Here is a 922,746-nt window from a genome sequence, read left to right on the forward strand (position 1 = left end):
GTCTGGGGGGCGCGATCGGCGCTTTTCTGATTTACGTCATGTTCGCTGTGGTCGGGCTGACGATGACCTTGAGTTCTCAAGGGTTCTGACCCGTATCACTACATTATATTTTTTTAACGCTAGTTATTTATCAAGAGGTTATTGAATGGAAACGTCTCTGACTACATCCCGCCGCAAGGCTGGTATTGCGAAGTGGCTTATCACCCCTGCACGGGGAGGTAATTTGAAAGATGCAATTATCGCCGTGGTGGTCATTGCTGCGGTCATTATTCTGGTTTTTCAGTTGGGTACTTTTCTGTGGGGATTGTATCAGAACAGTGCTACACAAACTGAAGTCACAACCATGCTGGAGCAGTCCCGCAAGCTGAAGAGCCGGGCCGGGTATACCGGTGCATCGATGGCAACCCTGCGGGCGGTCAATGGTGTTCCAAATTCAGTCGATCGCACCGGCGATGTTTATTACAACCGTTATGGCGGAACGTATGCCCTGGCTCCTGCCAGAACAAATGGTTCCCCCTTCAACAACTCAGTTGCATTGACGTTAACGGGGGTATCGGAAGGGGGGTGTGGTGATCTGGCGCAAATGTTCCTGAACGCTGGGGAATCAATCTATTCCGTCACCATTGGCAGTACCGCGATGCTGACAGCAAATGTCACCACCGGCACATCAACGGCGGCGACGCTGATTGGTACCCAGTGTGATGGTGGTGACAAGACATTGATTCTTACCACGTCACGTTAATGATAATCATGGCCAATGTGTTGCTGTTTATCACTGTTATCTTGCTGGCGTATTTCCCGGGCAACAGCGTTGCTCAGGGAAAAATGCCGGTGAAATATACGGTGCAGCCCTGGTTGGCCTGTATTCACACCGCGAGTGTGAAGTACGTCATCGATTCACTGCTGATTGAAGCGGTGATGGAGCAGGAAAGCAGCTTTAATCCGCAAGCAGTCAACCGTAGCAACTCGGATGGTAGTGCGGATTACGGTCTGATGATGGTTAACTCGGGGAATGTACCGAAACTGATCCGGGAGGGCATTATCGCGACAGTGCAGGATTTGCTGGATAAGCCGTGCCTGAATATTCAGATTGGTACCCGATTGTTGGCATCCCATTTCCAGGTGTGTGGTGTGAGCTGGAACTGCCTGGGCAGTTACAATGCGGGGTTCGGTGATAAGCGCCACCGGCTGCGTGAGAAATACGCCAACCTCATCTGGGAACGCTATAAACGGTTGTTACGCGAACGACGGGGTATCGTACTGAAATGAGTCTATTCATTTTAGCCCCGTTACTTTTCGTTGTATTGACGATGGTCGCCTGGCTGGCTTGCCAGCACGTTCGCTGGATAGAGCGTTTTTTGGCGCTGCAACCTGCACGAGTGCTGAACGGAATGACCTTGTTGTTGCTCGTTATTCCGTTCTGGCTTGCTAGTCTGGTATCACTTTATGTTCATGAGTCCGGCTCTCTGTTGCTACTGGTGATGCAGGCGGGTCTGCTTGCCTGTGCTGTGGCTGATGTGGAAAGGGAATGGCTACCTGAGTGTTATACCGTCCCGCTGTTTTTTCTTGCGCTGAATTACTCACCGTTGCCAACCTACATCATTCAGCCGGTGATGGTGATGTCTGCCGTGGTTGTGGTGGCTGCGCTTATTGCTGTTATTGTCCGACCGTCGCTGTCCGCTCTTCTACCCGGGCGGGGAGACATCATGCTGTGGCTGGTATTGAGCGCCTGGGGCGGAGTTGCAGGCAGCGTTATTCTGTTTGTGTCTCTGGTTACTGGTGCGCTGACGATGCAACTGACCAGACGCGATCATACGCCGATTGGCCCCTGGATGGCAGGATTTGGGGGGCTGCTTATTCCTTTTACGACGGACATCCAACGGTTAACGGACCGTTGGATGTTTACGCTCTGGCACTGATAGAGGTTGCCTTATGTTTTCGATAATCCAGTCATCACAGGGCTTTTTGAGCCGCTTTATCCGACGCCAGCCCGCCCGCGGTAGCTTAATCAAAGATTCGATCATCGGTGTGCTTGTTTTTATTGCGTTGATTGGTCTTGTAACGCAGGTGATCAGTAACTACGTGACTGAGCTGCACTATCAGACTGTGGCTCGTCACGCGAGTAAAGTCTCCCAGGCTGCAGGTAAGTATGTATCTGATAAACATGATGCTTATTTATGTCAGTTGGCGCCTGCCTCCTGTACTACGGGAACGTCTACACCCTTGCCACAGCCTTTCACTGCTCAGACGTTGATTGATGCCGGATATCTGGATGACGGGATGGGTACAACGACGGTGGACAGGCAAGTCTATCGTTTCGGGGTCAGGGCTAGAACACTCAGTGGGTCAGTTAAACCATCACTTGAAGCCCTGATGGTGACAACAGGCGGTGATGCGTTGGATGAGGGCGCCGTTCGTCGTATTGCACAGTTGATTGATGGGATGGGGGGATTTATCAGCGATCCATCGTTAACTGAACTCGGTGGGCAGGCAGATACCGCTTATGGTGCTGAGCTTTCCTGGTCACTTCCTGTAACGCCGTTTGGGTTAACTGCGGAACTAGGGCATATCGCTGTAGCCATTAGCGGCGGTGTGATTGGAGGCCTTAACAAAGAAAGCGATCGTCTGTACCGATTTAGTAGTGATGCGCATCCGGAATATAACCAGATGAATACTGCTATCGATATGAACTCGAACAATCTGAACAATGCTGAACAGGTCAACGCAAATGAAGTGAATGCCGCGAGATTTGTGGCATTGGAGAGCAATGGCTTTTTTGGTTGGCGCAATGGGAATGATATTGAGGCCTGGCTCAAATGGAATAATGACAAAAAGCGCGCGGAGCTCAATGCAGGGATTAATGCTGAAGGCGACATTAGTTCAGAAAAAAGCGTTAGTGCTGCTGCTGATGTCAGTGCTGGTAAGTTGGTTATTGCTGACCAATTTTTGTATCAAAAGACAGTTGTTGTTTCGGGAGATTCTTGTGATGCGGTGACGCTGGGACTGACATCAATCAGTGATACAACTGGCCTGATAGGCCATGATAGCACTGGATCCATACTTACTTGCCAATCCGGTGCGTGGAAATCATCTTCCTCTATCCAGCCCGGCACCATCACTATGTGGGGGACACCCGTCCCTCCAGAGGGCTGGCTGGAACTCAATGGCCAGCCATTTAATCCCAGCGGCAATCCCATTCTGGCCAGCCTGTATCCCTCCAGTCAGATACCGGACTTCAGGGGATACTTTCCTCGGGGCTGGGATAATGGTGCTGGCCTTGATACCGATCACGCGCGTTTGCTTTTATCTGAACAAAACGATGCAATTAGGAACATTACCGGTTCGTTTCAAACATTCGACTACAACGGCTATTCGCCAACTGGCGTGTTCTCTCACCAATCTAGAAGCGGATCCTCCGTGTCTGGCACTCCTCAGGCGTGGAGCCATTCAGTAGTACAAATTGACGCCTCTAGTACTGTTCCTACAGCAGACGAAAATCGACCTAAAAATATCGCTGTGATGTTCATCATTAAAGCTGGTTGAACCGCTTGTGAGCACCTTGCCAATCCGGTGCGTGGAAAAAATCAGAAGCACTACAACGGAATCGATGTACATGGTATTACATTTACGGTGGCGGGCAGCAATTCATGTCATGCCCTGTCGGTCAATATATGTCTGGTTTCAGTAGGTATTTAGAGAACGACTGGCCTAGAACAGGGCATTTTCAAATTGAATGTTGTGAATGACGTGATTGATGTATAAGCTTTTGATTATAAATTAAATAATCCTAAAAATATCGCCATAATGTTCATCGTTAAGACTGGCAAGCATCCATTGTACTGCTTGCCAGTCGGTCGTGTTCAGATGATGAAAGTCGCAGGGTGCACAGTGTGGTTTTGCAGCTGCTGACCACTTGATCGGGAGGTTTTATTGTTGCGAATAATCAACCGGCCTTGATGACGAACATCACAGCTACATTTTTGGGCCTTGTTTCTGCACCACCAGTTTCGGTTGTTCCCGAGCTAATTTTCCCGGAACCGCTATGGAGCGCTCCTTCATTGACGCCTTGCCATGTCCCACTGCCTCCCATACCCATAGTATTTAATTGATGGTGGTGTGATTTTAGTTCGTCCATCTGATAGCTATTTATAGTGCGGGAACTATCAGGATCGATGTTTGCGCCATTATCCCACCCCCTAGGGAAATACCCACGAAAATCAGGTACCTGACTGGAGGGATACAGGCTGGCCAGAATGGGATTGCCGCTGGGATTAAATGGCTGGCCATTGAGTTCCAGCCAGCCCTCTGGAGGGACGGGTGTCCCCCACATAGTGATGGTGCCGGGCTGGATAGAGGAAGATGATTTCCACGCACCGGATTGGCAAGCTAATCACCAGATAAAATCTTGGTTATTACGCATGAGAATAAGGCATTACTATCAGCCTTAAAAATATTGAACCGGTCATAACCATAGGGGCATGAAAAAAGCGGATTATGCCCCTGACAAGGTATGATATTCACATTACCAGCCAGATGATCCTCTGATGAGAAACCACATAGTGGTTCTGGTTTTTCTACGTTTTCCCAGGCACCGGATTGGCAAAGTGATTAATTTACTTAATTACATCGTTGCGTATGCAGGCAAATGACTGGCACGGTAAGCACCCGCTGATGTAAATATGGAACTGTTGATAGGCTGTGTAGTCAGTTGGACATGAGCACGATCCCGTCATTGGATTCGCGACGCATGAATAGCCATCCCAGCCATTATTAGTCCAATAACTCCCTCCGAAATTGGATTTTTCAGCACTTTTCCAGGCACCGGATTGGCAATTAGGCAAACTGCGGTATTGTCTTCCCTTTTAAATTTTAGGGACGGACATTTCTGATGAAAAAACGTATAAAAAAGATGCTATTAAGCCAGGCGCTGGACAAATATTTCGCTACTGTCTCACGCTATAAACGGGGGCAGTTGCAAGAATTTTATCGAATAAACGTTATCAAAAGATCACCGCTTGCTAACCGACATATGGATGAAATTTCATCAGTTGATATTGCTGGATATCGAGATGACAGACTGGCCCAGATTAATCCACGCACAAAAAAATCTATCAGTGGCAACACTGTTCGTCTTGAGCTTGCGTTGCTCTCCGCATTGTATAATTTGGCCAAAGTCGAATGGGGAACATGCACGATTAATCCAGTTGAACATGTAAGAAAACCCACGGTTTCATCTGGCAGAGTGCGTCGATTAACGTCACAAGAAGAACGAGGTCTGACACGTTACTTCAGAGGTAAAAAACCTGAGTTATTAGCTATTTTCCGGTTGGCCATTGAGACCGCAATGCGGCAGGGCGAAATACTGTCATTACGATGGGAGAATATCGATCTGCGACTCGGGATTGCTCACCTGCCGTTAACAAAAAATGGCTCTGCTCGTGATGTGCCATTGTCTTCAAAGGCGCGTCTGGTTTTGAAGGAAATTGGCGAACTGGGGCGTGATGATATGGGGAATGTTTTTACATATACGTCGAGTGGCTTTAAAAGTGCCTGGCGTATCGCATTACAATCCTTATCGATTAATGATCTGCATTTTCATGATTTGAGGCATGAAGCGATTAGCCGGTTGTTTGAATTGGGGACATTAAACGTCATGGAGGTTGCTGCGATATCGGGGCATAAATCCATGAATATGCTTAAACGGTATACACACCTCAGAGCCACCCACCTTGTTAGTAAATTGGATGCCCGCAAAAAGCAGGCGCAAAAACTGACCTCAATATTTATACCTTACCCCGCAGATATCGAAGTTCATGATTGTGGCAGTCAGGTGACAATCACATTTTCTGACCTTGATGATTTGACAGTGACAGCATCAACTTATGATGACGCAGTAAAAGTAGCATCTGTCGAATTACTCAAATTCCAGGCTATTGCCGCGAAGAACGGTGAACGGCTGCCTCCCCCAGGCCATGTTTCTGTCAATATGCCTGAGCGCATACTGATCAACCCGCTTTAAACTTGCATAGGCGATATTGAGTTAAATATCGCCATTTCCTTAAGCAGTTCGCATGCTTAGATATCTAGAAGATATTCATGTGTCCAGCTATGACTTTTTTATTGGTATTTATCACCTTTCTTGCTCTGTACTGCCCACTCTACTCTGTCATATGTTTATTAGTGCCGTTTAAAGGGTTTGCTATTTCATCACTGAAGCATAGAAAAACACGGTATATGGTAATACATTTAGCGGTGTTTTCTCGTATAGGGAACATGAACAAGGCACAGTTACAGAAATTTAACTTTGCGTTTGTTACGGTCTTGCAACAGGCTCTTCAGAAGGATAGGCCAATCGTTTTTCGTTCTCATTTGATGCGGGCCTCTCAGGTGAAGCTAGCAGAGACGGTTTTGGCTAAATACGGTCATAGCTACCGGGTATCTAAAGTTATTCTCTCCAGAACTGAACGAATAGGGATCACGTGCCAGATGTTGTTTCAAGAATGGCGATTGGTGAGGGTCAGCCGTGGTGGTGTAATGATCGTAGTTATGGTTCGATAAATTTTTAATGATATGTGATTAATTTATCGTGGATTGAAAAAGTACATTACTTTAATGTGATCGATACATTAGATCGAACCGATCGATTTATTTTGTTGTACACGATTAATAATGTTGTTTAACCTCGCTAGTACATTAAAGCGAATTACTGAATTACATTGAAATGATTTTTATGTGGAGTCGTAGTGAATGAATCCTACATATACTGCGTTAATTGCATTATTGCGTTCAGGGGACATAGTCTTCCCTGAACGTGATGAAAAGTATGATGGTGGTAATAGCCAATTTTCAGTAAGAATCAAACCAGAAAGCAGGGCGTTCCTTGATATGCATGCCGAGCGTATCGGTGTTTCCAAGTCTACGCTCTACGGCATTATCTTGGAAGGGGTGCTTTCTGAAGCCAGGGCATCAACAGCTGACAAAATGATGGGGGTTTATGAACGTTTTTGTTTGTTAATGGATGCTCATAGCGTAAATGTATTGCAACAAGCGCAATTACTTGCCCCGTTTGGTATTAGTCAGGGGGCATTATCCAGCGCAGAACGAACACTGGATTTGTTAAACCATCAAGTGCTGTATCAGTTGGCATCATGGTTTGAAATCGACGTGCAGTGGTTGTTTTGCGAGAAAATTTATCCAGTGGATAATTATCATTTTTTTGACCAGAAACCTCTGGATTATGACGCTTTGAGTGATAGCGCTGAATTGGTTTTCTTTCGCGCAATGAGTGATTGTGATGTGATTTTTGCTTTTACTCGGGAATGGAAAAATGTTCAGGGTGTAATTAATATCCCAATCATTAAAATTTATCGTGTGTTGAAAGAGTGGGGTTTTCCGAAAACGAAGAATGCTAGGTATTTAGCTTATTCAAAGAAACAAGCTGAGTCATTAACTAATGGCTCAGTGTTTCCCATTATGGTTATTGATAATTATCAGTGTGAATATAAAAACCATCAAGATTGGTTAGCAGGTTAAATTGTAATTTTTTTATTATTAATGGTGCGCCAGCATCAGGGGATCTTTTATCAAAAATTCAGAAATGAATGTTGTGCCAGTACCAGGGAATACCAAGAAAGCATAATCATAAATATTTATATTCAATCTCTATATAGGAAATAAAGAATGAAACACTCATTAATTACACGCAGTTTTATTATTGCGGGCATCGTGGTTGCTACTTCAGCTAATGCAGCTGGCACATGGACTGAAGCTCGCGGTGATGCTATGGGCGGAACAGGTGTCGCTTCCTCGCACTACAGCGCAGCAGCGCTGGTAAACCCCGCGCTGCTGACGAAATTCGATAAGTCAGATGACTTTAGCCTGATTTTGCCAGCAGTCGGCGCTCAGGTTTCCGATCCGGATAATCTGCAGGATGGGGTTGACCGTATCGACAATGATTGGAAATCGTTTGAGCGTATCGTTAGTGCCGGCGGAGATGCCAGTTTAGCTGCGTCAAAGCTGCGTGGATCATTACAAGACTTTTCTGGAAGTCATGCTAAAGCGCATGCCGGTGTGTCAACGGTTGCTGCAGTTCCCAATGGCGTTCTGCCATTTGCAGTCGTTGCCAAGGCGTGGGGGACTGCAACGGTCAAATCGAACGTAACCGATACCGACCTGCAGTGGCTCGATGGTGTGTCAAACGGTACCGCCAACGGCTCTGACCTGAGTTCGTTAACGTCATCCGCTAATGGTCGTGCTGCTGTCGTGGCAGATGTCGGTGTTGCGATGGCGCACGAATTCAACGTTGGCGGATTCGAGTTCTCTGCCGGTATTACACCGAAGGTACAACGCGTCTATACATTCAATTACAACGTTGCGATCAACAACTATGACAGCTCAGATTTTCGTAGCAGCGACTACCGTAACGATAAAACGGGCGCCAACGTAGATGTCGGTTTTTCAACCAATCTGAGTGATAACTGGATTGTTGGTCTTGTCGGCCAGAACCTGGTTGCACGCAGTATCGAGACGAAAGAAGTCAACGGCGTCAAAGACACGTTCAAAATCAAGCCTCAAGCCACACTGGGAACCGCATACAGTAACGGCATCTTTACTACTGCGCTTGATATCGATCTGACTCCAGCAAGCCGTTTTAACTCTGATAAAGACAGCCAGTTTGTCAGCGTGGGCGGTGAGCTGAATGCCTGGAAATGGGCGCAACTGCGTGCAGGGTATCGTACTGATATTCATGACAGCGATAACTCCTACTTCACTGCTGGCATTGGCTTGTCTCCGTTCGATGTCGTACATCTTGATATCACCGGCATGGCAGGAACAGACAGAACGTATGGTGCCGTTGCTCAATTGACGTTCACATTCTGATTGCTGAATAAGGGGCTATCTATGAATAGCCCCTTATTTAAATTATCTAATCATTACCTTAATACTTATTAATAGGTGTAGCTTTAAGGGAGATATATGAATTTCTTTATTAAACCATTACTGATTTTATCTGCAATAAGTTTCAACTCATTGGCTATCGCTTCCACACTGAATGTTGATAACAAACATCAGGTGATAACACTGAAAGTGGTTGGTTGTGAGTTGAATAAAAACAAATCTTACAATCAACACCCTGGGAAGATTTCTTATCACAAGGTTATTGACAAAAAACACGCTGCAAAAATATGTGATGGTACTTTCTCTTCACTTACGTCTATTGAACTTTCAGTAAATAACAATGCCAGAGAACCTTCAGTTGTCGGTGTATGGCAAGCTCGTGATTATGTCGGAGCAGTTTCTTTACGCTGGGTTAATGGTGAATGGGTTGAATTCGATAAAAAGCATGATGAATATCAAGTGGGATTTTCATTGGGGCTTTATGTCGATGAAGAGAATGATGGCATATCCATTGGTTATGAACTAGCCGAAATCTATGGCACCAATGAGAGGGATGCGAACTCGCACGAAAAAAATAAATTATCGAGTGTGGAGTTTCCTGTTATTTACTCGATCGTGAATAAAAACAGAGCTGAATTTAATAGAGGTAAATGTTTGTTAGTCTGGGGCGGAGTTAATCCGGCATCAGAATCTAGACGTTTTGTCTCAATATGTGAATCATCAAATTGAGTGCAAAAGCTGAAGTTGAGAGGCCAATGAAATGAGCGTATTTAATTACGTCAATCATCACTACGGCGTTAATGCCTGCGTTGGGCGTCGCGTAATCGCATATGGCGAACCTGGCACTATTGTGCGCGATTTTGGTAACTATATCGGCATTGTTCTGGACTCTGCTCCTCATGCTGCCCCTGAACGCTATCACCCGACGGATGGCATCGAGTATGGCGACGTTATTGATTACACCCCGCCGAAAATTAACACCAGGCAAGCCAAATCAAAGAGAAATTGGCAGGAGTATCTTGATGCCGATTATGGGCATCGAGATTTTGCCGACTGGTTGGGTATCAACACTCCACGTGTTGACTACGATAGCAGTCGCGGGGAATGGCGTATGTATCGGTTCGGGAATTATCAGGATTCAAGCATCTACGGCGAGTGGTGCAAAACAAAGAAAGCAGCAAAGGCCAGTTATAAAGATGCGTTGAAAAAATACAGGACTGCATAATGGATTTAAAACATCGTTTGGATTTGGCTACAAATACTTTTAATCAACGACTCGCTGACTTTGAATTGCTAAAAAAAGACTTAAACAAATCGCTTGATTCTATGGGGCATCTTATGTTTACCGCGCATGCTGAGTTACAAAAGATTCGTTTAGAGTACGAAATTGCATGTATTGAGTCGTGGGGCGGAATAGTTGATAAACGTGATGCTTCATTAGAAGCTATATCAGTATGGTGGCATAAAAATCCTGACGCGATGCCAGATTTGAACATGATTATTAATAATCCACCGTATAAGTATTTCTCCCGGTCGGCATTGCTCGCTTTCATGGCAGATTGTGGGTTAATTTTTCATCCGAAATGGGACGATAAAAGGTGTCATCTGGGGAACGTCCACTTAAGGGCTACTCCATCGCGTTATCAAATGCCATTCGTATTGCGTGGAATATCTGCATTTTCACAAGTAATGGAAAGAGATGAGAATGGCAGAGTTAGATTCTCTATTGATTATGCTTGTGTGAGGATTTACTTTGAGAATGAACTCGGTTTTGGTGTAAGACGTATAGCAGACTATGAGGGTATATTAGTAAATCCTGAAGACAAACAATGTTACCTGACACTGCGTATCAGCATGATTGACGAATCATATGACGACGAATTAATTATACTGAACTTCCCCGATATCCGTTCTGCTTATTTGCATCTAATAGCCAGTCGATATCGGACTAAACGTTATTATCGTCAGCTAATTAAACAAAATAGTAGCTCGTCTATTCTTTCACTAATTTTATAACGAGGTAGAAAATGAAAAATGAAGAAGAAAAAGAAAAATACCTGGAGAAAATCCAAAAACTCCTTCATTTAGCAAAACGCAGTACTAATGAGCATGAAGCGGCTAATGCTATTAGCCAGGCTCAGAATTTAATGCATAAGTTTGGCCTAAGTGAATTAGATATCGATCTGAAGTCGATTAAAGAATTTCAGAGCGAGCATTGCCCGTCTGATGCGAACAAACTCCCAGAATACGTGGTCAGTTTAGCCAACATGCTGTGTTATGCATTCGGTGTGAATTGTTATTACACCTGGACGCGGAACCATCGACGTTCTGTTTCATTCTACGGTCCGACAGAACGACCGCAGATTGCGGCATACGGGTTCGATGTATTGAGTATTCAGTTGATTAAAGCCAGAAGCGAGTTTATTGCTTCACAAAATAAGCGTATCAAACGTACTACTAAAACCAATCGTGCAGATCAATTTTGTGCAGGCTGGGTGAGTGGTGCTCGGAATGCCATTAGCCGGTTTACTGTTGAACCTGAAGAGCAACAACTAATGTCACTGTATTACAAACAGATCTCCGAGGGTTTTAGCGAACTTAAAAGCCGGGAAGCGAAAAGCTGTCGCGGCGATGATGATGCATATCATGCTGGCTATCACTCGGGTAAAGATGCTCGGCTGCACCAGGCAGTAAAGGGGACATCACTGGGGAGAATAGGAAGGTAACAGCCATAGTTTTAATTTCCCAATCTCAATATTCAGTTGTTTGTCGTCTCTGGTTCTCGGTTTTTGCAAAGTAATGGTGAAAACCGTTAACCAAAGGCAAGGATTTGAGGCATGACAACTGAGTCCTCCGTTACAGACACCGTAATACCATCGTTCACTAAAACTCAAGAAGATGATCCGTTTGCTGAAGAGGTCAACGCACATTACGCCAAGACTTCTTCGGCAGACGTCGCTGCGCGGCGCATGGGGCTCTTCAATAGAGAAGAATCTACTGATAAGGAAAATCAATCTTCGCGGCCCTCCTGGCTCTTTAAAAGTCTGCTTGCCGTTTTATTTTTCGTTCCGCTAGGTCTTTCTGTCGTGCTTTTCCTGATCGTTCAACAGCAGAGCGTTCAATTGGACTCGCTGGATGCCGCATTTCGGCGTGGTCAGCTTCAGCAACTGCCGGCAGAGATACAAGATGTTAAAAGTAAAATTGGCTTGCTTCGGAGCGAGTTTGTCTCTGTGCAGGAGCTAGACACATTGCGTCAGTCTCAGAATGATTGGGCTAACACCCTGGATACGAAACTGAATCAATACATAAAAAGTGTAGAAGGGCAATCAGCCATTCCTGAACGGCTTGCACACCTTGAACAGCGTATTAATGATCTTCAGGGAACTGCAGATGCACAGGATAAACGCATTTCCTCTTTAGCCTCTGAATGGCAAAACAGATTTGAAAAGTTAGCGCCGCAGAAGCAGAAGGCTACCCCTGCAAAAAAGCCTCAACGGGTAATTAAACCCGTTCCCGCCCCTTTTGCATTAACCAGTATTGAGCATCGGGGAGGGCAGCAATATGCCGTCATCATCCCTCATTCAGCAAGCAATCGCTGGTCAGATATACGAATGCTAACGCCTGGCGAATCGGTTAATGGCTGGACGTTAGCCAGCATTGACGGAAATCAGGCGCGTTTTTTGGTTAATGGGAAGTCTCAAATTCTCACATTGCAGTAAGGAACCGTTATGAAAGTGAAAGCAATGGTGCTGATGCTTGCGTTGGCTGGAATGGCACACGCGTCCGTCAATACCAGCATTCATGTTACACCTGAGTCGAATTCACAAACTCGAGTTGTTGATCAGGGATTATCTCACCTTCAGTCGACACAGTGGGGGCTGACCGATGAAGAATGGGCTCGATATCAGGACATGATCCGGGGGAAAACTGGCATCCAATCCCCGGGATTGGATCCGTTAACCACGCTGGGTATTGAAGCTCGCAGTGATGCAGAACGGCGGCAGTTAGCAGAGAAGTGGGTTAAGGAAGAATTTCAGCGAACTGAAAAGATTCTGAAATTTCAGCGAGAGGTGGATGCGGCCTGGGGGCGCATTTATCCGAATGCATTGCCAGTCAACATGGGCAATGCAGGCGGTATCGCACACGATAACGGCGGTCGATTGGCGTTATTTGTGAAATCCAAGGATTGCGGCAACTGTAATTCACGCCTTGCGGCCGTTCTGGCGGATGATCGCCCGGTTGACATCTATCTGGTCGATAGCGGCGGGGATGATAACAAACTGCGTGAATGGGCCAGAGAGCGCAATATTCCAGTGGAACGCGTGCGTAATCGCCAAATCACATTGAACCATGATGGTGGCCGGTGGATTCGATTTGGTAATGGACTGATGCCAGTGTTGCTGCAGCAGGGAGAAAGTGGATGGCGTGTCGCTGCCTTCTGATGCTAGTTATTTTCAGCATTTTTTCTTTCAGTGCTAACGCATCACGACAACCAGTGCCTGACGGATATCAGCGTGTTGCGTATTTACATCAGGTTCCGCCTGAACTGTTCTATGCACAATCACTACAGGAGTCCAGCCGTAAGCTGCCTCATGGTGTTCGCCCCTGGCCCTGGAGCCTTAATGTCCAGGGGAGAAGCTATCAATATGATAGCCGGCTGGAAGCCTGGCAGGCACTACAGCGTTTTCTGAAGACGGTTCCACATAAAAACATTGATGTTGGATTAGGGCAGGTTAACTGGGGTTGGAACGGTCGTCGTTTTGCAAACTCCTGGGAGGCGTTTGAACCCTATACCAATCTGAATGTTTCAGCACAAATTCTACGTGAATGCTACGAGAGAAAACCGGGCAGCTGGTTACGTGCTGTTGGTTGTTACCACCGTCCTGCCGGCGGAGCTCCATCTGCAAGATACATTTCTGCGGTACAGCGTAAGCTGGCCATGATTGAACCGATTGAAGCTTCCCACCTTCCTGAGATTGCTCCTACCACTCAACTTGTCTGGATCGAACCCCGGAGTGTCAAATAAATGAAAGTTATTCCTGTATCCGCGCTGTGTCTTCTGGCGAGCTCGTTCTTTGTTCATGCCGAACTGAATGTTGTCGCCGATTTGGGAGGGAAAGATACCGCATCGTTCTTTGATGGTATTAATCGCCAGGACAACAACGAATCCAATAACACTGAAAACCGTACCTGGCAAGGTCAGCCAGGCGAAGGGGCGATGCTGCCGGTGCTGACGCCAGAGCTAACTGTTGGCATTGAAGCGTCAAGGGCGCTAAGTTTGCCTGGAATTGGTGCGTTATTTCTCGTCGGAGACGATCCTGCGTCACGTTCCTGGTTACAGATGAATGCTGCAAAATTGAGCCAAATGCAGGCGGTTGGCTTAATCGTCAACGTAATGGATATGGCTGCTGTTCAGGCATTGCGCTCACTGGTTCCTGGTGTACAGATGGCACCTGCATCAGGTAGTGAGTTAGCGCGTAGACTACGGTTGCAACATTATCCCACGTTGATTACAGAGACGTCTGTCTCCTCCGAGGTACGGTAATGCTCCCTTCGTTGCCGATGTCTCTGACGGCTCTTCTATTAGTCAATCCTGTTTTGACCATCGGATTTATTCTGCTGTTTATCGGTAGCGTAGTCAGTGTGTCATTCAACTGGCGTGAGAAAGCCAGCGTACGCCGCCACCGTCGCTACCGCCATACGGCTGAACGCCTGTTAAGGAGGCTTCCCACTTTAGCTGGGGATGCTCAGCGTTTTTCTTATCTTCGGCGCGTTAATCCGTATGTATTCGAAGAACTGCTTTTGCTGGCAATGGAGCGTCAGGGATTAAAGGTGATTCGCAATGCATCATACAGCGGTGACGGTGGATTGGATGGGCAAGTATTTATTGAAGGACGGCGTTGGTTAATCCAGGCAAAACGCTACAGCAGAGCGATAGATCCCGCGCACGTCGCTGAATTCTCAGCATTACTGATACAGCATCGGTGTGGCGGTTTATTTATTCATACCGGACGGACTGGCGCTAAAAGCAAGCAGTACGTAAGTTCAACTTCTCCCCTTCATATCATCAGCGGACAACGACTGATGGCGTTGTTGTCTGGGAATCCTGACTGGATAAGGAATAACCAATGAGCGATCGCTACGTCATTGAAGCACTGTTACGGCCAGCCGTTGAGTTGAATACAGCCGCAGTCTCTGCCACAGCAGCATTTGTCTGTATACAAGCGCCATGGGCGATTGCGCTGGCTCCTTCGGTCAGTTACGTGACGGCCGGTGGGTTTGCTGTTCTGGCCATGGTACGCACCCAGCAGGGAATGAAAGTACTGCGTTACCGTCGTAATTTACGACGACTACCGCGCTATGTGATGAGTAGTAAACAAATCCCTGTCAGTAAACGGCGGCTGTTTATCGGTAAGGGGTTCATGTGGACGCAGAAACATACTCAACGGCTGCGTGACACGTTACGTCCGGAAGTTGAACGCTATATTCAGCCATCCACGTTATATCAGGCAGCTCGTAAATTGGAGAATGTGTCAGAACACAGTTTGCCTTGGCTTACCAGGTTGTTAAGCGTCGATTCTCCTCTGAACCCAGTACGACCTTTGCCACCTGTCGGCGGGAAGCCGGTTTTGCATGGTATTGAACCGGATGAAGTGGATGTCACAATGCCTCTTGCCGATCGCCCCGGCCATACCATCGTATTGGGTACGACCCGTGTTGGAAAAACACGCCTAGCCGAACTGTTTATTACCCAGGATATCCGCCGTGGTGACGTAACGATTGTCTTCGATCCAAAGGGTGATCCTGATTTATTACGTCGAGTTTGGGCTGAAGCGCACCGCGCTGGGCGAGGTGATTCGCTCTACATCTTCCATCTAGGTTGGCCCGAAATATCAGCCCGTTATAACGCCGTTGGGCGGTTTGGGCGTGTCTCCGAAGTTGCATCGCGTATCTCTGGTCAACTGGCGGGGGAAGGGAACAGTGCTGCATTTAAAGAATTTGCGTGGCGTTTCGTAAATATTGTAGCCAGAGCTCTGGTTGCATTGGGTGAGCGGCCTGACTACACGCTGATAATGCGTTACGTCAACAATATTGCGGACTTGTATCTGCGCTATGCTGAGAAAATCATTGAAGAGGAACTGCCCGAGCTACAATTGCAGATACGTAATAACCTAGGGGTACTCACTGATGAAGATGTACCCCGAAATATGCAGGGTCAGCCTAATAGCGTTGGCATCTGGGCGATAGAAGTTGCATTAAGCTCTGAAGCTGGCAAGGCACTCTATGATCCGATTCTCGATGGTCTGCGTAGCGCGGTTCGCTATGACCGAACCTATTTCGACAAAATTGTTGCCTCCCTTCTGCCACTACTGGAAAAATTGACGACGGGTAAAACGGCGTCCCTTTTGTCGCCGGACTATCTGGATATGCATGACTCACGCCCTATTTTTGATTGGGAACAAATTGTTCGCAAGCGTGGCGTTGTGTATATCGGCCTTGATGCGCTGACAGATAGTGAGGTTGCTACGGCGGTTGGGAACAGTATGTTTGCCGACCTTGTCAGTGTTGCAGGCCATATTTATAAACATGGAATTAATGCCGGGCTCCCACAGCAGAAAGAGGAAAAGGCCGTTCTCAACCTGCACTGCGATGAATTCAATGAACTTATGGGCGATGAATTCATTCCGTTGATAAACAAGGGCGGTGGTGCCGGCGTTCAAGTAACCGCCTATACGCAAACGTCATCGGATATCGAAGCGCGTATCGGCAATGCTGCGAAAACGGCTCAGGTCATTGGTAACTTCAATACACTGGTCATGCTGCGTGTCCGGGACAACAAAACCGCAGAATTGCTTACGACGCAGCTGCCGCAGGTTGAGATCTACAGTAAAACGTTGGTTTCCGGTCACTCGGATACGGCTAATGTTGAGACTGGACAGGATTTTACTTCAAGCACACAGGACCGTGTCGGCACGATAAAAACTCCACTGATTGAACCGTCTGATGTCGTCAGCCTGCCTAAAGGCCAAGCGTTCGCCCTGCTTGAAGGTGGCCAGTTGTGGAAAATCAGGATGCCACTGCCAGCGAATGATTTGAATGATGCAATGATGCCAGCCAATTTGCAGGCTGTCGCCACAGAGATGCGCCGTAACTACCGTTCCAGTGAGGGATGGTGGAACGGTAGTTCAGTCGGGGGGGAGTAATATGGCTGAACCTGCGCGTAATCCCTCCCCACAAAAGCCAGAGCGGCAACATGGATTACTTTATAACGTATTGTGGGGCTGGCCATGGAAGTTGATTGGTATCATTCTGGGCTCATTATTGTTGAGTTTGCTGATTGAGTACGTGGGTATTGCATTCTTCTGGCCAACAGAAGGTGCTGCCCACAGCCAGCAGGTTATGAACACTGAGTTGGGGTACCTGTCGTCAGAGTTCAAACGGAGCCTGTTGTTTTCCGAGCCTTCTGTCACTGTCATCCACTGGATAAACTCAGCGTATCACTGGGCGTTTATCAACAGTGGTTTTATGGATTGGGTCAGTAACCAGTATCAGATGCAGGCAAACAGTCATAGTGAGCTCAGTCGTAGTTTAAACGCCTGGAGTGGCTGGCTGGCACAATCGCTGCGGGAATATTTGCTGGCCACCGTTTATGTCACGGTAGTTACCTTGGTTAGGGTAACGATCCTGGTTCTATCGATACCTCTGTTTGCTATGGTGGTAATTGTGGCCATTGTTGAGGGATTGGGACGGCGTGACCTGCGGCGTTTTGGCGCGGGCTATGAATCCAGTTTTCTCTATCACCATGCTAAGCGCCTGGTTAAACCTGCGTTTTATGTACCAGCCATGCTGTACCTGTCGTGGCCTATGGCGGTCTACCCTAATTTACTACTGTTACCGGCAGCGCTGCTATTTGGTACTGCGATTACAGTAACAACGGCCACATTTAAAAAATATCTTTGATTTTATAGGAGGAGAGACGGTAATGAGTGGTGAATCCTGTGAGGCGGCTGTCGCTGCTATTCAGTTTGCGTTGGGGCTGGATGCGGATGAATGCAAGATGTTCCTGCGATACTGGAATGAAGGTGAATTCGGTATTCTGAGGGAGGAATGGGAAGATGTCCCAGATGAGGTATTTATTGGTGCGGATCCTCTCTTTCATAAGATACATGGCTCTTAGTTGAGCTGGACAAAAGCGTACAAAACTTGCTTTTGTGCGCTTTTGTCAGCAGGCAAGCCGCTTGCGGCGCGTCAGTCCAATTGTTCAATTAAGTGACAATAAACCTTTTCTCCGAAACGATATCCTTCTGCACTAATGTATTCTGAATTATTAAATATATTGTTTATATCCGTTCTTTTTTTTAATAAAAGAACAAGTTCCGGTATCACAAATTTTTCAGCCATAAGTGTAGATAATTTTTTGTTTCGATAGTCATCTCTGACATAAACATAATCTATTTGAAAATTTAAGATTATCTCTGTGGGAGTTGATGAACTTATCCAATATAAAAAGGAGCAATAGGCGATAGGTTTATTTTCTTCATCAGCTACAACAACTAGACTTACAGTCATTTCCTTAGATTTTTTGCAAAAATCTAAGGCTAATGCATATCGTGAATCGCATGTACTATCAATATCCTCAAAGTCGTCTGCGGTTGGTGTGAATGAGTGATGAGTATTACCTTTTGTATCTATACAGTATAAAGACATATTTTCCCTCTACTTTCCCCTATTAAGCAGGGGAAGCTTGGTTAAATTTTCAATTCAGTATAAAGGGTTTATCGCTGACTAACCTTCCTTGACTCCGCATCCTATGCACACCGTCAACTTACTGTGAGGTGTGCATGTTTTCTCCCTCAGTCCGGCTTGCTTGTTTGCTCTGTGCTTCACTGCTGTTTACCCATGCAGCAAATGCATCAGAAAAAGACGAGCTAGCCAGCACGCAGCGCTTACTCGATCAGGTTCAAGCCTCGCTGGAACGAGCTCGCGTTGTCGCTGCGCAATCTGACCCTGCCGATCGTGCCCGATACCACTTTGACTATCAACGCATTACTGCTGATTTGAATGCCATCAGAGCGGGCATCGATACCTATTTGGCTCCATCCCGGGCGCAGCCTCGGGAAGCCAGTTCTATTGCGGGGAACTACCGTCGGGAGAGCCCCTGATATGTCTATGACCGCCGCACAGTCTTCTGCCTTTAAATCGGCATCTGGTTTCGATCCCCAAATACTCAGCCTCATCTGTATCGGCTTTCTGCTAGCCGCGTTGTTTCTGTGGGCTGCCTGGGCGTTGGGCGATATCTGGAACGGCTGGGCTAATGAGAAAGTCAGAGATGCTGCGATGGGTAGATTTGCAGTAAGAACCGCGATCTTGTTGGTTATCAGTATTTGGATGTTTGCCAGTTAATTTTTTCTATACAGAGGAGTTTCTCCATGTCTATGTCCCGTCGTTTTATCTCATTTCTGTTTTATATTGGATTGGTATGCCAGTCTGCTTTTGCTGCGTTGCCTACTGTTGAAGCGCCCCAATCCAGTGGCGGATCTGGAATTATGGGGCAAGCGAAGGGCTATTTACAAGATGGTCTTGTCCTAGGGGGATTAATACTTGCTGCCGTTATGTTCCTCAATGTTGGGACTGCCGCTGGTAAAACCTTCTCTGAAGTTCGCGATGGACGTGCCGGTTGGGAAAAATTCGTTGCTATTGTCGTTGTGGGAATCGTGTTGCTCGTCGTTATCATCTGGCTTGCAGGTAAATCTGCCAATATCCTTTTGTAAGGTGGCAGTATGCAAACTATCCCTTTTTTGCCTGATCGTTTGAATACTGAAGCCATTGTATTTCGTGGCTTTACCACTCCAGAGTTGGGGCTTACGGCTTTACTTGGTTCTTTTGCTGGTCTTTTGTGGTCCATCATCCTTGTTCCTTTTGTGGGGTGGGTCATCATCCCAACGGGAATTTTACTGACTCCTTTACTAGTCATTGGTTTTGGAGGGAAGTGGGTTTCGAGTATTAAACGCGGTAAACCTGAGAACTATATCTGGCAGAAGTTGGAGGAAAAAAAACGACATATTGGTGTAGGGGATGAGACGTTGATTATCCACTCTCAGGGATGGTCATTACGCCGTAGCCGCGCTAAGGGACGATCATGAGCATCTACCGTAACGCGGTGAGAAATCGCGACCAGCATATTCTGACATTACGCATTGCCTGTGGTGTTCTGGTTGCCATGTTACTGGTCACGATACTCGGCTGGATGCGGGCGCCTAGCAATTTGACGGTTCACAATCCTCCCGATCTCCGGGCTGGTAGTACCAAGCCCTGGTGGGAAGTGCCAGCACCGACAGTCTATAGCTTTGCGTTTTACATTTTCCAGCAACTAAACGCATGGCCCAAAAATGGTGAACAGGACTATCCCAGCAAGATATTCAGCCTATCCCCGTACCTGACACCATCTTGTCTGGATTTTCTGAATGCAGACGCGAAAAAACGCTCATTGGGTAACGAGTTGCTTGACCGTGTTCGTGTGGTTTACGAGATCCCCGGGCGGGGATACAGCGCGGAGAGCGTGGATGTTATCAGCCGTGATAACTGGGTTGTCCGTTTAGATTTGGTGACCGATGAGTATTACCACACCGAACCCGTTAAGCGGGTACTCGTGCGTTACCCACTGAAAGTCGTTCGTTGGGATGGGGATGCAGAACGTAACCCATTTGGTTTGGCTCTGGATTGTTATGACGCGATGCCACAGCGTCTGGAAATATCACATCAGCCACAGCCAGAGAAAAAGGGGATTATGCAGTGAGAATGAAACCTTTCACAGCACGGAGATTTTGTCAGAGCGGTTTACTGGGATTGTTCATTACAGCGTCATTGCATGTTGCCGCTGATGAATTAATTAAATGGGAACGCATCCCCCTGCAGATCCCATTAAAGGTAGGGCAAGAACGCGTTATTTTTGCGGATAAAAACGTTCGTGTCGGTTTCCCTCCGGCACTGAATGACAAGTTACGCGTGCAATCGACAGGTGGGGCGGTTTATCTCAAAGCGGACAGTGCATTTCCTCAAACGCGGTTGCAGTTACAGGATCTGGAAAGCGGCGAGATTATTCTGCTCGACGTGACTGCGTCACCGAATGGCCCGACAGAGCCCGTTCGTCTGGTGTACAGCGGTGACGTGACGACGGTTGATAATAGCGATCGCCCGGACAAATCATCCGGACGTAGTAGCTCATCTTCGACTTCGGAAACGAAATCAGACGCAAAAGAGTCTAAGGCACCTCGCTATAACGCTCCGTTGCCTGTTGTTTTAACTCGTTTTGCCGCGCAAACACTTTATGGACCATTACGTGCAGTAGAGCCTGTGGGCGGTATTCATCCTGTTAATCCTCGGTTGTCAGGAAAGATCACAACGCTATATCCCTCTGAACCGCTTGATATCACCACTCTGTCAGCCTGGGGCGTCGGGGGGCGATCTGTTGTGGCGCTACGCGTTCGCAACACCTCAAGCCGAAAGATCGTTCTCGATCCTCGGGTTCTTCAGGGGCAGTTTGTTTCTGCCACATTCCAGCATCGTTGGGTTGGGCCAGTAGGTACACCAGAAGACACGACAACATTGTATCTGGTCACCGATAACCGCCCTGAACTCGCATTCGTCGCAGAGTCGGTCGTTAAAGTGAACCCGACATCAGCCAAAGCCAGCAAGAAGGAGCGCGGGCATGCAAATTAAGTCCAATACGCTGGTAAAAGTAATAGTGCCATCGGTGCTGGCCATCGGCGCATTGATTGGCGTAAAAAGTTGCCAGGGACCCGCTCAAATACAGAATACTCCTGATACCTCAACGACAACATTGGGACTGTCTCAGGATGAAATGAAGGCGTTAGGTGTCGCCGGTGATACCCCTGAGGATACGCTACGCACGCTGGTCGGTTCGTTGAATCAGGTGCGCAGTGATTTAGGTAAACTCAGTCAGCAAAATGAGGATCTAAAAAAACAAAATGAGGCACTTACCCGCCGCAGTACTGACGTATCCGGGCAAGTGAACGAAGCCGTTTCTGGCGTGCAGCAGTCTTACGATACGAAGCAAAAACGCTTACAAGATGAACAATTACGTCTACAGAATAAAATCCAGGAACTTACCGATACACTGGCTAATTCGATGAGTAATCCCGGAGGCCATATTAGTGGAGGAAGTAGCTACCAGGAACCCTCCGGGCACGGCGATATCCCTCTCGGATTAGGGCTGGACGGTATGGGAAATGGTACCAGTGGCACGATGTCGCAAGGTGCAGATGGTCTGATATGGGTACAGCCAAAAGACCAGAAGCCAGCCGACCCGAATAAGACGTCCAGTTCGGGTATGCCTGCGCTCCCCCAATTTCCGACCTCTTTCCTGAACGATAATGAACTGACGCGCCAGAAGGCGGCGTATGAGCAGCAGGTGAAGGGGTACTCGAACGAAAAAAGTGAGGTTACAGCTGAGCCTGTTTACACCTTACCTGAGAATTCTACCCTGATCGGTAGTCGGGCAATGACGGCGCTACTGGGTCGTGTTCCTATTAACGGTACCGTAACTGACCCTTATCCCTTCAAGGTCTTAATTGGTAAAGACAACTTGACAGCAAATGGTATCGATTTACCGGATGTTGAAGGTGCGATCGTATCAGGCACAGCCAGTGGTGACTGGACGTTGTCGTGTGTCCGTGGTCAGGTCAACAATATTACGTTTGTGTTTGCCGATGGCACGGTTCGCACGTTGCCGCGAGCTGACGCTAATGGCAACAGTAATAGTAATAATGGCAGCAGCAATCAGGGCGCGAGTGGTTCCAGCGGTGGTATTGGCTGGATTTCTGATGAAGCTGGGATCCCGTGCATCAGTGGTGAGCGAAAGTCTAACGCATCCACCTATCTACCCACTATTTTTGCCCTCTCAGCTGGCTCAGGGGCTGCCAGCGCGCTGAGCCAGAATCAGCAAACGACGCAAACAAATGGTTACGGTGGAATGACGTCCTCACTGACGGGTGATGCTGGGCAGGCGGTTCTCGGTAAGGCGCTGGCCGGTGGCCTGAATGAGACGACTGACTGGGTGAAACAACGCTATGGCCAGACATTCGATGCGATTTATGTCCCGCCAGGCATGCGACTAGCTGTGCATATTACCAGGCAGTTGGCGATTGATTACGAAGAAAAAGGGCGCAAGGTTCGGTACGACTTCTCGTTGCCGGCTGATGGTCGCAGTCAACGTGGTTTGGATTGAGGAGGCGAGATGGAAGCTGTTCACGCCTGCTGGGAAAATATCTGGATCTTTAGCACAACATCCGCAATTGATCGGCTCCGTATAGATATTCACTATTGTCAGTCCGATTCTGAGCTGTTGGCCAAAAGTCTTGCTGAATCAGCACAAGCCTCCCTGTACTGGGCTAACGACGATCTGTTTCTTGACGTCGGCAGCCATTGTATTCCGGTGCAGGAGGGTTGTTTTTTTGTTAGACAACTACTGCCCACCTCACTCAAACGCTTTGAACTGGCCTGTTTTCTGGAGAAACAGGCCGATCCATTCCTGATGGCCATCGAACAGGGCCATCTTAATGACTGGCACTCCGTACGGATGACGGTTGCTGAATTATCCCGCCACTCGATGTGTCGGTCATTTTCACTCATTGCCGGTCATTTTCATTTATTCCGACGTTCTGGAGAAAAACATGCCTAAATTCCAAGTTATGACAACACTGTTCGTAATGGTGTTATTGAGCGGGTGTTCGACCTCAAAAGAAGAAATGCTGCCAGCTGGGGAGCACTCCATGCTGGAATTATGGAATGGCGCAGATGGCGAGGGAACGACTCGACGTTCTGCCCAGGCCAGAGATGCATTACGCCGCCCGCTGAGTACCGGGGAGCTTCAAGCGTCTTTACATGACGATCGTAGCTACAGTCGAACTCAGGAGAGTGAAATCAGCCAACAGTTTCCCCGTCTGCCGAATCCAGACATGGTGATATACATTTTCCCTCATCTGGCAGAGGGCAACACGCCGGTTCCTGGTTACAGCACAGTCTTTCCCTTCTATAGCCAGACCCAGTACGCGATGCCGGGTGAACGAGTGGAGGCGCTGTAATGTTCTCACTGTTTGATAAAAAACGGATATCCCGCTCTCGTGAAACCAGGGGACCTGATGACACGATTGGCAGTTTGGCTGAAGGTATTCCACTCCAGGTCGCTGGGCGCCCGTCGCTGCCGCGGCCCGGGAAGATGACGGTGCAGGATGAGGTCAGGCTGAATCATGCTAATCCCTCAATCATCGATTACCTGCCGTGGGTTGAATTCTTAGATAACGATAAGTGTCTGCTGTTGGATGACGGCATTTCTGTCGGAGCGGTATATGAAGTCTCTCCCGTTGCGACAGAAGGACGTACGGAAGAGCGACTGGAACAAATCCGCGATACGGTCGAGGATGCGATACAGGACAGCTTTGAAGAACTTGATGAAAACCCCTGGGTTGTGCAGTTCTTTTGTCAGGATGAGAACAATGTCGATACTTATGTCGATCACCTGAGGGGCTATGTTAAACCCCATGCACAGGGCACGCCTTTTTCGGAGGCCTGGCTGAAGGAAACGGAGCGTCATTTACGGGGGATTGCTCGTTCGGAAGGGTTGTTTACGGATACTAAAATTACTGGCCAACCCTGGCGTGGACAGCAGCGCCGTACGCGTATGGTGATCTATCGCTGGATTGGTAAAAACAACCGAGACCCAATGCCGCCAATCGCGATGCTCAATCAGGTCTGTGAACGTGTGACCAGCGCATTGTCCGGTGCCGGTGTAATGTGTGTGCGGCAGAATGGCTATCAGGTGCATGGCTGGTTGCTGCGTCATTTTAATCCCTCACCGGAATGGGTGGATAAAGACACGTTATATCGCCAGGCTGCCTATTTTGACCGACGCGATACGCCTGATGGCACCATGCCAGTACTCAATGATTTTACGGAAACGCTGTGGTTCAATCCGCCACGTTCGGATCTCGAGAACGGCGTGTGGTGGTTTGATAATCAGGCGCATTGTGCGTTGCCGGTCGAGAAACTACGGCGCCCGCCAAAGCCCGGAGCGATTACAGGGGAAATGCTCCGGGGAGAGAAGATCAATGCGTTGATGGATCTCTTTCCGGAAGGTACCACACTGTGTATGACTATAGTGGTACAGCCGCAAGATAAACTGGAAGCCGATTTTACCCGGTTATCGAAGAACGCAGTAGGCGAGAACACCGAGTCAGGTCGCGTTCGCCAGGATGTTAAAACCGTCAAAGAGTATCTGGGAAATCGGCACAAGTTGTACCGTGCTGGACTGACCTTCTTGTTACGCGCCGATGATGTGGAAACGCTCAATCATAAACGAGTTGAACTGACGACCGTATTGCTGGGAGCCGGCTTGCAGCCGGTGCGGCCGGAGTATGATGTTGCGCCATTGAACACCTATTTACGTGCATTACCCATGTGTTTTAACCCGGAGACGGATAAGAAACACTGGTATACCCGGCTAACGTGGGTACAGCATCTGGCAGGATTGTTACCCGTGACAGGTCGTGAAATGGGGACGGGTAATCCTGGGATCAGCTTTTTCAATCGAGGTGGTGACGTATTGTCATTCGACCCGCTAAATAAAGGCGATCGCAGCCAAAATGCCCATAAGCTGATATTCGGACCGACCGGTGCCGGGAAGTCGGCAACGATGTGCGCGATGTTATCGCAGGTGATGGCCATACACCGCCCCCGGTTGTTCATTGCTGAAGCCGGCAACTCATTTGGGCTGCTGGCCGATTATTTTGAAAGCCTTGGTCTGACGGTGAATAAGGTCAGTATCAAACCGGGTAATGGATTGAGTCTTCCGTTGTTTGGTGATGCGTATCAGTTGTTGAATAGTGATGTGCCTTTGGCGATTGACGCTGATGCCTTGCCTGAGCTGGACGCAGATAGCGAAGAGCAAGATGACAGTCAACAGGACAAGAAAGAAAAACGAGACATCCTGGGGGAAATGGAGATTTCAGCCCGCATGATGATCACCGGTGGTGATGCGAAGGAAGAAGCCGAGCTTAAACGAGCCGATCGCGCAATGATCCGTGAAGCGCTGGTGATGGCCGCGAAAGCCTCTTATACCGCTTCTAAACAGATGCTGCCGTCCGATCTGCAACGCGCACTACTTGATATTTCCATGGATAGTGAGCGCAATGAGCAGCGTCGTACTAAAGCCGCTGAGATGGCTGAATCGCTAAGTATCTTCACACAGGAAGGGAGTTTTGAAGCAGAACTGTTTAACCGTGAAGGGCAGCTCTGGCCAGAAGCTGACGTCACGCTGATTGATCTGGGGTATTTTGCGCGTGAAGGGTATGAAGCGCAGATGGCACTGACCATGGTGTCACTGACGAACACTATCAACAATATTGCCGAGCGTGATCAGTACAAGAAACGGGATATCGTTTTCGCTGTTGATGAGGCGCACATTGCAACGGTTAACCCGCTGTTGGCGCCATATATGACCAAGATCGTCAAAATGTGGAGGAAGTTGGGGGCCTGGCTCTGGCTGGCGACGCAAAACCTGGAGGATTTCCCTGACGCGGCCGGAAAAATGTTGAATATGGCGGAGTGGTGGCTATGCCTGGTGATGCCGAAAAAAGAAGTCGATGATATCAGCCGTTTCAAATCCCTGACGGATGAACAGAAATCGGTGCTGATGTCGGCCAGCAAACTGGATAAATGCTACACCGAGGGGGTCGTATTATCGAAGAACGTCCAGGCGTTGTTCCGTGCCGTTCCCCCCAGTTTGTACCTGGCACTCGGTATGACAGAAAAAGAAGAAAAAGTGGAACGACGTCGTTTGATGAATGAATTCCATTGTTCGGAGCTGGAAGCGGCAATGCGGGTCGCCACAGCATTAGATAAAGCCCGTGGCTTGGTTGAGCAGGAGAAAGTTGTAGCATGATGACATTGAAATACCCTACGCCGACGATCCAAACGGAGAGTGGCCATTTTCCCATGCTTTTTAGTCTGAAACCGCAAGGTGAGGCGGGGATTTCCCTGAAAAATGACAGCGAACTGCAACAGCTACGTGATGCTATTCGTCAGCGTTTGCCTATGCAGTGCAATGTAACGTGCCATCCTCACCGAGTCGGTACTCGAGGTGCGGTAGCGCTGCATTTTGATGGTGGACACGGTATCGGCCCTTGTGTGGATATCCTGATTTCTGTTGCCGGCACAACGAGCTGGCCAGATCCAGATGATTACGATCATCCACGGTGGTACATTTCTGTTCCAGATGCAGTGGATGCAGTTTACCTGGTGTTGTACCTCAAAGAGGTTGCAACTAGCAGTATCAATAAAGTTGGTAATAAATGAATACAACCCCAGGTAAAACTGGGGTTGTGGAACTACGAAATTTCAACTTCAACAATATACGCAGGAACCATTTTTGTTTGCGTATGAAATGAACCTGGTAGACATTTTCCCACTGTTATGTCTTCGATGTACTGTTCTCGTATATATTTCAATGTTGCCCCTGACGCAAATAAAATCTCCATTTCGTGACCAAGGTTCGTGCCTTTGTGTTTGAACGCAAAGATTTTTGTGCAAGGGTTTTTAACCTTTAATACCAATATATCAATTCTTCCTGCGTCGTAAGCTTTCCCCCCATGTAGGGTTTCAGCAAATGCGACGTTAGGTGAAAGAGTTGTTGATAAGGGGCGTGTAGTAACGAACTGTGCATTTTTTCCATGTGCTGTAGGCCAAAAACCACCATGGAAAAGGTATTGTCCCTCACTAAGAACAGAACCTACTTCTTTTATGGTATTTGATACGCTTGCCAGATCGCAATTAGGGTAGTGTGATTGATAACGAGCAATGTCCTTAGGGGTAACTGGCGGCATTGAACGTGCCCATGAGCCATGTTTTTTAACCATGTTTTCTATATGTATTGTTAGCCCGTTATCTGTTCCCGCTTCATTAATTGCATATATTGCTGCACTAACGGGGTCTGTTATGTTGCATTTTAATCCCTCTCTGACGTTAGGGCCTGGACCATCTGGTATAATGACCCCTATCTCATCTGGTCTCATAAGTCTCATATTCCATCGAACGTAAGGCTCTTTGAGTATATTAATTATTGGTAAACTCATGACTCTGTATCCTGATTTTTTCGTATGTGATTGGACTTTCTTATTTAATATAATTTTTTGAATAAAAATATAAAAGGCATGTCTGATATAGTAACGGTTTGGTATTAAATGCAATATGCCTTACGTTGCCTTTAGCCGATTAATAAAAGAAAAAATGCTCCAGCTTAGGCTAAAAATTTTTATCTATCTAAAAAGAGTTTATCGCTGCTTATCTTCTCCGCTTGCTGCAACCTGATGGGTATTTATTAACCTAAAGGAGTGTGGTGATGAATGGCAAAATCAGTGCTTTTCTTCTCCTGTTTTTACCTGTGCCATTATTGGCTAACCCCGTTGTCTATACCGACCAGCAACATCCTCCTACCAATCTTACACCCGAGACTCAGATAGTCTGGCTGGATGCGCCGGAACGGTTGCAACGTTCCGTGTTTGGCGAGTTTTCAGCATCGATGGAACAAGCGACAGCGCAAGCTCAGGTTGTCATGCGTTCTCCGCAGTGGCAACAGCATGAGAATGATCTGCAAACGGCCTATCGTGGCGTTGTGCATGCATGGGAAATCGGTGTGCGCAAATATCCTGCTGTTGTTTTTGACGATCGCGACGTGGTGTACGGCACGGCTGATGTTGCCAAAGCGCTTGCGTATAAAATGCAGGAAAGGGGACGACCATGAGTCGATGGCGAACCCGGTTACGACCGATTGCAGTTGGCATTATGCTCACGACAGCATGTGAGCCTGCTGCTATTGCTGCCGTTAACACAGCGCAAATTGTTGCCAGTGCTATTTCTCCTGGGTGTATCAGCTGGCGTGTCAGTGGTATTTGTTACTGGCTATTTTGCACTAAATTCGGCTGTACTATTCGCACGTCCGTCAAAGTCACTCACTTTATTCCTGATGCTGTGGTTTCTACCTATATGGTTCCAGGGGGGAATCCCTGGACTGAAATGTCCCCGGTCAGCCAGGGGGCGGGAGGGTTGGAGAGTACCATTACCAGTGGATTAAGCGGGGTCGCAGCAGGCGGTGGGAACGCAGCAGACATTAAAGATCCTGGCCGAAGAAAATCCAACATCAAATTTAAGTATGCGGATGCGATCGGCCATCCCGCTTCAACCCTCATCGGCGGACAAATTCCCGGCTATTCCTGCGACAGCGTCGCGACGCCGTTCATGCCGTATTTTCTGAGCACGCTGGATTCTCTCGCCTGGCGAACGGGAATTCCTGAATCGCTGTATCCGGAGGCGCTAATTCCTGGCCAGCGTGAAGTCGGTAGCATGACATCAGGGATTATGTGGGGGAATGTTTATCCCCGCTCTGGATTTATCCAGCATACCGATGACGATAAAGCGTCAGCTGTGGTCGCCCAGCGCGTGGCGGACATTATTACGCGTTCTGGCCAACTGCACGTCTATCAGCCCCTGACAGGCTCCCGGCGTGATGGGTACTGGCCTCCCGAACCTGTCGTGGAAAACACCAACAATCACAAGTGGCAGCGCTTGTCGCCACAGCTCACGTCTTCATGTGCCGTATTTCCTGATGGTGACCACATGTCAGCTGAAAATGGCAGTGCCGCCTATACCCTCTGGCAACCCTACAGTTGCTGCCAACGCCGCGGTCAGCGGTTGTTATCTGTTACGAATTTTTAAGGAATAACGATGAGAATGAAGTTTTGCGTTCTGGCTATAGGCCTGCAATTGATTGCGCCGTGCGTTCTCGCCGATCAGTTCAACGTCAATTTGCCTCAGGCAAACAGCGGTTCACCGGGGTATGGGGCTGATGTCAGTGGTGCAGTATCAGACAAACTCTTTTATACGCTTGGAGGAGGCTCTGTGATTTCACAGCCGGCGACGCGTATCAGTATGGAGAAGCTGGGTGTCGATCTCGGTTGGAGCTCTGATCTGCAGTGCGGCAATTTTGACCTGAAAACCACGGTTGGCAATCAGTTGAATGGGGTGACATCAGGATTCAAAAACCTGATGGGGGAAGTCATTCAGGGGGCGACCGGTGCAGTGTCCAGTTTACCTGGCGCCATTATTCAACGAGCGAGCCCGGGGCTCTATGACATGCTGACTAATGGCGTTCTCCAGGCAAATGTCGCGTTTGATAAGGCCATGTTTAACTGCCAAAACATGACCAAACGGATGATGGATTTTTCGGATTCCAGTAAATGGACCCAATCAGCACAGGCCGATGAATACAAGCAATTGGTCAACAGCGGAAAAGCGGATGCCATCCAAACGGATAACGATTCCCAGAAACTCACCGGCAATAATGGCCAAAACTGGATTGGTGGCCAACGACGTGGGGGGAAAGGGCAACCTGCTATTCGTCCAACGCATGATTTGGCGGCCGCGGGTTATAACATGATGAACAGCCAGCCGGTGTTGAGTACATCTTCCGTCAGTACCAGCAATTGCACGGGCTCCGTTTGTCAAAAATTCCCCAATGCGGAGGAAGCCGCAAAGGCTGTTGTCCAGGTACTTGGCGATCGCTCAATGCGGACGTGTAAGGTAGCCTCTGAATGCACCAGTGGGGATGAGGCTCAGCAACCCGGCACGACCCAGGCGGGAACGGGATTTGCCCCCATGTTGGAGGATGCGACGAAAGCCAATCTTGAACAATTGGTGAAAATGGTTAATGGGGTAGAGAAACCAACGGCTGCGAATCTGGCCAAATTGAAAGCCGGTAGCCTGACTATCACCAGTGGCGTTATCCGAGCATTACAACGCGACCCGGATAACGCTGCGTTAACGGGTCGGCTGGCCAGCGAACTGGCGATGGCGGATACGGTCGAGACAGCATTACTGATGCGCCGTATGCTGATGACCGGAATGTCTGAGCCCAATGCCGCGGCTCAGGAAGCCGCAGTTGATGAGGGGACCCGGCGTATTGAATCACTCGATCGGGAAATTAATGCCCTGAAGAACGAGATGGAGCTTAAGCGCGAGCTGGCACGTAACTCGGTGCTGACGATCATCGAACGGGAAAATAGTCGTGTAGAAACCAACCCGCAGAAGCAAATCCAGGACAATACGGATGCACGCTTCAATCAGATGACTACTCCTGCTCAGAGTAACTAACTATGTCTGAATCTAAAGAGACACGACCTCATCCCCCCCTGAAACGACTACGCCAGGGAACCAAAGTGTTGCTGCTCGTGCTGGCATTCGGCTCTGGCGTTATGTTTATTGCATTTCTGATTGCGAGTATTGGCGTGTCCTATCCGGATGAATTCTTAGCGCTACGCCACTGGATGCAGCGAACGAGCATTGGCTGGTTGGTCTGGCGGTTGACGCTGTATAGCGTGCTGGGATGGGGATTCTGGAAAATCTGGCATGCCCCAGGATGCAAGCCGGAGTATAGAGCATCGCTAAAGCGAATGGGCATCGTGAGCGTGATGTTTTTGTTCGCGTGTGAGTATGCCATGTATCTCGATACAGGAACGATGCGATGACCACGAACAGCTATCTCGAGTACTTTCTGACGCTGTTAGGTTGGGTCATTAATAATGGCCTGTGGAACATCCTGATTGGTACCGGGCTTTTTGCTGCGCCGCTGGCATTCAAGGTCGTTGGCATCTGGATGAAAGTTCGGGAAGAAGGTGAGGATGAAGGCAATAAAGGGATGCTGTCACTGCCACGTATCGAGAACGCGTTGTACGGTGCGTTCTTTGTGATGCTGGCCTGCTGCGTTCCGTTGATTAATCTGAGCCTGAGTACCATGCAGTACGATACATCCCGGGCAAAAATGTGTGGGACTTGGACAACACAGTCTCCGGATGACAGTGGATATTCCAGCGTGGTGTCTAGCCTCGGCGATCAGACAGCCGCGGTACCCTTTTGGTGGGCTGTCGTACACCGCCTGTCAAAAGGCGTAACGCAGGCTGCGGTCGCAACCATTCCGTGTCGGCCGGATTTGCGCCAGGTTCGTTTTGAGGTGCAGAGGACCAACATCAGCAATCCGGCTCTGGCTGAAGAGTTGCAGGACTTTACCAACGACTGCTATGCGCTCGCGCTATACACGTGGAAACAACAGGATCAGGGGGCCACAACGGATAAGGATGTGCTGAAGGACATCGAATGGCTAGGCAGCTCAACATTTCGTTCCCGCTATTATGGTGAACTGAACTCAAAAATGCCGCGGTCAAATTTTCCCTGGAGCGATGCCAGGGACAGTGGTCGGCCGAATACGGGGCGCGGTGGTTATCCTACCTGTAATGAATGGTGGTCCACAGCGGATACCGGCTTGCAGGATAGAGTAGTCAATCAAGCTGATCCGGGCATGTGGCTGCGTCTTTCTGCCGCACTGAAAATGATGGGGAAAAGCACTGCTGACTATAAAGAAGCGGTGATCAGGCGTTTGGTGAGTCCTCAGAGCCTAAATATCTCTCAGGGAGGGCAGGTTTACGCTGGTTACGGGGGTAATGCGGACTTCACTACGATGAATACCGTCAATCGGTTTGGTGCCATTGCCGGCGGCGCGTTGGGAAGCCTGGGGGCATTTCCGGCATTTGATGCCATGCGTCAGGCTCTACCAATGGTTCAAGCTATTCTGCTGATGGCCACGTATGTCATGTTACCGTTGATTCTCGCTTTTGGTGTTTATGACTTCAAGGTCGTAGTTACTTTGACATTCGTTATATTCGCACTGAATTTCCTGACGTTCTGGTGGGAATTAGCGCGCTGGCTCGACAGTTGGTTACTTGAAGCACTGTACAGTTCTGATACCCATAGTCGGTTTAATTTGGCAGGTTTTCAGAACACTTCTGACGATATGGTCATGAGCTTTGTGATGGGAACAATGTTTATTGTTCTTCCCACCGTATGGGTTGGCGCGTTGTCGTGGGCTGGCGTACGTATCGGTGATTTAGCGAGTGCGATGCGCAGTGGTACCCAGGATGCACAAAAAGCAGGGGGAAGTGCAGGGGATGCGGCAAGTAATGCCGTGAAACAGAAGGCTGCTGGTAGGGTATAAATAGGGATATAGCCGAGGAGAGAACAGCTCTCGGCTATTTACTTTTCCACCACCACCAGTAGTTGCTATCGTCGAGCGCTTTTTCACCGATTATTCCTTTTTGGGGACTCAAAAGGATGAAAGCCCAGAGAAAGAGCGCAACCCCTGCAATAATAAATCCACCAAAAAGGATCGCGGTAGCGGACAAAACACAAAGCCCAGCGACAGGGATATGCCCGGCCCAGGTAGGTAAATGAAAACGTGTTGCCAATGCAATACACGCAGCATCCCAGTGTTTTAACGTGTTTTTGAAGTGTAGCCAGATCCCAGCAGCTTTCAGTCCACGCTGATAGGCTCGATTTTTTGCTGTGCTAGGCATACGGATGTCCTTCTCTATGGAATACTTCATGGTTACATTTTAGTCTAATGAAGAGCGCAAATCCATCAAATTAAAAGGAATTGAGTTGCCTTTTGTTAATGTCAGCGTTGGTGTTTTTCAGTAACGTGACAGCATCACTGCCCGACATCTGAAACTGCACCCGATGACGCGCCGCTACATCAAGCGCAAACACCTTCGTATACACCTCCGTCGAGCTAATGCTCTTATGCCCCATCAGACTCTGCAGTACTTTCAGCGGTATGCCGGCGTACAACATGTGCATCGCGTAGGAGTGGCGGAACGTATGGGGCGTCACCGGTACGGAGAACGTTACCCCGTCGGCCGCCGCGGCCTCCACCGCTTCGGTCAGCCAGGTGCGGACGGTACGGTCGGTGATCTCCCAGATACGCGCCTTCTCCGTTCTGCCGCTTCGTTTATTGCGCCGCTCCAGCGGAATTTTCAGTGTCGCAATCATCATCTCCAACTGCGACACGTACTGCGGATCGGACAGCGGCACCACGCGGTTCGTGGTAATTCCGGCAGGCAGACGTCCGGCACCTCTGGACGCCTTTTCGCTGCGTTGCTTGAGTGTGGCCAACTGCACGAACGGGTATGGCGGCGCCAGCACAAAATCCCCCCGCGTCAGCGCCAGTATTTCATTGATGCGGGCACCGGTGTTCCACAGCGTGGCGAACAGGGTTTTGCGGTACAGATCGGGAATATAGTGAAGCAGGGCGCTGATTTCCGGCGCCAGCAGGTATTTTGGGGCGCTGTCGTGGATAGCCGCAACCTGGCGCAGTGCCAGGGCGGACGGGTAATCGATAGCAACCGGCAGTTGGGGCGTAGCCCCCATCGGGTAGGGGGCGGGCAGCAAAGAACCGGTCATGATGTTTGAGCAGCCGCGGTAGCACACTGCTGCGTAAACCACGCGATGGCCGTATCGGCGTAGCTATCCCCTGCCGACACAGTGAGTTTCCCTGCCTGCTCCAACTGGCGACCGAGATCGGCAAGCTGGCGCTGCATAACCAGCAGGTTATCCAGCTGTGACAGTGAAACACAGACGTTTTGGATCTGGCGCGCAAAATCATCCAGCACCTCATCAGCCTGAACGCCAACCTTATGGGGCAAGGGGCGTTTGATACCATCTTTCTCAGACTGTAGTTGCTGGCAGAGTATCAGTAGGCTGATCCCCTGCTGTGATAAAGACTGTTGTTCTGACATGCTGTTCAGCACCTCGTTTGTTTGTTGACTCATCAGCCGAATTTAGAATGTATTTTTAGGGTGAACAACGGGCAAGACGCTATCAGCTCCGGTTTCCTGACGCAGCGTAAGCGCCACCGCATCAATAAATAAACGAACCGCTTCAATCGCTTGTGCCAGATGCCAACTGTTGATAGATACCGGCTCATCATCGTTACTGACACCATTTCGATGCACTAGATGCTGTCTGGTAGCAACAATGTTCACCAGAGGATCAATGGGCCACTCAGGGGGAGTTTTAAGTACCAATCGGAAGTACGTGTTCATCTGCGCCAGATTATGGAACGTCTGACGACTGACAAATAACTGAGCGGTTCGGCATTCCAGATTTGTTCCATCCGAAGGCGTTCCGTCCGCTTGCTTCTGCGTATTACGCAACACCTCGGTCTTATACTGCGCAAGTGACTTCCTGAAGCGAGGAGCCACACGGGAATCAAAGCGCTCCAAATGAGCAGGATCACTCAGCAGTGCCCGCGCAGAGTACATCAGAAAGGCCTCCATCACTGTTACGGTATGAGCATAAGCCAGGCGCAACGCGATGTTACTTTGTGCTGAAATCATCAGCGCATTCAGCTCATTCAGTTCACCGACGGCATGGCGATAGCGGTCGTCAAGATCGTTAAGGGAATCCTGGAACCACTGCCTCTCTGCATCTTCGACCAGGGCATCGAGCATCCAATCATGCGCCAGACCGGCAGCATCAAATGCCTCAGTGCCTTCCTCTGCCTCTGGATAGTGTTCCGCAATCCATTCGTCACGCTGCGCTTCCTGTGCTTCAAAGAGAAGTTCTTTAACACTACCCATCCACGTTTTCCTTCTGATTATAAAGAAAGGTAAACCGAAATCTATCTCGCCCAAGAAGTGCAGGGCAAGCCCCGCAGCCGCCGTATTGGGGGGCAATCATCGAATGCCTCGCGTGGAATGCTGCCTGTTGTCGGTTGAGCGAGATAAATCCTGCCCTGGTGTTAACTAAAGAGAAAAAGTTGCGTTTTTGCTTTGTCTCTTGCCAAGAGATCCAACGCCCAGACTTCATGAAAAGCCGTAAGGTGTGATGTGGCAGGCGGCCAGAGCACTAACGACCAGCGGTAGCAGCCAGGCATACACAGCTTTTTGGCAACCACATCACCGCGCTCGTCAAGAAGGAAAAACTGCCGAACGGGGCGGTCGTCATCGGTAGCCAGCCAACCGGTGTACAGCGTAACGGTTTGGTGGCCATCAGCAATGAGCGCGTCGATAACGTCCTCACTCCCCATACCTAACCCCTTAGGGTAATAATCACCCCGCGTTATTATGTTGTGTCGCCCTTGACGGCGCACCACCCTGCGTCCGTTACCGGCCTGAATATTCCCCGGCTTATTATTGCTGCCGTGAATGTCCCTTATCTGATAGTCACCTATGACGCAATCACCCAGCTTAATTACCGGACCGCCCGTTTCAACGGATCCGACTTATTTCAGTATACGCGGTTTTCGGAAGCAGGACACGCCCGCAGCGGCAGAGGGGGACGCCCGTCCGCCCTGCCGCGCTGAGTAGCGCGGGTGCCCGACTGACGCCTAATATCTGCCGTATTTCAAGTGGTTGGACGGGATGACGGCGCTAGGCGGACGCCTCCGACGGCGGTCGGATTGCGCAGATCCGGGTCTAGCAGAAACCGGATCCGTAGCGGAAACATGAACAAAAAATCGCCACGGCATCACCAAGCAGGGGAACGCCTCATCGTTATGACGATGACATGATGTCTGACCGGAAATGGAAAATAACAGGGAGGAAGGGCAGTAACAGGTTGCATAAATGACAATATACCAATAGAATCATCAATACATCATAGCGTCATCAATCATTAAGACTTGTGACGCTAAGGTGAAATTGCTGGCTGGCCATAAGCCTGGAAAGTTGATGGTCCAGCCAGCGCCCGTCAATTCTGACAAAATTAGGAGTACCACATGGTACACGAGAAAGAAACTATCGATTACACCGTGCGTGGCTTTAGCCGAGAATTTGATATCACGCTCACCCATTTGTCTATTCTGTGGAGCAAACCCAAGTCGGTTATTCTGCGCGAACTCGCCGAGCAGTACCTCACCGATCGCATCAAGATGTTCGGGATGATGAGCAAGCATGTGGCCGCGCTGGATGAGATGATGGCCAGAAACCTCGGCGCCGAACTCATCGAACTGCCGTACGAATCGCACATCACGACCGGTCACAGCCTGGAGATGGCCAAGCTGCTTACTATCAGCTCCGACGAGCAGCTGGAAGATATTCTGGTACGCAATACGCCCTATATCATGGTTCGCGCCAATCAGGTGATCAAAGGCACTCCGCGTACGGTAAAGGGCATGACGCTGTGGTTTGCGCTGTTTGCCGAAGTGGCGTCGTCTTCCCCCGATGTCGTGAAGGCCGCCTGGGAGCAGATCTTCAACTCCTTCAACGCCTTCGACGACGAATCCTACTACCGGTATTATAAAAATATAAATGAAATCAGGGCATTAATGAATAAAGTCACGATTACTGCGGATCTGCACGACGTCCGGCATGAAGGGAAATTTTGTACCGTCGCCATCACCAAACCGGCTGATTACGCGTACGGGGCCTGGCTTGCCGTCATCACGCTGACGCCGGCTGGCGCACAGATTGCCGCAAAGGCTGCTGCCCAGGAGGCGCTGAGCGGCCTGTGTTACCCCACGCTGGAGAAACGGCAAATTGTGGCCAAAAAAGACACGGGGTATCACGCGATGGCCTTTCCTGAAGACGGCGGGGAGATGCAACGGGGCTTTACGTTCATTGACGACCGCTGCGAGCTGAATGTCTACTCCAAGGGCTACGCAGGAAGCTCCGAATTCAATCACCCGACCCCGCTGAAACACGTGGCTGAGGTACTGGCGTCGCTGACGGATGCACACCTGAAACCGTTCCTCGCCTAACCCTTCCACTCCACTCACAGGTCGCTTCGGCGGCCTTTTTTTGGGCCGCCGCCCAGCTCCCCCGTGATTATGCCCGGATATCCCGGCGCACCAGATCCATCACCAACTGGTAATGCGTGTGCTGATGGCGGGACAAACGCAGTCCCTGTGCCCAGGCGTCGTCAGCCAGACGGATGGCCTCCTCGCCGGTTCGCTGCTGCGCTTCTCTGGTCTGCCAGAGTTTGCGGATTTCATGTTGCGTATTCATATGTATGGCCTTGTGTGGTGATAAGAGCCTCTACCATGCCGTCACGACGCCCGCCGTACACTACCTATCTGCAGATATTCACGCCTGATCGCGCAGCAATAACTGGGCCGGGAAAGCGAGGAATTTCAGAGTTAGAACGGAAAATCGTCCTGACCAGAGGCGAAGTCCCATGGCGGAACGACGGAACCGGCTGGTTCAGAACGCGGGGTATAGCTGTATGTGCTCCGCCTGACGGAGTCTGTGGAATATTCAAACCGGGCAGCCCGTATACCGTGAACGCTGACAGAGTGGAGATCTATCTCCAGAGCAGGCTCCCGGCGATCGTCCTGAAGTGAAAGGTCGGAAATTTCACGCCCGTCGGCATCCGGCGCACCGGTATCCTGAGAAGATATAATCTCTGTAACACAGATATCTGGCTCCCATTCATCTTCGTCATACTGATGGCCATATCTGATCATGCAGTCCTCCTTTGCCGGCAGTGTCATCAGGCGGACACGGGAGGCCTTATGGAACAATACAACGTTGTATCGCTCCTCCAGCCCAGCCCCCGGCAGCTGTACGGAGGGATAGAGGATGCCGTCAAGGTCAAATCGGGAAGAGTCCGCCAGGTATTCTGCTATAACCTGAGTCGGGATATAACGGAAGTCTTCTTCACCAGGCAGTACAGGATCGACAATCCTTCTGGTCAGCGTAGAGAGGAACGCAGCCTGTTCACGTCTTTTTATATACTCCGGATCGAGCAGGCTTCCGTTATCCAGAACACTTTCAAGCGCTGGCAGGTTCAGCAGCCTGAGCGAGCGGATAAGACTGAACTTGGCGCAAACCGCATTGCAGCCCACCGGAGGGCGAATTTCAGAAATGGCCGTATCGACTGAACTGGCACCATAAAAGACCGAAATACCTCTGGCGCTCATACGGTTTTCACCACTGAGATGAGGCGGCGGCGGGCCTAACTCCCTGTCCGGAGACACAAGCATTTGCTCTAGCTCAGTATGATTACGACTCCAGCGGGCGCGGTACAGTGACGGGATCGCAGTACCTGGACCGGCCTCAATGGTCACCGGTACTTCACCGTGGGCACGCATTGTCTCCACACCACGAAATATGCTGTCGAGGGTGGTGTTGACGGCATGGTTGATGAAACGTGACTCTGAATTTAACGAGGTAACAAATTGTCTCCACATGGAATCGAGACGGCCGGTACTTATCTTGCGATGTTCAGCATAACAGGCACCCCGTGCAAACTCGGTCTCCAGTCCGATGATGTCGGAATCAAAATCAGAATGTCTATATTCGAGGAGTTGTTGAATATCGTCTGCAATCTTACGGCGTGTCTGGAGCAAATCTCCAATAAGCTGCACGATATCTTCCCCGTCGCGGAACCAGTCATAATCATCAGTATGACGAAGTCGGGCATACTCCATCTCGTTCGGTTCAGTGGGCGTCCGGTAAAAATGTGCTTTAATCGCCTTTTCTGTCAGGTTGCTTACTGCCTCCAAAGAGAAACAGGCGTAGATCTGCGCGCAGTAATGACAAGTCTGCTGGATTCCCTCCTTCTCAATACTGTTTCGTAAAAATTCTTCTGTAATACAAACAGCACAAACCCAGCACTCATCTGGCTCTTCGGCACTCATAAATAAAGGTATCTCCGTGTGAATACTCTGCTCAGGAAGTTTATCAGACGTAGCCTGCCTGAGATTTCCTGCTTTATCAGTTTTCGGATTCCGATGAAAAATGAGGTCCAAAGCAGTGAAATTTAAAGTGACATGCTTCATGCAGGACATCTGGCATTAACAGGCCTGGCGTTCGCCCGAAGTCCTGGCTTAAGGCTTCCAGACTAATGACGGGATCAGCGCCTCCAGGCTCGCCGAATCCACAGGCGATGCAAGAAAAGTTATCTTTATTTCACCGGTGAGGTGCGCCACATTAAATCGGTGATTACCGTCTGCAATATCGATTTTTTTAACACCATTTATTTCAACGATCCGTAACACGGGCGGAGTCAGCGCGTCTCCGTCTTTCCAGTGATTGATGACGTCTTCAATCTTATCATCAATGGCCCCCTCCCTGAGTTCCTCGACACAGTCGATTTTTCTGGCATAGATCAGATGCGCATGTATTTCAGCGGTTAATGCGCTCCCCAGGCGTAGCTTCCCGACCGGAGCTGCCCACTCAGGGGGATCACCGTCAAATGCCCAGTCCCTTCCATCCGGGTCTTTACTCCACGTAACCCGGAGTGGAGGCCATTTACTGACCGGTTCGTCAAGATACATCCCGCACGTTCCTGTTCACTGTTGTTTTATTGCCAGCGAGCATAGCCGCAAGCACTGTCATTCTTCAATGACTTCCGGGACTGCCAGAATCCGGATCTGTTACCTGAAAATGATGATGCGATGGTATTCTTCGTATTACACATTTTATATGCATGTATCATACGATATGTATTCATTGTGAGCGGCGCGAATACGTTTCCGGCCTACGAGAAGGGAAGTTAGAACAAAGCATGATGAGAAGTGAAGTATCAATACGAAAAGTTATTTAGTAATGAATAGGCTGAGATGGTTTTTATTAAACGGCGGAGGTGATGGTGAGTGATGTTTTTTATCGTTCAACACTGAAAGTTAGTTGTGTATTTCTGGGGTATTATCGATATAAAGATGTTTTTCAAATATTGGAGAGTGATAAATCAGGCCCTACCCCTGATCATAAATATGTTGATATTGAATTCAATGATAAATATATGATGAATAAAGAATGGGAGTTTAAAAACGTATTCGGACAGGCTTATGGTCACCTTGATTTACTTCAGGAGTTAATTGCACTTCTACATATTTGCACTAATCAATCTTGTGAATTGGATACTGACGGTATGGGGGCGAAGCCTTTGCCACAGAAAATAATCCAGGGTTTTACACCGGTTGAAAAAGAACCACACTCTTCCCCTATGGAAAAAAGTGATACTCGAATCCTTGAAAGAATGAATCCAGGCTTAGCGTTTATCGAAATTCAGAGTCAATCAGAACTGTTGCTTGATAATTACTTTAGATTAGATGATTTATCGCGGTCAAGAATAAACTCTTCGTTATTTCTTCAAAATAAAATGAGACAGATTATCTTAATTTCGGCTAGCATGGGGGTTGTTGGTTACATATCTTCAATTGAGAATTTGGTAGACTTTGAAGGTGAAAGAAATGGGTTTGAATCTAAGAAGTGTGAGTCATGCAAACAACCTGTTTATTCAATAACTCGTCGTTTTAATGATTTTATGAATAAATACTCTGAAGAAAATTTTAAGGTTCAGAATGATGTAAAGGGTGTTTATCGTACCCAACAGGAATTTGATGGGCTTTCATTCAAAAAACTCATCGGAGAATTCTATAAAAAACGGAGTAGCATTACTCATGCTGGAGATATTCTTCGGATAGACAAAATGCTGTCCTCATTTTCAATGAAGGATGTCAGGTTTTTTAATGAAGTCGAAACTCATGCTCGCATTGCATTATTTAGTTATATTCTAAATTTTGATTTCAAGATAGATGGTTAGAATAATCCCATAGTTTTCTTTACTCTGAAGTTTCTATTTGATTGTTTTGTTTGTTATCCATATATCCACGGACAAATAAGCCAGTGAGTCTGCGCCCACCAAAGGCGCGGACGAACGGAAGCGGTCGGCGAGTGTCGAGCCGACTTTGTCGGTGGGTATGTGGGTAACTATTTGACGATCCCGAATCGCATTGTTAATATCCTTTTCGCTGTACCATCGTCCACTCGGACGATCACCAATGATCCGTCAGCCTGTGAGGATCGCCTTAGGGTGGCTGTGAACACTTCTGTAGCCTGCAAGGAAGAACACGCTCAGTTGCGTGTGGTAAATCTGCCAGCCTTTGGAAGCAGATATCACCAGGTAGTTTAAACGCCGTTGCGAGCGTGGTGATGAAGGTCCGTTTATCCACTCAAATACTGACTCGTCTTAGCGAGCTCAGCCCGATAGCTTCAGCAACAATTTGATGTTGTTCGAAGTTTTCTGTTTTACGCACGATTCAAGATACGAATACGTCTAGAGCACCGTCCGACCTTTGCACGCACGTATAAGGCCATTTGGTACATTTGGCCGCTTACGGGAGTCGCAATGGAAGGTCAAAGCTGCGCGGCGTCACTTGTGCATGAGCAACGCGAATACCAAGTGACGCGCGAGCGCGTAATACGGTCAGAGCTTACGCACTGCCCGATAGACGATTCTTCTACCATCTGACCAACACGTAGTAACGGTTTTTAGTACGTATAAAGACGTTTTACTAACCGTTTAATGGTCGTTCATTTAACAAACAGTCCGAATGTATGAAAAACATCATCATGAAGACATTTCTATTAGATAGAGGAGGTAATCAGCACGACATCGATGGCGACGCCAGCAACAACTGGCGTGTGGAGGTAGACTGACGAAAGTCAGCCCGGCGTAAGCCGCGAATGGGTAACACCCAGGGTGCCTTGCAACAATTCAACATTTCGCCCCCGATGCACAGATGTCTGCTGAGACGCAGGATGCGCAAAATCAAACCGTGTCGTCGGGGATGAAGTACCTATTTTTGCTCTCTTTTAGAAGGGTGCCGGTGAGTTACGTATTCCGTTCACACTGACGGAATACGTAACTCACTTCATTAGAACTGGAGGGCTATATGGCTAAGTTAAACAAGAATCTTGTGACGTTAGCGCGGGACGGTGGCGGTAGTTTTAAAACACTTAATGACCGTATGAAAATAGCCGATCGTTTTGCGGAAAGGTTAAAGCGCTTGAATGTGCAGATTAGGGATGCAAAGAATATTAAGCCTCGTCATATTGAAATGTATATCAGAAGTCGTCAGGAAGAGAAAATTTCAATCAGGACGTTGCAAAATGAAATGTCAGCAATACGATCCATTCTGCGTGCAGCCGGTAAGACCATTATGGCTAACCCAGAAAACGAAAAACTGAGTAATCAGGCATTGGGTATTTCTGGCGCGAGTCGTGACGGTTCAAAAGTCGCTATTCCAGATAATGTATATCAAGGGATTTTAGAAAAGGTGAGTGCTGCAGATAAAGGTGCAGCAGCTGCAATGGAATTATCCCGCCTTCTTGGTTTACGGACTGAAGAAACTATTCAATCAGTTAAGTCTCTTAAAACATGGCAAAAGGCATTACAAAATGGTAATGAGAAAGTCCGGATCGTTTACGGCACGAAAGGGGGGAGGCCAAGAGATACGACAATTATTGAAAGGGACACGTTAATCAATGCAGTGAATAATGCAATACATATTACGAGCGAAAATAACGGGCGGTTGATTAATCGTCCTGCGTTGCATTTGGCAATTGAACAGTATCGTAATATCGTTAGGGAAGCGGGGCTTGTCGGAAAATATGCACCTCATAGCCTTAGATATGCTTATACCCAAGATGCAACAAAGCTACATCTTAAAAATGGATTTAGTAAAGAAGAGGCTGATGCATTAGTTTCCATGGATTTGGGGCACGGGGATGGTCGTGGTCGTTATGTTGCCCGCGTTTATAATAAAGTTGATCCCTCTCAGTGAGAGAATTTCAAGAAGGATTTTTGGCAGTTTCATTGTAAATCGTCAAGGCTGCCAATCTTCCTTGTTCTGTTAACGCATAGGACAATTTTAATTGTTCGTCTCTATACTGTTCAACAAAACCATTTTTATGTAGAGTATGACAGGACGTTCTTAAATGATTTTGATATAATGTCACGCTACGGTTTCTACTTATCATAGAGAATAAGGCTGTAGCTGTTACAAAGTGTTGATGGCCTTTTTTCTGCTCAATTGCATACAGCAGAAACAAGACATCACGTTGATTTCTTGAAATACGCATACTCCCTCCTCTTATTCGTATCAGATACGATTAAATATTCTTCCTGCAAACAGTTCAATGCTTTATTCGTATCAGATACGAATAATTTAATGACTCAGGAATAGTTGAGAATATATTGAATTCAATTCCATCTTTGAGTATGTTGAACGGGCTAACCTGTCGTCTCTGACGACCACTAATGATCCGGTGACTCGTGAGGATCGCCTTCGGGTAGTCACAAAAGAACACTTCTGTAGCCTGCAAGGAAGAACACGCTCAGTTGCGTGTGGTAAATCTGCCAGCCTTTGGAAGCAGATATCACCAGGTAGTTTAAACGCCGTTGCGAGCGTGGTGATGAAGGTCCGATTTTACTAACCATCAATCAATCCCTCCGGGAAGCTACTTCCCGATAGCAGGGGGTGGTTTTCCAAATATTTTATTTTGGAGCAACCACAATGAACTCTTCTACTGCATATCGTGATGGATACTGGGCAGGTCAGTTGTTGCTTTCACTGAAGAAAAAAGTGAAAACGCGACAACATATTTATAAGACCTACAGTTTCCTTCAGCTGTTACTCATTTGTGGAAGTGCTGTCATCGTCTTCTGTTTTTTTTATTTGAGCAGACTCGGCGGTTTTCAGCATAAGCCTCAACAAGATGAACCGATGGATACTTCTGTTGAACCTGTTACGGTTTCGACAGAACAGGCATATCCGGAAGACTCTTTCTAACACCGACTTTAAGCCAGCAATCCAACGGGAAAAACATCTTCCCGTCTGGGTCGATGTTCTCCCGTTTCATCAGGAGAACATCATGCAAATGGTCTTACGTCGTACGAGTAATTTTACTGAGCGTCTCTCTGCGTTGCTGAAGAAAAACACACAGCGCAACGATGCATTTATTGGTGAGTGGATACCGAATCGCTCCAGGCATATGCACTTCCGGGCACGGGTTTCTCAAAGTGATTCCGGATGGAGTTATCAGGTGGAAAGCCGCACCGGCTGGTTGGGCTCAAAGTCTTACCAATTCGACTCCCATACTTGTTCCGATAACACATTTCCACAGCGTCACGAGGCAATCAAGGCTGCGCAATTGCTGGCAAAACAGTTAGCAACGCTGCGTTACCGCTTCCAGTGACTTAGAACGTACCCACATGGGGATTTATCCCCAGTGGAGATAAATCCCTTTTCGTTTTGAACCGAAAAAAGGACTTATCGATGTACGATTTCAACACGAAACCTTTCGTCTCACGCCTGGCGATTCTGCGACGCGATGATGAATTTTTACAATGTTCCACAATAGACCTCATCAGGGTTGTCTCTGATATTGAGTCTGTATTGATGGAAGCGACTGCGCTGATACGTCTTGAGTCCGAACTGATGACAGCTGCTTCGTTCATGCGTATCAGAATTGATGACATGATTGAGTGGGACGATTTAGCGTGTATGACTCCTGACGAAAAAAGTATCGCGTGGGTTGCACGGCAGGCCGGTGAAATTATCAACCTGGAACTGCTACCGCGCACTTTTTTTAACAAATACTTCGCAGATATTCTTGAGCTCGGCCTTTCTGTTAATGCTGCCCTGTGGCAGCACTATTTTAATAAAGGCCTGAAGGATGCTGCCCGTGTTCATGAGAGCCCTAATGCGAGCATTTGGCTCATTGATTACTATCTTTACGCGCTCAGTGTAGATGTCGAACGCAACTGGTATGAAGGCCGGACGTTCTACTGACCGACAGCCATATCGTGACTTAACCCATACGGGGATTTATCTCCTGTGGGGGATAAATCTCTTTTGAATTGAAAAGGAATTTATCCATTATGAACACTTTACTTAATCGTCTTGCTCGTAATCGTCATTCTGTCGTTGACCTACTGTGTGTGATTTCTGACATAGAAGGAAAATTGATGGAGATTGGTGCATTCGAGGCACTTCGGATCAACTGTTCTCCTGATGAGGATGGTTTTACAGACAATGACCATCAGATTTTCGGAATCGCAGAATGTCTTGGCGAAACCGTTGGGCTGAATTTTATCCCTGATAATTACAGTCATTATTTGAATGATGTGATTTCACTGGGAAACAAAGTCGGCCAGGAGTTTTGGGACAAAGCCTTTCAGAATGGTGTCCAGGAGGGTAAGCATACTTGCTGGGAATTCTCTTCTTGCTTGGATGGCGACGGTGATTTCGATGGCTACATTAAGTGGCTCGGTCGGATCCATTGAATACGGAGTTTGATGCATTTTTTTGTTACCTAACCCATATGGGGATTTTTCCCCGGTGGGGGATAAATCCCTTTTCAAATTGAAAAAAGGATTTATCCATTATGAATATTTTACTTAATCATCTTTATCGTAATCGCCATTCTGTCGTTGAGTTGCTTTGTGTGATTTCTGCAATAGAAGGCAAATTGATGGAGATGGGTACATTCAAGCAGTCTGATATCAACAGTGTTCCTGATCATAGTGGCACCATAGGCCATGATTATCTGATTTTCGAAATCGCAGAGTGTCTGGGCCAGGCCTTTGAGTTGGGCTTTATTCCCGAAAATTACAGGCATTATTTTGATGATGTGATTTTGCAGGGAAAGAAAGCTGGCAGGGGATTCTGGGACACCTATTTTCACTATGGTGTCACCGACGTTAAGTATACTCGTTCGGCTTTTTCTGATGAGGCTGCGCACATTAAGTACCTTAGTGAGTCAAAAGTTATAAGACTCATTCTGAGTGACCAGTGTGTACGGCTCGCTCCCAACACTGCATGCAAGCCTTTGCTTGAAGGTTGTTTGATGCACTGACAGTCTGTTTTACGTTAATTATCGACTTACGATAATTTTAACTTTCCCCCAGTGGCAATGCTTTCCGCCACCAGGGGGAAAGCATTCGCCCGTAAAAGGTCTTTTATGCGCGAATTAATCCCCCCCGGTACTACTGCTTATACCGAGCGTGAGGCACGTGTCATCAATATGGCATTGGCGCTTCTTGAACGAAGAGTTCGAAAACGGGAGGCAATGACGTCTCCTGAAGACGTCAAAGCATACCTGCGTCTCAAGCTGGAACATCTGGAACGAGAGGCTTTTGTCGCTATGTTCCTGAATAACCAAAATCGATTAATTGCCTGTGAATTCCTTTTCGCCAGAACAATTAACAGTGTGGAGGTTCATCCAGGTGAGGTTGCCCGGCAAGCGATTCGATTGAATGCGGCTGCGGTCATCTTTGCCCATAACCACCCGTCGGGGAATGCTGAACCCAGCAATGCCGATCGGAAAATCACTGAAAAACTGGTTAACGCACTGTCTCTGATTGAAATTCGTGTACTGGATCATGTCGTAGTTGGCCACGGCGAAATAGTGTCGTTTGCCGAGCGCGGCTGGTTATAACCACATAATACCCCACGGGGAGAGCCTTCTCCCGCTACGGGATGACTCTCCCTTTTTTTTATCACCAAAAAGGAGAGTTCATGTCTCACATTGATATCACTCAAGAAGTTCCAAATCAGAATGCTTCGTTTACACCAGAGCAGGAAGACGCAGTGTGTCAGTTGATTCGCCGGGAATGTTTTCGGCGCGATCGCAATGCACTGCTGAAGCTGCTTGGTTATCTCACGTTGCTGAAAGTCGCCGGTTCTCTGGTGCTTTTAGCTGTTGTCCTCGCACTTCGCGGATTAACGCATTGAAAGGAGGGATTATGCCAATGGCCTTACACATTCTGATTGTTCTGTTTACAGGACTGTGGTTTATCGTGCGCTGGACGAGCAAATTGTCCGCTCGCGCGCTTGTCTGGCTTTATCAGACATGGCGTCAGCGTTCTGAGCCTATGGAATCGTCGACTCATCGAACTGATCATCGAATAATTTATACCGGAAAATGGTTGCTCGCCGATGATCATCAATGTAGTGGGCGTGCAGTCGTACTGAAGCACCGCCACAATTATAAACCTGGTGTGGAGTTGCAATATTTCGGTGAAGAGACTCCGCAGGCGTTTTATGGCGAACGTTATATGGATAGCGAAGACGAGGCGGTTGATACCGCATTGGCCATGCACCAGAGGTTATTACGTAATGTGCGCCAACGACCTAAACCTGAAAGGATGCCCGCTGTCGTGACGATTTCGTCAGCTGCTCAGAATGATGAAGCAGCATGATTGGGTGGCCGCAATCATCTCCGGCCGTTGCCATTGATGACAGCGCCTGGGAAAGACTCGTCGCGTTTACGCCCGAGCCGGCATGCGAGACTGAACGGCTATATCGTCTGATTCGTCATGCATTAAAAGCACTGGCTGCGAGCACTCGCTCAGAAATAACAACCGGCTATTTTTGTTTATCCGGTGACGGAAATGAATCGGCATCGCTGTGGCAGCAGTTTTATCTGCGTTATGAGAATGATGTTATTCATATCAGCCTGACCGACTAACACAGCATCTTACTAACCCTGACGGGGACACCCGCAGGGGTGGACCCGTCTTTTTTTTTTCGGAGTCCACCATGAGTTTACTGACCACTAATGAACACCAGGAATCGGCCCTGGCCACGCAAGGCGCAATGAAGTCGCTGACTCGCGAGCCTGGCACCATCGAACGTACCCGTAACCGTTTCTATGACTGGTTACAGGCTGAGTTCGATCGGCACTATCACACGTTGAGAGACGGCGGTTACCGGCGTTTTCTTGAGCAGCGCCACCCGGAAGAACTGGAGCGTTATGACGCGGCCTGTGATGCGTTAAGGCGCGAAGAGTTCAGCCGTTTTGCCGAGCTTCAGACGCTGGGGCTGTTTTTACATACGCAGGTCGCTGAGAAAGAAGCCCAGTTCCGCCGGCGGCGTAACCAGTTTCTGATGGCCATGTCGGCGACAGGGATAATCACATCTGCTGTTGTCTGGGCCTATCTGCATCATGAGCAGTTTGTGCAGTTGTGCCAGCAAACCGTTATTGCGGGTCATGCGATTCTGCAACTGTTCACCACTGTACTCTGATTTTTGATTTTTCCTGAGGGAACCATCCCTCAGGGGATGGTCCCGATTTTTGATGGAGACCAGAATGAAAACTTTCACATTACAGGATGCCGGTGATATTTGCCGGCTGTTAACAGAACGTCTGATGCAGAGTGTCAACGCGGGTAAAACGCCGTGGAGACAGAGTGTTATTCGCCAGGGGATACCGGAACACGCATTAAGCGGACAACGGTTCACCGGCATTAACGCTTTATTGCTCTGGCAATCGGCGTTGCAAAACGGCCTGGTATCAAATCGTTGGCTGACGGGTGATGATTTACGCTCTCTGGGCGGAAGAATCACTCCGGGGCAGCGACCGACCACCGTCGTCCGCTACAAACCGTCACTTTCACTGTTTCGGGTTATCAACGTTGAACAGTGCGAGGGATTATCCGACATGTTGCAACCCGGCTGGCCGTGGCCACCGTCTCCCGTACCTGGAATGGAGCGGGTAGGGCAGTGGCAGTTTGCATCCGGGGTTCCTGTTCTGTTCAATGCACAACGTCCGGCGGTTTACCTGCCCGAAAGCGATCGCATTGAATTACCTGATAGTGAGCAGGGTAATCTAGATAGTCTTATAGCGTTGCTCGTCAGTGCTACTGGACATCCCACTCGACTGGGGCGCCGTTGTTTCACGGGGAATGATGTTCCGGAACTGGATGAATACCTGCAAGAGAGTCTTGTTGCTGATGTGGGACGTGCATTTCTTGCCGCACTGGCAGGGATACATCTTGCTGGTCCGTCGATGTGGAATGGTGAGTTGGGTTCAGACCCGTGGATACTGTTTAAATCTGCTTCTGAAGCAGGCAAGGCGGTTGATTGGCTGGAAAAACAGCGGTTGGCCACATTGCCGTTTGATGATGTTCAGCATTGGCAGAGACAGGCAGAACATCTGTTAACTACTCACTATGGCCAGCAGTTGGATGATACGACGTTAGTGTGTGACAGCGTAGTGCATCAGCACTTGCGTTACAACATTTCACCGGGTAATGCGGTAAATGCGCTGGCCCGTATCTACGAATGGCCTCGGTGTGATATGCCGACGGCATTGTTCACACTAGAGTTGAATAGCGTTGCTGATGCATTGGCGCGTTTCTCACTGAATCCCGGAAGCCTGGCTGTTCATCGTGTCGCCAGCGACATCGATGATAGCGACGTTGTTCTGGAGGCTCCGGAGCTTGGCACGTTGTTGCTACCGCCACCGTCTGCCGAATCAATCGATGAGGTTGCAGCTAACGATGAGGAAGAAGGAGGTGACCCGGATGATCCGGGAAATCTCGCCGCGCTCCCCTGGGTCAGAAACCAGGGACGTCCCAATCCGCATCGGGCAACGTTTATCCGCCAGTTTCACGAAATTGCACCGTATGAGAACCGTTGGACGGTCTTCAGCGATTTTATTCACATGTCGGCAGCGGCGTTACATAACAGGTGCCATTTTGTGCAGGAAATCGAAGATGACTACATGCGGCGAATAAAACGTTACAAGGCAGTTGATCAGCGTCGTTTCCCTGCACTTTTCAACACGCTGGTCGAAGGCATGGAATTCAGTCCTTCGGATTTTCTTGGATCTGTATTCATGGAGCTCGAGCTTGGCGATCGACGCCGGGGGCAGTATTTCACCCCTTACTCTATTGGTTACATGATGGCGAAAATGCAACTGGCTGATGGTTTGCCTGCACTTACCAGCGGGGAACGGGATTTCATTACTGTCTCAGACCCTGCATGCGGAGCCGGTGGGCTGATTGTCGCGATGGCGCAAGCCATGCTTGAAGCGGGCTTCAATCCACAGAAACAGATGGCTGCTGTCTGCGTCGATATCGATCCTGTCGCGGCGATGATGGCGTATGTACAACTGGCTTTATGTGGCATACCTGCGATTGTGATTGTCGGGAACAGCCTGAGTATGGAGCTCCGTCAGACCTGGCGTACGCCTTTCTGGATGATGTTTGGCTGGGAACGTAAGTGGGCTCATGAGCAGGAGCGGCAAACGCAACAGAACGTCGCTTGATATAACAATTTAACCCCAACCGGGCGTTTCCCCTGGAAGGGGAAGCGCCCTTACTTTATTTGTAAGGAGCATCATGCTGACAGAGCAGTTTATTCAACAGACATACCTGAAACACATGAACCTCTTCCTGCATCAGGATGAGTGGCAGGCGGATATCAGTAACGATCTGCAGGACTACATGAATACGGATATCGTGTTTCATAGCCAGCGATTGTTACCTGTTATGCAGTTTATGCTCGATAACATTCCAGGCAATCGTCAGTTACGTGCGCGTTGCCAACTGAGTGAGCGCATTCTGACCCTGTGGATTTTGGGGCTGGATGCGCTGGCCACAGCCAGTGGTAATACACGGCTATTACCGAGGACGTCTCCGGAGAGCAGTGGTCGGGTTGATTGTCTGTTACCTGGTGAGCCGTCTGCCTTGCTGGATTTGTCTGACGACGATTTTATCCGACTGACGGCTCAAGGCGATCGACATACTGATGATGTCATCCTCCGTTCGCAGCTGGCGCAAACGATGCAGCACTGGTCACGATTTGAATCCTGGCTGAGTCGCACGTTGGCGCAGACGGGAGAGCATTGCGTGGCGCAGTTGGCTGCATTGCAACGGCGTTGTGATATTGATGAACGGGTTGTCCGACGTTTTGATACGGACTTTGGGTTTATCACGGTGAATCTGGGAACGGTTAATCCAGAGAGCATGAGTACGGCAGATCCTGTTGAGTTCGTCAAACGGGTTTGCCGCCGCGAGATACACCTCGTTGCGTTGGAGAGCCGGATTCACTATCACAATGGTGCCATCATTGGTTGTTTTTCCGTTCAGAAAGAAGTTGTGAATGTGGACCGGCTGACAGTAGCAGACTACGGTGATGTTGTGCAGCAGGCGATAGCCTGGTTGCGTGACGAACGTCGACGTCTGCAACGTGATGACTACTCACCGGCGCCAGCGTTACGTCTGGTTGCTTGACTGATTACTTAACTTTACCCGGCAGGGGGAACGCCCTGCCGGGCCTCCTGCCATCACTATTTTGACAGGAGTACACGATGTGCATTATTCATGAATATATTCAGCAGGCGTATCAGCGGACATTAGGCTATGCGCCGGATTATGACGACATATGCTGGCAGTTGGATGAGAACGCTGGCCATACTTACGTTAATACGCAAACGTTGTTTGAAAACGAGCAACTGACGGCCGTGATGGAAACCATGCTGGAACGCCTTGATACAGACGATGCTAAGCGTGAGCGCAGCAGGAAAGTTCTGACGTTGTGGATAAACGCTACGAACTGGCAGGCTAATGGTAACGGGGTAGATCATGGATATTTGTATCTTCCCCGGGTTCACCCGCAAATCAGTGGTCGAACCGACCAGTTGCTGCGCGCTGACATCATGCCTCTCTACGAACTGGATGAAGCGACGTTTCGTGAAGCCTCTGGACAAAGCGACAGTTTGCCGGATGAGTACGTGACTCTGGCGCAATTTCGGCAGAGTGAACGCTATTGGTTCCGCTTCATGGATCACCTGGAGCGATCGTTGCGTGATGTTTCTCATCAGTGTGCAGAAACGCTGACGCAGTTTGTCAGCAACTGTAATTTCGAGGAAAAACAGATACGGCGTTGGCGTGGCAGCGCTGGTGAAATACGTTTGTACATGTCTCAGCAGTCTATTGATGACATCGATATCATGGAGTTTGAGGATGATTTTCTGACCCAGCATGTCGATGCTATAGCCGCGGGAATTTATGTACCAGTGACTTTCCGCGCAGATGTTCATTATCGCAATGGTGCTGTAATGAAGAGTTTTACGGGGGATACGGAGGTCAATGATCCTACACGCCCGAATGCATCGGATTATTATGATGTTATGGTCGATGCAATTGAGTGGATTAGGGAAGAGTCAGAACATGTGGTATCGCGGTTAAATACCTCCAGTCAACCAGTGGCTGTGGTTCACCAGTTGGCGGCTTAAAAAATAGAAAGCCCTACAGGAATAATGCCAGTCAGTTAAGCTACTGACTGGCTATTTTTCTGGGTATATGTAGGGATAACAATCTGGAAACGAAGAACATTCACGGATTATTACACAGTTACTGGAGCGTGCAACTGAGCAGCTCCGTCCCCAAATGAGCGGTTATATCTGTTTTTCTATCCTTACGGCAATTTTCGGCCTCGATGCAGATGGACAGTCGATATAAATTCTAACCAGAAAGCTGCCGCCCTATTGCGAATCGCTGGTACTCAGCGTGAGCTCAATCGTCGCGGGGCTGCCTATGTTCGGGTGTATGTACCCAGCGAGAGCCTCTGATCAAGTCTGCGAAGGAAGAGCCTAGCAGTCACAAGATTTATTTGCATACGGAAAGTTGCATCCTCCTCCTCCGATAGACCTGGATGGCCGCCATGCGGATGCATCCTATTCATCAGGCCTTGTACATATTGCTGCTTCTGATTGTTAGGGTTCCACTCGTTGTAATCGGTGAAAAAGAAGGGCGGTTGTACACCAGAACCGAGAAAATCTCTCTTGTCCTTACTTCCGAGCTTTAGGTCACAACCGAGCAGGTCAGCGATTTCGTTGAGGTAGTTTTCAAAGAAATTTCTAAGTGCTCCATTTGCCGCGGACCATTCACCTCGCTGAAAGGTCGACATCGCCTGCGAAAGATGACCTTTGGCAACCTGAAATCCGTGCTTGTCTAATAACATAACAACTTCACTTTCAGCCTCCCTAATATTTAACTCAGGAATATCAGCCGGTAGCATTCGGATGAGTTGAGCAGATATACCAGCATTCTGGTTGTTCCAGGAAAAACCCAGCTTGGCTTCACCTGGCTCGACTACATCAAAACCGTCTAGTCGAAGTCCCGCTTTAAGTTTTGCCCAAGATGCGAAGTCCTTTGCACGGGATGAAAACTTTAACGCAGTTTCTACGAGTGCTCGACGCAGGGTGACGACACCGTTCTCGGTATAGACCTCAATTTCGTCGTTGATAGCGGCTTTTGATAAATTCACTACTCTAGCTGATTTGCTCGCCCCACCTCCACGGTCCGATATCCCCCACTGCATTTCAAGAACGTCGATGTCACTATGCGAGTTGGTGTCGGAGATTACCTCCGCGGCAGCAACGATTGTCATCCGGTTGAATTCGCTCATAGCTCCTCACGCTCAGCTTTATACTGCCACCTAATCTTGGGTACCCTAGAATTTCGGGAACCTACCTCATAACAGCCTTCACATCACCAATATCAATCATCGAAAGCTGCCGATGAACCGAAAATTAGTCACAGCGCGACTGCTTTGTCCCACGCTCGTAACATTACCTCTGCGAAGTTGTTGTCTCGCACAGCTCTTCGCAAGTCATCGCCCGCGAGCGGTACGATCAACAGTTCTTCGCGGCTCCCTCGAAGCATTTCCTTCGTCACCGTTTCTGTGAAGCCATTCCATGAAATTAGAAAACCAAGAGTTGTTCTTTGACTACGGTTTTCCAATTTGGCGCGGAATACGACGAACTCGTTTTTGCCACACTTTCCTGACCAATTTTTACATTCGGCTAGAATAATAGCGCCTTCACGCCTAAGTCGTGGCTCGTCACTGCCATTCACGATCGAGATGTCGATCTCTTCTGTCTCTGTCAAAATTCGCTGGGTAACTGTCATACCAGGCACTGTCTCGAACAACTGGCTGCATAACTCCTCAAGTGATCGACCTTTATCTTGAGCGGTCGAAGCATTTTCGACAGCCTTTACAAGGGCGTCCAAACTATCACTCCCCCATCCTGAGAGACGTGCTGCGATTTCAGCGATGCGCTTACCTACCTCATCAGCGGCACCTTCTGCGGCCTCTTCTATTTGATCCGCAATTGTGCGCACGGCGGTATAAGCTGCTCCGAGGTTGGTGTCCAATATCGATACTTCAAAACGTAAAGCGACATAAGCGCCATCATCATCTTGGTAAGTGACTTCGACATCACCACTCGATTTTTGGCGAGCCTCAACAGCCCTGCGAACAAGATCTAGATATTGCTCAAGTCCAAGAGGAGAATACCAATATTTCCGCGACCAAGTATGATCGACTTCTCCGACCAGCTTTCCTGCTCGCCGATAGATAGTTCCGTTCCAGGCGAGCTTATGCATATTTCCCTCAACAGTCCCGACTTGGAAACCACAACCATCGGGAATATCGGTTAAATCGAGTTTTGAAAGCACCGAGGCAGGCAACATAACCGGCTCTTCTTCGTCTGTAAAACGCAGTATGTTTTGTGCTTCTAATACATTCATTGTTCGCAGTTCTCTGGATTTTCGGTAATGTATCTCCTTATTGTCACACTCCAAATTACCATCGGCAAACAGTAAATCTACAAGTAGTTATGATTGGCATCGGGGGTTTCGGCTGAAAGATAAAGAGGGAGTTAGCATCACTGAGTTCAACGAAGCTAAATGTTCGGCTCGTGCTTTATTCCATCATGCCAGCGTTCCACTATGGAGTCTGGAAAGAATCATTTTCAAAAGTATCCCGAGTAAGAATTAACATAAATTCTTTGTATTGTTCGTTACAAGTTTGTGGTAACTACATCAATTAGAGCTTACTCAGAGGTTGTCGAAGGCGATTTCATTTAAAATGAATGTTGGCAGCACAGGATGGGTCTGGTAAAGGGATACTAAATATGAGCGTGAAATTTAACTTTAATCAATTGCATGCGATCTATTCATCGGCATGGGTAAGGCATGAACCTACAATCGCTTTTGAGCTTGCGATTGGTCGTGGACATTTTGTTTTTATGGTGTTCTTCTCTCAGGAAGATAAAAAATCATCTGGAGAGCATCTTTTCGTCTTTTTGAGAAACATGAATACGTTGTTAACGCTAAAACTCTACGGTAGTCGGCGACAGGGTGACTTCACCGTGTATTTTAATGCTGAACAAGAGCGAGTTATGACGGATGAGCTTCAATTAACTCCCGGAAAGGGAGATTTCAGTTTTTCGCATCTTTTAGATGAATTAAATAAAAGTATTCCGCAGCAATTGGCTGAGCAAAAGAAAATTGAAACACTAAGGACTGTTTGGCCACAAGTACATAACAAGATCAGTGATATTGTTGATGATGCTAAAAAAACGATTTTGGTAGGTGTGAAAAAACTGCCAGAGGATCAACGTCCGCGGGAAAAAACTTTGCGAAAGCTATATTTACATACAAATGGGAGTGCTAAGGATATACAGACGTTTATTAATCAACTTAAAGAAAATAACTATACGCTGATGTGGACGGATGACCCGAGAAAAGTCTCAAAATCGTTTATTGACTTGATGCTGAAGATTAAGTGAATTTTATGAATGGCCGTGATTTCACGGCTTTTTTTTACTTTAAGAGGATAAATGCAGTGATGTGGTCAGCCTGATTCTTTACCGCGTTTTCTATTGTTTTTTTCAAAATGCTAATTTCTTTCCGGGTTAAGTCGTTATCTTTTGTTGATGTGAGTTCGATTATTTTGGATGATTCGTTCATGCTAATGCTAAGTAATGCCGTTCCATTCAACGTTGCATCGTTACTATAACCATCAAGGTGTAGTGCATTAGGAATAGTACTTATTAACTGAAAGAGTTTTATCGCCTGTGTAGATATAATAGTGGTTTTTTCCGCATCAGTGATGATATCTAACGTCGTTTTATCATCATCACTATAGCGATATGGAATGAATGTGGTTGATGAAGGGATTTTTGCATTAGCCAATATGTTGGCTATTTCTTCTGTCATCTTTTTTTACCTTATTTTTTATAAATAGAGTAATTTTTATATCGCGCATGGTGATAAAAAACATGCGAAAACCCTTTTCCCGAATCTAAAAATTTCCAACGTGAAGAATTGGTTTTTAATGGCGGGACTATATACTTTCACGCACTGTACCAGCATGATTTTTCACCATAGGGTACAGGCATGGCTTACTCGGATACGCCAGAGCAATTCGCTGTTATCAACTGGAAAGGGCGACATCTGGTCGTTAACGCGTTTGCTGGAACGGGTAAAACGACAACGCTGGTTCGCTACGCTCAAGCCAATCCTGACCGTAGAATGCTTTATCTCGCCTATAACAGAGCCGTCCGTGATGAAGCTGAACGTAAATTTCCCTTCAACGTCGAATGTAAGACCTCTCATCAACTGGCCTGGATGAAATTTGGTAAGCATCTAAAGCCGAGATTAACACCCAATTTGCGCATTACCGACATTGGCCGGAAGCTAAATACCCGCCACTGGCCGCTGGTCAGAATGGCGTTGACTGCGCTGAACCATTTCCTGTGTAGCGCTTCCCCAGTACTCAGTTATGAGCATCTTCCGGATGAGAACGATCGCGAAGGATTGGATGCTAGCAAGATATTGGGGGCGGCTCAGTTTCTGTGGAATGAGATGAGTCGCATCGATTCGACGTTTCCTGTCACGCATGATACCTATCTGAAATTGTTCCAGTTGTCAGCGCCCGATTTGTCAAAACGTTGGGACACGATCCTGTTTGATGAAGCTCAGGATGCCAATCCTGTCATCAGTTCGCTGGTACTCACTCAGAGCTGTAATGTCGTCCTGGTTGGCGATCGCCATCAGCAAATTTACCGTTTCCGTGGAGCCGATAACGCGCTGAATGCGCCAGCACTTGAAGGTGCCGACCGTTTGTGGCTGACGCAGAGTTTTCGATTTGGCCCGGCGGTTGCCGAAATGGCGAATGTATTGCTGGCGCGTCAGGAGGAAACACACCCAGTGATTGGTAATGGCGGTAATGACGATGTGGTTGATCGGCTGCCTGCGGACGTTTCGCGTTATACGGTGCTCAGCCGTACGGTTGCCGGTGTTATCGGTGCGGCGCTTTACGAGAGCATGAAAGAGAAGCTCGTGTATTGGGTAGGGGGTATTGAAGGCTATAAAACGGAAGAACTGGAAGATTTGTACTGGTTTTCAGTCGATATGCCAGAACGGATGCGTACACCACGTCTTAGCCGTGAATACCGGGATTTTGAAGAGTATAAATCGATCGCCAAGGCAACCAGCGACGTCGAAATGAATCAGGCGATCGGTTTACTTGATAAATATTTCCCGCTCCCGCAAAAATTACAGGTCTTACGCCGTCAGGCGACGACGAATGAAAAAGATGCTGATGTTGTGGTATCGACTGCGCACCGTAGTAAAGGGCTCGAATGGGATACGGTGATTCTAAACGACGACTTCTCAGATATTACCGACCCGTTGTTATCTGAAGCCGCCAGGACGGATGAAACTAATTTGCTGTATGTGGCGACAACCCGGGCCCGGAAACTTTTGGTGCGAAATGAACTGCTGAAGCTGCTCTGTGAGAAGGAAGAGCCTGACAATATGCCATTTATCGACAACACTTTTTTTCCTAAAGAACAATGAAATGCTGAATAATTTTTACTGACTCGAACTTAATTTGGCACGCATGTTACTTGTGGGTCAACTAGGTCTGGCAGTCAGCTCAGTGCCAAAAGCGGAAGTTGCCAACATTGTGCTCTGTGTCAATCGAAGTTGAACTAGTTAGAACGTTTCGGTATTTCCGACATGCAGTGTCGCCGCGCTGATCTAGCACTACCGCTACCGCACAGACTGTCCGCTTGGCATGGCTGATTGGTGGCGCGGCAAGTTCAATAACTATCATCTGCCCGAAGTGCCTTACCGCACACTCCATTCATATTATCCGTGGCGATTCACATCCAGCGAGAGGGTGTTCCTCTTTACCGAACCCAGCAGCCTTTTATTTAGTGAGTAAAGTGACTGGGTTCGGTGAGGGGGTTATTTATTCGAGGTGCGTCTTGTTTTAAGCTTTTCACGCCAGTCTTTCAACTTGCTTATATCGTCCTTAAGTTCATTATACTCCGGTATAAAAGCAGGCATCTCTGTCGACTGGCTGTGCTCATAACAACTGTATTTAGTCATGAGGCCCTCAATCAATTTACAGTCTTCTGTCGATATATCCTGAACAAATGGAAGCCTTCCTTCAGTCTGAATTCCTCTTCGATGACGTATAACGACCCCGTTAAACAAGTCCTCTTCGACAGAACGTTCAATGAGTTTACGAAAATCACTGCAAACACCCTGAGACAACCCGCGGTACGCCATAGCGCCATGCTCTTTTCCAGCCTCGTAGGCTGTGTCCAGCCTGGTCAGCAGTATGTTATTAGCTGTTTTAGTGTTTGCATTCCAGACTTCCTGATCGGCAGGATGGCCAGCAGCACCATCAAATGATTCAATGCATATCGATTTATGGTGCAGTTTTTTCCACGGTTCCCCCTCCTTTTTTGCCAAATCTTCAATTACGCCGTACAGGGAAAGCCTGTGAGTTAATATAATCACCTGACGCGATTTAGCGAGTTCAACGAGGCGTTTAGCAACGTGCCACTCAAATTCGTGATCCAGCGATGAAATAGGGTCATCAAAAATGAATGGGGCAGAGCCAGGCCTGTCGCTGACATCTGCTAAAAATGCGGCTAGTGAGATCACCCGGCGTTCTCCCTCACTCAGGACATTGTGCAGTTTATCCCGTTGCGCCCCTTTTAGCTGGAGCTGATGCAGAACCTTCGCATTTTCCGTTCTTATTTTCACAAGCTCGACCTGCAAGCTAGGGGCACCAAGAACATTCAGCTCGCTGTTGAATCTAGCGGCATAGGCCTCGGTGACGACTTTCTGGGTAATTTCAGCAGATTTAGTCGACAAGGCTCGGGAACCGGCAAGTGATATCCATGCATCAAATTCACTAATTTTTCTTAACCGCTCAATTTCAGCCTTGATAGCCGCGGCCTGACTGGATAACCACCTGCGAGCTTCAGCTTCGTTTTTATCCTGCAAAGCTTTGGCACGATCAAATCCTGCCGCGTCTTTCTGAAACTGCTCTGCTTCTCCCTGAAGCCTGTCGCGGTACACACATAATTTCGTGATAGCATCGGTCAAATCAGCCAAGGGAACTGCATTCTGAGAGGCTTCATGCTCAGTGAGTGCCCGGTAGCTGATGGAGGCGGCATTCCAGATTCCGGTGAGGTATTGATTCCATTCTTCCTGAATTGCAGCTCCGGCACAGAGAGTTGCAATTTCAACTGCAGTGGGGGGAATGTTGAGCCCGCTGAGAGCCTGAGCATAAAGACGCTCAGCTGAGGCTGCATCGACCTCAAGACGGGATTGCACGAAAGCTTCGAGTTCGTTCAGACGCTGCCGAGCTTCTGCTGACAATTCTTGATGGCATAAGATACAGCGTGCTTCGTCTGTTACCGGAAATGCCTTATCCGGATATGGTTGCTGGGAGTACTCGCGTGCGGCTTCCCACATAGCTCGCCATACAGGCGAGCCTATGCCCTCCAATAAGCCATTTTTAACCCGTTCGCTGTCAAGCGCAACAGCGCGCTTGCTGATGGCATCAACGCGTAATGCCCGGATTCCGTCAATAGCTGCTTGGCTGAATGCCTGTGCAGTCTGCTCAAGTTTAGAGATGATCTGAATTACGGATGTTTTAACTGCAAGCTTGTTTCGCGCACTCTCGGCAGGATCCTGAACGCTCAGACGCTCATTCAAGGCACTTAGTACCTGTTCATCCGCCTCAGACCAGCTCGTCATCGCCGCGATATTTTCCACAGTTGCTGTACTCAGTGCACGATAAATGGCGGCACTACGACAATGCTGATAAACAGCGGGCAGTCCGGGAAGTTTGCTGACAAGCTGGGACTGCTCACTACTGAGTTTATCGCGCACCTGCTTCAGGTACTGAGCAAGCTGTTCAAAAAGCCCCACCACTCCGGGTATATACGTTGCGGCGCTCTCCTGGGTGAGGTAGTGCTGAGCTTCATCCGTATCAAAGATGTCGATTCCCTTGAGGACATCGATTGCAGCGCTGTCAGGTGACCAGTCCGCTTCATCGGCAATTCCATTTGCCACCCATTTAATGTGGCAGCTTCGCTCGGGTGGTAATGGATGAAAGACATTAGACTTAAGCTGAGCAGCTCTGGGCTTCCCAGATATGCGTTTGAGTACGCGAGTGTAGCTGGATTTACCGGAGCCGTTATGGCCGTATATGACTGTCAGGTTCCCTGTACCGAAGTCGAGCGGTAAACGGGGAGCGAGGTTCTCAATCCCCTTTACTGCTTCGATCCGGCTTATCCTGAGTGTTCCAGCCCCCTGATCTGCAGACGCCAGACCTGGGAATGTCCGGTGTACCGTTTTTTTCTGTCCCTGGGGCGTTTTGAGTAAGGCGACAACCTGCTGAAGATCATCGGCTGTCAGGCCGCCCTGCTGAATGAGTCGTTCCGCGAGCTCCTGAAACCAGTCCTGTTGCTTTAACAGCCACGCTATGATATCTGGCTTAACGTCCATTGCTACTACCCTCCTCCATTCCGGATAATCAGGGAAGCGTAACGGCATGCGTCTCCCTGCACATTGACGCTGCGTTAAGCAGCGTTAAGATTAATCTGATAGTGCATCAACCTCTTAAAATGAGCAATGTTTACTCAACTCAAAAAATTGTCAGTATCGGAACCGTCGTCCCAGCAAAGCGTTCAGGCTTCAATAGATCATAAAAATGAGTCTTGATGGATCTCTGAGAATAAACACGGGAGAGCGTGCGTGTAGAGTATTTTAAAACATGTATCACAACACGCGGACAGGATAAAAGGTGCTGAAAGGTGTAAATCATTTCCCTTCAGTGGAAGCCTAGGAACGATTATGGCCCTGGTCGAGGAATACATTAAAGCCCGATTTAATCGATAAGATTCTTTCGTCATAGGTAATTAACTTGCCCTCACTTTTTACCTCAGTTACGAGTGGGCTTATGAAGATGGGTTCTAAAATTTTTTAAGGCATTAAATATTCGAAAGATACTCCCAGGGTTTTTATATTTTGCTCCTGTTGGTTCATGCCCGTTTTTCGCTGACTATCTTGCAACAAGACACTGTTATATCGATCAACGATTAATCCAAATAATTTTTAAAATGCAAAAAGAGTTTTTTCTTGCCTCTGGTCTGTGAGCCGCTCAAGACTGTGCCGCTTACTGGTCGGAGGCAATCATGTTCAACCGAATAAAACGTTTTATTGTTGGGACGGATAATGTTCCCCGAAGTGAAGCTATTTCGCCTGAATCAGCCTGCCCACCTGGATATCATATCCCTCTTCCCGTTGATGTGTTAATTGCGTTTCCAAAGCGGCAAAATTTTCTCCAGCAGCTCAATGACAATCATGCGTTGCCGGCGGCATTCTATCGCCAATGTTATCTGACCCCCTTATTTTCATTACTCAGTCGTGTTCAGAACCTGCCGGCGTCGAAAGAGGGAGGCTGGGCATACGCTGGCGCGTTTGGTGATTTGACCGTGCAGTTCGCTGCGTATGCTGTCAGGTTGGCCAAGGGGAGAACATTGCCACCGGGTATCCCGCCGGAGGAACAAGCCGCGCAGGGGTTACTCTGGAATGCGGTGGTCTTCTGGTCGGCTTTATTTTATCACTTGCCCTTGCTTTGTGAATGGGAAGGGGAGCTGGATGGTGGGGAATGCTGGATGCCGGGATTTACGATTCCGGGGAGTCCATTTCGCTTTCGACATTGTATCGATAAATTGCCCCCATCCTATGCGCAGGGGAGAGTATCGCTGCTGGCCGGTCAGTTACTGCCATTATCTGTACTTCCCTGGTTATCGGGCATTCCTGATGCGTTCGATTGCCTGGCTCAACGTATGCAGGGGAGACCCGCAACGATCGCGCTGATTGATGAACTGTTACAGTCGGCCGCAGAAAAATGTGGTGCGCCGCTACTAACCGGTATGCTGCCACCGGCACCGCTGGCGAGCGCTGAGACAGCGATTTTGCCACCGGAGCCTTTAGTCGCTTCAGCTCTGACATCAGCACTGCCTGGTAGTAGTTCAGCCGTTGCTGTGAACGGTCATGTGTCACCTTCGCTTCCAGCCCCTGAAGCCACACTGCAAAAAGATGAGCCATTACTCCAGCCTGAGCTGGTTTCGGTGCTGGATTCAGCGGTACCGGAGGGGTCAGCCTCAGCTGCTGAAAAACAACCCATGACAGATCAGACTCCGGAGCCGACTCAGAATGATACTCAGGCGCTGCTGAGTCTTTTTTCTGGCATAGTGGAGTCGCCAGTGCCGGGAGTTGAAGAGGCTCCCGCTATAGATATCCCTGTCCCGGGTGAAATAAACAGCCAAAAGGAGAATGAAATTGCTCCGCTGACTGGGACTGAAACATCCGCTATTTCTCCGTCAGAAAATAACAAAAACACTCGAGAAGATAATAATAAAGGCGTGATATTCCTGGAGTGGTTATCAGCAGGTCTAATTGACGGGAAAATAAGAATAAATGAAGAAGGCGCACGTGCTCACATTGTTGCCGGGTTCGTCTTCTTGTGTGTGCCTGAGATATTTTATCAGTTTCAGAAGGAGAGCGGAAATAAGGGGAAGCGTAATGCATTACAGTCATCGTTTGAGCGCCTGGGTGTCCACCGTGTTGCTGATGGCAAGCGCTTCCTGCAGGCAAGAATATACAGTACCCCGTCCGGGACCGGGTCGTATCAAAACATTAACGGTTATCTGGTTAAAGCGTCATCACTTTACCGGGGGAATCGTATTCCTGACGAGAGCACATTATTGATTCTGCCGTGACGTATGGGCAATCTCATTAGCGGGCTAATGTTTAGTCTGCACACAGCAAAGGTGCATTTTGTGCTCTTTATTAGAAAGGAATTTATATGTCAGATAAGTCAATGACCTGGGACGAAATCGTTGATGAGTATTTTTTCTCACATAATTTACGTGAGGCAACAGAGATTAGTTATCGGAAGGTAGTGAATGCTTTTAGTCGATTTATTGGTGAGTCAGTTTTTCCTACCCAAATAACACACCGGGATGTGTTGAAATGGCGCAGAAATCTATTAAAAGAGCGCAACTTATCGACGCACACGTGGAATAACAAAGTGGCACATATGCGGGCAATATTTAATTTTTCGATAGAGCGAAATTTAATAGAGCAGGACAAGAACCCCTTTAACGATACGGTTGTTCAAAAAGAAAAAAAGAAGAAGAAGACGTTAACACGTGAACAACTCACCGCTATTTATCTACTCATGCAGCGGATTGAAACGGAAGAGCCCCATGCTACCTGGGGACAGCGATGTGCGCTTTATCCAGCCTGGTACTGGCTCACCGTGCTCGATACGCTCCGCTACACAGGGATGAGGCAGAATCAATTGCTGCATATTCGACTGCAGGATATCAATCTTGATGAGGGATACATTGAACTACGTCTGGAGGGCAGCAAAACGCATCGAGAATGGCGTGTTCCTGCTGTTCGCCAGCTGCGAGCGAGGTTGGCATCACTACTGGCGCGAGCAAAACTGGCTGGGGCTGAACCCTCCGATATTTTGTTTGATGTCACCCGCTTTATGAAATCTCGCCGGCATAAAGATGAATATCAGTACGATGAAAAGAGAGCACAGCAAACCATCCGATCTTTTTTCAACAGATTATCCCGGGATTGTGGATTTCTGGTGTCAGCACATCGTTTCCGACACACGTTAGCGACGGAGTTGATGAAAGCACCTGAGCGTAATCTGCTGCTGGTCAAGGATCTACTGGGACATCGAAATGTGAGCACAACAATGGAATATGTCGAACTGAACATGGAAATCGTGGGACGGACGCTGGAAAAAGAGCTGGCGTTACATACGGATATTTATGCGCAACCCGTTTTACATGACTTGACAGTAGTGTAATTCGCTGTAACCATACGCTGACGAGAAAAGGGAATCTGCGCTAACAGATTCCCTATCTTGAGGATTTCAGTTCTTATTCACAGTGCAGCCTTTCGATTATCTCTGCACAGGAACGATTTTATGACCGAACCCTGTATTAACCGCCCGTTAAGCTTCTCATTCTTAACCAGCGTGCTTTGATGCAAGTGGTGCCCGGACTCGGAATCGAACCAAGGACACGAGGATTTTCAATCCTCTGCTCTACCGACTGAGCTATCCGGGCAACGGGGCGCATTAAACCTTAATCCCGTATTATCGTCAACCCTATTTAGGGAAAAGCTGTTCAACTGATTAACTTTACGGCAATCTGATCGGGTAGGCGTCGATTTTGCACAAATCTTCCAGATAGATGCGTATGAATGAGTAATGCTGATAGCGAAAAGAGGGGGCGAGATGGCGAACGACTGGCTTGAGCTACGTCAGCATGCAGATACGGGGATTGAAACGATCAAGGCGCATTTTGAAGGGCACGCCTACGATCCACACTGGCACGACAGCTACCTCGTGGGAGTGACCCTTTCCGGTACGCAGCAGTTTCATTGCCGCCGTGAACGACATCGTAGTCGTCCCGGTGATGCCTTCTTGCTGGAACCGGGTGAAATCCACGACGGTGACGCGCCAGTAGATGGCGGGTTTACCTATCTGACGTTTTATCTCGATGAGCAGTGGCTGACTAATGCGCTGCACGGCTTATATGCCTCCACGCCAGGAAGTTACTCGCTTCATTTTGCGCAAACACTCACGCGTGATCCACAACTGGTCCGTTCGATTGGCGACACGTTCGCCACGCTTCACAACGATGAAATGAAAATCGTGCAGCAGAGCGCCATGGATAACCTGCTTTCGCAGATCACCGCCCATTGTCACTGGCGAAAAAGGTTGCCCTCGCAGCTGCAAAGCACAGCGGTAGCCCATCGCGCACGCGATTATCTTTATGCGCATCTGGGCGAAAATATCGGCCTGTCTGACCTCGCGCGGGAGACGGGCACCGATCGCTTCACGCTGACACGTTGCTTTAAACGTGAATTTCATCTTGCTCCGCACGCCTGGCTTATCCAGCTTCGTTTGGCGAAAGCACGGCAGCGACTGGCGTGCGGCGATCAGCCTGCCGATGTAGCTGCGGCCTTGGGTTTCTCCGATCAAAGCCATCTTGGTCGGTGGTTTCAGCGGGCCTATCGGATCTCACCAGCCCATTACCGTCGGTTGTGCACAAACCTTCCAGACGTTTCCAGAAAATAGCGGCACAGTCAGGGCTCTTAAAAAAGGAGTGACCTGTGAGTTTGATGCCGTTTCTATTGTTTGCGTTTGTCGCCTCGATAACGCCGGGGCCAACGAATATCCTGATTTTAACCAACAGCCAGCGCTATGGCGTGAGAAACACGCTACCCGCAGTGGTCGGTGCCTGTGTGGCGGCAAGCGCTATCGTCCTGATTTCCGGTGCCGGTGCGGGAGAGATGCTGCGTCAGTATCCGGTAGTCCGTCAGGTGATGAGCTGGGCGGGTGTACTGTGGCTAAGCTGGATGAGCTGGCAGTTATTCAGAGCACCCGCGGCTACTCTCTCTGGTGAATCGCACAACCGTTTTACGGCTCGTGCCGCGGCGCTGTTACAGGTGATCAACCCGAAAACGTGGATGATGGCATTGGCCGTCGTGAGCTTGTTCGCCCCTGCGGGGGAGCATGCATTGCGGGAGGTATCGATCATGGCGCTGTGGTTTTTGATTACCTCGATGGCCTGTCTGGTGTGCTGGGCAGTGCTGGGGAAGGCCGTGAACAGGGTGTTTCGCACCACCGTTGCAATGGTGCGTTTTCAGCGCCTGATGGCGCTGTGTCTGTTCGTTTCTGCCTGGGCAGGCATGCTCGCTTAGGTCAACGCACCGTTTTTGCGGCACAGCGCAAAGCGCAAGACATCTTCTGCCAGACGCTGGGCGGTGGCGATGCTGGCGGCCTGATGCTTGACCAGCAGGTTGCTCAGGCAGCCTTCCAGAATTAATTCCATCTGCTGTGCCACCATTTCGGGATCGTCCGTTTCCAGCTCTTCCAGCAAATCGCGGGTGTATTGGTAAGACGCTAACTTCTGCTGTTCCGCAATCTGGTGAATAGGGTGGTTGATATCAGGAAAGAAGCTGCATGCCGCAATAAACAAGCAGCCCGGATAACGCTGTTTATTCACCGACTCATGCAGCACCTGATAGCGCGCCAGCAGCTTGTGCTCGATGCTTTTCTCGTCGTCTAAGAGAAGCTGACGTCGCCAGGTATCGACCTGCTGGCTATGGTGACGCAGGCCGTCGTACAGCAGCGCCTCCCGATCCGGCCAAAATGGCGTCAGTTCCTCTACCGGAACCCCCAGTTTTTCCGCCAGCATATCCAGCGTCGTCATGGCAAATCCGTGCTGCTCCAGCAGAGTAAGCGCATGTTCAAGAACGTCTTCCCGTTGCATTAGGTCTCCTCCAGAAGCACATATATCGTGTTGTTTATGGGCTGAACTTCTGCAAATGTGCCTGAAATTGTTCAGCGTTCATAAAACCGGTGACGCGCGAGCCGGGGATTTCTTTCCCCTGCGTGTCAAAAAAGACGATGGTCGGCAGCCCTAAAACCTGTAGCTTTTTCAGCAGCGCGTTTTGTTCTTCGCGGTTAGCGGTGACGTCCGCCTGTAGCAGCGTGATGCGCGACAGATGGTTTTGCACCGCCGGGTCGCTGAACGTGTATTTCTCGAACTCTTTGCAGGCCACGCACCAGTCAGCGTAAAGATCGAGCATAACAGGCTGAGCGCTCTTTGCCAGCGCGCTGTTGAGATCGGCAATGTTGGCGACAGGGGCGAAGTTCAGTGCCGAGGTGTGGGTTTGCGCCACGCCAGTTGGGGGGAATACCCAGTCTTGCAGCGGTTTAGCGCTGATCACTACGCCTGCCAGCAGCAGCAACTGTACGCCACGCATCCAGCCTTTGCTGCTATGCAACGTCAGCATGAGCGCCCAGCCGAAGAAGGCGATGCCGAGCGCGCTCCACAGCCGTATTCCCCACGTTTCACCCAGAATACGTTCCAGTAGGAAGACGGGCAGTGCCAGAATAATGAAGCCAAACGCTTCCTTAACGTACTGCATCCACGGGCCGCTGCGCGGCAGCAGTTTGTTGCCAAACAGCGTGACCAGAATGAGCGGTAACCCCATGCCGAGCGCGTAGAGATAAAGCGTGCCGCCGCCTGCCAGCATGTTGCCGCTCTGAGCGATGTAAAGCAGGATGGCGCTGAGCGGGGCGGTGGTGCAGGGGGAACAAATGAGTCCCGCCAGCGCGCCCATGCAGAATACGCCGGTGACGGAGCCGCCTTGCTGACGGTTGCTCCACTCTGTCAGTCGGGTTTGTACCGAGGACGGAAGCTGGAGTGTATACAGGCCAAACATGGACAGCGCCAGCGCAGCAAACATCACCGACAGGCCAATCAGAATGTACGGATGCTGGAGCGCCGCCTGAAAGCGTAATCCAGCGGCGGCGACAACCAGCCCGAGCAGCGTGTAGGTCAGCGCCATGCCCTGCACATAGGTCATCGACAGCAGCAGCGTGCGGCGCGGCGTCAGCTGTTCTTTTCTGCCCAGCACCAGACTGGCAATCAGCGGGTACATCGGCAGGACGCAGGGGGTGAAGGCGACGCCAATACCAATCAACAGCGCCCACCACGGCGAGAACGGCATCGGCGTGCTCTGCGGTGGTGCCGTCTGGCTCAAGACTGCATTGGGCGGTGCATCAGTTGCGCTAGCTATCACCTGACTGAGAGGAACGACGCGCGTTTCCGGCGGATAGCAGAAGCCGGCATCGGCGCAGCCTTGATAGGTGACTTTAACCGTCGCGCCGCTTTCAGCCCGTTCAATGGGAACCGCTAGCGCCAGCCGATCCCGCAGGATAAAGACCTGACCGAAGAACTCGTCATTATGGCTTTCGCCCTGTGGCAGCTCCACCTTGCCAAGTGTGGCACCGTTCCCTTCGATCTTGATTTGCGCGCGGTACAGGTAGTAATCGGGATGGATATCCCAGCGCAGGTTGAGCTGGTTCCCCTGCTGCTGAAACTCAAAGGCGAAAGCGCCATCGACTGGCAGAAAGCGTGACGTCGTGCTGTTGCCAAACAGTTTCTGGCCGAAAGAAGAGGCGGCCACACTGGGTGTGCCGAAAGCTGTCCATAACAGGAAAATCAGCGTAAAGATGCGTTGAGCCATGTCAGATAATCGCTATCGCCCCCGGATACCGGCAGGACTAACAGCTCCGGCGTATCGTAAGGGTGTTGTTGTTTCAGGTGAGTCAGCAGCGCTTGCTGATGTGAGGTATCGCTTTTTATCAGCATTTGTACTTCTGATTGCTGTTCGAGCTTGCCTTCCCAGTAATAGAGCGAACGTGCGCCGGGAAGCAGGGTGACGCAGGCGGCAAGCCGCGTTTCCAGCAGCGAGTCGGCAAGCCGTTGCGCGCAGGCGTCGTCAGGTGCGGTACATAATATGACGACAGCATCGCAAAGCGGGCGGTCAGACATCACATCCTCCGTGTCAGATGAACAAATTCCAGACAACCAGAGCCACACTATACCTTGCTTTATTGTTTGAAGGGAATGAGGCGGATCGACGAGTTAAGCCGATCCGCGAGGGACTGTCTGAAAGGCAATTTTTAGATCAGGATGCTGCCGAGGATAAAGCCAAATATCACCGACAGCGTAATCGCCATCACGCCCGGAATCAGGAAGGAGTGGTTAAACACAAACTTGCCGATGCGCGTTGAGCCAGTGTCGTCCATCTCCACGGCGGCCAACAGAGTCGGATAGGTCGGCAGAACGAACAGAGCAGAAACGGCAGCGAAGGACGCTACGGCCGTGACCGGAGATACGCCCAACAGCAGCGCAGCAGGCATCAGCGCTTTTGCCGTTGCCGCCTGTGAGTAAAGCAAGGTAGCGGCGAAGAACAGCACGACAGCCAGCATCCACGGATAGCTTTGCAGCAGCGCGCCAGCGGTATCCTGAATATCGGAAATGTGCGCTTTAACAAAGGTATCGCCCAGCCAGGCCACGCCCATCACGCAGATACAGGCGCTCATGCCGGACTTAAACGTGCTGGCAGAGAGGATACGCGAGGTGTCGATTTTGCAGGTGATGCAAATCAGCGTGGCGATGGTCAGCATAAAGACCACAATCGCTTCGTTACGTGGCAGAACCGGATTCTGAATCAGCCCAACGGTGCCGCTGATTGCCGTGGCATACAGAACGACAGCGACGATGCCGATCAGAAACAGCATCACGGAAAGCTTGGCACCCGGTTTGACCTCATGCTGGCTATTACCGCGTAGCGTGGTTTCGCCTTTTTTCAGACGTTCCTGATAAATCGGATCGTCTTTCAGCTCTTTACCCAGGAAGTTGGTTACAATCGCCGTCAGCATGATCGCGGCGAGCGTGGTAGGAATACAAATCCCTAACAGCAGCAGGTAGCTGACCCCGTGCGGCTCAAGAATACCCGCGACAAACACCACCGCCGCCGAGATCGGCGAGGCGGTAATGGCGATTTGCGAGGCGACAACGGCGATAGAGAGCGGGCGAGAAGGGCGAATACCCTGCTCTTTGGCAACTTCGGCGATAACCGGCAGGGTGGAGAACGCGGTGTGTCCGGTTCCGGCCAGAATCGTCATGAAATAGGTGACCAGCGGTGCAAGAAAGGTGACGTATTTCGGGTGCTTACGCAGCAGTTTCTCCGCCAGACTGACTAGATAATCCATTCCGCCCGCCACCTGCATGGCGGCAATGGCGGCGATAACGGCCATGATAATTTCAATGACATCAAAAGGGATGACGCCGGGTTTTATCTGAAACCCCAGCGTAAGAACAAGCACTCCCAGGCCACCGGCGAAACCAATGCCGATGCCTCCCAGTCGTGCCCCCAAATAGATGGCGAGCAGAACGATCAGTAACTCAAGACCAAGCATGACTATGCTCCTTAATTAATAATAAAAATTTCATAACTTATTCTTATGGCTGTAGGCGGCAAAAAATAAAGGCACGCTGTTCTTCGTGAACGGACGTGCCTGTTGGAATTAGATGTCGGTATTAGGGAAGCTCGTTTTCATCGGTGTAGCGTTTGGCTTTGTACGCCGGATGCATCAGGTTCTGGATGGAGAAAATGTCATCCAGCTCGGCTTCCGTCAGCAGGCCGCGCTCCAGTACCACTTCACGCACGCTTTTCCCCGTTTCGGCGCAGATTCTGCCGACTATATCGCCATTATGGTGGCCGATGAACGGGTTCAGGTACGTCACAATCCCGATGGAGTTGAAGACATAGGCTTCGCACACGCTCTTATTGGCGGTGATGCCGCTGACGCATTTTTCCAGCAGGTTGTAGCAGGCATTGGTCAGAATGTGGGTCGATTCAAACATCGCCTGACCGATTACCGGCTCCATCACGTTTAACTGTAATTGCCCAGCCTCTGACGCCATCGTAACGCAGGTGTCGTTACCAATGACCTTGAAACACACCTGATTGACGACTTCCGGCACCACTGGGTTAACCTTGGCGGGCATGATTGAGGAACCCGCTTGTAGCTCCGGCAGGTTGATTTCATTCAGGCCAGCGCGCGGGCCGGAAGAGAGCAGACGCAGGTCATTACAGATTTTCGACAGCTTCACGGCCAGCCGCTTCAGCGAACTGTGTACCATCACATAGGCACCGCAGTCTGACGTGGCTTCAATCAAATCCTCTGCGGGCACGCACGGCAGGCCGCTGACTTCCGCCAGACGCTGCACCGCCAGTTGCTGGTAGCCGTCCGGCGTATTCAGACGCGTACCGATTGCGGTCGCGCCCAGATTGACTTCAAGCAGCAGTTCCGACGTGCGCAGCAGGTTTTTGATTTCTTCCTGCAACAGCACGTTAAATGCATGAAATTCCTGACCGAGCGTCATCGGCACCGCGTCCTGCAACTGGGTCCGGCCCATCTTCAGAACGTCTTCAAACTCTTTGGCTTTACGCTCGAAACCCTCGCTCAACTTCGCTATCGCCTCCGTCAGCTTCAGTATGGCCGCGTAGACCGCGATACGAAATCCGGTAGGGTAGGCATCATTGGTGGACTGGCATTTATTCAGGTGATCGTTGGGGTTTAGATACTGATACTCGCCTTTCTGATGGCCCATCAACTCCAGACCAATATTGGCTAATACTTCGTTGGTATTCATGTTGACCGAGGTGCCTGCGCCGCCCTGATAGACATCTACCGGAAACTGATCCATGCATTTGCCGTTGTTCAGCACTTCATCGCAGGCACGGATGATGACGTCTGCGATTTTTTTCGGGATAGTTTGCAGCTCTTTGTTCGCCAGCGCCGCGGCTTTCTTCACCATCACCATGCCGCGCACGAATTCGGGTATATCGCTGATTTTATTGGTGCTGATATAGAAATTTTCGACGGCGCGCAGCGTGTGAACGCCATAATATGCGTCTGCGGGAACTTCTCGGGTGCCTAACAGGTCTTCTTCAATACGGATGTTTTCTGACATGAGAGTGCTTATCCTGTTGTGCGACTAGTGATGTAACTAGACGTTGTGGGCTGGTGTGTCGGGCGGCGTTATCTGTTATCTCGGATAAACCGTCTAATCTCGGCAATAGCCTCGGGATGTTTGACCAACCAAGTATCCATTGCCGTGAGGATATGTCGTTACGACAGCGAAAAATAGGTGTTTAGATCACTATACTGGCGTTCTCTACCACTATGGTAAATGAACTGTGACTGTAGTCACGAGTCACTATTTTAGAACAATAATCGTAGGGCGGCGGCTTGAAAATGCGGAAAGTCGTACCCATTTCAGTAAATCATGATGTGCCGGATCGCAGAGCAGGCGCGCGTTTTACCTAATCCATTAGTAGTAAAGTCGATGGGTAGTAAGGCGTACTGGATTTTCAATAGCGATGGCTTAACACGTTTTTATTAACAGATGTTTTTATTAAAAACAGTACGCGTAAAAAACACAGGAGTACCGGGTGCGCTGGTTACCGTTATTACTTATTTTTCTTTTGGCTTACATCGAGATATCGCTGTTTATTCAGGTGGCTGAGGTGCTTGGCGTCGCCATGACCCTGCTGCTGGTCGTCTTCACGTCCTGCGTGGGCGTCTCGCTGGTGCGTAATCAGGGGATGAAAACGCTGGTGCAGATGCAGCAGAAAATGGCTGCAGGTGAAAGCCCAGCGGCCGAGATGGTAAAAAGTGTTTCACTGGTGCTGGCGGGTTTCCTGCTCCTGATTCCGGGCTTCCTGACTGACTTTCTGGGGCTGCTGTTGCTGCTACCGCCAGTGCAGAAAAGGCTGACACTCAAACTGATGCCTCACCTGCATGTCTGGCGTTCTGGTTCTGGCCCAGGCGCGTCGTCTTCCGGCGGTAACACCTTTGAAGGTGAATACCAGCGCAAGGATGGCGGGCGCGGAAATATTGAACACCATGACGATCGTGACGACCGTTAACGTCAAGACAAATTGAAAAGCAGATAAGGATTATCATATTGATAATCCTTATTTTTTATCAGATTTCAGCGATAGGCAGACGCCTAACGCAAAAAAAATGAATTTTTTCCCTTGAAGGGCGGTGAAACGCCCCCACTTAGAACACCACAAGGCCGATTATGAAAAGCATAATCGTTATGAAAACATCGTCGGCGTTTATCCTAAACCGATATGGACTTTCTCAAAGGAGAGCTATCAATGAATATTCGTCCATTGCATGACCGCGTGATCGTCAAGCGCAAAGAAGTTGAGTCAAAATCTGCTGGCGGTATCGTACTGACTGGTTCCGCTGCTGGTAAATCTACCCGCGGTGAAGTTCTGGCCGTAGGTCACGGACGTATCCTGGAAAATGGCGAAGTGAAGCCGCTGGATGTGAAAGTTGGCGACATCGTTATTTTCAATGATGGCTATGGCGTGAAAGCAGAGAAGATTGATAACGAAGAAGTGTTGATCATGTCTGAAAGCGACATTCTGGCAATTGTTGAAGCGTAATTGCGCGTAATCATCTGAACTGAAAGAATTTGAGGGAAATAGACCATGGCAGCTAAAGACGTAAAATTCGGTAATGACGCGCGCGTAAAAATGCTGCGCGGCGTAAATGTACTGGCTGATGCAGTGAAGGTTACCCTGGGCCCGAAAGGCCGTAACGTCGTGTTGGATAAATCCTTCGGTGCACCGACCATTACTAAAGACGGCGTATCTGTTGCGCGTGAAATCGAGCTGGAAGACAAGTTCGAGAACATGGGCGCACAGATGGTGAAAGAAGTTGCCTCTAAAGCGAATGACGCAGCAGGCGACGGCACCACGACCGCAACCGTATTGGCGCAGGCTATCATCACTGAAGGCCTGAAAGCTGTTGCAGCGGGCATGAACCCGATGGATCTGAAGCGCGGTATCGATAAAGCCGTTATCGCCGCTGTTGAAGAGCTGAAAGCACTGTCTGTTCCGTGCTCTGACTCTAAAGCTATCGCTCAGGTTGGTACCATCTCTGCTAACTCCGACGAAACCGTAGGCAAAATGATTGCCGAAGCAATGGATAAAGTCGGTAAAGAAGGTGTTATCACCGTTGAAGAAGGTACCGGTCTGCAAGATGAGCTGGACGTGGTTGAAGGTATGCAGTTCGACCGTGGCTACCTGTCTCCGTACTTCATCAACAAGCCGGAAACCGGTGCTGTAGAACTGGAAAGCCCGTTCATCCTGCTGGCTGACAAAAAAATCTCCAACATCCGCGAAATGCTGCCAGTACTGGAAGCCGTAGCGAAAGCGGGCAAACCGCTGGTTATCGTTGCTGAAGATGTTGAAGGCGAAGCGCTGGCAACGCTGGTGGTTAACACCATGCGTGGCATCGTGAAAGTAGCTGCGGTGAAAGCACCAGGCTTCGGCGACCGTCGTAAAGCTATGCTGCAAGACATCGCGACGCTGACTGGCGGTACCGTTATCTCTGAAGAGATCGGTCTGGAGCTGGAAAAAGCGACGCTGGAAGATCTGGGTCAGGCAAAACGCGTTGTGATCAACAAAGACACCACCACCATCATCGATGGTACGGGTGAAGAAGCTGCGATTCAGGGCCGTGTTGCTCAGATCCGTCAGCAGGTTGAAGAAGCAACGTCTGATTACGACAAAGAAAAACTGCAAGAGCGTGTGGCTAAACTGGCTGGCGGCGTAGCCGTTATCAAAGTTGGCGCAGCAACTGAAGTTGAAATGAAAGAGAAGAAAGCACGCGTTGAAGATGCCCTGGCTGCGACTCGCGCTGCGGTAGAAGAAGGCGTGGTTGCTGGTGGTGGTGTTGCGCTGGTTCGCGTTGCAGCCAAACTGGCTTCTCTGACTGCTCAAAACGAAGACCAGAACGTGGGTATCAAAGTTGCGCTGCGCGCAATGGAAGCTCCACTGCGTCAGATCGTTTCCAACGCTGGCGAAGAGCCATCTGTGGTTGCGAACAACGTTAAAGCAGGTGACGGTAACTACGGTTACAACGCTGCAACTGAAGAATACGGCAACATGATCGACTTCGGTATTCTGGACCCAACCAAAGTCACCCGTTCTGCTCTGCAGTTCGCGGCTTCTGTTGCTGGTCTGATGATCACTACCGAATGTATGGTAACCGACCTGCCTAAAGGCGATGCACCTGATTTAGGTGGCGCTGGTGGTATGGGCGGCATGGGTGGTATGGGCGGCATGATGTAATAGGACGCCATTGTCGCCGGAAGCCATTTTCTGGTGACAGGGAGTCAGGTTACAGAAGCACGTCTTTCTGTCCTTTAAAGAGCACTATCTGGTCGCGAGACTGGGTGGTGCTTTTTTTATGCGCGGCATTGCTGAAATGTTGCCGTATCGTTGATGAATGCGTTTATAGCCTGTTATCGGGGGAAGCATTCTGCGCTACAATGGCGGAGTTACTTTATTTACGAATACCTTTTTATTCAAAACAACCCTGTTCGGAGTAGGGACAATGTCTGACGATGCGTCTACGCTTCTGCGCTCTATTTCCTGGTTTACTGAGCCCCCTTCGGTATTACCTGAGCACATTGGTGACTGGCTGATGGAAACCGGCTCCATGACGCGGCGACTTGAAAAATATTGTGCCCAACTGAAGACCATCCTGTGCAGTGAGAAATTCATTACGCCACAGGCGCTGGGCGAAGAGCGCGAACAGCTGCCTTACAGTGAGCGTTACTGGCTGCGTGAAGTGGTGCTGTATGGTGACGATCGTCCCTGGCTTTTTGGCCGTACCATTGTTCCGCAACAAACGCTCGACGGCACGGATTCAGCCCTGACGAAAATAGGCAATCAGCCGCTAGGCCGCTACCTGTTTGGGCAAAAGGCGCTGACGCGTGACTATATCCATACCGGATGCAGTGAAGGCTTATGGGCGCGACGTTCCCGCCTGTGTGTCTCGGGTTATCCGTTACTGTTGACTGAGCTTTTCTTACCGGAATCACCGATTTATTTCAGCCGGTGATGAAGGTTGGCAGGTAATTTGAGGAGATAAATCCTTGGAAAGAAGTATTACAGCAGGGAAATGGCTGGCTTATTGTCGCTTGATGCGAATTGATAAACCAATAGGTTCTCTGTTGCTGCTGTGGCCAACGCTATGGGCGCTGTGGCTGGCGGGTGGGGGAGCGCCTGCACCGTGGACGCTGCTTGTTTTTGTCGCTGGCGTTTTCTTAATGCGTGCGGCGGGCTGCGTCATCAATGATTATGCCGATCGCCATTTTGACGGCCATGTAAAACGAACCGCTTCTCGCCCGTTGCCTAGCGGTGAGGTGAGTGAGCGAGCGGCCAAAGTGCTGTTTGTCGTGCTGGTCTTGCTGGCGTTTGGTCTGGTGCTGACGCTGAATAAGATGACGATCTGGCTGTCCGTTGCGGGGCTGGTTCTGGCATGGGTCTATCCGTTTATGAAACGGGTCAGCCATCTTCCTCAGTTTGTGCTGGGCGCGGCGTTTGGCTGGTCAATCCCGATGGCTTACGCGGCGGTAAGTGAAAGCCTACCGGTAACCTGTTGGATGATGTTTTTGGCATATATTTGCTGGACGGTTGCCTACGATACCCAATATGCAATGGTGGATCGTGATGACGATCTGAAGATCGGCGTGAAATCCACCGCGATCCTATTTGGCCGTTTTGACAATATCATCATTGGGTTACTGCAGTTTAGTATGCTGGCATTGCTGTTGGCTTTGGGAATCATCACCGGATTAGGAATGCCATACTATATTTCGCTGCTGGTGGCTGCGGGGATGTTTGTTTATCAGCAAATCCTGACTGCTGGGCGCGAACGCGATGCCTGTTTCAAAGCCTTTCACAATAATAAATACGCAGGTATGGCAATATTTATTGGCGTGCTGTTTGGCCTGTAGGTCGAACCGACAGAGACAAAAAAGCAGCGATTTCTCGCTGCTTTTTTTATGGTGGAATGCTCAGAGATGTTTGTCATGCCAAACGCCTCCACGGATTGATGGCGGTGTGTTATCCGCCATTCTCCCGTAACTCCTGTCCGGCTACGCCTGCTTTGTCTCTTCCACTTTTTCTGCTGTCGGATCATTGGTTTCTATCTGACCGTCGGTTTCCAACTGATTGTCGGCTTCCATTTCAGCAGATGAGCTGGCGCTTTCGATAGTTAACCGAACTTCCGGGGTGATCAGATCGCCGAGGATATTGTAGATTGCCACGATATCGCCTTGCGCCGTTTCCGCACTGTCGGTGATATATCCTTCTGTACGTAAGGTGGCGACCAGCGTTGAGAACACCGCTTTATCAAAGAATTCCGGCGCATTAATGCCGTGTAGAACGGACAGGCGCTGCGCCATGTTCCGGCTTTCTTTCTCCAGCGTTCCACGGTTGATTGCTGGGTTCGCGCACAGCAAGGACAGCGTGATCGCATAGCGTTGCAGCGTTTCACGCACGCCTGCTGACAGCAGTTGCAGCGTACGGATGCGTGGCGGATTGATAGCTAACTGACCGTCGCGGCTACATAGCAGCTCTTGTCGAATCAGTTCGTTAGCCAACGTTTCCAGCACGCTTGGCAACTGCTCTTTGGAATAGTGCAGGAACAGCTCGGCTTGCAGCAGCGGATAGACCAGCGTGATCTGGCGCACGACTTCGTCAAGCGTAATCCGGCGATGATGGATGACGATGCTGGCGATCAGTGATGGCAAGACCAACAGATGCTGGATGTTATTGCGATAGTACGTCATCAGTACCGCCTGCTCGCGCGGCAGAATGATGATATCGCCAATGCTATCCTTTTCTACTTCAAACTTGTTCATACCCAGCGCGTGTTCCAGCAGTTCATCCGCTGTCTTCTTCGGTGCCGTAATATCTTTATGATAAGGCACCTGGCGCAGCAACTGCAGATAGCAATCCAGCTGCTCGTGCATTTGTTCGCGCGTCAGTGAACGCTGGCGCGAGGCTAATAAGGCCGTAGAGCACAGGTTCATCGCGTTTGCTGCCGCAGAATTGTTGATGCGCACCATGATATCCATAGAGATATCCTGCACCGTCGGCGTTAGCCAGCTTGGACGCTGTGCCTCGATGGGATCAATCGCGTCACGCCATTGCGGTACATGTTGGTTCAGATAGGTTGTCAGCGGGAGCGGTTCGCCGAAGTTCACATAACCCTGACCCAAATTACGCAGTTTGCGCAAACCGCGCACCATCTGCATAAAGCCTTCTTTTTCCTTCACCGCACCGCGCAGCTCTTTCGCATAGGTGCCGACTTCCATCACATGTTCGTAGCCGACATAAATCGGTACCAGCGTGATAGGGCGCGTACCGCCTCTGAGCATGGCTTGGATGGTCATCGCCAGCGTGCCGGTTTTCGGCTCTAACAGACGGCCCGTGCGTGAACGTCCGCCTTCCATGAAGTATTCAACCGAATAACCGCGGGCAAACAGCTCACCCAGATATTCACGGAAAATCGTGGAATAGAGCTTGTTGCCTTTGAAGGTACGGCGAATAAAGAACGCACCAAGACGGCGGAAGATCGGTCCTGCTGGCCAGAAATTAAGGTTGATGCCTGCGGCGATGTGCGGCGGCACTAAACCTTGATGGTACAGGACGTAGGACAGTAGCAGATAATCCATGTGGCTGCGATGGCAGGGCACATAGACAATGCCGTGACCATCCTGCGCCAGTTGGCGAACGCGTTCGGCGTTGTGGACGTTAATCCCCTGATAAAGGCGGTTCCATGTCCAGCTTAATACGCGATCCGACAGACGCACGGCCTCGTAGGAGAAATCGGCGGCGATTTCTTCCATCAGCGCAATCGCATTCTGCTGCGCTTTCTCATGAGAAATCTTCTTACTGCGCGCCTCATCGTCGACGGCTTTCTTGATCGCTTTGGAATCCAGCAGCTTGTTAAATAGCTCCTGACGCACCGGCAAGCGCGGTCCAACCGCCGCCAAACGCTGGCGGGAGAAATGCATACGTGCGACACGCGCCAGTTTGTGGGCTATGGTTTTGTCAGTGCCGTGCTCGGTCGCCATATAGCGTAGCGACACCGGGCTGGAGAAGCGGACAAAACTGTCGCGGCCTAGCCACAGGACGGCGAAGAATTTCTCGATACCGTTGAGCAACCGCAGGTGTGGTGCGGCCTGAGAGTGGCCTTCCCGACCCGGAGAGCGCCCAAACATCACGGAAACCGGCACCATCTGTACGTCTAAATCTGGATTGGCACGATGCAGGTCCAGATAGTCGTGGAACAGCTTGACGGATTTCTGCTTGGGAACGTAATAGCGGAAGACGCGCGGCCCGTCATTAATAAAGACGTGGCTAGGAAGTTCGACGCCATTGAATTCGAACGATAGCGAAGGATCGGGTAGCCCCAATGCCAGGCATTTCGCACGTAGCGTCAAGAGATCCGCCTGAGAGTTATAAGGCAGAACATAGAGTATAGGACGTGAGGGATCTAACCCCAACTCGACCACTGGATCTGCGGGAATAACTTTGCTTTTTACCAGCAATTTCAGTGGGAGATTCAATAATTTATAGTAAATTTTACGCCAACCTGACATAACAACGTGGAGCCTCTTGTTAGCAATGCGCCGCAAGGATACCAGAAACTGCGCTGGAGATCTGTGGTGATGAGACAACGTAGGTGCGTTAAAATGCGAATTATTTAGCGTATAAATATGGAGGATAAATGAATAAAGCAACGGGGATGACCCGGATTATTAAGGCGACCGGTTATTCCTTTAAGGGGCTGAAGCAGGCGTGGCAGCATGAGGCTGCGTTTCGTCAGGAAACGATACTGACCCTTGTCGGCGTGATTATCGCGTGTTTACTGCCGGTTACGCTGGTTGAAAAACTGCTGCTGATTGGGTCTGTGGTACTGATTATGCTGTTTGAGTTGGCTAATAGCGCCATTGAAGCGGTCGTCGATCGCATTGGTCTTGAGCACCACGAATTATCCGGTCGAGCGAAAGATATTGGGTCGGCCGCTGTCTTTGTTGCCATCTTGTTAGCTGCTGTCGTCTGGGGCAGCATCCTCTGGCAACATTTTGCCTGACGGCGCGCATAAATGAGTAAAAGTCAGGGGCTTTGCCGATATCGTCATTCCCAATTGTGCCTTACCTGTATATACTCACAGCAAGACTGTATAAACAACCAGGGGGCGGAATGAAAGTATTAACAGCAAGGCAGCAGCAGGTTTATGACCTGATCCGCGATCATATTGCGCAAACCGGAATGCCGCCAACGCGTGCGGAAATTGCTCAACAACTGGGGTTTCGCTCTCCTAATGCGGCTGAAGAACATCTGAAAGCGCTGGCCCGTAAAGGCGTGATTGAAATTGTATCGGGCGCTTCTCGTGGTATTCGTCTACTGATGGAAGAAGAGACGGGTATTCCTCTGGTTGGTCGCGTGGCCGCAGGTGAACCTCTGCTGGCACAGGAACACATCGAGTGTCGCTATCAGGTTGACCCTGCGATGTTCAAACCTAGCGCTGATTTTTTGCTGCGGGTGAGCGGCATGTCAATGAAAAATATCGGTATTATGGATGGTGATTTGCTGGCCGTGCATAAAACAGAAGATGTGCGCAATGGTCAGATTGTCGTCGCGCGTATTGACGATGAAGTGACGGTGAAACGCTTGAAGAAGCAGGGTAATACGGTACACCTCCTCGCTGAAAATGAAGAGTTTGCCCCTATTGTTGTCGATCTGCGTCAGCAAAGTTTTTCGATAGAAGGCTTAGCGGTTGGCGTGATTCGTAACAGCGACTGGAGCTAACCATTCGCAGAGATGCACTGCTCGTCTATCTGGGTCAGTGCATCATGTTCTGTATTCATCGTTTAGCGTTCTAATCTGCTGGTCATATATATTTAGTTACATTTCGCGCGCATTTTCTACGATCCCCATTACCCTTCTGTTTTTTCACTGCTTTTTGCGGTGATTTTCCCTTTCTCAACGTTCATGTTAGTCACAGATTCCTAATTTTTTATATTAGGTGAAATATTCGACTATAATTTTTATCAAGGTAAGCATTTTTATCTTGATTGATCGTTTGCCGATTGATCATTAGCCATCACATGTAGATAGCCCGGTAATCAAGGGAGACAGTGGCGAAGAGCACCGTCATGGTTCACAGAGTTATGATGCTGCTTACTGAATAAATCTATTTATCTGAAACTGACGCATAAGTCGGTAGTCACGATTTTTTATGCGCAATTCACCTAAGGTACGGAGATTCTTATGAATAAAGACCAAGCCAGCGGTAACTGGAAACAGTTTAAAGGTAAAGCGAAAGAGCAATGGGGCAAATTAACGGATGACGATCTGACGGTCATCGAAGGTAAACGTGACCAACTTGTGGGGAGAATCCAGGAGCGTTACGGGTACGCAAAAGAAGCGGCAGAGAAAGAAGTGAAACACTGGGAAGAGCACCACAAATATCACTGGTAGCTATCACTGGTAACAAAGGTGATGTCTCTCCACAGAGAAAACGATAGCCCTTGGGCTATCGTTTTTTAATGGGAACAGTATGGTCGTGATCGCAATGATCCGGCTGTTTGCATGATGCAACTTCCTGACAGCCTCCGCACAACCCGTGTGCTTCCACTACGCTGTGACGCAGCGTAAACCCTGACTGCTGGGCCAGACTACGCAGCGTTTCTTCCACACCTTCTGTTTGACGTTCTGTGACTTGCCCGCAGCGGTCGCAGATGAAAAGGGCAGACGTGTGGCTGTGGTCTTCGATATGGTGACACAGCACGTAGCTGTTGTTTGATTCGACGCGATGAATAAAGCCTTGTTCCAGCAAAAAATCCAGCGCGCGATAGACAGTCGGCGGTTTCGCCTGAGGTTCTGAAACGCGTAGCAGGTCCAGCAGGTCATAAGCGCTGATAGCACCAGACTGCTGTGCCATAAGGCGTAAAACCTCTAACCGCTGTGGTGTGAGACGCACAGCGCGCTGCTGACAAATCTGTTCAGCCTGGGCAAGAAGTTTGTCCTGTTTGGTTGAATCCATTGTCATATCACCCTGACGCATTGAGGAACAAGACGGATATCTTACCACGACTGAATAAAAACGCCGAACTGGCGGCGTTTTCCTGCGAAAACAGCTCCCTGAAAAAACAACTCTCTGTAAAAACAATGGACAGAAGCGCTACACAACCAGATCGATGAGCAGCGCCCGCAAAGGCGACTCTGCTTGTAGCGTCAACGCCGTTTCTTCCTTAATGAAGGCTCCGTCGCCGCAGTGCAGTGTTTCACTGTTCTGGCCGCCTTTTACCGCCATCGAGCCGTGAATCAGTTGGAGATATGCCTGATTCCCCTGTAGCGCGATCGTGCTTTGCTCATTCTGCTGGAGGTCGACATGATGAACCCAAACCTGCTGGCGCAGTTGCAGGCTATGGTGTTCACCTTCCGGTGAGGCAAGCAGAGTATGGTTGGCTGAATTCAACCCCATGCGCTGCAACGGGCTGTTCTCTCGGGTCTGGCAGGCATTCAGCCATAATTGCAGACGCGTCAGCGGCTTAGTGGCGCTGGTATTATGTTCGCTATAGCTGACGTTTGGCTGAGTAGCGAGCAGCAACACATCTCCGGCTTTAGCCTGAATGTGGCAACCGTTGCTGTCGCGGTATTCCGCTTCGCCCTGAAGAATGATGTTCAGAATATCAACCCGTGGGTAGGTTCGCGGCTGGAATGATGCCCCCGGAGCCAAGACTTCCTGATTGAGCACGCGCAGAGACGCGTAGCCCAGCAACTGTGGGTCAAAATAGTGACCAAAAGAAAAGGTATAGCGCGCCTGCAACCAGCCATAGTCAGCCTGGCCGCATTGTCCCGCTGCTCTTCGTGTGATCATAATTGTTATCCCCCCAGAGAATTATTTATTAAACCGATAGTAATTGTGTGGACGTTGGATTGTTAGCTAGTTAATCTGGTCGGTATATTCAAAATTCCTGAATGAGTACGAAGATGGCGAGAGAACGAGCACTGACGCTGGAAGCCTTGAGGGTGATGGATGCGATCGATCGTCGTGGCAGCTTTGCCGCTGCGGCAGACGAGCTGGGTAGGGTGCCTTCGGCGCTGAGCTATACCATGCAGAAATTGGAAGAAGAGTTAGATGTGGTGCTGTTCGATCGTTCCGGGCATCGTACTAAATTCACAAATGTTGGGCGGATGCTGCTGGAACGCGGACGCATTCTGTTGGAGGCTGCGGATAAGCTCACGACGGACGCAGAAGCACTGGCACGCGGTTGGGAAACGCACCTGACGATTGTGACGGAAGCGCTCATTCCGACTCAGCGAATTTTCCCATTAATCGATAAACTGGCGCTTAAAGCAAATACGCAGGTATCGATTCTGACTGAAGTGCTGGCTGGGGCGTGGGAGCGCCTTGAGCAAGGGCGCGCCGATATTGTGATTGCGCCGGACATGCATTTTCGCGCGTCTTCTGAAATGAATACCCGCAAGCTGTACACGATGAATAACGTTTATGTCGCCAGCCCGGAACATCCTATTCATCAGGAGCCTGAACCGCTGTCGGATGCAACCCGGGTGAAATACCGTGGGATTGCGATGGCGGATACCGCGCGTGAACGACCAGTACTGACCGTACAACTGTTGGATAAACAGCAGCGTCTGACGGTGAGTTCGCTGGATGATAAACGGCGTGCGCTGTTGGCTGGGTTAGGCGTCGCGACCATGCCGTATCAGATGGTTGCGCAAGATATTGCCGAAGGGCGTTTACTGGTGGTTGGCCCAGAGCATCAGATGGAAAGCCAGATTATTATGGCGTGGCGGCGAGACAGCATGGGCGAGGCGAAATCCTGGTTTCTGCGTGAGATTCCAAAACTATTGAACCAGCCTTAAATCCCGCGCTTTTTGCGGCAAGGTGTGGCTCCACACCTTGCCGCACTATTTCACTAGTTTACTACTTCACTACTGCTTAGCGAAAATCGGCAAAACCCTAGTATAAATCGACAAATGTCTTATCGCGCTGATGAGGCTGGTTCAGATCTTGCTCTGGGCCCAGCGAAATCACGCCATGCGGATTAATCGTGCCGTGGCTACAATAGTAGTGGTGACGAATATGTGCCATATCGACGGTATCGGCGATGCCGGGCATCTGATAAATATCACGCAGAAAACCGAACAGATTGGGATAATCGCTCAGGCGATATTTATCGCATTTAAAATGCGTGTGATAGACCGGATCGAAACGGATCAACGTCGTCCACAGCCGCAGGTCGGCTTCGGTTAATTGCTCACCTGTCAGATAGCGTTGTTTTGCCAGAATGCTTTCCAGATCGGAGAGCGCGGCAAAAACGGTTGTGGCGGATTCATCATAGGCTGACTGGCTTGTCGCAAAACCGGCTTTATACACACCGTTGTTGACCTTGTCATAAATCCAGCCGTTCAATTCGTCAATCTGAGCGCGTAGCGCTTCCGGGTAATAATCTCCCGCGGTTGCCCCCACGCCATCAAAAGCGCTGTTCAGCATGCGGATGATATCGGCGGATTCGTTACTGACAATGGTGTGCTGCTCGGTATCCCACAGGACAGGCACGGTCACCCGACCGCTGTAGTCTGGCATTGCGTGCAGGTAGAGCTGGTAGAGGAATTCGTGCTGATAGAGTGAGTCACCCGTCGCCGCTTCAAAATCGGTACCGAACGTCCAGCCGTGATCGAGCATGAGCGGATGAACGACCGAAACGGTGATGTGATCCGTTAACCCTTTCAACTGCCGCATGAGCAGCGTGCGGTGTGCCCACGGGCAGGCGAGCGAAACATAGAGATGATAACGGCCGGACTGGGCAGGAAAGCCACCTTTACCGGTGAGGCCGGGTGAGCCATCAGGCGTTACCCAGTTGCGGAATGCAGATTCTGAACGCTTAAAATGGCCGCCGGTAGATTTGGTTTCATACCAGGTATCGTGCCATACGCCGTCAACCAGTTGTCCCATAAATCCTCCCGTTAGTGAGTGATGATAAAACAACGGCAAGCCTTGTATGCTTGCCGTCTCATTCGTTATTCGACTATTAAGTGTAGTACAGGCCGGAAAAGGCTCGTCTTACCACTTTTTGCCCAGCAGGCGGTCGATACTGAATGCGCCTGGGCCAGTGACAGCCAGCAGGAGGTAGCCGCCAGCGATGGTCAGGTTTTTCATGAACATCAGTTGGTTCATGCCTTCCGCAAAGTTAGAGTGGAAAATCAATGCAGTCAGCAGAGTAAAGCCGGCAGTGAACAGCGCGACGGTACGTGTCAGCAGGCCGAACAGAACCGCCAGGCCACCACCCAGTTCCAGCAGAATGGTCAGCGGCAGCAGGAAGGTCGGTACGCCCATCGCCTGCATGTATTGTTGTGTGCCCGCATAGGCATCACCCAGCTTACCGTAACCTGCAACGATAAACAGAATCGGCATTAAGATACGCGCAACCAGCAGTGCAGTGCTTTCTAAATTTTTCATCATCTCTCCAATTGATTTTGTTGTGGGCTATACGGCCCTATTGTGTTTGTTGTAGCAGGTGTGGTCTGAAAACCTGGCCCGCCATCAGGTTATGGGCAGATAGTATAGAGAGATGATTTGCGCTGCCAGCGAGTATAATTGTTGCTTTATTTCAGAAAAATTGATGTTTAGTTAATTAGGCAAGAACGCGCTGTCATGGCGCGAGCGCGTTAGGTAAAAGTCAGATGAAAAGTGGTGTTGTATAGGTAAGGCAGGTAGCCGAGGCGATAGGAAGGATTACGGACGTGGCTCAAACGTTTTACGGACGAGCCTGAATGTCCCCCACAGCCCGACGAGGCGGCGTCCCCAGCGGATCATGCGGCTAGGATGGCGCACGCCATAGAGCGCCACGAGGCTGGAGCCCACGATCCAGTATTTACGCCACTGCATCAGGCTTTGCCAGCCGCGATCGTAACGGGCGGTGGTATCCAGCCAGTGTTTTTTACCTGCCGATAAATCCAGCCGCTGCTGCTGTATCTGACGCAGTAGCTGGGCTTTTTCTCGGTCTCGCTGTTGACGCTGGTTCACTTGGGATCTTCCTCCAGCAGCGATCTGTCGGTCGCCAGCTCCTTACGCGTCGCTTTGAGCAAGGTGGAACGACGTACCTTCACGAGTGTCCATATGCCGCCTATCAGCGCCAGTCCGAGCAATGTGGCGGTAATACACCCCAGCGCAAAAAGACGATACTGCGGTTCGATACCCCAGATGATCAGCGCAATCAGGCTCATAATGCCAAAAGCGGCAAAAAGCAGTGTCAGGCCGACCATGATCAGCAACTGAATCAGATTAGCTTTCTCTTCCTCTAATTCAATGACGGCCAGTCGAACACGGCTTTCCACCATGCTGACAATAATAGAGATGATGCGCTGAGCAGAAGCTATGACCCCGCTTGCGGGGCCTTGTTGTGATTTATCCGTCATAGCAATCCGCTAATTAGCGACGAGACAGCAGGACGCCAAGCACGACACCGACTGCTGCGCCAATGCCGACACCGGTCCACGGATTCTGGCGTACATAATCGTCCGCCGATTCAACCGCTTCTTTGGTTTGGGAAGCGATGCGCTCACCCGTATCGCTCAGGCGACTGCGGGTTTCTTTCAGCGCGCTTTCTGCCTTATTGCGCAGCTTGTCGAGTTCCGCTTTAGATTTATCGCTGGAGGTGCTTAATACTTCTTCCAGCGTGTCCGCCAGTGATTTCAATTCGGCGCGTAGGTACTCAGAATTTTGATCTTTAGCCATATTAATAACCCTTCATGTTATAAACCTGAACGTTAACTATAGCTGAAGCTGAAATTTATGCCGCCCCAAATGGGTACGGACAATTCTGATAACTCGCTGTAAATTTTAGTGATTTGGTTTTTGAATACAAAATGAACAGTTGCCGTGTGTTTTATCAGGGCAATCTATTGATGGGTTATTGCGATGCAGCATGTTCCGCGGCGCGTAATTCCTGCTCGGCTTCAGTCAGCTTTCTTTCGCGCTTGAGGATCTTGTCGGCGTCATCCCCTTTCTGGCGGCTTTCATTCAGTTCTTGCTGCCGTTCGGCGACGTCTTTGCGTTTTTCCGCAATGGTTTCCTGGCGTTTTTCTGCTAACCCAGCATCCGTACAGTGGGTTTTCACGCCGTCCAGCGCCTTCTCTAAGCCACTGATGCGGTTCTGATTGCCGTGCTTACGCGCTTCATCGATTTGGCGCTGAATATCCTGCGCTTTCTGCTGACAGGTCTCTACCTGATTGGCAGTATTCGCCAGTGCATGACCGGAAAGCAGGACAGATAAAGCAATAATGGATGGAGATAGTTTCGATGGAAATAATGTCATAGTCGTCACCCCAGTTTGGATTGTTTCTGTGTCAGTTTCTGCTGCCAGAAGGGTGTCGGGGTTGTCACTTGCTGCGCGGTAATTGTGACTTTAGGTAGAGACAAACGCAGGACATCTCTGGCAGCGATACTTTGTTCTGGCGAGGCCAGACGGACGATCAGGCTATCTTGCTCTGGCGTAATGCTTTTGATCGCAATTCCTTTTTCATTGAGACGCTGATACACGTAAAAGCCATCTGGCAACGCGGCACCGTCATAAGGCTTGATGTGTAGCATAGCATCGTCTTGGGAATGGCGTAGTGACTGGGACTGTGTCAATGCAATCATCGGCAGCGCAAGCAATAGCAGTATGCGACCTGCTTTTCTGGAGAAGAGCTTAGAGAATAACCCGCTAATTGACACGGTTAGCTCCCTTTTTCTGCATTATCTGCATCTGCTTTAGCGTCACGTTTTTTACGCCACAGGACAAAAAGCGATCCAAACAGGCCGATAAACAGCAGGGCCAGCGGCAGTATCATCAGGCAGAGCATCAGCTCGTCTTCATATTTCAGGAAGACCGTTGTTTTCCCTAAGGCGTAGCCCAGCGTAACCAGAATAAACACCCACAGGAACCCGCTCATCCAGTTAAAGAACTGAAAGCGCGCGTTATTCAGACCAGACAAGCCTGCGATGGTTGGGAGTAACGTTCTGACAAAAGCCAGAAAACGGCCAACTAACAGCGCGGACAGACCATGACGATGGAAGAGCTGGTGGGCGCGTTGGTGATAGTGCGCGGGCAAATGTGATAGCCAACCCTGAACCACTCCCGTATTGCCAAGCCATTTTCCCTGAATATAGCTTGCCCAACAGCCGAGACTGGCGGCCGTCGTCAGGAGAAATATCGTAAAAGGGTAATTCATTGTGCCCTTGGCGACGAGGACGCCGACCAAAATGAGCAGGCTATCGCCGGGCAGGAAAGCGGCGGGGAGCAGGCCATTTTCCAGAAAGATAATCAGAAACAGTAATATGTAGATGGTCCATACCAGTTTCGGGTCGGCTAAAATATCGAAATCCTGATGCCAGAGTGCGTTTAACAGTTCTTTGATTAATTCCATCCGGTATTCCTAATACTGCTGTTGCATTTTAGCCTTGGCGACAATCACGCACGCTTCTGGACATGATAAGAGTGAATACAGTGTTAATCCCGTCATACTTCAAGTTGCCTGAAACTCGAATTATTTAGGGTATATCAGGGCACAGGATTATGATTTTTTGATGATCTCTGTTTTTTCTGCCTGATAGTGGAGCTGGTGTCTGACTTGATGCTCGCTTTTCGCTGCGAACCCGATAAACAGGCTGCTTGGGGATTGTTTGGTCTTGGCAGACTTTGCATCCAAAGCGGCGGATTAAGCGTAAGAAAGACGCGTTAACTGTAACAAAATAGGTGTTACTGAGACAGAAAAATATTACGACAACTGGGGCGGTTTAGGGGGATTTTTCGAAGAAGAGTGGGGATTTCTGCGATATTTTACACTCGCTGACAGAAATCAACGTTTTCTGACTTTTTCCCTCTGGTTCAAAATTTTCCCCCTTCGCGTAAAACGAGGGGGAGGATGCACATTTAGGACTTGCCCGTGTGTATCTGGTCGAGGTGGACGACTGGATTTTCGGCGAACATATAGCGGTCGACGTTAAACTCGAAATCATCCGTCGTGGCGCGAAACAGCATCTGTTTGGTATTTTCCAGATGTTGCCACATCGCCAGTTTGGCCGCGTAAGGATCTTTGCGAATCAGTGCCTTAAGGATGCGATCGTGTTCCTCGCACCAGCTTTCAATCGACTTGTCGTCAATGTGCTCATGCAGTTTGCGCCAGTAGGGATTGTGAATCCGTTGGCTCCACATTTTCTCGACGATGGTCGCCATCGCGGAGTTCTGTGTTGCCAGCGCGACCTGAACGTGGAATTTGAGATCCCACTGAGAATCACGGAAGCGATCTTCCTGACGCGCATATTCCTGAATTTCCATCAGTTGGATGATGTCCTGACGGGTTACCTGTGTGGCCGCAAATTCAGCAATGTTGCTTTCAATGAGTTGGCGAGCCTGAAGCAGCTCAAAGGGGCCTGCCGCGACGAATTCAATATCGCCGCTATTAATGAATGAATTCTTCTGCTGGTTGGAAATAACGTGAATGCCTGAACCCTTGCGTACTTCAACGTACCCTTCGACTTCCAGCATAATGATGGCTTCGCGCACCACGGTGCGGCTGACGTTCATTTCTTCAGAAATATAGCGCTCTGCCGGTAATTTTTCGCCGACCTGATACATACCACTTTCGATGCGCTGTTTTAATTCTGCGGCTAACTGCTGGTATAGCCGTCGGGGTTCAGTGAGTGCCATGATGATGTCTACTCTCGATAGATGACGGTCCATGTGCCACGTCAGGGCCTGAGTGTCTATCTCGTTAATCTTTCAGGGATGATTTGTTATACCACTTAATCATAGCAGCAACCAATGTTGTGGTCACAGTTATCGCGGTGTGTTATCGGAGGGAGGTGGCTCACCCAGTCGCAGATCATACCGGATGAGCCAGGATAATGCAGGGATTATCAGTGTTGGTTGGCTTCTTTCAATGTTTCAGCCGCGGCGGCGACTTCTGATGCCGGTTGGTTTTTCAACACGGTCCAGATGACGATAGCACCCAACAGGTCAAAGACGGCCAGTGCCGCGAACAGCGGGCTGAAGCCCATCGTGTCGGCCAGTGCGCCCACAACCAGAGCAAACATGGTGCTTGCCATCCAGGCTGCCATGCCGGTCAAACCATTTGCCGTTGCGACTTCATTACGGCCAAATACGTCAGATGACAGGGTAATCAGCGCGCCGGACAGCGACTGATGCGCAAAACCACCGACGCACAGCAGGGCGATGGCGACATAAGGGCTGGAGAACAGCCCGATCATGCCCGGTGCAATCATCAGTACCGCACCCATCGTGACGACCATTTTGCGGGAAACGATCAGATTCACTTTGAAATGCTTTTGGAACAGCATTGGCAAGTAACCGCCCAGAATGCAGCCGATATCGGCGAACAGCATCGGCATCCAGGCGAACATGGCGATTTCTTTCAGGTTAAAGCCGTAGGCTTTAAACATGAACAGCGGGATCCATGCATTGAAAGTCCCCCAGGCGGGTTCAGCCAGAAAACGCGGCAGTGCGATACCCCAGAATTGGCGGTTACGCAGGATCTGCAAGGCGGACATTTTTTTCGCGTTATTGGTTTGGTGCTGTGCTTCCTGCCCGCTAAGAATGTAGTCGCGCTCTTCGTCGCTGAGTTTTTTCTGATCTTTCGGGTGCTTATAGAAAACGAGCCAGCAGAGGGCCCAGATCAGGCTCAGCACACCGGTGATGATGAAGGCCATTTCCCAGCTGTGTGCCACAATCGCCCACACGACCAGCGGTGGCGCGATCATGGCGCCGATGGATGACCCCACGTTGAAGTAACCCACCGCAACAGAGCGCTCTTTTGCTGGAAACCATTCGCTACTGGCTTTCAGGCCAGCAGGGATCATGGCCGCTTCTGCCATACCGACAGCGCCGCGGGCGATCGCTAACCCCCCCCAGCTGTTTGCCAGCGCGGTGCCCATACAGCAGATGGCCCACAGAATGGCGAACATGGCATAGCCGATTTTTGTGCCAAGCAAATCCAGTACATAGCCAGCGATGGGCTGCATAATGGTATAACAAGCTGAGTAGGCAGCAACGATGTAAGAATACTGCTGTGTCGTGATGTGCAACTGATCTTGTAGCGTCGGTGCGGCAACAGACATTGCATTACGCGTCAGATATCCCAGCACGGTGCCAATGGTCACCAGGCCGATCATATACCAGCGTAATCCTTTGATTTTACGCATTTACTTTCTCTCCGAGTCAATAAAAAACACCGTAATGGCTCTTGAGTGGCATCAGGGTGTGATGTGTCTTGTGATGTCGTGCGACACGTTTTGTTGTTGTACTGAACAGGAAAACCCTTCTCTTTGTGAGATAGCGATTGAATCCCTGCTTAAGGCAGCGCTACAATAATTTGTCATACAACTTTAAAAGTTGAGTGATATCACAAAGCCATTATTTTTATATGGAATAGCGGATTCCTCGTTTAAACCGAGAGAAACAAGCCGTTTGCGGCGATAAACGCTGAGTTATTGTACTGTTTGTTACATTTTTGCGATCATGACCTCACAAATACTGTGAGATATCGCGCATAATTGGTGTGATATCTTTTAACGGTCAACTAATTTGGTGCACAAGAAGCACGGTAAGGAAGAGAACATGCCCCAGTTTCTGAGTGAAGATTTTCTGTTAGACAGTGAATTTGCCCGTCGTCTTTATCATGAGTATGCCGTCGACCAACCGATATTTGACTATCACTGCCATTTGCCGCCTGAGCAGATCGCGGAAAACTATCGCTTCAAAAATTTGTATGACATCTGGCTGAAAGGCGATCACTACAAGTGGCGCGCGATGCGCACCAACGGCGTGCCTGAGCGTTTGTGTACGGGTAATGCCAGCGATTGGGAAAAATTTGAAGCCTGGGCCGCTACCGTGCCGCACACCATCGGCAACCCGCTCTACCACTGGACACACCTGGAACTGCGTCGTCCGTTCGGTGTAACCGGCACGCTGCTGTCGCCGAGCACGGCAAAAGACATTTGGGATCGTTGTAATGCCATGCTGGAGCGCGATGACTTTACCGCGCGCGGCATCATGCAGCAGATGAACGTGAAAATGGTCGGTACGACAGACGATCCGATTGACGATCTGCGCCACCATAAAACCGTTGCTCAGGATTCAAGCTTCTCTATCAAAGTGTTGCCGAGCTGGCGCCCAGATAAAGCGTTCAACATTGAACTGGCAACCTTTAACGACTATATGGCGAAACTGGGTGAAGTCTCTGACACCGACATTCGTCGTTTCAGCGATCTGCAAACGGCGCTGACCAAGCGTCTGGATCACTTCGCCGCACACGGCTGTAAAGTGTCTGACCACGCGCTGGATGTGGTGATGTTTGCCGAAGCGGATGACGCCGCTCTGGATAAAATTCTGGCGCGTCGTCTTGCGGGCGAAACGCTAAGTGAACATGAAGTGGCACAGTTCAAGACCGGCGTTCTGGTCTGGCTGGGGGCGGAATATGCCCGTCGCGGCTGGGTTCAGCAGTATCACATTGGTGCTCTGCGTAACAACAACCTGCGCCAGTTCAAGCTGCTGGGGCCGGATGTGGGCTTCGACTCCATCAATGACCGTCCGCTGGCTCAGGAACTGTCTCGCCTGCTCAGCAAACAGAATGAAGAAAACCTGCTGCCGAAAACCATCCTTTACTGCCTGAACCCGCGCGATAACGAAGTGCTCGGTACCATGATCGGCAACTTCCAGGGCGAAGGGATGCCGGGCAAGATGCAGTTCGGTTCCGGCTGGTGGTTCAACGATCAGAAGGACGGCATGCAACGTCAGATGACCCAGTTAGCACAGCTTGGTCTGCTGAGCCGTTTCGTCGGCATGCTGACCGATAGCCGCAGCTTCCTGTCTTATACCCGTCATGAATATTTCCGCCGCATCCTGTGCCAGATGATTGGCCGCTGGGTGGAAGATGGCGAAGCGCCAGCCGATCTGCCTTTGCTGGGTGAAATGGTGAAAAACATCAGTTTCGATAACGCTAAAAACTATTTTGCCATCGAGCTGTAATTCCACGGCGTCGTAAGGTGTGAATTGCGTGAGGGCGCGGTAGTAAGACTCCCAAAGGGGCTTACGCCGCGGCTCTCTATGTCTCGGTCTTTTGTCTTAAGGTAGCCTGTTAATGCAAACGTTAAATCGTCGTAACTTCCCCGGTCGTCAACACCCAGATCGTGTTATCCAGTTTGGTGAAGGCAACTTCCTGCGTGCTTTCGTCGACTGGCAGTTGGATTTGCTGAATGAGCACACCGATCTGGATGCGGGCATTGTCGTTGTTCGCCCGATCGATTCCGATTTTCCACCCGCGCTGGACACTCAGGATGGGCTGTACACCACCATTATCCGTGGTCTGAACGAGCAGGGTGAAGCAGTGCGTGAACCCCGTCTGATCCGTTCGGTAAACCGTGAAATTAACGTGTACCGTCAGTTCGATGAGTATCTGGCGCTGGCGCACGATCCGAATATCCGCTTCGTGTTCTCCAATACCACCGAAGCGGGTATCAGCTATCACGCCGATGACCGCCTGAACGACGCGCCGCCTGTCAGCTTCCCGGCGAAATTAACTCGTCTGCTGTATGAGCGCTTCTGTCATTTTGATGGTGCGGCGGATAAAGGCTGGGTGCTGCTGCCGTGCGAGCTGATTGATTACAACGGCGTGGCGCTGAAAGAGCTGGTGCTGCGCTATGCCGCACAGTGGAAACTGACGCCAACGTTTACTGCCTGGCTGAACGATCACAATACCTTCTGCTCAACGCTGGTGGACCGTATTGTCACGGGTTATCCGCGTGCCGAAGTGGAAGCTCTAGAGCAGGAGATGGGCTACAAGGATACCTTCTGGGATACGGCGGAACACTTCTACCTGTTCGTGATTCAGGGGCCACAGTGGCTGGCGGAAGAATTACGTCTGAACAAGCTGGATCTGAACGTTCGTATCGTTGATGACATCAAGCCGTACAAAGAACGTAAAGTGGCGATTCTCAACGGTGCTCATACTGCGCTGGTGCCGGTGGCATTCCTCGCAGGTCTGGATACCGTTGGCGAATCGATGAATGATGCCCTGATTGGCAAATTCGTAGAAAAGACCATTGCCGAAGAGATTGTGCCGGTACTGGATCTGCCTCATGACGAACTGACGTCGTTTGCTCAGGCTGTACTAAGCCGCTTCCGTAACCCGTTCATTCAGCATCAGCTGTTATCTATCTCGCTGAATGGCATGACCAAATTCCGCACCCGCATTCTGCCGCAGTTGCTGACCTACCGTGAGCGTCACGGTGAACTGCCTGCTCGCTTGACGTTTGCGCTGGCGGCCTTGATTGCATTCTATCGCGGCGAGCGCGGTGGTGAAGGCGATGCGTTACAAACCTATCCATTGCAGGACGATGCACACTGGCTGGAGCGTTATTCCACGCTGTGGGCGGGCGTAAAAGAAAACACCGTCAGCCTGGCTGAGTTGGTGAATGTCGTACTGCGTGATGCCGATCACTGGGAACAGGATTTAACACAGGTTCCTGGCTTGGCTGCGCAGGTGACTGAACAGTTGCAAACCATCGTTGAGCGCGGCATGCGCGCAGCCGTGGAAGGTTATTGCTAATCAGTAAGAAGGGTTATCCATGCAAAGTATTATAAAAATTCATTCTCTGGACAATGTGGCTGTCGCCCTGCGTGATGTCGAGCAAGGCGAAACGGTGTCGGTGGATAGCCATACGGTGACACTTCAGCAACCTGTCGTGCGCGGACATAAGTTCGCGCTGGAAACCATCGCACCGGGAGAAATGATTACCAAGTATGGCCTGCCGATCGGCCATGCGTTGGTGTCTATTGCTCCTGGAGAACACATCCATTCCCAGAATGCGAAAACCAATCTGAGCGATCTGGATGAATACCAGTATGAACCTGAATTTCTCGAACTGCCGCCGCAGATGGGCGATCGGGATGTGCAGCTCTATCGCCGCCAAAATGGCGATGTCGGTATCCGTAATGAACTGTGGATCCTGCCTACCGTCGGCTGCGTGAACGGGATTGCCCGCCAGATTCAGCAGCGTTTCCTGAAAGAAACCAACGATGCGGAAGGGATCGACGGCGTTTACCTGTTCAGCCATACCTTCGGCTGCTCACAGCTCGGTCAGGATCACGAAAACACCCGTACGATGCTGCAAAACATGGTGCGTCACCCGAATGCGGGTGCCGTACTGGTGATCGGTCTGGGCTGTGAGAACAATCAGGTTGACGCCTTCCGTACGACGCTGGGCGATTTTGATTCCGATCGCGTGACGTTCATGGTGTGCCAGCAGCAGGACGACGAAGTCGAAGCCGGTCTGGAGCGTCTGCATACGCTGTATGAGGCGATGCGCCATGACAAACGCGAGCCGGGTAAGCTGAGCGAGCTGAAGTTTGGTCTGGAATGCGGTGGCTCTGATGGGTTATCCGGTATTACTGCTAACCCGCTATTAGGCCGTTTCTCCGACTATCTGATTGAAAACGGTGGCACCACCGTGCTGACCGAAGTGCCGGAAATGTTCGGTGCGGAACGTATTCTGATGAGCCGTTGCCGTGACGAAGCCACGTTTGAGAAAACCGTGCACATGGTGAACGACTTCAAACAGTACTTCATCGCGCATAACCAGCCGATCTACGAGAATCCATCGCCGGGTAACAAAGCGGGGGGGATCACCACGCTGGAAGAGAAATCACTGGGCTGTACGCAAAAAGCCGGACAGAGCAAGGTGGTGGACGTGCTGAAATATGGTGAGCGCTTACATACCCCAGGGCTCAACTTGCTCAGTGCACCGGGGAATGATGCCGTCGCAACCAGCGCGCTGGCGGGTGCCGGTTGCCACATGGTGTTGTTCAGTACCGGGCGCGGTACGCCTTACGGTGGATTCGTGCCTACCGTAAAACTGGCGACCAACAGCGAACTGGCGAAGAAGAAACCACATTGGATTGATTTCGATGCGGGACGTCTGATCCACGACATGCCGATGGATGAACTGTTGAGCCAGTTCGTGGAGCTGATTGTCGAGATTGCTGACGGCAAGCGTACTAAGAATGAAGTGAACGACTTCCGTGAATTAGCGATATTTAAGAGCGGCGTGACGTTGTAAATTACATTCATTCCAATTAAAATAAAACGGCGTTTCATTTTTATAATGGCGCCGTTTTTTTTCGCCACAACTTTTTAGAGGCAGGGATCATGACACATTATTGGATTGCCCAGTCTGTTGGTGTACTGGCATTTCTGGTCGGTATCACCATGTTTTTCAACCGTAACGATCAAAAATTCAAAATACAGCTCTCGGCATACAGCGCCGTCATTGGTCTACATTTCTTCCTGATGGGGGCAAATGCGGCAGGTGCCAGCGCATTGTTGAACTCGGCACGTACGCTTATTTCACTGAAAACACACAACATCCTTGTGATGTTTGTCTTTATCTCACTGACGCTGCTCTTTGGTTTGTCGGGCATGAACCATGCGATGGAATTGCTGCCGATCGCGGGTACCGTCGCCAGTACCTGGGCGCTGTTCCGTACTTCTGGGCTGACGACGCGCTGCGTGATGTGGTGCTCAACCGCCTGCTGGGTCGCGCATAATATCTGGCTGGGCTCGATTGGTGGGTCGCTGATCGAAGGCAGTTTCCTGCTGATGAACGGCTTTAACATCATCCGCTTCTGGCGCATGCAGCAGCGCGGTATCGATCCTTTTAGCGTAGAGAACAAAGCGTAATTTCGGGTGTTTCTCGTCACTTTAACGCCGCTCGTTTTTAAGCGAGCGGCCTGATAATCAACCCTAATCAGTTACAGCAAATTCAAGCGCTCTTTTTCCGCCAGCTTAGCGTCTTCCGCGTGGCACACGGCGGCGATGAACATCACGTCCGTTGAGGAGTTCACTGCGGTTTCTGCCGAGTCCTGCAAGACGCCGATGATGAAGCCAACCGCAACCACCTGCATGGCGATATCATTGGAGATACCGAACATGCTGCACGCAAGCGGGATCAACAGCAGTGAGCCACCCGCCACACCCGATGCGCCACAGGCACAGATAGATGCCACCACGCTCAGTAATAATGCGGTAGCGATATCCACTTCAATCCCTAGCGTATGAACGGCCGCCAGTGTTAAAACAGTGACCGTAATAGCTGCACCCGCCATATTAATGGTCGCACCCAGCGGAATGGCGACTGAGTAGCTATCTTCATTCAGGTTTAATTTGCGGCACAGTTCCATATTCACCGGAATGTTGGCGGCAGAGCTACGGGTAAAGAAGGCGGTCACGCCGCTTTCACGCAGACAGCGCAGCACCAGCGGATAAGGGTTACTGCGAATCTTCCAGTAGACGATCAGCGGGTTGATCACCAGCGCAACCAGCAACATACCACCGATCAACACCATCAGCAGGTGGGCGTAGCCCCACAGTGCACCGAAGCCAGTTTCCGCCAGCGTTGAGGCGACCAGACCAAAGATCCCCAGCGGTGCGAAGCGGATCACGACACGCACGATAGCTGTTACGGCATGAGATGCATCGCTGATCAGGTTCTTTGTGGAAGCTGACCCATGACGGAAAGCTAACCCCAGACCTACAGCCCACACCAGAATACCGATGTAGTTGGCATTGAGCAGAGCGTGAATCGGGTTAGCGACAACACTCATCAACAGGCCTTTTAATACTTCGACAATCCCTGACGGTGGTGTGATGTCAGTAGCTTGCGCACTCAGTGCTAGCGTAGAGGGAAACGTGATACTCAACACGACGGCAATGAAGGCCGCAGAGAAGGTGCCGATGAGGTAGAGATACAGGATCGGGCGGATATTGGTTTTCTGCCCTTGTTGGTGGTTGGCGATAGATGCCATGACCAGCATCAAAACCAGAATGGGGGCGACGGCTTTCAATGCGCCGACGAACAGCGTTCCCAATAAGCCAGCCGCCAGTGCAGCCTGTGTGGACAGTGAAGCCAGAATAATACCAGCCGCAAGCCCCAGAAGAATTTGTTTAACCAGGCTGCCGTGGGTAATGTACTGCAAAAAACGAGAGTGTTGAGTTGCCATAATTTTGACGGGATAACCGTTCCGCTAAGTGGTTGTTTGTACGGAGTTGGCACCTCTGGCTTGTGCCGGGTGACTTTGTCTTTCCGTAACGATATGTGTTTGCGCGTATCAGTATATGAAAATTTGTTGTTGAGAAAAGCGATGATGTGGTTTTTTATGACGAACATCCTTGTCCGTCACCCTGCGGGCCGTTGCGCAGCGCTGATTTTTCCGTAGGGCGAGTGTCGAAATGTGTGAGTGTAGAAACGTGTGAATGAGGAAAATGCTCTCCGCACCGTTGGAACCGTGCGGAGAGGAGAGGGAAAGGATTAACGCTCAGCGCGTTTGTTCACCCAGACATTGATCAGCATAGTGATGACCAGAATGCTGGCAACGACGCCCAGAGAAATCGCCACCGGAATATGGAAAATGTCGATGAGCATCATCTTGGTACCAATGAAGATCAGGATGACGGCCAGGCCATATTTCAACAGTGAGAAGCGTTCAGCCACGCCAGCCAGCAGGAAGTACATCGCACGCAGGCCCAGAATAGCGAACAGGTTTGACGTCAGTACGATAAAGGGATCGGTCGTGACGGCGAAAATAGCCGGGATACTGTCGACGGCGAAAATCACGTCACTGATTTCAACCATAATCAGCACCAAAAACAGCGGCGTGGCATACAGAATACCGTTACGACGGACGAAGAATTTTTCATTCTCAATGCTATCCGTCATACGCAGACGGCTACGCAGCCAGCGCACCAGCGGCTTGTCGCCTATCGCGCCGCCATCTTCTTTCGCCAGCGCCATTTTAAGACCGGTGAACAACAGGAACGCGCCGAACACGTAGAGTAGCCACTGGAACTGCGTGACGAGCCAACTGCCGCCAAACACCATCAGCGTTCTGAGAACGATGGCACCCAGCACGCCGTAAATCAGCACGCGACGTTGGTATTGCGGGGGAACGGCGAAGTAGCCGAATAGCATCAGCCAGACGAAGACGTTATCGACGGCAAGCGCTTTCTCGATCAAATAGCCGGTCAGGAAGGCCAGCGACTGGGCGTTGGCAACCTCGCGACCCATCGTGCCATCCAGATACCACCAGAAACCGGCATTGAACAGCAGAGAGAGCGTGACCCAGATGATAGACCAGACTGCAGCCTGTTTGAACGTCATTACCGTCGACCCTTTGCGCCCTTGATAGAGCAGGTCGATGGCCAGCATCACTATAACAATGGCAGCGAAGCTGCCCCATAACCATGGCGTTCCGATGGTGTGCATAGCAAGATCCTTAAATAGAAACAAAAACGGCCAACATCGGAAGGACGCTGGCCGCTTGTTATTAAAGCTGCAGATGCACCTCGCCTTCCGGCAAGGTCTCACTTACAACATTAATGAAGCTGTCTCATCAAGGTTGCCCGGTAACCGGATGCGTAAAGCATCGTAATGACGGCTGACCGGCGGAAAAGTTACTCCCCTTTGCCTGACAGAAGATAGGTGAAAAGATGATCCTGGTCAAATAATTATCGCTGTCTTACTCCGCATTTCCCGGCGTCGCGGCATCGGCAGGAAACACGACACCCGTTTGGCGGCGAATTTCCGTCAGCAGCCCTGCGACGGTGCGTGAGCGCGCCAGTTCCGCATGGTTAATGTTGTTATTGTTCACCAGCGTGGCAAAGGCTTCAGCTTCGTACAGCATGCTGTTGATATGCTGTGGCTGGCTGAGATCCAACTGCTTGCCTTCACGCGGAATGAATTTCACATTATGGCATTCGGACACTTTTTCAATCACCAGCGAACCGTCTTCCCCTTGAATTTCGCTGGGAATAGCGGAGTGGCTGACTTTGGAGTGGACGATGGTCACATCGAAATCGCCGTAATTCAGGATGATGCTGCCATGTGCGTCGACGCCGCTTTCCAGCAGTGTCGCGCTGGCCTGCGTGGTGCATGGTTCGCCCCACAGCGCTACGGCGAAGGCCAGACAGTAATAGCCGATATCCATGATGGAACCGTTGGAGAACGCCGGATTGAACGTGTTGGGGTTCTCACCTGCCAGATAGAGAGGGTAACGTGAGGAATACTGGCAGTAACTCAGCACCACTTTACGCAACCTACCGACTTTCGGCAGTGCCTGCTGTACCACGCTAAAGTTGGGCAGGCTGGCGGTTTTGAACGCCTCAAACAGCACAACTTGATTTTCTCTGGCGCAGGCTATCATTTGCTCGACTTCATAGCGGTTGGAAGCCAGCGGTTTTTCACAGATGACGTGCTTGCCGTGGCTCAGGAAAAGCAGAGCCTGTTCGCAATGCAGGGAATTCGGGCTGGCCAGATACACCGCGTCGATAAGGTCGGATTTCGCCATGGTTTCCAGTGAGTCAAAAAGCGTATCCACCATGTAATCGGCTTGAAACGGCTGCGCTTTTTCTGCCGTTCGGGAATAGATGGCGGTGAGCTTCAGTTTGCCGGTTTCATGGGCGGCATCAACAAACTGACGGGTGATCCAACTGGTTCCGACAATGGCGAAGCGAATCATAAGCGTTTGGTATCCTGAAGGTATGGGGGATGACTATGCAGATTATCACGGTGAAATGACAAGGCAACGTCAATCATTTCCCGTTCTGGCAGAGAAAAGCATTTACTGATGGGCTATTTTAAGGGATAAACAGCGCAAATTTTATGATGCAGGAGAGGCTAATGAGCCAACTCGAATTGGAAACGTGCAACCTGACGTTGGTGCGTTACCCTCAGGTCGCTGAAAACTCGGCGCTACAGGCGTGGGATGCCGCAGATGAATATCTGCTGCGTGAACTGGCTAGCATGGAAATCGCGCCGGGCCCGCGCCTGATTTTCAATGATACGTTTGGTGCGCTGGCCTGCGGTTTACAGGCGCAATCGCCCGTCAGTATCAGTGACTCTTATCTCAGCCAACTGGCGACACGACATAATCTGGAACTGAACGGTTATGATGCCGATGCAGTAACGCTGTTGGATAGCATGGCGGAACTACCCGCTGCGCCCGCGCTGGTGGTGATAAAGATACCGAAAACGATCGCGCTGCTGGAACACCAGTTGAGAATGTTGCGTAAGGTCGTTACGCCGCAAACGCGCATCATCGCCGGGGCGAAGGCTCGGGATATTCATACCTCTACACTGCAACTGTTTGAACGCGTGATGGGGCCGACGAAAACCTCGCTAGCCTGGAAAAAGGCGCGTCTGGTTCACTGTGAGTGGGCGGAACTAAAAGTCAGTGAGCAGTCACTTACTACTGAGTGGGAGCTGGATGGGTACGGCTATCGCATTCAAAACCATGCCAACGTGTATTCGCGTAATGGGTTGGATATCGGCGCACGTTTCTTTATGCAGCATTTGCCGGAACAGATAGACGGTAAGATCATCGATCTCGGCTGCGGTAATGGCGTTATTGGGCTGGCGGCGCTGGAAGCCAACCCAGAAGCCACTGTCGGCTTCTTTGATGAATCCTACATGGCGGTGGCATCAAGCCAGGTCAACGTTGAAGTCAACCGCCCGCAGGATATTGAGCGCTGTAGCTTTGTGGTGAACCACGGATTAGCTCGCGTTAGGCGCGATACGTTGCAGGTGGTGCTGTGTAATCCGCCTTTCCATCAACAGCAGGCAGTGACCGATGAAATTGCCTGGCAGATGTTTATGGATGCCCGCCGCTGCCTTCAGGTTGGTGGAGAACTGCGCATCGTGGGGAATCGCCATCTGGATTATTTCCACAAGTTGAAGCGTCTATTCGGTAACTGTGAAACCCTCGCCAGCAACACGAAGTTCGCGGTACTGCGTGCGGTTAAAACGGGATCGTCCCGCTAAGCTGAATTTGTCTATACCCTAAATAATTCGAGTTTCAGGCAGGCGGCAAGCGAAGGAATCCCGATGAGCTTACTCAGGTAAGTGATTCGGGTGAGTGAACGCAGCCAACGCACATGCAACTTGAAGTATGACGGGTATAAACTACAGCGTTAACGCCAGCCGGGTGGCCTGATCGATCGCCCGGCGAGCGTCCAGCTCCTGCGCCACATCGGCACCGCCAATCAGATGAACGTGACATCCAGCAGCCAGTAAAGGGTCATACAGCTTACGGTTGGGTTCCTGACCGGCACAGATAATGATGTTATCCACTGGCAAACAGCGTTGTTGTTGGTCGTGGATGATGTGCAGTCCCTCATCATCAATATGGTGATATTCCACGCCGCCCAGCATTGTCACGCCGTGGCGCAGCAGCGTAGTGCGGTGTATCCAGCCTGTCGTTTTCCCCAGATTTTCACCGGGCTTGCCGGATTTTCGCTGTAATAACGTAATGTCTCGCTGATGGGGAAGCTCGCTAGGTTGATGAGGCAGCAGGCCACCCCGGTGCTGCAATTGTTTATCGATTCCCCATTCCGCATAAAAACTGCCGTGATGCTCGTTTTTCAGAAGATCGTTGTTGTGAAGAAGATAGTGCGCGGTATCAAAACCGATACCGCCTGCGCCGATAATGGCTACCCGCTTGCCGACAGGCTTTTTGTCGCGCAGCACGTCCAGATAGCTCAGCACACTAGGGTGATCGATGCCTGTAATCGCGGGGATACGCGGCACGATGCCACAGGCCAGAATCACGTCATCAAAACCGAGTAAATCGGCGGCGGTTGCCTGCGTGCTCAGGCGAAGTGTGACGCCGAGCAATTCTAGCTGCCGACGGTAGTAGCGCAGCGTTTCATAAAATTCCGCTTTGCCGGGTATCTGTTTGGCAATATTAAACTGTCCGCCGATATAGGAAGACGATTCAAACAGCGTGACCTGATGGCCGCGTGCGGCGGCGTTGACGGCAAAAGCCATGCCAGCAGGCCCCGCGCCGACTACCGCAAAGCGTTTACCGACTCTGGCGGGTTGGATAGGCAGTTCGGTTTCGTGGCAGGCGCGCGGGTTGACCAGACAGGACGTGATCTTGCCAGCGAAAATCTGATCGAGGCAGGCCTGATTGCAGCCGATGCAGGTATTGATTTCATCGGCACGTCCCGATTGCGCTTTTGCCACCAGTTCCGCATCGGCGAGAAAAGGGCGAGCCATCGACACCATGTCAGCACAGCCTTCGGCCAGCAGTTGTTCGGCCACGCCGGGATCGTTGATGCGGTTGGTGGTAATCAGCGGGATGCGGACTTTCCCCATCAGCTTCTTCGTCACCCAGCCGAAGGCACCGCGCGGCACCAGCGTGGCGATAGTCGGAATGCGCGCTTCATGCCAACCGATACCTGTATTGATGAGCGTCGCACCTGCCTGTTCAATCGCCTGCGCCAGTTGCACAATTTCTTGCCAGCTTGAGCCTTCTTCTATCAGGTCGAGCATGGATAAACGATAAATCAGAATGAAGTTCGGCCCTGTTCGCTCCCGCACGGCGCGAACAATCTCAAGTGCGAAGCGGCTGCGGCGCTGAAAATCGCCGCCCCATTCGTCATCGCGATGGTTGGTGTGCGTCACCAGAAACTGATTAATCAGGTAGCCTTCCGACCCCATGATTTCCACGCCATCGTAACCGGCCTGCTGCGCCAGCGCGGCGCAACGGGCAAAGTCGTTGATGGTTTGCACAATATCCTGCGTACTCATTTCTCGTGGCGAAAAGCGGTTAATCGGTGCCTGAATAGCCGATGGCGCGACTGGATCAGGCTGATAGCTGTAGCGTCCGGCGTGGAGAATTTGCAGCGCGATTTTCCCGCCTGCGTCGTGTACCGCCTGCGTCAGTACCTGATGATGCGCCAACTGCTCCTTGTCATGCAGGGTTGCGCCGCCCTTGGCGACAGCCCCTTTGGCGTTTGGCGCAATGCCGCCAGTAACAATCAGGCCAACGCCGCCCTGCGCCCGTTCGCGGTAAAATGCCGCCAGCCTTTCGGTGCCGTCCGGGTGTTCTTCCAGACCGGTATGCATAGATCCCATCACTACGCGGTTCTTTAACGTCGTGAAGCCAAGATCGAGTGGGGAAAGCAGCGTGGGGTAGGCAGTCATTGCACTCTCCGGTGAAGTTAACTGGTCTGATGAGTTATGGTGTTCAATCTAGCGGTAATTGAGGGAGTTGTGAAATTTATGTTTATTTATTGTGATTGATGTCATTGCTAACCATAGGGAGAAGCGTGTGCAGACAAGGGATCGTGCGCTGGAGTGTTTGTTGTCGGGGGCGTGTGACATTATAATCCGCGAGTTTATTAGGCAAAGGTATCGTTATGCGGGTGGAAGAGTTGGAATATCGGCTGGATAGCGCGCTTCAGGCGTTAGAGCAAAGCGTTCAGCGTCAGCAGCAGATGTGGCGGCAGGAACATCAGTCCCTCCAGCAGCAGTTACTTCAGGTGAAAGAGCGTGATGCTTACCTTTGTGCGCAGATTGAACGGCTCTCTGCGCAGTTGAGCGCGATGGATAGTTCGCCGGAACGCAATCCACTGATTCAGAAAATGAAGATCGTTCATGCCCATCTTGATGGGTTGGCACAAGACGCTAGCGCCTTTAGACGTTCACTGCGGTAATCGCGCCGCAGTATTAATACGATGTGTCGTTAACGCCCTATTTCGTTAACGTAATGCTTCCACTTCCTTACACAATTCCTCCTCATTCTCCATAATTGCCGCAAATGTGGAGCCGACACTTGCAGAGATTTACCCTTGCTCTAATTAACTGAAGGTGTCGGGCCTATACTTTCTCTCGTAGCACGGCACTCGCCGTCGACAAGTCAATTCAGAGAGAGGAATAGAATATGCGTAAACTTACTGCAATGCTGGTTGCTTCTTCTTTAGCATTGGGCGCGGCAGGTATCGCGCATGCTAATGATGCCCCGAAAGGTCCTGGCCCGGAACACAAGATGATGATGAAAGAGAGTCGGGAGCATCGTGGCATGATGGGGCCGGATGCGATGTTTAAGGAGCTGAATTTGACGGAAGCGCAGAAACAGCAAATTAAAGACATCATGAAAGATTCCCGCGAGAAAATGCACAAAGCGATGCAGGATGACCGCCGCGATATGCATAGCCTGGTCGCCTCCGATACGTTTGATGCCGCAAAAGCACAGGCACAGTTGGATAAAGCCGACGCAGCGCACAAGGCCAGAATGCTTAACGGACTAGAAACCAAAAACAAAATTTACAACGTTCTGACGCCAGAACAGAAGAAGCAGTACAACGACAACTTTGAAAAGCGACTGACTCAACCGCAAAAACCTGACGGCAAGCCCGTTCCTGCGGAATAACTCGTTATTTCATGAATCGGCGCGATAGCTAAAATACCCAAGTCAGTAGACCACCGGATTGACGTATTACCTCACGGGTAATGCTTCGGTCCGGTGGTTTTTTTATTTATTTTCCCTCTCCCATCACACTGTGAGTAGGGAAATGATTAATGCTATTCTCACGCGGAGAGAGCAGATGAAATGATTGGACAGTGGGCGGTAAAGGACAGATGAATCACGATTTGACGTTGAAAACTATAAAATTCATGCCGTTTCTGTTTCTGACCACCCTGATAGTGAGTTGTCTGGGATTTCGGTTTCGGGTGTTGGATGAGCTATCGCTGTTTTGGCCCGCCAACATTCTGGTTTTTTGCCTCATGATTAGTTTCAGAGCCAGAAAAGGGACGATAAAAGGTAAAACGCTCTCTATCTGTATCGGTTTTTTAGTGGGTTATGCCGCGATGCTGTCGGCTGCGTTACTGATGGACAATAACTCACCGTTAAAAACCAAAGTGCTATTATGTTTGTGCAATATAGTCTTTGTGGTGACGGCCTGGTGCGCCTTTTGCCTGCTGTGTCGGTTTACCGGAAAGTGGTCGACCTTTGAGAAATTCAGCAAATATTACGTCTATATTATTTTCGCTTCGACGTTTGTCGGCGCGTTCTTATCCGGCGTGGCGTATGGGTTCTATGCGTATGTCTACGATACGGGGAACCGCTATGCCGAGTTTATGGACTGGTTCAGCGAGCAACTGGGAACCGGCATTATCCTCGCGTTCTTTTTCCTGCGCGGTAAAGACATCCTGCGGGCGTTACGGAATATTCCGCTGTGCCCTAAGAACATCAGAGAAAATATCTTTCCCTTTCTGGTCTTCATCATTTTCTTATTAGTGAGCCTGCTTTTTCTGGATGCCAGCCTGATTACGCTGTCCGTTATTCCGCTTACGCTGTGTGCGTTCAATTATTCTTTCCCGATCATGTCGTTGCTCTGTGCGATTACCGGCGTAATACTGAATTATCTCTATATTAATCAGGTCGGTATACTCATCGATTCGAATTCCGAAGCGTACATTAATTCGTTTCTGACCACGGCGCGGCTGAATATCGCGATGCTAATTATGGCGATGTTAAGCGTCTCTCATTTTGTCTCGATGAACCGGCGACTGATTAAAATCATTGAAAGCGGCAGCCGGAAGGATGCGCTCACTAATACCTTCAATCGTCGGGCGTTTCTCAGCATGTTGAATGGGAAGCAGAGTGCGCCGGGGTATAAGAAAAAGCGCCAATTAACGCTGCTCTTTCTGGATATCGATTATTTTAAGCAGGTCAACGATACCTACGGCCATGCCTGCGGTGATGAACTGATCGCCAGCTTTGCCCGTATGCTGAGCACCACTATTCGGCCGAGCGACATTCTTTGCCGCTGGGGTGGTGAAGAATTTGTCATTGCGGCTTATGACCTGACGGCTGAGCAGTCTGAGGCGATGGCCGAAGCGCTGCGGCATCTTACGGAATCCACGGCGCTTACGCTGTCCGATGGGCGGGAAATCCATTTTACGACCAGTATTGGTGTTGCCGTGTTTGCCCAGTATGAGGGTGGTAATATTTACGATCTGATCGGGCTGGCGGACGAGCAGCTGTATAAAGCGAAGGCGCAGGGGCGTAACCGTGTCTGCATGCGTCTGGTCGAGGAGGCTTGAATCTTCCCTTGACCTTCCCCTTACTGGAACGTCTACCCTCAAAACGTACTGTGACTGATTGAGAGGTTGTGATGAAGAAAGTCCATTTGTTATTAACGGCAGCGTTGCTGGTTCCGTTTCTCTCGTTTGCGGCCGACAGCGCGCATAGCGGCCATGGTTCTGCAAACGACGCGTCGTCCTCCCAGCAGGCGTATAAAAAAGGGATGGATGCGATGCATAGCGAGATGATGGAAGGGATGCAGTCCAGCGACCCTGATATTGCTTTCGCCAAAGGGATGATTGCCCACCACCGTGGCGCGATTGATATGGCGAAGACGGAGTTGCAATACGGCAAAGATCCGGAATTGCGCAAGCTGGCGGAAGAGATTATTAAAGCGCAACAGCCAGAGATCGACCAAATGGAAGCTTGGCTGAAGAAGCAGGGCAAATAGTCCATTTTCCGATGGCGCTTCTTTTGAGAGGCGTCATTTTGCTTTTATCACGCCGTGGATTGGGCAGCTTTGCCTGATTGGTAAAAATTTAGTGACTGTTTTCACAGAATAAAACGTGGAGATAGCTTTCTCCGCGTTAACTTGTTAGAAAACAGGAAAGGACGTCACCAGAATCTTCTGGGCGAGACCTGGATAAAGCAGCGTATAGCACGCTGCTTTATCCAGGTTTTTTTTTGCTTATTTTCCAGCTGGCCAGCGGACAACAAGCGGGATGACGTGTATCAGGCAGTTGCAGCCATTGACGAAACGGGAAGTCATTATGAATAGCAAAGTGCTCGCTGAAAGTATTCTGGAGTTAGTCGGAGGGGAAACCAACGTTTCTACTCTGGTGCATTGTGCAACACGCTTGCGCTTTAAGATTGTTGATCACGGTAAAGTGGATGTGGCTGCGCTTGAGGCGCTGGATGGCGTCATTACGGTCATCAATGCTTCAGGGCAATTGCAGGTGGTGATCGGGAATCGAGTGCCGGAGGTGTACCGCGCTTTTGGTTCGATCTCCAGACTGCTGGAGGACGGCGACGGGAAACGCCAGACGGCGGAAAGTGAGGCATCAACGTCTGCGATGGGACGGCTGATCGATCTGGTTGCTGGGATCTTTACCCCATTGCTGGGGGCGATGGCGGCAGCAGGGGTGCTGAAAGGCGCGTTGTCTATTGTGATTGCGCTCGGGTGGCTGAATACCAAAGAAAGTACCTATGTCATCCTGCACGCGGCGTCTGACAGCCTGTTCTACTTCCTGCCGATGTTGTTGGCGATTACCGCTGCGCGTAAATTCGAAACCAACATTTTTGTGGCCGTGTCGGTTGCTGGCGCACTGGTTTATCCCACGATTCAGGGGTTGTTCGACGCCGGTCAACCCGTGACGTTTTTCGGTCTGCCCGTTGTAATGATGAAATACACCTCCTCGGTGATCCCGATTATCTTCAGCGTGTGGCTGATGTCATATATCGAGCGTTTCCTGAATCGCCATATTCACGAAAGCGTGCGCAATATCCTGACGCCGTTCTTCCTGCTGGTGCTGATGGTGCCACTCACGCTGATGACCATCGGGCCGATTGGCATTTCAGCCAGTAAGCTCATTGCGTCGGTGTTCGTCAGTATCTATGAGTTCAATCCTATTCTTGCCGGGGCGTTGATGGCGGCGTCATGGCAGATCTTGGTGATCTTTGGCGTTCACTGGGGATTTGTGACCGTGTTCATCAACGATCTCTCCGTCATGGGGCACAGCTACCTTAAAGCCGCCTCCAGCCCGTCGGTCTTTGCCCAGTCCGGTGCACTGCTAGGCGTCATGGTGCGTACCAAAGATAAAAAGCTCAAAGCGCTGGCGGGTAGTACGTTTATCGCATCGCTGTTTGGCATCACGGAACCCGGTGTTTATGGCGTGACGCTGAAGCTGAAAAAACCGTTTATCTGCGCGGTGATCGCCGCTGCAATCGGGGGCGCTATCGTCGGCTATGCGAAAAGCTCTGCGGTCTCTATGGGGATGCCCGGCTTGTTGACGCTGCCGATTTTCTACGGCGAAGGTTTTGTTGGGTTCCTCATCGGTTGCGCTATCGCCTTCGCGGTGAGTTTTGTACTGACCATCATTGTTGGTTTTGACGATCCCGTACCGCCTGCTGAAAAAGCGCCAGTGCCAACGCACTCTCCAGCAGCGACACCTGCTGCGCCGGCATCACGTCAGCACGCGAATGCTGTGCCTCTGCCGTTGAAAGACGCACCTGAAACGGCTGAACAGCTGGGATCGCCAGCAAAAGGTGAACTGATCTCGCTGGAAGAGGTAAATGACAAGGTGTTCTCTTCCGGCGTCGTCGGGCAGGGTGTCGCCATTCTGCCGCAGGAAGGGCGCATCTATTCGCCGGTGGATGGCGTGATTGCCAGCACGTTCGCGAGTGGCCATGCCGTCGGCATTCTTTCGCAGGGCGGTGCGGAGATTCTGATCCATGTCGGCATCAACACGGTACAACTGGAAGGCCAGCATTATCAGATGCACGTTGAAGAAGGTGACAAGGTGCAAAAAGGCCAACTGCTACTGGAGTTTGATTTGGAAGCAATCCAGAAGGCGGGCTACGATACCGTGACGCCAATGGTTATTACGAATGCGGAAGAATATCGCGTATTCAGCCTTGGCGCGGCACGTCAGCAGCAGGCCGGAGAGACGATCATCGCGCTGGCGTAATCGGTAAATTAAGTCGAGGTGCCAATGAGTCAATCTATTGCCAATTTTCAGTTGATGGCCAAGCCTTCAGGATCCGTGTGCAATATCGATTGCTCATACTGTTTTTATCTGGAGAAGGCGCATCTGTATCCCGAGCGGAAGAGCCGCTGGAAGATGAATGGCGACACGCTGGAAAACTATGTGCGCAAGAACATCAGCAGCCAGCAGGCACCCGTTGTTGATTTTCCGTGGCAAGGGGGGGAACCGACGCTGTTGGGCATCGATTTCTTCCGCGAAGCGGTGCGGTTGCAGAACCAATACTGTGGCACCAAGCAGATCAATAATTTCTTTCAGACCAATGGCACCAACATTGATGACGACTGGGCGCGTTTCCTGAAAGAGAACCAGTTCCTGGTGGGATTGTCGATTGACGGTGACCGCATCAGCAATGATGCGCATCGCCTCACGCGGGCAGGGAAAAGCACCTTTGATGACGTGATGAAGGGGCTGGAGGCACTGAAGCGTCATCGGGTCGAGTTTAATACCCTGACGGTGGTGAATGCGGAAAATGTGAAACGCCCGCTGGATGTCTACCAGTTTCTTAAACGCATCGGCAGCCGCTACATGCAGTTCATTCCGCTGGTGGAGCGCCGCGCGGCTCAGCCGGATGACAACGGACTGGTGCTGATTCAACCGGACTTTTCGGGCCAGTGTAGTGTGACGGAGTGGTCAGTGCCCGCCAAAGCGTATGGCCGTTTCCTGAATACGATCTTTGACCATTGGGTTCAGCACGATCTGGGCAATGTGTTTGTCATGAACTTCGAACAAACGCTGACCAAAATGACCGGACAGCTTAGCGCCTGCATCATCAATGAAACCTGTGGCGGTAATCTGATTGTTGAAGCGAATGGCGACGTGTATTCCTGCGACCATTTTGTTTATCCCGAAAATAAGCTCGGCAATATTAATCAGGACGATCTGGCGTCGCTGGTGAATTCGCCGCAAAACCTCGCCTTTGGCGAAAATAAGCGAAAAAACATCAGCAAAGATTGCCTGAACTGTGAAGTGAAAGCGGTTTGTCATGGCGGCTGCCCGAAGCATCGATTTGAAATTTCCAGCGATGGGCGACCGAATAAAAACTATTTCTGTGATGGTTTTAAAACGCACCTATTTCATGTTTTACCACGCATGAATGCCTTGCTCTCTCAATTGGGACGCCAGGAATCGATGAAGAAAATAAGAAGGAATATAAAAGCAGAGTTTTATTAACCGATGCCGAATACTCTTCGAGTGCTCTGGGAAGGGATGGCATAAAAGGAAGAACGATGAAAAAAAACAGACTTCTGGCCGCGATTACGCTGGCCTGTATGCAAGCGGCGGCTTCCCCTTCTGCGACGGTGCCGTCGGCTGATGGCAAGCAACCCAACGTGGTTTATATCATTCTTGACGATCAGCGTTACGACGCATTCGGCTTCCTGAATTCAGCTATTCACACGCCGAATATGGATAGCATCGCCAGGGAAGGGACGTATTTTAAGAACGCGTTCGTGACGACTTCGCTGTGCTCCCCTAGTCGTGCCAGCATCCTGACGGGGATGTACGTGCATAATCATGGGGTATCGGATAACAATCCGTCCGATCTCTCTCACCTGAATTACTTCCCGGAACTGCTGCGCGACAACGGCTATCAGACCGGTTTCTTTGGCAAATGGCATTTCGGCGGCGCGGATAAAACGGCCACGAAAGGTTTCGCTGGCTTCGATCGTTGGGTAGGGCTGCTGGGGCAAGGCAGTTATTATCCAATTGATAACTATGGCAAGCCGACCATGCTCAATATCGATGGCAAGATGGTGCCGCAAAAAGGCTACATCACCGATGAGCTAACGGATTACGCCGTGGACTGGCTGAACACGCTCGATAAGAAAAAGCCGTTCATGATGTATCTGTCGCATAAAGGCGTGCACTCCGATTTCCTGCCTGCCAAGCGCCACCGTGGCAGCATGAAAGAGGTGACCTTCCCAGTGCCGGATACTTATGCCGATACGCCGGAAAACTATGCCGGCAAGCCGATGTGGGTGAAGAACCAGCGCAACAGCTGGCACGGCGTGGATTACCCCTATAACACGGATATGGATCTTCAGCAGTACCAGCGCGACTACTATGAAACGCTGCGCTCGGTGGATGACAGCGTAGGGCGCGTGCGTGACTGGCTACAAAAACAGGGGCTGGATAAGAACACCATTATTATGGTGATGGGGGATAACGGCTTCATGTTCGGCGAACATGGGCTGATCGATAAGCGTAATGCCTATGAAGAGTCGATCCGCGTGCCGCTGATTGCCTCGGGGCCGGGATTCGCCAAAGACAAAGTGGTAGAAGACATCGTCAGAAACATCGACGTGGCGCCAACCATTCTGGAAGCCGCAGGTGTTGCCGCACCGCAGCATTATGACGGGCAGAGCTTCTGGCGTCTGGGGCTGGATGGTTATACCGTGCCGAAGCGTAAAGACTACTTCGTCTATGAATACTTCTGGGAATACAGCTTCCCGCAGACGCCAACCACGTTTGCGATCCGGACGCCGGAATACAAATACATCCAATATTACGGCGTGTGGGATAAAGAAGAACTCTACGACATGCAGAACGATCGGGAAGAGAAGCACAACCTGATCGATGCTACCGATGAGAAGATCGTGAATGTCAAAATCGCGCTGCGCAAAAAGCTGTATGAAGAGCTGAAGGATCGACAGGGGAAAAACGTGATCCCGTATAACCAGCGTACAGGGCAAGGGCAGGTTTATCGTCATGAAGGCGCTGGCGAGCAGTTAGCGCCGTTCCCGCGCGAATGGCTGAAAGGGTACAACCACGAGGAGATTCTCGCCGGGTTTATCCCCGATCAGGTCGGTAAAGAAGCGAAGGTGAAAGCCTCGAACGACGCGGTGAAAAAGAGCGAGCCGCTACTGAAAGAATTAATGGATAAATAATCCACTGCAATAAATCAGACGGCGATGTATGAGCACGCCGTCTGATTTTTTCTATCGTTTAATTTTCTAGCTGATTACAACGACTTCCCGTTGCTGTTAATCACATCCTGATACCAGTAGAAGCTGTCTTTGCGCCGACGTTCCAGCGTGCCTTTGCCTTCATCATCGCGATCGACATGAATAAAGCCGTAGCGTTTTGACATCTGTGCCGTACCCGCACTGACCAGATCGATCGGCCCCCAACTGGTGTAGCCCAGCAGCTCAACGCCATCGTCAATGGCTTCACGTACCTGAACCAGATGGCGACGCAGGTAATCAATGCGGTAGCTGTCGTGAATGCTGCCATCGTCTTCCACCACGTCGCGTGCACCCAGCCCGTTTTCCACGATGAACAGTGGCTTCTGATAGCGGTCATACAGCTCATTCAGCAGGAAGCGCAGGCCTTCGGGGTCGATCTGCCAGCCCCATTCGGACGCTTCAAGATGCGGGTTAGGAATCAGGCGGATGATATTGCCGCGTGAAGATTGATATTTTTCCGGCTCGAAAGTTGCGCAGCCGCTCATGTAATAGCTGAACGAGACAAAGTCCACGGTGTGGCTTAGATCGTCTTTGTCCTGTGCGGTAATGGTGAGTTCGACGCCATTTTCGCGGAAATAGCGCTGAATCCAGGCTGGATAGGTGCCGCGCACCTGAACATCACCGAAGAACAGCCATTCACGGTTCTTGCTCTGTGCTTCCAGCACATCTTTCGGGTGGCAGGTCATGGGGTAGCGCACCGCGCCCAGCAGCATGTTGCCAATTTTGGCATCGGGGATGATCTCGTGGCAGGCTTTTACCGCGCGTGCGCTGGCAACCAACTGGTGGTGGATAGCCTGATAAATCTCTTGCTTCGTAGGCTCGCCGCTCAGCCCGATACCCGTAAAAGGTGAGTGCAGCGCCATGTTGATTTCATTGAAGGTCAGCCAGTGCTTCACTTTGTCTTTGTAGCGGCTGAAAACGGTACGCGAATACTTCTCAAAATGGTCGATGACGGCACGGTTGCCCCAGCCTCCCAGCTTTTTCACCAGGCCGTACGGCATTTCATAGTGCGACAGCGTAATCAGCGGCTGAATCTGATGCTTCGCCATTTCATCAAACAGGCGATCGTAGAAGGCCAAACCGGCTTCGCAAGGCTCTGCTTCGTCGCCTTCGGGATAAATGCGCGTCCAGGCGATGGAGGTGCGCAACACCTTGAACCCCATTTCGGCGAACAGCTGAATATCCTGCGGGTATTGATGATAAAAATCGATTGCCCGATCTTTGATGCAGCTCGTGCTCTCATCGCGCTCTGTTACCGGACCATGCACGCCCTTTAGCTGAAGATCGGAGGTGGATACGCCTTTACCGTCTTCATTCCATGCGCCTTCGACCTGGTTTGCTGCAACTGAACCGCCCCATAAAAATCCGTCGGGGAATGCTTTCATGGTATTTCTCCTTATCGTTTTCTACATCATTACGCTGCGCCGGACGCTGTTTCCGCACAGGGAACTACCGGATGACAGGCAAAAAAAAACTTGGGCAGAAGAGAGTAGTGCTACTCACCTCTGCCCAAGTCTCGCCCGCCATTGGCGGTAACGTCTTGTTAGTACACTATACAATCCTGAATCTCTGCGGCAATGCCCCCGTTTGGTTATGTGACTTCGGTCACGACATCTCTATTAAGCCGGTAGAACGCTCAGTAATGATCTACCGGCCACAATAAATAACATGAAGTAGCAGATGAACCAGAAGTGAACGGCTGCCCTCTGATTCTGCACCACCGTGATGCAGCTACGCGGCAAAAAATGCCCTAGCTTCCCCTCTCCCACGTTATATCTGGCTGTGCATAACGGTGGCACGCAACTTGCTTCTCAACCTTATAGCGATTCCGTCGCTTTGCCTCAACGGTGAGCAAAGCCTCGGTCAGGACAATGGCGTCCACACAATCATGCTTTTCGCATCAAGGCGAGAGCAGGGTTCTGTGGACGTTTTTTTATGGCGTGCCATCCCTGGCCGCCACCCTTATGGGCCGTTGCTAACGCAACGTTAAAAATTTCTCCCGGAAATTTTTTATGCCTGAATTCGCTCGGTGCAGCCCTTGTTTTGCGCGGCTGTTGCAACTCAGTCCTTACGGGAGTCAGTCATGGATGCCAAATCCTCAGCGTGTGTAAAGAGTGTTTGCCCTTACTGTGGGGTCGGTTGCGGTGTGGTGATGGAAGTAAAAGATAATCGTGTGATCAAGGTATCAGGTGACAAGACGCATCCCACCAACTTTGGTCGACTGTGTACCAAGGGCAACACCAGTGGTCAGGCTCTTGCTGAATCAGGACGGCTGGAGAACGCCTACCTGCGGGCAGATCGTCAGCACGAGTCGGTCAGGGTTGATATGGGGAAAGCCATCAAGGAAACCGCGCGACGGTTACGGGCTATTATTGATACCCACGGCCCCGATGCGGTGTCGCTTTACGTCTCCGGTCAGATGTCGCTGGAATCTCAATATCTGGCGAATAAGCTCGTTAAGGGTTTTATCGGTACGAATAACATAGAGTCAAACTCCCGTCTGTGTATGGCCAGTGCGGGTAGCGGCTACAAGCTCTCTTTGGGATCGGACGGGCCGCCGGGCTCCTATCAAGACTTTGACCACGCTGATGTCTTTTTCGTCATTGGCGCGAACATGGCCGACTGTCACCCGATCCTTTTCCTGCGCATGATGGACCGCGTCAAGGCAGGGGCTAAGCTCATCGTGGTTGACCCACGGCGTAATGCTACGGCGGACAAAGCGAACCTGTTCCTGCAAATCAAGCCCAGCACGGATTTGGCTCTGCTCAACGGCCTGCTGTATCTGCTTGTCCAGAATGGGCACACCGATCCCGCTTTTATCGCCGAGTTCACCGAAGGGTGGGAGGCGATGCCTGAATTCCTTGACGACTATCCCCCAGAGAAAGTCGCGGAGATCACCGGGCTGCCAGAGGCGGATATCCGCAAGGCGGCGGAGTGGATTGGTACGGCGGCGGAGTGGATGAGTTGCTGGACGATGGGGCTTAACCAAAGCACGCATGGCACCTGGAATACTAATGCGATCTGCAACCTGCATTTAGCCACTGGCTCGATTTGTCGCACGGGAAGCGGCCCGTTTTCCCTGACGGGGCAGCCCAATGCGATGGGCGGGCGTGAAATGGGCTATATGGGGATGGGATTACCGGGGCAACGTTCTGTGCTGGTGGAGAAGGATCGGGCAGCCATTGAGGCACTCTGGGGTGTTCCTGCTGGAACACTGCGCACGGATCTCGGCGGCGGCACCGTCGCCATGTTTGAAGACATGATGGCGGGCAAGATCAAAGCGTGCTGGATCATCTGTACGAATCCGGTGGCTACGGTTCCCAACCGCAAGAATGTGATCGCGGGGCTGCAAGCCGCCGAACTTGTTATCACACAAGATGCGTTTCTCGATACCGAGACCAACCGCTATGCCGATATCCTGCTGCCCGGCGCACTGTGGGCTGAGGCTGAAGGCGTGATGATTAACTCCGAGCGAAATTTGACGCTGATGCAAAAGGCCGTTGAACCGCCCGGTGAGGCGATGGCCGATTGGCAAATCATCGCCAGCGTCGCCTGCGAGATGGGCTATGAGCAAGGGTTTAGCTACGGCTCGGCATCCGAGGTGTTTGAAGAAATTAAACAGTTCTGGAACCCGAAGACGGGATACGATATTCGTGGCGCCAGCTATGAACGCTTACGGCAGGCTCCCTTACAGTGGCCCTGTCCCCCTGAGGATAAGCAAGATCGTCACCCCATTCGCTACCTCAATGACGGCGTGAGCCAGACGCGTAAAGACCTGCCGGACGGCACCCAGCCACGCCTCGTTTTTGCGACCGAAAGTGGTAAAGGGATATTCCTCCCCCGACCGCATATGTCGCCCGCCGAAATGCCGGATGATGACTTTCAGTTTGTACTGAATACCGGCCGCTTGCAGCACCAGTGGCACACGATGACGAAAACCGGAAAAATTCCGACGCTCAACAAGCTAAATCCTGGGCCTTTTATCGAAGTGCATCCCGAAGATGCCATTGCGCTCGGTATTCAGGATAAGGATCGTGTGGAGATCCGGTCGCGCCGTGGGCGTGCGGTACTCCCCGCCGTGGTGACCAATCGGGTTCGCCCCGGTAACTGCTTTGCTCCCTTTCACTGGAATGACGTCTTTGGTGACGATCTGGCGATTAACGCCGTCACCAGCGATGCCATTGACCCGATTTCCCAGCAGCCTGAATTCAAGATCTCTGCGGTGGCGCTGACGCGGATCGCTGAACCCTCAGCGCGGATTTCTCCGGAGCGGGAGAGCCACCCAGTGGCTGTTCCCGTATCGGAACAGGCCAAGGCGAGTACGCCGAACAACGACATCAAGGAACTCGACATGAAACACATTGATGCGCTGGCCACGCTACTTGGCCTTGATGCCGCGCCGGCGATGACACTCAGCGCGCCCGAACAACACTATCTGCAAGGTTATATTGCAGCTTTGCGTACTGATGCATCAAGACTGGCTGGTGGCGTGCCTGTCCTGCCCGCCACGGCACCACTGGAACCTTCCAGACGCCTGATGCTCGACGGCATGCTGGCGGGGCTTTTTGCCCGCACTTGGCTACCCAGTGACGGTATAACGTTGCTACCCGCTTCTTCTCCCAATGTGGTGGCCGCAACTGTGCCATCACAACCCCCTATTTTGATTTTATGGGCGTCGTCGACCGGCAATGCGGAAGGTTTCGCGGCACAGTGCGCCGAACGTCTGAAGGCTGAAGGGCATACCGTTACCTTGTCCGATATGGACAGCTTCAACAGTACCAATCTGCCTGCGATGCCGCGTGTGCTCTTCATCGCCAGCACGTTTGGCGACGGCGACCCTCCCGACAATGGCACCCATTTCTGGACGGCATTAGAGGCGGAGACTGCACCTAGACTGGCTGACGTGTCGTTTTCCGTGCTGGCATTCGGTGATTCAAACTACGATCAGTTTTGCGGTTTTGGCCGCCGGCTTGATGCACGGCTGGAGGCGCTGGGCGCGCAGCGTCTGTCAGCACGAATCGACTGTGAGCCTGACTATCAGGATGCGGCGAAAGCCTGGCTAGACAGCATGGTCAACGCTCTCGCGGGAGCGCATACGCCAATGGCAAGCAAGGTTGCTACGCCCGCGACGGCGGTACTGGCTGACGGAAATGAAACATGCACGACGGCACCTGCGGCTTCGCTGCCTACCTTTAGTCGAAATGCGCCTCTGCCCGCACGCCTTGTCGTCAACCAGTTGCTTAATGCGCTGGGAGCGGAAAAAGAGACCCGGCAATTCGCCTTTGATATTTCAGGCAGCGATGTGAGCTACGAAGCGGGGGACGCGCTTGGCATCTGGCCGACTAACTGCCCTGAGTTAGTGAGCGATATGCTTTCTGCCCTCAAACTCTCGGCTTCTACCGTCGTGACCGTCAAAGATAAGGGTGATATGGCGCTTGCCGAGGCGTTGTCCCAGTATTTCGAGATTGCCCGTATCACGCCGGAGATCTTGCAGTTTGTCAGCGCACGCTCGGGTCATGCTGCGCTGGCTGACCTGCTGAAAGAGGAACGTAAAGAAGAACTCAAACAGTGGCTGTGGGGACGGCAGACTGTCGATTTGCTACAGGATTTTCCGATACAGGTTCAGGCTGACGAATGGTTGCGCGTGCTTAAACGTATGCAGCCACGTTTGTACTCGATTTCGTCCAGCCCGAAAGTCACGCCGCACCAGATTCATCTGACCGTGTCGACGGTGCGCTATGGTGCTGAGGGTAAACCGCGGGGCGGCGTGTGTTCAACCTTTCTGGCTGACCGCGCAGCAGGGTCGGTTGCCGTGCCTATCTTCATCCAAAAATCAGCTCATTTTCGTACGCCAAAACGCCCAGATACGCCAATCATCATGGTTGGGGCGGGCACGGGGATCGCACCTTTCCGGGCTTTTCTGCAAGAGCGGCGGGCGACAGGGGCGCAAGGTAAAAATTGGCTGTTCTTTGGCGAGCAGCGTGCCGCGACAGATTTTTACTATCGTGAGGAGTTGGAGAAACTGCAACGCGAGGGTTACCTGCATCGGTTTGATACGGCTTTTTCGCGTGACCAACGTGAGAAAATTTATGTCCAGCACCGCATGTGTGAGCAGGGGGCCGAGCTATGGCGCTGGTTAGAGAAGGGCGCGCATTTCTACGTGTGTGGTGACGCCAGCCGTATGGCGAAGGATGTGGACTCGGCGCTTTGGCAGGTTGTGCAGGTTCACGGGAACATGAGTAGTGAAGATGCGGCGGCCTATATTGCAAAAATGGCACAGGACAAACGCTATGTCCGCGATGTGTACTGAGTTTGCTAGTGATTTTTTGCTGTTATCAAGCGCATCGCCTGATGTGTGACGTCCTTCCTGATATCGATGCGTTAGGTGTTTGACCACCTAACGCAACTGATGATGCGGTGATTATGCCTTCGTTTTCAGCGCATTGACGACGGCTTCGCCAAGCGCTTGAGCGGATGCTGGGTTTTGACCGGTGATCAGTCGCCCGTCAACGACGACTTTATTTTCGAAGATAGGGGCTTCTTCGAATATTGCGCCATCCTTTTTCAGTGCACCTTCAAGTTCAAACGGCACAATCTTGTCGTATTGCCGGGAAGCTTCTTCTTCCGCAGTAAAGCCGGTAAGACGACGGCCTTTAATCAACAGTTCGCCATTGCTGAGTTTCACATTCAGCAGACCCGCAGGACCGTGGCAGACCGCGCTGACAATGCCGTTTTTCTCATACAGAGTACGCACAATGTTGGCTAACTGAGGATTGTTGGCAAAATCCCACATTGGCCCATGTCCGCCGACGAGCAGGATCGCGGTGTATTTAGCAGGATCAATTTTTGCCAGCGGGATGGAATTGGCCAGTTTGTTGCGGTGCTCTGGGTTAGTCCAAAAATCCAGACTCGCCCGATCTTTGAGATCGAACCCGTCGAACGGAGGCAATCCTCCTTTCGGGCTGGCAATGTCGTAATCCAGTCCGGCTTTGTCGAAGACTTCAACCGGGTGAGTGAGCTCTGGAAACCAGAACCCGCCAACCAGCTCCGGCGTCTTTTTATCCAGACTGGAGACGACGATCAGTATCTTCTCTTCTTTCAGATTGGCTTGGGCGAAAACGGGGGAGGCTGCGGCAAACACAGCCATCGCGGCGATAAGACCAGCACAGCGCTTGATGATTGACATAAAAAACTCCTTTCAGCAGGTGGTGATGGTCGCCACTATATCCGTGATAATGGGTTGAAAACAGGCGGTAAAAGTGGAATACATTGTTTAAAAAATCGATACAATCACTTTATATTGGCGTGATAAATTATCGTAAAATACGTTTGATGATCCCTGTGTTGCATGACGATGAGGAACCCTGATGGGGCAATCCGATAGCTTTGATGGACTGGCAGAATTTCTGGCTATAGCGAAACGCTTGAGCATTCGCAAAGCCGCGCTCGATCTGGGTAAGACGCCGGGATCGGTGAGCTTGTCGCTCCAGAAACTGGAGCATCGCCTCGGCGTGCTACTTTTCCACCGCACGACGCGCAAAATGGCATTGACGGAAGCAGGGGAAGGCCTGCTGCTGAGAATTGGGCCTGCGGCACACGTTATCGCAACGGGTTTTGAAGATGTGGCTCAATCGGCAAAAAAGCCCTCTGGGACGTTGAAGCTGATCGTAGAACGTTTGGCATTGCCTCATGTCATCGAGCCTCTCATCCCTGCGTTTCGTCAGGCGTGGCCGAATTTGAATATCGATATCACGGTGAGTAATCGTCACGATAATTTCGTCTCCGAAGGCTACGATGCTGGCATTATGATCGGTTCATACATCGAACAGGATATGATTGCAGTACGACTCTCCCCGCCATTTAAGTGGGCGGTATTTGGGTCGCCAGACTATTTCAAAGCGAACGGTAAGCCTAAAGCGACGCGCGATCTGGTGCATCACGAATGTATTCGCTTTCGTCGCCCTGAAAAGGGAGATATTTATCGGTGGGAGTTTGTCGAAAATAAAGAAAGTGTAAGAGTTGAGCCGACCGGCACAATTACCGTGAACGATGGTGAGCTAATGCGTAGCCTCGCGGTCAGGGGCGTTGGACTTATTTACTCATCCACCTTCCATACCTCACGCGAACTGGCAAATGGCACGCTGGAAGCGGCGTTACTCGATCTCTCGCCGGGCAACGACGGCCTCTTTCTTTATTTCTCCAGAGCTGCGAGGAATCAACCCAAATTACGCGCGTTTATCGACGTGTGTTCGCAAGTTATTAAGACGTGAATGACGTCTGTCAGTCTTCCGAAGCGTATTCAACCAATCCGGTTTTACATTCGTACATCGCAAAAATCACCCCGTTTGCGGGGCGAAGATTATTCCAAAATCAATTGTTCAGGTTTGCAGTTATACAGTTCTGCTAGCCGCTCAATGTTTTCTTTACGTGGCCGTTCTGATTTCTCGAATTCGGACACGGTAGATTGCTTTATGCCTAGCTTTTCAGCGACCTGTTTTTGTGTCATCCCACGGTAGATCCGCCAGGCGGCTTGCATTGTGCAATTTTTGGAGGACAGGATATTGATCACCTCATTGGGATACTGCACATTATCGCTGGGGCCAGTATCGTTTTGTACCAATTCATACAGCCCGTCGAGTTCACTGTTATGGATAAGTTTTTCAAACAGTTCTATCGGAATAACGGCGGAAATCTTCTGTCCGCGCTCGTCAGTAATGTATTGAATGTTTGACATGATAGATTTTCCTAATCTTTAACGTTTCATATCGTCTCATGTTGGCACGGATTTGGTGCGAATTTAGTATGTGGTACTGGTGAGGCGTAGCACACGTTGAATTTCAATAATGATCGGTTCCCCTTTCTGTATCTCAAACAGCACGCGATAATTTCCTACCCTTAAGCGATACTCGCTCCCGCGATCTGTCAGCTTGGTAATATCGAGCGGTTTACTCTTTGTCGTGGGGTACCCCTCTAGTGAATTCACATTCGCCTGAATCGCTTTCTGATCGTTGACTGGGAGTTTGCGAAGGTCTTTAACCGCCTTACCCGTCCAGACTATATGGGTCATCCTGTTCCCCTGAATGTTTAAAGCCTGTCTATTGCTCAATACATTATTAATATAGGGTTTTATGCCTATACATTCAAGTTACAATCCCTTTATTTCATGTTAAACCCCTATTTTAAAAGGGCTGTTATTTCTGTATCACTGCTCAGATTTGCGCTAATGAGATAGATGTCACAACACCTGATAAAATAGCAGCATAGAAACATGCCATTCTTGTGCGGGCTTGGTGAGGGAAACATCGGGCGTTGAGAGGTCTCGCTTGTTTATATGCTGTTTTCGATGTTGCCTGAATTCAGTGAGACAAATTTGCGACACTGTACATGATGCACAAAAAAACCACCGTAAAAGGTGGCTTAATCATATGATTTTAAAGCTAAAATTTGGTGGCCCCTGCTGGACTTGAACCAGCGACCAAGCGATTATGAGTCGCCTGCTCTAACCACTGAGCTAAGGGGCCGAATGGGCGATGATTATACGGTAATGTGCGGGGGGAGGTCTATAGTCTATCTGCCGGGTGGTGGTTTTATACTCAAGATAGCTTGTTGTTATTCTTATCAGAATTTACGATGGCTGTAGTCAACGGAAGTAGGGAAAGACATGATTACCGATATTCTGGCCATGAATCTTCAGGTGGTTTTCTGCGGCATTAACCCCGGGCTGTCGACGGCCCATCACGGTTACCACTTCGCTAACCCTAGTAATCGCTTCTGGAAGGTGATTTATCAGGCAGGCTTTACTGAACGTTTGCTGACACCTGCGGAAGAGCAGCATCTGCTGGATACCGGATGTGGCATCACCATGCTGGTGGAGCGCCCAACGGTTGAAGCCACCGAGTTGGGGCGAGACGAGCTGCTGCAAGGCGGCAATGTGATTGTTGAGAAGATGGAACGCTATCAGCCGCGTGCGCTGGCGGTGTTAGGGAAGCAGGCGTTCAGTCAGGCGTTTGGTATCAAGAAGGTTTCCTGGGGGCGTCAGGCGCTGTGTATTGGCAAAACGCAGGTTTGGGTACTGCCGAACCCTAGCGGGCTGAATCGTGCGACGCTGGAGTCGCTGGTGGCGTCATATCAGGAATTGCATCAGGCGTTGCAGGATAACGTATAAATTCAATCTGAGCGTTCTGACAGGCAAAAAATAACCCCAGCGAACTGGGGTTATTTATCGTGAGGCTATCTACCGTGCGGATTAGCTGAGGGATGAATTAATCATCCAGGAAGCTACGCAGCACTTCGGAACGGCTTGGGTGGCGCAGTTTACGCAGCGCTTTCGCTTCGATCTGACGAATACGTTCACGCGTAACGTCAAACTGTTTGCCCACTTCTTCCAGCGTATGGTCGGTGTTCATATCGATACCGAAACGCATGCGCAGGACTTTCGCTTCACGTGCGGTCAAGCCAGCCAGAACGTCGTGTGTCGCAGAACGCAGGCTTTCCGACGTGGCGGAATCCAGCGGCAGCTCCAGCGTCGTATCTTCGATGAAATCGCCCAAATGTGAATCTTCATCATCACCAATCGGGGTTTCCATTGAAATCGGCTCTTTCGCGATTTTCAGCACTTTACGGATCTTGTCTTCTGGCATCAGCATACGCTCAGCCAGCTCTTCCGGCGTTGGCTCGCGTCCCATTTCCTGCAACATCTGACGAGAGATACGGTTCAGTTTGTTGATCGTCTCAATCATGTGTACCGGAATACGGATGGTACGCGCCTGATCGGCGATAGAACGGGTGATCGCCTGACGGATCCACCAAGTGGCATAGGTCGAGAATTTGTAACCACGGCGGTATTCAAACTTATCTACCGCTTTCATCAGACCGATGTTGCCTTCCTGAATCAGGTCGAGGAACTGCAAACCACGGTTGGTGTATTTCTTCGCGATAGAAATAACCAGACGCAGGTTGGCTTCCACCATTTCTTTCTTGGCGCGACGCGCTTTCGCTTCACCAATCGACATACGACGGTTGATGTCTTTAACTTGCTCGATCGTCAGGCCGGTTTCTTCTTCGATCTGCTGCAGTTTTTGCAGGCTGCGGGTGACGTCTTCTTCAACATCATTCAGCTTTTCAGACCATGGCTTGCCCATTGCGACTGCTGCGGCAAACCAAGTGTTGTTGGTTTCATTGCCAGTGAACATCGTGACGAAGTTTTTCTTCGGCATTTTGCACTGTTCAACACACAACTTAATGATCAAACGTTCCTGAGTACGAACGCGATCCATCATGGAACGCATGCTGTTAACCAGGAAATCAAACTGTTTCGGCACCAGACGGAACTGTTTGAAGACTTCGGACAGATTCAGGATTTCCTGTGCTGCCAATGCATGGCTACGACCGTGAGCTTTGATAACCTGACGTGTCGTTTCATATTGCACACGCAGCTCGGTGAACTTCTCACGCGCCAGCTCAGGATCGATGCTGTTGTCGTCTTCTTCTTCCTCTTCGTCTTCTTTTTCCTCATCGTCATCGTCCATTTCTTCGCTCGAAAGCTCGGAACCAACGTGAGTCGCGGTAGGCGCAATGTCCTCTTCCGCATTAGGATCGACGAAGCCAGTGATCAGGTCGGACAGGCGGCTTTCGCCCGCTTCGACGCGGTCATACTGTTCCAGCAGGTAAGTAATGGCTTCAGGATACTCTGCAACAGAGCACTGAACCTGGTTGATGCCGTCTTCAATACGCTTGGCGATATCGATCTCGCCCTCACGCGTCAACAGCTCAACGGTACCCATTTCACGCATGTACATGCGAACCGGATCGGTGATGCGACCAATTTCCGATTCAACACTGGATAGAACCTGCGCAGCAGCCTCTGCTGCATCTTCATCGGCATCATTGGTGTTTTCGGCCAGCAACAGATCGTCTGCATCCGGTGCTTCTTCCATCACCTGGATGCCCATGTCGTTAATCATCTGGATGATATCTTCGATCTGATCCGAGTCGATGATATCTTCCGGCAGATGGTCATTGACCTCAGCATAGGTCAGGTAGCCTTGCTCCTTACCACGGGTGACAAGCAGCTTCAGCTGTGACTGCGGGTTTTGCTCCATAAGACGGTATCCACACTTCAGAGTATTTGGGTTGGTGTCGGTCAGCGTAGTTCGCTAACAATAGCATTAGGGGTATTTTTCTTATCGCCGCGCCCCTGTAGCGGCTCTTTGCAGGGCTCAACCCTGCTATTTATCGGCAATTAAGCCTCTGTATCAGTGTTTTCTGGTCAACGCCAGTTGCAACGACCAAAGCTCTTTTTTTTCTTTGGCGTTGAGCCCATGCGTTCTGTCACGGGCAATCAATGTTTCTTGTCGCTGTTTCAACAGCTGATCGTAGAGCTCTGCCAGACTGATTCTGAACTTCTCGTCGAGCTCTTCCTCTACGATCATATGGTTCCATGAAGCCATGGTTTCAAGCTGTTTGCGGTACTTGCTGTCGCGATATTTTTCCAACAGCAGGCCCATGTTCATCCCAGGGCTGGCGTTGCAGGTTTTCACCAAGTCTTGAAACAGGGATAAACCCGCCACTTTGTCTTCTTCAATGCCTTCCAGCGCGAGGTCAGGCACCTCTGCAGCCAATCTTGGGTTTTGTACTAAAAGTCCTATAAGTATACGCATAGTTGTGACTTTTAGTTGCGGCGGCTGGTAGGATTGAGCTTGCTCTGCCACTTTTGGGAGCAGTCTGTCCAACTGGCTGTCGTCCAAAATTCCTAGCTTGTTACCGAGCTGCTGGCGCAAATACATCCGCAGCGTTTCTCCCGGTACCTGGCCTATCAGCGGTAGCACCAGCGTGCTGAGCTTAGTACGACCGTCGGGTGAACTCATGTCCACCTGCTGTTGCAGCGTTTCAAACAGAAACTGCGACAGCGGCAGGGCCTGTTCCATTCGCTGCTCAAAGGCGATTTTGCCTTCTTTACGCACCAGCGTATCGGGATCTTCACCGTCTGGCAGGAACATAAAGCGTAGCTGACGACCATCGTTCAAATAGGGTAGCGCAGTTTCCAGCGCGCGCCATGCCGCTTCACGTCCAGCACGGTCTCCGTCGTAACAACACACCACCAGGTCTGTGGCGCGAAATAGTAACTGAATGTGATCGGCGGTTGTGGAGGTACCCAGCGATGCCACCGCATAGTCAATATCAAACTGCGCCAGCGCCACCACATCCATATAGCCTTCAACAACCAAGAGTCGTTTGAGTTCTGGGTGACTTTGCTGCGCCTCATACAGGCCGTACAACTGGCGACCTTTATGAAAAATTTCTGTTTCCGGCGAGTTAAGGTACTTTGGGGTACCATCGCCTAATACGCGTCCGCCGAAGGCAATCACTCGTCCCCGTTTGTCGCGGATGGGGAACATCACACGCTCGCGGAAGCGGTCATACATTCGGCCCTGATCGTTAGTCACCAGCATGCCTGCATCGTTCAATGTGCTGCGGTCATCATTATTGCGGCCAAAGCGCTTTAAAACGTTGTCCCAGCCGGGCGGGGCGAAGCCAATTGCAAAATGACTGATCACTTCTGCGCTTAAACCGCGCTGTTGCAGGTACTGCAACGCTGGTGTACCGACTGATTGGCTTAGTGCTTGTTGATAGAACCCGCTGAGCTGTCCCATCAATTCGTACAGACTTTGCCGTTGGTGACGCTCTAACTGGGTCGGGCCCGTGCCGGTTTCATAAGGCACTTCGAGGCCATATTGGGTGGCCAGCTCTTCAATGGTTTCAACGAATTCGAGACGATCGTAATTCATCAAAAAGTCTATGGCGTTGCCGTGTGCGCCACAGCCAAAACAGTGATAGAACTGTTTGTCACCGTTTACGGTGAATGAGGGGGTTTTTTCGTGATGGAACGGACAGCACGCATGGTAGTTTTTGCCCTGCTTCTTCAGTTTGACGCGCGCGTCAATGAGATCGACGATGTCGGTGCGAGCCAGCAGGTCATTAATAAATACGCGTGGGATTCGTCCAGCCATAAGCCCCTGGTGTATACCCTTCTGTAAGGTGATTACATTGGATATAGCTTATAAACGACAACAAGCCGCGCTTCCTTTCGGAAAGCACGGCCTTACGTATGCAACTGCTAAGTCTGCGGATTAATCACGCGTTGGAGGGAAACCCTCCTGAAAATTAATACAGACGAGTGCGGCGTGCGTTTTCTCGAGCCAATTTCTTCGCGTGACGTTTCACTGCAGAAGCTTTAGCGCGCTTGCGTTCGGTCGTTGGTTTTTCATAAAACTCACGACGACGAACTTCAGCCAGAACGCCTGCTTTTTCACAGGAACGTTTGAAGCGACGCAGAGCTACGTCGAACGGCTCGTTTTCACGTACTTTAATTACCGGCATGTGCCTCTCACCTCAATAAATTCGGTTTGCCGCTGGCCTTGTGCCAGCCTTTTCAAAATGGTGCGGAATTCTACTGCAAACGTGACGTCTTTGTAAAGCATTGCGGTGATCATAAAACGCCCAACCACGGCCAGCGCAGAAATCAGGCCGCTTATGGTAGACTATCTGCAGTTTGAAGCAAGCGGCATTTAACGCGTGCTCGTATCATCATCAACGTTAGGAACAGCAATGCGCGTATTGGGTATCGAAACATCCTGTGATGAAACTGGTGTGGCCATTTATGACACGGAAACCGGTTTGCTCGCCAATCAGTTATACAGCCAGGTTAAATTGCATGCTGATTACGGCGGCGTAGTGCCTGAGCTCGCCTCACGCGATCACGTGCGTAAAACGGTTCCGTTGATTCAGGCGGCGCTGCGCGAAGCTGGGTTACAGGCTGACGATATCGATGGTGTGGCTTACACCGCCGGCCCTGGTTTGGTTGGCGCGCTATTAGTGGGCGCGACGATAGGTAGATCGTTGGCATTCGCCTGGGGTGTACCGGCGATTCCTGTGCACCATATGGAAGGGCATTTGCTGGCGCCGATGCTGGAAGATAACCCGCCGGCGTTTCCTTTCGTGGCGCTGCTGGTCTCTGGTGGTCATACGCAGCTCATCAGCGTGACGGGCATTGGAGAGTACCGTTTGCTGGGCGAGTCGATTGATGATGCGGCGGGTGAAGCGTTTGATAAAACGGCGAAATTACTGGGATTAGATTATCCTGGTGGTCCAATGCTGTCGAAAATGGCGCAGGCGGGGAATTCCCAACGCTTTACGTTTCCGCGCCCGATGACCGATCGGCCGGGGCTGGATTTCAGTTTTTCTGGGCTAAAAACGTTTGCTGCCAATACGATTCGTAGCAATGGTGATGACGATCAAACGCGTGCCGATATTGCTCGTGCGTTTGAAGACGCCGTCGTAGATACGCTGGCGATAAAATGTCGTCGCGCGCTGGATGAGACGGGCTTTAAACGACTGGTCATGGCGGGGGGCGTGAGTGCAAACCGGACGCTGCGCCAGCGCTTAGGTGAAGTGATGGCGAAACGCGGCGGTGAAGTGTTTTATGCGCGGCCTGAATTCTGTACGGATAATGGCGCGATGATTGCCTATGCAGGCAGTGTACGTCTGATGCATGGCGCGAGCCAGACGCTGGGCGTATCTGTTCGGCCACGTTGGCCGTTGGCTGAATTGCCTGCGGTGTGAGCGTTCGAGCGGTAATCGCTACGTGTAGATAGCTGCTCTACACGTAGTGAAGAAAGCGTAGCAAAAACATTAGCGTATAAGCGGATTACAGCTCTTGTTCGAATAGCACCAGAATCGCTTCGTAAAGCTGTTTGACGCTGAAGCCTCTTGCTGGGGTGGTAAAAATAGTGTCATCCCCTGCAATGGTGCCGAGAATGCCTTCTGACTTCCCAAGTGAGTCCAGCAGGCGAGCAATGAGCTGCGCGGCGCCAGGGCTGGTATGGATCACGACGACGGCATCATTGTAATCCACGTCCAGTACAAGGTTCTTCAGCGGGCTGGACGTCGTCGGGACGCCAAGCTCGGCAGGGAGACAATACACCATCTCCATTTTGGCATTGCGTGTGCGCACGGCGCCAAATTTCGTTAGCATGCGTGACACCTTGGATTGGTTAATGTTTTCAAATCCTTCGTCTTGCAATGCCTGAACAATTTCACTTTGAGAACTGAATTTCTCTTCCTTTAACAGCGCTTTGAACGCTTTAACGAGGTCTTCTTGTTTTGTCGAATTTCGCATTCTGCACCGGATTAATTGTTATGGTTAATCTTCCTATTATGCAGTTGTGTGAATTTTTATGCAATTAAATCGCGTATAATTCCAATCCATTTCACCAGATATGCGTTAGTCGCTGTTTTCAAAAAAAATCGACTCTTGGGTAGTCCGAAAAATGCGTCCTGCGTCACATAAAAGTAAATCAAATGTTATCAGAATGATGTTGTTCGGACGCCATTGATCGGTGTAATGTAGCGCACTGGTTAAACGCACGTGAATGAACACCGCGTTATAGCTCAATAGCTTACTAACTTTACTTACCTTTCAAACGAATGGTTGTTTTTGATTTATTATTAGAGACATAGCGTATTTTTTGTCTCTCGTGTCATTTGTGGAAAGATAAGTAGGTTGCACGTATCCCCATTTTTATATTCTGTTTATAACCAAATGAATTCACGGCACTTTTTTATTTTATGATAATAAGGAGTTTAGGATGAAAGTTGCAGTTCTCGGAGCAGCAGGTGGTATCGGTCAGGCACTCGCACTCCTCCTCAAAACCCAGCTTCCTTCAGGTTCAGAACTATCCCTTTACGATATCGCCCCAGTAACGCCGGGTGTTGCCGTCGATCTGAGCCATATTCCTACAGCAGTGAAGATCAAAGGCTATAGCGGTGAAGATGCTAAACCAGCGCTTGTTGGTGCAGATATCGTGCTGATCTCCGCGGGTGTGGCACGTAAACCTGGTATGGATCGTTCCGATCTGTTCAACGTCAATGCTGGCATTGTGCGTAATCTGGTTGAGCAAATTGCGGTTACTTGCCCGAAAGCCTGTATCGGTATCATCACCAACCCGGTGAATACGACCGTTGCCATCGCAGCAGAAGTGCTGAAAAAAGCTGGCGTATATGACAAAAACAAACTGTTCGGCGTCACAACGCTGGATATCATCCGTTCCAACACGTTCGTTGCTGAGCTGAAAGGCAAACAGCCGCAGGACATTAATGTGCCGGTTATCGGTGGACACTCTGGTGTGACGATTCTGCCACTGCTGTCTCAGGTTCCTGGTATCAGCTTCAGCGAGCAGGAAGTGGCCGATCTGACCAAGCGTATCCAGAATGCGGGTACTGAGGTTGTTGAAGCCAAAGCGGGTGGCGGATCGGCAACGTTGTCTATGGGTCAGGCCGCAGCACGTTTTGGTCTGTCTCTGGTTCGTGCGCTGCAAGGCGAAAACGGTGTGGTGGAATGTGCATACGTTGAAAGCGATGGCAAATATGCCCGCTTCTTCGCTCAGCCGATTCTGTTAGGCAAAGACGGCGTCGCCGAGCGTAAAGACATCGGCACATTAAGTGCTTTTGAGCAAAACGCGCTTAACAGCATGCTGGATACACTGAAGCAGGACATTGAGTTAGGCGAGACGTTCATCAAGAATTAATCATTGAGATTCTTGTAATACGTGACGTTGAATAAAAAGCCGGAGATGTCGATCTCCGGCTTTTCTTTTTTAATCGGGACGGATGAGTTTTTTTCTGTCGATAAGCTCATTGGTTTCTGGATTGTAGTACCGGCTGGGCCAAATCTCTGATGGGTGAATACCCATCGCATCGGCAATAAGCCACTCCCCTTTGGGCCAAGGGCGTGAGAGTGCATTAGCTAGCGTAGATGAGCTTAATCCGGCCGCTCGCGATACCGCCGCCAGCGTCGTGTTTTTCTTGCGCAGTGCAGCAATGATATCAGCGGGATGCCAGTCTTGTTTCCTTAAAATCATAATCCTTCCCTTATTTGCTATAAGACGACTGTAGATTAGTGGTATAAATAACGGATGTTAGTTATATGCCGAACTAACATGACATTATTATTTGGAAATAATATAGCATTAATTTTCCTTAAAATTCTCAATTAATTTCCAAATAAGGGCGTTTTTGTTAGGGATGGCACTATCAGGATGAAAGGCAATGAAAAAAGAGTGGTTTGCTACCAGCGAATTGGTTGGAGTCGGCGGCCTTCCGAAATCAAGACAAGGATTAAATAAGCGCGCCCGCGAGGATGGATGGGAGAAGCGTCGCCGTAAAGGCGTCCAGGGAAGAGGAGTGGAGTACTCAATTCACAGCTTGCCGGATACGGTAAAAAAATCCCTATTACTCGAAATCGAGCCTTCCGCCTACTCGGCGAAACAGCCTGCGGCACTGGCCGTATGGATGCAAATTTATCAGCAACTATCTGAAAAAGAAAGAGATGAGCTAATCGCTTATATTCTGCGAGTCGGGGTGTCAACCACGCTGAGCCAGTTAGGTATTACACCGTCGGATGGGGAACCTGTCTCATCAATGGTGATTGACTGATTCGTTACTGGCGATCTTTCTGAACTTAGCCTCAGTGATGAAAAGGAATCTGTATTTTCTGTCGCTTTGTAGCACTTTCTCTGGCTGCGGTGGTTGGGCATCACGCTGGATTTAATCATTTCTTCTATTACTTAGGTGTGTCGGTAACGTGTAAAAGTTAGCGGTTTAGGTAATTATAGTCTACTATATGGAAACTTTTGGGCGAGTTGACGTAATGCCTGTTCAAAACAAACAAGGGAGTGACGAGTATGGACAAAGAGTGGTTTGCAACAAGTGAGCTGGTTGGTGTAGGTGGATTGCCTAAGTCGCCGCAGGGGCTGAACAAGCGGGCACGAGACGACGGTTGGGAAAAGCGCAGGCGGAAAGGGGTTCAAGGGCGCGGTGTCGAATATTCTATTCGCAGTTTGCCGAACGAGGTCAGGAACTCTCTGCTAGTAAAAGAAAATCCGCCAACCGAGTATTATCGTATAGATAATGAGCCGACCCTGCTGTCATCGTGGGTGCATATTTTCCATCAACTTTCCGTTGATGAACGAAGCCGGCTGATTAATTTCATCTTGCGTGAAGGGACAATAGCGATGCTGTCTCGGCTGGATGATGTCACACTCGACCAGACTGCCTAAGTCTGGCGAACGAGTAGCGCTGCAAGGCAGCGCTACTTATGAATCAACGATCTTATCTGATAGAACCTTACACCACGTTAGAAATCGCGCTGTACGGCTAAGTGGGCAAGGCCTTCGAGCGCAGCGCGGTGTGGTGTTTCCGGCAGCAGCTGTAGTGCGCTAATCGCCTTATCTGCCTCTTCTTCGGCACGCTGACGCGTATAATCAAGTGAACCGCATTGCTGCATGGCGGCAAGAACGGGTCCCAGCAGATGACGCCCGTTTCCTTCTTCAATCGCCTTGCGAATCATCGAACGTTGTTCTGCATTACCATGACGCATTGCGTGCAGGAGCGGCAGCGTTGGCTTGCCTTCATTGAGGTCATCGCCCGTGTTTTTACCCAGCGTTTTACCGTCCGCGCTGTAGTCGAGCAGATCGTCAATTAACTGGAACGCAGTGCCCAGGTAGCGGCCATAGTCCTGAAGCGCTTTTTCTTGCTCTGGCGTCGCGCCGGCAAGGATCGATGATGATTGCGCTGCGGCTTCAAATAAACGTGCTGTTTTACTGTAAATGACGCGCATATAGCTTTCTTCAGTGATATCCGGGTCGTTGCAGTTCATTAGCTGCAAGACTTCGCCTTCAGCAATCACGTTCACCGCTTCTGACATCAGCGCCAGAACGCGTAATGATTCGAGGCTGGTCATCATCTGGAAAGCGCGGGTATAGATGAAATCCCCAACCAGCACACTTGCTGCGTTGCCAAAGGCGGCATTTGCCGTTGCTTTACCCCGGCGCATGTCGGATTCGTCTACCACGTCATCATGCAGCAGTGTTGCTGTGTGGATAAATTCGATCAGCGCGGCGACAGTGACATGTTTATCACCGTTATAGTTGAGGGCTCTGGCCGCAAGGACAGCAATCATCGGGCGTATACGTTTTCCACCACCGCTGATGATGTAATGTCCAAGCTGGTTTATCAAAACGACGTCAGAATTCAGTTGTTCAAGAATGACGTTATTAACAGCTGCCATATCCTGCGTAGTTAATGTTGTAATTTGTTCTAGATTCATGGTTTATGCCAACGTATGTCTTCAACACTGCCGTAAGATTGCTGTTGCATATCGGCAAGACGGAACTTATTGGGCTGATTGTACTTGAAAAATGAGAGAGATAAACGGCAGTTGATACGTTGTATTCTTTTTCTTCACATCCGTTGATTATGCACTTGTCATCCTCAGTATTTTTGCGTAGAATTCGCGCCCTATTATGAATATTTATAGCGCGCTCTGAAACCTATTAACGGGTGCGCGGAAAGCGGAGTTTTATATGTACGCAGTTTTCCAAAGTGGTGGTAAACAACACCGAGTAAGCGAAGGGCAAACCGTTCGCTTGGAAAAGCTGGACATCGCAACTGGTGAAGCCGTTGAGTTTGACCAAGTTCTGATGGTTGCTAACGGTGAAGAAATCAAAATCGGCGTTCCTTTCGTCGATGGCGGTAAAATCAAAGCTGAAGTTGTTGCTCATGGTCGTGGCGAAAAAGTGAAGATCGTTAAGTTCCGTCGCCGTAAACACTACCGTAAGCAAGCAGGCCACCGTCAGTGGTTCACTGACGTGAAAATTACCGGCATCAGCGCTTAAGATTAGGAGAGCGGATTAAATGGCACACAAGAAAGCTGGCGGTTCAACCCGTAACGGTCGTGACTCTAACGCACAACGTCTGGGCGTAAAACGTTTTGGCGGCGAAAGTGTACTGGCTGGCAACATTATCGTTCGTCAACGTGGTACCAAATTCCACGCAGGAACTAACGTTGGCTGCGGGAAAGACCATACTCTGTTTGCTTTGACTGATGGTAAAGTTCAGTTTGAAGTTAAAGGCCCAAAAAACCGTAAATTTATTAGCATCGTTGCTGAATAATTTTTCGCGTTAGGTCTGACGGATTTAAGCCCCGCAATTCTTTGCGGGGCTTTTTACATTCTGATTCTGAGTAAACCATCTGGATAAGTATGAATACTAAACAACAGACGGGCATCGGTCTTTGTCTGGCGCTGACTACGGCTGTTTGCTGGGGGGCGTTACCGATAGCCATGAAACAGGTTCTGGTGGTGATGGAACCTTATACGATTGTTTGGTATCGCTTTTTCATTGCTTCCATTGGACTCGGCATTATTCTGTCATCCCGTAAAAAGTTGCCGCCAATGCGGGTTTTCCGGCATCGGCGCTGGTGGGTTCTGCTACTGATTGCGACGGCTGGGCTACTGGGCAACTTTGTTTTCTTTAGCTCGTCTCTCCAATATCTGAGCCCGACAGCGTCTCAGGTTATCGGGCAGCTTTCTCCTGTAGGTATGATGTTCGCCAGCGTACTTATCCTAAAGGAAAAGATGCGCGGCACGCAGATCATTGGCGCGATCATGCTGTTCTGTGGTCTGCTCCTGTTCTTTAATACCAGCCTGATTGAGATTTTTACCCGACTGACAGACTACACGCTGGGCGTGCTGCTGGGTGTTTGCGCCTCGGCGGTGTGGGTATCTTATGGTGTAGCGCAGAAAGTTCTATTGCGACGTCTGACATCACAGCAGATTCTGTTTTTGTTATATGTTCTGTGTGTCGTCTTTATCACGCCTTTTGCCAAGCTTGACGTTATTTTTCAACTGAGCAACTGGCAGCTTATTTGCCTGTTATTCTGCGGTGCGAATACGTTGATTGGATATGGTGCGTTGGCGGAAGCAATGGCTCGCTGGCAGGCGTCGCAGGTTAGTGCGGTCATTACGCTGACGCCGTTGTTTACGCTGCTGTTTTCCGATCTGCTGGCATTAGGGTGGCCGACTTTCTTTGCTGCTCCAGTATTGAATTGGATTGGTTACGTCGGTGCGTTTGTGGTTGTTGCTGGCGCCATGTTTTCCGCTATTGGACATCGTTTCCTTCCTGGAAAGAAAGAGCCTGTGCTGCCACCATTGGTAGCGAAAAAATAGCTTAAGAGAAAACGTATTGCAGCGGTCACAGCCATCTTTTGACAGTCTGCATGTGTTGTTTATTTTTAATACAGATGAAATTATTGGAGCGGGCAGGTACAATCCGCTCCTTTGCTGGAATGCGTTCTGGTGCGTCAGTTTTTTAATGGTGAGTAGAAATACGCTACATGCCTTAAAATCAAAAAGTTACGCCAAGAAGAACCAATAACAAGCCTAAAACACGTAGATATTCTCTATTGGTTTTTTGCGGAGAGAATCAATGAAGTTTGTAGATGAAGCCACAATTCTTGTTGTGGCAGGCGATGGCGGTAACGGTTGTGTCAGCTTTCGCCGTGAAAAATATATTCCCAACGGTGGCCCAGACGGCGGGGACGGCGGGGATGGTGGGGACGTTTATCTGCTGGCAGACGAAAACCTGAACACGTTGATCGACTATCGTTTTGAAAAATCTTTCCGCGCTGAGCGTGGACAAAACGGGCAAAGTCGCGACTGTACGGGTAAACGTGGTAAAGATATTACGATTAAAGTTCCTGTTGGTACCCGTGTTCTTGATCAGGGAACGGGCGAAGTACTGGGCGATATGACTCGCCATCAACAGAACCTGATGGTCGCGAAAGGCGGCTGGCATGGCTTGGGTAACTCGCGTTTTAAATCGTCAGTCAACCGTGCTCCGCGTCAAAAAACCAATGGTACAAAAGGCGAAGAGCGTGAGCTGACGCTGGAACTGCTGTTGCTGGCTGACGTGGGAATGCTTGGCCTGCCTAACGCAGGTAAATCGACCTTTATCCGCGCAGTATCAGCAGCGAAGCCGAAAGTGGCCGATTATCCGTTCACCACCTTGGTGCCGAGCCTTGGAGTGGTCCGTATGGATAGCGAGCAGAGCTTTGTTGTAGCGGATATCCCAGGTTTGATTGAAGGCGCGTCTGACGGTGCGGGGCTGGGGATTCGTTTCCTGAAACACCTTGAACGCTGCCGTGTTCTGCTGCATTTGGTTGATCTGGCACCGATTGATGAGTCAGATCCGATTGAAAATGCCAAGATCATTATCAACGAGTTAGAGCAGTATGGCGCTGGCTTGGCAGAAAAACCGCGTTGGCTGGTTTTCAACAAGGTTGACTTGATCGATAAGGCTGAAGCGGAAAAACGTGCCAAAGAGATTGCGGCCGCGCTTGGTTGGGATGATAAATACTATCTGATTTCTGCGGCGAACCGTGAAGGTGTCAACCCACTTTGCTGGGACGTGATGAACTTCCTGAAAGCGAATCCGAAAGTGACGGCGATTGCCGAAAGCGCACCGGAAAAAGTGGAGTTCATGTGGGATGATTATCACCGCGAACAACTGGCTGAAATAGAAAAAGAAGCCGAAGAAGAGTGGGATGATGATTGGGACGATGAAGATGATGAAGGTGTTGAGATCATCTATCAAAAATAATTCGTTCTCCTGCTAGTCAGATCTCGCCAACGCGGCCTTACCCTCAAAGTAAGGCCGCGTTGTTGTTTTAATTGCTCTGATAAATATCTTTGTAGAGACGGCTTTCAAATCTCACCAGAGGAACGCGACGTGCGCGTTGGTCTTCTGGCGGCACAGCATAGCCGGATAGGAACTGGACGAATGCCATGCGCTGGCCGCTTGCGGTAGTAATGAAGCCTGCAAGATTATATACGCCCTGCAATGCCCCGGTTTTAGCCGAAACCTTGCCATCGACGCCAGCTTCATGCAGGCCGCCACGATAACGCAGCGTGCCGTCATAGCCGGAAAGCGGAAGCATAGTGATGTAATTCAGTTCATTATCGTGCTGTGCGATATACTGCAAGACCTGCATCATCGTTTCTGGTGAAATCAGGTTGTGTCGTGACAGGCCTGAACCATCTACAACAATGCTGTTTCCTAAATCTACACCCGCCTTCTGACGCAGAATTTGTCGCACGGCATCAGCGCCAGCGCGCCATGTTCCTGGTACGCTAAAACGCTCGTGCCCAATAGTTCGAAAGACCGTATCGGCAATCATGTTGTCTGATTTTTTCAGCATGATAGTGAGCAGGTCGTGCAGCGGAGGCGATTGTGTCTGGGCCAGTACGCTTCCTGCTGGGCCTGGCTGCGTCTGACGGCGAAGGCTGCCTTTAATACGAATATCTGCCTGCTGTAGCTCATCTTTAACGATAGCTCCGGCATAGCTGGCGCCATCCTGAATCGCGAATGCCAGCGGAAGCGGCTCTGTGCGCTGAACCAGACAACCTGTAAGCGTAAAGCGATTTAATTCCCCGGGTACCACATCCAATTCGCAATATTGGGCATCGGATGAGCCTTTAGCCAGCGTGCGGACTTCGCTGAACATCTGTACCGGATAATAGGATGCAACGCGGATAAACGCATTATCACCTGCTTTAGGCGCACTGTAGAGTGAGACGGAGAAGCAGTTGCGATCAACAATCGCAGCCCCCGGAGGGGCGCTGAAACACTGTGTCATGTCGTTCCAGGGCCAGCCTGGCGCTTTATCGTGACTGGCGAACACTGAGGTGTCGATCAGCACATCACCTGAGATTTCCTGTATCCCACGCTTTCTTAATTCCTGCACCATATTCCGTATTTGCTGGCGTTTAAGCGTAGGATCGCCGCTAAACCGTACGATGAGATTACCGTTCAGAATACCGCTGGTGACAGGCCCGTGGCTTTCCATCGTGGTGATGAATCGATAATCTGGACCCAACTGTAGTAATGCTGCTAATGCGGTTATCACCTTTTGCGTACTGGCCGGAAGCGCCATTTGCTGGCTATTGAAGGCCATACTGGGTGTTGTTGCGCCAACTTTTTGTACCAATAGCGCCAAATTGGCACCATCTGGTAAATATTGGCGATGATCCTCAACAGAAGCTGCATTGGCATGCAGAACAAAAGCGCAGGCAAGTCCGGTAACAATCGATGAAAAACGCATAATCTCAGCTAATAACGGGGTAACGTGTGGTCATACTACGGCGCAACAAGGTCTAAAGTAAACGATGACCCTCATTGAACTCTGGGGTAAAATACGTATCAAAATGCAAAACCGCTGCTAGCCTGGAAATTTTGTTCCGGGGCTGGTTGCTTTTGTTTTATGTCCAGTGAGGACAGACACGTTGCAGAGACTCCGTCGCCTTTGATTTTTAGCGCGTCAGGATGACGATTATTTGAGTCTTACGGACTTTTTTAGAGGTATAGACAATATGAAACAATTTCCGATGACGTTGCGTGGCGCTGAAAAATTGCGCGAAGAGCTTGACCACCTGAAATCTGTGCGTCGACCTGAAATTATTGCCGCGATTGCCGAAGCGCGTGAGCACGGCGATCTGAAAGAAAATGCAGAATATCATGCCGCACGTGAGCAGCAGGGCTTTTGTGAAGGACGTATTCAAGACATTGAAGCAAAACTGTCTAACGCACAGGTTATCGATGTCACGAAAATGTCAGCGAACAACGGGCGTGTTATTTTTGGCGCGACCGTGACGGTGATGAATCTGGATAACGAAGAAGAGCAAACCTATCGGATTGTTGGCGATGACGAAGCGGATTTTAAACAGAATCTGATCTCTGTGAATTCCCCTATCGCGCGTGGCCTGATCGGCAAAGAGCAGGATGACGTTGTGGTTATCCGTACGCCGGGCGGCGACGTGGAATATGAGATCCTGAAGGTCGAATATCTATAAATTTTGCCGGATTGTTGATTAAAACAGCAAAAATTGTAAAGAAAAGAAAAAGGCCGCTTGCGGCCTTTTCTCTAACCGAGAGGCATGGCACCTTTCCGTTAAAACCGAGTATCCTGAAATAAAAAGTGTTATCGTGGTAACACAATTTTACGTTCTTTTGCAGGCCGGTAGAGTACCAACGTATGGCCGATAACCTGAACGTTAGCGGCACCCGTTTCACGAACAATTGCCTCCACGATCAAGGCCTTGGTTTCGCGATCTTCTGTCGCTACTTTTATCTTGATCAGCTCGTGATGTGCCAATGCTTGTTCGATCTCAGCCAGAACACCTTCGGTGAGACCGTTATTGCCCAGCATGACAACCGGTTTTAGCGGATGTGCCAAGCCTTTCAGGTGTTGTTTTTGTTTATTACTTAGGTTCATTGTCTTTTTTACTTAGGTTGGGATTGAAAACGGGTCATTCTACCGCCATCTCATGATTATAACCAATTTGACTGCTCTGATTGGTAATATGTGAGAAGTTTCTCCCCACCACGAGCGTGTTACTGAGAATAGTTGGAAAATCGATGGCGAATAAAAAGCGTTCTGCAAGTTCCAGTCGCTGGTTGCAGGAACACTTTAGCGATAAATATGTGCTGCAGGCCCAGAAAAAAGGGCTGCGCTCACGTGCTTGGTTTAAACTTGACGAAATACAGCAAGGCGACAAACTGTTTAAACCCGGTATGACAGTTGTGGATTTAGGCGCGGCACCTGGCGGCTGGTCACAGTATGTGGTCACGCAAATAGGTGGAAATGGTCGAATTATCGCGTGTGATATTTTACCGATGGATCCGATTGTCGGCGTCGATTTCCTGCAAGGGGACTTTCGTGATGAAGTGGTCCTCAAAGCCTTGCTCGAAAGGGTTGGCGATAGCAAAGTTCAGGTGGTGATGTCTGACATGGCCCCTAACATGAGTGGTACACCAGCCGTTGATATTCCGAAGTCGATGTATCTGGTTGAATTAGCACTTGGTATGTGTCGGGATGTATTAGCACCAGGCGGAAGTTTCCTGGTGAAAGTGTTTCAGGGAGAAGGTTTTGATGAATACCTGCGGGAAATTCGCTCCCTGTTTACGAAAGTGAAAATTCGTAAACCAGACGCCTCACGTGCCCGGTCTCGTGAAGTGTATATTGTAGCGACAGGGCGCAAACTGTAGTACCCTAACGCTGTTTTTTAACACAGTTGTAATATGAGGTTAATCCCTTGAGTGACATGGCGAAAAACCTAATTCTCTGGTTAGTCATCGCAGTTGTGCTGATGTCTGTTTTCCAGAGCTTTGGGCCCAGCGAGTCGAATGGCCGTAGGGTGGATTATTCAACCTTCTTGACTGAAGTGAATCAGGATCAGGTCCGTGAAGCACGTATTAACGGGCGTGAGATCAGTGTTATCAAAAAAGACAGCAACAGATACACGACTTACATTCCTGTCAATGACCCCAAGCTACTGGATAACCTGCTAACGAAGAACGTGAAAGTCGTTGGTGAGCCGCCGGAAGAACCGAGCTTGCTGGCTTCTATCTTTATTTCTTGGTTCCCGATGCTGTTACTGATTGGCGTCTGGATCTTCTTCATGCGTCAAATGCAAGGCGGCGGCGGTAAAGGCGCTATGTCCTTCGGCAAGAGCAAAGCGCGTATGCTGACTGAAGATCAGATCAAGACGACGTTTGCTGATGTAGCTGGTTGTGACGAAGCGAAGGAAGAGGTTAGCGAACTGGTCGAGTACCTGCGCGAACCTAGCCGTTTCCAGAAACTGGGCGGTAAAATTCCGAAAGGCATTCTGATGGTCGGCCCGCCGGGAACAGGTAAAACGCTGCTGGCAAAAGCGATTGCTGGTGAAGCGAAAGTGCCTTTCTTTACGATTTCTGGTTCTGACTTCGTTGAAATGTTTGTAGGTGTCGGTGCTTCTCGTGTTCGTGACATGTTCGAACAAGCGAAGAAAGCCGCGCCTTGTATCATCTTTATCGATGAAATCGACGCCGTTGGCCGTCAGCGTGGTGCAGGTTTGGGCGGTGGTCACGATGAACGTGAACAAACGCTGAACCAAATGCTGGTTGAGATGGACGGCTTCGAAGGTAACGAGGGCATTATTGTCATCGCGGCAACTAACCGCCCTGATGTGCTTGACCCCGCGTTACTGCGTCCAGGTCGTTTTGACCGTCAGGTTGTGGTTGGCCTGCCGGATGTTCGCGGTCGTGAACAGATTCTGAAAGTTCACATGCGTCGCGTACCGCTGTCTCCAGATATCGATGCGTCAGTGATTGCACGTGGTACGCCAGGTTTCTCTGGTGCGGATTTAGCTAACCTGGTTAACGAAGCCGCATTGTTCTCTGCTCGTGGTAACAAACGCGTTGTGTCGATGGTCGAGTTCGAGAAAGCTAAAGACAAAATCATGATGGGCGCAGAGCGCCGTTCCATGGTAATGACTGAGAAGCAGAAGGAATCGACGGCGTATCATGAAGCAGGACACGCCATCATCGGTCGTCTGGTGCCAGAGCACGATCCGGTCCATAAAGTGACGATCATTCCGCGTGGGCGTGCACTGGGCGTGACGTTCTTCCTGCCTGAAGGGGATGCGATCAGCGCCAGCCGTCAGAAGCTGGAAAGCCAAATCTCTACGCTGTACGGTGGTCGACTGGCCGAAGAAATCATTTACGGCGTGGAACATGTATCAACAGGCGCGTCCAATGACATCAAAGTGGCAACGTCGATTGCTCGTAACATGGTAACGCAGTGGGGCTTCTCTGAAAAATTGGGTCCTTTGCTTTATGCGGAAGAAGAAGGCGAGGTATTCCTCGGTCGCTCCGTGGCAAAAGCCAAGCACATGTCAGATGAAACCGCGCGTATTATCGATCAGGAAGTAAAATCTCTGGTTGAACGTAACTATGTGCGTGCTCGCGAACTGTTGATGGCAAACATGGATATCCTTCATTCAATGAAAGATGCGTTGATGAAGTATGAAACCATTGATGCGCCGCAGATCGACGACCTGATGGGACGTAAGAAAGACGTTCGCCCGCCTGCGGGTTGGGAAGAGTCCCGCTCTGACAACGATTCTGGTAACGGTGGCGGTACACCTAAAGCCCCTACGCCAGTAGATGAGCCACAGACGCCTAATCCCGGTAATACAATGTCTGAGCAAGTGGACGATAAGTAATTCGCCTGCGATTGACATCTGTAACTTACGAAACCCCAGCTCAGGCTGGGGTTTTTTACTGGGAATGTTCTTCGAATCACATTTCACGTTAACTACATACACCAGAATGCGGAGGTAAATCATGCAACTGGTTGCCAGAGACTCAACGCTGGATCTTTCCTGCCCACACATCATGGGCATTCTTAACGTCACGCCGGACTCTTTTTCCGATGGCGGCAAACACAACAAACTCGATACTGCATTACTGCACGTTCAGGAGATGATTACCGCTGGTGCGACCCTGATCGATATTGGTGGCGAATCAACGCGCCCTGGTGCAGCTGATGTGAGCACGGAAGAAGAGCTGAACCGTGTGGTGCCTGTGGTGGAAGCCATTGCTAAACGCTTTGACGTATGGATCTCAGTCGATACCTCAAAGCCGGAAGTGATGACGGCGTCGGCGCAGGCGGGTGCGCACCTGATTAATGATATTCGCGCTTTGCAAGAGCCGGGGGCTCTGGAAGCGGCGGCGGCTACAGGTTTGCCAGTATGCCTGATGCATATGCAGGGTATGCCGAGAACTATGCAGCACAAACCGCACTATGATGATCTGATGCAGGATATTGGCGATTTTTTGCAGCAGCAGATTGATCGCTGTGTGAACGCCAATATTCCGAAAAGTAAGCTATTGCTGGATCCTGGGTTCGGATTCGGTAAGAATCTTGCCCATAATTATGCGCTTCTGGCTCGCCTGAGTGAGTTACATCGTTTTGAACTGCCTCTTCTGGTTGGCATGTCGAGAAAATCCATGATTGGGCAGCTCCTTAATGTACCGCCTGCACAGCGTGTTCATGGTAGCGTCGCCTGCGCAGTGATTGCGGCGATGCAGGGAGCACAGATTATTCGCGTTCACGATGTTAAAGAAACGGCTGATGCCATGCGTATTGTTGAAGCTACCCTTTCTGCGAAGGAATAAAAACGAAATGAGTAACCGCAAATATTTTGGTACCGATGGCGTACGCGGCAAGGTTGGCGATACGCCGATTACCCCTGATTTTGTGCTTAAACTGGGCTGGGCCGCTGGGAAGGTTCTCGCGCGACATGGTTCTCGTAAGATTATTATCGGCAAAGATACCCGTATTTCTGGCTATATGCTGGAGTCTGCGCTGGAAGCAGGGCTAGCTGCTGCGGGGTTATCCGCTTCTTTTACCGGCCCGATGCCTACGCCTGCGGTTGCTTATCTTACCCGTACGTTCCGTGCTGAAGCGGGTATCGTTATTTCTGCTTCTCACAATCCGTATTACGACAACGGTATTAAATTCTTCTCAATTGACGGCACCAAGTTGCCGGATGACGTAGAAGAAGCGATCGAAGCTGAACTGGAAAAACCGCTGACGTGTGTTGAGTCTGCTGAATTAGGTAAAGCTAGCCGCATTGTTGACGCTGCTGGACGCTACATCGAATTTTGTAAGGGGACGTTCCCGAGCGAACTGAGCCTTAATGGCTTAAAGATTGTCGTCGATTGTGCCAATGGTGCTACCTATCATATCGCCCCCAGCGTATTGCGCGAGCTTGGCGCTAAAGTCATCGCGATTGGCTGTGAGCCGGATGGGATGAACATCAATGAAGAGTGCGGGGCGACGGACGTCAGACAGCTACAGGCGCGTGTACTGGCTGAAAAAGCGGACGTTGGGCTGGCGTTTGACGGCGACGGCGATCGGCTCATCATGGTCGACCATTTAGGCAACAAGGTCGATGGCGATCAGATTCTGTATATCATTGCTCGCGAAGGTTTACGCCAAGGGCAACTACGTGGCGGCGCGGTGGGCACGCTGATGAGTAACATGGGGCTTGAGGTTGCGTTAAAGCAGCTCGGTATCCCGTTTGCTCGTGCCAAGGTGGGTGACCGCTATGTATTAGAAATGATGCAGGCAAAAGGGTGGCGCATCGGGGCAGAAAACTCCGGTCATGTGATCCTGCTGGACAAAACCACGACGGGCGACGGTGTGATTGCCGGTTTGCAAGTCCTTACCGCAATAGTGAAAAACCATATGAGCCTGCATGATTTATGCAGTGGTATGAAGCTGTTTCCACAGATTCTGGTCAATGTGCGGTTTACGGGTGAACACGATCCGCTGGAAGACAAAAACGTGCAGCAGATTACACAGGATGTGGAAAAAGAATTGGCTGGACGCGGGCGGGTATTGCTGCGTAAATCCGGCACTGAGCCACTCATCCGTGTCATGGTTGAGGGTGAACACGAAGAGACGGTAATCGCGTTGGCGAACCGTATTGCCGATGCGGTGAAAGCCGTCGGTTGAGGTTTTTTTGATTAGCCAATCAGGTAGATAAGGCTTTCGATAGGTATCTTGCGTCGAAAGCCGCTGTTTTTTTCTGCAATCAACCTGTGATGACCAAATTACCCTTGCGTACGCTACATCCTTTGGTTAGTATTCAGACCCGCTTGATAAGGGATGTTCTACATCCTGCTTAGCGGAATGACACGCGGTTTACCGCCAGAATATAGCATCTCCATGAATCATGGGGAAAACGGTTAACGGGTACGACTATGTACGAAGCTCTATTAGTAATTTTCCTGTTAGTATCGATCGGGCTGGTTGCCTTGATCATGCTTCAGCAGGGTAAAGGTGCTGATATGGGGGCCTCGTTCGGAGCAGGTGCTTCTGCCACTTTGTTCGGTTCGAGCGGCTCTGGTAATTTCATGACCCGCATGACAGCGATACTGGCGACCCTGTTCTTCATTATCAGTCTCATTCTGGGCAACTTAAGTTCGCTGCAGAAAAGAGGCGGTACATGGGACAACCTGAACCAGCCTGAAAAAGCAGAGCAGACGACAACGCCTGCTGCGCCTTCAACGCCGGCAAGTGACATTCCGAAGTAAGCGTTTTAAAGCAGTAATTGTGATGCCGTGGTGGTGGAATTGGTAGACACGCTACCTTGAGGTGGTAGTGCCCGATTGGGCTTACGGGTTCAAGTCCCGTCCTCGGTACCAACAAAAAAAATAGACGTCGATAGACGTCTATTTTTTTGTCTCAATCCTACGAATTTACTGCTTTCCCTTCTATTTCTTCTTTCTTAGCGTCAACCTGACTCAACTCATATCAACAGATTTGTGAGTATATACTTTGGCGTTATGGGTGATTATATACTCAGCCCTCATCGCAGGATATTGATGATGGTCCTAACTGAGAGTGTGCGTATCAGCCAGGCTTAAGATGACTATATTATCTGCAAGACTAGCTGAGTTAGGAAGCTGATGTGGTTATCATGTAAAGGTCTCGTCTACTACGGCGTTACAACGGGTGAATGCATTGATGAGCTATACGACGGCACCAGCTATAGTTACTGGTACGATTAAGGTCGTTATTTCACCCGTTACCATCCCTCTGTCATTTCTGACAATAAACAACCCCCCGAAGGTTTCGATAGTGTTGTTATACCCGTCATACTTCAAGCTACATGTGCGTTGGCTGAGTTCATTCACCCGAATCACTTACCTGAGTAAGCTCGTCGGGGCTTCTTCCCTTGCCGCCAGATGAAACTCTAATTATTTAGGGTGTAGCAAAAAATGATGAACTTAATGATATGACGTATGAAATATTACTTTCTCTGTGGGAGGTATTGAAACGTATAGGTATGATGAAATCTTCACATTTCTCTACATTTTTTAGAACATGGAGACTATGAGATTTATAAGTAACTATGTTTTTCAGAAAATGATTTTTGAGAGTAGGTAAGTTTTTATAAACAAAAGGGGGAGCATAATTCCACGCCAAATATTATCTATTCTGTAAGTGAGTCGGTATGCGAATTTTTCTTCTGATGATTTTAATGAGTCTGCACCAAAACTCCCTCCTAAGTACCTTTTTTATTACGGAAAAAGAGATCGTGTGAGCATGTCTCTATTAAAATATGTCTTTATAAGATCTTTTTAAATATTCACTGTAAGACTGAGGTCGGATTAGGCCAATCGGCCAATGGCATAAGTCTCGTAAAAATAGGTCAACAAGATTATCTGTTTTTAAAAAAATTGAACTATGCTTTTTCTAGGCTAACAAGGCCTATTTCTCTCACTGTTATTACCTGATTTTTCCCTTCATGTAATATCGTGGGTTTATTGACGATATATATCTATTGCATGCTTCTAATGGAGAGATTCTATATGGTTTCTATTAAAGATTATCCGGATTTTAATAATCCAATTACCTCCTTACTCGAAGGTAATGGTGCTTCTATCTTAACTGAGGATGCACGCCAGTTACTAGAAGGTGATTTGATTGCATTGTCATGGAAGAATCACACTGTGCGTACGGAGAAACTGACTGTTCGCGATATTAATTCAATCGAAGAAGCATTTAGTAAGCATAGCCTTTATGGCTCATCGGATGCCCCTGTTGTTGGTGGAAGCTGTTGTTGCTGTACCGCTCCATGCTGTTGTACAGCCGTAGCGGTTGTGCAAGCAGCTTAATCTGAATGACTGCACTCCCCTCGCTGAGGTAGTGAGGGGAGTGCAGCTCTCGTTATTCCGTCATTAACCGAGTCTAGAAGGGAAATCCATGAGTGAAAAATTAATTCTGTTACCAATACAGATCATTGAGATGGAAGACTCTGTCATCCTTAAAAGAGGTCTGGCACAGTTATTAATTCCAGACCCGAATGTGCTACTAATTATCCGAGTTGTTCAAAAAGCATTGTTACTACAGCCCTATTCAGTTACTGAATTGAAATCTCTGTTTGCTGCTCCAGTGCAACCGTTGGTCGAAGAGCTACTGAAAAAACTTTTAGAAAAACGTTTTTTGCAATTACAAATAGATAAACATCCTGCTAGTCAACAGTTATCTGTTGAGCCAGTTCAGGAAGTATTTTACTGGCATTTTAATCAACACCAGCAACAGGTAGCTAGTACACTCAATCAGAAACATTGGTTATTTGTTGGTATTAATAAAATTAATATGCTTTTAATTCAGTCTATGCAGCGAGAGGGATTGAAAAATTACCTGATTATTGATGACCCGATGCTGAGAAATATTGACTTCTTTGATGATAATCACCAATTGTCATCTTCCTTCTGGAAGCAACAAGTGGATCATGTCTTCAGTGAAGAACAGCTATTTTCTGAGGAGCACAAGGATAAAATAGGTTTTGTGGTTGCCGCTTCAGAGTTCGGTAGTTTCTTTTTGCTTGAGCGTTGGAATGAATATGCGGTGAGACGAGAACTGCCTTTCTATCCTGTATTGCTGCAAAACATGGTTGGTTATGCGGGACCTTTAGTTATTCCACATGAAAGCGCTTGTTTGACTTGTCTAAAGTCGCGACAAAATTCGCATAGTAACGGATTTGCGGAACGCCGCATCACAGAACAGTACGCTTTTGCTGGGCAGAAGGTTGCCGCTTACCACGAGTCGATGTTGCAAACTCTCGCGGCCGTTGCACAGTTCGATCTGGTGAAGTTTATTAGCAATATTCAGTGGGAGGTCGGTACGCTATGTGAAATTGATCTGCTTGCTGGCAGTATGGCCAAGCGCAAATTGTTGAAAGTCCCACGCTGTCCTATTTGTAGCGGTTTGCATGGTATCCCTCCGACTAACCTCCATAAACAACTTACTTCTGATGAAGAATGGCAAGAGATTAGGCAAACGGTAGGTGACTATGAAAATTGAGTTACAAAGCCCATTGTCCCGTATGGTGGATGCGCTACCCTACCTTTTAGACAGCCGTATTGGCATTATTGGGCAGGTACAGGAGCATCCTGTAGAAGCCGATTCACCGAGGTTTTTCCGTTATATCTGTATTGCAGCAGATACTACGGCTTTCGGTGAATATCGTAATTTCGCAGTCGGTAGCGGTGCAGCTATTAGTCGTGAGATGGCATTGGCCAAAACTATTGGTGAAGCCATTGAGCGTTATTGTGCGGCAATTTATGATAAATCCGAAATGCCACTGAGCAGTTATGAGCAGGCGGCGTTTTCCTGCGTACATCCTGAGCAGTTTGTACTGTATTCATCCGTACAACACAGCCACAGCGACTTCATATTTGATCCGTTTCTGCCCTCATCGCCTGTCCGCTGGGTACCGGTAGTTGATTTAAAACGTAACAGGCCCGTTCATGTGCCGGCGTCAATGGTTTACGTGCCTTACTTTTTCTACAAGAATGGTGAGGAAACGCCAATCGCTCAGCCCATTTCTACCGGACTGTCCTGCCATTGTAGTTATGAAGAAGCGGCTATTGGCGGCTTGTGCGAGGTCATTGAACGGGATTGCTTCATGATCACATGGCAAGCAAGATTGAGTCGCGAACAAATCAGGCAAGATAATCTGTCTGATACCAACCGCGATTTAATACAACGCTTTACTGCTGTCGGATATCAGGTGTATCTGATGGATATTAGCAATGAAAGCAAGATTCCGGCAGTTATGGCTATTGCTCGTCACAATACCGACTACGTGCCGTTGGTCGTAGCTGCATCTGTTGCATTGAGTGCTGAGGAAGCTATCCGTAAGGCACTGGAAGAATTAGCACATACGGAACGATATGCTTTTCAGATTAAAGGCGAGCTTCCACGCTTAGAAAGCGATTCTGAATACGACAACATTAAAGGGCAGGTTGATCATGTCAATTTCTGGCTAGATCCGGCCAATGCCCGACATGCCGACTTTCTGCATGCATCAACCCATTTCCGTGATTATCAAGACATGCCTGATTTTACTGGTCGGACTCACGCTATCAGCTTACAAAATCTGGTTGATAAGTTGGACCAGACTGGTTATCAGGCGTTGATCTGCGACATTACAACATCAGATGTCCGTGAACTTGGTTTCTGGGTCGTTAGAGCGATGGTCCCCGGCTATCAGCCACTGTTTATGGGACATCACAACAGGCCTCTAGGCGGTAAACGTTTGTGGAAAGTACCACAGTTGCTTGGTTTTCCTGGCTTAGCACCAGACTCTAACGGAAACCCATTTCCCCACCCATTCCCATGATCGCTGCTGCAAAGGGACATCTATGCTGAATTCTTTATGGAAAAAAACTGAACTGGAATCTGACTCCGCTGATATGGCTTGGGAGCAATTCCATGAAAGTTCCAAAACCAGTCGTTATGGTGCAGCACTGCCAAATGAGCAGATTGTTGCCGAAATGAATAACCTATATACCAGCCTGCCGTATAAAAATTTTGAACCCATTCTATTACCTGAAACGCTGTCACCCATCAATACTGATTTCGCCACAATTATCCAGACAAGGCAAACGCCAGCTAAAGTTAATGCTGTGCCACTCACATTGACGCAGCTACGTACTATTCTGCATTTCGCTTATGGTGAGACCAGAGACAACAAAAGTAATCCTGACATCCATCGTCCCTTTCGGACTGTACCTTCTGGCGGTGCCCTATACCCTTTGGAACTCTATTTTTACCATTCTGGGCAGATTGAAGGTTTGGCTGCTGGGATTTACCACTACTCACCAACGTTTAATGCGCTGCATTTTATCAAACCCGGCAATTTTAATTCAGAGCTGGCACAAGCTTTAGTTGAGTTCCAGAGCCATCTGGCAGAACAGCTATCTGTGGTCATCTTTATCACTGGGCTGTTTCAACGTTCCATTTTTAAATACCGTAATAAAGGGTATCGCTTCTGCCTGCTGGAGGCCGGGCATGTTGCGCAGAATATTAATCTTGCTGCCACCGCATTACAGCTTGGCGTGATCAATATTGGTGGTTTTTATGACCGTAAAATAGATGACTTACTGGAGATAGACGGTCTAAACCATTCCATCCTTTATATGAATGGCTTATGTGCTGGAGGGAACGATGAACCTGATGCCCACTGAATTGCCGGTAATAACCCGTCAAATAACGCCATCCATACTCGATGTATGGTACTGGCACCACCTTTGTGATTTACAAGCCCAAATTGGCTGGCAGGATGCCAGCAAGGAGTGCCTGTTTGCCGATCTGAGCTTAGGGAGCTGGCGTGGACATTGGCTGGCGCATCAGTTGGCGGCTCAGATGGATATACCTTCACCGACCAAAGTACAGCCTGAGTTGTACAGCCGTGCCTCTTTGCAAGGAGAGGATGCTGAAACTATTCGACTGCTTATTGATAACGAAAGTGAAGGCGATCAAAATTTTATAACAGCGTATCAATTCGCCCGCAGCCTGATTGCCGCATTCAAGCAACAGCAACGACGGTTCATCCTTGTTGTGGCTCCTGTCGAGCACCAGCTATGGGGGCGTGAAAATCTGCAATTACTCCGGCTGTTGGCAACGGCTGCACCATCCCATGGTTTCCGGCTGGGCCTGTTATTACGCTCGGATGCAAGCCTGCCGGAATTAGAAGACTTTCGATTCGAAATTAATAATAAACCGGCATCACCGCTTAATCAGGAGGATAGCGCTTCGTTAAAATACGCGGAGTTTTCCATTCCTGGCATATTGTCGGCAAACTGGCTACGATCCGATCTCGAACTGCCCTCAGAGATTTTACGACTTGCTGACGGCAGTATGCTTTTATCGCCTAATTTACGCCCACCAAAACCGTTGGTACCTGGCGACGTATCATCATTGCCTGATGAACTCAACGTTGTGTTTGCGTTGCAGCAACAGCCACAGGATGTTGAGTTTTTACAACAGCAGGCAGGGATTCGATTTGCAGAGGGCGGATACGAGCTGGCTTATTTCATTCTCGAACAGATTGAACAATCATCGTTATCTGTTTTACAGAAGGCTTTAATAGAAACACAAAAACAGAAGATTGCTATCGCTTTAATGGATTTTCCACGAGCTGCGGCTGGGGCTTTACCTGATACAAGCCTGCCTGACGAAGTGCAGGCTTCACTTTATCAGAGCAAAGCCTGGGGGCTGGTCATGACCGGCCAGCCTGCTCAAGCCGAGCCGTATTTTGCCAAAGCCCGTCAGTTGTTAGATCCTCAGTACGACCCTCGTTTGTATCTTTATTTACTGAATATTTCGGCGCTGAATCAGTTGCGGCTTGGGGATTCGGAGGCGGCGTTGGCGATCGAAAAATCCATTGAGCAGCAATTGGCCCTATTACCAACGCCGGATTGGCATCTGACGTATATTAATTGTCTTAATCTTGCTCGCATTTATAAAAAACAGCGACACTTCTCAAAAGCTGAACACTATTATCGCCAAGGCTTTTCAGTGAACGAGCAACTGCGTAATGAAAGTGATTTGCTCTATATGAATTTTTGTTTGGCCCAGCTAGAGGCCTTACAAGAACGACATCAGCAAGCCTTATTTTACTGGCTCCGAACAACCCTGCATTGGCTGTCAAATCCTCTGCCAGAAGCATTGGCTCCCCGGGTGGTTCAGGCAATTTTGAACCGACCACTGTCGAACAAAGAGTCCTCGCCAGAACAGATTTCTGCCAGTCTTTTGCAAAGCCTACGACAATGCTGCCAGCAATTAGGTTTAGAGGTACATAGTGCTGATCACTGTATTGCCTTTGGCCGTATCAGTGACACGGGGCAGGCACAGCAATGCATTGGACTACCGGGACTCAGCCTATTAATCAGTAGAGGGTATTCGGCGCCACTTCCGTTTGATGGGGATGCCTGCCGACAACTGAATCAATGGGTATTGGGGCTATTACAGCTGCTGCTGCCGCAGTTTGAGCTTGATGGCATCCGCAGTGTGTTAACCGATCAGCAATATGGTGTTGAATTGCCTGCTACAGCCAGAGAAACGTTATGGTCATGTCTGAAATGGCAGGTGCCGGAACTGATTTTTGCTGGCCAGCGTTATGATGTTCCTCTGGAAGACAAAAGCGCTACAGCAATAACATCAAGCCAACATCAGCTTAGCCACAGTGCACTGTTCAATAGTTTTCGTGTGGTGCACAGTAAAGCCATCAGCTATGTACAAAATGGACCACAGGGGTGGCAAGTTGTGTTTAAACGCTATCGTCCAACCTTAAAACTGTCTTCACGACAGCAAGTTTTATTGCGCTATGTGCAGGAAGAGCGAAGTCTGGATCAACTGTGCCAATTTCTGCAAATAGCTCCAGAAGAATGCTTGCGTCAGTTGTATCAATTGACTGAACAACGCCTGATACAGGTACACTAATGAATACGGTGTTACCTTTCACGCTTGAAGCCCAGCAGGGACACTTGCAATGCTGGGCTGCGATAGCTATCTCATTGGGTCGCTTTTATCAACGACAGTTTGTCCCAACGCAACAGGAGTTTGCTCGTCTGGTCTTGGGGGCTAATTGTGATCAGGTATGTCCACCGCTGGAGGCGATGCGACACATGCACCTAGAATACCAAGAGTGGGAAGGCGTACTGCCCTTAATACAGCTCAAGTCGCATTTACAGTCAGGCCATCCGTTATTAGCTGCGATGAGATATTTCATCGGTTGGCATCTGGTCGTTATTTATGGTGTTGATGACCAGGATCAAGTCTGGCTTGCTGACCCATTATATGGCGTGACTTGTTTACCCTATGAACAATTGCAGCAAAGCTATCTCCAACATTACCAGTGGAGCCACAGCTATCTATTTGTACGGCATATTGAATTGCTGACGGGGGAATAATAGGTCGACCAGAAAAGCATTTTATTAATGATGCATAAATTATATGAGGTTTGAGCGCATCGGATATATCAGCTAAAAGGCGTGAAGGATGCCAATTTTAAAATTTATATCAAATGATTATATGGAGTATGAGCGGTGACCATGATGTCGCATCCGAAGAACCCTTGCCGTTGTCATTGCTGAATAATTCAGCCTATCTTGGTTCTATGCTAACGTTGTCCAAATTAGCTATGGATCAGTCTTGGCGATGCTATGAGCTGACCCTCTGGGATGCCTAGGGACAATCCAGGCATCCTTCTATGCGCTGTGAAGGTGTGGTGTACGTGAATAATGTTCTTTGATTATGATGACTCTTCTTGTTGTTCCATTGGCGCTGAGTTTTCCGTTATCCGTGATGTATTCTCCTTACTAGGAATACTTGGCTTGGTTGCGGCATCGGTTAGAAAATCGATGACGCGCATAAGTGCTTCTGGTGCGGGCTGACGTTTTACCTGTGTGTGAATACTGTATTTGGCTCGTGTGTCTGTAGTTCGGGTCTGCGTCGACTTGTGTGATACCCGACCGGCCATTTTGACCTTGAAAGCCCCCCAGCCTAGTGAAGCTGCCAGATTGCCGTCTTCTCCAACGTCATTGGATAAAGACTCACTCTGTGTTACCTCAAGTTCGAAATCGATTGTCCCTTCTTCAATAGAAATAATCGGATGGGTAATCGCGGCAATTAGCGGTATGCGCATCGTTTTTGTCACTACGCCCTTTGCTACTCCGCTTTCATCAATGAGCGTTTCATCATAATCAAATTGGATAGCGACGGCTTTATTGTTCTGAATACATACGGATAATAGAAAATCCGTATAGGCCTTGCTGGCTTGAACTTGTGCGTTAATCATTGCTTGTAATGGCCCACTAATCATATTTTCTAGCGGTAATGCATTAATAACAGAACCGATAAATTGTGAATCCATTTGAGCCTCCAATTATCTGTGAGTAGGGTGTGGTACACTGTTAATAAAAATAGCAAAAGGAAGGGGGATGAGTATCAGTCAATAGACTTAAGGGGTTTCGTATTCTGACATAGTCCTTTTGGTATGCGGTAAGTAATTTATCTTATTAGTTAAGCTAGGGGTGAGGGCTAATGGATAGTTTCTCAGTCATGTGTACAATTTACAGTTGCTAATAGAGAATCAACGATCTAGTGAATCATTGTCATAATGCTTTTTTTCTTGATTGCCACTAATTGAATGAGTGCCTTTTCTTGCCTGCTTTATTTCCGATGCGACATCCAAAATATCGTTATTCTCTCGATAGCTGAAGAAATTTGCCAGCAGCGTAACCAAACCTACGGCAATAGCGCCAATTAAATAGCCTAACCCTATAGCATTCTCTATTTCACTGGTATTAATGTGTAGAATACCTGCGATAATACCTACTAGTGAGAATGCAGATGAAGCACTGATGATGATAATGATTAATGCAGAAGTGTATTGGCTATAATCATTTAGTTTTCGTGGTCGCCAAAAGAAAGAAATATTCAGGCCACCAAATAATCCTGAAATAGATGCAATAGCATCACTTATCAGAATGTCATAAATGATAGGGAGTACTGAGGTATCCATAATATATTCATCCTGATATTTTCTACGAAATAGAGTTTTTTAACTTTTTTTGAGTGTTAATTTGGTGTAGTGGGTTTTAGGAAAAGTGCTTTCTCTGCTTCTCTACGGCGAAGGAGTCCCTTCACGACTTGCTCACCATCTTTGTCCCAGCGTGGAAATTGATTGGCTGCGCCAGTATAGTCACCTTGGTTAAGCAGGCGTAATAATGTCGACGTCTTCAGGCTATTTACTCCCAGGTTGTAGGTAAATGACGTTAATGCACCAAATTGATTTCCGTTGAGATCAACGCTCACATAATGCTGAACACCGGTTTCCGCCGTTTTTAAGTCCTGCCGTAACAATAAGTCCGCTTCCTGGAGGGTGATTCCGTTATCAAAATTTTCATTCGACAGTATTAAATGTCCATATCCAATCGTCCATTTACCTGCTGTGTCACGATATTTTGTTAATTTCAGGCCTTCAAAATTCTTAATCAGCGCGAGGCTCTCTTCATTGATTATGTCTGGAATATTAGCCATTGTTTTTTTCCTCTTTCGTTATTTTTGGGAGAATGAGATTGGTGTATTCATCAATTAAACGCATGATGCTTTCTGGGGGATCAAGTGCAGTGAACTGCATTTCTATATCAACGTGCTGACTATTTCTGCCTTTCTTTTTTTTGCCTGAAGGCGACATAGTGACGTGAAAATTACTGATGTTATAATCGTCTAAAGGTGGGGCTATTTCGTCCTTGCCTGCCGCATCGGCCCTCACCGTCATTTGCACTTTCATTTTTTCCAGCATCAATCCCCTTGGGGTCGATAGGGCAACCAGCGGAAGTTCGACGTGGTGCTTGGAATCGAGTTGAATCGTAACTGTCTTTGGAATTAACGTGCCATTAGCGTTACGTTCAAAAAAAGGATCGAGCGTTTTTTGATATTGATGAGCAATAAATTGATTGGCAGCGGTGGCTGCGTGCTGCATGCCTCGGGCAATGTCTGCTAATGTCATTGCATTTGATGGTGTAACGTGATCGTTTAACGTAGTGTGAGGACTTTCCTTTTGGGTGTCATCAATATTATCTGGTTTTTTATTTCCCCATGTAATCCAATTTTTTAATGACATGTTTTTTCCTTACCTTATTCTAAGGTCGACAAAAATAAAAAACAGAAGGTAATTGATAAATCAATGAAATATTAAAGGTTAATAAAGTAATGCTGCGTTAGTCATTATGGTGGTTTTTTAATATGTTATAGGCCATTTTTTTCTAATTTTAAACGTTATTGTGTTGGTTTTTATATTTGCTTGTTAAATTATTTCCACATGATGATTTTTCTGAGATAATTATTTATTACTACTCATATGCCTCTTTTTTAATCTTATCTTAAAGCATCATGTCAGTATGTGTGAATCAATCACACTATGTCTATAAGGTAAACGGCATATGCCAAATGGCGTGACATGAATCTTTCAATATAGGCTAAAAATTCTTAGAGGATACTTTCGAATATGACATTTTGAAATAAAGGTAAATGGAGATTGCACTGTGAATGTTGTTGTTATTGATAAATCCCCTGTATTCATTCAGGGGTTATCCATTGGGTTGAATGATTTTATGCACGATGTCAATGTTATTGGCGTGAATGACATAGATGAAGTGTGGTCTTGCCTTGACGAAATGAGTCAGGTTTTTATTTTGCTAAATTGTAATCAAGAAAGTGGAGAATACAGTATTTTCCTTGAGACTCTGCATGAGAAATACATTGGCGTCAGTGTGATTATTATGGTTGATACTATTGAGAGACACATTTTGAATAACTATCTTAAACACCATGTTATGGGAGTCGTTCTGAAAACATCGCCCGTTGATTCTATTGCTCAGGCATTAAAAACGGTGTCGATGGGTATGGTCTGTTTACCGGATGATGGGGTGATCTATGAGGGGTGGAGTGTCGATAATAGTGTAAAAGGCAAACTCAGCGAAAGGCAGCATGAGGTTCTGCAACTAATTGCGTCAGGCGCTTCTAATAAACAAATCAGTCGGACATTAAACATCAGCGCAGGAACGGTGAAGTCACATTTGGAGTCGATTTTCAGGCGACTTAATGTGCGTAACCGCACGCAAGCCGCGATCGTGCTATTAGAAGAAGAACGAAGATAAGTTTTATCTCATTATATTAGTCGTTATTGTTTGATTTAAGCATCAGGGAATCTCACTCGTCATCTCTTTCAGCCTTCTTGGCATCAGGGTCTTTGCTTCGACCGCCTAAGGCTGGTCTACTGTGCGGCTAGCGTGATGGCATCAGGCAAGGTCTGCTTACAAAAAGTAGAATATCCATTGTTGCGATGACCACCTTCGGGCGAACGCTTATTCTTGACAAAGAAGCCTACCCAGCGTATAAAATCGCCTTCGAACCAATCCTATGGATGACTTGCATTTGTGCAGTTGTCAGCGTAGTATTTGCCACGATTTCGGACGCGGGGTGGAGCAGCTTGGTAGCTCGTCGGGCTCATAACCCGAAGGTCGTCGGTTCAAATCCGGCCCCCGCAACCACTTAACTTCCAGTAAAGTGTTTTTTCAAATACGTTCTTCACTCAATTTCTATCTCTTTTTGCAGTGATTTTTGAAAAAATCCTTCACCGAAAGTTATGCCGCGCTGGTTCGCGATATTAGGGTCCAGTTGCATAAAGCCCCGATTTTTCGGGGTTTTTTGTTATTTGGCAACAAACAACTGGGCTATTAGGCCCTTTTTTTATGTCTTGGGGGTGGACTTGTCCACATTAGAGCAAAAATTAACAGAGATGATTTCAGCACCCGTTGCCGCACTAGGCTACGAATTGGTTGGGATTGAGTTCATCCGTAGTCGTCAATCGACGCTGCGTATCTATATTGATAGTGAAGATGGGATCACTGTTGATGATTGTGCTGATGTCAGCCACCAGGTCAGTGCGGTATTGGACGTAGAAGATCCAATCACTGTCGCCTATAACCTGGAGGTTTCGTCTCCAGGGCTTGAGCGTCCCTTATTCACGGCAGCACATTACCTGCATTTCGTCGGTGAAGAGGTCACAGTGGTGCTGCGTATGGCAGTCCAGAATCGCCGTAAATGGTTGGGTGTGATCAAAGCTGTTGACGGCGAAATGATCACCATAACAGTGGAAGGCAAAGATGAAGTATTCGCGCTGAGCAACATTCAGAAAGCGAATCTTGTACCCCACTTTTAAAGTTTGGATGAGGCAACTAGGATGAACAAAGAGATTCTGGCTGTTGTTGAAGCAGTTTCCAATGAGAAATCCCTTCCGCGCGAGAAGATTTTTGAAGCGCTGGAAACCGCACTGGCGACAGCGACCAAGAAAAAATATGAGCAGGAAATTGATGTCCGCGTCAGTATCGATCGCAAAACGGGCGATTTTGATACCTTCCGTCGTTGGTTAGTGGTGAATGAAGTCACTCAGCCAACTCGCGAAATTACGCTTGAAGCGGCGCAGTTTGACGATCCAGCTCTTGATGTTGGTGGTTACGTTGAAGATCAAATCGAATCCGTAACTTTTGACCGCATCACAACGCAAACGGCAAAACAGGTTATCGTACAGAAAGTTCGTGAAGCAGAACGTGCGATGGTTGTTGATCAGTTCCGTGAGCAAGAAGGCGAGATTATCACCGGTGTCGTGAAGAAGGTGAACCGTGATAATATTTCGCTTGAAGTCCGACCGATAGATGGCTCTAACACCAGTGCAGAAGCGGTAATTGGCCGCGAAGACATGCTGCCTCGTGAGAATTTCCGCCCTGGTGACCGTATTCGTGGTGTGCTGTACTCTGTTCGCCCTGAAGCTCGCGGTGCTCAACTGTTCGTCAGCCGTTCCCGTCCGGAAATGCTGGTTGAACTCTTCCGCATTGAAGTGCCAGAAATCGGTGAAGAAGTTATCGAGATCAAGGCCGCAGCCCGCGATCCAGGTTCACGTGCGAAAATTGCAGTGAAGACGAATGACAAGCGTATAGATCCCGTCGGTGCTTGTGTCGGTATGCGCGGTGCACGTGTTCAGGCTGTTTCTAGCGAGCTGGGCGGTGAGCGTATTGATATCATTCTGTGGGATGATAATCCTGCACAGTTTGTCATCAATGCCATGGCACCTGCCGATGTGGTATCGATCGTGGTTGATGAAGATACCTGCACGATGGATATCGCTGTTGAGTCGAGCAATCTGGCTCAGGCGATTGGTCGAAACGGGCAGAACGTACGTTTGGCTTCCCAACTGTTGAAACAGCATCGTTCAGACGATCGTTGGGAACTGAACGTGATGACAGTGGAAGATCTTCAAGCCAAGCATCAGGCTGAAGCACATGCTGCAATCGACGTCTTTACCAAGCACCTTGATATTGATGAAGAGTTTGCCACCGTGCTGGTTGAAGAAGGTTTCTCCTCACTTGAAGAACTGGCTTACGTGCCAATCAAGGAACTGTTGGCTATCGAAGGCTTTGATGAAGAAACCGTTGAAGCATTGCGTGAGCGTGCGAAAGCCGCATTAACAACGCTGGCACTGGCGCATGAAGAAAGCCTTGGTGACGGTCAACCTGCTGAAGACTTGCTTGGCTTGCCTGGGCTGTCGCGTGAGTTGGCGTTCAAGCTTGCTGCGATCGGTGTTTGTACGCTGGAAGATCTTGCTGAACAGGGCGTTGACGACCTGACAGATATTGAAGAGCTCAATGATGAGCAAGCGGGCGAATTGATTATGGCCGCACGTAATATCTGTTGGTTTGGCGACGACAACGAATAACGAACTGTAGCAGGAAAGGAACAGCATGACAGATGTAACCGTAAAATCGCTGGCCGCAGAGATTCAGACGCCGGTTGACCGCCTGATACAGCAGTTTGCTGATGCGGGAATGACCAAGTCTGCATCAGACTCTGTGACCCAGCATGAAAAAGAAACGTTATTGGCGCATCTGAACCGCGATCGGGGTAATGCGCCGAGTAAATTGACGTTGCAACGCAAAACGCGTAGCACGTTAAATGTCCCTAGCACCGGCGGAAAAAGTAAGTCGGTGCAGATCGAAGTCCGCAAGACACGCACTTATGTAAAACGCGATCCGATTGATGCCCAACAGGCAGAAGAGGAAGAGCAGGCACGGCGTGAAGCGGAAGAACAGGCACAACGTGCCGCTGAAGAGCAGGCTAAACGCGAGGCCGATCTGCGCGAAGCTGCTGAGAAAGCGAAGCGTGCTGCCGACGAGCAAGCCAAACGTGAAGCCGCTGAAAAAGCTAAGCGTGATGTAGCGGAAAAAGAAAAAGTGACGAACCAACAAAACGAAAATATGACCAAGCCGGCTCAGTCTGAGAAAGCGAAACGCGAAGCGGAAGCTGCCGAACTTAAGCGTAAAGCAGAAGAAACTGCACGTCTTAAGGTTGAAGAAGAAGCTCGCCGTATTGCTGAAGAAGCTCGCCGTATGGCTGAAGAAAATGCAGGGCGCTGGGAAGCGGAAAGCGCGACTAAACCTGAAGAATCTGCTGATTATCATGTGACGACGTCTCATCATGCCCGCGAAGCGGAAGATGAAAATGACCGTCAGGTTGAAGGTGAGCGCCGTACCCGTACTCGCGCTGCCAAAGTCACCAAGCAGAAGAAAGGTAATCGCCAGTCTGAGTCCAAGGCTGACCGTGAAGAAGCGCGTGCTGTTACCCGTGGTGGTAAAGGTAAACGTAAGCCAAGTACACTGCAGCAGAGCTTCAATAAACCCGCTCAGGCAGTTAACCGTGATGTGGTAATCGGTGAAACGGTTACCGTTGCTGAACTGGCTAACAAAATGGCAGTTAAAGGCTCTCAGGTCATCAAAACGATGATGAAACTGGGCGCAATGGCAACAATCAACCAGGTCATCGACCAGGAAACCGCGCAACTCGTGGCGGAAGAAATGGGCCATAAAGTCATCCTGCGTCGTGAGAACGAGCTGGAAGAAGCGGTAATGAGCGACCGTGATATGGGTGTTGCGGCAGAATCGCGCGCGCCAGTCGTGACCATCATGGGCCACGTTGACCACGGTAAAACCTCTCTGCTCGACTATATCCGTTCAACCAAGGTTGCAGCAGGTGAAGCGGGTGGTATTACCCAGCACATCGGTGCTTACCACGTTGAAACTGACAACGGTATGATTACGTTCCTGGATACACCAGGACACGCCGCGTTTACCGCAATGCGTGCTCGTGGTGCTCAGGCTACGGATATCGTGGTACTGGTTGTGGCGGCGGATGATGGCGTGATGCCTCAGACCATCGAAGCGATCCAGCATGCGAAAGCAGCTCAGGTTCCTGTTGTTGTCGCAGTAAACAAAATCGATAAGCCTGATGCCGATCCAGATCGTGTGAAAACCGAGCTGTCTCAGTACGGCATCATGCCGGAAGAGTGGGGTGGTGAATCTCAGTTTGTTCACGTATCCGCTAAAGCAGGTACGGGGATCGACGAACTGCTGGATGCGATTCTGTTGCAGGCCGAAGTTCTGGAACTGAAAGCGGTCCGTAGCGGCATGGCGAACGGTGTTGTAATCGAATCCTTCCTGGATAAAGGCCGTGGCCCGGTTGCAACCGTACTGGTGCGTGAAGGTACGCTGAATAAAGGCGACATCGTTCTGTGCGGCTTTGAATATGGTCGTGTCCGTGCGATGCGTGATGAATTGGGTCGTGAAATCACGTCCGCAGGTCCTTCTATTCCTGTAGAAATTCTCGGTATGTCCGGTGTACCTGCCGCAGGTGACGAAGCAACGGTTGTTCGTGACGAGAAGAAAGCACGCGAAGTGGCCTTGTATCGTCAGGGTAAATTCCGTGAAGTTAAACTGGCTCGTCAGCAGAAATCTAAACTGGAAAACATGTTTGCCAACATGACGGAAGGTGAAGTTTCTGAACTGAACATCGTTCTGAAATCTGACGTTCAGGGTTCTTGTGAAGCGATTTCCGATTCACTGCAGAAACTGTCTACTGATGAAGTGAAAGTGAAGATCGTCGGCTCCGGTGTGGGCGGTATCACAGAAACGGACGCTACGCTGGCAGCAGCATCGAATGCGATTATCCTTGGCTTTAACGTTCGTGCAGATGCATCAGCTCGTCGCGTAGTTGAAGCGGAAAGTTTAGATCTGCGTTATTACTCCGTCATCTATGATTTGATCGACGAAGTGAAACAGGCGATGAGCGGTATGCTGGCGCCGGAATATAAGCAAGAGATCATCGGTCTGGCTGAAGTACGTGACGTCTTTAAATCACCGAAATTTGGTGCTGTCGCGGGTTGTATGGTGACTGAAGGTATCGTTAAGCGTCACAACAAGATCCGTGTACTGCGTGACAACGTGGTTATCTATGAAGGCGAGCTGGAATCTCTGCGCCGCTTCAAAGACGACGTTGGCGAAGTCCGTAACGGCATGGAATGTGGTATCGCTGTGAAGAACTACAACGACGTTCGTCCTGGCGATATGATCGAAGTCTTTGAAACGATTGAGATCAAACGTACGATCGCATAATCCGTTTTCAGCGACGATGTAAGTTATTAGTAAGGGGGGCCTAGTGCCCCCCGATTTTTACTTGAGGATTTATCATGGCAAAAGAATTCAGCCGCACCCAGCGCGTCGCGCAGGAAATGCAAAAAGAAATCGCCATTATTATTCAGCGTGAAGTGAAAGATCCGCGCATCGGCATGGCGACCGTCTCCGGTGTGGAAGTGTCTCGCGATCTGGCGTATGCCAAGGTTTTTGTGACCTTCCTGAATGATAACGAACCAGAGCAAATTCAAACTGCAGTAAAAGCACTGCAAGATGCGTCTGGCTTTATCCGTAAGCTGATTGGCAAGGCAATGCGCCTGCGTGTTGTTCCAGAATTGACCTTCTCCTACGACAACTCATTGGTTGAAGGGATGAGAATGTCCAATCTGGTGACCAATGTGGTCAGAAACGATACGGAACGTCGTCCTGTTACGGGCGAAGATCAGGAGGATTAATGAGTCGTCCTCGCCGCCGTGGCCGTGATGTACACGGTGTATTGTTATTAGATAAGCCGCAGGGCGTGTCGTCTAATGATGTTTTGCAGAAGGTAAAACGGATTTTTAACGCTAACAGAGCGGGCCATACGGGGGCGTTGGATCCATTAGCAACCGGTATGCTGCCGATTTGTCTTGGGGAAGCGACGAAGTTTTCCCAGTATTTGCTGGATTCTGATAAGCGCTACCGTGTCATTGCTCGACTTGGGCAACGGACTGACACCTCTGATGCCGATGGCAACGTGATTGAAGAGCGTGCGATTGGTTTTTCTGCTACAGATTTGGAGCAGGCGCTGGAAGGCTTTCGTGGCACCACGCAGCAAGTGCCGTCCATGTACTCGGCGCTGAAATACCAAGGGCGCAAGCTGTATGAGTATGCCCGTCAGGGGCTGACGGTTCCACGTGAAGCACGTGAAATCACCGTTTACGAACTGCAGTTCATTCGCTGGGAAGGTGATGAACTGGAGCTAGAGATTCACTGCTCGAAAGGGACGTACATCCGTACCATCATTGACGATCTGGGCGAAAAGCTGGGCTGTGGTGCGCATGTGATTTATCTGCGTCGTTTGCAGGTTGCTACGTATCCTACCGAAAGAATGGTGACGCTGGAGCAGCTAGCGGCTTTGGCTGAGCAGGCTCAAACACAAGAACACCCACTTTCGCTGAGTCTCGATCCGCTGCTCATGCCGATGGAAAGCCCGGTTATTGATTTTCCCGAAGTGAATTTGATGCCAGTTGTTGCTGGTTATTTGAAGCTGGGGCAAGCGGTTCAGGCCGCGAATACGCCATTGGACGGCATGGTGAGAATCACCGAAGGTGACGAGCACAAATTTATTGGGATGGGTGAAATCGACAACGATGGCCGCGTTGCGCCGCGTCGTTTGGTTGTTGAGTTTCCAGTGTAAACCCGCCCGTTGCTGCCTTGCTATCACAGAACGCTGAGGGTAGAATAGCGCGGCTTGACTATTGGGTGGCTGAATTAGAGATCGGCGCCTGTTTTTTTATCTATAATGTTTGGAGTATTACAATGTCTCTAAGTGTTGAAGCTAAAGCTAAAATCGTAGCAGACTTCGGTCGTGGCACTAACGATAGTGGTTCTACTGAAGTTCAGGTTGCTTTGCTGACTGCGCAGATCAACCATCTGCAAGGCCACTTTTCTGAGCACAAAAAAGATCACCACAGCCGTCGTGGTCTGCTGCGTATGGTTTCTCAGCGTCGTAAGCTGCTGGACTACCTGAAGCGTAAAGATGTAGCACGTTACACCAGTCTGATCGAGCGTCTGGGTCTGCGTCGCTAAGTCTTCTGTGTTTCAGTGGGAAGGGGCCTCTTTTGGCCCCTTTCTTCTAGGAAGCGTTAGCAAAACAGAGTAGTGTATTGTTGTTAATATGATCTTTCATTACAGAGGTTCGCGCGGCTAATGAGAGGCTTTATCTGCATAAGCAAGATAAGGGTTGTCATTAGTCGTGAGAATGTAGTGCAAAGGTCGGGAGTTCACCGGCGCGTTTATCTTGAATACGTGTAGCGCGCCCCAGCTAAGGATATTATTTTGCTGAATCCGATCGTTCGTAAGTTCCAATATGGTCAGCATACCGTCACGTTAGAGACCGGTATGATGGCACGCCAGGCTACCGCCGCTGTGATGGTAAGCATGGATGACACCGCGGTATTCGTTACCGTTGTAGGCGCTAAAAGTGCTAAACCTGGTCAAAGTTTCTTCCCGTTGACGGTTAACTATCAGGAGCGTACCTACGCTGCTGGACGTTTCCCTGGTGGTTTCTTCCGTCGTGAAGGCCGTCCAAGCGAAGGCGAAACGCTGACTTCTCGTCTGATTGACCGCCCAATTCGCCCTCTGTTCCCAGAAGGTTTCCTGAATGAAGTTCAGGTGATTGCGACCGTTGTTTCTGTTAACCCACAGGTTAGCCCTGACATCGTTGCCATGATTGGTGCCTCTGCAGCGCTGAGCCTGTCTGGTATTCCGTTCAACGGCCCTATCGGTGTTGCACGCGTCGGTTATCTGAACGACCAGTATGTCCTGAACCCAACGATGGACGAGCTGAAAGAAAGCCGTCTGGATCTGGTGGTTGCAGGTACAGAAGGCGCGGTTCTGATGGTGGAATCTGAAGCCGAGCTGCTGAGCGAAGATCAGATGCTGGGTGCGGTGGTGTTTGGTCACGAGCAACAGCAGATCGTTATCCAGAACATCAACTCACTGGTTGCTGAAGCGGGCAAACCGAAGTGGGAATGGCATGCGCCAGAAGTTAACGTTTCTTTAGAGCAGCGTGTACAGGCTTTGTCCGAAGCACGTCTGGGTGACGCTTACCGCATCACTGAAAAACAAGAGCGTTATGCACAAGTCAATGTCATCAAAGCGGATGTTGTTGCTGCTCTGCAGGCTGAAGACGAGACCCTGAGTGCGGGTGATATCCAGGAAATTCTGGGTGACGTTGAGAAAAATGTCGTACGTAGCCGCGTGCTGGCTGGCGAGCCGCGTATCGATGGCCGTGAAAAAGACATGATTCGTGGTCTGGATGTTCGTACTGGCGTACTGCCGCGTACTCACGGTTCTGCACTGTTCACTCGTGGTGAAACGCAGGCGTTGGTAACCGCAACGTTGGGAACTGAGCGTGATGCGCAGAACATCGACGAGCTGACTGGCGAACGTACCGATCGCTTCCTGCTGCACTACAACTTCCCTCCGTACTGTGTTGGTGAAACTGGTATGGTCGGTTCGCCTAAGCGTCGTGAAATCGGTCACGGTCGTCTGGCTAAGCGTGGCGTGTTGGCCGTTATGCCTAAGGCGAACGAATTCCCGTACACCGTGCGTGTCGTGTCTGAAATCACTGAATCCAACGGTTCTTCTTCCATGGCTTCTGTCTGCGGTGCTTCTCTGGCACTGATGGATGCAGGTGTGCCAATTAAATCAGCCGTTGCGGGTATCGCGATGGGTCTGGTGAAAGAAGGCGATAACTTTGTTGTTCTGTCCGACATTCTGGGTGATGAAGACCACCTGGGCGATATGGACTTCAAAGTTGCCGGTAGCCGTGAAGGTATCACTGCGCTGCAGATGGATATCAAGATCGAAGGGATTACCCGTGAGATCATGCAGGTTGCTTTGAATCAAGCCAAAGGTGCACGTTTGCACATTCTGGGCGTGATGGAGCAGGCGATCAGCTCACCGCGTGGTGATATCTCTGAATTCGCACCGCGTATTCACACCATCAAGATCAGTACCGATAAGATTAAAGACGTGATCGGTAAAGGTGGTTCTGTGATTCGTGCACTGACGGAAGAAACGGGCACGACAATTGAAATCGAAGACGATGGTACTGTGAAAATCGCTTCAACCGACGGCGAAAAAGCGAAACACGCAATTCGTCGTATTGAAGAGATCACTGCCGAAATCGAAGTCGGCCGTGTGTATCAGGGTAAAGTTACCCGCATCGTTGATTTTGGTGCTTTCGTCGCTATTGGCGGCGGCAAAGAAGGCCTGGTGCACATTTCTCAGATCGCCGACAAGCGCGTAGAGAAAGTGACTGATTACCTGCAAATGGGTCAGGAAGTGCCGGTCAAGGTTCTGGAAGTTGATCGCCAGGGCCGTGTGCGCTTAAGCATCAAAGAAGCAAATGCGCAAACTCAGGAAGCGGCAGCCCCGTCTTCTGAGGAATAACGACTGTTAGAAAACGGTCTTATGGCACCTTGTCTGATTATCATGGCAAGGTGCTGCGTGTATCGTAAGGGAATGGATGCTCTTACGTTGAGCGGTCCGGGACAGGATGTTCATCCAATGTTTGTCTTCGGGAGTGGGAAATGAAGCCTTTCTTGCGCTGGTGTTATGTTGCAACAGCACTCATGCTGGCAGGATGCAGCAACACTGATTGGCGTAAAGACGCAGTATTGGCGATTCCATTACAGCCTACTTTGCAGCAGGAAGTGATTCTGGCACGCATGGAACAAATCCTTGCAAGCCGGGCATTAACCGATGATGAGCGAGCACAGCTATTATATGAGCGCGGAGTGCTGTATGATAGTCTCGGGTTACGGGCATTGGCGCGGAATGATTTTTCACAAGCGTTGACGATCCGCCCTGATATTCCAGAAGTTTTTAACTATTTGGGTATCTATTTAACGCAGGCAGGTAATTTTGATGCTGCCTATGAAGCGTTTGATTCTGTACTAGAGCTTGATCCAACTTACAATTATGCGCGTTTAAACCGGGGCATCGCTTTGTATTATGGCGGTCGCTACCTGTTAGCGCAGGATGATCTGCTGGCGTTTTATCGAGACGATCCGAATGATCCTTTCCGTTCGTTGTGGCTGTATCTTGTGGAGCGAGAAATCAATCCAGAGACGGCCAAAATTGCGTTGAAGAAACGCTATGACGACGCCAAGAAAGGGCCTTGGGGATGGAATATTGTCGAATTCTATCTGGGCAGTATCAGTGAAAAAACACTGATGCAGCGTTTGCAGGTAGAAGCTACGGATAACACTTCGCTCGCTGAGCATCTCAGTGAAACTGACTTCTATTTAGGTAAGCACTACCTAAGTCTGGGGGACAAGAACACCGCTTTGGCGCTGTTCAAGCTGACGGTTGCCAACAACGTCCATAACTTTGTTGAGCACCGCTATGCATTGTTGGAATTGGCGCTATTAGGCCAAGAGCAAGACGACCTATCAGGATCGGACCAGCAATAGCTGACGAACACTTAATCAGCCTGAAAAAACTTCGGTTATCACCTTCACGGGTGAGGGCTTTTTTGTTCGCTTTTTAATCCAATTTGAGCCGGTTCACACTTTTCAATGAAAATGACTGAAAATTTTCACGACGAGTTATGTAGACTGGCCGCCATGTTTAATGAGGCACGTGTACATGACTGATTTATTTACTTCTTTTTCCGATTTGGGGCTGTCTGCTCCTATTATTAACGCCCTGACCGATCTGGGCTATGAAAAACCGTCGCCAATTCAGGCTGAATGTATTCCCCACCTGCTGAACGGTCGTGATGTGCTGGGTATGGCACAGACCGGCAGTGGTAAAACTGCGGCTTTTGCTCTGCCATTACTCAATAATTTAAAGCCTGAGTTAAAAGCGCCTCAGATGTTGGTGTTGGCTCCAACCCGCGAACTGGCTGTCCAGGTTGCTGAAGCCTGTAATGATTTTGCCAAGCATATGCATGGCGTTAACGTCGTTGCCCTGTACGGTGGCCAGCGTTATGACGTCCAACTGCGCGCATTGCGTGGTGGAGCACAGATCGTTGTGGGTACGCCGGGCCGTCTGTTGGATCACCTGAAGCGTGGTACGCTGGATCTGTCCAACCTGAGTGGTTTGGTGCTGGATGAAGCTGATGAAATGCTGCGTATGGGCTTCATCGAAGATGTTGAAAACATCATGGCTCAGATCCCTGCTGAACATCAGACTGCGCTGTTCTCTGCGACCATGCCTGAAGCGATTCGCCGCATTACGCGCCGTTTCATGAAAGATCCACAAGAAGTTCGCATTCAATCAAGCGTGACTACGCGTCCAGATATCAGCCAGAGCTACTGGACGGTGCAGGGTATGCGTAAAAATGAAGCGCTGGTACGTTTCCTGGAAGCAGAAGATTTTGATGCGGCGATTATTTTCGTTCGTACCAAAAACGCGACGCTGGAAGTGGCCGAAGCCCTGGAGCGTAGCGGTTACAACAGCGCCGCGCTGAACGGTGACATGAATCAGGCGCTGCGTGAACAAACGCTGGAGCGTCTGAAAGATGGTCGTCTGGATATCCTGATCGCAACCGACGTTGCGGCGCGTGGTCTTGACGTTGAGCGTATCAGCTTGGTTGTCAACTACGATATCCCAATGGATTCCGAGTCTTACGTCCACCGTATTGGTCGTACGGGCCGTGCAGGTCGTGCGGGTCGTGCACTGCTGTTTGTTGAAAACCGTGAACGCCGCCTACTGCGCAACGTTGAACGCACAATGAAGCTGACGATTCCTGAAGTGGAATTGCCAAATGCAGAATTGCTGGGCCAACGCCGTCTGGCTAAGTTTGCCGCTAAAGTACAGCAACAACTGGAAAGCAGCGATCTGGATATGTACCGTGCGCTGTTGACGAAATTGCAACCGCAGGAAGAGTTGGATGTTGAAACGCTGGCTGCTGCGCTGCTGAAAATGGCGCAAGGCGAACGTCCTCTGATTCTGCCGCCAGATCCGGCATTCCGTCCGCGCCGCGAATACCGCGATCGTGATGAGTCTCGTAGTGATTCACGTGGCGATCGTCGCCGTGAACCCCGCGATGCTCGCGATTCCCGTGAACCCCGTGATGGTGACCGTCCACAGCGTCGTGAGCGTCGTGATGCGGGTGAAATGCAACTGTATCGTATCGAAGTGGGTCGTGATGACGGCGTTGAAGTTCGCCACATTGTTGGTGCTATCGCCAACGAAGGGGATATCAGCAGCCGCTACATCGGTAACATCAAGCTGTTCGCGTCTCACTCGACGATTGAACTGCCGAAAGGTATGCCGGGCGACCTGTTATCACACTTTACCCGCACGCGTATTCTGAACAAACCAATGAATATGCAATTGCTGGGTGATGCAGTCGCACAGCCAGAACGTCGTGGTGGTGGTCGTCCTGCGGGTGCGGGCGGCGAACGTCGTGATGGCGCAGCGCCACGCCGCTCTTTCGGCGGTGGTGAACGCCGTGAAGGTAACGCTAACGGCGGTGAGCGTCGCGAACGTTCTTTCAATCGTGATGCCGCTGCACCGCGTGCTCCACGTCGTCGTCCTGCTGACGCATAAGCTACGATTGATTTAAAAAATCTGCTGCAATATAAAACGACCCTGAACGGGTCGTTTTTTTTGGCCAGAATAAACTCACTCGTTCGATATTACAGCGTCTGCCGTACATCCATCGCGATTTCAAACGATCGCAGTCGTGCCTGATGGTCAAAGATTTGGCCATTAATCATCACTTCATCCGCCTGCGTTTCACGCAAAAGGCTCTGCAATCCATGACGGACTTTCGCGCTATCGCCAACAATCGACAGCCGTAATGCTTGATCAGTACCAAACTGCTCGGCAGGTGATCCGACTGTGTCGATGTTTTCTACCGGCGCGGGCAGCGGGCCCGGCGTGCCACGGCGCAGGTTGATGAACTGCTGCTGCATCGAGGTGAAGAGGAAGCGCGCATCCCGATCGCTATCGGCTGCAACCACATTGACGCAAACCATCGCGTAGGGCTTGGCATGGGTAGCGGAAGGGACAAAGTTTTCACGGTAGAGGCGGAAGGCTTCCAGCAACATATCGGGTGCGAAATGGGCGGCAAAGGCGAAGGGTAAACCCAGTCTCGCAGCCAGTTGTGCGCTGTACAGGCTTGATCCCAATAACCAGATCGGAACGTGTAGACCTTGTCCAGGAACGGCCTGCACTGCCTGACTCGGCTGTGCATCGGCGAAATAACGTTGCAATTCCTGCACATCGCGTGGGAAATCTTCGATATCGGCATTGAGATGACGGCGCAGCGCCATCATGGTGCGCTGGTCGGTGCCGGGGGCGCGGCCTAATCCCAAATCGATACGGCCAGGATACAGCGATTCCAGCGTACCGAACTGCTCGGCGATGACGAGCGGTGAGTGGTTCGGTAGCATCACGCCGCCGGAGCCGAGACGGATGCGTTGTGTGCCCGAGGCAAGATAGCCAAGCAGCACCGACGTCGCCGCGCTGGCGATACCCGTCATGCTGTGGTGTTCCGCCAGCCAATAGCGGTGATAGCCCCATTTTTCTGTATGTTGCGCCAAATCCAGCGAGCGATGAAAAGCGTCACGAGCTGTTGCACCTTGCGGAATCGGCGCAAGGTCGAGGACGGAAAACACAGTGGATTGAGAAGGTGTAGACATAATATGGCTCACTTTGTTGTTCACTGACTCCACCCATTCGGTGGATGCTAACGCCGTCAGTCAATGATGAAAGTCAGAGCAGTATGAGGGAATGTTGCAGTGCTATGTAATTCAAAAGGTGCGTTTATATTCGTCATACTTCAAGTTGCATGTGCGTTGGCTACGCTTAGTCACCCGAATCACTTACTTGAGTAAGCTCATCGGGATGCCTTCGCTTGCCGCGTTATTCGGCCTTTATGGCCTCACCCCTTCGGGGTCAGCGCAAGCGCTGTTCAAAACGCTAGCGTTTTGTCTTGAAACTCGAATTATTTAGAATAGGGGAAAGGGCGGCTGGCCGCCCTGATAGGACGTGAGTTACTGAACGAGTTCAAGGCCGGCGACGCGGCGCCAGTAGCCGTTGCAATCTGTCTGATTTTCCAGCGTTAATGGCGCATTGCCTTGTTCGTTAGCGCGGAATTTATCCAGCATCGTCGGGGTGCTGATATCGTTCGGGGACAGCCGGACGATATCGACCAGATCCTGCATTGATGCCAGTTCGTTGCCGAGGTTGTAGCAATAGCCGCTTTGCGTCTGAATGCCGTTGAGGACAAACACCTGCTGGTTCTCCTGCGACAGCATTTTTCTGCCTTGCGGATAGCTGAGGCAGCAGGTTTCGCATTCATCCTTCGGCCGATCTTCTGAACGGGCGGTAAAGCAGCGGGCGGAATAGGCTAAGGGTAAATGGCCGTAGCTGAGCACTTCCACTTCAAACTGATGACGAAAGCCAAGCTCGTCACACTGATTCAGCAAGTTTTGCAGCCAGTCTCGGGATAGCTCAACTGGCATGCACCAGCGCACCATGCCTTGTTTATGCAGGACTCGCAGGGTGTACGCATTGTAGCAGTTGAGCGCGTGTCCGGCGACAAACGGCAGGTTACGTTCGGCGGCGATGTTAACTGCGCCCAGATCGTTTGCTTCCAGTAAGAACTCGCCATTCTCCACATAGCGTTTTAGCTCCGTGAGTTCAGACGGCGCTTGTAAGAGCGCGAGCGTAGAAATCACCACCTGCTTACCGCTGTTGGCGACCTCTCGGGCAACGTTGAACCAGTCTGCCACCTTCATCAGGCGGCGCTTGCTGCACACCGTTTCGCCGAGATAAATGATATCGGCGCTGCTGTTCACCGCGGCCTGATAAAACGCCTCAACATCCTCTTTCGGCCAATAGTAGAGGATATTCCCTAATGCGTATTTCATGTGTTCTCCTGCTACTGCCATTTACGGTGATAAGCGCCAAGCGTGGTCTGCGTGCCTTCTGCCACCGCACCTAATGCATCCATCCAGGCCTGAGTGGGAACGAATGTCTCAGGATTGGCGCGGCAGCGATCGATAGCCTGTCGCCATACCTGCGTAATCTGGCTGACGTAGGCCGGGCTGCGCTGGCGGCCTTCTATCTTCACGGAGGCAATATTGGCAGCCATCAATTCAGGCAGCAGCTCCAGCGTGTTCAGGCTGGTTGGCTCTTCCAGCGCATGGTAGCGCTGTCCATCGACTAAATAACGGCCTTTACACAACGTGGGGTAACCAGCGTTTTCATCGTCCTGATAGCGATCGATCAGGATATTGTTCAGGCGTGATTCCATACCGTTTTCGGTCTGTTGCCAGCGTACAAATCGTGCTGGCGAGCAGGCACCCACGGTATTCGGTGATTCACCGGTCAGATAAGAAGAGAGATAGCAGCGGCCTTCCGCCATGATGCACAGGCTGCCGAAGGCGAACACTTCGAGCGGCACGGGGCTGGTACGAGCGATTTGCTTCACTTGATGAATGGACAGCACGCGCGGCAGTACGATGCGTGCGACATCGAAATGGCGATGATAGAAATGGATCGCTTCGGTGTTCGTCGCGGAAGCCTGCACCGACACGTGACGCTCGATGTTGGGATAGCGCTCGGCGGCATATTCCAGCATGGCGAGATCGGCGAGGATCAGCACGTCGGCACCGATCTGTGCGGCCATGTCCACGGCGCGCTGCCAGCGCTGATAGCCGTCCGGGTGAGCAAACGTATTGATGGCGATGTGCAACTTACGCCGGTGGCGGTGCACGTACTCGCGCGCTTCCTGTAGCTTCTTATCGGTAAAATTCAGCCCGGCAAAATGACGTGCGTTGGTGTCATCTTTCAGGCCGATATAGACCGCATCTGCGCCATTATCGATGGCAGCTTTCAGTGCCGGCAGGTTGCCAGCGGGGCAAAGCAGTTCCATACACAATCCTTCATTAATCCCTTCGGGGCCGTAGCTGCTCGGTACGATCAATGATGTTCAGACTGACTCGCGTTTATGACGGGCGTTCTGCCTACCACCCTTGCGGGTCGCCGTAAGCGATTTTTTATCAGTCGATGAATGTTGTTAACGATTGGGAATCTTAATTAACCAAATCGGTAAGGACTTTGATTTAAGGCAGTTTATGGTGCTAATCGTCGCGCAAGGACAAAATCTGTTGGGCATAATCGGATAACCGACTAAATTATTGACATAGACCTCTGCCGCTTGCGGTGGATGTGGCAAAATGTTTGCAGATTATCTGAACAGTCAGATTGCTTTAAGAGGAGTACGCCAGTGTTGGAAAAACTACGAGCGCAGATTGTGCGTCAGGGGCCGAGCTTATTCGGTAAGCCACTCAAGTTCACCCCCTTTGCGCTACAGCGTCAGGTTTTGGAACAAATGTTGGGCTGGCAGTTCCGTCAGGCGCTGGAAGAGGGCGATCTGGCATTTCTCGAAAGCCGCTGGCTGAAAATTGAGGTGCGTGACGTTGGCTTGCAGTGGTTTATGACGCTGCGCGATGGGCGTCTGGTCGTGAGCCACGCTGAGACAGCGGATGTCAGCTTCAGTGCAGACGCGAACGATCTGATTTTGATCGCCGCGCGTAAAGAAGATCCTGATGCGCTCTTTTTCCAGCGCCGCCTGCGCATTGAGGGCGACACCGAATTAGGGTTGTATGTGAAGAACCTGATGGACGCTATTGAGCTGGAATCTATGCCTGCGCCGCTGCGCATTGGTCTGCTGCAACTGGCGAATTTTGTTGAAGCCGGCTTACAGGAGGGCGTGGTGCAACCAGCGGATCACACGCCAGTATCATGCTAGTTCGGGTGGAAATTCCCGTTGATGCCGCAGGGATCGACAACTTATTGCGCCGTGCTTTTCCAACGGGCGCGGAAGCGGATCTGGTTCATCAACTGCGTGAAGATGGCTTATTGACGCTCGGCGTTGTGGCGACTGACGATGAAGGTGGTGTGGTGGGCTACGCGGCATTCAGCCCGGTTCTGATCGATGGTGAGGATCGCCAGTGGGTGGCGCTTGCGCCGTTGGCGGTAGACGAAAGCCTGCGCCGACAGGGCGTGGGGGAGAAGCTGGTCTACGAAGGACTGGATGCGCTGAATGAATTTAGCTATACCGCCGTCGTCGTGCTGGGTGAGCCTACATACTATTCTCGTTTTGGCTTCGTTCCGGCTACAGAACATCAGTTGCACTGCCGCTGGCCGGACAGTGCATCGGCTTTTCAGGTCTATCCGCTGGCGGATAACCATGTCGTCGGTGAAGGTCGTCCTGAGGGTGAAAGCGGGTTTGAAAGCGCGAGCGGGCTGGTGGAATACGCCGAACCGTTTAACCGCTTTCTCTAGCGTGATTCGTTAGCCGATAGCGTATCAATACAAATTGGTTGAAATACAAAGCGTCTTGGGCTGGTCTTGTACCAGCCTTTCTTTTTGGTTTTTGCTCAACTGCTTAATGCGATATTCCAGTTTGAGTGCGTCTGAGCGATCGCCCACCAGACAGTGAAACACCAGCGTTAATTCTCCCTTTCCCCGCAGCGCTTTTGCCCCTTTTCCCGTTTGATGCTGATTCAGGCGGCGGCTGACATCCGTCGTGATACCCGTGTACAGCGCCCCAGCGACCGTGCGCAGTATGTACAAGTACCAGTGAGAATCTTCGGCGTGTTCAGTCATTGCGTTGTCTGCGGCTTCTCGGAAACAGTTGTGTTGGTGGTTAGTTTAGGGCGCTTGTCCTGCTGCGTGAAGTAGCACGTTGCTGTTGTTATTGCTGCTGTGCGGATTATTTTTTGAAAAAGTAGTCCGGCACAGCTAAACATAAATAGCGTTCAAACAAATAGCATTCCACGCCATTAGCATTCCACACAATTAGCACTGCATCACACCAATAGCCGTTATTCATCGGCGTGTATTTCTTTTACGGATAGGGAAAAACGTATGACACTGAAACGATGTATACCGCCCGCGCTGGTCGTGGCGTTCTCTTCTTGCTTCCTCTCACTGGGCTATGCCGCTGAACTGGCTGAGAAAGATCGGGAGACGATCGTGAACGCCGTCGCGAACTACTCGGGCCAGATGACGACCGTTGCTCAGCAGATATGGTCAAAGCCCGAGCTGGGCTATTTGGAAACCAACACGTCCCAACTGTTACAGAATGAGCTGAAAGCCGCAGGGTTCAGCGTTGAAGCGGGCGTTGCGGGGATTCCAACCGCGTTTGTGGCGACGGCAGGGAAATCCGGTGGGCCGGTTATTGGTATTCTGGCTGAGATGGACGCGCTGCCGGGCTTCTCTCAGGCCGCGACGCCGGAACGTTCGCCTGTTGCGGGTATTGAGGCTGGGCACGCCTGTGGGCATCACCTGTTTGGCGCGGGGTCGGTGGGGGCGGCGATTGCGCTGAAACAGTGGCTGGAAGCGACGGGCAAACCCGGCCAAATCCGGGTTTATGGCACGCCAGCGGAAGAAGGCGGTTCCGGTAAAGTCTATATGACGCGGGAGGGGTTGTTTAAGGATGTGGATGTGATGCTGCACTGGCATCCCGGCGATGAGAACTCTGCCTCGCAAGATTATTCACTGGCGAACGTGAACGGGAAGTTTCGTTTCTATGGTCGCTCCGCGCATGCCGCGATGGCACCAGAGAAAGGGCGTTCGGCGCTGGACGGCGTAGAGGCGTTGAATTTTATGGTGAACGCGATGCGAGAGCATGTGCCGCAGGAAACGCGCATCCACTATGTGATTACCGATGGAGGTAAAGCGCCGAACGTGGTGCCGGACTTCGCCGAAGTATATTACTACGTGCGTCACCCCGATCCGGCCGTGGTCGCCAGCGTGACCGATCGTATCCGTAAAGCGGCGGAAGGCGCGGCGTTGGGAACCGAAACGCGTTATGAATTTGAAATTCTTGGTGGCGTGTACAGCCTGTTGCCGAACAACGTGTTGGGAAAAGTGATGGATGACAGCCTCAGAAGCGTCGGTGCGCCGCAGTGGGATAAGGCGGATACGGATTTTGCCACCGCGCTACAGAAAACGTTGGATCAATCCAAACTGCCGCCGCTTTCCAGTGCGGGTCATATCGCGCCGTACCATTTTGGCGAAACGGGATATGCGTCGACCGATGTCGGCGATGTCAGTTGGGTCGTGCCGACGGTTGGGCTGGGAACGGCGACCTGGGTGCCTGGCGTACCAGCACACAGCTGGCAGGCGGTGGCGTCCGGCGGTATGGCGATTGGCTATAAAGGCATGGACGTTGCTGCCAAAACGCTGGCCGTCACAGGGGCGAAGCTACTGAGCGATCCTACATTAATTCAACAGGCGAAAGCGGAGTTCGACAAGAGCCGTGGCGAGAACTTCCACTATAAGCCGTTGCTGGGCGATCGAAAACCCGCGCTAGATTACCGTAAACCTTCCGCAGGGAAATAATTTCCTGCCCTGCCAGCGGTTTCTCCCTGTTCCTAGAGAGAAGCCGCTATGCTTACTCTATACCCGTTATACTTCAAGTTGCATGTGCGTTGGCTGCGTTCAGTCACCCGAATCACTTACTCAAGTAAGCTCATCGGGACTCCTTCGCTTGCCGCGTTACAAGGCCCATAAATGAGCCTCGCCCTAAAGGGCCAACGCTTTGCGTTGTTCAAAACGTTAACGTTTTGTCCTGAAACTTGAATTATTTAGGGTATATATATGACTTCAACCAGAAGCGTCTGGCGATCTTCGACCGTGTGCTGCCGCCTCTTTTTCCCGATATAGAGGGATCAACTGGCCGACAAGGTTGTCACTGTTAATTCATCGAACGCACCTTATCTGGAGAAGTATGTGTGATAAAAATCACATATAATCACTATCTATTGCATTTCTCTTACATCAAGTGTGAGTAAATGCACAAAATAGTCCGGCATGGCGTGTTCAAATATCTGATGAATCGTTTGTTGTCTGATGAATAATTTTTTGTCTGATGAGTAAATAGTTTCTTTCGATGTCGTTCTTTCGGTGTTGAAATAATCACAGAATGAAGGGTAGAGGAAGGCTGATTGCGGTGAGAAGGATCTCGGTGCCGCTACAGGTTGTTTCTCCTGAGCGCTATCTTCAAGGAACCAAGTCCGCTCGCCAAACGTGCTGGTTTACACCAGTTAATGTTCAGGGCCGGTTAGACCGGCTGACGAGTTGGAGTGTTGTATGACCAAGCTGACCACGGCCGCGCAACGCGCGCTGGCGCTGATGGATTTAACCACGCTGAATGAGGATGATACGGATGAAAAAGTGACGGCACTCTGCCGTCAGGCAAACAGCCCGGCAGGGAAAACTGCTGCTATCTGTATCTATCCACGTTTTATCCCTCTGGCGAAAAAGATCCTGCGTGAGCAGGGTACGCCGGATATCCGCATCGCGACGGTGACCAACTTCCCGCACGGCAATGATGATGTGGCAATTGCTGTTGCAGAAACCAAGGCAGCGATAGCCTACGGCGCTGATGAAGTTGATGTCGTATTCCCTTACCGCGCACTGATAGCTGGCAACGCTCAAATCGGTTTTGAACTGGTGCAGGCATGTAAAGCCGTGTGTCAGGATGCCCATGTGCTGCTGAAGGTGATCATCGAAACGGGTGAGCTAAAGCAAGAAGCGCTGATCCGTCAGGCGAGCGAGATTGCCATTGATGCGGGGGCCGATTTCATTAAAACCTCGACCGGTAAAGTGTCGGTGAACGCGACGCCAGAAAGCGCGGCGATCATGCTGAAGGCGATACGCGATAAAGGCGTGGGTGAGCGCGTTGGCTTTAAAGCGGCTGGCGGCGTGCGTAACGCGGAAGATGCCGCCATCTACCTGCAACTGGCGGACGATATCATGGGCGCGGAATGGGCGACGGCGCAGCATTTTCGCTTTGGTGCATCCAGTCTGCTGGCGAGCCTGCTGACCACGCTTGGCCACGCGACAGCGGCTCCGAAAGGTAGCTACTAATCACGCGCACAGGCGCACTATTTTATCTGTGACAGTTTATTTTTGATAACGCCATTCGTTACAACGCATTGTTTATAAATGAATTTGTATTCATGGCGGCGTTGGCTCATCACAGCAAATGTGCTCGCAGCGACAGGCTGCTGAGCCACATCAGAATTCATCAGGAGTACAGACCTTGTTTCTGATTCAAGAAATTATTCGTAAGAAGCGTGACGGAAAAGCTCTGAGCGAAGAAGAGATCCGCTTCTTTATCAACGGTATTCGTGACAATACCGTCTCTGAAGGCCAGATTGCGGCGCTGGCGATGACCATTTATTTTCACGACATGTCGATGGATGAACGCGTGGCGCTGACGCTGGCGATGCGTGACTCCGGCACGGTACTGAACTGGAAGAGTCTGAACCTGAACGGTCCGCTGGTGGACAAACACTCTACCGGCGGTGTCGGGGATGTCACCTCGCTGATGCTGGGGCCGATGGTTGCCGCCTGTGGGGGCTACGTCCCAATGATCTCCGGGCGAGGCTTAGGGCATACCGGCGGCACGTTAGATAAACTTGAAGCGATTCCGGGACTGGATATTTTCCCGAACGATGAAGATTTTCGTCGCATCATCCAGCAGGTTGGTGTCGCGATCATTGGGCAGACCTCATCGCTGGCTCCAGCGGATAAACGCTTTTACGCCACGCGTGATATTACCGCTACGGTCGATTCGATCCCGCTGATCACTGCGTCGATTCTGGCGAAGAAGCTGGCGGAAGGGCTGGATGCGCTGGTAATGGACGTCAAAGTAGGGTCGGGGGCGTTTATGCCGACCTATGAACTGTCCGAACAGCTGGCGCAGGCGATTGTCGGCGTAGCGAATAACGCGGGATGTCGCACCAGCGCATTGCTGACTGACATGAATCAGGTGCTGGCCTCTAGCGCAGGTAACGCGCTGGAGGTGCGGGAAGCCGTGCGTTTCCTGACAGGGGAGAGCCGCAATCCGCGCCTGTATGATGTTACTATGGCGCTATGTGGCGAGATGCTGCTGGCGGGCGGACTGGCAAGCTCGGCGGACGACGCGCATTCACGTCTGCAAGCCGTGTTGGATAACGGTAAAGCTGCCGAAGTCTTTGGTCGCATGGTCGCTGCACAGCGTGGCCCGGGCGATTTTGTCGAACACTACGATCGCTACCTGCCAGTGGCGACATTAAGCAAGCCGGTTTTTGCGACGCGTGAAGGCATCGTGACTGGGATGGATACCCGCGCGCTGGGCATGGCCGTCGTCTCGCTGGGCGGTGGACGCCGTCAGGCCACGGATACGATCGATTACAGCGTCGGTCTGGATAGCATGATCAGTCTGGGTGAGCGCGTTGATGCGCAGCGCCCGCTGGCGGTGATCCACGCCAATACGGAAGCGCAGTGGCAGCAGGCGGCGAATGAAGTCCGTGCCGCGATCCAACTGGGCGACACCGCGCCAGAAAAGACCCCGATGGTCTATCGTCGAGTGAGCGCAGAAGCGTGATCGCACAGGGCCGGTTAGTGGTCGTCTTGAATTGATTTTCCCCTGCCTCTCGGCAGGGCGTTAGCGCATAGCTGCGCAGGAGAAAAAGAATGAAACGTGCATATATTATGGTTCTCGACTCGTTTGGGATCGGCAGCAGTGCTGATGCAGAACGTTTTGGCGATGTCGGTTCAGATACGCTGGGTCATATCGCTCAGGCGTGTGCAGCAGGGACGGCGGATAAAGGGCGCAGCGGCAAGCTGCATTTGCCGAACCTGAGCCGTCTGGGGCTGGGTAAAGCTGCTGAGGCCTCAACGGGGACGTTCCCGCCAGGGCTGGATGAAAACGCAGACATCATCGGTGCTTACGCGCACGCCAGCGAAATCTCCTCGGGTAAAGATACCCCGTCTGGTCACTGGGAAATTGCTGGTGTGCCTGTCCTGTTTGACTGGGGCTATTTTAAAGATGAAGAAAACAGTTTCCCGCAGGAACTGCTGGATAAACTGGTGAAGCGCGCCAATCTGCCGGGCTATCTGGGCAACTGCCACTCTTCCGGTACGGTGATTCTGGATCAATTGGCTGAAGAACACATGAAAACCGGCAAGCCGATTTTCTACACCTCTGCGGATTCCGTGTTCCAGATTGCCTGCCATGAAGAAACGTTCGGTCTGGATAAGCTGTATGAGCTGTGTGAAATTGCCCGCGAAGAGCTGACCGAAGGGGATTACAACATCGGGCGCGTGATCGCACGTCCGTTTATCGGCGACAAACCCGGCAACTTCGAGCGTACTGGCAACCGTCACGATCTGGCCGTTGAACCGCCAGCGCCAACCATCCTGAAAAAAATGGTGGATGAAAAAGGCGGCGAAGTGGTTTCCGTCGGCAAGATTGCGGATATCTACGCGCAGGTCGGTATCACGAAGAAAGTGAAAGCCACCGGCATCGATGCGCTGTTTGACGCCACGCTGAAAGAAATGGATAGCGCAGGCGACAACACCATCGTGTTTACCAACTTTGTTGATTTCGATTCTGCCTACGGCCACCGCCGCGATATTCCGGGCTATGCTGCTGCGTTGGAGTTGTTTGACCGCCGCCTGCCAGAAATGCTGTCCCGCGTGAAGGGTGACGACATCCTGATTCTGACGGCTGACCACGGCTGTGACCCGAGCTGGCACGGCACCGATCACACTCGTGAGAACGTACCGGTGCTGATCTATGGGCCGAACGTGAAGCCGGGGTCATACGGCCACCGTGAAACTTTCGCCGATATCGGGCAGACAGTTGCGACCTACTTTGGCCTGTCGCCTATGGACTACGGCAAATCGATACTGTAAAACACACCGTTTTTTACGTGAAACTTGATTAATTAAGGAATAAACGCATGGCTACGCCACATATTAATGCAGAAATGGGTGATTTCGCGGACGTTGTACTGATGCCGGGCGACCCGCTGCGCGCTAAGTACATTGCAGAAACCTTTCTGGATGATGCCCGCGAAGTGAACAACGTGCGTGGCATGTTAGGGTTCACGGGGACTTACAAAGGCCGTAAAATTTCGGTCATGGGCCACGGCATGGGTATCCCATCCTGCTCAATTTATGCGAAAGAACTGATCACCGAATTCGGCGTGAAGAAGATCATCCGTGTGGGTTCCTGCGGTGCGGTACGTGAAGATGTTAAGCTGCGCGACGTGGTAATCGGCATGGGTGCCTGTACGGATTCTAAAGTGAACCGTATGCGTTTTAAAGATCACGACTACGCGGCGATTGCCGATTTCGATATGGTGCGTAATGCCGTTGATGCTGCCAAAGCACGCGATGTTTCTGTCCGCGTTGGTAACATCTTCTCCGCCGATCTGTTCTACACGCCAGATCCGCAGATGTTCGACGTGATGGAAAAATACGGCATTCTGGGTGTGGAAATGGAAGCGGCCGGTATCTATGGCGTCGCGGCAGAGTTCGGTGCGAAAGCGCTGGCCATCTGTACCGTTTCTGACCACATTCGTACCGGTGCGCAGACTACGTCAGAAGAGCGTCAAAACACCTTCAACGAAATGATCGAAATCGCGCTGGAATCCGTTCTGCTGGGCGATAACGAGTAAGTTCACATCAGCCCGGACGTTCGCTCCGGGCTGTATTTTCCTGTTTTTCCCTTCACATCTTTCTGTAAGCAACCTGCTGTATTTCTACCTGGTGACTCAACACGTTACTTGATAGCCTGAGCCGGAACCTGTGCGGCACTGTTAAAGCTGATCTCGTTGATGGCACTCCATTTGTTCACATCGGTGCCGAACGTATCCAGCTTGAAGAATTTCGCTTTCACGGCAGGGAAGGTGAATTTTTCACCGTCTTTGGCATTGTTGGAGGTGACCAGATTGTCAGCCAGTTTTTGCCAGGTTTTACCGTCGGAGGAGTAGGAAACGGAGAATTTCAGTTTGCGCTCGTCCGCTTTGAAAGGAACCAGAACAAAGTTTTCAACCGACTGTTCTTTATCCAGTTCTACCTGAACCCAACTCTCACCATTTGCCGCCCAGCGCGTTTTTACGTCGCCATCGACAATGTTGGCAGGTTTGTGGCCCTTGTCTGAATCATAAGCGGAAGCTGTCACCGCCGTTACTTGTACCGCGTAAGCGGAAAGAGAGAATAAACCGCACAGGAGCGTCGTAGCCAGAGTGTATTTTTTCATATTATTCCTCGTAGATAACGGATAAACCATACATGCCTGCAAACCAGAAACATGAAATGGAATCTCATTGTGATAAAAAAGAAACGAGGTTTTATTTATAACGATCACGTTGCGGGGATTTTTCTATCAGGAAAAAAGGCAGAGCGGGATGGGGCGCACATTACGGCACCCAATGGCACCCGCCGAGTAGCGAGTGCCGTAGATAAAGAGGTTAGCCGAGCGGCAGTGCCATGAGAATGGCGTCTTCCCGACCCTGGGCCGTGGGGTAATAATCCCGGCGCACGGAGACTTCGTTAAATCCCAGACTCTCATAAAGCGCGATGGCTCGCGCGTTTGACTCGCGGACTTCCAGCCACAGCGTCAGAATTCCGCGCCGCTCCATTTCGTCGATCAGATGTTCCAATAGCTGGCGACCCAACCCCTGACGCTGGTGGTCGGGGTGTACCGCGATATTGAACAACGTCGCTTCATCCAGCACGACCTGTGTGATGGCGTAAGCGGCAAGCTGCCCGCCATGCTCCAGTTTGATGTTGAAATAACGCTCACCTTGATTGCTGACAAACGTCTTTTCCGACCAGGGAAAGGCGTGGCTGACTTGTTCAATTTTAAAGGCTTGTGCCAGATCGGCTGGCGTCAGAGAAGATATCGTGTTCATGTTCACAGATCTGTTGCCACAACGCCCGTTTGGCGTCGGCATTTTGATAAAGTTCGGAAAGCAGAGGGCTGGAAAGCTGAACACCCTGTAGCGCAATGGGTTCCGCGATGCCCAACCGCCAGCTATGGCAGTGCGAATCGGCGGGCAACATCTCGATCTGCTGCGGCGTCAGGCGATAGGCTTGCGCGGGAGTGAGCGCCAGACTGTGCAAAACGTCGGTCAGCAGCGGTTCATCATCGGCCAGCGGCTCGGCGGAGACAATCACCAGACGCACCTGTTCGGGCAGACTGACGGCGATTTCGCCTTGCAGCACAGTCGGGCGACGCAGCGTCCACTGCGTAATCCCCAGTTGCTGTAGCAGCCTGTCACGTCTTGATTCCATGCGTTATCCTGTCTGGCGTGCGAGAAAATGATCCGTGCCTATGCTAACAAACCCCGTCAGACTGCGCCAACGTCGGTGCGGTTATTTCCTCTCCGCTCTGCAACTTCGGGGACGAAGCGTATATAATCCCCCGCTCAATGATTAAGGAGCCGTACCCTGATGTCCGCATTAACCCCCGCCAGTGAAGTCATACTGCGCCATAGTGACGAATTTCTTTCACGCCGAGTTCTGTTTGCCGGTGATTTGCAGGATACCCTGCCCGCGCAATTTGAGGCGGCGTCAGTGCGTGTCCATTGCAACCAATACCACCACTGGCAACAGATGGCAAAGCCACTTGGGGATAACGCTCAATATGGTCTGGTAGCGGATGCGGCGCTGGTGGCGGATAGCGACACGCTGATTTATTACTGGCCGAAGAGCAAACAGGAAGCGGAATTCCAACTGCGTAACCTGCTGTCTCTGATGCCAGTCGGTACGGAAATCTTCGTTGTTGGAGAAAACCGCAGCGGTGTGCGTAGTGCTGAAATTGTGCTGTCTGACTTCGTTGAGCTGGCAAAAATCGATAGCGCACGTCGCTGCGGGCTTTACCACGGTCGGATTGACAAGCAGGCCAGCTTCACGCTGGATGAGTGGTGGGACGAGTATGTGACGGGCGGCGTGACCGTCAAAACGCTTCCGGGTGTCTTTAGTCGTGATGATCTGGATCCGGGCAGCCGACTGCTGCTGTCTACGTTTGAGCCGCACATGAAAGGCAAAGTGCTGGATATCGCCTGCGGTGCGGGCGTGCTGGCATCAGTACTGGCGAAACAGTCGCCGAAAATCCGCCTGACGTTGAGCGATGTCAGTGCAGCCGCTGTCGAATCCAGCAAGGCAACGCTGACGGCGAATGCGTTAGAAGGCAGCGTGATTGCGAGCAATGTTTACTCAGACATCGACGGCCGCTTCGATATGATCGTGTCTAATCCGCCGTTCCATGACGGCTTACAGACCAGCCTGCAAGCCGCGGAAATGCTGATTCGTGGTGCGGTGACCCATCTACCGATTGGCGGGCAGTTACGCATCGTCGCTAACGCCTTCCTGCCTTATCCGGCGCTGTTAGATGCCGCTTTTGGTAGCCATGAAGTGCTGGCGCAGACTGGACGTTTCAAGGTGTATCAGGCCACCGTTGGTCGTCCGCCGCGCACAGGAAGCAAAGGTCGTCGTCGGTAATTCTATTGATTCAGTGCCGCCATACTCTCCTTGCCGTAGCGTTCACCTGCTGCGGCATCGGGTGGGAAAATAGCATCAATGGCGGCCAGTTCCTTTTTCGTCAGCGTGACATCCAGCGCTGCGACGTTCTCTTCCAGATAGCGGCGGCGTTTGGTGCCCGGAATCGGCACGATATGTTCACCCTGTGCCAATACCCATGCCAGCGCAAGCTGTGATGGCGTAACCTGTTTTTCCTGCGCCAGTTGGTTAATTTTCTCTACCAGTTGCAGATTTTTGCCGAAATTTTCCCCCGAGAAGCGTGGATTGGTACGACGGAAATCGTCGGCAGCCAGATCGTCCGGGCTGCGAATCGCGCCGGTTAGGAAACCACGGCCGAGCGGGCTGTAAGGCACAAAGCCGATACCAAGACGCTCACAGGTGGGCAGAATCTCGGCTTCCATATCGCGCGTCCACAGTGAGTATTCGCTCTGTAACGCTGTAATGGGGTGCACGCGGTGCGCACGTTCTAGCGTGGTGGCGGAGGCTTCACTCAGGCCGATGTAGCGAATCTTACCTTCCTGAACCAGCTCTGCCAGCGTGCCGACCGTCTCTTCAATGGGAACCGTCGGGTCGATGCGGTGCTGATAGTAAAGATCGATAACGTCCGTCCCGAGCCGCGTCAGGCTGCCTTCCACCGAACGTCGGATGTAGTCAGGTTTACCACAGACGCCGCGTGCGTTGGGGTTTGCCGGATCGCGGATGATGCCGAATTTGGTTGCCAGAAAGACCTGTTCGCGTTTGCCTTTTATGGCTTTGCCGAGCAGCAGCTCATTGGTGTGGGGGCCATACATATCGGCGGTATCCAGCAGCGTGACGCCCAGCTCCAATGCGCGATGCAACGTGGCAATGGATTCTTTTTCATCCTGCGCGGTGGAGTAGAAATCACTCATTCCCATGCAGCCTAGCCCAATAGCCGAAACCTGCGGGCCGTTCGCACCTAATTTGCGCTGTTGCATTGTCATCTTCCTCATGTCGTTGGCAGTGAAAGCAGTTTGGTTGTTTATCCAACAAAGATAAATACCGATTTTTATGCAACACTATTCAAAAATAACCAACAATGGTGGCGGCAATGGATCACATTCAGGCGATGCGGGTTTTTGTGCGTATTGTCGAACTGGGCAGCTTCAGCCGCGCGGCTGAGCGACTGACGCTGCCGCGCGCGACGGTGAGCAACACTATCAAACAGCTTGAAGCACGGCTGGGGGTTCGTTTGTTGCAACGTACGACTCGTCAGGTGCAGATCACCGACGAAGGGCGTGTTTATTATGAGCGCTGCCTGCAATTGCTCGCAGAAATAGAAGAGATCGACACGCTGTTCACGCAGCAAAAGCAGCAACCCGTTGGTAAAGTGCGGGTGGATATGCCGCACTCGCTGGCGCGGGAAATTGTCGTTCCGGCGCTGGGCGAGTTCTACGCGCGTTATCCGCAGGTAACGCTAATGCTGAGCGCCAATGATGCGGCGATTAATGTGCTGCGTGAAGGCGTCGACTGTGTGCTGCGCGCCTGGCAGACGGACGACGAAACGCTGGCAACCCGCCATTTGCCGTCAATGCCGCAGGTAACCTGTGCGTCGGCCGACTATCTGGCGCGCTACGGTGTGCCGCGTTCGCTTGATGAGCTGTCGGGGCATCAGATGGTCGGCTATTTCTCTCTGAGTACCGAATTCCGTTATCCGCTGGAATTTATGTCGGGTGATGAGTGCATTACGCGCATGCTGCCCGGTGTGTTGCAGGTTAACGGCACCGATGCCTACATCGCCAGCGCGCGTGCCGGATTGGGGATTATTCAGGCACCGCGTCGCGGCCTGCGCCCATTTCTGGAAAGTGGGGAACTGGTGGAGATCCTGCCGGAAATGCCGCCGCCCGCGATGCCGCTTTATGTGATGTATGCGCCCGGTCGTTTTCTCGCGCCACGGATTCGTGTGTTCATTGAATGGCTCGATGAGCTCTTTACGCGCAACGCCGCAGCGAGATGATGATTTTTGCAGCAAACCCCGCATTCCAGAGGAAATAATCATTGACGTGAACGTGAAAACCTCTAGAATTCGGCCCCGTAGTGATATTGCGTAAAGCAGTGTTGCGAAGGTGGCGGAATTGGTAGACGCGCTAGCTTCAGGTGTTAGTGTTCTTACGGACGTGAGGGTTCAAGTCCCTCTCTTCGCACCAACATCACTACACGGTTCTGGTTTGTCGAACCGAAGCAGTAAATCAGTGTCGCATGACATAGTTATTACATGACAGAATTGCGAAGGTGGCGGAATTGGTAGACGCGCTAGCTTCAGGTGTTAGTGTTCTTACGGACGTGAGGGTTCAAGTCCCTCTCTTCGCACCATGTCGTGATAGATTTATTGTATAAGACAAACAACATTCTCAGTGCGAAGGTGGCGGAATTGGTAGACGCGCTAGCTTCAGGTGTTAGTGTCCTTACGGACGTGAGGGTTCAAGTCCCTCTCTTCGCACCACAGATTCCCTCTGTATCTTCCTGATTTTCTTCCCCGTTTATTCTCTTTTCCCCCGTTTCTGGCTATGCCGCTTTTTCGCGATCATTTATCATTCTGGGTTGTGTACTCTTTCTCGTTTACTGATCTACATCCACATACATTTACAGCGTCGTTAGATTAAACGTGACGGACAGCGCCGCCAAACCGCCAGCTAGCGCAATGCAGGATGGCAGCAGTAAATAGTGGCGCAAACGTTGATGAAACAGCATGACAAGCGTCGCCAGCAGGGCGATGGCGATAATCACTTTTAGGTGCGTCAGGTTCAGGTTGAGCAGCGCCAATAGCGGCATGATGGCACAAGGCAGCAACACGCCCCAGGCGCTGGACAGATGCTTCCCCATACACCAGCTCACACCCCATAGCCCGCAGGCTGTGATCATTGCTGTCAGCATTTTTCCACCCGTCAAAAATGATAATGATAACTAATATCATATGTGAATTTATATCAATTACTAGTTTTTGACGAGCAGATTGTTGGAATTTTATGCCTAATTTTGTTAATCGGGATACTGACTTTTCAAATGCTGGCGTATCAGGTGAATCATATTCACGATAACCGCCGATCGTTCATGTTTGCGCCAGATAGCCGCAATTTGTGTATGGATTTCGGGCATGCCGATATCATGATAGGTCACATTATCCGCCTTAATACAGGCGAGAGATTCCGGCACAAGCGTGATGCCGAAGCCTGCGGCGACCATCCCGATGGTGGCCGTTAACTGCGGAGCAAATGGGCTGGGTCTGGGGCCATAGCCTGACAGATAGCAAGTGCGGATTATCATGTCGTGTAGCCCTGGACACACCTCGCGTGGGAAAATAATCAGCGGTTCCTGACGCAGCTCGCTAAGTGAGATCTGCGCTTTATGGCTCAGCGCATGCCCTGCGGGTAACACCAATTTCATCGGCTCTTCAGCCAAAATCTCCCCGTTAATATCATCACTAAGATCGCAGGGTAGGCGCAGAAAGGCGATGTCGATATTGCGTTCTTGCAGCGCAGTGATGAGCGCGGCCGGATTTTCCTCCTTTGGCAGCGGCTGAACGTGTGGATGCCGCTGATAATAACGATGCAGTAGCGCAAGCACGGTCGGGTGGAACATGGCCGACGGCGAAAACCCTACGTTCAAGCTACCTTTCTCACCTCGCGCAATGCTCCTTGTCCGCGCGATGGCCGAATCGGTAAGCTGCAAAATCTGACGTGCATCTTCATACAGCGCTTGTCCCGCCTCCGTCATTTCTACGCCGCGCGTCAGTCGCTTGAACAGCGGCGTACCGATCTCCTGCTCGAATTTCTTGATCTGCTGGCTGAGAGGCGGCTGTGACATCCCCAGATTTTCCGCCGCACGCGTGAAATGCTTAGTTTGTGCAACGGCGACAAAATAGCGCAGATAACGTAGCTCCATTTACGTGACTCCATATGTTTCCGATCTTGAAATGACCTTAATTGCATATTGGAATTTTGTTCTCTCACACGTCAATCTTTATCTAAATATTAGCGGTATTTAAGTAATTGGTGCGATGAGAAGGACGGTATGAAAACGAATGTCAGTGAAAAATCCTGTGAAGAAGCCTTTGCTAGCTACGCCCATGATTTTCGGCGACAGCATGCAGACAGCGTTATTTATCAAACCTCATTAATGAGTGGACTAATAAATGGCGTATACGAAGGCAGCCGAACGATGGCTGAATTACTGGAGCATGGTGACTTTGGATTAGGAACATTTAATAGTTTGGACGGGGAACTGGTTGCCTTGAATAGCCAGATTTTCCAGCTGTTATCCGACGGCAGTGCACGGGCGGCGAAGCCGGAGCAGAAAACGCCGTTTGCGGTCATGACGTTCTTTCGCCCGACGGAAACGATCCATTTTGATCGCTGGACTTCGCGTGAAGACGTACATCACCAGATCGATGAGATCGTGGGAACGGACAATCTGTTCTGTGCCTTGCGGATTGATGGGCGTTTTCGCTGCATTGAAACGCGTACCGTCCCCCGACAGTGCCGACCCTATAAACCGATGCAGGAAGCGGTTGAAGGGCAACCAACATTTCATTTTGAACACCGTAGCGGCAGCGTTATTGGTTTTCGTAGTCCAGCTTACACTCAGGGAATTAATGTCGCGGGTTACCACGAACATTTCATTACTGACGATCGCCAGGGCGGCGGCCATATTCTGAATTATGACGTCGAGCACGGCACGCTGACGTTTGGTGTTATTGCCAAACTGATCATCGATCTGCCTCAGGATCGGGAGTTTCTCAATGCCGATCTGTCCTCAGAAAACCTCAACAGCGTAATCCAGTCAGTAGAGAGCTAGTCATTTCATCGGAGTCATGTCATGGAAAAGTCCACCGAACAGCAAAGCTGGAGTAGCGGAGCCGAGCTGATTGTAAAACACCTGGAAGCGCAGGGCGTGAAGCATATTTTTGGTATTCCCGGCGCAAAAATTGATCGTGTGTTTGATGAGCTGGAAGACTCGACGATCCAAACGATCCCAGTTCGGCATGAGGCGAACGGCGCGTTTATGGCGGCGGCGATAGGGCGCCTCACGGGGAAAGCGGGGGTGACGCTGGTGACATCCGGCCCTGGCTGTTCCAACCTCGTCACCGGACTGGCAACAGCGACCGCAGAGGGTGATGCGGTCGTGGCGCTAGGCGGGGCGGTTAAGCGGGCAGATAAACTTAAGCTGACGCACCAGAGTCTGGACACCGTCAGCCTGTTTCAGCCAGTCAGTAAATTCAGCGCGGAAATCACGGCTTCTTCCGCCATATCGGAAGTGTTGGCGAATGCTTTTCGGGCGGCAGAGAGTGGGCGTCCGGGGGCGGCGTTTGTCAGCCTGCCGCAGGATATCGTCAATGAACCGGTGATTAGCCCGGTGCTGGCGTGTCCGAACTTGCCGTTGCTAAACGGCGCGCCGCATAGCGATATTGCTGAAGCGGCCAAACGGCTGCGGCAGGCTAAAAATCCGGTGCTGCTGCTCGGGTTAATGGCCAGCCAGCAGGAAAATGCGCAGGCACTGCGTCGTTTCCTTCACCATAGCAAACTGCCCGTGACCAGCACGTATCAGGCGGCTGGTGTGATCGATCAGCAGCAGTTCGATCACTTTGCCGGACGTGTCGGATTATTCAACAATCAGGCTGGCGATAAGCTGCTGCAACAGGCGGATGTGATCGTTACCGTAGGTTACAGCCCGATTGAGTACGATCCGGTGTTATGGAATAGCGGCAAGGCGACGCTGATCCACATCGATGTGCTGCGAGCGGAGATCGACAGCGCTTATCGTCCTGATATCGAGCTGCTTGGGAATATCGCAATGACGGTGGACACGCTGAATGCGTGCATCAGCGAACCGTTTATCTTGTCTGCTGATACACAGTCCGTGTTGCGGGATCGTCAGCGCCAGCGCCACGATCTCAGTACGCGCGCCATCAACATGGCAGGATTTGCGATCCACCCTTTGCGTCTGGTGCGGGCGATGCAGGATATCGTGAATGAGGATGTCACGCTGTGTGTGGATATGGGGAGTTTCCATATCTGGCTGGCGCGTTACCTGTATAGCTTCCGGGCGCGACAGATCCTGATGACCAACGGACAGCAGACGATGGGCGTGGCGCTACCGTGGGCAATCGCCGCATCGCTGGTGCAGCCCGGAAAAAAAGTGGTGTCTGTTTCCGGCGACGGCGGGTTTATGCAGTCCAGTATGGAGCTGGAAACGGCGGTGCGCCTGAAAAGCAATCTTCTGCATATCATCTGGGTAGATAACGGCTACAACATGGTAGAAATCCAGCAGCGGCACAAATACCATCGTCCGGCGGGCGTGTCGTTTGGGCCGATTGACTTCAAAGCGTATGCGGAAGCATTCGGCGCGAAAGGGTTTGCCGTTGAATCTGCTGATGAACTGGTCAGCAAACTCCGTCAGGCAATGGACGTCGACGGCCCTGCGGTGATTGCCATCCCCGTTGATTATTCCGATAACCATTGGCTGATGGAGAATCTGAATATTAGCGTGCTGATCTGATATGCCAGGATCGCGTCTGTACTCTGGTATCTATTAATATTGTAATAAGACAAGGTAAGCTGGCGGTTTGAAACCATTATTTTATCTTTTTTCCAAAAATAGAGGGTACAACATGGTGCGAGCTTACCAACATCCTTAAAAAGGAAAAGACGATAAATTTTTCGAACGGTAGGGAATGAATTTGGTTTTTTATTAATGCAGACTTACACTGTCTGCCCAGAAGAATCTGGACAGACAGTACAAGTGTAACATCCAGGAAAGTATTCATGTTAGGACTAATATTTTTCTGTATTTTATGAAAACGAGCTCATTCAATCGTTATTAAATAGCGTACTATCTTTCTCCGTAAGTGTACTCAATCTTGTTAATTATTGATTTGAATCCATATCGTGGAAAAATTTTCTGTTGCGATGCTAAATAACTATCAGCTAACGCTTCAGCCGCAGTTCGGTAAAACTTTTCTTGGTTTTTATTATACCAGGGGTCATCATGCGGGTTGGGGGTGAATTTGTAGGTTTGATCACGTGTAACCGCCATGATACGAATTCCACGGTTAGTACCATATTTTTGCTCTGCGTAAGTAAACTCCACGCCACCTTTGTTGAATTTTCCTTTGACATCCGCCGCGAACGCATTGTCGGCAGTAAACGTCAAAAATAGAAATGCCGATGCAGCGATAGAACGTTGCAATAATGTATTAATGTTTTTTTGCATAGCTTTTATCCTATATGATTTTTAACAGGGTGAATCACATTTAAAATCTAGATGAGCATCTGGATTTATGCAATTAGCAGTCAGATACTATTAACTGCATTTTCTCTTTTTATTAGTTTAATAATAAATAGCAGTTTTAATTTTATAATCCAATCTATTATCACGATCGTCATTTTAATTAATATTAATTTGTCATTTAATTATTCATGTAATGCGGTGTGACGATCCTTCTTTACACTTTAATCCTCGTCATACTTCAAGTTGCATGTGCGTTAGTGGATCAACTTCGTTTCGGACGAATGTGATCTTTTGGCGTGCGCTGGTACTGAGGTAAAGACGCCCGAGAAGCGGTTCACAAAATCGTGATGGCGGCAGCATAAGAGAGGGCGTAAGGCTGGAAGTCGCTGTTGGTTTTTGATTGAAAAAATCTAATTTAAGCTTGTTTTTAGCATTATATTATCTAATCCGAATGGTATTTTTAGTTGGGTGTCATTGCCTATGTTATCCAGTTTTAATGTCATTAATTTGTGGTTTACGCTGATTTAAATAATTTACGTGCTTAATTTATTCAATTAATAAGCATATTACGCTGCTTTGTTTTTTGTGGGCGGCTCGACTTTCTTTGTCTTCTATATAATTTATCTTATGTCTGAGAGAGTGGTTTAACCTGAGCTTCGGTGGTAAGTTCAGTCATAAGATATCGTTTGCGTAGTGTGTTTTATCGCCTGAACGCCATGCGCTGAAGAGGGATGAGGAATGGCAAAGCAGACCCCGTTGTACCAACAACATCTGGCCGATGGCGCCAAAATGGTGGATTTTCATGGTTGGATGATGCCACTGCACTACGGCTCCCAACTGGACGAACACCATATTGTGCGTCGGGAAGCCGGCATTTTTGATGTCTCCCACATGACTATCGTCGATTTGCACGGTGCGAGAACGCGTGAATTCCTGCGTTATCTGCTGGCGAATGATGTCGCCAAGCTCACACAGCCGGGCAAAGCCCTGTATACCGGCATGCTGAATGCCTCCGGCGGCGTCATCGACGATCTGATCGTTTACTTTCTCACGGAAGACAATTTCCGACTGGTTGTGAACTCCGCGACGCGTGAAAAAGATCTCGCCTGGATCGGGCAGCACGCTGCGCCGTTCGGGGTTGAAATCCGCGAGCGCGACGATCTGGCGCTGGTTGCGGTGCAAGGTCCGCAGGCGCAGGAAAAAGTTCAAGAAATCCTGAAGGCAAAAGGCCTGAGTGATGCCGACGTGGCAGCCGTTGCCAGCATGAAGCCGTTTTTTGGCAAGCAGGCGGGCGACTTCTTCGTCGCCACGACGGGTTATACAGGTGAAGCCGGTTATGAAATCGCGCTGCCAAATGAGCAGGTGGTCGATTTCTGGCAACAACTGCTGGCGGTTGGTGTGAAGCCATGTGGGCTGGGTGCACGCGATACGCTGCGGCTGGAAGCGGGGATGAATCTGTACGGTCAGGATATGGATGAAGGCATTTCGCCACTGGCGGCCAATATGGGCTGGACAATCGCCTGGCAGCCGGAGGATCGCGAGTTTATCGGGCGTGAAGCATTAACACATCAGCGTGAAAAAGGGACCGATCAACTGGTTGGTTTAGTGCTGACGGAAAAAGGCGTATTGCGCAATGATTTACCTGTGCGCTTTACTGATAGTGATGGCGTGGTGCGCGAAGGGGTGATCACTAGTGGATCGTTCTCGCCGACGCTTGGCGTGAGCATCGCGCTGGCGCGTGTTCCGGTGGGGATTGGTGAACAAGCGATAGTGCAGATTCGTAACCGCGAACTGCCTGTCCACGTGACCAAACCCGGCTTTGTCCGCGCTGGAAAAGCCATCGCTCAGTATTGAATAACTTCTTATGTAATACCCTAAATAATTCGGGTTGCAGGAAGGCGGCGACGCAGTGAATCCCCAGGAGCTTACATGAGTAAGTGACTGGGGTGAGCGAGGACAAATTGGCTTAGCCAATTTGAACGCCGCTTGCGGCGGCCCGTCAGGGCGAGGCTCAGCGATGAGCCGAGTATTGCCAACGCACATGCAGCTTGAATTATGACGGGTAGCGCACAGGATTAACGACTTTAGGAAAGGGGATGCAATGAGCAACGTACCAACAGAATTAAAATACACCACGTCGCACGAATGGGTGCTGCATGAGGGCGACGGTATCTACAGCGTGGGTATTACCGAACACGCGCAGGAACTTCTGGGTGACATGGTCTTTATCGATTTGCCGGAAGTGGGCACGGTCGTCGCCGCAGGCGATGACTGCGCGGTGGCGGAGTCGGTAAAAGCGGCGTCAGATATTTATGCGCCCATCAGCGGTGAGATCGTAGAAGTTAACGACGATCTGGAAAGCGCCCCTGAGCTGGTCAACAGCGCACCTTATACCGACGGCTGGCTGTTCCGTATCAGAATTTCTGATGAATCTGATTTGGACGAACTGCTTGATGCCGAAGGCTATCAGGCGTTGATAGAAGACGACGAATAGTTATCGCGCCCCCGATTTTGTCAAATCTGGGGCGTTTTATTTTATTCGCCCGCGTCGTATTTCAGCGCGGCAGCCAGCACGATTAATGCAGGCACGATTGATCAAGGAAAGTACTGTAATGACCCAGACACTCAGTCAACTCGAACATGACGGCGCATTTATCGAGCGCCATATCGGTCCTTCCGTCAGCCAACAGCAGCATATGCTGTCGGTGGTGGGGGCTACGTCGCTGGATGCGTTGATCCGCCAGATTGTCCCGGTGGACATTCAATTGCCCAGCCCGCCAGCGGTAGGAGAGGCGGTGACGGAACATGAAGCGTTAGCTGAGCTGAAGGCCATTGCAGGACGCAATCAACGTTATAAAAGCTACATCGGCATGGGCTATAGCGCGGTGCTGATGCCGCCAGTGATTTTACGCAACCTGCTGGAAAACCCAGGCTGGTACACCGCCTATACGCCGTATCAGCCGGAAGTCTCTCAGGGGCGTCTTGAAGCGCTGCTGAATTTCCAGCAGGTCACACAGGATTTAACCGGTCTGGATTTGGCCTCCGCATCGCTGCTGGATGAAGCAACCGCTGCGGCGGAAGCAATGGCAATGGCGAAGCGCATCAGCAAACTCAAACAGGCTGAACGTTTCTTCGTTGCTGACGACGTGCACCCGCAAACGCTGGACGTGGTGCGTACCCGTGCGGAAACTTTCGGTTTTGACATTGTTGTCGGTAAGGCGGAAGAAGCGCTGAAAGACGATGCGGTGTTTGGCGTGTTGCTGCAACAGGCAGGGACAACGGGTGAACTGCACGATTACAGCGACCTGATGGCGGCGCTGAAAGCACGTAAGGTCGTCACCTGCGTGGCGTCGGATATCATGGCGCTGGTACTGCTGACCGCACCGGGCAAGCAGGGCGCGGATATCGTCTTCGGCTCTGCACAGCGCTTTGGCGTGCCGATGGGCTACGGCGGGCCACACGCGGCGTTCTTCGCCTGTCGTGATGAACATAAACGTGCCATGCCGGGCCGTATCATCGGCGTGTCGCGCGATGCGGCAGGCAATACTGCGCTGCGTATGGCGATGCAGACGCGCGAACAGCACATTCGCCGCGAGAAGGCGAACTCCAATATTTGTACCTCGCAGGTGTTGCTGGCCAACATTGCGGGGATGTATGCGGTATTCCACGGGCCGGAAGGGCTCAAACGTATCGCAGGGCGCATCCATCGTCTGACCGATATTCTGGCGGCAGGATTAACGCAGGGCGGATTGTTGCTGCGTCATCGCAGCTGGTTCGATACGTTGACCATTGAAGTCGCGGACAAAGACGCGGTACTGAGCCGGGCATTAAGTTTTGGCATCAACCTGCGCAGCGATTTGGCGAGTGCGGTAGGCATTACGCTGGATGAAGCAACAACGCGTGAAGACGTGCTGGCGCTGTTCGCGGTTCTGCTAGGTGACGATCACGGGTTGGATATCGACGCGCTTGATGCGGCCATCGGCCAGAAAGCGGCAACGATCCCGGCTGGACTGGTGCGCCACGACGCGATCCTGTCGCATCCGGTGTTCAACCGCTATCACAGCGAAACCGAGATGATGCGCTACCTGCACCGTCTGGCACGTAAAGATCTGGCGTTGAATCAGGCGATGATCCCGCTCGGTTCCTGCACCATGAAGCTCAATGCGGCGGCGGAAATGCTGCCGATTACCTGGCCGGAATTTGCCGAATTGCATCCATTCTGCCCGCCGGAACAGGCTCTGGGCTATCGTCAGATGATCGAACAGCTCTCAGGCTGGCTGGTGCAACTGACGGGCTATGACGCGATTTGCATGCAGCCCAACTCGGGTGCGCAGGGTGAATACGCGGGGCTGCTGGCGATCCGTCGCTATCATGAAAGCCGCAATGAGGCTGGTCGTAATCTCTGCCTGATTCCTAGCTCTGCCCACGGTACTAACCCAGCATCAGCGCAGATGGCGGGGATGGACGTGGTGGTGGTCGCCTGTGACAAACAGGGCAATATCGATCTGCACGATCTGCGTGAGAAAGCGCAGGCGGCGGGCGAACAGCTTTCCTGCATTATGGTGACCTATCCATCCACCCACGGCGTCTATGAAGAGACGATCCGCGAAGTGTGCCAGATCGTGCATCAATACGGCGGTCAGGTGTATCTGGATGGCGCGAATATGAACGCGCAGGTTGGCATCACCACGCCGGGCTATATCGGCGCAGACGTGTCGCACCTGAACCTGCATAAAACCTTCTGTATTCCGCACGGCGGCGGCGGGCCGGGCATGGGGCCGATTGGCGTGAAAGCGCATCTGGCACCGTTTGTGCCGGGTCATCAGGTAGTAAAAATTGAGGGTGTACTGACGGAGCAGGGCGCAGTCTCTGCGGCACCGTTCGGCAGCGCTTCTATTCTGCCGATTAGCTGGATGTACATTCGCATGATGGGAGCGGAAGGGCTGAAACAGGCTAGCCAGATGGCGATCCTGAACGCCAACTACATCGCGACGCGCTTGCAGCAGGCCTATCCGGTGCTTTACACCGGCCGTGACGGTCGCGTGGCGCACGAGTGCATTCTGGATATTCGTCCGCTTAAAGAGAGTACTGGAATTAGCGAGATGGATATCGCCAAGCGCCTGATCGACTACGGTTTCCATGCGCCGACCATGTCGTTCCCGGTCGCGGGCACGCTGATGGTGGAGCCAACGGAATCGGAGAGTCAGGTCGAGATCGATCGCTTTATTGATGCGATGCTGGCGATCCGTGCCGAAATCAACCGCGTCGCGCAGGGCGAATGGCCGCTGGATGACAACCCGCTAGTGAACGCGCCGCACACGCAGGCAGAGCTGGTGGCTGATTGGGCGCATCCGTACAGCCGTGAGCTGGCAGTCTTCCCAGCAGGCAGCGAACATAAATACTGGCCGAGCGTGAAGCGTCTGGACGATGTGTACGGCGACCGTAACCTGTTCTGCTCGTGTGTGCCGATGAGCGACTATGCGTAGTTAATCGCGCTGGCCGTTGAATCAGCGGCTTGGTTGTTCATTATCTTTTCCAGCCTCCTCTACTCAGGGGAGGCTTAATTGACTGATTTTATTCCTCCTTTTCATTACTAGCCTCTAATAACCTGCTGCGCTGAGACCCATCGAATTTAGTCATCATCAGCCAATGTTTTACCGTGTGTTCTCATCCAGTCTGCCAGTGAATCCAGCGTTGGCTGGAGCGATTTACCCAGTGGGGTGATTTGGTACTCCACGCGCGGTGGCACTTCGGCATACACCTTACGCTTCACCAGTTTTCGCTGTTCGAACAGGCGCAGCTGTCGTGTCAGTTCCTTCTGAGTGATGGGGGCGATAGCGCGTTGTAATGCGCTGAAACGTACGGGGTCGCCGATCACGATCAGGCGGTACAGTATGGGAATCGCCCATTTGCCCGCGATGAGGTTGACGAAATTCACCATTGGACACGGTTCTGCAATGTCAGATGGTGGGGAAGGGGACGTATTTGCTACTGGGCCGTGAACAGACATAAGGTTCCAATACCCTCTTTAGTATCCAATTGGTGCCTACTTACAAAAGTATACTATTGATGAAATACTGCCGTTTTTCAAGCAACACGACAGGACATATCATGATGAAACGGCTACAAGATAAGTTTGCTTTGATCACCGGGGGCACCAGCGGTATTGGGATAGAAACCGCACGTCAGTTTCTGGCGGAAGGGGCGACGGTCGCCATCACTGGACGCGATGAGAAAGCGCTGGCACGTGCGCAGGCTGAGTTAGGCCATTCCACGCTGGCGATCCGTTGCGATGCTGGAGATATCCGTGCCCAGCACGATCTGGCCCAGACGCTGACACAGCAATGGCCACGTTTGGACGTGTTGTATGCCAATGCAGGCGATGTCACCCATCGTCCGTTAGAAGGCTGGGACGAGTCGGCCTGGGATCGGCTTATGGCGACTAACCTTAAAGGGCCATTCTTTCTGGTTCAGGCACTACTGCCGCTGCTGAACAACCCGGCATCGGTGATTCTGTGTGGATCGACCAGCGCCCATATCGGCCTACCGCAAAGCAGTGCCTACGCCGCGAGTAAAGCGGGATTACTCTCGCTGGCTCGCACGCTGTCGGCTGAGTTGGTGACGCGCGGCATTCGGGTTAACGGCTTGAGCCCGGGCCCGACTGAAACTCCTGCGCTTGATAAGCTAGGCCTCTCTCCCGAACAGCAGTCCGCCATGCAGGAACAAATTCGACAGCTGGTGCCGATTGGCCGTATGGGAACGCCTTGGGAACTGGCGAAAGCGGCGGTTTTTCTTGCTTCTGACGAGTCCCGCTTTGTGGTTGGAACGGAATTGTTGGTCGACGGTGGTGTTGCCAATCTGTAGGTAAACTCATTGTTTTTCAAATTATTAGTATAAAACCTCTGCCGCTCATGATGATGAACGATCGGCACCGCCATACTGCTCTTAACGGTGCTGGCGGCATTCACTCTGGGCCTGCGAAATCATTCGCAGGCATATTTTCCCAATTCGAAAACAAACTGTCATTAAACTGACGCCCCACTGACACGCTAGCGTTCTAGGGTAAGGCCTCTGTGTTTCACACTGAGCGACCTTTGAGTTATGCGTGCAAAATGCTTTCCCTATCTTGTGCTGTTGCCGACGCTGGTTTTTTTGCTTGCCTTCACTTATTTCCCCCTGCTGCGTTCGGTCATCGATAGCCTGTATGACACTCGGCTGAATGCTGATACGCCGCTGTTCGTCGGGATGGATAATTTTGTGCGTCTGGTACAGGACGCCGTGTTTTGGCAAGCCTTGCTGAACAACGTGCTGTACATCCTGATGACGGTGGTGCCCGGTGTCCTGCTGGCGCTGTTGTTGGCGGTGCTGCTGTGGGAAAACACGCGCGTTAACCGCTGGCTGCGTACTGCTTTCTTCTTTCCGATGATTATTCCGCTGGTGAGCGCCGCGACGCTGTGGTTGTTCATCTTTATGCCGGGACTGGGGCTGCTGGATTACTATCTGGCTAAAGTGTTCGGCCCGATGAACAACAACTATCTCGGCATGAGTGACAGCGCGCTGGTGGCGGTGAGCGTCATCGGTATCTGGAAATTCGCTGGCTACTACATGCTGTTTTTTCTTGCCGGCCTGCAATCCGTTTCTGCCTCCGCACGCGAGGCGGCGCTGATGGAAGGAGCTTCCCGGCGTCAGGTATTTTTCTACGTCACGCTGCCGCTGCTACGACCGACTATCGCCTTCGTGGTCACCATCGCTTTTATCTACGCCATTACCCAGATCGACCACGTTGCCGTCATGACACGCGGCGGGCCGAATAACGCGACAACCGTGCTGCTCTATTACATCCAGGATCTGGCGAATGATACGCACGATCTGGGCAAAGCCTCTGCGGCCACCTTCCTGACGCTGGCGATGCTGTTCGCCTTTTCCATTATGAATCTGAAAGTGCTGGAGAAAGGGGCGCACTATGAACGTTGAAAATCCGAGCGTTGATCACCCGAATGTTGAGAACTTAAGCGTTAACGTTCGGCATGTTGCAAACCGCAGCGTTGCCAACCGCCATCCGCTGCGCGTCACGACGCGGTTTACGCTGCCGTTGCTGCTGATTTGCGCCGCGCTACTGTGGGTCAGCCCGTTTATCTGGATGCTGTCTGCTTCCGTCAGCACCAGCAGTTTTGGCGTAGATATGGCCTCGTTGTTGCCGCGTCTCCCGCTGACATTCGATAACTTCCGCGATGCGTGGGACAGCGCTGACTGGTTACGGCTTTACACCAATACGCTGATCTTTGCGGTCGGCACGTTTCTGGTACAGCTGGTGACGATCACCACGGCGGGCTACATCTTTGCCTATCACGAGTTCCGCGGCAAAACGCTGCTGTTCTACCTGCTGCTGATTCAAATGATGATCATGCCCGTCGTCATGATGGTGCCGAACATGATGACGCTCAAACAGCTCGGCCTGCTCAATACCCTGACCGGCGTGATGATGCCGTATTTCGCCTCGGCGTTTGGCGTGTTCCTGATGCGTCAGGCGTTTCTCAATATCGCCAAAGAGATTGAAGAAGCCGCGTTGATGGAAGGCTGTCGCTGGTGGCAGGTGGTGTTTCACGTCCTGATTCCGATGACCTGGCCGTCGATTCTGGCTTTCGCCACGGTCAGCATTACCTACCACTGGAACGAATATCTCTGGCCGCTGATGGTGCTCAACGATCCCGACAAACAGGTACTGACCATCGGGCTGGTGTCGTTTGCGATGGGCGCAGAGTCCGGCGGGCAGTGGGGATTAATCTGCGCGGGTACGCTGCTGGTGTGCCTGCCGCTGATGGTGGCCTTTGTGGTGTTCCAGAAGCAGTTCCTGAGCAGCTTCGGCTTCTCGGGCATTAAGTGAATCGCCAACGGGCGAAATAACGATAGAGGTGGTTATTATGTTGCTGGCACAGATTTCCGATCTGCATTTTCGCAGTGAGGGTCGCAAGCTCTATGAATTTATTGATATTAACGGAGAAAACGCCAAGGTCATTAACCAGCTAAACGCGCTGAGTGAGCGGCCGGACGCGGTGGTGGTTAGTGGCGACATCGTCAACTGCGGAAGCCCACAGGAGTATCAGGTGGCACAGCGCGTGTTGCAGATGCTGGATTACCCGATGTACGTGATTCCGGGCAATCATGATGACAAGCAGCATTTCCTCAACGCGATGCGCCCGCTTTGCCCGCAATTGGGCGATGATCCAGAAAACATCCGCTATGCGGTGGATGACTTCCCGATGCGTCTGCTGTTTATCGACACCAGTCTGGCTGGACAGGCGAAAGGTTGGCTGACGCCATCCACGCTGGGTTGGCTGGAACAGCAATTGCAGGATCACTCAACGCGCGAAACGGCGATCTTCATGCACCATCCACCGCTACCACTAGGATCGGCGCACATGGATCGGATCGCCTGTGAAAACGGGCACGAACTGCTGACGTTGATCGAACGTTTCCCGCAGCTTACGCGGATCTTCTGCGGCCATACGCACCGCCTGATTATGACGCAGCATCGGCAGGCGATTATTGCCACCGTGCCGGGTACCGTCCATCAGGTGCCGTATTTCTACTATGACGATACGTCGTACTACAACCTAGAACCTGCCAGCGTGGTCATGCACCGCTATGTGCCAGTCACCGGGCTGGTGAGCTACAGCCAGTCGATCACCTCGTACCCTGGGCCTTACCTCTACGATCCGCGTATCAGCTGTCCGGTGGATGCGTAATGGCCGTGATTCAGTTACGTAATATCAGTAAACGCTTTGAGCACATGCAGGCGCTGGCGTCGCTGTCGCTGGATATCGCTGACGGTGAGTTTCTGGTGCTGGTCGGGCCGTCTGGCTGCGGCAAAAGTACGCTGCTGCGTATGCTGGCCGGTCTGGAAGACGTGAGCGATGGGCAAATCCTGCTGGGTGACGACGACATTACGACGTGGAGTCCGAAGCAGCGCAATTTCTCGATGATCTTCCAGAACTACGCGTTGTTTCCGCACCTGACCGTCGAGCAGAACATCACTTTCGGGATGCGGATGCGCGGTGAACCGAAAGCGGAATACCCACAGCGCGTGCAGCGCGTTGCCAGCCTGCTCCAGCTTGAGCCACTCCTGAAACGCAAGCCGGGAAAACTGTCCGGTGGTCAGCGCCAGCGTGTAGCAATGGCGCGGGCGATTGTGCGCGATCCGCGCTTGTTTTTGATGGATGAACCGCTGTCGAATCTGGATGCCCGCCTGCGCAGCGACGTGCGGGACGGCATTATGGATCTGCACCGGCAGTTGAAAACAACCACCGTTTACGTCACGCACGATCAGATCGAGGCGATGACGATGGCGGACAGAATCGCTGTGCTGGATCGCGGCGTACTGCAACAGGTCGGCACGCCGGAGCAGTTGTATTCGCACCCAGCTAACGTCTTTGTCGCCGGATTTATCGGCACGCCCGCGATGAATCTCGTGACGCTGTCCTGCACCGATGGTCACGCGTTGTTACAGGCATTGCCTGTGGCGCTGCCCGTCAGTGAAGAAACGCGTTCATTAACGAGTGTGCTGCTCGGGATCCGCCCTGAGCACATTACCGAACACGCCGCGTCAGACGGCGATTTGTCATTGTCGGGAATAGTGAAACAACGGGAGCTGTTTGGCGCGGAGTATCTGATTCATGTGGATACGCCGTTGGGAAATATTCGCTACCGTCGGCCAAATCGCGATGGCGTGCCGGATATCGGCGCATCCATTGTGCTTCATTTTTCACCGCAGGATTGTCATTGGTTTTCCGGGCAAACCGCCCGTAATTTATCCCAGGAGAAAAGAAATGCGTAAGCCCCGTATGATGGCGTTGGCGATAGCCTTACTGATGTCTGGCCCCGCGTTGGCAAAGCAGAGTATCGATTTTATGTTTCCCGCGCCGGTTGATGGCAAGCTGACGATGGAAATGACACGCATCATCAAAGAGTACAACCAATCGCAGGATCAGGTTGAAGTGCGTGGGATCTTCACCGGCAATTACGATACGACTAAAGTGAAAGCAGAAGCGGCCGCCAAAGCGGGCGATCCTCCGGCGCTGGTGATTATGTCGGCAAACTTCACCGCCGATCTGGTCATCAAAGATGAAATTTTGCCGATGGACGAGCTGTTCAAATACGGTAATGAAAAAGCCACGCCTTTCCTGACCAAAAACTTCTGGCCTGCGCTGCATCAGAACGCGCAGGTGATGGGCATGACTTACGCGATCCCGTTCCACAACTCGACACCGATCCTCTATTACAACGAAGACATGCTGAAGAAGGCGGGCTTTAACGAGCCGCCGAAAAACTGGGATGAAGTGATTGCGGTCGCGAAGAAACTGACTGACCCAGCGAAAGGACAGTGGGGCATCATGATTCCGTCCACGAATGACGACTACGGCGGCTGGATGCTGTCTGCGCTGACACGTGCCAACGGTGGGGCGTATTACAATGCTGACTATCCGGGCGAAGTGTATTACAACACCGCATCGACCAAAGGCGCGCTCCAGTTCTGGCGCGACTTAGTGTATCGCGACAAAGTGATGCCCGCTGGCGTGCTGAATTCCAAACAGATCAGCGCCGCGTTTTTCTCCGGCAAGCTGGGTATGACCATGCTGAGCACCGGTGCGCTGGGCTTTATGCGTGAAAACACCAAAGATTTCCAGCTTGGCGTGGCGATGATGCCGGAAAAAGAGCGTCGTGGCGTGACCATCGGCGGGGCGAGTCTGGTGAGCTTCAAAGGGATTTCTGAAGATCAGAAGAAAGCAGCCTGGCAATTTATGAACTATCTGGTCAGCCCGGAAGTCAGCGGCAACTGGAGCCGTTTTACCGGCTATTTCGCTCCGCGCATGGCGGCCTACGATCTGCCGGAAATGAAAGACTATCTGGCGAAAGATCCGCGTGCGGCCATTGCGCTTTCACAGCTGCAATATGCCCATCCGTGGTACGCCACCTATGAAACGGTCGCGGTACGCAAAGCGATGGAAAATCAGCTGGCGGCGCTGTTAAACGATCCGGCGAAAAAAGTTGAGGATGCTGCCGCTGCCGCACAAAAAGAAGCGGATGGCATCATGAAGCCTTACGTGGATAAAACGGCATTGCGAGACGTGAAATAAGGAAGTCCCGCCCCGTTGATACTGACTCAACGGGGCGGGATCACGTTAATGCGCAGCCTGAGAACGCATCCCCGCCGAGCTACGTGATGATGACAGCGTAAAGGCGGAAATTGCAGTGAAGGTAAGCGCGATGCCGCCCAGAATAAGGTAAGTCTGGTTGAAGCCGATACGGTCATACAGATTGCCCGCAGCGGAGGAGAGGAATATCGCCATAAACTGCTTGGCGAACTGGAAGCCCACCAGATAAATCGTGGCCGACAGGCGCGAGTCAAACGTATTGGCGATGTATTTGAAAATCCCGATAAGCAGCAGCGGTACTTCGAAAGCATGCAGCATTTTCAGTATGATCACCTCCGTGATGGAGGTGGCACAGGCCGATCCCAAGATCCGGATCGACATAATCGTGCCTGCCACTAAAAGCGCATTTTTAGCGCCGATCCGGTTAATGATCCACGGCGTGCAGAACATCACCAGCGCATTCGCTGCTTCCCCGGCGGTGGTGACAAAACCAAAGATCTGGTTGCCCTGTTCCTGCGAGCTAAAGAACGATTTAAAGAAATTAGCGAATTGCTGATCGTAGACGTCATAAATACAGGCGACGCCGACCACGTACAGCACCAGCAGCCAGAACTGACGGTTAGCCAGCAGGCCTAATGCCAGCTTCACACTAAAAGGTGAGGCATTGGCCCCGAGCGAGTCCATGACGGCGGCGGTCGGGTTGCTTTCCGTCTTCGCCAGACACAGCAACACGATCAAGATAATCGCCGAACCGGATCCCATCCAGAACACGATATCGGGGTTGATGTTAAACAGCATACCCGCCGTTGAGGCGCAAATTCCCCAGCCAAAGCAGCCAAACATACGCGCCTTGCCGTACTCAAAATGGTGCTGTCGGCTGATGCGTTCGATGTAGGCTTCAATGGCCCCAGCCCCTGCGCTGAAGGAGAACCCGATATACAGGCCGCCGACTAAAGCACCCAGTATCACGTTGATTTTTAAAAGCGGAGCGAAGACATACAGGAAGAAAGGGGCAAAAAAGAGCAAGAGAATCGAGATCACCCATAGCAGGTGCTTCTTCATGCCCAACTTATCGGACAGGATGCCGAGGAAAGGCTGAAACAGGATCGCGAACAAGGACAGGAAGGAAAAAACGATGCCGGTATCGGTCTTGTTGAGCCCGATAACGTCCGCCAGCCAAATTGGCAAAAATGGGAAGCACGTTGCCATGATAAAAAAATAAAGAAAGAAGAACGCGCCGAAAATCCAGAAGTTACGGTTATTTTTGTAGTAGCACGAGGTAGTAGGCATCTTTATTTCCCTCTAGAGGGTAGACATTATCATGACGCGGGACAGTGCTGTCCCGCGCGGTCATGTTTCGAATGTGTAGGGCAAAGCGAAAAATCTAGCTGGCAGCGGTATCCGGCACCGCGGAAAGCGCGACCAGAATGGCGGTTTCCGGCGTCAGGACGGGCAGGGCAAGGCCGGCCTGCATCAGCCAATCACCGGAAACCACTATCGGTTGACGTAACCAAGGCGGGAGCTCACGCATGGTGCCGCCGCCTTCTCGCACCGTTTTGATTTCTGGGCCGTCTAGCAGTGTGACTTCATAGCGTGTGTCGGGCAGCAGACCGGGGAAGCGGAGCGTCCCCGCCAGCGAATAAGCCGGCATACGTAGCTGAGCTACTTGGAAAACGGCGTGCTGCCGATCGTGGCTTACCACGCCAGTGACCTGCACCGTATCGTCCGGCATCTCGACCCGCCAGGTGGTGCCGCTGTGCAGCAGCGGGCGCAGTGTTTTGTGCAACTGGATGTAGTGGCGATAGCCTTCCAGCTCGTCGTCATCGGCCTTCACGGGATCCAACTCGATGCCCATGTGGCCGAACAGGGCGGTCAGCCCGCGAAAGGCGATGGTGTGACGCCGATAGGTGGCGTGACAGCGGGCGTGCCCGATGTGTTGCCCCATCACCTCTGGTGGGAAGAAGTAGCTCATGCCGCGCTGGATAGTCTGGCGTTCCAATGCGTCGTTGTTATCCGACACCCAGAAACGCTGGGTACGCTCCAGCACGCCGTAGTCGATGCGGCCGCCACCGGAGGCGCAGGATTCAAATTCGACATCGGGAAAACGCTGGCGCAGGGTATCGAGCAGACGATAGAACTGTCGGGTTTGCGCATCGGCGGCCAGACGCCCCTCATGACCGGGCTGTACCAGCTCGCGATTCATATCCCACTTCACATAATCGATAGGGTGCTCACCCAACAGCCAGCTCAGCCGCTCCAGTAGATAAGCGAAGGCCTCGGGTTGGTTTAAATTCAGCACGTACTGGTAGCGGCCCGTTGGCTGCGCGTAGCCGGGCAGTTGCAGCACCCAGTCTGGATGGGCGCGGAACAGGTCGGAATCGGGATTGATCATCTCTGGTTCGACCCAAATGCCGAACTCCATCCCCAAGGCTTTGACATGCTCAATCACTGGCATCAGCCCGTTAGGGTATTTTTCCTCGTCCAGATACCAGTCGCCGAGTGCGGCTTGGTCGTGGTGACGCCCACGGAACCAGCCGTCATCGATAATGAAGCGCTCTACACCGACGTCGGCGGCTTTGCTCGCCATCTGCATGATGTACTCAGGGGAATGATCGAAATAGATCCCTTCCCACGTATTGAGATGTACCGGACGTGGCTTATCGCCGGAGAATTGGATTAGGGACTGGCGCAAGAAGGTGTGATAGCGCTGGCTCATGCCGTTTAAACCGGCATCGGAGAAGGCGGCGTAGACCCACGGCGTCGTGAGCGATTCCGACTGCGCCAGCGTGATTTCACCCGGCAGATACAGGGCTTCCGCCTGTACGACGCGACGGCCATCCGTTTTGATATCGGCACGCAGGCGGTGGTTGCCGCTCCAGCCTAAATGCACGCCCCAGACAGCGCCACGCTGTTCGCTGAATGCGGACTCGCCGAGTATAAAGGCGGGGAAATACTCGTGGGAACTTCTTCCCCGACGGCTTTCCTGAATAAAACCGCCGTGCTGCAATGTGAGGCGGTGAGTCTGAAACTCGCGCAGCCAGCGGCCATGAAACGCCATGACGTCGCTCGCCCGTTCTGGGACGGGCAGCGTGACGGCGAGGCGCTGTACTTGCCAGGCATCCGCACGCAGATTCTCTAGCGTGTGGCGCAGTTGTAGGACATCGGTCTGCGGCTCTAGGCGCAGTTCGCTGATCAGACGAAGCCCTGCCTGTGCATCTTCCGCCGTGATGGTGAGCGTATTGTTCTGAACGTCAGTCTGCGTCGTCGTGAAGATCGGCGCGGCGTCATAGCCTGAACGGTGCCCTTCAATACCCGGTGAACCAAACTGGCCACGCCCGTATTCCATCGCCAGGGTCAGAGGAAGATCCACGTCCAGACGACCGTTAGCGACGGGGCGTTGCAGAGAAACGATATCTTCTGGCGAAAAACCGCGCAGCCGTGGCCCCCAGTAGAGAATTTCTGCTGCCGGGGCGCAGCGTACGATGACATCGCACTGCGCGCTGGTTAATTGAACAATATCACGCTTCATGAGGAAGGCTCCAAATTACGACGACCAAATGATGAATAGTGGATCTTAGTAAGAACTTAAACGTTTAAGTCATCAACTTAAACGTTTAAGAAGTGTGATATTGTTAAAATAATCGTTAGGAAATGGAAAAAGGTTGCGATGAAGATGTGAAGGGCATCTCGCTGATGGCTAGCGTAGCAAACCAACCGATGGCCTTATGAAATGTGGCAGAGAGCGGAATAGATTAGGCGGGAAAGCTCGTTTTACCGAGGCGTAATGTTGGTTGCCACAACACCTGCAAGTTCTCTACGGCTTCGCCCGTGATGAGCGCCTGCATCATGCTGGCAATCTGTTCGCCAACCTGCTCGCGCGTCGCCTGTTCGATGGCGGTCACGGTGATATCGGTTAGGCTGTCCTGTGGCAAGCCGTCATACATCACTAATGCGATAGGGTGTGAACCGGAAAGCCGACCCGCCTGCTGCAACGCGGCGACTGCGCCATCGCCGTGGACGTTGCCATCCATCACGATAGCGGTTGGCGGTTCAGGCAGCGCCAGAAGGTCGAGCATGGCCTGATAGCCCGCGCGGCGCGTGGGGTTAACACAGCGCAGATAGGCGTCGTGAAACGGCAGGCCGTGGCGTTGCAGGGTATCGCGATAGCCCTGACGACGCTGCATGATAAACGCCTGCGGGTGGTCTTCACTTAACATGGCGATACGGCGATGGCCGAGTTCAAGCAGGTGTTCGGTCGCCAGCGCCATGCCTGCGCGATTGTCAAAATCGAACCAGGCGTAAGGCTGGGGGAGCTGACTGCGCCCCAGCGCCAGAAAAGGAACATTGTGGCGCTGTAATAACGTCAGCCGCGCATCCTGTTCACACGTATGCGCGACGATCAGCGCGTCGATACGGCGGCTGGCGATCAACCGCGCAGCGCCCTGACAGGCGTCTTGCTCGTCAGCTAGCAGGAGAAAATCGACCTCATGCTGTGCCAGCTTGCGGCTGATCGCACCAATCATCTCAAAAAAGATATCGTTACTCAGTGAAGAGGCGTAGGGATAGACCAGCCCGACGGCGTTACTTTTGCCCATTTTCAGGCGGCGTGCGTGCGTATTGGGACGATAGCCAATGCGCTCCGCTTCTTCCTGAATGCGCTGGCGCGTGGCGTCGGAGATATCGTGATGACCGTTCAGAGCACGACTCACTGCCGCCACGGACAAACCCAGGTTATTTGCGATTGTTTTTAAAGACATCACCCTCTCCTGACGTGAATGCCCGGCGACGGGGCGTCTAGCGGGAAAACCGAATTATAGCAACCAGCCCTTGGCTTTGGCGTCTTCCAGATGCTGTTGGAGGTATTGCCACAGTTCCGGGTTGATCGTGGCGATGAACTCGGCGCGGTCGAGAACCTGTTCCAGACGGATGCCGTTTTCTACCCAGCTTTGGCCGCCGTTGTACAGGTTCATCAGCATCGGCATGACGCGATCGAGCACCAGAGCGAACTGGGCGCTCGGAGTTTCATTCGCTTCGTATTCTTCCCACAGATCGTGGAATTGCTGGCGCTGTGGTTCTGGCAGCAGGCCGAAAATACGGGCAGCGGCAGCCACTTCCTGATCGTGAATCGCCAGACGAGCGGAAAGATCGTAAACGATCACATCGCCCGCATCGATTTCGACGATATCGTGAATCAGTGCCATTTGGATCACGCGCTGGATATCCACGCCTTCACCGGCATAAGGCGCCAATGCCATCGCGGCGACGGCAAAATGCCAACTGTGTTCGGCAGAATCTTCGTGACGTTCGCTGCCGATAATCTTGGTGCGGCGCTGTACGCTTTTTAATTTATCGATTTCTATCAGAAAGCCGAAGACATCGGTCATGGAACCGAAATTCAGAGTAGATGGGGCAGATGACATGAAAAACTTACCTCTAAACAGGGAGATATCGACGTCGATCATTGTAGGGGATGTCGCCCGAGATTGACATGCATGATTACAGGCTAAGTGAGAGAGCAAGCCGGAAGCAAGGCAAGAGTAAATATTTTAGCTTACACGTGTACACTGAAACTATTCTCAGTTAATCTGCTCAAAGGTTAAACACCTACGCCTGTTTCATCCTGTACGAAAGCAGGAAAGGCGGGCGAATAACGTCAGCACACGACGTGTTCTGTTGCCGAATACTGCGGAATCGATTGATGTCAAAAAATGAACAAATGTCGGATTACTCTCTGGCAGAGGAAATTGCGAACAGCATAAGCCACGGAATCGGTGTGATTTTCGGGATTGTGGGACTGGTTTTATTGCTGGTGCAGGCAGTCAACAATGACGCCGGCAGCGTGGCGATTACCAGCTACAGTCTCTATGGCAGCAGCATTATCCTGCTGTTTTTGGCGTCGACGTTGTATCACGCGATTCCGTCTCAGCGTATTAAGCCGTGGCTGAAGAAATTCGACCACTGCGCCATCTATCTGTTGATTGCCGGAACCTATACACCATTTTTGCTGGTGGGGCTGGATTCGCCGCTGGCGCATGGACTGATGGTCGTCATCTGGAGCATGGCGCTGCTGGGCGTGATTTTCAAACTGGCGTTTGCTCACCGTTTTGAAGTGCTGTCGTTGATTACCTATCTGGTGATGGGCTGGCTGTCGCTGGTGGTGATTTACCAGATGGTAATGAAGCTGGCGGCGGGGAGTGTGACGCTGCTGGCGGTGGGCGGCGTGGTGTACACGCTGGGGGTGATTTTCTACGCCTGCAAGCGGATTCCCTATAATCACGCGATTTGGCACGGCTTTGTGTTGGGCGGCAGCGTCTGCCACTTTCTGGCGATTTATCTTTATATCTAAGCCTGCATAAAACGCATGAGCCAAGCTGGCTCATGCGCGGTATCACTCGTCGAATTAATCCGTTATTTCATACGGCAGAGGCTGGACCGTGAGCTGGCTTTCGGCATCTTCACGTACGCGCAGAAGGTTCTCTGCGTTCAGATCGTTATTCAATACCGCCTGAACCCACACATCACCGTTCTGCAATTGGCTAGCGGCCAACACGGTACCGGTACGACGCCAGTTTTCACCGAGCTGCAATTCGAGATCGTCCCCCGCCTGCGGTATCCGATTTGCCTTACCCGCCAGCCAGTAAAGCGCGCGCTTGTTCGCACCGCGATATTTTGCCCTAGCGACCATTTCCTGACCGGTATAGCACCCTTTGCTGAAGCTAATCCCATTTAATGCCTGTAAATTAGTCGCTTGCGGGATGAACTGCGCACTGTTTGCGCTGTCAATGATGGGCTGACCTGCTTCAATATCCAGCGTCAGCCATTGGCGGCTGTCATTCAGGCTGACTTTATCGCCGAGTTGTTCAAGCAGCGACGCACTGTGCTCAGGAGACAGTACCAGTAAGAAACGTTCTGCAGGATGGGCAAAATGCAGTAAGGTAGCCCCTTCGTGCTGTACGACAGGGTGTTCAGCGTCTGGAAGTTGGCTAAATACAGATGCCAGAAGCTCGCGGATGCCCGCACCCGCTGCGCCCAGCAGGATGGTGTTATCGTCTGGTGCGATGGTCGTTTTTGAGAAAACGGCGTATTTTTTCAGTTCGCTAAGCTGGGCGTCGCGTAGATTACGGCGCTCAATAAACGCAAAGCCTTCGCCGTGATGGAACAGACGCAGGTTGCTCCACATTTTCCCTTTTGCATCGCAGTGGGCGCAAAGGGTGTGCCCATCGTCAGGCAGTGCTCCGACATCTGCGGTGACCTGTCCCTGAAGATATTTGACGGTATCCGGCCCGACCAGCGTGGCGAGTGCCCAGTCATCCAGCGAGATGAGCGTGGCGACCAGTTGGGCGGAAGCAAATGGGGGCTGTGAGGCAAAAGGAAGTTGATGAGCCGTATGTTGATTAACCATATAGTACAATCCTGCGCTAAGGGCGATACCCGAATGGCCTAATGGTAAAAGAGCGCTCAGGGTTTGCAAGTGGTTATTCACGCAGCGTTATGGCATAGCACATCCTGATACTGCTGAGCGCACTCGGCGCGGCGCACGTCGGTAAACTATGTCAAAATGTTACTATTAGTTGATACCCGCTACCGGAATCGGAGTACACTAGCGGCAAGCAGCGATAACAAGGTGGACATGAAATATGGAAATCGATAATAAATCACGCATTCATTGGGCATGCCGCCGTGGTATGCGCGAATTGGATATCGCGATCATGCCGTTTTTTGAGCATGACTATGACACACTTAATGACACTGATAAGCGTACGTTTGTACGTTTGTTACAAAGCGACGATCCCGATTTATTCAACTGGCTGATGAACCACGGTGAACCGAAGGACGGAGAGCTGAAACGCATGATTTCCCTTATTCAGACGCGAAATAAAGACCGTGGCCCAGTGGCGATGTGACCTTCGCGTTTCCTGGCGCATGCAGCTGCTGTCATTGGTGGTGCATGGCCTCTTAGTATTATTCATTCTGCTGGCACCGTGGCCGGACGGCTATGCGTGGCTATGGCTATGCCTGGTCACGATGGTGATGTTCGGTTTTATCCGTAGCCAAAGGAATATTAAATCCCGACAGGGGGAAATCGTTCTGCTCAGCGAAACGACCCTGAACTGGCGGCAGCAGGAATGGCAAATCGTTAAGCGGCCGTGGCTGCTGAAGAATGGCGTGTTGCTGTCATTACAAGCGGTTAACGCTAAAGACAAGCAACAGCTGTGGCTGGCATCGGACAGCATGGGCGATGATGAATGGCGTCACTTGCGTCAGCTTCTTTTGCAGCAGAAACACTGGGCAAGATAGCCGCGCGTTGGAAATATTTTTATTCGGTCACCGTTTGGCCGTGCTTTGAAATTGATTGGATATAACTGATGACTAAGCCCGCAGTGCAAAAAAATGGTCTGCATCCTCGTAATCGCCATCGCGACCGTTATGATTTTCCCGCGCTCAAACAGAGCTATCCTGCTCTGATTCCGTTTGTAAAGGTGAATGCCTACGGTGATGAATCCGTGGACTTTGCCAATCCCGAGGCGGTGAAAACGCTGAATCAGGCGTTGTTGCAGCATTTTTATCAGATTGAGCACTGGACGATTCCAGACGGCTTTCTGTGTCCGCCAATTCCTGGCCGCGCCGACTATATCCACCATCTGGCTGACTTGCTGGCGGAAGATAACCGTTCAGTTGTGCCGCGCGATGCGTCCGTGTTGGATGTCGGCTGCGGTGCCAACTGTGTCTACCCGCTGATTGGGCATCGCGAATACGGCTGGCGTTTTACCGGCAGCGAGATCAATCCGCTGGCGATGAAAGCGGCCAATGAAACCATTGAAGCCAATCCCGGTTTGAATCGGTCGATTCGCCTGCGCCGTCAGAAAAACAGCAAAGCAATACTGGCGGGGATTATTCACAAGAACGACACGTTTGATGCCGTCATGTGCAATCCGCCGTTCCATGCTTCCGCTGAGGATGCTCGTCAGGGATCGCAGCGCAAACTGCATAATCTGGGGCTGGATAAGCGTTCACCGCTGAATTTTGGCGGCCAGCAGGATGAGCTGTGGTGTGAAGGTGGCGAGTCCGCTTTTATTGGTCAAATGATCAAAGAGAGCGCCGGTTTTGCCCGTCAGTGCCTGTGGTTTACGTCGCTGGTGTCACGTAAAGAGAACCTGCCGGAGATTTATCGTGCGCTGGAAGCGGTTGATGCGGAGAAGGTTAGAACGATAGATATGGCGCAAGGCCAGAAGCAAAGCCGCTTTGTGGCGTGGAGCTTCTTTGATACCGCTGCGCGTACCCGCTGGTTACAAAAGCGCTAAACGACTTCAACCTTTACGGATATCAATATTCGCGGATGCCAGTCACAACGGTATCCGCGAACGTTTTACTCGACGGTAACCGTATCCGGTTCCTGTTTGACCACCTTCAACGACGTACCCTGAATCGCCATAAACACCGCTTCCCGTCTGGTTAGATAACCTTTAACGGGATGCGGTTTAATCGCGCCCGTCAGCGTGGTATCGGTGATGATGCCGCAGCCCGTCGCATGCGCGATTTGCTGCGCGGTCTCATCAAACCTTGAGAAATCGATAGCGTAATATTGCGGTACATCGCATTTCCCGCCCAGATTTCTGGCGTATTCCTGCGTACCTGTTTGAGCGCACCCGGCAAGCAACAATCCTGTGACTGCTATGAGTAACATTTTCATCGTGCTTACTCCTGTCGGTTCATACCATTTACAGTAGTGACGACATCTCTTGCAGGATTTGTTCGCACCACTGTTCCAGCCGTTCATCGCTGAGATCGTATTGGTTCACTTCGTCCAGCGCCAGCCCGACAAAGTATTTGCCGTCGGCAGTCAGCGGTTTCGGACTGGTGAAGTCGTAGCCCTCTATTGGCCAATATCCAATAAATGTGACACCCAGCGGCAGCAGTTGGTCATGCAGCATGCCCAGCGCATCAAGGAACCATTCGCTATAGCCAAGCTGGTCGCCCATGCCGTAGAGCGCGACGACTTTGCCGTTGAGGTTTAGCGTCGCTAATTGACCCCAGATATTCTCCCAGTCTTCCTGAATCTCACCGAAATCCCAGGTTGGGATGCCGAGAATCAGCGTACTGTAATCTTCCATACGTTGAGGGTCGACATCCTTAACGTTGTGCAGATCCACCAGTTCTTCGCCCAGAATGTCGCGAATTTTTTCCGCCGCCATTTCGGTGTAGCAGGTGCTTGAGCCGTAAAACAGACCGATTTTCATACTGTCTATAAGTCCATGATTTAATTATTTTCTACAATCAATGCGTTGATTCAGTTTCTGCGCTGTGATGTCACTGCTTAAAGGCGACAAGTCCATCGTTCATTTGCAGCAGAAAACAGGCAATGGCTGCCATATTCGATGATATTGAGGTCTTTTACAATCGCTGGTGAAACACGCGGTGCGGAACTATTGGCTTAAATGGAGGGGGAAATAATCGTATTGGGGGGATGATTTCAGAGGGAAGAACATCTCTCATTACAAGATTCAGGATCTCTGCATTAGCACACCCGCGTAGATGTCGAGTGTGCTAACGAGGAGAACTCATGGCAACACGAACGCTTAAAGTGCTAACGCATTCACTACCGCTTCCGGCATTGATGGTCGACCATTGGTCAGGCACGTGGCGACAAACGTGGCTTCTGCGTAAGTGACGCCGCCAACCTTGATTTGCTGAACGAAATTCACACGATTACGTTTTTCGTTCTTTTCCAACTGGCAGGTCACTTCTACTTGATCGCCTTTTTGCAGGCTTTTACGAAAGCGCAGCGTGTACTCAAGTACCATGTAAATCTTTCCCTGCTTGAACTCTTCTTCAATATCAATGCCCAGTGCTTCTTTCATAAAGGCATGGCGCGTCCACTCCATGTAAAACGGGTAGTAGAGGCCGTCGACGACACCCTGAAAATCGATATGACTGTCCTCAACTTCATAATGTTTTGAAAACATTTTCGCATCCCAATCTGGTTGTTGTACTGAATTGATTGTTGTACTGAACTGATTTGTTACACCGATAGGCCTGTTGGTATACATCACTTAATTAGCATGGTAAATGCGAAAATGTATCAAAGTGATAATAACGAGAGGTTATGATCTGAGTGGGGATGAACGGTTTAGTGTCATCGTGAAAAAGGGAAGGAGTAGTGAGGGCCGTGGCCCCCACTGAAGGGAAATTATCCCAGAGACTGGTGACGCGTTTCTTTGGTGAGAAGCAGTGCAATCAACGTCAGCGATGCCATAGCAGCCAGATAAACGCCGACATAGAACAGGCCGTAGTTGGCCGTCAGCCACGCAGCGATATATGGTGCGACTGATGCGCCCAGAATCGACGAGACGTTATAGGAGAATGACGCGCCGGTGTAACGCACTTCCGTCGGGAACAGCTCCGGCAGCAGGGCACCCATCGGGCCGAACGTTAGCCCCATGATGCTCAGACCCAGCACCAGGAAGCCCATCACCAGCGCCTGATTACCTGAACCGAGCATATAAGGGAACAGCATAGCGAAGACGATCATGAGGCAGGTGATGGTAATCATGGTCTTACGGCGGCCAAAAGCATCCGCCAGATAGCCCGCTACCGGCACCATCAGACCAAAGCCGATCACCGCGATCATCAGCATCAACAGGAAACTGTTACGTGAGAAGCCAAGCCCCTTAGGTTCTGGCGTCGTACCGTACGTCATGGAGTACACGGTCATGATGTAGAACAGCGTGTAGGTCGCCAGCATGATGAAGGTGCCGAGGATCGTGACTTTCATATGCTTGCTGAGCAGCGTGCCCAGCGGCATACGCACCTGCTTACCGGCTTTGACCGCTTTGGTAAAGACTGGGGCTTCATGCAGAGAGATACGGACATACAGGCCAACCAGCACCAGCGCGGCGGATGCGACGAACGGCACACGCCAGCCCCAGGTCATGAACTGCTCTTCCGTCAGCAGCCAGGACAACAGCAGGAAGGTGCCGTTAGCGAAGAAGAAGCCAATCGGCGCGCCAAGCTGGGGGAACGACCCATACAGCGCACGTTTATGGGACGGGGCATTTTCGGTCGCCAGCAGCGCCGCGCCGCCCCATTCACCGCCCAGACCCAGCCCCTGGCCGAAGCGCGCCAGCGCCAGCAGAATCGGTGCAAAAATACCAATGGTTTCGTAGGTCGGTAACAGCCCAATCAGAACGGTTGAAATCCCCATGGTCAGCAGAGAAGCGACCAGCGTGACTTTACGTCCGACGCGGTCACCAAAGTGACCGAAGACTGCCGAGCCAATAGGGCGAGCCACAAAGGCAATCGCAAAGGTGGCGAGCGACTGTAGCGTCGCGGCAGTTGGATCGCCTTGTGGGAAGAAAATGTGCGGGAAAATCAGCACCGCAGCGGTGGCGTAGATATAAAAATCGAAAAATTCGATAGCGGTGCCAATTAATGACGCAACAATCACTTTATTGCGTGAGTTTACGGGTGGTGCTTCCGCTTCGGCATCGAGAGTGGGAGTGATGGTGGTGGCTTGCATAATGTTTCTTTATTTTAACAACACGAACAGCCATTCTACGCACAGAAAAATCGGCTTTTCAACGTTGATTCAGTAAGGTCAATGCCAGTAGACACGCGGCTTCAAGGAGCCTGTTCCGATATATTGACGATACATAAAATATAATGTGCCGTGGCCTTATTTTTGCCGGAGAATGTTATGGTGATGTTGATGTTCGCGGAATATGTGAGATCACGCACAATTCTGTTTACGAGAGAATGCGGACCTGATGAAGGTGTAAAGTCGCCGCTTCATCGGCATAATATTGCCAATCAGTGAAGAAGGACACGGCGATGCAAGAACACGATCAGGCGCTTATCGAACAGTTTCTCGATGCGCTGTGGCTGGAAAGAAATCTGGCAGAGAATACGCTGGCCTCTTATCGGCTGGATCTGCGAACGCTCTCGGAGTGGCTTGCACATCATGAGAACGGTTTGCTACAGGCGCAGTCGCTCGATCTTCAGGCGTTTCTCGCTGACAGAGTCGAGGGGGGCTACAAGGCAACCAGCTCGGCTCGCTTGCTGAGCGCGATGCGCCGCTTCTTTCAGTACCTTTATCGGGAAAAACTTCGTAGCGACGATCCGAGTGCAGTGCTGTCATCGCCAAAACTGCCACAGCGTCTACCCAAAGATCTGAGCGAGGCGCAGGTTGATGCGTTGCTCAACGCCCCAAGCATTGAACAACCGCTTGAATTACGCGATAAGGCCATGCTTGAGGTATTGTATGCGACGGGGCTGCGTGTTTCCGAGCTGGTTAGTTTGACGATGAGCGATGTCAGCCTGCGGCAGGGCGTGGTGCGCGTGCTGGGGAAAGGCAATAAAGAACGGCTGGTGCCGCTGGGTGAAGAAGCGGTGTACTGGATCGAGTATTATCTGGAACATGGTCGCCCGTGGTTGCTAAATGGGCAGACGCTGGATGTGCTGTTTCCCAGCAGTCGCGCACGGCAAATGACGCGCCAGACGTTCTGGCACCGCATCAAGCATTATGCTGTACTGGCGTCCATCGACAGCGAAAAGCTCTCGCCGCACGTCTTGCGGCACGCGTTTGCGACCCATTTATTGAACCACGGCGCGGATTTACGGGTCGTACAGATGCTCTTGGGGCACAGCGATCTTTCCACGACGCAGATTTACACCCATGTCGCGACGGAGCGGCTGAAACAGCTGCATCAGCAGCACCATCCGCGCGCATAGGGATAGCGTAACCAATCGAGTCATTATACAGAGTAACAGGATGTTATCTGGCTGGCGGGATTTCCCGCTTACTATCACAGCGCATTGGTACAATGCTATTTTGCTACGAACCATGTTGCGAAAACACAGGATTGATGAAATGAAAAAAGGGTTATTACTGCTTTCTTTGCTGGTGGCCACGGCGACCAATTTTGCACACGCCGATGATGCTGCGATCAAGCAGACGTTGACGCGTCTGGATATGCAAGGGGCGGAAATCCTGCCTTCGCCGATGGCGGGTATGAAAACCGTCATTACCGATAGCGGCGTGCTGTACATCAGCGAAGACGGCAAGCATTTGCTGCAAGGCCCGCTTTACGACGTGAGCGGCACCATGCCGGTCAACACCACCAATAAAATCCTGATCGGCAAGCTGGATGCGCTACAGGAACAGATGATTGTTTATAAAGCCGCGCAGGAAAAACACGTTATCACCGTTTTTACCGACATCACCTGCGGCTATTGCCACAAACTGCATGAACAGATGAAGGATTACAACGCGCTGGGCATTACCGTGCGCTATCTGGCCTTCCCGCGTCAGGGCATGAAATCGCCAGCAGCGAAAGATATGCAGTCCATCTGGTGCGTGGCCGATCGCAATAAAGCGTTTGATAGCGCGATGAAGGGCGACGCGATCTCGGCAGCAACGTGCAAAACTGATATTGCCGCGCATTACCAACTGGGCATACAGTTTGGCGTGCAGGGTACACCTGCCATCGTGCTGCAAGACGGTATGGTCGTACCGGGATATCAAGGGCCGAAAGAGATGCTGGCGATGCTGGAAGCACACAAAGCCTCGAAGAAAACCGGCGGTTGATACTACGTGGATATGATTACCCAACTCCGTCGGCGTCCGCTGGCGGAGGACATTGATTTACCTGACACCGTTCCGCCCTTGCTGCGTCGCCTTTATGCGCAGCGCGGCGTTAAAGGTGCGCAGGAACTGGAACGTAGTCTGGGTGGTTTACTCAATTACCGTTTGCTCAGTGGCATTGATAAAGCGATTGATCTGCTGCAACACACGCTGGCAGAGAAGCGCTGCATCGTTATCGTTGGCGATTTTGATGCCGATGGCGCCACCAGCACCGCGCTTACCGTATTAGCGCTGCGCAGTATGGGTGGCGTGAACGTGAAATATCTGGTGCCGAACCGTTTTGAAAACGGCTACGGGCTAAGCCCTGAAGTGGTGGCACAGGCTGCCGCGCTGGGTGCGGAAGTGATTGTGACCGTGGATAACGGGATCTCTTCTCACGCGGGGGTTGACGATGCGCATCGGCGCGGTATCGCGGTGCTGGTGACCGATCACCATCTGCCGGGTGAAATCTTGCCTGCTGCCGACGCTATGATTAATCCCAATCTGCCTGACTGCCAGTTTCCCTCCAAATCATTGGCTGGTGTGGGCGTCGCGTTTTACCTGATGATGGCGCTGTTCGTGCGCCTGCGCGATAGCGACTGGTTTACGCAGCCCTTTTTTACGCAACAGGGTCTGGCGAAGCCGAATCTCACCGAATTACTGGATCTGGTCGCGCTGGGCACGGTGGCTGACGTCGTGCCGCTGGATGCCAATAACCGAATTCTGGTCGCGCAGGGGCTGAACCGCATTCGTGCGGGCGAGTGTCGCCCGGGCATTCGGGCGCTGCTGGAAGTGGCTAACCGCGATGCCAGCCAACTGGTCTCCAGCGATTTAGGCTTTGCCATCGGGCCACGTCTCAATGCAGCTGGTCGGTTGGATGACATGACGGTCGGCGTTGAGCTGTTATTGAGTAACGATATTACTCAGGCGCGCATGCTGGCTAATGATTTAGATGCGTTGAATCAGGACAGGCGGGAGATCGAACAGGGGATGCAGGTCGAAGCGCTGCGCCTGTGTGAATCGCTGGAACGCACTCGTACTGAATTGCCTTACGGGCTGGCAATGTATCACCCAGAGTGGCATCAGGGCGTTGTCGGTATTCTGGCTTCGCGTATTAAAGAGCGTTTTCATCGTCCGGTAATTGCCTTTGCACCCGCGGGCGACGGCATGTTGAAAGGGTCGGGGCGTTCTATTTCTGGTCTGCATCTGCGAGATGCGCTGGAGCGGCTGGATACGCTGTACCCCGGTATGATGGATAAATTCGGCGGACACGCGATGGCGGCAGGGTTATCGCTGCATGAAGATCGGTTCGACGATTTCCGCCAGCGCTTTGGTGAACTGGTTGGTGAATGGCTGGACCCATCTCAGCTTGAAGGCGTTGTTTGGTCTGATGGTGAACTCGCTCTGCCGGAGCTGGATTTGTTATCGACGGCAGAAATGCTGCGCTACGCCGGGCCGTGGGGTCAGGCATTCCCTGAACCCACATTCGATGGACGTTTCCGTATTATCAAGCCTCGCTTACTCAAAAAACGCCATTTGAAAGCGATGTTTGAACCGATCGGTGCAACAGGCGCTGTGCCGCTGTTAGATGGCATCGCGTTCAATGTCGATACCACCATCTGGCCGGATCCGAGTATCAAAGAAGTGGAAATGGTTTACCGGCTGGATATTAACGAGTACGAAGGTAAACGCTCGGTGCAATTGATGATTCAACATCTGTGGCCGCGCTGATATACCCGTCATACTTCAAGCTGCTTGTGCGTTGGCTGTCCTTACTCGCCCCAGTCACTTACCTGAGTAAGTTCCTGGGGACTCGCGCGGTTGCCGCCTTCACGCAACTCGAATTATCTAGGGTATAGTACGAACCACATACGGTGGGCAGAAAGTCTATAAAATGCGCCTTTTATCCGCTAGAATGGCGGGTTACACCATTCCGTTGTCAACGACTTAACGTAAGAATATAAAAAATCATGTTTGAAATTAATCCGGTAAAAAACCGCATTCAGGATCTGTCTGAACGTAGTGCCGTTCTTAGGGGGTATCTTTGACTATGATGCCAAGAAAGAGCGCCTCGAAGAAGTAAACGCCGAGCTGGAACAGCCTGATGTCTGGAATGAGCCTGAACGCGCTCAGGCATTGGGAAAAGAACGTTCCTCGCTGGAAGCTATCGTCGACACCATCGATCAACTGGCCCAGGGCCTGGAAGATGTGAATGGTCTGCTTGAGCTCGCGGTGGAAGAAGACGACGAAGAGACGTTTAATGAAACGTCGGTAGAACTGGACGCGTTGGAAAATAAATTAGGCCAGCTCGAGTTCCGTCGCATGTTCTCCGGCCAGTACGACAGTGCGGATTGCTACCTGGATATTCAGGCGGGTTCTGGCGGTACGGAAGCGCAGGACTGGGCTAGCATGCTGGTGCGTATGTACCTGCGTTGGGCGGAAGCCAAAGGGTTTAAAACCGAAATTATTGAAGAGTCAGACGGTGACGTGGCCGGTACGAAATCCGCCACCATCAAGATCATCGGTGACTATGCGTTTGGCTGGCTGCGTACCGAAACTGGCGTACACCGTCTGGTGCGTAAGAGCCCGTTCGATTCCGGCGGCCGCCGTCACACCTCATTCAGCTCCGCGTTTGTCTACCCGGAAGTGGATGACGATATTGATATCGAAATCAATCCAGCCGACCTGCGTATTGACGTGTACCGCGCATCCGGTGCGGGTGGTCAGCACGTTAACCGGACAGAATCCGCGGTGCGTATTACCCACATTCCGACCAACATTGTCACGCAGTGTCAGAATGACCGTTCCCAGCATAAAAACAAAGATCAGGCGATGAAACAGCTGAAAGCCAAGCTGTACGAGTTTGAGATGCAAAAGAAAAATGCTGAGAAACAGGTGATGGAAGACAACAAATCTGATATCGGCTGGGGTAGTCAAATTCGTTCCTATGTTCTGGATGATTCGCGCATCAAAGATTTACGTACCGGAGTGGAAACACGTAACACTCAGGCGGTACTGGATGGCGATCTGGACAAATTTATTGAAGCAAGTTTAAAAGCGGGGTTATAAGAATTCACATGGCTGAATCACAATCACAGGGTGCCGATCAGGCGCAAGATCTGAATAATGAATTAAAAGCGCGTCGTGAAAAGCTGGTGGCGCTGCGTGAAACTGGGATCGCATTCCCGAATGATTTCCGCCGTGACAGCACGTCCGATCGTCTGCACGCTGAGTTCGATGCCAAAGAGAACGAAGAGCTGGAAGAACTGGGTATCGAAGTGACCGTTGCGGGCCGAATGATGACCCGCCGCATCATGGGTAAAGCCTCTTTCGTGACCTTGCAGGACGTCGGTGGCCGTATTCAGCTGTATGTTTCTCGCGACGATCTGGCGGAAGGCATCTATAACGAGCAGTTCAAGAAGTGGGATCTGGGCGATATCCTGGGTGCGCGCGGCAAGCTGTTCAAAACCAAAACTGGCGAGCTGTCTATCCACTGTACTGAACTGCGTCTGCTGACCAAAGCGCTGCGTCCGCTGCCGGATAAGTTCCACGGTCTGGCCGATCAGGAAACCCGCTATCGTCAACGCTATCTGGATCTGATTGCCAACGACGAATCACGCAATACCTTCCGCATCCGTTCTAACGTGATGGCTGCTATTCGCCGCTTCATGGTGGATAACGGCTTTATGGAAGTCGAAACGCCAATGATGCAGGTGATCCCTGGCGGCGCGTCTGCCCGTCCGTTCATCACGCACCATAACGCGCTGGACATCGACATGTACCTGCGCATCGCGCCGGAACTGTACCTGAAGCGTCTGGTTGTGGGTGGTTTTGAGCGTGTGTTCGAGATCAACCGTAACTTCCGTAACGAAGGTGTTTCCCCGCGTCACAACCCTGAATTCACCATGATGGAACTTTATATGGCGTATGCCGATTATAAAGACCTGATTGTGTTGACGGAAAACCTGTTCCGTACGCTGACGCAGGACGTGCTGGGCTCGACGACGGTGGAATACGGCGACCAGACATTCGACTTCGGTAAGCCGTTCGAGAAGCTGACGATGCGCGAAGCGATCTGCAAATACCGTCCTGAAACCAACGTTGCCGATCTGGACGATCTGGAGAAAGCGACCGCAATCGCACAGTCTCTGGGCATCAAGATCGAGAAAAGCTGGGGCCTGGGCCGTATCGTTACCGAGATCTTCGAAGAAACAGCAGAAAGCAGCCTGATTCAACCGACCTTCATCACCGAATATCCGGCTGAAGTGTCACCGCTGGCGCGTCGTAACGATGATAACCCAGAAATCACCGATCGCTTTGAGTTCTTCATCGGCGGCCGTGAAATCGGTAACGGCTTCTCCGAGCTGAATGATGCCGAAGATCAGGCAGAGCGTTTTGCTCAGCAGGTGAATGCTAAAGATGCAGGCGATGACGAAGCGATGTTCTACGACGAAGACTACGTGACCGCGCTGGAACACGGCCTGCCGCCAACCGCGGGTCTGGGTATCGGTATCGACCGTATGGTGATGTTGTTCACGAACAGCCACACCATCCGCGACGTTATTCTGTTCCCAGCGATGCGTCCGCAGAAATAAGTCTGCTGTAGCTGAACCTGAACCTTTTAAACCGGTGCCACTGCACCGGTTTTTTTATGTTTACTGTGTCTCAAGCCTCTCATTGCGCAGCCAGAACTCCCCGACACCTGACTCGACCTTCCTGTGTAAGGAATTCATCGCCTTTTGTATCCAGGATTTGCTTCAGTATTCGAGACAAATCTTGCCAAAATGCCCGCCAGCTTGCTGTAAACGGAAGGCCTCGGCGAGATCGACAAGCGGGAAGCGTTTGTCGATGACGGGCCGGATGGGCAGGACGTTGAGCGCACGAACAAGATCCTGCTGATGTTGACGGCTGCCGACGATCAGCCCCTGTAAGCGCTGCTGTCGCACCGTCAAACCTGCGGTAGGCACAGGCCCTGCCGGGCCAGTAAGGACACCGATGAGCGCAATGTGGCCAGCCTCCGGTGCGCCGGGATCCGGTAAATCGACAATCTCAAGCCGCTCAAGCCCACCGGGTGCTCGTAGTTGAATGATCTCCAATCAACCTTGTTTAACTTCAAAAATTGAATGGTAGCGGCTACACTTTATTTTTGATAGTACGCACTAAAAGGTTAGTGCTGTGATGATTGCATGGATATCGGGAGTAATAAATGCCGCCAGAAGCGCGCAGTAAGGCGCTGACCGAGAAGGTCAGAATGGGAGAATTGTTCACGGTGGATTGTCCGTCGAGGGGCGTGCTCAAGCATGTCAGCAGCCTCTGGGGAGTGTTGTGCTTAATCAGCCTGCGCGAGGGAACATTGCGCTTCGGTGAACTGCGCCGCAAGGCATCTGGCGTGAGTGAGAAGATGCTGGCTCAAACGTTGAAGCGGCTGGAGGAAGACGGATTTGTCCTGCGTTTTTCCCATCCGGTAGTTCCGCCTTATGTGGAATACAGCCTGACTCCGCTGGGGCGTGAGGTTTCCGAGCAGGTTGCGACACTCGCCGACTGGATCGAACTCAATATTTCGAGCGTTATGGATTCCAGACGAGAGAAGGGCATCGCCTAGATGCCCCTAAACCGAGTGATTTGGTGCGCTTGAACATTGGTCTGGCCTAGAGCTTCGATTATACGCCCCGTATTTTTATCGCGATTTATCTCTCGCATTCTGTGATTGTCGCCTGATGACGGAAGATGCTATTTTCAGGCATTCATTCACTGCCGGAACACTCATCATGATGACGTACCGCGATGCCTGGTTCGAACTGGCGTTGTTAACCAACGGCCGCAGTTTTCCACGGCATACGCACGACGAGTTTGTCATCAGCGCCAATCTCAGCGGATTGGAAACGGTCTGGCTGGATGGAGAGACTTTTGTTGCTACCAACGATATGGTAACGACCTACAACCCCGATCAGCTACAAGGCAGCGATAACGCATTTGACCGCTGGCAGTGCGCATCCTTGTACGTCCACCCACGGGCATTCGAGCATTATTTCCACCAAACCTTTCGGTTCTCACGAGGCTGGAATCCGTCGGCGCAATTAGCGTCCGAGTTAAAACAGCTGGTCACCTCTGATTTGGACGACAGCACGCGTCAGGAGCGCATTATCCTGCTGCTCGCGGGGTTGATGGAGAATCAGCATCATGTGCCGTCTCAAGGCCAGGTCAAAGAAGCTGAGCGGATCACGCGGATCAAAGATGGGTTGCTAAACGATCTCAGCGATGTCCCGACGCTCGACCAGCTCGCGCAGCAGGAGAACCTGTCGGTCGCACATCTGGTGCGCTCGTTTAATCAGGCGGTTGGGCTGCCGCCGCTGGCATGGCTGATGCAGCGACGTATGTGTAAAGCGCGGGAACTGCTGCGGCAGGGTACTGCGATTAGTCAGGTTGCGGGCGATGTTGGGTTTGCCGATCAGGCGCATTTCACTAAAGCTTTCAACCGCTATAACGCGATGACACCGGGGCAGTTCCGCCGTATCAATTTTTGACAATACAGTGTTTCCCTTGGGCTCTACACTCGCCTTATTGCTTAACGCTCGAAGGGAATACCATGCTGTTAGTTGTCTTCACGGGGATGCTGCTGTCCCTGTCACTCTGTCTCGATCTGGGAATGGTCAATACTGCGATTATTAACCGTGGGCTGCGGCATGGGGCGCGTTCGGCGTTTTATATCGGGCTGGGTTCCTGCTTCGGCGATCTGTTTTATGCCACGCTGTCGGTGCTGGGTCTGGCGGTGGTCTTTAACCTGACGCCTGTGCGCTGGGTGCTATGGATTGGCGGAGGGCTGATTCTGATCTGGATGACGTTCAGCATGGCGCGTGCGGCATGGCGTGACTATCAGGTTAAACGCTTCGCCGACCTGTCTGTGACAGCGAATGCGGCGGATTTTACTGTGCCACCAGCGCGGTATACCGAGTTTCTCAGCGGTGTTGGCATGGCGTTGGCGTCACCGACGGCGTTACTGTGGTTTGCGGCGATCGGCGGCACGATTATCGCGCAGTCTACCGATGGCTCTGCTTTCATGATTACTCTTTTTCTGCTGGGCTTTTTCGTCGGCGGCGTACTGTGGACGTTCTTCCTTGCTGCGCTGGTGAAGTATGGTCAACGTCTGCTGAAAGAACGGATCTCATTCTATTGCAGCCTGATTTCCGCACTGCTATTTGCCTACTTTGCCTGGCACGTCATTTCCAATGGCTATGAAACGTTGTTCCTACCGCTATCCGAAGCTGCATGACTGGCTAAAACAGCAGCGCTTTGCCGGGTTTTTTTACTTGCTCGGCAACAGCATAGCGCTATAATGCACGCGCTTCTCTGTGCGAGTGTAGTTCAATGGTAGAACGGCAGCTTCCCAAGCTGCATACGAGGGTTCGATTCCCTTCACTCGCTCCAAAAATACCTCCTCTGAAGTTCTTCAAAGTCCACAAAACCCAGTAAATACAAGGTTTAACAAGAATTCTCAGCCGCTTAGGGAAAATCTCATCTATCGAAATGTATAAGCGTATTCGCATAGGGTAATCCCCCGAAAAAGCAGAGCATTCATAAGCAGAATTTTCTCGCAATCTGAGTGCAAGAGATTATTATAAATAACATCTCTATTATCATGTGGTTGCGCGTTATTTCTATTGATTTTTTTACGCCATTTTACTGAGGTCAATGCTTATGAAACCACATCCGATACGCGAAATTATTGAGGCCTGTGATAAAGCAATATCTGAGCGAAATTTTGATGCTCTGATGAGTTATTACGCCGAGGATGCTGCACTTGTTATCAAGCCAGGCATGGTTGCGAGAGGCAAAGATGATATAAGAAAAGCATTTGTCGCTATTGCTGATTATTTTAAAAACCAACTTATTGTTGAACAAGGAAATATGCAGGTCATTGAGGGCGGGGGAGACGCTTTAGTGATCATGGAAACCGTTCTTCATTACCCCGATGACACAGGGAATATTGTCACCACAACTCGACGAGCGACCTACGTGTTCAGGAAAGATGTTGATGGGAACTGGCTTTGCACAATTGATAACTCCTATGGAACAACACTTCTTGACTGATTCTGTTGAGTGAATGCAGGCGCGTTCAGAGCGGTTACTCTAACGCGCGTTTTCTTATGCCGAAATTCGAGGCCAGCGAGTGGCCCCAATTCCTTTCACTTTTCCGCTTTAATCACCGTCGTCGTCCAGTAGGGCAAGTCCCAGGTGCCGCCGAGGCGGATCATACGGCACGATCCTGTGATGGACATGCGGCTCAACTGGAACGCTTTGCCATCCCATGTCCAGGCATCATCACTCATGCAATCTGCGAGCCCGCGCCCTTTTTGTACTGAGGTAATTTCGCCGTTTTCGTAGCCTGTTCCGCTTGGCGTCACGAGCTGCGGCTGAGTCTGCATGGCGTTATCAATAACCCAATAAGCGTAGCCTTCGTTGTAGGCGGCGCGCCAGCAGAGCGTGGTGAGCAGCGACATGCTGTCATTCAGTGGAATGCGTTCAATCGGTTCTGCGTTTTGATAATCCTGTGGTGGGAAACTGTCGCAGTCATCTGCCTTTAACGTCTTAAGCAGCGTTTTCTGGATGGACGCCTGTTCTGCATCCGTCAGATTCCGTGAGGGCTCCTGCTTGGTTACGGCTGCATAGATGATGGGGGCTGCTGCGGCAGGTAGCGCGCTACTTTCACTCCCTTTTTTGGTGATAGCATCCGTTTTGCCAACGCGGCCTTGTTTCTCATCCATCTTTAACAGGACGGCGTAGGCACCCGCGCCAGACAGTTCGGAAACGACGCCATTGTGATGAAACGCCACTTTTCCGTTTCCTTTTAGGGCCTGTAATACGACAGGAATTTGCTTCTCATTTAGCTGCCAGAGGCTATCTCCGGTTGAGGTGAGCTGTCCTTTATCTACGCCGTCAATCGTTAGCGTGAGTGTGGTGCCTTGAGGAATCGCGTTGTCTACCTCAGCGAGCGTAACGTCGGCCGTGATTGGCGTATTCTGCCCGGCATGACGGGTGAGGAGAATCGAGACGTCCTGTGCTTCCTTATCTTCTCCCGCGTACTGCTCTTCTGGCGAATAACCCGCAGCCCGACACGTTAGCGTGTTATCACAGACCACTTCCCAGTCTTTATGAAAGAAAGTGCTATCGGCGAATGTTGTGGCAAACGCCAGAATAGGAATACCCGTGATCAGTGCGGTTAGTACATGGAGGCGGGAGGGGAGAGAAAAAGTCATTTTCCATCAAGTCCTTGATTATGTTGTGGCGTGCCGCCGGCCTATTTTTTCTGCCAGAAAGCCAGTCGCTTTTTTTTTGACATATGCCAGGATGTTAGCGTTAGACGGCGTGCTATTGCGAATATTTCTTGTCCGACCACTCCTTTATTAAGCGTGAATCGGGTATGATGCCGCTGCCGTTAGCCGTTCATCGGCTGCTCAAAATCCCCTCAGTGTTATCAGCATGTTTATCCTGCTTTTTAACCTCACGCGTGATAACGGTCAGAAACAGTTTTCCACACAGTTGAAACGATCCCTATAAATAAGTGTCATGATAGATGTAGCGCGATGAGAACGACTCTTTATGCGGTACGCTGTTAATCACTTAAAGATGAGTATCATGAAAATTAAGCAAACATTTACCAGGGCATTACTCCACCCGCGCTATTGGACGACTTGGTTCGGCCTTGGCGTGTTGTTTTTATTAGTACAACTCCCTTATCCGCTGCTGATGAAACTCGGGAGCAGCGCCGGCCGTCTATCCCGTGTCTTTCTGAAACGCCGGGTGTCGATCGCCAGACGTAATCTTGAGCTGTGTTTCCCTGCCATCTCCGACGACGAAAAAGAAGCGATGATCGACAATAACTTTGCTTCGCTTGGAATGGCCTTGGTTGAAACTGGCATGGCCTGGTTCTGGTCCGATCGCCGCGTGCGCCAGTGGTTTGATGTTTCAGGGCTGGAGCATCTACAGCACGCGACCGAAAAAGGTCAGGGCGTAATGGTGATTGGTATTCACTTTATGTCGCTGGAGCTGGGTGGCAGGGCGATGGGGCTGTGTCAACCGATGATGGCGATGTACCGTCCGCACAATAATAAAGCGATGGAATGGGTACAAACGTGGGGACGTTCTCGTTCCAACAAAGCGATGATCGACCGTAAAGATCTGCGTGGGATGGTGCAAGCGCTAAAACGTGGCGAAGCGGTATGGTTCGCGCCCGATCAGGATTACGGCCCTAAAGGCAGTGTTTTTGCCCCGTTCTTTGCGGTGAAAAATGCGGCGACCACTAACGGCACGTACACCATCAGCCGTCTCGCAAAACCGGCGATGATGACGACAGTCCTGATTCGTAAACCCAATGCTTTGGGCTATCAACTGGTGATCCAGCCTGAATTACAGGATTATCCTTATCACGATGAACAGGCTGCGGCGTGTTACATGAATAAGGTGATTGAGAAAGAAATCATGCGTGCGCCTGAGCAGTATCTCTGGCTGCATCGTCGCTTTAAAACCCGTCCGGCAGGTGAAGTGTCACTCTATGCTTGATGCGAACTACGCCTGATACGAAGTGCCGCACCGGTTTTCATGCGGTGCGGCGCTGCTGATGGTGCTTTAGTCTTTTTCTAACAGTAGCCCGCGTGGAGCGAAGGGTTTTTTCATTGCGCCAACGCATTCGTGGCGAGCCAGATAGCGGTAGCAGCCTGCGGCAAGGAATGCGCCGATAAACCAACTGAAGTTGGCCGCATCGCGCCACTGTGGCGTGAAGGTGATAATCAGTCCAATAGTCACCGCGGGAATTAACGCCATTATCGCATTCGGATTGAAGCCGTTTCGATACCAGTATTTCCCTTTTGGCGTCGCGTCGAACAGATCGTCCACATAGATTTTCCCTCCTTTGATGACATAGAAATCCATCAGCAGAATGCCGAACAGCGGGCCGATAAAGGCACCGAGTACGTCGAGCGTGTAGTGAATCAACTCTGGCGAGTTGAAGAGGTTCCACGGCGTGAGCAGTACGGAGCCGACAGCAGCGATCATACCGCCCGTTCGGAAGCTGATACGCTGCGGTGAACAGTTGGAAAAATCAAACGCTGATGAAACGAAGTTAGCAACAATATTGATCCCGATAGTCGCGATAATCATGGTCAGCACGCCAAGCGCGACGGCAAAACCGCTGTCAATGTGCGAGACGGTTTCAATCGGGTCGGTAATCATGCGGCCGAATAATGACTGTGTTCCCGAAACGATAACCACGGTGATAATAGAGAACAGCAGAAAATTGAACGGCAGACCCCAGCGGTTGCCTCGACGGATTTCCTGCATGCTTTTACCATAACGAGAAAAGTCACCGAAATTCAGCAGCGGGCCGGAAAAGTAGGAAACCACCAGCGCCGTGGCGGTGAGCATTTGCCAAAGCTGCTCGCTGGTCGTGAGTGTTTTGCTGGTCAGCGTAAAAGAAATATTCTCCCATCCGGTCTGGTAAACAATCCAGATCGCGAGCGCCGTCATAACCACATAAACCGCTGGGCCAGCAAAATCGATAAAGCGTTTAATCGCGTTCATGCCATGCCAGAACACGAGGGCCTGCAGGAACCACATGATGCCAAAGCAGATCCATCCCAGTGCAGACAGGCCGAGCCAGTGACTCTGTGTCAGTGGGGCGAGTGAAGGATAAAACTTCAACAGAACCAGCATAAGCGCATGTGCCGCCAGGTATGTCTGAATCCCGTACCAGGCAAAAGCGATGAGGCCACGAATGACAGCGGGAATATTCGCGCCAAAGACACCGAATGCCTGACGGCAAATCACCGCATAAGGAACGCCGCTCATCTGGCTGGGCTTAGCCACCAAATTTGCACAGACCTGCACAATACAGATGCCCACAAGCAGGCACAGCAACACCTGCCAGCTTGCCAGCCCCAGCGCAAAAAAGCTGGCTGCAACCACGTATCCACCCATGCTGTGCACATCTGACATCCAGAATGAAAAGATGTTGTACCAAGACCAGGTTTGAGCACGTGTCGGTGCCAGATCCTCATTGCAGAGTTTGGGGCTGTACGCGTTGCTACCATTATCTGTAATCATTTTTTCTGGCATGGAATCTGCTCCTTTTACCCTAGTCGTGAAATGAATGACGTTATGTATGTAGAAAAGGAGTTGCATTAATCAGGCCAAAATTAATTTCTTGTATACGTGTTTTATGTTTTTTGTGTACGATATGGTAATGATGTGACAGCGAGAAGAGCGAATGAACTACACTTACGGACTGGGAAATGAGCAGTTTTTGCAGCAAAAAGATGATGTTATCTATCAGGCTCTGCTTAACGCTATCGTCGAACACCAATTACTGCCGGGTACAAAATTGCCTGAGGAAGCGCTGGCAGACGTGTTTGATGTGAGCAGAACGGGAATTAGAAAAGTCTTACAACGTCTTGCGATGGTGCAGATGGTGACGTTAACGCCCAAACGTGGTGCGCAGGTATCGACGCCATCCGTTGAGGAAGCGCAGGAAATTTTCCAGACTCGCCGCTTTATTGAGTGTGCCAATCTGTCTGAGGTGGTGTTGCACTGCGAGTCTCCTCATCTGGCGGCGTTAGATCGGCTGATTGTGGCAGAGCAGCAGGCACATGCAGACCAAAACGGTGCAGAAGCGATCCGCCTGTCTGCCGCATTCCATATTCAACTCCAGGCGATCTCTGGCAATTCCGTGCTAACGGGAATCGTGTCGCAACTGACGCTGCGTTCATCATTGGTTATCGCCGCCTATGGCACGCCGTGGCAACAAGGGTGCCGATGCCACGACCACCACGATCTGCTGGCGTTACTACGGGATAAAAATGTCTCAGGGTTAGCGGAAGCGATGACGCGGCATTTTGATGACATTGTTGCCAGCCTGCGTTTTGACAGAGATGAAGACGTGGAGCCGGATTTCCACCGACTGTTCGGCCATCTTAAGGAGAAGCTCGCGTGAAACCTTGCGTGATTCAGGTGATTAACCCCAATACCAGCCTCGCCATGACCGAAACGATCGGTGCGGCTGCTCGCGCTGTGGCATCGCCAGGAACGGAGATTATTGCGGTCTGTCCTTCTCAGGGGGCACCGTCTATTGAGGGGCATTTTGATGAGGCGATAGCCGCGATTGGCGTGTTGGAACAGGTGAAGCAGGGTAAGGCGCAGGGCGTTGATGGGCACATTATTGCCTGCTTTGGCGACCCAGGGCTGCTTGCTGCTCGTGAGGTCGCTAGTAAGCCAGTCATCGGTATTGCCGAAGCCGCTATGCATATGGCGACACTGGTGGCAACGCGCTTCTCGATTGTTACCACACTACCGCGCACCGTCATTATCGCCCGTCATTTATTACAGCGCTATGGTTTTGAACATCACTGTGCTGCACTGCATGCGATCGATTTGCCAGTGCTCGCGCTGGAACAAGATAGTGGGATCGCACAGAACAAAGTTCGTGAATATTGTATACAGTCTCTGCGCCAGGATGGTGTTGGTGCGATTGTGCTTGGGTGCGGTGGAATGGCCGATCTGGCGCAGGAACTGACGCAAGAACTGTCGATTCCCGTGATCGACGGCGTCAGCGCTGCCGTCAAGCTGATTGAGTCATTGTCGGCACTGGGGTTGACGACCAGTAAACAGGGCGATCTGGATTACCCAATTGCCAAGCCGCTGAGCGGCATGTTTAGTTCGCTGCGTTAAAAAAGGGAAAGGACATGATCACAGCACCTGCTGCAACGATGTATGGCATTGAGAGCGATTATCCGCGCGACCTTATCGGATATGCGGGACAGCCCCCGCATGCTAACTGGCCTGAAAATGCACGCATTGCCGTGCAGTTTGTCTTGAACTACGAGGAAGGTGCGGAAAATAACGTCTTACATGGTGACGCAGGATCCGAGCAATTTCTGTCCGATATTATTGGTGCGGCGAGTTATGCCGACCGTCATATGTCGATGGATTCGCTGTATGAATACGGCTCGCGTGCCGGTTTTTGGCGTATCCATAACGAGTTTCAGCGCCGTGGGTTGCCGTTGACGGTATTCGGTGTGGCAATGGCATTAGCGCGTAATCCCGACGTGGTGGAGGCGATAAAATCGGCTCATTATGATGTGGTCAGCCACGGCTGGCGCTGGATTCATTACCAGCACATGGATATCGACACCGAACGCGAGCACATGCATAAAGCCATTGAGGTGCTGACGACGTTATTTGGTCAGGCTCCGCTTGGCTGGTATACCGGCCGCGACAGCCCCAATACCCGCCAGTTGGTTGTCGAACAGGGCAACTTTTGGTACGACAGTGACTACTACGGTGACGATCTACCGTTCTGGATGCCAGTCAAAAAAAGCAATGGTGACGTTCATCCGCATCTGATCGTGCCGTATACATTGGATGCCAATGATATGCGTTTTGCCTCACCTCAGGGTTTTAACAGCGGAGATCAGTTCTTCACCTATCTGAAAGACAGTTTTGATGTGCTCTACGAGGAAGGGGAAACCGCACCTAAAATGCTATCTATTGGGATGCACTGTCGTTTGCTAGGGCGGCCAGGCCGTTTTCGGGCGTTACAGCGTTTTCTGGATTATATTCAACAGCATGAGCGCGTGTGGATTTGCCGTCGCCAGGATATTGCCGAGCATTGGCGTCAGCACCATCCGTATGTCGCACGGTGAAGTTGCAGAATACCGAAAACAAAAATGGCCGCCGGATGGCAGCCATTTTATGGTGGTTAACGTACTTAAGTACGATTAACGGAAGATAGCGTGGGGGTTAACACCGCGATAGGTTTTGCCCAACGCTTTTAATATTTGATTGATTTTGCGGACAACGCGCATCTTTTTTATCCCCACGATTCTTAAATAATTATTGGTTGAAAGTACCAAAGTTGATGTTGATGTTTTCAAACATAGCGATGATTTTGTTCAGCAGTTTCATGGTCATTTCCTCGTTGTTAGTTGATTTGTTTTCTGTGATGCTGTTCACGTTTTTAAGAATACTCGCACTGATACGGGTGGTCAACTTTTTTGTGATGCGAATCACAAAAAAATGAACGATCAGTTTGTGAGGAGTAAACCGCTGTTTTGATTTTCGTCTAAGAACCCTTTCTGCTTTTTCTTCATACTGACCCACTTTCAGCGAGTTGCCTGATTGAGCATTACCTGTACGGGCTGGGCGCTTCTTTACCGGACAGATGAAGTGAGATAGGTAAATTGTCTCGATTAGCAGTTGAAATAAGCGCGGGTGAAGCGGGATAATCACGCGCTTCTATTGTCTGGCGCCGTTTTGTCCAGCTTGTTTTAGTGCCGCTTGTTTAATACAGCAGTGTTTTATACGTCAATATCTTGATACGACAACGTTTTCCAGCTTTGCATCCAGCGAGTTAATCGTTTGCGTGCGGGGCTATATCCTAAATAATTCGAGTTGCAGGACAAAACGTTAGCGTTTTGAACAACGCAAAGCGTTGGCCCGCTAGGGCGAGACCCATTTATGGGCCTCGTAACGCGGCAAGAGAGGGAATCCCGATGAGCTTACTTGAGTAAGTGATTCGGGTGACTGACAAATCTGCCAGAGGCAGGTTTGAACGCTGCTTGCAGCGGCCCCAACGGGGCGAGGTCCACGAAAGTGGGCCGAGTAGTGCAGCCAACGCGCGTGCAGCTTGAAGAATGACGGGTATATACGGTTCATGATGCGCCAGTGATGTGGTGCATTCGCGGGGCAAGGCCGCGGGAACCGTCAGAATCGATCTTAAATAATAATGGCATTTCAGGGGATACCACCATGTCAAACACCACCCGTCAGGCAGGCTCGCAGGGCTCGCTTGATGCTTTTTTCAAAATCACACAGCGCGGCAGTAACGTGCGTCAGGAAGTGTTAGCTGGTCTGACGACGTTTCTGGCGATGGTTTACTCTGTCATTGTGGTTCCGAGTATGCTGGGCAAAGCTGGTTTCCCGCCTACCGCCGTGTTCGTTGCAACCTGTCTGGTTGCCGGGCTGGGGTCGCTGCTGATGGGATTGTGGGCCAATCTGCCAATGGCGATTGGTTGCGCGATTTCGCTGACGGCGTTCACCGCGTTCAGTCTGGTGCTGGGACAACAAATCAGTATTCCTGTGGCGTTGGGGGCGATCTTCCTGATGGGGGTGCTGTTCACCATCATTTCCGTCACGGGCATCCGCTCCTGGATTTTGCGCAATTTGCCGATGGGCGTGGCGCATGGTACGGGAATTGGTATCGGTCTGTTCCTGCTGATCATTGCTGCCAACGGTGTGGGTTTGGTGGTAAAAAACCCCATTGACGGTCTGCCAGTCGCGCTGGGTGATTTCACTTCTTTCCCCGTCATTATGTCCCTGCTGGGGCTGGCGGCGACTATCGGTTTAGAGAAGCGCCGCGTGCCGGGCGGTATTCTGCTGGTTATCATCGCGATCTCTATTCTGGGGCTGATTTTTGACCCGAATGTAAAATACGCGGGCTTCTTTGCGTTGCCGAGCCTGACGGCCGCTGACGGTTCGTCGCTGATCTTCAGTCTGGATATCATGGGCGCATTGCAGCCGATGGTTCTGCCGAGCGTACTGGCGCTGGTGATGACTGCCGTGTTCGATGCCACCGGTACGATCCGTGCTGTAGCCGGACAGGCGAACCTGCTGGATAAAGACGGGCAAATCATCAACGGTGGTAAAGCCCTGACCGCAGACTCCGTGAGCAGCATTTTCTCCAGTCTGGTCGGGACGTCTCCGGCGGCGGTTTACATCGAATCCGCTGCGGGTACGGCAGCCGGTGGTAAAACGGGCTTAACGGCAACCGTAGTCGGTGTGCTGTTCCTGCTGCTGCTGTTTGTGTCTCCGTTAGCATATCTGGTGCCTGGCTATGCCACTGCACCTGCGCTGATGTACGTCGGCCTGCTGATGCTGGGCAACGTCTCCAAACTGAACTTTGATGACTTCGTGGATGCCATGTCCGGTCTGGTGTGCGCCGTATTCATCGTGCTGACCTGTAACATCGTGACCGGTATCATGCTGGGCTTTGGTGCGTTGGTATTAGGCCGTATCTTCTCCGGCGAATGGCGTAAACTGAACATTGGCACCGTGGTGATTGCTGTCGCGCTGGTCGTGTTCTACGCTGGCGGCTGGGCGCTGTAATTCTTCCTAACAGACCTTCTGGCACCGTCCAGAAGGTCTGCCATTACTCGGTCTTTCCTTTCTCTTTCCCTCCCTTATTATTTCCCACGCCAAACGCGATTTTATGTGCCCTTTTATTGGCTTTGGGTTGATGTTACTTGTGTGATAATCAATAAAGTAATTATCCGTCATACTTCAAGCTGCACGTGCGTTGGCTTTCCTCGCTCACCCCAGTCACTTACTGGTGTAAGCTCCTGGGGATTCGCTGTGTCGCCGCCTTCTTGCAACTTGAATTATTTAGGATAAAACCTCTCTTCTCCACCCAGAAATCCATTTTCATACCGAGCTAAATGCGTTAAATATGGAAGAGCCGTTTGCTCGCTAACAGGTAGAGTTTTTTTGATTTAGGAGTGCGTCTAAGGAAAGCATGGAAATATTTTTTACGATTCTTATTTTGACCCTGGTTGTATCCCTGTCTGGGGTGGTTACCCGCATTTTACCTTTTCAAATCCCTCTGCCTTTAATGCAAATCGCGCTGGGTGCCATCCTTGCCTGGCCCCAGTTCGGTTTGCACGTTGATTTCAATCCCGAGCTGTTTATGGTGCTCTTCATTCCGCCGTTGCTGTTTGCCGACGGTTGGAAAACGCCGACGCGTGAGTTCCTGAGACACGGCCGGGAAATTATTGGGTTGGCGCTGGTGCTGGTCCTGATTACCGTCGTGGGCATCGGCTATTTCATCTACTGGATGGTGCCGGGTATGCCGCTGATTGCCGCTTTCGCGCTGGCTGCGGTACTGTCGCCGACGGATGCCGTCGCGCTGTCTGGTATCGTGGGTGAAGATCGTATTCCGAAAAAGCTGATGGGCATTTTGCAGGGCGAAGCGTTGATGAACGATGCGTCTGGTCTGGTGTCGCTGAAGTTTGCTGTCGCGATTGCGATGGGGACGATGGTGTTTACAGTTTCTGGCGCGACGCTGGAATTCATGCAGGTGGCGCTGGGCGGGCTGCTGGCGGGCGTCGGTGTGACCTGGGTATTCGGTAAATCGCTGCGCGCTATCAGTCGTTGGAGCGGTGATGATGCCGCTACGCAAATTGTACTGCTGTTACTGTTGCCCTTTGCATCGTACCTGATTGCAGAACACATCGGCGTGTCGGGCATTCTGGCTGCGGTAGCGGCGGGGATGACTATCGGCCAGTCGGGCGTGATTCGTAGCGCACCGCTCGCGATGCGGCTGCGTGCGAACGGCGTGTGGTCGATGTTGGAATTCGTGTTTAACGGCATGGTGTTCATCATGTTGGGTCTGCAATTACCTGATATTTTGGAAACCTCGGTGACGCAGGCAGAGCTGGATCCAACGGTTGAAACCTGGATGCTGTTTACCGATATCGCGATCATCTATGGTGCTCTACTGCTGCTGCGCTTCAGCTGGCTGTGGGTGATGAAAAGATACAGCATGCACATCCAGAAAAAGCGCCCGATGATCTTTGCCGAATTTTCCACGCGCGAGCTGTGGATCGCATCCTTTGCCGGCGTGCGAGGGGCGATTACGCTAGCGGGCGTGCTCTCTATTCCATTGTTGCTGACGGACGGCACCGCGTTCCCATCACGCTATCAACTGGTGTTTATCGCCACGGGCGTTATTTTGTTCTCTCTGCTGTGTGGCGTGCTGGCGTTGCCGTTTCTGCTGCGTGGTGTGGTGGTCGCAGACAAGGCCGCACATGCCAAAGAAATCCGCATGGCGCGTATGGCCGTGGCAGAGGTAGCGATCAAAAGTATGCACAAAATGGAGGAGCGTCTGGCGGCCGATCGAGAGGAAAACATTGATGAGCAGGTGCTGAAAGAAGTCAGCGCACGCGTCATCGGTAATCTGCGCCGACGGCTCATTGATAAAGACGATCCTGAAAATGGCCTGCTGATTGAGAATCTGGAGCGACGTTTTCGTCTGACCGCGCTGAATTCTGAACGTGCGGAGCTGTATCACCTGCGTGCCACGCAGCAAATCAGCAATGAGACGTTGCAAAAAATGCTTCGCGATCTCGATCTGATGGAAGCGCTTCTGATCGAAAATGAGTAAGACGCGGTGAAGCGATCCCCGTTACCGCGTTGATTTCTTTCTCTTCTCTTTCTTTCCTCATCATCCCCATGGCGTAAGCGATGGGGATGTTTTTTATGCGTCCAGTCTAAGAACGACGTCAGGCGATTGTAAACTGCTTGTCACTAAATGATAATGATTGTTATTATCCGTAGGACTTTTCTCATAAGTGAAAAGCAGAGAAGTAAAAAACCAGAAAAGTAAAAAAACGAGAAGCAAAAAACGGCCCGCACGGTATCAACATCGTGTGGGGTGAATGGCTGTTTGAAGGACCAGATAAAAATAAACGGACATTAACCCTGAATTAATTAGGTAATAAGCCACGTTTATAGGGGAAAATTATGCGTGTATTAGTGGTTGATGATGATTCTGTGCTGTGCCATTGGCTGGGGTCTAAATTACATTCCCACGGCCATTCTTGCCGAATGGTGCACGATGGCGCACACGCATTAAAAGCAATCAAGGATGAAGTTTATGATGTCGTTCTGCTGGACAGAATGTTACCCATCATGGATGGATTTACGGTATTACGTGAATTACAAGGCTCACGTCATCCGCCTATTATGCTGCTCTCGGCGCTGGATCGTGATGTTGATCGGGTGATGGGGTTGGAGCTTGGTGCGGAAGATTATCTCGGCAAGCCTTTTAATTTTAATGAGCTTAGATTACGTCTGGATATTATGGCGCGGCGCGGTAAACGCCATGTTGATAATCCTTCCATACTGAGCTTTGAAGATCTGCAACTTGACCGTATGCAGCGCGTTGCATGGCGCGGCGGCAAGCGTATCGATTTGACCGATAAAGAAATCAAGTTACTGATTATATTAATGGAAAATCCGGGTCAGGCGATTACGCGTACGATGCTGTTAGAGCGCGTGTGGGGCTACAATTTTGATCCGCAGACCAATCTGATCGACGTTCATATGTCAAAACTGCGGGCAAAAATTGATAAAGGATTCCCGCGTCCATTAATTAAAACGCTGAGAGCGATGGGCTACGCATTAGGCGCGGTAGATAAGGACAAAACCGATGTTGGTAGCCACGCTGAATAAAATAAAAATAAAGAAGCTCGGGCAGCGCTGGCAGGTAAAAATAAAACACTGGCAATTACTGGGGGCAAGCCAATACCCTGGCTTTTTATGCACCTCTAATTTTCGCCAGGCAATAACCATTGTTTTTCTGTTCTTATTGATGATGCTGATGTGTATTGTCGGCTTCAGTTCATTAAGTGAAACGCTGATTAGAACGCATGTCCGCGAAGTTATTCTGGGTAATATTTACGATTACTCGATGCAGTCGCGTTTAACGAATGCCGATAGCCTGATTACGCAATTACGGCAGGATAATCGAGCGAAAGGGGATGAATTACCGCTGTTTTTGGTAATGGATAAACACGGTGATATTTTGTATCACAATCATCTTCTAAAAACGCATCCTTTACCCCCCCATTCTGCCAATACGCACCCTCTGGAAATGCGACAGCATACCGATTGCCAGATGGATGTTAGCTGTCTTAAAGCCGAAATTTCCAGCCCAGACGATCCCAATCTGATCGGTTTGTCCGTGATGTTGGATGACGGGGGCGTGCTGTTTACCGCTTACAACATTCGGCCCATGTTAGAACGGGTGAGGACGATCCCACTCGTGGCAGGGGCGGGATTGTTTGTCGTGCTGCTTTTCTGCCTGTTTGTCAGCCGTCATTTCAGCTTACGCAGCTTGCGTAGCGTGGAGAAAATCCGTGCGGCGCTGCATCGCTACAGCAGCGGTGAGCAACAGGTGCGTATGCCGCTGTCGCCTTACGACGATGATTTTGACAGTCTGAGTGCCGATATTAACCAGAATCTGGAACGCATCGAGCGTCTGATGGAGCAGGTACGAAACACCTCCAGCCATGTCGCGCATGAACTGCGTACGCCGTTGACGCATCTGCAAAATCGCTTGTTCAACCTGACGGAGTGGGCAGGGCTGGATAACGATATTCGCGATGAGTTGAATCTGGCGGTGGACGAGGTACATAAAATCCTTGGGCTATTCCGTACCGTGATGCGCATCGGTGAAATCGAAAGCGGGCGCTGTGTGCACCAGTTTGAGAATATTGAGGCGCGCCAACTGCTGGAAGAAATTGCCGAATATTATCAGCCGCTGGCGGAAGAGCGCGGCTGTCGCTTGAGGATTGAAATCAAAGCCGGCATTCAGCTCTTTGGCGACCGGGCGCTGCTGTTTCAGGCGCTAGCCAATCTGGTGGAGAACGCACTGAAATACGCGGCACAGGGAAAATACATCACGTTGAGCGTGACGCTGTATCGCGGCTGGATCGCCCTGAGCGTTGCTGATCGCGGTCCGGGCATCCCGCCCGCGCTTCATGCCAAAGCGTTACAGCGCTTTCAGCGGCTGGATACCTGGTTTCAGTCCGGCTATGGGCTGGGATTATCTTTGGTGCAGGCGATCACCGATCTGCACGGCGGCAAGCTCTACCTGGACTCCTCCGAACCGGGCTTGAGCGTCTACCTGTGCCTTAATCGCTGCTAATCCCCTTTTTCACGATGAATTCGACGCGCGGTAAGTGGGTTTTCCCTGCTTACCACAACCATTTTCTCTCGATCGTTTATGAATATCCCTGCAAAAAATATGAATATTTATTAATTTCCCCCGCAATGTAAAGTGTGTTACCTATTGATTTATATTGATAATTTATTGCATGGAAAGATTAACGAATATTAATGTTCTACTGCTTGCGGCTCTTGATAATAAGTCTCATTATTAATCTTATTATCATCATGGCACCCCCGAATTTCCGAGTAGGCCATGATTTCTTTGCCTGCGGATTAGAGAGTCTTCCCATGAAAAATATGAAAGCAAAACTGCGTTCTTTCCTGCGTGACGAGAGCGGTGTAACGGCTATCGAGTACGGCATTCTTGCAGCGGCAATGGCAGCAGCCATCGGCGCTATTTTCGGCGGCGACGGTATCTTCGTGAAAGCGCTGAATGAGAAATTCACCCAAATCGCCGATCAAATTACCGGTACGGGCACCAGCGGCGGTACATCCGGCGCAGCGAAATAAGCGCGAGATGGCGGATTACGCGCACTGGCCGCAGACGGCACTGCTGATGGGGTGCCTGCTGTGGTGTATCAGTACCGACCTGTTAGTACGCAAAATTACGAATCAGGCGGTACTGATTTTATTGCTGGGCTGGCTGTTTTTCAGCGCTTCACATGTCCTGCAAGCCGGTGCGTTAGATATGTTGGCACTACGGAAAATGCTCTGGGCGCTGCCTGGCGCGGCGGCAGTACTGGTTGTGGGATTTTTGCTTTTCCTCACCGGCAGATTAGGCGCTGGGGATGTCAAGCTGATGAGTGTGCTGTGCCTGTGGGTTGGGCAAGGACACCAGATCGTTTTCGTCATGGTGACGGCGCTGGCTGGCGGTGTTTTGGCGCTTAGCCTGCCGCTGCTGAATACCGTACCCACAGCGGTGGCGATGGGCATTCAAACCACCAACCGGATATTCAAGAGTCGGTTGCCTATGCCACCCGCGTTGCCCGCCGATCTTTCTCAAGGCATACCTTACGGCGTCGCCATTGCGTTCGGCGCGATGTATGTCCTGATTTTTCCCTTGTTTTAATTCTGTCGCAGCTTTAAGACACACACGCTAGGGTAGGCAAGTTGAAATGAAAGTGAACTCTACATACGTACTGTCAGGTGCGCTCGTTCTGGCAGGCATTGTTGCGCTGATGGTGCGTAGCCATCTCTCTTCTGAACCCCCTGCGCCGCCTCCGGTCGTGGTGAAAGCGCCGGAAAAAATTGCCGTTTTGGTGGCCGCGAAAGATCTGCATCCCGGTGATTTCATTGATTCTACCTCGCTGCGTTGGCAGACCACGGATGAATCGGTTTCCCGTGCGTTTAACTTTGTTCGCGGTCAGGACAAGCAGTCCCTGCTATTGGGCGCGACCCTGCGTGAAACGGTGAAGGAAGGCGCGTGGCTCAGCAGTAATGTTGTGGTGAACCCCAATGAGCCGGGCTTTGTTGCTGCTGTGCTGCGTAAAGGGATGCGTGCTATTTCCGTTCCTACCAGCGCTATTGCGAGCAATGCCGGGCTAGTGTCCGCTGGCGATCGTGTTGATGTGATCCTCAGCATGAGACGAGACGATCAGTCAGAGCTACCTGCAAGCCGTAACCAGCCTGTTGTGATGCCACTGCTGGCATCACAAACGATCGTGCGCGATTTACGCGTATTGGCGCTGAACGATAAAACCGGTACGCCGATATACCCACGCTTTGATACCGCGGAAGACGGTACGGTGCTTGATGCCACCGCCAAAAGCCGTGAGTCTGCTGCCGTGCGTTCTCGTCCTGCGACCTATCAAACCGTGACGCTGGAAGTGACGCCTCAGCAGGCTGAAGCGCTGGCGGTTGCCAAAGAACTGGGCATTCTGCATTTGGCGCTGCGCAGTGCCGATCTGGATGACTCGGTCGATCCGGCCACAGGGCGACCTCATGTGACAACAGTGCCGCAGGCGACGGACATTTACGGTGCGTTATCGGCTGGAAGTCATAAGGTCAAAACGTACCGTGGTGAACAAAAAGACGTTGTGGCCTTCCCAGCCCGATAGGACGAACACGCAATCTGACAGCCTGCGGGGTGCCGCAAGTTGCTCATGGAAAAATGAAGCCCATTACGGAATTAAGTAAATGACGATGTTTTCGCTGTTTTTGAAATCGGACTTTCGGGGTACGTGCAAACGATTGCTGGCCGCTGGCCTGTTTAATGCAGTATTGCCTGTCACGCTGACGACGATGATGTTGCCTGAGACCACGCTGGCTGCCGGGGTATCGGTAGCACCAGTCACCGATGAGGTGCGACTGACCGTGAATCAGGGACGGTTACTGCACCTTGATGCGCTGCCGGACAGCGTGCTGGTGGCCGATCCGAATATTGCCAGTTTTGAATTGCCTTCACCGGGTAATCTGTTTGTCTACGCTAAAAGCGTCGGCACCACTACGCTCTACGCGATGGATGAAAATGGCAATGTGATCAACGCCATTCGTCTGGTGTCTGAGCATGATTTGAAAGCGCTGGGTGAGCGCATGAAGCGTGAATTCCCCGGTACGGATATCCAACTGGAAGCCTCGATTCCCAGCGGTGTGATTGTGCGCGGTAGCGTCGATACCCCGCAGGACGCCAAGCGCGTGATCGACAGCATACAGGCTTATATCAGCGCGTCCTCCGGCGGCGGGCAGGGTGGTGGAGGCGGTGGCGAAAGACTGCCAGGCTCCAGCGAATCCTCCGGCAAAGTGATCAACCAGCTCAAAATCAAAACGCCTTCGCAAATCAATATTCAGGTGCGCGTGGTGGAAGTGTCCCGCAAGTTAACCAGTGAACTGGGCTTCAACTGGGCGGCATCATTGAGCACCGGTAGCGGCAACATGACCGCAGGCAGCGGATCGCGTCTTAATTTGTTCAACGCCACGACGGGGAGATTTGCTAACCCAACGGATGCGGGCTTCCTGAACTTTGGTCGTTCCAGACTGAGCGGATTGTTAACCGCGATGAACCAGCAGGGCATGGCGACCGTATTGGCTGAACCTAACCTGACGGCGATGTCAGGCGAAACGGCGGCGTTTGCTGCGGGTGGTGAAGTGCCAATCGTCCTGATCACCAATAACAGCGTCAGCATCGATTACAAATCCTACGGTGTGATTCTGCGCATGACGCCAACGCTGCTCTCTGCTAATCGCATCAGCCTGCACATTGCGCCGGAAGTCAGTGAACTGACCGACGTCGGTTCCGTACAACTGGAAGGCGGATCGCGTATTCCGGCATTAACGGTACGTCGTGCGGATACCACGGTAGAGCTGGCCAGCGGACAGAGCTTTGCACTGGCGGGCATGCTGCGTAGTGCCGGTAGCCAGACGATCAACGGCGTGCCGGGATTAAGTAGCGTCCCGATGTTTGGCCGCCTGTTTGAAAGTGAATCCACCAGTCAGGAAGAAACGGAATTGGTGATTATCGCGACCGCCTATGTCGTTGAGCCGGTTAACGCGGGCGATCTTCAGACGCCGGGACAAGGCGTAAAAATGCTGGATTCGTCTATGCCGCGTTCTGCATCTATCGGCTATCTCTACTGAGTCCGCGAGGGGCAATAAAACATGAAAACGATCAACAACAGTTACCCTCTGCTCCGCCCACTGCACATGCGTGCGGCTGTGCTTACCGCCGTTGTTCTGCTGGCAGGATGCGGATGGAATAAGCCGATTAACGACGTACGTATGCAGCGCTTTGATCAGCCTGGGCTTCAACCCATTGCTGTCCAGCCTTCATCGGTGTCCGTGCCGTTACTGGTTGCACCGAACGGGCGGGGTTTCCTTCCTGAATCCCTGAGACAACTCAATATCATGTTGAAAGATCAGGGACGGCTCTCCGCACAGACGCTGACGCTTATCCCACACAGCGCGAGCGGCGAGCAGATGGCAGGGCGACTGGTTACCGTGCTGAAAAATGCCGGTGCTAATGCACAGAATGTGAAACAGATGCGCCGTTCTACGGCGAGTGGACAGAATGGCGATTTGGAAGTGATCTCCGAAGCGCTGGTGGTCAAAACCACCCGCTGCACGATCAATGACCCCAATCAGTTGATGGTGAAGCCCTATGAGGCGATTGGTTCTCTCGGCTGTGCTACGCAAAACAATCTGGCGATGATGGTCGCCGAACCACGCGATCTGATTCAGGCGAAAGCGCTGGATAGTGCGGATGGCGTGGCGGCGGTCAATAGCATCGAACGCTATCACAAAGGTGAAGTGAAAGAGCTCATCGACATTAACTTTGAAGAAGATTAAGGGCGTGACATTCCATGAGTGAAATTACCCCTAACGATGGTGAAGAGCTGGCGCTACCGCTGGTGGCATTCGCCAATGACGTACGCGATGTGGCTGACCTCAGCGATCTCTTCGCCCGTCTGAAACAGCCGGATGTTCCGGTGATGTCTGGCGGTATCGCCGCGGCTCGCCAATGGTGCGAGCTGAATGTCCCGCCGCGTATTTTACTGGTGGATCTGGAAGGGGCGCACTGGCCACTTCCGGCACTGGAAGAACTGCTGAGCGTTTGCGGCCCCACCAGCCAGGTGATTGCGATAGGCAAAGAGCAGGATGTCGGTTTGTATCGCGCACTGCTTCAGGCGGGCGTGGTGGACTATCTGGTGAAGCCGCTCACGCTGGATCTGCTGGCGGCAACGCTGGCGAAGTGTGAAGGCCAACAGGCTGGGCCAGAATATGCCCGCATGGGCAGAACGATTGCTATCGTCAGCGCCAGCGGCGGAAGCGGCGCAAGTACCGTGGCGATGGGGCTGAGTCGCCTGCTGTCCGGCGAGCGTCACTTGCCTGTGGCACTGGTGGATTTTGACCGTCGTAACGGCGATCAACTGCTGTTGCAGGGGCAAACCGATGACGCGGGTCTGGCGGCGGTGTTGGGGACGCAGGAACTGGATACCCGACTATTACAGCGTGCCATGCTGCGCGTGGATACCCGTCTGCACCTGCTGGCACAGAAACCGGAACTGGGGGAATTGGCTCCGGTTGACGTGGATAACGTGCTGAATCTCGGCGGCGCGCTGTGCCGCATGTTCAATCAGGTGATTTGGGATCTGCCTAGCAGCTACCCAACCGGTGCGCTGGACGTACTGACTTACGCGGATCTGCGCATCATCGTGACGGAGTTGACGCTTCAGGATGCGCGTAATGTGCGGCGCGTGCTGAATGAGATCGGCGACGAAAGCGAAGGACAACGCCTGCTGCTGGTGCATAACCAGAGCCGTTTTGCTACGACCGCGCCGTTAAGCCGCGATCAGTTCGAGCAATTTACCGGTCGGAAGATTGATGTCGTGCTGCCGAATGCGGGCCACGCACTGTCGCAGAGCCTGACGCTCGGCGCACTGAATCTGGCTGCGGCACCTGCCTTCCAGCAGGGATTACGCCAACTGGTCGATCTGGCCTGCGGCGTACGTGCCAGACCGGCGGAAAAACGCTGGTTCTCACGTTGGTTAAAACGCGCGTGATGATGTTCAGCGTGCACCGTTTTTCAAAGGGTTACGGACTGTTTTTTGGGGTTAAGGATTATGTTGATTCGCAAGAATAACCTGCAAAAAAGTGAAGCAGGAAAAAGTACGCCTCAGCCTGCGCCTGCTGCCAACGTGGCAGAACTGAAAACGCGTCCGGCTGCGGAGAACCGCACACAGCCTGCGGCGAACACGTCTTCTGGATCTGCACCGGCTGCCCGCCAGACGGACAACCGAAACAGCCAGCGTCGGATTATCCGCGCACAGCTCTACGATCAGATCGACGCGGGTAAAGCGGCGATGATGGGGCGTGACAAGCTGTTAGTGCAGATCGAAACGGTGATCCGCCGGATCTGTGATGAGCAGCGCTTGCAGCTTTCGCGGCAGGAAGAAGAAGCTATCGCCGCCGAAATGCTGGATGAGATGACCGGGATCGGGCCGATCCAGCCGCTGCTGTCGGATGACACGGTCAACGATATTTTGGTCAACGGTGCTGGTCAGGTGTTTGTCGAGCGTTTTGGCAAGCTGGAACTGTCGCCGATTACCTTCATTGATGAAGAGCATGTGTTTAACACCGCGCAGCGTATTGCCGCCGCGGTGGGGCGTCGTATCGACGAAGCCAGCCCGATGGTGGATGCGCGTCTGCCGGACGGTAGCCGCGTCAACGTCATCACCTATCCGCTGGCGATCGACGGCACCACGATCTCAATCCGTAAATTTATGCGCCGCAACCTGTCGTTGGAAATGCTGGCAGAGCGCCGCTGCATGTCCTACGCGATGGCAGATGTCTTGAATAAAGCGATGCAGGCGCGCGTTAACGTGATCGTCTCCGGCGGAACGGGGGCGGGTAAAACCACCTTACTGAATGCGCTGTCGCAGAAAATCGGCATCACCGATCGCATCATCACCATTGAAGATGCCGCCGAACTGCAATTGCAGCAAGAACACGTGGTGAGGCTGGAAACCCGTCCTGTCAGCGCCGAAGGCACTGGCCGCGTCGACCAGCGCGATCTGATGCGTAACGCCCTGCGTATGCGCCCCGACCGTATCATTCTGGGTGAGGTGCGCGGCGGTGAGAGCTTCGACATGTTGCAGGCAATGAACACGGGTCATGACGGTTCGCTGTGTACGGTGCACGCCAATACCTCGCGTGATGCGATACAGCGTCTGGAAAACATGGTGATGATGGCCAACATGCAGCTGCCGCTGATGGCGATCCGCCGTCAGATCGCCAGCGCGGTGCACCTGATCGTGCAGATCGAACGTATGCGTGACGGCATGCGCCGCGTGGTGTCCATTACCGAAGTGTGTGGCATGGAGAACGAAGTGATCCAGCTTCAGGATCTGTTCAGCTTCAACATTCAGGGGATGGATGGACAAGGTCTGTTGACGGGTGAATATGTTCAGCACATTCAGCGCCCGCAGTTCTACAGCGATAAAGCGCATCTGTTCGATGCGCAGTGACGGGCTGAGGAGACGCGATGAGTGATTTACGCCTGAATCTGATCACGTTGCTGGTGTTTGGCAGCGTGCTGATGCTGCTGTTGGCGGTCAACGCCTGGAGAAAATCACGGCAGCAGCGCATGCAGCGTGAACAACGCTGGCAGCAGATTTTGAACGAGGTCAGCCCATCGGCTGCCGCCGTGGCGTCTGATTCCATTCTGCGTGACGAGATCGCCACGCCGCTGATGGGTGTCCCGGTGATTGGGCGCTGGCTGGCGATCCTCTGGGCGCAGATGACGTTCATCGGCTGGAAAAAGAACCTGCTTCAGCGTTCCCTTTCGTTGGCGGCGGTGAGCCTGATTCTCGGCATGATCCTGGGGCAACGTACCCTGCTGCCGCTCACGATGGGGCTGATATTTACGCTGGTGCTGTTTATCAGTATCGGCATGCTGTTATTCCGCTCGACGCTGCAAAAACACCTGAAAGCGCTGCGCGAGAGCCTGCCGGAAGCCATTGATGCCATTACCCGCAGTTGCCGTGCCGGTGTGCCCGTGGCGAATACTTTCTCGATTGTCGCTGAGCACCTGACCGGGCCGCTGGCGAATGAATTCAAGACGATCGATCACTGGCTGCGGTTGGGGATTCCGCTGCGTCAGGTGATCCAGGCCTCGGCGACACGGGTGCCGATGTCTGAATACCGCTTTTTCGTGGTGATTCTGATCATCAATCAGGAAGCGGGTGGGCGACTGGGGGAAACGCTGGAGCGTCTGTCCGCTACGCTGCGTGAACGTCGGGAACTGCAACTGAAAGTGCAATCCAAAACGTCGGAAGCGCGCGCGTCTGCCAAGATTGTCGCCGCGCTGTTCCCCGGCTGTCTGGCTTATCTGTATATGAAATCACCGGAGGATTTCAGTTTCTTGTTCTCCGATCCGGTGGGGACGACGGTACTGATTTACGCCTTGTGCAGCGTCTCGGTCGGTATGTTGATCACGCACGTTATGGTTAAACGGATAGGGTAAAGGGAGAGCCATTCATGACTGTTTTTGACGATCCCTTACTGCTGCTGGCGCTCATGCTGATGGTGGCCGGGATTTACCTTGCACGTACACAGCATAAAGCGCAGCAATACAAGCAGTTGGAAATTCGCATGCGTGGGCATCTGCCCGTCGCCTCTATAGAGGCGGCCTCTCAGGAAAATATCCTGAGAGGCCAGGGAGCAACACTCTCTCCCCTGCTGGAAAAGCTGTTGCAGCCGATTGCCACGCAGGGCGAGCGTTTGTCGGGATCGGATCGCGATCGCCGCAATCTGCGCCGCCTGCTGGATCTGGCCGGGATCCGCCGCAGCGAAGCGGTAGGCTGGCTGGTCATGGGAAAATTTGCCGCCGGGGCGCTGTTCGCTATCGCGCTGGTGTGGGGATGGTTGCCACCTGCTGACCGTGCGGGCCTGACGGGCGTAGCTGCGGGGCTGATTGGCTTCTTTGTCGGTTCGATGGTGCCCGAGTGGTGGCTGAAATGGCGCGCGGCAAGCCGGGGTGAAAAGCTGGCGCGTGCGGTGCCGGATGCGCTGGATCTGATGGTGGTCTGCGCCGAAGCCGGCCTGCCTATCGGACGCGTGTTGCAGGTGGTATCGAAAGAGCTGGGGCTGTCTTCACCGGAAATGGCGGATGAACTGCACTACACCGCCGCCGAATTACAGATCCTGTCGGATCGTACGCTGGCGATGAAGCATTTGGCGGAGCGTACCCGCGTCAGCGAGATCGAAAGTATGGTGGCGACGCTGATTCAGGCGGAGCGCTACGGCACGCCGCTGTCTCAGGCGCTGCGCACGATTGCAGATGAAAGCCGCAAGACGCTGATTCTGGGGCTGGAAGAGAAAGCGGGTAAATTGCCTGCGCAACTGAGCGTGCCGCTGATGGCGCTGATCCTGCCACCGATTATCGCCATTATGGCATCGCCTGCACTGGTGAGAGTGATTCGCCTGCTGGCGCAGTAGCGTTTTATTTTTTAACGAATTGATTTTAATGTATTTATTTTAAAAAACATCGATTCCCGGTATCAGCCGGAAATCACAACGGTTACAACCGATGGAGTTATCGAAGATGGTCGATCTGGTAGCAAAACTTAAGCGCGGCGCGCCCATGCTGGCACTGCTGATTGTCAGTACCGTGCTGGCGGGATGCAGCAGCTCGATGGCGATTAAAGGCAGTAAAGATGAAGGCCTGCGTTTGGCACGCTTGCTGCGCGATCAAGGGCGTGTTGAAGCCGCGACGGAAGTGTACGCGCGCCTCGACAGCCGCGATGCGCTAAAAGGCGCAGAGATGCTGGAGTATGCCAGCGTTGCGGCTCTGGCGCGTTCACCGCAGCAAACGCTGGAGCTGTACGGACGAGCACGTCAGGCGCTGGGCGGCGATACCAATAAAATGACGCCGGAAGAAGCGCTGGCGGTGTGTCTGGGAATGGGCCGTTCGCAGCTGGCATTGGGACGTAATGCGATGGCGCAAACCGACTTTGCCTGTGCACTGAAAGCACAGCCGAATGACGCGGGCGCACTCAATGGCATGGGCGTGGTGATGGATGCCTCAGGCAAACACGCCGAAGCGCGTCAGCTGTTTGAAAAAGCGTTGCAAATAAACCCGGCAGATGTCGCGGCACTCAACAATCTGGCGCTCTCATGGCTGGCAAGTGGCAACGCAGACAAGGCGATTTCTCTGCTGCGTTCGGTGGATGAGAGTAATGCAACTGGCAGACTGAATCTGGCGCTGGCCTATCTCTCTAGCGGCAGAGACGACGACGCGCGTGCCGCGCTGGCAACTATTGCCCAGCCACAGCGTATCGATGGCCTGATCGACGAGCTGAATCAGCGTTTACAGCAGATGCAGCAGGATAAATCCCGCGGTGAAGCGCTGTTGTTATCCAGCCGTCAACGCCTGCAATTGAGTATGCCTGAGTAATGGCGTGGCTTCGTAATCTCGGCCCGTGGCGTGACAAGGGCATAGTGCAAGGCAGAGTACAAAGCATCGTGCCGCGTCATGAACGCCACTGGCGCAGCACGCGCGGCGTGATTGCGACGGAAGTGGCGTTTCTGGTGCCGGTGGTGCTGGTCGGGGTGATGATGCTGTTTGAACTGGCGCGTATCGGGCTGGTGATCGCTGCCGGCAGCGCCGCGCTGGATAAAGCCGTGCAGGCTTTCCGCCTTGATAACCTCGCCTCGGACAGCGCGGAGCAGATGGGAACCCGTCTAAAGGCGCGCATGGTTGAAGCGGGATACGGCTACCTCAAAGAAGATGATTTAACCGTCAGCGTGTTGCACTTCGACAATCTGAGCCAGCTTGGCGGGCTGACGAACGGAAATGGCAGTCAGGACAACCCCAATGGCGAGGAAACGACGACGCTGCCGGTGTGGTCCGTGACGGTGCAGATTAAAAAGGCGTTTATTACGCCGTTGCCGGAAGTGTTAACGCTGGGTGACACCTTCCGCTATCAGTACAAACATGTGTTTGGGACGGAACTGCGCAATGACTGATCGGTTACTGAAAACCAGTCGTGTATCGAAAACCAGCCGTTTCCTGAGCGTGATGCGCCGCTTCTGGTTTTCTCACCGTGCCTCCACGGCGGTAGAAACGGCGTTAGCGTTCCCGATTGTGTTGGCGATTGGGTCGCTGTGCGCGGATATCTACACCGTCGGGCTTGAACGTACGCGCATGGAACAGCGTGCGGGCGCTATTTCGTCAATATTAGCGATGCAGCAGAAGCTGGATGAGAAGGGGCTACAAGGGCTACTCGATACGATGTTGCCAACGGAAGGTGCAGGAAATTACCAGCTGTTAATCAGCAACGTGCGTCAGACCGGTGAGCTGCACTGGCAGTTGAGCAGAGGCACGGCAGAAGCGCTGTGTACGGAAAGTGAAACGCTGCCGGGTGAAGAATATCTTCCTGAACTGCCAGAAAGAGACCGCGAAGAGGGCAGCAAGAATATCTCCATGATCGTGGTTGAGATCTGCCGTCAGGGAAAGGATGTGGGTCTGCTGGGCGGCCTGTCACTGGGTGGCCTGCTGCATGCATCGTCAGTCAACCGGGTCGCTATCGACGTGGTTGAGCTGGATGAGGTACTCAGAAAAGAGGCCGGTCTGGAAGAAGAAGAGCAATAACGACGGGCTTTATATAAGACACAGAAGCGGCAAATAGACCGCAAACGGCAGCGAGCTTCTCGTTACCGGAATAACGAAACGATTAAAAAATCTATAGGCATATGAGCAATGTCGTTTTTATTTTCCCGCTTTATGGGCGGGCTGAGTACGCGCTGAATCCAGGAATACAGGATAGGAAGGAATGAAAAAAACCTTACAGAACAGAAGAGTAAAAAAAGACGCTACCGGAATCACTCTGTTCTGGCGTGAACGCCTGTCTGCCTTTATTCAGCAGGAAAAAGGCGCGGGCACGGCATTCTATACGCTGGGTGCAATGGCGTTATTGGTGACGGCGGCTTTTATTGTCGATACCTCCACGGCAACCGGCGACGCAACGCAAATCAAACGTGCGACGGATGCCGCTGCGTTGGCCGTCGGGCATCAGGCGACCATTAATGGCGAAGAATACAGTCAGGAAGAGACCAATAAGCTGGCGTATGACTACGTTAAAAACAATCTGGGGATGAATAGTGCTCTGAGTGAAAAACTGGCAGCAGGTGACGTGTCCGTCACGGAAGGGCGCAACAGCGAGACGCGTAAAACCTATACCGTCACCGTCGCCTTCGAAACCAAACCCAGTTTGCTGAGCCTCGGTGCGAGAAAACAAGAAGTGTACTCGACCTCCGAAGTCATCAACCGCCCGACCGAAATTGCCTTTGTCATGCCGGTGACGGGGGATATGAGTGAGGGGGATATCCGTTCGCTGAAAAGCGTTAGCCGCAGTTTCGTTGAGCGCATGCTGAGCAGCGCAGACGGCAAACGTGACAACCTGTGGCTATCGCTGGTGCCGTACAGCCAGTCGGTTAGCGTATACGATGCGGAAGACGCCAACCGCATTCGGCGCTGGGCTGCACCGGGTGCGTTGAACCCGCCAGAACTGCGCTCGCTGTTTGCCAGTGGTGTGGTGAGTAGCATGGCCGACCGCCGTTTTCCTGATCGTCGCGCTAACCTGCTGTGCATGTATCGTGGGCTGGGTCGGGAAGAAAACTTCTTCTGGGATGAACCGCCCGTCGGCCAATTCAAGGTCTATTACCGCCACGATTTGCCGCAAAACGGCAGTCCCGGCGCACCACCTATCTCCTGGCGCGGCCCGAATCCCGATTTTGACGATACCAATGCGGTAGATACCCGCTGGATCGTGGCAGACAAAGGGTGCCCGAACGCCGCGCTGATGCCGCTGACCAATGAAGAAAGCAGGCTGAATCAGCGTATCGAACAGTTTTCTGCCCGTTTCAACACGAATTACGCCATCGGCATGTCATGGGCGGGCGCGGCGCTGTCACCCAACATGCGCGGTTCAGACGGCTGGGGCGATGCCACGCTGCCGCTAGATTTCAATCTGGACGGCAACGGTGACGGGCAAAAGGTGATCGTGATGATGGCTAACACGATTGGTAACTGGTTCGACACCGACAGCTACAACTTCAACCGCAATGCATTTAGTGGTCAAACCGGCACGGATCCCGCCCGCACCTTTGCTGCGCAGCGCTTCCGCGATCTGTGTTCCAGCTTCCGCGCCCGCAACATCAAATTTTATTTTGTCGGCATTCGCCCCGGCGACCCAGAGGATTTTGGCCGCAACCTGTTTGACGCCGAAGCGACGCCGGGCCTGCTGATTTGCACCGAGGGTGAAAAACGCATGAGCTTTATCGATGGTGCAGGCTTCGGCGCAGAGGGCGTTGAAGATCAATTGATTCAACGGTTGAATCGTATTGCCGGCCAGATCGAAACCGAGGGCGGCTATGTTCGGTTGGTTGAATGACCGCTGAAGGTAGCCAGGAATGACGCGATTTGCCCCTTTCATTACAGGACATGACACGATGACTTTTTCCCGCTCAAAATCTGGTTCAGGCTTAACGCGCGCACCGCGTCAGGCGTGGGTATTGGAACCGCGCATGATGTTTGACGCCGCTGCCGTGGTCACCGCGGTAGATGTGGCTGCGCACGTCGCGGCAACGGATACCGCGCCCGGCGTTGATGCCACGCCGGTTAAGGCGACGGTCACCATCACCGACAGCAGCGACAGCTTCCAACCGGTCGATCTGTTCAGCGACGTTCGCGTATCAGCGGATAAAGACGGGCAGGAACTGAAAGATTTAGTGATCACCGTTAACCGTACGGGCGCGAATCAGGCATTAGTCATTGACGGTAAAAGTATTACGCTGGAATCAGGGAGTGGGACGACGCGCGCGGAAGGGGATGGTTTTTCATACCGCGTGGCAGTGAGCGGAGAAACCACGACGGTGACCGTTAATATCGACGGTTTCACCAATAACCTCGCGGATACAAGGGCGATGATTGACAGTATCGCCTACCAGCCGCTGGATAAAACCGTGGCCGGCGGTGACGTCGTGGTGACGCTGAAAAGCCTGAGCGATGAGGGAGGTGATGATACCGATACTGCCGATCTGAATATTCACGCTACCGTCACTATCGACAGCAAGATCAATGTGGCTCCGGTGGTATCCGCATCGGATGCGCCGGAACTGGCTGAATTAATCATCGTGCCTGGTATGGAATCCCCACAGGACGTGCGCTATTCCAGTAATGGTAATTATGCCTATGCCATAGGAAGCGATGGCACGCTGGGGGTCTTTACCGTCGGCGACCATGGCAAGCTGACGTCGAGCCAGACGCTGAGCGGCATAAGCGCACTCAAGGATGTGAAAGAAGTCGCACTGAGTGCTGACAACCGTTCTCTGTACGCTATCACTGGTAATAGCAATATTGTTGCGCTGAGCCTCGACGACAATGGGCAGGTGGTTCGGCTCAGCGGCAGCGACGAGCAGCCGGTATATACCCAGACGATTGCTTCGCAAAACGGTAATATTACCGGGCTGGCTGTCTCCAGTGACGGTACCCAAGTTTATGTTGCCACACAGTGGAATGGCATGGTCATCTTTACTCGCGATACGACGACAGGGGGGCTGACGTTCCTTCAGCGCGTGAGTGACAGCGGGATTGATCGTAGCGGTATTGTGGCAAGTAGCGGTGACTATGTTGTCACGGTTGGGATGGGGGCGAAGCATACGCTATCGGTTTTCCAGCGGAGTGAGAACGGGACATTAACGTCTGTCGCTAAACTGGAAACGTCTGGGGAAGGTTATGGCGCGGTAGACTACCAATTAGCGATCTCGAAGGATCAGCAGTTCATCTATGTTGCCGATCCTGACAGCGGTGAAATCAGCGTCTATCAACTGCGTGACGGTTCTGAAGGAAAAACGCTGGTCCACACGGACACGAAAACGCTGGAAGGCGTTAACGCGCTCTATCTTAACGCCGACGGTAGCCAGCTTTATGCGCTGAGCAGCGAAGGCGAGTTGCAGATTTATAGTGTAAGCACGTCGACAGGGGCGCTGAAGGAAAGCGGCCAGATTCAGAATATTGGCGATACGCGTGGCATGGTGTTGTCACCCGATGGACAATCACTCTTGATCGCTGGTGAGGCCATTCAGCGCTTTAGCGCATTACGCACTTATCTCTATGGCAGCGAATTACCCTTTGCCGACCATATCGCGCTTTCCGATAGCAATCTGGATGTACTCAACGGTGGCGCAGGCAACTATAACGGCGCCACGCTGACCATTGGGCGTGAAACGCCTTCCGTAGACGATAGATTTGGCCTAAGTGCAGGCAACAATCTGACGCTGCAGGATGGAAAAGTTCTGCAATTAGGCACGGAGATTGGGACATTCACGCAGAATCAGGGCGTACTCAGCGTGACGTTTACTACCGAGGTGACGAAAGAAACTGCCAATGCCGTCCTGAAACAAATTACCTACCGCAACGTCAGCAACCAGAGCGCAACCGAAACCGTCGCGCTGACGGTGACCGCGAACGATGGCGAGCTGAACAGCACGGTAACCACGGTCGCGCTGCTGCTGACTGCTAACAGTGCGCCAACGCTGGTCAGTCAGGGCGGAAGCAATCTGACGCTGGATACGCGCGGCTCCTCCGTCACGCTGTTCAAAGACACCGCGATTAACACTGGGGAAGCTGGACAGGCGCTGACAAAATTGTCGATTGGCATTGATGGCCTAAACAACCCGAATCAGGAATACCTGACGGTGGATGGCACAGTCATCGATCTGAGTAAGGATAGCGCGGGCACCACGGCTAGCGGTTACCAGTATACCTACACCTATAACGCCCTGAGCGGTGAGTCTTCACTGGTGCTGAGCAGCGTTCAGGGCATCAGCAGCATGGCGATGATGACGCTGGTCGACGGTCTGAGCTATTCAACTGGCAAAGAGAGTACCAGCGCCAGCGGCTTGCGTACCATTACGCTAACCGAGTTGCAGGATAACGGCGGCACTGCCAATGGTGGGAGCGACACCGCGACGCTGACGGTGTCTGGCAGCATCAATCTGGCCTTAAACGACATGCCGACGATCGAGGCGATCTATTCACCTGACGCCACGCTGTTTTACAACGCGGGTACGCTAAGTGGCTACAACGAGCGCGTTTCGGCGATCAGTGTCTCTCAGGATGGTAAAACCCTGTTGGTCACCGGTAGCGAAGGGAACAATAACAGCGGCAAGACTTATCTACGCGTTTACGCCCGCGATGCAGAAACCGGCGAATTGACGTTGCTACAAAGTTTCACGCAGGGCGAACAGGACGATCCGTCCACCCCTGCGATTGAGGTTAACGGTCTGAACACCATCACTACGCTGGCGCAGTCGAAAGATGGCACCAGCGTGTATGTCGCGGGAGGAAGCGGAAGCGCCTACTCGCTGGTGCAATTTAGCCGCGATACCACGACAGGCCAACTGAGCTATGTCGGGATTGTCGCTACGCAGGGTGTGGATGGCGTAAGTGGTCTGGATGCGGCAGTGTCTGAGATTGTGCTGTCCGATGATGGCACGTCGTTGTATGCCATTAACGGCGTGACGCCAGTCGATGGCGTGACCACTAAAAACGCCGTTGTTTTCTTCTCGCGCGATACCACCTCCGGTGCGCTGACGTTTGTCGGTTCACTGGTTGGTAGCGATACCATTCCGCTGAAAAGCCCAAGCGGTATTGTGCTGTCCAGCGATGGCACATCGGCCTATCTCTCTAACCTAGGGAATCACAGTATTACCGTGCTGTCGCGCGATGCGGAGTCGGGTTCTCTGGATTACGTCACCACGATCAATAAAAGCACCATAGCGGCTGATGTGAACAGCGCGGAGATTCCGCAAAACGACCGCTACCTTGAGGGGTTGCAGGATATCGTTATCTCACCGGATAACCGTTTTGTGTATGTGTCATCAAACTCGCAGGGCACTGTGTCGATTTTCAGCCGTGATGCAGATACAGGGGCGTTGACCTACGCCGGGACGTTGAATCTGTATAGTGCAGGCCATATTCCTGCGAACGCGCTGGCGTTACGTGAACTGGTGATTTCCGAAGATGGTTCGGCGCTGTATGTCGCAGCGTTCGGCAGTAAGTCGCTACTGGTACTGAGCCGCGATAGCGATTCCGGCGCGTTAACCTACCGCAATAGCGTTGAGCTCTCCGTTAACACTGTCAACCATCTCGCCGTCAGTGCGGATGGTAAGAATATCTATGCTGGGGTGAGCACTTTCTTTGCCGGGCTGAATGTGCTCACTGCGGCAGCAAATGCACCTTATAGCCAGACAGCGGACATGCCGTTTACCACGAGCGTCACGCTGTCAGACCGAGAACTGGATGCTGCCGATGACTACAATGGCGCGACGATTGCGATTAGTCGTAATGGCGACGCATCGGCAAATGACCATTTTGCTTTCCAGAGCGGAGGCGACCTGACGCTGTCCGGTAGCGACATTCAGTATCAGGGCGCGACAATCGCCACTTTTAGCGTGAGCGAAGGCACGGCGAAGATTGTCTTTACCGACAGCGTGACTAAAACGGTCGCCAATCAGGTTCTGCATCAGGTGACTTACCGTAATGATGGTGATGCGGCGGGTGCATCGATTCCACTGAATATCACCCTTAGCGACGGCGGTAAGGAGACGAGTCTGCTATTGACGCTGGTGCAGAATAAACCACCAGTGGTGGATAACGATGCGTATACTCCGCCGTCTGGCGTGGCTGGACAGCATTACGAACAAACGCTTCCTGACGATCTGTTCCGCGATCCTGAAAATGGTGCGCTGACGCTACAGGTCAATGGCCTTCCGGCTGGTTTAACCTTCGATTCAGACACACGCACGATTTCCGGTACGCCAGCACTCAATGGTGCGGGAAGCTTCTCTATTACCGTCGTGGCGACCGATGCATCGGGTGAACAGGCGGAGCAGACGATTACGCTGACTATTGCCTCCGATCCTGCACAAATGCCAGCGCTCGGCGGTGAGTCCAGCTCTCTTCAGAATGACTATGCCCTTGATGGCTATGACTCCAATAATTATGTGGATGTGCTGACAGGCGTAAAAGACAGCCAACTGTCCGCGGATGGCAAAACGCTCTATGTCGTGAGCTCACCTGATAGTGGGTCAGCGGTACTGAGCGTCTTTGTGCGCAATGCGGAAGGGAAATTCACCCTGTCGCAAACCTTCTTCAACTACCGCTCCGTCTATAACAATGAGACAGAGCAAACCGATAACGTGGTAGACAATGCCGGATTGGCCGGTGCATCAGATGTGATTCTGTCTTCTGATGGACAGTACCTGTATGTGGTGGGTAGCGAAGGCAATGCAGTCACGATTTTCAGCGTTGGCAGCGACGGTGAACTGACGCAAGCCGGTATCCTTGACCAAGCGGCGTTGGGCGGGCGTTCGTTGGACGTGCGTTCCCACATTGTTTCGCAAGGCGATTACCTCTATGTAACGGCCGCCCAGTCCAACAGCGATACTGACGGCCGCAGCGTGCTGGTGTTTAAACGCGGTGCAGACGGCATGCTGTCTGCCGTTTCCCAAACCGATAATCTGATTGGTGCGAGCCGTCTTGTGCTGGATCCAACCGGGCGTTATTTGTTTGTTGCCGGCGCTGGGGATGCGGTCGGCGTCACCGCGTTCAGCATCGATGTGGAAGGCAAACTGAGCCAGCTTTCCCAGATTCGTGCTGAAGGTGACAACCTGTACTACATCCGTTCTCTGGCTCTTTCTCCTGACGGTAAAACCCTCTATGCGATTAATTCCGATGGGGAAAGTCACACGCTGAATACCATCACGGTGGGAGCTGATGGGGCGCTGACGCTGGCAGAAACAACGGCAATCACCGATGACGGCGGCGATTCCGGCGAGGCGTTAGCGACCGATCTGGTCGTTTCTGCCGATGGCACGGCCCTGTTCGTGATCGGTAAGAACATTTCTGTATTCTCCCGCGCGGACGATGGCAGCCTGACGCTAAAAGACACCCTTAGCGGTGGTTGGGATAGCCCGATTGGTATTTCTTTCTCCGATCTGCAAAAGGTGGAATTGAGTGCCGATGGCAAGCAGCTCTACCTGATTGGTGGCGATAAGGTGCATGTTCTGAATGTCGGCATCGCTGGTGCAAGCTATACCGAAGGTAATGATGCCACCGTGCTGCTGCCGTCTGGTCGTCTGTCCGATCCGCAGCTCGATGCGTTAAATAACGGTGTGGGTGATTATCACGGTGCCAGTATCACCGTTGGTCGGGAAAATGGTGGTCTATCGGAAGACACTTTTGGCTTTAAGGCCGAAAACGGTTTAACGCTTGATGGCAACAACATCATAAAAGATGGCTCTGTAATCGCGACCTTTACTCAAGTGGATGGGGCGCTGACGATTAAATTTATCGCAGCGGTAACCAAAGCCGAGGCGCAGAATGTGCTGCGCCAGATTACTTACCAGAACACCAGTCAGGATCCTGAACAAGCAGGATCGTCGCCGACCTTCACCTTCAGTATTAATGACGGTGACAATAACACCGCTAACATGGATATCACCGTCAATCTCGTTGGCGTGAACGATCCGGCGATATTGAATACAACGGTGCTCAACCCACAGGTTCCGGGCAACGGTGAATTCGTTAAGCTGTTTAAAGATACCCAAATTGACACCATTGAAAGCGGACAAACCCTCTGGCAGGTCGTGTTAACGTTTGATGTCTCAGGGCCTAACGAAACGATTAGCGTGGATGGCAGCACGATTGTGCTCGAAAAATCCAACGGTGTTCCACGCACCGCCAGCGGCTTGCAATATTCTGTTGATGTGAAGGACGGTAAAGCGACGGTCCTCCTGTATGTCGGGAGAGACGCGAGTGGAACCGCCGAGATTATTGACAGCATCGGCTACAACTATCTGGGCAACGCTCCCAGCGGTGAACGCCATGTCACCTTGATGATCAAGGAAAATAGTTATAACGGCACCGCACCGGAAACCACGCTGAAACAGGCGATTACGCTGACGCTAGTGCCTGCGGCAGAAACCAATACCGCGCCGACTATTACGGTTCCGGGGACGACGCCGACGTATACCGAACGCGCTGACCCTATCGTGCTGGCACCGGACGCGACGGTGTCTGATGCGCAGATGGACAAACTCAACGGTGGCAAGGGCAACTACGACGGCGCGACGCTGAAGATTACGCTGGGCGACGGTAAAACGGCGCTGGATAAGCTGGGCTTCAGTGCTGAAAAAAGTGCTGACAACGGCCTGACGTTATCCGGCAATACGCTTCAGAAAGACGGCGTCACTATTGGTCAGGTCAGTAATCAGGATGGCGTACTGACGATTCGCTTCAACGCGAATGCAGGCACAATCCCGACCACGGAAGACGTGCAGAATACGCTGCGCCAGATTACCTACGCCAGCGACAGCCGTACGCCAGCCGCGCAGGTTGCGGTGACGGTGACGCTGTCTGACCGCTATCTGGAGTCTCAGGTCACGGCCCTGTCGGTAGCGATTACCGCGATCAACGACACGCCTGTCGTGGCGAACGATCCGGTGCTTTCTGCCGATGAACTGCGTTTGGTGAATACCTACACCGCGATTAGCGGGCTGGGCACGTTGACGGCGGCTGCTCGTACGACCGATGGGCTGTCTTTGTATGTCAGCGATGATAAAGGCGCGATTGCCTTATTCCAGCGTGATGCGAACAGTGGCGAATTGACCTATGTGCGCACCTTCGCGGCTGCAGAGGGCGTGACAGGAATAAGCCAGCTACAGGTTTCTGCCGATGGCAACAGCGTGTATGCGCTGCGTGCCGACGGCAATGCGATTGTCTGGTTTAGCCGGAATGGTGAAGGCAATCTGGAACATAAAGAAACCATCGTTGATGTCTACGAGATACACAACAGCAACCTTTACGACATCAAAGGGATCACCCTGTCTGATGATGGCAAGACGTTGTATGTCATCAACAACTACAACCTTCTCTGGTTTACCCGCGACACAGCAACAGGCAAGCTTGATTATGTTGGGCTGGTCGAGGGCGGGATGTGGAGTGAGCCTTATCTGTGGCAATCGAGTGAGATAGTCAGCCGCGGTAATCTGCTATTTGTGACGACGAACACCAGCAGTGGCTCATCACTGATTGTGTATACGCGTGGTGACGACGGCAAGCCGACGCTATTGGGGAACATCCGCAGCTTTACCGATGCCGCAGACAATACCGTAGAACTTTCAGGGCTGGAGCAACTCACGGTCAGCGACGATGGCCGCAGCATCTTTGTTGCCAGTGCAGGGCAGATCGATGCCTTCTCGCTGGATACCGCTACGGGAACCTTTACGCACCTTGCTCGCGTAGCGGCAGAAGGCACGGTGAGTCATATCGCCCTTGCTGCGGATACGCGGGTGCTGTACGTCACGCAAAGCGACGGGGCGCTCACTCGCTATGTATTGAACGGCGAGACGCTGACAAAACTCGATACGCTGAAAAACGCTGGTACAGGCTTCACTCATCTGCTACCGGTTGACGGTGGTCTGATTACGCTCGGCAACGGCGTGTCGGTGCTGGATGAGGCTTCTCGCCTGCCGGTTTATCGCGTTGATGGCCCGGCGGTGATTGTCGCGCCTTCTATCGTTCTCAGTGATGCAGAACTGGATGCACTGAACGGCGGGGCGGGAAATTATCAGGGTGCCTCAATCACGCTACAGCGCGGTGAAACGGCCTCAACAAGCGATCGCTTCGATTTTACTGCGGGTAACGGTTTCACCTTAGCGAATGGCGTCATTAGCAAAGACGGGCAAGCGGTAGCCACCTTCGCGCAGGCGGACGGCAAGCTCACCGTGACCTTCACTGCTGCCCTTTCCCGTGCGGATGCAACGGTGCTGGCACGCCAGATTAGCTGGGCGACGAGCGCACCGCTGACGGGGATCGCGACATCGCTGACGCTGGTGCTTAATGATGGCGCAGCCGATTCTGCGGCGCAGGCGCTCGACGTTACGCTGTCGAGAGAAGTGAACCTACCGCCAGTTGGTCATGCTGAGCAGTTCACGCCACCAACGGCACAGGCTGGCACCAACTGGTCTTATACCTTACCGAGTACGCTATTTACCGATCCTGAAAATAATGCGCTGACGTTTATCGTTGATGATGCGCAACTGCCAGAAGGCCTGCGTTTTGATAGTGCAACACGGACGCTCAGCGGCACGCCGTCAACGGCGGGAACGTTCAACCTGACGATTACCGCCAGAGACAGCGCGGGTAACGCGACGGCGCTGAATGTGGTGCTGACGATCAATGCTGCCTCGACGCCGGTCGATCCTGGCACACCAGTCGATCCCGGTACACCAACAGAGCCAGTGAACCCCGATAACACCGCGACAGCGGCACCGGTGATTCTGGTGCAGCAAGGCGTGAGCCTGCCTGCTGATTCGGGCGAAAGAGAGCGCGAACAGCCGCTGGGCGCGATTGTCGCCGATCTGTCTCGCCCGGAAGCACAACCGCTACCAACCAACATCGTCACCGAACCTGTACGCCAGCGTGATGCCGATACGTCACGCCAGTCGGATGCCCCTTGGGTGCTCGATCCCGTCATGTCATCGCTGATGCCGACGCTGGAGCAGGTCAATTTCTCTTCACGCGCTGAGGCGTCTATTCGCGATAACGCCGCGCTGCGCCCGACGGATTCCAATCTGTTCCTGAGCGTGCGCGGTCAGACAACGTCGCTGGAATCGGCTTTCAGCAGTGTGCGGGGCGCGTTACAGCCGGATGCCTCCGGCGCGCTCGCCTTTAGCCTGCCGCAGCGCATGTTCAGCGTGCGTGAAGGTAATGCCACGCTGACGCTGCAACTGGCGAACGGACGTCCTCTACCTGCGTGGGTGCAGTTCGATGCCCGCAGCGGTGTGGTACGCATTACCGATGCCAGTGCAGTGCAGGTTAATCAGATCCAACTGGCGCTGAAAGCGCAGGCTGCAGACGGCACCAGCCGGATCGTACCGATTACGCTGCAAACCGGACAGGGTGATGGCGCAGAGAGGGTGACTGACCGTGGTGCGATGCAATTACCTGCACACTCTGTTGTTCCCACTGCCGCAGACTCGGCTGAAAACCGGGATGCAGAACGGTTAGCGCCAGCGGGGAAAACCGCCTTTACCGAACAACTGCGCCAGCATCAACCAGAACAGGATGCGCTGCTGGCGGCGCTCAGTGAGCTGAGCAGTCTGCGCGCGTAACGCTGTGCAGATCGAATACCGAGACGAGATTTTATTACTTAACCACTAACCCAGGCGCTTGCAGGCGGTCATCACACCACCGCTTGCAAGATGAAGGGAACAGACAAATAGAAGATGGGGAGAACCCGGGTGAATCAGCACATAGCGCATTTCTGGGATAGCCAGCAACACGACAGTCAGCAGCAGAACGTTCAACACGAGGCTACACCACGCACCGCGGGTTCCCGGGCGTTACGGATCGCGGTGGCTCTTGCCTGTCTGGGGCTGGCTGGCTGTGCCGTCAAACCTGAGCCGGTTACGATCGAACAGCAGGTCGCACAGGCGCTGAGCGACAGAACGCAGATGTTCGCTAATCAGGAACCGGTGCGCGGTACGATCACGCTGGATGAGGCAATTGCCCGTGCGCTGAAATATAACCTGCAACAGCGGGTCGCGCTGATGGAACAGGCGATGGAAGATGACCTGTTGGGCGTACAGAATCTGGATATGCTGTTACCGAAACTGACCGCACGCGCTGGGTTACAAACCCGCGATAACGTGGCCGGTTCCAGCAGCCAGTCGGTCACCACTGGACGGCAGTCGCTGGAAGCGTCCACCAGTCAGGATCAGACCATGCGCACCGCCGATCTAACGATGAGCTGGAACGTGCTGGACTTCGGTATCAGCTACTTCAACGCTAAAGTGCAGGCGAACAAATCGCTGGCGGCGGAAGAGCGTCGTCGTCGCGTGGTGGCCGATATTACCCGTCAGGTGCGTACCGCTTATTGGGAAGCGGCCACGGCACAGCGTTTGCAGCCGGAAGTGACCACCGCCCTGACGCAGGCGCGTCAGGCGCTGGAATATGCGCGTCAGACGGAACAGCAACGCCTGTTGGCACCGGTTGAAGCGCTGCGTTTCCAGAAGAACATGCTGGAGATGGTGCGCCAGTTGGAAATCGTCGACAGCGATCTGGTGGTGGCAAAATCTCGTCTGGCGGCGCTGATGAACCTGCCACCGTCGAGCAAATACGATGTTGTCGTGCCGAGCGAAAGCAGCCTGGTCGCGCCGAAGATGGCCTACTCGCTCGACGATCTGGAAAACTTCTCGATGGTTAAGCGCCCGGAAGTGCGCGAAGAGAGCTATCTGGCACGCAATAGCGTACTGGAAACCCGTAAATCGCTGCTGCGCCTGCTACCGGGCGTATCGCTGTTTGCAGGTATCAACGGTGACAGCAACAGCTATCTGGTCAATCACCAGTGGGCGAACGCAGGTGTTCAGGTCAGTGGCAACCTGCTGAACGTGCTGTCGTGGTCATCGGTGAAACGTGCCGGACAGGCGAATGAAGATCTGGCAGAAGTTCGTCGTCAGGCGCTGCGCATGGCGGTGCTGACGCAGGTGAACGTCGCCTGGCAGGAATATCAGCAGAGTACGCAGATGTTTGGCCGCTATCAGGAACTGGCGCGGATTCAGCGCGGCATCCTTAATCAGACCACGCTCAGCGTACAGCATCGTGCCGAAACGCAGATGGAACAGGTGCGCGTCAGCACGGAAACCATTCTGACGACCCGCGCGCGTGACCGCAGCTTTGCCGATGTGCAGAACGCGCTGGGCGCGGTGTATCAGGCTGCTGGGCTGGATGTGCTGCCGGATAACGTGAACGATGTCAGTCTGGCGGCGCTGAGCAGCTCAATTGCCCGCACCACGGGTAACCTTGAGAAAGGCGGCGTTGCGGTGCCACGTCTGTCCCTGTCAACACCAGCTACGCCTGCCACCACGACGGCTTCGGCTAAAACAGCATCCACTCCATCCGCAGCACCTGTAGCGAAGCCGGTTGCCTCGTCGACGACGGTATCGTCTGCTGCGACATCGTCGGCTGGCGCGGGTAAGCCTTATCGCGTGGTGAACACGGATATGTGGGATAACCTGCAATCCCTACAGGCGGGAGGTTCGCGTTAATGGCTTTCGGCATAATGCGTCCGCTATTGCTGGTCAGTGTGTTAGGTCTGCCCCTGTTGGGGCAGGCTGCGGCAACGGGAGACATTCGCGTACAGCTTAGCGCACAGCGCTATACCGTGTTATCCAGCGAAATTGCGGGGAAAGTGACGGATATTGCGGTGAAAGAGGGTGAACATTTCAAACAGGGCGATACGCTGGTGACGTTTGACTGCACCGTGCTGCGCGAAAAGCTGAACTACTCAAACGCCGCAGAGAATGCCGCGCGTAAGAAGCTGGCGATTGCCGATCGGCTGGATAAGCTCAATTCGATCAGCCTGTCTGATGTCGATCAGGCGCGATCGTCGGTGTCGATGGCGCAGGCCGAAAGCGGCGTCAATCGCGCCATGCTGCAACGCTGTGCCATTAAAGCCCCATTCTCTGGTCGTGTAACGGAAACCAAGGTGAAACGTTGGGAATCCGTGCCGGAAGGCAAAGAGCTGTTGGCGATTTATGACGACAGCGCATTTGAGCTGGAAATGATCGTGCCATCGCGCTGGCTGGTGTGGTTAAAGCAGGGCAGCGCTTTTCAGGTCACGCTGGATGAAACTGGTCTGAGCTATCCGGCGGAAATCAGCCGCCTTTCTTCGGCGATCGATCCGGTCAGCCAGTCGGTAAAAGTCTTTGGTCGGATTACCCAATCCACCGCTGGATTGCTGCCGGGGATGAGTGGCGTAGCGCAAATTAGTGACGTAGCACAGACAGTGCCGCCTGATGCAGGCAGCGTGTCGCCATGACCGATCGAAACACCACGACAGCAGCGCAAACCGACCAGGATACCCGGTTGGCGCTGCTGGCCGAGCTGTTGCAGCTGCAAAGCCGCGCCAGAGCGCGTGAAACGCTGGATGAGCTGGCGTTTTTCATCGTCAACGAGACGCATAATTTAGTGAAGTATCGGCAGGCGCTGCTGTGGGACTGCGATAAACAGCGCTTGCAGGCGGCTTCCGGGTTGGCCTCGCTCGATCACAACGCGCCGTTTTGTACCGAATTTAGCCGCCTGTGCCGCCAGTGGCAGGAAGAGGGGCGTCAAACGCAAGCGTTGCAATGCCGCGAGCTGCCTGCCGATGATCAGATTTTGTGGCAGGAACATCTACCGGAATTTTTACTCTGGCTACCGCTGCGTTTAGCGCAGGGCGATACGCCGCTGGTACTGGTGTTAGCACGGGACAGCGCGTGGCTGCCTGCCGAGATTGTGCTACTGGAAAAACTGGCGGACGCGTATGCCCATGCGTGGGCGAGTTTGCAGAAACAACGTCGGCGGCAGACGAATACCAGCCCGAAGAAGCGTCGTTTGATTCTGGTCGGGATCGTGGCGCTGGCGCTGATCTTATTGATCCCCGTTCGCCAGTCGGTGCTGGCTCCGGCTGAGATCGTCGCGCATCGTCCGGTGATGGTGCGCGCCCCCGTGGCGGGCGTGGTGGATGACATACTGGTTCGCCCTAATCAGGCCGTTAGCGCCAATCAGTCGCTGGTGCGACTGGACGTGCGCGAACTGGAAAACCGACTGGAATCGGCCCGACAGGCTTTTGCTACCGCGGATGCTCAGTATCGTCAGGCACAGCAGCAGGCGCTGTTCGATGCCAATAGCAAGGCCAGTCTGGCCGTGCTGCAAAGCCGCCGCGAACAGGCGCAGAGCGAGATGGACTTTCTGCAACGTCAGCAGGAACGCATGCAGCTTGTTTCTCCGCGTGACGGTGTGGCGATTTTTGACGATAGCAGTGACTGGATTGGGCGCTCGGTGGCGGTGGGAGAACGTATCATGATGATCGCCGATCCGCACGATGTTGAGCTGGAGATCCAGTTGCCGGCGGCGGATGCGATTGCGCTGGAAAACGGCGCGGACGTGCGCCTGTTTCTCAATGTGGCGCCGAATTCGGCACAGGACGCACGGCTGGAGCAGATTGGCTATCGCGCCGCGCCGACGCCGGACAATGTGATGGCCTATCGGTTGCGAGCACGCTTTACGCAGGATGATCCGCAGCTGCGCGTGGGCCTGAAAGGGACCGCCAAGCTGTACGGTAAACGCACGGTGCTGTTCGTTTACCTGCTGCGCAAACCGCTGGCGTCACTGCGCGTCTGGTTGGGCGTCTAACGATGGCTGGAGGTGCGACGTCGGCCGCTGGGCTCAGCCCGCTGCGCGATGAACTGATCCTGCATGCTGGCCCCGCTAACCGTGACGGATCGCCTAGCTGGACGCTGGAAGATCCGCTGCGTGGCCTCTATTTTCGTATCGGTTGGGCGGAAATGGCAATGCTATCGCGCTGGTCGATGGGGAACGCGGCGCAGATTGTTGCCGAGGTTAACCAGACTTCTGCACTGACGCTTGATGACAGCGATGTGCAGTACTTCAACCGTTTCTTGCAGGCCAACAGCCTGACGCGCGTTTCTGGCGATGAGGCAATGGCGCAGTTTGCTCGTCAGGTGGAACAGTCGCGCGTTTCGATCTGGCGCAAGCTGTTGAAGAACTATCTATTTTTTCGCATTCCCTTGTGGCACCCCGATCGCTTTCTGGGCGCGACACTGCCGTGGATCGAGCCGTTTTTCAGCCGGACTTTTCTCAAGCTGACGCTGCTGGTGGCCGTGCTGGGGCTATTCCTCGCCGGACGCCAGTGGGAAACGTTCAAACATACGTTTCTGCATTTCTTCACGCTGGAAGGCGCAGCGCTGGCGGGGCTGACGCTGTGTTTTACCAAGATTCTGCATGAGTTCGGCCACGCCTACACCTGCAAGCGCTTTGGTGCGCGGGTCGCTACGATGGGCGTCGCGTTTCTGGTGATGATGCCGGTGCTGTACACCGATACGTCCGGCTCGTGGAAGCTTACCCGCCGTCGGCAGCGGATGGCGATTGGCGCAGCGGGCATGATAACCGAACTGGTGCTGGCGGCGTGGGCGACGCTGGCATGGAGCTTCTTGCCGGACGGCATGCTGCGCAGCGCCGCGTTTATGCTGGCGACGACGACCTGGATTATGACGCTGGCGATTAACCTCAGCCCGCTGATGCGCTTCGACGGCTATTTCCTGTTGTCCGATGGGTTACAGATGCCGAACCTGCAAAACCGAGGCTTCGCTATCGGCCGCTGGCAGATGCGGGAATGGCTGTTCGGCTTAGGGGATGCGCCGCCGGAGCACTTTCCGCGCTGGCTGCAACGCACGCTAGTGGGCTATGCCTTCGCGGTGTGGATATACCGTTTCTTCCTGTTTACGGGTATCGCGATTCTGGTTTACCACATGACGTTCAAACTGCTGGGGATGCTGCTTTTCGCGATTGAAATCGGCTACTTCGTGGTGATGCCAGTGGTGAATGAAGTGCGCGAGTGGAGTCAACGCCGTAAGGATTATCGTATGAACCGTAATATGACGACAACGCTGACCGTGAGCGCTGTGGTTCTGCTCTTGCTGATGATTCCCTGGCAACGCGGCGTGTATGCACCGGCGCTGCTGCGGGCGGAACAGCAAAGCAGCCTGTATATGCCTGTACCTGCGATGATTCAGCGCATTGACGTACAGGTTGGTCAGCCCGTGCACGCCGGGCAGACGCTGTTTACGCTGTCGTCTGATGCGTTGGCGCATGAACGGCAACAGCTGGAACGCCAGATTGCTACATTGAGCTGGCAAAGCACCTTTCAGGTATTCAACAAGGAAGCGGCTGGCGATCATCAGCGGGTGAAGCAGGAACACGAAGCGGCGCTGCAAAAATTACAGGTATTGCAGCGTCAGTCGGAACAACTGACGGTGCGTGCGCCGATAGACGGCGTGGTGGCAGACATGGCGACGCCGCTGGAAACCGGTGAGTGGCTGGGGCAAGGCGAATGGCTAGCGGTCGTCACCAAGCCAACCGGCGGGCTGGTGGAAGCATTCGTGTCGGAAAAAGACTGGCAGCGGCTCCGCACGGGTGCAAAGGGGACGTTTTATTTACAGGACGTGAGCCGCTCGTCGCTGCCGCTCACTGTTGTGGAGATTGCCCGCACGGCAACCCGCGATCTGAACGCCGCGCCGGAGTTGGCATCCATTTATGGCGGCGATATTGCCACGTTGAGCGACGCACAGCGCAAGCTGCATCCTGAACAGGCCGTTTATCGCGTGTTACTCAGTCTGCCTGACGATTATCGTGCTCAACCGCAGGTGCTGCGTGGCACGGTGGTGATGGACGGTGAGGCGCAAAGCCTGCTGATTCGTGGCTGGAAAGTGGTGTCCGCCGTATTGATTCGCGAGCTGTCATTCTGATCAGTTTTAATTTCTGCGATGTCGATCCTGACTTTCTTCCCGCTATTGCCAGATTCTTGTTGTTGCTGGCAGTGGCGTGAAGGAGGGCGCTTATCCCCCTCGATTATGTTGTTCCTGTTATCTCCATTCTATCTGTTTAAAATAGCTGATTTTTTTACATTAGTGGCAAGGCAGCGACGTGACATCGAGATACACGGGGCTACCACGGTGCGAGGTGTCCCTGCGGGAACCTCATCACCGTGTTTCCCCTAATATCTGGCATTGACCGTTACCTTGAACCGCCGCGATGAAAATTATGATTTAACTGACTGAACACAAGAGGGCTGACTGTGAAGCGATCTGTCTTGTTGTTGGTGGGAGCCATGCTGGCACCCTATGGCTATAGCGCGCAGGATAATGCGGTGTCGTTATCCGTTTCTGGTTTGAATACCGTTCTGGATAACGGCTTACTAAAAGTCGCGTTCGGGGAGGATGGCAGCGCGGTGAGCATGGTGACGGGAGGCAAGAATATCGTCACCAACCTGTCCGGTGCAGCGCGCGATCCGAGTAAAACGCGTAGCGCTTACCTCGATTACTATGTTAACGATGCTCATGCTAAAGGCGTCAAAGATTTTGTCCCCGAGCGGGTAGAGGTGCTGCGCAACGATCGAGATATAGCGCATGTGGCCTATATCGACGATCGGGACGGGCTGTTACGGCTTGAATATCACCTGATTATGCGTCGCGGCATTAGCGGGCTTTATAGCTATGTGGTGGCCGAGAATAGCGGAAATCAGGACGTTAAAGTCAGTGAATTGCGCAACGTCTATCGCTTCGATCCCGCCCGGTTAGATCATCTCTACAACGGCGATCGTCAAGGTAAACCGCTACTCTACAGCCAGCTTGAAGCGTCGCCGAAGGTGCAGGATGAAACCTGGCGATTGCCGGATGGTAGCATTTATTCCAAATATGATTTTGCTGGCTATATGCGTACCGCGCCTTTCTGGGGCGTTTTCGGCAATGGCGTGGGGGCGTGGCTGATTCACGGCAATCGGGAATATTTCTCCGGCGATGCGCTCAAGCAGGATCTGCTGGTACATCAGGATGCGATCATTCTGAACTACATGACGGGCTCGCACTTTGGCACGCCGGATCTGGTCGCCCCGCCGGGCTGGAAAAAATTCTACGGTCCGTGGCTGCTGTATATCAATCAGGGCGATACCGAAAAAATGCTGGCGGACTCTCAGCGTCAGGCACTGACGGAAACCGTCAACTGGCCGTACAATTGGGTCAACGATTCCCGCTATGCGCGCGAGCGCACGCAGATGAGCGGACGCGTTGCCAGCCAGCAGCCGGTGACCGTCGTGCTTTCGTCATCGCTGGATGAACCGTTCGATGTGCAAACCCGTGGCTATTCGTATCAGGCAACCACGGATACTCAGGGGAATTTTGCGATTTCCCATGTCCGTCCAGGCAATTACCATCTGGCGGTATACGCCAACAGCGGTACGCAGCCGGGAATATTGGCAGAGCAAACGCTGTCCGTTTCCGGTGATAAGCAAGCGCTGCCTGTGATAACCCTGCCCAAAGCCGAATCGGTTGTTTGGGCGATTGGGCAGGCCAATCGGCAGGCGAGTGAATTCCGCTTTGGCAATGAAGCCCGCAACACCCGCTGGCAGCATGAGGTTCCGGCAAACCTGACGTTCGATGTTGGCCGTAGCGACTATCAGCACGACTGGTATTACGCGCAGACCAAACCAGGAAAATGGGATATCCGTTTTGCCCTGCAACCTGAGAAAAAAACCTATTTCCTGAATATCGCACTGGCGGCAGCGAGCAATAGCGGCATGAGTGAGCCAACCATGCCACAGCTGGCGGTAGCGGCAAACGGCACCACGCTGGAAACGCTGACTTACGAAAACGACAAAACCATTTATCGCGGCGCGCTACAGAGTGGGCGTTATCACATCGCCCGCATCCCTGTGTCATCCCACTTTCTGAAAAATGGCAACAACACGATCACGCTGCAATTAAAAGGCGGCAGCGTGATGTATGACGTGGTGACATTAAGCGAGGAATAAATCCAGTTTTCACAAGGTGAAGTGTTGGGTTTCGCAGAATCGCGGGCAGGGATAACCCACGATAAAAAAGCGCAGGAGCGATTTTCAACAACGCGGAGCGTTGGCCCAGAGGGGCGTGGGCAGGGATAGCCCACGATAAAAAAGCGCAGGAGCGATTTTCAACAACGCGGAGCGTTGGCCCAGAGGGGCGTGGGCAGGGATAGCCCACGATAAAAAATTACTTCTGTTCGCTGTGGAGCAGTTGCGCCATTTCTTCATCGGATAACTGTGTAACGCGCTGAACTAATTCCTGCTCCATCTCGCTTTGCAGCAACTGGCGGGCGATGTTTAGTGCGCTGGCCTTCATCCCTTCTTGCATTCCTTCCTGCATCCCCTGTTCAAATCCTCTTTGGTGTAACTGTTGTGCAATGGTCATTGTGTCTTCCTTATGCGTTGACAGGGGCTCAGCCACTGAATCAATGAACCTGTCTATGTCAGATGTATTGCCCACTTTCGCAACGTACAGTAATAACGCGTGCCGCAGCGGCAGAGACAGGTTCCAGTGTTCAAATAATAGCCCGATGTCGTGCGCCAATTCCAGCATATCCCGTGTTCTGATGTGTTTCTGCACGAGTTCCAGCAGTGCGGCACGGCGGTGCGTTTTGATCTCTTCATCTGGAATGACGGTCAGGTCTATCAGCGGAAAGGCATGGTGGTAAACCTGTGCTGCTAGCGGTGGATCGGTGAAATGATCTAGCCACTGCATACTATACGGATAAGGACTACGTTTGCCGTGATAGAACAGGAGTGGAATAACCACGGGTAACGACTGATGACCCTGGGATAAATGCTGCTGCATCGCATCAAGGCAATAGCGTAATAACCGGAAAGCCATGAGCTTGTCGGGGCGGCTTTGATGCTCTATGACGCAATAGATATATCCAGAACCAGAGCGAGTTTGCAGTGAGTACAGCATGTCTGACAGACGAGAACGTAATGTGTTTTCGATAAATGATGCAGACTCCAACTGCAATGTACTGAAATCGCACTGTTGCTGAATCGCGAGTGGCAAATGGGCGGCAAGAAAATCTCTGGCGATATCAATATCGCTTAAGAACTGTTTGAAGATTGCATCGTGAGGCTGCATCGCATCCTTCCCTGTGATGTGTATGCCGACACCATAGCGAATCGCGCAGCGCTGGAAAGCGTACTGGTTACTATTGGGAATCCGCCCCGCAAAAAATCGCAGGAGCGATTTTCAACAACGCAAAGCGCTGGGTTTCGCAGAAGAACTGGCCCGCATTTGGCGGGCCAGTGAGAGGAAAATTAGTGGGAACTGCCTTTTGATGCGCCGACGCCGGTTTGCGAGCGGACAAACTGCGCATGGAAGCGTGCGCGTTCCTGCTGTCCAGCTTCGGAGCGATCGGTGATGGAGAAGAACCAGATACCGATAAACGCGACCAGCATGGAGAACAGTGCTGGATAATCATAGGGATAAATAGGGGCGGCATGACCGAGGATTTTCACCCAGATCGTCGGCCCCAATATCATCAAAATGACAGCGGTCAACAGACCCGCCCAACCGCCAATCATCGCTCCGCGCGTGGTTAGCTTCGACCAATACATGGAGATGATAATAATCGGGAAGTTACAGCTGGCGGCGATGGAGAACGCTAACCCAACCATGAAGGCGATGTTTTGGTTCTCAAACAGGATACCGAGCGAAATAGCCACGACACCCAGCACCAGTACAGTGATTTTCGAGACTTTCAGCTCATCACGCTCGGTCGCTTTTCCTTTCTTGATCACGTTAGAGTAGAGATCGTGGGATACGGCAGAGGCACCCGCTAGCGTCAGACCGGCGACGACGGCCAGAATGGTGGCAAAGGCCACGGCGGAGATAAAACCGAGGAAGAAGTTGCCGCCGACGGCATCGGCCAAATGCACCGCCGCCATGTTATTCCCACCGATGAGCGCGCCTGTCGCATCCTTAAATGCAGGATTGGCGCTGACCAACAGGATGGCACCAAAGCCGATGATGAAGGTCAGGAAATAGAAGTAGCCCATGAACCCCGTGGCGTAGAACACGCTTTTTCGTGCTTCTTTCGCGTCGCTGACGGTGAAGAAACGCATCAGGATGTGTGGAAGACCGGCCGTACCGAACATCAGGCCCAACCCGAGAGACAACGCGGATATCGGATCAGAAACCAGTCCGCCAGGGCTCATGATTGCCGCCCCTTTTGGGTGAACCGCCATCGCCTGTTTGAACAGCGCATCAAAGCTGAACCCTACTGATTTCATTACCATGACGGCCATGAAGGTGGCACCGAACAGCAGCAGAACCGCTTTGATAATCTGTACCCATGTGGTGGCGAGCATGCCGCCAAACATTACGTACATCACCATCAGAATCCCGACCAGCACCACCGCTACATGGTAGTTGAGGCCGAACAGTAGCTCGATGAGTTTCCCCGCGCCCACCATCTGCGCAATGAGGTACAGAGCCACAACCACCAGCGAACCACAGGCGGAGAGGCTGCGGATCGGGCGCTGTTGCAAACGGTAAGATGCGACGTCAGCAAAGGTATAACGTCCGAGGTTACGCAGCCGCTCTGCGATCAGAAACAGAATAATCGGCCAGCCGACTAAAAAGCCGAGTGAATAAATCAGGCCGTCGTAACCGGAGGTGTAGACCAACGCAGAAATACCGAGGAAGGATGCAGCGGACATGTAGTCACCTGCAATCGCCAGTCCGTTCTGGAAACCGGTGATGTTGCCGCCTGCCGTGTAGTAGTCACTGCGTGAACGCGTTTTCTTCGACGCCCAGTAGGTGATATACAGCGTGCCGCCAACGAACAGCAGAAACATCACGATGGCCTGAATATTCAACGGCTGGCGCTGGACATCCCCCGTGAGTGCATCTGCTGCCCATGCAAGCACTGGCAGCGTCAAAAGTCCGAACAGCATCATAAAGCGTATTTTCATTGCTTTACCTCATCCAGTAACTGCTTGGTCAGACGATCAAATTCACCGTTAGCGCGATACACATAGACGCCGGTCAGAATGAAGGAAATCGCAATCAATCCCACACCAATCGGAATGCCACGGGTAATGCTGGAGCCGGGAGCAATCGGCGTTCCCAGCCAGCCAGGTGCAAAGGCGATGAGCAGAATGAAGCTGACATAAAGCACCAGCATGATCAGTGAAAGAAAAGCGGCAAAACGCTGTCGCTTGTTGACCAGTTCTCTGAATAAGGGGTTACTTTCAATCCGTTGATAAATGGCATCATTCATCGTAAGTCTCCAGTAATCTGTAGGGTTGAGTGCTACCGCGACGTCACCTTCTGATTTATCGCCACCCACATTCCCGCAAGCCACATCATGGCTTACGGGAATGAAGAGAGTGGTGGGTCAGGGGTTATTGAGAGGCGGTACTCATGGCCTGCTTTTCTTCGAGCAGTTTTTCGACGACGCCAGGATCGGCCAGCGTTGAGGTATCCCCCAGATTGCTGGTGTCACCGGCGGCGATCTTACGCAAAATACGACGCATGATTTTGCCGGATCGCGTTTTTGGTAAAGAGTCAGTCCAGTGGAGGATGTCCGGTGTAGCAATCGGACCGATTTCCTTACGCACCCAGTTGCGGACTTCCGTATACAGCTCGCTGGACGGCTCTTCGCCGTGATTCAGCGTGATGTAGGCGTAGATGGCCTGCCCTTTCATATGGTGAGGAATGCCGACCACGGCTGCTTCGGCAATCTTGGGGTGTGCAACGAGCGCTGATTCGATTTCCGCCGTCCCCAGACGATGCCCAGAAACGTTCAGCACGTCGTCAACGCGGCCCGTGATCCAGTAATAACCATCTTCGTCACGGCGGGCACCGTCCCCGCTGAAGTACATGCCTTTAAAGGTAGAAAAGTAGGTTTGCTCAAAGCGGTCGTGATCGCCAAACAGGGTTCTTGCCTGACCCGGCCAGGAGTCCACGATGACCAGATTGCCTTCCGCTATGCCTTCCTGCGGGTTGCCGAGGTTGTCGACGAGCGCTGGCTGTACACCGAAGAACGGGCGCGTCGCGGAGCCGGCTTTCGGCTCAATCGCGCCGGGCAGAGGGGTGATCATGAAGCCGCCCGTCTCTGTCTGCCACCAGGTATCGACGATAGGGCATTTGCCATTGCCGATTTTGTTGAAATACCACTCCCAGGCTTCTGGGTTGATCGGCTCACCGACGGAACCCATGATCCTGAGGGATTCACGCGATGTGCCCTCAATCGCTTTATCACCTTCAGCCATCAGCGCGCGGATCGCGGTGGGGGCGGTATAGAGAATATTGACCTGATGCTTATCAACCACTTGCGCCATGCGGCTGGCGTCCGGCCACGTTGGTACACCTTCGAACATCAGCGTAATTGCCCCGCATGCCAGCGGGCCATAAAGCAGGTAACTATGCCCCGTGACCCAACCAACATCTGCCGTACACCAGTAAATGTCACCGGGATGATAGTCGAAGACATATTTGAAGGTCAGCGCGGCATAAACCAGATAGCCGCCAGTGGTGTGCAGTACACCTTTGGGTTTCCCCGTCGAACCTGACGTATAAAGGATAAAGAGCGGATCTTCCGCGTTCATCTCTTCTGGCGGGCAATGATCGTCTGCTTTTTCAACCAGATCGTGCCACCACAGATCGCGTCCGTCCTGCCATTCATTGATCTTACCCGTGCGGCGGAAAACGATAACGCTGGAAATGGTGGTGACGTTCGGGTTCTTTAACGCCTCATCAATATTCTTCTTCAGCGGGATCACACGTCCGGCACGTACGCCTTCATCGGCGGTAATGACCAGTTTGGCGCTGGAATCGATGATACGCCCGGAAATCGCTTCGGGAGAGAAGCCCCCGAAGATCACCGAATGAATCGCTCCAATTCTGGCACAGGCCAGCATTGCCACAGCTGCTTCTGGCACCATCGGCATATAAATAGCAACGACATCGCCTTTTTTGACGCCCTGTGACTTCAGCACATTGGCGAAGCGGCACACGGACTGATGCAGTTCACGGTAGGTGACTTTTTTACTTTGTGTCGCGTCATCGCCTTCCCAGATGATGGCAGTTTGATCGCCACGCTCGGCCAGATGGCGATCCAGGCAGTTTGCTGCCACATTTAGTGTACCGTCTTCAAACCAGCGGATACTGATGTGGCCGGGGTCGAATGAGGTGTTCTTGATCGTTTTATAGGGTTTGATCCAATCGACGATCTTTCCCTGCTCGCCCCAAAAGGCGGCAGGATCGTCAACGGACAACTGATACATATTTTTGTATTGCTGAGCATTTATCAGTGCATTTTCCGCAATGGCGGCGGGAATGGCGTGTTTATTATGTTGTGTCATAGCGCTTCTCCTTAAACATGTTAATGCTATGTCAAATAATGGTTAATTCTAGTTAACCACTTATCTTTGTTTCTTTTTTGCGCGATTGATCACGCAATGCAGGAAAAGCAATGAGGCGTTACTTAAAAGATAGTCTTTTGGTTCAGAAAGCAGGCAGTTTTTTCGTGGTAGCCAAAACGCGATAAGTGATGTATGTCACAATATGAAAGTCAGCAGAGTTATCTATGCTGTTATAATGTCATTAACGATCAATTCATTGTTTTCAATAGATTATATCTATTGTTATCAGGTTTTTGATCGCCCTTTACGATCAAAAGGCATAAAGATCCCGCTTATTCAGCCGATAGTAAAAATCCTGTTCAGAGTATATTCCTACGTAGGCCAGCTATTTAGCGCATTCAACTGTGGTCGATGTGTTGAAATTTTGTTCCAGTTGTTAATTATATGTAGGCTATTAATGAAATAGATTTATCTGATTATCACCGGGCAGATAAGTGTGAATAATCTACTCTTAAAGAGGGTTCCACCGCACAGATGTGAGCCTTCTTAAAAAGCGTAAAGATGCCGTGTGCTAGCCGCTAAAAAAAGAAAAATGAAGTGTTATTTTTTGTGTCTGATTCAGAAATATCCGGTTTCCAAAAATAAATAACATAGATATACCCAACATCACTGACGCTAAGTAAGGCGGCAGATGTTTGAGCCCCGGTAGCCTGAGAACGTGTAAACAGTTCCGGTTAGCGAAATTCACTATTTTCATTCGGTGATTTTCTGGGGTGGGGAAGAACACTATTAGTCCGGAAACCTTTTAAATTCCGGTAGGTTGATTGCTTATCAATGGTGTGCCGTGGTGTCACGGTGCGCTGTGAGATATCTTTTTACATAGCATGATGCAGAGGAAACACTGAGTCTGATATTTGGCCGGAATGAGATTTTAGGCATGCTTTCTCAACCAGTTCAGAATGATAGACGTGCTGTGGCGGTGATTGACGAGAAATGTAAGGTCGTCTGTGCGAATTCTGCCTTCAACGCCCATTTTGGATTGCGTGCTGAAATGAATACGCCCGTCTCAATTGATGATGTACTCCCTATCAACGTGAAGTTTGCCTATCACGATTTTATGACGAATTCCAACATGTTGAGTACGCGTGTGGTTTCGGATTTGTTGTCTGATGGCTTTACCAAAAAGCAGTTAAGTACGCTGTCTTTTTCGAAGCTGAACGTTGAAAACCGAGTGCTCTCTCTGCTGATCCTAAACCAGGATGCGGTTGAGCCTTCGACGAATTTAGCGTCATAAGCTTGAATGATCGGAGATTATCTGGCCGGAAGAATAGAAATGTGGTTTTTCCAGTGAAAAATAACGACAAAAGAAAAATTGTTGTTATTAATAACATTGCTATGGCTGATTTAGCCTCGTTTTACCAACAGCAATCGATTGCGTGGATTATTCTCTGATATCTGCTGACGGCCAGTAGAACGATAAAGCAGCACTGATTTTTCATAAATGAAGAATTAAAAGCGTTCTTTATTAATCACGATGCTATGAAAACTTAAGAAAAAATAGAGAGTTAACTATTTTATTGCATATAATATGCTTGTTTGAAATAAACAGCGAAACGTTTCGATTCCCTCTGCCTTTCTTCTTGCCTACCCGCTCTTTCTCCTACCCGTTCGTGAATTATTCCTATAGACATCATGGTTTATTAAATACGGATAATAAGCTCTGGAAATTTTCCTTATTTTTAGCGCGTTGAATCCTAAATGATGACAAATGAATAAGTAGACCCTCGTCTAATTATTGATGCAGTTGAGCCGATGCCGTGCTTATCGCGATATAGCACGTTTTGATAAATCCGACGTCAATTTTTATTAGTCATCGTATCGGTTTACCAATAGCGGCAACGTATTTTCCCTAATATTTCTGATTGATAACGGATTACTTTAATTATTTTTCGATTTCTGGTTCCCCTTTTTACTCTCTCAATTGGCATAGCTTCTGAAAACAAGCGTTTCTTATGCGATAGGGGATAAATAATGGTTAAATTCCGTACCCACCTGTTGGCACGTACTTTACGTGCCGGGGTACTTGGGGCAGCGTTTGCCTCAGTGCTGCCAATGACGGCGGTCTATGCTGCATCTGCGGCATCTGTCCAGCAATACACGGTATCGTCTGGCCCGCTCAATCAGGTGCTCAATCAATTTGCCCAACAGGCTGGCGTATTACTTTCTTACGATCCGGCAGTCGTGGCGGGTAAGCGCGGTGCGGGGTTGCAGGGGAACTACAGCGTTGAGCAGGGTTTTCAGCAGATCCTCAGCAACAGCGGCCTAAGCGCACAGTACAGTGCCGATGGCAGCGTACGGCGAGTGAGCCAGTTCCTGTTTCTGCGCCTGTTGTCGCTAAAAACGATCGGATCGTCGTCACCGCTCCACCGAATACCGCGATGAAGCTGGATGTGCCGATTTCAGAGACGCCACGTGCGGTTTCGGTTGTGACAGAGCAGCAGATCGAAGAGCGCGGTGCGCAAAAGATCGATCAGGCACTGCGCTATAGCAGCGGTATTCTGGCAACGCCATACGGGCCGGACAATAAAGCCGAATGGGTGACTATTCGTGGATTTAGCGATCAGTCTCGGTTCCAGAATGGCCTGGCTACGCTGAATGAAGATGGATTCTACGGCCAGCAGATTGAGCCGTTTGGCGTCGAGCGTATCGAAGTTCTGAAAGGCCCAGCCTCCGTTCTGTATGGGCAAAATCCACCGGGCGGCCTGGTTAACGTCATCACCAAACGACCAACGCGTTTGCCGCAGGGGAAAGTGGAGCTGGAATACGGCTCTAACGACTATCGCCATCTGGCTGTCGACAGTGCGGGTCCATTAAACGATGACGGATCGGTGCTGTATCGGGTTGTTGCGCTGGCGCGTGATACCTCGGGTGAGATGGATTTCTCGAAGAGCAAGCGCCTTTATCTGGCACCGAGCGTCACGTTCCTCGGAGAAGACACGGAACTGACCGTGTTAGCCAGCTACATGGATACGAAATCCGACACGACCAACGGCTTTAAGCTGCCGTACGGCACATTACATGGCACGCCGTTTGGCAAAGTCGGCTATAAAACATCGCTAGGCGAACCGGGTATGAACCGCCACGATACCCGACAATTCAGTCTGGGCTATGAGTTCACGCATCATCTGAATGATACCTGGACGTTCCACCAGAATGTGAATTACACCTACCTGAATTTGGATCTGCGCAATGCTTATGCGCTAAGTATGGCTAATGATCGTGAGGCTAATCGCGGGCTAACCTACCGTGACGGTTTTGCGCAAAACTGGGCCACAGACAACCGGTTAGTGGGTGAATGGCAGTGGGAAGATATTGAAAACACGCTGTTGCTCGGGTTCGATTACCGCCGTGCCAATACACAAAGCCGCGATGGAAACCTGTACGCCTTTGGCAGTCCTATCGACATCTTTAATCCGGTTTATGGCAATTACACATTATTAGATAGCGACCTGTTCGCTCACCGTTCTGGCCGCCATCAGACTGGTTATTATGTCCAGAACCAGATTAAGTATGACGAGCGTCTGATCTTCTTGTTGGGGGGACGCTACGACGTGGCGAAGTCTCGCGACCGTAATTTCTCATCAGGCGCGGATACTCGCACCGACGATACCAAATTTACCAAGACTGCTGGGGTAATGTACCTGTTTGATAACGGTATTTCCCCTTACGTCAGCTATTCGGAATCATTCCTTCCGGTGTCGGGTCGCGATGGTTATGAACGTCCTTATGTGCCGGAAGAAGGCCAGCAGACGGAAGTTGGCGTGAAATATACGCCGGAAGGCTTTAACGGTTATGCCTCTGCTGCCCTGTTTAATCTGGAACAGAAGAATGTGAAAACGACGGATCCTAAAAACCCGAGTCTAACTATTCAGGCGGGTGAGGCCCGTTCACGCGGCCTCGAGCTGGAATTGAGCGGTGAGGTTTATACCGGTCTGACGCTGACGGCAAACTACACATACAACGAAGTGGAGACGACCAAATCAGGTACCGTCGGTGAAGTGGGTAAACGCCTGCCGGGCCTGCCTGAACATATCGTGTCTGGCTGGGCGACTTATGCCTTTAACGGCAAGCTGGAAGGATTAAGTATCGGCAGCGGTGTGCGCTATGTGGGCAGCTCTTACGGTGACATTGCCAATTCAGCGGACATGAAGGTTCCTGCTTATACACTGTGGGATGCGATGATCGCCTATGATTTCAGCAAAGATTGGCGTTTGCAGGTTAATGCAACCAACCTGACCAACCGTGAGTATGTCAGCGCCTGTAACTACTGGTGCTACTACGGTGAAGGCCGTAACGTTAGCGCGAACGTCAGCTATCGCTGGTAATCTTCCTTCTCGACTCTCTCTGAAAGAAGCCCTCGGGCTTCTTTCTTTTTGCATGCACGCCATGCTGCGCCCTCCTTTTTAGCGTAATCGACATGATAAATGTGAATAGTCGTTGACTTTGCTTTTAATGATAATGAAAATCATTTCATTGCTGTCACATTGAGCGAATACCGTGAAGAGTCCCGCCGCTGTCTGCCTCCATCAGCCTGAAACCTTAAATGTTCAGCAGATTTATCATGACCATCATGCCTGGTTACAGGCGTGGCTGCGTCGACGTTTGGGGTGTTCACAGCAGGCTGCGGATCTGGCTCAGGATACGTTTCTACGTTTGATCTGCCTGCATCAGGCCGATCGCATCCGTGAACCACGCGCTTGGCTGACGACTGTCGCCCACGGGCTGGTGGTGAATCACTGGCGACGTAAAGACATCGAGAATGCCTATCTTCAGGTGTTGGCAGAGCAGGAGTTTACTTTTGCTCCCTCGCTGGAACAGCAGGTTATGGTGGTTGATGCGCTGATGGCCATCGACCAGATGCTGGCGACGCTGCCGGGCAAAGTGCGTCAGGCATTTTTGCTCGTGCATCTCGATGGCTTGACCTATCGGCAGGTTGCTGAAAAATTAGCCGTTTCCGAGCGGATGGTGAAAAAATATATGGCACAGGCAATGCTGAATTGTCTATTGTGTCAGGACTTATGATTTCCTCTATTACTTCTTCTATTCCGAAAGATGTTCTTTATGCCGCCTCCGAGTGGTATGCCACGCTGTATGACGAAGACTGCTCCGAACTCGAGCGTCAGGCATGGCAACGATGGTTACATCAGGATGACACTCACCGGCTTGCTTGGCAGCAGGTTGAACAGATTCACGCCCGTTTCCATGCGGTAGACAGTCAATTAGCTTCTTCGGTGCTGAGCAAGCGGGGTGGGGAACGTCGGCGCATGCTCAAACTGTTGGCGATTGCCAGCCTTACCGGAGGCGTGGGCTTTAGTCTGCCGTGGGAAAGCTATGCGGCCGATTACCACACGGGAACGGGGGAAACGCGCGAGCTCAACATCGAAACGGGAATGACCGTCTGGCTCAATACGGATTCGGCACTGAATCAGCAGGGCAACCCTGCATTGTCTCAACCGCTGACCTTCCAATTGATCAAAGGCGAATTGATGCTGGACAACCAAACGGCCCACGCAGCCCGGTTGACCACGCCCCATGGCGATCTCGCGGCTTCCGCACATTCCTGTCAATTAGCGCTGCGCTATACGTCTGCCCACAGCGTCCTTTCCGTTTTTAGTGGTGAGGTCTTGCTGCAAACGGCGGTACCTGCTGCGCAGCGTGTGACAGCAGGGCAACAGGTTATCTTTACCCGCGACAGGAGCAGTGAACCCGCACCCGTTGAGAATTTCCGACAGAGCTGGCGCAAAGGACAACTGGTCGCGGATAACATGCCGCTAGGACAGTTTGTTAATGAAATTGCCCGCTATCACAATGGTTATTTTCATGTTGATTCTGCGGTGACGACGCTACGGATTTCGGGCGTTTTTCCGCTACATGAAACCGATCGCCTGCTTGAGGCTGTTGCCCGGACGCTGCCAGTGAAGGTGACCCGGCGTTTCTCCTGGTGGGTGGATATCCGACCGAGCTAAAACACTGCTGGTATTTCGCTGATAAAACACCAAAAATATCCCCCGTTTGTATCACTCGCAGAATAGACGTAAATCTGGCGCATATATATCAATCTGTTGGTACCGAAAAAGGCGTAGCATACTCCACAAAGAGTATCCTCGGCGTTGCCTCTTCATACGGGATGTCATCATGCAGTTACTGAATCTGAAACAAGCTCGCCTGTTGAGCTTTTTCTTTATTATGGGTGGCCTGCTTATATTGCTGCCTTTACGCCTGCTGACCTGCTTTATTGCCGGTTTTTTGGTGTATGAAATTGTGAATTTACTGACCCCCTATTTTCAACGGGTCATCAGTGGTAAGCGCGCCCGCTGGATTGTTGTCGCGGTGATCAGCACACTGGTCGTTAGCCTGCTGAGTCTATTGTTTGGCAGCCTGGTCGGGCTGTTGATGCAGGAAATGAAGGATACCGCCGCGTTTAATGTGCGCATTGGCTACATCCTCAATGACATCCAGCAGCAGATCGTCCACTACTTACCGGGGTATCTGCCGGTCAGTATTGAAGAGCTCCAGCACGAACTGCTGCAATGGGTTCAGGCGCATATTGTGATGTTGCAGAATATGGGGAAAAGTTTTCTACATGGTTTTGTGACGATGCTGATTGGTATGGTGCTGGGCGCGATTGTCTCGCTTTATAACGTCGATAAAGACACCGAAAAACCGTTACTCAAAGCGGAGCTACTGCGTCGAGTGTCGCTGTTGTCGGCATCGTTCCGCAATATTGTTTTCGCTCAGGTGAAAATCTCTGCGGTTAACACGATACTGTCTGCCATTTTCATTCTTGGCGCTCTGCCGCTGTGTGGTATCCATCTGCCGTTTGCCAAAACGCTAGTGGTGCTTACCTTCGTTTTCGGTCTGCTGCCAGTGATTGGTAACCTGATCTCCAATTCGATCGTTTTCCTGTCTGGCTTATCGCTTTCGTTGCCGATTGCGCTGGTCGCGCTGGTGTATTTGATGCTGATTCACAAGTTTGAGTACTTCCTGAATGCACAAATCGTTGGGACGAGGATCAAAGCGCACGCGTGGGAAATCCTGCTGGCGATGTTGGTGTTTGAGGCGGCATTTGGCTTGTCCGGTGTGATTGCGGCCCCGATATACTACGCTTACCTGAAAAGCGAATTGAAAGAAGCTTCGTTGATTTAATCCTGCATTTTGGCAGGTGATTGATGCGATCGCCTGCCTATCCTACCCTACCCGTTCTGTTAATCAGTAAACGCAGGCCTAAATGAATCAGCCCAATACGAGATTGGGCTGATTATTTTTAGTTGATAATAACTTTTAGTTGATGACAGCTTTTAATTGATGCCTGTTTTCAATAAACGAATGTCTTCAATTAATGCTGTGCAGTAGCAACCTGCGGTTTAGACTCTTCTGACTGAACGCCTAACGGGTTGTTGCCCCAGCACTTCTCATATTCCCAGCCCGTCAGCTCTTCTGCGACAGCACGAGCATGAGCTGGTACATCGGCAATCGCGCCGCCCGCTTTGATACGTGCAATCTCTTCCAGCAGAATGGCGTGGTTTTTACGATCCAGCTTCATCTGCGTGGTGTAGTAAATCGCAACCAGCGCAAGACCGATAACACCCAGCGAGAACACGCCAACAATCGCCTGTACGGCAGATTCCGGCTGCACTGACTGCCCGGAAACAAAGCCGAATTGGCTCAGTGTCCAGCCCATCGCGAAGACAATCACAGAGCGAACCATTTTACCGGCGAACGTCATGGCACCAGCGTAAATACCTTCACGACGACGCCCGGTCAGCACTTCATCCACATCGGCCAGGAAGGTATAAACCGTCCAGGGAATGTAGTAGATACCGCCCGTGCTCAGGCCAAATACAGCAGTAATGGCGAACAGAACAAAGATGGTCATGTCTTCTGACCAGTTAGCGAAATAGAGTGCGGCATAGGCTATTACGCTGACAATCACTACCATCAAGGCCAGACGGAACGGCCGCGCAAAGCCCATTTTGACGCAGATACCGATAAAGGCTGCGGTAGAAATGAGCTGCATAATCGAACTGAAGCTATTGAGGTGTGATACCAGTGCCGTGTTCTGCTTCAGACCAAAGACGATGAAGTAGGTAAACGCGGAAGCGAAAAGCCACTCAGCGCCAAAGCCAAACAGGTACATCCCCAGGTGCTTGCGGAAAATACGCAAACGGAAGGTGGAAACCATATCCACGCTCAGCTTTTTCATCGCTTGCCACAGGCTGGATGTGCTTTCACGGACGATTTCGTTGACCGGGCGTTCCCAGGATGTCATGTACAGCGCGATCATCGCCCCACACATAATGGCGCCGTAGACCAGGCCAGTGTAGAAGAATGGCGTTGCGGAATCTTTACCGTAGATAGCAATAAACTGCCCAGGAATGAACGCCGCCAGGAAGTTGGCGATTTTACCGAAAATGGCTTTAGAACCTGTCAGCTTAGAGCGCAGTTTAAAGTCAGAGGTCATTTCGGTAGCCAGCGTCTCATACGGCACCATGATCGAGGTGTAAATCAGCTCGAACAGTACGTACGTCGCCAGATAGTACCAGAAGCCAAAGCCTTCAACCCATAGCATGGGGTAGACCAGAACCAGCGGGACACCCAGCAAAATAAAGAAGCGGCGGCGGCCAAATCGGCGACCAACACGGGTGTTGTAGAAGTTATCGCTGATGTATCCCATGATGGGGTTACTGATCGCATCGATGATGCTGGCAACGGAGAAGATAGCAGCAGCCTGAACCAATGTTAACCCACAGAATGTGGTGTAAAAGTACATCAGCCATGCGCCGCTGATAGCAAGCGCGCCACTGCCAAGCAGGTTCGCGCTGCCGTAGCAGAACGTGTGTTTAAAAGAGATTGGTTTATTCATGATCAGCCTAATTACAAAGATGAAACAATATTTCAGTTCTATTGAACTATCATTTCTTTATCATTTGCTCTATTGAAAAGAAAGTAAACTGGCGATCACGCTTTAGGGGGCTTTTAATGATGATCTGTCAGACAGATCATGAAATAAGATATTTTAATTTGCTTTTTATAATTATTTGATCGTGCATTTATGTTCTTAATTTACAAAGTATGTAAATTTATTACGAGAAAGCATTATACGTGCAGATTGGCGGCGAGGCGATAGTGAGCGCTGTCCCACAAATCGATAGCATGATGTGAAATAACGCATTGACCGCAGAGAGGAAATGTCGTCATCATCCCGCCCAGTTTACTTTATCGTATTCCCTCATCAGGAGCCGTAACGTGAGTCATTTGCTGGTCTATGCCATTATTTATGTGATTTTTATTGCCGTAGTTGGGTTGTTTGCTTTTCAGGCCTGGTTACCGTCTTCCGCACCGCGTGGGCTGAGAGATCGTGCGGGTATTTTGGTCGGGGTATTGCGTTGCGTTACGCTGTTTCTCGTCGTTTCTGCAATGCAAATTTTGTTTCCCAATTCGCTGCTGGATAAGCTTGTCTGGCTGGTTGCCGCAGCGATGCTGTTGATCGCGGTCATTGGTGCGGGAATGAGTTGGTCATCGCTGCCGTGGCTGGATGAAACAAAAGGTAAAGGCCGCACTCTGTCGCTGGGTGTTCAAAGTGCGGTATATCTTGCGCTGCTTGGATTTATCGTTATTTAAAGTCTTGTACCAGTGCGGCCACGGTGTTCTTCGCGCCGTGATCGCGCAGCTTCAGATAAGCCTGTGCGATAGCGTTAAATACATCGTGGTTGGCTGACAGATCCTCGCCAAAAATAGAACGAATATTAAGAAACGCACTGACCCGTTCGGCATTATCTGACGTCTCTGCAACGACCAGTCTGAGCTGGTCAGCCAGCGGGTCGCGGATTTCGATAGGGTTGCCCGCATCGTCTTTTCCGCTGACATAACGCATCCAGCCAGCGACCCCTAATGCCAGACAGCGATAGTCTCCGCCATTACGCAGATGCCAGCGTAGCGATTCCAGCATGCGCTGGGGCAGCTTTTGTGAACCATCCATCGCGATTTGCCAAGTTCGATGCTTGAGCGCTGGGTTGGAAAAACGGGTAAGCAGCTGAACGGCATAGTCTTTCAGGTCGATATCCACGACGCTGAGTGTCGGTGCCTGCTCCAGCAGCATGAGATGAGACACTGCACGGCGATAGTTCTCGTCATTTATACAGTCGCTGACGTGATCATAACCGGCGAGATAGCCCAGATAGGCTAAAAACGAGTGGCTGCCGTTCAGCATACGCAGCTTCATTTCTTCAAACGGCAGTACGTCATGCACCAGCTGCACGCCCGCTTTTTCCCACTCAGGGCGTCCGGCAGTGAAATGATCTTCGATCACCCATTGAATAAAGGGCTCACAGGCTATCGCACAGGGATCGGCGACGCCGAGGTGCTCGGCAATTTCCTGCAACGCTTCCGGCGTCGCGGCAGGGACAATGCGATCCACCATCGTATTCGGGAAAGAAACCTTGGCCTCGACCCAATCGATCAGACTCTGATCGTTGAGCCCCGCAGATCCCAGCACGGCGGCTTTGGCTGTTTTGCCATTTTCCGGCACGTTATCGCATGAGAGGACGGTGAACGGTGCGATCCCGCGTTCGTGACGCAAGCGCAGCGCTTCCGCCAGCAACCCCGGTACCGAAGCGGGATGACGAGGATCGCTGAGATCCTGCTGAATCAGCTTATTGGTCCGATCCAGCTTGCCGCTCGTCCCGTCCATGCAATAGCCTTTTTCGGTAATCGTCAGGGAAACGATGGCGGTTTCTGGTGCGGCGAGTTTCTCAATAATCGCGCCGATACCTTCTATTCTGGCATGTAACGATTCACACACGGCACCGACCACAATCGGCTGATTTTCCGTCGCTGCTTTTTCCAACACAGTAAACAGATGATCCTGCTGGCGCAGCGCATTGATCATGGTGTCGTCGCTGAACAGCACGACTTCACAAATACCCCAGTCTCCTCCCACCATATTCAGCACGCGATCGGTGAGCAGTGCCTGATGAGCGCGATGAAAAGCACCAAAACCGATATGGACGATGCGCGGCTTCAGCGCCTTACGATCGTAGTGGGGGAATTGGACGCTGGTGGGCAGTTCGCAAGTAGCGATATTTTTTATTGTATCAGTCATTTATTGCGCTTCGGATGGGGGGATTTATAACGTTAAAAGTAGCTGTGATTTGCAGGCGGTGCAATACGTGACGCGCAGATAGGTTACGGTGCGCACGTTTTTTTCTCTGCGCAAATTTTATCGTTTTTTCAGATTCGTTTCAGCAGCAGAGCTCGGTTTTGTGAGGGCGCTTCAGTGTAATAATGTAACGCTGAAATTTAGTCTTGTTTTTACTAACTTATCTCCATTTCTTCTACATCATCAAGTGCCTTTCCCAATCGCCGTCTGCTATTTTGTCTGGATATTTTCCTCACTCCAACGATCAACAAAAAGGTCCGTAAGATGAAACTTGAATCCCTCGCGCTACATCATGGTTATGAATCTGAAGCGACAACGAAGTCCGCCGCTGTGCCGATTTACCAGACGACTTCTTACACATTTGACGACACGCAGCACGGTGCCGATCTGTTTGATCTGAAGGTGGCGGGCAATATTTATAGCCGTATCATGAACCCGACGAATGCGGTGCTGGAACAGCGGCTGGCGGCCATTGAGGGCGGCATTGGTGCGCTGGTGCTTTCATCCGGTATGGCGGCAATTACTTATTCGCTTCAGGCACTCACGCAGGTTGGGGATAATATCGTCAGCACCAGCCAGTTATATGGTGGCACCTATAACCTGTTTGCCCATACTCTGCCACGTCAGGGTGTCGAAGTGCGGATGGCCTCTTTCGATGATTTTACGACGCTGGAATCGCTGATTGATGAACGCACTCGTGCCGTTTTTTGTGAATCTATCGGGAATCCGGCGGGAAATATCGTCGATATCGCCAAAATCGCGGAAATTGCGCATCGCCACGGCGTTCCAGTGATCGTTGATAACACAGTGGCGACGCCCGTACTGTGCCGGCCTTTTGAGCACGGCGCAGATATCGTCGTCCATTCACTGACCAAATACATCGGCGGTCATGGCACCACGATCGGCGGCGCGATTATCGATTCCGGCAAGTTTGACTGGGTCGCGAATAAAGCGCGTTTCCCGTTACTGAATGAGCCCGATCCTTCTTATCATGGCGTGGTGTATACCGACGCTTTCGGTCCGGCGGCCTATATTGGGCGCTGCCGCGTGGTACCGTTGCGTAATACCGGTGCGGCGCTTTCTCCGCACAGCACGTTCTTGCTATTGCAGGGGCTGGAAACGCTCAGCTTGCGCATTGAACGCCATTGCAGCAATGCCGAAGCGCTGGCTGGCTACCTGAATCAGCATCCGCTGGTTACCTGGGTGAACTATGGCGCGTTGCCGGATAGCCCCTATAAAGCAAACTGCGACAAAATTACCTCGGGTAAGGCATCTGGGATTATCAGTTTTGGCATTAAAGGCGGGAAAGCATCAGGGGGGCATTTTATTGATGCGCTGAAGATGATTTTACGACTAGTGAATATTGGCGATGCCAAATCGCTTGCGTGCCATCCGGCAAGTACCACGCATCGGCAGTTGAATGCGGAAGAGCTGGCGAAAGCGGGAGTGAGTGAGGATCTGGTCAGAATTTCGGTCGGCATTGAGCACATTGACGACATCATTGCTGATGTGGCGCAGGCGCTGGAAGCTTCACAGAAAAAGTAAACGGTAGGGACGTTAGAGAAACGCGTTGGAAACCGATTCGGGTTTCCAACGCGTCATAGGCGATTACGAACGGTTAGCGTCGGCTGCGGTCGTCGTCTGTGCTTCAACCGGTGCGGCATTTTGCACGGCATTCAGGCTATCTTGCGGCTGTGCTTCTGGTGCGACAGGTGCAGCAACAGATTCAACCGGAATGGCTGGCGTGGCTTGTTCGATCAGACCATTGATTTTGGTCGGCATACCAGAACGTCTCTGGATTGCCTGATCAACTTCGCTGGTGTTCACGCTGGCGTCGGCCAGAACCTTGCTCACTTTTGGCGTCATGCTGATCGGTGCCGGAGAATCAGAATGGAATTCTTCTACCGTGCGAGACAGCGGATTGTGAACTTCAACATAGCGTGAACCATCTGGCTCAACGGTGGCTTTCACTGGCTCATTGATGAACTGAACGCGAGTACCGACCGGAACGTTGTTGAACAGATACTTGATATCATCGGCGCGCAGACGGACGCAGCCGTGGCTTACACGCAGGCCAATACCGAAGTTGGCATTGGTGCCGTGGATCGCGTACAGGTTACCGATGTACAGCGCATACAGCCCCATTGGGTTATCTGGGCCAGCCGGGAAAACTTTTTGCAGGGTTTCACCGCGTGCCGCATATTCTGCGTGCATCTTCGCGGTTGGTGTCCAGGTTGGGCCCGCTTTCTTGCGCTGAACGGAGGTTGTCCAGTTAATCGGCGTATCTTTACCTAACTCGCCAATCCCGATTGGCAGCACGACCACGGTCTTGGAGCCTTTCGGGTAGTAGTACAGACGCATTTCTGCACTGTTGATGACAATGCCTTCACGCGGTGCATCTGGCAGAATCAACTGATGAGGAATGACCATTTTGCTGCCGGGAATAGGCAGGTAAACATCCGCATCTGGGTTGGCTTCCATCAGGTTGCTCAGACCCATTTGGAACTGTGATGCAAAATGTTCCAACGGCTGTGTGCTGTCTTCCGGTACGGTGATGTCGATATTCTCGCCTATCAGTCGGCTGTTAGCCGCAGGCAGAGGATAAACAACGGCAAAAGCAGCCTGGCTGAATGCGGCTGCTGCAAAAACTAAAGTAAAGATCGCGCGAATACTCATTTTCATTTCTTTATTTGAGTGGTGAATGCACCCCCCGAATCAGGAGGCTGGTCTGCTAGGGTCGCCATGACGACCGGATGCGCATTATATGTGCAGAACGGCCTCAGAGGGAAACAACATGTGTAACTAATCACACTTTTTGGCGCGTGAATGAGAAAGAAAGCAGCGTAGAGTGAACCGCGATTCAATTTCCCTCTTCCAATGTGGGTTTGTTAAAGCGGCGATTAGCCAGTACTGGAAGAATCTGACGGGCGTAGGCCAGTCGTTCTGGATCAATGTCGGCATAGACGAGGGCCGGTGTTTCCGGTGCCTGAACCACGACAACGCCTAAAGGATCGACCACCATGCTGTTGCCGATATTTTTGACGCCGCATTCGCCAACGGCAACGAGATAAGTGGTGTTTTCCAGCGCTCTTGCGCGTACCAGTAGCTCCCAATGCGCTTCTTTCAGCGGCCCTTTGATCCAGGCGGACGGAAGAACAAGTACGTCAGCACCGTCCAGTACCAGACGGCGAGCAAGCTCAGGGAAGCGGATGTCATAGCAGGTCATCAGCCCGACGTTAATCCCGGCGATGGTCAACAGCGGTGGGACTTCTTCGCCTGCCAGCACATTCTCCGATTCCTGTACGGAAAACGCATCATACAGATGCAGCTTCCGGTATTGTGCGACGATCTCACCGTTGCGCAGCGCCAGCAGTGTATTCCAAACTTTCCCTTCGCCATTCGGGATATGCACACACAGCATGGTCGTCAGGTTGTTGCCTTTGCTGGCTTCCAGCAGTTGCGACACAAATGGGCCATCAAGCGGCTGAGCAGCAGTGAGCACCATGTTGGGGTTGGTGATATCGCGAGCCAGTACACCTTCAGGCAGCACCAGCAGGTCGGCACCGTTTTGCTGTGCTGCCGACATAAACTCAGTAATGGTTGTGGCATTTTGTTGCCACTCGCGGTCTACGGCGAATTGTCCCAGTGCGACTTTCATGCTTGCTCCTTCGTTGCCCGATTAATCGCGTTTGGCTGGCATCATGCGCAGCAGCGTGTTGTCTTTCATAACATAGTGGTGGAACAGGGCAGCAGCGGTATGCAGCGCGATGAGCCAGTATCCTAGCGGTGCCAGCGTTTCATGCCAGCCTATCAGCGTTTCAGCTAAGTCAAAATTTGGTGTCGCGGCTGTTGGCATACCTATACCAAAAAGCATCCAGTCCCGACCGCTGTAATAGCGCGAGGCAACGCCTAGTATCGGTAGCGTGATAAACAGCAGGTAAATGACGGCGTGAGTGAGTGAGCCCAGCGCACTTTGCCAACGTGACGGCGGTGGCGTAATGGCTGGTGAGGTATGGCGATGGCGTAAGAACAAGCGCGCCAGCATAAGAACCAGTATGGCTACGCCACAGCTAAAATGCGTCACCATCATCACGGTGCGCAGCAGCGAACCGCGTTCAGCAAATCCGCGTAGTTCTATCGTGGCATAGGTCACAACGAGCAACAGAAAAACCAGCCAGTGCAATGCAATCTGCGATGGTGCGAACTTTCCTTTCATGTTTTGTCCTCTGCGACGTTGAGAGCGGCTTGACACCGTAACGGGCGAATAATCCCATAAAGTATAAGGTAACTTGCTCCTTGTCAGCCCTTCTTTACCGTGCCTGACAAACTGGGTTATCGACGTTGGATTCTTCGGTATTCAACCTCGTTCGGATAGAGAAAACGCAACAGCCCGTAAGGGGGGCGGCCAGGGATAGCACGCCATAAAAAAACCGGCCGAAGCCGGTTTGAGGGAGAAAGTTATTCCTGCGGGTTTTTCTCTGCCTTGCCTGCCATCATAGTCAGGAAGTCAAAGCGGCGGCGCAGATCCAGTTCCGCTTCTTCATAGAGCTGCGCGGTTTCTTCCGGCATCATGCTATTCAGGCGGCGGAAGCGTTGCTCTTTCAGCAGCGTTTCGCTCAGGCTGCTGGATGGTGGACGAGAATCCGTCACCAGTGCAGGTTTACCTTCCTCGGCGCGACGTGGATCGAAGCGGTAGAGCGGCCAGAAGCCCGTTGCCGTCAATTGACGCATCTGATCGTGGCTGAATGCCAGATCGTAGCCGTGCTCTTCACACGGACTGTACGCGATAATCAGCGACGGGCCCGGCCAGGCTTCGGCTTCCTGAATCGCTTTCACCGTCTGGTTCAGCTGTGCGCCCAGTGAGATCTGCGCGACATACACGTGACCGTACATCATGACGTTGATACCGAGATCTTTACGTGCTTTGCGTTTGCCTTTCTCGCCAAATTTGGTGACGGCGCCCAGCGGTGTCGCTTTGGACTGCTGTCCACCGGTGTTGGAGTAGCACTGCGTATCCAGTACCAGCACGTTGACGTTTTCGCTCAGGCTCATGACGTGATCCAGCCCGCCGTAGCCGATATCGTACGCCCAGCCGTCCCCGCCGATAAGCCAGATGGATTTATCGACAAAGTGGTCGGCTTCGCTCGCTAGCACGGTGGCGTCGGTGTCATTGATGGCTGACAGCAATCCACGCAGCTGTTCAATCTGCTGACGGCGCAGATCGGGGACGATGGACTCTTCCTGCAACGCGTTAACCAGATCCGGCGGTAGTTGCGGTGCCAGCTTGTTGAGCAGGCGTACGGCACGCTGACGGTGCTGATCGACGCTCAGGCGGAAGCCCAGACCGAATTCGGCGTTATCCTCGAACAGCGAGTTAGCCCAGGCCGGACCGCGGCCGTTGGCATCAGTCGTCCACGGCGTGGTGGGCAGGTTACCGCCATAAATAGACGAACAACCTGTCGCATTCGCGACCAGCAGACGATCGCCATAGAGTTGCGTCAGCAGCTTGATGTACGGTGTTTCGCCACAGCCGGAGCAGGCACCGGAGTATTCAAACAGCGGCGAAATCAGCTGAGAAGTACGGATATCGATACGTTCCAGCGTGGATTTGTCGATTTCCGGCAGTTGCAGGAAGAAATCGAAGTTCTCTTTTTCCGCCGTCAGATTATCCAGACGGGATTCCATATTGATGGCTTTGATTTCTGGGTTCTGACGGTCTTTAGCCGGACAGACTTCTACGCACAAATTACAACCGGTGCAGTCTTCTGGGGCGACCTGCAACACGTATTTCTGACCGCGCATATCGCGCGCTTTCACATCCAGCGATTGCAGTGACGCTGGTGCATTTTCCATCGCATCAGGCTGGACGACTTTGGCGCGGATAGCCGAGTGCGGGCAGGCGGCAACACAGTGGTTACATTGCGTACAGAGCTGCGGCTGCCATAGCGGAATCTCTTCCGCGATATTGCGCTTTTCCCACTTGGTGGTGCCAGTCGGCCAGGTGCCATCGGGCGGCAGGGCGGAGACGGGCAGCGTATCACCCAGACCCGCCAGCATCGCGGCCGTGACGGTCTTGACGAAATCGGGTGCGGCGTCGGAAACCACTGGCGGCCATTGTGGGCTGTCTGGATTGACGGCTTCCAGCGGCACTTCTGCCAGCGCTTCCAGCGTGGCGCTCAGCGCCTGCCAGTTACGCTCAACCAGCTCCTGACCTTTACTACCGTAGCTCTTGGCAATGGCGGTACGCAGTTTTTCTACCGCCACATCGGCCGGCAGAATCTGTGACAGGTGGAAGAACGCCATCTGCATGACGGTATTAATACGCGCGCCCAGATGACACTCGCGGGCAATTTTGGCGGCATTGATGCAGTAAACGCGGGCGTTGCGCTGATTGAGTCCCGCCTGCACTTCCTGCGGCAAACGGTGCCACAGATCCTCGCTGGTATACGGCGAGTTGATCAGGAAAACGCCGCCGGGCTTCAGCCGTTCGACCATGCTGTACTTGTCGATAAACTGCCACTGATGGCAGGCGACGAAATCGGCTTGATCGATCAGGTAGGCTGAGTTGATCGGGTGCGGGCCAACACGCATGTGGGAAACAGTCAGGCTACCAGCTTTTTTCGAGTCATAGACAAAGTAACCCTGCACAAACATCGGGGTGGTTTCACCGACGATTTTGATCGCGTTCTTGGTCGCAGAAACGGTGCCGTCACTGCCCAGACCGTAGAACAGAGCTTCGAGCGACGCGCTGCTGGGAAAATGCTGTTCCGGCAGTGGCAGCGACAGGTTGGTGACATCGTCATAAATCCCGACAGTGAAGCGCGGTCGTGGGTTAGCAAGTGCTAACTCATTAAAGATCGCCTGTATACACTGCGGGGTAAATTCTTTGGAAGACAGCCCGTAACGACCGCCAATCACCCGTGGCATAAGTGAACGCTCACCTGCGGAGAACGCCTCGGCCAGCGCGGTCATCACATCGAGATACAGTGGTTCTGCCAGCGCACCCGGCTCTTTCGTGCGGTCCAGCACCGCGATGCTCTTCGCCGTTTGCGGAATGACGGCCAGCAGATGCTTGGCAGAGAACGGACGATACAGGCGGATTTTCACCACGCCGACTTTCTCGCCGCGCGTCAGCAGCGTATCGATCACTTCTTCGCAGGTGCCGACGCCGGAACCCATCAGGACGACGATTTTGGTCGCCTCCGGGTGGCCGTAGTATTCAAACGGCTGGTACTGGCGTCCTGTCGCGGCGGCGAAATCGTTCATCGCCTGCTCAACGTGCTCATAAGCCGCGTCATACCAGCGGTTGGTTGCTTCGCGCGCCTGGAAGAAGGTATCCGGGTTAGAGGCGGTACCTCGAATCACCGGGCGTTCCGGTGTGAGCGCTCGCTCACGGTGTGCATCAATGGATTTCTGTGGCAGAAGCTGGCGGATCACATCATCGCCCAGCGGCTCAATCTTATTGATTTCGTGTGAAGTACGGAAACCGTCGAAGAAATGGATAAACGGCAGACGGCTGTTCAGACTGGCGATTTGCGAGATCAGCGCAAAGTCCTGCGCTTCCTGCACATTGCTGGCGCACAGCATGGCACAACCCGTCTGGCGCACGGCCATGACGTCCGAATGATCGCAGAAGATGGAAAGCGCATGCGTCGCAACCGTACGGGCAGCGACATGCAGGACGAACGGGGTTAGCTCACCGGCCAGCTTATACAGCGTGGGGATCATCAGCAGCAGACCCTGCGATGAGGTAAACGTGGTGGCGAGTGTGCCCGTCTGCAATGCGCCGTGGACGGTAGCGATCGCGCCGCCTTCCGATTGCATTTCAACAACGCGGGGCGTATCTCCCCATATATTCAGCCCGCCATCGCTCGACCAGGCGGCTGCGTGTTCAGCCATGCTGGAACTGGGCGTAATCGGGTAGATGGCGATGACTTCATTGGCTCGCCAGGCCACAGAGGCGACTGCGTTATTACCGTCGGTGGTGATCATGACTTATAGCCTTCTTGCTCACTAAGCCTTTCATTTTACATGGTCTTTTGAGGCGATGAAAATGATTGGGCATAAACGAAAATACGATTTTTATCGGAGGATTATCGCATTTCAGGAAAAAAGAGGGTGGAACGATGTGTGCGGAGTTGTATCAAACTGTGTTTTATCCCCGTCATACTTCAAGCCGCATGTGCGTTGGCTTTTCTCGCTCACCTCAGTCACTTACTGATGTAAGCTCCTGAGGATTCACTGCGTCGCCGCCTGCCTGCAACTCGAATTATTTAGGGGTACCCCGTCATACTTCAAGCGATCTTTCTACGTGTGGCTTTCGTATGAGGGAGAGTCCGCGTTTCCTAAAATTGGGCATATTATACACCGCTGAGCGGGTTGATGTCTTTTTGTACCTATTGAAGGGTACCGCCGTATGATTTTATTTGCTCATTACTGCCATGACAGGTAGCGTGCTTATACTAAAATAGTATCTGTAATCAATGAATGTATGAAGGAACCGAACGATGGCAAATGATGAAATAAAAAATAAACTGGTTTCCGTACTGGCTTCACAACAGGCGCAGGGAAAAACGCCAGAACAGGCCGTCGAACACATCCTTCAGGCATTGGGTGGAAGAGCGGGTGATGTGTCCCGTATTTCGGTTTTGACGTCGACATTAATTGCTGATGTGCTTTATACCGTGTATCAGGAGGCGATCACCCATCAGCAGATTGCGGTAATTTTACGCAAGTTATGTTACGCCGCTCGCGATATTGCTGTTGCATCACACGCCATCTATCCCCAGCTAACCGTTCAGGAAATCGCCCTGCTTTTGCAGAGCCCAGAGATTTATCCGACGATCGATCGCGCCGCATTGCTTGATGCGCTGACCTACGCGAACTTTTCCAAAGTGGAAAGCGAGCAGGCTGCTGACGCTCTCGGCGTTTAAAAGAAAAAAACAGCCAGATTGATAACCTTCCTATCGCCGCTCTCGTGCTATTGATTGAGCTAGAGCGGCTAGCCTGACATTCTCAACCTAACGCATTCCTTCCTTCTCTCTATGACAGAACTCGTCATGTCGTTGTGTAACTGATTTTAAATCCGGTAGCATGGCAAGCTTTGGTTATTGTTGGCATTGGAAAAATTAGCACCGGAGAAGAGAGCCTTTATGAACATTACCTCTATAAATACTGCCTCTATAAACATTGTCATCCGCCCCGCGCAGAAATCAGATGCGAGCGTGATTCTGGATTTAATCATCGAACTTGCCGTGTATGAGAAAGCGCGCCACGAAGTGCTGGCCTCGCTTGAGGATATTGAGCGCTCGCTATTTGGCGAAGGAGCGACGGCTGAAACGCTGATTTGTGAGATTGATGGTAAGCCCGTCGGCTATGCGATTTTCTTCATGAGCTACTCAACCTGGCTGGGGAAATACGGCATCTATCTGGAAGATCTCTACATCGCACAGGCGTATCGTCAGGCGGGAGCGGGCAAAGCGCTGCTGAAACAGGTGGCGCGTCTTGCACAGGAAAGACAGTGCGGACGGCTGGAATGGAGCGTGCTGGACTGGAATCAACCCGCGATCGATTTCTATAAAAGCATTGGCGCGAAGCCGCAGGATGAGTGGGTGCGCTATCGGATGGACGAGAAGGGTATTGCTGATTTTGTCACGGCATCGTAACGGTGTGGCTCCTGCCTGTTTGAAGGCAGCAGGAGCCTATTTAATTAACGTGTTGACGCCGCCAACGTGGTGCCTGCCAGAATAAAGATCCCGCCCGTTGAGCGGTTAAACAGCTTGATGCGGCGTGGGCTGGAGAAAAGGCCCGATAAACGACGGCCAGTGCAGGCATAGATAAACATGATGCTGAAATCGAAGACTGCCCAGGTTACCGCCAGAATGATCAGCTGCAAGGCGTGTGGGGCGCTGGTATCGATAAAATTTGGGAAGAGTGCGGCGAAAAACAGCAGATCTTTCGGATTACTGATCCCGACCAGAAAGCCTTTGCGGAATAGCGGAAACCAGCCAAGTGTCGAGGCTTCCTGCACGTTCTGCTCCGTAGTGGTCATATCCTTAGAGCGCCATGACGCGATACCCAACCAGATGAGATAAACCGCCCCAATAATTTTTAATACGGTAAATGCGGTGGTTGACGCAGCGAGGATGGCACCTAACCCTAATGCTGAACAGGACATTAATATCATTGCCGCGCTGACGCCGCCGAGGACGGTTGCTGTTGCGCGTGAAGCGCCGTAGCGTAAACCGTGCGACATGCTGATTAAGGCGGATGGGCCCGGAATGGCAATCAGAGCGATGATGATGCCTGTATAAGCCAGCCAGAGGTGAAGGCTCATGGTTTCTCCTGCGTGTAGTTCACTGTGAAAGCGACATTAAAATGGTGGTGTGAAGCGAGGTATATTCACATATATATCGCTATTTTCCAACGCGTGATAGTAACAGAAAAGGGGCTGATGGCGCTCGCCCTCTTTATCAACATTCTGTTGCTGGGTATGGCTGTAAACTCCCGTTTCGTTGAAATCTCCCCGGCCTTCTGATAGGTCAGGGAGAACAGTTGGGCATGAAAATAATCCGTGAGCCGCGCCTGATATTATTCCTTCACGCTTAAATCGATATCGCCAAAATAGCGTTTCTGTATTTTTGCATATAGGCCTTTTTGGACGATATCTTTCAGCCCTTGATTGATGAGTTGTTTTGTTTCCGTATCGTCTTTACGTATACCGTATGCAGAACCGAGACTGAATAAATCCGCATCGGTCACTTCCGGGCCTTTTAGCTCAAAATCTTTACCCTGCGGTGTGTTTAAAAATCCAAACGCGACGGCAACCGACGGGCACAGCGCGCCTTCCACTCTTCCTGATTGTAAATCCTCATAAATGGCTTCCTGATCGGGATAGTTTTTAACAATCACTCCGGCGGGTAGCCAATATTTATTGGCGTAGGCTTCCTGAATGGTACCTTGCTGTACCGCGATATTTTTCCCGCGCAGCAGTTCAACTTGAGGAAGAAGATTGGATTCTTTCCTTGCGACAAGTTTGGTGGGAACGTGGAAAACATAGTCACTGAAATCTATCGATTCCTTTCGCTTACGTGTCACGCCAAGCGGCGCAATGACGTCTATTTTTTTTGCGAGAAGGGCGGGGATCTGGGAATCGAACGTGTTGACGATATAATCACACTTTGCATTTATCGATTTACAGATAGCATCCGTTACCTCGATTTCAAACCCCGATGGATTACCATTTTTATCCATGCTCTGAAAGGGGGGATACGTTAAATCGACGCCGATACGCAGTATGTCCGATTTGGCAAATGCAAAGGGAGAAATAGCAAAAATGACAACGATCTTCAGGAGAGATAATTTTCTGAACATAGCAGTAACACCTCTTTTTAGTCGTATAGAAATGAATGTCAACATTCTGGTATTCGTATTATCACCAGTGATAGGACGTAAATTGGATCGCGTATCGTCATCCAGTCTACGTTTGAAAAACTGACGTTAATTTACACTTGAAATTATAACAAATTGTTATTATTTGCTTTCGTGATGTAAAATTGCGATATCGGTGATGTCCAAACGTGTAAACAGGAAATATATTCCAGTGGATGATTTCATTTTGGCGGGGTACTGGTGTGCATTGCATGCCGAAAACCGACCTAAGCGAGTTTCCGGTATTTTAATCTATTCACCTTATCAAACGTGTCAGTAAAACGGTGGGATTGGCGAGCTTGAAGGCGAAATTACTTGTAGGTAAATCGATAATCGACAATATACGTGCCGAGTTTATTGACCCGCGCAGTGACCCACAACTCATCCATTCCTTGCCTTCTTTTTTTAAATAACGTCTCTCTACTGGTACATAGCTGCTTCAACTGACCAGTATGAACATCTCTAATCCATAAACCCGCTTCACAACGACTCGTTTTCCCTTTTGGTGGCCCAAGAAAAATAATCTCATAATCGGATGTGTAATTAATCACGTCATCGGGAAACAGATAAACGTACACGTCAAAAATATTCACGATGGAAAGAAATCCCAGCACAAAGCCACCTAGGAACATTTCGAGCGTGTGCTTTAGTTTCTTTTTTACCGAACGAGAATAGAGCGTCCTGCCAGCAAAGATAAGCCCCAGAACGATCCCAAAGGTAAGGTAGATAGTGAAGTCAGGGAGTGTATCGATCAGTATCGTGCGACGTGACAACTGCGAGGCCCAAAGCATGTACCAGAAAATAGCTAGCATGATGGATAAGACGAAGAGAGTAACGAGAAAATCCTTCGACAATAAATAAGTTATCGCTTTTTTATAGAGACGACGCATCTATCCATGACCTGTATCAACAGCGTGTTTTGTTGGTATTTTACATGACTTCACGGCTTAAAGGATCAATAGAGGTACTTGTTATGGTTCGGGAATTGGCTGGGGGAATTTGAATATCCAACATAACATGATGATATTAATGTTTTAAGTTTGAGTTCAGACTTTATTTGTAGGCCTAAACGTGAGCCTACGAAAAATGGCGATGAGTGACAGGGGGCAAACGCTTATGTTCCATGATAATCCGTTCTTTTTCCATTTTTTAATAAGTACACGCGAATATCACTTTTTATTGGTGTTGGTGTGTACTTAATCCTGCTAGATGCTATTCAGGCCAGTTCAAATGAGGCTAATTCTTTTAACAGGGTATTCGTGATAGGAAGATAGAGCGAATTAGGCTTACGTTGAAAGGCAACAAATCCATACTTCAGATAAAAATTCTTCGCAGCCTCATCTTTAGCATCGACATGTAAAGCCCATATTCCTGTCGTCGAGCGCGACACATTGAGGAGCGCATCAACGAGTAATGAACCACCTATGCCTTTTCCTGCAAATTGAGAATCGACGGCAAGGCGGCCAAGTAACGCAGCAGGTACAGAAGGATAACGTGGAAGTTTCTTGGTAATCGTATCGGGAAGGCCGCTGATATCGATTGCACTGGAAGAGAGCGTATAAAAGCCCGCTACGTTATTGTTTTCATCAACGGCAGCATAGCATTTAGTAAAGCGTTCCCGGCTGTCCTGCCCAGCATACTTTTGCAGGTAGGTATTTAACTCAGGAACGCCGCAATTAAAGTTTCTCTTGTTATGGCTTTTGGCAAGTAGCGTGTAGGTCAATAAGCTCATTTTATCTTCCCAGCGCTTTACGCCTTTTCATTGCGCCTAATAATGCAGGGGAAACCGGCGATTCGGACAGCAGTGAGTCAGCAAATTGTTTTTGGTCTTCAATTGCCAGTCTCAGGATCGCGGTTTCTTCTACGGCTCTTTTAGCGGCTTCCTGCGTTGCTGTGATAATAAAATCCGTCATTGTACGACCCTGTAACTCGGCGGCATGTTTGATCAATGCGTGGAGTTCCGAAGGGATGCGCGCTTCCAGTCTTGCGGTTGTAGACATAGGCACCTCACATGAATAATTCCGGCAAATTGCCGTACGTTCAGTATATAAAACATGCAAATTAAAAGATAGGCTGAATATTCGCATCGAGGATGAGGGTACTTCCCTCAAAATAAAAAGATTTTGCACAAAACTGTTCACTCTCTTCACTATGGTTTTTTATTTTTATTAATCAATAGATTAAAGGGTGGTGAGTTGGTGAACAGGTGACGAGTTACTCATCACCTTGATAGATAGGTTGCACAACAAAATAGCCGCGAGTTGAAAACTGTCCGCGCTTATAGTCGGTCTTTGACTGCTTTATAAACTTCTTGTAGCAGTCAGCCATTCCGTGAAGACGATTGGCGGGAACGTGGGGATTTTGTAAAACCTCTTTCAGTTTTTTGGTGAACTGCTCCCGCATCGGAGCGCTCAGCTTCTTAAATTCTTTCAGCGCGTGCTCTTCAAACTCCAGCTTATAGCTCATCCAGATCGACCTTCACACGTTTCCCCTTCATCCGTGAGCGGGCGATTTTGGCAAGTTCGATATCTTCCTGATAGTCGGCCAGCGCCTCCCATGTTTCCGGGGAAGCATAGTAGCCAGAGATACGGCCATTGGTGAGCACCGCTACAGGCTCACCGTTAGCTTCTTTAAGCGCGGCATTGGGCGATTTTTTAAAGTCGCTGATACTCACAGCTGCATTTGCAAGGATAGGTTGTACGGACATAATCAGCCCCTTTTAAGTATGATATTTGATACTGAATTTAGCACTTAACCAAAAAGGCAGTAACATCACGGTATAAATGTGACACCAAATAAAATAATATTGAAAATATATTAAAAAAAGGGAGGTTTAATGGATGCTACTGAAGAAATCAATAACACATATTATTATCACGGGCATGGTAATTTAACTGCCGGTGAGTTATTTAACCTGATCTTTCTTGAAAATTTTTCTTCTCGTACCGATTTAGAAATTACAGCGGCGGCGCTGATCCTCTCAGGGCAACCTTATCTAAAGGTGTCAGGAAAACTATCTGCCGCCACAGCAACACCCGGAACGAGTGTTGCTTCCAAAGTATCACGAGCATTGCTCAGAGATTTACGTTTCCCTTATGGGCTAAGGCCACTTACTCCTATGGGAAAAAATTTTGCGACATTGAAGATGGTTCCAACGAATAAAATTGCCTCTTTTGTTGGTCGTTATATTCCATGGATAGGCTACGTCCAATTGATTGCTATAATGCAATCGGTAGCAAGGGACACCCGTCGACAGTATAATCTGATCGCTAGGCCAGAAGACCGCATTGAATGGACATATTTCTGATGAGTAAAAGAGATATCGAAAATGAGGTTATTCAATATCTCATGGAACGTTACCCGATTAGGAAAAATTGGTTTAAATCCGAAATTAGACAAGTCACTAAAGACTGGACGTTACAGGATGATTATCAGTTTCTACCAGAGGATGCTCACGATTTCCTTCTTGATGTATTCGGACATTTTAATATTGAGTATTCAAACTTTGATGGAAGAAATTATTTTGAATATGAGTATCCAATCTGGCAAAAGAAACCACTATCGAAAGCGTTAAAACCGCTCACTGTCGGGATGATTATTGAGTCAGCTAAAGCAGGGAAATGGTTATACAATTAGAGGCATCTAATATTGATGTCGTATTGATATGTCGTTTCTGGTGTCTACATCGCCGACTCACATTTGGGCTGCCAGTCGGCGTCTGATTCGTCTTTCAGCCAAAGATTAGCCTGTATGCTCAGTTTGCGTATACCTAAACGTAGCCAATAGCCACCGGATATCGTCGGACTATTACGGACACAAAAAAGCCCGCGGGGCTTGCGCCATGCGGGCTTTTCGTACTTCATCGGACTTATCTGGTAATACCCGATGTCTAAATTGGTGGGCTGGGGGAATCTGAATTTGTGATGTAACCTGTTGTTTAATATCTTGTAATATTCATATAAATTTTCATTTTGGTCCTATTTTTGGTCCTAAAAGAAATTTTCACAGATTGTTAATCAGCTATAGCAGGCCCTACCGCGAGCAATGTACTTGATAGCAAAGCCATTCTCTCTACACAAACATAACGTTTTAGTCGCCCTCAGCCTCAATAAATTTTTTGGCTAAACTAAGAGGCAGGTTTTGCAAGTATTGCCTTGCGTCTCTGATTAGTTCATCCAGTGTCTCATCACGCTCACGTAAATTTTGCGCCCAGCCTCTACCCGGATGCATGAAGTCCCAGCGAGGGCGCAAACCTGTGTAGCGATGCTTGCCTGGGTCGTGATTGCCGAAACCATCAATTGACGAGTTCCAAATCGGCTTAAAGCGAGAAATAACGAGGGATTCGCCCAGAGGTATCCAGATATCATCAACAACAAGAAAGCGGCAATAAAAGTCTTTAACAGCGAGGTTTTGAGCCGCTTTGACACTTTCAGCATGTTCTTTCAAACGCCTAAATAGAACATTACCGACCTTTTCTGGGTTGGTTAATCCCATTCTAGCTCCTGCAGGAACAGCTTTACCTACATAAATCGGCAATTTAAATTTGTCATCACGGTTCATTTCAGCCAACTGCTCATATGCTGGATGATCTCCAGTATAATAAATTGCATAAATCCCAGCCCCAGGGAATGGGGTTAATTCGTCAAGAGGATGTGCTTCCTTGCTTAAAAGGGCCTCAGCAACGCTGGCTCCCAGATTATGCTTATCAAGTGGATTGAATGGAATGACTTTGCCTGTCATGCAGAAACCCTTTTATTATAGCCACCCTGTCTCAGGATGTTACCAATCTCGGAAGCTAGTAATTTCTCCGCAACACTATTTGCAACGCAGTAAGCTAAATGAACTGGCACTGCATTACCTAACTGCCTCATAGTCTCTGTCCAACTACCATGAAAGCGGTAACTGTCAGGGAAGGTTTGAATACGAGCACTTTCTCGTACAGTAAAATAGCGAACTGAACCGTCGTCACGTACTAGCATGTTCTCGCCGCCAGGCACTCCGTGATCTCCGGCCTTAAGAGTTTTGGCTGGAAGATCCAGAGGACTGCCCGTATGACCTGGATAAATACGAGCTCCTGCTTGGAAAGTATGATTTCGGATTTTTGTTGCATCCTTGGTTTCAGGATCAGGTAAATCGGCAATAGCATCTCTTACCGTTTTCCAAGGTAGAGTATCCGGCGGATTCTTACGTAATTTAGCAACACGGTTAACCAATTTATTTGGTATCTCTGGCATTTTTAAACCGTGTTTTCTCCAGTAATCACCTGTGACCCACTGCTCATAAATAAGTGCCTCATAACTGTGAGTTGGCTTAGGGAATGACCACTCGATCTCAAGATCATCTCGGAAACCAACAATGAAGACACGCTCGCGCTTTTGTGGAATTCCATAGTCTGCAGCGTTTACTAGAGTAGCAAGTACGTTATATGTCAACCCCTTACCTTTGTTCTTCCCACTGGTTTTCTCCTCCTGTAACCGTTTCAAATGTTCACTCCAGTCCTCTCCATTTTGCGGAGCAACTTGAGGAAATTCAAGTTGTAACTGGATGTATTGGAAATAACTAGCAAAAGTTGCACGGGTCAAACCCTTAACATTCTCAACGATAAAAGATTTAGGGCGAATTTGCCTGATAGCTTCCGCTGTTGCTGGAAACATGTCCCGTGAGTCAGAGTTAGCTTTATGCTTACCACCGATAGAAAATGGCTGACACGGCGGACCTCCAGCCAGAAGGTCTATACCTTTTGGAATTTGAGTCCAGTCAAATTCTCTTACATCGCCTTCAAACAGGTCCCAATTTTGCAATAAAGGGTAACCGTTTTTTTGGTTCTCACGGACAGTATCACAAGCCCATTTGTCCCACTCAACTACTGCAAGATGCTCAAAGCCAGCTATCTCACATCCCATAGCCAAGCCGCCTGCACCAGCGAATAACTCTACAGATTTCATTCTAATCTCCGCCTCTTGGCTTATGGTCTGCATCTTAACAATTTAATGCACTTCTCGAAACCTGCAGACCCGTACGCTATACCGCTTGAAAATCATTCCACGGGTATAAAGCCATATTAGTTAGGGGCCTACTTAGGCCCTTCATTGTTATTGGTGCCGTAAAAGTAACATCTGAGCGGCATCACTTAGTTTGAAATAATTCTATTTATTATCTCCAATCAGGTGTCAGAAGGCCTGTTACTCGTAGTGCCCGGTAAATGTCTATCCCCTGACGAAATGGCGATTGCTCCTGCCAGTTAAAGCCGTTGCGATCGATACGCACCAGTTCGTATTTTTCCACCAGAAAATTGACGGCATTGACTAACGTGACGCCAGCATCGATATGCGCCTGAATCACGTTTTCCTCACAGAATGGTGTATCGTTCAGCGTCAGGCCGTAGTGCTTTTCCAGCAGGTAGGTCAGTAGTTGTTGCCAGACGGTTATAGGTGACGGACAGGGGTTATCCTCCCGTGGCAGGATTGCAGGTGTTGTTTGCATGAGAATACTCTCTTCAGGTTAGGTCGATAGAACCAGGAAAATGCACAGAATGAGTAGAAAAACAGCGAGTTAGCGTGTTGCAGCCGAAGTTGGATAAATAACAATATATACGTAGCCAACACTGCCTAGCGTATCAGCTTCACAAGTCCATTCGTTGCGATGCAACGTGACACAACCCTGCTGGCGGGGATTCAGTTCTCCTGTTCGCATTTTCTGTTCCAACTGCTTAATCAGCTCAGGGAAGACGTGTTCCAGATTACGGGCTTCTGCCTTGCTGAACGTACCGATAAAGCTGGCCCGGTCTGCCAGATAATGCAGACGGTTACCTTCCTGCACCAGTCTGGCTCCGAGTCGCGGAGTGATGGCACATTTTAGTCCCCATTCCGGGGTATCCGATGATGGCATGATTGTTTCCTTATAAAAGCGCGGTAGTAAATACAGTCATTAAAGCCAGCCGCGTTCAGCGAACGACACCACTTCAGCGCCGCCGACAACCAGATGATCGAGGACTCTGACGTCGAGTTGTGACAGTGATTCCTTCAGCTTGTCGGTGATATGACGGTCAGCCTGACTGGGCTCGGCACAGCCGGAAGGATGATTGTGTGCCAATATCACGGCAGCGGCGTTATGACGCAGTGAGGCTTTGAGGATTTCACGCAGATGCACTTCGGTACTGCTGATACCGCCCAGCGCGATAACTTCCTTTTCTATCAGACGATGCTGGTTATTCAGATACAGCACCATAAAGACTTCACGCTCCAGGCCGCTGAGCTCTAGCAGTAACCAACTTTTGGTGTCCTCCGAGGTTTTGAACTGCCGCACATTTTTACGCACCCGTTTTTCCAGCAGGCACAGCGCCATTTTGATGATGCGCTGCTCTCTGGACGCAACGCTGCCTGCCAATGAATTACATGACATAGTGATTCCTTATCTAAACGATGGATGATGAAAAAGCAGGGTGAAATGGATGATAAGAGCACATAAATCCAATGCCTCGCGCAGACGCACGAGGTATTGGTTATGGAATAGCGAATAAGGTCAGCGATTACTCCATCCTGAATTCCCATCTGCCCTGATCGGTATCAACAATGATTTCAAGGACATTACATTCGGCTCCCCAGTTTTTTGACTTGAATGTCGTTTCAAAAGTGCTGCCGAAACGGAGTCGAACGGGCTTCCAGGACGCTTCGGAAAGATGCTTACAATTTCCCCGATTAACCGTAATGTCTTTGACGACGACAGCATCTGTTAACGCCGTCACGGATATCCTTGGATAATAGGGACCGGCGTACCAGTTTCCTGATGCAATATAGCTTTTCACTCTGACTGGCGCGTTTTCTGCAAAAACGCTTAACGAGCACAATCCCAGACACAGCGCGATGAGTGCTTTCTTCATGATATTTTCCTTTATTCGACAGGCCGATGCCGGTCAATGATCAGAGGGGATAACACTCAACGATGGTTGAATGTCAGCGAGTCCTTTTTTCCGTTGTAGTGGGTAAGGTTAAGCGTGGTTTTGTCGGCATCATGGGCGCTGTCAATCTTCACGATTTCACTGCAATCCTTGATGCTAATCGTCTTGATTTCAGGAGCGGGGTTGGTTTTATTGACGGCATACCAGCTTCCTGCCGGGCAGGCCATCCCGGCACTTTGTTCCAGAAAGGCGTAATACGGCGTGTCGGTCAAACGGGTATAAAGGCTGGCGGTCTCCGCGCCCTGAACCAGCACATCCTTACCAGTGTCCCCACAATTCCGACAGAAAAGCTGGTCCTGCGTGTTTTTCAGGATTTGGGCCTGATACGCCAGAGCCTGGTTATTCATCTGGAAACGGTTCTTCTCTCCATTCTTCCAGGTGACAGTGAGCAGTGTGTTATTTTTATTTTCCGTAACCGACACGGTGGCGACAGCCGATAAATCAGAGCGGTCATCGTCAAACTCAATAAAGTGAACGGTGGGAGAGGCTGCATATTTATCGATGTAATAAAAATCAGGTGTCCTGTTAGCCGTATAAGCAGGAATGGCATCATTCAGCAGAATGGTATAGCGCGTCATGTCCCATAACTTGCTGTACTGATCCGTTTTACTTTTATAGCCCTGTGGATAGTCAGAAATAAAGAAGCTGTCTTTCCTGTCGGGTCCACAGAGATGGCAAACCATATGCCCTTCGCTGTCGGTGATAATTTGCGGTTCATTGTCAGCAGGCTTTGCCTGTACAGACAGAATGGGAAGAACAATCAGCGAGGCAAGCAGCATCCCGCTGCATGGCAGTGCAGGTTGTGTTTTCATTGTGGTTTTCCTTCGGAAGGGCTCTCAGTTAAAACCCGGCCCATCCGCCAACGGTATTGATGATAAAAAGCAGACAGGCCATAAAAATCACCAGCGTGATATACCAGCGCATAAAGCGGCCAAACAGCTTCAACAGCGTTCGCATATTATTTTTCTCTGCAAATCAGGTAATACAGCAATCCGGCCAGTAACGGGTCGATGACCATACCCAAAATAAACCAGCCCCAGAATGAGCGACCGTTACTGGATGCCACGCATCCCAGTACGATTGCCAGTCCAACCCAAAGCAGTAACAACGGCATCATTGCCCTCCAAACGCATACGCGTTACATGAACATGTTATTGATTCATAAAAGTAAAAAATTCTCAGAGTGGAATGTCGATTTTATAGCGGGGAGAAATGGCGGTATAACAAATCAATTCGATCGGTTCGATCGACAAAATCGATCGGTGACGATAAAGAAACCTGATGGGAAGAAGCAAAAACATTAGTCGAAGAAGAAAGACCACACGGCATTTGCCGCTCTGGCAACCGAATGGGTGACGCCATGCAGCACCTGTTTTGCCACCTGAGGCAACGGCGCGTGGTCAATGACCCAATCCACCGCACTGACTACCGTGTCGGAAAACCCAGCCCGGGCCTGCTGTACTGCGCTTTCGGTTTGGTGTTCGGCACGTAAATGCGGAATGACCGGACTGCGGGCCTGCTTTGGGAGAAGGGTTATCATCTCCTCCACTATCTTTCCCAGTTGGTAACGGCCTTTGACGGAAAGCGGCAAAATGTTCTCTGCCACGATACCGAGTTGTTGCCCGATAACCGCCTGCTTTTGCGCCATATGCTCCCGTTGCCTGGATGACGGCTGCGCAGAGGCCCAATGCCATTCCTCGCTCGGTTCAATCTTGTCGACCTGATTGAGCAGCCAGAGTATTGGCGTGTGCTCACCGTTCACGGAGCCGAACACATCACGGTAAAACTGCTCCTCGGCAGAATAGGCGCGATCATCTGCCTTCAATACCCACAGCACCATATCCAGCTCTGGCAACAGGGAGTGGTACAGCACGCGATATTCCTCATCCCGTTGCTGACTTTCACCCACACCGGGTAAATCAACCAGCGTGAGATAATGACGACCAAAACGCAGACGAATACGCTGTGGTTCACGGGTACAGGCTGCGACAGCATTCACCGCACAGACCTCGCTGCGAAACAGCGCATTGCATAGGCTGGATTTCCCTACACCGGTTTTGCCCATAATGCCAATCACCGGTTCATAGGTGACCAACCGGGTCAACTCCTGCATAAGGGCATGACGTAACGAACGGGGATAACTCCGCAGATGGCGGCGTATCAGCGCATAGCCTGATGATTTTTTCATATCGTCCTCAGAATGAAAAAGGCCATCCGGGATGGATGGCCTGATGAATTGAAATGGGGGTAACTCAATGAGGTGATATATAACTGAGATTTTTTTATTATTAACTCCTCTTGGTTTTTGAGTTTATTTTCCATGAGGAATATAAAATAAAAGATAATTTCTATTCCGGTGAAATCCAAGTACGTATGAAATACGCCAATAACATATGAACTTAACTAATTTAATTCGATGCTATCTTATTTACTTGGGGAGGTTTTTTTAATATTGACTTGCGGTCAAGATTGCGATTTATTGACGACACTTGAAACAACGTGCTCAACAGGTATTGTCATGAAAAAATTCCCATTTAATGCTTTTCCAACGCTATTACGTGAAACTATTTTTGATATTGAGGATTGTACACAGGCACCGATTCCGTTAATTGCATCATCAGTAATTAGCGCACTGTCATTATCTTGCCAGAGTCATCTTGATATCCGGGTTAATGACACTGTGATATCTCCGGTGTCACTGTTTTCATTAGTGATCGCGAATTCCGGGGAACGAAAGACAACGGTGGATAAAATGGTACTCAAACCTTTCTATCAACATGACGCCAGTTTATTACGTCAGTCCGAAGCGCAGGAAAAAGACTATGAGCATGACTTTAAAGTCTGGCGTGAAGCAGAGAAAGCAATTTTAAGTCTTATCCGTAAGAAAATGACAAAAGGACTATGCACAAATGAGGTCTCACTGCGTTTACGGGAGTTACAGGTTGAAAAGCCCATACGACCTAAGATCAGCAAATATATTTATAATAATGTCACTCCTGAAGCCCTGCAACTTGCAATGTACAGCCATTCTCCACACACAGGACTTATGGCTGATGAAGGCGCGAATATTCTTGACCGACAAATCATGAATGATTTGAGTTTTATCAATTCAATGTGGGATGGTGCAGACTTTCGTGTAGAACGTAAAACAGCGCAAAGCTTTACGATAGAGAATGGGCGTATCACGTTGTCAGTCATGGTACAAAAGAAACCATTCGACCTGTATTTAAGGCGTCAGGGTGAAAAAGCACGCGGAAGTGGTTTTTTTGCGCGTTGTTTAGTCTTGTTTATTGATGAGAATTTGACGACTCAAGGCGAGCGTTTTATTCGCCCTCATTCAGGCAACCTTGAGTATCTCAATCGCTTTTATAAACGCATAAATGAACTGTTAGCGAAAAGGGATTTACATTACGAGGGTGGGCATCAGACATGTTTATCATTCGAGCCTTCAGCTCAATATGCATGGGAAGAAATTCACGATGAAATAGAGAGTCATATTGGCCCTGATGAAGAGTATGCAAACATGAATGATTTTGCATCCAAACTGGCGAATAATGTTGCACGTCTGGCTGCCTTGTTTAGTTACTTTACAGAAGATGCCTGTGCAATAAAAAAAGAATATGTTGAAAGTGCCTGGCTGTTGTGTGAATGGTACATGCAACAGGCGATAAATCTCTTTGGAAATGAAGATGGTTATTATGAAGCGTTGTTATTGTCGTGGTTGAAGCGTGAATATTCACGCTCAGGGCGGAACTATGTCAAGTATAATGACATACGTCGTTTTGGTCCTAATGTGTTACGCAAGGGAAAGTTACTGAACAGAGTGGTTGATAGCCTTGAAAAGGAAGAGGCAATAGAAATTGACTATTCTCGTAACGGTGCAAGAGTTGTGTGTAAGTACCATCGTTTTCATAATAATTCTTTTACAAAACACCCGGTTTTTGCGTACTGATTCGTTGCTACCGTTGCGATTATCGCAGGATTGAACCGATGGTCATAAAAAAACGCAAAACTAATATCAGAGTGAAAATATTTTAATTGTTCTTATTAATATAAGATTTAGTCAGGTGGCGACATTAAAACCTATATATTTATTGGGGGAGGGACTGTCGGTATAGTTATATATGTTCATTATTAATACTTCCGTGAATTATATAAATGTAATCATTTAATTGTACTCCAATGTTTTTTTATGTTAGTGAGATAATGACATTATACGGTTAAGTATTATCATCTGGTAATGTTCATGGTGAGTAAGTTTATGTGATATTACCATGAGATTTTTATTTTAATCGTATGGTTAACCATCCTTTCTTATCTCAATGGATTTTGTTGAGTGGGTTGTTTCTTAGGTGTTGGAATGAAAACGTATTCCTGTAATGCTTATTACCAGAAGGTATTTTACGATGTTATTTTTAATGCAACAGAAGAGTTTCCACGCACTGTAGCTCTACGTGTTGATTTACGCTTTCCTAGAAATTATAGATATGGATTGTCGAATAAAGAGATTACCCGTTTTATCGAATCGTTGAAGGCCAAACTGAAAGTCGATTGCCAGAATAAAAGCCGCCGCTGGAGACGTAACTGGGGTAATCGGTTACGGTACGTATGGGTACGTGAAATCGGTGAGCGTAATCGTCGTAAGCATTACCATGTTCTGCTGCTACTGAATAAGGACTTCTACCACAGTGCTGGGAATTTTAATGCAGATGACAGCTTGTCGGCATTAATCCAGCAAGCATGGTGTAGTGCATTAAGCCTGAATCCGGAGCGGTATACCGCACTGGTGAATATGACAGCAAAAGGATGTTATTATTTGAACGGAAATTCGCCTGATTACAGAGAGCAGGTTACGGGATTGATGAGGCGTATGGATTATTTGGCGAAAGACAATACCAAATGTTATGACGACGGGTATCGGTCAATCGGGTCGAGTCGCGGATAGGGGATAGGGGATAGGGGATAGGATAGTCGCACTTTCGCTTTAGCTAGCGATCTTGCGCTGTCTCTCCTGGCGGCTTTTGTATCTTAATTTAATCCACATCTTACGTGCTGGGTATCGGCCACATTCATTACTGAATTATCTTGCTCTATATGAATTTGCAACAGGATGGTGAAACAGGACGCTGAACAAACCGACATTACTAACTAAATGTTGCGTCTAATCTGAGGGCAAGTCATTGAAGGCAACATCAAGCTTTGAACGTGAGCTAAGTCATTTACGTTTTTCTTTAGCGAAAATACACTATATTCGTATTTATCTGATTTTGATTTGTTGTAGGTGATGACTTATTTGGTGTGCACCACGTTATCCGTAGCCATTAAACTGTAAAATACTTGTATAACAGCCTGATAACAGGCTCACATCGGCTCGACTAAACGATAGGTGGGTAACGATGCCGCTAACACTAACTAAAATAGTACATGGCCCTCTTTGCCATGGCTCAAGATGGACCATTGCTGATGAAAATGATCTTGCCTGTAAGATTGCCTACCTCGCTCTGGGTCAATCACGTCATATATCCATAATCCTTGCTGGAATTGATAAAAAACCACCATCTACCCGTCCTGATACTGCTAAGGGAGCAATCAATCTTCTCACCGTACCGACCGGAAAAGATCCTTATCATCGAGACGGCTGGGTTTTTCAGGCGATATCTTGGATTGCAGCACACAGAGCAAATAAAGGAAATATTGTTCGTGCGCCACATGCCATCCTAGCTCATAAGGGATTTGATGGTATTCAGCTTCAATTAGATGCAGCCAATGAGAATGTCATCGCTGTTGTCATATTCGAGGACAAGGCCACAATAAATCCCCGCTCAACAATTACTAGTGACGTTTGGAAGGGGATACGTTCATTAGAGTGTGGTGAACGAATGCCGGAATTGATTCAAGAGACTGGAGCACTTTTGGAAGCTCATCAGATGAGTTTTTCGAAGATGGATATTGATGCAGCGGTCGAAAAAATTATTTGGGAAGAGGCTAGGCATTATCGTGTCGCAGTAACGATTGATACTAAAGATGACGATGATAATAGCCGTAAAGCGCTGTTTAAGGGTTTTGATGACGTAGCTCCTGGAAAGCATGAACGTCGCCAAGGCGAGACTATGTGTATACAAGATCTACGTAATTGGATGGAGCAATTTGCGGCAAAAGCAATAAAACATATTGAGGCCTGGAGAGACAATGTTTGACCCTGTAACGATAGATCTAATTAGCTCCGCCCCTCAGCTTGAATCTCTCGGATTAGAGGAGCTACCTCAGCGTTTCACTAATGCTTACGCAGAGATCGTTGCTGCACGTGTCAGGTATCATGGTGCCATCGATACAGAAGAGAAAAACGAAAAGTTGGAAGAATTGCTGGAAGAGATGCGACGTTTGGCGGCTACGCAGGAGCTATTAGTTACATCTATGCCAGAGAGAGCTGATCGAGCTGCTGCTGCATTTGTTGCAGGAACTGCGCATCAACTTTGCATGATGGCTGAGGTAATTAAAGGAGGAGAGCGCGAACCATATATCGATACAATTCGTGTCGCGCCGGAAATTTGTAGCACTCTGCTCTTTTTGATTGCTGACTTTCAAAGTGATGCAGCGGAAATGGCTAAGCGTTTAAATCTACAAAATGATTACAACTCATCCGAAGCAATTCTGATAAAAGATATTGGAGCCCTTGCCACTGGCCGACTTGGTGACATTCTTGATAAAAAGCCTCAGGAAAGTTATTTGGGTACTGAAGTTACTGGACCTGAAGTTGCTGTTGACGCATTACTAAGGCATCTTCATACAGGTTTAGTACAGCTTGCTCAAGAATTACTATCAGAGCCAAATGAAGCCGCTAACATTTCTCGCTCCCATATGATATTTAAAGAAGTCATAACGTTATGTATTTCTCGTATTGATGGGATTTTTGATGATGAAGGGCCTGTTGCTGTTAATGTCTTTCCTGGTCCACTTCATTTAGCAAAATTACTACTAGCGGTTTCTATAAATTTGGCCGATACATCATTATGCCGAATTCAGGCACCTCCCAGTATTAATGTAAAGCAATGGTGGCGTATCGTGCGTCAGGCTGCCAACAAGCGCCCCTACCTTTGGCGTAATCACCGTGCTGCGCTTGATAAGGGCTATCTTAATAAAGGCGTTTCTGCTGCGATCAGCTTTCCGACAGGCGGTGGAAAATCAACACTTGCAGAGCTGAAAATAGCTGTTTCATTACTGAGCGGCAGTAAGGCTATTGTGCTTGCACCTACTTTGGCTCTAGTAGATCAGACTGCTTTTACGCTTAAAAATGCGTTCAAAGACTTTAGTGTTTATGGCGATCTTGACGAAGATATTGTGTTTTCAGCAGTTGTTGAACTGCCTGAAATAATCGTGACTACTCCCGAAAGATGCCTAATGCTGCAATCTCTACAGCCGGAAGCATTCAATGATGTCGGTTTGATCATGTTCGACGAATGCCATCTTTTGCACCCAAGGGATGCAGACCGGAGCCGTCGCAGCATCGATGCAATGTTATGTATTTTAAACCTCACTCAACTGGCACCTGAAGCCGATTTATTGATGATTTCAGCGATGATGCAAAACGCTGAAGAAATTGCTGGTTGGGTTTCCGAACTTACTGGCCGTCCTTGTCTGGCGTTGGACTTAGCATGGAAACCTACCCGACAAGCCCGTGGTTGCGTAGTTTACAGCTCAGATCGGATCTCCAAGTTAGAAGAAATTCTTCTCAACGAGCAGGCTAAAGCAACAACTAAAAGCGTCCCAGTAAAGGTTAAATCACAACTTAATGCTCAGCCATTTGCTTTCTTCTGCCTCAGACAGACTTGGGCGACTAATGAGAGTAAAGATTATGCGCTGATGGCATTACTGAACAAGTCGGTCGGTTTTTCCACAGGAAAAAATCAGTGGACAGGTGAATGGTATCTAACTCCAAACGGGAATAAAGTCGCCGGAGAGATTGCAGCTGCAGCTGCACAAGATGGCCTTAAAACCCTTATATTTGTACAAAGCACTGTAGTTGCGGAATCTACGGTCAGATACTTCCGTGATCTGTTGCCGAAGCATCGAGTTACTCTGACAAAAGAAGAGCAAGTATTGCGAAAAATAGTTGAAGAAGAACTTGGTGGCCCTCAGCATTGTTATCTAAAAATTGACGCTGAACGTAGAGTTGAGGGGGGGGCTGCCAGTCATCATGCCCAATTGCTCAAACATGAACGTCTGCTGCATGAGTCGCTGTTTAAACGGCATGATGGACTAAGCGCAATGTTTGCGACATCAACTCTTGCTCAAGGAATGAATCTTCCAAGTGATATTGTCTTGATTGCTGGGGATAGCCGTTGGGATGTTGAAGGTGACAGAATGAAGCAGTTGGATGCTCATGAGCTACTTAATGCTGCTGGTAGGGCTGGGCGAGCTGGTGAAGGTGGTCAAGGATTTGTTTTAGTCATACCTAGTAAAATAATCAATATTGACGAATACAAAAGTAGCATAACTAGCCATTGGATGACTTTACAAGGAATATTTTCTCAATCAGACCAGTGCCTTAGGATAGACGATCCACTCACAGGCCTGCTTGACCGCATCCATTCAGGAGAGCTTGAGGATAATGAGGCATATTTCCTCGCTCGATTACCAAAGGGGGATGACGATATTTCTGATGATTTAGCTAAGTCGATGATCAATAGATCGTTCGCTGCTTACCGCATGCGTCAAGAGAACAATAATGATTGGATCGAGACCCGGATATCTTCAGCTATGCTTGAGCGTTCTAGACTTTCTCCGAAGCAAGAGCTGACTTGGTTAGAGAGGGTTGCGGCATCTTGCGGACTGCCTTATGAAATTATTGAGAGTATGGCTCAGTTGGTAAACAGTGGGGCATTTCTTGGGAACACTGGCGATTGTCTCCAAAATCTATTTCAATGGCTTGAAAAACATCCTGGTTGGTTGTTCCAGTTAATTAGACCAAATGATATTGCAGGCCTATTTGGAACAAAATATCGCTCTTTAAGCGATGAAAAAAAAACGAACTTAGCTATCCCATTGTTGAAAAAACTTTTAGTCGCGTGGATGGATGGTAAACCTCTCAGCGATCTTGAACGCGCGATTGGAACAGCTGAGAAGAATATCAAAACATGTGAAACAGCGCGACATTTTGCGGTTCGTTTAACTGCAGATCTTGCGTTTGTCGCCGGTCTCCCAGTCCGTATATATGCCGCCCAAGCTATCGCCAGTGATAATGGACCCATTGTTCCCGTTAGTATACTGACTTTAAGTGGGGCGGTAAGGAAAGGGTGTTCTAGCCCAGAACTTCTTGCAAATGCAATCTATCTCAATGGTTCTTCACGTCCTGCCGCTCGTGCAGAATTTACAAATATTGTGCCATATCTGCAGCCAGGATTAGCTTCTGAAAGTTTTGATGATGTTCGTGAGAGGGTACGTCAAGCACATATATCAGCATTACTAGATGAGTTCTAATTTTCGCTCGGATGTTTGCTTTTGCCTACACAAAAAAGTTCTGTGTCAAAATTCGTGGGTAGATATATCGTGATTTGACCGGAGGTTAAACCTCCGGTTGCTTTAAGTAAAGCTATTTCACAGAGATGAAATTGCACGCTGCAAAATCCACTGGTCTATCTCAGATTCTAACCATCCGACAGATTGGTTGCCAAGGCGGCACTGCTTAGGAAAGGTCTCGTCGTAGCGTGGCGACTTAGGGTTGATCCAATCGTAGATCGTTGAGCGGGCAATGCCTAGTTTCTTGACAAGTGCAGGCATACGTAGAATTTTCACAGTAGATGATGACATAGTTTAGCTTCCTCTAATCTGGTTTGCTTTGGATGAGAGGAAGGTTACCGGGTGGCGCAAACACAAAACATACGGCTGCGTTACCTCATTTTTTACACGGGTTAATGTATTGATTTATGAAAAATTCTGATTCCGATTTTCTTATCAGCGAACTACATAATTTATTCAAATCAAGAAAGCAGGTTTTACGTTTCCATCTAGGTTGTACTCATTGGAAGTGTGATATTTCAGTACTGAACGAAAAGTGGGAGGATAAAGTTGAGTTTATGAGGGAGATTTCACGGAGGTATACAGGTAAAAGTGTCCCATCTATTGTCACTTTTGATTATTTGAAATCGTATGAGCTTGAAGAACCACCAAGCATGAAGGTAGGGATTCAGGCACATTTTCTCCATTATATTTCTTTGTCTTCACTCAATTGGGTGTGGGGGCTAAATTATCTGTCAATTAATCATTCTGACGGGATAAGGGCATTGCTGAATGCTATACATTTGTTGGATAGATGCATGGGTATTCTTGAGTATGATATGTGGCAATGTACAGAAGTTGAGAAAAAGGCAAATGCGTCTAATGGTGGTAAGGCAAAAGCTTCTCGTTATGCTCAACTAAAAGCAGAGGTCATTCGGTTGCTGTATATGAAAGTGCCGGAAGGTGGTTGGAGAAAAAAATCTATTGCTTTTGAAGCGATATATAATGATCTTATTTTTTTCGTTGAAAAAAATAATTTACCATTTTTTTCAGATAAACAAAATAAGGGCAAGGATGCAGCAGAATTGTATGCTCAGATTCCTCGCCTGATTGAAGACTGGTCCAGAGATGATGCGATAATTAAGGCCACCATTGATACCGTTGTGGCAAAGCCAAAAAAAAGCGCCTCGTAAGGCGCTTAGTAACTTATATAATGACGTGATTAGCCAGTAAGCCGTAATCCCTTTAGTCCACCTCCGATGATACTTCCCGAATTCGCTTCCGTAACAAAATTTGCCCACCATTGCATCATTGGGCGACGTTGTTCAAGATAATCACTTCGGTTATAGGCACGGCGAACCTCATTCTTATCTACATGGGCCAGTGCTGCCTCTATGACATCAGGCGGAAAGCCTTGCTCATTAAGGGCCGTACTGGCAATAGATCGCAGTCCGTGTGAAACGAGCACTCCACCAAAACCTGCGCGTTTTAGCGATGCGTTAACGGTCTGACTGTTCATTGGCTGGTTTGGCTTGATACGACTAGGAAAGATAAACTCTCGATTACCACTTAGGGATTTCATTATCTCCAAAGTTGCGATTGCTTCATCTGACAATGGGACAGTATGGTCACGGTTCATTTTCATCCGTGATGCGGGAATTTTCCATTCTCGGGCTTCCAGATCTACTTCATCCCAGCGAGCCTCAGCCGCTTCGGCAGGGCGGGAAATGGTAAGAAGTTGCCACATGAACAGACAGCGCGTAGAGAGGCTAATGCTGGCTGTTCGCATTGTTTGCATCAACTGGGGTAACTGATCTGGGCGAATGCTGGGCATGTTCTTTTTCTGAGGCTTCTCGAAGGCTTTGCCAATATTAACGCTGGGGACCGCATCAATCAGGCCTGTATTCTGTGCATAAATCATTACCTCGTTAATACGCTGGCAAAGGCGGCGGACAGTCTCTAATGCGCCTCTGGCCTGAACCGGTTGAATTGCCTGAACCAGAGTGTGAGCTTTAATATCAGTAACACTGATATCGCCGATTGTTGGAAAAACATCTCTCTCAAGAGAGCGCCAGATATCCCCAGCATAGTCCTCTGTAACGCTGGCTTTCTTCACATTCCACCAACGCTCGGCAACTAACAAAAAAGTATTGGTTTTGGACTCATGGGAGTTTCTCACCTGTTCTTTCTGATGTTCCTGAGGATCGATTTCTTTTGCCAGTAAGGCTCGAGATTCAGCCCTGAGTTTACGCGCATCGGAAAGCGAGACTGCAGGGTAGGCACCGAAACTTTGTTTAGTGCGCTGCTTTGTTAGAGGTCGATAATAACGGAACTGCCAGAGCTTACTACCACTGGACTTGATTAATAGTGTCAGCCCGTCACCATCATATAGTTGATAATCTGCATCTTTAGGTTTGGCAGCTTTGATTTCCGTATCGGTTAACGGTTTGGTTTGTCTTGCCATGGGTAATCTCCATGCATTTAGGCCCAACGAAGACAATAGAGATTTTCGTTGGGCCTATCAATGGGCCTAAAAGGTTCGGATTTAATTAGTTGGCATCAGACTTCGCGGGACAAATTGAAGGCACAAAAAAGCCCGCAGGGCTTGTGCCATGCGGGCTTTTCGTACTTCATCGGACTTATCTGGTAATACCCGATGCCTAAATTGGTGGAGCTGGGGGGATTTGAACCCCCGTCCGGAACCACTCTACCGTCGGTACTACATGCTTAGTCTATCTTTACATTCGCTTGCCAGCTGCGAATAGACACGCCACTAACAAACTAGCCTGATTAGATTTAGTGCTTCAACCCCAGGCAAGGCATCCACACGATCTCTTTTGGGTTTGACCTCTCTTGATCCCCGTCCTAAGAGCGGAGGCTAGGGAGAGAGGGCTATAAGCAGGTTATTAAGCTGCTAAAGCGTAGTTTTCGTCGTTTGCGACTATTTTTTTGCGGCTTTTTACGAGGCAAACCGCCCCTCGGCATGCACCTTGGGCTTTGCAAATCCCGTCGAATCCAGAATCAGCCCCCAAGAAACTGTCGCCAGTATACCAGAACTTACCGTTGTTAAGCCAGTGGCTTAGCGATTGGCGTTCTTCATGATACGGGCTTTGTCTAACTTCCATTCACGTTCTTTGATGTCATCACGTTTGTCGTGATCTTTTTTACCTTTCGCCACGCCAATTTTGACTTTGCTCCAGGCGTTTTTCCAATACATGGACAGCGCAACGACCGTATAGCCATCGCGACTAACGCGGCCAAACAGCGAATCCAGCTCGCGTTTGTTGAGCAGGAGTTTGCGCGTGCGTATGGGATCGCACACAACGTGTGATGAAGCCACGTTCAGCGGCGTGATTGTTGCGCCAAACAGGTAAGCCTCACCGTTCATGAAGGTGACATAGCTGTCGCTGAGGTTTGCTTTGCCTGCGCGCAGTGATTTGACTTCCCATCCTTGCAGCGCAAGGCCAGCCTCAAATTCTTCCTCAATGAAGTATTCGTGACGGGCGCGCTTGTTCTGCGCAATGGTGGCGGAACCGGGTTTGTATGCTTTTTTCTTTGTCATAGTGCCGTCATTATACTGGATGTCATTGGGAATGAAATCCCCGCCGTGCGTCCGTGTCGTGGTTAATGATATCGTGCGATAAGCTTCGCAGAATTTTTGTCTGTCGGGCTATCAATGCTATTATTTTGCGCGTTTTATGAATCACGGAAAATAGTATGCCAAAGATAAGTCGTTCCGCACTGGTGCCGTTCAGCGCTGAACAGATGTACAAGCTGGTGAATGATGTCGCTTCCTACTCCGCGTTTTTACCGGGCTGTACGGGGAGCCGCGTGCTCTCCTCCTCAGAAGGGGAGATGACCGCCGCCGTCGACGTTTCCAAAGCCGGTATCAGCAAGACTTTTACCACCCGTAATACGCTGACGCACAACCAGAATATCAATATGCAGTTGGTTGATGGCCCGTTCCGTCAGTTGGGTGGCGACTGGCATTTTACGCCGCTGAGCGCTGATGCTTGTAAAGTCGAGCTGCATCTGGAATTTGAATTCACCAATGCCTTGATTGAACTCGCTTTTGGCAAAGTATTCAAGGAGCTGGCCGGAAATATGGTGCAGGCTTTCACGCAGCGAGCAAAAGAGGTCTACAGTGTCCGCAATGCAGGTTGATGTGGTCTACGCGTTGCCGGAACGTCAGTATCTACGCACGGTGAAGCTGGAAGAGGGCAGTACGGTGGAGCAGGCGATTGTGGCATCGGGTCTGCTGGAACTACGCCATGATATCGATTTACAGGTGAATAAAGTCGGTATCTACAGTCGTGCAGCGAAGCTGGCCGATGTTGTACAGGATGGTGACCGCGTGGAAATTTATCGCCCGCTGATTGCCGATCCGAAAGAGTTGCGCCGTCAGCGCGCAGAGCGTTCTAAGAGCAAATCCTGAATAATGCTGCTAAACGGCACATGACGTTTTCCTTAACGTCCTTACCTTAATGCCCTTACAAAAAAACACAGGCAAACCTGAAGTGTTCAGATTTGCCTGCTGTTATACCCGCTAGACATCAAGCCGCGTGTGCGTTGGCTTCCTTCAAGTACTCTGCCCGTCGTGGGCCTCGTCTTAAAGCGCCGCCTTTGGCTGATAGGAGAATCCACCCTGATTCAGCCGAGCGGCGTTGAAAGCATTAATCCAGCGCAGGCTTGTTGTTGATGTTGGTTAACACGCCACTGCCGCTGAAGGTCAGCGTCAGCGTCTGCTGTTTTACCGACTCATGACCAGGCTGCTGGCGGAAGACGTAAAACCAGGTATCGCTGCCAAACGGATCCTGCATCATAGGAGTACCCAGCGTATAAGCGACCTGTTGTTTGGTCATGCCGGTGTGAATTTTCGCAACGTCAGCCGGTGCCAGATAGTTTCCCTGATTGATGTCCGGCCGATAGACCACCTTTTCCAGTGTGGAACAACCGGCAGTCAGCATAACAACCACCGCGGCGACGACAGTCAGCGTTTTACAGCGCATAGTGATTACATTCCTTAAGGGCATAGGTTGCCGATGATAATAGACCTTGCAGGACTTGGAAACCTGCAAGGCGATTGTATGACCTCAGGAAGGTAAAAAAGTTGAGCTTTTTTACCTGTGATGCACCTTTCTTGCCCTGTTGGCGGTAGATTTTAGGCCGCCAGCAATTCTTTGGCATTCGCCAGCGTGTTTTTGGTTACGGCGCTGCCGCCAAGGAGGCGAGCCAGTTCTTGTAGCCGAGCACGCTTATCCAACGGCTGCATCAGGGTTTCTGTTTCTGCACCGTCCGTTTGTTTGCTCACGAAGAAATGCTGATGACCGCAGCCCGCGACCTGCGGCAGGTGCGTCACGCACATCACCTGCGTAGATTCGCCGAGCTGGCGCAGCATTCTGCCGACGATGGCGGCGGTTGGCCCGCTAATCCCCACATCGACCTCATCGAAGATCATCGCTGGCGTGTCCATTTTCTGTGCGGTGATTACCTGAATAATCAGTGCGATACGCGATAGCTCACCGCCCGAAGCCACTTTCGCCAGCGTCTGATGCGGCTGACCGGGGTTCGTAGTCACGCGAAATTCGATACTGTCGGCACCGGTGGCCGTCAGGTTGTCTGGCGTAAATTTCACATCAATGGTGAAGTGGCCGTGTGGCATTGCTAGCTCACGCATATTGGTGGTGATGAGCTGTGACAGTTCGCTGGCATGGTGCTGACGGCGCACGTGCAGCTGTTCTGCAAGGTGCAACGCCTGCTGATGATATTCGCCGACGGAAGCACTGAGTGCGTCATGATCGCTTTCCTGCTGTTCCAGCTGTTGCTGTTCTTCCAATAGCTGCTGATGGAACGCTGGGAGCGACTCTGGAGCAACATGGTGCTTGCGTGCCATCGCGAGCTGGCGTGACAGGCGTTGTTCCAGTTCATATAGACGAATCGGGTCGAGATCCATTTGTTCGCTGTAGTGGCGCAGTTCATCGCTGGCTTCGCTAAGTTGAATGCCTGCTTCTTCGAGCATGGACAGCACGCCCGACAGTTTGTCATCCATGCTGATGAGTTCGCCAAGCTGATGTTTTACGCTGTGCAGCATACTGATGATGTTCTGCTCTTCGTCTTCGCTCAGCAGTTGCATGGCCTGTTGGCTCATCGTCAGTAGCTGACCGCTATTCGCCAGACGTTTATATTCAACGTCAATCTGTTCGTATTCGCCGGGTTGTGGGGAGAATTCATTCAGCTCTTTTAATTGGTATTGCAGCAGTTCCCGGCGGGCTTCGCGCTCAATAGCTGCCTGTTGCAACTGCGCCAGCGCGCGGCAACTTTGGTGCCACTGATGCCAAACCTGCTGCATAGCAACCAGCAGTTTCGGCTCATCGGCATAGGCATCCAGCAGGTGTTTTTGATGATCGGGGCGCAGCAGTAGCTGATGGGCATGCTGGCCATGTACCTGAATCAGATGCTGGCCGAGTTCACGCAGTTGAGACAGCGGCACGGCGGTGCCGTTAATAAAGCCGCGTGAACGGCCATCAGCACTAATGACGCGGCGTAGCAGGCACTCGTTGCTGTCATCCAACTGGTTTTCTTCCAGCCACTGACGGGCCGTCGGCGTATCCGCCAGCGCAAAGCGGGCGCAAATGTCGGCGCGGGCAGCGCCCGGCCTGACCATGCTGGCGTCAGAACGATTTCCCAGACATAAACCGAGGGCATCAATCGCAATCGATTTCCCCGCACCGGTTTCCCCGGTGATAACGCTCATCCCTGACTGAAAATCGATTTCTAATTCGCGCACGATAGCGAAGTTACTGATAGTGAGTTGCGCCAGCATGATAAACCTCTGTATGTAATCACCTGTGATTACATACAGTATAGACTGGTTTTATATACAGTAAAGTAGCTGGATAGAATTTTAGAATAATTTTTTTGACCAGCCGAGTTTTGAACTTAGTGTGTTGAAATAGCTGTAATTTTTCGGATGGATCAGATTCAGGTAATGTTCGCTGCGGCGAATCAGTACTTCTTCACCCTCTTGCACTGGCAGCGCAATCTGGCTGTCACAGCTGATCTCCAGATCGTTGGTAATGCAGGAAAATTTCAGCCGAATCGTGCTGCTGCTGTTGATGACCAGCGGGCGAGCGGACAGCGTATGCGGGAACATGGGCACCAGCGCAATCGCATCCAGAGACGGCGTCAGGATTGGGCCGCCAGCGGAAAGGGAATACGCGGTTGAGCCTGTGGGTGTGGCGATAATCAGGCCGTCTGAACGCTGAGAAAAGGCGAATTTGTCGTCAATATAGACTTCAAATTCAATCATATGTGCGACTTTTCCGGGGTGAAGCACCACTTCGTTAATGGCGGTACTGATGCTGTCGGGCTGGTTTACGCGGCAAACGTGCGCTTCCAGCATGAAGCGCTGCTCGCTCAGGTAATGGCCGTCAAGCACGTCAGAAAGCTGTTGCTGCGCATGGTCAGGATCGAGATCGGTCAGAAAACCGAGGTTGCCACGGTTTACGCCGATCACCTTGATGTCATAGCGCGACAGCACACGTGCCGCGCCGAGCATGTTGCCGTCACCGCCGACGACAACCGCCAAATCCGCCTGCTGGCCGATGTCGGCAAGGCTACCGGTCGGCGCATCTTTCAGATTCAGTTCACGGGCGATCTGTTGCTCGATCAGAACCGAGTAACCTTTGTCGGTGAGCCAGTGATAAAGCATCTCATGCGTTGCCAGCGCCGTTGGGTGGCGCGGATGGCCGACAATGCCAATACAATTAAACGGCCTGTTCATTGTAAGCGGTGTGTTCATTGCTGTTTTTGTCCTCAGCGTGGTGTATCGGCAGCGGCTGGAACCAATATGTGACTGGTTCCCTTGAATCCCCGATTTTGATCCCCATAATAAGCAACTAGCGAGATTAATGCTAAACCGCGGAGAATTTCATGAGTAGTAAAGAACAGAAAACGCCTGACGAGCAAGTCCTGGATCAAAAGGAAGCAGCAAAAGGGCAGCAAGCGGATGCCACGCCAGAGACGGCAGACGTAGCTGACCCGCGTGATGCGCGCATCGCCGAACTGGAAACCCAGTTGAGCGAACTGCAACAGCGCGAACGTGACAATATGCTTCGCGTCCGTGCTGAAGCCGATAACATTCGCCGCCGTGCGGAAATGGATGTTGAGAAAGCGCATAAATTTGCGGTAGAAAAATTTGCCAGCGAAATGCTGCCAGTTATCGACAATCTGGAACGTGCGCTGGATACGGCGGACAAGGCCAATGAATCACTGGCTGCAATGATTGAAGGTGTCGAACTGACGCTGAAATCGCTGCTGGATGCCGTGCGTAAATTTGGCATCGAGGTTGTGGGTGATGTGGGCGTACCGTTTAACCCAGAAGTGCATCAGGCGATGACGATGCTACCTTCGGCCGATCACCAGCCGAACCACGTCATGATGGTCATGCAAAAAGGCTATACGCTGAACGGCCGTTTGCTGCGTCCGGCGATGGTTGCGGTATCAAAAGCACAAGACTGATACACGCACCCTATTTACAACGTAGCTTTATTCCGAACCCCGTGCCACCGCATGGGGTTTTTTGTTTATATGCCCCGTCATACTGAATTATTTAGTGTACATTTTGTTAAGATTTGTTTGATAAAAAAGATGTTTTTTAGGTTTTGAATGACTCATCATCATTAGCTATCAAAAGAATTGGTATTACCACTCTAAATGCACTTGATAATCATTATCATTTTTGTGAGAGTAATAAGACACCAGTGTTAGAAGGGTCATACTATGCCGGGTAGCCGTGTTATTGAGTCAACAAGCCGTACATCAAGGAAGGTTAAACTTTCTTTGATGGGCCCGGCGTTTATCGCGGCAATTGGTTATATCGATCCGGGTAACTTTGCCACTAACATCCAGTCTGGCGCGGCCTATGGCTATACGCTGCTGTGGGTGGTGGTGTGGGCGAACCTGATGGCGATGCTGATCCAACTGTTGTCCGCCAAATTGGGGATCGCAACGGGCAAGAACCTGGCGGAACATATCCGCGATCGCTTTCCGCGCCCAGCCGTTTGGGCGTATTGGGTGCAGGCCGAAATTATTGCGATGGCGACCGATCTGGCCGAGTTTATCGGTGCGGCGATTGGTTTCAAGCTGCTATTGGGCGTGTCGCTGCTGGAAGGCGCGATCCTCACTGCCATTGCCACCTTCCTGATTCTCATGCTGCAACAGCGCGGGCAAAAGCCGCTGGAGATGGTCATTGGCGGCCTGCTGCTGTTTGTGGCGGCGGCGTATATTGTCGAATTGGTCTTCTCTCAGCCGGAGTTGTCCGCATTAGCCAAAGGCATGGCAATCCCAAGTCTGCCTACCTCCGATGCCGTGTTGCTGGCCGCGGGTGTGTTGGGGGCGACCATTATGCCGCATGTGATTTACCTGCACTCTTCCCTGACGCAGCATGAGGGCAACCATACTCGTGCCGAACGTTATTCGGCAACGAAAGTCGATGTCGCGATTGCGATGACCATCGCCGGATTCGTCAATTTGGCGATGATGGCAACGGCCGCGGCGGCGTTCCATTTCAGCGGCAATCAGGATATTGCCGATCTGGATAAAGCCTACCTCACGCTGGAGCCGCTGCTGGGTAAAGCCGCCGCGGTCATTTTCGGTCTGAGTCTGGTGGCGGCGGGTCTGTCTTCTACCGTTGTCGGTACGCTGGCGGGGCAGGTGGTGATGCAAGGATTCGTGCGTTTCCATATTCCACTCTGGGTACGTCGCACGGTGACAATGTTGCCATCGTTTATCGTGATTCTGTCCGGTATGGATCCGACGCGCGTGCTGGTGTTGAGCCAGGTTGTGCTGAGCTTCGGGATTGCGCTGGCGCTGGTTCCCTTGCTGTCCTTCACCGGCAACCGTGAATTAATGGGAACGATGGTGAACGGCAAATGGGTACAGCGCATCGGCCAACTCATTGTGGTGCTGGTGGTTTCCCTGAATATGTATCTGCTGATTGATACGATGTTGGGGATATAATTCTGGGGGAGCGGCACATTTCTCTCTACCGAAATTGTGCCACGTTATTGATCCAGCGTGGCCTTACCAACATAGTGTGGCCCTTCCCATAGCGTCCATTCGCCGATGCAAGAAAGTGTTTCAAGTTGCTCTGCGGAAGCGATAACAGTGACGGTGGCTGAGGTTGTTTCTCCGGAGGTGATTTCACCGTCAAAATGAAATTGCCCCATAAAATATGCTCCGCTGATCGGGTCTTTATGGTTAGGTCGATAGCCAGAGCGGCAGGGTGAGCGTCTTATTGATTCAGCGGCTAAACATAGCCTTACTTTAAACTCAGCGGTTTTATGTTTTACCATCACGACACCAGTTCAGAAAAACGCTTAACAGTTCGGCCAGATTACTGACGCCGCAAAAGCCAATAAATTGCAGATTTTCCGTTTTGCAAAATATCCAGTCGCTGCCTTCTGAATGTGCACTACGACTTAGAGATGTAAAAGGCTTATCAGCAAGTGAGGTTTCAGCCAGATCTATTTTTACTCTCCAGCCTGGGTTGTCCAGTGTATCGATGCTAATGCCGAATGCGTGCTCCCACTTCCCGTTACACTGCGCCTGATACCACCGTTGAATCTCCTGTAACTCGTTCATTAATCATTGTCTCATGAGTATTCAATATGGGGTTTCTTCATGGTTTGCTGGTGTTTCAGCATCGGGAAAGATTTCCTGTAATTCCACTCGCTTGCAGATGACAAATCCAGAATCAAACAGTAATGCTTTAACGTCACTTTTCATTTCAACGGATGGAACGAAGCGGGTTGTAAGTACGCTGGATAACGCTTCTTGATAAGCATCCAGTAAGGGTTTAGGCCCTTGCGCGAGTAATCCATTGCCATTATTGCCAAATGTCGGCTCGTCCTGATGCCGATAAGCGTTGATATAGCGGCTCATCGGGCGCCAGTCGTTGAGAATACGTGTGTGAACACTCCAAACTCGCCCAAGTAGTTCGTAGCTTGATGCTGCTGCTGTGGTGGAATAGTACAACCCACCTCTCGGCGCGTTGTAGTCCCACAATAGTGGATGCTGATCGGTAAAGGTCAGCTCGCCTGAACTAGCAGGTTGAATGTCATGTTCGACAACGCCACAACAGCAAATAATAAAATGACGAAGATAAGATTCAGGTGGTTCACAGTACACTGAGCAATGGTTCTGCTCGTCATAACGCCAGTTATCACAGCAAAAATGGATCGTTAGTGTATTTGTGCTGGTGTACTGCACGCTGGAAATATAGCCATTTAAGTCGTCGTACAGCGCATCGGCTAACTGTTCAATATCCATATTTTTTATCCTTTAAGCTGCGGACTCCCAGAGGAAGTGCAGGTATTCCTGTTCATATTCGGCAAATACGGATATCAGCATAAACGCATTGCGGTTAAACATGGTTAATCCATATCAGATTTATCGGAAGGTTTCCCTACAGCCTTCCTCAACTCCGTCACTGGCACGCCGCCGATCCCCCAGTTGTCCGTTTCAACTTCATCAATCACGACCACGGTGGTTTTCGGGTTCTTATTTAGCACATCGACCAGCAACTGGGTGACGCCTTCAATCAACTGACGCTTTTGTTCAGCGGTGACGCCTTCATTGGTGATTTTGATGTTGACGTATGGCATAGGTTCTCCGGGATTAGGGTAGTGGTCGACGGTAGGGGAAGCAGAGCCCTGCCGCGATAAAAAGTGCTGCTGCGCTACACAGGATCGCTGGCGCGACAGCGTTGGTATTCGTCAGGGCGCTGGTGAGCAGTGGGCCAAGGATCTGACCTATGCCGTAAGTGAGCGTCACCAGCCCAAGCAGGTTGATGCCGTGCGGGGCGCGTAGCCGCTTGGCTAATGGCATCACCAGCGAGGTGGTTCCCATAAAAGTAGCACCAAAGCCGAGACAGCTGAATATCAATGCCACAGGGGAGTGGCTGAATAGCGTCAACAGGACGCAGCTTCCCTGAATCAGCAGGTTTGCCGTCAGGCAGGGTAAGGTTCCCCAGCGGCTGGCGGCCCATAGCCAGAAAAAACAGCCGGGAATAACCGCCAGTCCAACCAACGACCATAAATGCAGGGATAAACGCGGTATGCCGAGCGACGTCACCATAAGCGGTAGATAGGTGGCGATGATGATATACCCGAAGCCTGCGAGGCCGTACAGCAGCGAGAGCCGCCGCCAGCCAAGGTGCGGTGGTTCATCGACATTGACCATGTGTTGCTGCACTACGGTTGATTTATGCGGTGCAAGGATGAGTAAGGCGATCAGAAGTAGCGCGGCGATCAGCGCCGCCCCCCACCACAATGGCTCGGCGGTGAGGGCGTACTGCCGTCCGATGATGATGTATTCATTGCCTAACACGATTCCTACGCCAACCCCAGCATAGAGCGAAGCGATAACGCGAACATGCCTTGTGTGGTGCAAAATAGTCAAAGAACCGAAGATCATCATCGCCGCGCTGGCGATCCCGGCAATGAAGCGAATGATCATGACCAGCGTTGTATGAGTGGTCAGAGCCATCGCGAAGAGCAAAATGCCCGTTACGGCCGCGGCGATAAACAGCAGGAACACCGGTTGATCGGTTGAGGCGCGACGGCTGAAAGAGAAAAACAGACTGCCGAACAGGTAACCGGCGTAGTTTGCGCTGGCAATATAGGAAAGCTGACCGAAAGTGAAGCTGCCTTCCTCCAGCATCACGGGTAGCATCGGCGTATACAAAAAGCGCCCAAGTCCCATGCCTAATGCCAGCACGATCGTCCCGAAAAGGGCAAGCGTCAGCGTATCCGATAGCGCGATAAGGCGAGGGCGTTTCGTCATTCGATGGCTCAGGGTCGAGAGAGTGTGTCGTTATCCTGCCCGTTTTCTCATCAAATGAAAGTGAATAGTAATGAGTAGGTTGATGACGCAGAGAGAACGTTTTCTGGCAGGAATACGGCGAGAGGTGTGCCTGTTATGTCAAGCCCGGCTCCATTGCGCAGATCTCGCTGGAGTCGGGCTTTTTAGCGCGGCTGCGGTTAACTAATCGTTTTACTGAATGCATCGACGGCGACAATGGCGTGGGCGACATCTTCTGCCGTTAAACTGCTATCCAGATTTTTCAAGGTATCGGCATCACTGCATGCCAGTTCACCCACTTTGACCAGATTCTCAAACGACTCATTTTCCAGATGCAGATCTTTTAGCAACGTGGGCATGTTAATCGCGCGGTAGAAACGAATGTAGCGTGCGATTTCCTCGTCAGGACGTTGCTCCAACACCATATGTGTCAGCGTGCCGTAGGCGACTTTTTCCCCGTGGGTGAGGTGGTGAATATCGCCCTTGATCGCGGTAAAGCCGTTGTGAATAGCGTGAGCACCCGCCAGTCCGCCATTCTCGAAGCCCAGGCCGGAAAGTAGCGTGTTGGCTTCCACCACGGATTCTACCGCTGGCGTCACCACACCTTTTTCTACCGCTTTGTAAGCACTGTAACCGTAGGTTAGCAGCGTTTTTTCGCAGGTTTCGGCAATCGCCATGCCTGCCAGCGTAGGTTTACCGCCCAGCATCGAAAGTGCGTGAGAGCGCAGAACCGCCTGCGCTTCGACAAAGGTTGCCAGCCCATCGGCAATGCCGGAGGCGAACAGGCGTGCGGGGGCCTGCGCGCACACGGCGGTATCGACTAGCACCAGATCAGGGTTCTTATCGTAAAAGCGGTAGGACTCAAACACGCCTTCGTCGGTGTAGATGACGGACAGCGCGCTGCACGGTGCATCCGTTGACGCCACCGTAGGGACGATAGCGACATTGTGTTTCAGCTCGTCGGCGACAGCTTTCGCGGTATCCAGCGTTTTACCACCGCCTAACCCGACGACAATGTTTGTGCCCGCGTCGCGCGCCAGCTTGGCAAGGCGGGTGATTTCGTTGCTGGATGCCTCACCGTTAAAACGTTCGTAATGGTGACCGATGCTTGCCTGTTTGAGAGACGCATCAACGCGCTGGCCGATAATGTCCCAAACAATGCCGTCCGCCATCAGAAATGCTTTCGTTCCCAGCGGCTTGAGTTGTTCACCCAGTTCATCCAGCACGCCGCGACCCTGAACATATTTTCTAGGTGAAGAGAAAATGAAATGGCTCATGTTATCTACCTCGATGATGTGGTTTGAGAAGTGATGCGGTATTGAATTCGAGTGAATCATGGAAGGCGGTTGCGGTAGCGCGTCATGGGAATTGACGGTGGTGATGGGGAAAACGAAAGCGCAGCGCGACTTCCTGAAACGTGACTGATTTAAGGTATAGCATAGTCGATAAACGACAGAGGGACGAAAAGAGTGGAATAGTCGTAATGGAGTAATCAATATAAATCATGTGGTTAACCTGTTTTTTTCGCCATGAATTTCGTTTAATACATGCCTTCTTATCCGTTTATGCTGTGGTTAAAAGGGGATATGATGAATCGCGTTGTTATATAAACGAGTCTTCCCTCCACATCGATCACTGAGGTGTTTGCATGTCGTCTCCCATTGATATCGTCGAAAAGAAGCTGCTATCCGATAATTGGTACATTCTGAATAAATATACTTTTGATTTAAAAAGAAATAATGGCGGCATCGTTCGCCAGGTTCGTGAAGTCTACGACCGTGGTGATGGCGCGACGATTCTGCTGTACAACCGGGCGAAAGGCACGGTGATTCTGACACGACAATTCCGTATTCCCACCTACGTGAACGGCAACGAAAGCGGCATGCTGCTGGAAACCTGCGCCGGTTTGCTGGACGACCATTCGCCTGAAGAGTGCATCCGTAACGAAGCAATCGAAGAAACCGGCTATGCGATCGGCAACGTGGAAAATCTGTTCTATGCCTACATGTCGCCGGGCAGCGTGACGGAACGCGTGTACTTTTTCGCGGCAGAATACGATGAGTCGCTGCGCGATAATCCGGGCGGCGGCGTGGAAGATGAAGATATCGAGGTGCTGGAGTTGCCGTTCAGCGAAGCCGTCGCGATGATGAACGATGGCCGGATTAAAGACGGCAAGACCATCATGCTATTACAGCACGCGATCATTCGCGGCTGGTTTGCCTAGGCGTCAGCGTATTTTATGGCACACGGGCATCGACGTGTGCCGCTTGATTTGCCGTGGTAACGTTTTCATTTTTGGGTAATACCGTGATGGCGGTGTGATTATGACTAATACTATCGGAGTAAAATTTTTATTTATTTTCTTATGATGGGTTTTTTACTTATATTTCAATGTAATAAAATTATTTTAGGTTGATTTTTAATCTGTTTTATCGATCGGATATGGGTTTTTTATAAGGAAATTTTTCCTAAATTTTTTGTATTGAGATCGAATATTTAGTTATTTCTCTCCTTGTTGTGTGACCCGTATCACTGGATTAAAGAATGTAAGCGGTGTAACTCGTTGCTTCATTATGCAGTAACTCATATTCTCTCTTTACAAAAAGTAAAGAAGGACTGCTCTGATGAAGATCAAGAATAAAGTATCTACCCTATTTGCAGTTTCATTCCTCACGTTGGGCTTATCGAGTCACAGCCTGGCTGCTGAAGTCACCGTATGGGCCTGGGATCCTAACTTCAATGTTGCGGCAATGCATGAAGCCTCTTCGATATATACAAAAGCCGATCCAAGTTTTAGTCTGAAAGTGATCGACTCAGGTAAAGAAGATATTGAGCAGAAACTAAATACCATGTTGGCTTCTGGTGTTAAAAATGCGCTGCCTGATATTGTGCTTATTGAAGATTATAATGCGCAGAAATATCTTCAGGCTTATCCTGATTCGTTTATCCCATTGCAGGATGCTATTGATTATAGCCAGTTTGCACCTTATAAAACGAAAGTGATGACGGTAGGGAATAAGGTATACGGTGTTCCTTTTGATTCCGGCGTGGCGGGAATGTTCTATCGACTCGATTATCTGGAAGCTGCCGGATATAAAGAGAGCGATATGGTGAACATTACCTGGGATAAATATATTGAAATCGGTAAGCAGGTAAAAGCGAAAACCGGCGTTGATATGCTGACCTACGACATGAACGATGTGGTTCTTCCCCATATTATGATGCAGTCCGGTGGTGAATGGTTCTTCGATAATCAAGGCCAGCTCAATCTCACCAAAAACAATGCACTGAAAGAAACGTTAAAAACGATTAAAGCGATTAATGACGCGAAAATTGTGCGGCCTATCTCTGGCTGGTCGAGCTTTGTGGGGAGTTTTAACGCTGGGAAATCAGCGAGTGTGGTTTCCGGCGTATGGGTGATTGGCTCCATTAAAAGTGCCGAAGATCAGAAAGGAAAATGGCGTGTTGCGCCGATTCCTCGGTTAAATCTCGACAAAGCGGTACATGCTTCCAATCAGGGAGGGTCGAGCTGGTATGTCTTAAAAGGTGGCAAAAATACTAAACAGGCGATTGAATTTTTGCAGAAAACCTTTGCGGCAGATAGCAATATGTATCAAACCCTTTTGGTTGATCGCGGTGCGCTTGCCACCTTCCTTCCTGCCACTTCCGGCCCGGCTTACGCAGTAAAGGATCCGTTCTTTGGCGGTCAGCCCGTCTTTGCTGATTTTTCTAAATGGGTGACTGAAATTCCACAGGTCTCCTATGGCATGTATACCCAAGAAGTTGATAACGCCATTGCCGCTGAAATACCTGCATTACTGAAAGGCGATTCTGTTGATGACGTTTTAAAACGTGCCGAAACTACATTAAAAAATCAGATTATGCAGTAGCGAGTGTGAGCTTGAGGGCGGCAAGCCCTCAAGTATTTCTCTCCAGAAATCGATGGTGTGATAATGATGTATAAACCTAAAATGAATAGGCTTTATAACATCAACGGCTGGGCCTTTGTCGCTACGGCTGTTGGGTTGATTGCCTTAATGACGATATACCCTATTTTCAAATCACTTTGGCTCTCTTTTCAGTCTGGCCGTGGCGTGGTGACACAATTTGTTGGCCTGGGAAATATCATTCGTTTATTTAATGATCCTATGTTTAAAACGGCGCTTTGGAACACATTAACCTTTCTGGTTATCCAAGTGCCCATTATGATTTTGCTATCATTAGCGATTTCTTCTTGCCTGAATTCGTCTCAACTTAAATATCGTCAATGGTTTAGAATAGCTATATTTTTACCCTGCGTCACTTCGCTGGTTGCCTACTCTATTCTTTTTAAAAGTATGTTTGAGCTGGACGGCGTGATTAACTCATTCCTGATGTTTATTCATGTTATTGACGATCCGATTCCGTGGCTGTCCGATCCTTTTTGGGCAAAGGTGACGATTATTATTGCGATTACATGGCGTTGGACGGGATATAATATGATCTTTTATCTTTCCGCTATGCAGAACATTGATAAGTCAATTTATGAGGCCGCCAGAGTCGATGGTGTCAGCCCCATTAAGCAGTTTTTCTTTATCACTATACCATTACTGAAACCGGTGATTCTTTTTACCAGTGTGACATCAACCATTGGCACATTGCAGCTGTTTGATGAAGCGATGAATATCACGAATGGTGGTCCGGCAAATGCGACGCTGACGTTATCACTTTATATTTATAACTTGTCGTTCAAATTTGTGCCTAACTTTGGTTATGCGGCAACGGTTTCGTACGTGATTGTTGTTTTCTCAGCAATACTGGCGCTGATTCAATTTAAAGCGGCACGGAAGGGATAATATGAGAAAAAGTAAAATTAACAGCATACTGATGCATGTTTTTCTCGTGTTGATGAGCATTTTTTCGCTTTTCCCTTTCTACTGGATGGTGGTATCGAGCACGAATAGCACCAGCCAAATCAACATGGGGAAATTCACGTTTGGCGATCAGCTAGTGGTCAACTTTACCAATCTGACGAGTCAGGTGGATCTGTCATTAATATTTTGGAATACATCAAAAATTGCGTTGATTAGCACGGTGTCAACGCTTGTGGTGTGCTCTATCGCAGGCTATGCGTTTGAGATTTATTCCAGTAAAAACCGCGAGCGTGTCTATGTCGCACTGTTAACGACGATGATGATTCCGTTTGCGGCATTAATGATCCCGCTCTTCACCATGTTTGGTAAGGCTGGCTTACTGGATACACACTTTGCCGTTATTATGCCAACGGTGGCTGGGGCATTTATTATTTTCTACTTTAGGCAATGTACTAAAACATTTCCGAGGGAGCTGATAGACGCTGCGCGCGTGGAAAGCGTCGCTGAGTGGAAAATTTTCCTGTATGTCTACGTGCCGATTATGCGTGCCAGCTATTCTGCTGCTTTTATTATTGTTTTCATGACGTCATGGAATGCCTTTCTCTGGCCGCTTATTGTCCTTCAGTCTAATGAATTAAAGACGATTAATCTGGTGCTATCCAGTTTTGCTTCCGCTTACTCGCCAGATTTCGGATTGATTATGGTTGGAACGGTGATTTCTACACTTCCCAGTTTACTTATCTTCTTTGCCATGCAGAAGCAATTTATCGCCAGCATGACGGGCGCGGTAAAGTAATACGCTCTCAATGAAAAATTAAAGTTTGAGGTTCACATGGCTGATATTTTACTAAAAAATATAGTGAAACGTTACGATAAGACGGAAACGATCCATCGTATCAATCTTGAAATTAATTCTGGCGAGTTTGTGGTATTCGTTGGCCCGTCGGGATGTGGTAAATCGACGTTGCTGAGAATGATCGCTGGGTTGGAAGAGATAACGGATGGCGAAATTCATATTGATAACCGCTTAGTGAACCATTTCGATCCCGCAGAGCGAGGGATTGCGATGGTGTTCCAATCTTACGCGCTGTACCCGCATATGACAGTGGCTGAAAATATGGGGTTTGGGCTAAGAATGAATGGGCACCCCAAAGCCGAAGTGGAAAAAATGGTGCGAAAGGCGGCAATGACGCTCCAGCTCGAAGCATTGTTGGATCGCACACCGAAACAGCTCTCTGGCGGTCAGCGGCAGCGCGTTGCGATTGGGCGAGCCATTGTGCGCGATCCTAAAGTGTTCTTATTTGATGAACCCTTATCGAACCTCGATGCTGAATTACGTGTGGAAATGCGTTTACAGATCGCCCGGCTGCACCAGGAAATGCGTAATACCATGATTTATGTGACGCACGATCAAGTGGAAGCAATGACGCTGGCGGATAAAATCGTGGTACTAAACAAAGGTGACATTGAGCAGGTCGGCACGCCAATGGAGTTATACCATAAGCCAGAAAATCTTTTTGTCGCTGGCTTTATCGGTTCGCCAAACATGAATTTTCTACCCGGTGAAGTGATACAGGTCGAAGGAAATAACGTGAGTATATTGATCAATACGCTCAATACACTTTCCGTTTATGTTGCCAATCACGGGCTGCAAATCGGACAAAAGATTACCGTGGGTATTCGGCCTGAACACCTGAGCATTGATCCAAATGGCGGTGATGTCAGCCTGTCAATCAATAGTGAGGTAACCGAAAGGCTGGGTAATGCCACGTATATTTTTGGTGCTTATTCTGGCGTTAATCATTTCAAGGTACATTTGTCGGGTGACAACAGTATTGTTCCCTACTCAACGATTCCGCTTACGTGCCGTAGTGAACATCTGCATTTTTTTGATGAAAATGGAAAACGAATTAATTAAAAAATAACGGCCTGTAATGATGAAATTTGCTCCATAAAATATATGACGTAAAGGGAATAGTCATGAAGTTAACCAAGCAGCGATGAAAATTGGCTGCTTGGTTTTTTATGTAAAATTTATTTTTATAAATATCGACCTCTATTTTTGAATCTGTACCTGGGTATTTATGTAATAAATACTTTTTAAGCGTGTTACCTCAAGGAGAAATGAATGAAAAAGAATAATTATTCAGGAATCATCTCTGTATTGTTAATGCTGTTTATCGGGTTCATGTCAGCCAATCTGGCGAAAGCGGCGCAGCCGTTTGCTTATGGCGCGGATATTGGCTGGGTAAAACAGTTGGAAGATCGCGGAGTCACCTGGCGTGACGATGCTGGCGCTCAGCGTGATGTATTACAGATATTGCGCGATCACGGCATAAACGCGGTGCGACTACGTATTTTCGTTAACCCCGATCCCAGTGCGTTATGGCATAAAGATAATACGACCTGGACGATGCTCGGCTATACGGATAAAACCCGCGTGGTGGATGCCGCGCAGCGCGCCAAAGCGATGGGAATGCGCGTCATGGTGGATTTCCACTACAGCGATGTTTTCGCAGATCCTGGCCATCAAATAAAGCCAGCCGCGTGGGCGAATTACAATCTTGGTCAATTAACGACGGCCGTTTATAACCATACACATGAGGTGATGACTGCGCTCATTGCCGCTGGCGTGACGCCGGAATGGGTGCAGGTTGGTAACGAAATGAACCCCGGAATTTTACTACCGGAAGGCAGCACAAGCCGATTTGCCAATTTAACGCAGCTACTGAATGCGGGCTATGATGCGGTTAAAGCAGTCAGCCCTTCTTCCAAGGTGATCAGCCATTTGGCGCATGGGAATAATAATTCGAATGCTCGCTGGTTTTTTGACAATTTCCTCACAACGTATGGTGGGAAAACCGATGTGATTGGTTTTTCATTCTATCCCCATTGGGAGGGGAAAAACTATTGGGAGCTCACTGGTGCTCTGGCTAGCAGTCTTAATGATATGGCGAGCCGGTATGGTAAGGAAGTCATGGTTGTTGAAGTCGGCGGTTTGGAGACCAACCCGACAGACAGCTACTGGACTATCAAAGATACCATTAATCTTGTTAAAGCCGTGCCGGGGAATAAAGGGATTGGGGTTTTTTATTGGGAACCTGCGGGTAATGCCAGTGTGTTGCCGGATGGCTACGCATTAGGTGCGACAACACGAGTTTCAGCCAATGTATTGCAGTTTACCCGAGCACTGGACGCGTTTGCCGAATCGCAAATCAATTTCGTCAACGGCACCCGCTATAAAATCGTTAATCGACACAGTAGTAAATCGCTGAATGTCGTAGCGGGATCGCATGAGGATAGCGCATTCCTTGAGCAATATACGGATGGTAACTGGGACAGCCAGCGTTTTTATTTTAATGCGATAGGCAATGGTTACTTCAATATCGTGAATGTGAATAGCGGAAAATATATCGATATTACTTCCAGCGCCAATGAAGATGGCGCGCAGATTCTCCAAATGTATAACACCGGCCATTTTAGTCAGCAATGGCTGATTTTGGATGCCGGAGATGGCTATTATAAAATTCTGAATAGAAATAGCGGAAAGCTACTGGATATCAGTAGTCGTTCGACAGAGAACGGCGCGGCAGGTATTCAATGGCATGATAACGGGGGATGGAATCAGCTGTGGAAAATTACCGCTAATTGACGCTCTCTGGCCGCGTAACTTTCTTACGTGGCCGCTTTATTTGCAAAGGTAATAAATAGAAGGGCGGTATTATGAGCGACATGGCTACGGATTGTTAAGCGTAAAACTTTCGCGCCAGACCATCTCATAGCCCAGTTGTACGTGTTTCTTGTAATAGCGTCCCGCTACCAATTCTAAAAACAGATCGACGGCGGCCTCACCCATTTCAGCGGGGTAGAGTCGCATGGTGGTCAGGCTTGGGTTGAGGTGTTGGGCGGTAGGAATATCATTCATGCCAATCACTTTGATTTGCTTAGGGATGGAAATGCCTTTTTCTTGCAGCGCGCGGTAGACACCAATAGCGATAATATCTGTTGCGGCGAACACAACATCGGGCCACTCTTTTTGTTGCAGCAATTCATTCATCGCCTGATAGCCGGACTCAATACAGAATAGCTGGCTAACCTTACATCGTGATTCGTGATAGATACCGTGTTCTTTTGTTATTTCTTGAAATACATGCAACCGGCTCTCATTGTTCCCTATAAATGCAGGGCGCTGAGCACCGCTATTAACGATGTAATGCAATACCTCGCGTGCTGCTGCTTCCCGGTCGAAAAGCACGGCATCACATTTTTTATCGAGGGGGGCTGAGTCGATAAAAATCAGATTCTTATTTAATGCGTAAATTAAGGCGATATCGTTATCGCTAAAGTGACCAACACAAATGATGGCCTGTGCCTGAGCTAAGGTATTGCTATTGGATGATAAATTTGTGGTGAATATATTTCGCAACGAAATATTAAAATCATGGCAGCGGTTTTCAATGCCAATACGCATTGCGGTGAAATAAGGATCGTTGAGTTCTTCTGAAGGCGTAAGAAAGTGGACGACGGCGAGATTTAATAAATTATCGTTATCCATTTTGAAATGGGAGCGTACAACAATGGCGTTCTCTGACTTTTTTTTCTGCTGTTTACGCTGTGTGGGCGATAAATATTCCAGTTCGTGGGCAATTTTCTTGATGAGTTGACGCTTTTCTTTGGTGACCGACAGACTGGGATCGTTATTAAGCACGCGAGAAACGGTTGATGCTGCCACCCCTGCTTTTTGGGCGATATCTCTAATCGTTGTCACAAAAAATGTCCATAATTTTTCTATGAGACTGATACTAGCGAATGCTTAATTAATTTAAAACGCTAATTATTCAAAAGTACGGTTAAATCTTCAGAAGTGCGACGAGGTCACTTACCCACAGCCGTAATATCCTCAATAATTCGAATTACGTGACAAAACCGTTCGTTTTGAACGCCGCTTGCGGCAGCCTTTCAGGAAGCTCGGCCATGAGCCGAGTATTGCCAACGCACAAGCAGCTTGAAGTATGACGGGCATAAATAGCAGAGCATGCCCTAATCACAGCACGGTTGAGAAAAAGGCCTGCGTACGACGGTTTTGTGGGGCGTCCAGCACCTGTCTGGCGGGGCCGGTTTCGACAATTCGGCCGTTTTCCATAAACACGATGTTATCGGCGATCTCACGGGCGAAGCCGATCTCGTGCGTGACGATGACCATCGTGATACCAGAATGTGCCAGCTTCTTAATGACCTGAAGCACTTCACCAACCAGTTCCGGATCTAATGCCGAGGTGGGTTCGTCAAAGAGCATCACCTGCGGATTCATGGCGAGGGCGCGGGCAATCGCGACCCGCTGCTGTTGGCCGCCGGAAAGCTGGTGCGGCCAATCGTCGGCTTTCTCCGCGAGTCCAACCTGTCGCAGCAGCGAATATGCCTGATCGAGTACCTCCTGCCGTTCACGTTTTTTAACGCGCAGCGGGGCATCGCTCACGTTTTGCAGCACGGTACGGTGAGGGAACAGGTTAAAGTGTTGAAACACCATGCCCATTTTGCTGCGCTGGGCTGCGACCTGTTTGTCACTCAATTCATAGAGCCGATGGCCTTTCTGCCGATAGCCAACCAGCGTGTCGCCAACGCAAATGGTGCCGCCATCGAGTTTTTCCAGGTGGTTAATACAGCGCAGCAGCGTGGATTTACCCGCACCAGATGGACCCAGAATAGCAGTGACCGATCCGGCCTCCATCTGCAAATCGATGTCATCTAAAATCAGGTTTCCCGACAGGAATTTACGCACGTTTCGCAGTGTGATGGGCTCACCCATAGTTGCCTTTCCTTCATCATTCATTGAGAGCACGACTTTGCTTGCTCGCCGATTCAGGTGCTGGGGGACTCGCTGGGCTGCTGCCGATTCGCTGGCTGGGCGCGTTGGGTAGGCCTTGCAGCACGCGGTTTACGGTTTCTGCCTGGCTTGCTGCGCTTGAGCGTGGAACGGCCGAAATAGCGTTCAACATAGTATTGGCCGACAGAGAGCACGGAAGTCAGCAGCAGATACCAGATAGTGGCAACCAGCAGTAGCGGGATGACTTCATAGGTCCGCTGATAAATGATCTGTGCCGAATACAGCACATCCTGAAGCGAAATCACGGAAACCACCGCCGTGGTTTTCAGTTGACCGATGACCTCGTTGCCCGCAGGAGGCAGGATGGCGCGCATTGCCTGCGGCAAAACGGTGTAGAAGAATATCTGCGGTTTACGGTATCCCAGCGCGCGGGCTGCTTCTAACTGACCAGGGTTGACGCTTTGAATGCCAGCACGAACGATTTCCGCTGCATAGGCAGACTGGTGCATGACCAGCGCCAGCACGGCGGCATTAAACGGGCTGATGAGCGTATTGCCGGGAACGCTGAAAAGTTCGCCGACAAACGGCAGCGAGAGCGAAATCGTCGGGTAGAGCGCGGCAATGTTATACCAGAGAAACAGCTGCACCAGCGTCGGGACGCCACGGAAGAACCAGGTGTAGCCCCAACTGACTGCCACCAGCACCGGGTTGCTGGACAGGCGCATCAGCGCCAGTATCGTGCCGCCGCCAAATCCCAACACCACCGAAATGGCGGTCAGTTTCAACGTCATGATGACGCCCTGAAGAATGGAGTCCTCGGTAAAACTTTCCACAACGACCCGCCATTCAAAACGGGGATTGTTCAGCACGGAATGGGCGATAGCGCCTAACAGCAGCAGAACCAGCAGGGCGCTGATCCAGCGCCCGTAGTGTCGGTTGGCAACGATGTGCAGTTCCTGCTGCGGTGAGGGAGTACTCATCCGAAGATCTCTGCGTTACGTTTCGCCTCGGGGACTGCGCCGTAGCCGATGTCCCACTTATCCAAAATCTTCTGGTAGGTGCCATCTTTAATCAGCGAATTCAGCGCCGCCTGAACCGCGTCTTCCAGAGCAGAGTCTTTAGGGAACGCAATCGAAACGGGCGCATCGTTAACGGCGATATCACCGCTGATGGTCAGCCGTTTTACCTGACTCACCTGATAGCGTAGTCCTTCATAAGGGCCGAAGAACAGCGGTACGCGCCCGCTGATCACCGCCTGTACGCCTGATGGACGATCCGGGAAGATCGCGATTTTGATCGCGTCTTTTTGTTCTGCGACGCACTGCTTGTCGGCTTCCTGCAAGCGCAGTAGCTGAGTGGTACCCGCTCCCGCCCCAACTTCTTTACCGCACAGCACGCTGAGGGAGGTAAAAGGCGCGACGTTAGCGTCTTTCAGGGAAATGATGGCCAGTTTTGATGCGTTGAAATAGCCGATGAAATCGATTTGCTCAAGGCGCTTTGGCGTCGCATTGATGTTCGACAGCGCCACATCGTAACGGCCTGATTTCAGACCGGGGATGATGTTGTCGAACCCGCCGGTATCGTTCCAGTTCACCGGCACGCCCAACCGGTCGCCAATCGCATTCATGATATCGATCTCGCGGCCTGCCAGCGTTTTATTATCTTCCTGATAAAAGGTGGTTGGCGGCGTATTGGGGTTGGTGCCTGCAACGATAAAGCCTTTTTGCAGTACAGTCTCTGGCACTTTGGCTTTTAAGGCGGCATCGGACTGAACCTGGAAGGTGCGAGTGGTGGGGACATTTTGATCGGCAGAAAAGGCCGACGGTAATACGCTAAGCATAAGTAATGGAAAGGCAAACAGAGGTTTTTTCATTGTTTTTACCTGGGTTAACTAACATGCCTTTCTTCATAAGACATGAAAAATAAATGGGTTTTTCTTATCAAAAGAAAAGGGCTTATGCGGTATGTGATTTGCCAAATGGCATTTTTTGACACCTTTTCTCTTTTAATCGTCAGGGTAAAACAGGACAAATAAAAAAAGGTTATAAGTTATAAGCGAGCGATTTTGTTACTTTTGTTATTGGATTACGGGAGGGTGGAATGGATTTTTTACTATGATAAACAGAATGATGGCGTTTATTTTGTTATTCACTTGACTGGGATGAAGGCTAAAGAATAAATATCGCAAAGCAAAGGCAAACAGAACATATACCCGAAAGGTTACCGGTGATAATGGCAGAAATCTTGCCCAATAGCGGCGTTTCGCCTGGCTATTGGGAAGGGGTTATTTTTCCGGTGTGATGCGGACGATATGAATGATCAGGTACAGCATTTCATCGTTAGAAATGTCGATATTGAGCAGGTTGTGAATATAGTCTTTGATCAGTCGACTGCACTTATAGGCATCAGGGTATTCTTTGGTGACTTGCTCAAAAATAAAGTCATCATTTGAATGAATCAGGCTATTTTCCAACAGACGCTGAATAAAGAATTGCATGTGCGTCAGAAAACGGGAGTAATTAATCGACTCTTTATCAATCACGATATGGAAGTTGTACTGGATGATATTAAAGATATCTTTCAGCATCTTGACCGACTGGAGCGTGTTTTCCATATTCTGGACGTCGGTTTGGGCGTTGACCAAATGAAACGCGATATTGCCTGCTTCCTCTTCGGGTAATTCCAGCTTCATCTGCTGGTTGATGTCGTTAAGCGCTCGCGAGGCAATCGCGAATTCCTGCGGATAAAACCGCTTTACCTCGTAAAGCAGACGATTTTGTATGCTGATGCCTTTGCGATAGCGCTCAATCGCAAAGCTGATATGGTCGATCAGCGTAAAAAAGACCTGCTCGCTCAAGCGACCATGAAGCTGCCGGTTCGCATCATCAATAATCTTATTCACGATGTGAACATATTCTTCCCCAACGTGCTCAATCAGACGAGCAAATTCGCGTGGCGATGTACCATCCTTGAGAATAAAGGTCTTCTCAATTTTGGCCGGATCGAGAATATCGCCGGTCTTGCTGTTAAAGCCGATTCCTTTCCCCATAACAATGATTTCGTTGTTATCTGCATCGGAAGATAACACCAGGCTATTGTTCAGTATTTTTATTGCTTTTATCGGTTCAGCCATCATGCGTTTCTTGAGTGATTCAGTGGGAAAGTCAGTGAGATAAGCCTGCCCCCTAATTTGTCACGTTGCGGGAAATAGGCTTCCTGCAACGTGACATATCCGGTGTCGTGCTCATCCCCGTTTTAACAACGTTTACTGGATATCGGTATCACGGGACGCTGGGAAATAAGCGCGCTCCATTTGATTCTATGACACCTTGATACCAGTAAAAACTTTTCTTTTTGATGCGGCGCAGATCTTTCAGATCGAATTCGTCGCGGTTCACGTAAATAAACCCGTAGCGCTTACCGTAGCCCTGATGGGTGCTGACCACATCGATCGCCGACCACGGACAATAGCCAATAAGATCAACGCCATCGCTGATGGCGAGCTGCATTTGTTCAATATGGCGGGCAATAAAATCGATGCGATATTGATCGTCGATTGTACCGTCGGCCTCAAGCTTATCCGGCGCGCCCATGCCGTTTTCCGTAATCAGGATCGGCAGATGATAGCGCTCGTAAGTTTTCCGCAGCGTTAAGCGTAAGCCAACGGGATCAATCACCCAGCCATAAGGTGTTTTATCAACGTGCGGGTTTTCCGCTGCGCGATAGACGCCGGGTTCGCCCAGCATGATTTGCTGATCGCCCGCGCGGGCGCTGACATCAGACGCATCGCCTTTGCTGGCGGCAATGGTGGCGGTGGAGTAATAGTTGATTGCCACGTAGTCGGGCTTTCCTGACTGTAGGATATCGTCATCGCCAGGTAATGTTTCCGGTGCCAGACCGCGATCTTCCAGATAACGCCAGGCCAGCGCGTTGTAGCGGCCGTGCACGGCAACATCCAGAAAACTCCAGCAGCGCAGCGTTTCCCAGTTGTGTGCGGCGATAGCATCTTCCGGTTTGCTGGTGGCCTGATACATAGACGTGGTGTTGATCGCCGGGCCAATCAGGCCATTGGGCGCGAGTTCGTGACACAAGGCCATGACCTGAGCCTGCGCCAACATCATGTGGTGGTTTTGTTGATACAGCACTTTTTTAGACGGTAACACGCCACCTTCCGGCAGGCCAATCGCGCCGGGATGCAGAATCATGGTGTTCTGCTCATTAATCGTCAGCCAATATTTTACCTTGTCGCCGAAGTGGGTAAACAGCGTGCGGGCGTAGTGAACAAAGGCATCAATCGTGGCGCGATTCTGCCAGCCGCCTTGTGCCTCAAGGCAATAAGGCAAATCGAAATGGTAGAGCGTGACGACGGGTTCGATATTGTGCGCGTTCAACTCATCAATCAGATTGTTGTAAAACGCGATACCCAGCGGATTGATAGCACCGGTGCCATCGGGAAGAATACGTGTCCAGGCGATAGAGAAGCGATAGGCCTTTAAGCCCAGCTCCGCGAAAAGCTGCACATCTTCTTTAAATCGATGGTAGTGATCGCTGGCGACGGTGAAGTCGGCAGTGTTTTCCGGGTGCTGGCATTGATCAATGATCGACGGGCTTTTCCCATCGGCCTGCCAGCCACCTTCAACCTGATAAGCCGACGTCGACGCTCCCCACAGAAAACCTGCCGGGAAGTGTTTTTGCTGTTGATAGTGCATATTTTTCTCACATACAGGGAGACTGAAAAGCATTGGGCACCTTGCCCAATGCTTTTATGGATCGTCAGGCGTTCACTTTAATGATGGTATCCATCGGGGCGATCGGCTGCGGTGCGGTGCAGACGACGCTGGCATACTCATCGCTATTGATAATCACGACTGGCGTAACCGGGTCATAACCCAGACGCGTGATTTCATGCAGATCGAAGCTAATTAGCCTGTCGCCAGCGGTGACGCGGTCGCCCGGTTTGATATAGCCAGTAAAGTGCTTGCCGTTGAGGTTCACCGTGTCCAGACCGACGTGAATCAGCAATTCCAAACCGTTGTCAGCCCGGATGCCGATGGCGTGTTTAGACTCAAGGAACGTGATGATTTCGCCACTGACGGGCGCAACCACTTCACCGTTGTCAGGAATAATCGCCACGCCTTGCCCCAGTAATCCCTGTGAGAATACGTCATCGTTGATGTCACTCAGCGCGACCAATTTGCCGGACAGCGGGCTGAGTATCGTTTGTGGTTCTGCGTGGCCTTCTGCGGCCTGCGTTTTTTGCGCGGTATTGGCTGCCGGTGTCGCTTGGCGTTGATCTGCCTGAGCTGAGTCGGTTTGGGTACTGTCAGTTTCATCCACCGGATCGTCGAATCCCATGATCCAGGTGAGAGCAAACGTGACGACAATCGCAATGGCGCAGGTGATCAGCGCATGGACGATGTTCATCGGGTTTTCACCAATGAAAGCAGGCAGCGCTGCCAGCCCCGGTGAGACGAAGGCGTAGCGAACCAGCCCGGCTAAACCGGCATAGATACCCGCACAGCCCCCGCCAATCATGGCGGCAATCAGCGGTTTCTTCAGTTTCAGCGTTACCCCGTACAGGGACGGTTCGGTGATACCCAGCAGCGCGGTGAAGCCCGCCGAAGAAGCCAGCTGTTTCAGATTCTTGTTCTTGGTTTTAAACGCAACGCACAGCGTGGCGGCACCCTGAGCAATGTTGGAAGCCAGCATGCCGGGCCCGTTGATCATTTCGAAGCCGTTACGGGTAAGCTGCGAGGTGGCAATCGGCGTCATCGCCCAGGCTGTACCGGTGATCACCAGGAACGGTTGCAGGCCACCCATCAGCATCGGGATTAACCAGCTTGCCTTGCTGTCAATGATGGCCGCGCCGCTGGCGACCAGATCGTTGAGGAAAATACCGAAAGGCCCAATCACCACTAACGCCAATGGCGCGGTAAACAGCAGCACGATCATCGGTTTGGTAAAGAAGGTGATCATCGACGGTGAGACTTTTTCAGCGAATCTCTCGATGTAGGACATGATCCACACGGTGAGAATGATCGGTAACACCGATCCGGCATAGTCCGCCAGCCGCACCGGAATACCGATAAAGCTGATGGGGCCGCCGGAGGCAAGTAGCTGAGCCAGATTCGGGTGCAGCAGTGCGCCAGCAATCGTCATCGCCAGAATCGGGTTACAGGCGAACTTGATGGAGGCACCGTAAGCCAGCAGCACGGGCAGGAAGAAAAAGGCCGCATCGGAGATGGTATCCAGCAAGCGATAGGTCGTGCTGTCGGCAGAAATTAAGCCGGTCAACTTGAGGATTGCCAGCAGTGCTTTGATCATCCCTGCGCCGGTAATTGCCGGAATGACGGGGGTGAAGGTGGTGGAAATCACGCTGATGATTTGCGTAAAAATGCCGCCTTTTTTCTGCTGCTTGTTGCCAGCATTGCGCTGGCTGTTCATCTCGCCAATCTCATTCAAAATCGCCCGGTAGGTGACTTGAACGTCGTTGCCGATCACCACCTGAAACTGGCCGCCGCGATCGACCACGCTGATGACGCCGGGAAGTTTAGCAATCGCCTCTGCCTGTACGGCATGGCTGTCGTTGAACTCGAAACGTAAGCGAGTGGCGCAGTGGGTCAGTTTGCTGACGTTCTGCTTGCCGCCACTCAACGCGAGGATGTCGACTCCAAGTTTTTGATAATTCATTTTTTGATGATCCATAGTTTTACCCTGTGTTGACGCCAATTAGGCCAAAAAAAAAGACCAAAATAAAAATGCACCTCTAAAAAAGAGGAAATGCATTTTTACTTTGGTCTTGCCTGCCGAAGCAGTAGCACGCCGCGATAAAAATAGGCTGGTGCAACTTGTGGTGTTGCGCCGCAATATCAGCATGCGGCGCTGGAGTCATGCAATATACTCAGGTGAATTAATTGATCTGGATCACAAACAATAGTGCGGTTTGCGATCCTTTTGCGCGCGATATCGCAGTCTACTACTGGTGTTTTACGGCATCGTCAGTTTACCGAACCGCCGCTTTACTTCAGCAGCGCCTGCGCTTTTTCGACCACGTTATCGACGGTGAAGCCGAATGCTTCGAACAGCAGTTCAGCCGGAGCCGATTCACCGAAGCTCGTCATGCCGACAATCGCGCCGTTCAGGCCGACGTACTTGAACCAGTAGTCTGCAATACCCGCTTCAATCGCGACGCGTGCCGCTACCGCTTTCGGCAGCACCGCTTCACGGTAGGCCGCATCCTGCTTGTCGAACGCATCCGTAGACGGCATAGACACCACGCGCACCTTGCGGCCTGCGGCAGTCAGTTCAACTTCAGAGCCAGTCGCAATCAGGATCAGCTCAGGTTGGCCATCGCTGTCTTTCAGCACATAGCCACCTTTCGCCACGTTCGCCAACTGCTCAGCAGTACGGGGCTGCTGCGCCAGGTTCTGACGGGACAGGATCAGCGACGTCGGGCCGTCCTGACGCTCAATGGCATATTTCCACGCCACCGCGGTTTCTACCTGATCCGCAGGACGCCAGTTGCTCATGTTCGGCGTCACGCGCAGGCTTGCCAACTGTTCAACCGGCTGGTGCGTCGGGCCGTCTTCGCCCAGACCGATGGAGTCGTGGGTGTAAACGTAGATGCTGCGGATTTTCATCAGCGCAGCCATACGCACGGCGTTACGCGCGTATTCCACAAACATCAGGAAGGTTGCGGTGTACGGTACAAAGCCCCCGTGCAGCGCAATCCCGTTGGCAATCGCCGTCATGCCGAATTCGCGCACGCCGTAGTGGATGTAGTTACCCGCGTGGTCTTTATCCAGTGAAACCGAGCCGGACCAGATGGTCAGGTTGCTCGGTGCCAGGTCGGCAGAGCCGCCCAGGAATTCCGGCAGCAGTTTGCCGTAAGCTTCCAGCGCGTTCTGTGAGGCTTTGCGGCTGGCGATTTTCGCCGGATTGGCCTGCAAATCGTCGATAAATTTCTGTGCGTCTGCCTGCCAGTTGGTCGGCAGTTCACCACCGGTGCGGCGTGTGAACTCAGCAGCCAGCTCAGGGTACGCGCTGGCGTAGGCGGCAAACGCCTCATCCCAGGCCGCTTCCTTACGCTGACCGGCCGGTTTCGCGTCCCAGGCAGCATAAATGTCAGCCGGGATATCAAACGGCGCGTGCGTCCAACCCAGCTGTTCGCGGGAAGCCGCGACTTCCGCATCACCCAGCGGTGCACCGTGGGAATCGTGCGTACCGGCCTTGTTCGGTGAACCGAAACCAATCACGGTTTTGCACATCAGCAGCGACGGCTTGTCAGTGACAAGCTGGGCTTCACCGATAGCGCGTTTGATAGCTTCAGCGTCGTGACCGTCTACGCCACGCACTACGTGCCAGCCGTAGGCTTCAAAACGGGCAGCGGTATCGTCGGTAAACCAGCCTTCAACGTGGCCGTCGATGGAGATGCCGTTGTCATCATAAAACGCGGTCAGTTTACCGAGCTTCATGGTGCCTGCCAGCGAGCAGACTTCGTGGGAAATCCCTTCCATCATGCAGCCATCACCGAGGAAGGTGTAGGTGTGATGGTTAACAATCTCGTGGCCCGGACGGTTGAACTGCGCCGCCAGCGTGCGCTCGGCAATCGCCATACCCACGGCGTTGGCAACACCCTGACCCAGCGGGCCGGTGGTGGTTTCGACGCCGGCGGTGTAGCCGTATTCAGGGTGACCCGGAGTTTTGGAATGCAGCTGACGGAAGTTTTTCAGTTCTTCAATCGGTAGGTCGTAGCCGGAGAGATGCAGCAGGCTGTAAATCAGCATGGAAGCGTGGCCATTGGACAGCACGAAGCGGTCACGGTTGGCCCAGTTAGGGTTGGCCGGATTATGGTTAAGATAATCGCGCCACAGCACTTCGGCGATATCGGCCATGCCCATCGGTGCACCAGGGTGACCGGATTTGGCTTTCTGCACCCCATCCATGCTCAGCGCACGGATAGCATTGGCAAGTTCTTTACGAGAGGACATGCTTGACTCCAGACGTTACAGCTTGGCCGCCAACAGCGCTTCCAGCTTTTGTTGATCGGCAGCGAACAGGCGAATGCCTTCCGCCAGTTTATCGACGGCCATCGCATCCTGATAGTGTTCCCAGCGGAACTCGGCTTCAGACAGCGGCGAAGGTGGATTGAACGCTTCGGTCGACGGCGTCAGCTGGCGTTCGACCGGGGCATTGCTGTTTTTCAGTTGCTCCAGCAGCGCGGGGGAAATCGTCAGGCGATCGCATCCCGCCAGCGCCAGAATCTGTTCCACTTTGCGGAAGCTGGCACCCATGATCACGGTTTGGTAGCGGTGGCGTTTGTAATAGTCATAAATATGACGCACGGAGATCACGCCAGGATCGCTTTCAGCCTGATAGTCGCGGGTGGGCTGCTTTTCCTGATACCAGTCATAAATCCGACCAACAAACGGTGAGATCAGAAAGACGCCCGCTTCGGCGCAGGCGCGCGCCTGAGCAAACGAGAACAGCAGCGTCAGGTTGCAGTTGATCCCTTCTTTTTCCAGCTCTTCAGCCGCGCGAATCCCTTCCCAGGTGGCGGCAAGCTTGATCAGAATGCGTGAACGCGGGATGTCTTTTTCCTGATACATCCCAATGAGCTTGCGCGCTTTCGCTACGCACATACCGCGATCGAACGAGAGGCGAGCATCCACTTCGGTGGAGATGCGTCCCGGAATGCTTTTCAGCACTTCTGCACCGATATTCACGGCCAGTCGGTCGCTGGCGTTGATGAGCCGCGTTTCCGGACTACCGCCTTGTTGGTTTGCATAGGCGATCGCGTCATCAAACAGTGGTTGATACTGGGGCAGGGTGGCGGCTTTCAGAATCAGGGACGGATTTGTGGTGGCATCTTGTGGCGAAAATTGACGAATGGAGTCGATATCGCCGCTATCGGCGACCACCACGGTAAATTGCTTAAGGGCTTCTAATTGATTCATGATTGAGCTCCTTGATGTAAAAGAGAAATGGCCTGCGCAAAACAGAGCCAACACACTGCACCATGAGGACGTGGAATAACATGCGCTTTTTCCGATTGCTGCGGTTGGGCTCTCTCGACTGAACACTATTTTGCTGCACGGAAAGTCGGCTGAACGAACAGTAAGACTGACGGCCAGCCAGTCTGGGGATGACTGCGGGCCGTCAGACAGGGTTACCGATGATTTTCTTGATGTTCGTAATAGCTGATTTTCTCGACTTTCGGTGCCGATCCGCCACCTTCAAACTCGGCATCCAGCCAGGCACCGACAATCTCTTTTGCCAGTTCAGGGCCGATAACCCGAGCGCCTAGTGCGATCACCTGCGCATCGTTACTTTTTCTGGCCCGCTGAGCGGAATAGGTGTCATGGCACTGAGCGGCACGAATGCCATTGACCTTGTTAGCCACGATACTCATGCCGATCCCAGTGCCGCACAGCAGGATCCCACGCTGGTGCTTACCGTCTTTAATTGCGTGCGCCAGCGTGTAGGCAACATCGGGGTAGATCGGATTTTCCCCGGTGGGATCGTAGCTGTAGTCGGTCACCGTCAGCCCCTTCTGCTGTAAATAATCAGTAATCGTGTTTTTCAGATCAATCGCGGCGCTGTCTGCACCAATTGCAATCGAGAGCATATCTATCTCCTGCCTGGCTGAGGGTCAAAGTGAGCCTGATATGTCGCTTTCGTTAGATTGTTTATAAAAACATGAATAAACAGACACTAACGAGAATCTCTCTGCATGATTCCGTACATTTCCGGCCTTTTCATGGCTAAACATATACCGCTTTTTTCAAATGTTCAACGTGTGATTATTTGTTTTTTGTTTTGTCAGAGAGGAAAAGGTGATTAAAAGAGTGATCTTGGTCACTTTTACGGCTTTTAAGGCGGTATTTTACCTTTTTGATACATATTTAGATCATGCTCACAATTTTTAAACAGAGAGATAGGCAAAAGATTGGGGCAAATATATTGTTCATATGTTCACAGCGTGTGTTAATGATCTAAATCTTTAGAGGGCATAACAATGTGTCAGACCTGTATGCAAACGATAAAAAAGACAACAAACAACAAAGGTCACACCGGGTATCAAATGACGAAAGAGGATGAAATGCAGGAACAGCCTGGCGTAGAGGCGATGTCATGGAAGAGATTGACTATCGGTAGTAAGGGGGCTGTATGAGTAAAGTATCGGCTGCGGCAACGGCGGGACAATCTGCCTCAAAACCGTCCACCACCACACCATCGGCTGTAGAACAATCGGCCATTCGCAAGATCTCCTGGCGCCTCGTGCCTTTCGTCGGCCTGATGTTCTTTATTAACTTCCTCGATCGTACGGCCATTTCGTTCGCGGGGCCGAATGGTATGAATACCGATCTTGCGCTAACCGTCGCGCAGTTCGGGCTCGCCTCCGGGATTTTCTTTATTGGCTATATTCTGTTGGAAGTGCCGAGCAATCTGGCATTGCACCGCTTCGGCGCGCGCAAATGGCTGTCACGCATTATGGTGTCGTGGGGCATCGTGTCATTGCTGTTTACCTGGGTAAGCAGTCTTGAAGGGCTGTATATCCTACGTTTCCTGTTGGGGATAGCAGAAGCGGGGTTCTTCCCCGGCGCGATCTTGTTCCTCAGTATGTGGGTGCCTGCCCGCTACCGTAGCAGAATCCTGTCACTGTTCTACCTGGCACAACCGCTGACCGTGGTGTTAGGCGCACCGCTGGCCGCCTGGCTGATTGAGCAGCATGGCCTGTTCGGATTGTCTGGTTGGCGGGTGATGTTCCTCGGCGTATCTATTCCCGCCATCATCGTCGGTATCATTACCTGGTTCTATCTGGTGGATCGCCCGGCCGATGCCAAGTGGCTGAATGCCGATGAGAAACGCTGGCTGGTCAGTGAACTGGAAAGCGAGCATGCCACCAAAAATCACAGCAAACACCCTAGCGTGATGACCGTGATGTTCAACAAACGCGTCTGGGTCCTGTGCCTGATTTACTTCGGTTTTATTTACGGCCTCTATGCACTGGCGTTCTTCCTGCCCACGATTATCGCGGGTTTCCAACAGCAGTTCGGCACGACCTTCAATGTCATGGATAAAGGGCTGATTACCGCCATCCCTTACTTGCCTGCGGCTATCGTGATGTATTTCTGGTCACGTGATGCGACGCGCCGCGGCTGCCGTTCATGGCACATTGCCATCCCTGCGCTGACGGGTGCGATCAGCATTCCGCTGGCGCTGTTTATGGAATCTCCTACGGCGACCATTGCGGTGATCACCGTGACGGCCTGCTCCATCTTCGCCGCGCTACCTAACTTCTGGACATTACCGACCCAGTTCCTGACGGGCGCATCAGCGGCAGCGGCCATCGCGCTCATCAATACCATTGGCAATGTTGCCGGATTTTCAGCGGGATACATCACCGGTGCGGTGCGGGGTGTGACGGGAACCTACGTGCTGCCCATGATGATTGTCGGCGGGCTAATGCTGCTTTCCGCCGTGTTGATTGTCCTGCTCAGCCGTTCGGACCGGTTATCGAAATCCGCATCAGCAACACAGGAGCATTAATATGACGTATTTGTTCAACCAACCTTCTGCTTTCGCTCGGGAACTGACCGAAGGCTTTGTGGCGGCGCATGCTGACAAAGTGCGTCAGGTGCCGGGCGGCGTGGTCAGAAGCACTCGCAGTCGTGAAGGTGGGGTCGCCATTGTGGTCGGGGGTGGCTCCGGCCACTACCCGGCGTTTGCTGGCCTGGTCGGGCAAGGGCTGGCGCACGGTGCGGCGATGGGCAACCTATTTGCTTCGCCATCTGCCCAGCAGATCTGCTCCGTCGCTCGAGCGGCACACAATGGCGGTGGTGTACTGCTGACGTTTGGTAACTATGCAGGCGATGTGCTTCATTTCGGACAGGCCAAGGCGCGTCTGAATGCGGAGGGCATTCCATGTGAACTGCTGGCGGTTACCGATGACATTTCCAGTGCGCCACTGAACGAATCGCAAAAACGTCGTGGAGTGGCGGGCGATCTGATGGTCTTCAAAGCGGCCTCTGCGGCAGCGGAAGCGGGCTACGATTTGGCCGCCGTGCTTGAGATTGCCGAGCGTGCCAACCAGCGCACCCGTTCACTCGGCGTAGCCTTCTCAGGCTGTACGTTGCCGGGCGCGGAACACCCGCTGTTTACCGTCCCCGAAGGAATGATGGCGGTGGGCATGGGGATTCACGGTGAACCGGGTATCCGCGATGTGCCTATTTCAACCGCCGATGAGCTGGCTGAGCTTTTGGTCAGTTCACTGCTGGAAGAGGTGCCGCAAGGTATTGCGACGCTCTCCGGGCAGCGGATCAGCGTGGTACTCAACGGCCTCGGCGGCGTGAAATACGAAGAGCTGTTTGTGGTTTATCGCCGTGTTTCGCAACTGCTGGTCGAGCAGGGGCTGACGGTGGTCGAGCCGGAAGTGGGGGAACTTGTGACCAGCTTCGATATGGCGGGTCTGTCGCTCACGCTGTTCTGGCTGGATGAGGAACTAGAGCGTTTTTGGCGAGCACCTGCGGATGCACCAGCATTTCGTAAAGGCAGCATGTCTCCCGCCGAACCGCTGGCTGAGCGGACATTCACGGCAGAACTGGATGTGATCCCAACCGCGACGGCGGCATCGAAAGCGGCGGCACACTGTGTTGCGGCGGCGCTGAATGCCGCGCGTGACGTTGTGCTAGCTAACGTCACAGAGTTGGGGCGTATCGATGCGATTGCCGGAGATGGCGATCACGGCATTGGCATGGAGCGCGGGGTGATTGCCGCCGCGGAAAAAGCGGCGGAGATGCTGGAACAGCAGGCGGGGGCCGGTACGTTATTGCAACGTGCGGCAGATGCCTGGGCCGATCGGGCTGGGGGAACCTCTGGCGCAATCTGGGGCGTCGCGTTGAATGCGCTGGGAACCGTATTGGGTGATGAACAACGCCCTGACGGTCGCCGTGTGGCAGATGGCGTGCGTCAGGCCAAAGAAAGCGTGATGCATTTTGGCAAAGCGAAACCGGGGGATAAAACGCTGGTGGATGCTCTGATCCCCTTTAGTCTCGCGCTTACACAGCGGGTGGAAGCGGGAATGAGCTTGCCAGAAGCCTGGCAGCAGGCCGCGCAGTGCGCGCAGCAGGCGGCTGACGATACGGCACAACTGTTACCCAAAATTGGTCGCGCTCGCCCGCTGGCAGAAAAAAGCCTGGGAACACCCGATGCGGGGGCGATATCGCTAGCCATGATTCTTGATGCTGTCTCGGCGGTATTGAACAGCGAGACGACGGCTAGCCCTTCACGTCAGACGGCGACGCAAGCGGAGAGTGAGCGATGAGTTCTCACAAATTAACGCTGGGCGTCAGCCTGAAAATGTATTTCGGCTACCAGCAGACGCTCGACTGGTGCCAGCACATTCAGGCGATGGTGGCACAGCATCCATTATCGTCACTGCCTTCGGTCAGGCTATTTGTTCTGCCCGCTTTTCCGACGTTAGCCCCCGTTGTGCAACGGTTTGCCGAGTCACCCGTTCATGTCGGTGCACAAGATCTGCACTGGGCGGATAACGGTGCTTTCACCGGGGAAGTGAGCGGCACCATGCTGCACGAAATGGGGTGTCGCTATGTCGAAATCGGGCACGCCGAGCGCCGCCGCTATTTTGGTGAAACGGATGAGCATTTCGCGCTGAAAACAGCGGCGGCCTGGCGTAATGGCTTGACTCCGGTGCTGTGCGTTGGCGAAGAGAAACGCGGTTCGACGCAGCAGGCGATCGACACCTGTCAGGCTCAACTGGCGGCGGCGCTGGATCTGGCCCAGAAGCAACAGCTGACGGGCGAGCTGGTACTGGCCTACGAACCACAGTGGGCGATTGGCAGCACGGAACCTGCCCCGACGGCCTACATCCGCGAAGTTTGTCAGGCATTAAAACAGCACGTTCCAACACAGGCAGGCGTGCGTGAAGGGCGTGTCATTTATGGCGGTAGCGCGGGGCCGGGATTGCTTAGTCAGCTTGGCGATTCGGCTGATGGCCTGTTTCTGGGGCGTTTTGCCCACGATCCGGCGGCGTTTAACGCCATTATGGATGAAGCCTTCGCGCTCGGCTCGCAGGCGTAAGAGAGAGGAAATAAACATGGCAATCGGATTAAGTACTTATGCGTTCTTCTGGCGAGCCTCTTCTCGCGTGCCAAAGCCGCTGGGATTGCACGCCATGCTGGAGCAAACGGCGGAGTCTGGTGCGGGCGTTTTCCAGATTTGTGATTACGCCGCGGTCGAAACACTCTCACCTGCCGAATTGGAAAAACTGCGGCAGCACGCCGCCGATTTAGGCATTCAACTGGAGTTGGGGACGCGGGGATTAGATACGGCGCACCTGACGCGCTATCTCACAATTGCGCGTGCGCTGGATGTCCGTTTTATCCGCACGATGTTCAACACGGCAACACATAAGCCAACGCAAGACGAGGCGCTTACGTTACTGCGTCAGGTGCTGCCTGAGTTTGAGCGGCATGACATCCAACTGGGGCTGGAAACCTACGAACAGGTAAAAACGCGCGACATCCTGGCCGTGGTTGACGCCATCGACAGCCCGGCACTGGGGATTTGTCTCGATCCCGGCAACTGTGTTGCTGCGCTGGAGTATCCGCGCGAGGTGATTGAGCTGACGGCTCCACGCGTGGTTAACCTGCATATCAAAGATTTTGCCTTTGCCCGTCAGGAAGGGTGGGTGGGCTTTACCTATTCCGGCTGTCTGCTGGGCACCGGCCTGCTGGATTACGACGTACTTCACCAGAAAGTCCGTCCGAACGAACGAAGCATTAACCAGATCGTCGAGCATTGGCTGCCGTGGCAGGCCAACGCGGAAGAAACCTGCCGTCTGGAAGACGCCTGGACGCGCCATAGCCTGAACTACCTGTATACCAGAAACCCGTACGCAGGCCGTTCATCACCGACAACGCATTCTATTTAATCGCTTTTTACTATTGTAAATCTGAGGAGTAACAATCATGGCTGCTGAATTGAAAACCATTACCGTACTGGGCGCTGGCGGCAAAATGGGCATGCGTATCTCTGCCAATTTCCAGAAAAGTGACTATCAGGTGTTTTACTGCGAGAACTCGCCGCGCGCGCAGGAGCAAGTCGTGGCCGCAGGCAGGGAGCTCTCCGTTGCCGAGCAGGTTATTCCTGAAAGCGATGTCGTTATTTTGGCTGTGCCAGATATTGCGCTGAAGGTGGTCTCCGGGCTGGTTGTTCCGCAGATGAAAAGTAACGCCGTGTTGCTGACGCTGGACCCGGCTGCGGCCTATGCCAATCTTATCGCCAAACGTTATGATATCGATTACGCCGTCGCACACCCGTGCCATCCCTCCGTATTTCTGGATCGCTTCACGCCAGAAGAACATGCTGATGCATTTGGTGGCGTGGCTGCGCCACAGCACGTTGCGGCATCTTATGAAACGGGCAGCGATGAGCAGAAAGCGGAACTGGCTCGCGTGGTGAAAGTGATGTATGGCCCGGTGCTTGATGTGCACTGGGTGACGGTAAAACAGCTGGCCTATCTGGAACCAACGCTGGTTGAAACCGTCGCCTGTATGGTTGGCACCTTGATGAAAGAAGCGTTGGATGAAACCATCAATACGATTGGCGTGCCGGAAGCCGCGGCAAAAGCCATGCTGTATGGTCATATTCAGATTGCGTTGGCGGTGGCTTTCCGCAGCACCAACCCGTTCTCAGATGCGTGTATGATCGCCATTGAATACGGTAAAGAGAACATCATCAAACCGGATTGGAAGAAGATTTTCGACGAGAAAGAGCTTGATCTGGTGATTGCCAAAATGCTGAAGATTGATGCGATTCAACGGTAATGTCCTGCCGCTGTCGGAGCCAGCCTTTTGGGCTGGCTTACGGCACGGCTGCCTTTGTTCGTTTGCGTCACCGTCAGGGATCATCGCGCTGGGCTTGAGCCTCTCTTCCCGGCATGCAACAATTATTCATCGCGACTGTTTTCATCTGTAGACACAGCGTCTGTATAAACCGATCCCCTTGCGTAAGGAAAATGTGACCAGATGGAAAAACAATCAGGATCTCAGGAAAGCGAACTTCTGACTGAAATCGCCGTTGCTTATTATCAGGACGAAATTACTCAGGAAGAGATCGCCAAGAAATTTGGTATTTCGCGCATTAAGGTCGGACGTTTACTGAAGCGGGCGAAGGAAGAGGGCATTGTTGAAATTACCGTGCGCTATCACCCGGTATTCAGCACGCGTCTCGAACAGCAGATGCTGGAGCGCTTTTCGATCAAGCGCGCTCTGATTGCGTTAGATCATCAAGATGAAGAGGAACAGCGGCGGCAGGTTGCGGCGCTGGTTTCTAACTATCTGGCGCTGTCGTTGAAGGACGATACGGTGGTGGCGGTGGGGCAAGGGCGTAATGTGGCGGCGGTCGCAGACCATGTGAGCAATGTGACGGAACGCAATTGCCGCTTTATCTGCGGTATCGGCGGAACACACCGTCCCGGCGATGCAATTAACGCTGACCATATCAGCCGCCGTCTGGCAAAGAAATTCGGCGGCAGCAGTGAAACGCTGTACTCACCCGCTTATGTCGAAAACCGGGCGCTGAAAGAAGCATTCATGCAAAACGGCACCATTAAGGAAACGCTGGATCGGGCGCGCAAGGCCGATATCGCGCTGGTGGGCATCGGGGATATGAATGAGAACAGCTACATGGTTAAACTCGGCTGGTTCACCCCGCATGAAATTATTGATGCCAGCCTGAATCAAGGCGTGATTGGCGATATCGCCGGGTATGACTTCTTTAACGCTCAGGGCCAGCATGTCGATACGGTGATGAACGAACGGGTTATCGGCGTGAGTATTGAGGAGTTACATAAAATCCCCTGTGTGATTGCCATTGCTTCTGAAAACACCAAAGCATTAGCCATTCTCGGTGCGCTGCGCACGGGAGCCATCGATATTATCGCCACCAGCGCAGGCAATATTCGTACTATTCTGAATATGACGCAGTAACGTGCTTTTCTCCGTTGCGTGGTGTTTTTACATCACGTGACGCTTATTGCCCGTTCGTCCCCCATTTCCCCTGAATCGCTTCTGAACGACCTGTTCGGTGTCCCTGACGTCGACATCAAATTGAACAAAAAACCGTCAAATAAAATAACTATATTAACCAGCATTCCCCCGCAGTTTTTGCCATCCTCGGTAGTTTCGTCATTCGCAAACACTATACTGGGTACTCTTGACCCTACAGACACAACACAACAAAACCGAAAAGGTACATAAAATGGATGAACAGCTAAAGCAAAGCGCCCTTGATTTCCACCAGTATCCGATTCCCGGAAAAATTCAGGTTTCCCCGACGAAACCGCTGGCGACACAGCGCGATCTGGCGCTGGCCTATTCCCCTGGTGTCGCGGCTCCCTGTCTGGAAATTGCGGCAGATCCGCTGGCCGCCTACAAATACACCGCGCGCGGCAATCTGGTTGCCGTTATCTCTAACGGGACAGCCGTTCTGGGCCTCGGTAATATCGGCGCACTGGCCGGTAAACCGGTGATGGAAGGCAAAGGCGTCCTGTTTAAAAAATTCTCCGGCATTGATGTTTTCGATATCGAAGTCGACGAGCTGGATCCAGACAAACTGATCGACGTGATCGCCGCGCTGGAGCCGACGTTCGGCGGTATCAATCTGGAAGACATCAAGGCGCCTGAGTGCTTCTACATCGAGAAGAAACTGCGTGAACGCATGAAGATTCCGGTCTTCCATGACGATCAGCACGGCACCGCGATCATCTGTACCGCCGCCGTTTTGAACGGCCTGCGCGTAGTAGAAAAAAATATCTCCGATGTGCGTCTGGTGGTGTCCGGTGCGGGTGCAGCGTCTATCGCCTGTCTTAACCTGCTGGTGGCGCTGGGTCTTCAGAAGCACAACATTGTGGTGTGTGATTCGCGCGGCGTGATTTTCCACGGCCGTGACGAAAATATGGAAGAAACCAAGGCCGCTTACGCCATTGAGGATAACGGCGCTCGCAAGCTGGCTGACGTGATCCCTGATGCGGATATCTTCCTCGGCTGCTCTGGCCCCGGCGTACTGACGCCGGAGATGGTGAAAACCATGGCACCACGTCCGCTGATCATGGCGCTGGCTAACCCGGAACCAGAAATTCTGCCACCGCTGGCGAAAGAAGTGCGCCCGGATGCCATTATCTGTACCGGCCGTTCGGATTACCCGAATCAGGTGAACAACGTGCTGTGCTTCCCGTTCATCTTCCGTGGCGCGTTGGATGTCGGCGCGACTACGATTAACGAAGAGATGAAGCTGGCCTGCGTGCATGCGATTGCCGATCTGGCGCTGGCGGAGCAGAGTGAAGTGGTTGCCTCTGCCTACGGCGACCAAGAGCTGTCATTTGGCCCAGATTACCTGATCCCGAAACCATTCGATCCGCGTCTGATCATCAAGATCGCACCGGCGGTGGCGAAGGCGGCGATGGATTCCGGCGTGGCGACGCGTCCGATCGAAGATTTCGATGCCTACATCGAAAAACTGACCCAGTTCGTCTACAAAACCAACCTGTTCATGAAGCCGATCTTCGCGCAGGCGCGTCAGCAGCCAAAACGTGTCGTCTTCGCCGAAGGTGAAGATGCGCGCGTGCTGCACGCTACGCAGGAACTGGTGACGCTGGGGCTGGCGTTCCCGATTCTGATTGGTCGTCCGAGCGTCATCGAAATGCGTCTGCAAAAGCTGGGGCTGCAACTGACCATCGGTAAAGATTTCGAAGTGGTTAACAACGAATCCGATCCGCGCTTCAAAGAATACTGGAGTGAGTATTTCGAACTGATGAAGCGTCGCGGCGTGTCGCAGGAGAAAGCGCAGCGTGCGGTGATCGGCAACCCGACGCTGATTGGCTCGATCATGGTTCACCGTGGCGAAGCGGACGCGCTGATTTGTGGCACGATTGGCACGTATGAAGAGCATTTCGATGTGGTTGAGAAAGTCTTCGGCTACCGCGAAGGCGTACATGCAGCTGGGGCGATGAACGCGCTGATGCTGCCGAGCGGCAACACCTTTATCGCCGATACCTACGTCAATGCAGATCCAACGCCGGAACAGCTGGCGGAAATCACCCTGATGGCGGCAGAAAGCGTACGTCGTTTCGGTATCGAACCGAAGGTTGCACTGTTGTCGCATTCCAGCTTCGGCACCTCGGATTCCCCGACGGCGCAGAAAATGCGTGCCACGCTGGCGCTGGTCAACAAGCTGGCACCGGAACTCGAGATCGACGGCGAGATGCACGGTGATGCCGCGCTGGTGGAAGCGATCCGCCGCGAGCAAATGCCGGACAGCCCGCTGAAAGGCTCGGCTAACATCCTGATCATGCCGAATATGGAATCTGCGCGTATCAGCTATAACCTGCTACGCGTTTCCTCTTCAGAAGGCGTGACGGTAGGGCCGGTACTGATGGGGATTTCAAAACCAGTGCACATCCTGACGCCGATTGCCTCCGTGCGCCGGATCGTGAACATGGTGGCGCTGGCAGTGGTAGAAGCACAAACTCAGCCGCTCTAAGTTATTTCCCGTCATCCAGACAAACCCAGCCGATTGTTGGCTGGGTTTTTTATTTATCGCAGTTTATCGACCAAATAGATTGTCTGGCCGATATGAATCAATGGAATAATTTTTGTTTTATGCCATGATCCCGCCTCATTTATAGGGTAATGCCGATCGTTTAAAGATCGAGATACCGGGGGCTACCACGGTGCGAGGTATCCCTGCGGGAACCTCATCACCGTGTTTCCCCCTACATCCATACTTAAGTGAGCAGCATTATCGTCTGTATGGGGCTTTCTCCAGACTCGATAAAAAAACCAACGAGCGAATATCGGCTATGGCAACACGCGCAGTGAACGAAAATACAGTAGAAAAAAGCGGTACAGAAAAGCGTCTTCCTTCGCTGTTTGGCGGGTCGATGATTATTGCAGGAACGATTATTGGTGCCGGGATGTTTTCCCTGCCGGTGGTGATGTCGGGTGCCTGGTTTTTCTGGTCATTGGCCGTGTTGGTGTTTACCTGGTTCTGCATGTATCACTCGGGGTTGATGATACTGGAAGCTAACCTGAATTATCCGACCGGCTCCAGCTTCGATACGCTGACCAAAGATCTGTTGGGTAAGACCTGGAATGTGATTAACGGCATATCGATTGCCTTTGTCCTCTATATTCTGACCTACGCCTATATCTCGGCGAGTGGCTCAATTATCCATCACACGCTTGCCGAGATGTCGATCGATTTCTCCGCCCGCGTCGGCGGCTGCCTGTTTGCGCTTTTTGTCGCGTTGACCGTGTGGTGGAGTACCGCGGCGGTGAGTCGCATGACCGCCTTTTTTCTGGCGGCAAAAGTACTGACCTTTTTCATGACGTTCGGCAGTTTGCTGTGGAACGTTAAGCCGGTTGTTTTACTCAATGTTGCGGAAGAAGCGCCCAGCTATCTTCCGTATGTGTTGATGACGCTGCCATTCTGCCTGGCCTCTTTCGGCTTTCATGGCAACGTTCCCAGTTTGGTGAAGCATTATGGCCACAAACCACAGGTCATCAAGCGTTGCCTGTTTATTGGCAGCGCTCTGGCACTGGTGATGTATGCCATCTGGTTGATTGGTACGATGGGAAACATTGCCCGTCCTGATTTTATCGGGATTGCGGAGCGGGGCGGTAATATTGACGTGCTGGTGCAGACGCTGGGTAGCGTGCTCAACAGCCCCTATCTGGACGTGTTGCTCACCGTCTTTTCCAACTTCGCGGTCGCCTGTTCATTTCTTGGGGTAACGCTGGGGCTGTTTGATTATCTGGCGGATTTATTGAAGTTTGACGATAGCCGACTGGGAAGAGCCAAGACGGCGCTGGTGACCTTTCTGCCACCTATCATCGGCGGTCTGCTATATCCAAACGGCTTTATTTATGCGATTGGGTTTGCCGGATTGGCAGCCACCGTATGGGCGGTGATTACGCCTGCGTTGCTGGCGCTTGCATCGCGTCGCCGCTTTGGTAGCCCGCTGTTCCGCGTGCGGGGCGGCAATGCGATGGTCGCGCTGGTGCTGCTGTTTGGCATTGGCACCGCGCTGATACATGTGCTTTCGAGTCTCGATCTGCTGCCAGTTTATCGCTAAACAAATATCGCCATCCTGCTTTGCTAAAACAGAAGGGACGAGATAGTTAATGTTGGTTGCTTGAGCCTGTTTTTAGGAGAAGCGCGGGGATGAGGTTCCCGTAGGGATACCTCGCCCCGCGATCGCTCCGTGTATCTCGATCTTTTAACGATCGGTAGTCTACGGAAGGGGAATCAGGCAGAGCGTTACGGTTTTTTCGACTGCTGCAACCACTTGTCCAGCTCATTAGCGAACTGCTGACGGTCCCGCTGGTTTAATGCGCTTGGGCCACCGGTTTGTATCCCGCTGGCGCGCATAGTATCCATAAAATCCCGCATGTTTAGCCGTTCCCGAATGGTATCCGGTGTATAGCGCTCTCCACGCGGATTCAACGCGATGCCGCCTTTTTCTATCACTTCCGATGCCAGCGGAATATCCGCAGTAATCACCAAATCGCCTGCTTCAACGCGTTGCACAATCTCATTGTCGGCGACGTCAAATCCCGCTGAGACGCGCAGCGTGCGAATAAAGCGTGACGGCGGTACTTTTATGGTCTGGTTGGCAACCAGTGTGACCTGTGTTTGCGTGCGATCCGCCGCGCGAAATAGCACTTCTTTGATGACGTTAGGACAGGCGTCGGCATCGACCCAAATCTGCATGACTTATGCTTCCTTGTTGTGCGTGTGACTTTCTGCCAGCCAGTCTTTAGCCGGTAAAAAATCTTGATACAGCAGGGCTTCCGGGCTACCCGGTTCTGTTTGATGCTGGTATTCCCAGCGTGCTAGCGGTGGCATGGACATCAAAATTGACTCGGTACGTCCGCCGCTTTGCAGGCCAAACAGCGTCCCGCGATCCCAAATCAGGTTGAATTCCACATAGCGCCCACGACGATAGAGCTGGAATTCGCGCTCGCGCTCTCCCCACGGCAGATCTTTACGCCGTTCGACGATGGGCAGATAGCCATCGAGGAACCCGTTACCGACGGCACGGATGAAGGCAAAACTGGTCGCAAAATCTGGCTCGTTGAGATCGTCGAAAAAGAGTCCGCCGATACCGCGCGCTTCGTTACGGTGCTTAAGGAAGAAGTAATCGTCGCACCATTTTTTATAGCGTGGGTACACATCGTCACCGAACGGCTGGCACAGATCGTGTGCGGTCTGATGCCAGTGCACTGCGTCCTCTTTGAAACCGTAATAGGGCGTGAGATCGAACCCGCCGCCAAACCACCAAACCGGCTCTTCTCCCGGTTTCTCGGCGATGAACAAGCGCACATTGGCATGGCTGGTGGGAATGTAAGGGCTAAGCGGATGAATCACCAGCGACACGCCCATTGCCTGAAAACTGCGGCCCGCCAGATCGGGGCGATGCGTGCTGGCTGAAGGTGGCAATGATTTGCCGGTCACGTGGGAAAAGTTGACCCCTGCGCGTTCAAAGATGCGCCCGCCGGACAGCACGCGACTGCACCCGCCGCCGCCTTCGGCACGCAGCCATTCATCTTTGGCGAAATCGGCTCCGCCATCAAGCGCTGCAAGCTGCTGGCAGATATCTTCCTGTAAGCTAAGCAAAAAATGTTTTACCGCATTGACGTCAGACATAGTGGGCATCTCGTTTCTCTGGCGATGAGGGCACAATAATAAAGGCGGCAGTATACCATCAATAAAATCGATCCCCGGTCACCTGTTGTGTGATTCCTGATGGCGGCGCGCAATTTGAGATTGCGTCTGATAAAAATCACGCGATAATCACGATTTACCTTATTGCAAAATGGCGACTGTGATGGAAATCCGCATATTCAGGCAGGATGACTTTGAAGCCGTGATCACCCTCTGGGAGCGTTGCGATTTGCTACGCCCGTGGAACGATCCTGAGATGGACATCGAACGTAAGCTCAATCACGATCCCGATCTGTTTCTGGTCGCAGAGGTGAACGGCGAAATCGTAGGGTCGGTAATGGGCGGTTACGACGGCCACCGCGGATCGGCATACTACCTTGGCGTGCACCCGGATTTTCGCGGGCGCGGTATTGCGAATGCGTTGATTAGCCGACTGGAGAAAAAACTCATTGCCCGCGGCTGTCCGAAAATTCACCTGATGGTGCGCGAAGACAACGATGCTGTCATCGGCATGTATGAAAAACTCGACTATGAGATCGTTGACTGCATCACGCTGGGAAAACGCCTGATTGAAGATCGGGAATATTGATCGCTATTGCGCTGATGCTAAACCATTATTCCTGCACAGTTTCTCCCCCGAATTACCCCTCTTAGTAAAAAGTGCGCCTCTGTTAGCGCACTTTTTTCATTTAACCTCAATGTGTTACTGTAATTTGTAATGATATTGCATGCGGTTTGTTAGACTTTGTGGGTAACAGTTTTCATTTGTAAAACGATTCTCATTTGTATTATTATTTATTAATGTTGTCCGATCGGTCTTGACATGTTTTTTCGTGTTCCGATCTTGCTTACATTTTATCGCCTGGAAGATTGTGACTGCACTACTGACACCAGGAAGTTGAAGTTTAAGAGATGGAGTTGGATAGTGAGTAGTGAAAATCTTCAGGGGGCTTTACTGGGTGCGAATCGCACTGGCAGCAGCGTATTGCTGGGCTCTCGTCCTCTTGCTCATTCCTATCCAACCACAACGCTAACCGCCGATGTGCCTAACTGGCGTTCTCTGGCATTCTTTGTGTTGTCCTGCGTGGCGCATGCGGCGCTAGCGGTTTTCTTTCTATTGCACTCTTCCCCGAAAGAAAGCATTGACGATATGGCAGGAAACGCAGGTGGAAGCATGCAGGTGACGATGATGGCTGCGGCAATGGTGCAGCAGGCTGATTCATCCCCTTCTACTGCAGAGTCTTCCGATCCTCCCGTTGTGGCGACGCAAACCGTTTCTTTAGAACAGCCTATTTCGCCTCCGTTACCAGAACACCCCAACCCGGTTATTAAACAACCTGTCATTGAGCGCAAGCCCATCACGCCCGTTACGGAAAAGAAGCCGCCCGTGCGTGAGAAGAAGCAGCCTGAAAAGAAGCCTGAGAGCAAACCAAAAGAACAACAGCAGGCTACGCAGCAACAGACAGAAAAAAAGAGCGAGTCTCCCGTAGCGACAAATCAGACCGGCGATGCACCTTCACCGATGCAAGCTTCTGCTGGCATGCCGGGCAGTGCGGCAACGGCCAAGGCAGGAGAAAGCGATAGCGGTCAGGCAGCTCGCGGTGCAGGGAAAAGCAACAGTCAAAATTTCAGAGCACTGCATCGCCGTGTGAATTATCCCTCTCGGGCAAAAGCGCTGGGTGTGGAAGGAAAGGTGCGCGTCAAATTCGATATTACCGGTAGCGGTACGGTCACTAACGTACAGATTCTGTCTGAAACGCCAGACGGCGTATTTGGCGATGATGTGGTGAAAGACATGGCGCGCTGGCGCTATCGCACGGAGGCACCGGTTGAGAATCAGGTCGTTTCCATCGTTTTCAAACTGAATGGTCATATTCAGGTTGATGATTAGCAATAAATGTTACATGCGGTAATTACAAAAAATAATTTTATTTTTCAAATGATAAGGTTCACTGGGGATTTTGAATAAATGAATAAGAACGTCTATTTAATGATGCTTTTGTCATTATTATCAGGGCCTGCGCTCGCACAGCAAAATGATACCTCTGCCGATGAAAATCAGCAGAAAAACAAGGCAGAAACCGAAGAAGAACAGCAGGGTGATTCCTCTTCGGGGAATAGCGAAGATACGATTTTAGTCCGCTCAACCCCGACTAGCCAGTCGATGGGGACGCAGATTCTTAATGCCGAGCAGATTAGTCAATTGCCAACGGGAAATGGTAGCGTAACAGAATTACTTAAGCGTAATCCAAATGTCCGTTTTTCTAATGATACCAATAGTAGCCTTAACCCTGGGGAGCTAGCGCCTGAGAAGGTTTCATTCCATGGGGAGAAATTTTATAACAACAATTTCATGATCGATGGGTTATCCAACAATAATACGATCAACCCTGGGGCTAACAATGGAAGCTTGACCAGCAGTCCTGATGGCTATAGCCCAACAGATTTGCCCGCAGGTGGAGCGCAGTCATTTTGGATTAATTCAGAGTTAATTGAAAAATTAGAAGTTTTCGATAGTAACATCTCGGCTAAATACGGCGATTTTACTGGTGGCGTGGTAGATGCCAAGTTGAAAGACCCTAAACTCGATAAAGCATCTGGAAAAATTTCTTATCGTACAACGAGTGATAGTTGGACTAAATATCATGTTGATGCGAAAGTTAGAGAAGATTTTCAGGGTGCAACCAATTTTTATCATCAACCAAAATTTAAAAAGCAATTCTACACTGCAACATTTAACCAGCCATTAAGTGACAATGCCGGGTTTATTTTTTCCTATAGTCGTCAAGAATCAATCATTCCTAATTATCACGGTTACCTGCAAGAATGGCATGATCAAAAGCGGCTGTCAGAAACGTATATGCTGAAAGGAACTTACCAGGCTGATAACGGCGATATTTTTCGCGTGACGGGGATGTTTTCTCCACATGAGTCAACTTATTACAAAGAAGATACTAGAAATGGATCTTTCACCAATACCGGCGGTGGATATCGCGGTAATGTAGAGTGGGAACATCAAGCCAACTGGGGGAAAATGACCAGCTTGGCGGGATATCAGTTTGAACAAAATAAAATTGATCATGAATCAAATAATTATCAAACTTGGCGTCGTTTTGTAGTTTCACAAAATTTTGTTTCGAATGCCCTTGATTGGAGTAGTACTGGGGGGGCGGCTTTTCAGAATGCGCATCTTGGTGGCTATGGTTCCTATGCCACTGAAAAAAACACTACTACATTAAAGCAGAATTATGAGTTAAATCCACTTGGGTTGTATGGTGTTAACCATCAGATTGATGTTGGCTGGCAAATGGACTTCTACCAAGCGCAATATCGTCGATTCGACGATGTTCGTTCAAATCGTGGTGCGCCAACGATTGATCGTAACGTCGTGTGTGAATCAGGCGATGCTTTTTGTATAAATGGTGAGCAGTACTTTAAAAGTATAACGTTGTATCCTGCCCGCTCGATTCAAGGTAATTACACAAATTATGCTTTCTACCTACAAGATAGTATGAGTTATGACCGTCTGGAAGTAACCCCCGGTGTTCGTCTGCAATATGATGACTATCTGAAAAACATGACAATTGCTCCACGCTTTGCTGCGTCTTATGACGTATTCGGTGATCGTTCAACCCGTTTTTTTGGTGGAGCTAACCGTTATTATTCGCAGAATATGCTAGCTTATAAATTACGTTCTGGGATTAGCTCTAATATAGTTCAGAACCGAACTAATGCTAATAGCCCGTGGATAAGTAATGATCTTCAGACTGCTTCCATTGATTATGATATTTCTGATCTGAAAACCCCTTATAGCGATGAACTAACGTTTGGTTTATCCCAGCGAGTAATGGATTCCGTTTGGACGATAAAATGGGTGAACCGTCAGGGCAAGGATCAGTTCGGTCGTAAGACGATCACTAAAGATAACGGGAAGCGTTATTACGTATTAGATAATACCGCACATACAGAAGGGGATACCTTCTCTCTAACCGTAGATCCGATTAGTCCTTACCGCTTCGCTGTGGCTGATGTTAGTTGGTCGCTTGGAGCAAGCTATGTGAAGAATAAATCGAGTTCTCAAACCTATTATGACCAAAGTAGTTCGGATGATAATATGGTTATTATTGATGGGAAACTAATTCGTAAAGAAGAAATGAAGGCGCTTGATTTCAATACGCCTTGGACTGTTTTTGCTAATGTAAATACTTATTTTCCAAGCTTACGTTTAAACTGGAATCAGAATTTTGGATATACTGCTGGTTATTCTGGGTATACTACGAAGTCAATCGCCTGCCCTGGCGATAATGCCGCCTGTGGTAGCTATGATGGTAGTGCGACGGAATATCATGAAACCAAATATAAAGATTACTTCTCTTATGACTGGCGTTTCAATTACTCACAACCCGTATTCAAAGATCAAACAGTTGATGTCACATTAGATGTCCTGAATGTTCTGGACAAAACTGTCGAGACTTCGCAAACAACGGCCACTGGTAGCGCTGTGACATTTAAGACTGGCCGTCAGTTCTGGCTTGGCGTTGCTTACACCTGGTAAATCCTATGCCCCGCCATTCGTCGCATGCTGACGAATGGCGGGGCATTTTGCATTTCGCATATATGCGCTAAGAAATTGCCTCTCAGGCAAAAATAAAAACGAAAAGGTTGTTATGAACTGGAAGAAATGTTGCTGGTTATCGCTAACGGCTGTCGGCCTGTTAGCGGGTAGTCTGGTGAGCCAGGCTGAAGAAGTGAAAAGCCCATTGCCGGTCATTAAAGAAGGGACGCTGGCGAATGGATTTCGCTACACTCTCGTGCCGCTGGAAGGGCAGAAGTCGCGGATAGATGTTCGCCTGATTGTTGATGTCGGTTCGATTGATGAGAAGGACAACGAATCCGGTGTGGCGCATATCGTGGAACATATGGTGTTCCGCGCCAGCGAGGCGTTTCCTCAAGGCGTAAGTACCGAATTGCACAAGCAGGGATGGGTACGCGGTCAGAGCTATAACGCTGTGACCAACTACGAGCGCACCATGTACATGATGAGCCCGCCGAAAGGGAATCGTGATCTGGGCACGACGTTGCAGGCGCTGAGCCAGATGACGAGCCATGCGAAACTGCTGCAAAGCGATCTCGATGATGAGCGCAAAATTATTCTGGAAGAGTGGCGTGGCAAGCTGGGCGTAGCGGAACGCATGAACCAGCAGCGCGTACAGGCGATTCGCCATGACTCTCGTTATCCTTCCCGCCCGACGATTGGCACGGAAGCGTCGATTAACGACACGCCAGCCAGCGTACTGCAAGATTTCTATCAACGCTGGTATCACCCGTCGAATATGCGTTTGATGATCATTGGTGATATCACGCCTGCGGATGCAGAACGCGAAATTCAACGCTATTTTGCACCGCTGCCAAATGTCGCTGTGCCAGCCCGTGATTACTACGAGCCGCTACTGAAACCGAGACTCAACGTTGCGCGTTTGCAGGATAGCCAAAGCGGCAGCAGCCAGGTGTCATTTGTCTACCGTTTCAATGACAAGGACACATTCGGTCAGTCTGACTACTATCACCGTGTGCTGACGCAAATCACGATGTCTGCGGTAGGGCGTCAGGTTCGCCGTCAGCAAGCGGAGCTGCCGCAAGACGCCAGTAGTCTGGTGGTGCGTAAATCGGATATCGGTAAAACAACGGCAGCGCTGGGCTTCTTCGCGAATGTGATGCCGGGTGGTCATGACGCTGCGATGTCTGCTGTGCTGAAAGAAATTGAGCGGTTTAAACGCTATCCGTTAAACGAGCAGGACATCACGGAGATCAAATCCAACATTCGTGAAGCGGCACAGCGTATGAGCGATGCGCCTGAAAAACGTGAGTTTGCAGACTGGGTTCAACTGTTGACCATCTCATGGCAGCAGGATCGCCCTTATGTTGGTAGCCAGCAGCGCGGTAAAGACGCACTGGACATCTTGAACACGATCACGGCAGAGGACGTGAACCGCCATTGGCAACGTTGGTTAGCGTCACCTGATACGTTGGTTCAGTTTAGCGTGCCGGGCGCGACGCCTTTCACCTTGCCTAAACCGGATGCGATTCGTAAGTTGCAGGCACAGTGGGCAGCAGCGACGCTGGCACCGCTGCAAGTAGAAAAAGAGAAAGTCATCCCTGAATTGCCTGCCGTAACGCAAAGTGGGAAACGCACGGCGGTGAAGACCTTTGCCGCGCAGAAGGTAGAGCAGTGGCAGTTGAGCAATGGTGACCGCGTGGTATGGCTGCGTGCGCCAGAAGCGGGTAAAAAAGTCTACCTGACGGCAGTGAGCGACGCGGGATATTTGTCCACGTCGACCAACCCGTGGCAGGTACAGCTGGCAAGCCAACTGGTAAACCAAAGCGGGCCTGCAACATGGAACGGTGAAGCGCTTAATAACTGGAAAAAGGAAAAGACGCTGTCGCTGGGTATTGCTCAGGAAGCCGATCAACTCACTGTGAACGGAAGTGCGCCAACAGAGCAGTTGGCAAGTCTGCTGGGGCTATACCGTGAGCTGAATGTGGCTCCGGGTATCGACCCTGACGTGATGAAAGAAAGCATGATGGGTCTGGCGCGTCAAAAAGCCAATGACGATCAATCTGTTTCAGGAGAACGAGCCAGTGACATTGCCAAACTGCGTTTCGGTGAGCCAGCCTGGCAGCAACCTGAAATTGCGGAGCTGAAGCAAATTTCAGCGCCGGCGCTGCTTTCACAGTGGCATAAAGCGGTGTTTGCCCCGGTAACCTACTACCTCGTGGCTGATATGCCTGCTGCACAGATTTTGCCGCAGGTTGAACGCTATTTAGCGACGATCCCGCGTCAGCCTGCTGGCGAGGTGAAATCACATCTGGCTCTGCCGGGTAAACGTGAAGCGACATCGGCTATCAGTATTGAACCGCGTGCCGATATCCGCGCCTGGAGCTTCACACCACATGCGTGGACACCACAGGCCGCGGTGCAGGTGAGCGTTGCCCGTAATCTAGCGAATAAATATCTCAAAACCAGCCTGCGTGATGATGCGTTAGGCATTTATCGCATGCGTGTCGATAGCGAACTGGAAGATAAAAGACAGCGTATTGAGACAGAAGTGAGCTTCACCAGCGCGCCTGAACGTGCGCAGGAACTGTGGAAACTGGCTGAGAAAGCCTTTGCTGAACTGCCGAAAAATATCACTCAGCAGGATGTAGAAGATCAGAAAGCACAGTTCATTCGTGCGGAAAAAGGGCGTCAGGGCGATCTCATGACGATACAGCGTCGTCTGCTTCTGAGTTACCGCCATTATGACGATCCGCGTTATCTGACTAGCGTAGCCAAACTGGCCGACAGCATCACGCTGGAAGAGGTACGGGCGATGTCGGCGAAGCTGTATAACCCAGATAACCGCGTGCTTTACATCACCTTGCCGCAAGAGGTGAAAGAGTGAAAAAGATGGCGGCACAGTTTGCCGATCTCTGCCGCCCCTTTTGGGGCGGTAAGCGAAGCTGGCAGGCATGGGGGCTTCTGCTGGCTGCGGTGTCGATGGGATGGATGATTGTCTATCTCAACGTGTTGTTAAACGAATGGAGTAAAACGTTTTATGACGCGTTAGGGGAATTCGACAGTGGCCTGCTATTTTCACTGATGAAGACCTATGCCCTTTATATCCTGATCTATGTCGGGGTATTCGCGCATCAGGACTGGTTTACCAGTTGGCTGGTTCTTCGCTGGCGTACCGCGTTAACGGAACAGCTGGTGGATAGCTGGATGGCGAAGCGGGCATTTTACCGCATGTCGGTTGCTGGCAAGATCGATAACCCCGATCAGCGTATCGCCGAGGATATCAGCTTATTTGTTGATAAAACGGTCAGCCTGACGGTGTCATTTTTAGTTGTGACGGTACAGCTCTTTTCTTTCACTGTTATTTTGTGGGAGCTGTCGGGTGTTCAGCGATTTACCCTGTTTGGCGAAGAGTGGGTAATTAAAGGTTATCTGGTCTGGGTTGCTATTCTCTATACGCTCTTGGGCAGCCTGATTACGCATGTGATCGGTAAGCGTCTACATGGTATCAATTATGATAAACAGCGTGCGGAAGCGGATTTCCGTGCGTCTTTGTTACGTAAGCACGATAACGCGGAGCAAATTGCGTTGTACGGTGGTGAACAGCAGGAAAAAAACCACCTCAAGCGTAATTTTACGTCCATCGTCACCCATTATTGGCGGTTGATGAACGCCGAACGTAATCTGGTTTTCTTCACTTCTGGCTATATGCGCGTCAGCCAGATTGTCCCCATTTTTGCTGCACTTCCCGCTTTCCTCAGTAAAACGGTGACGCTGGGGGGGCTGATGCAGATTCGCGGGGCGTTTGGTCAGATACACATTGCGTTGAGTTGGTTTATTCGGATGTATAAGGAACTGATGATTCTTTCCGCCAGTATGGCGCGTCTTAGTCAGTTCAAAGAAGAAATCAAACGTCATCAGTCTGAACAGGCCGATGCACCAGTCGGTCAGGATTTACGTATCGAGCAACTCTCTTTCACCACGCCGCAGGGTGCTCCGCTGCTGCAAAAGGTGGATCTGAGCTGTGAAGCGGGTAGCTGGAGTAAGTTTTCTGGCCGCAGCGGGTTGGGGAAATCCACTCTGCTGCGTACGTTAAGCGGCCTGTGGCCGTATTACGATGGCCGCTGGCAGTCGCTTGAAGGTCGCAGCTTGCTGTTACCGCAGCAAAGCTATCTGGGGCAGGGGACGTTGGCAGAGATCCTCTGCTATCCGCATCCGCCGCTGGCTGACAGTGAGATGCTGCGTCAGACGCTCGATAGCGTCGGGCTGGGCGCGTGGCGCGATCGTCTGGATGAGCAATTGAACTGGGATCGGGTGTTCTCCGGTGGCGAGCGGCAGCGTGTTGCTTTTGCCCGCGCGCTGATTGCTAAACCCGATACGCTTTATCTGGATGAAGCAACGAGCAATCTGGATCATGACGCCGCCAGACAGCTTTTGGCGCTGATCAAGCTGGCGTTACCTGCGTGTACCGTGGTGGCGATTACGCACCAGACGGAGCTGGACGATCTGTTCACGCACCGTTATGACTTAACGGATTTTGCCTCACAGCGCAGTTGATGTTGTTCGCAGGCCTTCCTAGTGTCGGGAGGCCTCAGACTGTTGATAAACCTATTCGACGAATGAAAACGGGAGTAACGGAATAGAAGAGTAAAGCGTTTGCGCCATGGATGGCGCAAGCCGAGCGCACAGGGACGTGTTTACAGCGACTTTACGATCTATCCGTTACCCCCGCACTCTGCGGCCTTTGTCTGTCGTTCTGGTAGGTTTCTCGTCCCATGCCCCCTATAATCTTCCGCAGGATTATCCCGTCTTTACGGCACTTTTCGTCGCTCGCAGACTCCAATCCCCATCTTACTAGGGGGGCTGATGACGAAAGCCGTTCAATCTTGAGGAGTACATGCCATGAATTTTCGCCCGCTGGGTTTATCGCTGGTGCTGGGTTTACCGCTGTTGCTGACCGGATGCAGCACGCTTTCCAATTTCTCCTGGTCCAGCCTGTCGCCGTTTAACTGGTTCGGCAGCTCGCTGGAGGTTACCGATGCAGGTGTCGGTGGCATCAATGCCGGTACGCCGCTGTCCGAAGGGGCGCTACAGAGCGCACTGGATGGTAATTATCAACTGCGTAGCGGAATGGGTACGTCCAACGGTCAACTGGTTGCGTTTTATCAGGCGCTGGATGGCAAAGACGTGAAGATGATCATCAGTGGCCAGCCGAAGGGTAGCGTGCGCAAAGTTGAGGTCATGGATCCGGCGATTGGCAGCGCAGGTGGCGTGAAAATAGGGGATGCTTTTAGCAATACCTACAGTAAAGCGTTTGAATCCTGCCAGTTAGGGCAAGGTGATGATGCGCAGAGCGTGGAATGTGCTGCGCCACAAAGTACGCATATTAGCTACGTTTATTCCGGCGAGTGGAGCGGCCCGGAAGGCTTGATGCCGCCCGATGATATCCTGAAAACCTGGAAAGTGAGCAAGATCGTGTGGCACGCGCAGGCGCGCAATACATCCGTTTTATAAAAGGACATCTTTACATCAAAGACGAATTTGTCTTCACGCAAGGTAAAAGTCAGGCGGCTTCCGGTATGATAGCGGCACCGCCTGATATTTTTTCGGCGGTCGTATGCGCCATAACTATCGTAGTAAACCATAACAACAAAGAAAAAACTGACGCTTGAGGAAGCAGAAATGACACCAATTCAAAGCGGTATTTTATTGGAACACCGCCGTTTTGCCATTTTTATGGAAGCGATGATTCAGGGAGAGTTTGATGCTATCCGGCAGGGATGCAAAAAATTCTGTCAGACGTTACAAGAGTTACAGCAGCAGTATCCCGATGCGGGATTAGGCGCAGTGCTGGCATTTGGCAGCGATGTCTGGCGCGATCTGGACTGTAATCATAGTGCGGCGGAGCTGAAGCCGTTCACACCGCTGGGTAAAGGGCTTGCTCCTGCCACGCAGCGTGATGTGTTGATCCACATTCAATCGCTTCGCCATGATGTTAATTTCACGCTGGCACAGGCGGCACTGACCGCATTTGGTGGCGCGATTCGTATCGAAGAAGAGACGCACGGTTTCCGCTGGGTGGAAGATCGCGATTTAAGCGGCTTTGTCGACGGCACGGAAAATCCGCAGGGCGATGCGCGTCACGCTGTGGCGATTATCCCAGAAGGCCAGCCGGATGCGGGCGGCAGCTACGTGTTTACTCAACGTTGGGAGCACAATCTGAAGCAGTTGCAGCGTTTTAGCGTGGAGCAGCAAGAGCAAATGATTGGCCGCACCAAGCAGGACAATGAAGAACTGTCTTCCGATGAGCGCCCTGAGACCTCGCATCTCAGTCGTGTGGATTTAAAGGAAGACGGCAAAGGGCTGAAAATCCTGCGTCAGAGCCTGCCTTATGGCACCGCTAGCGGGAAGAATGGGCTTTACTTTGTCGCCTACTGCGCGCACCTGCATAATATTGAGCAGCAGTTGCTGAGCATGTTCGGCGATCGTGACGGCAAACGTGATGACATGCTGCGTTTTACGCGTGCCGTCAGCGGCAGCTACTTCTTCGCGCCTTCTCTTGAGAAGCTTTTGTCGCTGTAAGATCTGACTCGTTTTCCTGATGCCTGCACTTGTGCAGGCATCAATTCTCCAGCTTTCAATTTTCCGCTCCCTGCATTGGGCTATCTGGCCGCGCCTTTCCTTTTTCACCCTACTTTTTCTTCTCGTCTCGCTCGTTTCGGGGTTATGTCCTTTAGCGCTTAAAAATCCCGAAATGTTATATATAAAGGTTATATGTTAACCGTCACTTCCCCCTACACTGATTTGCGCTATACCCGTCATACTTCAAGCTGCTTGGGCGTTGGCTGCCCTTACTCACCCCAGTCACTTACCTGAGTAAGCTCCTGGGGATTCGCTCGGTTGCCGCCTGCATGCAACTCGAATTATTTAGGGTATATACAAAAACGGCTATGTAAACGGCCCCTATAACAAGGCCTACCGAATAGGCTCTAACTCTGGCAGGACATAAGATGAATCAAGTACAGGTGAAAGGCTGGCTGGTGAAAGGTTCTCTGGCGCTGTCATTGCTGCTGGGCGGGCAGAGCATGGCCTCTGCTACCGAGCTGCTGAACAGCTCTTATGATGTATCGCGTGAGCTATTTGTTGCGCTCAATCCCGGCTTTGAAAAACAGTGGCTGTCTCAGCATCCTAACGATCCGCTGACGATCAAACAGTCGCATGCCGGTTCGTCTAAACAGGCGTTGGCTATCCTGCAAGGCCTTAAGGCCGATGTCGTGACCTATAATCAGGTGACGGACGTTCAGATCCTGCACGATCGTGGGCAGTTGATTCCGGCTGATTGGCAGGCGCGTTTACCGAATAACAGTTCTCCGTTCTACTCCACCATGGCGTTTCTGGTTCGCAAGGGCAATCCTAAAGGGATTCACGACTGGAACGATCTGGTGCGTGATGACGTTAAGCTGATTTTCCCGAATCCGAAAACCTCCGGCAATGCCCGTTATACCTACCTTGCGGCCTGGGGCGCGACCAGTAAAGCCAACGGTGGCGATGAGGCCAAAACGCGCGAGTGGGTAAAGCGTTTTCTGGCGAACGTCGAGGTATTTGATACCGGCGGCCGTGGCGCAACCACCACGTTTGTGGAACGCCAGTTGGGCGATGTGCTGATTAGCTTTGAATCCGAGGTGAATAATATTCGCAACCAGTACGGCGCTGAGAACTACGAGGTGATCGTCCCGAAGGTCAACGTGCTGGCTGAATTCCCCGTGGCGTGGATCGATAAAAATGTCGAGAAGAACGGCACGGAGCAGGCGGCAAAAGCCTATCTGAATTATCTGTATAGCCCAGAGGCGCAGAAGGTGATCACCGATTTTTACTACCGTGTGAATAACCCTGAATTGACGCAAACGCTGAAATCCCGCTTCCCAGAGACCACCTTATTCCGAGTGGAAGATCAGTTTGGGGCGTGGCCACAGGTGATGAAAACCCACTTCGACACCGGTGGTGAACTGGATAAATTGCTGGCGGCTGGTCGTCAGTAATGTCTTTGGGGTCGGGTCACTTCTTTTCTGGTTCAGGTAAACGGGTGCTGCCGGGATTCGCGCTGAGTCTGGGTAGTAGCCTGCTGTTCGTCTGTCTGATTCTGCTGCTGCCCTTAAGTGCGTTGGTCATGCAACTCTCAGAAATGAGTCTGGCGCAGTACTGGACGGTAATCTCCAATCCGCAGGTGGTGGCCGCCTACAAAGTCACGCTCTTGGCGGCAGGACTGGCGACGGTATTTAATGCCGGATTCGGTCTGTTAATGGCGTGGATTCTGACGCGCTATCGTTTTCCCGGTCGAGCCCTGCTGGATGGGTTGATGGACTTGCCCTTTGCGCTCCCCACTGCCGTGGCGGGGCTGACGCTGGCCGCGCTGTTTTCAACGACTGGCTGGTACGGCGCATGGCTGGCAGAGTACGGCATTAAGGTGTCGTATACCTGGCTGGGGATTACGGTCGCGATGGCGTTCACCAGCATTCCTTTTGTGGTGCGTACCGTCCAACCCGTGTTGGAAGATCTGGGGCCGGAATACGAAGAGGCGGCACAAACGCTGGGTGCGAATCGCTGGCAGTGTTTTCGCTATGTCATCTTACCGGAGTTAACGCCAGCGCTACTAACGGGCACCGCGCTGTCGTTTGCCCGCAGTCTGGGCGAGTTTGGCGCGGTTATCTTTATTGCGGGGAATATTGCCTGGCAAACGGAAGTCGTTTCGCTGATGATTTTTATCCGTTTGCAGGAGTTTGATTTCCCTGCTGCCAGCGCGATTGCCTCCGTCGTGTTAGCCGCGTCCTTATTGATACTGTTTGCCGTCAACGTGCTGCAAAGCCGTTTTGGCCAACGGACCCGGAGCGTGTAATGGCAGAGATACCGACTGTGACGCCGCAGCGTCAATCTCATCCGGTGCGGCAGGAACGTAACTGGGCGAGAGCGGCGTTGATTGCGCTGGGCGTGATATTATCGCTCATCATGCTGGTCATCCCCTTGGTGTCAATTTTTGCCGCTGCGCTGTCGCATGGGCTGGGGGGCGTCTGGCGTAACCTGAGCGATCCTGACATGCTGCATGCCATTGGCCTCACGCTGCTGGTGGTCGCGATTGTCGTACCGGTGAATCTGGTGTTTGGCACGCTGCTGGCGTGGCTGGTCACGCGCTTTCAGTTTCCGGGTCGGCAACTGCTGCTCACGCTGATCGACATTCCTTTTGCTGTTTCTCCTGTGGTGGCGGGTTTGCTGTATCTGCTCTTTTACAGCACCAACGGCCCGGTTGGCGGCTGGCTGGATGAGCAGGGGATACAGCTGATGTTTGCCTGGCCGGGCATTGTGCTGGTGACGATATTCGTGACCTGTCCGTTTATGGTCAGGGAGCTGGTTCCAGTGATGATGAGTCAGGGCAGTCAGGAAGAAGAAGCGGCGGTGTTGCTCGGTGCGTCAGGCTGGCAGGTGTTCTATCGGGTGACGCTACCGAATATTCGCTGGGCGCTGCTGTATGGCGTGGTGCTGACCAATGCCCGGGCGATTGGCGAGTTTGGCGCTGTGTCTGTGGTGTCAGGTGCGATTCGTGGTGAAACCTACACGCTGCCGCTACAGGTCGAATTGTTGCATCAGGATTATAATAGCGTGGGGGCGTTTACCGCGGCGGCGTTGTTAACCGTGATGGCGATACTGACGCTGTTCATCAAAAGCGCTTTGCAGTGGCGTGTAAAACGGCAAATGGCGCAAGGGCGGGAACGGAATCCGCCTGAAAAGCAGTAAATTGAGATTGCTGGCAAAGTCAGATTTTAGGGGAAAAACAGGGATGAGGTTCCCGTCGGGAGACCTCGCCCTGTGGTAGCCCCGCGTATCTCGAATTAACCGTCATGGGTTTGTCAGCAACGTTAATTTTATCGTTCACTCCGTAAGTGAGTGAGGTTTTTTTAGGACTCAACTTGTGACAACGCTTGAGCATTGTATTGGTAATACCCCGCTGGTGAAATTGCAGCGCATAACACAGGGGCTGAACAGTGAAATCTGGCTGAAGCTGGAAGGGAATAACCCCGCCGGATCGGTAAAAGATCGGGCCGCGCTCTCTATGATTCAGCAGGCGGAGAATCGCGGTGACATCGCCCCCGGTGACCGGCTCATTGAGGCGACCAGCGGGAACACCGGCATTGCGTTGGCGATGATTGCGGCGGTAAAAGGCTACCGGCTGCGTCTGCTGATGCCGGACAACATGAGCTATGAACGCCAGACCGCGATGCGCGCGTATGGCGCGGAGCTGGTGTTGGTGAATCGCAAGCTGGGGATGGAAGGGGCGCGGGATCGGGCGAAACAGATGGTGCTGGCGGGAGAAGGGAAAACGCTCGATCAGTTCAATAACCCAGATAATTCGCTGGCACACTTTCTGACTACTGGCCCAGAAATCTGGCAGCAGACGGCGGGAAAGTTGACTCATTTTATTTCCAGTATGGGAACGACCGGCACCATTTCTGGCGTCAGCCGTTATCTGAAACAGCAGAACCCGGCAATTTGTACGGTGGGATTACAACCTGCGGAAGGGAGCCACATTCCCGGTATTCGCCGCTGGACGCCAGACTATATGCCAGGGATTTTTCGTGCCGATCTGGTCGATCGCATTCTGGATATGACGCAGGTGGACGCCGAGAATACGCTACGACAGTTGGCGCGTCAGGAAGGCATCTTTTGTGGTGTCAGTTCCGGCGGTGCGGTAGCTGGTGCGTTGCGGATTGCGGCAGAAAACCCCGGCAGCGTCATTGTGGCAATCGCCTGCGATCGCGGTGACCGCTATCTGTCCACCGGGGTATTTGACTAACGTTACTCGTCATACTTCGAGTTGCATGTGCGTTGGCTATTCCCGCTCCAGTGCATGAATCGGTTCCATCCGTGCGGCACGACGGGCGGGGAAAAAGCCGAAGATAATACCGATCAGGCTGGAGCACAGGAACGCGGCAATAATCGAGGAGCTGGAATACATCATCGCGAAATTGCTGCTGAACTGTGCGAACAGTACGCCGATAGCCAGCGACAGCGCCACGCCGATGATGCCGCCGAACAGGCAAACCAGCACCGCTTCGATAAGAAACTGCTGCATGATATCGCTGGTGCGTGCGCCAACCGCCATGCGAACGCCGATCTCTCGGGTTCGCTCGGTGACGGATACCAGCATGATGTTCATCACGCCAATACCGCCGACCAGCAGCGAAATCAGCGCGATCATCGACACCAGCAGCGTGAGCGTGGTGGTGGTTTTCTCGATCATCTGCCGAATGCTGTCCGTGTTCATGATAAAGAAATCTTTCGTACCGTGCCGCTGCGTCAGCAGTGCAGTGATGCTTTTCTCGGCGACGTTCATATCAATATTGTCTTTCACCCGCACCGTGATGCTTTTCAGGTAGGACTGCCCGACCATGCGCTTCATCACCGTCGTGTACGGCACCCACACGTTCAGGTTTTCATCGCTGCCGAAGCCGCCCTGATTCTTGCTGACGACGCCGATAATCCTTACGGGCAGCGAGCCCAGCAGAATCACTTGCCCAATGGGATCTTCGCCGTGGGGAAAGAGCTTATCGCGCGTGTTTTTGTCAATCACTGCGTCCTGCTTCAGTTCATCAACGCTGCTGCGAGGGAAAAGCACGCCGCGTTGCAGAGTGTAGCCACGCACGGTGAAGAACTGCTCACCAACCCCGGAAATGCTGGCGGAAACGGCAATATTGCCGTAGCGCATCGTTACGCTGGTTGAGATCGAAGGCGTAACGCTATGCACGTAGGGCTGCTGCGTTAGCGGCTGAATATCGCTGGCTCGCAGCGTTTGGATGGCGCTGGCATCCATGTCGCCGAAGTCTTTGCCGGGGAAAATTTCCAGCGTGCTGGTGCCCATCGAGTTGATGTCGGCCAGCACTTGCTCCTGTGAGCCTTTTCCCAGCGCGACGACCGAGACGACAGACGCAATGCCGATGATGATGCCGAGCATGGTCAGAAAGGTGCGCATCCGCTGGGCGTTCATCGCCAGCAGCGCCATTTTAAACGCGTCGATAAAGCGATCTTTGAACTGATTCAGGGCGGACGTCGCTGGAGAGCTGGCGGCTTGCGGTGGCGGCTCGGTGGCCTCTTCGGGGCGCGTTTGCCGATCGGCAATCACTTCGCCATCGCGCAGTTCGATGATGCGCTGAGCGTGTTCGGCAATCGCCATATCGTGGGTCACGATCACGACAGTATTACCTTGTCTGTGCAGATCGCGAAGTATGCTCAGAACTTCGTTGCCGCTGTGGGTGTCCAGCGCACCAGTTGGTTCATCCGCCAGAATGATGCCACCGCCGTTCATCAGCGCCCGCGCGATACTCACGCGCTGCTGCTGGCCGCCAGAAAGTTGGCTAGGCCGATAGTGGAGACGATTTTCCAGTCCTAGCCGAGTTAGCAGCTCTGCTGCCCGTTGACGGCGTGCCAGCCGACTCTTTCCTGCATAAATGGCCGGAACTTCAACATTTCCCTGTGCGCTGAGGTCGCCGAGCAGATGATAGCGCTGGAAAATAAAGCCGAAATGCTCGCGGCGCAGTTCCGCGAGCTGGTCGTTGTCCAGTTTGCCAACGGCGCGTCCTGCCACCTGATAATCACCGGAGGACGGTTTATCCAGACAGCCGAGAATATTCATCAGCGTGGATTTTCCCGACCCGGACGCACCGACAATCGCCACCATCTCTCCCTGATTGATGGTCAGGTTGATGTCCTTGAGGACGGTGACGTCCTGTTCGCCGTTGGAAAAGCGGCGGGTAATGCCGGTTAGTTTAAGTAAGGATGTGGACATGTGTTACATCCCCATCGGCGGGCCGGGATGCGTAGACGCGGCATCACCGGACGATGGGCTGACAACAACCTGTTCCCCAACGCTGAGCCCCGAACGGATCTGAGTGCGCACGTTATCATTGAGACCGAGCGTGACTAGACGCGATTCGATCTTCTTGTTCGCATTCACGACCTGCACGTACCACATGCCATCGCGTGAGGTTAACGCCGTCGCTGGAACGACAATGGCATTTTTCACCGAAGACAGCAGAATATACACCTGTGCCGTCATGGAAATGCGCAATACGCCGTCAGGGTTCTTCACATCGAACAGGCCGTTGTAATAGATCGCGGTGCTGGATGATGAACTGGTGCTGCTGCTCGAACTGGATGACGTTGTGGTCGAGTCCGTGTTGATAGAGTCTGGCGCGGGTTCAATCGAGCTCAGCGTGGCTTCGTAACGGTTATTCGGTTCGCCCAGAATACTGAACCATACGGGCATGCCGGTTTTTACCTTGACGACGTCGGCTTCTGAGATTTTCACCTTGATGGTCATGGTGTCCAGATTGGCGACTTTGGCAATGGTCGGCGTCGTCTGGATCGCGTTGACCGTTTGGCCAGCCTCAACGGGAATCGCGACTACCGTGCCATCCATCGGTGAACGAATCTGGGTGTATCCCAGATTAACCTTGGCGGTGTTGACGGTGATCTGCGCCTGAACGATTTGGGCGTCTAACGCGTCGATATTGGCTCTGGTGGCGTCGAGTGTCGCCTTCGCACTATCGTAGTCGGCCTGTGCGCCAACGCCACGTTTCATCAACATTTGCTGACGCTGCCAGCTTAATTCGTTATTACGCAATTCGGCCAATTTGGCTGCTCGCTGCGCCTGAATATTTTTTAACGCCGCTTCACCGTTTTTTAGCGTGTCCTGCTGGGTGAGGTCATCAATCTCGGCGATCAATTGCCCCTTTTTCACCTTATCGCCTAGTTCGACGTGCAGCGCTTTGATTTGCCCTGAGGCCTGTGCACCGACGCTGACCAGCTTCTGTGCCTCAATTTTTCCGTCAGCAAGCACCGTTTGTTCGAGATCCGCAATCTCGGCGGCGGCGGTAAGCGTATTGGGCGTAGGCGATGGCTTGTTGAAAAATAGATGTAGAAGCACGGCAGCGGCGATAAGACCAAGTGCGATCGTCGTACGGCGTCGTGTAAAAAATCGTGATTGCATCAGGGAAAGTCGTCCTTAATTCATGCATCTGTATCCGTCATACTTCAAGTTGCAGGTGCGTTGGCTGCGCTCAATCACCCGAATCACTTACCTGAGTAAGCTCATCGGGATTAAATGAGAGACATCCTGTCTCTCACCGAAGGCCAGCCGTTGGCTGGTCAAATTCGTTCCCGACGAATTTGTCCCTCGCTTGCCGCCTGCCTGGAACTCGAATTATTTAGGGTATCAACGGGAATAAATAACGTAGGTGAGTAATTTACCCCGAGTCCGTAAAGGTAGCGGTAATCTTTGCTGAAAGAAATGGTAAGGATTAAGTAAATCTGGCTGCGAATATTCACGCGAGGCCTGAGAATACATCATCTATACCTATCATACTTCAAGCTGCATGTGCGTTTCCTTCCCGCAACTCGAATACGTAGGGTATACCCGATTAATGAGGACAGGATATGAATATTTTACTGGTCGATGACGACGTAGAGCTGGGCGATATGCTCTGTGAGTATCTGAATGCGGAAGGGTTTTCGACCTCGCGGGTGCTGACGGGCAAAGAGGGCGTCGATGGCGCGACGTCGGGGGATTACACCGCGATGATTCTGGATGTCATGCTGCCCGATATGAGCGGGATTGACGTGCTGCGTCAGATCAGAAAAACCCAGCAGTTGCCCGTCATTATGCTGACGGCGAGAGGCGACAATATCGACAGAGTTATCGGTCTGGAAATGGGCGCGGATGACTATATGCCCAAACCTTGTTACCCGCGTGAGCTGGTGGCGAGACTACGTGCGGTGCTACGCCGCTATGACGATCAGCCGAATACAAAACGGGACGAGAGCCTGGCGGCCAGCGGCGATCTAGTCTTGAACCCTGCAACGCGCATCAGCGAATGGCGAGGGAAGCCGTTTGATCTGACGGCCTCTGAGTTTAATTTGCTGGAGCTGCTGCTGCGTTTCCCCGAGCGGGTGGTGTCAAAGGATGAGCTGTCCGAAAAATGTCTGGGGCGTCGCCGTGAGGCTTATGACCGCAGCGTGGACGTACACATCAGCAATATCCGTCAGAAGCTCGGAGCCTTGCCGGGCAGCAGCATGACGATTGAAACCGTGCGCAGCGTGGGATACCGGATTCGCTGATGATGATTCGTGGACGACTTTTCTGGAAGATCTTGCTCGGTTTTTGGCTGACGTTTCTCGTCATGTCCCAACTGCTGTGGCTGGCTTTTTCTTTTTACGGCGAGCGGCATAAGCCGCTGGAAGAAATCGTGGTGTCGCGCATTGCGACGATGCAAACGGAGATGGTGGCTGCGGCGCTGCAACATGGCGGCTTGGGCGAACTGAACGATGTGATGTCGCTGCTGCCGCAGCAAGAGCAGCAATACATTTCCGTCACGGAATCGCCGTTGCCGCTGTCCGATCAGGAGTTAGTTTCCGCTCCGCAGAACGTGTTGCTCGATGAGGCTTTTGCGCCGGATAAACGTGGCGCGCCGCGTGCCACGCATATAATCAAGCAGGTCAGCGGCCCTGCCGGAAAGTGGTATCAGATTCGTTATGACGCCGAGCTGCTGCGCAGCGAATTTCGTCCTCCTCGTCCGGTCGAGTTTCTCAACGTGCCTGTGCCGTTTGTGATCATTGCGGGGTTTGGTGGCCTGTTGTTCAGCTCGGTATTGGCATGGAGTCTGGCACGTCCGCTAAGTCAGATCCGCGCGGGGTTTGATCAGGTTGCGCAGGGCGATCTGAACGTGCGACTGCTGCCAGTGATGCATAAACGTCATGATGAAATCAGCGATGTCGCGCGTGATTTCGATTCAATGGTCGAACGGCTGGACAGTCTAGCCAGCGCGCGTGAACAACTGCTTCATGATGTCTCGCACGAGCTGCGCTCTCCGCTGGCGCGTTTGCAGCTCGCTATCGGGTTGATAAGGCAGAACCCGGACAATATAGAGAGCTCCTTGCAGCGAATAGAGCGTGAAGCCTTGCTGATGGATAAGATGATTGGCGAACTGCTGACGCTATCGCGCACGGAGCATTCCGGCATTGAGGAAGCCTATTTCGATCTACTGGGGCTGGTGACGGCGGTGGTCAACGATACGCGCTATGAAGCGCAGGTCACCGGCGTTGAAATCCTGCTGGCAGCAGATGAAGACGAAGACTACACGATTAAAGGCAACGCAGAGCTGATGCGCAGGGCGGTCGATAATGTGATGCGCAATGCGCTACGCTTTTCAGCACCTGAACAGCAGGTTTCCGTGTCACTCATTGGCAATGAACATGAGTGGATGATTCAGGTCGCCGATCAGGGGCCTGGCGTGGAGAAAAGTAAGCTCTCCAGTATCTTCGATCCTTTCATTCGTGTTGATTCGCCGCTATCTGGCAAAGGCTATGGGCTAGGGCTGGCGATTACCCGTAAAGTCGTGCTAGCGCACGGCGGGCATATTGAGGCAGATAATGGTGAAGAGTGCGGATTAGTGATTCGCCTGTGCGTGCCGCGCTGGAAAGCTTGAAACGAAAACGGCACCATCCGGGTGCCGTTTCGTGCAAACGTAGTAAACCATCCGTAGAAGGCGGCTTACTTTTTGATACGGATAACCGGCGTTTCACCGACAACAACCGTACCACTCAGTTTGGTCAATTCCTTGATTTCATCCATGTTGGAAATAACCACTGGTGTCAGAGTAGACTTCGCTTTTTCTTCCAGCAGAGCCAGGTCAAACTCAATAATGAGATCGCCTTTCTTCACTCGCTGGCCTTCTTCGGCGATGCGCTTGAAGCCTTCGCCTTTCAATTCAACGGTATCAATACCAAAGTGCACAAACAGCTCAATGCCGCTGTCAGACTCGATGGAAAACGCATGGTTGGTTTCAAAAATCTTACCGATGGTGCCGTCTACCGGTGCGACAATCTTGTTGCCAGTTGGCTTGATGGCAATACCGTCACCGACGATTTTCTCTGCGAATACGACATCAGGAACGTCTTCAATATTGACGATTTCACCGGACAGCGGGGCAATAATTTCGATGCTGCCAGTGTCTTTTTTGTCGTCAGAAACCAGAGACTTCAATTTATCGAACAAACCCATGATTCTCTCCTAAGCATTAATATTGGGCCAGCGTATACCCTAATCTTTCAAGTTGGTGTGGCATTGGTTTTCTTCGCTACCCCGACTGCGAATCTATCGCCTGTCGGGGTGCTGATTGCCACCTTGAAACCTATTAGGTAAAGCAGAATCAGCAGAGCGTTTTTTCTTTAATAAAGCGGCTCACCAGATTGCTTAACTCTTGTGCTGTCGGTTGAGCGAGTGCTTGCTCCGCCAGCGCCTTCGCATCTTCGTAATTCGCATTACGGATGATTTTCTTGATGCTCGGGATAGAGATTGCACTCATGCTGAATTCGTCCAGACCCATTCCCAATAACAGTAGTGTAGCACGTTCGTCACCGGCGAGCTCACCACACATCCCTGTCCATTTGCCTTCGGCATGAGACGCGTCAATAACCTGTTTAATCAGGGTCAGGACTGCGGGGGACATCGGATTATAGAGATGAGAAATCAGCTCATTACCGCGATCAACTGCCAGAGTATACTGGGTTAAGTCATTTGTCCCAATACTAAAGAAGTCGACTTCTTTGGCTAAATGTGACGCGATGGCGGCAGCGGCAGGTGTTTCAACCATCACGCCGACTTCAATGCTTTCGTCGAAGGCTTTACCTTCTTCTCTCAGCTGTGCTTTCAGCATCTCCAGTTCGGCTTTCAGCTCACGTACTTCTTCCACGGAAATAATCATCGGGAACATGATACGCAGCTTGCCAAATTTTGATGCGCGCAGAATGGCACGCAGCTGAGCATGCAGGATTTCTTTACGATCCAGACAGATACGGATAGCACGCCAGCCAAGGAACGGGTTCTCTTCCTTCGGCAGATTCATGTATGGCAGATCTTTGTCGCCACCGATATCCATGGTACGGACGATAACGGCCTGAGCGCCAACGGCTTCGGCAACAGCCTTATACGCCTGGAACTGCTCTTCTTCGGTAGGCAGTGAGTCACGATCCATGAACAGGAATTCGGTACGATACAGGCCGACACCTTCTGCGCCGTTACGCTCAGCACCCGCGACATCACGCACGGTACCGATGTTGGCACAGACTTCAACCTGATGACCATCCAACGTGATGGCCGGCAGATCTTTCAGCTTAGCCAGCTCATACTTTTCAGCGTGGTATTGCTGCTGAACCGCTTTTAATTCTTCAATTTTATCCGCGGTCGGATTCTGATAAATCTGGTTGTTTACGGCATCCAGAATCAGATAGTCGCCGTTTTTGACCTGCTGGGTCACATTTGTCGTGCCGACGATCGCAGGCAGTTCCAGCGAACGGGCCATAATGGACGTGTGAGATGTGCGGCCACCGAGGTCGGTGATGAAGCCCAGCACTTTGTCCAGATTCAGCTGCGCGGTTTCTGACGGTGTCAGGTCCGTTGCGACCAGAATGACTTCATCCTGAATATCGCCCAGATCGACGATGGTCATATTGAGAATGTTGCGTAGCAAACGCTTCCCGATATCACGCATGTCCGCGGCGCGTTCTTTCAGATATTCATCATCAAGCTCTTCCAGTGCTTTAGCCTGGTTTTCGATGACGGAAAATGCAGCTGCGTCGGCGGAAGCATGCTCATCTTTAATCAGGGCTATGATTTCCTGCTCGAACTCTTCATCTTCCAGCAACATGATGTGGCCTTCGAAGATGGCTTCTTTCTCTGCGCCCAGCGTCTCGCCCGCTTTCTTCTTGATAGCTTCCAACTGTACGGATGCTTTGGAACGGCCAGTCAGAAAACGTTCAATTTCCTGCTCCACCTGATCCGCAGAGATTTTCTTCCGGTTGATGAGAATTTCATCTTCTTTCAGTAACAGTGCCTTACCAAAAGCAATACCCGGTGATACTAATATGCCTGAAATCATAACCCTACCTTACTCGATTCTGGTGTTCACTAAAAAACTCGTCGTTTACTCGAGCTCAGCCATCAGCTTGACCAGGTGTTCAACCGCTTTTTGTTCGTCTTCGCCTTCCGCAGCGATAGTAACCACAGTTCCTTGTGTTAAGCCGAGTGTTTGTAATTTGAACAGGCTCTTAGCGCTAGCGCTCTTGCCGTTAGACGTCACTGTGATTTCAGAGGTGAAGCCTTTGGCTTCTTTGACGAACTGAGCAGCAGGACGAGTGTGCAGGCCATTTGGTGCGGTGATAGTCACTTCTTGCTGGAACATGCTTTTTTCCCCAACTTATGGATTAGATTAATGTTGTGGAACTAAAGTTTAGCTGATTCACTGAACTTTAGCCTGTTTGGTTAGCTCCTGATTTATGTTACAGGGGCAGGCCACGATGCGACAAGAAAACCGTCAAACGTATTTCCTGAATAAAATACCATCAAATACCGCAGATTCCGTCACCCATTATCTTAACCTCAGTCGCAAAACGGCGATGTGGGCTATCGTGCGCAGGAAAAAAGCGGTCATGCGCAGGAAAAACATAATGTGATGAGGCGTGGTACTTGTCGGATATTAATTTCACGCATCAAAATAATTGTTCGGTTAAATACTAAACCTGATGTAGAAAAGCAATCCATATGTGGTAGAAAGTTTGAACTGTGCCACAAAAAAGCACCTAAATAGGTGCTTTTTTAACACATTGGTCACTTGTTGTTCGAGTGTGACCGGGTGGTTATTGTTGCAGTTCCTGCTCGGTGAACAGGTCGGCAAAGAGTGCTGTGCTGAGGTAGCGTTCGCCGGAAGAAGGCAGAATAACGACGATAGTTTTATCTTCAAATTCTTTTTCTTTGAGCAAGTTCAGCGCTGCGGCAACGGCTGCACCGGAAGAAATACCGGCCAGAATGCCTTCTTCTTCCATCAAACGGCGCGCGGTGCTGATCGCTTCTTCGTTCGTCACTTTCTCTACACGGTCAATCAGTTTCAGGTCCAGGTTACCTGGAATGAAACCCGCGCCGATGCCCTGAATCTTGTGCGGGCCCGGTTTCAGCTCTTGGCCTGCCAACGCCTGAGTGATCACGGGTGAATCGGTAGGTTCAACCGCCACGCTGATGATGGCCTTGCCTTTGGTGTTCTTGATGTAGCGGCTGACGCCCGTCAGCGTACCGCCAGTACCGACGCCAGAGATAAAGACATCAACCTGACCGTCGGTATCTTCCCAAATTTCAGGGCCGGTGGTTTTCTCGTGAATTTCTGGGTTAGCGGGGTTGCTGAACTGTTGTAGCAGCAGATAACGCTGCGGATCGCTGGCTACAATCTCTTCTGCTTTGGCGATGGCACCTTTCATGCCTTTTGCGCCTTCGGTCAGCACCAGGTTCGCACCCAGCGCTTTCAGCAGCTTGCGACGCTCAATGCTCATGGTTTCCGGCATGGTGAGCGTGAGTTTGTAACCGCGAGCTGCAGCGACATAGGCCAGGGCAATCCCTGTGTTTCCGCTGGTAGGTTCAACCAACTCAATGCCTGGTTTTAGAACGCCGCGTTTTTCTGCATCCCAAATCAGGTTGGAGCCGATACGGCATTTTACGCTGAAGCTGGGGTTGCGGGATTCCACTTTAGCCAGAATGCGTCCGTTGCCGATACGGTTCAGGCGAACCAGCGGCGTATGGCCGATTGTGAAAGAATTGTCTTCGTAGATCTTGCTCATAGCCTGTCCTTATAACTGTATGAAATTTTTGCGAACGTAGAGAGAATACCCGTTCACACTTTTCAGTGAAGTAAAGAATTGCTATATCGTTATGTTCTTAAGAAATATCTTTTCATTACAATAGAAAGCACCGGCTGTTATCAGCCAGTGCTTGCGGTCTTTTTATGGCGATTTTTTCGGCAGGGTTGCTGACAGATCGCGATAACGATCCACCCACAGCTGCGTTGCACCACATACCGCGACGGGCATGATGACCAGATTCAAAAAAGGCACCAGCGTAAAAAGGCTGACCAATGCGCCAAACTGCATATTGGCGACTTTATGGCGGCGTAATGCCTGCCGCATCGTGGCAAATCCCACTTTGTGGTTATCAAAAGGATAATCGCAATATTGAATCGCCAGCATCCACGCGCTGAACAGGAACCACAGTACCGGAGCGACAGTTTGTCCAATACCTGGAATGAAATAGAGAAGCAGTAGCACAATCGCGCGTGGCAGGTAATACGCCAGTTTTTGGACTTCACGTTTCATAATGCGCGGGACGTCTTTAGCGATGCCGAGTATACCGCTGTCCGGCAACGTTTGGCCGGTGAGTTTTGCTTCCAATTGCTCCGCCAACAAGCCGTTAAACGGTGCGGCGATAAAATTGGCTATCGTGCTAAATAGGTAGCTGAATACCAGCAAAATGGAGAGCACGGCAAGTGGCCAAATGAGGTAGCTGAGCCATTGCAGCCAGCTCGGAATGTGGCTCATGATCTGCGGAATCCAGTCATTCAACTGGGTGAAAAGCCACCAGAAAGCCCCGCCCATCAGTACGATGTTCATCAGTAAGGGCAGAATAACGAAACGTCGGATACCCGGCAGTGAGATCAGGCGCCATCCAGCAAGAAAATAGTGTATACCGCTGCGAATCTGGCCTGCGGTATTGCCGTAAGACGATTTTTCGGAAGATGATGGTTTTTCTGAAGACATAGTGCCGATAGACTCAGTCATTTGTTTGTTGAGGCATCATATCGGGATGATCTTATGCTGACTAGCCCGCATTTGGATGAAAAAACAGCAAAAAAGTGCGTTGTATCTATCTTTATTGTCATAAAGTACCGTGCAGGCTTGCACTTGTGTACTCAGGCAAATAGAGTTAGTAGTATAGGTATTTGCCGTGGTGGCAATGTTTTTTTGGAACAATTGGGATAGCAATGATGCAGGACTTGCGTCTGATATTAATCGTTGTTGGCGCGATCGCTATAATAGCGCTGTTACTGCACGGCTTGTGGACTAGCCGTAAAGAGCGCTCGTCCCTTTTTCGTGACCGCCCGGTTAAACGTGGAAAAAAAGCGCGTGATGAAACGCCGCTTGACGATCTGGATGAAGGCGTTGGCGAAGTTCGCGTGAAGGGCGCCCGCCCGCAGCAGAGTGAGCCTTCATTTGGCAGCGCTTCACTTGATAACTCATCATTTGATAACGCGTCATTTGATAACCCCTCATTCACTAACAACAGTGCGCGTGAAGACGCTCGTTCAGAGGCGAAATCGCCGTTCGAGCACATGTCTCCCGTGTCTTCTTACGATCCGCTACTGGATGAAGCGACGCCAGTGGATTCTCCGCGTGCGCAAGTACGTGGTGATACTCATCCGCAGGTTGTCGTCCCTAGAGAAACCGCTATTCCCGAGCCGAGCATTAACGCTCCGCGTGAGCCGTTTGCGTATGACGCGCCAGCATCTGCTCCACAGCAGCCTGTTGCACATTCGCTGCATGAGAAAGTTCAGCCTGAGCCAGTTGAACCCGCAGCGGCAAAAGAAGCGGTTTTGGTGCTGCATGTTGTGGCGCATCAGGGCGGTGTCATTGGCGGCGAACTGCTGTTGCAAAGTCTGCTTCAGGCCGGTTTCCAGTTTGGTGAAATGAACATTTTCCATCGCCATGTGAACCCCGCTGGCGCAGGCCCGGTGTTGTTCAGTCTGGCGAATATGGTTAAACCCGGCTCGTTTAATGTCGATGCGATGTCCGAATTCTCGACGCCCGGCGTGTCCATTTTCATGATGGTGCCGTCTTATGGCGATGCCAGCCAAAACTTTAAACTGATGTTACAGTCTGCACAGCGTATTGCTGACGATGTTGGCGGTGTGGTGCAAGATGACGAACGTCGTATGATGACGCCGCAGAAGGTTGAATCCTACAAGGCCCGCATTCGCGATGTGCTGAAAGCCAACGCCTGATAGACATTTATGTGAAAGCATAAAGTTTGCGAATGCAGTGGGTGAGAGAAGCCTCCGTTAGTGGAGGCTTTTTTTATTCTTCGATCCGGTAGTGCTGTGGTGTAAAAAAGCAAGAAAAGGTGAAACGTAGTGAGTGAAGCAAAAGGATTAAAACAAGAGCTTGGGCTGATTCAGGGCGTGGGGTTGCTGTCTACTTCTCTGCTGGGAACTGGCGTATTTGCGGTTCCTGCGCTGGTCGCACAACTGGCACAGCAAGACAGCCTATGGGCGTGGCCGATCTTGATCCTGCTTGTTTTTCCTATCGCCATTGGCTTTGCCGCGCTGGGGCAACATTTTCCTAATGCGGGCGGGGCCGCGCACTTTGTTAACCTCGCTTTTGGGCCGCGCATGGCGCGGGTGACCGGTTGGCTATTTCTGTCCGTTATTCCGCTGGGGCTACCTGCTGCCTTGCAGATTGCCGCCGGATTCTGGCAGGCGGCATTTGGCTGGAGCGATCTGGGGTTACTCTGCGTACAGCTGCTGACGCTGGGCGGTATCTGGCTGCTTGGCCTGCGCAGTGCGGGATCCAGCGCCAATATTCAGATCGTTATCGCGATGCTGGTGGTGGGGCTGGTTGCCGCGATCTGGTGGCAGGGCGATATCACGCCTGCACACATTCCCTGGCCGTCAGTGAGTGAACTGTCATGGTCTAACACTTTCGGTGCGCTGGCCGTTATGTTCTGGTGCTTTGTCGGCCTTGAAGCCTTTGCCCACATGGCGACGGAGTTTCGGGTGCCGGAGCGGGATTTCCCACGGGCTTTACTCATCGGCATGCTGGTCGCGGGTGCGGTGTATTGGGGATGTACGGCGGCTGTGCTGCACTTTAAGGCTTACGGAGAAGGCATTGCCGCCACGGCCTCACTGCCGGGCATCGTTGTGCAATTGTTTGGTCAGCATGCGCTGTGGATTGCCTGCTTTGTCGGGTATCTGGCCTGTTTCGCCAGCGTGAATATCTACACGCAGGGCTTTGCCCGTTTAGTCTGGTCGCAGGCACCGAAAGGGAGTGCACTGGCGAAGCTGTCCGCAGGGCAAGCGCCGGTGAATGCGCTGTCGGTTGTGGTGGCCTGCTGTCTGGTGTGCTGCCTGTTAATTTACTGGCTCAGACTGCCACTGGACATGTTGATTGTGTACGCGAACGGCATCTTCGTTCTGATTTATCTGCTGTGTATGCTGGCGGGGTGGCGCTTGCTGAAAGGGCGCGCCAAAGTGATGGCGGCAATCGGTGGCCTGCTCTGCTGTGCGCTGTTGCTGATGATCGGCTGGAAATCGCTGTATGCGTTAATCATGCTGGCTGTGCTGTGGCTGTTCCTGCCGCGTAAGCAGGTCGAACTGGTTTCCCACTGAGCCGTTTATTCTGAATGCCGCGACGTGAAATCTGTGTTTCTGAGGGTTGCCGCTGGCGCAGAGTAGGGAATTGAGCAACGCCCTGATTAGGGCGTTGTATCGCGATGATGACGAGCTGTTGTGATGAGACGAGTGTTATGACGATTGGTCGTTTTCCTGCGCTGTGGCAGGCTTTTCTTCCGTAGACAGTTTCGCTTCCAGCTCGGTCATACGCTGTTCCAGACGAGCAATCTTCTCGCGCGTGCGGAGCAGAACCTGCGTCTGAATATCGAACTCTTCACGGTTCACCAAATCCAACCGGGTCAGTTGTGCCTGCAAGACCTGACGAATCTTTTTCTCTACATCATCACCCAATTCCCGGATACCTTTTGGCATAGATTCATGCACTTGACGGGCGATTTGCTCAATCTTCTTTGGGTCAATCATGTCGCTTTCCTGATTAGGTTATGTAAGTTATTACTATAGCAAGTGTAATGGGTATAAATAAAATCTGACATCTGCTTTGCACATATTCAGCATGGTTTTACTGTAATTCAGAATAATTTTACTGTAATCCAGCAGACGTTTTGCCCTATTTCCTGTGGCGGATCAATTGCCCTATCGAGGTATTAGCGTTATAGTAAACCCGCTTATTCTCAGGGCGGGGTGTAATTCCCCACCGGCGGTAAACCAGTGAACGCAGTCTCTGCGCACTGGAAGCCCGCGAGCGCTCTCGCTGTGTTTTCCGGTTTTTTATTATCGGTTTCGCAACGTGGGGTCAGCAGATCCGGTGTAATTCCGGAGCCGACGGTTAAAGTCCGGATGGGAGAGAGTAACGGTATCTGTCGAGCTATATGCTCGCTCGCGTTATTTTTGTTAGCTATTACTATGCAACCAGTAGTAATGGTTACTCCTCAAGCTCGCCCTGATTCTGGTAATCCATAATAACATTGAGGTTTTTTACCATGAATCAGACATTACTTTCTGAATTTGGCAATCCTACTGAACGCGTAGAACGCGCACTTGATGCATTGCGTCATGGCCGCGGCGTGCTGGTGTTGGATGATGAAGATCGTGAAAACGAAGGTGACATGATCTTTTCCGCTGAAAATATGACCGTTGAACAAATGGCGCTGACGATTCGTCACGGTAGTGGCATCGTGTGCCTGTGCCTGACGGAAGAACGTCGCCAGCAGTTGGAATTGCCGATGATGGTGGAGAAGAACTCCAGCCATTACCAAACGGCGTTCACCGTGACGATCGAAGCCGCCGAAGGCGTGACGACGGGCGTTTCCGCTGCTGACCGCTTGACTACCATTCGTGCCGCGATTGCGGATAACGCCAAGCCAAGCGATCTGAATCGCCCTGGTCACGTATTCCCGCTGCGCGCCCAGCCGGGTGGCGTGTTAACGCGCGGTGGTCACACTGAAGCGACGGTTGACCTGATGACGTTGGCGGGCCTGAAGCCGTCTGGTGTTCTGTGTGAACTGACGAACGATGATGGTTCAATGGCGCACGCGCCGGAAGTGATCACGTTTGCCAAACAGCACGACATGCCGGTGCTGACGATTGAAGATCTGGTCGCTTACCGCATCGCGACAGAGCGCAAAGCCAGCTGATGCATGCAGCGTAATAGAAATAAGAAGGGCCGATTAATCGGCCCTTTTGTATTTTACGGGTTTAGGTTTTTTAACCGCAAACCGGTGCTTACGGCTTTCTTGCCAGCAGCGTGGCGAAGCGCAGTTTGATGCGGTTACCCTGCGCATCGGTCTTGTGCAGTTCGCCCATATCCTCGTTATATTTGAGGATCTCCCAATCGGCGTAATAGTTCTTCAGCTCGCCTTCTTTAAAGGTAAACGAGAAGGGCATTGGGCACGGGCAATCTTCCGTCGACATCGCCGCGATAATCAGGTTGTAGCCGCCGTTAACGGTGCTGTCCTGAATGTTGCTGATGATGTGCGGAATACGATCGCGTTCCAGGAACATCAGCACGACGGTCGACAGGATAAAGTCGTACTGTTCTTTGATTTCCGCCAGATTGATGTTGTAAACGCCAGCCCGAATGTTTTCCAGCGCTTCGCTCTTGATGATGTTATTCAGCGAATCAATGCTTTGCTCATGCTTATCACAGGCCGTGACATCAAAACCACGCAGATTCAGATACAGCGCGTTGCGCCCGCCACCGCAGCCTAAATCCAGCGTTTTGCCCGGTTTGATGTGCTGCACGGCGTTGATCACTTCGGAATGGGTGCGCGTCAGACTGTATTTTTTATGATAGAAATCTTCCGCTGAACAGAAAAAGCTGAGCTGACATTCCAGATCGTCAGAGAACGAGACGATGCGGTGCCACGCCTGCGGCTCAACAAACGGCGGCTGGTTCTGCTCGGAGAACTGGAATGTCTCCAGCGTATCGCCGTCTTCGGTCAGCATGGAGAAGGTCATTTCCCCTTTCAACACGGTCAGTTTCGCCCAGGTGCCTTCCTGCGTGTTGTGCTTTTCCTGAAACGCGGCAGGCAGCGTCTGGCTGTTCCACTGCGGCATCTTCTTATAACAAATGAGATCTTGCATCGTTACCTCGGTCTGTAAATTCCAAAAGCGATAGCCGTATTCTATTAATCCGCACGCAGGCTGACCAGAAAATATGTATTTTAAATGCATTATTTATTTTGCTGTGTCAGGCCGTGGTTGAACTCACGGTGGAAAGCTGCTTCAGCAGCGGAAATGCCTCTTTCATCCGCTCACCGCCGACCACAAAGGCGCGCAGCATTTGCTGACTATCCAGCGCTTTAGCCACCATCCCCAGCTCGTTCCATTCTTGCTGCCAGTGTAAATCACTACCAGTGGTATCGCCTGCCATCTGTAACGGAAACAGTGGCGTCTTGATTTTAACCAGCATCGGCGGCAGCGTTAGCGTCTCGCTGGCACCCAGCAGGTTTTTCGCCAGCGTAATCGCGCTGAGCTGAATCGGTTGCAGGAAGGGCAGGAGCTTACCGCTAATCTCTGCGCAGTCGCCCAGCGCATAAATCTGTGGATCGGTGGTCTGTAACTGCGCATTGGTCTGAATGCCTTTCTGTACCGCTAACCCTGCCGCTTTCGCCAATTGTGTGTTGGCCTGCAAACCGATAGCAGAGAGTATTTCGTCCACTTCGACAGCGCGGCCATCGGTAAATGTAGCCTGTACGCCGGTTTCGGTTTTCTCCAACTGTTGCAGGGTCGTGTTCAGCAGCAGCGAAACGCCCTGCTGCGTTAGCGTGAATTGCAGGCGCGCGCTGACTTCGGGCGGCATCAACGCGGGCAGAATGCTGTTGGCGCAGTCTACCAGCGTGACCCGTTTTCCGGCGCGTCCCAAATCCATTGCCAGCTCGGTTCCTATGAGTCCGGCACCGAGCACCAGCACGCGTTCGGCTTGCCAGAGTCGACCTTCGTGGGTGCGGTATTCCTGCTGACTATTGAGCGTCAGCATATGTTCGCGTCCCGAAATCGGCGGCACGATGGCGCTGGCCCCGGTCGCGAACACCAGTTTGTGGTAATCGTAACGAGCCGTGCCGCAGATGACCTGTTGTGCATGGCGGTCGATGGCGGTGACACGCGTATTGGCCAGCAGCGTGATACGGTTTTCTTCGGCAAACGCGGCTGCCGACATTTTGGTCAGATCGTCGGCGTGCTGTTGCAGGCTCATCACATGGCTTAAATCCGGCTTGTTGTATTCATCGCCACTGTCGGCGGTAATCAGGCGGATAGGGCTGTGAGCATCCTGCTTGCGCAACTGTCGGATGAGCTGGCGGGCGGCAAAGCCCGCGCCAATAATCACGATATCTTTCATCATCCTCTCCCTAGCGAATCGGATTGAAAACGTCTTTACCCAGCCCACATTCTGGGCAGAGGAAGCTGTCTGGTACGTCCGACCACATGGTGCCAGGGGTGACATCCTGCATCGGTTCGCCGAGCGCCGGATCGTAGATCCACTGGCAGACGCTGCACACCATACAACCGTTTTCTGACTGTACCGCTGGCTGTGCGGTTGACTGTGCCGCAGCGACTTCATTGCATCCGCAGGCGCTCTCGGCTGGGGCGCTCACATTCTGCGGGGCGGTGGTGGTTTGCGGTGCCGCAGCGGTCTGTTTTACGGGCGAGATGACGCGACGGGCTGGCGTGTCATCCAGCGGATGTAATGCCCACTGACGAGCGATTTCACGGCCGTGATTGCGACAAATTTCCAGCGCGGAACCGTCAGGACGCCATTTGGTTTTCAGCGCCAGCGTCGTTTCAAAACCGGCATCCATCAGACGGGTTTGAACGCGGTCTACTGCACCGCCGTTCCAGCCGTAGCTACCGAACGCCGAGGCTTTCTTGTTTTGGAAACGCAGGCCGGTGATCTCTTCCAGCATGGCGGCGACCTTCGGCATCATCACGTTATTCATGGTGGATGAACCGACTAACACGCCTTTCGAGCGGAAGACCTGCGTCAGAATTTCGTTCTTGTCGTGACGGGCGACGTTATAGATTTTCACCGCGACGCCGGGGTCGACATCGTTGATGCCTTGCGCAATGGCGTCGGCCATCATGCGGGTGTTATTGGACATGGTGTCGTAAAACAGCGTGATACGATCTTCCTGATAGCTGTCCGCCCACTTCAGATACAGGTGGATGATCTGAGCAGGATCGTCACGCCATACCACGCCGTGTGAGGTCGCAACCATCGACAGCGGCAGGTTAAAGCCCAGCACTTCGTGGATCTTGGCGGTGACTAAGCGGCTGAACGGCGTCAGAATATTGGCGAAATAGCGCTGGCACTGTTCGAACAGTTCGGTTTGATCCACCTCGTCATTGAACAGGTGCTCATCGCAGTAGTGCTGACCGAACGCATCGTTACTGAACAGTACGGCATCTTCGGTCATGTAGGTCATCATACTGTCTGGCCAGTGCAACATCGGTGTTTCAATAAAGATCAGCTGTTTGCCGTTACCGATATCCAGCGTGTCGCCGGTTTTGACCGTGTGGAAATTCCACTCGGGGTGGTGATGGTGACCGGTAATGGAATCGATCGCGTTGTAGGTACAGTAAATCGGCGTGTTGGGAATACGTGCCATCAGCTCGCTCAGCGCCCCGGCGTGATCCTCTTCGGCGTGGTTGATCACGATGTAGTCAATCGTGTTCAGATCCACTTCCGCCATCAGGTTTTGCACAAACTCACGGCTGAATTTGTGATCGACGGTATCGATCAACACGGTTTTCTCTTCGCGGATCAGGTAGCTGTTGTAGCTGCTGCCTTGCAGCGTTTTGTATTCGGTGCCGTGAAAGTCACGGACTTCCCAGTCGCGTTGTCCAACCCAGTGGATATTGTTCTTAACGTGAATTGTCATGTTCTGAAACCTCAGTAGTCATAGTCGGGGATATGCTGTAGAGATTGCAGGAAGTGTGCCAGTTTTTAATTTATTGATTTATATGGTTTTAATAAATAATCATTGTCAAAATGACATTGTTTATCTATTGTCTTAATGACACAGGTTATGTCATTAGGACACACCATGACGCTCTCTATTAACGCCCTTGCTCGTATTGCTATCGAGCTGCAAATGGGGCTATCAAATCAGGACCGTTTCCAGCGCTTAATCAACAGTCTGCGCCAGCTGCTGCGCTGCGATGCCTCGGCGCTGCTGCGTTACGAGAATCAGCTGTTCCGTCCCTTGGCGATCGACGGTCTGGCGCCGGACGTGCTGGGGCGACGCTTTCGTCTGTCCGATCATCCCCGTTTGGAGGCGATTGCCCGCGCGGGTGACGTGGTGCGCTTTCCGGCGGACAGCCAGCTTCCCGATCCGTATGACGGTCTGATCCCCAGTCAGGAGGATCTTAAGGTACATGCCTGCGTTGGCTTGCCGCTGTTTGCCAATCAGAACCTGATCGGCGCGCTGACCGTGGATGGCATGGACCCGTGTCAGTTCGACCATTTTAGCGATGAAGAACTGCGGCTGGTGGGGGCGATGGCGGCGGCGGCGCTGAGTAACGCGCTGCTGATGGAACGTCTTGAGCGGCAGTTGCCCGCGCCGGTGCGGGCCGAAAGTCCGGCGGCGGAAAGCGTGGATGAAATGGTTGGGCTGTCAGAACCGATGCAGCGGCTAAAGAAAGAGGTTGATATCGTCGCGGGTTCCGACCTGAACGTGCTGATCATGGGAGAAACCGGCGTCGGTAAAGAGCTGGTGGCGCGGGCGATTCATCGCGGTTCCAGCCGGGCAAGTCATCCTCTGGTGTACCTGAACTGCGCCGCGCTGCCGGAGTCGGTAGCGGAAAGTGAGCTGTTTGGTCATGTTAAGGGCGCGTTTACCGGAGCGATCCATCATCGTACTGGCAAGTTTGAGATGGCGGATAACGGCACGCTGTTTCTGGATGAGATTGGCGAACTGTCTCTGACGTTACAGGCGAAGCTGCTGCGCGTATTGCAGTATGGCGATCTCCAGCGCGTGGGTGATGACAGCAGCCTGAAAGTGAACGTGCGCGTGCTGGCGGCAACCAACCGCGATCTGCGGCAGGCGGTGCTGGATGGTGCTTTCCGTGCCGACTTGTTCCACCGTCTGAGCGTGTTCCCGCTTTCCGTACCGCCGCTGCGCGAGCGTCGTCAGGATGTGGCATTGTTGGCGGGGTTCTTCTGTGAACGCAGTCGCGTGCAGCTGGGGCTGGCGCGTCTGGCGTTGACGGCCGACGCGGGGGCGCTACTGGAACAATATGACTGGCCGGGGAATGTGCGCGAGCTGGAACACGCCATTTATCGTGCCACCGTGCTGGCGAGAGCAGGGCAGGAGTCGGGCGAGGTGCTGTTGGGGCGTGAGCATTTCAATCTTGAACTTCCCGCTCAACCTGCTCATTCCGCCACGGGATCGTCGAATGCTATCGAGATAGAGCCAGCGTATTTCATCAGCGGCGGGCTGCGAGAGGCAACGGACGACTATCAGCGTCGGATCATCCAACAAACGCTGGCACGTCATGAGGGCAACTGGTCATCCTGCGCCAGAAAACTGGAAATGGACAGCGGCAACCTGCACCGTCTGGCGAAGCGGTTAGGCATTAAATAAAAAAACGCCCAGATGAACGGTCAGGGCGTTGTAGGTCGTAGACAAACCTATTTACCGAACGAAAACGGGAGTAACGGAATAGAAGAGTAAAGCGTTTGCGCCAGGGATGGCGCAAGCCGAGCGCACAGGGATGTGTTTACAGCGACTTTACGATCTATCCGTTACTCTCGCTCGGTGAGCGTTGGCGGTTAATCTCTAACCGCCGTAGGGCTTCCTTAACCGCATTTCACGCACTTGGCGCTCTGAATCACCTGGAAGAAATCGTTGCCTTTATCATCGACCAGAATAAAGGCTGGGAAATCTTCTACTTCGATTTTCCAGATAGCTTCCATACCCAGTTCTGGGTACTCAACGCAGGTCAGGCTCTTGATGCTGTTCTGCGCCAGAATCGCTGCCGGGCCGCCGATGCTGCCGAGGTAGAAGCCGCCGTGTTTATGGCACGCGTCGGTCACCTGCTGGCTGCGGTTGCCTTTCGCTAGCATGATCATGCTGCCGCCGTTGGCTTGCAGTAAATCGACGTAGGAATCCATGCGGCCAGCGGTGGTCGGGCCTAACGAGCCGGACGGGTAGCCTTCTGGCGTTTTCGCCGGACCCGCGTAGTAAATCGGGTGATCTTTGATGTACTGCGGCAGGCCTTCGCCGTTATCCAGACGTTCCTTCAGCTTGGCGTGAGCAATGTCACGGCCCACGATGATGGTGCCGGTCAGGGAAAGACGGGTGGATACCGGATACTGCGACAGCGTTTTCAGAATCTCGGCCATCGGACGGTTCAGGTCGATTTTAACCGCATCGCCTTCGCCCGTTTCACGCAGGTGCTCAGGGATATATTTGCCCGGATTCTGCTCTAACTGCTCCAGCCAGACGCCTTTGCGGTTGATCTTGCCTTTGATGTTACGGTCAGCGGAACAGGACACGCCCATACCGACGGGGCAAGATGCGCCGTGGCGCGGCAGGCGGATAATTCGTACGTCGTGTGCAAAGTATTTCCCGCCAAACTGCGCGCCCAGACCCAGATCGCGCGCGGCTTCCAGAATCTCCTGCTCCAGCGCGACATCGCGGAACGCCTGACCGTGCTCGTTGCCCTCGGTCGGCAGTTCGTCGTAGTACTTGGTCGATGCTAGCTTAACGGTTTTCAGCGTAGTTTCTGCCGAGGTGCCGCCAATCACAAACGCGATATGGTACGGCGGGCAGGCCGCGGTACCCAGTGAGCGCATTTTCTCAATCAGGAAGCTTTTCAGTTTACCCGGCGTCAGCAGTGCTTTGGTTTCCTGATACAGATACGTCTTGTTGGCTGAACCGCCGCCTTTGGTGACGAACAGGAATTTATAGTCTTCGCCTTCGGTACTGTAGAGGTCAATCTGCGCGGGCAGGTTGGTGCCAGTGTTGACCTCTTGGTACATATCCAGCGCGGCGTTTTGCGAATAGCGCAGGTTGTCTTCAATGAACGTGTTGTACACGCCTTTGGACAGCGCTTCGGCATCGTTACCGCCAGTCCAGACGTTCTGGCCTTTTTTACCGACGATGATCGCCGTACCGGTATCCTGACAGGTCGGCAGGATGCCTTTGGCGGAAATTTCTGAGTTGCGCAGGAATTGCAGGGCAACGTATTTATCGTTTTCGCTGGCTTCGGGGTCGTGAAGAATATCGGCAACTTGCTGCTGGTGAGCGGGGCGGAGCATGAAAGAAGCATCGTGGAAGGCTTGCTGGGCCAGAAGGGTCAATGCGGCTGGCTCGATCTTCAGGATGTCCTGACCTTCAAACTGTGCGACAGAGACAAAGTCGCTGCTCAACAGGCGATATTCGGTGTCATCTTTACTGAGTGGAAATGGATCTTGGTAATAGAAGGGTTTATTCGACATTTTTTTCTCACTTGCAATTGCATTAATTAGTAAATTCCGACCTTTATAGGATTCAGCGTCTTATTATTAAGGCGTATTACCGCTGCACTACAGGGATGTCTCGAATACAAAAGTAGTAATCACCATAATAGTATGGTTTTTTGTCGGGAAGTACTACTTTGGTACATCACAATAATAATGATGTCGTGCATTATTTTTTCTGTGACAGACGTGCGAAACCGCCGCGCGGCTCGGGTTTCCGTGTGCAGGCAACACAGGAAAATGCTCATGGTTTAGCGTGAAAATATTTCTCTTTTAATTGGCTTAATTAAGTAAAATAAACGGTGAAATTAAAAACAATAACCATTTCATCTTTAATGTTATTCATTGGCGATATAAAGAAACCGTTATTGGCTTTTTATCGCGTAATGAAAAAACAGGCCGATCACAAAAGCCACGGAGCGGTGGCCTATGTGATGAATGATCTGGTTTTACCAACGCAGTGGCGCAGTTATGGCGGCGTACTCTCTTGTTGAGCAAGGAGATTGTCGATCATCCACAACCCCGCCGGGCCGGGTGGGTGGGGTTTGGACCAGACAACGTCTACGTCAATCCACTGCGGCCAGCCCGCGACAGGCAGTTCCACCAGTTTCTGCTGGTCATATTGCGCCACCAGCCAGCGTGGCAGAATGCTCCAGCCATGCCCCTGCTGTGCCATTTCCAACAGCATAAGATAAGACGGCGTAGACCAGACGATCCCTTCTGGTTGCAGCCGGTCGCTGCGTTTATAGGTATTGAGATAAAGCTGGCGGATTGTCGCCAACTGGCTGCGCGTCACGGTTTTTTCCGTTGCGAGCGTGTGCGCTGCCGACACAAAGATGGCCATTTCGGTCTTAACCTGCAAACGCGCGGCGGCAATATCGGGCGGGTAATCCGCCTGAGCGCGTAGTAACCCGACATGCGCACGGTTTGTTTGCAGCAGATCGATCACGTCATCGCCTTCCGCAATCAGGCATTCAAATTCAATATCAGGAAAATGATGGGCGAAACGCTGAAGCACGGGTTCGTAGTGGGTGGCTTGCCAGATGTCGGACAGCACAAACGTCAGGCGGGGCTCGATATGGTCGGCTAGACGAATCGCCAGCTCATCCAACTCTTCGCTGGCGGATAAGATCGCCTGTACGTGGGAAAGCACTTTTCTGCCCGCCAGCGTGAGCACAGGCTGGTGACCGGATCGATCAAACAGCGTCAGCCCCAGATCGGCTTCCAGATTAGCGATGGCCGCGCTGATGGTGGACTGGCTTTTATGCAATCGTCGAGCGGCGGCGGAAAACGAGCCTGCATCAACGGTGGTAACAAAAGCCAGCAAGGATTCTGGTGAATATCGCATCGTTATCTATACCCTAAATAATTCGAGTTTCAGGACAATATGACAGATGTATCGATTTTATCGATGGAATCTAACTGTACTCTACCACCTTATACGATGAAAATAAGACCGTAATACGATGCCATCCATGGTCATGGCGAAAATTGACCAGTAACTCGCAATAAATAAAGTGAATGTGCTATGCAGAACAAAACCAGTAAAACCTTACGTGAGCGTGTGTACCATGCGGTGGGCTTTGAGCTCATCGCGTTGACGATCTGTGCGCCAGCGGGTGCCTGGCTGCTGAATAAGCCGCTCTTCGATATGGGCGCACTGGCAATTATGCTCTCCAGCGTCGCGATGATCTGGAATATGATCTACAACTCGATATTCGATCGCCTATGGCCTGCGGATCGCGTTAAGCGCCGACTGCCGATTCGTATTGCTCACGCGCTGGGGTTTGAAGGCGGTTTTATCCTGATTGGTCTGCCGCTGGCGGCGTGGATGCTGAACGTCACGCTGTGGCAGGCGCTGATGGTGGAGATCGGCTTCTTCCTGTTCTTCCTGCCGTACACCGTGGTGTACAACTGGGCTTACGATTCGCTGCGGGAACGCATTATGAACCGCCGCCATCACGCTCAGCAGGTCTCAGCCAGTTCTCGTCTGCGCTAATTCGTCTACGTTAACTTGCCTGTGTTAACTCTGCGTTACCGGTGTGTCAGCTTAAAGCTTTGATACGCCGGTAGCTCAAGCGCTCGCCATAAATACCAGGATGCCACCGTGCGATAAGGCTGACATTGCAGGCTCAGTGCCTGCAAATCGCGCGGCTTTGGCATGTCCGGCAAATCGTAAACGTAGCGTAACCCCTGACGAATACCGAGATCGTCGAGCGGCATGATGTCGGTGCGTTCCAGCGAATAAATCAAAAACATTTCGACCGTCCAGCGTCCGATCCCCTTGAGCGACGTCAGTTGCTGAATGAGCGTGTCGTCATCCCGCTCTGCGGCCTGTTCGAGGCTCGGTACCAGACCGCTCAGCGCCCCCTGTGCAATGCCATGCAGCGTATCCGCTTTACGGGCGGAAAAACCGCACTGCCGCAACGTGTCGGTGGAGCAGGCCAGTATCTGTTCCGGGGTGGGAAAGACGTCGCCATGTACCCGCAGGAGCTTCGCGACCATGGCATCCCCAGCACGCGTCGTTAGCTGCTGATAGGCAACGGCACGCATCAGCGCCTCATAGGGTTCCCGGTGTGGTGCCGTTTGATGGCGACAATCACCAATCTGTTCGATCAGGCTGGCCCAGCGCGTATTGATGGCGCTGAGGTGGGTTTTGGCGCGCTGCGTGAAATCTGCTGGCGGATGGGATGGCATAAACGGCTTCCGTAATGAGAACGCAAAGGACAGAAAACGAGCATAGGAGATTGCCGCATGGCGCGCCATGTGGGAAGGGCTATTCGTATGAAACAGAAAATCCGAATGAAAAAGCAAGAAGTGCCGAGGGTGATGTGTAGTGGAGCGTGGCTGAAGGAGAGAATATTTCAGCGGCAGGCTATGCCGCTGTTACGCGTTAATAATAATCGCCGTGCCGATAGTCCCAGGTGGTGAAGGTGTCAGACAGTAGCGACATCACTTTGTCCACATCCAGCCCCTTGCGTATCAGCGTCGGGCAGGGATACACACTTCGTCTCCCTTTCTGTTCCGGTACTAACTGACCTTCTGTATCCACCATCGACACCATCACGCCTTGCTCGTAGCGTGTGTCATGGGACTTATTTGGCTGGATAGATTTTACATAATCGTCGGCTTCGATAATCAGATCGGCAAAGGCGCTAATACGTTCCCCGATCCCCTCCACCTCGCCTCGGTTGCCTTTACCTGACGGGTTGGCTGAACTGGCAAAGGTTAATTTTCCGTACTCTTCCCACAGTGCCTGCGTGAGGATTTCGCTCGGTTTACCAAATTTAATCACGAAACAGCTGGTTTTGCGATCGTCCATCATCAGCGCTTTCGATCCGTCTTTGGGGATACGCGCTAATGCGCTGTCGTGCCAGGGAAGGATGCAGCCCAGCAGGACATCGGTGTCCCAATGGCGCTGATATAACTGTTCGATTTCTGGATTTAACTGTGCCAGCACTTTCAACTGGGCAATTGAGCCACACAGCACCACACCCGGCTTGTTTCGGTTGCGCTGTTTGGCGTCAAATTTGCGCTCCAGCCCTGCTTTATCTGAAGCCATGATGATATAACCCACTTTGGTTGGAGAAACGATGATTCCCCCACCGCGTGACATAATCTGCACCGCATCATCATGCAAACCGCCATTCCAGTGAACTTTACTTTTGCTCATGTTGCCCCCTGATTGCAGAGAAAAAATGGAGTCCCACCGTGTACCATTTATTCGCATCACAGATTTGTTCAAAAAGTAACCGTTAATGTCGGCGGAAATATCAACATCGGGGCGATCCGAATGAAAAAGCAAGAGTTGGACGTGTGCGTAAGGTGGCGCTGGTTTAGCGTTAGCGCATGGCGTGGTTTTCAGTTGTATTAAGACTGGCAGTAATAGTAAGACGTTTAGTCATAGTAAGACTGGCAGTCATACTGAGATTGGAATGAGGTTGAGGTGTATACGATGCTTAACGATACGCTGTTTCAGGATGTTGACTCGCGCTGGCAGGCGGTGGTGACGCGCAATAAGGCGGCAGACGGCTGCTTTATCTATGCGGTAAAGACAACGGGGATTTACTGTGCGCCGTCCTGCGCATCACGCCAGCCTCGGCGCGAAAATGTGGTGTTCTTTACGACGGCCGATGAGGCGCAGGCGGCGGGTTTCCGCCCCTGTAAACGCTGCCGTCAGGGAACGCTTTCGCGGCAAGAACAGCAGACGCAGCAGATTGCCCGTGCCTGCCGGATGATTGAACAGTCGGAACATCAGCCGACGTTGGCAGTGTTGGCTCAGGCCGTGGGGATAAGCGCCTTCCATTTCCATCGCGTGTTCAAAACCATAACCGGTCTGACGCCAAAACAGTATGCCAGCGCCCATCGTCATCGGCAGCTACGTGAACAACTGGCAGATAGCGACACGGTGACCGCCGCGATTGCGGCGGCGGGCTATGACGCCAGCGGGCGCTTTTATGCCGACGCGGGCGCGCATTTAGGGATGACGCCGACGGCGTTTCAGAACCGAGGAAAAGGGATGACGATCCGCTTTGCCGTTGGCCGCTGCTCACTCGGCGAGGTGCTGGTGGCGGAAAGCGAGAAAGGGATCTGCGCGATCCTGCTGGGAGACGATCCTGAATCTCTGCTCCATGCGCTTCAAGAGATGTTTGCCAACGCGCATCTGGTCGGCGGCGATGCGATGTTTGAACAACGAATGGCGCAGGTCGTTGGGTTTGTCGACGATCCGGCCATCGGACTGACGCTGCCGCTTGATATTCGCGGTACCGCATTCCAGCAGCGAGTCTGGCAGGCGTTACGGGCGATCCCGGCAGGAGAAACGCTGAGCTATCGTGACGTCGCTGAGCGAATCGGATCGCCCGCCGCCGTGCGCGCTGTCGCGGGAGCCTGTGCCGCGAATCGTCTGGCAGTCGCGATTCCCTGTCATCGCGTGGTCCGGCATGATGGTGTGCTGTCAGGCTATCGCTGGGGCGTCGTGCGTAAACGCGCCCTGTTGGAGAAAGAGCAGTTGGGGAAAGAATAAGCTGCGCATCCGCGAGGGGAGTCGTTATCGTGAATTTTGATTTATTTGCCGATGAAGCGCCGCGTCGCTGGACGGAAACGCTGGCACCGGGCGCAGTTATCCTGCGCGGTCGCGCCTATGACGATGCCTCGGCGTTGCTTGCGGCACTGAACGCCGTCACTGCGCGTGCGCCGTTGCGGAATATGGCCACACCGGGCGGCTTTGTGATGTCGGTGGCGATGAGCAACTGCGGGCCGCTTGGCTGGGTAACAGATGAACGCGGCTATCGTTACACCGCACAGGATCCATTAAGCGGAGAGCCGTGGCCTGCCATGCCAGAGGCTTTTTCCCGACTGGCGAAGCAGGCGGCGAGCGAAGCCGGTTTTGCTGATTTTGAACCGGATGCCTGCCTGATCAACCGCTATGATGTCGGCACGCGCATGTCGCTGCATCAGGATAAAAACGAGCGGGATTTCCGTCAGCCGATCGTGTCTGTCTCGCTGGGGTTTAGCGCGACGTTCCTGTTTGGCGGCATGGCGCGTAGCGATAAAGCACAGCGTGTTCCGCTGACGCATGGCGATGTGGTGGTTTGGGGCGGTGAATCGCGGCTCTATTTCCACGGCATTCTGCCGTTGAAAAGCGGCAGCGTGCCGGAAGGGATGTCCAACGAATGCCGTTTTAATCTGACATTTCGTAAAGCGGGATAAGAAGAATGACCAGCCCGCATAGAGCAATACAGGCTGTCTTAGATAATGCTGGTCATTTAAGCCCGCTGTTAGGGGAAACACAGGGGGAGGTTCCCGTAGGGAGGCCTCACCCCTGTGGTCGCCCCGTGTATCTCGATGCTCAAACGAGCGACATCAGGCTTAAGGGCAGAGCTTATTTCTTGCTGAATTTCATATAATCAAGCGCACTTTCTGCCGCGATACGACCCGAGTTGAGCGCAAAGCCAAACGTGCCGCCGCCTAACAGCAGGTCATAGGTGTCACCATACATGCCAGCAGCATCATTACCCGTGACGTACAGACCCTGAATGACCTCGCCGGATTTATCTATCGCCTGCATTTTCTCGTCAATCTTCACGCCGCCGAGTGTACCCAGCGCGGCGGGCTGCATTCTCACCGCATAGAACGGGCCGGTTTTTACCGGACGCAGGTAATCCATGTTTTTGTTGAACACCTCATCCCGCTTTTGCGACGCAAATTTGTTATTTTCTTCCAGCGTATTCTTCAGCACGCTGGCATCAACGCCCATCTCTTTCGCCAGCCCGTCAATGGTGGCGGATTTGAAGACGAAGCCGCGATTTTTCTGACTTTCCTTGGTAAATTCGCTATCAAATTTAGTCAGCTTGGTATTGGCGATCACCCATTCGCCAATCGGCACATCAATGCCGTCTTCGACGTAATGCTTACGGGATGTTTCGTCAAAAATGGAGTACATGATGCCGCCCGCTTTGGACAGCGCATTGCCGGAATGTGGCCAGATGATGACGTTGGATTCATCGGTAAAGCGGCGGCCGTGTTGGTCAACCCACAGATAGGGCTGACGTGCGGCGGCCAGCAGGTGAGAGTTCGGGGCGTAGTCCGGCAGGCCGGGGCGATAGGCTTGCAGGAGACCCAAGCCGTCCGGCTTGGCGCCGGCTTTCCAGGCCATATTGATACCGTCGCCGTCTTTACCGACGTTACCTACCATAATGGTATCGGGGAAGGCGGCGTATTTTTGCAGCATCTCTTTGTTGTTGGCATAGCCACCGGTCGCGATGATGACGGCCTTGGCGTCTATCTGGACGGTGTTGCCTTCGCTATCTTGTGCGATGACGCCTGTGACTTTGCCGTCTTTCACGACCAGATCTTTACCCGCTGTCTTCACCAGCGTGGTGACATCCATCGTTTTAAACTGCTCGTGGAATGTCTTGATCAGGTGGCGTCCGTGGCCGGGGCCGTCGATCACATGCCAGGTCAGCATACCGCCAGGGCCGCCGGGGCCGATGTATTCAAACTTGATGCCTTTCGATTTCACCCATTCAATCGTGTCCGCCGAGCGGTTGACGAAGGCACGCACTACGAAGGGATTGGCCATCCAGTGGCTGTACTCCATGATGGTCTTAAAGGCCATATCCGGCGTGACCACAATCCCCTGACGTTTCTGCATGCTGCTGTTGGCGGCGAAGATGCCTTCGGCAAAGTTACCCGTGCCGCCAACTATCGGTTGTTTTTCCAGTAAGACGATTTTCGCCCCTTTCTCTGCGGCGGCCATTGTTGCCGACGTGCCTGCCGCACCCGCGCCGATAATAACGATATCCGCGCTTTTCGGGATTTCCGGTTTTGCCGCGTCCGCCGCCTGTGCGGTAGACCAGCTCATCATCGAGAGGCAGAGCGTCGCGAGTACACTTTTTCTGAAGCGTTTCATGATGTTTTCCTTAATGTTATTAGTATTCTTACAACACGGTATTAATTCGCCTTAGCCTGCGAGTACGCGTCTTCCGCGGCTTCTTGCACCGCGCCACTGGTCATCGTGGCACCGGACACGCCATCAACCTGGATGCTCTGCTTTTCGGTCATGGCTTTTGCGAGTTCTATTGCCGCTTCCCCACCGACTTCTGGTGTCTCTTCCGGGGCATCAATTGTCGATTTGAGGACTTTCCCCTGCGCATCGATATCAAGCGTGACGGTGACATCGCCGCCGATACCCTGTCTGGCGGCAGAATAGGTGCCAGCTTTAAAATTCCCTTCTTGTGCGACCGCGTTTCCCATTGTGAATAACAGGCAGAGTGGAAGGATTCCTAAGCAGATTTTCATATCAATAGTTCCAGTAGTTTTTGAATGAATACGGTGAATCACAAAGCTATCTCCCATGAATAAAGTGATAACCGTCGTCGTTATTGAGGGGCCTGAATATCAGGCAGCAAAGGGGTAAGCCAATGCCGAGTAATAAAAACAACAGGCTGAAATGATTAAGGTTGAAGATGATTTCAAACTGAGAAAGAAAACGTAATATCGGAAATGTCAGCGTCATGCTGAGCATGACGGAAAGTAATTGGCTAATGGTTAGCAGATTATTACCGCTGTGGTACGTGCTGTTATTTAGATTACTAAAGGCCAGCGTGCTTTCTGCTGAGTATAAGGTCGAAATCAGCACGCCTAACATCATGGCGATGATGCCGATGAGCAGCATCGATTTCTCTTGCACGGCAACACTCAAGGCGAGGATACACAGCGACGTGACGCTGGTTGTCAGCATCAATAACCGACGGTAGCCAATACGCTTGACCAATGGCTCGAACAGCAGTTTTGACAGCAGCGCACCGCTGGAAAAAAGCAGCAGAATCAGGCTGGTTTCCGCAGGTTTGCAGGCCAGCGTTGTTTGCAGCATTAACGAAAGCACTACGGGCGTTGATGCCAGTAGTGTTCGCGTCGCGATGCCGCCAATAACGCCGACAGAAAAGGTTCTGATGCCAAACAGGGCGCGGGGGAATAATGCCGTCTCTGTAATGAGATGCTGCCGATAATAAATGAATACCAAGCCCAGCGTGCTGCAAGACAGGAATAGCATGACGAACGTTGGCAATATATTTTTCGTGGCGGTGGTTAACATGAAGGCCACGAGAAATAACATCAAAATGGGAAAAGCGACTTCATAGGCACCCGTTCGGGTTGTCTCTTTTATGGCAGCAACAGGAATATATCGAGTTGCCAGAAAAAAGCAGAGTAAAGCCAGCGGGATATTCACGAGGAAAATAGCCTGCCACGAGAGTAAGCTAACCAGAATATTGCCGAAAACGGGGCCGATCAGGGTGCCGAGTAATCCCAATAAGGTCACCCGATTCAGGAAGCGTAATTTCAGCTTCTGCGGCGTGGTTCGCAAGATGACGGTTCTGATGATGGGCAGCATGAGCGCACCGCCGATGCCTTGTATAAAGCGGAAAACGCTTAAGCTGCCGAGTGTGGTTGCTGTCATGCACAGCAGCGAGCCGAGCGTGAAAATGGCAATCGCAATCTGGTAGGTTTTCCGTTCCCCTAGCCGTTCCGCCAGCCAGCTATTGGCCGGCGTAAACGCGACGACCGTGACAATGTAGGAGATCACGATCGTTTCCATATGCAACACCGGCTGGTGTAGCGACTGCGCGATGGCAGGAATGGCGACATACACCATGGTGGTATCCAGGGATTGCATGAAAAAGGTGGCAGAAGCAATCCAGAATAAGACCCATGACGTGTTCATTCAGGCCACCGTCATTTGTCCGGCATAAAGCACGAACAGTCGTAGCAGGAACACACCGAACAGGCTCATGGCCGCTAACGTAATCAGCTGGCCTTTGCCGGAATGAGTGGAAGGCTTGCGCACCTGATTGGCAATGAATGGGATCACAATACCGATGCCGATAATGCCAATCCAGAATACAGCGCCCCAGAAACCCGACAGTGCGGTCTGTGCAGCGACAACCTTTTGCCCGCCGCCAAGCAGCAGCCCGATAAAAAACGCCAGCAGCAGGAACAGTTCGGCATACACCACTGGGGTTTCCACGCGGTGGATGAAATGCAGGGAGCGTGAATTCTCCGATGTATTACGGCCCCATGCACTGGCCAGCAGCATGACGGCAATGCCGGAGGTGGTGCCGGATACCAGAAACAGGACGGGCAGAACGGGGTTATTCAACAGCGGGAATGATTTCAGCGCGGACAGCAGGAAGCCGGTATAGCAACCGAGCAGGACTGCCAGCACCAGCAGCAGGTTTTCAATCACCGCCGCTTTTTTGACGATCATCGCCGTTAACTTACGCGCTCGCGCAGCCAGTGCGGGCCGGTGCCAGACGGTCTCAAGCTGAGTCAGCCACTCATCATGATAAAGCGTGATGAGCCATAACAGCATCACGACGAAATACACCTGAAAGAGCATCACACCAAGCGACATGATGGAGGTCGGGTTGTAAAAGACCATCAAATACCAAAAGGTAAAGGGTTTGGTCAGGTGTAAAATCAGAATTCCCAGCCCGAGGATCACGGCGAGCGGTGCGACGATAGCCGTGGCTTTGATGACGCGATTACTGCCGTGATATTCGGTAGGAACGTAGTGCCTGATGAGCAGAGACAGCGACACCATTCCCGCGGAAATGCCAACCAGAAGAAGATAAACGGCGATGGGCCAATCCCATACCAGCGTGTCGAATGTGAAGGCATTATGCATTGTCGATTTCTCCTCGTTTCCCCGGCATACGGTAGAGCTGGGGTTCAGTGCCCAAATAGACCTTGGAGCGGTAGGTCGCGTTGCTCGCGATCATCTTGGCAATGTTGCTTTCAGGGTCGTTGAGATCGCCAAATACCAACGCTTTGGTGGGGCAGATTTCGACGCAGGCGGGCTGTTTCCCAGCGGCCAGATTGGTTTCCCTGCAAAAATTGCATTTGTCCGCCGTTTTCGTGACGGGATTGATGAAACGCACATGGTAAGGACATGCGGCAATACAGTAGCGGCAGCCCACGCAGCGTTTATCGTTCACATCAACAATGCCGGTGAGCGCATCTTTGAAGGAGGCTCCCGTCGGGCAGACGGCAACACAGGGCGGATTCTCACAGTGCTGGCAGGACTTACGGAAAAATTGCTTGATGGCGCGCGTTTTCTCGACGGCGGGAATGTCGACGGTTTGCAGTATGTCCAGCCGGGTTACGCCATCAGGAACGCTATTCGTCTCTTTGCAGGCCTTGATACAGGCTTTGCAGCCGATACAGCGCATTTCGTTATGCAATAAGCCATATTTAATGGCTACTTTACCCGGCGTTTTTTCTGGCTCATTTTGCGCTTGTGCGAGACCTATATTTCTACTAACGGCAATTGCACTTCCCATATAGGCAATAAAACGACGGCGAGATAATTCTTCCATATCATAAATCTTCACATTGAGGTGATAGCCATGCGAATACCCTAAGATGTCATAGACATTATTAATGTCGTCATCGTGTTAATATTTCGCAGTGTGGCGCTAATAGAAAATAGCGGTCCATCATTACGATGGAAATAATAAATAAGCCACGTTGTTATTGTGGTTTTATTGGAGCATGGGAATAAAAAGCCAAATGTGCGCTTGGTCACGTTTATTTTTTTGTATATCCGTATATAACAAATACCGATTTGTTATAAATGACATTTTGTTGTGCTATTTATTTAGAAGATGATTTTTTATAAGTTTCTCCTTTTAGTGGGATGCGTTTCTGCTAGGGTTTTTTATCAGGTTATTTTTCAGGGAAAGATAAATGTGAAGAATTGATGTGTATCAGATTACGCATTTTTTTAGGCGAGGATAAAAGGGTGATGAATGGATAGGTCTCTTTTTCTGCAACAAATAAAAACGTTAGTGCTTATTTTACACTAACGTTTATGCAACATAATAATGAAGAATCTATTCTATCGATGGTAATAAAGTATTAGGGCTTTAAGTGTTTATCAAGAAAGCGCACGGTAATTTGCATGATGTCCGGTTGCAGCCAATGCGGCCCACCGTGATCTGCGCCTTTAACGCTGTAGTAGGTTGATTCGATATTTTTCTCCGTCAGCGCCTGATGCAATCTCTCGGTCTGGCGTGGAGAAACCACGCTATCGTTCGTACCGTGCATAATCAGGAACGGTGGTGTCGCGTTGCTGATAAAATTAATTGGGTTGGCGGCCGCCGCTTTTTCAGGATAGCGGGTGATGGCACCGCCTTCATTAAATACCGATGTGCCGTTGACCCAGATAGCTTCCGTGGCGGAAGGCGAGGCGTGTTTTTGGACGACATCATCAGGAAAACCCTCACCCACCAGCGTCAGGTCGGATAGCCCATAAAAGTCGATAACGGCTTGAACATCGCTACTTTGATCGAGATTATCGCCTTTATCGTAGACTTTTGAACCATTTGTCGCGCCGGCAAACGCCGCCAGATAGCCTCCCGCCGATGAACCGAAAACAGCGGCATGTTGGCCGTCAATGCCGAACTTTTTCGCATTAGCGCGCAGATAACGAATGGCGGATTTCACATCTTCCAGCGGCGAGGGGAAAAGCACAGTAGGGGCGACACGATATTCCATACTGGCAACGACATAACCCGCTTCGGCAAGGTTAAGGCGCTGTTGTAGATAATTATCTTTATTGGCGTTAATGAATCCGCCGCCGGTAATGAATAACACGACGGGAAGTGCTGTTTTTGCTTCAGGCTGAAGGATATCCATTTTTAATGCGACGTTAGGGTAGCCGCGCATCGATACCTGAGAATAAACGACATCAGAGATTAACTTCACCGAAGTGGTTTCCTGTTTTACGGTGATTTCATGTTGGTTCTGTGTTGCATTGATTGCGGTAGAACTCATCATTGTGAGTGAAGCTAATACTATTTTGGCTGTTTTCGGATAGTGCATACTTTCAGTCCTTTGTTAGAAGCATGTAAATTAGTGAGGTTTGTGAAGAACGATGTCATGTTGTGAAGATAATATTAAAAAATCTTTAATGATATGATGTGTGCTGTCTTAAGGTGATGAATTATATCCTCCTTGATAATAAGTTGACTATATCTGTCATTAACGCTATTTCTCATTAATTAAATGTGCATCTAATCACATTTGATTATTTACAGAACCCTATAATTGTTATTATGGGTGGTTATAAACGAGACAGTTGATGCGTAATATAAAACAATGTTTAGCATAAAGCGTGTGATTTATTATCAGGAGCTCATCCGGGTCGGGAGTTTCACTAAAGCGGCGAAGGCGCTGAATATCTCTCAGGCTTTTTTGTCGCAGGAGATCGCGCGGCTGGAACTTGAAACGGAAAGAAAACTGATTAACCGAACCACCCGGCAGTTTTCTCTGACGCCTTTCGGGGAGATCTTTGCTGATAAAATTCAGGGGATGATTAAGGAGCATTATGAGCTGGAACAGTTCGTCAGCAGCTATGAGGAAAGCACGGATGGCGCGCTACTGGTTGGCGTGATCCCGATTTTTAACCGTCTGGCTCACTACAACATGTTTAACCTGTTTCAGAAGGCCTATCCCAATATCGATATCTCTTTCATTGACGGCGTAAGCACTGATTTACTGGAAAGGGTGCGCAATGGCGAGATCCACCTGTCTTTCTCGACGCCTTTTGATGAATACCTGAACGATCCGTTGTTTCATCACACCATTTGTCAGATCGATGACGTTGTTGCGGTGATGGCAAGGTCACACTCTCTTGCCGACAGTAAGATGCTCAGCTTGCCGCAGCTAGTAAAAGAAAAGCTGATCGTGCCGCAGAAAGGGACGGGGGAACATGCCGCCGTTTCGGAATCCTTCACTCGACAGGGCATCAACCCCAGCTACTTTCGCGAATGCAGCAATATGGACATCATTATGGATCTGGTGATCAACCTGTCCGGCGTGGTTTTCCTCTGTTCGTCTGTCGCCAAAAGCCTGACTGCTTACGATGTCGTGGTGATTCCGCTGGAAGAGCAACTGAAAAGGACTTTCGCGATTAGCTACCTGAAGCGCAGCACGAACATTCCCATGGTGCGCCTGTTTCTGGATTTCCTGCAAGATTACAACAGCAAGTCCGTTCGGTAGGCATTTTCCTTGTTCAAAAGGCGCGGATATCCAAGGCATGTACCGTAACGGGAACATGCTACGCGTTCATAACAATCCTCATGCACTGGCTGTCCGGCCTCCGTCTTTTCTTATCTTATCTCTCCACATTCTGCTCCCCCGACGCACTCCGGTTTTTCTTCCCGCTCTTCATGAATTTTAGATAAATGTTGCAGATGTGAATAAATGTGAGGCGATTCAAATTATCTCGATTAATATACTTGTATGGTAGTCAGCATAAACGAATGGCTACATGCACAGAAGGATAAGTAACGTGAAGATTGTCAGCGCTGAAGTGTTTGTCACCTGCCCGGGACGAAACTTTGTCACCCTGAAAATTACGACAGATAGCGGATTAACCGGCCTCGGCGATGCGACGCTCAACGGGCGTGAGCTGCCGGTCGCCTCTTACCTCAAAGATCATGTGTGTCCGCAGCTGATTGGCCGCGATGCGCACCAGATCGAAGATATTTGGCAGTATTTCTACAAAGGCGCGTACTGGCGTCGTGGCCCGGTGACGATGTCCGCGATTTCGGCAGTTGACACTGCGCTGTGGGATATCAAGGCCAAAGCCGCCAACATGCCGCTCTACCAACTGCTGGGCGGCGCATCGCGTACGGGCGTCATGGTGTATTGCCACACCACTGGCCACTCGATTGATGAAGTGCTGGATGATTACGCCAAGCATCGCGATGAGGGTTTCAAGGCGATTCGCGTGCAGTGCGGCGTGCCGGGTATGAAAACCACCTACGGCATGGCGAAAGGCAAAGGGCTGGCGTATGAGCCGGCGACGAAAGGCAACTTGCCGGAAGAGCAGCTGTGGTCGACGGAAAAATACCTCGATTTCACGCCTAAGCTGTTTGAAGCGGTGCGCGACAAGTTTGGCTTCAACGAGCACATGCTGCACGACATGCACCACCGCCTGACGCCGATTGAAGCGGCGCGCTTTGGTAAAAGTATTGAAGACTATCGTCTGTTCTGGATGGAAGACCCAACGCCTGCGGAAAATCAGGAGTGCTTCCGTTTAATCCGTCAGCACACCGTCACGCCGATTGCGGTTGGTGAAGTTTTTAACAGCATCTGGGATTGCAAACAGCTGATCGAAGAACAGCTCATCGACTACATTCGCACCACGATTACCCACGCAGGCGGGATTACCGGTATGCGTCGCATCGCCGACTTTGCCTCGCTCTATCAGGTGCGCACCGGTTCACACGGGCCGTCGGACCTGTCGCCTATCTGCATGGCGGCGGCGCTGCATTTTGACCTTTGGGTGCCAAACTTCGGCGTGCAGGAATACATGGGTTACTCAGAGCAAATGCTGGAAGTATTCCCGCATAACTGGACATTCGATAACGGCTACATGCACCCAGGCGAAAAACCGGGGTTAGGCATCGAGTTCGATGAAAAGCTGGCGGCCAAATACCCCTATGACCCCGCTTATCTCCCAGTTGCCCGTCTAGAAGACGGCACGTTGTGGAACTGGTAAGAGTGGAATAGGTAATCAGAGGCCAAAATATGAAAAGCATTGTGATACAGCAGCCAAATGCGCTGGTGATTGAAGAACGTCCTATTCCGCAGCCCGCGGCAGGTGAAGTTCGGGTGAAGGTGAAGCTGGCGGGCATCTGTGGCTCGGACAGCCACATCTATCGCGGGCATAACCCTTTTGCCAAATACCCGCGCGTGATCGGGCATGAATTTTTCGGCGTGATTGAGGCGGTGGGTGAGGGCGTGGAGGCATCACGTCTGGGCGAACGTGTTTCGGTCGACCCGGTAGTGAGCTGCGGTCACTGCTACCCTTGCTCAATCGGCAAGCCGAACGTCTGTACCTCGCTGGTGGTGCTGGGTGTGCACCGTGATGGTGGGTTCAGCGAGTACGCTGCCGTACCGGCGAAGAACGCGCACACCATCCCGGACGAGATTCCTGATGAGTTCGCGGTAATGGTGGAACCCTTCACGATTTCAGCCAACGTGACCGCACAGGTGAAGCCGACGGAGCAGGATATCGCCCTGATTTATGGCGCGGGACCGATGGGATTGACCTCGGTTCAGGTGCTGAAAGGCGTGTTCAACGTGAAGGAAGTCATTGTCGTCGATCGCATTCCTGAACGTCTGGATATGGCATTACGCAGCGGAGCGGACAGGGTTATTAACAACGCATCGCTGTCATTAAAAGGCGAGCTGGAAGCGCTGAATATCAAGCCTACGCTGATTGTTGATGCTGCCTGCCATCCGTCTATTTTGCAGGAAGCGATTACGATTGCGTCTCCTGCGGCACGTATCGCCATCATGGGCTTTTCCAGCGAGCCTTGTCAGGTCAGCCAACAGGGAATAACCAGCAAAGAGATCTCCATTTTCTCATCGCGCTTGAATGCCAATAAATTCCCTATCGTAATTGAGTGGCTGAAAGAGAAACGTATCGACCCAGCAAAACTGATTACCCATCGGTTTGATTATCAGCAGGTGGTACAGGCGATTGAGGTCTTTGAAAAAGATCAAAAACGCTGCTGTAAAGTCCTGCTGACGTTTAATGAAGCATGACACGTAATTAACAACAGGGGATATATACCCTAAATAATTCGAGTTGCATGAAGGCGGCAACCGCGCGAGTCCCCAGGAGCTTACATAAGTAAGTGACTGGGGTGAGTAAGGGCAGCCAACGCACAAGCAACGTGAAGTATGACGGGTATAAAAGGAAAAACTATATCGGCTACAGAATAATATAATGATTCCTTTGAAGTAATTATTTCTCTCTTAATCACTCCAGATCGTCAATAACGGACTGGAGTGGATTGCGACACCATGATGAACGGTAATTTTACTTACTGTGCTCTACCATAATTACAAATCGTCGAGAGTATATATGAATACGCAAATAGCATCTGGACAAGATAAGCCTGTAAGAAGTACCAAGGATTTAGTCAAGGCGGCAGTATCCGGCTGGCTGGGCACCGCATTAGAATTCATGGATTTCCAACTGTATTCGCTCGGTGCGGCATTGGTTTTCCATGAAATATTCTTCCCTGAACAATCGGCGGCAATGGCGCTGATTCTGGCAATGGGAACCTACGGCGCAGGCTATGTCGCACGTATCGTAGGTGCCTTTATTTTCGGCCGAATGGGGGACTCCATCGGCAGAAAGCGCGTGCTCTTTATCACCATTACCATGATGGGGATCTGTACCACGTTAATTGGCGTGTTACCGACCTACGCACAGATTGGTATTTTCGCGCCCATCTTGCTGGTGACCTTGCGTATCGTGCAGGGGTTAGGAGCGGGAGCCGAGATTTCCGGTGCCGGTACCATGCTGGCTGAATACGCGCCGAAAGGGAAACGCGGGATTATTTCCTCACTGGTGGCAATGGGTACCAACTGTGGCACGCTCAGTGCTACGGCTATCTGGGCCGTTATGTTTTTTGCCCTCTCTAGAGAAGAGTTACTGGCGTGGGGCTGGCGTGTACCGTTCCTGGCGAGCGTAGTCGTGATGATCTTCGCGATCTGGCTGCGTATGAACCTGAAAGAAAGCCCGGTCTTTGAAAAAGTCAGTAATGATGTCTCTGGTACTGAGGAGTCGTCACCTGCTCTGGTGGTTGAGCAAAGCGAGCAAAAATCAGTACTGTCCATGTTCAAAAGCAAAGCGTTTTGGCTGGCAACGGGATTACGCTTCGGACAGGCGGGAAATTCAGGGTTAATTCAGACTTTCCTCGCGGGATATTTAGTCCAAACGCTCTTGTTCAATAAATCTATTCCTACCGATGCATTGATGATCAGCTCTATTATTGGTTTTATCACTATTCCATTATTAGGCTGGCTCTCGGATAAAATTGGTCGCCGCGTACCGTATGTTATTCTGAATATCTCGGCGATATTGTTAGCCTACCCGATGCTCTCTCTTATCGTCGATAAAGAGAATAGTGTTAACGTGATTGTCGTCAGTATTATCATTATTCATAACTTTGCTGTGCTGGGATTATTTGCGCTGGAAAACATCACCATGGCGGAAATATTCGGTGGACGCAGCCGCTTTACGCAAATGGCGATTGCCAAAGAAACAGGTGGCCTGGTTGCCGTTGGTTTTGGTCCGGTGTTAGCGGGTATTTTCTGCAACATGACCGGTTCCTGGTGGCCGATTGTCGTGATGATGATTGTTTATTCTGTGATCGGTCTGGTCGCGGCTATCTGTATGCCGGAAGTGAAAGACCGTGACTTAGATGAATTAGACGACGCGGTATAATAGAACACCACAGCGCTCCCGTTTGCGGAGCGAAAACGGGGATAATGGGATAGAAGAGTAAAGCGTTTGCGCCATGGACAAAAACGTCAGGAACGTTTTTGAACGTTGCTTGCGACGGCCCTGAAAGGGTGAATCTCAGGGATGAGATTCATATTCGCGCAATCCGAGCGTACAGGGATGTATTCACAGCGTCTTTACGATCTACCCATTATCCCCGTTCCTCTCAGGTTTCCAGCAGTTGACGTATTTTTTGAATCACCTATCAGGGATAACGATGAGTATCAGTGAATTTTCCACTCTTAAACCGCAGGTTGTGGTGCCGCGTTACGACCGACGCCTGCTAAAAACACGTATTGCGCATATTGGCTTTGGCGCATTCCACCGGGCGCATCAGGCGGTCTGTGCCGATAAGCTGGCGGCGGAGCACGGTAGCGACTGGGGCTATTGCGAAATCAACCTGATTGGCGGCGAGCAGCAGATTGAAGCCATTCGCCAACAGGATTTGCTGTGGTCGGTGTCCGAAATGGCGGACAGCGGCTGGAATAGCCGGGTCATTGGCGTAGCAACCTGCGCGCTGCATGCGGAAGTCGAAGGTATCGACGCCGTGCTGGAAGCGCTAAGCGCGCCGGATATCGCCATTGTGTCGATTACCGTCACGGAGAAAGGCTATTGCCACCATCCGGCGACGGGGCAGCTGAATAGTGAACATCCGCTGATTTGCCACGATCTGGAGTTACCCGCAGAACCACGCTCCCTGCCCGGTGTGATTCTGGCTGCCATCAAACGCAGACGGGAACGCCAGCTACCGGCATTCAGCGTGATGTCCTGCGACAATATGCCGGAAAATGGGCACGTCACGCGCAACGTGATCGTGCAACTGGCCGAGTTGCAGGATGTCGAACTGGCGCGCTGGATTGAACAGCACGTCACCTTTCCGTCCACGATGGTGGATAGGATTGTTCCAGCTATCACCGGAGAAACGCTGGAGACGATTCAGGGGCAGCTAGGTGTCGTCGATCCCGCGGGGATCGCCTGTGAACCGTTCTTCCAGTGGGTGGTTGAAGATAACTTCGTCAACGGCCGTCCTGCGTGGGAAAAAGCGGGTGCGGAGCTGGTACAGGATGTCCTGCCGTTTGAGGAAATGAAGCTGCGTATGCTGAACGGCAGCCACTCGTTTCTGGCGTATCTGGGCTACCTTGCTGGCTACCAGCATATCAGTGAGTGCATGCAGGACAGCGAACTGGTCGCGGCGGCGCATCATCTGATGCTGCGTGAGCAGGCACCGACGCTGCGTACGCAGGGCGTTGATCTCGCTGCTTATGCGGATGCGCTGTTGGATCGCTATCGCAACCGTGCGTTAAAACACCGTACCTGGCAGATTGCGATGGACGGTTCGCAAAAACTACCACAGCGGATGCTGGATTCGATCCGCTGGCATCTGGCTCGCGGCAGCCGTTTTGATGCGTTGGCGCTCGGCGTGGCAGGGTGGATGCGCTATGTCGGCGGTGTGGATGAGCAAGGACAACCGATTGAAATTAGCGATCCGCTGAAAGACTTGATCGCGGAAACGGTGCAACGCAGCTCGGAAGGCGAAAGTCGAGTCGCAGCATTACTGACGCTGACGGCGATTTTTGGTGACGATTTGCCGAAGAATCCTGTCTTTGTCGATGCGGTGACGCAGCACTACCTGTCGCTGTTAGCGAAGGGTGTGAAAGGAACATTGCAGGATACCGACTGGTAGGATGAAAGCGCGACGGCGATGGCCGTCGCGTGACCGCATTAGATAGTCGTAATCATAAAGCAACACAGGGTGAGGCGAGTGCCGACAATGCCTTATCCTGTGTCTTCCGATCTCACCACGACAGGCGTTGTAACACTGACACTCGCTGCGCTAAGCGTGTATCATAAGCGGTAAATTTCTCGGGTAAGCACAGCGGCATGGACACCTCTTTTCAGATCAACAACAACGAACCAGTCAATCAGCAAATTTATCGCGTACTGCGCAAAGACATTGTGGAGTGCAATATTCCGCCGGGTAAACTGCTGTCTGAAAAAGAAATTTCCGTGCGTTTTGACGTGTCCCGCCAGCCGGTCAGAGAGGCTTTTATCAAGCTGGCAGAGGCCGGGCTGGTGCAAATCATGCCGCAGCGCGGCACGTTTGTGATGAAGATCTCCGAGCAGCGCGTGGCGGATGCCCGCTTTATCCGTCAAGCGCTGGAGTGCGCGATTGTGCGCCGGGCGGCAGAAATGGTGACGGAAGAACAGCTGTTGACGCTGGAGCACAACTTACGCCGTCAGGAACTGGCCGCGCAGAATGAGCAGGTGCGTGAGTTTCTCAGCCTTGACGACAGCTTCCATCAGCTTCTGACGCAGATTGCCAACTGTCCGCTGGCGTGGGAAACCATCGAATCGATTAAAGCGACGATGGACCGCGTGCGTTTTCTCAGCTTGAGTCAGGTTTCACCGCCGACCAGTCTGATCCAACAGCACTACCTGATCTTTAGCGCCCTAAAAGCGCGCGATCCCGATGCCGCCGAAAAAGCCATTCGTGAGCATTTGCAGGAAATGATCTATTCGATCACGCCGATTGCGCAACAGAATAGCGACTGGTTCGAGCACGCCTGAGCGTGTTACCTAAGTGCGTTGAACAGTGGCTTCCCCGTCTCCGGTGGAAGCCATTTCTCAGAAGACTACTTCAGCGGCTGTGCCAGATGAATCACCCACAGTTCATTATCGGCTTCTGGCTTCTCCAACGGTTTGATGGCTAACGTCGTCTCGACCGCCTTGCCATCTCGCGTCAGTTTTCCATCGGCAGTAACCTGATAGTCGTCCGCTTTATCTTTTGCTTTCACTGGGGATTGCAGTACAGATTGCAGACCAAAGTCGTTGTCGTTAATGACGGCCAGCGTTTGCTTATCGACCAGCGCCAGACCTTCCACTTTCTCCTGCTGCCAGCCAAGCTTACGCAGATCCACCAACTCCTGCTTGTGCGCCAGCGTAATGCCGCGTTTTTCCAACTGGGCGAGATCGTCAAATTCTGGCGATTTGCCATCGGCATCGAACGGCGTCAGATCGCTCGCCTTGCTGAGATCGACCAGATAGATGCGGTTCTGCATCTGCTTGTCTTTGTCCGCGCCTTGCTCGACCAGCAGAATGCGCTGATTATCCAGCGCCACGATATCGCCGATCTTGGCATCCTTTGCTTTCTTATAGCTGTCGATGTTGATGGGGTAGCCCACCATGCGGCTGGTTTTGGTTTCCGGGTTAAACATCACCAGACGCGTAAACTGTGCTTTGTTTTTGCTTTTGCCGTCGATATCCAGCGTGCTTTGCACGGCCATGACGATCGTGCCGTCCGGCAAGCGGGTCAGCCCTTCAAAACCCCGATTCGGCTGACGCCATTTGATGATATTCGGTAAGCCACTGGCAACCGAGTGCTCGTTGCCCGCAGGCGTCGGCCCGAATTTTTGCAGGATCTTCCCGCTGGCATCAACGTGAATCAGGAACGGGCCGTATTCATCACACAGCCAGAAGCCGCCTTTGCCATCCGGCGTAACGCCTTCGGTATCCAGCCCACGCTGGCTGGTACTGAGCGGTTGTAGCGCGTCGTTCAGCGCCACTTCATTGGTGGTGCCAATAAAGTCTGCTGGCAGCGGTAGGCCGGTGATATTGCCCTCGGCATCGTGCAGCGGGCGGGCGTTGATCGCCTCGGCGGCTTTCGCGCTGACCCGAATATCCATCATCAGCGGCGCGTAGTCGGGGCTGGCGAAGATCTTGGCCTCTTTCTCGCCGACCAGCGGCGCATCGGCATTCGGGCCGCGATCGGTGACGGTGGTGAACATCAGGTCGTCACCCTGTTTGCCAGTAAAATAGAGGCCGGAGCCAATGCCGACAGGCAAACCGTTGGGGAAGTTCTTGGCGAATTTGCCCTGATACGCAACATGATCGCTGGCCGGGAAGGTAACGACGTAGCGTGTTACTTTTTCTCCTTCGGCCTGCGCGCTGAACGGCAGAAATCCGGCAACCAGCAGTGCTAACAACGTGTGTTTCATGCTATTCCCCATCAAATGTCATTCGGGTAGTGGCTACGGTGCGGTAACCGTGCCGCCTGTCGTGGATGAAGCGGTGTTTTCCTGTGCTTTCTCTTTCATGCCGCCCGGATTGGGCCGAGGATAATCATAATCAATGCGCAAAGGCTGCGCGTACTCGCTGTTCCACAGTTGTGTATAGAGTATGTCCACCCGCTGCGCCATCGCTGGGTTCTGAATCACCATCTCCAGATTGCGCGAGTTATCCAGATAGCCGCCGCTCCAGTTGCTGGTGCCTATCCAGGCTTTTTTGCCGTCGATGGTCATGATCTTACTGTGGATCACGCGGGCAAAAGGAATGAAGCCGCTGCTGGCTTGCGGTATCGAGACCGTTTTTATCTGGATGTTGGGTAGCACGGCGAGACTTTTCAGGTAGGCGATGTTCGGCATTTTGGTGCTCCATTCGGACACCATCAGCTCAATTTGTACACCGCGTGCGGCGGCGGTGCGAATCGCGTTATCGATAACCGCGTAGTACGGGCGCGTTTTATCCGGGCCATAAGAGAGCGGGACGTAATCCATCACCTGAATGCGAACCTGCTGTTGGGCTTCGGCCAGCAAACGAGGGAGTTCTTCTTCGGAATCAATTACGCCAGCGGGGTTGAACGCTTTGGGGCTGGCAACCAGATAGTTGCCCGAACGGTCAGCGGGTTGCGTTGCTGCGGGCAGCGGCGCAACGGTTTCGCTGTGGGTCAGTCGCGCCTGTACCTGCCAGTCTTGTTCAAAAATGGCGCTAATTTGATTAACCACGCGGGGATCGTCGATTAATAACCCCGTTTCGTGAATGTGCTCCAGCGCCCGCCAGTCAAGATTCTGGCTACCCATGTAGGCCTGTTTGCCATCAACCAGCAAATATTTAGCGTGCACAATACCGCCGCTCAGGCGTTCAAAGGGAATCACGCGCAGCTCCAGATTCGGAATCGTTTTGAGCTGTTCCAGCGTGTCCTGCGTGGAAATCTTTAGCCCTTTTTCTTCAAGCAGCAGGCGGATGCGCACGCCGCGTTCTCCGGCGGCACGCAGATGTTGTAAGACGTTATCGAAGCGTGTTCCAGCCTGATTAGCGACATAGAATTGGCCCAGTTCAATGGTGTGCTGTGCGTTATCAAACAGCGATATCCACACCGCGTCGCTGGGGCGTAAATCGGGGGCGGTCAGCGTGGTTTCCACCGGGGCGTCATACACTAATTCATAGCCGGGAATGCTATAGCCGCTAGTGTCGGCATGGGCTGACGCACTCACAATAAACAATACGCCTCCTGTCAGTAGTGTGTTGATGCCATACTTCCAGCGCTGCCACGGATGGGTGAAACCACAACGATTAAGCATAGCGCTTCTCCGCCATCGCTTTGTCTGTCACGGCATTGTCCGTCATGGAGTTGTGCGTCACAGCAGGGCCCGCTTTCTGTTGGCGAGTATGCGGCATTCCGGCACGAATCAGCAGGACTTTCAGCATTTCGTTGATGTGTTCCATCCGGCTTTGCAGGAAATTGTTACCCAGCAGGCAAACCAGCGCGATGGCGATGCCCAGTCCGGTGGCGTACAGCGCGGTGCCCATCCCGGCAGAAACCTGACTCGGGTCGGAGATTCCCGCGGCGGACAGAGCTTTGAAGGTTTCGATAATCCCCATGATGGTGCCGAGCAGCCCCAGTAACGGTGCTGCGGTGACGACCGTTTCCAGAATCCAGAGTCCGCGCGACAGTTGCGGCTTACTTTGCAGATATTGTGCGTCGATCAGGTCGTTAAGCGCATCGCGGTTTTCTACCTGATGTGACTGCGCCAGAACGGGTGTCACTGTCGCGATGGGCAGGCTGGGGCGCTGGGTCAGCGTGTCCGGCAGATCGTGGACGTGGCGAATATCCGCCGTCAGCGCGCGTTCCAGCCGTTTGGCCTGACGGCGCGTATAGGAAAAATAGAGACTGCGTTCGATGATGATCATCAGGGCGATCACCAGTGAGGCGTACATGACGTAGAAAATAATCTCGTGCAGCATATCGGCGTTCATGGCCTGATCCTTCTATTGCCTTGTTGGGCATTGTTTGTGATGAGCGCCAGCGCGGGAAACCGCGCTGGCGTATTACGTTATTGGATTAGAACGTTGCTTCCAGTGAGGCGCTGAAGGTGCGTTCTTCCCCGACGTTGTAAAACGGTGTGCCTGCCGATACGCCGTTATACGATCGTGAGTTGAAGCTCACTGAGCGCGCGGAGTCGAGGTACTCTTTATCGAACAGGTTGTTGACGCCAAAGCGTAAGGTGGCGCTTTTCACGATCTTCTTATCCACTGGCAGATAGACGCCGGCGCTGAGATCGAAAACGGTACGTCCACCGATCTTCTCGTCATTGGTCATGTCGCCGTAGAACGACCCGACATAGCGGCTGTTCACGCCGGCATAGTAGAGGCCGTCGTCATAGCCCAGTCCGAGGTTGAGCATATTTTTCGGCGCGTTGGCGACCTGCTTGCCCGTGGTGGGGAGCTGGCTACCGCCGGTGGCGAGATTGTTTTTCTGCTCGGTGTCGGTATAGGTGTAAGCCGCAAAGTAGTTGAAGTTATGAGGCAGTTTGCCGCTCCATTCCAGTTCCAGCCCTTTGTTTTCCACTTTCCCTGCGTTGATCATTTCGTAATCGCCAGCGGCGTTACGGCTGGAGATCTGACGGTCGGTAAACTGGATAAGGAACAGCGAGGCGCTCAGCAGCATGTCCTCATCCTGGAAGCGCCAGCCCAGTTCCTGATTCCAGCTCAGCTCAGGTTTGGTATTGATGGAATCGCCAACGTTATACAAGACGTAGTTGGGCGGGGTACGCATGTTGCGCGTGATGTTATAGAACACCTGATTTTCGGTATTGATGCGGTAGGCCGCGTTAAAGCTGGGCAGGAATTCGTGGTACTTCTTATTCTTTTTCTCTGCGACGTTATACAAGCTGCCGAGGTTAGTCCCGTCACGCTCTACGTGCTGATAAGCCAGACCGCCGGTGAACGTCCATTCTGGGGAGAAGAACCAGGTGTCCTGAATCCAGATTTTATGGGCAGGCGTGACGGTAAACTGGTTACGGCCTTGAACCACTTTCCCGTTCGCGTCGGTAATCTGATTCGCATCGCCGGGTTTACCGGAAACGTTAACCGGGTTGCCGTCGCTCTGGATCGGGATGAACGGCTGCGTTTGACGCTGGCGGGCACGCTCGAACCAGTAGCCGATATCCAGACTATGCTCGTCGCTAATATCCCATTTCAGCTTGGTGGTGATACCCGGTCGCCAGGTTTCTGTCCACGACGGGCGATAATAAGTGTTGGAGGTCAGGTTGCTGAGATCGTAGTTACCTGCGCGGTCCGACGTTGCGGATAACACGCTGGCGCTTCCGCTGCCAAAACTGCCGCCGTTCGTCGAGAAATAGTAGGGCTGTAACGTCAGCGCCAGATTATCGCGCAGCTGCAACTTCTGGGTGAACGTGACATTCAGTGTTTCAAAGTTATTGCGGTTGAGTTTGTAGTATTGAGAAATCTGTCCACGGCTGTTGTAAACCGGGGTCGTGGCGTAATCCATCTTACGCCCGTTTTGCTCGAACTGTTGTTTGCTCAACGTCGAATAGTTGATGGTATCTTGCTGATTGTATTTCACAATCAGGCTACTGCTGTGGCCATTTTCATGTTCATACAGGCCGTTCCACTCGACTTTATCGGCGCGGGAATAGCCTGCACCGCGCCATTTGTCGGAATCGGTATACGAATAAGAAAGCCAACTGCTGAAGCCGTTGTGTTTGCCGGTTTCCAGACGTGCAAAGGTCTTGCTGAGGTTGTTGCTGCCGAACGTCTGCTTAACGAAGCCGCCAAATTCTTTCGCCGGACGGTGGGAAACCAGCCCGATGTTGCCGCCGCTGGCACCGATGTGCGGGCCATCCATTTCTGATGAACCTTGGGTAACGAAGATCTGCTCCAGGTTTTCCGGGTCGCCCATGCCGTTCGGGTACACGGCGTAGTCACCGGAATCATTGACGGGAATGCCGTCTGATGACAGGCCGACCTGATCCGCACTCATGCCGCGCATGGTATAGCTGACGCCGCTTAAGCCGCTGGCGTCGTTGCTGCTGACGTTCAGGCCCGCAGTGTATTTTAGTTTATCAATGGCGTTGCCTGCGGCGGGCATCTTATCCAGCGCGTCTTTTGTCACGGTCGAGCGCGATTTGGCGCTGTCTTCCTGAACCATTAATCCTGCGCCGAGCGGTTGTCCCTGTACGTTGATCGTGCCGACATCTGTCGCTTCCTCCGCCAGCGCGGAGCCTGCCAGTAATGCGCCGACGACGGACAAACATACCCCAGAAAGTTTGAACGGTTTCATTTAATATCCTAGTTTTATCATTAGGTTATCTGCCAACATGCTGTTGACGTTATTTTTGCTGATTCACTCTCTTGCTCAGGTGCGAAACGCTACTGCGCCTGATAATCGAACGTGGCTAAAAAGCGTTTTGTGCTTTGTCCTGCAAAGGCATCGGCGGGGAAGGCCCGAACCTGTTTGATGCTCTGTAAGCTGGCTTGCGCGGCTCGGTTAAGCAGCATGCTGCGTGCTTTGCTGCTGATGCCTGAATCGACAACTCGTCCTGTGCGATCGACTTCCAGCCAGACTTCAACGCGACCTTCGGGACGCTCAAGCGATGCCTGTCGCCCAGTTGGGTAGCGTTTGGTTTGTTCAAGCTGCGCGCGCAGCGCCTGCGCATAGCTGTTTTCCAGCGCGGCGACATTCACCGACGGCGCGGGAGGGGCTGCCGGTGTTGGGCGCTTGGCCGGGGCTTCCGGGCGTGGCGTAGTCGGCTTGGCGGGTGTGGGCGCCGGTTTAGGTTTGGTTTCTGCCTTGGGTTTAACTTCGGGTTTAGGCTTCGGCTTCACTTCCGGTTTAGGGGGCGTAACCGGCGGCGCTTCTATAATCGGATCGGGTTCATTAACCGGAATCGGCTCGGGTTCAGGTTGTGGCACAGGTTCCGGTTCTGGCTCAGGGAGCGGTTCGGGCTGGGGAATTGGCTCCGGTTCAGCCAGCGTGAGCGCCATGACCGTTTCGTCGTAGTGCTGCTGAACTTTCAGCGGCGGCTGTTGGCTGGCGAAGAACAGGCAGGTGGCAAACACCGGCAGCGGCAACCAACTGATGGCGTGGCGTGAGCGATAGAGCTGATACATGTCACAATTTCCGGGTAGCGATAGAAATGGACGAGAATCCACCCTGACGCAGGGTATCCATGACGGCTACCAGGCGTTCAACCTCGACGCTTTTATCGCTGTTGATAATGATGGTGGTTTGCTGATCTTGCTGCTGCTGTTGCAACGTCGTCACGAGATCGCTCAGGGCCATTGGCTGCCCGTCGAGCTCAAGATGATCCTGCGCGCCAAGCGTGATGATCGCTTTCTTCTGCGGCTTGAGTTGCTGTGCGCTGCCTGCGGCGGGGAGTTGCGTTTTCAGGCCTAGCGCAGGAATAACGTTCATGCTGATCAGGACAAAGAAGACCAGCAGGAACATCATCACATCGATCATGGGAACCAAATCGATGTGGGCTTTTTGCTTCTTTGGTTCGTTCCAGTTTCTCATTACTCACTTCCCTACAGGCGCGGATGTCTGCATTTCTGAACAGGGCAATCCGCGTGGCGCCGAAACAAAGCAGCCAATATAGGTAGGGTTTGTTTAATTTTTTTTACATTTATGTGATTAATTTTTCATGTTGATACGTTTTGTTGGTAATTTTTTGTCAAAAAATAAGTTTTTTTGATGTTTTTACATCATTTATAACAAAGGGGGGGAATACCCTGAGAAAGGGAGAGGTACATGTGGTGGGCGCTCATCAAGAGAAATGAATGGCCAGTGGAATCACTGGCCGGAGAATTGTTTTTTAGCTGGAGCGTTATCCTTTTCCGCGTGGTTTCCTGAAGGCGAAAAAGAGTTGGATTGTGTTGCACAGCACCAGAAAGGCGGTGATGACGAAAACCCAGCGGAAGCCCATCAGGGCGGAGACGCCGGAACCCACCAGCGGCCCCAGTACGTTGCCCAGATACATGAATGACTGGTTATAGCCGAAGATGCGGCCTGTTACCTGCTGACTGCTGTATTTGACCAGCAGTGCCTGCACGGTTGGCATCAGTGCGCCATCGGCAAAGCCCAGCAGAAAGCGCAGTATGCCGAGCTGTGTAGGGCTTTGTACCATCGCCATGACCAGGAACAGCAGCACGCTGATCGCCAGTGCGGCGATCAGGACGCGATGTGCACCGATTCGGTCACCTAAACGGCCAAGTCGCGGTGCGGATAACAGGGCGGACACGCCGGGAATGGCCGCAATCACGCCGCTGATAAAGGCAATGTTGTCCGTGCCGGGAGCCAAATCGCGGATGAACAGCGTCAGGATCGGGCTGATGGAGCCGTTCGCCATCTGAATCATCATCGTCGTAATGAACAGGCAGATGATGAGCGCCGGATACGGCAGCGAAGCGAAGACGGCTTTTCCGCTGAGTCGATTCTCTTTGGTGACCTTAACCACGCTCTCTTTAATGGCGAAAAGCGTAATCAGGAAGCTGATAAACAACAGGCCACCGGTGATGAAAAAGACGATGCGTAGCCCGATATAATCGGCCATAAAGCCGCCGAATAAGGGGCCGAGAATAACGCCGGCGATTTGTCCTGTCGATAGCATGCCTAGCGCCCAGCCGCTTTTTTCACGCGGAACCTGTGAAGCAATCAGCGCCATCGCGTTGGGAATGTACCCGGAGGTCAGCCCCATGAGTGACCGCAGGATGAACAGTTGCCATACGTTGGTCGCCAGCCCCTGCAATGACATCACGATTGCCATGCCGAGTGCGGCGCGTAGCAGCATGAGCTTTCGCCCTTTACGATCGGCGAGGCTTCCCCACAATGGCGCAACGGCGGCTGATATGAGAAAAGACGAGCTGAAGATCAAACCGGACCACAGACTCAGCGACTCGTGCGAGTGAACGCCAAGCTGCTCAATGTACAGCGGCAAGAAGGGTAATATCTGGCTCATAGCCAGCCCGGTGAAAAAACATCCCAGCCAGGCAGAGAAGAGGTTAAGTTTCCAGGTTTCCATGGGGGTAGGAATGGGCCTTCATCAGCGAATAACCAATGGCGAAACCGTGGTGACTGCGCGTGAAAAAGTGTGCTAACCGACAGTAAATGGCGCTCAATTAATAACGGACAGTGACTAAAATTTCGTCTTTCATCATGAGCATAGCATAGCCAGTGGCGTATTGGTCACTGATGGTAATGATTCGCAACAAAAGAAAATAATCGTGGGTAAGGACGGAGTAGGGGAAAGTATTGGTGAACCTCATTGTGTGACTTGCATCACAAAAAATGTGCTTTTTCTCAACAAGCGTGTACAATTCATCCCCATAAAGCGGGGCACTGCGCCATTAAGACAAGTCATCGCTAAACAGTCATTCCATCGCTTAATTAAACAATAAGTTAAGTAAAACCAAGGTGAAAAAAGTGCGTAACTTCTTTAAAAAAATGCTGGCGGCTTACCTGAATACCTATAAAGACGTGCCGCCCGGCGCACTGTTCTAAGAGTCTGTGCTATGCATCGTATGAAACAGGCCGCCAATAGGGCGGCCTGTTTATTTATGGGGCCGACTTATTTTGAGAATCAACATAACGTGGTTCTGAGTCAGTCCCCCTTTCTGTCGTGATATTACTTCGTGCTATAGACCGGAACGGCCGTCACTTCTGGCACGGCATCGGTCAGGTAAGCACCGGCTTCGCTGCTTCTGACTTCATTCTCATCAATAAAGCCATAGAACACGCCCTGCGACGCGGAAGCACCGCGAATTTCCGCATCTCCACGCATTTGCGCATTGCCTGACAGAACAATGCCGCGCTCAAACGCACCCGGCCCCATGAAGACCGTATGCAGTCGCGCGTTATCGCGTACCACGGTATTACCCTGTAGCACCGTCAGGCCGCTGACAACGGCGCGACCTTCCACCGTTCCGCTCAGAATCGTTGCACGATCTTCAATTCTGGCGTTATCTCTCACCGTCCCGCCGATGACGCGAGCATAAGGCCCGACGTACGCGGTAGGGGCAACATTGGCTGAGTTGGATACCCAGCCGCCGCCGTTTGCGTGACGAGAACCGTTAGCGGTTGGATTCGGTGCACCAGGCTGGCTGCCTTCCGGCCAGACGCCGGTGAAATCAGCCATCCACGGGTAGCGGTAAAGGGAATAGTAAGCCTGATCCCACTTGATCTTCTGCATTTGCGACGGTGTGCCCATGACCACCATGTAAATGCCGCTATCGTCCTGACGAATAGTGAAGTTTTTCACCGTGGCGGACGCGCCGCGCTGCAATTCACTGTAGCGAGAAACGCCGTCCGAACCGACAGCGACAATACCCCAGCGCCAGTCAGAATTCGGCTGCGGCATGGTTGCCGGATCGTTTTTCAGCCCAGGTAAGCGGGTAATGGCCGATTTACTCTGCACCATGCCACGGAATTTAACGGTGATTTTCGTCGCACCGCTTTCTGGGATAAGTTTGACGATGTTGTAGCCTAACTGCTGCGGAGCCTGATCGAACGGTACGGAGAAGCGGCGAAGGCTGGCGCTGGCACCGACAACCGGCTCGAGCGCAGTGGTTCTCAGCAAGCGGTCAGCGTTATTCTGGTTGGGCTGGACCGCACCATAGCTGCCGTAGGTTGAGCGGTAAAAACGGCCACGGTCGAAACCGTCTGGATCGATGTAATCCCAGTTGACGTTGTGCATCGCCCAGTCGCCGAAGACATCGTTGAATTCAGACTGGCTCCAGCCCATGTTGGTGCGCAGGATAGACAGTGGATCGGCGGTAGACTGGCCGCTTTCGCCCCATTTCGGCGCTTTTGCCCACATATCATTGATGGCACCATAGCCAAAGCGGTTTTTCAGGTATTCCATAAACTGCCAGTTGCAGTAACGGTTACGTGTTGAACCCAGATAAATATGCGAATAGTTGACCTGCATTTCCGAGCAGTGTGCCGACGTACCGCGGAATTCATCCATCTGGTGCGTCATCCAGTTCGCGTGGGATTCCCAAATCCAGCCAACGTAGTTATCGCCCGAACTCTGGAAGCCGCCGGTTTGTCCTTGCAGCGCATGGGTAAATTCGTGCGCCAGCCCCCAGTTATCCTTGAGTGACGCAGGGCCGATCCACATTCCCATGCTGCCACCACCCGCAATCCCCCCGCTGAGCCCAAAGGTCGGGTCGATGTGAATATTGGCTTTATATTTCACGGTCTGTTTGCAATAAGGCTCGGGGAACTGAATTTGTTTAATAAACTTATCCCAAATTTGTTCCAGTTTCTGCCCTGCGGCAACCGCATCATTGCGATTAGCGTCGTTATTATTCCAGCGGAAGGCAAAGTGCTCAGTCTGGTATTTCACGGAAGGCATATCGGTGATGGAATTATCCACCTGCCAGTTGCCCGCGACACAAGCCTCAGCGGCGTTTGCCGAATTGACCATCAATGCGCCACTTAAAACGAGTAGACAGTTTAGTGGCGTGAGAAGTGTTTTTATTTTTGGCATAAATCCTTTTCCTAGCATGAATATTGCTAATCAGCCTTATTATTTCACGAGGGTGAATTCCTCGTAGATAGATAAGACCCATCCCAAGGCCATCATGGCCTATATCCGTCATACTTCAAGTTACCTGTGCGTTGGCTTTACTCGCTCACCCCAGTCACTTACTGATGTAAGTTCCCGAGGATTCACTGCGTCGCCGCCTGCATGTAACTCGAATTATTTAGGATCTATTTTGCTTAAGTGAAAAAACATATCGGCCTCTGTAAGAAGAGGCCGATTGGATTATAGATTATTTTTATCTCGTTACCTATTTCATTTTAATTTTTGGTTATGTTCGAGTTTCCTAAAATAAGCATGGTTATTGATGTAATGCTGTATTACCAAATAAAGCAGGCTGGCGGCCAGTAACGAATTAAACGCCGGTACGCCCCACTCAAAAGCTAATCCGACGATGGCACCGACAGTGCTGGCAATAATAGCCGGCCAGCCAATCAGCGGCGTTTGTGCGCTGTCGGGTAATTGGCCTTCGGCACGGCTGGTTTCTAGCAATGTCTTGTGGGTGCGCAAAATATAATAATCAACCAGCATCACCCCGATAATCGGTGGGAACAGCACGCCTAATAGCGTCAGGAAATCAATAAAGCGGTCCAGAATACCCGCTACCGAAAGCAGTGTGCCGATGAGGCCAATGACCAGCGTGATCGAGACATAGCGTAATTTCTTCCCTGTGACCCCTTCTATCGCATTGGCGATTCCCAAAGAGGAGGAATAAAGGTTGATATCGTTCACCCTCAATGTCGAAAATATCACGGCAATCAGCCCGATGCCGCCAGCCGCCTGAGACATGATCGTCACAACGTCTGCGGTATTGAGCGCACGGGCAATAATGATGGCGAGACCATTCACCATAAATTCCCCGACGATAATCGACAGCATCGTCATCCAGAAAACGTGTTTTCCTTTTTGGGAATAGCGCGTCATATCGGGCGTAATCAAACTGGCGACAATACAGCCGCCTACGACCATCGTCGCGCCAGCGCTAATGGAAATGGCTTCACCGTTAGGTGCGGAGGCGATCAGTTCAGCAATATTGTGGCCGGAGAGCGTCATGATCGAGATATAGCCGACGACGATGACAAACATCGGCACGGCGATTTTGGCCGTAAAGCGTAACGCCCTGAAACCAAAGGCAACCAGCAGCGTCAACGCAATGCCGGACATGGCGGCAGACCAGCCAAAACCGAGCTTATCCGCCATCGCAAAGTTCAGCGCCTTGGCGAATACGGCGTTCTGGACGCCGAACCAGCCGATGAGGCTAACGGCGATCACCAACCCAATCAGCACGGAACCAATACGGCCAAAGCCGCACCAGCGTGCGAGCAGGCTGCCCGACATGCCTTCTTTCATTCCCGCATAGCCCAGCCCCACGGTCACCACGCCAAAAATGGCGCTGCCAATGAAGATGGCGAGAAATGCCTGGCCCAGCGTCATTGAATGGCCGAGCACCGCACCTAACATAAACTGGTCTAGCGCGGTTAACATGCCGATGTGCACTAATGCCACATTTAAAAAAGGCAGCCGGACACTCAGCGGAACGCGGCTGACTGGGTAGTCATCTATTTTTTCCATGTAGATATATGCGCCTATATAAACTGAATGCCTTTCGTGATGAGTGAGCGGGGAATATAACCATCCACGCCAAGATTCCGACAAAATGCTTCGAACTGAGGTAGAGAGTGCGTGTCGGTTTTTTGGTACATGTTATAGACTCTGTTCTCTATTGTTTTCGGCGAGACATTCATTTTTCTGGCAATGTCCTTATTTGAAAAACGCTGCAATAGAAGAAATATAATGTCGAGCTCTGCCGGTGTAAAAACATCGGTGGTGAATTCCGTTTGTAATAAGGTGGGTTTTTGCTGATTGATATAGATCAATGGAGAACGCGAGTCTAACTGTCTGGCGCTCCACATTGTTCCAATACAGATCTTATTCCTATCAAAAATAGGAATCTTTTCGCTAACGCAAGGTGTGAGTGTTTTTTTGCCATACCAGTAATGTGTTTCGAGCACCGTCACCCGTTTCTCACTATTCTCCGTCAGCCTATCGTGCTTTTTTAAATCATCGGAGAGTTCCGCCCAACTGGCAGGGAATTCGTCATCAAAGCGGCCTTCGATATCAAATCTATCTGGTGTACTGGTATAAAAATAGGCCGCCTTGTTCATGTAAATATGCCGCGATGATAAATCCTTAATACCCCATGGCTCGCTTAAACACTCCATCATAGTAATCAGATTATGAATGTAGTCAGTCGTGTTTTCCGCTGCTGGTGACATACAGCCCTCCTTGATGGGTATTAATTAAATGGATGTTGATATTCGGCTTGGTTAATATTTCATTGAAAATTATTATCTTGCTAATTTATTGGATTGGTAAATATTCGCATATCATGATTGTTTTTTTCAGGAAAGGGTGTTTTTTACCTTTTATGGTCTTCTATTCTTGTGCTAAAATTTTAAGCAGCGAAGTTTTACGCATAAGTATATTCGATAGCGTCACAAAATTAAGCGAAATATTCGCCGCACTAGGGGAAATAATACCGAATCCTGTAAGGGATGGTATTTTGTCTTACATCAAAAAATAAAAAATACATTATTTATACGTTACTCACTGACTATTCAGCGTTTTTATATCGTTAATTCCTCTGTGTCCCCGTCAAGGTGCAGAGCCTTGCCCGGTTTATGTCAGCGAAACGTATCACTGTTTCGCTGGCATATCTCTCTCGTTCATCTCCTCCGCCTACGTATGTTGCAACCTATGCAAAAAGGCGACATTGTTACTGCTTACCCTGTTTGCCTCTATCGGAGAGTCGATCGAATGTCGTTAAAAGCCTTACGCACGTTGGTCGCGATTGCTCAGTATGGATCGTTTGCCCGCGCGGCTGAAGCTGTATGCCTGACGCAATCTGCCGTCAGCCTGCATGTCCGCAGCCTGGAAGAAGACTTCAAGGTGTCGCTTTTCGATCGCTCACGTCGCATTCCGGTACTCACCGAAGCCGGACATCGCGCAGTGGATCAGGCGCGGGATATCCTTGCGCAGTATGACGGCATTGCCGCCGAGTTAGGTGAGGGTGGGGAACTGGCCGGACGCCTGCGAATTGGTGCGATCCAGACCGCACTGGCTGGCGTTTTGCCCGCCGCGCTGGCCGCATTGCGTCGCGCTCATCCACGCCTGCGCGTTCTGGTGAATTCGGGGATGTCGGCGGAGCTGGCAATTCGTATTGATGCTGGCGAACTGGACGCCGCGGTGACCACCGAGCCGGTAAAACCCTACCCAACTGGTCTGGTGAGCACGCCGCTGTATCAGGAGGGATTCTGGATCGTTGCCCCACCAGCGCTGGCGTCTCTGGATGCCAGACAGCTCCTGCAAGATCGTCCTTTCATTCGTTTCGATCGTCGAGCCTGGGCTGGGCGAACTATCGATCGCGAGCTGCGCCGCCAGCGGCTGCGGGTACAAACCGATATGGAGCTGGACAGTCAGGACGCGATTATTCAGATGGTCGCTAGTGGGCTTGGCGTAGCGGTGATTCCACTGTCCGAGCGGGAGAAGAACCGTTTGGATAATCTGGTCTGTATCCCATTCGGCGAACCTCAGCAGCAGCGTCGTGTTGTGCTGTTGGAGCGTGAAGACCGACCAGCAGCACGCCTTGCTGCGGCGCTGGCGGAAGCGATTCGAACACAGTCTGGTGACGATGTCATCCATGAGAAATAATTGAGTTAACGTCGATTTAATCTCGTTTTTTTCTCATCAGAAGTCCCGCTATGGTAGTGCCTGTTTCGTCACTTTCAGGTACTGACTCATGGTGTCCACTTCGCAGTCCATTTCCCCTCCACTATCACCGATTTTGCAAATGGCTCGGCGAGCCGCAGCACGACGAGCCGAAGGGCATGATGTTATCGATCTGACATTAGGTGAGCCTGATTTCAGCGCGCCTGAGCATGTGATTAGTGCGGCGCACGAGGCACTCGCACAGCCGTTGACCTATTCACCGGCGAATGGTCTACCGCGCTTGCGTCAGGCGATTCGGGCGCGGTTGCAGCAGGATCGTGGGCTAACGTATGGCGATGATCAGATTGCCGTTGGCTGTGGTGCAAAGCAGATTATCTTCAATGCGTTCCTCGCCACGCTACGGCCAGGGGATGAGGTCATCATTCCTGCACCCTATTGGGCAAGCTACCCCGACATGGTGCGGATGTTTGGTGGCGTGCCGATTATTCTGCCAACGGAAACGCGGAACGGGTTTCGGCTGGAACCGTCATCCCTTGCGGCAGCGCTGAGTGACCGTACACGCTGGCTGGTACTTAATGCGCCGGGAAATCCGTCGGGTGCCACTTATGAGCCAGCGGCGTTGCTGGCCTTCGCGGAAATTCTTCGTCAGCATCCTCAGGTGCGTGTGCTCTCGGACGATATCTATGCGCACATCCGCTTTGGTTCGGAGCCTTATGCCACGCTGGCGGCGGTGGCAGAGGATATGAGAGAGCGTACGCTCTTGGTTGATGGCGTTTCCAAAGCGTATGCCATGACGGGCTGGCGCGTGGGGTGGGGCTGCGGTTCGGCGGAACTGGTTCGGGCGATCACATCGATACAATCGCAGAACTGTACGCAGACCAGCACGCTCAGCCAATTGGCGGCTATCGCTGCGTTGGAAGGGCCGCAGGATGGGTTGGCAGAACGAGCGGTAATCTATCGGCAGCGGCGCGACGCGGCATTGACGGAGTTACGCCGTAGCCCACGTATCGACGTGATGACGCCCGATGGGGCTTTTTACCTGTTGCCGAAAATTCACGGTGTGCGTGACGATAATGCGTTGGCATTGCGCCTGCTTGATGCGGGCGTCGCGACGGTTCCAGGAAGCGCATTTGGTGTTCCGGGTCACCTGCGTCTGTCTTTCGCTACCGACTTGGCGGTTTTGGTCGAAGGATGCAGACGGATTGTCACTGCGCTGGAGGCAAGCGAATGATCGTCTCGCTCCTGCTTGCGCTGTTGCCTATCGCGCTACTGATCGTGTTGGGATCGTGGTTACGTCAGCGTGCTTTTCTGACGGCGGCATTTTGGCCACAGGCTGAAAGGCTGGGCTATTACCTTCTGCTTCCCGCACTATTTCTACATGGGCTGGCGACAGCGCGTCTGGATGGCGTGCCGGTAGTGGCGATGATCCTGACGCTGGTGGGCTCGACGCTGGCTGTCGCTGTCGGGCTGGTTGCAGTACGCCGCTGCTTTCCCGTTGATGATGCGGCGTTTACCTCGATATTTCAGGGCGGCGTCCGTTTTAATAACTACGTTGGCGTGTCTGCCGCTGCCGGGCTATTTGGTGCACACGGTGTGGCGCTTGCCGCCGTCGCGAACGCGGCGATTGTGCCGACGGTCAATATTCTCTGTGTCTTGATTTTCGCCCGCTACGGCAATGCCGGAACGCCGTCATTCAAGAATATCGTGCGGCTGCTGGCGCTAAACCCGCTGGTGGTGGCCTGTGCCATCGGCATTACTTTGCAGATTACCGGGTTAGGGTTGCCACCGGGGATTGAGCCGGTAATGAAATCATTGGGACAGGCGTCGCTGCCGCTCGGGCTGCTATGCGTGGGCGCGGCGCTGGATTTCTCTGCCGCGCGTAGCTGGCTGCGCCCTGTAGTGATTGCATCATGCGCGAAATTTATTGCGATGCCGTTGGTGACGATCGTCGCCTGCCACCTCTTTGGTCTGTCTGGCCCCGCGGCGATTGCCGCACTGCTGTTTCAGGCGCTGCCGACGGCATCGTCGTCTTACATTATGGCTCGTCAACTGGGGGGCGATGCGCCATTGATGGCGGGCATCATTGCGGTTCAGACACTGGTGGCGGGCATTGCGCTGCCGATTGCCGTCCTTGGGCTGAGCGGACTGTTATAAATTCCTCGAATGTTCTTTTTGTAACAATGCCTTGCTAACGATGTGGTGATTTGTTCTTTTCTATCTATTTGTATTTTAAATGAATTAATCCTTACGTTGAAATGACAATAATAATGCGTATAGTTATCATTTACCTTTCTGTGCAAATGTTGACAAGAAACGCCTCAGCATCTCGCCAAAATCACCATCAGTTAACCGAGGATATACCATGTCTTTTAGAGTTACTCGCGCCGAAAAAACGCGCGTTTGTGATTCTTCGCTGGCCGGAGTAAAACCATTCGGAGTCTCTCTTCTTGCCCTGTTGATCTCAGTCTCTTTCCTGCCTGCTCAGGCCACTGCCGAAGAAAATCCCGCTTCAGGCGATACGCTTGTCGTTAGCGCTAATGCCAATGCCAGCGCGGAAGCCAGCGATCCGCAGGATTACAGCGTGAAAGTGACTAACGCCGGAACGAAGATGACGCTGACCCCACGTGATATCCCACAGTCAGTGAGCGTCATCAGCCAGCAGCGTATCGAAGATCAGGGCTTGCAGACGATTGGTGAGGTGATGGCGAACACGACGGGTGTGTCCTCCAAAATTATCGACTCCGAACGTGTGACGTATTTCGCGCGTGGCTTCCGCATCACTAACTACCTGTTCGATGATATTCCGACGGTGGTTAACGAAATTTGGGATTTTGGTGATTCAGGCTCAGACACGGCGATTTACGATCGTATCGAGGTGGTGCGTGGGGCGACTGGGTTAATGACCGGAACGGGCAACCCTTCTGCCGCGGTAAACATGGTGCGCAAGCATGCGGACAGCCGCGAGTTCAAAGGCTCGGTTTCCGGCAGCTACGGGTCGTGGGATAAGCAGCGGATGGTGGCCGATCTGTCTGCGCCGCTGACGGAGTCCGGTAATGTGCGTGGACGCGTCATTGCGGGCTATCAGGATAACGACACCTGGCTCGACCGTTACCACAGCCGCAAAAAATTCCTCTACGGCGTGATCGATGCCGATGTGACCGATTCGACGACGCTCTCCCTCGGTTATGATTATCAGGAAGCCAATACCGATAGCCCAACGTGGGGCGGATTGCCGACGTGGTTCACTGACGGCAGCCGTACGAATTTCGGCCGTAGTTTTAACTCCGCACCTAACTGGAGCTACTCCGATAAAACATCGAGAAAAGTCTTCGCCGATCTGACTCAGCGTTTTGATAACGGTTGGCAAGTGCGTGTTAACGGGACGCATGGCGAAACCAACTTTGATTCCAAGCTGATGTATGCCAATGGCTTCCCGGATAAAGATACCGGAATACTGGTTGATCCGTATGGCTACAATGTCGGTGCTTACGGTGGATGGAATAAGGGAACCCGTAAGGTTGATGCGATTGATACCTATGCTTCCGGCCCGTTCGAGCTACTGGGACGCCAACATGAGCTGGTGATAGGCGGCAGCTACAATCGACAACGCAGCCAGTTCTATAACTCGCAATCGACGATCAGCTCGGCAGACATGGGCAATTACTACAATTGGAATGGCAACATTGCCGATCCAGCCTGGGGGCTTGGGCAGATTATGAACATTCAACCACGCGTCAAAAATCGCTCTATACCTCGGCGCGTTTCTCTCTGGCCGATCCGCTGCATCTGATTGCAGGCGCGCGTTATACCGACTGGAGCATCATTGGTTCGACGGGTGACACCAGCAATAATCGCGTCACGCCTTATGTGGGTCTGGTGTATGACATCAACGATACCTGGTCGACGTACGCCAGCTATACCGATATCTTCCAGCCGCAAACGCAAAAAGATATTAATAAAAAATACCTGTCTCCGACTACGGGCAAAAACTACGAAACCGGTGTTAAAGGAGACTGGTATAACAGCCGCCTGACAGCGTCGGTATCCGTTTTCCGTATCGAACAGGATAATGTGGGACAGTCTACGGGAATCGCAATTCCCGGCGGCGGTGGCGAATTTGCCTACCGTTCAGTTGATGGTGTCGTCAGCAAGGGTATTGAGTTTGAAGTGAACGGTGCGGTGACGGACAACCTGCAAATGACGTTTGGCGGTTCGCGCTATGTTGTTGACGATCAAGACGGTCAGTCTGTGAACCCAGAGCAGCCGCGCACATCGTTCAAGCTGTTTACCCGTTACCAGCTGCCAATGGTGCCGGACTTAACCGTTGGCGGCGGCGTGAACTGGCAAAATGGCATCTGGCAGGAAGGCTCTGGCCCGCAAAACACCACGCTGCGTGCCGAGCAGGGCAGCTACGCGTTGGTTAACCTGTTTGGCCGCTATCAGGTGACCAAGCAGTTAGCGGTACAGGCGAATATCAACAACCTGTTTGATAAAGAGTATAGCGACTACCTTGCGCCTTATGCCGTGTATGGCACGCCGCGCAGCGTCTCGATGACCGTCAACTATGCTTTCTGACGAGCAACGCTTTCTGACGATCGATAATGTCGTCTAAATCTTAAGTAAAACATCATCCCCCGCCGACAGCATCGGCGGGGGATTTTCTCAACGAACCAGCGATGGCCGTTTGGCGTTAAACGACCAGTTAGGGATTAAAAACTGCATACCGAGCGCGTCATTACGGTTTTTATCCGGGAGTGACAGATAAAGCCGGTGCGCCTCCTCCACCCGTTTCCTGTTCAGCGTAATCCCTAATCCCGGACCTTCCGGCAAATGCAAATGGCCTTTTTCAATCCGTGGGGCTTCATGCGTGAGCTGCTGTCCATCCTGCCATATCCAGTGGGTATCAAACGGCGTGATGCGTTCGCCCGGTGCGGCGGCACCCAGATGAGCCACCATGGCGAGCGAGATATCGAAATGGTTGTTGGAATGGCAACCCGTGGTTAATCCCCATTCGTGGCACAGCTGCGCCACGGTATTGGCATGGCGCATGGTCCAGAAGTGCGGATCGGCTAGCGGAATATCGATGGCGTTCAACTGGAGTGCGTGATTAAGCTGGCGCCAGTCGTTAGCAATCATATTGGTTGCTACGGGAATGTTGGTGGCGCGTCGGAATTCGGCGAGGGTTTCCCGGCCGGAATAGCCGTTCTCTGCGCCGCACGGATCTTCCAGATACGGTATTTGCCCCTGTAGCTCCCGCCCTAAGCGTATCGATTCATCCAGAGACCAGCTGGCGTTGGGATCCACGGTAACCCGCGAGCCAGGGAAGTGGCGCAGCAGCGCTTTTACCGTCTCAACCTCTTTTTCGCCGTGATGCACGCCGCCCTTGAGTTTGAAATCGTTAAAACCGTAGAGATCGCTGGCGGCTTCCGCCAGACGAATCACGCCGGCGTCGTCCATGGCTGCCTGATGGCGCAGATAAAACCAGTCGTGTTTTCCGGTTTCGCCGGGCAGGTAATTCATATCGGTTTTCGTGCGGTCGGCAATGTAAAAAAGGTATCCCAGAATCGGAATCGACTCGCGCTGCTTGCCGCTTGCCAGCAGTTCTGCGACCTGAAGGTTTAAGAACTGACCGGTCAGATCCAGCAGCGCGGCTTCCGTCGCGGCTACCGCATTATAAAATTTCTCCGGGTTCATCTGTGGAATGTGAATCGCGGTATTGTCGCTTTGTCCACTACTCAGATTGCGCTTGTCGCTTTTAAACAGCGTGCTCAGCGTGGTGTTCAGCTTGAGTAATGAGGTTCCCTCCACCTGTGGGATGAAATCGTTGAGCACCGCGAGCGTGCTGGAATGGCAGGGGCATTCCCCTACGCCAGTATTGCCCGCGCTGTCTGTTAGCGTCACCAGAATCCGGGTGAAGTAGCAGTTGTGCGCACCGCCAATATTCAAAAGCATGCTGTCATATCCGGCGACCGGAATGACCTCCATTTTTTTAATGATAGGGCTGTCAGACATTTCGATGCTCCATAGGTTTGAATGAACTGGGCGGCGTGGCGTGTGTGCTACGCAGCAATAAGAACAGACCGGTGACGACGGAAACTGCGGTCAGCGAATAGAGCCCGCCCGTTGTGCTGCCGGTTTTTAATTCCAGATAGCCAAAGACGGTAGGCGCGACGAAGCCCCCGAGGTTGCCGATGGAGTTGATCAGGGCGATCCCCGGTGCGACGATGGATGCAGGAAGGTTGCCCTGCGGCATGGGCCAGAAGAAGGTGGCACTGACCTTTGAGCCAATGCAGGCAACGATCATGGCGAGGAAGCCGAACCACGGCGATCCGATCGTTGCCATAAACGTGCCGCAGGCGGCAATCAGCATGGCGACGCCTAGCGCTTTGGGTAAATGCTGGCGATGTTTGTCGCTGAATTTGCTGACAAGGTTGATGGCAATAATGGCGCACAGCCAAGGGATGGCGGTAAGCAGCCCGATACCGAAACTGCTGAACCCCTGAATACGTTGGATAATCTGTGGGAGCCAGAATACCAGCGTGTAACCCGTCATGGTCATGGTAAAGAAGATGGCGCAGTAGAACAGTGTTCTGCGGTCCGTCAGTAAGCGCAGTTTTCCGGTATTTTCCTGCTGTGCATCGCGCTCTATTTCTTCCTGCTGTAGCTGTTGCTCCAAAGCCTGTTTTTCTTCTGCGCTGAGCCAGCGGGCTTTATCAGGGCTGGAGACCAGTACGAAAGCCGCCAGAATCCCGACCAGAATCGACCCCGCGCCTTCTAAAAACATCACCCATTTCCAGCCTGCAATGCCGAGAAAATCATGCATCATCAGGATGGCTCCGGTAATCGGGCCGGAGAAGAGAAACGCGCCCGCGCTGGCACTGAGGATCAGCGCCGTTGCCCGGCCGCGCCAGGCGTTAGGCACCCAGAGCCGGAAGTAATACAGCACACCGGGGAAGAAACCCGCTTCGGCTACGCCGAGTAAAAAACGCAGGACATAAAACTGGATAGGGCTGGTGACAAAGCCCGTCGCGACCACGACGGCTCCCCAGGTAATCATGATGCGAGTCAGCCACACCCGTGCCCCGAATTTCTTCATCATCAGGTTGCTGGGCACTTCAAACAGCGCATAGCCGATAAAGAAAAGCCCTGCGCCAAGACCAAATGCTGCTGCGCTGATGCCGGCGTCGGTCTGGAGTTCTGCTTTTATAAATCCGATGTTTGACCTATCTATCTGATTAATAATCAACATAACGGCCAGCATCGGGATAATACGCTTGAAGAATTTGGCAATGGCCGAGGCGAGATGCGCCTCTCTGGTGTGGGCAGATGATACGGTTGTTGTCGTTGTCATTTTTTACACCTTGCGTAGGTAGGTTACGAAAGTGTTATAGGAAATGAGTGAAAGGAATAACCATGTGCAGATGCCCAGCATGCGTTGTGCTACTCCACAGTGGCGGCGAAAATGAAGGCGGCCAGCGCAATTAGGAAAAAGTGAGGAAATATCACGTCTGCGACGGTGATCACAGCCTGATGGGGGATGAATATCAGGCATTGACGCTTTTTATTCGTTTGCTAAGGTAATGGAAAAAACACGCCACTCACTCATCATCATTACCCGTCAGGAAGACAGAGAATGATCTCAACGCAATACATTAGCCGAATCGCGCTGGTTCACGAAAAGGTGGATTCATTCGAGGCCTATCCGTTTTCTATTCCGTCGATTCGCTCGCTGGATAAGCTGGAACTGCACCCGAAAGTCACTTTTTTTATCGGCGAAAATGGCGCGGGAAAATCCACGCTGTTAGAAGCCATTGCCGTTTCGATGGGGTTCAACCCGGAAGGCGGTACCCGCAATTTCAACTTCGGCACCCGTACGTCGCATTCCAGACTGTCGAGTTTATTGCGGGTGGCGAAAGGCATCAAGAAGCCTAAAAATGGTTTCTTCTTACGTGCGGAGAGTTTCTTCAATGTCGCGACGGAAATTGAGCGTCTGGATAGCGAACCGGGTTTTGATCCGCCGGTGATCGATTCCTATGGCGGGCATTCGCTGCATGAACAATCCCACGGCGAATCCTTCATGGCGCTGTTGCTCAATCGGTTTGGTAAAGAGGGCATTTATCTGCTCGACGAACCAGAAGCCGCGCTGTCGCCCAGCAGGCAGTTGGCTGCGATTGCCCGCATGCACGATCTCATCCGTGAAGGGTCGCAGTTTATTATCGCGACCCACTCTCCGATCCTGATGGCATATCCTGATGCCACGATCTTTCAGTTCGGTGAAGACGGAATACAGCAGGTCGCGTACGAGGACACGGAACACTATCAGGTCATACGCGCTTTCCTTAATCACCCTGAACGGATGCTGCGCGAGCTGATGGCGGACTAGGGATTAACATCGCTATAAATAGCTCAATGTAAAATTCGCCGTTGCCATGAAATCGCCGGATTGAATCAAATCGTCGCGTATCTTTTCGATACGAGCTGAAAAGGGAATGGTGTTGTCTCCGCTTTGCAGCACAATGCTGTCCGTGCTGCTGTTGATGCCGACCAGTTTGTTAGCATGATAAATGCCAACCGCGATGCCTTTGGCTCCGGATGGCGTATCCAGCGCCAGCCGCTTGGGCAAGAGCGGTTCTTCTTTACCTGAAAAACGGATAGTGACGTTTTGGTAGGTATCCAGATTGCAGTCCGTGAGGTTAATTGTGAAGTCATGCCAGTCACCGTAGTGATTGGCTTTTAAATAGCGGTCAGAGACTTCACTCATGTCCACCACAATCGACTTGCTCTCTGTACTCACATTACAGGCGGCGTTGACGACTAAAACGCGGAAGGTCACTTCGCGATCGTCCAGCGTTGTCATCTGCTGCGCGAAGGATGCACCTGAATGCAGCGCGATGAGGCCAAGTGTGAAGGCGAGTAGGGTACCGCGTGACCTGGTTTTCGCTACCGTATTGTTGTGTTTTATCATCGTTGCGATCTCGCGTAGGAAGACGGATTAATGATAATTAAACCGTAGGATAATATTTTTCTCAGTATCGCCTATCACTGCGGGGCCGGAGGCGTAGAGCCGTGCCGTATAGCGCCGTTCAACCTGACCGCTCGATGCTGTCAGGCCGTCAACCAGACCGATAAACTGGTTAAATGCCACGTTATTGCCGCTGCGCGTATCTTCGATCTTCAGCGTGGAGCCATTGCCCATGTTCATGCCGTCTACCCCGACGAGTGAATGTCCCCGTGAAGAGGCATCAAAGTTGATGTCCAGATCGAACCCCTTGCCGCAGTCTTCTCCACCGTCGGTCGATACGTTGATGTGGAATTCCGTTTGCGCCAGCGCGTTGGCCTCCGTACCCGACCACGCTCGGACCGTACCAAAATCGACATAGCTATCGGGCGAGACGTTGATCTTCGCGGCGCACTGCATAATGTCGATGCCGTGTAGCCCTGACAGCGTTAAGCCATAGTTGCTGTCGGGTTTGTTATTGATGCCCCCTTCGCCGTCAATTTGGAAGACGCGTAGCGAATCCACGCCTGCCGTGGCGTCGGTGATATTCCCCGTTTTTTCGAGGTAGAGCTGCACCGTGACATTCAGCATGGTCGGGTTGGATGGTGGCGTTGAACCGCTGGGGCCCGGTGCGATCCACTGTCCTGTGGAGACGCGGGATGCGGTCGAGCCGCCATTGGTAATCACCCCGAGATCCTGGCCGTTATAGATGATGCCAATGCCAACGCCCTGACTGATGACCTTGCCTTCGGGGTTGGGATAGAAATAGGACATCTCACCCTGCGGGCGCACGGATTTATACGCCCAGCAGGCCAGATTGCGGGTATAGGGTTTTGACGTCCACAGACGGCTGCCGATAGGCAAGGTCGCGGGGATCTTTAGCGTACCGATATCCTCATAGTCGTTTACTGGGCCGGTCACGGTGCCCAGTCGGCATTCCAGCGCGCTGGCGTTAAACGCCGTTAAGCCGAACAAGAGCGATGCGCAGAGGGCGACAGTGCGATGTTGACGAGCAGCTAACCAAGACATGGCGGGTTCCCTGTAGCTTATTTACGGATGACGGGCTGGCACTGGTTTTGTGCGCAGGTAAAAGGCAACTCCAGATGGCCGCCGTAGTCGTTGACGTAATACAGATAGAAGCGTTCGACCGCGCCGTCATTCACCTCAACCGACAGCGTTGAACGTGGCGCGACCATAAAGGCGTTGCCCTTCAGCAGGCTGGTGGGGGTGGCGCGTGTCGCTTTGGGCTGTTTCAGGATGCCGCTGACCGTGATGTAGTACGGCGTGGGGTTTTCGACCTGAAAGGTGTTTCCCGTTTTTCGGACGATCAGTTTTTCCTGCCAGATTTCGTCTTTGGCTGGCTTTACGCCACGGGGGCGGAAGAACACCTTAATTTCAGACTGAATGGCGATCTGTAATACGTTAGGTTTGTCCGTCTTGGGGGGAATTTCCCGGACGTTAAGGTAAAACAGCGATTCGCGGTCGGTTGGCAATTGGCTGATTTGTTCGGTCTTGACCAGACGGATCAGGCTATATCCTTTTGCTTCGATGCGCTGTAACGGTGGCAGCACCATCAGCGGTGTTGTCACTTTATTATGCTGGTCGTCCGTCAGCCAGGACTGCGCCAGAAACGGATTCTCTGCATTTTGATTCATCAACATGACCGTCGCGGATTGCTCCTCATCGTTAAAAATAACGCGGGTGCGATCGAGGCTCAGGGCGCTATAGGCTGAGGGCATCAAAAACAGGCTGCTGATGAGGAACCCTGCTACTCGCTGATAAACGGTGTGCTTCATAACGTACTCTCCAGATTTTTCTCTTTCTTTGCGCCGCTTATTTACAAGGAAGCAGCAGTGCATCAAGGTGATTTAAAGTCGGGGGCAGGGTGATGACACACTGTGTTCTCCCTTCCCAGATGACGGACAGCGTTTCGTCAGGCGACACGCCGGTGATGTAGGCCTGCCCGCCGTTGGTGATCATGGCGATATCGCGACCTTTCTTGTTTTTGATCTGAGCGGCGAACGGGGGATTTTTGCCATCGGCCAGTGCAACATTCGCCATGATTTTTGCCCCGCTCACCACGTCAAATTTGCGGTAGCCGATTGCGCCTTCGGTCAGCGTGCCCTGAACGACTGTCGTCACTGCTTCAATGTCTGACGGTAATTTCTGTACATCAATGCGAGTCGACACATCGTAGTAGCTACTGGTGCCAGCAATCACGGCCAGACCATAGCGGTTAGTCTCAACCTGGCTGCCAGAGAACGGCACGCCTGCTTGCTCGGTGTCTACCATGATACGGGTGCCGCCCTGATTACCTTTCGGGTGTGCTGCGACGCCGTGGCGGGTTGCGGTAATCCCGCCGCGCAGTGAGCCGTTCAGGTAGGTGTAGCGATCCTGCTGCCAGGCAACGCCTACGGTGGCATCCGTCATGGGGGCCAGATGGGTATAGTTGCCGCTCAGGTAAGTTTTCTCTTTGCTGTCGTGCCGGGTGCTCAGGTTCCAGGTCCGACGCGGATCGGCGTTATTGGAATAGGTCAGCGCCTGATTGCTGCCGTCGTTGTAGCGCCCCATGCTGTAGCTCAGGCGATCCTTCTCTCCGAGTGGAATAGAAAAGCTCAGGTACAGGCTGTCATCGGTACGGCGGTTGAATTCGGTGCGGTAGGCCGATAAATTCGCGGCAATACCTTTAAATGCACCAATATCAAGGTACTTGTTGAGTGAAATCCCGTAGCGATCCTGTTGCGTTTCATTCCAATAGGTTTGGCGCGTATAGGTGACGTAGGTCGATAGCCCACTTAGCACGGAGGATGATTCCTGCGTCGCGAAGTTTTTTGACAGCGTAATGGTGTAGCGCTCTTTTTCATTGCGATAGCGGCTATCAAGATTCAGCGCATAGAGATACTGCGCCATGCTCATGTAGGTCTTCTCTGAAAAGCGGTAGCCCGCAAAACTGATTTGGCTATCGATCGAGTTGAAGTATTTAGACCAGTTGAGCGAGAAAGCATGCCCCATTTGCGACGAGTACGGTGCCGGGAGCGTGGCGCGTGACTGCGTGACGTCAGCGGACAGCGCGCCCAGCAGGTAGAGGTTTTTCCCGATGCCCGCAGACCAGGACTGATAGCCATCGGACAAAATAGTGCCGCCGTACACCGACCACGCGTTGGATAATCCCCATGAGGCTTCGGCGGCAGAAAAGGCCGGACCTTGCAGACGATGGTTGGTATTCGAGGGCTTACCGGCGGCGAGTTTATACTGCACGTGTCCCGGCCGAGTCAGGTAAGGCAGGTTGGCCGATTCGGTCTGGAACGTCGTCACCGTACCGTCTTCTTCCGTCACGCGGACATCCAGCGTCCCGCTGACGCCGTTTTTCATATCCTGAATGGCAAAGGGACCGGCAGGCACAGTGGTTTCATAAATCAGCCTGCCATTTTGCGTGACGGTCACCGTCGCGTTTGATTTGGCGACGCCGCGAATTTCGGGCGCGTAGCCACGCAGCGAAGGGGGAAGCATGTTCTCGTTATTGGCTAATGAGATGCCGGTAAAGCGATAGCTATCGAACAGGTTGCTGCTGAAATACATTTCCCCCAGCTTGAGATCGGCTGAAAGCGTTGGCAGCGGACGATAGGCGTAAAACTGATCCCACGAGAAACGATCGCGATTCGAGTTGCGCGATTTTTGCAGAAAATAGCGGTAATCGGCACGGTAACGCCAGGCACCCTGATTGAATCCGGCTGTACCGTAGCTGCTGAGATAGTGTGAAGTGCCTTTGCCGTTGGTATCACGGCGTACGTTCCCGACGAGGTTGTAGTCCAGTAGCGCACCGCCGATACCATGATCCCATTGCTCGGGCGGAATCCAGTTGCGATCGCTGTACATCAGCCATGCCTGAGGAATCGTAATATTCAGCGCTCCCATGCCTATCTGGTTAGAGACGTTAACGCCAGCAATGGGGGTCAGATCGACGCATGCGCCGTTATTCCATAATTCGATTTTGTCGCGTGCTTCTTTTTTTAGCGCCAGTTTATCGACGAGTTCAGGCCGAAGGCAGGCCATTGGGCGGGAGCGATTATTGCCTTCCGGCAGATAGTTAACGATCAGTTGCTGTATTTCACGCGAGTTCACCTTTAGGGATAAAAGATAAGCGCCGGGCGTGACGTATTCGGGATCGGAAAAATGGCTAAGATCAATTTCACTACGATCGTCGACATCCAGTACGTTAACGTTAAATTCCGTTGCACTGAGCGATGTCGTATTCAAAGAAAAAATAAAAATACTGCCGCGAAATAACGCAGATTTTATTTTTTCTTTGAACGTAATATTCTTCATTGCCATAGGAATAGGTGCTTAAGCAAATGCCGCGTTGTGGTTATCCATTCATATCATTCGATATGGGGAATAATGTAGGTATAGGGGAGGAGGCCTCCCCATTTGATTGCTTATACCCGTCATACTTCAAGTTGCATGTGCGTTGGCTGCGTTCACTCACCCGAATCACTTACCTGAGTAAGTTCATCGGGACTCCTTCTCTTGCCGCCTTCCTGAAACTTGAATTATTTAGGGGATATACCCTGTTGTTAGCGCAACGAATGGTTAGCGCAACGGAATTTTATTGATAGGACACAACAAAATTAGCCGTGCTGGCGAAGGAACCTGTCGTGATTACTGGCGATTCCCCTTCCTGTGGGGTTGGGAGTTTTGCGACATAAGACGTGAAGGAGAAAATATTATCCCCATTTGCCAGCGGAGTAGCGGGTACGGCTGGCGTGATTCCGTCGAATTTAATTTTCTCACCGACTCGCTCTACGGCAATGCCTGCACCGGTTGCGCTGCCATTTAATGCCAGTAGTTGATTATTGGTACCCGATGCTACGCCGCCGGAGAAAACAATTTTGGCGCTGGTTGCCGTATCCAGGCTGCAATCTTTTAAGGTGATATCAAACGGCTTAATTTCTGACGTGCCACCGTTTTCCAGCACGGTTTTGCTGATTTCGCCAAACTCGATCGTTTGATGCAGATCGTCCTGAGATACTGAGCAAGGCGTATCAATAATTTTTCCCTTAAATGTCACTGAGCCATTATGTGAATCTGCGGCATGTGCGCCGACAGAAAAAATGACGGAGATAAGGGATGCCAGGGTGATTTTTGATAATTTCATATTGTGCTCTCTCTGTGGGTTACTTTGTTTAAAAGTGAATGTTAAAGCGTGAGCGCTACTCTCATGAATGCTCAGCGCATTCATGCATAATGAGTAATGCCTTCTCTTTTGTAATGTCTCTGTTGATTGACTGGCGGCTTACCGGTTTTCCACGTGGTGAATATATTTACCCGCCTGCTCAATCGATTACTCTGGAACGAGGTGAATGGTAATGTCGGGTGGTTTTATGGTCAAATATATTGCTTTAAATATATTTATTTAGTTTTTATTTTTTAAATTTACATTTATTTAGGTTTTTATTCTGATATGGTGTTTTCTTATTTCAATGCTATCTCAATGGGTAAATATCACTTTTAGACATAAATCATGTTAATTCAATATGTTATTTACTATTCTGTTTCTTTGTGTGGTGATGGTGCTAAACCGCTGTCGTTTTATAAAAATAATGAAATGTCTTTTTGTTTAGATGGATCTTAAACGAACCTTAAATAACCTTTGACAATAAATAAGTAAGTTTTTATCCTTGCTGAAGTTCGAGCCTGTCTGGCTATGTATATAATTTATTTGCTTTTATAGATAACGTATTTGTTGTTTTAGGTATGGTGCTATTTTCAGACTATTCTGTAGGCTTTATCATCAAGAAATAACGTATCTATCAAGCTACTTATAACAAACGAATAACGCCTCTTAATCTTGATGGAAAAAGGACGTATGGTTTATTTGATTAATGATTTAATCATTTTTAATGAGGGAGATGGAACACTTGCATGGATAGAACGTGAAAACGAAGCAACCTCTTTGAGCTTTCCTATTTCTCGATTGCTCTGCTTGCTAATAGAGAATCAGGGGGTAACGTTAAGTCGTGATTTTTTGTTAAAGGAGGCACTGGAAAAGCACGCACTTTGCCCTTCTCTTAATAATCTCAACAACTATCTCTCTCTACTCAGAAAGGTATTACGCGAATTTGATCTTTCAGATTCGATTGTGACTATTCCTAAGTTGGGTATTGTTTTTAACGTTAACAGTATTGTTATCCAGCCAGTAATGGGTGAAGAACGAGAAGAGAAAGAAACGTTAAATCAGGATGTTGAAGAGGGTTTTTATGAAGGAAAAAAGCCATTTTCTATAGAACATCACGCCATTCCTGAACCCGTAAAAAAACAGCAATACATCAAGTACCTTCTCATCTGGGTAGCGGTAGTGGGGATTTTCCTGCTCACGCTGGAGAACGTAAATCGCTTCCCGTATAGGCATCTTGTCGATGTGAAGATGAACGGGAAATGCGATCTTTTCTATTTATATGATAGCGTTGGCTATCCCCTCCCGACCGACTATGAAAGCCTGTGTTCAGATAACACATTGTTCTTCCTGTCGAAAAAAATCGTTATATCTGGAATGCTGGATAAGAAGAGTGAAATCGTTATTTCCTGCAAGAAGGATGGGAAGGGATGTGTAACTTATGTTAATAATTAAAGTTAGGAAGAAGATTCTTTGCACCATATTGGTGCTTTTTATTTCATTTTCTCTGGGGACCCTTTTTTATTTAAAGAGCAATTTATACAGAAAGCCGCTGGTCTGCCAGGCTGAGGTAAAACTCTACGTAGAAGATCAGAAAATCAGAAAGGAATATGACGTCTATTTTTATCTAAATAAACAAAACAGAGCGCTGGTTTTGGTCAACGGTCTTTATATTGGTGAGGATAGCGTGCCGCTGACGATTCGGCGTACGTTCAGCTTTGATTCAGTGTGGGATGGGAACCGTCTGGTGGTGCACAATATCGCGATGAATAAGAACATCAGTGATAATGCCCCCGATGAAGCGATTCCGATATTAGCTGAAAATGATGTCATCCAGTTCGAAATGCTGACGAAGCATGCTTATCTGATTAGCACCGTTCAATCCAAGATGGCGTGTAATATCCGCGATTAATGCGTGTTGGAACAAGAACACGCATTAATCGCTATGCGGGTGTACTGACCAGGCATTTCACAACACGCGTTGTATAAAATCATCAATATCTTCAGTTGCTTGCTGAAAATCAGCAGGATCAGGATTAATAATCAAATGATCGGAGTAGCCGTTTAACAGCGCGCCTAGCTGACGGGAAACGCGCTGGGTATCGGTATTTTTAAAGACACCGGACGCGACGCCTGATGCGATGATGTCTTCCAATAAGGAAAACCATTTCTCTGCCATTATATGGGCGAGTTCTGCGTAAGCGGCATTGTGAACGGCTAACTGCCATAGCGATCCATACAGATTCCAGATGACGTCAGTCGTACCCGGCAGGTAATTCTTCACCAGCTCATGCAGTTTTTCTTTCGGCGTCAACGTGGCGATTTCTGCTGCGACGTCTTCCAAATCTGCCTGCATGAATGCGGTTAGCGCCTCAATTGATAGCGTCTGCCAGTCAGGAAAGTAGTGATAAAGATGGCTGCGCGAGATACCAACGTGTTCCGCCAGTTCGCGTGTTGTCACTTTCTCTATGCCTTTTTCAATAAATAGCTCGATTGCGCCATCAAGGATTTTGTCTTTTAGCGCTGTCGTCGTCTCTTTCATTACTGTCCCCGCGTTGACTTTGAGCAAGTGCTCAAATACAATTTTTGCTCTTGAGCAACCGCTCAAGTATAACTTTGTTAAATACGATTCTCATGCAAACCCATAATATCAGCGAACCGGTCAAGGTTTCGCATAGTGCCGCTGTCACCCTTAAAAAACTCGGAAAGCTGCATGGCAAAAAACTAATTCTCACTCTGCTGTTAGTCGTGGCGGAGAATGTAACTTATCTGCTTTATCCCCTGATGGCGGGCTTCGCCATTAACGCGATTCTGAATGCTCAGCCCTGGCACGCGGTGCTGTATGCGTTGATGGTTTTCATTATGTGGGCGATTGGCGCGGCACGGCGCAGCGTGGATACCCGCACGTTCGCCCGTATTTATGCTGCGCTGGCTGTACCAGTGATTCTGGCGCAGAGAAAAGAAAACCATAACCACTCAACTATTGCGGCCCGCGTGGCGCTTTCACGCGAGTTCGTGGATTTTTTTGAAATCCACCTTCCGGTACTGATCACGTCGCTGGCGTCTATCATCGGTGCGGCGGTGATGCTGCTGGTGATTGAGTTCTGGGCGGGCGTGGCCTGCATCGTCATTCTGCTGTTTTTTACGTTGTTCCTGCCAAGCTACACCCGCAAGAACGAAGTGCTGTTCGGTAAATTAAATAACCGTCTGGAAAAAGAGGTTGACTTTGTCAGCAGCGCGACGGCGGCTTCATTGACCAAGCATTACCATGTGCTGGCTGGACTGCGTATTCGCCTGTCGGATCGTGAGGCGCTGGGCTACTTGTCCATCGGTGCTGCGGCTGCCGTCCTGTTTTCACTGACGATCCTGCACATGACGCTTAATGGCGGAACCAATGCGGGGCATATCTATTCGGTGATGACCTACATGTGGATGTTTGCCATGAGTCTGGACGACGCGCCCGGCCTGTTAGAAAAATACTCGCAGCTCAAAGATATTGGTAAGCGCGTAGACACAGGCGTGGTGTGAGTGAGTCACGTTTGCGGGCGCGCCTTTCCCCCGTTAAATAAAAAACCCAGCGATGTCGCTGGGTTTCTGAATTCGTGTTCGCGGCTTCTTTCTGCTACGCCTCTTTCAATGGCAATGTCGTCATGCAGGTCTGACTGTCGTCATAGGTCGCAAACGGCGAGCTTGCTACGCGTCCCTGATAGGTGACATTAATCGTTCCTTCAATATTGCGCGGTAACCATACGCCAACAAAACCGTTCTGATGACTGTTTAGGGTTTTTTGCACGATAACATTGCCAGCTTTATCCGTGATTTTTACATCAAACGCCGTATTCGCGAGCTCACCCTGACACCCAGACAAACTGTGGTTAAAGCAGGGATGGGTTTGCTGAATATAAGGGGCGAATGAGAGATAGAATTTATTTCCCAGCGGATAGCTATACTGCTGCTGCCCATCGGATAGTTTCAGTTCTTTGCTGGTAATCGACGCGCTGTAGGGCAACGGCCTGTCCTGCGGCGATTGATCGATCGTATCGACGATCTGTTCGACGCTTTTCCCCGCCAGCCCTTGTTTAGCCAGAAACGCATTAGCGTCAGTCGCTGCGGCGAAACCCGACCCGCTCAACGTCAGAGCGAACAGTGCCGCCATCATCTTTATCTTCATCATCACTTCCCCTCAATAGAGTCATTATCTGGAATCACAGGTTATGACGTTACACCTTCCCCCTACGGGAAGGTCAAAAGGTGGGAAGTATAGAAAGGTAAAGTAATGTATTTACTGGTTTTTTATTGATTTTTATCAATTTTAAATCAGGATGTATAGCGGTGATACCAGCGCGATTATTGATGTGAGAGTGGGTTCTGTCATATCAAGGTACAACAGTTTCGTAGGGAGACGGGCTACTCCATTTTATGTGCCTTTTGTCATTCTTATATGTCTTGTTCCCTGTTAATGGCTCAGCCAAATGGCTAGTATGTCTTTAAGGTTTTTTTAGTCTATTTTTAATACCATACATCAATGCTGTGTGATGAGAATATTTTGAATCAGAGGATTTCCTCGATTCAAAATATAACGATAATTTTGAATTTTTATTATTAGGGTGGAATATGAAATTACGATATTTATTTCGCAGCTTAATTATCTGTCCTGTTCTTCTGATTATTTTTTTCAGTAATCTCTCTTATGCAAAACAGACCGTTGTCTTTATTCGCCACGGAGAAAAACCGGATAACCAGAGTGGGCAATTAACGTGCAAAGGGCTTAATCGCGCGTTGGCGCTACCGGAGGTATTGATTCCGCGTTTTGGCCATCCTGATGAGCTTTTTGCCTCCGCGCCTCACCAGAATAAATCCGGCAGTTCACTGCGTGCGCTTTCCACGCTTATTCCTACCGCAGTGGGTCTTTCGATACCGATTAATTTAAAATATCACGCGGATGATGTTGAGGAAGTGTCTGATGAATTGGTCAGTAACCGTAAGGACAACCACCTCACATTTGTTGCCTGGGAACACAAGAACCTGGTTCTGATAGCCAAGTCGGTGGTTAAGAAAGTGGGGGGAGATGCATCGTTGATTCCAGATAAGTGGCCGGGTTCGGATTTTGACAGCATCTACGTGCTTACTATCGACAAAAGTAATGACAAAAATCCGGTATCTTTCAGACACGAGCAGGAAGCGCTTGACGGAGTCGCAGAGAGTTGCCCTAAATAGACTGCAATGAGCCTCTCGGGAAAACACGGTTTTATTTGAATGGCTTTGCGAATAGCATAAAGGTTGTAAACCACACATGATAAAACCGTAGGGAGATGTTTTTTCTGGACGGTTTTATTATGTGTTCCCCGGTTTCTACGGCATTTTTTTTGAGCGTATACTACCTTGGAACCGTTTGACACGCGGTTTGTATACCACCTGATATAAATACCTACACTTTGTATAACGCTTTCCCGCGTGACACCGGAACAGTCATGCATGTAATGCATTTCATTTTTCAGATGGCATAAGGTCTCTTCGCATCCTGAATTATCAAGATAATCCCCTTTTCACGATATGATATGTGGTCGGTTCGCATTATTTACATACTTTAGTTAACCCGGATGTCGCCAATATTCTCCTCTTTCGATAATGCCAGGTGATAGATATCTCTGAAACCAAAGTTTTTTGTTTTGATAAGAAAATATTATCCTTTTCTTATAATGGTCATATTTGTAGAAGGTGATTGTTAATTTTATTGTGAATGTGGGAGGTGTCTTGGTGAGGATTTGAAGTTTCTTATTTATAATTTTTTTTCGGAGGCTGTTTTTAATATGGTCTTTTATATGGCAAATGGCCTATTACTTTTCGGGCATTTGGCAGGTTTGTTTTTATCATTTTCCAAGCATAATTATAATGTCACCATAAAATTTACGTGAAGTGATGTTGTTTTTATGAGTGATTGTACGGTGTTAGTTTTTATTAATAGTTAAATTATCTGATGAAGGAAAATAAAATGGCTAGTACAGACTTAATTACCTATCTGAATTATATATCTACTTGGGATACAGAAAGTGACTCCAACATTGATCAGTTGATTTCTGAACAATCTCTATTTGCTAACTTGGGTGACTTTGAATCAGACTCTATCATTGATTCAGAGTTTGATATGCTCGATGATTTGGCATGTGAAGTTCGAGATCTTACTATCGCAGCTGATGCAACTCAAATGGCAGCAGACGCTGCTGCTATCGCATCAATTTGGACGTTTGGACTTGGTATGGCTGTTTATGCCTCACTTGAAGTTGCCGAGGGTATTGAAAGAGCTGTTATTTCATCAAAATCAAAAGATTTAAATGCAAAATTGGGAACAATAGATAGCGATATTTCATCTAGAATAAGCCCTAATGTTCAATCGTATGTCAGTAAATACAAAGAAAATAATAATTTAATAAACTCAAAAGCACCACAAGGTCTTGATACTAGGACGTGTCGGGCAAATTTAATGCAATTTATGGCTCAAGTACAAAGAAAACAAGGGAAGTTAGATGCCAATACTTTTAGAGAATATGCAGAGTCGGCTAGAATCGTATATAACTGTGATGAAATAAATAAAGTATATGATGCGTTAGATGAATTGAATTTTAGTGATAAGTCGGATGCAGATGTCAAAAAATTCCTAAATGTTCTTGTAGGTCTGAACTTACCTTCAACAGCAAAATATGGGATGACACTGGTTACAAGCGTGTCGCTTGGGATTATGCAGTACAAGTTAAAAATCGCAAACAGCACAATCGAAGCCCAGTGTAAAGATGCTGGTATCCCTGTAGAGGAATGCGATGCTACTGCATTTGAAACAATGGATTTTGTAGGTAAGTTTGCTACAGTTATTACTGTGATTATGTCCGTGGTTGATATTGTGCTGAATATTCTTGATATCGTCGATGTCGTTGAACAATGTAAAAAAATGTGTGATCAGCTAAATGGGCCGATAAAAGGGAGTTATAAATCGTATTTTAATGGTATTAAAGAAGCATCTCAGCAGTACAAGGCTGCAATAGGTGGGTGATTAAAAATCTGAAAGTGGTAATTTATTTAAATTTTTTATATCTGTAGTAGCGTAATTTTTATTATCTCTGTATTCAGCGTTTCTCTGGTTAGATAGATGGATTTGTTTTTTTCTCAAAAATGTAGGGGCTGTTGATGAATAGCTCCTACATTAATTAATATAATGATGTTTGAATTTATTTTTTATTCTTATCTATAGATGTGTAAATGATGGTGCTATTTCTAATTAAGGAAATAAAGATGATCATCTTAAAAAAATAAAGTCTATACTTTGACTTATAAATTTTTAAAGAGAGTCTGGCTGGGAATAATAGTTCTTCCTGTAGTCCCTCCGGTTTTTAGTACCACCGCCAATGAGGATCTCCGGCCAGTTTTTGCCGCGCATAGATAACAGGTGGCATATCACCCAGTGAGCTATGCGGGCGTTCTTCGTTATATTCTGTGCGCCAGTCCTCTGTGAGTTCACGCACTTCAGACAAGGTTCTGAACAGATACATATCGAGTATTTCTGTTCGTAGCGTTTTGTTAAATCGCTCGATAAATCCGTTCTGCATCGGCTTTCCGGGCTGAATAAAATCGAGTTTCACACCGTGGCGTTCTGCCCATTCGGCTAAGACTGCGGCGGTGAGCTCTGGCCCATTATCACTTCGTATAAAAGCCGGGTAGCCTCGTTCTGCGCTTAATCGTTCCAGAATTCGCACAACACGATGAGCCGGTATATTCAAATCAACATCGATGGCCAGCGCTTCCCGATTAAAGTCATCAACGACGTTAAATAACCTGAATCGCCGCCCGTCGCTCAAGGCATCACTCATAAAATCAACTGACCAACAGTGGTTCATTTTATGCGGTATAACTAACGGCTGTGGATGCCTGTTAGGTAAACGTTTTTTCCCTTTGCGCCGAAAGTTGAGTTTCAACAATCGATAGATCCGGTAAACCCGCTTTGCATTCCACAGTAACCCTGCCTGTCGTAACTTATTGAACATAAGTCCAAAACCATAGGCCGGATACTGATGCGCCAGTTTTTGTAGCGCCTCGACTACAGGCAGATCCCGCGCCGTATTCGGGCAATAATGCAACAGACTTCGACTGATACCGATAATCCGGCACCCGCGTCGTTCGCTGGCCTGATGTTCCGTCATAACATAATGCACCAGTTCACGCTTCTCAGGCACCGTTAAAGTTTTTTTGAAACAACATCCTTAAGAATTTCATGATCTAAGCTCAGGGATGCGTACATTTGCTTTAACCGGCGATTTTCCTCTTCCAACTCTTTCATCCGTTTGATATCAGAGGACTCCATGCCGCCGTATTTAGATTTCCAGTTGTAATAGCTGGCTTCCGACACACCGTTTTCACGGCACACATCCTTCACATGCCGACCACCTTCAACTTCTTTCAAAACCCGCAGGATCTGAGTTTCAGTGAAACGCGCTTTCTTCATGATGAGCCTCCATTGGTTGTATTTTAACCAGAGAACTCCATTAAGCAGTAAGACTAAATTTAGGGGGGACTACATTCCCACAAAGGGATCTAGCCCGAATATGTGAGTTGCTCAATAAGCTTTGCTGAATTATTCTGAGAACGGGTTGGTAAAGTGGTCAGGATGGCGTACTGACCCTTCACGACTATCACAATAAGGTGTCGGTGTTTTTAGCGCTGCGCACTACACCTTTTCACCATCGCGACAATCACGTGGAACAGTTCATCTTTAGCCTGCTGTTCCGTAATAATCCCTTTAACGGCGGCATAAGATAATCCCTCGGCGGAACCGAGCATCGCGCGTAATGCGGCGTCATGAGGCGGTTTGCCCGCGCAGAATGGGGCAAAGAGGTCGCGGCATTTTTCCGTGAAGGTGGCATCGTACTCCTGCCTGATTTGTTCAAGCTCAGGGGTTCCGGTAAGTGCCGCCATGACGTTGGGCATTTCGCGGCCCTGAAGCAGTACACAATCAATGTATGAGGTGGCAATCACCGCTGCCAGCTTATCGAGCACGGGCTCAGTGTTACGGATAATGTCATCCATAATTGCCGTCTGGCGAGCATCGTATTCCTTATAAAATGCAGCTAACAGCCCCGAACGGTTAGTAAAGTGATCGTAAACCACCGGTTTTGTTACACCGGCTCGTTCCGCCAGATGTCCGAGTGTCAGCGCTTCCGTACCTTCTTCCCGAATAATCTGCCAGGCGGCTTTGATCAGCTGTATATGGCGCTCTTCTCTTGATAGGCGCTGTCGTGCCTGTGGTTTGGACATTGGCGATATTATCCTGTTGACATTCTTATGTACCAAAAGTAACTTACTAATGGTAGGTTACTGTTAGTATATAAGACTATATCTGACGCTGTTTTATAGCAATAGGGAGTACCCGGAATGCATGCATTACTTGTCGTTTCTCATCCTGTTCATACCTCACTAACGCACAGTGTCGCTACCGCGATTGCGGAAGGGATCGCTGGGGCAAACCCAGAAAATACGTTTGAAATCGCAGATCTTACACAGGAAGGCTTTAACCCGGTGTTTTCTGTGCCAGATATAGCGGCTTTTCAGTGTACAGGTGCAACACCATCTGACGTCATTGCTGAGCAATCTCGTATTGATAATGCAGATGCGCTGGTGCTGGTGTTCCCGATTTACTTGTGGTCCATGCCGGGGTTGTTGAAAGGGTGGATCGATCGCGTGTTTTCAAGCGGCTGGGCCTATGAAGAAACCGCCGATGGAAATGTGATAAAGAAACTGGGGCATTTACCAGTACACCTTGTGGCGCTGGGAGCAGTCAACCAGGGAACATTTGAAAAGCATGGCTACGCGGACGCCTTTCATGCCCAGATCGCACACGGGATTTTTGACTACTGCGGTGCGCCAGTATTGACGTCTGAAATACTGCTGATGCCGGAATTGAAAACGCCAGAGGCGTATATCGACGCCGCGCGCAATATTGGTGGGCGCGTTTTCCGGTAGTCGTTATTTTAAACCATAGATAACAAATCCTATTTTTAAAATAATAGCATCTTTAAAATATGATGTTTTAATCCCTTATTTCTTTTGGCCTGATGGTAGATGGCTGATTACCGTTCGGCCAAACGGATGATATGTTTTTAGCCTCATTTCAGCATAGTTTGCGTATCGGCATAAATGACGTGCTAGATCGTAAACTCATCCTCGCTATGAAATTAGGTAATAAAGGGAAATATATGAATTCCGCTGAGCATATTAGAAGTATTTCAGAAATTATGATGATGCCTTTGGCCGCAAAAGCATTATGCGTCGCAGCGGAAATAGGGATAGCTGATAAAATAAGGGAGCAGGGGGCAACTATCGCTGAATTGGCAAAGGAATGTCAGGCGAGTGAAAAGAATATTTCTAATATTATCAAGGTGCTTGAGATCTTTGGGCTGACGTTATATGAGCATCTGGCGCACTCCGCATCGCGAGCAGAAATTTACGATCTTGCCATGCGGGATCTATCTCGCCCGGTTGGATATGTGCTGGCTAAAGAATATGCGTCTCTTTTTAAAACGGTCGGCAGTGTTATTGATATTGGTGGAGGTAGCGGCGGCGCAGGGTTGAATACCGTGGGGGCTCTTTTTTTCTACTTTTTCCTCATGCTGACCTAATGACTACTGTTATTAAAATCATGTTATTAAAAACAGTATTGACACTGTTTTTAAAATCCGTAGATTGGTTACTAACAGCAGTGAAATTTCAGCCTGCTGTGATGTTAAAGACAGTGAATATACTCTTTAACACGTATTTTGCGATACAGGTCACGAAGTATTGTTGTATGGGTAATCGATGTTGAGAAATATTCATTTCCTCACTCGATGATGCTTTAAGGCCACGTAGTCAGTACCGACAATCGCAAAAAGGGGACGAAAGCGCGATGATGTAAGGCCATGATTTTGTTTTTATTGGTTGCGATTAAGTATTGGTTTAGTGATGTGAAAAATATCGCAACGGGAGTAAGGCTACGCATCAAAGAGTCTATATCGCGATGGGGGATGTACTTGTTAACCTGCCATATCTTTGAATGGTGATAAGGTTGGCAGAGTGTTTAAATCAGTAAATATAGGGAGGTTTAGCTAATTTTAGTGCCCAATATTATCTGTTATAAACGTGTACATTTGAAGCAGTACCGATAGTAGTAAGATGTTATTAAGTCAATGAATGTTAAATCTTAAATCTGCAGTACCTTAAAAGCCCTGGCTAATATAGTCAGGGCTTTTATCATTTTGAACCGTTGCAGCATCAAGCTGTTATTTCAGGTGTTTCTGCAACTCGGTGCCTGCCTGCTCCAACGCGGTGATGACTGTCGGTTCCTCGCTTAGCGGATTCAGCAGGCCGTAATCATGGATCATGCCGTTATAGCGAGTCACGGTCACGGGAACGCCAACTGCATCCAGCTTACGTCCGAACGCTTCGCCTTCATCGCGCAGTACGTCCAACTCTGCCGTCTGAATCAATGTTGGCGGGAAGCCCTTCAACTGTTCCGTACTGGCACGCAGTGGGGAAGCAAGAATGTTGTTACGGTCAGCCGCGCGGGTCGTGTAGTTATCCCAGAACCACTTCATCATATTCTTCGTCAGGAAATAGCCCTTTTCATACTGGTTGTAGGACGCGTTATCGAAGTTCGCATCCGTTACAGGCCACAACATGACGTTATAACGAATTTTCGGCCCGCCGAACTGCTTAGCCTGTAAGGCAACAGAAGCGACCATATTGCCGCCGACACTGTTGCCGACCAGCGCCAGACGGCTACCGTCCACACCAATTTCCTGACCATGCTCGGCCACCCACTGCGTCGCTTCATAAGCCTGATTGATGGCTACAGGGAAACGTGCTTCAGGGGACGGGGTGTAATCCACGTACACCGCTGCTGCACCAGACGCCCTGACCAGATCGCGGATTAAACGTTCGTGGGTCGGGAAATCACCGAGCACCCAGCCGCCGCCATGGAAAAACATGAACACGGGCAGCGTACCGGATGCATTTTCCGGCTTCACGATTTTCAGCTTAATAGCCTGACCGTTCACCTGGATGGTTTTTTCAGACACCTGTGCGGCTGGCAACTTCACGCCCTGTTGTGCGCCGATCAGAACCTGACGCGCTTCCTGTGGCGTCATCTGCTCTATCGGTTTGCCCTTGCCGGAATTCAGGACATCAAGAAATGCCTGTACGCCAGCGGTTGGTGCAGGGGCATTGATCGGCGTCGCAGAAGCGACGGATGTCATAGAAGCGAACACGGCAGACGTCAGGATGGTGGAGATAGTTTTCATGATATTGGCCTTTTTTAAAATCGTGCGGTTGGTAGGTTCACAAGGGTGATTCTAAATCCAATGCGATTTAATAGTGAGATAAATACTTGCGCACAAGTTAATTTTGGTCAAACATTATTTATAATTTTTTTTAAGCTTGTGAGTAACGGAGTATTTAAAATGAAAGAAAACAGTACCCTGGGTGAACTATTGTGCTTCTCTCTGTATTCGGTCGCCAATGCACTGATTCGTCAGTATCGGCCGCTGCTGAAAGAATTCGATCTGACTTACCCGCAGTTTGTCGTCCTTCTGTCCCTGTACGATCAGGACAATATCCTGCTCAGAGAACTGAGTGAGAAAACGCTGTTTGATTCAGGCACGCTGACGCCGCTTGTCCAGAAGCTGGAAGCCAAGGCATTTTTAAACCGGGTTGCGGTTGCGGGTGATGAACGCATGAAGAAAGTGGTGCTGACTGACAAGGCGCTTGCGTTGAAAGAACGGATCGTTGACCTGCCAAATCAGATGCGCTGCTCTATGCGTATGAAGGATGAGGATCTGAATATGTTGCGACAGCTTTCCAAAAATCTGCTGGAAGATTTATAGCCGAGCGGGGAACGTTCGATTCCCATGCTGGATGCCACACCCGCGCTCGGGTGTGGCATGCCGTTTTATTGCGTGCGAACTCGCACACCCGCAAAAACAATCACCATTGCCGATACCAGCAATAATCCGCTGCCAGCAAACACACCGCTGGCTCCGTTGAGGTCAAATATTACCCCGCCACCCGCAGCGCCAGCCCCGATGGCAAACTGGATCGATGCTACCAGTAAACCGCCTGCGCTTTCGGCTTCATCCGGTACGGTTGTCGCAAGCCAGGTTGACCAGCCCACGGGAACCAGACCAAACGCAAACCCCCACATCGCCACCAGCAGACCGTCCAGTATTGCCAGATGTCCAAAGGCCACCATGGTGAGCGCCAGAACGCCCATGATAAAAGGCACCAGTGCCAGCGTCAGGCGTAAGTTTCGTGCCAGTAGATAACCTGCAATCGAGGTACCGACAAAATTGGCGAGGCCAAAGCCGAGTAAAATCAGAGAAATACTTTCGACGCTTGCCTGCCCGACGGTTTCCAGGAACGGGCGCAGGTAGGTAAAGAAGGCAAAATGTCCGCTAAAAATCAGCACGGTTGCCAACAACCCGCCGATCATGCCCGGACGACGCAGCACGCGAAACAGTGTTCCCAGGCTACCGCTGCTTTCTGGCTTCATTGATGGCAACACCCAGAGCTGCCACAACAGCGCCAGAATGCTCGGCAAAATGCAGAGGATAAAGACGTTTCGCCAGCCAATCAAACTCCCCAAATAGCTGCCAAGCGGCGCGGCAACGACAGTGGCAATCGAGACGCTGGAGAAGATCACCGCCAGCGCTTTAGGCACTTTATCTTTAGGCACAAGGCGCATCGCCGTAGCGGTGGACATAGCCCAGAACCCACCAATCGCAATCCCTAGCAGTAAACGCCCCAATAGCAGTACATTCAGATCGGGAGCAAACGCTACCAGCAGGCTGGAGATGATTTGCAGCACTGAGAAAAACATCAATACCCAACGACGGTCGATGCTTTTAGTCGCCGATGTGATGAGCAATCCGGTCACCAGCGCGACTAGCGCCGTCGCGGTCACCGCCTGACCTGCCATTCCCTCCGTGATGCCTAAACTGGCCGCCATCGGCGTTAATAAACTGGCTGGTAAAAACTCAGCCGTAATCAGACCAAACACTCCCAGTCCCAGTGAATAGACGGCTCGCCAGGCGGGTTTGGTGGGCGCGATGGCCTCACTCGCCGCGATACATGAATTCATCTGTTGCTCTCCCGTTAGAAAAATGTGACGACTGTCACGAAGCATAGGGTTTTCCTCATGGACGATCTATGACATATAATCTTCAAATATTGATTATTCGTCCGGAGTTGCCACCATGACCGTTCAGTCACCCGATTTGATCAGCGAGCTTCTGCGTGGGATGCGTCTTTCCGGGGTGAAATATCGCCGAATTGAAACCTATGCCCCCTTTGGTGTGGCGTTCGACTACGTGCCCGGCAAGGCGCAGTTTCATTTTGTCAGCCAGGGCACGGCGTTGCTGCGCATGGAGAGTGGCGCGACGTGTGTGCTAAAAAGTGGGGACGCGCTGTTTATCCCCAACGGGAATTCGCATGCTCTGCTCTCTGATGAAAAGGCTGACATCACACCGGTGTCTGCGTTTCCCAGCGAAGCGATTTGCAATTCGGTGTGTGCGATCGACTGCGAACCGTGCCCCGATACCGAGAACACGGTGATCTTCAGTGGATGTATGGACTTTGAGCTGGGCGGAATGCAGCCGCTGATCAAAGCGATGCCGGAAGTCATGATGGTGAGCCGCCTGATGTCGACCTGGCCGGAAATCCATCCGCTGCTTGCGGCGATGGAACGTGAGTCGATGACGCGTCAGGTGGGGTTTGCCGGCATTCTGGCGCGGCTGGCCGATGTTGTCGCGGCGCTTATCGTACGTGGATGGGTCGAAGCAGGCTGCGGTAAGGCGACGGGCTGGGTGCAAGTATTACGCGACCCGCGGTTAAGCCGGGCGATTTACGCGATGCACCAGAATCCGGGCGTCAACTGGAGCGTCGCGGAACTGGCAAAAGAGGCGGGCACCTCCCGTTCCGTATTTGCCGAACGCTTTCTCTCTGCAACCGGTACAACACCCGCGAAATATCTCAGCGAATTGCGCATGCGCTTAGCTGTCCAGTACATCCGCCATGAGCATCAGGCGATTGAAACGGTGGCTCTGCGTCTGGGTTACGGATCGCTGGCTGCGTTCAGCCGGGCATTTAAACGCATCGTGGGCCACGCACCGGGAGCGCTGCGGGAAATCAGCCAGATTTCTGAGGAGGTTTGATGGGGAGTGATATTTGCAGCTAACGTGGCTATTGTTGTTGCTGGTGGTGGCATTGTAAGTATCCCAGTAAAGCGAACCATTCACTTTTAGAGATCTTTCGACATAATACAGAATGAAGAGCATAACAGCTGATGGCGTCGTTATGCTTTTGCCGTTTAAATCATCACGGATAGTTCAGACGCTTCCCCTGTCAACAATAACCCATCACGATAAATAGCCTACTCCAAGAGACGGATTTCTTTTTTTATCTCTGCTGCTATTTTTAAAAATGTTTATAGCGACAGTGTCTGTCTGATGAATATCATTTTAATGAGGAGATAAAGATATGCCATCTATTTATTATCGCGGAGATAATCGGACCATTGGGGATATTCAGAAATCCGGGTTCCAGCCACAAATAGAGTCGTGCCGAGGGAGAACACCACTCCAGGCAATAGCGTATATTCAGAAAATTATTAAAGATAACAATTTCAAAAGCCTTGCGGATATTGGGGGTTATATTATCAGTAACTCAAAAGGTGACTCTGTTTCCACCTCTTGTGTCCTGGATGGCGCATCCTACGGGAAGTATAAGTATCAAATCACTGCACCGCAGAATGCCCTGTATTTTGAATTCAACCTCGATGGTAGCGTGGGCGCACAGCAGCCAAATCAAGGGAATATGTTCGGGCGCAAGCCGTACTACATTTTAACCAACGTTAACCCGGCGCTCAGTCAGTACGTTATTGTTGGCACACGGACTGCCACACAGGAAGCCACGTTTTTTACTGATATCCCCAGTGGCTGGATAACGTTACTGAGTTAATTGCATCTCATCATTTTAATTATCGTAACGATGCGTCATTTTTATCGGGGTTAAAAACCTGAATATTTTTTGCGATGTTATTAATATTATAGCTATATATACTCTAAATAATTCGAGTGGCGTGAAGGCGGCAACCGCATGAATCCCCAGGAGCTTACTTAGGTAAGTGACTGGGGTGAATAAGGGCAGCCAACGCACAAGCCGCTTGAAGTATGACGAGTATAGCTGCAATGCCGTTGGTTTAATCAACAACGGCATATTTTCCCATATAACCAAAATTCAACAGCGAACCGTCCAGACTATTGTTGTAATATGTCCAGGCTTTCTTGCAGCGAGAGAATATCATCCGGAGATCCTTTACCTTCTACGGTATTGGTAAAGTAGTTGTAATCGAGATCAATCCATTTCTGCAATTTCGCTTCATAAACCATTAACAAATTTTGTGGCGTCTGCTGCCCTGCCCAAACGTCCGGGATCGGAAGAATTAGGCACTTCAGCGTTATTGATCGCCCGGTTAGCGTCATAATCTGGCCCGGTGATTTTTTTGAGCAGCGTGGTGGCTTTTTCGCCGAGTTATTTTATGCTGAGGCCCGCATACTCGGCATCAGCACGGCTTGCGCTGTCGCTTAATTGCTGCGCCAGAGAGGAAAACACCACCTCTTGTTTGGTCTGGCTGTCGGCATTTACGGGCACGCTATCTGCAGTGGCAGACTGAGCTGCCGCGCGCTGGGTATCGGCGGCCTGTGTGCTGGTGCTATAGGGGGTTCCAATCTGGTTGATCATACCTGAATTCCCTTCTGGCAGTTTTTTTAAAGCGTTTGATGAATACGGTGAACCCGTATCGGGCATCGCTTCTCATCAAAACAATAAAGATATCGGTTAGTGAAGGCCAATCTTTATACGTTCGGGTGCGAACGGATCACTCCCGTTCGTCGAACTGGATGATTCGCAATCTGACCCACAAATTCCCCGATACGAAGGGATAAATCAAAACGCATCGGAAAAGATATTTACGTCAACTTATTGAATCAAAAAACAGAGGAGCAGATTTGCCTGAACGGCGAAATTTTACGCTTTATCCACTAAATTGGAATAATTATAGAATAAAAATATTTAAAACTAAATAATGATAAAATAAATATTTAGAGAAATTAATAATGTGAAAAATTATATTTTATACATTAATTGTTATGGCTGTGGGCACTAGCATTTTGTGTTTTTTGCCAAAATTTTCTTTAAGATTGCTCTGATTGTTATTCTAAAATTTTTTTATGTGATGTATTATCCGTCACGGAGAAATGCCAATAATAAAAAACTTAATGGATTAAGATAAAAAAGTGTCTACTAACCGGATAAATATTTCCTATGGAAATGATTTTTTTGTTATTAAATTGATGGACTTTTTATCAATCAATTTAACATTAATAGTCAGCGCCAGTCTATTTATGATGGGCGCTTTCGATGATGTAATTATGATTAGCCTGCTATTCTCAACCTCTTTTTTACTTATTGGAGAATATACTGGTCTATATCATCATGGCCTTAAAAATATGCAGGCCGGTGGGCAGCGAAGACTGTGGGGTTCCGCATTATTTTCGGTCATCTTTGTTGAGTTAGTCAGGAATTATGCCGGTACGCTGTACTCGCTGGGTCTATTGCATCAATTCGATAATATATATTTTTCCGCAACGCTGTACTGGTATATTCTTTCGCTATGTAGCCTCTATATCACGCGTTTAATTACGTTTAAATTTACGACTAAAAAACGGATCAGAATTGCTATTGTGGGATTAACGCCCGGCGGGTTAGCGGCGGAAAAAGCATTGCTTAAAGAGTATGCCAACATGCAGTTAGAATTGGCTTTTTACGACGATCGTAGCCCATCCCGTTGTGGCTATCTGTTTAAGAGCCAATTTAAAGGCAAAGTGAGCAAGCTGGTTGAAGAGGCTAAAGCGGGCAGAGTGGATGAGATTTATATTGCGCTGCCAATGGTTGCGCTACAACGCATTCGTTATTTTCTGTCGATGATGTCCGATACGACGGTAGATACCTATATCATTCCCGATCTTTATTCCTACAGCTCATACGTATCGCAGTTTCGCTCCATCAATAACATTCAGACCATCAGTATTTTCAGATCGCCGTTTGATGGTATTGGCTCGGTGATTAAGCGCGTTGAGGATTTAGTGATTGGTGGCGTTATTACGCTGATGATTTCGCCATTGCTGCTGGTGATTGCTATTGGTATCAAACTGACGTCACGGGGGCCGGTGTTATTCAAGCAGGATCGTTACGGCCTGAGCGGCAATAAAATCAAAGTGTGGAAATTCCGCTCGATGCACGTGATGGAAAACGTCGGCGTCGTGACGCAGGCGACTAAAAACGATCCGCGCGTTACGCGTTTTGGCGCATTTTTACGCCGGACTTCGCTGGATGAACTGCCGCAATTTTTCAATGTATTGCAAGGGACGATGTCGATTATTGGCCCACGTCCTCATGCCGTCGTGCATAACGAGCAGTATCGCCAGTTAGTCGAGAATTACATGATCCGCCATAAAGTGAAGCCTGGAATTTCAGGCTTGGCGCAGGTTAATGGTTATCGCGGCGAAGTGGATACCCTCGATAAAATGGAAAAACGGGTTCACTACGATATTGCCTATATTCAGAGTTGGTCCCTTTGGTTGGATATCAAAATTATCTTTAGAACCATTTTCAAAGGCTTTATCGGTGAAAATGCGTACTAAATTGGTCATCGCCGCTGGAATGATAACCCCCCTCTCATCTTGGGCCTACCTGATGCCGAAATCGCATATCGGTGTCGCCGGTATTGATTTTCAAAGCCAGGTGGGTCTGGACTATGGGCATGAGAATAACGTGACCTATCAGGCTGATGATCAGAATGTGGTGAGTTCTCATTTTCAGAGCCTCAGGCCAATGATTAAGGCCATTGGCGCGCGTTATCAGGATCAATATCTGTTGATGTATTCCGGTGATTATCGTCGTTACGACAGCGATCCGGCGGATAATTACACCGACCATTTCTTTCGCTTTAATGGCGCATGGCGCTACGGGTTGAGGCATGGATTAACGCTCAGTCTTGAGGAGGCGCTTGGGCACGAAGTGCGCGGGCGCGGTATTACCGAAGGTTTTCGACCACAACAGTTCAGCGATTTTGGTATTCATTCGCCGTTGAGTACCGCGCTTTTCAACAGTGAATTGCGTTATAGCTATGGCGCGCTGAAAGGGCGCGGTAAAGCCGACGTCGCGCTGCTGTTTAGAAAACTGCGGTTAGGTCGCTCGGAGGATATTAAAAATACCGATATTGATTTTTATAACTATGTTCTTGGGCAGGAATGGTACGAGAACGGTTTAATCGCCGAATTATCTGACCAATACTCGTCGGCAACGCGCTTTCGCTACCGTTTTATTGGTAATCAGCGGCGTTATGAAATCGATTCGCAAAAAGATAATGATGAATACTATCTGGAATTCGGCATTAAATCGCAACTTACGGGAAAAACCGGTATTGATGCCAATGTGTCCTGGCTATACAAGACATTCGATAATAACCCGAATTCCAGGAGTTTTAGCGGGATAAACTGGGATATTCAGACGGAGTGGAAACCACTTAAACAATCCGTTTTTACCGCACATACGTCGCAGCATATCAAAGACCCGTCAGAAATTGGCGGCTATATCCTGGTTTCTAAATACGGCATCTCTTATCAGCACTTTTGGCTCGTCGATCGTTTCTCCACCACGTTTGACTATTCATACCTGACGGACGTTTACAAGAATTACCCGCGAGATCGTAAAGACAGAAACAGGGTGTTCACATTCTCCATGAGTTATAACTTCAGACCCTCTATTAACGTTGAATTAAAGTATCAACTGAACACGCTACGTTCCAATCAAGATAGCGATTCTTTCTTTATTGGCCCTAACGGCGATCGCCAGGTCGTCAGAATGCTGGGCCGTGATAACTCTCTGATTATGTTTACGGCTAAGGTACAGATCTAACGTGAAAATAATAAAACTGTGCATTTTTCTGTCCCTCAGCGTCTGGCTAGCGGGATGTTCCCCGCCGAGCCAGACGCTGAGGGACAAACCTGAAAGTGAAACCACCGGTTATCAGTTAGATGAAGGCGATGCTGTAAATATTCTGGTGTACGGCGAGCCGGAGATGACGATGAAGTTCATGCTGGATAAAAGCGGCGCGATTACCTTCCCCTACATTGGTCAACTGGTGTTGAAAGGGAAAACGCCAGAGCAGGTGGGCGAGGAGTTGGCTAATCGCCTGCGCGGCGACTATCTGCAAAATCCGATGGTGACGGTCAGCATTGCCGAGTTCCGGAAATTCTATATCACTGGTGAAGTGGAGAAACCGAACGGGTATGCCTACGAACCGGGCTTAACCGTTGAAAAAGCGTTGGCGCTGGCCGGCGGATTTACCGATCGCGCAGACCGCAAGGATGTGGGTATTCGTCTATCGAATAGCAATCAACTGATTGAAAATGTTGATGTAAGACGTGTCGTTCATCCTGGCGATACCGTGATTGTCGGTATGAGCTTTTTCTGACCATGAGTCTATCTATCGTGGAAAATGGCAGAAAACTGGAAAGCATCATTGATTTCTCCAGATTTGCCCAAGAGATCAAACAGAACGGCTGGAAGATCATGCTGGCCGGCCTGATTGTGGCGGTGGTGGCTTACCCGCTGATTAGCATGATCACGCCCAAATATGTGTCGACCGCAACGGTACTGCTTAAAGCACAGCAGGATAACGTTTCGCCTTTGCCGCAGGTCGATGGTTATGATTCCACCCGTAGCGGCTATTACGAAACCCAGTATGCGTTGATGCAGTCGCGTATTGTGCTGGAACAAGCCGTGCGGGACATCAAGCTGGACCAAAATCCAGCGTTTAACGGCGATATAGACAAAAATGCGGATAACCGTGGCGATGAGCAACAGCGGGTCGATCACGCACTGGGTTCGATAGTGGCAAACCTCACTATCACTGGCGTTCGCACCACGCACCTCGCCACTATCTCATACGAGTCGGCGTCGCCTGAGCTGGCGGCCGACATCGCTAACGGCGCGGCGCAGGCATTTATTGACTATACGGCCAGGCAAAAGCACCTCAAGACACTGAAAGCCAAAACATTGAACCAAAAACAGATGGAAGAGGTGTGGCAGCAAGTCGTCGAGCAACAGGCCGTCATCGACCAATTTCTGAAGAAAGAAGGGCTGCTGACTTTCCGCGGCGTGGATGGCTTCGAAACTGAACAACTGGGGATCGTCACCACCAAGTTAGCGGATGCCACCCAACGTCGCATCAGGGCGGAAACGAACTACAACAGCGTGCGTTTGAACGTGGGTACGTCGCTGGAAAACATCATTTCTCTGCCTGATATTTCTAATCATGCCCAAATTCAGGATTTGCGCATTGCGCTGATTCAGGCTCGGCGTTCTTTATACGAGTTACGGAAACGCTACGGGCTGAAGCATACCAAAATTTTAGAAGCCGAAGCCCAGGTTCAGGCGATTGAAGAGCAGACCCACACCGTGTTACTCGAACTGGAAGCGGGGCTGAATAAGCAGTATCAGGCGGCGTTGAGGGATGAAAAATATTATCAGCAACTGCTGGAGAAACAGAAAGCGGATTTCCAAACGTTAGCGTCTAAACGTGATGAATACAATAACCTGATCACCGCGTTGGATAAAACAAAAGAGCTGTATAAGGCGCTCTATCAGCGCACCAAAGAGCAGACGCTGGCAGGTAACTATTTAGAGCCGGACGCGGTACTTTACGACCCTGCCGTGCCGGCGGACCACCCGTCGAAACCCAATAAAGTGATGCTGCTGGTGATGGTTGTCATGCTAACCCTGATTTTCTCGGTGGTTTACTTCATCGTGAGAGCCGCGCTGGATAATTCAATCAACAGTATCAGCCAGATGAAAAAGCGCCTGAATATGGCGCCGGTGGGGGAAATTCGCATCTTCGCCAGTGGCGTGAAGCGCTCACAGGTTGTGCGTTTGATAACCAAAGCGCCGCTGTACGTCGATATTGTCCACAGCATGCGAATCCACATTTTGTTATCGCATCCATCCTGCCAGGCCATTGCCATCAGCTCGGCAGAGCATGGCGAAGGGCGATCGTTGCTGGCGCATTTGCTGGCGACATCTTTCAGCGCTGACCAAAAAACGCTGCTTATCGACCTGGATTTCTTTAACGACGGCGGGCTGACGCAAGACCTGGCGCCCCCTTCCGCTATCGGTGTGGCGGAACTGCTGCAAGGGCAATCACCGTTGGATGCCGCACTGGTGACAATCAGTGAAAATTTAAGCTTCCTGCCGCGTGGCAATGCCTTGATGTCTTCTTTACTGATGCTGTCGTCCGAACATGTCGTGACGTTGATGGCAGAGCTGAGAACACGCTATCAGAGAATAATCGTTGATGTGGCCGCAGTGAATCAAACGCAGGATAGTCAACTCATTAGCCGGGTAATCGACGGGGTGGTTTTTGTGCTGAAAGCCGGCGAGTGGCGTACGGGTGATGTGCTTAATGCCATTGAGAAAGTTAAACACCACCGTGCGGTGCTGATTGGCGCGGTAATGAATCGGGTTGCGGATAAAAACCTCGAAACCAAAGAGGGGATACGTTCCCTGAACCATCGTATGAATGCGCTAATCGACAGTACTGGTCACCTGTGAGTTTATGAAAAAGATGAGTTTACTAAAAAGCATTTCTACCATTGCGGGTTCATCGGTGGTTTCACAACTGATTGGCGCGCTGTCTATCTGGCTGATTTCGCATAAATACAACATGGCCGAGGTGGGGATCTACGCGCTGAGTTACAGCATCGTGTTGGTGGGGGCGCAGGTCTGTACCTTTGCATCGCAACTGCTGATTCCGAAACAGCAAGACGGTGAACTGGCGCAGAGTGTGGTATTCAGCACACTGCAAAGCCTGCTTACCGCTGTGCCCTATGCGATGTTGACCGCATGGCTGTTTCAGCGAAATGTGTTCTTTCTCTATCTGCTCACGCTGTCCTATGCGCTGGTGCTGATCTCGGAGAATTTGTCGCTGCGCGAGGGTAACTACCGTTTTCTGGCCTTTCAGCGACTCGCCGTCTCGGTGGTGGTCGTGCTTTCGCTGGTGTTCACTTCACATACCACCGCGTTTTATTGGTCCTGGGCCTGCGCCATGATGGTGCTGATTAGCGGATGTATTTTGTTCTCGTTCAATATTCACACCATTACGTTTGGACATTTTAGTCCGCAACGTAATAGGGCTTTCTTTCATCAGCATGCTCATCATCTCACCCGCGTTGGCAGCGCCGAAGTGCTGGCGATGGTTAATAGTAATTTGCCGGTTATGCTGATTAATTTTTGGTTTTCCGCGTTGACAGCGGGGTATTTCTCGGTGGTGAGCCGTTTTTGTTTGTCTCCGGTGGTGATCATCGGTAATGCAGTGCGTCATTCTATTTTTTCAACCTGGTCTACCGATTTCAGAAATAAACGTTTCAACTATGATGAGTTCAAAAAAGTCCGTCTGGTATTATTGATGTCGGGAGTGATCTGCACTCTAGGGATATTTATTTTCTATCCGTTGGTGATGCATCTTTTTTTTAGCGAGGAGTGGATTAACTCCATTCCAACCTCTCGCTATATGTTGCCTTATTTATTTCCGGCGCTGGCGGTGTGTCCGCTGACGGTGATCGAACTAATATTTGGCTCTCATCGCTATTTTTTGCGTATTCAATTAGAACAGTTGAGTGTGGTATTAATCGCATTTGTGATTGTGCCTTTTTTTTATAATCACTATGCCACATCAATGATTCTTTTTTCTGTGCTTACATTTGTACGCTACGCGTTTATTTATCTCAAAGTAAACAAACGTGCTAATGGACTGAAAAATATGATGACAGAATCATGAGCTTGAATACCGGGCTTTACCTACAGGTTTATGTTGTTATCACGCTGGTATTCTGCGGACTGACGCAGTATTTCACCGGTTTTCTGGCGGTACTGTGGTTACCATTTATTTTGGCGCTGAACATGGTGGGGTTGCTGATTATGCAGACTCGCTACGATAGATTGCATTTGGATACGCAGGAATTGATGGTTCTCACGCTTTACCTCTCTTTTCTGGCGATGGCGGGATTATCTACCCTGTTACAGGGCGGAATAACCGTCACTATCGTTGGGTTTAAAAACGAGGTTGCATTGTCGCTGATGATGTTTTGCCTGCTGCTGGGATTTTGCCGCGAATCACAGATTTATCGCGTGACCCGCAGTTTGTATTGGGTGTTCTACGCGCAGTTCCCGGTGGTGATTTATCAGGTGTTGTTTGTTTTGCCGCGGCGGGCAGCATTGAAGGGAGAAGACGAAAAATGGGACTCGGTAGTCGGCACTTTCGGCGGCGACCCGATGGGCGGGGGAAATACCGCGGCGATGGGGTTGTTCTGCCTGTTGATTATGCTGCTGAAAGTCTCGGAATTTAAACATGGTTTGACGTCGTTTAAATCCACGGCGCTGCATATCGTTTTGGGATTTAGCTTGTGTATCCTGGGGGAAGTGAAATTTGTGATTCTGATTTCACCGTTATTACTGGCCTGGGTTTGGTTAATGCCGAGCTACATCAAAGGCATGAATAGCGTAAACCTGAAAGCAATTTTGCTGATTTTCACTGGCATGGCGTTGCTGATTACCGTGGCGATTACCATTTTGGCCTCGGGTTACTCCTCGGCCTTTGGTGGCGACCCGACGAAAAGCGCGATGAGCGTATTTCTGGATTCATTGAATTATATTTTTGATACCAGCTACATTATGGAATCCGGTGAACTTGGGCGTCTTACTACGCTATTTTTCTGGCTGAAAAATCACGATATGTGGGGGATATCCGGCACGTTGTTTGGCTATGGATTAAATGCGACAAATAGCGGCAGCGCTGTCTCTCCCGGTTTTTTGAATATTATCTATAACCTGATCATCGATTCAACCTCATTAAGTGTGCTGTTATGGGAAGTCGGCGTGGTTGGAACGTTATTTTTCATCGGGCTAATTATTTATATCTTAGTCATTACGCAGCCAAAGCCGGGACTAGATCGTAATAAATTAGACCAACAGGACCTGAAACTGCTGAGTTTTTCTCCGGCCTTTAACGTTTTTGTGGTTGGGTGCCTGTTGAGTCTGCCTTATAGCCAGATCCTGATGATTATTCCCATGTTGCAATTCCTATTTTATTTATCTCTGGGCTCAAGTCTGGTGATTCGCCATTCTGTCCGCCGTTATATCGGAAAACTGTATGAGTGATAAACCTTTTATTTCAGTGAGTATTAAGACATTCAATGAAGCGGAATGCATCGAAAAAACCATCGACAGTATTCGTCGCCATATTGTGGATTACCCCCATAAAATCATTGTTGCCGATAGCTTATCAACCGACAACACTCAGCAGCTTGCCAGCGCCAAAGGCATTACCGTGGTGTCGCTGACTGAACCGTCCGAACGCTGCTGCGGTGTGGGGCATCAGCTTGGTTACCTGTACAGTCAGGGGGATTATTTGCTGCTAATGGACGGCGATATGGAGCTGGAAGATGGCTTTATTGAGCAGGGCATCGCATTTTTAACCGCACACCCTGATTACGCTGGCGTGGCTGGAACGGTAGAGATGGATGGCGCGGCGAACTATGAGTTTATATCACGTAAACAGCGCCTTCATAAAATATATCCGTTGGGCGACTGCGGTCATTTAGGTGGTGGGGGTTTATACCGCCGCTCGGCAATTGAAAAAATAGGTTATCTCACCAACCGCAGCTTGCATGGTTATGAAGAGGCTGAATTAGGCATTCGTCTGCGCTATGCCCACTATAAATTACATCGACTTAATGTGCCTTATTTCCGTCACACGTCGTACACCATGCCAACATATAAAATGCTGCAATATCGTTGGCGGAACGGTTTTCTCTGGGCACCGGGCGAGCTTTTACGAAGCGCATGGGGGATGCCTTATTTCCGTGAGGCATTGCATATCGTTAAAAACGAGGCAGTTTTTGCGGTTTATCTGCTGGTGCTGTTGATGAGTTTATTGACGTTTAACGCCACTGTTATTGGTGCTGCGTTGCTGCCGTTACTCGCTTTTGTGGCATTAAAAACGATTAAGAACCGTTCACTGCTGAACGGGGTGCAGGGTGTGATGAACCTGGCTGTGTTTTCTGCGGGATTGATAAAAGGGTTAACCAGACCCGTGCGCGACCCTATGACACCACCAAGCAGCAAGGTTATTCATGAATAGGCAGGTATGATGAAAGTTTTATTGGTCAATAAATTTTTCTATATTAAGGGCGGCGCTGAAACGGTTTATTTTCAAGAGATTGATATGTTGAAAAAGGCTGGCGTTGACGTTATCGCTTTCTCTATGCAGCATGAAAATAACTTCCCGTCAGACTACGCGCCCTATTTTGTCGGTAATGTGGATTATCATCAAAACAGCAGTGCGATTGGGGCAATTAAAACCGCGGTTAACTTTATTCATAATGCTGAGGCATGTAAGAAATTGCTGGTGTTATTGCGTAAAGAAAAACCGGATATTGTTCATTTTCACAATATCTACCACCAACTCACGCCGTCGTTGATTAAAATTGCCCGTCAATTTGGGTGTAAAACCGTGTTAACGGCTCATGACTACAAGATTATCTGCCCTTCGTACACCATGCTGCGCGATGGCAAAGTCTGTGACGCTTGTTTAACCGGTTCGGTATTTAACGCTTTTAAATATCGGTGCCAGCAAGGTTCTACATCGAAAAGTCTGCTGCTTTCGTTAGAAGGTGCCTGGCAGAATATTGCCAAAAACTATCAGGCGCTGGATGTGATCGTTTCGCCCAGCGAATTTCTGCGTAACCAATTAATGCGTAAGCTGCCGAATGTTCGTATTGACGTGATTGTGAACGGCATTAATGACAGCCTGCCGGCGGAGGATGTTAAAGACGACGGTTATTTGCTGTTTATTGGTCGCCTGAGTAGGGAGAAAGGCGTTGCTACGCTTGCCAGGGCGCATCAGCAAATGCGGAATAAAATTCCGTTAAAAATTGCGGGCAGCGGGCCGCTGTATAACGATTTGGTCGCGCAATTTCCGCATGCGGAATTCCTGGGTTATAAACAGCAGGGCGAAGAACTTAACCGGCTGATTAAATACGCACGCGCGGTGGTGGTTCCTTCCGAATACTATGAAAACTGTTCAATGTCGGTACTGGAGTCTATGGCATTCGCTAAACCGGTGGTAGGTGGGCGTATTGGCGGTATACCTGAACAAATTCGCGATAAGATAGACGGCATTTTATTCGAACCCGGCAATGTGCAGGCATTAGCCGATGTGCTGGATGACCTGACGTTGAATCCGCAAAAAGCCAGAGAAATGGGATTAAATGCGCGCCAACGTCTTCGCGAAAAATATTCATTACGTAAACACACAGAATCTCTATTGGCGCTTTATCGGGAGATATTAATCGAAAAGTAATATGACTACGAAAATTACCGTTCTGGGAACACGTGGTATTCCAAACGTGTTGGGTGGTGTGGAAACACATTGCCAAAATTTATATCCTACGATTAAACAGCAATTCGACGTGGATATTTGCGTTCTCGCACGTTCGCCTTATGTCAATTATAAAAAATCACAATATCGAGGCGTGATGACTCGCGCTTTACTGTCGCCGAAAAAGCGTTCATTAGAGGCTATCGTTCATTCGGTGCTGGCGGCATTTATCACCTGCTTTGATCAGTCCACGGTGGTGCATGTTCACGCTATTGGTCCGGGCCTGGTGGTGCCGCTTTTACGTTTGCTGGGTAAAAAAGTGGTTTTTACTCATCATGGCCCAGACTATGACCGCCATAAATGGGGATTCCTGGCAAAGAAGATTTTAATGCTGGGTGAAAAGGTCGCAGTGAAATATGCCAATGAAGTGATTGTGATCTCCGAAGTGATTAATAATATGATCAAGCAGAAATATGGCCGCGATGATGCCCATCTTATCTATAACGGTGTGAATCTACCCCAGCGACTCACTGCGGACGTTATCAATCAAATATTGGCGCGTTTTTCTCTTCAGCCACAACACTATTTGGTTGCGGTTGGCCGTTTCGTGGAAGAAAAAGGCCTGCATGATCTTATCGCGGCCTATCGGCAATCGGGTGTCACGATGCCACTGGTTTTGGTTGGCGATGCCGATCACCCCACTGCGTATAGCATGCGATTAAAACAGTTAGCCCATGAAACCCCGAATGTGATCCTGACCGGATTTTTAAACGGCCAGGAACTACAAACTGTTTTCTCACAGGCTAAACTCTTTGTGATGTCGTCATATCATGAAGGGTTACCCATTGCGTTGCTGGAGGCCATGTCATTCTCATTGCCTGCCGTGGTCAGCAATATCCCAGCCAATCTGGAGGTGAAATTAGCGCCAGAAACTTATTTCAATGTAGGAGATGTGGCGGATTTATCCGAAAAAATCACGTTGCGCTCTAAATCGTTATCTGTTGATTACTCTGAATATTTACAAAGGTATAATTGGCAACAAATCGCGGAACAAACGATGGCCGTTTACACCGCAGTAAATAAATCAATAGGTTAATAGTGAATGAATCGAATAAACGCCCGTTAGTCATTGAGCGCTTCTATGAAGCCCTTGATGGAAAAACCGATACAGAACTGACCTCGGAACAGCGGCTGGCCGTTGAGCAGGCGGTGCTGTCGATTACGGCATCTTCAATGCATTGGGTCGACGTGCGTAAGAGTTTCCCTTTTTTTAACAAGCGCTATTACTTCGTTTTTTTGTTCGGTCTGGATCACCGCAAGCGTCCACGCAAAGAGTCAACGCTATTTCGCATACTGCTGACTGCGTTGATCCTGTTTACTGGCTTTTCCTGCATGCTTGCGGCGCTATTGATGCTTTACATGATTAAGTCTGCCTTGGGTATTGATATTTTCCCACATTTCCACTTAGGAATTTGGGATTGGTGGCTCAGCCTGAAGGATCACTGACCTCCGGTTTCTGCTGATGTGGAAATAAGGAGTCATAAGTGCATTGTAAAATTATCGCTGTAGGAGGTTTGCTATTTTCTGTATTGGGTGTGGCCGATGGCGTGATGACGACCGCCATCCCAAGAGGGCTAACTGGCCCGCTAACGAACCCAGGTACTGGCGTCGCCAGCTTTAACAAGGGTAATGGTACAACGTTGTCGCTGGCTGATTATCCCGACACCGGCATTGAATATGATCGTTTGTACTGGAATGAACTCGAACCAGCAGAAGGCCAATATAATTTTCAAGCCGTGGACGCTATTTTCGAACTGGCTAGCCAGCATCAACCGCCGATGAACGTGGGGTTGCGCTTTATGGCGCTTGATGAGCCTGCCAGTGGTTCGAAGATTCCTGACTGGCTGATCCAAAAAGGGATCAAGGGCGAATGGACGCCGGACAAAAAAACCTTTGTGCCGGATCTGGACGACCCGGTGTTTATCGAATACAGCCAGCGTTTGCTTAATGCTTTTGGGCTACGCTATGACGGTAATTCGAATTTGGCTTATATCGATATTGGGTTGGTGGGGTCATGGGGCGAGTGGCACAACACCAATTTCCCGACCATTACTCCGCTGATTGAACGCTACACATCAGCCCAGTTGGATAAGTACGTGGAAATGTATTTTGCCGCGTTTCCCAACAGCCCAAAGATTATGCTCATTAACGGCGGCGACACGTTGGCCAGCGCAGTGAAGCAAGGTGCTGGATGGCGCGCGGATTGCTGGGGAGACTGGCATAATTTTTCGACCACATGGAGCCACATGCAAGATGATTACCCGCAGCGACTGAAAAACGCGGAGGCGCTTTATCCAAATTTTAGCTCTGCGTGGCAACGTGCGCCGGTGAGTCTGGAAATCTGTGGTCATATGTCGGAGTGGCAGAGCGTGCAGCACTATACTCGTGCGCAAGTGCAGGTGGCCTTTGACTGGGCGCTGGCACAGCATGCTAGCACCATTAATCTGAAATCGCGCAGCGTGCCGACGGAATATCGGGACATTGTGGATAACACGCTGACCAAACTCGGCTATCGTTTTCGCCTGGCCTCGTTAACTCATGAGTCTGAACTGGCACAAGGGCAGAGCCTGACGTTAAACCAGCAGTGGTTTAACGACGGCGTAGCGCCCATTTATCTGAAATATGATGTGGCCTATCGTGTGGTGAATGATGCCAACATCGTAATGAGTATGGGAAAAATGGCTGATGACATCCGCACTTGGTTGCCAGGGCAGCATACCTTCGTCTACCAATTGGCGATGCCGGAAGCGCTGCCAGCCGGGCAGTATAATATTGAAATGGCGATGCTGGACGCAAAGGGAGTATCGCGAATTAATCTCGCCAACGAGGGCAAGCAAGCTGACGGTTGGTATCGAATTTCCACGGTAACGGTGCGCTGAGCACGGAATTAAGAATAGATATTCATATGCTGAAAAATATAGGCCATGTATGGTGTGAAATAAAAGCGGCGGGCAGTATTAAAGCTAAACTAGTCATACTGCTGTTTCGCCTTTCAACCATTTACCAGTCATCAAATGCGCTGCTGAAAATTATCAGCGTTCCTTTTGTTGTCCTGAATAAAGTGATTAATGAGTGGCTGTTCTGTGTGGAAATTCCGCACAGAACTCAAATCGGTTTTGGGCTGAAAATATATCATCCGCACTGTATTGTGGTGAATTCTGATGTAATCATCGGGGCGAACTGTACATTACGGCAGGGAGTCACCATTGGTAGCGTGATAAACTGTGAAGGTCATGTCACCAAAAGCCCGGTGCTGGGTAATCAGGTGGAGCTTGGTGCCAATGCCATTCTGCTAGGCGCCATTACATTAGGTGATAACGTAAAAGTCGGCGCCGGAACCGTGGTAACAAAAAGCCTTGCTGCCGGAAAGGTGGTCGTGGGGTATGGAACCAGGGAATTGAATTGAGAGTGTATGCTCATTTCTATGCGAATGTCATGTGACAGCGGGTTGCCATTCTTGCTGTCTACTAAAATGATGGGCCACATACGATAAAGAAATACTCGGTTCGTTCCTTCGGTCGCAATTTCCTGCGACATCGATAAGTCGTAATGACATTGGCGTTACGTTTGCTGTATGATTAATATCCAGAGAGTAGGTAGGAGGATAACATCATGCCAGTGACGAACAGCGTTTCTGTTAAACGCGAAACATTAAATTTACGCATCAAGCCCGCCGAACGAGATCTTATTGATCGTGCTGCGAAGGCCAGAGGAAAAAATCGCACTGATTTTGTCCTCGAAGCTGCTCGTGCCGCCGCAGAGGAAGTGTTGATCGATCAGCGCATCATCATGGCAGATCCCGATGCTTATCAGGAGTTCCTTGCTCGCTTGGATCAAACTCCCTCGCCGAATGCCGCGCTGCGCAAAACCATGCAAACACCTGCACCGTGGGAACAGAAAAAATGATCTCAGCCCCTGAGCCACTTCACGCCGAACATGTATTTTCCTCATTCGGTTGCGGCGTGGAGTCTATGGACAACTGGCTGAAACAGCGGGCGATGAAAAATCAGGTCACTGGTGCATCGCGAACTTTTGTCAGTTGCGATGGCTCAAAAGTGCTGGCCTATTACTCATTGGCCTCCAGTGCTGTAGCAACGAATGCCGCCCCCGGACGTTTTCGCCGCAATATGCCCGATCCGATTCCGGTGGTAGTGCTGGGACGTCTGGCGGTGGATACGTCATTGCATGGTCAAGGTGTTGGCCGAGCGCTGGTGCGTGATGCCGGGCTTCGGGTTATTCAGGTAGCGGACACTATCGGCATTCGCGGGATGTTGGTTCATGCGTTGTCTGATGAGGCGCGAAATTTTTACCTACGGGTGGGGTTTGAGCCTTCACCGATTGATCCCATGATGTTGATGGTAACGTTGGGGGATTTGGTGGGGAGTTTATCAATTTGAAATTGATGCTGTGCTCGTGAACATCAAAAGATGAACGGTTCATTTTAGTGGGATACTTACAGTTTCAAGAGCATCTGGACTAACGTCTTCAACACTTGCTAACGCGTTGACAAGACATTGGCCGAAAGGCGAAAGGTTAATTGCCTGCGCATTAGGAAAGCAGCCGGAGGAGATCTGGCCGTCACGCTATCAAGGCACGAGCATGAATCATGGGGAAGGGGAGGCGGGATAACACTCTTGTAGAGAATCGAACCCTATTCAGGACCCATTCCCCAAAAGCAAAAAACCAGCCGTTAGGCTGGTTTCTTTAAATTAATGGTGCCGGACTCGGGATCATACTCACAATTAACTTGCTGTTAATTATATATTTTGTTGATATTTATCGTAAACAGCGCCCCCGCGAAAGCCCCCATAAAAAATCGCTTTGTTTTTGTGATGGTTGTCACGATGAATCGGTGTTTTAGTGGCTAACGGCGCTAAAAACGTCGTTCCATCTCCTATGCAGGCAACAGCCGATACCTCTCTGCGTTGAACATCTTTTAAACGTAGACTTGATATGTAGGATTCATGGTTTTTGAGATAATCATAAGTGATGTTATCTATAATGTATGGATTATATTAGTATTTTTGCTATTATTTTGAGATGTCGTCATGCCCTGTTTGAGATAACTACATATCATGGCTCAATTTAATCACTTTGAACTCTCACTTCTGAACCCCAGTTTTGACTCCCCTTTGGTTGATGCGCTAACGGAACTGGAGTTACTCCGGCATCTGAGGCTGGAAACGGATGTTCACCCTATCCTGTTTGCGCAGTTGAAAGCCGTTTTCCACATGCTGGAGAGTCTGGGTTCTGCGAGGATTGAGGGAAACCACACGACACTTGCCGACTATGTGGAAAGCAAAGTCGAAGGAACACAGAGTTCAACGGACCAGCTCAAAGAAATCAACAATATTGAAGCCGCGATGGAATTCATCGACGAGCATCTAAATAATGGTGATGAGATAACGGAATATTTTGTCCGCGAGCTACATAGTCTGGCGGTTGTCGGGTTGCAACAGGAAGGTGATAAAACTCCCGGTGCCTATCGGCAGCATAACGTCAGCATCGCTCAGTCTGACCATTTACCACCGGATCATATCCATGTTCCTGACTATATGTCAGAACTGACCGCCTTTATTAACCGTGCTGATAAACCAAAATATGATCTGATGAAAATTGCGCTGGTGCATCACCGCTTCGGCTGGATACACCCCTTTGGCAACGGTAATGGCAGAACGGTCAGACTGCTGACCTATGCGTTATTGATCAAGTATGGTTTTAATGTGCAGGCAGGTGGCCGGGTTCTTAATCCGACAGCGGTATTCTGTAATGATCGTGAGCGTTATTACGCCATGCTTTCGTTAGCGGATAAGGGAACAGAGCGGGGCTTAGAAGAATGGTGTTTATATGTACTTTCGGGAATTTCATCTGAGTTGAAGAAAGTCGATCAGCTGACAAACCATGCTTTTTTGAGTACGAAAATACTGTATCCGGCGATCGACTTTTCATCTGAAAGAGGGCTAATAAACCCGTTGGAATCCAAAGTTCTGAAACGCGCTGTAGAGCTAGGGACGATAAAAGCGGGTGATCTCCGTACCGCTTTACCTGATCTAAAACCAGCGCAGGTGACTTATCAGCTCGGTAAGTTGATTGACCGGGGACTGCTCCAACCAGTGGAAGAGGGGGCTCGTACCTATACGGCGAAGTTTTCTAACTCATATCTGATCCGCGGGGTGATTAAGGTACTACGTGAAGAAGGGTTTATTCCTGATTTGTGATTTAAATATTTTCTGCTGTGGAGCAGGGGAAAATAGTTGATCTTAATGCACTATGTCATTTGTTCCAGAAAGTAAATGTAGCTGTACTTAGTGTTTTAATGGTCTTAGTATGAAATGGAAAGATAGGTGGTAGCCTATTTTAAGGCTACCAAAAATATTATCTATATCATGCTTGTTCGGCTATTAAATTTGGTGAAACTTCAGTTATTCCTATCATGAGTTCATAATGGCCAATTTGTTTTGATTTTGTGAATATATCTTTGAATATACGTAAGTAAACCTCATTTGTTCTTTCTCCATGATTAATATATAAGTCATCATGTATTGAATGAGAACCATCATTTACCCAAGAGAATAATGACTGACAAATTAATTTATCTCTTCCCTGAAATAGTTCGCATATATTATCCTTTGACATGCCACCCCACATAGTGAAGTAATTTTCTAGAATTCTCCTCAAAGTATTTTGTAATGTTATACTGGATAGATTAGGTTTTTTTACTTCTTCCCAAAGTAATTCATAAGCAGATCTAATAGGATTGCTATCACATCTCTCTATATATGAGGTGTCTGCTTGTTTTTTTACCATCCAGAAAGTTTCCTCAGCCAGAACATTATCACGAGGGCGTTTAGGGTGATAGCTGATTTCTTTATGAAAATAGACATTGTGTGTCAATATGAAAACTTGCCTAATGTATCCTTTATTATTTCTTATCTCGTCAAAAATACCCTTAATTAAGCTGCTAACGATATATAGTATGTCGCTATCTAAACTGGATATTGGATCATCAAAAGCAACCACTCTTGGCTGAGTTATTCCAGATGATGCTTGCGCACCTTTAATTAGTGAGTAAAAATACAGAAATGTAATGAATGTTTTTTCACCTTCACTAAGTGAACGGCTGGCATCATCTCCGTTGCTGCGGCATATTTTATAATGACCTTTTTCATCTACAATGTCGATACTGAATGATGTGAATCCAAATGAATTTAGTAAAGCATTGATAGTATCTTTGGTAGGCAATATTGATGTTGAACTTTTTTCCTGCTCTTTAATCTGTCGATCAATATCATTCCGTCTGCGTTTTTTTTCTTCGAGACTGGATTGCATCCCATTTACTACATTCTGTAACTGTATCTTATTGGAATTATAGGTGTTTAAATGAGGATTAAGTTCTTCTAAAATAAATTTCCATACCTGATTTGTAAGCTTTTTTTTCTCTGTCTGTAGATTATCAACTGTGAGATTATGTTTGGTTATTGCTGCATTTGCAGCATCAATCTGTTCGCTTAATGGGTTAAAAAAATGGTCAAGAGGTTCTAACGTTATTTTCCTGCTGGGCTCCCGTTGCTTTTCGTGAATAAGTTTGAGATTGCTCTCCATTCGTTCTTTTAATGCTCTAACAGAAACGTCGAAAAGGGTATGATCTAAGTGAACGGATTGAATGGTAATGATAGTCTGAAGAGTAGATGAAATTTCTTCAATCGCTTTCTGATAACTATGAGCTAACTGTGTTATTACGCGTAATTCAGCTTCATAACTATCATTAAAGAAATCTTTAAGGCTTTGCGCGAATATTTTATCGGTTGGTTGCTGGCAGAAAGGGCAATGATTATCATTATGTTGATGGAAGTATATCCCCTGCTTGACCCAGTCACTATTACCTAACTTATTAATCATTGCTGCAATATCAATATCCTGACTGCCGACGATCGATTTTTTTAGAATATCTAATAATGCCATGTCCATTAATGGTTGTGCGTTAATTATTGGTAGTATCTCTCTTTTATCCGGATTTTCTGAGAAAATAGTTTCCGATTTCTCTTTAAGAATATCAAAACTAACAACCTCTGCATTATTTGATGATTTTTCTATTAGTACTTTTTGTTTAAATTTATCAGCACTACCACGAAAGCCAGTAAAAGCCTGTTGAAAGATAGTGTCGTATTTTTGTTTCATTTTCCAGCATTGATTTTGAAGGGAGTTTTCTAATTCGATGACTTCTTTTTTCTTTCCTCCAGACTGGTTTTCACCCTCAAGTTGAATATTAAGCTTGTTTATATCTTTATCTAATTTTTCCAATTCAGGCTTTAGTTTGGCTATTTCTTTTTCAGCTTCAACTTGATTGTCACCCAAAGTAAAAATACCTTTGATTGTATTTTCCTGATTGAAATTGCGATCCACGAAATCCTTGTTATATACCATCACCTCTAGAGGTGTTCCGCCAGTCCATTGACAGAAGCAATGTTCATGACCTGTAGCTTGCTCAATCACACGACTAATTGTTGTCTTTCCTGTACCATTTGCTCCAAATATGAAGTTAATTTTTCGTAGATCATTAAGTATGGAAGGCCTAGTATAAGTTGCGATATTCTGAATATTAATGCTCGTTATCATGTTAATACCTTCTAGTCAGCTACAGGAACGATGATCCATGTCATTTATTATACGATGGGGAATTCTGAGCGGGCAATGGTCGATAAAGCATAAATGAGATAATTATTTTACCATTATGTGTTATCTTAAATGTGACTTAAGACACGTTTTTGTATGCGATAATTATATTGACTCGTCTCACTATAGATCTTGAGTGAGTCAAAATTTTTTGCCGTCAATTACTCGTAGCTTTAGGCATATCTGCCTGCCTGAAAATTCAGGTGCCAGGATTCGCCTCCCGAATACTACATTAGTGATATATGACTCGCCTTACGTATTTTTTATGTCGCAATGCTTAGCTATGCCGAATTATGGTGAGCTCGGGGGGAGTGTCGCAACCAGCTCTACCCGGTTCCACTACTCTTAATATTTCTCCCCTAACTGGTTGTTAAAAAACTATTTATTATATTATTAGTTTAATTTTCAAAATAATCATATGGACTAATTTATTTTTCCCACTGAACTATTTCACCATTATGTAATTTTAAAATTATTTCAGCAAAATTATCATCAACCGTATAAAAATAACACTCCGGCACATTAAGCACTTTAGCAAACGCGCACATCATCTCAAATGTTGGGCGATGTATACCGCTTTCATATTGGGATATGCGTGATCGTGCAGTGGCTTCCTCAATGCCAGCCAGTACGCCTAGCTTTTCTTGAGTTAGATTGGCTTGTAAACGAGCCGTTTTAAGGCGAATGGGCAACATGATGGCACCATCAATAAGGATATTGATAGCATGTTTAGCACTACTTTACATGTAGGTTGATTAGAGTTCCTGAACAGCAGCCCTGTGCCGGAAAATACATTTCCCGGCACAAAACGGCGTGCGCCAGTTCATGCGGGCTGGACGCCCTTATTGCCTTTCGCATGGGGGTAATGTCGTGGCTGGACGCCACGCCAAAACCCCCAAGGTCAACAGCGGCACACCGTCGCGCGCTACGCGCGACCAACCCCTTTAAGACGCGCGTTTTAGCCTGTTATTTCTCTTTCTCGCAAGCTCGGTGCGAAATAACGGGAAACACGGCTTTAAATGGGTTGGTCGCGCCTCGCTACCGGCTTGTGGCCGGAGACTTAGCGGCGACGGTGTGCGGGGCAAGCCCCCCAAATAAACCGACGCGTGGGCGCGTCTTTTTGCTCGCTGGGGCGGCAAAATTTATTCGGTTCCCCCCGGCCAGCTCGGTTTCCCTTGGGGGAAACGCTCGCGGGTGGGTTCGGGCGACGCAAATTAGCCATTTCTACGAAATGGAATTTAATCGCCTCACGCCACTTTTCAATTCCTGAATGACACAGGAATTGAAAAGCCATCAAAACACGTCCGGTACGTTGGAATGGTTTCTGACATGTCGAAAGAAACGTTCTGTAATACTTGAATTATCCAGATCTTCATCTATATACAGTATGAGTCATTTGTTGTGTTAATGGCCCATTAATTGATTACTCTGACATTATTAATATTTTAAAAGGAGAGAAGAATGTCTAAATCAGACTGGGACTTTGTAAACAAAGATCAAGACTATGAATTAAATGATCTTTTAAGCAAGCATGGCTATCGCGAGACAGCAGCAAACAGAACATTGTTAAAAAATAATCTTCCTTCAAACACAAAATACGGTGATGTTAAAAATATCATTCATAAAATTAATGGGTTAGAGAAAAAATAATTTTTAAAAATTATATAAGCCGTTACAGAGTAATATTTTGCAGCGGCTTATTCCATCGGTGTATCAGTCTGGCTCAGGCAACCTTAATCGACTTCTCAAAGCGATAAGCCGGGATGAATTGATGCTGGCAGGCATCGAGATAATCTGACCACCATTGCATCATCTGAGTCCGTTCGTCGAGGTGTTCCGCTTTGTGAATATAGGCGGCACGAACGTGATTACGTTCCTGATGGCTCATCTGCCGCTCCACAGCATCTTTTGACCAGCGACCTGATTCGATCAACGCACTACACGCTATCGTGCGGAAGCCATGTCCGCAGATATCCACCTGTGTGTCATAACCCATTGCGCGCAGCGCCTTGTTGATGGTGTTCTCACTCATCGGCTTACGGGCATCGTGATCGCCGGGAAAGAGTAATTCCCCGTTGCCGGACAACAGTTTTAGCTGCTTCAGTACCGTTACCGCCTGTTTTGACAGCGGCACCAGATGCGGTGTTTTCATTTTTGCGCCACGCTCTGAGTGGCGCACGCCAGCTATGGGCTCCCGCTGTGCGGGAAGTGTCCACATGGCGTTATCCAGATCGATCTCTACCCAACGGGCAAAACGCAATTCACTGGAGCGGATAAAGATCAGCAAATTAAGCTGTACCGCCAACCTTGTTAGCAGTCTGCCTGAATAGCCTTCTATTCTTTCCAGCAGTTCCGGCAACTTTTCCAGCGGTAGGGCAGGGTAATGGTTTTTCGGCGGCGGGGTGATCGCGCCGCAGAGGTCATTGGCCGGATTGCTGGCAATCAGTCCTTCCTGTACGGCGTAACGCATGATGACCGTCGTGCGTTGCTGTATCCGTGCAGCCGTTTCCAGACAACCCTTTTTCTCCGCTACCCGCAGCGGGATCAGCAGGTTGGCGGTTTTCAGGTCGGTGACAAGGACATTGCCGATGAGCGGGAAAACGTGCAGTTCCAGTGAACGCAGGACTTTGGCAGCGTGTGCCTCACTCCAGCGAATGTTGGCGCCCACCCACTGACGGGCGACGGCTTCAAAGGTATTGCCATTTTTCTTTGCCTGTTTGTCGTGCTGTTTTTTTACGCCGGGATCGTCCCCTGCGCTGAGAATAGTCCGGGCTTCTTCACGCAGTTTACGGGCACTGGCAAGCGATACCGTTGGGTAAGCGCCAAACGCCAGCTTTTTCTCCTTGCCGCCGAAGCGATACTTGAGATGCCAGAGCTTGGAACCGTTAGGTTTAATCAGCAGGTACAGGCCCTGCGCGTCGCTGAGTTTGTAAGGTTTATCGAGCGGCTTGGCGTTGCGGATGGCGGTATCAGTCAGAGGCATGGCGGGGGCTCCGTAGTTTATCGAACCGACAGGCCCCCAATTAAGCCCCCAAAAACTACGAATGTCAAAAAATCCGGTAGTACCTTGAGGTACTCCAGATTTTCATCAACTAACTGATTTTTCTATGTTCCCGGACGTATAGGAACGTCCCAAAACAAAAATATGGTGCCCGGACTCGGAATCGAACCAAGGACACGAGGATTTTCAATCCTCTGCTCTACCGACTGAGCTATCCGGGCAACGGGGCGCATTAAACCGTATTGGCCGCACGGCGTCAACGGGTTTCTGTCACAAAGCGGAGCGCCTGCGCTATTTTCAGGCAATTGTATTATTTGCTAGCCAATTTCTGGCGATCCTTTCAACACGCTTAGCGCGGTAATGTTTCTTCCTGATGCGCGTGGCATGTTTCGTTGCACTTTTACCGCCTTGAGGGCGGGCTGGATTGTTGAATTTGATGAAGAATAATGCCACTATTGCGCGGTTTTTAACGTCTCGTTCACCTGAACGCCCCTTTAAGCGTAGTTAGCGTATAGCTAAAAGAGGATCGCCGATATGTCAGATTCATTGCTCATGGTGCTGCACGCTCGCGCCAGCTCGTTGATGACGTCACTGCGTGTATCTTCTTATCACCCCTGCGCGGTTTACTTTTCTCCCCGTCGATTATCCCCCTTCACCATGCGGTGAGGCGTTCGTTCGCTCACTGTTAGGCATGAGTAAAAATAGAGTACGGCTCTGCTTTTACTGATGTCTATCGGATGGTGCTGGCTCCAGTTTTTCCATTCTTAGCCTACAGTTTACCTGTAGGGATCATACGCTTGTCGTTATTGATTGGCATTGTGATTGGTCGGGATTGTTATCCCTGAACGGTGTCTTTTAGGCACGTACACTTACCCTTAACCGTTTGGGTTTGGTTACATGAAACAGTTAAAAATTGCGGCGAATGCAGCGGTTGCCACCCGTTTAATCACAACGCGCGAGATTGTCGCGTTGAGTCAGACCGACTTCACTGATGTGGCGGCGGTCGTGGTTTCTATTGAGGAAGCCCGTAGCGGCATTCTGTCGATATTGCAGCACACCGGTTTTAGCATTCCGGCGTTTGTCGAAGAGCCTGATGAAGATAGAGAGTTAGATGTTCTGCCTGCGGGCAGCGAATGGCTGATTCTCGATGACGAAGGCGAGCACGCGAACGTACTGGAACGTGCAGCGAAAGCCTATCAGGATGCGATACTGCCACCGTTTTTCGATACGTTGACCAAGTACGTCAACATGAAAAACACGACGTTTGCCTGCCCGGGGCATCAGGGCGGTCAGTTCTTCCGCAAGCACCCGGCGGGGCGTCAGTTTTTTGAATTTTACGGTGAGAACGTTTTTCGTTCGGACATCTGTAACGCTGACGTCAAACTGGGTGATTTGCTGATCCACGAAGGCGCGGCGAAGAAGGCGCAGAAGCACGCTGCGCGCGTGTTTAATGCCGATAAAACCTATTTCGTGTTGAACGGCACCTCCTCTGCGAACAAAGTGGTGACAAACGCGCTGCTGGCGCGTGGCGATCTGGTGCTGTTTGACCGTAACAACCATAAATCCAACCATCACGGTGCGCTGATTCAGGCGGGCGCGACGCCGGTCTATCTGGAAACCGTGCGCAATCCGTTCGGCTTTATCGGCGGCGTGGATGCGCACTGTTTTGATGAAGCCTACCTGCGCAAGCTGATTGCGGAAGTTGCGCCGGAACGTGCCAACGAGCCGCGCCCGTTCCGTTTGGCCGTCATCCAGCTCGGCACCTATGACGGCACGATTTATAACGCGCGTCAGGTGGTCGATAGCATCGGGCACCTGTGTGACTATATTCTGTTTGACTCCGCCTGGGTCGGCTACGAGCAGTTTATCCCGATGATGGAGCAGTGCTCGCCGCTGTTGCTGGATCTGAATGAAAACGATCCGGGCATTTTCGTGACTCAGTCGGTGCATAAGCAGCAGGCTGGCTTCTCCCAGACCTCGCAGATCCACAAAAAAGATACCCACATCAAAGGCCAGCGTCGTTTCTGCAACCATAAACAGCTGAATAATGCCTTTATGTTGCACGCTTCGACCAGCCCGTTTTATCCGTTGTTCGCTGCGTTAGACGTCAATGCCAAAATGCACGAAGGGGCAAGTGGGCGTCGTATGTGGATGGACTGCGTGAAGCTGGGCATTGAAGCCCGCAAGCAGTTGCTGACGCGCTGTTCGCTCATCAAACCGTTCGTGCCTGTGACGGTGGGCGGGGCGATCTGGCAGGATCACGATACGGAGACGATCGCGCAGGACGTGCGTTTCTTCAACTTCGAGCCGGGCGAGAAATGGCACGCGTTTGAAGGGTACGCGGAGGATCAATACTTTATCGATCCTTGCAAGCTACTGCTGACGACGCCGGGAATTGATGCGATTAGCGGCGATTACACTGAATTTGGTATTCCGGCGACGATCCTTGCCAACTATCTGCGCGAGCACGGCATCATCCCTGAAAAATGCGACATGAACTCGATCCTTTTCCTGCTAACGCCAGCGGAAGACGCAGCAAAAATGCAGGAACTGGTGAATGCGTTAGTGCATTTCGAAACGCTGATCTCCCGCGATGCACCACTGAGCGAAGTGCTGCCCAGCCTGTATCAGAAATACAAAGAGCGTTATCGTGGTTACCGACTGCGTCGGCTGTGTCAGGAAATGCATGATTTTTACGCTCAGCACAACGTGAAAGATCTGCAAAAAGCGATGTTCCGTAAAACCGAATTCCCGTCAGTGGTGATGCTGCCACAAGATGCTAATAGAGAATTTGTGCGCGGGAATATCGAACTGGTTCCTATCGACGAAGCGGAAGGGCGTATCGCGGCGGAAGGGGCATTGCCGTATCCACCGGGCGTACTATGTGTCGTGCCGGGTGAAACCTGGGGCGGGGCGGTACAGCGCTATTTTCTGGCGCTGGAAGCGGGAATTAACCTGCTGCCCGGCTTCTCCCCGGAATTGCAGGGCGTCTATAGCGTCGCGGAAGAAGATGGCAGTAAGCGTCTGTACGGTTACGTGGTAGAACAGTAATTACGGATGTAGGTAGGCTCAGAAACGCAGGCTCGGAAACGAGCCTGCGTTTTTTCTGCCCTAAGATATTGGTCTCTTAACGCAAATCAGATTCCTGCTGATTGGCGAGTTTCACCGCTTCACGCTGCTTTTTCAGCCCGCGCCAGCCGATCATCAACATGATCGTCAGCACTGGAACCGTCGCAATCGTCCAGGTGCCATTCGGGTAATCAAACGCCATCAGCCCCAATACGCTCACCAGAAAAGCCAGCGTTAGCCATGATGTCACGGGCGCACCGGGCATTTTGAACGCTACCGGCTTGGCTTTCCCCTGACGAATCGCTTTACGCAGCTGCATCTGGCAAAGAATGATGAACGCCCAGGAGCAGATAATGCCGAGCGAGGCGATATTCAGGACGATCTCGAACACCTGCGATGGCACCACGTAGTTCAGCACCACGCCGATAATGTGGATGCCGACCGTGACCAAAATACCGGTATAGGGCACGGACTGGCCGCTCATTTTCGACAGGAAAGCGGGCGCCGAACCACCCAGCGACAGCGAGCGCAGGATGCGTCCCGTCGAATACAGACCGGAGTTCAGGCTGGACAACGCGGCGGACAGCACCACGATATTCATGATCGTCCCGATATAGGGAACGCCCAGCTTGCTGAAGAAGGTCACGAACGGGCTTTGTCCGGCCTGATAGGCGTTCCACGGCAGCAGGCAGACCAACAGCGCAACCGAGCCGACGTAGAACAGGCCAATACGCCAGATGACGCTGTTGACCGCTTTCGGCAGCACCTGCTCTGGGTTTTTACATTCGCCTGCCGTGGTGCCGATGATCTCAATGCCGGCAAAGGCAAATATCACCCCCTGAACCAGCACCAGTGCAGGCAGAATGCCGTGCGGGAACAGGCCGCCGTTATCGGTAATCAGGTGCAGGCCGGGCGTGTTGCCGTCCAGCGGGCTGCCTGTGCCGAGATAGACCGTGCCGACCACCAGAAAAATGGCGATAGCCGCGACCTTAATCAGCGCAAACCAGAACTCCATTTCAGCAAACCACTTCACGCCGATCAGGTTCATCAGCGTGACGATGGACAGCGCACCCAGTGCAAACAGCCACTGTGGGACATCGGCAAAGGTGCCCCAGTAGTGCATGTAGAGCGCGACGGCGGTGATGTCGACAATCCCGGTCATCGCCCAGTTGAGGAAGTACATCCAACCTGCGACGTAGGAGGCTTTTTCACCCAGAAACTCACGCGAGTACGACACGAAGCTACCGCTGGTGGGGCGATGAACGATTAGCTCGCCCAGCGCGCGCAGAATGAAAAAAGAGAAGATGCCGCAAACCAGATAAACCAGCGCCAGGGCTGGCCCTGCCATTTGCAGACGAGCCCCCGCGCCAAGAAACAGTCCGGTGCCGATGGAACCGCCAATTGCGATCATCTGTACGTGGCGGTTGCCGAGACTTTGGTGATAACCCTTTTCGTGGAGACGCTGCTGAGCAGCATGATGCTCGCTATTGGTTGAGGAATGTTGTGTCATTTACTCGGTGTTTTCCTGTCTGTCACGCATCTCGTGGTGACGCGTTTTCTATTATTATTTAAAATTCAAATGATTACGTTTTTGTCTGCGACGTTTTTTTTATGATGCGTTGAGCGCGGTAAGCCGCATGGCAGAAAACAACGGCAGCGATGCTACCTTTTCCTGTGTTCTGTGGCAAAAAATGGATAGCAGGAAAGTGTGTCAGAGCATGATGGCGTGGAGATCGCGGTGTGTCAGGCGGGGAACACCCTTCACCGCTCCGGTTATGTGATAAATACCGGAGCGGGATGAAGTGCAAAATGTGATGGGTTACACGCCGATATCTGCGCGCGTCGGCCCCTGAAAATGGATGGCGTTGATATGGCAACTACGCGGCTGGATGAGCACGAAACGCATGGTTTCCCATATCGAGCGGGCATTCAGCAGATGCTCGCCCATTTTTTCCCCGCTAGCGGGGTTGTCATCAAAGCCGGTGACCTCAAAATCTGGCGGATAAAACCCCGTCACGCGGATATTTTCCTGCGCGACATGATGCGCCAGATTCTGGCTAAAACCGCTCATGCCGTGCTTGGCGGCGAAGAAAGCGGGGTGAGCGATAGAGTCGTGGAACTGCGGTAGGCCGCAGACGGAAACCATCGCCAGAATATCGGCACCTTGTGAACGACGTAAGCTCGGCAACAGTGCTTTGGTGAGCAGAATAGAACCGGTCAGGCCGGAGTTGATGGTGCTGACGATATCCGCATCGGTGTCTTCTTCCCCTAATCCGCCTTCCAGCCATTGTGCCGCGCTGAGCACCAGAATATCGACGGGCGTACTGTCTTCCAGCAACTGTGCGGAAAAGGCTTTAACCGAATCAGGACTGGCAATATCGCACTGATACGCACGCGCCGTACCACCCTCCTGATGAATGATGTCGACGCTGGCCTGTGCATCGGCCAGTTTGCGGGCGCAAAGATCGACCTTCACCCCTTCGCGAGCCAGCCAGACGGATACCGCTTGTCCAAAGTCGCGGCCACCGCCGGTGACAATCGCGCGCTTACCTTTCAGCATCATATATTCCCTTGGCAAAGAATGTGCTTCCGTTGCTGCGTATCCGGCGACAGAGCGGGACGCAGCATAAGCATAAATGTGTTCGTTAGGTTTTCTGCGAATCGGCCTGTGCGGCGTCTTCTTCCGCCTGCCGTAAAATCGCTTTGGCGACCCACTGCGTGACATCCTGAATGCCGTCTTCTTCCAAATGCCAGATATCTTTCAGCACCAGGAAAACCTCCGAACCATAAATAAGCGATAAGGCATAAATCACCCGCTGTTGTGCTTCCGGCGTGATTTTTCCTTCCAGCGGTTCGGTGGCAATTTTGAGCAGACGTTTGCGATTGCCGCGCGTCAGCGTATCCGTATGCAGGCGATTGGAGCGGCGATCGGCCCATTGTTGCAGTGAAAGATGTAACGCTGCACGCAGCGCACCTTCATGCTCCAGCATTCTTGGGTAAGCAAAGTGCAGCAGTTCAGACACGCGTTCACTGGCGTCCGGCTGTGTCGGGTGCCACGCCAGAATAGGGCCAAGGCTTTCGCCGACAACAGCTGAGACTAACGCACTTTGCGTCGGAAAATAGCGGTAAGCCGTCGCGCGTGAAAGCTGAGCCGCAGCAGCAACGTCGGTAATGGAAGGGAATATGCCTTGATCGAACATATTCATGGCGGTATCAATTAATAAACGACGGGTTTTCGCCCGTGTTGATGTCAGTTTTTCATCCCGTTCAATCACATAGACCTCATTGAATTTTCGGGCCGGACGCTATCGGGCAGCACGGCGTTGTCGCCTGAACTATAGCAAATTGCGTGATTCTTGTGCCACGTCAAGCTTTCTTACTGTTAATGTAATGCCATACATAACATTTTGAGACTTTTGTCTCATTTGAGTATTTAATGATTTGTCTTTCTGATACTCAAGTCTCAATATGGCGACAAATTAATCTTTTCTGTTTTTGGCTTATTATAATTGCTACTTATATCAATATGTTAATTGTTTTGCTAACGGTGGGAGGGATACCAAATGGGAAGTGAAGTTGGCAGCATTTATATTGCAAGTACCGCTGATACTAAAGGAAAAGAACAGATTTACGTCCGCGATTTGATTGCCGCTACAGGCTTAAAAACGGTCACGGTCGATCTGTCAACGACACCGCCGTCAGCAGATACACAAGTGACAGATGCGACAGATATCAGCGCCGCAACGGTGGCATCTTACCATCCGCAGGGCGCATCGGCGGTGTTTTGCCATGACAGAGGGCAGGCAATTAGCGCCATGGCCGTTGCGTTTGAGCACTTCATGCTGTCCCGCGAGGATATTGCCGGGGTGCTGGGGCTTGGCGGCTCCGGCGGAACGGCACTGATTACGCCTGCGATGCAGGCATTGCCGATTGGTATGCCGAAGTTAATGGTATCGACAATGGCTTCTGGCGATATCTCCGGCTACATCGGTGCCAGCGATATCAGCATGATGTATTCCGTCACTGATGTGGCGGGCCTGAACCGCATTTCTCGTCAGGTTCTCGGCAACGCCGCGCACCAGATTGCCGGTGCCGTGAAGTTTCATATTCAGGAACATCATGACGATAAGCCCGCGATTGGCCTGACCATGTTTGGTGTCACGACGCCGTGCATTCAGGAAGCCAGCGCATTGCTGGAGGCGGAGTTTGACTGTCTGGTCTTTCACGCGACGGGCAGCGGAGGGAAAGCGATGGAAAAGCTGGTGGACAGCCATTTGCTCACTGGCGTGCTCGATCTCACCACGACAGAAGTGTGCGATTTACTGTTTGATGGCGTGCTGGCCTGTGGACCGGAACGGTTTGATGCGATAGCCAAGACGCAGGTGCCTTACGTGGCGTCCTGCGGTGCGCTGGACATGGTGAATTTTGGTTCTCCTGCCAGCGTGCCGGAGAAATACGCGCATCGTCTGTTCTACAACCACAACGCGCAGGTCACCCTGATGCGAACCACGATAGACGAAAATATCGCGATGGCGCGCTGGATTGGGGAGAAGCTCAACCGCTGTGAAGGCGATGTGCGCTTCCTGATCCCAGAAGGCGGCTTCTCCGCGCTGGATGCGCCGGATCAGGCATTCTGGCACCCGGAAGCACGTGACGCGTTTATCAGCACGTTGGAGAGCGTCGTTCAGCAAACGGCAAGACGACAGATTATTCGTCTGCCTTTCCATATTAACGATCCTTTATTTGCCCATGCCGCAGTCGATGCGTTTCGGGCGTTAGTGAAATAAGAAGGGAGAAGCATGATGTCAGGCATTAATCGTCAGGAACTGCTGGCAAAATTCCGCGACATGATCGCGCGCCGCGAGCCGATTATCGGCGGTGGCGCGGGAACGGGGCTTTCCGCGAAATGTGAAGAAGCGGGTGGCATCGATCTGATCGTGATCTACAACTCTGGGCGCTATCGCATGGCGGGACGAGGTTCGCTGGCTGGCCTGTTGGCTTACGGCAACGCGAATGAGATCGTCGTGGATATGGCGAAAGAGGTGCTGCCGGTTGTGAAGCACACGCCAGTGCTGGCGGGCGTGAACGGGACCGATCCTTTCTGTCAGTTTGATAAGTTTCTGGATGACCTGAAAGCGCTGGGTTTTTCTGGCGTGCAGAACTTCCCAACCGTTGGACTGATTGACGGTAATTTCCGCGCCAATCTGGAAGAAACCGGAATGGGGTACGCGCTGGAAGTGGACATGATTCGTCTGGCGCATGAAAAAGACATGCTGACCACGCCTTACGTGTTCAGTGCGGCAGATGCTGTCGCGATGACGAAAGCAGGGGCGGATATTATTGTGCCGCACATGGGGTTAACCACCGGCGGCAACATTGGTGCGGAAACCGCGCTTAATCTGGCGGATTGCGTTCCGTTGATTAATCACTGGGCACGTGAGGCGAAAGCCATCCGTAAGGATGTGATTGTGCTGTGCCACGGTGGACCGATTTCAACACCGCAGGACGCACAGTTCATTATGGATCACTGCCCGCAGTGCGATGGTTTTTACGGTGCCAGCTCTATGGAGCGGCTGCCGACAGAAACCGCATTAACGGCTACTACACAGCAATTCAAAAAAATTAAGCGTTAACAGACTTTTTTGGCTCTATATCTGCCGATGTCCTAAAAAAGTAGGAGAAAGGCAGGTAAATTTTTCGCCAATATCAGGGAATGCGGCCAGCACATGCTGGCCGTAGTTTTATGCGAGCGAAGGTTAGAGCATACCTTCAAATGGATTCCAACTTTTGCTGTCTTTGGTTTCTTTCAGGTAGTTAGCGTAGTTGGCGGTACCTGCCCACAGATAACTGATAGAAAGACCGATGGGAAGGTTCATATATTCGGGAAGTGTGGCGTCAACAATAGCTTCAGTCAAAGCGATAATAAGATTGATAGCAATGGAAATACCTAATAACGTCAGGTTTTTTCGCCACAATCCAAGAACAAAGAAGTAAATAGGACCAAAAAAGAAAGCAATAAAATTGCTCTGAATGAGAATCCTGTTGAGGAAACTGAGATTTTTAAATGCATTCTTGTGGGCTAGCGTGTTAGGCCCACCAAACTCATTATAAAATGCGAATCGGGTTTGCCATTTTTTAGAATATTGCTTATCTACTGTATTTTCCATAACACCGTCCCTATTTAAAGATATGAATAATATTTCTATGAATAATTTTCGATGGATATTTTACTGACTGATTTTTTTCTGGCTACTGATGGTTTTTTTGTCATGATTTCCATTGTTTTATTTTTTATAATTTATGGTGGTAATCTGATTTTGTTATTATTAGTGGGTTAATTAAATGGTGTTGTTGCGGAAGTAATAGAGTCAAAGGCAGGCAGGACAGCCTATGTGGTTTATTTTTTAATGGTGAGCGTATTCATTACGATGATGGTTTGTTCTTATTATTTTCATTAAATCGGCATAATTGATTGAGCTAAGTAAAAATTAATACTGTGCTTAACGTATGTTATAACTTGGTTTTTTCACACAATAGCAAAGAATAGGGGCATTTATTGACGTTAATCGAGCATTTGTTGTCAGAGTATGCTTATTCCTCTATCGACTCCCAGCCATGTTGCTGTTCAGGTAGCAAAACAGGTACTAAATAGCGTTTTAGGTCGCATAGGGAAGAAAGTCATTGTTATAACTGCTATTTTTCACAGTACAGAAACTTCGGAGAAATAGGTATGACATGGCGCATCACGATAGGATTGATAACGAATCTACTACTCAGCTTCGCCGTTATGGCGGATGTTGGCATTGGGTTTCAACAAATAACGCTGGCTGATGAGGCCAATAATAGGCCGTTGGAAGCTGCCGTATTTTATCCGGTTTCATCATCACAACAGACTGCGATAATCGGTGAGAATCCCGTATTTCCCGGTATCGCCGTAAGCAAAAATGCCGTGCCTGAATCCGGTGAATATCCCTTGATTGTAGTTTCACACGGCTATGGCGGGAGCTGGTTTAATCAACTCTGGCTGGCACAGGCGTTGGTCAAGCAAGGTTATATTGTTGCCGCGCCCAATCACCCAGGAACTACCACTAAAGATATGCGGGTTGAGAAGGCTCAGGAATTATGGCTACGGCCCAACGATATTAGCCGCGTTATTACCGCTTTACTCGCTGCTCCAGAAAAAACGGGGCGTGTTGATGTGCAGCGTATTGCCGCTGTAGGCCATTCGCTGGGGGGATGGACGGTATTGGAGTTAGCGGGCGGGCGTTTTAGCACGCAGCAATTTGAGCGTGATTGTCTGACGCATGTTGGGCTGGCGTCCTGCAAAGCCTATGAAAAGATGCATATCGCAAAGAATGCGTCATTACGTGCGCAGCTTGATAAGCCATTGGCGGATCCGCGTATCAGCGCGGTGGTATCGCTGGATATGGGGCTGGCGCGAGGGTTTACCGCGGAGAGTCTTGCGGCAATACACATTCCCGTTTTGATCGTTGCGGCTGGGTATCCTAATGAGGAACTGCCTGCCGAGCTGGAATCTCACGATTTGGCACAGAAGCTGTCACCAGCGCATTCAGCCTATAAGGAAATTGCCGATGCGACGCATTTTAGCTTCATGCAGCTTTGTAAGCCGGGTGCCATTGAGATCATTAATGCCGAGAACCCTGGGGATGGCATGATTTGTCTTGATGGCGGCGCACGTTCGCGTGAGCATATTCAGCAGGGCGTTGTGAAGGATATTAGCGATTTTCTTCAGGCGGCGTGGCGGAAGCCATAGCCTGTGCCCGAAGTGGGTGCTGACTACGCCAGACGCTGGGGCTCATCCCCGTGAGTCGCAAAAACTCGCGGTTGAAGTTTGATTTAGTCTGAAATCCGCTTTCCAGCATGATATCCGTGATTCGTGCATCCGTTTGGCTGAGGAGGCGTTTAGCCTCCTCAATTCGGTATTCGTTCATCACCTGCGAGAAATTACGACCGTGCACGCGGTTGATGGTTTCGGACAGGCGTCTTAGCGGTATTCCCATGCGTCGGCTCAGGCGCTGAAGCGTCATGTTGGGGTCGGTGTATAACGCATGCGTGCGAATGAAATCATCTAACGTTTTCGCCAGTTGGTGTTCATCATCGGTTGCGGGTAGTGTTTCCGGCTTCTGGCCATGTGTAACGCTAAGCTCAGCCTGCGGGTGTTGTGCAGAGTGCGTGACGATAAGCAGGGTCAATATCGCCAGCATGATGATGTGGAATACGGTGATGATAGTCGCCGCGCTATTGCCGCTGTAGAAAGCGATATCCAGTGCAATGACGATATCGATAGCGCCGGAGATAAGCACATACAGCCCGGCGATAAACGGTGCGCTTTTCCACTTGGGCAATGACGTTTGCAGACGGTGAGCGCTGTAAATCAGCATTGCCCCATAGCCGAAGTAAACACTTACCAGCATCAGATCGATGAGTGGAACGGTTGTTCTGCTTTGGATGGCGCTTGCACCAAGGATGAGTAAGGGCGGTAACAGATGCCAGAGAGATCGTCGACGGTTGTGGGTTACGTCCTCAGATGCCTTTTCTCCATAGGGGAAAAGACACAGCCATAACAGCGGTGGAATCGATGCGGCAATGGCGGGTTGGATAAATGAGGGTAAAGCAACATGGACGCCCCAGCGTAACGCTACCACTGTCAGGGCAAGACAGCTTACGCTGATGAGTATCGCCTCTGCTTTGGTATTGCGCGTTTTAGTCCCTTTATTTTGAATAGCCAGAAACTGGATGCGAAAAAACAAAATAACCAGCAAAAGTGCGGTAATAAACGGTAAGGGAATCGCGGTCATCGTGTTTATCAACAACGTTATTGTAGATATCTGGTCTGATGAAACCGCACTACCGGAGTAAACCCGGTAGTGCGGCGTTCTGTGGTGCGCGTGAATTAGCGGCGGTAATTTTTCTGTGCCGTGTTCACTTTGTACAGATAGCGGCGTGATTCGCCAGACGGATGCTTCGTCGTCAGCGTTTGGTAGACATCGCCCGGTGACATGTTGTTGATAATGCCCACGGCGCGATCGCGATCGCTGGAGAAGACGCGTAACACACTGCCTGCGCCACCGTTATAGGCGGTGATGACGGCGTAGCGTTTCGACGTTGGGTTTTCAATACCGGCCAGATAGCTGTTCTTCAGAATAGACAGATAGGCGGTACCCGCATCGATGTTTTGTTCTGGATCGAACAGATAGCTGCGGCTCGGCTGTCCCCATTTCCCTTTCATCTTGAAGACGTCGCGTCCTGCGCTGTGCTGTACCACCTGCATCAGACCCAGTGCATCGGAACGGCTGACGGCGTAAGGGTTGAAGCTGGACTCTGTCTGCATAATCGCCAGAATCAGCGACTCTTCAATGCCGTAACGCTCGGAAGCCTTACGCACCAGCGGCAGGTATTTGTGTGCACGCTTGTCCAGATGGTTAGGGACGAGCTGCATCGTGACCGACCAGATAACGTGCAGGCCGGAGGTGCGTTTTTGCAGACGGTTCTGGAGCAGATAATCTGCGAAGCTGGCGGCACGGCCTTCCCAGCGGATCGGCTGTCCGGTGTTATCCAGTACCTGTCCATACAGCAACGGTTCGCGGCTGATTTGAATATCGTTAGCGTCGGAATACAGGTCGGTGTTACTGGCGTCATCGCCCATCAGCAGGGTCGTGATAATCGCCTGACGCAGGCTGGCAACGGAGTTGGTTGCCGAAATGGTTTCGATAGTGATTGAACCGGCATCAAAGTTGATGTGGCTACGCGTCTGATATTGATCGGTGTATTTGACGTAGTCTTTTGGGCCAGCGATCAGAACTTCATTCATCCCCCAGATATTTTCGATGTTGTGAGCAAATTGCCCCATCAAAATATCGAAGGCGTTGGTATCCTTGAGAAACTCTTCGTTGTCGGCATTCCCTTTGTTTCCCGAACAGGAAACCAGCAGTGGTGCAATCACCAGCAGCGCTAACATTTTCTTCATATAACAAGCCGTGTCGGAATGGGGACGTAAGCGGGCCCGAAAGCCCGCAATCTCAGTGGCTCGGAGGCGTGTAGCCTTCGATGTGTACGTCCTTCCCTTCAAACAGGAACTTGATCATTTCCTGTTCCAGCAGCTTACGGTCGTCAACATTCATCATGCTGAGCTTTTTCTCGTTGATCAGCATGGTTTGCTTGGTTTGCCACTGCGCCCAGGCTTCTTTAGAAATTTCGTTATAGATGCGCTTGCCCAGATCGCCGGGATAGAGCTGGAAATCCTGCCCTTCGGCGTCGCGTTGTAAAAAAGTACAAAAAATCGTTCTGCTCATGCTTCTTCCTCATCAATTGCGCAGGCATTCAAACGTGTTGACTGCGGGCGAGCCAACTCCCTCAGCAGGCGTTCTACCGGGGCGGCCAGTCCGACAGACGGCGGCTGCGCTAAGTTATACCAGAGACCTGCATCGTCATCCATGCAGGACCTGTTTTGTGAGCGATCGGTCTGCGATACGTCCAGCCAGAGCGGAACGATATCCAGATGAAAATGGCTGAATGTGTGGCGGAACGCGACAAGCTGTTGCAATCCATCAGGATTCAGACCACGTTGTTGCAGCCAGAGTTCCAATTCCCGACGTTCGCTGAACTGCGGGAAGCAAAATAGCCCGCCCCACAGGCCCACGGCGGGGCGCTGTTGCAGCCAGACTTGAGAACTCTGTTGCATCAGCAGGAACCAGCCGGTTTTCTCCGGCAGCGTCTGCTTTGGTTTCTTGCCGGGGTATTGCGCCCAGCTGTGGTTGGCGTAGGCAATGCAGCCGGTGCTCAGCGGGCAAAGCTCGCACTTGGGGCGGCTGCGGGTGCAGACTATCGCACCGAGATCCATCATCGCCTGATTAAACTGGCTGACGCCCTCTGCTGGCGTGACGTCTTCACTCCGCGCCCACAGTTTCTTTTCGACCTCTTTCTTGCCCGGCCAGCCGTCAACGGCGTAGCAGCGTGCCAGCACGCGCTTCACATTACCGTCGAGAATCGGGTAATGCTGGCCGAGAGCGAGCGACAGCACCGCGCCTGCGGTGGAACGCCCGACGCCCGGCAACGCCGCGACTTCATCAAAGGTGGTGGGGAATTCGCCGCCGTGACGTGACACAATAGTCTGTGCCGCTTTGTGTAGATTACGCGCACGGGCGTAGTAGCCCAGCCCGGTCCACAAGTGGAGCACTTCATCCAGCGGTGCTGCCGCCAGTGCACTGACGTTCGGAAAGCGTTCCATAAAGCGTTGGAAATAGGGGATAACCGTGGTGACCTGCGTTTGTTGCAACATCACTTCGGATAGCCATACTTTATAGGGAGTTTTCTCAAGCTGCCACGGCAGGGTTTTGCGGCCATAGCGTTGGTACCAGTCCAGCACCTGATGGGCGAACTGTTGCGCTTGCATCATAAAATGGGGTCACTATCCGGCAGGTAAAAAGTTTGATAGCGATTCCAGCACAGAGTGAATGTGCTGTAAACCGGAACTTTCCGAGGCAGTGGGCTTGCTAAACCACGGTATCCTTGCATAATGCGCGTTTCATTAACGAAATCGGACAGCAAGTAAGCACTCTTTATGATTAACAACGTCATTTCACCGGAATTTGATGAAAATGGGCGCCCGATGCGCCGTATCCGCAGTTTTGTCCGCCGTCAGGGGCGCTTGACCAACGGGCAACAGCTGGCGTTGGATAACTACTGGCCGGTGATGGGCGTGGAATATCAGACCGAGCTGGTCGATTTTAACGCGCTATTTGGTCGTGACGCGCCCGTGGTGCTGGAGATCGGTTTTGGGATGGGCGCATCGCTGGTGACGATGGCGGCACAGCATCCTGAGCAGAATTTCCTCGGTATCGAAGTTCACCTGCCGGGCGTGGGCGCGTGTCTCGCTGCCGCACAGGAAGCGGGAATCAGCAATCTGCGCGTGATGTGCCACGATGCGATCGAAGTGCTGATGAATATGATCCCGGATGGCTCACTGTCTATGGTTCAACTCTTCTTCCCCGATCCGTGGCACAAAGCCCGCCATAATAAACGCCGTATCGTTCAGGTGCCTTTCGTCCAACTGGTACAGAGTAAGCTGAAAGTCGGCGGCGTGTTCCACATGGCAACAGACTGGGAACCTTATGCGCAACATATGCTCGAAGTGATGACCTCTGTCACCGAGTACCGTAATCTTTCCAATAATAATGAGTACGTTGAGCGGCCGGAGTCCCGTCCGCTGACGAAATTTGAAGCACGCGGCCAGCGTTTGGGGCATGGCGTGTGGGATCTGATGTTTGAGAGGATAAAATAAAATGGCACAAGCTCGTAGCCGTCGTTTACGTAAAAAACTTCACATTGATGAGTTTCAGGAATTAGGTTTTTCTGTCAGCTTCCGCTTTCCAGAAGGCACTAGCGTCGAAGATATCGATAAGCTGATGGATAAGTTCGTTGACGACGTCATTGAACCACAAGGACTGGCATTCGAAGGCAGCGGTTATTTGCTCTGGGAAGGCCTGGTCTGTCTGCAAAAAATCGGTCACTGCACCGAAGAACATCGCCAACTGGTTAGCCGCTGGTTGGAAGAGCAGAAACTGACTGACGTAAAAGTCAGCAACCTGTTCGATATCTGGTGGGATCTGCCAGAACACCTGCTGTAATCCTTGGTCTTATCAAGGCATGCCTGAGCTGATTCTGGCTCAGGCGTTATCCGCCTCATCAAAGGGCGGATTGCCGCTCTCCCGCCACTGCCGTTGTTTTCTTCAGGAGAAAATATGTCGCGTAAAATAACCTTGGGTTTATTGATGTTGCTGTCCTGGCAAGTGCAGGCGGCCTATCAGTGCAACGTGAATCCGCAGGACGACATCGTTATCAGTCCGCAACACGTACAGGTCGTGGGTGCCAGCGGCAACTTACAACTCTCCCCGCAGGGCGATATCGTCCGTAACGGTACACCGCTGACCCTGAACGCCGAACAACGCCAGAAAGCCAAAGCCTATCAGGCGGATTTACGCCAGCAACTGCCGTGGATCGACCAGGGTGCGCAGCAGCATCTTGAAAAAGCGCGAGTCGCGCTGGATAACGTCATCGTGCAAGAGCTTGGCAGCGACAGCAATGTGCGCAATCGTCTGACTACGCTGGATAAACAGCTCAAGCAGCAGATGAACCGAATTATCGAACACCGCACCGATGGCCTGACGTTCCACCATCAGGCGATTAAGCAAGTTGAGCAAGATGGCAAGCAGCTCGTGCAGCAAAGCATGGGCGGCGTCTTGCAGGACAGCCTGAACGAGATGGGCGTAAAACAGATGTCCAGCGGCGGTAACCCGCTACAGGCTATGATGGGCAACCTCGGTGGCTTGCAGAAAGCGATTCAGGCCGAGTGGAACAATCAGGAACTGGAGTTCCAGCGCTTCGGTAATGACGTATGTAGCCGCGTCACATCGCTGGAAAACCAGCGCAAGAGTCTGTTGCAGACGCTGAAGTAAACTGACGTCGCTTAAGGAAACGGGCTGAGGCCCGTTTTTTGATCGTTCTTTTCTTATCTCTCCTTTCTCCGCCGTTTTCTTGTTGATCTGACGCCTCATTAATTTGTATCTGGATGCCCATTAAATTCATCGATTGTTACCTTCATACGTTATGAGTATTTGTACTAGTAACATAGAGTGACAATCACATTTGTGTTCGAACGGGGTGTCGTTAATGCTATCGGTGTGGAAAACCAATTTATTTAAAAACAAGGAAATGCGCATCACGGTGACGTCGCGGCATATTGGTGTGAAAGGTGGCCGTGTGCTTGCAATGGGCTTACTGTTGTTTTGTCCTGTAACGCTATGGGGAGCGGATAATTTTCGGACGGCGGAATATGAACATAACGGTGCCGCGCTGGATTCGATCAACGCGGCAGAAGCCTACAATCTCGGCTTCTCGGGGAAAGGCGTTGGCGTTGCGGTCATTGATTCTAATGGCGAATTAAGCGGTGATGAATTTGCCGGACGGGTGGACTCGGGCGCGGGGTGGATCTCGTCTCCGTGGGATGGCGCGTTTCATGGCTACGCGGTGGCAGGCGTCATTGGTGCAGCGAAAAACGATAGCGGCATTCATGGCATCGCCTATCAAGCGACGCTGTTGCCATTAGGAACCACCTTTTCATCGCAAACATTGGTTAACGCCCAGCTTAACGTGCTCGACCGGCCAGATATCAAGATCGTCAATAATAGCTGGGGATACCGAATATTTAACGACACGGTGCAGACGTTCAGCGCCGATCGTCAGAGTGAATTGCTGGACGGCATCATCAATAACAATACGGTGATTGGTGAGGAGATGGCAAAGCAGGGCCAGTTAACGGTGTTTGCTGCCGGGAACGAAGGGCATCTGACGCCGTCGATTATTTCCGGGCTGCCAACGCTATTGGATGCCTATGGCATTGAGAACAATATTGCCAATAACTGGTTAAATGTTGTGGCTTACGATCCTTCTCAGCGTCCTTCCAGCGCGGCATTTATTGCATCGTTTAGTAACCTGGGGTTTGGGTCGTCGGCTTATACGCTGCTTGCGCCGGGGGTGAACATCGTTTCTACCAGAGATGCGAACACCACTGATACATTCAGCGGCACGTCATTTGCGACCCCCTACGTTTCGGGCGTTGCCGCGCTGGCGTCTGAGGCGTTTCCGTATCTGAACGGTAAGCAACTGGCTGACATTCTCTTGTCTACCGCCACGCCGCTGTCTGGTAGCAATACTCCGCGTGCGGTGTTGCTCATCCACAAGAATTACGATGACCATCAAAACTATCTCAGTAGCGAACTCAATGTTTACGCGACGGGCAACGCCGTCACGTTCAGCGATGAGGAAATGACCGCTTTTCTGGCTCGGGTCAGAGAGGATGCGTTCTTCGACAATCTCACCGATGAACAGGTACGCAGCGCGATTCGTGCCCGCGCCAGCGCGCAAAATATCAATGTGCTTACGACGGATGATTACCAATCGCTATTTGGTCAGGGGATGGTTAACGCGTATAGAGCGGTGCAGGGGCCGGGCGCATTGAATGCCCAGAGGCTAAGCACTAGCGATCTCAGTAGCGGAACGTTTAACGGTAACTACGCGATCTACGGGGTTGATACGCAAGGCTATTCCAGCACCTGGAGCAATGACATTGCACAGGTGAAAAATACGACCAGCAGTAGTTCCCTGTATCAGTTGGATGTCGGCTTACGCAAACAGGGCGCAGGGGCGCTTTATCTGACGGGCAATAATACCTATCTCGGGCCGACCATTGTTGAAGGCGGCAGCGTTGTGGTGGGCAAGGTCGCGCAGGGGAGCGGCAGTCTGGCGGGGGATGTCTGGGTGCAATCGGCGGCAACGCTGGGCGGGCATGGCAAAATTGCAGGCACCGTCACGCTTGAGAACGGCTCAACGCTTTCACCCGGCGCATCCGTGGGCACATTAACGGTTGGCAATGTGGTGTTTCAGTCCGGCAGTATTTATCACTATGAGATTGATGAACAGGGCAACGCCGATGGCCTGAATGTCACGCAGGATGCGACATTGGCGGGAACCGTGGTGCTGGATGCATCTTCGCAGTCGTTGGGCGATCGTTTTACCCTGTTGAATGTCGGCGGCACGCTGAGCGGCAACTTTGATGGATTGGTTTCTAACTCAACCCTGCCTTTCCTGCAAGATACGCTGAGCTATGGCAGCAAGCAGGCTTATCTGGACGTGGTGCGCAATAATCGCGCCTTTAATGATGTCGCCACCAGCCGTAATCAACGCGCCGTTGCGCAGACCATCGAGAGCCAGAATAGTGGGCCGGTTTTCTCTGCTATCGCGAACAGCCGCAGCGACGCGGCCGCACGGGCCTCACTTGATAACCTTGACGGTGAGATCTACGCCGCCTCGCGTGCCGCATTGCTCCAGCGTAGCCGGTACGTGCGGGACGAGATCAACAGCGCGCTGCACGATGAAAATGCACAGTCGCTTTGGCTGAGTACGTGGGCGAACAACGGTCAGTTCGATGAGACGGCTGAATCCTCACGCGTTAACCACAGCGGCTATGGTTTCTTAATCGGTAACGGTAGCCCAGTCGGTGAAAGCAGCACGCTTGGTGTCGTCGTCGGTGCAGAGAAAAGCAAGATCAAAACCGATGCGCGTGCTGCCAGTAGCGATGTGACGGCTTATCACGTTGGCAGCTATTGGGGCACGAGCTATAGCGGCATCGCATGGCGATCCGGTCTGGTCTACAGCTATCTGGATATGGACAGCGAACGAAACATTCAGGTGCCCGGACTCACGAGTCGCGCTCAGGCAGATTATCATGCGCAACTTTTTCAGGGGTTTGCAGAGGGAAGCCATCGTTTCGCCTTCAATGACAGCCTCAGCGTTGAACCTTATAGCAACCTTTCGTATGCCTGGCTCGATCTCGCGGGTGGACAAGAACACGGTAGCGCCGCTGCGCTGCGCTGGGAGCGTCAGGGGAGCGGGGCGGGATACTCAACGCTGGGCTTACGCGGTGAGGCGCGCTGGTCTTCACTCTCGCCTGTCCGGCTCTATGCCGATGCGGGCTATCAGCGACGTCTGACGCCGGACCGTAATCAAACGCGGCTGAGTTTTGTGCAAGGCGGCGATGTTTATACGATCCATTCTGCCACTGACGATCGCGATGCATTGCTAGTGCGGGCGGGCGTCACGTTGGCGATTAAATCGAATGCGACGCTGTTGCTGGGCTACCAAGGCTTAGTGAGCGATAAAATGAGCGAAAACAGCGCCAAAATGCAGTTTGGGCTCACATTCTGATACTTGAAAATCATCCCCCACGCGCGGGTAAAGCCGTGTGTGGGGCGTTTGGTGCAGGGCTGTCGCCCGGTGAGATAATCCGCCGCCGATAGCTATACATCGTTAGCAGCCTATCGAAAAAAGTTCATTTTTGTGCCATGTCTGATTAACGAGACAGACATATTCCCTCCTCATAATCGTACAATATTTATACCCGTCATACTTCAAGCTGCTTGTGCGTTGGCTGCCCTTACTCACCCCAGTCACTTACTTGTGTAAGTTCCTGGGGATTCGCGCGGTTGCCGCCTTCACGCAACTCGAATTATTTAGGGTATACACAGGTTAGCGTTCTCCTTCCAAATCGTATTAATGCCCCGTGTTTCTGGGAGATTTTTTATGATGCAGTTGTCCAGACATCCGACCACTCTCTATCAGGCGATTGCTGCCCGATTAGAAGAAGAGCTACGCGAGCGCTACAAATGTGGCGACTATCTCCCCTCTGAAAGACAGCTGGCTACGCACTACGCCGTTAATCGCCATACGTTACGCCGGGCGGTGGATGATTTGGTGAAAAAAGGGCTGGTTCAACGCCGTCACGGCGTGGGGATCTTGGTGCTTATGCGGCCTTATGACTACCCGCTGCATGCGCAGGCCCACTTTAGCCAGAACCTGTTGGATCAAGGCAGCAGTCCCTCCAGCGAACGACTCTTTGCCATGTTAAGCCCCGCCAGTCAGGACATCGCCACTGCGCTGGGCTGTAGTGAAGGCGACAACGTCATCCATTTGCGCACGCTGCGCCGGGTGAACGGCATACCGGTCTGCGTCATTAACCATTTCCTGCCCAACCTTTCCTGGTGGCCGCACCTACAGCAGTTCAATTGCGGCTCGCTGCATGATTTTATTACCGAGCAACTTAATCAGGTGCTGATCCGCACGCAAACGCGCATCAGTACGCGTCTGGCTCAGGCTAAAGAGAGTCGGCTGTTGGAAATCGACGCGCAGGCACCGCTGCTGTGTTTGCGTACGCTGAATAAAACCGCAAGCGGTGAGATCGCCGAGTACTCCGTCAGCCTGACGCGCGGCGATATGATCGAACTGACGCTGGAGCACTAGATGGATACGCTAACACGCCGTCAACACTGGCTCTCGGTGCTGGCATTCAGCCCGGTGGTCGAGCTGGAGAAGCGCTGGCAAACGCTCAATTTACACCCGCAGTACGCCCTGCTGCGCGCCGCCGAAATTGGCCTGACTCGCCTACAGGCGAGAATGGGGGGAACGGGTAAACGCTTTGTACTGGGCGATATGACTATCACTCGTGCCGTGGTGCGCCTGGCTGACGGTACGTGCGGTTACAGCTATGTGGCCGGGCGCGATAAAACCCATGCCGAGCGCTGTGCCGTTATTGATGCTCTGTTGCAACTGCCGGAAAGCCACGATCGGTTGCAGGAGCATCTTATCAAACCTCTGGCGGCGCAGCGTGCCGCGCTGTGTGAACAGCGCGCGCGTGAAATTGCCAGCAGTAAGGTCGATTTCTTCACGCTGGTTCGCGGAGATAACTGATGTCTATACAGGCGAGCTTTGCGCAGCCAGTGGTTGACGCGCAGTGTGCTTTTCGGCGCATCCTCAAAGCCGTTAGCGAACCGGGCATCACGGTGACCTTACCGTTACAGCAAGGATGGGGGCGGCTCTCTCCTGCCTCGACGGCGGTGATGCTGACGTTGGTCGATCGCGACACACCGCTCTGGCTGGATGATGCATTGAATGATGAAACCACCCGCAGCAACCTGCGTTTTCATACCGGTGCGATAGTGACCCGCGATGAGTCGGCGGCCTTCGCCTTGCTGCACGTTTCGTCGGCCATCGCGCTGTCGCAGTTTTCTGCTGGTGATGTCATGTCGCCGGAAAAGAGTACCACGGTCATCATCGACGTCCTTTCTCTGACCGGAGGTACGCCGCTGCGCCTGAGTGGGCCGGGGCTGGAAAGCTCACGCCTCGTGGATCCGCAATTACCGCCGGACATGCTGCGCTATCTCTGTCACCGTCCCGATCCCTTTCCGCAAGGTATCGATCTGATGTTCACCTGTGCCGATGCCCTGATGGCATTACCGCGCACGACGCACGTGGAGGTCTGCTGATGTATGTCGCCGTGAAAGGGGGAGAGAAAGCGATCGAGAATGCCCATCGCTTACAGGACGATCTACGCCGTGGGGATCGTGACACCCCGGAGATTGGCTGTCAGCAGGTTGAGCAACAGCTTGGGCTGGCGGTCGATCGCGTGATGACCGAGGGCGGAATTTACGATCGTGAACTGGCGGCGCTGGCGATCAAACAGGCCAGTGGCGATGTGGTGGAAGCCATATTTCTGCTGCGTGCGTATCGTACGACGCTGCCGCGTCTGGCTGACAGCCTGCCGCTAGCGACGGCAAACATGCGAATTGAGCGGCGCATTTCGGCGGTTTACAAAGATGTGCCGGGCGGACAGGTTCTCGGCCCTACCTACGATTACACTCACCGTTTGCTGGATTTCACGCTGCTTGCCAACGGTGATACACCTGCGCCGCTCGTTGCGGATGCACCGCTGGAAGCAACGTGCCCACTGATATTTGATCTGATGACCCGCGAAGGTTTTGCCGTCAGGGAAGAGGATGATGGCAGTGAGCCGTGTGATATCACCCGCGATCCGCCGAGTTATCCCGCCCCGCGTTCGGCGCGCCTGCAACAGCTGGTGCGGGGGGACGAAGGCTTCCTGCTGGCGTTGAGTTACTCGACACAGCGCGGCTATGGCCGCACGCATCCCTTTGCCGGAGAGATCCGTACGGGCTTTGTCACGGTAGAGATTGTGCCGGAGGAGCTGGGGTTTCCGCTGGACATTGGCGAAATCCTGCTGACCGAGTGTGAAATGGTCAACGGGTTTACCGACAGGGATGGGGAAGCACCGCACTTTACCCGAGGCTACGGGCTGGTGTTTGGACGCGCAGAGCGTAAAGCCATGTCGATGGCCTTGGTGGATCGTGTGCTGCAAACCGCAGAGCATCACGAACGGGTGACCAGCCCGGCGCAAGACGAAGAATTTGTGCTGTCGCATGCGGATAACGTTGAGGCGGCGGGGTTTGTCTCTCACCTCAAACTACCTCACTACGTCGATTTTCAGGCAGAGCTGGAGCTATTGAAGCGTCTGCGTCAGGAATATCAGGAGGGCAAAGATGCATGAGTTAAGCGGCTATAACCCTGGCTATCTTGATGAGCAAACCAAACGCACTATCCGGCGCGCTATTTTGAAAGCGGTGGCGATTCCCGGCTATCAGGTGCCGTTTGGCGGACGAGAAATGCCGATGCCGTATGGCTGGGGAACCGGCGGAATTCAGCTGACCGCCAGCCTGATTGGTGAAAACGATGTGCTGAAAGTGATTGATCAGGGAGCGGACGACACGACCAATGCCGTTTCTATTCGACGTTTCTTCCAGCGCGTAAGCGGGGCGGTGACCACCGAACGTACCGTTGAGGCCACGCTGATTCAAACGCGTCACCGTATTCCTGAAACGCCGCTGAAAGAAGATCAGATCCTGATCTATCAGGTGCCCATCCCCGATCCGCTGCGTTTTATTGAGCCGCGTGAGGTCGAAACGCGCAAAATGCATGCGCTGGAAGAGTACGGTGTCATGCAGGTGAAGCTGTATGAAGATATCGCCCGCTATGGTCATATTGCGACAACCTATGCGTATCCGGTGAAGGTGAACGATCGCTATGTGATGGATCCGTCGCCCATTCCAAAGTTTGATAATCCCAAAATGCACAGGATGCCGGCGCTGCAACTGTTTGGCGCAGGCAGAGAAAAACGCATTTACGCTCTGCCTCCCTACTGTGATGTGAAAAGTCTGGATTTCGACGACCATCCGTTCAGCGTTCAACGCTGGGAAAAACCCTGTGCGCTGTGCGGTTCGCACGACAGCTACCTTGATGAAATCGTGATAGATGATGAAGGATCGCGTCTGTTTGTCTGCTCCGATACCGACTATTGCCGTCAGCAGCAGGAGAAACAAAACCATGAACCGCAGTGAACAGCCGCTGCTGGCGGTCAATAATCTGACGCACCTTTATGCGCCAGAAAAGGGCTTTGAAGACGTCTCGTTTGAGCTTTTTCCGGGGGAAGTGCTGGGGATCGTCGGTGAATCGGGCTCGGGAAAAACCACGCTATTACAGGCTATCTCGGCACGTTTAACGCCACAACAGGGAACGATTACTTATCAGGGGCGTGATTTATATCGTCTGAGCGAAAGTGAGCGGCGACGTTTGCTGCGCACCGAATGGGGCGTGGTGCATCAGTATCCGCTTGATGGCCTGCGTCCGCAGGTTTCGGCCGGTGGCAATATTGGTGAACGGCTGATGGCAGCCGGGCAGCGCCACTACGGCGAGATTCGCCAGCAGGCAAGCCAGTGGTTACAGGACGTTGAGATCCCGGTTGCGCGCATTGACGATCTGCCTACCACCTTTTCTGGCGGTATGCAGCAGCGTCTGCAAATTGCCCGTAGTCTGGTGACGCGCCCCAAATTGGTCTTCATGGACGAACCGACCGGCGGCCTCGATGTTTCCGTACAGGCTCGCCTGCTCGATCTTTTACGTACTCTGGTGCGTGAACTGAATCTGGCGGTGGTGATCGTGACGCATGATTTGGGCGTCGCGCGAATGCTGGCTCACCACCTGATCGTGATGAAACAAGGGCGGGTTGTCGAAAGCGGCCTGATTGACCGCGTATTGGACGATCCCAGACACCCTTACACGCAACTGCTGGTTTCGTCAGTCCTCAACTGATGAAGCCTCGCGAATCCTGCGCCAGCGCGGGGGAATCAGGTTGTAATCAATCGGAATACGCCATGAACACACAGCTTCGCGTTGAGCATCTTTATAAAGTCTTCGTGTTACACAATCAGCACGGTGTTGCTTTGCCCGTGTTGCATGACGCTAATTTTGAGGTCAATGCCGGGGAATGCGTGGTGCTGGATGGCCATTCCGGCAGTGGTAAATCCACGCTGCTCCGTTCGCTGTATGCCAACTACCAGCCTAACCGCGGCCATATTTGGGTAAAGCATCACCATCACTGGGTCGACCTGCTGAACGCCCCCTCACGGCAAATTCTTGCCATTCGCCGCGATACGATTGGCTGGGTCAGCCAGTTTTTGCGGGTGATTCCCCGCGTCTCTACGCTGGATGTCGTCATTCAGCCCCTGCTGGAGCGCGGTCTGGCGCGTGCCGAGTGTGAGGATCGCGCCAGACAGTTGCTCGCCCGGCTCAACGTACCAGAACGACTCTGGTCGCTACCGCCATCGACCTTTTCTGGGGGGGAACAGCAGCGGGTGAATATTGCCCGAGGGTTTATCGCCGATTACCCCATTCTCCTGCTGGATGAACCGACCGCGTCGCTGGACAGCGGCAATAGCAATGTGGTGGTTCAACTGATTGAAGAGGCCTGTGAGGGCGGGGCGGCGATTGTCGGCATTTTCCATGACAGTGCGGTGCGTAACCGGCTCGCCACGCATTTACACGCCATGCAACCTTACCCCGGGGTGCAGCAACATGATTATCAATAATGTCCAGTTGGTATTGGAAAATGAGGTGGTTTACGGGTCGCTGGACGTGCAAGACGGCGTCATTGTTCACGTCAGCAGCTCACGTAGTCAGCAGCCTGGGGCTTTTGATGGTGAGGGGGGATTTCTGCTGCCGGGGCTGGTGGAGCTGCATACCGATAATCTCGATAAGTTTTTTACTCCACGGCCAAAAGTGGATTGGCCAGCCTACTCGGCCATGAGCAGCCACGATGCGCTGATGGTGGCGAATGGTATCACCACCGTGCTGGATGCGATTGCCGTGGGGGATGTGCGGGACGGCGGCCATCGCTTCGATAATCTCAATAAAATGGTTGGGGCGATTCGTCAGGGGCAGGAAAAAGGGCTAAACCGCGCCGAGCATCGGCTGCATCTGCGCTGCGAACTGCCGTATGACGCCACGGTTCCGCTGTTTGAACAGCTGATGAATGCCCCCGACCTGCTGCTGGTGTCATTGATGGATCATTCGCCCGGCCAGCGTCAGTACACCTCGTTGCAGAAATACCGCGAGTATTTTCAGGGAAAATATCATCTCAGTAACCCACAGATGGACGCGTTTGAAGAAGAACAGAGGGGGCTGGCTGCTCGCTGGTCTCAACCCAATCGTCTGGCGATCGCGGCGCTTTGCCGTGAAAAAGGGATCGCATTAGCCAGCCATGATGACGCCACGGTAGAACACGTTAACGAATCCCTTCAGGTGGGCTGTGCGATTGCTGAATTTCCGACTACCGAGGCGGCAGCAAGAGGCTCACACGACCGCGGATTGCTGGTGTTGATGGGTGCACCCAACGTGGTACGCGGCGGCTCGCATTCGGGCAACGTATCCGCCAGCCAACTGGCGCAGCAGGGGCTGTTGGATATTCTCTCTTCCGATTATTACCCTGCCAGCCTGCTTGATGCCGCATTTCGTCTGGCACAGGATGAGAGCAATCCTTACGACTTGCCGCGTGCCATCACCTTGCTGACACGCAATCCCGCCCGCGCCATTGGGTTACACGATCGCGGTGTGATTGCTGAAGGAGGACGTGCCGATCTGGTTCTGGCCCATACGCTTCACGGCCATGTTCATATTCGTCATGTGTGGGCAAAAGGGCAGAAGGTGTACTAATCGATTGATTTGCTTCGTTGCGGGTTTTGGCGCGGCTAAGGATAGCCTCACAAATCGTTTCAATTGGTCATTATTTAATCATTTGTTATTCATTAAACCATCATGCCATCTGTTCTTAATGAGGGGGCTACCTCACCACAGTGGATATCAAGATGGCACAGGCACTATTGAAATCCGGCCTTGAATTCAAAACGCAGTTGCAGCCCGTTCGGCCGCAAAAGGTGCTGTCCGTTCGCGGCGTGGGGAAAGCATGGTCTCCACAACACCGGGTGCTGGACGACATTAACTTCGATCTGCACACGGGAGAATTCGTTGCCGTCATTGGCCGTTCCGGGGCAGGAAAATCGACGCTGCTGCATCTGTTAAACGGCACAATTTCAGCCTCCGGCGGCGAAATTATCGATTATAGCGCTGAGCCGCCACAGGATATTATCAAGCTAAGCTCGCGCCAGATACGCCAATGGCGTGCCCATTGCGGCATGATTTTTCAGGATTTCTGTCTGGTTCCGCGGTTGGATGTCCTCACCAATGTCTTGCTGGGCCGCCTTAGCCAAACCTCCACGCTCAAGTCACTCTTTCGTGTGTTTTCCGACGAGGACCGCGCTCGCGCCATCGAGCTGTTGCAATGGTTAAACATGCTGCCACAGGCGCTACAGCGCGCGGAAAACCTCTCTGGCGGCCAGATGCAGCGTGTCGCTATTTGTCGGGCCCTCATGCAGCAGCCCAGAATTTTGCTGGCCGATGAACCGGTCGCGTCGCTCGATCCCAAAAATACCCGCCGCATTATGGATGTCTTACGGGAAGTGAGTCAGCAGGGGATAAGCGTGATGGTTAACCTGCACTCGGTGGATCTGGTGAAGCATTACTGCACGCGGGTCATCGGGATCGCTCAGGGACGCATTGTTTTTGACGGGCATCCAACGCGATTGGATGAGCCGCTGCTTCATACGCTGTATGGCGATGAACTGAACGCACATTAGTGCGATGTGCGTTTAACACGATGGCTTTTGACACGAGAACAGGTGATAACAATGAGAAAGATCTTTGGTTTGGCGATGATGTTAACCAGCTCACTGACCGTCTTCAGCGCGACGGCGGCGGGGATGCCCAAAGAGTTGAATTTGGGTATTTTGGGCGGACAAAATGCGACACAGCAGATCGGTGATAATCAGTGCGTCAAACAGTTCCTTGATAAAGAACTGGGGGTTGAGACCCGGTTACGTAACGCGTCTGATTACTCCGGCGTCATTCAGGGTCTTTTGGGGGGAAAAGTGGATCTGGTCCTGAGTATGTCGCCGTCGGCTTTCGCCTCGGTCTATCTGAAAGATCCTAACGCAGTGGATATCGTCGGTATCGCCGTTGACGATAAAGACCAATCACGCGGCTACCACTCTGTGGTGGTGGTCAAAGCCGACAGTCCTTACAAAAAGCTGGAAGACCTGAAAGGGAAATCCTTTGGCTTTGCCGATCCCGATTCAACCTCGGGCTTTCTGGTGCCCAATCAGATTTTTAAACAGAAATTTGGTGGGAATAACGATAACAAATACAACAATTTCTTTTCCAGCGTGACGTTTTCTGGCGGCCATGAGCAGGACATTCTGGGTGTACTGAACGGCCAATTTGACGGTGCCGTCGCCTGGACATCAATGGTGGGCGATTACAACACGGGCTATACCGCCGGCGCTTTTACCCGCCTGATACGCATGGATCATCCGAATTTGATGCAGCAGATCCGTATTATCTGGCAATCCCCGCTGATCCCGAACGGCCCGATTCTGGTCAGTAACAAACTGCCCGCGGATTTCAAACAGAAGGTCATTACTGCGGTGATGAAGTTGGATAAAGATCAGCATGAATGCTTTACCAAGGCGATGGGCGGGACTCAGCATATCGGCGCGGCAAGCCTGAATGATTACCAGCACATCATCGACATGAAACGTGAACTGACGAAAGGCAATCGCTGATCGAGCATAGGTGCTGCGCCGTTCCCTCAACGCCCGTTCGGACGCGACATCGAACGGGCGGCAACATTTTCAGTCCGCTCATCAAAGTCAGGGTAGGACGTATCGCCCGGCAAACAGGACACTGCTTTGAAGAATGACTTTGAGCACTATTATCAACAGATCAAAGGGCGACAAAAGCGCGAGGCGCTACTGTGGTCTTTGCTGCTAGCCTGCCTGTTTCTGGGGGCGGGCAAGGTCGCTGAATTTAGCCCCGCGACAATCTGGCATTCTCTGCCGAATTTTTTCAGCTACTTGCACGATACGCTGCCTGTTCTGCACTGGCAGCACCTTCTGGCGAACGTTCACACCGAAGGTTCTTTGGCTTATTGGGGATATCGCCTGCCGATACAGCTGCCGCTGATCTGGGAAACGCTGCAAATGGCGCTGGCTTCCACGATCGTTGCGGTGGCGGTTGCCACGATACTGGCATTTTGTGCCGCCGCGAATACGCAAAGCGCGATGCTGCTGCGTGTGACTATTCACGCGCTGGTGGCTTTTTTACGCACCATGCCGGAGCTGGGTTGGGCGGTGATGTTTGTCATGGCTTTTGGCATCGGTGCCATGCCCGGCTTTATTGCGCTGGCGCTGCACACCGTTGGCAGCTTAACCAAACTGTTTTATGAGTCTTTGGAAAGTGCGTCCGATCGACCGGTACGCGGTCTGGCAAGCTGTGGTACCAACAAGCTCCAGATTATGCGTTTCGCCTTCTGGCCACAGGTAAAGCCGATTTTTCTCTCCTACAGCTTTATGCGCATGGAGATTAATTTCCGTTCCTCAACCATTCTTGGCCTGGTCGGCGCGGGTGGCATCGGTCAGGAACTGATGACCAACATTAAGCTCGATCGCTACGATCAGGTGAGCATGACCTTATTGCTGATTCTCGTGGTGGTCTCGCTGCTGGATGGTTTATCCGGCTATCTACGCCGCCGTGTGGTAGAAGGACAGTGACATGAGAACCGTGACGTCGCCTGATGTCGATCAATTGAAAAAGCAGCATCCCGACCTGTTTCGCATACAGCCGCGTTATCTACGCCGAATTGCACTGCTGGTGCTGGCCGTCACGCTGTATTACCTATTCTTTTTCCAGACCTTTGGCATCAGTTGGCAGCAGTGGATCAATGGCTCGGCGCAGTTAGGGCGCTATTTTTTACGCATGTTTGTCTGGCATGATTTTCTCAACTGGCCTTTTCGTTACTACCTGTCGCAAATTGCTATCACGCTGTCGATTGTGTTTGCGGGGACGGTAACGGCGACCTGTATCGCGTTGTTACTCTCCTTCTTTGCGGCGCGTAACATCATGCAGCGTCGCGGATTACGGCCCATTGCCCTGCTGGTGCGGTGCTTGCTGGACATGATGCGCGGTATTGATATGGCGATTTGGGGGCTGATATTCGTGCGAGCCGTCGGACTGGGGCCACTGGCGGGGCTGTTGGCTATCGTGATGCAGGATATTGGCCTACTCGGCAAGCTCTACGCGGAAGGACATGAAGCTGTCGAACGTTCACCCGGACGAGGCCTGAGCGCGTTAGGGGCGAATGCGCTGCAAAAACACCGCTTTGGTATCTTCACGCAGTCGTTCCCCATCATTCTGGCGCTCAGCCTCTACCAGATTGAATCGAATACCCGTTCTGCCGCTGTATTGGGTTTTGTCGGCGCGGGAGGCATTGGGCTGGTGTATGCGGAGAATATGCGCTTATGGAACTGGGATGTGGTGATGTTTATCACCCTGATTTTAGTCGCGATAGTGATGGTGATGGATGGGATATCGTCTTGGTTGCGTAAGCGCTATATCACCGGCAAAGACGTCCCGCTGTTTCAGCCAAAAGACAGCGCCGCCCATGATTAAGTGTCCACTCTTCTTCGGTGAAGGCGCCTCTTATACAAAATTAATGTAGGGTGCAAAGGGGGTGGGTCGTTATCCGGCGTAAGAAATTATGCAGCGGTGGGCATGACTGCCGAGTGAGCGGCATGGATGCCGCGAAAGCTAGTGCCGCGTCGGGAGCGCGTCACTGGCGGCTCGTCTAGCGGTCATGAGCACCGATGGCATCGCGCAGCGATATAATTTAGCCGGAAAGCCTGGGTTCTCAGGGCGGCGGCGACTGAGCGCCCTGAGTCGGGCGCGTGCTGCGACGTAGCATGAAAATGGCGGTATTGTGGCGCACGAAACCATCTCCGCATCTGCATAAAAATGTGACTAAGAGGTTGTTTGTGAAGGAGGAGGTTCGGGGCTCATGTAAGCCCCGAATTTGTCGTTTACGGTGCCGGGAACGTGAAGCGGCGGTGGATCGCTTCCAGCTCGTCAAGGATCTCGCCGTCCAGCGTCAGGTTCTGGCTGTCGAGGTTGATTTGCAGCTGTTCCAGCGTCGTCGCGCCCAGCAGCGTACTGGCGACGAACGGTTGCTGGCGCACAAACGCCAATGCCATTTGCGCCGGATCCAGACCGTGCTTTTGCGCCAGCGCCACGTACTCGGCAACCGCTGCCTGAGCCTGTGGGCCGGTATAGCGGGTGAAGCGGCTAAACAACGTGTTACGCGCATTTGCCGGTTTCGCGCCGTTCAGGTATTTACCCGTCAGCGTACCGAATGCCAGTGACGAATAGGCGAGAAGTTCCACGCCTTCATGCTGGCTGATTTCCGCTAAGCCGACTTCAAAACTGCGATTCAGCAGGCTGTAGGGGTTCTGAATCGACACGATACGCGGTAAGTCATGTTTTTCCGCCAGATGCAGATAGCGCATCACGCCCCACGGGGTTTCGTTGGAGACGCCGACGTAGCGGATCTTACCGGCACGCACCTGCTCATTCAGCGCTTCCAAGGTTTCCAGCAGCGTCACGACCGATTTGTCGTCAGTATATTGCGGTTTGTCATCAGTATATTGATAGTTCAGCTTGCCAAAGCAGTTGGTCTGGCGCTGTGGCCAATGCAGCTGATAGAGATCGATATAGTCGGTGTTCAGGCGTTGCAGGCTGGCATCCAATGCGGCACGGATGTTTTTTCTGTCCAGCGCCTGCTGTGGCCGAATGCTGTGATCGTTTCCGCGCACGGGGCCGGAGACTTTACTGGCCACAATCAGTTTTTCACGTCCACCACGGGATTTCAGCCAGGAACCGATATAGCTCTCGGTTAGTCCCTGTGTTTCTGGGCGCGGAGGAACGGCGTACATTTCTGCTGTGTCAATCAGGTTAACACCTGCGGCAATGGCGTGATCTAACTGGGCATGAGCGTCTGCTTCGTTGTTCTGTTCGCCAAAGGTCATCGTACCAAGACCCAGCACGCTCACTTCTAAAGAACTATGGGGAATACGGTGATATTGCATTGCCAGCTTCCTTATGTCTGAAAATAGCAGGCGCATTTCCCGTCATTTCCGCATGATTTGCTGCGATTCCAATGAGTTTGGGAAGACACACCTGAATTCGACTATAAACGAAGCCGTGGCGAGTGGGGAAGTCTCTTCTGTTGCCCTTCGGCAGGATTTTGCCGAAGAGCGTCGTTCGAGGGGGGAAATATCAGGCTAACGTTGCCGTTAGCGCTGCACGATCTGGGAGACTTGATCGCTGTTGATTTGTTTCTGATTACCTTGCTCATCGGTATAGCTGAGCAGCCCGGTATCTTTATCCAGCACGGGTTTTCCCTGCGTCAGGAGCATCTGCCCCTCTTTTGTCGCCATCACGTAGTCACTGGAACAGCCCGCCAGGGTGAATAATAACGCCAGTGTGATTGCCATTTTCATCCGTACTTTCATTATATTAACCCGTTTATCAATGCCAAAACCTAAGGTGAGTCTAGCAAATGGTTGCAGGGGATAACGTAGGAATAATGGAAAAAATGTGTTTGGAGGGTATTAATTTTGTGTAATCAGGCGGCAGGTCGCCGCCTGATTAGGACGCCTTTATCGTGAGCGCTCGCTATGCGGCGATCAGTGTGTCGTTTTTTCTTTTTTACTGCGCAGCAGGTTTAACGCCTCGACGGACATCGAGAAGAACATGGCGAAGTAGATGTAGCCTTTCGGTACGTGAACGTCGAAGCTTTCCAGAATCAGGGTGAACCCGATCAGGATCAGGAACGACAAGGCCAGCATTTTGACGGACGGATGGCGTTCGACAAACTCGCCGATAGGGCGTGCAGAGAACATCATCACGAGAACGGCGATGATGACCGCTGCCATCATAATAAACAGATGGTCAGACAGGCCGACGGCGGTGATAACCGAGTCCAGGCTGAAGATAATATCCAACAGCATGATCTGCACAATCGCGCCAAAGAAAGAGTACACCTTGGAAGTCTGTTCTTCTGAACCACCTTCGACGGTTTCGTGAATTTCCATACTCGACTTCCAGATCAGGAAGAGTCCCCCTAAGAGCAGGATCAGGTCACGAGTGGAGATTTCATTGCCTGCGACGGTAAACAGCGGGTCGGTCAGACGCATAACCCAGGCAATAGAAGCGAGCAGTCCCAAACGCATTAACATCGCACCCATCAGCCCGATGCGGCGAGCTGTGTTTTGCTGTGCTTTAGGCAGTTTGGCGACAACCAGAGACAGGAAAATAATGTTATCGATCCCAAGAACGATTTCCAGAATAGTCAGCGTTCCCAACGCTAACCAAGCGTTCGGATCAACAATCCAATCAAACATTATTTCAATACACCTTAAACGAAACGTAAACGATATTATACTCTGCCAGCTTAGTGCGTAGGCAAGCGAAAGTGTGATGTCGTGAAAATATACTCGTCATACTTCAAGTTGCATGTGCGTTGGCTGCGCTACTCGGCACACTGGCGTGTGCCTCGCCCCGTTGGGGCCGCTGCAAGCAGCGTTCAAACCTGCTAAAGGCAGGTTTGTCAGTCACCCGAATCACTTACTTGAGTAAGCTCATCGGGATTCCCTCACTTGCCGCCTTCCTGAAACTCGAATTATTTAGAGTACATAACTGTCATACTTCGCATTGCGGCCGTGTGCTGGCATCCCTTTTGTTCTGGGGCGGAGTCAGGCTTTTCCCAGATCGGATTCCCTTGTCGCACGATTGCTGCGTAATCGAGTGCGGCGTATAAGGCTAGTGTACGATGAAGTGAGGCACTGACGAAGCATCGTGCTAATAGAACATTGCGCTAATGAAATTCAGCTGCTGAGCTGCATAAAGTGGCGGGCCAGTAGCGGTGCGGTAAAGGTTTTTTTCAGGTAGAACCCGCGCGGTAAGGTCAGAATCGGTTGACCGAATTCGCCAATTGCCTCGGTTAATGCCCGGCTATTTGCCGCTTTGGGGCGTAACTGTAGTACTTCACCGTGTCGGGCCGTGATGCTTTCTACCCGACCAAGCACGATCAAATCCATCAACTCTTCCCAATCGCAGCGCAGTTGTTCCTCTTCTTCTTCATTGGGGCTCCAGATCAGCGGGGTGCCAATACGGCGTTCCCCCAGCGGAATGTGCCGCGAGCCTTCTACCGGAATCCACAGTACCCGCGCGAGCTTGTGTCGTACGTGGCTGCTTTCCCATGTCACACCGCTGTTGCCTGTTAACGGTGCGACGCAGACGAACGTGGTTTCCAGCGGTTTACCCTGTTCATCAATAGGAATGGTTTTTAGCTCAACGCCGATGTCGGGGAAATCCTGCTCGGGCTTGCTGCCTGCGCTTGCACCCAGAAAACGCTCCAGCAAGATACCAATCCAGCCTTTATCACGTTTCAGGTTGGCAGGAAGGGGCAGGCGAGCGATGTCCGCTAATTCCGCGAGATTATAACCCGCGAGGGATTGCGCGCGCTCCAGCAACGTGTGCTCACTTGGTGGCGCAGTCGTGTGAACCGTGGGTGAATTCATAGCGTATAGCTCGATGTTTTTCCGCTCAAAAAAAATACAATACGTGGAGAATACCAATGCACAGCCTGGAGGTCTGTGGAGAAAAACAATAATAGCATGATTCGTAGCGCTTTTTTTTAGTGTGATGGCGATCACTTAACACCGTTTTGCAAACTGTGCACGTATAGCCACCGACAATAAACAGGATCTTACACTAGGTTATCCACAGATTTCTTGGATAACCCACATAAACATGAATTACTGGTTCGATTTACAGCCTTGACGCCCGGCCTTTTTGCTGTTTTTGCCTATTTATTGCCTGACTTTGAGGCATTCCCTGTGGATAAAATCGGCATAGTGCGATCTTTCGCCAATCTTGCGTTGTACGCCATTTGAACAAAAAATAAGGGGTCGCCATTTCAAGTAAAAGGGTTTGTAATTTTATGAATAAAAAGCACTATTTTTTAATTCGCATTAATATTTTTTCTTCATGAAAAATGAGTTTTACTCACTTCTTCATGGGTTCTGCACAAAGATGTCCACAGAAAAAGTGAATAAATTACCGATTCTGGTCTTCACATGTTTATAACTTTGATCTTATCTGTGGGTTATCTTACTTTTATTCGTATCACATGCTTTCTAAGCAGTGGTTTACCGCCTGACGGGAGTGTGAAACAATCAGGTCATCTTTGCATTGATGTTTATCGAGGTAGTCCGGTGATCGATGATGATGGCTACCGCCCAAACGTTGGTATTGTAATTTGTAATCGGCAGGGGCAGGTGATGTGGGCCCGGCGCTATGGTCAGCACTCCTGGCAGTTTCCGCAGGGGGGGATTAATCCCGGTGAAAGTGCTGAGCAGGCGATGTACCGCGAACTGTTTGAAGAAGTCGGGTTAAGAAAAAAGGATGTGCGCGTATTGGCATCTACCCGTAACTGGTTACGCTATAAATTACCAAAGCGTTTGGTGCGTTGGGATACAAAACCGGTCTGTATCGGCCAAAAGCAGAAATGGTTTTTGCTACAGTTGATGTGTAATGAGTCGGATATCAATATGCAGAGCAGCGGCACGCCGGAATTTGATGGCTGGCGCTGGGTGAGTTACTGGTATCCGGTACGTCAGGTCGTCTCTTTTAAGCGAGATGTGTATCGTCGCGTGATGAAGGAATTTATCAACCCGGTGATACTGCTTCAGGAGAGTGTTGCGGCTCGGGTGGTTACGCCATCCGGTCCTCGGCGAAAAAGAGGGTAATTCAGGCACATTATGCTCACGCGCTTGCGAGAAATTGTCGAAAACGTTGCGGCAACGGCCCGCCTTAGTGATGCGCTGGACATTCTGGTCAATGAGACCTGTCAGGCTATGGACACGGAAGTCTGTTCCATTTATCTGGCCGATCACGATCGTCAATGTTATTACCTGATGGCAACGCGCGGGTTGAAAAAACCGCGCGGGCGCACGGTTACGCTGGCGTTTGGGCAAGGCATTGTCGGGCTGGTCGGGCAACGTGCTGAGCCCATCAATCTGGCCGATGCTCGTGCACATCCTAGTTTCAAATATATCCCCGCCGTGAAAGAGCAACATTTCCGATCTTTTCTTGGTGTTCCCATTATCTACCGTCGCCACCTGCTGGGCGTGCTGGTGGTACAACAGCGTGAACATCGTCAGTTTGATAAGAACGAAGAATCGTTCATGGTGACGCTGGCCACGCAGATGGCCGCTATTCTCTCCCTTTCGCAGATAAAAACGCTCTTCGGTCAATACCGCCAAACGCGCGTTAAGGCGCTGGTGGCTGCACCGGGTGTGGCGATTGCCCCCGGCTGGCAGGATTGTACCCAACCTTCTCTGGAACAGGTTTTCCCCGCGTCGAGTCTGGACAGTGAGCGCGAGCGTTCTCGTTTAACGCAGGCGCTGGAAGAGGCCACGGCGGAATTCCGTCGCTTCAGCAAGCGGTTTAGCGCCAGCGCGCAGAAAGAGAGTGCGGCGATTTTCGATTTGTATTCGCACTTGCTGAATGATGCGCGGCTCAAGCGTGAACTCTTTCAGGAAGTGGATGCGGGCAATGCCGCCGAGTGGGCTGTGAAGCTGGTAATCGAGCGCTTTGCCGCGCAGTTCACCAATTTGCAGGATACTTATTTGCGCGAGCGTGCCGGCGATCTGCGTGCGTTGGGGCAACGGCTGCTGTTCCACCTCGACGATAACGCGCAGATCATGGGGCAATGGCCTGAGCGCTTTATCCTCGTGGCGGACGAATTAACGGCCACGCTGCTGGCGGAACTGCCGCCGGAGCGGTTGGCTGGTGTTGTCGTGTATGACGGTGCCGCCAATTCGCATGCGGCGATTCTCGTCCGTGCGATGGGCATTCCGACGCTGGTGGGCGCGGATATTCAGCCTGACATGCTGCATCAGCGCCTGCTGATCATTGACGGCTATCGCGGCGAGCTGCTGGTCGATCCTGAACCCGTACTGGTACAGGAATATCAGCGCCTGCTGACGGAAGAAAACGAGCTGACCCGTCTGGCCGAAGGCGAAATGGAGCAGCCTGCCGTGCTGAAAAGCGGCGAGCGCATTCAGGTCATGCTGAATGCAGGGTTGAGCGCCGAGCACGAAAAACGCTTTATCAATCAGGTCGATGGCGTGGGGCTGTATCGCACAGAAATTCCTTTTATGCTGCAAAGCGGGTTTCCGTCCGAAGATGAGCAGATGGCGCAATATCAAAGCATGTTGGCGCTTTATCCTACGCGCCCTGTGATGTTGCGCACGTTGGATATCGGCGCAGATAAGCCACTGCCTTATCTGCCTATCAGCGAAGAGAACCCGTGTCTCGGCTGGCGTGGCATTCGTATTACGCTCGATCAGCCTGAAATCTTTCTGATTCAGGTGCGCGCCATGCTGCGTGCCAACGCGCATATTGGCAATCTCAACATCCTGCTGCCGATGATCAGCAGTCTGGATGAAATCAGTGAAGCGCGTCGCCTGATCGATCAGGCCGCGGGCGAAGTGGAGGAATTACTGGGCTTCCCGCAGCCCAAGCCGCGAATTGGGATCATGATTGAAGTCCCGTCGATGCTGTTCCTGCTCCCCCATCTGGCTTCTCGCATCGATTTTGTTTCGGTTGGCACCAACGATCTGACGCAGTATTTGCTGGCAGTAGATCGTAACAACGCTCACGTGGCATCGCTTTATGACAGCCTGCATCCTTCCATGTTGCAGGCGTTGAATATGATCGCCGTCGAGTGCGAGCGACATAACATTCCGCTTTCCGTGTGCGGTGAAATGGCGGGAGAAGCGCTCGGTGCACTGCTGCTGACCGGACTGGGTTATCGCTCGTTCAGTATGAACGGGCGTAGCGTGGCGCGAATTAAATATCTGCTGCGCCAAATTACACTGGCTGAATCGCAGTCGTTGGTGAAGCAATTGCTGAATGCACAGAGCGCGACGGAAGTCCGACAGTGGGCAGCGATTTTCATGGAAGAGCGTGGATTGGGCGGCTTGATTCGCGGCGGACGCTAATTCGTCGCGGTGCGATAGTGGCGGATACATCAAGATGTCATTGCGAGTAAATGTTTAACAACGACTCAATGTTTTACAGAACTTTTCCCCTCAGCAAGCAACGAGCGCGGGTGCGTATGCTATGATTCGCCACCGCGGTTCGCAGGAACGGATTCATTCTCCTGCCTTTTGCCTATCAATGACGATCCCGAAAGCAGGGATAACACAATAAAATATGTGGTGAATGATGACGACAAGCTATCTGGCGTTTCCTCAGTTTGATCCAGTGATTTTCTCAATTGGCCCGCTGGCGCTGCACTGGTATGGGCTGATGTATCTGGTGGGTTTTGTATTTGCCATGTGGTTGGCGGTGCGTCGGGCGAATAAACCGGGTAGCGGTTGGACCAAAGATGAAGTCGAAAACTTGCTGTATATGGGGTTCCTTGGCGTCTTCGTCGGTGGGCGTCTGGGCTATGTCCTGTTTTATGCCTTCCCGTCATTTCTTGAAAACCCGCTCTATCTTTTCAAAGTCTGGGATGGCGGCATGTCGTTCCACGGCGGCTTAATGGGCGTGATTTGCGTCATGCTGTGGTTCGCTCATCGCACCAAACGCCATTTCTTCCAGGTTGCTGATTTTATTGCTCCTTTGATTCCTTTCGGGCTTGGCGCAGGCCGGTTGGGCAACTTCATCAACGGCGAACTGTGGGGACGCGTGACGACGGATACGCCGTGGGCGATGCTGTTTCCGGGTTCGCGTAGCGAAGATATGATGCTGGCCGTCAGTAATCCGCAGTGGCAGGCGATTTTCAATCAGTATGGCATGTTGCCGCGTCATCCTTCCCAGCTGTATCAAATGATGCTGGAAGGGGTGGCACTGTTTATCATTCTGAATCTCTTTATCCGTAAACCTCGGCCGATGGGCAGCGTTTCAGGGCTTTTCCTGATCGGTTACGGCACATTCCGAATTATTACCGAATTCTTTCGTCAGCCAGATGCACAGCTGGGGCTGTTCGGCGACCTGTTCAGCATGGGACAAATCCTGTCACTGCCGATGGTTATCGCCGGTATTCTGATGATGGTCTGGGCCTATCGCCGTCAGCCTGCACAGCAATAATCCGCTGTCCTTCTTTAATTTTTGTGGTGAGGTAGTATGAAACAGTATCTGGATCTGATGAAGAAAGTGCTTGAAGAAGGCACGCCGAAAGCCGACCGCACCGGCACGGGCACGCGTTCTATTTTCGGCCATCAGATGCGTTTCAACTTGCAGGACGGGTTTCCGCTGGTTACCACCAAAAAATGCCACCTGCGTTCGATTATCCATGAACTGCTCTGGTTCCTGAACGGCGATACCAATGTTGCTTATCTGCATGAAAACAAAGTCAGTATTTGGGACGAATGGGCGGATGAGAACGGTAATTTGGGGCCGGTTTACGGTAAACAGTGGCGTTCATGGGGAGCCGCAGACGGTCGTGAGATCGACCAGTTGAAGAATGTCCTGACCCAGTTGAGACAGGATCCAGATTCTCGCCGTATTATCGTGTCTGCCTGGAACGTGGGTGAGCTGGACAAAATGGCGCTGGCACCGTGCCACGCGTTTTTCCAGTTCTACGTGGCGGATGGCAAACTCTCTTGCCAGCTTTATCAGCGCTCGTGCGATATCTTCCTCGGCCTGCCGTTCAATATCGCCAGCTATGCGCTGCTGGTGCATATGGTGGCGCAGCAGTGCGATCTCGACGTTGGTGATTTCGTCTGGACTGGCGGCGACACGCATTTGTACAACAACCATCTGGAACAGACGAATTTACAGTTGAGCCGTGAACCGCGCGCGCTGCCTAAACTGGTGATTAAGCGCCGCCCGGATACGCTGTTCGACTACCGCTTCGAGGACTTTGAAATTGAGGGATACGATCCGCATCCTGCCATCAAAGCACCGGTTGCGATCTAAGTCTCTCCCATGTTTTTCAGGGCCGCGTAATGCGGCCTTTTTTTATTTCTCTTCGTGCAACGGACCTACCGTTTCCTGAATCGATGGTGCTGGGGAGTTTTTAATCCCATCAGCCGCGATAAACATGAGAGTAAATAATTCTTCCTCACTGGTAATTTGCATTTTGCGGCCAGCATGAGATTTCATCTGTCGAGATGACACCGTCGCACGGTAATCTGTCGGCTCTTTATTCATAACTACCTCGCAAAATGACGATTTATTAGCCACATTGTCGCGCATTATTTACTCTTCCTCAATGTGTTATCCCCGCTTTGAATACGATATGAACCAGTTGAGTAAATCATCTGCCGAGCGAAAGAGGATAGATTTATCTCCGCTTATATCTAAAAATTGATGATTTTTGATATAATAATCAGCAACTTTGTCATTGACTGGGCTTTGAATATAAACGCCTTCACCTTCCACCTTGATAAGAAAAAATAGGATGATGACTAAACAATAGGTCAACATTTTCCCATCCAGAATAGAACCCCTTTTTGAGAAATTCTGAAGTAACTCAATGCTTAATATATGGTTTATTGTACTGAACGAACAAACACAAGCCCCGTCGGGTTTTGTTGTTGGTATATCAGCATCGATCTTAAAGATAAACCCGAATTCACTATCAGCGTAAAGACTCATTTTTGCCAAACGCCAGTCAATATCGAAATCGCTTTCTCTGGCAAGAGCAATGCACCAATCAACATCATCCTGATTCATTGGGGAAACTGACATACCAAGGTTAACCATACTAAAGTAACGATTTGCCACTTCCAGAGCTGAGGTCCCATTTTCTCTCACTGTTGTTGATTTCATTTCGATCTCCTTATCCTGAGTTCGATTCCTCCTTGTCACCGACTTACTCGGGGTGTGACATTACCTCCTTCACTGCGTGCTTTCTCCTGCTATTCCCTCGTTTTCCCTATCTCCCCGCACGCTTTTTCTGTTGTTACATCGTTGCAGTAAAACATTGCGAGCCGCCGCGTATAACGTCGTTAACACGCTGTTTTTGCTGATAAGACTTATTATCCTGACGCCATGAAAACAGATAATCGACAACGGCGAGGGTTTACCTTGCTTGAATTATTGGTGGTGCTGACGATTGTGGCGCTAATGGCGGGGGGCGGCTTGCATGGCTGGATTCAGTATCAGCAGGCAATTCGTCTGGAGCAGAGTGCCCAGCAACTGCTGGACTTTTTGAGTCGGGTTCAGGCGAATGCCTACTGGCATAACGAAACCCGCACAGCGAAGCTCATACCGCAGGGAGAATTATGGTGCATGGTGGCAGGGCAGAATGAAACGCAGGCAGAGGATACGTGCCGTGAGAACCATCCGAGACAGTTCGTTCGCCGCACGCAGGATGTGGTGTTGGCAAAGTTCACAAGCAACGTTTTTACGTTCTTTGGCTTGCGTAACGCGGCACAGGCTGGGCACATCTCGCTGTCGAATTCTGCGGGTCAGCTACGCCTCATCATCTCGGTGAGAGGGCGCATGCGTCTGTGCAGCGAATCGCAGGCTGTCCTGGCGATTCCCCTATGCTGAAACAAATCGTGTTAAGGCAACCAAAGCTGAGGGGTAAGCTGCGTGGATTCACGCTGCCGGAAATCCTGTTAGCGCTGAGCTTAGGTAGCCTGATTATGCTGTCGGCGGCACAGCTGTATCCTCTGTTGCGTAGTCAAAGTCAGGACAGCGCACAGCTTTTCCGGCTGGAGCAGCTCTTCAGTCAGGTCGCCATGGGAATTGAGAAAGACATCCGTCGGGCAGGTTTTTGTGCGGGAACCTGTCAGGGAAAGGCAATCAGCATAGGGAAGTATCCGGGGGAGGCGGAAAATAGCTGTCTGAATGTTTCTTACGATCTGAACCGAAATGGGGTTTGGGATGGTGGGGAACAGCAAGATGCCGAGTCTTTTGGCTATCGTCTGCGCGGTCGGTCGTTGGAAATTCAGAGTGGAGCGCATAACTGTCAGGGCGACAGGTGGGAGAAGCTGTTTGATCCGCAGGAGGTGGTACTCACGGTGTTCCGGTTACAGCGTCTGTCTGCGAAAAATAATGCGGCGTTGTATGAATTACAACTGGCCGGTTATTGGGCCAAGCGTCCTGCCGTTCGGCAGCATACTACTCGCCTTATTCTTGGTCGTAACCAATGAAAAAAGGACATCAGGAGGGAAGTGGAACGCTGGCTATGGTGCTGCTCATCGCCATTATCGGCCTGCTGTTGATGTCCGGTTTGCAACGCCAGCTTGATACTGCCATTCAGGTGGGGAACGATGAACGACACTATCTGCGAGCGTTTAATCAGGCATTGTCTTCGCTGAATTGGGGAAGAGGGCAGCGTTGGAATACGCTAACGGAAAACTGGCAGTGTCAGCAGTTGTCGGCAGAACAGCTTGTGGTATGCCTGCGTGCGGCCTCGGATGGGGAACAAGGATTACTGCGTGGCGAAGGGACTCTGCCCGCTTCGGCGCGACCGTTGACGTTGTACCAACGCGTGTCCTTTTCGGGACTGTCGTCGGGCCAGATTGCGATTCAACCATTGGGTAACGGCTGGTTAGACTTTTGCCCGGATAAAGATGTCGCACGCTGTGATGCAACGGAGTAGCGCAATGAACAACAGGCTAAGGAGTCGTCAATCTGGTTTCAGCCTGCCAGAGACGCTGGTGGCGGCGCTGCTGTTCGCCGTGTCGCTGATGGGGCTACTGCAATATCACCAGATTTTGCAGCAGTCATTTCAGCACCAGTTGCAGCAGCGTCAGGCCTGGCGGTTTGCGATGCAACAGTTGGAGGCTTATGAAGCGGGTATGCCGTATCACCCGTCCGATCTGGATAATATTGCGTCTCTTGCGAGTAAAAATTGGCAGTTTAGTGTGTCAGAGCCGCGACAGAATGGAGAATGCCGTCAGGTAACGGCAAGAGTCATGACGCCACGTCGCTATCAGGCTACACTAAACCGTTGGTTTTGCCGGTCATCACCTGTCAGCTAAACATGCCTGGCAAGCTATACCCTAAATAATTCGAGTTGCAGGCAGGCGGCAACCGCACGAATCCCCGGGAGCTTACACCAGTAAGTGACTGGGGTGAGTAAGGGAAGCCAACGCACATGCAGCTTGAAGTATGACGGGTATATGAATTATCAATCGTAAGCAGCGGTAGCAGGAGCCAGAATGTTTAGAATCTATCACTCCAATCAGTTGGATATCTTGAAAAGACTGATGGTTGAGCTGATAAAACGTCAGCCGCTTGCAGATCCCTTCCAGCAGGAAGTGATTTTGGTGCAAAGCCCGGGGATGGCGCAGTGGCTGCAAATTGAACTGGCTGGGCACTTCGGCATTGCTGCCAATATTCAATTCCCGCTGCCCGGTGTTTTTTTGTGGAATATGTGTCGCCATGTGCTGCCGGATATTCCAAAAGAAAGCGCTTTCAGCAAGGATGCGATGACGTGGAAGCTCATGCATTTGCTGCCCGATTTGTTGGCACAGCCTGATTTTGTGGCCCTTAACCACTATTTGCAGGATGACGATAATCAGCGCAAGCTGCATCAGCTTGCCGGACGCGTAGCGGATCTTTTCGATCAATATCTGATTTATCGTCCCGAGTGGATCAAGGCATGGCAAGAAGGGAAACAGGTTGACGATCTCGGTGGCAACCAGCTGTGGCAATCGGCGCTGTGGCGTGCGTTGGTTGACTACACTCGCGAACTGGCGCAGCCCGAATGGCACCATGCGATTTTGTATCAACGCTTTATTACTGCGCTAGAACAGGCAAAAGCGTGTCCGAAAGGCCTGCCGCCACGCGTTTTTATCTGCGGTATTTCGGCGTTACCCCCTATCTATTTACAGGCGTTGAACGCGCTGGCGCAGCATATTGACGTGCATCTGCTATTTACCAATCCCTGCCGCCATTACTGGAGTGACATTCAGGACTATAAATTTCTGGCGAAGCTAAAAGCCCGCCACCGTCGCCTACACTGCTTTGATGGTGAACAGCCTGATGAAACCCGCCCGCTCTTTCGCGATTCCTCACAGGCAGAAACGTTGTTCAACGACGACGGTAAACAGTCGATTAATAACCCCTTGCTGGCATCGTGGGGAAAGCTGGGGCGCGATAACCTTTATCTGCTGGCTGAGTTGGATAACGTGCAGGAAATCGACGCCTTTGTTGAGTCGGATGGTGAAAATCTGCTGCAAACCTTGCAGCGCGACATTCTTGAGCTGGAAGACCACGCGGTGGTGGCCGTCAGCCACGAAACGCAGAACACCAGCATGCAAAAACGCCTGCTGGCTCTCGACGATCGTTCGATTGATTTTCACGCCTGCCATAGCCCGCAGCGTGAGGTTGAAGTGCTTCACGATCGGCTGCTGGCCATGATGGCTGACGATCCTGAGCTGATGCCGCGCGACGTCATTGTGATGATGGCGGATATCGACAGCTATACGCCGTTTATTCAGGCGGTATTTGGTAACGCTCCGGACAACCGCTATCTGCCTTTTGCCATCTCCGATCAGCGTGCGCGACATGCGCATCCCGCATTGCAGGCGGTAATCAGCCTGCTGGATTTACCGACGAGCCGTTTTACGGCAGAACAGGTTCTGGCATTGCTTGAAGTACCCGCGCTGGCTGCGCGTTTCGGTATTCAGGAAGAAGGGCTACGTCGTCTGCGCCTGTGGGTCGTGGAATCAGGCGTGCGCTGGGGATTGGATGACGACAACGTGCGCGATCTGATGCTGCCGCCAACGGGGCAACATACGTGGCGTTTTGGCCTGACGAGAATGCTGCTGGGCTATGCGATGGACAGCCAGGTCGGTGACTGGCAGGGCGTACTGCCTTACGATGAATCCAGCGGCCTGATTGCCGAACTGGCTGGTCAACTGGCCGAACTCCTGATGCAGATCCACCACTGGCGTCAGCGTCTGTCTCAGCCACGTGTGCTTGTTGACTGGTTACCGCTGTGTCGAGAGCTGATCGAAACCTTCTTTGATGCTGACAGCGAGACCGAAGCGGCGCTGGCCTTGGTGGAAAAACAGTGGCAGTACGTGATTGGTATGGGCACGATGGCGCATTATCCGCAACAGGTGCCGATCTCCCGGTTACGTGATGAACTGTCGCGGCGTCTCGATCAGGAGCGACTCAGCCAGCGTTTTCTGGCCGGTTCGATCAACTTTTGTACGCTGATGCCCATGCGTTCCATCCCGTTCAAGGTCGTGTGTTTGTTGGGTATGAATGACGGTGTTTATCCCCGAACGCTGCCGCCACTCGGGTTCGATCTGATGGGGCGGAAAATCAAGCGCGGCGATCGTAGCCGACGTGATGATGACCGCTACCTGTTTCTTGAAGCGCTCCTGTCGGCGCAGCACAAACTCTATATCAGCTATATCTGGCGCTCGATCCAGGATAATACGCGTCGCTATCCTTCCGTATTGGTCAGCGAACTGACGGAATATATTGCACAAAGTTACGTCCTGCCGGGTGATGAAGCGCTGGATATCGATAGCAGCGCGGAGCGCGTGGTGAAGCACCTTTGCCGTGAACATAGCCGGATGCCTTTTGATGCGAATAACTTCCAGTCTTCACCTCAGCCGTTGAGCTTTGCGGCAGAGTGGCTGGCGGCGGCGAACCAAAAAGGGGAAGCTCAGCCTGATTTCGATCGTGAAGCTTTGTCCGAAAGAGCGAGTGATAGGGATGTCAGTCTGGACGATCTGAAGCGTTTTTATCGTCATCCTGTGCGAGCCTTTTTTCAACTGCGGCTTGGCGTGAGTTTTATGCTGCACAGCGATGAGCTGTTGGATGAAGAGCCCTTTGTGGTTGATAGCCTTAACCGCTATCAGTTAAATAGCGAGTTGCTTAATACCTTGATTAATGAAGGCGATACGGAAAAACTGTATCGCCGTGCCAGAGCCGCGGGTGAACTGCCCTATGGCGCGTTCGGCGAAATTTACTGGCAGGAACAGCAGCAGGAGATGGCGCAGTTGGCTGCGCGTGTACGCGATGAATTAACGCCTTCGCAGTCGGCGAGTCAGGAAGTGGATATCCTCCTTGACGGCGTGCGCGTCAGGGGGTGGCTGAATCAGGTTCAGCCGGATGGTTTGCTGCGCTGGCGTCCGGGCACGCTTTCTATGAAGGATGGCATTACGCTGTGGTTGGAGCATCTGGCCTACTGCGCAACGGGCGGACAGGGCGAAAGCCGGCTGTATGGGCGGGAAGACACGGCGTGGCGCTTTGCTGCGTTGTCGGAAGCGCAGTCCAGAGAACATCTGGCTGTCATGCTGGATGGATATCGTCAGGGAATGAGCAAGCCGCTGTTATTGCTAAATAAAGCAGGGAGCGCCTGGCTGGCTGAATGTTATGATCGTGAAAGCGATAGCCTGCGTGCGGATGAGGACGCGCAGAACAAAGCGCGTACCCGGTTACTGCAAGCCTGGCAGGGCAACATGGGAATGCGGGGTGAAGGTGAGGATTATTACCTGCAACGCATTATTCGTGAGTTGGATGAAAAGCGAATGAATGAGGTGATTGAAGCGGCGCAAATCTGGCTACTGCCACCGTTCCGCTTTAATCTGGCTTGATGGGCTGGTTTTGGATGATGCCCGACTAGATTTCGAGGTGCGAGAAGATAACGCACTGCAACGTGAAAAGTGATGGATATGAGGTTGGAGAATTGCATGCGTAAACAGTGGGTCTGGATTACCGGGTGGTTTCTTTTATTCACATTCTGGCTTCCGGCGAGTTGGGCTGAGACGGGCTGGCAGCCGCTGGCTCAGACGATTCGAAAAAGCGAAAAAGATCCGCGGCAATATCAGGCGATCAAACTGGATAACGGAATGACCGTTCTGCTGGTTTCCGATCCACAGGCACCCAAATCTTTGGCATCACTGGCGCTGCCTATTGGCTCTCTGGACGATCCCAATAATCAACTGGGATTAGCGCATTACCTCGAACACATGGTGCTGATGGGATCGAAACGTTACCCAGAGCCAGAGGCGCTGTCCGAGTTTTTGAAAAAGCATGGCGGTAGCCACAATGCCAGCACTGCGTCTTACCGCACGGCGTTTTATCTGGAAGTGGAAAATGATGCGCTGCGACCCGCCGTCGATCGGATGGCGGATGCAATTGCGGAGCCGCTGCTCGACCCAGTGAATGCCGATCGCGAGCGTAATGCAGTCAATGCGGAATTAACGATGGCGCGTTCGCGCGACGGTCACCGCATGGCGCAGGTGGGGGCAGAGACGCTGAACCCGGCGCACCCGAGCGCGCGTTTTTCGGGGGGCAATCTTGAAACCCTGAGCGATAAACCCGACAGTAAACTGCATGATGAGCTGGTGAAGTTCTATCAGAAATACTACTCCGCCAACCTGATGAAAGGGGTGATTTACAGCAATCAACCTCTGCCTGAACTGGCGAAACTGGCGGTCGACACATTCGGGCGCATTCCCAATCACAACGCCAGCGTCCCTGCGGTTACCGTTCCTGTGGCGACGGAAAAGCAGCGCGGCGTAATGATTCACTATGTTCCTGCTCAGCCGAGAAAACAGCTGCGCATTGAGTTTCGCGTCAGCGATATTAGCCAGGCGTTTCGCAGCAAGACGGATACCTACATTAGCTATCTGATCGGCAACCGCAGCCAGAATACGCTCTCTGACTGGTTGCAAAAGGAAGGACTGGTTGAGTCTATCGGGGCGGGTTCTTCGCCGATCATCGACCGTAACGGCGGCATGTTCGCTATTTCAGCCTCGCTGACCGATAAAGGCCTGGCACAGCGTGATGAAGTGATCGCTGCGATATTCCGTTACCTGCAACAAATCCGCACCGAAGGGATTCAGCAGCGCTATTTTGATGAGATCGCGCATGTTCTGGATCTGGATTTCCGCTATCCGTCCATCAGCCGTGATATGGACTACATCGAATGGTTGGTTGATACCATGCTGCGCGTGCCGGTCGAACATACGCTGGATGCCCAGTATGTTGCCGATCGCTACGATCCGAAGGCTATCGCTGCTCGACTGGATGAGATGACGCCGCAGAACGCGCGCGTTTGGGTCATCAGCCCGAATGAGCCACATAATAAAGTGGCCTACTTTGTCGATGCGCCGTACGAGATGAATAAAATCCCGTCAGCAACATTCGCAAAATGGAAAACGCTGGGGCAGAAAATGTCACTGTCGTTGCCGACGATCAACCCCTATATCCCAGATGATTTCTCCCTGATCAAAGCCGATAAGGCGATGACTAAACCGACGCTCCTGCTGAATCAGCCGGGGCTGCGTGTGTTGTATATGCCAAGCCACTACTTCGCTGATGAGCCAAAAGCGGAAATCACGTTGTTCCTGCGTAATCAGGAAGCGCGCAGTACCGCCCGTAATCAGGTACTGTTTGCGTTAAACGATTATCTGGCAGGTCTGGCGCTGGATGAACTCAGCTATCAGGCTTCGATCGGCGGCATCAGTTTCTCCACCCGCAGTAATGATGGTCTGGTGATTAGCGCCAATGGCTATACCCAACATTTGCCACGGTTGCTGCTGACGTTGGCGGATGGCTACGCCTCCTTTACCTCAACGGAAGCACAGCTGGAGCAGGCGAAATCCTGGTACATACAGCAGCTGGATGGGGTAGAGAAATCAAAAGCCTTTGAACAGGCGTTACAGCCGGTTCAGGCGATATCGCAATTGCCTTACTTTGAGCGCGCAGAACGTCGTAACCTGCTGAAGGATATCCGTTTACAGGACGTCGTTAACTACCGCAAAGACCTGCTGCAAAAAGCCACGCCGGAAATGCTGGTCGTTGGCAATCTGGCTCCAGAGCGAGTCACCGAGCTGGCGAACACGCTGAAAACGCATCTGAAGGCCGGTGGCGACAATCTGTCGCGCAGCGATGATGTCAAAGTCAGTAAGCCGCAACTTGCTAATCTCCAGCGCCCGGGAAGCAGCACGGATTCTGCGTTAGCGGCGGTGTATGTACCGACGGGTTATTCGGAAACGGAAAGCATGGCGTATAGCTCGGTGCTGGGGCAGATCGTTCAGCCTTGGTTCTATAGCCAACTGAGAACCGAAGAGCAACTGGGTTACGCGGTGTTTGCCTTCCCAACGACGGTCGGTCGACAGATGGGCATCGCCTTCCTGCTGCAAAGCAACAGCAAACAGCCTGCTTATCTGTATCAGCGTTATGAAGATTTTTACCTGAAAGCGCAAAAACGACTGCGTGAAATGAGTGAAGAAGAGTTCACTCAGTATAAGCAAGGCGTGATGAATGAACTGAGTCAGCGTCCGCAAACATTGGGCGAAGAGGCCAGCCGACTGCGTCGCGATCTGGATCAGGAAAACTTCGCTTTTGATTCACGTGAGAAACTGCTCGAACAAATCAAACCGCTGACGGTGGCGCAACTGGCAGACTTCTTCCAGAAGGCGCTGAAGCCTGAAGGTCTGGCGATTCTGTCGCAGGTTTCCGGTAGCCATCATGGTAAAGCCGACTATGCCGCACCGAAAGGATGGCATACCTACGCGGATGCGTCTTCATTGCAGAAAACGTTACCGCGTGAGAAAGCGCCCACGATGATCCCTGCGCCAGCAGCATCGGAAGCTGTCGGTAAGGTTCCAGCAGAATGAAAAATGCCGCGCCGCAATCATTAGACGTCATGACGTTGCCGCTCCTGGGGGAGCGCTTGATTGAGGCGTCGGCCGGAACGGGGAAAACCTATACGCTGGCTGCGCTTTACCTGCGCCTGCTGCTGGGGCTGGGCAAGCAAGCCGCGTATCCACGTCCGTTGCTGGTCGAGGAAATTCTGGTTGTGACCTTTACGGAGGCCGCGACCGAAGAGCTGCGGGAGCGTATTCGTGCCAGAATCCACGCTTTGCGCATAGCTTGTTTGCGTAAAAGCGCACAGGGTGAAGAGGCGGAGAAGCCTAAAGATACTTCGCTAGTGCAACTGCTGGCGGAGATTTCGGACCACCGCGATGCGGCTGATGTCTTGCTGGCGGCCGAACGACAAATGGATGAAGCGGCGATCTACACGATCCACGGCTTCTGCCAGCGTATGCTCAGTACCAATGCGTTTGAATCCGGCGTGCTTTTTGAACAGGTGCTGATAGAAGATGAACAGCCGCTGCGCCGTCAGGCCTGCGCCGATTTCTGGCGTCGTTATTGTTATCCGCTGCCGGTAGAGGTGGCGCGGATTGTCGGTCTGGAGTGGAAAGGGCCGGAAAACCTGCTGGCCGATCTGGCTCCTTATCTGCATGGTGAAGCGCCTGCGTTTCGCTTGCCGCCACAAGAAGATGAAACGCTACTGAGTCGACATGAGAATATCGTGGCGACGATCGACGCATACAAACAACGCTGGCTGGCGTCAGCAGCGGATCTGGAAGCGTTGATTAGCGCTTCTGGTGTCGATAAACGCAGTTACAGCAGTAAGCATCTTCCCAACTGGCTACAGAAAGTTACGCTGTGGGCAGAGCAGCCGACGCTGGATTATCAACTGCCGAAAGATCTGGTGAGATTTACCCAGCAAACGCTAATCGAGAAAACGAAGAAAGGCGAGCCGCCTGTTCATGCCCTCTTTGAGGAGACCGAACGGCTGCTTGAAGCGCCGCTGTCGCTGCGTGATTTAGTCATTGTCCGCGCGCTGTCGGCGATCCGGGATTCGGTGCGTGAGGAAAAACGGCAGCGTGCAGAACTGGGATTTGACGATCTGCTGAGCCGTCTGGATGTTGCGTTGCAACAGCCGGGTGGGGAACAGCTTGCCAGCGCCATTCGCGAACGCTATCCGGTGGCGATGATCGATGAGTTTCAGGATACTGACCCCCAGCAGTACCGTATTTTCCGAACGCTGTACGTCGGGCAGCCGCAGTGTGGGCTGCTGCTGATCGGTGACCCTAAGCAGGCTATTTATGCGTTTCGCGGTGCGGATATTTTTACCTATATGCACGCACGCGGAGAAGTGGCCGCACACTATACGCTGGGCACGAACTGGCGCTCGTCGCACCAGATGGTACGCGGCGTTAACCGCTTGTTTGAACGTCTGGAAAATCCTTTTATTTTCCAAAACATCCCTTTTCTGCCAGTCCAGCCGGCTGAATCTAAGCGCGGTTTGGTGTTTGAAGTCGCGGGGCAGCCGCAGCCTGCACTGCAATTCTGGCTAACGGGTTCGGAACCGATTGGCGTAGGAGATTATCAGCAGCGGATGGCGCGCCAGTGTGCGGCGCAGATTCGTGATTGGCTGGCGGCCAGCCAGCGTAGCGAAGCCTGGCTGAGCACCGACGATTCCCGCCGTTTGGTCAGGGCATCTGACATGAGCGTGCTGGTGCGTAGCCGACGTGAAGCCTCGCTGATTCGTGATGCGCTGAGCCGTTTGTCCATTCCCTCGGTGTATCTATCCAATCGAGACAGCGTATTCAGCACGCCGGAAGCCAGCGATATGTTGTGGCTGTTGCAGGCGGTGCTGGCACCCGAGCAAGAGCGCACGTTACGCAGTGCCATGGCGACGGCCTTGATGGGACTGGATGCCGAACAGGTTGATGCCTTAGGGCAAAGCGAAGCCGCATGGGATGCGCTGGTGGATGAATTTGCGGGCTACCGTGTTTTGTGGCGCCAGCGTGGCGTGCTGCCGATGCTGCGGGCGTTGATGAGTCAACATCAACTGGCGGAGAACCTGCTGGCGAGTGCGGAGGGCGAACGCCGGATTACCGATATTCTGCACATCGGTGAATTATTGCAGGATGCCTCCGCAACGCTTGATAGCGAACATGCGCTGGTGCGCTGGCTATCACAGCAGATTGTCCAACCTAATCCGCAGGCAGAGAATCAGCAGCTACGTCTGGAAAGCGATCGTCACTTGGTGCAGATCGTGACGATCCACAAATCGAAAGGGCTGGAATACCCGCTGGTGTGGCTGCCTTTCATCAGTAACTTCCGCGTGCAGGATCAGGGCATTTATCACGATCGCGAGAACTATCAGGCCGTGTTGGATCTGCAAAATAATGAAGAAAGCCAGGCGCTAGCGGAAGAAGAGCGGCTGGCGGAAGATTTACGTTTGCTGTATGTCGCGCTGACCCGTTCTATCTATCACTGTAGCGTGGGCGTCGCCCCCGTTCAGCGGTCACGTAAGAAAGACGGCTGCAGCGATATGCACCAGAGCGCGTTGGGCTATTTACTCCAACGGGGTAAAGAAGCCGAGGCTGCCACGTTAGTCAGCGAGCTGGAAGGCATGGTTGGCGACGGTGTCGCATTAACACCGCTACAGGCAACGGAAGAACAGCGCTGGCAGCCGGATAGGCCAGAATTGGCAGAGTTGCGGGCTCGTCACATTGAACGCCAACTGCGCGACGGCTGGCGAGTCACCAGCTATTCGGGGCTTCAGCAACATGGTTCTGCAAGCGCACAGGATCTGGTGCCGCGTCTGGATATCGAAGCGATAGGCGAGCGTCAGGAAGCGGATGAAACCCAACTGACACCGCATACGTTTCCACGTGGCGCGAGTCCGGGAACGTTTTTGCATAGCCTGTTTGAAACGCTGGATTTCACTCAGCCCGTTGAGGATGACTGGCTGGCCGAGCAGTTGCAGCTACAGGGATTTGAAGCGCACTGGCATCCGGTATTGAAGACGTGGATGGATACGCTGTTGCATACGTCGCTTAACGGGCAAGGGATTATGCTGTCAGCGCTGGATAACGCCGATAAGCAGGCCGAATTACAGTTCTATATACCGATTGATGCGCCAATACAGGCGGCGCAGCTCGATCGGTTGGCAAAGCATCACGATCCGCTATCCGCGCGGTGTCCGGCGCTCTCTTTTCAGCAGGTTAAAGGCATGCTGAAAGGGTTTATCGATCTGGTGTTCCGCTGGGAAGGGCGCTATTACCTGCTGGACTATAAGTCCAACTGGCTCGGCCCTGATGCCAGCGCGTACACCCAAACGGCTATGATGCAGTCGATGGCCGAACACCGCTACGACCTGCAATATCAGCTCTACACGTTGGCTTTGCACCGCTATCTGCGTCATCGCATTGCGGATTATGACTATGAGCGCCATTTTGGCGGGGTGTTTTATCTGTTTTTACGCGGCGTTGAAGCGTCGCATCCCGGCAATGGCATCTTTGCTTGTCGTCCCTCTACTGAATTTGTTTTTGGGCTGGATGCGCTTTTTAAGGGAAAGACGCCTGACGATGCTGATACAGGAATTCCCTCATGATTGCATTACTTGAAACGGCACTGGCGCGGCGGTTGTTACGCCCGCTGGATGTTCAGTTCGCCAGAATGCTGGCGGATGAGACGCAGCCCGATCTGCTGTTGGCTGCCGCCTGCCTGAGTGCGCACTCGGGGGCGGGGCATGTGTGTTTACCGTTGGAGCACTTGCAGGCGCAGACGCTGTTTGACGGCCGTGAGTCTGAACTGGCGCAACAGCTGCTTGCGGAGACAGGACTAAACACGGTTGCCGCATGGCAGCAGCGCTTACTGGTGTCCGATGCCGTCAGCGACGGCAGCCAGCCGACGCCGCTGGTACTGCAAGGAGAAAAGCTGTACTTGCAGCGCAGCTGGCAGAGTGAAGGCCGCGTGGCGCAGTTTATCGCCAGCGAGCGCGATACGATCTCCGTCGATGAACCTGCAATTCGGGCGGTTTTAGATCGGCTGTTTCCTGACACGGACGAAGAGATTAACTGGCAGAAGGTGGCCGCGGCTGTCGCGTTGACGCGCCGCATTGCGGTTATTTCTGGCGGGCCGGGAACGGGGAAAACCACGACGGTGGCTAAGTTGTTAGCGGCGCTGATTGAGCTGAATACGGGAAACGCGTTACGTATTCAACTGGCTGCGCCGACCGGGAAAGCGGCTGCGCGGCTCACGGAGTCGTTGGGGCAGGCCCTGCACCGTCTGGCGGTGGATCCTCGGTTGCGGGAAGCGTTTCCGCAGGAAGCGACAACGCTGCATCGCCTTTTGGGAGCGGTGACGGACAGCCAGCGCCTGCGTCACCATCAGGACAACCCGCTGCATTTGGATGTGCTGATTGTGGATGAGGCGTCGATGGTCGATCTGCCGATGATGGCGAATGTGATTGCCGCGCTTCCGCCACACGCCAGAATTATCTTTCTGGGCGACCGCGATCAACTGGCGTCCGTCGAGGCGGGGGCGGTGTTAGGTGACATCTGTCGTTTTGCCGAAGCTGGCTATAGCCGTGCGCGGGCGCAGCAACTGCAACGCCTGACGGGTTGTACGCTGGATGACAGCGGCCCTGAAGGGCAGTCGACGGTCAGTGACAGTATTTGTCTGTTACGCCGGAGCTACCGTTTCGATCCGCATTCTGGTATTGGACAACTGGCGCTGGCGGTTAACGGCGGTGATGATGCTCGCGTGCGTGCCGTGCTGAACGGTGAGTTTGCCGACATCACCTGTAGCCCGTTAACCGAGGCTGAAGAGTATCAGGCCATGCTGGCACAGTGTGTCGAAGGGTATCGTGATTATCTACAGCTTGTTGCTGCGGGCGCAACGCCGGATGCCGTGCTGCTTGCTTTCCAACGTTATCGCCAGCTGTGCGCGTTGCGTGAAGGGCCGTTTGGCGTAGCAGGACTGAATCAGCGTATTGAGCAGGCTTTGCATCAGTCAGGGCTGATTCAGCGCAGTCGTAATCCGCTTAACCGCTGGTATCCCGGCCGGCCGGTCATGATTGAACGTAACGATGCCGCATTGGGTCTGTTCAATGGTGATATCGGTATCGCCATGATAGGGGAAAGCGGGGAACTGCGCGTATTTTTCCCCTTGCCGAATGGCGAAACCAAAGACGTTACGCCAAGCCGTCTGCCGCCGCATGACACAGCCTATGCGATGACAGTGCATAAATCGCAGGGATCGGAGTTCGATCATACGGCGCTGGTGCTGCCGAACCACTATTTACCGGTGCTGACGCGGGAACTGGTGTATACCGCTATCACGCGTGCGCGCCAGCGTTTGTCACTCTATACCGATGTCCGCATTCTCTGCCGGGCGGTGAAAACGCCAACGCAGCGCTATAGCGGCTTGGAAGAGAGAATTAGCGCACTAATGATGCGTCCTTGATGGGGGATAACGTCAGGCGGACTCACGCTCAATCAGCGAAAAACCGATATCCATGATGGGGGAGGGCACGCTTTTCCCCTCAATCTTTTCTGCCAGCATGGCCGCTGCGTCGGTGCCGATCTTCCAGCGATCGACCCTGACCGTCGTAATCGTTGGTGTGCTGTGTGCAGCGAAATCGAGATCGCCAAATCCCATCACGGCCAGTTGCTTCGGCACCGCTAATCCTCTGGCGGCAGCTTCGATCATCACACCTTGCGCTAGCGTATCGGAACTGCAAATGATGGCATCAAAAACGTCGCCATCGGCGAGAAGTTCGATCAGCCCTTGCCGCCCTAACGCCAGCGTCGCAGGCCACGGGGCGAGGGCTTCACGCACGTAAGTTCCCGGCTGTTTTTGTATGATGTCGTAAATGCCCTTCTTACGCAGCCCGGCACGCGCGTCTTCGGTCCAGACCAGGCCAAAGCGCAAATGTCCTTTACCCAGCAAATAGTGTCCGATGGTGTTCCCGATACTTTCATGGGAAAAACCGACCAGCATATCGAGCGGCGTCGGGGTGAGATCCCAGATTTCGACGACGGGGATCGTGGCGTTGAGCAGGAGACGTTTGAGTTCGGGCGTATGGTGGATACCGGTGAGGACGATACCGTCTGGGCGACGAGAAAGCAGGGTGGCGACAATCTCTGCCTCGGATTTATTGGTATAGCCAGCGACGCACAGCAGCATGTGGTAACCGCGTGCGGCTAGCTCATCGCTGATCGCCTGAACGGTATCAACGAACATATTGTTATTGATTTGCGGCACAACGACGGCAATCAGCTTGCTGCGTCTTGAGGCGAGCCCGCCTGCTAACATATTGGGGATATAGCCTGTGGCGCGGACCGCTTCCATCACCTTATTCACGGTTTCCGCACGAACAATTTTCGGATTGTTCAACGCGCGGCTGACGGTCATGGGCGAAATGCCTGCGGCACGCGCGACATCTTCAAGCGTGGGAGCGCGCGGCGGCATGCTGCTGGCGTTTTTATCGCGTTTCAATCACGGGTTCCCTTCTGAGGCTGCGCGCACATTTACATGTCGCTGGATTATCGTTGATGGCACATCGGTTTACCAGTCGCCTGTGTTTCTACAACCTGCCGAATTGTCTCGTTTTTTCCGGCTGGCCCCAGAGCGGGCTAGGCTGCATTTCCGCTGTATCCTCTTACTTTTCGTGGTGATTGCGCAATCATTAATTCTGTCTCTCGATGAACGATTTTATCGTGTTAATGATTATTGTGTGATCTGTGTTGCATGTTTTTTCTTCGTTTATCGCTATCTTCCTTCTGTTTATGAATGTTAGCGCAATCATTTTACGAGGTGAGACATGACTATCAGTGCAAATTCAGCGGCGGTTAGCTATGCAAAAGTCACGAACGTCAGAACGGCTGCCGAGTCGGGCGATCGAATTGAATGGGTAAAACTCTCTCTGGCGTTTTTGCCGCTGGCAACGCCGGTTAGCGATGCGAAAGTACTGACCGGAAGGCAAAAACCGCTGACCGAAGTCGCGATTATTTTTGCGGAAATCCGCAGTCGTGATGGGTTTGAAGGGGTGGGGTTCAGCTATTCCAAGCGGGCGGGTGGACAGGGCATTTATGCCCATGCGAAAGAGATTGCCGATAACCTGCTGGGCGAAGATCCGAACGATATCGATAAGATCTATACCAAGCTGCTGTGGGCTGGTGCGTCGGTTGGCCGCAGTGGAATGGCGGTGCAGGCGATTTCTCCGCTCGATATTGCACTGTGGGATATGAAAGCCAAGCGTGCAGGTTTGCCCCTGTCTAAGCTGCTGGGCTCACACCGTGATTCCGTGCAGTGTTACAACACCTCCGGCGGCTTCCTGCATACGCCATTGGATCAAGTATTAAAAAATGTCGTGATCTCCCGGGAAAGCGGTATCGGCGGGATAAAACTGAAAGTCGGGCAGCCGAATACGGCGGAGGATATCCGTCGTCTCACGGCGGTGCGCGAAGCGCTGGGGGATGATTTCCCGCTGATGGTGGATGCCAATCAGCAGTGGGATCGCGAAACGGCGATTCGGATGGGCAGAAAGATGGAAGCCTTTAATCTGATCTGGATTGAAGAGCCGCTGGATGCCTACGATGTGGAAGGTCACGCGGCGCTGACGGCCGCGCTGGATACGCCGATTGCCACTGGCGAGATGCTGACCAGTTTCCGCGAACATGAACAGCTAATACTCGGGAACGCCAGTGATTTTGTCCAGCCGGATGCGCCGCGCGTGGGCGGGATTTCGCCTTTCCTGAAAATTATGGACTTGGCCGCGAAGCACGGTCGTAAACTGGCACCGCATTTTGCGATGGAAGTGCATTTGCATCTGGCTGCGGCCTATCCGATTGAACCCTGGCTGGAGCACTTCGAGTGGCTGAATCCGCTGTTCAACGAGCAGCTAGAGCTGCGCGATGGGCGTATGTGGGTATCCGATCGTCTGGGACTAGGATTTACGCTGAGCGAACAGACAAGGAAGTGGACAACATTAAGCTGTGAGTTTGGCAAGCAGCCATAAGCGGATGAAAGATTGTGGCCGACTTTACGGTCGGCCACGAGAAGCGTTATTGAGTGGAATAACTCAGAGGTCTAGCACCAGAATCTTCGAGCGACGCTGGTAGTTGTACAGCGCCTGCTTTTTCTTCGGCAGCATTTCCACTTCGGCGGGTAAAAAGCCGCGTTCCTGGAACCAGTGGATGCTGTGCGTCGTCAGTACAAACAGCTTTTGCAGACCTTGCTGACGTGCCTGAGCGGCAACGCGCAGTAACAGCATATCGCCGCGTGATGAGCTGCGGTAATCCGGGTGAACCGCCACGCAGGCCATTTCACCAATGCTCTCTTCCGGGAACGGATAAAGCGCGGCGCAGGCGATAGTCAGGTTATCGCGTACCACGACAGTGAATTTGTCGATCTCCATTTCCAACTGCTCGCGCGAGCGTCTGACCAGAATACCTTGCTCTTCCAGCGGGCGAATCAGCTCCAGAATACCGCCAATGTCATTGATGGTCGCACGGCGAACCTGCTCGGCGCTTTCCATCACGATCTGCGTACCGATTCCGTCACGTGAGAACAGTTCCTGCAACAGCGCACCGTCGTCCTGATAGCTAATCAGATGGCTGCGGCGCACACCGCTACGGCAGGCTTTGACCGCGCCGCGCAGGAATCGAACCGTACCCGAATGGTAATCGCCAGCTTGTTCCAGTGCATCAATACGCTGCTGTGCATCGTCAGGGAACAGCTCGGAAATGATGTTGCCTTCTTCATTGGTCACGCCCTGTGAGGAGCAGAAGCCGATCATCTTCTCTGCTTTCAGCTTAATGGCGAGCTGGGTCGCGACCTCTTCCGAGGTTAAATTGAAACTTTCACCCGTGACTGACACGGCAACCGGACCGAGCAGCACAATCGCACCGCTATTCAGCTGGCGGTGAACGGCTTCTTCATCAATACGGCGGATACGGCCGCTGTGGCAGTAGTCCACACCGTCATCAACGCCAAGCGGCTGCGCGATAATAAAGTTACCGCTGACGACATTAATGTGGGCACCTTGCAGCGGTGTGTTGTTCAGGCTCATCGACAGCCGAGCGGTGATGTCCAACTGCAACATTCCTGCCGCTTGCTTGACCAGTTCCAGCGTGGTGCTGTCGGTGATGCGGGTATTTTTATGGTAGAGAGGCTCGTAGTGATGCGTTGTCAGGTTGGCGTCGATCTGGGGACGAGCACCATAAACCACCACCAGCTTGATCCCCAGACTGTGTAACAGCCCGATATCATTTACGATGCTAGAGAAGTTGGCATGTTCAATGGCTTCGCCACCTAACATGATGACAAACGTTTTGCCACGGTGGGCATTGATATAGGGAACTGAATGGCGGAAGCCCTGAACCAGTTCTGTACTCCGTTCCTTCACTGCGAGCCCTCTTTGCATTTTTATTCGTAATTTCTGTATTTTTATTCTTTATGACGTAAAAGGCAAGAGGAAGTATTAACCAGAAAAGTCAGGATTCTGTTTCATCTTGCTACCATGCCCTAAATAATTCGAGTTGCAGGAAGGCGGCAACCGCGCGAATCCCCAGGAGCTTACATAAGTAAGTGACTGGGGTGAGCAAGGGAAGCCAACGCACATGCGGCTTGAAGTATGACGGGCATGAATAGGATTTTTGCATGACAGAGTGGAACAGATTCGTTAAAGTTTTTGACAATTTTTACCTTTATTCATTTTTTAATGACCTATCCAGTGCATTGGCAACACAACAGCGCAGGATAGCGCACAGCAATCAGATCGGAGTGGCATGTCTCATTCGAATCATCATTTGACTCGACGGCGTCTATTACAAACCGCAGCAGCAACCTGGCTGTTAAGCGTAAGTGGTGTAGGGATAGCGGCGACGACACAGGTCGTTGCCGTGCGCGTCTGGCCGTCCTCCGCCTATACCCGCGTCACGCTGGAATCCAATCACCCGCTGAAATATAAACAGTTTAGCCTGAGTAATCCTGAACGCATCGTGGTGGATATCGAAAATGTTCATCTAAACAGCGTGCTGAAGGAGATAGCCAGCCAGTTTACGTCAGATAACGATCCGCTGATTAAAGAAGCGCGCATCGGACAGTTTGATAAAACCACGGTGCGCTTGGTGTTGGAACTCAAGCAGCAGGCGACGACCAAGGTCTTTACGCTGGGGCCGGTGGCCGAATTCAAGCACCGGCTGGTGCTGGATTTGTATCCTGCCGCAGGGCGCTACGACAACGAAGACGATCCGCTGCTGGCGCTGCTGGAGGATTACAACAAAGGCGATCTGGAACGTACGCTGCCGGCAGAAGCGCCGAAAGCCGGGAAGGCTGGGCGGGATCGTCCGCTGATTATCATGCTCGACCCTGGTCACGGTGGTGAAGATCCCGGTGCGATTGGCAAGAATAAAACGCGCGAGAAAGACATCGTGCTGCAAATCGCCCGCCGTTTGCGCAAGCTGATCGATAATGAATCCAACATGAAAGCGTATATGACGCGTAATGAAGATGTATTCATTCCGCTGCGCGTGCGGGTGGCGAAAGCGCGCAAGCAGCGTGCCGATCTGTTCATTTCGATTCATGCGGATGCGTTTACCAATCGATCGGCAAGAGGATCGTCGGTTTTTGCGCTGTCGAAGAAAGGGGCAACCAGTACCGCTGCCAGATTTCTGGCAGAGACCCAGAACGAATCGGATTTGATCGGTGGTGTGAGCATGAGCGGCGATCGCTATCTGGATCACACCATGTTCGATCTGGTGCAGACCGTGACCATCAGCGACAGTCTGAAGTTTGGTAAAGAGATCCTGACCCGGCTGGGTAGGGTGAATCGTTTGCATAAAAACAGCGTCGATCAGGCCGGATTTGCAGTACTGAAAGCGCCGGATATTCCGTCTGTTCTGGTTGAGACGGCATTTATCAGCAATCTGGAAGAAGAGCGTAAGCTGCGCACCAGCCATTTCCAACAGCAAATTGCGGAATCCATTTTTGCAGGAATTAAAGCCTACTTTGCCAGTCAGGCCGAACGGTAGTTGATGTAGCACGATGGCCGCGTCTTGCTGGCGCGGTTCAGAGGGAATAAATAGGTCTGGGACGTGGTGTAGGAACTGCATGGAAAATAGATGACGCAGAAAACAAAAAAGCACCCGTTAAGGTGCTTTATCGTTTTAGTCTTAGTTGGTTGCGGGGGCCGGATTCGAACCGACGACCTTCGGGTTATGAGCCCGACGAGCTACCAGGCTGCTCCACCCCGCGTCCGTATGACTTATCTTTACTTCTCTTGATGGACGACTCACATCAATTGGTTGCGGGGGCCGGATTCGAACCGACGACCTTCGGGTTATGAGCCCGACGAGCTACCAGGCTGCTCCACCCCGCGTCCGTACTAACTTTACTATCAACTTTCTTTACTACTTTCACTTCTCTTGATGGACGACTCACATCAATTGGTTGCGGGGGCCGGATTTGAACCGACGACCTTCGGGTTATGAGCCCGACGAGCTACCAGGCTGCTCCACCCCGCGTCCGTGGATGCGCACTATACTCTCCATGAGTATTGATGCAACCTATTTCTATAAAAAGCACGGCATTGGGTTGTCAGGTGATTGATTTATCACCTGATAGGTTGTTTTGTGACCGTAATATGGCGATAAGCAGAATCTCCTGACTTTTGTTACGCCGCGTGCCGAACGGAATACGCGTGATCCGTGGATTTATATGCTGTCCCATTCCTTTCTCGATAGCCGTTTGTTATCGTTCGACGGTAAATTTTTTGATGTAAAAAGCGAGCGCAAAGATGAAGGGACGGTGGGGAAAATACGTGTTGACCGCAGTGGTCATTGCCATTCTGGCGGGGTGCCAATCCAGGCCAACCGATCGCGGGCAGCAATATAAAGATGGTCACCTCAACCAGCCTCTGGAATTGGTGAATGAACCTAATGCCAAAGGAAAACCAGTCAACGCACGGGATTTTATGACTCAGGTTTCTGAAATCCGGTCGGCGTCACCTAATCTGTATTCGCGCAATAATACGACCTTTCAGGCGATTGAAAACTGGATGATGTCAGGCGCGGATACCCGCGAGCTGAGCAAGTTTGGTCTGAACGCCTGGCAGATGGAAGGCGTCGATAACTTTGGTAACGTGCAGTTCACCGGTTATTACACGCCGGTATTGCAGGCGCGCCATACCCGTCAGGGTGAATTCCGCCATCCTTTATATGCCATGCCGTCAAAGGGCAAAAATAACCGTCGACTACCGGATCGTGCCGGCATTTATTCAGGTGCGCTAGATGAGCGACTGGTTCTCGCCTGGACCAATTCGCTGGTCGATAACTTCATGATGGAAGTGCAGGGCAGCGCCTATATTGATTTTGGCGATGGACGCCCGCTGACGTTCTTTGGTTACGCTGGCAAGAACGGCCATGCCTACCGCAGTATTGGTAAAGTGCTGATCGATCGTGGTGAAGTCGCGCGTGAAGATATGTCGATGCAGGCGATCCGCAAATGGGCGGATCAGCATTCTGAATATGAAGTGCGTGAACTGTTTGAGCAGAATCCTTCCTTTGTGTTCTTTAAGCCCATGATGTCTGCGCCCGTCAAAGGGGCTAGCGCTGTGCCGCTGGTGGCGAAAGCCTCCGTTGCTTCTGACCGTTCGCTGATCCCGGCAGGCACGGCTCTGTTAATGGAAGTGCCGCTGCTGGATAACGTAGGTAAATTCACTGGCAAGTATGAAATGCGCCTGATGATTGCGCTGGATGTCGGCGGGGCGATTAAAGGCCAGCACTTCGATATGTATCAGGGCATTGGGCCGGATGCGGGTCACTCGGCTGGCTTCTATAACCACTATGGCCGGGTCTGGGTTTTGAGGAACGCGCAAAGCAGCCCGACGAATGCTTCAGGATCGCTGTTCGTCAACAATCCACAGTAGTTATCTCTTTCGTTTGAAATCTCAGAAGTGGTGTAAAGATGAGCCACTTCTGAGATGAAACGCTTGCTCTCCACCCACCAGAACAGAATTAGCTGTTAAAGCCGTATTTTCTGCTCAGCCCTAATTCGTTCACGATACGAATACCTGAATCCAACGCTTCGCCCTGCAATCCTCGCAGCGGACGGCGCAGACTGCCTGCCGGTAAACCTACCGCTTTCATTAATGATTTCACCGCCACGGGATTGATTGCCGAGTAGGTGTAGTGCAGCAGCGGCAGCAAATGTTGATAGGCCTTACGGAAGCGTTCTGCATCCTCACCGTTTTTCCACGGACGAGAAATTTCAGCCAGTTCTGCTGGGGCAATATTGCCGGTCATGTTGGCCGTCCCATGCCCTCCCAGTGACATCGTTGGCACCACCAGACCCAGGTTGGGTGAGTCGCAGCACATCACCGACACATCGGGATTGCCTGCCAGAACTTGTGCCACCTGACCCACGCGGGTGGTGGATTCTTTATGAATAACGTAGTTCGGGTGTTGGAAAATACGCAGCAGCGATGTCCAGTGCAGGTCTGTTTTTACGCGCGGTGGGTTGTTATAAATCCCCAACGGCAAATCGGTCGCATCTGCAATTTCCAGAAAATAGCTTTCGATATCGCTCTCGCTGGCACAGATATAGGCGGGGGCGGCGATAATGGCACCGTCTGCGCCGTTGTCATGTGCATAGCGAACATAGTCAATAGTGGTATCGGTATTGTTACCAGTACAGCCGTAGAACAGCTTCATTTTGCTGGTGCTGTATTGCGCGGTTCGGCGGATGATCGCCTTTCTCTCATCTGGGGACAGCATGGAGACTTCCCCTGTTGAGCCCATAATCAAAACGGCCGCGGTGCCGTTGTCTTCCTGGAATTTTAATAACGCCTCAAATGCGCCGAAATCCACGCTGCCATCGTCATTAAAAGGCGTAATGAGGGCAACGAATGACCCTTCAATTTTTTCTCTGCTCATGTCTGTTTCCTGTCAATGTAAACGTGTTGCGAATAACTAAAAATCAGGACTGAAGTGATGTCTCAGTCAGTGGTTTGGCGGTAAAACCCGCCTCGACAAAACGTAATAGATGCGACAGCACGCGATCGTCATCGCGGTTGTCACACAGCCCTTTGGAAAGCAACGCCAGACGGCCAGAACGCGGATCGGCGTCGGTTAACACGTGCATGGCGGCACCACGGGCAAATTCATAGCGCCAGATAACCTCCGCGCGCGATAACGCCGGCAGCGCCTGAGAAAAGGCATCGATAAAACGGTGAGCGACGTGATCGAACTGGGCTGAAAGCAAGGCGGTTACCTCCAGACCCGGTGTCGCCCGCAAATGCTGTAACAGGCGAACGACAATACGTCCGCCGTCGGGTGTGCGAGCTGTTTTAACCAGCGGGCGCAATAGCGCATCCAACAAAGCGGCAACGGGCAGTTCATTACCCTGATTGGCCTTTTCCACCTCATCCAGCAGACGGGTTCTTTCGTCATTTAACGGGCCGAGAACGTTGTCCAACACGGCACGCAGTAATCCTTCTTTAGAGCCAAAGTAATAATTCACCGACGCCACATTCACGTTGGTGGCTTCCGTTATTTCGCGAATCGTCGTTAGCTCACTGCCTTTGCAGGCGAAGATAGTGATGGCTTCACGCAGGATGCGCTGTTTAATGTCTGCCTCTTTTTCTTTGCTTTGATCTTTGGTTTTCAATAACGCCACCATGATTCATCCTTTTGCTCACGCTTGCCGTCGGGGGCACCGACGTCATGCGTTGTGATAGTGAGGCCGTGGAAAATGCGCTGTCGCTAGGCCAGTTCTTGAAAACCCAACTCTTGATAAACCAATGTTGCCCAATAGCGGATGCCTAGTGAGATCAGCGCGTCATTAAAGTCGTAGTGCGGGGTATGCAGGTGATGCACGTTGGATGCCTTTTTGTCGCTGTTACCCAGCATCATGAATGCGCCGGGGCGCTGCTCCAGCATGTAGGCAAAATCTTCTGCGCCCAGCAGCGGCGTCATCGCGGTGTCAACCTGTTCGAGTCCGACCACCTGCGCGGCGGCATTAACGGCTAACTGCGTGGCGTGCGTATCGTTGACCAGCGCGGGATATTGCCGCTCATAGTGCACGTCGGCCGTTGCACCAAAGCCTTGTGCGGTGCTGTGTGCCAGTTCTCGCAGGCGCGTTTCCAGCAGGTGGCGAACGCTCGGCGAGTAGCTCCGCCCGGTTCCTTTAAGGATGATGCTGTCGGGGATAACGTTCGGGGCGTGGATATCGCCGCCCTGAATGTGACCGATGCTCAGCACCGCCGCGTCCATCGCAGGAACGTTACGGCTGACGATGGTTTGTAAGCCAAGCATAAATTGTGCGGCGGGTAGCGTCGGGTCGATAGAAAGGTGGACGCCTGAACCGCCGTGTCCGCCCGTGCCGTGAAATGTGACCTGCCAGGTATCGCTGGCTGCCAGCATTGGACCGCTGCGAATCGCGAATTTGCCCACTTCGATACCGGGTTTGTTATGCAGACCAAAGAGTCGGTTGCAGGGGAACGCGGTCAGCAGGCCGTCATTGAGCATGGCAAGCCCGCCGCCCAACCCTTCTTCCGCTGGCTGGAAAATAAAATGTACCGTGCCAGCAAAGTTGGGGTGCTGAGACAAATAGCGCGCGGCACCCAGCAGCATGGTGGTGTGTCCATCATGTCCGCAGGCATGCATTTTCCCGGCATGCACCGAAGCATAGGGCAGGTCCGTTTTCTCATTGATATACAGCGCATCCATATCTGCCCGCAGGCCGATGCTGTCTTCACCGGGATAACGACCACGTAGAGTGGCGACCATGCCCGTTCCACCGATGCCCGTCGTGACGGCAAGCCCCCACGCTGTCAGCTTTTCTGCTACCAGTTGCGCGGTGGCAAACTCTTCAAAGCCGATTTCTGGGTGTTGATGAATATGGTGACGAATCGCAATCAGCTCAGGTAAAAAATCCTGAATGGCCGATTCCATCGCCGTTTGGTCAATAGCGGTTGGTGTCGGTGTATTCATCATGTGTTCTCTGTTCTTATCCATGCGCCTGTCTGCTCATCGGCTGTGGAGACACAAGCACATCACGTTGCCCACCGCCGGGCACGGCATCGATCAGCTTGCGGGTGTACGGGTGTTGTGGCTGATGCCAGATGCTGTGGTGATCGCCACTTTCCACACAGCGTCCGTTTTGCATGACCATGACCCGATCGGCGATATAACGCACCACGGCGAGATCGTGTGAAATAAACAGCAGCGACAGGCCCATTTCGTTTTTTAACTCAACCAACAGATTGAGGATCTGCGCCTGAATAGAGACATCGAGTGCGGACACGGGTTCGTCGCAAATCACCAGTGAAGGGCGTACCTCCAGCGCACGGGCAATGCCGATACGCTGGCGCTGCCCGCCGGAAAATTCGTGGGGATAGCGGCTCAGACTGCTTTGCGGCAGGCCGACACGATCGATGATATTTTTGATTGCCTGCTGTCGCTGCGAACGATCGCCAAGACCATGTACGATCAGCGGCGTTTCAAGAATATGTTGAATGCTGTGGCGTGGGTTCAGCGAAGCGTACGGATCCTGAAAAATCATCTGCACCCGCTGACGTAACGCTTTCAGCCGTGATTCTTTTAGCGTGGTGATGTCTTGCCCATCGAACACGATCTGCCCGTGTGAAGGCGGTAGCAGACGCAGAATGGTTTTGGACAGGGTAGATTTACCACAGCCGGATTCGCCCACCAGACCGAGGGTTTCTCCGGGTAAAATAGTCAGTGACACATCGTCAACGGCCAGCACCTTGCCCTGTGCTGTTGAATAGCGGGTATGAATATTTTTCAGCGAGAGCAGCGGCGGCTGGTTTGTATCGGTGGCACGGTGAATCAAGGTGGGCGGTGTCAGCAGCGTAAAGCCTTCGTCCGTTGGCGCATGATGGATTTCCGCCAGCCGATGAGTACGGTAGTGCCTGTCCTGATCCATGTGTAGCGATGTCGCTAACAGCCCGCGCGTATAGCTGTGCTTGGGGGAGAAGCGGTGTGTGGATGACTGAAACAGGTCGGCCGCCTGTGCTTCTTCTACCTTTTGCCCGGCATACATCACCGCCACGCGGTCGGCCCATTGCGCCACCAGCCCAAGGTCGTGGGTAATCAGCAGTAAACTCATCGAGAATTCACGCCGCAGGTTATCCAGTAACGCCAGAATCTGTGCCTGAATGGTAACGTCCAGCGCCGTGGTCGGCTCATCGGCAATCAGCAGACGCGGTCGGCACGCCACCGCCATGGCGATCATGACGCGCTGACGCTGTCCGCCAGAAAGGTTATGTGGATAGTCATCCACCCGGCGGGCGGGTTCTGGGATCTTGACCAGATCAAGCAGTTCGATGGCGCGCGTCCGTGCCTGTGCAGGAGTCAGCGCCTCATGCAATCGCAGCGTTTCGCTAATCTGCTGCCCGATGGAAAGTACTGGGTTGAGCGAGGTCATCGGCTCCTGAAAAATCATCGACAGCGCATTGCCACGCAGTTGGCGCATCTGCCGATCCGGCAGGGTCAGCAGATCCTGTCCATCAAACAGAATACGACCGCTGATTTTTCTCGGTTCGGCGACCAGTCGCATCAGGGACAGCGCCGTCGCGGATTTACCGCAGCCGGATTCACCGACCAGCGCCAGCGTTTCTCCGGCGTTAATCGTTAGGTTTAGCCCTCGAACGGCCTGATGACCGGGAAAATCGACGTGTAAATCTTGAATATCGAGCAGCGGCTTCATGCGCTTCTCCCCCGCAACCGTGGGTTCAGCGCATCGTTCAACGCGTCGCCAACCAGATTCAATGACAGCACGGTTAAGACCAGTGCAGTACCGGGCAGGGCGGTAAGAAACCAGGCGGTACGCAGCGACTCCCGGCCTGCGCCGATCATGCTGCCCCAGCTTACGCGGTTCGGATCGCCAAAGCCTAAGAAGGAGAGGGCAGATTCAATCAAAATAGCCGAGGCAACCATGACGGATGTGGTGACGATGATCGACGGCAGCGCGTTCGGCAGCATTTCCTGAAAGATGATACGCAGACTGGAAAATCCCTGACTGCGTGCGGCTAACACAAAATCGCTTTCACGCAGGGAGCGAAACTCGGCCCGTACCAGACGGGCAATCGTTGGCCACGAGGCAATCCCGATAGCCAGTGAAATCAGCGTAACCGAAGGCGAACCGATGGCGACCAGCACCACGACCAGCAAAAAGGTTGGGAAGGTCTGGAACAGTTCGGTGATATGAACCAGCAGGTCATCAACCCGACCGCCAAAATAGCCCGCCAGTGCACCGACGACGGTGCCAATTAACAGGCTGACGATGACTGCCGAGAAGCCGATCTGCAAGGAAACCTGTGAACCGTGGACGATGCCGGCGGCGACATCACGGCCCATCGAATCGGTTCCTAAGGGGAAATCAGGGTTTTCGCCCGGCCACAAGAAAGGCTGAGCGACCATATCCAGCGGATCGCCGGGATACAGTAACGGCGCGAAGGCGGCCATCAGAAATACCGTAATGAGCAACAGCAGGCCGGCCATCCCCGCGGGATTGCGGATAAATGCACGCACCTCCGGCGACAGGCGGAAAGGCGTTTTTAACGGGCGAGCTGCCGCTGAGCTAACGCCATCCGCTGTGGCTTTCTTCGGTGTGAGATTTTCAGGAGAAAGATGATTCATATCAGCGTGCCTTAATTCGGGGATCGAGCCAGGATTGCAGTAAGTCCACCAGCACGTTAGCCAAAATGACTAAGAAGGCAGAAAGCAGCAGGACGCCCAACAAGACGTTGAAGTCGCGTGCCATCACCGCTTCCAGCGCCAGACGGCCCAGCCCCGGCCAGCTAAAGACCGTCTCGACCACGGCTGCTCCACCCAGCAGATTGCCGAAGTGCATCCCCGCCACGGTAGTGATAGGCAGCAGCGCGCAGCGCAGAATGTGTCTGACGGTGACCCACAGCGGCGACAGCCCTTTGGCATGTGCCGTACGCACGAAATCCTGCTGGGCGATCTCCAACATGGCCGCGCGGGTCAGACGGGCATAAATGGCAATAAAAAAGCTGCTCAGCGCCACTACCGGAAGGATGGCATGCTGCAACATATCCTTGAAATACGCCCAACCGGTCAGGCTCGCGCCGATGGTGATATTGCCGCCGCTTGGCAGCCAATCAAGATGTACGGAAAACAGAATCAGCGTCATCAGGCCGATCCAGAATCCCGGCGTGGAGTAGAGCAGCAGCGCGATGAGGGAGAGCAAGCGGTCGGGCCATTTGCCTGCCCACACCGCCATGATCGTTCCCAGCGTTATACCGATGACGATGGCAAAGACCTGCGACAGCAGCATCAGGAATAGGGTGCCCGGCAACCGTGACAGGATCAGGTCCATCACCGGTGCGTTGTAGCGAGGCGAAAAGCCGAGGCTGAACTGCGCTAAATTACCTAAATAAACAGAGAGCTGTTGCAGTATGGGTTGATCGAGACCGAATTGAGCGCGCAGGTGTGCCATCGTCGCTTCGGTTGCATTGCCTGACTCGCCGGCCAGCACATCAACGGCGTCTCCCGGCACCAGCTGCAACAGGAAAAACACCAGAATGACAATGCCAATCGCCGTTGGCAGCGCATGAAGCAGGGTTCGCCACAGTACGCGCCCGATTCGTTCTACTTTATTCATCACATACCTTCATGGGATTCCCCTGCCAGCGCAGGGGAATGCTGTATTACGATTACTGATCCAGCCACACGTCGGCCAGGCTGCCGTTGACGCCCTGAATATCCGTGACGACGTTGTGCACGCGCTTGTTGTAAATCGTCTGGCGCTTAATTTGGAGCAGGTTCAAATCGGGAATATCCGTGGCGATGATGCGTTGGAACTGCTTGTACAACTCCACGCGTTTTTCAGGATTGGTTTCCACCGAGGCTTGCTCAAGCAGACGGTCTACTTCCGGGTTGCTGTAATGTGAGCCGTTGCCGAAAGGCACGCCCGGTTGATACGTTTTTGACCAGTACAGGCGCTGTACGCCTACGGCGGGATCGAACAGGTTCGAGATGGAGCCGTTGTTGAAGTCAAAGTCGCGGTCGGTATAAACGCGCTTAACGAAGGTGGCGAAATCCTGCGAGCGAATGGTGACGTCGATGCCGACTTTGGCGAGTGACGATTTGAGGTATTCCGCTACGCGTTTGAAGCTATCGCCATAGGGCATGAAGTCATGTACCAGCTTGAAGCGGATACCGTTTGCCTGACGCGGGAAGCCCGCTTCATCCAGCAACTGGTTCGCTTTGGCAATATCGAAGCCATAAGGAGAGGGCGTCGCATCATGGAACTGCGCCAGCTCCGGCGTAATGGGTGTCGGTGAACTTACCGCATAGCCGTACCACACCACGTTTTTCAACACATCAATATTGATGCTGTGCGCAATGGCCTGGCGAACTTTCAGGTTCTTCAGGTAAGGGTTATCCAGATTGAACTCGATGCGAGTTTGCGTTGGGCTATAGCCGTAGCCGTTGGTTTCAATGCCCAGCTTGGGGTTTTTCTTGATGCGTTCAATTTCACTCAGCGGAACGGGAGAGTCGCTTCCCAGATCCAGCGCGCCGGTTTCAAGTGCAATCGTGCGAGTGGCGGCATCGGGAATGATTTTCACCACCAGTTTATCAACGTAAGGCTTGGGGCTATCCCAGTAGTTCGGGTTACGTTCATACAGGATATGGCTGCCACGAACCCATTCTTTGAAGACGAACGGACCGGTACCAATCGGTGCGGTATTGTGAGGATTCGACAGAATGTTGGTGCCTTCATATAAGTGTTTCGGCACGATAGGCGCTTCGTTGGCAGAGAACGCGCTCAGCAGATAAGGTGCGGGTTTTGACAGTTCAAGAATCGCGGTATACGGATCGGGGGTTTTCACTTCGGTGACGTTGGCAAACGTGCCCTGACCGCGTGAATTGTATTTTTTGACGGTCAGAATAGAAAACGCGACGTCCGCAGAGGTGAAGTCTTGCCCATCATGCCATTTCACGCCTTTACGCAAATGGAACGTATATTGTTTGCCGTCCGGGCTAACTGACCAACTGGTCGCCAGCTGCGGGGTCGGTTTCATATCGAAATCATAATTCAACAGGCCTTCAATGACCTTGGCGTTGACCTTCATCACCGCGCCGCTGGTGCTAACCAGGCTGGTTAACACGGGCGGTTCAGGCTCGGCCAAAAAATTCAGCGTGCCGCCGCGCTTGGGCGTCAGGGTTTCCGCCTGTGCGGCAAGGCCGAATAGCGAAGACGTCAGAATCAACGCTGATAAGAATAGATTTTTTTTCATATTTCCCATCCGTATGCAGAGGGCCGCGTTGTGCGCTCCGCCTTTATTTTTTTAATGGCGTGTTTTGAGTGATGTGTTTTGGGTGACAAAAAACCGTTCTCTTCAGGAGGAAGAGAAATAAGGCTGAATTAAGTCAACATCGGGGCAGTAATGAAATAGCGTCATTACCGTTGCTGTGTGGCGTAATGGGTTTCATGCTGCGTTCCTGGTTTGAATAACGAAAAAATAATAAAACGGCCTGAACCTGCTCTTTATTTTCTGGTTAAACCCTAGCCTAACGCGTGTTTTAAACGAACGTTTTAATATGGATAAGTAATGTCATATTACGCATAAGCTATTCACTCTTCTTGCTGTTGGGGGCGTGGATAATTCAGGTTATTATCCACCCTGCTAATTACTTATCCTGAGGTTGTCATGGCGATTAAACGTTATCCACATCTTGCGCACTGGGGCGCGTTTACCGCTGTGGTTGAAGACGGCAGACTGATTCGATGCGAGCCGTTTGCTGACGATCCAGCACCGTCCGCCATGCTCGATTCCATCGTACCGCTGGTGTATTCCGACCGGCGTATCCGTCGGCCTTCGGTGCGTCGTTCCTGGCTTCAGAAACGCGAAAACAGCGACAGAACGCTGCGCGGCCGGGAGGACTTTGTTGAGGTGGATTGGGACGTCGCACTCGATCTGGTTGCGCAGGAAAATCGCCGTATTCGCGATCGCTACGGTGCGGACGGCATGTTTGCGGGGTCCTACGGTTGGTCATCTGCCGGGCGCTATCACCATGCGCGTTCTCAGGTTCGACGCTTCTATTTTTCCGGCGGTGGCGCGGTCGATCAGCAGGGCAATTACAGCTGGGGCGCGGCGCAGTTCTTCCTGCCGTACGTGATCGGCACCTTCCACCCGCTGACGGGCAAAGTAACCGAATGGCGCAGCGTCGCCGAGCACTGTGATATTTTCCTCGCGTTTGGCGGTCTGGCGCTGAAAAACGCCCAGGTGGCCTCCGGCGGTGCCGGGCACCATACGCTTAAGCCTGCGCTGGAAGCGCTGGTGGCGAAAGGCATTCCTGTCATTAACATCAGCCCGATGCGCGATGATTGTCCTGAATTTGTGAATGCCGAGTGGATTCCAATCCGCCCGAATACTGATGTCGCCCTGATGCTGGCACTGGGGTATGAGATTCAACGTTTGGGCGCTGACGATAAAGATTTCCTGCAACGCTACTGCGTTGGCTACGAGCAATTGAGTGACTATTTGCACGGTCGCGGCGACGGCGTGGTGAAAACCCCCGAATGGGCCAGCGACATCACGGGTATTCCTGCCGAGCGCATCCGACGTCTGGCGCAGCAGTTGATTGGTGTACGCAGCTTTATTACCTGCTCTTACTCCGTGCAGCGCGCACACCGTGGCGAACAGCCTTACTGGATGATGATTGCGCTGTCTTCCATGCTGGGACAAGTGGGGTTACCGGGTGGTGGATTCTCCTTCGGCCACGGTTCGATGAACAGCGTCGGCAATGAGCGTATTTCAACGCCTGCGCCCGCGTCTCCGTCAACCCCGAACGCGGGGCAGGCGATCCCTGTGGCGCGTATTGCCGATATGCTACTGCATCCGGGAACGCCTTATACCTTTCAGGGCGAAACCCATACTTATCCCGATATTCATCTGATTCACTGGGCGGGCGGTAATCCGTTCCATCATCACCAGCAGTTGAACCGTCTGGTGGACGGCTGGCGTAAGCCGGATACGGTGATTGTGCAGGATATCGTCTGGACGCCTGCGGCACAGATGGCCGACATCGTGCTGCCCGTCACTACCACGCTGGAGCGTAATGACATCGGCGGATCGTCTCGCGATCGCTTTATTTTTGCCATGCATCAGGCGATTGCGCCGCAGCATCAGGCGCGTAATGACGTGGATATTTTCAGCGAATTGGCGGAACGTCTGGGCTATGGCGACGCATTCACGCAAAACCGCAGCGAGCAGCAATGGCTGGAACACCTGTATGACGAATGTCGAGCAAGGCAGCGGGATGCCGCTGACCGCTGGCCGTCATTTGAGGAATTCTGGCAGCAGGGACATGTAGAAATCCCTATGGATGAAAAGCCGTTTGTGTTCTTTGAGGATTTCCGCCGCGATCCGCAGCAGCATGTGCTGAGTACGCCAAGCGGTAAAATTGAACTGTTCAGCTCGGCCATCGCCAGCTATGGCTATGCCGATTTTGCGCCGCATCCTGAGTGGCAGCCTCCCGTTGAATGGCTGGGAGCCAAAAGCTCGGAAGAATGGCCGCTGCACTTTATTTCCATTCAGCCATCTGACCGGTTGCACAGTCAGTTGGCTGCTACGCCGCAGGTTGCTGCGAATAAAACCGCAGGAAAAGAGACGCTGTACATGCACCCGCAGGATGCCGCCAAACGGGATATCGTCGACCGTTCGCAGGTGGAAGTCAGAAACGCGCGTGGCCGTATTCTGGCGGGCGTACAGATTACCGACGGCGTCACGCCGGGCGTGGTGATTATGTCCACCGGTGCCTGGTTTGAACCCGGCTTCGGCCAGAAAACGTGGCATCCGGTTGAACAATCAGGAAATGCAAATGTACTGACGCTGGATATCGGCACCTCGCCGCTGACGCAGGGGCCGAATGCTATGAGCTGTCTGGTAGATGTCGTGCGGGTTTAGCGCTATCCTGAGCCGCTTTTTCTCGCTGTTTTATTTTCCTGTGATTTTGTTTTCGTAAGGTTGGTTGAATGAGTACGCAATTATCCGAAGCCTATTTGCAACGCTTCGGCGGCACCGCGCGGTTATATGGTCAACAGGCGCTGGCGCTGTTTTCTCAGGCCCACGTTTGCGTGATTGGCATTGGTGGCGTCGGCTCCTGGGCGGCTGAGGCGCTGGCTCGTACCGGCATCGGCGCGATCACACTGATCGATATGGATGATGTGTGTGTCAGTAACACCAATCGGCAGATCCACGCGCTGCGTCAGCATACTGGGCAGTCGAAGACGGAAGTGATGGCTGAACGTATTCTGGCGATCAACCCAGAATGTCACGTCACCTGCGTGGATGATTTCATCAGCGCGGAAAACGTGGCCGAGCTGCTCGACCAGAATTTCAGCTATGTGATTGATGCCATCGACAGCGTGCGCCCGAAGGCGGCGCTGCTCTCCTACTGTCGCCGCTATAAGATCCCTGTAGTGACAACTGGCGGTGCGGGTGGACAGATCGATCCGACCCGCATTGAGGTGGTCGATCTGGCGAAAACCATTCAGGATCCGCTGGCCGCCAAGCTGCGTGAACGGCTCAAGAACGATTTTAACGTGGTGAAGAACAGCAAAGGGAAACTGGGGATCGACTGCGTATTTTCCAGCGAACCGCTGGTTTATCCGCAGCCTGACGGCTCCGTCTGTGCGTCTCGCAGCACGGCCGATGGGGTGATGCGGATGGATTGTGCGTCAGGCTTTGGCGCCGCGACAATGGTTACCGCAACCTTTGGGTTTGTTGCGGTATCTCATGCGCTGAAGAAGATGATAGCGAAAAGGGAAAGGGCGTCTGCGTTGCAGAAATAAATAACCTGAGTGGTTCTATTTTAGTGAAGCCTCTTGTTCGGCAATTTCCTTGATTCTGGCGGCCAGCGCCGCCAGCCCGCTTGAACGTGAAGCGCTGAGTTGAGCGCGTAGCCCAAGACTATCGAATAGCGCCAGCGGATCGTGCTGCAATAGCGCTTCTGGCGTTTTTCCCTCAACGGCGGTTAACAATACCGCCAGTAATCCCCGCACAATGCGCCCGTCGCTGTCGCCGTAAAAATGCAGCCTGCCGTCTTCCTGACGTTGATAACCCAGCCAGACGCGATTTTCACAGCCGGATAATGAAATTTCCTCGGTTTTCAGCACCTCGGGCAGCGTTGGCAGCGCTTTTGCCAGCAAAATGAGCTGCCGATAGCGATCTTCCCACGCGCGGCAGGCATCGAATCGCGCCAGCAGGTCAGCGACGGTGGTGTGGTGGCCAAAAGGGTGCGTGGTGTCAGTTGTCTGGGTCATGGTTTAGTCGATCAATAATTCAAGGGCGCTGCCCACTGCGGCGATCAGTGCAGCAACATCCTGTTGGTTGTTATAGGGGGCAAACGAGGCGCGGAGCGTGCCGCTGACGCCGAGCGCGTCCATTAATGGCTGCGCACAGTGATGCCCAGCACGCAGTGCGATGCCGCTTTCAGCTAACAGCGTAACCAGATCGCTGTGGTGTACATCGGCAATATCAAAGGACAGCACGCTGGATTGCGGGCTGCGGAAGCTGCGGAAGCCGGGGAACTGCGCCAGATGCGTTTCGGCAAGCTGCGCTAACTGCTGGCTGTGCTGCTCTGCGGCGTGCCAATCCAGCGTGGTCAGCCAGTCTAGTGCCGCAGACAGGCCAAGCACGCCAGCAATGTGGGGGGTTCCCGCTTCAAAACGCTGTGGAATCGCCTGCGGTGTGAAGCCGTCAAAAGAAACCTGTGTCATCATCTTCCCGCCGCCTTGCCACGGCATCATGCTTTCCAGTAAGGCGGTTTTGCCGTACAGCACGCCGATCCCAGTCGGAGCATAAAGCTTGTGTCCGGAAAACGCGTAGAAATCGATATCCAGCGCCTGTACATCGGGCGGGCAGTGAACGATGCCCTGCGCGCCGTCAACCATTACTACCGCACCATAGCGGTGAGCCAGTGTAATCGCCCGCGCCAGATCGGGCTGGCCGCCTGTCACGTTTGACATCTGTCCCAGCGCCAGCAGGCGGGTTTTTGGCGTGATCAACGTGGCTAACTGTTCGATATCCGCTAACAAGTCCGCGCCTATCGGCAACTTCACGATCTTAGCGCCAGTTTGCTGCGCCACCATCAGCCACGGAATAAGGTTCGCGTGATGCTCCGCTTCGCTAACGACGATCTCATCGCCCGGTTGAAGGCGAGGGCGTGCATAGCTCTGCGCGACCAGATTGATCGCTTCCGTCGTGCCTCTGGTCCAGACAATGGAACGCGGATCGTCGGCGTGGAGCAAAGCGGCGACTTGCTCACGAGCGCCTTCAAAACGCTGGGTTAACACCTGCGCGCCGCGATGCTGGCTGCGATGCACCGTACCACTCTCGCTGCCATAGAACGCCTGCACCGCATCAATGACGGACTGCGGTTTCAGCGCAGTCGCGGCGCTATCAAGATAGACAGTCGAATGCTGGAGAGCGGGGAACTGTTGGCGAAAGGTGGCAGGGTTAAACGGTGTCATGAGCATCCTCTTTTGGAGGCAGATCCTGTCCCATTTTGTCGAGAGAGACAAGTTTAGGACTATGCCTAATGCGATTTTATGGAAAAAAAATCAACTATTGCTACGCTTTAAAGTGTTAATTTTCAGGATTTCCTGATGAATAAGGTTAACTAGAAGACATTTAAATTCATTGAGGGTTAACTATGAAGAATAAAATTTCTATTTTTGCCGCTATCGTGATGGCGTTTTCTCTGGCAGCCTGTTCCAGTAATTACGTCATGCATACCAATGACGGTCGTACCATCGTCGCAGAGGGGAAACCGAAGGTGGATGATGAGACGGGTATGATCAGCTATACCGATGCCTACGGTCAGCAGCAGCAAATTAACCGTGATAATGTGAAAGAAATGGCGAAAGGGAAATAGTGCCGTTTGCTCATACCCTAAATAATTCGAGTTTCAGGCAGGCGGCAAGAGAAGGAATCCCGATGAGCTTACTCAGGTAAGTGATTCGGGTGAGTGAACGCAGCCAACGCACATGCAACTTGAAGTATGACGGGTATATCATCACACGTTGCCTGTTAAGTTATGCCAGATGCTAGATAAGCGTGTTATGGCATTCAGGTGTGAAACGTAAGCAAAAAAAAGCACCGCAATTTGCGGTGCTACACAAAAAATCACTTTGGACAGACAGGGTAAATGTACAGGAAGTGAATAGGGTAGACTCGCTACCACATCTGCAAAAGGCAGACAAACAAATAGCAAACACAACATCACAACCACAAGCCAAAAGCACCTCAGGTCACCCCTCCGCACTTTTCGTTCCGGCCCAGGAAGTTGCGCTAATATAGGTATTTGCTGGTACATCCTCAACGGACAAATTATAATGTCTCGGATTACAAAAACTAATATATGTACCCGTCATCTTTTCGTTGTAGAGAGGTTGGCCGCTGTCGATGGCTTTGAACGCGCAGACAGCGGACCGACTGGGGCGATTTCCCATTGTCGTCTTTCTGCACCTTAAGCGTTATTGGGTACGAATGTGCCTGATAAATCGCTGATTTAGCGTAAACCAAAAGATTTCATTCATGTCAAAACGTCTCCCTCCGCTCAACGCACTGCGCGTTTTTGATGCGGCGGCTCGCCATTTAAGTTTTACCAAAGCAGCAGAAGAACTGTTTGTCACGCAGGCTGCCGTCAGCCACCAGATTAAGTCACTGGAAGATTTCCTGGGGCTTAAATTATTCCGCCGTCGTAATCGCTCTCTGCTACTGACGGAAGAGGGGCAAAGTTACTATCTTGATATCAAAGAGATCTTCTCCTCTTTGAATGATGCAACCCGTAAGCTGCAATCCCGCAGCGCCAAAGGCGCGTTAACGGTCAGCCTGTTGCCCAGCTTTGCTATTCATTGGCTGGTGCCGCGTCTTTCAAGTTTTAACTCTGACTATCCAGGGATTGATGTTCGTATTCAGGCCGTGGATCGCGATGAAGATCGTCTGGCGGATGATGTGGATGTCGCGATTTTCTATGGTCGGGGCAACTGGCCGGGGTTACGAGTAGAAAAGCTGTACGCCGAGTATCTTTTGCCCGTTTGTTCACCGGTATTGCTGACGGGGAATCACCCGTTAAAAACGCCGGATGATTTGGTGGCACATACGCTGCTGCACGATGCGTCGCGTCGTGACTGGCTGTCCTATACGCGTCAGCTTGGCGTGCAGATTAACGTGCAGCAAGGGCCGATTTTCAGCCACAGCGCGATGGTGTTGCAGGCGGCGATCCACGGGCAGGGCGTAGCGCTGGCGAATAATGTGATGGCACAGACGGAAATCGAAGCTGGGCGACTGGTGTGTCCGTTTAACGATGTGCTGGTCAGCCGGAATGCTTTTTATCTGGTATGTCATGACAGTCAGGCAGAACTGGGTAAAATAGCCGCCTTTCGCCATTGGATTCTGGCGCGGGCAGCCAGCGAACAGGAAAAATTTCGCTTCCGCTATGACAACGGCACGCGCTGAAGCCGTGTCGCGGGCTGTCGAGGTTTGATGACCGAATAACTCACAGGTAACTACGTTTCAGACTGATGATAGATCTATTTGCAGAATGAAAACGGTAGTAACGGAATGGAAGAGTAAAGCGTTTGCGCCATGGATGGCGCAAGCCGAGCGCACAGGGACGTGTTTACAGCGACTTTACGATCTATCCGTTACTACCGCTCGGCGGTCTTTGTCAGCAACCTTGTTTATAGGTAACAACGATTATAGGTAACTACGATGAATAGTCGTTTCATGCTGGTGTTTGCTGCTATCAGCGGCTTCACTTTTGTCGCGCTGGGTGCGTTTGGCTCTCACGTTCTCAGCAAAACGCTGGGCGCAACGGAGCTGGGCTGGCTACATACCGGCCTTGAATATCAGGCATTTCACACGCTGGCGATTTTGGCGCTATCGGTTGCGATGCAACAGCGAACCAATCTGTGGTTTTACTGGAGCAGCGTTTTTCTGGCGTTGGGAACGGTACTCTTCAGCGGAAGTTTGTACTGTCTGGCGCTTTCTCACCTGAAACTGTGGGTTTATGTGACGCCAATTGGCGGAGCCTGTTTTCTGGTGGGGTGGATATTAATATTGATTGGCGCACTGCGTCTGAAGAGAAAGGCTAAACGCCATGAATAAAGTCATTTTGTATTGCCGCTCTGGGTTTGAGAAAGAGTGCGCGGCGGAAATAACGGAAAAAGCCACGGAGCATAATGCCTTTGGCTTCGCGCGGGTAAAAGAGAACAGTGGCTACGTTGTGTTTGAATGCTATCAGCATGAAGATGCAGAACGTCTGGTAAAAACGCTGCCGTTTCATGAGCTGATTTTTGCCCGCCAGATGTTCCTGAGCGGTGAACTGCTGCGCGATCTGCCGCCGGAAGACCGCATCACGCCAATCGTTGGTATGCTGACGGGAGCCATTGAGCGTGCGGGGGAGTTGCGTGTCGAAGTTCCCGACACCAATGAAAGCAAAGAGCTGATGAAGTTCTGCCGCAAATTCACCGTGCCGCTGCGTGCTGCATTACGCGAGCATAAAATTCTGCTGGGCTATGAAAAAGCGGATCGTCCGGTGCTGCATGTGTTGTTCATTGCGCCCGGCTGCTGCTATGCCGGTTACTCTTATAGCAATAACAATTCACCGTTTTATATGGGGATCCCACGCCTCAAGTTCCCTTCCGATGCACCAAGCCGTTCGACACTTAAGCTGGAAGAAGCGTTTCATGTCTTTATTCCTGCCGACGAGTGGGATGAGCGTCTGGGCAGCGGCATGTACGCGGTGGATTTAGGCGCCTGCCCCGGCGGCTGGACTTACCAACTGGTTAAACGCAGCATGATGGTTTATGCGGTAGACAACGGCCCGATGGCTCCGAGCCTGATGGACACCGGACAGGTGATGCACCATCAGGCGGATGGTTTCCGCTTCGAAGTACCGCGTAATAACGTGTATTGGCTGGTGTGCGATATGGTGGAGAAGCCGGCGAAAGTTACCAGTCTGATGAGTGATTGGCTAATCAAGGGCTGGTGTCGTGAAGCGATATTCAACCTGAAGTTGCCGATGAAGAAGCGCTATGAAGAAGTGTCGCAGAATCTGGCCGTGCTACGTGAGCGCCTGAGCGAAAATGGGATTAATGCCGAAGTGCATGCCAAGCATTTGTACCATGACCGTGAAGAAATCACGGTGCATGTTCGTCGTTTCTGGAGTGCGGTGCCTGGCCGTCGCGACGAGCGATAATCTCGTGCTGGTGCGTATCTGAGGTCACTCAGGTACGCATCTGTATTCATCCGCTAGTGAGAATGCGGCGGGGCGCTATTCTGCACTGGCAGCCTCAGCTGCTGCAGATTGCCATTAAGCGTTAAATCGGTACGCAGCATCGCGATTTGACGACTGATCAGCGCCATTTCCTTATGCTGTTCCAGCTTCTTACGCCACTTTTCCGGTACGGCATCTAACTGCTGATACAGCGCCTCCAGACTCCCTGCCTGTTGTAAAAGCTGTGCGGCACTTTTAGGGCCGATTCCTGTGACACCTGGAATCTTGCTGCTGCTAATGCCTGCCAGCCCCCAGTAGTCTGTCAACTGCTGCGGTGACACACCAAATTCCTGTTCGATAAACGGCAGATCCAGCCAGCGTTTCTGAAAATAATCCCTGATCTGAATGTGTGGAGCCAATAGCTGGCAGTACCCTTTATCGGTCGACACGATCGTCGCCTGATGGCCCGCTGATGATAGCTTGACGGCCAGCGTAGCCGCCAGATCGTCGGCTTCATTGCCGAGGCTATGCCAGCTTGCTACGCCAACGGCGGCAAAGGCCGCTTTAATCTGTGGGAGTTCCTGCTTCAAATTATCCGGCATTGGCGTGCGTCCTGCCTTGTAGTCCGGCAAGAGTTGGTGACGCCAACTGGTATCGCGATCTTCATCATCAAAGACGGCCACCGCGTGCGTAGGCTGGCTGTGCTGTATGAGTTGATGCAGCGCATGTTGGCATGCCGTGATACAGGGCGAACCTTGTACCGCATGAATGCGACGTATCAGATTGAGCGCGTCGACAATCAGCAAATGGACGGGCATCGCGTAATTCCTGATGTGATAAGAGGGGGAAGCAGGGCTTCCCCACGTAGGTATGACCGAGCGGTGAACCGTTAGGCGCAGATTTCGTAGCAGGGAATATAGGCGCTGCCGGGCAGCTTCATGCGCTGCTGTGCGACAAAGCCCTGTAGCAGCGTATCCATGCTTTTCATCATCTGCGGGTCGCCGTGAATTTTGTACGGCCCACGTTGCTCAATTGCCTGAATACCGACCTCTTTCACATTACCGGCCACAATACCGGAGAACGCCCGGCGTAGCGCGGCAGCCAGCTCTTCAGCTGGCTGATTCGGATGCAGGTTGAGGTCGGCCATATTTTCATGTGTCGGCTCAAAGGGCAGTTGCAGGTCGGGTGCGATGCGCAGTGACCAGTTAAAGCTGTAAGCATCGCCCGTGTGGCGACGGCTTTCTTTCACCTGCGGCATCGCTTTCTTCATCTGACGGGCGACTTCTGCGGCATCATTAATGACGATCGAGTAGTAACGGCGCGCCTGACGGCCCAGCGTGCTAACAATGAATTCGTCCAGCACGCGGAAATAGTCTGCACTTTCCTCCGGCCCGGTCAGGATAATCGGCAGCACCTGTTCGCTGTTTTCTGGGTTCATCATGATGCCCAGCAGATAGAGGAACTCTTCTGCCGTTCCGACCCCGCCGGGGAAAATGATGATGCCATGTCCGATACGGACAAAGGCTTCCAGACGCTTTTCGATATCTGGCATGATAATCAGTTCATTGACCAGCGGATTAGGCGGCTCGGCGGCAATGATGGACGGTTCAGTCATGCCGATGAAGCGTCCTTCTTTATAGCGCTGCTGCGCATGACCGACGGCGGCACCTTTCATTGGTGCTTCCATCGCACCCGGACCGCAGCCCGTGCAGATATTCAGTTCACGCAGGCCGAGCTGACTGCCTACCTTGCGAGCATACTGGTATTCGATTTCATTAATCGAATGGCCGCCCCAGCAGACCACCATGTTCGGTTCTTCCCCAACGTGGAGCGCTCTGGCATTACGTAGGATAGAGAACACCAGATTGGTAATATGGGCGGAATTTTCCAGATTCAGGTTCTGATAGCGGCCTGCGCTGGCGATTTGGCCGTTGACGAACAGAATGTCGCGCAATACGGCGAACAGGTTAGCCTGCAAGGCGCGAATGATGTTGCCGTCAACGAAGGCGTCTTCCGGCGGGTTCACCAATTCCAGTTTGACGCCGCGCTCGCGGCGCAGCACGTTGATATCAAAATCTTCATAACGAGACAGCAGCTCTTTGCTGTTATCTGTCTGGCTACCGGAATTCAGTACGGCGAGGGAACAGTTGCGAAACAAACGGTAGAGATCGCTGCTGGCTGTGCTTTTCAGCATGTCCACTTCCAACTGCGATAACAAATCCATCGATCCCAATGGGCTGATATGTGTAATCAATTTTGCTCCTTGAAACGCAATATAATTCGCGATGCCATGCTGGCTGCCGAGAGCACGTTCCGTTGTTACACGCTCGACGTTTCAGCAGCACGGCACGAATGTCATTCATTTAAGACACTACGCGGAACGCGCATGCGTGAAATACCGCGAGCCTAAATGAAACCTACTTGAGCACCGTTCAGACGTTATGGATCTTTTGTTGTCTGGCACACCACCTTAACGCGCTGCCATCATTTTTTCCAATGTTGACAACTGCTTCTCGCCTAACTTGCGTGACGCCACGCATATTACCGTGCAAGCCTGAGATTTATCGGCCGGTTACTGGCGTGGCAGGCGTCCATTTGACGAGTTAAACGCGGTGTTACTGCGCCAGGGGTTGATGTCCAGCCCGCCGCGTCGGGTATAGCGGGCATACACGCTGAGTTTTTCCGGCTGGTAGTAGCGCATGATGTCGTTAAAAATTCGTTCCACACACTGTTCGTGAAATTCGTTATGATGACGAAATGAGACAATGTAGCGCAGCAGCGCTTCACGGTTGATGCGCTTACCGCGATAATGAATTTGTACCGAGCCCCAGTCTGGCTGATGGGTGATCAAACAGTTGGATTTCAGCAGGTGGCTGACCAGTGTTTCTTCAACGATTGGCGCGTCCTGTTCGTTTGTCGCCAGATAGTCGGCGCTGAAGTCGTAGCTGTCGATCTGAATGTCTTGGTCGTCGATGCACTCGCCTGTGAATCCTGCTATCGGCTGGCCTTCAAGCTCGTTGAGTTTGAAGAGTGTGATGCTGACATCCCCCTGTGCGCAATGCGCCAGATCTTTGGCTAACGTTGCGCGTACGCTTTCCCAACTGTCGAATGCCGTCTGATTAAAGCTGTTCAGATACAGCTTAAAACTTTTTGATTCAATCAGATTCAGGCTTTCTGCATTGAGATGCATTTCACCGACGGCCACCTGAGGCACGCCGCGATTGTTCAGCCAGGAAAGCTCATAGAGCGTCCAGATATCCGCGCCATGAAACGGCAGATTGTCAGGATAAATGCCGAGTGGATCGCGGTTCAGGCTACGTGGCACGGGTTGCAGAAGTGCGGCATCATAGCGGTCGTGATAGGGGGTGGGTTTGCCCAGTGTCAGCCCGCTCAGGGCCTGATGCTTGTCATAGACGGACATGCTGTTACCTTGATGTGATAAGCGTGATGACGAATAGTGTAACCTGACTAAAAGAGTGATGAGAAAAATTATGGAACATGAAGTTGTTTCGGCACTGGCGGCGTTTACCCAGCGTTATGTTGCCTGTTGGCAGCAGGAAAAGGGGCATTTGCCTGCCAGTGAAGCACTTTACGGTATACCTTCCCCGTGTATTGTCGAAAATCATGACGATACCGTTCACTGGTTGCCACAGCCTTTTGTTCCTTCAGCCGTATTGGATGGTGTGGAACGTGCGCTGGAAATCAGCCTGCATCCCGATGTTCATGCTTTTTACACCGCGCAGTATGCCGGGGATATGGCGGCGCAGTTTGATTCACTATCGTGCCAGCTGTTGCAGGTGTGGAGTGAAGAGGATTTCACCCGGATGCAGGAGAATCTGATTGGTCATTTATTAACGCAGAAGCGCCTTAAACTCACGCCGACGCTGTTTTTAGCAACGACTGATTCAGAGCTGACCATGGTGTCGCTGTGTAATGTTTCCGGGGAAATCATCCTGGAAGAATTCGGCACCAAAAAGCGTCAGACCTTAGCGCCAACGCTGGCGGTGTTTCTTTCTGGCCTTAATCCATTAGCGGTCTAATGGTTAATCGAATTTCACTTTCGGCTTTGTGAGAGATCTCTTACATTCTCTGTAAGAAATGTCTTATCTTTAATGTTGAAAATATGTTTCATTTTAATTTTTTCATTATTAATTAGTTAATTATAATAAAAATCCGCAGTGTCACTGATGGGGTGTTGAGAAACAATGTCAATTACCCCTTGCTGAAAGCTGACAATTAATACATCTTATTACTTAAGTTAGTAACCGGTTACAGTGTGTGTAACAGTTACTATAGGTAACAAAATAACGTTACTGCACTCGGGTTGTTTTCAGGAAGAAACATTGTTTCAGGAAGAGGCATTGTTTTAGGAAGAAACGCTGTTTTAAGGATAAACACTGTTTTAGGAAGAAACAGTCGTTTCAGGAAGAAGCATTGTTTTCAGGAAGAAGAACGGTTTTCAGGAAGAAATAGGGTTTCAGGATGAAATCAGGGACACCTCCAGGAAGGAGACCGAGAGCCGATTAGGAATATCGGTGGGGCAGGAGCCTAAAGGGATTGAATCACGGAAGATACAGGATGGAAACGTCAGGAAGAAAGTGGGACGCCAGCAAGGATTGTGGGTTAGGACGACCAAAAAGGAAAAGTTTTCACGGATGAGCAGGGATGCAAATGTGTAGCGGGATAGCTATAAAACGAACCGGGGGTACTGAGCAATCAGTACCCCCAATTTTTTGCCTGTATTATTTTACAAGCGCCTTTCCCCCGAACGCAGGGATGTAGCGCCAGCCAAGCAGAAATGCGCAAAACGCGATACCTAAGTCATCACTGAATATTGACGTTAAGTCAGTGTTTAGAATTTGCAGTTAGTCTGAAAATTTACTAAATTAATTTTTTAGTAAATTATCGGACTATTTAGCAAAGGAAAACGCAGTGATGAAATTCAATGTAAAAATGCTGTCAGTCACACTTGGCCTGTTTACCAGCCATGCTTTCGCATACACCGTCTATGAAAATGCACGGATTTATACCGTTAACGATCGGCAGCCAACGGCGTCCGTGCTGGTGATGGATCAGGGCAAAATTGTCTACGTCGGTGGAAATGATGGTGCAAAGCCATTCAAAGCAGCGGCTACTGGGTTGGTTGATTTAGAAGGAAAAACGGTACTGCCTGGCTTTATTGAAAGTCACGCTCATCCCGCAACGGTAGCCGTGATGGAAGCGGGTGATTTTGTGTATGTTGACGGCGCAGCAACCCTGCCGCAGATTCTTAGTCAATTAAAAGCGTATTTAGCCGCACACCCGAAAGCTAACTATTTGTTGGCGCAGGGATTTAATGTTGCTTCGCTGGGCTTATCGCAAGGGGCGTTGCCGACTGCCGCCGATTTAGACACGGTGTCTGAGAGCGTTCCGATCGTGGTGTATGACAGCGGTATGCACGCGGGGTGGGCGAATAGTGCAGCGTTGAACGTCGCCCGCGTCGATGCGAACACGCCCGATCCTATTCCAGGGAAGCATTATTTTGAGCGCGATAACAAAGGCAACCCAACCGGTTTCATGCATGAAAGTGCGATGCACAATGTTGTCGATGCACAGCAATTTAACGCAGTCGAGAACGTTGCCGAGAAACTTCAACCGATTTTAAAGACCTACCACTCGCTGGGTTTTACGGCGATTACCGACGTTGGCGATACGTTTAGCACGACAGTGGCTGCCATTGCCCGCTTAAACGAGCAGGGGAAGTTGAAGGTCTATTATCAGCGCGGTTATTTTTATGATGCGGCCAAATCGACTGAACAAAATATTGCCAGCCTTAAAGCCCTGCGTGAAAAATATCATCAGGGTAATTTGTCGATGAATCTGTATAAATTATTTATGGATGGCACGATTGAAATGGATTCAGGGGCGATGTACCAGCCTTATCCCAACGGCAACGTCGTCGAGCCATTTTTAAGCCAGCAACAGATTAACGACAATGTCGCTGCGGCGTTGAAAGCGGGCTTCTCTGTGCATGTACACGCGATAGGCGATAAAGCGCAGCAGTCGATTTTAGACGCTTTTGCGGCTAACAAAAAAATTAACCCGCAGTTGGCTCGTGTGATTGCCCACAACCAGGTATTTGAGCCGCAGGGCGTGCAGAAGTTTGCCGCCATGAAGGACAATTTATTCCTGCAAACGACGCCAAACTGGGCGGTGATGTATGAAAAAGATGAAACGAGGACCAAAATTGGTCACGACGCTTATCATCACCAATTCCTGCTCGGACAAGCGGCACGCGAGGGCGTAGCGGTAACGTTCGGCTCTGATTATCCTGCGAATACCTTTGATGCGGTGAACCCGTTCAGTCAAATGTATCACGCCATCAAACGCGGCCAGCCAAATGCTGGTTATCTCCCCCCAACCGAGGCGGCAATGACGTTCAGCCAAAGCTTGCAGGCTTACACGATTAATGGCGCGAAACAGCTTGGTATTAGCGATGTCACAGGCAGTCTTGAGAAAGGGAAAAACGCCGACTTTATTATCGTGGATACCGATATTGGCAGCGTGGGGCTGGAAAAACTGAAAGATACCAAGGTATTGGCAACCTATTTCAAAGGGGAAAAAGTGTACTAACGTACATCGTACCCAATACCGTTCGTACCCAATACCGTTCTTATCCAATATAGCTCGGCGGCATGGAAGGCCGTCGCCGAATGACTTCCCCGGAAGCTGGCAAGCGTCAGTGACTGGGGAAATGGCAACGCTGAGTCGAGCGGCAGCCGTTCCCAATAGCGCAAACCTATGGATGGGGCGGGTAATCCTATCAATACCTCTGTCACCCGAAATATGTTGGGTAGATAATGCAGTGATTGGATTTTATTACCCTGGCGATTTTAAGCGATTAGCCCATTTGTAGGATATTTCATATGCATCGATTAGATGAGTTAGGCAGACAACTCAATCACCTTGATAACTTGTTTCAGCAGTGGATGAAGAAGTTAGGCTTTAATCAAAACGCCTTTGCGGTGCTGCACTCTTTGGCGGTATCCCCAGACGGCAAATGCACGCAAAAATATATTTGTGAGCGATGGAGCCTGCCTAAACAAACTGTGTTTAGCATCTGCAAGTTATTCAAAGAACAAGGGCTGGTTGATATCACCGAAAGCGAACATGACAAGCGGGAAAAGATCCTGACGCTAACTGAGCTGGGAAAAAAGCGGACTCAACCTATTTTGACGCAATCGAAGATATTAAGTGAACGCGCTTTCGGAGCGCTGGGCCAGGAACGAACGCAGCAACTTTTCTCCCATTTAGAGGGGTTTTGCACGCTGTTTGAGCAAGAGATGGAGAATGTGCCCGGGGGGAGTGAGTAGCCGAGTTGTCTTTTCACTGGCGATTGGGTCAGGCTGATATCAGTGCTATGCTTTGCCGCCATTACTGTTGGCGTCAAGGGCGAGAAACCGCATGAGTAGAGAAAACCAGGTTCGTCAGTCATTATTCGATATTGAGCGCGCGTTGAGGGAAAGCCCTTTCTGGCAGGTTGTCCCGCCGGAAGAGGAGGCATTTAACAGCACGGAGCCCTTTAGCCTCGATACCATGAAACCCGAAGAGTGGTTGCAGTGGGTCTTTTTGCCGCGCATGCATGCCTTATTGGACAGCGAGCTAGCGTTGCCCGCTGAACTGGCTTTACTGCCTTATTTTGAAGACGCGCTGGAAGGGTCGCCAGAAGAAACAGCAGCGGTTCTGTTGCGTATCAAGCTGCTTGATGAGCTATTCACCCCCGATGTACAGGATGGCGCAGTGCACGATGCTTGAGATTATTTATCAGGATGAGCATCTGGTTGCCGTCAATAAACCCAGCGGCTGGTTAGTCCATCGTAGCTGGCTGGATCGCAAAGAAAAAATTGTGGTGATGCAGACCGTGCGCGATCAGATCGGCCAGCACGTGTATACCGTTCATCGCCTCGACAGACCAACATCCGGCGTGTTGCTGCTCGCGCTGTCCAGCGAGGTCGCGCGGGCGTTATCCCAGCAGTTTGAATCGCATCAGATGCAGAAAATATATCATGCCATTGTGCGGGGCTATGTGCTGGATGACGGCGTGATCGATTATGCGCTCACCGAAGAGCTGGACAAGATCGCCGACAAATTTACCAATCCTGATAAGGCGCCGCAGCCTGCTGTCACGCATTACCGCTCTTTGGCGCAGGTCGAGATGCCGGTTGCCATCGGCCGTTACCCCACGGCACGCTACAGTCTGATGGAGTTGAAGCCACAGACCGGGCGCAAGCACCAACTCCGCCGCCATATGACACATATCCACCATCCCATCATCGGCGATACCGCGCATGGCGACCTGCGACACAATCGCGGTATGGAATCGCACTTCTCCTGCGGCAGGCTCATGCTGCATGCCAGCGAGTTGCAGCTGAATCATCCGGTGAGTGGGCAGCCATTGACGTTGCAGGCGCGTTGGGATGCGCCATGGCAGGGCGTGATGACACAGTTTGGCTGGAAGGGGATTCTCCCTGAGTTTGAAGGGGTTGAGTTTCCTGCCGACTCAGGTCAGGATAGCGAGCATTTCGTCGAGCAGTAATCTCTGTCTTATTACTGCCGTATTACTTTTATATCAAACATATCGAATTAAAAAGGGAGTCAGAAGCATGGCGCAGATTGGTATTTTTGTTGGTACAGTCTACGGGAATGCATTGCTGGTGGCCGAAGAAGCCGAAAATATTCTCAAGGACCGTGGCCATGAGGTTAAGGTTTTTGAAGATGCGACGCTGGAATCCTGGCTGGACTACCGCGAGCAGACGGTTTTAGTTGTCACGTCGACGACGGGACAAGGCCAGTTGCCTGATTCTATTGTTCCGCTTTACGCCGCACTGCGTGAGAAAGGCGGTTACCAGCCTGCGTTACGCTATGGCGTGATTGCGCTGGGTGACAGCAGTTACCCGAATTTCTGCGCGGGCGGTCATCTTTTCGATGCGTTATTACAGGAAATCGGTGCTAAGCGCCTGGGCGATGTTTTGGACGTTGATGCCGTCGAACATCCTGAGCCGGAAGTGATTTCATGCCCGTGGGTTGAAGCATGGGCTGATTTGGTTGACGCGCAGTGATGCTGTGCTGAAATGACAAACGGGAGCCTGTCGCGCTCCCGTTTTCGTTGCGGCCTGTTGAGAAATCGCGCTTAGCGATTCTTGGTCAGCTTCTCTAAATCCGCTTCGATTTCGGTAATTTTGTTGGAAACCACGCTTTCCAGATGACGCAGGTCGTCAAGGATTTTGCGTTTCAGATCGACTTCAACCTGTTCCTGCTGGCAGATCTTGTCCAATTCATCAATCACATAGCGCAGATTTGGGCTGATCTCGTTGATCTCTTTGTAGCCCTGTCCAGAATTGTCTGCCACGATGGTCTTGCGCTGGCGTGGATACTTGAACTTCACGCTTTTAGCGAAAAACTCGCCCTTATCTTTACGAAAATAGATCTTTAGGATGTCGTTGTTTGCTTCCTGACGCAGGCTATAGCGATCGATATCATCGGGATTGGTAATGCCCAGGCTTTTTAGATTGTCATACATAGCGTCACCTTCTCGGTTTTTAGATAGTCCTGATTATCGTTCGAGCATAAAAAAACGGCGGGTGATTAACCCGCCGTTTCTAGTTTAGTCGATGGAGCGTAATAACTCATTGATACCCACTTTAGCGCGGGTTTTCGCATCCACTTTCTTCACAATGATTGCACAGTACATGCTGTGGCTGCCATCTTTGGACGGCAGGTTACCGGAAACCACAACGGAGCCCGCCGGGACGCGACCATAGTGAATTTCACCGGTTTCACGATCGTAAATACGGGTGCTTTGGCTGATGAACACACCCATGGAGATGACGGAACCTTCCTCAACGACAACGCCTTCCACGACTTCAGAACGCGCACCGATGAAGCAGTTATCTTCGATGATGGTTGGGTTAGCCTGTAACGGCTCCAGAACACCACCGATGCCGACACCGCCGGACAGGTGAACATTTTTACCGATCTGAGCACAAGAACCTACGGTTACCCAGGTATCGACCATCGTGCCTTCATCGACGTAAGCACCGATGTTGACGTAAGACGGCATCAGCACGGTATTACGTGCGATATAGGCACCGCGACGCACGCTGGCCGGCGGTGCAACGCGCACGCCTTCACGCTGGAAACGCGCTTCATCATAGTCAGCGAATTTCATGGGTACTTTGTCGAAAAAGCGTGTTTCTCCGCCTTCGATAAGTTGGTTATCGTTAATACGGAAAGAGAGCAGCACGGCTTTCTTCAGCCACTGGTGGGTAACCCATTGGCCGTCGATTTTCTCTGCAACGCGCAGGGCGCCGCTATCCAGCAGGTTGATAGCCTGAGTGACGGCTTCACGCGTGACGGTGTCTGCGTTTGCCGGAGTGATTTCAGCGCGGCGCTCGAAAGCCGTCTCAATGATGTTCTGTAATTGTTGGTGCATCCTGATTTCTCTTTCCTGATTGTAAAAATTAACTCAATGGTACTTTATCGTTTGGGTTAAGGGCTTCTGTCAACCGTTCTTGCAATTTAAGGCGTAAATCCGGCTTTAATGCCCGTCTGTCGCTGTCGGCCAGAATGAAAAGATCCTCTACCCGCTCGCCGATTGTGGAAATGCGTGCGCCGTGTAGCGACAGGTTGAGATCGGCAAAAATTTCACCGATCCGTGCCAGCAGCCCTGGTTGATCGAGTGCGCTGAGCTCCATGTAGCTGCGTCTGTCCGTGTGCGTCGGTAGGAAGTTGACTTCCGTTGGTACGCTGAAATGACGCAGCTTGGGCGACGGTCGGCGTACGCGCGGGTGTTGGTAATGTCGGTGCGTCAGCGACTGCTCCAGCGCATGGCGTATCATTTCATGCCGATCCTGCGCCAGCGGGCTGCCATCCGGTTCCAGCACGATGAACGTATCCATCGCCATGCCGTCGCGGCTGGTAAAAATCTGCGCATCGTGCACGCTGAGGTTGCGTCGATCTAACTCACCGGCGACCGCCGCGAAAAGATAAGGCCTGTCTGGGCTCCAGATAAAAATCTCTGTACCGCCACGGCTGGCTTGATGGCTGATCAGCACCAGCGGTTTGTTGACATCATGCTCCAGCAAGTGGCGCGCGTGCCAGGCAAGCTGGTTCGGCGAGTGGCGCAGGAAATAATCGGCTCGACAGCGGCTCCAGATGTGGTGCAGCGCCTCTTCGTCAATATTGTCCATACGCAGCAGCGCCAGCGCCTGCAAGCGGTGGTGGCGGACGCGTTCGCGCAAATCTGGGGTATTTTGCATGCCGCGGCGCAGCTGTTTCTCCGTCGCGAAATAGAGTTCACGCAACAGGCTCTGTTTCCAGCTGTTCCACAGCGTTTCATTGGTGGCACAGATGTCCGCAACCGTCAGGCTGACCAGATAGCGTAAGCGGGTTTCGCTCTGCACTTCGGTGGCAAATTGCTGAATGACGGTGGGATCTTGAATGTCACGACGCTGTGCGGTGACGGACATCAGCAGGTGGCAGCGCACCAGCCAGGAAACCAACTGAGCTTCACGCGAATTCAGCCCGTGTAGCGCCGCAAACTCCAGCACATCCTGCGCGCCCAGTTCAGAGTGATCGCCCCCACGGCCTTTCGCGATATCGTGGAACAGCGCGGCCAACAGCAATAATTCAGGCTGGGGCAGGCGAGGGTAGAGTTCTACACACAGCGGATGCTGGGGTCGCGTATCCTCGTCGGCGAAGCTTTCCAGCTTGAGCAGAACGCGGATCGTGTGCTCATCCACCGTATAAGCGTGAAACAGATCGAACTGCATCTGACCGACGATGTTTCCCCACAGCGGCATATAGGCCCACAGCACGCTGTGGCGATGCATTGGCAGCAGCGCACGGCTTACCGCATGCGGATGGCGCAGAATATTCATGAACAGCTGGCGCGCTTCCGGGATGGTGCAAAGCGGGCTGGCGAGATGGCGACGAGCATGGCGCAGTTGGCGCAACGTGGTGGAGTAAATGCCGCTGATGTCACGGTTGCGTACCATCAGGTAGAACATGCGCATGATGGCTTCCGGTTTTTTGATAAACAGGTTTTCATCGCGCAGGTCTAGCAGGTTGCCGCGTAGCTGAAATTCATCGTCAATCGGGCGAGGTTTTTCACTCGCATCCAACGCCAGAATCGCTTCGTCAAAGAGTTGCAACAGCATCTGGTTCAACTCGCTGACGCGACGCGTCATACGGTAGAAATCCTTCATCATGCGCTCGACTGGCGTGTTGCCTTCGCCCTGATATTGCAGCAACTGTGAGACGTTCAACTGCCTGTCGAACAGCAGCCGGTTGTCGTAACGCGGTAGGATCAGATGCAGGGCGAAGCGGATGCGCCACAAAAAGCTTTGGCATTCGTTAAGCTCTTTACGCTCAGCTTCGGTCAGAAAGCCGAAACCCACCATTTCATTGAGTGAAGTCGCGCCGAAGTGGCGTCTCGCCACCCACAGCAGCGTGTGAATGTCGCGTAGTCCGCCCGGACTGCTCTTGATGTCGGGTTCCAGATTGTAGCTGGTACTGTGATAGCGCTGATGGCGTTCCTGCTGTTCGGCGATTTTTGCCGGGAAAAACGTGTCTGACGGCCAAAATTCATCACTGAATATGTTTTTTTGCAGCGAGAGAAACAGGGCGACGTCGCCGCATATCATGCGGGATTCGATCAGGTTGGTCGCGACGGAAATATCTGCGCGTCCTTCCTGTAAGCACTCTTCCAGCGTTCTGACGCTATGGCCGACTTCCAGCTTCAAATCCCACAGTAGGGTGATGAATTGGCCGACACGCTGGGAATGTTCTTCACTCAGCTCTGTCTGGCTTAATACCAGCACGTCGATATCGGAAAGCGGGTGCAGCTCACCTCGGCCATATCCGCCAACTGCTACGAGTGACGTTTGGGCGATATTTTCAAAGCCGTGGAAATACCATAGCCGCTGCAATAGGCGATCGATGAACAAGGTTCTGGCATCAATCAGCTTTTCTGCGCTGACGCCGGAACGGAATTCTGAACCGAGCCAAAGCTGAAACAGTTCCAACTGCTGTTTTAACGTCTGACAATTCAGCATGTCATCAGCATAGGTCAGCGGTGAGGCGGGCAACTGTACTGGAGCAATGGGGTCTATGGGGCTGTTTGATGAGGACGCGTCAGGTGGCGTACTGTCTGGCGAAAATCGGTTATCTGTCATAGCGCAGCCCATAAAAAAACGCAGAGCGCGTTTTTCAACGTCGCTTGCGACGGCCCGTAGGGGGGCGTGCTTTCCGCACGCCATAAAAAAGCCGGCGTCTGCCGGCTTCGTGTTTACTGTTCATGCGTGATGATGTTGGGGATGGTGTCATCCTTTCGCAACGTCATTATTTCGCAGCCGTTATCGGTTACCACAATAGTATGCTCGTACTGCGCCGACAAGCTGCGATCTTTGGTTTTTACCGTCCAGCCGTCTTTCATCGTACGGATGCGGAAATCACCGGCATTGAGCATAGGCTCGATCGTGAATGCCATACCCGTTTGCAGCACTACGCCACCGTCATCTGCATCGTAGTGCAGAACCTGTGGCTCTTCGTGGAAGCCTTTGCCGATACCGTGACCACAATACTCACGCACCACGGAGAAGTTATTTCCTTCCGCAAACTGCTGGATCGCTTTACCCAACGTGCGCAGGCGGATGCCTGGCTTAACCATTTTCAGCGCCAGATAGAGGCTTTCCTGCGTGATGCGGCAGAGGCGCTCACCCAGAATGGTTGGTTTGCCGACGATAAACATTTTTGACGTATCGCCGTGGAAGTCGTCTTTGATTACGGTGACGTCGATGTTGACGATATCACCATCTTTCAAAATGCGTTCTTCGCTAGGAATGCCGTGGCACACCACTTCGTTGATGGAGATGCAGACGGATTTCGGGAAGCCGTGGTAGCCCAGACAAGCAGAAATGGCTTGTTGCTTGTTGGTGATGTGATCGTGACAGATTCTGTCTAATTCGGCAGTACTCACGCCCGGAACCACGTGGGGTTCGATGATTTCCAGGACTTCGGCAGCCAGACGGCCAGCTACGCGCATTTTTTCGATGTCTTCAGGAGTTTTAATTGAAATTGCCATTGATGATTGTCCGCAGGTGCCTGTTAAGCACAAAAATTAAGAGCGATAACTAATAACTTATGTTACCAGCCATGCCGTTGGCTTGCCAAACTATCATTCTGATTTGTGGACGATTGAATAACAAATGTTGGTGTCGCTGGGGGATTTATGGTATAAAGCGCGCCGATGATCCGGCTGGATATCGGTTATACGATATTCAACGACATCGACTAAACTCACTTTGTGTAAATAACACACACATGTCGGCACGTTCGCCGGGGTGCTCCTGAGGTGTTTCACCGGATGGGGTCGGCGCAATGGGACATGTGGAGGCATAACCCCATACTTAATTAATAGAGGTAATCATGGCAACTGTTTCCATGCGCGATATGCTCAAGGCTGGCGTACACTTTGGTCACCAGACCCGTTACTGGAACCCGAAAATGAAGCCATTCATCTTCGGTGCACGTAACAAAGTTCACATCATCAACCTTGAAAAAACTGTACCAATGTTCAACGACGCTTTGGCTGAGCTGGGCAAAATTGCTTCTCGCAAAGGCAAAATTCTGTTCGTTGGTACCAAGCGCGCAGCAAGCGAAGCGGTAAAAGATGCGGCCAACAACTGCGATCAGTTCTACGTGAACCATCGTTGGTTGGGCGGTATGCTGACTAACTGGAAAACCGTTCGTCAGTCCATCAAGCGTTTGAAAGATCTGGAAACCCAATCTCAAGACGGCACGTTCGACAAGCTGACCAAAAAAGAGGCGCTGATGCGCACTCGTGAACTGGACAAGCTGGAAAACAGCCTGGGCGGTATCAAAGATATGGGCGGTCTGCCAGACGCGCTGTTCGTTATCGACGCCGATCACGAGCACATCGCAATCAAAGAAGCTAACAACCTGGGTATTCCGGTATTCTCAGTGGTTGATACCAACTCCGATCCAGATGGCGTTGACTTCATCATCCCTGGTAACGATGACGCAATCCGTGCAGTTAACCTGTACCTGAGCGCTGTTGCTACTGCTGTCCGCGAAGGCCGTTCTCAAGATCTGGCTGTGCAGGCAGAAGAAGGCTTAGTAGAAGCTGAATAATAAGTCTGGCTCGTTGAGCCCTTATTAACCAGGTAGTACTAGTTTGGTTAGGGGCCTTTTTATGGCCCCTTTTTCACTTTTAAAGCTGTTTGGTCGTGACGACCAGGCAGAACAAATCTTCCGAGGATTTTAGAATGGCTGAAATTACCGCATCCCTGGTAAAAGAGCTGCGTGAGCGTACCGCTGCGGGCATGATGGAATGTAAGAAGGCGCTGGTTGAAGCTAACGGCGACATCGAGCTGGCAATCGAAAACATGCGTAAATCCGGCGCGATCAAAGCGGCGAAAAAAGCAGGTAATGTTGCTGCTGATGGCGTGATCAAGACTAAGATCGACGGTAACTACGCTGTGATCCTGGAAGTTAACTGCCAGACTGACTTCGTTGCTAAAGACGGTGGTTTCCAGGCGTTTGCTGACAAAGTGCTGGATGCTGCTGTTGCAGGCAAAATCACTGATGTTGACGTGCTGAAAGCACAGTTCGAAGAAGAGCGTGTTGCGCTGGTTGCTAAAATTGGTGAGAACATCAATATTCGCCGCGTTTCTGCTCTGGAAGGCGAAGTTCTGGGTAACTACCAACACGGTGCGCGCATCGGTGTTCTGGTTGCTGCTAAAGGCGCTGACGAAGAGCTGGTTAAACACCTGGCTATGCACGTTGCCGCAAGCAAGCCTGAATTCGTTAAGCCAGAAGACGTGTCTGCTGAAGTGGTAGAGAAAGAGTACCAGGTTCAGTTGGAAATCGCGATGCAGTCTGGTAAGCCGAAAGAAATCGCAGAGAAAATGGTTGAAGGCCGTATGAAGAAATTCACCGGCGAAGTTTCTCTGACTGGCCAGCCTTTCGTTATGGATCCAGCCAAGTCTGTTGGCCAACTGCTGAAAGAGCACAACGCTGACGTGACTAACTTCATCCGTTTCGAAGTGGGTGAAGGTATTGAAAAAGTTGAGACTGACTTTGCTGCTGAAGTTGCAGCGATGAGCAAGCAGTCTTAATAGCAAAAAAAGAGCCGCCAGTTGGCGGTTCCTTTTTATCCAGCCCAAAGAGTTTTAGTACGCTTGGTTTCCTGTATTCAGATAGGGGCCGGGTGGAACAGTTTTGATATTTACAACCCCCCAATACGACGACAGCCTGTAGGATAAGAACACCATGGCAACCAATGCAAAACCCGTCTATCAACGAATCCTGCTGAAGCTCAGTGGCGAAGCTTTACAGGGAACTGAAGGTTTTGGTATCGATGCGAGCATTCTGGATCGCATGGCTCAGGAAGTGAAAGAACTGGTTGAGTTAGGCATTCAGGTCGGTGTAGTTATCGGCGGTGGTAACCTGTTTCGTGGCGCGGGTCTGGCTAAAGCGGGTATGAACCGCGTTGTGGGCGACCACATGGGAATGCTGGCGACCGTCATGAATGGTCTGGCAATGCGTGATGCATTGCACCGTGCCTATGTGAACGCTCGTCTGATGTCTGCCATTCCCCTGAATGGCGTCTGTGACAATTACAGCTGGGCAGAAGCGATTAGCCTGCTGCGTAATAACCGCGTAGTGATTTTCTCCGCTGGAACAGGCAATCCTTTCTTCACCACAGATTCAGCGGCTTGCCTGCGCGGCATTGAGATTGAAGCGGATGTCGTATTGAAAGCGACAAAAGTCGATGGCGTCTATTCTGCCGATCCGGTACAAGATCCTTCAGCGACGATGTACGAAACGCTAACCTATCAAGACGTGTTAGAACGTGAGCTGAAAGTGATGGATCTTGCCGCGTTTACGCTGGCACGCGACCATAATTTGCCGATCCGTGTTTTCAACATGAACAAACCTGGCGCACTGCGTCGCGTTGTCATGGGTGAAAAAGAAGGGACGTTGATTAGTCAGTAATAACGGCTAATCCCGATTATAGGGTAATATATTCTCAGTATTGCTCTATACGCCAGCCGCACGCTGGCATTAATTATTCACCGGGTCATGTACTGACATGGCCTGCCAGGCAACCAGTTTTCAAGGGTTCACAACGTGACTAATGAAATCAGAAAAGATGCTGAAACGCGCATGGACAAATGTGTTGAAGCGTTTAAAAACCAGATCAGCAAAATCCGTACCGGCCGTGCGTCACCTAGCATTCTCGATGGCATTCATATTGAATACTATGGCAGCGCAACGCCACTGCGTCAGGTTGCTAACGTTGTCGTAGAAGACTCCCGCACGCTGGCGATTTCGGTATTCGATCGTTCGCTTGGCCCTGCGGTTGAGAAAGCGATCATGGCCTCCGATCTCGGCCTGAACCCGTCTTCTGCTGGCACCGTAATCCGTGTTCCACTGCCACCGCTGACGGAAGAGCGTCGTAAAGACCTGATCAAAGTGGTTCGTGGCGAAGCAGAGCAGGGCCGTATCTCCGTACGTAACGTGCGCCGTGACGCTAACGACAAATTGAAAGCGCTGTTGAAAGATAAAGCGATCAGTGAAGATGAAGAACGTCGCGCTCAGGACGACGTGCAGAAACTGACTGACAACTTCATTAAGAAAGTGGACGTCGCACTGGCAGAAAAAGAAGCGGAGCTGATGGAGTTCTAATCAGCCCGTTGGATAGTGCGTCGTAGGAAATCTGTGGGTTCTCTCCTTTTTTCCTGCGGCGCTTTATTTTTATACTTGTCATTCTTCAAGTTGCATGTGCGTTGGCCGCGTTCAGCCACCCGAATCACTTACTTGAGTAAGCTCATCGGGATGCCTTCTCTCGCCGCCTTCCTGAAACTTGAATTATTTAGAGTATTACAATGGTTATACAAGGAATGGGTGAAGGCTAGCCCCTCTGGGTAGTAAACAATTTTTTGCTGTGTATATGCCTGCGGTTATCGTGACTGTGATCGATAGCAGAGATATATCATGGTAATCGCCTCAGACTCGTGTACCTTCCTGTCATCAAATCCGGTTATTCAGAGCATTTTTAATGAAGCAACTGACAATTCTTGGTTCCACCGGCTCTATTGGCGTCAGTTCGCTGGCAGTGATTAAAGCCAATCCCGATAAATTTGCCGTACGCGCGTTATCCGCCGGGTACAACGTCAAGTTGATGCTAGAGCAGTGCCTCACTTTCCAACCCGCCTATGCCTCAATGGCTGATGAAGCCTCTGCAACCTCCCTGCGCCAGCAGTTGGCGGAATATGGTTGTAAAACGGAAGTGCTGGCTGGAGAACAAGCAGCATGTGACCTTGCTGCATTGGATGGTGTCGATCAGGTGATGGCCGCGATTGTGGGGGCAGCAGGGCTATTGCCAACGCTAGCGGCAATTCATGCTGGAAAACAGGTTTTGTTGGCGAACAAAGAATCGCTGGTCACCTGCGGACGTCTCTTTATGGACGCCGTGGCGCAAAGTGGTGCACAGCTTTTACCAATTGATAGCGAACATAATGCGATTTTTCAGAGTTTACCTGAGCAAATTCAGCGCCAATTAGGCTACGCTTCATTGTCGCAGCATGGGGTCGAACGTATTGTTCTGACCGGTTCCGGTGGACCGTTTCGTGAAACTCCGGTGTCGGCGTTGGCGGACATGACGCCGGATCAGGCGTGCGCGCATCCAAACTGGTCAATGGGGCGCAAAATTTCGGTTGATTCTGCCACGATGATGAACAAAGGGCTGGAGTATATCGAAGCGCGCTGGTTGTTTAATGCTTCTGCCGAACAGATGGAAGTCATTATTCATCCGCAGTCAGTGATTCACTCGATGGTGCGTTACCGTGATGGTAGCGTTCTGGCGCAGTTAGGATCGCCCGACATGCGTACGCCGATTGCTCATGCAATGGCTTATCCTGAACGTGTGACATCGGGTGCAAAAGCGTTAGATTTTTGCCAGATTGGCGCGCTGACATTTTTGGCACCGGACTATGCGCGTTATCCTTGTTTACAGCTCGCTATTGATGCTTGTAATCATGGTCAGTCGGCCACTACGGCACTGAACGCAGCGAATGAGGTTGCAGTGGCGGCATTTTTGCAGTCGCAGATTCGTTTTACGGATATTGCGGCGGTAAATCGGTATGTCATTGAACAACTTACATTGCCAGAACCCGCCAGCGTTGATGATGTTCTGTTTATCGACCACTGGGCCAGACAGGTCGCAACACAGACCCTGACACATTACGCGCGATAGCTGGATAACGCCGTGGCACAATTTGTTCATGTGCGGTGGAGGTGGTATAGTCTGCGCCACTCAATGGTTGATTATGCGAAAGTTGTTTAATCGACCGTGAAGCTAAGCCGTGATCGTTCACGGCTTTTTTTGCGCTAACGGGATCTGATGTTACGGAAGAACTGTTGTATTTCTTGCTTGAGGAAATAAGTACGCGTTATGCCGTCCGATAATCAAAAAAATACTAACGATCTACCACCCGCCGGGCCGCGGCATGTTGCCATTATCATGGATGGCAATGGTCGCTGGGCGAAAAGCCGGGGGAAAATGCGGATTTTTGGCCATCAGGCTGGTGTAAAGGCTGTGCGACGGTCGGTCAGTTTTGCAGTGAGCCAAGGGCTGGATGCACTGACACTTTACGCATTTAGCAGTGAAAACTGGAACCGTCCGGCGCAGGAAGTTTCCGCACTCATGGAACTGTTTGTTAGAGCGCTGGACAGCGAAGTGAAAAGCCTGCACAAGCACAATGTTCGTTTGCGGGTCATTGGCGATATCGGCCGCTTCAGTCCGCGTTTACAAGAGCGAATTCGTCGTTCAGAAGCACTGACGGAAAAGAATCAGGGGCTCACACTGAATATTGCCGCGAATTATGGCGGCCGTTGGGATATTATTCAGGGAGTACGGCAACTTGCAGAGCAGGTGCAGGAAGGCATTCTGCGCCCTGATAGCATTAATGAAGCGTCATTATGTCAGTACATCTGTCTGCATGATCTGGCTCCGGTTGATTTGGTGATCAGAACCGGTGGAGAACACCGCATCAGTAATTTTCTTCTGTGGCAAATTGCTTATGCTGAACTTTACTTTACTGATGTCCTCTGGCCTGATTTCGATGAACAAGTCTTTGAAGGTGCGCTGAATGCTTTTGCACAACGCGAGCGCCGCTTCGGGGGAACAACACCTAACGATGCTGATGCATCCTAGGGGGAACTTTTGCTGAAGTATCGCCTGATTACTGCTTTTATTTTGATCCCGATTGTTATTGCAGCACTTTTCTTGCTGCCTCCTCTGGGATTCACGCTTGTTACGTTGGCTGTGTGTATGCTGGCGGCATGGGAATGGGGTCAGCTGGCGGGGTTTGCCTCTTATGGCCAACGCTTATGGCTCGCGATCCTGTGTGGTTTCTTGCTGGCACTGATGCTGTTATCACTCCCGGCCTACCATTATTCCGTGCATATTCCGCAAATCAGCATCGCGCTCTGGTCATCACTGGTGTGGTGGGGTGTGGCGCTGTTTCTGGTTCTGTTCTATCCGGCTTCCGCCTCATTTTGGCGTCATTCGCGTACATTGCGACTGGTGTTCGGTATCATGACGATAGTGCCGTTTTTCTGGGGCATGGTTGCGCTTCGCCATTACAATTACGCGATTAATCCATTCGCTGGTGCCTGGTGGTTGCTGTACGTCATGCTGCTAGTGTGGGGCGCTGACAGCGGTGCCTACATGTTCGGTAAACTGTTTGGTAAGCGTAAACTCGCGCCAAAAGTCTCGCCGGGCAAAACCTGGGAAGGCTTTCTCGGTGGTTTGGCAACCTCGGCGCTTATCTCTGTGCTGTTTAGCCTTTATGCGCCGTTAACGGTAGCGCCAGCAACGTTGTTGATTTGTTCTATTGCTGCTGCGCTGGCCTCGGTGTTGGGTGATTTGACGGAAAGTATGTTCAAACGCGAGGCGGGTATCAAAGACAGTAGCCATTTGATTCCGGGGCACGGTGGCGTGCTCGATCGTATCGACAGCCTGACGGCTGCGGTTCCTGTGTTCTCTTGCCTGATGCTGCTGCTGTTTAAAGTGGCTTAGAATAAAGCGGTAGAGCTATTTATGCTGAGTTTTCTCTGGAATCTTGCCGCGTTTATCATCGCACTGGGTGTGCTGGTCACTGTCCATGAATTTGGGCATTTCTGGGTAGCGCGCCGCTGTGGTGTGAAGGTCGAACGCTTCTCAGTCGGTTTCGGACGTGCGCTATGGCGGCGTCGCGATCGTACCGGTACAGAATTCGTGATTGCGCTGATCCCACTTGGCGGCTACGTGAAGATGCTGGATGAGCGCGTCGATACGGTCGCGCCAGAATTCCGTCACCAGTCATTTAACAGTAAAACGGTCTGGCAACGTGCGGCTATTGTCAGCGCTGGGCCGATTGCCAATTTTCTGTTTGCGATTGTGGCGTACTGGCTGGTGTTTATTATTGGCGTACCGGGCGTGCGTCCAGTCGTGGGTGAAATACTGCCCAACTCCATCGCGGCGCAGGCGGAAATGTCGGCGGGAACGGAACTAAAGTCCGTTGATGGTATCGAAACGCCTGATTGGGATACCGCGCGTCTGGCGCTGATCGGTAAAATCGGCGATAGCGATGTCGTGATCGGAACTGCACCTTTAGGCTCCGACCGTGTCGTCCAGAAAACGCTGGATTTGCGCGAGTGGCAGTTTGAGCCTGATAAGCAAGATCCTGCTGCTTCGCTCGGGATTATCCCGCGTGGTCCGAAAATCGAGCCGGTATTGCATCAGGTACAGGCCGATTCGGCGGCGGAAAAAGCAGGTTTGCAAGTCGGAGATAGGATCGTTAAAGTCGACGGGCAGGCGCTAGCGCAATGGCGTGATTTTGTCATCGCCGTGCGTGATAACCCCGGGCAATCTATTGCTCTGGAGGTGGAGCGCAACGGCTCAACGGTGCCGTTGACGTTAACGCCAGACAGCAAATCTGTGGGAAGTGGCAGAGTTGAAGGGCTGGCAGGCGTAATGCCAAGCGTGACGCCACTGCCTGAAGAATACAGGACTGTGCGCCAGTATGGGCCGTTCAGCGCGATCTACCAGGCAACAGATAAAACCTGGCAACTGATGAAATTGACCGTCAGTATGTTAGGGAAACTGGTTATGGGTGATGTTAAGCTGAACAACCTGAGCGGTCCCATTTCGATTGCTCAGGGCGCAGGAATGTCAGCAGATTATGGATTGATTTATTACCTGATGTTTTTGGCCTTAATCAGCGTCAATTTGGGGATCATCAATCTGTTCCCTCTGCCGGTATTGGATGGTGGACACCTGCTCTTTCTTGCGGTTGAAAAGTTGAAGGGCAGGCCGGTTTCTGAGCGTGTGCAGGACGTTAGCTATCGCATTGGTACAGTATTGCTGATGTTGTTAATGGGACTCGCACTTTTCAATGATTTCTCTCGTCTCTAGGCGCGGGATTAGGTTAGGAAAAACGCATAACAACGATGGCGATCAAAAAGTTGCTCATAGCGTCGCTGCTGTTTAGCAGCGCAACCGTATACGGTGCAGACGGGTTCGTAGTGAAGGACATTCATTTCGAGGGCCTGCAAAGGGTTGCCGTCGGGGCGGCATTACTCAGTATGCCTGTCCGCGTTGGTGATACCATCGGTGACGATGATATCGGTAACACCATCCGTGCCTTGTTTGCGACCGGAAATTTTGAAGATGTTCGTGTCCTGCGCGATGGCGAAACGCTGATTGTGCAGGTGAAAGAACGTCCAACCATCGCCAGCGTCACGTTTTCTGGCAACAAGTCCGTCAAAGACGACATGCTGAAAGAGAACCTGGAGGCCTCCGGCGTGCGCGTCGGTGAAGCGTTAGACCGCACGGCGCTCACCAACATCGAAAAAGGACTGGAAGATTTCTACTACAGCGTGGGTAAGTACAGTGCGTCGGTTAAAGCCGTTGTCACGCCACTCCCGCGTAACCGTGTAGACCTTAAATTGGTCTTTACAGAAGGCGTTTCCGCCAAGATCCAGCAGATTAATATTGTCGGTAACAAAGCGTTCAGCTCCGACGAATTGATTTCCCGTTTCCAACTGCGTGATGAAGTGCCGTGGTGGAACGTAGTTGGCGATCGTAAATACCAGAAACAAAAACTGTCTGGCGATCTGGAAACTTTACGAAGTTTCTATCTGGATCGCGGCTATGCGCGTTTCAACATCGATTCCACACAAGTGAGCCTGACGCCGGATAAAAAAGGTATCTATATCACCATCAATATGACGGAAGGCGAGCAGTACAAGCTGTCTGGCGTCACGGTGAAAGGTAATCTGGCTGGTCACTCTGCGGAAGTCGAAGGGCTGACGAAGGTCGAACCAGGTGAACTCTACAACGGGACGAAAGTGACCCGGATGGAAGAGGACATCAAGAAATTGCTGGGTCGTTATGGTTATGCCTATCCGCGCGTGGTCACTCAGCCGGAAATTAATGACGCAGACAAGACGGTGAGATTAAACATCAACGTCGATGCGGGTAACCGTTTCTATGTGCGTCATATCCGCTTTGATGGTAACGACACGTCTAAAGACTCCGTTCTACGCCGTGAAATGCGTCAGATGGAAGGTGCCTGGTTAGGCAACGATCTGGTTGAGCAGGGCAAAGAGCGTCTGAACCGACTGGGATACTTTGAAAGCGTTGATGTAGAAACGCAGCGCGTTCCCGGCGTGGCCGATCAGGTTGATGTAACGTATAAAGTCAAAGAGCGTAATACGGGCACATTCAACTTTGGTGTCGGTTTCGGTACAGAAAGTGGCGTGAGCTTCCAGGCTGGGGTTCAGCAGGATAACTGGCTGGGAACGGGTAACTCCGTTGGTATCAGCGGGACTAAAAACGACTACCAGACGTATGTCGAGCTGTCACTGACTGACCCGTACTTTACCGTTGATGGCGTTAGCCTCGGTGGCCGCGTCTTCTATAACAAATTTGAGGCGTCTGACGCCGATCTGTCTGACTACACCAACGTGAGCTATGGCGTTGGCAGCACCTTGGGCTTCCCGATTAACGAGAATAACTCACTGCGTGTTGGTCTGGATTATGTGCATAACGATCTGTCGGATATGAGACCGCAGGTGGCGATGTGGCGTTATCTGGATTCAGTGGGCGTTAATCCATCTGTGGTTCAGGAAGGGAATAAATCTAGCGCTGACTTCAAAGCGAACGATTTCTTCCTGAATACTGGATGGTCGTATAACAATCTGGATCGCGGCTACTTCCCAACGAAAGGAACACGTGCGTCTGCGAATGCCAAGATTGCCGTGCCGGGCTCGGACAACGAATACTACAAACTGACGTTTGATTCGGCGAGCTACTACCCGTTGAGTGACAGCGGTAACTGGGTGGTGATGGGCCGTACGCGCGCAGGCTTTGCGGATGGTATCGGTAGTAAAGAAGTGCCGTTCTACGACAACTTCTATGCTGGTGGTTCCAGTACGGTACGTGGCTTCCAGTCGAATACGATTGGTCCTAAAGCAGCGTATTACAAGTGTGCTGCGGGTGCGACGTCTTATTCTAATTGCCCGATTGATTCGACCAATCTGGATGATGCCGTTGGCGGTAACGCAATGGCGGTATTGAGTGCGGAACTGATCGTGCCAACACCGTTTATCAGTGATAAATACGCGAGCTCCGTACGTACGTCCTTCTTTGTAGATGGCGGTACGGTATGGGATACCAACTGGAAAAATACACCTGCAACCATTGCCGCAGGCGTGCCGGATTACAGCAAGGCGAGCAACTTCCGTGTTTCCAGCGGTATCGCGTTACAATGGATGTCTCCGCTTGGGCCATTGGTCTTCTCCTATGCCCAGCCGGTTAAAAAGTACGATGGAGACAAGTCGGAACAATTCCAGTTTAACATTGGCAAAACCTGGTAGTGTGACGTCAATAGGTCGTATGCAGGGAATGTCGCATCATGATTCGTTGAGACGAGCCTTTCGTTGATATAAATAGTTCGTTGATATGAATAGTTCATGGACATGAATGGTTGAACATAAACCGTTCATGTTATGACGCGATGCTCATAATTAAAGTGTTAAGACACAAATTAGGTTAGGTTGAGGAGTTTATAGTGAAAAAGTGGTTATGTGCCGCAGGCCTCGGTTTAGCATTGGCTGCTTCAGCCAGCGTTCAGGCTGCTGACAAAATTGCCGTTGTTAACGTCTCCAGCATTTTCCAACAGCTGCCGCAGCGTGAAACCGTTGGCAAACAGCTGGAAAACGAATTCAAAGGTCGTGCTTCTGAACTGCAATCGATGGAAAACGATTTACAGGGCAAGATGCAGAAACTGCAACGTGATGGTTCTACCATGAAAGCGAGCGATCGCAGCAAAATGGAAAAAGACGTCATGGCGCAGCGCGAGCAGTTCTCTACTAAAGCGCAGGCTTTTGAGCAGGACAACCGTCGCCGTCAGACTGAAGAACGTAACAAAATCCTGAGCCGTATTCAGGATGCGGTGAAAGCCGTTGCAACCAAAGAAGGTTATGATGTTGTGATTGACGCTAACGCTGTTGCGTATGTCGCCAATGCTAAAGACATTACTGCCGATGTGCTGAAACAGGTTAAATAAACCATGTATTCAATTCGACTGGACGCGTTAGCTCAACAGTTGGATGCACAATTACACGGTGATGGCGATATCGTCATCACCGGTGTTGCTTCTATGCATTCGGCAAAAACTGGGCAAATTACGTTTCTTTCCGACAGTCGTTACCGTGAGCAACTGGCCGGGACGCAAGCGTCAGCGGTCGTGCTGACGGAAGCGGATTTACCTTACTGTCAGGTTGCTGCGCTGGTAGTGAAGAATCCCTATCTCACCTATGCGCGCATGGCACAGCTGCTGGACACCACGCCTCAGCCAGCAACCGATATTGCGCCGAGTGCGGTTATTGCTCCAGACGTGACGCTGGGCCAGAACGTGTCCGTTGGTGCAAATGCCGTCATCGAATCTGGTGCACAGCTGGGTAATGGCGTTGTCATTGGCCCCGGCTGCTTTATCGGCAAAGATGCCCGCATTGGTGCCGGTACCCGCTTGTGGGCAAATGTCACGATTTATCACCGCGTGGAGCTGGGTGAACATTGCCTGATCCAGTCGGGAACCGTGATCGGTTCTGACGGCTTTGGCTATGCCAACGATCGCGGCAACTGGGTGAAGATCCCGCAGTTGGGAACGGTCAGAATTGGCGATCGAGTTGAGATTGGCGCGAGCACAACCATCGATCGTGGTGCGTTGGATGATACGGTCATTGGCAATGGTGTTATCATTGATAACCAATGTCAGATTGCGCACAACGTCGTGATTGGCGACAATACCGCAGTCGCGGGTGGCGTCATTATGGCGGGGAGCTTGAAAATTGGTCGTTATTGCATGATCGGTGGTGCCAGCGTGATTAACGGGCACATGGAGATCTGCGATAAAGTGACGGTAACGGGAATGGGGATGGTCATGCGACCAATCACAGAACCTGGGGTATACTCTTCGGGCATTCCTTTGCAACCCAACAAAGTGTGGCGCAAAACTGCAGCGCTGGTGATGAATATTGATGAGATAAGCAAACGGTTGAAAGCCGTTGAACGAAAAGTCGATAACGTTTAATCACTCGCGTTTTATTTGCGGCCTGCCTGAAGACACCTAATTTAGGGTCTGCGCAGGCCGTGTTGTTGATGGCATCAGTTTTTTATGGACAGGAAGAGTATTTTGACTACTGACACTCATACTCTGAATATTGAAGAGATTTTAGAATTATTACCGCACCGTTTCCCGTTTTTGCTGGTTGATCGGGTACTGGATTTTGAAGAAGGGAAGTTTCTGCGGGCGGTGAAAAACGTCTCTTTCAACGAACCCTTCTTTCAGGGGCATTTCCCGGGTAAACCGATTTTTCCCGGCGTGTTGATTCTGGAAGCCATGGCTCAGGCTACCGGTATTCTTGCGTTTAAAAGCGTAGGCAAATTGGAACCGGGTGAGCTGTATTACTTCGCCGCTGTTGACGAAGCGCGCTTTAAGCGCCCGGTGCAGCCAGGCGATCAAATGATCCTTGAAGTTGAATTCATCAAAGAGCGTCGCGGCGTTGCGCGCTTTAAAGGTGTTGCCAAAGTTGATGGCGAAGTGGCCTGTGAAGCGTCAATGATGTGTGCTCGCCGTCGGGAGTCCTGATAACGTGATTGATCAAACCGCCTTTATTCACCCTAGTTCGATTGTTGAAGACGGTGCCATTATTGGTGCTGGCGTTCATATTGGCCCGTTCTGCTATATCGGTTCTCAGGTTGAGATCGGTGCGGGGACGGTGCTGAAATCACATGTCGTCGTCAATGGCGTCACTAAAATTGGTCGCGACAACGAAATCTATCAGTTCACGTCAATTGGTGAAGTGAATCAGGATCTCAAATACGCTGGGGAACCGACCCGCGTTGAGATCGGCGATCGTAACCGCATCCGTGAAAGCGTCACGATTCATCGTGGTACGGCACAGGGTGGTGGGTTGACTAAAGTCGGTAGCGATAACTTGTTGATGATCAACACGCATATCGCACATGACTGCGTCGTGGGCAGCCGTTGTATTCTGGCGAATAACGCGACGCTGGGCGGCCACGTTTCCGTCGATGATTTTGCGATTATCGGTGGGATGACGGCAGTGCACCAGTTCTGCATTATCGGTGCTCACGTCATGGTTGGCGGATGTTCTGGTGTGGCGCAAGACGTGCCGCCGTATGTTATCGCTCAGGGTAACCACGCTACGCCGTTCGGCCTGAACATTGAAGGCCTGAAGCGTCGTGGATTCGAGAAAGACACCCTGCATGCGATTCGTAATGCGTACAAGCTTCTCTACCGCAGCGGTAGAACGCTAGACGAAGTGAAACCGGAAATTGAAGCGCTGGCGGCTGAACACCCGGCTGTGCAGGCGTTTACCGATTTCTTTGCCCGCTCAACTCGCGGCATCATTCGTTAATCCATGTCATCACGTCCTTTGACTATTGGGCTGGTCGCCGGAGAAACTTCCGGCGACATCCTTGGCGCAGGCTTGATCCGGGCGCTAAAAGAAAAGGTGCCGGATGCGCGGTTTGTCGGCGTTGCCGGGCCGCGTATGCAGGCCGAAGGCTGTGAAGCCTGGTACGAGATGGAAGAGCTGGCTGTCATGGGCATTGTTGAGGTGCTTGAACGGCTGCCTCGCCTGCTGAAAATTCGGCGGGATTTAACCCAGCGCTTTAGCGAACTTCAACCTGATGTTTTTGTCGGCATTGATGCACCTGATTTCAATATCACGCTAGAGGGCAACCTCAAGCAGCGCGGTATCAATACTATTCACTACGTCAGCCCTTCTGTATGGGCATGGCGGCAAAAACGCGTTTTCAAAATAGGTAAAGCGACCAATCTGGTGCTGGCCTTTTTGCCTTTTGAAAAAGCGTTTTACGATCGTTTCAATGTCCCTTGTCGCTTTATCGGTCATACGATGGCCGATGCGATGCCGCTGCATCCCGATAAACTGGCAGCACGCGTGACGTTGGGTATTGCGCCTGATGTGCATTGTCTGGCGCTGTTGCCAGGCAGTCGCGGTGCAGAAGTTGAAATGCTTAGCGCAGATTTTCTCAATACGGCTGTGCTACTGCGCCAGCATTTTCCCGATCTGGAAATCGTGGTTCCGCTGGTTAACAGCAAGCGGCGTGAACAGTTTGAGCGGATAAAAAGTAGCGTGGCGCCCGATCTGCGCGTGCACCTGCTGGATGGGCAGGCGCGAGAAGCCATGATTGCCAGCGATGCAGCGCTATTGGCATCCGGTACGGCGGCACTGGAATGCATGCTGGCTAAATGTCCGATGGTTGTCGGTTATCGCATGAAGCCTTTTACCTTCTGGCTAGCACAACGCTTGGTCAAAACGCCGTGGGTGTCGCTGCCGAATTTGCTGGCTGGGCGAGAGCTGGTGACGGAATTGCTACAGACCGATTGTACGCCGGATAAGCTGGCTGCTGCGCTGCTGCCGCTGTTTGCCGATACGGAAGAAATGGCTGAGCTACGCACAACGTTTGTGGATTTGCATCAGCAGATCCGCTGTAACGCCGATGAGCAGGCGGCTCAGGCGGTACTGGAATTAGTAAAGCCATGTTAGTAAAACCATCCAATAAAACCATGAGTGAAATTTTTATCTATCCGCAGGCGACCTGTATCGCTGGTGTTGATGAAGTGGGCCGTGGCCCTCTGGTTGGCGCGGTCGTAACGGCTGCGGTGATTCTTGATCCAACTAGGCCAATTGTCGGGTTGGCGGATTCCAAACAGCTGAGTGAAAAACGTCGGCTGTCGCTCTATGATGAAATCAAAGAGAAGGCGTTGGCGTGGAGCCTTGGCCGTGCGGAACCGGAAGAGATTGATCAACTGAATATCCTGCATGCTACGATGTTGGCAATGCAGCGTGCGGTGGCTGGATTAGCTATCGTGCCTGATTTTGTTCTCATTGACGGCAACCGTTGCCCAGCCTTGCCGATGTCCGCTCAGGCAGTCGTTAAAGGGGATAGCCGTGTGGCAGAAATCAGTGCGGCCTCGATTATGGCGAAAGTCACTCGCGATCGTGAGATGGTCGAGTTAGATCAACGCTTCCCCGCTTATGGTTTTGCCCAACACAAAGGTTATCCAACGGCTTTTCATCTGGAGAAACTGGCCGCACTGGGTGCCACTGAGTTTCACCGTCGGAGCTTCGCGCCAGTCAAACGTGTATTAGGTCTGGCGTAAACATCATCATTAACTCTCGGTGTGGCGTGCGCACGTAAGCGTGTCGTTGCCATGCTGACTAATCGATAAATTCTGGGATCTGGAGATGGCCGAACCACGTTTTGTTCACCTGCGTGTTCATAGTGACTATTCCATGATCGATGGGCTGGCCAAAGTCGGTCCGCTGGTAAAAAAAGCGGCAGCACTCGGCATGCCAGCGCTGGCGATTACTGATTTTACCAACCTGTGTGGGCTGGTTAAATTCTATGGCGGCGCGCATGGTGCGGGAATCAAGCCCATTATCGGCGCAGATTTCTGTGTCGAAAGCGACGAATTGGGTGATGAGCTCGCGCATCTTACCGTCCTGGCGATGAATAATGCTGGCTACCAGAATCTCACGTTGCTGATTTCCCACGCTTATCAACGCGGTTATGGTGCTGCCGGGCCGACAATTGACCGAGATTGGCTGATTGAACATCAGGAAGGGCTGATTTTACTGTCTGGCGGCCGCCGGGGTGATGTTGGCCGATTTTTGCTGCGCGGTAACCAGACGCAGGCCGAACAGTGTCTGGCTTTCTATCAGGAACACTTCCCCCAGCGTTACTATCTGGAACTGATCCGCACGTCCCGCCCCGATGAAGAAAGCTATTTGCACGCAGCCGTCGAGCTGGCGACGAAGCACGGGATACCCGTGGTGGCGACCAATGAAGTGTGTTTTATCAGCACCGATGATTTTGACGCTCACGAAATCCGCGTAGCGATTCACGACGGCTACACGCTTGACGATCCCAAACGTCCACGTAATTACAGCCCGCAGCAGTACATGCGCTCCGAAGAGGAAATGTGCGAGCTGTTTGCGGATATCCCCGAAGCGCTGGCGAACAGCGTTGAAATTGCCAAGCGTTGTAACGTAACAATTCGTCTGGGTGAGTATTTCCTGCCACAGTTCCCGACGGGCGACATGAGTACGGAAGATTTTCTGGTTCAGTGCTCGAAAAAGGGGCTGGAGGAACGTCTCGAATTCCTGTTCCCCGATCCGGAAGTGCGCGCTGAACGTCGGCCTGAATATGATGAGCGTCTGGATATTGAACTGGGCGTAATCAACCAGATGGGATTCCCCGGTTACTTCCTGATCGTAATGGAGTTTATTCAGTGGTCGAAGGATAACGATGTGCCTGTGGGGCCGGGACGTGGTTCCGGTGCGGGTTCGTTAGTGGCTTATGCGCTGAAAATCACCGATCTGGATCCACTGGAATTCGACCTGCTGTTCGAACGCTTCCTCAACCCTGAACGTGTCTCCATGCCTGACTTCGACGTCGATTTCTGCATGGAAAAACGCGACAAGGTCATCGATCACGTCGCGGAAATGTACGGGCGTGATGCGGTATCGCAGATTATCACCTTCGGTACGATGGCGGCGAAAGCGGTGATTCGTGACGTCGGGCGCGTGCTTGGGCACCCTTATGGGTTTGTCGATCGTATTTCAAAGCTGGTGCCGCCCGATCCGGGTATGACGCTGGAAAAAGCCTTTGCCGCTGAACCGCAGCTGCCGGAAATTTATGAAGCCGATGAGGAAGTTAAAGCCCTCATTGATATGGCGCGCAAGCTCGAAGGGGTAACGCGTAACGCTGGTAAACATGCGGGTGGGGTGGTGATATCTCCCACCAAGATTACCGATTTTGCGCCGCTGTATTGTGATTCTGAAGGGAACCATCCGGTTACCCAGTTTGATAAGAACGACGTGGAATATGCTGGGCTGGTGAAGTTCGACTTCCTTGGCCTGCGTACGCTGACCATCATCGACTGGGCACTGGGGATGATTAATGCCCGTCGCGCGAAGCAAGGGCAGGAGCCGATTGATATTGCGGCGATCCCGCTCGACGATAAGAAAAGCTTCGATATGCTGCAACGCTCGGAAACTACGGCAGTATTCCAGCTTGAATCGCGCGGCATGAAAGACCTGATCAAGCGACTGAAACCCGACAGTTTTGAGGATATGATCGCACTGGTGGCGCTGTTCCGCCCTGGCCCGCTGCAATCCGGCATGGTGGATAACTTCATCGACCGTAAACATGGTCGTGAAGCGATCTCGTATCCTGATATTGAATGGCAGCACGAGTCACTCAAGCCTGTGCTGGAGCCGACCTACGGCATTATCCTGTATCAGGAACAGGTCATGCAGATTGCGCAGGTTCTGGCGGGCTATACGCTGGGCGGCGCGGATATGTTGCGTCGTGCGATGGGGAAAAAGAACCCAGTCGAGATGGCGAAGCAGCGTGGTGGCTTCGAAGATGGTGCCAAATCTCGCGGTGTGAACGGTGAATTGGCGGTTAAGATTTTCGACCTGGTGGAAAAATTCGCCGGTTATGGCTTTAATAAATCTCACTCCGCGGCTTATGCGTTGGTGTCTTACCAAACACTGTGGCTGAAGGCGCACTATCCGGCAGAATTCATGGCGGCGGTGATGACGGCCGATATGGACAACACGGATAAAGTGGTCGGTCTGGTTGATGAATGTTGGCGGATGGGGTTAAAAATCCTGCCTCCGGACATCAACAGTGGGCTGTATCACTTCCACGTTAATGACGATGGCGAGATTGTTTACGGCATCGGCGCGATTAAAGGCGTGGGTGAAGGCCCGATTGAGGCGATTATCGAGGCGCGTAATCAGGGCGGCTATTTTAGAGAGCTGTTTGATCTCTGCGCGCGTACCGACATTAAAAAGCTGAACCGTCGCGTGCTGGAAAAGCTGATTATGTCTGGGGCATTCGACCGTCTGGGGCCACATCGCGCCGCGCTGATGAATTCATTGCCTGATGCGCTGAAGGCCGCCGATCAGCATGCGAAAGCGGAAGCCATTGGTCAGGTGGATATGTTCGGCGTGCTGGCCGATGCGCCTGAACAGGTTGAACAATCCTACAGTACGGTGCCGCCGTGGCCGGAGCAGGTGGTGCTGGATGGTGAACGGGAAACGCTGGGGCTGTATCTGACCGGCCACCCGATCACGCAATATATTAAGGAAATTGAACGCTATGCCGGTGGCGTGCGTTTGAAAGATATGCACCCGACGGATCGGGGTAAAATGACCACTGCCGTTGGGCTGGTGTTGGCGGCTCGCGTCATGGTCACCAAGCGGGGTAACCGTATTGGTGTCTGTACATTGGACGATCGTTCCGGTCGTCTTGAGATAATGCTGTTTACCGATGCATTGGAAAAATATCAGCATTTACTTGAGAAAGACCGTATCCTTATCGCCAGTGGACAGGTCAGCTTTGATGACTTCAGCGGCGGGCTTAAAATGACCGTCCGAGAGTTAATGGATATCAGTGAAGCGCGGGAAAAATACGCGCGCGGGCTTGCTATCTCGCTGACTGACAGGCAAATTGATGACCAGCTATTAAACCGTCTCCGCCAATCGTTGGAACCCCATCGATCGGGGACGATCCCAGTGCATCTCTATTACCAGCGTGAAGATGCGCGCGCCCGGTTACGTTTCGGCGCAGCATGGCGTGTAACGCCTGCCGATGCGCTACTGAACGAGCTGCGCACATTAGTGGGTAATGAGCAGGTGGAACTGGAATTTGACTAATATAGGAATACTATGAGTCTGAATTTTCTTGATTTTGAGCAGCCGATTGCAGAGTTGGAAGCGAAAATTGACTCGCTGACCGCAGTCAGCCGTCAAGACGAAAAATTAGATATTAATCTGGACGAAGAAGTCCAGCGCCTGCGTGAGAAGAGCGTTGAACTGACGCGCAAAATCTTCGCCGATTTGGGCGCCTGGCAGGTTGCGCAATTAGCGCGCCATCCGCAACGTCCTTATACGCTTGATTATATTAAGCATATCTTTACCGACTTTGATGAATTGGCTGGCGATCGTGCCTATGCCGATGATAAAGCCATTGTCGGCGGGATTGCCCGTTTAGAGGGGCGCCCGGTGATGATCATTGGTCATCAGAAAGGACGTGAAACCAAAGAAAAGATTCGCCGTAATTTCGGCATGCCAGCACCGGAAGGTTATCGCAAAGCGCTGCGCCTGATGGAAATGGCCGATCGTTTCAGGATGCCGATCATCACCTTTATCGACACGCCGGGAGCTTATCCGGGGGTTGGTGCAGAAGAACGCGGCCAGTCTGAGGCTATCGCGCGTAACCTGCGTGAAATGTCGACGCTGCGTGTGCCAATCATCTGTACCGTTATCGGTGAAGGTGGTTCTGGTGGTGCACTGGCTATCGGCGTGGGTGACAAGGTCAACATGCTGCAATACAGCACCTATTCGGTTATTTCACCGGAAGGCTGTGCGTCTATCCTGTGGAAGAGTGCGGATAAAGCGCCGCTGGCGGCGGAAGCCATGGGCATCATTGCGCCGCGTCTGAAAGAGCTGAAACTGATCGATACCGTGATCCCTGAACCTTTGGGATCGGCGCACCGTAACGTCCCGGTGATGGCAGAGTCTCTGAAAGCACAACTGCTGGCCGACCTGCTCGATCTCGATGGCCTGACAGAAGAAGAACTGTTGAACCGCCGTTATCAGCGTTTGATGAATTATGGTTACTGCTGATAAGGTGATTGTCTGATTGATGTATTATCGATCAGGCGATTCTGGCGTTACTTTGAAAATCCGTTGTCAGAAATGACAACGGATTTTTTGCTATGAGGGTTTGAAGCATGTTGAAGTTGCTCGATGTCCATCACATTGCGGTTATTGCCTCTGACTATGAACGCAGCAAGGCGTTTTACTGTGATGTGCTAGGGTTTACGTTGAACAACGAGGTCTACCGTGAAGCACGGCAGTCGTGGAAAGGGGATCTCTCGCTGAATGGTCGTTATACCATTGAGCTATTTTCTTTCCCTCATCCGCCCGCGCGGGTGAGTCGTCCGGAAGCCTGTGGACTGCGCCACCTGGCTTTTGCCGTAACTAACGTAGAACAGGCTGTTGCCTCGCTGGAACAGGCTGGCGTTATCTGTGAGCCTGTCCGGATCGATCCTGAAACGCAGCAGCGCTTCACCTTTTTCTCCGATCCTGACGGCTTGCCTTTAGAACTGTATGAGATCTGATACCGTGGACCATACCGAACCTGTTGATGGATTGCTCCAGACGATCGTGGCGCAAACTGCTGGATGTGGGTCGATCCTGCTGGCCTACAGCGGCGGTCTGGACTCTAGCGTGCTTTTGCATTTGCTGGTGGCTGTGCGTCAGCGTTCTGGGCTACCCATTCGTGCGGCTTATATTCATCATGGTTTAAATCCGCTGGCCGATAGCTGGGCTGAACATTGTTGTCAGCAGTGTGGACGCTGGCAGGTGCCGTTTGCCTCGCTGCCGGTGAAGGTTGAGGCGCAGAACGGCGGTATCGAAGCCGCTGCCCGAACGGCGCGTTATCAGGCTTTGCAAGCGCATCTGCAAGAGGGCGAAGCCTTGCTGACGGCGCAACATCTGGATGACCAAAGCGAAACCTTTTTACTGGCGCTTAAACGCGGTAGCGGGCCTGCCGGGTTATCTGCGATGGCGGCTCAAAGTATGCTGGGTCATCATCGTCTTGTGCGCCCGCTGTTAGGTATTTCTCGTTTGCAGTTGGAAGCGTACGCACAGCGGCATCAGCTTGGCTGGATTGAAGACGACAGCAATCAGGATGAGCGTTTCGACCGTAATTTCCTACGTCGCCAGATCTTACCGCGATTGACGCAGCGCTGGCCGCATTTCCCCTCTGCTGTGGCACGTAGCGCCCAGCTTTGTGCCGAACAGGAACAACTGCTCGATGAGCTGCTAGAGGAATCATTACAGGCGCTGTGTCAGCCGGATGGTGCGCTGAGCATTGACGGTCTGGCGCCGCTGAGCCCGGTGCGTCGTTTTGCGCTACTACGGCGCTGGCTGGCGCAGCAAGGGGCAACGATGCCTGCGCGTGAACAGCTACAACGGCTCTGGGATGAGGTTGCGACGAGCCGTCAGGATGCTGAACCTGTATTGCAACTGAATCAGATGCAGATCCGCCGTTTTCGTCAGTATCTCTACCTGCTGCCGCTGATGCCGTCACTAAAAGACCGCATTATCCCGTGGCAATCGCCGTCATGCCCGTTGTCGCTACCCGATAATCTGGGCACGTTGTCGCTGGCCGATAACGGTGTAGCGATTCGCGCACCGGAAAACGGTGAGGCGGTGAGTATTCGTTTTTCGACCAGTGGAACCGTGCATATTGTTGGCAGAGCCCACGGACGGCAAATCAAAAAGCTCTGGCAGGAGCTGAATGTTCCACCCTGGTGGCGCGACCGTACACCGCTGGTGTTTTACAACGAGCAACTGATTGCGGCTGTTGGACGATTCGTCACGCGAGAAGGGCAGGTGAGAGAAAACCAGCCTGTATGGCACATTGTTTGGGGAAAATAAGTTTGGGAAAAATAAGCCAGAAGAAAAAGCTTGGAGCAAAAGCGCTGAAATAAAAACGGACAACCTGTGTTGTCCGTTTTGGAAGCATTGATTCAGCGTTTGCCGCTAAATGAAAGGAGAAGTCTGTCAGGATTCGCTGACGACGACCTTCCCGATTTCAGGATGACTGAAACTGACGATGTGGTCGAGACGCAGCTCGCGCGTTGTGCCTGAGGCTTCAATCACCAGATATTCGACCTGCTTACGTGAGATCATATCACTGGCTTTACCGGTCACAACTTCACCATTACGTAGTTCCAGCGTCAGCGTCAAATTCTGCTGACAGGTGGCTTCCAGGCTGTCGTAATCATCACAGTTGATGGGTTGATATTCATTACTCATTGACATAATCACTCACCAATAAGTTAGCGGCGGCAAAAGCGGCCTGTTCCCTGACGGAGGATGGCAACGCATCATTCGCGGCAATGCCATCCAGGGTTTTCAAAACACAACCCAGCGAATCGGGTATATAGCCCAGATCGCCACTGGCGATCTCTGCGTATAAGCGACGTACTAATTCACAGTATTCTTGCACTATATCCTCCCTTAAAAGCTTAGCTCGGTAGATATTCATGCATCATCACTTGCTGTGGTGCGCGATGTTGTAAGCCTACGAAGATAAACTCTATTTATCAAACCGACTATAGCATAGGCACTAACAGGATATCAGTAGTCCTTAGAGGCCTAATCTATCGGTTACGTGGCAGATATCACCTTTACTGTGAGGATGGCGCTAACTCAAGTAAACTAGGAGGGAATAAATACGAGGTCACTGATGGCATTAAAAGCAACGGTTTACAAAGCAGCAATCAATATTGCCGATATGGATCGGAATTTTTTTCACGATGCGAACCTGACGATAGCGCAGCATCCGTCTGAAACTGAGCAGCGTATGATGCTGCGGCTTTTAGCGTGGATTTGCCATGCTGATGAAAATCTGCGCTTTACCAAAGGGCTCAGCGCAGATGACGAACCGGAAATCTGGCGACGTAACGATACGATGGAGCTGGAACTGTGGATTGAGCTAGGCCTGCCGGATGAAAAACGGCTCAAGAAAGCCTGCAATCAGTCGCGTTCCGTCGTGTTGTACGCCTACAGCGAGCGTGCTGCACAGGTTTGGTGGAGTGCAATATCGGGAAAAGTCTCTGGGTACAAAAATCTGGCTATCCGATTTTTGGATGATAATCAGCTGGCTCAGCTTGCCGGACTGGTTCAGCGCACCATGTCATTGCAGGCAACGATACAGGAAGGCACGATCTGGTTGTCTGATGATAAGAATAGTCTGGAAATAGCATTTTCTGAGTGGAAAATTCCTCAGACTCAGGGATGATAACAGATTGGATATATTCCAGATCGTTGAGTCAGAACGATAAAAACAGGGCAGAGACGGCAGGAAAATAATGATGAAAAAACTGGCTATCGGTGTGCTGTTGATTGCAGGGATTTCTGGGTTGATCGGGTGTCATACCCGCTCGCAAGTTCAGGAAGAACCCCTTAAACCAATGGCGCAAAGTTATCGTGGCGTTTTACCCTGTGCGGACTGCGGAGGGATTGATACGTCACTGTTTTTGGAAAAAGACGGGACTTTTGTTCTGCGTGAACAGTATCAAACGACGCGAGAGGGCAACAACACGTTTGCTTCCTATGGGCAATGGCGACGCACCGCAGACAAGCTGGTGTTGACGGATAGCGCGGGCGAAAAACGTTACTTCCGCCCAGTTGATAACACCCTTGAAATGCTGGATCAACAAGGGTTGCCCATCAATTCTTCTCTCCCTCGCCAACTGACGGCAACTGAGCAGGCATTGCCGGATACGCCGATGTCGATGAAAGGTATGTACCGCTATCTGGCGGATGCTGCGACCTTCTCTGATTGCGCGACAGGGAAAACGTTTGTGGTAGCGAGTAATGCCGTGCTTGAAAGACTGTATCTTCGTACTACGGCGTCGGCAGGTGAACCGGTACTGGTTTCCTTTACCGCACATTTTGCCGTGATTCCATCAATGGAAGAAGGGCAGATGGTGAAAGCGGTGGTCCCTAACAGCAGCGATAAAGCACGTATGAACGCGCGGGCAAACTGCGATACGCAGATAGATTGATACAGCGTTAAAAAGAAAAGGCACTGATTTCAGTGCCTTTTTTACATCCATCATTACACGTTAGAGCATTTTCTTTAGCTGATACAGCCAGTCCAGCGCCTGACGTGGGGTGAGCGCATCAGGATCGATGGCTTCCAGCGCTTCAATCGCCGGTGATGGCTCATCATTGCTCAGCAGCGCCAACTGCGCGCCATCGATATGGCTGGATGACGCATTATTCGATAACGTTTCCAGCTCTTTCAGCTTCTGGCGCGCGCGCTTAATCACTTCTTTCGGGACACCGGCCAGCGCGGCGACGGCAAGGCCATAACTTTTACTGGCTGCGCCATCTTGTACGCTGTGCATGAAGGCGATGGTATCGCCGTGTTCGCGCGCATCTAAATGCACATTCACTACGCCTTCCATTTTTTCCGGCAGAGTGGTCAGTTCAAAGTAGTGCGTTGCAAACAGCGTCATCGCTTTGATGCGGTTCGCCAGATTTTCGGCACAGGCCCATGCTAGCGACAGGCCGTCATAGGTTGAGGTTCCGCGGCCGATTTCGTCCATCAATACCAGACTGTTTTCCGTGGCATTGTGCAGAATATTCGCCGTTTCTGTCATTTCCACCATGAAGGTAGAGCGGCCAGAGGCCAGATCGTCCGCGGCTCCCACACGAGTGAAAATACGATCGACGGGGCCAATGACTGCCTGATCCGCAGGTACAAAGCAGCCGATGTGCGCCATCAGCACAATCAGTGCGGCCTGGCGCATATAAGTACTTTTACCGCCCATGTTGGGGCCGGTGATAATCAGCATGCGACGCTGTGGTGCCAGCGACAGAGGGTTAGAGATAAACGGTTCACGAAGCACCTGTTCGACGACAGGGTGACGACCGCCCGTGATTTTGATGCCGGGCTTATCACTCAGCGTCGGGCAGACGTAATTCAGCGTATCGGCGCGTTCGGCCAGATTCGTCAGAACATCCAGTTCGGCCAGCGCGGCTGCACTTTGCTGAAGCTCGGCTAGATGAGGCAGCAGCAGATCGAAAAGCTCATCGTAGAGCGCTTTTTCCAGCGCCAGCGCTTTGCCCTTCGAGGTCAGAACCTTGTCCTCGTACTCTTTTAGCTCGGGAATGATATAGCGTTCGGCATTTTTCAGCGTCTGGCGGCGTACATAATGAATCGGCACCAGATGACTTTGACCACGGCTGACCTGAATGTAATAACCGTGCACGCCGTTGAAGCCGACTTTCAGCGTATCAAGCCCCAGCTTTTCACGTTCACGAATTTCCAGACGGTCCAGATAATCGCTGGCACCGTCAGCCAGCGCGCGCCACTCATCCAGCTCTGCATGGTAGCCCGGTGCGATAACGCCGCCGTCACGTACCAGCACGGGCGGTGCTTCGACAACCGCGCGTTCCAATAAATCACGTAGCTCATCAAATTGCCCAATCAGGCTGACCAGACGACGAACGGAATCGGTATCCAGCGGCGCAAGCTGTTCACGAATATCAGGGAACTGTTGGAACGCATGGCGCATACGTGCCAGATCGCGCGGGCGTGCCGTGCGCAATGCGAGTCGCGCCAGAATACGCTCCAGATCGCCGACCTGTCGCAGAGAGGGTTGCAGGTCTGATGTGATGTCCTGCAATGCGCTGATAGCCTGCTGACGCTGTTTGAGCGCCTCAATATCGCGGCTGGGCATGTGAATCCAGCGCTTCAGCATTCGGCTACCCATTGCCGTCACGGTGCAGTCCAGCACAGCGGCCAGCGTATTTTCCACCCCGCCGGACAGATTTTGCGTTAGTTCAAGGTTACGGCGGGTGGCTGCATCCATGATGATGCCGTCTTGCTGGCGTTCCATCGTAATGCCGCGAATATGCGGCAGCGAGGTGCGCTGGGTGTCTTTCGCGTATTGCAGCAGGCATCCGGCTGCCCGTAGCGCAAGCTTCGCCTGCTCTACGCCAAAGCCGGTCAAATCGCGGGTACCAAATTGCAGATTGAGCTGCTGGCGTGCCGTATCAGGTTCAAATTCCCACAGCGGACGACGACGAAGCCCATGGCGAGTTTCTATCAAATCCATGGACTCAAAGGATTCAGGGTAGAGTAATTCCGCTGGGTTAGTGCGCTGCAATTCGGCCGCCATGGTTTCCCGGTCGGCGGGTTCACTGACGCGAAAGCGTCCAGAGCTGATGTCCAGAGTGGCATAACCGAATCCCCGACCGTCCTGCCATATCGCTGCCAGCAGGTTATCCTGCTTTTCCTGCAATAGCGCTTCGTCGCTGATGGTTCCCGGCGTGACGATACGGACAACTTTGCGTTCTACCGGACCTTTGCTGGTGGCTGGATCGCCAATCTGTTCGCAGATCGCGACGGATTCGCCCATTTGCACCAGTCTGGCAAGGTAGTTTTCAACGGCATGATGAGGAACGCCAGCCATCGGTATCGGTTCACCTGCGGAGGCACCGCGCTTCGTCAGCGAAATATCCAGCAGTTGAGAAGCCCGCTTGGCATCGTCATAGAACAGCTCGTAAAAATCGCCCATGCGGTAAAACAGCAGGATTTCCGGATGTTCAGCCTTTAACCTAAAGTACTGCTGCATCATTGGGGTGTGGGCAGTGAAATCCTTGTCGGTAGAATCTTTCATATTGATTTTACTCAGTCTTAACGCTTTTGTTCGTTCAGGTGATGGCGCTGGGTTTGATGGCAAACCTTACTGATGGCGCGTCACCTGAGCATTGAAATGGAATGCCAGAAGTATACTGGCTGGCAGATGAAAAACATCACCTGCGAGTGCGCTATCTTACCATTGATGGCTGCGATTTGACGTCAGAGCGACGTTACCAGACTGAGACAGGGATGCGTATCCGATTTTTCCACTATTGCTCGAACGCGCGAGGCGGCTCGCAAGTTTGCCATGAAGAGGTATAAGATCAATAGAACAAAGATTGAGTACAATCGGGAAGCAATCAATGTTGTTGAGCTTATAATGGGTGACATTTTTGCCTAATGCCGCAATCATTCATAGGGTAAGATTGCTGTAGTAAAAGAACAACCAACCAAAGGAATGGATGATGGATAAAAGAGCACTACTCTTAAAATCAGGGCTGACGGTCAGGGAGCTACTTCGCCTGAAAAATAATTATGTCTATGTCAAAAGCGATGGTTTTAAATTTAATACCCCAACGAAGAAAACTGAATCCTTTACAGACTATGTTTTTATCGTTACTCGTTTATGCTGGAAAGCAATGTATCTTCCTGTCTTCATGAGTCTATTTTTTTTCTATTTATGATTTTTATAAAAATGGGAATGTGGTTGCAAGTATAACAGTGTTTTTTATTCTTTTTTCTATAATTTTTTTTGTGCGTATTAAAGGTTGAAAGTAATTTTTATAATATACGAATAATCACGATTGTAAAATTAATACGATTAAGATTAATTCTCTTTTAAATAATTCTGAACCCTTTCTTTATCACTTACTGTTATTTTTTTACACATAAAGTTCTATAAATTATATTTTTTGTGTTAATGTTTTTAATATCAAGGATGAAAAATAATGGATAACTACCTAAATAAAAATAGTGTTAATAATCAATATTTTTTGGCTATGGCTCAGGCCGCCGCGTTTGATCTAATGAAAACTGCCAGAATTGTATCATCCCGCCATATTAACGATCTTTTTCTTAAAGCAAAATTTGAGGATGAAATTCGGCGTTTTTCTAATGGAAATCTGGACATCGTTAGAAATGCCAGTAGTTCATCGGAATGTCAGGTTGCTATTAATAACATCAAGGAAGAATGTGCCAATATTGAAAAACAGGGAACAATGCTTTCTCTTGAAAAAGCCAAGGTGTTTATTACCATCAATATGGAGAAAAGAGAGAAGGAGATTGGTTACACAATAAATGCAATTGGTGTTATTGTTGGTGGTGCTCAGGTTGTTTCTGGAGTGGGAATTGCTTATGCCGCGACTGGTTATTTAGGTCGATTTATTGGGGCACATATCGCTCTAAATGGAGCTAGCTCACTTAGTGAGAATATTTTTCATCTTATTGGACGTGAGGATTCAGTAGGATTTATGAAGTCTGGCTATATACGTACAGCAGAATTTCTGGGGTTTGATAAAAAATCAGGTTTGTTAGCTTACCATTCAGTCGATCTTGTCACTTCATTCTATGGTATCGTAAAATTAACACTAAAACCTGATGCCTGGCGGCTTTTTCGATATATCCCCAGCGATTATTATAGAAAAATAAATACGATGAGCAGAGCGTCGCTTATGTTGAAGATGATTGGGGCTGGAAATAAGATACGGATAATGTCTGACATATATAAAGATGATTCTCTTTAGTCTAATGGGCTGGATCAGCCCATCTTACTTTTTCTCTTTAGGTAGGAATATGATTTATATGCTAAGTTCATTGGGATAATGTAATAGACGAGGAAAACAAAAATAAGTGTGAATGAAAAATATACCGAGATGACAATAATGTCATTTTTTATAATTAGGGTTGCTATAAGTATAGTGATTATAACGGCGCATAAAAAACATCCGGTGTGAAATCTGCTTTTTAACGTTTGCGTTAACATCAATAATGTCTCTTCACTATTTTCACCACGAGAGATTATTTTTCTCATGAAGTTAATATCACCCTGAGTGAAACCATTTTCTAAGAGCTCTTTTTCTATCTCTTTGTTATTCATATTTTTTCGATTTTATTAGCCTATATGATTTATACGCCAACTTCATTGGCCCTATGTGATAAACTAAAAAAATAGAAAGCATCATGACAAAAAAATAAACAAAAAACTCAATTAAATCATCCGGTGTATTAAAAATAAAATTAATGGTAAATACAGAGGTTATAACAATAAACAAAAAACACCCGTTATAAAACCGTGCTCGTAATGTATGAGTCAGGTTTTGTAGTGTCTCTTCACTATCCTCACCACGAGAGATTATTTTTCTCATGAAGTTAATATCTTTCTGAGAGAAACCATTCTCTAAAAGTTCTTTTTCCATTTCCTGATCATTCATTTTTTATCCCGATTTTATTGTGTTTGATAGGGCGTAGAGACATTTTAACACTATCGCCCATCAGTTCTTTATTTAATAAGTCGAATCAGTCCATAAGAGGAAAGAACTGGTTCTTGCTACCACATGCTCCCATTCGATTGATGCAAATTTGAACGAAATGCTTTCCTGTGGTTGAGTTTCATTGTGTGTCAATGAGTTAGGATAGAAAAACTGAATGTCGTTGATAATAGCGTCTCTCAGCACCATTTTAAAATAGAGTTCGTTGCCACCGGATTGTGATGTTCTGTAAAACAGAAATTCACAGGTTAGTTTTTCGTTATCGCCTAATGCCTGGGCAATAAGTGGGGTGGCTTTATCTATCGGTTTTCTTATTTCTACGGGGTTGAGAGCAACATTATCCTGTCGAGTTATTCTATTCATTAACTCATAAACAAAAATCTCATCTTCATGAGCGATCTGATACTTGTTGCCAATCGAGTCTGCACTTGAACAGCCCGCAGAGATTAGACCTTGTTTGATGCCGGTGAGTTTCAGATAGATCAAATTTGCCATTATTCACTCCTTAATGTTGTCCATAATCCTGCCCCATAAATCCTTTTTCCTTATGGGAAGGGTAATTTCTGCATTTTTTAGTCAACGAGTCAATAGCGGTTATCGTATGATGTATATCACTTATTATGCTTGATTCTTTAAGTGATTAATATGCTAATTATTTTTAATTAAACTAATGATGATGAGAGGAGGACAGGGGGACTATACCACTCTTTATATTGATTTTGGGCTGATTTGTCAGTGTGAAAAAGATAAGTGGGGCCGGTTTCCCACAGTAGTCTGGGTGCGCGAGGCGGCTCGCAAGTCTATCATTAAATAAGCGATGCCTCGCACTGAGTATTTATTCTACGCGTGATTCAATGGCCTGAGCTTTTTGCCAGCTAGGCAGGTTTTTCAGCCGCTGTGAATAGCGCTGAATATTCGGGAAACGCTCACTGGGAACGAGTTTCTCCACGACGATATTGATAACAAAGCCCAGCATAATATCTGCGCCGGTCAATGTATCGCCCACGATAAATTCTCTTGAAGATAATGAGTCGTCTAAAAATGAAAAAACTTTCTCGAATTCGTTGTCAGCGTAACCTTCGAGGAAATTTAATGTGGTGCCGGTATTCTTTTCAAACTCGCCAAAGATCTTCAATAAAACCGGGAGCATGGCGGAGCTTTCCGCAAAGTGTATCCATTGCAGATAATCAATATATTCGGCTTCGTCTGCATCTGGGGCTAAGTGTCTTGCGTAGCGATTGATCAGGTATTCAACAATCGCACCGGATTCGGCGATGATTTTTCCATCCTCTTCAATCAACGGCGATTTACCTAAAGGATGTATCGCTTTCAGTGATGCTGGTGCTAAATGCGTTTTTTCATCCCTCTGGTATCTGACTAGTTCATAGGGTATCCCCGCTTCCTCAAGCAACCAGAGGATACGAACAGACCGCGAATCGTTAAGATGATGCAATTTTAATCCCATATCACGCTTCCTTAAATCCTAATGGTTTGAGCTAATCGCTATGATGTTGTTTCCATTACGCGTATTGATCCCATGTCACACAGGCAGAGTAGCGGTTATGCTGGCTCACGGCTAACAAGGCTATTTTTGAGGGGGCATAAATATTTTTATGAGGTGGTTATGCCCACGGATGTTGGATAAAAAACATGACCCGCACTCATCGCACCACGCACATCGGCTGGCCTGAGACTGGCTCGGCATGGATCTCTGCATCGATGCTGAATACCCGTTGTAGTAATTCTGGTTTCATAACTTCGTGTGGCGAGCCCTGTGCCATCACGCGTCCATCGGCCAGCATCACCAGATGATCGCAGTAGCGGCTGGCCTGATTCAGATCGTGCAGAACAGTCACCACCGTTTTGCCGGCCTGATTCAGTTCGCGCAGCAGTTTCATTAACTCGACCTGATGGTTGATATCGAGATAGGTTGTCGGCTCATCGAGCAGGACAACGGGCGTATCTTGCGCCAGCAGCATCGCCAGAAACGCCCGCTGGCGTTGTCCACCGGACAAATCGGTTAGCCGTTTGTCGGCGAGGTCGACGATGTGCGTTTTCTCCATTGCGAGCTGCACGCGCTGGCGATCGTCCGGTGATAACCGTCCCCACAGCGATAGCCAAGGGCTGCGCCCGTAGGCCACCATGTCACGCACGGTGATCCCCTCTGGTGTCAAATGCTGCTGCGGTAACAGCGCCAGATGGCGCGAGAGCTGGCGCGCAGAAAATGTAGAGAGCGACTTACCGTTGAGCTGAATAGTGCCGGATTCTGGGATAAGTAGCTTGGCGAAACACTTCAGTAACGTGGATTTACCACAGCCGTTGGGGCCGAGCAGGGCGGTAATTTTTCCCGCAGGCAGTGAAAGTGACAAGCCATCAAGAATACGCTTGTCGCCATAGCCCGCCGTCAGGTTTTGTGTTGTCAGTTCCATTTAGCGCATTCTCACAAGAAGCCAAAAAAACCAAGGTGCACCGATAATGGCGGTGAGCACCCCTGCGGGTAATTCCATCGGCGGATTTAGCGTGCGTGCCAGCAGATCGGCAAGCAGCAGTACCAGCGCACCGGCAACGGCAGAAGCAGGAAGGAGCCAGCGATGCCGGCCTCCCACTAGGTAGCGGATCAGATGCGGTACGACAAGGCTGATAAAGCCGATAGGCCCGCACACCGCCACGCTGGTTGCGGCGAGTGCCACGGCGAGCGCCAATCCCCAGAACTGAATGTGCCCGATATTAACGCCCAGCGTACTGGCGCGGTCATCGCCCAGTGCTAACAAATCGAGATCGCGGCAAAAACGCAGGCTGAGCGGGATCAATACGCAGAAGACGGGCAGCGCGACCATAACGAATGACCAGTCGCGTCCCCACAGGCTACCCGTCAGCCACAGCAGTGCGTTGTTGATATCCTGCGGGCGGGAGAGAATCAGGTAGTCAGTGACGCTTGCCCAGGTGGCTGATAGCGCGACGCCGATGAGTGCCAGCCGCATCGGGGATGACGCGCCTGAGATAAATCTCAGCAGCAGCAGTCCGGCGATGCCGCCGATAAACGCGAGCAGCGGTAGCCAGATCACGGGCAGTGCGGGCACCAACATCAGCGTGCTAACGGTCACCAGACTCGCCGCGTGGTTCACGCCGAGAATATCCGGCGAGGCCAGCGGGTTACGCACAATCCCCTGCACCAGCACGCCGGAAATCGCCAGCGCTGCGCCGACGAACAGCGCCAGCAGTACGCGCGGCAAGCGGTATTGCGTCAGGACATAATGATGCTCGCTGGTGCTGTGCCAGCCGCTCATCAACGCCGACCACGGCAGAGGAATCGCACCCATGCGCAGCGACAGAATGCTGGTGGCGAGTAGTAGCAGCGTAATCGAAATAAACACAATAACGGGGCGCATTATCCTCGCCTCCTTGCCAGCCACACGAAACAGGGGGCGCCGATCAGGGCCAGCACCGCGCCGGCAGGCAGCTCGCCCGGCCAGGCGAGTGCGCGGGCAAGCAGATCGGCCAGTAACATCAACGCCGCGCCCATCAGCATGCTCATGGGGAGCACCTTTCTCTGGTCGTAACCGATCCAGAAACGCGCCAGATGCGGAATTAACAGGCCGATAAATGCTACCGGACCGGCAACGCTCACGCAGGCACCGACCAGAATCAGCACCGCCAGATTGAGGATCACGCGCAAACGACCTAAGTTGACGCCCAGCGTATGGGCGCTTACGTCACCGATATTCAAGAGATTAAGCTGGTTCGCCATCAGCAGAACAGCGGGGGTGACGATGATGACAAACGGGAAGAGTTGCCAGAATTCCACCCAGCGTGCGTGCGATACGCCGCCCGCCAGCCAGTAAAAAATGCCATAGGCGTGATCTTCCGCCAGCAGCAACGTGATGCGGGTTAACGCCATGCACAGGGCTGAAAGCGCAACGCCCGCCAGAATCAGCCGATTACGATCTAGCGTTTGTCGCCCGCCGCCGCCCGCCGCCATCACCATCAGCCAGCACAGGCCGCCGCCGATAGCAGCAACAAAAGCGATGGGATAACCGGAGAGTGAAGAACTGAATGCGCTGGTCAGCGCCATCGCTAGCGCTGCACCGCTGTTGATGCCGAGCAGGGAAGGGGAAGCCAGCGGATTATGGGTCAGGGTCTGGAGCAAAGCGCCGGACAGCGCCAGACTGGCGCCGATCAGGACGGCAACCAGACTGCGGGGCAGACGCAGGTTTAGCACCAGCGCTTCCGGTAGTGAAGAGGGCGATCCCGTAATCAGTGCCTTGACGGCACTCAAGGCGGGAATGGGGATCGCGGAATAACAGAACAGGCTGAGCCAGAACACGCTCAGCAGTGCCGCTATTGGTAATCCCCAACGCCATAACGGGTGGAAACCTAGCCTCATTGCTCGCTGCTGACGCTAACGGGCTGATGCTTAAAAATCTTCACCGTATCGCTGCCGATGCGTTCTGCGGCAAAGATGCCGCGCATCCGCGCCCAGGCGTTGCTGTCAACGGCGGCAATCTGCTGTTTTTGCTGTGCTTCCAGCAGGTTCCAGAGCGTATCCTGCTGCCAGCGCTTCACAATACTTTCTTCGCGATAGTGCGTCACAATCAGCCACTGTGGGTTAATCGCCAGCAGTTGTTCCAGATTGATAGACGCCATAGGGGCATTGTTAATGGGTTTCGGGACGCTCAGACCGAGGGCGGCCAGCACGCTGCCAGTGTAGGCATCGCTGGAGTACAGGTTAAACTGCTGCTCGCGCGAGGTACCGAAGGCGACGCTCGTGCCCTTGGGGAACTGGTCGGCGTAGGCTTTCATTGTCTCGCGATGCTGGGACAGACGAGCCTGCATGGCATTTTCTTTCCCTAACACCTTGCCAATGATCTCCGCCGAATGCAGGTTTTCTTCATAGGTTTCGTTGCGTGATTTCAGCAGCAGGACCGGTGCGATGGCCTTCAGCGCTGTGTAAATGCCGCTATGGCGACTGCTGTCGGCGATAATCAAATCAGGCTTCAGTGCGCTGATGGCTTCCAGACTCGGCTGCGCGCGCGTTCCCACAGAGTGCCAGGGTTTAAGGTGTTCACGGACTTCTGACAGGATCCGGTCTGGATCGTTGTCATCGGCGATGCCGACCGGGCTGACGTCTATCGCGGCCAGCGCATCGGCAAAAGAGAGTTCCAGCACCACAATGCGCTGCGGTGGCGTGTCGAGCGTAAAGGAACCCTGTTCATCCTGCACCGTGACGGCATTGGCGCGGCCTAGTCCGAACAGACAAAGCGTGGTAATTAGTGCGACGCGAAGTAGAGCAAACATAGTGTAACTCCGTTAGAGGTCATGATTGTTAGTCAGGCCGAGCAGGTGCCCGGCGAGTGATAACGTGACAATCAGAATTTCAGCGAGCCCTGCATGTAGAAGGTGCGGGGTTGGCCGGCGTAAATGCCTTTGTTGTTGTCATCGCTGTTCGAGCGCGTGTAGTAATCGTGGTCGAACAGGTTTTTCACACCAAATGCCAGATTGAGGTCAGAGAACTGCGGGCCGAAGTCGTAGGCCGCACGAGCGCCCCACAGCATAAAGCCGGGGATACGTCCGGCACTGCCATCGGCGCTTTCGGCAACGGTGTTGGCGTTATTGGCAAACTGGCTGGACTGGAACTCACTGTTCAGGTTGAACGTCCAGTTGCCCGGTTGGTAATCGACGCCGAATCCGCCACGGTGTTTTGAAGAGAAGGGCACCTGATTACCGTAGGTGTTGCCCACTTCACGAATTTCCGCATTCACATAGGCATAGCGCGCATAAACCGACACTGTATCTAAGCGAGGTGACAGGTCGGCGAGGTTATAGCGAGCCTGCGTTTCCAGTCCGGAATGGCGGGTTTTGCCGCGGGTGGTGACGGTATCGTTAGTCTGGTTGGAGTCGTACTGGTTATTAAAGTTAACCAGAAAGACGCCCATTTCTGCCGTCAGCGCACCGTCGTCGTAACGGGTGCCGACTTCCCAGGTTCGCGCTTTTTCTGGTTCCACTTTGCCGCTTTTAGCAGCCTTGCCAATTCGGCTGTACTGTACGGTGCCGAATGATCCTTCGGTGTTTGCATAAAGATTCCAGCTCTCGTTGACGTGATAGAGCACGTTCAAGGCCGGCAGCGGCGCGTTGTAGCTGACCGCTTCGCCTGTGCCTTTCAGCGTGTTGTCCTGATGGGATTTGATGTGCTCAAAGCGCATTCCCGGTGTAATCGTCCAATTGCCAATATCAACGCGGTCGTCGATGTACCAAGCGTGCGCTTCTGTACCCGCGCGGGTTTCGCGATCGATAGGGCTGTTGGCGCTTGGCAACGTCTTGCTGGCGGTGCTGGTGAAGTAGCGCACCTCATGGGTGGATTCGCTGACATAACGGTAGCCAACGCCCACTTCATGAGCGGAAGAACCGAGGGTAAAACTTTGGCTGTAGCGGGGTTCGATGCCGCGTACCCAATATTCGCGTGGCGACAGGGTGATGATTGAGTTCTGTTCCAGATAGCCGCTGCGCAACGTGCGCGTGTAGAAGCCCTGAATGTTGAATTTATGCTGCTGATCCGGCTGATATTGGTAGCCCAGACTGGCAAGTTGACGGCGTCCCCAGAAACGATCGTATGGGCGCGTTGACTGCCAGCGGTCAGCATTGTAATCGGCACGCGACAGGCCGCCTGGCATATCGGCGCTGCCATCATAATATTGCAGCAGGCTGTTAAACGTGTGTACGTCGTTCGGCGCGTAGCGGCTTTTCAGCATCACGTCGTCAATGCGCGTCGCGCTGTGCTCGCGCCAGTCGCTGCCGCGCGTGCCGGAATAGAGCAGCGCCGAGCCAAAACCGTTATCCGCCGTGCCGCCAACCAGCAGGTTGTGCGTTTCTTTTGGGTTGTGCTGTGAGGACGTCGGGCTGTGTTGACCCTCTACACCAGCGCTAATGCCAAACTCTTTCGGGATCGCCCGGGTGACGAAGTTCACCACGCCGCCGACGCTTTGTGGTCCGTAGCGCACGGCGCCGCCGCCGCGCACGACATCAATGGCGTCCATATTGCCAAGCGAAATGGGCGCGAGGGAAAGCTGTGGCTGACCATAGGGAGCAAAAGGTACTGGAATGCCGTCCATCAACACGGTGGAGCGGCTGGCCAGACGCGGACTGAGACCGCGAATACCAAAGTTCATGGCCAGATCGTGGCTACCCGTACCGTTATTCTCCGGCGCATACACGCCCGGTATACGGTTTAAGACATCGCGCATTGTGGTGGCACCGGTCTTGGCGAAGTCCTCACGGCGGATCACATCGCGCGCGCCGGCGTGTTCAAAGACGTCATTTTCACGTGCTTCACCCAGCCAGTCGCCGACAACCGTCAGCGTTTCTTCCGCTGCTGCCGGAATCGGTTCCAGCGTCCAGGCGTTATCGCCTAGCGCTTTCAGTTGCAGACCGCTACCCGCAAGCAGGGCTTTCAGGCCGCCGTCAACGGTGTAGTCGCCGTGCAGGCCGTTGCTGCGCTTTCCCTGCGTCAGGCTGGCATCGACCGACAGCGTAATCCCGCTGCGGACGGCATAGTGGTTGAGCGCTTTGTCTAACTCGCCAGCCGCAATATCGTAGCGTACGGTGGCGGGGGTCACTGCTGCGTAGGCCACCCCTGTCGTGATACCGACTGTCGACAGCAGGCTGAGCTGTATCGCTAAGGCTAAAGGGGTTGCTTTACGAAAGGCGCGTAAGAGCGTCATAACATCTCCATCATCATTTTTGTTCTATACACCTAAGTCGAACGAGAGGGAGAAAAAGGACAATCAAGAATGATAATTTTTTTCGTTATCGTTTAGTTTGCGGGAAGGATGTTGACCCAGTAACGGGTAATATACTGAATCTTAACGGGAAGCGTTTTCTCGATGACCTGTAACACCGTATTGGTATTTTTCAGCGGGAAGGTGCCGCTTAACCGGAGCGTCGCGACCTCCGGGCTACAGCGCAGCACGCCATGACGGTAGCGCGATAGTGTCGCTATCACGTCGCCGAGCGGCTTATTGCTGAAACTGAGAATGCCCTGCGCCCAGTTGCTGTCTTCCTCCTCTGCGGATTGGATTTCACCCAGTTCCCGCGCGCTGAAGCGCAGGTTTTCGCCCTGCCGCACGATGCGCTCTTGGATCGGATCTTCTGCCAGTACGACTTTCACCGCATGGTGTTGCACGCTCAGTAGCGTGCTGTCGGCTTCCTGACGTACCGTAAATTCAGTGCCGAGTGCGGTCAATTTCCCGTGTCGCGTTTGCACGTAGAAAGGGCGACTGCTGGCATCCTGTCCGGTGGTAATCGCGATTTCGCCGTACCAGAGGTGAATGCGCCGCTGCTGTGGATCGAAGCGAACATCGACGGCGCTGTCGGTGTTCAGCGAAAGCAGCGTTCCGTCTTCCAGACGCTGCTGGCGGATTGCGCCTTTAGCCGTGGTGTAGTCGGCCCGGAGGCCTGTTCCGGTATCGGAACGCCAAAGCTGCCACCCGCCGCCCACGCCTAACAGCAGTAACAGACCTTTCATCACTCTGCGACGGGTAAGCTGCGTATCCTGAAGGGCGCGGTGGGCGACGTTGCCAGGCACGACGTTCATCTGGCTGCGCAGGTTTTCTACCTGCGACCAGGCCCACTGGTGATCCCGATTTTTCTCATACCACTGCTGCCATTTCTCGGTTTGCTGGGGGCTCACGTGTTCGTCGCTTAGCACCGCATACCAATGCGAGGCGGAGCGCAGGGCCTGACGCTGAGAATCGGTCAGCGGGAGGCTCACAGCCCATGCTCCAGACGGAACAGCAGGCAATGCTCCGTGGCTTTGGCAACGTATTTTTTGACGGAGCTGACGGAGACATTCAGCCGTGTGGCGATCTCACCGTAGGCCATGCCATCAAGCTGGGAAAGCAGAAACGCCTGCCGTGCTTTGTGGCCTAGTCCATCGAGCATGAGATCCAACTGTTGGAGCGTCTCAAGCTGTTGTTGCTGGGTTTCTGGTGAGGGGACAAGCGCTTCTGGCAACTGCGCCAACCTGTCCAGATAGGCTTTCTCCAGCGCATTGCGGCGGAAGAGATCGACCATCACGCGCTTGGCAACGGTACACAGAAACGATTTAGGGTCGCGGATTGCGGTCAGCGACCCGCCGTTCATCACGCGCAGGAAGGTGTCCTGAGCAATATCATCGGCGTCAAAAGAGGATTGGAGCTTGCCCGTTAGCCAATGCTTCAGCCAGCTGTGATGCGAACCATAGAGTGATTCAAGCGTCAGTTCAGCAGAGGGAGTGGCGTGGTCAGATATCATGGGCAGAGATAGAAAAAATGTATCGACAGTCAATAATAGGGCGTTATGTTAATATGATAATGGTTCTCATTACAATTAAATCACAATGCGATAGTGATAAGAAAAAGTGATGGATAGCAACTGGCTGTTTTTTAAGGTAAATAGGAAAGAAAATAAGAAAGCAAATAGAAAAGCAAATAGTGATGTCAGCCTCTGGCTGAGAGGCGCCGCAGAATCCGACGGTTACTGGCATCTTAAAATCAGAATTATTTGAGGTAGTGCTACATTGTCGGGAAGGGTTGTGTGCTATGTTGGATTTCTCATAATGATGATGCGTCGCTCCTATGAAAAAAAGCCTGCTAGCCTATTTTCAAACGCTCTATTTTAAGAAAAATTTTTTCTTATTACCCTCCAGCCTGTTTTTTACGTTGGTTGTGCTTTTTGCGTTGGTGCTTGCGGTTTATTCGACATTTTCGCTCAGACAGTTTGAAGGAGAAGTGGATGATTTTTCTAAGGTCACCATTGAACATGCTGAAAAAATAATCTTGCAGGCGACATCTGCACTCGATATTTTAGAAAAAAGCTATCCACCTTATTGTGATAATTCGCATCTGGATTTATTGCGTAAAATTGCTTACGACAATGATTATATTCAGGATGTGGTCTATATCGATGGAAATCGGCTTCGCTGTTCTTCAATGCTGAATGACATTAATACAATGTTTCTTCCAGAGCCTGATTGCCGTTATAAAGGCATCTATGACATCTGGTATAAAGTCGACAGTCCGCTGAATAAAGATAAGCCGATGATTTATGTTGGTACTACGCGTCATCTTGTGGTGTTGAATCCACGTTCATTTCTGGATGTTCCTTCCTACAGCTATAATATCAAATATGCATTACTGGCGAAAAATAAGCTGGATGGTCGGGTTATTCTATCGGACTCGATGAGTAGCCATATTTATTCACGTTTGACTTCAGGGGGAAATAACCCCGATAGATTTTATATTGACGATAAATATTATGTCCTGAAACCACTGCTGGATAGCGATTTTACTTTGGTGGTTATGGCAGATAAATCTGCGGATTTTTTATTTTACTTAACGATTTTTTTCTCTTCCTTGCCCATTTTCATGCTAATTTCCCTGCTGCTATCAGAGGTTATCTCCAGAAAATTTCTGGTAATTCAAAGTCCACGCTATGTTCTCAATCAGGCGCTGAGGCAAAAAGAGTTTGAATTGCATTATCAGCCGATTATTAAATTGGATACTGCGCAGGTCGTGGGGTGTGAAGCGCTGATTCGCTGGCGTCATTCGGACGGTCATTTGATTACGCCAGACTCTTTTATTCCCATGATTCGTCAGGTTGGGTTGATGAAAGAGTTAACCTTGTTCGTCATTAATCAGGCGCTACAAACGGCCCGTGTACTGAAGGAAAGTGACCCTGACATGTTTGTCTCTATTAATCTTGAGGCGGCTGAATTTGAGGATATGTCTGTTTTTAATTATCTCGTGGAGCAGGTTGCCGTATACGATCTTAATGGTGCCAATGTTAATGTCGAATTAACCGAATCATCCATGATTGAGCCTCAGAAAGCAGCACCGATGGTGGAGTTGTATCAACAAAAAGGTATTGATGTTGCCATTGATGATTTTGGTACCGGCTATTCTGGGCTGTCGTATCTTGAGCGGGTAAAAGCCAATAAGCTTAAAATCGACAAGTCCTTCGTGGGGAATATTAGTGACCATTCACCGACCGATATCGTGCTGTCTCATATTGTCAGCATGGCACACTGCCTTAATCTGCATATTGTTGCCGAAGGGATTGAAACTCCGGCTCAGGAAGCCTATCTGAAAAGCCTTGGCGTCGCTTATGCGCAGGGCTGGCTGTATTCCAAAGCGCTAACGAAAGAAGCATTGATTGCGTTTCTGGCGGCAAGAGACGAAACGGTGTCAGATGAGCCGTAAAGTCAGGATAAACGCGGCTTTACTATCAAAAATATGCATAAAAAGGTAAAATATCGAAAATAGGGAAGTTACCTAATGATATTTATTACTTTTTTATTGTGAATTTTTCAGGAGTTTATCATGCAACAGTTACCTCATTGTCCAAAATGCAGTTCTGAATATACCTGGCAAGAAGGCGATATGCTTAACTGCCCTGAATGCGGAAATGAGTGGTCGGCAGCAGGCGATGCACCAGCGCAGGATGACGGTTTAGTGGTGAAAGATGCCAACGGAAATCTGCTGGCGGACGGCGATACGGTAACAGTCATTAAGGACCTGAAAGTCAAAGGCAGTTCGACGCCGCTGAAAATCGGTACCCGCGTGAAGGGGATTCGTCTGGTGGAAGGCGATCACAATATTGACTGTAAAATCGACGGTTTTGGCCCGATGAAGCTGAAATCCGAGTTTGTGAAGAAGAACTGATTCGCGTGTGATGGCGCGCTGGTCTTCCATCTGGTCGGCGCGCTGTATTTTTTCACCTCTGGCTGGTTTTTTCACATCAGACAATCCTTTACCATAGCCTGTATTGATTTCTTACCTGGCTATACGGATATCTGATGCGTCATTTGGTTCGTTTTCTCCCTCTGCTCATTTTGCTCTCGGCCTGTAGCAGTCAGCCTTCCCCTCCTCCCGCAGAAGCGCCTTCAGGTAATCCTTTTAAAGGTGGTTTCCTGCTTGAACCCGCACACAATGTCCATCCGCTAGGCGGTGATTTTGCGACTAACCCGGCTACTGCACGGTTTGTCGATAAAATGGTGCTGGAGCATGGCTTTAATCGCCAGCAACTGCATGATGTGCTGGTGCAGGCAAAAAGTCTGGATTGGGTGATCCGTCTGATGGATAAGCAAGCTCCAGCATCGCGCCCGCCTTCAGGGCCTAACGGATCTTGGAACCGTTATCGCAATCAGTTTATTACGCCAGACAACGTGCAAAACGGCGTGGCGTTCTGGAATCAATATCAGGATGCGCTACAGCGTGCTCAGAACATTTACGGCGTCCCGCCTGAGATCATTGTCGGCATTATTGGCGTGGAAACCCGTTGGGGCCGAGTGATGGGGAAAACGCGCATCATTGATGCGTTGGCAACGCTGGCGTTTGATTACCCGCGACGTGCCGATTACTTTGCGGACGAGCTGGAAACCTTCCTGCTGATGGCGCGTAAAGAAGGCAACGATCCGCTCAGTTTGCGCGGCTCGTACGCTGGCGCGATGGGCTATGGGCAGTTTATGCCGTCATCCTTCAAGAACTACGCGGTGGATTTTGACGGCAACGGGCATACCAACCTGTGGGATCCGGTGGATGCGATTGGCAGCGTAGCCAATTATTTCAAAGCGCACGGGTGGGTGAAAGGTGCCCCTGTCGCGGTGCAGGCAAACGGTCAGGCGCCGCTGCTCCCGAACGGTTTCAATACCCGCTACTCGCTCACGGAACTACAGGCTGCGGGTCTGACGCCACAGCATTCGCTGGCGGGATACAATGAAGTCAGCCTGCTGCGACTGGACATCGGTACGGGGTATCAATACTGGTACGGTTTGCCGAACTTCTACACCATCACTCGCTACAATCACAGCACGCACTACGCGATGGCTGTATGGCAGCTAGGCGAAGCAGTAGGCCGCGCGCGCTAAGGCCCGAGCGATTAAGTTTTCCCTTTACAGGCTGTCTCTTCGTCATATTTTCAATACAGACGCAGAGACAGTTTCGTGCGCCATAACGCTGCTATTCATAGGCTATACCGTATACGCGCCCGACGCAGGGCGCTCAGTCGCCGCCGCCCTGCGAACCCAGGCTTCTGGCATAAATTATGCCGCTGCGCGGTGCCATCGGCATTCGTGACCGCTAACCGAGCCGCCAGTGACGCGTTCCCTACGCGGCACTGGCTTTCGCGACGTCCTGTCGCTCACTCGGCGGTCACGCCCACCGCTGCATAATTTTTTACGCCAGATAACGACAACCCCATGAGCAGTCGCCGCATCGCATGCGATGCGAAATCTCACTCCTACTAATCCTCCCTTTGCCTCCAATTTTCCCTGAATCACCCTCAATACAATCCGCATAGACACCTGCAGTTACCTTATTGGACTATTCCTGCATAGGGGTTTTCCTATGGCGCAGCAAACCGAGGCGATGAATGACAACGATGATGGTGGTGTTCCTGCTGGCTGGTGTGGTGAAAGGCGTGATTGGCCTGGGATTACCGACGATCGCGATGGGATTGTTAACGCTGGTAATGCCCGCCGCCAGTGCTGCGGGGCTTTTGATAGTTCCTTCGCTGGTGACCAACATCTGGCAGCTCGCCTGCGGCCCCGCCTTTCTCAGCCTGATTAAACGGTTTTGGACGCTGTTTGCCGGAATCATTATTGGGACGTTCTGGAATGGTCTGCCAGCGCTCACCTCGTCATCGTCATGGACGAGCGCGGCACTCGGCGGCATTTTGGTGATTTACGGCCTGTGGGGAATCATGGCGACAACGTTGCCGCAGCCGGGCCGTCATGAGAGCTGGCTGTCGCCGCTGGTGGGTTACATCACGGGGGCTATCACCGCAGCAACGGGCGTCTTCGTGATTCCCGCCGTGCCTTATCTGCAATGCCTGAGGCTCAATAAAAACGATCTGGTGCAGGCGCTGGGGCTGGCGTTTACCGTTTCTACGTTGGGGTTGGCGCTACAGCTGATTCAGGGCATCGGGCTACAGGGCATCGATCTCTGGCAGTCGATGCTGGCGCTGATTCCCGCGCTGCTGGGCATGATGATTGGGCAACGCCTGCGCCACGCGATTAGCGAACCGGTTTTCCGGCGCTGTTTCTTCATCGGGCTGGTGGCGCTGGGCGGGTATATGGCTGCGCGCGGGCTGCTTTAAGTTGCATTCTCTTCGGCAATAAAAGTGACGAAATCCTGAACATAGCCGGGCAGCGCGGAAAACTGGCGGGCGCAGATGACCAGATTACGCGTCGCCCAGTCATCTGACAGTGGGATCGTGCGAATTGCCAGCCGTTCCATCATGCGCTGTGCGGCATGCCGCGGAAGAATGCCAATGCCGATACCGCTGTGAATCACCTGCGTGACGGCATCGAAGCTGGCAAGGCGTACGCGGTAATTCAGGCGTTTCCCCAGCCTTCTTGCGTGCTCGTCGATATGTTCCTGCAAGGCCGCACCTTCGCTAAGCCCGATAAATTCGGCGTCGGCAATGGCGGAAAAGGTGAGCTGCTGTGCGTCAGACCACATGCTGGTTCGGGGAACTACAACGACCAGCTCGTCGCGGCGAAACGGGCGCGTTTCCAGCCCGTCGAGCGGCACGGAATCGGCCACAATACCGAGATCGGCAGTTTGATTACGGATAGCGCTGACGATATCGCGGCTGAGTTTTTCATTCACCGCGACGGATATCTGCGGGCAGACCACCAGATAGCGACCCAGCAGGGCAGGCAAATATTCATTCAGCGCCGCCGAGTTGCACAGCAGCGGAATATGGCCGCGTAGCCCTTTGCTGTACTGGTGTAATTCGCTGCGCATATGTTCGACCTGACGCAGGATAATGTGGGCATGGTGCGCCAGCGAAAAGCCCGCGTCGGTGAGCGAGACACCCGCCTTTGAGCGCAGCAGCAGCGGTACGCCAAGTTCATCTTCCATTCCCCGGATTCGCTCACTGGCAGCCTGCACCGTCAGGCTGGACGCCGCTGCGCCACCAGTAATACTGCCTGCTTTCTGAATATTGAGAAACAGCCGGAGATCGGTTAAATCGAATCGCATAGGGGAGTCTGTCTCGGAGGAGCCGATATCCACTATTATGGTCGTGAGTCAGGGCGACGGCAATCGCCCAGGCTGCGACTTACTGAAACTCCACTCTATTTCTTCCTTTTTCCTTGGCCTGATAAAGCGCGGCATCTGCGGCACCGTAAAGGGTATCGAAACGGGTTTTCTGCGGTGCCCAACTGACGCCAAAGCTAGCGGTGACGCGTTGTTGCGGCAGCACGCTGAGCGGCATTCTGTTGAGATCCTGATGAAGACGGCTGGCGAGCGAGACGGCCTGCATGAGCGTATGCCCTTCCAGCAGGATGGTGAACTCTTCACCGCCGACGCGACCAATGCTGCTCGTGGTATTCAGAACCTGTTGCACGCGTGACACCAGATCGCAGATCACGGCGTCACCCGTCGGGTGACCATAGGTATCATTCACCTGCTTGAAATGATCGATATCCAGCACGATGAGTGCGGCCTGATTACGCTCCAGCGCGTGGTTAATGCGTTCAATAATCGCCCCGCGGTTATACACACTGGTCAGCGGATCGTGGCTGGCTTTGTACTCCAGTTCGACCGCCAGTTGATTGAGCTGTGCGTTCAGACGGTTCAGCTCTTTCTCCGCCCGGTCGCTGCGTGAAATCAGACGGTGCGACTCGCGTACCAGACGCTGATAGTGGTCGGTTAACGCCAGCAGCGTGTCGCGATAGACTTCTGCTGGCCTCTCCTGCTGATTAGCGATGTTGCGCGCGGCGAGCAGAATGTCGTATTCCGGTGTAAACAATTCAATTGTGCTCATGGTTATCACTCAAAATCGTGCTGTGAAAGGTCAGGGCGGGGAAATCGATGTGAAGCTCTTCACCAAATTCTTCCGCAATGTCGTCGTCTTTGTCGTAATACCAATACAGCGCAATCGAGAGCGCCTGTTCAGCCGCCTGATTAAGCAGATTGAATAAACTAAACAGCATCTTGGTGCTGGAGCTGTTGAAGTAAATCAGGGAGACGTGAATGTCGATGTTCGGCGGTGCCTCATCCGGCGGCATCGTTTCTGCGTAGGTTGTTAACGCGTGCAGATACGCCTGAATCTCGGTAAGCAGCGGGCGATAAAACGCCGCGGCATTCTCAGGATAAGATTCGCCAGAAAGGTAAAGACGGTGTGTGTCAAAGTGAAAATCAACTGTCGGGGTACAGGATGTCCCCGAAATATGGAGGTTGCTTAGGGTCGTTATATTTTTCATGTTAAATGATTGCCTTCAGATAAAACGTAGATAGCCCCGTTGATGCATCGGCCCGAAACGTAAACTGGAGTGGCTCACTGGCATCACGCGCGACGGTCAACAGCCCCATATCCGCGCCTTTACTTGATGACGGGGTTTCATCACGCAGAGAGACCTTGTAGGCGAGTCGGATTTCATCAAGCGTCATACCGCGCAGCGGCTCAAGACGCCCCCGCAGCGTCTCGACATCGTCGGGGTGTATCGGATTGGCACACAACAGGAAGTATTTCCCATTTTCGTAACCCAAACACACGGAACCATGACGGACTTCGACGGGCTGATCGAGAGCCGTTAACGGTGCAGCGGAATAGCGAGTAATGTTCTGCACCATTTCGACGAACGTAGAGAACAGTCGGCGGCGAATGCCGGCAGGAAGCTGCTTTTTCTCCAGCTGTAGCCGCATGGTCTCGGCCAGTGAACTGATGATGTTTTGTGAAAAATAGCCCACGTAATACAGCGTAATGTCATGCTGATGTGAGGGTAAAAAAAACTCGGTGTATTTGATGTTTGGCATCATTCTGCCTACCTGATTAAACAAAAGTCGAACAATGTCGGAAGCCCCAAAATGTTAAATCGTCTCGTCGGGTCTGATCGCCCTGGTAGATCTTGTGTGCTGACAGGAGCTGGTTAGCCAGTTCACGCATCGGCTGGTGTTGATGGTGCTGGAGGTACTCCTGTAGGCGACGTTTACCAAACATAATCCGTCGTTCTCCGCCGATTTGATCCGTCAATCCATCCGTGGTGGTGAAAAACATATCGTTATCATGAAGCTGTAATTCATAGCTCGACCACTGGTAGTCATAAGGCGTTTCGGTATAGCCGACTCCCATACGATCGCACTGGAGTGGCGTCAGCTGTCCGGTCTCGCGTTGCAGCATGAAGGCGGGCATGCGCGCACCGGAAAACGTCAGCGTGTTTCGCGTCATATCGCAAAACACCAGCATCGCGTCACAGCCGTCGTTAGAGGTGGAAAGCTGACGCGCTTCGTCACGCTGCCCCAGCGTATCTTTGATGTGACGGTTGATTGCCTGTAATAACTGGGCTGGCAGCATCGGGCCGTGCTGTGTCAGTGCCTGTTCCAACGCGGAAGAGAAAATCAAGGTCATAAATGCGCCGGGTACGCCGTGCCCGGTACAGTCCGCGACGGCGGCAAGCCAGCCGTTCTGATAGGTTTTAAAGGCATAACAGTCGCCGCCGACACAGTCTCGTGGTTCCCAGGCTAAACACCAGTCGGCCAGCGTGCGGGACATCGCCTGTGTTGACGTCGTCAGCATCGCTGTCTGAATCACGCTGGCATATTCGATGCTCTGCATAATCTGCTGATGTTGGCGCAGGTGCATATCGGAGACGGCCTTGATCAGATCGATGCCGAGCCCGATACCGATATAACGCCCGTTCTCGGTGATCATAAAGCCGTCCGTCAGCGATTTATCACCGGTAATCACCGTTTGATCGGCAACGTCGTTCAACGACGCCAGCGCATCGACAATCAGTGGGTTTTTATCCATAAACGCGATGCAGCTCTTTTTGTCGTACAGTTCGCGATAAAAAGGCCGGGACATCTGTGAGAGAAAAATATGGCGGTTGATTAAGCCGAAAGGGCGTCCATCCTCAACAACAGGCAGGCTGACCCACTCTTTATTCTTACTGAATAATTGCAATACGGTGGCGTTGTCGGTGTTAGGAGAAACGTCCGGCAGAGGAATGCAAAGATCTCGCGCCACCGGTGTACCCCGGAGGAGTGGTCGGGCGCAAGGAACAGGCATGGCGGTCATGGTTAATCTTTGGGCGTATTTATCTTTAAGTCAAAATACCTGCCCTTGATGACCAAATGATGACAACGCCCATTTTTAGTAAGGTTATTGCGTGCTCAACACGTTGGCCATGATCTGATTTTGCCAGTCGAAATACGGGTTAAAGGTCAGGCGTACATGGGTTTTGCCATTTTCCACGTATCCCCAGTCGGAATACCACAGCGTGCTGCGATCCTGACAGGTTTTCAGGTCGTTCAGGGGTTGGCCGTTGGCACAGATGACGATCGCACCGGTTTTGCCGTATTCCTTATTCTCTGGCGAAAACAGGAGCGACATGTGCGAGAACTGGCTGATGCGCCAGTCGGGCAGAGAGCCTGTCCGCACCAACACGCGCGAAGAATGGATACCGGCAGGGCGATCGCCATACCAGATCAGGCGGCTGCGCGGGTTGGTAAACTGCTTATCGAATGCGTTGACAACATAAGCCGTATCGACGACGGAATCATGCTCTGCCAGCACGATTAATACCGGCTTGTCATAAGGCCTTTTGGCGAGCTGTGAGCGCACACCGCTGCTGGAATAATAATATTGGGCGAAGCCGTTGGTCGGCACGCGCATATAGCGGGTTGCCAACTGCTGGGGATAGCCGGGGCGCGGCGGCATCAGCCAGTCGGTAAATACGGATAATACCGGTGCCATGAAGGCGTATTTTTCGTTGGATTTAATCGCGGGGGAGAACAGTACCAGCCCTTTGATTTCAGGGTGTTGTAGGGCGTATTCCAGTACCAGATTTCCCCCAGTGGAAAAGCCGCCCAGGTAAACTTCATCGACCTCTTTGCTGAGGATGGCAGCCTGCTCGGCAACCACGTTGCGCCAGTCGTCGACGGTGACGTGCAACAGATCGGAGGGGCGGGTGCCATGACCCGGTAGCAACACGGTTCTGACCAAAAAGCCTTGTTCGACCAATTGCGGTGTCACGTCGGTAAATGAACCCGGCGAGTCACCCAGCCCGTGCACCAGCAAAATCGCTTTACGTGGCTGGCCGATGGGGCGGGCTTCATTCGGCGTATTCCAACGTAATTCCAGCTGTTTATCCGTGGTCTGGAAGGCGCGATGCTGTTCTACCCAGCGCGTGGTGTCTTGCTGGTAACGCTCGAATGACGTTTGCCCTAATGGCGTGATGTCGCGCGGATTGCTATTACATCCCACCATGAAAAATACGCCGATGATGGCGAAAAAACCTGCCACTCCCCGTTGCCAGCCTGTCCACGCAACGAACCGGAATACGTCTATTGTCATTTATGCTCCTTGCCTGCTGGCAACATCAGTCTGATCGCTAACGGGATATGGCGTTTCAACAACACTATATCTGAAATTATTTATCATGCAGATTGCTCAACGTGCTGCGTTACAAGGCTTCATGTTATACTTCAGACAAATTGGGCGTTTTTTATGTCTTTTGGTCAGGCCAATATTATGATGGCCGATGTTGAATAAAGGAATAGCGGTATGCGTTTATATCAGCAGATTGGCGACAATCTTCGCGCGGAAATTCTGAAGGGAAACTATCAGATTGGCGACCGTTTGCCTCCCGAACGTGATATTGCTGAAACCTACAACGTCAGCCGCAGCGTGGTGCGTGAAGCCCTGATCATGCTGGAGCTGGAAAAGCTGATTGAGGTGCGTAAAGGCTCCGGCGTTTATGTCATGCAACTGCCGACTGCACAGGGAAAAGACAGCGTGGTAGACAGCGGCTATGGCCCCTTCGAGCTGATGCAGGCGCGCCAACTGCTGGAAGGCGAAGTCGCGGCGTTTGCCGCAATGCAGGCGACCAAAAGCGACATCGTGAAAATGCGGCAGGCCATTGAACAAGAAAGGGCGTCGCTTGAGAACGGTAGCGTGGATGAAAGCGCCGATGAGCAATTCCACTGCCTGCTGGCGCAGTCTACCCAAAACAGCGTCTTAGCCAACATGGTGTATGAGGTGTGGCAGGCGCGTAAACGCAGCCCAATGTGGCAGGGTATTCACTCCCATACCGACGATTTCAGCTATCAGCGCCAGTGGCTGGACGATCATGAACAGATCCTGCGCGCCGTGTCTCGCCGCGATGTGAACATGGCGCGTCAGGCAATGTGGCAGCATCTGGAAAACGTAAAAATTAAACTGCTGGAAATCTCGAATGTGGACGATCCGGCCTTCGACGGCTACCTGTTCGAGTCCGTTCCTTCGCGTCTGGAATCCTGATTTCCTCGACGTTTCCTGCCCTGTGTAGACTTTCTCTCCGGCATCGTATTGGTGTACGGAGAGATGACATGTCAGACCAAATATCCTTTCCCTGACTCGCCTTTCTTTTTTACAGCCTGATTACGCATGATGTTAGTCCAAAATGCGGATTTTTTGTGTAATTGGTCAATCAATTCGTGAGTTTCGTTTGACAGCCTGTGTCGGTGAGGTAGGCTTTTCCTTATTTATTGATGAAAGAAAGTGACGAAAACAACTCTCTCACTTGGCGAAAAAAGGTAACTCAATATGGAACAAACCTGGCGTTGGTACGGCCCGAACGATCCTGTCTCACTGGATGATGTTCGGCAAGCTGGAGCGACCGGTGTGGTGACGGCGTTGCACCACATCCCGAATGGCGAAATCTGGTCGGTTGAAGAGATTGAAAAGCGCAAAGCGGAATTGAAAGCGAAAGGGCTGGTGTGGTCGGTAGTAGAAAGCGTGCCGGTCCATGAAGAGATCAAAACGCAGACGGGGAATTATCAGCAGCATATTGCCAATTATCAGCAATCGCTGCGTAACCTGGCGCAGTGCGGCATTGATACGGTGTGCTATAACTTCATGCCCGTGCTGGACTGGACGCGAACCGATCTGGAATATGTGCTGCCGGATGGCGCAAAGGCGCTGCGTTTCGATCATATCGCCTTTGCGGCCTTTGAACTGCATATTCTGAAGCGTCACGATGCTGAAAAAGATTATACGGCGGATGAACAGGCACAGGCCGCCGACTACTTCCATGCGATGAGCGAAGAGGATATCGCGCGCCTGACGGGCAACATTATCGCCGGACTGCCGGGCTCTGAAGAGGGCTATACGCTAGAGCAATTCCGTGGCCGTCTGGCGGAATATGATGGTATCGACCATGCGAAACTCCGTGAGCACCTTGGGCATTTCCTCCGTGAGATTGTGCCCGTTGCGGAAGCTGTCGGCCTCCGCCTTGCCATTCACCCTGACGATCCACCACGCCCGATCCTGGGGCTGCCGCGTGTGATGTCCACGATTGACGACATGCGCTGGCTGAAACAGACGGTCGATAGCCTTCATAACGGCTTTACCTTCTGCACAGGATCGTACGGCGTACGTGCCGATAACGATCTGGTGACGATGCTGGAAACGTTCGGCGATCGCGTGCATTTCACCCATCTGCGTGCCACCTGTCGGGAAGACAATCCCAACTCGTTCCATGAAGGGGCGCATTTGCAGGGGGATGTGGATATGGTGGCGATTATCAAGGCCATTCTGGCGGAAGAGCTGCGGCGTCAGAAGGCGGGCGATCGCCGTCCGATTCCCATGCGCCCGGATCACGGACATCAGATGCTGGACGATCTGAAAAAGAAAACCAATCCCGGCTACTCGGCAATCGGGCGCTTGAAAGGGCTGGCGGAACTGCGTGGTGTCGAGCTGGCGCTGAAGCGCACGCTGTTTACCGAATTGCAGCAAGGATGATGAAATGAAACAGACCGTGCTTGATAGCACGGTCTGTTGAAGATGGATGCGTCAGGACCCCAGAGGAGGTATTAATTTATATGTGAATTCTGCTGGCAGAATTACAGGGCTTTAACGTTTGAACGGCTGACTTTGCAGTTCTTGGTATCCCACTGCTCGTCATGTTTTGTTGGTGTGCCCTTGCCTTTTTCTACACCAGTAAACTCTTCACATATTTTAGGTTTACCTGCTTTGTAGCCTTTAATACGCAGATCGCGGATTTCAGCAACGTCGCCAAAGTTACGGTTTACGCCAGCGATGCTGTCGATGGTGCCGTTAACGGTTGCGCTGATGATGGTCAGGTTACGTGGGCCACCGTTGTTGGTGCAGTCACCGCAAGAACGCCACAGTTTGCCGTGCTGACCGGTCAGGGTGAAGTTGCCCTGTACGATCGTGTGACTATTTTTGGAATTCTGTTGCAGTACTTTGTCCGGCTTGCCGCCAGGGCCATTGGTGGTGTTATGTGCCACACCGCCGACGATGGTCATGGTTTTACCCAGGTTGGTTGCTGCATCTTCACAAATGTCTTCCCAGATCACGTTTTCAATACGGCAGTCGCCTGATTTACAGTGGATACCGTCAGAACCGCCTTTTGCTGAGATGCGCAGGTTCTTGATGCTGGCATTTTCCAGCGTGATAACAGGAGGCTGTTTATCACTGTCACCTGTACAGCTCAGACCCAGCGTAATCCCACCGCAGTCGACGGATTTGTTTTTGATCACCGCCCCTGCTGTACATTCAGGACTTGCTGCTTTAAGCGACGCTGCACGTAATGGCGCAGGTGCCGTTGAGGCGGCATTAGATTTCAGAACGCTATTATTACCGCTAACGGTATCCACCCAATACCAATAGTCTGACTGTGGATTGGCGGTTAAATCGGTAAAGGTTCTGTCGCTGGAATTGAGCTCTGCGATTTTTTCGCTGCCTGCCTGAGCACTACTGGTGCTGCGATACACATCCTGGCGAACAACGTTGCCTGCATCGGTAGACCAGCTTAAATAGGTGGCATTATCTTTTTTCAGCAGCATCAGCATGGTGTCATCAGCCTGAGCCTGAAAAGAAATAGCAGCGGTGCATAAAAATATCGGTGTTAAATACTTAAACATGTGTTTTTCCTTGTAAATTAAACGGATATTTTTCTCTTTATTTATTCCAAATAAAGAGGGAGTCCTTGCGCATCGGGAAGGATTATATAGCAGGGAATATGAAATGAATAATAATTCGTCGATTTTATTGAGGTTAATCAGATTATTTAATTTAGTCTGTGATTATTTTATATGTAAATTTATTATTTATTTATTATTTTTTATTTAATAATTTTTTATCAAATTGATAAATGTTATGAGGTTTCTTATTAAAAATAAGAAAAATGAATGAATGCTGTGAAGAGAAGAAAATCTTACCACCCGCTGGCTTCTGCGCATGACTGGATTCGTTTTGTTTCCACGTTTTGTTGATACTTCATTTAATTTATTGGTGATATTTTAACCATGCGTAAAGTTGAATGCTTTCCGAATAAGCATTGGAATAATTTTATGTAAATGGACTTTTCATTAATCTACATAGGCATGTGTGACAATTTTTAGTTTCTATAAAGGCGTTTTATTTTTCTTATTAAGCAAAATGAAAGCGTAATGCCTTTTGGGGATGGAAAAGTTGTGGATGCTTATAAGGTAAGGTTTGACATGGAATATCAATCAGGCAAGCGAGTTTTATCATTATCACTGGGGCTTATCGGTTTGTTTAGCGCATCGGCATTTGCATCTGATTCCCGAACGGTGAGTGAACCGAAAACACCGTCTTCCTGTACGGTGCTTAAAGCGGACAGTAGTACTGCCACGAGTACAATTCAAAAAGCGCTGAATAATTGCGGGCAAGGAAAAGCGGTAAAGCTGAGCGCAGGGAGTTCATCCGTTTTTCTGAGTGGCCCGCTTTCTCTACCTTCTGGCGTGAGCTTATTAATCGACAAAGGAGTAACCCTACGTGCTGTGAATAATGCCAAGTCTTTTGAGAATGCGCCGTCATCCTGTGGCGTGGTGGATACAAACGGTAAAGGCTGCGATGCATTTATTACCGCTACAAGCACGACGAATAGCGGAATCTATGGGCCGGGCACCATTGATGGACAGGGGGGCGTGAAGCTTCAGGATAAAAAGGTGAGCTGGTGGGATCTGGCTGCCGATGCCAAAGTGAAAAAGTTAAAACAGAATACCCCCCGGCTGATTCAGATTAATAAGAGCAAGAATTTCACGCTGTATAACGTCTCTCTCATTAATTCTCCGAACTTCCACGTCGTGTTCAGCGATGGTGACGGCTTCACCGCGTGGAAAACCACGATCAAAACGCCGTCCACCGCCAGAAACACTGACGGTATCGATCCGATGTCGTCAAAGAACATCACCATTGCCCACAGTAATATTTCGACGGGCGACGATAATGTGGCGATCAAAGCCTATAAAGGTCGTTCTGAGACACGCAATATTTCCATTTTGCATAATGAATTTGGAACGGGACATGGCATGTCGATCGGTAGCGAAACGATGGGAGTTTATAACGTGACGGTCGATGATCTGATTATGACTGGCACCACGAATGGATTACGTATTAAAAGCGACAAATCAGCAGCCGGCGTTGTCAATGGTGTTCGGTATAGCAACGTAGTCATGAAGAACGTGGCGAAACCGATCGTGATTGACACGGTATATGAGAAAAAAGAGGGAAGTAATGTTCCTGACTGGAGCGACATTACGTTTAAGGATATTACGTCTCAAACCAAAGGTGTGGTGGTGCTGAACGGCGAGAATGCGAAAAAGCCGATAGAAGTGACGATGAAGAACGTCAAACTGACGAGTGACAGCACATGGCAAATCAATAACGTCAACGTTAAGAAATAACGCAGTGACGAAATCGTTCTGTCATGACAGCGCCGCACGGTTACCCCGTGCGGCGCTGCTGTTTGTGCACTCGTTGTTACGTGCGAGAGTTTACCGCTCTCTGAGCGCTTCATTGACCTTATTCAGCGGCTTAATAAGATAGTCCAGAACGCTTTTTTGGCCGGTTTTTATCTCCACGCTGGCGACCATACCGGGCACGATGGGGAATTTTTCCCCAGCTTTGTTGGTCAGCTCCGCCTGCGTAGTGCGCACATAGATTCGATAATAAAACTGATCGCGCCTGACTTCGTCCTGAAGGGTATCGGGTGACACGCTTTCGACTTCGCCTGTTAAATTGCCGTAAATGGAAGAATCATAGGCGGTGATTTTTACCGTGGCGGGCAAACCCGGCCGGATATAGGCAATATCGCGTGGGTTGATGCGTGTTTCGATCAGCAACTGATCTTCCAGCGGCACGATTTCCATCAACTTGCCGCCCGGTTGCAGCACGCCGCCCACGGTTGTTACCTGAATGTCTTTCACAACCCCTCGTACCGGTGACGTGATGGTAGCGCGCTTTAGCTGATCGGCTTTCCCGCTGACTACTTCCATCTGCGCTTCCAGATCGGCGTTGTTTTTGACCTGTTCTTCCCGCGCCCGTACGGCGTATTGGTTGTTGGCTTCGTCGATTTTTCCGCGAATTTCGCTAATCTGGCGGCGTAACCGGATCACCTCGACGGCGCTGGCGGCACCGCGCTGCACCAGCGGCTCCGTCATCCGCAGCTCTTGCTCCACCAGCCGCATAGACTGTTGCAGGTTGGCGACGGTTTCATCGCGATTGCGTAAGCGTGATTCGTACAACTGACGTTCGCGTGCGGCCAGCGCGGGTTCCTTCATGGTTTCCGCGCTGAATTTTAGCGGTGCGCCGCTGAGCTCGGCGTGCAGACGTTCGGCGGACGCCCGTAGCGTCTGCACGCGGGAGAAGGCTTCGCCGTAGACGGACTGGAAGCGGTTGATGTCCAACTGCGCCAGCACCTGCCCCTTCTCAACGACGTTACCTTGTTGCACATATATCTGGCCGATAATCCCGCCGTCCAGGCTTTCAATCACCTGTGCGCGGGTCGACGGCGTCACCTTGCCGATCCCGACGGAAACCTCATCCAGCACGGCGAAAGTGGCCCAGATAAAAAACACGATCAGCCCCAGCAGGCTGAGCCAGATAATAACGGATACGCGTCGACCCTGGCGTTTCAGGTCATCATGGATCGTGATGCTACTCATTGTGTTCCCCTTACGCCACGCTCTGTGCGGTATCTGCCGGTTTACTGACCGCCTTCAAAATCTGGTCACGCGGGCCATCTGCCACGATGCGTCCCCCATCCATGACGACCACGCGGTCAACCAGCTTGAGCAGCGCCGGACGGTGCGTTACCAGCACCAGCGTGCGGCCCGTGAGCCAACTGCTTAATTGGTGGATCACGTGGCTTTCCAACTGTTCATCCATCGAGGCGGTGGGTTCATCCAGCAGCACAATCTGGGGATTACGTAGCAGCATCCTGCTGAGCAGAATCATCTGCCGCTGCCCGCCGGATAAACCGCGTCCACCTTCATGAATGATGCGATCCAGACTGGAGGCATCCTGTTGGATTAGGCTGAGTGCGCCGCTAATGCGCAGCGCTTGCAACAATTCTTGCTCGGTGGCGTGCGGATTGCCGAGCATCAGGTTTTGCCGCAGGCTACCGAAGAACAGGCGTGATTCCTGTGACAGGAAGCCCAGTTGGCGGCGGACATCTGCCGGATCGATCTGGCTGATATCGACGCCATCAATAATGACCTTGCCGCGCGTCGCGGTCGCCTGATTGGCAAGCAGCTTGAGCAGGGTGGATTTACCCGCGCCGACTTTGCCCAGCAGCGCCACTTTTTCGCCCGGTTTGATCTCCAGTTTGCCGATCTGCAAGGCGGTATCGCCTTTTTCGGGGTCGTAGCTGTATTGCACGTTGTGCAGTTGGAAGTGCCCTTGAAGGATCGGGCAGTGCGCCATTTTGCCGTCTTCCGGCCGATCCAGCGGTTTTTGCAGGAGGTCATCCAACCCAGTCATCGCGGTTTTCGCATGCTGCCAGCGGGAAAACACCATCGTGAGCTGCATGAGCGGGGCGATGGTGCGGGAGGAAAGCAGGCTACAGGCCACGAGCGTACCGGTGGTGATATCGCCCGCCATCACCAGATAGCAGCCGAAGACCAGCATGCCAGCATAGGTGAGCTGTTGGACGGTCGATGCCCAGCCGCTGAGCCGTGCTCCCCACACGCGCTGCTTCATCCCAATGGCGGCGCTGACTTCGTGAGTTTGCTCCCACTGGCGTTGGAAGTAGGGTTCGGCCTGCAACGCCTTGATATCTTCGATCCCTTCGATGGATTCGACCAGCACCGCATTGCGCAATGCGCTTTCACGCATCCCTTCTTTGGCGAGTTTCGCCATCGGCCATTGCAGCATCAGGCCGGGGATCACAATCAGCGGGATCGCCAGCATGGGAATAAACACCAGCGGGCCGCCGATCATCGCCATGATACCGAGAAACAGCAAGACGAACGGCATGTCGGCGGCTGCCCCGACGGTCGTTGAGGTCAGCAGTTCACGCACCTGATCGATTTCCCGCAGCTGAGAAATAAACGAGCCGGTAGATTTCGGCCGGGCCTCGTTTTTTATCGCCAGCGCGCGGGCGAACAGCATACCTGATACGTTCAGGTCGATGCTTTTGCCCATCAAATCGGAGACAACTGTGCGTGACAAACGAATGGCGTACTCTAATGCGGCGGCCAGCAGCACGCCGAAAAACAGCACCCACAGGGTGGGGATCGACTGCGCCGGAATCACGCGGTCATATACCTGCATGGAGAACAGAATTCCCCCCAGCGCCAGAACGTTACCCACGATAGACGCCAGAGAGATTTCCCCGATCTGTCGTTTTGCACCGCGAAAGTGTTGCCAGAACCAGTGCTTACGGTATGGTTTGACGAAATCATCGATGCGGGTATCGCGGCCGCGTTCCGCGATGCCGACCAGCACGATAATCCCCTGACTGTGTTTGATGAGTTCAGCCAGTTCGGCTTCGCGTTGAAGGTCGCCGCCATCATTCAGCCAGTAGGTTGCAATACCTTCATCATTCAATGATTCGATGACGATGACGCCGCCGTCATCGGTTTCCGCCAATACCGGTAAGATCTGGTTGCGCCAGCGGAGTTTCTCCGTGTGTCGCAGGCTGATGCTCAACCCCATCAGGTGACTGATTTGTTCTAACTGGCGGGCAATCGGCTGCTGTTCGTACCAGCGCATTTGCTGGCGTACCGACTGGGTATCCACCACCTGTCCATAGTGGGCGGCGGCGCGAGCCATGGCGGCAATCCAGACTTCAGTTTGGGTGACTTGTGTCATTGATATTCCTACATGTTCTTATCCGGCAGGCAAGCCGGCTTACAGCGACGGTAGCGTCTCGCCACTAGCTTGATGACGTTCAATACCCAGCATATCCAGCAGATTATCGACGGCAGCGGCATAGTTAACCGTCGCCTCCCAGCCGTCGTATAACGCGCCGATGCGTGAGGTTTCGGCCTGCAACACGTCTTGCTCAACGCTGAGCAGATCGTTCAGGCTGCGCTTGCTGAGTTTGTATTCATCCTGATAGACGTTGCGGGTGTAGGTCGCGCTGGTGATCTGCTGTTGGCTGGCTTTTTCTCGCTGTTGTGCCCCGATGAGATCGGCATAGGCCGTTGAGGCTTTCTGGTTCATATCCAGTTTCGCCGCTTCGACTTCGGCCTGCGCCGCTTCGCGCGTGCCTGACGCCGCATCAACGCGTGCGCTGACGGCCCCGCCCTGATAAAGCGGGGCTTCTACCACCAGCTGTAGCTGATCGTCCCAGTAATTACGCCTGTCGGTTTCATAGCGGGTACGGCCCGCCTGTACGGCAATGGTGGGAAAGTGCTGGGCTTCCGCCTGACGAATCCGGTGGCGCGATGCCTCTTGTTTGGACTGCGCGCTCAGCACCGCATTACTCTGCTGGTACGGGAGCGCCTTGAGCGTAATTTTTTGTTGCAGCAGCGCGCGGGGCAGATCGGGCAGGGCGGTGGGAAGAACGCCGGTCAACACGCTGAGCTGTGCCAGCGAGGAACGTTCCAGTGCCCGATATTGTTCCAGCGTCGCTCGCATACCTGCGATGCGGGTTTCCGCCTGCAGGATGTCAGATTGCGTACTGAGACCGGCTTCGGCGCGGAGTGTCGCGGTGTCTTTTACCAGACTCAGTGACGTGATATTGCGCTCGGCCGCCTGACTCAGTTCCTGATAGCGTTTGATTTTCAGATAGGTGAGCAAGGTTTGTTGACCGACCGTGGTCATGGTGCCATAGAGCTGATAGCGGTAGGCATCTGACAGGCTGTGCTGCTCATCAATGCTGCCGCCCGTCTTACCGAAATCGTACAGAAGCTGTTTCAGCGTGAGGCCTGCCGTGGAATTGTTGCTCATCGTGCCGCCAGTATCACTTTGATCTGACCGGCCGACATTGCCGCTCAGGCCGATTTGCGGGAACCAGGCACTTTGCGCCACGCGCAGATCGGCCTCGCCGACGCGAATTTGCGCCGAGGCCTGTGCGATTTGTGGGTTGCGTGCGAACGCGCGGAGAATAGCCTGCTTGAGGTCCAGACTGTCGACCTGCTGTTCCGTTGGTGCGGCGGACCAGTCAAACGCGACAGCCTGAGCGAACGTCGGCGGGCTATAGAGGAAAGGAAGGCCACCGCAGGCCAGTCCGAGTGCCAGCCCGATCTTCAGCACACCGCGCGACGTGTGATGGCGTACTGTGCGAGTCAAAAAAGCGCGATTACGCAGAAAAAACATGTCCCTGATAAAAAATCTGATAAAAAATGATTTGTGCATCAATTACCCCTGTTTTCATCACTCTTTGTTTTAGTTCCCTTACACATATTTGTGCAGCTACCGAGGCAGTTTCGTTCTGTCTCTTGAACACGTATCTATGCCGCTGCTGATGCCGTTTCGTGCGCGATAATGGCGCTATTTTTATGCTATCTCGTAGCACGCGCCCGACTCGGGACGGCTCAAACGCCGCTCGCCCCGAGACCCCAGGCTTTTGGCGGAAATTATGCCGCTACGCGGTTTCTTCGTCGGTATCAGCCTTAACGGACCGCTTGCGACACGCTCCCGACGTGGCGCAAGCTTTCGCCGCGTCCATGCGGCTCATCCTAAGCCTGCTATCTCCTCAGCATAATTTTTTACGCCGGATAACGACAAAGTCCGCGTTGAGCTCCGCATTTGTGTATAAGCAGCAACCCTTGGTAGAACTGGCACTTAAAACACCGTTACACCATATTGACGAGCAGGCCTTGCTGCACCAGTACATCTCCCAGGTTGTTGGCGCTATCTAACGATGAATGGTGGTAGACGTCGAAACGCTGACCATCAATATCGCGCTGTCCTACCGTGCTCCACGCCCCTTCGCCTGGGATGAGGTTCACCTGATTGCCTTCGCCTCCGACGATCAGCAGGTCATCTTCTGGTCGGTCAGTGACATTCAGGGCGCGGTCGAGATCCAGCGTGATGCTGTTGGTGCCGTTTTGGCCTAAATCGAAGATCTCTACATTGTCGATTTTCAGCCCCAGTGCGGTGAGATCCAGATTAAGCTCGGTGCCATCCAGAACCAGCGTATCAATCCCGTTGCCGCCATCGATCTGAGTGAAATCGAGCGTTGAGAGCGTAATGAGATCGTCGCCTTCACCGCCTTTGACATCTGTACCTGTTTGCACACTGCCGTCGGCCAGACTGATGACGACACCGCCGATGGCATAAACGCTCTCTTCCACGTCGGTACTGGCGCTGTTGTCGATGGTGTGCGTCTCGCTGAGTGCGACCGCCGCCATTTTCGAGCTGACATGAAGGGGTTGCACATCGGTGTTTTCCCCGGTGTCGCTCTGTTCGCTGGACAGCGAAGACACCTGAGCGACGCTGCTATCGTCAACATCCAGCGCCATCATGCTCATCAGCGGTAACCCGAGGGAGATTCCGGAGGTTAATCCCGCAGATACGCCGGTGAAGTTACCCGCCTGATCGGTGACGGAGGCTTCAACCGCCGTTCCCAGCAGCGCTGCCAAAATCGCGCCCACGTTGAAAACGTTGATACCCAGTAACGAGCTGCTGAATTGCGCACTCCATTTGCCATCGGAGCCGACGGTACCCTGTAGCGTCTGGCCGAGCAGTGTGACGGTTACCTTGGCCCCTTGCTGCACGTAGCGAGATGTTCCGCTGACGGTGACGCCGTTCGCCAGCAGGCCAACCGTGTTACCAATCAGCGATCCCACCGCATCAATACCCAACTGCGGCAACTGGTGAGTTTTCACGACCACATTGCTGCTGGTGTTGTTAGTGTTGCCATAGAGGTCAGTGACTTTGACACCGACGGACAAATTGCCATCGGCGATGTTGAGCAGGTTGGCGCTCGGGACGCTGATGCTCCAGGTACCGTTGCTGGCAACAGCGGCGCTGAGCACGAGTCCGCCCACGGTCAGCGTGACGTTACCGCCTGCCGCGTTGGTTGTGGTTCCGCTGATGATCTGGTTTATGCCCGCTTCGGCCAGATTCAGGTAGCCGTCTCCGCCAAACAGGGAGCCGAGGTTGACCGTTGGCAGTGCATGAACGCCCACACCGATTGAGGCGCCCGCGCTGGTCGTTTTCCCTGCTGCGTTGGTCAGAGAGGCGTTGAGGGAAAGCGTGCCGTCGGTCAGACTGTTGAGATCGAGCGAAGGCAAGCTGACTGACCAGCTACCGTTGCTTTGCACCACGGCAGAGTAGGTCTTGGTACCCAGCGAAATCTGGATCGTGGAGCCTATCGCATTGGTACTGGTTCCGCTGATGACCTGACCTGCCGCTGCTTCGACGGCATTGAGCAGGCCGTCACCGCCAAAGAGCGGACTGATGGTCAGCGTTGGCTGGCCGTTGATCGCTACGCTGACGGTACTGGTCTGTGTGCCCACGTTACCTGCTGCATCGACCAGACGAACACCGACGTTAGTGACGCCATCCACAAGGGCTTTCAGATCGAGGCTAGGGACTGGCAGGCTCCAGCTGCCGTTGGCACCGACGGTTGTGGTGTAGGTTTTACTGCCCAGCGTGACGTTGATCGCCGTGCCCGCGGGTACATTGGCCGTGGTCCCGCCGATGAGTTGCGTACTCAACAGGCTGGGGAGATCCAGAACACCGTTGTTGAACAACGGGTTAAGGGTGATAGTCGGCGGTAATATGGCAATGTTGATGCCCGTGCTGATGCCTGTGCTGTTGCCTGCTGGGTCGGTTACCGTTGCACTGACGGTGAGGTTACCATTCGTCAGGCCGGACAGTTGCAGCGGCGTGAGGCTGGTGCTCCAGGCGCCGTCATTGCCGACGGTCGCATTTAGCGTCAGGGTGCCGATGCGTATCACGACAGACGATCCCGCGACGGCATTAGTGGTGGTGCCGCTAATCGTCTGCGTCAACGCGGCTTCTGCGGCATTGAGGAAACCGTCACCGCCAAACAGTGAGCCAAGGCTAATTGTCGGCAGGTTTTTGGCAATAATATTGATAGCGTTATTGACCGTGCCGGTATTGCCGGAAGCATTCGTGACCGACACATTCAGTGTGGTGCTGCCATCGAGCAGCGTGCTGAGATCGGACGGTTGTAGCGTCAGGCTGAACGCGCCACCTGTCCCGACCGTAGACAGGAAGGTTTTACCGCCGAGGGTAACGGCAACCTGCGATCCGGCGCTGGCATTGGTGACCACGCCACCGATCGTTTGCGCCACCAGCGCTTCTGCCGCGTTGATGAAGCCATCGTTGCCAAATGCCGGGTTCAGCGTAATCACCGGTTGGGCGAAATCGAACTTGATTCCAGCGCTGCCGCTGCTGCTATTGCCTACGCTGTCTGTTGCGGTGGCGCTCACAGTGAAATCACCGCTGCCGAGTCCTTGCAGAATACCCAAGACGCTCGGCGTAACGGCAGTACTCCATTTGCCATCCGAGCCGACGGTGGCTGTGGCGATTTGTGAACCTGAAATGCTGAGCGTAATGGTTCTGCCTGCCAGACCGGTGGCCGTGCCGCTAAGCGTTTGATTGACCAGCAGGTCGCCCAGATTCAGCAGGCTATCGCCAAAGACCGGATTGAGCGTAATACTCGGCAGATTCTTGATGACTGTCGGGACGTTCACGATCTGGCTGGCGGTGTTGCCCGCATGATCGGTGACCGCGACGCCCAGCGCCAGCGTGCCATCCTGCAAGGCCTGCAAGTCAAGAGCAGGAACGGACAGGCTCCAGGCTCCGCCTGCACCGACGGTAATCCCGGCGTAAAGCTTGGTGCCTAGCGTTACACTGACAGTCGCCCCTAATGCCACGCTGCCGCCGCTAACGATACCGCTGATAATCTGGCTGGTCGCGACATCCGCCGCATTCAGTGCGCCATCCGTGAAGGCCACAACAGAATCAATGACTGGCAGGGTTTTCAACACGTCAATGTTGACCAACTGATTCTTCACGTTGCCGTGTGAATCGACGATGTCGACGTTAACCGCCAGCACGCCATTGCTTAAGCCAGTGAACACGTTCGAGGGCAGGGCAACGCTCCAGGCCCCGTTGGCCCCGACGGTGCCTTCCACTGTGGTGCCCAACACGGTGACCTGTACTTTCGCACCCAGATAGTTGCCAGTCGCGTTACCGCTGATGACTTGCGTTAACAGTGATTCGGCCAGATTGAGGATGCCATCGTTACCGAAGATATCGGTAATGCCTGCACCGAGCGTCTTGTTCAGTGCGACATCCAGCGTGACATCAAGGTGTGCGCTATTGCCTGAGGTATCGGTCAGCGTCACGCCGATGACCTGCGGCCCGTCGATCAGGTTTTGTAAATTAGCGGACAGGACCGGAATCGTCCAGTTGCCGTCGGAACCGACGGTTGTCGTGCCTGTCAGCGGTCCGGCGGTTAACGTAACCGTGGCACCCACTTCGCCTGTACCGGTAATCGCCGCGCCCGCTACCGCTTCAGCCAGCGTCAGGATATTGTCATCGAACAATGTCACGCTGAGCAGTGGAATCCCCGTATCGACGGTAACGACCTGTATATCCGTGGCGGTATTTCCTGCTGTGTCCGTGAGCGTTGCCGTAATGGTATGGGAGCCATCGGTCAACTTTGCCAGATCGGCGGCAGGGACACTCACACTCCAGGTGCCGGTGACGGAAACCTGAGCGCTGTAGGTTTTTCCGTTCAGGATGATGCTGACAATTTGTCCAGCCTCTGAGACGGAGGCAGTACCGGTAATCGTCTGCGCAGTGCTGGCTTCAGTGCCGCCCAGCACGTTATCACTGGCAAAAGCAACGATATCCAGCGTGGGCGCTACCGTATCGACCAGCACCGTTCTCGTGAGGATCGCATCTAACGACGTCGCGGTGACATTGACGTTGCCTTGCGTGGTGAAATAGAGGCTGGCGAGAATGGTGGTGCTCCAGAAGCCATTGGCGTCGGTGATGACAACAAGTGGTGTACTCCCAATGTTAAGCGATACCGCAGTCATCGCCGATGACGGGCCGATAGAACGCCCAGAAATGGTGACATTACCGTTTATCTCGCTGGCGTTAATGATGTTGTCGCCCGCTATCGGGTCGATCACCATCACCATGGGAGGTTGTGTCAGGTTGACGTTAAATCCCACGCTGGCTTGTGTCGCCGGATTACCTGCTTTATCCGTTGCATCGGCGGTGATCGTGTACGCCGTATTTGCCAGAGCCTGCAAATCGGCTGATGGGATGGTTACGCTCCATGTTCCGCCTGCGAGAATTTTTCCCGTGTACTCGATGTTATTCAGCGTGACGATCACGTTTTGACCCACCGCTAAATCGGTGGAGGTACCGCTGATGGTCTGCGTGGTGCGGCTTTCCGCGTAGTTAAGGCCATCAAGCCCGGCGAATGCGGTAATCGTAAGCGTCGGTGCGACCTGCACGGCAAGGATCGCCTGAGAATTCAATGTCGCGCTGTTGCCCTGGCTATCCGTTGCCGTGATGACGATGTTATGTGTTCCGTCAGCAAGCTGGCTGAGTTGCGTTGGGGTCAGCGTGGCTGTCCATACGCCTCCGCTCAGCTGTGTGACAAGCGCCTGTCCGCCAAATGTGACCGTTACGTTCACGGCATCCCCTGCGTTACCACTCAGCGTTCTGCCCAGCAGAGTGCCCGCTTCCACGATACTCAGGTAGCCGTCGTCAAACGGGGTATTTAAGGTGATAGCCGGTGGCGTGAGATCGCTGGTAAAGGTGATGGGAGTTGTGCCGACGTTGCCTGCGGCATCGACGGCGGTCACCGTGATGGTATGTTGACCATCGACCAGCGAATTCAACGCATTCGGAGGGAGTGTAACGGACCAGTTGCCGTTACTATCCACTGTCGCGGTATAGCGAATGCCGTTGAGGTCGATCTCCAGTTTAACGTTTTGCCCGTTGCCGCCAATCTGCGTGCGGCCCGAAAAGGTCAGCGCAGATGCGGCTTCGGCGCTGCTCAGGATGCCATCGATGCCAAACGGTTGTACATCGACAATCGGGGCGGGCAGCGTTTGCGCCGAACTGACATCGAGCGCCGTGCTGGTATTGCTATTGCCCACCCAGTCGGTGACCTTGACGCTAATGCTGTAATTGCCTTCTGTAAAGAGCGCCAAATCGGCAGGACTCAGATTTCTGGACCAGCCGCCTAACCCGTCTGCGGTGGCGGTAAAGGTGGTGACTGCCAGCGTGGCTTTGTTGGTCACGGTAATCGTGACTTCCTGGCCTGTGCTGGTAATACCGGTTTTACCCGTTAAGGTCTGGATGGCCTGAATTTCGGTGGTGTTAAGGATACCGTCGCCAAAAGGCAGATCCAGCGTTGCCACTGGCATGGTGGTGGTCAGCACATTTGCCGTGGCTGATGCGGTACTGGTGTTGCCCGCAGCATCGGTCACGGTGACAGTGAAATTCACTGAGCCATCCGGCAGGTCGATCAGCGTCTGGCGATCCAGCGATAACGACCAACTACCGTTGGCATTCACGGTGGCTGGGAGGCTTGTGCCGTTAATGCTGACCGACACGGTTTGCCCCACGTTGCTGGTTAGCCCCGTTTGCCCGGATAGCGTCGCGCCCGGTTGTGCATCGGCTAGGCTCAGTTTGCCATCGCCGAACGGGGTATCGAGCGAGGCGACGGGAATCCCCACAATGATGCTGGTGAAGGTTCCGTTTCCTGCTCCCGTGTTGCCCGCGTGGTCAGTGACGGTGACGTTGATGGTGTGTGTACCGTCACCGAGTGAAGTCAAATCGGCAGATGGCAGTGTCACATTCCACTGACCATTAGCGGCAACGGTGGCGCTGTAGGTGTGTGTTAACGTGCCGTTGGTGATCGAGATAGACACGCTCTGGCCCGGATCGATGAGCCCCGTTGTCCCCGTCAGCAGCTGATCTTCCGTGCTTTCTACCTGATTGAGTACGCCGTCAACAAACGGTGTGGCGATACTGATGGTGAAATTGGTGTGGATGACGACATCCAACGTACCGCCCGCGCTGCCGGTATTACCCGCGCTGTCTGTGACCGTCGCGCTGACCTGTACGTTGCCATCTGCCAGAATGCTAAGCGCATTGGCCGGAATGGTGGCGCTCCACAGGCCGCCCGCGAGCGTCACACCCGTCGTGGTGTAAGCCCCGATCGTAACCTGAATCGTTGTCCCGACAGGCAGATGGGTGTAACTGCCGCCAATCGTCGTTGCCGTCGCCAGTTCCGCGATAGTCAGGACATTATTGTCATAGAGTGAATCCAGCGTCAGCGTAGGGAGTGCCTGCGTTTTTAATGTGATATCAATGCTGGCAGCACTGGCATTCCCTGCGCCGTCAGTCACGCTGGCTTGCAGCGTTTTCACGCCGTCGCCCAACGCCAGCAGGTCGTTTGCCGCAACGGTGATTTGCCAGACGCTGTTGCTATCGGCGACAGCACTATAGACTGCTGTACCGACTTTTATCGTGACCAGAAGACCCGCTTCGCCTTTGCCGCTCAGCGGTAGCCCCGCCAGCGCGTCTGCCAAACTGATATCGCTGGTGTCGACCAGCATGTCGATGGATAGCAATGGTGGAACGGTATCGACCGTAAACGGGTGCGTTGCGGTGGCCGGGTTTTGCGCGATGTCACTGACCGTTGCGGTCACATCCTGACTGCCCTGCGGCAGATTTTGCACATCGCTAGCGGGAACGGTCGTACTCCAGTTACCGTCAGCGCCAACGGTCGCCAGATACGTTTTGCTATTCAGCGTCACCGTGACGCGCTGCCCCACCTGAACATTCGTCGTTGAACCAGAGATGAGCAGGTCAGATTGCGTATCCTGCGCGCTGACGACATCGTTGCCAGACAGGGTCGTAATGGTGATGGCTGGCAGGTTAGTCGCATCGGTGATGACGGTAATGCTATGCGTCGCTGAACCGGGGTTGCCGCTTACGTCCGTTACGCTGGCACTCACAGTTTGCTTGCCATCAGGCACGTTGCCGACATCCGTTGCAGGAACCTGCACGCTCCAACTGCCATCCGCACCCACGGTGGCGAAGTAATTTTGGCTATTGAGTGTGATGGTAACTTGCTGGCCCTGTTCCACATTCTGGCTGCTGCCGCTGATCGTTAACGGCAGGCCTGATTCGGCCAGATTGAGATAATCATCGGTCGACAGCGTGGCGATGGTCAGCGTTGGCGCTTTGGCCGGATCGGTATCCAGCGTAATGGAATGGCTTACCGTACCGGTGTTTCCGGCGGCATCGGTCAAGGTGGCGGTGATTGCCGTAATGCCGTTCGGCATGTTTTGCAGGTCGCCGGCAGGCACGGTAACGTGCCAGGTGCCATCGGCCTGCGCCAGCCCTTGATAGATCTGCCCATTGATAGTGACGTTAACAATGATGGGGCGGCCGCTGTCGTTGAGGGGCGATGTGCCGGTGATTTCCAGCGGCAGCAGGCTTTCCGCGATGTTGATGATATCGTCAATGCCAATCGGGTTGATGGTCAGCACCGGTGGGGTCAAGTCAACGAATGCGCTGCCCTGAACGGTGGACGTATTGCCTGCCGCATCGCTGACGGTAACGGAAATGTTGAGTAGTCCGTCTGCCAGCGGAGTCAGAACGCTCGGTGACAGTTGAAGGCTCCAGTTACCGTTGCTGTCAACCGTGCCGGAATAGACCGTGGTACCAATGGTGACGCTGACGGTTTGCCCGGCTCCGCGCAGGCCTGTCGTGCCGTAGAGTGTTTGTCCGGCCTGTGCGTCGCTGAGATTCAGGTAACCGTTGCTGAATGGCATATGCAGTGATGCCACCGGTGGATTATTGATGCTGACGCCCAGTTGTTGCGTACCCGACAGGGCATTACCCGCCTGATCGACCGCCGTGACGTTAACCGTGATGATGCCATCCCCCAGCACTCGCAGATCGCCAGGCTGAATGGTGGCGCTCCAGGTCCCGTCTGGCTGCACCTGCACGGTGTAGGTTTTCCCGTTGAGTATGACGTTGACATCCGTGCCCGCCGCGACGTTGACGGCGCCGCCGTTAATCGTAATGCCGCTTGTCGCTTCCTGCGCGTTTAGCAGGTTATCCCCGGTGATTGGCGCAATAGACAGCCCGCTCGCGTTAGTATTCACCGTGACGGTGCTGCTGGATGTCGCGGTATTGCCAGAGACATCACTCACGCTGACGGTAATCGTCTGGCTGCCGTTAACCAGCAGTGCCATGTCGGTATCCGAAATCGTGGTGCTCCAGCCTCCATTCGACAGAACCTGTGCGGTGTACGCTTTGCCATTGAAGCTAATCGTTACCGTCTGGCCTTGTTCAACATTTTTACTGGTGCCGCTGAGCACCTGGCTGACGCGCGCTTCCGCACCGTCAATAATATTGTTGCCAGCGAAAGTACCAACTGTGACGACCGGTGCATTGAGCGGGCTGGCATCGACGCTAATGGTCTGCGTTGTGGTGGTGGTATTGCCTGCGGTATCGGTCAGTCGTGTCACGATGCTGTAATTGCCGTCGGACAGGTTACCCAGATCGGCTGACGGAATGGTGATGCTCCAGGTGCCGTCATTGCCGACGGTGCCGCTGTAGGTTTTCCCATTCAGCGTGGTGGTAACGGTTTGCCCCGCGCTGGACGGTGAGGCGGTGCCCGTTAGCTGCTGATTGCTCAGAACCTCGGTGCTATTCAGGATGTTGTCGGCAGTAACGCTGGTGGTTGTCAACGTAGGCGGCGTACGCGCCACGGTTATGTTGCTGGTTAGGGTACTGCTGTTTCCGGCCGCGTCGCTGACGCTAACCTGCAATGTTGTGGTGCCATTCGACAGATTTTGCAGGCCATTCACAGGCAGAGAGATCGTCCAGTTACCTGCTGTATCCACGATCCCTGTGTACGTCACGCCGCCGAGTGTGGCGGTGACGGTTTGCCCTGGTGAGGCGATACCGGTTGTGCCGCTGAGTGTCTGAATAACACCCACTTCTGCGGCATTGAGTATGCCGTCGCTGAACGGCGTGTTCAGCGTCAGCGTCGGGCTGCTGTGGGTGAACACATCGATCGTACGGCTACCGCTTAACACATTCCCTGTACTGTCTACCGTCGTTACAGTCAAGGTTGAGGTGCCGTCGGCCAGCGTGCTGACATCCGCTGCTGATACGGTGATGCTCCAGGTGCCGTTCGGTTGTACGACGCCAGCGTAGCTTTTCCCGTTCAGCGTAATCGTGACGGCGGTGCCTGCTGCCACGTTCTGGCTGCTGCCGTTGACGGTGAGATCTTGCGCCGCTTCGGCTTGATTCAGTTTGTCATCGCCCGCGACGGTATCGATGGCGATACCGCTCAGGGAGGTGTTCACCGTAATGGTCTGGCTAAGCGTTGCGGGGTTACCGCTGACGTCGTTGACGCCAATCGTGACGGTATGCGTGCCTTGTGCCAGATGAAGGAGATCGACAGATGGCACGCTGACGCGCCATTGGCCGTTGCTGTCAACCGTTGCGGTGTAGGTGTTGTCGCCGAGTGTCACAGTAATGCGCTGCCCCACCTCGACATTCAGACTACCGCCGCTGATGATTTGCGCGACGTTGATTTCACCGCCGTCGATGATGTTATTGAGCGCGATGGCGTTCACGGTGAGCAGCGGCAGGTTGGCCGGATTGGCATCCAGCGTTAATGACCCGGTGCTGGTGGCGCTGTTGCCTGAGGCGCCAGTCAATGTTGCCGTCACGGTGTAACTACCGTCAGCCAAAGCCTGGAGATCGGTGGCGGGAACCGTAGTACTCCAGCTACCGTCAGCCTGAATCTGGGCCTGATAATTTTTATTGTTGATCGTGACAATGACGGTGCGCCCGGCTTCTGACTGTAGCGCGTTACCGGAGATCACCTGATCGTTCAGGCTCTCAGCGGCGTTGATGATGCCGTCGCTGGTCAGTGGTTTCAGCGTCAGAAGAGGGCGAACCATGTCAACGGTAATATCGCGAATGCCCTGTATGCTGTTGCCCGCGGTATCCGTCGCTTCTACGCGGATGGTCTGTACGCCGGTTGGCAGAAGTTGCAGGTCGGCGGCGGGAAGCACGGCACTCCAGTTCCCCTGATTATCCACGGTTGCTGTATAGGCTTTGCCGTTCAGCGTGACGATGACGCTTTGGCCCCCTCCGGTAATTCCGGTTTTCCCGGTCAGGCTCTGCCCGCTGGCTGATTCGATGATGTTGAGTATGCCGTCACCGAAAGGCTGGTCAATCGTTGGCTGTGGCAGGTTGTTAATATGGATATCAATATTGCGGCTGGCGGTGACAGGGACATCACCGGGGTTGGCGACGCTGGCAGTAATAGTCGCTGTGCCATCCGGCAAGGCGAGCATATCGCTGCTCTCGATTGTGACGCTCCAGCTCCCGTTTGCGGCAATCATGCCGATATAGGTCTTGCCATTGAGCGTAACGGTGACACTTTCTCCCGGGGTGACGTTGACTGTCGAACCCGAAATGGTCAGCGGCTGTGAGGCTTCGAGGCGGTTAATCTGGTTATCAAGCGCGACAATGCTGATGGAGATACTGTCACTACTCATATCAACATTGGACCAGTTCTCATGACTGCCCTCATTTCCCGCCTGATCCGCGACCTGTGCAGTGATGGACACGGTGCCTTCAGAGAGCTGCGCCATGTCTGCAGCGGGGATTTCCACGATCCAGTTCCCGCCGCTTTTGATCGCGGCGAAGTAGAATTTTTTGTTGAGAAGAATAGTCGCGATCTGGCCGGTTTCCACATTCGCACTGGTGCCCGTCAGCCACTGGCTGACTTTGAGATCGGCCGCGGTGATGACGTTATTCTCATTGACGAAGGCGTTAACGAAGATCGTCGGCTGGAATGCCGTATCCGCACTGAGCTCAATGGATTTTTCGACGCTGACGGTATTGCCGACTGCATCGGTTAGCGAGGCAGACAGTTTGTAGCTGCCATCGGCCATGCCGCGCAGGGCGGCTGTAGGTAAGTTGATGCTCCAGTTGCCATCGCTACCGACAACGCCGGTATAGAATTGCCCATCGAAAGTGATAATGACAGTACGACCCGCTTCGCTGATTGAGGCGGTGCCGTTGACGGTCTGGTTGCTTTGCGATTCGACCATATTGATCGTGTCATCGCCTGCAATAGTGCCGATAGTCAGGGTAGGGGCCGTAAAATCGGTTGGGCTAACAAACGTTTTGCCCGCCTGATTGCCCGCGGCATCCTGTGCGGTCACCAGCAGGGTGTTGTTACCTTCCGGTAACTGCTGGAGATCGGCCGCAGGGACGGTGACTTTCCAGTTACCTGCGGTATCAACCGTTCCCGTATAAGACTTCCCGCCGAGAGACAAGATGACCGTCTGCCCCGCACCGCTGATGCCGGTGTGGCCGGTAATCGTCTGGCTGACCAGCGCCTCTGCACCGTTCAGTGAACCGTTGCCGAATGGGGTATCAATCGTCGGTTGCGGCAGGGTGTGAATGTGAACGCCGAGCGTGTGATTGTCCGTTACGGCAGCGCTTCCCGTCACATTTACGCTGGCGGTGATGGTGGCATTGCCGTCTGACAGAAGTTGGAGATCGGCACTGGGGACTTGCAGCGTCCAACTGCCGTCGGCGGCAACGGTCGTGGTGTAGTTCTTTCCGTTCAGCGTCACGGTCACCGTCTGCCCCGCAGGGACATTGGCGGTATTCCCGCTGATCGCCAGCGGTTGCAGGGATTCTGCCCGGCTTAACAAGTTATCGCTGGCGACAATGTTGATGGCGATGCTGTCGCCAGATTTATCGACGTTGATATTCTGGCTTCCGCTCGCGGCGTTGCCCGCTTTGTTACTCACGTTAACGCTAATGCTGTGCGCGCCGTCCGCCAGCAGGGCGATATCTGCGGTTGAAACGTTGATGCTCCAGATACCGCCGGATTGCACGGTGGCAAGATAGGTTTTTCCATTCAGGCTAATGGTGACAACCTGTCCCGCCTCAACGTTGGTGGTGGTTCCGCTTAACTGCTGGCTGACTTTTGCTTCTGCGCCATCAATGACGTTATCGTCCGCGAAATTATTGATGGTAATGGTTGGCGCGGTGGTTGCACCGCTGTCAATGGTCAGCGGGCGGGTAACCGTTGTGGTGTTGCCTGCGGCATCGGTCAGCGTAACGGTCAGGTTCTGGTTACCGTCTGCGATAGCGACCAGATCGGCCGTTGGCAGCGTGACGCTCCAGTTGCCGTCGCTACCAACGGTGGTGGTGTAGGGTTTGGCATTCAGCGTAACGGTGACTGTGCGTCCGGCTTCGCTGAGCGATGCTGTTCCGCTGACCACCTGATTGACGGCCAGTTCTGCGCCATTGAGGATATCGTCCTGAGCAATCGCGGAGACGGTGAGCGTCGGCGGCGTCGTATCCACGGTGATATTCTGCGTGACGATAGTTTCGTTGCCTGCGATATCGCGGACGACGATCTCCAGCACGCTGATGTTGTCTGAGGGCAGGCTTTGCAGCACGTCTTTAGGGATCGTAACCGTCCAGTTCCCGTTGGCATCCACCGTCCCGGTCACGTAATTCCCGCCAATCGTCAGGCTGACAGTCTGGCCCCTGCCGCTAATCCCCGTTTCCCCGCGGATGACCTGATCCTGCGCGGCTTCGGCTCCGTTTAATACGCCGTCGGCGAAAGGCGGTGTCAGCGTAATGGAAGGGAGCGTGTTGATGTGTACATCCAGCGTGCGGTCGACGGTGACGGTATCACCACTGATTCCCTGTACGCTGGCGGTAAGGGTATTACTGCCGTCTGACAGCAAAAGCAGGTCGGCGCTGGGGATGTCCAAAGACCATTTACCGTCTGCTCCCGTTGTGGTGGTGTAGGGTTTCCCGTTCAATGTCACGGTGACGGTTTGGCCTGCGGCAACGTTGGCCGTTGTGCCATCAATCGTTAGCGGCTGCCCTGCTTCCACGGCATTCAGGCGATTATCAAATGAGATGATGCTGATGTTGACCGCTTCGGCGTTGGTGTCCACCGTGATGGTTTGGGGCGGCAGCGTGGTGGTGTTGCCTGCTTTATCCGTTAATGACGCCACTAGAGTGTAGGTGCCGTTAGTCAGCGCCTGAATATCACCGGAAGGAATGAATACGCTCCATGCACCGTCGCTCTCTACGGTGGTGGTATAGGTGATACCGTTGAGTGTCACCGTCACGGTTTGACCAACATCCGACAGGGAGGCCGTACCGGAGACAAACTGTGAGGATTGCAGTTCATCGGCGGTGATCAGGTTGTTGCCAGTAAACGGCGACAGGGACAGCTCCGGCGGCGTGGTATCGACAATAATGGTGCGGTTGACCACGGTGGTATTGCCGGCGCTATCGCTAATCGTGAACGACATGGCGTGCTCGCCTTCGCTCAGTGCGCGAAGGTCTGCGGCAGGCACGGTCAGGGTCCAGGTCCCGGCGGCATTAATGGTCGTGGTATACGTTTTTCCATTCAGCGTGATACTGACGTTCTGGCCCACTTCACCCGTTCCGTTGAGGGTCTGGCCGTTTGCCAACTCTCCGACGGTGAGGTAGTTATCGCCCGTGAATTTATCAACGGTTAAATTTGGGGGTAGGGTATCAATGGTGAGATCGATAGTTTTCTCATGCAGCACGCCGTTTGCACCCGGTACGCTCACTTTTAATGCGTAAACGCCGTCTTGCAGCCCGGTAAACGCATCGGCTGGCAGCGTAAAGCGCCAACTGCCGTCGGCGGCAATGGGGGTGGTGTAAACCACGCCGTTTAGCGTGATAGTGACGGTTTGTCCCGCATTGACGCCGGTTGTTTTCCCGCTGAGGACATGAGGCTGGCCGATTTCCGTACGGTTTAGCCCGTTATTTCCGGCAAAGGCATCGACGGTTAAGGGTTCTTGCGGTGGCGCTGTAGCGTTATTGTCATTGCTTGATGACGCAACCGCGACGGCGACCCCTGCGACAGCGGCTCCGCCGACGGCGACCGCTCCCAAAACGCTGCCCAACGTGGTTGCAGATAACGTGCTGGTGGTTGTGCTACCAATCAGTAATGACGTCATATCGCCCAGCGCGGTGTATTCGGGCGTAAGGGCAACGGCTTCCGCCGCAAGGGCCGCGCCTTCTGCCGCCGCAGCGCCGGAGAACTGTGCATGGATGAGCCGGGTGCCATCGTCAAAAACCAGCTCACTGTGGTAACCCGCGGCATCCAGAGTAAAGAAGCTTTCATAGCGGACGGTGGTACCGTCTTTCATGTGCAAGATAAGATCGTTGCCAACACGCTCATAGCGAGACACCACGTCGGGTGTGCCATAGATTCTGACGGTGCTGCTTTCCAGCAGCTCGACATTTGTGGTTCCTTCCGGGACAGCTCTGATAAATTGACCACCCTGACGCGACAGGATATTTGCATTTCCCGCAATAACATTCATATCTGACATGAAATAGCCTCTTGCTTATCTGCAACCATTGTCTTAATACCTCTTCCGGCGGATCGGGGCCGTAACGGAAGACGTATGGGGATAGGCACCACCAACAAAAAGAGAGGTGCTAAAGCTGACCTGGTTCAGAAACAAAAAGCAGTAATAGTCAAATATGGCTAAATATATTGCTGTGGATTCCTCTTCCGTGAGGATTAGGTTATCGGGATCATATTCACCCAATTCTTGATATTTATAGGTGTGGCTTAACTAAAAATCCAACTTTTTTGAAATGTTTTGAAAATAAAAAATATGACAATATCCTTACATATTAAATAGCTTAGCGGCATTACCCTCTCCAGTTAATTATAACCACACTAATTATAATGTTAAATTGCCATCTCTTAATGCATCTGGCAGCTTGGTAATACGCTTTTTGTTCACATTTCAGTTGGATTCGATGAGGGAATACTCATCGTGAAGAGGGCGGCTTTATCTGGATTTATTGTATCAATTTGTGTTTTTTTGTTGGCTGTAATCCGTGAGCATTAAGCGAAGTGTGTTGCTAGAAAAGTGATAACGAAGTGTGATAATCCATCATATTTTCTTATGAATTGTGTTGGCGATACCGAGCGTGGGTTTTGAAAAGATGGCATCTGGCGTAACGCCAGATATGAGAATTATTCTTGATATCACGGTTATCCCGATTACACTGCGGGCGATTGTTTTCATCAGAGAGACCAGGTTGTTATGGAGTTGCTCCGCATTGTTTACCAGCAGTACCGTTGGCCCTTTCTTGCCGTTATCCTGTTAAGTTTGTTGAGTGCTGCGCTAGGCATTGGACTTATTGCCTTTATCAACCTGCAATTGATTGAAATGGTCAATCAGTCGTTGAGCGTATTGCCACAGTTCCTGGGCTTGCTGCTGCTCCTGATGGGGGTGACGCTGGTATCGCAACTGGCGCTGACCACGCTGGGGCACCACTTCGTTTATCGCCTGCGTGGGCAATTTATCAAGCGTATTTTGGACACTAACATTGCCCGTATCGAACAGATCGGCAGTGCGCAGCTGCTTGCCAGCCTGTCCAGCGATATTCGCAATATCACGATTGCATTTGTGCGTCTGCCGGAGCTGATTCAGGGCATTGTGCTTACCATTGGTTCGGCCGCTTATCTGGCTTGGCTCTCCCCGAAAATGCTGGTGGTGACGTCCGTTTGGATCGCGATAACGCTCTGGGGCGGCTTTATGCTGGTTTCCCGCGTGTATCGCCACCTGACTCAGGTACGGGAAGCGGAAGATCGTCTCCAGAAAGATTACGAAACCGTGATTAACGGGCGTAAAGAGCTGACGCTCAACCGTGAACGGGCGCAGAAACTGTATGAAGAGGTTTATCAGGCTAATGCGCAGGATTACCGACAGAACGTAATTCGTGCCGACACCTTTCACCTCAGTGCGGTGAACTGGTCGAATATTATGATGCTGGGCGTGATTGGGGCGGTCTTTTTCATGGCAAACAACCTCGGCTGGGCGGATACCAACGTGGCGGCGACGTACTCACTGACGCTGCTGTTTTTACGCACGCCGATGCTTCAGGCCGTTGGCGCACTGCCGACGCTGTTGAGCGCACAAGTCGCGTTTAATAAGTTGAAACGTTTCGATTTGGCGGATTATCAGGAACCGTTCTCCGTTGCGGTTGCCCCTGCCGACTGGCACACGCTGGAACTGCGTGACGTGGTGTTTCGCTATGACGATTCCGGCTTTGAAGTCGGACCGATCAATCTGGTGATAAAACGTGGCGAACTGGTGTTTCTGATTGGCGGGAACGGGAGTGGAAAATCTACGCTAGCGATGCTGTTGACGGGGCTCTATACCCCGGTTTCCGGCTCGCTGCTGCTGGATAACCGCCCTGTTACGGCGGAAACGCGCCAGGATTACCAAAAGCTATTTTCTGCCATCTTTACTGATTTTCACCTGTTCGGACAGATGATGGGGCCGAACGGAACGGAGCCGGATATGGCGCTGGTCGATAGCTGGCTGGATCGTCTGAACATGCGGCATAAGCTGACGCTGGAGAATCATCAGGTGATGAACTTACAGCTTTCTCAGGGGCAGCGTAAGCGTGTGGCGCTGCTGTTGGCCGTCGCCGAACAGCGGGACATCCTGCTGCTGGATGAATGGGCGGCCGATCAGGATCCACAATTCCGCCGTGTGTTCTATCTTGAGCTGTTACCGCAGCTGCGCGCATTGGGGAAAACGATTGTGGCGATCAGCCATGACGATCACTACTTTGAACATGCCGATCGCCTGCTTGAAATGCATCAGGGAGCGCTGTCAGAACTGACGGGCGACGCGCGCGAACAGGCCTCGCAGGATGCCGTGGCGCAGATTAGCCGATAACGTAAATCGTCGCGGCGGAATGCCGCTCTGTGAGGCATCACACACCGTTAGCGTGAAGTCTGACAGGCATATATTAATTCGTTAAATTCTGGGGCATTATAAGCGCCAATGTTGGCAGGCTGCTAACAGAGTGGGTGTTTTTTACTTACAGATCAGGCACCTGACGTATCTGGTCTGCCACTTAACTCAATAAGTTGGTATAGGTTATGAAAAGGATATTTAACGCATTATTCGTTGTTGTTTTTGTTTGTTTTTCGTCTCTGGCAAATGCGGCAGAAAATCTGCCTAATATTGTCATTCTGGCCACGGGCGGCACGATTGCCGGTTCCGCTGCGGCCAACACGCAAACCACGGGGTATAAAGCCGGTGCGCTGGGCGTAGAGACGCTGATTCAAGCGGTGCCAGAGCTGAAAACGCTTGCCAATATTTCAGGCGAGCAGGTTGCCAGCATCGGCAGTGAAAATATGACCAGCGACGTGCTGCTGAAGCTGAGCAAGCGCGTGAACGAGCTGCTGGCACGCAGCGATGTTGATGGCGTGGTCATTACGCACGGTACGGATACGCTCGACGAATCGCCTTACTTCCTGAACCTGACGGTGAAGAGTGACAAACCGGTGGTCTTTGCCGCCGCGATGCGTCCGGCAACGGCAATCAGTGCCGACGGCCCAATGAACCTGTACGGCGCAGTAAAAGTGGCAGCGGATAAAAACTCTCGCGGTCGCGGCGTTTTAGTTGTGCTGAACGACCGTATTGGTTCTGCTCGTTTCATCAGCAAAACCAACGCTTCTACGCTGGACACCTTTAAAGCGCCAGAAGAAGGTTATCTGGGCGTGATTATCGGTGACAAAGTTTATTACCAGACGCGTCTGGATAAAGTTCACACCACGCGTTCCGTATTTGACGTGACCAACGTAGATAAACTGCCAGCTGTCGACATTATTTATGGCTATCAGGACGACCCTGAATACATGTATGACGCTTCTATCAAACACGGCGCGAAAGGTATTGTCTATGCGGGGATGGGCGCAGGCTCAGTATCCAAGCGCGGCGATGCAGGCATCCGTAAAGCGGAAAGCGCGGGCGTTGTTGTGGTGCGTTCCAGCCGTACCGGCAGCGGCATCGTACCACCGGATGCGGGCCAACCGGGTCTGGTTGCCGATTCTCTGAGCCCGGCTAAATCACGCATTCTGCTGATGCTGGCGCTGACGAAAACGACGAACCCAGCGGTAATTCAGGATTATTTCCACGCGTATTAATCGCCCGATCGGTTTGTAGTGTGGTAGCCCCGCCTTTAAACGCGGGGCTTTTTATACCCGTCATACTTCAAGCTGCATGTGCGTTGGCGTCGTTCAGTCACCCGAATCACTTACTTGAGTAAGCTCATCGGGATGCCCTCGCTCGCCGCCTTCCTGCAACTCGAATTATTTAGGGTATATTTCCTGTCATCCCATTTTTACTTTTGGTTATTCAACTTTTCGTTTCCACTGAGAAGTCACTTCCCTCTCTGTTGATTTTATCGGTATGATTCAGCCCACGACAAAGCAGGTAATCACCCTTATTTATCTTTGATACCCGAAATAATTCGAGTGGCGGGACTGCCTACGCGCGTCCAGCTTGAAGTATGACGGAGTGGGTGAATAAAGAAGAAGGATACGTCATTACATGACACACCCCATTTTTATGGTTGGTGCCAGAGGCTGTGGGAAGACCACCGTTGGGCATCAACTGGCGCAGGCGTTAGGGTATGACTTTGTCGATACCGACCTGTTTATGCAGCAGACCACCAATATGACGGTGGCTGATGTGGTTGCGCAGGAAGGATGGCATGGGTTCCGCCAGCGTGAAAGTCTGGTGCTTCAACAGGTGACGTCCAACCGCTGCATCGTCGCAACGGGCGGCGGTATGGTGCTGGCAGAAGCCAATCGGCGCTTTATGCATGAGAAAGGCACCGTCATTTACCTCCATGCAGATGCGGAGCTGCTGGCTCAGCGGCTGGAAGAAAATCCGCAGGATAACCAGCGGCCGACGTTGACGGGTCGCCCTATCGCAGAGGAAATGGCCGATGTATTGGCTGCGCGTGAAGCGCTTTATCGCGGTGTCGCGCATCACGTTATTGATGCATCGCAGACGCCGGAAGCGATTGTGGCAAGCGTGTTGAAAGCGCTGCGCTCGTCGGCTGCATAGGTTGGTGAGCCGGACACTGGCAAAATAATCACCAGTCAGTGTTACCGAACACCAACTTTCAATGAATAGATCGTGACAGTGGCTCGACTCTCCTTTTAAGATGAATTTCCTGAATTTTTTCGATGATAGGGTGCCGCGCTATGCTGAATGTAAATGAGTATTTTGCAGGGAAGGTCAAATCAATCGGTTTTGAAGGCGACAGCATTGGCCGCGCCAGTGTCGGCGTCATGGATGCGGGTGAATACACCTTTGGAACTGGGCAGCCGGAAGAAATGACGGTGATCACCGGAGCATTGAAAGTCCTGCTGCCAGGCTCACCGGATTGGCAGGTTTTCACACCGGGAGAAACCTTTTTCGTTCCGGGAAAAAGTGAATTCAATTTGCAGGTAGTCGAACCAACCTCTTATCTGTGTAAGTACCTGTAATTTCTATTCTATCTCTGTAGAGTAGATCATTCTCGCCGCATTGTGTGCTACATAATGCGGCGTTTTTTTATGCTCATCCTGCTTCATTCCTCTTGTTCCCCCAACGCGGTTAGCGCCTTTCTCTGCCATTCTTCCCCTGATGGGGGGAAATAATGCTGCAAAAATGTTAAGTAGCTCAAGTAATGAACGCAAAGGTATTTAAAAGGTATTATTAATTGGTATTTTAAAGGTGTACCTTACTCTGTCATGAAGGATGTAAATATGAAAACTACAGCAAAGCTGTCGTTCATGATGTTCGTTGAATGGTTTATCTGGGGAGCCTGGTTCGTTCCACTCTGGCTGTATCTGAGCAAAAGCGGATTTACGGCGGGTGAAATCGGCTGGTCGTATGCCTGTACCGCGATTGCTGCGATTCTGTCGCCGATCCTGGTGGGATCGCTCACCGATCGTTTCTTTGCCGCGCAAAAGGTGCTGGCGGTGTTGATGTTCGCTGGGGCGATACTGATGTACTTCGCGGCCCAGCAAACGGAATTTATGTATTTCTTCCCGCTGCTGTTGGCCTATTCGTTAACCTACATGCCGACGATTGCACTGACTAACAGTATCGCCTTCTCGCATGTTGCCGATGTCGAACGGGATTTTCCACGCATCCGGGTATTGGGAACGATTGGCTGGATCGCCTCCGGTATCGTCTGCGGTTTTCTGCCGACGTGGCTTGGATTTAGCGATATTTCCCCCACCAATGTTCCGCTGCTGATTACCGCAGCCAGCTCCGCGTTGCTCGGCTTCTTTGCGTTTTTCCTGCCCAATACGCCACCGAAAAGCACCGGCAAGATGGATGTTAAAGTCATGCTGGGATTGGACGCGATTGTGTTACTGAAAGACAAAAATTTTCTGGTGTTTTTTGTCTGCTCCTTCTTATTCGCGATGCCGCTGGCGTTTTATTACATTTTTGCCACGGGCTTCCTCACCGAAGTCGGCATGAAAAATGCGACAGGTTGGATGACGCTGGGCCAGTTCTCTGAAATTTTCTTTATGCTGGCACTGCCGTTTTTCACCAAACGCTTTGGTATTAAAAAGGTATTGTTGCTGGGGCTGGTGACGGCGGCTATCCGCTATGTCTTCTTCGTCTACGGCGACGCTTACCACTATTTCACGTACGCACTGCTGTTCCTCGGCATTTTGCTGCACGGCGTGAGTTACGACTTCTACTATGTAACCGCCTATATCTACGTTGATAAAAAAGCGCCGGTACATATGCGCACGGCAGCACAAGGGCTGATTACGCTCTGCTGTCAGGGCTTCGGCAGCCTGTTGGGATACCGTTTGGGTGGCGTGATGATGGAGAAACTTTTTGCCCACGGCGAGCCGGTGAACGGACTGACCTTTAACTGGACCGGCATGTGGCTGTTTGGCGCGGTGATGATCGCGATTATTGCGCTGATCTTTATCCTGTTTTTCCGTGAATCGGATAAGACGATCTCGACCATTGATGTAGACGGTGTAAAAAACAAGCATTTAAGTACAGAGGAAAGCAAATGAAACAAGAACGTATTCTCGGTGCCTTATACGGCCAGGCTTTAGGGGATGCGATGGGTATGCCATCGGAACTGTGGCCCCGAACGCGTGTGAAAGCGCATTTCGGCTGGATTGATCGCTTTTTACCCGGCCCGGCGGAAAACAATGCGGCGTGCTATTTTGGCCGCGGCGAGTTTACGGATGATACCTCGATGGCGTTGAGTCTGGCCGACGCCATCATTGAATGCGATGGCGAAATCAATGCCGATGCGATTGGTCGTCACATCCTGAAATGGGCGGAATCGTTCGATGCATTTAATAAGAATGTTCTCGGCCCCACCTCTAAAATTGCGTTGAAGGCGATCCGTCAGGGCACGCCGGTCAGCGAACTGGAAAATAATGGCGTCACGAACGGCGCTGCGATGCGGGCGTCTCCGCTAGGCTGTCTGCTGCCTGCGCACGATCTTGATGAATTTATCGATCAGGTAGCGCTGGCATCCAGCCCGACGCATAAGTCCGATTTGGCGATTGCGGGAGCGGTCGTCGTTGCCTGGGCTATTTCCCGGGCGGTTGACGGTGCCAACTGGCAGGAGATCGTCGACGCACTGCCGTCTGTCGCACGCCACGCGCAGGAAAAGCGTATCACGACGTTTAGCGCCTCCCTTGCCGCGCGTCTGGAACTGGCGCTAAGTATCGTGCGCCGTGCAAACGGTACGGAAAGCGCCAGCGAGCAGCTTTATCAACTGATTGGCGCGGGAACGAGCACCATTGAATCCGTCGCTACGGTAATCGCGATGGTGGAACTGGCGCAGACCGACCCAAATCGCTGTGCGATTCTGTGCGCCAACCTCGGAGGAGATACCGACACTATCGGAGCGATGGCGACTGCAATATGCGGTGCGCTGCACGGGGTAACGGCGATTGATGCCGCGTTGAAACAGGAGCTGGATGACATTAACCAGCTTGATTTTAGCCGCTATGCCAGCCTGCTCCTGCAATACCGCTCAGCACGGGAGGCGTGATGAAGGCCAGCGAACTTGCTGCAAAACTGGATGAGCTAACGACGCGTCAGCCGCTGACCATCATCGGGGCGGCGGTGATTGACGTGATTGCCGATGCTTACGCCCTGCCGTATCGCGGATGTGATATCGAACTGAAGCAGCAAAGCGTGAATATTGGCGGCTGCGCCTTGAATATTGCCATTGCGCTTAAACGCCTTGGGATAGCCGCGCAAAACGCTTTGCCCGTCGGGCGGGGCGTGTGGGCAGATATTATCCGTCAGAGTCTGGAAAAGCAGAATATCACCACGGTGGTACAAACCGACGAGGGAGACAACGGCTGGTGTCTGGCGCTGGTTGAACCGGACGGCGAACGGACTTTTATGTCCTTCAGCGGGGTCGAGAATCAGTGGAGCGACAGGTGGCTGGCGTCGTTATCCGTCGCATCGGGGAGTTTGGTCTACCTGTCGGGCTATCAACTGGCGGCACCGTGCGGTGAGCGTCTGGTGAGCTGGCTGGAAAATTTGCCCAACGTCACGCCATTCATTGATTTTGGCCCACGCATTGCCGATATACCGGCAAGCCTGATGGCACGCATTATGGCGCTTCACCCAGTAGTTTCCCTTAATCGTCAGGAAGCGGACGTGGCGGCGGACCTGCTCGGCGTGTCGGCTGATGTACAAACGCTGGGGCGCGCTTGGCGGGAGATGTACCGTGCGCCGGTGATTATTCGTCAAGATAAAGCGGGGGCGTGGTATTTCGACGCGGCTTCTGAGGGCCTCGTTGCCCCGTTTCCGGCAACGGTGGTGGATACCATCGGGGCTGGGGACAGTCACGCGGGCGGGACACTGGCTGGTTTGGCCGCTGGGTGGCCGTTGGCCGATGCCGTCACGCTGGGGAACGCCGTTGCGGCTTATGTCGTGAGCCACCGCGGCGGAGACTGTGCGCCTACGCAGGCTGAACTGCGTACACGGTTACTCCTCGCAGATGAAAACGTATAGATCGCTGCGGCAATAGCTGATGCTGTACTCGATGGGCCGGTTCTGCGGGTCGAGCGCAATCTGCTTGATGACCAGAACCGGTACTTTATTATCAAGTTGGATGTGTGACTGAAACTCGGCATCGGGCATACGGGCGCTGACGCGACTGCGTGTACGCTGCGGATTGATGTTCTGGCTACGAAAATAGTCATAAAGTGAGACGCCGATATCTTCAGCGTCAGCGATCAGATCAACAGGAACATACGATTCTTCAATTGAAACGGCGTCCTCATCCACATAGCGAATACGTTTCAACAGAAAAACGGGGGTGTCTGGCGCAATAGCCAACTGCTCAGCCACTTCCTTGCTGCTTTTTACGATTTGTTTGTTCACCCACAGCGTATTGGGCTTCTTGCCCCGCAGCACGACCTGCTGTGAAAAGCCGCGCGCTTCTTTCAATGAATATTCGAAAATATTATTGATTTGCGTCCCGTAGCCGCGCACGCGGGTCACCACGCCTTCTTCTTCCAACGTCTGCATCGCTTTGCGCACGGTAATGCGGGATACGCCAGCCAACTGGCTCAGGTCACGTTCTCCCGGCAGAATATTGCCATGTTCCAATGTGCCGCTGCGCACGGCGTTTTTTACCGTTTCGGCAAACTTTAGGTAGAGTGGGGTATTGTCTGTTGCCGCAAAGCGCTGCGTAAGCTGTTCTATTAATCGAGTATGCGCGTGTTCCATTCTTCTCTGATCCTGATCGGCCTGCGTAGACGCCATAATACCACTGGTCTTATTACCTCTATACTGAAAATGGCAACCGCGGATTACCACATAAAATAAAATATTTTTAGTGATTTTTAGCATGTTACTCTGTCATGAAAATGTCATCTATCCTTTGTAACGCTAATCATTAATTCCATATATGAGTTATTTTATTTAATGATTTTTATTAATTAACAGAGTAAAAGAATGTCACGATTATTAGGAATAATCCCTGAATTGTTAAAATGCAACAGATTACGGTGTTTGCTAATAATTTTACATTATGTGATTAAGTAAGTTTTTTATTTTATTTATTTTCTTTAATTTAGCTTTTTATGTTGAATTGCCGATTGGGAATCCATTTGATGCCTTTTTTTTTATAAGAGTGTGGTTGAACGTAGTAACTATTTTTCAGCGTTTTAAGATAAATGGCGATTGTATAATGTGATCATATTCAAGTTTTATTTTTCTCTGCCGTTATGGATAGTATAACTATTCTACGCAAAGAGTATTTTATGCTGAAAACGACTCGATCCCGCATCCTTGCGGCCTGTTCTACAATTGTTGTGCTTTCACTTGTTATCAATACCTTTCTTAACTACACCATCGCCAATAACGCGAATAAGGAATCGATCCAGAATACGCTGAATGCGGTAGCCACTAGCCATAGTATCGCGATTAGCGACTGGGTTGCTTCTAAAACGCTGATGATCTCTGCGTTGCACGACCGAGTCATAACCGATGAGGATCCGATTCCGCTGTTTAAACAGATTGCGGCATCTGGCGGACTCCTGAATGTGTACATGGGCTATGCCAATGGCACGGCCAAGTTTGCCGATTCTGGCGGTATTCCTCCCGATTACAACCCAACTGTCCGACCTTGGTATCAGCAGGCGGTGAAAGAGGGCAAACCGCTGGTCACTGCCCCCTACGTTGATGCGGTGACGAATACGCTGGTGGTGTCTTTCGTTGCTTCCGTGGTGGACGGCGGAACGGTCAGAGGCGTAGTCGGTAGCGATGTCACGATGAAAAGCGTGATTGAAAACGTAAAAGCGATTAACCCAGCCAAAGATAGTTTTGGTGTTCTTATCGAGCGTAGCGGTCTGATCATTGCTCACCCGGATGAAAAACTGACGCTGAAAAATATCACCGACATTGCCCCCGGGATTGATCTGAACGACATTCTTTCAGCAGATAGCGCCCGCGATGTGGATTTTTCTGGCGTGACAAAGCTCGTGGTGGCAAAACCGATTGCTGGCACGAACTGGTTCATGCTGGTGGCGTTGGATAAAGCTGAAGCGACAGCGGGCATGCGTTCTCTGCTGTCTACCTCTGTGATCACGCTAGTCGTTATCGCGCTGCTGGGTACGCTGGTGATTGGTTTCATCATTGCCTCAGCGCTCAAGCGTCTGCTGCAAATCCGCGATGCAATGGATGATATCAGCAGCGGTAATAACGATCTGACGCAGCGTCTGCCGGATGAAGGGCATGATGAAGTGGCGCAAATTGCCCGCTCGTTTAATATCTTTGTCGACAAAATCAGCCAGGTCATGATGCAGATTCGCGATATCAGCGCATCGCTTCAGGTCGCGGCGGATGAAATTTCGGCGGGGAATAACGATCTCTCTGCGCGTACTGAATCTGCGGCATCGAGCATTCAGCAAACCGCAGCTTCGTTGGAAGAAATCTCTGCGGCGGTGACCCAGTCGGCAGGTTCTGCGCAGCAGGTTAACGCGAAGGCGTTGCTGCTGTCGAAAGATGCCGGTACGGGCGGAAAAGTAGTGTCCGATGTCATTGTCACGATGGAAGAGATCGTGGTCGCATCTGGAAAAATCGGCGATATCATCGGTGTGATCGATGGCATTGCATTCCAGACTAACATTCTGGCGCTTAACGCCGCAGTAGAAGCCGCGCGAGCAGGTGAACAGGGCCGTGGTTTCGCCGTTGTTGCCGGTGAAGTTCGCAGTCTGGCACAGCGTAGCGCACAGGCTGCCAAAGAAATTAAAGAGCTGATTGAATCGACGGTCTCCAGCGTGACCTCTGGCTCCGTGCAGGTTCGTCAGGCCAGCGATACGATGAATGAAATTGTCGGCGGCGTCTCTACGGTGAGCTCGGTGATGTCTGAAATCACGCATGCGGCAGATGAGCAAATGCGTGGGATCAACGAGATCAACAAAGCGGTCGCGCAGTTGGATTCAATGGTGCAACAAAACGCCGCGCTGGTGCAGGAATCTGCCGCTGCGTCGGGGGCGTTGCAGTCACAGGCTGAAGAACTGAACGCTGTTGTCGGGGCATTCCGAGTTTAACGGATTTGTCACTGAGGAGGTATTGCCCGCTGCCAGAACGGTAGCGGGCAATCACCGACTGTATTAACAATCGGCAGTATTAATAATCGATGGTATTAACAATCGACAGCATTAACGTTGGGCTTCTCCGCCCAACGCTTCAATCAGATTCGCAATCAATGCCGCCAGTTCGCTGGTCATCAAAATAAAATCGGCATCAAACCGCTGAGCAAAATCTTCCCGATCGATATCGTCGTTTTGTTCCCGCAGCGTATCGGAGAACTTCAAGCGTTTTACCGAACCGTCCTCAGACAAGACCAACTGAATCCGTTCCTGCCAGTCCAGCGCCAGCTTGGTAACCAGTTTGCCTGCTTCAATGTGTACGGCGATTTCATCACAGACCAAATCCTGTTTTTTACAGCGGATAACGCCGCCGTCTTCCAGAATGGCTTTCAGCTCTGCTTCATCCTGTAGCGCAAAACCTGCTGCTGGTTCACCGGAGCGAACCCACTCGGTCAGCGTCAGCTCGATAGGGTTTTCCATCGTCAGCGGCACAACAGGTAGCGAGCCCAGCGTTTTACGCAGCAGCGCCAGCGTATCTTCCGCCTTTTTGGCGCTGGCGGCATCGACCATAATCAGGCCGTTAACCGTATCGATCCACAGCCAAACCTGACTGAAACGGCTGAACGCACGCGGCAGCAGGCTATGCAGCACTTCATCTTTCAGCGAGTCTTTTTCGGTTTTTTTCAGCTTGCGGTGCTGTTCTGCTTCCAGGCGTTCAATCTTGGCCTGAAGGGTTTGCTTGATGACCGGGGACGGCAGGATTTTTTCTTCTTTACGGACGCAGATAACGATTTGCCCATTAACGACGTGCGTTAAGGCATCGCTATGCGACCCCATCGGTGATACCCAACCCGTTTTCATCATATCCTGACTGCCGCACGGGGTGAACGCGAAAGCGCTGAGCCGTTTTTCCAGTTCATCCGCAGATAAAACGTTATCTTTGGACAGTACGCTGTCCCGGCTTAGGCGGTAAATCATTAAGTTCTTAAACCACAACATGGTGTTATCCCTGACTGGGCGCGCAGGTTTGCACGCGGGTTTGTAATGTTGCGCGCATGATAACGAATTCGAGGCGGTTATGTGGAATAAAAAACTGGGATTCAGAGGAATACCTATCACGCTTTGAATGGCAGCTGATTGGTTTCTCTGGTTATACCCGTCATACTTCAAGCTGCATGTGCGTTGGCTGCACGACTCGAATTATTTAGGGTACTTATCCATATAAGAACGTTTTCAGGTCGGTGACTAATTTACTCGGGCCTATTTACAACACGCGGGGAGACATCATGAGAATCGGTATCGATCTAGGCGGGACGAAAACGGAAGTCATTGCGCTGGATGATGAGGGGCAGGAACGTTTTCGGCAGCGTATGCCGACGCCAAGAAATGACTATCCGGAAACGCTGCGGACTATTGCCACGCTGGTGGAGATGGCGGAAAAAGCGACTGGCAGCCGTGGCAGTGTTGGCGTGGGGATCCCCGGTACGCTGTCGCCGTTTACCGGTAAGGTAAAAAATGCCAACTCCACCTGGCTCAACGGCCAGGCGCTGGATCGCGATCTCGCCACACTGCTGAATCGGCCCGTGCGGGTTGCCAATGACGCGAACTGTTTCGCGGTTTCAGAAGCGGTTGACGGTGCAGGGGCAGGGAAGCAGACCGTCTTCGCGGTCATCATCGGAACCGGCTGCGGGTCGGGCATTGCGCTGAACGGTCAGGTTCACGTCGGCGGCAACGGTATTGCGGGCGAGTGGGGACATAACCCGCTGCCTTGGATGGATGACGATGAGCTGCGCTATCGGCAGACGGTTCCCTGCTACTGCGGCAAATCCGGCTGTATTGAATCTTTTATTTCCGGTACGGGGTTTGCGCAGGATTACCAGCGCCTGAGCGGCCAGCCGCATAAGGGCGAGGCCATCATTGCCTTAGCGGAGCAGGACGATCCCATCGCAGAACTGGCGTTACAGCGCTATGAACATCGTCTGGCGAAATCGCTGGCGCATGTGATTAACTTGCTCGACCCTGATGTCGTGGTACTGGGGGGCGGAATGAGCAACGTTTCTCGCCTTTATCAGACCGTGCCGGAAAAGATTAAACAGTGGATCTTCGGCGGTGAGTGCGAAACGCCCGTGCGTCAGGCTATACACGGCGACTCCAGCGGGGTACGCGGAGCCGCCTGGCTCTGGCCGAAGACGGAATAATGGCTAAACGGCGTACTGCGGCGCCAGCCGGCTGACGCCTAATCCGTTAACCTTCTGCACTTTGATCTGTACCGGAATACGCTCTTTCATCGCTTCAACATGGCTAATGACGCCGATGGTTTTGCCGGAGGCGTTCAGGTTATCGAGCGCGTCCAGCGCGATATCCAGCGTCTCGGCATCCAGCGTGCCGAAGCCTTCATCCAGAAACAGCGAGTCGATACTGGCTTTATGGCTGACCAGATCGGATAGCGCCAGCGCCAGCGACAAACTTACTAAGAAGCTCTCGCCGCCGGACAGCGTACGCGTATCACGCTCAGCGTCCGCTTGCCAGGTATCCATCACCAGCAGCTCCAGTTCGTCGCCGGGTTTCCGTTTCAGCATATAGCGCCCGTGCAGACGGGAAAGCTGGAGATTGGCGAGATAAACCAGATGATCCAGCGTTAGCCCCTGAGCAAACTTACGGAATTTATGCCCGCTTTGTGAGCCGATGAGCGTATTAAGACAGCTCCAGTCGTCATACATTTGCTGACTTTGGGCGATCTCATTGAGCAAATCCTGCTGGTTCTGGCGATGTTGTCGATCGTCAGCTAACTGATGCTGGAACTCTCCCTGCTGCCGCAGGTTGGTTTTCAGCGTTTCATCCAGTGCTGCCAACTGCTGCTGTACCGCTTCTTGTGTGGCATCTTCCGTCAGTGAGGCGGGGCGCTTTTGTTGATGGGCAAGCAGATCCCGCTCAGCCTGCTGGTGAAGTGCCGCCGCCTGCTGCAAGCTTTGGTACAGCTTTTCCTTCCATGCCTGCAACGTCTGACGTTCCTGCTCATCAAGCAGCGCATTGAGGAACGTCGTTTCATCAGCGAACGTGCTTTGCTGTAAAGCCTGACTAAAGCGGTCGGCCGCATTCTCATGCTGGCGGGTGCTCTGCTCATACTGCTGTTGCGTGCTCGCTAGCTCCCCCGTCAGGCGGCTCAACGTCGTTTCGGTTTGCTGCCGAGCTGACTGGGCTAGGCGGAGCGCATCGTCATACTGTTGGCTGGTTTGCTGTAGTTGTTCGCGCACAGCCGCGATTTGCCTGTCGCCGAAAAGTGCCAGTCGTTCCTGTTGACTTGTGTTGAGGAGCGCGAGGTGTTGTTCCAACTGCTGTTGCTGCGCCTGTAGTTGCTGCTTTGCCTCAGTCACGCTGCGATTCAGATGCTGAAGATCGCTTTCCAGTGTGGCTAACAGCGGAACTAAGCGAGATTGCTCCTGCTCTTTGGCTTTCCAGTCTTGCCATTCGCTCTCGCGCTGACCTAGCCAGTCATTCTGTGCGTCGGCTTCAGGTAGAACAAGGCTTAAGGTTGCCAGCGTCTGCGTGATTTCCTGAGTGTGCTGCGTGATCTGCTGGTGCACGTTTTGCAGCGACTGCTCGGTCTCTTTCTGCGTAACGTTTAGCGAAGTTTGTTGCTGGGTGTTGAGCGCGATTTTCTGGTCGAGTTCCCGCTGCAATGCCTCTGTGGCAGTCAGTAAATCCTTACTTTCCTGCCACTGTTTTTGCAATTGCTCGCGTGCGGTAATCTGCTGTCGAATATCCTGTTCTTCGGCTTCATTTTGCGTAAGCCAGGCTGCGATCTCATCCGGTTGTTCCAGCGTGTAGTTAACTTGTAAGCGCTCACTGACATCTTGCCACTGTTGCAGCAAGGCGTGATGTTCGCTATCGAGCTGAGCGATCTCCTGTTGTAACTGTTCCCGCTGTTGCTCTAGCGAGGCCAACTGTGCCGTCGTATTCGCCAGCGCCGTCGTTAACCGATTCACTTCCTGCTGTAGCGCTGTCAGGCGGCTTTGGGTTTCAGACGGTTGCAGCGCCTGATAGCGTTCGATGGCTGGATGCTCGGTTGAACCACATAGCGGGCATGCTTCTCCGGCCTGTAGCCGCTGGCGTTCGGCTTCCAGCTTAACGATATGCTCTTCCTGACGGAGCAGCGTTTCCAGATCGACAAGATGCTGGCTTCGCTGCTCATACTCAGATTGTTGCTGTTTCTTTAAGATTTCTGACTGGCTGATATGCCCTTGTACTTCACCCTGTTTGGTGAGGTACTGCTGCTTGCGGACATGCAGACGCTGGAACTGGTCGCTGATTGTCGCGAGCCGTTGGCGTTCAGCGCGCTGGTCAATGCGTTGATTAAACTGCTGTTGCAGGGCGGAAAGCGGCTGGTGCGCTTCCTGCTGTTGCCGTGTCTCATCGTGTTGCATGAACTGCTGACGAGCTGCATCAACGACCGCTTGTTGTTCACGCTGTTGTGCCGCCAGCGCCACAGCCTCTTGCTGTAGAACTGCCGACTGTGCGGTGTGCTGCGTCTGTTTTTTCTCCAGCTTATCTTGCTCGTCCTGAAGCTGGCGCAGTTGGCGAAACTGAGTGCGCCACTGAGGAAGTTGTTCTCCCCACTGCTGATGATGCGCGTGTTGCTGGCGGTAAGACTGGATCTGTTCAAGCTGCTGTTTAGCCTGCTGCTGTTCCGCCGCTGTCTGCGTTTGTTTGCTTTCATCCGCGTGCAGACGAGCCTGCGTTTTTGCCAGTTCGTCCTGTTGCTGCGTTTTTTGCTGCACCAGCGTGGTAATGCGATGGTCAAGTGGCACAACCTGTTCGTTGATCACCTGCTCTTGTTGCTGCCGTACCCGTTTGTGCTCACTAACATCCTGCTCTGCTTTTTCTTCCTGCTGGCGTAGCGCGGTTAGCGTCACCTGCTCGGCGGCCTGTTTCTCGGTCAGTTGTTCAATACGCTGTGCCAGCGTAAGAGATTCCTGTCGATAGCGCTCTCGTTCCTGATGTAGCGGCCTCAGTTTTTCTGCCGGTTCGCTGTGAGTTAACCTGTCAAGCTGCGGTTTAGCCTGCTGAATGGCGGATTCGGCGCTCGCATGCTGCGCCTGCGTGCTGGTTAACTGCGTGTGCTGCTGCGTCAGTTGCTCAAACCAGCGCAGCGTAGTCAGCGCTTGCTCACGTTCGACGTTGCCCCGTTGCTCCTGCTGGATCAGCGCGGCAAGCTGTTCTTCCACCTGCTGACGTTGCTCATCGGTCAGCAGTTGAATGCCTGATGCGCGCGCCTGTAGCGTGTTCAGTGCGACGTTTGCCTGCTTGTGTTTGTCATAGACGCGTTCGGAAATCAGGCCGTAAATGTCCGTGCCGGTCAGCTCTTCCAGCAGTTCCGCTCTGTCGTCTGCCTTGGCGTTGAGGAAGGCGGCAAACTGCCCCTGCGACAGCATCATGGATCGCGTGAAACGGCCGAAATCCAACCCTGTGAGCTGTGTGATCATCTCTTTCTTATCATTGAGCTTTTCACACAGAATTTTGCCGTCTTCAATGAGCGCGAGTTCAGCCTTGGGGGACTGTAGGTTGCCGTCTGGCGCATTTCTTGCCCGACGCTGGCTCCAGAAGGCGCGATATCCGACGCCTTTAACTTCAAACTCGACCTCGGCAAGACACTCAGCGGTATTACGCGTCATCAGGTCATTCTGGCTGGCGGAAAGCAGGCCAAGCCGTGGCGTTTCGTGATACAGCGCCAGACAGATGGCATCCAGCAGCGTGGTTTTTCCCGCGCCGGTCGGGCCGGTAATGGCAAATAAGCCATTGCTGGAAAACGGCTCCTGCGTGAAGTCGATTTTCCATTCGCCTTTCAGCGCGTTGAGATTCTTTAAGCGCAGACTGAGGATTTTCATTGGGCAGGCTCGCTATTTTCCAGTTCATCAATAACCTGATTAAACAGCGTGCGAACACGCTGTTGGCGACCGTCTTCCATGTCTGTCTCCGTTGCCAGACGACGTTCAAAAACGTCATGCACGCTTAATTCGTTTAGCGTTTCCTTGTCCTGCCGGGTAATCGCCTGCAGACGCTGTTCACGCGTGCGGCGCAGTAGCAACACCTCAACGGGCAGGTGCTCGGTCATCGCCTGAATGCGTTTTTGCATGTCGCTCAGATAATCCTGCGTGTTGATCTCGATATCCAACCACACGGGTTTCTCGCCCTGATAGTTCTGGAAGGTGGCCAGCTGTTGTTCAATATCACTCAGGCTACCTTTAATCAGCTGCATCGGCTGAGTCATGGGAATCGGCAGTGTTTCTACTTGTGCTGGCGTGTCTGGTGCAAAACTCACCAGACAAACGGACTTCTCGCTGTTGAGTTCATCAAAACTCAGCGGAATGGGTGAACCGCTGTAGCGAATGTGCTCGCTTTGCGTCACGCGCTGCGGGCGGTGAATATGGCCGAGCGCGATATAATCCGCAGGAGGAAAAGCCTGAGCCGGGAAGGCATCGAGCGTACCAATATAGATATCGCGCACGGATTCTGAGGCGGTCGCGCCAATTGTCGTCAGGTGTCCGGTTGCAATAATCGGCAGCGGCAGGCCTAGTTCGTCACGTTTTTGGCAAGCCAGTTGGTAACACTGCTGGTAGTGCGCGGTAATCGCTTCCTGAAGCGCCAGCTGTTTTTCATCCCCGGATTGTCCGGCTTTGCTGGTTAAGACATCACGCGGACGTAAAAACGGAATCGCGCAGAGCAGAGCGCCGGGCTGCCGCTGACGGTTTTCCAGCAGGAGCACTTGCTGGGCGGGATCGTCGCTGGCGCAGGCAATCACTTGCGTGTTCAGGCAGGCCAGCAGCTCGCGGGATTCGTTTAGCATCGCGACAGAATCGTGGTTGCCGCCGAGAATAACGAGCTGGCAGCCCGTGCGCTGTAGTTCTACCACGAAGCTATAATACATTTCCCGCGCGTAGCTGGGGGGCGAGCCGTTATCAAAAATATCGCCTGCGACTATAATAGCATCGACCTGATGTTGTTCCACCTGAGCGATAAGCCAGTGCAGAAAAGCCTGATGTTCAGCAGCGCGGCTTTTGGTATAAAAATATTGCCCTAAATGCCAATCGGCGGTGTGGATAATGCGCATCGTGTTCTCTCGATATTCATGCCGCGTGGCGGTGGATGACGTTGTCATTATTTATTATGTGAAAGGGTGTGTCGTCGCCATGGTGCTTTGTCATCGTAATGCCATGATTATATATAGCAGGGACGGTGGCTGTCGCGGTGGAATCAGGAGTTTGGAAAGCGGCTCGAAAAATCGGATGTACGCGCTGTAACAATCGTGCAGAGCGGTCCGTGCGTTTTTCATAAATCTGTCATAAAACTGACGCATAATGCCTCCGCCTGCTAACAGCGACGATGATTAACGACAGGATTAACAATGGCAAAACGCATATTAGTCGTGGAAGATGAAGCACCAATTCGTGAAATGGTCTGCTTTGTACTGGAACAAAATGGTTATCAACCCGTTGAAGCTGAAGACTATGACAGCGCGGTGACGCAACTGTCGGAGCCATTCCCGGAACTGGTGTTATTGGACTGGATGCTGCCAGGCGGGTCAGGCCTGCAATTCATTAAGCATATGAAGCGCGAGGCGCTGACGCGTGATATCCCGGTGATGATGTTGACCGCGCGTGGCGAAGAAGAAGACCGCGTGCGCGGGCTTGAAGTGGGGGCGGATGATTACATTACCAAACCGTTTTCACCCAAAGAATTGGTGGCGCGTATCAAAGCCGTGATGCGCCGAATTTCACCGATGGCGGTGGAAGAAGTGATTGAAATGCGTGGCCTGAGCCTCGACCCTTCCTCTCACCGCGTGACGACCGAAGAGCACGCGTTGGACATGGGGCCGACGGAATTTAAACTGCTGCATTTCTTTATGACGCATCCTGAACGTGTTTATAGCCGGGAACAGTTGCTGAATCACGTTTGGGGCACTAACGTTTATGTTGAAGATCGTACTGTCGACGTCCATATTCGTCGCCTGCGTAAAGCGCTGGAAACCAGCGGACATGACAAAATGGTGCAAACCGTTCGGGGAACGGGCTACCGTTTTTCAACGCGTTACTGAGGTGATCGTAACCGGAGAAATATTAACGTGCTAGAACGTTTATCCTGGAAAAGGCTGGCATTGGAGCTGGCTTTTTTTTGTTTGCCCGCTTTACTGCTGGGGCTGATTTTTGGCTATCTGCCCTGGTTTCTGCTGGTCGCGGTATTAGGCCTACTGTGCTGGAATTTTTATAACCAGCTAAAACTCTCTTATTGGCTGTGGGTTGACCGCAGCATGACGCCACCGCCCGGCCGCTGGAGCTGGGAACCGCTGTTCTACGGGCTCTATCAGATGCAGTTGCGTAACCGACGTCGACGCCGTGAGCTGGCGCTCCTGATCAAACGGTTTCGCAGCGGTGCCGAATCCTTGCCTGATGCCGTGGTGATCACTACCGAAGAAGGAACGATCTTCTGGTGTAATCATCTGGCGCAGCACCTGCTGAGTTTCCGCTGGCCGGAGGATAACGGTCAGAATATCCTCAACTTATTACGCTATCCCGAATTCACGAATTACATGAAAGGACAGGATTTTAGCCGTCCTCTCACGCTACAGTTGAATAATTCTCACCATGTTGAATTCCGCGTCATGCCCTATTCCGAAGGGCAGCTACTGATGGTGGTGCGTGATATTACGCAAATGCACCAGCTTGAAGGCGCCAGACGTAACTTTTTTGCCAACGTGAGCCATGAACTGCGTACGCCGCTGACGGTGTTGCAGGGCTATCTGGAAATGATGCAGGAAGAAACGCTGGATGCGGCCCTGCGAGGGAAGGCGCTGAACACCATGCAGGAGCAGACCCGGCGCATGGATGGGCTGGTCAAACAGTTGCTGACCTTGTCCCGTATTGAGGCGGCGACGGCAATTGATCTGAATGAAAAAGTCGATATTCCATTGATGCTGCGGGTATTGCAGCGTGAAGCGCAGACGCTGAGTCAGGGGCGACATGAGATCGTTTTTCGTGTGAACGAAAGCCTCCGCGTGTTTGGTAATGAAGAACAGCTGCGCAGTGCGGTATCCAATCTGGTGTATAACGCGGTCAACCATACGCCAGCGGGAACGCGTATCGAAGTCTGCTGGCAGAAGATCCCACAGGGCGCACAATTTCAGGTCAGCGATAACGGGCCGGGGATTGCGGCCGAGCACTTGCCGCGCCTGACGGAACGTTTTTATCGGGTGGATAAGGCGCGTTCACGACAGACGGGTGGCAGCGGACTGGGGCTGGCGATTGTTAAGCATGCGCTTAGCCATCATGATTCCCGTCTGGAGATCATGAGTGAGGATGGGCTGGGCTCACGTTTTGTCTTTACGTTGCCGAATCGGTTGATTGTCCCTGCCTCTCTGGCTGAAAATACAGTGAAACCTTCAGCCTGACGGAAAACGCTATCCATGACATCCGCCACTCGTATTGCGGGCGCTTTTTTACTGCTGCTCAGCGCGTTGTGCTACGCGCAACCTCGCCAGATGTTGGCAGGTAACCTCTCCAGCGCGGGCTCGGATACGCTGGCTAACCTGATGGCCTTTTGGGCGGCGGATTTCAGCCAGCATTACCCGAACGTGAATTTACAGATTCAGGCCGCCGGTTCGTCCTCTGCGCCGACGTCTCTGGCATCGGGAGCCGCGCAGCTTGGACCGATGAGCAGAGCGATGAAGGCCAGCGAAATTGAGGCGTTCGTCCAGCATTATGGTTACCCGCCGCTGGCGGTGCCGGTGGCAATGGATGCGCTGGTCGTGCTGGTCAATCAGGATAACCCACTGCCTGGGCTGAACTTATCGCAGCTGGACGCAATCTTTTCGATTACGCAGCGCTGCGGTAACCACCAGCCGATCAAACAGTGGGGCGATCTTGGCCTGCATGGCAGTTGGGAAAAACGCACGCTACTGCGCTATGGGCGAAACTCTGCGTCGGGAACCTATGGGTTCTTTAAGCAAAAGGCGCTATGCCGTGGCGATTTCCTTCCTCAGGTTAATGAATTGCCAGGTTCGGCGTCCGTTGTGCAGGCCGTTGCGGCGTCAACCGATGCCATCGGCTATGCCAGCGTGGGTTTTCGTACCAGCGGCGTGAGAATGCTGCCGTTAGCCGCACAAGGCTCCGACTACATTTACCCCTCGACTGAGAATATCCGTAGCGGTTTGTATCCCTACACCCGTTATCTCTATATCTATGTGAACAAAGCGCCCAGCCAACCGCTGGAAGCGCTGACGGCGGCATTTTTAGCGCGTGTGCTGTCTGAAACGGGGCAAGCGCTGGTGAATCAGGATGGCTATTTGCCACTGCCGGAAGAAACGCGTCGTCAGGCGAGCCAGCTGATTGGCCTGCCGGAATAATTCCTCTTTCCATCAAGAGTTGGCGACATTTTCACGTCACGTGAACTTTCTTCATGTTACGTGAAAATTCTTCCATTGCCCTGTGATTCGCCACGTGACAGGATAGTTTTAAATTTAGACGTCCAGATGGCTAAATAAAATTAAATGTAATTATCCCTCTGGGCAAATATTTCATATTGAAACTATCTGTCAGTACGCTTCTTTCCTGAAGAGCAGTACTGGCAACATGTCAGGAGCGACATATGGCGAACACCTTATCCCCTTTCCGTGCCGATACCGTCGGCAGTTTCTTGCGTCCGGCAGCGATTAAGGAAGCACGTCTTCAGCATCAGGCAGGCGAGATTGATGATGCTGCGCTGCGTAGCATTGAAGATCGCGAGATTCTGCGGGTGGTAGAAAAGCAGCGTGAAGCGGGCTTGCAGGTTGTGACGGATGGTGAACTGCGCCGTGCCTGGTGGCACTTCGACTTCTTTGCCGATTTGCACGGCGTGGAGCGCTACGAAGCCGATCATGGTATTCAATTCAACGGTATTCAGACCAAATCCCATGCGATTCGCGTTGTGGACAAAGTCGGTTTTAATCCTCAGCACCCGATGCTCGATCATTTCCGCTACCTGAACAGCATTTCTGGCGATGCCGTCGCGAAAATGACGATTCCAAGTCCTAGCGTGATGCATTTCCGTGGCGGGCGGAAAGCGATTGATGCGACGGTTTATCCCGATCTGGCTGACTATTTCGACGATTTGGCACAAACCTGGCGCGATGCGATCCACGCATTTTATGATGCAGGTTGCCGCTTCCTGCAACTGGATGACACCGTGTGGGCCTACCTGTGCTCTGACGATCAAAAACGCCAGATTCGTGAACGTGGTGAAGATCCAGCACAACTGGCGCGGACCTATGCTGACGTGCTGAACAAAGCGCTGGCTGATAAACCTGCGGATCTGGTGATCGGTTTACACGTTTGTCGCGGTAATTTCCGTTCGACCTGGATTTCTGAAGGCGGGTACGAGCCTGTGGCAGAAATTCTGTTCGGTGAAGTGAATGTTGATGCGTTCTTCCTGGAATATGATACCGAGAGAGCGGGTGGGTTTGAGCCGCTGCGTTTTGTGAAGCCAGGCCATCAGCAGGTGGTGCTGGGGCTGATCACCACGAAGAACGGTGAACTGGAAGAGGCTGAGGTGGTACAGGCACGTATCGCGGAAGCGGCAAAATATGTCAATCTCAACCAAATTTGCCTGAGCCCGCAGTGTGGCTTTGCTTCAACGGAGGAGGGCAACAGCCTGACGGAAGAGCAGCAGTGGAATAAGCTGAAACTTGTCGTGGATATCGCCAATCGCGTGTGGTGATACCGATGAGATAGCGCTATCTCTGCCACAGATATACAGAGGCTGGATCACACGATCCGGCCTTTTTTGTGGCTGTTATCCAGCTTTCCGTTCGCGACGATTTTGTGAAATATGTTTTTTTTATGATCGAACAACGCATTTTATGCCGGTTTTTGTCAGTTTTATTGCAATGAAATATCGATAAATGCGCAAATCATGTGTTATGCAAATCAGGATAAACCAATTTATATTCTTATTTTTTGGCATAGTTAGGCCAGATACTCTGGTTTTTTGATCTCCACTTGTCTTTTTACGCTATAAACGTTTTACTTAGCACCCAATATGGCTGTGCAAAAAATAACTCCTCTATACTCGTCATATTTCAAGTTGCATGTGCGTTGGCCGCGTTCAGCCACCCGAATCACTTACCTGAGTAAGCTCATCGGGATTGCTTCGCTTGCCGCGTTATTTGGCCTTGTGGCCTCACCCCTTTGGGGTCAGCGCAAGCGCTGTTCAAAACGTTAACGTTTTGTCCTGAAACTCGAATTATTTAGAGTATATGACCGCCATCTTTCGCGTCGTCAGAGCGTTGGCTCATTCTTCGGGTTACCCGTTTGCGAATGGTTTCTGGCGGCGATAAACGGCACCGTTTTCTTTTTATCGATTTGATACAGGCAACACGACATAACTATGAGTCATCGTTTAACTTCCAAAGATATCGTGGCATTAGGTTTTATGACCTTTGCTTTGTTCGTGGGGGCAGGAAATATTATTTTCCCGCCAATGGTGGGATTGCAGGCGGGAGAGCACGTTTGGACCGCAGCACTCGGCTTTCTGCTGACGGCGGTGGGTCTACCAGTGTTGACCGTGATCGCCCTTGCCCGGGTTGGCGGTGGCGTTGACGCGCTGAGCTCGCCGATTGGTAAAAAGGCCGGTGTGGTTCTGGCGACCGTGTGCTATCTGGCTGTTGGGCCACTGTTCGCAACGCCGCGCACGGCAACCGTGTCGTTTGAAGTCGGTCTGGCGCCTTTAGTCGGCAACGGAGCCTCTCCGCTGCTGATTTATAGCCTGATTTATTTTGCCATTGTGATCGCGATTTCCCTGTATCCCGGCAAACTGCTGGATACGGTCGGCCACGTGCTGGCACCGTTAAAGATTATTGCTCTGGCGGTACTGGGTATTGCGGCGGTGCTGTGGCCTGCCGGTTCACCTATCCCGGCGACAGAAACGTATGAGCAACTGCCGTTCTCTAATGGTTTCGTCAACGGCTATCTGACGATGGATACGCTGGGCGCAATGGTCTTTGGTATCGTGATCGTTAATGCGGCGCGCTCGCGTGGGGTGACCAGCTCCGTGCTGCTGACGCGTTATACCGTATGGGCTGGGTTAATTGCGGGCATCGGTCTTACACTGGTCTATCTGAGCCTGTTCCAGCTCGGTTCTGTCAGTGGTGAACTGGTGCCGCAGGCGCAAAACGGTGCTGAAATTCTCCATGCCTATGTGCAACACACGTTCGGCAACATGGGAAGCAGCTTCCTGGCGTTGTTAATCTTCATCGCGTGTCTGGTAACGGCGGTGGGGCTAACCTGTGCCTGTGCTGAGTTCTTTGCACAATACCTGCCGTTGTCTTACCGCACGCTGGTGTTTGTGCTGGGAACGTTCTCGATGGTGGTGTCTAATCTGGGCCTGAGCCATCTGATTCAACTTTCCATTCCTGTACTGACGGCGATTTATCCACCGTGTATCATTCTGGTTTTATTGAGCTTTACGCTGCGTTGGTGGAATAGCGCTTCACGTATTGTGGCCCCCGTCATGTTAGTCAGTCTGTTATTTGGCATGATTGATGGTATAAAATCGTCGGCCTTCAAAACGCTGTTGCCAGAGTGGAGCCTCAACCTGCCGCTGAGCGAGCAAGGGTTGGCCTGGCTGCCACCGTCACTGCTGATTTTATTGGTTGCGGTGATTTACGACAGACTTTGTGGTCGTCAGGAAGTTACGGTACATCAATAATATCGTTCATGCCTGATTGCACTGGGGCGGTAGGGATAGCGTACTGCTCCAGCACAACGTTGGGTTTCTGCACCACAGGTCTTTGCCTGTGGTTTTTCTTTTTGTAATGTTCTCCTTATATAAGACAGGGTTGCTTATCAATGGAACAACCATCCTCTAAGCTCAAGCGTGGGTTAAGCACGCGGCATATCCGCTTTATCGCCCTTGGCTCGGCGATCGGAACCGGTCTGTTTTATGGTTCCGCGAGTGCGATCCAAATGGCTGGCCCCAGTGTATTACTGGCTTATCTGATCGGTGGGGTTGTCGCATATATCATCATGCGCGCACTGGGCGAAATGTCGGTGCATAACCCGCAGTCCAGCTCCTTTTCCCGCTATGCGCAGGATTATCTCGGGCCATTGGCGGGGTATATCACCGGCTGGACTTACTGCTTTGAGATGCTGATTGTCGCCATTGCCGATGTGACTGCATTTGGCATCTACATGGGCGTCTGGTTCCCTGCCGTGCCGCACTGGGTGTGGGTTCTGAGCGTGGTACTCATCATTGGTGCCATTAACCTGATGAATGTGAAAGCCTTTGGTGAACTGGAGTTTTGGCTCTCTTTCTTCAAAGTGGCCACGATTATCATCATGATCGCGGCCGGGATCGGCATCATCATCTGGGGTATTGGCAACGGGGGGGAGCCGACTGGTATCCACAACCTCTGGAGCAATGGCGGGTTCTTCAGTAACGGCGTCATGGGGATGATTCTGTCGCTGCAACTAGTGATGTTTGCGTATGGCGGCGTGGAGATTATCGGGATTACGGCTGGTGAGGCGAAAGACCCGCAGAAGTCTATCCCTCGTGCGATTAACTCTGTGCCGTGGCGTATTCTGGTGTTCTATGTCGGCACGCTGTTCGTCATTATGTCGATTTATCCGTGGAATCAGGTCGGTACCAACGGGAGCCCGTTCGTGCTGACGTTCCAGCATATGGGGATTACCGCGGCGGCAGGCATCCTGAACTTTGTCGTGATTACCGCGTCGCTGTCGGCGATTAACAGCGATGTCTTCGGTGTCGGCCGTATGCTGCACGGGATGGCGGAGCAGGGGCATGCACCGAAGGTGTTTAGCCGCCTTTCCAAACGTGGTATCCCGTGGGTCACGGTGGTTGTAATGATGATGGCGCTGCTGGTGGCGGTGTACCTGAACTACATTATGCCCGGTAAAGTTTTTCTGGTGATTGCTTCACTGGCAACCTTTGCAACGGTGTGGGTGTGGATCATGATTCTGTTTTCTCAGATCGCATTCCGCCGCCGTCTGAGCCCAGATGAAGTGAAGGCGCTGGCATTCCCACTGCGCGGTGGCATCGTGACCTCCGTGTTCGGCATCGTCTTCCTGTTCTTCATCATTGGTTTGATTGGCTACTTCCCGGACACTCGCGTGTCGCTGTATGTCGGCATCATTTGGATATTGCTGCTTTTAGTGGGCTATGTCTGGAAGAAGAAGCGTCAGAACGCGGTAGCGGCATAGAATTAAGCTAGTCGCTTGCTATCAGAAGAAGCGAGGTTGCTGACAAAGTCCGCAGAGCGGGAGTAACGGATAGATCGTAAAGACGCTGCAAGTACGTCCATGTAAGCTCGGATTGCGCAGATATGAATCTCATCCCTGAGATTCACCCTTGCAGGGCCGTCGCAAGCGACGTTCAAAAACGTTCCTGACGTTTTTGTCCCTGGCGCAAACGCTTTACTCTTCTATTCCGTCACTCCCGTTTTCATTCGGTAAATAGGCTTGTCAGCCGCTTTCGTTCTTTTGCATGAGATATTACGCTTTCGGAGCCGTCATTTGCTGGGCCATGATCCGCATATCGTGGCCGGTTGGTATTTGATGAACGCGGAGATCGAATTCCGGTAAGATCGCAAAGATATGGTCGAAAATGTCAGATTGAATGCTTTCGTAATCGACCCAGGCGGTTGTGTTGGTGAACGCATAAATTTCCAGCGGTACCCCTTCTGACGTTGGCGCAAGCTGCCGCACCATCAGCGTCATTCCTTTATGAATACCCGGATGGGTACGTAGATATACCTGAAGGTAGGCGCGGAACGTGCCTAAATTCGTCAGACGACGGCCGTTCAGCGGTGATGTCAGGTCCGAGTCGGACTGTGCATTGTGCTGCTCCAGTTCGCTCTTCTTGTTCTGAATATAAGGCGACAGCAGCTTACTGCGCAGCAATCGGGCCTGCTCGTCTTCCGTCATAAAATGCACGCTGGTGGTATCGATATTGATACTACGCTTGATGCGCCGCCCCCCTGATTCCGACATTGAACGCCAGTTCTTAAAAGAATCCGATACTAACGCGTAGGTGGGAATGGTGGTGACGGTATTGTCCCAATTTCTCACTTTTACCGTTGTCAGTCCGATATCGATAACGGCCCCGTCAGCGCCGTATTTCGGCATTTCGAGCCAGTCTCCCAGCGTTAACATGTCGTTGGCGGAGAGTTGGATGCCCGCGACCAATCCCATAATCGGATCTTTGAACACCAACATCAGGACGGCGGCCATTGCGCCTAACCCACTAATCAGAATCAGCGGCGATTTCCCGATGAGCAGTGACACCACCATAATGCTGATAACAATGGTGGCGATCAGTTTCAGACTCTGGAAGATACCGCGCAGCGGTAATTGGGCCGCGACTTTGGTTCGGGCGGAAACGTTGAGCAGAACATCGAGGAGCGAAAACAGGGACAGCAGCGCAAAAACCATGATCCACACTTGAGAACAGATGATGAGCGCTTCACGGGTTTCACTCTGCGAGGGAAGCCACACAAAGACCTGAATATTCAGGATCACCCCTTGGAGTAAGAAGGCCAGCCGGTTAAACAAGTTGTGTTGCGTCAGTGCCTGTTTCCACCCGTGACCCTCGGTTTTTCCGGGCTTATTGAGCGAGCGCAGTACCATTCTTTTCAGCACAACCTGATGAAAAATCAGGTGGATGACGGCAGAAATGAGCAATATCAGCCCAAGAACAATCAGTAACGCAATGATGCTAGCGTGTTCTATTCCAGCTTCTCTCAGCCACAGCGCGAGATTTTGTTGCATGCGTTCTCCTTCCTATTCCAATGAATCTGTCGTGCATTAACACGATATGGCTTTAAGGCTAAGGATTTAGCGCCCCTAGTCAACCTTTTGTATTATTTAAGATATCGCTGGGAAGATGTAGTGAGATATGAAGAAGAACAGAGGGATAAATTGCAGGTAAAGAAAAAGCCAGCTGCATAGCAACTGGCTTGGTCATAATATTACCATGTCGGCAGGATGAGGAATTACAGCTTGTCTGCGTTCTCAGACAGGTATTTCGCTACGCCGTCTGGTGACGCGCCCATACCTGATTTACCTTTTTCCCACTGCGCCGGGCACACTTCGCCGTGCTCTTCGTGGAATTGCAGGGCGTCAACGGTACGCAGCATTTCATCAATGTTACGACCCAGCGGCAGATCGTTCACCACCTGGTGACGAACCACGCCGTTTTTGTCGATCAGGAAAGAACCACGCAGTGCAACACCGGCTTCTGGGTGCTCAATGCCGTAGGCCTTCTGGATTTCGCGCTTAATGTCAGCAACCATCGCGTATTGCACTTCGCCGATGCCGCCTTTGTCCACAGGGGTTTTACGCCATGCGTTGTGAACAAACTCGGAGTCGAAGGACACGCCAACCACTTCTACACCGCGTTTCTTGAACTCGGCATAGCGGTGATCGAAAGCAATCAGCTCTGACGGACAAACGAAGGTGAAGTCCATCGGCCAGAAGAAGATCACGGCAGCTTTACCGTTGATGTGCTTCTTCAGGTTGAAATTTTCGACGATTTCGCCACTGCCTAAAACGGCAGCTGCGGTGAAGTCTGGGGCTTGACGAGTTACCAGGACCATAATTACTCCTGTAGATAGCGGTTAATGATCGGATGATATAAAAAACAGCGATCAGTATAGGGATTCTGCCTGAGTGAATACAGGCAAAGAGACCAATCAATGAGATAGCTTCTGTCTATTGAACTCATCGCTATTTCCTTTCAAGAGGCTACATTAGCCCTTTTGATGGAAAGGACAATACCCGTCATACTTCAAGCTGCTTGTGCGTTGGCTACTCTTACTCACCCCAGTCACTTACTTGAGTAAGCTCCTGGGGATTAATGAGCCTCATAAATGAAGCTCACCCTTCGGGCCAGCGCTAGCGCTGTTCAAATCGGTTAAAACCGATTTGTCGTGCGCTTGCCGCCTTCACGCAACTCGAATTATTTAGGGTATATATCGCGTAGAAAAACGGAAAAATCGCGATCTTATAGCTGCTGCGCTTTCGCTAATTGCATCATCCGTGGATAAAACTGCCAGAAGAGTGTTTCAAATTGGTGATAGTGCTGCTCGATATCTTGAAAAGAGCCGGACAGCGCGGCCAGTTTCGGGCGGCGTACCGACATTCTGTGCAGCACATCGGCGATAAACGGCAGCTCTGCGTAACGCGTCATCCAGCGTTCCGGCCACAGATAGCGATTCAGGTTCTGAAAGCGTTCAGGCGTCAGTGCCAGATGCGGCTCGATTTGTGATTGCGCACTGTCAATAAAGGTTTGCAAGGGTGTATCCGGCACCAGCTGTAGCCAGTGACGCGCAAGATAGTGATCCCACAGAACATCTAGCGTAATCGGCGACACGCGGCGGAATTCATCGCTGAAATACTGACGCGCCTGTTTGACTTCCGGCAGACTGTCGGTCAGTGAATCAACACGACGATGCAGACGAATACCCGCGACGATCTCGTCAGCGTAGCTGTCCTGCGGGTTGCCGCGCACGAAATCCGCCATCAGATTACCTAATAGGGAGCTGTCGGCCAGCGTGGCCAGATGGAGATGAGCGAGAAAATTCATTGGAATAGTATATCCGTTTCTTCTTTTATTGTGCACGCCCTCTTACATGGCAAAGTGGGAAACCGCCGACTTTGACTGTGATGCATTACGCCTGCCGTGTGCTTATTTCTTGCAGCCATGCGCTTGCGGCTCTAGACTAGGCCGCCCATTTTTAATGTATTACAGCTAAGTGAATTGCCATGCGTGTTACCGATTTTTCGTTTGAACTTCCTGAATCATTGATTGCCCATTATCCACAAGCGGAACGCAGTGGTTGCCGCCTGCTATCGCTGGACGGGCCGACGGGAAATCTGACGCACGGTGTGTTTACCGATTTGCTGAATAAACTGAATCCCGGCGATCTGCTGGTGTTCAACAATACGCGCGTGATTCCCGCTCGTTTATTTGGCCGTAAAGCCAGCGGCGGCAAACTGGAAGTGCTGGTAGAGCGCGTGTTGGATGAACATCGGGTGCTGGCGCACGTTCGGGCGTCAAAAGCGCCGAAGCCGGGCGCAGAACTGCTGCTCGGCGATGACGAAAGCGTCAAGGCCACGATGGCCGCTCGCCACGATGCGCTATTTGAGCTGCATTTTGATGACTCGCGCGATGTCCTGTCGATTCTGAATGATATCGGCCACATGCCGTTGCCGCCTTATATCGACAGGCCTGATGAAGACGCCGACCGCGAGCTTTATCAGACGGTGTATAGCCAGCGTCCGGGTGCCGTAGCGGCACCGACGGCGGGCTTGCATTTTGATGAGCCGATGCTGGCTGCGCTGCGTGAGAAGGGCATCGAGATGGCCTTCGTTACGCTGCACGTTGGTGCGGGGACTTTCCAGCCTGTACGCGTCGATACGATCGAAGATCACATCATGCACGCCGAATATGCCGAAGTGCCGCAGGACGTCGTTGATGCTGTGCTGGCGTGCAAAGCGCGGGGAAACCGCGTGATCGCTGTTGGCACCACCTCGGTACGTTCACTGGAAAGTGCCGCGCAGGCTAGCCAGAATGCGGCGATCGAACCGTTCTTCGGCGATACCAAAATTTTCATCTATCCGGGCTATCACTACCGCATTATTGATGCGCTGGTGACCAATTTCCATTTACCCGAATCGACGTTAATCATGCTGGTGTCGGCCTTTGCCGGTTACCAGAACACGATGTCTGCTTACCGTCAGGCGGTGGCAGAGCAATATCGTTTTTTCAGCTACGGTGATGCGATGTTTATTACGCACAACCCGATGGCCGAACAGGAAAAAGTGGGATAAACCCGCTTTCCACATAATAGGAACGTCACAGACCACGCTCTGTCAGGCGTTAATACATCATTACCATCAGACTGTTTTTCTGATGCCGGAGGCTAAGTGAAGTACGAATTACAAACAACGGACGGCCGTGCGCGACGCGGTAGATTGATTTTTGAACGTGGCGTAGTGGAAACCCCAGCTTTTATGCCCGTGGGGACGTACGGCACGGTGAAAGGCATGACGCCGGAAGAAGTGAAAGAAACTGGCGCACAGATTTTGCTCGGCAATACGTTCCATCTGTGGCTGCGTCCCGGTCAGGAAATCATGAAGCTGCACGGCGATCTGCACGATTTCATGAACTGGCACGGCCCGATTCTGACGGATTCCGGCGGTTTTCAGGTGTTCAGCCTCGGCGATATTCGCAAGATTACCGAACAGGGCGTGCATTTCCGTAACCCGATCAACGGGGATTCGATTTTCCTGAGCCCGGAAAAATCGATGGAGATTCAGCACGATCTCGGTTCCGACATTGTCATGATCTTTGATGAGTGTACGCCGTACCCTGCTGATTGGGATTACGCGAAGCGCTCTATGGAGATGTCACTGCGCTGGGCAAAACGCAGCCGTCAGCGTTTTGATGAGCTGGAGAATAAAAATGCGCTGTTCGGTATTATTCAGGGAAGTGTTTACGAAGATTTACGTGATGTATCCGTAAAAGGGCTGGTAGACATTGGCTTTGATGGGTACGCTGTGGGCGGTTTGGCTGTCGGTGAGCCAAAAGAAGATATGCACCGTATTCTGGAGCACGTTTGCCCGCAGATTCCAGAAGATAAACCGCGCTATTTGATGGGCGTTGGCAAACCAGAAGACTTGGTTGAAGGTGTCCGCCGCGGTGTCGATATGTTTGATTGCGTGATGCCAACGCGCAACGCACGTAACGGGCATCTCTTCGTGACGGATGGCGTAGTGAAAATCCGTAATGCGAAGCATAAAGATGACGTCAGCTCGCTGGATGAACACTGTGATTGCTACACGTGTCGCAATTATAGCCGCGCCTACTTGCATCATCTTGACCGTTGCAACGAAATACTCGGAGCACGACTCAATACCATTCATAACTTGCGTTATTATCAGCGTTTAATGGCAGGTTTACGTCAGGCCATTGAAGAGGGTAAATTAGAGCACTTTGTGGTGGATTTTTACCAACGCATAGGCAAACCGATTCCGCCGCTTGCTGAAAAAGACGTTGCCGCAAGCAGCTGATAGCCCGTTTGCTATGCATTGTATTTTGTTATGAATTGTATTTTGCTGTGAAGCGTTTTTACGATTATAAGGTTGATAACTTATCTTTTTGATAGCTTATCTTTTGACAAAAAAGAGGATATTTACATGAGTCTTTTCATCTCCGATGCTGTAGCTGCAACTGGCGCTCCGGCTCAGGGAAGCCCGTACTCTCTGGTTATTATGCTGGCCGTTTTTGGTCTGATTTTCTACTTTATGATCCTGCGTCCTCAGCAAAAACGCGCCAAGGAACACAAAAAGTTAATGGATTCTATCGGCAAGGGCGATGAAGTATTAACGACCGGTGGTCTGGTTGGTCGCGTAACCAAAGTGTCCGAAACTGGCTATATTGCGATTGCGTTGAACGAGACCAATGAAGTGGTTATCAAACGTGATTTCGTGGCTGCCGTGCTGCCGAAGGGCACGATTAAGGCCCTGTAATTTCCGATTTTCCCGAAGGGAACTGCCGTGTTAAATCGTTATCCTTTGTGGAAGTACCTGATGCTGGTCGTGGTGTTGTTCGTCGGCCTGCTCTACGCACTTCCTAACCTATATGGTGAGGATCCGGCGGTACAAGTTACTGGCGCGCGGGGAACCGCCGCCAGCGAAACGACGCTGATCCAAGTCCAGAATGTTTTAAAAGAACAGAACATTACCAGTAAGTCGATTGCATTGGAAAATGGTGCAATTCTGGCTCGCTTCTCTAACCCTGATATTCAGCTCCGTGCGCGTGAAGCGCTCGTGAATGAGCTGGGTGAAAAGTTCGTCGTCGCACTTAACCTGGCACCTGCTACGCCAACCTGGCTGCGGTTGTTGGGCGCTGAACCGATGAAATTGGGGCTTGACCTGCGCGGCGGCGTTCACTTCCTGATGGAAGTGGATATGGATACGGCGCTGGGTAAACTGCAAGAACAAACCATGGACTCTTTGCGCAGCGATCTGCGTGAGAAGAACATTCCTTATGCCTCCGTGCGCAAGATTGATAATTACGGCGTCGAAATTCGTTTCCGTGATGCTCAAACGCGTGATGACGGCCTCAATTATCTGACGACTCGTCACCGTAATCTGGTTCTCAGCAGCAGCGGCAGCAACCTGCTACGCGCAGTGATGTCTGACGAACGTCTGCGTGAAGCACGTGAATACGCCGTACAGCAGAACATCAATATCCTGCGTAACCGTGTGAACCAACTGGGTGTTGCTGAACCACTGGTACAACGTCAGGGTGCTGACCGTATCGTCGTTGAGTTACCGGGTATTCAGGACACGGCGCGCGCGAAAGAAATTCTTGGTGCAACCGCTACGCTGGAATTCCGTCTGGTCAACAGTAATGCTGATGCGACCGCAGCGGCGAACGGCCGCGTGCCGGGCGATTCTGAAGTGAAGAACATGCGTGACGGCTCACCGGTGGTGTTGTTCAAGCGTGTGATTCTGACGGGCGACCATATTACCGATTCGACATCGAGTACGGATGAATATAACCAGCCTCAGGTGAATATTTCTCTGGACAGCGCGGGTGGCAACACCATGTCCAACTTCACCAAAGACAGTATCGGCAAGCTGATGGCGACGCTCTTTGTGGAATACAAAGACAGCGGCAAGAAAGATGCGACTGGCCGTTCGATATTGGAAAAACACGAAGAAGTGATCAACGTAGCGACGATTCAGTCGCGACTGGGTAACAGCTTCCGTATCACCGGCATTGATAACCCGAACGAAGCGCGTCAGCTTTCTCTGCTGCTGCGTGCTGGGGCGCTGATTGCGCCAATCCAGATCGTTGAAGAACGTACCATTGGGCCAACGCTGGGGATGCAAAACATCACTCAGGGGCTGGAAGCCTGTTTGTGGGGCTTGATCGCATCGATCCTCTTTATGGTCTTCTTCTACAAGAAGTTTGGCGTCATCGCGACCAGTGCGCTGGTTGCTAACCTGGTGTTGATTGTCGGCGTGATGTCGCTGCTGCCTGGGGCGACGCTGACCATGCCGGGTATCGCGGGTATCGTGCTTACGCTGGCGGTTGCAGTCGATGCTAACGTACTCATTAACGAACGTATCAAAGAAGAACTCAGTAATGGTCGCTCCGTGCAACAGGCCATTCATGAGGGCTACAAAGGTGCATTCAGTTCGATTGTTGATGCGAACGTCACGACGTTGATTAAAGTTATCATCCTGTATGCGGTTGGTACCGGTTCTATCAAAGGGTTTGCTATCACGACTGCGATTGGGATTGCGACCTCAATGTTTACGGCGATCGTCGGTACTCGTGCCATCGTTAACCTGCTTTACGGCGGTAAACGTATCAACAAGCTGTCTATCTAGGAGTGCGTTGTGGCACAGGAACAGGAATACAACATTGAACAACTCAATCATGGGCGTAAAGTCTATGATTTCATGCGCTGGGACACATTGGCATTTGCCATTTCCGGTCTGCTGATCATCGCTTCTATCGCGATTATGGGTGTGCGTGGTTTCAACTGGGGACTCGATTTTACCGGTGGTACGGTTATCGAGATCAACCTTGAGCAACCGATCGATCTCGATGTCCTGCGCAGTTCATTAGAGACCTCTGGGTTTTCAGAGCCGCAGGTGCAGAATTTCGGTAGCAGCCGTGACGTGATGGTACGTATGCCACCCGTTTCTGGCAGCGAGAACGAAGCGCTCGGTAACAAAGTGCTGAAGGTGGTGAATGATACCTTCCAGCAGCATGCGACGGTGAAACGTATTGAGTTTGTCGGGCCGAGCGTGGGGAGCGATTTGGCACAGGCGGGCGCATTGGCGCTGATGTCTGCGCTGATTGCTATCCTCATTTATATCGGCTTTCGTTTTGAATGGCGTCTGGCGATGGGGACCGTACTGGCTTTGGCGCACGATGCGATCATCACAGTGGGTCTGCTGTCTCTGTTCTCTATTGAGGTTGACCTAACGATCATTGCGTCGCTGATGTCGGTAATTGGTTATTCACTTAACGATAAGATCGTGGTATCTGACCGTATTCGTGAGAACTTCCGCAAGGTGCGTCGTGGCACACCTTACGAGATTACCAACATCTCTCTGACACAGACGTTGCATCGTACCATCATCACATCTGCGACCACGTTGGCGATGATTGTGATTCTCATGGTCTTCGGTGGTGCATTGTTGCATGGCTTCTCGTTGACGATGTTTATCGGTGTGATCATCGGTACGATCTCTTCTATCTATGTTTCTTCCGCTCTGGCGCTGAAACTGGGTATGAAGCGTGAACACCTGATCGTTCAGAAAGTGGAAAAAGAAGGGGCGGACCAACCGTCTATCCTGCCTTAATCTGCTGACTGTAAACATAAAAAACCCCGCATTGCGGGGTTTTTTGCATCTTAGCTCTGGGAAATGCGCGTATATCCTAAATAATTCGAGTTGCATGCAGGCGGCGACACAGTGACAAATTCGTCGGGAACGAATTTGACCAGCCAAAGGCTGACCTTCGGTGAGAGACAGGATGTCTCTCATTAATCCCCAGGAGCTTACATCAGTAAGTGACTGGGGTGAGCGAGGAAAGCCAACGTACATGCAGCTTGAAGTATGACGGATATATCAAGGGGACTCTGTTGCGGCAACGGGTGGCGGACTCTGTATTTCCTGAACCTGATGTAAACGAACAAAGCCGAGTTCTTCCGGCGACAGGCCGCTCAGGCGCAATTCAATAATCGCTTCGGCTTTTGGTAACAGAGTAGGGGAGACGACAAACGATTGTGTTTGTGTGTCGCCCGTTAAAGGCTTCCCGCTCACTGGGTCGAGCCGTCCCCAGTCAAGCTGTGCGCCAAAGGCCGGTAGCCCCTTCGCATCAAGCGTACGAATGTGTAGCAACGCGCTTGTTCCGTTCGCTTCAGTCTCGATATTGCGCAACGATACGTTGAGTCTGCCAATACTGCTTTCCAATACGGTACTGGTTTGCGCGGCAGGCAGTAAATAAACGCCGGAGGTGGACTGGGAATTCAACGCATTTTGTCGCTCTAATGCCGTGGCCTGATCGGTCAGCGTTTGTAATTGCTGATTGAGTTGACCTACCTGGTTCTGCAACTTGGGCATCTGGCGCTGTTCAGCGCACCCTGCGAGCAAAAGTAGCGCTGGCAGGAAGGTCAGTACGCGATATCGGGTTCTCATATCTGTGGTTCCCCTTTCGATGTTTTATTCATTGATCCGTTGATCCCTGTTGCTGAGTTTAGCTGCGATTAAGCCTAAGTCATAGGTGAGACAGCTTTTTTCATCCTATTACTGGGAGAGATGCGAAACCCTTCGCAACGTGGATCAGGAGTTTTGGTTAGTCCGTTAATTCAGGGTAAACTGTCGCTACGTTAAGGATTACTGGTCAGGACACATCATGCATTGCCCGTTTTGTTCCGCTGTTGATACCAAAGTCATTGATTCCCGTCTGGTCGGCGAAGGTTCGCAAGTCCGTCGTCGTCGGCAGTGTCTGGTTTGTCATGAACGCTTCACCACGTTTGAAGTGGCTGAACTGGTGATGCCGCGAGTTATCAAAAGCAATGAAGTGCGCGAGCCCTTTAATGAAGATAAATTGCGTAGCGGCATGCTGAAAGCGCTGGAAAAAAGGCCAGTCAGTTCTGATGACGTCGAAATGGCGATTAATCACATTAAATCTCATCTTCGTGCTACCGGAGAACGTGAGGTTACCACCAAGATGGTGGGGAATCTGGTGATGGAAGCGTTGAGAAAGCTGGATAAAGTGGCTTATATCCGCTTTGCATCGGTGTATCGCAGCTTTGAAGATATCCGCGAATTTGGCGAAGAGATTGCGCGTTTGCAGGATTAAGCCGCGTCAACGCGACAGAGATAAGAGGTTCGGGAATGAGCGTTTTTCAGGAAAACGGCCACTTGCCGCAGGATGAATTATACATGGCGCGCGCGTTAGAGCTGGCGCGCCGTGGTTGTTTCACGACAGCACCCAACCCCAATGTTGGCTGTGTGATTGTTCGTGATGGCGAAATTGTAGGTGAAGGCTATCATTTTCGTGCTGGTGAACCCCACGCTGAGGTGCATGCGCTGAGAATGGCGGGGGAACGTGCGCGTGGCGCGACGGCTTACGTCACGTTGGAACCCTGTAGCCACCATGGGCGAACGCCGCCTTGTGCCGATGCATTGATTACTGCTGGTGTTTCCCGCGTGGTTGCTGCGATGCAGGATCCGAATCCACAGGTGGCGGGTCGTGGTTTGCATCGCTTACAGCAAGCGGGGATTGCCGTCAGCCATGGTTTGATGATGGCCGAAGCAGAGAAAGTGAATGTAGGTTTCCTGAAACGCATGCGGACGGGCTTTCCTTACGTGCAGCTCAAAATGGCGGCGTCTTTGGATGGCCGAACTGCGATGGCGTCGGGAGAAAGTCAGTGGATCACTTCACCGCAGGCGCGTCAGGATGTGCAGCGTTTTCGTGCGGAGAGCGCAGCGATTCTGAGCAGCAGTGCGACGGTGTTAGCTGACGATCCCTCGCTTACCGTACGCTGGTCAGAGCTGGGTATCGATGTGCAGAAACGCTATTCAGAAGTGGATCTCAGGCAGCCCGTGCGGGTGATTGTGGACAGCCAGCAGCGCGTCACGCCACAGCATCGGATTGTTAGCCAACTGGGTGAGACCTGGCTGGCGCGGGTGCAGGCGGATGAACAAGCGTGGCCGCAGAGCGTTGAACAAGTCATGCTACCGCAGCACAATGGCGGTGTTGATCTGGTGGCGCTGATGATGGTGCTGGGGAGACGGCAGATTAACTCCGTTTGGGTCGAAGCTGGGGCCAGTCTGGCTGGTGCGCTACTTAATGCTGGCGTTGTTGATGAACTTATCGTTTATCTTGCCCCTAAACTGTTGGGTGAAAATGCCCGTTCGCTGTGCCTCTTGCCTGGGCTTGATCAGCTGTCTCAGGCACCGGAATTTGATATCGCAGACGTTCGCCAGATTGGCCCAGATTTGCGATTGTGCCTGAAACCTAAATTCTGATGTGTATGTAAATACGTGGTGCAGGTCTGACAAAACCGGATACGTGCCAACAAAAATTATGATAGAATCCGCCCCCCTAGCGGGCCATAAAGACCAGATACAAGGAATGCTATGAACGTTATTGAAGGTGTTGTTGCTACTCCTAATGCCCGTGTGGCGATTGCGATTGCGCGTTTTAACCATTTTATTAACGACAGCCTGCTGGACGGTGCGATTGATGCATTGAAACGCATCGGTCAGGTTAAAGACGAAAACATCACCGTTGTCTGGGTGCCGGGTGCTTACGAACTGCCATTGACGGTTCGTGCGCTGACCAAAAGCGCGAAAAATGGCGGATATGATGCCGTGATTGCTCTGGGAACGGTCATCCGTGGTGGAACAGCGCATTTTGAATTTGTTGCTGGCGAATGTAGCTCAGGCCTGTCCTCTGTTGCGATGGACAGTGAAATCCCTGTTGCTTTCGGCGTTCTGACGACGGAAAGCATTGAGCAGGCGATTGAGCGTGCCGGTACGAAAGCGGGGAACAAAGGTGCTGAAGCTGCCTTGACCGCGCTAGAAATGATTAATGTATTGAAAGCGATTAAGTAAGCCTGATTAAGTAAGGGGAATTCCGTGAAACCTGCTGCTCGTCGCCGCGCTCGTGAATGTGCGGTTCAAGCGCTTTACTCTTGGCAGTTATCTAAAAATGATATTGCCGATGTTGAACACCAATTCCTGAGCGAGCAGGATGTCAAAGATGTCGACATTACCTATTTCCGCGAATTGCTGGCGGGTGTTGCCACTCAGGCTGAGAAGCTTGATCAACTGATGGCACCTTTCCTGTCTCGTCAAATTGAGGAATTGGGACAGGTTGAAAAAGCGATTCTGCGTTTGGCGATGTTTGAGCTGAGCAAGCGCGAAGACGTTCCTTACAAGGTGGCGATTAACGAGGCCATCGAACTGGCTAAAATCTTCGGTGCTGAAGATAGCCATAAGTTTGTGAATGGCGTGCTAGACAAAGCTGCTCCGAGTGTACGGAAAGGCAAGAAGTAAAACGAATCGAATCAGGGCCGGATATCCGGCCCTGATCGCTTTTGAATGATAGGCTGGCTGGAAAGGTTATGGTTGAAGGTGAGTTTGACCTTATTGCCCGCTATTTTAATCGGGTCCGAAGTTCACGTCGCGATGTTGAGTTAGGCATCGGTGATGACTGTGCGTTACTGACGGTGGCAGATAAACAGATGTTGGCGGTGAGTACCGACACGCTGGTATCTGGCGTTCATTTCCTACCTGATATCGATCCCGCCGATCTGGGTTACAAATCTCTGGCGGTCAATTTAAGCGATCTGGCTGCAATGGGAGCCGATCCTGCCTGGCTTTCTCTGGCCATTACCCTACCTAAAAGCAATAGCCAGTGGCTATCCGCGTACAGCGACAGCTTGTTTGAACTGCTTGATTATTATGGTATGCAGTTGGTGGGTGGTGATACGACGCGCGGTCCACTGAGCCTGACGCTGACTATCCACGGTCTGGTGCCAGCAGGTCGGGCGTTGACGCGTCGTGGGGCCAGAATTGGTGACTGGATTTATGTTACCGGTTCATTAGGCGACAGCGCGGCGGGTCTGGCTATCCTCCAGAATACACTGCACGTTGAGGATGAAGAGACGCGTCAGAGACTGCTTCAACGTCACCTTCGTCCTCAACCGAGAATCCTGCAAGGTCAGGCGTTGCGCGATCTGGCCAGCTCGGCCATCGATCTTTCTGACGGCCTCATCTCCGATCTACAGCATATACTTAAAGCCAGCGAGTGCGGCGCGCGTATTAATCTGGATGCGATCCCACAATCTGATTGGCTGCGGGGCTGCGTCGATGAAGAGCAGGCGCTGCGTTGGGCACTATCTGGTGGCGAAGACTATGAGCTGTGCTTCACCGTGCCAGAAATTAACCGCGGTGCGCTGGAACTGGCCTTGGGGCATCTCGGCGCTGACTACACCTGCATCGGGCAAATCGGGCCTTCCTCTGAAGGGCTACGCTTTTTCAGGGATAATAAAGCGACCGAGCTGAACTGGAAGGGGTATGACCATTTTAGCGAGCAAAACTGACTCTGCGAACAAGGTGAAAGGTGCTGAAGTGGCAAAACGCCGCTTACGGCTGAGTAACCCGTGGCACCTGATGGCAACCGGGTTTGGCAGCGGTCTGTCGCCCTGGATGCCGGGTACGGTAGGGTCATTGGCGGCGATTCCACTGTGGTACGTCATGTCGTTCCTGCCGCTTGAATTGTATTCGCTGTTGGTCATGCTGAGCATTTGTATCGGTGTTTACCTGTGTCATCAGACCGCGAAAGATATGGGCGTTCACGATCACGGCAGCATCGTCTGGGACGAGTTTGTCGGCATGTGGATTACCCTGATGGCGATCCCGGTGGATAACTGGCAATGGGTGGCGGCAGGGTTTGTTGTCTTCCGCTGTCTGGATATCTGGAAACCCTGGCCGATTCGCTGGTTCGATCGCAACGTGCATGGCGGTATGGGCATCATGATCGACGATATCGTCGCGGGGGTGATCTCTGCGGGAATTATCTATTTCATCGGCTATCACTGGCCGATATTCTGACGTTACTGCGTTATTGAATTACTGACATTATTATTGAACCGGGGCCATGTGCCCCGGTTATTGTGAGTCGCTTATTCCATCCACTGCGTGATTCTGCGCTCGATACCCGCGGCATCCAGACCCAGATCGACACGGATTTCTTCCTGAGAACCTTGTGGAATAAAGACGTCCGGTAGCCCAATGTTCAGCACCGAGACGGCAAGGCGTTTCGCCATCAGGAATTCATTCACACCGCTCCCTGCACCGCCCATAACCGCATTCTCTTCCAGCGTCACAAACGTACCGTGAGACTGTGCCAGCTCTTCAAGTAACGCTTCATCCAGCGGTTTCACAAAGCGCATGTCGACGAGGGTGGCGTTTAGCTTTTCTGCCGCAGCCTGAGCTTCCGGCAATAGCGTACCGAAGTTCAGAATCGCGATCGTTTCGCCTTGACGACGCACCACACCTTTACCTATTGGCAGCTCTGATAGTGGCGTCAGTGCCGTACCCGTACCATTTCCCCGTGGATAGCGCACCGCCGTAGGACCTTTCTGGTAGTGATAGCCCGTGTGCAGCATCTGGCGACACTCATTTTCATCGCTGGGCGTCATGATGATCATGTTCGGGATACAGCGTAAGAAAGAGAGATCGAACGCACCCTGATGAGTTTGTCCATCCGCACCAACAATGCCGCCGCGATCGATAGCAAACAGAACCGGTAGATTCTGGATCGCCACATCGTGGATGACCTGATCGTAAGCGCGTTGCAGGAAAGTCGAGTAAATGGCGACAACCGGATGATAACCACCGACAGCCAGACCGGCAGCAAACGTTACGGCATGCTGTTCGGCAATCGCAACGTCAAAATATTGCTGTGGATAGTCGCGGGAGAATTGCACCATGCCCGAGCCTTCACGCATTGCAGGCGTGATCGCCATGAGCTTGCTGTCTTTAGCAGCCGTTTCCTGTAGCCATTGACCGAAGATTTTGGAATAGGTGGGTTGCGCGCCTTCTTTGCTTTTCGGTAGCGTGCCGCTGGCCGGATCGAATTTTGGCACCGCATGCCAGCTGATCGGATCCTGCTCGGCGGGGGCATAGCCCTTGCCTTTCTTCGTCATGATGTGCAGAAGCTGCGGGCCTTTCAGATTACGCATGTTCTTCAGTGTATGCGCCAGCGCCTGAACGTCATGACCGTCAACCGGGCCGATATAGTTAAAACCCAGTTCCTCAAATAGCGTGCCCGGCACGACCATGCCTTTAAGATGCTCTTCGGTGCGTTTCACCAGCTCTTTGATGGGCGGCAGGCCAGATAAGACCTTTTTGCCGCCTTCGCGCAGGCTGGCGTAGAGCTTGCCGGATAGCAGCTGCGCCAGATGGTTATTCAGTGCGCCGACGTTTTCTGAAATCGACATTTCATTGTCGTTCAGCACCACCAGCAGATCGGATTTGATGTCGCCCGCATGGTTCATCGCCTCAAAGGCCATGCCTGCGGTAATCGCGCCGTCGCCGATCACACAAACGGTACGACGGCCTTTGCCTTCACGCTCGGCCGCAACGGCCATGCCCAGTCCGGCACTGATTGAGGTGGATGAATGCCCGACGCTTAATACGTCATATTCGCTTTCATCACGCCATGGGAAAGGGTGCAAACCGCCTTTTTGACGAATCGTTGAAATACGATCGCGACGACCGGTAATGATCTTGTGCGGATAAGCCTGATGGCCGACATCCCACACCAGATGATCGAAAGGGGTGTTATAGACGTAATGCAGTGCAACCGTTAATTCAACCGTCCCTAACCCTGAAGCAAAATGGCCGCTTGAACGGCTGACGCTGTCCAGCAGATATTGGCGCAGCTCATCGCACAGCTTTGGCAGGCTCTCTTTCGGCAACAACCGAAGCTCATCCGGTGTTTCCACTAACGCCAATGTAGGGTACTTCGCGGTATCAAAACTCATTAGAGACTCATTAGGTAATTACTTATCGCGTTCAACGATGAAATTCGCCAGCGCTTGTAGTGGGGCAATATTCAGCGGAATCGGGCTGGATGCGACGAGATCGTCCAGCGATGCCAGTGATTCCTGATAGAGCTCCTGTGCTTTTTTTCGTGCGTTATCTAGCCCCAGTAAGCTGGGATAGGTGCTTTTACCTAACTGCTGGTCTGCACCCTGACGTTTGCCTGTTGTCGCGCTGTCGCCAACAACATCGAGAATATCGTCCTGAACCTGAAAAGCGAGCCCAATTGCGTTAGCGTAACGATCCAGATGGGGCAACGCGGCGCGGCCTGTTTCGCCGGCTGCCAGTGCGCCTAGTCGGACAGCGGCACGAATCAATGCACCGGTTTTGTGGCGATGAATCCGTTCTAACGCGGCCAGATCGACCTGATGGCCCTCTGCTTCCAGATCGAAAGCCTGACCACCGCACATGCCCGCTACGCCACTGGCGTAAGCCAATTCTGAAATCATCGCCAGTCGATCGCGGTCAGATACCTGCGGTATCGGTGCATCGGCCAAAATGGAGAATGCCAGCGTTTGCAATGCATCGCCTGCCAAAATGGCATTCGCTTCGCCAAACTTGATGTGACAGGTTGGCTGTCCACGGCGTAAATCGTCGTCGTCCATTGCCGGCAGATCGTCATGAATCAATGAATAAGCATGGATACATTCGACTGCCGCAGCAGGGGCATCCAGACTCTCTAACGACATGCCAAACAGTTCACCAGTAGTATAAACCAGAAACGGACGCAGGCGTTTGCCTCCTAAGAGTGAGCCATACTCCATTGCATTGACCAGTGGACTACTCTGAAAGGGGAGGCTGGCGATGAAATGCCCCAACATACGGTTAGTGCGTTGGTAATGCGCATTCAATTGCGTGCTGAAATCGGTCATAGCGAGTCGTTATCCGGCGTAAACGGTGACAGCGACGCATCGGGATCGTCGCTTAGCAGGATTTGTACACGCTGTTCTGCTTGTTGCAGTTTTTGCTGACCTTGGCGAGCGAGCTGGATGCCGTGCTCAAACTCATTTAGTGCATCGTCCAGCGGCAGTTCGCCTGATTCGAGGCGGGTAACGATTTTTTCCAGTTCGTTCAGCGAGCTTTCAAAGCTGACTGGCTGCTCGGTCTTCTTAGGCATAGTGGTTTCAGAATCCTGGTGTTATACGCCGTTGGCTTGTGGCGGCAGAGCGTGGTGTTGCGTGTGGTCATCTGTGGATGCGCAACAATTATACGGTTAAAGCGCACAGTATATCTTCATATAATGATATACTCCGCGCCCTGGATGCTATTGGTAAAATCATCTCTGTTCTGGCTGATTTTACCGATAACGTGATTTTAGTGCTCAGGGTAAATTTATTTACGCCTTTCTGACCAAGTAACGACAGCCACCATGAAGTTTATCATTAAATTGTTCCCGGAAATCACCATCAAGAGCCAATCTGTGCGGTTGCGCTTTATCAAGATTCTAACCGGAAACATTCGCAACGTATTAAAACACTATGATGAAACGCTGGCGGTTGTCCGTCACTGGGATCATATCGAAGTTCGTGCCAAAGATGAAAATCAGCGTGGAGCGATTCGTGATGCGCTAACAAGAATTCCAGGTATTCACCATATTCTGGAAGTTGAAGATCATTCTTATACCGATGTACATAACATCTTTGAACAGGCGCTGGCGTTGTATCGTGAGCGGTTGGAAGGCAAGACGTTTTGTGTGCGAGTGAAACGCCGCGGTAAGCATGAGTTTAGCTCTCAGGACGTGGAGCGCTACGTCGGCGGCGGTTTGAACCAGCACATTGAAACGGCGCGAGTTAACCTCACGACACCGCAGGTCACCGTGCATCTGGAAATCGAGCAGGATCGCCTGCTGCTGATTAAAGGCCGTAGCGAAGGGATCGGTGGTTACCCAATCGGTACGCAGGAAGATGTGTTATCACTGATTTCTGGTGGTTTCGACTCTGGCGTATCCAGCTATATGTTGATGCGTCGTGGATGCCGCGTGCATTACTGCTTCTTCAACCTTGGCGGTGCAGCCCATGAGATCGGTGTGAAGCAGGTAGCACACTATCTGTGGAACCGTTTTGGTAGCTCGCATCGGGTGCGTTTTATTGCTATCGACTTCGATCCTGTCGTGGGTGAAATTCTGGAGAAGGTTGACGACGGCCAGATGGGTGTCGTCTTAAAGCGCATGATGGTACGTGCGGCCTCCAAAGTTGCTGAGCGTTACGGTGTTCAGGCGCTGGTGACCGGTGAAGCGTTAGGGCAGGTGTCCAGTCAGACGCTAACCAACCTGCGTTTGATCGATAATGCCTCCGATACCCTGATTCTGCGTCCGCTGATTTCTCACGATAAAGAACACATTATCAAACAGGCTCGTGAGCTGGGGACGGAAGATTTCGCCAAAACGATGCCGGAATACTGTGGTGTGATCTCTAAAAGCCCGACGGTGAAGGCAGTGAAAGCGAAGATTGAGGCCGAAGAAGGCCACTTTGATTTTGCTATCCTGGATCGCGTGGTGAGTGAAGCACGGAATATTGATATCCGTGAGATCGCCGAGCAGACCAAGCAAGATGTGGTTGAAGTCGAAACGGTCGCGTCGTTTGCGCCAACCGACGTGCTGTTGGATATCCGCGCGCCGGATGAACAGGACGATAAGCCGCTTGAGCTGGATCAGATCGAAATCAAATCCTTACCGTTCTACAAGCTGGGTACGCAGTTTGGCGATTTGGATCAGAGCAAAACCTATCTGCTTTACTGCGAGCGTGGCGTGATGAGCCGCTTGCAGGCGCTGTACCTGCGTGAGCAAGGTTTCAGCAATGTGAAGGTATACCGTCCGTAATAGGAATAAGGCGCGCAAGCGCCTTTTTCGTCAGTCTTAATCGCGATAGTTATGAATGCCCGGCGGCAGGATAAGCTGCTCAGCAACCTCGGCAGCTTTTTCTTTCCCTAGTAGCAAATCGATGATCTTCAGTGCGAAATCCATGCTGGTGCCTGGCCCTTGTGTGGTTAACAGATTCACACGTGGATCGTAGACGACGCGCTTTTCCATCCATTTCTCTGGTGCAATCTTATCCTTAAACGCAGGGTAGCCCGTCATGTTTCCGACGGGAAACAGCTGATGATATTCCAGCACTAGCGCAGGCGTTGCACACATCGCAGCGACAATTTTCCCTTCCAGATGTGCTTGTCGAATGCATTCCACCAGTATTGGGCTATCGCGGAAGCACTCCGCACCTTGCAGGCCGCCCGGTAACACCAGCACATCGAAAGGCCGATCGGCGACGGTAGCCAGTGGGGCATCTGCCAGCAGCCTTACCCCGCGTGAGCAGACGATTTCCAGATTGCCATCGCTGGCTACACTGGCAAGCGTGACCTGAATACCCGCCCGGACAAGCAAATCGATGGTCGTGACGGCTTCAGTTTCTTCACTACCAGGTGCCAGACACACCAGTGCCGATGCGGTCATAATCATTTTCCTTGTGCTTAATGTAGTCAAACAGACGGGCATTTTCGGGGAGTGTCAGACCGTGGAGACGCGCACGGTGCAGTAAATACCCGGTAATGTAGTCAATTTCGGTATGTCGCTGAGCGATGATGTCCTGCAACATCGATGAGGTGTTTGCCGCGGTGTTCTGAATAATCTGATTCACGTAGAGCAGCAGGCTATCTCGCGATGTATGGAAGCCTTCCCGTTCCATGACGCTGGTCACTTCCTGACAAAGCGATGCAATCAGTTCTGGGTACGCAGAAAGCTCGCCATTGGTGCAGTGATATTTCACCGTGAGCGGGTTGATGACGCAGTTAGCCGCCAGTTTCAGCCAGCAGGTAGCGCTAATGTTGGTGTGCCAAGCCACATCCGGTAAGGCCTGATGTAGCACTTCAGCTAAATGGCTTTGGCTACTGTCGCCATTAAACGTGCCGATATGCGTTGTACCTGCCGCAACGTGTACGACGTTATTTGCGTCGCGTCGGGCTGCGTGGGTGGTGATACCGAGTACCAGTGGCTGCTGCAGCGACGGCAATTCTTCTCGTGTACCCATCCCGTTGTGTAAAAGCAGAATCGTGCAATGCGGATTGAGCTGAGGCAACAGCACGGTAACGGCATCGGAAACCTGCCATGCTTTTAGCGTCACCAACAGAAGTTCGCTTTGGGCAAGATGATCGGGATCGTTCGCCGTCAGGTTGAGATTACAGTGCTGGCCGTCCAGCAGGGTGACATTGACTGGACAATACGGTTGCGGAATGCGCAGCCATCCTTGGACATCATGCCCTTGCTGATGCAACGCGGCGAGCCAAAGTTGACCCAGCGCGCCACAGCCAAGAACGGTGATTTTCATGTGAGTCTCCCTTATTTGATGCGGGCGCTGTCGTTCTGCCATCATAGGCTATCATTCACATCGTGATCTTGTGTTATTCGGGCTGTTTACCTGATGCCGCGTAAAAATCGGGATCGTGTCTGGCATCTTGCTTATCGCAGAAGAGCGGTTATTATGCTCGCCAGCCAAATTTGTCAGGAGAGCGAATTATGCCATCTTTCGATATTGTTTCGGAAATTGATATGCAGGAAGTCCGTAACGCGGTGGAAAATGCGACGCGCGATCTGAGCACCCGTTGGGATTTTCGCAATGTTCCGGCCAGCTTTGAACTGAATGAGAAATCACAGAGTATCAAAGTGGCCAGCGAGTCAGATTTTCAGGTACAACAGCTGGTTGATATTCTGCGCGAAAAGCTGGTTAAGCGGGGTATTGAAGGCGGTTCGCTGGAAATCCCAGAAGAAATGGAACACAGCGGAAAAACGTACAGCGTGGAAGCGAAGCTGAAGCAAGGTATTGAAACGACGTTGGCTAAGCAAATCATCAAGCTGATTAAAGACAGCAAGCTGAAAGTGCAGGCGCAGATTCAAGGTGAGCAGGTTCGCGTCACTGGTAAATCACGTGATGATTTGCAGGGCGTGATGGCGTTGATTCGTGGCGGAAATCTGGGGCAGCCGTTCCAGTTTACCAACTTCCGCGATTGATGCTTTTAGTCATCCGCTGATGAACAGCAAGGCCAGCGAAAGCTGGCCTTTTGCATGGTGCGTTAGGATTGACCGACTAATTGTTCTAACTGCTGCCGATTGGTCTTTTTGTTGTCGATCTTCACATAGGCGCTGTATTCATCCGGCACGATAACCACTTCGGCCACGCCGGGCTGGGTGCGAATTTTCTGTTCCAATTCACTGTCCTGCAATGCTAAATCGGACAGCGCGATTCTCAGGCTACTGAGATAAGGCGGCTCCTGCATGGTGACGCTGACGAGTAGCCAGATGGCCGCAATCGCCGCGCCAGCCATAAATACGGCAGAGGCACCATAAAGCTCAAACAGCCCGCCGCCGATGCTCCCGCCAATTGCCACACCGATAAACTGCGTGGTGGAGTAAACGCCCATCGCCGTGCCTTTATATCCCGCAGGTGATTCCTTGCTAATCAGTGATGGTAGTAGGGCTTCCATGACGTTGAAGGCTAGGAAGAACAGCTGTACGCCGATGATAATTTGCCAAAGATGGTTACCCGCCGCCCATAAGACAACCTCTGCGGCGATCAGCACCACGATACAGCCGATGAAGACCTGCTTCATTCGTCTTTTCACTTCAGCATAAATGATGAAAGGCACGACACCGACAAAAGAGATCAGCATCGTGACCAGATAGACTTTCCAATGGTCCTGCGGCGCCAAGCCCACAGATTCCATTACGCGGGGGAGGGCGACAAAGCTCGACATCAATAAAATATGCAGACACATAATGCCGATATTCAGTTTCAGCAGGCGGCTATTGCTGAGCACTTTGCGGAAACTGCCGCGTACCATCGCCGATTCTCGATTCAGAACGTGTTCAGGTGCGGAAGGAATCAGCGTCAGGGTAATGACAATACCTGCGAGTGATAGAAGGGCGATGCCCCAGAAGAGCGCCTGTAAACCGAAGGCATGAGTAATGATTGGCCCCAGGACCATCGCGATAGCAAAGGTGACGCCGAAGCTAACGCCGATAAACGCCATCGCTTTAGTTCGGTTCTGCTCACGCGTCAGGTCGGAAAGCAGCGCCATGACGGCGGCAGAAATCGCGCCAGCGCCCTGCAATGCTCGACCAAGGATGATGCCCCAGATGGAGTCGCTTAGTGCGGCGATGACGCTGCCGAGTGCAAATATCAGCAGCCCCCCGACGATCAGCGGTTTTCTGCCGATACGATCGGAGACCAAACCAAAGGGAATCTGGAAAATAGCCTGCATTAAGCCATAAATACCAATCGCAATACCGATCAGCGCTTCACTGGCACCTTGTAAGGCCATGCCGTAAGTCGTCAGGACAGGCAACACCATGAACATGCCAAGCATGCGTAGTGAAAAAACGGCTCCCAAGCCCCATGTGGCGCGTAATTCGCCAGGGGTCATTTTATTATCGTTCATGTGTACCTCGGAAAACAATTGGCGCTATTTTAGTGCGTTATTGGCCAGACAGTAAACGATAGGTTTGTTACGTGATTTGGCGGAGGAAGAAGTAGGGGAGGGGAAAAGAAAAAATCAGGGAACGTTTTTCAACGTCCTTGCGACGGTACGAAGGGCGGCGTGCAGGAAGTCGGTCATAAAAAAACAGGCGGACGAGCCACCTGTTTTTATTAATGCATGTAACGCTGCTTGTGATTAACGCAGGTAGGTCAGCATAATTTCATGTGCTGGTGCCATTGAATCCACAGACATCATGACGCTCAGTGACGTAATCGCGACAATGGAGAAAACAAACAGTTTTCTTGCCCACACGCGGTCATCAATCGCATTTTTATAGCCTGACAGCGCCATACCCAACCACCAGACGCTAACTGCTGCGGCAACGATCAGATATTTGTAGCCGGCATAGCCGCCGAGAGACAGCATCAGAGTCGCTACTGCAAACGCCACGATGTACAGCGTGATGTGGTGTTTCGCAACGGAGATGCCTTTCACAACAGGCAGTACCGGGATGTTGGCGGCCTGATAATCCTTGAAGCGGAAAATCGCAATCGCGTAGGAATGCGGCATCTGCCACAGGCTAAAGATCAGCAGCAGAATCAACGCGCCAGCATCGAACTGGTTGCTGACGGCACAGTAACCGATAACCGGTGGTGCCGCGCCGGACAGGCTGCCAATCAGCGTGCCATAGACAGAATGCCGCTTCATGTACAGGCTATATACACCGACATACACGACGAAGCCCATCACCGCCAGCCACATGGCCAGCGGGTTAGCCGCGATGTAGAGCAGAGCAAAGCCCGCAATACCTAACAGCGATGCGTAAACCAGCGTTACCTTCAGCGAAATCAGTCCCTTTACCAGAACCCGATTTTTGGTTCTCTCCATTTTCTTGTCGATGTCGCGGTCAATGACGTTGTTAAACACGCAGCCAGATGCAACGACTAACGACACACCCACGAGGGTGGCGAAAAACAGGGGATAATCAATGCGGCCTTGGGCCGCAAGGAGAAATCCACCGATAACGGAAATCAGATTTCCGAAAATAATTCCTGGTTTAGTAACTTGCAGGTATTGCTTAATCATCTTTTACGGCTCTGTTACTGGATCATCATATTGTGGTGTGCGCTCATCATAATCCAGATGGAGCCCACGACGACAATAGCGATAATCAGGACGGCAAACACAAGAGCCACCACGTTCCAGCGCTCTTCTGAGGACGTATTCAGGTGCAGGAAGTACACCAGATGTACCAGAATCTGAACAACGGCACATCCCACCACCGTGAAAAGAATGGCGCTATGTGAGGCTGTGCCGCTCATGACCATACTGAAAGGAATCACTGTCAAAATCACCGACAGAACAAAACCTATCACATATGACTTCACGCTGCCGTGGCTGGCACCTGCATGATCGGTTGTTGAATGACTCATTACATTGCCCCCAGCAGATAAACAACGGTGAAGACACAGATCCATACCACGTCGAGGAAGTGCCAGAACAGGCTCAGGCACATCAGACGCGTTTTATTGGTTGCAGTCAGGCCACGCTTGGACACCTGAATCATCATGATGACCAACCAGATCAGACCGCCCGTTACGTGCAGCCCGTGGGTGCCGACCAGTGCGAAGAAGGCAGACAGGAACGCGCTGCGATCTGGGCCATAGCCTTCAACGATCAGGTGATGGAATTCATAGATTTCCATCCCGATAAACACCAGACCGAACAGGAAGGTCACGCCTAACCAGGTATTAACCTGAGATTTGTTGCCCTTATTCATGGCGATCATCGCCATGCCGTAGGTAATACTACTGAACAACAGCGCGAACGTTTCCACCAGCACGAAAGGCAGTTGGAAAAGGTCCTTCCCGCTTGGGCCACCCGCAGTACCGTTAACCAGTACCGCATAGGTTGCGAACAGTGACCCGAAAATGATCAGGTCGCTCATCAGGTAGACCCAGAAGCCGAATACTTTGTTGGCTCCTGCGTCGTGGTGCCCATGCTCGGCATGGGCAGTATTGTGGTTAGTCAGAGTTTCAGTTGACATGTTTCACGCCTGCCTTACTGAGTTGATCAAAATTCTGATTCTCAATTTGCTCAATTTCTTTAACCGGCACGTAGTAATCCACGTCTTGATTAAAGCTATGCACAATCCAGGTCACAATCATGCCAGCGAAGCCGGCGATAGCAAGCCACCAGATATGCCAGATCATGGCAAAACCGAATACCAGGCTGAATGCAGAGATAATCACACCAGCGCCGGTATTTTTCGGCATGTGAATCTCTTCATAGCTGGCAGGGCGCTTGTAAGCTTCACCTTTCTCTTTCGCTTCCCAGAACGCATCACGATCGTTGATGTGTGGCACGATAGCGAAGTTATAGAACGGTGCAGGAGAAGAGGTTGCCCACTCCAGCGTACGTCCACCCCACGGGTCGCCCGTCAGATCGCGGTTCTGGTTACGGTCACGGATACTGACGTAGAACTGCATAACCTGACACAGTACGCCGATACCGATTAATGCCGCACCGATGGAAGCCACAACAAGTAAAGCGTGGAACTCAGGGTTGATTTGCTGGCTCAGACGGCGCGTCATTCCCATGAAGCCGAGGACATACAGCGGCATGAAGGCAACGAAGAAGCCGATAATCCAGAACCAGAATGCGCGCTTACCCCAGGTTTCGTTCAGGGTGAAGCCAAACGCTTTCGGGAACCAGTAAGTAATACCTGCGAAGCAACCGAACACCACGCCGCCGATGATCACGTTATGGAAGTGAGCAATCAGGAACAGACTGTTGTGCAGGACAAAGTTCGCGCCCGGTACAGCCAGCAGTACCCCGGTCATCCCACCGATGGTGAAGGTGATGATGAAGCCCGTGGTCCACAGCATCGCGGAGTTGGATTCGATACGGCCTTGATACATGGTGAACAGCCAGTTGAAGATTTTAACCCCAGTCGGGATTGAAATAATCATGGTGGCTATACCAAAGAAGGCGTTGACGTTCGCGCCGGACCCCATGGTAAAGAAGTGGTGCAACCAAACGATGAACGACAGAACCGTAATCGCAATCGTTGCCCACACCAGTGAGGTGTAGCCAAACAGCCGTTTTTTACAGAAGGTCGCAACCACTTCGGAGTAAATACCGAAGACTGGCAGTACCAGAATGTAAACCTCAGGATGACCCCATGCCCAAATCAGGTTGATGTACATCATCATGTTGCCACCCATATCATTGGTAAAGAAATGGGTGCCGAGGTAACGGTCAAGCGTCAGCAGCGCAATGGTAACGGTCAATATCGGGAATGCAGCAATGATAAGCACGTTGGTACACAGTGCCGTCCAGGTAAATACTGGCATTTTCATCAGCGTCATGCCCGGTGCGCGCATCTTCAGAATCGTAGCGAAGAAGTTAACACCTGTCAGCGTGGTACCTATACCGGATATCTGTAGACTCCATATCCAGTAATCGACCCCGACGCCGGGACTGTACTCCTTTCCTGAAAGCGGCGGATACGCCACCCAGCCGGTTTGCGCAAACTCACCCACCCCGAGAGAGAGGTTGATCAAGATAACGCCAGCCACAAACAGCCAGAAGCTGAGGGAGTTCAGGAAGGGGAAAGCAACGTCACGCGCACCGATCTGCAAGGGAACCGCAAGGTTCATCAAGCCAACAACGAACGGGGTTGCCACAAAGAAGATCATGATGACACCGTGTGCGGTGAAGATCTGATCGTAGTGGTGAGCGTTTAGGAAGCCTTCTTGCCCGGCGGAGGCTAGCACCTGCTGGCCACGCATCATGATGGCATCGGCAAAACCACGTATCATCATCACCAGGCCGACGATGATGTACATGATACCGATTTTCTTGTGGTCTACGGATGTGAACCACTCGGCCCACAGCCATTTCCACTTACCTAAATAGGTTATTGCCGCCAGCAGCGCAAGGCCGCCAACGATGATCGCCGCCACGGTGACCATAATAATGGGTTCGTGATACGGAACCGCATCGAGTGTAAGTTTTCCGAACATCGTATTATCCCTCGGCTCCTTTGTGCGAGCCATGCTCGCCCATGTTCATACCCTCACCATGTTGCATGTTTTCGTCGGGCTTCATGCCTTCACCATGATGTTGCATGTTCATGTCGTTGCCTGTGAATTTGCGAATAATATTATTGAACAAATCCGGCTGGACAGTGGAGAAGTATTCGACAGGATGGAATTCACTTGGTTTAGCCAACGCGTTGAATTCATCCATGGTATTCAGTGTCTTAGGGGACGACCGAACGTTCGCAACCCACTGGTCGAACTCTTGTTGAGTTGGCGTGGCAATCGCGGTGAACTTCATACCAGAGAAGCCTTTACCACTATAGCCGCCAGAGATACCGTCATACTTGCCCGGTTCATTAGCGATCAAGTGGAGCTTCGTCTGCATTCCGGCCATGGCGTAAATCTGTCCGCCAAGACGAGGGATGAAGAAGGAGTTCATCACGGAGTCGGATGTAATCTTGAACGCAACAGGCACGTTGGCAGGGAAAGCCAGTTCGTTAACCGTCGCGATACCCAGATCCGGGTAAACAAACAGCCATTTCCAATCAAGCGAAACAACTTCGACATTGATAGGTTTGACGTCTGATACCAGCGGCTTGTATGGGTCAAGCGAGTGGGTCGTCTTCCAGGTAATGGTGCCAAGAATAACGATAATGATAATTGGTACAGTCCAGACTACTGCTTCTATCTTATTGGAATGTGACCAGTTCGGGGTATATTTTGCCTTTTCATTGGAAGCACGGAACTTCCAGGCAAAAGCTATCGTCATAACGATAACGGGAATCACAACGATCAACATCAGCCCGATGGCAGTCAGTATTAACGATCTTTGCTCTAACCCGACTTCTCCTTTGGGGTTCATCAGCGCCATATCGCAACCGCTCAGTAGAACAGTGGCTGCAAATAAAGACAGCATCCCAAAAATTTTATTGTATTTCTTGAGTCTCATCTAGCGACCTCAATAACAAGGGCTCTATTGTCATTTCATGCGAGCGGGCATTTTACGGGAAGGTTACTGCACTGTAAACATGATTAAGGTTATGTCAGCCGATTGTTGCTGTTTTTTGCCCTTAATGTCACAAAGATAGCCAAAATAAAAATGGTATTGAAAAACAGCAAATTAAGTGGCTACCCAGATGAGAGTATGGATGGATAATAAGAAATTACAACGTATCGTAACGCTTATTTTCTATTTTTAGTTTGGTGAAATTTTTTGCTCAATCTGTGTTTTTGATAACGAATGAAATTAGTTCTGGCGAGTTTTACGAGGAAATAAAATTCCCTCTAGCAAGATAATTATGAAAAAAATAATTAAATAAAGGAATAGTGTAATAGGTGCAGGCAGCAGATGAGCGCTGCCTGAACGAATACCGTTAGTGTGCGGACTGTTTGGACGCGCGCCGGAGTGACAGATAGTCCAGCAAACTGCCGAAGAAAATGCCCAGCAGAGCGAGCGTACCGCCTGCGGCGAGCAGGTATTCTGCCAACAGAGGCAATGAGGACCATTCCAGCGCATTGCTGATCAGCAGCATGAGCCACAATACCAGCACGATCACACCTAATCCCAGCACATGCATGGCCTTCTTGTAATAATTCTGGAAATTTGTGCGTAACTGAAAAGTATCGGTTTTCTGTGTAAATTCCAGCGTCTCACGGCAAATCATCAGGATTGCCAGTCCCGGTAATGCGGCAAAAATCGAGAACAGATAGAACCATGCCCAGCCGTAGGATTCGACAAACCAGCCTGCGATAGGGCCAACGTAAACCCGTCCGACAGCGGCAAGGGCGGAAAGCAGAGCAAACTGTGTGGCTGAGAATGACTTATTACACAGCGTCATCAATAGTGCGACGAATGCTGCTGTCCCCATACCGCCGCAGAGATTTTCCAGAAAAACAGCGGTAGCCATAGTGAACAGACTTTTGGCTGTGATAGCCAGCAGCCAGTATCCCGCGTTGGACACGGCCTGAAGAATACCAAACAGCATCAGCGCTCTGAACAACGAGAGCCGCTGCATCAATAATCCGCCGTAAATGGCTCCCACGATGGTGGCGAAGAGTCCAAGTGTTTTATTCACGAGCCCGACATCACCAGCATTGAAGCCAACGCCCCGTATCAGGAAGGTTGTCGTCAAGCTGACGGCAAAGGCGTCGCCGAGTTTGTATAACACGATAAGCAGCAGAATGAGCCAGGCGTTGTTGCGTGCGAAGAAGTCACGCAAGGGGGCAACAATTGCTTGCTCCATGGTGCGCGGCGCAGGCTGGCTATTCAGTGGTTCCGGCGCTAACAGGGTTGCGAATACACCAATCAGCATTAATCCTGCCATTAGCCAATAAGTGGCCTGCCAGCCGAAATAGCGATCGGCCATCCACAGCGCCAGTCCGCCTGAAACCAGCATGGCCAGACGATAACCTAATACCGAGGTAGCGGCCCCCGTCCCGCGTTCTTCAGGGGGAAGTAAATCCGTCTTATAGGCATCAAAAACAATATCCTGAGACGCGGAGCAGAACGCGACCAGAACTGCCAGTGCGGCCAGCCACCAGAGATCGCGTGCCGGGTTCATAAACCCCATACCAATAATGGCGGCAATGAGCAGAAGTTGACTGAGAATCAGCCAGCCGCGGCGTCTGCCAAGAAACGGTGGGGTGTAGCGGTCCATCAGCGGGGACCACAGGAACTTGAATACGTAGGCTTGACCAACCAGAGAGAAAAAACCAATGGTTTTCAGATCGACATTCTCGACAGTCATCCAAGCTTGCAATGTGCCTGATGTCAATGCCAGTGGTAAACCGGAAGCGAAGCCAAGCAACAGCATAAAAAGCGAATTACGTTGGCTGAATAAAGCAATGATGCGACTAAACATGAAGAGTCCTTTCCCTTGCTCCGTGAGTGTTCAGGAGCAAGGGAAGCGGCGTACAGAAATTAACGGGCGTTTTCTTTGATAAAGCCACTTACAGTCGTGTCTTGCGCCATGTCGTTGATGACATCGCCTAACACCGTGTTAACGGCATTGGTAATATTTTCGTTATTGGCAGTAAACGCGCCCTGAACATTATAGGTTGAGCGGTAGTTCTTCACCTGCTTGTTGCCATTCGCCGCCTGAGAAATGATGGAAATATCCGCTTTGGTGGTGATGTTGTAGCGCAGGTTGCCTTCGGAGACATCAGCGTACAGGTGGTTTACTACGATCTGCAAGGCGACTGGGCCACCGGCTCCGATCATGTAACCGCGTGCGGTCATTTGTTTTTCCAACGCTTCTTGCAACAGAAAACGCAGATCGCGAGAAGGTGTCAGCGTAATCAGTTGGCCATCGCGATTCACTTTCGCCAGAGCTTGATCGGCGCGCTGGTCTGCACCATTGATGCTAATCGTTACGCCCATCAGCGTCGGATCCTGAGAAGGCACGCTAATTTTGGGGGTGATGTTCAAGGTGTTGCTTTTTGCTGCACATCCTGCAAGCAGAATTACGGCCAGAAGAGGGAAAAATAATTTTTTTAACATTCGTATTTTCTCAGTAATGATTAGTGTGGTGAGCTGACAAATATTGTTGATATCATATCATCGCCACAGGCAGGAAAAAGATCCGATAGCAGGTAAATTGTCCTGAAATTCATCTTTTTCACGCTTTTGACCTGGAAAAACCGTTTTTATCACATCAAGACCGTCGATGATATATCAACCCGTAGCGTACAGCTTTCTTCTTTCGATGCTGTTTTTACGCATAACAGGTTGAAAAACGATGAGGTTATAATGATTCGGGCATCGGTGAATGACAGTAATGTCGCGTTGATATCAAATTTTCCCCAAGCCGAAAGGGTAGCCGTATGATGCGTGAAACGATAGAAGACAAGCTGCGTGTGGGTTTTGAACCCGTTCATTTAGAAGTGACTGATGAGAGCTATCGTCACAACGTACCTGCGGGAGCAGAAAGCCATTTTAAAGTTGTGCTGGTCAGCGATAAATTCACGGGCGAACGCGTGATTGGGCGACATCGTGCGGTCTATGCCGTGTTGGCTACGGAGCTGGCAGGGTCAGTGCATGCGTTAGCGCTGCATACGTATACGGCAAAAGAGTGGACCAGTTTGCAAAATGCCGTACCTTCTTCACCGCCTTGCGGTGGCGCTGGCATCCTTTCTTAAGTCATTAATATGGCCCGTTCCTGACATATCGGGGCGGGTTACTGACAAAAGTGTGAATCCGTTGCTGTAATAGTCCGCCCGCCGTTCTCGACTCATCCTCTCTATATCGCTATAATACGCGTCTAATTTTTTCCTGAATGTATTCGGGACGCTTCTGACTACAAGGACGGGGTTGGCAATTTCCCGGTTCTGCGAGGTTGATTTGAGCTGTACGCCTTCGGTGGCGGCAGTCTGAATAAGTGTCGCTGTCGTGAGAGTTTTTCGTCGCGAGAATAGTTTTGGGGTTGACCGATCACTGTGATTTTTTGAGGTAACAAGATGCAAGTTTCAGTTGAAACAACTCAAGGTCTGGGACGTCGCGTAACGATTACCGTTGCTGCTGACATCATTGAGAGTGCGGTGAAGAGCGAGCTGGTCAACACGGCCAAAAAAGTACGTATTGACGGTTTTCGTAAAGGCAAAGTGCCGATGAATGTTGTTGCTCAGCGTTATGGTGCCTCTGTGCGTCAGGACGTATTGGGTGACCTGATGCAGCGCAACTTTGTTGACGCGATCATCAAAGAAAAAATTAATCCGGTTGGCGCGCCTAACTACATCCCTGGCGAATATGCTGTAGGTGGCGATTTCACTTACTCTGTTGAATTTGACGTGTACCCAGAAGTCGAGCTGAAAGGTCTGGATGCAATCGAAGTTGAAAAACCGGTTGTTGAAGTCACTGATGCTGACGTTGATACCATGCTGGACACGCTGCGTAAGCAACAGGCGACCTGGAAAGAAACTGACCGCGCTGCGGCAGCGGAAGATCGTGCAACGATCGATTTTACCGGTTCTATCGACGGTGAAGTCTTCGAAGGCGGAAAAGCGTCCGACTTCGTTCTGGCAATGGGCCAGAATCGCATGATCCCAGGCTTTGAAGATGGCATCGTTGGGCACAAAGCGGGTGAAGAATTCACTATCAACGTGAACTTCCCAGAAGATTACCACGCTGAAAACCTGAAAGGAAAAGCGGCTCAGTTCGCTATCGTCCTGAAGAAAGTTGAAGAGCGTGAGCTGCCTGAACTGACTGAAGAATTTATCAAACGTTTCGGCGTGGCTGATGGTTCTCAGGAAGGTCTGCGTGCTGAAGTTCGTAAAAATATGGAACGTGAGCTGAAAGGCGCGGTGCGTAACCGTGTTAAAACTCAGGTTCTGGACGGACTGATCAACGCCAACGAAATCGACGTGCCAGTTGCACTGATCGATGGCGAAATTGACGTTCTGCGTCGTCAGGCTGCGCAGCGTTTTGGCGGCAACGAGAAGCAAGCGCAGGAATTACCGCGTGAGCTGTTCGAAGAGCAAGCTAAACGCCGCGTTGTTATCGGTCTGTTGCTGGGCGAAGTCATCAGCAGCAATGAGCTGAAAGCTGACGAAGCACGCGTTAATGCACTGATCGAAGAGATGGCTTCTGCTTACGAAGATCCGCAGGAAGTTATCGAGTTCTACAGCAAAAATAAAGAGCTGCTGAACAACATGCGTAACGTCGCTCTGGAAGAGCAAGCGGTAGAAACCGTGCTTGCTAAAGCGAAGGTTGTTGAGAAATCAGTAAGCTTCAACGAACTGATGAATCAAACGACTACGGCATAAACCTTGTTGATATCAACATTGTTTATTGCGTAGCGGGAATGCTTCCCTATCAAAAGCCCGTGCCTTATGGCGCGGGCTTTTTGCTTGGTTCTTTGTGCAATACTGATGATGATCGTTTGGGGGCTACGTCGTATCTGGTTTTCCTGTCAGGGGATACACGAAGAATGACCGCCTGAAATTGCACTACTATTAAGTCAGGCAATTAACTCAGGCTGCGAATTTGTTAGGTCAGGCAACGAGTTAAACTGCAGCGTTGCCGTGCCGATAACGTATTAAGAATAAAATAATTGGCTCTTTAATAGAGAACGATTGATAGTGTAAGCTTGAAATACAATGCGTGTGCCCCCACTCACTGAAGAGGAAAAGTAGGCACAGCAGGTAAGGATTCTCGGCCATAAGGGTTGTTCAGCAAGGACGAGACAGGGTTCCGTAGTCATCCCCCCCTATCTCTAGTAGAATTGAACAATGCAATTGATTGAACAACGCTAAGAGTGCCGGACGCATTTTATCTAGGAGACGTGAATGTCATACAGTGGCGAACAAGAAAGACAAGCACCTCATATGGCGTTAGTGCCGATGGTGGTTGAACAGACCTCTCGCGGGGAACGTTCTTACGATATCTATTCCCGTCTGCTAAAAGAACGGATAATCTTCCTGACTGGTCAGGTTGAAGATCACATGGCGAATCTGGTTGTGGCACAGATGCTGTTTCTGGAAGCTGAAAACCCAGAAAAAGACATTTATCTGTACATTAACTCTCCAGGTGGCGTCATTACTGCTGGTATGTCTATTTACGACACCATGCAGTTTATCAAACCGGATGTTAGCACGATTTGTATGGGACAGGCTTGTTCCATGGGCGCGTTCCTGTTGACGGCGGGAGCCAAAGGCAAACGTATTTGCTTGCCTAACTCGCGCGTCATGATTCACCAGCCATTGGGCGGTTTCCAGGGACAGGCAACGGATATTGAAATCCATGCCAAAGAAATACTGAAAGTGAAAGCCAAGATGAATGAGCTGATGGCGAAACATACGGGTCAGCCTCTTGAAGCGATAGAGAGAGACACCGAGCGCGATCGTTTCCTCTCTGCCAGTGAGGCAGTAGACTACGGTTTGGTAGACTCCGTATTCACTAACCGTGGGTGATAATTCGCCATATTAGCGGTCTGGTGTAGCTAAAAATCAGTGTTCGACCGATAGTCTGTTGTGCGAGGTTATTTTACGCGTATTAGCTATAAGTATCGGCGTTCGTTGTAGCGGTATCGCTGTGGTTGGCCTGCGGGCAAAAGACGAAAAAGAGGTTTAACTCATGACAGATAAGCGCAAAGACGGTTCAGGAAAGTTACTGTACTGCTCTTTTTGCGGCAAAAGCCAGCATGAAGTGCGTAAGCTGATTGCCGGGCCGTCGGTGTATATCTGCGATGAATGTGTTGACTTGTGTAACGACATTATTCGCGAAGAAATTAAGGAAGTGGCGCCCCACCGTGAGCGCAGTGCGTTGCCGACGCCACACGAAATTCGCCGCCACCTTGACGATTACGTCATCGGTCAAGAGCAGGCCAAGAAGGTGTTGGCCGTTGCGGTGTATAACCACTATAAACGCTTGCGTAATGGTGACAGCAGCAACGGGATCGAACTGGGTAAAAGTAACATCCTGCTGATCGGTCCTACAGGGAGCGGTAAAACGCTGCTGGCTGAAACGCTGGCGCGCTTCCTGGACGTTCCGTTTACTATGGCGGATGCGACTACGCTGACTGAAGCGGGCTACGTCGGTGAAGACGTTGAGAACATCATTCAGAAGCTGTTGCAGAAGTGCGACTACGATGTGCAGAAAGCGCAGCGTGGCATTGTCTACATCGATGAAATCGACAAGATTTCTCGTAAATCAGACAACCCATCGATCACCCGCGATGTCTCTGGTGAAGGCGTTCAGCAGGCTCTGCTGAAGCTGATCGAAGGCACTATCGCAGCGGTTCCACCGCAGGGTGGACGTAAGCATCCGCAGCAGGAGTTCTTGCAGGTTGATACCTCCAAGATCCTCTTTATCTGTGGCGGTGCGTTCGCGGGTCTGGACAAAGTGATCGAGCAGCGTACCGACACGGGACGCGGCATTGGCTTTAACGCAACGGTTAAAGGCACCGCAGATAAAGCGACAGAAGGCGAGTTGTTGGGCAAGGTTGAGCCAGGTGATTTGATTAAATTCGGTTTGATTCCTGAGTTTATTGGTCGTCTGCCAGTCGTTGCTACGCTGAGAGAACTGAGCGAAGATGCGCTGATTCAGATTCTGCGTGAGCCGAAGAATGCGCTGACTAAACAGTATCAGGCGTTGTTCAATCTGGAAGGCGTCGAGCTGGAATTCCGCGATGAAGCGCTGACGGCGATTGCCAAGAAAGCGATGGTGCGTAAAACCGGTGCGCGTGGTCTGCGTTCTATCGTTGAAGCTGCTCTGCTGGATACTATGTATGACCTGCCATCGCTGGAAAGCGTGGATAAAGTCGTCATTGATGAATCCGTTATTGCGGGCCAGTCCGAACCATTGTTGATCTATGGCAAACCCGAGACACAGCAGGCTTCCGGCGAATAATTAATCAATTTGGCTGCATCAAAAAATAAAAATGGGGGATTTTATCCCCCATTTGTTTTTTACACGCATGCTGGTCGTTGAATGTGAGACATTTATCCCCATATACTCAAATACCTATTTGATGAAACCCGTGAAAACCGCGTTTCACGAGATTCCCATAACCTGGCGGAAACGAAACTAAGAGAGAGCTCTATGAACCCTGAGCGTTCCGAACGCATAGAAATCCCCGTATTGCCATTGCGCGATGTGGTGGTTTATCCGCACATGGTCATTCCGTTGTTTGTTGGTCGGGAGAAATCGATTCGGTGCCTTGAAGCCGCAATGGATCATGATAAGAAGATCATGCTGGTGGCACAGAAAGAAGCTTCAACGGATGAGCCAAGTATTAACGATCTTTTCTCGGTAGGGACGGTAGCCTCAATTCTTCAAATGCTGAAACTGCCGGACGGCACGGTAAAAGTGCTGGTCGAAGGGTTACAGCGTGCGCGTATTACGACGCTTTCTGACAGCGGTGAACATTTCGCTGCACACGCAGAATATCTTGATTCCCCAGCGATTGATGAGCGCGAGCAAGAAGTGCTCATGCGCACGGCGGTCAATCAGTTTGAGGGATACATCAAGCTGAACAAGAAGATCCCGCCGGAAGTGCTGACATCTCTGAACAGCATTGATGATGCTGCGCGTTTGGCCGACACCATTGCTGCGCACATGCCGCTGAAATTGGCTGATAAGCAGTCTGTACTTGAAATGTTCGATATTACTGAACGTTTGGAGTATCTGATGGCGATGATGGAATCCGAAATCGACCTGTTGCAGGTAGAAAAACGGATTCGTGGCCGCGTTAAGAAGCAAATGGAAAAAAGCCAGCGTGAGTACTATCTGAATGAGCAAATGAAAGCTATTCAGAAAGAGCTGGGTGAGATGGATGACGCACCGGATGAACACGAAGCGTTAAAACGCAAGATTGAAGCGGCAAAAATGCCGAAAGACGCGCGTGAGAAAGCCGAAGCAGAATTACAAAAGCTGAAAATGATGTCACCGATGTCAGCAGAAGCGACAGTGGTGCGCAGCTATATCGACTGGATGGTGCAGGTGCCGTGGAATGCGCGCAGCAAAGTGAAGAAAGACTTGCTGAAAGCGCAGGAAATGCTGGATACCGATCATTATGGTCTGGATCGCGTGAAAGAACGCATCCTTGAATATCTCGCAGTACAGAGCCGTGTCAGCAAGATCAGAGGGCCGATTCTGTGTCTGGTGGGGCCGCCTGGCGTGGGTAAAACCTCGCTCGGTCAGTCTATCGCCAAAGCGACCGGACGTCAGTATGTGCGCATGGCGCTGGGTGGCGTGCGTGACGAAGCGGAAATCCGTGGGCACCGTCGTACCTATATCGGTTCAATGCCGGGCAAGCTAATCCAGAAAATGGCAAAAGTTGGTGTGAAAAACCCACTATTCCTGCTGGATGAGATCGACAAGATGTCTTCTGACATGCGTGGCGATCCGGCTTCTGCTCTGCTAGAAGTGCTCGATCCTGAGCAGAACGTGGCGTTTAACGATCACTATTTGGAAGTCGACTACGATCTGTCCGATGTGATGTTTGTTGCGACGTCTAACTCCATGAACATCCCGGCACCGCTGCTTGACCGTATGGAAGTCATTCGTCTTTCCGGCTATACCGAAGACGAAAAACTGAATATCGCCAAACAGCATTTGCTGCCGAAACAGATCGAACGTAATGCGCTGAAAAATGGCGAACTGTCGGTAGAAGACAGTGCAATTGTTGGCATTATCCGTTATTACACGCGTGAAGCTGGCGTGCGTAGCCTCGAGCGTGAAATCTCCAAGCTGTGCCGTAAAGCAGTAAAAACGCTGTTGATGGATAAATCCACTAAGCATATCCAGATTTCGGGCGATAACCTTAAGGATTTCCTTGGGGTACAGCGTTTTGACTATGGCCGTGCGGACGATGAAAATCGCGTAGGGCAGGTGACCGGACTGGCCTGGACGGAAGTTGGCGGCGATCTGCTGACGATTGAAACCGCCTGCGTGCCGGGCAAAGGTAAGCTGACTTATACCGGTTCGTTAGGTGAGGTCATGCAGGAGTCGATTCAGGCTGCGCTTACCGTGGTTCGCGCCCGTGCAGAAAAATTAGGCATCAATGCTGATTTTTACGAGAAGCGTGATATCCACGTTCACGTTCCAGAAGGTGCGACGCCGAAAGACGGTCCGAGTGCGGGTATCGCTATGTGTACCGCACTGGTTTCTTGTTTGACTGGGAATCCGGTGCGTGCCGATGTGGCGATGACGGGTGAGATTACCCTGCGTGGTCTGGTGCTGCCGATTGGTGGTCTGAAAGAGAAACTGCTGGCAGCACACCGTGGTGGCATCAAGACGGTCTTGATTCCTGATGACAACAAGCGCGATCTGGAAGATATCCCACAGAACGTGATTGCCGATCTGGAAATCCATCCGGTGAAACGTATCGAGGAAGTCTTGGCGTTCGCATTGCTGAATTCGCCTTCTGGCATGCAAGTGGTCACGGCGCCTAAAGCCAAGGCCAAAGCCAAGGCAAAATAGTGACCTGTCGCAAAAACCCTTGAGAAAATCGGGGCTGGTGAGTGAAATCGTACTTGCCAGCTTTTTTTTGTACCGCTAAGTTAGAGCACTGTTAGTTTTAGCCATAACTAGCTAGGCATGACAGTATTGATAATAAGTCACGTGTCGCGTCTTGGGACATTGAAGCGCGATAAGAGAATTCCAGAGGGGATGACAGAGTGAACAAGTCACAATTGATCGACAAAATTGCCGCAGATGCTGATATTTCCAAAGCGGCAGCAGGGCGTGTGTTGGATGCAATTATTGGTTCCGTTACCGAATCCCTGAAAGAAGGGGATGATGTTGCTTTGGTTGGTTTTGGTACTTTCTCAGTGCGTGAACGTGCTGCTCGTACCGGCCGTAACCCGCAAACTGGTAAAGAAATCAGTATCCCTGCGGCGAAAGTACCAGGATTCCGTGCTGGTAAAACGCTGAAAGACGCCGTTAACTGATTATTACGTCACAGGTTTGGCTGATAACCACTTTGGGTGCCAAACAATACCTGACGCAATGATATTGGTAGGGTAAGATACGAGGCGCATCATTTTATGATGTGTCTTTTATTTATATAGGATTTTACCCTAAATAATTCGAGTTGCGTGAAGGCGGCAAGAGAGGGAATCCCGATGAGTTTACTTAAGTAAGTGATTCGGGTGACTGAACGCAGCCAACGCACATGCAACTTGAAGTATGACGGGTATATACATACCCGACACATGGCAGAACGTGGCGGGCAATAAGCTTAAGTGCGCCCTAGCCTTGTATTGGGCTATAGCAATCGCAAGGATGCATGGCTCCGGCCAGCGCAGGGAGTTTTATCCATTCTACAGCGGAGTGTTGTCACATTATGATGGACAATTTACGTACGGCCGCGAATAACGTCGTGCTCAAAATTATTCTTGCTTTGATCATCGCATCATTCGTTCTAACTGGCGTTGGTGATTATCTTATTGGTGGTTCAGGAGATTACGCTGCAAAGGTGAACGGGCAGGAAATTACCCGCGCACAGCTTGAGCAGGCGGTACAGAACGAACGCAGTCGTCAGCAGGAAGCCTTGGGTGAGAATTTCTCTCTTCTGGCGAGTAATGACGGCTACATGCAGCAATTGCGTAGGCAGGCACTCTCCCAACTCATTGATGAAACTTTGCTGGATCAGTATGCCAACAAGCTGGGACTGAACATCAGTGATGAGCAAATCAAACAGGCGATCTTTGACGTTCCCGCGTTTCAGACCAACAACCGTTTTGATAATGAAAAGTATCTGGATCAGGTTCGTCGTCTTGGCGTAACACCGGATATGTATGCTCAGATGCTGCGTAAACAACTGACTTCACAGCAGTTGATTCGTGGCTTTGGCAATACCGCGTTCCTGCTGCCGCAGGAGATCGATAACCTGGTGAAACTGGCTGCACAAGATCGCGTTGTCCGTGTTGCAACCATTGATATTGCTGCCAAGGCGAAAGCCCAGACGGTTGCTGACGATGAAGTCCAGAGTTATTACGATCAAAACAAAGGGAATTTCATCGCACCAGAAGAATTCAAAGTCAGCTATATCACGCTGGATGCGGCAAGCATCATGGACGGCATAAAAGTAGATGATGCTGCCATCAACGATTTCTACGAACAGAACAAGAGCGACTATTCCCAACCTGAGCGCAAAAAATTCAGCGTTATTCAGGTGAAGAATGAGGCCGATGCAGCGTCTGTTCTGGATGCGCTGAAGCAAGGTGGTGATTTCGCTACGCTGGCGAAAGAAAAATCAACGGACGTTATCTCGCGCCGCAACGGTGGCGATCTGGGATGGATGGACGAAAACAGCATGATTGATGAGCTGAAGCAGGCAAAACTGACGGAGAAAGGTCAGGTTTCCGAAGCGATTAAATCATCTGTTGGCTATCTGGTTGTGCGTCTGGATGATGTTCAGCCGCAGCAGGTCAAACCGCTGAGCGAAGTGCGTGCCGAGATCGCTGAGAAAGTGAAGCACGAGAAAGCGCAGGATGGTTACTATGCGCTGCAACAAAAAGTCAGCGAAGCGGCTAGCAATGACAACGAATCTCTGGCTTCAGCAGAAGAAGCGGCCGGTGTGAAAGCCACGCAGACCGACTGGTTTACGCGAGAGAAAGTTCCCGCTGCGCTGAACTTCCAGCCAGTAACGCAGGCTATCTTTAGCGGTGCGCTGTTGGGCGAAAACGGTGCTGCGGGCAACAACTCCGATGTGATTAACGTCGACGGCGATCGTGCTTTCGTTCTGCGTATCACTGAGCACAAGCCTGAAAGTACTCGCCCTCTGGATCAGGTGCGTACTGAGATCGTTGAGGTGTTGAAACGTCAGAAGGCTGAACAGCAGACTCGTGTAGACGCTGAAAAAATGCTAGCTGAGTTGAAGCAAGGTAAAGACGATGCGCTTAAAGCGGCAGGTCTGAGCTTTGGTGAAGCAAAAACGATGTCTTCTATTTCTCAGGGTGATGCAACGGCCGAAGCAATCTTTGCTATGCCGCATCCAGAAAAGGATAAGCCATCTTATGCGATTACTCAGGATCAGGCGGGTAATGTCGTGCTGGTCGCGCTGGATAGCGTGACGCCACATCAGCTAAACGATGAGCAGAAAACACAGTTTGCCAGCCAGGTTCAGCAAGGTTCTCTGGGCGCGCTGTTTGATTCTCTGTTGTCCAGCTTGCGTAGTGAAGCGAAAATCAAGATGGGCAATGCGGCGCAAGAACAGCAATAAGCTCCGCAAAAATTTGCAAATCGTTGCAACAACAAAAGGCCGCTTTCGCGGCCTTTTCCACATTTAAATTCTGCTGTTTGCGGTGTTGAACGGTCTGCGGCAAGGTAGCCGTGCTGTCACACACAAGGAGGAAACAGCATGAAAAAATCAGGAATAAAAGCACTGTGCTTAATCATCGGAATGAGTTTGTCTGGGTTGCCATTACTGGGTCAGGCGGCACCTAAAGCTGCCGACAGTACGGCGACAGCAGTGAAGTCTGGGCCAGCAGATCAGAAAGCGGAAAAAGCAACGCTTCCTGATGGTGACGAGGATAAGGTAAGCATTAATGCAGCAAACGCTGCTGATTTGGCGGAAATAATGAACGGTGTCGGCCTTAAAAAAGCGGAAGCGATCGTTAACTATCGTGAGCAAAATGGCCCTTTTACCCAGATCGATCAATTAACGGAGGTCCCGGGAATTGGGGCGGCGTTGGTTGAGCGAAATCTCTCTCGTTTAAAACTGTGATATCAGTCGCAGCCCAGTCGAGCACTTCTTCTGGGCTGCGAACCTCTGCTAGGCTAATTATCAGGTCATACCAGTTATTGGTGTTGTCACAGGAGTACTACCGCCATGCAGACTTTCATTACCGTTCGTGGTTATCACATTGATGTTTATCAGCACGTTAATAACGCGCGCTATCTGGAGTTTTTGGAAGAGGCGCGTTGGCAATGGCTGGAAACATTGCCTGCTTTTGGCTGGATGCATAGCAACAAGATTGCTTTCGTCGTGGTGAATATCAATATCAACTATCGCAAGCCAGCCGTTCTCGGTGACGTGCTGCGTATTGATAGCGAACTGCTACAGATGAATACGAAGAGTGGCGTGATCAGTCAGAAGATAACCCGAGTGTCTGATGAAAGCGATGTGGCGGATGCCACGCTGACGTTTGTCTGTATCGATTTATTGACGCAAAAATCACTGCCGCTGGAGGGCGAGTTGCTGGAACACCTAAACGAGATTCGCCGTTAATATGAAGCAACAGGCCACTACCTGTAAGGCGTGGCCTGCTGTTTTAGATTGTGTGATGTTGCTGCGTGTCGGTTTCTGAATGGTGGCGTGAAATATCAGCGTAATCCTGCTTTCTGCTTCAGCGATGCCATGACAGCCACGGAATCATTCTGATACTGCGCAAGCCCGTTTGCTCGTAAATGACAAGCGGCACACTGACCACACCCATCACCCTTGATGCCGTTATAGCAGGTTAGCGTGTGGTAACGAACGGTATCGAGTTGCTGGTAATGATCCGCCAGCGCCCAGGTTTCGGCCTTATTAAGCCACATCAGCGGGGTTTCAAAACGGATATCGCGGGCAATACCTAAAACAATAGCCTGATTCAGTGCCTTGACGAATTCATCGCGACAATCTGGGTAACCGGAAAAGTCGGTCTCACACACGCCGGTAATGACGGCTTCCGCACCAACCTGATAGGCGTAGATAGAGGCGAGCGTCAGGAAGAGAATGTTTCTTCCTGGAACAAAGGTGTTGGGGATGCCCTGTGCATTGGCGTCGTAATCGGGGACTGGGATACTGTCACGCGTCAAGCTGCTGGTGGCGAGCTCATTCAGCAAGCCGACGTCCAGAACCTTATGCGCCGTTGCCCCCAGCTTCTGGCTGAGTTCCCGAGCGACATCAATTTCAGCACGGTGACGTTGCCCATAATCGAAGGTGATGCAGTGGACGTCATCATAATCTTGCAGAGCCTGAATCAGGCAGGTTGTGGAATCTTGTCCACCGCTAAAAACGACAACAGCACGCTTCATTCTTCATTCACCTTAATGCGGGGTGTGATGTAAAGCCGCTATTTTACCTGAAAAATAGCCCGTATTCAGCGCTGCGGCTGTGCGCTGAATACACCAGCCTCACACCAGGTTGAGTTCCGGCATGAGAGGTGACATTTCTGGGGTGTTCAGGGCATCAAGGTAGGGGCTTATATCGCCGATATTTTTTTCTACCCAACTGCTGTTGTAGTAGGTGTCAAGATAGCGTTCGCCGCTGTCGCAGAGCAGGGTCACAATCGCGCCTTTTTGACCCCGACTCACCATCTCTTTGGCTAGTTGCAGCATACCCCAGACGTTGGTGCCGGTAGAGGCACCTGCTTTGCGGCCTAACACGCTTTCTAGCCAGTACAGCGTTGCGATGCTGGCGGCATCCGGCACTTTGATCATGCTATCAATGACGTCAGGAATAAAAGAAGGCTCGGCACGCGGGCGACCAATACCTTCTATCCGGCTACCGCATGGGCCAGTGATGGAGCGATCCCGCTGTTGGTAACAATCGTAGAAGACGGAGTGTTCTGGATCGACGACGACCAGTTGTGTATCTAGCCCCTGATAGCGAATGTAGCGTCCGAGCGTGGCTGACGTACCGCCAGTTCCTGCGCTCATTACGATGTAATCCGGCACGGTATGCGGTTCACGTGCCATTTGGCGGTAAATGCTGTCGGCAATATTGTTGTTGCCGCGCCAGTCGGTGGCACGTTCCGCGTAGGTGAACTGATCCATATAATGGCCGTTCATCTCTTGTGCGAGCTGTTCGGATGCGGCATAGATTTGTCCCGCCTGTTCGACAAAATGGCAGCGGCCGCCATAGAAAGCGATTTGCTCGATTTTCTTTTTTGCGGTACAGGAAGGCATGACGGCGATAAACGGCAGGCCAAGCAAACGTGCAAAGTAGGCTTCTGAGACGGCGGTACTGCCGGATGACGCTTCGATAATCGGCGTGTCTTCTTTAATCCAGCCGTTGCATAGCCCGTAGAGAAATAAGGAACGAGCCAGGCGATGCTTCAGGCTACCGCTGGGGTGCGTGCTTTCATCTTTGAGATAAAAATAGATACCCGGATAATCCGGCAGGGTCAGACGGATAAGATGCGTATCAGCCGAACGCTGAAAATCTGCTTCGATAGCGCTGATGGCATTTTTAACCCAGGCATTGGTCATGATAAAAACTCGGTTAGGCAGTGATGCGAATAGAGTAACGAGTTTTCAGGATAAAAAGGTTATCTTTTTATCTATTCATGACCAATTTAAGGGAATTATTTACTCTTTATTTCTGGTTTATTGGGAATATTTTTCATTTTCCTGGCTGAGGGATGCTTACCCAAAAAACATGGCGATGGCTGCTGCTAGCGCAACGAGAGCCATTAAAGCGAACGCCATATTGATGGCGCTGATAATGAAAGGGAATGCGATCACGGCGATACCAAGCATGGCTGCGCTCATGCTTGGTCTAGTGGATTCACGGCGAGCGAAGCCAAAAACAGCGAAAATTATCGCAAGGCAACCTAATACGGATGTTGCTGCAATCACTAACCGTTCTTCATTGAATGAAGATTGCTGTGGTGGTGTGGGGGCCGCTTTTCCCATTAATCTATCCAACGTGGTATCACGGATGGAGACAATTTTTTCTGCGATTCGCTCTTCAATCGGTACTTCTGGTGTTGATGGCCCGACCCAAAAGTAAGATACGGCAATCACTAATCCGATTGCGCCCAAAATCATACCTATAGTACTGAGTTTATTGTTTTTATCTTTTGTCATCGTTTCGCCACTCCTGGTTGGCATAAAATAGATCACTGGCTGATACATAATGAATTGTAGAAATCAGTCTGCCAGTTTGTTGTATCACCTTTCGTGAAAGGCAATTAAATTCGATACTATACAATTTGTTATGTTTTTTCATTATCGAATGGTGATGTGGTTTGCTGATGTTATCAGTGGATATTGAAAGCAATTTTGGGCGGGAAGAATATTGCTTTTTTCTCTTAATCGGGGAAAGTAGGGAAAAGTTTTCCATGAGGTGGCGCTATGCTAGATAAAATTGATCGCACACTGCTGAATATGCTGCAACAGGATTGCACACTTTCACTACAGACGCTGGCCGATGCGGTTAATCTGACATCTACGCCATGCTGGAAACGACTAAAGCGTATGGAAGAGGAAGGGATTATCCGGGCTCGTGTGGCGCTGTTGGATAATGAACGTCTGGGGTTAGGGCTGACGGCGTTTGTCTTATTGAAGACGCAGCAGCACAACCGTGACTGGTATCAGACCTTCACCCGCGTAGTGTCTGACATGCCGGAGGTGCTGGCTTTCTATCGCATGGCTGGTGAGTACGACTACCTAATGCAGGTTCAGGTTGCTGATATGAAAAGCTATGATGATTTCTATAAGCGGTTGGTGAATGGTATTCCCGGGCTGGTCGATGTAACATCTAGCTTTGCTATGGAACGAATCAAACATACCACGGCATTGCCCTTATCCCTGTGATTCATCGTTTATCCGTCTTTTGTATAATCACCTTTCTGAGTCTGTCATGACCCGTCTGGCTATTGGAATGAAAACCGCGTGAGACTGTTTGCTCAACTGAGTTGGTATTTTCGCCGCGAATGGCGGCGTTATCTGGGTGCTGTTGCGCTATTGATTGCGATTGCTATTCTGCAATTGCTGCCCCCTAAACTGGTCGGCGTGATTGTCGATGGTGTGACGCAGCACGGCATGTCGATGGCCGAAATGATGAAGTGGATTGGCGTGATGCTGCTGACTGCCGTCATGGTCTATCTGCTGCGCTATGTGTGGCGCGTGTTCCTGTTTGGTGCGTCATACCAGTTGGCGGTTGAGCTGCGAGAGGATTTTTACCGTCAACTGAGTCGCCAGCATCCGGCATTTTATCAACGTCACCGAACCGGCGATCTGATGGCGCGAGCGACTAACGATGTCGATCGCGTGGTCTTTGCCGCTGGAGAAGGCGTGTTGACGCTGGTCGATTCGATGGTGATGGGCTGCGCCGTTCTGGTTGTCATGTGTACTCAAATTAGTTGGGAACTGACCTTGCTGGCGCTGCTTCCGATGCCGGTCATGGCGATTTTCATCAAACGCTACGGCACCCAACTGTATAACCGCTTTAAATCTGCACAGGCGGCGTTTTCCTCGCTTAACGATCAGGCGCAGGAGGGCTTGACCAGTATTCGGATGATTAAAGCCTTCGGGTTGGAAAACTATCAGTCCGCGCGTTTTGCACAGGTTGCGGCGGATGCCGGTGCCAAAAACATGCACGTCGCTCGCGTTGATGCCCGCTTCGATCCCACCATTTATATTGCCGTTGGGCTTTCGAATTTGCTGGCGATTGGCGGAGGCAGTTGGATGGTGATTAACGGTTCGCTGACGTTAGGCTTGTTGACCAGCTTTGTCATGTATCTGGGGTTGATGATCTGGCCGATGCTGGCGCTGGCCTGGATGTTTAATATTGTTGAGCGTGGTAGCGCGGCATATAGCCGTATTCGTCAACTGCTTGCGGAAGATCTCGTGGTGAAAGACGGTGAGGAGTCCTTGCCTGCCGAGCGGGGCGTGCTGGACGTGAATATCTCCGCGTTTCGCTACCCGGATAATACCCGTGATGCTTTACAACATATTCAGTTTACGCTGGCACCGGGTAATATGCTGGGGCTATGTGGGCCGACAGGATCGGGTAAAAGTACGCTGCTAGCGTTGATTTTGCGTCATTTCGATACCCAATCGGGAGAGATTCGTTATCACGATCGCCCATTGAGTACCATTCGGTTGGATGAACTTCGGAGCCGTTTTGCCGTTGTGGGGCAAATGCCCTTTTTGTTTTCCGATACGGTGGGACGAAACATCGCACTGGGTCGGCCTGATGCTACCCAACAACAGATTGAACAGGCTGCGCGGCTTGCCAGCGTTCATGACGACATTCTGCGTTTGCCTCAGGGTTACCAGACGGAGGTCGGAGAGCGCGGCGTGATGTTATCAGGCGGTCAAAAACAGCGGATCGCGATTGCCCGTGCATTACTGCTGGATGCTGAAATTCTGGTGCTGGACGATGCGCTGTCTGCGGTTGATGGGCGAACGGAGCATCAGATTTTGCAGAATCTCAAAACGTGGGGCGAAAAACGGACGCTGATCATCAGCGCACATCGCCTGTCAGCCCTAACCGAAGCGAATGAAATCGTGGTGTTGCAGCAAGGACAAACGGTGCAGCGTGGCACACACCGAACGCTGGCGGCACAACCTGGCTGGTATCGGGATATGTACCGTTATCAACAGCTGGAGGCGGCGCTGGATGATGTGTCGCAGTTTGAAGGAACGAAAAATGAATAGCCCTCAACAGTTTTGGCCAACCCTGAAACGTTTGCTGGCCTATGGCTCCCCTTGGAGAAAACCGCTGATGCAGGGCGTCCTGATGCTGTGGATTGCCGCAATTGCTGAAGTCTCAGGCCCTGTGTTAGTGAGCTATTTTATTGATGATTTGATAGCAAAAGGCCAGTTCCCGCTGGCGATTGCGGCTGGTCTGGCAATGGCCTATATCCTGCTGCAAATTCTGGCGGCCTCGCTGCACTATTTTCAGACGCTGCTGTTTAACCGGGTAGCGGTCGGTGTCGTTCAGCAACTGCGTATTGATGTGATGGACGCGGCGTTGCGCCAGCCACTGAGTACATTCGATACGCAACCTGTTGGGCAACTGATTTCACGCGTCACCAATGATACTGAGGTGGTAAAAGACCTGTACGTCATGGTGGTGTCAACGGTATTACGCAGTGCGGCGCTGGTTGGTGCCATGCTGGTGGCGATGTTCAGTCTGAACTGGCAGATGGCGCTGGTTGCGTTGATGATTTTCCCTGCGGTCGCGACGGTTATGGTGCTGTACCATCGCTTTAGTACGCCGACTGTGCGCAAAGTGCGAAGCTATCTGGCCGACATTAATGATGGTTTCAACGAAGTGATTAATGGCATGGGCGTCATTCAGCAGTTTCGCCAGCAGGCTCGCTTTGGCAAGAAACTGGGCGCAGCCAGCTATGAACATTATGAAGCGCGGATGAAGGCCCTGCGTCTGGAAGGTTTCCTGCTGAGGCCGTTGCTGAGCCTGTTTGCCGCAATGGTGCTGTGTGGCTTGTTAATCCAATTTGGTTTCAGTTCAATTGGATCGGTTGGCGTCGGGGTCTTGTACGCGTTTATCAACTATTTGGGCCGTCTGAATGAACCGTTGATTGAACTGACAACCCAGCAGTCCATGTTGCAGCAGGCCGTCGTCGCCGGTGAACGTATTTTTGAATTGATGGATGGCAAAAAGCAGAGCTACGGCGATGATGAGCGTCCCCTGGCGACTGGGCGCGTCGATATTGATGAGGTTTCTTTCTCGTATGGCACAGAAAAACGTGTGCTACAGAATATTTCTCTGACGATACCAGAGCGCGGATTCGTCGCGCTGGTCGGACATACCGGCAGTGGGAAAAGTACGTTAGCCAGTTTGCTTATGGGGTATTACGTGCCAGATGAGGGTGAGATTCGGCTTGATGGCCGCCCGCTGTCGACGCTCTCTCATGCGGTGTTGCGCCAAAATGTGGCAATGGTGCAACAGGATCCGGTTGTGCTGGCGGAATCCATGTTTGTGAATGTAACGCTGGGGCGTGATATCAGCGAAGAGGCCGTCTGGCGCGTGCTGGAAGTGGTGCAGCTCGCCGAACTGGTTCGGGCTTTCCCTGAAGGATTGCATACGCGTATTGGTGAGCAGGGGAATAACCTGTCTACCGGACAAAAGCAGCTGTTGGCGATCGCACGGGTACTGGTGCAAACGCCTAAGATCCTGATTCTCGATGAGGCGACGGCGAATATTGACTCTGGCACGGAACAAGCAGTGCAAAAGGCGCTCCGTATCATCAGGGAACAGACGACCTTGATTATCATCGCTCATCGGCTTTCCACTATCGTTGAGGCTGACACGATTATGGTGCTCCATCATGGGCAAACCGTTGAACGGGGAACACATGATCAACTGCTACAACAGCAGGGGCGCTATTATCAAATGTATCAGTTGCAACTTGCCGGAGAGGATCTTGCCGCTACCAGCACTGAGCCTTGCCCTGCGCACTGAGACTGACCTGAGATAGTATCCCGGTCTGCACCGCCTTGTGTGGTGCAGACTGACAGTCTATTCATGGCTTCGCACCATCAATAAGCATCGCGATTCTGGTTTCCCCTCGAGTTGCACTAAAAACACCCTTCACGCACTACATTGGTGCAATTCTTGCCCAGATCTTCCTGAATTTCTTTCCCATACTGTTTTCTTTTTGCCCTTTCTTATCGTTAATCGCGTTCTCTTTCCTGATTTATGCCAGATAAATCATTTATGGCACACCCTTTGCTTTAGTCATGACGTAGACCTACTTCATAGAGCACGTAATCGAACAAGTGACGGGCGAAAGCCTGAACGTAATGGCTAGGGGGAAGATAAATGAAACTGGTTACTGTGGTGATAAAACCATTCAAGCTGGAAGATGTACGTGAAGCGTTATCTTCTGTCGGCATCCAGGGACTCACCGTCACTGAGGTGAAAGGATTTGGTCGTCAGAAAGGGCACGCGGAGCTATATCGCGGCGCGGAGTACAGCGTCAACTTTTTACCCAAGGTAAAAATTGATATCGCAATTGCAGACGATCAACTGGATGAAGTGATCGATGTCATCAGCAAAGCCGCGTACACCGGAAAAATTGGTGACGGCAAAATTTTTGTCGCCGAGTTGCAAAGAGTTATCCGTATTCGTACGGGTGAAACTGACGAAGCCGCACTTTAACAACACCTAGCGTAGATACGTAAATAGGGATGGATGAAAATGAAAAAACTACTCTCTTCATTAGGTCTCGGTGTGGCGGCATTACTCCCGTCCTGGGCAATGGCTGCGACACCGACGATTGATAAAGCGGATAACGCTTTTATTATGATTTGTACCGCACTGGTACTCTTTATGACTATACCGGGCATTGCACTGTTTTACGGCGGCCTGATTCGTTCTAAGAACGTTTTGTCCATGATGACGCAGGTGAGCGTGACGTTCGCGATGGTTTGTATCCTGTGGGTCGTTTACGGATATAGCCTGGCCTTCAGCGAAGGGAATGCTTTCTTCGGTGGCTTCAGCACCTTTATGCTGAAAGGCATCGGGATTGAGTCCATCAGCGGCACCTACTATCAATTTGTACATGTGGCCTATCAGGCTTCCTTTGCCTGCATCACCGTCGCGCTGATTGTCGGTGCGATTGCTGAGCGTATTCGTTTCTCTGCGGTGCTGATCTTCGTTGCGCTGTGGCTGACGTTCTCCTACCTGCCGATGACGCACATGGTATGGGGCGGTGGCTATCTGGCTGCGGATGGCGCGCTGGACTTTGCTGGTGGTACGGTGGTTCACATCAACGCCGCGGTTGCTGGGTTGGTGGGTGCTTACCTGCTGGGCAAGCGTGCTGGTTTTGGCAAAGAAGCCTTCAAACCGCATAACCTGCCAATGGTATTTATCGGTACGGCGATTCTGTACATCGGCTGGTTTGGTTTCAATGCCGGTTCTGCAGGTGCTGCGAACGGTATCGCCGCTCTGGCTTTCCTGAACACCGTTGTCGCGACTGCTGCTGCAATTCTGGCATGGGTTGGCGGTGAGTGGATGGTACGTGGTAAGCCTTCTCTTCTGGGCGCATGCTCTGGTTGTATCGCTGGTCTGGTGGCAATCACGCCAGCAGCGGGTACGGTTGGCGTCGGCGGTGCCCTGATCATCGGTCTGGCTGGTGGCGTTGCAGGCCTGTGGGGCGTAACGGTACTGAAAAGATGGCTGCGTGTGGATGACCCGTGTGATGTGTTCGGTGTTCACGGCGTGTGCGGTATCGTTGGCTGTATCCTGACTGGCGTATTTACCTCAGCCTCACTGGGTGGTACTGGCTATGCGGAAGGTGTGACGATGGCGCATCAGGTTTGGGTTCAGTTGTTCAGCGTCATTGTTTGTCTGGTGTTGTCCGGCGTGGTGGCATTCGTTGCCTTCAAAGTGGCGGATATGATTGTCGGCCTGCGTGTACCTGAAGATCAAGAGCGCGAAGGTCTGGACGTCAACAGTCATGGCGAGAGTGCTTACAACCAATAAGATCGCGTAAATTAATCAGTGAGATCGTTTGAGTACAGTAAGCAGGCGTGGGGAAACTCCACGCCTGCTTTATTATCAGTCTTAAACCACCTCCTGATGAGGTGGTTTTTTACGTTACGAGGCTGCCGCAAGGTTTACGGCTGGCGGCGACGTATGACGCCTTCCTGCACGCTGGATGCAACCAGCACGCCTTCCCGGGTATAGAATTGCCCACGAACGAAACCACGAGCACCGGATGCAGACGTGCTTTCTACGGTATATAACAGCCAGTCATCCAGCCGGAAATCACGATGGAACCACATCGAGTGATCGATTGTGGCGACCTGCATACCCGGTTCTAAAAAGCCAACGCCGTGAGGCTGCAAGGCCGTGAGTAGGAAATTGCAGTCAGACGTATAGCCGAGTAGATATTGGTGAATACGCTTATCGTCGGGTAGCGGACTGCTGGCACGGCACCAGACGTGTCGCACTGGCTCATCCACTTCGCCTTTTAGTGGGTTATGGAATTTAACCGGGCGCATCTCAATCGGGCTGGCCTGAATAAATTTATCGCGAAAGCGGGGCGGCAGAAGGTGCTGCATGTCTTGTGCGATTTCCTGCTCGGATTTCAGATCCTCAGGCGGTGCGACGTTTGGCATCACATTCTGGTGCTCAAACCCTTCTTCATGACTTTGAAATGAGGCCGTCATATAAAAAATAGGGCGACCATTCTGGATAGCCCTAACGCGTCTGGCACTGAAACTGTTGCCGTCACGTAGGTTTTCAACGTCATAAATAATGGGTTTCTGACTGTCGCCGGGTAGCAAAAAGTAGCTGTGGAAAGAGTGAATGTTGCGCTCGACGGGGACAGTCTGTTTGGCAGCCGACATGGCCTGGCCGACGACTTGCCCGCCAAAGACCTGACGCAGCCCCAAATCATCGCTTTGTCCGCGGAATAGCCCTTCTTCGAGCTTCTCTAAATGCAGGAGGTCGAGAAGATGTTGTAGTGATTGACTCATGGTATCGGCCCCAATGTATGCGAATGGCTAGTTATCTGCTTGTTTTGTAATATGTAAAATGTCTGATTGTGACTTTTTACTGCAATAAATGTGTGGATTTAAGGAAAATATCAGAATATTGCACCATCATTATTGTGTTGGTTGAATCATACTATTTATGAGTGCCGGTTTTCGATACCGGTAGTCTGACAATAATAAAGGAGACTGACCGAATGAAATTATGGCATATCTTAGGCGGTATCACGTTATCGATGACTCTGGCTGCATGTGCACAGAGGAGTGATTATGGCGTTTCTCCTCAGACTGGCGCACCTGTCACCAGTGTTTCCTCACAGCGCCCGGCTGTCGCGATGCCTGCGGTAACAGGTACTGTGAATATTCGTCAGCGCATTGCGCTACCTCACAACGCCGTTTTGACCGTTACCGTGTCTGATGCATCGCTGGCGGATGCGCCTTCCAAAGTGATTACCCAGCGTGTGACGCGTACAGGAGGGAAGCAGGCACCTTTCCAATTCGAGCTACCGTATAACCCGGCTGATATCCAGCCCAATGCGCGTATCTTACTCAGTGCAGCGGTTGCGATCGATAATCGCATCGTGATGGTGACGGAAAACGTCTTGCCGGTTATTAGCAACGGGGTGAATAACGCCGATTTGGTGCTGGTTCCTGTCGCCTCTGTCCCCTTACCAGCGAAAAATCAGGGATCAATGATGTCTAATCCGACGAATCAGACTCCTCATATGCTTCAGGGGCAACCTGCTTCGTCATCTGTGGCTCCGCAGCCAGTCTGGTAATTCATCTGGATACGCGCCGTTATGGCGCGTATTGCCAGCGATATTTCGCAAGATCAATTTTTCCCTGACGATTGAAAATAATGCCCTCCGCCTGTAGCGCTGACTTCTGGCGTACATAGTCTCCACCGACCAGCGATATTTCGCCTTTACGATTGATTACTCGATGCCAGGGGAGTTTGCTGTCTTTTGGCAGGCGTTTTAATACCCCGCCGACTTGCCGAGATGCCCTAGGTGAATCGGCAAGCTGTGCGATGTCGCCATAGGTCGCTATTTTTCCGTAAGGAATCGCTGCGACGATTTGAAAAACGCGCTGGCGGAAATTATCGTTTTCTTCTGACATCAGCGGATATTCCTGCTGTTCCTAAACCGATTGAACATCATAGTGGCACAGTGGGGTGGGTAAGAAAACAACGGTTAGTCTGTGTTAGCTTGCAATTGCTTATCCCATCGCCGATAATGCCCACCGCTTTGTGACACGTTGCGATTATCATGTGCACGCTGTTATAAAGTCGTCAATGGAGGCCCTGTCGGTTCTCCCGCAACACTAACCTGTGGATTCGGTCAGGTCCGGAAGGAAGCAGCCGCAGCAGGAGACGTGTGTGCCGGGATGTAGCTGGCAGGGCCTCCACCAATTTGTGCCCTCGGTACTTCATCGCCAGACTGGTCTTCATCTTCTGCACGTAAATTAAATTCTCTGCCATAAACCCATTTCCTGACAGACGTAAACGCTGAGCCGCCATTCTTTGCTCGATAGGTGTCATTTACCGATCGCTGTTTCTTCGAGAGGATGACTGTGCATCTTTACTTAGCGAGTAATAATTGCGGTAATTATTACATCCTCTATTTTCATCACAGGATATACCATTCGTGGATGCTATCAATGCGATTGTTATAAACGATGAATTTTGGGGAAATAAGCGTGAGAGGTGAGGGCGAATTCATTTTTACTTAATATGAAAAATACAATTTGTTACAAGTCTTACGCAATTAATACGTTAAAAAGATAATAAAAACAAAGGCCGATAATATTATCGGCGCAGTGTATTTAATGTCAGTTTTTGTATACGCTTCGTTAGGAATTAACGGACGTATCGCCATACTGCGGTAGGAACTTTGTCGTAGAGTTTGTTCATTGTCAGTTCAGCCAGACGATGATCGGCTGCGGAAAAGAACATCTCCAGTTCATCATTAGAGAGTTCATACTTGTTTTTTTCAATAACGCGTTCGAGAGTGTCAATGGTTGTGCATTTACGCAAACGCATCAAATAGTCGATTTTTTTCATAATGGCCTATGCAAACAGTACCTGGTGGTTAAAAAATATAAATAAATTATTGCTTAAGTTTTAGCAGGCGTACAGACGTTCTCCCCTGAGAACATTCCGAATAATTTTGCTTTGGACTTCTGCCAACGCCGCAGTTCAGCATCATTAATTCCATAGTTGCTAAACAAGACGTAAGTATCATCCAAATACTTTTCAACCTGCTCTGAAAGCTCACTTTCGTTAGGGTATTTTATTTTAAATGTGAGAATAAACGTAGCGATATGCTCAATAAGTTCATTTAATTGGAGATTGATCGCAGATGTTGGATCATTGACCCAGCCGTGACTGCTATCACCTAACGTTGCTATGCTTTCGTCACACAGATTCTCACATAAGAATCTGAGTTGGGCAATATCATAATGTTTTGGTGTGTACTCATCCATATCAATCCCTCCGTTAAGCCGTTATTCAGTGTTACTGCGGTTAACACCTGGTAAACAGGTAGACTGATGAAGCTTACAAGATAAAACGTTAACGTTGTTTCGTATTCATGCTGTTACAGACAGGGCGTTGAACCATTGTGATTTGTTCTGTAATGAATGAGAAAACAGTGATTATCGTACCTCCCAGTATCTACTATGTCGCGAAATAGCGTTGGCGTAAATACCAACATCTCATGACTTAACCTTAAGTATAGCTATACCATGCTGGTTACGGTTACGTCATTCTATATATGACTATAGCAAAAGTGTTCGTAAAGTTCGCGGATAATAGGTAAGGTTTTCACTGCTATTTATTTTGATTAATTCTCAGAATTTTTGTTGTAACAATGAGCATTGAATAAACTCGGCTGCTGATTATTTAATTATTTCTATCTGAAAATATGAGAAATGGCAGAAGGAATGCGAAGAGATTACTCAACGGATAAGGGGTGTTGGTATGCGTTATCTTATTGTTTCAGCAGTTTTTTCATGCGAATCATCCCGTACAGTCTTGTTAGCGTCATAACACTGACTGTATCGGGATGGGCGCGAGAAAGATTAACCTTTTTTCTTTTTCCCGCCTTGCACGGCCTTAAAGCGCGGGTTGGATTTGCATATAACGTAAACTCGCCCGCGACGGCGGACCACAATACAATCTTTATGACGATTCTTTGCTGAACGTAGCGAACTAAGCACCTGCATTTAATAGCCTCTCTGATTACTTGAAGAAGTTCCCAAAACGCTGCTGGAAGCGCGCTGTGCTGCCTTCTTTGGAATATTCTTTTTGCTTCCCGGTGTAATAGGGATGCGATGCCGAAGAAACGTCAATAGTGACGTAAGGGTAGCTGGTACCCTCAAGCTCAATGGTTCGATCGGTTTTAATGGTTGACCCAGTCCTGTAATAGACATCCGCGCTGGTATCATGAAATACCACTGTGCGATAGTCAGGATGAATACCCGCTTTCATAGTCGCCCTTAATTGTTATGTTATAACGTATCTAATATGTTGCGCTTTTTTAGCATCAGGATCAACTATTATGTTGCGGTAGACGTCAGCATTCTCTAAACCACTATAGAGACGACTAACCTGAGCCAAACAGCGCATAGTGCTGCTTAGCTCAGGTTAGTCATGGGAGACTGGGGCAGGGGCGTAAAAAAGGCCGCTAGGCGGCCTTTTAGAGTATATCGGAAGGGATTCGGTCTTAGTGCGCTGTTGTGTCGTCTACTTTCTTGCCGAAGCGACGGCGAACAACAACAAAGAACACAGGAACGAAGAAGATAGCCAGCACGGTTGCGGTAATCATCCCGCCCATTACGCCAGTACCAACGGCGTTCTGTGCACCGGAACCTGCACCACTACTGATAACCAGCGGCATAACACCGAGGATAAAGGCAAGTGATGTCATCAGGATTGGACGCAAACGCATACGAACGGCATCGAGTGTTGCTTCAATCAGTCCTTTCCCTTCTTTTTCCATCAGATCTTTAGCAAATTCGACAATCAATATGGCGTTCTTCGCGGATAGCCCAATGGTTGTTAGCAGGCCCACCTTAAAGTAAACGTCGTTTTCAAGACTTGTCATATTCGCCGCAATCAACGCACCGATGATCCCCAATGGAACCACCAGCATGACAGAGAACGGAATTGACCAGCTCTCATAAAGCGCCGCCAGACACAGGAACACGACAATCAGTGAAATGGCATAGATTGCGGGTGCCTGGTTGCCTGATAACCGCTCTTGATAGGACATACCCGTCCATTCGTAGCCGATACCCTGCGGTAATTGGGTCACGAAATTTTCCATCAATGCCATGGCTTCACCGGTACTCTTACCTGGAGCGGCTTCACCTTGGAGCTGCATGGATGGTTGGCCGTTATAACGTTCCAGACGCGGTGAACCGTATTCCCAGTGGCTCTGTGTGAAGGCAGAGAATGGCACCATTTGTCCGTTGCTACCGCGGATGTACCAGTTCTTGATGTCATCTGGCAGCATACGGAAAGGCGCATCGGCTTGAACGTAAACTTTCTTCACGCGACCGCGATCGATGAAGTCATTCACGTAAGATCCACCCAGCGTGGTTGCCAACGTTGAGCTGATATCCGACAGTGATACGCCAAGCGCTTGCGCTTTTTCCTGATCGATATCGAGGCGGAACTGCGGTGTATCTTCCATCCCGTTAGGACGAACTTGCACCAGCGTATCAGGACGTTGTGCTGCCATACCTAGCAGTTGGTTACGTGCTTCCGTCAGTTTTGCATGGCCAAGGTTAGCCTGGTCAATCAACTGGAAGTCGAAACCTGTTGCGGTACCCAGTTCGATAATCGCAGGAAGGTTGACTGCGAAAACCATAGCTTCTTTATACTGGCTAAAGGCCGCGTTTGCTCGGCCTGCAATCGCCATAACTTTATTTTCTGCGCCGCTTCGTTCACTCCAGTCACTCAGGCTGGCGAAGGCCAGACCGACATTCTGCCCACGGCCAGAGAATCCGAAGCCCGACACCGTAAATACAGATTTAACGTTACTTTTCTCATTCTCGAGATAGTAGTTCGTCATTCTGTCCATGATTTTCTGCGTGTTTTCCTGCGTTGCCCCTGAAGGCAGCTGAACGATGTTCAGGAGAACACCCTGATCTTCATCTGGCAGGAAGGACGTCGGCAAGCGTAAGAACAGAAATGCCAGGCCGACAACAATCAGCAGATAGATGACCAGATAACGGCCCGTGCTGCGCAGAATATTTGCCACACTATCGGTGTAGTGATGCGTGCTTTTCTCGAACAGTCTGTTGAACCAGCCGAAGAAGCCTTTCTTCTCACCGTGATCGCCTTTGGCGATTGGTTTTAGCAGCGTTGCGCAAAGCGCGGGTGTCAAAATCAATGCGACCAGAACCGACAGCACCATCGCAGACACGATTGTGATGGAGAACTGGCGGTAGATTGCCCCTGTCGAACCACCGGTAAACGCCATTGGGACGAATACCGCGGACAGAACCAGCGCAATACCGACCAACGCACCTTGGATCTGCTCCATGGATCGTTTGGTTGCTTCTTTAGGCGGTAGACCTTCTTCCGCCATGACACGTTCCACGTTTTCCACGACGACGATGGCGTCATCCACCAGAAGCCCGATGGCGAGAACCATCGCGAACATCGTCAGGGTGTTAATGGAATAACCAAACGCGGAGAGGACCGCAAACGTCCCCAGCAAGACGACTGGCACCGCAATGGTTGGGATCAGCGTGGCACGGAAGTTCTGCAAGAACAGATACATCACCAAGAATACCAGTACGATGGCTTCCACCAGCGTTTTCACGACTTCGTTGATCGAGATCTTAACGAAGGGGGTTGTATCGTACGGATAAACCACTTTCAGGCCAGAAGGGAAGAACTCTTCCAATTTGGTCAGTGAGTTTTTTACTGCGGTTGCGGTATCCAGCGCATTTGCGCCTGTCGCCAGCTTGATACCGATACCGGCAGCGGGCTTACCATTGAAACGCGCTATAACGTCGTAGCCTTCTGCACCCAGCTCAACGCGAGCAACGTCTTTAAGGCGAACCTGAGACCCATCAGCGTTAACCTTCAGCAGGATTTTAGAAAACTCCTCGGCTGAATTAAGACGGGTTTGCGCAATGATAGAAGCGTTTAACTGCTGACCGGGAACCGGTGGAGCACCACCCAACTGCCCTGCGGCGATTTGGTTGTTTTGCACTCGGATCGCTGCGGTAACATCGCCGGCTGTTAACTGGTAATTATTCAGTTTATTCGGATCCAGCCAGATACGCATCGCGTACTGGGAACCAAACAGCTGTGCGTCACCTACGCCGGATGTACGGCTGATGGGATCTTTAACGTTAGCAGCCACGTAGTCAGCGATATCTTCCTGTGACATTTTACCGTCTTCACTGATGAAGGCGGCAACCATGAGGAAGCTACTGCTTGATTTCTGAACGTTAACCCCTTGCTGCTGTACTTCCTGCGGCAGCAGCGGCATGGCCAGTTGCAGTTTGTTCTGCACCTGAACCTGTGCGATGTCCGGATCGGTACCTGCGTCAAAGGTCAGCGTAATCTGTACCGTACCAGAAGAGTCACTGCTTGATGACATGTACATCAGGTTATCGATGCCGTTCATATTCTGTTCGATAACCTGCGTCACGGAATCTTGCAGCGTTGATGCATCGGCCCCTGGATAATTTGCTGTTACTTCAATCGCAGGTGGTGCGATCGTCGGATACTGGGCAATAGGTAATTTAACAATTGCCAGCAACCCCGTCAGCATCACCATGATGGCGAGCACCCATGCAAAAATGGGTCGATCTATAAAAAACTTAGCCATGAATTATACCGGCTCCTGTTAGAACGTCTTAAGACTTCGCGGGTTCTGCTGACGCTTGCGGCGTCTGCTGATTTTCTGAAGCGACTTCTTTAGCTTTCACCTGCGCACCGGGTCTGATTTTTTGCAGACCAGTAACGATAACGCGATCGCCCGCTTTCAAGCCTTCGGTAACTAACCATTTGTCACCAACTGCCTTACTAGTTTTAAGCGTGCGAGGTTCTACTTTATCGCCTTCCCCAACCACCATCGCCGTGGCCTGACCACGTGGATCGCGGGTAACACCTTGCTGAGGAACTAACAAGGCTGTTGGGTTCACGCCGGAATCGAGGCGAGCTCGTACAAACATTCCGGGAAGGAGGTTGTGCTGTGGGTTCGGGAAAATAGCACGCAGCGTAATGGAACCGGTGGTTTCGTCTACCGTGACATCAGAGAATTCTAATGTGCCTGCCTCAGTATATTCCGTACCGTTTTCCAAAAGCAGGCGGACATTGGCTTTGCCTTCGCTTTGTTTCAGCGTGCCGTTTTCCAGCTCTTTCTTCAGTTGCAGGAAATCGTTGCTGGACTGCGTGACGTCAACATAGATCGGATCAAGTTGCTGCACGGTTGTTAATGCCGTTGCCTGTCCGGTTGCTACCAAAGCGCCTTCCGTTACCGTGGATTTACCCACGCGGCCTTCGATTGGCGAATTGACTTTGGTGTAAGCCAGATTGATTTGTGCGGTGTCCACCGTCGCTTTAGCAGCCTGAACCGCAGCATCAGCCTGACGGGATGTTGCGACGGCCTGATCGTAATCCTGCTTGCTGACGTAGTTGGTGCCCAGCAGCGGCTTATAGCGATTAACGGTCAAGCGGGCAATTTCCGCCTGAGCCTGAGCCTGAGCGAGTGAACCTTTGGCGCTGTTGTAGTTTGCCTGATATGTCGCAGGATCGATTTGATACAGCGATGCGCCAGCTTTAATGTCAGACCCTTCAACGAAGTTGCGTTTGAGGATAATGCCGCCAACCTGTGGGCGAACCTCGGCAATGCGGTAAGCACTTGTGCGGCCCGGCAGCTCGGTCATGACATTCAGTGCTTCCGTTTTTAACGTCACAATACCCACTTCAGGCATCTGCTGCTGTGCGCCGCCTTGCTGATTATTGCCGCTATCACATCCTGCGAGCATTAAGCCGCCAGAAAGCATCAGAACTGCCGCCAGAGGCGTTAGCCCTCTGTTTTTGTTCATAGATAAACCTCAAGTGTCCGATTTGAAATTGACCAATGGATCACAAGCTTAAAAACCCATTGCTGCTATAGTCTTATGTTCATGCTATGTTACATACATTCTCGAATGTATGTAAATCACGCTTTCCTTCAAATACAGCGATATGGCACGAAAAACCAAATTATCATGGCACGAAAAACCAAAAAACAGGCTCAGGAAACCCGACAACATATACTGGATACTGCGTTAAGAGTCTTCTCTGAGCATGGTGTGTCCGCGACCTCATTGTCTGACATTGCAACTGCTGCTGGTGTGACACGGGGTGCTATTTATTGGCATTTTAAGAACAAAGCCGAAATCTTTGATGAGATCTGGGCTCTGGCAGAGTCAAAAATCAGTGAGTTTGAAATAGAGTATCAGACAAAATTCCCTGATAATCCACTCCGCGTGATGCGTGAATTATTGATTTATATGCTGCGTTTAACCGTTAGTGATACGCATTGGCGATCCATTATGGAGATCGCTTTTCACAAATGTGAATTTGTCGGTGAAATGTTGCAATCGTACAATGCGCGCAAAGAGCTTTATCTCTCCTGCTATGTCGATATTGAAGAAAACCTGATTAAGTGCATCCGGGTGGGGATGTTGCCGACGGACATTCATCCACGTCGTGCGGCGATCGCGATGCGTGCCTACTTTTCTGGCGTGATGGAAAACTGGCTATTTATGCCGGAAAGTTTCGATCTCGATCAGGAAGCCCCCGCGCTGGTGGATGCTTTTATTGATATGCTGCATTTTAGCCCAGCGCTACGTAAACCCGCTGAATAAGCCGTTGAACGACGGCGCTAATACCTGTTGCCTTTAAGCTCCTGAGCTATTTTTACCTTAGGCGGAGGATTTAGCGTTACCGTCTTCTTGCGAGAGCTTTTTCTCAAAATCGGTACGTACAATCTCCAAGGCGGCCAGCGCGATACGCGGTTCGATCTGGTTTTCTTCCAGCAACATAATCAAATCGACCGCCAGCTTGACCTCGGGTGGGGCGTTTTCAAGTGACATAAATCAGTTCCTCATTTCTTGGCGAACCCGCCGCACTACAATCCTTGCTCACGGCGTTCGATTTGACGTTCCAGACGTGCCAGCGCCTGACGGCAGCGTGACAGCCGTCCTTCCAGCGCCGCCAGCTCTTTTTGTAGCCGCTGTTGCTCGCTGAATTGCGTCTGCGTGATGAGTAGGCTTTCTCTATCCTGAATCATGGAAAGCAGACGGCGTTCATAATCCTGATGCTCCGCCAGCTTGTGATACACATCTTCAGGCTGTGGTGCGTTACTTTGCTCCTGCCTGCGTAATGACTGCGTTGCCAGCTCACGCTGCAATGCGGCTATCTGGCTGACCAGCTTTTCAGCCAGAAACGCCACGCGATCGGTCCGCTGCTCTGCAACTAACTGCTTTATCGCCTGTAAATTTTGTTCAACTTCGGCGCGATAATCACGTAGCCGGGTGCCGTAGCTGCTAAAAAGCTGACGATCAAAGCGCGATTGCGGCACGGCTTTATCCGCCAGCGGCTCAAGCTCTTTCGCTAGCGTATTAATTTGTTGTTCAAGCGCTTGTAGCAATCGATGCGTGTTCACTTTTTTCCCTTACGGTCAGGCTGATTATTCAGCGAGCTAGCTTCGCGCGGTGTGTCGGCGCATGGTATATATTGGCATCGTTAGTCTACGTCGCTTTACTGCACTGCATGAGGATATCTTAACTAATCCATCGGGCAAGGTGGTGATAAAGTGTGGTGGACATTGTCGCAGACAAAACATAGTTGTAGTGAACAAAGCAGAAAGGTGAATATGTATCGCGTGTTGCTGATGATATTGGGGTGGGTTTCCGTTGTGCTGGCAACGTTGGGTGTCGTGTTGCCTTTATTACCGACTACGCCTTTCTTGCTACTGGCCGCCTGGTGTTTTGCCCGCTCGTCCCCGCGTTTCCATAACTGGCTACTGTACCGTTCCTGGTTTGGCAGCTATCTGCGTCATTGGCAGCAACATCGGGCGTTGCCGCCGGGGGCAAAATGGAAGGCTGTCACCATGATTCTGTTAACGTTCGCGCTTTCGCTCTGGCTGGTTAAGCTCGTCTGGGTCAGGATCTTGCTGTTGGTCATTTTGGCTATTTTGCTGACCTTCATGCTTCGTTTACCCGTGATTGATCCAGAACAACAAACGCAGAGCGCGAATCCGAAAAGATAGTGTAAGCGGCGGCCTCTGTGACGGACAGACAAAAAATACACACCCAGAGTACGGGTGGTTGCATTTATCCGTCACTTTGACTAGATTTGACCGTTTTCGTGCACGGGTCGCCATTTTTCCTCTTTGTCATAATGCCTATTCATCGCATCATGCGATGATGAAAGCCTTGTGGCGACCGGCATTGGTATGTTCAGAACGTTTTATCAGGCACAACTATGACGACCGTAACAGCGCAGCAGGCAGAATTAATTAAAAACAGTATCAAAAGCATCCCCGATTATCCGAAGCCGGGCATACTGTTCCGTGATGTCACCAGCCTGCTGGAAGATCCTGTGGCCTATGCGGCCAGTATTGAGATGCTGGCAAACCGTTACCGCAACACCGGTGTGACGAAAGTTGTCGGGACGGAAGCGCGTGGTTTCCTGTTTGGCGCCCCAGTTGCGTTGGCGCTGGGCGTAGGTTTTGTTCCCGTGCGTAAACCGGGCAAGCTGCCACGTCCGACGATCAGTGAAAGCTATGAACTGGAATACGGTTCAGATACGCTGGAAATTCATGCAGATGCAATCTCCGCGGGCGATAACGTGCTGGTGATCGACGATCTGCTGGCAACGGGCGGTACGCTCGAAGCCACAGTGAAATTGATCCGTCGTCTGGGGGGTTCGGTCAATGACGCCGCTTTTATCATCAATTTGTTCGATCTGGGTGGCGAGCAACGCCTGACCGAGATGGGTGTCACCTGCTATAGCCTGGTTGACTTCCCCGGACATTAATCATAACAGTCTCGCCGATAGCGGCGTGGCTGTGTTAGCATGATCGCCTCAATAACTCGACTGTTGCGGTATTGATGAGCTATCAGGTTCTTGCCCGTAAGTGGCGTCCCCAAACCTTTGCCCATGTTGTCGGTCAGGAGCATGTCCTGACCGCGTTGGCTAACGGCCTTTCCCTAGGCAGAATTCATCACGCGTATTTGTTTTCTGGCACCCGCGGTGTCGGGAAGACGTCGATTGCCCGTTTGCTGGCAAAAGGGCTGAATTGCGAACAGGGCGTGACGGCAACGCCTTGTGGTCAGTGTGACAACTGCCGCGAAATCGAACAGGGCCGTTTTGTCGATTTGATCGAAATCGATGCAGCGTCTCGCACTAAAGTCGAAGACACGCGCGATCTGCTGGATAATGTGCAGTACGCCCCCGCTCGTGGGCGATTCAAGGTGTATCTGATCGACGAAGTACACATGCTATCGCGCCACAGCTTTAATGCACTGCTGAAAACGCTGGAAGAACCGCCTCCGCACGTCAAATTCCTGCTGGCGACCACCGATCCACAAAAACTGCCTGTGACCATTCTGTCACGCTGCCTGCAATTTCACCTCAAAGCGCTGGATGTTGAACAGATTCGCGCGCATCTGGAACAGGTATTACAGGCTGAAAATCTCGTCAGTGAGCCGCGTGCGTTACAGCTTCTGGCGCGAGCTGCCGATGGGAGCTTGCGTGATGCGCTGAGTCTGACCGATCAGGCTATTGCTATGGGGCAAGGGCAGGTGACGACGGATTCCGTCAGCCACATGCTGGGCACGCTGGACGATGAGCAACCGCTAGCACTCATTGAAGCGCTGGCGAAAGGCGATGGGGCACAGGTCATGTCGCTATTAGACCAGGTCGCGTCACGAGGTGTGGATTGGGAATCGCTGCTGGTAGAAACTCAGACGCTGTTGCATCGTATTGCGATGGTTCAACTGCTGCCCGCTGCGCTGGGTGATGATTACGCTGCGGTTGAAGCGCGTATGCGAGAGTTAGCGCGCGCGCTGCCGCCGGCGGACGTGCAGCTTTATTACCAGACGATGCTCATTGGGCGCAAAGAATTGCCTTTTGCGCCCGATCGCCGGATGGGCGTTGAAATGACGCTACTGAGAGCGTTGGCGTTTCACCCCAGCCAGATTATCGCCGAGCCTGTAGCGCCAGTGAGCGCTGCGCCGGCTCAGGCTGCGCGTGCGCCTTCTATTATTCAGCCTTCTCTCCAGACTCTAGCACAGCAGCCTGTTGTCACGACATCGGCGACGGTTCGTGCGCCAATGCCGCAACGCAGTGAATCTTCTGAAGACGTGCAACCGCCATCTTACTCTTCCGAACCGCCGATGGATGCCTCTGCGTATGCGCCGCCGCTAGGAGAAATGCCTGCTTCAACGGGGTCTGCGGATCAATACGGTGAGAGCGAGCTGCCTGATGCAACTTCTCAGCTATTACAGGCTCGCAGCCAGCTCCTGCGAAAACAGGGGAGTACGCCACCAAAAAAGGCTGATCCGGCAGCGTCTGACAACACGCGGCCGGCAACCTCAGCGCTGGAGCGATTGGCTTCGGTGACTGAGCGCAGCATTCAACGGCAAAACGCGAAAACCTCTACCTCCGAACCCAAAAAACCGGAAGCCTATCGCTGGCGGGCGCAGAATAAAGTCGAAGAAGAGAAGGTCGACGTAGCGACGCCAAAAGCGTTGCGTTCAGCATTAGAGCACGAAAAAACGCCTGAACTGGCGGCACGGCTAGCGGAAGAGTCACTGGAGCGGGATGCATGGGCGGCGGAAATCCATCGCCTGACGTTGCCAAAGCTGGTACAACAGCTGGCACTCAATGCGTTTAAAGAGAGCGAAGAAGCAGGTAAGATCCATCTGCATCTGCGTTCATCCCAGCGGCACCTGAATTCGCCTGCGGCGCAAAAGACGCTGTTGGACGCATTGACGGCTCACTACGGGCATCCTGTAGAATTACTGATTACTGAAGACGACAACCCGGCGGTACGGACGCCGCTGGAGTGGCGTCAGGCTATCTATGAAGAGAAGCTGGCGCAGGCGCGTCAGTCAATTCTGGCCGATACAACGATTCAAACGCTGCGGCGTTTCTTTGATGCGGAACTGGACGAAGAAAGTATCCGCCCTGTTTAACCGCTGCGAGTACGCAGCCCGACGTGATAGAGAGAAAACTATGTTTGGTAAAGGTGGAATTGGCAACCTGATGAAGCAAGCCCAGCAGATGCAGGAAAAAATGCAGCAGATGCAGGAAGAAGTGGCGAATCTGGAAGTCACGGGCGAATCGGGTGCAGGTCTGGTGAAAATCACGATCAACGGTGCGCATAATTGCCGCCGTGTTGAGATCGATCCAAGCTTGATGGAAGACGACAAAGAGATGCTGGAAGACCTGATCGCTGCGGCGTTCAATGATGCCGCTCGTCGTATTGCTGAAACGCAGAAAGAGAAAATGGCGTCAGTTTCCAGCGGTATGCAACTGCCGCCGGGCTTCAAGATGCCGTTCTGATGCAGACCAGTCCGCTTCTTGAATCATTGATGGAAGCGCTGCGCTGCCTGCCGGGCGTTGGGCCCAAGTCGGCGCAGCGCATGGCGTTTCAGCTACTGCAACGTAACCGCAGTGGCGGTATGCGTCTGGCGCAGGCGTTGACGCGGGCGATGTCCGAAATCGGTCACTGTAGCGATTGCCGGACATTTACCGAGCAGGACGTTTGTGCGATTTGCTCAAACCCGCGCCGCCAGCAAAACGGGCAGATTTGTGTGGTAGAAAGCCCCGCTGATATTCATGCCATTGAACAGACGGGGCAGTTTGCCGGTCGTTACTTCGTTCTAATGGGGCATTTGTCACCGTTGGATGGCATTGGCCCAGACGATATCGGTTTAGGGCGGTTGGAAGAACGCCTGCAAGTGGAATCGATGAGCGAAGTGATTCTGGCTACCAACCCGACGGTAGAAGGTGATGCCACCGCGAATTATATCGCTGAACTGTGCGCACAACACGGTGTGATGGCTAGCCGCATTGCACACGGTGTTCCCGTTGGCGGTGAGCTGGAAATGGTCGATGGCACTACGCTTTCCCATTCACTTGCGGGTCGTCAGCCTTTCCGGTTTTAATCTGTCGGCTGCCAGCATCATTATCTGGCAGCCGCAGTCTTGTTTTCCTCTTTCATGTCACCGTTTTCTTTTTTTCGCTGAAATTTACCCCTTGAAATCACCTTGGTTTATCCCCACTTGCTACTTATCGTCAGTTTAATCAGCCTGAATAATATTAGGATTGAGGTAAGCAACAATGAGCATGAAAGGCCAAGAAACTCGCGGGTTCCAGTCCGAAGTTAAGCAACTCCTGCATTTGATGATCCATTCACTCTATTCCAACAAAGAAATCTTTCTGCGTGAATTGATCTCCAACTCCTCCGATGCGGCAGATAAATTACGTTTTCGTGCGCTGTCCGCACCAGAACTGTATGCGGGCGATGGTGACCTGCGTGTGCGTGTGTCTACGGATAAAGAAAAACGCACCCTGACGATTTCTGACAACGGTATCGGCATGAGCCGTGACGAAGTAATTGATAATCTCGGTACGATTGCGAAATCTGGCACCAAGGCTTTTCTGGAATCGATGGGTTCCGATCAGGTTAAAGATAGTCAACTGATTGGCCAGTTCGGTGTGGGTTTCTACTCTGCCTTCATCGTGGCGGATAAAGTGACCGTGCGTACCCGTGCTGCGGGAGCGAGTGCCGATCAGGGCGTGTACTGGGAATCTGCTGGTGAAGGTGATTACACCATCGCTGACATCACCAAAGACGATCGTGGTACGGAAATCACCTTGCACCTGCGTGAAGGTGAAGACGAATTCCTGGATGATTGGCGTGTGCGTTCCGTCATCAGCAAATATTCCGACCATATTGCGCTGCCGGTAGAAATTGAATCCCGGACTGAAAGCGAAGAAGAAGGCGGTGAATCCACCGTTAGCTGGGAAAAAATTAATAAGGCGCAGGCTCTGTGGACGCGCAGTAAATCTGAAGTCAGCGATGAAGAGTACAACGAGTTTTATAAACACATCTCCCATGACTTTACCGATCCGCTGAGCTGGAGCCATAACCGTGTAGAAGGTAAGCAGGAATACACCAGCCTGCTCTACATTCCCGCCCATGCACCGTGGGATATGTGGAACCGCGATCATAAACACGGCCTGAAATTGTACGTTCAGCGCGTCTTTATTATGGATGACGCCGAGCAGTTCATGCCGAACTACCTGCGTTTTGTTCGTGGCTTGATTGATTCCAACGATCTGCCGTTGAACGTTTCCCGTGAGATTTTGCAGGACAGCCGTGTGACGCAGAACCTGCGTAATGCGCTGACTAAACGCGTGCTGCAAATGCTGGACAAACTGGCGAAAGACGACGCAGAAAAATACCAGACGTTCTGGCAACAGTTTGGTCTGGTGCTGAAAGAAGGCCCAGCGGAAGATGGCAGCAACCGCGAAGCGATCGCGAAACTGCTGCGCTTTGCTACCACGCAATCCGACAGCTCCGCACAGACGGTATCGCTGGAAGATTACGTTAGCCGGATGGTGGAAGGTCAGGACAAGATCTACTACATCACCGCAGACAGCTATGCCGCGGCGAAAAGCAGCCCGCATCTGGAACTGTTCCGTAAGAAAGGTATCGAGGTATTGCTGTTGTCCGAGCGTATTGACGAATGGATGATGAGCTACCTGACCGAATTCGACGGTAAATCCTTCCAGTCGGTCAGCAAAGCGGATGATACGCTGGATAAACTGGCTGATGAAGAAAACGATGCGCAGAAAGAAGCACAGAAAGCGCTGGAGCCGTTTGTTGAGCGTGTGAAAACGCTGCTGGGCGAGCGTGTTAAAGATGTGCGTTTCACCTACCGTTTGACCGATACGCCTGCGATTGTCGTAACGGATGCTGACGAGATGAGCACGCAGATGGCGAAACTGTTCGCTGCAGCAGGCCAGCAAGCACCGGAAGTGAAGTACATTTTTGAACTGAACCCTGAACACGCGTTAATTAAACGCGCAGCGGATGTTTCTGATGACGCTGAGTTTGGCGAGTGGGTCGAACTGCTGCTGGATCAGGCTCTGCTGGCCGAACGCGGTACGCTGGACGATCCGAATCTGTTCATCCGCCGGATGAATCAGCTGTTAAGTGCCTGATAGTGATATACACCAAACCCCGGTACCAACCGGGGTTTTCCCCTTCATGGCGTTTCCTTTCCGATGTCTTTCTCCTTCCGTCGCTGAACTCGATCAAATCTGACGGCAGTCTTTACTGTCACTCTTGATTTAATATCATTTCTGAGTCACTGGCAGTTCTTTGGAGCAAAGCTGCTTTAGCAACGCATATTGGTGGCTGATGACCAGCATTCCCAGTGGGCGTTCTGGGCATATCTCGAGAAGATACGCCCAGATATCCCGTTGGATAGCAGGATCGAGCTGCGCTGTTATTTCGTCAGCAATTAAAAAACGAGTACGCGGATCGAGGGCTCGAAGCAGCGCAATACGCGCCAGCTCCCCACCAGAAAGTTGTCCTGGTCGGCGAGTTAACCATTCCGGATTAATGTGCAATCGCCTTATGGTTTCTTCATCGGGCTGCCAGGCATCGTGTACAGAATCACCAGTACTTCGCCAGGGATTGAAAGTGAGTTCGGGGTGTTGCGGAACAAGCTGTACTGGACAGTAGTCATTGACGGGCAATGGCTTACCATCCAGAAGAACATGGCCTGAAGTGGGTTTTTGCCATCCAGCCAGAACTCGTCCTAACGTCGTTTTACCCGTTCCACTCGGTGCATAAATCCCAAGACTTTCACCAGCAGAAACTGAGAATGTCAGATTCTGCCATAACATTTTATTCCCCTGACGAATAACAAGGTCATGACAGTACAACATTCGCTCAATTCTCCCGATTTATACAAAAAGTAGATTTCTTTCAGGTAAGGCCTGCCACTGACGTTTCAGTTGCTCACTCATCTCTCCATGAATAAGTTGTTCTTTACTGAGATTGTCCGAGATCCTTCCCTGATGCAAAGAGACAATGCGGTCAGCATGCTGTGCTGCCAACATAAGGTCGTGTGTAACCCACAGAATACCGCGTCCCTGTTCACATAAACCACGCAAATGGTTCAGCAGTTGGGTAGCCAGAGGCATATCAAGCCATACCGTAATTTCATCAGCAAGAATATAGCGAGCATGACTCAGTGAGGCGTGGCAGGCCAGAACGCGTTTCGCCATTCCACCCGACAACTGTCTGGGAAAATTATTCAGTACAGCGGCACTCAATTGATTTTTCTGTAGTAAATGCGCGATTTGGTTTTCATCCCATTCTCGTCCAGAAAGCTGGCATGCTCTTTTCAGATGTTTTTTAATATCAAGCACGGGATTCAGCGCCTGAACCCCTTGAGGCAGATAACAGAAATCCGTCCCACGAAGTTGACTGATGGCGTTGTTATCAATGATTTTTCCATCGAGGCTAATGTTGCCTCGAAAATGTAAATTTTCCGGCAAGAGGCCAAGCAGGCACTGTAAGAGCAAGCTTTTTCCCTCTCCGCTGCCCCCCACCAGCGCTACCATCTCACCCGGTGCAATGTCTAACGAGATATCCTGCAAAAGAGGGGACCAGACTTTTGCTCCATACCAACGATAATGCGCAGCCTCTAGCGTGACTTGTCTTAAACTCAACATGTTGTGTTCCTCAGCCATAAAAGCTGCATGGCTCTCGCGAACTGATCAAATAACATAACCAGAATGAATAGCATCAGCCCGGGAAACAAAACCAGCCACCAGTTACCATGACTAAGGAACCGCAGCGCATCCGCTAATAACAGTCCGAGTGAAGGGTCATGAGGTGCCAGACCAAATCCGAGGAAACTGAGTGCCGCTGAGTGCAGAACGGCATGAGGGAACATCAAAAGCGTTCCGGTGAGCCATTGCGGAAATAAAGCAGGTAGGTAATGGTTTCTCCAACAGTAAAAGTGCCCCCGTCCTAACTGATGCGTTAACGTCAAGTAGTCGCTATGCGCCACTCGTTGAGCTTCAGCACGTAGGATCAATGCCAGCCGGGGCCAGTGGGTCAATGCCACTGCCAGAATAACGCCGCTTTTACCGCCGCCCAGAGTAAAACAAATCAGGATGAGTAAAAGAAGGTGCGGCATAGATAGCATGGCATCTGTCATGAGCCGCATTAGGACATCAAAACGTGGGTGCAGGCGCGACATAGCGGCCATCAATAAGGCTATAATGCCACTGCATAATGCCGCACCAATACCAATTTGCAGGCTGGTTAAAGCGCCTTGAAAGCAGCGTGTCCATAAATCGCGCCCCAGATTATCCGTTCCGAACCAGTACAGCGAATCAGGGGGCAGATGTCGGGCAAAAAGATTAACCGCTAAGGGATCATCGAGGCTCGTGAAGCCATAAATCGCAATAAATAATAAGCCTAACGAAGAGATCAACAGGCGAATGAAAGCCGGTGCTGGGTTATAGAGCATCTGGACGCTCCAATGCACGATTCAGAACCTTCACCAGCCAGACCGACAGCGAGTTGCCAATAAATACCAATAAGGTGCTAAATAATACAATCCCCATCAGTAATGGAAGATCACCACGCAAGCCGGCATCTATCGTTGCCTGACCAAGACCGGGATAGGCGAATACTTTTTCCGCCAGCAAAGCGCCGCCCAGCAACTCTCCAAGCGAGGCAAACTGAAGACATAGCGCGGGCGTAATTGCATGCCGAAGGATCTGATGACGTAACAGTGACCACCCTTTATCGCCTTGAGATCGCGCAAAACGAATAAATTCGCTGTTCATAATACTGGCAATTTTTTCACGCGTGTGGAGAGTGATTTGTCCCAACCCCAGTAAACTGAGCGCACATACGGGAAGAACCAAATGGCGAAGCCGTTCTGGTAGGGTCGCTATATCGGTATTATTACCGGGTTCCCACGCACAACAGACGGGTAAAACAGGCCATTGCACGGCGAATAATGACAGTAGCAACATGCCAATCCAGAAGGTGGGGAGAGAGGAAAGCAAATAGCTAAACCGACAAATCATCTTGTCTGGCCAGCGATTGAGATAGCGTCCGGCTAAAAAGCCCAGAGCAATTCCCAGTACTCCTGATATCAGCCATGCCCCAGCCAGAAGTGCAAATGATGTTGCGAACCGCTCGCGAATAACGCTGGCTACAGGGGCATTGAAGAGCATTGAATACCCCAAATCCCCCTGTATTAGCTGTAAAAACCAACGACCAAAGCGTTCCCAGAGCGGCTGGTCGAGTCCCCAACGTGCAGCGATACGTGCATATTGTTCGGGTGGGACATGTAGCAGGTCATTACCAATATAAGCGCGTATAGGATCAATGGGCGAAAAACTGAGCAGGATGAAGGTACTGGCAGCAACCAGCACCAACAGTATCATCAGCCTGAATATATGACTGAAAACACATTTCATTAATGGCAGGTCCAGGCCCAGTCATCCAGATTATTCAGAAGTGACCAACTGCCGTGAATCTCAGCGGCCCCTTTACCCAGATCGATACACGGGTTAGCAAGGTAGGTGTGTTGAATATTAAGCAACCACGCCCATGCTGCGTCGCCCTGAACCCCAGCACCCTGTTTTCCATCCCATTCAACTTGCTGCCAGAATGGCAGCGCTTTTTGCCAGTCAGGTGCGTCAATGGCCTGTTTAAGGTGTTGTTCAACAACCGGATTATTGTAATAACCAGGATTATAGTATTCCAGACCGGCAGCCTGAGCACTGTAATGATGGAAGAGTTCCATTGGGTCCAGACTTCCCCAACCGAACAGTGTAGGGTTGGCGTGCATATGCCGCTCTACGGTTTCCCAACTTCCCGATTGCAGAGAGATAGCGATACCTATGGGTTGCAGCATCGCGCGAACGGCTTCTGCCAGATCTTTTCTGGTGCTGTCACCGCTGGCATACCATAAGGTCAAGCGCGCCTCTTTGCCTTCTTTGGCTCGAATCCCATCTTCACCGACTTTCCAGCCCGCATCATCAAGGATTTTACGCGCTTTTTCTACATCACCATCTTTGAAAACGACGTCAGGATTCTGCCAAGGGAGCCCCTGCACAGCGCTGTATGCAGGGATGGCATGACCTTCCATGACCTGTTCTGCCAGCTGCTTACGATTAATGGCATAGTTTATGGCTCGTCTGATGGCAATATCTGCCGTCACATCGTTCCCTGTGGGGAAGCCATTGGCATCATTTTTGCCTGAGGGAACCATTGGAAAAACAATTCCCCTGTTCTCGACACTGTTGCGAACCCAGAGTTTAAGGTTCCCCTGTTGAGGAACGACTGCCATTGACGGAGCAATACGCACCAGCCCCAACTGACCACTTCTTGCTGCGGAATAAGCATTATCTTCATCAAGGAAAACAAAGACGAGCCGACTAAAATCATTCTTTTTACCGGCATACCAAGGATTAGCTTCAACAATTAACTGTTGCCCTGGTTGAAAACTGACAAGACGGTAAGGACCCGCGCCAATGGGGTTGTGGGCGAATGTTTTCTCATCATAAAGTTTCTCGGGAACAATGCCTAAAGCGCCAAGCACATTAATGAATGTGCTCTGGGGATTGCTCAACGTGATCTCAATTTGGCGTACATCAAGCTGACGAGCCTGACTAAAGTTGCCCATGTCGATTTTACCACCACTTTTGGCGGCTTTATTATAAGTAAAAACAACATCTTTAGCAGTCAAAGGCGAACCATCAGAAAACTTGAGATCCGGTTTTAACGTCAGTGTCCAGGTTTTACCCTCTGCACTGGTTTCAACTTTTTCTGTGAGTAGGTTTCCCCAGCTCATATCTGCATTTTGTTTTAACAACGGTGCATGTAGAAGAAGATAACTACCATGGCTCCAGCCTAGCATCGGGTCAAAGCCTTCAGAAGGCTCTGATCCGATTGCCATTTTTAATGTCTGGTCTTCAGCAGATTGTTGTCCTGCGAAAAGTTGGGAGGCTAAAATGAGGGATAAAGCACACGTAAACCGTGCCAGCTTGCCTTTGTTCATTAATCGTGTCCCAGATTCTGCTTTGTCTGTATTACTCCTTACGAAGTAGATCGCAGGAGTTCCTGGAGTAGGGATTATGGTGGGCAAATCTGAGGGAGAATATGATACAGGACAGAAAAGTATGATGATTAACAAAAAACATCCCACTGCCAGTGAGAAGAGTTGCAACGCCCCGTTACTCACCCTACGTAGTGGTCAGTCAAATCAGATCTGAGCTGCTACAATGAGTACGTCCTACAGACCTCACCGCCCAGTATTCTCACTTTTTGGTGCAAGGGTTGTAATGACGTTTGTCACCACAGCGGTAAGGAATGGCGACAGTTGGACGCCATGGACATTTCTGTTTTGCAGTAAAGGTGCTACTTCTGCTTTGTGTTGACACTTTTTTCATCTGCCTCTGCGTTGCTGAAGCGAGCCCGTTCCTTGAGCATAAGCGTCTGGAATGGTATGGTTTAGCGATTTTCAAATTTATTTTATAAATATTACATAGCAAGGGGATTTACGCGATGCGTATTATTCTGCTGGGCGCTCCGGGCGCAGGCAAAGGTACTCAGGCTCAATTCATCATGGAGAAATACGGTATTCCGCAGATTTCCACGGGTGACATGCTGCGTGCAGCAGTAAAAGCGGGTACTGAATTGGGCAAGCAGGCTAAAGAAATCATGGACGCAGGTAAGCTGGTCACTGATGAACTGGTCATTGCTCTGGTTAAAGAACGCATCGCCCAGGAGGATTGCCGTAACGGTTTTCTGCTGGATGGCTTCCCACGCACCATTCCACAAGCTGATGCGATGAAAGATGCAGGCATCAATGTGGATTACGTTATCGAATTTGCCGTTCCTGATGAACTGATCATCGATCGTATCATTGGCCGTCGCGTTCATGCGGCGTCCGGTCGTGTCTATCATGTAAAATTCAATCCGCCTAAAGTTGAAGGCAAAGACGACGTGACGGGCGAAGATCTGACTATTCGTAAAGACGATCAGGAAGATACCGTGCGTAAGCGTCTGGTTGAGTACCATCAGCAAACTGCACCGCTGGTTTCTTACTATCAGAAAGAAGCTGATGCAGGTAATACGCGCTATTTCAAAGTGGAAGGTACGCGTAAAGTGGAAGAAGTTCGCGCAGAGTTGGAAACCATTCTGGGTTAATTTTTCTAAGCGAATCATACTCCGTTATCTGAATGCCAGACGATCGTCTGGCATTTTTTCGTTCTGAGATCCTCATTTGCTTTGTTTCCTCTATTGATAGCATCGGCGTTATCCCTGCTATCTACCCGTATTTGTTTAGCTTTTTTTCGCTACAATAGACATTTGATGTTACGCACTGGCGGGCTGAGAGAAAGCCTGCTTCTCCATAAAAGGAAGACGGCGATGAAACAAGAGAAATACGGCGTGCTGATGGTGAACTTAGGGACACCCGATGCCCCGACGCCGCAGGCGGTGAGGCGTTATCTGGCGGAGTTTCTCAGCGACCGACGCGTGGTGGATACGCCGCGCCTGCTATGGTGGCCGCTGCTGCGCGGTATCATCCTGCCAACCCGTTCACCGCGAGTGGCGAAGCTCTATCAATCGGTCTGGATGGAAGAGGGATCGCCACTGTTGGTGATTAGCCGCCGACAGCAGCAGGCACTGGCTGCTCGCATGCCGGAAACGCCTGTTGAACTGGGGATGAGCTATGGTTCGCCCAGTCTGCGTTCGGCGCTGGATAAGCTACTGGCGCAAGGCGTAACGCAACTGGTGGTCTTGCCGATGTATCCGCAGTATTCCTGCTCAACAACAGCCGCTGTGTGGGATGGGTTAGCGGCGCAACTGCGGGATAATCGTCAGTTGCCTGCGATTCGCTTTATCCGTGATTACGCCGAACATCCTGCGTATATTGCGGCGTTGAAGCACCGTGTCGAGCAGTCTTTTGCTGAACACGGTGAACCAGACAGATTAGTGATCTCCTATCACGGCATTCCCGAGCGGTATGCCAATGAAGGGGATGACTATCCACAACGCTGTCGGGCGACCACCGAGGCGCTGATTGCTGCGCTGGGGCTGCCGGAAGGCAAAATAATGATGACCTTCCAGTCGCGTTTTGGCCGTGAACCCTGGCTGACGCCATATACGGATGAAACCATGCAGGGGCTACCCGCGCAGGGAATCAAGCACATTCAGATTATGTGCCCCGGTTTTTCCGCTGATTGTCTGGAAACGTTGGAAGAGATTCAGGAACAGAACCGTGAGATTTTCCTGCACGCAGGCGGAGAGGCATTCCACTATATTCCTGCGCTCAATGACGATCCGCTACACATCGATCTGCTGGAACAGTTAGTGAGCAAAGCAGAGTAGGGACAAGACCGTTTTTGTCTGGTGATGTTTGACGGTATATTGCACAACGTAAAAAAATGGCGGGCCAAATAGACCCGCCATTTTTGTCTCTAACGTGTAGGCATTTAAATAGGGCATGCCTGAGGCGCGGGTGGAATGTCATCCAGCTTCAACATAGTGATCATGCTGTTGGCGATTTCCCGCTCCCCCATTACTACTTCGTTGGCACCGTGCTCCATAATGTAGCTGACTTCATCGTCATAGTGCGCGCGGGCGATAATCTCCAGATCGGCACGCTTCTCACGAGCTGCAGCGACGATTTCCCCCGCCTCATAGCCGTTCGGAATGGTCAGCAATAGCCAACGGGCGCAGTCCAGACGCGCAATATCCATGATTTCAGGCTTGGTGGCGTTACCTAATACAGCTTTAATTCCCTGTTCACGCAGTGCATCAACACGTGTACGTGAATTCTCAATGACAACGATGGGAATTCCGGCCTGATGCAGTTTGGCACCAATCAGGCTACCAACACGACCATAGCCGACTAGCAGTGCATGGTTGCACATATCGACAGGAATCTGTTTCTCTTCCTCAATCGCTTCTTCCACAATCTGTTCTTCTATTGTTTCGTTCTTCGCCAGATAGCGTTCAAGCAGGGTAAACAGCAACGGGTTTATCATGATGGAGAGTATGGCACCGGCCAGTACCAGATTCCGTCCTTCTTCGGACAGCAGCCCCAGCACAATACCGAGTCCGGCCAAAATAAAGGCAAATTCACCGATTTGCGCCAGACTGGCGGAAATCGTTAATGCTGTCCGCTTCGAGTGACCAAAGAGCCGGACCAGCACGAAAGCGGCGGCCGACTTACCGAACACGATAATCGCCAGCGTGATCAGCACGGAAATCGGGTCGTTCAGCAGGATCATCGGATCAAACAGCATACCGACGGAAACGAAGAACAGTACGGCGAAGGCATCGCGCAGCGGTAGCGTGTCGTGCGCCGCACGCTGGCTGAGTTCAGATTCGTTCAATACCACGCCGGCGAAGAATGCGCCCAGCGCAAAGGAGACATCAAACAGTTTCACCGCGCCAAAGGCGATACCCAGCGCCATTGCTAACACTGCCAGCGTGAAAAGCTCACGTGAGCCAGTACTGGCGCTTTTTGCCAATACCCACGGCACCAGACGACGACCTACGACAATCATCAGGGTAATAAATGCAATCACTTTACCGATGGTCCAGGCCAAATCGGTTAGCAGTTTGCTGGTGTCGGCATGCTCAGCGCCGATCATGTCGCCGAAGGCCGGTAGCAGAACCAGCGTAAGGACCATCGCCAGATCTTCCACAATAAGCCAGCCGATGGCGATTTGACCACGTTGACTATCAATAAGCTGTCGTTCTTCCAACGCGCGTAGCAGAACCACAGTACTGGCGGTTGAGAGGCAAAGGCCGAAAACCAGGCCGCTCGCCAGGCTCCAGCCCAGCATGGTGGATAACCCCATTCCAAGTAGCGTTGCCACGGCAATCTGGGCTATCGCACCGGGAATGGCGATGGACTTTACCGCCATGAGATCTTTTAGTGAGAAGTGCAGGCCAACGCCAAACATCAGCAGGATTACGCCAAGTTCCGCGAGTTCTGATGCCAGTGAAGTATCGGCAACGAAGCCAGGTGTAAAAGGACCGACAAGAACGCCTGCGGCAAGGTAACCAACAAGGGGAGAGATACGCAGGCGGTGTGCCAGAATACCAAGGAGGAAGGCAAGAACCAGCCCCCCAGCGATAGTAGAAATTAGCGGTGTTGCAGCATGCATCCCAACTCCTTGTGCCATAGGTGAAACGTAATTGAGCGGATTTACCCTTCTTGCTTTGAAGTTACAGCGTGGTTAGCAGCGCTTACGTATCCTTATGACTTTTATTATGCACCGAAAAGCGTATTGGGATTCGTTCGTTTGCTGTTTGGCTGCAACGCCAATTACTCTGGGTATAGATAAATTCTATTGCATATAGCGAAATGTTGCTTGGATAAAAGTGGTATTTTATGAAAAATATCAGTTTCTCCAGTTAAAGGTAGTCTAACACAGATTTAGGGATGGTTTCTCGCGATAAGCATTGATAAACATGCGTAATTATTCTGATAGCATGATGTTATGGGCTGTAATGCCCTACGGCTTTCCCGTGTATTCAGCGGAATGGTTTTATCCACTAACATAAAACCCCAGAAAATAGGGGATAAACGGTGTGTCGTTGGGTTATTCCGATGAAGTATCCATATTAGCAAGAGTTCGTGACGGCGTGACGACAGTGCCAAGCCCGCGTGATATCACTCTCGCTGCTATACCTAATCTGATTTTGTCGGCTACCGCACATTGCTGACGGACAGCGTGAATGCGCCTCGCGCATTGTTCATCTTGCTGTGCTAGTTTGTGTGGTGAATTTCTCAGTGGTTCCACTGGGTCTTTAAAATAAACGGAGATTTATCATGCGCTTTTCAGTAAAAGCTCTGGGATGTGCGATGGCGGTATCGCTCGCACTAACACCTGTAATGTCAATGGCTTGGGAAAAAGACAAAACATACGCCATCACTATTTTGCATACCAATGACCATCACGGCCACTTTTGGCATAACGATCACGGTGAATATGGATTGGCCGCACAAAAAACGCTGGTCGATCAGATCCGTCAGGAAGTGGCGAGTAAAGGTGGTAGCGTACTGCTGCTTTCCGGTGGTGATATTAATACTGGCGTGCCTGAGTCCGATTTGCAGGATGCAGAGCCAGATTTCCGCGGTATGAACATGGTCGGCTATGATGCGATGGCGCTCGGCAACCATGAATTTGATAATCCGCTGTCTGTCCTGCGTCAGCAGGAGAAATGGGCGAAATTCCCGCTGTTATCAGCCAATATCTACCAAAAAAGCACCAATCAGCGCTTATTTAAGCCTTATGCCTTGTTCGACAAGCAAGGTGTGAAAATCGCGGTTATCGGCCTGACAACGGACGATACGGCCAAATTAGGCAATCCTGAGTATTTTACCGATATCGAATTCCGTAATCCTTCAACAGAAGCGAAGCAGGTTGTTGAGCAATTGCGGAAGAGCGAAAAACCGGATGTGATTATTGCCGCGACGCACATGGGGCACTATGACGACGGTAATCACGGTTCTAATGCGCCGGGTGATGTGGAAATGGCACGTAGCCTGCCTGCTGGATATCTGGACATGATTGTCGGCGGCCACTCGCAGGATCCGGTCTGTATGGCGCAGGAAAATAAAAAGCAGGTGGATTATGTGCCGGGCACACCTTGTGCACCCGATCGTCAGAACGGTACCTGGATTGTTCAGGCACATGAGTGGGGTAAATATGTCGGTCGTGCTGATTTCACATTCCGCAATGGTGAATTGAAACTTGAGCATTACCAGCTGATTCCGATCAACCTGAAGAAAAAGGTAGAGAAAGACGGCAAAACCGAACGTGTTTTCTATACGCATGAAATTACGCAGGATTCTGACGTTATGAAAATGCTGACGCCGTTCCAGGAAAAAGGGCAGGCGCAGCTGGGCATCAAGATCGGTAGCGTGAAAGGCAAGCTAGAAGGCGATCGCAATCAGGTGCGTTTCCGTCAGACCAATCTGGCGCACGTACTGCTGTCTGCACAGCTTGAGCGTGCAGAGGCTGATTTTGCCATCATGAGCGGCGGCGGCGTACGCGACTCGATTGAATCAGGTGATATCACCTATAAAGATGTGCTGAAGGTTCAGCCGTTTGCCAACACGCTGGTTTATGTGAATATGAAAGGCAGCGACGTCGAGAAATATCTGGCCGTAGCCGCCAATAAAAAGGTGGATTCCGGTGCCTATGCACAATTCCTCAACGTCAGCCTGACGGCAGACGGGCAGGGCGTGCAGAATGTGAAGATCAAAGGTGAGCCGTTACAGGCCGATAAAGTTTACCGTATGGCAACGCTGAACTTTAATGCGATGGGCGGTGATGGTTACCCACGCCTTGATAATCTGCCGGGCTATGTGAACACCGGTTTCGTTGATGCTGAAGTGCTGAAACAGTATATCGAGAAGCATTCACCGCTGGACGCGGAAGCCTACGCGCCAAAAGGTGAGATCGTTTATAAGTAACCAATAATGATGGCGGTTTTTGTCTCTTCACTGATGACATAAACCGCCATTTTTTTGGATGTTATCCTGAGATAATCATGCCGCATTTAAGCCTTTAATTGCCAAAAGGGAGTAAATCTAATTTGCTGATTTAATTGATTAAATAATCTTATGTTTAGTAAAGCGCTTTAAAATAACAGACCAGCCAAATACACGATACTCCTGATACACCCTAACTAACGGAGTAGTCGGTACGATGAAAAACGTAAATATTGAAATCAACGTCTGTGGCAACGCGGAAAAATCAACCTGTACTGTTAATCCCCCCATTCAAGCTGGTTCCCACACTTGCTGCCATTCAGGCAACGGTGGTGGTCAGGAACCCGGTGTTTCCGGTGTTGCTTCCGTATTCGGGCGGACTGGCGTTGTCACTGCACAACCCGGCGACTATACGGCCGATCAGATTACCGAAACTACCACCAGAAAATTTGCTTCGCTGGATGAAAAAGCATTCTGGAATGCCAAGCAGGCTGAATTAATTTCTGGGACGACTATCCGCACGCTCTTTGGGCAATCGTTGCTGGGCAGCGGTGACATTTCACCGACACCAGCGCAGATGGGCGTTGCGGCCGCAGATCACACGCACACCACCGCGGATATCACGGACTACACACAAAAAACGAAGCTGCTCATTCATTCCTCGCTTGAAGCGGGGACGGGTGTGACGCTGAGTTATAATCCAGCGAACGAGAAAACCATTATCAGTGCAGCAGGCGGTGGTTCCGGCGGCGGTTCGGGTTATATCGTTGCCGAGCGACTAGGTGCAACGGCAGGGCAAAACCACGCGTTCAGCATTAGTCCACAAAATACATTTAATCTTGCGGCGTATGCGCTGAAAGAAGAAGTGGGTGCGGCAAATCAGACTTACGTTGTTGATGATTTTAATGCGTCAAGTGAGTCGAATTACAACGCGACGAATGCGGTTGTTTTTGATGATCTACTACATCTCTACACGGGTGTATCGGTACAACTGGAAAGAGACGGTGAATTTTATTCATCCCCAGTTCGTGCGGATGGGAAGTTTGTATCGATCGTTCTACCTGATGTTAAAAGTAATATTATCCCTAAAATGTCTTCAAATGAAGACGCAGGGTTTAGTGCTGCATCCAGTAGCCAATTAAACGAAAATTCACCGGCATATAAAGCCATGAATAATACAACGATAAATAATCTTGATGCGTGGTGGTCATCAAAAAAACCAACGTCAGAATCTCCACAATGGATACGGGTAAAATGTCCAAATCCAACTAGCGCTGATGGGTTGCGAATAACTAACATGAATACTCCGTATGTCATTGACTTAGCATCACCTAAGTCATTTTCATTACAAGGGAGTAATGATGGTGTAATTTGGGATGAAATATATTCGGTAGTTAACGATATTCGAAATGGTAATCAACAGCTACGAGAATGGTCATTCCCTAAAAGTGAAAAATATATTTACTTTAGTCTGAATATAACTGATAGCAATGGTAGTGGTAATTTTGTCCAAATTGGTGACCTGCAATTACTTTCTGCTAAGGATACTATCCTGATAAAAGCGGGGACAGGTGAATATTTTACGGCCAGTAACGGTGTTTTATTACCGGCTGAATTAAAACCATTTAATGGGTTTTCCAATAGTGGGGAAATTATGGCGTCACAGTTGATTGGAAAGTTACCGATATCGATTGTGTCTACATCTCAACTGGATGTTTCAGTGAAATATGCGCCTTACTCACAAATTGCAATTCAAAAATCACTGATGTCCGCCGCGTGGCCAAAAATCAATGCCGCAACGCTAACAGCAACGCAGACGGGCAACGGCAAGGTACGTGTCGCTGTGACGCGGGATTTGGTGAGCTGGCATGTCTTACGGAACGGGGCGTGGGTTGATGTGGGCGCGCTGTCAGCCGATACGGTGGGTGCAACAACGTTGATTGCAGACGGTATGACGCCAGCCGATCTCGGCGGTATTACGGCGGCGCAGTGGACGCAGTTGTTCTCATCCAATAACGGTGTGCCGGACTCACTCGCGTTTGCGTTTGCACTCGATATCACTGACCCGGTCACCGACGTAGCGACCATTGACCGACTGGTATTGAACGTCAACGATGCTTCCAGCTGGAAAGCGCAGTCACCTGCAGAAGTGGAAATCCGCTGGCGCACGGACAGCGTGACATTCCGCAATGCGACGGCGGGTAATTACAAACTGGCGTACCAGGTTCCATAATTTTTCTCCCAATGACATATTCTAATGGCCGCATATTTGCGGCCATTTTTCTTCTGTATTCTATATAAAATTGAGTAAGAAATTATTAAAGTACTTTAAAATGATCTCTCTGGAAAATAAGTGATACTCCCTATTCCTTTTATTAACGGAGTCATCAATACCATGAAAGATATTAATATTGAAATCAATGTTTGTGACAGTACAGGTAAAGCAACATGTACCGTCCATCCTCCTGTTTGCTGTCATTCTGATAACGGAGGTGGTCAAGAACCCGGAGTTTCCGGTGTTGCTTCCGTATTCGGACGGACTGGCGTTGTCACTGCACAAGTCGGCGATTATACCGCCGATCAGATTACCGAAACCGACACCAGAAAATTTGCCTCGCCGGATGAAAAAGCAATCTGGAATGCAAAACAGGATGCATTAATTTCTGGCACCACTATCCGCACGCTCTTTGGCCAGTCGTTGCTGGGCAGCGGTGATATCTCAGTGACACCAGCGCAAATGGGCGTTGCGGCCGCGGATCACACGCACACCACAGCGGACATCACCGACTACACGCAAAAAACGAAGCAGCTCATCCATTCCTCACTAGAAGCGGGGGCGGGTGTGACGCTGAGTTATAACCCGGTGAATGAGAAAACCATTATCAGCGCTGCTGGTGGTTCTGGTAGCGGCGGTTCGGGTTATATCGTCGCCGATCGTCAGGACGCCGCTGCTGGGCAAAACCATGCGTTCAGCATTAGTCCACAAAATACATTTAATCTCGCCGCGTATGCGCTGAAAGAAGAAGCGGGGGCGGTAAATCAGGCTTACGTTGCTGATGACTTTAATGCGTCGAGTGAGCTAAATTATTACATGACGACTGGGGTTATTTTTGATGGGACATTAAAGCCATATGTTGGAGGGATTTTAGCGCTGGAGGAATCTGATGGAGAATACTTTGCAGATATAAATTCCGGAGCTAAATCATTATCAATCGCTGATATGGCAACAACATCCATTATCCCTGACATGGAATCAAGCGAATCTCCTAGCGGATATACTATTTCTTCATCATCGATATACACTCCTGCATATTCTGATTGGATGGCGTTTTCGTCGACTAATCCCGGATTCTGGAATTCGGCGGTTGGGCCAACGACTGAAGAACCTCAGTGGTTGCGTGTAGATCTACCTAGTCCAGAAGCTATTGGCGGCTATTCAATCCAGAATCGATTATCATCTGTTATCAGTAGCCCACGCTCATGGCGATTTGAGGGAAGCCATGATGGGGTTACATGGGAATCTCTTCATTCTGTTAATAATGATACGAATAGTAATGCTGGGATTATCAGAGAGTACAGAATATCCTCTTCAGTAGCATATGCGTCATATCGGATTATTATCACTGAATCAAATCCAGATGTTAACTATGTTGTTATACAAAACATTAAGTTATTCCCTCATGCCCGTATGCTGATTATTGGCAGTGATAATGCATGGTATACCGTAAATAATGGATTACTGGAGAATATTGGAACAGCTGACTTTAGTCGTGGGTTTTCATCATCTGGGACCATTACTGGTCCTGATATTTCTGCTATTTCTCCGTTTTCAGTGTATGCAGAGAATCAGCGTAATATTAAATTGACGTATCTCCCTAATTCACAAATTGTTATCAGTAAATCTCTATTATCTGCCTCTACTGGCTCATGGTCACAAATCAATGCCGCAACACTAACCGCAACGCAGACGGGCAACGGTAAGGTACGTGTCGCTGTGACGCGGGACTTGGTGAGCTGGCATGTTTTGCGGAACGGGGCGTGGGTTGATGTTGGGGCGCTGTCAGCCGATACCGCAGGCGCAGAAGCACTGATTGCGGAGGGTATGACGCCAGCCGATCTCGGCGGTATTACGGCGGCGCAGTGGGCGCAGCTGTTCTCATCCAATAACGGCGTGCCGGATTCTCTCGCATTTGCGTTTGCACTCGATATCACTGACCTGGTCACCGACGTAGCGACCATTGACCAACTGGTGCTGAACGTCAATGATGCCTCAAGCTGGAAAGCGCAGTCACCAGCGGAAGTGGAAATCCGCTGGCGCACGGACAGTGTGACATTCCGCACTGTGACGGCAGGTAATTACAAGCTGGCATACCAGATTCCGTAATTGTCTACGTGATGACATATTCCAATGGCCGCATATTTGCGGCCATTTTTACTTCTGAGTTTTATACAAAAGGAAGCAATAGATTAGTAACACGCTTTAAAATAGTCTCTCTGGAAAATAAGTGATACTCCCTATGCCTTTTATCAATGGAGTTATCAGTACAATGAAAAGCGTAAATATTGAAATTAATGTCTGTGACAGTACAGGGAAATCAACATGTATCGTTCATCCCCCTATTCAGGATAATCCTCACGCTTGCTGTCATTCAGATAATGACGGCGGTCAAGAACCCGGTGTTTCCGGCGTTTCCTCCGTATTTGGGCGTACCGGTGTTGTAACGGCGCAAGTCGGCGACTATACGGCCGATCAGATTACCGAAACTGCCACCAGAAAATTTGCCTCGCCGGATGAAAAAGCAGTCTGGAATGTAAAGCAGGCTGAATTAATTTCTGGCACTAATATCCGCACGCTCTTTGGCCAATCACTGCTGGGTAGCGGTGATATCTCACTGACGCCAGCGCAGATGGGAATTGCAGCAGCAGATCACACGCACACCACCGCGGACATCACCGACTACACGCAAAAAACGAAACAGCTTATCCATTCCTCGCTGGAAGCCGGTGAGGGCGTGACGCTGAGTTATAACCCAGCGAATGAGAAAACCATTATCAGTGCTGCTGGTGGTTCGGGCACAGGCGGTTCTGGTTATACTGTTGCCGATCGTCAGGGTGCAACGGCAGGACAAAGTCATACGTTCAGTGTTAGTTCACAAAATACGTTTAATCTCGCGGCGTATGCGCTGAAAGAAGAAGCCGGTGTGTAGTGGTCAACAAAAACTGGCCACGGCTTTAGAGTTTTTCCAGAACAATCTTTCTGATTCATTCGGCGTCAAACCACCATTATATTGATGAGGTCTGAGCTGGCTGTAATATCCTGTGATGTAATTCGTTATTGCCGTGCTGGCTTGGCTAAAATTCGCGTAGCCATTATCCGGTACCCACTCTGTTTTCAGGCTTCTGAAGAACCGTTCCATTGGGCTGTTATCCCAGCAATTTCCCCGGCGACTCAGACTTTGCTTTATCTGATATCTCCACAGTAACTGCCTGAAATTCCTGCTGGTATAGTGACTGCCTTGATCCGAGTGATACAGTAAATTAGCCGGTTTTCCCCGTGCTTCCCAGGCCATCGACAGGGCTTTACCTGTCAGTGCTGAATCAGGGAAAAATGACATCGCCCAGCCAACCGGTTTACGGGAAAACAAATCGAGTACTACAGCCAGATAAGCCCAGCGTTTTCCCGTCCAGATATAAGTCACATCACCGCACCAGGCCTGATTAGGCTCGGTAACAGCAAACTGGCGATCCAGATAATTAGGGATCTCAATGTGTTCCTTAGACGCCTTCTTATAACGATGGCCAGGTTGGGTTGCTGACAGCTGATAATATTGAGCGCTTTCATCAGCTTTGTTGCCCGCCAGCGGCTCAGTTTTATACCTTTAGTGGTGACCATCGCGGCAATGCTTCGCGCTCCTGCTGAGCCGTTACTTTCGCGATAAACTTCACGCACAAGGCTCAGTAATGCCACTCTCGTGGCGTCAGGCTTCCTGGGCTGCCGCCAGTATTTATAACTGCTGCGATGAACCCCAAACACGTTGCACACAACGGCAACAGGAAACCGCGCCCTGAGTTTCTCAACTAATGAGAATTGTTCAGGGAGTCTGACATCAAGAGCGCGGTAGCCTTTTTTAATATATCCCTTTCCATTTCAACGCGTTGAAGTCTTTTCTTTAGCTCACGTATTTCAATCTGCTCAGGTGTCATGGGTGAAGCAGTGGGTGATTTTCCCGCTCGCTCTTCTTTCAGTTGTCGAACCCATTTGTCCATCGTGGATTTGCCGACATTCATTGCCGTAGCAGCGGCGGCAACGGTGTAGTGCTGATCGAGTACAAGCTGGGCAGCTTCGAGGCGAAACTCGGGGCTAAAATTACGTCTGTTACGTCCGGTCATAATGTCACCTGTTTTGACTGTGAGGTGATGATATCACCTCTATTCAGGTGGCCAAATTCAGTGTGCCACTACATTAATAAATGCATCTTCTTCATCTGTTATTCCTTTAATGACGTCTAATACATTACCTGTAGGTTATATAGCGAGTGCGTCTAATGAGTCTCTAGGGACCTATAAAGCTTTTATCGCATTCGATGGCTCTAATAATTCAGGTCCGCCGCCTAACTGCTGGGGAACGGATGGCTCATGGGTACCTTCTGTTGCACGACCTCACTGGCTACAAATTGATTTACCATCGAAAGAAGCCATCGGTGGTTATCAAATTACCAACCGTAGCCAAATGGATATGGGGAATGTGCGAACATGGAAACTTCAGGGCAGTAATGATAACGGTGTAACATGGAGTGATTTACATTCCGTTACCGACGATATGAATAACGATCCTGGTGCGGTGAGAAACTTTACTCTCTCACAATCCGCTAGTTACAAAACTTACCGTTTGTTAATTACGGCTATTAACGGCAGTAGCCCCTATGTCACTATTTCAGAATTAAAATTTTTCCCACCGAATGAAAAATTTGTCATCAACACTGGTGGGAAAAACTATGGTTTCTCAGGAAATGTACTGATTGAAATCACTGGGGAGTTGACTTCAGAAAGAATAAATCTGCTAGGTGTATCGAGTGTTAATTCATTAAATACGACACTGCCTAATGTCACCACTCCTGTAAAACTAATTTCTGCTCAGCCGATTAGTGTGCGTACAAAATATACTCCATTAGCACAATCAGTAATTCAGAAGTTATTAACATCTGCTGGCTCATGGGCACAGATTAATTCCGCAACACTAACCGCAACGCAGACGGGCAAGGGTAAAGTGCGTGTCGCTGTGACGCGGGATCTCGTTAACTGGCATGTCTTGCGGAACGGAGCGTGGGTTGATGTAGGGGCGCTGTCAGCCGATACCGCAGGCGCAGAAGCACTGATTGCGGACGGTATGACGCCGGCCGAGCTTGGTGGTATTACGGCGGCACAGTGGACGCAGCTGTTTTCATCCAATAACGGCGTACCGGATTCACTCGCGTTTGCGTTTGCGCTTGATATTACCGATCCTGCGGCAGATGTCGCGACGATTGACCGACTGGTACTGAACGTCAACGATGCCTCAAGCTGGAAAGTGCAGTCACCCGCGGAAGTGGAAATCCGCTGGCGCACGGACAGTGTGACATTCCGCCCCGCGACGGCGGGTAATTACAAACTGGCATACCAGATTCCGTAATCGCCCATCACATAAACACTCTACTGGCCGCGAACGTCGCGGCCTTTTCGTTTTATACCGCCCAATTTATCCCCAGCCACTCACTGCGTCATTCTAACCGCTTAGCTCGCTATTCTGCCGCCTACCCAAATACCCGCCCCACGCGCGTACGCGATGGCGTAATGTGCCGCCACTATTTTCCTTTATCTGAAATACGCGATAACCCGCGTTATCGCACGACGCATTACCAGGGTTTATTTTTCTACAGCTAACAAAATCAAACGATTGTGATTTTTAATTGAAGGATGTCTTATGAAGAGCAACGCCATTCTTAAACACATCCCTTGGATGATTCTTGGAATCATCGGGGCTGCTTGCCTCGGCGTAGTCGCACTACGTCGCGGTGAGCATATTAGTGCATTATGGATTATTGTTGCTTCTGTCGCCGTTTACCTCGTGGCTTATCGATACTACAGCCTGTATATCGCACAAAAAGTCATGCAGTTAGATCCGACCAGAGCAACCCCCGCCGTTGTGAATAACGACGGTCTTAACTATGTGCCGACGAACCGTAACGTCCTGTTCGGGCACCACTTTGCTGCTATCGCAGGTGCGGGCCCGCTGGTTGGGCCGGTACTGGCTGCGCAGGTCGGCTACTTGCCGGGCACCTTATGGCTGCTGGGCGGCGTGGTGTTGGCCGGTGCCGTGCAGGACTTCATGGTCCTGTTTATTTCGACCCGTCGTAACGGCGCGTCGTTAGGCGAAATCGTTAAGAAGGAATTAGGCCCAGTACCGGGTACGATTGCGCTGTTCGGCTGCTTCCTTATCATGATCATCATTCTTGCCGTACTGGCACTGATCGTGGTGAAAGCGTTGGCAGAAAGTCCGTGGGGCGTCTTTACCGTGTGTTCTACGGTGCCGATCGCGCTGTTTATGGGCGTCTACATGCGCTTTATCCGTCCGGGTAAAGTCGGTGAAATCTCGGTGATCGGGATCGTATTGCTGGTGCTGGCAATCTGGTTTGGTGGCGTCGTAGCACATGACCCGTACTGGGGCCCAGCGCTGACCTTCAAAGATACCACCATCACCTATACGCTGATTGGTTATGCCTTCGTGTCCGCACTGCTGCCAGTATGGTTGATTCTGGCGCCGCGTGACTATCTGGCGACCTTCCTGAAAATTGGTGTCATCGTCGGTCTGGCGATTGGTATCGTGATTCTGAATCCCGATCTGAAAATGCCAGCGGTAACGCAGTTTGTGGATGGCACCGGTCCGGTCTGGAAAGGTACGCTGTTCCCGTTCCTGTTTATTACGATTGCTTGTGGCGCGGTGTCTGGCTTCCACGCGCTGATTGCTTCCGGTACTACGCCGAAATTGATGGCTAACGAAAACGATGCGCGTTTCATCGGTTACGGTGCCATGCTGATGGAATCTTTCGTGGCGGTCATGGCGCTGGTTGCGGCGTCTATCATCGAACCGGGTCTGTACTTCGCGATGAATACTCCGCCAGCGGCGCTGGGTATTACGATGCCGGATCTGCATCGTCTGGGCACAGCAGATGCGCCGATGATTCTGGCACAGCTGCAGGACGTATCTGCCCACGCGGCGGCGACCGTTAGCTCTTGGGGCTTCGTGATTTCTCCTGAGCAGATTCTGCAAACGGCGAAAGACATCGGTGAACCTTCCGTTCTGAACCGTGCAGGTGGGGCACCTACGCTGGCTGTTGGTATCGCACACGTATTCCACCAGATCATTCCTGGTGCCAACATGGGCTTCTGGTATCACTTCGGTATTCTGTTTGAAGCGCTGTTCATTCTGACGGCACTGGATGCGGGTACGCGTGCTGGCCGTTTCATGCTGCAAGACCTGTTGGGTAACTTCGTTCCGTTCCTGAAGAAAACTGACTCTCTGATTGCTGGTATGATCGGTACGGCGGGCTGCGTCGGTCTGTGGGGCTACCTGCTGTATCAAGGCGTGGTTGATCCATTGGGCGGCGTGAAGAGCCTGTGGCCGTTGTTTGGTATCTCTAACCAGATGCTGGCTGCCGTGGCGCTGATTCTGGGTACGGTTATCCTGATTAAGATGAAACGTACGCAGTACATCTGGGTCACGCTGGTTCCGGCGATTTGGCTGCTGATCTGTACTACCTGGGCGCTGGGTCTGAAACTGTTCAGCGACAATCCTCAGTTGGAAGGCTTCTTCTACATGGCGAACATGTTCAAGGGCAAAATTGCGGAAGGCGGTGCCGAGCTGAGTGCGCAGCAGATTTCTAACATGAACCATATCGTGACTAACAACTATACCAACGCCGGTCTGAGCATTCTGTTCCTGATCGTGGTGTACAGTATTATTGCGTACGGTATTAAAGCGGCACTGGCTGCACGTAAAGTGGCTGAACGTACCGATCAGGAAACCCCGTATGTTCCGGTTCCTGAAGGTGGCGTGAAAGTTTCTTCCGGCCACTAAGTGACTCGCGCCCGTCAGATTTTGCGAGACAGCTAGCAAGGCAGAACGTGAAAGATGACGGGTACAGATACCCTGTATAATGTATAACGTTATACAGGGTATTTTTTATCTAGCCGCTATTGCAGGCGATGGTCTGGAGGTAATGATGTTTGGCAATCTGGGAAAAGCAGGAAAATATTTGGGCCAAGCGGCGCGTATGCTGGTCGGTATGCCAGATTATGATACCTATGTGCAGCATATGCAGACTAATCACCCGGATAAACCTGCGATGACGTACGAAGAATTCTTCCGCGAACGCCAGCAGGCGCGTTATGGCGGAGACGGCAAAGGCGGGATACGCTGCTGTTAACGATTTGGGACCTGTTATGACTCAACCACTTTATGTCACCATTCTGACCGGGTTTCTCGGTGCAGGAAAAACGACCTTATTACGGCATATCCTGAATGCCGAGCACGGCTACAAGATTGCCGTAATTGAAAACGAATTCGGCGAAGTCCCGATTGATAATACGTTAATCGGTGAACGGGCCAGCCAGATTACGACGCTGAGCAACGGTTGCATCTGCTGTACGCAGTCCAATGAGCTGGCCGATGCGCTGCTCGATCTGGTCGATGGCGTGGATAATGGCACGTTGGATTTTGATCATGTCATCATTGAATGCACCGGTATGGCCGATCCGGGGCCGGTGGCGCAGACCTTCTTCTCGCATGAAGTTATTTGTGAACGCTTTGTTCTGGACGGGATTATCACGCTGGTGGATGCAGTACATGCGCAGCAGCAGCTCGATCAGTTCACCATCGCACAGTCGCAGATTGGCTATGCCGACCGGATACTGCTGACCAAAACCGATGTGGCAAGCGAAGACGAAACGCTGCTACCGCGCCTTCAGCGCATTAATGCGCGTGCACCGATCTACCCTGTAGTCCATGGCGATATCGATCTGAGCGTGCTGTTTAACATCGACGGCTTTGTCCTCAGCGACAAGTTGGACGTGAAAACGCCAGTATTTCGCTTTGTTGCCCCCGCGCAGAATAACGTGCAATCAATCGTTGTGTATCTCGATAAGGCGGTTGAGCTTCAGTCTGTTTCCGATGTGATGGAAAACCTGCTGCTGCAATTCTCCGATAATCTGCTGCGCTATAAAGGCATTCTGGCCATCAACGGTGATGACCGCCGCCTGCTGTTTCAGGGTGTTCAGCGCTTGTATAGCGCCGACTGGGACAGAGAATGGCACGCTGATGAAGAAAGAAAGAGCGTGCTGGTGTTTATCGGTGTGGATTTACCTGAACAGGAAATCCGTGATGCTTTCGCTCGCCTGACGGCATAACGCCATTTATCTTCTCTGTGCTGGTCGCTCAGGCCAGCACCATTTCCTCGATCCTACTTTCTTTTACATCCCTTGCTCTGTTTATGCGGCGCACTACCTCGCCATAGGTACATTCGCAGGATGGGAATCGTGCAATTGCACGAAAAAAATCCTACCTTATTGTAATTATTACGAATACATCTAAAACGTGATCGCCTCTCGCTTTTTAATGGAATAGGAGTGGTATTTTATTAAAACGATATTTCATTTTTTAGTGAGGTTAAGTATGCGTAGTGGTCTTGCTCTGTCATTAATGGCTTCCTGCATCACGTTGGGTATTCAAGCGGGTACCGCACAAGCGGCCAGCTCAGTGAAATTTCCCGATAAAACCTGTGACGTAACGCAATACGGGGCCGAAGGCCACCGCCTACAGATCGCACTGAATACCCAAGCTTTCCAGAAAGCGATTGATGATTGTGCTGCGGCCGGCGGCGGGACGGTACACGTTCCTCGCGGTAACTATCTGGTCGATCCGCTGTTCCTGAAAAGTAACATCAGACTGGATCTGGCAAAAGATGCGACCATCGTTGCATCGACCGAAGAAGCAGCCTATCGCGCGACGGAAAAAACCAAGTACGCTGAAGCGGAAAATGGCTGGCTTCCCTTTATCAGTATTGCCGATGCACAGAATGTGGCTATCACTGGGCAGGGCACGATTGATGGGCAAGGCGCTGTCTGGTGGGAGCGCTGGCGTGAGAATATTCGTGCAACCGGCAAGAAAGGTGGCACCGATCGTCCACGTCTGATTTATATCAAAAGCTCTAATAACGTGCTGGTGGATGGCGTCACACTCACTCACTCTCCGAGTTTCCACATTGTGATGCGTTACTCACATGATGTGGATGTGAACGGTACTCGGATTCTGTCGCCGTGGCATGCGCCAAATACCGATGCTATCGACCCGATCGACAGCCAGAATATCCGTATTACCAACAACTATATCGACTGTAATGATGACCACATCGCGATAAAAGCCGAGAAGCCGGATAGCCGCTTCCCGAATGGCGTCGTGGATAACATCTATATCGCCAACAATATCCTGAAGCAAGGGCGCGGCATTTCTATCGGCAGCGAAACCTCCGGTGGTGTGAATAACGTGCTGGTTGAAAATAACCAGTTCGAAGGTTCCATGTACGGTATCCGCATTAAAACCCTGCGTGGTAAAGGCGGCGAAGTGAAAAACATCACTTACCGTAATACCAAAATGGTGGATGTTGAAATCCCGCTGGTCTTTGCCGCTTACTACAAAGCTGCGCCGATTGTGCAGGCTGAAGTAGACAAGATGCTGGCCGAAGGCGGCTTCACGATGGGTGAGCAAATTTATCCGCCGGATACCGATCCAGAGCAGCCGTTTGATCAGTACAAGACGCCGCATTTCAGCAATGTGACGATCGAGAATCTGGAGTCGACCGGTAAGACCAAAGCAGCGGCTTACATTATCGGCGTACCAGAAGCCCCACTCAGTGGTTTCCACTTTGATAATGTGCGCATTGATGCGGATAAAGGCATTCGCGTAAGAAATGCGGAGTTGCAGACCAAAGGCCTGACGCTGAATGTGAAAGAAGGCCCAGTGATGCAGTTGGATAAAGGGGCAAAAGTCGATCAGTAATCGATTATACCCTAAATAATTCGAGTTTCGGGAAGGCGGCAAGGGAAGGAATCCCGATGAGCTTACTCAAGTAAGTGATTCGGGTGACTGAGTGCAGCCAACGCACATGAAACTTGAAGTATGACGAGTATATGAAGCGGTAGCAGGGGACACACTGGCCGTGGAGTCCTCTGCTATCTGCTTCGTTTTGATGCTACATCGTCAGGCAGGTTATGCTCATTTAATCGCGAGTATTAATCATGCTTGGCGATATCGGCAAAGGTGGCGCGCAGCAGTCGCGCCAGATCGTCTGCCGATAGTTCAATATCCAACCCACGTTTACCGCCGGAAATGAAAATGGTACCGAACTGGCGTGCCGGTTCATCAATCACGGTTGGCAACAGTTTCTTCTGCCCAAGTGGGCTGATTCCTCCTACCAGATAACCTGTGACACGCTGAGCGATGACCGGATCGGCCATATCCGCTTTTTTAGCTGACAGCGCACGGGCGACTTTCTTGAGATCCAGCATGCCGGCGACTGGCGTAACGGCCACGGCGAGATTTTTCGCATCACCATTCAGAGAAACGAGCAGCGTTTTATAAACCTGTTCTTTATTCAGCCCCAGCTTTCTGGCCGCTTCTTCGCCAAAGTTGGTTTCATCGCTGTCGTGGTGGTAGCTGTGTAGCGTAAAGTCGACCTTGTTTTTTTCGAGCAGATTGACTGCGGGTGTCATGATTTCACTATCCTTAACCCTGTAGCGGGCCTTATCTTGCGGACGCGGCTACGCGTCATAATGTGTTCTTTCATGGGGTTGCGGTATGGCCGTTTTTTAGCAGCGTGGGTAAATTCTCATCGCCATACAGATGCAGTGCGCCTACGGCCACAACGTAATTTCCGGGTGGCAATTCCTGAAGCTGCTGTTGCCAGCGGCGGTTACGCTGGCCCATCAACAGGTCGGTCATTTCATTGCTGAACGTCGCGGGGATATCCGGCGTATATTTGCCGGGTCTGCTGTCTAGCCACCAGCCCACCATCGTTTGTAGCAAATGTGCGTTGGCGCGCCAGTGTTTAATCGTATCCTCCAGCAACAGCAGGCCGCCCTGCGGTAGTTGTTGTAACAAATCAACCTGCGTCTGCTGTCCTTCCAGCTCGATAACCTGAATACCGTGAGATTTCGCGGCGTTAATTAACTGATAATCGATACCGTAGTCGGGGCGTAAGCCCAGCAACTGCGCCTGTCTGGCTTGCAGCATCAGCGCGGCCTGCCAGGCTGGAAGCGTACTGATATTACTCTCATCGAAAGAGAGCGACTCGCAGATTTTTTGCAACTGGCGGTAGTTTTCCGGGCTGAGGCGTTGTACGAGCGGTGGCTCGGCGTCACTGTGTCCGAAGGGGGAATGTGAATCGGATATATCGGCTTCGACGATAAGTGCGGTCGCCTGCCGGAGCTGTTGCAACAGCGTATCGGGCAGCGGTGCCATATCCTTGCTACCCATATGAATGCTGCCGACCAGATGCAGTTGTCGTTCATTAGTAAGCTGAACGTCTATCGCTGGGTAGGCGTAAGCCAGCGGTGAGATAAAGCCAAGAAAAGTCGCGATTCTACGCAGCAGTTGCCCCATTGGTTCCGTCTCCTGATGTGGAATAACTATGCTAAACGCTAGATGCGGAACAATACAAGGTATACCAATCCTAAGGGCACGGAAGCCCACGTGTTTGGTTACTCAATTCTCCCTACGCGTAAAGATTGATGGGTGTGTATTGGTGTGTATAATGAAAGTCAGGTTAGGAGGATACATGAAATCAACTGACCTGATAAAGGAGCTGGCAGCGGCAGGTTGTGAGTGCAAACGGCATAACGGCGGGAGTCACCAAATATGGTGGTCACCCATTACTGGAAAAACATTTCCAGTGCCGCATCCAAAAAAGGATTTACCACTTGGAACTGTCAAATCCATCAAAAAAATGGCGGGGATCTGATCCCCGCCTTTTCGGAGGCAATATGTTTTTTTCAGTCGGTGTTGAAACGCCAAAAGATGATGCTACGGCATATGGGCTGATCGTTCCGGCGTTGTGTACTGATGATTATGGCTGCTTCTCTGCAGCTGACAGCCAACAAGAGATTGCACGCATGGCGCGGGAAGCGATTTTAACCCTTATTGATGAAGCGGTGAGCCGCGGAAATCTGGATATTAAACGACTTAATGATGCTGGACATCTCATCTATGCGGCAATACCAGATTTTGCGGACTACGATAGTTGGTTCGTGCTGGATGTGGATTTATCGGCTTTTGAGGGAAAACCGCAGCGATTGAACATTTCACTTCCCGATACGTTGATACAGCGTATTGATAATCGCGTGCGAGAGCAGCCGGGTACTTATCGCGATCGCAGCCATTTTTTGGCAGAAGCCGCACGCCATGAACTGGAGTGAGCGTGGGTGAATAAGTCTGGCTACAGGCGATAAAATCACGATGGTTTTCGGCAAAGGAAAACGCGGCGCGTCTCAACAACGCGCCGCGTTTGCATTACTGGCTTTTAGGTTTAAAACGCAGCAGGCGGTTGGCGTTGCTGACCACCGTGATGGAGGAGAGCGCCATCGCTGCACCGGCCACCACCGGGCTAAGTAGCGTCCCGGTCAGCGGGTAGAGTACGCCTGCGGCAATGGGGATCCCCAACGAGTTATAGATAAACGCGCCCAGCAGGTTCTGCTTCATGTTGCGCAGTGTGGCATTGGAGAGCGCCAGCGCATCGGCGACACCGTGCAGGCTGTGGCGCATCAGCGTGATAGCGGCGGTTTCAATCGCGATATCGCTGCCGCCGCCCATCGCAATGCCGACATCGGCCTGTGCCAGTGCCGGTGCATCGTTGATGCCATCACCAATCATGGCCACGCGCTTGCCCTGAGCCTGTAACTTTTTGATGGCCTCCGCTTTGCCGTCTGGCAGCACGCCAGCAATCACCTGATCGATACCCGCTTCTTTAGCGATGCTCTTCGCCGTGAGCGGGTTGTCCCCCGTGAGCATGACGAGCTGATAGCCCTGCTGGTGGAGACGCTGCAAGGCGCTGACGCTATCTGCTCGCAGCGGATCGTGGATGGAGAACACCGCAATGATGTGACCATTCGCCGCCAGCAATACCGGTGTGATACCGCGCTGAGCCTGTTCATTGATCAGCGTTTCGCCTGCGGTGATATCGACCTGATGTTGCTGGAGAAGCGCCGGATTCCCCAGTAGCAGGTGTGCATCACCGATCTCGCCGCTGACGCCGAGGCCGCGCAGCGTACGGAACTGTTCGACTTGCGTGAGTGTCAGATTTTCTGCTCTTTCAAGAATCGCTTTTGCCAGTGGGTGATTCGAGCCTTGCTCCAGCGAAGCCGCCCAGGCCAGCGCCTGAACTTCCGTCACGTCGGCGAAGGTATGAATCGCCACGACGCGCGGCTGTCCTTCGGTTAGCGTACCGGTTTTGTCAAACACCAGCACATCCAGCTTACTGGCCTGCTGTAAGGCATCAGCATCACGCACCAGCACGCCAAACTCTGCGGCACGTCCGACGCCGGAAATAATCGACATCGGTGTTGCCAGCCCAAGCGCACAGGGGCAAGCAATGATCAGAACGGTCGTGACGATAATGAGCGTGTAGACAATCTGCGGCTGTGGCCCCACGAAGAACCAGATTGCACCGCTGAGAAGTGCGATGGCCACGACGACGGGAACAAACACGGCAGAAATACGATCCGCCAACTGGCCGATAGCGGGTTTGCTACTTTGCGCCTGCCTGACCAGTCGGATGATGCGCGATAGGGTGGTTTGGTTGCCGATGGCGTCCGCGCGAAAGAGGACGCTGCCGTCGGAAACCAGCGTACCAGCGTGAACCGTATCGCCGGACGTTTTGGCTTGCGGGATCGGTTCCCCAGTCAGCATGGCTTCATCCACCCACACTTCGCCTTGCAAAATCTCGCCATCGACAGGAATACGGTCGCCGGTTGTCAGGCGCAGCGTCATGCCGGACTGCACGTCGGATAGCGGAATGGATTTCTCACCTTCCGGCGTCACGACGCGGGCGGTAGGGGGCGTCAAATCCAGTAACCGTTCCAGCGCCCGCGAAGAACGTTGACGGGCACGCTGTTCCAGCGCATGACCGAGGTTGATTAAACCGATGATCATGGCGCTGGCTTCATAGTAAAGGTGACGCGCCGCCATTGGGAAAAGATCCGGCCATAGATTGACGGTAATAGAGTAAAGCCAGGCTGCACCTGTTCCCAGCGCGACCAGCGTGTCCATGGTCGCGGTGCCGTTTTTCAGACTGCGCCAGGCGTTACGGTAAAAATGACTGCCAGCGAACACCATCACTGCCAGCGTCAAAATACCGATGACCAGCCACGGCGTTTGGCTTTCCGGTGTCAGGCTCATGCTGCCGCCCAGTACGCCCCACAGCATCAGCGGCACACCAAGCAGTAATCCCAGCGCAGCCTGCCATTGGAAACGGCGAATAGCCTGCTGAGAGGTTTGTTGCTGGCGCGCGCGGCGAGCTTCCTCGTCCTGAATAATTTCCGCGCCATAGCCCGCTTGCTCAACCGCGGCGATCAGCGCTTCCGGCTCGGCGTGACCGCTGACCAACGCGCTGCGTTCGGCCAGATTAACGCGTGCCTGCGTGACGCCGCTGACGTTTTGCAACGCCGTCTGCACGCGGTTCACGCAGCTGGCGCAGCTCATCCCCTGAAGCAGGAGCTGTACGCTGTCGTCATCGCGGGTGGCGAGTGTTGCCATTGCCGGAAGAATACTCTCGGCCGCTGGCAGCGCTTCCGGCGTCGTCGCTACCTGTGCCAGCGGCTCAGTTTTTGGGTGAACGTTCTCCTGCACGCTGGCGTGATAGCCGGCTTCTTCAATGGCACTAATCAGTGCTGTGGCCTCAACGTTGCCATACACGGTTGCCTGCTCTTTGGTGACATCCGTCGCCACGACGCCGGGAATCGCTTCCAGCACTTTACGCGTAGCGGCGACACAGTGATTGCAGCTCAGGCCGGAAAGCTGAAGAGAGACATCCGGCGTGGTAGCGAGCTGTGCTTCGTAGCCAGCCTGCTCAATAGTGTCGATCAACGTCTGGGAATCAACGTCGCCGCTGACTCTGGCGTACTGTTGGGTGACGTTGGTTTGTTCGATCGTAGGCAACGCGTCCAGTGCTTTTTTCACGCGTTGGACACAGTGTCCGCAGGTCAGTCCCTGCAACGACAACACGATAGTTTGAGACATAATAATTTTCTCCCGTGATCACAGCCGGAGGTGAAAGACGTTGACCGGCCATCTGATTTCTACTAGTTATTGAGTAAGGTAAACCTTCTAGCAAGGGGAGGGTCAAGGGGGAAATCATGAATATCAGTGATGTTGCGAAAAAAACCGGTCTTAGTAGTAAAACCATTCGCTTCTATGAAGAGAAAGAACTTCTGACTACGCCGCTGCGTTCTGAAAATGGTTACCGCAGCTACGACGACCATCACGTCGAAGAGCTGACGCTGCTGCGTCAGGCGCGCCAGGTTGGTTTTAATCTGGATGAATGCCGAGAGCTGGTTACGTTATTTAACGATCCGCTGCGGCGAAGTTCGGATGTCAAAGCACGAACCTTGCAGAAAGTGCAGGAAATCGAGATGCATATCGAAGAGCTGAAAACGATGCGTGAACATTTGCTGGCGCTGGCCGAACAGTGTCCGGGAGATGGTGGTGCGGATTGCCCGATAATCAATAATCTGGCGGGCTGTTGTCAGAAGAGAAGAGAGTAATAAAGGGGAGACAAGCTCCCCCAATAATGCGTTAGTTAGCGCTCAGTCGGGCGCACATGCAGCGTGATACCATCGATGGCAATCACTTCAACCTGCGTGCCGGCGGGCAAATCCTGTTCTGATTTCACGCGCCAACTGCTGTCACCGATGTTTACCCGCCCGAAACCGTTGATCACCGGGTCGGTCAGCGTAGCGCGCAGTCCAAGCAGTTGTTGCCCGCGCTGGTTGAGCATCGACTGTGGGCGTGACAGCGTTCGTTTACGCAGCCAATACCACCAGAGTAGTGCCGTAACGATCGTCAGGATGGCGAAAATCGTTCCCTGCAATGGCCATCCCAGCGGCATCACCCATGTTAATAGCCCAACCAATACTGCCGATAAACCGCTCCACAGCATATAGCCACTGGCGCCCAGCATTTCGGCGGCCAAAAGCAGACCGCCGAGCGACAGCCAGAACCAGTGCGCATTTTCCATCACCAGTCCAATGCCCATTATTGACCTCGGCTGTTTTTGCTATCTTTAATCAGTTCAGTGATCCCACCGATAGCCCCCATCAGGTTGCTGGCTTCCAGCGGCATCATGATCACTTTGCTGTTATTAGAAGAACCGATCTGCTGTAACGCATCGGTATATTTCTGGGCAACAAAGTAGTTAATCGCCTGAATGTTACCTGCTGCGATGGCTTCGGACACCATTTTGGTCGCCTGTGCTTCCGCTTCTGCTGCACGCTCACGCGCTTCTGCTTCAAGGAAGGCAGATTGGCGTTGGCCTTCAGCTTTGAGAATCTGCGACTGTTTTTCCCCTTCGGCTTTCAGGATTGCGGCCTGACGCACCCCTTCGGCTTCCAGAATATCCGCACGCTTGTTACGCTCTGCTTTCATCTGCGCGTTCATGGCGGCAATCAGTTCAGCAGGCGGGCGTACGTCGCGGATTTCAATACGGGTGATTTTCACGCCCCACGGGTTCGTGGCTTCATCAACGATATGCAGCAGGCGGGTGTTGATGCTATCGCGCTGAGACAGCATTTCGTCCAGCTCCATGGAACCCAGCACCGTACGGAAGTTGGTCATGGTGAGGTTCACGATAGCCTGTTCCAGATTGCTAACTTCATAAGCGGCCCGCGCGGGATCGATCACCTGAATAAAACACACGGCATCAATGGCCACATTGGCGTTATCGCGTGAGATAATTTCCTGAGAGGGTATATCTAATACCTGTTCCATCATGTTGATTTTACGACCAACGCGATCCATAAACGGCACGACCAGATTCAGCCCCGGCATCAGCGTTTTGGTATAGCGGCCAAACCGTTCCACAGTCCATTGATATCCCTGAGGTACGATTTTGATGCCTGACCAGACAATGATGAGTGCAACAAAGATCAAAATAGGAATGACGGTGAGCATATTCTAAAACCTCCAGGTTGTTTTATCCCCGCCATACTTCAAGCTGCATGTACGTTGGTAATACTCAGCTCATCTCTGAGCCTCGCCCTGACGGGCCAACGCTTTGTGTTGTTCAAAACACATGTGTTTTGTCCCGCAACTTGAATTATTTAGGGTATATAGCAGTCGAAAAACGATTTCAGTGGATAGTGTAACTCACTTGAGTATGAAAGCGGGCAGTAAATACGCCCGCCAGTAAACGCGGTAAGGAGAATGTCCTGTGAGGGAGCGGGGGCTAGATATCGAGTTCAATGTCGCCCTGAGGCATACAGCAGCAGGGGAGGATTTCATCCTGTTGGATGCAGGCCAACGGGGTTTGACGATACGCCACTCTGCCTTTTACCAGACGCAGTCGACAGGAACCGCAATAGCCGGAGCGGCACTGATATTCAATGCTGACTCGGTTAGATTCCAGCACATCCAGCAGCGAAGGGCCGTCGTCTGAACAGGAAAACTGCGCACCGGATGTGCGCAGTGTGATCGTTGGATTGCTCATCGATTAGAGCTGGAAATCGCTCAGATCGTCGTCGCTGATTTCTGAATCGATCTGACCGACCAGATAAGAGCTGACTTCAACTTCCTGTGGCGCAACCTGTACATTATCAGACACCAGCCAGGCGTTGATCCACGGAATTGGGTTAGTGCGCGTCTGGAACGGCAGCGGCAGCCCAACGGCCTGCATGCGGATGTTGGTGATGTATTCCACGTACTGGCACAGAATATCTTTGTTCAAGCCAATCATCGAACCGTCACGGAACAGGTATTCAGCCCACTCTTTTTCTTGCTGAGCGGCGAGCACGAACAGATCATAACATTCCTGCTGACACTCTTCGGCAATTTGCGCCATTTCTGGGTCGTCATGGCCAGAACGCATCAGGTTGAGCATGTGCTGTGTGCCGGTCAGGTGCAGCGCTTCATCACGGGCGATCAGCTTGATGATTTTGGCGTTGCCTTCCATCAGTTCGCGTTCCGCAAAAGCAAACGAGCAGGCGAAGCTAACGTAGAAACGAATCGCTTCCAGCGCGTTTACGCTCATCAGACAGATATACAGCTGCTTTTTCAGTGCATACAGGTTCACGGTCACGGTCTTGCCGTTAACCTGATGTGTCCCTTCACCCAGCAGATGATAGTAGCTGGTCATCTCGATCAGCGAATCGTAGTAACTGGAGATATCCTTGGCACGCTTCAGAATTTCTTCGTTCGTCACGATATCGTCAAACACCAGCGATGGATCGTTCACGATATTACGAATGATGTGCGTGTAGGAACGTGAGTGAATGGTTTCCGAGAAAGCCCAGGTTTCCACCCAGGTTTCCAGCTCAGGGATAGAAATCAGCGGTAGCAGTGCCACGTTCGGGCTACGTCCCTGAATCGAATCCAGCAGCGTTTGGTATTTCAGGTTGCTGATGAAGATATGCTTTTCATGATCGGGCAGCGCCTGATAGTCGATGCGATCGCGGGACACGTCGACTTCTTCTGGACGCCAGAAGAAGGACAGCTGTTTTTCGATCAATTTTTCGAAAATTTCATATTTTTGCTGATCGAAACGTGCAACGTTAACCGACTGACCGAAGAACATGGGTTCTAGCAACTGGTCATTTTTATTCTGTGAAAAAGTGGTATAGGCCATGAGTCTCTCCAAAAAAATGCCGGGAGCATTTTTTAACGCCGCTTGTGAAGGCCCATAAGGGGCGGGGCAGCGACGTTTGCTATAAAAGAGAAAGGCTGCATCGGCAGCCTTTCATTATTGGCTTAAATCTTACACGCACCGCCTTCGCAGCCGTCGTCCTGTGGTTCTGGCAGCAGGTCGTCTTGTACGTCTTCCGCGCCGTCACGGGTGTTTTGGTAATACAGCGTTTTCACGCCGAATTTGTAGGCCGTGACCAGATCTTTCAGCAGTTGTTTCATCGGTACTCGACCTGATGGGAAACGTGACGGATCGTAGTTAGTGTTGGAAGAGATCGCCTGATCGACAAACTTCTGCATCAGGCCAACCAGTTGCAGATAGCCGTCGTTATTTGGCATATCCCACAGCAGTTCGTAAGCGTCTTTCAGCGTTTCGTACTCCGGCACCACTTGGCGCAGAATACCGTCTTTGGACGCTTTGACGCTGATGTGGCCGCGTGGTGGTTCAATACCGTTAGTGGCGTTGGAGATCTGAGATGAGGTCTCAGACGGCATCAGCGCAGACAGCGTGGAGTTACGCAGACCATACTCTTTGATGTCGTTACGCAGCGCTTCCCAGTCGAGATGCAGCGGTTCGTTGCAAATCGCATCCAGATCGCGCTTATAGGTATCGATAGGCAAAATACCCTGAGAATAGGTGGTTTCATTGAACCACGGGCAGGCACCTTGTTCGCGTGCCAGCACATTCGACGCCTTTAACAGATAGTACTGAATAGCTTCAAACGTTTTGTGTGTCAGGCCGTTGGCGCTGCCGTCGGAGTAACGCACGCCGTTTTTCGCCAGATAGTAAGCGAAGTTAATGACGCCAATACCCAGCGTGCGGCGACCCATCGCACCACGTTCTGCCGCTGTAATCGGGTAATCCTGATAATCCAGCAGAGCATCCAGCGCGCGCACGGCCAGTGTCGCCAGATCTTCCAGATCGTCTAGGCTATTGATTGCGCCGAGGTTGAAAGCGGACAGCGTACACAGCGCGATTTCACCGTTTTCATCGTTCACGTCGTTCAGCGGCTTGGTCGGCAGTGCGATTTCCAGACACAGGTTGGACTGGCGAACAGGTGCGATCTGCGGGTCGAACGGGCTGTGCGTGTTGCAGTGGTCAACGTTCTGAATATAAATACGGCCCGTGGAAGCACGTTCCTGCATCATCAGGGAGAACAGCTCGCCTGCTTTGATGCGCTGTTTGCGGATGCTGGCATCCTGCTCATATTGCACATACAGGCGCTCGAATTCATCCTGATCGGCGAAGAAAGCATCGTACAGTCCTGGCACGTCAGACGGGCTGAACAGGGTGATCTCTTCACCTTTTACCAGACGCTGATACATCAGTTTGTTCAACTGCACGCCGTAGTCGAGGTGACGAACGCGGTTGCCTTCTACGCCACGGTTGTTTTTCAGCACCAGCAGGCTTTCCACTTCCAGATGCCACAGCGGATAGAACAGCGTGGCAGCCCCGCCGCGTACGCCACCCTGAGAGCAGGATTTCACTGCCGTCTGGAAGTGTTTATAGAAAGGAATACAGCCGGTGTGGAATGCTTCACCGCCGCGAATCGGGCTACCGAGCGCACGGATGCGGCCTGCGTTGATACCGATACCGGCACGTTGAGAAACGTATTTCACGATAGCGCTGGAGGTCGCGTTGATGGAATCCAGACTGTCGCCGCATTCGATCAGCACGCAAGAGCTGAACTGACGTGTTGGCGTACGCACGCCCGCCATAATTGGCGTCGGCAGAGAAATTTTGAACGTAGAGATCGCGTCATAAAAACGTTTAACGTAATCCAGACGCGTCTCACGCGGGTAGCCGGAGAACAGGCAGGCGGCGACCAAAATGTACAGGAACTGGGCGCTTTCGTAGATATCACCGGTGACGCGGTTTTGTACCAGATATTTCCCTTCCAGCTGTTTAACCGCCGCATAGGAGAAACTCATGTCACGCCAGTGATCGATGAAAGCGTCCATCTGGGCGAATTCTTCCGGGCTATAGTCTTCTAACAGATGTTTGTCGTACTTACCCAATTCTACCATTTTGGTGACGTGAGTCAGCAGAGCAGGCGGCTCAAACTGGCCGTAGGCTTTCTTACGCAAATGGAAGATGGCCAGACGCGCGGCCAGATATTGATAATCCGGGCTTTCGCGAGAGATCAGATCGGCAGCGGCCTTGATGATAGTTTCATGGATATCAGAGGTTTTGATGCTGTCATAAAACTGAATGTGGGAACGCAGTTCCACCTGAGAAACGGAGACATTGTGTAAATCTTCTGCGGCCCAAGCAATGACGCGGTGGATTTTATCCAAATTGATTTTTTCTTTGCTGCCATCGCGTTTGGTAACGAGCAAGCTCTGGTTCATGTTGGGATTTACCTGTTTGGTGAAAATAAAAAATATCCCCTGTTTATTCACAGAAACACCCCTGTGACTAACTCTGTGGATAAATACTAGATATAGATATTTTTTAATAAATGGCTACTACATGGTGAGTATTCTAGTCTGGATTCGTTTGAGTACAAGGCTTGATTTTGGTGTTAATTTCAGGTTGCCGAACCGTTGGTTTCTCGAAATCCTGATTTTGTAAGGGCTAAGAGGATGTCAATATTCTGTAAAAAAAATAAGTCGTAGTCATTTTGTTGGTTTTTCAGGTAAAACTTGGAAAATTGCGCGGTGAAAAACCACGCAATTTTTAAGAGTATTCTTAATCGGTTCTATTTATCGTGGCGAGTGTGCAGCATGTAGTTCACGTCCACGTTTGGACCCAGTTTAAAGTGGTCCGTCAGCGGGTTGTAGTGCAGCCCGGTGATATGTTTTTCACGCAGCGGTGTACTGTCGACCCAGTGCATCAGTTCTGCTGGGCGAATGAATTTCTTAATGTCGTGCGTGCCGCGTGGCACCATTTTTAGCACGTACTCGGCACCAATAACGGCCATCATCCACGCTTTTGCATTGCGGTTGATGGTGGAGAAAAAGACGTGTCCGCCGGGTTTGACCAACTTGGCGCAGGCCTGCACCACGGATTGCGGGTCAGGCACGTGCTCCAGCATTTCCATGCAGGTGACGACATCGTAGAGGCCCGGATGCGCGTGTGCATGCGCTTCTACCGTTTCCTGCACGTAATCGACAGCGACACCGCTTTCCAGCGCATGCAAACGCGCGACCTGCAATGGCTCTGCGCCCATATCGAGCCCGGTGACGTCCGCGCCTTCACGCGCCATGCTTTCGGCTAAAATGCCGCCGCCGCAGCCGACATCCAGCACTTTCTTGCCGAACAGGCCTTCCGCGTGCAGCGAAATATAGCCCAGACGCAGCGGATTAATGCGGTGCAATGGTTTGAATTCACCTTCTAAATCCCACCAGCGTGAAGCGATAGCCTCAAATTTGGCAATCTCCTGATGGTCAACGTTCGGAGTTTGATTTTCTACATTCATGTGTCATCACTGCCTTTCGTCATCTTTATCCTGCCGCGAGTATACTCCCTTCGCGCTGCAACGTGCAGCGGTGTCCGTTTTCTCTAAGGGATATCTGAGGAATAAAGTCCATTGGGAAAACAGTCTGTTCAGAGCGGAAGGGAGTTTCCCCCGAAAGGGCGGTTTGTGATATAATTTTTCACCTTTTGAACAGTTCACCTTATCTGAACGGTTCACTTTTCTGTACACGGGTAGATGCCTAATATAGAGGGATAGCGGCTCCATGAGCGACCTTGCCAGAGAAATCACACCGGTCAACATTGAAGAAGAGCTGAAAAGCTCGTATCTGGATTATGCGATGTCCGTTATTGTCGGGCGTGCATTACCAGATGTTCGAGATGGACTGAAACCGGTACACCGTCGCGTACTGTACGCGATGAACGTACTGGGTAACGACTGGAACAAACCGTATAAAAAATCCGCCCGTGTCGTCGGGGATGTCATCGGTAAATACCACCCGCACGGCGACTCTGCCGTTTATGAAACCATCGTACGTATGGCGCAGCCTTTCTCACTGCGTTACATGCTGGTTGATGGTCAGGGCAACTTCGGTTCGATTGATGGCGACTCTGCTGCGGCGATGCGTTATACCGAAATTCGCATGTCGAAAATTGCTCATGAACTGCTGGCCGATCTTGAAAAAGAGACGGTCGATTTTGTGCCGAACTATGACGGCACCGAGCAGATTCCTGACGTCATGCCTACACGTATTCCTAACCTGCTGGTTAACGGTTCTTCCGGTATCGCAGTCGGGATGGCAACGAACATTCCACCGCATAACCTGACGGAAGTCGTGAACGGCTGTCTGGCGTATATCGATGATGAAAACATCAGCCTTGAAGGGTTGATGGAACACATCAAAGGCCCGGATTTCCCGACGGCGGCGATCATTAATGGCCGACGCGGCATTGAAGAAGCCTATCGTACCGGGCGCGGTAAAATTTACATCCGTGCGCGTGCTGAAGTGGAAGCGGACGCGAAAACTGGACGTGAAACCATCATCGTGCATGAAATTCCGTATCAGGTGAACAAAGCTCGCCTGATCGAGAAAATTGCCGAGCTGGTCAAAGATAAACGTATCGAAGGCATTAGCGCGCTGCGTGACGAATCTGATAAAGACGGTATGCGTATCGTCATCGAGATTAAGCGTGACGCCGTGGGCGAAGTGGTACTGAATAATCTGTACTCCCAGACCCAGCTTCAGACGTCATTCGGCATCAACATGGTCGCTCTGCATCAGGGCCAGCCGAAGATCATGCCGCTGAAGGACATTCTGGTTGCGTTTGTGCGCCACCGCCGTGAAGTGGTGACGCGTCGTACCATTTTTGAACTGCGTAAAGCCCGTGACCGTGCCCACATTCTGGAAGGTCTGGCTATTGCGCTGGCGAACATCGATCCGATTATCGAACTGATTCGTCGTGCTGCGTCACCTGCTGAAGCGAAAGCGTCGCTGATCGCACAAGCGTGGGAGCTGGGTAGCGTTGCTACTATGTTGGAACGTGCGGGCGATGATGCTGCGCGTCCAGAGTGGCTGGAGCCAGAGTTCGGAATCCGTGATGGTCACTACTACCTGACGGAACCGCAGGCGCAGGCGATTCTGGATCTGCGTTTGCAGAAACTGACCGGCATGGAGCACGAAAAGCTGCTTGATGAATATAAAGAGCTGCTGGCGGAGATCGCCGAGCTGCTTTATATCCTCAATAGCCCTGAGCGCCTGATGGAAGTCATCCGCGAAGAGCTGGAAGCGATCAAAACGCAATACAGCGACGAGCGCCGCACGGAAATCACGGCGAACACCGCTGACATCAACATCGAAGATCTGATCAACCAGGAAGATGTTGTCGTTACGCTGTCTCATCAGGGTTACGTGAAGTATCAGCCGCTGAGCGACTATGAAGCCCAGCGTCGCGGTGGTCGTGGCAAGTCTGCTGCACGTATTAAAGAAGAAGACTTTATCGATCGTCTGCTGGTGGCCAACACCCACGACACGATTCTGTGCTTCTCCAGCCGTGGTCGTTTGTACTGGATGAAGGTGTACCAACTGCCGGAAGCCAGCCGTGGTGCGCGCGGTCGTCCGATCGTCAACCTGCTGCCGCTTGAACCGAATGAGCGTATTACGGCGATTCTGCCGGTACGTGAATACGAAGAAGGCCGCCATATCTTCATGGCAACCGCGAGCGGTACTGTGAAGAAAACGGCGCTGACGGAATTCAGCCGTCCGCGTAGCGCGGGGATCATCGCGGTTAACCTGAACGAGGGTGACGAGCTGATTGGCGTCGACCTGACCGACGGTAGCGATGAAGCGATGCTGTTCTCTGCGGAAGGCAAAGTGGTTCGCTTCTCCGAGCAGGCGGTGCGTTCGATGGGCCGTACGGCAACGGGCGTCCGTGGTATCAATCTGCAAGGCGAAGATCGCGTCGTTTCTCTGATCATTCCTCGCGGCGAAGGCGATATCCTGACCGTCACGCAGAATGGCTTTGGTAAGCGTACTGCCGTGAGCGAGTACCCGACCAAGTCGCGTGCGACGAAAGGGGTTATCTCTATCAAGGTCAGCGAACGTAACGGTAAAGTGGTTGGTGCGGTTCAGGTTGATGCCGCAGACCAGATCATGATGATCACCGATGCGGGAACGCTGGTGCGGACTCGCGTGTCTGAAGTCAGTATCGTTGGCCGTAACACGCAAGGTGTCACGCTGATTCGTACGGCGGAAGACGAACATGTTGTCGGCCTGCAACGCGTTGCTGAGCCGGTAGAAGATGAAGAGCTGGATGGCGTAGTTAAAGTTGAAGGCGAAGTTGCCGAAGACGATGATGCTATCGATGACATTGATGGCGATGATGATATCGCTGAAGATGACGAATAAGCCTTTTCATTAAACCGGAATGAGCAGAGTAAGCCAGCGCGATGCGCTGGCTTTTTTTATCGACTCTCGGTAGTGTATCAGCCAACTGGTTCTTCCATTATTCAACGGTATCCATTTGAAATATCTCGCCTCATTCCAGACCACATTAAAGGTATCCCGCTATTTGTTTCGGGTTCTGGCGGTCATGCTGTGGGTATTGGGCGCGCTGATATCCGTTTTTTATGTCACTAAAGTATTGAATGAAAAAGAATCAGAGCTGCGGCAGGAGTATAACCTCAGCTTTGATCAGTCGCAGGGTTACATCCGACACGCATCGGATATTGTGCGCGAACTCCAGTATCTGGCGGCAAATCGCCTGATGTTGGCAAGAGAAAAGGCAGAGCCGCCAACGGAAGGGGGCCCCGGTGTTTCCGTTTATGCACTGGCTCCCGGCGCAACGTGTTCCACGCAATATGGCGGGAATGCGGCGCTGCTCTCATTGAGCCATTTTTTCAACGGCTGGCAGGATAATTTCTCTGCCGTCTACGATCTTAATCGGGTCTTTTTTGTCGGCGGCGATCGGCGCTGTATGGTTGATTTTGGTATCCGTAACCAGTCGCTCGACCGTGATAACTTGCTTAAAAATGTGCAGGATCGGTTTCAGGAGCAGAAGAAGAGTCGCACCCAAAGCGGACGCGATGAAACGGTCTATTGGATTACCCCTGCGTCAATCCCCGATGTTGGCTATTTATATGCGCTGACACCGATTTATGTGGATAACAAGCTGGAAGTCATCATGGGGATTGAACAGACGATTCGTCTGGATGATTTCGTCACCATGGGTAAATTCCCGATCAGTGCCCGGCTGTTGGATCAATATAATCAGGTGGTTTTGCAGTTTTCCGATGATAAAGATCGCTATGTTTCTTCGGTAGACGGCTACCCCTCAGAGCATAATTATTTTGGCTATGTGAATGGCTATGATGAACTCATTCTGAAAAAGTCGCTGCCGCCCACTTCATTCGGTATCGTGTATTCGCTGCCGTTGAAGGTGCTGCTCTCCCATATCAGCGCACTGATGATCAACATGCTGATGCTGAATATGCTATCGGCTATCTTGCTGTTTGTGCTGGCGCTGGTGTTTGAGCGGAAAATGTTGCTGCCTGCGGAAGTGAATGCGTTCCAACTGGAAGAAAACGAGCAATTCAACCGCAAGATTGTCGCGTCGGCACCGATAGGCATTTGTATCCTACGTATTAATGACGGCACGAACATCCTCAGCAACGAACTGGCGCACAACTATCTCAACCTGCTTACCCACGAGGATAGGCTGCGAATTACCCGCATCATTTGCGAGCAGCAGTCCAAGTTTGTTGATGTCATGACCAGCCGCAATCATCACCTGCAAATCAGCTTTGTCCATTCGCGCTATCGTAATGAAAACGTGGCAATTTGTGTGCTGCTGGACGTCAGTGCGCGTGTCAAAATGGAAGAGTCGCTACAGGAAATGGCGAATGCCGCCGAGCAGGCAAGCCAGTCTAAATCGATGTTCCTCGCTACCGTCAGCCATGAATTACGTACGCCGCTTTACGGGATTATCGGTAACCTCGATTTACTGCAAACTAAATCGCTGCCGCAGGACGCCAATCGTCTGGTTGCGGCGATGAGCAACTCTTCCTCGCTGCTGCTGAAAATCATCAGCGATATCCTCGATTTTTCCAAGATTGAGTCGGAGCAGTTGAAGATTGAAGCATGTGAGTTTGCGCCGCATGAAGTCATCAGCCACATCACCAGCAACTATCTCCCGCTGGTGGTCAAAAAACGCCTGACGCTGTACTGCTTTATCGATCCCAACGTGCCAGTCAGCCTGTTCGGCGATCCCGTACGTTTGCAGCAGGTGTTATCTAATCTGCTGAGTAACGCCATCAAGTTTACGGACACGGGCTGCATCATTTTCGAAGTTGGCTGCCGCGATGGTTATCTGGAATTTGTGGTGCGTGATACTGGCGTGGGCATTCAGCCTCGCGAGGCGGTGAAGCTGTTTGACCCGTTCTTCCAGGCTGGGAGCGGTGTTCAGCGTCATTTTCAGGGGACGGGCTTAGGGCTGGCGATTTGTGAAAAGCTGGTCAATCTGATGGATGGAGACATTACCATCGAGTCGGAACCTGGGCTCGGCAGCCTGTTTGGCGTCAGAATTCCGCTGTATAAAGCGCACTATGCCCCAGCGGCGATCAACGCCAGTCTGCAAGGGAAAATGTGCTGGTTGAGGATACGCAATGCCCGGCTGGAGGCTTATCTGCTGACGCTGTTGCAGGAACAGGGATTGCAGGTGGCGCGTTATCAGAATCAAATCATGTCGCCTGATGATGTGATGATTAGCGATTACGCGTCAGAAGAGGACGTTAACGTTCGGGCGCATATCGTGATGAGTGGCGCACATACCGGGTTAGCGCAGGAAGTGAGCGACGGGCACTGGGTGCAAGGGACGTCCACACCTCAACATCTGCCTGATTTGCTCGAGAAAATTTATCGCTCAGAAAGCGAAGACAGAAATCGCGTCGAGATTTCACCGCCGCTGACCAGCTACGTACGGGTTGAGAATGGCGATATTATGATTCTGGTGGTTGACGATCACCCCATCAACCGTCGACTACTGGCGGATCAGCTCGGTTCTCTGGGCTATCAGGCGATGACGGCGAATGATGGCGTAGACGCACTGGGCGTACTGAGTAAAAACCATATTGATATCGTGCTGACGGATGTCAACATGCCGAATATGGATGGCTATCTGTTCACTCGGCGTATGCGCGAGCAGGGGTTACGTTTCCCGGTTATCGGCGTGACGGCAAATGCGTTGGCGGAAGAAAGAGAGCGTTGCCTCGGGGCTGGCATGGATCACTGTTTGTCAAAACCGGTTACGCTGGATACGTTGCAGCAGTCGTTGGCGCATTACAGCAACGTGGTGCGTCAGGCGAGAACATCTATGGAATAACCTGCACCAGCGGCTGCCGGTGCAGGAGAGGGAAATCTTAATCGACCTGCGTTGCGCCGCCGTTAACGGAAGACAGGTAATTCAGCAGGGCGATATCGTTCTCGACGCCCAGCTTGGTCATGGCTGATTTCTTCTGGCTGCTGATCGTTTTAATACTACGATTCAATTTTTTGGCGATTTCGGTAACCAAAAAACCTTCTGCAAACAAGCGTAGCACTTCACTTTCTTTCGGAGACAGGCGTTTGTCGCCGTAGCCGCTGGCGCTGATTTTCTCCAGCACTTTGGATACGCTGTCTGGCGTGAATTTCTTCCCTTTTTGCAGGGCCGCCAGCGCTTTGGGTAAATCGGTTGGCGCACCCTGTTTCAGTACGATGCCTTCGATATCCAAATCCAGCACTGCGCTCAGAATCGCCGGATTATTATTCATAGTAAGAACAATAATAGAGAGATGGGGAAAATGGCGCTTAATGTATTTAATGAGGGTAATACCATCACCGTATTTATCGCCTGGCATGGATAAATCGGTGATTAAAACATTAGCATCCAGCTTAGGTAGGTTATTGATCAGCGCTGTTGAGTCTTCAAATTCGCCAACCACATTGACCCATTCAATCTGCTCAAGCGATTTTTTGATGCCAAAAAGGACAATAGGATGGTCGTCGGCAATAATTACGTTTAAGTTACTCATCGTTTTGGTTACTCATCTTGTTGGCTACCTTGCTGCCCTTTAGGTTCTACTGGGGATAGTAATGCACTGACAAACCTCTCAATTTCATGAAGGTTAGCCTCGATCTGTTCACTATCATGCGCGGTAATATGCTGTTCAAGCTGTTCACACAACTGTTTGCCAGGATGCAGATTAAGCATGGCAAACACGCCTTTCAGCCGGTGTGCCGTCTGCGAAAGCGACGGGAAATCGCCTGCTTCCACTTCAGTATACAGCCTCTTTAAATCATCCGGTACTGTCTCCACGAACAGCGAATAATAGTCGCTTGCTGCCAATTGTTCGGCGTAAAATTCGACACTATCCGGTTCCCCTTCCTGTAGCGTATCGGGTGATGTTTCCAGTTGTAGCTCAATCAGCTTAAGTAATGCCTCCTGCAGGAGGTGGCTGATATTATAATTCACCCGCAAACGGCGCGGGCCCAAAGGCGTTACTGTGTCATCGTCATGACTCAACAGCAGCGTATAATCTGCTTTTTTCTCCGGGTCGTCAGTCATGCAGATATCCGCTTCCTGATTAATCTGGCGCTCATCGCTAACCAGATAATTCGCACCCCAGCCCGTCAGCATATTGCCGACAATATGCTGTACTTCATCAGACGTCACATCCAGCAGAACGGTAATACCATCCAGCAGTTTTTCTTCCTCAACGGGAAGCGCTTCCGGTTCCAGTTTTAGCGTCAGAATATAGTGTGTGCCTAACCCGGCCTTACTATTGATAGTTAACGCGCCGCCCAGTTTATTACAGAGTTGATTGCACAAAAATAAGGTCAATCCTGAATTTTGTCCGAAACGATCGGAAGTCGCAGGATGCAGGAAAGGGTGCCGAATATTTTCCTGCTCTTTGCCTGAAACATTCGTTCCCGTATCGCTGATCTGAATAATCAGCGTATCCGATTCATTATTTTTTCTATCAATCGACACCGTAATCTTGCCGTAATCCGTATTGGTCACCGAATAATTCAGCAGCAGCGCCAGCGTCTTTTTCAACAGCTCGGCATCGCCCACGTAGGTTTGATTCATATCCAGATTGTAATGATGGAATAGGGTCAGACCTTTTTGATTCAATCGTGGTAGCAGCTCAAGGAGAACCTGGTCAATAAGCGTCAGCAGTGAAAAACTGTCGTTGACCACGGTCCATTCTTGCGCCTCCAGCTTTTCATGCAAGGCGATATTTTCCAGCAGTTCGATCGCACAGCGGGTATCTGCCGTTAGCTGATCCAGCGTGGGTGTCGGTACGGTTGCTGTATCGCTGTGGCGTAGCTCATGAATATGCTGTCGCAGTGAAATCAGCGGCTGCTTGAATTCGCTGAGCAGGTTTTGGAATAACCGTTTTCTGGCATGAATATTCTTTTCGTATTCACGCTGGGCGAGCAGCAGTCTCCGCTGCACCTGAATCTCTTTATCCTGCTCACGCAGCAGGAAGAGACAATAATCAGACGAATATTGGCTGCGGATTTGGCGTATTTCATACATTTCATTATTAATCGTGACCTGAATGACACCCTGATGCTCGTCCGCCATATTGGTGATTTTTTGCAGGCTCAGGTGCGGAAGTAACTGCTCTGCGCGTTCATTCTGTATGACGACTTTATTGTTGCTGAAATCATAAACCAGTACGCCCATCGGGATTCTGCCCGTTGTTTCGCGGTAAATATTCAGCGTCTTTTCTAACTGATGAGAGACATCCTCACTGGGATGCGCATACTGCCGACGGAAAAGATAAAAGCCGACAATGGATAAACTCAGCAGAACCAGATTCAGTAGCAGAAGCCAGACGTTATTACGCAATGAATCAATAATCAGGACTTTTATCGGCACCTGAAAAACGATTTTTATCGGTGCATTCACCAGCGTGGCGGAGATTTCAAGATTAGAGCCATGAAGCTGAATGTCAGCCGTGCCTTCGCCATTGTTGTTATCCATATTGCTGGCTGCCGGCGTATCTGGCTTCAGCATAAGATGCTCACGCGGAATGGTGTCTGGGATTAAATCGTTAATCGGTAAATCGAACGCCAGAATCGTCGCCAGATGGCCCGGCTGATTGAATGTGGTGCGCAGCGTAAAATAGTAGTCGTTATAGAAGCGTAATTTACGCAGCGGGGAAAAACTTTCGCGCTCGTCTAGCACATTCGCCTGTTGCAGCATTTCCGTCCGGCGGGCTTCGGCGATAACCGTAATATAATTCCCACGGAACTGCGAGGAGATATCTTTCAGCGTCTGCGTGGAAATCATCGTCAGGCTGTTGTCGATGCCATTCAGGTAATACATGGAATAGACGCTATTCTCCGCGCCCCAGAGAATATCAAGATAACGTGATATCCGGCGAACCGAGGTGAGTGTCCCTTTATCATGTTGCCCAAAAATCAGCGCGTCCGTTTTCTGACCGTTTTTTTCTACGTAGAAAACATTCGGCATTAAATTAATCGCGCTGATGTTGGTGTCGCTAGCGGCTGGTTCGCTGTTCAGGCTGCCATATATTTGGTAGGTGAAAAAACGATAGGTATCGACGCGTTTTTGTATGCCCTGAGCAATGGTCGTCAGCGAATGTTTTTTGTCCGCCAGCAAATCGTTGATGTAGCTATAGCCGAACGTTCCGGTAATCAGGAGCGACAGCACCGTAAGGAGTGAAAAATAACGCAGGATCATGGCTGGCATCAATTAACGCTCCTGATTAGCGGATAACGGCACGCGCACTGGCGCTAACGCCCAGCAATAGCAGTGCGACAAACCCGAATGCGGTAGCCAAATTGCTGAACTGTGCAATAAAGCCAAGAATAGTTGGGCCGATCAGAATACCTGCATAGCCCACCGTGGTAATGGAGGCGATGGCAAGATTCGGCGGCATGATCTTTTGATTTCCCGCGGCGCTGAAAAGGATCGGTACCACATTCGATGCGCCAATACCCACCATCACAAAGCCAAGAATGGCGGTGATTGCATTATCAATGCTGATCGTTAACACCAGACCGAGTGCGGCACAGAGGCTGCCACCGGTCAGAATCGCGTAGCGGCCGAGCGCATTAACGATGCGATCGCCGTTCAGCCTGCCCAGCGTCATCGCGACGGAAAATGCCGCATAGCCCATGCCCGCCTGCGCGCCGCTCAGGTTGCGTTCAACCGTTAAGAAGAGGGCGCTCCAGTCCAGTATGGAACCTTCGGCTAAGAACATGATGAAGCACAGTGAGCCAATGAACATCACCCAGCCGCGCGGGATGACAAACAGCGGGCTGTCGTCATCTTGATTTGTGGTGCGTAGCAGGTGTTTATGCGCTGTTGCCATAAATATCAGCATGAGTGCGACAATCGCCAGAATCGCCATCAGCGGGGACAGGCCAAGCCACAGCAGGGCGCTGACGCCGCCTGCGCCGACAATCCCCCCGATGCTAAAGAAGCCATGAAACCCGGACATCATCGCCCGACCGCTTGCCCGTTCCACGATGACGGCCTGAATATTCATCGCGACATCAATCATACCCATGGACGCGCCGAAAAAGAGCAGCGTTATCGCCATGAGAGGCAGCGTTTCTGCCTGCGTCAGCGCGGGCAACACCAGACAAAGCAGCGCGCTTGCCAGCAAAATAACGCTGCGGCACCCCAGTTTGCTGGTGAGGAAACCGGTAAGCGGCATGGCTAAGAGCGAGCCAATACCGAGAGAAAGCAGCAACATCCCCAGAGAGGCATCACTGATAGCCAGCCGCGTTTTGACAAAGGGCACCAGCGGCGCCCAGGAAGCCATAGCAAAGCCCGCAACAAAGAAAACGATGCGCGTGGCCGCCTGTGCTTTCTTGCCTGGCAGATTCTGATTAATGCATAACGGGTTGGAATTCAGAGCTGTACTCATCCTGAACGAGGCTATCCGGTCGACGTAACAAGGGCCTACTTTTACCATAATTAGCGGTCTGAATGGAAAGAATCCTGGTGTGCGGTGTTGGCGTGAGGGAAGAAGGGGGGCTTGGAGCCGTGGAGCGGGCAAAAAAATGCCGATTAGATAATCGGCAAAAGAATCGGTCAATTGAAGCAATAATGATGATGGAAGAGGATTTTAAAGCGATGCGCGCGACCCGTTTTGCCGTTTGGTGCGATTTCAGTCCGTGCTCACCGTTATGGTCTTGCGTAACCTCTCACCCACGACATGTTTTTTTCCCGTATAATCCCCTACTTTGTGTTAGGTCTCCGGGGTAACGGTGAAACAACTTTCCGACTTGCTGCGGCATCTGCAGCAGGATTTGCGCGAGCCACAGCCTGAGCGCGCAGGTTTCAGACAAATAACGCGTTCGTTGGCCCTCAGCGATGCGTCTGAGCTATTGCCGTGGCTGGCGACCCAGCCAGTGTACCCCCAGTTCTATTGGCAGCATCGTCAGGATCGTGAAGAAGCCGCTGTTTGTGGCAACGTGTGCGGGTTTCGCCACATTCAGGACGCCGAGGCGTTTCTTGCTCAGCAGCAGTGCGATTCCGATGTGCGCATCTGGGGGCTGAACGCGTTTAATCAAACGAAAGAGGACTACGTTGCGTCACCCAGCTACCTGTTTTTGCCCCGGGCAGAACTGCGACGTCAGGATGATACGCTCAGCCTGAGTATTAATCTGTTCAGTGACACATCATTGCAACAGGATGCCGTTGAAGCCTCGGCGTTTATTAACCTGCTTCTACCACCCGCGTCGCAGCCTCTTTTGCATGCGGAGGTGCAGTCCGTCGGGCATCAGCCGGAGCGTCAGGGGTGGATTGATTTGCTCCAGCGGGCGCTGCATGACATCAATACCGGGCTGATGGAAAAGGTCGTTCTGGCGCGGGCGACCACGTTAACGCTGACGCAGCCGCTACAGGCCACCACCTTTATGGCTGCCAGCTGGGCGGCAAATCACCACTGTTTCCATTTCATGCTGGCGCACGATGCGCGTCATGCGTTTCTTGGTTCCAGCCCGGAGCGGCTTTATCGTCGGCGGGGAACCGAATTAGAAACGGAAGCGTTGGCAGGAACGGTGGCAAGCGACCGCGATGCGCACAAAGCCGCTGAGCTGGCCGACTGGCTGATGAATGACACCAAAAATCAGTGCGAGAACATGCTGGTGGTGGATGATATTTGTCAGCGGCTACAGCAGTCCGCACTGTCGCTAGATGTCATGCCGCCGGAAATTGTGCGCCTGCGTAAAGTACAGCATCTGCGCCGTACCATTCACGCCACGCTGCGCACTGCATCCGATAGCGCGTGCCTGAATGCGTTACAGCCTACGGCAGCCGTCGCGGGTCTGCCGAGGCAAGAGGCTCGCCGTTTTATTGCCGAACATGAACCCTTTGAACGCGGCTGGTACGCGGGTTCCGCTGGTTACCTTTCGCGTCAGCAGTCTGAATTCAGCGTGGCGCTACGTTCGGCCGAAGTGCGAGATCATGTTTTAACGCTCTATGCCGGTGCCGGAATTGTGGCGGGTTCTGATCCAGAACAAGAATGGCAGGAGTTAGAAAACAAAGCCGCAGGGCTAAGATCCCTGTTAGACGGTGATATGTCATAGTTTTGTTTTATGGTTGTTGTGCGAGGTACTGGTTTATATCAAAGTCAGCGTGATAAAAAAAAATATAATAAGGCTGATCTCGATGTGTGCTGAAGGGCAACCAGACCGCCAACAGCTTGATCATTAGTATTTGCTTAATACCCTAAATCATTCGAGTTGCGTGACAAAACGTTAGCGTTTTGAACAACGCTATGCGGCTTGAAGTATAACGGATATAACCTGCAACCTGAGTTGTTGAGTACAACATGTCAACAAGTGTATTTAATCGCCGCTGGGCTACATTACTGCTGGAATCGCTGACCCGCCACGGTGTCCGGCATGTCTGCATCGCGCCTGGCTCTCGCTCCACCCCGTTGACGCTGTCTGCGGCGGATAATCACGCACTGATTTGCCACACGCATTTTGACGAGCGGGGGCTCGGGCATTTGGCGCTGGGGCTGGCAAAAGCCTCGCGTGAACCGGTTGCGATTATCGTGACGTCAGGCACTGCTGCCGCGAATCTTTACCCTGCCATCATTGAAGCCGGGTTAACCGGTGAACGTCTGGTGGTTCTGACGGCTGACCGCCCGCCGGAGTTGATTGACTGCGGTGCGAATCAGGCGATTCGTCAGCATGCACTGTATGCTTCACACCCCACGCTGGCGCTGGATTTACCTCGCCCCACGCCCGATATTCCGGCTAGTTGGCTGGTTTCCTCTGTGGATAGCGCCATGGCGCGGCTGACGCACGGCGCGTTGCACATTAACTGTCCCTTTGCCGAACCGCTGTACGGTGCCGATGACGGCACGGCGTATCAGGACTGGCTGATGACGCTGGGCGACTGGTGGAATAGCCGTGAGCCTTGGCTGCGCGAAATGCGCCAGAGTACGCTGGCGGTGCAGCCGGACTGGTTGCAGTGGCGACAGAAGCGGGGCGTTGTCCTCGCTGGTCGCGTGACTCCTGAACAAGGGGGACAACTCGCCGCGTGGGCGAACGAACTGGGCTGGCCGCTGATTGGTGATGTCCTGTCGCAAAGCGGGCAGCCGTTACCTTGTGCGGATATTTGGCTGGCGCATCCTGACGCAGCGGCTCGCTTACAGCAGGCGGAAATTGTCTTGCAGTTCGGCGGTAGCCTGACGGGTAAGCGCCTGCTGCAATGGCAGGAACAGTGCCAGCCGCAAGAATTCTGGTTAATTGACGATTTGCCGGGACGGCTGGATCCGGCTCATCACCGTGGACGCCGTCTGGTGGCGGACGTGGGCGAATGGCTGTCTGCGCATCCTGCACATAAACAAGCTCCGTGGGCGGATTTACTGGCGGATATTGCCGACAGAACGCAGCGGCAGGTCGACGCACATCTGGCTTCCCGCTTTGGTGAGGCACAGCTGGCGCAGCGCATACCAGCGCTGTTGCCGCCGGACGGGCAGCTATTTGTCGGCAATAGTCTCGTGGTGCGTTTGATCGACGCATTGGCGCAGCTCCCACAGGGATATCCGGTGTACGGTAATCGCGGTGCCAGCGGCATTGATGGCCTGATTTCCACGCTGGCCGGTGTACAGCGTGCCACGTCAAAAGCCACGCTGGGCATCGTCGGCGATCTTTCCGCGTTATACGATTTGAATGCGCTGGCGCTGCTGCGTCAGTCTCCCGCACCGCTGGTATTAATCGTGGTAAACAATAACGGCGGCCAGATATTTTCCCTGCTGCCGACGCCAGTTGCACAGCGTGAAGCGTTTTACTGCATGCCGCAAAATGTGGAATTCGGGCACGCTGCTGCGATGTTTGGCCTGAATTACGTGCGTGCCGAGAGCTGGGAACAGCTGGAGAGTACGGTAGCGGATTGCTGGACTCAGGGCGGCGTCACGCTGCTGGAAGTGGTGGTTGAGCCGAAGGACGGCGCGGAAACGCTCAATGAACTGGTCGCTCAGGTGGCGACGTGGGCGCACTAGAGTTTCAGGGGATAGATTTTCAAGGGCTAGGCTGCCGGAAAGTGACGCATGGCGCGGTGGCGCCGAGGCAGCCGTGGCTGGTGTGCTTGCATGGTTTATTAGGCAGCGGTGAGGACTGGCAGCCCATTCTGCCGTTTTGTCGTGACTGGCCCGTGCTGCTGGTGGATTTACCCGGACACGGCGCGTCGCGAATGATATCCACAACAGATTTTGCCGATGTTAGTAGCCAGTTAAGCAAGACACTGTTGGATCAAGGCATTGAGAATTACTGGCTGCTAGGCTATTCGCTCGGTGGGCGTATCGCGATGTATCACGCCTGCAACGGGCAGCATGACGGCATGCTCGGGTTGCTGGTCGAAGGCGGACATCCCGGCTTGGCAACGCCGGAGCAGCGTACGGAACGCATCCACCATGATGCACGTTGGGCGCAGCGCTTTCGTCAGGAACCGCTGCCAGCGGTCTTGCAGGACTGGTATCAGCAGGCGGTCTTTGCCGATGTTGACTCTACTCAGCGTGAACAGCTGATCGTGCGGCGTAGCGCCAATCACGGTGCGTCCGTTGCGGCAATGCTGGAAGCCACCTCGCTGGGGCGGCAGCCTTTTTTGGTGGAACGCCTCCAGCACCTGTCGATACCTTTTGTTTACTTATGCGGTGTCAGCGATGTGAAGTTTCAAACGCTGGCGGCGCAATACGGCCTGCCGTTACTGAGCGTGGCTCAGGCGGGTCACAATGCTCATCAGGCGAATCCAACGGCCTATGCCGAGCGGGTTCGCTCTTTTCTTTTGCATCACGTTAAGGATTGATAACTATGCTTTATCCGAGTGAAGATCTGCTTTACGCACCGATTGAATGGCACGATTGCAGCGGCGACTTCGCCGATATTCTCTACCATAAATCCGTTGATGGCATTGCCAAAATCACTATTAACCGTCCTCAGGTTCGCAATGCGTTCCGTCCGCAAACGGTAAAAGAGATGATTCAGGCGCTCGATAATGCCCGTCATGACGACGGTATCGGGACGATTATCCTGACCGGTGCTGGCGATAAAGCATTCTGCTCCGGCGGCGATCAGAAAGTTCGTGGCGACTACGGCGGTTATCAGGACGACAGCGGCGTGCATCACCTGAACGTGCTGGATTTCCAGCGCCAGATCCGTACCTGTCCGAAGCCAGTCATCGCGATGGTCGCAGGCTATTCCATCGGTGGCGGACACGTTCTGCACATGATGTGTGACCTGACGATTGCGGCAGAGAACGCCATCTTCGGTCAAACGGGTCCGCGTGTCGGTTCCTTTGACGGCGGCTGGGGCGCTTCTTACATGGCGCGCATCGTGGGTCAGAAGAAAGCGCGTGAAATCTGGTTCCTGTGCCGCCAGTACGACGCTGCGCAAGCGCTGGATATGGGGCTGGTGAACACGGTAGTACCGTTGGCGGATCTGGAAAAAGAAACCGTGCGCTGGTGCCGTGAAATGCTGCAAAACAGCCCAATGGCGCTGCGCTGTCTGAAAGCGGCGCTGAACGCAGACTGTGACGGTCAGGCGGGCTTGCAGGAGCTGGCGGGTAACGCCACCATGCTGTTCTACATGACAGATGAAGGGCAGGAAGGCCGCAACGCGTTCAATGAAAAACGTCAGCCTGACTTCAGCAAATTCAAACGGAATCCGTAATGCGTCAGGTCACTCTCTATCGTTACAGCCTGCCGATGGAAGCCGGAGTGGTGCTGCGTAATCAGCGTCTGAAAACCCGCGATGGGCTTATCGTTCGCCTGCAAGACGGCGAGCGGTTGGGCTGGGGTGAGATTGCGCCGTTGCCGGAATTCAGCGTGGAAACGTTGGCAGAGGCGGAATCAGCCGCGCTTGAACAGCTACAATCGTGGGCAGCAGGACAGGCATTTTCTGACGATCTTCCGCCGTCGGTTGCCTTTGGCTTGAGCTGTGCGCAGGCCGAGCTGGAGCAGCGTTTGCCGCAGGCGGCGGACTATCGCAAAGCGCCATTGTGCAGCGGCGATCCTGATGAGCTGTTTGAGATGCTACAGGCGATGCCAGGCGAGAAAGTGGCAAAGATCAAAGTCGGCCTGTACGAAGCGGTGCGTGACGGCATGATCGTTAACGTACTGCTGGAAGCCTTGCCGGATCTGAAACTCCGTCTGGATGCCAACCGCAGTTGGACGCGTGCCAAAGCCGACGGCTTCGCTCGTTATGTCGCGCCGTCATTGCGTTCTCGCATTGCCTTTCTTGAAGAGCCTTGCAAAACCCGTGAAGAATCTCGCGAGTTTGCGCGGGAAACGGGCATCAACATTGCCTGGGACGAAAGCGTGCGCGAGGCGGATTTTCGGGTAGAAGCCGAGCCGGGCGTGAGCGCGATTGTGATCAAGCCTACGCTTGTCGGTAGTCTCGCACGTTGCCAGCAACTGGTGCAGGAAACGCATCAGGCTGGATTAACGGCGGTGATCAGCTCCAGCATCGAATCCAGTCTGGGTTTAACGCAGTTGGCGCGTTTGGCACACTGGTTGACGCCGGACACGGTTCCAGGGCTGGACACGTTAGATCTGATGCAGGCGCAGGTGATTCAACGCTGGCAGGATAGCGCGTTGCCGCTGCTGGCTGCTGAGCAACTGGATGTGGTATGGCAATCCTGACTGACTGGCCGTGGCGACACTGGGCTAGCCAGATGCCCCAGTCTGTTTCGGTGAATGAGTTTGTTTCGTTGAATGAATCTGTCGCATTGATTGAGGATGAAACCCGCTGGAGCTGGCAGTCGCTTGCCCAGCGGGTAGATCAACTGGCAGAGCGTTTTACCCAGCAGGGCGTTATGCCTGACTGTACGGTCGCGCTACGCGGGAAAAATAGCGTCCGGATGCTGTTCAGCTATCTGGCGCTGTTACAGTGCGGCGCGCGCGTACTGCCGCTGAATCCACAGTTACCTGATGCATTAACCGAGGCGCTACTGCCTGCGCTGAATGTAACGTATGGCCTGTGCCTGAATGATAAATCGTGGCCGAAGGCTGTACGCACGCTTTCTTTGCCATCTGATTCTTTACCCCTGTGTGATGCCGAGGAAAGCCGCCGTACCGATAGATTACGCTGGCAGGCCGATCGGCTGGCGACGCTGACGCTGACATCCGGCTCCAGCGGGATGCCGAAGGCGGCGGTGCATTCATTTGCTGCCCATCTCTCCAGCGCGGAAGGTGTGGTTCAGATGATGGCATTTTCCGCCAGCGACAGCTGGCTGTTGTCACTTCCGCTCTTCCACGTTTCCGGGCAGGGCATTGTCTGGCGCTGGCTTGCGACCGGGGCAACGATTGTTGTCCGTGCGCATCAGCCTCTGGATAGTGCGCTGCGCGATTGCACCTATGCTTCTCTGGTGCCGACGCAACTGTGGCGACTGCTGTCAGAAGGGACATTCCCCACGGCATTAAAGGCTGTATTGCTCGGTGGTGCGATGATCCCGCAGGCGCTGACGCAACAGGCGGAAGCGCGAGGCGTCAGTTGCTGGTGTGGCTATGGTCTGACGGAACTGGCATCCACGGTCTGCGCGAAACGTGCTGACAGATGTTCGGGCGTCGGCATGCCACTGCACGGGCGAGAGATCCGGCTGGTGGAGGATGAAATCCTGCTGCGTGGCAGCACGCTGGCCGCCGGCTATTGGCGTGACGGAAAACTGATTCCACTCGTCGATGATGACGGCTGGTTTCACACTCGGGATCGCGGGTTACTGACTGAAGGTGAGTGGCACATTCTGGGGCGTCTGGATAATCAATTCTTCAGCGGTGGGGAAGGGATTCAGCCCGAGAATATCGAAGCCGTGCTGTTGGCACACCCCGATGTTCAACAGGCCTGCATTGTGCCCGTTGACGATGCAGAGTTCGGCCACCGTCCTGTGGCGGTATTGGAGGTGGCACAAACCACGATGCTTGATGCGATACGCGATTGGCTACAGCCGCAGCTTGCCGGATTTCAGCGTCCGGTCGCGTATTATGCGCTGCCCGTTGAACTGAAAAATGGTGGGATTAAGCTTTCTCGCCAGCAGGTGAAAAGCTGGGTCAATGCAACGCACCATTCGTCCAACACAACAGGTCGCGCAGATCGGTCGTAGGCTAGTTGTCCGGTGCGCTGGTGCCGGGTTTCGCCACCTTTTGTGGATGACTGGTCTGGTTACTGGCGCTGGTTTCACGATCAAACAGCGCCAGTTTCTCCAGAAACCACATGTCCTGAAACCGCATCGGGCTGTGCGTATCGGAACCCGCTGGAAGGCGATTAACCGGTGTGGTGTGCTTTCCTGTGGCTAATTTTTCTTCTCTCATCATCGTTTCCTTCTGCCTGTTTTGTCGTCATCCATGGTGAATACTATTGTTCACTTTGTCTTTTTTGAGCAAATAGGCGGCACTTATTACTGCCATTGTCAGCAACGGTGAAGGCAAACTTTCATGATTATTAAAAGAATAAATCGCTGCTCAGGGCAATTTCGTGCTGGAGTGAGGGGGCGTTTCGGGTAGAATCGGCAACGATAACACCTTTACACGCGCGTTTAACGACGGTTTTTAAGGATATTGAAAATGAAAAAGTTTGTGATTGCCTGTGCGGGAAGCTTGTTGCTTGCAAGTGCTTCCGTACATGCCATTAGCCTTTCCGGGGAAGCGGGTCGCGATTACGCAGGCGCCAGTGCGGGCTTCGGTCTGGGCATTCCTGGGCTTGCGGGTAATGTCAGCTACGCCCACGGCGACAACAACAATGACGTATACGGCTTCGGTCTGGGATACACCATTCCTGTTGGTCCACTCAAACTGACTGTGGGTGGTAAAGCGCTGTACCTGAATCAGGATCACGGCAATGATGGCTATGGTGTCGCACTGGGCGGCGGCGTGCAGTGGCCGCTGAGCCGTCAGTTCTCGCTGTATGGCGAAGGCTATTATTCACCAGATGCTTTCTCCAGCCATGTTGACCACTATGTTGAAGGGAAAGCGGGCGTTCGCTGGCAGGTATTTGGACCGCTGAACGTCGATGTCGGCTACCGCTACATCAATATGGCGCGTGAGAACGGCCCGGATAACAGACTGGCGGATTCTGCCTATGTTGGCGTTGGTCTGAACTTCTGATAGCTATCTGAAGTTAAAAGAAAAAAGAGCGTGAATGTTGAGTTCACGCTCTTTTTTTATGTCTTGGATTAACCAATGAGAAGGTTAACTGATTGACGGCAGCCAGCCTGCCACCATCGCCAGTTGGATCAGGATGATTGCGATGCCGCTGGTGAAGACCAGTGCCAAGACCGGTGCGCCACCGCGCGTCGCGCGTATTTCAGGACGTTGTTTGCGCACCTGCCAGCTCAGCAAGACTGGAATAAGTAGTGCCAGCACGGCCAGCGCAATTGCCGCATAGCCCAGCGCCATCACGAATCCTTGTGGATAAAAGAGGGCAAACACCAGCGGGGGAATAAAGGTCAGCAAGCCCGTTTGCGCGCGCCCGATGATGCTATTTTTACGTTTAAACAGATCGGCTAAATAATCGAATAATCCAAGCGCCACGCCGAGGAAAGAGGTCGCCAGCGCCAGATCGGCAAACAGGTGGACGGCCAGTTCAACGTGTGGTGAGGCAACCAGCGTGCGAATAGCCTGCATCAACCCATTCAATCCCGCCTGATCGGCCAAAATAGCGTTGAATGTTGAAGAACTGAGGCTACCCAACATCACGAGCTGCCAGAAGATATAGGCAATCAGCGGTATCACGCTACCGATAAGGAATATCCGGCGTAGCTTACGGCTGTCGCCACCCATGTAGTGCACGATGCTGGGGATACTGCCGTGAAAACCAAATGAGGTCAGAATGACCGGTAATGCCGAGAGCGTCAGACCCTGTTGCAGCGGCAGCGTTAGGAGGTTGACGCGCTGAATATGGGGAACCATGACGGCCAACATGATGACGAGCATCAGCACTTTGCCGCTAAACAGGATGCGGTTAAACAAATCGACTGAGGATGTTCCGATACAGACGACGCCGCCAGCAACCAGCGTGAAGAGCAGAATGCCTGCGGACAGCGGAAGTGAGTAGCCACTCCACTGGCTGATACTGCTGGCGAGTAGTTCGCCTGCGCCGCTGATATAGGCCGCGGTGAGCGCATACATCAGAAATAACATACTAAAGCCGGTAATCCACTGTCCCCAGCGACCGAGGTAGATTTTTGCCAGCGTGCCCAGCCCAGTGTGCGACGGCTGATGCTGATACACTTCAACCAGTAATAAGGCGCTGTAACACATCAGTGCCCACAGACCGATCAATATCATCAATGTAGTACCAAATCCGACGCCTGCGGTGGCTAACGGCATCGCCAACATTCCAGCTCCGATAGTGGTGCCTGCAACGATAAAAATGCTGCCAAGAGTACGATTTTTCACCTATTCCTCTATAAATAGCGTGGCTATCCAGATATTTTTGGCAGCAGGGTAGAGTATTCAGTGATTTCTGTCAAAACGCCGTTACGAGGGGTGTAATTTTATATTTACACTGGAGTGAGGGGCGTTGGAGGCGGTGCGTTATCGGGCAGGCAGAAAGAAACATTGTGTTTGTTCATGCGACTTTTTAAAGTGGTTTCAGGATCGTCACGAGGAATAAAAAAATGCTTAGGGTCGAGATGTTATGTACCGGCGATGAAGTGCTGCATGGTCAGATTATTGATACCAATGCGGCCTGGCTGGCGGATTATCTGTTTCAGCAGGGATTACCGATGACCAGCCGGATGACGGTGGGGGACGATCTCGATGCGCTGGTGACTGCGATAACGCAGCGTAGCCAGATAGCCGATATCCTGATTGTGAACGGCGGCCTGGGGCCGACCAGCGACGATCTCAGCGCGTTGGCGGCGGCCACTGCCGCAGGAGAAGGGCTGGTTGAGCACGCGGAATGGCTGGCGCGTATGGAGGCTTTCTTTGCCGAGCGTGGCAGAGTGATGGCACCGAGCAACCGCAAACAGGCGCAAATCCCTGCCAGCGCGGAAATGGTGGATAACCCGGTGGGCACCGCCTGTGGTTTTGCGCTGCAATTGAACAAGTGCCTGATGTTTTTTACACCGGGCGTGCCGTCTGAGTTTAAGGTCATGGTCGATCAGCAAATTATGCCGCGCTTGCGCGAGCGTTTTGCTGTCGCCGATGCCCCACTGTGCCTACGTCTGACCACCTTTGGGCGCTCCGAGAGCGATCTGGCAAGCCAGTTGGACGGCATGGCGTTACCGCCGGGCGTGGTGCTGGGCTACCGCTCTTCTATGCCAATTATCGAGCTGAAGCTGACTGGCCCAGCCGCGCAGCAGGAAAATATGGAGCAACTGTGGGAAACGGTGCGCACCGTGGCAGGGGAAAATACCATCTTTGAAGGAACCGAGGGGTTACCGGCACAACTGGCACGGCGTCTGGCCGAGCGTGATATGACGCTGGCAGTGAGTGAACACTTCACGGCAGGATTGCTCAACTGGCAGCTTCAGTCGGCGGATGTTCCGCTGGCGGGCGGGGAACTGTTGGCAAACGTTGAAGATAGCAGCCTGTCTGGGTTAGTGGACTATGCTCGCCATCTGGCGGAGCGTCAGGGGGCATCGTTAGCGCTGGTTGTGGGTAACCGGAATGATGCAGAGCTGTCATTAGCGCTGCATACGCCGGAAGGATCTTTTGCCCAAACGATACAGTTCAACGTACAGCGCTACAGCCTGAAAACCCATCAGGAAGTCGTTGCGATGCTGGCGATGAACATGCTGCGCCGCTGGCTAAATGGGTGGGCCGTCTACGGCGGACATGGTTGGATCACGGTGTTGGAGACGTTGTAGTCAGCGGGGGGATCTAAGACTGCCTCTGAGTCGTATTTTTATGTCACTGTCGAGGCTGTTTCGTGCGCGATGATACCGTCATTTTCATGCTATTTCATAGCACGCGCCCGACACGGGGCGTCTCAAGCGCCGCTCGCCCCGTGACCCCTAGGCTTTTTGGCGTGAATTACGCCGCTGGCGCGGTTCCTTCGTCGGTATCAGGCTTAACGGACCGCTTGCGACACGTTCCCGACGTGGCGCAAGCTTTCGCCGCATCCATGCGGCTCATCCTAAGCCTGCTATCTCCTCAGCATAATTTTTTACGCCGAGTAACGTCAAAATCATCGCATCAAGTCAGTATAAGTCTATAAGCCGATGGCTAATGCTTGCCTGCAAATAAAAAGGCCAGAATCAACGTTCTGGCCTTTTTCACAAGATAAATCAATATAATAACGAATAGAGCTGGCGGCGGTAGCGGGCGGCGAGGGCATCGCTGGTGCCGAGGGCGGCCATGATGTCCATCAGCGTTTTACGTGCGCTGCCGTTAGCAACGGCCAGATCTTTCTTCAGGAAGCCCATCAGCAGTTCAAGCGCTTCTTCGTTACGGCCGACCTGATGCAGTTGCAGAGCCAGCTGTACCGCGAGATCCGCATTTTGCGGGTCGACGTCCAACTGCTGCTGTAGATGCTGAATTTCTGGCGTATCTGCCGCCTGTTTCAGTAATTCAATCTGAGCCACGAGGCTATGGTAACGCGTGTCTCGATCTTGCAAAGGAATAGTGGCCAGCACGGCCTCAGCATCTTCACTGCGTTTAATTTGAATCTGCACTTCCGCCAGCATCAGACCGATGTCGCTGCGCTGCTGGCTGAGTTGCCAGGCGTCTTTCAGCAGTTGCATCGCTTCCGGCAGTTTGTCTTCCTGAATCAGCTGCTGCGCCTGTGCGACTTTCAGCTCTTCTTCTTTCGGTAGCGCGCGTTTCAGCAATTCACGAATCGCCTCTTCCGGCTGTGGACCCTGAAAACCATCCTGCGGCTGCCCGTCTTTAACCAGATACACGGTTGGGATTGAGCGCAGGCCAAACTGAGCGGCGACGCGCTGCTCGGTATCACAGTCAACCTTCGCCAGAACAAACTGTCCTGCGTATTCCTGCGCCAGCTTGTCCAGCACCGGTTCCAGCTCCAGGCAGTGCTGGCTACGCCCCGACCAGAAGTAAAACAGGACTGGCAGTGTCATGGAGTGTTCCAACACCTGATGCAGGTTGGATTCATTGACGTCAACGATAGTCGCTTGTTGTTCTAACATGAGTAGTCTCTCTTACTTCTTGAATTCATTTGACTCTTAGATGGGGCCTGTCGGTGTCACTTACAAGCCTCGTGCAGAGGTGAGTGCGCAATACATCGCCCTCTGCGACCTTATCCTCGTAATACCTTATCCAGAAGACACCCCGGTAGCAAACGACGCAGCCAGGTTAAGGCGTGAGCCACCAGCGTCACGGGATAGCGTAATTTAGGCCGCGAACTTTCCAGCGCATGATGGAGCTTCGGCAAGATCGCTTCCGGCGGCAGCGTGAAGCGTTTAGCGATGCCGGGGTTGGTGACCGGTTTGTCCGTCTGCGTCTGTGCCACGTTATTGGTAAAGCGCGTGCTGATCGGGCCTGGCTCGATCAGGCTGACGTGCAGGCCGCTGCCGTGTAATTCCATACGCAACGCATCCGACCAGGCTTCCAGCGCATATTTGCTGGCGGCATACGCACCGCGACCCGGTGTAGACACCAGCCCCAGCACGGAACTGGTCTGGATGATACGGCCTTTACCATGCGGCAGCATCGCGGGTAATAATAGCTGTGTGAGCTGATGCGTGCCGAACAGGTTGCTGGAAAACTGCTGTTCAAGCTGCTGGCGCGAAATGGTATTCAACGGGCCATACAGGCCATATCCAGCGTTGTTAAACAAACCGTACAGGCGATTATCGGTCAGTCTGATCACCTCCGCCGCGGCCTGTTCCACGCTGGTGCTGTCATCCAGATCGAGCGTAATCGCCTCCAGACCCAGCGTGGTCAGACGCGCCACATCCTCTGCGCGACGGCAGGCCGCAATCACGCGATAGCCGCGTTTTTGCAGATCCTGAGCGGCAATCAGGCCAATACCGCTGGAGCAACCCGTAATGAAGACCGTTTTTTGCATAACTTTACCTAATTCAAAAGCCTATTTATTAAGACTCATGGTTAACTAAGGGTTCCAGCTGCTTCGCCATCCAGTCTGCGATAAACGGTTGGGCATCCCGGGTTGGATGGATGCCATCTTCCATCATCCACTCCGGTTTAAGATACACCTGCTCCATAAAGAAAGGCAGCAGAGGAAGCGCAAACTGCTCCGCGAGTTTGGGGTAGATATTACTGAATGACTCGGTGTAGCGGCGGCCATAATTGGTCGGCAAACGAACCTGCATGAGCAACGGTTGGGCATTAGCCTGTTTGACCAGCGTGATGATTTTCGCCAGATCCTGCTCGATGTTGGCTGCTGGAAATCCCCGAAGCCCGTCATTGCCGCCCAGTTCAACCAACACCCAACGCGGCTGATGCTGTTTCAGCAGGGCAGGAAGACGCGCTAGCGCTTGTGCGGTGGTGTCTCCACTAATGCTGGCGTTAACCACCGCGACGCCTTTTTTCTGCGTCTGCCACTGCGTGTTCAATAGCGTTGGCCACGCGTTAGCGATCGGCATCTGATAGCCCGCACTGAGGCTATCGCCCAGAATTAATAATGTGTCAGCGGCGAAAGCGCGTACGCTGCATAATCCCAGAAGCAAAAGGACGAAAACATGTTTGCGAAGACCAGCCCAGCGAGTGCTACGCCAAGCAAAACTGCGCACGTAGAAAACATTCTTGAAGTTCATCATCTTAGTAAGCACGTTGGTCAGGGAGAAAATCGGCTTTCCATCCTTACCGGAGTTGAGCTTATTGTCAAACCTGCGCAGACAATTGCCCTGATTGGTGAATCCGGTTCGGGGAAATCGACGTTACTGGGGATTCTGGCTGGTCTGGATGATGGCACCGAAGGTGACGTTAGCCTGATGGGCAAATCGCTGAGCGCACTGGATGAAGAAGGCCGTGCGGCGCTGCGTGCCCAGCATGTCGGTTTCGTCTTCCAGTCTTTCATGCTGGTGCCGACGCTGAATGCGTTGGAGAACGTACAGTTACCCGCGTTGCTGCGCGGTGAAAGCGACAGCCATAGTCGTGGACAGGCTGAGCAGCTTTTACAGCAGCTCGGGTTGGGTGAGCGCTTACATCATCTTCCCGCTCAACTTTCCGGCGGTGAGCAGCAGCGTGTGGCGTTGGCTCGTGCGTTCAGCGGTCGTCCTAACGTCTTGTTCGCCGATGAACCTACCGGGAATCTGGATCGTAAAACCGGTGAGCGCATTGTTGATCTGCTGTTTTCCCTCAATCGCGATTATGCCACCACGCTGATTCTGGTGACGCATGATGAGCAACTGGCGGCACGCTGCGAGCGACGCCTCCGGTTAGTCGACGGTAAGCTGCGGGAGGACGCATGATCTGGCGATGGTTCTGGCGCGAATGGCGCTCTCCTTCCTTATTGATTGTCTGGCTGGCGCTAACGCTGGCCGTGGCCTGCGTGCTGGCGCTAGGTACGATTAGCGACCGCATGGAAAAAGGGCTCAGCCAGCAGAGCCGGGATTTTCTGGCGGGCGACCGCGTGCTGCGTGCGTCGCGACCCGTCGCGGAAGACTGGCTTTTAGACGCGCAGCAGCGCGGGCTGACGCTCAGTCGCCAGATTTCTTTCATGACCATGACGTTCGCGGGCGATACGCCGCAGCTGGCGCAGGTTAAAGCGACCGACCAGCGTTATCCGCTGTACGGCAATTTGCAGACGCGCCCTGAAGGGCTGCATGCGGAAGCGGGAACGGTGCTGGTGGCTCCGCGCCTGCTGGCGTTACTTGGGCTGAAAGTCGGTGACATGCTGGATGTCGGCGATACCTCGCTGCGCATCAGCGGTGAACTGATTCAGGAACCGGATTCCGGCTTCAATCCGTTTGAGACCGCGCCGCGTATTCTGATGAATCTGGACGATGTCGAGAAAACGGGGGCGATTCAGCCGGGGGGCCGTATTACCTGGCGCTACATGTTTTCTGGCAATGAGAAGCAAATTAGCGAATTTAGCAACTTCATCAAGCCCCAGCTCAAGCCCGATCAGCGCTGGTATGGCATGGAAGATTCCGAAGGTGCGCTGAGCCAGTCGTTAAAGCGGTCGCAGCAGTTCCTGTTGCTGTCGGCGCTGCTGACGCTGCTGTTGTCTATTGCTGCGGTCGCGGTGGCGATGGGGCACTACTGCCGCAGCCGCTATGATTTGGTCGCTATTCTGAAAACGCTGGGAGCCGGCAAACAAGCGCTGAAGCGATTAATTATCGGGCAGTGGCTTTCCGTACTCGGCCTGGCGGCGGTTTGCGGTAGCGTGCTCGGCCTTGGGTTTGAGGCGCTGCTGATGAAAATGCTGGCTCCGGTGCTGCCCGCTGCATTGCCTGCATCCGGGCTGTGGCCGTGGGTATGGGCGCTGGGATCGCTGGTGCTGATCTCGTTGCTGGTTGGGCTGCGTCCGTATCGACTGCTGCTGGCGACACAGCCGCTGCGCGTTTTGCGTCAGGATGTGGTGGCGAACGTGTGGCCGCTGCGCTATTACCTGCCGATTGTTCTGATTATTGTCGTCGGCCTGCTGGCGGTGTTGTCCGGTGGCGGCGTGCTGCTGTGGTCGCTGCTCGGCGGCGTGGCGGTGTTGTCGCTACTGCTGGGTGTTATTGGTTGGGGCGGTCTGCTGCTGTTACGGCGCTTGACGGTTAAACGACTGGCGTTGCGTCTGGCCATTAATCGCCTGCTGCGTCAGCCGTGGTCGACCCTCAGCCAACTGGCGGCGTTTTCGTTGTCGTTCATGCTATTGGCGTTGCTGTTAGTGATGCGCGGTGATTTGCTGGAGCGCTGGCAGCAGCAGTTGCCGCCGGGCAGCCCGAACTATTTCCTGCTGAATATCACGGCGGAACAGGTGCCGCAGGTGAGGGGGTTCCTTTCTCAGCATGACGTGACGCCAGAGCAGTTCTTCCCGATTATTCGTGCGCGCCTGACGGAGATTAACCAGCAGGTTGCTACGGAAGTGATCCACGAGGACGATCCGGGCGGCAATACGGTGAACCGTGAGCTGAACCTGACCTGGATGAACGGGATTCCACAGCACAACGTATTGGTGGAAGGCGAAGCGCCGAAGACGGGTGAAGTCTCGATGGAAGCGAAAGAAGCCAAAGAGATGGGCATCAAGATTGGCGATACGCTGACCTTCACTGGCGACACGCAGCCGTTTAGCGCGACGGTGACCAGCTTCCGTCAGGTGGATTGGGAGAGCCTGCGTCCGAATTTCTTCTTTATTTTCCCCGTGGGTGCGCTGGATAACCAGCCACAGTCTTGGCTGACGAGCTTCCGCTACGATGGCGATGAGAAGATGATTACGCAGCTGAACCGCCAGTTCCCGACGGTGAGCGTGCTGGATATCGGCAGTATTCTGCGTCAGGTTGGGCAGGTCTTGCAGCAGGTGAGTCGCGCGCTGGAGATTATGGTCATCCTGGTGTTGTTCTGTGGCGTGCTGCTGTTGCTGGCTCAGATTCAGGTCGGGATGCGTCAGCGACGTCAGGAACTGATGGTATACCGCACGCTGGGAGCTGGTTTACGCCTGCTGCGTACCACGCTGTGGTGTGAATTCGCGGTGCTGGGCTTGGTGGCGGGAACGGCTGCGGCGATTGGCGCAGAATCGGCCCTGTGGCTGTTGCAGCGTAAGGTCTTTAACTTTGCCTGGGAACCGAATATCGGGATGTGGATAGCACTGCCGTTAATCGCGGCGTTCCTCCTGTCGCTCTGCGGCGGCTGGCTGGGGCTACGACTCTTACGCGGTAAAGCGCTATTCCGGCAGTTTGCGGGTTAATGCACTAACAAAAGGCCGGCACATTGTCGGCCTCGAAAGTCTATCTAAATCCACTTAATGCCGATTGGGGGTTAGGTTCAATATCGTGTTTGGTTCCTAGCCCTAAAATAAAATCATCTTTTAAAGAAAACACCGAAAACCCCGGAAAGGATTCTATGGGGCCTTAACCAAAAATAGCCTGATAAAACGCGCGACTGATCGCTACATCGTTAACATATAAAATAATGTTATTAAGTTTAAATATTTTAATTTTCCTATAGTAATAGTAATCCGTGTTAATTAATTTAAAGACAGTGGATTATCTCATTGTCTCGAAAGAGACTTGCTGAAATATAGGCAGAATATTTCACCATGTAATAAAAGAAAATGTGAGTCACGATAAGATTCAACATTTTGATTTAACTATATTTTCATGTTAATGAAGAGACTTATTTTTCTTTGCCAATGGCCTCTCTCTATTTCCTACCGTATTCCGTACCTTAATATCCCACCTAATTAATAATGATTCTCATTATTGTGATTTGCGTGTTATTCACATCAATAATGGTTAGGTGACTGAAGCGATCAGACTCAAACTTTTCTCAATCAGAGAGATTCGATAGTTAAAAAATGATGTAAGTCAATTTGATATTACCCATAAGGAGTAATAAGTAGCGACATTAAGTTTGTGGTGAGGTGATCACCGGATAACTGAAGGTATGCAAGAATAATGATAAAAGAAAATAAAATGTTTTTCCGTGAGGGTGTCAATCGCCGCGATTTCATGAAACTGTGCACCGCGCTAGCCGCGACCATGGGGCTGAGTGGTCGGGCTGCTGCTGAAATTGCGTCCTCGGTGAGTGCTTCTGCGCGCCCACCTGTTATTTGGATTGGTGCACAAGAGTGTACGGGCTGTACTGAATCTTTATTGCGGGCTACCCACCCGACGATTGAGAATCTACTACTCAACGTAATCTCTATGGAGTATCACGAAGTCCTTTCGGCTGCTTTCGGCGAGCAGGCGGAAGAAAATAAACACCGTGCCATTGAACAATACAAAGGTCAGTATGTTTTGGTCGTTGATGGATCCATACCTATAAAGGATGGTGGGATCTACTGCATGGTGGCCGGTAAACCAATAGTCGAACACATTCGTGATGCTGCACAGCATGCCGCTGCGATTATTGCCATTGGCTCTTGTTCCGCATGGGGCGGGGTTCCGGCAACCGGCTCCAATCCTACCGGCGCGGTCAGTCTACAGGAGGTCTTGCCGGATAAGAAAGTCATCAACATCCCAGGATGCCCGCCTAACCCGCATAACTTCTTAGCGACGGTTGCCCATATCATAACCTACCAGCGCCCTCCTGCGCTTGATGCCAAAAACCGCCCTGAGTTCGCTTACGCCCGATTGATCCATGAGAATTGCGAGCGCCGTCCGCATTTTGACGCCGGGCGTTTTGCTAAACAGTTTGGAGATGATGGGCATCGTCAAGGCTGGTGTCTGTACCACCTCGGCTGTAAGGGACCGGAAACGTATGGTAACTGCCCGACGCTGGAGTTCTGCGATGTTGGTGGTGGCATATGGCCAGTCGGAATCGGCCATCCGTGCTATGGCTGCAACGAGCAGGGTATCGGTTTTACGAAGGGAATAGCCCAGTTGGCGAATGTCGAAAATCCCACGCCGCGTGATGCCAAGCCGGATGTCATGAGCCAGGAAGGCGGCCATGTCAGCTTAAGCACGGTAGGGTTGCTTGGCGGCGTTGTTGGCTTGGTCGCTGGCGTCAGCTTGATGACAGTGAAAGAGCTGGGGCGGCAACAAAAGCAAAACCGCAAAGATAACGAGCAGCCCTCGCGCAAGGAGTGAGTTGTGGACAGACGTAATTTTCTAAAACTGGCCACCAGTAGTGTGATGATGGCTAGCGTCGCGCCCCCTGCGTTGGCGAAGGCAGAGAACAAGCCGCCGATTCCGAACTCATTAGGTATGTTGTACGACTCAACGCTGTGTGTGGGGTGCCAGGCCTGTGTCAGTCAGTGCCAGCGCATTAACCATAGCGATGCCGCACCGCATGGTGAAACCTATGCCTATGCAGGCACAGACGCGATTTGGTCGAATAATGACAAGCTGAGTCCTTATACCAACAACATTATTCAGGTATGGCGCAATGGAAGCGGCGAGCATAAAGACCAGACCGAAAACGGTTATGCCTATATCAAAAAGCAGTGTATGCACTGTGTGGATCCCAACTGCGTCTCTGTTTGCCCGGTACAAGCGCTACGCAAAGATCCTCGCACCGGCATTATTCATTATGACCCGGATGTCTGTACGGGTTGTCGTTACTGCATGGTGGGCTGCCCCTTTAACGTCCCAAAATACGATTACAACAACCCGTTTGGCAAAATCCACAAGTGCGAACTCTGCAACCAGAAGGGAGTGGCGCGGCTGGACAATGGCGGGCTACCGGGATGTGTTGAAGTGTGTCCGACAGGCGCGGTGATTTTCGGTACACGGGAACAACTGCTGGAGGAAGCCAAGAAACGTCTCGCCAGCACCGCAGGTAAACCTTATCGCTTCCCACGCCAAACGTTGCAGCAAAACGATACATACGAACACCTACTTCCTCACTACCAGCAGCATGTATACGGTGAGCTGGAAGGCGGGGGGACGCAGGTATTGGTTTTGACAGGCGTTCCGTTTGAAAATTTAGGGCTGCCGCCTCTGGATGCGTTATCAACCGGGGCCCGTTCTGAAAATATACAGCACTCTTTGTATAAAGGGATGGTGCTGCCGTTCGCCGCACTCGCTGGGATCACTTTCCTGGTGCAGCGCAACATGCGCCACCACGAACAGGACAAAAAAGAGGATGAGCATGACGACGCATAAAACGAGCCCCCTTGGCGGGCGGCTGGTGAGTTGGCCCGTGATGTTACTGGCACCTTTCGTCATATTGTGCCTGTTGTTGATTGTGAAAAGGTTGGTGCTGGGGATTGGCGCGGTTTCCGATTTGAACGGTGGCTACCCGTGGGGGATCTGGATCGCGTTCGATCTGCTGGTCGGCACCGGTCTGGCCTGTGGTGGTTGGGCGTTAGCCTGGGCGGTGTATGTTTTTAACCGCGGTGAATATCACCCACTCGTCCGGCCCGCGTTGTTGGCCAGCCTGTTTGGTTACTCCTTGGGCGGGTTATCCATCACCATCGACGTAGGGCGGTACTGGAATCTGCCTTACTTCTTCATTCCCGGTCATTTCAATACCTCATCGGTGCTGTTTGAAACTGCGGTATGTATGACGATCTACATCGGCGTGATGGTACTGGAGTTTGCGCCAGCGTTATTCGAGCGTCTGGGGTGGAAGGTATCGCTCAAGCGACTGAACAAATTGATGTTTTTTGTCATTGCGCTGGGAGCCTTACTGCCATCTATGCACCAGTCATCAATGGGGTCGCTCATGATTTCTGCCGGTATTAAGGTGCACCCGCTGTGGCAAAGTTATGAAGTGTTACCGCTGTTCTCGCTGTTAACCGCATTCATTTTAGGGTTCTCGATAGTGATTTTTGAGGGATCGCTAGTACAAGCTGGGCTGCGGGGGAAAGGGATGTCGGAGACGCCGCTATTTACCCGGCTGAGTTACACCATAGAAATCCTGTTGGTGCTGTTTGTGGTGCTGCGCTTTGGTGAACTGATTGCGCGCGACAAGCTGGGGTATCTGTGGACAGGCGATCGTTTTGCCATTTCATTCTGGGTGGAAACGTTGTTGCTGCTGATTCCGGTACTTATCTTCCGTCGTAAATCCTACCGCCGCGATCCTCGCTTTCTGTTTATCAGTGCGCTCTGCATGGTGTTCGGCGCGGCGTTCTGGCGGCTGAATTATTCCTTGCTGGCGTACAACCCCGGTAATGGCTATGGCTATTTCCCAACATCCAGCGAGTTGCTGATATCCATCGGCTTTGTGGCAATAGAAGTGTGTGCGTACATCCTGTTGATCCGGCTGTTACCGGTGCTACCTGCGCATGAACACAACAATGACAATAAATCGTTAGAGGTAAAGCATGAGACAACGCATCACCATTGATCCCGTCACCCGTATTGAAGGCCATCTGCGTATTGATTGCGAAATTGAAGACGGCAAAGTGGTTAAAGCCTGGTCATCCGGCACCATGTGGCGCGGCATGGAGGAGATAGTTAAAGGTAATGACCCACGTGATGCGTGGATGATCGTCCAGCGTATTTGCGGTGTGTGCACCACGATCCATGCACTAGGGTCTGTGCGAGCTGTGGAGAATGCGCTGGGAATGGAGATCCCGGTCAATGCGCAATACATTCGTAATATTATTGCTGCTGCACACAGCATTCATGACCATATCGTACATTTCTATCAGCTTTCTGCGCTGGATTGGGTTGATGTGACTTCCGCGTTGCGGGCGGATCCGAAAAAGGCCGCGAGTATGCTGGAGGGGGTCTCGAGCTGGTCGCTGAACAGTGAAGCCGAATTCATCCGGGTGCAGAAGAAGATTAAGGATCTGGTGGGGAGCGGTCAGCTTGGCATTTTCGCTAACGGCTATTGGGGGCACCCAGCCATGGCACTGCCACCGGAGGTCAACCTGATCGCCGTTGCTCACTACTTGCAGGCACTGGAGTGTCAGCGTGATGCGAACCGGATCGTGGCGATACTCGGTGGGAAGACACCGCATATTCAGAATCTGGCGGTGGGTGGGGTGGCAAACCCTATCAATCTGGACGCACCAAGTGTGCTGAATCTCGAGCGCCTGATGTATCTGAAGAGCTTTATCGATCGTCTTGGTGACTTCATTGAACAGGTGTATCTGGTCGATACGGCGGTCATTGCGGCACATTACCCTGAATGGCTCTCTATGGGCGAGGGGGCTGACTGTTATCTGTGTGTGCCAGAACTGCCCGTCGATCGTAAAAGTGACACCTTTCTGATGCCGGGTGGGTTCCTGGATCATGGCGTATTCCGTCCTATTCATAATCACCGCGATGAGTACCTGCTTAAAGGGATTGAAGAGAGCGGTAAACATGCGTGGTATCAGGACGATCAGCCATTGGCGCCGTGGGAAGGCTTAACACGTCCCAACTACACGGGCTGGCAGGAAGAGGGGAAATACTCTTGGGTGAAATCCCCCACGTTTTACGGCAAAGCGGTAGAAATGGGGCCGCTGGCGTGGCTGTTGTGCAACTTGCAAGCAGGGTATCAACCTGCGCAGGACTACTTTACCCGCATTAATACGCTCTATAAAACGTTGACGGGCAAAGCCATGACCGCGCAACAGTTGCCTTCCACACTGGGCCGTATTGTCGGACGCACGGTACATGCTTGTGCGCTGCATGGCACATTGGCACAGCAGTGGCAGGCGTTGGTGACGAATATCGGCAACGGTGACCATGAAACCTTCATCCCTCCTAACATTCCAGAGCACGGTGAATGTCGCGGTGTAGGGTTTATTGAAGCGCCGCGCGGTGCGCTATCACACTGGATTGTTATTAAAGACGGCAAGATAGCGAACTATCAGGCTGTCGTGCCTTCAACCTGGAATGCGGGGCCGCGCAATTTTAACGATGAGCCGGGGCCGTATGAACGTGCTCTGGTTGGTACTACGATTGCCGATCCGGCTAAACCGCTGGAAGTGGTGAGAACGATTCACTCGTTCGATCCCTGCATGTCCTGTGCAGTACATCTGGTGGATACTTCTGGCAGGGAAGTGACCAAAGTTAAGGTGCTGTGATGAGCATTTTAGTGTTGGGAATAGGCAATCTGCTACTGGGTGATGAAGCGGTGGGGGTTCGCATTATCGAAACGCTTGAGCAGCGCTATCGCTTGCCGGAGCATGTCGAGGTGTTGGATGGCGGTACCTCCGGCATGGAGCTGCTGGAGGTGATGGCAAACCGCGATCACCTGATCGTGGCCGACGCTGTGCTGGCGGAACACCCACCCGGCAGCGTAGTGGTGCTGCATGATGAAGAAATCCCTGCCTTCTTCACACGCAAAGTGTCACCGCATCAGTTGGGGCTTGCCGATGTATTAATGGCGTTGCGGCTGACGGATGAGTTCCCACGTAGGTTGACGCTGGTCGGGGTCGTGCCTGCATCGCTTGAGCCTGGCATTGGGCTGACTGCAATCGCCAGTCAAGCGATTGAACCCGCACTGGCTCAGGTTCTGGCCGCATTGCAGTCCAGCGGCGTCGTTGCTGAGCCCCGAGAGGTATCGGATGTCGGATAGTGTTAATGGGTTTCAGAGCAGCCCCGCCACGCAGCTGGAAGCGGCTTTTCAGGCGATTGCTGAAAGCAACATGCAGCACTTACCTTTTTTTCAGCCGCAGATTCCGGTACGGGCGTGTGGGTTTCAACTGTTTGAACACCAGTGGGTTGGCTGCATGTTGACGCCTTGGATGCTGAGCTTGCTCGTGCTGCCTGGTCCCGATCAGGTTTGGCAACAGCGGACCGTCGGGGAAAAGTTAGCGCTGATCCTACCCTGCGGCAATATTCGCTTCACCGTAGGCGATATTAACGGGTGCGGACAATATCTGGCTGCCTCGCTGATGTCGCCCCTGAAGAAATCTTTGGCAGCGGAAGCCATGTTGACGCTGGCAGAGCAGACCGCTCGTATGGCGCTTTCATTACCTGTGGCGGACAGTAATATGCCTGCCAGCCGGGGGCGCAGGGCATTTTTTCACCTGCCGTAGCGACGTATTGAGCGTGTGTGAGAAGGCGCTGGCATTATCTGCCCGCGCCTTCTCTTTTTCTGTGGTTCAACGTCAGTGCAGATTAGTGCGCGCACCCATTAACAAATACGCGGTAAAGGCTCGGCATGGGGGAGATCCAGCGTACGTTTCACGCCATAAAGTCCTGCCATACGTACGCCTTTCCGTTCGGTCACTTCGCCAATTAGTGCGGCATCTTGCCCCAATGGGTGACGATGAAGTGCCTCCAGAACGGCAGCGGCAGATTCACGGCGAGTGACGATGACCAATTTTCCTTCATTGGCGAAGTTCAGTGGATCCAATCCCAGTAGTTCGCAGACGCCGCGAACAGCGGTTTTTATCGGCAATGCGGCTTCTTGAATTTCCATGCCGTGTCCGCTGGTGGCTGCAAATTCATGCAACACCGCATTCACTCCGCCACGGGTAGCATCACGCAGTGCTTTGATACCCGCTATCGGTAGTAGCGTCTGGATCAGCGGGGTCAACACCGCACAGTCGCTAACCAGTTCACCTTCCAGGCCAAGTTGTTCACGCAGATTGAGGATGGTCGCCCCGTGATCGCCCAGCGTTCCACTGACGATAATCACGTCGCCTTCGTCGATCTGATTAGCCCCCCAGTGTATCTGGCTGGGAATCGCGCCGATGCCCGCAGTATTAATAAAAATCTTATCTGCCGCACCGCGCGGGACCACTTTGGTGTCACCCGTAACGATATCTATCCCAGCTTCTTGCGCCGTTTGTGCCATGCTGCGCACGATGGTTTCCAGCGTGTCCAGACTTAAGCCTTCTTCGAGAATAAAGCCGCAGGAGAGCCAGCGCGGCTGTGCACCGCTCACGGCAACATCGTTGGCTGTGCCGCAGATTGCCAGTTTCCCGATATTCCCACCGGGAAAGAATAAAGGATCAATCACATAGCTGTCGGTAGAGAACGCCAGACGGTCACCGCTGGCAGTCAGTTCCGCCAGTGACAAGCGGGCGGCATCTTCCTGCTCTGCCAGCCATGGATTAGCGAAAGCCTCCATAAACAGGTCGGCAATCAACTGTTGCATGGCCCGGCCGCCGCTACCGTGGGCGAGCGTAATGGTTTTCATGAGTGAATCTCCTGTCCGCGATATTGATACCAGGCGGCACATGCGCCCTCAGAGGAAACCATCAGCGCGCCAAACGCGCTTTGTGGGTTGCAGACTGTGCCAAAGAGCGAACAGTGGTGGGGTTTACAGCGTCCGGTTAATACGTCTCCGCAACGTGCCCGTGGGTCGTCGCTGGTTTTTTGTGGCTGGGGATGAAAATAGCGTTCTGCATCGAACTGCTGGTAATCCGGCGTTAATGCTACGCCAGACTCACCAATAATGCCCAAACCGCGCCACTCGGCATCACCGTCCAGCATGAATACTTCCGCTATCGCTTTTTGCGCCAGTGCGTTACCTGCATCCGGCACGACGCGGCGGTATTGGTTTTCAATCTGAGGTTGTTCGGCAATTTTTTGCTCAACTAACATGAGTACGCTTTGCAGCATGTCAACCGGTTCAAACCCTGCGATGACCAATGGACGCTGGAATTCAGTGGCGATAAATTGGTAAGCGTCTACCCCGATCACCATACTGACGTGCCCTGGGGCAAGAAAGGCGTCGATGCTGTTATCCGGTTGTACGAGCAGGCTGCGTAGGGTAGGGATGATAGTAATGTGCTGACAAAAAAGGAAAAAGTTGTCGATGTTGTCAGCTTTAGCCTGTTGCAGAGTGAGAGCTGTCGTCGGCATTGTGGTTTCAAAACCTAGACCGAAAAACACGACGTTACGTTCTGGGTTATCACGAGCCAGTTGCAGGGCATCCAAGGGGGAGTACACCACGCGGATGTCCGCTCCGCGAGCGCGGGCATCCAGCAAAGATCCTTGCTTTCCTGGAACGCGGAGCGCATCACCGAAGGTACAAAAGAGGGTTTCCGGATGGCTGGCTATCTCAATGCAATTATCGATACGCCCCATCGGCAGGACGCACACCGGGCAACCGGGGCCGTGGATAAATTCGATGTTGTCCGGTAACAGTTGGTCAAGGCCGAAGCGGAATATGGCGTGAGTATGGCCACCGCAGATTTCCATAATACGCAACGGGCGAGAAGGGGTGTAAGAGAGCAGTGGAGCCCGTTCTTTAAGGCAGGCGATAAGCTCCATCACCTTGGTAGGATCGCGGTATTCATCGACAAAACGCATTAGCGGCGATCCTCTCCGTACAGCAGCGCCCCAACATCGGGTTCGACGCCAAACATTTTTTGCAATATATCCAGCGTATTGCGGGCTTCCTGCTCGTCAATCACGCTCATCGCGAAGCCGACATGCACCAATACCCACTGGCCAATACGCGACTGGCCGTCGTCGTCATATGCACCGACCAGTAACATATTCACTTCTCGCCTAACGCCACAAACATCGATCCAAGCAGCACTGTCACCAATGAGCTCTTTTACCTGACCGGGAACGCCTATGCACATTGTTGTTGTGCCTCCAACCACGTTATCCACTGTTCCATACCATCGCCTTTGGTGGCAGAAACGAGCAGGATTTCAATACTGGGATTCACCTCTCGGGCGTAGGCCAGACATTTTTCAACGTCAAAATCCAGATACGGCAATAGATCCACTTTGTTCAGCAGCATCAAGGACGCGGCGGCAAACATATGCGGGTACTTCAACGGCTTGTCTTCCCCTTCCGTCACGGAAAGCACGACGACCTTGTGGCGTTCGCCCAGATCAAAACTCGCTGGACACACCAGATTGCCGACGTTTTCAATAAACAGGATTCCGCTGCTCGCCAGTGGTAGACGTTGCATGGCGTCGTTGATCATTTGTGCATCCAAATGGCAACCTTTCCCTGTGTTGACCTGAATGGCTGGCGTACCCGTTGCGCGGATACGGGCAGCATCGTTACTGGTCTGCTGGTCGCCCTCGATCACCGCACATTCCGCGCGGCCCTGCAGGCGTCGCAGGGTTTCCGTCAATAGTGTGGTTTTCCCAGAACCGGGGCTTGATACCAGATTCAGGGCTAATTGCTGTCTGGCAGAAAACTGTGTGCGATTGTGTGCGGCGATCTGGTTGTTTTTATCGAGCACATTGATCTCTATTTCCAGCATACGCCGCTGTGTCATTCCCGGCGCGTGAGTACCCGCTTCTCCGTGGCCGTAGTGCAGATCCCCAGCATCGGTTTCCTGTGGAGTAAAAGAGGGGGATTTCAACCCGGTAATCTTCATCGTCGGGCGGGTAGCCGCGGCGAAAGGCGCACTGCGAAACGCGGAATGGGGGTTATGTTCATCCCCTTCGATATAGCGGTTGCCTTCACCGCAGCCACAGGTGGTGCACATATTAACTCTCCTGTTCTATTTCCATGCGTTTAAGCTGGATACCATCGTCTGCCACAATCCGTAGATTATCGCCTTGACACTGTGGGCAACGCTGCACCTGCATGGTTAATAAGGTGACATGCTGTTGGCAGTCGTTGCACCAGCATTCCGCTTCTTGCTGGTGGAGGTGAAGCTGGCATCCTTCAGCCAGCGTACCGCGACACACCATACCGAAACAAAAGTCGAGGGAGCTGGTTTCGACACACGAAAAGGCTCCAACCTCTAACCAGACCGCCGTCACTTTTTTGGCACTGTGCTGGTGGGCATGCTGTTCGATAATTTCAATAGTGCGCTGGCAAAGCGTGAGTTCATGCATAACGTCTCCGAAGCAAAATTACTCCGCCGTGACCGAGAGCTGTCAGGGAATCTGGCGGGGTTTTCTGCCTTTAAGGGAGTATTTTCGCAGTTACCGAAGGTTGATTTTTTGATGTTGTCGGGTATTTGGTGGGATTCCAGCCAAATCTTTCCAATGTTGTGATAGCGAAGAGGGGAGTCGCTGCCAGAGAATTGTGTGAACACGCGTTGGTTTTACTTTCACGAATATAAATAGGAGTGAGAATGATTATATTTTTGTTTGTGTGAAAAACGATTATTTAGCTCGATTACCTTGGCGTAAGACAATAATAAATTACTCGATTTCCATTGATATATATAAATTAATCAACATGATATCTAGATTGTTATTATTATTTTAAATAATGGCGCTATGGATTAAAAGAAATAGCGGTATGCCCCAGTTCTAACATAGGCACAATGAGAGATTATATGCCGAATAATGATATCTCAGGAATTAATGGCGAGGCTGCTAATACGTGTTCATTTCTATTCGGTGTGGTAGGAAATGAAAATGCTGTGTCAGATCAAAGTAGCAGGTAGTGCTGATTTTATTATTTTTCTACCTCTTTATAATCAAAATAATTTAACTCGGAAGCGGTAGATAGATCATCAATGATTTCACTAAGCACTTCCCAGATTGCAGGCAAGCGAGATACTCGGCAAGAGACGTTGGTCGATATTGCTGAGGCTCTGCTTTGCCAACAGGATGCGCCAGCCGTTTTATCGATTTTGGCGGGGTTATCTCCGGCTTTTGTTTTTTTCCAAACGGTCGAGCTATCGCTGCCCGGTAAGGGATTTTGGCAGCAAGATGCGGCGTACACGGCTCCGCTGAAAGAGGCGACTCGCCAAGGGGGCGGGCGCTGCGCAGTTACGCTCAATCGCATGCATCCGGTACAGGGAGAGGTGGCTTTTATCCGTGAAAGTGGGGGGCACTTCAATCCTGAAGAGGTGGCGTTACTTCAACAAGTGGCTGGCCTTGCTGCTGGGGTGCTGTCCTACATATATCAAAATAACACGTTGTTGGATGAGTCGCGCCAGATGCGTCACCAGCGCGACCACTTCCGCATTCTGGTCGATATTACGAATTCGGTGCTCTCCCATCTGGAGATGGATGCCCTTGTGCAGGAGGTTTCGCGGGAAATCCACCGTTTTTTTGGCGTGCAGTACACTGCAATGGTCCTCACTAAGAGTGAAAAACCAGCTGATTTCTGCCTATGGTCAAGCTATTACGCCCCTGATTCCCCGGTATCCCGTCTTCAGCATACGTTTCCTCGAGGCGCGTCGTTAACTGAGGATGTTCTACAAAGTCGCCAGGCTGTCGTGCTCAATCTTGATGACGATCGCTGCCGTCAGGCCCGCGATATTTTTTTTGATGAATTGCGTCTTCATCAAATGTCCGTCGTGTGTCTGTTACCACTTTCTTTCAATAGCGAACCGCTGGGTGTGCTGGTTTTGGCTCATCAACAGGCGGATTTTTTTCACGATAGCCATCTGGGGCTGTTACAGCAAATTGCGGCCCGTATCGGTATCGCCGTGGATAACGCTGATGCCTACGGTCAGATTTCTCGTTTAAAAGATACCCTGAAGAATGAAAACATCTGGCTTAATGCGCGCATTCAGAACACCGATGTTGAAGGCGATATCATTTATCAAAGCGCCAAGATGCGTGCTGTGCTGGAACAAATGAGCATGGTGGCGGCGAGCGACAGTACCGTGCTGATCCTCGGGGAAACCGGCACCGGTAAAGAGCTGATTGCGCGGGCCATCCATAAGATGAGCTATCGCCACAAAGGGGCGATGGTCAAAATGAATTGCGCCGCTGTGCCTTCTGGGTTGCTGGAAAGCGATTTGTTTGGACATGAAAAGGGCGCGTTTACAGGCGCTTCCACGGTACATGTCGGGCGCTTTGAAATGGCAGAAGGCGGCACGCTGTTTCTGGATGAAATTGGTGATATGCCGCTTGAGCTTCAGCCCAAGCTGTTGCGCGTGTTGCAGGAGCGGGAAATTGAGCGGCTGGGCAGTAATAAGGTTATCCCAGTGAATGTGCGCCTGGTTGCCGCCACCAACCGTGACTTGAAGCAGATGTCGATGGATCGTGAATTCAGAAGTGATCTGTATTACCGGCTGAATGTTTTCCCTATCTCCATTCCGCCTCTGCGTGAACGGCCGGAAGATATCCCCGTGCTGGCGAAATTTTTTGTTCAAAAAATTGCCCACCGGATGAAGCGCCGAATCGATGATATTCCGATGCAGGCACTACGTCAGCTCTGTGAATACCCCTGGCCGGGCAATGTACGCGAGCTGGAAAATGTCATCGAAAGGGCGGTAATCCTGACGCGTGGTTCAACCCTCAATTTACAAATGCATGAGTTAAGCGTACCTGTGCCGCAGCCTTCCGTGTTATCTACGAAAGAGAAGAAAGTTGTCCTGACGCCGCCGCCGGAAAGCGACGATAACGAACGTCAGCGCATCATTCAGGTACTGCGTGAAACCAATGGTGTGGTGGCTGGACCGCGTGGCGCGGCCCTTCGTCTGGGTTTGAAGCGTACGACGCTGCTTTCACGTATGCAGCGGCTGGGCATTTCGATAGACGACTTATAACGATGGAGAGGTAACCGCCGGAAGTTGGCTCCGGCGTAGTGGTCGTGGATTACGCTTCTTCGACGGTTAGCTGCGCAAACGGGCCGTTGCCTTCCCATTCTGTCAGCTGGTGATACACCGTTTCCACTGCCTGCCTGACTTTTTCCGTCATCGGATAGTAAAAGCCGACAATGTCCGGTTGGATCCCCAGAAAAATGACGTCCGGAACCGTTTCCTTTAATCGTTCGATTAAAAAACTCAGCGGCATATTGTGCGTGCTCATGATAAACATTTCAGCGATGTCGTCCGGATCGATAAGACGAACGTCGCCCGGCATGAGCCCCATATCGGCAGCATCCACAATGAGCACTCGGTTAGGGTGCTGCGCCTGAATATGATGTGCTACGTTTTCTGGCGTCGCACCGCCATCAATGGGCAGCCAGCCGACTACCGGATTGGCCGCCATCATGTCTGCCAGGAGTGGGCCGGCACCGTCGTCGCCCATCATCGTGTTACCCACGGCCAGAAGGATATTGGGTGTGGAGTCTGTCATAGCGTCATCCTACTTTTTTACCCTCTGTTTTTTTTACGATGAGATAAATAGCGGGTTCCTGCTGAATCTCCTCCAGCAGGCGCAGCAGCGTGGCACTCCAGCACTGAAACGGCTCTGGCTGCCCAGCTTGTGCTAGTGGTGCCAGAGCGTGAGCCAGCATGTTGACATGCGTGCTATCGATATTAATTTCGCCAAACGTCAGCAGACCATTCATTTTGCGCTGTGCGTCTCCTCCTCCCAGCATGGCCGTCCACTGCGGATAGCGTTCCAGATCGCAGGTCAGTTCGGTTTTCAAACAATCGATCACACCGACATGGTGGCCAATCGCCAGTGAGTAATACATCACCTGCTGAGCCTGTTCGGGTATCGCTTTGCTGTCGAGAAATTTCTGGCGTAGCGACCAAAAGATAACCTGATTCTCAGGCATGGGGAGCCTCCCGCAATAGCTGCATCAGACATTGTACGATTTCACGCAGGCGGGGATCGTTTTCCTGAACAAACCAGTCATCCAGTTTTTGGGTTGCCGTGGCAAAATCGTTTCCCTCCAGCAGATTGAGAAGCCGATCGCTGATTTCTCGGCCTTGGCGATAGCCGGCCAGACGACGAGCCTCTCGCTCAACCATGACGCGTGTCGCCAGCGGTATGGTGGGCAACAGCGTTTGTGCTTGTTCTCCCGGAGACTGAATGTGGTGTTGTCCTTTTAGTTTCTGCTCCAGTAGGCCGAGTGCGACGGCAAAACCGTGGATCGTCGCAGCAGGCGTCGGCGGGCAGCCGGGGATCCAGACATCAATCGGGACAATACTTTCACTGCCGCCCCATACGCAGTACAGATCGTGAAAGATTCCCCCGCCGCAACCGCAGGCACCGTAAGAGATACAAATTTTAGGATCCGGCGCAGATTCATAGGCTCGCAGGGCGGGGACTCGCATTGCGCGGGTGACTGCGCCGGTAAACAGCAAAATATCGGCGTGACGCGGTGAGGCCACCACTTTGATGCCAAAGCGCTCAGCATCAAACAAGGGAGTAATGGCGGCAAAGATTTCGATTTCGCAGCCGTTGCAGCCACCGCAGTCAACGCGATAAACATAAGCCGAGCGTTGAATATCTTTCAGCAACTGGCTTTTTAACTGAGCCGCCTGCTGATCAAGCGTGATGGGCTGGCTGACATGATGATTTATCTTCATTTCTGGCTGGCTCATTTTGTCTCTCCCACGTGATAGCTCAGATTGGTGCGGCCGTGATGATGCAGGCTTTGTTCACGTTTGCATGCGGGGCACGTTTCAAACTGAGGTCGCATTTTCTCTACACTGTCAGCATCAACGCCGGAATGCGCCAGCAGCGCCATGGCGTAGTTCACCGATTTTGTCAGGGTAAAAGGGAGGTGACACGTTCGACATTTCAGTAGGGTAAAGGTGGCGCGGTTATACAAGTCTGGCTTGTGGGTCACGGCCATTTCAAAGTCGGTAGATAACTGAATGGCACGGGTTGGGCACACTTCTTCGCAGCGGCCACAAAAAATGCAGCGCCCAAGGAACAACTGCCAGGTTTGGGTTCCTGCCTCTATGTCGGTTTCCATGGTCAGGGCGTTGGCTGGACAGGCGTTAGTGCAGGCACCGCAAGCGATACACTGCTGAGCATCGTACTCAGGCTTACCGCGAAAGCCAGAGCAAACCTCCAGAGGTGCAAACGGGTATTTAACGGTGACATCGCCAGCTTGCCAGATGGTTTTAAATAATTTCAGCATCGTTCATCCCTCATTTTAGCGGCGAATTCTTACGCTCAATGCTGTAACGCTCGATCTCTTTGTAAGGCACCGTGGTGGATTTGCGTTTTTTAATGTCTACCAGCGTGACGCGGTCGGTGCATGAATAGCAGGGATCGAGGCTACCTATAATGAGTGGGGCGTCGGATACCGTATTACCGCGTAACATGTAGCGCAGTACCGGCCAATTGGCGTAAGTCGCCGCGCGGCAGCGCCAGCGGAATAGCTTCTGATTGTCACCGAGCATACTCCAGTGCACATCTTCCCCGCGTGGCGCTTCGGTATAGCCTAGCGCGAATTTATACGGCCGATAGGTAAAGCCTTCCGTCAACAGGGGGCCTTCCGGCAGGTGATCCAGACCGAACTCCACCATAGACAGCGATTCCAGAGTCTCTGTTATCCGCACCATTACGCGGGAGAAAACATCGCAACCGTCCAGAGTGAACAGCGTTTTTGGCAGCGAGGCGTAGCCCGCATAATCATGGTCGAAACGCATATCTCGGGCAAAACCGCTGCCGCGGATCATGGGACCGACTGGGCTGTAATCGCGAGCGATGCGGCGATCCAGCAGGCCAACGCCCTGAGTACGTTGTTCCATATTCGGTGTGCTCAGTAGCATATCAACCAGTTGGGTGACCTCGGCACGCATCTCTTGGATCAGTTTGATCCCTTTCAGCCGCTGTTCTTTCAGAATGTCGCGGCGGACTCCGCCGATCAGATTGAGTCCGTACGTTTTTCTCGAACCCGTCAATAGCTCTGCCAGCGTCATGGATTTTTCTCTCACGCGGAAGAACTGCATAAATCCGGTATCAAAGCCGACGAAGTGGCTGGACAGCCCAATGTTGAGTAGGTGACTGTGCAAGCGCTCCACTTCCAGCAAGATGCTACGGATGGCGTGAGCGCGTGGCGGCACATAAATGCCCAGTGCGTTTTCTACTGAGGAGGTATACGCCACGCTGTGGGCAAATCCGCAGATCCCACATACCCGGTCAGATAGGAACGTCACTTCGTTATAGCCCATGCGGGTTTCGGCGAGTTTTTCCATACCGCGGTGGACATAGAACAGGCGGTAATCCGCATCAACAATACGTTCCCCATCAACAAACAGGCGGAAGTGGCCAGGTTCGTCGGAGGTGATATGTAATGGGCCAATCGGCACAATACGTGCTTCGCTGCCCCCTTCGTTTTTAAACTGATACGTTTCGGTTTGAGTGGTCGGCGTGGGGCGCTGGCGATAATCCATGGTGTCTTTACGCAGCGGGTAGAGATCGTCGGGCCAGTCATCTGGTAATACCAGACGGCGTTCATCCGGCAGGCCGACGGGGGTCAGACCGTACATGTCACGGATTTCGCGCTCCCCCCACACGGCGGCGGGAACGCGTGGTGTGACAGAAGGGAATTCTAGCGTGAACGGACTCACATGTGCTTTAACCACGATCCAGCACTTTTCTTCCTGTTCCATGGAGAGGGCGTAATAGACGGCGTAGTCGCCGGTTAACGTCCGTTCATCATTGCCAAACAGTACCGGCAACCAGCCACCCAACTGATAGTAGATAAATTCGACGATGTCCGGCAGCGACTCAGTTTTTATCGTGATGGTCAGCTGATCGTGGGTTTGCCACTCCTCATCGAGTATCGCTACAGGAAATTTCTGGCGAATTTGTGCCAGATAGCCACACCCCAGTTTTTTATCGCTCTGAATGGCGTTGACGTGATTATCGTAAGTCACTTTTCATCTCCTGATGAGGTGTTAACAGCACGGTGGGCCGAGGTACTCACGCTATCCGTGGAACTTCCCGCCCAAGGCCAAGTGTAATGCGGCGGTGCGGCACGGCCGTCGCTAGGTTGCAGCACGACAGTGGCTGCATTTTCGAGCATCCGCACCACAGGGTGGGGAATGTGGGTGCCCATGATCAGCATTAGCACCAACAGAATAGCCATGGGTAAGGTGGTGAGAATACCCAGTTCACCTCTGCTGACTTCTTGCGGTGCAGAGCCAAAAATGATGGCAGAGATCATGCGCACCAGCCCCCCGAGCACCACGGTTAATAGCAGTAACAGGGCGATAGCCAGCCAGATGTGGTTAGCGCTCAGCGCGGCTACCACAGTCATAAATTCACTCAGGAACACGTTGAAAGGGGGCATCCCACCTAGCGCCAGTGCACCACCGGCCAACATAAGCGCAGAGAAGGGAACGACGTTCAACATACCTTTGACGACGGTAATATCGCGTGTGCCGTATTTCAGCAGAACATTACCGGAACCACAGAACAGCAGCGTTTTCCCCAAGCTGTGGTTGACGGTGTGCAGCATGGCGGCTAGCACGCCCAGTGGGCCACCAATCCCCAGTGCGATGGCGATGAGCCCCATATTCTCTACCGAGGAGTAGGCCAACAGGCGTTTGATATCGGTTTGCACCAGAATAAGAAACGCGGCGACCGCGACGGAAAGCAGACCAAAGACGATCAGCAGCGTGCTGGTGAAGTGGTTGCCGATGGCGTCGTTAATAATGATGTTGTAGCGAATGATGATCAGTAACGCACAGTTGAGTAGTACCGCGGATAGCAGGGCGCTAACGGGGCTTGGGGCTTCGCTATGCGCATCCGGTAGCCAGGCGTGCATAGGAAACAGGCCCGCTTTGGTCCCAAAACCAATCAGCACAAACACGGCAGCCAATTTCATCAACATGGGATCTAACTGAGCGGCGTGTTGCAGAACATCGGTCCAGAAGATCGCATCGTCTGGGTTGGCCAGGATGTTGGTGGCGTTTGCGTAAACCAAGATGGTGCCGAACAGACCAAAGGCGACCCCAACAGAACAGATGATGATGTATTTCCACGCGGCTTCCAATGAGGAGCGTTGGTTGTAGGTGCCCACCAGGAAGGCGGAGCTCAGTGTGGTGGCTTCTACCGCGGCCCACATCATAATCAGGTTGTTGCTGGTGATGGTCAGCAGCATGGTGAACACGAACAGGTGGAAGAAACCGTAATAGTTACACAGCCCAGTTACGGTCACTTCGCCATCGTCCACTTCGTGGCGCATATACCCGATGGAGTACAGCCCAGTGATAAAGCTGACCAGGCCGAGAATCGCTAGAAACACGAGACTTAAAGCATCCATGTGCAGCCATTTATGCACGGCCAGAATTTCACCGTGCGCATAAATCAGGGAAACCACCCACAGTGATTCTGCCAGCAGCGCGACAATGCCGAGGGTATGTAGCGTCGTGACCAATGTCCGTGCAGCGGAACCCGCCAGATGGCAGCAAAAACTCAGTACGGAGATGCCTAGTGGTGTCAGCAACAGTAGTAAAAGTACGGAGGTATCGTTCATCCTGTTACCCCTTCAGCGCGGTCAGTTGGTCGACGCTCAGCGTATTGAGCGTGCGCCAGATCTTACGGGCTAGTATCGTCATGATGATAACGGCGAAAATGGCGTCAGTAGCGATACCAATTTCCACCAGTTCAGGGGCTTTATTTGCAAGCAAGGCCAGAGTGAGATGCGATCCGTTCTCCATCAGGCAGTAGCCAAATACCTGTTTAAGAATATTTCGCTGTGTGACGATGCAGAGCAGGCCCACCATAAAATGGCCCAGCGACACCGCCAGTGCTGGTTTCAGCGTAGCAAGCAGCGGTAGTTGAACGGGTTCAACGACAAACCAGCACAGAATGACGATCGCTGCGGCGAGGATCATCAGTACAGGAAGGCTGATCACGCTGCCTTCGTGAGCGGGGTCGCGCATGCTGCGGAACGCGAAGTACATGATTGTGGGAACCAGTACAACCTTCGTAAAGAAGGCGCTGATCGCCCATGTTGTTAGCTCATGGGCATCAAGGGTATAAGACAACGTTAAAAACAGCACGACAAGCACTAGCGCCTGCAATGCATAGAGCCAGCAGGATGCCGTAGGACGTTTCACGCCAATGACCATCAGCGAGGTGAACATCATCAGCCCTGCCAGATTATTGACGATAAGCGAACCGGTCATAATCAATCTCCCTTATCCAAGCCAGGTTACAGCGATGATGCTGGAACAGAACGACATCACGATCAGTACCAGTAGCACCAGCCGCATTGTTGTAGGCAGCGGCGAAGCCTGAACCAGTTCTTCACTGGGCTCTCCGGGGATAACCTGGCCGAACCAGTAAATAAGCCAGGCGAAGCTGGCGACAGACTCGATCAGCACCAACACCATCAACGGTGTCATTACCCAAAATTCACGTGACATGGCAAACCCTGCCGCAAAGATAGGGAATTTGCTGAAAAAGCCGTTAAGCGGTGGAACACCGGCGATGGCCAATGCTGCTATACAGAAACCGATGCCGACGACGGGCATCTTGTTGAGCACACCGCGTAGGCGCGGTAGCAGGCGAGTCCCGCAGCAGTAACTGAGTGAGCCCGCGACCAGGAAGAACAGGCTCTTTGCGAAGGCGTGGTTGAAAATGTAGGCAATCCCCCCGTCAAAGGCTTCACGAGAACCAAAGACGGAGATGGACAAGGCAAGAAAGATGTAGCCCAACTGAGTGATGGTGGACCAGGCTAGCAGGCGCTTCATGTCTTTCTGCGGCAGATACATCAGGAAACCATAGACAATGGTCAGGGTCGCCATGCCGATGCCCACCCAGCCAATCACCTGTGGAATATGTCCCGACTCAATAATGGCGCGGGCATAGATATAGACCCCGACTTTCACCATGGATGCTGCGTGCAGGTAGGCACTAATGGGGGTCGGTGCCTCCATCGCATCCGGTAGCCACGCTTGCAGCGGCAACTGGGCTGATTTGCCCCACGCCGCGAAAAGGATACCGCCGAACACCAGCAGCGCAGGGGTACCCTCAAGCTGGGACAACGCGCTCAGCGCGAAAGTGCCCGTTGAGATAAACAGCGTGGCGGCAGCAATAAACAAGCCCAGAGACGCGACGTGGGTGATCAACAGGGCTTTTAGCGCTGAACGCTGCGATTTTGCCGTCTGGTAGTAGCCAATCAGTGCCCACGAGCAGCCGCCAGTTATCTCAAAGAACAATAGCTGACCGAGGATGGTAGAGGACATCACCAGCCCGGCCATTGCGCCAATGAAGATCAACAAGAAGGCGTAATAGCGGTTAGTGCCCTCGTGTGGATGCTCGCGGTTACCTGTATTCAGGTAACCGACGGAATACAGGCTGACCAACAAACCCAGGAAGACGACAGCAAACACGATCAGCGTACTGATGCGATCGAGCGTAAAGCCAAACAGCGCCACATCGCCATAACTCAGGATGGGAAAGGTGACGGCCACTTTCCCGTGCGCCAGAAAGCCCCAGCCCAGCACGACGGTGCCAAGCGTCGCCAATAAAGCGAAAAATGTGCAGAGCCATTTCGCGTAGTGCTTCGGCGAACATGCTGTTAGCAACGCGCCAATAAACGGCAATAACAATGTTGCCAGGGCCGTATTGGTCATAAAGGATGAACTTTCCATCATGATTTTCCAGACTCCTTACAGACCGGTCAGATAAAACACAAAGGACAAGGTGGCCACACCAAATCCAACCCAGGTGACGCGGTGGGTCAGCAGGAAACGTCCGCGAGCCAAACTATTTTCAAACAGCGACGCCAGCACAAAAACCAGCAAAAGCTTGATAAGCGTCAGGATCAGGGCTAGCAGCAGAGAGCTGGCTGTCATGTCGGCGGCTTTACCAAACGGAATGAAAACCGCCAGAAATAGCGCCGCGACGACCACCTGTTTCAGCCCGATACCCCATTTCACCAGCGCCAGACCACAGCCGGAGTATTCGGTCAGCGGCCCTTCCTGCAACTCTTGCTCCGCTTCTGCTACGTCAAACGGAATTTTGCCCATCTCGATAAAACTGGCGAAACCGCAGGCCAGTAGCGCCAGCAGCGTCGCTGTCGGAGAGCTCCATGCGTCAGTGAGTGTGGCGCTGATGGTGCCGATGTTGGTGGATCCGGCGATCAGAGCGACAACCAGCAGGCCGAGAATCAGCGTCGGTTCAACCAGCACGCCCAGCGTCAGTTCGCGGCTGGCACCGATGCCGGCGAAGGTACTACCGGTATCCAGACCTGACAGCGAGAAGAAGAAGCGGAATAAAGCGAACAGATACAATAGCGTTATGATGTCGCCCGCCCCGCCAAAAGGTGACGTGCGGGTGAAGACTGGCAGGGTCATTGCGACCAGCAACATGCTGCCCAGCAAGATCCACGGCATCGCACGAAAAATGATGCCGGACTGCGCTGGGGCGACTTCCTGACGCTTGAGTAGTTTGAATATATCGCGGTAATCCTGCCAGATACCTGGGCCGCGACGTGAATGCATAAGGGCGCGGATCTGGCGGGAAATGCCGGTAAATAAAGGTGTCAGTAATAAAAGGATCCCTGCCTGTATCAGCGCAAAGATACCCATCATCAGTGACGGAGTTTCTTGCATCGTCATGATTTTTCCCTCACACCGCGACAACGAGCAGCAGCACGGTCAGCGCTGCAACGACATACAGGCAATAGAGGCGAAAATCTCCGCCCTGTAAACGCTGTAGCTGTGCGCCAATACGCCGTAGCAGGCGCACCAGCGGGTAAATGATTTGCTCATCCCAGAATGGTTCCGTGATGGTGGCCCCTTGGGTTATACCTTGTAGCGCTCTGGATAGCAGAGGCGTTGGGTCAAGCCGTTTACGCATACGATAGAGTCCCCCGAACATGGCACGCAGAGGCTGAGTAAAACCACTGGCTGAGACTGCCATCATCGGTTCCCAGGCATAACCACACGCCCACGGTTCACCGTGGCGGTGAAAAGCGGAGCGGTTGCCTTTCAGGAACAGCCAGAACAGCAGAGGGAGAACGGGTAATGCGATGAGCAAGATAAAGACGATTGCAGGGGAGAGCATCGCTTGTGTGGCCTGCGCAGGGATTAGGAGATGTCCCTGTGTCACGGCTACATCGTGTGCACCGCTGAGTGACATCGCGACCTGAGCAAGAATGGGGGCAATCTGGCTGGCTCCGAGGCCGAGCGCCACACAGCACAGTGCCAGCAACAACATGGATAACGTCATTTGCCACGGCACTTCCCGCGCCTGACTGGCTTTCTCACTGCGTGGGCCGCCGCAGAAACTGACGCCATAAACTTTGACAAAACACATCGCGGCCAATGCCCCCGTGATAGCCAACATCACGATGGCGACGGGCGCGCTTAAGCGCATTAACATATTACCGTCATGGCTCATGCTGAAGAGCGACTGATAGGTATACCATTCGCTGATAAACCCATTGAGCGGCGGTAGCGCGGAGATGGACATACAGCCAATGAGAAAAGCCAATGCGGTTTTAGGCATGAGTTTGCCGAGGCCACCCATCTTTTCCATATCGCGGGTGTGCAGGCGATAGATGACCGCACCCGCCCCTAAAAAGAGCAACCCTTTAAATACGGCGTGGTTTAGCAAGTGATAGAGCGCCCCCAGTAAACCGAGCGTCGCTAACACCGTGTTCTGAGTGGCGATGCCCACCATTCCGACACCAACGCCTATCAGGATGATCCCGATGTTTTCAACTGTATGCCAGGCCAGCAGGCGCTTAATATCGTGCTCAGCCAGCGCATACAACACACCCAGTACGGAGGAAACGGAACCAAACGCCAGCACCACAATGCCCCACCACAGCTGTTGAGCCGCCAGCAGATCGATACCCACTTTGATGATGCCAAAGATGCCAATTTTGACCATTACGCCGGACATTAACGCGGAGGCGTGAGAGGGGGCGGCGGGGTGGGCACGTGGCAGCCAACTGTGTAGCGGCAGCATTCCCGCTTTGGCACCGAACCCCAAAAAGGCCAGCAGGAAAACAACCGAAGAAAGCGTAGGGGAGAGTGACAACTGGCGGAACGCCGTAAAGTCCAGGCTGCCACTTTCCCTCCACATCAGGAAGAACGCGATCATAATCAGCACGGAACCCGCGTGGGCGATAAAGAAGTAGAGTAGCCCTGCGCTGACAGATTCACGGTCCTGTTCAGAAATAACTAAAAACCAGGAAGCAAGTGACATGGCTTCAAACAGGATGATGAAGTAGAACGCGTTATCCATCACAACTAAGCCAACCATGGAAGCGATGAAGAGATTCATAAAACATCCCATGCTGCCGGCCCCTCTTCCTGCATATTCCCGAACATAGGCGATGGAGTAGAGCGAACATACGGTAACCAGCAGCGAGATGACCGACACCATGAACGCGGCGAGCATATCGAGGCGTACGGTAAAGGCAGCGAAGGGGAATAGACCCGGTGTGGCGTAGAGCTGAACCTGTCCGTTCAACAGGACAGGAACGGCGCTGAATAGCCCTAACACGCCCCCGCAGATGGCGGTAATGGCTGCGATAAGGATCGAGGCGTTTTCCTTACGGGCCACCAGCAGGGATAACGTTGCACCGACAAGATAAAAGATCGCCGACCACAAAAGTAACTGAAGTGAATCCATGATTATTTATCCCCTTCCTGTCGCGTAGCGATGAAACCCAGTTCATGCGGGGATGACATCAGGGTTTTCAGGCGCCTTGACTGACTGTTAGTGCTGATGGATTGGTTATCCACCAGATGAATGGATTTCGTCGGACAGACTCGGACACATTCAGGGCCCACATCCTGAAAACTGCATAGGTCGCACTTCACCGCGATGGCACGCACACCCGCATTCCAGGCGAGAAAGGGGTTGGTATTAGGGGCACTACCAGGAACGTCACGCAGCAGTTCCTCAGGAATGACGTTTTGCAACTGGGCTGGAGTATTCACCGGTGTGCTACCGGAAGGGGTAATGGCACCGAAGGGGCAAACCAACCCACAGAGTTTACAGCCGATACACAGGCTTTCATTCAGCACGATAGCCGCATTTTCGTGGGTGATAGCATTGACTGGGCAGACGCGGGCACAAGGTGCATCCTCGCACTGGCGACACATCATTGGGGCGGTTTTATCCCCCGTTTTCACCACGGTTAGTCGGGGAAGCACCTGTAACCCCTGCGCCTTATGTACTGACGTACATCCGGCCATGCAGGTGTTGCACCCTATACACAGTTCGGGGTCCGCAATAACAAAGCGGTTCATGTTCAGTCCTCAGTTCAGACGACGGAAAGTAAATTATCACCTGAACTACATGCATAATTCATGCCAATTTTTATCTTATTGTAATTAAAGGAATTAATTTTTTTCATGGGAAAAATATGACGAGTGTCGATCGTCATATCCCTCGATTTCGTCATTTTTGCCGACGCAAGAGACGGTGGGAGAAGGGGAATACCTCACTGGCAGTGGGCAGAGTCGTAGCATGGTTTTTCTGTCACCGGAACGGGCAGAAAAGCGCGGTAAACATGGGGATAATTAAACGCAGCCTGACAAGCATCAACGTTTTCACACTCGGGTCATGAATAATCACATTGATTATAGGGTTATTGGCAGCGTGAACGGGGTGTACCCATTATTCGTATTCTTACTGATGACATCGTCATAAGTGTCGATGATCTCGAGAGTTAACAGGACTTTTTTAATAAAATAATTAAAAAACAATTGGTTATGATTTGGCGCGTTTTGTGCATGTTTGGCGGGGTACGATAAAAATAACCCCTAGTCGGAGAATATGATGAACCGTTTCGTCATTGTTGATTCGAGCAAATGTATAGGCTGTCGCACGTGCGAAGTGGCCTGTGTCGTGTCGCATCAGGAGGCGCAGGATTGTGCTTCTCTGACCCCAGAAAATTTTTTACCTCGCATTCACGTCATTAAAGGGGCAAACGTCTCAACGGCGGTGATGTGTCGCCAATGTGAAGATGCACCCTGTGCCAATGTTTGTCCGAACGGGGCGATTGTCCGCGAAAAAAATTTCATGCATGTCCTACAGGCGCGTTGTATCGGCTGTAAAACCTGTGTTGTTGCTTGCCCTTATGGCGTCATGGAAGTGGTTTCCCGTCCGGTAACAAAGAAAAGCCTCACGGGGGAGCCTTTCCTGTCACACAAGGTCGAGGCCAATAAATGTGACCTTTGTGAGGGTCATGCGGAAGGTCCTGCATGTATTCGCGTTTGCCCGACCAACGCAATTGTCTGTATCGACAGGGATAAATTGGACCATATGAGCGCTGAAAAACGCCGTCGTGCCGCGCTTAGTTCGATTGACACTCTGAATTTCTGACGATGCCTGCATCCGGTCAGGTCCGAATTCTTTCACTTTTAACAGGCCTGTTACTAATGAAAAAAATTACCAGCGTATGTCCGTACTGCGGTGCGGGTTGCAAACTCAAACTCGTTGTTGAAGGCAATAAAATTATCCGTGCCGAAGCGGCTGACGGCGTCACTAACCAGAATGAACTGTGTCTGAAAGGATATTATGGGTGGGATTTTCTCAATGACACTCAACTGCTGACGCCTCGCCTGACACAGCCTATGATCCGTTATGAAAAAGGCGGGAAACTGACACCCGTTTCCTGGGATGTTGCTATCCGTTACACCGCGCAACGGTTGAGTGAAATTAAAGAAAAATATGGCCCACGTTCGATAATGACGACAGGCTCCTCCCGCGGTACGGGAAATGAAACAAACTACGTAATGCAGAAATTTGCCCGTGCGGTGCTCAACACCAATAACGTGGACTGCTGTGCGCGAGTTTGCCACGGTCCTTCGGTCGCAGGGCTTCAGGAAGTGCTGGGCAATGGCGCGATGAGTAATTCCATCGGTGATATCGAAAATTCCAAGTGCCTGCTGATCTTTGGCTATAACAGCGCGGATTCGCACCCGATTGTGGCTCGCCGTGTGGTAAAAGCCCGCCAGAATGGGGCCAAAATTATCGTTTGCGATCCACGCCGTATTGAGGCGGCGCGCATTGCCGATCAACATCTCCAACTGAATAATGGCTGCAACATGGCGCTGGTGAATGCGTTTGGCTATGTTCTGCTGGAAGAGCGACTTTACAACCAAAACTATGTCGATCGCTTTACCGAAGGGTTAGAAGCCTATCGTGACATCGTCAAGGATTATGCGCCGGAAGCGGTCGAACATCTTACTGGTGTACCGGCAGCAGAAGTGCGTCAGGCCATGAGAACTTTTGCTGCAGCACCGTCTGCCACCATTATGTGGGGGATGGGGGTCACTCAATTCGGTCAGGCTGTTGATGTTGTACGTGAGCTTGCAGGTTTGGCTCTGTTGACGGGCAATTTGGGCCGTGAAAATGTGGGCGTTGGCCCGGTACGAGGCCAGAACAATGTTCAGGGTGCTTGCGACATGGGCGTATTGCCAAATATGTTCCCTGGCTACCAGTCTGTTACCGATCCTGATACGCGTGCGAAGTTCGCCGCGGCTTGGGGCATTTCCCCTGCGGTGATGGATGATCAAATCGGAACCCGCATCACCGAGGTGCCACATCTGGCGCTGGAAGGTAAAATCAAAGCCTATTACATCATGGGTGAAGATCCATTACAGACTGAAGCCGATCTTGGTCTGGTCCGTAAGGGGATTGAAGCGCTGGATTTATTGGTGGTTCAGGACATCTTCATGACGAAAACGGCGGAAGTGGCGGATGTGCTGCTGCCTGCAACGTCTTGGGGTGAGCATGGGGGCGTCTTCACCTGCGCGGATCGCGGTTTCCAACGCTTTGAAAAAGCGATTGAGCCAAAGGGCGATGTAAAGCGCGACTGGGAAATCATTAGCCTGATTGCTAGTGCAATGGGTTACCCGATGCATTACGAAGATAACCAGCAGATCTGGGACGAAATGCGCAGCCTGTGTCCACTGTTCTATGGTGTCACCTACGAAAAAATGGGGGAACTGGGTCATATTCAGTGGCCGTGCCCGACGTTGGAACACCCAGGAACGCCGTACCTGTATCAGGGAAATCACTTCGACACGCCGAGCGGCAAAGGCAAGCTGTTTGCCACGCAGTGGCGCGCGCCAGCGGAAGTGCCGGATGAGAAATACCCGCTGGTACTGTGTACCGTCCGTGAAGTGGGCCACTATTCCTGTCGTTCTATGACGGGGAACTGTGCTGCGCTACAAGCGTTGGCAGATGAACCGGGATGCGTACAGATGAACCCGGAAGACGCGAACCAACTGGGAATTAAAGATAAAGAGTTAGTCTGGGTCAGTTCACGTCGCGGGAAGGTGATTAGCCGCGCGGATGTCAGTGAGCGTATTAATCGAGGGACGATCTACATGACCTATCAGTGGTGGATCGGTGCCTGTAATGAACTCACTCAGGACAATTTGGATCCGATATCCAAAACGCCAGAAACCAAGTATTGTGCGGCGAAGGTGGATGTGATTGACGATCAACGCTGGGCTGAAAATTTTGTCATTAATTCTTATAGCGACATGAAAGCCCGCCTGCGCGCTGCTGTGGCGCATTAAGGCAATAAGGAACCAGTGAGGCGCAATGGATAAGACAGGTGTGGTGCTGACGATTCGGGGGAAAGTACAGGGGGTCGGTTTTCGTCCCTGGATCTGGCAACTGGCGAAACAGATGCACCTGTATGGCGATGTCTGTAATGATGGTGCAGGCGTACAGATTCGCCTGATATCAGCACCGCAAACGTTTATTCATGCGCTTCACACGCAGTGTCCGCCGTTGGCGCGGATTGATGCAATGGAGCAGTCTGCTATGTGCTGGGAGACGTTACCAACGACGTTTACCATTCGCCACAGCAGCGGCGGCACCATGAATACCCAGATAGCGCCGGATGCGGCGACTTGCCCGTCTTGCCTTGCGGAGATGAACGATCCGTCGCAGCGTCGCTATCGCTATCCCTTCATTAACTGCACCCACTGTGGGCCACGGTTTACCATTATTCACGCCATGCCTTATGACCGACCACTGACGGTAATGGCGGAATTTCCGCTTTGTCCGGACTGTGATGCGGAGTATCGCGATCCTGGCGATCGGCGTTTTCATGCTCAGCCAGTGGCCTGCCCCGCGTGCGGCCCACACCTTTTCTGGCAGTCAGCCAATCAATGTTGCGAGGGAGAAGATGCCCTTCAGGCTGCGGTGTTGATGCTGAAGAAGGGGGGGATTGTGGCAATTAAGGGCGTTGGTGGGTTTCATCTGGCCTGCGATGCCCAAAATGATGCTGCCGTCCGGCTGTTACGTTTACGCAAACACCGCCCTATGAAACCGTTGGCGGTGATGTTGACGGACGCCAGTTGCCTGCCTGAATCGACCGCGGAATACTTGGGTAACTCAGCCGCTCCGATTGTTTTGGTAGACAAGCGAATCATCGGATCGCTTAGCGAAGCGATTGCCCCCGGCCTGAATGACGTTGGAGTGATGTTACCGTCTAACCCGCTACAGCATGTGCTAATGCAGGATATCGGGCGTCCATTGGTGATGACTTCTGGAAATCTCAATGGGCGCCCTCCGGCTCTCACCAATGAACAGGCGTTGTTGGAACTGGTTGATATCGCCGACGGTTGGTTGATGCACAACCGAGGTATTACGCAGCGCATGGACGATTCGCTGCTGGATAGCGACGGCGTGATGATACGACGCGCCAGAGGATATGTACCGGATGCGATTGCTTTGCCGCCGGGCTTCAAGAATATTCCGCCAATGGTGTGTCTGGGAGCCGATCTGAAAAACACGTTCTGTCTGGTACGTGGCGAGAGTGCGGTATTGAGCCAGCATCTGGGCGATTTAAGCGATGACGGCGTGGAGGCGCAGTGGCAACGCGCGTTGGATCTGATGTGTCGGGTTTATGACTTCAGGCCTCAACAGGTGGTAGTGGATGCCCATCCCCGTTATCACTCGCTCCGGCTGGGGCAGCAGATGGGCTTACCGTGCCATCAGGTTTTGCACCACCACGCCCATATCGCCGCCTGTCTGGCCGAGCATGGCTGGCCGCTGGATGGCGGGCCGGTTATCGGCCTGGCGCTTGATGGGATTGGAATGGGGGCACAAGGTGAGCTTTGGGGCGGGGAGTGCCTGAAAGTGGACTACCGCACCTGTGAGAAATTGGGCGGACTACCGTCTGTCGCGCTGCCGGGGGGCGATCTGGCTGCGCAGCAACCGTGGCGTAACCTGCTCGCGCACTGTCTGGCTTTTGTTCCTGACTGGGAGGTGCTGCCGGAAACGGAGAGTATTCGCCGCCATTCCTGGGAGCCTCTGGCTAAAGCGGTCATGCGGGGGATCAATGCGCCCACCGCGTCATCCGCCGGACGGCTGTTTGATGCCGCCGCCGCCGCACTGGGGTGTGCGGCTGAGCGGCAAAGCTATGAGAGCGAAGCCGCAGGACGGCTGGAAGCGATGGCGATGCGGGCTGGTGAGGTTGAACACCCGGTGACGCTGCCCTGCGTGGAGGGCCAATTGGACATGGCGACATTTTGGCAGCAATGGCTGAACTGGCGCGCAGAGCCTGATGCCCGAGCATGGGCATTCCATGATGCGTTGGCCTCAGGGCTAGCTTCTTTGGTACGCCATCATCTACAACAGCGGAATATCAATACCGTCGCCTGTGCTGGCGGTGTGTTCCACAATCGGCTGTTACGCCAGTTGCTGGTGTCCCGTTTTGACGGCATTAACGTGCTGTTACCCAAGCGGTTGCCTGCTGGCGATGGTTCAATTTCTTTGGGGCAGGCCGTGATCGCTGCTGCACAGTTACAGGCGGCGACTGAAGCGTAAACGGGCGGTGATTTTCCCGCTTGTGCACTATTTTTTCTTAGTGTGATATCGGGAAAAGAAGGTAACCCGGTGCCTTGCGACACCGGGTTAAAGGACATCAGAAATCGACGCTGGCGCGCAGCACCACCTGACGCGGTTCACCGACGGCAACACGTAGATTGTTACCGCTGGATGGATAATAGGTCTGGTCGAACAGGTTCTTCACGTTGAGCTGCCATTTCACCTTGTAGCCGTTGAGCGGAAGACTATAGGCAATAAACGCGTCGGCGACGGTGTAATCATCCAGATAGAAGGTGTTTGCTGCATCGCCTGCGCGGCGGCTGACGTAGCGTGCGCCTGCACCAGCACGAAGATTGTCACCGGTGGCCATTCCAATATTACCGAAGTCCTGTGTCAGGAACAGCGAGGCGGTATGGCGAGCAGCGTTAGGCATGCGTTTACCGGTGTTTTCTGGATCAGCGGTGACACGTGCGTCGGTGTAGGCATAAGAACCAATCAGGCTTAGTGAATCCGTGAGGCTGCCTGCCAGATCGAGTTCAACCCCCTGTGAACGCACTTTACCCGCTGTGCGGTAAAGATTGTCGTCGACCTTCACCATCACGTTTTGCTTTTCAATATCGAACAAGGCCACATTACCAGTAATACGATTGGGCAGATCCAGCTTGGCTCCGATTTCGTAAGACTTACCAATTTCCGGCGGAAGGGCCCCGATATTATTGGCAATATTACTGTTGGGCTTAAATGATCCGCTGTAGCTGGCATAGAGTGATGAATACGATGTCAGGCTGTAGATAATGCCCGCACGCGGCACAACGCGGTGGTATGAACTGTCCGTATTGGTGAGGAAAGGACGTCCTTTACCTGCCATGACATCGAACGTGTCATAACGTAGACCACCCAGCAACTGCCAGCGATCGTTAAGCCGGATAGCATCCTGCATAAAGAGCGCTTTGCTGTCGATATTCTCGCGCTGGTCGCTGTCCTTTGCGTTGACGGCGATAGAGGCAGGCAACTGGCCGTATACTGGGTTATAGATGTTGAATCCTGAAGTCGCGGTGCCGCGCATCATATCGCCACGGAATGTCCTATCCGCTTCATAATCAAACCCAAACAGCAACTGGTGGTTGATTCGGCCCCAGTCAATGTCGCCGTTCAGCGTTAGCTGGACGATTTGTGCCTGACTATGTGCGTAACCCGTAGCGTCTGGCTGGCGCGTCAGGACACCCGTGTTGGCATTGTACTTTGTGGCGCGCGCCTGATTGTCGCTGTACCGGTTGCGGTTGTACGAGTAGGTCAGGCTGCTTTTCCAGCGGTCATTCAAATTGCGGTCAACCTGCATGGTGACGCTGTCCTGATCGCCGCGTGTCGCATTGTAGCTTTCATCAAAGCGGCGATCGCGTGGCGTATTCACCGGTTTGCCCGTTTTCGGATCGATAATGGTGCCGCGATCGAAAGGCGTCAGATATTCCATATGCTCGTAGGCCACACGCACGGTGGTGTCTTCGCCGTACCACATTAATGACGGCGCAATTGTCGTCTGGCGGTTACGCCCGAAGTTGCGCCAGTAGTCGGTTTCATCGTGATCGACCACCATGCGGTAAGCCAGACCGGACGTGCCTAACGGGCCGGTGACATCCAACTGCCCACCACCACCTTTGAAGCTGCTTCCCCAGCCTTCAATGTGCGTTTTCTGTACCAGTTCGGGCTTCTTGCTGATGATATTGATGACGCCGCCGGGTTCACCCATACCGTAGAGCATGGAGGCTGGGCCTTTCAGTACTTCGACGCGGTCGCTGCTGGGGGTAAAGTTGCGTGCCTGAATGGAGCGTACGCCATCACGAAAGATCGAACCGTCGCGGTTATCACCGAAGCCGCGTTTGATGATGGCATCCTGTGTGCCGCCTAGCGTATTAGATTGGGTGATACCGCTGACGTTATACAGCGCTTCATCAATGTTGCGTACCGCACGATCTTCAAGCACCTGCGTGGGGACAACGTTAACTGCCTGTGGGACATCCAGCAGACGGCTTTCAGTGCGGGTGCCGGTCACGGTTTTATGCGGCTGATAGCCGATCTCTTTTCCTGCCTGAGCGCCAGGAGTGGCCAGCCGTGGCGTAACGTGGTTTTTTCTATAGCAAACTTATTCATGCGAAATCTGACTCCAATAAATCCCTGAAAATTCAATCGGTAAAAACTGCTGATAGAGTTGTTGTAGTGTCTGTTGCGGATCGATATCGGCAAACCGATCTGGATAGAGCGCCTTGGCAAACATCTCGACCATGACGACGTGGTACGGGCTGAGATAGAAGTTGTGCCACATGCTCCAGGCGTGACCGGTTTGTACGGCTCGCAGGTGAGACAAAATGGGTTCCTGACGAATAAGTGTGTCGAAGCTCTCTTTTGCTTGTGCAGCGTTAACCAGCGGTCCGAGCATCAGACTAGAGAAGCGCTTGCCATCAGGCCCGGCCATACCGGTGGCGATGTAAACATCGGGATTGGCGGCCAGCACGCGCTCCGGGCTCAGTTCTCCGTAGACGCTGTTGATGGTGCCGCTAGCAATATTCTCGCCGCCAGCGAAAGTCAGCAGATCGCCAAGGCTGCCGCCGACCGCCGTGGTGCAACAGGTGTCCCGTCTGCCCAGATGCAGATGCAACATAACCGTCGGTTTCTTGCCGTGGTATTGCGCGATGCGTTGGCGAATCACATCCATATGCTGCTGATAGAAATCGCTGAAAGCGGTCGCGCGCTGGGGTTGATTCAGCACCTCACCGAGCAGACGAATGCTGGGCAACGTGTTGTTAAGCAGGTCGATACGCAGATCGACATAAATAAACGGGATCCCTGCACGGGTCAGTGTTTGTTGCAGGAGATCTTCATTGGTCGCGTTTTTTGCCAGCCGTGGAAGAATGACTAGATCGGGTTTTAACGGCAGCAGCATTTCTGCATTCATCGCTTGCAAACTGCCGTTACCTAACTGTGGGATCTGGTTCAGCTGTGGGAATTTTTCGGTATAACGCGACCAGCTCTGTGCATCGTAGCGTGCCATATCTCCCGGCCAACCGACGACATGCTTTGCCGGATTATCGGGCTGGAGCAACGCCAGCGTATACAGCATGCGGCTCTCGCCCAGAATGATGCGCTGGGGACTGTCTGGGATCTCCACCTGTCGGCCTAAAAGATCAGTGACGGTTTTTGCCTGCAAGAGCGGGCTGAGAAAAAGCAGGCAAAGCAGTAAGACGGTACGCATGATGGAGTTCACAAAATTTAAGATGGGGAAAGATAATCATTGGTATTTTCATTTTCAACCGATGAAGAGTGCGTGTAATGCTGGTTGATAAAAATATTCTTTCTTATCTGAGCCTTATAGATTTTTTCGTAAAGATTAGTAAATATTTAAAGCGCAGGAAGGGAGAGGGAAAAGGTGATGAGTAATGAATGGGTGTGGAAGGAAGACGTAATAAAGAGTAAGGCTCCGCAGGGGAGCCTTACTACTATGACGAGGTGATAGATACGACGAACTCACTACTCGGCAGCATAGCCCTGTGGCGGAATGCGAACGCTGTCCAGCCAGGCTTCATTATCACGCATCACCAGTCTGCCGTTCAGGAACCAGTTGATGACCATCGGATAAATCGTGTGCTCGTGCGTCTTCACGCGCTCGCTCAGGCTTTCTTCCGTGTCGTCACTAAATACAGGCACCTTCGCTTGCAGAATCAGTGGGCCGCCATCCAATTCATCGGTGACGAAATGAACAGACGTCCCATGTTCCCGATCGCCATTTTCCAGCGCCTTGCGGTGTGTATGCAGGCCGGGATATTTGGGCAGCAGAGAAGGATGAATGTTCAGCATTTTGCCTGCAAACTGGGCAACAAATTCCGGGCTAAGAATCCGCATGTAGCCTGCTAAGATCACCAGCGCGGGTTCATATTGCTCAATTTCGTTTGCCAGTGCGGCATCAAATGCAGCACGGTCGGCAAAGTCTTCAGGGTTCAGGACGCACGTAGGAATATTCGCATTCTGTGCGCGTTCTAGCCCGTAAGCCTCCGCATTATTACTGAATACGGCGACGATCTTTCCTTTAAGGCGTCCGTTCTTACAGGCGTCAATTAACGCCTGCAAGTTGCTTCCATGACCTGAAATCAGAACAACGATGTTTTTCATCAGTTAATAACCACTGCGTCTCCGGCATCGGTTTGAGTAATGACGCCGATTTTCCATGCGTTTTCGCCGCTGCTGTTCAGTAATGCAACGGCCTCGTCTGCCTGGTCGGCTGGCAGTGCGATGATCATACCAACACCACAGTTGAAAGTACGATACATTTCGTGGCGGCTGACATTACCGGCCTGTTGCAGCCAGTTGAAAACAGCAGGCCATTGCCAGCTGGATCCGTCGATTGTCGCCTGCATACCTTCTGGCAGCACGCGTGGGATATTTTCCCAGAAGCCACCACCGGTCAGGTGAGAAATCGCGTGGACATCAACTTTCTCAATCAGGGAAAGTATGGATTTCACGTAGATTTTGGTTGGGGCCAGCAGGTGGTCGGCCAGCGATTTGCCTTCCAGCTCGAACTGCTCTGGATCGGTCTTGCTGACTTCAAGCACTTTGCGCACCAGCGAATAGCCGTTTGAGTGCGGGCCGCTAGAAGCGAGGGCAACCAGAACATCGCCGTTCTGCACTTTGCTGCCATCAATAATTTCTGATTTTTCTACCACACCGACGCAGAAGCCAGCAACGTCGTAGTCTTCGCCGTGATACATACCCGGCATTTCGGCGGTTTCGCCACCGACCAGCGCACAGCCTGATTGCTTACAGCCTTCCGCGATACCGGTAATCACGCTGGCAGCGGTGTCGACATCCAGCTTGCCTGTGGCGTAGTAGTCGAGGAAGAACAGCGGCTCAGCGCCCTGAACGACCAGATCGTTCACGCACATCGCAACCAAGTCGATACCAATGGTATCGTGGCGTTTCAGGTCCATCGCCAGGCGCAGTTTGGTGCCGACTCCGTCAGTGCCGGAAACCAGAATCGGTTCGCGGTATTTTTGCGGTAAGGCGCACAAGGCACCGAAACCACCCAATCCACCCATAACTTCCGGGCGACGGGTCTGTTTCACTACACCTTTGATACGGTCTACCAATGCATTACCCGCATCGATATCCACGCCTGCGTCTTTATAGCTGAGAGAGGTTTTGTCGGTCACTGCTGAGTCCCCACGAAGGTTACGGGTCGTATTCAGAAAACACGGTATTTAGAAAACATACTGTGGTAAAAATAATGCGCGCTAATTCTAACAGTGTAGGCAATCGTTTGCGAGTGATGAGTCATCGGCTGGCTATTTTTCGTTAATGGCGACAATTTCTCTCCTCGGTTGATCTGGATCAGGCTTAATCATATGGCACTAAGTAAAAAAGGCGGTATAATCCCGCGATTTTTTTTACGACGGGCTCTTGTGCCCGCCGCCCTGCGGGCCGCCGCAAGCGGTGTTTAAAAACGCGCTTGGCGTTTTTGTCCGTCCACTAGCCGATGGGGAGATAATGATGAAGATCGTCGAGGTGAAACACCCACTCGTCAAACACAAACTGGGTTTGATGCGTGAGAACGATATTAGTACGAAGCGTTTTCGTGAGCTGGCTTCCGAAGTGGGAAGTTTGCTGACTTACGAAGCGACGGCTGACCTGGCAACCGAAAAAGTCACCATTGATGGCTGGTGCGGTCCGGTTGAAGTCGATCAGATCAAAGGCAAGAAAATTACCGTCGTACCGATTCTGCGTGCAGGATTGGGGATGATGGACGGCGTGCTGGAAAATGTGCCTAGCGCGCGTATCAGCGTTGTCGGCATCTACCGTGATGAAGAGACGCTAGAGCCTGTTCCTTATTTCCAGAAGCTGGTTTCCAATATCGAAGAGCGCATGGCGCTGGTGGTTGACCCTATGCTGGCAACCGGTGGCTCAATGATCGCGACGATCGATCTGCTGAAAAAAGCGGGTTGTCACAGCATTAAGGTGCTGGTGTTGGTCGCTGCGCCAGAAGGGATTGCCGCACTGGAAAAAGCCCACCCCGATGTCGAGCTTTACACGGCATCCATCGATAAAGGCCTCAACGAGCAGGGTTACATCATGCCGGGCCTCGGTGATGCGGGCGATAAAATATTTGGTACGAAATAACAGGTAAGCCGACTTATAGTCGGCTTTTTTTTGGCGCAAACCTAAGTATTTCCTATGGCGCGCCAGAGCCTGTGTTTCGTCACACGCGGTGCTTTATTACATCAGCAGTCAACATCATCCTGCTTCACTACGGTGGGCTGGATGAGTTTGGCTGTCATAAGAGGTGCGGGTATACCTGCACACATAAATAGCAACACTAGATAACAACACTACAGAGGATATTGAAGATGACTCGTCGCGCCATCGGGGTAAGTGAACGACCACCCTTGTTACAAACCATCCCGTTGAGTTTCCAGCATCTGTTCGCGATGTTTGGCGCTACCGTTCTGGTACCCATTCTGTTCAAGATCAATCCAGCCACCGTACTGTTATTCAACGGTGTGGGGACGCTGCTTTATTTATTCATATGTAAGGGCAAAATCCCAGCGTATTTAGGATCGAGCTTCGCGTTTATTTCCCCAGTTTTACTGCTGTTGCCGCTGGGGTATGAAGTCGCACTGGGTGGTTTTATTATGTGCGGCGTGTTGTTCTGTCTGGTGGCGCTGATTGTTAAGAAAGCGGGCACCGGCTGGCTGAATGTGCTGTTCCCGCCTGCGGCGATGGGGGCGATTGTCGCCGTTATCGGTCTTGAACTGGCGGGTGTCGCGGCAGGAATGGCCGGGTTGCTGCCTGCCGATGGCGCTTCTGTCGATTCCACCGCGGTGACGATTTCACTGGCGACGCTGGCGATCACCATTCTGGGTTCGGTGCTGTTTCGCGGCTTCCTGGCGATTATCCCGATTCTGATCGGGGTACTCGCTGGCTATGCGCTGTCGTTCGCGCTGGGTGTGGTCGATTTAACCCCGATTCGTGAAGCGCACTGGTTCGCGATGCCAACATTCTATACGCCACGCTTTGAGTGGTTTGCCATTCTGGCGATTCTGCCTGCGGCACTGGTGGTGATTGCGGAACACGTTGGCCACCTGGTGGTGACGGCGAATATCGTGAAGAAAGACTTGATGCGTGAGCCGGGGCTGCACCGCTCCATGTTCGCCAACGGGATTTCTACCGTGCTGTCCGGCTTCTTTGGTTCTACGCCGAACACGACCTACGGCGAAAATATCGGCGTGCTGGCGATTACCAAAGTGTACAGCACCTGGGTGATCGGCGGTGCAGCGATCCTCGCGATTCTGCTCTCCTGTGTGGGCAAACTGGCCGCGGCGATTCAGGCTGTACCGGTTCCGGTTATGGGCGGCGTGTCGCTGCTGCTGTACGGCGTAATTGGTGCGTCCGGTATTCGTGTGCTGATTGAATCCAAAGTGGATTACAACAAAGCACAAAACCTGATCCTGACCTCCGTGATTCTGATCATCGGCGTCAGTGGCGCGAAAGTGCATCTGGGCTCGACCGAACTGAAAGGCATGGCGCTGGCGACGGTTGTCGGTATCGGCATGAGTCTGGTGTTTAAGGTCATCAGCCTGTTCCGCAAAGAGGAAGAGATCCTCGATGCGCCGGAAGAGAACGACGCCCGTTCATAACCGCGTCATTCTCCCCTGTTGAGGCCGTGCGTATCGCGTCCTCAACAGGGGCCGGTTTCTGTGATAAACTCGATCCGATTTCCTGCCCGTTTTGCTTGAGGTGATTCTGAACACGCCGGCACAGCTTTCATTGCCACTCTACTTACCCGATGACGAAACATTTGCCAGTTTCTATCCGGGTGAAAACGCGTCTCTTCTTGCCGCCGTCAATAATGCTTTGTATCAAGAGCATGGTAGCTATATCTATTTCTGGTCACGCGAAGGGGGCGGGCGCAGCCATCTGCTGCATGCCGCCTGCGCCGAATTGTCGCGTCAGGAACGTGCGGTGGGCTATGTGCCGCTGGATAAACGTGCCTACTTTGTACCGGATGTGCTGGAAGGGATGGAGCAACTGGCGCTGGTGTGCATCGATAACATCGAATCTATCGCGGGCGATGAAGAGTGGGAAATGGCGGTGTTTAATCTGTATAACCGCATTCAGGAAACAGGGCGTGCTCGGCTGTTGATTACTGGCGATCGTCCGCCGCGTCAGCTGAATTTACGTCTGCCCGATCTGGCTTCTCGTCTCGATTGGGGACAAATCTACAAGCTACAGCCGCTGTCGGATGACGAAAAAGGGGAAGCGCTACAGCTGCGTGCCAGACTGCGCGGGTTCGAATTGCCGGAAGACGTCAGCCGTTTTCTGCTTAAGCGCCTGGATCGCGAAATGCGCACGTTATTTATGACGCTCGATCAGCTTGACCACGCTTCCATCACCGCCCAGCGCAAACTGACCATTCCTTTTGTGAAAGAGATCCTCGGACTGTAATTGACGATCGTAATTAACGATCGTCGTTGAGGATCGCTTCCGGCTACAGTATTTCCAGCACCTGCTCTGGCGGACGGCCGATTCGAGCCTGACCTTGTGCCACGACGATGGGGCGCTCGATGAGCTTCGGATTATCGATCATCGCCTGAATCAGCTGCGCTTCCGTTAGTGCGGCGTCGGACAGCCCCAACTGCTGATAAATTTCTTCTTTGGTTCTCATCAATTCGCGTGCGCTAGTAAAGCCCAACTGCTTGATCAACTGAGACAGTGTCGCGGCATCGGGCGGCGTGTCGAGATAGAGCACGACGTCAGGCGTAATATTGTGTTCTTGCAACAGCGCCAGCGTTTCACGGCTCTTGGAGCAGCGTGGGTTGTGGTAAATCGTCACGGATGTTTTGGTTGGAGACGGTGTCATCGTCATGCTCCTTATCAGGATTTCTGGTACTGACGGAAGCGCTGCTGCAACTGGCGGAGCTGGTCGATTCGGGCGTCGTAACGCGCCTGTTCCAGACTCCCCAATTTAACCAGTGAACTCGCGTTGCTCAGTAACCGAATAGATTGATCGAGCTGACCGTTGAGGGCCAGACTTTCCGCTCGCGCGGCCAGTTCTTCTGCCCGCTGTCCTTGTGCAGCAGCGGCTTGTGCCAGCAGATCCCAGCCGTTCGAATCGTCAGGGTGTGCGTAGGTGTAGCGATACAGTATTTTGCTGGCGGCAGCAGGCTGTTTCCCTTCCACATAAGCATTCGCCAGATTAAGCTGAAGTACTGGGTTCGCCTGCATTCCGGGCACGTTTTGTAAGCGGGCGATAGCCTGCGTCGCGCGGTTTTGTCCCAAATCGATGTCCGTCATCATATCCAGAAACCACGGATTTTCAGGCGCGCTGCTTAGCAGCGGTTGCAGCACATTACGTGCTTCATCGTACTTCTTTGCCTGATAAAGCTGGATTGCGCGGCCATACTTCGCAGCTAGCTGCTCCCGCACGTTGCCTTTTTCCCACTGCTCCAGCAGATCGTTGCTCAGCGGACGCTCCGGTGAGCCATACATACCAAAGGTGCGTATTTTGGCGAACAGGAAATCCTGAGAGGACTGTACTGGCGTTGAACGCATCTGGTTGGCACGGTTGCGGGCATCGGACAGGCGGCTTTCCGGCAAGGGGTGAGTCAGCAACATTTCCGGCGGTCTGGACGCATAGCGTGATTGATCCGCCAGCTTCTGTAGGAAATTCGGCATGGCCTGTGGATCAAAGCCCGCGCGCTGCAACACCTGAATACCGATGCGGTCTGCTTCCTGTTCATTTGACTGCGTGAACGTAATCATGCCCTGCTGCGCGCCCGCCAGCGTACCGCTGAGCGCCGCCATCCCCAACTGCGGGTTGGCCATCGCCAGCAGAATAGAACCGAGAGCGCCAACCCAGGTGAGCGGGGCGCTACGCTGCTGCGATTCCATGCTGCGCGCCAGATGGCGCTGGGTAACGTGAGAGATTTCATGCGCTAGCACCGAGGCCAGCTCGCTTTCGCTGTCGGCATAGCGGAACAGCGCGGAATGCAGCACCACGTTGCCGCCGAAGAAGGCGAAGGCATTGATGTCGTCATTGCGGATCAGGTAAAAATGGAACGGCGTACGCACAGAATCAGCCTGTTTGACCAATCTGTTGCCGAGCTGATTAATATAATTGGATAACAGCGGATCGTTGATAAGCGGCGCACCGGCCCGCAGCTGGCGGACGTAAAAATCGCCCATCGCCAGCTCCTGATTGATACTGAGCGTACCGCCTGCGGTGGTGCCGATATCCGGCAGCCGATCCTGCGTGTCGGCCTGAGCAGGAGGCAGGTTGCCAGCCAGTAATGCCCCAAACAGGACGGACATGACCGTTTTTCTTAACCGAATAGACATAACGGAAGATAACCTTATCAACAGCTAACATGAAAACATTCTGCTGACTATCTTAGCCAGCGATGGCAGACAAAGAAATGCCCGAGCGGGAAAAACGTGGAGAAGAGAGCAATGGTAGGGAAAAACCGGCACGTATGACGGTGCCGGTGGAAAATCTGAAAGCAGTGAATCAGGCGCTTTTCAGATAATCGAGAACGATGTCGTGGTGGTTGCTGGTTTTGAAGTCGTCAAACACCTTCTCCACCTTGCCGTTTTCATCGATCAGGAAGCTGATGCGATGAATACCGTCATAGGTTTTCCCCATGAAGGTTTTTTCTCCCCAAACACCAAATCCTTCTGAAACCTGATGATCCTCATCAGAAAGCAGCGTGAAATTTAAGACTTCTTTCTCGACAAAGCGGGACAGTTTTTCTGATTTGTCCGTGCTAATACCGAGAACTTCAACGCCATGTTTTTTCAAATCGTCCATATTATCGCGCAGGCCGCAAGCCTGAACGGTGCATCCTGGCGTCATCGCTTTAGGGTAGAAATACACCAACACTTTCTGTCCCTGGAAGTCGGTTAAATTTACTTGTTCGCCATCTTGGTCGGGCAAGCTAAATTTCGGTGCAATATCACCGGCTTTCAGTGTGTTCATCACGACTCTCCGTCTTGTTTCTCTTCATGCTGTGGATATACCCATGCTATTTGCAATAATAATGGCAACGTTATGCTATTGGGCATAGTTAACGACGCTAATACTGCCTTGTGCGTGCAATTCTGTACATAGCTGATGAAAGGCTGGCTCAATAATTTCGCTATCAAGCGTGGCCGAACTGTGTGCGGCAATCTGAATATACAGCTGCGGCGGCTTGTCACCTTCGGCGGGCTGGGTTTTTGAAACCAGCTCAGCAATGTTTAACTGGTGAGAATCGAACAAATCGGTAAAACGCTCGATGATGTGAGGGGAGTCGGCAACGTCAACCTTCACCCAGACAGTTGAGGGCGTCGGCTGGCTGGCCTGTGACTCCGTTCGTTTCATCACGATCAGCAAATCCATCTCTGCGCCTTTCAGCGGCAGGGTCGATTCAATCAGCGTTATCGCGTTCCAACTGCCGGACAGCAGCATAATGAAAGTGAACTCTTTGCCCAGCATAGCAAGACGGCTATCTTCGATGTTGCAGCCACAGCTACTGACGTGGCGGGTAATCGCATTGACAATACCGGGGCGATCAACCCCCAGCGCGGTAATAACCAGATAGTGTTCTTGTGAGCTTGGCAACATCGTGCTTCCTGTCTTTTTTCCCATTAATCACATGGTAAACATAAAAAATTGCCTGGAGCAATTTTTAACGCCGCTTGCGGCGGCCCGAAGGGTGGCGGGCAGGGATAGCCCGCCATAAAAAACTGGAGCAATTTTTAACGCCGCTTGCGGCGGCCCGAAGGGTGGCGGACAGGGATAGTCCGCCATAAAAAACGGGAGCAATTTTAGCGATCCTTGTCAGCCTATTTCCCCAAAACATCAGAAGCATTTTTAATTTCGTTTACTGCGTCATAAAAAAACCTGCGTCAGGCGCCTACAACGCCCTTGTCCGCTTGCTTTTGCATAGAAGTCAAAAGTACCATGAAGCACTTGTTTGTGGAGGGGATGGCCAATGTTTACGGGAAGTATTGTTGCGCTAGTTACGCCGATGGACGCCAAAGGCGCCGTCGATCGGGCGAGCTTGAAAAAACTGATTGATTATCATGTCGCTAGCGGTACATCGGCGATTGTCTCTGTCGGCACGACGGGGGAATCCGCCACGCTGAGCCACGACGAGCATGGCGATGTCGTGCTGCTGACGCTGGAACTGAGCGACGGACGTATTCCTGTCATCGCGGGAACCGGTGCGAATGCTACTGCTGAAGGCGTTTCACTGACTAAACGCTTTCATGGCACTGGCGTTGTTGGCTGCCTGACGGTCACACCGTACTACAATAAACCGACGCAGGAAGGCCTGTACCAGCACTTCAAAGCGATTGCCGAGCATACCGATCTGCCGCAAATCCTGTATAACGTACCTTCCCGCACCGGTTGCGACATGCTGCCGGAAACTGTGGCCCGTTTGTCCGAAGTGAAAAATATTGTCGCAATTAAAGAAGCGACGGGGAACTTAAGTCGGGTAAGCCAGATCCAAGAGCTGGTTAGTGAAGACTTCATTTTGCTGAGCGGCGATGACGCCAGCGGTCTGGACTTTATGCAACTCGGCGGTAAAGGTGTGATTTCCGTAACGGCGAACATTGCTGCGCGCGAAATGGCGGAACTTTGCAAGCTGGCGGCGCAGGGCAATTTTGTCGAAGCGCGTCGTTTAAATCAGCGCCTGATGCCACTGCATCAGAAATTATTTGTTGAACCCAATCCTATTCCGGTGAAGTGGGCCTGTAAGGAATTGGGACTCATGGCGACCGATACGCTGCGCCTGCCGATGACACCGCTGACCGATTCCGGTCGTACGGTGATGGGGCAAGCACTTAAGCAAGCGGGTTTGCTGTAATCGTTAGGGAGATTTAATGAGTTATTCATTACAAAAGTCGATGGTGGCGAAAGTTGTTGGCATATCACTCGTGATGTTGCTTGCGGCTTGTTCCAGCGATCAGCGCTATAAACGTCAGGTTAGTGGCGATGAATCCTATCTGAAGGCATCGGCGCTGCACGCGCTGAATACGCCTGCCGGGATGATTTTACCGGTGCAGAACGGGGATTATGATATACCGCCAGTGACCCTGAATGGTGCGGTCGGCAAGGAGCTGGATATTCGTCCTCCTGTGCAGCCATTGGCTTTGTTGAATGGTTCCCGCACCCAGATCTCAGGAGATACGGCAACGCTGTTGTTAGAAAACAGTGCGCAAAACAGCCAGCTCTGGTCTCAGGTTATTCGCGTGTTGCAAGACAAAGCATTCACCATTGCCAGCCGTCAGGATGCCAGCCAAACGCTGACGACCGACTGGATCTCATGGCCGCGTGAAGATGAAGACGTCCCGTATCAAGGGCGTTATCAGATCTCCGTGCAGCAGCAGGGGTATCAGGTCGCACTGGTCGTGAAACTGCTGGGATTACAGCTGAACGGTCAGCCGGTGACGGCGGGCGATCAGGCTCAGCGCTACACCGGCTTGATGCTGAATGCGCTTAGCAATGGTCTGGATTCTCAAGCAACCGCACGCGAAAACGCACTGGCAAACCGCACCATCGGTTCGCTGGATGTGCAGAGTGGGGCGGATGACACTGGCTTGCCACTGCTGATTGTGCGCGGCCCGTATACCGTTGTGTGGGATCGTCTGCCTGTCGCATTGGACAAGATCGGCATGAAGGTTAACGATCGCAGCCGTCCGCAGGGCTCTGTCTCCGTGACGTATCGTGCGCCGAGCGGCGGAACCTGGGATGATCTGGGCGCGAAAAATCCTGAACTGCCTAACGGAGATTACAAATTGCAGGTCGGCGATTTAGACAACCGCAGCAGTCTGCAATTTATCGACTCCAAAGGGCATACGCTAACCCAGTCTCAGAATGATGCACTGGTGGCAGTATTCCAGGCGGCGTTCAGTAAATAACGCATAAACCAAGGGTCGGATTATCCGGCCCTTCTTCATTCAACAATCTCTACCCGAATTGACGGGTGCTATCGGCAACCGTTCGGGGAAGCGTTAAATATCGGGTCGTACTTGTTGACCCTCACTGTGTGGAGTAATTAAAGATGCAAAAGCTAGCTGAGCTGTATCGTGGAAAGGCGAAAACCGTCTACACCACCGAAGATCCCGATCTACTGGTGCTGGAGTTCCGCAATGATACATCAGCAGGAGACGGTGCACGCATTGAGCAGTTTGACCGTAAAGGGATGGTGAATAACAAATTCAACCATTTCATCATGAGCAAACTGGAAGAAGCTGGAATCCCAACCCAAATGGTGAGCCTGCTGTCTGACAATGAAGTGCTGGTGAAAAAGCTGGAGATGGTGCCGGTCGAGTGTGTCGTGCGCAACCGTGCGGCGGGATCGCTGGTAAAACGTCTGGGTATCGAAGAAGGCATCGAGCTGAACCCGCCGTTGTTCGATCTGTTCCTGAAAAACGATGAAATGCATGACCCGATGGTGAACGAATCTTACTGCAAGACGTTCGGCTGGGTGAATGAAGAGAATCTGGCTCGCATGAAAGAGCTGAGCTACAAGGCGAACGACGTGCTGAGCAAACTGTTTGGCGACGCCGGGCTGATTCTGGTCGATTTCAAGCTTGAGTTTGGTCTGTTCAAAGGTGAAGTCGTGCTGGGTGATGAGTTCTCACCAGACGGTAGCCGCCTGTGGGACAAAGAAACGCTGAACAAAATGGATAAAGACCGTTTCCGTCAGAGCCTCGGTGGCTTGATTGAAGCGTATGAAGAAGTTGCGCACCGTATCGGCGTAAAATTAGACTAACTGCGCAATCGTTTACGTTTAATACGCGGAGCTAATGATGCTCCGCGTATATTGGTGAGAGGATGCTTCTAAAGCTGAGGTGACCCAGTTTAAAATATGTGGGTAAACACTTTGGATAATCTTACTTCGTTGCGATCCTTGATGTGCCACAGATAAAAAGTATCGCTTTTCCCCGCAGGCTTTTTCCACACTTCGGAATCACCAAATCGTTTGATTTCTTTCTCGTAGCCGAGTTTTTTAAGATAGTCCCGCAACGGGGCCAGGGCCGGATCACACTTTGTTAAAAAATTGAACTATTCTCTAATAGACTGATCTCAAAGTAGAATAACTTTTTGAGGTCTTGATATGACACTTTTTGACCACCTCTCTCTGGTAGAGGAAACTCGTTCTCCTATTAATCAACAACATCATCTTGTTGATGTCCTATTTCTTGTTCTCGCTGCGGTCGCCAGTGGACAAAATGGGTGGGCTGAAATTCAACAGTTTGGTGAACTACGCCTCGACTGGTTAAGAAAATTTCGATTATTTTCCAATGGCATACCACGGCGTCATACTATTGCCAGAATAATGAAAGCCGTCGATCCCGACAGCTTTCAGTTCTGTATTTTTAGCTGGATTAATGACATTCGCGCCAAATCAAGCAAGCCACTCATTGCGATTGATGGAAAGACGCTGAAAAGTGCCTCTCTGTGGAGTCGTAACGATTTTCACTCTGTTAATGCTTATGACCTGAATAATGGCATTGCGCTTTATCAGGATATGGCCGAGGGAAAAGGAAAAGAAATCAAAACAGTACAGAATCTTGTTTGCATGCTTAACATCAAGGATGCACTGATAACGCTTGATGCGTTACATGCACAAAAAGAAACGCTTGAAAGCATTGTGGCGAGAAAAGGTCATTACCTTGTACAAGTCAAAGGAAATCAGCCGACATTGTTTAATGCAGTGAAAGCGCAATTCCATGAGGCGTTTAACGATAATACCGCGTTAGCACAATATGAAATGCAGGATAAAGGGCATGGCCGAATGGAGCGCCGTATTACTTTTCAAATACCGGCAGAGTTGAGCCCGGAGTTACAGGAGAAATGGCCTTCAATAAAAACACTGGTCGCGGTTGAAAGACACCGTAAAGACAAAAAATCGAATACGCTGGATACGGCATTTTATCTGTCATCTTACGATATTGATGCAGAGTTTATGGCGACATCGGTCCGTCATCACTGGGGCATAGAGAACAGTCTGCACTGGGTATTAGATGTTGTTTATAAAGAAGATGCTTGCCGTATTCACGATGAGAATGGTACAAAAGTCTTGTCATTAGTCAGAAAGATGGCGCTCAATCTGGCAAAGATGGAGAGCACACAAAACCGGAGTATGAAAAGCAAAGTGCAACGTGCACTATTGGATGATGACTATCGGGAGTTAATGATTTTTGCGAATGTTAAATGTCATTAACAAAGTATGCTCCGGCCCTGGCAACGGGGCTAGGTCACTGGCATCGCTGAAGATAATTTCATTCATCGGTGCGTAGCCATCGCCAATATGATATTCAAAATAATAACGCTCTGAAATTTTTGGCACGCCTGCGATATCTGTATCGGTAAAATATCGATAAACCACCATGTCGCTTTTTTCGTAGGCTGGATTGTCGCTGATTCTCTTATCAAGCCAACTTTCCAGACTGAAAACACCTATGGTGTAAAGAACCAGCGCAATCAAGAGCCATTTTAAATATTTTTTCAAACTTAACATTGTCCTAGATACACTCGTTTTTTGGCTGAAAATGTAGTGCCATTATTTGTGAAGACTTCAACCTCGCCGGAAGTGAAATCATTCCAGGGAGTTATCCACGTAATGAAATGCGGTAGTCTCCCCTTATATGGAATATGACGAACACATAAATCTTGTGGATCGGGGTAGAGCGTTGGGACAAATCCCCTATTTTTGTTCGCCCCAACTGGACCATTGTGATCCCAACGTCGGAGTGCGGATGCATAGCTGACAGGTTGGACTTGATAGGCGTAGTGGCCTGGTATCAACGTCCGATAAAAACCAAACAGGTTAGAGACTAAATCCTCACCACTAAACCCGCTATCGGTATACCAGGAGAACTGTGGTAGAGACTTGTAAGCCTTCAAAATTGGATGCCGTGTTCATCATCATTGCCAGCATGATTTGATTTATTTCGTCGCGAGTTTTCCCTTTACGAATAACCCATGTTGAATATTTCCCTATTCCCAAACAACGGTTAAAGCGATTTATATACATACTCTGGTCATACATAATCGTGTAATAGGGATCGTTATTAGCTTCACTAGCCTGAAATTGGAGTTGAAGCGCTCTTATGTCGTCGCCCCTTGCATGCCCCATGTCGAGCCAACCTAAGATTTTGGTATAAACCAATCCATTGCGAAGCGAATCAAATAGAGCGCCATCTTTAATATCTTGTCTGCTACTCATAAACTATCCCTGTTTATCCGTCATTTTTCATTCTATTGGCGAGGGGGATGTGGGTCAAGTTGTTGTTTCACATGAAATATTAAAAATAAAATCAATTTAAGTATTAATGAAATAATATCATTCGATGATATTTACTATGCATAAATAATATATTTCACTTTTTTGTTATTAATCATTGGTTGTTTATATTGAGCAATTATCGTGAGAACGCTCTCCAGATTGCGCAGGTTGTACGAAGGCGAACCGGAAATTTTTATAGGAGAGAATCGACGGTCGGTTCATTAATGCTATCATCGCGGTTTGCTTAGTGCGCAACCTGACTACTTTCTACAGACTCGCATCCATGACCTATCTCGATCCGACATTGTTAATTCTGCTCGTTCTGGCGGGGCTGGGTATCATCAGCCACAACATGACCGTCACGCTGGCGATTCTGGTTTTGCTGGCGATACGTATCACGCCTTTGAATAGCTATTTTCCGTGGGTAGAAAAATACGGCCTGAGCATCGGTATCGTCATTCTGACGATTGGTGTGATGGCACCGATTGCCAGCGGAAAAATTACCGCCAGTGAAGTCATGCATTCCTTCCTGCACTGGAAATCTCTGCTGGCGATCCTCATTGGTGTTGTCGTGTCCTGGCTTGGCGGACGCGGCGTGTCGCTGATGAGCAACCAGCCCTCCGTTGTGGCCGGGCTGCTGGTGGGAACGGTCATGGGCGTGGCGCTGTTTCGCGGCGTTCCGGTTGGTCCGCTGATCGCCGCAGGGCTGCTTTCTCTGCTGATCGGCAAGACCTGATTGATCCGGCGCGAGTGATGATGTTGCGTGATTTTCTCCACAGCCAACGCCAGCAGCAGCGCTATGGCGTCCGGCGATTGCTGGTGCTGAGCGGTGAAGCGAACTGGTGTGAAGAGCAGGCGTTGGCGCTCAGTGGCCAATTGTCCGGCGACTGGCTGTGGGTTAGCGAACACGCGCCTGATTCCGTCACCGCACTGCCAGCCAGTCGAGTGCGGACGCTACTGGGGCGGGAGTTTCTTCACGCGGTGTTTGATGCACGTAGCGGCGTGGATGTCGAGGCGCTGGCGATGCTGTCAGGCACGTTACAGGCCGGTAGCTGGCTGATTATGCTGGTGCCGTCGTGGCAGGCATGGCCGACACTGCCGGATCAAGACAGCCTGCGCTGGAGCGAACAAGAACAGCCGATTGCTACCCCGCACTTTATCCAACATTTTCAGCGCCAGCTGTTAGCCGATGAGGACGTCGTTCTCTGGCAGCAGAGTCAGGCATTCGCGATTCGGCCATTGGCCGCGCGATCGGATTGGCAGCCAGCTAGCGGTGAACCGACCGCGCAACAGCAGCATATTCTGCACGAACTGAACACCTCCGAGTCCGGCGTATTGGTGATTACCGCCCCGCGCGGACGAGGGAAATCGGCGCTGGCGGGAATGCTGACGCAGCGGAGTCGCGCAGCCTGCTGGATCACCGCACCTTCCCGCGCGGCGGCGGATATCCTGCAACAGCATGCGCGTGCCGATGTGCCATTCTGGGCACCGGATGCGCTGCTGGAACACTGCCGCCTTCACGGTGCACCCCGTGTCGACTGGTTGTTAATTGATGAAGCGGCGGCGATCCCGTCTTCCGTGCTCTCCGCGCTGTTACCGTATTTTCCCCGAATTCTAATGACCACGACGGTGCAGGGGTATGAAGGTACCGGACGGGGATTTCTGCTGAAATTTTGTGCGACGCTACCGCAGTGGCGGGCATTTACGCTGGACGAACCTTTGCGCTGGGCCGTTAACGATCCGCTGGAGCGGGTGTTGGATCAGGCGCTGTTATTTAACGAACCCGAAGCGTTTCATTCCCCGCAACAGCCCGATCGACCTATTCCCTCTTCTGCGTTGGAAAGTCGAATCGAACGCGCTGACGACTGGCTAATACATCCCGAACGTCTGGTGCGGTGCTACGCGCTCTTGTGCAGTGCGCATTACCGTACTTCGCCGCTGGATCTGCGCCGTTTGATGGATGCGCCGGGCATGCATATTGCCAGCGCACAGATGGCGGGCGAGATTTGTGGCGTGCTGTGGTTAGTGGAGGAAGGCGGACTGTCTGCCTCACTGGCGCATGAAGTGTGGGCCGGACGGCGACGCCCGCGCGGTAATTTGGTGGCGCAGTCGCTGGCGGCACATGCCGGGCTATGGCATGCACCAACGCTACGTGCTCGCCGCGTGAGCCGGATTGCGGTGGCATCGTTATATCGCCGACAGGGGATTGGACGGGCGCTTATTGCAGAACAGATGTGTGAGGCGCAGCGACAGGCGCTGGATTATCTGTCGGTTAGCTTCGGCTATCAATCAGAGCTGTGGGCATTCTGGCAGTCGTGTGGGTTTCAACTGGTGCGTATCGGCAGCCATCTTGAAGCCAGTAGCGGCTGTTACAGTGCGATGGCGATACTGCCGCTGAGTGACGCGGGGCATAGACTGGCGGAGCAGGGAAGCCAGCAATTGGCGCGTGACTGGTTTTGGTTACAGCGCCTGATTCCGCTGAACCTTGCGCTGCCGCAGACAGAAAATACCGAGTTGGATGAAGACGACTGGCGTGAGCTGACGGGGTTTGCGTTTGCGCATCGGCCTATGGAGGCCAGCTTCGCTGCGCTGTGCCGCCTGTTGAGTCACACTACATTACCGCTGCCTGCGCTACGCTTGCTGGCTGAAAAGCCGAGTGAAAGCGAGCAGATAACCACGACGCTGGGGCTGACTGGTAAAAAAGCGCTCCTGAGGCGTTGGCGAGAAGAGACCGCTGCTGCGCTGGTCGAACTCGATGAGCAACGCAGTGAGCGCTGGCGAAGAACCGTCGTATTAGGTGACTCTTGACGAGTATTGCGTGATTGAAGACGACAGAACCCGCAAATCGTACTGGTACGTCGAATATAGGAAGATGAAGTGGATTACTGCGTCTCTAGCAGCCGGAAAATCAGCGGCGTTTTCCCCTGTTCGTCAGAGTAGTCGGCAATTAACGTGAGGTCAGTTTTCCTCTCTCCAGACCAGAGCTGGCACTCGACTCTCTTTCGCGGAGCATCAGCATCAGCGTCAATGTCGTAACGGTACAAGGGAATTCTGCCCGTTTTATCGTGTGTAAAGGCAACGTCGAAAGGTGGAAGCGTCAAATCTGCAACGGATTCCCCCGCACTATCCAGCTCTTCAAGAATCTCTTCGTAAATAGCAGGGCTCATGCCAAAATCGAGTAGCGCTGCGGGATCGCTATGCTGGATACCCCTCAATAGATCGCCCGCGAGCCGATAAATTTCATCTCTGTCACGTGTCATCTCTCATCGCCTTATTTTTCCCAAACGGTCCGACTCTACTCATCGGGTACGAGTGGCGAATTTTATCAGGCTCTGCCCGTTATCGCTTGCGGTTCTGTTGGAAAGTGCTCTTGAAGCGTTGGCGAGAATGAGGGCTGTCTGTTCGCTCGGCGGAGGATGCGCCTCATCCGTGAGGCGCAGATTAGGGTATCAATCCAACTGCGGTTTGAAGGCTGGGGCACGATGGAGCAATGCCCACAGTGCTTCCTGTAAGGGAATTTTCTGCGCTTCTAATAGCTGCGGATAGTGCTGATAAAATGCGTCCTCTTTCGCGGAAAAATCCGTATTCTCCTGAAGCCATTGCGCACGGAGCGCGGTAATTTGCTCGTCCGTTAGCTGTTTGTTGGGCGTGGCGTCTTCCTGTTCTTTAAACCAGCGGAAGCGTTTATCCGGCGTTGCGCGTTCTTCTCTGTTCCATCCGTCGTTAATTTGCATGATCTGCGCCAGCGCGAAGCCGAGAGTGATACTGATACCCCGCCAGCTATCCACATCAGATGCGGCTGGCGGCGGCGATAGGCTCGCGAGTATTGCCGCAATATTTTTTTCCAGGCCGAGTTCGCCGGAGGCTTTCTCTTCCCAACTTATTGCCTGCTGATGCAGCGCTGTCCATTCGCTTTCTGCCACGGTTTCTCCCGCTAACCGTTGCGAAATCGCACGAATCCACTGCTTGCGCAGCCCGTCTACTGTGCTGTCTGCCAGCCAGTCTGACCACGGATTGCCCGCATCGTCTAACCATTGCTGTAGCCATTGCAGCGCGACGCCGTCTACGGCTTTTCCCGGCGCGATGGCGGTAAAGAGGGCATCAACCTGCGCTGGCGTGGTGCTTGGCAGCTTTTCCAGCAGCAGACCGAGTGCGGCAGGTAGCCCGGTGATGCGTTCAAAGATGTGAATATCCGCGCTGTGCGCCAGTACGGCAGAAACCGAGCCTTTGTTGTCCTGCCAGTAGGGAGAAAATGCCTGTTCAATATCGCCGTCCGCTGCATGCTGGCGCAACCGCTGGTGGAGAAAACCGTGCAGCGACGCATCGCCATAGAACGCTCCCCACGTTACGCGAGTGTCTGCCAACGGCTGTGTGGTGTTTTGTATCGCAATCTGGTGTGATTCCAGCCAGCCGCGCAGCTGTGCCAGCGTTTTCACGCCGATTTGCCGGGAAATCTCCTGCCCGTTTTTAAACAGCAGTAGCGTAGGAATGCCGCGCACGCCAAAACGCTGCATCAATGCCGGATATTGCTCCACATCCAGCTTGGCGACGGTCAGGTTGTCTGGCGTGTTGTCCGCGATGGTGTTTAGCAGAGGAGCCAGTGTTTTACATGGCTGACACCAGGGGGCCCACAGGTCAAGCAGAATAGGCTTGTCGCTATGATTGAGTAAGGTATCCAGCGAGGTGTCGCTGGCAGTGATAATGGCGTCGGACATGGGTGTCTCCATTCAGAGAAAATCGTGAGTAAATTAGCGGGATGTGGGTCATTAACCGTGACAGCTCAGCTTATGGCGAGCCGTCACGGTTATGTTGTCGATTGGTTATCCGCATCAACACAGAAGGTTAGGGGGCTTTGACGGGTTGCAGGACGAAATCGATTTTGCTCAGGCCGCGCTGTTGGGCGTTAGTCATCACATACGCTACCCGGCCATATTCGACGGCCTGATCGGCAAACAGCCGTATATTTGGGTGAGTGCCGTCGGCTGAGGCCGCATCGAGTTTGGCGATCAACTGGGCATCATCAATCGCTTCTTTATTCCAGTTAATCTGCCCCGTCGCGGTAATCGCGATATCCACGGCCTGCGGATCTTTCTTGATTTTCTCGACGCTGGCGCGCGGCAGCTCCACTTTAACGGCGTGGTTAATGACCGGCAGGGTAATCATAAACACGATCAGCAGCACCAGCATGACGTCGATAAACGGCGTCATGTTGATGTCGTTAAGCAGCGCGTCTTCCTGACTTTCAAACGGGGATGACATACTCATTGCGGTGTTCCTCTTCAGGCGGAGCGTTCAACGGGGTGAGCCGCTTCATACCGCGCGGGGCTATTCAGGTCGGTAAGGCTGGTATCTACGCGCGCGCCCGTCAGCAGGTAAGCATGGAGATCGTGTGCAAAGCGGTTCATGGCATGCAGGACGATACGGTTGCGGCGGTTAATGGCGTTGAACCCTAATACGGCGGGAATCGCCACGAACAGGCCAAATGCCGTCATGATCAATGCTTCGCCGACCGGGCCAGCCACCTGCGCCAGATCGGGCTGGCCGATGGTGCTGATGGTTTGCAACGCGTGAAAAATCCCCCATACGGTGCCCAACAGGCCGATAAACGGTGCGGTGCTGCCAATCGAGGCCAGCGTTCCGAGGCCGGATTGCAGTTTCCCTGAGTTGGTGTCCAGCGTGTTGCTCAGGCCGCGCACCAGCCAGTCACTGAGATCGACGTGTCCTCCCAGTGTGGAAGAGAATTTGTGCGGGTGTTTCAGCAGCGCATGTCCTTCGATCACCAGATCGCGGAACGGATTAAAACGCTGTTTGCCGAATTTCTCGACGCTTTCTTGCAGGCTGGTCGCCTGCCAAAAGGTATTGCGGCTGTATTGTACGCTCTTGTTCAATGCAAACAGCTGGCGTGCTTTGAGCAGCATGACCGTCCATGACAGCAGCGACATGATGAGCAGAATGATGGCTACCGAGTGGGTGACAAGATCGCCCTGCTGCCAAAAATGGTGGATATCTAACGTGTTCATGTGTGACCTCTTATGCAATAACCTGATTCGGGCGTGTCTGCGAAACGGCGGATGCGCTATTTCAACGCGGATTCTTTCTTAATGAGTTAGCCGGAAATTGACTGGCTGAACCGTCATGACGGTAATGGCCTGTCCGTTTTCGCGGTAAGGCGTACAGCGCGCCTGCGCTACGGCGTCAATCGCGGCCTGATCGAGGGCGTCATAGCCGCTGCTGCGGGCAATGTCGTGCCGAATCAAGCGTCCCTCTGGGCTAATGACCAGACGAACTAGCACGTTACCTTCCTGCTGGAGGCGCTTGGCGCGGCGAGGGTAGTCAGGCTGTGGAACGACACAGCCGACGGAAGCAACCTGCTTGGGCTGTGCCCCCGGACTGTTCTGCATCAGGTTGCCTTTGCTGGCGGTAGTCAGCGGGCCTGGTGTCGCTTCCGGTGCGGCGGGGGAAGGCTCCGGTGTAGAACGAGCCGCAGGCTGACGCTCGGCGATGGTTTTAGGTCGGACAGGCTGCGGTTTGACTACTGGCTTCACCGGCGGCTGGTGAACTTCTTTTTTGACCGGCGGGGGCGGCGTCTGCTGCTCCTCAACGACGGGCTTTTCAGGAACGGGTGCAATTTCACGTTCACCCTGTTCTGATGTCAGCACGGGCGGTTCCGGCGACGGCTCGGGAATCGGTTCGGGTTCTGGCGCTTCAACCATCGTGGCCTGAATGCTGATGCTGGCTGCCGGATTAAGCAGATTGATCGGTGTGTATTCGGTGGTACGCGTGATGAGCAACGCGGCGACACCCGCATGGATCAGCGCGACCGTCAGAAAGCTGAGCGCGATCTTCCCCATTTCTCCCCGAACGGGCGCAGCCATCGCCACACTTCGCGACGGCTGTGCGGGGGCGACGTCACGCCGTGCGGCGGGAGCCGCGTCGACGCGCGCGTTTAACGAAAGGTGTTGTACGGATGCCTGTTGCACGTTTTCCTCTGCTGCTCTGGCTTACGGTGTCGGACGTTTCATCCAGTCCTGAACACGGAACTATGATGACCTCTATTAACGATGTGCAACGAGGCAGAAAAAGTGTCACCACGTGCGCGAAATTTTTTTGTGGCAACCGTCCTTGGTTGCCACCCTGACGGGCCGTCACGTCGTGACGTCAAAAAACGCTCCCGGCGTTTTTTTGTGGCTTACCGTTTATGTCGGTCTGGCGGCGCGGATATGTATCCAGTAATCGGTGGTATGCACAATTGCGATGGGCATGGTTTGCGCCAGCGAATCCAGCGTGTAGTTCAGATTATCGAGCGGGAAATTCCCGCTGACGCGCAGATCGGCGATAGCGGGATCGAGCCGGATGATGCCGGGGGTGTAATCACGTAACGTACTGATGACGGAAGCCAACGAACGATCGCGTACTTCCAGGCGGCCGTGTAACCAGTCTGTTTCTGATTCTGGCGTAACGGCGACTTGATAGAGCGTGGAACGATCGAACCAGACACCCTGACCCGCGTGAAGGCGCAGGCTTTGTCCGGCGTGGTTGGTAATTTTGGCGATGTTGTCCAGCACGCCGACATGGATGCCACCGCTTTCATAACGCACGTTCACATTGGCCTGAAGGGCGACGATATCGCCCATACCGGTTGCGATCACGAAGGGGCGCTGCGTATCTGGCTGAATATTGGCGAAGATACCGCCGTTATGTAGAGCAACCTGACGCACTGGCGTTTCTGGGCGCACGTTGATATCGACAGCGGTACGCGCGTTCAACATGAGCATACTGCCGTCACTGAGTGGAACCTGCTGGCGCTGTGCCGTTGCGGTTTTTACGTCGGACAGAAGCGGTGACAGAGGGTAGTGCTGATTAAGCAGCAGGCTGCTTAGCGACGCGACAGCTACCATCCCCAGCCCGTATTGCAGGACTTTCCGCCGGCTTGATGGTGCTAAGAGCGCCTGACGAATTGGTTCATGAGGCAGCGCGGCAAGCAGCGGCTGAAATTTCCCCAGCGTTCGCTCAATGCGTTGGCAGGCCCGCTCGTGCAGCGGGTTTTCGTATCGCCAGCGGCGGTACTCATCATAATCGTTCTGGGTTGCTTCACCGGAACGCAGCAGCACCATCCATTCAATTGCCTCTTCGGCAATCGGGTCGTCCATGTGTCGTCTTGCCATGCGGTTCACCTATAAGTCACTGCTGTCCTGCGTGGCCAGATAGCAGTTGGTCAGCGCTTTGGCGATATACTTCCTCACCATGCTGGCGGAGACATCGAGCTGTACGGCAATGTCGGCATAAGTCATGCCATCAAGCTGGCTGAACAGAAAGGCCTGTCGTGCTTTGATGGATAGCCCATCCAGCGCCTGATCGATAGTGAGCAGCGCTTCCATCAAAAGCTGTTGCTCTTCCGGCGACGGATGGTGAAATTCAGGTTTACTTGCCAGCGCCGTGAGATAGGCTTTTTCCAGATCGCGACGACGCCAGTTTTCATACAGTACGCGCTTGGCGAGCGTAGTGAGCATCGCACGCGGTTCTTGTACGTTGGCGAGATTCGGCAGAGACGCTAAACGTAAAAATGCCTCAGAGGCGACATCTTCCGCTTCACAGCCGTAGGCAATACGGCGGCGTAATTTTTCCGTTAGCCAGCGATAATCACTGCGAAATATCAGCGACAGTAAGTCGGGTTTTTTAACAGCCTCTGTGTACATGGGCATCCTTAAATAGCGTAAATCACAACAATGCTTGAGCCGGGATACCCCAGGGCCGCAGAACAAAAGGAACGATGCGTCCTGTGCTGTTTTTAAGTCAAAATTTGCAGGAGTCAAACCACGTTTTTTTTCTATGGTTAGTTAGAAATGTTCTGTTATTGCCTGAAATGGGTAAATGGCTATTTCCGGATACGTCTGTAAAAGGAAATAAAAAGAAGGCGCATTGGAGAACGGTATTTCACAGAGTAAAAAAATACAGAGAAAAAGTATTTTCCAAATCAATATGTTTGCTGTCACGAAAAAATAATTACGTGAAAAAATGACTTCCTGCTGTCACTTTTTCATCGTCATTGCACAACTCATACGAAGACCAATAAAAACTGATTTGTTGAAGCAATTGACGAGGGAAAAATGAAAAAACGTAATGCTGCCTCTCCCGCTCTGGGGTTAAGTTTTAAGAAACGCTTATTTTTCACGAATATGTTGGCGATTCATTCTGCGTTATTCGTGGGGGCAACGGCTGTTCCTATGGCCGTCTACGCGGCGGGTGAAAATGACACCGTGGCATTTTCTATTCCTGCGGGCGACCTGCAAAAAGGGTTATTGGCTATCGCCAATCAAAGCAAACAAACGCTCTCTTTTAATCCTGCGCTGGTAGCGAATTACCAGAGTGCGGCGCTGAATGGCAACTATTCAACGCGTCAGGCGATTCTGCGTTTATTACAAGGCACGCCGTTATTACTGACGACGACGGACAATGGCACGCTGACCATTGTTTCTTCTCGTGCCAATGATGCAGAAGTGGCGCAGGCCAGCGATAAAACGCTGCCAGCAATTACGGTAAGTGCAGGCAGCGAAGATGAAACGGTATTAAACCCCGGTACGTCGTCTTCGGCATTACGCACCAGTACATCGTTGCAGCAAACGGCGCAGTCGGTTCAGGTTATCAGTAATAAGCTGATTAATGCGCGTCAGGCTACGTCGCTTGACGCTCAAGACGGTAGCTGGAAGAAGCATTAAAAAACTCGGGCAGCGTCGTTACCATACAATCAAACCGCGGTACGCCTACATTCTGGATGCGTGGCTATGCTGTGACGTCCGGCGCGACGGATGGCCTGTCTGGCTCTAGCAACGCGGGCATCGGTCAGGGTACGTCAATTGAAGGTATCGAACGTGTCGAAGTGTTGAAAGGGCCACAGTCGGTGCTGGCGGGGAGTAGCTCCGCCGCAGGGACGATTAACGTCGTGCGTAAAAAGCCGGTCACAGAGCCATTGCATGTTCTCAAGGTAGAAGCGGCGCGTTACGGAGAATTCAAAACGGCTATCGATCTGGGCGGCGCGATTACGGATGATAAATCGCTTAGCTACCGTTTGAATGCCTCAACCATGAAATCTCAGCATTCCTTTCCTGATTACAACGGCAACCACGGTGATTATTTAGCCCCCGCGTTGACCTGGCAAAATGACAAGACGCGGATCACGGTTGGCGCAGAAGTGAATCAGGCGCGTAAGTCGGGGCCAGCCGGGACGATTTACGCCAACGGGAGAATACAGAAGCTGCCTGAATATCGTCTGGGAGATAAAGACGATCATAACAAGACGAAAACGACGAATGCGTATTATGAGCTGGAGCAAAAGCTCGTCGGCGATTGGACGTTCAATAGCAAAGCCGGTTTTCAGAGCACCGCTTCTCAGATGAAGATGAACGAAACGCTGCTGATTGCCGCTAATGGCGACAAAGTCAGCCATCCGCTGGCCTACAAATCCACTAATCAGACGTGGAGCCAGCAAAATGACATTCGGGGAAAAATCGAAACCGGACCTGTCACGCAGACGCTGCTGTTCGGTCATGACTATAAGCATGAACGTTATGCCAGCTATGACGGCAACTTCATCCTGATGACCAATGGCAATATCTATAACCCGGATTCATTAGTGTTCCCCAGCATCGGTGAGCCGAACAGCCGGACGTATACCTCCAAACTGATTCAAAGCGGTTTCTTGTTCCAGGATCAGATTGACGTCTTTGACCGCCTGCATTTCCAACTGGCCGTTAAACGTTCGACATGGGACAACAGCTATCTGGTGGGATCGCGTGCCTCGACGTATACCGCGACCAAATGGATCCCCAACTATGGCGTCAGCTTCGATATCACACCGGACGTGACGATTTACGCCAACTTGCTGAATAGCTTTAGCGGCAGTGCGCAGGTCTCGCGCTCTGGTGTCCAGCTTCCGCCAACGACGGGGCAGTCTAAAGAGGCCGGGCTGAAATTCAACCTGCTCGACGATAACCTGACGCTGACGACAGCCGTATTCAGTATTGAGCAAAAAAACCTGACGGTAACGGATAGTAGCGGTTTCCCGATTGCGACAACGGGGCGCAAAAGTGAAGGCTTTGACGTGGATCTGAACGGCTCTTTGCTGCCGGGATGGGATGTCACGGCCAGCTATACCTATTCGGATAATAAGGATCCTACCACCGTTCGCAGCACGATTACGCCGCGCCACTCTGGAAACGTGTGGACGTCTTATGAAGTGCAGTCTGGGCGCTATCAGGGGGCGGGCGCCTCAGTCGGTATCAGCGGTTCATCGAAAACGCAGAACGGCCCGAGCAATAACGCCTTCAGTATCGGCAGCTCGGCATCAACCGATGCATCGGTGTTCTATCGCCAGCCTGACTGGTCGCTGACGCTGGGGGTTAATAACGTCTTCGATCGCGATATCTACTACACCAGCACCACACCGCTGTATATCGGGGTGAAAGAAGGGCGGACGTGGCGTCTCACCGGGACGTATTCGTTCTGATCATCCGTTCGACCAATCCGTTCGAAAAATGACGAGAACGGTCATTCACACGAATTAGCAGGTAGAAACGGCGCATGAACGCAAGTGAGACGAGTACGACAAGACCGGGCATCGGTCAGATTCTGATGCCCTATTGGCAGACGCCGGAGAAGTATCTGGCGCTGTTTATTCTGGTGGTGATTATTAGCATCAATCTGGGTACGGCTTACATCAGCGTGGAGGCGAACCGCATATCGGGGAAATTCACCGACGCGCTGATTGGGCTGGATTGGGAGCAAATAAAGCCACTGTTTATCTTCAGTTTCATCCTCGGTTTGAGTGCGATGATGCTGAGATGGGTAAACGTACTCGGTCAAGGCTATCTGGCGTTGCGCTGGCGTACCTGGATGACGCTCCACTATATCCGGCGCTGGACGGGGACATCGGCTTATTACGAAATAGAACGGGACGGTGCGCTGTCGAATATCGATCAGCGTATCGCCGATGACGTTAACGAACTGGTGTCCGCTTCGCTGAATTTTTTTCTCAGTCTTATCTCGGTCGTCATCAGTACCGTAACGTACACGGCACTGCTGTGGTCGGTGTCTGGGGTGCTGCGCTTCTCGTTTATGGGCAGTGACTGGGCGATATCTGGCTATATGGTCTATGCCCTTTATATCGAATACTTTCTCCAGATTTTGCTGTCGCACTGGCTCGGTAAGGCTTTGATCAAGCTGAACATGAACCAACAGAATGCGGAAGGTGACTTCCGCTTTCTGGGCGTTCAATTACGTGAAAATGCCGAACAGATTGCCTTCTATCAGGGAGGGCCGCGCGAAGGTGAACGGCTTGCCCAGCGGTTTGCACGCGTGCGTGACAATGCGCTGTCCGTGCTGCTGCGCGGCTTTAAGGTGTCGTTTGGTCAGAGCCTGTTTAGCCATTTCCTCTCGCCGTTACCGACGCTACTGGCGCTGCCGCAGCTATTGCGTGGAGAGATCTCTTTTGGTGATTTGACGCGAATTCAGATGGCTTACGGCTCTCTTGGTGCGACGCTGAGCTATTTTATGCAGGCGTATCAGGCCTTCACGCGCTGGCTGGCGTTGACCAAACGTTTACAGGATATGGAAGAAGCGCTGAATAAAAGCGAACAGTCGCCATCGCCTATTCGGGTGACGGAACACGATGGATCTGAATTTTCCTGTCAGGGTTTACGGCTGCTCACGCCGGATGGTCGTGCGCTGACGGCATTACACGACTGGCAGGTTTTACCCGGCGAACGCTGGATGATTAACGGCGCGTCCGGCGTGGGTAAGAGCACGTTGCTACGCGCCTGTGCCGGACTATGGCATCACGGTAGCGGGGCGATTACGCGTCCTCGCCGCTGCCGCTATCTGTTTTTACCGCAAAAAAGCTACCTTCCAACGGGATCGCTGAAAGCTGCGCTGTGCTACCCCGCTAACGAGCAGGACTTCACCGACGAGCAGTGTCGTCAGGTACTGATTGACAGTGAATTACCGGACATGGCCTCGCAACTGAATGTCGAAGATCGCTGGCAGCAGCGGTTATCCGGCGGCGAGCAGCAGCGAGTGGCGATTGCCCGGACATTGCTGCATCGTCCCGACTTTCTTTTCCTGGATGAAGCGACGAGCGCGCTCGATCCTGAGACTGAGCAACGGGTTTATCAGGCATTGGTCACTGGCTTGCCGGACAGCGCCATTATCAGCGTGGCGCATCGGGAAACGCTGGCCGCCTTGCATACTCATCACCTGCATCTGACACCGTTAGCTGAAAGTGACAGCCGTCATGAAAGTGAGACTGCAACGGGTGATGAAGCGCCACAGCCTCATGCTTCGGATCGGGTTTTTTACGCGTCCTGACTAACCGTTCAACCAATCAATTGAGGAATACGTGTGACGACACAGCTTACTGCACAGCCACGACCAGAAGACGATGAGCGTTATGACAATGTGGATATTCCGTCTACCACGTTTGTGCTGGACAATGGACTTACCGTTATTGTCCATGAAAATCATGATGCACCGTTGGTTTCGCTGAACCTGATTTATCAGGTTGGTTCAAAAGATGAACCATCAGGAAAAACGGGCTTTGCGCATTTATTTGAACACCTGATGTTTGAAGGAAGTGAAAATGCACCGGGCTCTTTTCTGGAAAATCTACTGAAAGCCGGTGCGTCAAACCTGAATGCTTATACCGGACAGGATCGCACCACCTACCATGAAACCGTGCCGGTCGGGTCACTGGACTATGCGCTGTTTATGGAAGCGGATCGGATGGGGCATTTCTATTCAACCATCAATCAAGACTCGCTCGATCAGCAGCGTCGTGTCGTACTGAATGAAAAACTGCAAACGGAAAGCGGCCCTTACGGCAAACTCCACGAGCTGAAATTAAAAGGGTGTTTTCCTGCTTCACACCCTTATGCTCACACCGTTATCGGTGAAGTGAAGGACTTGCAAGAGGCGACGTTGGAAGATGTGCAGAATTGGTTCCGCACCTATTATTCGCCATCAAACGCGGTGCTCGCTTTATCTGGTGCGATTGACGAGCAAACTGCGCGGGAAAAAGTGACCGCCTGGTTTGGTCATATTCCTTCTGGCCCGCCGCTCTCCCGACCCGCCGTGTGGGTGCCCGACATTCCTGAAAACCGACGCGATGTCTGTCAGGCCAAAGTGCCGAATGGCAGCGTCATGCTGTCCTGGAACATCCCGCCTTATGGCGACAAGGCGACTGTTTTGCTGTCTATCGCCGCGGATTTGTTTGCCTCGGGTATTGCTTCGCTACTCGTTAAGCATTTGGTGTATGAAGAAAAAATTGCCAGCCATGTCATGGCAAACATCAATTATGCCGAGCTGGTTAGCCAGTTCACCATTACGGCAACGGCAGTGCCCGGTGTCGCGCTGAGTCGAATTGAGCAGTCCGTACACGATATACTGCAACGTTTTCTGTCGCACGGTGTTGATGACGAGACGCTGGAGCTGGTGAAAATCACCGCATTATCTTCTTTCGCCAACGCTCACAAGACTTCTGCGCCGATCGCAGGGCTACTGTCCAATTCTCATGTGCTGTTAGGGAATGCCGATCGCTATCGGCAGATTATCGCGATCATCAAGCAGGCTGATGTCGACAGTGTGCGGCAAGCGGCACAGCATTGGTTAGCACGCGCGTGCCATACCCTGCACATCGTTCCGTTTACCTCAGCAACGGCCGCCGTGCAGTCCGCCGGACCGATAACACCGCCTGCGATTTTATCTCCAGCGCCTTTCCAGCTTCCCGCCGTGCAACACGGGCGATTAGACAACGGGTTACCGCTGGTTCTGATAGCGCGGCACAGCCATCCTACCGTCAATATCGAACTGGTATTACCCCGCGTGAAAGAGAATACGCAGAGTGAAGCGGCATTACTGTTTGATTTGCTTAATCAGGCAGGCGCTGGCGAGCGTGATGCGTTTGAATTCTCAAGCGCGGTTCGTCGGTTAAGCGCCTCGATTAATGTGTGGCGACGCGATCAAACCACAACATTGTCGCTGTCATGCCGACCCTCGCAGCTATCCGCGTTGCTTCCTCTCTTTCTGGATCGCTTTCAGCATTCCACGTTAGCGCTGAGCGACTTTGAACGCCAACGTGGCGTGATGCGGGACACCCTGACCGGGTTAAAACACAACGTCAGTGGAATGGTGAGCCGTTTACTGCCCGCGGTGATGTACCCGCAGGGGCATCCTTACCGTAAACCGTCAGTGATTGAAGGGACAAAAGCGAGCCTGGAACGTGTGACGTTTGAAAACGTTCAACAGTACCAGTCACGCGCGATTCAGCCAGTTGGAGGCACGATACTCATTGTGGGTGATACCACGTTGGAGCAAATCGTCCCAGTGCTGAATGCGTCGATCGGCGCGATCCCGTGGTCTCAGGGAACCGAACAGGCCAGCGATCGTCAGTTGAGCCCCGCGCGGAAAAGCCAGGTCTTTGTATTTGATGTTCCCGGTGCGGAGCAGTCTGCTATTGCCGCGTCGACCATCATTCCCGGCCTCGAATGGCCGCATGAAGCCAGCTTCACGATGTTGAATGATGTGCTTGCCAACGGGTTTACCTCGCGCATTAACCTCAATCTTCGTGAAAACAAAAACTGGACTTATGGCGTACACGGCCAACTGTTGAATGATGTGGGCTCACGGATTCATTCGGTACAAACCTCGGTTCAGGCCGATCGCACCGCAGCGGCCATGCAGGAAATCTTTGATGAATATCGTGCGCTTCTCAGCGATCGTCCTGTTACGGCAGACGAATTGCAGGAAGTGAAGAACGCGGCGTTGCTGAGGTTGCAAAGTTCTATTGAAGGACTGGGCGGCCTGAACAGTATGTTGTCTCACCTTGTGCGTTATCAACTGCCGGACGATCACTGGCAGCGCCATCAGGAACGTATTAGCAGTACCACGGTTGATGACGTGAACACGCTGGCAAAAGAACTCTTTCATCCAGAAACATTAACGTGGCTGATTGCGGGAGACTGGACGTTAATTCAAGCGTCGGTTCAGGCATTAGCGCTGGGTGACATACACGTCATTGCAGGCAACGGCGACGACTTATATGAAACGCATGTCGCTTGAGCTATTGCCTGACGGTATTCACCGATCTTGTTGTATGACTATTTTTTAATGTTGACGCCGACGGAGACATCGTCGGCGTCATGCGTTATCAGAAGGAAACGTCGACGCCGCCGCGCAGCACTTCTTCGTTACCACGATCGGCAAAGTGTTTGTCAGCACGCAGGAAGAAACGGGCATCCGCCGCTTTACCAACGTCCAGTCTCACGCCCGCCCACTGCGAATCTTTGTCCAGTCGAATGCCCGGAATATCGAGGCGTTCTCCTTCGCGGCCTAGTCCGCTCCAGCGGGCGGAGACATCAAGCGATGGGTTGGTGAACGCATGCTGATACTCGCCGCTCACGCCGACGCTGCTCCACCATCCCTGATTCCATTGCAGCAGGGCGCGCAGGTTAAGCCCTGTCAGACCTACGGTACGGGAATAATCGTTGCCTTCGCCTGTCAGACCCAATGCGCTACCGGTATCCGTAAAGCCGCCGGTGGACAGGTAGCTGTACTTGAGTCCTGCATAGGGCTGTACGCTAAAGATATCGTTGAGCGCCAACTCGTAGCCGGTTTTGAGCAGGCTCTGCCAGCTATCGCTTGAAGTGCTGCTGGAAACCGCTTCGACATTGTTCAGCAGGATAGAACGTTTCAGCTTGTCGCGGCCGTGCTGATAGCTCAGGTTGCCCTGAACGTACCATTCTGGCGTGAGGTTATAGCGCGCATAGGTCATCACCCCGTGCAGCTTGTTCTCACTGCTGCCGCCGCTACCGTCGTAGTCTGCTTTGATCTGGCTGTTGGTATAGGCAATCCCGGCGCGTAGCCCCGGCGTGTTGAAGTCGGTGTCCGTACCGATGGCGGTCAGGGTGATATCGTAATGGCTGCCCAGATAGCCTGACTGTTTCAGGTCGCCGCGCAGCTTGCCGGTTTCAATCCACAGCCCGTAGTTTTTCCCGCTTCCTAACAGATCCAGCCGGTTGTTCAGGAGCTGGTTCTGATAATCCAGACTGTTAAACAAAATGGCGTTGCTGGAAGCATGCGCCTGACCGGATAGCGAATCCAGCGCGGTAGCGGCGGCACTCGCGCTGCCTAACTGCTGGAAGGCGGCAGCTTTCGCCAGCAAACTGGATTGCTGTTCGTTGGTTGAGGACAAGGTTGACCAGCGGTCGGCAACCTGTAGCGCCGATTCGATATTGGCGGCGGTCTGCAACTGTGCGGCGCTGTGCAAGCCGCTGCTGGTGGCTGCCTCTACGGTGTTCAGGCGGCTGAATGCGCCTGTGACATCGTTGCTGCCGTAAGTCAGGTTTCCCGTCAGGAACAGCCCCAGATCGGTAGTGCGAAACGTGCCGCTGATACCCTGATTGCTGTGCAGCAGTGTTTCCTGCGTTTGGACGATGTAGGTATTGCTGGGCAGGCCAACGCGCAATGTGCCATCCAGTGCTGCGCTGCCTTCCACGGTGAACGGATTCGCTAGCGTTACGCTCAGCAGGCCGTTGCTGCCCTGAGTGTAATTGCCTGCGACGGTCAGCCCACCGTCTGCGGTGGTGGCAACAAGGCCCGTGTTACTCACATTGCCACCAATACGGCCTTTTCCTGCCAACGTGCCGGAGCCGGATACGCTGGCGTTGCCCGCAATGGAGCCGTCAACGTACAGGCTGTTAGCGGTGATTTGCGTATCGCCTTTATAGGTGTTGTTGCCAGTCAAATGCAGAACGCCCCCCGCATTGTTGGCACCGTTAACGATCAGGCCGTAATCGCCGCTGATATCGTTAGCGAACGTGTAGTCGCCTGCGGTTAAACGCGCGGTGAAGTTATCGGCATAAAACATGGCCGGGCCTTTTACCGCTTTTTCGACGTTCAGATCGCCCCAGCCAAAGGTATCGTTATAAGGGCGTCCGTTGGCGGTGTCGGCTACCGAAATATAGGCCGGATGGAAAACACTCCCTGTGACGTTGCCGTCGCTGTCTCGGATGATTTCGTAGTAAGAGTTCTCTGCGTCGTAGCGAGTATACCCATCGGTGTGGTAGGTCGCGGTAGTGAGCAACGTCTGTTGCAGGTTATATCCGGTCATCCACGGGTAGACGGCCTGTACTCGTGAAGCCCCGCCTGCAACGCGTGGAGCCGCGAAGGAGGTACCGTGCGACCGCTCTGAAGCGCTGCTGCCCGCAACGGGATAATCGACATAGCCCGGTGCGCTCATGCAGTAGACGGCGACATTGCCACATTTATCAAAAAGATACATTTCAGCAGGGCGTTCATTGCCTTCCTGACCAACCCATTCGGGGATATAGCCCGTAACGGCCAAAATGCCTTTTTGCAGCGAGGCATCGCCAAAAATCAGCGGGATCTGGGTATTGGGTGACGGCGTGGAGCCAGCATTGTTCCCTGTGGCGACAATACTCAGCGCTTCGGCATCGACGATACTTTTCAATTCGTTACGCACTAAGAGATAGCTAAAATTGTTTCTGGCGCTGTTAAATGTCTCGGTGGTCGTCAACCGCTCATCTTGTCCATACGACATATTGATGATTTTCACGCCTGAATTGAGCAACCAATTCACGGCAGACGTGGTGTTTTGGTAATCGAAGCGGTTATTTAACGACGTTTGCGCAATATAGAGTTCGCTGTCCGGTGCGACGCCTCCCGCATAGCTTTCCGTCGCCAGACCTGCCAGCGCCAGTGCCACCAGTGTGCCGTGGCCGTTAACGCCCTGATTATCGTTAAGCTGTGAACCGCCGACAAAAGAGGTGAAATGTAGATTGCTGTAATTAAATTCTGGGCGAGCCGCTTCCAGCCCGGAATCAATAATCCCGACTTTAACGGCGGATGCTGTCGGCGTTTCCGGCGTCGTAGGTGTGGTTGGCGTTGTCGGCGTTGTCGGCGTCGTTATGGGCGGCGATGTTGGCGCGACGCTGGCGGTTTCACCGCCGCCGCCTCCACCACTGCCGCAGCCTGCCAACATCAGCAATGCGAGACTGATATTGGCCGCGATGATTGACTGCCTGAATGTGTGATTTTTTAATGAAACGGTTCTTTTTAATGAGAATCGCCGCGCTGCTGTCATTTTATTTTCCCTGTATTTTTAGAACATGGAACCGCCTCCCAAAGAAACAGGGATTTGGAAAGCCAATTGCCGCTAATGAGAGGCATTATTCTGGTGAATAAACCTTATTTGCATGAAGGGCAGTTTCTGGTAGAAAAGAACTTCATTCCCCTTCACTGATCTTTGTGCAATAACCACAGGAAAGTGACAGCGAGAAACCCATTATTTTTGCTGAGTCAGGATAAGCCGATGCTGGAATTACGCCCTAACTGTGAGCACTGCGATTGTGATTTGCCGCCGGATGCCGAAACGTATATCTGTTCCTATGAGTGTACGTTCTGTCCTGACTGTGCGGATTCCGTCTTTCACCACGCCTGCCCGAACTGCGGTGGAGAACTGGTTAAACGGCCGGTACGCCCAGCTCGCTGTCTGGCGAGCGATCCGGCCTCAACGATCCGTATTATCAAACCGCACTGACAGGGAGGGGCGAGCATCCCTGTCTGTCGTTGCAAAAAATGGAACATCTCGTTCAGTAATTCCCGATTTCTCCTGTTAGTGCACGGCGTATAGTGAGGATTAACCGTACCTTATGACGAATATCGGCAGGTGACGCCTTCGGCGCATGCCTTCAGGAGAGAAACGTGAGTCAAGATTATGTTGTTGTTCAGCAGCCTTCGGAAGCAAATCGGTTAATCCTGCTGTTTCATGGCGTGGGCGATACCGCCGCGGGTATGGCGCAGATTGGGCGCTATTTTGCTGCCGCGTTGCCGCAGGCAATTGTGGTCAGCATTGCTGGACCGTTCAGCAGCGGCTATGGCGACGGGCGGCAGTGGTTCTCTGTTCAGGGAATCACGGAAGAGAATCGTTTCTCCCGCATTGAAGCAAACCTGCCGCGTTTTATTGATACCGTACGCCACTGGCAAGAGCAAAGTGGTATGAGTGCGGAACACACCGTGCTGGTGGGCTTCTCACAGGGCAGTATTATGTCGCTGGAGGCGTTGAAGTCTGAATCCTCGCTGGCTGGGCATATTATCGCGTTCAGCGGTCGCTTTGCTGTGTTGCCAGAAAAGGCATTTGCTGATGTCGCGGTACACCTGATTCACGGTGAAGCGGACGGCGTGATTGTAGTTGGACATGCTCACGCTGCCGCGCAGCGCTTTCAGGAACTGGGAACGTCGTTTACGTTGGATGTAGCCCCCGCTGTCGGGCACGGCATTGATGAAAGGATGCTGAAGCAGGCGCTGGCCTACCTCAAATAAAAACCTATCCCGCTATACTTCAAGCTACTTGAGCGTTGTTCCCTTAAATGCCCAGTTCTTTATGAGCTGGCTTTAAAGGACCAACGCCTTGCGCTGTTCAACCTGTTCACGTTTTATCACGCCGCTCGAATTATTTTCTTTATTCCATCAGATTATCGTATTGCTCATTTATTAATTTCTCTATTCAACGTAGAGACTCTATTCTTAGGAATGAGGATTTATCCATATTAAAAAGAATATAATCCATATTTGAATGTTAAATAATATAGGCAATGTTTTTATTTGTGTTGAGTGTTCAATATTTATCTTATTTTTTCAGATATAAATATCGCATCCTTATGGAAAAAGAGGGTGTGCCATGTTTAAACGTATTAAAGTTATCACCATCCTTGTTATCTTATTGTTTGTGTTGGGAATATCTCAGTTTTTAACCGGTGCGCTATCCGTTCGTGCATTGACTAACGACAGAGACGGATTCCTGGTTTCCCAACGCTCTAACCAGAATGTAGCGGCCTTTACTGATGCATGGATTATGATGAATCAGACGCGCATCGCTATCGGTTCTATTATACAAAACATGATGATGGGGAATGCGGATAAAGAGGCTATGCAGGCTCTTTTACAGCAAGCCAAATCGCAATTGGCCGCCTCAGAGAGTAGTTATAAACACTATTTGTCTCTGCCTAATACGCCCGGGTTGGATGAAGCATTATCCAAAAAACTTGAGGCGAGCTATACCGCTTACGACAAGCTACTGAATGATATTGTGGATTCGCTTTCCGGTGGGTTAGCGGGGGCAGCGATGAAATTGAGTAGCGGTGCCACGCCGCTGAATGTGGCCATGCAGGACGCCTATATTACGTGGCGAGCGGCGCAAAACCAGCTGTCGGATGACGGGCTACAGGAAAACCACGCGGCATTTGAAACGATGCTGTGGCTTCTGGGCGCACTTTCCGTCGTCGTCGTGCTGGTGATTATCCTCAGTTGGATCGGGTTGCAGCGCATTCTTTTGCATCCGCTGCGTACGCTCATGCAGCATATCAGCGCGATTGCCGAGGGCAATCTGACACATCCTATTGATACAACTGGGCGTAATGAGATGAGCCAGCTTGCGGCGGGGCTACATCATATGCAGCAATCATTAATCCGCACCGTGAGTCTGGTGCGCGACAGCTCCCACTCCATCCATTCCGGGGCCAGTGAAATCTCGGTGGGCAGCAACGATCTGTCTTCGCGTACGGAGCAGCAGGCCGCATCGCTACAGGAAACCGCGGCCAGCATGGAGCAACTGACCTCGACGGTGAAGCAGAACTCAGACAATGCGCGTCAGGCTACGCTGCTGGCAAAAAATGCGTCGGAGACGGCCAATAAAGGTGGAACGGTCGTCGACAATGTTGTGAAGACGATGAATGAGATCGCCGACAGTTCACAAAAAATCGCCCACATTACCAGCGTGATTGATAGCATCGCCTTCCAAACCAATATTCTGGCACTGAATGCGGCGGTAGAAGCGGCGCGAGCCGGGGAGCAAGGGCGAGGCTTTGCCGTAGTGGCGGGGGAAGTGAGAACGCTGGCACAGCGCAGTGCTCAGGCCGCCAAAGAGATCAAATCGCTGATTGATGATTCGGTTAGCCGCACCAATACTGGCTCTTTGCAGGTGAAAGACGCGGGTGACACGATGAAAGAAATCGTCGGTGCGGTGAGCCGGGTAACGGATATCATGGGGGAAATCGCCTCGGCGTCCGATGAGCAAAGTCGGGGAATCGATCAGGTTGGGCAGGCGGTCAATGAAATGGATCGCGTTACTCAGCAAAACGCCTCGCTGGTGGAAGAATCCGCGTCTGCCGCTGCGGCATTGGAAGAGCAGGCCAGATATTTACAAAACGCGGTGGCGGTGTTCAAGATTAATCAGGCAGCAGAGCAGGAACACCGTGCCGAGAGCGCGCCTTCGCTTGCTGCATTACCAAAATCGCTGTTACCTAAACCTGCTCATGCCGGACCATCGAATGCGAACTGGGAAACGTTTTAGCGGAAGTGAACGTTTTTAACGGAAGTGAGCGTTTAACGGAAGAGTAAGCATCCAAACCGCCTGCGCGGGGCTTAGTTCGCGTGCAGGCGTTTTGCGAGGATAGGTGTCAGGGTTTTTTCTTCGGCCAGTCGTCGTCTTCTTCCTTGTCCCACTTGTCGTTGTTGTCACGGTGTGGAGGCAATTTCGGTTTATTGAGCAGAAAACGCGTATGGTCAACGTTGCGCAATTCTTTGATGCCGTTAATCAGCATGCCTATCAGGACAATCAGAATTATCCACCAGTAATCAGCTAGCCATGCCATGGTTACGCCTCATCAACATTATGAATATAACGGGTAAACAGCTGCGGCAAGTTCTGGCAAAGCCAGTGGTAGCCTGCAATGTCTTCATTTTGCCAAGCGGCAAGAATGAGGTCGGGTGTCAGCTGTTCTTCCGCATACTGTGCTAGTGGATAATAGCTGATATGCCAGAGTTCGGCTGCGACACCGCCGAGATCGTGCGCATAAGGCCGATAAAAACCGTATTCATGCATGTGTGCACTCAGCCACGCGTTCAGTGCGGCAAAGTAACCGCCTTCTTCATATTCCCACGGCTCCAACTGGAGTGAACGGCCTGCGGGTAATAAATCGGGATCGTAGATATCGAGATCGCTGCCCCAATGGTGGCGGCTGGAACCGGGCATGGCAGACCAGCGCAGAATCGCTTCACAGCGCTCGCCTTCGTCCAGAGATAACACGTCCAGCGGCTGGCTGTTGGCATCCATAACGGGACGCTCGCCGCGAAATTTGCCATTCCAGATCTGACGCTGGCGCTCGAAATCACGAAACGTGCTGGCGGGCTGTAGGTTAAATCCCGCCGCTTTTGCCGCCTGCTGTAGCGCCAGAAACGCGGTTACTGCCTCCGGCTGAAGACGATGGTGGCCGTGTAAAGCGACCAGATGCTGGTCGCTTTTACCGGTTAACGTAGCTGGCGTCATCATGCGATGAGCTGCTCCATAATGCGCTGATACATGCGGCTCAGTAGCTGTAGATCTGCTGCGCTGACGCATTCATCGACTTTGTGGATCGTGGCATTGACGGGGCCCAGTTCAACGACCTGCGCGCCCATGCGAGCGATGAAACGGCCATCGGAGGTGCCGCCGGTGGTCAGTAGCTCTGGGGTGACCTCGTTGTAATGTTTGACGGCATTCACTACGGCATCGACCAGTTCGCCGCGTGCGGTCAGGAATGGCTGGCCGGAGAGCTTCCAATCGATGGTGTAGTTAAGCTGGTGGCGATCTAATAATTCAGCCACACGCTGCTGGATTAAGACATCCGTCAATTCGGTGCTGAAACGGAAATTGAACTGCACAGACAGCTCGCCGGGGATGACGTTATTGCTGCCAGTGCCTGCCTGAATATTGGCGATTTGCATGGTGGTTGGCGGGAAAAAGGCGTTGCCCTGATCCCACTCGGTGGCGATCAGTTCGTTAAGCGCCGGAGCTGCACGGTGAACAGGGTTGTCCGCCAGATGAGGATAGGCAACGTGCCCTTGCACGCCGTGTACGCGCAGATTCGCGGTGATAGAACCACGACGGCCGTTTTTTACCACATCGCCCACAACATGTGTACTGGACGGCTCGCCGACCAGACAGTAGTCCAACTGCTCGTTGCGTGCCATCAGCGCCTCAACCACTTTTACGGTGCCGTTAACGGCGCTGGCTTCTTCGTCCGAGGTAATCAGGAACGCCAGACGCCCTTGATGATTCGGATGGGCGGCGACAAAGCGCTCGGCGGCAATCACCATCGCAGCCAGTGAACCTTTCATGTCCGCCGCGCCGCGACCGTACAGCATGCCGTCACGAATGATGGGTTCAAACGGTGGATGCTGCCAGTGGCTTTCATCACCGCTGGGAACCACATCGGTGTGTCCGGCGAAGGCCAGCGTTTTCCCTGTGCCGCGCCATGCCCAGAAATTCTGGGTATCGCCAAAATCCATCGCTTCGACGGTAAAGCCAATCGCCGTCAGGCGTTCAATCATGAGCGCCTGGCAACCCTCGTCATTCGGGCTGAGGGAAGGGCGTTTAATTAACTGTTGAGCGAGTTCTATGACTGGGCAAGACACGTTATTTGTTCTCCGCAATAAATTTCTGGTAGCTGTCGATACTGAAACCAAGCAGCGCGTGGCCGTCATCGGTCATCAGCAACGGCCGTTTAATCACTGCTGGCTGCTCCAGCATCAGGTTTTTGGCGGCCTCTGCGCTGTCGCGGGTATCGCTGTTGATCTGTTCACGCAATTCTTCGCTGAGCTTACGCCATGTCGTTCCGCGCGTGTTGAGTAAGGCCTGAAACCCCAGTTGGTCGATAAAACGCTGTAGCAGCTGTTCATCCAGACCGTCGGCACGGTAATCATGGAAGTGATACGCCACCTGTTGATCGTCCAGCCAGCAGCGCGCTTTCTTTATAGTGTCACAGTTTTTGATGCCGTACATGGTCAGCGCCATAGGGATAAAATCCTTTCTGCTTATTGGGTTGCATGACGATTGTTGTTCAGGACAGCACAGCCTGACTGAGCTTAATCGTGCGATAGCCCAGCATGCCGAAAAAAGGCGGGGAGATCTACTGTGAACTGTGTTGCAGAAATGTGAGGAAGTATGATTTTTATACTTTCATAATACTTTTACCTGATTAAAAAGTGTGCATATAATGCGTCGCCGTTAATCACCAAGAGGTTCGCATGGTAGAAGTAGAAGTGAGTACTTGGAAAGATTTTATTGAAGCAATGTTACGTAAATAATAACGAGAAGTACTGTTAGTCATTGCATACCATACCAGGAATAAAATCATACGAATAAAGCAGTGTTGAGTCTCTCAATACTGCTTTTTTTCTATCCTCGTCATACTTCAAGTTGCACGTACGTTGGCTTTCCTCGCTCACCCCAGTCATTTACTAATGTAAACTCCTGGGGATTCACTGTGTCGCCGCCTGCCTGCAACTCGAATTATTTAGAGGAAAAAAGGGGAAACCTGAGTAAATAAAAGAGGCTATTATTAGTTTGCGTATGAATTTTATTTTATCTAACTAATTCATGACGATGGTTGACTAAGCGCAAATTTCGCGGCGGCAATCGCGTGGAGCTTGCTGGTATCAAAAAGAGGAACCTTTGCATCCTGAGCACCGATTAATAGCGGGATCTCCGTACAACCCAGAATGATGCCTTCCGCGCCTTGCTGTTCAAGCTGCTGGATAATATCCCGATAGACCTGCCTTGATGTGTCGTTAATGTTCCCCAGACACAGCTCGTTGTAAATGATGCGATTAACGGCTTCTTTACCCTCATGGTCAGGAACCATCACCTCCACGCCAAATCGTTCCTGAATGCGCTGGCGATAGAAATCCTGCTCCATGTGTAGCGGGTTCCAAGCAAACCGACTTTCTTCAATCCATGTTGTTTCAGACTGATACCGGTGGCATCGGCAATGTGCAAAAGGGGAAGCTGGCAGGCCCGTTCAACGTCATCGGCCACTTTATGCATGGTGTTGGTACAGATGACGATCGCCTCTGCGCCTGCCTGACGTAATCCCACCGCGATATTGCCGAGTACGGTGGCTGATTGCTCCCAATCACCTTGTGACTGCAACCGTTCGATCTCGTGGAAATCCACGCTGTGCAGGATGATTTTGGCGGAGTGCAGGCCGCCAAGTTGGCTTTTCACATACTCGTTGATAATGCGGTAATACGGAATCGTGGATTCCCAACTCATGCCCCCGATCAGACCCAGCGTTTTGTTTACCATGGTGCCTTCCTTCATATCGTAAAAAGTGATGAATCGGCCAGAACTGAACTCTCTGCGTTCTGCATCGGGTTAAAATAGGACAGCGGAGTTGTGCGGTATACATTTTTAGCGACTTTTATCACTTTTTATCCAACTTCAACTGGACAAAAGGCCAATCTATTGTTGTACTGTACCTGACACAGATTTTGTGTCTTTCATTCATGTAAAGGTAAGTTTGATGTCTAAGATTAAAGGTAGTGTTAAGTGGTTCAATGAGTCTAAAGGCTTCGGTTTCATCACTCCTGAAGATGGTAGCAAAGACGTGTTCGTACACTTCTCTGCCATCCAGAGCAATGGTTTCAAAACTCTGGCTGAAGGTCAGCGTGTAGAGTTCGAAATCACTGACGGTGCCAAAGGTCCTTCAGCTGCTAACGTTAACGCTATTTAATTATACCGATTTCGTGAAAAACCCGCCATCGGCGGGTTTTTTTTGCTTCATTTTCCACGTTCTATCAATTTCCACATGACATCAGTGCGTTGTCACCCACGTGACCAGAGTAAACGCCAGTGCGGTCATGAGCAACGAACCCGCCAGATTCAACAACATATGCAACCCCGCCGCCGCTAGCTGCCCGCTTTGTAGGAACATGACGACTTCAGCAGAAAAGGTCGAAAACGTCGTTAAACCGCCGCACAGTCCGGTGGTAATCAATATTTTCCAGTCTTGATCGAGATGAGGATGGCGCAGGAAGAAGGCTAACGCGCCGCCAATAACGAAAGCACCAATCAGGTTGGCAAGCAGCGTGCCCAGCGGCAGCGTTGGATACAGATTGTTAAACTTCACACCCAACTGCCAGCGCGCCACGCTACCGACTCCACCACCAATAAATACCGCGAGTAATGTACTAAACATAGAAACCTTTCTTGGATTGCTTTTACCTAGATTGTTTTTGCGATCTCGGAGAGTGTTGGGCAGGACGCTACGCCCTCTCTGCGAGGTGGACGTAGACATCATTAGCCGAGTGGCGGTTGTACCCTGTTTTTAAGGCTGTCAGCGTTTTGGCTGCGCGAGGGTAGGGAGGAATGTCATCTCCGCTTTAGTGGGGAAAGTTTACGCCGTCAGACGGGATTTTTGTAGTGATGCCGAGGGGAAAGTTGTAAAGCAATCTGAATGCGTGCGAAAGCACTTTTGCCGCGTCTTACTTTGTTACAGATGCTAATTGTGTCCTGCTGCGTAAGGTTTTACATAGAAGGCATAGGATAAAAAGAATTGTTTTCGACAAGAATAGTCTCGTTTGCTGGCGTCTCCAGCCTCTGTAAATCAGGTAGGTTTGTATGGAAGGTATCAGTATTGCCAAGCTGTTGGTGATTGGCGCATTAATCATTCTGCTGTTCGGTACGAATAAACTTCGTAGCCTCGGCGGTGATTTGGGCGCGGCGATTAAAGGCTTCAAGAAGGCGATGAATGACGATCAACTGGCGAAGACGGATGATACGACAGCGCTGAATGATTCTTCTCGTAAAGAATCCTGATCGCATCTCAGACAGCAAAACGGACGGCCATAGCCGTCCGTTTTTTATTCCACACAGAAAATGTGTAAATATGTATGAGCGCTTATTTTACTTCGATGCCCTTTGCCTGTAGGTCGGCATGGTAGGACGAGCGAACAAATGGACCGCAGGCAGCGTGGGTAAAGCCCATCGCCATCGCTTCGGCCTTCATCTCATCGAACTCATCCGGGCTGACGTAACGCTGCACCGGCAGGTGATGGCGGCTCGGCTGTAAATATTGTCCCAGCGTCAGCATCGTCACACCGTGGCGACGCAGGTCACGCATCACTTCCACGATTTCAGCATTGGTTTCCCCCAATCCAACCATCAGACCAGATTTGGTTGGGATATCTGGATGTGCGCTCTTGAAGTTTTCCAGCAGCTTCAGTGACCACTCATAGTTCGCACCCGGGCGGACCTGACGGTAAACACGCGGTACGTTTTCCAGATTGTGGTTGAACACATCTGGCGGCGTGGCGGTCAAGATCTCTAACGCGCGATCCATACGGCCACGGAAGTCTGGCACCAGCGTTTCGATGCGGATAGTTGGGTTTTTGCGGCGAATAGCGCTAATGCAGTCTGCAAAGTGCTGGGCACCGCCGTCGCGCAGATCATCACGGTCAACGGAGGTGATCACGACATAGCGTAAGCCCATGTCATGGATGGTCTGTGCCAGCTTCTCAGGCTCATTGGTATCCGGCGTAAGCGGTCGGCCGTGGGCAACGTCACAGAACGGGCAGCGACGCGTACAAATGGCACCCAAAATCATGAAGGTGGCGGTACCGTGGTTGAAACACTCCGCCAGATTCGGACAGGACGCTTCTTCGCAAACTGAGTGCAGCCCGTTTTTGCGCATGGCCGCTTTGATTCCCTGAATACGGCTTGAATCCGCCGGAAGTTTAATCTTCATCCATTCAGGTTTGCGCAGAAGCTCTTGGCGTTCGGTGACGACGGTACGTACCGGGATTAGCGCCATCTTATCGGCATCGCGGTATTTGACGCCGCGTTCGATCTGAATCGGTTTACTCATGTTTGCGTAAGTTCCAGTTCTGAATCGTTTCTTTAAATTTATAATTCAAATTCAAAGGATTATGTTTTTAGTTAAACTTTTTTTTAAAAAACTATAAAAATTATATCATCTTGCCTAACCACAATCAGCCCTTGCACGATCAAAATGAAGAAATTATGTGAATAAAATGTAATTTATCAAAAAACGATCGTCTAACTGACTGATTTTTATTAACAGGATGAAATGCATTAGCCAGGAAGCGGCTCACCCTGAACGTCCAGATTCCACGGGACAAATTCGGGTGCGGAATAGCCGATTAACTGCAAAAAGGTATTCACCAGCACGGGGGTGGTGTCATCCAGCGTGACGCCCGGCACCAGATCGCTGAGTTGCGTCATCTCCATACCGGCGTAACCACACGGGTTGATGCGCAGGAAAGGGGAGAGATCCATGGCAATATTGAGCGCCAGCCCATGGAAAGAGCAGCCTTTACGAATACGCAGCCCTAACGAGCAGATTTTACGCGCGCCCACATAGACGCCGGGTGCATCAGGACGGGCATGGGCTTCGATCTGGAAGTGTGCCAGCGTGCCAATCACGGTATTTTCAATTGCGGTGACGAGCTGACGAACGCCGAGCTTGCGACGCTTCAGATCAATCAATACGTACATAACCTGCTGGCCGGGGCCGTGGTAGGTCACCTGGCCGCCTCTGTCGCTCTGAATCACGGGAATGTCGCCGGGCATGAGGACATGTTCGGCTTTGCCCGACTGACCTTGTGTGAATACGCGAGGATGCTGAACCAGCCAGATTTCATCGGGGGTTTTATCATCACGTCGGTCGGTGAAATTATGCATCGCCAGAGAGACGGGTTCATACGGCTGTACGTCAAATTGGCGTACGATGATCTTATCCTGTAGCAAGTGTGTCATCTTCAGGTTAAGGAAAGGTGGGGGAGATTATAACGGCGGGAAGCGTCAGCGAACAGTCCTATGCACAAGTATGCTGTGCAAAACTATGCAACATAAAATTATGTAGTATAAAACCATGCCGCACTTGCCAATTTTCCCGCCCGTTCTTCTTACAGCTCGATGCTTACAGAACTATATGCCTTACAGAACCATGCGCACGATGTCTATGTTGCCCAGTTCTTCGTACAGCGTTTCCACCTGCTCAATGTGAGTTGCAGTGATGGTGATGGAAACCGAGTGATAATTCCCTTTGCTGCTGGGTTTGATCTGCGGCGTGTAGTCGCCTGGCGCATGACGCTGTACCACTTCAACGACCAGATCGACTAACTCTGGTTTTGCCTCGCCCATGACTTTGTAGGTAAAAACACAGGGGAATTCAAGCAGTTCGTTTAATTTGGTTTTCATTTGCGCTCCAGAGAGGGTAATACATCTGCATTAGCACTGACATCAGTACAGTATACTAAAAAATATAACTCCCGCGTTGTGCGGGAGTTATGGATGGTATCTATATGGGGGCGTTTTGGCCTCCCACAAGGGGACTTAGCCGAACCAGTGATGGAACATCAGTTTGATGTAGTCGATCATGCGGCCAAAGATTCCGCCTTCTTTCACTTCGTTCATGACTACTAGCGGACGCTGATCGATGGTTTTGCCATCCAGTTGGAAGTTGATGGAACCCACAACCTGATTTTTGGCTAACGGCGCATGCAGTTCCGTGTTGTCCAGAACATAGCTAGCTTTCAGATCTTTCATACGGCCGCGCGGAATGGTCAGGTAGGCATCTTTCTCAACGCCCAGCGCAACGCGGTCGCTGTCGCCAAACCAGACGGGCTCAGAAGCGAATTCTTTGCCTGCTTTCAATGGCGCGACGGTTTCAAAGAAGCGGAAGCCCCAGGTCAGCAGTTTCTTACTTTCTGATTCGCGACCTTTGGCATTACGTCCACCTAGTACCGCAGAAATCAGGCGCATCTGGCCTTCTGTTGCCGAGGCGACCAGATTAAAGCCAGCTGATGACGTATGGCCCGTTTTGATGCCGTCAACATTCAGGCTGGAATCCCACAGCAAACCGTTACGGTTAGGCTGGCGAATATTGTTGAACGTGAACTCTTTCTCTTTGTAGGTCGCGTACTCTTCTGGCACATCGCGGATCAGCGCCTGACCGATCAGGGCCATATCGCGTGCTGAACTGAACTGGCCCGGCGCATCAAGACCGTGCACAGTTTCAAAATTGGTATTTTTCAGCCCCAGCGCTTTCACGTAACCGTTCATCAGGTTAACAAAGGCATCCTGACTGCCAGCAACGTAGTCGGCCATGGCGACGCAGGCATCGTTACCGGATTGCAGGATAATGCCGCGGTTTAACTGGGAGACAGGAACGCGGTCGCCCGGCTTCAGGAACATCAGGGAAGAACCCTGGAAAGTCGGGTTGCCGGTTGCCCAGGCATCTTTACCGACGGTAACGATGTCATTCGGGCTGATTTTTCCTGATTTAATGGCCTGACCAATCACGTAGCTGGTCATCATTTTCGTTAAGCTGGCCGGATCGCGGCGCGTGTCGGCATTCATTTCCGCCAACACTTTCCCAGAGTTGTAATCAATCAGGATGTAGGATTCAGCATCGATTTGCGGGACGCCAGGGATCATCGTTTTAAGATTGATATCTTCGGCATAGGCAAAGGAAGAGGCACTAATGGCGAGCAGTGCGCCAAGCGCAGTACGTTTAGTAAAACGAGACGTGTTTACAGTATTCATGATTGGAACAACAACATCCGTGGGTATGAGTTAAAAAACGAGCCACACTATAGCAGATGGGAAATAGGCAGGCATCAGACATTACGTTACGTGATTTTGCAAAAGGGCGGTATGTTCAATGCCATAGCCGCCGTTTTCGCTGAATGAGTCTGCCGATTATCCGTTACTAGAGAGTGCCGGGTGCGGCGGTAATAAACGACTGCTGCTGAGCTTCGACTGACAAACGTTGTTGAAGTTCAGCGGCTTGCTGACGATTCTGGAATGGCCCCAGTTGGATGCGATACAGGCCGCCGCTCGCGGTGACGTTTCCGGCCACGCGGAAGCGTTCGCTCAGGCTACGCTGCCAGGTTTGCGCGCGCTGCTGATCGCTCAATGCACCGACCTGAACCACATAGCGACCTGTGGCCGATGGCGTTGCAGCAGCGCCAGCGGCAACCGCTGTAGCTGGCGCGACGTTCATTGGCGCAGCGGATGACGATGGTGTTGCCGCCGCCGTTGGCGTCACAGTGGACTCAACCACGCCAGTGCGCAGTGCGGAAGGTGCTCCCAGAAAACCGCCACTGTGCGACGGCGCGCTGCTCTGTGGCTGCGTGCTATCTGTTGGCGTGCTCAGGTTGCTATTGCTGATTGGGCGCACGGCGCTGTTGGGCGTTGGCGATGTTGTTTCCATCATCGGTGTGCCCAGCCCGCTGGCACCGAAGCTCGGGCGTTCCGGTAGGGAGAAGCTTTGCTTGGCGACGGTGGTGCCCACGGTTCCGGGGCCGGAGAGCGTCCCATCTGGCGCGACGTTGATAAAATCCACTTTTACTTTGGTATTGTTCGAAATGTTCAGCCGATCGCCTGCGGCCTTCGACAGATCGATAATTCTGCCCGGCGTATACGGCCCGCGATCGTTCACGCGTACAACCAGACGGCGACCGTTACTCAGGTTGGTCACGCGGACATAGCTTGGCAGCGGCAGCGTAGGGTGGGCGGCGGTTATCGCATTAGGGTCAAACGTTTCGCCGATTGACGTGCGGTTGCCGCTGGCTTCTTCGCCATACCATGCCGCTAAGCCTGTCTCGCTAAAATTTTGCGGATTTTTGACAACCTTATAGCTCTTGCCTTTGATGCTGTAGTCTTGCAGCGTGCCCTGGTTGTAGGGTTCATAACGCGGTTCTGCGCCACCGATTTCTTCCGTCGGTCCGCTGTAAACCTGAGTCACAGGCGGCGTAGGCTGCCGCTGTTCCGTTGTGCTACAGGCCGCAAGCGCCAGAGTTGCTACGCCGACCCAAAGCCAATCCTTACGCATTGCTCACCTCGTGTTATAAATTCTTAGATAGCAGTTTGCGGTGAGTATGTATCGACATGACGATACCGAACCCCGCCATTAAGACGACCAGCGCCGACCCACCGTAGCTGACTAGCGGCAGCGGCACGCCAACGACGGGAAGTATACCGCTGACCATCCCGATATTGACGAACACATAGAAAAACAGAATCAACATCAGTCCGCCGACCATCACTCGGCCGAACGAGGTTTGCGCATTCGCGGCAATGACCAGACCGCGCATGATCATGAACAGATACATGGCGAGCAGAATCAACACGCCGATTAACCCAAGCTCTTCCGACAGTACGGCAAAGATAAAGTCGGTGTGGCGCTCTGGCAGAAACTCTAACTGAGACTGTGTGCCATGCAGCCAGCCTTTCCCAGACAGGCCACCTGAGCCTATCGCAATTTTCGACTGAATAATATGGTACCCAGCCCCGAGCGGATCGCTTTCTGGATCGAGCAGCATCATGACCCTGGCGCGCTGATAGTCATGCATCAGGAAAAACCAGAGTATAGGAATAAAAGCGGCGAGTAGCAGTACGGCGATGCCAATTAACCGCCAGCTCATGCCTGCGAGGAAAAGCACAAATAACCCTGATAGCGCGACCAGAATCGAGGTACCTAAGTCGGGCTGTGCGGCAACCAGCAGCGTAGGGACAAAAATCAGCACCAGCGCGATTGCCGTATTTTTTAACGACGGTGGACACATATCTCGGTTGATAAAACGCGCGACCATCAGCGGTACGGCGATTTTGGCAATTTCTGACGGCTGAAAGCGAATAAAGCCCAGATCCAGCCAGCGCTGTGCGCCTTTACTGATCTGCCCAAAAATATCCACGATGAGTAGCAAAATCACGCAGACGATATAGAGGTAGGGGGCCCAACCTTCGTATACGCGCGGGGGAATTTGCGCCATCACGATCATCACCGTAAACCCCAACACGATTTGAACGACTTTTCGTTCCATCATGCCGATGTCCTGCCCGCTGGCGCTCCATAAGACAAATAGGCTATAGCCCAGCAGAGCCAGGATGCAGAGAAGAAACGGGAGGTCGATATGGATTTTCGCCCAGAACGATCCCTTTTGTTGGCTATCGGTCATGACTGTCTGTTACTCACTCTCGCTACCCGGCGGCGCAGGAGGCGCACTAGGTAAATCGGTATTGTTATCACCCAGCAGAATATGGTCAAGGATCTGGCGGGTGATGGTGCCAACGGTCGGGCCTGCTCCACCGTTTTCCAGAATAATCGACATCGCTACTTTAGGGTCTTTATACGGGGCAAACGCAACCATTAATTTATGGTCACGCAGATGTTCTGCGATCTTGTGCGCATTATAGGTTTCGTTTTCTTTCAGGCCGAAAACCTGCGCCGTACCGGATTTTGCCGCAATTTTATAAGGCGCATCCTCAAAGCTTTTGTGGGCGGTACCGTTAGGCCGGTTAGCCACGCCATACATACCGTCCTTCGCCACTTCCCAATAACCAGAGTGGATGTTGCCAATTTGCTGATTCTCAGTCTGTCGGAAAGGTACAATCTTGCCATTTTCCCGCGAGCTATAAAGCAGGTGCGGCGTTTTGACCTGGCCGTCGTTGATCAGTGTCACCAGCGCCTTATTCATTTGGATAGGCGTTGCGGTCCAATAACCTTGACCAATCCCGACCGGAATCGTATCCCCTTGATACCAGGGTTTTTTGAACCGGCCTAATTTCCACTCACGCGTTGGCATATTGCCTTTGCTTTCTTCCGAAATATCGATACCGGTTCTCTCGCCGTAACCAAATTTGGTCATCCATTCGGACAGGCGATCGATGCCCATGTCATAAGCGACCTGATAGAAGAACGTATCTGCGGACTCTTCCAGCGACTTGGTGAGGTTAAGGCGACCATGACCCCATTTTTTCCAGTCGCGGAAGCGCTTTTCAGAACCGGGTAATTGCCACCAGCCGGGATCGAACAGGCTGGTATTAGTGGTGATCACGCCCGCCGTCAGGGCGGAAACCGCGATATAAGGTTTAACGGTGGAGGCGGGGGGATAAATCCCCTGTGTTGCACGATTGATCAACGGACGGTCGGGATCGCTTTGTAGTTTTGCGTAATTTTTGGTGGAAATCCCGTCGACAAAGAGGTTGGGATCGTAACTGGGGGTGGAAACCATCGCTAGAATACCGCCGTCGCGTGGATCGGTGACAATCACGGCGGCACGGCTGCCTTCCAGCAATTTCTCGATGTAGATTTGCAGGCTCAGATCCAGCGTCAGATAAATATCACGCCCCGCCTGCGGTGGCTGTTCGTGGAGCTGGCGGATCACGCGGCCACGGTTGTTAACTTCAACTTCTTCATAACCGGGCTTGCCGTGGAGCAGATCTTCGTAATGACGTTCAATACCTAGCTTACCGATGTCACGCGTGGCGGCGTAATCGGCAATCTTTTCTTCTTTGGTCAGTCGTTCCACTTCTTTATCGGTGATTTTGGAAACATAACCCGTGACGTGCGTCAGGGCAGAGCCGTAAGGATAATAGCGGCGCTGGTAGCCTTTAACTTCAACGCCTGGGAAGCGATATTGGTTGACGGCAAAACGGGCAACCTGAATCTCATCCAGCCCGCTTTTTACGGGGATGGAAGTAAAACGGCGTGAACGCTTACGCTCTTTTTCAAAGTTTTCCAGATCGCTATCGGTCAGATCGACGACGGGGCGCAGGGCTTCGAGCGTATCTTTAAGGTTGTCGACTTTGTCGGGTACGAGTTCTAACTGATAGATAGTGCGATTCAACGCCAGCGGAGTGCCATTACGGTCATAGATGATGCCGCGACTCGGCGCGATAGGAACCAGCTTAATGCGGTTTTCATTAGAGCGCGTGCGATAGTCATCAACACGTACAATTTGCAGATGGTAAAGATTAGCGACTAATACACCAGAAAGCAGCAAAATGCCCAGAAATGCTACCAAAGCACGGCGCACAAACAGGGCGGACTCAGCCGTATAATCACGAAAGGGTTTACGTTCTACTTTCATCCAGCGTTATTTCACAGGTTTCATCGTATCGCCTTACTCCCGATGGTAAGGGTGATTAGTCGTAATGCTCCATGCACGGTACAGGCTCTCTGCCACCAGTACACGAACGAGCGGGTGCGGCAGCGTTAATGGCGAGAGTGACCAGCTTTGTTCCGCTGCGGCTTTGCATTCTGGCGAAAGCCCTTCAGGCCCACCAATCAGCAGGCTGACGTCGCGCCCGTCCTGTTTCCAGCGCTCCAACTGTTGCGCCAGCTGCGGCGTCTCCCAGCGAGTCCCTGGAATATCGAGCGTAACAATGCGGTTGCCTTTGCCCACCGCCGCTAGCATCTGTTCGCCTTCGCGCTCCAGAATGCGTTTGATGTCCGCATTTTTACCCCGTTTCCCCGCCGGAATTTCGAGTAATTCGAAAGGCATGTCCTTTGGGAAACGGCGCAAATAATCGGTGAAACCAGTCTGCACCCAGTCAGGCATTTTGGTGCCAACGGCGACCAGTTGCAGTTTCATGCTAGCCCCACAATTTTTCCAGTTCGTACAACTGGCGGCTTTCTTCTTGCATGACATGAACCATCACGTCACCCAAATCGACCACAACCCAATCTGAGGCGTTTTCACCCTCGACACCGAGTGGGATCAAACCCGCGGCGCGTGAGGATTGTACGACGTGATCGGCAATGGAGGCGACATGACGTGTAGAAGTACCCGTACAGATAACCATGTAATCGGTGATGCTGGACTTACCCTGGACGTTGAGTGCAACGATATCCTGAGCTTTTAAGTCATCGACCTTATCAATAACGAAGTCTTGGAGTGCTTGGCCTTGCAAAGGTTCCCCCTCAATGGCGTTTTGTCAGTAACTGACGAACGCGTGCGGCGCTGAATTGTTTAGGAAAAACGTGAATCACCGAGTAATTGCCGAAAATTTTCGCTTTTCCCGGTGATTGAAACCAGCCGCGGAGTATATCACGCACTTTTGTCGAGTGGTACAAAGCCCGTGGCTGATGGACGGGAAAACCTGCGCTATTGGTACAGGCCGTGTTCGTTGATGTAACGGAGTACGGCGGGAGGTAATAAATCGTGACAGTCCAGACCTTGCTGTCGACGTTGGCGAATGTCCGTTGCGGAAATGGTGACTAGCGGCGTGTCTGCTAAAAAAATCCGTCCATGCGGTTGCTGATGAAGATCGTTCGGTGTGTGCGTCAGATGATCGTCCAGCCACTGTTGTAATTCGGGCGTTTCCAGCGTCGAGCGATAGCCGGGCCGAGCGCATACCAGCAAATGACAAACGTTGAGTAGATCTTGCCAGCGGTGCCAATGGTGCAGCGTTAGCAACGAGTCCTGCCCGATGATAAAGCCCAGAGGCGCATCACCGCCTTTTTCAGCCCGAAATGCCTCCAATGTATCAATGGTATAGGAGGGCGTTTGCCGTTGTAGTTCACGATCGTCCACGGTAAATAGCGGGTTGCCTTCGACGGCCAGCTCAGCCATATGGAAACGCTGCCGGGAACTGGCTTCGGGCTGCTGCCGATGTGGCGGAACATTATTGGGCATCAGGACGACCTGAGTCAGCCCCACAAGCTTTGCCAGTGCCGTTACTGGCTGAAGGTGACCGTAATGAATCGGGTCAAACGTGCCGCCAAAAAATGCGGTCAGCGATGGCGCCGTGGGTGACGTATTCAGATGAATGCCTCCGGCAAGGCTTTGCCGCATAGAAGCATGGCAAGCGATTCAAGTTCAGACCAAACGGACTGACCATAGTCTTGCTTTAAGGTTATTTCTACCTGCGTCAGCAATCGTACGGCCTGCTGTAGCTGCTGAAGAGAGAGACGCTGTAATGCCTGAGTGAGCAGGTCACGTCGGTTTTGCCACACTTTTTGCTGATCGAATAGCGTACGCAGCGGCGTGTCTGACATGCGCCGTTTCAGCGCCAGCAGCTGTAGCAGTTCACGCTGTAGTGTGCGTAGCAAAATGACAGGTTCGCAATCTTCCTGCTTTAGCTGCTGCAAAATGTGCCAGGCGCGTTTGCCTTTTCCTGCCAGTAATGCATCCAGCCAATGGAATGGCGTGAAGTGAGCGGCATCATTAACTGCGCTTTCCACTCGCGGCAGAGTCAGCTTGCCATCGGGATAAAGTAGCGCTAACCGCTCTAACGCCTGAGACAGCGCAAGAAGGTTACCTTCATAGCAATAGCAAATCAGCTGCGTGGCCTGTTCATCCAGCGTCAACTTCATGGCTTTAGCTCGTTGAGCAACCCAGCGAGGGAGCTGTGCTTGTTCTGGCGTCAGACAATTGATATAGACGCTGTCTTGCGCCAGCGCTTTGAACCAGACGCTGTTTTCCTGCGCTTTGGTCAGCTTATGACCGCGCAGAATCAGCAAAATATCGGGGTGCAATAATCCAGAGAGCTTAACCAGATTTTCACCCATCGCGGCATTTGGGCCGTTTTCCGGCAAAACCAGTAGGAGCGATTGGCGTGAGGCGAACAGGCTGAGCGCCTGACAGGTGCTGAAAATCGCATCCCAGTCGGTATGAAGATCCAGGATGAAGCTGAAATGCTCGCTGAATTCGTGCTGTTGAGCGACCCGTTTGATGCTGTCGAGACTTTCCTGCAGCAGGAGCGGGTCTGAACCAAAGACCAAATAACAACCGCGCAGCCCCTCATGGAGCTGCGCGGTGAGTTGTTCGGGGTAAAGCCGAATCATGGACGCGTGGTGGCAGTCGTTGAATCGGTGGACTGCAGCCGATTTTTGACTTCCTGACTGCCATTGATGGTCAGCAATTTACGCACCAACTGCTGGGCAGCTTGCTCATGCATTTCCTGACGGACGATGTCCTGTTCGGCATCTTTCGCCAGTGCAGCCAGCGGGTTATCAAAGAACGTGCGGAACACCGTCACGCTGAGCGGATAAATATCTTCACCCGGCATCAGCACCTGTGCCCGCAACGTCAGCACCATCTGGTACTCCGCTGTTTTACCGTCCTGAAAAATAGAGACGGTATCACGCGTTTCGCTTGAGCCCAGTACCCGCAGAGACGGGATATCCTGACGCGTCGCATCATCAACGATTTTCACATCGCTGAGACGGAGCTGCTCACGTACCGCACGCGTTAGCGGACCATAAGGATCGCTGCTGTCGAGCACCAGTGTTTGTAACTGCGCAGGCACTTGTGTTGTGCCGCGCAGATGAAAACCGCAGCCAGCGGTGATTAACACCACCAGCCCCAGCAACAACGTGAATAGACGATGTCGCACAGTTCCTCCTTGCCTTAACCCACAACCAGGTTAAGCAGTTTGCCAGGGACATAAATCACTTTACGAACCGTGACGCCGTCCAGATATTTCGCGACCAGCGGTTCCTGTGCAGCGCGTTCGCGAACCTGTTCTTCGCTTGCGTCAGCGGCAACGGTGATTTTACCACGTACTTTACCGTTAACCTGAACAACGACCAGCTTAGAATCTTCAACCATTGCGTTTTCATCTGCAACTGGCCACGGCGCAGTATCGACGTCGCCTTCACCTTGCAGTGCCTGCCACAGCGTGAAGCAGACGTGCGGTGTGAACGGATACAGCATACGAACGACGGCCAGCAGCGTTTCCTGCGTCAGTGCGCGATCCTGATCGCTGTCCTGCGGCGCTTTTGCCAGCTTGTTCATCAGTTCCATGATGGCGGCGATCGCGGTATTGAAGGTCTGGCGTCGGCCGATATCATCGGTCACTTTAGCGATCGTTTTGTGCAGGTCGCGGCGCAGTGATTTCTGATCTTCAGTCAGTGTAGTGATATCCAGAGCCGTTACCGCACCTTTCTCGGTATGCTCGAAGGCTTGTCTCCAGACGCGTTTCAGGAAGCGGTTTGCGCCTTCTACGCCGGATTCCTGCCATTCCAGCGTCATTTCTGCCGGAGAAGCAAACATCATGAACAGACGAACGGTATCTGCACCGTATTTCTCTACCATGACCTGCGGGTCGATGCCGTTGTTTTTGGACTTCGACATTTTGCTCATGCCCGCGTAAACCACGTCACGGCCTTCGTTATCTACGGCTTTGACGATGCGTCCTTTCTCATCACGATCAACGGTCACGTCGGTCGGAGAAACCCAGATGCGCTCGCCGTTATTACCGAGATAATAGAAGGCATCAGCCAGCACCATGCCCTGACACAGCAGGCGTTTGGCGGGTTCATCAGACGTAACCAGACCAGCGTCGCGCATCAGTTTGTGGAAGAAGCGGAAATACATCAGGTGCATGATGGCGTGTTCGATACCACCAACGTATTGGTCAACGGGCAGCCAGTAGTTGGCGGCAGCCGGATCCAGCATTCCCTGATCGTACTGCGGGCAGGTGTAGCGCGCGTAGTACCAGGACGATTCCATAAAGGTGTCGAATGTGTCGGTTTCACGCAGTGCTGGCTGACCGTTAACGGTCGTCTTCGCCCATTCAGGGTTCGATTTCAGCGGGCTGGTGATGCCGTCCATCACGACATCTTCCGGCAGGATTACCGGCAGTTGATCTTCTGGCGTTGGGACGACGGTACCGTCTTCCAGCGTCACCATTGGGATTGGTGCGCCCCAGTAACGCTGACGGGAGACACCCCAATCGCGCAGGCGATAGTTGACTTTACGCTCGCCGATGCCTTTTTCTACCAGTTTATCGGCAATGGCATTGAATCCGGCTTCGAAATCCAGACCGTCAAACTCACCAGAGTTGAACAGGTTGCCTTTTTCCGTCATCGCCTGAGCGGACAGATCGGGCTCGCTGCCGTCGGCGTTCAGAATAACCGGCTTGATGGACAGATCGTATTTGGTGGCAAATTCCCAGTCGCGCTGGTCATGGCCAGGAACGGCCATGACTGCGCCTGTACCGTATTCCATCAGGACGAAGTTGGCGACCCAGATAGCGACTTTCTCACCGTTTAGCGGGTGAATCGCATACAGGCCAGTGGCCATGCCTTTTTTCTCCATCGTCGCCATATCAGCTTCGGCAACTTTGGTATTACGGCATTCTGCAATGAAATCGGCCAGCGCTGGGTTGGTTGCAGCAGCTTGTGCTGCAAGAGGGTGACCGGCGGCAACAGCAACGTAGGTCACGCCCATGAACGTATCCGGGCGCGTGGTGTAAACGCTCAGTTTCTTGTCACTGTCCGCCACATCAAAGGTGATTTCCACACCTTCAGAACGGCCGATCCAGTTACGTTGCATGGTTTTGACCTGTTCAGGCCAGCTTTCCAGCGTATCCAGATCGTTCAGCAGTTGGTCTGCGTAAGCGGTGATTTTGATAAACCACTGTGGAATTTCTTTGCGTTCGACTTTGGTATCGCAACGCCAGCAGCAGCCATCGATAACCTGTTCGTTCGCCAGTACGGTCTGGTCGTTTGGACACCAGTTAACGGCGGAGGTTTTTTTATAAACCAGACCTTTCTCGTACAGCTTGGTGAAGAACCACTGTTCCCAGCGGTAGTAGTCTGGTTTACAGGTCGCGACTTCACGGTCCCAGTCATAGCCAAAGCCCAGCAGTTTGAGCTGGTTTTTCATGTAGTCGATGTTGGCGTAGGTCCAGGGGGCCGGCGCGGTGTTGTTTTTAACCGCTGCGCCTTCTGCCGGCAGACCAAAGGCATCCCAACCGATCGGTTGCAGAACGTTTTTGCCCAGCATGCGCTGATAGCGGGAGATCACGTCGCCGATGGTGTAGTTACGGACGTGCCCCATATGTAGTCGGCCAGAAGGGTAAGGCAGCATGGAAAGGCAATAGTATTTTTCCTTGCCGGGCTGTTCGGTGACTTTAAAGGTCTGCTTCTCTTGCCAGTGAAGCTGGACGTCCGCTTCTATCTCTTCTGGGCGGTATTGCTCTTGCATGGCTGCCAGGGGTCCTGTTTAGTGAAGAATTGCTACGTGAGTAGCCTCTTCTGATTCATAACAAAAGATCCGCATAGCATAGCCGTAAGCGGCGCGGGCAACAACACCCAGCGCCCGACTGAGGAATATTTCTGATCTGTGAGCGATAGACTGCGAGGCGTTGCGCAAATTGGCGACAATTTATCAGGCGTACCGAAAAAATAATCTAAAATAGAGAGAGATAGGTAACGTATCGGTTTTGGCCAGATGTGCCAGACAGCGAATAGGCGTTCTTTATCACCCTTCAACCCGCTTAATTCAGGAGGAAGCATGAATAAACTAGCCCGCTATTATCGCGAGTTAATGGCTTCAGTGACGGCTCGGCTGAACAATGGTGAACGCGATCTCGACAGTCTGGTGCTGAGCGCCCGCAAAACCTTGCAGGAAAGCTCGGAGCTGACGCAAAAAGAAATAGAGCAGGTGATTCAAGCCGTTCAGCGCGATCTGGAAGAGTTTGCCCGCAGCTATAACGAAAGTCAGGATGAGTTTACCGACAGCGTGTTTATGCGAGTCATCAAGGAAAGCCTGTGGCAGGAGTTAGCGGATATTACGGATAAAACGCAGCTGGAGTGGCGTGAGATTTTCAAAGATGTGAATCACCACGGGGTGTACCACAGCGGTGAAGTGGTGGGGCTCGGTAATCTGGTGTGTGAGAACTGCCATCACCATATTGCGTTCTACACGCCGGAGGTTTTGCCTCTCTGCCCGAAATGCTCACATGACCTGTTCCACCGCCAGCCGTTTCAGCCGTAGGCTACCTAAATAGAAACTGTGTTGTGGCATATTCAGGCTGTTGATAAACCCATTTACAGAACGAGAACGGTGATAATGGGATAGAAGAGTAAAGCGTTTGCGCCAGGGATGGCGCAATCCGAGCTTACATGGACGTACTTGCAGCGTCTTTACGATCTACCCATTACCACCGCTCGACGTACTTTGTCAGTCCAAAGCGTGCCTTGCGGCACGCTTTATCTGAGTATTAATGCAGGATTTTCGCCAGGAAGTCTTTAGCGCGTTCAGACTGTGGGTTATTGAAGAAATCATCCTTGCGGGTGTCTTCAACGATTTTGCCCTCATCCATAAAGATCACACGGTGCGCCACTTTACGGGCAAAGCCCATTTCATGCGTGACGACCATCATGGTCATGCCTTCCTGCGCCAATTCAACCATAACGTCCAACACTTCGTTGATCATCTCTGGATCAAGCGCGGATGTCGGTTCGTCAAATAACATCGCGATAGGATCCATGCATAGCGCGCGGGCGATAGCGACACGCTGTTGCTGACCGCCGGAAAGTTGCCCTGGGAATTTGTTGGCGTGTGCGGATAGCCCAACGCGCTCCAGAAGCTTCTGTGCTTTGGCTTTGGCGTCTTCACGCTTACGTTTCAGCACTTTCACCTGCGCTAGCGTCAGGTTCTCGATAATCGACAGATGTGGGAACAGTTCAAAGTGCTGGAACACCATCCCGACTTTGGAACGCAACTGAGCCAGATTGGTTTTTTTATCGTTAACGGCAATGCCATTGACGGTAATTTCACCTTTTTGAATCGGTTCCAGACCGTTTACGGTTTTGATCAGGGTTGATTTGCCAGAGCCTGAAGGCCCGCAGACGACCACAACTTCACCTTTTTTTACTTCTGTGGAGCAGTCGGCTAGCACCTGAAATTGGCCGTACCATTTAGAAACATTTTTCAGGGAAATCATCAAACCGTCCTTTTTTTCAGGTAACTGACCAGCATTGAGGCAGTAATGCTGAAGAGAAAATAAATGAACCCGGCAAACAGGATCATTTCAACTTGTGTTCCGTCACGCTCGCCGATAGTTGAGGCGGTACGGAAGAAATCAGCGAGGCTGAGCACGTAAACCAGTGAGGTATCCTGGAACAGAACAATCCCCTGCGTCAGCAGCAATGGCACCATGGCGCGGAATGCCTGCGGCAAAATAATCAGCTTCATGGATTGCCAGTGTGTCATGCCTAATGCTAGCGCTGCGGAGGATTGACCGCGTGACACACTGAGAATACCCGCACGAATGATTTCCGAATAATAGGCTGCTTCGAACAGCGAGAAGGCTACCATAGCTGAAATCAGTCGAATATCGGTTTTCGGCGATAGCCCAAGCACATTTTGTAATAAGCTAGGAACCACCAGATAGAACCACAGCAGCACCATGACAAGTGGAACGGAGCGGAACAGGTTCACATACAGTTTGGCAAACCAACTAACGGCCTTTATCGGCGACAGGCGCATCACCGCCAGAATCGTGCCCCAGACAATCCCGAATACCACAGCTGTCAGCGTAATTTTGAGTGTGACCACCATCCCCTGAATCAGGTATGGCATGCTTGGCCCAATTGAGCTCCAGTCAAATTCATGCATGATTTATTTGCTCCCCATATTGCCCGGCAAACGGGTTTTTCGCTCAACGACCTGCATAATCAACATAATGATGGCATTGATGCCAACGTACGCCAGCGTGATAGCGGTAAAGGATTCATACGCGTGGGCGGAGTAGTCCAGCAGTTTCCCTGCTTGTGCCGCCATATCCACCAGACCAATCGTGGAAGCGATAGCTGAGTTTTTTACCAGATTCAGCATCTCTGACGTCAGCGGCGGAACGATCACGCGGTATGCATTCGGCAGTAATACATAGCGATAGGTTTGCGGCAGTGTCAGGCCCATTGCCAGACCTGCTGCTTTTTGTCCGCGTGGTAAAGACTGAATCCCCGCACGCACCTGCTCACAAACGCGCGCTGCGGTGAAGAGCCCTAGACAAATCATCGATGACAGGAAGAATTGAATATTCGGGTCTAACTCGGCTTTGAACCACATTCCGATGTTGACGGGAAGCAACTCGGGAACCACCAGATACCAGGTAAAAAACTGGACAATCAGTGGGACGTTGCGAAATAGCTCGACGTAGCAGGTGCCAATGCCCGCAAGGAAACGATTTGGGACGGTACGCAGGATTCCAAATAAAGAACCAATGAGAAACGCGATAATCCAGGCACAGATAGATAATGTGACGGTGACTTGCAGGCCGGACAAAATCCACCCGAGGTAGGTTGTGTTGCCGAAGGGGGCGGCTTGTAGAAATATGCCCCAGTTCCAATCTATTGACATAACGAACTCCGGTAAAAAAAGGGTAGCGAAGCTACCCTGAAGATTGATGAGCGGCCATATTCCCGTTCTGTTTCAAACTACAGGCGTATTGTTTATTTTCCTGTTTATCGAAATTTCTCGGGGCAACATGTGATGGGGAACGACCATCACATGCCTGTCTGTCCTGCCACGAATCAGCAATCAGAGGGCAGATGACTCTGCCCTTATTCTCATTATTAATTAGTTTAGTGCTTTGTCATTTGGCGCTTTGAACAGCGCTTTCATTTCGTCTGACAGTGCAAAGTTCAGGTTAAGATCTTTTGGTGGAATTGGTTGTTTGAACCAGCGATCGAACCATTTTTCAGCTTCACCGGAGGTCTGAACTTCGGCGATGGTGTCATCAACCAGTTTCTTGAATTGCGGATCGTCTTTACGCAGCATACAGCCGTAGGCTTCTTCAGACTGTGCCTTGCCGACGATATCCCACTGATCGGCGTTTTTCGCTTTCGCACGCTCGCCTGCCAGCAGTGCATCATCCATCATAAAGGCGACAGCACGGCCGCTTTCCAGCGTACGGAAGGAGTCACCGTGGTCTTTCGCACTGATGATACGCATCTTCAGCTGTTTTTCTTCATTCAGCTTGTTCAGCAGAACTTCAGAGGTGGTGCCGGAAGTCACTACGACGGTTTTACCCGCCAGATCTGGGAAGTCTTTTACGCCGGAATCTTTTTTGGTTAACAGACGCGTACCGACCACGAAAATGGTGTTAGAGAACGCGGCTTGTTTCTGACGTTCCAGGTTGTTAGTCGTTGAGCCACATTCAAAATCAAAGGTACCGTTCTGCAACAGCGGGATACGGTTCTGAGAGGTGATAGGGAGTAGCTTGACCTGCAGATTAGGCGCATCCAGTTTTTTCTTAACCGCTTCGACAATTTTGTCAGAGTAGGCTTGAGAGTAGCCGACCACTTTTTGCGTGTTGTCATAGTAAGAGAAAGGCACGGACGATTCGCGGTGTCCAATGACGATCACGCCATTATCTTTGACCTTTTTCAATGTACCGGCCAGATCTTCAGCCTGAGCTACGCTGGCGGCGGTGCCAAGCAGAAGCAGTGATAATGCCAGTTTACGCATTTGCATGTTCTAACTCCTTTGCTGTCGTTGCAGTGCAATAGTTATAGCGCTGTCATTAATAACCGTATGGTTAATGTGCCCGTTATCTTCAAGTTAGCATTGTCTTCAAGGTAAACAGCGTATCGCTGCATCACTCATAATGCTTTGCTACCTCTCAGTGATAACGCTGCACCGTTAAAGCGCGAAGTTACTGTCTATACAGTTAAAAAGTAGCTGATTGTAAATAGATTGAAATAGAAATGTTTGTTTTTTGCGATATCCGCCGCACCAAATGGCAGCAATGTCAAAGGGTGGCACCAATTTGGTGCGTCACTTGCCCCAATAGAGAGCTTTACGCCGACGTAATATCCAAAAAAATACAGAAACAACCATTTACAGGGTAATAAGAGGCAAATACCGTGCCATAAATAAAAAAGGCATGCAAAAGCATGCCCTTAGGGATGTGAGGAGGGGACGATTATCGGCGACGCAAACCGAAGAAAGCGGCAGCAGCACCGCCCAGTAGCGTAATGATCCAGAGCGGCCAGGAACCGAAGCGCGCATAAGGCGTTATCCCCGTTGCTGGCACGACCTGCGTGCTCAGCACCGCGCGCGTAAACTGCGGCAGGCTAGCGCTGACCTCGCCATCTGGTGTAATGACCCCTGTGACGCCGTTATTGGTACTACGCACCAGAGGACGGCCTAATTCCAGCGCGCGCATACGTGCCATCTGGAAGTGTTGCCATGGGCCGATTGAATGACCAAACCAGGCATCATTCGAGATGGTCAGCAACATATCGGTGTCTGGCCGGAAGTTATCACGCAGCTGTTGGCCTAAGATAATTTCATAACAAATAGCGGCGTTGAGCTTGAAGCCATGAACGGAAAGCTGGGGCTGAACGTAGTCTCCTCGGCTAAATGACGACATCGGGAGATCGAAGAACGGTGCCAGCGGACGTAACAACGTTTCCAACGGGACAAATTCGCCAAAAGGCACCAGATGGTTTTTGTTGTAACGGTTCGTTGTGGGGTAGTGATACGGTTCTTTGTCGCCCAAAACGATCACTGAGTTATAAAAATCGGTTTTATTACCCTCACGCCTGATATCGACGATACCCGTAATCAGGCTGCTATTTCGGCTACGCAGGATATCGTCAATCTGCTTCAGATAGGCGCCCTGACGGCTTTCAATATCGGGAATCGCAGTTTCCGGCCAGATAACGATGGGCGCTTTGTCCATATAGGGCAGGCTGTTATCCAGATAAATCTTCAGCGTGTTCAGCAGCTCGTCTTGTTCCCACTTCATAGCCTGCGGGATATTGCCCTGTACCAGTGCGACATTAACGGCGCGTTCAGGTTGCAGGGTGTACCACTGCACGTTGCGCAGCGGCCATGATAAAACGAAAACGCCGATGGCAATGGCCGCTGGTGCGATTTTTCGCTGGTTGATGGCATAAACGAGCAACCCGCTGAGGCCCATCAGCAGGAAAGTAATGGTGTCGATACCCAGAATGGGCGCAATACCTTTTAGCGGGCCGTCAATTTGGCTGTAGCCGAATTGCAGCCACGGAAAACCGGTGAGCACCCAGCCACGCAGAAATTCAGTTAACTGCCAGAGCACGGGGGCGGCAAGCGCCAGACGCCATAGCGTTGTCTTTGGCCACAGGCGTGAGAGCAGGGCCGAAAACAGCAGGGGATAGAGCGACAGATAGGCTGCGAGCAGAATGACCAGAGCAACATTGACAGGGCCTGGCATTCCGCCAAACTGCGCGATGCTGACGTAAACCCAGTTAACGCCGCTACCGAACAGACCCAATCCCCAGCAAAAGCCTATCCAAGCTGACTGACGACTCGTACGGTTGAGCGTCAGTGCCTGTAGGCCCATGAGCGAGATAATCGCCGCGGGCCAGAAATCAAAGGGAGAAAATGTCAGCGTGCCACAGGCACCAAATAAGAGCGCCAGCAGGGCTTTAACCTGCTGGCGTTGTAGAAGAGAAGCGACAACCATTGCCAAATTATTCTTCCCATTTCGGTTGAGGGGCATTGTCAGGGATTCTGACATGAACCTGAATGATACGGCGGCTGTCCGCCATCGCAACTTTAAACAGGTAACCTTCTATGTCGATGGTTTCGCCACGGGCTGGAAGATGGCCGAAAGACTGCATGACCAAGCCACCAATGGTATCGACCTCGTCATCGCTGAACCGTGTGCCGAAAGCCTCGTTAAAATCTTCGATATCGGTTAAAGCACGAACGGTGTAGGTCTGGCGATTAAGCTGACGAATATCTCTGTCTTCTTCATCGTCGTATTCGTCTTCAATTTCGCCGACAATCAGCTCAAGAATATCTTCAATCGTGACCAGGCCGGATACGCCACCAAATTCATCGATGACAATCGCCATGTGATAGCGCAGCGAGCGGAACTCATTCAGCATTCTATCAACGCGTTTACTTTCCGGCACAACCACGGCGGAACGCAGAACTTTATCCATACTGAATGGTTCGGAATCGCTGCGCATAAACGGCAGCAAATCCTTCGCCATCAGGATGCCTTCAATGTGGTCTTTATCTTCGCTAATGACGGGGAAACGGGAGTGGGCGGATTCGATAATCACGTCCAGACACTCTTCCAGCGTTTGATCGCGCTTGAGCGTAATCATCTGCGAGCGAGGGATCATGATGTCGCGTACACGCTGGTCGGCGATATCCATGACGCCTTCGAGCATATCTCGCGTTTCAGGATCGATCAGATCATTCTGTTCGGAATCACGAATCAGAGTGAGTAAACCGTTACGATCTTTTGGCTCGCCGTGAAAAAGCTGATTAAGAATAAGAGAAAAGAAGCCCTTTTTGGGACTGGGTGCATCGCTGTTTTGAGAATGGTCGTCGCTCATGCGTTTTAATTAACATCACTCTTGTTAAAGGATTATTGCCAGCAACTGGAAGCGGCACAGTGGCTGATGTGTGAAGACAAATGCCCGATATCTTCCCGATCTCGGGCTAGACAAAATGTATTTCTATTTATTCGGTGAGGCCATCTTTTTCTGCAAGGTAGGGATCGGCATAACCCATGCCCTGCATAATCTCGGTTTCCAGCGCTTCCATTTCTTCGGCTTCGCTGTCTTCGATATGGTCGTACCCTAGCAGATGCAGGCTACCATGGACAACCATGTGCGCCCAGTGCTCTTCTACGGTTTTTTCCTGCTCGGCGGCTTCACGCTCGACAACCTGGCGGCAGATGATTAAATCGCCAAGCAAAGGAAGCTCGACTTCAGGCGGTGCCTCAAAAGGAAACGACAGCACGTTGGTCGGCTTGTCTTTACCGCGATAGGTGTTATTCAGGTCGCGGCTTTCGGCCTCATCCACGATACGGATGGTGACTTCAGCGACTTCCTGAAACTGCGGCAGAACGCCTTCCAGCCAGCGCTGAAAGTCTTTTTCTTCCGGTAAACCTTGTGCTTGCTCGCTGGCGATTTGTAAATCCAGAATCACCTGACTCATTTTTGCTCCTGATCTGATGCCGTAGCCTGTGCTTCACGCTTACGCTGTTCTGCTAAGGCGTCTTTACGTTTCTGTTCGGCATTTTCCCATGCTTCATAGGCATTCACAATCCGCGCGACCACCGGATGGCGCACCACATCTTCGCTGTGGAAAAAGTTAAAGCTGATCTCTTCCACATCGGCCAGCACTTCTATCGCGTGGCGTAAGCCGGATTTCAGATTCTTCGGCAGGTCGATCTGCGTGACGTCACCGGTAATGACCGCTTTTGAGTTGAACCCGATGCGTGTCAGGAACATTTTCATCTGTTCGATGGTGGTGTTCTGGCTTTCGTCCAGAATGATAAAGGCATCGTTCAGCGTTCGGCCACGCATGTAAGCCAGTGGCGCGACTTCAATCACGTTGCGTTCGATAAGCTTCTCGACGCGCTCAAAGCCCAGCATTTCAAACAGGGCATCATAAAGTGGACGCAAATAAGGATCGACTTTTTGGCTTAGATCGCCAGGCAGGAAACCCAGTTTTTCACCCGCTTCGACTGCCGGGCGCGTTAACAGAATGCGGCGAATATCCTGACGCTCCAACGCATCTACGGCGGCAGCGACAGCTAAATAGGTTTTCCCCGTTCCCGCAGGGCCAACGCCGAACGTGATGTCGTGATCGAGGATGTTGGCGACATACTGCGCCTGATTCGGTGTGCGCGGTTTGATCACGCCGCGTTTGGTACGGATATTGACCACTTTGCCATAGTCAGGAACGTGTTCCGCAGACTGTTCCAGCACGCGAGATTCTTTAATCGCAAGGTGAATTTGCTCAGGATCGATATCACCGATGACGCCACGTATCGGGGCCGTATCGACATACAGACGTTGCAGGATATCGGCGGCAGCTTGCGTCAGCGGGCTTTTTCCGACCAGTTTAAATTGATTATCCCGGCGGTTGATCTCGATGCCTAAGCGGCGTTCTAACTGTTTAATATTGTCATCAAACGGACCGCAAAGGCTGAGCAGGCGTTGGTTATCGGCGGGTTCAAGGGCAATCTCTTTTGTCGTTACGTTCAAATTATTCCTCTTGAGCGTTACTGTGCTGGCTCCATCCTGCCCGCACAAAGTGAACAGTTGTCAGACGGCCTGATGTGTCCGCCCTATGAGTGAATTATTCATCGTGAATGCCCGATGGTGCAAGTCACAATCATGATATTGGGATGCTGCCTCGCAAAAGCAAATGTAAGCAGCATGAAATTGAAACGGATTATTGAATGGATAGCCTGCCATAAAAAATGGGTGGCAAAGCCACCCATCATCATGCTGAGACGGGAATGAACGTCGGTTACGGCTGATAGAACCCGACGCCAATCTCATTCTCTTTACGGGTACGCGCAATCACGGAAGATGGTGATTCATGTACGCGCAGATCCATTTGATCTTCGGTACGTACCACGATGCCGCGCAGCGAGTTGGTATAAACATCAACGATTTCCACATCGACGAATTTACCGATCATATCCGGCGTGCCTTCGAAGTTAACGACGCGGTTATTTTCCGTACGGCCAGACAGCTCCATCACACTCTTACGTGAGGTGCCTTCTACCAGAATACGCTGGATGGTGCCTACCATGAGGCGGCTAAACCGCATTGCCTGCTGAGTGATGCGTTCTTGCAGAAGATACAGACGCTGTTTTTTCTCTTCTTCTGGCACATCATCAACCATATCCGCCGCCGGTGTTCCTGGACGGGCGGAATAGACAAAGCTGTAGCTCATATCGAAATTCACATCGGCAATCAGCTTCATCGTCTGTTCAAAGTCAGCCTGAGTTTCACCAGGGAAACCGACGATAAAGTCAGAGCTAATCAGGATGCCAGGACGCGCGTTGTGCAGCTTACGGATGATGGCTTTGTATTCCAGCGCGGTATGGCGGCGTTTCATCATCGTCAGCACGCGGTCAGAGCCGCTTTGCACCGGTAAATGCAGGAAGCTGACCAGTTCCGGGGTATCTTCATAGACGCTGATAATATCGTCTGTGAACTCAATCGGATGGCTGGTAGTGAAGCGAACACGGTCGATCCCGTCAATAGCGGCAACCAGACGCAGCAGCTCAGCAAAGGAGCAGATTTCACCGTCATAGGTTTCGCCGCGATAAGCGTTGACGTTCTGTCCTAAAAGGTTAACTTCACGCACGCCTTGCGCGGCCAACTGAGCGATTTCAAACAACACATCATCGCACGGGCGGCTGACTTCTTCGCCGCGGGTATAAGGTACAACGCAGAATGTGCAATATTTATTACAGCCTTCCATGATGGAGACGAAGGCCGTCGGCCCATCGGCGCGTGGTTCTGGCAGGCGGTCGAATTTTTCGATTTCAGGGAAACTGATATCCACGATGGGGCTACGCGTGCCCTGAACGTGATTAATCATTTCCGGCAGGCGGTGCAAGGTTTGCGGGCCAAAAATAACGTCAACGTAGTGTGCACGTTCACGAATATGCGCGCCTTCCTGTGAGGCGACACAGCCACCAACACCAATAATCAGGTTCGGATTGAGATCTTTCAGCGTTTTCCAACGGCCAAGTTGATGGAAGACCTTTTCCTGCGCCTTTTCACGGATCGAGCAGGTATTGAGCAGCAGGACATCGGCTTCTTCAGCGATTTCAGTTAGCTCATAGCCGTGCGTACTTCCCAGTAAATCAGCCATCTTTGATGAATCGTACTCATTCATCTGACAGCCCCAGGTTTTAATATGCAGTTTTTTTATCATCGACTTACCATTACTCAGTGCGGATAAGAAAGATTCCCCTCATTTGGGATGGGTATTGTAATCGCTCGCCGACGTTGTGACCAGCGCCGGAAACCACGCTGGTCTGATAACCCCTTACTTTCTATAAAAATGCGGCTTTTCTGAAAAGTTACCTGCAAATCCAGTACACTATTTTCATGCATTTTTACTGGTGTGAATAAACCAGAACCAGAGAGGATAAAGCCAATATGCATTACGATGCGATTGTGGTTGGCGGTGGCATGGTTGGCGCGGCCGCGGCGCTTGGGCTGGCACAGCAAGGATTTCAAGTTGCGGTGATTGAGCAGGAAATGTCGACGCCGTTTGATGCCGCTAGTCCGCCAGATTTACGGATCTCGGCGATTGGCTATGCGTCGGTTGCGCTATTGAAAGAGCTAGGCGCATGGCAGCGAGTGCAGCAGATGCGCAGCGCGCCTTACCGTCGGCTGGAAACCTGGGAATGGGCGAATGCCAGAGTCGTTTTTGATGCTGCCGACATTCACCTGCCTGAACTGGGTTTTATGGTGGAAAACCGGGTGCTGCAACTGGCGCTCTGGGAAAGTTTGCAGGAAGAGGAGCGCTGCCAATGCTATTGCCCAGCTACGCCACAGAGCCTGCAACGCACCGATGATGGCTGGTGTTTACAGCTTGCTGACGGGCAGCAACTGACAGCTTCGCTGGTGATTGGTGCCGATGGCGCGAATTCTCAGGTTCGTCAGTGGGCGGGGATTGGTATCAGCGGCTGGCAGTATCGTCAATCCTGTATGTTGATCGGCGTAGAGACTTCGCAACCCCAGCAGGATGTGACCTGGCAGCAGTTCACGCCAAGCGGCCCGCGTGCGTTTTTACCGCTGTTTGATCAGTGGGGATCGCTGGTGTGGTATGACAGTCCGCAGCGTATTCGTCAGCTTCAGGCGATGCCGCTTGCACGGTTGGATAAAGAAATTGCGGCTGCGTTTCCTGAACGATTGAGCGCGGTTAAGGCGCTTTCTGCGGGATCATTCCCGTTGGTCAGACGTCATGCGCAAACCTATATCAAGCCAGGCTTGGTGCTATTGGGTGATGCCGCGCATACCATCAATCCACTGGCGGGGCAGGGGGTGAATCTGGGATATCGCGACGTTGAGGCGCTGCTGGATGTGTTAATTAATGCGCGTAATGCAGGGGAAGAATGGGCTTCTGAGTGTGTGTTACGCCGCTATCAGTGCCGCCGTATGCCGGATAACCTGATGATGCAAAGCGGGATGGATCTCTTCTATAACGCGTTTAGTAATGCGTTACCACCGCTGAGTTTTGCTCGCAATATGGCGCTGATGGTCGCGCAGCGCGCTGGCGTGTTAAAACAGCGCGCATTGAAATATGCCATTGGCGTCTGATGAATAATGAGGACGCCGCCCGCTACTGCACGGGCTCGGCGGTGAAGATAATATCGGTGTCCTCATTGGTTGTTGCTGTAAAGCGAACCTTTCCTATCTGCCGAACACTTTTGCCTGAGGCTTGGCTATCCTGAAGCAGGCCAAACATCATCTCGGTCAGCTCAGGGCTTTCCAGATTGTTCTCGCCCAATAGCGCAGAAAACGCGGCTGTGACGATTTGCAGATTCTGTCTTGTTGCTTCGGGGGATTCTGACGCGGCGTTGAGTATCACGAGTCCATTAAGCTGTTGGCCTTTACTCTCTACTGACCCAATTAAGCCAACATGCTCGTTAAAAATGTGCTGAAAGTCATCGACGGAGCTTCCCTTTTCCAACTTAACGGTCAATGCGAGAGGGATATTGAGTTTCGTCAGATTGGCATTCATCCGATCAGCGAACGTTTGCGATGACATCTTAAAAGAAGAGACATTGGCGGCATAAGCTGACGTGATGAAGCAAAACAGCAACGCCACGCTGAGTAACAGTGTGGTTAACTGCGGGCGTCTGACAGACCATCGCGATTGACCGATGTTATTCTGCTGTGGCAGCACAACGTGGCTGAAACCATGAGTAACAGAGGATGTAGATAAAACCTTCATGCCCGCCCTTTTAGGAAAATCGAATGATTGGTTTGGATATATTAACACCAGACTATGTTAATACCAGACACAACAAAACGGGGCGACATCTTTCGATTGTCGCCCCGTTTCTTTGCTGTTTTACCAGCTTTATTTGGCTGGGGTACGAGGATTCGAACCTCGGAATGCCGGAATCAGAATCCGGTGCCTTACCGCTTGGCGATACCCCAAAAATATGGTGGCTACGACGGGAATCGAACCTGTGACCCCAGCATTATGAGTGCTGTGCTCTAACCAGCTGAGCTACGTAGCCAAACTTACTACTAATGTTACTTCACTTCAACAAATCTTCTACTATCAAGTAGATGGCTGGGGTACCTGGATTCGAACCAGGGAATGCTGGTATCAAAAACCAGTGCCTTACCGCTTGGCGATACCCCAACAGGACAACGAATTTTTCAGCATATGTTTTGAAATGGCTGGGGTACCTGGATTCGAACCAGGGAATGCCGGTATCAAAAACCGGTGCCTTACCGCTTGGCGATACCCCAATCACTACAAAACACTAACATGCTTCGAAAAGCGATGTCAGACCGAGAAGATGATATGGTGCGGGAGGCGAGACTTGAACTCGCACACCTTGCGGCGCCAGAACCTAAATCTGGTGCGTCTACCAATTTCGCCACTCCCGCAAAAAAAGATGGTGGCTACGACGGGAATCGAACCTGTGACCCCAGCATTATGAGTGCTGTGCTCTAACCAGCTGAGCTACGTAGCCATCTTTTCCGCGTCACCTTCATCGGCGTTGCGGGGCGCATTATGCGTAGTTGGCCTAATTGCGTCAACTAGTTTTTTCCCGAAAAGTGCCCTCAATGTATCGTTTGTTTGGGTTGTGAACAGTATGGTGAGAAAAACGCCAAAAAGCACGCATTCCCAGTCAATTAAGCATACAAAAACGGGCCACGAAAGGCCCGTTGACTGAAGAAATTAAATCGAATTATTTGTAGGCGGACTGGTGTACGCCAACCGCACGGCCTGATGGATCATCCAGTTTCTTGAAAGATTCATCCCACTCAATCGCTTTAGCAGACGAACAGGCGACTGACGGGCCACCCGGTACGCATTCTGCTGCGCTTGGAACCGGGAACAGCTCTTCGAAGATTTCACGGTACAGGTAGCCTTCTTTGGAGCCCGGCGTGTTGTACGGGAAGCGGAAGCGTGCTGTTTCTAACTGTTGATCGGTAACCTGCTGAGCCGCTACTTCTTTCAGCGTATCAATCCAGCTGTAGCCTACGCCGTCAGAGAACTGTTCTTTCTGACGCCATGCAACGCTGTGCGGCAGGTAGGATTCAAAGCACTCGCGCAGGATATGTTTTTCCATCTTGCCGTTGCCGCACATTTTGTCGCGCGGGTTGATGCGCATAGCGACGTCGAGGAAGTTTTTGTCCAGGAACGGTACGCGAGCTTCCACGCCCCAGGCTGACATTGCTTTGTTAGCGCGGGCGCAGTCGTACTGGTGCAGTGCCAGCAGCTTACGTACGGTTTCTTCATGCAGCTCTTTGGCGTTTGGCGCTTTGTGGAAATAGAGGTAGCCGCCGAACACTTCGTCAGAACCTTCACCAGATAGCACCATTTTGATGCCCATCGCTTTGATTTTGCGGGACATCAGGTACATCGGCGTTGAAGCGCGAATCGTGGTGACGTCATAGGTTTCGATGTGATAAATCACGTCGCGAATCGCATCCAGCCCTTCCTGCACGGTGAAGTGAATTTCGTGGTGCACGGTACCTAAATGTTTAGCGACTTCCTGCGCGGCTTTCAAATCCGGTGCACCTTCCAAACCGACGGCGAAAGAGTGCAACTGAGGCCACCAGGCTTCACTGCGCGCGTCATCTTCTACGCGACGTGCCGCATATTTTTTGGTGATCGCAGAGATAACGGAGGAATCCAGGCCGCCAGAGAGCAACACGCCGTAGGGCACGTCAGACATCAGGTGGCTTTTCACGGCTTCTTCCAGCGCATCGTGCAGCGCTTCTTTATCGGTTTCGTTGTCTTTTACTGCATCGTAATCAAACCAGTCACGCTGGTAATACTCGCGAATTTCGCCGTCTTTGCTCCACAGGTAACTGCCAGCCGGGAATTCTTTGATGGTGCGGCAAACCGGCACCAGCGCTTTCATTTCAGAAGCGACGTAGAGGTTGCCGTGCTCATCGTAACCCATATACAGCGGGATGATACCAAGGTGGTCACGGCCAATCAGGTAGGCGTCTTTTTCGCTGTCATACAGGGCAAAGGCGAACATGCCGCGCAGTTCATCCAGGAATTCCGGGCCTTTTTCCTGATACAGCGCCAGAATCACTTCGCAGTCAGAGCCAGTCTGGAACGCGTAACGGTCACCGTATTGCTGACGCAATGCCTGATGGTTATAAATTTCACCGTTAACGGCCAGAATGTGGGTGCGCTCGGCGTTGTAAAGCGGCTGTGCGCCCGTGTTGACGTCAACGATAGACAGGCGTTCGTGAGCCAGAATCGCTTTGTCGCTGGCATAAACGCCAGACCAGTCTGGCCCGCGGTGACGCATCAAACGGGATAATTCCAGCGCTTTCTTACGCAGTTCAACAGGGTCGCTTTTCAGATCAAGCACACCAAAAATAGAACACATACATGACTCCCAGTAATGACAGATTCGAACTCAGTGCTATTGATTTAGCATCAAAGTGCCATAGGAATTCAATATTATTTAATGAAAAAAGCCATCGACATGGTTTTTCGTTAATTTATACGGTTTTTTGGTGTTGATTCGTCAAATTCATAGAAGGGAAAGGCCGGATTTTTAGTGATTACATAATCCGGCCAGAAAGGGAATCAGGCGTTTTCGAGCAATTGCTGTAGCAACACACCGTTTAGCATCGCCCGTTTGACCAACGCGAACGCGCTGATAGCAGAAAGATGGTTGAGGCTGGAGATCTCAATCGGCAGGTTATGACGAAATTCTTTCAACACCTGCGCGTTGATGCAGCGTTGGATCGCAGGAAGCAGCGTTTTTTCTGCTTCGGTGATTTCACCGGCAATCACGACTTTCTGAGGATTGAACAGGTTGATCGCGATGGACAGCGCTTTGCCAAGATTGAGCCCAGCCTGTTCGATAACTTCACGGGCGAGGGCATCACCTCGGTTTGCCGCTTTGCAAATCGTAGAAATCGTACAATTATCGGTAGAAAGCTTGCTGGGGTAGCCCTGACCCAGCAGGTGTCGTACGCGCTGTTCAATGGCGGCGTTGGCGACGACAGTTTCCAGACAGCCAAAATTGCCGCAGTGGCAGCGATCGCCGAGCGGATCGATCTGAATATGACCGATCTCGCCCACGTTGCCGTTACTGCCAAGAAAAATTTGCCCGTTGACGAGAATGCCTGCGCCTGTGCCGCGATGGACGCGTACCAGAATAGAGTCCAGTGAATCGTGGGTGGCACCGAAATAGTGTTCTGCCAGCGCCAGGCTGCGGATATCGTGACCGACAAAGCTGGTAACATTGAATTGGCGTTGCAGATTTTCGACCAGTTGCCAGTTATCCACGCTGATGTGCGGCATATAGCGGACGATGCCCGCAACGGGATCAACCAGCCCCGGCAGCACAACGGAGATCGCAATGAGCTCGCGAATGCGGCGTTGATGGCTGGCAATAAAGCCGCCGATGGCCTGAAAGAGTGCGGCTTCCAGCGACGCCTGCGTTTTTTCTTGCAGTTCGTAGTGCGCTTCTTCCAGCGCTTTTCCCTGTAAATCATACAGCGCAATAGTGGCATCGTAACGGCCAAGGCGTACGGCTATAGTATGGAAAGGGCGGTTTTCGGTGATAATCGAAATGGCGCGTCTGCCACCGGTGGAGGCCTGCTGATCGACTTCTTTGATGAGCCCACGTTCCAGAAGCTGGCGGGTGATTTTGGTGACGCTGGCGGGTGCAAGCTGGCTCTGTTCTGCTATCTGAATGCGTGAGATCGGACCCTGCTGGTCAATCAGGCGATAAACCACTGCACTGTTTAATTGTTTAACCAGATCGACATTCCCTATCTGCGCTTGTCCGCCTGTGGTCATTAAGAAGTTACTCGCTTAGGTTTAACTCAACGTAGGGGTAAACCTTATCGTAATTTACCCCAACGTATTTCCGCGTTACCCCAAGGCGTTTCTCGTTTTATCCCCAAACAGGATTACCGTTAACAAACGTCTTGAGAATGTGATAGTCACGGTCAAAGACGGTCAGGTTGGCCACTTTACCGCTTTCAATACTGCCTAACTGCTTATCCACGCCGATGGCGCGAGCGGGATAGAGCGTTGCCATCCGAATTGCTTCATCTAGCGCGATACCCGCGTGTTCGACGCTATTGCGTACGGCTTCGATCATGGTCAGTGCCGAACCGCTCAGGGTGCCGTGTTCATCGACACAGATACCGTCGCGGTAGTATATGGTTTTACCAGCAAAAATGAACTGGTCAATATCCGCACCGGCCGGTGCCGTGGCGTCGGTCACCAACACCAGTTTATCGCCCTTGATGCGTTTACTGTTGCGAATATTGGCCCAGTCAACGTGTCGTCCATCCGCGATAATACCGCAATAGACTTCCGGAGCGTCGTAAATCGCGCCGACCAGTCCAGGTTCTCGGCCGGTCAGATACGGCATGGCGTTGAACAGGTGGGTAGCGAAACGAATACCGGCGGAAAAACCCTGCTTAGCCTGTTCCCAGGTGGCGTTGGAATGCCCAGCAGAGACGAGAATGCCCGCGGCCGTTAGCTGATGGATAACCGACGGTTCGACTTCTTCCGGTGCCAACGTGATTTTCGTAATGGCATCCGCGTTGGCGCACAGAAAGTCGACCAACTCTTGCGTTGGTTTGCGGATAAAAGCAGGGTCATGCGTGCCTTTCTTTAGCACATTCAGCCACGGACCTTCGAGATGTAGCCCAAGCGCCTGATGCTGATTCTGCGCCAGCCAGTCTCTCATCACGCTGATGCTGTGCTTCATAAATACATCGCTGGAGGTAATCAGCGTAGGCAAAAAACTGGTACAGCCTGAACGCTCGTTTGCCTGCTGCATGATCTCCAATGTCTTGACGGAGATCGTGTCCAGCGAGTCGTTGAACTGCACGCCGCCGCAGCCGTTCAACTGGAGATCGATAAACCCGGGGGAGAGGAATGCACCGCCCAGATCATGTTGTTCAATGCCGGCAGGAAGTTTGGCAAGTGGGCTGATTCGTTCGATCAGCCCATCGGCAATCACGACGGCGTGATTATC

The 922,746-nt window shown here is 51.7% G+C and carries 803 protein-coding genes, 18 tRNA genes, 2 other RNA genes, 6 pseudogenes and 2 riboswitches (2 of these 831 only partly in view); of the genes and pseudogenes, 459 read left to right on the forward strand and 370 right to left on the reverse strand.

All coding sequences use genetic code 11. From position 1 onward, the window contains the following. The 5 genes in view from EIP93_RS02845 to pilV are tightly spaced (at most 56 nt apart) and all read left to right on the forward strand, a layout consistent with a single transcriptional unit that may run on beyond the window. A protein-coding gene (locus tag EIP93_RS02845; RefSeq protein ID WP_125232255.1) for a type II secretion system F family protein crosses the window boundary here: on the forward strand, nucleotides 1-89 show its 3' end. It extends 1,078 nt beyond the left edge of the window; the window shows 89 of its 1,167 coding nt (coding positions 1,079-1,167); the start codon falls outside the window, past its left edge; its stop codon occupies nucleotides 87-89. 56 nt (nucleotides 90-145) lie between these two features. Next, nucleotides 146-742, forward strand: a complete 597-nt coding sequence (locus EIP93_RS02850; RefSeq protein WP_012822390.1) for a type 4 pilus major pilin — start codon at nucleotides 146-148, stop codon at nucleotides 740-742. After that, nucleotides 742-1,269 carry a lytic transglycosylase domain-containing protein gene (locus EIP93_RS02855; RefSeq protein WP_012822391.1) on the forward strand — a complete coding sequence of 176 codons (528 nt, stop codon included), beginning with the start codon at nucleotides 742-744 and terminating at the stop codon, nucleotides 1,267-1,269. Before EIP93_RS02850 ends, EIP93_RS02855 begins: the two co-directional genes overlap by 1 nt. Continuing rightward, nucleotides 1,266-1,919 (forward strand): prepilin peptidase, encoded by a 654-nt coding sequence (locus EIP93_RS02860; RefSeq protein WP_102118375.1) that lies wholly within the window; start codon nucleotides 1,266-1,268, stop codon nucleotides 1,917-1,919. The genes EIP93_RS02855 and EIP93_RS02860 overlap by 4 nt, the downstream gene beginning before the upstream one ends. A 13-nt stretch (nucleotides 1,920-1,932) precedes the next feature. Then, a complete protein-coding gene (gene pilV, locus EIP93_RS02865) occupies nucleotides 1,933-3,543 on the forward strand; it encodes a shufflon system plasmid conjugative transfer pilus tip adhesin PilV (protein WP_125232256.1) in 1,611 nt (536 codons plus the stop codon). A gap of 400 nt (nucleotides 3,544-3,943) precedes the next feature. Here pilV and EIP93_RS02875 read toward each other — a convergent pair whose 3' ends face one another. Next, the gene (locus EIP93_RS02875; protein ID WP_102118373.1) at nucleotides 3,944-4,330 is read right to left on the reverse strand and encodes a phage tail protein; all 387 of its coding nucleotides are present in this window, start codon (nucleotides 4,328-4,330) and stop codon (nucleotides 3,944-3,946) included. A 558-nt stretch (nucleotides 4,331-4,888) separates the two neighbouring features. Between EIP93_RS02875 and EIP93_RS02880 the strand changes: the two genes are divergently transcribed. The 15 genes from EIP93_RS02880 to EIP93_RS02950 all read left to right on the forward strand — a co-directional run bounded on the left by EIP93_RS02880 (nucleotide 4,889) and on the right by EIP93_RS02950 (nucleotide 18,076). After that, nucleotides 4,889-6,019 (forward strand): site-specific integrase, encoded by a 1,131-nt coding sequence (locus EIP93_RS02880; protein WP_125232257.1) that lies wholly within the window; start codon nucleotides 4,889-4,891, stop codon nucleotides 6,017-6,019. Nucleotides 6,020-6,747: 728 nt separating this feature from the next. Continuing rightward, nucleotides 6,748-7,533, forward strand: a complete 786-nt coding sequence (locus EIP93_RS22715) for a hypothetical protein (protein ID WP_161528270.1) — start codon at nucleotides 6,748-6,750, stop codon at nucleotides 7,531-7,533. A 147-nt stretch (nucleotides 7,534-7,680) separates the two neighbouring features. After that, the gene (locus tag EIP93_RS02890; protein WP_116167122.1) at nucleotides 7,681-8,880 is read left to right on the forward strand and encodes a conjugal transfer protein TraF; all 1,200 of its coding nucleotides are present in this window, start codon (nucleotides 7,681-7,683) and stop codon (nucleotides 8,878-8,880) included. 96 nt (nucleotides 8,881-8,976) lie between these two features. Next, the gene (locus EIP93_RS02895; protein ID WP_119888206.1) at nucleotides 8,977-9,627 is read left to right on the forward strand and encodes a hypothetical protein; all 651 of its coding nucleotides are present in this window, start codon (nucleotides 8,977-8,979) and stop codon (nucleotides 9,625-9,627) included. A 31-nt stretch (nucleotides 9,628-9,658) separates the two neighbouring features. After that, the gene (locus EIP93_RS02900) at nucleotides 9,659-10,123 is read left to right on the forward strand and encodes a hypothetical protein (protein ID WP_012822458.1); all 465 of its coding nucleotides are present in this window, start codon (nucleotides 9,659-9,661) and stop codon (nucleotides 10,121-10,123) included. Continuing rightward, nucleotides 10,123-10,914 (forward strand): hypothetical protein, encoded by a 792-nt coding sequence (locus EIP93_RS02905; protein WP_012822457.1) that lies wholly within the window; start codon nucleotides 10,123-10,125, stop codon nucleotides 10,912-10,914. The genes EIP93_RS02900 and EIP93_RS02905 overlap by 1 nt, the downstream gene beginning before the upstream one ends. An 11-nt stretch (nucleotides 10,915-10,925) precedes the next feature. Then, complete coding sequence (locus tag EIP93_RS02910) at nucleotides 10,926-11,624, forward strand: DUF2786 domain-containing protein (protein ID WP_116238190.1); 699 nt, start codon at nucleotides 10,926-10,928, stop codon at nucleotides 11,622-11,624. A 111-nt stretch (nucleotides 11,625-11,735) separates the two neighbouring features. Further along, a complete protein-coding gene (locus tag EIP93_RS02915) occupies nucleotides 11,736-12,617 on the forward strand; it encodes a hypothetical protein (RefSeq protein ID WP_125232258.1) in 882 nt (293 codons plus the stop codon). 9 nt (nucleotides 12,618-12,626) lie between these two features. Continuing rightward, nucleotides 12,627-13,340, forward strand: a complete 714-nt coding sequence (locus tag EIP93_RS02920; protein WP_125232259.1) for a TIGR03759 family integrating conjugative element protein — start codon at nucleotides 12,627-12,629, stop codon at nucleotides 13,338-13,340. Then, entirely contained in the window at nucleotides 13,340-13,924 is a 585-nt protein-coding gene (locus tag EIP93_RS02925) for a lysozyme family protein (RefSeq protein ID WP_125233309.1), read from the forward strand. Before EIP93_RS02920 ends, EIP93_RS02925 begins: the two co-directional genes overlap by 1 nt. Beyond that, complete coding sequence (locus EIP93_RS02930; protein ID WP_116167118.1) at nucleotides 13,925-14,443, forward strand: integrating conjugative element protein; 519 nt, start codon at nucleotides 13,925-13,927, stop codon at nucleotides 14,441-14,443. It abuts the gene before it with no gap. Then, on the forward strand, nucleotides 14,443-15,030 hold the full coding sequence (locus EIP93_RS02935; RefSeq protein WP_125232260.1) for a restriction endonuclease: 588 nt from the start codon (nucleotides 14,443-14,445) through the stop codon (nucleotides 15,028-15,030). The genes EIP93_RS02930 and EIP93_RS02935 overlap by 1 nt, the downstream gene beginning before the upstream one ends. Next, nucleotides 15,027-17,102, forward strand: a complete 2,076-nt coding sequence (gene traD, locus EIP93_RS02940) for a type IV conjugative transfer system coupling protein TraD (protein WP_044208344.1) — start codon at nucleotides 15,027-15,029, stop codon at nucleotides 17,100-17,102. The genes EIP93_RS02935 and traD overlap by 4 nt, the downstream gene beginning before the upstream one ends. Nucleotide 17,103: 1 nt before the next feature. Continuing rightward, nucleotides 17,104-17,859: a TIGR03747 family integrating conjugative element membrane protein gene (locus EIP93_RS02945; protein WP_044208341.1), complete on the forward strand. Its 756-nt coding sequence runs from the start codon at nucleotides 17,104-17,106 to the stop codon at nucleotides 17,857-17,859. 22 nt (nucleotides 17,860-17,881) lie between these two features. Continuing rightward, nucleotides 17,882-18,076, forward strand: a complete 195-nt coding sequence (locus tag EIP93_RS02950) for a hypothetical protein (protein WP_044208339.1) — start codon at nucleotides 17,882-17,884, stop codon at nucleotides 18,074-18,076. Between the two features lie 71 nt (nucleotides 18,077-18,147). On the opposite strand, the gene EIP93_RS02955 is transcribed toward EIP93_RS02950, so the two are convergent. Then, on the reverse strand, nucleotides 18,148-18,606 hold the full coding sequence (locus EIP93_RS02955) for a hypothetical protein (protein ID WP_125232261.1): 459 nt from the start codon (nucleotides 18,604-18,606) through the stop codon (nucleotides 18,148-18,150). Between the two features lie 134 nt (nucleotides 18,607-18,740). Between EIP93_RS02955 and EIP93_RS02960 the strand changes: the two genes are divergently transcribed. The 11 genes from EIP93_RS02960 to EIP93_RS03010 are packed head-to-tail and all read left to right on the forward strand — an operon-like array spanning nucleotide 18,741 to nucleotide 27,270. Further along, nucleotides 18,741-19,061 (forward strand): integrative conjugative element protein, RAQPRD family, encoded by a 321-nt coding sequence (locus EIP93_RS02960; protein ID WP_044208336.1) that lies wholly within the window; start codon nucleotides 18,741-18,743, stop codon nucleotides 19,059-19,061. 1 nt (nucleotide 19,062) lies between these two features. Next, nucleotides 19,063-19,302, forward strand: a complete 240-nt coding sequence (locus EIP93_RS02965) for a TIGR03758 family integrating conjugative element protein (RefSeq protein ID WP_080738460.1) — start codon at nucleotides 19,063-19,065, stop codon at nucleotides 19,300-19,302. Between the two features lie 26 nt (nucleotides 19,303-19,328). Further along, the gene (locus EIP93_RS02970) at nucleotides 19,329-19,670 is read left to right on the forward strand and encodes a TIGR03745 family integrating conjugative element membrane protein (RefSeq protein WP_044208334.1); all 342 of its coding nucleotides are present in this window, start codon (nucleotides 19,329-19,331) and stop codon (nucleotides 19,668-19,670) included. Between the two features lie 9 nt (nucleotides 19,671-19,679). Further along, on the forward strand, nucleotides 19,680-20,042 hold the full coding sequence (locus EIP93_RS02975) for a TIGR03750 family conjugal transfer protein (protein WP_044208332.1): 363 nt from the start codon (nucleotides 19,680-19,682) through the stop codon (nucleotides 20,040-20,042). Further along, complete coding sequence (locus EIP93_RS02980; protein WP_044208330.1) at nucleotides 20,039-20,695, forward strand: PFL_4703 family integrating conjugative element protein; 657 nt, start codon at nucleotides 20,039-20,041, stop codon at nucleotides 20,693-20,695. Before EIP93_RS02975 ends, EIP93_RS02980 begins: the two co-directional genes overlap by 4 nt. Nucleotides 20,696-20,697: 2 nt before the next feature. Continuing rightward, the gene (locus EIP93_RS02985) at nucleotides 20,698-21,618 is read left to right on the forward strand and encodes a TIGR03749 family integrating conjugative element protein (RefSeq protein WP_044208329.1); all 921 of its coding nucleotides are present in this window, start codon (nucleotides 20,698-20,700) and stop codon (nucleotides 21,616-21,618) included. After that, a complete protein-coding gene (locus EIP93_RS02990; RefSeq protein ID WP_044208327.1) occupies nucleotides 21,608-23,146 on the forward strand; it encodes a TIGR03752 family integrating conjugative element protein in 1,539 nt (512 codons plus the stop codon). Before EIP93_RS02985 ends, EIP93_RS02990 begins: the two co-directional genes overlap by 11 nt. A gap of 9 nt (nucleotides 23,147-23,155) precedes the next feature. Continuing rightward, on the forward strand, nucleotides 23,156-23,599 hold the full coding sequence (locus EIP93_RS02995) for a hypothetical protein (RefSeq protein WP_044208325.1): 444 nt from the start codon (nucleotides 23,156-23,158) through the stop codon (nucleotides 23,597-23,599). Then, a complete protein-coding gene (locus EIP93_RS03000) occupies nucleotides 23,592-24,002 on the forward strand; it encodes a TIGR03751 family conjugal transfer lipoprotein (RefSeq protein ID WP_044208323.1) in 411 nt (136 codons plus the stop codon). The genes EIP93_RS02995 and EIP93_RS03000 overlap by 8 nt, the downstream gene beginning before the upstream one ends. Then, entirely contained in the window at nucleotides 24,002-26,857 is a 2,856-nt protein-coding gene (locus tag EIP93_RS03005) for a conjugative transfer ATPase (protein WP_044208321.1), read from the forward strand. The genes EIP93_RS03000 and EIP93_RS03005 overlap by 1 nt, the downstream gene beginning before the upstream one ends. Continuing rightward, a complete protein-coding gene (locus EIP93_RS03010) occupies nucleotides 26,854-27,270 on the forward strand; it encodes a hypothetical protein (RefSeq protein ID WP_044208319.1) in 417 nt (138 codons plus the stop codon). Before EIP93_RS03005 ends, EIP93_RS03010 begins: the two co-directional genes overlap by 4 nt. A 32-nt stretch (nucleotides 27,271-27,302) precedes the next feature. Here EIP93_RS03010 and EIP93_RS03015 read toward each other — a convergent pair whose 3' ends face one another. Then, complete coding sequence (locus tag EIP93_RS03015) at nucleotides 27,303-28,046, reverse strand: hypothetical protein (protein WP_044208317.1); 744 nt, start codon at nucleotides 28,044-28,046, stop codon at nucleotides 27,303-27,305. A gap of 266 nt (nucleotides 28,047-28,312) precedes the next feature. Between EIP93_RS03015 and EIP93_RS03020 the strand changes: the two genes are divergently transcribed. The 5 genes from EIP93_RS03020 to EIP93_RS03040 are packed head-to-tail and all read left to right on the forward strand — an operon-like array spanning nucleotide 28,313 to nucleotide 33,013. Continuing rightward, nucleotides 28,313-28,714 (forward strand): TIGR03757 family integrating conjugative element protein, encoded by a 402-nt coding sequence (locus tag EIP93_RS03020; RefSeq protein ID WP_044208315.1) that lies wholly within the window; start codon nucleotides 28,313-28,315, stop codon nucleotides 28,712-28,714. Further along, nucleotides 28,711-29,685 carry a TIGR03756 family integrating conjugative element protein gene (locus EIP93_RS03025; RefSeq protein ID WP_044208313.1) on the forward strand — a complete coding sequence of 325 codons (975 nt, stop codon included), beginning with the start codon at nucleotides 28,711-28,713 and terminating at the stop codon, nucleotides 29,683-29,685. Before EIP93_RS03020 ends, EIP93_RS03025 begins: the two co-directional genes overlap by 4 nt. A 9-nt stretch (nucleotides 29,686-29,694) precedes the next feature. Further along, the gene (locus tag EIP93_RS03030) at nucleotides 29,695-31,119 is read left to right on the forward strand and encodes an integrating conjugative element protein (RefSeq protein ID WP_044208311.1); all 1,425 of its coding nucleotides are present in this window, start codon (nucleotides 29,695-29,697) and stop codon (nucleotides 31,117-31,119) included. Between the two features lie 2 nt (nucleotides 31,120-31,121). Further along, nucleotides 31,122-31,493 (forward strand): hypothetical protein, encoded by a 372-nt coding sequence (locus EIP93_RS03035; protein WP_044208310.1) that lies wholly within the window; start codon nucleotides 31,122-31,124, stop codon nucleotides 31,491-31,493. Beyond that, nucleotides 31,490-33,013, forward strand: a complete 1,524-nt coding sequence (locus EIP93_RS03040) for a conjugal transfer protein TraG N-terminal domain-containing protein (protein ID WP_044208308.1) — start codon at nucleotides 31,490-31,492, stop codon at nucleotides 33,011-33,013. The genes EIP93_RS03035 and EIP93_RS03040 overlap by 4 nt, the downstream gene beginning before the upstream one ends. A gap of 34 nt (nucleotides 33,014-33,047) precedes the next feature. On the opposite strand, the gene EIP93_RS03045 is transcribed toward EIP93_RS03040, so the two are convergent. The 5 genes from EIP93_RS03045 to EIP93_RS03065 form a co-directional block, all read right to left on the reverse strand. Further along, nucleotides 33,048-33,371 (reverse strand): hypothetical protein, encoded by a 324-nt coding sequence (locus EIP93_RS03045; protein ID WP_125232262.1) that lies wholly within the window; start codon nucleotides 33,369-33,371, stop codon nucleotides 33,048-33,050. Between the two features lie 70 nt (nucleotides 33,372-33,441). Further along, the gene (locus EIP93_RS03050; protein WP_044208306.1) at nucleotides 33,442-34,257 is read right to left on the reverse strand and encodes a site-specific integrase; all 816 of its coding nucleotides are present in this window, start codon (nucleotides 34,255-34,257) and stop codon (nucleotides 33,442-33,444) included. Continuing rightward, on the reverse strand, nucleotides 34,254-34,592 hold the full coding sequence (locus EIP93_RS03055; RefSeq protein WP_044208304.1) for a hypothetical protein: 339 nt from the start codon (nucleotides 34,590-34,592) through the stop codon (nucleotides 34,254-34,256). The genes EIP93_RS03050 and EIP93_RS03055 overlap by 4 nt, the downstream gene beginning before the upstream one ends. A gap of 42 nt (nucleotides 34,593-34,634) precedes the next feature. Beyond that, nucleotides 34,635-35,435, reverse strand: a complete 801-nt coding sequence (locus tag EIP93_RS03060; RefSeq protein ID WP_044208301.1) for a hypothetical protein — start codon at nucleotides 35,433-35,435, stop codon at nucleotides 34,635-34,637. 161 nt (nucleotides 35,436-35,596) lie between these two features. Continuing rightward, entirely contained in the window at nucleotides 35,597-35,884 is a 288-nt protein-coding gene (locus EIP93_RS03065) for a hypothetical protein (protein ID WP_044208298.1), read from the reverse strand. A 690-nt stretch (nucleotides 35,885-36,574) separates the two neighbouring features. Between EIP93_RS03065 and EIP93_RS03070 the strand changes: the two genes are divergently transcribed. Beyond that, the gene (locus tag EIP93_RS03070) at nucleotides 36,575-37,555 is read left to right on the forward strand and encodes a hypothetical protein (RefSeq protein WP_044208295.1); all 981 of its coding nucleotides are present in this window, start codon (nucleotides 36,575-36,577) and stop codon (nucleotides 37,553-37,555) included. Nucleotides 37,556-37,622: 67 nt separating this feature from the next. Here EIP93_RS03070 and EIP93_RS03075 read toward each other — a convergent pair whose 3' ends face one another. From EIP93_RS03075 to EIP93_RS03085, 3 genes are all read right to left on the reverse strand, one after another. Further along, nucleotides 37,623-37,802, reverse strand: coding sequence for a hypothetical protein (locus tag EIP93_RS03075; RefSeq protein ID WP_044208292.1), 180 nt, complete (start codon nucleotides 37,800-37,802; stop codon nucleotides 37,623-37,625). A 131-nt stretch (nucleotides 37,803-37,933) separates the two neighbouring features. Then, nucleotides 37,934-39,577 carry an RES family NAD+ phosphorylase gene (locus EIP93_RS03080; RefSeq protein WP_234912625.1) on the reverse strand — a complete coding sequence of 548 codons (1,644 nt, stop codon included), beginning with the start codon at nucleotides 39,575-39,577 and terminating at the stop codon, nucleotides 37,934-37,936. A 48-nt stretch (nucleotides 39,578-39,625) separates the two neighbouring features. Beyond that, nucleotides 39,626-40,075: a hypothetical protein gene (locus EIP93_RS03085; protein WP_044208290.1), complete on the reverse strand. Its 450-nt coding sequence runs from the start codon at nucleotides 40,073-40,075 to the stop codon at nucleotides 39,626-39,628. Nucleotides 40,076-40,386: 311 nt separating this feature from the next. Here EIP93_RS03085 and EIP93_RS03090 point away from each other — a divergent pair, with 311 nt between their 5' ends. After that, nucleotides 40,387-41,346, forward strand: coding sequence for a hypothetical protein (locus EIP93_RS03090; protein ID WP_044208287.1), 960 nt, complete (start codon nucleotides 40,387-40,389; stop codon nucleotides 41,344-41,346). Between the two features lie 1,132 nt (nucleotides 41,347-42,478). Then, entirely contained in the window at nucleotides 42,479-43,369 is an 891-nt protein-coding gene (locus tag EIP93_RS03095; protein WP_044208283.1) for an integrase domain-containing protein, read from the forward strand. A gap of 7 nt (nucleotides 43,370-43,376) precedes the next feature. Here the strand turns inward: EIP93_RS03095 and EIP93_RS03100 are convergent, their stop codons facing one another. Continuing rightward, nucleotides 43,377-43,667, reverse strand: a complete 291-nt coding sequence (locus tag EIP93_RS03100) for a hypothetical protein (RefSeq protein ID WP_072014140.1) — start codon at nucleotides 43,665-43,667, stop codon at nucleotides 43,377-43,379. Between the two features lie 434 nt (nucleotides 43,668-44,101). Between EIP93_RS03100 and EIP93_RS03105 the strand changes: the two genes are divergently transcribed. From EIP93_RS03105 to EIP93_RS03165, 13 genes are all read left to right on the forward strand, one after another. Then, nucleotides 44,102-44,377, forward strand: a complete 276-nt coding sequence (locus EIP93_RS03105; protein ID WP_044206456.1) for a hypothetical protein — start codon at nucleotides 44,102-44,104, stop codon at nucleotides 44,375-44,377. Nucleotides 44,378-44,459: 82 nt separating this feature from the next. After that, a complete protein-coding gene (locus EIP93_RS03110; RefSeq protein WP_125232263.1) occupies nucleotides 44,460-44,783 on the forward strand; it encodes a hypothetical protein in 324 nt (107 codons plus the stop codon). An 80-nt stretch (nucleotides 44,784-44,863) separates the two neighbouring features. Then, nucleotides 44,864-45,379, forward strand: a complete 516-nt coding sequence (locus tag EIP93_RS03115) for a hypothetical protein (RefSeq protein WP_116166365.1) — start codon at nucleotides 44,864-44,866, stop codon at nucleotides 45,377-45,379. Nucleotides 45,380-45,468: 89 nt separating this feature from the next. Further along, nucleotides 45,469-45,873, forward strand: coding sequence for a hypothetical protein (locus EIP93_RS03120; RefSeq protein WP_044206446.1), 405 nt, complete (start codon nucleotides 45,469-45,471; stop codon nucleotides 45,871-45,873). 101 nt (nucleotides 45,874-45,974) lie between these two features. Beyond that, nucleotides 45,975-46,445 (forward strand): hypothetical protein, encoded by a 471-nt coding sequence (locus EIP93_RS03125; protein ID WP_044206443.1) that lies wholly within the window; start codon nucleotides 45,975-45,977, stop codon nucleotides 46,443-46,445. Between the two features lie 105 nt (nucleotides 46,446-46,550). Then, on the forward strand, nucleotides 46,551-47,027 hold the full coding sequence (radC, locus tag EIP93_RS03130; protein ID WP_044206440.1) for a RadC family protein: 477 nt from the start codon (nucleotides 46,551-46,553) through the stop codon (nucleotides 47,025-47,027). Between the two features lie 80 nt (nucleotides 47,028-47,107). Next, nucleotides 47,108-47,323, forward strand: a complete 216-nt coding sequence (locus EIP93_RS03135) for a hypothetical protein (protein ID WP_044206437.1) — start codon at nucleotides 47,108-47,110, stop codon at nucleotides 47,321-47,323. A gap of 11 nt (nucleotides 47,324-47,334) precedes the next feature. Continuing rightward, nucleotides 47,335-47,790, forward strand: a complete 456-nt coding sequence (locus EIP93_RS03140; RefSeq protein WP_052510475.1) for a hypothetical protein — start codon at nucleotides 47,335-47,337, stop codon at nucleotides 47,788-47,790. Beyond that, complete coding sequence (locus tag EIP93_RS03145) at nucleotides 47,787-48,059, forward strand: hypothetical protein (protein ID WP_044206434.1); 273 nt, start codon at nucleotides 47,787-47,789, stop codon at nucleotides 48,057-48,059. Before EIP93_RS03140 ends, EIP93_RS03145 begins: the two co-directional genes overlap by 4 nt. Nucleotides 48,060-48,130: 71 nt before the next feature. Beyond that, nucleotides 48,131-48,616, forward strand: coding sequence for a hypothetical protein (locus EIP93_RS03150; protein ID WP_012822451.1), 486 nt, complete (start codon nucleotides 48,131-48,133; stop codon nucleotides 48,614-48,616). Nucleotides 48,617-48,680: 64 nt separating this feature from the next. Then, a complete protein-coding gene (locus EIP93_RS03155; protein WP_044206427.1) occupies nucleotides 48,681-50,642 on the forward strand; it encodes an ArdC-like ssDNA-binding domain-containing protein in 1,962 nt (653 codons plus the stop codon). A 73-nt stretch (nucleotides 50,643-50,715) separates the two neighbouring features. After that, nucleotides 50,716-51,609: a hypothetical protein gene (locus EIP93_RS03160; RefSeq protein WP_044206425.1), complete on the forward strand. Its 894-nt coding sequence runs from the start codon at nucleotides 50,716-50,718 to the stop codon at nucleotides 51,607-51,609. 77 nt (nucleotides 51,610-51,686) lie between these two features. Further along, nucleotides 51,687-52,613 (forward strand): hypothetical protein, encoded by a 927-nt coding sequence (locus EIP93_RS03165; RefSeq protein WP_044206423.1) that lies wholly within the window; start codon nucleotides 51,687-51,689, stop codon nucleotides 52,611-52,613. A 299-nt stretch (nucleotides 52,614-52,912) separates the two neighbouring features. Here EIP93_RS03165 and EIP93_RS03170 read toward each other — a convergent pair whose 3' ends face one another. Together EIP93_RS03170 and EIP93_RS03175 are read right to left on the reverse strand one after the other, a co-directional pair. Further along, on the reverse strand, nucleotides 52,913-53,788 hold the full coding sequence (locus EIP93_RS03170; RefSeq protein WP_044206421.1) for a hypothetical protein: 876 nt from the start codon (nucleotides 53,786-53,788) through the stop codon (nucleotides 52,913-52,915). A gap of 128 nt (nucleotides 53,789-53,916) precedes the next feature. Further along, nucleotides 53,917-54,912 carry a restriction endonuclease gene (locus tag EIP93_RS03175; protein WP_052510474.1) on the reverse strand — a complete coding sequence of 332 codons (996 nt, stop codon included), beginning with the start codon at nucleotides 54,910-54,912 and terminating at the stop codon, nucleotides 53,917-53,919. 386 nt (nucleotides 54,913-55,298) lie between these two features. Here EIP93_RS03175 and EIP93_RS03180 point away from each other — a divergent pair, with 386 nt between their 5' ends. Further along, nucleotides 55,299-55,955 (forward strand): hypothetical protein, encoded by a 657-nt coding sequence (locus EIP93_RS03180; protein ID WP_044206474.1) that lies wholly within the window; start codon nucleotides 55,299-55,301, stop codon nucleotides 55,953-55,955. A 34-nt stretch (nucleotides 55,956-55,989) separates the two neighbouring features. Here EIP93_RS03180 and EIP93_RS03185 read toward each other — a convergent pair whose 3' ends face one another. Further along, complete coding sequence (locus tag EIP93_RS03185) at nucleotides 55,990-56,385, reverse strand: hypothetical protein (RefSeq protein WP_044206418.1); 396 nt, start codon at nucleotides 56,383-56,385, stop codon at nucleotides 55,990-55,992. A gap of 180 nt (nucleotides 56,386-56,565) precedes the next feature. On the opposite strand from EIP93_RS03185, the gene EIP93_RS03190 reads away from it, so the two are divergent. Beyond that, a complete protein-coding gene (locus EIP93_RS03190; RefSeq protein WP_044206415.1) occupies nucleotides 56,566-58,029 on the forward strand; it encodes a UvrD-helicase domain-containing protein in 1,464 nt (487 codons plus the stop codon). Nucleotides 58,030-58,422: 393 nt separating this feature from the next. On the opposite strand, the gene EIP93_RS03195 is transcribed toward EIP93_RS03190, so the two are convergent. Continuing rightward, on the reverse strand, nucleotides 58,423-61,035 hold the full coding sequence (locus EIP93_RS03195; RefSeq protein ID WP_235814442.1) for an AAA family ATPase: 2,613 nt from the start codon (nucleotides 61,033-61,035) through the stop codon (nucleotides 58,423-58,425). 641 nt (nucleotides 61,036-61,676) lie between these two features. On the opposite strand from EIP93_RS03195, the gene EIP93_RS03200 reads away from it, so the two are divergent. Further along, complete coding sequence (locus tag EIP93_RS03200) at nucleotides 61,677-63,269, forward strand: conjugal transfer nickase/helicase domain-containing protein (RefSeq protein WP_125232264.1); 1,593 nt, start codon at nucleotides 61,677-61,679, stop codon at nucleotides 63,267-63,269. An 86-nt stretch (nucleotides 63,270-63,355) separates the two neighbouring features. After that, nucleotides 63,356-64,378 carry a tyrosine-type recombinase/integrase gene (locus EIP93_RS03205; RefSeq protein ID WP_125232265.1) on the forward strand — a complete coding sequence of 341 codons (1,023 nt, stop codon included), beginning with the start codon at nucleotides 63,356-63,358 and terminating at the stop codon, nucleotides 64,376-64,378. Between the two features lie 186 nt (nucleotides 64,379-64,564). Here the strand turns inward: EIP93_RS03205 and EIP93_RS03210 are convergent. Further along, a tRNA-Phe gene (locus EIP93_RS03210) sits at nucleotides 64,565-64,640 on the reverse strand. A 170-nt stretch (nucleotides 64,641-64,810) separates the two neighbouring features. Between EIP93_RS03210 and EIP93_RS03215 the strand changes: the two genes are divergently transcribed. Then, entirely contained in the window at nucleotides 64,811-65,656 is an 846-nt protein-coding gene (locus tag EIP93_RS03215) for an AraC family transcriptional regulator (protein ID WP_010301509.1), read from the forward strand. Between the two features lie 35 nt (nucleotides 65,657-65,691). Next, a complete protein-coding gene (locus EIP93_RS03220) occupies nucleotides 65,692-66,282 on the forward strand; it encodes a LysE family translocator (RefSeq protein ID WP_103941983.1) in 591 nt (196 codons plus the stop codon). Here the strand turns inward: EIP93_RS03220 and EIP93_RS03225 are convergent. From EIP93_RS03225 to aspA, 5 genes are all read right to left on the reverse strand, one after another. Continuing rightward, complete coding sequence (locus EIP93_RS03225; protein WP_040030982.1) at nucleotides 66,279-66,854, reverse strand: transcriptional regulator; 576 nt, start codon at nucleotides 66,852-66,854, stop codon at nucleotides 66,279-66,281. The two genes, EIP93_RS03220 and EIP93_RS03225, sit on opposite strands and share 4 nt — an antisense overlap. A 34-nt stretch (nucleotides 66,855-66,888) precedes the next feature. Then, nucleotides 66,889-68,619 carry a protein-disulfide reductase DsbD gene (locus tag EIP93_RS03230; RefSeq protein WP_107332273.1) on the reverse strand — a complete coding sequence of 577 codons (1,731 nt, stop codon included), beginning with the start codon at nucleotides 68,617-68,619 and terminating at the stop codon, nucleotides 66,889-66,891. Next, on the reverse strand, nucleotides 68,595-68,927 hold the full coding sequence (gene cutA, locus EIP93_RS03235; RefSeq protein ID WP_010286405.1) for a divalent cation tolerance protein CutA: 333 nt from the start codon (nucleotides 68,925-68,927) through the stop codon (nucleotides 68,595-68,597). Before cutA ends, EIP93_RS03230 begins: the two co-directional genes overlap by 25 nt. A 131-nt stretch (nucleotides 68,928-69,058) precedes the next feature. Beyond that, on the reverse strand, nucleotides 69,059-70,360 hold the full coding sequence (locus EIP93_RS03240) for an anaerobic C4-dicarboxylate transporter (RefSeq protein ID WP_103861485.1): 1,302 nt from the start codon (nucleotides 70,358-70,360) through the stop codon (nucleotides 69,059-69,061). A 121-nt stretch (nucleotides 70,361-70,481) separates the two neighbouring features. Beyond that, entirely contained in the window at nucleotides 70,482-71,921 is a 1,440-nt protein-coding gene (aspA, locus tag EIP93_RS03245; RefSeq protein WP_107332274.1) for an aspartate ammonia-lyase, read from the reverse strand. A 481-nt stretch (nucleotides 71,922-72,402) separates the two neighbouring features. Here aspA and EIP93_RS03250 point away from each other — a divergent pair, with 481 nt between their 5' ends. From EIP93_RS03250 to ubiA, 5 genes are all read left to right on the forward strand, one after another. Beyond that, the gene (locus tag EIP93_RS03250) at nucleotides 72,403-72,879 is read left to right on the forward strand and encodes an FxsA family protein (protein WP_010308189.1); all 477 of its coding nucleotides are present in this window, start codon (nucleotides 72,403-72,405) and stop codon (nucleotides 72,877-72,879) included. A 237-nt stretch (nucleotides 72,880-73,116) separates the two neighbouring features. After that, nucleotides 73,117-73,410 (forward strand): co-chaperone GroES, encoded by a 294-nt coding sequence (locus EIP93_RS03255; RefSeq protein WP_005971295.1) that lies wholly within the window; start codon nucleotides 73,117-73,119, stop codon nucleotides 73,408-73,410. A 45-nt stretch (nucleotides 73,411-73,455) separates the two neighbouring features. Next, complete coding sequence (gene groL, locus EIP93_RS03260; protein ID WP_095701514.1) at nucleotides 73,456-75,102, forward strand: chaperonin GroEL; 1,647 nt, start codon at nucleotides 73,456-73,458, stop codon at nucleotides 75,100-75,102. 265 nt (nucleotides 75,103-75,367) lie between these two features. Further along, on the forward strand, nucleotides 75,368-75,877 hold the full coding sequence (gene ubiC, locus EIP93_RS03265) for a chorismate lyase (RefSeq protein WP_039282400.1): 510 nt from the start codon (nucleotides 75,368-75,370) through the stop codon (nucleotides 75,875-75,877). 34 nt (nucleotides 75,878-75,911) lie between these two features. After that, nucleotides 75,912-76,775 carry a 4-hydroxybenzoate octaprenyltransferase gene (gene ubiA / locus EIP93_RS03270; protein WP_103972012.1) on the forward strand — a complete coding sequence of 288 codons (864 nt, stop codon included), beginning with the start codon at nucleotides 75,912-75,914 and terminating at the stop codon, nucleotides 76,773-76,775. 141 nt (nucleotides 76,776-76,916) lie between these two features. Here the strand turns inward: ubiA and plsB are convergent, their stop codons facing one another. Then, nucleotides 76,917-79,430, reverse strand: coding sequence for a glycerol-3-phosphate 1-O-acyltransferase PlsB (gene plsB, locus EIP93_RS03275; RefSeq protein ID WP_125232266.1), 2,514 nt, complete (start codon nucleotides 79,428-79,430; stop codon nucleotides 76,917-76,919). Nucleotides 79,431-79,558: 128 nt separating this feature from the next. On the opposite strand from plsB, the gene EIP93_RS03280 reads away from it, so the two are divergent. From EIP93_RS03280 to EIP93_RS03290, 3 genes are all read left to right on the forward strand, one after another. Then, a complete protein-coding gene (locus tag EIP93_RS03280) occupies nucleotides 79,559-79,924 on the forward strand; it encodes a diacylglycerol kinase (protein WP_039282393.1) in 366 nt (121 codons plus the stop codon). 110 nt (nucleotides 79,925-80,034) lie between these two features. Beyond that, complete coding sequence (gene lexA / locus EIP93_RS03285; protein ID WP_005971310.1) at nucleotides 80,035-80,643, forward strand: transcriptional repressor LexA; 609 nt, start codon at nucleotides 80,035-80,037, stop codon at nucleotides 80,641-80,643. A gap of 462 nt (nucleotides 80,644-81,105) precedes the next feature. After that, nucleotides 81,106-81,315 carry a CsbD family protein gene (locus EIP93_RS03290; protein WP_010298839.1) on the forward strand — a complete coding sequence of 70 codons (210 nt, stop codon included), beginning with the start codon at nucleotides 81,106-81,108 and terminating at the stop codon, nucleotides 81,313-81,315. A gap of 55 nt (nucleotides 81,316-81,370) precedes the next feature. Here the strand turns inward: EIP93_RS03290 and zur are convergent, their stop codons facing one another. Further along, on the reverse strand, nucleotides 81,371-81,880 hold the full coding sequence (gene zur / locus EIP93_RS03295; RefSeq protein ID WP_010298842.1) for a zinc uptake transcriptional repressor Zur: 510 nt from the start codon (nucleotides 81,878-81,880) through the stop codon (nucleotides 81,371-81,373). 138 nt (nucleotides 81,881-82,018) lie between these two features. Beyond that, entirely contained in the window at nucleotides 82,019-82,717 is a 699-nt protein-coding gene (locus tag EIP93_RS03300; protein ID WP_103861479.1) for a pirin family protein, read from the reverse strand. 113 nt (nucleotides 82,718-82,830) lie between these two features. Here EIP93_RS03300 and EIP93_RS03305 point away from each other — a divergent pair, with 113 nt between their 5' ends. Next, nucleotides 82,831-83,727 carry a LysR family transcriptional regulator gene (locus EIP93_RS03305; RefSeq protein ID WP_103861478.1) on the forward strand — a complete coding sequence of 299 codons (897 nt, stop codon included), beginning with the start codon at nucleotides 82,831-82,833 and terminating at the stop codon, nucleotides 83,725-83,727. A 97-nt stretch (nucleotides 83,728-83,824) separates the two neighbouring features. Here EIP93_RS03305 and EIP93_RS03310 read toward each other — a convergent pair whose 3' ends face one another. The 10 genes from EIP93_RS03310 to EIP93_RS03355 all read right to left on the reverse strand — a co-directional run bounded on the left by EIP93_RS03310 (nucleotide 83,825) and on the right by EIP93_RS03355 (nucleotide 91,069). Continuing rightward, nucleotides 83,825-84,820, reverse strand: coding sequence for a glutathione S-transferase family protein (locus EIP93_RS03310; RefSeq protein ID WP_109225283.1), 996 nt, complete (start codon nucleotides 84,818-84,820; stop codon nucleotides 83,825-83,827). A 108-nt stretch (nucleotides 84,821-84,928) separates the two neighbouring features. Further along, nucleotides 84,929-85,324 (reverse strand): DoxX family protein, encoded by a 396-nt coding sequence (locus tag EIP93_RS03315; RefSeq protein ID WP_010298854.1) that lies wholly within the window; start codon nucleotides 85,322-85,324, stop codon nucleotides 84,929-84,931. A gap of 276 nt (nucleotides 85,325-85,600) precedes the next feature. Beyond that, on the reverse strand, nucleotides 85,601-85,891 hold the full coding sequence (locus EIP93_RS03320; protein ID WP_102117244.1) for a YqjK-like family protein: 291 nt from the start codon (nucleotides 85,889-85,891) through the stop codon (nucleotides 85,601-85,603). After that, nucleotides 85,888-86,283 (reverse strand): phage holin family protein, encoded by a 396-nt coding sequence (locus tag EIP93_RS03325; RefSeq protein WP_103972016.1) that lies wholly within the window; start codon nucleotides 86,281-86,283, stop codon nucleotides 85,888-85,890. The genes EIP93_RS03320 and EIP93_RS03325 overlap by 4 nt, the downstream gene beginning before the upstream one ends. Before the next feature lie 13 nt (nucleotides 86,284-86,296). After that, nucleotides 86,297-86,602 carry an ElaB/YgaM/YqjD family protein gene (locus tag EIP93_RS03330; protein WP_005971326.1) on the reverse strand — a complete coding sequence of 102 codons (306 nt, stop codon included), beginning with the start codon at nucleotides 86,600-86,602 and terminating at the stop codon, nucleotides 86,297-86,299. A gap of 175 nt (nucleotides 86,603-86,777) precedes the next feature. Further along, complete coding sequence (locus EIP93_RS03335) at nucleotides 86,778-87,182, reverse strand: DUF1090 domain-containing protein (protein ID WP_103972017.1); 405 nt, start codon at nucleotides 87,180-87,182, stop codon at nucleotides 86,778-86,780. Nucleotides 87,183-87,187: 5 nt separating this feature from the next. After that, complete coding sequence (gene mzrA, locus EIP93_RS03340) at nucleotides 87,188-87,583, reverse strand: EnvZ/OmpR regulon moderator MzrA (protein WP_103861473.1); 396 nt, start codon at nucleotides 87,581-87,583, stop codon at nucleotides 87,188-87,190. 2 nt (nucleotides 87,584-87,585) lie between these two features. Continuing rightward, on the reverse strand, nucleotides 87,586-88,275 hold the full coding sequence (locus EIP93_RS03345; RefSeq protein ID WP_103861472.1) for a DedA family protein: 690 nt from the start codon (nucleotides 88,273-88,275) through the stop codon (nucleotides 87,586-87,588). Between the two features lie 506 nt (nucleotides 88,276-88,781). Further along, nucleotides 88,782-89,558, reverse strand: coding sequence for a transcriptional regulator ExuR (gene exuR, locus EIP93_RS03350; RefSeq protein WP_039513554.1), 777 nt, complete (start codon nucleotides 89,556-89,558; stop codon nucleotides 88,782-88,784). 209 nt (nucleotides 89,559-89,767) lie between these two features. Continuing rightward, nucleotides 89,768-91,069 carry an MFS transporter gene (locus tag EIP93_RS03355; protein ID WP_095701525.1) on the reverse strand — a complete coding sequence of 434 codons (1,302 nt, stop codon included), beginning with the start codon at nucleotides 91,067-91,069 and terminating at the stop codon, nucleotides 89,768-89,770. Between the two features lie 415 nt (nucleotides 91,070-91,484). On the opposite strand from EIP93_RS03355, the gene uxaC reads away from it, so the two are divergent. From uxaC to EIP93_RS03375, 4 genes are all read left to right on the forward strand, one after another. After that, on the forward strand, nucleotides 91,485-92,894 hold the full coding sequence (uxaC, locus tag EIP93_RS03360; protein WP_125232267.1) for a glucuronate isomerase: 1,410 nt from the start codon (nucleotides 91,485-91,487) through the stop codon (nucleotides 92,892-92,894). A gap of 112 nt (nucleotides 92,895-93,006) precedes the next feature. Beyond that, a complete protein-coding gene (locus EIP93_RS03365) occupies nucleotides 93,007-94,473 on the forward strand; it encodes a tagaturonate reductase (RefSeq protein ID WP_039470632.1) in 1,467 nt (488 codons plus the stop codon). Between the two features lie 19 nt (nucleotides 94,474-94,492). Further along, entirely contained in the window at nucleotides 94,493-95,983 is a 1,491-nt protein-coding gene (locus tag EIP93_RS03370; RefSeq protein ID WP_103861470.1) for a UxaA family hydrolase, read from the forward strand. Between the two features lie 89 nt (nucleotides 95,984-96,072). Then, nucleotides 96,073-96,603 (forward strand): YgjV family protein, encoded by a 531-nt coding sequence (locus EIP93_RS03375; RefSeq protein ID WP_014914081.1) that lies wholly within the window; start codon nucleotides 96,073-96,075, stop codon nucleotides 96,601-96,603. Nucleotides 96,604-96,674: 71 nt separating this feature from the next. Here EIP93_RS03375 and sstT read toward each other — a convergent pair whose 3' ends face one another. The 3 genes from sstT to EIP93_RS03390 form a co-directional block, all read right to left on the reverse strand. After that, on the reverse strand, nucleotides 96,675-97,922 hold the full coding sequence (sstT, locus tag EIP93_RS03380) for a serine/threonine transporter SstT (RefSeq protein WP_103972019.1): 1,248 nt from the start codon (nucleotides 97,920-97,922) through the stop codon (nucleotides 96,675-96,677). Nucleotides 97,923-98,230: 308 nt separating this feature from the next. Then, on the reverse strand, nucleotides 98,231-99,184 hold the full coding sequence (locus EIP93_RS03385) for a TerC family protein (protein ID WP_010282967.1): 954 nt from the start codon (nucleotides 99,182-99,184) through the stop codon (nucleotides 98,231-98,233). 253 nt (nucleotides 99,185-99,437) lie between these two features. Then, nucleotides 99,438-100,436 (reverse strand): Gfo/Idh/MocA family protein, encoded by a 999-nt coding sequence (locus EIP93_RS03390; RefSeq protein WP_116361842.1) that lies wholly within the window; start codon nucleotides 100,434-100,436, stop codon nucleotides 99,438-99,440. A 161-nt stretch (nucleotides 100,437-100,597) separates the two neighbouring features. Here EIP93_RS03390 and rlmG point away from each other — a divergent pair, with 161 nt between their 5' ends. Then, the gene (gene rlmG / locus EIP93_RS03395; RefSeq protein ID WP_125232268.1) at nucleotides 100,598-101,737 is read left to right on the forward strand and encodes a 23S rRNA (guanine(1835)-N(2))-methyltransferase RlmG; all 1,140 of its coding nucleotides are present in this window, start codon (nucleotides 100,598-100,600) and stop codon (nucleotides 101,735-101,737) included. Nucleotides 101,738-101,878: 141 nt separating this feature from the next. Here rlmG and EIP93_RS03400 read toward each other — a convergent pair whose 3' ends face one another. Then, nucleotides 101,879-103,903 carry an NADPH-dependent 2,4-dienoyl-CoA reductase gene (locus EIP93_RS03400; RefSeq protein ID WP_107332282.1) on the reverse strand — a complete coding sequence of 675 codons (2,025 nt, stop codon included), beginning with the start codon at nucleotides 103,901-103,903 and terminating at the stop codon, nucleotides 101,879-101,881. A gap of 215 nt (nucleotides 103,904-104,118) precedes the next feature. Here EIP93_RS03400 and EIP93_RS03405 point away from each other — a divergent pair, with 215 nt between their 5' ends. From EIP93_RS03405 to EIP93_RS03435, 7 genes are all read left to right on the forward strand, one after another. Next, nucleotides 104,119-104,415, forward strand: a complete 297-nt coding sequence (locus EIP93_RS03405) for a hypothetical protein (protein ID WP_125232269.1) — start codon at nucleotides 104,119-104,121, stop codon at nucleotides 104,413-104,415. A gap of 227 nt (nucleotides 104,416-104,642) precedes the next feature. Beyond that, a complete protein-coding gene (spy, locus tag EIP93_RS03410) occupies nucleotides 104,643-105,131 on the forward strand; it encodes an ATP-independent periplasmic protein-refolding chaperone Spy (RefSeq protein WP_103972022.1) in 489 nt (162 codons plus the stop codon). Between the two features lie 209 nt (nucleotides 105,132-105,340). Further along, nucleotides 105,341-106,810 (forward strand): GGDEF domain-containing protein, encoded by a 1,470-nt coding sequence (locus EIP93_RS03415; RefSeq protein WP_116587055.1) that lies wholly within the window; start codon nucleotides 105,341-105,343, stop codon nucleotides 106,808-106,810. Nucleotides 106,811-106,881: 71 nt separating this feature from the next. Continuing rightward, the gene (copM, locus tag EIP93_RS03420; RefSeq protein WP_010298889.1) at nucleotides 106,882-107,241 is read left to right on the forward strand and encodes a CopM family metallochaperone; all 360 of its coding nucleotides are present in this window, start codon (nucleotides 106,882-106,884) and stop codon (nucleotides 107,239-107,241) included. Nucleotides 107,242-107,560: 319 nt separating this feature from the next. Further along, nucleotides 107,561-109,477 carry a beta-glucoside-specific PTS transporter subunit IIABC gene (locus EIP93_RS03425; RefSeq protein ID WP_125232270.1) on the forward strand — a complete coding sequence of 639 codons (1,917 nt, stop codon included), beginning with the start codon at nucleotides 107,561-107,563 and terminating at the stop codon, nucleotides 109,475-109,477. A gap of 24 nt (nucleotides 109,478-109,501) precedes the next feature. Further along, nucleotides 109,502-110,725, forward strand: coding sequence for an anaerobic sulfatase maturase (locus EIP93_RS03430; RefSeq protein ID WP_125232271.1), 1,224 nt, complete (start codon nucleotides 109,502-109,504; stop codon nucleotides 110,723-110,725). A 56-nt stretch (nucleotides 110,726-110,781) separates the two neighbouring features. Then, the gene (locus EIP93_RS03435) at nucleotides 110,782-112,440 is read left to right on the forward strand and encodes a sulfatase family protein (protein ID WP_125232272.1); all 1,659 of its coding nucleotides are present in this window, start codon (nucleotides 110,782-110,784) and stop codon (nucleotides 112,438-112,440) included. Between the two features lie 74 nt (nucleotides 112,441-112,514). Here the strand turns inward: EIP93_RS03435 and EIP93_RS03440 are convergent, their stop codons facing one another. Further along, a complete protein-coding gene (locus EIP93_RS03440) occupies nucleotides 112,515-113,903 on the reverse strand; it encodes a glycoside hydrolase family 1 protein (protein ID WP_125232273.1) in 1,389 nt (462 codons plus the stop codon). 698 nt (nucleotides 113,904-114,601) lie between these two features. On the opposite strand from EIP93_RS03440, the gene EIP93_RS03450 reads away from it, so the two are divergent. Further along, entirely contained in the window at nucleotides 114,602-118,828 is a 4,227-nt protein-coding gene (locus EIP93_RS03450) for a sulfite reductase subunit alpha (protein ID WP_125232274.1), read from the forward strand. Between the two features lie 111 nt (nucleotides 118,829-118,939). Here EIP93_RS03450 and EIP93_RS03455 read toward each other — a convergent pair whose 3' ends face one another. Continuing rightward, nucleotides 118,940-119,704 carry a type 1 glutamine amidotransferase domain-containing protein gene (locus EIP93_RS03455; RefSeq protein ID WP_125232275.1) on the reverse strand — a complete coding sequence of 255 codons (765 nt, stop codon included), beginning with the start codon at nucleotides 119,702-119,704 and terminating at the stop codon, nucleotides 118,940-118,942. Between the two features lie 181 nt (nucleotides 119,705-119,885). On the opposite strand from EIP93_RS03455, the gene EIP93_RS03460 reads away from it, so the two are divergent. Next, complete coding sequence (locus tag EIP93_RS03460) at nucleotides 119,886-120,788, forward strand: LysR family transcriptional regulator (RefSeq protein ID WP_109225293.1); 903 nt, start codon at nucleotides 119,886-119,888, stop codon at nucleotides 120,786-120,788. 89 nt (nucleotides 120,789-120,877) lie between these two features. Here the strand turns inward: EIP93_RS03460 and EIP93_RS03465 are convergent, their stop codons facing one another. The 3 genes from EIP93_RS03465 to EIP93_RS03475 all read right to left on the reverse strand — a co-directional run bounded on the left by EIP93_RS03465 (nucleotide 120,878) and on the right by EIP93_RS03475 (nucleotide 122,039). Then, nucleotides 120,878-121,252, reverse strand: a complete 375-nt coding sequence (locus EIP93_RS03465) for a helix-turn-helix domain-containing protein (RefSeq protein WP_125232276.1) — start codon at nucleotides 121,250-121,252, stop codon at nucleotides 120,878-120,880. 63 nt (nucleotides 121,253-121,315) lie between these two features. After that, complete coding sequence (locus EIP93_RS03470; protein ID WP_125232277.1) at nucleotides 121,316-121,585, reverse strand: type II toxin-antitoxin system RelE family toxin; 270 nt, start codon at nucleotides 121,583-121,585, stop codon at nucleotides 121,316-121,318. A 378-nt stretch (nucleotides 121,586-121,963) separates the two neighbouring features. After that, nucleotides 121,964-122,039 (reverse strand) — tRNA-Ile (locus EIP93_RS03475). Nucleotides 122,040-122,179: 140 nt separating this feature from the next. Here EIP93_RS03475 and mug point away from each other — a divergent pair. Next, entirely contained in the window at nucleotides 122,180-122,683 is a 504-nt protein-coding gene (mug, locus tag EIP93_RS03480; protein WP_103941943.1) for a G/U mismatch-specific DNA glycosylase, read from the forward strand. Between the two features lie 97 nt (nucleotides 122,684-122,780). Here mug and rpoD read toward each other — a convergent pair whose 3' ends face one another. The 3 genes from rpoD to rpsU all read right to left on the reverse strand — a co-directional run bounded on the left by rpoD (nucleotide 122,781) and on the right by rpsU (nucleotide 126,897). Beyond that, nucleotides 122,781-124,619, reverse strand: coding sequence for an RNA polymerase sigma factor RpoD (gene rpoD, locus EIP93_RS03485; RefSeq protein ID WP_125232278.1), 1,839 nt, complete (start codon nucleotides 124,617-124,619; stop codon nucleotides 122,781-122,783). 153 nt (nucleotides 124,620-124,772) lie between these two features. Beyond that, a complete protein-coding gene (gene dnaG / locus EIP93_RS03490) occupies nucleotides 124,773-126,527 on the reverse strand; it encodes a DNA primase (RefSeq protein WP_125232279.1) in 1,755 nt (584 codons plus the stop codon). 154 nt (nucleotides 126,528-126,681) lie between these two features. Then, nucleotides 126,682-126,897 (reverse strand): 30S ribosomal protein S21, encoded by a 216-nt coding sequence (gene rpsU, locus EIP93_RS03495; protein WP_001144069.1) that lies wholly within the window; start codon nucleotides 126,895-126,897, stop codon nucleotides 126,682-126,684. A gap of 228 nt (nucleotides 126,898-127,125) precedes the next feature. Between rpsU and tsaD the strand changes: the two genes are divergently transcribed. After that, complete coding sequence (gene tsaD / locus EIP93_RS03500; RefSeq protein WP_103861453.1) at nucleotides 127,126-128,139, forward strand: tRNA (adenosine(37)-N6)-threonylcarbamoyltransferase complex transferase subunit TsaD; 1,014 nt, start codon at nucleotides 127,126-127,128, stop codon at nucleotides 128,137-128,139. Nucleotides 128,140-128,224: 85 nt separating this feature from the next. Here tsaD and argR read toward each other — a convergent pair whose 3' ends face one another. Then, entirely contained in the window at nucleotides 128,225-128,695 is a 471-nt protein-coding gene (argR, locus tag EIP93_RS03505; protein ID WP_010283010.1) for a transcriptional regulator ArgR, read from the reverse strand. 469 nt (nucleotides 128,696-129,164) lie between these two features. Between argR and mdh the strand changes: the two genes are divergently transcribed. After that, nucleotides 129,165-130,103: a malate dehydrogenase gene (gene mdh, locus EIP93_RS03510; RefSeq protein WP_102118090.1), complete on the forward strand. Its 939-nt coding sequence runs from the start codon at nucleotides 129,165-129,167 to the stop codon at nucleotides 130,101-130,103. Nucleotides 130,104-130,172: 69 nt separating this feature from the next. On the opposite strand, the gene EIP93_RS03515 is transcribed toward mdh, so the two are convergent. Further along, the gene (locus EIP93_RS03515; protein ID WP_039485882.1) at nucleotides 130,173-130,436 is read right to left on the reverse strand and encodes a helix-turn-helix domain-containing protein; all 264 of its coding nucleotides are present in this window, start codon (nucleotides 130,434-130,436) and stop codon (nucleotides 130,173-130,175) included. A gap of 187 nt (nucleotides 130,437-130,623) precedes the next feature. On the opposite strand from EIP93_RS03515, the gene EIP93_RS03520 reads away from it, so the two are divergent. Further along, a complete protein-coding gene (locus EIP93_RS03520) occupies nucleotides 130,624-131,010 on the forward strand; it encodes a DNA-binding protein (protein ID WP_095993632.1) in 387 nt (128 codons plus the stop codon). A 248-nt stretch (nucleotides 131,011-131,258) separates the two neighbouring features. Then, entirely contained in the window at nucleotides 131,259-131,633 is a 375-nt protein-coding gene (locus tag EIP93_RS03530) for a DNA-binding protein (protein WP_039485888.1), read from the forward strand. 77 nt (nucleotides 131,634-131,710) lie between these two features. Here the strand turns inward: EIP93_RS03530 and ispB are convergent, their stop codons facing one another. Then, nucleotides 131,711-132,682, reverse strand: coding sequence for an octaprenyl diphosphate synthase (gene ispB, locus EIP93_RS03535; RefSeq protein WP_103861451.1), 972 nt, complete (start codon nucleotides 132,680-132,682; stop codon nucleotides 131,711-131,713). 256 nt (nucleotides 132,683-132,938) lie between these two features. Here ispB and rplU point away from each other — a divergent pair, with 256 nt between their 5' ends. From rplU to cgtA, 4 genes are all read left to right on the forward strand, one after another. After that, the gene (rplU, locus tag EIP93_RS03540; RefSeq protein ID WP_010283026.1) at nucleotides 132,939-133,250 is read left to right on the forward strand and encodes a 50S ribosomal protein L21; all 312 of its coding nucleotides are present in this window, start codon (nucleotides 132,939-132,941) and stop codon (nucleotides 133,248-133,250) included. A 19-nt stretch (nucleotides 133,251-133,269) separates the two neighbouring features. Then, entirely contained in the window at nucleotides 133,270-133,527 is a 258-nt protein-coding gene (gene rpmA, locus EIP93_RS03545; protein WP_005971498.1) for a 50S ribosomal protein L27, read from the forward strand. 89 nt (nucleotides 133,528-133,616) lie between these two features. Beyond that, nucleotides 133,617-134,582, forward strand: coding sequence for a DMT family transporter (locus EIP93_RS03550; RefSeq protein WP_125232280.1), 966 nt, complete (start codon nucleotides 133,617-133,619; stop codon nucleotides 134,580-134,582). 259 nt (nucleotides 134,583-134,841) lie between these two features. Further along, nucleotides 134,842-136,014: an Obg family GTPase CgtA gene (cgtA, locus tag EIP93_RS03555; protein WP_103861449.1), complete on the forward strand. Its 1,173-nt coding sequence runs from the start codon at nucleotides 134,842-134,844 to the stop codon at nucleotides 136,012-136,014. A gap of 67 nt (nucleotides 136,015-136,081) precedes the next feature. On the opposite strand, the gene dacB is transcribed toward cgtA, so the two are convergent. Further along, on the reverse strand, nucleotides 136,082-137,515 hold the full coding sequence (gene dacB / locus EIP93_RS03560; RefSeq protein WP_103861448.1) for a serine-type D-Ala-D-Ala carboxypeptidase: 1,434 nt from the start codon (nucleotides 137,513-137,515) through the stop codon (nucleotides 136,082-136,084). Nucleotides 137,516-137,783: 268 nt separating this feature from the next. On the opposite strand from dacB, the gene greA reads away from it, so the two are divergent. Then, nucleotides 137,784-138,263, forward strand: coding sequence for a transcription elongation factor GreA (gene greA / locus EIP93_RS03565; RefSeq protein WP_095701554.1), 480 nt, complete (start codon nucleotides 137,784-137,786; stop codon nucleotides 138,261-138,263). Nucleotides 138,264-138,391: 128 nt separating this feature from the next. Here the strand turns inward: greA and yhbY are convergent, their stop codons facing one another. Next, entirely contained in the window at nucleotides 138,392-138,685 is a 294-nt protein-coding gene (gene yhbY / locus EIP93_RS03570) for a ribosome assembly RNA-binding protein YhbY (protein ID WP_010283039.1), read from the reverse strand. A 143-nt stretch (nucleotides 138,686-138,828) separates the two neighbouring features. On the opposite strand from yhbY, the gene rlmE reads away from it, so the two are divergent. The 12 genes from rlmE to EIP93_RS03630 all read left to right on the forward strand — a co-directional run bounded on the left by rlmE (nucleotide 138,829) and on the right by EIP93_RS03630 (nucleotide 152,010). Then, nucleotides 138,829-139,458 carry a 23S rRNA (uridine(2552)-2'-O)-methyltransferase RlmE gene (rlmE, locus tag EIP93_RS03575; RefSeq protein WP_125232281.1) on the forward strand — a complete coding sequence of 210 codons (630 nt, stop codon included), beginning with the start codon at nucleotides 138,829-138,831 and terminating at the stop codon, nucleotides 139,456-139,458. Nucleotides 139,459-139,505: 47 nt separating this feature from the next. Beyond that, a complete protein-coding gene (gene ftsH / locus EIP93_RS03580) occupies nucleotides 139,506-141,455 on the forward strand; it encodes an ATP-dependent zinc metalloprotease FtsH (RefSeq protein WP_029368533.1) in 1,950 nt (649 codons plus the stop codon). 121 nt (nucleotides 141,456-141,576) lie between these two features. Then, a complete protein-coding gene (folP, locus tag EIP93_RS03585; protein ID WP_103861447.1) occupies nucleotides 141,577-142,410 on the forward strand; it encodes a dihydropteroate synthase in 834 nt (277 codons plus the stop codon). Nucleotides 142,411-142,417: 7 nt separating this feature from the next. Then, nucleotides 142,418-143,755 (forward strand): phosphoglucosamine mutase, encoded by a 1,338-nt coding sequence (gene glmM, locus EIP93_RS03590; RefSeq protein ID WP_039274136.1) that lies wholly within the window; start codon nucleotides 142,418-142,420, stop codon nucleotides 143,753-143,755. Between the two features lie 248 nt (nucleotides 143,756-144,003). Further along, nucleotides 144,004-144,336, forward strand: a complete 333-nt coding sequence (gene secG, locus EIP93_RS03595) for a preprotein translocase subunit SecG (protein WP_103861446.1) — start codon at nucleotides 144,004-144,006, stop codon at nucleotides 144,334-144,336. A 24-nt stretch (nucleotides 144,337-144,360) separates the two neighbouring features. Further along, a tRNA-Leu gene (locus tag EIP93_RS03600) sits at nucleotides 144,361-144,447 on the forward strand. 1,170 nt (nucleotides 144,448-145,617) lie between these two features. Continuing rightward, on the forward strand, nucleotides 145,618-145,923 hold the full coding sequence (locus tag EIP93_RS03605; RefSeq protein ID WP_103157451.1) for a hypothetical protein: 306 nt from the start codon (nucleotides 145,618-145,620) through the stop codon (nucleotides 145,921-145,923). Between the two features lie 88 nt (nucleotides 145,924-146,011). Continuing rightward, entirely contained in the window at nucleotides 146,012-147,115 is a 1,104-nt protein-coding gene (locus EIP93_RS03610) for a TOMM precursor leader peptide-binding protein (RefSeq protein ID WP_119158935.1), read from the forward strand. Then, nucleotides 147,105-148,436 carry a YcaO-like family protein gene (locus tag EIP93_RS03615; RefSeq protein WP_103184464.1) on the forward strand — a complete coding sequence of 444 codons (1,332 nt, stop codon included), beginning with the start codon at nucleotides 147,105-147,107 and terminating at the stop codon, nucleotides 148,434-148,436. The genes EIP93_RS03610 and EIP93_RS03615 overlap by 11 nt, the downstream gene beginning before the upstream one ends. A 22-nt stretch (nucleotides 148,437-148,458) precedes the next feature. Next, entirely contained in the window at nucleotides 148,459-149,283 is an 825-nt protein-coding gene (locus EIP93_RS03620) for a SagB family peptide dehydrogenase (protein ID WP_103184463.1), read from the forward strand. Next, nucleotides 149,264-151,540 (forward strand): tetratricopeptide repeat protein, encoded by a 2,277-nt coding sequence (locus tag EIP93_RS03625; protein ID WP_125232282.1) that lies wholly within the window; start codon nucleotides 149,264-149,266, stop codon nucleotides 151,538-151,540. The genes EIP93_RS03620 and EIP93_RS03625 overlap by 20 nt, the downstream gene beginning before the upstream one ends. Next, nucleotides 151,540-152,010 (forward strand): papain-like cysteine protease family protein, encoded by a 471-nt coding sequence (locus EIP93_RS03630; RefSeq protein WP_103184461.1) that lies wholly within the window; start codon nucleotides 151,540-151,542, stop codon nucleotides 152,008-152,010. Before EIP93_RS03625 ends, EIP93_RS03630 begins: the two co-directional genes overlap by 1 nt. Nucleotides 152,011-152,351: 341 nt before the next feature. Here EIP93_RS03630 and EIP93_RS03635 read toward each other — a convergent pair whose 3' ends face one another. From EIP93_RS03635 to EIP93_RS03650, 4 genes are all read right to left on the reverse strand, one after another. Next, entirely contained in the window at nucleotides 152,352-152,972 is a 621-nt protein-coding gene (locus EIP93_RS03635; protein WP_103861443.1) for a DUF2589 domain-containing protein, read from the reverse strand. Between the two features lie 219 nt (nucleotides 152,973-153,191). After that, nucleotides 153,192-153,623, reverse strand: coding sequence for a hypothetical protein (locus tag EIP93_RS03640; protein WP_125232283.1), 432 nt, complete (start codon nucleotides 153,621-153,623; stop codon nucleotides 153,192-153,194). A gap of 56 nt (nucleotides 153,624-153,679) precedes the next feature. Further along, entirely contained in the window at nucleotides 153,680-154,141 is a 462-nt protein-coding gene (locus EIP93_RS03645) for a lysozyme (RefSeq protein ID WP_109225300.1), read from the reverse strand. Then, nucleotides 154,134-154,727 carry a DUF2589 domain-containing protein gene (locus tag EIP93_RS03650; protein ID WP_103941938.1) on the reverse strand — a complete coding sequence of 198 codons (594 nt, stop codon included), beginning with the start codon at nucleotides 154,725-154,727 and terminating at the stop codon, nucleotides 154,134-154,136. The genes EIP93_RS03645 and EIP93_RS03650 overlap by 8 nt, the downstream gene beginning before the upstream one ends. Nucleotides 154,728-155,148: 421 nt before the next feature. Between EIP93_RS03650 and EIP93_RS03655 the strand changes: the two genes are divergently transcribed. The 12 genes from EIP93_RS03655 (at nucleotide 155,149) to EIP93_RS03715 (ending at nucleotide 168,396) form a co-directional block, all read left to right on the forward strand. Continuing rightward, nucleotides 155,149-155,763, forward strand: a complete 615-nt coding sequence (locus EIP93_RS03655; RefSeq protein WP_103861441.1) for a response regulator transcription factor — start codon at nucleotides 155,149-155,151, stop codon at nucleotides 155,761-155,763. Nucleotides 155,764-156,079: 316 nt separating this feature from the next. Next, a tRNA-Met gene (locus tag EIP93_RS03660) sits at nucleotides 156,080-156,156 on the forward strand. A 218-nt stretch (nucleotides 156,157-156,374) separates the two neighbouring features. After that, nucleotides 156,375-156,827, forward strand: coding sequence for a ribosome maturation factor RimP (rimP, locus tag EIP93_RS03665; RefSeq protein WP_010279686.1), 453 nt, complete (start codon nucleotides 156,375-156,377; stop codon nucleotides 156,825-156,827). Nucleotides 156,828-156,848: 21 nt separating this feature from the next. Beyond that, nucleotides 156,849-158,378: a transcription termination factor NusA gene (gene nusA / locus EIP93_RS03670; RefSeq protein ID WP_039485969.1), complete on the forward strand. Its 1,530-nt coding sequence runs from the start codon at nucleotides 156,849-156,851 to the stop codon at nucleotides 158,376-158,378. 25 nt (nucleotides 158,379-158,403) lie between these two features. Then, complete coding sequence (gene infB, locus EIP93_RS03675) at nucleotides 158,404-161,106, forward strand: translation initiation factor IF-2 (RefSeq protein WP_103861440.1); 2,703 nt, start codon at nucleotides 158,404-158,406, stop codon at nucleotides 161,104-161,106. 74 nt (nucleotides 161,107-161,180) lie between these two features. Further along, nucleotides 161,181-161,579 carry a 30S ribosome-binding factor RbfA gene (gene rbfA / locus EIP93_RS03680; RefSeq protein ID WP_103861439.1) on the forward strand — a complete coding sequence of 133 codons (399 nt, stop codon included), beginning with the start codon at nucleotides 161,181-161,183 and terminating at the stop codon, nucleotides 161,577-161,579. After that, nucleotides 161,579-162,523: a tRNA pseudouridine(55) synthase TruB gene (gene truB, locus EIP93_RS03685; protein ID WP_125232284.1), complete on the forward strand. Its 945-nt coding sequence runs from the start codon at nucleotides 161,579-161,581 to the stop codon at nucleotides 162,521-162,523. The genes rbfA and truB overlap by 1 nt, the downstream gene beginning before the upstream one ends. Nucleotides 162,524-162,645: 122 nt before the next feature. Beyond that, nucleotides 162,646-162,915, forward strand: coding sequence for a 30S ribosomal protein S15 (gene rpsO / locus EIP93_RS03690; RefSeq protein ID WP_010279698.1), 270 nt, complete (start codon nucleotides 162,646-162,648; stop codon nucleotides 162,913-162,915). 249 nt (nucleotides 162,916-163,164) lie between these two features. Further along, nucleotides 163,165-165,285 (forward strand): polyribonucleotide nucleotidyltransferase, encoded by a 2,121-nt coding sequence (gene pnp / locus EIP93_RS03700; protein ID WP_095993646.1) that lies wholly within the window; start codon nucleotides 163,165-163,167, stop codon nucleotides 165,283-165,285. A 140-nt stretch (nucleotides 165,286-165,425) separates the two neighbouring features. Beyond that, nucleotides 165,426-166,310, forward strand: a complete 885-nt coding sequence (nlpI, locus tag EIP93_RS03705) for a lipoprotein NlpI (RefSeq protein WP_010279700.1) — start codon at nucleotides 165,426-165,428, stop codon at nucleotides 166,308-166,310. 111 nt (nucleotides 166,311-166,421) lie between these two features. Then, nucleotides 166,422-166,493, forward strand: a complete 72-nt coding sequence (gene yrbN / locus EIP93_RS23060) for a protein YrbN (RefSeq protein WP_223193433.1) — start codon at nucleotides 166,422-166,424, stop codon at nucleotides 166,491-166,493. After that, on the forward strand, nucleotides 166,486-168,396 hold the full coding sequence (locus tag EIP93_RS03715; RefSeq protein ID WP_125232285.1) for a DEAD/DEAH family ATP-dependent RNA helicase: 1,911 nt from the start codon (nucleotides 166,486-166,488) through the stop codon (nucleotides 168,394-168,396). Before yrbN ends, EIP93_RS03715 begins: the two co-directional genes overlap by 8 nt. 89 nt (nucleotides 168,397-168,485) lie before the next feature. On the opposite strand, the gene EIP93_RS03720 is transcribed toward EIP93_RS03715, so the two are convergent. From EIP93_RS03720 to ubiU, 3 genes are all read right to left on the reverse strand, one after another. Beyond that, nucleotides 168,486-169,493 carry a luciferase-like monooxygenase gene (locus EIP93_RS03720; protein ID WP_125232286.1) on the reverse strand — a complete coding sequence of 336 codons (1,008 nt, stop codon included), beginning with the start codon at nucleotides 169,491-169,493 and terminating at the stop codon, nucleotides 168,486-168,488. Nucleotides 169,494-169,847: 354 nt separating this feature from the next. After that, nucleotides 169,848-170,726, reverse strand: a complete 879-nt coding sequence (locus EIP93_RS03725; protein WP_125232287.1) for a U32 family peptidase — start codon at nucleotides 170,724-170,726, stop codon at nucleotides 169,848-169,850. A gap of 11 nt (nucleotides 170,727-170,737) precedes the next feature. After that, a complete protein-coding gene (ubiU, locus tag EIP93_RS03730; RefSeq protein WP_103971818.1) occupies nucleotides 170,738-171,733 on the reverse strand; it encodes a ubiquinone anaerobic biosynthesis protein UbiU in 996 nt (331 codons plus the stop codon). 354 nt (nucleotides 171,734-172,087) lie between these two features. On the opposite strand from ubiU, the gene ubiT reads away from it, so the two are divergent. Further along, the gene (gene ubiT, locus EIP93_RS03735; protein ID WP_109225305.1) at nucleotides 172,088-172,612 is read left to right on the forward strand and encodes a ubiquinone anaerobic biosynthesis accessory factor UbiT; all 525 of its coding nucleotides are present in this window, start codon (nucleotides 172,088-172,090) and stop codon (nucleotides 172,610-172,612) included. After that, nucleotides 172,606-173,148, forward strand: coding sequence for a GNAT family N-acetyltransferase (locus tag EIP93_RS03740; RefSeq protein WP_039470738.1), 543 nt, complete (start codon nucleotides 172,606-172,608; stop codon nucleotides 173,146-173,148). The genes ubiT and EIP93_RS03740 overlap by 7 nt, the downstream gene beginning before the upstream one ends. Nucleotides 173,149-173,172: 24 nt before the next feature. Here the strand turns inward: EIP93_RS03740 and EIP93_RS03745 are convergent, their stop codons facing one another. Continuing rightward, complete coding sequence (locus EIP93_RS03745; protein ID WP_109225306.1) at nucleotides 173,173-173,472, reverse strand: GIY-YIG nuclease family protein; 300 nt, start codon at nucleotides 173,470-173,472, stop codon at nucleotides 173,173-173,175. Between the two features lie 261 nt (nucleotides 173,473-173,733). Between EIP93_RS03745 and EIP93_RS03750 the strand changes: the two genes are divergently transcribed. The 5 genes from EIP93_RS03750 to deoD all read left to right on the forward strand — a co-directional run bounded on the left by EIP93_RS03750 (nucleotide 173,734) and on the right by deoD (nucleotide 180,326). Next, a complete protein-coding gene (locus EIP93_RS03750; RefSeq protein ID WP_125232288.1) occupies nucleotides 173,734-175,212 on the forward strand; it encodes an amidohydrolase in 1,479 nt (492 codons plus the stop codon). 750 nt (nucleotides 175,213-175,962) lie between these two features. Beyond that, nucleotides 175,963-176,742 (forward strand): deoxyribose-phosphate aldolase, encoded by a 780-nt coding sequence (deoC, locus tag EIP93_RS03755; RefSeq protein ID WP_125232289.1) that lies wholly within the window; start codon nucleotides 175,963-175,965, stop codon nucleotides 176,740-176,742. A gap of 175 nt (nucleotides 176,743-176,917) precedes the next feature. Then, nucleotides 176,918-178,246, forward strand: coding sequence for a thymidine phosphorylase (gene deoA, locus EIP93_RS03760; RefSeq protein ID WP_039507535.1), 1,329 nt, complete (start codon nucleotides 176,918-176,920; stop codon nucleotides 178,244-178,246). Between the two features lie 89 nt (nucleotides 178,247-178,335). Next, nucleotides 178,336-179,559 (forward strand): phosphopentomutase, encoded by a 1,224-nt coding sequence (gene deoB / locus EIP93_RS03765; protein WP_103971814.1) that lies wholly within the window; start codon nucleotides 178,336-178,338, stop codon nucleotides 179,557-179,559. A gap of 47 nt (nucleotides 179,560-179,606) precedes the next feature. After that, nucleotides 179,607-180,326, forward strand: coding sequence for a purine-nucleoside phosphorylase (gene deoD, locus EIP93_RS03770; protein ID WP_010300039.1), 720 nt, complete (start codon nucleotides 179,607-179,609; stop codon nucleotides 180,324-180,326). Nucleotides 180,327-180,430: 104 nt separating this feature from the next. Here the strand turns inward: deoD and EIP93_RS03775 are convergent, their stop codons facing one another. The 3 genes from EIP93_RS03775 to EIP93_RS03790 all read right to left on the reverse strand — a co-directional run bounded on the left by EIP93_RS03775 (nucleotide 180,431) and on the right by EIP93_RS03790 (nucleotide 181,947). Beyond that, complete coding sequence (locus EIP93_RS03775) at nucleotides 180,431-180,910, reverse strand: discoidin domain-containing protein (protein WP_125232290.1); 480 nt, start codon at nucleotides 180,908-180,910, stop codon at nucleotides 180,431-180,433. Nucleotides 180,911-181,121: 211 nt separating this feature from the next. Next, nucleotides 181,122-181,565, reverse strand: coding sequence for a ribosomal protein S18-alanine N-acetyltransferase (gene rimI, locus EIP93_RS03785; protein WP_039539811.1), 444 nt, complete (start codon nucleotides 181,563-181,565; stop codon nucleotides 181,122-181,124). Beyond that, nucleotides 181,516-181,947 carry a DNA polymerase III subunit psi gene (locus tag EIP93_RS03790; protein ID WP_103861421.1) on the reverse strand — a complete coding sequence of 144 codons (432 nt, stop codon included), beginning with the start codon at nucleotides 181,945-181,947 and terminating at the stop codon, nucleotides 181,516-181,518. Before EIP93_RS03790 ends, rimI begins: the two co-directional genes overlap by 50 nt. A 159-nt stretch (nucleotides 181,948-182,106) precedes the next feature. Between EIP93_RS03790 and rsmC the strand changes: the two genes are divergently transcribed. Then, nucleotides 182,107-183,156, forward strand: a complete 1,050-nt coding sequence (gene rsmC / locus EIP93_RS03795; RefSeq protein WP_044203970.1) for a 16S rRNA (guanine(1207)-N(2))-methyltransferase RsmC — start codon at nucleotides 182,107-182,109, stop codon at nucleotides 183,154-183,156. 2 nt (nucleotides 183,157-183,158) lie between these two features. Here rsmC and EIP93_RS03800 read toward each other — a convergent pair whose 3' ends face one another. Further along, the gene (locus tag EIP93_RS03800) at nucleotides 183,159-184,151 is read right to left on the reverse strand and encodes an aldo/keto reductase (protein WP_103941914.1); all 993 of its coding nucleotides are present in this window, start codon (nucleotides 184,149-184,151) and stop codon (nucleotides 183,159-183,161) included. 113 nt (nucleotides 184,152-184,264) lie between these two features. On the opposite strand from EIP93_RS03800, the gene EIP93_RS03805 reads away from it, so the two are divergent. The 4 genes from EIP93_RS03805 to EIP93_RS03820 all read left to right on the forward strand — a co-directional run bounded on the left by EIP93_RS03805 (nucleotide 184,265) and on the right by EIP93_RS03820 (nucleotide 185,656). Continuing rightward, nucleotides 184,265-185,170 (forward strand): LysR family transcriptional regulator, encoded by a 906-nt coding sequence (locus EIP93_RS03805; RefSeq protein WP_103941912.1) that lies wholly within the window; start codon nucleotides 184,265-184,267, stop codon nucleotides 185,168-185,170. A 103-nt stretch (nucleotides 185,171-185,273) separates the two neighbouring features. Next, a tRNA-Leu gene (locus tag EIP93_RS03810) sits at nucleotides 185,274-185,360 on the forward strand. A gap of 79 nt (nucleotides 185,361-185,439) precedes the next feature. After that, nucleotides 185,440-185,526, forward strand: a tRNA-Leu gene (locus tag EIP93_RS03815). A 43-nt stretch (nucleotides 185,527-185,569) separates the two neighbouring features. Continuing rightward, nucleotides 185,570-185,656 (forward strand) — tRNA-Leu (locus EIP93_RS03820). A gap of 140 nt (nucleotides 185,657-185,796) precedes the next feature. On the opposite strand, the gene EIP93_RS03825 is transcribed toward EIP93_RS03820, so the two are convergent. Further along, entirely contained in the window at nucleotides 185,797-186,087 is a 291-nt protein-coding gene (locus EIP93_RS03825) for a DUF1435 domain-containing protein (protein WP_029369019.1), read from the reverse strand. 105 nt (nucleotides 186,088-186,192) lie between these two features. After that, on the reverse strand, nucleotides 186,193-187,095 hold the full coding sequence (locus EIP93_RS03830) for a LysR family transcriptional regulator (RefSeq protein ID WP_125232291.1): 903 nt from the start codon (nucleotides 187,093-187,095) through the stop codon (nucleotides 186,193-186,195). A gap of 129 nt (nucleotides 187,096-187,224) precedes the next feature. On the opposite strand from EIP93_RS03830, the gene budA reads away from it, so the two are divergent. After that, nucleotides 187,225-188,007: an acetolactate decarboxylase gene (gene budA, locus EIP93_RS03835; protein WP_103861416.1), complete on the forward strand. Its 783-nt coding sequence runs from the start codon at nucleotides 187,225-187,227 to the stop codon at nucleotides 188,005-188,007. A 21-nt stretch (nucleotides 188,008-188,028) separates the two neighbouring features. Further along, the gene (gene alsS / locus EIP93_RS03840) at nucleotides 188,029-189,708 is read left to right on the forward strand and encodes an acetolactate synthase AlsS (protein WP_103861415.1); all 1,680 of its coding nucleotides are present in this window, start codon (nucleotides 188,029-188,031) and stop codon (nucleotides 189,706-189,708) included. Nucleotides 189,709-190,041: 333 nt separating this feature from the next. On the opposite strand, the gene EIP93_RS03845 is transcribed toward alsS, so the two are convergent. After that, nucleotides 190,042-190,422 carry a hypothetical protein gene (locus tag EIP93_RS03845; protein ID WP_125232292.1) on the reverse strand — a complete coding sequence of 127 codons (381 nt, stop codon included), beginning with the start codon at nucleotides 190,420-190,422 and terminating at the stop codon, nucleotides 190,042-190,044. 756 nt (nucleotides 190,423-191,178) lie between these two features. On the opposite strand from EIP93_RS03845, the gene gcvT reads away from it, so the two are divergent. From gcvT to gcvP, 3 genes are all read left to right on the forward strand, one after another. Further along, complete coding sequence (gcvT, locus tag EIP93_RS03850; protein ID WP_125232293.1) at nucleotides 191,179-192,294, forward strand: glycine cleavage system aminomethyltransferase GcvT; 1,116 nt, start codon at nucleotides 191,179-191,181, stop codon at nucleotides 192,292-192,294. 247 nt (nucleotides 192,295-192,541) lie between these two features. Then, nucleotides 192,542-192,934, forward strand: coding sequence for a glycine cleavage system protein GcvH (gene gcvH, locus EIP93_RS03855; protein ID WP_116586156.1), 393 nt, complete (start codon nucleotides 192,542-192,544; stop codon nucleotides 192,932-192,934). A 118-nt stretch (nucleotides 192,935-193,052) separates the two neighbouring features. Next, a complete protein-coding gene (gene gcvP / locus EIP93_RS03860) occupies nucleotides 193,053-195,926 on the forward strand; it encodes an aminomethyl-transferring glycine dehydrogenase (RefSeq protein ID WP_125232294.1) in 2,874 nt (957 codons plus the stop codon). 146 nt (nucleotides 195,927-196,072) lie between these two features. Here gcvP and EIP93_RS03865 read toward each other — a convergent pair whose 3' ends face one another. Next, a complete protein-coding gene (locus EIP93_RS03865; RefSeq protein ID WP_125232295.1) occupies nucleotides 196,073-196,450 on the reverse strand; it encodes a winged helix-turn-helix transcriptional regulator in 378 nt (125 codons plus the stop codon). A gap of 104 nt (nucleotides 196,451-196,554) precedes the next feature. On the opposite strand from EIP93_RS03865, the gene EIP93_RS03870 reads away from it, so the two are divergent. The 6 genes from EIP93_RS03870 to EIP93_RS03895 all read left to right on the forward strand — a co-directional run bounded on the left by EIP93_RS03870 (nucleotide 196,555) and on the right by EIP93_RS03895 (nucleotide 202,574). After that, a complete protein-coding gene (locus EIP93_RS03870; RefSeq protein ID WP_103861696.1) occupies nucleotides 196,555-197,304 on the forward strand; it encodes an SDR family oxidoreductase in 750 nt (249 codons plus the stop codon). A 237-nt stretch (nucleotides 197,305-197,541) separates the two neighbouring features. Next, the gene (locus tag EIP93_RS03875) at nucleotides 197,542-198,414 is read left to right on the forward strand and encodes a carbohydrate ABC transporter permease (protein WP_103971799.1); all 873 of its coding nucleotides are present in this window, start codon (nucleotides 197,542-197,544) and stop codon (nucleotides 198,412-198,414) included. Beyond that, nucleotides 198,404-199,324 (forward strand): carbohydrate ABC transporter permease, encoded by a 921-nt coding sequence (locus EIP93_RS03880; protein WP_103971798.1) that lies wholly within the window; start codon nucleotides 198,404-198,406, stop codon nucleotides 199,322-199,324. Before EIP93_RS03875 ends, EIP93_RS03880 begins: the two co-directional genes overlap by 11 nt. Before the next feature lie 37 nt (nucleotides 199,325-199,361). Continuing rightward, nucleotides 199,362-200,186 carry a phosphodiesterase gene (locus EIP93_RS03885; protein WP_125232296.1) on the forward strand — a complete coding sequence of 275 codons (825 nt, stop codon included), beginning with the start codon at nucleotides 199,362-199,364 and terminating at the stop codon, nucleotides 200,184-200,186. Beyond that, nucleotides 200,186-201,274: an ABC transporter ATP-binding protein gene (locus EIP93_RS03890; protein WP_125232297.1), complete on the forward strand. Its 1,089-nt coding sequence runs from the start codon at nucleotides 200,186-200,188 to the stop codon at nucleotides 201,272-201,274. The genes EIP93_RS03885 and EIP93_RS03890 overlap by 1 nt, the downstream gene beginning before the upstream one ends. Beyond that, complete coding sequence (locus EIP93_RS03895; protein ID WP_125232298.1) at nucleotides 201,267-202,574, forward strand: ABC transporter substrate-binding protein; 1,308 nt, start codon at nucleotides 201,267-201,269, stop codon at nucleotides 202,572-202,574. The genes EIP93_RS03890 and EIP93_RS03895 overlap by 8 nt, the downstream gene beginning before the upstream one ends. A gap of 45 nt (nucleotides 202,575-202,619) precedes the next feature. Here the strand turns inward: EIP93_RS03895 and EIP93_RS03900 are convergent, their stop codons facing one another. From EIP93_RS03900 to EIP93_RS03915, 4 genes are all read right to left on the reverse strand, one after another. Continuing rightward, nucleotides 202,620-203,882: an MFS transporter gene (locus EIP93_RS03900; RefSeq protein ID WP_103861408.1), complete on the reverse strand. Its 1,263-nt coding sequence runs from the start codon at nucleotides 203,880-203,882 to the stop codon at nucleotides 202,620-202,622. Nucleotides 203,883-203,976: 94 nt separating this feature from the next. Further along, entirely contained in the window at nucleotides 203,977-206,121 is a 2,145-nt protein-coding gene (locus EIP93_RS03905) for an alpha-galactosidase (protein ID WP_103971794.1), read from the reverse strand. A 223-nt stretch (nucleotides 206,122-206,344) separates the two neighbouring features. Further along, a complete protein-coding gene (locus EIP93_RS03910; RefSeq protein ID WP_103971793.1) occupies nucleotides 206,345-207,349 on the reverse strand; it encodes a LacI family DNA-binding transcriptional regulator in 1,005 nt (334 codons plus the stop codon). Between the two features lie 54 nt (nucleotides 207,350-207,403). Beyond that, nucleotides 207,404-208,012 (reverse strand): HD domain-containing protein, encoded by a 609-nt coding sequence (locus EIP93_RS03915; RefSeq protein ID WP_095701613.1) that lies wholly within the window; start codon nucleotides 208,010-208,012, stop codon nucleotides 207,404-207,406. Between the two features lie 278 nt (nucleotides 208,013-208,290). Between EIP93_RS03915 and trhA the strand changes: the two genes are divergently transcribed. After that, entirely contained in the window at nucleotides 208,291-208,938 is a 648-nt protein-coding gene (gene trhA / locus EIP93_RS03920) for a PAQR family membrane homeostasis protein TrhA (RefSeq protein WP_103183036.1), read from the forward strand. A 54-nt stretch (nucleotides 208,939-208,992) separates the two neighbouring features. On the opposite strand, the gene ygfZ is transcribed toward trhA, so the two are convergent. Then, nucleotides 208,993-209,994: a tRNA-modifying protein YgfZ gene (gene ygfZ / locus EIP93_RS03925; RefSeq protein WP_116361860.1), complete on the reverse strand. Its 1,002-nt coding sequence runs from the start codon at nucleotides 209,992-209,994 to the stop codon at nucleotides 208,993-208,995. A gap of 235 nt (nucleotides 209,995-210,229) precedes the next feature. Between ygfZ and sdhE the strand changes: the two genes are divergently transcribed. The 3 genes from sdhE (at nucleotide 210,230) to rlmF (ending at nucleotide 211,894) form a co-directional block, all read left to right on the forward strand. Beyond that, nucleotides 210,230-210,496 carry an FAD assembly factor SdhE gene (gene sdhE / locus EIP93_RS03930; RefSeq protein WP_039355397.1) on the forward strand — a complete coding sequence of 89 codons (267 nt, stop codon included), beginning with the start codon at nucleotides 210,230-210,232 and terminating at the stop codon, nucleotides 210,494-210,496. Continuing rightward, nucleotides 210,477-210,890, forward strand: coding sequence for a protein YgfX (locus EIP93_RS03935; RefSeq protein ID WP_103861404.1), 414 nt, complete (start codon nucleotides 210,477-210,479; stop codon nucleotides 210,888-210,890). The genes sdhE and EIP93_RS03935 overlap by 20 nt, the downstream gene beginning before the upstream one ends. A 68-nt stretch (nucleotides 210,891-210,958) precedes the next feature. Continuing rightward, nucleotides 210,959-211,894, forward strand: coding sequence for a 23S rRNA (adenine(1618)-N(6))-methyltransferase RlmF (rlmF, locus tag EIP93_RS03940; RefSeq protein WP_107332304.1), 936 nt, complete (start codon nucleotides 210,959-210,961; stop codon nucleotides 211,892-211,894). 65 nt (nucleotides 211,895-211,959) lie between these two features. On the opposite strand, the gene EIP93_RS03945 is transcribed toward rlmF, so the two are convergent. From EIP93_RS03945 to EIP93_RS03960, 4 genes are all read right to left on the reverse strand, one after another. After that, on the reverse strand, nucleotides 211,960-212,283 hold the full coding sequence (locus tag EIP93_RS03945) for a hypothetical protein (RefSeq protein WP_010301820.1): 324 nt from the start codon (nucleotides 212,281-212,283) through the stop codon (nucleotides 211,960-211,962). 28 nt (nucleotides 212,284-212,311) lie between these two features. Further along, nucleotides 212,312-212,830, reverse strand: coding sequence for a flavodoxin FldB (fldB, locus tag EIP93_RS03950; protein WP_103971790.1), 519 nt, complete (start codon nucleotides 212,828-212,830; stop codon nucleotides 212,312-212,314). Nucleotides 212,831-213,169: 339 nt separating this feature from the next. After that, nucleotides 213,170-213,556 carry an acyl-CoA thioesterase gene (locus EIP93_RS03955; protein WP_103861400.1) on the reverse strand — a complete coding sequence of 129 codons (387 nt, stop codon included), beginning with the start codon at nucleotides 213,554-213,556 and terminating at the stop codon, nucleotides 213,170-213,172. 224 nt (nucleotides 213,557-213,780) lie between these two features. Further along, complete coding sequence (locus EIP93_RS03960) at nucleotides 213,781-215,109, reverse strand: MFS transporter (protein ID WP_103861399.1); 1,329 nt, start codon at nucleotides 215,107-215,109, stop codon at nucleotides 213,781-213,783. A gap of 311 nt (nucleotides 215,110-215,420) precedes the next feature. Here EIP93_RS03960 and xerD point away from each other — a divergent pair, with 311 nt between their 5' ends. From xerD to lysS, 5 genes are all read left to right on the forward strand, one after another. Further along, nucleotides 215,421-216,320 carry a site-specific tyrosine recombinase XerD gene (gene xerD, locus EIP93_RS03965; protein WP_116361861.1) on the forward strand — a complete coding sequence of 300 codons (900 nt, stop codon included), beginning with the start codon at nucleotides 215,421-215,423 and terminating at the stop codon, nucleotides 216,318-216,320. A gap of 139 nt (nucleotides 216,321-216,459) precedes the next feature. Beyond that, nucleotides 216,460-217,176 carry a bifunctional protein-disulfide isomerase/oxidoreductase DsbC gene (gene dsbC / locus EIP93_RS03970; protein WP_010279866.1) on the forward strand — a complete coding sequence of 239 codons (717 nt, stop codon included), beginning with the start codon at nucleotides 216,460-216,462 and terminating at the stop codon, nucleotides 217,174-217,176. A gap of 6 nt (nucleotides 217,177-217,182) precedes the next feature. Next, a complete protein-coding gene (recJ, locus tag EIP93_RS03975; protein ID WP_206428386.1) occupies nucleotides 217,183-218,943 on the forward strand; it encodes a single-stranded-DNA-specific exonuclease RecJ in 1,761 nt (586 codons plus the stop codon). Nucleotides 218,944-219,182: 239 nt separating this feature from the next. After that, nucleotides 219,183-220,281, forward strand: a protein-coding gene (gene prfB / locus EIP93_RS03980; protein WP_103861398.1) for a peptide chain release factor 2 whose coding sequence is annotated in 2 segments (ribosomal slippage) — nucleotides 219,183-219,257 and nucleotides 219,259-220,281 — 1,098 coding nt in all. Because the reading frame shifts where the segments join, the coding sequence is not laid out codon by codon here. An 8-nt stretch (nucleotides 220,282-220,289) separates the two neighbouring features. Continuing rightward, the gene (gene lysS / locus EIP93_RS03985) at nucleotides 220,290-221,807 is read left to right on the forward strand and encodes a lysine--tRNA ligase (protein ID WP_103941880.1); all 1,518 of its coding nucleotides are present in this window, start codon (nucleotides 220,290-220,292) and stop codon (nucleotides 221,805-221,807) included. Between the two features lie 162 nt (nucleotides 221,808-221,969). On the opposite strand, the gene EIP93_RS03990 is transcribed toward lysS, so the two are convergent. Next, nucleotides 221,970-222,308, reverse strand: coding sequence for a zinc-binding dehydrogenase (locus EIP93_RS03990; protein WP_233948048.1), 339 nt, complete (start codon nucleotides 222,306-222,308; stop codon nucleotides 221,970-221,972). Between the two features lie 110 nt (nucleotides 222,309-222,418). On the opposite strand from EIP93_RS03990, the gene EIP93_RS03995 reads away from it, so the two are divergent. The 5 genes from EIP93_RS03995 (at nucleotide 222,419) to EIP93_RS04015 (ending at nucleotide 225,300) form a co-directional block, all read left to right on the forward strand. Then, nucleotides 222,419-222,814 carry a winged helix-turn-helix transcriptional regulator gene (locus EIP93_RS03995; protein WP_116586149.1) on the forward strand — a complete coding sequence of 132 codons (396 nt, stop codon included), beginning with the start codon at nucleotides 222,419-222,421 and terminating at the stop codon, nucleotides 222,812-222,814. Nucleotides 222,815-222,980: 166 nt separating this feature from the next. After that, nucleotides 222,981-223,736, forward strand: a complete 756-nt coding sequence (locus EIP93_RS04000) for an AraC family transcriptional regulator (RefSeq protein ID WP_103971787.1) — start codon at nucleotides 222,981-222,983, stop codon at nucleotides 223,734-223,736. 62 nt (nucleotides 223,737-223,798) lie between these two features. Beyond that, complete coding sequence (locus EIP93_RS04005; RefSeq protein WP_103861394.1) at nucleotides 223,799-224,482, forward strand: LysE family translocator; 684 nt, start codon at nucleotides 223,799-223,801, stop codon at nucleotides 224,480-224,482. 81 nt (nucleotides 224,483-224,563) lie between these two features. Further along, a tRNA-Gly gene (locus tag EIP93_RS04010) sits at nucleotides 224,564-224,637 on the forward strand. 270 nt (nucleotides 224,638-224,907) lie between these two features. Continuing rightward, on the forward strand, nucleotides 224,908-225,300 hold the full coding sequence (locus EIP93_RS04015) for a YybH family protein (protein WP_039534717.1): 393 nt from the start codon (nucleotides 224,908-224,910) through the stop codon (nucleotides 225,298-225,300). 95 nt (nucleotides 225,301-225,395) lie between these two features. Here the strand turns inward: EIP93_RS04015 and EIP93_RS04020 are convergent, their stop codons facing one another. After that, complete coding sequence (locus tag EIP93_RS04020) at nucleotides 225,396-226,466, reverse strand: DUF1176 domain-containing protein (protein WP_125232299.1); 1,071 nt, start codon at nucleotides 226,464-226,466, stop codon at nucleotides 225,396-225,398. Nucleotides 226,467-226,845: 379 nt separating this feature from the next. On the opposite strand from EIP93_RS04020, the gene lpxP reads away from it, so the two are divergent. Further along, nucleotides 226,846-227,769: a kdo(2)-lipid IV(A) palmitoleoyltransferase gene (lpxP, locus tag EIP93_RS04025; RefSeq protein ID WP_103861392.1), complete on the forward strand. Its 924-nt coding sequence runs from the start codon at nucleotides 226,846-226,848 to the stop codon at nucleotides 227,767-227,769. Between the two features lie 66 nt (nucleotides 227,770-227,835). Here the strand turns inward: lpxP and EIP93_RS04030 are convergent, their stop codons facing one another. Continuing rightward, nucleotides 227,836-229,320 carry an NCS1 family nucleobase:cation symporter-1 gene (locus EIP93_RS04030; RefSeq protein WP_116361862.1) on the reverse strand — a complete coding sequence of 495 codons (1,485 nt, stop codon included), beginning with the start codon at nucleotides 229,318-229,320 and terminating at the stop codon, nucleotides 227,836-227,838. Between the two features lie 151 nt (nucleotides 229,321-229,471). Between EIP93_RS04030 and EIP93_RS04035 the strand changes: the two genes are divergently transcribed. The 3 genes from EIP93_RS04035 to puuE are packed head-to-tail and all read left to right on the forward strand — an operon-like array spanning nucleotide 229,472 to nucleotide 231,902. Continuing rightward, nucleotides 229,472-230,194 carry a GntR family transcriptional regulator gene (locus EIP93_RS04035; RefSeq protein ID WP_103941870.1) on the forward strand — a complete coding sequence of 241 codons (723 nt, stop codon included), beginning with the start codon at nucleotides 229,472-229,474 and terminating at the stop codon, nucleotides 230,192-230,194. Continuing rightward, nucleotides 230,191-230,928, forward strand: coding sequence for an allantoin racemase (gene hpxA / locus EIP93_RS04040; RefSeq protein ID WP_103861389.1), 738 nt, complete (start codon nucleotides 230,191-230,193; stop codon nucleotides 230,926-230,928). Before EIP93_RS04035 ends, hpxA begins: the two co-directional genes overlap by 4 nt. 14 nt (nucleotides 230,929-230,942) lie before the next feature. After that, a complete protein-coding gene (gene puuE, locus EIP93_RS04045) occupies nucleotides 230,943-231,902 on the forward strand; it encodes an allantoinase PuuE (RefSeq protein WP_109225326.1) in 960 nt (319 codons plus the stop codon). Nucleotides 231,903-232,092: 190 nt separating this feature from the next. Here the strand turns inward: puuE and EIP93_RS04050 are convergent, their stop codons facing one another. Beyond that, nucleotides 232,093-232,488 carry a hypothetical protein gene (locus EIP93_RS04050; RefSeq protein WP_107332325.1) on the reverse strand — a complete coding sequence of 132 codons (396 nt, stop codon included), beginning with the start codon at nucleotides 232,486-232,488 and terminating at the stop codon, nucleotides 232,093-232,095. A gap of 519 nt (nucleotides 232,489-233,007) precedes the next feature. On the opposite strand from EIP93_RS04050, the gene EIP93_RS04055 reads away from it, so the two are divergent. The 23 genes from EIP93_RS04055 (at nucleotide 233,008) to EIP93_RS04165 (ending at nucleotide 269,915) form a co-directional block, all read left to right on the forward strand. Continuing rightward, a complete protein-coding gene (locus EIP93_RS04055; RefSeq protein ID WP_105879143.1) occupies nucleotides 233,008-234,363 on the forward strand; it encodes an NCS2 family permease in 1,356 nt (451 codons plus the stop codon). Nucleotides 234,364-234,769: 406 nt separating this feature from the next. Next, nucleotides 234,770-236,416, forward strand: a complete 1,647-nt coding sequence (locus EIP93_RS04060; RefSeq protein ID WP_125232300.1) for a Na+/H+ antiporter — start codon at nucleotides 234,770-234,772, stop codon at nucleotides 236,414-236,416. A gap of 359 nt (nucleotides 236,417-236,775) precedes the next feature. Continuing rightward, nucleotides 236,776-237,486, forward strand: coding sequence for a response regulator transcription factor (locus EIP93_RS04065; protein WP_125232301.1), 711 nt, complete (start codon nucleotides 236,776-236,778; stop codon nucleotides 237,484-237,486). After that, nucleotides 237,464-238,963, forward strand: coding sequence for a sensor histidine kinase (locus EIP93_RS04070; RefSeq protein ID WP_125232302.1), 1,500 nt, complete (start codon nucleotides 237,464-237,466; stop codon nucleotides 238,961-238,963). Before EIP93_RS04065 ends, EIP93_RS04070 begins: the two co-directional genes overlap by 23 nt. Before the next feature lie 311 nt (nucleotides 238,964-239,274). Continuing rightward, a complete protein-coding gene (locus tag EIP93_RS04075) occupies nucleotides 239,275-239,496 on the forward strand; it encodes a Flp family type IVb pilin (protein ID WP_010295686.1) in 222 nt (73 codons plus the stop codon). Nucleotides 239,497-239,503: 7 nt separating this feature from the next. Then, nucleotides 239,504-240,055: an A24 family peptidase gene (locus EIP93_RS04080; RefSeq protein ID WP_010295689.1), complete on the forward strand. Its 552-nt coding sequence runs from the start codon at nucleotides 239,504-239,506 to the stop codon at nucleotides 240,053-240,055. Nucleotides 240,056-240,101: 46 nt separating this feature from the next. After that, the gene (gene cpaB / locus EIP93_RS04085; RefSeq protein ID WP_125232303.1) at nucleotides 240,102-241,043 is read left to right on the forward strand and encodes a Flp pilus assembly protein CpaB; all 942 of its coding nucleotides are present in this window, start codon (nucleotides 240,102-240,104) and stop codon (nucleotides 241,041-241,043) included. 79 nt (nucleotides 241,044-241,122) lie between these two features. Then, nucleotides 241,123-242,559: a type II and III secretion system protein family protein gene (locus tag EIP93_RS04090; RefSeq protein WP_125232304.1), complete on the forward strand. Its 1,437-nt coding sequence runs from the start codon at nucleotides 241,123-241,125 to the stop codon at nucleotides 242,557-242,559. Between the two features lie 21 nt (nucleotides 242,560-242,580). Then, on the forward strand, nucleotides 242,581-243,267 hold the full coding sequence (locus EIP93_RS04095) for a CpaD family pilus assembly protein (protein ID WP_103941857.1): 687 nt from the start codon (nucleotides 242,581-242,583) through the stop codon (nucleotides 243,265-243,267). Nucleotides 243,268-243,281: 14 nt separating this feature from the next. Further along, on the forward strand, nucleotides 243,282-244,481 hold the full coding sequence (locus EIP93_RS04100) for a CpaE/TadZ family protein (RefSeq protein WP_119158914.1): 1,200 nt from the start codon (nucleotides 243,282-243,284) through the stop codon (nucleotides 244,479-244,481). 60 nt (nucleotides 244,482-244,541) lie between these two features. Next, on the forward strand, nucleotides 244,542-245,945 hold the full coding sequence (locus EIP93_RS04105) for a TadA family conjugal transfer-associated ATPase (RefSeq protein ID WP_039534640.1): 1,404 nt from the start codon (nucleotides 244,542-244,544) through the stop codon (nucleotides 245,943-245,945). A gap of 17 nt (nucleotides 245,946-245,962) precedes the next feature. Then, nucleotides 245,963-246,943, forward strand: a complete 981-nt coding sequence (locus tag EIP93_RS04110; protein ID WP_039470877.1) for a type II secretion system F family protein — start codon at nucleotides 245,963-245,965, stop codon at nucleotides 246,941-246,943. Between the two features lie 14 nt (nucleotides 246,944-246,957). Beyond that, nucleotides 246,958-247,917: a type II secretion system F family protein gene (locus EIP93_RS04115; protein ID WP_125232305.1), complete on the forward strand. Its 960-nt coding sequence runs from the start codon at nucleotides 246,958-246,960 to the stop codon at nucleotides 247,915-247,917. 106 nt (nucleotides 247,918-248,023) lie between these two features. Further along, nucleotides 248,024-248,875 carry a tetratricopeptide repeat protein gene (locus EIP93_RS04120; protein WP_103861377.1) on the forward strand — a complete coding sequence of 284 codons (852 nt, stop codon included), beginning with the start codon at nucleotides 248,024-248,026 and terminating at the stop codon, nucleotides 248,873-248,875. Beyond that, nucleotides 248,875-249,447 carry a hypothetical protein gene (locus tag EIP93_RS04125; protein WP_039507600.1) on the forward strand — a complete coding sequence of 191 codons (573 nt, stop codon included), beginning with the start codon at nucleotides 248,875-248,877 and terminating at the stop codon, nucleotides 249,445-249,447. Before EIP93_RS04120 ends, EIP93_RS04125 begins: the two co-directional genes overlap by 1 nt. Continuing rightward, nucleotides 249,440-250,072: a TadE/TadG family type IV pilus assembly protein gene (locus EIP93_RS04130; protein ID WP_010295718.1), complete on the forward strand. Its 633-nt coding sequence runs from the start codon at nucleotides 249,440-249,442 to the stop codon at nucleotides 250,070-250,072. Before EIP93_RS04125 ends, EIP93_RS04130 begins: the two co-directional genes overlap by 8 nt. 181 nt (nucleotides 250,073-250,253) lie before the next feature. Continuing rightward, on the forward strand, nucleotides 250,254-251,873 hold the full coding sequence (locus tag EIP93_RS04135) for a Tad domain-containing protein (protein ID WP_109225334.1): 1,620 nt from the start codon (nucleotides 250,254-250,256) through the stop codon (nucleotides 251,871-251,873). Between the two features lie 58 nt (nucleotides 251,874-251,931). Beyond that, nucleotides 251,932-261,660, forward strand: a complete 9,729-nt coding sequence (locus EIP93_RS04140; protein ID WP_125232306.1) for a beta-propeller fold lactonase family protein — start codon at nucleotides 251,932-251,934, stop codon at nucleotides 261,658-261,660. 129 nt (nucleotides 261,661-261,789) lie between these two features. After that, nucleotides 261,790-263,595 (forward strand): TolC family protein, encoded by a 1,806-nt coding sequence (locus tag EIP93_RS04145; RefSeq protein WP_125232307.1) that lies wholly within the window; start codon nucleotides 261,790-261,792, stop codon nucleotides 263,593-263,595. After that, nucleotides 263,595-264,368: an efflux RND transporter periplasmic adaptor subunit gene (locus tag EIP93_RS04150; RefSeq protein WP_125232308.1), complete on the forward strand. Its 774-nt coding sequence runs from the start codon at nucleotides 263,595-263,597 to the stop codon at nucleotides 264,366-264,368. The genes EIP93_RS04145 and EIP93_RS04150 overlap by 1 nt, the downstream gene beginning before the upstream one ends. Next, complete coding sequence (locus tag EIP93_RS04155; RefSeq protein ID WP_116586138.1) at nucleotides 264,365-265,723, forward strand: efflux RND transporter periplasmic adaptor subunit; 1,359 nt, start codon at nucleotides 264,365-264,367, stop codon at nucleotides 265,721-265,723. Before EIP93_RS04150 ends, EIP93_RS04155 begins: the two co-directional genes overlap by 4 nt. Nucleotides 265,724-265,725: 2 nt before the next feature. Beyond that, on the forward strand, nucleotides 265,726-267,855 hold the full coding sequence (locus EIP93_RS04160) for a site-2 protease family protein (protein WP_125232309.1): 2,130 nt from the start codon (nucleotides 265,726-265,728) through the stop codon (nucleotides 267,853-267,855). Between the two features lie 329 nt (nucleotides 267,856-268,184). Next, nucleotides 268,185-269,915, forward strand: coding sequence for a polysaccharide lyase family protein (locus tag EIP93_RS04165; RefSeq protein WP_206428387.1), 1,731 nt, complete (start codon nucleotides 268,185-268,187; stop codon nucleotides 269,913-269,915). Between the two features lie 217 nt (nucleotides 269,916-270,132). Here the strand turns inward: EIP93_RS04165 and EIP93_RS04170 are convergent, their stop codons facing one another. The 4 genes from EIP93_RS04170 to acs all read right to left on the reverse strand — a co-directional run bounded on the left by EIP93_RS04170 (nucleotide 270,133) and on the right by acs (nucleotide 275,273). Then, nucleotides 270,133-271,059: an Rpn family recombination-promoting nuclease/putative transposase gene (locus tag EIP93_RS04170; RefSeq protein WP_400427443.1), complete on the reverse strand. Its 927-nt coding sequence runs from the start codon at nucleotides 271,057-271,059 to the stop codon at nucleotides 270,133-270,135. Between the two features lie 161 nt (nucleotides 271,060-271,220). Then, on the reverse strand, nucleotides 271,221-272,879 hold the full coding sequence (actP, locus tag EIP93_RS04175) for a cation/acetate symporter ActP (RefSeq protein WP_103861368.1): 1,659 nt from the start codon (nucleotides 272,877-272,879) through the stop codon (nucleotides 271,221-271,223). Next, on the reverse strand, nucleotides 272,876-273,187 hold the full coding sequence (locus EIP93_RS04180; RefSeq protein ID WP_103861367.1) for a DUF485 domain-containing protein: 312 nt from the start codon (nucleotides 273,185-273,187) through the stop codon (nucleotides 272,876-272,878). The genes actP and EIP93_RS04180 overlap by 4 nt, the downstream gene beginning before the upstream one ends. Nucleotides 273,188-273,311: 124 nt before the next feature. Then, nucleotides 273,312-275,273 carry an acetate--CoA ligase gene (gene acs / locus EIP93_RS04185; RefSeq protein ID WP_103861366.1) on the reverse strand — a complete coding sequence of 654 codons (1,962 nt, stop codon included), beginning with the start codon at nucleotides 275,271-275,273 and terminating at the stop codon, nucleotides 273,312-273,314. 901 nt (nucleotides 275,274-276,174) lie between these two features. Here acs and EIP93_RS04190 point away from each other — a divergent pair. The 6 genes from EIP93_RS04190 to EIP93_RS04210 all read left to right on the forward strand — a co-directional run bounded on the left by EIP93_RS04190 (nucleotide 276,175) and on the right by EIP93_RS04210 (nucleotide 282,479). Continuing rightward, the gene (locus tag EIP93_RS04190) at nucleotides 276,175-276,567 is read left to right on the forward strand and encodes a hypothetical protein (RefSeq protein WP_010282300.1); all 393 of its coding nucleotides are present in this window, start codon (nucleotides 276,175-276,177) and stop codon (nucleotides 276,565-276,567) included. Nucleotides 276,568-277,304: 737 nt separating this feature from the next. Then, on the forward strand, nucleotides 277,305-277,715 hold the full coding sequence (locus EIP93_RS22860) for an STN domain-containing protein (protein WP_240041901.1): 411 nt from the start codon (nucleotides 277,305-277,307) through the stop codon (nucleotides 277,713-277,715). Then, nucleotides 277,712-279,658: a TonB-dependent siderophore receptor gene (locus tag EIP93_RS04195; RefSeq protein WP_241229564.1), complete on the forward strand. Its 1,947-nt coding sequence runs from the start codon at nucleotides 277,712-277,714 to the stop codon at nucleotides 279,656-279,658. Before EIP93_RS22860 ends, EIP93_RS04195 begins: the two co-directional genes overlap by 4 nt. Nucleotides 279,659-279,830: 172 nt before the next feature. Further along, nucleotides 279,831-280,355, forward strand: coding sequence for a sigma-70 family RNA polymerase sigma factor (locus EIP93_RS04200; RefSeq protein ID WP_103941833.1), 525 nt, complete (start codon nucleotides 279,831-279,833; stop codon nucleotides 280,353-280,355). Beyond that, entirely contained in the window at nucleotides 280,352-281,299 is a 948-nt protein-coding gene (locus EIP93_RS04205) for a FecR domain-containing protein (RefSeq protein WP_103941831.1), read from the forward strand. Before EIP93_RS04200 ends, EIP93_RS04205 begins: the two co-directional genes overlap by 4 nt. Nucleotides 281,300-281,468: 169 nt before the next feature. Further along, the gene (locus tag EIP93_RS04210) at nucleotides 281,469-282,479 is read left to right on the forward strand and encodes an AI-2E family transporter (protein WP_103861362.1); all 1,011 of its coding nucleotides are present in this window, start codon (nucleotides 281,469-281,471) and stop codon (nucleotides 282,477-282,479) included. A 190-nt stretch (nucleotides 282,480-282,669) separates the two neighbouring features. Here EIP93_RS04210 and EIP93_RS04215 read toward each other — a convergent pair whose 3' ends face one another. Further along, nucleotides 282,670-284,196 carry an MFS transporter gene (locus EIP93_RS04215; RefSeq protein WP_095701661.1) on the reverse strand — a complete coding sequence of 509 codons (1,527 nt, stop codon included), beginning with the start codon at nucleotides 284,194-284,196 and terminating at the stop codon, nucleotides 282,670-282,672. A 383-nt stretch (nucleotides 284,197-284,579) separates the two neighbouring features. On the opposite strand from EIP93_RS04215, the gene EIP93_RS04220 reads away from it, so the two are divergent. Next, nucleotides 284,580-284,954, forward strand: a complete 375-nt coding sequence (locus EIP93_RS04220) for a hypothetical protein (RefSeq protein ID WP_125232310.1) — start codon at nucleotides 284,580-284,582, stop codon at nucleotides 284,952-284,954. Here EIP93_RS04220 and EIP93_RS04225 read toward each other — a convergent pair. Then, nucleotides 284,947-286,434: a mannitol dehydrogenase family protein gene (locus EIP93_RS04225; protein ID WP_125232311.1), complete on the reverse strand. Its 1,488-nt coding sequence runs from the start codon at nucleotides 286,432-286,434 to the stop codon at nucleotides 284,947-284,949. The two genes, EIP93_RS04220 and EIP93_RS04225, sit on opposite strands and share 8 nt — an antisense overlap. A gap of 321 nt (nucleotides 286,435-286,755) precedes the next feature. Here EIP93_RS04225 and EIP93_RS04230 point away from each other — a divergent pair, with 321 nt between their 5' ends. Beyond that, nucleotides 286,756-288,036: an O-acetylhomoserine aminocarboxypropyltransferase/cysteine synthase family protein gene (locus EIP93_RS04230; protein ID WP_010295775.1), complete on the forward strand. Its 1,281-nt coding sequence runs from the start codon at nucleotides 286,756-286,758 to the stop codon at nucleotides 288,034-288,036. Nucleotides 288,037-288,099: 63 nt separating this feature from the next. Here the strand turns inward: EIP93_RS04230 and EIP93_RS04235 are convergent, their stop codons facing one another. From EIP93_RS04235 to nifJ, 4 genes are all read right to left on the reverse strand, one after another. After that, complete coding sequence (locus EIP93_RS04235) at nucleotides 288,100-289,167, reverse strand: L,D-transpeptidase family protein (protein WP_010295777.1); 1,068 nt, start codon at nucleotides 289,165-289,167, stop codon at nucleotides 288,100-288,102. A 184-nt stretch (nucleotides 289,168-289,351) separates the two neighbouring features. Beyond that, entirely contained in the window at nucleotides 289,352-290,149 is a 798-nt protein-coding gene (locus tag EIP93_RS04240) for a deaminated glutathione amidase (RefSeq protein ID WP_125232312.1), read from the reverse strand. Nucleotides 290,150-290,170: 21 nt separating this feature from the next. Continuing rightward, entirely contained in the window at nucleotides 290,171-290,707 is a 537-nt protein-coding gene (cybB, locus tag EIP93_RS04245) for a cytochrome b561 (protein ID WP_010295782.1), read from the reverse strand. Nucleotides 290,708-290,949: 242 nt separating this feature from the next. After that, nucleotides 290,950-294,483 (reverse strand): pyruvate:ferredoxin (flavodoxin) oxidoreductase, encoded by a 3,534-nt coding sequence (nifJ, locus tag EIP93_RS04250; protein WP_125232313.1) that lies wholly within the window; start codon nucleotides 294,481-294,483, stop codon nucleotides 290,950-290,952. Nucleotides 294,484-294,998: 515 nt separating this feature from the next. Here nifJ and EIP93_RS04255 point away from each other — a divergent pair. Both EIP93_RS04255 and EIP93_RS04260 read left to right on the forward strand, forming a co-directional pair. After that, a complete protein-coding gene (locus tag EIP93_RS04255; protein ID WP_103861357.1) occupies nucleotides 294,999-295,424 on the forward strand; it encodes a hypothetical protein in 426 nt (141 codons plus the stop codon). A 249-nt stretch (nucleotides 295,425-295,673) separates the two neighbouring features. Then, nucleotides 295,674-296,156: a GNAT family N-acetyltransferase gene (locus EIP93_RS04260; protein WP_029367525.1), complete on the forward strand. Its 483-nt coding sequence runs from the start codon at nucleotides 295,674-295,676 to the stop codon at nucleotides 296,154-296,156. 44 nt (nucleotides 296,157-296,200) lie between these two features. Here EIP93_RS04260 and EIP93_RS04265 read toward each other — a convergent pair whose 3' ends face one another. From EIP93_RS04265 to EIP93_RS04295, 7 genes are all read right to left on the reverse strand, one after another. Then, nucleotides 296,201-296,827 carry a LysE family translocator gene (locus EIP93_RS04265; RefSeq protein ID WP_125232314.1) on the reverse strand — a complete coding sequence of 209 codons (627 nt, stop codon included), beginning with the start codon at nucleotides 296,825-296,827 and terminating at the stop codon, nucleotides 296,201-296,203. Between the two features lie 254 nt (nucleotides 296,828-297,081). Beyond that, the gene (locus EIP93_RS04270; protein WP_125232315.1) at nucleotides 297,082-297,864 is read right to left on the reverse strand and encodes a transporter substrate-binding domain-containing protein; all 783 of its coding nucleotides are present in this window, start codon (nucleotides 297,862-297,864) and stop codon (nucleotides 297,082-297,084) included. A 368-nt stretch (nucleotides 297,865-298,232) separates the two neighbouring features. Further along, on the reverse strand, nucleotides 298,233-298,811 hold the full coding sequence (locus EIP93_RS04275; RefSeq protein ID WP_125232316.1) for a hypothetical protein: 579 nt from the start codon (nucleotides 298,809-298,811) through the stop codon (nucleotides 298,233-298,235). Between the two features lie 326 nt (nucleotides 298,812-299,137). Further along, complete coding sequence (locus tag EIP93_RS04280; protein ID WP_125232317.1) at nucleotides 299,138-299,653, reverse strand: GNAT family N-acetyltransferase; 516 nt, start codon at nucleotides 299,651-299,653, stop codon at nucleotides 299,138-299,140. 1 nt (nucleotide 299,654) lies between these two features. Next, entirely contained in the window at nucleotides 299,655-299,921 is a 267-nt protein-coding gene (locus tag EIP93_RS04285; protein WP_125232318.1) for a type II toxin-antitoxin system TacA family antitoxin, read from the reverse strand. Nucleotides 299,922-300,135: 214 nt separating this feature from the next. After that, nucleotides 300,136-300,387, reverse strand: a complete 252-nt coding sequence (locus EIP93_RS22865) for a type II toxin-antitoxin system RelE family toxin (protein ID WP_233964249.1) — start codon at nucleotides 300,385-300,387, stop codon at nucleotides 300,136-300,138. Further along, entirely contained in the window at nucleotides 300,377-300,628 is a 252-nt protein-coding gene (locus EIP93_RS04295) for a type II toxin-antitoxin system Phd/YefM family antitoxin (RefSeq protein WP_125232319.1), read from the reverse strand. The genes EIP93_RS22865 and EIP93_RS04295 overlap by 11 nt, the downstream gene beginning before the upstream one ends. A gap of 129 nt (nucleotides 300,629-300,757) precedes the next feature. On the opposite strand from EIP93_RS04295, the gene EIP93_RS04300 reads away from it, so the two are divergent. Together EIP93_RS04300 and EIP93_RS04305 are read left to right on the forward strand one after the other, a co-directional pair. Then, entirely contained in the window at nucleotides 300,758-301,228 is a 471-nt protein-coding gene (locus tag EIP93_RS04300) for an STM2901 family protein (RefSeq protein WP_125232320.1), read from the forward strand. After that, on the forward strand, nucleotides 301,228-301,557 hold the full coding sequence (locus EIP93_RS04305) for a DUF1493 family protein (RefSeq protein WP_233964248.1): 330 nt from the start codon (nucleotides 301,228-301,230) through the stop codon (nucleotides 301,555-301,557). The genes EIP93_RS04300 and EIP93_RS04305 overlap by 1 nt, the downstream gene beginning before the upstream one ends. A 453-nt stretch (nucleotides 301,558-302,010) precedes the next feature. Here EIP93_RS04305 and EIP93_RS04310 read toward each other — a convergent pair whose 3' ends face one another. The 9 genes from EIP93_RS04310 to EIP93_RS04345 all read right to left on the reverse strand — a co-directional run bounded on the left by EIP93_RS04310 (nucleotide 302,011) and on the right by EIP93_RS04345 (nucleotide 308,066). Further along, nucleotides 302,011-302,661, reverse strand: coding sequence for an Eco29kI family restriction endonuclease (locus tag EIP93_RS04310; protein WP_125232322.1), 651 nt, complete (start codon nucleotides 302,659-302,661; stop codon nucleotides 302,011-302,013). After that, nucleotides 302,658-303,866: a DNA cytosine methyltransferase gene (locus EIP93_RS04315; protein WP_125232323.1), complete on the reverse strand. Its 1,209-nt coding sequence runs from the start codon at nucleotides 303,864-303,866 to the stop codon at nucleotides 302,658-302,660. The genes EIP93_RS04310 and EIP93_RS04315 overlap by 4 nt, the downstream gene beginning before the upstream one ends. A 208-nt stretch (nucleotides 303,867-304,074) precedes the next feature. After that, on the reverse strand, nucleotides 304,075-304,404 hold the full coding sequence (locus EIP93_RS04320) for a TA system toxin CbtA family protein (RefSeq protein ID WP_125232324.1): 330 nt from the start codon (nucleotides 304,402-304,404) through the stop codon (nucleotides 304,075-304,077). Nucleotides 304,405-304,473: 69 nt separating this feature from the next. After that, complete coding sequence (locus EIP93_RS04325; RefSeq protein ID WP_039345635.1) at nucleotides 304,474-304,809, reverse strand: type IV toxin-antitoxin system YeeU family antitoxin; 336 nt, start codon at nucleotides 304,807-304,809, stop codon at nucleotides 304,474-304,476. Between the two features lie 39 nt (nucleotides 304,810-304,848). Further along, a complete protein-coding gene (gene radC / locus EIP93_RS04330) occupies nucleotides 304,849-305,322 on the reverse strand; it encodes a RadC family protein (RefSeq protein ID WP_039345638.1) in 474 nt (157 codons plus the stop codon). Nucleotides 305,323-305,449: 127 nt separating this feature from the next. Beyond that, complete coding sequence (locus EIP93_RS04335; protein ID WP_125232325.1) at nucleotides 305,450-305,800, reverse strand: hypothetical protein; 351 nt, start codon at nucleotides 305,798-305,800, stop codon at nucleotides 305,450-305,452. A gap of 56 nt (nucleotides 305,801-305,856) precedes the next feature. Continuing rightward, entirely contained in the window at nucleotides 305,857-306,690 is an 834-nt protein-coding gene (locus EIP93_RS04340; protein ID WP_125232326.1) for a hypothetical protein, read from the reverse strand. Between the two features lie 146 nt (nucleotides 306,691-306,836). Continuing rightward, entirely contained in the window at nucleotides 306,837-306,995 is a 159-nt protein-coding gene (locus EIP93_RS22720; protein ID WP_154715508.1) for a hypothetical protein, read from the reverse strand. A 183-nt stretch (nucleotides 306,996-307,178) separates the two neighbouring features. Continuing rightward, a complete protein-coding gene (locus EIP93_RS04345) occupies nucleotides 307,179-308,066 on the reverse strand; it encodes a GTPase family protein (protein WP_125232327.1) in 888 nt (295 codons plus the stop codon). Between the two features lie 330 nt (nucleotides 308,067-308,396). Between EIP93_RS04345 and EIP93_RS04350 the strand changes: the two genes are divergently transcribed. The 4 genes from EIP93_RS04350 (at nucleotide 308,397) to EIP93_RS04365 (ending at nucleotide 315,355) form a co-directional block, all read left to right on the forward strand. Continuing rightward, entirely contained in the window at nucleotides 308,397-309,830 is a 1,434-nt protein-coding gene (locus tag EIP93_RS04350) for a YfjI family protein (RefSeq protein WP_125232328.1), read from the forward strand. A gap of 408 nt (nucleotides 309,831-310,238) precedes the next feature. Further along, nucleotides 310,239-310,823 carry an inovirus Gp2 family protein gene (locus tag EIP93_RS04355; protein ID WP_125232329.1) on the forward strand — a complete coding sequence of 195 codons (585 nt, stop codon included), beginning with the start codon at nucleotides 310,239-310,241 and terminating at the stop codon, nucleotides 310,821-310,823. A 451-nt stretch (nucleotides 310,824-311,274) separates the two neighbouring features. Then, nucleotides 311,275-312,075 carry a hypothetical protein gene (locus tag EIP93_RS04360; protein ID WP_125232330.1) on the forward strand — a complete coding sequence of 267 codons (801 nt, stop codon included), beginning with the start codon at nucleotides 311,275-311,277 and terminating at the stop codon, nucleotides 312,073-312,075. Next, on the forward strand, nucleotides 312,068-315,355 hold the full coding sequence (locus EIP93_RS04365) for a DEAD/DEAH box helicase (RefSeq protein WP_125232331.1): 3,288 nt from the start codon (nucleotides 312,068-312,070) through the stop codon (nucleotides 315,353-315,355). The genes EIP93_RS04360 and EIP93_RS04365 overlap by 8 nt, the downstream gene beginning before the upstream one ends. 117 nt (nucleotides 315,356-315,472) lie before the next feature. On the opposite strand, the gene EIP93_RS04370 is transcribed toward EIP93_RS04365, so the two are convergent. Continuing rightward, on the reverse strand, nucleotides 315,473-315,685 hold the full coding sequence (locus EIP93_RS04370; RefSeq protein WP_125232332.1) for a helix-turn-helix transcriptional regulator: 213 nt from the start codon (nucleotides 315,683-315,685) through the stop codon (nucleotides 315,473-315,475). 116 nt (nucleotides 315,686-315,801) lie between these two features. Between EIP93_RS04370 and EIP93_RS22870 the strand changes: the two genes are divergently transcribed. Beyond that, nucleotides 315,802-316,566, forward strand: coding sequence for a hypothetical protein (locus EIP93_RS22870; RefSeq protein WP_240354419.1), 765 nt, complete (start codon nucleotides 315,802-315,804; stop codon nucleotides 316,564-316,566). 29 nt (nucleotides 316,567-316,595) lie between these two features. Here EIP93_RS22870 and EIP93_RS04380 read toward each other — a convergent pair whose 3' ends face one another. The 3 genes from EIP93_RS04380 to smpB form a co-directional block, all read right to left on the reverse strand. After that, nucleotides 316,596-317,837, reverse strand: coding sequence for an integrase (locus EIP93_RS04380; protein ID WP_125232333.1), 1,242 nt, complete (start codon nucleotides 317,835-317,837; stop codon nucleotides 316,596-316,598). Between the two features lie 202 nt (nucleotides 317,838-318,039). Beyond that, nucleotides 318,040-318,402: a transfer-messenger RNA gene (ssrA, locus tag EIP93_RS04385) on the reverse strand. Nucleotides 318,403-318,452: 50 nt separating this feature from the next. After that, nucleotides 318,453-318,935 (reverse strand): SsrA-binding protein SmpB, encoded by a 483-nt coding sequence (gene smpB, locus EIP93_RS04390; protein WP_010282425.1) that lies wholly within the window; start codon nucleotides 318,933-318,935, stop codon nucleotides 318,453-318,455. 155 nt (nucleotides 318,936-319,090) lie between these two features. On the opposite strand from smpB, the gene EIP93_RS04395 reads away from it, so the two are divergent. Then, entirely contained in the window at nucleotides 319,091-319,537 is a 447-nt protein-coding gene (locus EIP93_RS04395) for a type II toxin-antitoxin system RatA family toxin (RefSeq protein WP_010282427.1), read from the forward strand. Next, the gene (locus EIP93_RS04400; RefSeq protein ID WP_207189301.1) at nucleotides 319,527-319,808 is read left to right on the forward strand and encodes an RnfH family protein; all 282 of its coding nucleotides are present in this window, start codon (nucleotides 319,527-319,529) and stop codon (nucleotides 319,806-319,808) included. Before EIP93_RS04395 ends, EIP93_RS04400 begins: the two co-directional genes overlap by 11 nt. A gap of 238 nt (nucleotides 319,809-320,046) precedes the next feature. Here EIP93_RS04400 and bamE read toward each other — a convergent pair whose 3' ends face one another. From bamE to nadK, 3 genes are all read right to left on the reverse strand, one after another. Continuing rightward, the gene (gene bamE, locus EIP93_RS04405) at nucleotides 320,047-320,382 is read right to left on the reverse strand and encodes an outer membrane protein assembly factor BamE (RefSeq protein ID WP_011092444.1); all 336 of its coding nucleotides are present in this window, start codon (nucleotides 320,380-320,382) and stop codon (nucleotides 320,047-320,049) included. A gap of 152 nt (nucleotides 320,383-320,534) precedes the next feature. Beyond that, complete coding sequence (recN, locus tag EIP93_RS04410; protein WP_103943487.1) at nucleotides 320,535-322,196, reverse strand: DNA repair protein RecN; 1,662 nt, start codon at nucleotides 322,194-322,196, stop codon at nucleotides 320,535-320,537. Nucleotides 322,197-322,277: 81 nt separating this feature from the next. Then, nucleotides 322,278-323,156 carry an NAD(+) kinase gene (nadK, locus tag EIP93_RS04415; RefSeq protein ID WP_039491033.1) on the reverse strand — a complete coding sequence of 293 codons (879 nt, stop codon included), beginning with the start codon at nucleotides 323,154-323,156 and terminating at the stop codon, nucleotides 322,278-322,280. Between the two features lie 149 nt (nucleotides 323,157-323,305). Here nadK and grpE point away from each other — a divergent pair, with 149 nt between their 5' ends. Further along, nucleotides 323,306-323,893 (forward strand): nucleotide exchange factor GrpE, encoded by a 588-nt coding sequence (gene grpE / locus EIP93_RS04420; RefSeq protein ID WP_039533923.1) that lies wholly within the window; start codon nucleotides 323,306-323,308, stop codon nucleotides 323,891-323,893. 261 nt (nucleotides 323,894-324,154) lie between these two features. After that, a complete protein-coding gene (locus EIP93_RS04425) occupies nucleotides 324,155-325,393 on the forward strand; it encodes an Nramp family divalent metal transporter (protein WP_029368458.1) in 1,239 nt (412 codons plus the stop codon). Between the two features lie 44 nt (nucleotides 325,394-325,437). Here EIP93_RS04425 and EIP93_RS22725 read toward each other — a convergent pair whose 3' ends face one another. The 6 genes from EIP93_RS22725 to EIP93_RS04450 form a co-directional block, all read right to left on the reverse strand. Next, nucleotides 325,438-325,602: a hypothetical protein gene (locus tag EIP93_RS22725; RefSeq protein ID WP_158273694.1), complete on the reverse strand. Its 165-nt coding sequence runs from the start codon at nucleotides 325,600-325,602 to the stop codon at nucleotides 325,438-325,440. 112 nt (nucleotides 325,603-325,714) lie between these two features. Beyond that, entirely contained in the window at nucleotides 325,715-326,017 is a 303-nt protein-coding gene (locus EIP93_RS04430) for an immunity 53 family protein (protein WP_103972412.1), read from the reverse strand. 21 nt (nucleotides 326,018-326,038) lie between these two features. After that, nucleotides 326,039-326,704: a hypothetical protein gene (locus tag EIP93_RS04435; RefSeq protein ID WP_103972411.1), complete on the reverse strand. Its 666-nt coding sequence runs from the start codon at nucleotides 326,702-326,704 to the stop codon at nucleotides 326,039-326,041. Nucleotides 326,705-326,808: 104 nt separating this feature from the next. Beyond that, nucleotides 326,809-327,039, reverse strand: coding sequence for a 2-hydroxymuconate tautomerase family protein (locus EIP93_RS04440; RefSeq protein WP_103972410.1), 231 nt, complete (start codon nucleotides 327,037-327,039; stop codon nucleotides 326,809-326,811). Nucleotides 327,040-327,052: 13 nt separating this feature from the next. Then, nucleotides 327,053-328,219: an MFS transporter gene (locus EIP93_RS04445; protein ID WP_116226862.1), complete on the reverse strand. Its 1,167-nt coding sequence runs from the start codon at nucleotides 328,217-328,219 to the stop codon at nucleotides 327,053-327,055. Nucleotides 328,220-328,416: 197 nt separating this feature from the next. Next, complete coding sequence (locus EIP93_RS04450) at nucleotides 328,417-329,514, reverse strand: glycerol dehydrogenase (RefSeq protein WP_116226861.1); 1,098 nt, start codon at nucleotides 329,512-329,514, stop codon at nucleotides 328,417-328,419. Between the two features lie 371 nt (nucleotides 329,515-329,885). Here EIP93_RS04450 and nudK point away from each other — a divergent pair, with 371 nt between their 5' ends. The 6 genes from nudK to EIP93_RS04480 all read left to right on the forward strand — a co-directional run bounded on the left by nudK (nucleotide 329,886) and on the right by EIP93_RS04480 (nucleotide 336,742). After that, nucleotides 329,886-330,461 carry a GDP-mannose pyrophosphatase NudK gene (nudK, locus tag EIP93_RS04455; protein ID WP_119880024.1) on the forward strand — a complete coding sequence of 192 codons (576 nt, stop codon included), beginning with the start codon at nucleotides 329,886-329,888 and terminating at the stop codon, nucleotides 330,459-330,461. 400 nt (nucleotides 330,462-330,861) lie between these two features. Beyond that, nucleotides 330,862-332,127: an ABC transporter substrate-binding protein gene (locus tag EIP93_RS04460; protein ID WP_107332354.1), complete on the forward strand. Its 1,266-nt coding sequence runs from the start codon at nucleotides 330,862-330,864 to the stop codon at nucleotides 332,125-332,127. Between the two features lie 63 nt (nucleotides 332,128-332,190). Then, entirely contained in the window at nucleotides 332,191-333,072 is an 882-nt protein-coding gene (locus EIP93_RS04465) for a carbohydrate ABC transporter permease (protein WP_039355562.1), read from the forward strand. 1 nt (nucleotide 333,073) lies between these two features. Then, on the forward strand, nucleotides 333,074-333,886 hold the full coding sequence (locus EIP93_RS04470; RefSeq protein WP_103861341.1) for a carbohydrate ABC transporter permease: 813 nt from the start codon (nucleotides 333,074-333,076) through the stop codon (nucleotides 333,884-333,886). Between the two features lie 36 nt (nucleotides 333,887-333,922). Further along, nucleotides 333,923-335,008: an ABC transporter ATP-binding protein gene (locus EIP93_RS04475; protein ID WP_103972406.1), complete on the forward strand. Its 1,086-nt coding sequence runs from the start codon at nucleotides 333,923-333,925 to the stop codon at nucleotides 335,006-335,008. 210 nt (nucleotides 335,009-335,218) lie between these two features. Then, nucleotides 335,219-336,742 (forward strand): glycosyl hydrolase 53 family protein, encoded by a 1,524-nt coding sequence (locus tag EIP93_RS04480; RefSeq protein ID WP_125232334.1) that lies wholly within the window; start codon nucleotides 335,219-335,221, stop codon nucleotides 336,740-336,742. A gap of 84 nt (nucleotides 336,743-336,826) precedes the next feature. On the opposite strand, the gene EIP93_RS04485 is transcribed toward EIP93_RS04480, so the two are convergent. The 10 genes from EIP93_RS04485 to rpiB form a co-directional block, all read right to left on the reverse strand. Continuing rightward, nucleotides 336,827-337,858 (reverse strand): LacI family DNA-binding transcriptional regulator, encoded by a 1,032-nt coding sequence (locus EIP93_RS04485; protein ID WP_125232335.1) that lies wholly within the window; start codon nucleotides 337,856-337,858, stop codon nucleotides 336,827-336,829. A 276-nt stretch (nucleotides 337,859-338,134) separates the two neighbouring features. Continuing rightward, on the reverse strand, nucleotides 338,135-338,896 hold the full coding sequence (locus EIP93_RS04490; RefSeq protein ID WP_010302044.1) for an amino acid ABC transporter ATP-binding protein: 762 nt from the start codon (nucleotides 338,894-338,896) through the stop codon (nucleotides 338,135-338,137). Between the two features lie 53 nt (nucleotides 338,897-338,949). Then, the gene (locus tag EIP93_RS04495) at nucleotides 338,950-339,894 is read right to left on the reverse strand and encodes an amino acid ABC transporter permease (RefSeq protein ID WP_125232336.1); all 945 of its coding nucleotides are present in this window, start codon (nucleotides 339,892-339,894) and stop codon (nucleotides 338,950-338,952) included. Beyond that, on the reverse strand, nucleotides 339,891-340,787 hold the full coding sequence (locus EIP93_RS04500) for an ABC transporter substrate-binding protein (RefSeq protein WP_103943498.1): 897 nt from the start codon (nucleotides 340,785-340,787) through the stop codon (nucleotides 339,891-339,893). The genes EIP93_RS04495 and EIP93_RS04500 overlap by 4 nt, the downstream gene beginning before the upstream one ends. Nucleotides 340,788-341,198: 411 nt before the next feature. Continuing rightward, nucleotides 341,199-342,047, reverse strand: coding sequence for a BglG family transcription antiterminator LicT (gene licT / locus EIP93_RS04505; RefSeq protein WP_010302054.1), 849 nt, complete (start codon nucleotides 342,045-342,047; stop codon nucleotides 341,199-341,201). A gap of 148 nt (nucleotides 342,048-342,195) precedes the next feature. Further along, the gene (locus EIP93_RS04510) at nucleotides 342,196-343,623 is read right to left on the reverse strand and encodes a glycoside hydrolase family 1 protein (protein ID WP_109225358.1); all 1,428 of its coding nucleotides are present in this window, start codon (nucleotides 343,621-343,623) and stop codon (nucleotides 342,196-342,198) included. 64 nt (nucleotides 343,624-343,687) lie between these two features. Continuing rightward, the gene (locus EIP93_RS04515) at nucleotides 343,688-345,604 is read right to left on the reverse strand and encodes a beta-glucoside-specific PTS transporter subunit IIABC (protein WP_125232337.1); all 1,917 of its coding nucleotides are present in this window, start codon (nucleotides 345,602-345,604) and stop codon (nucleotides 343,688-343,690) included. 329 nt (nucleotides 345,605-345,933) lie between these two features. Beyond that, nucleotides 345,934-347,904 carry a transketolase gene (tkt, locus tag EIP93_RS04520; RefSeq protein ID WP_125232338.1) on the reverse strand — a complete coding sequence of 657 codons (1,971 nt, stop codon included), beginning with the start codon at nucleotides 347,902-347,904 and terminating at the stop codon, nucleotides 345,934-345,936. Between the two features lie 15 nt (nucleotides 347,905-347,919). Beyond that, a complete protein-coding gene (gene tal / locus EIP93_RS04525; protein WP_039472007.1) occupies nucleotides 347,920-348,870 on the reverse strand; it encodes a transaldolase in 951 nt (316 codons plus the stop codon). Nucleotides 348,871-349,082: 212 nt separating this feature from the next. Beyond that, entirely contained in the window at nucleotides 349,083-349,541 is a 459-nt protein-coding gene (rpiB, locus tag EIP93_RS04530; RefSeq protein WP_010307132.1) for a ribose 5-phosphate isomerase B, read from the reverse strand. A gap of 542 nt (nucleotides 349,542-350,083) precedes the next feature. Here rpiB and EIP93_RS04535 point away from each other — a divergent pair. The 8 genes from EIP93_RS04535 to mtr all read left to right on the forward strand — a co-directional run bounded on the left by EIP93_RS04535 (nucleotide 350,084) and on the right by mtr (nucleotide 361,073). Beyond that, entirely contained in the window at nucleotides 350,084-351,466 is a 1,383-nt protein-coding gene (locus EIP93_RS04535) for an MFS transporter (protein ID WP_103943503.1), read from the forward strand. Nucleotide 351,467: 1 nt separating this feature from the next. Then, nucleotides 351,468-353,240, forward strand: coding sequence for an L-erythrulose kinase (lerK, locus tag EIP93_RS04540; RefSeq protein ID WP_125232339.1), 1,773 nt, complete (start codon nucleotides 351,468-351,470; stop codon nucleotides 353,238-353,240). Further along, on the forward strand, nucleotides 353,237-354,016 hold the full coding sequence (gene lerI / locus EIP93_RS04545) for an L-erythrulose-1-phosphate isomerase (protein WP_125232340.1): 780 nt from the start codon (nucleotides 353,237-353,239) through the stop codon (nucleotides 354,014-354,016). The genes lerK and lerI overlap by 4 nt, the downstream gene beginning before the upstream one ends. 16 nt (nucleotides 354,017-354,032) lie before the next feature. After that, entirely contained in the window at nucleotides 354,033-354,869 is an 837-nt protein-coding gene (locus tag EIP93_RS04550; protein ID WP_125232341.1) for a sugar phosphate isomerase/epimerase family protein, read from the forward strand. 37 nt (nucleotides 354,870-354,906) lie between these two features. After that, a complete protein-coding gene (locus EIP93_RS04555; protein WP_125232342.1) occupies nucleotides 354,907-355,764 on the forward strand; it encodes a phosphogluconate dehydrogenase C-terminal domain-containing protein in 858 nt (285 codons plus the stop codon). Nucleotides 355,765-355,965: 201 nt separating this feature from the next. Continuing rightward, nucleotides 355,966-356,928 carry a sugar-binding transcriptional regulator gene (locus EIP93_RS04560; RefSeq protein WP_010284307.1) on the forward strand — a complete coding sequence of 321 codons (963 nt, stop codon included), beginning with the start codon at nucleotides 355,966-355,968 and terminating at the stop codon, nucleotides 356,926-356,928. Between the two features lie 271 nt (nucleotides 356,929-357,199). Then, nucleotides 357,200-359,479, forward strand: a complete 2,280-nt coding sequence (gene maeB / locus EIP93_RS04565; RefSeq protein WP_039495186.1) for an NADP-dependent oxaloacetate-decarboxylating malate dehydrogenase — start codon at nucleotides 357,200-357,202, stop codon at nucleotides 359,477-359,479. Nucleotides 359,480-359,798: 319 nt separating this feature from the next. Continuing rightward, nucleotides 359,799-361,073: a tryptophan permease gene (mtr, locus tag EIP93_RS04570; protein WP_039494115.1), complete on the forward strand. Its 1,275-nt coding sequence runs from the start codon at nucleotides 359,799-359,801 to the stop codon at nucleotides 361,071-361,073. Between the two features lie 185 nt (nucleotides 361,074-361,258). On the opposite strand, the gene EIP93_RS04575 is transcribed toward mtr, so the two are convergent. After that, nucleotides 361,259-361,711 (reverse strand): YaiI/YqxD family protein, encoded by a 453-nt coding sequence (locus EIP93_RS04575; protein ID WP_010307164.1) that lies wholly within the window; start codon nucleotides 361,709-361,711, stop codon nucleotides 361,259-361,261. Nucleotides 361,712-361,714: 3 nt separating this feature from the next. Further along, nucleotides 361,715-362,647: an oxygen-dependent coproporphyrinogen oxidase gene (gene hemF, locus EIP93_RS04580; protein ID WP_125232343.1), complete on the reverse strand. Its 933-nt coding sequence runs from the start codon at nucleotides 362,645-362,647 to the stop codon at nucleotides 361,715-361,717. Between the two features lie 181 nt (nucleotides 362,648-362,828). Here hemF and EIP93_RS04585 point away from each other — a divergent pair, with 181 nt between their 5' ends. The 11 genes from EIP93_RS04585 (at nucleotide 362,829) to cysM (ending at nucleotide 378,063) form a co-directional block, all read left to right on the forward strand. Then, a complete protein-coding gene (locus tag EIP93_RS04585; protein ID WP_010284320.1) occupies nucleotides 362,829-363,254 on the forward strand; it encodes a GNAT family acetyltransferase in 426 nt (141 codons plus the stop codon). A gap of 336 nt (nucleotides 363,255-363,590) precedes the next feature. Beyond that, nucleotides 363,591-364,556, forward strand: coding sequence for a TonB family protein (locus EIP93_RS04590; protein ID WP_125232344.1), 966 nt, complete (start codon nucleotides 363,591-363,593; stop codon nucleotides 364,554-364,556). A 78-nt stretch (nucleotides 364,557-364,634) separates the two neighbouring features. After that, on the forward strand, nucleotides 364,635-367,220 hold the full coding sequence (locus EIP93_RS04595; protein WP_125232345.1) for a TonB-dependent receptor plug domain-containing protein: 2,586 nt from the start codon (nucleotides 364,635-364,637) through the stop codon (nucleotides 367,218-367,220). 112 nt (nucleotides 367,221-367,332) lie between these two features. Further along, nucleotides 367,333-370,107 (forward strand): M16 family metallopeptidase, encoded by a 2,775-nt coding sequence (locus EIP93_RS04600; protein WP_125232346.1) that lies wholly within the window; start codon nucleotides 367,333-367,335, stop codon nucleotides 370,105-370,107. Continuing rightward, the gene (locus tag EIP93_RS04605; RefSeq protein WP_125232347.1) at nucleotides 370,104-371,777 is read left to right on the forward strand and encodes an ABC transporter ATP-binding protein/permease; all 1,674 of its coding nucleotides are present in this window, start codon (nucleotides 370,104-370,106) and stop codon (nucleotides 371,775-371,777) included. Before EIP93_RS04600 ends, EIP93_RS04605 begins: the two co-directional genes overlap by 4 nt. A 345-nt stretch (nucleotides 371,778-372,122) precedes the next feature. Further along, complete coding sequence (locus EIP93_RS04610; protein ID WP_103943521.1) at nucleotides 372,123-372,734, forward strand: RpoE-regulated lipoprotein; 612 nt, start codon at nucleotides 372,123-372,125, stop codon at nucleotides 372,732-372,734. A 168-nt stretch (nucleotides 372,735-372,902) separates the two neighbouring features. After that, nucleotides 372,903-373,802 carry a Dyp-type peroxidase gene (locus tag EIP93_RS04615; RefSeq protein WP_125232348.1) on the forward strand — a complete coding sequence of 300 codons (900 nt, stop codon included), beginning with the start codon at nucleotides 372,903-372,905 and terminating at the stop codon, nucleotides 373,800-373,802. Between the two features lie 428 nt (nucleotides 373,803-374,230). Beyond that, nucleotides 374,231-375,259, forward strand: coding sequence for a sulfate ABC transporter substrate-binding protein (locus tag EIP93_RS04620; RefSeq protein WP_039507654.1), 1,029 nt, complete (start codon nucleotides 374,231-374,233; stop codon nucleotides 375,257-375,259). After that, nucleotides 375,259-376,113, forward strand: a complete 855-nt coding sequence (gene cysT / locus EIP93_RS04625) for a sulfate/thiosulfate ABC transporter permease CysT (protein WP_010301373.1) — start codon at nucleotides 375,259-375,261, stop codon at nucleotides 376,111-376,113. The genes EIP93_RS04620 and cysT overlap by 1 nt, the downstream gene beginning before the upstream one ends. After that, nucleotides 376,113-377,006: a sulfate/thiosulfate ABC transporter permease CysW gene (gene cysW, locus EIP93_RS04630; RefSeq protein WP_125232349.1), complete on the forward strand. Its 894-nt coding sequence runs from the start codon at nucleotides 376,113-376,115 to the stop codon at nucleotides 377,004-377,006. The genes cysT and cysW overlap by 1 nt, the downstream gene beginning before the upstream one ends. A 175-nt stretch (nucleotides 377,007-377,181) precedes the next feature. Continuing rightward, entirely contained in the window at nucleotides 377,182-378,063 is an 882-nt protein-coding gene (gene cysM / locus EIP93_RS04635) for a cysteine synthase CysM (RefSeq protein ID WP_010301380.1), read from the forward strand. Between the two features lie 36 nt (nucleotides 378,064-378,099). On the opposite strand, the gene EIP93_RS04640 is transcribed toward cysM, so the two are convergent. Both EIP93_RS04640 and EIP93_RS04645 read right to left on the reverse strand, forming a co-directional pair. Then, on the reverse strand, nucleotides 378,100-380,052 hold the full coding sequence (locus tag EIP93_RS04640; protein ID WP_125232350.1) for a MacB family efflux pump subunit: 1,953 nt from the start codon (nucleotides 380,050-380,052) through the stop codon (nucleotides 378,100-378,102). Between the two features lie 3 nt (nucleotides 380,053-380,055). Next, nucleotides 380,056-381,255 (reverse strand): efflux RND transporter periplasmic adaptor subunit, encoded by a 1,200-nt coding sequence (locus tag EIP93_RS04645; RefSeq protein WP_125232351.1) that lies wholly within the window; start codon nucleotides 381,253-381,255, stop codon nucleotides 380,056-380,058. A 446-nt stretch (nucleotides 381,256-381,701) separates the two neighbouring features. On the opposite strand from EIP93_RS04645, the gene EIP93_RS04650 reads away from it, so the two are divergent. Both EIP93_RS04650 and EIP93_RS04655 read left to right on the forward strand, forming a co-directional pair. Next, complete coding sequence (locus tag EIP93_RS04650) at nucleotides 381,702-382,382, forward strand: response regulator transcription factor (RefSeq protein ID WP_103861318.1); 681 nt, start codon at nucleotides 381,702-381,704, stop codon at nucleotides 382,380-382,382. Continuing rightward, the gene (locus tag EIP93_RS04655; RefSeq protein WP_103861317.1) at nucleotides 382,382-383,749 is read left to right on the forward strand and encodes an ATP-binding protein; all 1,368 of its coding nucleotides are present in this window, start codon (nucleotides 382,382-382,384) and stop codon (nucleotides 383,747-383,749) included. The genes EIP93_RS04650 and EIP93_RS04655 overlap by 1 nt, the downstream gene beginning before the upstream one ends. 65 nt (nucleotides 383,750-383,814) lie before the next feature. Here EIP93_RS04655 and crr read toward each other — a convergent pair whose 3' ends face one another. From crr to cysZ, 5 genes are all read right to left on the reverse strand, one after another. Continuing rightward, nucleotides 383,815-384,324 (reverse strand): PTS glucose transporter subunit IIA, encoded by a 510-nt coding sequence (crr, locus tag EIP93_RS04660; RefSeq protein WP_010301392.1) that lies wholly within the window; start codon nucleotides 384,322-384,324, stop codon nucleotides 383,815-383,817. Between the two features lie 148 nt (nucleotides 384,325-384,472). After that, nucleotides 384,473-386,200: a phosphoenolpyruvate-protein phosphotransferase PtsI gene (gene ptsI / locus EIP93_RS04665; protein WP_103943532.1), complete on the reverse strand. Its 1,728-nt coding sequence runs from the start codon at nucleotides 386,198-386,200 to the stop codon at nucleotides 384,473-384,475. Between the two features lie 45 nt (nucleotides 386,201-386,245). Further along, entirely contained in the window at nucleotides 386,246-386,503 is a 258-nt protein-coding gene (ptsH, locus tag EIP93_RS04670; RefSeq protein ID WP_005971891.1) for a phosphocarrier protein Hpr, read from the reverse strand. 454 nt (nucleotides 386,504-386,957) lie between these two features. Beyond that, the gene (cysK, locus tag EIP93_RS04675) at nucleotides 386,958-387,926 is read right to left on the reverse strand and encodes a cysteine synthase A (RefSeq protein WP_103861315.1); all 969 of its coding nucleotides are present in this window, start codon (nucleotides 387,924-387,926) and stop codon (nucleotides 386,958-386,960) included. Between the two features lie 162 nt (nucleotides 387,927-388,088). Continuing rightward, on the reverse strand, nucleotides 388,089-388,919 hold the full coding sequence (gene cysZ, locus EIP93_RS04680) for a sulfate transporter CysZ (protein ID WP_103861314.1): 831 nt from the start codon (nucleotides 388,917-388,919) through the stop codon (nucleotides 388,089-388,091). A gap of 203 nt (nucleotides 388,920-389,122) precedes the next feature. Between cysZ and zipA the strand changes: the two genes are divergently transcribed. Both zipA and yjeH read left to right on the forward strand, forming a co-directional pair. Beyond that, nucleotides 389,123-390,139, forward strand: a complete 1,017-nt coding sequence (gene zipA, locus EIP93_RS04685; RefSeq protein ID WP_180789929.1) for a cell division protein ZipA — start codon at nucleotides 389,123-389,125, stop codon at nucleotides 390,137-390,139. Nucleotides 390,140-390,268: 129 nt separating this feature from the next. Next, nucleotides 390,269-391,522, forward strand: coding sequence for an L-methionine/branched-chain amino acid transporter (gene yjeH, locus EIP93_RS04690; RefSeq protein ID WP_116362901.1), 1,254 nt, complete (start codon nucleotides 390,269-390,271; stop codon nucleotides 391,520-391,522). A gap of 135 nt (nucleotides 391,523-391,657) precedes the next feature. Here yjeH and ubiK read toward each other — a convergent pair whose 3' ends face one another. Continuing rightward, on the reverse strand, nucleotides 391,658-391,948 hold the full coding sequence (gene ubiK / locus EIP93_RS04695) for a ubiquinone biosynthesis accessory factor UbiK (RefSeq protein ID WP_103943537.1): 291 nt from the start codon (nucleotides 391,946-391,948) through the stop codon (nucleotides 391,658-391,660). A gap of 201 nt (nucleotides 391,949-392,149) precedes the next feature. Continuing rightward, a riboswitch (FMN riboswitch) is annotated at nucleotides 392,150-392,339 on the forward strand. 127 nt (nucleotides 392,340-392,466) lie between these two features. On the opposite strand from ubiK, the gene ribB reads away from it, so the two are divergent. Beyond that, nucleotides 392,467-393,120 (forward strand): 3,4-dihydroxy-2-butanone-4-phosphate synthase, encoded by a 654-nt coding sequence (gene ribB, locus EIP93_RS04700; RefSeq protein ID WP_103158255.1) that lies wholly within the window; start codon nucleotides 392,467-392,469, stop codon nucleotides 393,118-393,120. 88 nt (nucleotides 393,121-393,208) lie between these two features. Here the strand turns inward: ribB and tehB are convergent, their stop codons facing one another. The 3 genes from tehB to norV form a co-directional block, all read right to left on the reverse strand. Next, nucleotides 393,209-394,069 carry an SAM-dependent methyltransferase TehB gene (gene tehB / locus EIP93_RS04705; RefSeq protein ID WP_125232352.1) on the reverse strand — a complete coding sequence of 287 codons (861 nt, stop codon included), beginning with the start codon at nucleotides 394,067-394,069 and terminating at the stop codon, nucleotides 393,209-393,211. Between the two features lie 106 nt (nucleotides 394,070-394,175). Then, nucleotides 394,176-395,327: an NADH:flavorubredoxin reductase NorW gene (gene norW / locus EIP93_RS04710; RefSeq protein WP_180744305.1), complete on the reverse strand. Its 1,152-nt coding sequence runs from the start codon at nucleotides 395,325-395,327 to the stop codon at nucleotides 394,176-394,178. A gap of 7 nt (nucleotides 395,328-395,334) precedes the next feature. Beyond that, the gene (norV, locus tag EIP93_RS04715) at nucleotides 395,335-396,864 is read right to left on the reverse strand and encodes an anaerobic nitric oxide reductase flavorubredoxin (protein WP_103861309.1); all 1,530 of its coding nucleotides are present in this window, start codon (nucleotides 396,862-396,864) and stop codon (nucleotides 395,335-395,337) included. 165 nt (nucleotides 396,865-397,029) lie between these two features. On the opposite strand from norV, the gene norR reads away from it, so the two are divergent. Beyond that, nucleotides 397,030-398,568, forward strand: coding sequence for a nitric oxide reductase transcriptional regulator NorR (gene norR / locus EIP93_RS04720; protein ID WP_103971851.1), 1,539 nt, complete (start codon nucleotides 397,030-397,032; stop codon nucleotides 398,566-398,568). Nucleotides 398,569-398,783: 215 nt separating this feature from the next. Here norR and fumA read toward each other — a convergent pair whose 3' ends face one another. Together fumA and EIP93_RS04730 are read right to left on the reverse strand one after the other, a co-directional pair. Then, a complete protein-coding gene (gene fumA / locus EIP93_RS04725) occupies nucleotides 398,784-400,427 on the reverse strand; it encodes a class I fumarate hydratase FumA (RefSeq protein WP_103861307.1) in 1,644 nt (547 codons plus the stop codon). A gap of 490 nt (nucleotides 400,428-400,917) precedes the next feature. Next, nucleotides 400,918-401,796, reverse strand: a complete 879-nt coding sequence (locus EIP93_RS04730; RefSeq protein WP_103861306.1) for a LysR family transcriptional regulator — start codon at nucleotides 401,794-401,796, stop codon at nucleotides 400,918-400,920. Nucleotides 401,797-401,976: 180 nt separating this feature from the next. Between EIP93_RS04730 and EIP93_RS04735 the strand changes: the two genes are divergently transcribed. Continuing rightward, nucleotides 401,977-402,447 carry a multidrug/biocide efflux PACE transporter gene (locus EIP93_RS04735; RefSeq protein ID WP_103971852.1) on the forward strand — a complete coding sequence of 157 codons (471 nt, stop codon included), beginning with the start codon at nucleotides 401,977-401,979 and terminating at the stop codon, nucleotides 402,445-402,447. A 35-nt stretch (nucleotides 402,448-402,482) separates the two neighbouring features. Here EIP93_RS04735 and EIP93_RS04740 read toward each other — a convergent pair whose 3' ends face one another. Together EIP93_RS04740 and EIP93_RS04745 are read right to left on the reverse strand one after the other, a co-directional pair. Further along, nucleotides 402,483-403,145 (reverse strand): DNA-3-methyladenine glycosylase family protein, encoded by a 663-nt coding sequence (locus EIP93_RS04740; protein WP_125232353.1) that lies wholly within the window; start codon nucleotides 403,143-403,145, stop codon nucleotides 402,483-402,485. Nucleotides 403,146-403,341: 196 nt separating this feature from the next. Further along, nucleotides 403,342-404,121 carry an L-threonylcarbamoyladenylate synthase gene (locus EIP93_RS04745; protein ID WP_103942804.1) on the reverse strand — a complete coding sequence of 260 codons (780 nt, stop codon included), beginning with the start codon at nucleotides 404,119-404,121 and terminating at the stop codon, nucleotides 403,342-403,344. Between the two features lie 282 nt (nucleotides 404,122-404,403). Here EIP93_RS04745 and ada point away from each other — a divergent pair, with 282 nt between their 5' ends. After that, nucleotides 404,404-405,471, forward strand: coding sequence for a bifunctional DNA-binding transcriptional regulator/O6-methylguanine-DNA methyltransferase Ada (gene ada, locus EIP93_RS04750; RefSeq protein ID WP_125232354.1), 1,068 nt, complete (start codon nucleotides 404,404-404,406; stop codon nucleotides 405,469-405,471). Between the two features lie 29 nt (nucleotides 405,472-405,500). Further along, nucleotides 405,501-406,157 carry a DNA oxidative demethylase AlkB gene (alkB, locus tag EIP93_RS04755; protein WP_125232355.1) on the forward strand — a complete coding sequence of 219 codons (657 nt, stop codon included), beginning with the start codon at nucleotides 405,501-405,503 and terminating at the stop codon, nucleotides 406,155-406,157. Between the two features lie 172 nt (nucleotides 406,158-406,329). Here alkB and EIP93_RS04760 read toward each other — a convergent pair whose 3' ends face one another. From EIP93_RS04760 to EIP93_RS04785, 6 genes are all read right to left on the reverse strand, one after another. After that, nucleotides 406,330-407,859, reverse strand: coding sequence for an FAD-dependent oxidoreductase (locus EIP93_RS04760; protein WP_125232356.1), 1,530 nt, complete (start codon nucleotides 407,857-407,859; stop codon nucleotides 406,330-406,332). A 41-nt stretch (nucleotides 407,860-407,900) separates the two neighbouring features. Next, complete coding sequence (locus EIP93_RS04765) at nucleotides 407,901-408,248, reverse strand: FMN-binding protein (protein ID WP_040031108.1); 348 nt, start codon at nucleotides 408,246-408,248, stop codon at nucleotides 407,901-407,903. A gap of 46 nt (nucleotides 408,249-408,294) precedes the next feature. After that, complete coding sequence (locus EIP93_RS04770; protein WP_103971857.1) at nucleotides 408,295-409,671, reverse strand: MFS transporter; 1,377 nt, start codon at nucleotides 409,669-409,671, stop codon at nucleotides 408,295-408,297. Further along, nucleotides 409,672-410,634 (reverse strand): cytochrome c nitrite reductase subunit NrfD, encoded by a 963-nt coding sequence (gene nrfD / locus EIP93_RS04775; protein ID WP_103942795.1) that lies wholly within the window; start codon nucleotides 410,632-410,634, stop codon nucleotides 409,672-409,674. Beyond that, nucleotides 410,627-411,325 carry a 4Fe-4S dicluster domain-containing protein gene (locus tag EIP93_RS04780; RefSeq protein WP_103942793.1) on the reverse strand — a complete coding sequence of 233 codons (699 nt, stop codon included), beginning with the start codon at nucleotides 411,323-411,325 and terminating at the stop codon, nucleotides 410,627-410,629. Before EIP93_RS04780 ends, nrfD begins: the two co-directional genes overlap by 8 nt. A 541-nt stretch (nucleotides 411,326-411,866) precedes the next feature. Next, complete coding sequence (locus EIP93_RS04785; RefSeq protein ID WP_103942791.1) at nucleotides 411,867-412,832, reverse strand: alpha/beta hydrolase; 966 nt, start codon at nucleotides 412,830-412,832, stop codon at nucleotides 411,867-411,869. A gap of 276 nt (nucleotides 412,833-413,108) precedes the next feature. On the opposite strand from EIP93_RS04785, the gene EIP93_RS04790 reads away from it, so the two are divergent. The 6 genes from EIP93_RS04790 (at nucleotide 413,109) to EIP93_RS04815 (ending at nucleotide 420,888) form a co-directional block, all read left to right on the forward strand. After that, on the forward strand, nucleotides 413,109-414,011 hold the full coding sequence (locus EIP93_RS04790; protein ID WP_125232357.1) for a LysR family transcriptional regulator: 903 nt from the start codon (nucleotides 413,109-413,111) through the stop codon (nucleotides 414,009-414,011). 292 nt (nucleotides 414,012-414,303) lie between these two features. Next, complete coding sequence (manD, locus tag EIP93_RS04795) at nucleotides 414,304-415,518, forward strand: D-mannonate dehydratase ManD (protein ID WP_039283781.1); 1,215 nt, start codon at nucleotides 414,304-414,306, stop codon at nucleotides 415,516-415,518. 29 nt (nucleotides 415,519-415,547) lie between these two features. Beyond that, nucleotides 415,548-416,570, forward strand: a complete 1,023-nt coding sequence (locus EIP93_RS04800) for a Zn-dependent oxidoreductase (protein ID WP_125232358.1) — start codon at nucleotides 415,548-415,550, stop codon at nucleotides 416,568-416,570. 322 nt (nucleotides 416,571-416,892) lie between these two features. Continuing rightward, nucleotides 416,893-418,263 (forward strand): MFS transporter, encoded by a 1,371-nt coding sequence (locus EIP93_RS04805; protein ID WP_125232359.1) that lies wholly within the window; start codon nucleotides 416,893-416,895, stop codon nucleotides 418,261-418,263. A 274-nt stretch (nucleotides 418,264-418,537) separates the two neighbouring features. Continuing rightward, nucleotides 418,538-420,004: a mannitol dehydrogenase family protein gene (locus EIP93_RS04810; RefSeq protein WP_125232360.1), complete on the forward strand. Its 1,467-nt coding sequence runs from the start codon at nucleotides 418,538-418,540 to the stop codon at nucleotides 420,002-420,004. 197 nt (nucleotides 420,005-420,201) lie between these two features. After that, nucleotides 420,202-420,888 (forward strand): GntR family transcriptional regulator, encoded by a 687-nt coding sequence (locus EIP93_RS04815; RefSeq protein ID WP_010309278.1) that lies wholly within the window; start codon nucleotides 420,202-420,204, stop codon nucleotides 420,886-420,888. 65 nt (nucleotides 420,889-420,953) lie between these two features. Here EIP93_RS04815 and EIP93_RS04820 read toward each other — a convergent pair whose 3' ends face one another. The 7 genes from EIP93_RS04820 to EIP93_RS04850 form a co-directional block, all read right to left on the reverse strand. Beyond that, entirely contained in the window at nucleotides 420,954-422,315 is a 1,362-nt protein-coding gene (locus EIP93_RS04820) for an esterase-like activity of phytase family protein (protein ID WP_119880040.1), read from the reverse strand. Nucleotides 422,316-422,348: 33 nt separating this feature from the next. Further along, nucleotides 422,349-423,677, reverse strand: coding sequence for a phospholipase D-like domain-containing protein (locus EIP93_RS04825; RefSeq protein ID WP_125232361.1), 1,329 nt, complete (start codon nucleotides 423,675-423,677; stop codon nucleotides 422,349-422,351). Then, nucleotides 423,670-424,353 carry a MotA/TolQ/ExbB proton channel family protein gene (locus EIP93_RS04830; RefSeq protein ID WP_109225521.1) on the reverse strand — a complete coding sequence of 228 codons (684 nt, stop codon included), beginning with the start codon at nucleotides 424,351-424,353 and terminating at the stop codon, nucleotides 423,670-423,672. Before EIP93_RS04830 ends, EIP93_RS04825 begins: the two co-directional genes overlap by 8 nt. Before the next feature lie 85 nt (nucleotides 424,354-424,438). Further along, entirely contained in the window at nucleotides 424,439-426,679 is a 2,241-nt protein-coding gene (locus EIP93_RS04835; RefSeq protein WP_125232362.1) for a TonB-dependent receptor family protein, read from the reverse strand. Nucleotides 426,680-426,768: 89 nt separating this feature from the next. Next, a complete protein-coding gene (locus EIP93_RS04840) occupies nucleotides 426,769-427,509 on the reverse strand; it encodes an energy transducer TonB (RefSeq protein ID WP_103861288.1) in 741 nt (246 codons plus the stop codon). Between the two features lies 1 nt (nucleotide 427,510). After that, on the reverse strand, nucleotides 427,511-427,915 hold the full coding sequence (locus EIP93_RS04845; RefSeq protein WP_010301909.1) for an ExbD/TolR family protein: 405 nt from the start codon (nucleotides 427,913-427,915) through the stop codon (nucleotides 427,511-427,513). 310 nt (nucleotides 427,916-428,225) lie between these two features. Beyond that, nucleotides 428,226-429,419, reverse strand: coding sequence for a multidrug efflux MFS transporter (locus tag EIP93_RS04850; protein ID WP_103861286.1), 1,194 nt, complete (start codon nucleotides 429,417-429,419; stop codon nucleotides 428,226-428,228). A 401-nt stretch (nucleotides 429,420-429,820) separates the two neighbouring features. Between EIP93_RS04850 and azuC the strand changes: the two genes are divergently transcribed. Further along, the gene (gene azuC, locus EIP93_RS23065) at nucleotides 429,821-429,898 is read left to right on the forward strand and encodes a stress response protein AzuC (RefSeq protein ID WP_014914323.1); all 78 of its coding nucleotides are present in this window, start codon (nucleotides 429,821-429,823) and stop codon (nucleotides 429,896-429,898) included. Nucleotides 429,899-430,022: 124 nt separating this feature from the next. Here azuC and EIP93_RS04860 read toward each other — a convergent pair whose 3' ends face one another. From EIP93_RS04860 to EIP93_RS04870, 3 genes are all read right to left on the reverse strand, one after another. Next, nucleotides 430,023-431,888, reverse strand: coding sequence for an Svx/AvrXca family virulence/avirulence protein (locus EIP93_RS04860; protein WP_103971866.1), 1,866 nt, complete (start codon nucleotides 431,886-431,888; stop codon nucleotides 430,023-430,025). Between the two features lie 309 nt (nucleotides 431,889-432,197). After that, nucleotides 432,198-433,514 carry a purine-cytosine permease family protein gene (locus tag EIP93_RS04865; protein ID WP_125232363.1) on the reverse strand — a complete coding sequence of 439 codons (1,317 nt, stop codon included), beginning with the start codon at nucleotides 433,512-433,514 and terminating at the stop codon, nucleotides 432,198-432,200. 14 nt (nucleotides 433,515-433,528) lie between these two features. After that, nucleotides 433,529-434,218 (reverse strand): helix-turn-helix transcriptional regulator, encoded by a 690-nt coding sequence (locus EIP93_RS04870; RefSeq protein ID WP_103942759.1) that lies wholly within the window; start codon nucleotides 434,216-434,218, stop codon nucleotides 433,529-433,531. Between the two features lie 541 nt (nucleotides 434,219-434,759). On the opposite strand from EIP93_RS04870, the gene EIP93_RS04875 reads away from it, so the two are divergent. From EIP93_RS04875 to fhuE, 4 genes and pseudogenes are all read left to right on the forward strand, one after another. Then, nucleotides 434,760-435,653, forward strand: a complete 894-nt coding sequence (locus EIP93_RS04875; RefSeq protein WP_103971868.1) for a LysR family transcriptional regulator — start codon at nucleotides 434,760-434,762, stop codon at nucleotides 435,651-435,653. Between the two features lie 88 nt (nucleotides 435,654-435,741). Beyond that, nucleotides 435,742-436,902, forward strand: coding sequence for a pyridoxal phosphate-dependent aminotransferase (locus EIP93_RS04880; RefSeq protein WP_125232364.1), 1,161 nt, complete (start codon nucleotides 435,742-435,744; stop codon nucleotides 436,900-436,902). Continuing rightward, a complete protein-coding gene (locus tag EIP93_RS04885; RefSeq protein ID WP_116586091.1) occupies nucleotides 436,899-437,825 on the forward strand; it encodes an AEC family transporter in 927 nt (308 codons plus the stop codon). Before EIP93_RS04880 ends, EIP93_RS04885 begins: the two co-directional genes overlap by 4 nt. Before the next feature lie 208 nt (nucleotides 437,826-438,033). Further along, nucleotides 438,034-440,246, forward strand: a pseudogene (gene fhuE, locus EIP93_RS04890) (ferric-rhodotorulic acid/ferric-coprogen receptor FhuE). Between the two features lie 87 nt (nucleotides 440,247-440,333). Here fhuE and EIP93_RS04895 read toward each other — a convergent pair. Both EIP93_RS04895 and EIP93_RS04900 read right to left on the reverse strand, forming a co-directional pair. Next, nucleotides 440,334-441,683, reverse strand: coding sequence for an enolase C-terminal domain-like protein (locus EIP93_RS04895; protein ID WP_109225528.1), 1,350 nt, complete (start codon nucleotides 441,681-441,683; stop codon nucleotides 440,334-440,336). Further along, complete coding sequence (locus EIP93_RS04900) at nucleotides 441,676-443,022, reverse strand: MFS transporter (RefSeq protein WP_010301931.1); 1,347 nt, start codon at nucleotides 443,020-443,022, stop codon at nucleotides 441,676-441,678. The genes EIP93_RS04895 and EIP93_RS04900 overlap by 8 nt, the downstream gene beginning before the upstream one ends. Nucleotides 443,023-443,304: 282 nt before the next feature. Here EIP93_RS04900 and EIP93_RS04905 point away from each other — a divergent pair, with 282 nt between their 5' ends. Beyond that, complete coding sequence (locus EIP93_RS04905; protein WP_125232365.1) at nucleotides 443,305-444,054, forward strand: AAA family ATPase; 750 nt, start codon at nucleotides 443,305-443,307, stop codon at nucleotides 444,052-444,054. 12 nt (nucleotides 444,055-444,066) lie between these two features. On the opposite strand, the gene EIP93_RS04910 is transcribed toward EIP93_RS04905, so the two are convergent. The 5 genes from EIP93_RS04910 to EIP93_RS04930 all read right to left on the reverse strand — a co-directional run bounded on the left by EIP93_RS04910 (nucleotide 444,067) and on the right by EIP93_RS04930 (nucleotide 449,824). Continuing rightward, entirely contained in the window at nucleotides 444,067-444,636 is a 570-nt protein-coding gene (locus EIP93_RS04910; RefSeq protein ID WP_125232366.1) for a fimbrial protein, read from the reverse strand. A gap of 27 nt (nucleotides 444,637-444,663) precedes the next feature. Further along, nucleotides 444,664-445,698: a hypothetical protein gene (locus tag EIP93_RS04915; RefSeq protein WP_125232367.1), complete on the reverse strand. Its 1,035-nt coding sequence runs from the start codon at nucleotides 445,696-445,698 to the stop codon at nucleotides 444,664-444,666. A 17-nt stretch (nucleotides 445,699-445,715) separates the two neighbouring features. After that, nucleotides 445,716-446,465, reverse strand: coding sequence for a fimbrial biogenesis chaperone (locus EIP93_RS04920; RefSeq protein WP_125232368.1), 750 nt, complete (start codon nucleotides 446,463-446,465; stop codon nucleotides 445,716-445,718). A gap of 37 nt (nucleotides 446,466-446,502) precedes the next feature. Further along, on the reverse strand, nucleotides 446,503-449,001 hold the full coding sequence (locus EIP93_RS04925) for a fimbria/pilus outer membrane usher protein (RefSeq protein WP_125232369.1): 2,499 nt from the start codon (nucleotides 448,999-449,001) through the stop codon (nucleotides 446,503-446,505). Nucleotides 449,002-449,275: 274 nt separating this feature from the next. After that, entirely contained in the window at nucleotides 449,276-449,824 is a 549-nt protein-coding gene (locus tag EIP93_RS04930; protein WP_039472120.1) for a fimbrial protein, read from the reverse strand. A 711-nt stretch (nucleotides 449,825-450,535) separates the two neighbouring features. Between EIP93_RS04930 and EIP93_RS04935 the strand changes: the two genes are divergently transcribed. Then, complete coding sequence (locus tag EIP93_RS04935) at nucleotides 450,536-451,297, forward strand: winged helix-turn-helix domain-containing protein (protein WP_040031139.1); 762 nt, start codon at nucleotides 450,536-450,538, stop codon at nucleotides 451,295-451,297. Continuing rightward, nucleotides 451,284-451,754 carry a hypothetical protein gene (locus tag EIP93_RS04940; RefSeq protein WP_040031140.1) on the forward strand — a complete coding sequence of 157 codons (471 nt, stop codon included), beginning with the start codon at nucleotides 451,284-451,286 and terminating at the stop codon, nucleotides 451,752-451,754. The genes EIP93_RS04935 and EIP93_RS04940 overlap by 14 nt, the downstream gene beginning before the upstream one ends. A gap of 57 nt (nucleotides 451,755-451,811) precedes the next feature. On the opposite strand, the gene EIP93_RS04945 is transcribed toward EIP93_RS04940, so the two are convergent. Further along, nucleotides 451,812-452,384, reverse strand: coding sequence for a TetR/AcrR family transcriptional regulator (locus EIP93_RS04945; protein ID WP_125232370.1), 573 nt, complete (start codon nucleotides 452,382-452,384; stop codon nucleotides 451,812-451,814). Between the two features lie 92 nt (nucleotides 452,385-452,476). Here EIP93_RS04945 and EIP93_RS04950 point away from each other — a divergent pair, with 92 nt between their 5' ends. After that, nucleotides 452,477-453,370 (forward strand): ABC transporter six-transmembrane domain-containing protein, encoded by an 894-nt coding sequence (locus tag EIP93_RS04950; protein WP_125232371.1) that lies wholly within the window; start codon nucleotides 452,477-452,479, stop codon nucleotides 453,368-453,370. Between the two features lie 94 nt (nucleotides 453,371-453,464). On the opposite strand, the gene cueP is transcribed toward EIP93_RS04950, so the two are convergent. After that, entirely contained in the window at nucleotides 453,465-454,016 is a 552-nt protein-coding gene (gene cueP / locus EIP93_RS04955) for a copper-binding periplasmic metallochaperone CueP (protein WP_170309989.1), read from the reverse strand. A gap of 440 nt (nucleotides 454,017-454,456) precedes the next feature. Between cueP and EIP93_RS04960 the strand changes: the two genes are divergently transcribed. Both EIP93_RS04960 and EIP93_RS04965 read left to right on the forward strand, forming a co-directional pair. Then, nucleotides 454,457-455,059: a histidine phosphatase family protein gene (locus EIP93_RS04960; protein WP_103158281.1), complete on the forward strand. Its 603-nt coding sequence runs from the start codon at nucleotides 454,457-454,459 to the stop codon at nucleotides 455,057-455,059. A gap of 775 nt (nucleotides 455,060-455,834) precedes the next feature. Next, on the forward strand, nucleotides 455,835-456,887 hold the full coding sequence (locus EIP93_RS04965) for a hypothetical protein (RefSeq protein WP_103162747.1): 1,053 nt from the start codon (nucleotides 455,835-455,837) through the stop codon (nucleotides 456,885-456,887). Between the two features lie 337 nt (nucleotides 456,888-457,224). Here EIP93_RS04965 and EIP93_RS04970 read toward each other — a convergent pair. After that, nucleotides 457,225-458,333, reverse strand: a protein-coding gene (locus EIP93_RS04970) for an IS3-like element ISEca11 family transposase (protein ID WP_103164902.1) whose coding sequence is annotated in 2 segments (ribosomal slippage) — nucleotides 457,225-458,081 and nucleotides 458,081-458,333 — 1,110 coding nt in all. Because the reading frame shifts where the segments join, the coding sequence is not laid out codon by codon here. A gap of 209 nt (nucleotides 458,334-458,542) precedes the next feature. Continuing rightward, nucleotides 458,543-459,142 carry a TetR/AcrR family transcriptional regulator gene (locus EIP93_RS04975; RefSeq protein WP_125232372.1) on the reverse strand — a complete coding sequence of 200 codons (600 nt, stop codon included), beginning with the start codon at nucleotides 459,140-459,142 and terminating at the stop codon, nucleotides 458,543-458,545. Between the two features lie 117 nt (nucleotides 459,143-459,259). On the opposite strand from EIP93_RS04975, the gene EIP93_RS04980 reads away from it, so the two are divergent. Beyond that, a complete protein-coding gene (locus EIP93_RS04980) occupies nucleotides 459,260-459,847 on the forward strand; it encodes an NAD(P)H-dependent oxidoreductase (RefSeq protein ID WP_125232373.1) in 588 nt (195 codons plus the stop codon). A 131-nt stretch (nucleotides 459,848-459,978) separates the two neighbouring features. After that, nucleotides 459,979-460,503 carry a hypothetical protein gene (locus EIP93_RS04985; RefSeq protein WP_233961220.1) on the forward strand — a complete coding sequence of 175 codons (525 nt, stop codon included), beginning with the start codon at nucleotides 459,979-459,981 and terminating at the stop codon, nucleotides 460,501-460,503. 639 nt (nucleotides 460,504-461,142) lie between these two features. On the opposite strand, the gene EIP93_RS04990 is transcribed toward EIP93_RS04985, so the two are convergent. Continuing rightward, entirely contained in the window at nucleotides 461,143-462,162 is a 1,020-nt protein-coding gene (locus EIP93_RS04990) for an alpha/beta hydrolase (protein ID WP_103972496.1), read from the reverse strand. Nucleotides 462,163-462,321: 159 nt separating this feature from the next. Here EIP93_RS04990 and EIP93_RS04995 point away from each other — a divergent pair, with 159 nt between their 5' ends. After that, a complete protein-coding gene (locus EIP93_RS04995) occupies nucleotides 462,322-462,744 on the forward strand; it encodes a MarR family winged helix-turn-helix transcriptional regulator (RefSeq protein WP_103861253.1) in 423 nt (140 codons plus the stop codon). A 65-nt stretch (nucleotides 462,745-462,809) separates the two neighbouring features. On the opposite strand, the gene EIP93_RS05000 is transcribed toward EIP93_RS04995, so the two are convergent. Continuing rightward, on the reverse strand, nucleotides 462,810-463,997 hold the full coding sequence (locus tag EIP93_RS05000; RefSeq protein ID WP_103861690.1) for an MFS transporter: 1,188 nt from the start codon (nucleotides 463,995-463,997) through the stop codon (nucleotides 462,810-462,812). A gap of 115 nt (nucleotides 463,998-464,112) precedes the next feature. Here EIP93_RS05000 and EIP93_RS05005 point away from each other — a divergent pair, with 115 nt between their 5' ends. Both EIP93_RS05005 and EIP93_RS05010 read left to right on the forward strand, forming a co-directional pair. Further along, on the forward strand, nucleotides 464,113-465,069 hold the full coding sequence (locus EIP93_RS05005) for an AraC family transcriptional regulator (RefSeq protein WP_103861252.1): 957 nt from the start codon (nucleotides 464,113-464,115) through the stop codon (nucleotides 465,067-465,069). Between the two features lie 325 nt (nucleotides 465,070-465,394). Beyond that, on the forward strand, nucleotides 465,395-465,874 hold the full coding sequence (locus EIP93_RS05010) for a hypothetical protein (protein WP_103942721.1): 480 nt from the start codon (nucleotides 465,395-465,397) through the stop codon (nucleotides 465,872-465,874). Between the two features lie 573 nt (nucleotides 465,875-466,447). On the opposite strand, the gene EIP93_RS22875 is transcribed toward EIP93_RS05010, so the two are convergent. Then, nucleotides 466,448-466,657, reverse strand: a complete 210-nt coding sequence (locus EIP93_RS22875) for a hypothetical protein (RefSeq protein WP_103942719.1) — start codon at nucleotides 466,655-466,657, stop codon at nucleotides 466,448-466,450. 611 nt (nucleotides 466,658-467,268) lie between these two features. On the opposite strand from EIP93_RS22875, the gene EIP93_RS05025 reads away from it, so the two are divergent. The 16 genes and pseudogenes from EIP93_RS05025 to EIP93_RS05100 all read left to right on the forward strand — a co-directional run bounded on the left by EIP93_RS05025 (nucleotide 467,269) and on the right by EIP93_RS05100 (nucleotide 483,691). Continuing rightward, complete coding sequence (locus EIP93_RS05025) at nucleotides 467,269-468,618, forward strand: undecaprenyl-phosphate glucose phosphotransferase (protein WP_198673502.1); 1,350 nt, start codon at nucleotides 467,269-467,271, stop codon at nucleotides 468,616-468,618. Then, on the forward strand, nucleotides 468,608-469,894 hold the full coding sequence (locus tag EIP93_RS05030) for an outer membrane beta-barrel protein (protein ID WP_125232374.1): 1,287 nt from the start codon (nucleotides 468,608-468,610) through the stop codon (nucleotides 469,892-469,894). The genes EIP93_RS05025 and EIP93_RS05030 overlap by 11 nt, the downstream gene beginning before the upstream one ends. Nucleotide 469,895: 1 nt before the next feature. Further along, nucleotides 469,896-470,453: a polysaccharide biosynthesis/export family protein gene (locus tag EIP93_RS05035; protein ID WP_103942715.1), complete on the forward strand. Its 558-nt coding sequence runs from the start codon at nucleotides 469,896-469,898 to the stop codon at nucleotides 470,451-470,453. 2 nt (nucleotides 470,454-470,455) lie between these two features. Beyond that, nucleotides 470,456-472,588: a GumC family protein gene (locus tag EIP93_RS05040; protein ID WP_103972349.1), complete on the forward strand. Its 2,133-nt coding sequence runs from the start codon at nucleotides 470,456-470,458 to the stop codon at nucleotides 472,586-472,588. A gap of 13 nt (nucleotides 472,589-472,601) precedes the next feature. Beyond that, nucleotides 472,602-473,813: a lipopolysaccharide biosynthesis protein gene (locus tag EIP93_RS05045; RefSeq protein ID WP_107332404.1), complete on the forward strand. Its 1,212-nt coding sequence runs from the start codon at nucleotides 472,602-472,604 to the stop codon at nucleotides 473,811-473,813. Beyond that, nucleotides 473,810-475,192 (forward strand): capsular biosynthesis protein, encoded by a 1,383-nt coding sequence (locus tag EIP93_RS05050; protein ID WP_125232375.1) that lies wholly within the window; start codon nucleotides 473,810-473,812, stop codon nucleotides 475,190-475,192. Before EIP93_RS05045 ends, EIP93_RS05050 begins: the two co-directional genes overlap by 4 nt. Next, nucleotides 475,185-476,174, forward strand: coding sequence for a glycosyltransferase family 2 protein (locus EIP93_RS05055; protein ID WP_109225477.1), 990 nt, complete (start codon nucleotides 475,185-475,187; stop codon nucleotides 476,172-476,174). The genes EIP93_RS05050 and EIP93_RS05055 overlap by 8 nt, the downstream gene beginning before the upstream one ends. Before the next feature lie 9 nt (nucleotides 476,175-476,183). Further along, nucleotides 476,184-477,395 (forward strand): glycosyltransferase family 4 protein, encoded by a 1,212-nt coding sequence (locus EIP93_RS05060; RefSeq protein WP_103861689.1) that lies wholly within the window; start codon nucleotides 476,184-476,186, stop codon nucleotides 477,393-477,395. A 1-nt stretch (nucleotide 477,396) separates the two neighbouring features. Then, the gene (locus EIP93_RS05065; RefSeq protein WP_039507741.1) at nucleotides 477,397-478,509 is read left to right on the forward strand and encodes a glycosyltransferase family 4 protein; all 1,113 of its coding nucleotides are present in this window, start codon (nucleotides 477,397-477,399) and stop codon (nucleotides 478,507-478,509) included. Nucleotides 478,510-478,511: 2 nt separating this feature from the next. Next, on the forward strand, nucleotides 478,512-478,919 hold the full coding sequence (locus tag EIP93_RS05070; protein ID WP_039490298.1) for a hypothetical protein: 408 nt from the start codon (nucleotides 478,512-478,514) through the stop codon (nucleotides 478,917-478,919). A 38-nt stretch (nucleotides 478,920-478,957) separates the two neighbouring features. Then, nucleotides 478,958-480,352 carry a DUF4832 domain-containing protein gene (locus tag EIP93_RS05075; RefSeq protein ID WP_125232376.1) on the forward strand — a complete coding sequence of 465 codons (1,395 nt, stop codon included), beginning with the start codon at nucleotides 478,958-478,960 and terminating at the stop codon, nucleotides 480,350-480,352. A 26-nt stretch (nucleotides 480,353-480,378) separates the two neighbouring features. Beyond that, nucleotides 480,379-480,879, forward strand: a complete 501-nt coding sequence (locus EIP93_RS05080) for a serine acetyltransferase (RefSeq protein ID WP_103861241.1) — start codon at nucleotides 480,379-480,381, stop codon at nucleotides 480,877-480,879. A gap of 206 nt (nucleotides 480,880-481,085) precedes the next feature. Then, entirely contained in the window at nucleotides 481,086-481,379 is a 294-nt protein-coding gene (locus EIP93_RS05085) for a type II toxin-antitoxin system TacA family antitoxin (RefSeq protein ID WP_125232377.1), read from the forward strand. Continuing rightward, complete coding sequence (locus EIP93_RS05090) at nucleotides 481,376-481,870, forward strand: GNAT family N-acetyltransferase (protein ID WP_116586074.1); 495 nt, start codon at nucleotides 481,376-481,378, stop codon at nucleotides 481,868-481,870. The genes EIP93_RS05085 and EIP93_RS05090 overlap by 4 nt, the downstream gene beginning before the upstream one ends. Before the next feature lie 52 nt (nucleotides 481,871-481,922). Next, nucleotides 481,923-482,102 (forward strand): annotated as a pseudogene (locus EIP93_RS05095) (helix-turn-helix domain-containing protein); the annotation flags it as partial. Between the two features lie 446 nt (nucleotides 482,103-482,548). After that, entirely contained in the window at nucleotides 482,549-483,691 is a 1,143-nt protein-coding gene (locus tag EIP93_RS05100) for a Fic family protein (protein WP_125232378.1), read from the forward strand. A 166-nt stretch (nucleotides 483,692-483,857) separates the two neighbouring features. Here the strand turns inward: EIP93_RS05100 and EIP93_RS05105 are convergent, their stop codons facing one another. Further along, nucleotides 483,858-486,089 (reverse strand): AAA family ATPase, encoded by a 2,232-nt coding sequence (locus tag EIP93_RS05105; protein WP_125232379.1) that lies wholly within the window; start codon nucleotides 486,087-486,089, stop codon nucleotides 483,858-483,860. A gap of 485 nt (nucleotides 486,090-486,574) precedes the next feature. After that, entirely contained in the window at nucleotides 486,575-486,841 is a 267-nt protein-coding gene (locus EIP93_RS05110) for a helix-turn-helix domain-containing protein (protein WP_116227391.1), read from the reverse strand. A gap of 766 nt (nucleotides 486,842-487,607) precedes the next feature. Between EIP93_RS05110 and EIP93_RS05120 the strand changes: the two genes are divergently transcribed. Then, the gene (locus tag EIP93_RS05120; protein WP_125232380.1) at nucleotides 487,608-487,796 is read left to right on the forward strand and encodes a hypothetical protein; all 189 of its coding nucleotides are present in this window, start codon (nucleotides 487,608-487,610) and stop codon (nucleotides 487,794-487,796) included. A 73-nt stretch (nucleotides 487,797-487,869) separates the two neighbouring features. Here the strand turns inward: EIP93_RS05120 and EIP93_RS05125 are convergent, their stop codons facing one another. Together EIP93_RS05125 and EIP93_RS05130 are read right to left on the reverse strand one after the other, a co-directional pair. Then, entirely contained in the window at nucleotides 487,870-489,129 is a 1,260-nt protein-coding gene (locus EIP93_RS05125; RefSeq protein ID WP_125232381.1) for a tyrosine-type recombinase/integrase, read from the reverse strand. Between the two features lie 163 nt (nucleotides 489,130-489,292). Further along, nucleotides 489,293-489,368, reverse strand: a tRNA-Phe gene (locus tag EIP93_RS05130). 313 nt (nucleotides 489,369-489,681) lie between these two features. Between EIP93_RS05130 and EIP93_RS22990 the strand changes: the two genes are divergently transcribed. Both EIP93_RS22990 and EIP93_RS05135 read left to right on the forward strand, forming a co-directional pair. Beyond that, the gene (locus tag EIP93_RS22990) at nucleotides 489,682-489,813 is read left to right on the forward strand and encodes a hypothetical protein (protein WP_258874471.1); all 132 of its coding nucleotides are present in this window, start codon (nucleotides 489,682-489,684) and stop codon (nucleotides 489,811-489,813) included. Nucleotides 489,814-490,044: 231 nt separating this feature from the next. Then, nucleotides 490,045-492,198 (forward strand): ornithine decarboxylase, encoded by a 2,154-nt coding sequence (locus EIP93_RS05135; RefSeq protein WP_125232382.1) that lies wholly within the window; start codon nucleotides 490,045-490,047, stop codon nucleotides 492,196-492,198. A 76-nt stretch (nucleotides 492,199-492,274) separates the two neighbouring features. Here the strand turns inward: EIP93_RS05135 and ansP are convergent, their stop codons facing one another. The 3 genes from ansP to EIP93_RS05150 all read right to left on the reverse strand — a co-directional run bounded on the left by ansP (nucleotide 492,275) and on the right by EIP93_RS05150 (nucleotide 495,491). Then, nucleotides 492,275-493,726: an L-asparagine permease gene (gene ansP, locus EIP93_RS05140; protein WP_125232383.1), complete on the reverse strand. Its 1,452-nt coding sequence runs from the start codon at nucleotides 493,724-493,726 to the stop codon at nucleotides 492,275-492,277. 309 nt (nucleotides 493,727-494,035) lie between these two features. Next, on the reverse strand, nucleotides 494,036-494,776 hold the full coding sequence (locus EIP93_RS05145) for an SDR family oxidoreductase (protein ID WP_119881049.1): 741 nt from the start codon (nucleotides 494,774-494,776) through the stop codon (nucleotides 494,036-494,038). An 85-nt stretch (nucleotides 494,777-494,861) separates the two neighbouring features. Then, the gene (locus EIP93_RS05150) at nucleotides 494,862-495,491 is read right to left on the reverse strand and encodes a TetR/AcrR family transcriptional regulator (RefSeq protein WP_039490327.1); all 630 of its coding nucleotides are present in this window, start codon (nucleotides 495,489-495,491) and stop codon (nucleotides 494,862-494,864) included. A 288-nt stretch (nucleotides 495,492-495,779) separates the two neighbouring features. On the opposite strand from EIP93_RS05150, the gene EIP93_RS05155 reads away from it, so the two are divergent. Together EIP93_RS05155 and EIP93_RS05160 are read left to right on the forward strand one after the other, a co-directional pair. Then, on the forward strand, nucleotides 495,780-497,003 hold the full coding sequence (locus tag EIP93_RS05155; protein WP_103942658.1) for a Tm-1-like ATP-binding domain-containing protein: 1,224 nt from the start codon (nucleotides 495,780-495,782) through the stop codon (nucleotides 497,001-497,003). 12 nt (nucleotides 497,004-497,015) lie between these two features. Beyond that, nucleotides 497,016-497,849, forward strand: coding sequence for a phosphoenolpyruvate hydrolase family protein (locus EIP93_RS05160; RefSeq protein WP_103861219.1), 834 nt, complete (start codon nucleotides 497,016-497,018; stop codon nucleotides 497,847-497,849). A gap of 123 nt (nucleotides 497,850-497,972) precedes the next feature. Here EIP93_RS05160 and EIP93_RS05165 read toward each other — a convergent pair whose 3' ends face one another. Continuing rightward, the gene (locus EIP93_RS05165; protein ID WP_103942656.1) at nucleotides 497,973-498,383 is read right to left on the reverse strand and encodes a DUF2628 domain-containing protein; all 411 of its coding nucleotides are present in this window, start codon (nucleotides 498,381-498,383) and stop codon (nucleotides 497,973-497,975) included. A gap of 563 nt (nucleotides 498,384-498,946) precedes the next feature. On the opposite strand from EIP93_RS05165, the gene EIP93_RS05170 reads away from it, so the two are divergent. Continuing rightward, entirely contained in the window at nucleotides 498,947-499,990 is a 1,044-nt protein-coding gene (locus EIP93_RS05170; protein ID WP_125232384.1) for an alpha/beta hydrolase family protein, read from the forward strand. Here the strand turns inward: EIP93_RS05170 and EIP93_RS05175 are convergent. From EIP93_RS05175 to mutY, 4 genes are all read right to left on the reverse strand, one after another. Beyond that, on the reverse strand, nucleotides 499,953-501,035 hold the full coding sequence (locus tag EIP93_RS05175; protein WP_103942653.1) for a helix-turn-helix domain-containing protein: 1,083 nt from the start codon (nucleotides 501,033-501,035) through the stop codon (nucleotides 499,953-499,955). The genes EIP93_RS05170 and EIP93_RS05175 overlap by 38 nt on opposite strands. Nucleotides 501,036-501,130: 95 nt before the next feature. After that, on the reverse strand, nucleotides 501,131-502,204 hold the full coding sequence (mltC, locus tag EIP93_RS05180; RefSeq protein ID WP_103861216.1) for a membrane-bound lytic murein transglycosylase MltC: 1,074 nt from the start codon (nucleotides 502,202-502,204) through the stop codon (nucleotides 501,131-501,133). A 52-nt stretch (nucleotides 502,205-502,256) separates the two neighbouring features. Further along, nucleotides 502,257-502,529 carry an oxidative damage protection protein gene (locus EIP93_RS05185; protein ID WP_005975842.1) on the reverse strand — a complete coding sequence of 91 codons (273 nt, stop codon included), beginning with the start codon at nucleotides 502,527-502,529 and terminating at the stop codon, nucleotides 502,257-502,259. Further along, nucleotides 502,526-503,632 carry an A/G-specific adenine glycosylase gene (gene mutY, locus EIP93_RS05190; RefSeq protein ID WP_125232385.1) on the reverse strand — a complete coding sequence of 369 codons (1,107 nt, stop codon included), beginning with the start codon at nucleotides 503,630-503,632 and terminating at the stop codon, nucleotides 502,526-502,528. Before mutY ends, EIP93_RS05185 begins: the two co-directional genes overlap by 4 nt. 165 nt (nucleotides 503,633-503,797) lie before the next feature. On the opposite strand from mutY, the gene trmB reads away from it, so the two are divergent. The 16 genes from trmB (at nucleotide 503,798) to phnE (EIP93_RS05270) (ending at nucleotide 519,534) form a co-directional block, all read left to right on the forward strand. Then, on the forward strand, nucleotides 503,798-504,517 hold the full coding sequence (trmB, locus tag EIP93_RS05195; protein ID WP_039472184.1) for a tRNA (guanosine(46)-N7)-methyltransferase TrmB: 720 nt from the start codon (nucleotides 503,798-503,800) through the stop codon (nucleotides 504,515-504,517). Between the two features lies 1 nt (nucleotide 504,518). Then, a complete protein-coding gene (locus EIP93_RS05200) occupies nucleotides 504,519-504,863 on the forward strand; it encodes a YggL family protein (RefSeq protein ID WP_039502718.1) in 345 nt (114 codons plus the stop codon). A 114-nt stretch (nucleotides 504,864-504,977) separates the two neighbouring features. After that, nucleotides 504,978-505,691: a YggN family protein gene (locus EIP93_RS05205; RefSeq protein ID WP_103942649.1), complete on the forward strand. Its 714-nt coding sequence runs from the start codon at nucleotides 504,978-504,980 to the stop codon at nucleotides 505,689-505,691. Between the two features lie 214 nt (nucleotides 505,692-505,905). Further along, on the forward strand, nucleotides 505,906-508,998 hold the full coding sequence (locus EIP93_RS05210) for an autotransporter domain-containing protein (protein ID WP_125232386.1): 3,093 nt from the start codon (nucleotides 505,906-505,908) through the stop codon (nucleotides 508,996-508,998). A 378-nt stretch (nucleotides 508,999-509,376) separates the two neighbouring features. Further along, nucleotides 509,377-510,090, forward strand: a complete 714-nt coding sequence (phnF, locus tag EIP93_RS05215) for a phosphonate metabolism transcriptional regulator PhnF (RefSeq protein ID WP_164498023.1) — start codon at nucleotides 509,377-509,379, stop codon at nucleotides 510,088-510,090. Next, complete coding sequence (gene phnG, locus EIP93_RS05220; protein WP_125232388.1) at nucleotides 510,091-510,537, forward strand: phosphonate C-P lyase system protein PhnG; 447 nt, start codon at nucleotides 510,091-510,093, stop codon at nucleotides 510,535-510,537. Next, a complete protein-coding gene (gene phnH, locus EIP93_RS05225; protein WP_125232389.1) occupies nucleotides 510,537-511,112 on the forward strand; it encodes a phosphonate C-P lyase system protein PhnH in 576 nt (191 codons plus the stop codon). Before phnG ends, phnH begins: the two co-directional genes overlap by 1 nt. Then, nucleotides 511,112-512,188: a carbon-phosphorus lyase complex subunit gene (locus tag EIP93_RS05230; RefSeq protein WP_125232390.1), complete on the forward strand. Its 1,077-nt coding sequence runs from the start codon at nucleotides 511,112-511,114 to the stop codon at nucleotides 512,186-512,188. Before phnH ends, EIP93_RS05230 begins: the two co-directional genes overlap by 1 nt. Further along, nucleotides 512,181-513,035, forward strand: coding sequence for an alpha-D-ribose 1-methylphosphonate 5-phosphate C-P-lyase PhnJ (locus EIP93_RS05235; protein ID WP_109225429.1), 855 nt, complete (start codon nucleotides 512,181-512,183; stop codon nucleotides 513,033-513,035). The genes EIP93_RS05230 and EIP93_RS05235 overlap by 8 nt, the downstream gene beginning before the upstream one ends. Continuing rightward, a complete protein-coding gene (gene phnK, locus EIP93_RS05240) occupies nucleotides 513,022-513,786 on the forward strand; it encodes a phosphonate C-P lyase system protein PhnK (RefSeq protein WP_039506316.1) in 765 nt (254 codons plus the stop codon). Before EIP93_RS05235 ends, phnK begins: the two co-directional genes overlap by 14 nt. Before the next feature lie 62 nt (nucleotides 513,787-513,848). After that, the gene (phnL, locus tag EIP93_RS05245) at nucleotides 513,849-514,562 is read left to right on the forward strand and encodes a phosphonate C-P lyase system protein PhnL (protein ID WP_125232391.1); all 714 of its coding nucleotides are present in this window, start codon (nucleotides 513,849-513,851) and stop codon (nucleotides 514,560-514,562) included. Next, nucleotides 514,549-515,685 (forward strand): alpha-D-ribose 1-methylphosphonate 5-triphosphate diphosphatase, encoded by a 1,137-nt coding sequence (gene phnM, locus EIP93_RS05250; protein WP_125232392.1) that lies wholly within the window; start codon nucleotides 514,549-514,551, stop codon nucleotides 515,683-515,685. The genes phnL and phnM overlap by 14 nt, the downstream gene beginning before the upstream one ends. 152 nt (nucleotides 515,686-515,837) lie before the next feature. Next, a complete protein-coding gene (phnC, locus tag EIP93_RS05255) occupies nucleotides 515,838-516,665 on the forward strand; it encodes a phosphonate ABC transporter ATP-binding protein (RefSeq protein ID WP_107332426.1) in 828 nt (275 codons plus the stop codon). Between the two features lie 51 nt (nucleotides 516,666-516,716). Next, nucleotides 516,717-517,649 (forward strand): phosphonate ABC transporter substrate-binding protein, encoded by a 933-nt coding sequence (gene phnD / locus EIP93_RS05260; protein ID WP_125232393.1) that lies wholly within the window; start codon nucleotides 516,717-516,719, stop codon nucleotides 517,647-517,649. A gap of 126 nt (nucleotides 517,650-517,775) precedes the next feature. Beyond that, nucleotides 517,776-518,636, forward strand: coding sequence for a phosphonate ABC transporter, permease protein PhnE (gene phnE / locus EIP93_RS05265; protein ID WP_125232394.1), 861 nt, complete (start codon nucleotides 517,776-517,778; stop codon nucleotides 518,634-518,636). Nucleotide 518,637: 1 nt separating this feature from the next. After that, complete coding sequence (phnE, locus tag EIP93_RS05270; RefSeq protein ID WP_125232395.1) at nucleotides 518,638-519,534, forward strand: phosphonate ABC transporter, permease protein PhnE; 897 nt, start codon at nucleotides 518,638-518,640, stop codon at nucleotides 519,532-519,534. 407 nt (nucleotides 519,535-519,941) lie between these two features. Here the strand turns inward: phnE (EIP93_RS05270) and EIP93_RS05275 are convergent, their stop codons facing one another. The 4 genes from EIP93_RS05275 to mutH all read right to left on the reverse strand — a co-directional run bounded on the left by EIP93_RS05275 (nucleotide 519,942) and on the right by mutH (nucleotide 523,499). After that, complete coding sequence (locus EIP93_RS05275; protein WP_103861202.1) at nucleotides 519,942-521,003, reverse strand: NADP(H)-dependent aldo-keto reductase; 1,062 nt, start codon at nucleotides 521,001-521,003, stop codon at nucleotides 519,942-519,944. A 207-nt stretch (nucleotides 521,004-521,210) separates the two neighbouring features. Further along, on the reverse strand, nucleotides 521,211-521,429 hold the full coding sequence (locus tag EIP93_RS05285; RefSeq protein WP_029368132.1) for a YgdI/YgdR family lipoprotein: 219 nt from the start codon (nucleotides 521,427-521,429) through the stop codon (nucleotides 521,211-521,213). A 174-nt stretch (nucleotides 521,430-521,603) separates the two neighbouring features. Beyond that, a complete protein-coding gene (locus EIP93_RS05290) occupies nucleotides 521,604-522,320 on the reverse strand; it encodes a TerC family protein (protein WP_103861201.1) in 717 nt (238 codons plus the stop codon). A gap of 483 nt (nucleotides 522,321-522,803) precedes the next feature. Further along, nucleotides 522,804-523,499: a DNA mismatch repair endonuclease MutH gene (mutH, locus tag EIP93_RS05295; RefSeq protein ID WP_010282867.1), complete on the reverse strand. Its 696-nt coding sequence runs from the start codon at nucleotides 523,497-523,499 to the stop codon at nucleotides 522,804-522,806. 696 nt (nucleotides 523,500-524,195) lie between these two features. On the opposite strand from mutH, the gene rppH reads away from it, so the two are divergent. From rppH to thyA, 4 genes are all read left to right on the forward strand, one after another. Next, nucleotides 524,196-524,729: an RNA pyrophosphohydrolase gene (rppH, locus tag EIP93_RS05300; protein ID WP_010282870.1), complete on the forward strand. Its 534-nt coding sequence runs from the start codon at nucleotides 524,196-524,198 to the stop codon at nucleotides 524,727-524,729. A gap of 12 nt (nucleotides 524,730-524,741) precedes the next feature. Beyond that, nucleotides 524,742-526,988 carry a phosphoenolpyruvate--protein phosphotransferase gene (ptsP, locus tag EIP93_RS05305; RefSeq protein WP_125232396.1) on the forward strand — a complete coding sequence of 749 codons (2,247 nt, stop codon included), beginning with the start codon at nucleotides 524,742-524,744 and terminating at the stop codon, nucleotides 526,986-526,988. Between the two features lie 226 nt (nucleotides 526,989-527,214). Beyond that, nucleotides 527,215-528,081 carry a prolipoprotein diacylglyceryl transferase gene (lgt, locus tag EIP93_RS05310; protein WP_010299695.1) on the forward strand — a complete coding sequence of 289 codons (867 nt, stop codon included), beginning with the start codon at nucleotides 527,215-527,217 and terminating at the stop codon, nucleotides 528,079-528,081. Nucleotides 528,082-528,117: 36 nt separating this feature from the next. Continuing rightward, on the forward strand, nucleotides 528,118-528,912 hold the full coding sequence (thyA, locus tag EIP93_RS05315; RefSeq protein ID WP_010299697.1) for a thymidylate synthase: 795 nt from the start codon (nucleotides 528,118-528,120) through the stop codon (nucleotides 528,910-528,912). Between the two features lie 42 nt (nucleotides 528,913-528,954). Here thyA and EIP93_RS05320 read toward each other — a convergent pair whose 3' ends face one another. Together EIP93_RS05320 and EIP93_RS05325 are read right to left on the reverse strand one after the other, a co-directional pair. Next, nucleotides 528,955-529,191 carry a hypothetical protein gene (locus EIP93_RS05320; RefSeq protein WP_107332432.1) on the reverse strand — a complete coding sequence of 79 codons (237 nt, stop codon included), beginning with the start codon at nucleotides 529,189-529,191 and terminating at the stop codon, nucleotides 528,955-528,957. A 21-nt stretch (nucleotides 529,192-529,212) separates the two neighbouring features. After that, nucleotides 529,213-529,767 (reverse strand): hypothetical protein, encoded by a 555-nt coding sequence (locus tag EIP93_RS05325; RefSeq protein ID WP_180744378.1) that lies wholly within the window; start codon nucleotides 529,765-529,767, stop codon nucleotides 529,213-529,215. 222 nt (nucleotides 529,768-529,989) lie between these two features. On the opposite strand from EIP93_RS05325, the gene EIP93_RS05330 reads away from it, so the two are divergent. The 8 genes from EIP93_RS05330 (at nucleotide 529,990) to recD (ending at nucleotide 543,978) form a co-directional block, all read left to right on the forward strand. Next, nucleotides 529,990-530,493, forward strand: a complete 504-nt coding sequence (locus tag EIP93_RS05330) for a prepilin peptidase-dependent protein (RefSeq protein ID WP_125232397.1) — start codon at nucleotides 529,990-529,992, stop codon at nucleotides 530,491-530,493. After that, nucleotides 530,487-531,098, forward strand: a complete 612-nt coding sequence (locus tag EIP93_RS05335; RefSeq protein WP_107332434.1) for a prepilin peptidase-dependent protein — start codon at nucleotides 530,487-530,489, stop codon at nucleotides 531,096-531,098. Before EIP93_RS05330 ends, EIP93_RS05335 begins: the two co-directional genes overlap by 7 nt. Continuing rightward, nucleotides 531,095-531,550, forward strand: a complete 456-nt coding sequence (locus EIP93_RS05340; protein ID WP_223193359.1) for a YgdB family protein — start codon at nucleotides 531,095-531,097, stop codon at nucleotides 531,548-531,550. Before EIP93_RS05335 ends, EIP93_RS05340 begins: the two co-directional genes overlap by 4 nt. After that, nucleotides 531,537-531,932, forward strand: coding sequence for a prepilin-type N-terminal cleavage/methylation domain-containing protein (locus tag EIP93_RS05345; RefSeq protein ID WP_116362602.1), 396 nt, complete (start codon nucleotides 531,537-531,539; stop codon nucleotides 531,930-531,932). The genes EIP93_RS05340 and EIP93_RS05345 overlap by 14 nt, the downstream gene beginning before the upstream one ends. A gap of 180 nt (nucleotides 531,933-532,112) precedes the next feature. After that, nucleotides 532,113-535,511 (forward strand): exodeoxyribonuclease V subunit gamma, encoded by a 3,399-nt coding sequence (recC, locus tag EIP93_RS05350; protein ID WP_116362601.1) that lies wholly within the window; start codon nucleotides 532,113-532,115, stop codon nucleotides 535,509-535,511. 96 nt (nucleotides 535,512-535,607) lie between these two features. Continuing rightward, the gene (gene ptrA, locus EIP93_RS05355) at nucleotides 535,608-538,544 is read left to right on the forward strand and encodes a pitrilysin (protein ID WP_125232398.1); all 2,937 of its coding nucleotides are present in this window, start codon (nucleotides 535,608-535,610) and stop codon (nucleotides 538,542-538,544) included. After that, nucleotides 538,541-542,122, forward strand: coding sequence for an exodeoxyribonuclease V subunit beta (recB, locus tag EIP93_RS05360; protein WP_125232399.1), 3,582 nt, complete (start codon nucleotides 538,541-538,543; stop codon nucleotides 542,120-542,122). The genes ptrA and recB overlap by 4 nt, the downstream gene beginning before the upstream one ends. Beyond that, nucleotides 542,119-543,978: an exodeoxyribonuclease V subunit alpha gene (gene recD, locus EIP93_RS05365; protein WP_125232400.1), complete on the forward strand. Its 1,860-nt coding sequence runs from the start codon at nucleotides 542,119-542,121 to the stop codon at nucleotides 543,976-543,978. Before recB ends, recD begins: the two co-directional genes overlap by 4 nt. Before the next feature lie 12 nt (nucleotides 543,979-543,990). On the opposite strand, the gene EIP93_RS05370 is transcribed toward recD, so the two are convergent. Next, the gene (locus tag EIP93_RS05370; RefSeq protein ID WP_125232401.1) at nucleotides 543,991-545,013 is read right to left on the reverse strand and encodes a LacI family DNA-binding transcriptional regulator; all 1,023 of its coding nucleotides are present in this window, start codon (nucleotides 545,011-545,013) and stop codon (nucleotides 543,991-543,993) included. A 325-nt stretch (nucleotides 545,014-545,338) separates the two neighbouring features. On the opposite strand from EIP93_RS05370, the gene EIP93_RS05375 reads away from it, so the two are divergent. Next, nucleotides 545,339-546,535 (forward strand): L-talarate/galactarate dehydratase, encoded by a 1,197-nt coding sequence (locus EIP93_RS05375; protein ID WP_125232402.1) that lies wholly within the window; start codon nucleotides 545,339-545,341, stop codon nucleotides 546,533-546,535. Between the two features lie 63 nt (nucleotides 546,536-546,598). On the opposite strand, the gene argA is transcribed toward EIP93_RS05375, so the two are convergent. Further along, nucleotides 546,599-547,942 (reverse strand): amino-acid N-acetyltransferase, encoded by a 1,344-nt coding sequence (gene argA, locus EIP93_RS05380; protein ID WP_170310700.1) that lies wholly within the window; start codon nucleotides 547,940-547,942, stop codon nucleotides 546,599-546,601. Nucleotides 547,943-548,306: 364 nt separating this feature from the next. Here argA and amiC point away from each other — a divergent pair, with 364 nt between their 5' ends. Continuing rightward, nucleotides 548,307-549,551, forward strand: a complete 1,245-nt coding sequence (gene amiC / locus EIP93_RS05385; protein WP_029368977.1) for an N-acetylmuramoyl-L-alanine amidase AmiC — start codon at nucleotides 548,307-548,309, stop codon at nucleotides 549,549-549,551. Between the two features lie 146 nt (nucleotides 549,552-549,697). Here the strand turns inward: amiC and EIP93_RS05390 are convergent. The 3 genes from EIP93_RS05390 to EIP93_RS05400 form a co-directional block, all read right to left on the reverse strand. Further along, nucleotides 549,698-549,774 (reverse strand) — tRNA-Met (locus EIP93_RS05390). Between the two features lie 47 nt (nucleotides 549,775-549,821). Further along, a tRNA-Met gene (locus tag EIP93_RS05395) sits at nucleotides 549,822-549,898 on the reverse strand. Between the two features lie 68 nt (nucleotides 549,899-549,966). After that, nucleotides 549,967-550,043 (reverse strand) — tRNA-Met (locus EIP93_RS05400). A gap of 272 nt (nucleotides 550,044-550,315) precedes the next feature. Between EIP93_RS05400 and mltA the strand changes: the two genes are divergently transcribed. Then, complete coding sequence (gene mltA / locus EIP93_RS05405) at nucleotides 550,316-551,446, forward strand: murein transglycosylase A (RefSeq protein WP_107332441.1); 1,131 nt, start codon at nucleotides 550,316-550,318, stop codon at nucleotides 551,444-551,446. Nucleotides 551,447-551,534: 88 nt separating this feature from the next. Here mltA and EIP93_RS05410 read toward each other — a convergent pair whose 3' ends face one another. From EIP93_RS05410 to EIP93_RS05440, 7 genes are all read right to left on the reverse strand, one after another. After that, entirely contained in the window at nucleotides 551,535-552,452 is a 918-nt protein-coding gene (locus tag EIP93_RS05410) for a 4-hydroxy-tetrahydrodipicolinate synthase family protein (RefSeq protein WP_103942602.1), read from the reverse strand. A 43-nt stretch (nucleotides 552,453-552,495) separates the two neighbouring features. Next, complete coding sequence (locus EIP93_RS05415; RefSeq protein ID WP_039490365.1) at nucleotides 552,496-553,197, reverse strand: TetR/AcrR family transcriptional regulator; 702 nt, start codon at nucleotides 553,195-553,197, stop codon at nucleotides 552,496-552,498. Between the two features lie 83 nt (nucleotides 553,198-553,280). After that, nucleotides 553,281-554,534 (reverse strand): M20 aminoacylase family protein, encoded by a 1,254-nt coding sequence (locus tag EIP93_RS05420; protein WP_125232403.1) that lies wholly within the window; start codon nucleotides 554,532-554,534, stop codon nucleotides 553,281-553,283. Beyond that, nucleotides 554,527-556,248, reverse strand: coding sequence for an ABC transporter ATP-binding protein (locus EIP93_RS05425; RefSeq protein ID WP_125232404.1), 1,722 nt, complete (start codon nucleotides 556,246-556,248; stop codon nucleotides 554,527-554,529). The genes EIP93_RS05420 and EIP93_RS05425 overlap by 8 nt, the downstream gene beginning before the upstream one ends. Further along, nucleotides 556,245-557,180, reverse strand: coding sequence for an ABC transporter permease (locus tag EIP93_RS05430; protein ID WP_125232405.1), 936 nt, complete (start codon nucleotides 557,178-557,180; stop codon nucleotides 556,245-556,247). The genes EIP93_RS05425 and EIP93_RS05430 overlap by 4 nt, the downstream gene beginning before the upstream one ends. Nucleotide 557,181: 1 nt before the next feature. Then, nucleotides 557,182-558,168 (reverse strand): ABC transporter permease, encoded by a 987-nt coding sequence (locus EIP93_RS05435; RefSeq protein WP_040031173.1) that lies wholly within the window; start codon nucleotides 558,166-558,168, stop codon nucleotides 557,182-557,184. Nucleotides 558,169-558,220: 52 nt separating this feature from the next. Beyond that, nucleotides 558,221-559,807 carry an ABC transporter substrate-binding protein gene (locus tag EIP93_RS05440; RefSeq protein ID WP_103861183.1) on the reverse strand — a complete coding sequence of 529 codons (1,587 nt, stop codon included), beginning with the start codon at nucleotides 559,805-559,807 and terminating at the stop codon, nucleotides 558,221-558,223. 414 nt (nucleotides 559,808-560,221) lie between these two features. Between EIP93_RS05440 and EIP93_RS05445 the strand changes: the two genes are divergently transcribed. Next, nucleotides 560,222-562,480, forward strand: a complete 2,259-nt coding sequence (locus EIP93_RS05445) for a molybdopterin-dependent oxidoreductase (protein WP_125232406.1) — start codon at nucleotides 560,222-560,224, stop codon at nucleotides 562,478-562,480. A 68-nt stretch (nucleotides 562,481-562,548) separates the two neighbouring features. Then, on the forward strand, nucleotides 562,549-563,367 hold the full coding sequence (gene tcdA, locus EIP93_RS05450; RefSeq protein WP_105879224.1) for a tRNA cyclic N6-threonylcarbamoyladenosine(37) synthase TcdA: 819 nt from the start codon (nucleotides 562,549-562,551) through the stop codon (nucleotides 563,365-563,367). A 15-nt stretch (nucleotides 563,368-563,382) separates the two neighbouring features. On the opposite strand, the gene csdE is transcribed toward tcdA, so the two are convergent. Continuing rightward, nucleotides 563,383-563,838 (reverse strand): cysteine desulfurase sulfur acceptor subunit CsdE, encoded by a 456-nt coding sequence (gene csdE / locus EIP93_RS05455; RefSeq protein ID WP_039310432.1) that lies wholly within the window; start codon nucleotides 563,836-563,838, stop codon nucleotides 563,383-563,385. Nucleotides 563,839-563,841: 3 nt separating this feature from the next. Next, nucleotides 563,842-565,047 carry a cysteine desulfurase CsdA gene (gene csdA, locus EIP93_RS05460; protein WP_107332447.1) on the reverse strand — a complete coding sequence of 402 codons (1,206 nt, stop codon included), beginning with the start codon at nucleotides 565,045-565,047 and terminating at the stop codon, nucleotides 563,842-563,844. A 182-nt stretch (nucleotides 565,048-565,229) separates the two neighbouring features. Between csdA and EIP93_RS05465 the strand changes: the two genes are divergently transcribed. From EIP93_RS05465 to rlmM, 4 genes are all read left to right on the forward strand, one after another. After that, nucleotides 565,230-565,451, forward strand: a complete 222-nt coding sequence (locus tag EIP93_RS05465; RefSeq protein WP_005975888.1) for a YgdI/YgdR family lipoprotein — start codon at nucleotides 565,230-565,232, stop codon at nucleotides 565,449-565,451. 662 nt (nucleotides 565,452-566,113) lie between these two features. Beyond that, nucleotides 566,114-567,037, forward strand: coding sequence for a transcriptional regulator GcvA (locus tag EIP93_RS05470; RefSeq protein WP_039362098.1), 924 nt, complete (start codon nucleotides 566,114-566,116; stop codon nucleotides 567,035-567,037). A 255-nt stretch (nucleotides 567,038-567,292) separates the two neighbouring features. Beyond that, nucleotides 567,293-567,688: a DUF423 domain-containing protein gene (locus tag EIP93_RS05475; RefSeq protein WP_103861178.1), complete on the forward strand. Its 396-nt coding sequence runs from the start codon at nucleotides 567,293-567,295 to the stop codon at nucleotides 567,686-567,688. Beyond that, complete coding sequence (gene rlmM / locus EIP93_RS05480; RefSeq protein ID WP_103157900.1) at nucleotides 567,681-568,781, forward strand: 23S rRNA (cytidine(2498)-2'-O)-methyltransferase RlmM; 1,101 nt, start codon at nucleotides 567,681-567,683, stop codon at nucleotides 568,779-568,781. Before EIP93_RS05475 ends, rlmM begins: the two co-directional genes overlap by 8 nt. 53 nt (nucleotides 568,782-568,834) lie before the next feature. Here the strand turns inward: rlmM and xni are convergent, their stop codons facing one another. The 3 genes from xni to queF all read right to left on the reverse strand — a co-directional run bounded on the left by xni (nucleotide 568,835) and on the right by queF (nucleotide 572,220). Beyond that, a complete protein-coding gene (gene xni / locus EIP93_RS05485; protein ID WP_103861177.1) occupies nucleotides 568,835-569,617 on the reverse strand; it encodes a flap endonuclease Xni in 783 nt (260 codons plus the stop codon). Between the two features lie 71 nt (nucleotides 569,618-569,688). Further along, nucleotides 569,689-571,053, reverse strand: coding sequence for a nucleotide 5'-monophosphate nucleosidase PpnN (gene ppnN / locus EIP93_RS05490; protein ID WP_039490387.1), 1,365 nt, complete (start codon nucleotides 571,051-571,053; stop codon nucleotides 569,689-569,691). 318 nt (nucleotides 571,054-571,371) lie between these two features. Then, nucleotides 571,372-572,220, reverse strand: coding sequence for an NADPH-dependent 7-cyano-7-deazaguanine reductase QueF (queF, locus tag EIP93_RS05495; protein WP_116586054.1), 849 nt, complete (start codon nucleotides 572,218-572,220; stop codon nucleotides 571,372-571,374). A gap of 70 nt (nucleotides 572,221-572,290) precedes the next feature. Between queF and syd the strand changes: the two genes are divergently transcribed. The 6 genes from syd (at nucleotide 572,291) to EIP93_RS05525 (ending at nucleotide 577,897) form a co-directional block, all read left to right on the forward strand. Beyond that, a complete protein-coding gene (syd, locus tag EIP93_RS05500) occupies nucleotides 572,291-572,839 on the forward strand; it encodes a SecY-interacting protein (RefSeq protein WP_109225015.1) in 549 nt (182 codons plus the stop codon). Between the two features lie 895 nt (nucleotides 572,840-573,734). Then, nucleotides 573,735-575,411 carry an amidohydrolase gene (locus tag EIP93_RS05505; RefSeq protein ID WP_125233315.1) on the forward strand — a complete coding sequence of 559 codons (1,677 nt, stop codon included), beginning with the start codon at nucleotides 573,735-573,737 and terminating at the stop codon, nucleotides 575,409-575,411. A gap of 293 nt (nucleotides 575,412-575,704) precedes the next feature. Continuing rightward, a complete protein-coding gene (locus EIP93_RS05510; protein WP_125232407.1) occupies nucleotides 575,705-576,151 on the forward strand; it encodes a MarR family winged helix-turn-helix transcriptional regulator in 447 nt (148 codons plus the stop codon). A 91-nt stretch (nucleotides 576,152-576,242) separates the two neighbouring features. Beyond that, entirely contained in the window at nucleotides 576,243-576,593 is a 351-nt protein-coding gene (locus EIP93_RS05515; protein ID WP_103861172.1) for a YqcC family protein, read from the forward strand. Further along, nucleotides 576,586-577,374 (forward strand): tRNA pseudouridine(65) synthase TruC, encoded by a 789-nt coding sequence (truC, locus tag EIP93_RS05520; RefSeq protein WP_125232408.1) that lies wholly within the window; start codon nucleotides 576,586-576,588, stop codon nucleotides 577,372-577,374. Before EIP93_RS05515 ends, truC begins: the two co-directional genes overlap by 8 nt. 67 nt (nucleotides 577,375-577,441) lie before the next feature. After that, the gene (locus tag EIP93_RS05525; protein ID WP_039510960.1) at nucleotides 577,442-577,897 is read left to right on the forward strand and encodes a flavodoxin; all 456 of its coding nucleotides are present in this window, start codon (nucleotides 577,442-577,444) and stop codon (nucleotides 577,895-577,897) included. A 71-nt stretch (nucleotides 577,898-577,968) separates the two neighbouring features. Here the strand turns inward: EIP93_RS05525 and EIP93_RS05530 are convergent, their stop codons facing one another. The 4 genes from EIP93_RS05530 to map form a co-directional block, all read right to left on the reverse strand. Next, nucleotides 577,969-578,358: a DUF3461 family protein gene (locus tag EIP93_RS05530; RefSeq protein ID WP_010284811.1), complete on the reverse strand. Its 390-nt coding sequence runs from the start codon at nucleotides 578,356-578,358 to the stop codon at nucleotides 577,969-577,971. Nucleotides 578,359-578,442: 84 nt separating this feature from the next. Next, nucleotides 578,443-579,270 carry a 2,3,4,5-tetrahydropyridine-2,6-dicarboxylate N-succinyltransferase gene (gene dapD, locus EIP93_RS05535; protein ID WP_103942571.1) on the reverse strand — a complete coding sequence of 276 codons (828 nt, stop codon included), beginning with the start codon at nucleotides 579,268-579,270 and terminating at the stop codon, nucleotides 578,443-578,445. Between the two features lie 28 nt (nucleotides 579,271-579,298). Then, on the reverse strand, nucleotides 579,299-582,013 hold the full coding sequence (gene glnD / locus EIP93_RS05540) for a bifunctional uridylyltransferase/uridylyl-removing protein GlnD (RefSeq protein ID WP_103861687.1): 2,715 nt from the start codon (nucleotides 582,011-582,013) through the stop codon (nucleotides 579,299-579,301). 113 nt (nucleotides 582,014-582,126) lie between these two features. Next, on the reverse strand, nucleotides 582,127-582,921 hold the full coding sequence (gene map / locus EIP93_RS05545) for a type I methionyl aminopeptidase (RefSeq protein ID WP_103861169.1): 795 nt from the start codon (nucleotides 582,919-582,921) through the stop codon (nucleotides 582,127-582,129). 344 nt (nucleotides 582,922-583,265) lie between these two features. Between map and rpsB the strand changes: the two genes are divergently transcribed. The 19 genes from rpsB (at nucleotide 583,266) to tilS (ending at nucleotide 604,991) form a co-directional block, all read left to right on the forward strand. After that, nucleotides 583,266-583,991, forward strand: coding sequence for a 30S ribosomal protein S2 (rpsB, locus tag EIP93_RS05550; protein WP_039483864.1), 726 nt, complete (start codon nucleotides 583,266-583,268; stop codon nucleotides 583,989-583,991). Between the two features lie 134 nt (nucleotides 583,992-584,125). Continuing rightward, on the forward strand, nucleotides 584,126-584,977 hold the full coding sequence (gene tsf / locus EIP93_RS05555) for a translation elongation factor Ts (protein WP_010296401.1): 852 nt from the start codon (nucleotides 584,126-584,128) through the stop codon (nucleotides 584,975-584,977). 154 nt (nucleotides 584,978-585,131) lie between these two features. After that, nucleotides 585,132-585,857 carry a UMP kinase gene (gene pyrH, locus EIP93_RS05560; RefSeq protein WP_005975910.1) on the forward strand — a complete coding sequence of 242 codons (726 nt, stop codon included), beginning with the start codon at nucleotides 585,132-585,134 and terminating at the stop codon, nucleotides 585,855-585,857. 135 nt (nucleotides 585,858-585,992) lie between these two features. Further along, complete coding sequence (gene frr / locus EIP93_RS05565) at nucleotides 585,993-586,550, forward strand: ribosome recycling factor (protein ID WP_103861168.1); 558 nt, start codon at nucleotides 585,993-585,995, stop codon at nucleotides 586,548-586,550. A gap of 373 nt (nucleotides 586,551-586,923) precedes the next feature. Beyond that, on the forward strand, nucleotides 586,924-588,120 hold the full coding sequence (ispC, locus tag EIP93_RS05570; protein ID WP_125232409.1) for a 1-deoxy-D-xylulose-5-phosphate reductoisomerase: 1,197 nt from the start codon (nucleotides 586,924-586,926) through the stop codon (nucleotides 588,118-588,120). A 198-nt stretch (nucleotides 588,121-588,318) separates the two neighbouring features. Beyond that, nucleotides 588,319-589,080 (forward strand): (2E,6E)-farnesyl-diphosphate-specific ditrans,polycis-undecaprenyl-diphosphate synthase, encoded by a 762-nt coding sequence (gene ispU, locus EIP93_RS05575; RefSeq protein ID WP_125232410.1) that lies wholly within the window; start codon nucleotides 588,319-588,321, stop codon nucleotides 589,078-589,080. Nucleotides 589,081-589,089: 9 nt separating this feature from the next. Then, entirely contained in the window at nucleotides 589,090-589,947 is an 858-nt protein-coding gene (gene cdsA, locus EIP93_RS05580) for a phosphatidate cytidylyltransferase (protein WP_095701860.1), read from the forward strand. 21 nt (nucleotides 589,948-589,968) lie between these two features. Next, nucleotides 589,969-591,324, forward strand: coding sequence for a sigma E protease regulator RseP (gene rseP, locus EIP93_RS05585; RefSeq protein ID WP_103861165.1), 1,356 nt, complete (start codon nucleotides 589,969-589,971; stop codon nucleotides 591,322-591,324). 35 nt (nucleotides 591,325-591,359) lie between these two features. Then, nucleotides 591,360-593,789, forward strand: coding sequence for an outer membrane protein assembly factor BamA (gene bamA, locus EIP93_RS05590; RefSeq protein WP_103942566.1), 2,430 nt, complete (start codon nucleotides 591,360-591,362; stop codon nucleotides 593,787-593,789). A 194-nt stretch (nucleotides 593,790-593,983) separates the two neighbouring features. Then, nucleotides 593,984-594,481, forward strand: a complete 498-nt coding sequence (gene skp, locus EIP93_RS05595) for a molecular chaperone Skp (RefSeq protein WP_103861163.1) — start codon at nucleotides 593,984-593,986, stop codon at nucleotides 594,479-594,481. 3 nt (nucleotides 594,482-594,484) lie between these two features. Beyond that, nucleotides 594,485-595,507, forward strand: a complete 1,023-nt coding sequence (lpxD, locus tag EIP93_RS05600; RefSeq protein ID WP_105879226.1) for a UDP-3-O-(3-hydroxymyristoyl)glucosamine N-acyltransferase — start codon at nucleotides 594,485-594,487, stop codon at nucleotides 595,505-595,507. Nucleotides 595,508-595,591: 84 nt separating this feature from the next. Further along, nucleotides 595,592-596,065, forward strand: a complete 474-nt coding sequence (gene fabZ / locus EIP93_RS05605) for a 3-hydroxyacyl-ACP dehydratase FabZ (RefSeq protein WP_170309992.1) — start codon at nucleotides 595,592-595,594, stop codon at nucleotides 596,063-596,065. A gap of 4 nt (nucleotides 596,066-596,069) precedes the next feature. Then, nucleotides 596,070-596,858, forward strand: coding sequence for an acyl-ACP--UDP-N-acetylglucosamine O-acyltransferase (gene lpxA, locus EIP93_RS05610; protein ID WP_095701864.1), 789 nt, complete (start codon nucleotides 596,070-596,072; stop codon nucleotides 596,856-596,858). A gap of 3 nt (nucleotides 596,859-596,861) precedes the next feature. Next, a complete protein-coding gene (lpxB, locus tag EIP93_RS05615; RefSeq protein WP_125232411.1) occupies nucleotides 596,862-598,013 on the forward strand; it encodes a lipid-A-disaccharide synthase in 1,152 nt (383 codons plus the stop codon). Nucleotides 598,014-598,033: 20 nt separating this feature from the next. Next, nucleotides 598,034-598,630, forward strand: coding sequence for a ribonuclease HII (gene rnhB, locus EIP93_RS05620; protein ID WP_103861686.1), 597 nt, complete (start codon nucleotides 598,034-598,036; stop codon nucleotides 598,628-598,630). 85 nt (nucleotides 598,631-598,715) lie between these two features. Further along, the gene (gene dnaE / locus EIP93_RS05625) at nucleotides 598,716-602,198 is read left to right on the forward strand and encodes a DNA polymerase III subunit alpha (RefSeq protein ID WP_103942561.1); all 3,483 of its coding nucleotides are present in this window, start codon (nucleotides 598,716-598,718) and stop codon (nucleotides 602,196-602,198) included. Nucleotides 602,199-602,210: 12 nt separating this feature from the next. After that, nucleotides 602,211-603,170 carry an acetyl-CoA carboxylase carboxyl transferase subunit alpha gene (gene accA / locus EIP93_RS05630; protein WP_039483881.1) on the forward strand — a complete coding sequence of 320 codons (960 nt, stop codon included), beginning with the start codon at nucleotides 602,211-602,213 and terminating at the stop codon, nucleotides 603,168-603,170. Between the two features lie 107 nt (nucleotides 603,171-603,277). Further along, nucleotides 603,278-603,667 (forward strand): VOC family protein, encoded by a 390-nt coding sequence (locus tag EIP93_RS05635; protein WP_107332450.1) that lies wholly within the window; start codon nucleotides 603,278-603,280, stop codon nucleotides 603,665-603,667. Next, nucleotides 603,657-604,991 (forward strand): tRNA lysidine(34) synthetase TilS, encoded by a 1,335-nt coding sequence (gene tilS / locus EIP93_RS05640; RefSeq protein WP_125232412.1) that lies wholly within the window; start codon nucleotides 603,657-603,659, stop codon nucleotides 604,989-604,991. The genes EIP93_RS05635 and tilS overlap by 11 nt, the downstream gene beginning before the upstream one ends. Nucleotides 604,992-605,117: 126 nt before the next feature. Here the strand turns inward: tilS and rof are convergent, their stop codons facing one another. Next, entirely contained in the window at nucleotides 605,118-605,378 is a 261-nt protein-coding gene (rof, locus tag EIP93_RS05645) for a Rho-binding antiterminator (protein WP_029367608.1), read from the reverse strand. Continuing rightward, nucleotides 605,365-605,565, reverse strand: a complete 201-nt coding sequence (locus EIP93_RS05650) for a YaeP family protein (RefSeq protein ID WP_010285748.1) — start codon at nucleotides 605,563-605,565, stop codon at nucleotides 605,365-605,367. The genes rof and EIP93_RS05650 overlap by 14 nt, the downstream gene beginning before the upstream one ends. 240 nt (nucleotides 605,566-605,805) lie before the next feature. Here EIP93_RS05650 and EIP93_RS05655 point away from each other — a divergent pair, with 240 nt between their 5' ends. Further along, nucleotides 605,806-606,360 (forward strand): YaeQ family protein, encoded by a 555-nt coding sequence (locus EIP93_RS05655; protein WP_039483887.1) that lies wholly within the window; start codon nucleotides 605,806-605,808, stop codon nucleotides 606,358-606,360. A 73-nt stretch (nucleotides 606,361-606,433) separates the two neighbouring features. Continuing rightward, nucleotides 606,434-607,129 (forward strand): envelope stress response activation lipoprotein NlpE, encoded by a 696-nt coding sequence (gene nlpE, locus EIP93_RS05660; protein WP_164498024.1) that lies wholly within the window; start codon nucleotides 606,434-606,436, stop codon nucleotides 607,127-607,129. Nucleotides 607,130-607,189: 60 nt separating this feature from the next. On the opposite strand, the gene mutS is transcribed toward nlpE, so the two are convergent. After that, the gene (mutS, locus tag EIP93_RS05665; protein ID WP_125232413.1) at nucleotides 607,190-609,754 is read right to left on the reverse strand and encodes a DNA mismatch repair protein MutS; all 2,565 of its coding nucleotides are present in this window, start codon (nucleotides 609,752-609,754) and stop codon (nucleotides 607,190-607,192) included. Between the two features lie 424 nt (nucleotides 609,755-610,178). Here mutS and EIP93_RS05670 point away from each other — a divergent pair, with 424 nt between their 5' ends. Next, nucleotides 610,179-610,400, forward strand: a complete 222-nt coding sequence (locus EIP93_RS05670) for a hypothetical protein (RefSeq protein ID WP_125232414.1) — start codon at nucleotides 610,179-610,181, stop codon at nucleotides 610,398-610,400. 264 nt (nucleotides 610,401-610,664) lie between these two features. Continuing rightward, complete coding sequence (locus tag EIP93_RS05675; RefSeq protein ID WP_107332453.1) at nucleotides 610,665-611,459, forward strand: DUF4225 domain-containing protein; 795 nt, start codon at nucleotides 610,665-610,667, stop codon at nucleotides 611,457-611,459. 345 nt (nucleotides 611,460-611,804) lie between these two features. On the opposite strand, the gene EIP93_RS05685 is transcribed toward EIP93_RS05675, so the two are convergent. From EIP93_RS05685 to fecI, 10 genes are all read right to left on the reverse strand, one after another. Continuing rightward, nucleotides 611,805-612,146 carry a hypothetical protein gene (locus EIP93_RS05685; protein WP_125232416.1) on the reverse strand — a complete coding sequence of 114 codons (342 nt, stop codon included), beginning with the start codon at nucleotides 612,144-612,146 and terminating at the stop codon, nucleotides 611,805-611,807. 72 nt (nucleotides 612,147-612,218) lie between these two features. Continuing rightward, complete coding sequence (locus EIP93_RS05690) at nucleotides 612,219-612,698, reverse strand: Hcp family type VI secretion system effector (RefSeq protein ID WP_039353631.1); 480 nt, start codon at nucleotides 612,696-612,698, stop codon at nucleotides 612,219-612,221. Nucleotides 612,699-613,038: 340 nt separating this feature from the next. Then, complete coding sequence (locus EIP93_RS05695; RefSeq protein WP_103972425.1) at nucleotides 613,039-613,668, reverse strand: glutathione S-transferase family protein; 630 nt, start codon at nucleotides 613,666-613,668, stop codon at nucleotides 613,039-613,041. 196 nt (nucleotides 613,669-613,864) lie between these two features. After that, the gene (gene fecE / locus EIP93_RS05700) at nucleotides 613,865-614,632 is read right to left on the reverse strand and encodes a Fe(3+) dicitrate ABC transporter ATP-binding protein FecE (RefSeq protein ID WP_125232417.1); all 768 of its coding nucleotides are present in this window, start codon (nucleotides 614,630-614,632) and stop codon (nucleotides 613,865-613,867) included. Next, nucleotides 614,633-615,592: a Fe(3+) dicitrate ABC transporter permease subunit FecD gene (gene fecD, locus EIP93_RS05705; RefSeq protein ID WP_125232418.1), complete on the reverse strand. Its 960-nt coding sequence runs from the start codon at nucleotides 615,590-615,592 to the stop codon at nucleotides 614,633-614,635. It abuts the gene before it with no gap. Continuing rightward, entirely contained in the window at nucleotides 615,592-616,587 is a 996-nt protein-coding gene (gene fecC / locus EIP93_RS05710) for an iron-dicitrate ABC transporter permease FecC (RefSeq protein ID WP_125232419.1), read from the reverse strand. Before fecC ends, fecD begins: the two co-directional genes overlap by 1 nt. Beyond that, a complete protein-coding gene (locus EIP93_RS05715; protein ID WP_103861145.1) occupies nucleotides 616,584-617,498 on the reverse strand; it encodes a Fe(3+) dicitrate ABC transporter substrate-binding protein FecB in 915 nt (304 codons plus the stop codon). The genes fecC and EIP93_RS05715 overlap by 4 nt, the downstream gene beginning before the upstream one ends. Nucleotides 617,499-617,569: 71 nt before the next feature. Next, complete coding sequence (gene fecA, locus EIP93_RS05720; RefSeq protein ID WP_125232420.1) at nucleotides 617,570-619,918, reverse strand: TonB-dependent Fe(3+) dicitrate receptor FecA; 2,349 nt, start codon at nucleotides 619,916-619,918, stop codon at nucleotides 617,570-617,572. A gap of 92 nt (nucleotides 619,919-620,010) precedes the next feature. Further along, the gene (fecR, locus tag EIP93_RS05725; RefSeq protein ID WP_125232421.1) at nucleotides 620,011-620,967 is read right to left on the reverse strand and encodes a ferric citrate uptake sigma factor regulator FecR; all 957 of its coding nucleotides are present in this window, start codon (nucleotides 620,965-620,967) and stop codon (nucleotides 620,011-620,013) included. After that, complete coding sequence (gene fecI / locus EIP93_RS05730; RefSeq protein WP_109225020.1) at nucleotides 620,964-621,485, reverse strand: ferric citrate uptake sigma factor FecI; 522 nt, start codon at nucleotides 621,483-621,485, stop codon at nucleotides 620,964-620,966. The genes fecR and fecI overlap by 4 nt, the downstream gene beginning before the upstream one ends. 326 nt (nucleotides 621,486-621,811) lie before the next feature. Between fecI and EIP93_RS05735 the strand changes: the two genes are divergently transcribed. From EIP93_RS05735 to EIP93_RS05750, 4 genes are all read left to right on the forward strand, one after another. Beyond that, nucleotides 621,812-623,434 (forward strand): EAL domain-containing protein, encoded by a 1,623-nt coding sequence (locus EIP93_RS05735; RefSeq protein ID WP_102119334.1) that lies wholly within the window; start codon nucleotides 621,812-621,814, stop codon nucleotides 623,432-623,434. Between the two features lie 120 nt (nucleotides 623,435-623,554). After that, a complete protein-coding gene (locus tag EIP93_RS05740; protein WP_102119333.1) occupies nucleotides 623,555-623,896 on the forward strand; it encodes a zinc ribbon domain-containing protein YjdM in 342 nt (113 codons plus the stop codon). 134 nt (nucleotides 623,897-624,030) lie between these two features. Then, a complete protein-coding gene (gene mltB / locus EIP93_RS05745; protein WP_125232422.1) occupies nucleotides 624,031-625,101 on the forward strand; it encodes a lytic murein transglycosylase B in 1,071 nt (356 codons plus the stop codon). A 503-nt stretch (nucleotides 625,102-625,604) separates the two neighbouring features. Continuing rightward, nucleotides 625,605-626,330 (forward strand): sulfite exporter TauE/SafE family protein, encoded by a 726-nt coding sequence (locus EIP93_RS05750; RefSeq protein ID WP_206428388.1) that lies wholly within the window; start codon nucleotides 625,605-625,607, stop codon nucleotides 626,328-626,330. Here the strand turns inward: EIP93_RS05750 and EIP93_RS05755 are convergent. From EIP93_RS05755 to EIP93_RS05780, 6 genes are all read right to left on the reverse strand, one after another. Further along, on the reverse strand, nucleotides 626,327-627,220 hold the full coding sequence (locus tag EIP93_RS05755; protein WP_105879254.1) for a LysR family transcriptional regulator: 894 nt from the start codon (nucleotides 627,218-627,220) through the stop codon (nucleotides 626,327-626,329). The genes EIP93_RS05750 and EIP93_RS05755 overlap by 4 nt on opposite strands. Before the next feature lie 79 nt (nucleotides 627,221-627,299). Further along, nucleotides 627,300-628,007 (reverse strand): GGDEF domain-containing protein, encoded by a 708-nt coding sequence (locus tag EIP93_RS05760; RefSeq protein ID WP_103861138.1) that lies wholly within the window; start codon nucleotides 628,005-628,007, stop codon nucleotides 627,300-627,302. Continuing rightward, on the reverse strand, nucleotides 627,994-628,446 hold the full coding sequence (locus EIP93_RS05765) for a DUF1987 domain-containing protein (protein WP_103942529.1): 453 nt from the start codon (nucleotides 628,444-628,446) through the stop codon (nucleotides 627,994-627,996). The genes EIP93_RS05760 and EIP93_RS05765 overlap by 14 nt, the downstream gene beginning before the upstream one ends. A 1-nt stretch (nucleotide 628,447) precedes the next feature. Next, nucleotides 628,448-629,002 carry a SiaB family protein kinase gene (locus EIP93_RS05770; RefSeq protein WP_080726780.1) on the reverse strand — a complete coding sequence of 185 codons (555 nt, stop codon included), beginning with the start codon at nucleotides 629,000-629,002 and terminating at the stop codon, nucleotides 628,448-628,450. Between the two features lie 13 nt (nucleotides 629,003-629,015). After that, entirely contained in the window at nucleotides 629,016-630,260 is a 1,245-nt protein-coding gene (locus EIP93_RS05775; protein ID WP_103861136.1) for a SpoIIE family protein phosphatase, read from the reverse strand. 84 nt (nucleotides 630,261-630,344) lie between these two features. Then, a complete protein-coding gene (locus EIP93_RS05780; RefSeq protein ID WP_105879256.1) occupies nucleotides 630,345-631,538 on the reverse strand; it encodes an alpha/beta hydrolase in 1,194 nt (397 codons plus the stop codon). Nucleotides 631,539-631,748: 210 nt separating this feature from the next. Between EIP93_RS05780 and EIP93_RS05785 the strand changes: the two genes are divergently transcribed. Together EIP93_RS05785 and uxuA are read left to right on the forward strand one after the other, a co-directional pair. Further along, entirely contained in the window at nucleotides 631,749-632,483 is a 735-nt protein-coding gene (locus EIP93_RS05785; RefSeq protein ID WP_039490436.1) for an FCD domain-containing protein, read from the forward strand. Nucleotides 632,484-632,768: 285 nt separating this feature from the next. Continuing rightward, on the forward strand, nucleotides 632,769-633,965 hold the full coding sequence (gene uxuA, locus EIP93_RS05790) for a mannonate dehydratase (protein WP_125232423.1): 1,197 nt from the start codon (nucleotides 632,769-632,771) through the stop codon (nucleotides 633,963-633,965). A 101-nt stretch (nucleotides 633,966-634,066) separates the two neighbouring features. Here the strand turns inward: uxuA and pelI are convergent, their stop codons facing one another. Then, nucleotides 634,067-635,110 carry a pectate lyase PelI gene (gene pelI, locus EIP93_RS05795; RefSeq protein ID WP_125232424.1) on the reverse strand — a complete coding sequence of 348 codons (1,044 nt, stop codon included), beginning with the start codon at nucleotides 635,108-635,110 and terminating at the stop codon, nucleotides 634,067-634,069. 579 nt (nucleotides 635,111-635,689) lie between these two features. Between pelI and EIP93_RS05800 the strand changes: the two genes are divergently transcribed. Beyond that, a complete protein-coding gene (locus EIP93_RS05800) occupies nucleotides 635,690-636,898 on the forward strand; it encodes a glycoside hydrolase family 28 protein (RefSeq protein WP_125232425.1) in 1,209 nt (402 codons plus the stop codon). A 90-nt stretch (nucleotides 636,899-636,988) separates the two neighbouring features. Here EIP93_RS05800 and EIP93_RS05805 read toward each other — a convergent pair whose 3' ends face one another. The 4 genes from EIP93_RS05805 to EIP93_RS05820 all read right to left on the reverse strand — a co-directional run bounded on the left by EIP93_RS05805 (nucleotide 636,989) and on the right by EIP93_RS05820 (nucleotide 656,845). Then, on the reverse strand, nucleotides 636,989-638,158 hold the full coding sequence (locus EIP93_RS05805) for an HlyD family type I secretion periplasmic adaptor subunit (protein WP_125232426.1): 1,170 nt from the start codon (nucleotides 638,156-638,158) through the stop codon (nucleotides 636,989-636,991). A gap of 10 nt (nucleotides 638,159-638,168) precedes the next feature. Continuing rightward, nucleotides 638,169-640,307, reverse strand: a complete 2,139-nt coding sequence (locus EIP93_RS05810) for a type I secretion system permease/ATPase (RefSeq protein WP_039490447.1) — start codon at nucleotides 640,305-640,307, stop codon at nucleotides 638,169-638,171. Nucleotides 640,308-640,346: 39 nt separating this feature from the next. Continuing rightward, nucleotides 640,347-641,798, reverse strand: a complete 1,452-nt coding sequence (locus EIP93_RS05815; protein ID WP_125232427.1) for a TolC family outer membrane protein — start codon at nucleotides 641,796-641,798, stop codon at nucleotides 640,347-640,349. 440 nt (nucleotides 641,799-642,238) lie between these two features. After that, the gene (locus EIP93_RS05820) at nucleotides 642,239-656,845 is read right to left on the reverse strand and encodes an Ig-like domain-containing protein (RefSeq protein ID WP_125232428.1); all 14,607 of its coding nucleotides are present in this window, start codon (nucleotides 656,843-656,845) and stop codon (nucleotides 642,239-642,241) included. Nucleotides 656,846-657,574: 729 nt separating this feature from the next. Between EIP93_RS05820 and EIP93_RS05825 the strand changes: the two genes are divergently transcribed. The 7 genes from EIP93_RS05825 (at nucleotide 657,575) to EIP93_RS05855 (ending at nucleotide 665,347) form a co-directional block, all read left to right on the forward strand. Continuing rightward, on the forward strand, nucleotides 657,575-659,221 hold the full coding sequence (locus EIP93_RS05825) for a multidrug ABC transporter permease/ATP-binding protein (RefSeq protein WP_125232429.1): 1,647 nt from the start codon (nucleotides 657,575-657,577) through the stop codon (nucleotides 659,219-659,221). Between the two features lie 206 nt (nucleotides 659,222-659,427). Then, nucleotides 659,428-660,477 (forward strand): type II asparaginase, encoded by a 1,050-nt coding sequence (locus EIP93_RS05830; RefSeq protein ID WP_103942517.1) that lies wholly within the window; start codon nucleotides 659,428-659,430, stop codon nucleotides 660,475-660,477. Between the two features lie 406 nt (nucleotides 660,478-660,883). After that, entirely contained in the window at nucleotides 660,884-661,405 is a 522-nt protein-coding gene (aroL, locus tag EIP93_RS05835) for a shikimate kinase AroL (protein WP_125232430.1), read from the forward strand. 140 nt (nucleotides 661,406-661,545) lie between these two features. After that, on the forward strand, nucleotides 661,546-661,830 hold the full coding sequence (gene ppnP / locus EIP93_RS05840; protein ID WP_010298499.1) for a pyrimidine/purine nucleoside phosphorylase: 285 nt from the start codon (nucleotides 661,546-661,548) through the stop codon (nucleotides 661,828-661,830). Nucleotides 661,831-662,091: 261 nt separating this feature from the next. Next, complete coding sequence (locus EIP93_RS05845; protein WP_125232431.1) at nucleotides 662,092-663,372, forward strand: nucleoside permease; 1,281 nt, start codon at nucleotides 662,092-662,094, stop codon at nucleotides 663,370-663,372. Further along, nucleotides 663,369-664,370 carry an ADP-ribosylglycohydrolase family protein gene (locus EIP93_RS05850; protein ID WP_125232432.1) on the forward strand — a complete coding sequence of 334 codons (1,002 nt, stop codon included), beginning with the start codon at nucleotides 663,369-663,371 and terminating at the stop codon, nucleotides 664,368-664,370. The genes EIP93_RS05845 and EIP93_RS05850 overlap by 4 nt, the downstream gene beginning before the upstream one ends. Next, on the forward strand, nucleotides 664,370-665,347 hold the full coding sequence (locus tag EIP93_RS05855) for a PfkB family carbohydrate kinase (RefSeq protein ID WP_125232433.1): 978 nt from the start codon (nucleotides 664,370-664,372) through the stop codon (nucleotides 665,345-665,347). Before EIP93_RS05850 ends, EIP93_RS05855 begins: the two co-directional genes overlap by 1 nt. On the opposite strand, the gene EIP93_RS05860 is transcribed toward EIP93_RS05855, so the two are convergent. Next, nucleotides 665,321-666,067, reverse strand: coding sequence for a GntR family transcriptional regulator (locus EIP93_RS05860; protein WP_103970732.1), 747 nt, complete (start codon nucleotides 666,065-666,067; stop codon nucleotides 665,321-665,323). The genes EIP93_RS05855 and EIP93_RS05860 overlap by 27 nt on opposite strands. 536 nt (nucleotides 666,068-666,603) lie before the next feature. On the opposite strand from EIP93_RS05860, the gene EIP93_RS05865 reads away from it, so the two are divergent. Continuing rightward, the gene (locus tag EIP93_RS05865; protein WP_103861124.1) at nucleotides 666,604-668,394 is read left to right on the forward strand and encodes a methyl-accepting chemotaxis protein; all 1,791 of its coding nucleotides are present in this window, start codon (nucleotides 666,604-666,606) and stop codon (nucleotides 668,392-668,394) included. A 111-nt stretch (nucleotides 668,395-668,505) separates the two neighbouring features. On the opposite strand, the gene rdgC is transcribed toward EIP93_RS05865, so the two are convergent. After that, complete coding sequence (gene rdgC / locus EIP93_RS05870) at nucleotides 668,506-669,435, reverse strand: recombination-associated protein RdgC (protein ID WP_039490456.1); 930 nt, start codon at nucleotides 669,433-669,435, stop codon at nucleotides 668,506-668,508. A 287-nt stretch (nucleotides 669,436-669,722) separates the two neighbouring features. Between rdgC and mak the strand changes: the two genes are divergently transcribed. Further along, entirely contained in the window at nucleotides 669,723-670,634 is a 912-nt protein-coding gene (gene mak, locus EIP93_RS05875) for a fructokinase (RefSeq protein WP_103861122.1), read from the forward strand. A gap of 3 nt (nucleotides 670,635-670,637) precedes the next feature. On the opposite strand, the gene EIP93_RS05880 is transcribed toward mak, so the two are convergent. Together EIP93_RS05880 and sbcD are read right to left on the reverse strand one after the other, a co-directional pair. Then, nucleotides 670,638-674,321: an AAA family ATPase gene (locus tag EIP93_RS05880; RefSeq protein WP_125232434.1), complete on the reverse strand. Its 3,684-nt coding sequence runs from the start codon at nucleotides 674,319-674,321 to the stop codon at nucleotides 670,638-670,640. After that, the gene (gene sbcD, locus EIP93_RS05885) at nucleotides 674,318-675,544 is read right to left on the reverse strand and encodes an exonuclease subunit SbcD (RefSeq protein ID WP_125233316.1); all 1,227 of its coding nucleotides are present in this window, start codon (nucleotides 675,542-675,544) and stop codon (nucleotides 674,318-674,320) included. Before sbcD ends, EIP93_RS05880 begins: the two co-directional genes overlap by 4 nt. 294 nt (nucleotides 675,545-675,838) lie before the next feature. Here sbcD and phoB point away from each other — a divergent pair, with 294 nt between their 5' ends. From phoB to proY, 6 genes are all read left to right on the forward strand, one after another. Beyond that, on the forward strand, nucleotides 675,839-676,528 hold the full coding sequence (gene phoB / locus EIP93_RS05890) for a phosphate response regulator transcription factor PhoB (protein WP_005975981.1): 690 nt from the start codon (nucleotides 675,839-675,841) through the stop codon (nucleotides 676,526-676,528). Between the two features lie 27 nt (nucleotides 676,529-676,555). Next, nucleotides 676,556-677,878: a phosphate regulon sensor histidine kinase PhoR gene (phoR, locus tag EIP93_RS05895; protein WP_010299028.1), complete on the forward strand. Its 1,323-nt coding sequence runs from the start codon at nucleotides 676,556-676,558 to the stop codon at nucleotides 677,876-677,878. 15 nt (nucleotides 677,879-677,893) lie between these two features. Then, on the forward strand, nucleotides 677,894-678,832 hold the full coding sequence (locus tag EIP93_RS05900) for a PstS family phosphate ABC transporter substrate-binding protein (RefSeq protein WP_103861119.1): 939 nt from the start codon (nucleotides 677,894-677,896) through the stop codon (nucleotides 678,830-678,832). Between the two features lie 242 nt (nucleotides 678,833-679,074). Next, nucleotides 679,075-680,181, forward strand: coding sequence for a cobalamin-independent methionine synthase II family protein (locus EIP93_RS05905; RefSeq protein ID WP_044206536.1), 1,107 nt, complete (start codon nucleotides 679,075-679,077; stop codon nucleotides 680,179-680,181). A 669-nt stretch (nucleotides 680,182-680,850) separates the two neighbouring features. Continuing rightward, nucleotides 680,851-682,170 carry a branched-chain amino acid transport system II carrier protein gene (gene brnQ / locus EIP93_RS05910; protein WP_044206534.1) on the forward strand — a complete coding sequence of 440 codons (1,320 nt, stop codon included), beginning with the start codon at nucleotides 680,851-680,853 and terminating at the stop codon, nucleotides 682,168-682,170. A 140-nt stretch (nucleotides 682,171-682,310) separates the two neighbouring features. Continuing rightward, nucleotides 682,311-683,681 (forward strand): proline-specific permease ProY, encoded by a 1,371-nt coding sequence (proY, locus tag EIP93_RS05915; protein ID WP_103861116.1) that lies wholly within the window; start codon nucleotides 682,311-682,313, stop codon nucleotides 683,679-683,681. A 291-nt stretch (nucleotides 683,682-683,972) separates the two neighbouring features. Here the strand turns inward: proY and EIP93_RS05920 are convergent, their stop codons facing one another. From EIP93_RS05920 to EIP93_RS05930, 3 genes are all read right to left on the reverse strand, one after another. Then, nucleotides 683,973-685,247 (reverse strand): mechanosensitive ion channel family protein, encoded by a 1,275-nt coding sequence (locus tag EIP93_RS05920; protein ID WP_116586026.1) that lies wholly within the window; start codon nucleotides 685,245-685,247, stop codon nucleotides 683,973-683,975. 224 nt (nucleotides 685,248-685,471) lie between these two features. Then, nucleotides 685,472-686,074, reverse strand: coding sequence for a peroxiredoxin C (locus EIP93_RS05925; protein WP_010299049.1), 603 nt, complete (start codon nucleotides 686,072-686,074; stop codon nucleotides 685,472-685,474). 407 nt (nucleotides 686,075-686,481) lie between these two features. Continuing rightward, nucleotides 686,482-687,063: an acyl carrier protein phosphodiesterase gene (locus tag EIP93_RS05930; protein WP_103861114.1), complete on the reverse strand. Its 582-nt coding sequence runs from the start codon at nucleotides 687,061-687,063 to the stop codon at nucleotides 686,482-686,484. A 179-nt stretch (nucleotides 687,064-687,242) separates the two neighbouring features. Between EIP93_RS05930 and queA the strand changes: the two genes are divergently transcribed. The 5 genes from queA to secF all read left to right on the forward strand — a co-directional run bounded on the left by queA (nucleotide 687,243) and on the right by secF (nucleotide 692,870). After that, entirely contained in the window at nucleotides 687,243-688,310 is a 1,068-nt protein-coding gene (queA, locus tag EIP93_RS05935) for a tRNA preQ1(34) S-adenosylmethionine ribosyltransferase-isomerase QueA (protein WP_116586025.1), read from the forward strand. Nucleotides 688,311-688,406: 96 nt separating this feature from the next. Beyond that, complete coding sequence (gene tgt / locus EIP93_RS05940; protein WP_010299058.1) at nucleotides 688,407-689,552, forward strand: tRNA guanosine(34) transglycosylase Tgt; 1,146 nt, start codon at nucleotides 688,407-688,409, stop codon at nucleotides 689,550-689,552. Nucleotides 689,553-689,678: 126 nt separating this feature from the next. Further along, the gene (yajC, locus tag EIP93_RS05945) at nucleotides 689,679-690,011 is read left to right on the forward strand and encodes a preprotein translocase subunit YajC (protein WP_010282033.1); all 333 of its coding nucleotides are present in this window, start codon (nucleotides 689,679-689,681) and stop codon (nucleotides 690,009-690,011) included. Nucleotides 690,012-690,038: 27 nt separating this feature from the next. Beyond that, entirely contained in the window at nucleotides 690,039-691,886 is a 1,848-nt protein-coding gene (secD, locus tag EIP93_RS05950; RefSeq protein WP_029368086.1) for a protein translocase subunit SecD, read from the forward strand. Nucleotides 691,887-691,958: 72 nt separating this feature from the next. Further along, entirely contained in the window at nucleotides 691,959-692,870 is a 912-nt protein-coding gene (gene secF / locus EIP93_RS05955) for a protein translocase subunit SecF (RefSeq protein ID WP_219606833.1), read from the forward strand. A 267-nt stretch (nucleotides 692,871-693,137) separates the two neighbouring features. Here the strand turns inward: secF and EIP93_RS05960 are convergent, their stop codons facing one another. Next, nucleotides 693,138-693,707 carry a SadB/YajI family lipoprotein gene (locus tag EIP93_RS05960; RefSeq protein ID WP_103862973.1) on the reverse strand — a complete coding sequence of 190 codons (570 nt, stop codon included), beginning with the start codon at nucleotides 693,705-693,707 and terminating at the stop codon, nucleotides 693,138-693,140. Nucleotides 693,708-693,924: 217 nt separating this feature from the next. Here EIP93_RS05960 and nrdR point away from each other — a divergent pair, with 217 nt between their 5' ends. The 6 genes from nrdR to pgpA all read left to right on the forward strand — a co-directional run bounded on the left by nrdR (nucleotide 693,925) and on the right by pgpA (nucleotide 698,138). Continuing rightward, complete coding sequence (gene nrdR / locus EIP93_RS05965) at nucleotides 693,925-694,374, forward strand: transcriptional regulator NrdR (protein WP_005975999.1); 450 nt, start codon at nucleotides 693,925-693,927, stop codon at nucleotides 694,372-694,374. A 35-nt stretch (nucleotides 694,375-694,409) separates the two neighbouring features. Continuing rightward, complete coding sequence (gene ribD, locus EIP93_RS05970; protein WP_125232435.1) at nucleotides 694,410-695,546, forward strand: bifunctional diaminohydroxyphosphoribosylaminopyrimidine deaminase/5-amino-6-(5-phosphoribosylamino)uracil reductase RibD; 1,137 nt, start codon at nucleotides 694,410-694,412, stop codon at nucleotides 695,544-695,546. A gap of 111 nt (nucleotides 695,547-695,657) precedes the next feature. After that, nucleotides 695,658-696,134 (forward strand): 6,7-dimethyl-8-ribityllumazine synthase, encoded by a 477-nt coding sequence (ribH, locus tag EIP93_RS05975; RefSeq protein ID WP_103941805.1) that lies wholly within the window; start codon nucleotides 695,658-695,660, stop codon nucleotides 696,132-696,134. A 24-nt stretch (nucleotides 696,135-696,158) separates the two neighbouring features. Next, nucleotides 696,159-696,578, forward strand: coding sequence for a transcription antitermination factor NusB (gene nusB / locus EIP93_RS05980; protein WP_010282066.1), 420 nt, complete (start codon nucleotides 696,159-696,161; stop codon nucleotides 696,576-696,578). Between the two features lie 68 nt (nucleotides 696,579-696,646). Then, the gene (gene thiL / locus EIP93_RS05985; protein ID WP_103941803.1) at nucleotides 696,647-697,627 is read left to right on the forward strand and encodes a thiamine-phosphate kinase; all 981 of its coding nucleotides are present in this window, start codon (nucleotides 696,647-696,649) and stop codon (nucleotides 697,625-697,627) included. After that, nucleotides 697,602-698,138 carry a phosphatidylglycerophosphatase A gene (gene pgpA, locus EIP93_RS05990; protein ID WP_103970609.1) on the forward strand — a complete coding sequence of 179 codons (537 nt, stop codon included), beginning with the start codon at nucleotides 697,602-697,604 and terminating at the stop codon, nucleotides 698,136-698,138. Before thiL ends, pgpA begins: the two co-directional genes overlap by 26 nt. A 71-nt stretch (nucleotides 698,139-698,209) precedes the next feature. Here pgpA and dxs read toward each other — a convergent pair whose 3' ends face one another. The 3 genes from dxs to xseB are packed head-to-tail and all read right to left on the reverse strand — an operon-like array spanning nucleotide 698,210 to nucleotide 701,250. Continuing rightward, nucleotides 698,210-700,075 carry a 1-deoxy-D-xylulose-5-phosphate synthase gene (gene dxs / locus EIP93_RS05995; RefSeq protein WP_103862976.1) on the reverse strand — a complete coding sequence of 622 codons (1,866 nt, stop codon included), beginning with the start codon at nucleotides 700,073-700,075 and terminating at the stop codon, nucleotides 698,210-698,212. Between the two features lie 18 nt (nucleotides 700,076-700,093). Further along, on the reverse strand, nucleotides 700,094-701,005 hold the full coding sequence (ispA, locus tag EIP93_RS06000) for a (2E,6E)-farnesyl diphosphate synthase (protein WP_103862977.1): 912 nt from the start codon (nucleotides 701,003-701,005) through the stop codon (nucleotides 700,094-700,096). Then, on the reverse strand, nucleotides 701,002-701,250 hold the full coding sequence (xseB, locus tag EIP93_RS06005; protein WP_102116781.1) for an exodeoxyribonuclease VII small subunit: 249 nt from the start codon (nucleotides 701,248-701,250) through the stop codon (nucleotides 701,002-701,004). The genes ispA and xseB overlap by 4 nt, the downstream gene beginning before the upstream one ends. Nucleotides 701,251-701,502: 252 nt before the next feature. Here xseB and thiI point away from each other — a divergent pair, with 252 nt between their 5' ends. Beyond that, complete coding sequence (gene thiI / locus EIP93_RS06010; RefSeq protein ID WP_039485460.1) at nucleotides 701,503-702,951, forward strand: tRNA uracil 4-sulfurtransferase ThiI; 1,449 nt, start codon at nucleotides 701,503-701,505, stop codon at nucleotides 702,949-702,951. A 36-nt stretch (nucleotides 702,952-702,987) separates the two neighbouring features. Here the strand turns inward: thiI and yajL are convergent, their stop codons facing one another. Then, complete coding sequence (gene yajL, locus EIP93_RS06015) at nucleotides 702,988-703,578, reverse strand: protein deglycase YajL (RefSeq protein ID WP_039356137.1); 591 nt, start codon at nucleotides 703,576-703,578, stop codon at nucleotides 702,988-702,990. Further along, nucleotides 703,541-704,449 (reverse strand): 2-dehydropantoate 2-reductase, encoded by a 909-nt coding sequence (gene panE / locus EIP93_RS06020; RefSeq protein WP_116586022.1) that lies wholly within the window; start codon nucleotides 704,447-704,449, stop codon nucleotides 703,541-703,543. The genes yajL and panE overlap by 38 nt, the downstream gene beginning before the upstream one ends. 188 nt (nucleotides 704,450-704,637) lie before the next feature. Between panE and EIP93_RS06025 the strand changes: the two genes are divergently transcribed. Then, nucleotides 704,638-705,129, forward strand: a complete 492-nt coding sequence (locus EIP93_RS06025) for a YajQ family cyclic di-GMP-binding protein (protein ID WP_010282093.1) — start codon at nucleotides 704,638-704,640, stop codon at nucleotides 705,127-705,129. 62 nt (nucleotides 705,130-705,191) lie between these two features. Here EIP93_RS06025 and EIP93_RS06030 read toward each other — a convergent pair whose 3' ends face one another. The 8 genes from EIP93_RS06030 to EIP93_RS06065 form a co-directional block, all read right to left on the reverse strand. Further along, nucleotides 705,192-706,556: an MFS transporter gene (locus tag EIP93_RS06030; protein ID WP_109224985.1), complete on the reverse strand. Its 1,365-nt coding sequence runs from the start codon at nucleotides 706,554-706,556 to the stop codon at nucleotides 705,192-705,194. 234 nt (nucleotides 706,557-706,790) lie between these two features. Then, nucleotides 706,791-707,681, reverse strand: a complete 891-nt coding sequence (gene cyoE, locus EIP93_RS06035) for a heme o synthase (RefSeq protein ID WP_010282097.1) — start codon at nucleotides 707,679-707,681, stop codon at nucleotides 706,791-706,793. A gap of 14 nt (nucleotides 707,682-707,695) precedes the next feature. Beyond that, complete coding sequence (locus EIP93_RS06040) at nucleotides 707,696-708,028, reverse strand: cytochrome o ubiquinol oxidase subunit IV (protein WP_039490482.1); 333 nt, start codon at nucleotides 708,026-708,028, stop codon at nucleotides 707,696-707,698. After that, nucleotides 708,028-708,642: a cytochrome o ubiquinol oxidase subunit III gene (locus EIP93_RS06045; protein ID WP_103862981.1), complete on the reverse strand. Its 615-nt coding sequence runs from the start codon at nucleotides 708,640-708,642 to the stop codon at nucleotides 708,028-708,030. The genes EIP93_RS06040 and EIP93_RS06045 overlap by 1 nt, the downstream gene beginning before the upstream one ends. After that, nucleotides 708,632-710,623, reverse strand: coding sequence for a cytochrome o ubiquinol oxidase subunit I (gene cyoB, locus EIP93_RS06050; RefSeq protein WP_103862982.1), 1,992 nt, complete (start codon nucleotides 710,621-710,623; stop codon nucleotides 708,632-708,634). The genes EIP93_RS06045 and cyoB overlap by 11 nt, the downstream gene beginning before the upstream one ends. 4 nt (nucleotides 710,624-710,627) lie before the next feature. Then, the gene (gene cyoA / locus EIP93_RS06055) at nucleotides 710,628-711,590 is read right to left on the reverse strand and encodes a cytochrome o ubiquinol oxidase subunit II (protein WP_103862983.1); all 963 of its coding nucleotides are present in this window, start codon (nucleotides 711,588-711,590) and stop codon (nucleotides 710,628-710,630) included. A 424-nt stretch (nucleotides 711,591-712,014) separates the two neighbouring features. After that, a complete protein-coding gene (gene ampG / locus EIP93_RS06060) occupies nucleotides 712,015-713,502 on the reverse strand; it encodes a muropeptide MFS transporter AmpG (RefSeq protein ID WP_107332480.1) in 1,488 nt (495 codons plus the stop codon). Nucleotides 713,503-713,561: 59 nt separating this feature from the next. Beyond that, nucleotides 713,562-714,140 (reverse strand): lipoprotein, encoded by a 579-nt coding sequence (locus tag EIP93_RS06065; RefSeq protein WP_103862985.1) that lies wholly within the window; start codon nucleotides 714,138-714,140, stop codon nucleotides 713,562-713,564. Between the two features lie 323 nt (nucleotides 714,141-714,463). Here EIP93_RS06065 and bolA point away from each other — a divergent pair, with 323 nt between their 5' ends. The 9 genes from bolA to EIP93_RS06110 all read left to right on the forward strand — a co-directional run bounded on the left by bolA (nucleotide 714,464) and on the right by EIP93_RS06110 (nucleotide 725,313). Next, a complete protein-coding gene (gene bolA / locus EIP93_RS06070; protein WP_039485477.1) occupies nucleotides 714,464-714,778 on the forward strand; it encodes a transcriptional regulator BolA in 315 nt (104 codons plus the stop codon). A 318-nt stretch (nucleotides 714,779-715,096) separates the two neighbouring features. After that, nucleotides 715,097-716,401, forward strand: coding sequence for a trigger factor (gene tig / locus EIP93_RS06075; protein ID WP_095993939.1), 1,305 nt, complete (start codon nucleotides 715,097-715,099; stop codon nucleotides 716,399-716,401). Nucleotides 716,402-716,923: 522 nt separating this feature from the next. Continuing rightward, a complete protein-coding gene (gene clpP / locus EIP93_RS06080; RefSeq protein ID WP_010282141.1) occupies nucleotides 716,924-717,547 on the forward strand; it encodes an ATP-dependent Clp endopeptidase proteolytic subunit ClpP in 624 nt (207 codons plus the stop codon). A gap of 163 nt (nucleotides 717,548-717,710) precedes the next feature. After that, on the forward strand, nucleotides 717,711-718,985 hold the full coding sequence (gene clpX, locus EIP93_RS06085; protein WP_039485483.1) for an ATP-dependent protease ATP-binding subunit ClpX: 1,275 nt from the start codon (nucleotides 717,711-717,713) through the stop codon (nucleotides 718,983-718,985). 192 nt (nucleotides 718,986-719,177) lie between these two features. Next, nucleotides 719,178-721,559, forward strand: a complete 2,382-nt coding sequence (lon, locus tag EIP93_RS06090) for an endopeptidase La (RefSeq protein ID WP_103862987.1) — start codon at nucleotides 719,178-719,180, stop codon at nucleotides 721,557-721,559. 197 nt (nucleotides 721,560-721,756) lie between these two features. Further along, the gene (hupB, locus tag EIP93_RS06095; RefSeq protein ID WP_005976031.1) at nucleotides 721,757-722,029 is read left to right on the forward strand and encodes a nucleoid-associated protein HU-beta; all 273 of its coding nucleotides are present in this window, start codon (nucleotides 721,757-721,759) and stop codon (nucleotides 722,027-722,029) included. A gap of 395 nt (nucleotides 722,030-722,424) precedes the next feature. Then, nucleotides 722,425-724,305: a peptidylprolyl isomerase gene (gene ppiD / locus EIP93_RS06100; protein WP_103862988.1), complete on the forward strand. Its 1,881-nt coding sequence runs from the start codon at nucleotides 722,425-722,427 to the stop codon at nucleotides 724,303-724,305. 138 nt (nucleotides 724,306-724,443) lie between these two features. Next, a complete protein-coding gene (locus EIP93_RS06105) occupies nucleotides 724,444-724,809 on the forward strand; it encodes a helix-hairpin-helix domain-containing protein (protein WP_125232436.1) in 366 nt (121 codons plus the stop codon). 105 nt (nucleotides 724,810-724,914) lie between these two features. Beyond that, nucleotides 724,915-725,313: an acyl-CoA thioesterase gene (locus tag EIP93_RS06110; RefSeq protein WP_103862990.1), complete on the forward strand. Its 399-nt coding sequence runs from the start codon at nucleotides 724,915-724,917 to the stop codon at nucleotides 725,311-725,313. Between the two features lie 95 nt (nucleotides 725,314-725,408). Here EIP93_RS06110 and queC read toward each other — a convergent pair whose 3' ends face one another. The 3 genes from queC to EIP93_RS06125 form a co-directional block, all read right to left on the reverse strand. Continuing rightward, nucleotides 725,409-726,104, reverse strand: coding sequence for a 7-cyano-7-deazaguanine synthase QueC (gene queC, locus EIP93_RS06115; protein ID WP_109224981.1), 696 nt, complete (start codon nucleotides 726,102-726,104; stop codon nucleotides 725,409-725,411). 99 nt (nucleotides 726,105-726,203) lie between these two features. Beyond that, nucleotides 726,204-727,280, reverse strand: a complete 1,077-nt coding sequence (locus EIP93_RS06120) for a PLP-dependent cysteine synthase family protein (protein ID WP_103970613.1) — start codon at nucleotides 727,278-727,280, stop codon at nucleotides 726,204-726,206. A 156-nt stretch (nucleotides 727,281-727,436) separates the two neighbouring features. Continuing rightward, entirely contained in the window at nucleotides 727,437-727,880 is a 444-nt protein-coding gene (locus tag EIP93_RS06125; protein WP_072036776.1) for a hypothetical protein, read from the reverse strand. A 267-nt stretch (nucleotides 727,881-728,147) separates the two neighbouring features. On the opposite strand from EIP93_RS06125, the gene EIP93_RS06130 reads away from it, so the two are divergent. From EIP93_RS06130 to amtB, 5 genes are all read left to right on the forward strand, one after another. Next, complete coding sequence (locus tag EIP93_RS06130; RefSeq protein WP_103970614.1) at nucleotides 728,148-728,609, forward strand: Lrp/AsnC family transcriptional regulator; 462 nt, start codon at nucleotides 728,148-728,150, stop codon at nucleotides 728,607-728,609. A 78-nt stretch (nucleotides 728,610-728,687) separates the two neighbouring features. After that, nucleotides 728,688-730,457 carry a SmdA family multidrug ABC transporter permease/ATP-binding protein gene (locus tag EIP93_RS06135; RefSeq protein WP_125232437.1) on the forward strand — a complete coding sequence of 590 codons (1,770 nt, stop codon included), beginning with the start codon at nucleotides 728,688-728,690 and terminating at the stop codon, nucleotides 730,455-730,457. Next, a complete protein-coding gene (locus EIP93_RS06140; RefSeq protein WP_103941785.1) occupies nucleotides 730,450-732,228 on the forward strand; it encodes a SmdB family multidrug efflux ABC transporter permease/ATP-binding protein in 1,779 nt (592 codons plus the stop codon). The genes EIP93_RS06135 and EIP93_RS06140 overlap by 8 nt, the downstream gene beginning before the upstream one ends. 360 nt (nucleotides 732,229-732,588) lie before the next feature. Then, nucleotides 732,589-732,927, forward strand: a complete 339-nt coding sequence (gene glnK / locus EIP93_RS06145) for a P-II family nitrogen regulator (RefSeq protein WP_002208627.1) — start codon at nucleotides 732,589-732,591, stop codon at nucleotides 732,925-732,927. A 39-nt stretch (nucleotides 732,928-732,966) separates the two neighbouring features. Continuing rightward, nucleotides 732,967-734,253: an ammonium transporter AmtB gene (amtB, locus tag EIP93_RS06150; RefSeq protein ID WP_161973278.1), complete on the forward strand. Its 1,287-nt coding sequence runs from the start codon at nucleotides 732,967-732,969 to the stop codon at nucleotides 734,251-734,253. Between the two features lie 134 nt (nucleotides 734,254-734,387). On the opposite strand, the gene tesB is transcribed toward amtB, so the two are convergent. Next, a complete protein-coding gene (tesB, locus tag EIP93_RS06155) occupies nucleotides 734,388-735,251 on the reverse strand; it encodes an acyl-CoA thioesterase II (protein ID WP_040031226.1) in 864 nt (287 codons plus the stop codon). 212 nt (nucleotides 735,252-735,463) lie between these two features. Here tesB and EIP93_RS06160 point away from each other — a divergent pair, with 212 nt between their 5' ends. After that, nucleotides 735,464-736,045: a YbaY family lipoprotein gene (locus EIP93_RS06160; protein ID WP_103941783.1), complete on the forward strand. Its 582-nt coding sequence runs from the start codon at nucleotides 735,464-735,466 to the stop codon at nucleotides 736,043-736,045. Nucleotides 736,046-736,064: 19 nt separating this feature from the next. On the opposite strand, the gene EIP93_RS06165 is transcribed toward EIP93_RS06160, so the two are convergent. Beyond that, the gene (locus EIP93_RS06165; RefSeq protein WP_015839360.1) at nucleotides 736,065-736,385 is read right to left on the reverse strand and encodes an MGMT family protein; all 321 of its coding nucleotides are present in this window, start codon (nucleotides 736,383-736,385) and stop codon (nucleotides 736,065-736,067) included. A 185-nt stretch (nucleotides 736,386-736,570) separates the two neighbouring features. On the opposite strand from EIP93_RS06165, the gene ffs reads away from it, so the two are divergent. Continuing rightward, nucleotides 736,571-736,667: signal recognition particle sRNA small type (gene ffs / locus EIP93_RS06170), an RNA gene on the forward strand. Nucleotides 736,668-737,124: 457 nt separating this feature from the next. On the opposite strand, the gene EIP93_RS06175 is transcribed toward ffs, so the two are convergent. The 6 genes from EIP93_RS06175 to EIP93_RS06200 all read right to left on the reverse strand — a co-directional run bounded on the left by EIP93_RS06175 (nucleotide 737,125) and on the right by EIP93_RS06200 (nucleotide 743,342). Next, the gene (locus tag EIP93_RS06175) at nucleotides 737,125-737,328 is read right to left on the reverse strand and encodes an HHA domain-containing protein (RefSeq protein ID WP_005976087.1); all 204 of its coding nucleotides are present in this window, start codon (nucleotides 737,326-737,328) and stop codon (nucleotides 737,125-737,127) included. Nucleotides 737,329-737,381: 53 nt separating this feature from the next. Continuing rightward, nucleotides 737,382-737,750: an Hha toxicity modulator TomB gene (gene tomB, locus EIP93_RS06180; RefSeq protein WP_005976089.1), complete on the reverse strand. Its 369-nt coding sequence runs from the start codon at nucleotides 737,748-737,750 to the stop codon at nucleotides 737,382-737,384. Between the two features lie 597 nt (nucleotides 737,751-738,347). Beyond that, nucleotides 738,348-738,491, reverse strand: a complete 144-nt coding sequence (gene ykgO / locus EIP93_RS06185; protein ID WP_005976091.1) for a type B 50S ribosomal protein L36 — start codon at nucleotides 738,489-738,491, stop codon at nucleotides 738,348-738,350. 16 nt (nucleotides 738,492-738,507) lie between these two features. Then, the gene (locus tag EIP93_RS06190; RefSeq protein ID WP_015839361.1) at nucleotides 738,508-738,756 is read right to left on the reverse strand and encodes a type B 50S ribosomal protein L31; all 249 of its coding nucleotides are present in this window, start codon (nucleotides 738,754-738,756) and stop codon (nucleotides 738,508-738,510) included. A gap of 235 nt (nucleotides 738,757-738,991) precedes the next feature. Next, complete coding sequence (locus tag EIP93_RS06195; protein ID WP_103941781.1) at nucleotides 738,992-742,120, reverse strand: efflux RND transporter permease subunit; 3,129 nt, start codon at nucleotides 742,118-742,120, stop codon at nucleotides 738,992-738,994. A 28-nt stretch (nucleotides 742,121-742,148) separates the two neighbouring features. Further along, complete coding sequence (locus EIP93_RS06200) at nucleotides 742,149-743,342, reverse strand: efflux RND transporter periplasmic adaptor subunit (RefSeq protein ID WP_103862998.1); 1,194 nt, start codon at nucleotides 743,340-743,342, stop codon at nucleotides 742,149-742,151. A 165-nt stretch (nucleotides 743,343-743,507) separates the two neighbouring features. On the opposite strand from EIP93_RS06200, the gene acrR reads away from it, so the two are divergent. Further along, nucleotides 743,508-744,149 carry a multidrug efflux transporter transcriptional repressor AcrR gene (acrR, locus tag EIP93_RS06205; RefSeq protein WP_040031230.1) on the forward strand — a complete coding sequence of 214 codons (642 nt, stop codon included), beginning with the start codon at nucleotides 743,508-743,510 and terminating at the stop codon, nucleotides 744,147-744,149. A gap of 57 nt (nucleotides 744,150-744,206) precedes the next feature. On the opposite strand, the gene rsmS is transcribed toward acrR, so the two are convergent. Beyond that, nucleotides 744,207-744,377 carry a pleiotropic regulatory protein RsmS gene (rsmS, locus tag EIP93_RS06210; protein ID WP_103862999.1) on the reverse strand — a complete coding sequence of 57 codons (171 nt, stop codon included), beginning with the start codon at nucleotides 744,375-744,377 and terminating at the stop codon, nucleotides 744,207-744,209. A 35-nt stretch (nucleotides 744,378-744,412) separates the two neighbouring features. Then, the gene (gene priC / locus EIP93_RS06215) at nucleotides 744,413-744,949 is read right to left on the reverse strand and encodes a primosomal replication protein PriC (protein WP_103941775.1); all 537 of its coding nucleotides are present in this window, start codon (nucleotides 744,947-744,949) and stop codon (nucleotides 744,413-744,415) included. 210 nt (nucleotides 744,950-745,159) lie between these two features. Between priC and EIP93_RS06220 the strand changes: the two genes are divergently transcribed. The 6 genes from EIP93_RS06220 (at nucleotide 745,160) to htpG (ending at nucleotide 751,527) form a co-directional block, all read left to right on the forward strand. Further along, entirely contained in the window at nucleotides 745,160-745,555 is a 396-nt protein-coding gene (locus EIP93_RS06220) for a DUF454 family protein (RefSeq protein ID WP_103863001.1), read from the forward strand. A gap of 215 nt (nucleotides 745,556-745,770) precedes the next feature. Then, nucleotides 745,771-746,325, forward strand: a complete 555-nt coding sequence (apt, locus tag EIP93_RS06225) for an adenine phosphoribosyltransferase (RefSeq protein ID WP_095698780.1) — start codon at nucleotides 745,771-745,773, stop codon at nucleotides 746,323-746,325. A 74-nt stretch (nucleotides 746,326-746,399) separates the two neighbouring features. Then, nucleotides 746,400-748,487 carry a DNA polymerase III subunit gamma/tau gene (gene dnaX / locus EIP93_RS06230; protein WP_125232438.1) on the forward strand — a complete coding sequence of 696 codons (2,088 nt, stop codon included), beginning with the start codon at nucleotides 746,400-746,402 and terminating at the stop codon, nucleotides 748,485-748,487. 40 nt (nucleotides 748,488-748,527) lie between these two features. Beyond that, on the forward strand, nucleotides 748,528-748,857 hold the full coding sequence (locus EIP93_RS06235; protein WP_005976112.1) for a YbaB/EbfC family nucleoid-associated protein: 330 nt from the start codon (nucleotides 748,528-748,530) through the stop codon (nucleotides 748,855-748,857). Continuing rightward, nucleotides 748,857-749,462: a recombination mediator RecR gene (gene recR, locus EIP93_RS06240; RefSeq protein WP_039487881.1), complete on the forward strand. Its 606-nt coding sequence runs from the start codon at nucleotides 748,857-748,859 to the stop codon at nucleotides 749,460-749,462. The genes EIP93_RS06235 and recR overlap by 1 nt, the downstream gene beginning before the upstream one ends. A 181-nt stretch (nucleotides 749,463-749,643) precedes the next feature. After that, a complete protein-coding gene (gene htpG, locus EIP93_RS06245; protein ID WP_170310001.1) occupies nucleotides 749,644-751,527 on the forward strand; it encodes a molecular chaperone HtpG in 1,884 nt (627 codons plus the stop codon). 135 nt (nucleotides 751,528-751,662) lie between these two features. On the opposite strand, the gene EIP93_RS06250 is transcribed toward htpG, so the two are convergent. From EIP93_RS06250 to EIP93_RS06270, 5 genes and pseudogenes are all read right to left on the reverse strand, one after another. Beyond that, nucleotides 751,663-752,259, reverse strand: a complete 597-nt coding sequence (locus EIP93_RS06250; protein WP_125232439.1) for an ATP-binding cassette domain-containing protein — start codon at nucleotides 752,257-752,259, stop codon at nucleotides 751,663-751,665. Nucleotides 752,260-752,277: 18 nt separating this feature from the next. After that, the gene (locus tag EIP93_RS06255; protein WP_103970621.1) at nucleotides 752,278-753,051 is read right to left on the reverse strand and encodes an ATP-binding cassette domain-containing protein; all 774 of its coding nucleotides are present in this window, start codon (nucleotides 753,049-753,051) and stop codon (nucleotides 752,278-752,280) included. Further along, a complete protein-coding gene (locus EIP93_RS06260) occupies nucleotides 753,045-753,857 on the reverse strand; it encodes an ABC transporter permease (RefSeq protein WP_103863007.1) in 813 nt (270 codons plus the stop codon). The genes EIP93_RS06255 and EIP93_RS06260 overlap by 7 nt, the downstream gene beginning before the upstream one ends. Next, entirely contained in the window at nucleotides 753,847-754,821 is a 975-nt protein-coding gene (locus tag EIP93_RS06265) for an ABC transporter permease (RefSeq protein ID WP_109224973.1), read from the reverse strand. Before EIP93_RS06265 ends, EIP93_RS06260 begins: the two co-directional genes overlap by 11 nt. After that, nucleotides 754,821-756,423: pseudogene (locus EIP93_RS06270) on the reverse strand (ABC transporter substrate-binding protein). Before EIP93_RS06270 ends, EIP93_RS06265 begins: the two are co-directional and overlap by 1 nt. Nucleotides 756,424-756,913: 490 nt before the next feature. On the opposite strand from EIP93_RS06270, the gene adk reads away from it, so the two are divergent. Together adk and hemH are read left to right on the forward strand one after the other, a co-directional pair. Continuing rightward, nucleotides 756,914-757,558, forward strand: coding sequence for an adenylate kinase (gene adk / locus EIP93_RS06275; RefSeq protein WP_010303043.1), 645 nt, complete (start codon nucleotides 756,914-756,916; stop codon nucleotides 757,556-757,558). A gap of 222 nt (nucleotides 757,559-757,780) precedes the next feature. Further along, the gene (gene hemH, locus EIP93_RS06280; RefSeq protein ID WP_107332486.1) at nucleotides 757,781-758,743 is read left to right on the forward strand and encodes a ferrochelatase; all 963 of its coding nucleotides are present in this window, start codon (nucleotides 757,781-757,783) and stop codon (nucleotides 758,741-758,743) included. A 104-nt stretch (nucleotides 758,744-758,847) separates the two neighbouring features. On the opposite strand, the gene ybaL is transcribed toward hemH, so the two are convergent. Next, the gene (gene ybaL, locus EIP93_RS06285) at nucleotides 758,848-760,533 is read right to left on the reverse strand and encodes a YbaL family putative K(+) efflux transporter (protein ID WP_103941756.1); all 1,686 of its coding nucleotides are present in this window, start codon (nucleotides 760,531-760,533) and stop codon (nucleotides 758,848-758,850) included. 668 nt (nucleotides 760,534-761,201) lie between these two features. Here ybaL and ushA point away from each other — a divergent pair. The 4 genes and pseudogenes from ushA to EIP93_RS06305 all read left to right on the forward strand — a co-directional run. Next, the gene (gene ushA, locus EIP93_RS06290) at nucleotides 761,202-762,851 is read left to right on the forward strand and encodes a bifunctional UDP-sugar hydrolase/5'-nucleotidase UshA (protein WP_103863012.1); all 1,650 of its coding nucleotides are present in this window, start codon (nucleotides 761,202-761,204) and stop codon (nucleotides 762,849-762,851) included. A 235-nt stretch (nucleotides 762,852-763,086) separates the two neighbouring features. Next, nucleotides 763,087-765,102 (forward strand): discoidin domain-containing protein, encoded by a 2,016-nt coding sequence (locus EIP93_RS06295; protein WP_125232441.1) that lies wholly within the window; start codon nucleotides 763,087-763,089, stop codon nucleotides 765,100-765,102. A gap of 162 nt (nucleotides 765,103-765,264) precedes the next feature. Then, the gene (locus EIP93_RS06300) at nucleotides 765,265-767,253 is read left to right on the forward strand and encodes a discoidin domain-containing protein (RefSeq protein WP_125232442.1); all 1,989 of its coding nucleotides are present in this window, start codon (nucleotides 765,265-765,267) and stop codon (nucleotides 767,251-767,253) included. 163 nt (nucleotides 767,254-767,416) lie between these two features. Continuing rightward, a pseudogene (locus EIP93_RS06305) lies at nucleotides 767,417-768,070 on the forward strand (discoidin domain-containing protein); the annotation flags it as partial. 9 nt (nucleotides 768,071-768,079) lie between these two features. Here the strand turns inward: EIP93_RS06305 and EIP93_RS06310 are convergent. After that, nucleotides 768,080-769,259, reverse strand: a pseudogene (locus EIP93_RS06310) (IS3 family transposase). A 109-nt stretch (nucleotides 769,260-769,368) separates the two neighbouring features. On the opposite strand from EIP93_RS06310, the gene EIP93_RS06315 reads away from it, so the two are divergent. The 5 genes from EIP93_RS06315 (at nucleotide 769,369) to EIP93_RS06335 (ending at nucleotide 775,959) form a co-directional block, all read left to right on the forward strand. Continuing rightward, nucleotides 769,369-770,538, forward strand: coding sequence for a discoidin domain-containing protein (locus tag EIP93_RS06315; RefSeq protein WP_241229565.1), 1,170 nt, complete (start codon nucleotides 769,369-769,371; stop codon nucleotides 770,536-770,538). A gap of 291 nt (nucleotides 770,539-770,829) precedes the next feature. Further along, entirely contained in the window at nucleotides 770,830-772,983 is a 2,154-nt protein-coding gene (locus EIP93_RS06320) for a carbon starvation CstA family protein (protein ID WP_010308756.1), read from the forward strand. Nucleotides 772,984-773,128: 145 nt separating this feature from the next. Further along, complete coding sequence (locus EIP93_RS06325; protein WP_040031402.1) at nucleotides 773,129-773,332, forward strand: YbdD/YjiX family protein; 204 nt, start codon at nucleotides 773,129-773,131, stop codon at nucleotides 773,330-773,332. A 16-nt stretch (nucleotides 773,333-773,348) separates the two neighbouring features. Next, nucleotides 773,349-774,311 carry a GTPase gene (yjiA, locus tag EIP93_RS06330; RefSeq protein WP_107332491.1) on the forward strand — a complete coding sequence of 321 codons (963 nt, stop codon included), beginning with the start codon at nucleotides 773,349-773,351 and terminating at the stop codon, nucleotides 774,309-774,311. Between the two features lie 265 nt (nucleotides 774,312-774,576). Then, the gene (locus tag EIP93_RS06335; protein ID WP_116226779.1) at nucleotides 774,577-775,959 is read left to right on the forward strand and encodes a glycoside hydrolase family 28 protein; all 1,383 of its coding nucleotides are present in this window, start codon (nucleotides 774,577-774,579) and stop codon (nucleotides 775,957-775,959) included. Between the two features lie 233 nt (nucleotides 775,960-776,192). On the opposite strand, the gene ybaK is transcribed toward EIP93_RS06335, so the two are convergent. Together ybaK and EIP93_RS06345 are read right to left on the reverse strand one after the other, a co-directional pair. Further along, nucleotides 776,193-776,672 carry a Cys-tRNA(Pro)/Cys-tRNA(Cys) deacylase YbaK gene (gene ybaK, locus EIP93_RS06340; RefSeq protein ID WP_103860136.1) on the reverse strand — a complete coding sequence of 160 codons (480 nt, stop codon included), beginning with the start codon at nucleotides 776,670-776,672 and terminating at the stop codon, nucleotides 776,193-776,195. Between the two features lie 70 nt (nucleotides 776,673-776,742). Further along, the gene (locus tag EIP93_RS06345) at nucleotides 776,743-777,561 is read right to left on the reverse strand and encodes a TraB/GumN family protein (RefSeq protein ID WP_107332492.1); all 819 of its coding nucleotides are present in this window, start codon (nucleotides 777,559-777,561) and stop codon (nucleotides 776,743-776,745) included. A 175-nt stretch (nucleotides 777,562-777,736) separates the two neighbouring features. Here EIP93_RS06345 and EIP93_RS06350 point away from each other — a divergent pair, with 175 nt between their 5' ends. Beyond that, nucleotides 777,737-777,919, forward strand: coding sequence for a type II toxin-antitoxin system HicA family toxin (locus EIP93_RS06350; protein ID WP_039485998.1), 183 nt, complete (start codon nucleotides 777,737-777,739; stop codon nucleotides 777,917-777,919). 22 nt (nucleotides 777,920-777,941) lie between these two features. After that, a complete protein-coding gene (locus EIP93_RS06355) occupies nucleotides 777,942-778,373 on the forward strand; it encodes a type II toxin-antitoxin system HicB family antitoxin (RefSeq protein ID WP_107332493.1) in 432 nt (143 codons plus the stop codon). Nucleotides 778,374-778,467: 94 nt separating this feature from the next. Here the strand turns inward: EIP93_RS06355 and copA are convergent, their stop codons facing one another. Continuing rightward, nucleotides 778,468-781,191 (reverse strand): copper-exporting P-type ATPase CopA, encoded by a 2,724-nt coding sequence (gene copA, locus EIP93_RS06360; RefSeq protein WP_125232443.1) that lies wholly within the window; start codon nucleotides 781,189-781,191, stop codon nucleotides 778,468-778,470. A gap of 116 nt (nucleotides 781,192-781,307) precedes the next feature. On the opposite strand from copA, the gene cueR reads away from it, so the two are divergent. Beyond that, the gene (gene cueR, locus EIP93_RS06365) at nucleotides 781,308-781,715 is read left to right on the forward strand and encodes a Cu(I)-responsive transcriptional regulator (protein WP_125232444.1); all 408 of its coding nucleotides are present in this window, start codon (nucleotides 781,308-781,310) and stop codon (nucleotides 781,713-781,715) included. A gap of 35 nt (nucleotides 781,716-781,750) precedes the next feature. On the opposite strand, the gene EIP93_RS06370 is transcribed toward cueR, so the two are convergent. The 6 genes from EIP93_RS06370 to ubiG all read right to left on the reverse strand — a co-directional run bounded on the left by EIP93_RS06370 (nucleotide 781,751) and on the right by ubiG (nucleotide 788,267). Then, a complete protein-coding gene (locus EIP93_RS06370; RefSeq protein ID WP_125232445.1) occupies nucleotides 781,751-782,206 on the reverse strand; it encodes an NfeD family protein in 456 nt (151 codons plus the stop codon). Further along, nucleotides 782,206-783,120, reverse strand: a complete 915-nt coding sequence (locus EIP93_RS06375) for an SPFH domain-containing protein (RefSeq protein ID WP_010301277.1) — start codon at nucleotides 783,118-783,120, stop codon at nucleotides 782,206-782,208. Before EIP93_RS06375 ends, EIP93_RS06370 begins: the two co-directional genes overlap by 1 nt. A 274-nt stretch (nucleotides 783,121-783,394) precedes the next feature. After that, nucleotides 783,395-783,655 (reverse strand): class I ribonucleotide reductase maintenance protein YfaE, encoded by a 261-nt coding sequence (gene yfaE / locus EIP93_RS06380; protein ID WP_010284079.1) that lies wholly within the window; start codon nucleotides 783,653-783,655, stop codon nucleotides 783,395-783,397. A gap of 3 nt (nucleotides 783,656-783,658) precedes the next feature. Beyond that, nucleotides 783,659-784,789, reverse strand: a complete 1,131-nt coding sequence (gene nrdB / locus EIP93_RS06385; protein ID WP_095698802.1) for a class Ia ribonucleoside-diphosphate reductase subunit beta — start codon at nucleotides 784,787-784,789, stop codon at nucleotides 783,659-783,661. Nucleotides 784,790-784,911: 122 nt separating this feature from the next. Beyond that, a complete protein-coding gene (gene nrdA, locus EIP93_RS06390; protein WP_125232446.1) occupies nucleotides 784,912-787,197 on the reverse strand; it encodes a class 1a ribonucleoside-diphosphate reductase subunit alpha in 2,286 nt (761 codons plus the stop codon). A 350-nt stretch (nucleotides 787,198-787,547) separates the two neighbouring features. Then, the gene (gene ubiG, locus EIP93_RS06395; RefSeq protein WP_095993974.1) at nucleotides 787,548-788,267 is read right to left on the reverse strand and encodes a bifunctional 2-polyprenyl-6-hydroxyphenol methylase/3-demethylubiquinol 3-O-methyltransferase UbiG; all 720 of its coding nucleotides are present in this window, start codon (nucleotides 788,265-788,267) and stop codon (nucleotides 787,548-787,550) included. Nucleotides 788,268-788,529: 262 nt separating this feature from the next. Here ubiG and gyrA point away from each other — a divergent pair, with 262 nt between their 5' ends. Then, nucleotides 788,530-791,169: a DNA topoisomerase (ATP-hydrolyzing) subunit A gene (gene gyrA / locus EIP93_RS06400; RefSeq protein WP_095993975.1), complete on the forward strand. Its 2,640-nt coding sequence runs from the start codon at nucleotides 788,530-788,532 to the stop codon at nucleotides 791,167-791,169. A 115-nt stretch (nucleotides 791,170-791,284) separates the two neighbouring features. Further along, entirely contained in the window at nucleotides 791,285-794,140 is a 2,856-nt protein-coding gene (gene rcsC / locus EIP93_RS06405; RefSeq protein ID WP_103860144.1) for a two-component system sensor histidine kinase RcsC, read from the forward strand. 37 nt (nucleotides 794,141-794,177) lie between these two features. On the opposite strand, the gene rcsB is transcribed toward rcsC, so the two are convergent. Genes rcsB through EIP93_RS06420 form a run of 3 tightly spaced genes read right to left on the reverse strand, consistent with a single transcriptional unit; the run spans nucleotide 794,178 to nucleotide 798,707 of the window. Then, nucleotides 794,178-794,828, reverse strand: coding sequence for a response regulator transcription factor RcsB (gene rcsB, locus EIP93_RS06410; RefSeq protein WP_005976164.1), 651 nt, complete (start codon nucleotides 794,826-794,828; stop codon nucleotides 794,178-794,180). 8 nt (nucleotides 794,829-794,836) lie between these two features. Then, nucleotides 794,837-797,521, reverse strand: a complete 2,685-nt coding sequence (rcsD, locus tag EIP93_RS06415; protein ID WP_125232447.1) for a phosphotransferase RcsD — start codon at nucleotides 797,519-797,521, stop codon at nucleotides 794,837-794,839. A 16-nt stretch (nucleotides 797,522-797,537) separates the two neighbouring features. Beyond that, nucleotides 797,538-798,707: an MFS transporter gene (locus tag EIP93_RS06420; protein ID WP_103860146.1), complete on the reverse strand. Its 1,170-nt coding sequence runs from the start codon at nucleotides 798,705-798,707 to the stop codon at nucleotides 797,538-797,540. Nucleotides 798,708-799,050: 343 nt separating this feature from the next. On the opposite strand from EIP93_RS06420, the gene menF reads away from it, so the two are divergent. From menF to menE, 6 genes are all read left to right on the forward strand, one after another. Next, the gene (gene menF, locus EIP93_RS06425; RefSeq protein ID WP_103860147.1) at nucleotides 799,051-800,373 is read left to right on the forward strand and encodes an isochorismate synthase MenF; all 1,323 of its coding nucleotides are present in this window, start codon (nucleotides 799,051-799,053) and stop codon (nucleotides 800,371-800,373) included. 245 nt (nucleotides 800,374-800,618) lie between these two features. Then, nucleotides 800,619-802,301: a 2-succinyl-5-enolpyruvyl-6-hydroxy-3-cyclohexene-1-carboxylic-acid synthase gene (gene menD, locus EIP93_RS06430; RefSeq protein WP_125232448.1), complete on the forward strand. Its 1,683-nt coding sequence runs from the start codon at nucleotides 800,619-800,621 to the stop codon at nucleotides 802,299-802,301. Next, nucleotides 802,289-803,104, forward strand: a complete 816-nt coding sequence (gene menH, locus EIP93_RS06435) for a 2-succinyl-6-hydroxy-2,4-cyclohexadiene-1-carboxylate synthase (protein WP_109225171.1) — start codon at nucleotides 802,289-802,291, stop codon at nucleotides 803,102-803,104. The genes menD and menH overlap by 13 nt, the downstream gene beginning before the upstream one ends. A gap of 5 nt (nucleotides 803,105-803,109) precedes the next feature. Further along, nucleotides 803,110-803,967: a 1,4-dihydroxy-2-naphthoyl-CoA synthase gene (menB, locus tag EIP93_RS06440; RefSeq protein ID WP_109225170.1), complete on the forward strand. Its 858-nt coding sequence runs from the start codon at nucleotides 803,110-803,112 to the stop codon at nucleotides 803,965-803,967. Beyond that, nucleotides 803,967-804,938 carry an o-succinylbenzoate synthase gene (gene menC / locus EIP93_RS06445; RefSeq protein WP_125232449.1) on the forward strand — a complete coding sequence of 324 codons (972 nt, stop codon included), beginning with the start codon at nucleotides 803,967-803,969 and terminating at the stop codon, nucleotides 804,936-804,938. The genes menB and menC overlap by 1 nt, the downstream gene beginning before the upstream one ends. Continuing rightward, nucleotides 804,926-806,395, forward strand: coding sequence for an o-succinylbenzoate--CoA ligase (gene menE, locus EIP93_RS06450; protein ID WP_125232450.1), 1,470 nt, complete (start codon nucleotides 804,926-804,928; stop codon nucleotides 806,393-806,395). Before menC ends, menE begins: the two co-directional genes overlap by 13 nt. Nucleotide 806,396: 1 nt before the next feature. Here the strand turns inward: menE and EIP93_RS06455 are convergent, their stop codons facing one another. Further along, nucleotides 806,397-806,606 (reverse strand): catalase, encoded by a 210-nt coding sequence (locus tag EIP93_RS06455; protein ID WP_225591989.1) that lies wholly within the window; start codon nucleotides 806,604-806,606, stop codon nucleotides 806,397-806,399. A gap of 249 nt (nucleotides 806,607-806,855) precedes the next feature. On the opposite strand from EIP93_RS06455, the gene EIP93_RS06460 reads away from it, so the two are divergent. After that, nucleotides 806,856-807,395, forward strand: a complete 540-nt coding sequence (locus EIP93_RS06460; protein ID WP_109225169.1) for a YfaZ family outer membrane protein — start codon at nucleotides 806,856-806,858, stop codon at nucleotides 807,393-807,395. A gap of 84 nt (nucleotides 807,396-807,479) precedes the next feature. On the opposite strand, the gene tyrP is transcribed toward EIP93_RS06460, so the two are convergent. Continuing rightward, a complete protein-coding gene (gene tyrP, locus EIP93_RS06465; protein WP_010301326.1) occupies nucleotides 807,480-808,688 on the reverse strand; it encodes a tyrosine transporter TyrP in 1,209 nt (402 codons plus the stop codon). A gap of 221 nt (nucleotides 808,689-808,909) precedes the next feature. Between tyrP and EIP93_RS06470 the strand changes: the two genes are divergently transcribed. Beyond that, nucleotides 808,910-810,103, forward strand: a complete 1,194-nt coding sequence (locus EIP93_RS06470; RefSeq protein WP_103941717.1) for a nicotinamide mononucleotide deamidase-related protein YfaY — start codon at nucleotides 808,910-808,912, stop codon at nucleotides 810,101-810,103. Nucleotides 810,104-810,523: 420 nt separating this feature from the next. Here the strand turns inward: EIP93_RS06470 and EIP93_RS06475 are convergent, their stop codons facing one another. The 3 genes from EIP93_RS06475 to tesA form a co-directional block, all read right to left on the reverse strand. After that, nucleotides 810,524-811,384, reverse strand: a complete 861-nt coding sequence (locus EIP93_RS06475) for a co-chaperone YbbN (RefSeq protein ID WP_103970640.1) — start codon at nucleotides 811,382-811,384, stop codon at nucleotides 810,524-810,526. 110 nt (nucleotides 811,385-811,494) lie between these two features. Continuing rightward, nucleotides 811,495-812,265: an SDR family oxidoreductase gene (locus tag EIP93_RS06480; RefSeq protein WP_125232451.1), complete on the reverse strand. Its 771-nt coding sequence runs from the start codon at nucleotides 812,263-812,265 to the stop codon at nucleotides 811,495-811,497. A gap of 28 nt (nucleotides 812,266-812,293) precedes the next feature. After that, nucleotides 812,294-812,977, reverse strand: a complete 684-nt coding sequence (tesA, locus tag EIP93_RS06485; protein ID WP_103941821.1) for a multifunctional acyl-CoA thioesterase I/protease I/lysophospholipase L1 — start codon at nucleotides 812,975-812,977, stop codon at nucleotides 812,294-812,296. Here tesA and ybbA point away from each other — a divergent pair. The 8 genes from ybbA to hybE all read left to right on the forward strand — a co-directional run bounded on the left by ybbA (nucleotide 812,900) and on the right by hybE (nucleotide 822,732). Beyond that, nucleotides 812,900-813,631: a putative ABC transporter ATP-binding protein YbbA gene (gene ybbA, locus EIP93_RS06490; protein WP_010307452.1), complete on the forward strand. Its 732-nt coding sequence runs from the start codon at nucleotides 812,900-812,902 to the stop codon at nucleotides 813,629-813,631. The genes tesA and ybbA overlap by 78 nt on opposite strands. Continuing rightward, entirely contained in the window at nucleotides 813,628-816,057 is a 2,430-nt protein-coding gene (gene ybbP / locus EIP93_RS06495; RefSeq protein WP_125232452.1) for a putative ABC transporter permease subunit YbbP, read from the forward strand. Before ybbA ends, ybbP begins: the two co-directional genes overlap by 4 nt. Nucleotides 816,058-816,766: 709 nt before the next feature. Next, the gene (hybO, locus tag EIP93_RS06505; RefSeq protein WP_107332507.1) at nucleotides 816,767-817,900 is read left to right on the forward strand and encodes a hydrogenase 2 small subunit; all 1,134 of its coding nucleotides are present in this window, start codon (nucleotides 816,767-816,769) and stop codon (nucleotides 817,898-817,900) included. 3 nt (nucleotides 817,901-817,903) lie between these two features. Further along, nucleotides 817,904-818,917 (forward strand): hydrogenase 2 operon protein HybA, encoded by a 1,014-nt coding sequence (gene hybA, locus EIP93_RS06510; protein WP_116362232.1) that lies wholly within the window; start codon nucleotides 817,904-817,906, stop codon nucleotides 818,915-818,917. After that, the gene (hybB, locus tag EIP93_RS06515; protein ID WP_103860159.1) at nucleotides 818,904-820,103 is read left to right on the forward strand and encodes a Ni/Fe-hydrogenase cytochrome b subunit; all 1,200 of its coding nucleotides are present in this window, start codon (nucleotides 818,904-818,906) and stop codon (nucleotides 820,101-820,103) included. The genes hybA and hybB overlap by 14 nt, the downstream gene beginning before the upstream one ends. Further along, the gene (hybC, locus tag EIP93_RS06520; RefSeq protein WP_103860160.1) at nucleotides 820,081-821,775 is read left to right on the forward strand and encodes a hydrogenase 2 large subunit; all 1,695 of its coding nucleotides are present in this window, start codon (nucleotides 820,081-820,083) and stop codon (nucleotides 821,773-821,775) included. The genes hybB and hybC overlap by 23 nt, the downstream gene beginning before the upstream one ends. Next, on the forward strand, nucleotides 821,775-822,269 hold the full coding sequence (locus EIP93_RS06525) for a HyaD/HybD family hydrogenase maturation endopeptidase (protein WP_103860161.1): 495 nt from the start codon (nucleotides 821,775-821,777) through the stop codon (nucleotides 822,267-822,269). Before hybC ends, EIP93_RS06525 begins: the two co-directional genes overlap by 1 nt. Beyond that, nucleotides 822,259-822,732: a hydrogenase-2 assembly chaperone gene (hybE, locus tag EIP93_RS06530; RefSeq protein WP_103860162.1), complete on the forward strand. Its 474-nt coding sequence runs from the start codon at nucleotides 822,259-822,261 to the stop codon at nucleotides 822,730-822,732. The genes EIP93_RS06525 and hybE overlap by 11 nt, the downstream gene beginning before the upstream one ends. 98 nt (nucleotides 822,733-822,830) lie before the next feature. Here the strand turns inward: hybE and hypE are convergent, their stop codons facing one another. Genes hypE through hypA form a run of 5 tightly spaced genes read right to left on the reverse strand, consistent with a single transcriptional unit; the run spans nucleotide 822,831 to nucleotide 826,458 of the window. Then, nucleotides 822,831-823,841, reverse strand: a complete 1,011-nt coding sequence (hypE, locus tag EIP93_RS06535; protein ID WP_103970645.1) for a hydrogenase expression/formation protein HypE — start codon at nucleotides 823,839-823,841, stop codon at nucleotides 822,831-822,833. Continuing rightward, complete coding sequence (gene hypD / locus EIP93_RS06540; protein ID WP_103860164.1) at nucleotides 823,838-824,959, reverse strand: hydrogenase formation protein HypD; 1,122 nt, start codon at nucleotides 824,957-824,959, stop codon at nucleotides 823,838-823,840. Before hypD ends, hypE begins: the two co-directional genes overlap by 4 nt. Then, entirely contained in the window at nucleotides 824,959-825,237 is a 279-nt protein-coding gene (locus EIP93_RS06545; RefSeq protein ID WP_103860165.1) for a HypC/HybG/HupF family hydrogenase formation chaperone, read from the reverse strand. Before EIP93_RS06545 ends, hypD begins: the two co-directional genes overlap by 1 nt. After that, nucleotides 825,228-826,103, reverse strand: coding sequence for a hydrogenase nickel incorporation protein HypB (gene hypB, locus EIP93_RS06550; protein WP_103860166.1), 876 nt, complete (start codon nucleotides 826,101-826,103; stop codon nucleotides 825,228-825,230). Before hypB ends, EIP93_RS06545 begins: the two co-directional genes overlap by 10 nt. Before the next feature lies 1 nt (nucleotide 826,104). Beyond that, a complete protein-coding gene (hypA, locus tag EIP93_RS06555) occupies nucleotides 826,105-826,458 on the reverse strand; it encodes a hydrogenase maturation nickel metallochaperone HypA (RefSeq protein ID WP_116362234.1) in 354 nt (117 codons plus the stop codon). 632 nt (nucleotides 826,459-827,090) lie between these two features. On the opposite strand from hypA, the gene EIP93_RS06560 reads away from it, so the two are divergent. Beyond that, nucleotides 827,091-829,079: a sigma 54-interacting transcriptional regulator gene (locus EIP93_RS06560; RefSeq protein WP_103860168.1), complete on the forward strand. Its 1,989-nt coding sequence runs from the start codon at nucleotides 827,091-827,093 to the stop codon at nucleotides 829,077-829,079. 49 nt (nucleotides 829,080-829,128) lie between these two features. On the opposite strand, the gene hycI is transcribed toward EIP93_RS06560, so the two are convergent. Genes hycI through EIP93_RS06615 form a run of 11 tightly spaced genes read right to left on the reverse strand, consistent with a single transcriptional unit; the run spans nucleotide 829,129 to nucleotide 840,449 of the window. Then, nucleotides 829,129-829,611 (reverse strand): hydrogenase maturation peptidase HycI, encoded by a 483-nt coding sequence (hycI, locus tag EIP93_RS06565; protein ID WP_107332510.1) that lies wholly within the window; start codon nucleotides 829,609-829,611, stop codon nucleotides 829,129-829,131. 4 nt (nucleotides 829,612-829,615) lie between these two features. Beyond that, nucleotides 829,616-830,038, reverse strand: coding sequence for a formate hydrogenlyase maturation HycH family protein (locus EIP93_RS06570; RefSeq protein WP_103860170.1), 423 nt, complete (start codon nucleotides 830,036-830,038; stop codon nucleotides 829,616-829,618). Then, nucleotides 830,031-830,810, reverse strand: coding sequence for an NADH-quinone oxidoreductase subunit B family protein (locus EIP93_RS06575; protein WP_103860171.1), 780 nt, complete (start codon nucleotides 830,808-830,810; stop codon nucleotides 830,031-830,033). The genes EIP93_RS06570 and EIP93_RS06575 overlap by 8 nt, the downstream gene beginning before the upstream one ends. Beyond that, the gene (hyfH, locus tag EIP93_RS06580) at nucleotides 830,807-831,355 is read right to left on the reverse strand and encodes a hydrogenase 4 subunit H (RefSeq protein ID WP_103970649.1); all 549 of its coding nucleotides are present in this window, start codon (nucleotides 831,353-831,355) and stop codon (nucleotides 830,807-830,809) included. The genes EIP93_RS06575 and hyfH overlap by 4 nt, the downstream gene beginning before the upstream one ends. 10 nt (nucleotides 831,356-831,365) lie before the next feature. Further along, on the reverse strand, nucleotides 831,366-833,102 hold the full coding sequence (locus EIP93_RS06585; protein WP_119158829.1) for a hydrogenase large subunit: 1,737 nt from the start codon (nucleotides 833,100-833,102) through the stop codon (nucleotides 831,366-831,368). After that, nucleotides 833,099-834,706, reverse strand: a complete 1,608-nt coding sequence (locus EIP93_RS06590; RefSeq protein WP_125232453.1) for a hydrogenase 4 subunit F — start codon at nucleotides 834,704-834,706, stop codon at nucleotides 833,099-833,101. Before EIP93_RS06590 ends, EIP93_RS06585 begins: the two co-directional genes overlap by 4 nt. A 4-nt stretch (nucleotides 834,707-834,710) precedes the next feature. Continuing rightward, complete coding sequence (gene hyfE / locus EIP93_RS06595; RefSeq protein ID WP_107332513.1) at nucleotides 834,711-835,361, reverse strand: hydrogenase 4 membrane subunit; 651 nt, start codon at nucleotides 835,359-835,361, stop codon at nucleotides 834,711-834,713. Nucleotides 835,362-835,373: 12 nt separating this feature from the next. Beyond that, nucleotides 835,374-836,831 carry a hydrogenase 4 subunit D gene (locus EIP93_RS06600; RefSeq protein WP_103941819.1) on the reverse strand — a complete coding sequence of 486 codons (1,458 nt, stop codon included), beginning with the start codon at nucleotides 836,829-836,831 and terminating at the stop codon, nucleotides 835,374-835,376. A gap of 18 nt (nucleotides 836,832-836,849) precedes the next feature. Next, entirely contained in the window at nucleotides 836,850-837,800 is a 951-nt protein-coding gene (locus EIP93_RS06605; RefSeq protein WP_103860176.1) for a respiratory chain complex I subunit 1 family protein, read from the reverse strand. Nucleotides 837,801-837,810: 10 nt separating this feature from the next. Continuing rightward, a complete protein-coding gene (hyfB, locus tag EIP93_RS06610) occupies nucleotides 837,811-839,826 on the reverse strand; it encodes a hydrogenase 4 subunit B (RefSeq protein ID WP_125232454.1) in 2,016 nt (671 codons plus the stop codon). Between the two features lie 2 nt (nucleotides 839,827-839,828). Then, entirely contained in the window at nucleotides 839,829-840,449 is a 621-nt protein-coding gene (locus tag EIP93_RS06615; RefSeq protein WP_105879291.1) for a 4Fe-4S dicluster domain-containing protein, read from the reverse strand. A 532-nt stretch (nucleotides 840,450-840,981) separates the two neighbouring features. Between EIP93_RS06615 and hydN the strand changes: the two genes are divergently transcribed. From hydN to hypF, 3 genes are read left to right on the forward strand one after another with little or no spacing between them, the layout of a single operon-like run. Next, nucleotides 840,982-841,527: an electron transport protein HydN gene (gene hydN, locus EIP93_RS06620; RefSeq protein WP_103860179.1), complete on the forward strand. Its 546-nt coding sequence runs from the start codon at nucleotides 840,982-840,984 to the stop codon at nucleotides 841,525-841,527. A gap of 56 nt (nucleotides 841,528-841,583) precedes the next feature. Continuing rightward, nucleotides 841,584-843,734, forward strand: coding sequence for a formate dehydrogenase subunit alpha (fdhF, locus tag EIP93_RS06625; protein ID WP_125232455.1), 2,151 nt, complete (start codon nucleotides 841,584-841,586; stop codon nucleotides 843,732-843,734). 25 nt (nucleotides 843,735-843,759) lie between these two features. Then, nucleotides 843,760-845,997: a carbamoyltransferase HypF gene (hypF, locus tag EIP93_RS06630; protein WP_125232456.1), complete on the forward strand. Its 2,238-nt coding sequence runs from the start codon at nucleotides 843,760-843,762 to the stop codon at nucleotides 845,995-845,997. 97 nt (nucleotides 845,998-846,094) lie between these two features. Here hypF and EIP93_RS06635 read toward each other — a convergent pair whose 3' ends face one another. The 4 genes from EIP93_RS06635 to purM form a co-directional block, all read right to left on the reverse strand. After that, nucleotides 846,095-848,104, reverse strand: coding sequence for a TonB-dependent siderophore receptor (locus EIP93_RS06635; RefSeq protein WP_125232457.1), 2,010 nt, complete (start codon nucleotides 848,102-848,104; stop codon nucleotides 846,095-846,097). A 33-nt stretch (nucleotides 848,105-848,137) separates the two neighbouring features. Continuing rightward, on the reverse strand, nucleotides 848,138-849,244 hold the full coding sequence (locus EIP93_RS06640) for an ABC transporter substrate-binding protein (RefSeq protein WP_040031264.1): 1,107 nt from the start codon (nucleotides 849,242-849,244) through the stop codon (nucleotides 848,138-848,140). A 275-nt stretch (nucleotides 849,245-849,519) separates the two neighbouring features. Further along, nucleotides 849,520-850,158 carry a phosphoribosylglycinamide formyltransferase gene (gene purN / locus EIP93_RS06645; RefSeq protein WP_040031266.1) on the reverse strand — a complete coding sequence of 213 codons (639 nt, stop codon included), beginning with the start codon at nucleotides 850,156-850,158 and terminating at the stop codon, nucleotides 849,520-849,522. After that, complete coding sequence (gene purM, locus EIP93_RS06650; protein WP_116362240.1) at nucleotides 850,158-851,195, reverse strand: phosphoribosylformylglycinamidine cyclo-ligase; 1,038 nt, start codon at nucleotides 851,193-851,195, stop codon at nucleotides 850,158-850,160. The genes purN and purM overlap by 1 nt, the downstream gene beginning before the upstream one ends. Before the next feature lie 337 nt (nucleotides 851,196-851,532). Between purM and upp the strand changes: the two genes are divergently transcribed. The 3 genes from upp to hda all read left to right on the forward strand — a co-directional run bounded on the left by upp (nucleotide 851,533) and on the right by hda (nucleotide 854,484). Then, on the forward strand, nucleotides 851,533-852,159 hold the full coding sequence (gene upp / locus EIP93_RS06655; protein WP_010307474.1) for a uracil phosphoribosyltransferase: 627 nt from the start codon (nucleotides 851,533-851,535) through the stop codon (nucleotides 852,157-852,159). Nucleotides 852,160-852,386: 227 nt separating this feature from the next. Further along, nucleotides 852,387-853,676 carry a uracil permease gene (gene uraA, locus EIP93_RS06660; RefSeq protein ID WP_039287998.1) on the forward strand — a complete coding sequence of 430 codons (1,290 nt, stop codon included), beginning with the start codon at nucleotides 852,387-852,389 and terminating at the stop codon, nucleotides 853,674-853,676. Nucleotides 853,677-853,776: 100 nt separating this feature from the next. Further along, nucleotides 853,777-854,484, forward strand: coding sequence for a DnaA inactivator Hda (gene hda / locus EIP93_RS06665; RefSeq protein WP_005976214.1), 708 nt, complete (start codon nucleotides 853,777-853,779; stop codon nucleotides 854,482-854,484). Nucleotides 854,485-854,527: 43 nt separating this feature from the next. Here the strand turns inward: hda and arsC are convergent, their stop codons facing one another. From arsC to EIP93_RS06685, 4 genes are all read right to left on the reverse strand, one after another. Beyond that, nucleotides 854,528-854,899 carry an arsenate reductase (glutaredoxin) gene (arsC, locus tag EIP93_RS06670; protein WP_102116715.1) on the reverse strand — a complete coding sequence of 124 codons (372 nt, stop codon included), beginning with the start codon at nucleotides 854,897-854,899 and terminating at the stop codon, nucleotides 854,528-854,530. A gap of 14 nt (nucleotides 854,900-854,913) precedes the next feature. Beyond that, nucleotides 854,914-856,377, reverse strand: coding sequence for a beta-barrel assembly-enhancing protease (gene bepA / locus EIP93_RS06675; RefSeq protein WP_116585994.1), 1,464 nt, complete (start codon nucleotides 856,375-856,377; stop codon nucleotides 854,914-854,916). A 169-nt stretch (nucleotides 856,378-856,546) separates the two neighbouring features. Beyond that, the gene (gene bcp / locus EIP93_RS06680; protein WP_039356343.1) at nucleotides 856,547-857,014 is read right to left on the reverse strand and encodes a thioredoxin-dependent thiol peroxidase; all 468 of its coding nucleotides are present in this window, start codon (nucleotides 857,012-857,014) and stop codon (nucleotides 856,547-856,549) included. A gap of 75 nt (nucleotides 857,015-857,089) precedes the next feature. Then, the gene (locus EIP93_RS06685) at nucleotides 857,090-857,641 is read right to left on the reverse strand and encodes a glycine cleavage system transcriptional repressor (RefSeq protein ID WP_170309993.1); all 552 of its coding nucleotides are present in this window, start codon (nucleotides 857,639-857,641) and stop codon (nucleotides 857,090-857,092) included. Nucleotides 857,642-858,011: 370 nt separating this feature from the next. Here EIP93_RS06685 and dapA point away from each other — a divergent pair, with 370 nt between their 5' ends. The 4 genes from dapA to EIP93_RS06705 all read left to right on the forward strand — a co-directional run bounded on the left by dapA (nucleotide 858,012) and on the right by EIP93_RS06705 (nucleotide 862,256). Continuing rightward, on the forward strand, nucleotides 858,012-858,890 hold the full coding sequence (gene dapA / locus EIP93_RS06690; protein WP_010301562.1) for a 4-hydroxy-tetrahydrodipicolinate synthase: 879 nt from the start codon (nucleotides 858,012-858,014) through the stop codon (nucleotides 858,888-858,890). Between the two features lie 16 nt (nucleotides 858,891-858,906). Further along, nucleotides 858,907-859,944 carry an outer membrane protein assembly factor BamC gene (bamC, locus tag EIP93_RS06695; RefSeq protein ID WP_095698827.1) on the forward strand — a complete coding sequence of 346 codons (1,038 nt, stop codon included), beginning with the start codon at nucleotides 858,907-858,909 and terminating at the stop codon, nucleotides 859,942-859,944. A 143-nt stretch (nucleotides 859,945-860,087) separates the two neighbouring features. Continuing rightward, nucleotides 860,088-860,801: a phosphoribosylaminoimidazolesuccinocarboxamide synthase gene (gene purC / locus EIP93_RS06700; protein WP_010301568.1), complete on the forward strand. Its 714-nt coding sequence runs from the start codon at nucleotides 860,088-860,090 to the stop codon at nucleotides 860,799-860,801. Nucleotides 860,802-861,146: 345 nt separating this feature from the next. After that, on the forward strand, nucleotides 861,147-862,256 hold the full coding sequence (locus tag EIP93_RS06705) for an ISAs1 family transposase (protein ID WP_025919286.1): 1,110 nt from the start codon (nucleotides 861,147-861,149) through the stop codon (nucleotides 862,254-862,256). Here the strand turns inward: EIP93_RS06705 and EIP93_RS06710 are convergent. Together EIP93_RS06710 and EIP93_RS23005 are read right to left on the reverse strand one after the other, a co-directional pair. Then, nucleotides 862,224-862,553 (reverse strand): hypothetical protein, encoded by a 330-nt coding sequence (locus EIP93_RS06710; RefSeq protein WP_125232458.1) that lies wholly within the window; start codon nucleotides 862,551-862,553, stop codon nucleotides 862,224-862,226. The genes EIP93_RS06705 and EIP93_RS06710 overlap by 33 nt on opposite strands. Before the next feature lie 339 nt (nucleotides 862,554-862,892). Then, entirely contained in the window at nucleotides 862,893-863,261 is a 369-nt protein-coding gene (locus EIP93_RS23005; RefSeq protein WP_306307807.1) for a hypothetical protein, read from the reverse strand. A 343-nt stretch (nucleotides 863,262-863,604) separates the two neighbouring features. On the opposite strand from EIP93_RS23005, the gene EIP93_RS06720 reads away from it, so the two are divergent. Continuing rightward, the gene (locus EIP93_RS06720; RefSeq protein WP_010301569.1) at nucleotides 863,605-864,057 is read left to right on the forward strand and encodes a DUF441 domain-containing protein; all 453 of its coding nucleotides are present in this window, start codon (nucleotides 863,605-863,607) and stop codon (nucleotides 864,055-864,057) included. Between the two features lie 17 nt (nucleotides 864,058-864,074). Continuing rightward, entirely contained in the window at nucleotides 864,075-866,129 is a 2,055-nt protein-coding gene (locus EIP93_RS06725) for a tRNA(Met) cytidine acetyltransferase TmcA (RefSeq protein WP_125232459.1), read from the forward strand. Nucleotides 866,130-866,203: 74 nt separating this feature from the next. On the opposite strand, the gene EIP93_RS06730 is transcribed toward EIP93_RS06725, so the two are convergent. The 7 genes from EIP93_RS06730 to EIP93_RS06760 all read right to left on the reverse strand — a co-directional run bounded on the left by EIP93_RS06730 (nucleotide 866,204) and on the right by EIP93_RS06760 (nucleotide 872,017). Next, nucleotides 866,204-866,581 carry a hypothetical protein gene (locus tag EIP93_RS06730; RefSeq protein ID WP_103941676.1) on the reverse strand — a complete coding sequence of 126 codons (378 nt, stop codon included), beginning with the start codon at nucleotides 866,579-866,581 and terminating at the stop codon, nucleotides 866,204-866,206. A gap of 189 nt (nucleotides 866,582-866,770) precedes the next feature. Then, nucleotides 866,771-868,036, reverse strand: a complete 1,266-nt coding sequence (gene trxA, locus EIP93_RS06735) for a thioredoxin (RefSeq protein WP_125232460.1) — start codon at nucleotides 868,034-868,036, stop codon at nucleotides 866,771-866,773. Nucleotides 868,037-868,163: 127 nt separating this feature from the next. Next, nucleotides 868,164-868,586 carry an ExbD/TolR family protein gene (locus EIP93_RS06740; RefSeq protein WP_039488841.1) on the reverse strand — a complete coding sequence of 141 codons (423 nt, stop codon included), beginning with the start codon at nucleotides 868,584-868,586 and terminating at the stop codon, nucleotides 868,164-868,166. Nucleotides 868,587-868,600: 14 nt separating this feature from the next. After that, nucleotides 868,601-869,341 (reverse strand): MotA/TolQ/ExbB proton channel family protein, encoded by a 741-nt coding sequence (locus tag EIP93_RS06745; RefSeq protein ID WP_039488842.1) that lies wholly within the window; start codon nucleotides 869,339-869,341, stop codon nucleotides 868,601-868,603. Nucleotides 869,342-869,419: 78 nt separating this feature from the next. Beyond that, complete coding sequence (locus EIP93_RS06750) at nucleotides 869,420-870,301, reverse strand: energy transducer TonB (RefSeq protein ID WP_040031277.1); 882 nt, start codon at nucleotides 870,299-870,301, stop codon at nucleotides 869,420-869,422. Between the two features lie 216 nt (nucleotides 870,302-870,517). Then, nucleotides 870,518-871,486 (reverse strand): FecR family protein, encoded by a 969-nt coding sequence (locus EIP93_RS06755; RefSeq protein ID WP_228925314.1) that lies wholly within the window; start codon nucleotides 871,484-871,486, stop codon nucleotides 870,518-870,520. 9 nt (nucleotides 871,487-871,495) lie between these two features. Continuing rightward, nucleotides 871,496-872,017 carry a sigma-70 family RNA polymerase sigma factor gene (locus EIP93_RS06760; protein WP_010301596.1) on the reverse strand — a complete coding sequence of 174 codons (522 nt, stop codon included), beginning with the start codon at nucleotides 872,015-872,017 and terminating at the stop codon, nucleotides 871,496-871,498. 411 nt (nucleotides 872,018-872,428) lie between these two features. Here EIP93_RS06760 and EIP93_RS22880 point away from each other — a divergent pair, with 411 nt between their 5' ends. The 4 genes from EIP93_RS22880 (at nucleotide 872,429) to EIP93_RS06775 (ending at nucleotide 879,428) form a co-directional block, all read left to right on the forward strand. After that, nucleotides 872,429-873,037 (forward strand): STN domain-containing protein, encoded by a 609-nt coding sequence (locus EIP93_RS22880; RefSeq protein WP_241229566.1) that lies wholly within the window; start codon nucleotides 872,429-872,431, stop codon nucleotides 873,035-873,037. 23 nt (nucleotides 873,038-873,060) lie between these two features. Further along, entirely contained in the window at nucleotides 873,061-874,824 is a 1,764-nt protein-coding gene (locus EIP93_RS06765; RefSeq protein ID WP_241229575.1) for a TonB-dependent siderophore receptor, read from the forward strand. A 74-nt stretch (nucleotides 874,825-874,898) separates the two neighbouring features. Then, nucleotides 874,899-876,680, forward strand: a complete 1,782-nt coding sequence (locus EIP93_RS06770; protein ID WP_125232461.1) for an ABC transporter ATP-binding protein/permease — start codon at nucleotides 874,899-874,901, stop codon at nucleotides 876,678-876,680. Between the two features lie 33 nt (nucleotides 876,681-876,713). Then, nucleotides 876,714-879,428 (forward strand): M16 family metallopeptidase, encoded by a 2,715-nt coding sequence (locus tag EIP93_RS06775; RefSeq protein ID WP_125232462.1) that lies wholly within the window; start codon nucleotides 876,714-876,716, stop codon nucleotides 879,426-879,428. Between the two features lie 88 nt (nucleotides 879,429-879,516). Here EIP93_RS06775 and EIP93_RS06780 read toward each other — a convergent pair whose 3' ends face one another. Next, the gene (locus EIP93_RS06780) at nucleotides 879,517-882,471 is read right to left on the reverse strand and encodes an autotransporter domain-containing protein (RefSeq protein ID WP_103941666.1); all 2,955 of its coding nucleotides are present in this window, start codon (nucleotides 882,469-882,471) and stop codon (nucleotides 879,517-879,519) included. A gap of 228 nt (nucleotides 882,472-882,699) precedes the next feature. On the opposite strand from EIP93_RS06780, the gene EIP93_RS06785 reads away from it, so the two are divergent. The 3 genes from EIP93_RS06785 to EIP93_RS06795 all read left to right on the forward strand — a co-directional run bounded on the left by EIP93_RS06785 (nucleotide 882,700) and on the right by EIP93_RS06795 (nucleotide 885,738). Further along, nucleotides 882,700-882,927 (forward strand): DUF1272 domain-containing protein, encoded by a 228-nt coding sequence (locus EIP93_RS06785; RefSeq protein WP_103860197.1) that lies wholly within the window; start codon nucleotides 882,700-882,702, stop codon nucleotides 882,925-882,927. Between the two features lie 164 nt (nucleotides 882,928-883,091). After that, the gene (gene ypfH, locus EIP93_RS06790; protein ID WP_125232463.1) at nucleotides 883,092-883,709 is read left to right on the forward strand and encodes an esterase; all 618 of its coding nucleotides are present in this window, start codon (nucleotides 883,092-883,094) and stop codon (nucleotides 883,707-883,709) included. Between the two features lie 358 nt (nucleotides 883,710-884,067). After that, a complete protein-coding gene (locus EIP93_RS06795) occupies nucleotides 884,068-885,738 on the forward strand; it encodes a methyl-accepting chemotaxis protein (protein WP_080163845.1) in 1,671 nt (556 codons plus the stop codon). A gap of 106 nt (nucleotides 885,739-885,844) precedes the next feature. Here the strand turns inward: EIP93_RS06795 and EIP93_RS06800 are convergent, their stop codons facing one another. The 4 genes from EIP93_RS06800 to EIP93_RS06815 are packed head-to-tail and all read right to left on the reverse strand — an operon-like array spanning nucleotide 885,845 to nucleotide 888,219. Beyond that, nucleotides 885,845-886,039: a YpfN family protein gene (locus tag EIP93_RS06800; protein ID WP_010283998.1), complete on the reverse strand. Its 195-nt coding sequence runs from the start codon at nucleotides 886,037-886,039 to the stop codon at nucleotides 885,845-885,847. Between the two features lie 2 nt (nucleotides 886,040-886,041). Then, nucleotides 886,042-886,716, reverse strand: a complete 675-nt coding sequence (locus tag EIP93_RS06805) for a M15 family metallopeptidase (protein WP_039506561.1) — start codon at nucleotides 886,714-886,716, stop codon at nucleotides 886,042-886,044. Then, nucleotides 886,713-887,840 carry a succinyl-diaminopimelate desuccinylase gene (dapE, locus tag EIP93_RS06810; protein WP_109225149.1) on the reverse strand — a complete coding sequence of 376 codons (1,128 nt, stop codon included), beginning with the start codon at nucleotides 887,838-887,840 and terminating at the stop codon, nucleotides 886,713-886,715. Before dapE ends, EIP93_RS06805 begins: the two co-directional genes overlap by 4 nt. A 1-nt stretch (nucleotide 887,841) precedes the next feature. Next, entirely contained in the window at nucleotides 887,842-888,219 is a 378-nt protein-coding gene (locus EIP93_RS06815; protein WP_125232464.1) for an ArsC family reductase, read from the reverse strand. A gap of 233 nt (nucleotides 888,220-888,452) precedes the next feature. On the opposite strand from EIP93_RS06815, the gene ypfM reads away from it, so the two are divergent. Beyond that, nucleotides 888,453-888,512: a protein YpfM gene (gene ypfM, locus EIP93_RS23070; RefSeq protein ID WP_137739554.1), complete on the forward strand. Its 60-nt coding sequence runs from the start codon at nucleotides 888,453-888,455 to the stop codon at nucleotides 888,510-888,512. 290 nt (nucleotides 888,513-888,802) lie between these two features. Here ypfM and EIP93_RS06820 read toward each other — a convergent pair. Continuing rightward, nucleotides 888,803-889,512, reverse strand: a pseudogene (locus EIP93_RS06820) (aspartate/glutamate racemase family protein). A 217-nt stretch (nucleotides 889,513-889,729) separates the two neighbouring features. Between EIP93_RS06820 and cspE the strand changes: the two are divergent. Further along, nucleotides 889,730-889,939, forward strand: coding sequence for a transcription antiterminator/RNA stability regulator CspE (gene cspE, locus EIP93_RS06825; RefSeq protein WP_005976270.1), 210 nt, complete (start codon nucleotides 889,730-889,732; stop codon nucleotides 889,937-889,939). 81 nt (nucleotides 889,940-890,020) lie between these two features. On the opposite strand, the gene crcB is transcribed toward cspE, so the two are convergent. Beyond that, nucleotides 890,021-890,404 carry a fluoride efflux transporter CrcB gene (gene crcB / locus EIP93_RS06830; RefSeq protein ID WP_125232465.1) on the reverse strand — a complete coding sequence of 128 codons (384 nt, stop codon included), beginning with the start codon at nucleotides 890,402-890,404 and terminating at the stop codon, nucleotides 890,021-890,023. An 85-nt stretch (nucleotides 890,405-890,489) separates the two neighbouring features. Next, a riboswitch (Fluoride riboswitch) is annotated at nucleotides 890,490-890,594 on the reverse strand. 232 nt (nucleotides 890,595-890,826) lie between these two features. Here crcB and tatA point away from each other — a divergent pair. Next, the gene (tatA, locus tag EIP93_RS06835; protein ID WP_125232466.1) at nucleotides 890,827-891,024 is read left to right on the forward strand and encodes a Sec-independent protein translocase subunit TatA; all 198 of its coding nucleotides are present in this window, start codon (nucleotides 890,827-890,829) and stop codon (nucleotides 891,022-891,024) included. Nucleotides 891,025-891,106: 82 nt separating this feature from the next. Here the strand turns inward: tatA and lipA are convergent, their stop codons facing one another. The 13 genes from lipA to leuS all read right to left on the reverse strand — a co-directional run bounded on the left by lipA (nucleotide 891,107) and on the right by leuS (nucleotide 904,952). Further along, nucleotides 891,107-892,072: a lipoyl synthase gene (gene lipA / locus EIP93_RS06840; RefSeq protein WP_103941657.1), complete on the reverse strand. Its 966-nt coding sequence runs from the start codon at nucleotides 892,070-892,072 to the stop codon at nucleotides 891,107-891,109. 227 nt (nucleotides 892,073-892,299) lie between these two features. Continuing rightward, entirely contained in the window at nucleotides 892,300-892,983 is a 684-nt protein-coding gene (gene lipB, locus EIP93_RS06845; RefSeq protein WP_193554607.1) for a lipoyl(octanoyl) transferase LipB, read from the reverse strand. 180 nt (nucleotides 892,984-893,163) lie between these two features. Then, nucleotides 893,164-893,427, reverse strand: a complete 264-nt coding sequence (ybeD, locus tag EIP93_RS06850) for a DUF493 family protein YbeD (protein WP_005976281.1) — start codon at nucleotides 893,425-893,427, stop codon at nucleotides 893,164-893,166. Between the two features lie 135 nt (nucleotides 893,428-893,562). Continuing rightward, complete coding sequence (gene dacA, locus EIP93_RS06855; RefSeq protein ID WP_010284040.1) at nucleotides 893,563-894,774, reverse strand: D-alanyl-D-alanine carboxypeptidase DacA; 1,212 nt, start codon at nucleotides 894,772-894,774, stop codon at nucleotides 893,563-893,565. A 166-nt stretch (nucleotides 894,775-894,940) separates the two neighbouring features. Beyond that, nucleotides 894,941-896,065 carry an endolytic peptidoglycan transglycosylase RlpA gene (gene rlpA / locus EIP93_RS06860; protein WP_125232467.1) on the reverse strand — a complete coding sequence of 375 codons (1,125 nt, stop codon included), beginning with the start codon at nucleotides 896,063-896,065 and terminating at the stop codon, nucleotides 894,941-894,943. Nucleotides 896,066-896,078: 13 nt separating this feature from the next. Then, nucleotides 896,079-897,191, reverse strand: a complete 1,113-nt coding sequence (gene mrdB / locus EIP93_RS06865) for a peptidoglycan glycosyltransferase MrdB (RefSeq protein WP_010298765.1) — start codon at nucleotides 897,189-897,191, stop codon at nucleotides 896,079-896,081. A gap of 9 nt (nucleotides 897,192-897,200) precedes the next feature. Continuing rightward, on the reverse strand, nucleotides 897,201-899,105 hold the full coding sequence (gene mrdA / locus EIP93_RS06870; RefSeq protein ID WP_095698846.1) for a peptidoglycan DD-transpeptidase MrdA: 1,905 nt from the start codon (nucleotides 899,103-899,105) through the stop codon (nucleotides 897,201-897,203). A 33-nt stretch (nucleotides 899,106-899,138) separates the two neighbouring features. Further along, nucleotides 899,139-899,609, reverse strand: coding sequence for a 23S rRNA (pseudouridine(1915)-N(3))-methyltransferase RlmH (gene rlmH, locus EIP93_RS06875; RefSeq protein ID WP_005976291.1), 471 nt, complete (start codon nucleotides 899,607-899,609; stop codon nucleotides 899,139-899,141). Nucleotide 899,610: 1 nt separating this feature from the next. Then, complete coding sequence (gene rsfS, locus EIP93_RS06880; RefSeq protein WP_039482837.1) at nucleotides 899,611-899,928, reverse strand: ribosome silencing factor; 318 nt, start codon at nucleotides 899,926-899,928, stop codon at nucleotides 899,611-899,613. A gap of 194 nt (nucleotides 899,929-900,122) precedes the next feature. Next, complete coding sequence (nadD, locus tag EIP93_RS06885; protein WP_103860204.1) at nucleotides 900,123-900,812, reverse strand: nicotinate-nucleotide adenylyltransferase; 690 nt, start codon at nucleotides 900,810-900,812, stop codon at nucleotides 900,123-900,125. Then, nucleotides 900,779-901,804 carry a DNA polymerase III subunit delta gene (gene holA / locus EIP93_RS06890; RefSeq protein WP_039482830.1) on the reverse strand — a complete coding sequence of 342 codons (1,026 nt, stop codon included), beginning with the start codon at nucleotides 901,802-901,804 and terminating at the stop codon, nucleotides 900,779-900,781. Before holA ends, nadD begins: the two co-directional genes overlap by 34 nt. Beyond that, nucleotides 901,801-902,355: an LPS assembly lipoprotein LptE gene (gene lptE, locus EIP93_RS06895; protein ID WP_107332536.1), complete on the reverse strand. Its 555-nt coding sequence runs from the start codon at nucleotides 902,353-902,355 to the stop codon at nucleotides 901,801-901,803. The genes holA and lptE overlap by 4 nt, the downstream gene beginning before the upstream one ends. Nucleotides 902,356-902,369: 14 nt before the next feature. After that, on the reverse strand, nucleotides 902,370-904,952 hold the full coding sequence (gene leuS / locus EIP93_RS06900) for a leucine--tRNA ligase (RefSeq protein WP_107332537.1): 2,583 nt from the start codon (nucleotides 904,950-904,952) through the stop codon (nucleotides 902,370-902,372). A 309-nt stretch (nucleotides 904,953-905,261) separates the two neighbouring features. Between leuS and EIP93_RS06905 the strand changes: the two genes are divergently transcribed. After that, the gene (locus EIP93_RS06905; protein WP_010298779.1) at nucleotides 905,262-905,744 is read left to right on the forward strand and encodes a zinc ribbon-containing protein; all 483 of its coding nucleotides are present in this window, start codon (nucleotides 905,262-905,264) and stop codon (nucleotides 905,742-905,744) included. Nucleotides 905,745-905,970: 226 nt separating this feature from the next. Here the strand turns inward: EIP93_RS06905 and EIP93_RS06910 are convergent, their stop codons facing one another. From EIP93_RS06910 to miaB, 9 genes are all read right to left on the reverse strand, one after another. Then, nucleotides 905,971-906,696, reverse strand: a complete 726-nt coding sequence (locus EIP93_RS06910; RefSeq protein WP_102116692.1) for an amino acid ABC transporter ATP-binding protein — start codon at nucleotides 906,694-906,696, stop codon at nucleotides 905,971-905,973. Then, complete coding sequence (gene gltK / locus EIP93_RS06915; protein ID WP_039482823.1) at nucleotides 906,696-907,370, reverse strand: glutamate/aspartate ABC transporter permease GltK; 675 nt, start codon at nucleotides 907,368-907,370, stop codon at nucleotides 906,696-906,698. The genes EIP93_RS06910 and gltK overlap by 1 nt, the downstream gene beginning before the upstream one ends. Before the next feature lie 3 nt (nucleotides 907,371-907,373). Next, complete coding sequence (locus EIP93_RS06920; protein ID WP_010285409.1) at nucleotides 907,374-908,114, reverse strand: amino acid ABC transporter permease; 741 nt, start codon at nucleotides 908,112-908,114, stop codon at nucleotides 907,374-907,376. A gap of 219 nt (nucleotides 908,115-908,333) precedes the next feature. After that, nucleotides 908,334-909,230, reverse strand: a complete 897-nt coding sequence (locus tag EIP93_RS06925; RefSeq protein WP_010298785.1) for an amino acid ABC transporter substrate-binding protein — start codon at nucleotides 909,228-909,230, stop codon at nucleotides 908,334-908,336. Between the two features lie 451 nt (nucleotides 909,231-909,681). Then, nucleotides 909,682-911,211: an apolipoprotein N-acyltransferase gene (gene lnt, locus EIP93_RS06930; RefSeq protein ID WP_125233318.1), complete on the reverse strand. Its 1,530-nt coding sequence runs from the start codon at nucleotides 911,209-911,211 to the stop codon at nucleotides 909,682-909,684. A gap of 7 nt (nucleotides 911,212-911,218) precedes the next feature. Continuing rightward, nucleotides 911,219-912,097, reverse strand: coding sequence for a CNNM family magnesium/cobalt transport protein CorC (corC, locus tag EIP93_RS06935; RefSeq protein WP_125232468.1), 879 nt, complete (start codon nucleotides 912,095-912,097; stop codon nucleotides 911,219-911,221). A gap of 127 nt (nucleotides 912,098-912,224) precedes the next feature. Then, nucleotides 912,225-912,704 (reverse strand): rRNA maturation RNase YbeY, encoded by a 480-nt coding sequence (gene ybeY, locus EIP93_RS06940; protein ID WP_039472514.1) that lies wholly within the window; start codon nucleotides 912,702-912,704, stop codon nucleotides 912,225-912,227. Then, on the reverse strand, nucleotides 912,701-913,759 hold the full coding sequence (locus tag EIP93_RS06945; protein ID WP_125232469.1) for a PhoH family protein: 1,059 nt from the start codon (nucleotides 913,757-913,759) through the stop codon (nucleotides 912,701-912,703). Before EIP93_RS06945 ends, ybeY begins: the two co-directional genes overlap by 4 nt. 268 nt (nucleotides 913,760-914,027) lie before the next feature. After that, nucleotides 914,028-915,452: a tRNA (N6-isopentenyl adenosine(37)-C2)-methylthiotransferase MiaB gene (gene miaB / locus EIP93_RS06950; RefSeq protein ID WP_103970676.1), complete on the reverse strand. Its 1,425-nt coding sequence runs from the start codon at nucleotides 915,450-915,452 to the stop codon at nucleotides 914,028-914,030. Nucleotides 915,453-915,679: 227 nt separating this feature from the next. Here miaB and ubiF point away from each other — a divergent pair, with 227 nt between their 5' ends. Beyond that, nucleotides 915,680-916,846, forward strand: coding sequence for a 3-demethoxyubiquinol 3-hydroxylase (gene ubiF / locus EIP93_RS06955; protein ID WP_125232470.1), 1,167 nt, complete (start codon nucleotides 915,680-915,682; stop codon nucleotides 916,844-916,846). A 22-nt stretch (nucleotides 916,847-916,868) separates the two neighbouring features. Here the strand turns inward: ubiF and EIP93_RS06960 are convergent, their stop codons facing one another. The 10 genes from EIP93_RS06960 to nagA all read right to left on the reverse strand — a co-directional run. After that, nucleotides 916,869-917,483 carry a hypothetical protein gene (locus tag EIP93_RS06960; RefSeq protein ID WP_125232471.1) on the reverse strand — a complete coding sequence of 205 codons (615 nt, stop codon included), beginning with the start codon at nucleotides 917,481-917,483 and terminating at the stop codon, nucleotides 916,869-916,871. A 134-nt stretch (nucleotides 917,484-917,617) separates the two neighbouring features. Further along, nucleotides 917,618-917,692 (reverse strand) — tRNA-Gln (locus EIP93_RS06965). A 6-nt stretch (nucleotides 917,693-917,698) separates the two neighbouring features. Beyond that, nucleotides 917,699-917,775: transfer RNA gene (locus tag EIP93_RS06970), tRNA-Met, on the reverse strand. Nucleotides 917,776-917,828: 53 nt separating this feature from the next. Continuing rightward, nucleotides 917,829-917,903: transfer RNA gene (locus EIP93_RS06975), tRNA-Gln, on the reverse strand. Between the two features lie 35 nt (nucleotides 917,904-917,938). After that, nucleotides 917,939-918,013, reverse strand: a tRNA-Gln gene (locus EIP93_RS06980). Nucleotides 918,014-918,069: 56 nt separating this feature from the next. Next, a tRNA-Leu gene (locus EIP93_RS06985) sits at nucleotides 918,070-918,154 on the reverse strand. A 9-nt stretch (nucleotides 918,155-918,163) separates the two neighbouring features. Next, nucleotides 918,164-918,240 (reverse strand) — tRNA-Met (locus tag EIP93_RS06990). Nucleotides 918,241-918,459: 219 nt separating this feature from the next. Next, a complete protein-coding gene (gene asnB, locus EIP93_RS07000; protein WP_125232473.1) occupies nucleotides 918,460-920,124 on the reverse strand; it encodes an asparagine synthase B in 1,665 nt (554 codons plus the stop codon). A 203-nt stretch (nucleotides 920,125-920,327) separates the two neighbouring features. After that, nucleotides 920,328-921,551 (reverse strand): DNA-binding transcriptional regulator NagC, encoded by a 1,224-nt coding sequence (nagC, locus tag EIP93_RS07005; protein ID WP_116362256.1) that lies wholly within the window; start codon nucleotides 921,549-921,551, stop codon nucleotides 920,328-920,330. 97 nt (nucleotides 921,552-921,648) lie between these two features. Continuing rightward, nucleotides 921,649-922,746, reverse strand: partial view of an N-acetylglucosamine-6-phosphate deacetylase gene (gene nagA / locus EIP93_RS07010; protein ID WP_125233319.1) — the 3' portion only. 48 nt of this gene lie beyond the right edge of the window; the window shows 1,098 of its 1,146 coding nt (coding positions 49-1,146); its start codon lies beyond the right edge, outside the window; the stop codon is at nucleotides 921,649-921,651.

Source organism: Pectobacterium versatile, assembly GCF_003932035.1.
GTDB lineage: Bacteria > Pseudomonadota > Gammaproteobacteria > Enterobacterales > Enterobacteriaceae > Pectobacterium > Pectobacterium versatile.

Coding starts and splice junctions, on each gene's coding strand:
- EIP93_RS02850 (WP_012822390.1), top strand. CDS start 146: ATGGAAACGTCTCTGACTACATCCCGCCGCAAGGCTGGTATTGCGAAG.
- EIP93_RS02855 (WP_012822391.1), top strand. CDS start 742: ATGATAATCATGGCCAATGTGTTGCTGTTTATCACTGTTATCTTGCTG.
- EIP93_RS02860 (WP_102118375.1), top strand. CDS start 1,266: ATGAGTCTATTCATTTTAGCCCCGTTACTTTTCGTTGTATTGACGATG.
- pilV (WP_125232256.1), top strand. CDS start 1,933: ATGTTTTCGATAATCCAGTCATCACAGGGCTTTTTGAGCCGCTTTATC.
- EIP93_RS02875 (WP_102118373.1), bottom strand. CDS start 4,330: ATGTGGGGGACACCCGTCCCTCCAGAGGGCTGGCTGGAACTCAATGGC.
- EIP93_RS02880 (WP_125232257.1), top strand. CDS start 4,889: ATGAAAAAACGTATAAAAAAGATGCTATTAAGCCAGGCGCTGGACAAA.
- EIP93_RS22715 (WP_161528270.1), top strand. CDS start 6,748: ATGAATCCTACATATACTGCGTTAATTGCATTATTGCGTTCAGGGGAC.
- EIP93_RS02890 (WP_116167122.1), top strand. CDS start 7,681: ATGAAACACTCATTAATTACACGCAGTTTTATTATTGCGGGCATCGTG.
- EIP93_RS02895 (WP_119888206.1), top strand. CDS start 8,977: ATGAATTTCTTTATTAAACCATTACTGATTTTATCTGCAATAAGTTTC.
- EIP93_RS02900 (WP_012822458.1), top strand. CDS start 9,659: ATGAGCGTATTTAATTACGTCAATCATCACTACGGCGTTAATGCCTGC.
- EIP93_RS02905 (WP_012822457.1), top strand. CDS start 10,123: ATGGATTTAAAACATCGTTTGGATTTGGCTACAAATACTTTTAATCAA.
- EIP93_RS02910 (WP_116238190.1), top strand. CDS start 10,926: ATGAAAAATGAAGAAGAAAAAGAAAAATACCTGGAGAAAATCCAAAAA.
- EIP93_RS02915 (WP_125232258.1), top strand. CDS start 11,736: ATGACAACTGAGTCCTCCGTTACAGACACCGTAATACCATCGTTCACT.
- EIP93_RS02920 (WP_125232259.1), top strand. CDS start 12,627: ATGAAAGTGAAAGCAATGGTGCTGATGCTTGCGTTGGCTGGAATGGCA.
- EIP93_RS02925 (WP_125233309.1), top strand. CDS start 13,340: ATGCTAGTTATTTTCAGCATTTTTTCTTTCAGTGCTAACGCATCACGA.
- EIP93_RS02930 (WP_116167118.1), top strand. CDS start 13,925: ATGAAAGTTATTCCTGTATCCGCGCTGTGTCTTCTGGCGAGCTCGTTC.
- EIP93_RS02935 (WP_125232260.1), top strand. CDS start 14,443: ATGCTCCCTTCGTTGCCGATGTCTCTGACGGCTCTTCTATTAGTCAAT.
- traD (WP_044208344.1), top strand. CDS start 15,027: ATGAGCGATCGCTACGTCATTGAAGCACTGTTACGGCCAGCCGTTGAG.
- EIP93_RS02945 (WP_044208341.1), top strand. CDS start 17,104: ATGGCTGAACCTGCGCGTAATCCCTCCCCACAAAAGCCAGAGCGGCAA.
- EIP93_RS02950 (WP_044208339.1), top strand. CDS start 17,882: ATGAGTGGTGAATCCTGTGAGGCGGCTGTCGCTGCTATTCAGTTTGCG.
- EIP93_RS02955 (WP_125232261.1), bottom strand. CDS start 18,606: ATGTCTTTATACTGTATAGATACAAAAGGTAATACTCATCACTCATTC.
- EIP93_RS02960 (WP_044208336.1), top strand. CDS start 18,741: ATGTTTTCTCCCTCAGTCCGGCTTGCTTGTTTGCTCTGTGCTTCACTG.
- EIP93_RS02965 (WP_080738460.1), top strand. CDS start 19,063: ATGTCTATGACCGCCGCACAGTCTTCTGCCTTTAAATCGGCATCTGGT.
- EIP93_RS02970 (WP_044208334.1), top strand. CDS start 19,329: ATGTCTATGTCCCGTCGTTTTATCTCATTTCTGTTTTATATTGGATTG.
- EIP93_RS02975 (WP_044208332.1), top strand. CDS start 19,680: ATGCAAACTATCCCTTTTTTGCCTGATCGTTTGAATACTGAAGCCATT.
- EIP93_RS02980 (WP_044208330.1), top strand. CDS start 20,039: ATGAGCATCTACCGTAACGCGGTGAGAAATCGCGACCAGCATATTCTG.
- EIP93_RS02985 (WP_044208329.1), top strand. CDS start 20,698: ATGAAACCTTTCACAGCACGGAGATTTTGTCAGAGCGGTTTACTGGGA.
- EIP93_RS02990 (WP_044208327.1), top strand. CDS start 21,608: ATGCAAATTAAGTCCAATACGCTGGTAAAAGTAATAGTGCCATCGGTG.
- EIP93_RS02995 (WP_044208325.1), top strand. CDS start 23,156: ATGGAAGCTGTTCACGCCTGCTGGGAAAATATCTGGATCTTTAGCACA.
- EIP93_RS03000 (WP_044208323.1), top strand. CDS start 23,592: ATGCCTAAATTCCAAGTTATGACAACACTGTTCGTAATGGTGTTATTG.
- EIP93_RS03005 (WP_044208321.1), top strand. CDS start 24,002: ATGTTCTCACTGTTTGATAAAAAACGGATATCCCGCTCTCGTGAAACC.
- EIP93_RS03010 (WP_044208319.1), top strand. CDS start 26,854: ATGATGACATTGAAATACCCTACGCCGACGATCCAAACGGAGAGTGGC.
- EIP93_RS03015 (WP_044208317.1), bottom strand. CDS start 28,046: ATGAGTTTACCAATAATTAATATACTCAAAGAGCCTTACGTTCGATGG.
- EIP93_RS03020 (WP_044208315.1), top strand. CDS start 28,313: ATGAATGGCAAAATCAGTGCTTTTCTTCTCCTGTTTTTACCTGTGCCA.
- EIP93_RS03025 (WP_044208313.1), top strand. CDS start 28,711: ATGAGTCGATGGCGAACCCGGTTACGACCGATTGCAGTTGGCATTATG.
- EIP93_RS03030 (WP_044208311.1), top strand. CDS start 29,695: ATGAGAATGAAGTTTTGCGTTCTGGCTATAGGCCTGCAATTGATTGCG.
- EIP93_RS03035 (WP_044208310.1), top strand. CDS start 31,122: ATGTCTGAATCTAAAGAGACACGACCTCATCCCCCCCTGAAACGACTA.
- EIP93_RS03040 (WP_044208308.1), top strand. CDS start 31,490: ATGACCACGAACAGCTATCTCGAGTACTTTCTGACGCTGTTAGGTTGG.
- EIP93_RS03045 (WP_125232262.1), bottom strand. CDS start 33,371: ATGCCTAGCACAGCAAAAAATCGAGCCTATCAGCGTGGACTGAAAGCT.
- EIP93_RS03050 (WP_044208306.1), bottom strand. CDS start 34,257: ATGACCGGTTCTTTGCTGCCCGCCCCCTACCCGATGGGGGCTACGCCC.
- EIP93_RS03055 (WP_044208304.1), bottom strand. CDS start 34,592: ATGTCAGAACAACAGTCTTTATCACAGCAGGGGATCAGCCTACTGATA.
- EIP93_RS03060 (WP_044208301.1), bottom strand. CDS start 35,435: ATGGGTAGTGTTAAAGAACTTCTCTTTGAAGCACAGGAAGCGCAGCGT.
- EIP93_RS03065 (WP_044208298.1), bottom strand. CDS start 35,884: ATGGGGAGTGAGGACGTTATCGACGCGCTCATTGCTGATGGCCACCAA.
- EIP93_RS03070 (WP_044208295.1), top strand. CDS start 36,575: ATGGTACACGAGAAAGAAACTATCGATTACACCGTGCGTGGCTTTAGC.
- EIP93_RS03075 (WP_044208292.1), bottom strand. CDS start 37,802: ATGAATACGCAACATGAAATCCGCAAACTCTGGCAGACCAGAGAAGCG.
- EIP93_RS03080 (WP_234912625.1), bottom strand. CDS start 39,577: ATGAAGCATGTCACTTTAAATTTCACTGCTTTGGACCTCATTTTTCAT.
- EIP93_RS03085 (WP_044208290.1), bottom strand. CDS start 40,075: ATGTATCTTGACGAACCGGTCAGTAAATGGCCTCCACTCCGGGTTACG.
- EIP93_RS03090 (WP_044208287.1), top strand. CDS start 40,387: ATGGTGAGTGATGTTTTTTATCGTTCAACACTGAAAGTTAGTTGTGTA.
- EIP93_RS03095 (WP_044208283.1), top strand. CDS start 42,479: ATGGCTAAGTTAAACAAGAATCTTGTGACGTTAGCGCGGGACGGTGGC.
- EIP93_RS03100 (WP_072014140.1), bottom strand. CDS start 43,667: ATGCGTATTTCAAGAAATCAACGTGATGTCTTGTTTCTGCTGTATGCA.
- EIP93_RS03105 (WP_044206456.1), top strand. CDS start 44,102: ATGAACTCTTCTACTGCATATCGTGATGGATACTGGGCAGGTCAGTTG.
- EIP93_RS03110 (WP_125232263.1), top strand. CDS start 44,460: ATGCAAATGGTCTTACGTCGTACGAGTAATTTTACTGAGCGTCTCTCT.
- EIP93_RS03115 (WP_116166365.1), top strand. CDS start 44,864: ATGTACGATTTCAACACGAAACCTTTCGTCTCACGCCTGGCGATTCTG.
- EIP93_RS03120 (WP_044206446.1), top strand. CDS start 45,469: ATGAACACTTTACTTAATCGTCTTGCTCGTAATCGTCATTCTGTCGTT.
- EIP93_RS03125 (WP_044206443.1), top strand. CDS start 45,975: ATGAATATTTTACTTAATCATCTTTATCGTAATCGCCATTCTGTCGTT.
- radC (WP_044206440.1), top strand. CDS start 46,551: ATGCGCGAATTAATCCCCCCCGGTACTACTGCTTATACCGAGCGTGAG.
- EIP93_RS03135 (WP_044206437.1), top strand. CDS start 47,108: ATGTCTCACATTGATATCACTCAAGAAGTTCCAAATCAGAATGCTTCG.
- EIP93_RS03140 (WP_052510475.1), top strand. CDS start 47,335: ATGCCAATGGCCTTACACATTCTGATTGTTCTGTTTACAGGACTGTGG.
- EIP93_RS03145 (WP_044206434.1), top strand. CDS start 47,787: ATGATTGGGTGGCCGCAATCATCTCCGGCCGTTGCCATTGATGACAGC.
- EIP93_RS03150 (WP_012822451.1), top strand. CDS start 48,131: ATGAGTTTACTGACCACTAATGAACACCAGGAATCGGCCCTGGCCACG.
- EIP93_RS03155 (WP_044206427.1), top strand. CDS start 48,681: ATGAAAACTTTCACATTACAGGATGCCGGTGATATTTGCCGGCTGTTA.
- EIP93_RS03160 (WP_044206425.1), top strand. CDS start 50,716: ATGCTGACAGAGCAGTTTATTCAACAGACATACCTGAAACACATGAAC.
- EIP93_RS03165 (WP_044206423.1), top strand. CDS start 51,687: ATGTGCATTATTCATGAATATATTCAGCAGGCGTATCAGCGGACATTA.
- EIP93_RS03170 (WP_044206421.1), bottom strand. CDS start 53,788: ATGAGCGAATTCAACCGGATGACAATCGTTGCTGCCGCGGAGGTAATC.
- EIP93_RS03175 (WP_052510474.1), bottom strand. CDS start 54,912: ATGAATGTATTAGAAGCACAAAACATACTGCGTTTTACAGACGAAGAA.
- EIP93_RS03180 (WP_044206474.1), top strand. CDS start 55,299: ATGAGCGTGAAATTTAACTTTAATCAATTGCATGCGATCTATTCATCG.
- EIP93_RS03185 (WP_044206418.1), bottom strand. CDS start 56,385: ATGACAGAAGAAATAGCCAACATATTGGCTAATGCAAAAATCCCTTCA.
- EIP93_RS03190 (WP_044206415.1), top strand. CDS start 56,566: ATGGCTTACTCGGATACGCCAGAGCAATTCGCTGTTATCAACTGGAAA.
- EIP93_RS03195 (WP_235814442.1), bottom strand. CDS start 61,035: ATGCCGTTACGCTTCCCTGATTATCCGGAATGGAGGAGGGTAGTAGCA.
- EIP93_RS03200 (WP_125232264.1), top strand. CDS start 61,677: ATGTTCAACCGAATAAAACGTTTTATTGTTGGGACGGATAATGTTCCC.
- EIP93_RS03205 (WP_125232265.1), top strand. CDS start 63,356: ATGTCAGATAAGTCAATGACCTGGGACGAAATCGTTGATGAGTATTTT.
- EIP93_RS03215 (WP_010301509.1), top strand. CDS start 64,811: ATGGCGAACGACTGGCTTGAGCTACGTCAGCATGCAGATACGGGGATT.
- EIP93_RS03225 (WP_040030982.1), bottom strand. CDS start 66,854: ATGCAACGGGAAGACGTTCTTGAACATGCGCTTACTCTGCTGGAGCAG.
- EIP93_RS03230 (WP_107332273.1), bottom strand. CDS start 68,619: ATGGCTCAACGCATCTTTACGCTGATTTTCCTGTTATGGACAGCTTTC.
- cutA (WP_010286405.1), bottom strand. CDS start 68,927: ATGTCTGACCGCCCGCTTTGCGATGCTGTCGTCATATTATGTACCGCA.
- EIP93_RS03240 (WP_103861485.1), bottom strand. CDS start 70,360: ATGCTTGGTCTTGAGTTACTGATCGTTCTGCTCGCCATCTATTTGGGG.
- aspA (WP_107332274.1), bottom strand. CDS start 71,921: ATGTCAGAAAACATCCGTATTGAAGAAGACCTGTTAGGCACCCGAGAA.
- EIP93_RS03255 (WP_005971295.1), top strand. CDS start 73,117: ATGAATATTCGTCCATTGCATGACCGCGTGATCGTCAAGCGCAAAGAA.
- groL (WP_095701514.1), top strand. CDS start 73,456: ATGGCAGCTAAAGACGTAAAATTCGGTAATGACGCGCGCGTAAAAATG.
- ubiC (WP_039282400.1), top strand. CDS start 75,368: ATGTCTGACGATGCGTCTACGCTTCTGCGCTCTATTTCCTGGTTTACT.
- plsB (WP_125232266.1), bottom strand. CDS start 79,430: ATGTCAGGTTGGCGTAAAATTTACTATAAATTATTGAATCTCCCACTG.
- EIP93_RS03280 (WP_039282393.1), top strand. CDS start 79,559: ATGAATAAAGCAACGGGGATGACCCGGATTATTAAGGCGACCGGTTAT.
- lexA (WP_005971310.1), top strand. CDS start 80,035: ATGAAAGTATTAACAGCAAGGCAGCAGCAGGTTTATGACCTGATCCGC.
- EIP93_RS03290 (WP_010298839.1), top strand. CDS start 81,106: ATGAATAAAGACCAAGCCAGCGGTAACTGGAAACAGTTTAAAGGTAAA.
- zur (WP_010298842.1), bottom strand. CDS start 81,880: ATGGATTCAACCAAACAGGACAAACTTCTTGCCCAGGCTGAACAGATT.
- EIP93_RS03300 (WP_103861479.1), bottom strand. CDS start 82,717: ATGATCACACGAAGAGCAGCGGGACAATGCGGCCAGGCTGACTATGGC.
- EIP93_RS03305 (WP_103861478.1), top strand. CDS start 82,831: ATGGCGAGAGAACGAGCACTGACGCTGGAAGCCTTGAGGGTGATGGAT.
- EIP93_RS03310 (WP_109225283.1), bottom strand. CDS start 84,820: ATGGGACAACTGGTTGACGGCGTATGGCACGATACCTGGTATGAAACC.
- EIP93_RS03315 (WP_010298854.1), bottom strand. CDS start 85,324: ATGAAAAATTTAGAAAGCACTGCACTGCTGGTTGCGCGTATCTTAATG.
- EIP93_RS03325 (WP_103972016.1), bottom strand. CDS start 86,283: ATGACGGATAAATCACAACAAGGCCCCGCAAGCGGGGTCATAGCTTCT.
- EIP93_RS03330 (WP_005971326.1), bottom strand. CDS start 86,602: ATGGCTAAAGATCAAAATTCTGAGTACCTACGCGCCGAATTGAAATCA.
- EIP93_RS03335 (WP_103972017.1), bottom strand. CDS start 87,182: ATGACATTATTTCCATCGAAACTATCTCCATCCATTATTGCTTTATCT.
- EIP93_RS03345 (WP_103861472.1), bottom strand. CDS start 88,275: ATGGAATTAATCAAAGAACTGTTAAACGCACTCTGGCATCAGGATTTC.
- exuR (WP_039513554.1), bottom strand. CDS start 89,558: ATGGCACTCACTGAACCCCGACGGCTATACCAGCAGTTAGCCGCAGAA.
- EIP93_RS03355 (WP_095701525.1), bottom strand. CDS start 91,069: ATGCGTAAAATCAAAGGATTACGCTGGTATATGATCGGCCTGGTGACC.
- uxaC (WP_125232267.1), top strand. CDS start 91,485: ATGCCCCAGTTTCTGAGTGAAGATTTTCTGTTAGACAGTGAATTTGCC.
- EIP93_RS03365 (WP_039470632.1), top strand. CDS start 93,007: ATGCAAACGTTAAATCGTCGTAACTTCCCCGGTCGTCAACACCCAGAT.
- EIP93_RS03370 (WP_103861470.1), top strand. CDS start 94,493: ATGCAAAGTATTATAAAAATTCATTCTCTGGACAATGTGGCTGTCGCC.
- EIP93_RS03375 (WP_014914081.1), top strand. CDS start 96,073: ATGACACATTATTGGATTGCCCAGTCTGTTGGTGTACTGGCATTTCTG.
- sstT (WP_103972019.1), bottom strand. CDS start 97,922: ATGGCAACTCAACACTCTCGTTTTTTGCAGTACATTACCCACGGCAGC.
- EIP93_RS03385 (WP_010282967.1), bottom strand. CDS start 99,184: ATGCACACCATCGGAACGCCATGGTTATGGGGCAGCTTCGCTGCCATT.
- EIP93_RS03390 (WP_116361842.1), bottom strand. CDS start 100,436: ATGATTCGCTTCGCCATTGTCGGAACCAGTTGGATCACCCGTCAGTTT.
- rlmG (WP_125232268.1), top strand. CDS start 100,598: ATGAGCCAACTCGAATTGGAAACGTGCAACCTGACGTTGGTGCGTTAC.
- EIP93_RS03400 (WP_107332282.1), bottom strand. CDS start 103,903: ATGACTGCCTACCCCACGCTGCTTTCCCCACTCGATCTTGGCTTCACG.
- EIP93_RS03405 (WP_125232269.1), top strand. CDS start 104,119: ATGCGGGTGGAAGAGTTGGAATATCGGCTGGATAGCGCGCTTCAGGCG.
- spy (WP_103972022.1), top strand. CDS start 104,643: ATGCGTAAACTTACTGCAATGCTGGTTGCTTCTTCTTTAGCATTGGGC.
- EIP93_RS03415 (WP_116587055.1), top strand. CDS start 105,341: ATGAATCACGATTTGACGTTGAAAACTATAAAATTCATGCCGTTTCTG.
- copM (WP_010298889.1), top strand. CDS start 106,882: ATGAAGAAAGTCCATTTGTTATTAACGGCAGCGTTGCTGGTTCCGTTT.
- EIP93_RS03425 (WP_125232270.1), top strand. CDS start 107,561: ATGAATAGCAAAGTGCTCGCTGAAAGTATTCTGGAGTTAGTCGGAGGG.
- EIP93_RS03430 (WP_125232271.1), top strand. CDS start 109,502: ATGAGTCAATCTATTGCCAATTTTCAGTTGATGGCCAAGCCTTCAGGA.
- EIP93_RS03435 (WP_125232272.1), top strand. CDS start 110,782: ATGAAAAAAAACAGACTTCTGGCCGCGATTACGCTGGCCTGTATGCAA.
- EIP93_RS03440 (WP_125232273.1), bottom strand. CDS start 113,903: ATGAAAGCATTCCCCGACGGATTTTTATGGGGCGGTTCAGTTGCAGCA.
- EIP93_RS03450 (WP_125232274.1), top strand. CDS start 114,602: ATGGATGCCAAATCCTCAGCGTGTGTAAAGAGTGTTTGCCCTTACTGT.
- EIP93_RS03455 (WP_125232275.1), bottom strand. CDS start 119,704: ATGTCAATCATCAAGCGCTGTGCTGGTCTTATCGCCGCGATGGCTGTG.
- EIP93_RS03460 (WP_109225293.1), top strand. CDS start 119,886: ATGGGGCAATCCGATAGCTTTGATGGACTGGCAGAATTTCTGGCTATA.
- EIP93_RS03465 (WP_125232276.1), bottom strand. CDS start 121,252: ATGTCAAACATTCAATACATTACTGACGAGCGCGGACAGAAGATTTCC.
- EIP93_RS03470 (WP_125232277.1), bottom strand. CDS start 121,585: ATGACCCATATAGTCTGGACGGGTAAGGCGGTTAAAGACCTTCGCAAA.
- mug (WP_103941943.1), top strand. CDS start 122,180: ATGATTACCGATATTCTGGCCATGAATCTTCAGGTGGTTTTCTGCGGC.
- rpoD (WP_125232278.1), bottom strand. CDS start 124,619: ATGGAGCAAAACCCGCAGTCACAGCTGAAGCTGCTTGTCACCCGTGGT.
- dnaG (WP_125232279.1), bottom strand. CDS start 126,527: ATGGCTGGACGAATCCCACGCGTATTTATTAATGACCTGCTGGCTCGC.
- rpsU (WP_001144069.1), bottom strand. CDS start 126,897: ATGCCGGTAATTAAAGTACGTGAAAACGAGCCGTTCGACGTAGCTCTG.
- tsaD (WP_103861453.1), top strand. CDS start 127,126: ATGCGCGTATTGGGTATCGAAACATCCTGTGATGAAACTGGTGTGGCC.
- argR (WP_010283010.1), bottom strand. CDS start 128,695: ATGCGAAATTCGACAAAACAAGAAGACCTCGTTAAAGCGTTCAAAGCG.
- mdh (WP_102118090.1), top strand. CDS start 129,165: ATGAAAGTTGCAGTTCTCGGAGCAGCAGGTGGTATCGGTCAGGCACTC.
- EIP93_RS03515 (WP_039485882.1), bottom strand. CDS start 130,436: ATGATTTTAAGGAAACAAGACTGGCATCCCGCTGATATCATTGCTGCA.
- EIP93_RS03520 (WP_095993632.1), top strand. CDS start 130,624: ATGAAAAAAGAGTGGTTTGCTACCAGCGAATTGGTTGGAGTCGGCGGC.
- EIP93_RS03530 (WP_039485888.1), top strand. CDS start 131,259: ATGGACAAAGAGTGGTTTGCAACAAGTGAGCTGGTTGGTGTAGGTGGA.
- ispB (WP_103861451.1), bottom strand. CDS start 132,682: ATGAATCTAGAACAAATTACAACATTAACTACGCAGGATATGGCAGCT.
- rplU (WP_010283026.1), top strand. CDS start 132,939: ATGTACGCAGTTTTCCAAAGTGGTGGTAAACAACACCGAGTAAGCGAA.
- rpmA (WP_005971498.1), top strand. CDS start 133,270: ATGGCACACAAGAAAGCTGGCGGTTCAACCCGTAACGGTCGTGACTCT.
- EIP93_RS03550 (WP_125232280.1), top strand. CDS start 133,617: ATGAATACTAAACAACAGACGGGCATCGGTCTTTGTCTGGCGCTGACT.
- cgtA (WP_103861449.1), top strand. CDS start 134,842: ATGAAGTTTGTAGATGAAGCCACAATTCTTGTTGTGGCAGGCGATGGC.
- dacB (WP_103861448.1), bottom strand. CDS start 137,515: ATGCGTTTTTCATCGATTGTTACCGGACTTGCCTGCGCTTTTGTTCTG.
- greA (WP_095701554.1), top strand. CDS start 137,784: ATGAAACAATTTCCGATGACGTTGCGTGGCGCTGAAAAATTGCGCGAA.
- yhbY (WP_010283039.1), bottom strand. CDS start 138,685: ATGAACCTAAGTAATAAACAAAAACAACACCTGAAAGGCTTGGCACAT.
- rlmE (WP_125232281.1), top strand. CDS start 138,829: ATGGCGAATAAAAAGCGTTCTGCAAGTTCCAGTCGCTGGTTGCAGGAA.
- folP (WP_103861447.1), top strand. CDS start 141,577: ATGCAACTGGTTGCCAGAGACTCAACGCTGGATCTTTCCTGCCCACAC.
- glmM (WP_039274136.1), top strand. CDS start 142,418: ATGAGTAACCGCAAATATTTTGGTACCGATGGCGTACGCGGCAAGGTT.
- secG (WP_103861446.1), top strand. CDS start 144,004: ATGTACGAAGCTCTATTAGTAATTTTCCTGTTAGTATCGATCGGGCTG.
- EIP93_RS03605 (WP_103157451.1), top strand. CDS start 145,618: ATGGTTTCTATTAAAGATTATCCGGATTTTAATAATCCAATTACCTCC.
- EIP93_RS03610 (WP_119158935.1), top strand. CDS start 146,012: ATGAGTGAAAAATTAATTCTGTTACCAATACAGATCATTGAGATGGAA.
- EIP93_RS03615 (WP_103184464.1), top strand. CDS start 147,105: ATGAAAATTGAGTTACAAAGCCCATTGTCCCGTATGGTGGATGCGCTA.
- EIP93_RS03620 (WP_103184463.1), top strand. CDS start 148,459: ATGCTGAATTCTTTATGGAAAAAAACTGAACTGGAATCTGACTCCGCT.
- EIP93_RS03625 (WP_125232282.1), top strand. CDS start 149,264: ATGAACCTGATGCCCACTGAATTGCCGGTAATAACCCGTCAAATAACG.
- EIP93_RS03630 (WP_103184461.1), top strand. CDS start 151,540: ATGAATACGGTGTTACCTTTCACGCTTGAAGCCCAGCAGGGACACTTG.
- EIP93_RS03635 (WP_103861443.1), bottom strand. CDS start 152,972: ATGGATTCACAATTTATCGGTTCTGTTATTAATGCATTACCGCTAGAA.
- EIP93_RS03640 (WP_125232283.1), bottom strand. CDS start 153,623: ATGGATACCTCAGTACTCCCTATCATTTATGACATTCTGATAAGTGAT.
- EIP93_RS03645 (WP_109225300.1), bottom strand. CDS start 154,141: ATGGCTAATATTCCAGACATAATCAATGAAGAGAGCCTCGCGCTGATT.
- EIP93_RS03650 (WP_103941938.1), bottom strand. CDS start 154,727: ATGTCATTAAAAAATTGGATTACATGGGGAAATAAAAAACCAGATAAT.
- nusA (WP_039485969.1), top strand. CDS start 156,849: ATGAACAAAGAGATTCTGGCTGTTGTTGAAGCAGTTTCCAATGAGAAA.
- infB (WP_103861440.1), top strand. CDS start 158,404: ATGACAGATGTAACCGTAAAATCGCTGGCCGCAGAGATTCAGACGCCG.
- rbfA (WP_103861439.1), top strand. CDS start 161,181: ATGGCAAAAGAATTCAGCCGCACCCAGCGCGTCGCGCAGGAAATGCAA.
- truB (WP_125232284.1), top strand. CDS start 161,579: ATGAGTCGTCCTCGCCGCCGTGGCCGTGATGTACACGGTGTATTGTTA.
- rpsO (WP_010279698.1), top strand. CDS start 162,646: ATGTCTCTAAGTGTTGAAGCTAAAGCTAAAATCGTAGCAGACTTCGGT.
- nlpI (WP_010279700.1), top strand. CDS start 165,426: ATGAAGCCTTTCTTGCGCTGGTGTTATGTTGCAACAGCACTCATGCTG.
- EIP93_RS03715 (WP_125232285.1), top strand. CDS start 166,486: ATGACTGATTTATTTACTTCTTTTTCCGATTTGGGGCTGTCTGCTCCT.
- EIP93_RS03720 (WP_125232286.1), bottom strand. CDS start 169,493: ATGTCTACACCTTCTCAATCCACTGTGTTTTCCGTCCTCGACCTTGCG.
- EIP93_RS03725 (WP_125232287.1), bottom strand. CDS start 170,726: ATGAAATACGCATTAGGGAATATCCTCTACTATTGGCCGAAAGAGGAT.
- ubiU (WP_103971818.1), bottom strand. CDS start 171,733: ATGGAACTGCTTTGCCCCGCTGGCAACCTGCCGGCACTGAAAGCTGCC.
- EIP93_RS03740 (WP_039470738.1), top strand. CDS start 172,606: ATGCTAGTTCGGGTGGAAATTCCCGTTGATGCCGCAGGGATCGACAAC.
- EIP93_RS03745 (WP_109225306.1), bottom strand. CDS start 173,472: ATGACTGAACACGCCGAAGATTCTCACTGGTACTTGTACATACTGCGC.
- EIP93_RS03750 (WP_125232288.1), top strand. CDS start 173,734: ATGACACTGAAACGATGTATACCGCCCGCGCTGGTCGTGGCGTTCTCT.
- deoC (WP_125232289.1), top strand. CDS start 175,963: ATGACCAAGCTGACCACGGCCGCGCAACGCGCGCTGGCGCTGATGGAT.
- deoB (WP_103971814.1), top strand. CDS start 178,336: ATGAAACGTGCATATATTATGGTTCTCGACTCGTTTGGGATCGGCAGC.
- deoD (WP_010300039.1), top strand. CDS start 179,607: ATGGCTACGCCACATATTAATGCAGAAATGGGTGATTTCGCGGACGTT.
- EIP93_RS03775 (WP_125232290.1), bottom strand. CDS start 180,910: ATGAAAAAATACACTCTGGCTACGACGCTCCTGTGCGGTTTATTCTCT.
- rimI (WP_039539811.1), bottom strand. CDS start 181,565: ATGAACACGATATCTTCTCTGACGCCAGCCGATCTGGCACAAGCCTTT.
- EIP93_RS03790 (WP_103861421.1), bottom strand. CDS start 181,947: ATGGAATCAAGACGTGACAGGCTGCTACAGCAACTGGGGATTACGCAG.
- rsmC (WP_044203970.1), top strand. CDS start 182,107: ATGTCCGCATTAACCCCCGCCAGTGAAGTCATACTGCGCCATAGTGAC.
- EIP93_RS03800 (WP_103941914.1), bottom strand. CDS start 184,151: ATGCAACAGCGCAAATTAGGTGCGAACGGCCCGCAGGTTTCGGCTATT.
- EIP93_RS03805 (WP_103941912.1), top strand. CDS start 184,265: ATGGATCACATTCAGGCGATGCGGGTTTTTGTGCGTATTGTCGAACTG.
- EIP93_RS03825 (WP_029369019.1), bottom strand. CDS start 186,087: ATGCTGACAGCAATGATCACAGCCTGCGGGCTATGGGGTGTGAGCTGG.
- EIP93_RS03830 (WP_125232291.1), bottom strand. CDS start 187,095: ATGGAGCTACGTTATCTGCGCTATTTTGTCGCCGTTGCACAAACTAAG.
- budA (WP_103861416.1), top strand. CDS start 187,225: ATGAAAACGAATGTCAGTGAAAAATCCTGTGAAGAAGCCTTTGCTAGC.
- alsS (WP_103861415.1), top strand. CDS start 188,029: ATGGAAAAGTCCACCGAACAGCAAAGCTGGAGTAGCGGAGCCGAGCTG.
- EIP93_RS03845 (WP_125232292.1), bottom strand. CDS start 190,422: ATGCAAAAAAACATTAATACATTATTGCAACGTTCTATCGCTGCATCG.
- gcvT (WP_125232293.1), top strand. CDS start 191,179: ATGGCAAAGCAGACCCCGTTGTACCAACAACATCTGGCCGATGGCGCC.
- gcvH (WP_116586156.1), top strand. CDS start 192,542: ATGAGCAACGTACCAACAGAATTAAAATACACCACGTCGCACGAATGG.
- gcvP (WP_125232294.1), top strand. CDS start 193,053: ATGACCCAGACACTCAGTCAACTCGAACATGACGGCGCATTTATCGAG.
- EIP93_RS03865 (WP_125232295.1), bottom strand. CDS start 196,450: ATGTCTGTTCACGGCCCAGTAGCAAATACGTCCCCTTCCCCACCATCT.
- EIP93_RS03870 (WP_103861696.1), top strand. CDS start 196,555: ATGAAACGGCTACAAGATAAGTTTGCTTTGATCACCGGGGGCACCAGC.
- EIP93_RS03875 (WP_103971799.1), top strand. CDS start 197,542: ATGCGTGCAAAATGCTTTCCCTATCTTGTGCTGTTGCCGACGCTGGTT.
- EIP93_RS03880 (WP_103971798.1), top strand. CDS start 198,404: ATGAACGTTGAAAATCCGAGCGTTGATCACCCGAATGTTGAGAACTTA.
- EIP93_RS03885 (WP_125232296.1), top strand. CDS start 199,362: ATGTTGCTGGCACAGATTTCCGATCTGCATTTTCGCAGTGAGGGTCGC.
- EIP93_RS03890 (WP_125232297.1), top strand. CDS start 200,186: ATGGCCGTGATTCAGTTACGTAATATCAGTAAACGCTTTGAGCACATG.
- EIP93_RS03895 (WP_125232298.1), top strand. CDS start 201,267: ATGCGTAAGCCCCGTATGATGGCGTTGGCGATAGCCTTACTGATGTCT.
- EIP93_RS03900 (WP_103861408.1), bottom strand. CDS start 203,882: ATGCCTACTACCTCGTGCTACTACAAAAATAACCGTAACTTCTGGATT.
- EIP93_RS03905 (WP_103971794.1), bottom strand. CDS start 206,121: ATGAAGCGTGATATTGTTCAATTAACCAGCGCGCAGTGCGATGTCATC.
- EIP93_RS03910 (WP_103971793.1), bottom strand. CDS start 207,349: ATGTCTTTAAAAACAATCGCAAATAACCTGGGTTTGTCCGTGGCGGCA.
- EIP93_RS03915 (WP_095701613.1), bottom strand. CDS start 208,012: ATGTCATCTGCCCCATCTACTCTGAATTTCGGTTCCATGACCGATGTC.
- trhA (WP_103183036.1), top strand. CDS start 208,291: ATGTCAAAAAATGAACAAATGTCGGATTACTCTCTGGCAGAGGAAATT.
- ygfZ (WP_116361860.1), bottom strand. CDS start 209,994: ATGGTTAATCAACATACGGCTCATCAACTTCCTTTTGCCTCACAGCCC.
- sdhE (WP_039355397.1), top strand. CDS start 210,230: ATGGAAATCGATAATAAATCACGCATTCATTGGGCATGCCGCCGTGGT.
- rlmF (WP_107332304.1), top strand. CDS start 210,959: ATGACTAAGCCCGCAGTGCAAAAAAATGGTCTGCATCCTCGTAATCGC.
- EIP93_RS03945 (WP_010301820.1), bottom strand. CDS start 212,283: ATGAAAATGTTACTCATAGCAGTCACAGGATTGTTGCTTGCCGGGTGC.
- fldB (WP_103971790.1), bottom strand. CDS start 212,830: ATGAAAATCGGTCTGTTTTACGGCTCAAGCACCTGCTACACCGAAATG.
- EIP93_RS03955 (WP_103861400.1), bottom strand. CDS start 213,556: ATGTTTTCAAAACATTATGAAGTTGAGGACAGTCATATCGATTTTCAG.
- EIP93_RS03960 (WP_103861399.1), bottom strand. CDS start 215,109: ATGCAAGCCACCACCATCACTCCCACTCTCGATGCCGAAGCGGAAGCA.
- xerD (WP_116361861.1), top strand. CDS start 215,421: ATGCAAGAACACGATCAGGCGCTTATCGAACAGTTTCTCGATGCGCTG.
- dsbC (WP_010279866.1), top strand. CDS start 216,460: ATGAAAAAAGGGTTATTACTGCTTTCTTTGCTGGTGGCCACGGCGACC.
- lysS (WP_103941880.1), top strand. CDS start 220,290: ATGGCTGAATCACAATCACAGGGTGCCGATCAGGCGCAAGATCTGAAT.
- EIP93_RS03995 (WP_116586149.1), top strand. CDS start 222,419: ATGCCGCCAGAAGCGCGCAGTAAGGCGCTGACCGAGAAGGTCAGAATG.
- EIP93_RS04000 (WP_103971787.1), top strand. CDS start 222,981: ATGATGACGTACCGCGATGCCTGGTTCGAACTGGCGTTGTTAACCAAC.
- EIP93_RS04005 (WP_103861394.1), top strand. CDS start 223,799: ATGCTGTTAGTTGTCTTCACGGGGATGCTGCTGTCCCTGTCACTCTGT.
- EIP93_RS04015 (WP_039534717.1), top strand. CDS start 224,908: ATGAAACCACATCCGATACGCGAAATTATTGAGGCCTGTGATAAAGCA.
- EIP93_RS04020 (WP_125232299.1), bottom strand. CDS start 226,466: ATGACTTTTTCTCTCCCCTCCCGCCTCCATGTACTAACCGCACTGATC.
- lpxP (WP_103861392.1), top strand. CDS start 226,846: ATGAAAATTAAGCAAACATTTACCAGGGCATTACTCCACCCGCGCTAT.
- EIP93_RS04030 (WP_116361862.1), bottom strand. CDS start 229,320: ATGCCAGAAAAAATGATTACAGATAATGGTAGCAACGCGTACAGCCCC.
- EIP93_RS04035 (WP_103941870.1), top strand. CDS start 229,472: ATGAACTACACTTACGGACTGGGAAATGAGCAGTTTTTGCAGCAAAAA.
- puuE (WP_109225326.1), top strand. CDS start 230,943: ATGATCACAGCACCTGCTGCAACGATGTATGGCATTGAGAGCGATTAT.
- EIP93_RS04055 (WP_105879143.1), top strand. CDS start 233,008: ATGTCAAACACCACCCGTCAGGCAGGCTCGCAGGGCTCGCTTGATGCT.
- EIP93_RS04060 (WP_125232300.1), top strand. CDS start 234,770: ATGGAAATATTTTTTACGATTCTTATTTTGACCCTGGTTGTATCCCTG.
- EIP93_RS04065 (WP_125232301.1), top strand. CDS start 236,776: ATGCGTGTATTAGTGGTTGATGATGATTCTGTGCTGTGCCATTGGCTG.
- EIP93_RS04070 (WP_125232302.1), top strand. CDS start 237,464: ATGTTGGTAGCCACGCTGAATAAAATAAAAATAAAGAAGCTCGGGCAG.
- EIP93_RS04075 (WP_010295686.1), top strand. CDS start 239,275: ATGAAAAATATGAAAGCAAAACTGCGTTCTTTCCTGCGTGACGAGAGC.
- EIP93_RS04080 (WP_010295689.1), top strand. CDS start 239,504: ATGGCGGATTACGCGCACTGGCCGCAGACGGCACTGCTGATGGGGTGC.
- cpaB (WP_125232303.1), top strand. CDS start 240,102: ATGAAAGTGAACTCTACATACGTACTGTCAGGTGCGCTCGTTCTGGCA.
- EIP93_RS04090 (WP_125232304.1), top strand. CDS start 241,123: ATGACGATGTTTTCGCTGTTTTTGAAATCGGACTTTCGGGGTACGTGC.
- EIP93_RS04095 (WP_103941857.1), top strand. CDS start 242,581: ATGAAAACGATCAACAACAGTTACCCTCTGCTCCGCCCACTGCACATG.
- EIP93_RS04100 (WP_119158914.1), top strand. CDS start 243,282: ATGAGTGAAATTACCCCTAACGATGGTGAAGAGCTGGCGCTACCGCTG.
- EIP93_RS04105 (WP_039534640.1), top strand. CDS start 244,542: ATGTTGATTCGCAAGAATAACCTGCAAAAAAGTGAAGCAGGAAAAAGT.
- EIP93_RS04110 (WP_039470877.1), top strand. CDS start 245,963: ATGAGTGATTTACGCCTGAATCTGATCACGTTGCTGGTGTTTGGCAGC.
- EIP93_RS04115 (WP_125232305.1), top strand. CDS start 246,958: ATGACTGTTTTTGACGATCCCTTACTGCTGCTGGCGCTCATGCTGATG.
- EIP93_RS04120 (WP_103861377.1), top strand. CDS start 248,024: ATGGTCGATCTGGTAGCAAAACTTAAGCGCGGCGCGCCCATGCTGGCA.
- EIP93_RS04125 (WP_039507600.1), top strand. CDS start 248,875: ATGGCGTGGCTTCGTAATCTCGGCCCGTGGCGTGACAAGGGCATAGTG.
- EIP93_RS04130 (WP_010295718.1), top strand. CDS start 249,440: ATGACTGATCGGTTACTGAAAACCAGTCGTGTATCGAAAACCAGCCGT.
- EIP93_RS04135 (WP_109225334.1), top strand. CDS start 250,254: ATGAAAAAAACCTTACAGAACAGAAGAGTAAAAAAAGACGCTACCGGA.
- EIP93_RS04140 (WP_125232306.1), top strand. CDS start 251,932: ATGACTTTTTCCCGCTCAAAATCTGGTTCAGGCTTAACGCGCGCACCG.
- EIP93_RS04150 (WP_125232308.1), top strand. CDS start 263,595: ATGGCTTTCGGCATAATGCGTCCGCTATTGCTGGTCAGTGTGTTAGGT.
- EIP93_RS04155 (WP_116586138.1), top strand. CDS start 264,365: ATGACCGATCGAAACACCACGACAGCAGCGCAAACCGACCAGGATACC.
- EIP93_RS04160 (WP_125232309.1), top strand. CDS start 265,726: ATGGCTGGAGGTGCGACGTCGGCCGCTGGGCTCAGCCCGCTGCGCGAT.
- actP (WP_103861368.1), bottom strand. CDS start 272,879: ATGAAAATACGCTTTATGATGCTGTTCGGACTTTTGACGCTGCCAGTG.
- EIP93_RS04180 (WP_103861367.1), bottom strand. CDS start 273,187: ATGAATGATGCCATTTATCAACGGATTGAAAGTAACCCCTTATTCAGA.
- acs (WP_103861366.1), bottom strand. CDS start 275,273: ATGACACAACATAATAAACACGCCATTCCCGCCGCCATTGCGGAAAAT.
- EIP93_RS22860 (WP_240041901.1), top strand. CDS start 277,305: ATGGTTAAATTCCGTACCCACCTGTTGGCACGTACTTTACGTGCCGGG.
- EIP93_RS04195 (WP_241229564.1), top strand. CDS start 277,712: ATGAAGCTGGATGTGCCGATTTCAGAGACGCCACGTGCGGTTTCGGTT.
- EIP93_RS04205 (WP_103941831.1), top strand. CDS start 280,352: ATGATTTCCTCTATTACTTCTTCTATTCCGAAAGATGTTCTTTATGCC.
- EIP93_RS04210 (WP_103861362.1), top strand. CDS start 281,469: ATGCAGTTACTGAATCTGAAACAAGCTCGCCTGTTGAGCTTTTTCTTT.
- EIP93_RS04215 (WP_095701661.1), bottom strand. CDS start 284,196: ATGAATAAACCAATCTCTTTTAAACACACGTTCTGCTACGGCAGCGCG.
- EIP93_RS04225 (WP_125232311.1), bottom strand. CDS start 286,434: ATGACTGATACAATAAAAAATATCGCTACTTGCGAACTGCCCACCAGC.
- EIP93_RS04230 (WP_010295775.1), top strand. CDS start 286,756: ATGAAACTTGAATCCCTCGCGCTACATCATGGTTATGAATCTGAAGCG.
- EIP93_RS04235 (WP_010295777.1), bottom strand. CDS start 289,167: ATGAGTATTCGCGCGATCTTTACTTTAGTTTTTGCAGCAGCCGCATTC.
- EIP93_RS04240 (WP_125232312.1), bottom strand. CDS start 290,149: ATGAAAGTCGCACTGGGACAATTCGCCGTAGACCGCGAGTGGCAACAA.
- cybB (WP_010295782.1), bottom strand. CDS start 290,707: ATGAAAGGAAAGTTCGCACCATCGCAGATTGCATTGCACTGGCTGGTT.
- nifJ (WP_125232313.1), bottom strand. CDS start 294,483: ATGATCACCACCGACGGTAATAACGCAGTCGCCTCTGTGGCCTGGCGA.
- EIP93_RS04255 (WP_103861357.1), top strand. CDS start 294,999: ATGGCAAATGATGAAATAAAAAATAAACTGGTTTCCGTACTGGCTTCA.
- EIP93_RS04265 (WP_125232314.1), bottom strand. CDS start 296,827: ATGAGCCTTCACCTCTGGCTGGCTTATACAGGCATCATCATCGCTCTG.
- EIP93_RS04270 (WP_125232315.1), bottom strand. CDS start 297,864: ATGTTCAGAAAATTATCTCTCCTGAAGATCGTTGTCATTTTTGCTATT.
- EIP93_RS04275 (WP_125232316.1), bottom strand. CDS start 298,811: ATGCGTCGTCTCTATAAAAAAGCGATAACTTATTTATTGTCGAAGGAT.
- EIP93_RS04280 (WP_125232317.1), bottom strand. CDS start 299,653: ATGAGCTTATTGACCTACACGCTACTTGCCAAAAGCCATAACAAGAGA.
- EIP93_RS04285 (WP_125232318.1), bottom strand. CDS start 299,921: ATGTCTACAACCGCAAGACTGGAAGCGCGCATCCCTTCGGAACTCCAC.
- EIP93_RS22865 (WP_233964249.1), bottom strand. CDS start 300,387: ATGAGCTATAAGCTGGAGTTTGAAGAGCACGCGCTGAAAGAATTTAAG.
- EIP93_RS04295 (WP_125232319.1), bottom strand. CDS start 300,628: ATGTCCGTACAACCTATCCTTGCAAATGCAGCTGTGAGTATCAGCGAC.
- EIP93_RS04300 (WP_125232320.1), top strand. CDS start 300,758: ATGGATGCTACTGAAGAAATCAATAACACATATTATTATCACGGGCAT.
- EIP93_RS04305 (WP_233964248.1), top strand. CDS start 301,228: ATGAGTAAAAGAGATATCGAAAATGAGGTTATTCAATATCTCATGGAA.
- EIP93_RS04310 (WP_125232322.1), bottom strand. CDS start 302,661: ATGACAGGCAAAGTCATTCCATTCAATCCACTTGATAAGCATAATCTG.
- EIP93_RS04315 (WP_125232323.1), bottom strand. CDS start 303,866: ATGAAATCTGTAGAGTTATTCGCTGGTGCAGGCGGCTTGGCTATGGGA.
- EIP93_RS04320 (WP_125232324.1), bottom strand. CDS start 304,404: ATGCAAACAACACCTGCAATCCTGCCACGGGAGGATAACCCCTGTCCG.
- EIP93_RS04325 (WP_039345635.1), bottom strand. CDS start 304,809: ATGCCATCATCGGATACCCCGGAATGGGGACTAAAATGTGCCATCACT.
- radC (WP_039345638.1), bottom strand. CDS start 305,322: ATGTCATGTAATTCATTGGCAGGCAGCGTTGCGTCCAGAGAGCAGCGC.
- EIP93_RS04335 (WP_125232325.1), bottom strand. CDS start 305,800: ATGAAGAAAGCACTCATCGCGCTGTGTCTGGGATTGTGCTCGTTAAGC.
- EIP93_RS04340 (WP_125232326.1), bottom strand. CDS start 306,690: ATGAAAACACAACCTGCACTGCCATGCAGCGGGATGCTGCTTGCCTCG.
- EIP93_RS22720 (WP_154715508.1), bottom strand. CDS start 306,995: ATGATGCCGTTGTTACTGCTTTGGGTTGGACTGGCAATCGTACTGGGA.
- EIP93_RS04345 (WP_125232327.1), bottom strand. CDS start 308,066: ATGAAAAAATCATCAGGCTATGCGCTGATACGCCGCCATCTGCGGAGT.
- EIP93_RS04350 (WP_125232328.1), top strand. CDS start 308,397: ATGAAAAAATTCCCATTTAATGCTTTTCCAACGCTATTACGTGAAACT.
- EIP93_RS04355 (WP_125232329.1), top strand. CDS start 310,239: ATGAAAACGTATTCCTGTAATGCTTATTACCAGAAGGTATTTTACGAT.
- EIP93_RS04360 (WP_125232330.1), top strand. CDS start 311,275: ATGCCGCTAACACTAACTAAAATAGTACATGGCCCTCTTTGCCATGGC.
- EIP93_RS04365 (WP_125232331.1), top strand. CDS start 312,068: ATGTTTGACCCTGTAACGATAGATCTAATTAGCTCCGCCCCTCAGCTT.
- EIP93_RS04370 (WP_125232332.1), bottom strand. CDS start 315,685: ATGTCATCATCTACTGTGAAAATTCTACGTATGCCTGCACTTGTCAAG.
- EIP93_RS22870 (WP_240354419.1), top strand. CDS start 315,802: ATGAAAAATTCTGATTCCGATTTTCTTATCAGCGAACTACATAATTTA.
- EIP93_RS04380 (WP_125232333.1), bottom strand. CDS start 317,837: ATGGCAAGACAAACCAAACCGTTAACCGATACGGAAATCAAAGCTGCC.
- smpB (WP_010282425.1), bottom strand. CDS start 318,935: ATGACAAAGAAAAAAGCATACAAACCCGGTTCCGCCACCATTGCGCAG.
- EIP93_RS04395 (WP_010282427.1), top strand. CDS start 319,091: ATGCCAAAGATAAGTCGTTCCGCACTGGTGCCGTTCAGCGCTGAACAG.
- EIP93_RS04400 (WP_207189301.1), top strand. CDS start 319,527: ATGCAGGTTGATGTGGTCTACGCGTTGCCGGAACGTCAGTATCTACGC.
- bamE (WP_011092444.1), bottom strand. CDS start 320,382: ATGCGCTGTAAAACGCTGACTGTCGTCGCCGCGGTGGTTGTTATGCTG.
- recN (WP_103943487.1), bottom strand. CDS start 322,196: ATGCTGGCGCAACTCACTATCAGTAACTTCGCTATCGTGCGCGAATTA.
- nadK (WP_039491033.1), bottom strand. CDS start 323,156: ATGAACAGGCCGTTTAATTGTATTGGCATTGTCGGCCATCCGCGCCAC.
- grpE (WP_039533923.1), top strand. CDS start 323,306: ATGAGTAGTAAAGAACAGAAAACGCCTGACGAGCAAGTCCTGGATCAA.
- EIP93_RS04425 (WP_029368458.1), top strand. CDS start 324,155: ATGCCGGGTAGCCGTGTTATTGAGTCAACAAGCCGTACATCAAGGAAG.
- EIP93_RS22725 (WP_158273694.1), bottom strand. CDS start 325,602: ATGGGGCAATTTCATTTTGACGGTGAAATCACCTCCGGAGAAACAACC.
- EIP93_RS04430 (WP_103972412.1), bottom strand. CDS start 326,017: ATGAACGAGTTACAGGAGATTCAACGGTGGTATCAGGCGCAGTGTAAC.
- EIP93_RS04435 (WP_103972411.1), bottom strand. CDS start 326,704: ATGGATATTGAACAGTTAGCCGATGCGCTGTACGACGACTTAAATGGC.
- EIP93_RS04440 (WP_103972410.1), bottom strand. CDS start 327,039: ATGCCATACGTCAACATCAAAATCACCAATGAAGGCGTCACCGCTGAA.
- EIP93_RS04445 (WP_116226862.1), bottom strand. CDS start 328,219: ATGACGAAACGCCCTCGCCTTATCGCGCTATCGGATACGCTGACGCTT.
- EIP93_RS04450 (WP_116226861.1), bottom strand. CDS start 329,514: ATGAGCCATTTCATTTTCTCTTCACCTAGAAAATATGTTCAGGGTCGC.
- nudK (WP_119880024.1), top strand. CDS start 329,886: ATGTCGTCTCCCATTGATATCGTCGAAAAGAAGCTGCTATCCGATAAT.
- EIP93_RS04460 (WP_107332354.1), top strand. CDS start 330,862: ATGAAGATCAAGAATAAAGTATCTACCCTATTTGCAGTTTCATTCCTC.
- EIP93_RS04465 (WP_039355562.1), top strand. CDS start 332,191: ATGATGTATAAACCTAAAATGAATAGGCTTTATAACATCAACGGCTGG.
- EIP93_RS04470 (WP_103861341.1), top strand. CDS start 333,074: ATGAGAAAAAGTAAAATTAACAGCATACTGATGCATGTTTTTCTCGTG.
- EIP93_RS04475 (WP_103972406.1), top strand. CDS start 333,923: ATGGCTGATATTTTACTAAAAAATATAGTGAAACGTTACGATAAGACG.
- EIP93_RS04480 (WP_125232334.1), top strand. CDS start 335,219: ATGAAAAAGAATAATTATTCAGGAATCATCTCTGTATTGTTAATGCTG.
- EIP93_RS04490 (WP_010302044.1), bottom strand. CDS start 338,896: ATGGGTGAGCCCATCACACTGCGAAACGTGCGTAAATTCCTGTCGGGA.
- EIP93_RS04495 (WP_125232336.1), bottom strand. CDS start 339,894: ATGAGTACTCCCTCACCGCAGCAGGAACTGCACATCGTTGCCAACCGA.
- EIP93_RS04500 (WP_103943498.1), bottom strand. CDS start 340,787: ATGAAAAAACCTCTGTTTGCCTTTCCATTACTTATGCTTAGCGTATTA.
- licT (WP_010302054.1), bottom strand. CDS start 342,047: ATGGCTGAACCGATAAAAGCAATAAAAATACTGAACAATAGCCTGGTG.
- EIP93_RS04510 (WP_109225358.1), bottom strand. CDS start 343,623: ATGCACTATCAACAGCAAAAACACTTCCCGGCAGGTTTTCTGTGGGGA.
- EIP93_RS04515 (WP_125232337.1), bottom strand. CDS start 345,604: ATGAATTATCAAAAACTTGGAGTCGACATCCTCGCGTTGAGTGGCGGC.
- tkt (WP_125232338.1), bottom strand. CDS start 347,904: ATGTCCTCTCGTAAAGAACTTGCCAATGCTATCCGTGCGCTGAGCATG.
- tal (WP_039472007.1), bottom strand. CDS start 348,870: ATGAATCAATTAGAAGCCCTTAAGCAATTTACCGTGGTGGTCGCCGAT.
- rpiB (WP_010307132.1), bottom strand. CDS start 349,541: ATGCTCTCGATTGCAATTGGTGCAGACAGCGCCGCGATTGATCTGAAA.
- EIP93_RS04535 (WP_103943503.1), top strand. CDS start 350,084: ATGAGTAAAGTATCGGCTGCGGCAACGGCGGGACAATCTGCCTCAAAA.
- lerK (WP_125232339.1), top strand. CDS start 351,468: ATGACGTATTTGTTCAACCAACCTTCTGCTTTCGCTCGGGAACTGACC.
- lerI (WP_125232340.1), top strand. CDS start 353,237: ATGAGTTCTCACAAATTAACGCTGGGCGTCAGCCTGAAAATGTATTTC.
- EIP93_RS04550 (WP_125232341.1), top strand. CDS start 354,033: ATGGCAATCGGATTAAGTACTTATGCGTTCTTCTGGCGAGCCTCTTCT.
- EIP93_RS04555 (WP_125232342.1), top strand. CDS start 354,907: ATGGCTGCTGAATTGAAAACCATTACCGTACTGGGCGCTGGCGGCAAA.
- EIP93_RS04560 (WP_010284307.1), top strand. CDS start 355,966: ATGGAAAAACAATCAGGATCTCAGGAAAGCGAACTTCTGACTGAAATC.
- maeB (WP_039495186.1), top strand. CDS start 357,200: ATGGATGAACAGCTAAAGCAAAGCGCCCTTGATTTCCACCAGTATCCG.
- mtr (WP_039494115.1), top strand. CDS start 359,799: ATGGCAACACGCGCAGTGAACGAAAATACAGTAGAAAAAAGCGGTACA.
- EIP93_RS04575 (WP_010307164.1), bottom strand. CDS start 361,711: ATGCAGATTTGGGTCGATGCCGACGCCTGTCCTAACGTCATCAAAGAA.
- hemF (WP_125232343.1), bottom strand. CDS start 362,647: ATGTCTGACGTCAATGCGGTAAAACATTTTTTGCTTAGCTTACAGGAA.
- EIP93_RS04585 (WP_010284320.1), top strand. CDS start 362,829: ATGGAAATCCGCATATTCAGGCAGGATGACTTTGAAGCCGTGATCACC.
- EIP93_RS04595 (WP_125232345.1), top strand. CDS start 364,635: ATGAATAAGAACGTCTATTTAATGATGCTTTTGTCATTATTATCAGGG.
- EIP93_RS04600 (WP_125232346.1), top strand. CDS start 367,333: ATGAACTGGAAGAAATGTTGCTGGTTATCGCTAACGGCTGTCGGCCTG.
- EIP93_RS04610 (WP_103943521.1), top strand. CDS start 372,123: ATGAATTTTCGCCCGCTGGGTTTATCGCTGGTGCTGGGTTTACCGCTG.
- EIP93_RS04615 (WP_125232348.1), top strand. CDS start 372,903: ATGACACCAATTCAAAGCGGTATTTTATTGGAACACCGCCGTTTTGCC.
- EIP93_RS04620 (WP_039507654.1), top strand. CDS start 374,231: ATGAATCAAGTACAGGTGAAAGGCTGGCTGGTGAAAGGTTCTCTGGCG.
- cysT (WP_010301373.1), top strand. CDS start 375,259: ATGTCTTTGGGGTCGGGTCACTTCTTTTCTGGTTCAGGTAAACGGGTG.
- cysW (WP_125232349.1), top strand. CDS start 376,113: ATGGCAGAGATACCGACTGTGACGCCGCAGCGTCAATCTCATCCGGTG.
- EIP93_RS04640 (WP_125232350.1), bottom strand. CDS start 380,052: ATGTCCACATCCTTACTTAAACTAACCGGCATTACCCGCCGCTTTTCC.
- EIP93_RS04645 (WP_125232351.1), bottom strand. CDS start 381,255: ATGCAATCACGATTTTTTACACGACGCCGTACGACGATCGCACTTGGT.
- EIP93_RS04650 (WP_103861318.1), top strand. CDS start 381,702: ATGAATATTTTACTGGTCGATGACGACGTAGAGCTGGGCGATATGCTC.
- EIP93_RS04655 (WP_103861317.1), top strand. CDS start 382,382: ATGATGATTCGTGGACGACTTTTCTGGAAGATCTTGCTCGGTTTTTGG.
- crr (WP_010301392.1), bottom strand. CDS start 384,324: ATGGGTTTGTTCGATAAATTGAAGTCTCTGGTTTCTGACGACAAAAAA.
- ptsI (WP_103943532.1), bottom strand. CDS start 386,200: ATGATTTCAGGCATATTAGTATCACCGGGTATTGCTTTTGGTAAGGCA.
- ptsH (WP_005971891.1), bottom strand. CDS start 386,503: ATGTTCCAGCAAGAAGTGACTATCACCGCACCAAATGGCCTGCACACT.
- cysK (WP_103861315.1), bottom strand. CDS start 387,926: ATGAGCAAGATCTACGAAGACAATTCTTTCACAATCGGCCATACGCCG.
- cysZ (WP_103861314.1), bottom strand. CDS start 388,919: ATGACTGAGTCTATCGGCACTATGTCTTCAGAAAAACCATCATCTTCC.
- zipA (WP_180789929.1), top strand. CDS start 389,123: ATGATGCAGGACTTGCGTCTGATATTAATCGTTGTTGGCGCGATCGCT.
- ubiK (WP_103943537.1), bottom strand. CDS start 391,948: ATGATTGACCCAAAGAAGATTGAGCAAATCGCCCGTCAAGTGCATGAA.
- ribB (WP_103158255.1), top strand. CDS start 392,467: ATGAATCAGACATTACTTTCTGAATTTGGCAATCCTACTGAACGCGTA.
- tehB (WP_125232352.1), bottom strand. CDS start 394,069: ATGCAAGATCTCATTTGTTATAAGAAGATGCCGCAGTGGAACAGCCAG.
- norW (WP_180744305.1), bottom strand. CDS start 395,327: ATGATGAAAGATATCGTGATTATTGGCGCGGGCTTTGCCGCCCGCCAG.
- norV (WP_103861309.1), bottom strand. CDS start 396,864: ATGACAATTCACGTTAAGAACAATATCCACTGGGTTGGACAACGCGAC.
- norR (WP_103971851.1), top strand. CDS start 397,030: ATGACGCTCTCTATTAACGCCCTTGCTCGTATTGCTATCGAGCTGCAA.
- fumA (WP_103861307.1), bottom strand. CDS start 400,427: ATGTCGAATAAACCCTTCTATTACCAAGATCCATTTCCACTCAGTAAA.
- EIP93_RS04730 (WP_103861306.1), bottom strand. CDS start 401,796: ATGCGATATTCACCAGAATCCTTGCTGGCTTTTGTTACCACCGTTGAT.
- EIP93_RS04735 (WP_103971852.1), top strand. CDS start 401,977: ATGCAGAACAAAACCAGTAAAACCTTACGTGAGCGTGTGTACCATGCG.
- EIP93_RS04740 (WP_125232353.1), bottom strand. CDS start 403,145: ATGCCATCCCATCCGCCAGCAGATTTCACGCAGCGCGCCAAAACCCAC.
- EIP93_RS04745 (WP_103942804.1), bottom strand. CDS start 404,121: ATGAGCAAAAGTAAAGTTCACTGGAATGGCGGTTTGCATGATGATGCG.
- ada (WP_125232354.1), top strand. CDS start 404,404: ATGCTTAACGATACGCTGTTTCAGGATGTTGACTCGCGCTGGCAGGCG.
- EIP93_RS04760 (WP_125232356.1), bottom strand. CDS start 407,859: ATGAAACGCTTCAGAAAAAGTGTACTCGCGACGCTCTGCCTCTCGATG.
- EIP93_RS04765 (WP_040031108.1), bottom strand. CDS start 408,248: ATGAAAATCTGCTTAGGAATCCTTCCACTCTGCCTGTTATTCACAATG.
- EIP93_RS04770 (WP_103971857.1), bottom strand. CDS start 409,671: ATGAACACGTCATGGGTCTTATTCTGGATTGCTTCTGCCACCTTTTTC.
- nrfD (WP_103942795.1), bottom strand. CDS start 410,634: ATGCATAATGCCTTCACATTCGACACGCTGGTATGGGATTGGCCCATC.
- EIP93_RS04780 (WP_103942793.1), bottom strand. CDS start 411,325: ATGGAAGAATTATCTCGCCGTCGTTTTATTGCCTATATGGGAAGTGCA.
- EIP93_RS04785 (WP_103942791.1), bottom strand. CDS start 412,832: ATGCACTATCCGAAAACAGCCAAAATAGTATTAGCTTCACTCACAATG.
- EIP93_RS04790 (WP_125232357.1), top strand. CDS start 413,109: ATGTTTAGCATAAAGCGTGTGATTTATTATCAGGAGCTCATCCGGGTC.
- EIP93_RS04800 (WP_125232358.1), top strand. CDS start 415,548: ATGAAAAGCATTGTGATACAGCAGCCAAATGCGCTGGTGATTGAAGAA.
- EIP93_RS04805 (WP_125232359.1), top strand. CDS start 416,893: ATGAATACGCAAATAGCATCTGGACAAGATAAGCCTGTAAGAAGTACC.
- EIP93_RS04810 (WP_125232360.1), top strand. CDS start 418,538: ATGAGTATCAGTGAATTTTCCACTCTTAAACCGCAGGTTGTGGTGCCG.
- EIP93_RS04815 (WP_010309278.1), top strand. CDS start 420,202: ATGGACACCTCTTTTCAGATCAACAACAACGAACCAGTCAATCAGCAA.
- EIP93_RS04820 (WP_119880040.1), bottom strand. CDS start 422,315: ATGAAACACACGTTGTTAGCACTGCTGGTTGCCGGATTTCTGCCGTTC.
- EIP93_RS04825 (WP_125232361.1), bottom strand. CDS start 423,677: ATGCTTAATCGTTGTGGTTTCACCCATCCGTGGCAGCGCTGGAAGTAT.
- EIP93_RS04830 (WP_109225521.1), bottom strand. CDS start 424,353: ATGAACGCCGATATGCTGCACGAGATTATTTTCTACGTCATGTACGCC.
- EIP93_RS04835 (WP_125232362.1), bottom strand. CDS start 426,679: ATGAAACCGTTCAAACTTTCTGGGGTATGTTTGTCCGTCGTCGGCGCA.
- EIP93_RS04840 (WP_103861288.1), bottom strand. CDS start 427,509: ATGTATCAGCTCTATCGCTCACGCCACGCCATCAGTTGGTTGCCGCTG.
- EIP93_RS04845 (WP_010301909.1), bottom strand. CDS start 427,915: ATGAGAAACTGGAACGAACCAAAGAAGCAAAAAGCCCACATCGATTTG.
- EIP93_RS04850 (WP_103861286.1), bottom strand. CDS start 429,419: ATGGAAACCTGGAAACTTAACCTCTTCTCTGCCTGGCTGGGATGTTTT.
- EIP93_RS04860 (WP_103971866.1), bottom strand. CDS start 431,888: ATGCCAAAAATAAAAACACTTCTCACGCCACTAAACTGTCTACTCGTT.
- EIP93_RS04865 (WP_125232363.1), bottom strand. CDS start 433,514: ATGGAAAAAATAGATGACTACCCAGTCAGCCGCGTTCCGCTGAGTGTC.
- EIP93_RS04870 (WP_103942759.1), bottom strand. CDS start 434,218: ATGTCACCAGCAGCGGAAAACACGACTGACTACATTCATAATCTGATT.
- EIP93_RS04875 (WP_103971868.1), top strand. CDS start 434,760: ATGTCGTTAAAAGCCTTACGCACGTTGGTCGCGATTGCTCAGTATGGA.
- EIP93_RS04880 (WP_125232364.1), top strand. CDS start 435,742: ATGGTGTCCACTTCGCAGTCCATTTCCCCTCCACTATCACCGATTTTG.
- EIP93_RS04885 (WP_116586091.1), top strand. CDS start 436,899: ATGATCGTCTCGCTCCTGCTTGCGCTGTTGCCTATCGCGCTACTGATC.
- EIP93_RS04895 (WP_109225528.1), bottom strand. CDS start 441,683: ATGTCTGACAGCCCTATCATTAAAAAAATGGAGGTCATTCCGGTCGCC.
- EIP93_RS04900 (WP_010301931.1), bottom strand. CDS start 443,022: ATGACAACGACAACAACCGTATCATCTGCCCACACCAGAGAGGCGCAT.
- EIP93_RS04905 (WP_125232365.1), top strand. CDS start 443,305: ATGATCTCAACGCAATACATTAGCCGAATCGCGCTGGTTCACGAAAAG.
- EIP93_RS04910 (WP_125232366.1), bottom strand. CDS start 444,636: ATGATAAAACACAACAATACGGTAGCGAAAACCAGGTCACGCGGTACC.
- EIP93_RS04915 (WP_125232367.1), bottom strand. CDS start 445,698: ATGTCTTGGTTAGCTGCTCGTCAACATCGCACTGTCGCCCTCTGCGCA.
- EIP93_RS04920 (WP_125232368.1), bottom strand. CDS start 446,465: ATGAAGCACACCGTTTATCAGCGAGTAGCAGGGTTCCTCATCAGCAGC.
- EIP93_RS04925 (WP_125232369.1), bottom strand. CDS start 449,001: ATGGCAATGAAGAATATTACGTTCAAAGAAAAAATAAAATCTGCGTTA.
- EIP93_RS04930 (WP_039472120.1), bottom strand. CDS start 449,824: ATGAAATTATCAAAAATCACCCTGGCATCCCTTATCTCCGTCATTTTT.
- EIP93_RS04935 (WP_040031139.1), top strand. CDS start 450,536: ATGGTTTATTTGATTAATGATTTAATCATTTTTAATGAGGGAGATGGA.
- EIP93_RS04940 (WP_040031140.1), top strand. CDS start 451,284: ATGTTAATAATTAAAGTTAGGAAGAAGATTCTTTGCACCATATTGGTG.
- EIP93_RS04945 (WP_125232370.1), bottom strand. CDS start 452,384: ATGAAAGAGACGACGACAGCGCTAAAAGACAAAATCCTTGATGGCGCA.
- EIP93_RS04950 (WP_125232371.1), top strand. CDS start 452,477: ATGCAAACCCATAATATCAGCGAACCGGTCAAGGTTTCGCATAGTGCC.
- cueP (WP_170309989.1), bottom strand. CDS start 454,016: ATGATGAAGATAAAGATGATGGCGGCACTGTTCGCTCTGACGTTGAGC.
- EIP93_RS04960 (WP_103158281.1), top strand. CDS start 454,457: ATGAAATTACGATATTTATTTCGCAGCTTAATTATCTGTCCTGTTCTT.
- EIP93_RS04965 (WP_103162747.1), top strand. CDS start 455,835: ATGGCTAGTACAGACTTAATTACCTATCTGAATTATATATCTACTTGG.
- EIP93_RS04975 (WP_125232372.1), bottom strand. CDS start 459,142: ATGTCCAAACCACAGGCACGACAGCGCCTATCAAGAGAAGAGCGCCAT.
- EIP93_RS04980 (WP_125232373.1), top strand. CDS start 459,260: ATGCATGCATTACTTGTCGTTTCTCATCCTGTTCATACCTCACTAACG.
- EIP93_RS04985 (WP_233961220.1), top strand. CDS start 459,979: ATGTTTTTAGCCTCATTTCAGCATAGTTTGCGTATCGGCATAAATGAC.
- EIP93_RS04990 (WP_103972496.1), bottom strand. CDS start 462,162: ATGAAAACTATCTCCACCATCCTGACGTCTGCCGTGTTCGCTTCTATG.
- EIP93_RS04995 (WP_103861253.1), top strand. CDS start 462,322: ATGAAAGAAAACAGTACCCTGGGTGAACTATTGTGCTTCTCTCTGTAT.
- EIP93_RS05000 (WP_103861690.1), bottom strand. CDS start 463,997: ATGAATTCATGTATCGCGGCGAGTGAGGCCATCGCGCCCACCAAACCC.
- EIP93_RS05005 (WP_103861252.1), top strand. CDS start 464,113: ATGACCGTTCAGTCACCCGATTTGATCAGCGAGCTTCTGCGTGGGATG.
- EIP93_RS05010 (WP_103942721.1), top strand. CDS start 465,395: ATGCCATCTATTTATTATCGCGGAGATAATCGGACCATTGGGGATATT.
- EIP93_RS22875 (WP_103942719.1), bottom strand. CDS start 466,657: ATGATCAACCAGATTGGAACCCCCTATAGCACCAGCACACAGGCCGCC.
- EIP93_RS05025 (WP_198673502.1), top strand. CDS start 467,269: ATGGACTTTTTATCAATCAATTTAACATTAATAGTCAGCGCCAGTCTA.
- EIP93_RS05030 (WP_125232374.1), top strand. CDS start 468,608: ATGCGTACTAAATTGGTCATCGCCGCTGGAATGATAACCCCCCTCTCA.
- EIP93_RS05040 (WP_103972349.1), top strand. CDS start 470,456: ATGAGTCTATCTATCGTGGAAAATGGCAGAAAACTGGAAAGCATCATT.
- EIP93_RS05045 (WP_107332404.1), top strand. CDS start 472,602: ATGAGTTTACTAAAAAGCATTTCTACCATTGCGGGTTCATCGGTGGTT.
- EIP93_RS05050 (WP_125232375.1), top strand. CDS start 473,810: ATGAGCTTGAATACCGGGCTTTACCTACAGGTTTATGTTGTTATCACG.
- EIP93_RS05055 (WP_109225477.1), top strand. CDS start 475,185: ATGAGTGATAAACCTTTTATTTCAGTGAGTATTAAGACATTCAATGAA.
- EIP93_RS05060 (WP_103861689.1), top strand. CDS start 476,184: ATGAAAGTTTTATTGGTCAATAAATTTTTCTATATTAAGGGCGGCGCT.
- EIP93_RS05065 (WP_039507741.1), top strand. CDS start 477,397: ATGACTACGAAAATTACCGTTCTGGGAACACGTGGTATTCCAAACGTG.
- EIP93_RS05080 (WP_103861241.1), top strand. CDS start 480,379: ATGCTGAAAAATATAGGCCATGTATGGTGTGAAATAAAAGCGGCGGGC.
- EIP93_RS05085 (WP_125232377.1), top strand. CDS start 481,086: ATGCCAGTGACGAACAGCGTTTCTGTTAAACGCGAAACATTAAATTTA.
- EIP93_RS05090 (WP_116586074.1), top strand. CDS start 481,376: ATGATCTCAGCCCCTGAGCCACTTCACGCCGAACATGTATTTTCCTCA.
- EIP93_RS05100 (WP_125232378.1), top strand. CDS start 482,549: ATGGCTCAATTTAATCACTTTGAACTCTCACTTCTGAACCCCAGTTTT.
- EIP93_RS05105 (WP_125232379.1), bottom strand. CDS start 486,089: ATGATAACGAGCATTAATATTCAGAATATCGCAACTTATACTAGGCCT.
- EIP93_RS05110 (WP_116227391.1), bottom strand. CDS start 486,841: ATGTTGCCCATTCGCCTTAAAACGGCTCGTTTACAAGCCAATCTAACT.
- EIP93_RS05120 (WP_125232380.1), top strand. CDS start 487,608: ATGTCTAAATCAGACTGGGACTTTGTAAACAAAGATCAAGACTATGAA.
- EIP93_RS05125 (WP_125232381.1), bottom strand. CDS start 489,129: ATGCCTCTGACTGATACCGCCATCCGCAACGCCAAGCCGCTCGATAAA.
- EIP93_RS22990 (WP_258874471.1), top strand. CDS start 489,682: ATGTCAGATTCATTGCTCATGGTGCTGCACGCTCGCGCCAGCTCGTTG.
- EIP93_RS05135 (WP_125232382.1), top strand. CDS start 490,045: ATGAAACAGTTAAAAATTGCGGCGAATGCAGCGGTTGCCACCCGTTTA.
- ansP (WP_125232383.1), bottom strand. CDS start 493,726: ATGACACAACATTCCTCAACCAATAGCGAGCATCATGCTGCTCAGCAG.
- EIP93_RS05145 (WP_119881049.1), bottom strand. CDS start 494,776: ATGCTGAAAGGTAAGCGCGCGATTGTCACCGGCGGTGGCCGCGACTTT.
- EIP93_RS05155 (WP_103942658.1), top strand. CDS start 495,780: ATGGGAAGTGAAGTTGGCAGCATTTATATTGCAAGTACCGCTGATACT.
- EIP93_RS05160 (WP_103861219.1), top strand. CDS start 497,016: ATGATGTCAGGCATTAATCGTCAGGAACTGCTGGCAAAATTCCGCGAC.
- EIP93_RS05165 (WP_103942656.1), bottom strand. CDS start 498,383: ATGGAAAATACAGTAGATAAGCAATATTCTAAAAAATGGCAAACCCGA.
- EIP93_RS05170 (WP_125232384.1), top strand. CDS start 498,947: ATGACATGGCGCATCACGATAGGATTGATAACGAATCTACTACTCAGC.
- EIP93_RS05175 (WP_103942653.1), bottom strand. CDS start 501,035: ATGACCGCGATTCCCTTACCGTTTATTACCGCACTTTTGCTGGTTATT.
- mltC (WP_103861216.1), bottom strand. CDS start 502,204: ATGAAGAAAATGTTAGCGCTGCTGGTGATTGCACCACTGCTGGTTTCC.
- EIP93_RS05185 (WP_005975842.1), bottom strand. CDS start 502,529: ATGAGCAGAACGATTTTTTGTACTTTTTTACAACGCGACGCCGAAGGG.
- mutY (WP_125232385.1), bottom strand. CDS start 503,632: ATGATGCAAGCGCAACAGTTCGCCCATCAGGTGCTGGACTGGTACCAA.
- trmB (WP_039472184.1), top strand. CDS start 503,798: ATGATTAACAACGTCATTTCACCGGAATTTGATGAAAATGGGCGCCCG.
- EIP93_RS05200 (WP_039502718.1), top strand. CDS start 504,519: ATGGCACAAGCTCGTAGCCGTCGTTTACGTAAAAAACTTCACATTGAT.
- EIP93_RS05205 (WP_103942649.1), top strand. CDS start 504,978: ATGTCGCGTAAAATAACCTTGGGTTTATTGATGTTGCTGTCCTGGCAA.
- EIP93_RS05210 (WP_125232386.1), top strand. CDS start 505,906: ATGCTATCGGTGTGGAAAACCAATTTATTTAAAAACAAGGAAATGCGC.
- phnF (WP_164498023.1), top strand. CDS start 509,377: ATGCAGTTGTCCAGACATCCGACCACTCTCTATCAGGCGATTGCTGCC.
- phnG (WP_125232388.1), top strand. CDS start 510,091: ATGGATACGCTAACACGCCGTCAACACTGGCTCTCGGTGCTGGCATTC.
- phnH (WP_125232389.1), top strand. CDS start 510,537: ATGTCTATACAGGCGAGCTTTGCGCAGCCAGTGGTTGACGCGCAGTGT.
- EIP93_RS05230 (WP_125232390.1), top strand. CDS start 511,112: ATGTATGTCGCCGTGAAAGGGGGAGAGAAAGCGATCGAGAATGCCCAT.
- EIP93_RS05235 (WP_109225429.1), top strand. CDS start 512,181: ATGCATGAGTTAAGCGGCTATAACCCTGGCTATCTTGATGAGCAAACC.
- phnK (WP_039506316.1), top strand. CDS start 513,022: ATGAACCGCAGTGAACAGCCGCTGCTGGCGGTCAATAATCTGACGCAC.
- phnL (WP_125232391.1), top strand. CDS start 513,849: ATGAACACACAGCTTCGCGTTGAGCATCTTTATAAAGTCTTCGTGTTA.
- phnM (WP_125232392.1), top strand. CDS start 514,549: ATGATTATCAATAATGTCCAGTTGGTATTGGAAAATGAGGTGGTTTAC.
- phnC (WP_107332426.1), top strand. CDS start 515,838: ATGGCACAGGCACTATTGAAATCCGGCCTTGAATTCAAAACGCAGTTG.
- phnD (WP_125232393.1), top strand. CDS start 516,717: ATGAGAAAGATCTTTGGTTTGGCGATGATGTTAACCAGCTCACTGACC.
- phnE (WP_125232395.1), top strand. CDS start 518,638: ATGAGAACCGTGACGTCGCCTGATGTCGATCAATTGAAAAAGCAGCAT.
- EIP93_RS05275 (WP_103861202.1), bottom strand. CDS start 521,003: ATGCAATATCACCGTATTCCCCATAGTTCTTTAGAAGTGAGCGTGCTG.
- EIP93_RS05285 (WP_029368132.1), bottom strand. CDS start 521,429: ATGAAAGTACGGATGAAAATGGCAATCACACTGGCGTTATTATTCACC.
- EIP93_RS05290 (WP_103861201.1), bottom strand. CDS start 522,320: ATGTTTGATTGGATTGTTGATCCGAACGCTTGGTTAGCGTTGGGAACG.
- mutH (WP_010282867.1), bottom strand. CDS start 523,499: ATGAATTCACCCACGGTTCACACGACTGCGCCACCAAGTGAGCACACG.
- ptsP (WP_125232396.1), top strand. CDS start 524,742: ATGCTCACGCGCTTGCGAGAAATTGTCGAAAACGTTGCGGCAACGGCC.
- lgt (WP_010299695.1), top strand. CDS start 527,215: ATGACGACAAGCTATCTGGCGTTTCCTCAGTTTGATCCAGTGATTTTC.
- thyA (WP_010299697.1), top strand. CDS start 528,118: ATGAAACAGTATCTGGATCTGATGAAGAAAGTGCTTGAAGAAGGCACG.
- EIP93_RS05320 (WP_107332432.1), bottom strand. CDS start 529,191: ATGCGCGACAATGTGGCTAATAAATCGTCATTTTGCGAGGTAGTTATG.
- EIP93_RS05325 (WP_180744378.1), bottom strand. CDS start 529,767: ATGAAATCAACAACAGTGAGAGAAAATGGGACCTCAGCTCTGGAAGTG.
- EIP93_RS05330 (WP_125232397.1), top strand. CDS start 529,990: ATGAAAACAGATAATCGACAACGGCGAGGGTTTACCTTGCTTGAATTA.
- EIP93_RS05335 (WP_107332434.1), top strand. CDS start 530,487: ATGCTGAAACAAATCGTGTTAAGGCAACCAAAGCTGAGGGGTAAGCTG.
- EIP93_RS05340 (WP_223193359.1), top strand. CDS start 531,095: ATGAAAAAAGGACATCAGGAGGGAAGTGGAACGCTGGCTATGGTGCTG.
- EIP93_RS05345 (WP_116362602.1), top strand. CDS start 531,537: ATGCAACGGAGTAGCGCAATGAACAACAGGCTAAGGAGTCGTCAATCT.
- recC (WP_116362601.1), top strand. CDS start 532,113: ATGTTTAGAATCTATCACTCCAATCAGTTGGATATCTTGAAAAGACTG.
- ptrA (WP_125232398.1), top strand. CDS start 535,608: ATGCGTAAACAGTGGGTCTGGATTACCGGGTGGTTTCTTTTATTCACA.
- recB (WP_125232399.1), top strand. CDS start 538,541: ATGAAAAATGCCGCGCCGCAATCATTAGACGTCATGACGTTGCCGCTC.
- recD (WP_125232400.1), top strand. CDS start 542,119: ATGATTGCATTACTTGAAACGGCACTGGCGCGGCGGTTGTTACGCCCG.
- EIP93_RS05375 (WP_125232402.1), top strand. CDS start 545,339: ATGACTATCAGTGCAAATTCAGCGGCGGTTAGCTATGCAAAAGTCACG.
- argA (WP_170310700.1), bottom strand. CDS start 547,942: ATGCAAAGAGGGCTCGCAGTGAAGGAACGGAGTACAGAACTGGTTCAG.
- amiC (WP_029368977.1), top strand. CDS start 548,307: ATGTCTCATTCGAATCATCATTTGACTCGACGGCGTCTATTACAAACC.
- mltA (WP_107332441.1), top strand. CDS start 550,316: ATGAAGGGACGGTGGGGAAAATACGTGTTGACCGCAGTGGTCATTGCC.
- EIP93_RS05410 (WP_103942602.1), bottom strand. CDS start 552,452: ATGAGCAGAGAAAAAATTGAAGGGTCATTCGTTGCCCTCATTACGCCT.
- EIP93_RS05415 (WP_039490365.1), bottom strand. CDS start 553,197: ATGGTGGCGTTATTGAAAACCAAAGATCAAAGCAAAGAAAAAGAGGCA.
- EIP93_RS05420 (WP_125232403.1), bottom strand. CDS start 554,534: ATGGATAAGAACAGAGAACACATGATGAATACACCGACACCAACCGCT.
- EIP93_RS05425 (WP_125232404.1), bottom strand. CDS start 556,248: ATGAAGCCGCTGCTCGATATTCAAGATTTACACGTCGATTTTCCCGGT.
- EIP93_RS05430 (WP_125232405.1), bottom strand. CDS start 557,180: ATGAATCATCTTTCTCCTGAAAATCTCACACCGAAGAAAGCCACAGCG.
- EIP93_RS05435 (WP_040031173.1), bottom strand. CDS start 558,168: ATGAATAAAGTAGAACGAATCGGGCGCGTACTGTGGCGAACCCTGCTT.
- EIP93_RS05440 (WP_103861183.1), bottom strand. CDS start 559,807: ATGAAAAAAAATCTATTCTTATCAGCGTTGATTCTGACGTCTTCGCTA.
- EIP93_RS05445 (WP_125232406.1), top strand. CDS start 560,222: ATGGCGATTAAACGTTATCCACATCTTGCGCACTGGGGCGCGTTTACC.
- tcdA (WP_105879224.1), top strand. CDS start 562,549: ATGAGTACGCAATTATCCGAAGCCTATTTGCAACGCTTCGGCGGCACC.
- csdE (WP_039310432.1), bottom strand. CDS start 563,838: ATGACCCAGACAACTGACACCACGCACCCTTTTGGCCACCACACCACC.
- csdA (WP_107332447.1), bottom strand. CDS start 565,047: ATGACACCGTTTAACCCTGCCACCTTTCGCCAACAGTTCCCCGCTCTC.
- EIP93_RS05465 (WP_005975888.1), top strand. CDS start 565,230: ATGAAGAATAAAATTTCTATTTTTGCCGCTATCGTGATGGCGTTTTCT.
- EIP93_RS05470 (WP_039362098.1), top strand. CDS start 566,114: ATGTCAAAACGTCTCCCTCCGCTCAACGCACTGCGCGTTTTTGATGCG.
- EIP93_RS05475 (WP_103861178.1), top strand. CDS start 567,293: ATGAATAGTCGTTTCATGCTGGTGTTTGCTGCTATCAGCGGCTTCACT.
- rlmM (WP_103157900.1), top strand. CDS start 567,681: ATGAATAAAGTCATTTTGTATTGCCGCTCTGGGTTTGAGAAAGAGTGC.
- xni (WP_103861177.1), bottom strand. CDS start 569,617: ATGCCCGTCCATTTGCTGATTGTCGACGCGCTCAATCTGATACGTCGC.
- queF (WP_116586054.1), bottom strand. CDS start 572,220: ATGTCCGTCTATGACAAGCATCAGGCCCTGAGCGGGCTGACACTGGGC.
- syd (WP_109225015.1), top strand. CDS start 572,291: ATGGAACATGAAGTTGTTTCGGCACTGGCGGCGTTTACCCAGCGTTAT.
- EIP93_RS05505 (WP_125233315.1), top strand. CDS start 573,735: ATGAAATTCAATGTAAAAATGCTGTCAGTCACACTTGGCCTGTTTACC.
- EIP93_RS05510 (WP_125232407.1), top strand. CDS start 575,705: ATGCATCGATTAGATGAGTTAGGCAGACAACTCAATCACCTTGATAAC.
- EIP93_RS05515 (WP_103861172.1), top strand. CDS start 576,243: ATGAGTAGAGAAAACCAGGTTCGTCAGTCATTATTCGATATTGAGCGC.
- truC (WP_125232408.1), top strand. CDS start 576,586: ATGCTTGAGATTATTTATCAGGATGAGCATCTGGTTGCCGTCAATAAA.
- EIP93_RS05525 (WP_039510960.1), top strand. CDS start 577,442: ATGGCGCAGATTGGTATTTTTGTTGGTACAGTCTACGGGAATGCATTG.
- EIP93_RS05530 (WP_010284811.1), bottom strand. CDS start 578,358: ATGTATGACAATCTAAAAAGCCTGGGCATTACCAATCCCGATGATATC.
- dapD (WP_103942571.1), bottom strand. CDS start 579,270: ATGCACCAACAATTACAGAACATCATTGAGACGGCTTTCGAGCGCCGC.
- glnD (WP_103861687.1), bottom strand. CDS start 582,013: ATGACAGATAACCGATTTTCGCCAGACAGTACGCCACCTGACGCGTCC.
- map (WP_103861169.1), bottom strand. CDS start 582,921: ATGGCAATTTCAATTAAAACTCCTGAAGACATCGAAAAAATGCGCGTA.
- rpsB (WP_039483864.1), top strand. CDS start 583,266: ATGGCAACTGTTTCCATGCGCGATATGCTCAAGGCTGGCGTACACTTT.
- tsf (WP_010296401.1), top strand. CDS start 584,126: ATGGCTGAAATTACCGCATCCCTGGTAAAAGAGCTGCGTGAGCGTACC.
- pyrH (WP_005975910.1), top strand. CDS start 585,132: ATGGCAACCAATGCAAAACCCGTCTATCAACGAATCCTGCTGAAGCTC.
- ispC (WP_125232409.1), top strand. CDS start 586,924: ATGAAGCAACTGACAATTCTTGGTTCCACCGGCTCTATTGGCGTCAGT.
- ispU (WP_125232410.1), top strand. CDS start 588,319: ATGCCGTCCGATAATCAAAAAAATACTAACGATCTACCACCCGCCGGG.
- rseP (WP_103861165.1), top strand. CDS start 589,969: ATGCTGAGTTTTCTCTGGAATCTTGCCGCGTTTATCATCGCACTGGGT.
- bamA (WP_103942566.1), top strand. CDS start 591,360: ATGGCGATCAAAAAGTTGCTCATAGCGTCGCTGCTGTTTAGCAGCGCA.
- lpxD (WP_105879226.1), top strand. CDS start 594,485: ATGTATTCAATTCGACTGGACGCGTTAGCTCAACAGTTGGATGCACAA.
- fabZ (WP_170309992.1), top strand. CDS start 595,592: ATGGACAGGAAGAGTATTTTGACTACTGACACTCATACTCTGAATATT.
- lpxB (WP_125232411.1), top strand. CDS start 596,862: ATGTCATCACGTCCTTTGACTATTGGGCTGGTCGCCGGAGAAACTTCC.
- rnhB (WP_103861686.1), top strand. CDS start 598,034: ATGAGTGAAATTTTTATCTATCCGCAGGCGACCTGTATCGCTGGTGTT.
- dnaE (WP_103942561.1), top strand. CDS start 598,716: ATGGCCGAACCACGTTTTGTTCACCTGCGTGTTCATAGTGACTATTCC.
- accA (WP_039483881.1), top strand. CDS start 602,211: ATGAGTCTGAATTTTCTTGATTTTGAGCAGCCGATTGCAGAGTTGGAA.
- EIP93_RS05635 (WP_107332450.1), top strand. CDS start 603,278: ATGTTGAAGTTGCTCGATGTCCATCACATTGCGGTTATTGCCTCTGAC.
- tilS (WP_125232412.1), top strand. CDS start 603,657: ATGAGATCTGATACCGTGGACCATACCGAACCTGTTGATGGATTGCTC.
- rof (WP_029367608.1), bottom strand. CDS start 605,378: ATGTCAATGAGTAATGAATATCAACCCATCAACTGTGATGATTACGAC.
- EIP93_RS05655 (WP_039483887.1), top strand. CDS start 605,806: ATGGCATTAAAAGCAACGGTTTACAAAGCAGCAATCAATATTGCCGAT.
- nlpE (WP_164498024.1), top strand. CDS start 606,434: ATGAAAAAACTGGCTATCGGTGTGCTGTTGATTGCAGGGATTTCTGGG.
- mutS (WP_125232413.1), bottom strand. CDS start 609,754: ATGAAAGATTCTACCGACAAGGATTTCACTGCCCACACCCCAATGATG.
- EIP93_RS05670 (WP_125232414.1), top strand. CDS start 610,179: ATGATGGATAAAAGAGCACTACTCTTAAAATCAGGGCTGACGGTCAGG.
- EIP93_RS05675 (WP_107332453.1), top strand. CDS start 610,665: ATGGATAACTACCTAAATAAAAATAGTGTTAATAATCAATATTTTTTG.
- EIP93_RS05685 (WP_125232416.1), bottom strand. CDS start 612,146: ATGAATGATCAGGAAATGGAAAAAGAACTTTTAGAGAATGGTTTCTCT.
- EIP93_RS05690 (WP_039353631.1), bottom strand. CDS start 612,698: ATGGCAAATTTGATCTATCTGAAACTCACCGGCATCAAACAAGGTCTA.
- EIP93_RS05695 (WP_103972425.1), bottom strand. CDS start 613,668: ATGGGATTAAAATTGCATCATCTTAACGATTCGCGGTCTGTTCGTATC.
- fecE (WP_125232417.1), bottom strand. CDS start 614,632: ATGGAACTGACAACACAAAACCTGACGGCGGGCTATGGCGACAAGCGT.
- fecD (WP_125232418.1), bottom strand. CDS start 615,592: ATGCGCCCCGTTATTGTGTTTATTTCGATTACGCTGCTACTACTCGCC.
- fecC (WP_125232419.1), bottom strand. CDS start 616,587: ATGAGGCTAGGTTTCCACCCGTTATGGCGTTGGGGATTACCAATAGCG.
- EIP93_RS05715 (WP_103861145.1), bottom strand. CDS start 617,498: ATGTTTGCTCTACTTCGCGTCGCACTAATTACCACGCTTTGTCTGTTC.
- fecA (WP_125232420.1), bottom strand. CDS start 619,918: ATGACGCTCTTACGCGCCTTTCGTAAAGCAACCCCTTTAGCCTTAGCG.
- EIP93_RS05735 (WP_102119334.1), top strand. CDS start 621,812: ATGAAAAAAAGCCTGCTAGCCTATTTTCAAACGCTCTATTTTAAGAAA.
- EIP93_RS05740 (WP_102119333.1), top strand. CDS start 623,555: ATGCAACAGTTACCTCATTGTCCAAAATGCAGTTCTGAATATACCTGG.
- mltB (WP_125232422.1), top strand. CDS start 624,031: ATGCGTCATTTGGTTCGTTTTCTCCCTCTGCTCATTTTGCTCTCGGCC.
- EIP93_RS05750 (WP_206428388.1), top strand. CDS start 625,605: ATGACAACGATGATGGTGGTGTTCCTGCTGGCTGGTGTGGTGAAAGGC.
- EIP93_RS05755 (WP_105879254.1), bottom strand. CDS start 627,220: ATGCGATTCGATTTAACCGATCTCCGGCTGTTTCTCAATATTCAGAAA.
- EIP93_RS05760 (WP_103861138.1), bottom strand. CDS start 628,007: ATGAGCACAATTGAATTGTTTACACCGGAATACGACATTCTGCTCGCC.
- EIP93_RS05765 (WP_103942529.1), bottom strand. CDS start 628,446: ATGAAAAATATAACGACCCTAAGCAACCTCCATATTTCGGGGACATCC.
- EIP93_RS05770 (WP_080726780.1), bottom strand. CDS start 629,002: ATGATGCCAAACATCAAATACACCGAGTTTTTTTTACCCTCACATCAG.
- EIP93_RS05775 (WP_103861136.1), bottom strand. CDS start 630,260: ATGACCGCCATGCCTGTTCCTTGCGCCCGACCACTCCTCCGGGGTACA.
- EIP93_RS05780 (WP_105879256.1), bottom strand. CDS start 631,538: ATGACAATAGACGTATTCCGGTTCGTTGCGTGGACAGGCTGGCAACGG.
- EIP93_RS05785 (WP_039490436.1), top strand. CDS start 631,749: ATGCGTTTATATCAGCAGATTGGCGACAATCTTCGCGCGGAAATTCTG.
- uxuA (WP_125232423.1), top strand. CDS start 632,769: ATGGAACAAACCTGGCGTTGGTACGGCCCGAACGATCCTGTCTCACTG.
- pelI (WP_125232424.1), bottom strand. CDS start 635,110: ATGTTTAAGTATTTAACACCGATATTTTTATGCACCGCTGCTATTTCT.
- EIP93_RS05800 (WP_125232425.1), top strand. CDS start 635,690: ATGGAATATCAATCAGGCAAGCGAGTTTTATCATTATCACTGGGGCTT.
- EIP93_RS05805 (WP_125232426.1), bottom strand. CDS start 638,158: ATGAGTAGCATCACGATCCATGATGACCTGAAACGCCAGGGTCGACGC.
- EIP93_RS05810 (WP_039490447.1), bottom strand. CDS start 640,307: ATGACACAAGTCACCCAAACTGAAGTCTGGATTGCCGCCATGGCTCGC.
- EIP93_RS05815 (WP_125232427.1), bottom strand. CDS start 641,798: ATGCACAAATCATTTTTTATCAGATTTTTTATCAGGGACATGTTTTTT.
- EIP93_RS05820 (WP_125232428.1), bottom strand. CDS start 656,845: ATGTCAGATATGAATGTTATTGCGGGAAATGCAAATATCCTGTCGCGT.
- EIP93_RS05825 (WP_125232429.1), top strand. CDS start 657,575: ATGGAGTTGCTCCGCATTGTTTACCAGCAGTACCGTTGGCCCTTTCTT.
- EIP93_RS05830 (WP_103942517.1), top strand. CDS start 659,428: ATGAAAAGGATATTTAACGCATTATTCGTTGTTGTTTTTGTTTGTTTT.
- aroL (WP_125232430.1), top strand. CDS start 660,884: ATGACACACCCCATTTTTATGGTTGGTGCCAGAGGCTGTGGGAAGACC.
- ppnP (WP_010298499.1), top strand. CDS start 661,546: ATGCTGAATGTAAATGAGTATTTTGCAGGGAAGGTCAAATCAATCGGT.
- EIP93_RS05845 (WP_125232431.1), top strand. CDS start 662,092: ATGAAAACTACAGCAAAGCTGTCGTTCATGATGTTCGTTGAATGGTTT.
- EIP93_RS05850 (WP_125232432.1), top strand. CDS start 663,369: ATGAAACAAGAACGTATTCTCGGTGCCTTATACGGCCAGGCTTTAGGG.
- EIP93_RS05855 (WP_125232433.1), top strand. CDS start 664,370: ATGAAGGCCAGCGAACTTGCTGCAAAACTGGATGAGCTAACGACGCGT.
- EIP93_RS05860 (WP_103970732.1), bottom strand. CDS start 666,067: ATGGAACACGCGCATACTCGATTAATAGAACAGCTTACGCAGCGCTTT.
- EIP93_RS05865 (WP_103861124.1), top strand. CDS start 666,604: ATGCTGAAAACGACTCGATCCCGCATCCTTGCGGCCTGTTCTACAATT.
- rdgC (WP_039490456.1), bottom strand. CDS start 669,435: ATGTTGTGGTTTAAGAACTTAATGATTTACCGCCTAAGCCGGGACAGC.
- mak (WP_103861122.1), top strand. CDS start 669,723: ATGAGAATCGGTATCGATCTAGGCGGGACGAAAACGGAAGTCATTGCG.
- EIP93_RS05880 (WP_125232434.1), bottom strand. CDS start 674,321: ATGAAAATCCTCAGTCTGCGCTTAAAGAATCTCAACGCGCTGAAAGGC.
- sbcD (WP_125233316.1), bottom strand. CDS start 675,544: ATGCGCATTATCCACACCGCCGATTGGCATTTAGGGCAATATTTTTAT.
- phoB (WP_005975981.1), top strand. CDS start 675,839: ATGGCAAAACGCATATTAGTCGTGGAAGATGAAGCACCAATTCGTGAA.
- EIP93_RS05900 (WP_103861119.1), top strand. CDS start 677,894: ATGACATCCGCCACTCGTATTGCGGGCGCTTTTTTACTGCTGCTCAGC.
- EIP93_RS05905 (WP_044206536.1), top strand. CDS start 679,075: ATGGCGAACACCTTATCCCCTTTCCGTGCCGATACCGTCGGCAGTTTC.
- brnQ (WP_044206534.1), top strand. CDS start 680,851: ATGAGTCATCGTTTAACTTCCAAAGATATCGTGGCATTAGGTTTTATG.
- proY (WP_103861116.1), top strand. CDS start 682,311: ATGGAACAACCATCCTCTAAGCTCAAGCGTGGGTTAAGCACGCGGCAT.
- EIP93_RS05920 (WP_116586026.1), bottom strand. CDS start 685,247: ATGCAACAAAATCTCGCGCTGTGGCTGAGAGAAGCTGGAATAGAACAC.
- EIP93_RS05925 (WP_010299049.1), bottom strand. CDS start 686,074: ATGGTCCTGGTAACTCGTCAAGCCCCAGACTTCACCGCAGCTGCCGTT.
- EIP93_RS05930 (WP_103861114.1), bottom strand. CDS start 687,063: ATGAATTTTCTCGCTCATCTCCATCTGGCCACGCTGGCCGACAGCTCC.
- queA (WP_116586025.1), top strand. CDS start 687,243: ATGCGTGTTACCGATTTTTCGTTTGAACTTCCTGAATCATTGATTGCC.
- yajC (WP_010282033.1), top strand. CDS start 689,679: ATGAGTCTTTTCATCTCCGATGCTGTAGCTGCAACTGGCGCTCCGGCT.
- secF (WP_219606833.1), top strand. CDS start 691,959: ATGCGCTGGGACACATTGGCATTTGCCATTTCCGGTCTGCTGATCATC.
- EIP93_RS05960 (WP_103862973.1), bottom strand. CDS start 693,707: ATGAGAACCCGATATCGCGTACTGACCTTCCTGCCAGCGCTACTTTTG.
- nrdR (WP_005975999.1), top strand. CDS start 693,925: ATGCATTGCCCGTTTTGTTCCGCTGTTGATACCAAAGTCATTGATTCC.
- ribD (WP_125232435.1), top strand. CDS start 694,410: ATGAGCGTTTTTCAGGAAAACGGCCACTTGCCGCAGGATGAATTATAC.
- ribH (WP_103941805.1), top strand. CDS start 695,658: ATGAACGTTATTGAAGGTGTTGTTGCTACTCCTAATGCCCGTGTGGCG.
- thiL (WP_103941803.1), top strand. CDS start 696,647: ATGGTTGAAGGTGAGTTTGACCTTATTGCCCGCTATTTTAATCGGGTC.
- pgpA (WP_103970609.1), top strand. CDS start 697,602: ATGACCATTTTAGCGAGCAAAACTGACTCTGCGAACAAGGTGAAAGGT.
- dxs (WP_103862976.1), bottom strand. CDS start 700,075: ATGAGTTTTGATACCGCGAAGTACCCTACATTGGCGTTAGTGGAAACA.
- ispA (WP_103862977.1), bottom strand. CDS start 701,005: ATGACCGATTTCAGCACGCAATTGAATGCGCATTACCAACGCACTAAC.
- xseB (WP_102116781.1), bottom strand. CDS start 701,250: ATGCCTAAGAAGACCGAGCAGCCAGTCAGCTTTGAAAGCTCGCTGAAC.
- thiI (WP_039485460.1), top strand. CDS start 701,503: ATGAAGTTTATCATTAAATTGTTCCCGGAAATCACCATCAAGAGCCAA.
- yajL (WP_039356137.1), bottom strand. CDS start 703,578: ATGACCGCATCGGCACTGGTGTGTCTGGCACCTGGTAGTGAAGAAACT.
- panE (WP_116586022.1), bottom strand. CDS start 704,449: ATGAAAATCACCGTTCTTGGCTGTGGCGCGCTGGGTCAACTTTGGCTC.
- EIP93_RS06025 (WP_010282093.1), top strand. CDS start 704,638: ATGCCATCTTTCGATATTGTTTCGGAAATTGATATGCAGGAAGTCCGT.
- EIP93_RS06030 (WP_109224985.1), bottom strand. CDS start 706,556: ATGAACGATAATAAAATGACCCCTGGCGAATTACGCGCCACATGGGGC.
- cyoE (WP_010282097.1), bottom strand. CDS start 707,681: ATGATTAAGCAATACCTGCAAGTTACTAAACCAGGAATTATTTTCGGA.
- EIP93_RS06040 (WP_039490482.1), bottom strand. CDS start 708,028: ATGAGTCATTCAACAACCGATCATGCAGGTGCCAGCCACGGCAGCGTG.
- EIP93_RS06045 (WP_103862981.1), bottom strand. CDS start 708,642: ATGTCAACTGAAACTCTGACTAACCACAATACTGCCCATGCCGAGCAT.
- cyoB (WP_103862982.1), bottom strand. CDS start 710,623: ATGTTCGGAAAACTTACACTCGATGCGGTTCCGTATCACGAACCCATT.
- cyoA (WP_103862983.1), bottom strand. CDS start 711,590: ATGAGACTCAAGAAATACAATAAAATTTTTGGGATGCTGTCTTTATTT.
- ampG (WP_107332480.1), bottom strand. CDS start 713,502: ATGTTTAGTCGCATCATTGCTTTATTCAGCCAACGTAATTCGCTTTTT.
- EIP93_RS06065 (WP_103862985.1), bottom strand. CDS start 714,140: ATGTTAAAAAAATTATTTTTCCCTCTTCTGGCCGTAATTCTGCTTGCA.
- bolA (WP_039485477.1), top strand. CDS start 714,464: ATGATGCGTGAAACGATAGAAGACAAGCTGCGTGTGGGTTTTGAACCC.
- tig (WP_095993939.1), top strand. CDS start 715,097: ATGCAAGTTTCAGTTGAAACAACTCAAGGTCTGGGACGTCGCGTAACG.
- clpP (WP_010282141.1), top strand. CDS start 716,924: ATGTCATACAGTGGCGAACAAGAAAGACAAGCACCTCATATGGCGTTA.
- clpX (WP_039485483.1), top strand. CDS start 717,711: ATGACAGATAAGCGCAAAGACGGTTCAGGAAAGTTACTGTACTGCTCT.
- lon (WP_103862987.1), top strand. CDS start 719,178: ATGAACCCTGAGCGTTCCGAACGCATAGAAATCCCCGTATTGCCATTG.
- ppiD (WP_103862988.1), top strand. CDS start 722,425: ATGATGGACAATTTACGTACGGCCGCGAATAACGTCGTGCTCAAAATT.
- EIP93_RS06105 (WP_125232436.1), top strand. CDS start 724,444: ATGAAAAAATCAGGAATAAAAGCACTGTGCTTAATCATCGGAATGAGT.
- EIP93_RS06110 (WP_103862990.1), top strand. CDS start 724,915: ATGCAGACTTTCATTACCGTTCGTGGTTATCACATTGATGTTTATCAG.
- queC (WP_109224981.1), bottom strand. CDS start 726,104: ATGAAGCGTGCTGTTGTCGTTTTTAGCGGTGGACAAGATTCCACAACC.
- EIP93_RS06120 (WP_103970613.1), bottom strand. CDS start 727,280: ATGACCAATGCCTGGGTTAAAAATGCCATCAGCGCTATCGAAGCAGAT.
- EIP93_RS06125 (WP_072036776.1), bottom strand. CDS start 727,880: ATGACAAAAGATAAAAACAATAAACTCAGTACTATAGGTATGATTTTG.
- EIP93_RS06130 (WP_103970614.1), top strand. CDS start 728,148: ATGCTAGATAAAATTGATCGCACACTGCTGAATATGCTGCAACAGGAT.
- EIP93_RS06140 (WP_103941785.1), top strand. CDS start 730,450: ATGAATAGCCCTCAACAGTTTTGGCCAACCCTGAAACGTTTGCTGGCC.
- glnK (WP_002208627.1), top strand. CDS start 732,589: ATGAAACTGGTTACTGTGGTGATAAAACCATTCAAGCTGGAAGATGTA.
- amtB (WP_161973278.1), top strand. CDS start 732,967: ATGAAAAAACTACTCTCTTCATTAGGTCTCGGTGTGGCGGCATTACTC.
- tesB (WP_040031226.1), bottom strand. CDS start 735,251: ATGAGTCAATCACTACAACATCTTCTCGACCTCCTGCATTTAGAGAAG.
- EIP93_RS06160 (WP_103941783.1), top strand. CDS start 735,464: ATGAAATTATGGCATATCTTAGGCGGTATCACGTTATCGATGACTCTG.
- EIP93_RS06165 (WP_015839360.1), bottom strand. CDS start 736,385: ATGTCAGAAGAAAACGATAATTTCCGCCAGCGCGTTTTTCAAATCGTC.
- EIP93_RS06175 (WP_005976087.1), bottom strand. CDS start 737,328: ATGAAAAAAATCGACTATTTGATGCGTTTGCGTAAATGCACAACCATT.
- tomB (WP_005976089.1), bottom strand. CDS start 737,750: ATGGATGAGTACACACCAAAACATTATGATATTGCCCAACTCAGATTC.
- ykgO (WP_005976091.1), bottom strand. CDS start 738,491: ATGCAGGTGCTTAGTTCGCTACGTTCAGCAAAGAATCGTCATAAAGAT.
- EIP93_RS06190 (WP_015839361.1), bottom strand. CDS start 738,756: ATGAAAGCGGGTATTCATCCTGACTATCGCACAGTGGTATTTCATGAT.
- EIP93_RS06195 (WP_103941781.1), bottom strand. CDS start 742,120: ATGGCTAAGTTTTTTATAGATCGACCCATTTTTGCATGGGTGCTCGCC.
- EIP93_RS06200 (WP_103862998.1), bottom strand. CDS start 743,342: ATGAACAAAAACAGAGGGCTAACGCCTCTGGCGGCAGTTCTGATGCTT.
- acrR (WP_040031230.1), top strand. CDS start 743,508: ATGGCACGAAAAACCAAAAAACAGGCTCAGGAAACCCGACAACATATA.
- rsmS (WP_103862999.1), bottom strand. CDS start 744,377: ATGTCACTTGAAAACGCCCCACCCGAGGTCAAGCTGGCGGTCGATTTG.
- EIP93_RS06220 (WP_103863001.1), top strand. CDS start 745,160: ATGTATCGCGTGTTGCTGATGATATTGGGGTGGGTTTCCGTTGTGCTG.
- apt (WP_095698780.1), top strand. CDS start 745,771: ATGACGACCGTAACAGCGCAGCAGGCAGAATTAATTAAAAACAGTATC.
- dnaX (WP_125232438.1), top strand. CDS start 746,400: ATGAGCTATCAGGTTCTTGCCCGTAAGTGGCGTCCCCAAACCTTTGCC.
- EIP93_RS06235 (WP_005976112.1), top strand. CDS start 748,528: ATGTTTGGTAAAGGTGGAATTGGCAACCTGATGAAGCAAGCCCAGCAG.
- recR (WP_039487881.1), top strand. CDS start 748,857: ATGCAGACCAGTCCGCTTCTTGAATCATTGATGGAAGCGCTGCGCTGC.
- htpG (WP_170310001.1), top strand. CDS start 749,644: ATGAAAGGCCAAGAAACTCGCGGGTTCCAGTCCGAAGTTAAGCAACTC.
- EIP93_RS06250 (WP_125232439.1), bottom strand. CDS start 752,259: ATGTTGTACTGTCATGACCTTGTTATTCGTCAGGGGAATAAAATGTTA.
- EIP93_RS06255 (WP_103970621.1), bottom strand. CDS start 753,051: ATGTTGAGTTTAAGACAAGTCACGCTAGAGGCTGCGCATTATCGTTGG.
- EIP93_RS06260 (WP_103863007.1), bottom strand. CDS start 753,857: ATGCTCTATAACCCAGCACCGGCTTTCATTCGCCTGTTGATCTCTTCG.
- EIP93_RS06265 (WP_109224973.1), bottom strand. CDS start 754,821: ATGAAATGTGTTTTCAGTCATATATTCAGGCTGATGATACTGTTGGTG.
- adk (WP_010303043.1), top strand. CDS start 756,914: ATGCGTATTATTCTGCTGGGCGCTCCGGGCGCAGGCAAAGGTACTCAG.
- hemH (WP_107332486.1), top strand. CDS start 757,781: ATGAAACAAGAGAAATACGGCGTGCTGATGGTGAACTTAGGGACACCC.
- ybaL (WP_103941756.1), bottom strand. CDS start 760,533: ATGCATGCTGCAACACCGCTAATTTCTACTATCGCTGGGGGGCTGGTT.
- ushA (WP_103863012.1), top strand. CDS start 761,202: ATGCGCTTTTCAGTAAAAGCTCTGGGATGTGCGATGGCGGTATCGCTC.
- EIP93_RS06295 (WP_125232441.1), top strand. CDS start 763,087: ATGAAAAACGTAAATATTGAAATCAACGTCTGTGGCAACGCGGAAAAA.
- EIP93_RS06300 (WP_125232442.1), top strand. CDS start 765,265: ATGAAAGATATTAATATTGAAATCAATGTTTGTGACAGTACAGGTAAA.
- EIP93_RS06315 (WP_241229565.1), top strand. CDS start 769,369: ATGACGTCTAATACATTACCTGTAGGTTATATAGCGAGTGCGTCTAAT.
- EIP93_RS06320 (WP_010308756.1), top strand. CDS start 770,830: ATGAAGAGCAACGCCATTCTTAAACACATCCCTTGGATGATTCTTGGA.
- EIP93_RS06325 (WP_040031402.1), top strand. CDS start 773,129: ATGTTTGGCAATCTGGGAAAAGCAGGAAAATATTTGGGCCAAGCGGCG.
- yjiA (WP_107332491.1), top strand. CDS start 773,349: ATGACTCAACCACTTTATGTCACCATTCTGACCGGGTTTCTCGGTGCA.
- EIP93_RS06335 (WP_116226779.1), top strand. CDS start 774,577: ATGCGTAGTGGTCTTGCTCTGTCATTAATGGCTTCCTGCATCACGTTG.
- ybaK (WP_103860136.1), bottom strand. CDS start 776,672: ATGACACCCGCAGTCAATCTGCTCGAAAAAAACAAGGTCGACTTTACG.
- EIP93_RS06345 (WP_107332492.1), bottom strand. CDS start 777,561: ATGGGGCAACTGCTGCGTAGAATCGCGACTTTTCTTGGCTTTATCTCA.
- EIP93_RS06350 (WP_039485998.1), top strand. CDS start 777,737: ATGAAATCAACTGACCTGATAAAGGAGCTGGCAGCGGCAGGTTGTGAG.
- EIP93_RS06355 (WP_107332493.1), top strand. CDS start 777,942: ATGTTTTTTTCAGTCGGTGTTGAAACGCCAAAAGATGATGCTACGGCA.
- copA (WP_125232443.1), bottom strand. CDS start 781,191: ATGTCTCAAACTATCGTGTTGTCGTTGCAGGGACTGACCTGCGGACAC.
- cueR (WP_125232444.1), top strand. CDS start 781,308: ATGAATATCAGTGATGTTGCGAAAAAAACCGGTCTTAGTAGTAAAACC.
- EIP93_RS06370 (WP_125232445.1), bottom strand. CDS start 782,206: ATGGGCATTGGACTGGTGATGGAAAATGCGCACTGGTTCTGGCTGTCG.
- EIP93_RS06375 (WP_010301277.1), bottom strand. CDS start 783,120: ATGCTCACCGTCATTCCTATTTTGATCTTTGTTGCACTCATCATTGTC.
- yfaE (WP_010284079.1), bottom strand. CDS start 783,655: ATGAGCAATCCAACGATCACACTGCGCACATCCGGTGCGCAGTTTTCC.
- nrdB (WP_095698802.1), bottom strand. CDS start 784,789: ATGGCCTATACCACTTTTTCACAGAATAAAAATGACCAGTTGCTAGAA.
- nrdA (WP_125232446.1), bottom strand. CDS start 787,197: ATGAACCAGAGCTTGCTCGTTACCAAACGCGATGGCAGCAAAGAAAAA.
- ubiG (WP_095993974.1), bottom strand. CDS start 788,267: ATGAATGTAGAAAATCAAACTCCGAACGTTGACCATCAGGAGATTGCC.
- gyrA (WP_095993975.1), top strand. CDS start 788,530: ATGAGCGACCTTGCCAGAGAAATCACACCGGTCAACATTGAAGAAGAG.
- rcsB (WP_005976164.1), bottom strand. CDS start 794,828: ATGAGTAACTTAAACGTAATTATTGCCGACGACCATCCTATTGTCCTT.
- rcsD (WP_125232447.1), bottom strand. CDS start 797,521: ATGCCAGCCATGATCCTGCGTTATTTTTCACTCCTTACGGTGCTGTCG.
- EIP93_RS06420 (WP_103860146.1), bottom strand. CDS start 798,707: ATGAGTACAGCTCTGAATTCCAACCCGTTATGCATTAATCAGAATCTG.
- menD (WP_125232448.1), top strand. CDS start 800,619: ATGTCAACAAGTGTATTTAATCGCCGCTGGGCTACATTACTGCTGGAA.
- menB (WP_109225170.1), top strand. CDS start 803,110: ATGCTTTATCCGAGTGAAGATCTGCTTTACGCACCGATTGAATGGCAC.
- menC (WP_125232449.1), top strand. CDS start 803,967: ATGCGTCAGGTCACTCTCTATCGTTACAGCCTGCCGATGGAAGCCGGA.
- menE (WP_125232450.1), top strand. CDS start 804,926: ATGGCAATCCTGACTGACTGGCCGTGGCGACACTGGGCTAGCCAGATG.
- EIP93_RS06455 (WP_225591989.1), bottom strand. CDS start 806,606: ATGATGAGAGAAGAAAAATTAGCCACAGGAAAGCACACCACACCGGTT.
- EIP93_RS06460 (WP_109225169.1), top strand. CDS start 806,856: ATGAAAAAGTTTGTGATTGCCTGTGCGGGAAGCTTGTTGCTTGCAAGT.
- EIP93_RS06470 (WP_103941717.1), top strand. CDS start 808,910: ATGCTTAGGGTCGAGATGTTATGTACCGGCGATGAAGTGCTGCATGGT.
- EIP93_RS06475 (WP_103970640.1), bottom strand. CDS start 811,384: ATGTTAGAACAACAAGCGACTATCGTTGACGTCAATGAATCCAACCTG.
- EIP93_RS06480 (WP_125232451.1), bottom strand. CDS start 812,265: ATGCAAAAAACGGTCTTCATTACGGGTTGCTCCAGCGGTATTGGCCTG.
- ybbA (WP_010307452.1), top strand. CDS start 812,900: ATGTTTGCGAAGACCAGCCCAGCGAGTGCTACGCCAAGCAAAACTGCG.
- tesA (WP_103941821.1), bottom strand. CDS start 812,977: ATGATGAACTTCAAGAATGTTTTCTACGTGCGCAGTTTTGCTTGGCGT.
- ybbP (WP_125232452.1), top strand. CDS start 813,628: ATGATCTGGCGATGGTTCTGGCGCGAATGGCGCTCTCCTTCCTTATTG.
- hybO (WP_107332507.1), top strand. CDS start 816,767: ATGATAAAAGAAAATAAAATGTTTTTCCGTGAGGGTGTCAATCGCCGC.
- hybB (WP_103860159.1), top strand. CDS start 818,904: ATGACGACGCATAAAACGAGCCCCCTTGGCGGGCGGCTGGTGAGTTGG.
- hybC (WP_103860160.1), top strand. CDS start 820,081: ATGAGACAACGCATCACCATTGATCCCGTCACCCGTATTGAAGGCCAT.
- EIP93_RS06525 (WP_103860161.1), top strand. CDS start 821,775: ATGAGCATTTTAGTGTTGGGAATAGGCAATCTGCTACTGGGTGATGAA.
- hybE (WP_103860162.1), top strand. CDS start 822,259: ATGTCGGATAGTGTTAATGGGTTTCAGAGCAGCCCCGCCACGCAGCTG.
- hypE (WP_103970645.1), bottom strand. CDS start 823,841: ATGAAAACCATTACGCTCGCCCACGGTAGCGGCGGCCGGGCCATGCAA.
- hypD (WP_103860164.1), bottom strand. CDS start 824,959: ATGCGTTTTGTCGATGAATACCGCGATCCTACCAAGGTGATGGAGCTT.
- EIP93_RS06545 (WP_103860165.1), bottom strand. CDS start 825,237: ATGTGCATAGGCGTTCCCGGTCAGGTAAAAGAGCTCATTGGTGACAGT.
- hypB (WP_103860166.1), bottom strand. CDS start 826,103: ATGTGCACCACCTGTGGCTGCGGTGAAGGCAACCGCTATATCGAAGGG.
- hypA (WP_116362234.1), bottom strand. CDS start 826,458: ATGCATGAACTCACGCTTTGCCAGCGCACTATTGAAATTATCGAACAG.
- EIP93_RS06560 (WP_103860168.1), top strand. CDS start 827,091: ATGATTTCACTAAGCACTTCCCAGATTGCAGGCAAGCGAGATACTCGG.
- hycI (WP_107332510.1), bottom strand. CDS start 829,611: ATGACAGACTCCACACCCAATATCCTTCTGGCCGTGGGTAACACGATG.
- EIP93_RS06570 (WP_103860170.1), bottom strand. CDS start 830,038: ATGCCTGAGAATCAGGTTATCTTTTGGTCGCTACGCCAGAAATTTCTC.
- EIP93_RS06575 (WP_103860171.1), bottom strand. CDS start 830,810: ATGAGCCAGCCAGAAATGAAGATAAATCATCATGTCAGCCAGCCCATC.
- hyfH (WP_103970649.1), bottom strand. CDS start 831,355: ATGCTGAAATTATTTAAAACCATCTGGCAAGCTGGCGATGTCACCGTT.
- EIP93_RS06590 (WP_125232453.1), bottom strand. CDS start 834,706: ATGAACGATACCTCCGTACTTTTACTACTGTTGCTGACACCACTAGGC.
- hyfE (WP_107332513.1), bottom strand. CDS start 835,361: ATGACCGGTTCGCTTATCGTCAATAATCTGGCAGGGCTGATGATGTTC.
- EIP93_RS06600 (WP_103941819.1), bottom strand. CDS start 836,831: ATGGAAAGTTCATCCTTTATGACCAATACGGCCCTGGCAACATTGTTA.
- EIP93_RS06605 (WP_103860176.1), bottom strand. CDS start 837,800: ATGACGATGCAAGAAACTCCGTCACTGATGATGGGTATCTTTGCGCTG.
- hyfB (WP_125232454.1), bottom strand. CDS start 839,826: ATGGATTCACTTCAGTTACTTTTGTGGTCGGCGATCTTTTATCTTGTC.
- EIP93_RS06615 (WP_105879291.1), bottom strand. CDS start 840,449: ATGAACCGCTTTGTTATTGCGGACCCCGAACTGTGTATAGGGTGCAAC.
- hydN (WP_103860179.1), top strand. CDS start 840,982: ATGAACCGTTTCGTCATTGTTGATTCGAGCAAATGTATAGGCTGTCGC.
- fdhF (WP_125232455.1), top strand. CDS start 841,584: ATGAAAAAAATTACCAGCGTATGTCCGTACTGCGGTGCGGGTTGCAAA.
- hypF (WP_125232456.1), top strand. CDS start 843,760: ATGGATAAGACAGGTGTGGTGCTGACGATTCGGGGGAAAGTACAGGGG.
- EIP93_RS06640 (WP_040031264.1), bottom strand. CDS start 849,244: ATGCGTACCGTCTTACTGCTTTGCCTGCTTTTTCTCAGCCCGCTCTTG.
- purN (WP_040031266.1), bottom strand. CDS start 850,158: ATGAAAAACATCGTTGTTCTGATTTCAGGTCATGGAAGCAACTTGCAG.
- upp (WP_010307474.1), top strand. CDS start 851,533: ATGAAGATCGTCGAGGTGAAACACCCACTCGTCAAACACAAACTGGGT.
- uraA (WP_039287998.1), top strand. CDS start 852,387: ATGACTCGTCGCGCCATCGGGGTAAGTGAACGACCACCCTTGTTACAA.
- arsC (WP_102116715.1), bottom strand. CDS start 854,899: ATGACACCGTCTCCAACCAAAACATCCGTGACGATTTACCACAACCCA.
- bepA (WP_116585994.1), bottom strand. CDS start 856,377: ATGTCTATTCGGTTAAGAAAAACGGTCATGTCCGTCCTGTTTGGGGCA.
- bcp (WP_039356343.1), bottom strand. CDS start 857,014: ATGAACACACTGAAAGCCGGTGATATTGCACCGAAATTTAGCTTGCCC.
- EIP93_RS06685 (WP_170309993.1), bottom strand. CDS start 857,641: ATGTTGCCAAGCTCACAAGAACACTATCTGGTTATTACCGCGCTGGGG.
- dapA (WP_010301562.1), top strand. CDS start 858,012: ATGTTTACGGGAAGTATTGTTGCGCTAGTTACGCCGATGGACGCCAAA.
- bamC (WP_095698827.1), top strand. CDS start 858,907: ATGAGTTATTCATTACAAAAGTCGATGGTGGCGAAAGTTGTTGGCATA.
- purC (WP_010301568.1), top strand. CDS start 860,088: ATGCAAAAGCTAGCTGAGCTGTATCGTGGAAAGGCGAAAACCGTCTAC.
- EIP93_RS06705 (WP_025919286.1), top strand. CDS start 861,147: ATGACACTTTTTGACCACCTCTCTCTGGTAGAGGAAACTCGTTCTCCT.
- EIP93_RS06710 (WP_125232458.1), bottom strand. CDS start 862,553: ATGTTAAGTTTGAAAAAATATTTAAAATGGCTCTTGATTGCGCTGGTT.
- EIP93_RS23005 (WP_306307807.1), bottom strand. CDS start 863,261: ATGAGTAGCAGACAAGATATTAAAGATGGCGCTCTATTTGATTCGCTT.
- EIP93_RS06720 (WP_010301569.1), top strand. CDS start 863,605: ATGACCTATCTCGATCCGACATTGTTAATTCTGCTCGTTCTGGCGGGG.
- EIP93_RS06725 (WP_125232459.1), top strand. CDS start 864,075: ATGATGTTGCGTGATTTTCTCCACAGCCAACGCCAGCAGCAGCGCTAT.
- EIP93_RS06730 (WP_103941676.1), bottom strand. CDS start 866,581: ATGACACGTGACAGAGATGAAATTTATCGGCTCGCGGGCGATCTATTG.
- trxA (WP_125232460.1), bottom strand. CDS start 868,036: ATGTCCGACGCCATTATCACTGCCAGCGACACCTCGCTGGATACCTTA.
- EIP93_RS06740 (WP_039488841.1), bottom strand. CDS start 868,586: ATGAGTATGTCATCCCCGTTTGAAAGTCAGGAAGACGCGCTGCTTAAC.
- EIP93_RS06745 (WP_039488842.1), bottom strand. CDS start 869,341: ATGAACACGTTAGATATCCACCATTTTTGGCAGCAGGGCGATCTTGTC.
- EIP93_RS06755 (WP_228925314.1), bottom strand. CDS start 871,486: ATGGCAAGACGACACATGGACGACCCGATTGCCGAAGAGGCAATTGAA.
- EIP93_RS06760 (WP_010301596.1), bottom strand. CDS start 872,017: ATGTACACAGAGGCTGTTAAAAAACCCGACTTACTGTCGCTGATATTT.
- EIP93_RS22880 (WP_241229566.1), top strand. CDS start 872,429: ATGAAAAAACGTAATGCTGCCTCTCCCGCTCTGGGGTTAAGTTTTAAG.
- EIP93_RS06770 (WP_125232461.1), top strand. CDS start 874,899: ATGAACGCAAGTGAGACGAGTACGACAAGACCGGGCATCGGTCAGATT.
- EIP93_RS06780 (WP_103941666.1), bottom strand. CDS start 882,471: ATGACAGCAGCGCGGCGATTCTCATTAAAAAGAACCGTTTCATTAAAA.
- EIP93_RS06785 (WP_103860197.1), top strand. CDS start 882,700: ATGCTGGAATTACGCCCTAACTGTGAGCACTGCGATTGTGATTTGCCG.
- EIP93_RS06795 (WP_080163845.1), top strand. CDS start 884,068: ATGTTTAAACGTATTAAAGTTATCACCATCCTTGTTATCTTATTGTTT.
- EIP93_RS06800 (WP_010283998.1), bottom strand. CDS start 886,039: ATGGCATGGCTAGCTGATTACTGGTGGATAATTCTGATTGTCCTGATA.
- EIP93_RS06805 (WP_039506561.1), bottom strand. CDS start 886,716: ATGATGACGCCAGCTACGTTAACCGGTAAAAGCGACCAGCATCTGGTC.
- EIP93_RS06815 (WP_125232464.1), bottom strand. CDS start 888,219: ATGGCGCTGACCATGTACGGCATCAAAAACTGTGACACTATAAAGAAA.
- cspE (WP_005976270.1), top strand. CDS start 889,730: ATGTCTAAGATTAAAGGTAGTGTTAAGTGGTTCAATGAGTCTAAAGGC.
- crcB (WP_125232465.1), bottom strand. CDS start 890,404: ATGTTTAGTACATTACTCGCGGTATTTATTGGTGGTGGAGTCGGTAGC.
- tatA (WP_125232466.1), top strand. CDS start 890,827: ATGGAAGGTATCAGTATTGCCAAGCTGTTGGTGATTGGCGCATTAATC.
- lipA (WP_103941657.1), bottom strand. CDS start 892,072: ATGAGTAAACCGATTCAGATCGAACGCGGCGTCAAATACCGCGATGCC.
- lipB (WP_193554607.1), bottom strand. CDS start 892,983: ATGACACACTTGCTACAGGATAAGATCATCGTACGCCAATTTGACGTA.
- ybeD (WP_005976281.1), bottom strand. CDS start 893,427: ATGAAAACCAAATTAAACGAACTGCTTGAATTCCCCTGTGTTTTTACC.
- dacA (WP_010284040.1), bottom strand. CDS start 894,774: ATGAATACTGTAAACACGTCTCGTTTTACTAAACGTACTGCGCTTGGC.
- rlpA (WP_125232467.1), bottom strand. CDS start 896,065: ATGCGTAAGGATTGGCTTTGGGTCGGCGTAGCAACTCTGGCGCTTGCG.
- mrdB (WP_010298765.1), bottom strand. CDS start 897,191: ATGACCGATAGCCAACAAAAGGGATCGTTCTGGGCGAAAATCCATATC.
- mrdA (WP_095698846.1), bottom strand. CDS start 899,105: ATGAAAGTAGAACGTAAACCCTTTCGTGATTATACGGCTGAGTCCGCC.
- rlmH (WP_005976291.1), bottom strand. CDS start 899,609: ATGAAACTGCAACTGGTCGCCGTTGGCACCAAAATGCCTGACTGGGTG.
- nadD (WP_103860204.1), bottom strand. CDS start 900,812: ATGCGGCAAAGCCTTGCCGGAGGCATTCATCTGAATACGTCACCCACG.
- holA (WP_039482830.1), bottom strand. CDS start 901,804: ATGATTCGGCTTTACCCCGAACAACTCACCGCGCAGCTCCATGAGGGG.
- leuS (WP_107332537.1), bottom strand. CDS start 904,952: ATGCAAGAGCAATACCGCCCAGAAGAGATAGAAGCGGACGTCCAGCTT.
- EIP93_RS06905 (WP_010298779.1), top strand. CDS start 905,262: ATGAATAAACTAGCCCGCTATTATCGCGAGTTAATGGCTTCAGTGACG.
- EIP93_RS06910 (WP_102116692.1), bottom strand. CDS start 906,696: ATGATTTCCCTGAAAAATGTTTCTAAATGGTACGGCCAATTTCAGGTG.
- gltK (WP_039482823.1), bottom strand. CDS start 907,370: ATGCATGAATTTGACTGGAGCTCAATTGGGCCAAGCATGCCATACCTG.
- EIP93_RS06920 (WP_010285409.1), bottom strand. CDS start 908,114: ATGTCAATAGATTGGAACTGGGGCATATTTCTACAAGCCGCCCCCTTC.
- EIP93_RS06925 (WP_010298785.1), bottom strand. CDS start 909,230: ATGCAAATGCGTAAACTGGCATTATCACTGCTTCTGCTTGGCACCGCC.
- lnt (WP_125233318.1), bottom strand. CDS start 911,211: ATGGTTGTCGCTTCTCTTCTACAACGCCAGCAGGTTAAAGCCCTGCTG.
- corC (WP_125232468.1), bottom strand. CDS start 912,097: ATGAGCGACGACCATTCTCAAAACAGCGATGCACCCAGTCCCAAAAAG.
- ybeY (WP_039472514.1), bottom strand. CDS start 912,704: ATGAGTCAGGTGATTCTGGATTTACAAATCGCCAGCGAGCAAGCACAA.
- miaB (WP_103970676.1), bottom strand. CDS start 915,452: ATGATAAAAAAACTGCATATTAAAACCTGGGGCTGTCAGATGAATGAG.
- ubiF (WP_125232470.1), top strand. CDS start 915,680: ATGCATTACGATGCGATTGTGGTTGGCGGTGGCATGGTTGGCGCGGCC.
- EIP93_RS06960 (WP_125232471.1), bottom strand. CDS start 917,483: ATGAAGGTTTTATCTACATCCTCTGTTACTCATGGTTTCAGCCACGTT.
- asnB (WP_125232473.1), bottom strand. CDS start 920,124: ATGTGTTCTATTTTTGGTGTGCTTGATCTGAAAAGCGACCCTGTTGAA.
- nagC (WP_116362256.1), bottom strand. CDS start 921,551: ATGACCACAGGCGGACAAGCGCAGATAGGGAATGTCGATCTGGTTAAA.